Below are 922,746 nucleotides of genomic sequence, written 5' to 3' on the forward strand. Positions count from 1 at the left end.
GCTCCTTGCACAGACAGTTGAGTTCTAGCATTATCTGCTAGCGGTGCCGCAAGTTCCATGAGACTTCTGAGTAGGTTATAGCCCAACAAATGTACCCAAATGTCCTTGCGCACCATATCCGGAGTTTTGGCACTGAGCATCTCCATTTTTAAGGTGGTTTTGAGATGGCGCAGATTGACTTCCGCCACTGGCCAACGCCAGCCATACAAGCGAGTCAGTTGCCCAGCGCTGTAGCGTTGAGCATCCAGCAGCGTCGTCACCACAATAATGTGCTGGTCGCGAAAGCCCTTAAGGGATAAGCGCAAACACACCTCTCTAACGACCAATGTTTGAGGAATCAGGGCAAAATCTTGCTCACTCATGTGCTCAGGCCGTTGGGCTGGCTTATGCCATGTCACCTGATGATCACCAATGCCATGCTTGTTGCCTTTGCGGAAATCAGTCTTGCGAGCATGATGTTTACGCAACACTCCATCAGCCCTGTGTTGTTGAATGATGGCTAGATCAACATAGCTGCCATAAGCTTGGTCCGCCATGACCACATCACCGACCTCAAGGTCTTGATAGAGCAAACGACTCATGACAATTTCACTGGTGTCCCAGGAGGCAATACAAGCTGACGCCACTGCACCGGTAACCAAACAGAAGAACACTACCAAGCGAGCGATGGGAAAACCACAGCCTGCTGTTTGATTGCCATGTTGTGGATATGATGCTTGGTTGGCCGCACTATCAGCCATCAACACGGTGGTTCCGTCGTAGACCTTGACGGGCCGACCACACCAGAGGTGCTCTGGGGAGAGGGGTTGCGCTAAGCACTCAGCGCTTTCGGGAATTAAACGTTGCAACAGTGACTCTGGAAAGCGACTTCTGGCTTTGCTGTAGGCTCCGGTATCAGATGAGGGCGGTTGGATGCCAGCCGCTGTGAGCCAAGTCGTGATGCATTTGACTGTGTTACGAAGGCTTTTATCGGCTGATAGCACTTGGTAAAGCATGGCCCACAGCGTAACGATGGGGCTATATATCCGGTTGCGATAGGAGAATGCTTCTTCTTTCAGGAGTTCCTCTAACCTTGAGGCTGGAAGGATATCTGTCCACGGTAAACCCAGGCTTTGGGAAAATTGCTGCTTGAGAATTTCGGCTGACTCAGACATAGTGAAAGGCAGAAGTTTATGGCGTGCAAGTCTTGATCCTATATCTATCAAGACTTGTAGCCTTTTCCTGACTTCTTAAGTCAGTGCCATTGATTCTTAAATAGCTCTCACGGCTAACGTTATTCAGGGCAGATATTGCTTTCCGGATTTTTTGGTGTGTCTACCAAAGAATTTTAGGTTGCAGCCTAGATAAGAATAGAGACTTCAACTTACCCCAATATCGGGGGGTATGAGGGCTAAGTGTGGGTGGTCAGTAACTAAGGCTAATTCAAGTTCCAGGAAGGAAAGCTGAAACAAAAATTCTTGTATACCCGGGCTTCTGGTAACACTCTTGTTTCTCGTGAATTTCTAGTGCTTTTGAATGACTTCCTGTGAAATTAAATAGTCTTGGGAACTAACTGGGTTTAACCCAAAAAAATCACTAAGCTTAGTGAAGAACCAGCTCAGTGAAATTTTTGTTTATTGCATAAGTCTCTTAGGATATTCTCTAAAGAAACTTAAATTTTTTGTGAGATCAACCCAAAAGCCTATTAAGGCTAGTTCCATACAGTTACTTTTTTGGGATCCTGAAACTCAGGAATATTGATTAAAAGTTCCACTTCATTTAGAGGATTTCCAAGTTCATAGATCGAGTTCTTCGTTGTGACATAAACACGACCTTTTTCAGAAAAATACCCTGTGACGCTTGAGGTATTGATCTTGACACCCTGGGTATATTTCTCATGATTATGAATGCGACCTTTAATGATGACTCTGCCGTTTTTACATAAGCCTACCCATGACTCAATTACTGGAACCCCCTTAAAGTCATACTTTGTAACCTTTCGACCTTCAGAGGAATGATCGAGAAAAAAACCAGTGATATCATCAACGGTAACCATGGGGATCGAGGGGAAAACGAAAGGGGACAACAAATACATGTATGAGTTGTGTATAACTTAATTGTATTGCCCTTGTTTTTTGCTCCCTTCAGTAATATTCCTGATCTTTTAAATATTTTTCCCAGGATAGCCACGTATTGAATTGACTAAATATGTGGATTTTTATTTTCTGGTCACATAATGAGCTTAATATTGAATTCAATATGTGATCTCAGCCCAGGCAAGAATCAGAATTCTAATTCTTGCCTGGGCTGAGACCTATATTTTCTTACTAAAAAATCCAAGAAAATGTGCTTAGGTTGAACTGAGCTTATGTAGGGTTTGCTGAGAAAGTAAATTGAGCAAATTCCATGCATCAAATCGTACAAGCAACCCATTTGTGACGGCCAGAGCCATATCCTTTGACTGGCCCTAGCAAAGCCCCAAGGAAGTCCTGACAGCTCCATAACGCTTTCCAAAACCAGCAATCCCACCCCAAAAATGAACGATAAAAAGTGGCTGAGCCACCGCTCCAGATTCATGACCAAGAACGTGATAGCAATCGCACTGGCAGCCGTATCCGCTAACTTCGCCATCACTCGATTCAAGCCAAACCGTCGCTTGGCCTGCCCAAACTTACCCTCAATCTGGACCCTCACCTTTTCATCCTCACACGCTTGTTGCTTGAGTTGGGTCTGTACTTGTGGGTCTTGTTGAGGTCTTCCTAACGGCGGTCCACTCAAGCGAATCCCCCGAGCTTTACACCATCGTCGATTAGCCCGAGTCCGATAGATTTGGTCAGCATGGACTGAGAAAGGATAATGGCCAAAGCGACGACGAAAGGCTTCCACTTGATGTTGAAGATGCTGGGATTCATTGAACGCATCCCAACTCAAGCGCTCCAGAAACACACATCCACGCACACAACTGAGGGATAGCTTGGCTCCAAACTCAACGGGTGTTCCAGCTTTGCCTCGGACCATCGGTCGGACATGAGGCTGACTCATACTGACAATCCGGTCGTCCACTCGACGTACTGACTGTTGATACATCCATTCTTGCTGTCGAAAGACTTCATGAATCACCAGCAACAGACGGTACTGCCGCCGGGACAATTGGGATAGGGAAGCCCCCAATGTTATCAACCCATCAATATGGGCTAGATTGCGACGCACATAGCCCAACTGCTGACGAATCCCTTTACGAATCAGCTTGCGGCTCGGTTGACGTTTTTTGGCAATGGCCAGATAGGCTTTGCGGGCCTTCTGGCGGTAGGTGCGAGGTTTGCACTTGAGGGACAGCATGACTTGAGCATATAAAGCATCGAGGATGGCTTCGCTTGCTTTGCGGGCATCATTGAGCAAATCCAAGTCTGTCGGATAGCGAATATCGGCTGGTGCACAGGTCGTATCTATCAACAATTGGCCCTGGTTGGGAGGGGCAGGAGGCTCATCTTCATCATCGTCAGAGGGAGGAGATGACTCAGGGGACATCGCCACAGGAGACCCCTCGGATGCCAGCACAGAGTCCACGACTGCGTCATTGACTTGAGCTAGCAGCTCTAGATTCAACCGTTGGCGAAAGTGAACCAGCATGGAGGCATCAAACGGAGCACTCTCTCGATATTCACTAAACCCCAGAAAGTACTGCAAGTAGGGGTTCTCTCGAATCTGTTCTACGGTCTCTGCGTCGGATATACCCAGTTTCTCTTTGATGATTAAGGTCCCTAAGGCCACACGAAAGGGTTTGGCAGGTGCCCCCATGGTCTGACTGAATTGGTCTGCATATTCTGACTCAAAGCTCTCCCAAGGAATCAACTCGGCTAGTTTGACCCAGCGATTCTCTCCTGAAAGTTTCCCTCCAAAGGGCAAGTAGAAGTTCTCAAAGGACAGTTGACCGGGGGATGGACGGCGATACATCGGGTTGCAGGTGCAAGGGTTTTAAATATTTTGAATGATTTTCCTTGCACTTCTCAAGGGCCCTCAACACTTGGATACACTGCAAATATTGGAACTTAGACTTCCGAAGCAAGCCCTATGTAGTTAAAAATTAATCTAAATAAAAACAGTAGAATCCAGTTTAATAAACCGTGACTGGAGTAAAGCAAACTTTATTGCTTTCAGGACTGCTGATTTGCCCCACCTTTGCGGTGACTGTATAGCAATGTTGTTCTCCAGCCAATCCTTGCATTTCGGTTGAGTTACGACTGTCTGAACCAGTGTAAATTTTGGACTTCTGGGACGTGGAAGGAATTTCCTGATTCACTTCAAAAGTGACGCCACTTAGAGCACCGGACCACTGCCAATTTAACTCGATCTGGTTGGTGCCAGGTTGTTGAGTAGCGGTTAAAACAGGGCTAGGTTGGCTAGTTCCTGTGCGGGACGTTGCAGTACTGCTCAATCGATGAATTTCTACATCGGAGATTTGGCTACGCATAATTAGATTAACTTGACTGCCCTGTACACAGGCTTGAAACCCCCCTTTCCCCATCATTACCCCTGGTGTAGGACAGGTGGGGGTGTTATCGATTTCCGCTGCGATCGCATCCACTAAGGTATCGCTAGCAACGGGGTTACTACAGGGATTGATACTGCCATCACTGGCGGGAACACGACCATACCGGTGAATGGAGTTGGGGGCAAGCCAGTCTTGGGTACTGGGGCGGATGTCATACACGACCTGATCATAGGTCGCGGGTTGAGGTGGAGGTGAACCTGCATTAGGACCTCCAGCAGGACAAATATCTGGAACCTGGGAGGTGATGGGAATTTCTAAGTAAAGTACGGGGTTACTCCAGTCCGAAGCTTGTAAACCTGCACTGGTCAGCATACTAGACATGGAAGAGGCATCCGTTGCCTTCATCATTTGGGATTGGTTAATACGTTTCGCCATCCTAATTTCATTGCTAATGAAATCGAAAGCTCGGCTTAAGTCGTGGCGTCAAGCCGCAATCGCTTCAGTCCGGTTGTTGGCTCGGGTTGCTGCAATCACTCCAAGTCCTGCGACACTGACGACCAGGCTAGTAATGACAGCTGCAACCAAGAGTTCCACCAAAGTAAACCCATGGTGAGTGGATAAAGTCTTTTCAGATGGCAGCTGATTCAAACCATCTCTCCCTAAATGGTGCTTCATTGCTCCTCCCAGTTCTCGGCAGTGCAACGGCCAGAGTCCGTAATGGCAGCTGGACTCATATCGCCTTGATAGGTACCAATACGGGTTAACCCTAAAGTATTGGAAATCGCAATACAGCGTTTAGTGGCTTTGGAATCATCAGGACTGTAAAAGATAATCTTGCCACTAGGATCTGTTGGTGTTTGTTGAGCACTAACAATCGCAAATTCAGGGTTGCCTAAAACACCATATTTGATCGGGATGCTGGCTGATGGCCCAGGACTAGAGGGCGAATCGTGTCCACCATTTCCTGACTCATCTTTATCTTTGTTTTTGCAAGTCCCTAAACCTAATCCTTTTTCGGTATTACCTTTACATTTAGCGATAACCTGAACGATCACCCCCGCTTTAGATGCTTTTGCTTCAGGAACAGGAGCCATAGCGATTTGGGAGATAGTTTCACCATCGCTCAGTCCTAGAGAGGGTTGCACATCTGAACCAATTAGAACGGGCTGCCCTTCATTGGTACGGGCTGTGTTTGAGTTTGGATCTGTCAAATTAGTTGCGATCGCAACATCCGTTTCCAAGGTGCGATCACCCGATTTGAGACAAGGTCCAGTTATTTTCCCTTCCACAAAATTGAGGGTTAGGGTGCAAATTTTATTGCCTTTAATGGCTTCTCGTTGAGTTTCATTCAATGCTGTGCGGACTTCCGCCATTGTCTGCTTAACTTTGGCTCGGTTCATGGTCGCCATAATACTCGGGGCTGAGGCAGTGGCAGCGATGCCGATAATGGCACCAATGACCATTTTTTCAGCCAGAGTAAACCCCGTCTCTGAGGGTGAAGGTCTGAGTTTAATCAATGGATACAAGCGGAGCATGGCAATTTGCAGCAGAAGAATGAACATAAATAAAAGAGGGCTTTCAGCTTCAGGGGGGACAAACTTCCCATCCCCTATGAGACTTGCCCATACTTTGACAAGAAATGGATTAAGGCATCTTGGTCACAACCTCACCCGTTGCCAACTTTTCACATAGCCAAACTTATTCTTGGGAGTAATGCCAATACCACTGACCACATCTGCCAAGCTGGATACATCGTTGGGCACTCTAATGCCGGACGTACTGCCATTGGTCGTGATGATGTCAAAATCTTCAGAAGGTACGCTGCGGGTATGGGGGGTGATGTTAATCGAACTGACGACATCCTCTACCCAAGCGACGCCATCAAAATTAGTATTTCCACTACTGGGACAGCCGTCTCCTGTCCCTTGTAAATGGAGATCATTCTCCGTGTTATAAACAAATGCGGTATCAATACAGGATTGATCGTAGAGTTCGATGGCGAGATTTGGACCAACTGCATTGTGAACAATAATCCTTAGATCCCCCACTCGTGGAAGTTGCCCATCCGTGCGAATGTTGCGCAGTTGAGCATTGCCTCGCAATTCAAAGGATTTAGTTACGTAAAGGTAAACTGGACCATCTGTCGTGTCCACATTCACCACATTCGTACCATCCAGTTCCAGTTCTTCAATATGGTAAGGGCTGTCTGCAGCAGTGAGAGTGGTACTACTCCTGACGCTGCCTAAACTCCTCACAGTTGAGGGTAAATCGACAGAAAGTGTTTGTGTAACCTTGCAACCTACGATGTTACCGGCAATTAAATCCTCAGCAGGACCATCGGTAGCAGTTGAGTAAATGGCATTGAGATAAGCAGAACGATCAACATCATTCGGTGCTGACTTATCCGTCAGGCTGCTGTCCACAGAATAGGCCGGGTCGAAGTAAAGATTGGCATGTTGACCAATAAGGGTGCGTCCCCGAATGTAAGCACCTTCCATTGCCAGAACACCAGGAAAATTCTCTACTTCGGACTGTATAGACAGGGTAGATAGCACATAAGATACTCGTTCTCCCTGCTTACCTTCAATAAGCAGGGTCCCCGTTTGTTCCGTTGGATTATACCGATAGGCTTTGAGTTGGTATTGACCGCCAGAACCCATGTTTCCTGAAGTAGTAACACTAGGAGTGATGGTCGTCCCAGTATCCTCACACGGAGATGAAGTGCTGCCTGTATATCCCGTCCATTCGTCAATAGCCGTGGTTTCTTCATCCCCAGAATTGAGAATGCCATCAGGACCAAGATAGGTGGTTCCAGTTTTGGGATTGATCGTATCGTAGCTTCGAGTCAATAAAATTCGATTATTCGGCTGAGTCATTTGGGACAGCATGCGAGCCATGCCCCCTTCCGACACGGCTAAACTAGCCCCAGCTTCTTTGCGGCTAAATGCGGAGGTGCGATCGCTTTGGGCAATCATGATTGTCGACAACCCTAAAATGACCATCACAAAACCCAGTCCTAGGGCTAGGGGCAAGGCAAATCCCTTATTAGGTTCATTTCCCAGTCTGTTCAGAGCTAGATAGGATGGCTGCCCTAATCGAGATAGAGAGGCTGACAACTTTGGGCTCATTGATTTACCCCCTGTCCACGATCGGTCAGAGGGATGAAAAAGCAACTGCCATTGGAGTGGCTAAGCCAATCATTGAGCATAGAAAAATCAGAAGGGGTTAGATGCCAATGGAGAACACATGGGCAGGACAGTGTTACAGGACAACACTGTTCATATCCTGGCTTTCATGGCCTGTAGCTGGCGACAGAGATTATACGGAATTCCCTCTCAAGAATAAGTATCGTTGCCAGGGGAATTCCGTAATTTTGAGGAGAATCTCTGTTAGATTAGGCCTAAGCTTTTTCTTCACATCTAGATTAGGGTAAGGGCCTACAATCGCATCCGTTGCCACTGCAAAGCCCTACTAAACCGATAGCGCCCTAGATAATCAACCTATTTCAAACGGTCGATTAAACGCTGACCTCTAAAGATTTCGCAATGCCAGAGGTAACGTTGGAGGTAATAACAGCATTGTAGGGAGCGCCAACTTTGCCAATGAAGGGACAAGACAAGGCCCCGCTCTGAACATTTAGAATATTGTGAATCTACCCTTGAACCTTCAAGGGTTTGTAAATATCGACGCTATGCGTGGAGAAGCGTGACAGAAAAGTACCTATTCTTCATTCCACCTCATACCCATAAAATCCAAATAATCGTCCACCTTATAGCCGAACGCGTTGCCAGTTCTGGACTCCGCCAAACCGATAACGAGCTGGCCACTCCACATATTTCAGTAAATCCATCAGACTGGACACATCTTTTGGCACCGCGATTCCAGCTGTGATTCTTGAATTGGCCAAGGGATAATAGGTGTTTTTGGGTTGATCATAGTTGGTGCCATTGAAGCCATTGAGAAAGTTCACATCCCGGTGAACTTCCTGATCCTTGAGGGCCAAGATGGCTTCCATCCATAACACCCCCTCAACATTCGTATTTCGTCCACCTGGACAACCTGGACCGCTGGTCAGCAACCTTAATTCGTCAATCGGGAACCAGAGAAAGGCATTTTGGATGCAGCTACGGTCATAGAGGTTCACTTGACTATTTCCCCTAGCCAGAATGCGCAGATCGCCGACCTGAGGGGGTTGATCGTCTGTCCGAACATTAAGGATTTTGGCATTATCTCGCAGGGTAATGGCTAGCTCTGGATCGGTCCCCCCATACACAACATCAATTTGGACTGGACCTCCCGTGGTATCAACGGTCAAGACGTCATCATTACCTAAATCAATACTTTCGACGCGATAGAGGGTTGGGGACATGCCTCCTACCCCTCTCAGGGTCGTACTGGAAGTGATACGACCGAAGTTGGTTCCTTGAATCGTCGTCGGTAGCTTAGGGGGTAAGTTACAGGCAAAGATTTTTCCTTCTACCGTATCGATGGGACTGCCATCCGCCTCAAAATCTTCCTCATTGGTCGACCAGATGGCATTCAAATAATCATTCCGACTTAGATCTCCTGGGGCGGCACTGTTGGTTAGGGCATCATTGGCTGAGCCGTCAGGGTTGTAGTAGATATTCCCCTTGCTTCCTAGAACCTCTCGACCTCTGAGCGCCAAGGTCCCCGTCTTAAAAGCTCCATTCGTATTGCGGGAGACGATAATACCGGGAAAATTGTCTAAATCTGGGGTTACATTAATTGTGATCACGATTCCCGTGGTCTGATCATTGGTGGTTGCTTCTACGAATAATGTGCCTTGCTGCCGTTTGGGATCATAACGATAGGCCTTCAGAGTGTAGGTGCCATTCACACCGATAGGACCGGAAAACTTAAAATCAGGAGCCCCCCAGTTCATCTGCTGGTGGCAGGGTTGATTACTGGGGTCATAGCTGGTCCATTCATCAATGGGCTCTGTCTCTTCATCTCCACTATTGAAGATTCCATCTGAGCCTAAATAGGTTTTACCCGTTTGGGGATTAATTGTGTCGTAATTACGGTTGAGCAAAATGGCGTTGTTGGGGACTGTAAGCTGGGCTAAAGTCCTTGCCATTCCTCCTTCTGCGGTCGATAAGCTGGCACCCGATTCTTTCCGTTGCCAAGACGTTATGCGATCGCTTTGGGCGGTCATCATCATCGTGAGTCCCAGCACTACCATCACAAAGCCCAAACCCAAAGCCAGTGGTAAAGCAAAGCCGGCATCCCTGCGGTTGGTCGATTGTCTCTGCTGTAACCACCAACGAATCACTGTTGCGGTAAAGGGATTTAGGGGCATCCGTTCGTCCTCCTCTGCAAAGGCAGAGAAATGGCTTGAAACGTCCCCATATCAGGCTTTTTGATCACGCCGCTAGCATGATACCGATCACTGCAATATGCTTCAAACCCAGCCATAGTAAACCTAGAGGAGGTCAGCAGTTCAACTAAACATTACCCAAAAGCCGGAGCCATAAAACGCTCATATCCGTCACTTTAACTTATGGAGGGATGAAAATAGAGTGATTCTTAATTTCGTCTCAACATCAAGAAATTAAACCTATTTTGTAGGTATAAGTGGTCAGGGTTGAGTCATTTTAGGTGCATTCTGAATCTTTAGGTGTATTGAACTCATCTGTGCCAGACCATAAATAGGTGTCAGCATTGCTAGAACGCCGTGCCATAGTGGCACAATCCCAATTGACGAATAATTTTTGGAGTGGAATATGTCGAGAAGCAAATCAATCCTATCTTTAGGAAGTTGCGCCTTTGTTGCGCTCAGCGCAATCTTACCCTTTGGGGCGCATGCCCAAGCAGATCCTTCACAGTTAGGAATTCCTGAAGAGACAACATTTGCTATCATCACGCGGATGAGTGATACTGTTGCCGCCCGTATCTCAGCCTCCTCCTGCAAAGATACTCGCGATCTGTTGAAAGAGATGCGTAAGAGCAAGGGTAGCAAAACCTCAGAGCTATCTCTAGAAGGTCAATTACTGGCCTCTGCCCGTACCCAACCGAAATTACAGCAAGTTGTAGCCAATCGTGTTGGCACAGCCTTGGCCCTCAAGCTGATGGAGTGCAATATGATGAATCCTGATACTCTAGGGGCCTTGTTTGATAAGAAGTAGTTAGACCACCACTTGGTTTTCGACAACATTTTGTTGAGCCTGGTGGACTCGATTTCGACCTGAAGTCTTAGCACCATAGAGCGCCTGATCGGCTTGTTTGATCAGGTGCTCTTTGGTTTGGGCATCACCAGGGAAGGTGGCAACCCCTAGGCTGGCCGTCATCTCTATTTGCTGCAAGGAGGGTAGAATAATCGCTTCCTCGGCAATGGCTAGACGGATCCGATCTGCGATCGCAACACTATCATCATGATTGGTCTTGGGCAGAATGACCGCAAATTCTTCGCCACCATACCGGCAGACAATATCCCCAGGTCGCACTTCGCGCTGTAGAAGTTGAGCCACCTCACAAAGGGCCAAATCTCCGGCCTGATGGCCATAGGTATCATTGAGCTGCTTGAAATGATCAATATCCACCATGATCAGCGAAACTTGATCGGTATTGCGCTGGGATTTCTCGACTTCCACCCTCAACCAGCGATTAAATTCCCGCCGATTGTAAACTTCCGTTAGCCCATCCAATGTTGCTAAACGGTATAAGTCTTGTTGGCTTTGCTCCAGCTTGGTCGCCATTAAGTTAAAGGTTGCGGCCAAATGACTAAATTCAGCGTCAGCGGCCAAAGAAATCCGATGGCTCAAATCTCCCTTGCCTAATTTCTCAACCCCGTCCTCCAAAGATTGAAGGGGGACTGTAATGGACCGAGTGAGTCCATAGGCAAACACGACTGCTAGCATCAAAGCCAAACCGCAAATCATGGCGATCATCTGTCTAACTTCTTTGCGCACGGCTTCTGCGTGGTTGGCATTGGCATCATTTTGAAATGCAATTAACCGATAATTCAGTTGTTGGACATTCTGCAAAATCATTTTCAGCTGTTCTTGCAGCTCAACTCTGGCAGGTTCTGACAAGCCCTTTCCCGATTGAGCAACCGAAGGATCCAAGATTTGTTGACACAGCTGGGAAATTCGATGCCATTTTCGTTGTATTTCCTGTACAGAATTAAATTTGTGTGGATCCTGGTGGGAGAATTCTAGGAGCCTGGCCAAACTCGCTTCAATCGCTTGACTTTTAAGCTGATACTCACTCCACGTTATGGAGCGAGATGGTTCCACCGGTGAGGCCACCACATTTAAATCTAGAAGTAACCCCTCAACATGGGCTAGGGGGAACAAGGCTTCTCGACCTACATTATCGTGCTTACGAAAGCTATCCAATGCCCCTTCAAAGGAAATAACTGCCCCTGCCGCTAACATCAGTAAGGGCACAAGCATGGTCCCTAAACCCAGCCGAAGACGCTGGTTTAGAGAGGTTTTAGGCGTGGACCAAAAGGGCATGGAAGTACTGCTTATTCTGCAATCGGTAGAGACAAGCTCATGGGACTAGACAGGGTAGCAATAACCTGTTGGGCTGCCTCCGGTTGAAGAGGACGAGCAAACCAATAGCCTTGTCCAAGCTCACACCCTAAGGTGTGGAGATATTGCATTTGTTCTATCGTTTCAATCCCTTCTGCCACAACATTCATCTCTAGGCCATGGGCAAGAGCAATAATGGTTTTGACAATTTGATCTTGCCCTTGGCCAATGCCCCAAACAAACGATCGATCGATTTTGAGGGTATTAATGGGCAAGTTATACAGATAATTCAAGGATGAATATCCGGTGCCAAAATCATCCAAACTGAGGGAAATTCCTAAGTTTTGCAATTGCTCTAGTCGATCGGTGACGTAGTGAGTGGACTCCATTAACACCGTTTCGGTAATTTCCAGTTTGAGATGGTGACCAGCCAGCTGGTGCGACTGCATTAAAGATTCAACAGACTGGACGAAATTAGGTTGCAGAAACTGTTGACTCGACACGTTAATACTCATGGTTAACGGTACGGAAAATTCCTGTTCCCATACCGCGAGTTGTTGACAAGCAGCTTTTAAAACCCACTGCCCCAGCGGAATAATCAGCCCCGTTTCCTCAGCCACAGGAATAAACTTCTCGGGGGAGATCAGGCCTTGTTGGGGATGATGCCATCGCAATAGCGCTTCAAAACCGATCAGCCGCTGTTGCCGCAAACAGAAAATGGGCTGATACTGCAATAGAAAGGGATTCTGTCCTTGTTCAATCGCTTTGACCGCATATCTAAGACTATTGCCTAACCATAAGCGAGAGCGAACTTGCTTATGCATGGTCTCATCGAAGACTACATACCCCCCGCGACCGTGGGCTTTGGCACGATACATGGCCGTATCTGCATCTCGCAGTAGTTCTTCAGGATGTTGATACAGGCTGGTGGAGTGGGTAATCCCAATACTGACTGAAGTAAACACTTCTTGCTGATTGAGCTTTAGGGGCTTAGCCAGGGACCGCTGGATACGTTGAACAATCTTATGGGCCTGTTGATGATTGACGACTCCATCCAGGAGAATGGCAAACTCATCTCCTCCCAAGCGAGCCAGCAAATCCTGAGGACGCAAACTCTCCTTAAGCTGTTGGGCAATCGCAACAAGAAGCTGATCCCCCACGCTATGCCCCAAGCTGTCATTGACAAGCTTGAAGTGATCGACATCCAGAAACAAAATGGCAAAATGGCAAAGCTCTGCCTGACGAGAGTATCCCTCTAATTGCTGGCGCTGAACCTGTTGTAACTTCCGTTGAAGCTGCTCATAGAAATAGTCTCGGCTAGGTAAACCTGTCAGGTTATCAAATAGCGCCTTTTGTTTTAATTGCTCAGCCGTCCGATGTCCCTCCATCGCAATACTCGCCAAATGGGTGGCGGTTTTAATGATGTTGAGATGATGAGCGGTGGGGGAACAGGGAACTTGATGAGATAAGGCAAAGGTTCCTAATAGATCTCCAGACTGTGAGAAGAAAGGGGTTGACCAACAGGCAAGAATATTATGTTGTTGGGCAAATTCTCGAAAGTCCACCCAGACGGGATCGCGTTGCGTGTCTTCTACATAAACAGCCTGGCCACGAAAGGCGGCAGTCCCACAGGAGCCCGCATTTTCGGCAATTATTAAATGATCAAAGGCAGCGGCCACTTCCGAGGACAAACTGGGACCTGCTCCCATGCGTAGTTCCGGTTGATGAGCATCCCGTAAAAGGATAGAACAGACCGTCCCTGGAGACTGACTCTCAATCAATAGACACAAACTGTTGAGAATCGCATCTAGACCTTGCCCCGTTGCTACATTTTCCAAAATTTGGGTTTGGGTTTGCAGCAGCATTTCTGAACGTTTGCGCTGAATGGCTGTTGCTAATACCTGGGCCACACAGTTAACAAAATTGCGATCCTCTTTATTCCAATTCTGAGGGTCGGGGGTCAAAATCTCCAGTAATCCCAGGGGACGATCTGGCCCAGGAATCGGAATACAAAGGCCGCTTATTCCATGGGGTTGTGTCAGGGGGAGTTGTTCGGATTGCCTGGCAATAACGGCTGTTTGCCCCGTTTGCATCAATGTCTGTAACCACGGATAGTCTCGGCTATCGATATCAGTGGAGTCCCCTAGGAGGGACGCTTTTTGTTTCGCTACTAACCGCAGAGTGTTGCTATCAGAGAGGACTTGCCACAAACTACAGTCTGAGATCGGCAAGTGGTGACTCATTAGTGCGATCGCATCCAGGTACAAGTCAGTTAAGCTAAACCCGGACAACGCCTTCTGCCCTAGTTCAGTGAGTTCTGACTGTCTATCTAGAGGATTTGTCGCAAAGTCATTCATAAAACCAACGATTCAAATGTGGGAACTGTTAGATATGCAGTTGGATCACAAGGGTTCATAAAACTAAGGTTGGACATACACCACCCAATTTGTGGCAGTAGATGATTTCACTGTCCTAAATCCTAGCCAATTCTATTGAAAGAGAAATATGTAAATCTACTGAAATTTCCTTTACAAAGATATTCATGTTTCAAACTGACCGCTTCATACAATTCTCTGGCGGTTGATGTAGTTCAATTTTTATGGCTCACAAAATAGCTCAGATCATAAAGAGAAGTCTGGACAAATTATTTAGTCATCGAAGGGAATCAATAGCGAAGCTTTAAAGTATAGATATTATTAAGGGTAGCTATATTGTTATAGTTTTCTATGTCTCTGTGGCTCTAAACTTATATGATTGATGAACTTTTTAGGGCATTAGTATCATTTGAGTCAAAGCTACTATTCTATAAAAAGAAATAGTCTTCTATTTTGAGAATCTCAATTTTGGCAGAACTAAAAAAGTCCATAAAACGAAATCTTTATGGTTGACATTCATAAAAAAGAGAGGCCTATAGGCCTCTCTTGAATGATTTTTTAAAGATAGTATTTCGCTGATGAAATCAACTTCTCAATTAAAGATTAGATATTAGCCAATACAACTTTGGCTGCTTCTAAGGTTTGGTCGATATCTGCATCAGTATGAGCTAAGGAGGTAAAACCTGCCTCAAATTGGGAAGGCGCTAAATAAACCCCTTGTTCCAACATTCCCCGATGGAATTTAGCGAACTTAGCTGCATCAGCGGCCTTCGCATCGTCATAGCTATGGACCGGGCCAGGAGCAAAGAACATGCCAAACATGCCGTTGATATGCCCCCCACACACCTCATGGCCTGCTTCCCGAGCAATCTGCAACAATCCAGAGATTAACTTGCCGGTCACCCGATCTAATTGATCGTAAGTTCCTGAACGTCTGAGCAATTCTAATGTTTTGATTCCTGCTGTCATCGCCAAGGGATTACCGGACAACGTACCCGCTTGATACATGGGGCCTGCCGGAGCAACCATACTCATAATGTCTCGACGTCCGCCATATGCACCCACGGGCAGGCCGCCCCCAATGACTTTACCTAAGGTCGTTAAATCGGGGGTAATGCCAAACTTCTCTTGAGCGCCGCCATAGGAGATGCGAAAGCCGGTCATGACTTCGTCAAAAACCAGTAAAGCGCCATTCTCTTTGGTAATTTCTCGGAGGCCTTCTAAGAACCCGGCATCTGGTGGAATAAACCCAGCATTACCGACGACTGGTTCTAAGATCACCCCAGCAATCTGATCGGGGTGCTGGGAGAATAGGGCTTGTACGGACTGTAAGTCGTTGTAGGGAGCCGTTAGGGTATTTCCCGTTACGGATTTGGGCACACCGGGCGAATCCGGTAGCCCCAAAGTTGCCACACCAGAGCCAGCCTTGACCAAAAACATATCAGCATGGCCGTGATAGCAGCCTTCGAATTTGATCACTTTTTCCCGGCCAGTGAAGGCTCTCATCAGTCTCAGGACGGACATACAAGCTTCAGTTCCTGAGTTCACAAAGCGGACCACTTCCACGCTGGGAACGGCATCAATGACCATTTCAGCTAGTACGTTTTCCAACAAGCAGGGAGCGCCAAAGCTAGTGCCTTTGTCTAAGGCTTCCTTGAGAGCCGTAAGGACTTCAGGATGGGCATGACCACAAATTGCGGGTCCCCAGGTGCCGACGTAATCAATATATTGATTGCCATCAACATCCCATACATGAGCCCCTTTAACCCGATCAAAAACAATGGGTTGGCCGCCCACAGATTTGAATGCGCGGACCGGTGAACTTACGCCACCAGGCATCAATTTTTGCGCTGCCGCAAAAATCTCCTCTGACTTTGTTGTATTTAAGGTGTCAGTAAGCAACGTTTTCTCCTTAAGATCAGCTGACTCGCTGAATGGTTGAATGATCAAGGCCTTTGAAAGGTGCACTCAGCAAATTCATGCTTAAGCCCTATCAACATAGTCTTTCATTCTACTGTTTCACTCTATATGGATCAAAACTATTGAAGGTTGGTCTACATTCTTCAAGTTTGAAGCGGTAAAACGTAAACAATTGAAAAATTTTATACATGAGTAGTAAAAATTACGATCCAGCCTCTGACTGGCCTCAAGGCAAAGAATGGTGCTCACCAGGTCACTTTATTCCGTAGCTGTTCCAGCAATTTCGGCCCGATGCCAGGTACTTGATCAAAATCTGCAAGGGAGGTAAAAAGACGTTCTTGCCTCACCTCGATTATTCGGGCCGCCAACTTCGGCCCCACACCGGGTAATGCTTCCAGCTCTTGTTGACTCGCTGTATTCAAATTTACGAGGGAGCTATTAACCGGAGCGGTTTGCTCCTTTCCTAGCCAGACGGGTTGGGGAGTGCCCCTGACATGGAGCTGTAAATCGCCACATTGGCGTTGATGATCTTGGGCTTTGTTGTGGAGAAAGGTCGGAATGCCGAGACGACTACTGGCATATAACCGCTCAAATTCCCGATGATAGTGATCGGCAATTTGAGGATGTTCAATCACCAGTAAGGTTTCATCATTGCGACGATTGGCAGCATCTGACCAATTGTGAGATCCCACAATCACAATCCGGCCATCCACAATGCCAAATTTATGGTGCAGCACATCGCCTTTGGGGAGTTGAGGTGTCCCCACGGTTTGCAAGGGTTGAGACCAAGGTCGATTTTGGGGTTCAGCCTGACATGTTAACGTTCCACTGCGAGAGGAACTGAGGGCCACCCCTAACATATCGAGAACTTCGCTATAGCTTTGATAGGCAAACTGAGGGTCACCCAATACCCGAATTTTTACCCCTTGATGGTCTTCCACGGCTAGCTGATCCACTAGGGGTTGCTCTGAAAAGACAAATAGCGCCAACGCAATATCTTGTGTCGCTTTCGCTAAGGTTTGGCGAATCAGACCGTTGGTACTGCGAGACCAGGGCGTAGAGACGGATGTGGGAGAAAATTGCACTTGCACTTTGGCATCACCCACCTTAAGAGTTTGGGTTGGACGCCAGGGCTTGTTCACCCCAAATTTGCTATCGGTTGCTCGACCGGGACCATCTCCCCACATCGCCTTAAATTCCTCGGTAAAGAGTTGAGCGACAGCTGGGTTCTTAAGGACGACTAGAGAATTGGCATTTCCTCGACTATCTGGCTGATCTAAATCGCCGAGCAAGCCAGACAACGTAAAGTTGGCCGTTGTCACAAGGATGGTCTGCCCATCAATGACCACAAATTTATGGTGCATCAGTCCACTGCCAGCAGAACCATCGGCCGTATCGTCTAGCCAGGGGATATCCGCCTGACGCAGTACCTCTAGGGCATCGTTATCATTGATTTCAGACGAACTCAGCTGGCCATCTTGATCTTGGTCGATCAGTTGAAAGTTGGCTTGGTATCGGTCTTTTTGCCGTGGATCCATCCGGGCCACTTCTTGGGGCGTAAAGCTACTCCAAGGTCGGCTGTAGGTGTTTTCTAAGACCACTCGGACCTGAACACCCGCTTGTTTGCGATCTCGAAGGGCCTGGGCAATCCGGGGCGATCGCAATTCCTGTATCGCTACATCCACTGTGGATTGTGCGGCTTGGATATTCTCGACAATAATCGACTCTAAATCATCCCCTGGGCGGGTGATTTGTCGATAAGGATCCGTAAAAGAATTAGCCAGACTCTGGTTCATATACACCTGAATCTGGCTATGTTGTGGGAGAGGTTCGATGGATTTGAATTGCGGTTGCGATCGCTGCCAACGATTAACCCCAATCCCCAGAGCACCCAGTAGGACAAGGGAAGCTAATCCCAATTGCAGTCGCTGCATCAATAGAGAAGCTAGAAGCGGCTAAAGGTCCCTAACTCAGACTCTTCCAATACCTGGCGGAGAGAATCAACCACCACAGGAGCCTCTACATCTGGATCTCTAAAAATTCGGCGTGGGGTAATGGATTTGCCATATAAATCACGATTTTTCCCTTTGTTGAACCCTAGCTTAGAGCCATCAATGGCGACCCCACCAAATAGACCACTACTGCGGGCATAGGTCAGAATCGGTGACTTGCTGTAATCTTCGGTGGGATCAACCGCTGTTGCCCCCACGGGGCCAGCCGTCCCTGAGACACTACCGCCGATATCGAAAGATTTGGAAAGTACTTCATTGACCGTGCTGCGGTTGGGGAACACCAAGACAATATCGCTGGATTTAGCCCCAATTTGGAGACCAAAACTACCCCCCGTGATGTTGATAAATGCAGGGTTACTCCAGGTGCCATCTTCTTGCCGGAGCATCATCACCCCTGTGCCTCGGCGAGCGCCAAACAGGAACCCCGCTTGGATGACACCGGGAAAGATAGCAATACCTTCGCTTTGTTCTAGCAGCTCTGAAGGAATTTGAGTCTTGGGATCACTGAGAATTTCTTCTAAGACATTTTGAGAAGAGTAAATAATTTTTTCGGCATGGGCCTGCTTTTCGACATCTGTCGCGGCCATGGTCGGCATCGTGGTGGTGACTACGAGCACTGCTGTTACGGGCACAGCCACCATAGACTTAAATTTCATCGCTATCTCTCCCTAGACAAGACGAGCATATGGGTAATGACCCTGGGTTTACCGGAAAGTTTCAGCCGTTTCATCCATCTAAATGGTGCCGAAATTGGGATACCGTGCTTAGTAACAACTACGGTAGGGGGCAAACTGGCTTCAGTCCCTTATTTTCTAGCCCTTAATTAGCACCGAAATTATAAAATGGCAAGGTTTTCGAGATGAAACTTGTTGTTTGCTCGGTCTAGCCCACCCTGCTTTTTGATATTCCCCATGGAAGATGGTTCAAAAATTCCTTCAATTGGTTCGTAACCGCTACCGATGGATCGTCCTCAGTCTGGTCACGCTATGTTTCAGCTGGGGCGTACTCCAGCTAACAATGGGGCAGCCCCTTCGGGCAGAGGTCAAATCTTCTTCACCCCCTCAACTCTCTGCCGCACAGATCTCTAACGCTGAAGAAGGCTATCGTCCAGTGGGGGAGTGGGTCGGAAGACTGATACTACCACCCGCAGATGGCACGGACTGGGTTTGGTTTGAAGTGCACCATAGTCCCAATCCCAAGTTTGTGGGGCAAACTGTGCGGTTGCAGTGGCAGGATCATCCTGATGTCCAAGCCCGCATCAAACGGGTACAGCAGGATATCAACCTCTCTGCAGAAGCACATCAAAGCTTGAAGCGGGGTAATATTCACCCGCAACGATTAGATGGACGGCGGCAGGTGGGACCATTGCAGTCCTTAGCAGGAGCAAGGCCCACAGATGACCTGATCGTAAGTTTAAAGAAGGTGCAAGCCGTTAATGCCCCTAGTCCTTACCTAGAAATTGCAGTAGATCCGCTACAGGTCCCTGGATTCGACTATGGACTCGTCAAAATCCTCGGTCCAGTCTCCACGTCAGAATCCGTTCCCAAAGACTGTCCTGGATCACCTCCTTGTCCGAGCGAGTTGACTCGGGTGCGTCACTACAATCCCCTGACTCAACGATTTAATGGTCCTGAAGAAAGGGTACACATTCGTCAGGATCAGCCCAATTCAGCTGGAGTCTTTCAGTCCACTCCTAGGAAATTAGCCGACTCTCCGGCCGGACGTTCAGGCTGGTATATCTATGGTTCGAAGAATATGGAAGGGGTGTTTGAGGTGAATGCGATCGCACCTCGGTCTCTGTTCCAACTCCAGCCTGATCATCACTTCTCTACCATGGGGGCAGGACTGCACTACTTCAAACGCAAAGTTTGGCAGCAAACTGTTCAACATAAGGGCAAACTCCAACGAGCCCTGGTTGATAGCCAACATCGTAGACAGAAAAAAGCCGTGGATCAGTGGCAGGAAGGTGATCAAGCCTTAGTTGTCCATCTGTTTGGCGGTATTGGTGGTAACAAAGCTGAGCCCCAGGCAGTTATCGGAACGGTCACGGGGCATTTTGGCTACGGTATCGCTACGGTCATTAAAGATCCCTTTACGGGGGAACGTCAGTTTGAGATCGAGTACCAACAGGTTTACGCTCACAACCCAGAGGGAATTGTGGCCGGACCGACCCATTGGTCCGAATATATGGGCCATCTTAACCGGGGATGGTTGGGAAGTCGGCCCGTATTGGATGTGTTGGTAAAGTCTGCGGCCCTGACGCAGCCCTATAAATTTGGCGAGATCAGTCTAGATCCCTTGGCTGAGCTTAAAACCCAGCTACAACTAATGGCAGCACGCTATCGAATTGGTGATGGTACAGGTTCCGCTTTAGTTACCCCGGCAAAATCCTGTGTTCAAGATTCCAGTCAAGCGGTTTACCAAACCATTAAGCGTATTCAATATCAGGTGCAAATGTCCCCAGCCATTCAAACTTGGTTGTCAGAACATCCTCACGCCCCTCAAACCCTTCGGTTTCAAGAATTAACGACTTTAGGGAATGCCCTGGAGAAAGAACTAGTCCCTCTGGGCATTGTCCGCAGTGATTGGCAGCAAAATGCCCAGGTTGCGGCAGGTATCTCAACACCTGGGACATTTCGCCAATCAGACGATTTCTTGGCTCAGGTTCTGAGCTGGCGAACCCTGATTCCTCGGGTTGCCCAAGATCAAATCATTCGTATTTTTCTGAAGCAAGGTACCCCGCTTTGGTTTCTCAACACGAATCAGGTTGGAGGTTGGGATGCGGATATCAGACCCCTCGCCCCCACAGAGTTATTTGGGAAATGGCCAGTCGTTTCCTTTTCCTTTTCTCGGTTGGTGGAAGCAACCACAACGGTTCCAACTCCGATGGGATGGCTCGTTTCAGGAGGGATTTTAGGAGGCTATGGTCTCTTTGCTGTCGTTTGGGGCCGAAAAGTGGGGTTTCTGACCCCACCCAAATGGGCTGCTTATTCCCCATCTGTGCAAATAAGACTCTGGATCGGCACTTTGATCATGCCAGCCCTAGTCGAAGAATTATTATTTCGCTGCCTCCTCATTCCCCACCCCCAAGAAGGTGTGTGGTGGGTGACGCTGCTGCTTTGGTCAGGATTTAGCTTAATCCTCTTTGTGCTTTATCATCCCCTCAATGCCCGTACCCTCTACAGAGCAGGCGATCCAACCTTCTTTGATCTCAGATTTTTAACTTTAGCCACTGTGTTGGGGATAGTCTGTACTGGCACCTATTTGTTCACAGGTTCAATCTGGCCAGGAACTATTTTGCACTGGCTTGCTGTTGCAATTTGGTTGCTGTATTTAGGCGGGCAAGAACGTCTGAGCAAAGTTTAGATCAGATGAAACAGGCCTTTAGTCATAACACCAGGTATCAAAGGATCGGTTGGGTGGTGCCTGATTTGAACGCACAGGCCGATGGAAGATGGATTTGGTATTCGTTGACTTCTTGCGAGTGGCTAATGCTGAGGACTTTTGCGTTTTTCTAGGAGTTGCAATGGTTTGCTGCTCAGTCAATTCTTTTTGTAACCGGGCATTCTCTTTTGCTAATCGCACTGCATCCTGGGTGGTTTGCTCCAGTTTCCCCTTAATCGCATCGATTTGATTGTTTGATTTCTGCAATGCAGTCAGGGCTGTTTTTTGTTCCGCTAACTGTGCCTCTAATTGAGCCACTTTCTTCTGTAAAGAGGTCTCTTTGGTTTGAGCTGCCTTTAAATCTTTGGTTAGGGCACTCACCTTCACTTCTAAATCAGCGTTGATGGATTGAGTGCTGGCAGTAGGGCTGTTTGTTGAGGCAGTTTTTGCTGCTGCTTTCTTCGCAGTAGAGGTGGCAGGTTTAGCTTTCTTTGCGGTTGATGGGGGCTTTGCAGCTGTTTTCCGACTAGAGGAGCGGCTAGACGTTGCCTTTTTGGCAGGAGAAGATTTTGCGGTTGATTTTTTAGCAGCGGGCGCAGCAGTTTTGGTCTTGGCAGCTGACTTCTTCGCTGCGGTTGTAGTAGCCTTTGTTGTCGAAGCTGACTTCTTCGCTGCCGGTGCCGCAGTCTTAGTCGTCGAAGCTGAATTAGCCGTTGATTTTTTGGCTGTAGCCTTAGCAGCGGGTGCAGCAGTTTTAGTCGTCCCGGTCGTCTTCTTTGCCGTAGTTTTTTTCGCAGTTGATTTTGCCGTGCTTTTTTTGGCTGTCGTCGTCTTTTTAGCCGTAGTTTTTTTAGCTGTTGTGGCTTTCTTTTGGGCCGACGACGCAGCTGGTTTAGCACCTACATCCTCTTTTTGATCAGGGGCTGCAGTTTTAGTTGCTTCTTCCCGTAATAAATCTGACAAACTCTTCTTCGTAGCCATTAACTTTCCCAATCCCGCTTAATTTCATCAACAACGCGGCAATAATCTGCTTTTGCCTCTTTACTATATTTCCCTTTCCATTGTGTAATTGGCTGTCCTTCTAAAGCTGCCCGTTCATGGGCCTTATAGCTCCGTACAAAGGCATGAAAAGCCGGAATGCCTAACTCCATCAATGTGTTTTGAGCATCTAATGCTTCTCGCAAACTTCGAGGGTCGACCCGTGTTAGTAATACCCGATGAGCCACACCGGATGGTTTGACCAATGTCCGCACCGTTTCAATGAGAACAGCTATTTCCATTGGGGCAGGCGGCGTAGGAAGCACTAAATAGTCAACCACAGGAATGACCATTTTCAAAATCTCAGATTCCAGTCCTGGTGGTGTATCGACGACCACGAGCTCTTGTTTACTGGATCGGCGCAGTGCTTTCAATTCTTTGGCGCTAGTTCCAGACTGGACTTGAAATTTCAGAGAATTGTTATCACGCTGGGTCCACCAGGTAGCGGATCCTTGTGGATCAGCATCAATCAGGAGAACTTGATGAGCTTCTGCAAATACGGCTGTGAGATTGACAGCTGTGGTGGTTTTACCGACACCACCTTTGCCATTAAGGACTGCTACAACCTTAGTTTTTGAAGATTTAGAAGGCAACTTGGGCACCACTAATGATTGCCAATGGTAAGCAGGAGGCTCCGATTTTGCAACTTGCAAAAGACTCCTGGGATGACTATACAGCTTTATTGACTACTAATCCCCTTTTTTGTAGGCGTTTACAGCCCCGATGTGCTCTTGCTCAGAGGACATATTTCTTAGATGAATAGACAATTATCTATTACAATGGGACCAGGCAACGACTAAAGTCTATCCAAAATACCTCTGTGCGATCGCAATGCAGCCTACTCTACATCAACTGAAAGTGTTTGAAACTGCTGCCCGCCACGGCAGCTTCACCCGCGCCGCTGAAGAACTCTATCTTACCCAACCTACCGTTTCGATTCAGATTAAGCAGCTCTCCAAAACCGTTGGCTTCCCCTTATTCGAGAAGTTGGGAAAACAGCTCTACTTAACAGAAGTGGGCAATCGGTTATTTACCACCTGCCAATCTATCTTTGAAGAATTAGATCAATTCGAGATGATTGTCAGTGATTTGCAAGGAATGACCCAGGGGAAGTTACATCTTGCTACTGTCACCACCTGCAAGTATTTTGTCCCCCGCTTGTTGGGTAACTTTTGTGATCAATATCCCGGCATTGATATTTCTTTAAAAATTACCAACCATCTCCAGCTGGAAAAGCGGATGATGGAAAACCGAGATGATCTGTACATCCTCAGTCATCCACCCCAACATATTGATCTCAAAGTGCAGCCCGTCATTAAAAATCCACTTGTGGTGGTTGCCCCCCCTTCCCATCCCCTCGTGGGTCAAAAGAATATTGATATTTCTGCCCTTAACAATCAGCGCTTTATTATGCGGGAGCCAGGCTCGGGAACCCGCCACGCCGTTCAGGCCCTCTTCAACAAACATAAAGTCAATGTTGAAATCAAACTAGAACTCGGAAGTAATGAGGCGATCAAACAGGCGATTGCAGGGGGACTTGGAATCTCAGTTTTATCGCGCCATTCCCTAAATGGTCGAGAATATACCGACCTCGCCATACTAGATGTCGAGCATTTTCCCATTGAGCAGCAATGGTCCGTGGCCTATTTATCCGGTAAACATCTCTCTGTTGTGGCTGAAACCTTTCTGCATTACCTCGTCTCGGTTACGGATCATGCTGAGATGCCTTGGATGCATTTCAAATAGTTTCCGTCAGTACCTTTGAATCATTTGGAATCACGAATCTAGAAGTTTGGCACCAGATCTCTAGGATTGGCTACCGCAGAAAAACGTATAGCGGGGACAAAGGCGCTCTTGCCCCCGCTGGCGCTCTAGCAACGGGTTGCCGCTAGTTCACCCCATTAACCTGTTGGCTTAGATCATTAACACTTTGGGACATAATGGCTAAAGCTTGCTGAAGGCTTTCTACATCTGCCCCAGTGCCATTGGGTAGTGCGGGGGTCGTAGTGGGAGTAGCCGGTAAGGGAATTCCAATCCCCCCAGTAAAGATAGAATCAACCTCCATTAGACTGGCTCCCGTAGAAGTGGGAACTGCGGTGAAAAGCTGGTCAAATTCAGTTTCGCCAGCATTGGGCAGAAACGTACCGCGATGCTCAGGGGTAAAGAGAAGTTGGCGATTCAGCAATGCCGGAAATGGGAATCGTTGCCGAACAAAGACTTCGACATAACCTCGAAATTCAACGGTATCGACATTAGGGTTAAGGGTGAGAATATCAGGCTGCAAAATGATTAGGCCTGTATCATTGGCTCTGAGGCCAAAGTCATAACAATTATCAGCGTCCAAGGTGCCAAAATCATTAGAACCACCCGTATCTCGAATCACAATTAGATTACTGGTATCCAGGGCAGGTGTGGTGGCATTAAATTTCAAACGCAATAACACATCAAAGTTATTGGGATTGGAAACAGTCAGAAAATATCCCTGCAAAATTTTTCGGTTTGAGTTGGATATATTCCCTTCTGCAGGTGTAATATCCTTGAGAAGGAGTTCGAAGGTTGAAAGTAGCATAAGAATGTCCTTTATGTGATTGTCGATCAACGATCTTCAGTGAAGATCATGGAATTGAGTGGTTATTAACGAGAGCTGAAATAAATCGAGAATAATATTCTCTTGAAACTTAAATATCAAATTTTTCACTTGTTTTTAACGTCTTTTTAAGGCATTGCTAACAAAGCATTAATCTGGGTGATGCCTCTGAGAACTCCAAGCTTACTGATGTGCATATGTTTGAAATAAAAACTACAAGCACTTTCAGTATTCACAGTAGATGCCTGGATGGACATTTAGGCGCTACTGTCTCAGCCATCTATTTTAGATAGCTAAAACTCAATTTAAGAGACTTTTACAAGCTGAGAATATTTCTGTTGATTTAACTCTGCTTTTAGCTCGTTAATCTTAAATCAATATGAATTAAATAATTTAATCTGAGGGTGATAATTCTCAAGATTTTTGGTGATGTAAATCATTGAATTATTTTTCTGCATTTGAGGTATTTTTATATGCAAAAATAATATCATCTAATTTATTTTTAGTATTTTAAATTTTATAAAATAAAAATATAGATAATCCTAGGCATTGCTCTAAGTCGGTTAAAGTCAGAGGCTTAGTGACATAGAGCTTCTTTAGGAATCATTACTTTTGAAAAGTGAAATATTGAAGGCAATGGCCATTAGTACAGGTAAAAATAATGCATAATCCAGCTTTAGATAAGGGTTTCTGCATCACTTAAAATCCCTGATCCTCTGATTTAAAGATAGATGCCAATCTATTGCAGAGATTCAAACCACGTTGACCACTGTCCCCAAATCCGCATACAGTTTTGAACAGAATCATCCAGGGGCTAAACGAGCCATGCAAACCATTGCTGCTATTGATGTGGGAACCAATTCAATCCACATGGTCGTGGTGAAAGTTAACCCTGAAATTCCAGCATTTAATATTATTGATACCGAAAAAAGTACCGTTCGCTTAGGGGAAGGAAGCAAAGATACTGGGAAGCTGCATCCCGATGCGATCGCAAGAGCAATTGCCGCCCTTCGTCGCTGCCAAGAAGTGGCCGCAGCCTGTAAAGTCGAGCAAATTCAGGCGGTTGCCACCAGTGCTGTCCGGGAAGCCCTCAATGGTCGGACCTTTATTCGCGCCGTTGAATCTGAACTCGGCCTCAAAATCAATGTCATCTCAGGTCCGGAAGAAGCTCGTCGAATTTATCTTGGGGTTTTATCGGGCATCGAATTTAATAAAAAACCCCACGTCATTGTTGATATTGGGGGCGGATCAACCGAGCTTATTTTAGGGGATGGCCAAGATCCTCGCTCCCTTAGTAGTACCAAAGTAGGTGCGGTTCGGCTAACCGAGGAATATATCACCACCGATCCGGTCAGTACCCGTGAATTTGAACGATTACAGGCTTACGTCAGAGGGATGTTGGAATGGCCTGTTGAAGAGTTGCGTTCCCATCTTTCCCCTGGTGAGATTCCAACCCTTATTGGGACTTCCGGCACAATTGAAAGTATTCTCAAACTCCATGCCTGCGAAGTGATGGGAGCCTGCCCCACCTCACTTCATGGCCATGTCCTCACCCTGGATGACCTAAACGAACTGATTCGCAAGTTACGCAAGCTCAATTACGAAGAGCGCTGCAAAATGCCTGGCATGACCGAGCGGCGCGCAGAAATTATTTTAGCCGGAGCCGTGATTTTGGCTGAAACAATGACCCTGCTGAAATTAGACTCCATTACCACCTGTGAACGAGCCCTACGGGAAGGCATTGTGGTGGACTGGATGATGAAGCAAGGCTTAATCGAAGATCGTCTCCGCTACCAGGGGTCCGTGCGAGAGCGTAGCGTTATGAATTTGGCCCATCAGTACCATGTGGAACTGGCGACAGCTGAACGAATCGCTGATTTCGCTGTTGCTTTATTTGATCAGACCCACGGTGCACTCCATGATTGGGGGATAGACGAACGCCATTCACTGTGGGCAGCCGCTATTTTGCATAATTGTGGGCATTACATCAGCCATTCCGCCCACCATAAGCATTCCTATTACTTAATTCGCCATGGTGGTTTGTTGGGCTATACGGATGCCGAAGTAGAAATTATTGCTAACCTAGCTCGGTATCACCGCAAAGGCCCCCCCAAGAAAAAGCATGAGAATTATCAGAACCTAGTGAATAAAACCCAACGTCGGATAGTCGATCAGCTCAGCGCTATCCTGAAGTTAGCGGTCGCATTAGATCGACGACAAATCGGTGCCATTGAATCCCTACATTGTGAAATGGAAGAAGATACCATCACCCTCCATCTTCAAGCCAGTCAAGCCGACGATGACTGTGCTTTAGAACTATGGAGCTTAGATATGAAAAAGGCTTGTTTTGAAGCCGAATTTGATGTCACCTTGGTCGCTCAACTTGCTGAATCTGCTCCTAGCCCCGATTTGCAGCCAGCCTGATTAATCCTAGTCCTCACTGTTAAACCCAAGGATTTGGACATTCCACCTCATCTAGAGTTAACTTGTTAGCTTAGGAATGGAAAGAGAATCATTTAAGGAGATCTTCCTTGATTCTCTAAAGCCATCCAATCCCTTGCACAAAATTTTTTATTTGACTAGGGGTTAAGTCACTACACACCTCTAAAAATACTGGTAAGCTGAATTTCGTTTAACTGCTCTCGGTTTATCTATAGCCGTTTACAAAGCAAGGAGCTGTTTATGGCCTCACTACAGGAAGACTTAAAAGCTGGAATTGCCGCACACCAAAAAGGACAACAGTCCCAGGCTATCCAGATTTTAGAGCGCGTGTGGCAAGCTGCCACTCCAGGAAGTTCTGTCCATGTGCAGGCCCAAATGTATCTGATCATGGCTCATCAGAGCTGTGGTCAACTCGAACAAGCTTTGATGCTCTGCCAGCCTCTAGCTGCCAGTCCCATTGCCCAAGTTCAGGAATGGGCTAATCAGGTCTTGCCTCAGTTACAGCAAGACCAGGAGAATCAAATTCCAACCGCTACGGCATCCGCTACGGCAGAGACTTCTGCTCCCAGTCCAGAACCTAGTCAACCTAGTCCGGAATTTAGCCAAAAGTCCCGGTCTTTCGGTGGGATGAAACTGGCAATGGTTGGTATTGGTGGCAATCTCAGTTTGGCTTCTGGAATTACCATAAGCCTGCTGTTTGGGATGGTACTTGTCCTCGTCTTGGGCGTCTTTTTGATCACGGAAAGTGATAATCCAGGCTTGGGACTTGGAGCTGCCGTTATTTTTACTCTTGTTATTAATGCAGCGGTTTTCTTCTTTTCACCCTTTCTCATGGATTGGACCCAGCGGTGGCTTTATGGCACCCATTGGATCACCCTGGGAGAGCTAGAACATCTCAGTCCCGAAACCAGCCAAATTTTGCAGAGAATTTGTACTGAGAAGAATCTGAAGATGCCTCGTTTAGGCATTATTGAAGATCAAAATCCAACCGCCTTTACCTACGGTTCCCTGCCTAACAGTGCACGGCTCGTCGTAAGTCGAGGATTATTCACCTACCTAGATGAAGACGAAGTGGCGACGGTCTATGCCCATGAGTTAGGCCACATCGTCCACTGGGATTTTGCGGTCATGACCTTAGCCTCTACTTTGGTGCAGATTACTTATTTGATTTACACCTTTGCCAGCCGAGCAGGACGTAGAGGGGGAAGTAGCAAAGGAAAAGATGCTTTGCAAGCCGCTGCGATCTCAGCCTATATCTTCTACATCATTGGCACCTACCTGGTCTTATACCTATCCCGAACTCGGGAGTATTTTGCCGATCACTTTGCGGCAGAAGTAACAGGCAACCCCAATGCCTTATCCCGAGCTTTAGTCAAAATTGCCTACGGAATTGTCGAAGAAGGTCAACGCTCCAAAGAGCCTAGCCGTTTACTGGAAGGAACCCGAGCTTTGGGGATCTACGATGCCAAAGCGGCGACCTCCTCCGGCACGGCCTATCGAGTCGCTTCTGATACCAGCAAAATTGGTCGTGTCTTTTTGTGGGATCTATTCAACCCCTGGGCGTTTTGGATGGAGCTGCAATCCACCCACCCCCTCACGGGTAAACGTGTTCGGGCCTTGAGTACCTACGCGGAGCAACTAGGTTTGGACATTGAATTTGATATGGGCCGAGTCGTGGGAGAAGGTCGCCATTTAAATAAGCAACGCCTCTATAGCCACTTCTTCCTAGATTTGTTGCTCTATGGGGCCGAATTTATTGGCTTAGGGGTGGGTCTGATTCTAGGACTTGCCGTCGGAACAAATCCCATCTCGTTAATGCTGATCGGTTTAGGGATCGGTATTCTCGCTAAAACCTTCATCATGTATCCCAACTTTGGTCAGGCTCCTGAACGGGATATCTTAACCCTGATGTCGGATCCTTATGCCAGTCCCCTGCGTGGGCAACCTGTGCAGCTTGAAGGTCAACTGATTGGGCGTGGAGATGCGGGCTATAAGTTTGGTTCAGATTTGAAACTGCAAGATAAAAGCGGCATGTTATTTCTCCGCTATTCCTCTCGCTTTGGGCCGATCGGCAACTTCCTATTTGGTATGTCTCAAGTCAAGGACTTGATTGGAACCCAGGTGGGCACAACGGGATGGTTCCGTCGCAGTATTGCCCCCTGGATGGATCTTATCCAACTCAGAACAGATGGCGGGCGTGTGATCAATAGTTATCATCGGTTTTGGTCTTTCGGGTTTGGCGGATTTTTCATTGTTCTGGGGCTGGTCTTCAACTTTTTATTGCTTCCCGGCTTGGTCGGTTAGTTCTGAAAAAGATTCCTTGCTTAAATGCCGCTTCTAAGGGCTCACACCCTTAGATTAATGGGGCCTGATCATCTCCTCACTCCTCACTAATTGCTTGAAGATGCTGCCAAAACGATTGCGATTTGGGCTATGGTTCCTTATTGGCCTAGAATTTGGACTTGCTTTGGCTTATCTGGTCGCTGTCTGGCGGCAACAGTCCGTCCCTGCATGGTTAGATTGGAACGGTCTGAGATCGTTACCATCCCTGATGCAGGCTGCCACCTTATTTGCAATCGGGGCGCTAGCGCTACTCTTGCTCATCTGCCGACAACGAACTCAACGCCCTGTCTCCAGACTGCTCCCCTTGGCTTTAGCCAGCCTTTGCCTGTATGGAGGCATTGATGAGCTGACAAAGCTCCACTTGCACCTGAATCAATACAACTGGAAAGGCATCTATGTGGCTATTTTGATTGCTATTCCATTGATGTGTCGGCGGGATCTCGCTCGGCTATGGTGTGAGCATCGGTCAATTGTGTTGTGGGTATTTTTAGGACTCGGTATTTTCTTATTGGGTGGATTTGGTGCGGAACTGATCAAGGAGCATCTGTATGCAGGGATCTCTCCTGAAGCCTCCTTCACCTTGGCAGGTCAAAATTTAAATCTGCTGTTTTGGATTGAACATCTCAGAGTGATGGTTGAAGAGTTTGCTGAGTTGTTAGGCGAAACCATCATTCTGTTTGGGGTGGCTCAATTTGTTCTGAAAAGCTTATCCCCACAGTTTACTTAAGCCATGCGTTGGTGATTGCCTCTCTCCCCTAGAGGTCCATTGACCTAGTAAGATAGGAGAGACCCGCAATTATTAAGAAACTGTGAAAGCAATTACTCTTCTCGGCTCAACAGGATCCATCGGCACCCAAACCCTGGATATTGTCGCTCAGTATCCCGATCAGTTTCGAATTGTGGGGATGGCTGCTGGTCGCAATATTGAGCTGCTGTCACAACAAATACGGCAGTTCCGGCCTGAGATTGTGGCGATCGCAGATCCGAATCAACTCTCTGATCTCAAAGATGCGATCGCAGATGTTGATCCTCAACCCCAACTTTTAGCCGGAGAAGCGGGTGTGGTGGAAGTGGCCGCTTACGGTGATGCCGAATCCGTGGTTACCGGGATTGTTGGCTGTGCAGGTCTATTACCCACTATTGCCGCCATCAAGGCTGGAAAAGATATTGCCCTCGCCAATAAAGAGACCCTAATTGCGGGCGGTCCGGTGGTACTACCCCTAGTGGAGAAACATGGGGTCAAGCTATTACCTGCAGACTCAGAGCATTCCGCCATTTTTCAGTGTTTACAAGGTGTGCCAGAAGGGGGACTACGCCGGATTATCCTGACGGCATCTGGGGGAGCATTCCGAGATTGGCCCGTAGAAAAGTTACCGGAAGTCACCGTTGCTGATGCCCTCAAGCATCCCAATTGGTCCATGGGCAAAAAAATTACTGTTGACTCCGCCACCTTGATGAACAAAGGGCTGGAAGTGATTGAAGCCCATTACCTATTTGGCGTGGATTACGACCATATTGATATTGTTATCCATCCCCAAAGCATTATTCACTCTTTGATTGAACTGCAAGATACGTCAGTGCTGGCTCAGCTAGGCTGGCCCGATATGCGGCTTCCTCTGCTCTATTCCTTGTCCTGGCCCGAGCGCATTGCCACCGATTGGGAACAGTTAGATCTCGTTAAGTCTGGGGATCTAACCTTCCGTGAACCCAACCACCAGAAATATCCCTGTATGCAGTTGGCCTATGATGTGGGCCGCATGGGGGGAGCCATGCCAGCGGTAATGAATGCCGCCAATGAGCAGGCCGTTGCCTTGTTCTTAGAAGAAAAAATTAGCTTCTTAGATATTCCCAAGGTGATTGAAACGGCTTGCGATCGCTATCAATCCCAAAACACCTTGCAACCTAGCCTAGAAGACATCCTGGCTGCTGATCAGTGGGCAAGACAAGAGATACTCACCATTAGCCAAAGCCAAACCCCAGTGGTTACGGCGAGTCCACAACTGTCGGCGATTTAGTTGCGAGTTCTGTAGCCTGACGCCCCAGACTACAGGAGCTAGCAATGGCAAAGGGGACGGTTTGGGTGAACTGAAAAGGTTCTTCGGCACGATGGACCTCTACATGGAGATGTGGGCCACTACTCCAGCCAGAGTTACCGCTATAGCCAATAATCTGTCCGGCCTTAACTTGATCCCCAACTTTAAGGTTCACCCGGTGGCGAAATCCTTGTTGCAGGTGAACATAAGCAGAACGGTACCCACCATCATGTTCCAACCAGACGTGATTAAATCGATGAATTTGTTCTTTGCCGCCCCCACGATCAGGGTATTTATCTTGGATACTGATGACTCGCCCTGATCGCATCGCATAGACTGGCGTACCAATCCCAGCTGCATAATCATAGGCATATTCCATCCGACCATTGTGGGTGACCCCTCGTATCCCTTGACTTAACCATCCTTGCCCCCAGAGCGGATGGCAAAAACCTTCCAAAGGCGAGTCAACGGTCGGCTGCTCATGGAGAGCCAAGGTCAATAACCTCAGATTGGCTGTCGGCTTAATTTCCTGTGGAGGCTGGGCAATAGGGGGATCATCCTTAGCAATATCTGCACCTCCCATTGTGCCGGTCAAGTGAGTTTTAAAAGGGCTATAGGGATGGAAAATCGCTAATAGCACTAATATGAGTCCCAACCCTGAAGTCATCCATAGATAGGGGGACTGGTGGATCCTGGTGAGAAAAGAGACCAGGGGCCTCTGGTTACCGAAATTACGTTGTGAAATTGAAGGGGGACGTTGCTGAGGAGCTTGATCACTCATTCCTTGTTGCACGAGGCGTTCACCAATCCAGATGTTCTTTGAAAGAATTGATAGAGAAAGCTGATCTAGAGTGATGCATGGCATCTAGATAGCTAAAGGAGAAACATCACAGAGGAAAACTGCAGATTAAAAAGTTAAATATCACTTCACAAGTCTACAGATACCAGTACTATTTCCAGACGTAAGAGAAAGTCTTTTGTTCTTTATATCTAAAAATAATTTGCCCTTGAACGGGACTGAATCAAAACTTTGTAAATGAATTGACACAAAGGTTTTGTCCTACTGAGTCTCACATAAATAAATTGTTATCTTGTCAAGAAAAATTAGTGAACTTTCTTGAAGAAATATCTTTGCATCTGTTTAGCTGAAGGGGCTAAATCGAGGATGATCGGTTCAGAGAAAACACTCCCACCCTGAAGGTGGAAAATAAGTCTTTACCTATTGGTTTGGAACGTTCTCGAACAAGCAATGTCTTCCACTAGAGCTGGAGCTATTGGGATGTAAACAGTGCTCCAGGTCTCAAACGTAGCTTACCCCGCCGCTTTGCTTTTTGCTGATGGAGGGCTTGCTGTAAACGTCCGACTAATTCCAATGTTCGCCGAGACTCCAAAGAAGCACAATCTTTTTGATGAGTCTGGACGCGATCGCGCCCCTGTTGCTTAGCCACATACAAAGCTCGATCGGCCGCTTCAATCAAAATTGAGGGGGCCACATTCTCATCAGGGACCTGACTGGCAACCCCTAAGCTTGCAGTAACGTTATTTCCTGTCGAAGAGTGTTGGTGAGGAATCGCAAGCTCCTGAATCGTACTGCGGATTGCCTCAGCAACTTGGATTGCCCCATCTAAATCGGTATTCGGTAAGATAATGGCAAACTCTTCCCCCCCATAGCGAGCAACACAATCGGCAGGTCGTTTGGCTACTTTAGCAATGGCTTGGGCGACTTGCCGCAGACAAACATCTCCAGCCTGGTGACCATAAGTATCGTTAAACGCCTTGAAATGATCGACATCGCACATAATCAAGGATAAGGGATGATTCTCTCGACACAATCTATTCCATTCCGATAAAAAGGTCTCATCAAAGCAACGACGATTGTTGACTTGAGTTAAGCTATCTATCGTTACCAGTTCTTCCAACTGCTGATTGGCAAGTTCAAGCTGTTCAGACAGGGATTGTAAGGTTCGATTTTTTGCATCCAGTTCCAGTAATAAGCTTTGGCGTTCAACGGCATACTGAATAGAGCGACGTAAATGACTACTTGTAAATCGTCCTTTCACTAAATAGTCTTGGGCACCTTCTTGCATTGCCTTCAGAGCGACTGCTTCATCTGAATTGCCACTCAATATAATTACGGGAGTTAAAGGAAACGCTCGATTGACTTGGTGGAATAAATCAAGCCCTACAGTTCCTGCAATACACAAATCCAATAGAACAAGATCAATCTCAATCTCAGACTCTAATAACTCAAACCCACTCGCTAGATCGGAACAGTGTAAAAGATCTACAGGGAAATCATGGCTGATACTCAGCAATTCCCGAACAATTTCTACATCCTGCTCGTCATCATCGATCATTAGAATACTGAGATGAGCAGCTTGCATTTTTTAGGGGCCCCCTTGTCAAAAAAATAGACGTTCTTCTGGGCAAAAAATCACTATCCTTCCGAACTAATACGGAGAAGATAAGTCCTTCGTTATCTCTCTTATACCGCCCTATGATGCCCAAAATCTTCCGTAATCCTACGTATTTTTAAGGCTTCGAAGAATGAAAATAATTGAAGCAGGTTCAAGGCATCCTAGTAAATTCGGGCCGTTCCCTATTTCTGTCTAAGGAGCCAGCCCCATTCATCCCTTCTGAAACGTGTTAATACTGTTTAGTGTCACTTTTTTGTAGCTTTAGATACAATCTGCGATCGTTTTCTAGTTAACCAGAGGTAACTGGAAAACACTTGCTAATAACTAGTTATTCACTAATTGCTTAATATGAGTTTTCTTTAATGGCGATATGTGTTGATTGAATTAACTTAAATGGGTAAAAATATTACATTAATTAGCATTAAGATGACTCGCTTATTGCTGATTTGATAGTCGTAATTCACCTGGCAAATGCCTCATGCTCACTCAGGTAAAACGAGTTCAAGGACTCGCAATAGGTTGAGTCCCATAATTTTACTCATTTCCTCAGTGTTAAATCCCTCTGCCTGCAATGCCTCAGTAATTAAAGGCAAACCCGTAACATCAAAGGGGGAGCGAACTGCTCCATCAAAGTCAGACCCCAAACCAACATAGTCCACGCCGACTAGGTCAACAACATAACGTATTGCCTTGGCAATAGATGCAGCATCATTTCCGCAAATTGCGGTTGGCCAATATCCAATTCCAATCACTCCCCCTGTCTTTGCAATTGCCTTAATCTGTTGATCAGTGAGATTACGCGTGTTATCGCAAGTTCCTTTTACACCTGTGTGGGAAACCACAACAGGCTGGGTGCTCAGGGCAACGACTTCATCAATAACTGGTGCAGAAGAATGGGCTAAGTCTATCAGCAGGTGTAGATCTTGGGCTTTTGCAATGACCTGACGTCCAAAACGGGTTAGCCCCCCTTTTTGCAGGCCATGGGCTGAACCCCCTACTTCAGTATCAAAAAAATGAGCTAGTCCCAACATCCTAAATCCGGCTTCATAAAGGCGATCTACATTCTCCAAGCGACCTTGTAAGGCATGAGCTCCCTCTAGCCCTAAAAGACTGGCTGTTAATTGGGGCTGCCGTTTCCGAGCTTGGAGAAAAGACTTGAGGTCAGCTTGATTGTTTATAAGTCGAAACTGGCGTTGAGACTCAGCCAGCTTATGGAGTTTTTCCGCTTGATACAACGCTCTTTGTAATAGGCTGTTCCAGGTCGATAACGGCCAACGTTGAATTAGGGCTAGCTTCAAGATGTCATCAGAACGATGATCGTTATTCTCAAGCTTGAGATCAGTGGGCACTTTGGTGACAACGGTCAAGACTTGCAAGGCCACATTGGCATCCTGCAACCGTGGCAAATCAACATGTCCATACGGATGTTTTTGACTTAAGTCCCGGTTCCACAGCAAAGAATCGGCATGAAGATCGGCAATCCATAATTCTTGGTGAATCTGGCTCACTGAGTCTACTACAGGGTAGGGCGGCCGTTGTACCACCGGATTAAATCGCTTATCCATGAGGATAGGTAATTGGGCAAAGACTAGGGACACTGCGATTATTGCGAGTCCAATCACTCCCAATATGCCCCAACGACGTTTACGCCATCGAGAAGCTCGTTTGCCTTTAGACATTGTCAAAATGTTGATGAATGTTCTTCATGGGACTGGTAAGCACTAGGATCTATGTCATCGATACCATAGGTTGCTTTGAGCGGATGAATCGGGGGCGTATTACTGTTTCTATCCTGATCATTAGCCTACTGACTGCTGGAGGGATGGCTGTACAAGTCTTCCGGCAGCATCGTCAAAGCTATGTTCTAACCTTAGCAACCGCGAGTAAAACCGGCGAATACTATCAATTTGGCCAAGCATTAGCAACGGTTGTCGCTCGCCATCATCCCCAAATTCAGATTAACGTCATTCAGACAGAAGGCTCGTCGCAAAATCTGGAGCTGATCGAATCAGGGGCAGCCCAGTTAGCTCTTATCCAGGGAGATTCATCGATTCAATCATCAGCGCAAGCTATGGCGTTACTGTTCCCTGAGACAGCCCATGTCCTCGTCAATAGACAAGCGGGTATTGAAACGATGGCAGATTTGCCAGGGAAACAAGTCGCTTTACCACCTAAAGGGAGTGGTGCTTATCAATTATTTATGCCGATTGCCCAGCATTATGGCTTCAATACGGATCAGATTCGCTCCTTTTCTTCAGCCTCTACGGCCTATCAACAGTTAAAGGAAGGAGAGGTGGATGCTTTATTTCAGGTAATACGCCCCGGGAATAAGGCTTTGCGGAAAATATTGCGTTTACCAAATATAGATCTCATACCGATTGAGCAAACCGATGCCCTTCGCCTCACTTACCCCTATTTAGAAGATGCGTTTATTCCCCAAGGGACCTACGACGGCAAGATTCCCCTTCCCTTTCAAGATGTTAAAACAGTCGCCGTTCGAGCCCTAATCATTGCCAATAAGCAAGTTAATGCTGAAGTTATCTATGCCATTACTCGCGTGCTCCATGAGCGAAAAATGGAGATAGTGACCGCTTATCCACCCGCTTTTACTATTGAGCGGCCAGAATCCCAAGACATTTTAGGCTGGTCTCTCCACGCTGGTGCAGAACAGTATTACACCAAGAATCAACCTAATTTTTGGGTGCAGTATGCAGAGCTGTTAGGGTTATTTCTGTCTCTTGCTGTACTGGGTATTTCTGGGATCTGGCAGCTTCGTCTTTGGTTAATTGGACGACAAAAAAACCGAGCAGATATGTATAATCTCCAATTGCTGGATTTGATCGAAACTATCCAAGAAACCCAAGATCTGGAAGAACTTAAACAGGTCAGACGGAGATTGTTTTCAATTCTGCAAGCCGTTGTGATTGATCTTGATAAGGACCGCATTTCGGCAGAATCTTTTCAGTCCTTCACTATGCCATGGGAAGTGGCTATCACCACGCTGCGACATAGAGAAACCATCTTATTAAAGGTGCAATCTCCATAGTTCTTGATCAATTTGCTCTAATGATATTCTTTCTCTTGCTCGACTACACTTTTTACCTATGCTTGAGAACCCGCCTTTAGGGGCTTGGGCTTAAGGAAACAACTGTTGGATTGGAAGGTCTCAATTCCCAAATGATCCGCCTTAATCCTCTGGTTTGGTTGGAGGAATCGTTAGATTTGACCTTTACCATGGTTATAGCTTCATCTAACAAATTCGGGTGTTGCCAGTCCCACAAGATTGGGGCTGATTGTCCAACTTAAAGGTGAGACCAGCGTGTTATGAAAAATATGCTACCGTTAACAGCAAAAGTGAGAATTTATGATCAACGATTAAAATCCCCTTTAAAGGGTTCATCCTTGCCTCCATTGAAAATGGAGGTGTTTGACTGACCAGTTCTAGCACTATTAACTCCTGCATAGGGTTTTTAGGTGTCAAAAAAGGCCAAAATCACTGTAAAGATTGCTTCTTAACTCAGCATCAAGTTTGGGGATCGGTTACTATAAGCAGCGAGATATAAATATCGGTTTCCCGTTAGTTTTCAGAATTGCTTGGTTTTATCCAGCTCAATTTTTAAGACCACGCACCGAAATCTAATTCTCTACACCCTACTGATTTTGGGATTTAATTCATGTCGATTTATGTTGGTAACCTCTCTTATGATGTTACAGAGCAAGACCTAAACACTGTTTTCGCAGAATATGGAACTGTAAAGTCCGCCAAACTTCCTACTGACCGTGAAACAGGACGGGTGAGAGGATTTGGTTTTGTCGAGATGAGTGATGATGCCGAAGAAACCAAGGCAATTGAAGAACTAGATGGTGCTGAATGGATGGGACGCACCCTGAAAGTCAATAAAGCAAAACCTCGTGAAAATAGAGGCGGGGGTGGAAACTTTGGTGGCGGACGACGCTACTAAAGCCCATTTGGTTTGAGAAGATTTGATCTCATAGCTCTAATATTTTGGGCTATGAGATTTTTTCTTGCAATTTCTCTTATCCTTTAGCAAAGGGCTTGATCAACAAGACGAACAAGTCCCATTTGGTCTAGCGCTTGAGAGTTTGGACATGGATCTGAAATGGCTTGAGCTTTAAAAACGACTCAGATTAAATGACCCATTTCTTGTAACTCAACCTGTGGAATATCTCGGTATTTTTGATTGTGCGTCAACAAAGTGTGGGATAAGAAGTTAAGTCTCGCCATTGCCAAGGATGCTCCGTCAGCCCAGCTCGTTGGGCAGCCGTATTCTTGAATCGAGAGTGGTGCCAGATCCAGTTGAAATAAGCCAACACCAGTCTTAACGTTACTGCACTCTGTTGCCAGACTTTGCCAAATTTATTCTGTCGTCGATGCCAGCGACTGGTCTGTTGACGTAGTATGCCATTGGTCCGCTCTAACCGTTGGGTCAGGGCTTTACTCACGTGATGGATCACCTCATTGGCTAATTGTCTTGAATACCCTTCCCAGCCATCAGTTTGCCAATGGTGACAGGCAGTTTTGCCTTCAGTATTCTCAATTAATTCTTGAGCGAGTTCGTCGGTATGTTTGCCAATACGGCCACTGAGGACCAAGCCACTGTCTTTGGCTAGGCTTAATGCCACCCAGCAGTCCCCTACGTTCAATTCTTCTGGTTCACAGTGCTTTTGCTTTTTTTGACAAAGGACCACAACTCATCTGCATTGATGACGTTAGTCGAAACAGCGTGAACGTCTTGATTGTGAATCATTTGGGCTTTATGGCTCGCTGAACGAATCACACTCACACAGGTGTTGTAAGCTACACCTGTGATGCGGGATAAGCCTCTGAGGCTACTGCCTTCAGCATGAGATTGAAGGATGGTCTGGATGGTTTCAGAAGAGATCTGACGGCGATAATGAAGGGTATCAAAGGTCTCACTGAAGGTTTGGTGACAGTGGGGGCAACGGTAACGTTGGCTGCCTTTACTGGTTTTACCGTGTTTGTGGGTCTTTGGATGACCACATAAAGGACATTGCATCAGAGGATAGGAATACTCTACTCCCTATAGGTTTAACAAAACCACACTTCTTTGATGCACGACCCGATAAAGCACGAAATTCTAAATTTATAACCCATAGAATTGCAGGTCTAGCTTTATTAGGCACCCGTACAAATACCTAATGTATAGAAATAGCCTCTCAGGTCTTGACCCTGGTGGCCTCTGTAAAATTACTGAGACTATCGTATCGAAATATTTTTCAACTGACGGGGGAAACCTCTAAATCCATAGATGATATAACGGCTCTAAGTATTTTTACGGATCACTTATTCCTAGATCTCCGTTTAAGTGACGAGTTGAGCAAATCCGTTGATGCACGTTCTCGCCTTTCATCAAAAACCGGTTCTCTCTTGGAACTGAGAAAACCGGTTGAATGGGATGTAATGAGGTTTAGTGGGAATGACTAGTTGCAGGGACTTCTGAGGGCTGCAATAGGCTCAAAAGATTTCCATCTGGGGTGCGCATGGCAGCAACCTTACCAAAGGCAGGTTCTCTAACACGACCTTCGAGTTGGGCACCTAGGGATTCAAGGTTTGCGATCGCAGCATGTACATCTTCAACATGAAAACTCAAAATAGGAGAATCACCCCCTGCCGTTTCACCTGCTGCATGAAGCGCAATCGTAGTCCCGCCCGCATCTAGCTCTGCCCAACCGGGACTTTGCATTTTTACGGTTAATCCCAGCCCTTCTGAGTAAAACTTTACGGTTGCTGGAATGTCTTTGACCATGAGCATGACATGTTTAAATTCAGCGGCCATATTATTGATTCCTAAACGCCAATCACTGATCATGGTGACATTTTTTCAATCGGTCGTGGCCTAGATCTTAGTAAATGCAAACGTTTGATCATGGTTTGTTGATGAGAGGGCTGCGATATTAGTTCTCTATGGGATATCAAAGACGAGTGCTAGGAAGATGGGAGCAATACTTATTCCAAGGCTTGAAGGGATAACCTTCTAATGTCTGACCTACTTCCATATTCTGTAAAGTGATGGGTTTATTCTTTCCTTACGGCAGCAAAGATAACAAATCAAATTCCTGGCGGATATCTAACAGCGATTGCTCAAGCAACGGCTCGAAATCCAGAAATGGCAGCAGCTTCTGACGGTTACGAGTTCTAATCCAAATGGGAATCAGGTCAATCAATACTGAAGGCAGGACGCTCAACACTGCTCCATATAGCCAAAGCGCTCCTTTTTCTCGAATCATATCGTCATACATCACATCAACTGCAGGGGAATTTTTCATCTTCAGATACGTCTGAAATGTACATTCACTCGTCCACCAAAAGAGCGGCAGAATTTTTAGCTCATCGTGCATACCTGTATCGCAGCCATAAATCACATGACCCACATCATGTGCCCGTAAAATCTTGCCAAAGTGAGTGGGTTGAGTCGTTGGATTTGTGACATGCGGATTGCATGCATAGTACTCAATTAGCCCTTCTCTCAGGGTTTGAGTACTTTTTTTATCCATATACAGGGGTTGTTGACTCATTTAATTACGATACGTATCTGTATCGTAATTCATAATAGCATCTATGAAAGATGCCTACAAAAAGTCGCCGGGGAGACCGCGCAGTGTTTCGTCTCAACGGGCCATGTTGAAAGCCACGCTGGAACTACTGGCCGAAGTAGGTTTTGAGAAGATGAGCATGGATGCGATCGCAACACGCGCAGGAATAGGCAAGACAACCATCTATCGGCGATATGCCAATAAAGATGAACTTGTTGCTGATGCCATCGAAAGTGTGCGGGAAGAAATACGCGTTCCCGATACAGGGAATCTTTGGGGGGATATGGATGCCTTAATCGAAAATGCAACACAAATAACCCTGACCCCACTCGGGAAGCAAGCTGTTGCCATGATTATTAGTAGTGCATCTAGTAATGCTAAGTTCGCGCGAGTTTACTGGGAAAAATATCTTCTACCTCGAAAACAAGCTTTCGCCAGCGTTATTGAACGGGCAAAAGTAAGACAGGAAGTTGCAAGTGATGTGGATGCAGGTTTAGTGTTCGACACGATGAGCGGCATTATGCTCTATGCATTAATCTTTCCACCGGAAGAAGCTTGGACGGACTATATCCGCCGTTCACTCAGCTTGGTACTCAGACCTATGCCGAAATAGTCCCATTTTTAGAATACTTCTGATTGAAGTGCTCAGGTGTCAGCCTTGGTGAGAGTTAGGAGTTCAGCATCTCTTGAGCTGAGATGAATGGATGAACCGAGAATTGTATCCACTTCTCATTCATTAACCCGAATGACTCTACAAGGGTTCCCAACTGCCACCACATTGGCAGGAATACTTTTGGATACCAGACTGCCAGCACCGATCACAGCATTTTCGCCAATATCAACCCCAGGCAAAATAATTGAACCCCCTCCAACCCAGGTATTGGAGCCGATGGTGATAGGCTTTGCAAACTCGAACCCTTGCAATCTTTTGGCATTATCCAAAGAATGTCCAGCTGTGTAGACCTGAACATTGGGGCCGAATTTTACAAAATCACCGATGATCACCAACGAACAATCGAGAATGACGCAGTTGAAATTCAGATAGACATTCTGCCCCAGGAAGAGGTTATAGCCATAATCAAAGAAAAAGGGTGGCTCAATATAGCAATCTGTCCCGTGTGAGCCAAAGGATTGCACTAGAATTTCCAGCTTCTCGGGACTGCATCCAGGGGTTGCGTTAAACTCATGGCATTTTGTATGAGCTAGCGTCCGTTCCCTCGTTAATTCCGCATCAGAAGCGAGGTAATCTGCCCCTGCGAGCATTTTCTGTTTTTCACTTAGCATTTGAAATGACAGACTGAGCCCTATTGAGTAGGGGGATATCTGGGAAAATTATCGGCCAGATGTGGTCCCCACTAAAGTGCGTTTAGTTGTTGAAGCCTGATTTTTGCTGATTGCCTCTTCCCATAGCTCCACCAGGGTTTGAAATGCTCGGTCCCAACTGTAGCTTTCAACGCTGGATGGCGCATAATCTCCCATCCCTCGTCGCAGGGTCGGACTTTCGATTAGGGCTTGAAGCTTGCTGGCAAAGTCATGGACCGATTGGGGTTCATACAGATAGCCGTTGCAACCATGCTCAATGTTTTCAACGACCCCACCCGCTCGGGGAGCGACGACTGGAATCCCTGAAGCAAAGGCTTCTAGGATGGTTAGACCTCGGGCCTCTTTTTCTGAAGTGGTGATATGAATATCGCTATTGGCCAGTAGCACAGGAATTTGAGTGGGATCGACCCGACCTAAAAGATGAACATGGGGGGTTAAAGCCCCTAACTCTTCCGCAATTTCTTCCCGCATCGAGCCATCGCCCGCCACAATCAGCGCCACCTTATCGCGATCAATACGGGGTAAAAATTCTCGCATTGCTTTGAAGGTAAATCCCCAGCCCTTATCCGGGGTAAGCCGTCCAACAAACACTAGTTTGACTTGCTGATCCACCTCCGGTAGATCGTAATTCTGGGCAAAGTAGTTAGGCTGGCGTAGGTTAGGACTAAACTGATCAGTATCAAAGCCTACCAACCCTGCGTACCGGCTGTTTTTAATCCCCAGCTTGATAATTTTTTCTTGCGTAATTGGACTGGTGGTAAAGGTCTGATCGTAAGCGTTATACACCCGTCGCAGCAGTAGCTTAAATACATTCTGGAGGCCAGCAATAGCAGCGGCAGGCCAGTCGAAATAGTCCTCTGCATACTCAATAAAATTCGTGCGGTAAAAGCAAACACAGGGGATGCCAGCTTGCTTAGCATAGTTGATGCCGGGGGGTTGCAAAAGCCCTACAGACAGTCGTTCGGGTTCATCTACATGCAGGATATCTGGCTGAAATTCTTCTAAAGATTGCATCAAATAGGGGCGGGCTCGCCAACTGACATTGCGCTCAAAATCCAGCCCCATAAAAGCATCACTGGGGAGGTTGACGACCTCAATATTAGGGAGAATCTCACCCGTGTAATCCTGCCAGTTCGGATAGACACTCGCTAATGAACTGTAGTCAGGGCAAAAGACCCGGACTTGATGTCCCCACTGGCTCAGCTTTTTCATCCGGTTGAAGTCAGCAACGGTAACGCCATCGACAACCGGCAAGAAACCAGAGGTAATGATTGCAATCTTCATGGAGAGGTTGCCTCTTCAAAACTATAAGCATCAGGGATTTCCGATTTGGAGACGGGGCGATCTAGGGTTTTAACGGTTGGAATCTCTACATCCAAGCGGCGTAAGCGACGACTTCTAAACGCCATAGCAGTGGCTACCAGGTTACCGATTCCCATCATCAGCACCATCAGGGCAATCCCTCTACCTTCCCCAATTCCGCCAATGTAGGGACCTACCGTTTCAGCAAACGGCCCACCCGCCATCAGGGGTTCTAGGAAGTTCTCGACTAAAGGACCCACGACAATATAGGCAAAAATTGCCAGAGACTTTTCAATCATTTGTTGCAGTGCAAATACTCGCCCTTGGTAATGCTGGGGGACTTTACTCTGCCAAATAGCCTGGTTGCAGCTAACAATAATGGGTTGAGCGAATAAGTAGACAAACAGTCCCATGGCCGCCAGCGGAATGGAGGTTTGGAGTGCTGCCATCAGCATAATTCCAGCCTGTAGGGGGATGAAGTAGAGCAAACCATAGACCCGGCGTTTAGGGCCGCCCCAAGCGGTCATAACAATACTGCCCAGTAGCAACCCACTGCCCCCGATGGAGAGCACATAGCCAAGCTCTTCCCGAGAACCAAAATCCAAAATCAATGGCCAAAACACAACTTCCAAGATGCCTACGGAAAAGAAGTTAGTGGACATAAAGAGCAGTAATCGAGATAAACCAGGGCGTTTGGTGATATATCGCCAGGCAAACTGCATTTCTTGAAGGAGCCGCCGGATTTGGGGCGGTTTGGTCGGCCGGGTGCGAACGATTTTGGGGAAGCGGGCAATTAACAGGGTTGAGAGGGCGATCAAAAAGGTACTGAAGTCGATGATTAAGATGCCGCCAATACCCACAATGCCGATCAGGAAACCTGCGATCGCAGGTGAGATCACCCGAGCGATACCGCGAGAAATCTGGACCATGCCGTTCATACGGCTATATTGGCTAGCCGGAGTTAGCTGAGAGATGGCGGCCGTGTAGGCAGGCACTTGGAAGGCATTAAAAATAGAGTTAACACCCACCGCCAGGTAGATATGCCAAATCTCCAGCTGATTCGTCAGGACTAGGGCACCAATAATCAGCGTGCCAATGCCGGCTGCTGCATCACTGAGAATCATTGCCCAGCGACGGTCCCATCGGTCCACGAGGGACCCCGCAATGGGTGAGATCAGGGTATTGGGCAAGTAGGTGAACAAGATCACCAGCGCCAGCTGGCTAATCGACTGATTTTGTTGATAAACCCATACTCCGAGGGCAAACTCTGTCAGTTTTGTCCCTAACAGGGAAACGACTTGTCCTAACCAAATCAGCAGAAATGTTTGCATCTAGCTCCTTGACACCTTTGCGACAAAATCAGCAGGTTGTTTCCCTGGGAAAAACGGCTTCAGGAGGCCCCTAAACGTCTTGATGGGGCTGGGCAGCAGCAACCCATAGCCAATCCAAGAGGCTAATGTTTGATGTAGCCAATTCCCTAAAACAGGTTGATGTCCGACTCGCGCATCATTTGGAATGAATATTTCAAACTGCTGGAGTGAATCCCCCATCCAAGAAGTCGAAACGGCGAATATGGGTTTTCTTGATTTAAAATCCATAGAATTTTTCCTAAGCCATGGAGAGGAAGCATGAAGAAAACTTCTGCTCATTCAAAACTTGGATAACGACGGTTTGGGGGAATTGTTGAATTAAGTATTGCTACTACAGTAATTAGGTTTAATCTAGACTGGTTTTAACCGTTTGATTTAGCCAGCGAGATGAATCATTCTGCAACACACTTTTAACGCTAGCTAGTAGCAATCTAATGACATAAAAGATTCAGATTTTGTTTCCTTGAAGGAATCATGAATGCCTTCAGCTACTGGTCATTAGGACTTAAATGTCGATAGCTAGAAGGTACGTTAAATGGAGGTTAAGGGTTAAATCTGAAAAGTCATCTATTTAACACGATGCTATTGCGTGAAATTAAAGTCAAACCCTAGTGTTTAGATTTCTTAAGTGTCCAGTGTTATGCCTATTTTTTCATTAGAAATCAGAAAAGCAAGCTGTGAGGATTTACCTGCACTCAACCAGCTAGCCTTTCAGTCAAAAGCCTATTGGGGATATTCTTCTGATTTTATGGCAGCCTGTCGGCCTGAACTAACCTACACCGCAGCACATATTAATCAACCCCAATATCATTTTTTTCTAGGTGAAAAAGAAAATTGTTTAATTGGCTTTTATGGACTAGAACACCTGTCTACCCATGAGATGGAGCTGATTGCCCTGTTTGTATCCCCCAGTTCTATCGGGCAGGGCTATGGCAAATATCTGATCCATCATGCCCAACGCCAAGCTGCTATTTGGGAGACTCAATCGATTCTGATTCAGAGCGATCCTAATGCGGAGACCTTTTACCGTAATGTAGGAGCTTACCGGATTGGCCAAACTGAATCTGAGAGCATTCCTGATCGTTTCTTACCGTTGTTAAAGCTTGACTTACGAGAGGATTGATGGGCTGCTTCTGAGAACACTTTTTAATAAGAGCGCTAAAAACGTCATCAGATTCGAATTTTCCTGTTAAGAGTCAGCTGTTTCTGGGGGTACACTAAGGCTGGTGAGGGTTTGGCTACTTTTGGTCCTGTTGTTTGATCATGATGAGTATTACACTCCATAAGCTGTTCTGAATAAGGGCCGTTGTACATTCTGATGTTGGCAGAAGGCTGCAACGATAGATATTTCAAACATAGTTTGGGGGAACCGTCTCTTTCGTTAAAGAGATGGGCAGGGCAATTAAAAATAGGCGGTCGCAGAGTAAACGAGGTTGTCAGTAATTCAGCAGTTCTGGAATCAATTAACCATCGTCCCAAGACAACTGTCATTGGGGCTTAAAACCCTACTTGATCAGTTGGAATCACCCACGTTGGCCTTGCCAGAAGTTGCCCAGTCGCAGGCTACAGGCAATCACTTTCTGCTGGCCTACCAGAAACTAGCTGATTTGGATTCACAGCATCTGTCCTTATCAGAACGGTTGCAAAAATCAGTGGAAATTCTCAGTGAGACCCTGGGATTTGCTATCGTTGTGCTTGATTTTTATGACCCGAGTCAGCAAACCCTGCAGTTTCAGGCCGGGACGATTACACATCTCAATCATGAGGATGAGGGTACATTACAACGCCTTAACCATCAGGCTAGCCAGGTGCTCGGGGCTTCTAGGCCCCTTGTTCTGGTGGATGATCAAGGGGTGACCAACCAGACCCACTTGGCATCTTACCTCCCTCCCTCGGCATTACTCAAAACGGTTTTGCAACTGCCTTTGGCGACGAATCATACGGTTTTGGGGATGTTGACATTAGGGAGCCCTGAGCTCCTGCCCGATGCCAATATGCTCTGTTTGTGGGGCAAACAGGTCGCCAGCTTTTTGGCTTGGCTCATCCAGGCTGAACGGGCGAATACCTGCTTCAATAACGTTCAAGAACGATTTTCCCTGGTCGCTAGCAGCTTCAGAGGCTGTTTTTATGACTGGGATATTGCCATCGATTCCATCCTCCAGTTTACAAAAACAAATGAGGAGCAGGCTGCTAAGCCCCATGCCCCTCGCCAATTCTCTGTGCCAGAATGGCTGGATCAAATTCATCCTGAAGATCGACATCTATTAGAAACTCTGATCGATCAAGACTTTCAGGGGGAGGATCAGTTTGAGCTGGAGTATCGTTGGCAATCTGACGGGCAACCCTTTATGTGTGATCGGGGTGTGATCCAGCGGGATGCCCAAGGGGTTCCGATCCGGGTTGTGGGTGTCCTGACCAATATTGCTGACTTTAAGCGGTTAGAAGAGAATGCTCAGCAGCAAATTGATCACTATCAAACGCTGCTAGCTGATATCTCCATTGTCATCTTTAAAACAGATCTGGCAGGGCATTGGACCTATCTCAATCCTGCATGGTCTAAGTTAACCGGGATTTCTTTAGAAGACAGCCTAGGGAAACCCATTTGGGATTTTGTGCATCCCGATGATCGACCGGGTCTCCAAGAGGCGTTTCATAATCTTGTGGAACAGACTTCCGAGAGCTATAACCATGAGCTACGGTTTTTTTGTCAGCAGGGTGGGTGCGCCTGGGTAGTGGTCCATAACCATGTCATTCGCGCTGAGGACGGAACCTGTATCGGCACAGCAGGCACCTTGGAAGATGCCTCAGAACGGAAGCAAACAGAACAGGCCCTGCTCCATGATGCGCTTCATGATGGTTTGACCCAGTTACCCAATCGGGTTCTGTTTATGGATCGATTGGAACAGGCCTGTCGTTCCTTTCAACGGCATCCAGATGAAATTTTTGCTGTTCTGTTCTTAGATCTCGATCGGTTTAAGATTATCAACGATACCCTCGGTCATATGGTTGGGGACCAACTGCTGGTGGCCGTGGCCCATCGGCTACAAACCTGCCTTCGGCCTGAGGATACGGTGGCTCGTCTAGGGGGGGATGAGTTTACGCTTCTGCTTCCCAATATTGATCAGGCTGAGGATGCGATGCATATTAGCGATCGCATTTTGCAATCCCTGAAGGAGCCCTTTACCCTCGACCATACCGAAGTCTTTATTACTGTGAGCATCGGCATTGCCATGAGTGGCAATCCTGAGCAAAAACCAGATGATCTGCTGCGCCATGCGGATATTGCCCTTTATCGGGCTAAAGCCAATGGCAAGGGCTGCTATGCTGTCTTTTCTCCAGAGATGCCCCTCCAGCCCCTAGCCCAGGTGCAAATCGAAACGGAAGTGCGGCAGGCCCTGGATGATGAGGAGTTTCGCCTGTACTGTCAGCCCGTCCATTCCTTGGAAAATAACGAGGTTTGGGGCTTTACGCTTCAGATGTATTGGCAGCATCCCCACAAAGGCGTGTTACCGTCTTTCGAGTTTCTGCCGTCTGTGACAGATACGGGACTGCAACGATCCTTGGGCTGGTGGGTCTTGCGCAAGGCTTGCGCTCAGCTCCACCAGTGGCAGCGAATGCCAACCGAACAACCCTTATCAATTTGGGTGGCAGTGTCTGAGGCACAACTGACTTCCTCTAATTTCTTATCCAAATTTGAGCGACTGCTCGAAAAACATGACATCAACCCCCAGCATTTGGTTCTAGAGTTACCCCCATCCTTGTGGCCACGACCATCCAAGAAGGTCTTAGCCCATCTCCAGGACGTTCACTCGCGAGGCGTCCAACTAGCTCGGGTGCAAGATAATCAAGATTTTGATTGGTTGTCTGGTGAGGAAAGTTTACCGGTCGATTGGGTTAAACTGTCATCGACTCTTCTGGGTAACCTAGATCAGCAAGGCTATTTAGAATCGATCCATTCGTTGTTTATCCTTGCAGCCAGTGCGGAAATTAAGATGTTGGCGGATGGGATTCAAACCCCGAAGCAGCGTCTTTTGATGAGTGCGTTGAAATGCGATTATGGACAAGGTCATAATTTTACAGATCCTATTCCTGCCCATGCCGCCGATCCTTGGCTTGAACCGTCATACTCCCAACCCCTTGACAGCATGAACCCCTCATCATCCATGTCCCTATTGATCATCTACAGTCCGATTGGTCAATCGCAAGTTCCGCTTGTGGGCAAGCAATCCTGGACCATTGGCCGCAGTCCAGATAATTCGATTGTTCTCCCCGATCGTTGGGCATCTCGTAATCATGCCCAATTGCGGGCCACCGATGCAGGCGAATTTTTCCTCATTGACTTGGGAAGCGGGAATGGATCTGTGGTGAATGGTGAACGGGTGACCATGCCCGTTGCTCTCAAGGATGGTGATCTGATTACGATTGGCCATTCTCAACTGGAATTTCATCACCGCACTAGAGAATCTGCCCTAAGTGCCATCGAAACGGCGCCTAAAAATGTATTAATGATGCAGGCTTCCCATATGCAGGGGCAAGTCTGGAAAGAAGCATTGAGTTCTCAGGGCATCTCCCTGACTTGGCTGAATGAAAATATAGATTTGGCTCAATATCTGACCCAGTCTATTAAGTCAGGGCAAGGGGTTCCAGATCTATTGCTGCTGGATATGACGATTCTGAAGCCCAATCCCTACAGTTTCTGTCGATGGTGCCATAATTTGCATCCTACCCTCAAAATTATTTTGACGAGCGGCACTCGTACGTTTGTCCCAGCGTCTGAACGAAAATGGGCGACCCATCAGGGCGCGTCGGAGCTGATTGCGGCGTTTGATGAAGGCAGTATTTTCTCAAATTTGATTGACGTGATGGCCAAAGTTAGGGTTGTCCTGGCGACCATTAATTGGCGTCCCATTGAGCAAGGTTCTCTATCCTCTGCGCTCTTAGCGATTAAACCTAGCCTGACGACATCTACCTTTAATAGCCGCCAAACCATTATTGGTGAGCTACCGGCTGATCTAGAGTCTACCTAAGGGACTGCTCTAAAACATTTAGGATAGCTTCTGCCGCTCGCTGGAGAACCCCTGGAAGACCAAGGTGAGATCGCAACTCCTGATATCCGGCCATCATGGTGTGTCGAGCCTCCCCTTTCTCTAGTAGTGAGTAGGCAAGTTCTGCAATCTTTTCTGGAGTTACCTCCTGTTGCAGTAGCTCGGGTACAATTTCTCGTCCAACCACAAGATTGACCGGCGAAATAAACTCAACCTCAAAGTGAAGCAGATGCTGATACAGCCAAGCACTAATGGCTCCCACCCGATAGACCACCACTTGCGGGACATTGAGAAGGGCTGCTTCCAGGTTAGCGGTTCCGGATTTAGTAATCACCACATCTGCGGCGGCGACCACCGTTTGAGAATCTGGAAAGAGCGAAATGGGGAGTCCTGTCCTTTGTAGGGCTTGGGTGACCTCGCCACGATAGGCCGGTAGGGCCAGAGGTATCCAAAACTGAATGTCTGGCACCTGGCGGCAGATCTGCTGTGCGGCGGTGAGCATCACCGGCAACAGATGAGCCAGCTCTTGATGACGAGAGGCAGGCATCAGCGCCATCATGGGTTGGTGAGGATGCAGCCCCAACTGCTGACGGGCCTGTTCTCGTGGGGGAAACTGATGGATGTGATCCACCAGAGGATGGCCCACCCAATTGATATCTGCCCCCATCTCTTGGTAATACGTGGCTTCCTGGGGAAAAATAGCCAGCATTTTATCGCTGAGGTCCACGACTTGCCGGGTGACCCCTAACCCTTGGGACCAGACCCATTCGGAGGGCGCAATATAGTAGACCACCGGGTTGGGGCAGGCCTGCTTGAGATGTTGACCTAAACGAAGGTTGGGGCCGATGTAATCAATCAAAACCGTGAGATCGGGAGGGACCTGTTTGAACTGATCCATCACCTGCTTGTGTAGCTTCAGGGTGGGCCAGACAAAGGGTAATGCATTGACGGGACCAATCGCGCCGATCTGGCTGGTATCCCCTAGGAGTCGAGCGCCTACTGCAGCCATTCGTGGACCCCCCAAAGCCCAGATCTCTAGGGCATATCCTCGGGACTGGGCTTCTGCCATCAAGGCAGGAATCAGTAAACTGCCCTGGAGATCGCCAGAGACCTCGCCGGTACTGATAAAAATTCGGTAGGGCCGATCCATCGTGCCTTAGACCGAAGCCCAGCGCTGACGCCCAGGGGTGAGGCCGCGCCTGGTTTGGGCTGCCCGCATAAACTGGCACAAATGTTGAATCAGGGGATGCTCCGATAAAGATTCGACTTGATCAAGGGCCACTTCTAATTGGAGGTTCGACCGATACAGATACCGAAAGGCTTGCTTAAGGAGGCCTCTCATCTCCCCCTGCAGGAGGTCGTAGACTCCATGACGCTGCAATCCTACTTGGTTTAAGGCCCGGACATGGGCAGGATTACCCTCTACGAGCATCAAGGGAGGGACATCTCGGGTAATGCGGCTCATGCCCCCAATCATGGCCAGCTGACCCACATGGACAAACTGATGAATACCGAGTACCCCACTAATGTTGGCTTGGGATTCCACCTGCACATGGCCACTTAGGGCGACGGAATTGGCTATCACCACCCGATCGGCAATATGACAGTTATGGCCAATATGCACATTGGCCATCAATAGATTATCGCTGCCAATGGTGGTGAACTGTTGGTCTCCACTGGCTCGATGGATGGTGACATATTCGCGTATCTGGTTGCGATCGCAAATCTTGACACCGCTCTGTTCCCCGCGAAAATTGCGATCCTGAGGTTCCATGCCAATCACCACTCCCGGAAATATATGATTGTCGGCCCCAATCTCAGTCCAGCCTTCGATTACAGCGTGATGTCCGACCTGGGTTCCGGGGCCTAGTTTGACCTGTTTTCCAATCACCGCATAGGCTCCAATTTGAACCGTTTGATGCAAGGTTGCTTGGGGATGAATCACAGCGGTGGGGTGAATCAAGTCGGTCATTCAGGGTCTGCGTTTTACAATGGCTATCTGAGGGTAGCATTTTAGATAAACGGCCAAAACTCCTCGTCTTCCGATTGTATTGAGTGTAGAAATTAATGCGGAACAGTTTTTTTGACGATTCCTTAGACAAAGCCTCTATCAAACAACGTATCCGTGAACTCGAGAAAGCCACCGTTGGATTCTATAGTATTGGTCTTTATCCGGGTTCTCTGGCTTACAATGCCGTGATGCAAGCTGGGGGTACCCCATTAATTTTGGCGCCTCGACCGGGGCGGGACCTCATGGGAGCCTTCTCAGAAGAAGCCAAAGGCGGGATGGATCCAGACCATGTTGTCAATTTGCACCGGATGGCTCGACATAATGAAGGCCATGCCAGCGTCACCAACACCTTAGAGTATTTGATTGAGACCTGTGAATTGGTGGTTCTCAGTGCCAATAGTAATTACATCGAACAGGATTTAGAGGAAGCCTGCGCCCTACGCCACAAACTGGGCCGTTCCAATGTCGTTTTAGCCTGCTTGGCAGGGTCTTTTAGCCATGATAAGGCCACCAATGCCGCCTATGTTTTATGTGAGAAAAATCCCAATCTGGCCTTTTTCTCCGGATTTCACCGAGATGGCGCTTTAAGAGACCCCGTAGACAGCTTTACGGCTAATTTTTGCCATCCAAATGCCCTAACTGCTTTGATCGGTGCCTTTATGCTGGATGGGATATCCCTGAATATCCAGGTCTCCCCCGGGATACATAATGTCGAGGCCCAATATATTAAGGCCGCCAAAAACATGGCCTCGATCTTTGCTGGGTTTGGCTATGAGTTTCACTGGGACAATACGGGCATCTTACCGACCCTGCTCACTCTCCTCTTAGATCAGTGCTTAGATCAGGCAGCGACGGTGTCCATGTCCCGGCGCGATCGACAAAAACTCTACACTCAGCAGCCTATCGATTTGACGGAATTGGGCTATGGCGTGCCCATGATTGAAGCGACCCTCAATCAAGGGGGCGATAAGGAAAAGGTGCGCGATCATACATTTTCCCAATTAACGGCTATGGTGGCTGATGTGCGGGGCAGTATGACTAGCCCCACCACCGGGAAACCGACCCGCAACTTCCGAGCGGGACAAGTGTTGGCAAAATCCATGAAAGAACATGGGCGATGCCCCTTGAATATCGAAGAATTTGAACAGTGGTGTGAAGATGCGGGCCTCAAAAAAGGGGGCTTAGAGGGGGTCAAAGCCCTGCGTTATTGGCCCCAAATTACCAACAAATATAAAATTCAAGTCCATGATGCGTCGATGATTAATCTCCTGCATATGGTGATTTGTGGGGATGGCAAAGAACAGGAATTTGCCTTCCAAGTGATGACGAAAAGTCGAGAGCTGTCCAATTACTGCCAAGAATCGGTGCGGCCCCTCTACAGCCGTAAATATGCCAGCATTCTCAATAATTTGGATAAGCCGGAGTCCTTAGAGCAGCTTGCCAATGCCATCATTGCCGATAATGCCCGCAAAGCCCTGGAAGTTGAAGAGCCTGAGTTAGAAGAAACGACCCCCCAATCCGACAATCCGGCCTATTTACAGGCTATGGATAGCATTGAACAAAGCGTTGATACGGCTGAGGTTGGGGCCGATTAATCCACCATGGCAAACATCAGCTCTCCTGAACAGGCCAGTTTGCCGTCCACTTCAGCCTTCGTGGACATCATGGCAAACCGCTTGCGCTTCAAAGACAGGAATTCGGCGGTAATCACGAGCTGGTCTCCTGGGACAACGGAGCGGCGAATTCGGACTTTATCAATCCCTGTGAAGACAAATAACTTGCCAGAAGGGATATCGGGAAGTTGAGCCAGGACAATTCCGCCCACTTGAGCCATGGCTTCCACAATCAATACCCCTGGCATCAGCGGTCGACCGGGGAAATGGCCCTGAAAGAACTCTTCATTCATCGTCACGTTCTTGATGCCCACTGCCCGCTCAGACTCTTTGTAGTCAATAATGCGATCTACCAGAAGAAAGGGATATCGATGGGGCAGCAGCTCTTGAATCTCCTCAATCATAAAGGTGGTTTTGGGATCGGTAGAGCCATCAGAGGGATTTGACATAATAAGCAATCACGATTCAACAAAAAATGCAGTCAGCCGAGTAAGGCTTGCTGAAGGCGTTTGGCAAAGCGAATGTGGAGGGAGTGACTGGCTTTATATGCAACGTAATGGGCGGGGGGGAAATACCCCAATAAACTTAAATCGCCAATCAAGTCCAACAGTTTGTGGCGAACCGGCTCGTTTGCAAATCGCAACGGCGGATTCAGCCATTCGTCCTGACGACAAACCAAAGCATTGTCTAGACTACCACCTTTGATGAACCCCTTAGCTTGCAGGGATTCGACATCCTTGGCCCGGCCAAAGGTGCGGGCGGGGGCAATATCAGAGAGAAACGCGTTAGGACTCAATCGGTACCACTGTTTACCAATGGCGGGTTCAGGAAACTCAATGCCGTAGCTAAAGGAGAGGTGGGGCTCTGGCAGGGCCATCACAAAGGCGTCTGCATCCTGCACCAAAACTGGATGATGCAGGGTCGGTCTGAGGCGAAGTTCTGACTGAACCTGATAGCCTGCCTTCAGAATGGCCTCGGTCCACCTCTGGGCAGATCCATCTAAAATCGGAACTTCGGGTCCGTCTAGATCAATACGGGCATTATCAATGCCCATTCCTGCTAAAGCCGCCAACAGATGTTCCACCGTTGCAATAGTGGTATCTGCCTGCTTCAAGGTGGTGCAGAACTGGGTTTGGTGTACCGATGAGAGGTGAGCAGGAATATCTGGCTGATCTTGGTAACCAAAATATCGCCCTTGATGGGGCGGCGCTGGATAAACGGTGACGGTGGCAGTAGCCCCCGTATGCAAGCCCATGCCAGTAAGGGTAAAGCTGTGGTTTAGGGTGTGTTGATAAGGAGATGCGATCGCATCTTCAAAACCCTTTAACCCCTCGGTCTTACTGGCATCCACGCTTGCCTCAAGATAAACACTGGATCCTTAGAATCGTTGACCAAAGCCAAAGTGGAATTGATTGTCCCCATCGTCATTGATGCCATAATCCAGTCGGACTGGACCAATAGGCGTTTTGACGCGTACCCCAATGCCGTAGCCAAAGCCAACCCCAGGCTTGCCGCGAACAATACCAGGTTGACCCGGAACATTACTTTGAGTTCCCAGGTTACTCCCCACATCAAAGAAGAGGACAGCACCCACACCCCCCAAGAAGTTAATCAACGGAAAACGATATTCAGCGGTGGCCTGCATAAAGCTGCGACCACTGCCCAAATCTCCTTCTCCGTAGCCCCGGACCGAAGAGCTGCCCCCGAGGGAGAAGGCTTCATAGGGAGGTAGGTCCCCTAGGACCGTTCCAGCTTGGACATTAAAGGCCAAGGCTTGGGGACCTTCGGTAAAGTTGGTGAGTTTGATAGGGACGAAATAGCTAAAGCTCCCCCGGAGTCGCGTTAATAGGATGCTGCCAGAGCCAATGGGAGCCGATTGTTCTAGGCCAAATCGTAGGGCATATCCCTTGGTGGGGTCGGCTGGATCATCCCGTAAATCACGGCCAATGCCGAGTTGGACGGTGAGTAGGTCATCATTGCCCGTCCCGCTAAAACTTAAGGCATTGCCCAATTCGTCCACAGGAGAAATTGAGAAGTCACTGTCGCGAATTGAAATCCGTTGGTATCGGAAGCCAATCGATCCAGTCCAGGCTTGTCTGAGGTTATCTAGGTCTGTCGTGAAGGGGCGGTTAAACACACCACTAATCCCCAATCGGTTGACCCTGGGAGTATCCCCATTGGGCAGATCGACTTCAATCGGGCCTTCATCAAACACGAGGGGAAGGGTCAGGCGGTTGAAGATGTTGATGCTGTAGGAGGAATGGTTGGGATCTCCGGCAATCCATGGATCCGAAAATCCGGCATCAAATAAGAATTCTCGGGTTCCAGCCTGGGCTTGGACGCTCAGGGTTTGGTTGTTGCCCCCTAAATTATTCTGAGTAAAGGAGCCGGTGCCAAAGAAACCACTTCGAGAGCTAAAACCAGCACCAGCGGAGAAGCTGGCCGTGCTTCGTTCCTGCACATTTAGATTCACCACGACTTTCCGTGGATCCTGACCCGGTTCGAGGGCCACTTTGACATCTTCAAACAGCCCCAACCCAAACACGCGCTGTAGGTCGGTTTGCAGCTTGTTGCGGTTTAAAGGCAAACCCGGCTCGGTGCGCATTTCTCGGGTAATAATAAATTTCCGAGTCTTGCCTTTGGTGGGCTCTCCATCTTCGTTAATGTAACGAACATCGATATCTTCAACGACCCCTTCTGCCACCTGGAGGGTGACAGTGCCATCGGGATCCACTTGGGGAACGCCCACCACTTGACCGAGAACGAAACCTTCATCTTGATAATATTTATTGACCCGAGTCACCCCTGCTTGGAGATCCCGAAGGTTAAGGATTTTGCCGTATTGGGATTGGAAAATCTCATCCACTTTCTCTTGGGTGAGAACCTGATTGCCAGCCACCTGCACGGATTGGAGGGTGGGATTGGGCTGGACAAAGAAGGTGACTCTGACGCCAAGGGGTGTATCACTGGGCTCTGCCCTAACATTGCTAAAAAAGCCAGTGCCGAAAATGGCATTAATGTCGGATTGAATTTGCGATCGCGTTGTTGTTTGGCCTGGTCGGGTACTAATGGCTTCATAGGCATTAATCGCTAAATCGCCATCGACCCCTTCAACTAAGACTTCTGAGACCAAAACCTCTGGTTCAGGGGCTGCGGGTGGTTCAGCCGTTTCTGTGGGGGGTTGAGGAGGGGAACCCGGAGATTCTACCGAACTATCGGGAGACGGGGTTTGCGTGTCGCCAGGATTGCCGCTGGGAATATCGCCGCCGGGAACCGGAAGTCCAGGATTGGGGGCCGCTGGCGATTCTGTGGGGGGGACGTCATCGGCAGAGGGCGTTTCGGCTGGTACATCTCCTGGGGCACCTGTATCTGGGGCCGCTTCGTCCGTCGCTGGTACATCTCCTGGGGCCGGAGCGGCGTCATCTGCTGCGGAGGGGGCTCCGGGGGCTGGGGCGATCTCGTCTGCTGCGGGGGGATCTCCTGGTGCTCCCGTATTTGGGGTGGCCTCGTCTGGATCAGTCTTCTCTTCCGATGTGGACGGGGTTTCTACCGCTGGCGTGGAGGGTTGATCGGGTTGAGCAGGGAGGGGAAAAACCGGGGCAGTTTGACTAGGGGCGTCATCTGTCGGCAGCTGCCCAAGGTGTATTGAGGGGGCAGGGGGGGAGGATACTCTGATCTGTTCTTGGCGATTATCTCTGTCCGAAGAAGGCTGGTCTTTGGCTTGGGCGGGTGCAATGCCCAGCAGGGTCGCCGTGATCACGGTTGCACCGAGAATCGGTGGAAGACTGAGAATCTTGATCGATGGAGATTGAGTCACTTCACACACCACATGCAACTGAACAACAATGAGTACTAAGAGAAACCTTAAAAAAATCCAAAACAGGGAGTATTTTATCGCACCAAGCTAGGGGACGTATATGTCCTGGGCTAGAACCCGCTCCATGACCCGAGCATAGGCCGTATCCACTTCTCCTAAATCACGACGGAACCGATCTTTATCCATGACCCGTCGCGTGGGATCTGATTCAGCATCGTCCCAGAGTCTACAGGTATCGGGGCTGATTTCGTCCGCTAACAAAAGCTGTTGGTCCGACGTCATCCCAAATTCCAATTTGAAATCTACGAGGGTAATGCCACATTGATGGAAAAAATTAATCAGGATTTGGTTGATTCGCAAGGCCAGTTGACGCAGTTGCTCTAACTGCTCTGGCGTTGTCAGCTCCAGAAGAAAAATGCGATCACGGGTGAGTAACGGATCCCCCAGGGCATCATCTTTGTAATAGAAATCAACTAAGGGTTGTGACAAGGGAACACCTAACGCTAGTCCTGTCTGTTGACATAGACTCCCAGCTGCAATGTTCCGCACGACGACTTCTAGGGGCACAATTTGTACCGCTCGCATTCGCATCTGGTCTGGGTTTGGCTGATCGATAAAATGGGTTGCAATCCCCGCTGCCTCCAGAACCTTGAATAGGTGAGTGGCAATGGCGCAATTGATGCGGCCTTTGTTGGTGATTGTGCCGCGTTTTTGAGCATTAAAGGCAGTCGCATCATCCTTGTACTGGGCTAAAAGGATGTCTGGATCGTCCGTCCGATAAATAATTTTGGCTTTCCCTTCGTAGAGAAACTCGCCAGTAGACATCACAGTCTCCTTAATTCAGGTATTCAGGGGGTGGGGCAGTAGAGATGAGCTGCAAAGATTCTATGGGATCCGGGTCAAAGTCAATGCTTTGGGAGTGACACTTTCTGGAGATGGATCAAGGATTAGAGAATAAATCCAGCGGGAAATGACCATAGGTCTGGTTGATAATTTCTTCTGATTCAGATTGGAACGAGATCAGCACGCCACGATGGTTCCCCACATAGTTATCGGTATAGCAACTGCCTAAGTTGGGGTTGAACTTCAGGTAAGTGGGGCCGGTAATGGGCTGCCAATTCGTCGGCATTTCATAGCCAAACGCTTGGCTGTAGGCCGTTAAGGCAGCTATCGCTTGATCACAGGTTTCCGCCAAGATGCCGAACATTTGGTAATCCGTGGCCTGGGCCAACGCTAATAAATCGGTCTTAGCCTGTTCTCGTTCCTCAGCCGTGGTAATAGGCGGAGGATCCAGGGCTGCAAATTTGGCAAGGGCCGCTTGAGATTGTTGGACGGTGGGGGAAGGGGACATCGCAATTTTTATCCTAAAAAGGAGACTATGACGTAGCTGGAGGTTGACCAATGGACGTCACCAAGGGGACAAATTGTTCGACCCACTGGTCCTGACTAAGGGCTAAGGTGGGATAAGCCACCTGGCTATAATTTTGACCCACGGTTAACGGAAAGATGGGGTCAGGGGCTAAGGAGATCCATGCTCCCCCAGCGGCTTGAATAATGGGCCAAACTCCAGCAATATCCCAGATCTTAGGCGTCGCCTCTACCGCACCAATGGTAACGCCTTGGGCCACGATGAGTAGGTTGTAACTGGCGGACCCAAGCATTCGAAGTTTGCAGGGAAAGGGGTTCTTTAACACCGAAAGACTACGGGCACAGAGACTGAAACATTGATTTCCAGCGGGTGCATCGGGCCGGGTGTGGATAGGGGTTTGATTGCAAAAGGCCCCATCTGGTTGCTCTGGTGCAGACCAAAACCCATGAAAAGTTTGCCCTAAGGGGGGAAAGTGAACAAACCCAAACACTGGCACCCCTTGATAGAGCAACCCTAAGGAGGTTCCCCAAATGGGAACACCGCGAGAAAAATTAGTGGTGCCATCAATCGGATCTATGACCCAACACCAGTCGGTATCGGGAAAGATATGTTCTACCTCTTCGCTCAGTACCCCATGGTCGGGGAAAGCAGTGGCAATGGCCTGACGCAGATAGTGATCGGCCCATTGGTCTGATTGAGTGACTAAGCTACCATCGGACTTAGAGGTCGCTTGAACTTTCCCAAATTCAGTGAGTAAGCGTTCCCCCACTTGTTGTGTAACGGTGTGGGCAAAAGTGACGACCGAAGTCCAGAATGTTTGCATCAATTTTCCATATGGGATGTTGCCCTCTACCGTACCTTGTTTTATGAAGGATAATCGAGCAACTATTTCCCTCAGTTAGACGTCAAACGTTCTAAATACCCGGTGACTGCATAAAAACGTGTAGATTTGCAGTTTCCAGACGTGATTGGGTTCTCTTTCTAGGACTGAATTTCAAGAATTAACTGTTCACTGCCATTATTGGGTTTCATCTCTATTTCACTATGACTTATCTTTTCCGTCGTTTGTCGATTGTGGGTTTGGGATTAGCAATCGCCAGTGGCTGCCCTTCCCTTCTGGCCCAGGGCCAACCGGCGTCTTCTCCCCAATCGTCTCAATCCGCCCAGGGCAATCCCCTATTTCAGATCCGCCAGAATGACAAGCTGGGGTTTATCAACCGTTCGGGCCAAATTGTGGTGTCGCCTCAGTATGACGATAGCCATGCTTTTTCTGAGGGGCTAGCGGTGGCTCAGCTTGGCGAAAAATACGGTTATGTCAACCCTCAGGGCCAATGGGTGATTAAGCCTCAATTTGAGTTGGCAGAAGATTTTTCTGAAGGCTTGGCTGCTGCCATGATCAACGATCAGCTGGGCTATATTAATGCTTCGGGCCAATGGGTGATTAAACCCCAATTCTTTTTGGTGGGACCGTTTTCAGAAGGGATGGCGCGGGTCTTAATCGGTAAAAAATATGGCTTTATCAACCGTCAGGGGAAGGTGGTGATACCAGCGCAATATAATCTGGCTCACGATTTTTCCAATGGTCTTGCTAAAGTTCAACGCAATGGTCGGGTCGGGTTTATCAATAAAGCCGGGCAATCTGTTATTGCTCCCCAGTTTTATGAAGCCACTCCTTTTCGAGAGGGACTAGCAGCAGTGGAAACCAATCAAAAATGGCGTTATATCCAACCGAACGGCCAATTTGCCCATGTAGCCCAATTTGATCGCGCCTGGGCGTTTAGCGAAGGCTTAGGGCTGGTTCGCATTGGCCTTAAATATGGCTTTGTCAATAAAGCTGGAAAAATCGTGATTGCCCCTAAGTTTGATCGAGCAGGCTCTTTCTCTGAAGGCAAGGCCTGGGTCACTGTCGCCAGCAAGCAGGGCTATATCAATAAAGCTGGGGCGTTTGTGATTTCCCCTCGATTTGATGAAGCGAGCAACTTTAAGCAGGGATTAGCTTTCGTTAAAACAGGAGGCCGAGAGGGATATGTCAATCCTTCGGGGCAAATTGTATGGCAAAGCCCTTGAACACCAAACACGAATATACGCCTGAACTCAGGAAAGAGGCTGTAAACCATAGAGCAGAATAATCAGCGGCGGAGTAATGAGCGCCATGAGCAGACTTAAGGGGCCGCCCACTCGCAGAAAATCGAGGAAGCGATACCCTCCCGTTCCGTAGACCATTGTGTTGGTTTGATAACCAATCGGGGTCATAAAGCTGTTCGAGGCTGCAAACGTGACGACAAACATAAAGGCAAAGGGGTTGTAGCCTAGCTCTTGGGCAACTTGGACTGCCACAGGCAATAGCAAAATAACCGTGGCGTTGTTGGAGAGAATCTCCGTCAGCAGTGCCGTGAGGACAAAAAACAGCGTGAGCAGCCAATAGCCGGATAATTGTCCCCCCACCGAAATTAATTGATCCGCTAACAGTTGGGTGGCGCCAGACTTTTTCATGGCAATGCCTAAGGGGAATAAGCCCGCGAGCAGGAATACCACATCCCAACGAACCGCTCGATAGAGTTCACCTGGTTTTAGACAGCCCGTCAAGACCATTAGCATCACCCCAGCTAAGGCCGTGACGGCAATGGAAAACCGTTTGGTGCCGGCGACCCCCACGACCAGGAGACCAATTGCGATCGCAATCCACGCTTTGTCCCGGCGCAGGTTCTCAACATCCCGCTGTTCCATAACCAATAGGTCTTTGCTGGTCTGCAAACCCACTAAACTTTGCTTCGGTCCTTGCACCAATAGCAAGTCACCAAATCGGAGTCGTACCTTTCCTAACCGATCTCGGACTAACTCTTGCCCCCGTCGAATCGCCAACACCGTACAGTTGTAACGTTGGCGAAACCGCAAATCTTTAAGGGTCGAACCAATCAGGTTGGAATCCGCCAGTACCATGGCTTCAGCTGCCCCTTCTTCTGCACTTAAATCGGCTTGCCAGGATTTTTGGCCAAATTGCACATCTGGCAGAATTTCTAGACCCTGGCCATCCCGAATTTTTAACAGATCTTCCCGTCCCCCACGCACGAGCAAAATATCGCCAGCTGACAGGGTTTTGTCCGCTAGGGGCTGAGGGAAATGGTTGTCATCATGGATCAACTCCAAAATGTCAACGTCATAAATTCGCTGGATCAAACTCGACTGAACGGTTTGCCCCACCAAACCTGACTGAGGGGTAATCACCACTTCACTGACATAGTCCTTCAGGCCATACCCTTGGCTCAGACTGGAAGAGGTCTTCCGATTAGGTAACAAACGATGGCCAATCGTGGCCATGTACACGAGCCCAGCGGTAAACGTACATAAACTCAGGGCCGTAAATTGGAAAATATCAAAAGAGCCTAAGCCTAGGTCAGACGATAAGCCACTGGCCAATACGCTGGTAGAGGTGCCCAGAACGGTAATCATGCCCCCCAAAATTGTGATGTAAGACAGGGGAATCATCAATTTGGATACTGGAATGCGGCGTTGGCGACTCCAATCTTCGACAACGGGTAGGAAAACGGAGACAATCGCGACATTGTTAATGATGGCCGTAAATGGCCCGATGACAGCCCCCATAATCAGCATGTGTCGGGCGGGGCGTTTACCTCCCCATTTGAGCAAAAATTCGCTGGCCATTTGAATGGCTCCAGTCCGGGCAATGCCTGAACTAAGAATAAACATGGCCATTACGGTGATGGTGGCGGGATTACTGAATCCTGATAACCCTTCTGCTGTGGTGACGAGTCCCAGCAGCATGAGGACGACCATAACGCAGATTGCTGTCAGATCTGGAGGTAACCATTCAAATACAAAACAGAGTAATGTCAGTCCTGTCACCAAAAGGGTCTGAAAAATTGGCTCCATAGAGGGACCGTCACTCCAAAAATCGCCGAAGTTGGGGGTTTGCCATCAAACTTAAACCGCGAACTGGCCCATGCTTACGGTAGGTTCGCAAATGGTGAGTCAGGTGAGATTATCACAAACTTAAGGGTGATGGCTAGTAATGGGTAGAATAGCAGCCCTAACTACAGATGACTAGATAACTATTTCTAAGTCATGACGGGTTCTAGACCATGACTAGGTCAGGATACTAATCTCACCTAAGGGCTGACAGTCTCGACTAATGTTTTGACATGCTGCCTGACCTGATCGCGGATGGTGCGAAAGACTTCAATCGATTGACCCGCAGGATCGTCTAGTTGCCAATCTGCAAATATCGGTCGAGTTACCCACGCCTCTGGTAGATTCACCCCACAACCGCATAAAGAAATGACGGCCTCAAAATCCTCTGGCTTAAATTCAGTTAAGGCGTTAGAGGTGTGATTGCTAATGTCGATGCCTTCTTCTTGCATCACTTGAATGGTAAGGGGATCGACTTGACTTCCGTCTAATCCTGCACTAGCCACTTCTAGCTTGTCTCCTGCCATTGATCGGGCATAACCCTCAGCCATGTGGGAACGGCGCGAATTATGCTTACAAACAAACATGATGCGTTTCATCATTTACTCCCAGGAATGTGAATTAAGCCAAAGGACGAGAACAACGAGGATCTAAAAGCGTCGCTTTTTCAGGATCTCTGGGGAACCAAAAAGCCGTGCGCTTACAGACCTCAACCAAAGCCAGCATAACGGGGACTTCGATCAGAACTCCAACCACTGTGGCTAGGGCTGCCCCCGAATTTAGTCCGAATAGCATCACAGCGGTGGCAATGGCGACCTCAAAGTGATTGCTGGCTCCAATCAGCGCTGCTGGGGCTGCATCCTCATAGGTTAATCCCAACTTTTGAGCGATGACATAGGTTATGAGAAAGATAAAGTTCGTTTGTAAAAAGAGTGGAACTGCAATCAGAACAATATGTAGCGGGTTGTTCACGATTAATTCCCCTTTGAGGGCGAACAATAGCACCAAGGTCACCAAAAGGGCGATCACGGCCATGGGACTGAGTCTTTTGAGAAAAACTTGTTCGAACCACTGTTGACCTTGGTGCTTCAGAATCCAGTGTCGAGAACTCATGCCCGCGATTAAAGGTAAGCCGACATAGATCAATACAGATAGCACGATGGTCTGCCAAGGCACGTCTAAATCATTGGCTGCTAATAGCCAACGTCCCAATGGGGCGTACAAAAAAAGCATGGCTAGAGAATTGACGGCAACCATTACTAAGGTATGTCCCTGATTGCTGTAGGACAGATATCCCCACATCAAGACCATGGCTGTGCAGGGGGCAATCCCTAATAAAATAGCGCCAGCAATGTAGGAATTGGCTAAGGTTATATCACTCCCGCGAACAAGTTCAGTCCCTTGCAGGAGTGGGGCAAAGAGCTGTCCTAGAAAGAACTGCGCAAATATAACCATGGTGAAGGGTTTGACGAGCCAATTGATGCCAAGGGTTAATAGCACTGGTTTTGGGGTGCGAGCTGCTCGGCGAGCTTGGCTAAAATCAATCTTGACCATGATGGGATACATCATAAAAAAGAGACACACCGCAATGGGGATAGAGACCTGGTGAATACTGGCAGCATTTAGGCTCACTGCAATTCCAGGGGCAATGCGTCCCAAAAGAATCCCCACACCAATGCATAGACCGACCCACAGGGTGAGGTAGCGTTCAAAGACATTAAGCTGGCCCCCTGCCTGGACTGGTGGGGGAAATCGAGTTTTTTGAGTGGTCATGACGGGTGAAGTGTTCTAGAAATAGCTCAACTTGGAAAATTTTTAAGAATCAAAAACGATCTAACTTTTGCCTACGGATATTTCTTCTGCCAAGACGCCGCAATCCGTATGAATTTTCTGCTGGCTGAGTTGCTCTTCACATCGATGAATCAGAGGCAGTAATTCTGCTTTCAGTTCTTGTAGCTGAGTAATTTTGATTTCGATCTGTTCAAGTTTTTTGCGTAACCGTTCGTGAATGTCACAGCAAGTCAAGGTATTCCCGGCTTGTAATTGCAAGATCTCTTTAATTTCATCTAGGGTCAGCCCAAGGGTTTTAGCCCGCTCGATGAGGGATAAACGGGCCAAATCTTGATCATTGAAGACTCGATAGCCTGAGTCATTTCTTTCAGGGGCAGGAATGAGGCCAATCCGCTCATAGTAGTAGAGGGTCTGGGGGTTGAGACCAAAGGTGCGAGCAACATCGCTAACACGGTTCATGATGGCGATAGGGATTTACACTGACTGCATCATAAACCTTGTATCTGGGTATAAGGTCAAGGGGGAATATGCTTGTTTGAATATGAGCCAATTTAGTTGTGCTGTGGGCTGAAATTCGTTTATTAGTGGTTTATGGTATGGATGTTGCGGGGCTAGAGGCGTTTTTCTGAAGTGGATAGTTAGTCTAGACCCGATAGTAGGAAGCAACGCCGGGTTGTCCTGTGGCATTTGGACCAGCACGGTCGTCGGCCCCTAAGTACTCAAAGGGGGAACTGAGCATTGCAGAGCCAGCTTTCTGAAGGACTCCAGATTGACGGTCGAACTCAAATCCTGAAGTTTGGAACCAGTTGGTTAGTTTTTTCGTGAATGCAGTCCCGTCTTGATTGAGAACGTGGTTGAGATCCAAGTTGGCGAGGAAAATGCCATTGGAGTTTAACCAAGAAACGGCTTTGGTGATCAAGCCAAGTTTGTCGCCGATGTAATGCAGTCCATAAATGCAGGTGACTAAATCGTACCGTTGGGTTGTGGTCCAGGTGTGAAGAGAAGAGACCGTCAACGTAATGGCAGGATACTGTGTGGACCTTGGATCGAAATGATCAACAAGATCAACGCCGTGAAGGGTTAGGTCATTTGTGCCGAATGCGATCGCAGCATCGATAAGGGCTCTACCACGCCCACAGCAGAGGTCGAGCCATGCTGCTTCGCCCTTCTCCTTGAGTCGGTTTTCTAATACAGTTGCTGGGTTGAGATCAAATTCTTTGCCATAGGAGTTATCGCCCATCAGTGCCCTGTTGCGGTTCATCGTGATATTGGCAACGATATCTGACTGCTCAAGCGCTTTGTGGTCTTTCAGCTTGCTTCTAGGGTGATTAAATTCAGAATCTGTATTGTTCAAAGTCATCCTGATCTTATCGACGATGGGCAAGGTTGGAAAATGAATCCTTGCCCTGGGGCGTTCTTGCCTAAACCTCTTCCCATTTTGCTGTAGTCCCACGATAGACTGTGTAAGCAAACCTTTGGTCTGCATATATTCGGCAATATTCCAGCGGGGTCGGTGATGGCGACGTTTTTATTAGAAGTAGGGACAGAAGAGTTGCCCGCAAGTTTTGTGGAGTCGGCGATTCAGCAATGGCGATCGCACATCCCAAACAGCCTAGAGGAACACCTGCTCACCCCCCAATCTCTGAAGGTTTACGGCACCCCTCGACGACTGGCTATTTTGGCAGAAGGCCTGCCAGACCAGCAGCCGGACCAAACGGTCGAAGTCAAAGGTCCCCCAGCAAAAGCTGCGTTTAAGGATGGCAAACCCACCAAAGCGGCTGAAGGATTTGCCCGCAAACAGGGGGTTGAGATTAAAGATTTTGAGCTGCGCGATACGGAAAAAGGCGAATTTATTTTTGTTCAGAAAACGACTCTGGGTAAACCGGCGGTTGATGTTTTAGCCGACCTAATCCCCACCTGGATTTTTAGCCTAGAAGGCAAGCGGTTTATGCGTTGGAGCGATGGCGAGGTAAAGTTCTCCCGCCCCATTCGCTGGTTGGTCTCGTTGCTGGACGACCATCTTATACCTATTAAATTGGAGAATTCAACAGGTACGATATCCAGCGATCGCACTTCTTCAGGCCATCGAGTTCTGCATCCAGACCCAGTAACGATTAAGCATCCCCAAGACTATGTGGCGACCTTAGAAAAGGCTTCCGTTCAGGTGGATCCAGAGCAGCGTCAAACCCTGATCAAAGAACAGGTTCACGCCTGTGCTAAGGCCGTTAAAGGTAAGGCCGTTATTTCTGAAGATCTGCTGGCGGAAGTCACCTATTTAGTGGAATGGCCGACGGCCGTGGTGGGAGGTTTTGAGTCAGAATTTTTGGAACTGCCTGCTGAGGTGATTACAACGGAGATGGTCAGCCATCAGCGCTATTTCCCGGTGGAGGCCCCCAAGGGCGCGAAGCTCTTGCCCCACTTCATTACTATTTCCAATGGTGATCCAGCCAAATCAGACATTATTTCATCGGGCAATGAACGGGTGATTCGGGCTCGATTAGCCGATGGTCAGTTCTTCTATAAGGCTGACCAGGCCATGCCCTTAGCAGAGTATTTGCCCAAGCTAGAGACGGTTACCTTCCAAGAAGATTTGGGGTCTGTTCGGGCCAAGGTGGATCGCATCCAGGCCAATGCCCTGTGGGTTGCAAAACAACTCCAGCTCGATCAGAAGGTGACTCAGCAAGTCGAGCGGGCAGCCCAGCTTTGTAAGGCGGATCTCGTAACCCAAATGGTGGGCGAGTTTCCAGAACTGCAGGGGGTGATGGGGGAGAAATATGCGATCGCAAGTGGTGAACCCACCGAGATTGCCACTGCCATCGTCGAGCATTACCTGCCCAAAGGGGCCAATGACCAGCTTCCACAGACCCTGGTGGGGCAAATTGTTGGTATTGCCGATCGTCTGGATACCCTGGTCAGTATTTTTGGTCTGGGGATGATACCCACAGGGTCTTCTGACCCCTTTGCCCTGCGCCGAGCAGCCAACGCCATTCTCAATATTGTCTGGGCTGCCAATCTAGATCTCAATCTAGACCAACTCCTGACCGAAACGACTGCTGCCTTTGCTCAGACCTTTGCTAAATTTCAGCCTGAGGTCCAACAGCTTCGAGACTTCTTTGGTCAGCGTCTCCGTAGCCTCCTGCAAGATGAGCAGACTATTGACTATGACTTGGTCAATGCCGTTTTAGGAGAAAAGGGCGAGCATACTCAGCGAGTCCTAGTGGATGTGTTAGATGGACGCGATCGCGCCCAGTATCTGCAGACGATTCGCACCAACGGCACCTTGGATACGATCTATGAAACCGTCAATCGAGCTGCTCGCCTAGCTACCAAAGGAGATCTAGCCTCAGATGTACTGGATCCGAAGGGAGTAGTTCAGCCAAAGCTGTTTGAACAGTCTTCTGAGCAGGTCTTTTATGATGGCTTACTCACCCTTTTACCTCAAACACAAGCGGCCCAGTCTTCGCGAGACTATCAAAAGCTGGTTCAAGGCTTAACCAAAATTGCTCCATCCGTTAGCCAATTTTTTGATGGCGACGATAGTGTCTTAGTAATAGCGGAAGATGCCGATTTACGAGCGAATCGCTTAAATTTACTAGGTCTATTACGAAATCACGCCCTCGTGCTCGGGGACTTCGGTGCGATTGTCAAAAGCTAGAATATAGAAGAACGCACAGTGCCTTTGCCTCCATGGCAACTCCCCCATTACTGCATCCCTCCTGCCACCGTACCCCTGAAGGGTTAACGGTTATTGCCGAACATCTACCCGTGGATGCGGTCAACTTTAGTTTGTGGGTCAATGCGGGGTCGGCGGTGGAGGACGACGCCATCAATGGGATGGCCCATTTTTTAGAGCATATGGTGTTTAAGGGGACGGAGCAGCTTCCCGAAGGTGAGTTTGAGCGCCAGGTGGAAGCCCGAGGCGGCGTCACCAATGCGGTCACCAGCCAGGACTATACCTGTTTTTACGTCACCGTTGCTCCCCAAGACTTTACTACGATCGCTCCTTTGCAAATCGATCTAACCCTCAATGCTCGCCTTGATGTCGAGAGCTTCGAGCGGGAACGACTTGTTGTCTTAGAAGAAATTCGACGGTCTGATGATAATGTTCGCCGTCGGTTATTTCGCCAAGCCATGACCTTGGGATATGCCCAATTACCCTATCGGCGACCGGTTCTGGGTCCTGCTGAAGTGATCCAATCCCTGGCTCCAGAGCAAATGTACGACCATCATCGGTCCTGGTATCATCCCGAAAATATCACTGCCGTTGTGGTGGGGAATTTACCCGTAGAGCAGATGGTTGAAACCGTAGTTCAAGAATTTGCCACCCCTTCTCGCCCTCCTCCCCTGGCTCCAGTCCAATCCCTCGAACCGCCTTTTGTTGAAATTACTCGGCAAACGGTCGTTGACCCTAAACTGACTCAAGCTCGTTTAGTGTTGCTATGGCGAGTCCCAGGTATTCAACAGCTCTCCCAAACCTATACCTTAGATGTCCTAGCCAGGATCTTAGGGGGTGGACGAAACTCTCGCTTAGTCAAATCCTTGCGGGAAGAGAAACAGTGGGTTGAGCGTATTTCTGTGAGTAACCTGACTCAGGTGTGGCAAGGATTATTTTGGATCTCCGCCCAGGTGCCACCAGAGAACTTGGAACGGGTAGAAGCGGAAATTGTCAATCATTTGCGTCAGCTCCAAGATGAAGCTTTGCCTGGATCAGAACTGGCTCGACGACAACGACAACTGGTCAATCAGCATTTATTTGGTACTGAAAGCCCGTCTAGTCGAGCAGGTCTTTATGGATACCACCATGCGATCGCCCATAACCTAGAGGCTGGTCTTCTGTATCCACAACATATTCAGCAGCTGACCCCAGCTGATTTGCAGCAGGCTGCCCAGACCTACCTCTCCACGACTGCTTACCGGGTGTTAAAGGTACTGCCAAAGTCTTAATCCCTAATGCCGACCTTAACTGACCGATAACTGTTTCAAGAGGGTATCCACTTTTTTGACCCCATCGGCTTGGCGCTGAAGCTGGTATAGCTGGCGAGCCTTGTGTAATTCAGGAATGGCTTCCCGATGGCGGTTTCGGGCAATCAGCGCTTTGGCTAATTTATAAAAGGCGCTAGGGTTACGCTTTTCTAGCTTAGTGGCTTGGCGAAAGGCAACCACAGCCCCTAATGCATCCCCTTTTTGCATCAAGACATCCCCCAGACCTTCGTGGGCTGCCCCTAAATTCTTGTCATGCCGCAAGGCCTGTTTATAGGCTGTTATAGCCCGCTCGTTGTTGCCCTGGCTCTGCAATAGCTGTCCCGTCCGCAAATGGACCTTAGGGTTTCTTGGATCTAATTTGACCGCTTTATCTAGGGCTACTAATCCTTCTTCCGTTTTACCTTGGGCGGCATAGGCCAAAGCCAGATTCATCTGAATTTCGCCATTTTTGGGAGAGAGGGTGGCGGCTTTTTCCAAATTAGTAACGGCGGGCTCTACCTGATTCCTTTTTAAGTGGATCAGGCCAATCGAGTTGTAGGCTCCACCATTCTTGGGGTTAATCTCGATGACTTTTTGAAAGTTTTGAAAGGCCTCGTCATATTTCTGTTGACGACTGTAAATGACCGCTAGGCCTTCATAGGCCCGAACATTTTTGGGTTCCAATTCAATTACTTTTTGATAAGCTGCCGCAGCTTGGTCATTTTGGCCCAAGTTACCCAAGCTATACCCCAAGGCATAGTGGAAATTGGCATTTTTGCCATCTAATGCGATCGCTTTTTTATAGGCTTCGACTGATCTCGCAAAATCCTTTCTTTGAGCCTGAATATAGCCAATCGCTGAGAATATGCGTGGGTTTTTGGTATCTAAAAGAGTGGCTTGCCGATACGCTTGCAAGGCCATATCTAAATCATTGGCCTCCACTAACTCTTTACCTTTCTTAAATAGCTGAAAGAGTTGGCGATCTTTATTGACCTGGGCGATAGGCTCAGCGTGAACCGGGCTGTTTACCTGTTCAGGAATGATGACTCCAACCCCCAGAATCAACAAAATACTGGTGCTTAGTAAGCGCATGCTTAACATTCATCTCTCCTGATTACAAAAACGTCAACATACTTCACTGTTGTTAACCCTGCCTTAAAAGAAATGGCATTTTTACTAAAACAGACTGAATCCTGAGTTACACCGGAGGTACGTCTCAAGTCTCTGCAGTCTACGAGCAGGAACTCCTTCATTCATGAGACTGAGATTTACCCCTTCTAGTTTCAATTTTCTTCATTTTGCAAGCTGTGCTTGATCGCAACACTATCGTCCATCAACGAGGCAACTATGAATAGTTTCCGAAATATCGCCCTGGTGGGTCCCTATTCCAGTGGCAAAACAACGCTCCTCGAAAGTTTACTTCATGTCACGGAGGTCACCACCCGAAAAGGGTCCGTAAAAGAAGGCAACACCGTGGGGGATGCAAGTGCTGAAGCCCGGGAGCGCCAAATGAGTACAGAAGTAACGGCTGCCAGTTTTGAACATGGCGGCCTTTCTTTTACTTTTTTAGACTGCCCAGGTTCCGTCGAGTTATTGCAAGAAACCCTTAACTGTCTGGTTGGGGTTGATGCTGCGGTGGTGGTTTGTGAACCGGAACCCCAGAAGGTTCTCACTCTGGCCCCCTTGTTTCAAACCCTAGATGAATGGGAGATTCCCCATCTGGTGTTTATCAATAAAATGGATCGCGCCAATTCCCCCTTTAGCGAAGTCTTGGATGCCCTCAAGCAGGTCTCCAGCCGTCCACTGGTCCTCCATCAATATCCCATTGGCCAAAATGAAGACCTTCAGGGATTCATCGATCTCGTTTCGGAACAAGCGTTCCATTACCATCCCGACTCTCCAGCAGATCCGATGCCTCTACCCGCAGAGTTGGCAGACCAGGAAAAGGCGGCCCATACAGAAATGTTGGAAGCGCTCGCCGATTTTGATGATCACCTTTTAGAAGAATTACTAGAAGATATCGAGCCCCCTCAATCTGAAGTCCTACAAGATCTGAAAACAGAACTCGGGGCTGATTTAATTGTACCCGTCTTTGTGGGAGTGGCCGAGGCTGGGTATGGTGTACGCCCTCTCCTGGATGCCCTAGAGAAGGAAGCACCTGAGGCGAATGACACGGCTAAATCTCGTGAACTAGAGCCCAGCTCAGATCGTCTGGTTGCCCAGGTCCTGAAAAACTATTTCTCTCCCCAGGGCGGCAAACTATCCCTAGTGCGAGTGTGGCAAGGCACCCTGACCGATGGCATGATCTTAAATCAAGTTCGAGTGGGAGGCATCTATCGTTTATTGGGGCAACAGCAAAAAACGCTTACCCAAGCAGAGGCTGGGGACATTGTGGCTTTAAGCCGTTTAGATGGCGTCAAAACGGGGGATACGCTGGTTGTTGTCGATGGATCTGCCGTGCCGGATTTACCCACGGCTCAACAGCTAGAACCGGTTTACTCCCTGGCGATTGCTCCCAGAGACCGCAAAGACGAAGTTAAGCTCAGTAGTGCCGTTAGTAAACTTCTGGAAGAAGATCCCAGCTTAAGTTGGGAGCATCGAGAGACGACCCATGAGATCATTCTGTGGGGACAAGGCGATATCCACTTAAAAATTGCCATCGATCGGCTAGGACGAAAGCATAAGTTACCGATTAAAACCCATACCCCCCATGTCCCCTATAAGGAAAGTATTCGGAAGTCTGCCTCTAGTCATGGTCGCTATAAGCACCAAACGGGTGGCCATGGTCAATTTGGGGATGTGCGGTTAGATATCAAACCCAAAGCTAGAGGAGAAGGCTTTACGTTTAAGGAAACCATTGTAGGAGGGGTAGTCCCTCGTCAATATATTCCAGGTGTAGAGATGGGAGTTCGTGAATTTCTCCAGCATGGCGTCTTGGGTTTCCCCATCGTGGATATTGATGTCACCCTGACGGATGGGTCCTACCACTCTGTGGATAGCTCAGAACAGGCGTTTAAGCAGGCTGCTCGGATTGCCATGCAGTCTGGACTTCCCAACTGTCAGCCTGTGCTTTTGGAACCCATTGAGCGGGTGATCTTGTCAACGCCCACGAAGTTCACGTCTCAGGTCCTGCGCTTGATTAGCAATCATCGAGGCCAGGTTCTAGGCTATGAAGGCAAAAGCGGTTGGGATAGCTGGGATGAAATCTCGGCCTACTTACCGATGGCAGAGATGCAAAGTCTGATTATTGAGTTGAGATCCCTCACTCAAGGGGTGGGCTTCTTTATTTGGCGAGACGACCACTTAGAAGAAGTACCCGACAAAGTGGCTGAACGTGTTTTGGCAAGAGTCGAAACAGAATTCTAAGGTTTTCCTCGTCTTTCTCCGAATTATTGTGATGCGGTCTGTTGGTATCAACCGCATCACTTTTTTTGGGAATTCCTGTAGATTTACAAACCAATTTCTCCCAAATATTGATAAATTATGAAGTTCTTTTGCCTATCCTTAGTTAGGCTGCATATTTTCTATACAAAGCGGGAATGTTAATCCTGCTATCAGTGTTAAGCGCTTGGATCACAGCCTCTAACTGTTTAAGGTCACAGCCATTACTAATGAGCAAAGATTATATTTTCTTGTAAAGGGAATAAAAATACTCTAGCTCAAGGTATATTGTCAGGTGCCTCTAGGCAAAAATGCATATTCTAAGCAATAATGCGTAGTCAAGTGTGTGTGTGTTGTTTGTGTTTGTGAGGAGTTACAGTCGTTGTGCGGAAAAGAAGCGAAGGCGATCTCGATGGTATCCCCAGCTACGTTCGAAGAAATACAAGTGCTTATTCCCCTCAGCAATTACCCATAGGCGTTTTTGATAGTGGTGTGGGGGGATTAACGGTTCTAAAGGAATTGCAGCAGCAGCTTCCTAATGAGTCTTTTCTTTATTTTGGGGATACGGCTAATGTTCCCTATGGAACGCGCTCCCAGGCCGAAATTCTCGGGTTCGTTCGCCAAATTCTGTGCTGGATGACTTCTCAGCCCATCAAAATGGCGATTATGGCCTGCAATACAAGTTCGGCATTGGCCTTAGATGAAGTACGCGCTGAGTTTGATATTCCAATCTTAGGGATTATTTTGCCAGGGGCACGAGCAGCCGTTAAACAAGGGAAACGGATTGGTGTGATCGCAACACCTGCCACTGTGGCGAGTGAAAGTTATCCGCAAGCGATTCAAGAGGTCAATACCACTGCCAAGGTTTTCCAAGAGGCCTGCCCAGAATTTGTTCCTCTCATTGAACATAACCGTATTCGCGAACCTGAAACGCTTCAAATTGTCCACCAACACTTGCACCCCCTCTTGCAACAAGGAATTGACACTCTTGTATATGGATGCACCCATTACCCTCACTTGTCTGGTGTAATTCGACAGGTTTTACCTTCTCATGTGAAAACCGTTGACCCAGCTGTGTATATCACGACAGCCGCCAAACAAGAGCTAAAGCTTCTCCAATTGCAGAACGGACACGCTGCTCAAACGACTCGGTTCTTTGTCAGTGGTTGTCCCGAACAGTTTGCTGAGTTATCCTACCAATGGCTAGGGTTTCTGCCAGTCGTTGAGAAGGTTATCTTGCCTGAACTCGCCTCACCACAATCTATTGAGGCTGTTGAGCAGATTTAAATCTACCAGATCAAGATTGCTGTCCTTAATGTAAGGCAGAGGCTCGCAAACACGTCATGATCGCTATTGTTGATTCGTTTCAACTTTAGCTGATTGGTTTGACTAGGTTTATGGATTGTTGATATAGAACAACAACTCTAGCCTCGTGGGGTGGCTCACGATCGAGCTGGCTTGATTTAAGTTGCAATTTTAGGATCTATGTATAGTCTTCATTCTTGGTTGAAAAGAACAGCCCTGCTGCTGCTCACCCTCGTATTCTCTCTTGGTCTGTCTGGCCCAGCCTGGTCTGCACCGTTTCTGCCCCTATCGGTTTTGCCAACGGCAAATGCTGTGAAAGATGGCAGCAGTATTCTGCGCTTTGCTTTACCCATTGATGAGCCCTATATCCGGGAAATTCAAAATGCCGTAGAGGGAACGACACCCCAAATTCGAGGTAAGCGATGGCCTGAAATTCGCAAGGGATTGGGGAAAGCTAAACGAACCCTTGAGCGTCACCGTTCTGATATTTTGGCTGCGGTTGCTCCAGACCAGCAGGCGGTTGCATCAGAGCAGTTGGATTTCATTGCTCAAGCATTGTTGGATTTAGAAGATGCTGTAGCGGCCAAAGATATTGACCAATTCAATACGATTCGTAAGCCTCTAGCTGATCGAGTCGGCATTATTGAAGAGGCGATGCTTACAGAGTTTCCTTTTGAGGTGCCTGAAGAATACCAAGATCTGCCTCAATTAAAAGGTAGAGCCACGATTGCCATCACGACCAATAAAGGTGACATGACTGTGGTGGTAGATGGCTATAGTGCTCCTGTGACCGCAGGCAACTTTGTTGATCTAGTACAGCGCAAATTTTACGATGGCCTGAAGTTTACGCGGGCTGAAGAATCCTATGTGGTTCAAACTGGCGATCCAGATGGCCCTGATGCTGGCTTTATTGATCCTGACACTGGAGAATACCGAGCTATCCCCCTAGAAATCATGGTTAAGGGGGATTCTGAGCCAATTTATGGATCTACTTTGGAGGATTTAGGAATTTACTTGGATGAGCCAGTATTGACCTTCTCTTCCTACGGCACGATGGCTATGGCTCGTCCAGGGGATGATGCTAACGGCGGTTCCTCCCAGTTCTTTTTCTTGCTCTTTGAGCCTGAACTAACCCCTGCTGGATCCAATCTATTGGATGGTCGTTATGCGGTCTTTGGTTATGTGGTGGATGGTCAAGATGTTCTCGGTACGATTAAGCCTGGCGATGTGATTGAGTCTGCTCGGGTGATTAAAGGGGCTGAGAATCTCGTCTAAATTCACAAGCATCAACCACAATAGGCTTGGGAGCTGCTTCCAAGCCTTTTTTTGATCAGGGACAGATGGAAAAGAACAACTTAGGTGTCACTGTTGCCGAGTTGGGTGAGCAACAGGTATTACAACGGCTGTATCAGTTCTGTGAAACCCGTATGGTGGGTGATGATGCTGCAGTACTCACACCGCGTGCAGGACATCTCCTAGTGGTGACGACGGATATGTTGGTGGATGGGATTCATTTTTGCGATCGCACCACATCTCCCGCTGATGTAGGCTGGCGTTCTGCTGCTGCCAATTTATCTGATATTGCGGCTATGGGAGCGAGTCCTTTGGGGCTGACCATTAGTCTGGGCTTACCTGAAACGTTACCAGTTAGCTGGCTTGATCAGTTTTATCAGGGGGTAGCTGATTGCTTAAACACTTATGGAACAGCCATTATTGGTGGAGATTTAAGTCGATCACCAGTGATTACCGTGAGTATGACGGCGTTAGGGGAGGTCTCGCCCCATCAGCAAATTTTGCGTTCTACGGCTCAACCGGGAGATGCAATTGTGGTCACGGGGGTTCATGGTTCTGCTCGGGCGGGATTGGAGCTTTTACTCCACCCAGATTGGGGACAGGTATTGAGTTCGGCAGAGTACTTAGCATTAAAACAGGCTCATCAGCGTCCTCAACCCCGATTAGATGTGATTCAAGCGCTCCAACAACTCACACCTGTTCCTAGAGTGACAGGAATGGATAGTAGTGACGGGTTGGCGGATGCCGTTTTGCAAATTTGTAGAGCGAGCGGAGTGGGGGCTGAGATCCTGCAAACTCAAATTCCGATACCAATGAGCTTTAATAACACCCAAGTTTTAACCTCAGAGCAAGCGATAGAATGGGCGCTTTATGGAGGGGAAGATTTTGAGTTAGTGCTATGTTTACCTTTACCTTCTGCTCAGGAATTGCTGAAGAGAATTAATCCAACCGCAATGATCATTGGTCAAATAGTTGCTGAAGGTGATGTTACTTTACTCAAGCCAAATGGGGAGGGGTTTTTGTTAGAAATGCAAAAAGGCTACCAACATTTCCAATAATTTTGTGCATTAGATCAAATTTGTACGGATGTTCATTTTTTTCGTTGCATCAAGTCAAATTCTTATGGCCAATTTTCCAATCCCAGATTCAATTCAGTATGCAGACATTATTCGCGATGGTGGATCATACTGGATGGCTTATACTACTGCCAATGACGGAATTTGTGAACTGGAATTACAGGTTAGAAAGAACCATAACTACGATCGAATAGGTTACTGGCCCCCCACTCTATGGATAGGTAAATCGCAAAAAAAGCTTCAACTGAATTGGGGGGATGCAGAATATCTTGCAGCTAGGTTCTCAATGTTGTTGCATCCTGATATTGGTTGGGGAGGGACTAAACGAGCAAAGGAAATGATTGCTTATCTAGAAGCAAAAGGTACTCTCGATACAACACAGTGCAAGTGTGATGATGGCTGATTAAAAAGTAAAATGCCTGGCAGGTATGCCCGCGAGGATGGGACGATTCTTAACATCCACTGTTTCTAATTCTGCAACTAATCAAGCAGATGCACCAAAACCAGAACCTTAGTTTTTCCCTTAAGTTTCTCCCTAAGATTCTGATCTTCCCTAGCTATATATTAGGTCTGCCATGAGAGTGGAATCAAGGTTAGCCTATTGTTAGCTTGGAGGACAAACCATGACTGCTACAGCACCTACCCTAGCCCCTACTCCCTCTGCACCCATTCCTCGTATTCCAGTACCGACGTGGCTGCAAACGATACGAGCTATAGCCGATCCCATTCCATATCTAGAGAACGCCTATGCTCAGTATGGCGACATCTTTGAAGGGCGATCCTTTGGCTTCCCCCCCTTTGTGATCCTTAGTCACCCAGATGCCATTGAGCAGGTTTTTACCACTGACCCCAGCCTTTTTGATAGTGTCAGTGGCAATCAGATCATCTCTCCCATTACAGGTGATCAAGGACTTCTGCTGTTAGAAGGAGAAGCCCATAAAAAACGGCGGAAATTGGTAATGCCTCCCTTTCACGGTGAGCGAATGCGGGCCTATGGCGATGCCATGTGTGCGATCGCAACTCAAGTCTCCCAAGAATGGCCCCAAAATCAGCCCTTTGTGATGCGCTCAGCCACCCAAGAAATTACCCTTCGGGTCATTCTCCGGACCATCTTTGGGATTGACAACAATGAGCGATTTCAGCAGCTCAGTCAGCTTCTGGACGAGATGCTCCATACCTTCGATACTCCTTTGGGGTCGAGCCATCTCTTTCTCACCGGGTTGCAAAAAGACTTAGGCCCTTGGAGCTTATGGGGGAAATTCTTGCGACGCCGACAAGCCATCAATGAGCTGCTATTGGCTGAGATTCAGGAACGGCGGCAACAGCCATTGGGACAAGATATTCTCAGCCTGCTCCTTGCTGCCCAAGATGAGCAGGGAGAACCCATGAGTGATGCCGAGCTTCGGGACGAGTTGATGACGCTTCTTTTTGCTGGCCATGAAACCACGGCGTCTGCGTTGGCTTGGGCCTTCTACTGGATCCATAAGGTTCCAGAAGTGCGGACGAAATTATTAGCAGAGTTAAGGGATATCACCCCAGATACAGACCCGAGTGAGATTGCCAAGCTCCCCTATCTCAGCGCAGTTTGCTCAGAAACACTGCGCATTTATCCCCTGGTGTTGTTTACCTTTAGCCGTACTCTCAAACAGCCTCTACGAGTTATGGGCTACGATCTGCCTCCAGGAGCAATGCTGACCCCCTGTATTTATCTGGTGCACCACCGCGAAGATCTCTACCCCAATCCCAATGCCTTCCGACCGGAGCGCTTTTTAGAGCGCCAGTTTTCACCCTATGAGTATTTCCCCTTTGGCGGGAGTAATCGGCGCTGTTTAGGATATGCATTTGCCCTATTTGAGATGAAATTAGTGCTGGCCACCATTCTCAGGCAAACCAGCCTACAATTGGTCAGCTCAAAACCTATTCAACCCGTTCGGCGGGGAATTACCTTTACGCCAGCAGGGGGTGTGCCTATGCTAGCTACCCGCCTAGGTGGCTAAATTTTGGATTAAATTGTTGTCTCCTAGAGTTCCTTCTCTAGGCTCTGGAGCATTCGGTCTGCTTTATTAGCGATATGGCGGTGCTGTCTGTAATAGAACTCAGGGCAAGCTTTCAGTTTTGACAGCATTGTTTTTAAGATTTCGTAGGCATCCTGTTTCTCACCATCTTCAGCTTGGAGCGTAGCCAATATTAATGCTGCCTCAGGATGACTCCAGGCTTTAATATCTTGAATGAGGTGGGGTTTTGCTAGTTCTCTCTGTTCACTGGCGACGAGAACCTTACCCAGCAGCAAGGAAGCATCGCCCCGTTTATATTCAGAATCAAGAGATAGAATCTGCTGTAGATAAGCTTGAGCTTCCTCCCATCGTTTGGCAGCTGTTGCCACTGACGCGAGTCCCCATAAGGCATCGAGATAGTTGGGCTCTTTGGAAATGGCTTCTTGAAAGGCTTCCTCCGCTTGAGTTACTTTACTCATCTCCAGCAAGACGTTACCCAATTGAACATACTGGTGTGATTTACCAATATTAACGACTGCAGCTTCGGCCGCTCGTAACTCTCGTCCTTTAGTCCAGCGTTTAAAGTAGCTGGGAGCTGAAGATGTATTCATTCGCGGTAGCATTCTCGTCGCGAAATAAATGACAGCACCCAGATAGTTAAAGAATAGCAACAGCCAGATCCAAACATTTCGATCTGGATCGTTTCGGATGCAATCGAAGATCGCATACATCCAAAAACCCGTTGTGGCAAATACAACAATATGAAACATCAAAGGTAGTCTTATGAATTACCCTTAGGTTTCCCATTTCCAACCTTTAGGTGATCGAATTTCAAGTTTTTGAATAAAAATCACGATTTTCTAGGTCAAAAAACGAATGGCTATAATGATTTTGACTATCGTCTAGCAGCCTGATTTCCTATAAATACCTACAGAATCTAAGTTCAGGTTAAGACCATTTTTTAGATTCTTCCACGCAAGAATGAAGGTTTAAGATTATCCTGAACTCAGGTTATATAGGTATGTTCCTATATAGAAATAGCTATTCGCTTAGGTCAACGCTATAGATTGTTTGTGTTTCTAAATCATGACATAAGGGTAAAGGTAATTGATCTGCCTTAATGCTTTTTCGGTCTAATTTGACTTGGAGATTTTTGAGCGGATCGGTGCCAGAAGAAATCAAAAATTCAACACTAGCAACATTAGAATCCTGCTTTAAATCTCCAAAGATACGAGTAACCGCTTCCCGGTAAGGGTGTCCTTTTTGTTGATACCAATCTGCCGAGGCAACATCTGGCTGGTCTAAACCTAAATGACAAATCAAGGAGGGGCCTTCGAATAGCGCTATTGCTACAGGACGGGCCTCTTCTTGCAGTAAAAGATGCTGGTTGTCTGCCAAATGACGAAGTTTTTCGAGACGGTCGTAGCGCTGAGTCACATCTAAGGGTTCATCCTGCCATCGAATAGCAATCGTCATCAGGTAGGTTTGCAACAGCATATGACCTAGCTTTTCTGCCTTAGTGTTTAAGTAGGTCGTATTGTAGGTGTTGGCCTCGATTAGCAAGGGGACTCGATCAGCAACTTCCAACCCATAGCCTTTGAGCCCTGCTATCTTACGGGGGTTATTGGTAATCAGGCGAATTTTTTGAATTCCCAGATCATTAAGGATTTGAGCCCCTACACCGTAGTTTCGTAAATCGGCTGGAAATCCTAACTTTTCATTTGCTTCTACGGTATCGAGACCCATATCTTGCAAGGAATAGGCCTTCAGTTTATTGACTAGACCAATCCCGCGGCCTTCTTGTCTTAAATACACGACGACGCCCTGCCCCACATTCTCAATCATTTTGAGAGCGGCCTGGAGCTGCATACGACAGTCACACCGAAGGGAGCCGATGGCATCTCCGGTGAGGCATTCGGAGTGCATCCGCACCATCACGGGCTGTTGACCAAACTGCTTTGGATCGCCTTTAACAATGGCGACATGTTCTTTGTGATCGAGCTGATTGCGGTAAGCATAAATCTGAAACTGGCCAAACTCAGTGGGCATATCAGCAACAGTTTCTCGATGAACAAACCGCTCATGTTGAAGCCGATAGCTAATTAAATCGGCAATGCTGATGATTTTAAGCTGATGTTCATGGGCATAGTCTTTGAGTTGCGGTAGGCGAGCCATGGATCCATCGGGATTTTGGATTTCACAAATTACGCCAGCTGGATATAACCCTGCTAAGCGAGTCATATCAATCGCCGATTCAGTATGACCTGCTCGCTGTAACACTCCACCAGAGCGGGCTCTCAAAGGGAAAATGTGCCCAGGACGTCGCAAATCTGTGGGTAAGGAATCTGGATTGACGGCGACTTGAATCGTACGGGCTCGGTCTTCCGCTGAAATGCCGGTTGTTACGCCTAGATGAGGAGAGGCATCGATACTGACGGTAAAGGCCGTTTGGTTCATGTCGGTGTTATTGGTAACCATCAGTGGCAGCTCTAATGCGTCTAATCGCTCCCCAGTCATGGCTAGGCAAATCAACCCCCGCGCTTCCACGGCCATAAAGTTAATCATGTCAGGGGTGGCGAATTGAGCTGCACAAATTAGATCGCCTTCGTTTTCCCGGTTCTCATCATCCACTACGACAATGGCATGTCCCGCTTTAAACTCCGCAAGGGCATCTTCAATGGAGTCAAATTCAAAAGAGTCTGTTGGCGTAGCGTGGGGATTCAAAGTGACGGTACCGTAACGTTTTTTAACATCTTCCCCTTAATTCTAAGGGGTGGGGACGCCAGTTCGCACAGAATCCTTTGATTATCCAAAACCAGTCGAAATGGGTATTTGGTACTACAATGCAGCTCATGTGAGCTAATGCAGTCGTTGCTATTCAATGCAGTGATCGATATCAATAAAAGTGGTGATCGATATCATCATCGTTATTTTTGGGAAGCCTGAACTACATTAACTGTTTGTATGACTGACCTCTGAGGAAAAAATGAATATGGGTTCTCAGGAAGATATTCCTGTTGGCATTATTGGAGCGTCTGGATATGGCGGGGTCCAACTGACTCGCCTACTGTTGGAACATCCCCATGTCCATCTGGCCTATTTAGGGGGCGATAGCAGTGCGGGGCGTCCATTTGCAGACTTGTATCCCCACTTGGGGTTTAAACAAGACTTAAAAGTAGAAGCCATCGATTTAGACAAAGTTGTTGAGCGGACCCAGGTGGTCTTTTTGGCTCTTCCCAATGGTTTGGCCGCAGAGATGGCACCGACTTTGGTGGAATGCGGTTGCAAAGTCTTGGATCTCTCTGCCGATTATCGATTTACAAACCTGGACACCTATGAAGATTGGTACGGGACGAAACGACAAGATCGTGATTTGGCCTCTACAGCAGTCTATGGTTTGCCCGAACTCTATCGACAGGGAATTTCAACGGCTAGCTTAGTGGGCTGTCCAGGGTGCTTCCCCACCGCTAGTTTGTTGGCTTTAGCCCCCTTGCTCAAACAAGGTTTAATTGACCCGAACAGTGCCATTATTGATGCCAAAACCGGCACCTCTGGCGGAGGACGCCAAGCTAAAACCCATCTGCTCCTTGCTGAGGCTAATGGCAGTATTGGTCCTTATGGCGTCGCCCACCATCGTCATACCCCTGAAATTGAACAGGTAAGTAGTGATTTGGCAGGGCGAGAGGTGGTTGTCCAGTTTACGCCTCATTTAGCACCCATGACCCGTGGGATTTTGGCCACGGTTTATGCCACGATGCGAGACCCTGGGCTAGTGAGAGAAGATTTGATTACGATCTTTAGCGCCTTTTATCGGAACTCACCTTGGGTCAAGGTCTTACCGGGCAGTACCTATCCCTTTACGAAATGGGCCTATGGCACAAACCTTTGCTACCTCGGCATAGAAGTGGATCAGCGGACCGGTCGCGTTATCGTGATTTCTGCCATTGATAATTTGATGAAGGGTCAGGCGGGGCAAGCAGTCCAATGCTTGAACTTGATGATGGGTTGGCCAGAAACCATGGGATTGCCGGAACTAACCTTTTACCCCTAAGGGAACCGTATTGGGGGAAAATAAAAGAGTTACAAATTCTCTAAGTAGATGGCTACAAATCATAAAAATAGGCTGGTGTGGGCGGTGTGGACCATCGTCACCATTGGCATGGGTTCTGCGGTTGGGGCTTTGGTGGGTTCAACCAAGGCGTCTGCAGGAACGACGATGGCAGTGGTCACAGGAATGGGATGTGTGATTGGAATTGGTGCTTTGGTGAAAGCAATCGCTAGCCGTGCCAATCAAGATGCGACTGCTGGATGGGAAGCCCTCTCCGTCAAAGCCAGTTTTTTGCTCGGTGCCATTAACTTATCAGTAGGCTTGGTCCTGGCTCCCATTGCTATCTGTAGTATTGTCTGGCCGTTTGCTGTAATCAATTGGACTCAAGTGGGAATGATCATTGGCATCATTGCCTCTGGTATGGGGGGACTGCTGGCAGCTATGGTCGAAATTCGCGCTTTGGAAAATCCGGTGGTGGTGGATTGATGACTAGCTGGATGCACTGGTGTAGAAACGAAGTGCGAATTGCCAAAACCGATTGGACAGTATAAATAGGGCGATTGCGAGTATACCTGCCCCTAGGCTCCAATTCCAGGTGGCTCGATTAAGCATGGCTTGAGCGGGCACTGTAGTTAGGAATGTTACGGGTATCACAAAGGTAAAAAAGAAGCGATAGGCGGTTGGATAGGCTACGACCGGATAGCGGCCAGCTTCGACCAGCCCCCGCAGGACTTCTGTGACGTTATAGATTTTGACAAACCAAATACTGGTGGCTCCCAAAACAAACCAGAGACTATAGAGGCTGAGAAATCCGCACAGCAGTGGCCATAGACCAAGGGCATAATTTTGCCAGCCTAGTCCCAGTTGAAATCCGGCATAGCCGATCAGCCCTAGGCCAAAAAGGACATCGGGCAGACCCCAAGGAGAGACAGAATAAGTGGATAACCAAAATTGACTGCTGATAGGTTTGAGCAGAATAAAATCAAGGGTGCCTTCTTGAACGTGGCGAACAATTCGGTTTAGATTTGGGACAAGGCAGGTGGCTGAAAAGCCTTGGAGGAGGGTGAAGACACCCAAAACAACGAGGGCTTCATGCCAACTCCAGTCTTGGAAGGTATAGCCTGTACGATAAAACAAAGATAGGCCAAATAAGCTACCCGCGAGATTACCAAGGCTGCTAAGGGCCGAGATTGCAAAGTTGGAGCGATATTCCATCTCTGCTGCAATGGTCGTTGCCCAAAACAGCTTCAGCACCCGAAAATACCGCTTCATCCTCTTATCCTTTTTACCTGGATTTTCCTGTAAGACACCCTTAAGATAAACGATACTGAACTTGGCGAGGTCATCATGTTGCAGAAGCGAGATCCATTTCGTCAAGCTAATCAGGCTCGTTTAAAAGTACTGAATTTACGATGGCGACGCCTAGAGTGCGATCGACAAATTCTTAAAACTCAGGTCGGATTCGCTCCTAAGACGGAATCAGCAGTGTCTCCTTGTCAGGGTTGTGCCAATTATCACGGAAAAGCCTATGGTATGAGTGAAGCACGGCAAGCGTTAGTCTGTGCTATTCACCCTTTTGGCTGGCAGCAGTCTTCAACTTGTCCGGATTGGTATCCACAACTGTTTGAAGTAAAGGATGTTGAGCCAGAGGGTTAAACATCTTGTTGCAATTGATGGAGGTAACGCTCCTCCCAATGCGACAATAAACTCACTCAATGAAGCAAATTTGTCTACAAGCAAAGGAAAACTGGTTAAGGACACAAAACATGTTCAAAAGAATCGCAGCACTTGCACTCATTATATTAAGTCTGACCTTACAAGCCTGCGCGTCTGATACAGCCGGATTGCAAGCTTATGCAGACAATATTGATGGGTATACCTTTATGTATCCCAATGGTTGGGCACCCATCAAAGTACCCGGTAGCTCTGACGTTGTGTTTCATGACCTGATCGAAGAGACCGAAAATGTGAGCGTAGTCGTGAGTGACATCACTAGCGACACTCAGTTGACGGATTTAGGAGATCCCACTGAAGTGGCCCGCACCCTTTTGAATGCAGTGATTGCACCTTCCCAATCTGGCCAGGAAGCGGATTTATTGGCTGCAGCTTCGCGAACAGAAGATGATAAGGTCTACTACGCCCTTGAATATTCGGTTGATTTACCCATTGGTAAGCGCCATAACCTTTCGACCGTAGTTGTTCGTCGGGGTAAGTTGTTTACCCTTAGCCTCTCCACACCAGAGTCTCGTTGGACCAAGGTTGAGCCTGTGTTCCAGCGCGTTGTGGATTCTTTCTCTGTTTACTAAACTGGTTGGTTAATCAGTACGCGGCTGTTCTGCAATTGACAGAGCCAAGACGGACTCATTAGACTACATGGACGCGGTTATAGCCCGCGTTTCTTGGGGAATTAGCTCAGCTGGTAGAGTGCTGCGATCGCACCGCAGAGGTCAGGGGTTCGAATCCCCTATTCTCCATTGGTCCAAATCGTTCTAGAGTAGATAAAGCAACCTGGCTGGCTCTCTGCTTCCTACAAAATTAGCGAAGCATATTTATAATGGCCCAGCCCCTATTTCTCTAGAGGCCCCTCATGACCGCATCTCCTTCTACTCCTGCAGCGGTAACAAATGCTCCTCCACCTCCTTCAGACTCTAAAGAGCAGGTGGGAAAATTTCTGCGAGGTTTGCAGGACAGTATTTGCGACAAGCTGCAAACGTTAGATGGTAAAAGCACTTTTCAGGAAGACTCCTGGGATCGACCGGAAGGGGGCGGTGGTCGCTCGCGGGTCCTTCGAGAAGGTGGACTCTTAGAACAGGGTGGTGTCAATTACTCCGAGGTCTGGGGGGATCATTTGCCTCCCTCTATTCTTAAACAACGGCCAGAAGCTGCAGGGCACCGATTTTATGCGACGGGGACTTCGATGGTACTGCATCCCCGCAGTCCCTACGTGCCAACGGTACATCTGAATTATCGATATTTTGAAGCCGGACCAGTTTGGTGGTTTGGGGGTGGGATTGATCTGACGCCGTATTATCCCTTCAAAGAAGATGTGGTCCATTTTCATCAAACGATGAAAGCGGCCTGCGATCGTCATCACCCTGAATATTACTCCACCTTTAAGCCTTGGTGTGATGAGTATTTTTATCTGAAGCACCGACAAGAAATGCGGGGAGTTGGCGGTATTTTCTTTGATTATCAGGATGGCATTGGTGCTTTGTATCGTGGCCCCCATGCTGAGGGGATTGCTGCTCACCATAGTGATCAGTTGGGTTCTTTACCCCAACGGTCATGGGATGAGATATTTGCCTTTGCTCAAGACTGCGGTAACGCCTTTTTGCCTGCCTATGTCCCGATTGTCGAGCGACGTCGGGATACTGAGTATGGTGACCGTGAACGGAACTTCCAACTGTATCGTCGAGGCCGATATGTGGAATTCAACTTGGTCTATGACCGAGGGACTATTTTTGGCTTGCAGACCAATGGTCGTACTGAATCTATCCTGATGTCGCTGCCACCGCTAGTGCGTTGGGAGTATGCTTATTCTCCTGAGCCTGATACTCCTGAAGCAGAGTTATATGAGACATTCTTAAAGCCTCAAGATTGGGCTTCAGCTTAGACTCAAACCAATATCTAAAGCAAACACCAGGGGATGAAAGCGCGGCCAACCCCCTGGATTTTTGCATGTTAACCCTCTACTCTTTGGGACTCTGGACCACAACTCCAAGAGCCTTCTTCAAATTGGGGAGGGGCAATATCTTGGCTGGGCGAACTACTCTCACATAGAATCACTTCAAAAATGGAGTCGACATTGGCAACCCCACCTGCATAGCTATTGAGACCTGCTTCTTTGGCAACCACTTTGAAGGTCGTTTGGGCTGCGTCTGCATCTAATCCTGCAAACGTGAAGTAGTTCATTGTAATTCCGAGTTGGAGATCTTCTAGGCTGGTGGTGAATTTACCATACTCTAGATGATAGGCCTGCTGTGCTCTAAGCACTGATCCTAGCGTTGTTTCCCCTTCGGCATTGCGCGCGGTATTCACAGGTGACGAGGCGGGGTCTGGTGTAGCAGAGCTAGTAGCTTCTGGAGTACTGGCTGGACTATTGATCTCGGGGCTGTTTTCCGTTGACCCCGAACAGGCACCCATTAAACCGACAAGACTGAGGACCATCACAGATTTGAGTGGTGAACGAAAATTATTGAGCTTTATTGTCATTTTTAACTCAGTACCTTGATAAACACTTGCTTCTGCGCTAGGTTACCCAGGTTCTTTGGAATGTTATCTGAGGGGAAATCATTTTCATTGACCGATGATGAAATGGTAGTAGGCAAAAAACTAGTTGCTACACCTAACTTTCCCAGTACACTACGAAAGGATTAAACACTCACGAACCTTAGATATGGCTCAGGTAAAAATTGGCATTATTGGCGGTAGTGGCCTTTATAAAATGGAGGCTCTGACGGATGTAGAAGAAGTTCAAATCAAGACCCCCTTCGGAGACCCTTCAGACGCACTGATTGTCGGCACCTTGGAAGGGGCACGGGTGGCTTTCCTCGCTCGCCATGGTCGGAATCATCATCTTATTCCGAGTGAATTGCCCTTTCGCGCTAACATCTATGCCATGAAGTCCTTGGGTGTGGAGTATTTGATCTCAGCTTCAGCCGTCGGCTCCCTTAAGGAAGAAGCAAAACCTTTGGATATGGTGGTGCCGGACCAGTTTATCGATCGCACCAAGAATCGGGTGTCTACTTTTTTTGGCAATGGCATTGTGGCCCATATTGGCTTTGGTGATCCAGTCTGTGGCGCATTGGCTGGGGTATTGGGGGATGCGATCGCATCCCTGAATCTCCCCGATGTCACCCTCCATCGCCAAGGCACCTACGTGTGTATGGAAGGCCCTGCCTTTTCTACCAAAGCTGAATCTAATTTGTATCGAAGTTGGGGGGGCACTGTAATTGGCATGACCAATTTGCCGGAAGCTAAACTGGCGCGGGAAGCTGAAATTGCCTATGCCACCCTAGCCCTAGTCACGGACTACGATTGCTGGCATCCTGAACATGACAGCGTCACGGTGGAAATGATTATTGGCAATCTTCACAAGAATGCGAGTAATGCCCAAAGCGTGATTAAAGAAACCGTTAAACGTCTCAGTCAATCCCCCCCTGCTTCTAAGGCTCACAAGGCTCTGAAACACGCAATCTTTACCCCCTTGGATCAGGCTCCAGCGGCTACCAAGGAACAGCTTTCCTTGATTTTGCAAAAGTATCTCTAAGCTATGCCCTGGTATATCAAAATTGAACGCGGCATTGTGGATAAAACCACCTTTGATCGCCATGTGCCTGCCCACCTCGCCTATGTTAAAAACCTAGAGAGCCATCAGGCCAAAACGGGCTATTGGCGGGAGAGTGCCGGGGGCATGCTAATCTTTGAGGCTCAGTCCTATGAAGAAGCAAAAAAAATTGTAGAGCAAGACCCCCTGATCTTGAACCATTGTGTGGAATACGAATTACACGAATGGGTACAAGTCGGAGGGGCACCCTTATAGCTTGAAAGTGGTTGCTAGGGAAGGAGCTAGGCCAGTCCTATTTCTTCGGAGATAGGTACATAATCATATTGCGTCCTTCGCGCTTGGGTGCTTGCTGGATCTCGGCAAAATCAAGCAAGTCGTTCGCCATTTTCTTTAGCAGCGCTTCGGCTAAATGGGAATGCTGAATCTCCCGGCCTCTGAAAGTGACGGTCGCCTTTACCTTATCGCCAGATTTTAGAAACCGCTTGGCGTGGTTAACCCGCACTTCGTAGTCATGGGTTTGAATCTTGTAGCGCATTTTTACTTCTTTAACATCAGAAGTATGCTGCTTTTTCTTTGCTTCCCGGGCTTTCTTCTCTTGTTCAAACTTGAACTTACCGTAGTCCATGACCCGGCAAACCGGTGGATCGGCTTTATCACTCACTAACACCAAATCCAGGTTCCGCTCATCAGCGATTTCCATTGCTTCGCTAGGCGCCATAATGCCGAGCTGAGTTCCATCTGCATCGACTACGCGGATTTTTGGAAAACGAATGCGTTCGTTAATATTTGGCTGGTTTTGTTGATTTCTTTTTTTGATTGGAGCCACAGGCGTTTAATTTACTGTTAATTAAGATAGCGAAAGAAATAAGGGAAAACGAATACCCCTTTCAAACTAACAGATCCAGATTAGAATCAGCATTCTCTTAACACATCCGTCACATCTACTTTGAAAAAGCGGTTGCTTGGGGTGCACTTTCAACTAGATGGAGACGCTTGCTAGAGAATGGCCGATAGATATAAGCCCTGGACGGTTAGTCATCTCAATATACCCTGATGTCCAAGTCGGTTTGCCACCCTTTGTTATCCCATCAAAAAATAGAGTAAATAGAAACTTATCCTTGCTTTTCTCCCAGTGTTAAGGCGATAAAAAATTAACCCTTTTCTCTACTCTAAAAACAAATGTCACAATGAAGTCAGGCCACACCGCAAACAGTAACAAAATGCCGATGTCAAAAATTCCCTTATTGGGGTTGCAGGCTGCCCAGTTCCGACATCCTATTGATTTGGAAGCAACCCAAACACTCCAGCAGCTCCCTGGGTTAGATTGGCTTGTGAGAAGCCTTTTAGGCAGCGTCGCAGAACAAGTCTTCTATCTAGAAAATATTGGTTCCAGCGTTTTAGTCAGCGAACGACAACTCCCTGAACTGCACCAACTGCTGACTGAGGCTTGCCATATTCTCGACTTGGAACAGCCTCAGCTGTATGTTCGCCAAAATCCCACACCGAACGCCTACACCTTGGCCATGCGGGGACAGCAACCGTTTATTGTGGTGCATACGTCACTGCTGGAATTGCTCGATCCCCCTGAAATGCAGGCTGTTTTAGCCCATGAACTTGGACATCTCAAATGTGAGCATGGCGTTTATCTCACCATTGCTAACCTGCTAGTGCTGGCAGCTGGCCAATTGTCTCCCTTTGGCAGCTTAATTGCCCAAAACCTACAACGGCAGTTGATGGCTTGGGTCCGCTGTGCTGAATTCACTTGCGATCGCGCCGGGTTACTCGTCACCCAAAATGCCAAAGTTATGGCTTCCGTACTGATGAAATTAGCGGGGGGATCATCTTCTCTGGCATCTCAGCTTAATGTGGATGCCTTTATTGACCAAGCCCGAGCCTATGATCGTATCGATCATGATTTAGCAAATCTCCTTAAGTCAGTGCGAACGGCTGAGCTGACTCATCCTCTACCGGTGCTGCGAGCCCGGGAAATTGATCGATGGTCAGATAGCCCGATGTATCAATCTCTTTTGCAAACCTATGCAGCTGATACAGACCACCCGCTAGCTTGGAAGGATTGGTGATCCCTGCCCAAATGCTAAAAAAAGAGCAGGGTTGGCAATTTAGCACATCCTGCTCTTTAATAAATCCATCTAAAAATACGTGAATTAGAAAGCTACTCTGAGGCGTCTATTTCAGTACTATATGGCGTTGCTAATACTGAAGTGATCGAACCAACAGCGCTGTCCTTGCCAAATCACACGTCCGGTTATAATCGCCCATCCATTCTCGAAGTCAGCTTGAGCCACAAATTGCCAGACCGAATCGCCTCTTAGGTTATCCAATCCAAAGTATTTGATGCCCTGATAAGCTGTCATCTGGCCACATCGACCCAGTAAATCGGCAAAGCTTTGATCTAAGCTGTCCTTTTGAGTTGACTTCAATAACGTAGGAGTACATTGACGAGAGAATTCTCGACTATCCCAATTTCCAAGAATTTTGGGAATTGAATCATTCACATAGGTTAATGATTCGCTGTACTGCCAAGCTTTTTTCCAAGGTTTGGGCATAAACCCTCTGAGAAAAGTGGGAATACGCTGGTAAGCTTGCGATTCAGCTTGTATATCTGCTTTTAAAGCGAGATATTCAGAATCTTGATGCCAAGATTGGGCTTCGACAGGCTGGGGCTGTCTAATTTCCATCAAAGCTTGTAAATCACTGAGTTCACGCACTTCAGTCGTGAGTCGTTGTGGTTGAGAAGAGTGCTGTTGAAATGAGTGTTGTTGAAAAGTAGAGATAGATTCTCTATTTGGTAAAACTAGGACCACCAAGAAGGCATAGAGAATTGCTACGGTGGCAAAAATACCCAATAGCAATCCAGCTAGAACCATTAAAATTGCTTCCATCTGTTAAGGCTTCTAATGTACGGGAATTTAGATGCATTCATGACATCCCCGAATCTGGGGTCCCCCCATATCCTTAGGATGCCCAACGGATTAGGGTAATCCGACGTCTGTGATACCAAAACGATGGTTTAAGCGAATTGAGGCCTTATTTATTCAAAACTGGCAATCATAATACTCCCTTGTCGTGCGGATAACTCTACTGTTGCAGTATTCGTATTTATTGCTAAGACGTTAGGGGTTCCGTAGATAGAGTCCAACTTTGCAATAGATGGGGATAACGGGCTGAGATCGATGGTGAGAGAGCTAGACTTCGTACTCGTGTTGATGGCTACAATCATCACTTCTTCTGCCAAGGACCGGCTAAAAACATAGGCTTCATCTGTAGCCAGTAAAACTTGGTATTGACCAGTTCTAAGGGCAGCATGCTGGTGCCGAATTTGGATCAGCTGCTTGTGTATGGTTTGTAAGGGTAGATGCCAATCTGCCTCCTCAGGAAAACTACGACGGCAATCGGGATCGATTCCACCGGGAAGCCCCACTTCATCCCCGTAGTAGATACAAGGAGCACCGGGAAAGGTGAGCAACAAGAGGGTCGCTAGTTCTATGGTGCTGTAGTCTAGGTGCACCATGGACAGCAGTCGAGCCGTATCATGGCTGGACAGCAAGTTAAGCTGAGTGAGTTGAATATCCCAGGGATACCAGGTCAGTAAGTCCTGAATCCGTTGTTGATAGTCTGATGCGTCTAGGGCAGGATAAGGGGCATAGGCAGGCTGTGTTGTATAGGCGACATCCACTCGATCACCTGCTGTAAAAGCGATAGTGGCTTGTCGGAATTGGTAATTCATCACCCCATCAAATTGGTCGCCTTGTAGCCACGGCTGGGCGTTGTCCCAGATCTCACCCACAATATAGGCTTCTGAATTGATACCTTTGACGCGATCGCGAAATTCTTGCCAGAATCCGGGCACTTCAATTTCATTGGGCACATCTAGCCGCCACCCATCAACACCTTGTTTGATCCAGTACTCCGCAATTTGCATAATGTACTCACGCACATCAGGGTGGTCATGGTTGAACTGTGGTAAGGCGCGATTACCACTCCAGCCCACGTAGTTAGCCGGCTTACTGCCTTGATACGCTGCAACAGGCCAGCCCTCAATTCGAAACCAATCCACCCAAGGTGAGTGGGGACCATTTTCTAAGATGTCATTAAAAAAGAAAAATCCCCGGCTGGCATGATTAAATACACCGTCCAGAACTACCTTGATGTGGCGTTTATGGGCTGCTGTAAGCAAATCAGTTAGGGCTTCATTCCCCCCTAAAATGGGGTCGACTTGGTAATAATCATGGGTGTGATACCGGTGGTTGCATGCTGATTGGAAAATAGGCGTGAGGTAGAGGGCTGTGATACCTAAATCAGCCAAATAGTCGAGGCGATCAATAATCCCCCACAAATTTCCCCCTTTATATCCTTGGAAGGTGGGTGGGGCGTGCCAAGCTTCCCAATTAACTTGGGATGGGATGGATGGATGGGGGTGGCAAGCGAAGCGATCAGGAAAAATCTGGTAAAAGACAGCATTTTTGACCCAATCAGGCGTATTAATCTGCATTATCACCAACTAAGCGACAGAGTAATGGCAATGGTATAACAATTGTCTGAAGAATCAGCCATCCCTTCATTAGCTGTAGCAATGAGGTTAAACCAAGAACCTGTACGATTCTATATCTGAAGCTACGTATCCATATAGCGGTTGTCTAAGTTAGTATTAATTTAATTCTCCTTGGGCTATCCTCAACCTCATCATTTTTTGAGGATATATTGATTAGACTTTTGCATCATTCTCTAGGACTTATGACGGTGTCGAGAAGGCAGAAGAAATTTGTTGTCTATATCAATGGAAGATAGTAAGGTTAATCATCTCGTTTTACTTTTCTAAGACTCTCTCCTCGTCTGCTATGTAAAATTATTAGCAGTGCAGGTGTTTGATGTTGATGCTTATTTCTCTTGGATGCTATTGGCTCCAATCTAATGACCCATGAAAGATGACGTCGTCGAGGCTGCCCATGAACGTCAGCGCCTCTCGGTTTTACACAAGCAACTGATTATCAGCTTAAAATTTCATCACAGCCAAACTCTGGAACAAATTCCTGTGGAGATGGCAGTTCAAGCCATGATTGAAGTATGGCAAGCCTGCAATCCATCCCAATCTCCTAAAGATTAGTTGTCGGTACATGGACTCTATGATGGGGACAGTTTTATCCAGCCTCCAGCTATAAGATGATCGGTTGCTTGATCAAATGAGTGAGCAACCTTGAGTATTTGAGTACGGATGGATGTAATTCATGCTCACATATGACACACATCATATTGTCAGTAGATGGTGATAAAAAATTAAGGTGTCTATGAAAAACTGGCTCCAATATTCAATCGCTAAGGGTGCCTTATCAATCAGCGAGAAGGACATCTAGGCTTGAGTTAATTTAGGCGATTGAACTTCAATCTGCTGTGCCTAACTTAGCCCTGGGGTTTGGGAGGGACTTTTGCGGTCTGCATGGCTTTAATTAACTCTGCCAGGGAGACTTTGAGCTGAATTCCTGAATCAAAAGCGACCATGCGCTTATTTTGACGCTTTAACGTCTCGAAGTGGAGGTGAGGGCCAGTGGAATTGCCAGTACTCCCCACCAATCCGATGATAGTTCCTTGGGAAACCCATTGCCCCGGTTGGACATAAACCTTGGATAGGTGGGCATACCGGGTTGCCAGTTGCCCATCTTGGTGGTGCAGAAGAATTGCTAAGCCATAGCCACCCATAAAGCCTGCGGTTTGGACCTGGCCAGGAAACGTTGCTAAAACAGGTGTGCCGGTTGGTGCTGCCAAATCCGTGCCAGCATGGAAACTGGTTTTCCCTGAAATGGGGTGAGTCCGCCAACCAAACGCTGAAGTGATAGAAGCGGGCATCGGTAACGGAAAGATCATTCGCTGCCGATTTGGAACGAGCCACTTTAAAGGGTTAGGTGAGGAAGACAGCCGTTTGATCGAAGGAGAGGCTTTTGCTAAGGGGCTCAAAGTGGCTGGAGCACCTGTAACCCACGGAGTTGGAGCCGTTTTAGGGATATAGGACGGAGAGTAGGCTGTCTCCTGGGAGGCAGGTTGTTGTGGGGGTTGATAAGAATAGGTCGAATAGGTTGGAGCAGAAGCAACAGGCGTATACTGACGAGTTGGAATGTTAGGTCGCTGGGCGGTTTGGACCGCAGGGCCACAAAGGGTTGCCGCAAGGACTGGATCAATATTGAGACTCGCTTTACAGCCAGAAACGCTACCCGATAGAACGGTTCGATTTGAGTTTGGGGCAGATACGGTTTCTACCGGTTCATCGACTGCGCCATAGGTTATGGAGGCGTTGCTCTTGTTGCTGGGGGCGATGGTTGGGCGGTCAGCCACCTGCGGCATGACTTGTGGCGATATGGCTGGTGCTATTGGAGCTGCTGGAGCAGCCGGCATAGGGGCTTCAGGTAAGGCAATGGGCTCAGGGATAGGAGGTGCGACAGGTGCAGGTTCCCAAGCAGGTTCGGGGGGATCGATAAACGTGTCGACGGGAGGGGCTGCCGGCGTGATGGGGGCAGATTCTGTGATGGTCGGACTCTCAAGATCAATCGCTTGGGCTCGCTGATTCAGAGACAGAACTCCCAAGCCAAGGGGAAGACTTAGCCAGCTGCCCAGGCACAACAGAGAGGTTGACCGAAGGTGAGTTCGGATAGAGATTGAGTGAGAGCGATGCATCATACCAATTCGATCCTTAGAGGTGATTCAGTTTTTTGTCGGTGATCAATGGAAAACACATCAGTAAAGCAAAGAGAGACAAGGTTAATTTAACCTTCAAGACTTAGCAAAGCATACCTACTAAGGAAGAATCAACCTAGTCACTTATTTCCTAATGGTAGATAAATTTTCAGGAAACGACTTTCTTCATTATTACTATACCTAGAGTGTTGATGAGTTCATAAACCTAGACGTTTTGCCAAATCTTGGCGGATGGGTTGACTGGCTTGAGGATAAATTTTAATTAGATCTAGATAATCGGGTAGTAATGGATGGATGCCTTGGGTTTGCCAAAATAGATAGCCATTTTCTAGACCCAATAAGGTGAGGGCTGTTAATTCTTCTAAGGAATGAATCGAAGATCTATGGTGGGCGGGGGACCTTTCTGTAATGGTCGCTAGGTTAATGGCTTGATCTGGCACTGGATTACGCCAATTCAGGCCAATGCCGACCACTGCTGTCTGAACGTGTTGATTTTGGAGACTAGTTTCGATCAGGATGCCCCCAAATTTTTTCCCAAGTACAAGTAGATCATTAGGCCACTTAAGCCACACTGGGATGTGATGCTGTCTTAGCAGGGTAGCCAGGCCCCAAATGGTTGCCACGGTGAGTTGGGCAGTTTGATCGGCAGGAATACAAGGTGCGATCGCAACCGACAGATACAGTCCCCCCAGAGAAGACTCCCAAGTCCGCCCCCGCTGGCCCCGACCGGCTCGCTGTTGGGCGGCAACAACCGCCGTTCCCGGTTTCGCCCCTTGCTTAATTAACTCCCAGAGTTTTGTGTTGGTAGAGTCAAGGACCTCAAAGTGGTGGAGCGGCCGTCCCCAAGTTTGGGTGGTTAGATACTGCTGAAACGCGGGTTGATCAAAACTCACAGTTCGAGGGCTAGGCCCGTTAAAACTGGAATCGGCGCGCTAGCATAGGTAAGCCTAGCATTGTTTAAGGTCTATTCTGCCCCCATGCATACCTGGAATTGGCGCACCTGTGAGGGGCGCTCTTACTTAACGTGTAGTTTGCTAGATCCTTGGCCCCATGGATTTTTTACCCGAGAATTTTGGCCTAGGCCCCCGGCTGAGTTAGCCCCGGTCCTCAAAGCAGACGCTCAAATCTTTCGGGTCAAGCAGGTCCATGGCAATGCAGTTTTAGATCCCACAGAAGTTCAGACCTATTGGAACCAGCTGGCTTCTCAAGCCCCTGAAACAGACGAATCGGTATCAGAATTTCCGCCTGCAGATGGCTTAATTAGCCAGAGTAAAAACCAGGCCATTTGGGTTTGTACGGCTGACTGCACCCCTGTATTGATTGCGGATACGCGCTTAGGCCATGTTGCGGCTGTCCATGCCGGATGGCGAGGCACGGCGGCCAAAATTGTGCCAGTCGCCCTGACGCGTCTGCAAGCGCAAGGGAGTCAGTTAAAAGATATTCGAGTGGCCATGGGGCCTGCGATCGCAGGAGAGATGTATCAGGTTGATACGGAAGTTGCAGCTCAAGTTGGCAGTACCGTCGTTGCCCCCCAGTTATCGGAGCAGGCTCCTGAAGTTATTGCTGAGCATCTTCTACAAGTTGAAAACTCCCCACTGATTGCCGATTCAGAGCTAGGACGAGTGCGATTAAACGTGCGGCGAGTAAATGCCATGCAATTAGAACAGATGGGAGTGCTACCAGACCAAGTTGCGATCGCACCCCATTGCACCTACCAAGATCCCGATAAGTTCTTTTCCTATCGGCGAGAACATCGGAAACAAGTTCAATGGTCAGGTATCGTCAGTTGTTAGCATCAGAAGACCCAGCCTGGACCTATGTGTCTGGAAAACTGCGCTCAGGCTATGGTGTAGCGTCTGGACGAGGGGTTGACTCTCCTTATCCTGAAGGGACGATTGCATTACAAACACCTTATTTCAAAGAATTAGGATTAGACCTAACCCCCTATTATCCTGGCACTCTGAATATTTTGATTGCTCCCGCTCAGTTCCAGATGATTCAGCCCCAATGGACGTTTCCCCTGGTGCATTGGTATCCAGCATCTTGCCCTGAAACCTTTTCCTTCTCCCCCTGTCAAGTGAAGTCTGGCGACCACCTTGCTTCAGGACTGATTTACTATCCCCACCCTGAAACGAAGCCGGAACATTTTCAGGACCCCAATTATTGAAGTATTAGCTCCCTTTATCCCCCAGATGGAGACAGGCATGACGGTTACCTTGGGGGTGCTGTCCCAGCAGGTTGAAATCTTTGAACCCGAACCGTGAATGTTAGGGAGAGATGGAAGAGGAAAAATCTCAATGAAGATGCGACGTTCTTTTTGGACCGATCGTCCTCGTCATGTCAGTAAGCAAGAGTACAATCGCTATTCATTTATGGTGTTTGGAACGGTCGTCACGGGTGGATTAGGGGCAATGCTATTAATCAGCAGTGTGTTGGGGATGACCACCTGGCAAGGGAATGAGCTGGCTGAACTACCCGAGATGTCAATTTCTGAAGCGCTCAACCATAAAGGGAAAGGCGCTTCTCCCTTCAAAATCTCAGGCTATTTATTAGCTTCAGATCCCATTTCCATGCCAGATGAACCGGAGCTGAAGGTGCTCAAAGGAGAACTCCAGATCTCAGCTAAATTCCGTGATTCAGGAGAGACAACCCATGAAATGCTGTTCGAGTGGCAGGAGCAGGTGGATGGCGTGATGTTGTCTCAGGCCAATAGGCTTCAAACATCAACCCAGGCTATTTCAGTGGATGTCGATTTGGCCCAGCTGCCCTTAAGAACGGATAGAAGGGCTCGCGCTAGATTGCAATATGACGGATCTTCAAGAACTTCTCGCCCCATCGCGATTGAGTACCAAGATCAAACCTTTCCCTTAGCTGATCTGCCTACGACTCGCACGGTGACCCCTAAAGTATTGCGCCAGTATTTCCCTAGTGGGGAAAAAGTAACTCTCATTGCCAGTATTGAGTCAGGGCAAACCAGCAAGTTGGTCGCTCCTCTAGGCCAAGAACTGAAAATCCTCCGAGGGAGTGAGTCAGACATTCGTAAAACAGGCGCTACAGCCAGACTCATGTTTGGGTTGACCAGTTTTGTATTGCTGGGGGTTAGTTATGGGTTGGGAACCAAAGCTGCCCGCCTCCGGCACAGCTTTGTGGTTCGTTCGAACCAACCTTAAATGTTAAGAACCCGAAATTTCAAAGCTTTGAACTTCTAGAACTGGGCCAATCATGGCCACGGTCATAATGTCATCTCGTATGATGCCCGTTATGTTCACTGACAGCCCCTCCTGCTGTAATTCGGTGGGCGGTTCAAATAGCTCGTAGGTAACATCTTTGGCCGCTAGAGCCCATACTCCGAGGCCAAAACTTTGAAAGGTGATGGTTCCTTTTGCTTCTATAGACATGCTGATTTTATGCGGAACGAGTGGCGGATTTAGATGCTAAATAAATTAACGCTAAACAGAGCAAAGCATTGATTGCTAAAAAGCCCTGGGCAACAGCGGTGCTGCCTAACCAGACGACTTGGGGCGCTATAAATGCACTCACCCCTAAACAGGCCGTAATTCCCACTGAACCGCCAAGGGCCAACCACTTGAGTTGAGGATGGCTTAGGAAGAGGACAATCAGAGCTAAAGCTGCAAAAACGTTAGCCGTTAAGGGGTTTAATGCATTGGTGCCCTGAATTGCACTGCCCAATTCGGGTAAGGAGCTTCCCAAAACGCGCAAGGGCCAATGGGGGAGATCCACCAGATGAAAGCAGCGGAGGATAAATAAGCCGGTGCTACCGAAAACCAGCCCTAACCCCATCGGCCAATTCCAAGGTAAGCGGAATAGGGAGGCGAGCACAGCTGCAACCGCTAGCATAATAAACTTATTGACCCAATTGACTGCTCTGGAGTCGAACCAGAAGCGGGGTCCTAAGAATAAGCCATTCCGCAGCCACCCCATAAAGCCGTTGAATCCAAAACTTTTTTGAGCGGCTAAGCTGACGGCTTTACTGGCGTCTAATTTACCCGTACCAAAGTAATTGGAGGCATCATCTTTGACCGCAGCAGCAGACTGTTTGAGAACCTGTTCGACTTGATCTGGGTTTTGGACCCCAATGGATCGAATTAAGGACGCAACGCCCGCCACATGAGGGGCCGCCATGCTGGTTCCTTGGAAGGCGGCAAAGATGGAAGAGCCATCTCGAGGGTTGATGGTATTTTGCAAAATACCCCCCAAGCTATTGTTGCCTTTAAGGGAGCCCCCAGGGGCTGAAATATCGACCCCAGCCCCATAATTAGAGTAAGGTGCTTTTTGGCCTTCCGCATCTAGAGCAGAAACGCCAATGACATGGGGGTAGCGGGCCGGAAATTCTACAGCACTTCTGGCCGCATTACCCGCAGCGGCCACAATCACTACCCCTTTTTGATGGGCATATTCAATGGCTTCTCGCATCAGTTCACTTTCGCCCCCCCCGCCCAGGCTCATATTGATGATGTCGGCTCCGTTGTCTGCTGCAAAGCGAATAGATTCTGCAATATCTGCGACAGTCCCGGATCCGCCTCGACTTAAAACCTTTAGTGGCATCAGTTGGGCTTCATAGGCGATACCTGCGACGCCAAAATTATTATTGGTGGATTGAGCGATGGTGCCCGCCACATGGGTGCCATGGCCATGATCATCAGTGGCCTTGACCCGATCGTTGACAAAGTCATAGCCAGGGACAAGGCGAGTCCGTTTCAAATCAGCCACGGGAGCAATACCGGTATCAATCACGGCAACGGTTGTACCTCGCCCCCGACTTGCTTGCCAGGCTGCCTCCATGTTGATGCTTTTGAGATTCCACTGCTTATCAAACTCTGGATCGTTAGGACTGAACGATGCTTGATAGATGTAGTTGGGCTCAACAAATTCAGTAAATTCACTAATGCCGGATTCTCTAACCGCTTTGAGGAGCTGCTCATCTCCCTTAGCAATGAAAACATGATCCTGTAAGGAAAACTCACTGTTATAGGCCAATTTAGTTTGGAATTGTTCTGATAAGTTATTGACCTGCTGTTCAATCTCTGCCGTGGAGAGAGAGTCTTTGAAATCAAACACGAGGGAGTCATATTGTCCTTGAGCAGACAGCCCTTGGAAGTTTGCGATCGCCCAACTGAAACCAGCCATAAATAATAGCAACAGCAGCCATTTTTTCATATCAAATCCTTAGCAAATAAGTTGCTTGTATAACGAACGGTCCAGAGGGTTCAATAGGGTCCGGGCCTAGGAGTAGATTGGATGACTGGGTGCTAGTCAGTGGGGTGAGAATTAGGACTTCTGTTAAGGGGCTGATTAAAAACGAAGTCAGATCAAAAAACGGTATTTCAGCGATTTTGAGACAGGTTCGTTCTCCCATCTTAATTCTTGTCTGTCTCTTCGGCCAGTTGTGGATCTTGGCCAAGGTGTGTTTGTAAGAACGCTGTAAACAACTGCACCTTGGCAGAAAGATGTTTACTCACGGGATAAAGGATATGAACTGCGATTCCAGGACTGTCATAATTTGATAAAACCACCTGCAATCGCTCACCTTTCAAATCTTCTCCTACAAGAAAAATCGGTAACAGCGCAATCCCTAATCCCTTGAGAGTTGCCTGTCGTAGCACTTCTCCATTATTTGAACAGATAGCACCTTGGACTTGAATCCGATGGATTTGATCAGGCCCTTTGAGTTGCCAATGATGGAGTGGCTCCGAGTAGCCATAGTGCAAGCAAGAATGGTGCTTGAGTTGATCAGGATGCCTAGGAATACCATGTTGCTCAAGATAATCAGGGGCAGCACATAGCACTCTGGGGGCAGGACAAAGGGTGTGAACGATTAAGCTACTAGCTATCGGTTGTGCAGAAATACGAATACTAATATCGAACCCCTCTTCGATCGGATCAATAAATCGATCATTTAAAACCAATTCCACCTTTAATTCTGAATGCTGAGTTAAGAAATCAGGCAGGAGCGGAGCTAAGTATTCTGTGCCAAAAGACATGGGGGCGTTGATTCGCAGGATTCCTTTGGGCTGGGTTTGGTATTGGGTAATGGATTCTTCTGCTTCTGCCACGTCTGCCAGAATGGCTTGACAACGCTCATAAAAAGCTAGACCGGTTTTTGTGGGGACTACTTTGCGCGTCGTGCGTTGTAAAAGTTGCACCCCTAAGCTGTCCTCTAGGTTAATCACCAATTTATTGACTTGCGATCGCGACAGTCCCATTTTCCGGGAGGCTGCTGCAAATCCCCCTGCATCAACCACTTGGGTGAAGGCATACATACTGTCGAATTTATCCATCTTATTGTCGTAAATAAAGAGACAATATGTCACTAAAATATCATATTGTCATTTATAAAGAGTTAGTTGATGATAGATATATCACCGAACTGAAAGAAGTGAATTGTCCTTCCTTTAGGTAAAGAGAGGTCGACTTAAATGATTGATATTCGTCGAGGCCGAGAAAGAGGAACTGCAGACTTAGATTGGCTCAAGAGCTATCACACGTTTTCCTTCGGTCAGTACTACGATCCTCGCCATATGAACTTTGGACCCTTGCGGGTGATTAATGAAGATGTCATCCAGCCAGGCCAAGGATTTGGAACCCATGGTCATAAGAATATGGAAATTATTACCTATGTGCTAGAGGGGGCTTTAGAGCATAGGGATAGTTTGGGCAATGGCTCAATCATTAAACCTGGCGATGTTCAGAGAATGACCGCTGGCACAGGAATTCAGCATAGTGAGTATAATCCCTCCCTCTCTGATCCGGTACACCTATTGCAAATTTGGATAGTTCCTGATGCCGAGGATTTAGAGCCTGGATATGAACAAGTTCGCTTATCAGCAGATCAGCCATTCAATCACCTGTACCTGATAGGGGCTAAAAAGAGTCGGCAGGGTGCAGTCACTATTCATCAACAAGTGGATTTATATGCGGCCCAGCTCAGCCGGCAAGGTACTGTTGTCCATCCGATGCCTGTCCAACGGAAAGCTTGGTTACACGTTGCCAAAGGTGCGATTCAGTTGAATGGGAAGCATGATCTAATAGCGGGAGATGCTGCTGCTATATCAAATAGCCATGAGATTACAGTTCATGGACAGTCTGAAAGTGCTGAAATCATATTATTCGATATGGTGACCTAGATTGCCAAGAGGTGCTTGTCATCCTGGGTAAGGTGCTCCATTCAAATATGTATATGACGCTTTACTAAATTCGATCAAAATGTGGCTAGAGAAATAACTGATGTCCTTTCATTTTTTAGCGATAAAGATTTATTTGCTAGAGTACTCAACCTGTTTCCACAGCTAAGTTAAGAACATTTGCTTATCTATTCCCAACTCAAAAAAATGCAATAGTCAAAATAAAATCAGAAGGATTTCCTGAATAAAACCTATTGTTTTGGACCGAATTTTTGGTTCTTGATTATATTAGAGGGAATAGTTGTAGGCAAATCTCTTCTATAAGATTAATTTGCCGAGAAATAAATGAGTGGGGGGATGCTGTATGTATGGCTTAGTGAATAAAGCCATTCAAGAAATGGTTTGTGACCATTTTGGTGAGGATGCTTGGAAAGCGATCAGAGAACTTTCCGAAACTAAATCTGAAAATTTTATTAGCTTGGAGAGCTATCCTGACGACTTGACCCATCGTTTGGTCAAGTCTGCCAGTCAAGTGCTGGGAATTTCTGCAGCCGAGATCATGGAAGATTTTGGGAAATATTGGGTAAAGTTTACTGGACAAGAAGGGTATGGCGAAATGATGGACCTGGCTGGTGATGATTTGCCAGAGTTTTTGGGAAATCTCGATGACTTACATAGCCGTCTAGGGGTAATTTTCCCAAAAATGCAACCGCCTTCCTTTCAATGTAGTGATCAGGAGAAACAGACCTTAAACCTGCATTACTATTCCCATCGAAAAGGAATGGCTCCGATGGTATCTGGATTGGTGGAAGGGCTAGGGGAGCGATTTGACACAGCAGTAGAAGTAACCCAAGTCCAAGATCGAGAGCAGGGAGCTGATCACGATGTGTTCTCAGTCACCTATCAGCCCTAGTCATCAGACTCTTTTCTTTCGGCATAGTTTACCGCCAGGGCAATTTGCCACTGCCTTCCCATTCCATTTCGTTCTCAATTCAGATTTAGAGATTATTCAAGCTGGAGACTCTCTTCAGCATTTACTCCCTAAAATCTGTGGGAGTCAGTTTGAACAGCAATTTGCGATTCAAAGACCCCCTTTGTCACCAGATTTTGCTAGTCTCAGCGAGCCTTGCCGTTCGTTGTTGATTTTAGATTGCCTTGCTATAAATATGCAGTTGCAAGGGCAGATGGTGTATGTTGTCGAGACTAATTTAATTTTCTTCCTCGGCTCTCTCTGGGTAACAGAAATCCATGAGCTTAAACCTCTGGGGTTACGGCTTAACCATTTTGCTGTTCATGATCGGGTCTCAGATTTTCTGTTTCTTTTACAGGCCAAAAATACAGCTTTAAATGAAGCCCATAAGTTGGCGGATGAACGGGCTCAAAAATTAGTGGCTGCTAAGGAGATGGCTGAAAGTGCGAATTTAGCTAAAAGCACCTTTCTTGCCAATATGAGTCATGAATTGCGAACACCTCTAAATGCAATTTTAGGCTTTTCGCAACTATTGAGTCGGGATTCAACATTGACGGCGGCTCATCTTCATAAGCTAAGCATCATCAATAATAGTGGTGAACATCTCCTGGCTCTTCTCAACGACATTTTAGAAATGTCGAAAATTGAGGCTGGTCAAATTACTCTAGATCCCACCAATTTCAACCTTCATCACTTTTTGGAAGGCCTATATAATTTGTTCCAGCAGAAGGTTTTTTCCAAGAAAATTAATTTAAAGTTTCAATATTCTAAAACGGTTCCCCAATATATTCAAGCTGATATCAAAAAGCTTCGTCAAGTACTAATTAATTTACTAGGGAATGCAATTAAATTTACTAATGAAGGGCAAGTTTATCTGAAAGTAGCCAGTCGTATTTATCTCGATGATGCTTACTCTGTAAACCTTCAGGAGCCGACTTGTTTATTAACCTTCTCAGTAGAGGATACGGGGCCTGGTGTCTCGGAAGAGGATCAAGAGAAGATTTTTCATCCTTTTTACCAAACTGAGTATGGCAAACAGTCCCATCAGGGGGTTCATGGGACAGGCTTAGGACTGTCAATTAGTCGTCAATTTGTCAATTTAATGGGGGGAGAACTATCCATATCGAGTCAACTGAATAAGGGAGCGACTTTTTCTTTTTCAATTCCCGTTAAAGTAAGTACTGCCAGTGCATTGGTACCCACCCTCGAACAGCGTATTCTTCAGGTTCACCCTCATCAACCGATTTTTCGGATCTTGGTAGTGGAAGATCATGCAGATAATCGATGTTTGTTAGTCACATTACTGGCCACCATTGGCTTTTTGGTGAAATCTGCACAAAACGGCCAAGAAGCTTTGGAAATTTGCCAAGAGTGGCATCCCCATTTAATTTGGATGGATATTAAGATGCCTTTAATGGATGGCCTGGAGGCGACTCAACGGATTAGAGCAATGCCTCAGATCCCACAACCAGTGATTATTGCTTTAACGGCTAATGCCTTCGATGAAGATAAAGAACGAGCCCTGACGTGTGGCTGTGATGATTTTCTCCATAAACCCTGTAATGAGACGATTATCTTGGAGAAAATGACGCAGCATTTAGGGGTGAAGTATTTATATGAAGAATTGACTCCTCCGTTGACCCATTGCGACTCTTTGTCCCTACCTAAACGGAATGATCTTAAGGCTCAATTGCAGGAAGTGATGTCTGAATCATGGCTGAACCATTTGCAGAGTAAGGCCATTAATTTAGATACGGATGGAATTTTTGACTTGCTAGAAGACATCTCACCTGAATATGAGCATTTAAAAAACCTTTTGGCCTCCCTGGCCAATAATTATCGATGTGATGTAATCCTGGAATTGACTCAGCAATAATCGAGACAGGGCATCTGAGATGGTGTTGTGTGGCCATTCTTAGAGAAGGACGCCTTCACCTAAGGAATAACCATGACAGGGCAAGGGGCTAAATTAATCACTCGATTACTGACGCTTTCTGCGGCCCCTTCTTCAGTAAGGCCAACGCCTCGGCAACCCATAACAATTAGATCTGCATTAATTTCATCGGCATAATCACAAATGCAAAAGGCCGGTCTGCCTTCCAGCTTCGTGATTTCAGCGGCAATCCCCCAATCTGAAAAAGCAATTTTTGCATTTTGGAGGAGTTGGTCAATCGCTTGGTTGTCAGGGGTGCTGTTTTCGGGAGTGTTCTCAGCATCTGATTGTACTGACAGGATGATGAGTTTGCTATCGCAAAATTTCACGATTTCGGCTACCTTCTCAGCAGCATCTTGAGAAGCTCGACTTTGATCAATTGGAAACAAAATCGTCTTAAACATGAAGCTCAACTCCAGGGTACGGACTCCGGTAAAATATTCACGGCACGGTATCAGTTCACATTAACAACCAACCCGACCGACGAGTTTGGGTATAGATTTATCCCAACCATCATCATGCCAATACCCCATGCGCTCTGCTATGGGGGGTAATAAAACGCAATAGACGCATTTAGGAGATTTTTACTGTGTCCAAGAAAACAATAGCCAATTTAACATCGGCAGATTTATCTGGTAAGCGAGTTTTGGTGCGTGCCGATTTCAATGTGCCCTTAGATGGCGACGGCAAAATTACAGATGATACCCGCATTCGAGCTGCTCTCCCCACGATTCAAGACCTAACGTCTAAAGGTGCTAAGGTCATTCTTGCGAGCCACTTTGGACGTCCTAAGGGACAAGTCAATGAGTCCATGCGCCTAACACCCGTTGCTGCACGTTTGTCTGAATTGCTGGGTCAAGCGGTCACCAAATGTGATGACTGTATTGGAGATGAGGTGGCGGCAAAAGTCGGCGCATTACAGAATGGACAAGTTGCCCTTCTGGAAAATGTACGTTTCCATTCGGGTGAAGAGGCTAATGACCCTGAGTTTGCCCGCCAGCTAGCTTCAGTGGCTGACCTGTATGTCAATGATGCTTTTGGTACTGCCCACCGAGCCCATGCTTCTACTGAAGGAGTCACGCATCACCTGAGCCCTTCTGTGGCGGGTTATTTAATTGAGAAAGAACTGAAGTATCTACAGGCTGCTATTGAGGGCCCTCAGCGTCCTTTGGCCGCTATCGTGGGTGGTTCAAAAGTCTCCAGCAAAATTGGTGTGATTGAAACCTTGTTAGACAAGGTAGACAAGCTACTGATTGGTGGCGGTATGATTTTCACTTTCTATAAAGCTCGTGGTTTAGCTGTGGGTAAGTCTTTAGTTGAAGAAGACAAGCTAGATTTAGCTCGTACTCTAGAGGCTAAGGCTAAAGAGAAGGGAGTCGCTCTGTTATTGCCTAGTGATGTTGTGGTTGCAGATAACTTTGCTGCTGATGCCAATGCTCAGACTGTGAGCATCAATAATATTCCTGATGGCTGGATGGGCTTGGATATTGGTCCCAACTCTGTGAAAGAGTTTCAGGCTGCCCTTTCTGATTGCAAAACTGTGATTTGGAATGGACCGATGGGTGTGTTTGAATTCGATAAATTTGCAGCAGGAACTGATGCGGTTGCCCATAGCTTGGCTGCAATTACCGAGACAGGTGCTGACACCATTATTGGTGGAGGTGACTCGGTTGCGGCAGTTGAAAAAGTGGGTGTGGCTGAAAAAATGAGCCATATTTCTACCGGAGGTGGTGCAAGTCTAGAGCTTTTGGAAGGTAAAGTCTTACCTGGAATTGCGGCCCTTGATGAAGCTTAAGACAGTCATCTAAAGCTATAAAACATAGCGAGAAAGGGGGGCTCAAACGAGCCCCCCTTTCTTGTCAAAAACTAGGTCAATGAATCTGACTTTTCCCGCTAAGTCTCCTGGGTCGCTAACTGCCAGCCCTCGACTAGGAGATTTAACTTAGCCCATCCTTTCCAAAGCACTTGAATCCCCATCGGTGTGTTGCGACGATGCTCCAGATATCCTCCAAGTCGTGCAACTGCTTTCACTGCCCATGCAACCGTGAGGTTTTTGGGAACCTTCGATGTCTTCGCTCTGAGAACTTTAATCTGTAAAGGTGTGACGACATCTTGAGCAGGCCGTTGAGGGGATGTGCGTTCTAAGTAGGTCCAGCGTAACAGTTCTACAGCAGTGACACACAGGAATCCTAATAAGGTTTTCATCCCCTCAGCAGCCAAACGATACCGCTCCACCTGAGTCCCCGATTTGAGAATTTTGTGATATTCCTCCACTCTCCACCTGTACGTGTACCAGCGCAAAATGGTCTGAGCCATTTCCATAGTGGTGACTGCTTCACTCGTGAGCAACATCCATGACACTGGGTCTTCATCCTCTGGGGGATCTACTTCTGTGGCATAGACGGCGTATACCTGGAGGGGATGACTATCAGCTAGACGGGTAGGTCGCTGCAGTTGGACGAGACAACAGCGCACCACTAGCTTGGCTGTACGTGCACTCCGGTCTTTCGTTTTGGGTAAGTCAATTTCATACTCGAATTGAATACTTTGGGCTTCCAGTTTTTTCCACAGTCGATTGGGGTCTTGCTCAAGCCGACGATTATGTGAGGCTCTAACCACAACCCCTGTGTTGTTGAGGTGATTGAGCCGCTCAAACACTTCGGCAATATCTCCTTCTCGGTCAAACACATGAATGGAACGAGTAGAAGGACTCACTATCTTTTCTACGGCTTGCATCGCTTCGACCCACCGATAGGATGCCTTTTGTTCAAAGGGTCGGTTCCGAGAAGTTTGTCGCGCCTTTGCCTGACGCTTCTTCTTTTGTCGAGGGGTTTCCTTTTTCGGAGGCTGGGGTCGATGCTGACGATTCCATACCTTTTGCCATAGCAACCCCAATGGTTGGCCTTGCTCGGGGTCAACAGCTAAGGCACTGTGGAGCAATAAGCCATTCCCCCCATTGCCTTGAGGACCATAGCCTTGACGCTTCTTCTTGATGCCTCCGTAGTCTAAAAAGCTCGTATCACCCACGCACAAGGTAATCTCTTCCTCGGTGATGGCATGGGCAGTTGCATGGCAATGAGGAGTAATGATTTGAGAGAAGTTGGTTTTCACATTAGCGAAAACTCATAAGAGCGTTTGAGATCTGTTGCAGTCTTGAAAATGCTCAACAGGGCTTGGCCGAAGTTTGCACTAATCGCTTGACCAATTTTGAGAGCTCGATGGGTCAAGCGCTGATGGTCTACGACCGACCTTCGGTCATCGTTGAATTGACACTCAGCAAAATTCTTCTTCCACCATGTCTGCATCCTAATCATCTCCAAACTCAGGATTTGGTCATCGTAGCTGAATGGAGAACAATTCCCTACAATCGCAATGGGGAAAGCGCTCTAGAATTTACCGTGAAAAGTCAGGTCAATGAATTTATTGGGGAGTAAGGGTGTTTTCAGAGGCTACAGGTTCTATTTGGGAAATTTTGGAAGAGCGTGATTTTGGCATCCAAGGTAAGCCTGCTAGGGTCGACTCGTTGGATAGAATCGACAGCATTGCCCCCCCTAATAAGAGGATTGGGAATGGCAAGGTCAGGTGGTGGAGCCACTCTAGTCCTCTTGCTAAGGCTAAGAGGGTAAGAAAACTAATGAGCCAAATACGCATATTCAGTCCTTATTTTTGGTCTTTAGGATGCCCCTTCTGAGGCAATGGGGACCAAGGCTTTACTGTTGGATTGTGTTTCTTTCTCAGGTGTGATAGAGGTACCGTTGTTGGGATTTACGGTTTTCTGTGTGGATAGTTGAGTCAATGTTGCTAAAAATCGCTCCTGTAATTCGAGCGCCCCAAAGTCGACATCAATCGCTTCACCGTAGGTATCGAGTTTGCTCCAGTGAAGGCGCCCTAAAGCAACGGATAGTTCTGAATAAGACAGATCTTTCCACTGGTTAAGGTGCGGGAATTCAGGAAGTTGGGGGATAGGAATATTATCTGTTTCTGGCGTGAAGAGTTCAGGAGGGAGAATCAGGCCCGGTGAAATCTGCAGACGGATCGGGGTGATATCGTGAGGAATCTCCGGTAGTTGCGGGACAGTGGATTCTGGGCGGCTGTCCTGGGAGGGCTGTCCTTCTGGGTTGTTTGCAGCCCTGGCTGGCTCGTAGATATTGAAAAGAGTGGGAGATATGGAGGATGTTTCCTCAGGTTCTTGCCCTGGGATGGGTATGCTTTCTTCGAGGTTGAATTCTTCTTCAGGGATGGAGATGCTCTCTTCGGGCGGGGCAATGTTATTCCAAGCCGTTTTTGCCCTTATATTGGCAGCTTGCAAGGGTGCCAATAGGTCTGCTTGTTGTCCATTAGACTCTTGACAAGCCATGGAATGACTGAGGAATTCCCAATCTTGGTCTAGATCAGTTTCTTGTTCAAGGACTTGGAGTTGTACACAATGGCGATCGATCTCTGAGTTGGCAAGTTGCTCGTCTTCGTTGGCTGCGCAGCTAATGATCCAACGACCATGTTGAAGGAAGGTGGGGGGTAGGACTTCGATGCGGCCTTGGGAATCGGTGTGGAAGAGTTGATGTTGGACGACTTCTTGCCACAACCCATCTTCCACGTACTGATGATGGATATGGACTTGAATGGGGCAGTCTGCCTCACTGGTTTGAGCGATCAGTTGATATCTGCCGACTAATATTTCAACACTGAGAGATTCAAGGGGGAGCCACGCAAAATCTCCCTCTTTTTGAATCAGAAATTCTATGTCCACTGTCATCGTTATTTACGTCCTACTCCACACAGCCACAGTTCAGAGATCCATATTTTCTGGGTGTTGTTAAGGGATTCCAACATGCAGCACAGTCTAACTGATCTTGTTCAGAAATGGGAGCTTTAGGTGGAGGAATTCCCTTTGGCTGCGGTCAGTTTACTTTGGAGTTGGGACGTGAGGTTTCTGAGATCGGCCTGAGCTATGGATTCTTGTTCGCCAGAGGCTAGCCATTTGAGTTGCACGGTGCGATCGCAAGCTTCTGTATCGCCCAAAATTAAGCAGGCTAAAGCCCCGCTCCGATTGGCTCGTTTGAGCTGTTTGCCAAACGCACTCCCACTCAAATCCATCTCCACGGAAAAGCCGTTTTCCCTCAAATTTTGGCAAATTAGCAAGGCTTGAGCTTCTGCTTCTGGTCCCCGAGCCACGCAGTAAAAATCTAAAGATTGATTTAAGGTGATCTCAGCATTTTGCAGGAGCAGAATTAGTCGCTCCATCCCGATTGCCCACCCCACTGCAGGGGTTTCGGGGCCCCCCAGTTCAGAAACGAGGCGATCGTAGCGTCCTCCGCCACAGACGGTGGCTTGATTCCCTAATCCCTCCAACTCAAACTCAAAGGCGGTGTGGGTGTAGTAATCTAGACCTCTAACTAGGCAAGGATTGAGCTTATAGGCAATATCTAGATCCGTGAGAAGTTGCTGAACACGGTCAAAATGCTGTTTGGAGTCAGTGCCCAAGTAATCCAAGATGTTGGGGGCAGACTGGGCTATTTCTTTTGTTTTTGGATCCTTGCTATCTAAGATGCGCAGAGGATTACGCTGGAGGCGATCCTGGGAGTCAGGGTCTAGGTCGTCTTTGTACTGACTAAGGTAAGTGACTAAAGCCTCACGGTATTTCTGTCGATCTTCAGCCGTGCCGAGGGAGTTGAGAGATAAGGTCCAATCAGGAACGCCTAACGATTTAAGGAGTTGGGAGGCGATAGCAATAACTTCTGCATCAGCACGTGGATCTTGGCTACCCAGCGCTTCTACTCCGATTTGGTGAAATTGGCGTTGCCGTCCTGCTCCGGGTCTTTCATAGCGAAACATGGGTCCGATATACCACAGACGCTGAACGCCTCCCTGGGCATGAAGTTTGTTCTCGATAAATGAACGGACAGCGCCAGCCGTCCCTTCTGGACGCAGGGTAATCGAACGATCGCCTCGATCTTGGAAAGTGTACATTTCCTTGCCGACGACGTCTGTGGCTTCACCGATACCCCGTTCAAATAAATTAGTTTGCTCAAAGATGGGGGTCCGCAGCTCTCGGTATGCCGCCTGATGGAGAAGCTGACGGGCTGTGGCTTCGACATACTGCCAATAGATCACCTCATCTGGCAGAATGTCCCGTGTCCCTCGTGAAACTTGAATAAATCCCATGAAAAAAATATCCTTATGGCCTTAACCCCGGTGCCTATTATCTCCGATTGGCTCAGTTCTGCCTCAGATTTATTTGAGGTTGAAAAGGAATCAGCGTTGTACCTAATATTTAATAGGTGCAAGATAAGATGAACTTGACCAAGGCAATGGCTTGAAAGAGTTACACTAAGCCCTTGGTTATTGCACCTATTAATTTTGGCAAATAAATCCTATGGCTGACACCATTACCCCTGAAATTAGCGATCGCATCTGCAAACACATGAACGATGATCATGCCGATGCTGTTTTACTCTATGCCAAAGCCTATGGCAAGGTCACCGAGGCCGAAGCCGCCCAGATGCTAAAAGTTGATCCAGAAGGGATGGACTTGTCCGTAAATGCAGGAGACCAAGACTCTACCATTCGGATTGTCTTTGATCATGTGCTGCAAGATTCCGAAGATGCCCATCAAACAATGATTGCCATGGTGAAGGCAGCCCGTACCCAAATGGCCTCATAAACCGAGGGGCCGCAAGGGACTTTAGGTCGCGATTCTCTGGCTGCCGGGTCGTCGTAGACGTTTCCGATTGATCTTCTGGACAGCTAAACCAGATAGTCCACCGGCGGCAAGGGCAAAAACAGGATTGATCATGGCATTCACAAGGCAATCTAGCCCATACATAATCAAGGCCACCGACAGGGCAGCGACGGGAGCAGCCGCGGGGTGAGTCCAGTTGGAGACAGGAATTCGCCTGGCTAACATCAGGATGGGCAATACTAAGGCCGTCATTAAGCTCACTAATCCAACTAAGCCATGATTGCCAAAGGCGATGATCCATAGGCTATCGGTTACGGAGATATCTTGACCCTGGTCATTATAAATTCGTGCTCTGCCCCACCCTCCCCAGCCAAAGATGGGTCTAATCCGGGCTTTGGCCGACAGAATTTGTTCGTTCTCCAGTCGAAAGTTGAGGGATGCCGCTCTCTCAGGTCCGGTGATTTGGCTTGCCGTGGCAACGAGCTGCCGGGTATAGGTGGGTGTTAACGACCCCGTTGAACTGATGGCTAAATATCCCGCCATTAGTAGAGCGAGTAGCCAAATGGCAATACTAGATCGAGACCAAGTAACGGCAAATAGGAGAATAAGGCTGATGAGTAACAGAGCATAGGCCCCGGTAGACCGCAGGAGAATAAAGGTTACTCCGAGGGCCAATACGCACCAAATCATGGGAATATCCCCTAAGCGAGTCAGGGTGCCAGCGCGCCATAGCCAGATGGCCATTAAAGTCGCGCTCATCATCCAAACCCCCAGCATTAGTCCATGCTCCATAAAGACCGTGGGTCTAAATCCCCCCAAACGAAAGGTCTGTTCGAAAGAATGGGCATGGTAGCCGTAAATCCATCGGTGGAGTTGGGGACTTAGCCGGATCTCCAGCAAACAAAGGGGAACGTACAGGATGCCGCCGATAATAATGCCAGTTGCCAACTGCCTGAGCCCGCTTAAATTCCCTAGGTACAGTCGCCCCAAGAAATAGGGAAATCCCCAGGTAACGGTTTGGCCTAAGGCTTGGGCGAGTCCGTCGTATAGTCCTAAATCATTGGTTAAAGACGAGGCGATGGGACAGAGGCACCAGACCACCATGGGAATATCTATCCAGCTGAACTTGAAGAGCTGGAACCGCTTGGCATCGAAGATAAATGTTGCCAGTAAGATGCCATAGCAAGTTGCCGACATTTTAGTGAGATCGGGCAGCCCCACCAAGGGAAAACTGGCCTGGGGAAGAAATAACCAGGCACCAATAAAGCTGATGACCAAAGCCCGTTGCACCGGAAGCTGGCTGAATAGATAAAGGACCAAAGGAATCCAACCAAACATCACGAGATAAACAATAAAGTTCATAAGCCGGGTCAGGGTGAGATCGCTAAGCTAGAAGTTGAAATTAACAGCAGAATAATGGATTAGATATTGCGAGTTCAACGGAATATTGATGTCATTGGAGTGAGGTGAAACGTGCCTCGACGACGCAATCCTTTTCGGAATCTCAGGGAGTGGTTTTTAGTCCTACTCTTTATCGCGATGTTTGCGTTATGTGTGGTCGGGTTTAATCAGCCGCCCTCTCCTACTATCCAGGCTACCCAGCCGGTCTCTAATCCACAACTCGGGATGAATTTAGGGGAGGTGGTGAGTTACACCAGTCAATGGCCGTTTGTGGATGCTTTTAAGCTATCGCGCCCTTGGTTCTCGGGGCGGGAAGGGGCTGGTTTTGATCAGGGAGGCCCCCTGAAGCTCACTCCTGAGGGCTGGATTGCAGCCCTAGAACCCAAGCAGTTTGCGGAGACCGTGATCTTTGACAATGGCAAAGGTCATTACCCGGCGGGGAAATACACCCTGCTGTATGACGGAGAGGGAGAGATTAGCTTTAACTATGGTAGTGCCACCATTGCGAGTCAGCAGCCTGGACGGATGGTATTGGACGTAACGCCGATGGAGACGGGGATTTGGTTGAAAATTAATCGAACAAATCCCCAAAATCCCATTCGGAATATTCGCTTGATTTTACCTGGATTTGAATATGCCTATCAGCAACGTCTTTTTCATCCATTGTTTCTAGAGCGGCTGCAGCCCTTCAAAACCTTGCGGTTTATGGATTGGATGGAAACGAATGGCTCTGACATTCAAGAGTGGCAGGATCGGCCTCAAGTGTCGGATGTGACCCAAGCGGCTGGCAAGGGAGTGGCTTTAGAGTACATGATCGATCTGGCCAATACTCTACAAGCCAATCCTTGGTTTACCTTGCCCCATCAGGCCTCGGATGATTATGTTCGTCAATTCGCGACGATGGTACGCGATCGGTTAGACCCTCGGCTCAAGGTGTACGTGGAGTACTCTAACGAGGTGTGGAACACCGCCCCCGACTTTAATCAATATCAGTATGCTCAATCCAAAGGATTGGAATTAAAGCTTGCAGAAGACCCCTATCAAGCTAGCTTACGCTTCTACTCCCAAAGATCTGTTGAGATTTTCAAACTTTGGGAATCGGTATTTGGCAGCCGCGATCGCCTAGTGAGAGTATTAGCATCCCAGTATGTCAACCCCTGGACCGCTGAGCAGGTGCTGACTTGGAAAGATGCCTATAAATCCGCAGATGCCTATGCTATTGCGCCTTACTTCAGTGGGGAATGGGATTATCTGGAGAATTTACCCCGATTACTCAAGAGTTCTGAAGCCGAAATTTGGCAACAGATGGAGGCAGAAATTAAGTCCTATGGGCCGTTTCTGCGGGAGCACTATAGCCGTATTCGAGACGAGTTTGGGTTGGATTTGATTGCCTATGAGGGAGGACAGCATTTAACCAGTGCTGCATTTAGCGAAGAACATGAGCAGAAGATTACTCAACTGTTTACCTCCCTTAACCGTCACCCCCGCATGGCCACTCTGTATAAGCAGTATCTCCAGCAATGGCAGGAGTCCGGTGGAGGATTGCTCTGTCATTTTGTAGATGTTTCGCCCTATACCCGTTTTGGCAGTTGGGGAGCGCTGGAATACCAAAACCAACCATTAGAAACTGCCCCAAAATATCAGGCATTAGTGGACTTTATGGCGCAAGGTTCAGCTCAACAATGATGAAGCTGACTTTTCACCTATTGGAGGCATCGTTCAACTTTAACCAGAGATCCGTCTAGGTTGGGGGAAGGCCGGGAACCCTGTAGGGAAGGCTTATCGTCTTTATGTCTAAGGGCTGAATTTTAGAACTAAAACGACAAGCGAGTGAGATCCTCGCTAGAATGAGAAAAGGTTACGAAATATTAAGCAATCGTGTACATCAATCTTCCGGTCGTTGGTAAGGTCAAGAAACCTAAGGTATGGGTGGTTGGCCTGGTAAGTACCGTTGTCCTGTTGGGGGCAGTTGGGGCAAGGTCTTTTGTCAATCGGTCTTCGGATAAGCCAACCCTAGAAGACTTGACGGTGGAGGTTGAGTCAAAAGATGTCACCCTCCGGATTGGGGCTAGCGGGACGATTACGCCCGCTAAAAGTGTCAACTTAAGTCCCAAGCAAGCAGGCGTTTTGGCCAAGCTGTTGGTGGAGCAAGGGGACGAGGTTGAAAAAGGGCAGGTCATTGCCCGCATGGATACTCGTGATTTAGAAGGTCAGTTAATTCAAGCGAATGCGTCGGTGGCCCAGGCAAAGGCTCGGCTGTCGGAGTTGCAGGCCGGTAACCGCCCAGAGGAAATTCAACAGGCCAGGGCTCGTTTGGTCCGAGCGGAGGCCCAGCTCGCCCAAATTGCTGGGGGCAATCAACTGGAAACCATTACCCAGGTGCAAAGCCAAGTGGAGTCGGCGAAAGCTCGTCTGAGATTAGCTTTGACTCGCCTGAATAGTTTTGAACAGCTCTACAAAGCAGGGGCAGAAACCCGCGATCGCAGGGACGAAGCCAAAGCAGAAGCGGATACCGCCCGAGCCAACTTAAGAGAGGTGCAAAAGCGCCTGCAAATCTTACGGCAAGGGTCTCAACCGGCAGAGGTTCTAAGGGCTAAAGCCGATGTGGCGGAAGCCCGCCAAGCCTACCAGCTGATGCAGAAAGGCAGTCGCCCAGAAGCAATTCTGCAAGCAAAAGCGGCAGTAGCTGAGGCTCAGGGCCGTCAGCAGGTGGTGATGACCCAGGTCAACGATACGATTATTCGCGCCCCCTTTGCAGGCATCATTACCCAAAAATTTGCGACGGAAGGGGCCTTTGTAACGCCTACAACGACTGCATCGAGTACCTCTTCGGCCACTTCGACGTCTATCGTGGCCTTAGCCCAAAAGCTAGAGGTGTTAGCCACGGTGCCTGAAATTGATATTGGTCAGATCCGACCCGGTCAGTCTGTTGAAATTCGGGCAGATGCGTTCCCCGATCAGGTTTTTAAGGGGCGCGTTCGGTTGGTGTCACCAGAAGCGATTGAAGAGCAAAATGTCACCTCCTTTCAGGTCAGGGTAAATATTACCTCTGGGCAAGACAAGCTGCGATCAGGGATGAATTCAGATCTCACCTTCTTGGGGGATACCGTTGCCGACAGCATGGTGCTACCCACCGGTTTGATTGCCACAAAAGATGGAAAAACGGGGGTCTATATCCCTGATGAAGATGGCAAGCCTAAGTTTCAGCCAGTAACGACTGGGTCATCGATCAAGAATCAAACCCAGATTCTAGAGGGTGTAACCCCCGGTCAAAAAGTTTTTGAAACGTTTCCAGAAGGTCAAAAGCCCGAAGATTTAAAAGAGGAAGAGTAACCGTGGATATCCTCGAAAGCGTAAAAATGGCTTCAGCGACGCTAGTCGCCAACCGCCTGCGCAGTAGTTTGACGATGTTAGGGATGATTATTGGCAATGCTTCTGTTATTGCCATGATCGCCGTGGGGCAAGGGGCCCAAAAGTATGCTTCCGGTCAGTTTGAGTCCCTAGGACCCAACATTCTATTTATCGTTCCGGGAACTGATAAAGCCCGCCGACAGACCTTTGAAGTGCCCAAGACCTTGGTTTGGGCGGATGCTAAAGCAATTAAAGAAGCGGTATCTGCAGTTCAATCTGTTATTCCTCAACTTCAGAATCAGTTGACCACTGTTTACCAAGGGGCGAATACAACGGCCTTGGTGATGGGCACAACGGATGAATATCCAATTGTGCGGAACCATGATGTGGCTAAAGGTCGATTTCTTAGCCCGCAAGATATCCAGCGAGGCAATTTGGTGGCTGTATTAGGCACTGATCTGGCTAAGCGCTTGGTGGGGTCTGAAAATCCAATTGGTAAGCGAATTCGGATTAAAAACCTCAATTTTGAAGTCGTTGGATTAATGGAGGAAAAGGGGTCTTTCCTTGGGAGTAGCCAAGATGATGTGATTTTTATTCCCATTTCAACGATGGCGAATCGGGTGGTGGGATCTACATCTCCCTTTGGTACTGAGCTAACGTTTATCTCGGTCTCTGCTAAAGATGAAGCCAGTATTCCCTCAGCAGAGTTTCAGATCCGTAATCTGTTGCGGATCCGCCACAAAATTATTGACGAAGATGATTTCACGATTCGGACTCAAAAGCAGGCGTTGGAAATTATCGGCAATATCAGCGGTGCTTTGACGGTTATGTTGGCTGCAATTGCGAGTATTTCTCTGCTGGTAGGTGGTATTGGCATTATGAATATCATGCTGGTGTCCGTGACGGAGCGGATTCAGGAAATTGGCCTCCGCAAAGCCATTGGAGCCTCACAATCCGATATTTTGGTCCAATTTATGATCGAAGCGATTATTTTGTCTGCCGTAGGCGGCATGATTGGCACCTTCGTTGGCGTGGGTGGCACGGTGATGGTCAGCAGCCTCACACCTTTGGAAACAGGTATTTCCGTTCCGGCTGTAATGTTGGCTGTGGGGGTCTCAGGGGGAATTGGTCTGTTTTTTGGAGTCGTTCCGGCCCGACGGGCGGCTCAACTGGATCCAATTGTGGCTCTGCGCAGTGCTTAAGGGAAGAATAAGTCTATGACCTCAACGCAGCCGCAAGCTCAATCCCTGACAGAAGGGAATCCAGATCAGGCCATTATTCGCCTAGAGTCAATCACTAAGGTTTATGGTGCAGGAGAAACGGAAGTCCGGGCCTTAGATGGGGTGGATCTGGTGGTCAACCCTGGTGAATACTGCTCGATTATGGGGGCTTCTGGATCCGGCAAATCGACCATGATGAATATGATTGGCTGTCTGGACCGCCCCACGTCCGGCCAATATTTCCTGGATGGAGTGGATGTGGCTCAGCTTTCTGATACTGAGCTGGCCTTGGTGCGCAATCGCAAGCTTGGGTTTGTCTTTCAGCAGTTTCATTTACTGAGTCAAGTCAGTGCCTTGGAGAATGTAATGCTGCCCATGGTTTATGCCAATGTGCCGGTTAAAGAGCGACGGGAGCGGGGTAAGGCTGCACTTGAACGTGTTGGATTAGGCGATCGCATTCACAATAAACCTACTCAACTGTCGGGGGGACAACAACAGCGGGTGGCCATTGCTCGGGCTATTGTGAATGAGCCTGTGTTGCTGCTGGCGGATGAACCCACGGGGGCGTTGGATACCAAAACAACGAATGAGATTCTGGATATCTTCTCCACCTTAAATGCTAGCGGCATGACAGTGGTGATGGTGACTCACGAGCCAGAAGTCGCGCGTACCACTCAGCGAGTAGTTTGGTTTCGGGATGGCCAAGTGGTTCATGCTCATCTCGACCCAGAAGAACTGCATACCACGGCATTCTAAAGCTGCTTTGAAGCTATTTCAGGGGGATATTACTCTATTCTTTGGAGATAGTATTTCCCCACCGTTATTAATTCCATGCCTGAAGGACCTGAAATTAGACGTGCTGCGGATCGTATTGCGAGTGAGATCGCAAACCAACCCCTACAGGAAGTTTGGTTCGCCTTTTCCCACCTAAAAATATACGAAGCTCAATTAGGTGCCAGTCAAATTCAACAGGTAGAAACTCGGGGTAAAGGTCTGCTGATGCATTTTGACTGTGGTCTCAGCATCTACAGCCATAACCAGCTTTACGGCAAGTGGATGATCCGCAAAGCCTACAACTATCCTCAAACCAAGCGACAATTGCGGCTAGCTTTGCATTGCGATCGCAAATCCGCTCTCCTTTATAGTGCATCAGATATTGATGTCTTGGATGCGGCGGGGATTCAGGCCCATCCCTTTCTAAGTCGGATTGGACCAGATGTTCTCAGTTCTGAGACAACCGTCGAGCAGGTACGAGAGAGACTGAGTTGCGATCGCTTTCGCCGTCGTCGCCTCACGACACTGTTACTTGACCAGCATTTCCTGGCTGGGTTGGGGAATTACCTCAGAAGTGAAATCTTGTTTGTTGCCAGGGTTCATCCTTCTCTCAGACCTGCAGATTGTACCGATGAACAGATAGAGAAATTGGCAGAAGCAGCCCTAGCTTTGCCTAGACAGTCCTATGAAACCGGAGGTATTACCAACGATATTGCCTGGGCCGCTAAATTGAAATTCCAGGGATTTGCACGGCGTGTGTATCGACATTGGGTCTTTGCCAGAGCAGGGCAGCTCTGTTGGGTTTGTGCTACCCCGATTGTCAAAGATGCTCAAGGTGGACGTCGGTATTATTACTGTCCCCAATGCCAAGAAGAATGAGTTGTTCCACTTTATAAGCCAGTGACAGTTGGTATGGCAATCGCCATATCGAGAAGGACGTAAACTACACGCCCTTTTCTCGTAGCTAGGCCCCTTGGTGCAATATCTCAGATCTCGTAACGTTATGTCCCGTTATCCAGAGAAAAATTTGCTGGATCTTTTCTAAAAGATGTGTGTATGGACTCATTAAATATCTTGAATTGCATAAAAATTAATATTTACCCTGATATCTCAAGATAGCTTCCAAAAGCTAGATAGAACCTTGTGATCTTTGTTTGTCCTTGTTCCTATCTTTTTCCTGAGTCAGAAGTAGAAATTTGAATGTGGATTTATCAATCAAGGATAAGGTTCTTTTTCCTCGGAAAGATGCAGTTCAGTGGTTTGATATTGAGTGTTGTTATATTTCCGTTGAGTTTAGTCAACACTTCTCAAGCTCAACTCATAATACCTGCTGGTCAAGTTCAACCACCCCCAATACCTGCCGGTTTTACTTTGCAAGATGCACGACAACAAGGTAGACAGCTAACTATTGATACAAGAAAAACAATACGTAAGTTACCTGAGAATTTTAAAACTACTAGGACACCGATCATCTGGCTGAGTTGTAATCCTGGAGGACTAGAAGAAAATAATGTTTTGGTTATTCACAGCCCAATTTTGATTCATCTGTCTGAAGTTCTTTTGACTGAGAAAGCAATTTGGCATGATACGCGTTCCCCATTAGAGCTTAAACAGATACCTATCAAAGGATTCAGTGAATATTTTTCAAAACACAGCCGTAAACTTGGTGATCAATCTATTAGCCCGCATATAACTCAGGCAACCCAATGGATTCGAACCAAGGACAATAAAATGAAACTTATATATGGAGGTGTTAGGCCATTGCCCTCTTCCCAAACCTCTTCAAGACCTTGCCGAAAGAAATAGTACAGATCGCTCCCTTGCAAAAATTTCAGATTTTTGCCGGTTTACTCTGCAAAAGCTGCGCTATGATAGTAAAGCCAAATTTGCGGACGTGGCGGAATTGGTAGACGCGCTAGATTTAGGTTCTAGTACTGCAAGGTGTGAAGGTTCAAGTCCTTTCGTCCGCATTCTCTCTAAGACATTAGAACGTTACCCATCTTCTTCGGAAAGGTCGAGATTGTGGCTAACTTATTGCGTCGTTTTTATTGAATCCGGATGGGAGTGTTATAGGATGTCTGTAGGGTCAGCATCCAAGCATTAACTGTGTTGACTGCCTTAGGTGTATTTAGTCTGCGATCGCAAGTGTCGTTTCAGCCTAACGTAAACCACTTCATTTCAAACTTTGATTTAAGCGGATTCCGTTAAGTTAGACTAAGACAATCTGTTAAAATGCTTAAAGATTCTACAAGATTGCCACATGGGAGCCACTCGCGCACGTATTGCCATTGACGCCATGGGGGGCGACCATGCCCCAGATGAGATTGTTGCTGGTGCCTTAAGAGCCCAAGCAGAATTGGATGCAGATGTCTTACTAGTCGGTGATCCTGACCGTCTTGAAGCTTCCATCAAAAGCCATTCTGATTCCGTCCCCGTTGAAATCATCCCTTCTGAAGGGCTGATCGAGATGAACGAAGAGCCGATCAGCGCCCTTCGCCGCAAGCGTAAGGCCTCGATCAATGTGGCGATGGATTTAGTCAAAAAGAAGAAGGCTGATGCAGTTGTTTCAGCAGGTCACTCTGGAGCTGCAATGGCTGCCGCCCTCCTGCGATTGGGTCGAATTCCAGGGATTGATCGACCGGCCATTGGCGGTGTCTTCCCCACCATCATTGCTGGGAAGCCTGTGTTAGTGCTGGATGTTGGGGCAAATGTAGACTGTCGCCCGGCATTTCTCGATCAATTTGCCACCATGGGCACCATCTACAGCGAGTACGTTTTAGGGACTGAAGCGCCAAAAGTGGGATTGCTCAACATTGGAGAAGAATCCTGTAAGGGCAATGAAGTATCGGTTCAAACCTATCAATTATTAGAGCAGAACCCTCACGTTGACTTTATTGGTAATGCTGAGGGACGAGATGTGCTCTCTGGTCAGTTTGATGTCATTGTTTGCGATGGGTTTACCGGAAATATCCTTCTGAAATTTGCAGAGGCGGTGGGCGAAGTTGCCCTTCAAATACTACGAGAAGAGCTGCCTAGAGGCATCCACGGCAAAGTGGGGACAGGTATTTTAAAGCCCAACTTGCGTCGGATTAAACAGCGGATGGACCATGCAGAGCATGGTGGAGGATTGCTCTTAGGCGTTGCGGGTGTCTGTATTATCAGTCATGGCAGTTCCCAAGCACCTTCAATCTTTAATGCCATTCGGTTGGCAAAAGAAGCTGCGGATAATCAGGTATCCCAGCGAATTCAGTCTTGCTATCAACAGACGGTGACAGCCGCCTCCAATGGAGAATAAACGTGCAGCAAATGGCCACTGGATTGGCAGTTACTGGGTGCGGCTCTGCTGCTCCTGAGACTTCCCTGGATAATCATGGTCTGAGCCAAATCGTTGATACCTCTGATGAGTGGATTGCAAGCCGAACGGGCATCCGATCTCGGCACCTCGCGGGTCCAGATGACACGTTGGCAAAACTGGGTGCGATCGCAGCCCAAAATGCCTTAGAGATGGCCCAAGTGGAAGCCACTGATCTTGATCTAATACTGCTGGCCACTTCGACCCCTGACGATTTGTTTGGTAGTGCCTGTCAGATTCAGGCTGCAATTGGTGCAAAGCATGCCGTTGCCTTTGACCTCACTGCTGCCTGTTCTGGGTTTGTATTTGGCATGATTACGGCTGCCCAATTTATCCGCACGGGGGTCTACCGCAATGTCCTCCTGGTCGGAGCTGATGTGCTCTCTCGTTGGGTAGACTGGACCGATCGTCGATCTTGTGTCCTCTTTGGGGACGGAGCAGGCGCGGTGGTTCTCCAAGCCAATGACACCGATCGCCTGCTCGGATTTGCTTTACACAGCGACGGCTGTTTACATGATTGCCTCAATGTCCAATATCAGGGCGAGGCACGTCCCTTGACTGGGGAAATTAATGTTAGTCAAGGGACATATCAACCTATTTCCATGAATGGGAAGGAAGTCTACCGGTTTGCAGTGAATCGAGTGCCTGAAGTCGTGGAGAAGGCTCTCTTTCAGTCGGACTTAAAAACGGACGATATTGATTGGTTGCTCTTGCACCAGGCAAATCAGCGCATTCTCGATGCGGTGGCCAAGCGCCTCAAGGTGCCTGCTGAGAAGGTGATTAGTAATATCGCCAACTATGGCAATACCTCTGCCGCTACGATTCCTTTAGCGTTGGACGCAACGGTTCGCAAAGGTCATATCAAACCTGGAGATACGATTGCGGCCTCTGGATTTGGGGCTGGCTTGAGTTGGGGCGCGGCTATCTTTCAGTGGCAGCGCTAGTTGTCGGTTCACAATTTTCTTAAACTGCTGCTGCTAGCCGCTATCTGGGGTAGTTCGTTTCTGTTTACCCGAATTGCAGCACCAGAATGGGGGCCGATTTGGTTAATTGAGCTGAGAGTTTTAATCGCTAGTCTGACCTTACTACCGCTGGTGTTCAAATTAGACCTATGGCCTCAGATTCAGCGACAATGGCGACCTTTGCTGCTGCTGGGCATCTTGAATTCGGCCTTGCCATTCAGCCTGTTAGCCTATGCATCTTTATCCTTATCTTCAGGGTTTACTGCCATTTTGAATGCCACGACGCCTTTGTTTGGCTTGTGGATTGTGGTCCTGTGGCTACAGGAAAAACTCTCCGTGCCGCGCTTGGTCGGCTTTGCGGTTGGTTTTTTGGGTGTGGTGTTTTTAGTGGGCTGGCAGGATATACCCCTAACCTTTAATCAAGGCATTGCCATTGCTGCGGGGCTTTTAGCGGCTTTGCTATACGCCATTGCTGCCCCCTATATTCAGCAGCAGTTTGCCGGTGTTCCTGCTTTAGCTGTAACAACGGGAAGCCAACTGAGTGCGGCAGTGAGCTTGGTGCCATTGCTTCCGTTCTCCATACCTAGCCAGATTCCTTCGTCCAAAGCGATCCTATCTGTCTTGGCCTTGGGGATTCTGTCTTCGGTTCTGGCTCAGATGCTTTATTTTCACTTGATCAAAGTCATGGGGCCAAGCAAAACTTTGACCGTTGCTTACCTAATTCCCTTATTCGCCATGCTTTGGGGAGCATTAGCACTAGGAGAAATCGTGACGACATCGATGGGGGTGGGATGTGGATTGGTGCTATTAGGAACTGCGATCGCAAATGATCTGTTTACACCTACTAAAAATTCCTAGCTAGGAAAGCTGAATCTCCCCCAGAATTAGGCTAGCCCTTCAACGGCACGGCGGAATTCTTCTACCTCATCGCCGAATTCGATGTCCATGACCGCTTCCACATTTTCATGGGGACGAGGAATAATCACCCAAGTCTCCAAAACACCACCGGGTGTTTTCTCCGCTGCTGCCACACCAGCATCCATAGCCATTTTGACTTCAGACACATCCCCGCGAATATTGATCGTAAACCGAGCACTCCCTGCTCGGATATAACCAACTAAGGTCACACGCCCAGCTTTGACCATGGCATCTGCTGCCGCCAATACGGGGGGGAATCCTTTCGTTTCCAGTGACCCAACTGCCTGTGGCATTCCGACTTTCCTCAAAGATAATAATGTACAACTTAGCGCTCGTTCTAACCCTTAATTCACGTTCGAAAGGGTTCAGAACGTTCTGAGTAATCAATCGGCAAAATCGCCTCAATATTCTCAGGGGGATTTGGCACGATATAGTGGGATTCAACTTTAGCTGAACCAGGCATCCCTTCAACAGCGGCAATACCTGCCTCCATGCCCCGCTTTACTTCCGCCACAGGTCCACGAATGGAGATCACATAGCGACCGCTGGCGCAGCTCGTGTACCCCATCAGGGCCACACGACCGGCTTTGACCATGGCATCTGCTGCTGCTAAAACAGCCGGATATCCATAGGTTTCAATCATTCCAACGGCAACTGGCATTGTTTTTCTCCGGTGCTAACCCTTTACCCGCAGTACAAACTATACCTCAATCGTTCTACCGCTGATAGTCATTGCGCTCGACAATGTCATGGTTCTTATTCTGTGGCCTTAAATAGAGGCCACAGCGGGAAGGATGATCTGCAAAAAAAGTGTTCTCGACTTGGTAAATGACAGATGCAATACACTATGTCTCTTGTATGGCAAAGACAAGTGTAAGTTTCCTCGGGAGGTTAGAATCATCTCTTAGCGCTGGCCACCAGCCAACATCATCTGTTTCTGATTTAGGCCATGATTTTTTAAAGACCCCTGGCAGCTGAACTTCAACAAATGATTCAAAATGATAAGACTGCCTCGACATCAGTGTCGAGGTTAGACTGATCGTCATTCTGGAACAACGTGAATGTTGCTCGACACTTTCACGAAAGGTCGTTGGGGATGATTTCGCGATTTAACTTGCAAACTAACGGTAGAGTCAAGGCATCGATGAAAATTTCACGATGGATGCCCAGCATCAATACTGATCTTTGCTGAAAACCCTCTAGAGTATGCTGCACTTTGAACAGGTCAGTTTGCAATTCCCAAGTGTGCCAGAGCCAACATTACGAAGCTGCACTTTTAAAGTCGAGGCTGGGGAATTGGTGGTAATTTTGGGGCCATCAGGTTGTGGCAAAACCACCTTATTAAAGCTGGTTAACCGTTTATACGAGCCTACTTCAGGACAGATCTCCCTCAATGGTAAAGGCATTCATACGCTTCCCCTGACTACCCTGCGTCGCCAAATGGGATATGTCATCCAGCAGGCAGGTTTATTTCCCCATATGACCATTGCCCAAAATATTGCGGTCGTACCTAAGTTATTGGGGTGGCCTAAAACTGAGATCGCTGCTCGGGTAGAGGAATTATTGGAACTTGTTCAACTCCCCCAAGCGTTTGGCAAACGCTATCCCAGTCAACTTTCCGGTGGACAGCAGCAACGGGTGGGGTTAGCCCGAGCTTTGGCGGCTAAGCCAGAAGTGTTACTAATGGATGAGCCCTTTGGGGCTTTGGATGCCATTACTCGTAAATCTCTGCAACAAGAGCTGCAGCAGTTACAGCAACAATTCAAAAAAACGATTCTGTTTGTCTCCCATGACATTGAAGAGGCTTTACGACTAGCTGATCGGATTTTGATTCTCAATCAGGGGCATTTGGTCCAATACGGGACACCGTGGCAAATCCTCACCCAACCTGCCTCTGCTTTTGTTGAAGCATTAGTAGGTACTGAGGATGTTCTAAAACAGCTATCGGTTTTGTCTGTAGAACGAGTGATGGTAACCACAGCTTCTTCCGTTCCCCATCTTCCCAAAATTGCTAATCATGGCACGTTACGAGATGCCTTGTCCATGTTATTGAAGTCAGGTCAATCGCAATTACAGGTTATGAATGGGACAGACGCAGTGGGAATTTTAGATCTCAATCATATTCAAACCGTTTGGCAAGATCCAACCCATTTTGATGGAGGCTAAGAGCATTGAATCTGTTGTGATAGTTTGTGATTGAGTCTGCTAAATCAAAGTACAGCAGAACTTTTATCTCTGACCCGATCATAGAATTCTTCCATAACGGCTAGGAAGGATTGCTCCTTTGGCCAAAAGGCTGGAAAGTCGCCTTGGGTTTTAACCAAAATCCCAGAGACTCCCGTCGAGGGTGGGGCATTAATGGTTTGGGGAAGTCGTTTGTCTCCTTGCCAAAAGTCTTTGAGCTGTTCGATCTCGGATGCGGGGGTGGTGAGGGGCTGGGTGTAATAGCTGGTGTCTGGTTCCAGCTCTGTTTGCTGGGCAGTGAGTTCAGCGGATAATGCTTGACCGAGGGGGGATTTCGCGAGTTCCTTTTGTAAGTTTTCCCGAGACAGACCTCGTAGCTCAAACAGCAAAAATGGGTCTTGGTCCAGCTCTGCAGCTAATAGGTAATAGACGCCAGCAATATGTTTGCAGGGATTGCTCCAGTCGGGACAAGAACATTGAGTCTTGAAATTTGTATTGCTACGGGGTAGCAGGTTTAAATCCAGCTTGGCAAAGGCATCTTCGATATTGTCAGGCATTTCGTTTAGCATCAGCCGTGAGATCAGACTGGCTTTGGATGCGATAAATGCGATCGCAGCTGCCCAATTGGCTTTGCTAATCGGCTCAAACTCAATGCTGGTTTCATACAAAGGCTCTTTATAAACCCCAAAATAAGGATTCACCGAGCCGCGAACTTCAGCTTTCACCAACCCATCTTTAAGAGTAAAACTTTTGACTTTATTCCCCCGAGCATAGGATCGTCCTCGCCCCAAACGCCCTGGATCGGTAATTTGCTCAATTGCTGTAAGGAACCGTTGTCCCCACCAGGTTCGACTGAAGTTAGCCATTGGTGATTATTCCTCTAAATACGTCCTGGGCCGTTAGTTCTAGCTCAGGGAATAATTCATCACTCAGAATGCGGTTCTCTCGATAGGTAATGGGTAATTGTTCAGGCATAAACACCGTAATCGTTTTTGCCTTGGGATCTACGATCCAGACTCTGGATATGCCTGAACTTAAATAGTCTGTTGCCTTTTCCGCCATACCGCCGAAGGATTGATCCGGTGAGATGACTTCGATTGCCAATTCGGGGGGGACAAGGCAGGGACCATCATCATCTCCCATACTAGAGAGACGTTCATTGGAGATATAGAGCAAATCAGGAACGGGGACCCAAGGTTTGCCCTCTCGGGATAGGATAACCGCCCATTCAATACCCACTTCTCCTCGATCTTGTGCCCACTGTCGGAGCAATACGTATAACTCACCTGAAGTCCGAGAGTGGAAACGTTGTGGAGACATTTTAGGAATCGCTTCTCCATCAATGAGTTCACAGGCCGTTTCACCCTCAGGAAGAGAGAGAAACTCATCTAGGGTTAGTTTTCGCGTGACAGCCGGGGTCATGATTTGCTTCGCCTTGGGCAATCAGGGTGGGCTGGGGACTAGTTCTAATGTAGTCTGCTTCTGGTAATTCTTCGATTCAATCCTTATTTTTTTCTGTACAGTTGTTAATTCTTGGAAGAGTCACGGAAGACATTAGGCGTCCAGCTACCGTGGAATCCATGAGGAATATGATGCTGAAGGTGTAATTTTGCAATGACGGTGTTCAGATCTTGGGCATCTAAAATGGCCAAATAAGAACGATAGGTAGCGGCATCAAATACGAGAGAGAGTAACCACCCATCATCTTCTTGAGTGCTATCGGGGCGAGGGACAAAAATCGGTTCACCCGGAAATGCTCTGGGAGCGACACTCCAGATTTGCTGTTCACCGGATTCTTTATCGAGCTTAAGAATGGCTTGCAGGGGACCATTTTTATCTGAACTGTCACAGACACTCATATATACATAACGATGCTCTTTTCCTACCCATTGGGGATGCACGGAGGGAAATTCACAGCCTCTTTCAACTACTTTTCGGTGGACTACCTTTTTAGATGATAAATTGACCTCAAATTCCCATAATTCGCCTGTGGGGAAAGACTCAAAGTCAATTTGCTCAAAATCTAACTCGTCTTGCTGTTTCTGGGGGAAGAAATCACTACAAACGGATTCAAAGTAGAGTTTTCCTTCTTTCTCCCAGGCATTGCCATGGTGAAATCCAAAGAATGAATCGGTTTCTAATATCTCTAGGTCATGATTGCCATGGCGAGAAATCAGAATGATTTTAGTGGGTTGCTCTGGATTGAAGTCAAAACATTGTTCAATAGTTTTGAAACCCAGCAGAAAAGGCAATCCTTTTACCTGAAAGGGATGCTGCACAAAGATGCAGTAATTTTCTGTTACTAACATGTCGTGCAAGAAAGCAAACCCTGATAAAGGATGAGAGGACTGTTTTAATGGGTTGCCTTGCTCATCGAGTTCAAAGATGGTTAAGCTTTGGGACGCAATCCCTTTAACGCCAAAATTAATAAAACGGCCATCAATGATTCTGGGGTGAGCCGAAAAAGGCTGATCGGCTGTGAGTAGTCCATCTAGAGTGTCTGGACCAATGGTTTCTAGGGTCTCAGGAGTGAGCTGATGGGGATGGCCGCCTTCCCACATCGCCCATAATTTATCTCCCCAGTAAATCACGCTGGTGTTTGCCGCATTTTTGAAATTGGTATTAAAAATATTGGCTAGCCATCCTCCCGCTTTTTGGGTGCCAAACCCTCGGTATAGGATTTTCCCAGCGGCTTGTTCTTTGAGATAGCCTTCTGTGCGAACGTAGCGATTTTGAAAGTGGGCACGACCTTGCTCAAAGGTGATGGCACAGATCATGCCGTCTCCATCAAAGGGATGGCCGATTTTTTGGCCGTTGACTTCTAAGCTGCCAGCTCCATTCCGGAACAACGTCCCTTGCAGTTCTGGGGGAATGGTGCCTTCTACTTCATCAATCCAGTAACTATATTCATTCAGCTGTGATTCATAACCTTTGGCCCAGTCTTTGACTAGAGAAGCGTTTTTGCTTAATTTCTCTGATGCAATAGCTGTCATACCATTTTTACGAAGATTTGTAATAATCTTAGCGTGAAAAAACTATGCCAAAATCGCAGCGATGTTGAAGTAGCGTTGTACATGCCAGAATTAAATGACATTTTCTCAAAATTATTGTCAAAACCCTAAATTCTTGAGAAATATACCAGGTAAAGATTTTGGGGAAATACAGATTTCCTCTTCACTGAATATCTTTCAATAATTAAATACCATTTTTTCAGAATCATTTTAGAATTTTCCAGGGTTGGTTGTCATTTGTCAGCTTGACCTCAGTGGTTAATCTACTTATGTTTCTGATGACATTGTTGTTCATGAAATGGCTTCTTAAATATTGTGAATAGAGAATTAAAAACTACTAATATGTCACTATTTTGTTCGATTCAGAAGGATTAAATGATACTTGATATCTAATTTACTTTTGGAGATTTTCATGCGAGTCTTGACATCAGTTTTTTTGTATAGAGAAGTTGTACGTCAGTCTGCCATATAACCATAGTAAGATGAAAAGTTTTCGTGTAGTAAAGTTTTAGGTAAATAGTATTTTATGGGTAAGCGAGTAACAATAAGCCCCCTGAGTATATCCTCAATGTTTATTGAGCTTTTATATGATGATATAAGCCTAGGTTCAGGTAGCGCATTTTATCTAAAAAACAACAACAGATTATACCTAATAAGTAATTGGCATAATTATTCTGGGAGAAATCCAAAAACGAGAAAGCCTATACATAAAGAATGTGCAATACCGAATAAGGTAAAAGTTTATAGTTACAACGAAACCGATCAAGGCTTTGCTATTGAAGAAAAGGTTTATGATTTATTAGACAACAATGAAATTTCCACTTGGTACGAGCATTGTGAGCTCGGGAGTAAGGTTGATGTAGCCGCATTACCTATCAATGATGAAGATCTAGGTGATGTCATTGACATTGAAAGAGCGATAGAACTTGTTGACCCGTACGATAGCGAAACCATAAAAATTAGTGACAGTCTTTTTATTCTTGGTTATCCCTTTGGTTTAAGGGTTAATGATTCACTCCCTATATGGAAGTCAGCAACTGTAGCAAGTGAACCAGAAATAGACTGCGGTAGTGTTCCAATGTTTTATATTGATACAGCTACAAAAGCAGGTATGTCAGGCGCTCCTGTTATTATGTATAGGAAACGAGCAATACCTATATTTGGTGATGGCAAGTCAAGTGTGTATCACGCTGAATTTATAGGGATTTATTCTGGCCGAGTTATACCTAGAGATTTAATAGAGGTGCAACTTGGTAAAGTTTGGAAGAAGTCTTGTTTGCCTTCAGTTTTAAATGGTAGCAAGTACAGCTATTTTGCCTAACAAATTGCTTCCCTCGGATTTGTTACTCGTTACGCTTTCAGGTAAATAGACTAATCCTGTGCGTAGAAATTGAGCCATCAGTTCTCGAATCTTTCGCAGCATGGACTAGGTCGACTCACACCTTAATGAGGTCTTCTATTTCGTTAGTCCAAGATAGCGCTCTTGTTGAGGGAAATGAGCTTCCTAAAGGACTCATTATCTAGTTCTGTTAACCACGACTCGTCCGAACCAACAATCGCACCAGCCAGTTTTTTCTTGTCCTCAATCATTTCGTCAATCCGTTCTTCTAGGGTGCCGATGGCGACGAACTTATGGACAAATACATTTTTTTTCTGGCCGATGCGGAAAGCTCGGTCCGTAGCTTGATCCTCCACTGCCGGATTCCACCAGCGATCGAAGTGGAAGACGTGATTGGCCTTGGTGAGGGTGATGCCGACGCCCCCTGCTTTGAGGGACAGAATAAACACAGATGGCCCAGTCTCAGGATCTTGAAACTCAGTAATCATCTGTTCTCGCTTATTGCGGTTGGTGCCGCCATGAATGTAGTAGGTGGTGTAGTGGTGGGTTTGACGCAGATATTTTTCCAAGGCATCACCGAGTTCGGTGAACTGGGTGAATACCAAAAGACTTTCCCCTTCCTCCATGACTTCAGTGATCATCTCCGTGAGACGGCTGAGTTTATGGGAACGCTCGGGGGTGAAGTCGCTTTCATCTTGGAGGAACTGACGGGGATGGTTGCAAATTTGCTTGAGCTTTAGCAGGGTAGAGAGAATCATGCCCTTGCGCTGAATGCCGTCTACTTCGTCAATATCTTTGGAAATCTCTTTGACAACAGCTTCGTAAAGGGAGGCTTGTTCTTTGGTGAGGTTGCAGTAGAGTTTTTGCTCAACTTTGTCGGGTAGGTCTTTGATAATCGATTTGTCCGTTTTTACCCGCCGCAGGATAAAGGGCTCCACTAGCTTTTTGAGAGTGGTTGATTGCCTGCGGTTATTGTCTTTTTGGATCGGCAGTTCAAAGTTCTTACGGAATTGGTTTTGCTTGCCTAAGTACCCCGGATTGAGGAAGTTGAAAATGGACCACAAATCCAGCAGTCGATTTTCTACGGGGGTGCCAGTGAGGGCCAGTCGGTGGGTGGCTGAGAGCTTAAGGATGGCTTTGGTTTGGGCGGCTTTGGGATTTTTGATATTTTGAGCTTCGTCTAAAACAATCCGATGCCAAGGAACAGCATCTAGTAGCTTGCTATCCCTGCGGGCGAGACTAAAGGACGTAATCACTACATCGTTTTGGTTCGCCATTGCCTTAAAGTCTTTGGCGACTTTGGCTCGTTCATTGCCGTGGTGAACGATGGCCTGTAAATGGGGAGCAAATTTCTGAATTTCTCGCCGCCAGTTGCCCACCACTGAGGTGGGGGCAATCAGCAGGGTCGGGGGGACGGTTTCGGCTTCTTCCCTTTCCTGAGCCAGACGAGCAATTACCTGAACGGTTTTTCCTAGGCCCATATCATCGGCCAAGCAGCCATTTAGACCGAGTTGCTCTAGGTAGTTCAACCAGGAGACACCTCGCTTTTGGTATTCCCGTAGGGTTCCTTGCAAGGTTTCAGGATCTGAGATCGCATCCAGCTTACTCTTATCCTGAAGCTGCTTCAACATCTGGGCCAGGGTCTTATCGCGGTTAAAATCCACCTCCACATCCTCTCCCCCTTCTGCGGTCATCCGCATAAAGTCTAGAAGGGTCATATCGGGATTTTCGGCCTGCTGAGTTTTCCAGAACTCCAGCATCTGCTGCATTTTGTCTTGGTCGAGGTGCATCCACTGGCCCCGAAACTGTACTAGAGAGGATTTAGCCTGTACCAGCTCCAACCATTCCTGTTCAGACACCTTCTGATCGCCAATGGCTAGGTCGTACTTATATTCGACCAACCGATCTTGGGAGAAGTAACTCTTCGACTTATTGTTGGTGCTGGACATGGATCGACCCTTAGCCCGCAGCTTAATTTTGGCTCGCTGCCGACCTTTGGGCGTCCACCAGGCAGGCACAATTACTTTGTAGCCTGCGTTCTCTAATACCCAGGCGGATTCCTGTAAAAAGTCTAGGGCAGCACCAATCTCCAAAGGAATACCAATCGGTTGGTCGGTTTCTAGTCCCTGCCAAAGCTGAGGATAAATTCGAGCAGCATACCCTAAGCCGAGCAATAGATGCTGCTCGAAACTCTCACCCAAATGCTTTTGTAATTCCATTTGTTTTTGGGGTTTGAACCGCCAGTATTCTGCAAGGGAAATTTGCAGGGACGGATCTTGTTTGGGGGCGACGAGAAACTGCAATTGCCAAGGTTCGTCTGGGAGCGGGGGATCCTGAAGCTGAAAGCAGAGATAGAAGGAGTTCGAGGTTTGGGTTTTACGGATGCGATCTCGCCACACTCGCCACTGCTCATACAGCTCCTGATTGATGCTTCGGCCATCACGCATTCCTGGTTGCCAACAATCCTCAATCAAAGTGCTGGCAATTTTTTTCGTAAAGCTGGCGGGTAAATAGGTTGCGGTAATAATTTCAGTCAATAAATGTTCTGAAAAATGCCGCAACAGCGTTTTTCGATCATAAAAAGTGGGGGTTGGAGGACATTCTGAAAACCCAGCTACACAGGCTAAAGGCATATAGTCCACAAATCGATCTAGCTCAGTTTCATAGGATTCACTGACAATTTCCCAGGCTGGATAGATTTCGACAGACTGAGATTTGGTCCGAGATTTAGATTTGCTACGAGAGCCTTTGGCAGATGACACTTCTCGGTAACGCAGGGCTGGAATGTATTGATCCTTCAGTAAGACGGGTTTGAGGGTTTGGGTGTAGTGGTACCAAAACAGCAAATCTGCCCCGAGCTGCATATCTGCAAGATTATGCAGGGCAATAAAATGCAGCTCATTGAGCAGCTTGATAATGTCGGTGACAGGTTGCTGCTCATACTGCCCGGTTTTGACCCAGGTTTTGACCTCAAAGCATTCCACCTGCCAATACTGCCACTCAAAGGCCTCAGGAATGGCTTGTTCTAGGTATCGGGATAGTTCTAGGGAGGGGAGTGGCGCTTGATCCGTGCTGGGCAGCAAGAAATGGCGTGAATCAATCAGTTGTTCTAGGGGGCGACCGGGTTTTACACCTAGCTCATTGCTGAGGAAGTCTTCTAAGTCATCCCTGACTAACTGATAGGGATGAATGGAACGGCCCGTTTTGCGTTTCTTTTTTGGTTCTGTTGTTTCCACCCAAAGATAGAAAGCGCCTGATTGTATAAATGTAGCTTCGTCAGGAATCCAGGTTCCGTGGATGATCTTCATGACTTAGGTTAGATACAGGTGGCTCAGGGTAGTTCCAAGATTAATCAAACTGTATCAGGCTGATTCTAAAAGACCAATCTGAGTGGTGATCCGTGAAATGGGCTCAGCCCCCTGCATATGAACATAAATTCATACGATACGTTGACTGTAGTTTCTGATGATTCTGTCAAAATTTGGTGGAGCCCCAGCTTTCTCCCACCGATCAACAGGATTCAGTGCAAAACTCTTTTCCTCTTTCTGGAGCGAACTTTTGAAGATGCGAAACGCCCTTTTCCTGCTTATGATTATTCCGGGGGTAGCTGGAGTGGTTATTTTTGGCAATGCAGCCTTAACCGATTGGCAACAGCTCAGAATCGACTATCGAGCCTATGAAGACGTTCTTCGCAGTACGGATGATTTATCTACGCTATTTAAAGCAGAAGCCGCTCAAAATATTCAACGGATTAACTTGTTTGCCGATGGTGTCTGGACTTTGCTGAGCGGAATCTTAGGGGCCATTGGCTTACATGGTTGGTTGAGCAACACAAAATCATGAGCTATATCCTCCAAAATCCGGATCTTGTATTGGAATTATTGCTGGAACATCTGCAAATGACGGGGATTGCTTTAGCAGGGGCCGTGATCATTGCGGTCCCTATTGCCTGGATCATTTATCGGTGGACTTGGCTACAAGGACCCATTATGGCGGTATTGGGAGTGATTTATACCATTCCTAGCTTGGCCTTGATGATTTTGCTCATCCCGTTGCTGGGACTCAGTTCTATGACTGCCATTGTAGCCATGACCCTATATGCACAAGTCATATTGGTGCGAAGTATTTTGGTGGGGTTGCAGTCTATTCCGCAACCCATATTGGAGGCAGCTCAAGGGATGGGTATGTCTGCTTGGCAATGTTGGTGGCAGGTGCAAGTTCCGTTAATGCGACCTGTCTTTTTGGCGGGGGTTCGCTTAGCTACGACGGTTATGATTGCCCTAGGAACCATTGCAGCTAAATTTGGGGCAGGAGGATTGGGCGTATTGCTGTTTGAGGGCATTGCTCAAGCGGGACGATATGACAAAATCTGGGCTGGGACAATTGTGGTGGGCCTGTTAGCCGTCATCAGTAATGGTTTGTTGTGGCTGTGGGAGCAACAGTTGCAGCCTAAGTCTCCTCCAGCGTAGGTGGGCATTCTGTTCCCTGTATTGATAGGGTTGTGTAGGGGCGTCTGATATCCGGTCTTGTGAAAAACGCTAGTGGCGTTGCCAAGAGATGGCTTACAAAGAACGAATTGAACTAGCTAAACTAGAATTTGCTCATCGAGCAGCATCACTTCTGAATTTAAATATTAATGGCGGATTTGCAACCTTACTTTCAATTGCTTCGAGTTTCAGCGGATGTAACGCCTGCAGAGCTTAAGGCTGCCTTTCGCCGTCAGGCTAGAACCTGCCACCCTGATTTACACCCAGACAACCCTGCTGCTGAGGCTGAGTTTCAACGTTTGAGCGAAGCCTATGACATTATTTCTGAAGCCCTCTATCCTCCTAGCCCAGTGGATGGATTTATTCATGGGGATGGCAGTAATGGTTTAACCAACGCTCAAGCATTGTATGCCCGAGGGACTCAAAAGGCTGCTGAAAGAGACTATATAGGGGCTATTCAGGACTACACCCGAGCCATTGAATCCGATCCAGAATTCTTGGATGCCTACCTTAAACGGTGTCAGGTGCGGTTTGTTCAGGGGGATGACGAAGGGGTACTGGCAGAATGTGCGGAGATTTTAGGGTTAGATGATACGGTTGCCCAGGCTTACTATTACCAGGGGCGAGCCCGATTGCAGTTAGGCTCTGCACCCGCTGCGATCGCATCCTATAGCCAAGCTATTTCTCTAGATGAAGATTATGCCCAAGCCTGGTTGCACCGTGGACGGGCTCGTCTGGAAATGCAGGAAGAGACATTGGCCCGTGAAGACTTAACCAAGGCCGCACAGCTTTTTGAAGCCCAAGGTGAGCCAGATGAAGTCAACCGAGTGCAGGTGATTTTGCAAGAGATGGGCCGGAGTCGTCGCTCGAAATCTGAGGTTAAAGTCCAAAGACAGCAATTAAGAGAGCAAGGTCTCTTACAAGATATTTTTACGACGATTCCTGAGTTCTTTATGAACCCAAGTGGTGGATTGTTGCCCACCTTTGCCCGCTTGTCTGCTCGACGGGCTACTGAAGTGGGGTTAAGCTATGCGGGGCTGTCCATACTGGGGTTTGTGTTAGCCGCTAACCTGTTTCCGATTGTCTTTAGTTCAGTCACTTTGGGCGAACGGTTTATACTCGGCGCGATGCCATTTTTTAGCTTAGTTTTTTTGAATCAACTTGTTCGGAGTCTGATTCGTGCTCGGGGGAGTTGGGCCAGCGATATTTTTATCAGTGGGGCAACGCTCTTGCCCCTGAGTTTGCTGATGTTTTTAAGTGGGCTGGTGGTTCAATTTGGGGCGGCTGGCGTTTGGATTTTATCCTTCTATCTGGGGTGTGATTCGGTGTTGATGCTGTATGTGGGCTGCTCTCAAGTGAATAACTTGTCAGAGCAAAATGCTACATTGGCCGTTCCGACTCTATTATTGATAACCAGTGCATTGACCTATGGCACTTTTACAATATTTGCTAGCTGACCGACAGGAATGAAACCGCCGTTGTGATTGTTACCCTCATCGTTTTCTTGGGATGGATTGTCTCTGTTTGTCTGCACGAATTTGGACATGCCATTATTGCTTACTGGGGAGGAGATAAAACGGTCAAAGATAAGGGTTATCTCACCCTGAACCCGCTCAAATATACGGATGTTTCTTTGAGTTTGGTACTGCCGATTGTCTTTCTACTGATTGGCGGCATCCCATTGCCTGGAGGAGCAGTCTATATCAATCGCAGCCTGATTCGGAATCGTTGGTGGGATAGTGCCATGTCCGCAGCAGGCCCTGCGGCAACGTTTATGGTGGCGCTGGTATTGTCGGTGCCTTTTAGGCTAGGGAATCCCCTTGAGGCGGTGGAAACTTCCCTGAGTTTAGGAACGTTTGAATTAGAGACTCTGACCACCCAAGATCAACTCTGGTTAGCCCTGGCATTTTTAGGGATGTTAGAAGTTGCGGGCGCTGTTTTAAATTTGCTACCTGTACCTTCTCTGGACGGCTTTGGGATTATTGAGCCCTGGCTTCCTCCACCGCTGCAACAACAAGTGAGGAAGTATAGCCGTTACGGGTTTTTAGTTTTATTTGGCTTGCTGTGGTTTGTCCCTGCTGCCAATGCTGCTTTTTGGGGATTGGTCTATGGCTTGAGTCAGCAGCTCGGCATCCCCGTATTGTTCTCCAGAATGGGGTACTTGGTATTTCGCCAGTGGTCCTGGCTACCGCTGGTGATTCTGGTAGTGACGATTGCTATTGGTCAACGACTGAACCCTCGAGCCCAGGTGCGGTCTAATCAACGAGTGGATTTGCAGCGTGCGATCGCAAATGCAGAATCAGCCGTTCAAGCCAATCCCAACCAGCCTCAATATTGGTATCAAAAAGGGCAACTACTCCTCGCTGATCACCAGTATGAAGCTGCTGAGGCCGCCTTCCATCAGGCCATTCAACTTAAGCCAGATGCGGATACCTGGCATTCCCGGGGGATTGCTCTGTTATTTATGCAGCAATACGAACATGCGATCGCAGCCTTTGACGAAACCCTGCATTTGCAGTCTGATCAATCCCTAGCTTGGGTGCATCGAGGCCGGGCTCAGCGGGGACTACAGCGCTATGAAGATGAAATTACCGACTATGAGCAGGCCCTCGCTCTCGATCCTGAAAATGCGAATATTTGGTGCGATCACGGTTTAGCCCACTATCACCTGGGCCAATATAAAGCAGCGATTGATAGCTTTGATCGAGCCGCCTACATTGATCCATCCTCTTGGACCGCATGGTACTTAAAAGGACTCGCACTGATGCCCCAGCAGCAGTTTGAGCGAGCCATTCGCTGCTACGATCATGCCTTAAATCTGCGGGCAGATGCGACCCAGACCTGGATTGCTAAAGGTTCAGCCTTGCTACAACTCCAAGATTTTGAAGGGGCGATTGCATCCTATGATCAAGCCCTTTCCTTAGAGCCTGAGAATGCCACAGCTGTCTATAACAAGGCCTGTACCTATAGTTTGCAAGGGCAACGTGAGAAGGCCTTAGAGATGCTGAGTCAGGCTCTTAATCTCGATCCAAAAGTCAGTGACCTGGCAGCCTCCGATGTAGACCTCGATCCATTGCGCTCAGAACCCGCATTTCAGCAGTTGATGGCGGGTTACCATTCCAATTCTGATGGAGCCATGATCTCCGGTTAGGTTAGCCCAATGGGGTGACGATAAAAATGGTGATTAAAGGGATATGGCACTCATGGCTAGGGACAACACAAGAGTTTTTGGCGCTGATATAAACCAAAGATCGCCTCAAAAAGACGGGAAAGCGCAATTCTGAGAGAAATTGGCAACAGATTGAAGTCCTGTGTGAGCAGACGATAGACCAACCAACCCAGAGGACGTTGGTCTCGACTTGACTTCGAAAAACTTACAAAATTTGAGAGTTGATGAATAGCGCTATCGTACTGGAGAGGAGAAGGTTTGGACCGAAAAGATTGCCGCCATATGCTGAAACGCCTATAGCGCAGTCCTTTTTCTGCACACCAGAGTGAATGTAAAGGAATGAAAAGTGTTACGGTAAAATGCAGCCTGTTGGCTGGTGTTGTATTGAATTGATCTGCCATGTTCCTTGTTTTCTTTCTTGTCAGTACAATCACTGTCCTGCTGATGAAACTTCCTTTTTTGAAGTCTCAACGATTTCTGAGTTCAGCCTTGGCTGCCTGCCTAGTGGGTATACTCTTGTTTGGTAATAGTGTGGCCGCTCTAACCCTTAACCTGCCTCAATTGGCTGCAATGGGAGCGTCCGATAGCGCCTTAGATCAGCGGCAACGAGTCATTGATGAAGATCTGAAAATTGACCCCACCAAATTGCGCTACCGTGGCTTGGAATATGTCCAGTTCCAACCAGAAGCGGAACGGCTCACTGATCCAGAAATTAAATCTTTAATCAAATCAGACATCAACCCAGAGGTCTTTGCCGCAGTAGCGAGTGGTTCAGTCCAAATTTTTGGCAATGTCCAAGATATTGATATTGCTCGTGATATTGTCACTCAAATCAAAGATATTCCCGGTGTTAGAGAAGTCATGTTTGATATTGGTTTGGAAGTCAAAGCCGAGTAACGGGCTCTAGACCATCCCTCCCTCTCTAGGGCAAGGTCAACTGAGCAGATGCATTAAAAAACTGACGATACACTCCCTTCGCCACCAGTAAGGTGGTCACTAAGGTGGCGAAAGCCAACATAAACATAATTAATATTTGGTATGAGGCTGCTTCTTGAGGGTTAACACCGCTAAGCAGCTGTCCCGTAATAATGCCGGGTAGCTTAACCAGACCCACCACCATCATGGCATTGATGGTGGGGATGAGTCCGGCCCGAATGGCATCGCGACGATATTGGGCAATCGCTTGCTGGGGAGAGGCCCCTAGGCAAAGGTGGGTCTCGATTTCATTACGATTCGCTTTTAAGCTTTTGACGAGACGTTCCCCTGCGATCGCAGCACCATTCATCGCGTTTCCCATCACTATCCCCGCTAAGGGAATGAGATATTGCGGATCAAACCAATTCTCTGGTTGCAGGATAAAAAGGGTCGTGTAGCTCAGAGTCAAAACCGTACTGATAAAAATTGAGCCCCATAGCCAGGGGATAAGGTGGGGAATATCTTTGCCAATGCGGTTGCGAGATTCAATGCTGGCTACGGTCAACATGCCTGCTACCAGGGCTAAAACAGCTCCTGGATGTTTCCAGTCAAAAATAAACCACAAGACATAGCCCATAATCATGAGCTGTAAAATTGTTCGACCCATGGCTAAAAATAAGCTCCAGGTCAGGTCAAGTTGCTGCCAAACCGAGAGACCAATGGCGATCGCCATTAAGCCTAATGCCCAAGCTAGGTCAATGGGTTGAAGTACGATTAAGGCCAAGAGGGATTGAGGAATTGAGAGGTTCTGCAACACTAGATGCTTCGTTCCATCAGTTCAGTCTCTATTGTATGAAAGCAAACTTGCTGGACTGACTACAGGTCAGACTCTTTGTCATTTGCCTCTTTGGGTTCACCAAAAGCGGACAAGACCCTGCAAACGCTGTTCTTTTGCCCAAATGTGGAAGAAACAGCGGGTTTGGCGATAAGACCCCATACATTTTGGGCAGACATCCTTGTCATTTTAATGCAGCTATTGATGTTGAGCAGCCTGACTGCATTAAGATCAACTGGCCGTAGAGACTAACCCACTGTGGATTGATGCTAAAGTCTCGAAGATGCCGTCTATGATGGTTTCCTGCCCTTGAAATAACTCATCGGGACCGCCTGCATGAAGGTTGCTGAAGGGTGGTTCGTAAAGGGCAGAAGCTTCTACGATGCCTTGTGCAGTGAGCTGATCGATCACCATTTCAATAAAGCGGATCTGTGGGGGTGTAAGGCTGCGGTCATTTAAAAAATGAGAAAAGGCAGCTTGAGCAGTCTTGCGATCCATTCCCACGAGGCTGCGGATGAAATGAGCGAGGGATGGAGCATTACTGCGCGTTAATAAATTGGAGAGGAGCGTTTCGCCTTCGTCTGCGCCGATCTCGGCTAAAGCGGCCTCTAGTCCTTGCAGATCGGTATCAGTCAGGGGTTTGTTGGTCCGTAACCGCTGAATGACAAGGTAATCTTGATGGTTGCGCAGATAGGCTTTGACTTTTTTCTCGTACTGCACGCCGGTCATTTTGGGCATGTAGACCACGTCTTGTTCTCGCACCCTGATGATTTCGTCTTGGAAGTCGGTGTAAACAATCTTGCGTTTTTTCTTGTCGAGAAATGGGGTTAACCCTCGCAGGCGCAGGCGCAACTCTTCGAGGTCGTTCAGGTCGATGGCTTCCCAGAAACTAGCTTCTTGTATACGGTTAAGGTATTCGAGCTGGGCAGCGACAGCGGGGATTGTGGTTTTCTCTTCGATGAGCAGGGCCATCTCTACCACGCGCTGACGATGGCGTTCGAAGGTGGCGGCGTCTCCCTCGGTCTGGGCAAGCTGCATGCGCAATAGTTTGAGGTCAAATAGCCGCGATTCGATATCGTCGATTTCTAGGTCATTGGGCAGACCAGCGATTTCTTGGGTGAGCACCTCCCGATCGCTGTCGTTTATTTGGTCCCAGGTCTGGCGCTGTTGGAACTTTTCTACGGCTTCTAGGTGCATGCGCACCATGAAATTCTCGGGGTTCATGGCGGCCACTTCGCCATATAGCTGATCTGTAAGGGAGCCTTTGAGGGCGATATCTGGATCTAGTTCAGGATTCGCATTAACGTAGCCCAGCAACTGCACACGAGCGCGGAAGAGTCGGGTACTGAGGGGAGCGCTGCCGCTGCTGGTGATACCCTCTGGCTGTTCGCGGAAGAAGTCGAAGTTAAAGCAAAAGTCGAAGATGCGAAAGTCTTGTTTGTCTTGATCAGGACCAAAGAGATGCTCGCAAAGGCGGGTGCCGCGACCGATCATTTGCCAGAATTTGATTTTGGAATAGACGGGCTTGAAGAACACCAGGTTAGCGACCTCGGGCACGTCAATGCCGGTGTCGAGCATATCTACGGAGATAGCGATGTGGGGGGCTTTGTCTTTGATGGAGAAATCGTCGATCAGGCTTTGGGGATATTTTGCATAGTTGTCGATGATGCGGGCAAAATGTCCGGCATGGTGAGGATAGTGGTGATTAAACCGTTCCTCGATAAACTTTGCGTGGTCGTGATTACGGGCAAAGATGATGGTTTTGGCGAGTCTGTCGCCTCCTTCGACTTTGTGACCGTGCTCCATTAGGTATTTGAGCACTTTATCAACAGTGTCTTTGTTAAAGAGCCAACTGTTGACGGCGGCGGCATTGACCCGGTCAGGTAGGGTGCCTGATGAGTCGGCATCATCACCCCAGTCGAGGCTTTCCCACTGGGCTTTTTCGTCGTCGCTGAGGGTGTCGTAGTCAATGCCTTCGCGGGGAAAGCGCAGATCTACCTGTTCCACGCGGGGGGGCACCAGGAAGCCATCAGCGACGGCAGTTTCGAGTTCATAGGCATCGGTGGGGACACCGGGTTCTAGGTCGAAGAGGTCGTAGGTGTTTTTGTCGATTTCTTCGCGAGGGGTGGCAGTGAGGCCCACGAGCAGCGAGTCAAAGTGTTGGAAGATAGCTCGGTATTTTTGGTAGACGGAGCGGTGGGCTTCGTCGATGATGACGAGATCAAAGTGGCCGACGCCAAATCGGGCTTTATGATCCTCTGTTTGGTCTATCAGACCCATCATGGTGGGATAGGTGCAGACGTAGACCCGGCCATCGGTATCTTTTTCGGTGACGAGGTTGACGGGGCTGGAGTCGGGCAGATTTTTTTTGAAAGAACTGGCGGCTTGTTTAACGAGGGACACGCGGTCGGCGAGAAAAAGGGCGCGTTTGACCCAGCCTGCCCGTTGAAGAACATCGACTAGGGCGATGGCGGTGCGGGTTTTGCCGGTGCCGGTGGCCATCACTAACAGCGCTTTGCGGCGAGCCTGGGTAAACTGCTCGAAAATACTGCCAATGGCCCGCTTTTGGTAGTAGCGGTCGACAATTTCATCTTTGATCTGGGCCGTGTCTAAACTCTGACGCTGGGTACGGCGGCGGATAAGGCGGGTCAGTTCGTCTTTTTTGTAAAATCCGACGACTTGGTGAGCAGGGTAGACGGTGTCGTCCCACAGCCAGGTGGTATAGCCATTGGTGTAAAAGATCAGAGGCCGCTGGTTATGCATGGCTTCTAGGCAGTCGGCGTAGAGTTTGGCCTGCTGCTGGCCAATAGCGGGGTTGACGGTGGATTTTTTGGCTTCGACGACGGCGAGGGGGTTGCCATCGTCGCCCCAGAGAACGTAGTCGGCATAGCCAGTGCCGGTGTGAGTCCCTTTAGAGGTGGGCATGCCGGTGACTTGGTATTCTCGATCGCGTTTTTGGTCGAGGGGCCATCCGGCGCGTTTCAGGTCGAGGTCGATGAGGTAGTGGCGGGTTTCGGCTTCAGTGTAGTCGTGGGGGTCGGGTTGCTGTTCGTTGGCGGCGCGGATTTCGGCGAGCTGCTGCTGTAGGGCTTGGAGTTCGGTGTCGAGTTTGTCGCGTTCTTGCTGCTGTTTGAGGGTGGCTTCATGCTGTTTGGCCAGTTTCTCTTCTAGCGTTGCTAATTCCTGGCGGGGGACAACCTGGGTGCTGTCTATCGGGGTGGGGACGCGGTCGTCATTCCAAGCTGCACCATTGCGGGGTGCGTCGGGGGTGTAGGTGCGGGTGAGCCAGTAACAAATGTGGTGGAGTTCTTTGACGGCTTGGAGGGCGTCTTTTTGGTGAATGGGGCGGGGGTTATGGACGGCGTCGTTGCCGATATTTTTGATCAGCTTAGCTTTATGAAAAAGGACCTGGGGGACGAGGTTTTGAAAGGATGGCTCGTGAAGGAGGGCGCTGAGTTTGTTGTCGTAGGGCATGTGCAGCGATCGCTCATGGCGATAGAGCCAGTGAACGAGGGCTTCGAGGGCGAAGCGGGAATGGAAGCAGGCGGTGCGCGGGTCGCTGTTGATGTAGCCTTCGGCTCGGGTGGCGGATTCGGCGATGGTGCGGAATTGGCTGGGGAGGAAGGCGAAGTTAGTCATGCAGTCAGACAAACAATAATTTTGGGTTTGCGGAGTAAAAAATAGGCGATTTTTTGATTGAAAAGATTATGGTAGAGATATCAGCAAATCTGTTGTGTATGCGTGAAACTGTCTATATTGAGACCAGTATATTAGGCTATCTCACGGCTCGGCGGAGCAGGGATATTATTGTGATGGCTAATATTGAAATCACGCGAGAGTGGTGGGATGCCCGTCGTCCTGACTTTCAACTTTATTCTTCCCAAGCCGTTGTGCAAGAGACCACCCAGGGAGATGCTGAAATTGCAGCTCAACGATTAGACATTTTGAGTGATATTTCTCTGCTGGACTTGGACCAAGCTGTCCTTGAGTTGGCGACGGCATTTTTGGAGCGTAGCAACTTGCCTGCTAAAGCAAATGTTGATGCTATTCATATTGCGGTGGCAACGGTTCATGGTATGGATTACGTGCTGACCTGGAACTGTAAACACATTGCTAATGCTCAGATTCAGCGGAAACTAGCGGAGGTTAGTCTGGCTTTAGGATATGCATTGCCGATTCTTTGTACACCCTATGAACTCCTGGGAGGTTAATGATGTATCAAGATGAGATTGTGGAAGAGGTTCACAAGATTCGTGAACAGTATGCCTGTGCTTGGAACAATGATTTAAATGCTATTTTTGCTGATTTGCAAAGGCAACAAGCTGAAGGTGGAAGGAGCGTCGTCAATTTGTCGCAACGTTCCGGTTCGGGATAGCTATTTAAACTAGATATCAAGGATAAAAGCGGTAGCCAAACTTAATGGGTTACGGCTTTTTAAGGTGTTGGATTAGCGAATGGTGATGAAGCTAGGGAAACTTGAGTTTGGACTAAAGCAAACGAGAAAAGCAGTCAATGAAGTACACCGACTGCTTTAAGGTCAATGAATCATCACACTCATTGCCCTTATGATTTTCGACCATCTGCGTCAATTCCGCCAAACTCTGTATAGCTGCTTTGGCGCCAGTAAAGACGCGTTATTTGAGCTAATGGATGCGGTATTGATGAGTCCGAGCCTGCGTTCATTTGTGTGTTTGTCTCAACATCCTATCTTCCGTCGTCAATGGTCGAGTACCTATTCAGCCCTGCATGATGGTCGTATCCATCGTGCCAAACTTCACCGATATTTAGTTCGACAAGTTTCCACTCAAGACCAGCCGCTCTTCGTGGGAGATAGTAGTCCTTGGCTGCGTCCCGAGGCCAAGACCCTCAAAGACAGAGGTTTTCATCATCAAGGGGGACATACTGTCGGGGTAGGCCAAAGTTATAGCACCCTTTCTTGGGTCCCAGACGAAAGTCAGCATTGGGCACTGCCCCTACGCCATGAACGAATCACGAGCTTTGAGACCGCTTTGACCAAAGCCACGTTTCAATTAAAGCAAGTCTGTCGTCATTTGCCGGTGCGTCCTCTAGCCGCGTTTGACCGTCACTACGGTAATGGCATCTTTCTCAATCACACTGCAGGGATTGAAGTCGACCTGTTATTGCGCTTAGCATCCAATCGCTGTGTCTATGGTATTCCCCTCGCCTATTCAGGACGAGGGGCTCCTCGTAAGCATGGACATAAGTTCAAATTGAATGCCCCTAATACATATCCAGAAGCCAGCGAAATATTGGAGATAGAAGACACCCAACTTGGACAGGTCAGAGTAACTCGCTGGAGCCAATTCCATTTCCGTAATTCGGCCAAACGAGAAATGGAAATTTTGCGCGTTGAGATCATCCAACCGAAAGGTAAACGACGAAAGTTTAAGCCGCTTTGGCTGGCCTGGACTGGAGAATGCATGCCAAGTCTGGAGCGATTATGGCGAAGATATCTGCAGCGCTTTAGCATTGAGCATTGGTATCGATTTGCCAAACAACGGCTCTATTGGACGACCCCTCAACTCACGTCCAATGAAGCGACAGAGCGATGGAGTACTTTGATTGGGATGATATCTTGGCAATTGTGGTTTGCTCGGTCAGACTGTATGGATACGCCTTTACCCTGGCAGTCTCCTCAACAAGTTCTATCACCAGGACGCGTCGCTCAAGCATTCCCAAGTATTATTGCGGCGATTGGAACACCTACTCAAGCACCAAAAACTCGCGGTAAATCACCCGGACGCAAGCAAGGCCAATCTCAACCACCAAGAACTCGATATCCAACGGTCAAAAAACGAGTCTCCAAACGCAGGAAAGCAAAGATTGTCTCAAAAACCGCTGCTTAACTGCTGAGTTAATACCAGAAAAACTTATGCTCAGGCTTTCAAGGGCCATGGGATATTTTACTCTGTCTGGAGATTTAAACTTAGTCCAAACTCAAGTTTTTAAGGTGTTGGATTAGCGAATGGTGATGAAGCTAGGGAAAAGTATGAGTACCTTACAAGAGCTTCACGGTGTATATTCCTCGAAGCCTTCTATGGGGTCACCGAAATTGTCTGCAATTTTGATCAGGCCCTTGGCGCTGCCAAATGTGGGAATGGCAGTCTTTGGTTTGAATGGAATGAGCTGAAAGGATGTGCCATCATCGCGGGTGATGATGACATTTTTGCCCCGTGCGGCATCGTCTATTAGCTTGGCTAGTTGATGTTCGGCTTTTTGCAGGTTGATTGAGTACATCTGTCATTTCTTTGCTAAGCCTTCGTATATGACTATAGCTTCTGCTCAATGAGGGATTTATAGTTCTCCGTTGAAGGCGCGGGATTGGAGAGAGGCAAAGAGGGTGTCAAGTTCGGCGAGGTGGGCACATTGTTGCGCTTTTTGCTTTTCGATTGATGCAACGATAGTGGCAAACTTACGCTGCTTATCGAGAGGAGGAAGCAATATCTTGAGCTTTCGTATATCAGTCAGGTGAAGATGCTTAATAGAAATACCTTTGTTCCTGCTCAATAAATGCATTTGCATTCTAGGACTCTCAAGCATAGCTGTAAGAAATTGTGCCTCGATCTTCTGACGATTATGCTTGATAAGACATAAGCTTTCGAACAAACTAAACTCATGGTCTCGGTCAATAATTGCCACAGATCCTAGAGAACCACTCTTTGCTAGCAAAACATCGCCTATCTCGGGATGACATCTAGTGATTAAGCTTTTATGCTCATCCTCACTAATGAATTTTCCTGTATTCCATTTAATTGAACCATTTTTAATATCTTTGGCTGAGAGAAATTCGATACCTGATTCAGTATATTTAGGCGTTTTATGTGTGCCATCTGTAATTTTCTCGGAAACTGCCTCTAAGTCGCTGGCATCCCAGCCCATTGGATTGGTGATGGGGTCGCCGAAGAGGGTGAGGAAGGTGGATTGGAGGAGGGCGTCGAGAGTTGAGATCGCATCTCGTCTCTTAACCCGCAAAGCATCCGCCGCATCCAGAATCCCCGCAATCCGTTTTTGTTCTGCGATCGGTGGAAGATGAAGAGAAAGGTTCTCCAAGACTCCCTTCGTTACGCCTTTGATTGTCGCGCCTCGAGATTGACCTTTTAAATAAGTTTCTCTTGATCGAAGAAAATGAGTCAGATAGTAAATATCTAACTTTTCTAAATCTGGCCACAGTGATGTGATGTCTTGGCTATAACAAAGCTCCATCCCTGAAACAGCAACTTTTCCTACGCTAGTTCGAGTGACTAAGAGTACTGTATTTGGTGGAACACGCTTCGTTGCTGAGTTTAGAATTGCTTCTTCAGTGATATAGCTTCTAGCTGAGTTAACGATAGGCCCATTGATGTCTGCACCTGTGATCCAAGGAATTTCCCCTTCAAAGTATTCCGGCTTCTTCTTACTTGGTGTTCCACCATTTAAAAACCTACAAACCTCCTTAAGCTTCATCCCAACAACTTCTCCAATGCCTGCTGCCCCTCAGCAATCTCCTTCTCCAACTTCGCCAATCGCTTCAAAATCACCCCTGGCGGGTCATACTCCACCGCCTCATAAACCACCTCCTTATACCGATTAATCGACAAATCATAATCATTCTCCACAATCTCTTCCCTCGGCACCAAAAAGCTCTGCTCCGTCCGCTTCCGCTCAGCCTCCGCCTCCCGAGCCTGCCACCGCGTCAAAATATCCGGCAAATCACTCTTATCCGGCTGCTCCGTCCGCTTATCATCCAAGCTAAACCCATCTGTCTGCATGTCATAAAACCACACCTGATCCGTCCCACCAGAATTGGTCTTCGTAAACAACACAATCGCCGTCGACACCCCCGCATAGGGCTTAAACACCCCCGACGGCATCGAAATAATCCCATCCAGCTTCTGATCTTCCACCAACATCTTCCGCAGCGCTTTGTGGGCTTTTGACGAACCAAACAACACCCCATCCGGCACAATCACCGCCGCTCGTCCCCCCGTCTGCAACACCCGCAAAAACAACGTCAAAAACAACAGCTCTGTTTTCTTGGTCTTCACCACCTTCAACAGATCCTTCGCCGTCGTCTCATAGTCCAAACTCCCCGCAAACGGAGGATTCGCCAGAATCAACGAATAGGCTTCCTCATCATCACCCGCCGCTGCATCCGCCTCAGCCAACGAATCCTTATAGCGAATATCTGGCTTCTCTACCCCGTGCAGCAGCATATTCATACTGCCAATCCGCAGCATCGTCGAATCAAAGTCGTACCCGGAAAACGTCTCCTCATTAAACCGTCGCCGAGACTCCGCATCCTTATAAATCACATCACTGTGGTGATCCATCAAATATTCCGATGCCGCAATCAAAAAGCCCGCCGTCCCACAGGCCGGATCACAAATCACATCCTTCGGCGTTGGAGCCGTCAACTCCACCATTAGCTTAATAATGTGGCGCGGTGTCCGAAACTGCCCATTCTGCCCCGCACTAGCAATCTTGCCCAGCATATACTCATATAGATCGCCCTTCGTATCGCGATCCGCCATTTCAATAGCGTCCAGCTGATCCACCACATTCGCCAACACCCGCGCCGTCGGCATCATAAACAGCGCATCCTTCATATCCCTCTTTTATCACTTTAGACAGATAAAAAATAGACTATTCTCAGTTTCTATTTTTCTAATGAGTGATGTCAGCTTCAAGAAGTCCAGAACCAACCATTGGCTTTGTTGATGAGTACTGCCAACTATTTGCAGAGTTATTTCCCCAAGTCCGCAGTTATGAAGCCTTCAAGCATCTCCATCTGGGGATGATTAGTGATATCAAACGTAAATCATTGCCCGCCATTGCAAGAGCAGTGGGCTTGGAGAACCATCAAAGCCTGCATCATTTTCTGAGTGAATCACCTTGGGTAGCGTCACATTTGTCTGACAAGAGATTGGACATCATCTTGAAAATACTGGATGGGCGCAGGTTAATTCTATTGATCGATGAGACGGGCGATTGCAAAAAAGGCAAGAGTACCGACTATGTGAAACGGCAGTATATCGGCAATGTGGGCAAGAAAGAGAATGGCATCGTCGCAGTCACTGCCTACGGGCTGTTTCAAGGGATGATTTTGCCTTTGTCCTTTGAAGTGTACAAACCCCGAGAACGTCTTAAAGAGGAGGATGAGTATCTCAGCAAACCCCAAATTGCTGCTGGAATGATCCGACAGTTGCAAGGGATGGGCTTTTGCTTTGAGCTCGTCCTGGCTGACAGCTTGTATGGGGAAGCTCAAACAAACTTTGTGAATGTCTTAGAGGAGTTAAAGCTGCCCTATATCCTAGCGATTCGTAGCAATCATGCGGTGTGGTTACCCGCAGAACAAGCAGTCTTTGCCGAACCGTGGCAGTCATTTGAACGAACCTTCAGCAATGGCACCACTGAAACTCGTTACAGGCAAGAGATCATTTATGGCCAGCGACACCACCAGAAGCGCTATTGGCTATTAACCACGGACCCCCAAACGCTACCAGAGAACTCAACCTCTTATGTCATGGCAGCGGCACCCGAGATCAAGCTGGATGAAATTGGGGATTGCTATGGCTTCAGAACTTGGATTGAGTATGGTCTCAAACAGTCTAAAGATACCTTGGGTTGGGCTGATTTTCGCATGACGCACTACGAACAAATTGAAAAGTGGTGGGAGATAGTGATGAGCGCTTTCTTGATGGTGAGTTTGTTCGCTGATGTCTTCAATGACTCTTGTCCAGTGGCACATCAACACTTTGCGCAGCATCCTTGGTGGGATAACCAAAACGGGTGGAAGAATCTGCTCAATAATGTGCGCTTGATCATTCAACCGTTAATCAGTTGGAATCTTCTAAAGCGCTGGTTAGAAGTCTTTCCCAGCCGTGCTTTGAAAAAGGGGTTTGAGCAACTCACATCAAAGATGGAGGCATTTTGCTGTCCACTGGTGAGGAAATTGCTCAAGCATCCTGATTTTCTCTCTGTCTAAAGTGATAAAAGAGGGATATGGTGGCTGTAGGTAGAATCCTCCTCACCATTCTCGCCGCTGTCAGTCTGGCCTAGGGTTTTAATAAACGGAAACACCTCATCTCGCAAGGTCTCAAACATCTGCTCCGGGGCCGTTTCCTTAAACCGTGACCAGCGTAGATGATCCTGCTCAGGGGCAAAAATCGGCTCCTCAATCGGCTTCCCTGACCGATTTGCTTTACTCTCCTTGCGGGTATGCTGCTCATCCAACTGCTTGATAAACAGCAAATAAGTCAACTGCTCAATCACCGACAGCGGGTTAGAAATCCCTCCCGACCACATCGTGTCCCAGATTTTGTCAACTTTGGATTTAATCTCGCCAGTAATCATATATATTTCTGAATTCTTCCTGATGGAGCTGATTCAATGTCCCGACACTGAATTCTGAGACTTCAATCATCTCAGTAATTCAGCATAAGAGTCTCCCCAAGATTCATCAAATCTGGTGAGTAGAACTTAGAAATCCCCAAACGGGCGAAGCATCGTTCAAACAATACTGATGTCCCCAAGCCTTGAGCCCGGTTTGCAATGAACTCTGATTTTAAGATTCCATTTTTTAATTGCATTGAAATCATTAGACCTCTTGCAATATTCGTTTCATGATGTGCTACTTACGCAAAAAATGTCGCGATCTGACTCGAATTTTAAGTCCCCTACCATATCGTTAGTTGAATTATGCAAGAGGTCTATTGATTAAAATTGGGTAGTCCTAGTCCTGTAAGGATGCATTGTAGTGATGGACAAACATCCAGATTGCTCCAATATGATTCTCTAGCTTTTTCGAAAACGACAGTGTCTTTCGAACTAACCGAGACACTCGCTGGCGCATGGTGCAATTAAATCGTTCAATGTAGCAGGTTTGGCCTGTTTCCTTGCCCACAGCTTGATGTCGTTGTTTGGGGAAAACACAGCCGTAGGCATCCCAAAAATCCGTGTAGGCAACCGCACATTGACGATAGATTCCTGGCAAGGAATTCCATAGCTGACGAGCACCTTGCTTGGAGCGTGCCCCCACATAAACACCGACTATCTCACGCGTGATGACATCAAGAGCAAGCCATATCCACTGTTTATTGCTCTTATCGTTCACAAATGACCACATTTCATCACATTGAAGAGTTAATCGGCCTTTTTTTTGATGATATGTTCACAGTACGAGGCACTGCTTCATACTTACAGTTCACGTACTCTTGTAACCAGCTTTCAGAAACATCACAGACCCTGGCAATACCTGCCAGAGGTATCTTTTCAAGCAATAGCTTATCGATCAGGCCTTTAGTGGATGAATCAATTCGCTTTTGCTGAGGAGCTTCCACAAACTGACGACCACAGGTTTTACATTTGTGGTTTTGCTTGCCATTATGGATTCGACCGTTTTTGACAACGTTTTGAGAACGACAGTTAGGGCAGGTCAATGTCGACATTTGTGATGCTGGATTTTGGATGTTGGATATATCTATCCTTACATCTGGCGGACTACCTAAAATTGATATCAAGTCTTAGGAGTCATCTATTATATGGCTAGCATCACTATTCGAAATTTAGATGAGGATGTCAAAACAAAATTGCATGTACAGGTAGCCCAGAACAATCGCTCCATGGAGGAAGAGGCTCGTATCATTCTGCGACAGGCTTTAGCTCAAGCCGAGCCTAATATTGCTGATTTGGCACTGTAATTATTTGGTCAAGACAATGGTGTGGAGTTAGAGGCCCATCCTGCTGTCCTGCCACGAGAACTAGAGCTTGAATGATCATTCTCGATACAAATGTGGTTTCAGAACTGATGAAGTCAGCTCCATCTTCACAGGTACTGAACTGGATGCGCGATCAAGATCAAAGGGATCTGGCGGTAACGGTGATTACCTTGGCGGAAATTTATTGTGGGTTAGGTCGATTGCCTGAGGGCAGAAGGCGAGCAAATTTACATCGTAGATTTGAAACATTTATCGATACAGGTTTTCAAGATCGACTATTGAGTTTTGAGCCTCAAGCAGCTGTGGCATACGGTAAGTTGTGTAATACTCGTTTGCAGCAGGGTTTGCATGCGGATGCTTTCGATATGATGATTGTTGCGATTTCACAGGTGTATTGCTGTGCGATGACCAAAGGTCGGTCGTAGACCATCGCAACTCGTAACACAGGTGATTTTCATAATAGCTCCTTGATATTACTTAACCCTTTTGACGCATAGGGAACAACACTTCGTAAGACTCCCTGGGATGAGAACAGCCAGAAAGGCACTATTGCCTAGATCACAGATTGGTACAACCTGGGTGTTACCATAAGAGTGGTTGTGATAGTGGATATTTGATGAAGCGCACGATTCATTTTCCAGATGACTTAGCGAAGCAAATGGAAGCTTATCTAAAGGAGCATCCTGAAGAAACATGGTCAGGATTTGTACAAAAGGCCATTCAACAATCATTGCACCGCCAGGAAACGTCGCGATTGCGAGCACTTGTGGGTATTTTGGACGAAAATGCCCCCTCAGATCTATCCACAAATGAGGATGCGTATCATTAGATGCCTCGACTGGTTGTAGATGCTGGCCCTTTGATTGCTGTCTTTCATCGACAAGATACTCAGCACCACTACTGTGTGGAGCGCTTAGAGTTTCTGATTGAACACCAATATAGTTTGATAACGACTCTACCTGTCCTCTGTGAAGTACACAAGTTGATCCAGCGTTACGCTAGTGCGATCACGGCCCAGAAAGCGTTATTTGAATTATGGGAGGCTTTGGACATTCAGACTTTGGAAGACACTGGTATTCAAGACGCCATAACGTTAGTGGTGGCTACGCCAGGATGGCAAGGAACGCTACAGGATGCGTCTATTGTGGTCACTGCAAGGTGTTTAAATATTGAAGTTTGGACGCTAGATTACCGTGATTTCAGTCGATTTCAGGATCTTAAGTTGTGGAACTAACGCTTGACCATGGTTAAATTTTTCGTAAACTATCGCAACTCGAAACACGAAGGATTTTGAAGGCTGCTCGATGAAAATCGTCAACCCCTTTGCAAAGTAGAGAATGATGATTAAAATTGCTTGAGAAGCGGATGATCGGACTCGAACCGACGACATTCAGCTTGGGAAGCTGACGTTCTACCACTGAACTACATCCGCAGAACGTGAATAATAAGATAGCATCCAACCCTGACTCCTCATGCGAACTATAGATTTAGTCAAGAAGTGAGCGGAGAGGCTATCTATTTTATCATTTAGCTTGGGAGGCTTCTACCACTGCTTTAATCTCGGGATATTAGTATCCCCCATGGATCAACTCTCCCATGACCTTAAGCAGCAGTACATTCTGCGATCGCACGATCCATAAACGCTTGCCAATGGGGAATAGGCTGCCAGATTTGCAATAACGCCGGTTGAGCCTCTTCAGGTGCCATTTGTAGTCGCAGAACTCGATACAGATACATAAAAGCTGAGACCCGCATATTTTTGGCGCAGTGGACAAACACCTGATCATGGGAGCGCTGATCCATCACTTCAAAAAAACGGGTTAAATCCTCCAGGGTCGGTTCTTCCCAATCCACTGGAATATGGACATATTCCATGCCTAGCTGAGCAACGATCTCTCCTTCTTTCGGAATGGCATCTGTCGAATTGACCAGGGCCAAATTAACAATGCTTTGGTAACCCGCAGCTTGAATGTCCTTAAATTGAGCCGCCGTGGGTTGCCCCGCAGTTCCAACCCGATCAGATAACCCTAAGAAAGCCTGAATTTGCTCTAGATCTTCATCAGCCATAAGTTCCTTCCTGAAAAGAAAATCCGTAGTTCTGCATAGATTTAGCCTACAAGATTCATCAGAGGAGTGCAGATTCCAGGCATTATCCGTACAACTGCTTACCCTCCCCGCTGCTATAAAGGAATGCTTACAGAAATGACAAATTCCTCAAAGGCTTAGAATTCGGTGTTCCTCCTGAATACAAGCCCTTGGCCCTCGCCTTAGGCTAAGGACAGCCCTAGAGGAGGACCTGTTATGACCGTTCGTTGGCGACAACTACTCGTAAGTTTGTCCTTATGGCTTTTGGCTGAACTCGTGCTTAACTGGGTTGGTATTGATGACCTCGTTGACTACAGCGAATATTTATTTGAACGTCAGGCCATCGTCTTTTACGTATAGGGCATAAAGCGATCTTGGCTTGGAGTGCGCTCAACCCAGCCATTTCTGTACCACGCACAAGCTAAAGGCCAGGTTCAACAGACCGTAATTCGTCCATATCTAATTTTTTCAGCGCCTCATAGGCTTCTTTAATCTTTCCTTGTCCCCGCAGGAAGCCAGTATTGGCTCCAGGGCAGATAAATTGCAAAGTATCTTGGGTAAATTGATCAAGGAGGCTTTGGACGCTAGTGATCTGTCGAGGCCAGTGGAAGGTCTTCGCCGTTCTTAAGGGCAAAGGTTGTCCGTGTTGATTTGGCAATATATGACGGCCTGTGAACAAAACTCCGCCCCAAGCCTGATAATGGAGACAGGAGGACCCTGGAGAGAACCCTGGTGTCCAAAGAAGCAGACAGTGAGGTGTGATTTCTTCTCGTTCCCTAAAAGTTGTGACCTTTAAGTCCGGGAGTAAGTAAGCTTCCTGTTCTTGGATGACCAACTGACAGGCGAACATTTCTTGAATGTGACGAACCTGTTGGCTAATGCCTTGGCGATGGGTAAAGATGAACCAATCAACCCCCCCCTGTTCCTTCAGAAATAATTTTGTATGATCAGTCCAGGGTGGACAGTCCACAAGGATATTGCCGTCATTTTCTACAATAAGATAAGCGGTGCCCCCGAGCGTCTCACGATTGGGAGGAAACCCATAAACAGACTCTAAAACCTGTCGTGGTTCTTTACTCACAGTAAGTCCCTTCCCTGGTGTCTTTGTCCCCGAGAATAACCTTTTTGCATGATTTGGATTTCCCTCTCTATCTTTGGACTGGTCCTGTATTTTATCGTTCATCACAGTGTTTCTCGGACCACAAATACCCCTACGTGGCTGCTGTGGCTAGTGTTGATGATTCCAGCTTTAGTGGCTGGCGGTTGGGCTGCCGTCTATGGTGCGGATGTTAAACCACCGCCTCGACTGTGGATTCCCAGTACCATTTTTGCCCTGATTTCCTATCTATATTTAGCCCGCCCCAATAAACGCAAGCCTGCCCCTCAATCCTCAGAAGCCCAAAATACCGAACCTGAGAATAGCCAGTCCGCTGAGGATTCTCCGAACAGGGAAGAGAAGCCCCCTAAGCCCATAGCAGCGGCGAATCTGTTAACCAAAGGCGAAGAGAGTCAACTCCAAAATTGCTTTCCCTGGTCTATTTTTTACTTGCAAAACGTGGACTATCGCCCCCAAGTCGTCATCTGCCGGGGCCAGTTGCGATCGCAACCGGAAAAAGCCTATCAAACCATCCGCGAAAACATCAAAACCCAGTTTGGCGATCGGTTTTTGGTGGTCTTTCAGGATGGGGCCATGAATAAGCCCTTTTTTATCCTGGTTCCCAATCCCCAAACCCAAGAAAAAGAAAAGCGGCGCGGCCCCGTCAGTCGACCGGGATTGGCCTTAGGTCTATTCTTCTCCACCCTATTAACGACCACATTAGCCGGATTAAATTTTAGTGTCCCAGACCTGACGCGCCAACTGCTCCGGGACCAGCCGCAACTGATTCTGCAGGGCTTACCCTATGCGTTGGCCTTGATGGCCATCTTAGGGATTCATGAACTAGGCCATTACTTTACCGCCCGGCGATACCGGATCAAAGCGACCCTGCCCTACTTTATCCCTGTGCCCATTAGCTTTTTCCCCATCGGTACCTTAGGGGCCTTTATTCAGCAACGGTCTCCCGTCCCCAATCGCAAAGCGCTGTTTGATGTGGGAATTGCGGGACCTCTAGCGGGACTGATGGTGACAATTCCCGTTTTATTTTGGGGGCTGATGAACTCGACGGTGGTGACCATCCCCGACAAGATTGAAGGCTTGCCCTTTGATGCCATGAATCCCACTTCTTCGATATTACTGTCCTTGTTCAGCAAATTGGCCATGGGGAGTGCATTGACTTTGGATAAGGGGATTGATTTGCATCCCGTTGCGATCGCAGGTTGGATCGGTATTATTGCCACCGCCCTGAACCTGATGCCCATTGGGCAACTGGATGGTGGCCATATCGTCCATGCCATGTTTGGTCAGCGGAACGGGGCCATCATCGGTCAAATCGCTCGATTGTTGGTGTTATTTCTTGCCTTTATCCAGCCCCCACTGCTGATCTGGGCCATTATTCTGTTATTTATGCCCACGGTGGATCAGCCAGCCTTAAATGATGTCAGTGAGCTGGACAATAAGCGGGACCTGCTGGGGCTAATTTCCCTGGGCATTTTAGTGTTGATTATTCTGCCCTTGCCCCATAGTGTGGCCCATCTCCTTTTTGCCGCAAACCCAATTCCATAGGGGATGGGTACTCCCTTGCACTCGAATCCGCATCACCTGTTGGCTAAGGCGCTGGTACTCAGGTGCAGGAATGCCCCAGAGAATGACTCGACTTTGCCACAGCAGGACCGCAAAAGTCGTCCCCAGACAGATGCCGACACCGATTGCCGCCAGTCGATTAAAGGCAAAGGCATAGCGGACCGCAGCCCAGGTAAAGTATTCAAACCACAGTTGAATAGACTCTCTCAAGCTCCATAGACTGACGCTACCCACTGTCAGCCATAACCCCCCGACAACGAGCCAACGGGTATAGAGAGTCAGTTGGAATAACCGCTGTATTTCAGCTTGTAGTTGAGGATCTGAGTTCCGCTCTGGAACAGCACCGTCTGAACGTCCAGGGGGTTGACTCATAGGGCTAAATTTCTTCTGGGCTGGAATCCATCGTATTGTAACCGCCGCGCTCCTGGCGTTGACGCCACCAGGCCAACAAGGTACTGGCAATAAAAATACTGGAATAGGCCCCTGCCGCAAATCCGACGATCAGCGTTAGAGCAAAATCCTTTAAGGTTTCCCCACCAAAGATATAGATACCGATCAGCGGTAACCCCGTCGTTAGGGAGGTGTTGATGGATCGGCCTAAGGTCTGGTTAACGGCAATATCGACGGTTTCACTAATCGAGCGCTTCGCTCCATATTTGAGGTTTTCCCGAACGCGATCGTAAATGACCACCGTGTCGTTGACTGAGAAACCAATAATAGTCAATAGACCCACAATAAACAGGCTGTTAACCTCTACCCCTCGGGTTAACCCCAAAATAGAGAAAAAACCCATAGTAACGAGGACATCGTGGAACAAAGCCACAATGGCAAACAGGGCATAGTCAAACTGGAAGCGGACACTGACATAAACAATGATGGCCGCAAAGGACACGATCAGCGCTAATAAGCCCGATGCCAGTAATTGTTTTCCTAAGGTTGGACCGACCGTATCAATTTGAGATTTCTCGACATCCAGCTGGCCCAATTTAGCAGTGAGGGCTTCTGTCAGTTTCGTCCGTTCTTCTTGGTTTAAATCTTTGGTGCGAATTGCTACCCCTTGGGCATTTTGGCCAATCACCTGCACATTGCTTTCCGCCAGCTTCTGTTCATCTAGAATCTGGCGAACCTCTGCAATCTGGATGGGGGTTTTGCAGTTGTCAGGTTTGCTACAGTCTCGCTCTAGCTGTAGGCGAGTACCACCGGTAAAGTCGAGGCCGGGCTTAAGGGGAGCCTGATATTGATTCCAGGACAGAGCCATGGAAATAACCCCCGCTAGGATCAAAGCTGCGGAGATGGTCCACCAGAGTCCCCGTTGCTGATTCAGATTCAACTTCATGAGACTGCCCTTTTAGAATCAAATAGTTCAATTTTTCGGAGGTTGGGAAGGCTAATGGCGGTAAACATCAGGGTGCGGCTGCAGGTAATGGCTGTAAACATACTGACAGCAACGCCAATGCCCAAGGTGACGGCAAATCCTCTCACCAGTCCCGACCCCAACCAATACAGCACGCCACAGGCAATCAGCGTGGTGACGTTGCTATCGAGAATACTAGTGAAGGCGCGATAAAATCCGGATTCGATGGAGCGATAGAGGGTTTTCCCAGACCGCAATTCTTCCCGAGTGCGCTCAAAAATAAGGATATTGGCATCCACGGCCATACCGATACTGAGGATAAATCCCGCGATTCCCGGCAAAGTCAGGGTAACGCCAAACAAGACATAACAGGCAAACGTGAGAAGACCATAAACGCAAAGGGCTACGTCTGCGATCAAACCAGGCAGACGGTACCACACTCCCATAAAGATCAGCACCAGAATCAGCCCACCAATCCCGGCATAGACACTTTGACGGATACTGTCCTGACCCAGGGTAGCTCCCACGGTGCGAATCTCTTCGACTTTAACGGGTACGGGGAGGGAGCCGCCTTTGAGCTGATTGGCTAATAACTTGGCATCTTCTAGCTCAAAGTTGCCCGTGATAATGGCAGCACCACCCGTAATACCATTGGCCTTAAATCGGTCGCTGACGGTGGCTTGACTAATGGATTTCCCGTCTAGAAAAATTCCTAAGGGCTGACCCGTACCCGCTAGACTTTTCGTGAGGGCCGCAAATTTTTTGCCGCCATCGACATCAAACCGAAGGGTGACATCCCATTTATTCGGTTGAGATTGGGAAATGGCATACCCCGCATCGTTGAGGTCTTCTCCCGTTAAGTCCGTTTTGACAAAGAACTGATCTTGTAGCTCAGTCAGCTGCTTTTGTTTCTGCTGGACTTCTCCCTGGAGCTTTGCGAGGGCGGCGGCATCACCAGCCTTTTCTGCTTCGGGTAGCTTCTGTAACAATCGCTGTAGTTCACTGCTACGGACATTGACTTGCGCCAAGATGGCATTGTTGGGACGCCGAAAATCGAGCTGGGCAACTTGGCTAAGCAATTGTTCAGCGTCTTTGGGATCGCTAACGCCAGGAAGCTGAACGAGAATTTGCTGGCTACCCACAGTCTGGACCACGATTTCCGAAACCCCTTCAGGGTTTAGGCGATTGGCCACCACGGTTTGCACCGCTTCCATCACGTTGGGGGTGATGTCTTTCACTTCTTCCGTCGGGTTAACCTGAAGGGTGAGTTGAGACCCGCCCCTAAGGTCTAGTCCCAGATTGATCTTGCCCAGACCATACTGCTTGCCAAACGGGGTGACGACGATTAATGCCCCCACCACTAATAGGGCAATGAGAGCTAGTAAAAAGCGTTGTTGTTTAAGCACCACACTGCTCCAAAGGAAAAAGTAAAAATGGAATTTAGACCTGAAGAGCCGTAATCTGCTGAACCGCTTCCACAATTTGAGGCGGCTGCACAATCGTTAGACTCTCTAACATGCCGTTATACGGCGTCGGAATATCTTGAGAAGAGAGCCGCACCACTGGGGCATCCAGCTCATCAAAAAATCGATCATTAATAGAGGCGATAATTTCAGCACCCACACCCCCAGTCCGCATACATTCTTCTACGACAATGACGCGATGGGTTTTGCGAATGGAGGCTCCAATCGTATCGAAATCGAGGGGCTTGAGGGAGATTAAATCAATAATCTCAGGATCATAACCTTGCTCCGTTAGGGTTTTAGCGGCCTGCACGACATGGTGACGCATCCGAGAATAGGTGAGGATGGTGACATCTTTACCTGAGCGAACCACCTCGGCCTTGTCTAAAGGCAGGACGTATTCTTGGTCGGGCAATTCTTCCTTCAGGTTATAGAGCAGGACATGCTCAAAGAAGAGAACTGGGTTGGGGTCACGGATGGCGGCTTTAAGCAATCCTTTGGCGTTGTAGGGGGTAGAACAAGCCACAATTTTAAGGCCAGGCACGGCTTGGAAATAGGCCTCTAGGCGCTGGGAGTGCTCTGCCCCCAATTGACGACCCACACCCCCCGGTCCGCGAATCACCATGGGGATTTTGAAGTTGCCGCCGGATGTGTAGCGCAACATACCGGCATTATTGGCAATTTGGTTAAAGGCTAGGAGCAAAAAGCCCATATTCATGCCTTCAATGATCGGCTTCAGGCCGGTCATGGCAGCCCCAACGGCCATGCCCGTAAAGCTATTTTCTGCAATCGGGGTGTCGAGGACGCGCAGCTCTCCGTACTTGTCATACAAGCCTTTTGTGACTTTGTAGGAGCCACCATAGTGGCCCACGTCTTCTCCCATCACCATGACGGTGTTGTCATTAGCCATTTCTTCGTCAATGGCGTCACGGAGGGCGTTAAATAACAGTACTTCAGCCATAATGCGTTAGCGATACACTATTGGATACGTTAGCAGAAGACGGTCCTCCAACCCTAGTGTCAATCGAGAGTCCTGATTTTAAGCCGCTTCTTAGGAACTTATCTGTTATTTCAGGGAGGGATTGAGGGCTTTAACCCGCTGATTGACCTTTTTAATATAGCCATCAATATCGCATTTGCGTTTGAGGCCGCTAGCGGCCATATAGCGAACGGTGCCAAATATAGGACGTTCCCGCCAGCCCCGATCATGGACACCAAATACCCAGGCCACGCCCGTGTAGGAATTGGCGTCGCGGCCATCGATAAAGTATTTGTTGTTGAGGTCCAAGGCGGTTTGGAAGGCCAACTCTGGGGTCTCAGTCCATTCAATAATCTTTTTACCCCAATACATGCGCATGTAGTTATGCATATAGCCCGTATGCTTCATTTCCCTCATGGCGGCATTCCAATAGGGGTCTTCGGTGCGAGATTCATCCAGCTGTTCTAGGGAATAACAGGGCGTTCTGGGATCGTGACGATGGTTGTCTAAGGTCGTTTTGGCCCAGTTGGGGAGACAACTATAGGCATCGTAGTCAGGGGTGTAGTAGGCAAAGTTCATGGCCAGCTCCCGCCGCACAATCAGCTCTTCGATATAGGTATCAACGTTGTCACGAGGAACATTGCCCATGGATTGAATCTGCAGGGCCAAATACAGGGGAGAGATTTGGCCAAAGTGCAGATATTGGCTCATATAAGAGACATCATCCGTTTGGGGCTGATTGCGATGATCGGCGTAGATGGCAAAAGATTTTTGCAGAAATTTCTCCAGGATTTCCTTAGCCCGAGTCGTACCGCCTTGGAACAGGGAACTGACGGGGGGCACGCTGCAGTCTAAAGGCAGCTTAGCTAGAACAGCCTCAATATTGCTGAGATCTAAAGACTTTAGATCTAGATGGAGGGAGGAGTGTTGAACTGGGGTTGAGGCAAAGGGAACCAGAAAGCGATCTAAGTGACGATGGATGCGAGGACGGATGGTGCGGGCAGCATAATCGGCTTTGACGGAGGCGGTTTCTACAGGCACCACCACTTCCGATTCCACTTGCACCACTTGGCAGGGAGCATTCTGAGCGACATTGTCCCGCCACTGGCGTTGGAAACGAAGATAGCCGCGATCGCAAACCACCAACGAAGCATCTTTCCCTAACTCCAAGGCAATTTGATCCGGATTGCCGTAGCGCATTACAAACTTGATGCCCCGTTGAATCAGCGCTTGCTCCGTATCCTGCAAGCCTTCCAACATAAAGGTGTAATGGCGCAGATTGGAACCGGGATAATCGGCCATCAGGCCAAAGCAAACCACCACAGGCTGTTGAAGATCATTGGCCCGCTGAATGGCATATTCCAAGGCATGATTGTATTCGGCCCGCTGAGACTGCTGCATCCAGTACAGAACATAACCACCGGGCTGTACGTCCTGTTTATTCAGGATCTGGATGCGTTCTTCCTCAATCAGCGAATTTGCCATTTCTTCTATCATTGCTCTGCCTTATTTGTGATAACGCAGAATTCAGATGAAGATCTATGGGGACGTCACCTCTTAGATGAGCATTTCTTTCAGTTTGATGAGTGGAAGGCTCTATGGCCCTTAATTGGGTTGGGATAATTGATAGGTGTAATAGGTGGAAAACCATTCAATAGGTGCAATATTGATTGCACTCCCAATTATCCCAGTGTTTCAACGTTTAGTAGCCCTATGGTTGCCGCAGTCATTACTTTGGAGATTGGGTGTGAAAAAATAGGAGAGACACTTCATGATCAAGAAGGAGTGACAATAAGCAGGTTAGATGGATACCTACGCCATTTTTAAACAAACGCAATCCCAACGAGTCAGTGATGGTGCGGTGGTGCCTCTCTTATCCAACTGTGAGAAGGCAAGCTTAACCCTGGTCCTGGTCTGGCCGCAGCTAGGGGATTTTGACAGCTTGGAATATGCCTGGTGGCTGCAGCGACAGGCTAAGCAGATTCAAGCTAAAGGCGTGCAAATTCGAGCGGTGGGTATTGGCGATCTCAACTCAGGACAGAAATTTTGTGACTTCACCGGATTTCCTGCCAAGCATTTATTCATAGATGCCACGGGCCAACTCCACCAACAGCTCAACCTGTATCCAGGACTGACTTGGAAGGTGCCGTTCTTATCCCCGCTTCAGAATGCGTACCTGAATTTATTGCTGATGTGTGCCGGGATTGGCAGTCCTGGAACATTGGTGGAAGTGTTTCGAGGCTATCGGGGAGATCGCAATGCCCCCCAACTCATTGCCGAGGATGAAGAAGTCAGAGCATTCCCTCTGCCGCCCGTAAACGGTGCCTTATTTAACCGGGCAGGAGGAAAAGGATTTCAGCGTCCCTTTGAGCTGGCAACCCTTCGCCTCCGCAATATGGCTGAAGTATTGAAGTATTGGAAAACCTATGTGCCGGATGCCACCTACATTACCCAACGGGGCGGTACATTCCTGTTTGATCAACAGGGGCAATTGGTGTATGAGCATCGAGATCGCGGCATACTAGGATTTGCCGCTAATATGAGCAATCCCCTGGCGTTTCTGTTGAAGTGACCTCAAATTATATTCATGGTTATTCTGCCGCTGAACAGCAGCGGTTGTTACAGCAGTCCCAGTACTGGCAAGACCGTTTGATTTGTCCAGGCTTAGACTATCAACCCGGCGATCGAGTATTAGAAATTGGCTGTGCCGTCGGTACAACCTTGGGAATATTGGCAACCCAATTCCCCGGCATAGAAGTGGCTGGCCTGGACCGCGAATCGAATCAAATTCAACAAGCTCGCCAATACTTGTCCTCTATAAACGTTCCTGTCGATTTACAAGTGGGTGAAGCGGAGAATTTACCCTGGCCTAACGACCACTTCAACCATGTCTACATCATGTGGCTATTGGAACATGTGGTAGAGCCTTTGCCCATTCTTCTAGAAGCCCAACGGGTGTTGGAAACGGGCGGTACCATCACCCTGATAGAAACTGATTACACTAGCCATGTGGTCTATCCTCAATCGGAGGATTATGACTATCTGGCTCACGCCCAATGTCAGCTTTTTTCTCAAACAGGTAATCCTTTAGTTGGGCGTCAACTCGGATCTTTGCTGGTTCAAGCTGGATTTGCTGGAGTTCAAAACCAGCCCGTCGGATTTCATGTTTTCCAAGGCATGCCTGATCAAGCCCTACGCCAGCATGTTGAGTATTGCTTAGGTTTTTTAGAACCAATGATTCCTCAGATGGTGCAACTTGATCTGGATGAGCAACGGCTACTGGAGGGACTGGCTCATTTACAGGCTATTCCTGATCATCCTGAAGGGGCAATGACGACCATAGTCTATCGGGCTCAGGCCCGAAAAAAATGAACTGAGGTAAGTGCAAGTGGCCCGTTTAAAACAGCAAGTTCTCTTTTCTCTGATTGGCTTGAGTACCCTATTAGGGAGTCCTCCGTTTTCAGCTGTTTCTCAAGAGCCAAGACCGACTCAACTGGGGAAGCAGCTACAGCAACAGGTCCAAGATTGTGTAGGGAATTCCCCTACAGCGAAAACATCTACCCAGCGTTATCAAACCTGCATCACTCAGCTGATATTGCTAGATGCCAAGGGCAACCGACGTCCAGATGCATCTCAACGCTTATTGGCACTCTTTGAGGCTATGGGAATTGCCATTCCCAAACGTCAACGCCAGGGCCAAACGACTTTAGCCTTAGAGTCCTTACCCAGAAGCAACTGCTTCAGCCTTCCAGTTCAAATCAAGGGATACACGGGGCAATTTCTACTGGATACAGGAGCAACCCATACCGTCATTAATACGACCTTGGGCGAGCAATTGGGGTTGCCCCTACAGGACTATCCATCCAACTTGACCCAAGGCTTAGCCTTTGGAAACGAAAGAAAAACTCAGGTGGGTATCTATCCAGCCTTGACCTTGAGCATCAAGGACGCCTCCGTCCAGCAAATTCATCCCTTGGGGATGGCGAAACAGTCTATCCTCCACGATTTATCTGGAATCCTGGGGCTAGACTTTCTCAGTCAATTTGACATGGTGATTGACCCCCAGCAGCGTCAGATTCAATTACTCCCACCGACTTCCCCAACAGAGGGAATTCCCTTAACAGGTAAAGGAGGTTGGCTGACGGTTCAAGTACTAATTAACGGCCAAGGCCCTTTTACCTTTGCTTTAGATACGGGAGCGACCCAAACCATTCTGTCTCCTCAGGTGGCGGCCCAATTAGCTCTCTCTCCCACCGCTAAACCGGTTCAATTACAGGGATTACTGGGGATAGAGGCAGCTCAACCGATTCAACTCGATACGGTTCAGATTGGCCCCCATCAAACGACCCAGCTTGACGCCCTAATTATTGCCAGTCCTCTAATTGATCGGATGCAGGTAGACGGTCTAATTGGCCAAAATTTTCTCAACCAATATCAGCAGCATTGGCGCTTTGGCCCCCAAAATGCCCTAGGGATGGTCGAGCAAGGGACTTTAAACCTTTCTCCCCTCAAGCGATAAGTTCAGAAAGCTATAAGTTCGGGGCTAGCTGGTCCAAGCCGGATGGGACAACAAAGCATTAAGCACCTGAACCCCCCGCAGCTGGTTAGACAGGGGTAGATGACCTCTAGGCGCACTCAGATCCCAGGTGAATTCATCGGGCCAACGGGTCCAATTCCGCCCCGAGCGCCAATTAATCTTGGGCCAGAGGACATCCCAATTACGACCGACACTAAGCCATAGCTGCCGTTGAACGCTATAGCCGAATTTCCCTTCTGAATGCACTAACCACAGCTGGTTAATGGTTTGCAAATCAGGAATCGGATATTGCTCAACTTCCGTGAAATAGATCCACTTTCGTTTGATGGCGGCTGGCCCTGATAGCTCACAGAGCTTACTTAGGGTTAAGTCATCGGCTGCTTGGAAGGATTGTTTAGCTAGTAAACGCTGGAGCGGTAAGTAGTCAATATTTTGTTCGGAGCGAAGGGGAACAACACCCGACTCAAAATGCTCCTGCAAAAAGCTTTGGACTGCTGGTACCTCTGTTCCTAACAGCAGTTCATAACAGCGACCATCAATAAAAGTAGAGGGTTCCTGCTGGCGAGAGAGTAAAAAGTTCTGCAAGATGGCATAACCTGCTTCCCCCTGAGCCAAAATGTCTGGCATCACCTGGAGCTGTATCTTTTCTGAGCCAGTGTTGAGTTGCGACTCCAACTCAGCAATATCAGGCGGTTGCGATTGAGCAGATGCGTCCATAAAGTTGTAGCGAATTTATCCTGTATCTTAAGCTATCAAACCCTGGGGGGGTCTGACGAGGAAAATCCTGTTGTTCTTTTCCATCCAGGCCATACATCCGTCTAAAGTTACGCTTCAGAATCTCCATCAGTATTGGGGGATTGGAGTGCAGAGATCACTCGGTAAACGTCCACCCGTTCGACTTTCCCTTTCAGGGCTAAGGTTCCCCAGTTCTCGACTTCAAACTGATTGTCTAAGTACTCAAGGGTTTCTTTGGCAATCAATACCCGGCACGAGGAGCTTTGGCGTTGCTTATCTAAGCTTTCCAGGCGGGAGGCGGTATTGACGCTATCCCCAATCACGCCATATTCTAAGCGAGTTTTACTACCCAAACTTCCTACCACCACCGATCCGGTAAAGATACCAGCCCGCATCTGAACGGCGGGTAACCCGCTTTTTTGCCATTGGGGGTTGAGTTCGTCCAGGCGTTTGCCCATATCTAACGCACAGGCTACGGCATTTTGGGTGTCTTTTGCGATCGCAGCTTGTTCTTCATGGGCAATCGGTGCACCAAAGACGGCCATCACCCCATCCCCCGTAAATTTATTAATCACTCCATGATGGGCTTGCACACTCTGAGTCATGGCTTCTAAGTATTCATTGAGCCATTCCAGCAGCTGTTCTGGAGACATTTTTTCCGAAATAGTGCTAAACCCCTTTAAATCCGTAAACAAGAGGGTGGCCGTGATTCTCTGGCCTGTGAGCTTGCCATCTTCTAAAAGCTCATCGCGTCGTTGCCAGAGGGTCTCAGCAATTTCGGGGGAAGTACTTTGACCCAACAGTTTCATCACCATCTTCTGTTGCCGCTGAGCCTGCTGGGCATTGTAAATCACCACAATGCCCGTTGCGCCGACAAACGCGAGGAAAGGAGGGACCAAGGGAATCCAAATTTGCTGTGCGAACAGGATTCGACAGACGCTATACAGGACAATTAAGGCGATGCCGCTGCCCAGCACCAAGCCCATCGGATGACGAACGCCCCAGGCCAGTAGGCTCCCGATCAGCGCCCAACCCAAAATCCAAACCATTTCCCCCGGTTCTGGCCAGACGGAAATCAGGTTGCGGGTGCCGTCTGCTGCATCTAGGAATTGACTGACCATTTGGGCATGGATCACCACCCCTGGCATGGTTTGCTGATCGTCAAGGCTAGAACTATAGGGCGTATGGAATAGATCTTTGCCGCTTTCTGCCGTCGTACCGATTAGGATGATACGGTCTTTAATCAAATTAGAATCTACCTGGCCGGCTAACACCTGAGACAGGCTGACCTGCTCTACACTCTCGTGGGCAGATCGATAGTTAATTAAAATCTGATAGCCTCGGGTATCCGCATTGATATAAGAGCCATCATTGCTTTGCAGCGGCCAAAATACCGTTGGACCAATTTGTAGGACATTTGGGTCAACCTCGCTGGGTTTATCTTCTTTGCCGTCATCCTTGAGGTACCGGAGGGCCATCCTTAGGGCAAAGGATGGAAAATAGTCCTCTTGATAGAGCAAATTCCGACGGACAACTCCACCCGAATCAACGACAGTATCGTTGAATCCGACCTGTGCTTCTGGTACGCCATCGGGAGGAGGGATACTAGCTTCATCCTCAGATCCGAATTTAGTAATCACAACCACTCGGTCAGACCCCTTCATCTGTTGAATGAGTTGGGCATGGCCGTTAGTTTGGGTCGATTCTTTGAGATTGGGAATGGGAAGATTACGCCAAATATCTAGACCGATAACTCGGGGCCGGTGGGTTTGTAGTTTTTTGAAGGCATCAGCCAGTACGCTGTCAGGAATGGGCCACTGGCCGATGGATTGAATGTCCGCTTCGGTGATTCCGACAACGAGGAGTCTTGAATCTTGACCCAAGTCGGGTTGGGCTTGAACAAAGTGATCATATGCGGACAGTTCCAGGGACTGGAGCCCTTCAACCCGCAGGAAACCGATTTGCCAGCGGGTGACTTGCCGAATTCCTAGAACGCCACCGCTCACGGCGAGTCCGGCAAGGAGAGCGATGGCGAGATTCGGCCAACGAGATCGGAGTTGATGGAAAAACTGAGCCAAGATGCCAAAAAATCATGGGGTTGCGGTATGAGTATAGTGTAGAGCGATAGTCCTGATGAATTAATATGGCCGACTATTTGATCGCAACCTTAAGCGATCGCATCCAAGCAGAAGAAGTCCATTTAGCCTTGCAAGAGATCGGATTATCGGAACCCAATCTTAGTCTGTTTGGCAAAGGTTACAAGACAGGCGAGGACTGTAAAGACTTTGACCCTGCCTTGATTAAGAAGCGGCAAATGCAGCGCATGATGATTTTTTTGCTACCCCTAGGATTTGTAGGGGGCATTATTTTCTATCAGGCGGTCCGTTTGGATGTCCTACCTAGCTTGGGTTTTTTCGCCAATGCTGTGATTGGAGGGTTCTTGGGAGCTGCTTCTGGTGCATTAGGGGGATACGTCACCGGTGGTGGTCTATCCTTGATGTTGGATAAAGCGGTTCCCTATGCAGAGCAAATCGAATCCGGCACCTTTCTGGTAGTGGTTCGAGATGCAGAAGATCTAAAAATGCGCCAAGCGAACCGCGTTTTCAGAATCCTTAACATTGATAATGTTGCCTATTACGAGCGACCAGACTAAACTACTTACGACAGAATAAACAGCAAGTGGAACGGTGCAGTCATTATTTTACGTAGGGAAAGGTTAGACTGCCTGAGATATAGGCTTGAGTGGTTAACTAAATCGTTTTAGGGCTTTAGAGAGGAAAGCACTTTTCTAAGGAAAAGCTTTAGCGTTGTTTTTATCTCTAGGCTTATTCTAAATCTCTGTGCCGAACATATTTATCAGTCTATAGATGTATCCAAGAATGGGCATTAAAAAATATTGCCCAATGTCTTTTATAGTTTTTTTTGTTAGAATGCAAAAAGGCTGAAATTTATATCTATTTATACAGTACTGATATAACCTTTATTCCTTATTGAAAATTATAGAAAAATTGTATGCATAGTTTGGTCAATCGGACCTCCATCTTTGTGGATGGAAATAATATGTTTTATGCCCAGCAGAAGAATGGCTGGTTCTTTGATCCCCGACGAATTCTAAATTACTTTACTGAACCCACGGATGTTCGCTTAATTAATGCGTTTTGGTATACCGGATTAAAAGATCCTCAAGACCAAAGAGGGTTCCGAGATGCCCTCATCAGTTTAGGCTATACCGTCCGCACAAAAATCCTCAAAGAATATTACGATGATTCATCTGGTCGCTATTCCCAAAAAGCCAATTTAGATATCGAAATCGTCATCGATATGTTTAATACGGTGGACCAATATGATCAGGTTATTCTATTAAGTGGAGATGGCGATTTTGAACGAGCAATTGAATTATTGCGTTCAAAGAATACCCACATAACGGTGGTATCGACGGAAGGCATGATTGCCCGTGAACTTCGGAATGCGACGGATCGGTACATCGATCTCAACAAAATTCGCGATCGCATCGAAAAAACCGAACCCTGATTCTGCCGAACTGCCTTTTATCAGCAAATCTTAAGGTCAGTACTCTAGAATAAGAACATCTAAATTTTAGATAGCGTCCTTTTCTTCTTCTACCTAAATATGGGTACTGGATAATATCATGATCAAATTTCAACCCCAACAGGTCGATCGCATTCTCATTTTCGATACCACCCTTAGAGACGGCGAACAGTCTCCAGGGGCTACTTTGCATATCGATGAAAAATTGACGATTGCGCGGCAGTTGGCACGGTTGGGGGTTGACATTATTGAAGCCGGTTTCCCTTTTGCCAGCCCTGGTGATTTTGAAGCAGTCCAGCAGGTGGCTGCGGAGGTCGGCACCGAAAATGGCCCGATCATCTGTGGTCTAGCCAGAGCCACTGAGCAAGATATTAAAACGGCGGCAAAAGCCTTAAAACCTGCATTCCATCACCGTATCCATACCTTCATTGCCACTTCCGATATTCACCTGGAATATAAGCTCAAAAAAACGCGGCCTGAAGTGTTGGCCATCGCCCAAGATATGGTGGCTCTCGCTAAGTCCTTTACGGATGATGTGGAGTTTTCCCCAGAAGATGCAGTCCGCTCTGATCCAGAGTTTCTGTATCAGGTATTGGAAGCTGCGATCGCAGCCGGTGCCACTACCGTTAATATCCCCGATACCGTTGGCTATACAACCCCTCAAGAATTTGGGGCGCTTATTCGCGGTATTAAGGAAAATGTCCCTAATATCGACCAAGCCGTAATTTCCGTTCACGGCCATAATGATCTAGGCTTAGCCGTTGCCAACTTCCTAGAGGCGGTTAAAAACGGGGCTCGCCAACTGGAATGCACCATCAATGGCATTGGTGAACGGGCAGGGAATGCTGCCCTTGAAGAATTAGTCATGGCTATGCATGTCCGTCGCCAGTACTATAACCCTTTCCTCGGACGCCCTCCCGAGTCTGAAGCTCCCCTCACCAATATCGATACTAAACAAATTCATAAAACCTCCCGCTTGGTCTCTAACCTGACGGGAATGCTGATTCAACCCAATAAGGCGATTGTGGGCACGAATGCCTTTGCCCATGAATCAGGGATTCATCAAGACGGTGTGCTCAAGCACAAACTCACCTATGAAATTATGGATGCCCAATCCATTGGCTTAGGGGATAACCAAATTGTTTTGGGTAAGCATTCTGGTCGAAACGCCTTCCGTACTCGCCTGCAGGAATTGGGGATGGAGTTGTCCGAACAGGATCTGAATAAAGCCTTCATTCGCTTTAAAGAGCTGGCAGATAAGAAAAAAGAAATTTCCGATCGTGATCTAGAAGCCATCGTTAAAGACGAAACCCAGTCCCAAGTGATTGGCGGCTTCCGTCTAGAGTTGGTGCAGGTTTCCTGTGGGGATCATGCCTGTCCCACAGCGACCGTGACTATTTGTACGCCTGGCAACCAAGAGCTTACGGATGCAGCGGTGGGGACTGGACCGGTGGATGCGGTTTATCAAGCTATTAATCGAGTGGTTAAAGTGCCGAATCGATTAATTGAGTTTTCAGTCCAGTCTGTAACGGCTGGAATTGACGCGATTGGTGAAGTCACGATTCGTCTAGAGCAGAATGGCAAAATTTATGCCGGATATTCTGCCAATACGGACATTATTGTGGCATCCGCTCAGGCTTATCTCAATGCGTTGAATCGTTTATACGACTCAACCCAACCGCAAACTAAAACTCAAAATCAGGAAACTGATCTTTTGGTAGAGCAAACGGTCCATGCTTAGGGCAGTGAGCCATTGCAATTTTGCAATGGTAGCTCAGCAATATCTGCTGAACTGAAAAGCTGTTCTTATTTAAGTTCATGACCCCTGATCAACCTACTCCTTCTAGTCCTGAGCCTGCTCGATCATTAGATGCCCTGATGCATGAGCGAGATCAGGCTCAGGCGAGTGCAAAGCGCTGGCGTCGTTTATATGAAGTTGAGGCACAACAGCGTCAGAAAGAATCGGACGAGGCAGAGCAAACAATCCAAGTTTTGAGAGCAGAGGTTCAGCGTTTGTGCCAGTTTTCAGGCGGTGCACCAATGCTGATGCCTTCGCCAGGTAAGTCTAAGGGGGGATCTAGTGGGCATTCACAGAGCCAAGTGGCTGATTTGATGGCTGAACGAGATCAGCTATTACAAGCTTTGGAGCAAGAAAAGCAAAGCCACGAGAAGACGAAGCAAAACTTGATTAGTGCGTTGGGTGATGCGTTGGGTGCACAAAGACGAAAGTCTCTAGCTTTACCCTCATCACGAGCCGGTGCAAGGGCAGGGGCCATTATTCTCAAAGATCGAGATGGGCGAAGATCTAAACCTGACTAATCGGCAGATGATCCGCCCATATAAGTCAGTGATGGAGCTGTTGAATCTCTGAGGGTCCATTCCCCGCTGCTTGCAGCGTAAGATCGAGGAATGAGTGAGTATATCCATAAGAGTCATAACGTAAGCGTATTGCTATATCACTTGGTGTTTCCTGCAAAATATAGACGTGCCCTCTTTGATGAGAGCGTGGATGAAGTGCTTCGAAACATTTGTATGGATATAGAGAATCGCTTTGGAGATGACAAGGCGCTTCAAATCTAGAGCCAGCAGTAGATAGGGCAGTGTGATTTCAAAGAAAATAGGGTGGCCAAAACGACTACCCTATCCAAAATATGTTGCCAACATGCTACCAAAAAGTTCTACGTGCTCACCTGAGCGAAAGCCAATATTTGACCTTGCAATTGTTGATACTGCTATTGCAAAGTCATCGTCAAATTGGTCGTGCATCAAAGAAGTGTGGGTTTGTTAAACCGATAGGGAGTCGAGTTGTTTTATTTCCTCATGCAATGTCCTCTATGTGGTCATCCTAAAACCCACAAACATGGCAAGACCAGCAAAGGCAGTCAACGTTACCGTTGCCCCCACTGTCAACAGACCTTTAGTGAGACCTTTGACACCCTGTGTTATCGCCGTCAGATCTCTCCTGAAACGATCCAGACCATCCTTCAAGCTCATGTTGAAGGGAGTAGTCTACGAGGACTCTCTCGCATCACGGGTGTAGCGTATAACACTTGTGTGAGTGTGGTTCGTTCAGCGAGTCATAAATCCCAAATGATTCACAATGGGGAAGTTCAGGCCGTTGCGACCGACGTCATTAATGCAGATGAGTTGTGGTCCTTTGTCAAAAAAAGCAAAAGCACTGTGAGCCGAAGGAGTTGAGGGTAGGCGACTGCTGGATAGCATTGAGTCTTGCGAAAGAGAGTGGTCTCGTGCTCAGTGGCCGTATTGGCAAACATACCGACGAGCTAGCTCAAGAATTGATTGAAAATACTGAGGGCAAAACCGCCTGTCATCATTGGCAAACGGATGGTTGGGAAGGGTACGCACGACAATTACCCGATGAGGTCGTCCATGAAGTGAGTAAAGCCCTGACCCAACGCTTAGAGCGGACCAATGGCATCGTGCGTCAGCAGACCGGGCGTTGGCATCGACGACAGAATAAATTTGGCAAAGTCTGGCAACAGAGTGCGATGACTTTAAGATTGGTGCTGAGCTATTTCAACTGGATTTGGTGCCACTCTCGATTCAAGAACACGGCTGCCCAACGAGCTGGATTGACGGAGCGTCCTTGGAGATGGCAAGACTTGAGAGTGTTTAGATTTTTGTGTAAGCAGCAGTGTATTCAATAGTTGAATCGTGTTGGGAACAGAATAGCAAAATGGGACAGCGCCGCCTTCCAATTCAGAATTGGTCTGGTCCATCGCTTCGAAATATTCCTCATCGCTAGAAACATCAATTTGTAGACAGACTCTTCATTAGGGAAAACCGCTTTGGTCTTAATCACCTTTCTCAGTGAGCGGTTGAGCGACTCAATGGCATTGGTGGTGTAGATAACCTTACGGATGGCCATTGGGTATTGAAACAACGGGGCAACATTATCCCAATGTCGTATCCAGATTTGGCTAATGCCAGGATACGTCTCGTCCCATTTATGGGCAAATGCATCCAACGCAGCCTCAGACTCTTCCAAAGTGGCCGCTTGGTAAATGGGCTTGAGGTCTGCAGCTACGGCTCGACTTTCCTTCCACGGCACATGGCGAAGGCTATTACGAATAAGATGGACAATACAAACCTGCACCTGGGTCTGAGGGTAGACCGACTCAATCGCTTGAGGAAAACCTTTGAGTCCATCACAGCAAGCAATCAAGATATCCTGAGTTCCTCGATTTTTAAGGTCTGTGAGCACCGAAAGCCAGAATTTTGCTCCCTCTCGTTCAGCGGCTCCTATCCATAATCCCAACAGTTCCTTGTTGCCCTCCACAGTCACTGCCAAAGCGACATAGACAGCTCGCTTGCTGACTTGACCATTGACTTTGATGTTCACATACAGCGCATCAAGATAGACAATCGGATACACCTCATCCAGCGGCCTTGAACGCCAGTCTTTGACCTCTTCCATGACGCTATTGATGACGTCACTAATCAGAGCTTCAGAGATATTGGCCCCATACAGCTCCACCAATTGGGCTCGAATATCACGGGTGGTCATGCCCCGAGCATATAAGGCGATGATTTTCTCATCGAGCCCTGCGATGCGTCGCTGGCCTTTAGGCACCAGGACAGGCTCAAACTCGCCGCAACGGTCACGAGGAATCGATAGGTCCATCTCTCCTTGTTCAGACTGGACGGTCTTTTTCGAGTAACCATTGCGACTATTTCTGGGGCCATTAGAATTCTCATCACCTGACTGATCGTTGGAGGATTGCTGCAGGTGATGAGTCAATTCACCTGCAAGGGCTCGTTCCACTAGGCGTTTGCTGAGTCGTTTAAGCAGTCCTGATTCGCCCAGAATATCTTCCGGTTGAGGGTTCTCTCCGATGAGTTCATCTAACAGTTCATCGACTCGATTGGGAGCTTTTTTCTTTCTAGACATCGTACGGTCTCCTGATGTGTTTGGATCCTAGACCGCTTACACAAAACTCTGAACAGTCCCAAGACTTAGCTTCCTATCCCACACTTTGTTGATGCACAATCGCATGTTTCCTCAACCGATTCATTACAGCAGTCGCATCCGCAACTTGCAGCGGTTCTTAGTCCTACCCCAGTTGAGTGTACGTCTGTTATGGTTTCCCATTCTTAAGCACTGGCTTTCAGAAGAATTCAAGACAGGCCATGGCAATCGAGCCTATCGCCGAGCCCGCCTCAAACGCACCATTGATGGCTATGTGGTGATGGCCGTTGACCGCACCCAATGAAAGGGACGTAATCTGATGATGGTGACAGTGGTGTGGGGTAAACATGCCTTGCCCGTGTATTGGGCACCATTGCCCAAATCAGGCAGTAGTAGTCTCAAACAGCAACTCCGTTTGTTGAAAACGGCTCTAAAAATCTTCAAACCTTATCCAGTTGTGGTACTAGCAGACCGAGATTTCCACAGTCCTAAACTGGCTCTGTGGCTGAGCCAACGACAGGTTGAGTTTGTGCTCAGGCAAAAGAAGAGTGCTTATGTCCAGCTCCAAGGTGAAGTAGACTATCAACCCCTCAAAGAGAGAGGATTTGCCCCAGGCCAGAAAGGTTTCCTTTGCGATGTCTATTGGGGAAAGCGAGACCAGTTAGGGCCGTTTAACCTCGCGTTTTACTGGAAGCGACAGTATCGGGGCAAGGGGGGAAAAGATCCTTGGTTTATCATGACAAGTCTGCCAACCCTGGAGCAGGCTCTCTCGCTTTACGCTTGCCGATGGGGAATAGAGATGATGTTCAAAGACTGTAAGAGTGGGGGATACAATCTCGAACGAACGAAAGTCAATGATGCTCGTTTTCTAGCTTTGGTACTGGTGATGGCGATGGCCTATTGTTTGGCAACGCTTGCTGGCTATGGATTGAAAAAATTGAAAGTCAACCACTATGTTGCTCGGCTCAATGAGCACTCTCGACGGCGGCCTCGACACAGTGACTTTGGCACGGCGTTGTATGGACACTTATGGTGTTGTGGCATGGAGGTCTGGACTTTATTAGCCACTGAATTAATGCAACTGAAACCCCATAAACGACTCAATTAGCAGAGAGGCATGAGGGCGCTATCACTGATTCAGACTACGTTGTAAAATCCTTGCCATCCCCAAAGGAGAAGTGGATAGGTTGGTTGTTTTATGGTTTGGCTCTGGCTTTTGGTCTCATTCATGTGAGTAACTTCACGAGTTTGGGGGTTCAGGCCTTGCTTTTAGCTCCCCTTTTGGTTTTGCCCCAAATCGTGATTGGGGTGTTTTTGGGATTTATTCGATTGCAGTATGGGTTTTGGTGGGCGGTGTTGACCCATGGTTTCCACAATGCTTGTGCCATAACACCGCTGCTACTGGTACGTTTGGGGTCAGAGAATTTGCTTGAGAGGATGGGCAATGGTATCCAAGAGAACTCCTTAGTGGGAACAGACTATGTGCTCATATTGCTGATGGCGACCTACGTACTCGGTGGTCTATTACTTTGTTTAATTACAGTGTGGAAGTTAATCGCAGAATGGCGACGGGAACAGCAGGTGAACTCCAGTTCCTAGGAGCCATTAAGGGGAGGATGGTCTGGGCAAAAAGGGCGGGTGCGATCGCAATCATTGAAACCGCCCCAAAATAGTGTCGATACTAGGATTCCTTCGGCATCACAGGGTAACCCCGCACGGCGGTATCAATCACTTGGGTGGATTTAATCCGGCGAGAGAAGAGAGCCAAGGTTTCTACGGCTCGCAGAATGCCATAGGAGAGCCAGCCTCGCAGAGCACTGGCTTGGCCATCAAAAGGACGGCAGCGAGCCAGATCGGGTTCTAGGACCTGTTGGCGAAACGTCTCAATTACAGTGGGATTAGAAAAAATGGCCAGGACTTCTTCTTCAATGCGATAGCTCAAAAAATCAAAATTAGACGAACCCACCACCAGATAGCGATCGTCCACTAGAGCTGCTTTCATATGGCTCATGCCGTCGTAGAGACGAACGTCAAACCCGGACCGTTGGGCCTCCCACAACAGATAATCTCGGACAGTGCCTTTGTTGTTGCCTTCTGGGGTGAGTAGAGTGACGGGTACCCCCCGCTGAGGGAGTTCAGCCAAGGCAGCACAGAAGGGGAAGGTGAGATAGGGACTAATAATATGCAGAGATTTCTGAGCAGAGCACAGCAGATCTAGCAAGATTGCAAATGTCGCTTCATTCGTTCGGCCATTCAGGAGAAAAAACTCGCAGTCCCCGAAGTCAGCGTGGCTGGGTTGAGATTGATCTTGCCAAGTGGCCATAAAATCTGCCCGCAGGAATTCCACAATGGCTGGGTCTTCTAACCGAAACATCAGGTCATGCCAAGCAAAGTTATGGTCGCTGAAGTTAAAACCACCAATGTAGGCAATCTGGTTGTCAATTACGATCAGCTTTTTATGGCTACGCCCTACAAAATGAATCAAGAAGGGCCCGACAGGATTCGTAAATCGGACCTGCCCCCCCTCCTGGATAAGGGCTTCAAACATAGCGTGGGTCTGGCGGACTTCAGTTTTGAGGTCTTGATCTGACCAATATTTGGGATGGTAGATAAACTTGTCACTCTGAATAAATCGCGTGTAGTTATCGACCAGGATCTGTTTGCAAGGCGCTTCAGATGCCAGCATGGCCTCGATTACTTGCTGGCCGGTTCGGTCACCTTCAAAGGTCATCATCTGGAGCATAATTTCGTGATCAGCCGCTTGTAGATCGTTCTGGAGACGATGCCAAAAGGCATCTGCATCAACAAGAAGCTCCACAGAATTCATATGCTGAACCAAACCATAAGGGACTCACAGACCACCAAGGATTGTGTTCGGGCAACCCTCTTGGCGGTTGTTACTTTGGTCAGAGTATCAAAGCTTGTTTCTCACAGCAAAAATAGCCACTTAAGGGATTAAGCCTGGAGTAGAGAGGGGATGCGATCTCATCGGGTATTGCCCTAGCAGTATCTGAAACAGGCGCAAGAGGATGCCCCCCATACAAAGTCCTTCGTTGAGCCGGATCTCAAAAGCCTTAATTGCCGAAACCTGGGGCTTCAAATATTCGTTCACACGAGGCGGATAAAACAACCAGAAAAGGGTACGTAGCCTTAAAGACTTTGAAAAATCCTACATGACTTTAGCAGTATTGATTTTGGGCATCCTAAGACTAGGTAAATATCGATTTTTGAGAGTTCTTATTGAGAACCAAGCATTATGTCTGAGGGAAAAGAATCTTCGTTGTTGGTTAACTTTCAGCCTGGAGAGCTAATTTTTGCGACTGGTGAAGAAGGTCACCATGCCTACATTATTGAATCAGGCCAAGTCGATATTTTTGTGACCACAACGGGAAAAGACGTTTCCTTTAAGACCCTGGCCAAGGGAGATGTATTTGGTGAGATGGCTGTCATTGACGCTTCGCCCCGCTCAGCCTCTGCTCGGGCACTCACAGAGACCTGCTGTGTTGTGATTTCCCGCGAGCAAATCTCAGATCGGATTGAAGCCTCCGATCCTGTGGTCAAGCTATTAGTCTCGCGGTTATTGGACCATATTCGGTCCCTCAATACTGGCGTCTCCCAGGCTGAAATGTCCGCTTCAGACCTGCCGAATTCCTCGGTAACGTCATCGTCTCCTGTCTTGCCTCACCAACCCGTCTTGGAAAAAATGCGGTTGGAGTCGGAATTGCTAGATGCGATCGCAACCAATGCATTTATTCCCCATTACCAGCCCCTCGTTGATTTAGAGACGAAAGAGATCCTGGGATTTGAGTTTTTAATTCGCTGGAAAAGTCCGACCCGAGGCTGGGTCTCGCCTGGGCTGTTTATCGATACGGCGGAAGAAACCTCACTCATTCTTCCCATCGGTCGTTGGGTGATTGAAAATGCCTGTACGGATCTCAATCGCTTTAATCAGGCTCTCAACCGTTCCTTGGGCACGTCTGGGAAAACAAGGCCACTATTTATCAGCGTTAACGTCTCTGCTCGTCAGTTTCAGGCACCACAATTCAACGAGGAATTGCTGGAGATTCTGCAGCGACACCAGATTCCCCATTCCCAGATTAAGCTCGAGGTTACCGAACGGGTGTTGATGGAAGGGACATCGGCGATCAACATCATTCAGCAATGCCGACAGCTTGGCTTTCATCTGGCTCTGGATGATTTTGGGACGGGATTTTCAAGCCTGACTTATCTTGCCAAGTTCGAAATTGATAGTCTCAAGATCGACCAGTATTTTGTCCGTCAAATGTTAACCCATCCCCGCACATTGGCTCTGATGAAACATATTTTGGCCATGACACGGGATTTGAGGATGGTTTCAGTGGCTGAAGGGGTGGAAACCCAGGAAGAATTTGATACTCTGCGACGCTTGGGCTGTCAAATTGGACAAGGGTATTTATTTGGTAAACCCCTCCCTTTTGAATCTGCCCAACACTTACTGCTAGAGAACTATCGTCGCCCATTGGCACCCACTAGCCCACTTCTGGCCAGTAGCAAGGTTGAAAACAGCGTGCCTCTCCAAACGGGCGCAAGGGTTTAGGTTAGACCGTTTTCTGAGCATCACCCAGTCCTGAAAGACTCCTCCCCTCTGCGTCTTTAGCCTTCGAACTTCAGAGGTCTATATAACTGAATAAAGACTTCCGGCTACAGATATCGGCATATTTTCTGGGAAAATAGCTGAGAAGTTGTTAGAACCGTCGTGCCATCCCCAGTTTCAGTGAGAAAGATCCTGATTTTAGCGGCCAATCCCAAGAACACCAATCAACTTCGGCTGGATGAAGAGGTGCGGGAGATCCAGGAAGGGTTGCAAAGATCGCGTATCCGAGACCAGTTTGAAATTGTATCTCGATGGGCCGTCCGCCCGGATGACTTGCGCCGAGCCCTGTTGGACCATGAACCCCAGATTGTGCATTTTAGTGGTCATGGCGCGGGGGCAGGGGGATTAGCGCTGGAAAACAGCTCTGGTGAAGCGCAACTGGTGAGCAGTGCGGCATTGGCTAGGCTGTTCAAGCTATTTCAAAGAAATGTTGAATGTGTGTTGTTAAATGCCTGCTACTCGGAAGTTCAGGCGGAGGCGATTCATCAACATATTGGTTATGTCATCGGCATGAGTGAAAAGATTGGGGACCGAGCGGCGATTGAATTTGCGTCAGGGTTTTACGATGGCTTGGGGGCAAATCGAACCTATGAAGATGCCTTTGAATTTGGTTTATCTGCGATTGATTTAGAAGGGATTCCGGAGACCTCGATCCCGCAACTCAAGAAACCCGATTCAACGGATTCCGCTCCGAAGACACCATCCATTCAACCAGAACCTTCACCCAGCGCTCCTGACCAACCTGGCAACAGCAATTTATCACCGATAGAGAATGCTCGAATCTTTATCAGCTACAAACGGGATGCTACCCCCGATGAACAACTGGCGTTGGAAATCTGTCAGCATCTAAACCAGCGCCATCAGGTCTTTATTGATCAGAGCATGCCGATTGGTACCTACTGGGCGGAGCGAATTGAGGAAGAATTACGGCAATCGGACTTTTTGATTACGCTGCTGTCGGAGCAATCGGTGGGGAGTGAGATGGTGCAGGGGGAGATAGAAACTGCCCATCGGCTGAGTAAGGAATTTAAGAAGCCGACTATTTTGCCGATTCGGGTGAAGTATCGAGAGCCGTTTGCCTATCCCTTGAGTGCCTATCTCGACCCCATTAACTGGGCCTTTTGGGAGCAGGAAGAGGATACGCCGGGTTTGCTGGCGGAGCTGGAGCAGGCGATCGCCGGTCAAGATCTCTCCATAAATTCTGATACGGCGAAGCGGAGCTTGCTCCTACCTGCGGTTGGAGCAGCAGCGATACCTCAGCCTTTTCCCTCGGCTCAGTTCCTGGAACTGCCGGAAGGGACGATGGAGCTGGAGTCGAAGTTTTATATCGAGCGGCAGTTGGACCGAATCGCCCTAGAGACGATTGAGCGGCAAGGGGTGACGGTAACGATTAAGGGGCCGCGCCAGATGGGCAAGAGTTCTTTGCTGAATCGGACCATGCAGGCTGCCCGCAAGGCAGGCAAGCAGGTTGTGTTTTTGGATTTCCAGCTATTTGAGAGGCAAGCACTCAAAGACTCCGAACTTTTTTTTCGGGAGTTTTGTACTTGGTTATCGGATGAGCTAGACCTGGACGATCAGGTGGACGCTTACTGGCAGCGGAAGGTGGGCAATGCTCAGCGCTGCACCCGCTATGTTAGCCGCCATATTCTTAAGTCGGTGCAAGCGCCGATTGTGCTGGCGATGGATGAAGTGGAGAGTATTTTTGATACGACGTTTCGCAGCGATTTTTTTAGTATGTTGCGCAGTTGGCACAATAACCGTGCTATTCAGCCCCTGTGGAAGCAGCTAGATCTGGCCTTGGTGACTTCTACGGAGCCGTATCAGTTAATTGCGGACTTGAATCAGTCGCCGTTTAATGTGGGGCAGATTATAGAGCTGTGCGACTTTACGCCAGCGGAGGTACATGACCTAAACGAGAGACATGGACTGCCCCTGAATGCGGCTCAGGAGCAAAAGCTTTTAGAGCTGGTGAATGGTCAGCCCTTTCTAGTGCGCAAAGCTCTGTATCTAGTCGCGAGCCAACAATTTACCGTGGCGGATCTGTTTGCCAAAGCCACGGATGATCGGGGACCGTTTGGGGCTCACTTGCGGTATCACCTGTTTCGGATGAATAACAAACCCGAGCTGGTGCAAGGGTTGATGCAGGTGATCCGTCGCCCCTGCCAGCTCGATGAACATCTGTTTTTCCGGCTGCGGGGAGCCGGGTTAGTCCAACGCCAGGGACAGCAAGTGATTCCTCGCTGTCCCCTCTATGCCGCCTATTTTCAGGAGCATTTGCATGACTAGACCTATGTTTACCTCCGGGGGAACGGTCCAAGCTGGAGATGGCATTTATCTAGAACGCAAGGCGGATCAAGAATTACTGGCTCTCTGTCAGGCAGGGAACTTTGTTTATATCCTTACCCCTCGACAGATGGGGAAATCGAGCTTAATGGTGCGAACGGCTCAAACCTTAGCCAGTCAGGGCATTCAATCGGTAATTATTGACTTGACCCAGATTGGCACAGAGTTGGCGGCGGAGCAGTGGTATCTGGGATTCCTAACGCTGATCGAAGAACAGCTAGATCTAGAGACGGATGTAGAGGCGTGGTGGGAGTCGAAAGCAAAGTTAGGGGTGACCCAACGACTCACGCAGTTTTTTCAAACGGTTCTGCTCAAGGAGATAGACAAACCCGTCGTTCTCTTTGTGGATGAAATTGATACGACATTGGGACTGGAGTTTACGGATGATCTATTTACCGCGATTCGTTTTCTCTACGTCGCTCGGGCTCACCAACCGGAAATGAAGCGGCTCTCAGTGGTGTTGATTGGGGTGGCGACGCCAGGGGATTTGATTCGAGATGCGAGAAGAACGCCGTTTAATATTGGCCATCGGGTGGATTTAACGGATTTCACCGTTGAGGAGGCAATGCCCTTAGCGGCTGGATTTGGCCTATCGGAAGAAAAGGCGCAAAGACTGTTGGGCAAGGTGTTGGCTTGGACGGGGGGGCATCCCTATCTGACTCAGCGACTTTGTGAGTCTTTGGTGAATGAGTGGTCTGGCTCCTTAGGGGAAGCTGATGTAGATAGAGCCGTGGGCCAAACTTTTTTGGGGGAGCGAAGCGAACAGGAGAATAACCTGCAGTTTGTCCGGGATATGCTGACCAAACGGGCCCCTGAGCCAAAGAAGTTGGTGTTAGAAACCTATCGGCAAATCCATCGGGACAAGGTGGCGGTCGCAGATGAGGAGCAATCTTTAGTTAAGTCTCATCTTAAGCTGGCAGGTGTGGTGCAGTTGGAAGGGCACCACCTGAAGGTTCGGAATCCGGTTTACCGAGAAGTCTTTGATTCCCAATGGATTCAGGACCATTGGCCCGAGACGCGTTGGCAGCGGTTAAAGCCAGCATTACCCTATATAGCTGGTTTATCCGCTGTTTTATTTGGCGTTACGGGATTGGCTGTTTATGCCATTGATCAAAGTGATAAAGCCTTAAAGGCTGAAGCAATAGCTGAGCAGAAGGCTAAAGAAACTGAAGTTGCTCTTGAACAATCTCGCAAAAATGAAACAGCTGCAGAAGCTGCCGCCCGTGAGGCGCAAAGACAAAAGAAACTGGCGCAAACATCGGCATCCCTGGCAAGGCGACGGTTGCAGCAAGTGAATACTGCCCGCAAGAGGGAAGTCCTAGAAAGGGAAAAGGCTCAAAAAGCCCAGAAGCTGGCAGAACGCCGACAGAGGGAAGCGGAAGCCCAGAAAAGCATTGCGATTGAGCAAAGAGCAGTTGCAGAACAGCAAAGAATTGCTGCTGAACAGGCAACGGCAAGAGAAAAAGAACAAACCATAGTTGCACGAAAGGCTACGCAACGCGCAGAAACGCAAGCCAAGTTAGCTACTTTGAAAGAACAGGCCGCTTCAGGTTTGTATTGGCTTTCTGCGACGAATCCTACTTTTGGTTTTGTATTAGCCATTGACACAATGAATCAGAGTCAATCTATTTCTGATGTTGAGGTAGTTGCCCAATCGGTTCTCCTTAAATCGATCCAACGGGTACAAGAAATAAAGCTGCTGCAAGGCCACCAGGCTGCTGTCTTGTCGGTGTCCTATAGCCCGGATGGAACGCGCATCGTCAGTGGGAGTTTGGACAATACCGTGCGCATTTGGGATGCCAAGACCGGGCAACCCATCGGAGAGCCCCTCCAAGGCCACCAGAATACTGTCTGGTCGGTGTCCTATAGCCCGGATGGAAGGCGCATCGTCAGTGGGAGTAGTGACAATACCGTGCGCATTTGGGATGCCAAGACCGGGCAAGCGATCGGAGAGCCCCTCCAAGGCCACCAGAATGATGTCTATTCGGTGTCCTTTAGCCCGGATGGAACGCGCATTGTCAGTGGGAGTAGGGACAAGACCGTGCGCATTTGGGAAGTTGGCCCTGAGTCTTTAACTCGATTAGCTTGTGATCGGTTCAGGTTGCATCCCTTACTTCATCAGCCTGAGAAAGTTACTTCAGATCCATCTATTATTGAGGCAGCCATCCGTTCCAAGGCGGTTTGCAAACAACATTTCCCTGCTTGGGATTCCTACCGAGCATCCCAACCCGGATTCCCTAAATGGCTATTCAGTCGTTTCCAACAACTTTTGGCCGATTGGCTCAACACTTAAAATTGAGGCTGTCTTGCAGATACTGCTGATGAAGGGTTGTGTTCTAAGGGCAGGATATTGTCTCCGCAGGTTCTCTAGCCCATGATAACAGTCATCCTTTAGTACAGGACAAAACTTTTGTAAGCTAGCCAGGGGTACGTTTTTAAGGAGAGCACGACCCCTCAAAATTTTTTTAGTCATACAGTCTTAAGTATGCTGCATTCGCCCCCTAAATCCCCCATTCTGGGGGACTTTGACTATCGATCAGTGCTTTGCTCACTCGCATATCGGATTTGCTGAAGTACATGATCTAGGTGGTGCATAACGTCTGAGTTATGAAAGCGGATCAATCGAAAACCAAGCTGGTGGAGCTGCTCGGTACGGGCTTCATCATACTTCAGCCGATTGTGGATGTCGCCGTCTAGCTCAATCACTAATCGGCATTGAGGACAGTAAAAATCGACAATGAACGAACAGCGCGTTGACAGCGGAATTTCAGACCGCTGAGTTGACGTTTTTGCAGTGCTTTCCACAGCTTTTGTTCTGCAGTCGTCAGATTTAGTCGTAGTCGTCGCGCAGCGGCAACGACTGCTGGGGTCGTGCCGCGAATGCGGTGGTGTTGCGTTTGCTGCTCTCGCATCTTGTTACCCCTAACCCTGTCTCCCATCTAGGATAATCATAAATCTCAAAGTCCCCCAGAATGGGGGATTTAGGGGGCCAATGCAGGGTTTAACTGAGCTTTCAAAACAGCTTCTCAACGCGGCTCATGATGACAACAGAGAGCAACGGCTTTAAGTTTTATCCTGTAAGAAATTACTTGGAAGTAACCTTAGAGCGCTCTGGAGTAACGGGAATAGGCACCGCAGAATTCAACTTAGGTGAGAAGCGAACACTCAATTTTTGGATAAACATCCACACCGGCAATCCAAACAGTTGGTAAGCATGAAACATCGTGGCAATTACGACGCTTTGTGCCAAAGGAACCCCCATACCATTCAGAGAAAACGCCAAGGCCGCTTCATAGGTGCCCAAGTTTGCCATCGTGGTTGGCACCGTCAGCCCCAAATTCAGAATAAATAGACAAATTAAAAGCTGCGGTAAAGACAGAACATGGCCTTGAGCCATACACAATAGCTGTAGCAGCAGACATTCCGTAAACCAATCCCCCAAATCCATGACCGCAGCATTGCGAATTTGGAGAGGATTACGAATCACCGCCAGTCCGACCTTAAACTTACGAAGCCACTGCCGTAGCTTTGGGAACCGTTGGCGCAAACTTCGTTGAAGTGCCCACAGGGCTATCCCCAGAAAAGGAACGCCGATCAGAACAATAATGCCTTTCTCCCACCAATCAACCTGGGGTAGACCAACAGAAACTTGTAAGGCCGATAGCACTGCCAAAGTGACCAAGATGCCCACATCCAGCACCTTATCCACTAAAATAACCGCCGTGGCTTCAGCCGCATCAATCTTGCGGCCCTTCGCATCTTTATCCTTGCGCAACAGGGCAATTTTGACGGCATGTCCAGCTTGGCTCAGCACGAAATTGCCAATAAACTGTCCCGACACGTAGGTATTCGCTGCTTGTGCCCAACTCACCCCAGCCGCTTGGGGACAAAGCACCCATAAACGAGTTACCTGAAACACCATTTGCACCAAGGTAACCCCTAGCATTAGCACAAGCGCTTCGGGACTAAACCGCTGAAAGGCTTCTAGCAAATCACGGCCTTGGAGATTGATTTTTTGAAAGAGAAAAGTGAGTCCGAGTCCAACGCAAAACAGCATTAAGAGACGGACAAACGTTTTCTTATGCCAAAACTTATTCATGGATTTGCAGCAAGATGAGACTTGGCATGAGCGGTTGAATGGGGGAATAACAACTTTGATATCTGCATGATTCGTCTCCTTCTCCACTGTTGGGTCTAATGCTCTACCTAGAGATGCTGATCGCCAATTCTCCAATCATTCGTTTTAATTTGGGAAAAAGTTATCTGCATCATCTCTCTATACAAACGCGTGGTTTTGAGTAGAATCATCCTGTGACCTGGACAATCAAAGCTTAGATCAACCAATATAAATGGATTGTTTTTTCAGATCTGAACTTGTCCCCCTTGAATCCAGGGAAGTCATTATTTCTAAGGGTTGACTTCTCCAAGATGAACAGACTTTTAGAGGCTTAATCCCCCTTGTATTTTGTAGCCATTATCCCTTTTTAGGGAGCGTTTGTCTTGGCAGCAAGTTCTGAGAAGTACGATGCAACAGCCTCAAAACTTAGGAATTCCCTGCCTGGGACTTAAGCCAAAAACGCATCCTCACTCATCATTAACTATCGCTAGTATGGACAGGGAAAATGTGATTTCTGAGTCGCATATGCAACAAAATTGACCGTCACAGTTGATCGTCAAATCCATCTTTTAGAAGGAACTAGAGAGGCAATGGCCCGTCCAGGGAAGAGCCATTTACTGCCATCTGTACGCCAGAATACTTGAAGTCTAAAGCATCCCTAAACTACAGTAATGTGATGCAGATCCGCCTTCATTGTGATGCAAGTACTAGCGGGTTTAGATGCTCAAATTTAGGATTTTGCTACTGCAGATTTTGACCCTATGACCCAACCCTCAACTCTAGTCGACTTACTGCGAGAGCGGTCTCAGCTCCAGTCTGATTTAACGGCCTATACCTTTTTGGCCGACGGCAAAAACGAATCCGGGACTCTCACCTACGCCACCTTGGATTTGCAAGCTCGGGCAATTGCAGCCGCAATACAGGCCCTAACCGCCCGAGGCACAAACGTTCTGGTCGTTTATCCCTACGATGCCGGACTCGAATTTGTATCCGCATTTTTTGGCTGTCTCTATGCCGGGGTGGTAGCGGTTACTGATAATCCCCCCCGGAAACCTGAAGCCATTGCCAAGCTCCAAATTCGGGCGAAAGCCTCGGAAGCCACGGTGTTGGTTTCCACTGCAGGATTTTTGGAGCATCTGAAAAACCAGATGAAAAAGAATCCCGATTTAGCCCCGTATTTGAATCAATTGACCTGGCTGGCAACGGATACTGTACCCACGGATCAAGCCTCTACCTGGACCCAGCCGGAGTTAGAAACCGATACTCTAGCCTTCCTCCAATACACCTCGGGTTCCACTGGAGATCCGAAAGGGGTGATGGTTACCCACGGCAATATGCTCCATAACTCCAAGATGATTTATGAGAGCTTTGGCCATTCCGACCAGAGTCAGGGGGTGATTTGGCTGCCTCTGTTTCACGATATGGGGTTAGTGGGGGGTGTCCTCCAGCCTTTATATGGTGGCTTTCCGGTGACCTTGATGTCGCCGATTGCCCTGATCCAAAAACCGATTTTGTGGTTAGAAGCCGTATCTAAATATGGGGCAACCACCAGCGGTGGACCCAACTTTGCCTACGATTTACTCTGCCAGAAGGTGAAGCCGAAGCAGCGAGACCAGCTAGATCTAAGTAAATGGGAAGTGGCCTTTTCCGGGGCAGAACCGATCAAAGCTGATACCCTCGATAAGTTTGTGGACTTCTTTGGTCCCTGTGGCTTCCGGCGAGAAGCTTTTTACCCCTGCTATGGTATGGCTGAAACGACCCTCTTTATTTCTGGGGGCCTGAAGTCAGAATCACCCATCGTTCGCTATCTCGACAGTACGGCCCTGGCTGACAACAAGGTGGTTCCTGTGGAACCAGAATCTGACAAAGCCCAGGCCATTATCGGCTGTGGCCGCATGTGGTTAGGGGATAAGGTTGCGATCGCAAATCCCGATACCCTGACAAAATGTGCGGAAAACCAAGTCGGTGAGATTTGGGTTGCCGGGGATGGCGTCGGCAAAGGGTACTGGAACAGACCCGACGTCACCGCCGAGGCCTTTCAGGCCCACTTAGCCGATACGGGCGAAGGACCCTTCCTGCGAACCGGAGATTTAGGCTTTGTCCAGGATGGCGAAGTTTATATCACGGGCCGGATTAAAGATTTGATGATTATCTGGGGCCGAAACCAATATCCCCAGCTCATTGAACAGACCGTGGAGCAATGCCATCCCGCTCTCCGGCCTAATCATGGTGCCGCTTTTTCCATTCCCCTCAATGGTGAAGAGCATTTGGTGATTGTCCATGAGGTGGAACGAAACTTTTTCCGACGCCTCCCCGTCGAAGAGGTTATCGGAGCGATTCGTTTAGCCATTGCCGAGGACCATATGGCTGAAGTCTATGCCGTATTGCTCCTCAAGCCAGGTGCAATTCCCAAAACCTCTAGTGGCAAAATTCAACGCCGGGCTTGTCGGACTAAATTTTTAGAAAGCAGCTTTCAACCTGTTGCCGAGTGGAAACAAGAAACCCAAGGCAATATCTCCGATTTGATGGCGCCTATGGCTGCGAATCAACCGTAATTTAAAGTTCCCCGAATATTGTCCTCCTTGGTGCAAGCCAAGGACCGATTGTCTACCCCAAAACTCCAGTGCTATGAATGTTCTCAGTCAACCGGATGGAAATTGGCAGGCCAAAATTCGCCAACGCTTTCTCAAGGCAGCCGAGCAGCTCCTGCGGCGATTCGAAGGTCTGATCGAGTCCCACTCCCTCGTGGGCAATACGCCGTTTATCGAGGCTCAATCGTTCCCCTGGGTCAAGCAGCTAGAGCATAACTGGCCCACCATTGCTCAAGAATTAGATGACATTCTTCAGTATCAGGATGAGCTGCCCAATTTCCAAGATTTATCGCCGGATCAGTATCGTCTCACCCAAGACGATCGCTGGAAAACCTTTTTCTTCTATGCCTTTGGCGTCAAAGCGGCCCAAAACTGCGCCCGCTGTCCTCAAACCAGCCAGCTGATTGAATCGATTCCGGGGATGAAAACGGCCTTTTTCTCGATTCTGTTGCCCCAGAAACATATTCCCGAGCATTGCGGGGTCTTTAAAGGGGTCGTCCGGTACCATCTGGCTCTGAAAGTGCCTCAACCGGAGACCCAATGTCGTCTCCGGGTGGCGGACCAAATTCGCCATTGGCAACAGGGACAAGGGTTAATCTTTGATGATCGATTTCCCCATGAGGTTTGGAACGATAGCGACGAGGTGCGGGTCGTCCTGATTATTGATGTGGTCCGTCCTCTTCAGTTCCCCGTCTCCCTCCTCAATCAGACCCTGATTCGCCTGATTTCCTGGTCGCCCTTTGTCCAGGATGCTAAAAAGCTGCAAAACCAGTGGGAAAAGCGCTTAGGTGCCATTATGAAATCCCACTAATCCAATTCTGGTGTCTGGCTCAGGCATCAAGATTAAGGATTTATTAATATAGTCAACACATGATTGGAAGATAGTCCCGTGAAAGAATTTCTCGAAACTTTAATGCGTCAGCATATTGGGGGTTTGGTTTCGCGTTCGTCCCTCGTGGGCCACCAAACCTTCTTTGACCCCAGTATCTTTAACTGGATTCCGCTTTTGGAAAAAAACTGGCGCACCATTCGCCAGGAACTAGAACAGGTTCTCCAATATAAAGAGGCATTGCCCAATTTTGAAGAATTGGTGGAGTACGATGCCGACCTCACCAAAGATACCCAGTGGAAAATGTTCGCCTTCTACGCCTATGGGATTAAGGCCGAAAAAAATTGTGATCGCTGCCCGGAAACCACCCGGCTGATCGAACAAATCCCCGGGTTAAAAACCGCTTTTTTCTCGATCTTGCTGCCTCACCAGCGCATCCCCCCCCACCGAGGCCCTTATAACGGAGTGCTGCGTTATCACCTCGGCCTGATGGTCCCAGAGGCCACGGACCAATGCGGCATCCGCGTTGGCAAGGATATTCGCCATTGGCAAGAAGGCCAAAGCCTCGTCTTTGATGATTCCTTCGAACATACGGCCTGGAACGACACGGATAGTGTCCGCGTCGTCCTGTTTTTGGATGTGGTCCGACCCGTCAAATTTCCTATTTCTCTGTTGAATCAAGCCGTGATTCAGCTCTTTTCTTTGTCCCCCTATATTCAAGGCGCAGCCGCCAATCAAAAGAAGTGGGACAAGCGATTGGATGCCGTATTGGCAGCGAAAGGGACCCAATAGCGCCGTGACAGATCATGGTGTACATTGGCTGGAGTGTTAATGCGCCCGATTGTTGATTTCTAAGCCCTAACTTATGAGTGCATTGAGCCAGTTTTACACCGATTTCAAAACCAAAAACCGTGAGGTTGCCCTCAAAGCAGGGGAAGGCTTGTTGCGTCAGTTGGAGCGCATCATTCGAACCTCTTCCCTAGTGGGCAACTCAACCTTCTTCGATCCTGATCAGTTTGAATGGGTCAAAACCTTCGAAGATAACTGGCAGGTGATTCGGAAGGAACTCGATGAGATTCTCAAATATAGAGACGACCTGCCGAATTTCCAAGATATTTCCCCGGATCAGTACAACATAACCAATGATCAGCGCTGGAAAACCTTTTTCTTCTATGCCTATGGGGTGACGGCAGAGCAAAACTGCCGCCTCTGCCCGGAAACGGCCAAGCTGTTGTCCAGTATCCCCGGGGTTAAAACGGCTTTTTTCTCGATTTTGCTGCCCCAAAAGCAAATCCCGCCCCACCGAGGTCCCTTTAATGGCGTGTTGCGCTACCATTTGGGCTTGATCATCCCTGAGGCTGCCTCAGACTGTGGGATTCGGGTGGGAGACGATGTCCGCCATTGGCAAGAAGGCAAAAGCCTCGTGTTCGATGACTCCTTCGAGCATGAAGCCTGGAATAATACCGATGAAGTTCGGGTGGTCCTCTTTGTCGATATTGTCCGTCCCCTCAAATTCCCTGCGTCCCTGCTGAATCAATTTATTATTCAGCTGATTGCCTGGTCTCCCTATATCAAGGATGCCGAAACCAATCAAAAGAAATGGGACCAGCGGTTACAAGGGCTGTTCAAATCGAAAACGAATTCATAATCCTGTAGTCAGGATGGAGTATAACGTGGCTGAAACAACCAATTGGGACGCCAAGGTCGAAGGAACCTGTCCGCCAAAGGTAGACAGTTTGGTGGATCTGCTCCGCTATCGAGCGACTCACCAGCCAGACCATAAAGGCTTTACCTTTCTCGTCGATGGTGAAGACGAAACCCTCCATCTCACCTATGCAGAGCTGGATGCCAAAGCCCGTGCGATCGCAGCTGCGTTACAGTCGGCCTGTCAACCGGGTGATCGAGCCCTATTGGTTTATCAGCCTGGATTAGAATATGTGGCCGCTTTCTTTGGCTGCCTCTATGCGGGCGTCACGGCAGTCCCCATTTATCCACCCCGTCCGAATCGCTCCCTGATGCGATTGCAGAGTGTGATCGCGGACTCCCAAGCCATTTTTGCCCTGACCACCTCTCAAATTCTGTCGAAGCTAGAACGACAGTTGATTGATGCCCCAGAGTTAAGGGCCCTAAAGTGGTTGGCCACTGATAGTCTTAGCGTCACCGAACCTCGTCAAGCTTGGCAAGAGATTCATCCCCAAGGTCAAGATTTAGCCTTTCTTCAATACACCTCTGGCTCAACCGCAACGCCCAAAGGGGTGATGATTACCCATCACAATCTGTTGCAGAACCTGGCGCTGATTCATCAATGCTTTGAGCATAGTTCTCAGTGCCAAGGCGTGATTTGGCTACCGCCCTACCACGATATGGGCTTGATCGGCGGGATTTTGCAGCCTTTATACGGCGGGTTCCCCGTGGCCCTGATGTCTCCCTTTATGTTTTTACAGAGTCCCATTCGCTGGCTGCAAGCCATTTCTCGCTATCGGGCGACCACCAGTGGGGGACCAAATTTTGCCTACGATTTATGTTTGCGCAAGATCAAGCCAGAACAGATTGAAACCCTAGATCTAAGCTCCTGGCGGGTGGCCTTTAATGGCGCAGAACCCATCAGTGCTCAAACCCTCGAAGACTTTGCCACCAAGTTTGCATCCTGTGGATTTCGGCCTGAAGCCTTTTTCCCCTGTTATGGCCTTGCCGAAGCCACCCTGATCGTTTCTGGGGGACAGAGACAGGCTAAACCTGCGCTTAAAACGGTCCAAGGGGCAGCCTTAGAACAACATCAAGTCGTCTCTGCTCACTTAGGAGATACAGATGCTCGCACCTTAGTGGGCTGCGGTACTGCTCTCCAAGGCCAAGAAATTGTGATCGCCAATCCTGAAACCCTCCAACAATGTTCAGCCGAAGAAGTCGGCGAAATTTGGGTGTCTGGCCAAAGCATTGCCCAGGGATACTGGCGGCAATCGGAAGTATCTGGGGAAACCTTTCAGGCCCATTTGGCCGATACCGGAGCTGGCCCCTTTTTACGCACCGGAGACTATGGCTTTTTGGTGGGTTCCGAGCTGTTTGTGACCGGACGCCTAAAGGACGTGATTATCATCAATGGCCGCAATCATTATCCCCAGGACATTGAGTTGACCGTCGTCCAAAGCTATCCGGGGATTCGACCCAATTGTGCTGCAGCGTTTTCGATTACGGAAGCCGGGGAAGAACGGCTAGTCGTAGTGGCGGAATTGGAGCGGAACTATATCAATCGCTATCAAAAAAATGGCAAGAAGCCCTCTTCCCAACCGCCTCAGCTCAATAATTTTGTCCCCCCCACCAGCCTGACTGAGGAATCAGAACCCGCTGCCGTCGAAAAAGATATTCTCACTCAAATCCGTCGAGCCGTTGCCAAAGACCATGACCTGCAGATTCATGCCCTGCTGCTGCTCAAACCCGGCAGTATTCCCAAGACCTCTAGTGGTAAAATCCAGCGGTTTACCTGTAGAGCCAAGTTTCTAGAGGGAGACCTAGAGAGCGTGGCCAAGAGTGTGCCCCGCGCCTAAAAGAAAATAGCAACTCTTGGAACTTTTGCAGGCAAAAAGTCAGTCTCAACTTACACACTTATCTCAGGAAGGACATCAGCCATGCTTACCATGAGTCAGTTTCAATTGACGCAACCTTGATCACTTTTCCCCCCTCTGGACTAAGTTATAACTACCCTATAGCGGCAAGGGAATAGACCGATCAGCGGCATTACTAAGGAGATTGGAACATTTAGTTTCTGAGATTTTAAAGAATGGGCCAATTGATTAATCTCTACATGCCACCTTGTTGCTGTTAAATAAATCTTTTATGATGAACCGAAGTTTTAACTTAAATTCACAATTCGGTTTAACCTGTTGTCTAAGCAATTAGAGTAAAAACAATATGCCAATCCAGGATAACTATCAAAGCACGGTCGCTGTGGCGGAAGCACAGCCTCAGGGCGCTGTTTCGCCCTTGGAGACTTCCCCTAAACTAGCAGATATTCAAGCCTGGTTAAAAAAACACTTGGCAACTTCTTTGGAAATGAGTCCAGAGGAAATTGATATCGATGTGGATTTCATTGATTACGGAATGAACTCCGTAGAAGTCGTCAATATTTCCGGTGAACTAGAACATTTTCTGGGTCGCCGTTTGGATCCCATGCTGGTTTTAGATTATTCCAATATTCGTGAATTATCAGAGCACCTAGTAACCGATAATGAAGGCAGTTCTCCCACTACTTCAGCATTACCCACAGAAGCCGATGAACTCCTATCCAAATTGGATGTACTGAGTGACGATGAAGTGGATGGTCTGCTGAACGCGATGTTGTCAGAGCATAATGTTGCCCATGAGTAATTCCTCTAATTCCCTGGATCATCTCTCCGCAGAAGAAAAGCGCGAATTGCTGGCGGAATTATTGCAGAAAAAAGCCGACGCTGAACCTGAGATTCCTCCCGAGCACTATCGCTTCGATCTCTACCCTGAATATCTCCAGCTCAAAGAGCAACAAGCCCAACTGCAGGCGAATGATATCCGCAACCCTTATTTCTCCGTCCATGAAGGGATTGCCCGAGATACCACCCGCATTGATGGAAAAGAGCTGATCAACTTCTCCAGCTACAACTATTTAGGGCTAGCCGGACATCCGACGGTTTCTGAAACAGCTAAACAAGCCATTGACCGCTACGGCACTTCGGTGTCAGCCAGCCGCCCCGTTTCTGGTGAGAAACCCTTACATTTAGAGCTTGAGCAAGGAATTGCAGACTTTATTGGTGTAGATGACGCCGTTCTTTACGTCGCGGGTCACGGTACCAACGTCACAACCATTGGGCATTTATTTGGCCGTAATGACCTGATTCTTTACGATGCCTATAGTCACAACAGTATTTTTCTTGGCTGTGTACTGTCGGGCGCTCGGGCCATGTCGTTTGCCCATAATGATGTAGCCGATCTAGAAAGACTTTTAAAGCAGCATCGTCATCGCTATCAGCGAGTTCTGGTAGTGATTGAAGGGGTCTACAGTGCCGATGGCGACATTCCTGAATTACCTAAATTTATTGAACTCAAAGAACGCCACAAAGCTTTTCTGATGGTGGATGAAGCCCACTCGATTGGTGTTTTGGGCGAACATGGTCAGGGTATTAGCGAGCATTTTGGCATTGACCCCAAAACGGTCGATATTTGGATGGGCACCCTTAGTAAGTCCTTTGCCAGCTGTGGCGGATATATTGCCGGTTCTCAGCCCCTGATTGAATATCTCAAATGTACGGCACCGGGATTTATCTATAGTATTGGCATTACCCCTGCCAATACGGCGGCCTCTTTGGCGGCGCTACAAGTTTTGAAACAAGAACCTGAACGCGTAGCTAGGCTCCATGCTCGGGCTCAGTTGTTCCTCGACTTGGCTAAAGAAAAAGGATTGAATACTGGTACCAGTCACGGTTCAGCGGTGATTCCGGTGATGGTGGGGGAGACCCTTAAAGCCCTGCACTTGTCGCAGCAGCTATTTCACCAAGGGATTAATGTTCAGCCCATGACCTTCCCGGTGGTGCCCCAAAACGAGGCTCGACTTCGCTTTTTCCTCAGCAGCACCCATACGGAAGCGCAAATTCGCCAAACCGTAGAGACCCTCGCTGCTGCCCTAGCTCATATTGAGACTGAAATCCCTGCCTAATTGGGGGTGCCCATATGGCTGAAGTAGTGTGGATTGCGCGGCATGGCCATCGGCAAGATTATGCTGACTTAGGCTGGCGAAAACGGGCAGAACGTCCCCATGACCCAGGTCTTTCGGCTGCAGGAGTAGTGGAGGCTCAAGATCTGGCTCAGTGTCTTAAGTCAGAATCCATTGAGCATATCGTTGCCTCCCCTTTTTTACGAACTGTTGTAACAGCCGCTCATACAGCAACGGCGCTAGCTTTGCCGATCCAGCTTGAAGCCGGTCTAGGGGAACATATGAGCTCCAAGCTGTTTAAGCATCGTCCAGAACCACTGCCTGTCGATGAAATGGCCGATCGATTCCCTCAAGTTGATCGACTCTACCAGAGCCAAATTATTCCTCCTTTTCCAGAAACAGAAGAAGAAGCGCTCGCTCGAGCCGGAAAAGCACTGCAGCAATTATTGGACACCTTTTCAGGGCCGCTGCTGATTGTTACCCATGAGTTGATTGGCAAAGGAGCGGTTTGGGGGCTGGTCAATCAACGCCCTCCCGTTCGCTTTCCCACCTGTAGCTTAACCAAACTGGTCCATGAGCAGGGAGAATGGAAGATGGCTTTTACGGGCAAAACTTCCCATCTCAGCCAGCCCCGCCACCCGATTCCAGAGATCTGGAATTATCTATTACGGCAAATTGTTCATCGCTAAGGGTGAGGGTTCCAAGGCAATTTCTATCATTCAGGACAACCTTTGAGTTAGCGAATGGACTTTAATCAGCGCCATATCATGATTACGGGTGGATCGAGTGGCATTGGTAAAGCCACTGCCTGCCTCCTTGCCAATCAGGGGGCCAATCTCTCCTTGATTGCTCGCACACCGAGTCAATTAGACATCGCAGTCCAGGAGATTACAGCGGCTCAGGTCCAGTCAGACCAGCAGGCTTTAGCATTCGCAGCAGATGTAGCTGACCGAGAAGCCTCAACTCAAGCCATCCAAACCGCAACGGCTCAACTGGGACCGCCCGATATTTTAATTACCGCTGCAGGGATAGCTCGTCCAGGCTATTTTCAAGAAATACCGCTAGAGGTTTTTGAGCAAACGATGGCGGTCAACTACTTTGGTACCTTGTATGCGATCAAAGCGGTTTTGCCCCTTATGGAGGAACGTCAGCGGGGGCATATTGTGTTGATTTCGTCAGGGGCAGGACTGGTAGGACTCTTTGGTTATACCCCCTATAGCCCTAGTAAGTTTGCACTGCGGGGGTTGGCCGAATCTTTACGGGGAGAACTGAAAGGGATTGGAATTGGTTTATCGATTGTTTATCCCCCCGATACCGATACACCTCAACTGGAAGCAGAGAATAAAACCAAGCCTCCAGAAACAAAAAATATCACCGCCTCGGCGGAGATGTGGCAACCGGAAGCTGTGGCCCAAGAGATTGTCAAAGGGATTAAACACCAAAAGTTTGTGGTGGCGCCTGGTTTAGAAATGGGGCTATTGGCTAAGCTGCACAGTGTTTTAGCCCCAGGGCTGAACTGGTATTTTGATCGGATTGTTACGAAGACGAGATCGCAATCCTCTTAATGGACGTTTCTAACCCCAAAGACCTGAACCTGAATCGCTTGCAGGAGTGCGATCGCAGTTTTCATGATTGGTATCGCTTTATCTTGTCCTTTCCGCCCCATTTAGTTCGCACCTATATCAATAAGTTTGGTCTGACCGAAAAAAGCACGCTACTAGATCCCTTTTGTGGCACCGGGACAACGATTGTAGAGGCCAAAAAGCAGGGCATTCCTGCCGTTGGCACCGAAGCAACCCCCATGTCCTGGTTTGCCTCCCGGACCAAAACCACCTGGACCGTTGACCCGGATCAGGTGCGAAGGGCTGCAGAACGGATTTGCGATCGCCTGGCCACCGATATTACACCTAAAAATACAACCCACCTAAAAAAGCTGGCACCAGACGCGCGATCTCTCCTGCTTACAAACTCCATTGGCGATCTGCCCCTCCATAAATGTTTGGTCCTGCGAGAGGCTATCGATGCCGAATCCAATCTGCCACTGCGACATCTTCTTCAGCTCGCCCTCGCCCATACCAGCGTCCACACTGCTAGCAACCTCCGATTTGCCCCAGAAGTGGGTATTAGCCGCCAGCGAAAACAGGATGCCCCTGTCTTGACGGCTTGGCATCAGCAGGTTTTGGCGATGGCAGCGGACTTAGCAACCATTGATCGCCCCCCTGGAACAATTTGTTATCACCAAGATGCCCGGGATTTAACCCGAATTCTGCAGCCAGAATCCATTGACGCGGTGATTACCTCTCCCCCCTATCCGAATGAAAAAGACTATACCCGCACTACCCGACTAGAATCGGTGCTGCTTGGTTTTCTCAAGGACCCATCCGACTTGAAAGCTTATAAGCAATCACTGCTCCGCTCCAACACCCGCAATGCCTTTGCAGCGGATCAGGATGATTTATGGGTAGCAAACACACCGCAAATCACCCAGCTTGCTGCCACTATCGAACGCCGCCGGCTAGAATTGGGCAAAGATTCTGGGTTTGAGAAGTTATATCATAGGGTCACCTCCCTCTACTTTGGGGGCATGAAACGCCATTTTGCGAATTTGCGCCCCATCCTCAAACCGGGAGCCCAACTAGCCTATGTTGTTGGCGATCAAGCCTCTTTCCTTCAGGTTTTAATTCGAACCGGAGATCTATTGGCGGCCATTGCTGAAGAACTTGGCTATATAGTCCGGGACGTAGAGCTGTTTCGAACTCGCTTATCCAGTGTCACGGGCGAACAATTACGGGAAGAAGTCGTTTGGCTGGAATGGCCAGGGTATAAGCGATTGTCCTCCCCCTAAGCACAGATGGACAGCGAAATGATAGCAACAACATCAACCCCGCCCGATCAGGGGTCACAAGAACAGTGGGCCTTGACCCTATCGATTATGGGATCCGCCGTCTTTGCCGTTTTGGGTGGGGTGTTTGGACTCTATACCCATTCTGGCGCTATCTTGCTGGACGGGTTTTATTCCCTGATGACCATGACCATGAGCTTTGTCAGTCTCAAGGTGGCAGCCCTAATCCAGGAAGGTCCCAGTCGGCGTTACCAGTTTGGCTATTACGGTTTTGAGCCTTTTATTAACACGATTAAAGGCATCATTGTTCTATCGGTTAGTTTGTTCGCTTTCGTTTCTGCGATAGAAGACTTACTGCATGGCGGTCGAGATCTTGTCGTGGGCCTAGCCTTGGCTTACGCGACCCTATCAACAGTCGGGTGTTTTACCTTCGCCATCTTGATGCATCGCTATGCTCAACGGTTGAACTTACCGTTGCTGGAGGTGGAAGCCCGGGACTGGACAGTAGATGGCTGTATCAGTAGCGCGGTAGCGTTGACCTTTGTAGTGACTTTGTTGCTGCAAGAAACCTCCTGGAATATTTATCTCTCTTACGTTGACCCGCTGCTGGTTTCCATATTGGTGCTGATTATTATTCCGCTGCCCTTACGTACCGTATTTGAAGGCGTGAATCAGTTATTAGGGGTTGCTCCAGAAAGTGAGTTGGATCGAGAGATTCGCAAGACCATTTCCCAAGTTGCCCGCATTCAAAAACACCCCATCGATCGCTTTCATTTGCAGATGATGGTGCAAGGACGGGTGTTGTATGTGTTTATTCAGATCTTGGTCCCTGCTGAGTTTGGGGTGGATCGGGTGCAAGAACTAGACCAACTGAGGCAGAAGTTTGCGGATGCGATCGCAGATTTACATCCATTTCCAGAAATCGATATTGTATTTACGGAAGATCCCTATTGGCTTAAAGATGGCCAATAGGAAGGAGCTTTTCTATATCACCGCACAATCTCATATTTTTCCGAAATTGGGTTAGCTATCAATACCATGAATTATCAGCAACCAGAATTCTAGGCCCACCATTATCAAGGGAAATCCAATTCCGGCCAAACCAAGCCAACTCCCAATATTCGCAAAGGCAACCAAAAACTTTTTTTTAGGATCGGTTTTATGCAATCGCACATGGCAGTATTGCAACCAGCTAGAGCAAAGACCGATGATGATAGATCCAATAATTCCTAAAGGAGCACTTATCAAAACCCAAGTCAGGGTTTTATTTTCCCCACTGATCAGTGTGAAGTTGGGCAAGAGAATAAAGCTAAATCCTTCGAGAATCACCCAAACTACTAAGGCACTCAAAATATCCTGCTGAGTGAGAAAAGAATCAATTACTTGAACGGGGGGCTTTGGTTTAGTTGGAGCCATATTCCCTAGTTTGTATTGGATAAAAGGATTGTCAAGTAGCCAAATCATATCTATTTGGCCCTAACAACAGGTTTCCCATTCACTTGTCAGATTTGACACGGTACGTTACAAGGAAGAGTAGTTTGATTCGGGGAGAGTCTGAATGGCACAAGCAGTTTGGAATGGTGTGGTTGTGGCTGAAAGCAACCAATGCGAAGTGGTAGAAGGGAATCAATACTTCCCACCCGATGCCATTAAATCTGACTATTTCAAGGCCAGCGACACCCATACGACCTGCCCTTGGAAAGGTGTTGCTAGCTATTACAGTCTTGAAGTGGACGGTCAGGTCAACAAAGATGCCGCTTGGTATTATCCTGACCCCAAAGATGCCGCTAAGAATATTAAGGGGTACATTGCTTTTTGGAAAGGCGTGCAGGTGACGGCCTAATTGGGGTGTATCCCAAGAAAGCTTTCCTGGCTGGTTTACTCTGACACTTCTCGAATGATAGTGGCATCGATTTCGACTAACTGATCGGCATACCCTAACTGAGCAACACATAGCAATGTTGCAGGAGGTACGTTCCTGTTAAACCACTGTTCGACAGCACTCCAGGCACTCGTAAGATTGGCAGCTTCGCCGACCACATAAATGGTGAGCTGCTGAATATCGACTTCGCTAAATCCATGCACAATAAGAAGCTGCCGGAAATTAGCTAAGCATTGAGCTGCTTGAACGGATGGATCAGATTGCCCAACCCGTTGAGCATTGGAATCATGTGGGACTTGTCCAGCCACAAATAGCTGGTTGCCTACTTGTTTGGCATAACGATAGTTTGATGTTTTTGGAAGTCCCGCTACTTCTTCTGCGTCATTCATTATTTATCTATCAACATCCGAATCCATTTAAATCACGATATGAATAAACGCGATACCCCTCTTCTTGTTGAAAACCGTTAGGTGTCCATCCCTTCGCCAAGATTCGGTCCGTGATAATTGCCATGTTGATGCCAATATTATCCATGAGCGATTCTGAGATGGGTAATTGAAATTCAGCAGCTTCGCCAGAAAACGTATCTATCTTCTGTAAAGCCGCTTCAACAGTTGTGATGGGTTGCATGCCTGATGTAAAAGTTTTGCTTCTTAATACCCTAACGCTTATGCTCCGGTTGGATAGGGTGGAACTTGGGGCAGAATGAGCTGCATGATGGCAACATCTTGCCAACGATCAGCAACATGCCCAACCTCTTTTTGCACGCCGACCATTTCAAAGCCAAAGCCATTATGGAAGGCGAAACTGACATCATTTGTCGCGGAATCAAATTCTTGCACCTTCAATTCACTCAGGACTTACGCATTGACATAAACTCAGTAGATCGTAAAGGTCGAGAAATGTCGTAAACGATGGAGTCTGTATTAGACTCCGCGTCCTTAATAAATTGTTGACTGCTATTATGTACAATCTCCAACTACTGGAGTTTATCGAGGCCATTCAAGAAACCCACGACTTGGAAGAACTCAAACAGATCAGACGGAGAGTATGCTCAATTCTGCAAGCCGTTGTGATTGATCTTGATAAGGACCGCATTTCGGCAGAATCTTTCTGGTCCTTCACTATGCCCTGGGAAGTGGCTATTACTACGCTGCGACATAGAGAAACCATCTTGTTAAAGGTGCATTTGAACTAATTATTATTCAAGTAGGCAAAATATTGTCAATTCACCCTGTTTTTCACCTATTCTTAGGTTTAATCTCTAGCCAAAGCCACCAATTTTAAAGATATGAAGTTGGTGTGTCTTGAATTCTTTACGCTGAATAGTTATTGTATGGTTTCGATATTAGTTGATCTCATGTTCTAGTCTAAATCGAAATATAACTGTGGTTTGCTGTTCTGCAAGTGAAGATATGAGGGAAAGTTGGAGTGCAATTCAAAACGTTAGCGAGATTGGGAGGTAAACATGCGAAAAATGCCATTGCTGAAGCAGTTTACTTACAAACAAATTTGGATTTTACCCAGCCTATAAGCTTTTCAGGCTTAATCAATGAGAGGTGTAATGTTAAATGTCGCTATTGTGATTATTGGCGATTAAAAGAATATCAAGATGAATTATCGATTAAAGAGTGGCAGGATGCGCTGTTAAGCATTAAGGCATTTGTTGGTGAATTTTCAATTAATTTTAGCGGTGGTGAACCTTTTTTAAAGCCAGGATTTATTGATCTGCTTCACTTTTTTGTCAGCAGGGTATTCACAGTGGTGTTACTACAAACGGGTCTTGTTTATCTAAAGTAAATGCACAAAAGATAGTCTCTGCACGACCATTTAATGTCAATATTTCAGTTGATGCCCCAAATTCAGAAATCCATGATTACTTACGGGGGTTTTCTGGACTTTTTGACACCTTGTCGCAAGGAATTACCTATCTAACAGAAGAACGAACAAAGCAACAACAATCTTTCCCGATTGTGATTAAGACGACTATTACGGCAAAAAACTTCCGGTATTTACCTGCTGTTGTGAAGTGGTCACAAGAAATAGGTGCAACTGCAGTTCACTTCCAACCTTTAAGTCGGTCGACAGACGAAACATTTGGTGAGCTGTGGATTGAAGAGAACGATCTAGAAGAGTTAACTCAGATTGGGGCGCAATTGATCACTCTTAAGCAGAAGGGAGCGCCTATTATGAATAGTGAGCAAGTACTCTCATTACTACCCTCCTACTTTCGGGAAGAAGATCTAGGGAAAGCAATAGGGCCGAATCGTACAGGCCTCCGCACCTACACCATCACAACCAACGGAGATGTTTTTTTATCCATCCATTGGCCGAGTATTGGCAATGTGAAGAACCAGAGTGCCCGAGATATTTGGTATGGGCAGAAAGCCCAAGAGGTGCGGAAAAAAAGTATTTCAACTTATGGCAAGTATTGGATGAACGCAACAGAGGCGCCCAAAACCTTAAGGGATAAATTTCAGATGGGATGGCAATTGCTCAAGGCATAAACATCGTTAGCCATCTATAAAGATGTGTTCACTAAGCGCTGCGCTATCTGCGATATTTAACGCTTCCCAAGATTCCGAGCGCTAGCCCTGAGACCAATATCGTGGATGATTCAGGTACCCCGGCGACCCATTGATTGGTTCTGGAGTCACCTGTAACATCACGAAATTGCCCTGCAGAACAGCCATTGGTGGCCGTAAAATTAGGGTTATTCTGAATTTCAAATCCAGTCTGAGGAAGGTTGCCCATAGAGCGATTATAGAAATTGTTGAATTGGCTCACTGCAACTTTCATATGTGCCGGGAGTCAGGGATCGGACAATGCGAGAATCATAGGCTGAACCTGTTGTCGGGTCACTCCTGCCTTCTCGAGCATCGTTTTCAGCAATAAAAGTATTGTTGCTATCAAACAAGGTCAAGATGGGGTCAAATCCACCTGGTGAAATATCTGGTCCTGGTCCATCTGCTAAACGCCCACCCCCGTGAGAGAGGGTCTTAATTCCTACTCTTGAAGGCGCATCCACCGTAACCTGAAAGAGGGAAACGCCATCAGCGATGCTCAACGTTCCGGTAAAGGACTAAAGTGTGAGGGTTACAGCTTGAACTGGCAGCGTCCAAAGGGTAATAACCATACACCCGAATAGAAGAGCCCGGAGTGAATGAGTCAGTATCGTTTGAGAATTACCTGAGGTCGTCCTTGATGGGCTAGACGATAAAACGCAGCTAGAGCTAGATATTCAATATTTTTTACTGCTTTTGCAATAAAAGAGCTCTTTGTCTTAATTTATGCAGGATAAGCGGATAAAATTCCCAATTTATCTCACACCAGTTTTTTTTACATAATTTAAACATGTTCCACAACAAAAAAATAGTCTGGTGTCCTGCTGCTATTGGCGTTGCTCAATGACGGGATGAATTAATTGGATTGCGTCAGGATAACCTCATGACTATTTCAAACATCATGAGGAATCTGTATGAAGTGTCCTGAGTGTGGTGGTCAACATATCCATAAGAATGGGCATCGTCGAGGTAAACAAAATCATATCTGTGTGACCTGTGGACGACAGTTTCTTTCAACTTACTCAAAGCGTGGCTACAGTGATTGGACGAAACGACTCTGCCTGAGAATGTATGTCAATGGAATGGGGTTGAAGGGTATCGAACGAGTCATAGGCGTTGCTCATACCACTGTGATTCATTGGGTTCAACAAGTTGGAGTTCTATTACCCGATGCTTATGACCCCGACGATATCCCACAGGTCGGAGAATTAGATGAACTCGAAACCTTTGTGGGCAAAAAACGCAATAAGGTCTGGATTTGGACTGTGGTGGATCATTTTCACCCCGGCATTCTAGGCTGGGTTGTGGGTAACCATAGTGCTGAGACCTTTCGACCGTTATGGCAAGCAATCGTCTGTTGGCAATGTTTTTTCTGGGTCAGTGATGGCAATCCCGTCTATCCAGGCTTTATCCCAGAGGGTGACCAGATTGTTAGCAAGACCTACATGACACGAGTAGAGGGAGAAAATACTCGTTTACGACATTACTTGGCACGGCTCCATCGCAAGACTTTATGTTATTCAAAGTCGGTGGACATGCTCAAGCATTCAATTCGACTATTGATCCACTATCTCAAGTTTGGGGAAGTACCTATTCCTGCGTGAGTCATCCCGTCATTGAGCAACGCCGCTGCTATTTGCTGAGTTAATTTCCCCTCCATCAATCGCGTGGAGGTTCAACCTGATTGATGTTCACTTTGGGAACTCCCATTTCTTCGATTCAAGCTAAATACTTAAGGTGGAAGGTTTGAGAGGTTTCAGCTCTATGAGTAGGGTTTTAGTCATTGGCGGAGGGGGACGGATAGGGCAGAGTGTTGCATCTGATCTTGTAAAGCAATTAGAGGCTGATGTAACCCTCACCAGCCGGGATGTAAAAACTGTGCAAGAGGCAGCTGATGGCCTTGCCTCAACCGCCCAGGCTTTGCCGTTGGATTTGGATGACTGGGTGGCATTGGATACTGCGATCTCATCCCATGATCTCGTCATTCACTGTGCCGGCCCATTCCATGATCGGGATGCGCGAGTATTGAAATCCTGCATTCAAAACCAAGTTAATTATCTGGATGTCAGCGATCATCCTTCTTTTACAGAAAAAGCGCTTCAGTATCAGGAGCAAGCCCAGGCTGCAGGGGTTACCGCGATCATTAACACAGGGGTTTTCCCTGGGATTTCCAACAGCATGGTCCGCCAAGATGTGGAAGCGTTGGATCAGCCCGATACCATTCACCTTAGCTATGTCGTCGCTGGTACGGGAGGTGCTGGGGTGACGATTATGCGCACTACTTTTCTGGGATTAATTGAGTCGTTTCCTGGGTGGCTGCAGGGGAAATGGCAGCCCATCCAGCCCTATAGTGGTCGGGAAACGATTACGTTTCCCTCGCCCTACGGTCGGGTCAATGTCTTTTGGTTTGATGTGCCGGAGCGACTCACCTTACCGCAGACGTTTCCCGTACAGTCTGTCATCACTAAATTTGGATCAGTTCCTGAGATTTATAACGGGATTACCTGGGCTTTAGCCCATTGGATGCCTAAATCTTGGTTACAAAACCGACGCATGATTGAATTTCTATCCTGGGGCGGTTTTGTGACGACACAATTTACGGATCGCTTTAGTGGTGTGGGTGTTGCCATGCGCTCGGCGGTGACGGGGATGCGAGAGGGGCAGCCTACCCAGGCTGTATCGACATTGGCCTTGCCTGATACTGCGATCGCAGCTGGATACGGGACTGGTAGTATTGCCCAACTGATTCTGACCCAGACATTAGAGAAACCTGGGGTTTGGCCCGTGGAAGCTGCTGTACCGACGTCTCTATTTCAGCAAACGATGGCCCAGCGTAACGTCCAGATAGAACAAGTGATATCTTCTGTTCCATAAACTGCAAACCTTAAAGGGAGATTACAAATTGCCAGCTAGCCGATCATCCCAACGAACGAGGCGAAATTTTAGGATTAAGATGGTGAGAACCTGACCTGCCCGCATCCTTCCTATGGCGTCAATCTAGGATCAAAATACTGTGGTGAAGATAATTCAACGTCGCTCCCTTGGCCTCCAGTCCGTTTATGACATCGGTCTCGCCCAAGATCATAATTTTGTGATGGCCAATGGTTGGGTTGCGGCCAACTGCTTTAATAAATCTCACTCCACCGCCTATGGATATGTCACCTATCAAACCGCCTATTTAAAAGCCAACTACCCCGTTGAGTATATGGCGGCCCTACTCACCGCCAATAGTGGTGATCAGGATAAAGTACAGAAGTACATTGCCACGGCCCTCAGCATGGGGATTGAAGTGGAACCGCCTGATATCAACCGTTCCGGCGTGGATTTCACCCCCTTAGACAAAAATATTTTGTTTGGACTGTCTGCGGTTCGTAATTTGGGGCAAGGAGCCATTGAAGCCATTTTGGCAGCTCGGGATGAGGATGGGGGGTTTGAGTCTTTGGCAGAGCTTTGCGATCGGGTTGATCCACGAGTGGTTAATCGGCGGGCATTAGAAGCCCTAATCTATAGCGGCGCTCTGGATGCCTTTGACACCAATCGCAATCAGTTAGTCCATGATTTAGAACTCATTCTGGAATGGGCCCAGTCCCGGGCGAAGGATCGAGCGATAGGTCAGGGCAATCTCTTTGACATCATGGGCGGCGAAGGCGATGCACCTACCTCTTTAGAAACAGCCCCTAAAGCCGAACCCGTTGAAGATTTTCAAGAATCCGAAAAGCTGAAGCTGGAAAAAGAAATCCTTGGCTTCTATATTTCCAACCATCCCTTGCGAGAAATTGAGCGGCCCGCTCGGCTGATGGCTCCCATCAGTTTGGCGAATTTAGAAGAACAGCCCGAAAAAACCACCGTCAGTGCCATTGTGTTACTCACGGAAGTCAAGCCGATTATTACCAAGAAAGGCGATCGGATGGCGATCGTGCAGATGGAAGACTTGTCGGGGAAGGCAGAAGGCGTCGTCTTTCCTCGAAGCTTTGAGCGGATTGGTGAGTACATTGAGACGGACCTCCGCCTAATGATTTGGGGGAAAGTAGATCGGCGAGACGATCGCATTCAGATCATTGTTGAAGATGCCGAGCCGATCGAAGAGGTGAAGCTTGTTATGGTGGAAATTCCGGCTCAAGATGCCGGTAATATCCAGCAACAGCAACGGCTCAAGGAAATTTTGCGACAGCAAGCTGGAGAGGAAAACGCCGCCAAAGTATCTGTCATTGCCAAAATTAAGGGAGATGAAAAAAGTCAGTTGGTTCGTCTGGGGTCCCAGTTCCGAGTCCAAAATGAGCACATGGCGGTTCAAGCTCTTGCCAGTGCTGGCTTTCGCGCATCCTCTTCGGTGTTGGTTGATCTAAAAACCTGAAAAAAATATTTGCGGATAATTTTAATTTCGCAAAAATATGCATAATATAGCTGGTGGACATGAATATTTCACCGCTAGACCTAGGCATATGCAAATTTCTGCGCCATAATTGGCTTTATAGGCTGGGGGTATCTAGCATACAAACCTAATCTGCAAGAGAACGCCAATGAAAAACCTATTGACTGGAGCAGGTGTATCCCTACTAGTAACCACTATTGCCTCTTTCGGGTCGGTGAATGTCAGCCTTGCCCAAGAAACTAGTATTGATCCACAATCTCTACCCGGAAACTATGGGCTTGTCCGCTCTTTTGATGGCCAGAATCTAGAGGTTCGCCTATTAGACGGCACCCAAAAAACCTACTCAGTTCCTGAAGGGACTTCTGCATCCTTAGAGCAAGGCGATCTGATTGGGTTTGATCTTGATAAAGAAGGCACTATGGTGTCTAACGTTCAGCCCCCTGTTGTAGACGAAGTCATTCGCGGTACGGTTACGGATGTCGATTTAGAAAGCGAGACCGTTACCCTTTTACCGGAAGGCGCTGACGCACCTATCGATACACGAGTGTCCCAAAGCACGATTTCTCGCTTAGGCCTAGAGCCTGGCAAAGAAATGATGGTGACCAAATTCGCCGACACTTGGGCTACGAAGGTTTGTCTGCCTAGAGCCGCAGCTCCTGTGGTTGCCCCACCCGTCCAGGAGCCGATTGTTCCTTTTGGTGGTGCTGAGCCTGACCCCATTCCCTCTGAGCCTATCCCTGCCTTGTGGTAGTCACGGTTTAATCGGATAGAGTCAACCCCCACATCTAAACTTATATGATTAAACAGGGATAGCCTATTGGTCTATCCCTGTTTTGGCTTGAGCTAGTTTTATGAAGCAGCTATTGATTGGGATGATTCAGGTTTATCGACGACTGATCTCCCCTCTTTTCCCTCCGTCCTGTCGGTTTCATCCTACTTGTTCTGCTTATGCCATCGAAGCCATCTCTACTTGGGGATCGGTCAAAGGCAGTTGGTTAGCCGCTAAACGGATTTGTCGCTGTAATCCCTTTCACCCTGGTGGCTACGATCCTGTGCCAACAGTTGCTACATTATCGGATTCAGCTCATTCTGAAACGGTTGATTCTGAGGTAGATCAGGACAATAGCTCTCACGGTTCTGAGTAAAGCTTGAGTTTCATGAAGTAAGATTACAGTTAATGTAGTCTCTACTACTTGAGAAAAGATTTGCTAACAGAAGACCGACCGTTAATTCAACTTGAGGACTCTAAACAGCCCTTAAAGCAGGGACCAGACCAACGATGGTCTGCCATCGCCTTAGTGGCTGGAACCACGGTTGGGGCAGGTATTTTAGCCCTACCGGCCATGACTCACCCCGCTGGATTTCTGCCCTCAACGGTGATGCTGATGGTGGTCTGGGTGTATGCCCTGGTGGCGGCCCTGTTGCTGGCTGAGGTCAATGTCGTCTGTATGCGCCGATCGGGGCAGGACAATATGGGATTGCTGGGGATGGTCGAACGTACCCTGGGTAAACCCATCGCTAATGTGGCGGGGGGTGCCTATTTATTCCTGCACTATGCATTACTCGTTGCCTATCTGTCTCAAGGGGGAGATATTCTTTCCAGTGGGCTGGCCCATCTCGTGGGTGGGGCAGTTCCGGGTTGGGCTGGACCCACAGTGTTTGCCTTGATCTTTGGGGGGCTTCTGTATTGGGGAAGTGATCAGCTGGTCGCCAAGTTTAACAGCACCTTTGTCGGAATCGTAATTATCACGTTTGTGGCTCTATTGGTGCTGAGCGGTACTCAGGTTGATCCGGGAGAATTAGTCCATCAAAACTGGCCCGCCATTAGTCCTGCCATCTCGGTCATGTTAGTGGCGTTGTTCTATCACAATGTAGTGCCGGTGGTAGCAACCCAACTGGAGGGAGACTTAGGCAAAATCCGCCAGTCGATTGTGGTGGGGTCTGTGATTCCCCTGCTGATGTTTCTAGTTTGGAATGCAGTCATTTTGGGAAGTATAGGGGGCTTAGCTAGCTTGAGCGCTGGCAGTGAGGTGTTTGACCCCCTAGAAATACTGCGCAACAATGCTGACTTACCGGGGTTGAGTATCGTGGTATCGGTGTTTTCAGAGTTTGCGATCGCAACCTCGTTCATCGGCTTCACCTACGGACTACTAGATTTCCTTAAAGACGCGTTTCAAGTTCGGGAAATAACACCCGACAATCGCCTCCCCTTTTATTCGATTGTTTTTCTCCCCGCATTGGGACTCTCCACCTTAAATCCCAATATCTTCTTTACAGCCCTTGACTATGCGGGAGCCTTTAGTATTTCGGTTTTAGGGGGCATCTTACCGGCGATCATGGCCTGGACGTTACGGTATCGCTCTCCTCTGCAGACTTCACCCCAAACCTTAGTGCCAGGAGGACGGGGGACGCTGATTATTATGGTGGTTTTGGCCGTGGCCGTGATTGCCATCCAAATTTCAACGATGGTGACAGCTTAAAGTTATCTTTTTTCCTACTCCTTTAAGAATGTTTGGTATTTCCGACAATTGGGAAATCTAGTGGCTAAGATTGAAATAGCCTACTAGGTGTACTCAGTAATGCTGACCCTGTATTGGTCTTGTTTTCTGATCGGTGGTGTTTTTGTTTTTCTAGCTGTTATTGGTGGTATTGATGGAGTTGAGTTTGAACTAGATGAGTTGGGACTAGACTCAGATGTAGAAATCTTTGATCAAAGATCTCGTTCCTCATCAACCTTCGATTCCATCTCTAAGAAACGCCGAAAGTTCCCCTTACTAGGTCTGTTTAGAAGCCTCAAATTCTGGACCTTTGGCAGTTGTTTTTTTGGCCTAACCGGCATTCTGCTGAGTGCATTACAAACCGGGATGCCAGCTCTAGCCATTACGCTGATCGCCATGGCAATGGGCCTGTTCTTTGGAACGGCCATGTCCGGGTTACTCCTGTACCTCCGACATCAGCAGACGGATAGCCTAATTAGCCATGATGATTTGGTGGGATTAGCAGGCACAGTTGAAATCCCTTTTGATGCCCAATCCCGAGGCAAAGTTCGCTTAAAAGTAAAGGGCAGCATCCTGGAAGTTGTGGCCTTTACCGATGGCAATCGTTCCTTTCAGCCCGGCGAGCAAGTGGTCGTCGTGGGTACCCAAGAGAACAGAGTTTGGGTCGTCTCTAGTGATTCGTTTAATCAGCCGCCAGATGCGTTGAGCAGCGGCCAAACCTGAGTTTTAGCGTTTTTTACAACACCTAGTAGCGAATTTCTGTTTTGTGTTGTCGTTACATTGTTGTGTTTTTTGACATGGTAAGTAGCAGGAAATTTCAATCTATGAGTGAGTCTGTCGATCAGCCCATTTGGGAGCAATCCCAATTGATTGCCCAAGTTGAATCCTCCCCTAGAGTGAATCGGGAGGAGCCTGGCCTTCCAACGGCGGTACCAATCGCGGGGGCCATTTTCGGTGTCATCCTGGTGGTTTGGTTCCTCAAGAATTTTTTGCGAATTTGCAATCCCAATGAAATCTTGATTTTATCGGGGCGCAAACATCGCACTAAAGAAGGGCAAACCGTTGGCTATCGGGTTATTTTTGGGGGCCGAGTGATTTCGATTCCCATCTTAGAATCTGTCAAAATCATGGACATGACTACCATGCCTGTCCCCGTTGAAGTCAAAAATGCCTATTCCAAGGGGGGGACACCCCTCGATATCCAAGCCATTGCCAACGTCAAAATCTCGAATGATCCGGCAGTCGTCGGCAATGCCATTGAGCGATTCCTCGATCGCGATCGCAAAGAGATACTGCGGGTGGCCCGAGAAACATTAGAGGGGAATTTGCGGGGTGTGGTAGCTTTGCTGACCCCCGAACAAATCAACGAAGACCGACTGGAATTTGCCGAACGCATTGCCCAGGACGTCTCGCGAGAACTGGCAAAGTTGGGATTACAGCTGGATACCCTCAAAATTCAGAGTGTTGCCGATGAGGTTGATTATCTCAGCTCCATCGGCCGGAGACAGATTGCCCAGATTGTTAGGGATGCTGAGATTGCCGAGTCCAACGCCATGGGAGAAGCCGAGCGGATCGAAGCCGACTGTCAGCAGCAGTCAGAAGTCGCTCAAACCCAGGCCCTAGCCGTTGTTCAGGAAAAACAAAACGAGCTACGCAAAATTAAAGCGGAGCTAGAACAGCGAGCCAAGTCTGAAGAAGAACGCACCATTGCTGCCGGGAAAGAAGCCCGTGCCCGAGCAGAACAACAACTCCAGGCAATGCGAGCTGATTTAGAGCGGTTGCGTTTAGAGGCAGATGAGGTGCTTCCGGCGGAAGCCCAGCGGCAGGCCAAAGCCTTGCAGGCCCGAGGAGAAGCAGCCAGCTTAGGGGAAAATGCCAAAGCGGCAGCCCAAGTCAACGATATGTTGTCCAAAGTCTGGGAAGAAACCGGAACGGATGCCTCAGAAGTCTTCTTAATTCAGCAAATTGAAATGGTGCTGCAACAGGCGGCAGAGATTCCCAATCGGGTCAAATTAGATCGCATCAATGTCATTGATAACGGTGATGGGCAGTCCATTGCCAGTTTGGTGAATGCTTACCCAGAAATGGTGCGACAATTCCTCGATCGAGTCGATCAAACCCTAGGCATTGACGTCACTGGCACCCTCAAAGCCCAGCATCAGGATAAAGGAGAATAGAAATGGAATTAGTGATTGTCCTATTGGGCGTGATGGGATTAGGAACGGGGGCCGTTGCTCTAGTTATCCGCAATCTCCTTTATATTTGTCAGCCCAGTGAAGTCCTCATCTTTGCGGGCAGTACCCAGCGGTCAGCAGATGGGAAGCGTATTGGTTATCGTCTCGTCAAAGGCGGTAAAAGTGTCCGTAAGCCCTTACTGGAAAGGGCATTACGCATGGACCTCACCAATATGATTATTGACTTGCGGGTCTCCAATGCCTATTCCAAAGGGGGTATTCCACTGCAGGTAGAAGGCGTCGCCAACATCAAAATTGCTGGGGAAGAACCCACCATTCACAATGCCATTGAACGATTGTTGGGTAAAAGTCGCAAAGAGATTGAGCAAATTGCCAAGGAAACCCTAGAAGGTAATCTAAGGGGTGTCCTAGCTAGCTTGACCCCTGAGCAGGTGAATGAAGACAAAATTGCCTTTGCCAAAAGCCTATTGGAAGAAGCGGAAGATGATTTAGAACAGTTGGGTTTAGTCCTTGATACCCTACAGATTCAAAATATATCTGATGATGTGCGCTATCTAGACTCCATTGGTCGCAAGCAGCAAGCGGATCTGCAGCGGGATGCTCGGATTTCGGAAGCGGAAGCCCAGGCTGAATCCACCATTAAAGCCGCCGAAAATGAACGGATTACCTCTCTCAAGCGGTTAGATCGCGACATTGGCATTGCCACTGCTGAAGCGGAACGTCGAATTCAGGATGCTAAAACCAAGCGAGGCGCGGTTGTGGCGGAAGCCGAAGCAGAGATTGCCTCAGAGCTAGCTCGAATTCAAGCAGAGATTCCGGTGCAGCAGGAGCGGATCAAACAGGTGGAACAACAGCTCCAGGCCGATGTGGTGGCCCCCGCCGAAGCGAAATGCAAACGCGCTATTGCCCGAGCCCAGGGGGATGCGGCCCAGATTATTGAGGATGGCAAAGCTCAGGCCGAGGGTACATTGCGCCTCGCAGAATCCTGGCAGAAAGCAGGGAGTAGCGCTCGCGATATTTTCTTATTGCAAAAACTGGAAGTGCTGCTCTCGACCCTAACCGCTACGGTGCCGGATGTGACGGTTCAAAATGTCACGGTTGTGGACACGACCAATGGTGGAGGCGCGACGAAAGCCGCTGCATTTCTAGAGCAGATTCGCCACACCACGGGTATGGATATTGCGGGTGCTGTCCAGAACATCGTCAAATCAGACCCGGCTCCCAAACCCATTGAGCCACAAATGACAGAGGACGATTTTGTGGCTTTGCGGGCTGATGTCCAGAATGTTCTGGGGATTGTAGCCCAATCAAAGCTGGGCGGGATTCAGGCCGAACGCTCTGTAGAGGCAGCAGTCAAAATGAACACTTCCCTGCAAAATCGACTTCAACGCGCTCTGCAGGCCGGAGGGGATGCTGCCATTGAAGCTCTCTTTGAGCATCCTGTGATTCGAATTCCCTCGCGAATTGTTGAGGCCTGGATTCAGGACGATGACTAATTCCTCTCCCGTCCTCGCTGTAAGGCATGAGGGCCATTGATATAGGCGGATAAGGGGCAAATTGTCCCATCGGCCAAAACCATTGGGAATACTAAGTTTGGCTGTCTCCGAACTTAGTATTCGCTTTTGTGAGCCGTTTAGACACTATTCTTCCTCCCTTAGCACCGGCAGGATCCACAGATGAATCGAGTCCTGTCGCGGAAGACCTAGCGTCACGGCTTGTATCCGATCGGATGCAAGCTTTTGAAGCGAGTCAAACCTCGTCTGACCTATCCCAGCCTTTTACTCTACATGCAGAAGAAGAGCAACGATTCCTCTGGCTAGGCATTCTAGCCAAAAATGCAACCTTTACGGCTAAAACCGCCGCAATCCTTTGGTTCTGCTCTGTTAAAGAGGCTGAAGTACTCCTGCAGCGATGGGTCGACCAGCAGATCCTAATCGAACAGCAATGGTCCCAGTCCAGCCTCAGCCCTTTTCAGCACATTTACCAACTCCCTGTCTCTTTACAGCAGGTTGCCTATACCGGTTTACTGCAACAACAGCTTGAAGCACGGGAAGCTCATGGGGCTCTGGTGGAACGCTATCAGGCCCTGACCCATAAACGGTTGTGGCATACCCTGGAAGATGATGGTTATATTCATGCCCATTTAACCTGGCACTTGCAGGCTGCAGATCGCTGTGATGAAATCCACATTCTTCTGCAGGAAGAAGCAGAATCCGGTGCAAATGGTTGGTATGAAGCTTGCGATCGCAACGGCTATACGGCTTTCTACTGTCGGGATGTGGACTTAGCGTGGCAGCTAGCAGAGGAGCAATACGAGCAATCCCCCACTCAATCCATTCAACTGCAGTGCCGCTATGCCATGATGACGGTTGCTCATCATCGTGTGGTTCGTCGACTACCAGCCCCTTTGATAGGAGCCTTTGTCCACCAACAAGTCTGGACACCTACCCAAAGCATTACCTTTTTTGAGCTAATTCAAGACTCTCAACATGAATTTGAGGTTCTGCAGAGCTTAATCCCAGCTCTGCCCACCACCTATCACCCCTATATCCTCTCGGTTATCCAACGTCAGTCTCATGCCGCCCACCAAGCGCAGTTATTGTGCCTTCTAGCGCCCCTATTGGAGGCAAGGCTGTTTCCGGAGCTGTTAAAAATCATCCGATCCTTACCGGCTGATTTTTACAAAGCGATTGTGCTACGTGAGATATCAGCCCAGATACCCACTTCTCTATTAGATCAAACCATCGCCATTACCCAAACCCTTTCCCCGTCGGATGAAATGGTTGCTGCCTGTGGAATTGTGACCCGTTGGCCCCAAACCACTTCCATTTACTTGAATCAGCTAATCAATCGCCAAACGGGTGAAATAGAAGAGAGTGTTTGTTCAGAATTCTTGGTGGCAATTGCACCGACGATTTCTAATGCTCAAAAAGCGCAGGTCTTGAAAGTAATCAATTCTATTGACCAACCCGCTACAAGGGCCAGGCTTCTCATTCACCTTCTTCCCCATCATCCTGGTCTGCTTTCGGTGACCTTTCGCACAGTATGTTCCATTAAGGATGAACGGTCTTGTGCATTCGCCCTCAGCAAAATTGTTCCATATTTAAGTGAAGTTGAAATTCAACTTGCTTTGAACATATTGGAAAAGTTTGAGGATCCACTGGCCTACAGCACTGTCCTTCCCCCCATTTGCGAACATCAATTTGCAGCTAACATTACGACCAAACTGCTCAAAATAATCAACACTTTGCCGGATGAACTAGACCGGGGGCAAGCGCTGGGAACTCTTTACCCCCATTTCTCCCCATCGGTCCAAAGCGAAGTGCAAGGTCAGATTAGTGCTTTCACCAATCCAACGGCAAAAGTACTCTCCATTTGCCAACTGGCCAGTACAGAGACATCTAATCTGCCCACGGCACTTCACTGGCTGTCGCAATGCCAAGATAGCCAGATTCAATTTCGGGCCTACTGGACTTTGAGTCAACAGCGTCCCAAACTGCTGCCTGCGGCATTGACAGCGGCCTGCCAAATCACCGATATAGATGCCCAGATATTGGCCTTCCAGCAGTTAGCCCCTCTGTTAACCCATGAGCAGATTCAGCATGTCTTAGCCATTGCTCAAAAAGTAACCAGCAAAGACAAACAGCAGAGAATCCTTGAAATTGTGATTCCCTACTGTTCTCCAGGATTACTGTTAAACATTCAGGCACTGAGGAGCCCACACCCTAAGAATCAGGTTTATACATCGGTCTTAAGTACCCTTAAGGCTCAACTGACCTCCTCAGCGTTGAAATTAAGTCCATGGGAAGCCAGAAAAAGGACCCTGGATTCTCTCAATGCCATGCTTCCCAATGACCTATTGGCCCAGACCCTGGCTGCAACCTTTGAATTTACCGATAAAGTCGATCGAGCCAAGTCCTTAAGCCGATTGCTTCCTCAAATTCACCCTTCGCAGATCGATTATTCTCAGTGGTGTAAAATCCTACACCAATTGACCGCACTCGATTACGATACTTTTCTTCTCAATATTCCCAAGCTCAGTCCATTGATGGAATATTTAGCAAGGCCCGAGATTCTCCACTGCACTGTGCAAAATATGGAGTTGATTCATCGGCAGTGGAAGCACTAGTTAGAACCACCCGCTTCCTAACTGAAATAGACCTTATATTTGTTGTAGAGCGCAATTCCTGGAATCACAGTCCCAAATTCCTTCACCCGTTTATATTTTTTGGGATTATATTCATTGCGTAGATTTTGGGCGACGGTAAAGTGTCGATACCACTCTTCAAGCAGTACTACTAACTCCTGAAATTTAGGGTAAGCCGTTTTATATTTTTCTTCTAAAGCGACATACTGCAGCATACGACCAAAGGTTTTGGGATTAACCAAGGATTCTGGCATGCCGATAATTTCACCCAACCGTTGAAAGGTTTCATAATGGGCAATCACTTCCGTATTGAGGATGCCTAAGTCATGTAAGTCCAATCGATCTAATCCATCAATAATATTGGCTACCGTATTGAGCATGGAATAGTTGGTCATTTTATGGCGTTTGAAGGAACGCAATAACCGAAATCCAAACCGATGCTTAGTGATAGTTTCTAAATTTTGATGATATTGCTGTAGTACTTCTTTCCCCACCTCTGTGCGGAGTTGCGGTTGGACCTCAACAAATTTGGTATTTAAGCTATCCAGAAATTCGGCTTGGGGGACATTACTTTGAAATAATGTCTCAACATAGTCATAAAGGAGCGCATGTTTTGAACCATAGAACTTAAACTCCATGCGTTCCAATGCCACGAATGTATTTTTGGCAGAAATACCTGCATGCAGCAGTTGTAGGTAGCGGTCTAGATTCTCATATCCCTCATGGCCTTCCGCAAAAGCGCGCTTGAGCTTCACAAAAGCGAGGAATTCAGGATTACCATATTTGCCATTGTCAATAGACAATGCTCGCTTTACCAATTTATTTATTGCCTGCAAAGCATCCGTATGGGTTTTAAGGACTCGCTCAGGGACTTCTTCTCTCTTGTGCCTTTTGAACAAAGAGCCCACACGCTCTGTCATACTCCGATCACCGACTAGTGGCCGATTCCACCAAGCTCGGTGTGGTTTTTGCTGCTGTGTACTATTTTCTTGGTCTAAAAAAGCCATAGTGGATACCTATTCGCCATCTTCTTCTCTCATCAATTAAGAACCCCATCACGGGATAGTCAGAGAGGAGCACTCAGATATGTGGAGCTTGGGAAGCTACCCAACGATTCCCAATTTAAGATACACAGATTTTAATGAGAACTATCATGAGTACTGTAATGATAGAAAATCAGGATTTATTTATCAATCTAGAGAAAAGTATATTTACTTTATTTTAAATCTGAGATGAATTATCTAAATCACCTTTTTTTGTTTTTGCAATCCACGCAGTTTCTCTAAATAACCAGTCTGATTAAATTGATAGTTAACCCCATCGCTCAGTTTTTATCCTCAGCATAAATTATTCAAATGACTTAAACATAGTGATTATGCATGAGTCAATCAGCCACTATTCTTCAACAAAGATACAGAAAAATCGATGAATATTTATATATAAATACATATCATTAGATTTTTTTGGGTTGAACCCTTAGATAGTAAAAAAACTATTAAAATAGCACGATCTATCCTTTTTTTTCTAATAATAGAGGCCAAAATATAAAGCCAAGTGAGGATAACTTAATATGGCCTCTCGAAAGGGATTCTTTGCTAAGCTCTTTGATCTGTCTTTCTCCGAATTTATTGCGATTCAAATCGCAGGGGTCCTTTATGGGATCGGTATTTTATTTATCGGTTTATTTGCTTTAGCCATTTTATTTGGAGGTTTAAGCCAAGGTGCGCTACCCGCTATTGGGGCTTTGATTGTTGCTCCCCTCGTTTTTATGCTGAATATTATTTTCTTCCGAATTACTTTAGAAGCATTTATTGCTTCAATTAGAACAGCTGAAAATACCAGCCGTATTGCAGGGTCAATTAATCGCTAGTCTCCAGAATTTTCTGCCTTTGCATACTCATAGATTGCTATTGCATACTCACGCCAATTCTCTCAAATCTATAAAACGGAATCTTGATTTGCCTAATTTTAGGTTCCGTACTGTTGAGGATGATGTTAAAAGCCAGAAAAGCCGATTAAGGAGATGAATTTGAAACGCAATGGCAGTAATGCCTGGGTAGATCGTGCTAGCGTCAATAGGCAGAGAGTATCCAGTATTAGGATTAATGCCGTGTACTCCTTGTGACAAGGCAAACGTTCTATCTTCATGCAGTTTTCATTCATCCTGGTTGAATCAGAAGTTCCAGAGAACCTCGGGGCTGCCGCCCGAGCTTTGAATACCATGGGCCATACGGATTTGCGGCTAGTGCGACCCCGATGCGATCGCAACTCTGAAAAAGCCCAAGTCCTGGCCCATGGTTCCCAAGCTGTCTTGAGTGCAGCTCCCATTTATCAGAATTTATCCGACGCGCTGCATGACATTGATTTTGCCTGCGCCACTACCGCCCGCCATCGCTATGAGAAGTATCAGTATATTTCTGTCCGGGAGGTGCCCCAACGCTTACAGGCAAAGGGAGAGACTCTGCAGCAGGTTGCTTTTGTGTTTGGGGGAGAACGGTCGGGATTGAATCGACACGATATCGATTGCTGCGATTTGATCACGACCATCCCTCAAGGGAATCCCTATCCGTCCTTGAACTTAGCTCAGGCAGTGATGGTGTACAGCTTTATGCTGTCTGAGTCGGCGGTACATATTAAAGACCAGCGACTGAATCGTACCCCCATGCCCCCGCTAGAATATGCCAATCTCAAACACTCTTCTCTTCAGCTTATGGAGCGCATCGGCTTGGCCGAACGCTATCAGAAGTACGTTACTCGCGGTTTAGCCCGATTGGGAACTGAAGATCTATATTTATTGCATAATATTCGAGCCTGTATTGATCGCACCTTAGATCACCTGGAAGCCAAGCAGGGGAATCATCACCATGCCGATTCCTGATCCCTTTGCCCACTTGGATACAGTATCTTTAACCCCGATTGCCTACATTCGATCTTGTTACCCTGAACGATTTGGCATTCCCCGACAGGCAGGCTTGGTGGAGTCTGCCAAAGCAGCCATTGTCTTTCCCAACACGGATTTGCATTGGCATTCATTGCGAGGGATAGAGAGCTTTTCCCACATCTGGGTGATCTTTTTGCTGCATGGTCAATCCTTTACCAAGTTTCGTCCCCTGGTGCGTCCCCCCCGTTTGGGTGGAAATAAAAGCATGGGAGTTTATGCAACTCGCAGCCCCAATCGTCCGAATCAAATTGGATTAAGCGCAGTGCCTTTAGATCAAGTTGAGCAGACCTCAGAGGAAATTCTGCTCCATATTCATGGCGGAGACTTCTTAGATGGCACACCCGTGTTAGATATCAAACCCTATGTACCCTATGCAGATGCAATCCCATCTGCAACCAGTGCTTGGGCTGATGATGCGGATCCACTTTTGCCGGTGGTATGGAGTCCCGAAGCAATGGCCAGCCTGACCTCAGCTTTAACTCGTGATTTTCAGGAAACCCAACAGGTAATTTCAGAGGTGATTGCCCAAGATCCTCGTCCAGGCTATGAGCGCAGGAAAGATGGTCAGGCGGGGCAAGAGTGGAATATGCGCCTAGCTGGGTTAGATATTTTTTGGAAAGTAGAAGCAGGAACAGCGATTGTTACTCGACTCTTTCCTGTATCCAGTTCTGACCCTATCCCTAAACCTCAGCCTTGAGTCTGAGTTCGGATTCCATTAACGACATAAAGCAGGGGCGAAATCTTGCTGCCCTCTTCCCTGATGGCACAGATAACGACCACCTGCCCATTCAATTGCCCAAATTTGATTCTCTTTTACGAGATCAACCCGAATCTGAGAGGCGAGTACCGAATCATCCGAGCAAGCCTCTCGCTTAGATTGACCACTCTTGATGACAACCGTTACTTTTGAAGCACTATAGTTTGTTGTCTTGACTTCAGTGGGTTTACATTCACCTGAGCTAGGGAACCCAGACAATTTTAAGGCAACAGTAGGGGCATCGGCGAGCCAAGATTCTTGTCGTTGCTGAGCAGCAGCATAGGTTTGATTAAAGGAAGCGAGCCAGGGATCCGCCTCAAAGTTGTAAGGGCGATAGTCTTGTCTGGGCAATAGGGAAACCGTGGATTGAGCAATAAAGTCTTCGCGAATCCAGCCTTCTGCCTGGGACTGATTAAAACGGAGATAGTACCAGATGGCATCTCCTTCTCCTTTCGCTGTTTGGAGTAGGGTGACCGCATCCCCTTTGTAGCCAAAATGCTTGGCTTTGGAGCGAGTGGACGGTTGTGATCGCACATTAATACGGGAATCCGGATCTTTGCTCACGAGTTGGGCGGGTACAGGCGTAATTTTTTCGGCGATGTAAGTGACCTCTCGGATTTCGCCTTCATCAGGGGAAGATGAAGAACTCTCAGGTTTGCCGATTTTGTCTAATTCTTGACTGAATGGACCAGATTGGCCTGCCCCAGATTGTTGGCGGCCAGCTTGAGTCTCAATGCTGGGTGAATTCGTATCGGCCGAAGTTTGTTGGCAAGCTTGAATGGATAACCCCAAACCAAAGAGGCAAAGGAGCAACACAAAGCTAAATCTTTGATTCCGTTTCATTGCCAACCATCTCAAAGCTGAATTTCATGTTCACAGTATAAAATTAATCCTTATTTTTGCCGATGACAAAGATCACTACAAAGTGTTAAACCACTATTAGGCCCTATTTTTGTCATCTTCAAACGGTACCGAATTCCAATTCTTTTTGTGTAGGGAAATTACCACAATTCGGGAATTATAAGTGTAGAGAGTTTAAGAATTATTTTTTGGATTGAAGGGTTGCCTTAAAGCTTAGGCAGTCGAGTATATATACTTAATTTTTTGACTGAGCTGGAATTTCCATCTTCTTTAATATGGACAATAAATGTAATTTATTGCATTATTTTTTCTTGCTCATTTAACTTTAATCCCAAACCACTAAATCATCTCTATTCAATGATGAGCAGGTGAGCAATTTATGGAGAGAAACCTCTTTGAAATATCATTGAGCCAATTCTCAGATTTTTCTATCTATGGAATAGGTGTTTCAGTTCTCGGATATCGGCCGTTTCCAAATGGACTGTATCGTGTAACGCTTTGGATAACTATATTTTTTATTCCTATATTCCCTTTAACATCACGGGTTGTCCGTCCCTTCAAATTTCAAGATAGCTCTGTCAATCGGGTATTTATTGGCGATAGTTTTGGATTCGATATTATTGGTCAAGAACCCTTACATTTACCCAACGTAATACGGACTTATATTCTAGGCTGGAGTTTAGCTTTATTAGCTTTAGCACCCGTCGTACTCTGCATTCGACATGGGCAAAACTATTGGCCGAATGGTGGTTCACCTGAGTGGTTTGTTTTTCTAACGGTTACTAGCATTATTTGGCCTATCCTCATCCTAGGATTTCTCAATCATCGAAAAAATCAGATTCATGAAGGGCTCATCAGAAAAGAATAATTCTTCTCTGAATTGTCTCGATCTCTATTGAATAATGCTCAAGGCAGGGTTCGCTTTATTTCGGTTGTAGAATAAAGCCTGGTTGACAGGATTAGAGAAATATATGATTTTGTGAAGACAGTACTGAAATACCAGATGTTGACCGAACGTTCATAAATAGGATAACCAACTCAACACTCATATTCAGTTTTTTCAAGACGTCGTAGCTTTCCGTTAGGCGAAAGCGTAGTCATGGGTGACAGGGCATTGGAGTCGGCATGCTGCATTCATCTTCCAAATCGGTGTTCAGCAAGGTGAGAAGAACCAGCTGATCGAACATGAGTAATGTCAAAGCTTCACAAATGGCGGCAAACGTTTTATCAATGGACTGGATGCTTAGATTAATCGGGTTGGCTCAGCCCTTCTAGTTGATTATCCAAACTGGCCAGATAGCTGGAATCTTGAAGGGTTTCAGCAGAGAGGCGATTCGTTTTGACTGCAGCCTGGGCCACATCTACAGCGGTAATTCGTCCAATCCGATAATCTCGAATCAACCGACTCGCTGCAGGCACACCTTCCTCCGTAAACCAACCTTGGTATGCCATATATGCCAAGTTGAAGGGAGATAATTGGCGCGCTACTGGATTTTGGGTGGCAGCGACTTTCACAATTTTGCTTGCACCGTGGGAACCTTGGGTAATAATTTTTCGCTGGGTGGGGTCAGCCATTGCAGTGGTTGCGCTAAATCCAACAGCCAAAGCTGCAAGGCCAGCAAATGCCTTCTGAGTTAAAGCTCTAACGTTTTTCATAAGGTCTTTCTCCATCTCGATGTTTTCAATTTACGAGGGGAGTCTGAGTAAGGTCTGATGCAATACTGTGGCAATTCCAGGAAGTTCCTGAATAATCTAAGAGAGTATCCTGAGAAATCTGAGGATGGTATGGATTACTGAAGTTTTGTCCTATTAGAAGAACTATTTAGTCTGTAGAAGAAGAGGCATTATTGGTTAGGATGAAGTACTCATACCTAATAAGATTTATAGATAGAAAATGCAAGAAGAAAGGCTGTCTAAGAGCTAGTATTTGGGTCTCTATATATCTCCAATACCATTGGAATTTGTGTTGATGGTAGGAGATGGATGCCCTACTGGAAGCACAAATCTGATGCGTTTTGATTTCATCTCTGAGGGAATGGGCTGGCTCACAAGACCTCTTGCAATATTCGCTTCATGATGTGTTACTTACGCTAAAAATGTCGCGATCCGACTTGAATTTTAAGTCCTCTAGCATATCATTAGTTGAATTATGCAAGAGGTCTACAGTTGCTATTAGACTCAATGAGGTTGAAATATACTGTGCTGTTTAAGATAGGAATAACCCAAAAATTTGACATAAAAAATATTGGGGAAAATACCGTGTTTAAAATAAGGGATGACGTTAGTTTTACTGCCAAAAAAATGGCTGCTGGCCGTGCATATAAAACGAGAAGATCGGATGCATTATTCATTGATCTCTTTGCTGAGAAACTAGCAGGCAAAGAGGTTCTAGAAAATGTAATTCCCCGGCTAGAAGCAGATAACAAAGCGGGAAGGCCTTTAACCTCAATTCGAACGCGTTACTTTGATGACTTGAGCCTAGAGCATTCTCAAAATATCCGGCAAATTGTCCTGTTAGGGGCAGGTCTGAATACCCGAGCTTTACGTATGGAATGGGCCTCTGGCACTCATCTTTATGAGATTGATCAAAGTAACATATTGACCTAGAAGAATCAGTTCTAGAGAATATTCAGCCTACTTGTAATCGGCATGTAATCGCAGCTGATTTAAAAGACTCTCTTTGGTCTGAGATGCTAATTACACAGGGCTATCAACCTTCAAAACCGTCAATTTGGCTCCTGGAAGGGGTTTTATATTATCTGAACGAAGAAGAAGTTCATAATTTGCTGACAACCATCACAACTTTGTCTGTTAAAGGAAGTTGGTTCGGGGCTGATGTTATCAACTCTGTAATAATGAACGGCCAGCATGACTGGGCTAAGTATTGGCTGTCCTGTTGTGATGATCCAGAGTCTTTCTTTGAACAGTATGGTTGGCAGACCTCAGCGATTCAACCAGGTGATGAGGGTGCTTCGTTTGGCCGCTTCACATGCCAGTTTTCAGATCCTAGTCTTATTGATAAGCCTCATCTGTATTTTATAGCTGCCTGTAGGCAAGAGTAGTTGCACTCTAATTGGAATAGCTTGCCTTCAACATTTCCCCAAATTTGATTGGTAGGTTGGTGGTGGAGTTCCTTTTGAACTCCCTTATCTATGACTTAGTACAGAAGGCTATCCTCCCCCTAAAGATGCTGTGCTTTAGGGGGTTCTCTACATTTGGCTGAACTTGATAGGTGTCTACTGGGGCAACCTTTACCTCTCCATGAAGCGTTGAATGCGATCGCGTTGCGTAACATCCTTTGACACCACACTGAACTGCATGGTGGTATTGCCTTTCCCCTGAAACGTCTCATAGTTATAGAGCTGGCCTTGATACCAACGATAGGTATCACCATCGGCATGGGTTTTGGTTAGACTTGCAGCCCGAAAGTCGGCCAGAACGGCCTGTCCCCAGATGGATTGAATCAGCTTAGCTCCTTTGCCCTGCTTGCCTTGCCCAAATTCAATCGAACTAGAACAGCCTGACTTCCCCTCCCAGTAACAGGCAGGTCGGTAGTCTATGTTTTCCATTTTGACCTTCCTCGCTGGATCCAAGAAGACGGTGAGATGAACTGTGCCATCCATCGCCTCAAACGAGACATCGAGGTCGGATTGATCTGGCTCGTACTTTTGGGTGGTCTGCAACGGGAGGACTTTGACTAGTATTCCGTCAAAGATTTATTGATGGGTAAAGTCTGTGTAATTTGACCCTGGCATCTTGCGTCGTGAACCGCCAGTCAATCCATGTTCCCTTTTGGTTTCGGTGCTCATTCCAAGCCCTCACATGCTTTTGTAAGGTTGGAAAATCAGCAATGCGTTGATCTAAACATTGACGAGACAGGATACTTAATTCAATCTCAGCCATATTGAGCCAGCTTCCATGTTTGGGGGTGTAGAAAAATTCGAACCGAGATAAAAGTCTCCTGGCTTCTTCAGGTTCAAAAGCTTTGTAGAGTGAGGAGGGAGAGTGAATATTGAGATTGTCTTGAACCAGCGTGAGGGTGTGGGCCTCAGGGTAAAACACATCCACTAATTCTTTGAGTAGATGAGCATAGTCAATGGCAGTTCGTCGTTGAGTTACTTTCACATATCGCGTGCCTACTATTGGCTCACACAACATAAAGAGATTGGCTGTGCCCTTACGTTCATACTCATAGTCAACACGTTCGGGTTGACCACGTTGAGCCGCGATGGGTAGAGTGATTTCCTCAACCAATTGCTTGGTGGCTTCATCCAGACAAATCAAAGGATTCCTCAAGTCATAAGGACGCTCATAAACCGTTAAGAGCTCCTCCATCCGCCAGACAAATTCTGCATTCTGCTGTGGGGGGATGACCCAACAGGTCTTTCGCCAAGGCTGCAACTCGTTTTTTTTAGAGTTTGTCGGACACTCTCATGACTGAGGTGGTCGATGTAGCCTAATTCCACCATCTGGTCTGCGAGTAAGCGTAATGTCCAGCGAGCATGACCAACGGGGGGTTCACTGCAGCGTAAGGCAATCAGATGAGCTTCTTGTTCTTCTTGTATTTTTCGCTTTCGACCTGCCCCAGAACGTTGATTGATAGCAGCTTCAAGGCCTTCTTCCACAAATCGCATACGCACCCGCTCAATTGTGCGTATGCTGACACCTATCGCTTCATGAATTTCTCGATCACAGCAACCACCATGAGTTTGGTTAGTATCCGCTTTCAGAAGAATGCGGGCATGATTGATTTGCCGAGCACCTCGTTTTCCCGTGAACGTGAAATTCTTGAGATACTGTTGCTCTGGCTCACTCAGAGTGACGATGTACCGTTTACCCATGACGTTCTCCTAGAATGCGTCCATTTCATTCTAGAAAATATACCTGTCAGTCTTTTCTTGACTGAACAATAGCCCAGCATCAGCTTGAGCTGCATAGTTTTGGGATGACCAACGCGTGACTTCAGCTTTGGTCATCCCCGGGAAGGCTTGTGCTGATGAGATGGTGCTGCAGGATGCGATCGCAACCACCAATCCCGTCCAAGCTTTATGCATCGTCCTCTACCCCAGTCACTATCTCGGTTTTAATAGCCCTAGAGCACGATCACAAGGATACCGATCACACAGGCCACAGCATTCTGCCCAGCGATTTATGCCTTGGCAAAATTGGTGGGGTCTTGGTCACGGCGGTGACGCACAGGGATAGGTGTCCCCTGACGATTGCCCACAAGAGCGGCTGTTGCTTCCAGGGATTCCTTCAAACGCTTAGCTGCATAGATGGACATATCACGTGGAACACTGATGCGATCGCGCAAGTAACGCAAGCCAAGATCCGAGCCAGAGGGAGGCGTGCAAACTTCACCCGTAATCAAATGAGTGAGAGCACAGCGCAGAGCTTCGTCAATTAACTCATCCTTGGTCGGATTGACCTTAATAATATTCTCGTGATGCTTCACCACTCGATGTAATGCTTCCGCCCGAGAGGTTTCGGGTTCTGGATAGGTCACATCCGGCAATTCTGACCAAGGACCATTATCCACTCGACTCATATTGATGGGCGTCTGTGGATCGTTGTTCTTATAGCAACCGCCCATCTGCGGGGGTAAATCATGGGCATGGGTGTGGAAGTCGCTTTGAGTCCCCCGATAAGTAGGCCGACTTTCCATGGCATCAAACCAATCCGAAAATCGGGGATTTTCTTCCCGTAACGAGTAGCCCTTGTAGTAGTAGAGGCTAGCGTTCATACGTTCGACATAGGGGGTAAAAATTGCGTCTGCAGTGCCAAATTCTTCCAAAAAGTAAGGTCCAGGGGTTTGGCTTAGAGCAGCTTCGACCTTTTTTACCACGCTGACAAACTGCTCTCGATTCCGCTGATCTTGTCGAGGACGGGAGGGATAGCACAACCAAGTACACCAGGCCCGAAACAGTAATCGCTCCAGTTGGCGCAAAGGCATAACTGCCGGGTCTTGCATACCTTTGCCTAGAGGACCAAACTCTTTTTCTAAGGCAATTAAGATATCATCACTCTCGGTGATCACCTGACCCTTTAGCTCTAGAGCGGGCAACATCCCCGAGGGTACTATCTGCTTATACCATCGCTCTTTTTCCCCGTAACAAAACATCGTCACTTTTTCGATCCGATAGGGGATCTGCTTCTCTTCTAGCCATAGCCAAATTTTTTGGCAGTAGGGACACCAGGCGTGATTGTCACGGAAGAGTGTAACCTTTACATCGTCTTCGGATTGACCAAACAAACGCAGACAGGATTGGGCATTGGTTGGACCGTTCACAGGATCCAAATGGAAGTCAGTACGGTCAGCTAATTCAGACCAGCTCAGGGGAGTACTCATAATGAATTTAGGGGAACACAAGGCTATCGGATTATAAAGGGTTCTGAGGTTAATGTGTACAGAATGACTATCCCATTTGGCTTTACCGAAATTTAAACTTTTGCAACAAGATAAGGTCACTCTATTGTTGGCTTACCTAGAATATTAACGAACGTACGTTCAGTTTGTAGGAATGCCCATTTTGGAGATTACTCAACCCAAACGTTCTTATCGTCGCGATGGGAAACAAGCCATCTTAGATGCGGCCCTTGAGTTGTTCACCCGCCAAGGTTACGAAGAAACTTCAGTTGAGGATCTACGCAAAGCTGCAGGATTTAAGTCAAAGGCGAGTCTCTATGCACATTTTGAAAGTAAAGAAGCGGTTGCTGAAGCATTATCTGTACATATTTTTAAGCTGACCGAGCGTCAAATTCTGATTGATTACGAAGAGGCAGGTACAGATCCGCTTGAGATTCTAATCGCAATTACCAAAGGTGTTATCCGATGGGGGCTTGAGCATCCTAAAGAATATACCTTTCGGTTTATTCGGACTCAGCAGAATCGACTGATTCAAGGCCAATATGACTATGCGACCGGTCAGTTCTCAATTGCTTATGGCAAAATGCTGAATTTACTCCAATATCTACGCCAGCACTATCCCGTCCGCCCGATTGCAGATGAAGCTCTAATCAGTGTGACTCTGGGATTAATCAGTCGATCCGTGATTGATCGGGAAGCCTTTGGCAATATCAGTCTTGAGGAACAGGTCAACCAAGTGTTGGAACTCTGTATGGGCATCTTTTTCTATGAACCCATCTGATGGGTCGAGACCGGCTTTGCATCATTATCCCCATCTGTATAACCCTGATTTTGTCAGTAAAAAGAATAGATTTTTTAGCCTTTTCATAGCTGTTTGTTCATGAAAAAGCTTTTGGTGAGTGTTGTCTTGCTTCACTGAGCAATAGCTCGCCCTGTCAGTGCAAGTTTGATGAGTGCCATTTTATTAATCCTACGGAGAACGATGAGTAATGTCCCAAAATACCCCTAAGCAGTTAGGAGAAACCATAGATCGATTAGTCCAACTTAGAGATTTATGCTCGAACTTAGCTCTATCGGTAGATGCAGGGTTAATTCCAGCTCAGATAGCCGAAATTTGCGATATTGGTGCTGAAGAACTCCAAGATATCGGCCAACAACTCAGTCGGTTGAATACTTCCACCCAAAATTAAGTGACATCTTGCCTAAATAGTCAATATGGAGCGTTGTTCAACGGCGATATTTAGGAATTATCCTATCGTTGAACAACGCCATGTTTGCTGCACCCAGAAAATCGGATCAATCGATATGAATTCTACCCAGCATATTCCAGCAAAGGTCCAATGCAAGTTGAACTCATTCAAGCGTTTTAAAAGTTATTCATTCGCACTCAAAATGCTGTGGCAGTTAAGCAATGCTTGCACTGCTGAAACCTAGCATATATATTTGGGATATCTAATTATGGCTGTTTCAACTGCCTTCTTCTAATTAAGACATTAATCCAAGGGTTGCAATACAAGATTGCTCTTCTGTTTTAAAAGTAAATCGTTGAATCATAGCTTCAACAGATGCCAAAGGAAGAGCATCAATAATAGTGGCTCGAAACATGATAGTGGGTCGTTCAGGAACCTCAATCCCACAATGCTCAGAACGGAGAAAAATTCGGTTAATTGGATCTTGATCAATAGAGACCTGAACCCCTAGTTCTGGATATTGGATAAAGGCTTGGAACATCTCTAACTGTTTCCAGAATTGGATCGTACTAGACTTAAATTCAATGTGTAAAGTCATAGCATCACTCCTGGTTAAGCTTTTACTAATGGTGCCCCTAACATCATTTCCAGCTTAAATAGTCAGCAAAATCTTTATTATTTAGCACTCCAAGGTAGTGAGTGCTAAATATGATTATCTATAGGCGTTCTTCCCAGAAGCTTTTACTTATGAACATAAGGCTTGCTGGGATGGTGGCTTCGTTTATAGAAAGGGGCCAATGGTTATTTAATAATCTATTGGAAAATGATTTTTTTTGGTATCTATTGCTACTGTCAACCGAAAAAGGCATCTAACTCTTGACGATTTTTATAGCTGCCTATGGTCTTTGTCTATAGTCAAATGCAGGTAAAAACGGGTAGGTAATCAGAATAAGTTTTCGCGCTGATTAACTAGTAACGGTAACTTGCTGGGCACAGGTTTTAGCTCGTTGTCTGGCTTCTTCTATTGTCTCACCGAGGGCTAGGGCCACCCCCATCCGTCGATTTTTATGGGCAGTGGGTTTGCCAAATAGGCGCACGCGACTGGTTGGCACCGTAAGAGCCGCAGCAACACCTTCAATCTTGGGTTCCTTAGATGCGTCTGAGGCCAAAATGACTGCAGACGCTCCGGGGCTAACCAGCTGGATATCGCCAATGGGGAGTCCCAGAATGGCGCGAGCATGTAGCTCAAACTCTGACATGTTTTGGCTGACCATGGTGACCATGCCTGTGTCGTGGGGGCGAGGACTGACTTCGCTGAAATACACTGTCTGGGCCTGATCGGCAGGGCCAGCGATAAACAGTTCCACTCCAAACAATCCCCAGCCCCCCAGGGCATCGGTAATTTGGCGGGCCATATCTTGACAGGCTTGCAGCGTATCAGGATGGAGAGGGCAGGGTTGCCAGGACTCTCGATAGTCCCCGCTTTGCTGGACATGGCCAATGGGGGAGCAGAAGTGGGTGCCCGACTGGGACCGCACGGTGAGTAAGGTAATTTCTGTTTCGAATTCGACAAAGCCTTCAACGATAACGCGAGGAGCATTGCCACGTCCGGCTTCTAGAGCATAGGTCCAGGCTGGGATAATTTCACTGTCTGTTTTGACTAAGCTTTGGCCTTTGCCTGAAGAACTCATGACCGGTTTGACCACGCAGGGAAGACCCACTTTCTGCACCGCCTGCTCATATTCGGCTTGAGTAGATGCAAACTGAAAGGGGGAGGTTTTTAGACCTAAATCACTAGCTGCCAGACGCCGAATGCCTTCCCGATCCATGGTCAGATTAGTGGCTTTGGCTGTGGGAATTACGTTCCATCCTTCCGCTTCTAGGTCGAGCAGCGTTGCAGTGGCAATAGCTTCAATCTCTGGCACAATCAGATCCGGTTTCACGGACTCTACGACCTGACGCAGGGCCGCCCCATCCTGCATATTGATCACCACATTCCGATGGGCAAACTGCATTGCAGGGGCATGATCGTAGGCATCCGATGCAATCACTTCAATCCCCAAACGCATGGCCTCTAGGGCCACTTCCCGACCTAGTTCTCCTGACCCCAACAGCAGCAGCCGCTTGGCTGAATCAGAAAAAGGGGCACCCCAAGGTGCTGCGAGAGAAGTGTTGGCAGGACGGCTGATCATCGTTGTCAGGGAGGATTCATTCTATAGATTTACATGGAAGCAGTATGACCCATAACGGTTTCATACCATAATGCTGATTAGCAGTTTGTGGGATATAGAATGGCGTTCTTGCTGGATCTAGTCCTGCGTTTTACAGATAGATTTAACAATCATGGGCCTAATTGTTCAGAAGTTTGGTGGCACGTCCGTTGGTTCGGTAGAGCGGATCAAAGCGGTTGCTCAACGGGTAAAGCAGACCGTTGCCCAGGGCAACTCGGTGGTGGTGGTGGTATCGGCCATGGGCAAGAGCACTGATACCCTGGTCCAGCTCGCCCAAGAAGTATCCTCCAATCCCTGTCGGCGGGAGATGGACATGTTGCTATCGACGGGAGAACAGGTCTCGATTTCCCTGCTGAGTATGGCCCTCCAAGCACTGGGACAGCCCGCTATTTCCTTGACCGGGGCTCAGGTGGGCATTGTCACAGAGCCTGAACATACCCGCGCTCGCATCCTCCACATTGCCACGGAACGATTAGAGCGCCATCTAGAAGAAGGAAAAGTGGTTGTAGTCGCTGGATTTCAGGGCACTTCTAACACTTCCGATTTGGAAGTGACAACATTAGGGCGAGGGGGATCGGATACCTCTGCGGTGGCATTAGCAGCGGCCCTTCATGCAGAAAAATGTGAGATCTATACGGATGTAGCTGGGGTCCTCACCACGGACCCTCGGCTGGTGGAGAAGGCCCAACTGATGACAGAGATTACCTGCGAGGAAATGTTGGAGCTTGCAAGTCTAGGAGCCAACGTACTTCATCCTCGGGCCGTAGAAATTGCTCGCAATTATGGGGTGCAGATGGCCGTTCGCTCCAGCTGGACCGATGAACCGGGCACCCAAATCATTTCAACCGGGACCCAGCCTAAGACCTTAACGGACCTGGAGTTGGGTCGGCCTGTGGATGCGGTGCATTTTGATCTGAACCAGGCCAAGGTGGCGTTGCTCCATGTGGCGGATCGTCCCGGTGTCGCAGCTGGGTTGTTTGGCGAGTTAGCCAATCAGGGTCTGGATGTGGACCTGATCATTCAATCCATCCATGATGGTAATTCAAATGATATTGCCTTCACCGTTGCCCAGGACTGTTGTGTTCAAGCGGAGGCTGTGGCAAATGCCTTTAATTCTACGGTGCCTTCTGGAAGTACCTCGGAAGTGCTAGTCGAACCGAATGTTGCCAAGGTCAGTATTGTCGGGGCAGGGATTATTGGTCGCCCACAAATTGCGGCCCAGATGTTTCAGACCCTGAGTGATTTAGGCATTAATTTGCAGATGATTTCCACTTCTGAAGTGAATGTCAGCTGCACCATTACCGCAGCAGATTGTGAACGGGCAACCAAGGCTCTGTGCGATGTGTTTGAAGTGACGAGCTCTTCGATTGATAGTGGAATCTCTTTGCCGGATTATCCGATTCCTCCAGTGCGAGGGGTGGCCTTGGACTTAGAGCAGGCTCAGTTAGCCATTCGGAATGTCCCGGATCGTCCGGGCATGGCGGCTCATATTTTCCAGGTCTTGGCCAAGCGAAATATCAGTGTTGATATGATTATTCAGTCCCAGCGCTCCCGCCAGGTGGAAGGGCAGATTACTCGAGATATCGCCTTTACCGTAGCTGAGGGGGATTTAGAGGTGGCTAAGGGACTCTTACAGGATTTGTCCCGCAATCTAGGATGTGGGGAAGTGGCATCCGATTCTGCGATCGCAAAAGTCAGCATTGTTGGTATCGGTATGTTGGGGCAGCCGGGGGTAGCAGCTCAGATGTTTATGGCCTTAGCCCAGCAGAAAATCAACATTCAAATGATCGCCACCTCGGAAATTCGAGTCAGTTGCGTCGTGGCCCAAGGAGATGGGAGTACTGCGTTACAAGCCATTCATCAGGCATTTGGCCTAGAGGGCTAGCTTTTCGGCTGCAAGCTTCACCCTCCCTTATACTGCAAAAAAGAAAATGACCTCGTGATCAAGCGAGGTCATTCAAGGATTTGTATTTGGATCTAGGTAAGGACTGCTGTAGTAGTCCTTACCCAGAAACAGTGGTGAACACACAGTGATTACACTTTATCGGCAGTCACAAGTAAGAGGCTGTTTGAGAAGTGAGTAAAGCTCTCAAGGTACTAATCTGTCAATACACAAACACTGGACAGGACCTAGAGAGCAATGCCTACAGCATATGATAGCGACCTCACCACCCTGCAATGGGAATTACTTGAGCCTTTGATTCCTGCTGCTAAACCTGGAGGTAGACCTCGCACCACTGATATGCTCAGTGTTCTCAATGCCATTTTTTATCTCGTGGTTACAGGTTGTCAGTGGAGACAACTACCTCATGATTTTCCCTGTTGGTCAACGGTCTATAGCTATTTTCGAAGGTGGCGCGATGATGGGACTTGGAGTCAAATCAATGAACATCTACGCATGCAAGTGCGGGTGAGTGAAGACCGTCATCCCAGTCCCAGTGCCGCTATCTGCGATGCTCAATCGGTCAAAGTCGGCAATCCTCGGTGTCACTTGATTGGGTTTGATGGTGGGAAAATGGTCAAAGGTCGTAAACGTCATGTGCTCGTTGATACTTTGGGGCTGGTTCTGATGGTGATGGTCACCGCTGCAAATATCTCTGACCAACGAGGGGCCAAAATACTGTTTTGGAAAGCTCAACGCCAAGGTGCGAGTTTGTCCCGTCTAGTTCGGATATGGGCTGATGCAGGCTATCAAGGACAAGCTTTGATGAAGTGGGTAATGGACCGTTTTCAATATGTCTTGGAAGTAGTCAAACGCTCAGATAATCTAGCGGGGTTTCAGGTTATTCCCAAACGATGGATTGTAGAGCGGACGTTTGGATGGTTGTTGTGGTCTCGACGTCTTAATAAAGATTATGAGGTGCTGACTAGGACGGCTGAAGCGCTTGTTTATGTGGCGATGATTCGACTCATGGTTCGAAGGCTAGCGCAGGAGCACTAAAACTTCTCAAACAGCCTCTAAGCTCTACCGAATAATTACGGAGTGCAAAGGTTTTTCTAGGAGAATTTTCGGAGTAAGCAAAATGTCTATGAAGAGTAAAAAAAAGAACGTCAAAAAGTTCCGTATTTATACGGAGGTCTTCTCGTCATCAATACCATGCCACTATAAAACCGACAGGCTAAATCCCGTCGGTGCGCCGTTTTCAAAAAAAACACCGACAAGCTGAACCAACCTGTCGGACGTATGTGTGTTCCCCAATGACGACTCAGATAGCACTAAGTCTTCTTTAATATCGCTGTAATAAATGGAAGTTAGTGTGATCTAAATCACCTTAACTAAGCAATCTTTATCACTTACAAAAATAGCCAAGAAAAAGAGGGAAATCACTACTCCCGAAGTAATAAAATGTTCATGGGGTCAAGGGTAATAGACCAGGGAAAAGGCAGATTTTTGAGCTGTTGCCATTTATCTTTGAATACTTCAGCCTGAAGATAGTAATCTTCTGCGTGGGTGGGAGGAGAATGGAGTTTTAAATAAAGGGTCATCCGGTGAGGAGTTTCCCGGGTCATCGCTAGCCAGCCTAGAAAAGTATTACTAGGGGGCGTTACGGGTACTTCTAAATCTAAAAACCGAATTTGATGGGCTCGAATACCAATTTGAGAATGGTGGGGCCGAATAGGCTCCAAGGTTTGTAGGGGGCACTCCCAGTCCAGGGCAAATACCTCTTCCGGGCCACTCTGCTGGATGCGGGAGAAGTTTTTACAGCCCGTCAGTTGGGCAATACTGAGGGTTTCGGGCTGTTCTAGGATTTGATGTTTGGGGCGTAAGGTAGAGGGTTTGCCTTGCTCCACCACCATCAACTGATCACAGAGTCGATAGGCTTCTTCCACATTGTGAGTGACCCACAGGGTCATGCCATCAAAAGTAGATAGACGAGATACCATCCCTTTCTCGATCTGGTTACGAAGGTGGGTATCTAAGGCTGAGAAGGGTTCATCAAACAGCAAGAGTTGGGGCCGACTTGCGAGGGCCCGAGCGAGGGCTACCCGCTGTTGCTGTCCTCCAGATAATTCCTGGGGCAAGCGGTGGCCGTAGTCAGCCAACTGCAGCGGTGCTAAGTGGGATGTCACTTTAGTGGTATTTAACGATCGCCCTGCTGATAAGGCAAAGGCAATATTCTCAGCAGCGGTGAGGTGGGGGAACAAGGCATAGTTTTGGAACAGGATGCCAATGTTGCGATCGCAACTCGGTATATTAATACCCTGCGCAGAATCAAACAGCACTCGACCATTCAGAACAATCCTGCCCCGATCAGGAGTCTCAATGCCAGCAATACAGCGAAGGAGCATACTTTTTCCAGCCCCTGACGCTCCCAACACCCCCAGAGTCGTTTCTTGGGTTTGGAAGGAGATATCCAGCTGGAATCCAGCCACTCGCTTTTGCAAATCAACCCATAAGCCCTGATCAGCAGACGAGTAGGAAGCATCTGGGAGCAATCTGGGTCTCAAAGGGCGGCGACGACGGAACTTTAGACAGCGAGGTTTTTGACTGAGCCAAAGATTCACCCCCACCAGGAATCCTAAACTAACGAAAAGAGTGAAGCTGCACCAAATCAATGCTTCCTCAACGGCCCCACCTTCAACGGCAAAATAAATGGCCATTGGAATGGTTTGAGTCTGCCCTGGAATATTCCCCGCCAACATCAGGGTGGCGCCAAATTCCCCCAGGGCTCGGGCAAAGGCCAGACTTGTACCGGCCAATATGCCTGGCCCTGCCAAGGGTAAGATCACTTGTCGAAATACGGTCCATTCGGATGCCCCCAACGTGCGAGCCGCCGCTGGCAGATTGGGATCGAGCTGTTGGAAAGCCCCCAACGCGGTTTTGTATTGCAAAGGGAAAGATACGACCGTCGCTGTAATCACAGCAGCATACCAAGTAAATACAGGGTTCAATCCCAAAGGGGTTAAGAGCCGACCGATGGGACCTTGAGTCCCCAGAAGGAAGAGGAGCATAAACCCCAACACAGTGGGGGGTAGGACCAAAGGGATCAGGAGGATACTCTCCATCACCGCTTTGCCATTGCCCCGATAGCGGTGCATGGCGTAGGCCACTGCCACTCCCGAGATAAAAGTGATACCCGTTGCGATCGCAGCAATCCTCAAAGAGGTCCACAGGGGGGCAATGTTCACAGGTCAATCCTTCGACACTAAACCAAATCCAGCCTGGGTGAAGCGATCTTGCGCTTCAGGCGTGGATAAAAAATCGATAAAAGATTGAGCCGTCTGGGGCTGGGAGCTTGCAGCCACAATCGCAATCGGATAGACAATAGGAGAATGGCTTTGGGCTGGGGCAAGGGCCACCTGCTTCACCCGGTCGGACTGGCGCACATCCGTGGCATAGACAATACCGGCATCTACATTGGCACTGGCCACCGCCGCCAGAACCCCACGCACGTTATTAGCAAAAATCAGCTTAGCCTGAAGCTGTTGAGATAAATCGAGTTTCGCAAACACTTCTTGGGCATATTGTCCCGCTGGCACACTCGCTCGTTCCCCCACCATAATTTTTTTAACTTGGGGTGACGTTAACTGCTGAAACCCAGTCAGAGACATCTGAGACTGCTCAGGCACAATTAGAGCAAGTTGGTTCGTAACCACAGACCGATGGGAGTCTTGGGTAATGAGCTGCTGTTCCAGCAGACGATTGATGGGTTGAGGCGCAGCGGAAAAGAACACATCCACAGGTGCCCCTTGCTCTATTTGGCGCTGTAAGACCCCCGAGGCCGCAAAATTAAAGGTGAGATCCACCTGGGGATATGCCTTCTCAAATTCGGGTTCTAGGGTTTGTAAAACGGTTCGCAGACTGGAAGCAGCAGATATCCTGAGCTGTCGGGTTTGAGGGAGAAGTTGACATCCCCCCAAGATTAACGCCCCTAGGCTGATTATCAGTTGTGGGGCGGGAAGTTTCACCATGCTGAAGCTGTAAAGGAGGATGCCTTTATCCTAGAGGCAAAAAGACCTGTGTAAATTCCAGGAGAACACAGTGATTTTTCTCTGGTCAAATTCATTATAAATACCGAAGCGTAAGGCTTTCAGATGAGGCAAATTTGTGTATACGAACACGTTTTCCCTTGGATCACACACATGTATAATCCCTCTTTGACAGAAGAAAACCGTAATCAGGTTAGCCCCGTAATTGCACCTCGCAAAAATACGTCTCTATATGACTGGTTAGAAGAGAATGGTCGCTTCCGCAAAAACGACAACTCCGATTTCGACTGGTCTACGGACGATGAAGAGCTGCTTTCGGAATATTCCAGCAGCAACGAAGAAGCAAGCTATGTCCCCAAGGCTGCATAAAACGATTGTTTGTCTTGGAAGGATATGGGTATCCCCAATCTGGACCGGTGAGATCAACTCAACTGATCTTGCCAGATGTGCTTCCCATAGAATTGACGCGATCTAATAGGCTCAATAGCAGTTGATCCATCACCTGGGAAGCCTTGAGTTGCAAGGTAGCTTCACGATGGGAGTACCATTGCCACTCTTGATACTCCTTCGGATCAAGGCAAAGGAGTGGCCTCTCTGAATCAGTCAATGCGACTAAATAGGTGAGATTGAGGCTGTGTAAGCCCCGATCCTGGGGGGCTTGCTGCCGATGGGCAAAACAGGTGGAATAGACGCCCACAAACTGGAATCGATCGGTTGTGATCGCAAGTCCTGCTTCTTCCTTCGCTTTCCGCTGGACAGCTTGTAAGGGGGACTCTCCGGCGATCATACGTCCGCCAATCACCCACCAAGATTTTTGAGGATAGGTACTGCGTTTTGCTAATAACACCTGATGTTGATGGGTAAAGACTAAATCAACACAAGTAATGACCAAATGATCCAGGGCTTGGCTAAAGACCTCTGTTGGTAATCTGGCATCAAGTTCAGCCTGATAGGTGCGTTCTGGCTCATGATAATGGGGCACCTGACCAGGAGAGTTAGGTTGCTTTGATAAAGACATTGCAGGAGTCCTAGCTAGCTGATAGGAGATGATTTTAAGGCTGCGATCGCAATGCATCCCCACCCGACTAAAAAGGCAACACCTCCTAATGGGGTAATGGGGCCAAACCACTTGATCTCAGATAGGCTCAATCCATAGAGGCTGCCAGAAAATAGAACGATACCGGCCATAAAGGCATAGCCTGCCAGGGTCAGTAATCCTTCTCCTCCTTCTGCCCGACTCAACAGCAGTGATACCAGGATCAAAGCGAGAGCATGATACATCTGATACTTAGTGCCAGTCTCAAAAATCTGTTGTGACTTTTCACTAAGTTGAGCTTTGAGAGCATGGGAGGCAAAAGCCCCTGCTGCCACTGAAAGGCCACCGAAAGCAGCACCAGCCATTAGGAATATTTTCGCCATGAATTCCTGATTCTCTTGATGAAAGTAACATTATGGATCATGGCATTGTTTTAATTCATCTTTATGATCCATTCAGGCATGATGCAAGGCGCTACCCCCAAAGTCATCCTGGTGCGTTCTACCCTGGCAACCTACCTAAATATTCAATCGACCTGTACTCAATAGCTGATAGCCCCCCACAAAACATCTAAAAGATATACAGAACTACCACAAGCTTGTGGGATTGAGAACCGCGTGACTGCCAAAGAAAATCAGTAGCACTCCAATTCCCATCAGAATCCATCCGAACATTTTTCTCATCTAGGCAGCAGAGAGAAAACTCAAGAACTCCTACTTTTCATGATGGGTAGGGTGGAACTTGGGGCAGAATAAGCTGCATGATGGCAACATCTTGCCAGCGATCGGCAACATGCCCAACTTCTCTTTGCACACCGACCATTTCAAACCCAAAGCTTTTGTGGAAGGCAATGCTGTCATCATTGGTCGCGACAATTTTTACGACTACGTGGTGATATCCTAGCCCAACCACCTTTTGCAGTAGAGCCGTTTGCATCATTTTCCCTAACCCTTGGCCCTTTTCTGCAAAGGTCAGATAAATCGATGTTTCGCAGCAGATCCGATACCCAGGGCGATCGCTATATTGTTTGACGATGCCCCAGCCTAGAACCTGCTGTTGACGCTCAATGACCAACAGACATTCGCGATCGCAAAATTTATTCACCCAGGCTTGAATATCTGACGCTTCGAATTGACGAGTATCGAAGGTGATACTGCCTGTTGCGATCGCTTCATTGTATATAGATGCGATCGCAGCATAATCCGCTGATGTACTTGCTCGAATCTGAACCGGCTCTGAGTCTGACATGTAAGGCGTTTTCCCTGGCAACTCAAGCCAGTTCTAGCACGTCTAGGTAGACAAGTTATACCTCCCTCATGGATAGGAAAATATCTCTCCTAGGGCAGGGGGACTAATGAGGGAAGTACAAAGTTCCAAATAAGATTATTTTTGGGAATAAAGTACTAAAATTTTAATTATAAGACTCTAATAGATTATTTCGTTTCCATTTATTTAAGCTGGAACCAAAATAATCGGCTATCCATCATTTATCACTGAAAATCATTTTTGGTGACCTGTATGATGACACCCTCACAACAATGGAAATCTTCAACCGCTGCACTTTTGAGTTTGGGTCTCTCTTCTGCATTGGCTAGTCCCTTCCTAGTTCAATCCACCGTTCTTGCCCAAACTCGCTTTTCAGATACTACGGGGCATTGGGCTCAAAGCTGTATTCAATCCCTGGCCCAACGCAACATTATCAATGGCTATCCCAATGGAGAGTTTCGTCCCAATGCTCCAGTGACTCGGGCCGAGTACGCAATAATGGTCGTCAATGCATTTCCCAATGCAGCTCGAAGCCGCAGTGCTCGTTCCTTTACAGATGTTCGGTCTAACTTTTGGGCAGCCAACGCCATTCGGACCGCCTCCCAAACAGGATTCCTGACAGGATATCCCAGTGGTGAGTTTCGGCCTGCTCAGCAAATTCCTCGAACTCAGGTATTGGTTTCTCTCAATAACGGTTTAGGATATTCGCCCACAGGATCCATTAATGCCACCCTCGGCAACACCTATGCCGATGCCAGTGCGATACCGAATTATGCACGAGGAGCGATCGCATCCGCAACCCAACGCCAGCTTGTCGTCAACTATCCCGATGTCCGCTACCTGAATCCCAACAGCCGAGCCACTCGCGCTGAAGTGGCCGCCTTCCTTTGCCAAACCCTGAAAAACCCTCAACAAGCCTCTCTTATTTCTGGGAATTACATTGCTGGTTCCCCAGCAGAAGGCCTACAAGCCAGAACCGATATTCCAGTTGTCTACGATGTCGCCAAGAAAGTGATTGTCTCTCCCCAAGAGACAGCTCCTTTAAACGTCAAAGTCACCGAAGATATCAAAGATAATCGGGGAAATACAGTTATTCCTAGAGGCAGCTCTATTCTGGGAGAACTGCAACCTCAAGGGAGTGGCACTCAATTTGTAGCCCGTGAGGTCGTGATTGATGGCAACTCCTACCCATTAGAAGCTTCGTCTGGAATTATTACCCGTACTGTGAGTGCCCGCGATCCGAATTTATTAGCCCTAGCCCGCAATGCAGTATTAGGGGCTGGCGCGGCAGCTGGCCTGTCCACTGTCATTGGTGATGGCACCATCACAGCGGAAAAAGTACTGACTGGAGCCGCTGTGGGAACGGCGATTGAAACCAATCGGAATCGTCCTTGGCAATCGGTGGCGAGAGACTCTGCCCTGGGAGCCGCAGCAGCGGCTGGCTTATCCGCCGTTATTGGCGATCGCACTATTACAGCCGAAAAAATTCTGGCCGGGGCCGCTTCGGGGGCCACCATTGGTGGGGTGATTGATCCAGCCCTACAGGAAGTGATTGTGATTGATTCACAAACTGACCTCAACCTACAGCTAGAGCACCCCTTTAGCTTGAGCTAGCGATTGCGCTTGATTCATTGACGGGCCAGTCAGTCTTTATGCCAGTGGAGAGACTGACTGGCTCTCCCTTTTTAAAGGTGATTTTCTCCAAGCAAATAAATATAAATTCAGCTTTTCTGGCTGCTTAGGATAAAAATCATCTGTTTATAGTCAGCTATGGCTTTTAATCCATAGTATTCAAAATATATCTCTTAGCCGAATATACTAATCACTTTAAAATGAGTAATGACTAGTAATTATTACTCAAAAAATTAGATTTATGTGATCTCACTAAGAGGCAATATTTTATTTCATAAAATAATATTTATGTTTTTTTATGAAACTCTATAGTAAGCACTTTTTCACCAAGTCTTTAATGCTTATTCATGTAATTTTCATCACTTCACGAAATTAAAATCATCTGTAATAATCACTAACGTTGGTGTGAGCATCTGCATTATTCTGCATACATTCTGATTGCAGAAAAATATTTCTTAGAAGAAAAAATGAATTCAAGTACTTCACCTATATGAAGGAATCAAGATGAAAAAAGTCCTGGCCCACATTAATCTAAAGAAGAAAGAATTTGCGCAGCTACCATTGTTTGAGTTCCTTCAAGATCAAACCATCGATCCAAGGCAAAGATTGGCCTTTGCACCTTGCATTGCACCGTTTGCCATGAGTTTTGGAGAACTCAATCGCAACGTCTTTCGGGTTGAGCCAACGACAGATGAAATCCAGAAGATTATCAATGTCCATACCTATGAAGATGATCATCATTGGCCATGGCTACTGAGTGATATGGAAAAGCTAAGGTTTAATCCCACCTTGAGCTTTAATCAATCCTTAGAGTTTCTCTGGAATCAGCAAACGGTTAATGCCCGGGCAGCCGCATACTATCTGTACAATGCGACCTATAAAGCCAGTCCCGTGCGGAAGTTCACGATTATTGAGGCGACAGAATCCACTGGGAATATTTTGTTAGCCAATTCTGCAATGCCCGCTCACGAACTGTCTCAAGAGACCAATGATGACTATGAGTATTTTGGGGCGGGTCATTTAGAAGTGGATACGGGGCATACCTTTTGCTCTACAGAGTCTCGTCAAGTCATTGAAGCGGTCGAGCTTTCGGAAGAGGAGCGTGACGCTGCGATTGTTGCAGTCGATCAGACCTTTGACGTGTTTACGAACTTAATGAATGAGTTATTGGCGTTTGCCCAGCAAGCCAATATTCAGCCTGAAGCTCCGCTAGAACATGAATATCTTGACTATCTCAAAGGGGTCAACCATAACAATCTCTATACTGACCGCCAACCCACCTCAGCGCCGTCGATACCGGTCAATACCAATCTCAAACCTCTAGGTTGTTATCTATTGGAAGCGAATTTAGTGACTCATGCTCAGCTTGAGGAAGTCTTACAAGAGCAACAATCAGACCATAAGCCAATTGGTAATCTGTTAGCTGAAAAAGGCTGGATTCACCAGAATACAGTCGAGTACATGATGAAAAATATTATTCAGCCTCACCGAAAGTATCAACAGCAAGCATCTATTATCAATGTCGGCTAAGGCTCGCATAAATTAGATACCGAGATATGGCTCAGATCTTGTTATCGGCAGGACAAAATTTACTAGTCATCCAAAAATTTTCGTTTAATTCGATCTAGATCTCTTTTTCTTGAATGGGATTAGAGCGATGAGATCTAATGATTCAATTCATTAGCCATATCTTGATGTCAATCTAATTAGAATTCTGTATTTACCAATAAAAAAATCTTTCTATCTTGCAATAATTTTATCAGAAATCTTTTTCTACATCAATCTATATTTTTTATTTTATCTAACTATTTTTCAGTAAACTTTTGCATGTTATAACCTCTTTCTAGGAGCGATAAGATGGTTAGCCAGAAAATATTTTCGTTGGCACATCAAGTTAGTGAAATGGGCATCCCGTTTGATCGAGATGCCGCAGTATTGGCAGCCGCAAGCACAGATTTTGGTCACCTTATTCAGGGGCAGTCGCAGTTAGTCGTTCAACCTCGACAGGGAGAAGATGTTGTGGCCTTGATGCAGAAGGCCAATCGATATCAGCTGCCGATCACTCTAAGGGGCAAAGGGTGTAGCCAAAATGGGCAGTCCATCAGTCCCAGGGGTATGACTTTAAATACGTCGCGACTAGATGATATTCGCTACTCTAAAGCGTTGCCGCAGCAGGTGACCTGTGGTGCAGGTACGACCTGGCGACAACTGGTTGCGATGCTGAAGCCCCATCAATGTCTACCTTGTATGATGCCGCTCAATCTCAATCTGACCATAGGGGGCACGCTATCGGCGGGAGGATTTGGGGCTAATAGTCATCGGTATGGTCCTGCGATCGCAAACGTAATCGCCCTAGAAGTGGTGACGGGTGCAGGAGAACGACTTTGGTGTACTCCTGATAAACACCCAGATCTCTATGCTGCAGTTCTGGGGGGACAGGGGCGATGTGCGGTCATCCTTTCAGCAACTCTAGCCACCCGACCGATTAAACCTCAGATACGCACCTATTTTCTGGTCTACGAAGATCTAGAAACCTGGATTAGGGACCAGCATCAGTTGTGCGATCGCATCGATTACCTAGAAGGATTTTGCTCTGCAAATATGCAGGGCTTACAGAAAACGCCGACAGGTCGACGTCCTCTAGTGCAGTGGTTGTGGGGGCTACATGTCAGCGTAGAGTTTGATCCTGCAACGCCTCCCCAGCAAGAACAGGTATTAGCAGGCTTGAATTACCACAAGCTCCTCTATATCGAAGATGACGATACGGCTGACTATGCTGCTCGTTACGATCTACGATTTCAATCCATGCAGGCCAGCGGGGCTTGGCAGCAGCTTCATCCCTGGTTTGACTGTCTATTGCCCGTAAGTACTGCAACAGAGATCATCCCTCAAATTCTAGAGATTTTGCCCCCCTGCTTTGGCGATGGTCATCGCGTGCTGTGGGTTGCTGAACGACCAACCCCTCGTTTTCTAATGAAACCTGAACAAGCCTTTCTATTTGCCGTATTGCCGACAGGCATTCCCCTTTCGTTAAAGACTCAAGCATTGACGGCACTAGAACAAGCGCATCAGTTAGTGATAAAAGCAGGCGGCAAACGCTATTTATCCGGCTGGTTGGGAGAGATTACCCCTGACTTTTGGTCTCAACACTTTGGGCCTAATTGGCCAGCGTGGCAGCAGGCTAAAGCCACCTTCGACCCCAATCATGTCCTTTGCTCTAAGTTATTTCCCTAGCCAAGGCTTTTTCATAACACCACCCGCAAAAGAACCTCAGAGAATCTGGCGGGCAAATGATATGAATGGAACAGACCCTTCCTCTTTTCCTAGCTCCATGTCAACGTCTCCTCCTTATGTGCTGCGTCCCGCCCAAGCCCAAGATAAATGGGCCATCCAACAAATGCTTTGGCAATTCACCTGGGATGAGGGCATTGGGCTAGATGTGCGACTCTTTAGCTTTGCCTTTTTCCGTTTAGGGTTGGTGGGGCTGGCTTTGTGGTTACAGATCTACTGGCGTCAATCGACAACGATGGTCGATGTGCAGTTTATTTTGGCCATCGCGAATGTGGCGACAGCAGGGCTGGGCTTGTACCTCGCCAGTCTGGTAATGGGTCAGTTGATAATGCGATTTTTTGGGGTTGTCTTTAACTGGTCTCGATTTCAGGTGATTGAGCAAGCAGGAACCCTAGCAGGCTGTGCACTACTCAATGCCTATAGCAGCCATAGTGAGCTAGCCTATGTTTTTGTCCAATCTCAATTCCGTCATCAGGGGTGGGGGTCTCAAATCGTCCAAACCCTGATCCAGGAATCTGATAAAGATGTGTATCTTGCCTGTAAACCTCAGGTGGTGCCTTTTTATGAACGGCAAGGATTTACGGTGCAGTCCTGGCTCGATCTCCCTCCTGGTGTCAAACGCTGTTTCCGCATCTTCCGTCCCCATCCTCGGTTATGGGGATTTAAGTTGAACTTTATGCAATGTCCCATTGCACCGACAGCCATAGCACCTGAATCAATTGCTGTGGAAACCCCTCACCTATCAGAATCTACCCCCCACTCATAAAGCGCTGCGAACAGGGTACGGTGATTACATACGCCTGAGCAAAGCAGAAAAGGGGACCAATCGGGTGCAGTTACAGCAAGTCATCATCGTCTATAAAGCTGGGGATACCCATAGCCAACGATGGGCAGAGAAATGTGCCCGTCAGTTAGAAGCCCAGGGCTGCCATATCTTGATGGGACCCAGTGGTCCAAAAGATAATCCCTATCCGGTTTTTCTAGCCTCTGCCACACAGGCCATTGACCTCGCTATTGTGCTGGGCGGAGATGGAACGGCTCTAGCCGCTGCTCGACATTTGGCTCCCGATGGGATTCCGATTTTGGCGGTCAATATTGGAGGGCATTTAGGATTCCTGACTGAACCCGCCGATCTATTTATGGATACGGAACAGGTATGGCAAAGAATTCTTGAAGATCGCTACGCCGTTCAACAGCGAATGATGCTACGAGCCCGCGTCGCCGATCGCGATGTTGATCCAACGGATATCCCGGAAGAAGAACCGTTTTACACCGCCCTCAATGAAATGTGTATCAAGCCCGCTTCTGCTGATCGCATGATTACTTCAATTCTAGAGTTAGAAATTGATGGCGAAGTGGTGGATCAGTATCAAGGCGATGGATTATTAGTTGCTACACCTACGGGTTCCACCTGCTATACCGTCGCGGCTAGCGGACCGATTTTGCATCCGGGCATGGAAGCTATGGCGATCACGCCAATTTGCCCCTTGAGTTTATCCAGTCGGCCCATTGTATTGCCGCCAGGATCACGGGTGAGTGTCTGGCCCCTTGCGGATCGGGAACTGGCGACCAAGTTATGGATGGATGGGGTCCTGTGTACTTCAATTTGGCCGGGACAGCGAGTGGATATCTGGATGGCCAAATACCGGGCCAGGTTTGTATTACTGCGGGAAAATTATTCGTACTATCGCACTCTACGGGAGAAATTAGACTGGGCAGGTGCACGAATACAGTACAATAACAATCATCGCATTACAAATTGATATATATCTCATAAGAATTTAATATGGATTTATTTAGACCGTTACTTTTAGTCATAATTCTTTTCTTCCTAACGGTGGTCATGTGTGCATTAGGTAGCCTAATCGCCGTTGCTAACCCTTTACTTTTCATTCTGGGAATCATGGGCGGTATGCTCGGAGCCCTGATGGTGATGGACTTTATTGATACCCACTGGCTTCATAAGTGGTAAGTGCAAGTTCCTAAGATTGAGAATTGGCCCCAAACGGCTCAAGACGCTATTCAACTCCAAAAACAACTTTGTTCCCAGGTCATCCCCACCGACGACTTTAATGAAGTGCGCTTTGTCGCGGGAGTGGATGTAGGTTTTGAAAACCAAGGTAAAACGACTCGCGCTGCGATCGCAGTTCTGACTTGGCCTGAGCTAAAACTGCACGAAACGACGATTGCTCGCCAACCCACTAAGTTTCCCTACATTCCAGGCTTGCTATCGTTTCGAGAAATTCCAACGGTTTTAGCAGCTTTAGCCCAAATTCAAACCACCCCAGATCTCCTGCTTTGTGATGGTCAGGGGCTTGCCCATCCCCGACGTTTTGGGATTGCCTGCCATTTAGGCGTGCTGGCGGATCTACCGGCGATTGGTGTAGCCAAATCACGTTTGGTGGGAAAGCACGAGCCTGTAGATCAAACCCGAGGGAATTGGCAGCCTCTAATCGATAAGGACGAACGGATTGGGGCAGTCCTCCGCACTCGCCCTAATACAAAGCCCCTGTACATTTCTTTGGGACATCGAATTAGTTTAGACAGTGCCATTGAGTATGTAATGAGCTGTACCACCCGCTATCGGCTACCGGAGACTACCCGTTGGGCCGACAAGTTAGCGTCTTCCAAAATCCCCCCCAACCCTGAAAAGAGGAGTTGAAATCTCCGAGCTGAGCGAAGTCGTAGTCTTTGACTCCAGGTGTATTCCAGATTTAAGCAACGTTTGTCAGAATTAATGTCCAGGCATCAGAATCCTGCAATCTTTTTTACCTAGACTATAGGATTCATACGCTAAGAATGTGTGTAGAGAGAAGTACTAACTGCTAAAGTGTCACACATCTATCCAGATAAGGCATATTATCCAATATATGAATCGAATTTCTTTGAAATGGATGTTATCTGTCAACGAGCATGAGTCTAAGCAGTCACGCTAACGTCTACAACACTTGCCTCCGTATCCTCCGTGAACGTGGCTTCGAGTTGCGAGTCGATGGAGACTTGACAGATGACGGGGCGGTTCCGGCCGACCATTTCTGGTTCGCAACGAATAACGAGGTTCAACTTACCGCTGATAATCCAATTGAACTACTTGGACTGGCGGCAATTTATGATCGCAAGAAACCAGTGGCCGACGAACCGTACTGGTGGGTAGTTGAAGGTAATGATATCTGGGATGAGCTATATGAAAACGCATGGGGGCCTTTTGGTGATGACTAACTCACCTTGTATTCGAGGTGGTGCAGCCTGATCATGAGTGTGTTGTCACTCAACACAACGGTGCTGTACACGATGTCATATCGGACAACTGTGAACATTTTGACATGCCGTGACATCCTTATCACAGCGGATAGATGACAACCTTATGCACTGAAACTGCCACCCGATCGTGTTCACATGGAGCATCCCTCACGGCGGCCCGGTGATGCTGATCGTTATGTATTGAGCCGAGCATGCATGTTTTCTCAACAGTAAAACCCCAACCTCAGTTAGCAGACCCTTCAGATGAAAGGGATTTAGAGGCATTAGGATTAGAGATTTTGACTAATTCTGATGAGGTTATATTAGTCTTGCTGATTAGATACTACAGCCTAGATCCGGTCAACGTTGAAGGTGATAATTTGTTCTACAGTCTTGAAGAACTAATTGATACTACTGAGAACTACTACGGGATTCCTCGGGATAAGTGGAGGCTGTCTTCGGAAACAGAAAGTGGAGAGTTGGGTGTAAAAGTAATGGAAGCAGCGAGAAAAATATATCCTTGTGACAGTGGGTCCATCAGATTTTTCCCGACTGACGACGAATACTTTTCCAATAGTGAGAAGTGATTGTCTTAACTTCGCTAATTTTTCGTGCTACGTTCGAATTCCTGACCGCCTCACCCCGACCCTCGCAAACCATATACAACATTAAAGCTGGACAACGATTCCAATAATTCTGGAATGTACACCAGGGATTTGAAGTTGGTACTGTATTTTCAGGTACGTCCCCAGGTTAAATATTGCCGTTGATTTGGCTGATCCGAGGGACTCTATACCCGTTAAGCTATTGAATATTAAGCCCGTTTCCTCCTTGATGTGATTTGACGGTAGGGGAGGATGAATCGTTAGAGCGATACCCATGTCTGCCAAGCACCCCTCCAAGCCCAATTTGGGTCGTCTAGAGAAAGTCGATGTCACCCAATATTGGCAGTCCGCCACTGAGGATTTTGCGCCTTGGCTATGCCAGGAGGAGAATATGCAGCTTTTAGGTGAAGCCATTGGTCTTTCTTTGGAAGTGGTTTTAGATGCGCAGCAAATGTGCGATCGCCAAGGGGATTTGCTCTGTCGGCAGGCGGGCACCAAAAACTGGATTTTAATTGGCAGTCAGCTTTGCCCCACCGATGAGCAGCATTTCGGGCAGCTACTGACGGAAGGGGCTGATATTAGTGCAGCAGGCATTATTTGGATTGCCAGTCAGTTTTCGGCAGAACATCTCAAACTGCTCAACTGGCTCAATCAACATGCCCAACCCTCCCTGCAATTTTGGGGCGTAGAAATCGAGCTATGGCAAATTGGCAAAACCGCAATGGCTGCCCAGTTTAATCTGGTCTCACCAGCTGAAGAATCGACTGAAGATGCCCCAGATGACCCCACCGAGTTGGATCTAGAGAGTCAGCTCGAACAACAAGCCGAAGCATTGCCTGATCCTGAGCCAGAGCAGGAGGAGCCAGAACCGGAGCCATTAACAGCAGAACAAGAACAGCATGTCGCGTTTTGGTCGGAACTCTGCGATCAGCTAGAACAACGGGGCAGTGTGGTCAAAGCCGTTGCTCCACCTCCGGATGATCATATTGATTTTGCCATTGGAAGAGCGGGATTTTTGCTCTCTGCCCATTTGAATCGAGAGCATACATCTCTAGCCATTGAGCTGCGGTTATTTGATGAAGATGCCCAAGCCCATTACGAGTTACTCGCCGCGCAACAGGAACAGATTGAATCCGAACTGGGATTTGCCCTGAACTGGGAGAATCTGGTTTCCGAATGTGTAATCTACTGCCCTCTCCCCGAGACGGATATCAATGCCACAGACCAATGGCCCGACTATATTGATTGGCTGTGTGGCGGGTTGGAATGTTTTCATCTCACCTTTGCCGATCTGGTGCAGTCTCTAAATGCCGATGACTATCATCGAGGACACCACCATCCAGTCCCTGATGTATTGAGTTTGCCAAGTTGAGATAAATATTTTATGCAATCATCAGCTATTCTGCTTCATGATTTTATGAAGGACTTTTTTGCATAGAAGGTTGAGGTATGACGGCAGAGGAACTGATGGAGCGATATGCTTCTGGAGAGAGAGATTTCACTGGCATTGAACTCCAATATGTCCGATTGAATAGAGTCGTTTTGAGTGGTGCCAACTTCAATGGAGCTAATTTGAGAGGAATCTTTCTCGTCGATTCTGATCTGGCAGGATCGACCCTGAGACAGGCAAACTTAGTAGATTCAACATTGACCAACGTAAACTTCCAAAATGCTGATCTGACAGAAGCCGATTTATCTTGTGCCGATTTGGATCACTCCATTTTAAGGGAGGCAACCTTGGTTGGTGCTCAAATTTACCAAGCCTCTTTAAGAGGAGCCTGTCTCGCTTATGCCAACTTGAGAGGGGCTGATATGGGACAAGCTGGAGTGGATGGGGCTGACTTTACTCATGCAGATTTGCGAGATGCTTTTCTCAAAGAAGTTGCCTTTGAAGCTGACCTCTCATATGCCGATTTCAGAGGAGCTGAAACTTGGGATAATATCGAAGCTATCTTCACACCGGGCATTCTCTGTAACACCTTATTGCCTGACGGGCGTATCAGAAATGATGACTGTTGATTGCCATCGTGCAAAAGACAGGCAATAAGAAAATGCTACAAACCCCCGATTTTACTGGAAGTTTGGCAGCACCCTCCAAATCGGCTTTTTTCTGGCCATGAAATCTCATTTTCTACTGGTGAAAGCAGCAAAACCCTAAAACGGGCTGTTTTATGATCTGAAGTTGTTGGACAATGTGATAACGAATGATGGGGTTGACTTAGCCAAGATGTTGTTGAATAAAGCCATAACCCCACGAAAGCCATAAGCTAATATCAATTTCGTATCGAGATAAACTGTTTGACTCCAATGATTAACCTATCTTCAATGCTTTCGACGAGCTATACAGGTCATTTAGCTGGGGAATTGGTATAACGAGGTTTTGGATAAAACCGGAAAATCGAATTTCGAGATCTGCATGATTTACCGTAAAAACTCGCACCCTTGTAAGCTACGGGTAATCGTCGAGGGTCAGTTTTCCAGATGACAAAGGGACAGATTATTGCAATCGGTGGCGGTGGCTTCTCCGAGGGTTCAGAACCTGGCCTCGATTCTTACGTGTTGGAGCAGAGTGAGGCCAATATTCCCAAAGTTGGTTTTATTGGCACGGCCAGTGGTGATGCAGAACGCTATTTACTCAAGTTTTACTCTCGATTTTCTCAACTCAATTGCACCCCATCTCATCTACCCTTGTTTCGGCGGACCCCCAACTTGACTGATTGGATTATGGCTCAAGATATCATTTTCGTTGGGGGTGGCAATACGTTCAGCATGCTGGCCGTCTGGCAAGCATGGGAATTGGCCCCTTTACTGAAGGAAGCTGCAGCCCAAGGAACCATCTTGTCAGGCATTAGCGCAGGTGCAAACTGTTGGTTTGAGTCCTGTTTAACCGATGCTAAAGCTGATGAGTTTGGCCCGCTCCAATGTCTTAATTTTCTGTCAGGAAGCTGCTGTCCTCACTATTCGTCTGAAATTGGCAGACAAAAGACCTTCGAACATCTGATTGAAACAGAAGCATTACCCCCTGGTATCGCTATTGATGATGGTGCAGCAGCCTATTTTATGGACGGCCAGCTTATCCGAATCATTTCAGGAACAGATGGTGCGGCAGTCTATTCCGTTTCTCCCACTCCCACAGGTGTAACCTCCAACCGGATTAAAGGGATTGAGGTGGTAAATCTGGCAATATAGAAGCATTGAATGGGGAATGCAATGCCTTTGTTTACCTCACCATTTAGTGATCAATTGATCAGCCCCCATTACAACAACCGTCACTCACCCACAATATTGCGAATGATTGGGTTAAGTTACGTCTCTCTCCTAATGGGTTGATCTAGAACAGATCCTCTATGATTTGAAGGTTACATGCCAAGAGCGGTTCCTTGTGATGTCCTCTAAGGTTGTTGGTTGGTTGGTTAAAGCTCTACTCCTTGCATTGGGAGTGGTATTTGGTCTAGATCTGCTGGCTCATTTTATTGCTGAGTTTGCCTGGTTCAAAAATCTAGGCTATTTATCTGTATTTCAAACCCAACTAGCAGTCAGAATAGGACTTTGGATCCTAGCCCTCGCGAGTACTGGAGGGTATCTCGTTGGTAATTTAGTCCTAGCCCGCCGCTGGCGCTATCACCAACCCGTTGATATCGACAAAACTGAACCCGGCACTCTTAAGCTGACACAATTACTGCTGGTATTAGTGGGACTAAGCCTGTTGTTGGCGAGTCTGCTGACCCATATTGGTCAGGTGATCATCCAGTTTTGGTATCCCCCCACCGAAATTGCTACGTCCAGTTCTCAGAATCTGCAGCAGTTTACCTTTTCGGCTACGACCGATTTGCTCAAACATTGGTTGCAGATGCCCTGGCAACTTCTGTTAGTCGCTGGTTTCACAGCTTTTTTGCTCTGGCACCCTGGGTTTGTACTCGGTGCGATCGCACTTTGTCTTAGCCTAGGGCTCGGGTTAGTCGCCTCCAACCACTGGACCACCGTTTTAGCCTTTCTGCACGCTACTCCTTTCAAAAACATCGATCCGCTGTTTGGCCATGACATTGGCTTTTATGTCTTTGTTTTGCCCCTTTGGGAACTGCTGCGATTTTGGCTGATGGGGGTGACCCTTACCGGATTTATCAGCGTCGCTTTCACCTACCTTTTAGCTGGCGATAGTCTCAGTCAAGGCCGTTTCCCAGGATTCAGCCTGCCTCAGAAACAGCACCTCTATGGACTAGGAGGTGCCCTCGCCTTATCCTTGGCTTGGGGCTTTTGGCTAGACCGCTATTCCCTACTCTATTCCACCCAAGGCATTCTCTATGGGGCCGGTTATACCGACGTTACGGTAGATTTACCCACGAAAACAATTCTCTGTTTTGGCGCAGCCACCATTGCAGTCGTCTTTTTTGGGCGAGCGGTGTTTTCTCGTCCAGCTCGGCGTCCAGTTAAACTCTCCTGGATTCTCAGTTTTTATATCGGCATTGCCGTTGTGGCAGGTTTGATTTTGCCCCGAGGGGTCCAGGCCCTGGTGGTTCAACCCAATGAGCTGGCCCGAGAAGAATCCTATATCGAAAAAAGTATTCAACTGACCAGAGCGGCCTTTGACCTCGACAATATTGAGACCAAAACCTTCCAGCCCAAAGCCGACTTAACCCCCGCCAAACTCCAGGCCAATGATTCTACATTGCGCAATATTCGCCTATGGGATACACGACCGCTACTAGAGGCCAATCGTCAGCTCCAGCGCATTCGCCTCTACTATGAGTTTCCCAGCGCCGACGTGGATCGCTACACCCTTAAAACGTCCCGGCCTGCCAACCCAGACAAAGAAAGCACCACGCCCCCATCGAGCACCGAAAAACGCCAGGTGCTGGTGGCAGCTCGTGAGCTAGATTATGGCAATGTCCCTCCCGAAGCCCAGACCTGGATTAACCAGCGTCTCATCTATACCCACGGTTACGGCTTTACCCTCAGCCCTGTGAATACGGCTGAGTCTAGTGGTTTGCCCACTTACTTTGTTAAAGATATTGGTGCGGGAAATAACGAGGGAACCTTACAAACAGCAACCTCAGACATCGCCGCCAGCATTCCTATCAATCTGCCTCGGATCTACTTTGGAGAACTGTCGAACACCTATGTTATGACCCGCACCAAGGTGCAGGAGCTGGACTACCCCAGCGGTAATGACAATCGCTACAACACCTATGATGGTACCGGTGGTGTCGCCATTGGATCTTGGTGGCGACGGGGGCTATTTTCCCTCTACTTGCGGGATTGGCAAATGCTGTTTACCCAAAACTTCACTCCCCAGACGGAAGTTTTGTATCGCCGCCAAATTAAAGAACGTGTGGAAGAGCTGGCTCCTTTTCTCCGGTTTGACAGTAATCCCTATTTGGTGACCGCCAATGTCGATGTAGAAGCCTTCAATCGAACCAACAAACCCGCAGTTCCTGGCACTTTATTCTGGGTCATTGATGCCTATACCGTTAGCAATCATTACCCCTATTCCGATCCAGGCCAAGAAAGTTTCAATTACATCCGCAATTCCGTCAAAGTAGTGGTGGATGCATACAACGGCTCGGTAACATTTTATAGCGTCGATCTTAACGATCCCATCCTCAAAACCTGGCGGGAAATTTTCCCCCAGATGTTTCAGTCTTTAGCGGCCATGCCCCCCAGTCTGCGCAGCCATACCCGCTACCCCACGGATCTATTTCGAGCCCAATCCCAAAGCCTACTCACCTATCATATGACCGACCCTCAGGTGTTCTATAACCGGGAAGATCAATGGCGGGTCCCCAATGAGATTTATGGCGAGAAAAGTCAGCTCGTCCAGCCCTATTACTTGACGATGAAGCTGCCGGAAGCCGATACGGAAGAATTTATTCTGCTCTATCCCTTTACCCCGGTGCGCCGTAATAACTTGATTGCCTGGTTAGCGGCCCGATCCGATGGCGAAAACTATGGCAAGCGGCTGCTCTACCAGTTCCCCAAACGAGAGCTGATTTTTGGCCCTGAACAAATTGAGGCCCTAATCAACCAGGATCCCGTGATTTCTCAACGGATCTCTCTGTGGAATCGACAGGGGTCACGGGTGATTCAGGGAAATTTGCTGATTATTCCCATTGAAGACTCGCTGCTCTATGTGGAACCACTGTATCTAGAAGCAGAAGAGAATAGCGTACCAATTCTAGCAAGGGTAATCGTTGTCTATGAAAACAAAATTGTGATGGCCAAAACCCTAGACCAAGGGCTGGCAGGCATCTTTCAGACTAATGGACAGGATACTGAAGCTATTGTCCGCCCAGTTGATACGGAAGAGTTAGCTCCACCACCTTCATAAAGACCTGTAAGAGATGGCCTGCGGACACTAAACATCCCCCATCCCAAAACGATTGGGAGATCAACTGGCAGTCATCACTTATCCTTTTCAGCTTCGAAAGCTACCCTCTTTTAAGCCAGACAAGATCGTCGCCACTTCGTAAAGTCTATTTTGACGAGATAAAAGGGATAACGGGTCAGAAAAATCGTATATCCCATCCGCTACCTTACAAAAGATAAAATCACTGCCATTCGTGACCATGCCAAAGCTAGGTTGCTGTGGCGAAGCGCTCACATACGCTAAACATTGGGGTAAGGCCAGATCCGCTGCGAATTTCGACCGTTTAGCTTCCACCGTTAGAACCCACAAATTCTCCCGAATCACCAAGACATCCATGCGCCCTCGGTAAATTTCGTTTCGCTCCTTCACTTCAAGGCTAACGGGAACTTCAGATTGAACAAAAAAAGGTGGTTCATGAAAGCCTAAGCGCTCCAGCAGCGGAGCAACAATCGATAAAAGCACCGTACCTTCAGTTAATAGCCCCGCATTGTAATAGTTGTAATAACGCTGTTTTAAGTGATCTAAAAAAGTTTTTTCACTGTCAGCGAGTTCAATTGTTGGTAATTGCCACTCAGGGAAAAATGATACATCTGAGGTCCGGTGTAGATTCAAGCGTTCGTGCAATGCTTGAAAGCTTGAAATCGTTTGTTCGATGGCTAGTTGGGAAATCATACAGAATGCTAGCTCAGAGTAATGCCATTGTAACCAACGGAGAAAAACGAAAAACGTTGAAGCTACTTCTATTGGCACTCTAAATGGCAAAAACTCATGAGATGGTTTGAGTTTGTCTTACAGGTGTAACGCCTGCCTGCTCCAGTATTTGAGGAATCAAGTCTTCTCGACGGACCGCCATCATATGGACCCCCTGGCAGAGTTGACGGGCCTGTTGGACTTGCTCAGATGCGATCGCAATTCCTTCTTGCAGCGGATCGGTGGCTTTATCCAAACGGTTGATGATGGCATCTGGAATATTAACCCCAGGAACACAGCGATTAATAAATTGGGCATTCTTGGCAGATTTAAGCAGAAAAATCCCTGCCAAGATCGGTTTTTTGGCAGGGGTCGCAATTTCTGTCATAAATTTTTCCAGGCGATCAAAGTCAACGATTAATTGACTTTGGAAAAATTCAGCCCCCGCCATCACTTTCTTCTCAAATCGGCTTTGTAACCCTGACCAGCTCGCCAATTGCGGATCTACAGCGGCACCCACTAAGAGGTGGGTTGGGCCATCAGGAAGAGGTTTCTCATTTCCATCCAAGCCATTGTTGAGCTGTCGAATGATGTTCAACAAGCGAATGGACTCTAGATCAAACACCCCTTTTGCTTTAGGGAAATCTCCTGCCTTGATGGGATCTCCCGTCAGGGCCAAGATGTTGTGAATCCCCAAGGCATGGGCTCCCATTAGATCAGCTTGGAGGGCAATCCGGTTGCGATCACGGCAGGCCATCTGACAAATCGGTTCAATTCCCTGCTGCCGCAAGATAGCAGCAACGGCTAAAGAGCTCATTCTAAGAACTGCTCGACTACCGTCAGTAATATTAACTGCATGAACCCAATCTTTGAGGTGGAGGGCCTGGTCCAGCATATGCTGGATGGAACCACCTTTAGGAGGCATCACCTCTGCGGTCACTAAAAACTCTCCAGCATGAATTGCAGCCTGGAATCGATGTGCAATCGGGGAGGATAGCTGTTCAGATAGATCATGAACAGGAGCAATAGGAGAGGTCATAAAAGATTCACAGGTTAGCAATAAAGGGTGTCTTTATACCTAAAAAAACAGGTATGAAAAATAAATAGGTATGAAAAAAATTTAAATCAGTTTCAATACTTGTATCATCCTGGCGAGCATGCTTGCCAACCGTCAAGTTACAATCACCAGATTTTGGGGCTATTCTGCAAAATTTTACGATTCAGGGGAAACAGGCTGAATCGGGATGAGATCGCCTGTCTGAATCCCAAGCTCAGCTGCTCTTCCCCCCCGAAGCTCAATCACTTGATCAATGATTTCGCCTTGAGGTCCATAGGTCGGACAAGGAATGGATGTACAGGGTGGAGCACTGTGCTGAATCGAAATGACCTTCCCTTGGCGTAAAAAAATCATGTCCAAATCAATCAGGACATTTTTCATCCAAAAGCTGACGGTTTGAGGAGGGCTGAAGGGGAATAACATGCCACGATTATCTGCCAAACTGTCTCGGCTCATTAATCCCGTCGCTTGCTGTTGGCGAGTTTGGGCAACTTCCAGTTCCACCACGTAGTCTTTAATTTGGGCTTGGGCCGTTATGGGTAACCGTTGCCCAGGGGTTGCGGCTACCGCTACGGAGGGTTTTGGCTGGGGAGTTGTCGCCTCTGTCGCTTGGTTCAGGGGTTGACACCCCAGCATCAGGACCCCAGCAATTAGACCAAACAGGTGTAATATTCGATGTTGATTAGGCTTCTCGGAGGACATATCCAACTCCACGAACAGTATGAATAAGACGCTTTTCAGGGGCAACCTGCACCTTAAGCCGCAAATAGCGGATATAGACTTCAATCACATTCGACTCCCCCCGAAAATCGAATCCCCAAACATTTTCTAAAATTTGCTCACGGGTTAATATTTCCCGAGGATGCTCCATTAGATATCTCAACAGCTCAAATTCTTTCATGGTCAGTTCTATGGTTCTGCTTCTCCGTTGCGCACGACGGGTGGCTAAATCGAGCTGTAAATCTTGGAAACTGAGGACTTTCGATGGCAAGCCAGAATCTGATTTAAAGTACTGTCGTACCCGCTGCAATAGCACTTCCCCGGCATGAGGGCTAAGGATATAATCATCCGCTCCAGCCTCTAGGCAGACGATCCGATCCTCCCGCGAATCTTTTTCCATCAGCAGTAACAGGGGGATACTGACCCCTTCAGCTCTCAACTGACGACAGAGCTGTACTCCTGATTGTTCCGAAATTTGTTGATCAATCATGGCTAATGCAGGGGGTTGGGTTTTGCAGTGGGCGATCGCATCTTCTGCATCCCCAACCACCGTGACATAAAAGCCCTGGGCTAGAAACGTATCACGCAAGCGCCGAGATAGCTGGGGCTGATCGATCACCAGCAAAACATGGGGCAGATTCCCTGGCATCACCTGTGACAGGTCAGACATTTAGTCTTCTCGATAGGAATCATCAAACTCATCCCAGTCATCATCCACTTTCGGTCGTTGGGGTGGTTTGATCACGCGATATTCCGCATCAAAGACGGATTCTCGCTGACTGCTCTGCTGGGCAAATTCAGGATCGCGATAGCTATAAGAATAAGCCGAATCCCGTTTCTCCCAAGGAGGTGTTGGATCGTCATAGTCCTCCTCTTCCAGATAGTCAACCGGATCGTCATAGTATTCCGGCCCATCGTCAAAGAAGGAATCAGCGGGTTGAGTATTCCACTCCGTGGCAACGGGTTCATCCCAATCTGAATACCCAGAATAGTAGCTCTCCCGTTCTGTTCTTGGTTTAGCCGGACGCTTAAAGGGAGACCATTGGGCTGAAGAACGACGTCTCGCCTTGCGAGAGGGGGCAGGGGTCGCTGAGAGAATGGCAAATAAACCAAGGCTGAGGAGAGCACCGATCACAACGGCTGCAGCAATCCAAAGTCCCAGAGGTAAGGGTTGCGATCGCATTCCCAAAAACACTAGCGCTAGTGTTGGACTTTGATTTTGGAGCAGGACCGTGATCACACCCAGTAGGATACCGATCATCGTCACTATTCGAGCCAAGACCATCACAAGGACTTCCTTCCCATTGCACCTTCATTCTATTCTTTCGTTAGCGCAAGTGAACCAGCCCTATTAAACCTCTGAGATAGGGCTATTGAAGGGATTCACTGATACTTTATTTCTTCCACTAATCTTTTGAGTAACTCTTCAGGGGAGATCTTGCTGAGCTGATCAGAAAAACCGTTGATGTTGACCCGTACCACTCGCTCTAAAACAGGGGTGACGAGAACTAGTCCGGGACCATCAGCACGGTGCGGTTTCTTTCCTCGAAAAATCACCACTCGTTCCGTATATTTGCAAATGACCACGGACTTGATTATGAAAACGACTGGCACGACCAAGACCAGAATGAACGTTATTTCCATAGTGATGAAACCCGATTTATGTTGATAACGGTGTTATGGTAGCCCTCTTACCTATCGACCAATTATTCCAGATATATGGATGAGCACTTTTTTCCTACACAGATTTTTTGGCGGTACTCAAGGCTATGCCTATAGTTCGTTTGGATATTGGAGTTTACTGCGTAGTGGAATTGAGAGATTCTTTCAGATCGCCACGATCACCAATGGTAAGCGTTAAGTTGATGGGTAGACTCGGACAGCACAGGCCATCATTCTCACCATAGCCAAAACCAGATAAAACCAGAGCCTGATTTTCATAGCTCAAGGTTGTAAATAAACGATCACCTTTGCCCCCAACTCGCTTAAATGAAATGAGGCGATATTGATTAGGGGCTTTGCCCAGCTTCAGGTCTGCATTGATGCCATAGACAGCAACATATTGGTTATTGGTATTGCCACCCGCCCAGCCCCCCATACTCATCAAAACAGCAACCCCTGACTTGAATCCTAAAGATGGATAGCCAGATATTTCAACCATTTGAGATTGTTCAGGATAGAATTTGGCATATCCATCACTCAGCATCTTGCTCAAAGCAGCTGATTCTTTCGCGAGATCTTCTGGCAATGCCATCAGCTGAGTTGGGTATGTAACACTAAACATCGTCAGCAGAATCGCCACACCAAGTCTTCTCTTCATTCCTTTTCCCATCTCACAGAAAATTATCCTTAACTACTGCAACTGAATCTCTGAGACCACACCAATATCAGCCTTGGCCGCTAATCTTCCCCACCGTGCCTTTTGCTTCGATCTAATGGTCTCTCTTATCAACGCATCCCTACTCCCCCCTTGTCAGTGACCCAAAACAACCGTCATGGCTATTACGACTAGACCACCCTCCCTAGCGCCTCAGGAGGATCTATTTCTCCCGATCACGGCAAGAAAAACCAACCCAGTATTAGTTTCGTTAAACTCTGAGTAATCCTCTGTGAGTGAAATACCCATGACCAAAATTGTTGGCATTGGCGGTAGCCTCAGAACCGCTTCTTACAGCATGATGGCGCTAGAATTAGCAGCCGAGCGAGTTCAAGCCCTGGGTGCTGATATTCAAATCTTGGATCTGAGAACCATGACCCTCCCTTTTTGTGATGGTGGCAAAGACTATTCAGAGTTTCCAGACGTTCATGTCCTGCAAGAGGTCGTCACTGCAGCCGACGGTTTAATCTTGGCTACCCCGGAATATCACGGCAGTGTCAGTGGGGTGATTAAGAATGCCCTGGACTTAATGGGGTTTACAGAGCTGGGCGGCAAAGTCACTGGATTAATCAGTGTTTTGGGGGGACAGCCCAATAGCAATGCCCTTAACGAAATGCGACTAATTATGCGGTGGGTTCACGCATGGGTCATTCCAGAACAAATTGCCATTGGTCAAGCTTGGCGGGCTTTTGATGAAGACGGAAAATTAATGGATGACAAACTAGCCGAACGGTTAGATTCCTTTGCCCAAAGTTTGGTTACCAATACCCAAAAACTGAGTCAGAAATAGTATCAAAACCAACCTTAGAATCTGTATCGGAGTGGAAAAGTGGGGCAAGCCAGGGCACTATTGTTAGTGACCCATCTCGATGATGGGAAAAACCATTTTTGGGGCTGTGGGAGCTTGCAGACTATCTTCCACCACCGCCCTGTCTCACCCTTCAAACGGAACTAGCGACTCAACTTCACTTTTATGTCTAACGCGCATTCATCTAAGGTTTCAATCTATGCAGCCATGGCTGCCAATATTGCCATTGGCATCGCTAAGTTTATCGGTGCCGGAATTAGCGGCAGCTCAGCCATGTTATCAGAGGGCATTCATTCTGTGGTGGATTCCACCAATGAAGTGCTATTACTCTACGGTCTTCATAAGAGTGAAACGGGACCAGATGAACAGCATCCCCTGGGCTATGGACAAGAACTTTATTTCTGGTCTTTGATCGTTGCTGTTTTGATCTTTGCTTTAGGCGGTGGCCTTTCCATCTTTGAAGGCATTACGAGCATGCAAGTGCAGGCCCCAGCCCATGATCCTATGCTCAGCTATATCGTCTTGGCCGCCTCCGCTGTATTTGAGGGAATTGCTTTATTCGTCTCGATTCGTGAGTTTAATAAGGCCACCCCGAAAACCTCCAGTAGTTTCTGGAAAACCTTAAGCAACAGCAAAGATCCCAGCTCGTTTATTGTTATTTTTGAAGACTGTGCTGCGTTGATTGGTCTAGGGGTGGCCTTTATCGGCGTATTTATGACCGAACTGAAGGGCAATTCTATCTACGACAGTATTGCCTCCATTATCATCGGGCTATTGCTAACCGTGGTTGCCGTTGTGCTGGTTATTGAAACCAAAGGTTTACTCATTGGTGAAAGTGCTTCACCAGAAACCCGCGAGAGTATTAAACAGATTGTTAAATCGGATGATGCCGTCACTCGCATGGAGTCCCCCATCACCCTCCACTTTGGTCCCCAAGATATAATGTTGGCCATGAACATCGAGTTTAGAGATGACCTCTCTTCCGATGAGATCGAAGCGGCTACCCGCCGTATTGAGCGAAAAATCCGAGAATCCCACACAGAAGTAAAGCGTATCTTTCTAGAAGCAGCTTCTGTCGTCTGACCAGCACTATCTAGGGAGCTAGGTGATGAGTCCCCAGCCTTTCCAACCGCCAGACGAATTTGAGTCTTTACTGTCAACTCAACGCCAAACGAACGCTGATTTGGAACGAGATTTAGCTGAACTGTCAGAAGACAGTCGTCGGGCGGTAGCAGATAACCAACGGACGATGCAGAAATTTTTTGGAATTCTGCTGGTGGTTGGGTTAGCGCTGGGAGCGGTCACCGCCGTTGGGGTCGTGCATTTTATCCAGTGGTTGCGCTCGACAACGAACTCTGAACCTCAGCCACCTAATCAGAGCTGGGTAGATACCTCTAAGGGTTTTAAAATCTAGAGCCGATTTGCTGCAAATAATTGCGAGAGTTTCTCTACTTCAGTTTCTATATTGTGATCCGCAAGTACCCGTTCAGACCCAACTTGTCCCATTTCTTGGAGTTGGACTGTACTGGTGGCTAAACTAACTTGAATCGCATCCTTTAAAGCTGTAACTGACCCCGCTGGAATCAACCAGCCATGGCTAGGTTCTACTAATTCAGGGATACCTGCAATATAGGTGGAAATTACAGGACGTCTTAGGGCTAAAGCTTCCATTAAAACGACGGGTAAGCCTTCTGCAAAGCTCGGTAAAACTTTAACTTTGGCCCCTAGTAAATAGTTCCGAATATGGATACTGCTCACCCATCCTGTGATGGTAACTACCTCTTCTAAATGTACTGCGGCAATGGCGGATTCTATGGCAGCACGGGATTCACCATCTCCGACCAAAGTCAACTTAATTTCGACTCCCTCTTGGATCAACTGGGAAACAGCCTCAACCAACAAAAGTTGTCCCTTTGCAGGACAAAGACGGCCAATACAAACGATATGAGGCGTTTCTGGCAACGCGGTAGGGGGTTGATGCAGAAATATTTGATCTAATCCACAGCGAACAATGTGGATTTTAGACCAATGTTGAGGGTTACTCCAACGATAGAGTTGGCTTTGGCCAAAGGAGCTAACTGCCACCACAAAATCAGCACGGGCAACCTTGGTCGCTAAGTGAAGAATCTGGGGTTTATCAAATTCGTCGGGCCCGTGCACCGTAAAGCTATAGGAAGGTCCACCCAAGGCATGACACAACATGGCGACGGCAGCAGGGTTCGTGCCGAAATGGGCATGAACATGGTCAACCCCTGCAACGCCTAGCCAAAACAGGAAAACACTTGCTTCTGCCAAGTAGATAAAGTGCCGCCACAAGCCACGATCAGAATGCCAACCAATCTTAAGGGTTAACCCCAGAGCTTTAACAAAGGCAAGGGGGCGGCTAAACATGACCCAAATCAATGCTAAAACAAGTCCTAAGACGCCAACGGACAGCAGGACTTGAGTCTTATCTAGCTCTGCCACATCATCAGGATCGATGAGCTGATCAGGACAGGGACGAATGGAATAACGGCGAATATTCAACCCCTGTGCTTCTAAGGCCAAAATTTCACGGCGAATAAAGCTATGACTGACCTTGGGGTATTGATTAATCAGATAAGCAACCGTAGTCATAATTGGGTCGGCAATGGTAGTCCTAGACTACCCTGGGTAGCAATTTTTCTTGCGCTGCGTATGGGGATGAACGGTCTGAAGTAACATCAGCTCCAGCACCTTTCACTCACATACTACTGCGGTGGAGAAATATCACGTAGTGATTTAGATCTGTATCTTCTTCTTTGAAGTGGCTAATAGATATCTACTCTTTGAACAAGATAGGATCCGTGTTAGTGCACGATAGGAATTCCCCATGGCAAAGTCCCGCATTCTCCTGCTTGGTGCGCAAGGACAATTAGGCCAAGAATTACAAAAAACGTTGCCAACGATGGGTGAACTGATTGCTGTGGGAAAAGAGACGGTCGATCTGGCTGTCCCTGAACAATTACACGAAGCGATCCTACCCGTTCAGCCAGACATTATCGTTAATGCCGCAGCTTATACGGCGGTTGACCGGGCTGAGTCAGAGGTTAAATTAGCTCATACAGTAAATCAAAAAGCCCCTACAGTCCTAGCCGAACTCGCCCAGACATTAGGTGCGTTACTCATCCATATTTCGACAGACTATGTGTTTGATGGAACTCAAAGCCATCCTTACACTGAATCCGATGCTCCCCATCCTCAAAGTGTCTATGGCCATTCAAAATGGCAAGGAGAAGAGGGCATTCGCCAAACCTGGGATCAGCATATTATTTTACGGACGGCCTGGGTTTACGGTACCCAAGGCAAAGGTAATTTTGTGAAAACGATGTTGCGACTCGGCAGGGAGCGATCAGACGTTCGGGTTGTGGATGACCAAGTTGGCACGCCCACATGGGCCAAGGAGATTGGAGACGCGATCGCATCCCTGATTCACCACTGGTCCACCTCGGATCCGGTCACCCAAGCAGAACTGTATGGCACCTATCATTTCACCAACCGTGGAGTCGCCAGCTGGTATGATTTCGCCGTTGCCATCTTTGCTGAAGCCCAAGCTCTGGGTGTTCCCCTTCAAATCGAACGGGTCATCCCCATTACCACGCCGGAATATCCGCTACCGGCCCCAAGGCCAGCCTATTCTGTCTTGAGCAATTGCAAAATTACCCCCATCCTGGGGCAACCTGCCCCCCATTGGCGACAGTCTTTACGCCAGATGTTGCAGGAGCTAATTCAAGACGCCTCCATATAATGGAGCCACTTCAGGGTAGCCGTTATAAATTAACGTGGGCTGTCGTTCCCATACGGCTGGATGCACCCCAGTGCCAATCAAACGCTCCTCCGCTTGAGACCAACGAGGATGGGGAATATTCGGGTTGACATTGGCTTCAAACCCATATTCATCCGGCGCTAAGGTATTCCAAAAGGTGGGGGGCTGAAAGTTCATAAACTCAATTTTAACAATGGATTTCGCACCCTTGAATCCATATTTCCACGGCGTAACCATGCGGATCGGTGCCCCATGCTGTTTCGGCAAGAGATGGCCATAAATCCCCACCGCAAAAAACGCTAAGTCATGGGCCATTTCATCAATTCGCAAGCTTTCTGTGTAGGGCCAGGGCAAACCGCTGGAATCCGTAAACCCGCCGGGGCCAGGGGTGACCTGGGGATCGTAGTAAGAGGTAAAGCGCACAAACTTGGCATTGGATTTGGGTTCGACGTCTTGCAGTAGCGATCGCATCGGGAATCCCAACCACGGCACCACCATGGCCCAAGCTTCTACACATCTAAATCGGTAGATCCGTTCCTCTAGGGGGAATTTCTGGGTTAAATCATCCAAATCATAGGTCTGAGGCCGATTTACCAGCCCCGTCACCTCCAACTTCCAAGGATCCGTCGGCAGCGCTTGAGCCGCTTGCCAAATATCTTTTGTCCCGCCAAATTCATAGAAATTGTTATAGCGACTCGTTTTCGCCTCTGGCGTCACCGTCAATCCCTGTCCAGAATAGATGGGAGACCGTTTGACATTAGGAAGCTGGCCTTGAGGTAACGTTGCCTGGAGGTCCGGCTCAATCTCGCTATCTGACCGAGAACAACTAATGCTGGGAAAGACGGTTGCACCAATGCCAAAGCCAATCATATTTTTTAGAAATCGTCGCCGATGCCAATAAGCCGTTTCTGAAGTGATCGGCTGCGATTCGATCTGCCAAGGCTTAGGAATGCGAATAAGAACCATGAAGTGAACCTGATAGCGGGATATCTGTATCTTTCCCGTTCGCTGCAGTACTTCAACTACCAACGGGCATCAACCCCGGACCTCTAGCTTAGCGAAGTCAGAGAGCCTGGCGAATCTCCACCATAATCGCTATGCTCTTGCCAGCACGAATCAGGCAGTTTTTAATTGAAAAGATGCCCTGAGCATTCGTTTCATCCAATGGTTCCGAAGATCATCCATAGTCTTCAAGTGTCCAGCCACTCTAGTCTTTGAGCAACATGACTGATTCAACCCCCGAACCTCAAATCGTCAATATCAGAGATCGACAGCAGCAGCTCATTCGCCAGCGCAAACAAAAATTTCGGCGCGGTGCTTGGCGGACATTGATCATCTTAGGCATGACGGTAGGATTGGGATGGGCAGTCTGCCAACCCGAATGGCAAATTCAACAATCGAATCAAGTCACCCTAACGGGGAATGAAGCCATCGACAGCCAGACCCTGGAACACCTGATGGTGCTACAGTTTCCGACTTCTCTGATTCGCTTTCAGCCTCAAACCTTGATTGCTCAGTTGAAAAACAACGCCCATGTTAACCATGTGATTGTGACGCGGAAGCTGTTTCCTCCTAGGGTAAATGTGGTCGTGCGAGAATTACCCCCGGTGGCCATGACGGAATGTAAAGGATGCACCCTCGTCCTAAAGCCCGGTCAAGCTGATTCCACCACCTTGGGGCCGGCCAATGTTTGGTTATTAGATCAGCGGGGCGTCGTTCTACCCGCTGATAGTTATCCCAAACTGGAAAAAGCCCATCAACTTCCCAAACTCACCTTAAAAGGCTATTTACAACCTGAAGCCAATGAGGACACTTCAGACAATCCCCCTGTCGATTCAGCGACGCAACTTGTTTCAATTGACCGTCAAAAACAACAACAATGGCAGCAGATGTATGCCTCAATGGAGACGAGTCCCGTTCAGATTAAACATCTCAATTGGGAAAACCCGAATAAACTGATGCTGACCACCAAATTGGGCCAGATTCATATTGGTCCATTTAGTGACAATTTTGATCGGCAACTTCAAGCCTTAGATGAAATGCGAACATTGCCTAAATCTGTCGATCCGAAGCAGATTGTTTATATTGACATCCAAAATCCTGAAAGTCCCGTTCTAGAATTGCGGAAACCATCCCCACCTAGTTCTTAACCTTAAGAAAAACTTCTGTTTTTCAAAAACCCAGTGAAATAGGTTTTTACCCGTCAGAATCAATAGGTTTACAGCCAATACCGCCCAATTGGTTTTTGGAGGAACTTGTCCTATAGTTGAGTAACGAAGATCGCCCATCCTTTTTTGCTGTTCATAACTAGTCAAAATGACGCCTGCAGATCAAACCTTTACAGATTCCCTATTCACGAATGAAAATGATGACCGCCTCAATGGTGGGCCTGTGGATCAATTAGGGGGAACGGGGGAAAGTTCTGACGCAGGGTCTCAGGATAGTTTAGAGAATATTTTTGACTTTGAAGATAGCGCTCCCCCCTCTGCACCCCGTAAGGATGTGAGTATGGAAGACGACAATATTGTTCGACATGGTGCAGCCACCATTAAAGTGATTGGGGTTGGCGGCGGTGGCGGGAATGCCGTTAATCGAATGATCGCCAGTAACGTCTCAGGGGTAGAATTCTGGTCGATTAATACAGATGCCCAATCCTTAACTCAATCCTCTGCAGCAAAGCGTCTTCAGGTCGGCCAAAAGCTCACCCGTGGTCTCGGGGCAGGCGGCAACCCTGCCATTGGCCAAAAAGCAGCAGAAGAATCTCGCGATGATATTGCTGCAGCCCTAGCCGGTTCTGATCTAGTCTTTATTACTTGCGGCATGGGAGGGGGTACTGGAACCGGTGCAGCTCCGATTATTGCTGAAATTGCCAAAGAAATGGGGGCCCTCACGGTTGGTGTGGTCACCCGTCCCTTTACGTTTGAAGGACGTCGCCGCAGTCACCAAGCCGAGGAAGGCATTGCTGCCTTGCAAACTCGGGTGGATACGCTCATTATGATCCCCAACGATAAGATTCTGTCGGTGATCGCTGAACAAACCCCTGTGCAGGAAGCCTTTCAGACTGCAGATGATGTTCTTCGGCAAGGTGTACAGGGCATTTCCGATATTATTAATGTCCCCGGCTTGGTGAATGTGGACTTTGCAGACGTCAAAGCGATTATGGCCGATGCAGGCTCAGCCATGATGGGCATTGGTGTGGGATCGGGTAAATCTCGGGCGAAAGAAGCTGCGATCGCAGCCATTGATTCTCCCCTATTAGATGCCTCAATTCGAGGAGCGAAAGGAGTGGTCTTTAATATCACTGGTGGCCATGATTTATCGCTCCATGAGGTGAATACCGCAGCCGAAACCATCTACGAAGTCGTCGATGCCAGTGCCAATATTATCTTCGGTGCTGTCATTGATGAGTCCCTTCAAGGTGAGATCAAAATGACCGTGATTGCCACGGGTTTTTCCAGCGATGCCGGGACTCCACCTCGTAAATCAGAAGCAAAACCCAAAGCAAAAGCCGCCACGCCCACCCAACAGCAAAAAGCAGCCCCCAAAACCGTCACTCAGCGGCCTCCCACTCGAGGGGGAAATCTCGATATCCCCGATTTCCTACAAAAGCGTCGTCCAGGTCGTTCCTAAGCTTTTTTACCTAGTACTTGAGGGATATTAGGATCCCTCGGAGGAATTTAATTAAAACTCACAATTTTCAACCGTACTAAGGGCAATTCTGGATGCTAAGATTGCCTAGAATGTGTTTTGGGGACTCGTAGTGATCCGTCCTGCAACTCTAACTCTGCAACCTCCTCTGCCTCTGGTTGCTGAGAATAATCGGCTGAAAATCTTCTCCGGTTCTGCCAATGTTTCCCTGGCCCAAGAAGTGGCTCGCTACCTAGGCGTTGATCTGGGCCCCATGGTTCGCAAGCGCTTTGCTGATGGCGAACTGTATGTCCAAATTCAAGAATCAATTCGGGGTTGTGATGTCTATTTGATCCAACCCACCTGCCACCCCGTCAATGACAATTTGATGGAATTGCTGATTATTATTGATGCCTGTCGACGGGCTTCTGCCAGGCAAATCACGGCAGTGCTGCCTTACTACGGATATTCAAGGGCCGATCGGAAGACAGCCGGTCGAGAATCCATTACGGCCAAGTTGGTCGCCAACTTAATTACCCAAGCAGGAGCCAGTCGCGTTCTAGCGATGGATTTACACTCCGCTCAGATTCAAGGCTATTTTGATATTCCGGTGGATCATGTTTATGGGTCTCCTGTACTCTTGGAGTACTTGGCCCGCAAAAAATTGCCTGACCTAGTGGTTGTTTCCCCTGATGTGGGGGGCGTAGCTAGAGCCCGTGCCTTCGCTAAGAAACTAGATGATGCCCCATTAGCCATTATTGATAAACGCCGCCAAGCCCATAATGTCGCCGAAGTGATGAACGTGGTTGGTGATGTCAAAGGGAAAACGGCTGTATTAGTGGATGACATGATTGACACGGCAGGCACTATCTCTGCTGGAGCCAAACTACTACGAGAAGAAGGGGCTCGCCAGGTTTATGCTTGTGCAACCCATGCCATTTTCTCCCCCCCTGCCGTTGAGCGCTTATCTGTAACGGGGCTGTTTGAAGAGGTATTGGTGACTAATACCACCCCGATCCCCCCAGAGCGTCATTTCCCCCAACTGCGAGTCTTATCCGTGGCCAGTCTTCTAGGTGAGACCATCTGGCGAGTCCATGAGGACAGTTCTGTGAGCAGCATGTTCCGCTAGCCGCTAGATTCGTTTGAATGTTTTGTTTAAGGCTCTTGGTAGAACCGATCCCGATGTTCTGGCAGGGGCCAATCTTCATTTTCGCCCCCGATCAATAGCTGCTTAATTTCGATAAACTCTGTGTTGAATTGCTGCAAGGCATTGAGTAGGACATCTAGTGCGATCGCATCGCTAGTACCCAAATCAAACCAGCACCGTGCCCAGCAGCCTTCATACTCAATTTCCCCCATATTGTGCATCAGAGCCATCAGATTGCCATCTTTAGCTTCTACTTCATACTGGAGATAGCTCAATTCATAGCCAGCATCTTGCACTTGCAAATTCTCGGCATTAAATCCCCCCAATTTCCCTAGAAAAAACCAGGAATCAAAGACTTCTTCTAAGTATTGTTTTTCTTGTTCCGACAAGACGGTTTCAAATTCTAGCCAAAGCCATAAATCAAAAGAATTAAATTCACAAAACTGAATGTTCATAGACTGAAAACAACACGACGAGCCAGAAGATTAACAAGAGTCGCCTCTTTGTCCCCTAGGGTCAGCAAGTAACATCTTCCCGATTGGGCATGCTGATATAAAGGGGAATGGTACAACCCTCAAACCTGCTCCTGATTGTAGTTGATTGCATTACGCTAAAAGAATGCTTCGATTAAAACAACTCCTTTATCATCCAGCGGCAACTTCAACTGCAATTCTCAAGGCAGTCACTTTGGAACTCCCGCCTCAACAGCTGGGACTAGTGATTGGTCCAAGCGGTTCTGGGAAGAGTACCCTGCTAGAAATAGTGGCTGGCTTAGCGGCACCGACCTCCGGTGACCTCTATTGGCGTCAGCAAGAACTCAAACCCAATAATTTGCAGCAGCTAGCTGGTCTAGTCTTTCAATTCCCAGAACGGCATTTTTGCGGGGGCACCATTCTGGAGGAATTACGCATTGGTCACCCCGAACTAGGATCAGAACAGGTCCATCAAGCCCTATCGGAAGTAGGGTTAGGGGACTTGTCCCTCTTTACTTCTCCACAATCCTTGAGTGGTGGTCAACAGAGGCGTTTGGCTTTGGCAGTCCAGTTAATTCGTCAGCCTCATCTTCTACTTCTAGATGAGCCCACCGCAGGCCTCGATTGGTCTATGCGACAGCAGCTGGTGGCCCTGTTAGGAAAACTCAAACAGCATTGGAGTTTATTGATTGTTACCCATGATCCGGCAGAACTCGTCAGTATTGCCGATCGATGTTGGACTTTAAACCAGGGGCAACTGGCCACGGTCGATCCGGCTTCTTTACAAGCGAAGACCTCGGTGGCATCCCTATAGAATTTTTATGGGTCAGAGCTTAATCTGTTCACAACCCCGAATTTACCTGTGCTTTAGCACTATCTCTTAGTCTGTAGTCAGATCACTACACCTCATTCATTGCTAATAGATGCTGCAAACTCAGGTATCCGTGTCGCCAGCTCCAACCGATTGGCGTCAAGTCTTTGAAGAAGCTTATCAGGGACGACATACATATGACTTCAAAAGTGGAAGCACTATACCCATGGGACCGCAGGACCTATGGATTGTTTGTCGAGGAATTGTGCAATTAGGGACCTTGTTCGCATCTGGTGATGAAGCTGTTTTAGGTTTTGTCTACCCAGCAATGCCCTTTGGTTTGCCCTTAACACAGCTGAATCCCTACGAAGCGTTCGCCCTGACTGATGTTGTTCTAATGCGTCTCAATCAGGTGGAGCTAGAAAGTTCCCCATTATTAGCCCAGGGTGTTCTCCAGCAATTGAGTCGGCGATTGCAGCAAACCGAGGCCATCTTAGCGATGATCAGCCAACGACGGGTATACGATCGCTTAGTGCAGCTGTTATTGATGCTGAAACAGGAAGTAGGACATGTAACGCCGGATGGTGTGCGTTTAGAGGTGCGCTTGACCCATCAACAGCTCGCTAACCTGCTAGGCACAACACGAGTGACGATTACCCGATTGTTAGGACTGTTGCGTCAAGAGGGATGGCTAACCATTGATCGAACTCGGCACTTTGTCATTGCTGATGCCCCCTCTGAAAGCCTGTAGGTAGCCGCCCATCCCAATCTTTGCTGGATGGCTTCTGATCCAGACGCGTTGCTTGTTCCAAAGCCCCTTTCTCTTTGGCTCGTTGGTCATAGGGGTGGAGCTGTTCAAGTATCTATCCTGTCAATAAGCACAAATTATCGAGGGTCACTCCCCACATCAGCATATCGATGCACCAGGTTTGTTGGGCCTGTTCCAGACAAGGGGGGTGACCTACTAAGGTGGACATCTCTTCCGTCCCATCTCATTGTATGAAAGGCGATAGGAGCTTATATTCGAGAGAGAATATCAGTGCCTGCTTGAATAGGGAAGCTTGTAATGAGAACTCATCAATACGTTCATAAGAAACGAGCCGCCCAGTCTTCCTATAACCCTGTTCCTCGATCTTCTAAAGTTCAGTCTTCAGTGCAGCCTCCGGCAATTCAAGCCAAGTCGAATGAAGAGGGTTTAGCTGAACATGCTGAGCGGTTGAGAAAGTTCCAGCGGCTGGGTACTTCAATGATACAAATGGGTCCACCCAGACTCGGGAATGATGAGTCCAGTCCATTACACCCAAAACCCTGGCTTCAACGGAAATTGACGCTTGGGCAGCCAGGAGATAAGTATGAACGAGAGGCAGATCGGATTGCATCTCAAGTAGTGCAAACCATAAATCCCCCTGCTTCAAAAGAAAACATTATTAGGCAGTCGATTCAGCGCGAGAACGACTTAGAAGGGGTAATGTCCGCGAAAGGCTTTCAAGCTGCTATCCAGCGAAAGCAAGCAATAGCAGGTGGAGAAGCATCATCGGATTTAGAGTCTGCTATCAATAAAGCGAGAGGGAGTGGACAACCATTGAATGCAGGGTTGCAACAGTCAATGGGTCAGGCGATGCGTGCAGATTTTAGTGGGGTAAGAGTACATACAGATACTCAGTCAGACCAGTTAAATCAATCGATTCAGGCTCAGGCATTTACGACGGGGCAAGATGTTTTTTTTCGACAAGGGGCATATCAGCCTGAAAATCAAGCAGGGCAGGAGTTGATTGCCCATGAGTTGACCCATGTCATTCAGCAGAATTCTGGAGCGGTGAGAAGGCAACGTCAGTTTAGAAAAAATGATGAACTGCTGCATGGTCAATTTGAGGCAAACGTTAAACCAATGCAGCTTCAACCCAATGGTCAATCTACTGATCTCCAAAAGGTTACGCCTGAGCAGAGGAAAGGTCGCCTGGAAGACTTAAACAACATCGATCTGTCAGATGTACAAGTCCTACAGCAAAGGCAAGGGCGAATAAACCCCATAATGCAGACCCATTACCCTGCGGCAGAGGGAGAGGCCAAATTTATAGAGGCAAAAACAGACCTTATTCAAGGATTTACCCCTTCTGATCGGCCCTTCTTAAAAACTAGCCCTGATATGGTGCAGATGGACCGTAAAGAAAAAGTCGATCTTCTCAACCTGACAGTCGGAGAATTCGAAACCCATCGGAAGGCTGAGCAGATGGACTGGGCCAACGTGAAGAAATTTACAAAAAAAGAACGCAACACCATCTGGCAAATTATCGACTGGCGGCTGAACGGCTTAGACCCATTCATACTCAAGGATGTCGTTGACAAAGGTAAAAATAGTATAAAAAACCTCCGTAATATGAAGGCCTATTGTGACGGACTCAATGGCGAACTTAATGGGCAGAAAACCGTTCGACTGGCACCACAGACTACATTGGAAAAAGCCATCTACTACGGACACTGGCTTCAAAAAATTCATGGTCTCCTTGGGAAACGAACCGAGCTTGTTGTACCGACGAATGTATTCACTCAGTTAGTTGACACTGATTCTGGCAAAGTTGCTGAGGCTTTCATCAAGTACTTCAATGAGATGAATCCCAACCTACAAACCCCTTCGGGCAAAGAAATTACATCTTTCATCAAACTTATGCATGAAGAAAAAGCCAAGATCGGGGATTACAAGAACGTTCTAAAAGACATTCGAAACTTTCATAAGTTTCCCAAGGAATCGCTTGATAAGCTAAAGGCTGATCTGTCCGTAAAGGACAAACCACTAACTCTTATTTTGCATTCTCTTTACGATCATAATGGCGCTTTTATTCGCCATGAGCATGTTAACAAGGTCATCAAAAACGACAAAATTAAGGTTTATCTCATTGAGGGTCATGCTATAGAGAAGGTAAAATCTCTCATCCGTGGTGGATTCCAAGAACTAGCGAAGAAGTATGGCCTTGACGGCAAAATCACTCAGGTTATGGCCGTTGGTCACGGTGAATCTACCGAGATTGAATTCGCTGGTGGCGGTACAGAAGTTACTGAAGACGGGGGCAAGACGTCGATCGATCAGAAAGATGTAGTTCCGATAGAATTAGAAGGAACAAACGCGCGTGTCTTTGCCCTGTTCTTTGAACAAATTTTCGCCAACATGGAAGAGAAGAAGGGGCTGAAGCCCAAGGTGTTGTTGCGTGCTTGCCTAAGTGCATCGAATGAGGTTGACGAGAATAAGCTTAAGGAGTTGATGAAAAAAGAGAACATCCTTGATCTTGATGCGGTGGTTGATACAAAAACTGCCGAAAATCAGGAAAAGATTCGAGAAGGCATTAGGAAGTACATTGAGAAGCATGGAAGTCTTGCCACAAAATTGGGCGACCAAGCCAAAGGGAGAGCGGAGGTTCTTGGAGCCCAGTCCTCAATTACATCAGTTGATACAGGTGCAATCAAAGAAGATACTGGCGAGTTGGATTTTATTACACTAGCTGATCCTCATGTTGCTGGCCCAAAACTCACTTATGTTCGTCATGGTAAAGAGCCTTCTGGTGCCCTTAGAGCAGTTATTGAGAGCTGGGCAAACGATCCAGTTACTTGCTTCGCAGAAATGCAGGACCGCATTGATACGGTTCTAGTTAACAGTCATGCAGAGTTCATTATTAACCTTCTCTACCATACATTACTAACCCAGTATAAGAGTGACATCCTTACAGCAAACAAGTTCACTAAAACAGCCCATGTGCTTATGGGTGTCTTAGAAGGTAAAGATGGCTGCCGCTCTGCCAGACTGGCTGCGGATGATATGAGTAAAAAGCACCGTGACGCTTTTTATCCGTTGCTTATTACACATATTACACAGTTTGGGAATGATGCTAGGCCAAAACTTGTGATCTACCAGGACTGGATGCTTCATAATGACACTAAGCGCAATAACTTTATGGCGATGCTGGGGATACCCGGCTGTACAAGAACCATAGCCGACAAATACCTTGATTTCGCACTCATCAAGGACTCAGTTGAAACTCTCGTAAAAATGACGGCAGCTCCCATGAAGGCTCGGGTTTTGCTGGCACTATGTGGCTTGATTCGTCAGAACCCAATCGAGTCTTGTAAAACCTTTCTTTTGACTCAAGTTAAAGGGGACAACTCCTTAAAGAAAAGCATTACTGATGAGTTAGATGGTTATTCAGTATCTAAGCTTCGTGACAAACTCGACTTAGAGGAAGAAATCGCGCAACCTGACTCAACCGCTGCCCATCCCAAAAATGTTGGTGGTGAAGGCGAATTTCACGTTAAGCCGATTAAAACAAAAGTTGAAAAAATAAAAAAAAGCACCCGTAAAAACCAGGCTAAATCACGCATTGAGCCTCGTCAGGATGCCAAAGTCGCGTTAACGCTAACCCAAAAGAAGAACTACCATATTGTTGGTGAAGTCGTGAACACTGATGACACTAAAACGGGGTGGTATATGCTCAGGTTGAGTGCCGGGAAAATTGCCTATATCGAGCAGAAGTATTTTAGCAATTAGCAACGGTGATTTTAGGCCAATTTTGATAATTAATTTGGAAATATTAACGATTTAGGCCTTCATCTTATGATTAAGTCAGTGAAATTCTTTGAGGTTTAGTCTAGTGACCATCTAGAGGCTCATAAATGGAAATTACACTCGACCAGAAAACGACATGGCACCTAGGTGGAGAGGCTCATGTACTTCATCTCTTAAGGTTAGTTGCCCAAATCAATGATGAAAATTGGTCTGCTGTCAGCGTTGTGCTTGAATGTGCCCCTGTTATCGCTGCGAGAGGTGAAGAACTGAGCTGGTTTCACAACCGCCTGGAGAGTCGCCTTGATTGGCAAAATCGGCCATTTCTGGAAGATCTGCCTGTTCGGATGGAGATTGCATTGAGGCCCGAGTACTATCCTCGCTTGCCTTGTCCAAGTTCTGATGCAGTGCAACGTCTCACTGACCTATTTGTAATTGAGCCACCCCCTTCTCCTGAACTATTCGATGATGCGGTCTGGAATGCGATACAGCTCTGGCAAGAGTACCCTATCGATCCATCGATTGGTGGTGGTACGATGCGGGTTGGCTATCGAACAGCGTTTTCTATGTTCACTGACGAGGTTGATCGACTTCGTCGCCGGGGCCCAGTCTCTCGTATTATCGTCGATGCGTTGATTGAGTCTGGTATTCCGATCTCTTGGATTGAGGAGGATCCGGTTTTTACTGTTACGCTCTATGCTGAAGACCGTGGCTATCTCTGTCGAATTCGTCCCAACGAGTCTTCTTCTGGGATAACTGTCAGTGTGGAATGGATAGAGCAGCTCTCTGATGCTGGGGTCGCAAAACTTTCATCACATATTGCTGTAGCTGATACTGACCTCGTTTTCGGTTCCTTGACTCTAGTCGATGGGCGAATTCGCCTTGATAACCTAACCCTATTAGGGCCGTCTATTACGGAGGAAACGATTATCGAAACTTTGCGTGCTGCAGTATCAGCTCTCAATAGCAAGGTCAATGAGTGGTCAGAGTTAGATCTCACGGCGGGTTAACCCAAGGAATCTGTCAAGACCGGTTAGCGGCTGTTTGAAGCGGCTGCAGGACAGACCACTGAGATCCGGGACCGGGCCATTCTCTATTAGGGTTCATGCCGGGATAGAGAAATTTTTTCTCACAGAATAGCTGTGAACTATATTTAGGGCTTGCTTCGGAAGTCTAAGTTCCAATATTTGCAGTGTATCCAAGTGTTGAGGGCCCTTGAGAAGTGCAAGGAAAATCATTCAAAATATTTAAAACCCTTGCACCTGCAACCCGATGTATCGCCGTCCATCCCCCGGTCAACTGTCCTTTGAGAACTTCTACTTGCCCTTTGGAGGGAAACTTTCAGGAGAGAATCGCTGGGTCAAACTAGCCGAGTTGATTCCTTGGGAGAGCTTTGAGTCAGAATATGCAGACCAATTCAGTCAGACCATGGGGGCACCTGCCAAACCCTTTCGTGTGGCCTTAGGGACCTTAATCATCAAAGAGAAACTGGGTATATCCGACGCAGAGACCGTAGAACAGATTCGAGAGAACCCCTACTTGCAGTACTTTCTGGGGTTTAGTGAATATCGAGAGAGTGCTCCGTTTGATGCCTCCATGCTGGTTCACTTTCGCCAACGGTTGAATCTAGAGCTGCTAGCTCAAGTCAATGACGCAGTCGTGGACTCTGTGCTGGCATCCGAGGGGTCTCCTGTGGCGATGTCCCCTGAGTCATCTCCTCCCTCTGACGATGATGAAGATGAGCCTCCTGCCCCTCCCAACCAGGGCCAATTGTTGATAGATGCGACCTGTGCACCAGCCGATATTCGCTATCCGACAGACTTGGATTTGCTCAATGATGCCCGCAAAGCAAGCGAAGCCATCCTCGATGCTTTATATGCTCAAGTCATGCTGTCCCTCAAGTGCAAACCTCGCACCTACCGCCAGAAGGCCCGCAAAGCCTATCTGGCCATTGCCAAAAAACGTCAACCGAGCCGCAAGCTGATTCGTAAAGGGATTCGTCAGCAGTTGGGCTATGTGCGTCGCAATCTAGCCCATATTGATGGGTTGATAACATTGGGGGCTTCCCTATCCCAATTGTCCCGGCGGCAGTACCGTCTGTTGCTGGTGATTCATGAAGTCTTTCGACAGCAAGAATGGATGTATCAACAGTCAGTACGTCGAGTGGACGACCGGATTGTCAGTATGAGTCAGCCTCATGTCCGACCGATGGTCCGAGGCAAAGCTGGAACACCCGTTGAGTTTGGAGCCAAGCTATCCCTCAGTTGTGTGCGTGGATGTGTGTTTCTGGAGCGCTTGAGTTGGGATGCGTTCAATGAATCCCAGCATCTTCAACATCAAGTGGAAGCCTTTCGTCGTCGCTTTGGCCATTATCCTTTCTCAGTCCATGCTGACCAAATCTATCGGACTCGGGCTAATCGACGATGGTGTAAAGCTCGGGGGATTCGCTTGAGTGGACCGCCGTTAGGAAGACCTCAACAAGACCCACAAGTACAGACCCAACTCAAGCAACAAGCGTGTGAGGATGAAAAGGTGAGGGTCCAGATTGAGGGTAAGTTTGGGCAGGCCAAGCGACGGTTTGGCTTGAATCGAGTGATGGCGAAGTTAGCGGATACGGCTGCCAGTGCGATTGCTATCACGTTCTTGGTCATGAATCTGGAGCGGTGGCTCAGCCACTTTTTATCGTTCATTTTTGGGGTGGGATTGCTGGTTTTGGAAAGCGTTATGGAGCTGTCAGGACTTCCTTGGGGCTTTGCTAGGGCCAGTCAAAGGATATGGCTCTGGCCGTCACAAATGGGTTGCTTGTACGATTTGATGCATGGAATTTGCTCAATTTACTTTCTCAGCAAACCCTATTTAGCAGTACTTTTCAGACTTCGAATTTACAAGTAATTGATAGTCCATTCTTTTGGGGGAATGAATATCCATAAGGGTTCCCCGGCCAAATAAAATTACAGCATTTGAATATGGGAAAGTCAGTGTCACTCGTATTGGCATGATGGCCATTTGCAAGTGTGAAATTTAGTTTTTAACTAGGTTCTAGCGATTTGATCATAGATAGCCCCCCGGCCATTATGAGCCCTAAGCTGAGCAAGATAACGAGAAGAGGGGGGCATCAGAGACTATTCTTGAATTATGCAAACCAGGAGTGCAGGCGACCATTAGAATCGCTGAAAACAGTGGAACTCAATGGTCAATGGCAACAGCTCTGATTTCTGCAAACCGCTGCGGAGTATGAAAACCCAGAACAATTTACAGATGGGATATTATTAACTCTTAACTGTTTTGCATTGCAATGCGACCAGTAAATCAGAGCCCATTTTTTCTGCAATACTACGCCCTGGGCACTCACGCCGCTTCGCTTCACCTACTGAGTTAAAGCTGAGTGCTGCCAATAGGTTGTCTCGATGAGGATTGAAGTCTAAGGGGTTCTCAAAGACCGTACTGTCTAGATTAGCCAACCCGATGTTTGCGGAGAACAGCGTACCCTTGGGAAACTTACGTTTTCGGCCATTGATGGTCACCTCTGTTTCTGTCTGGGCAATGGTATTGATGTTATTCACTGGCGAGTGTCGACGAGCTGTTTCTAAAACTACTCGCAACACTTCATGACGATTATCTACATCGATCTCCAGATCGCGTGGAACCTTGGCTATTAAGGACCGGAGTAAACTCTCACTACCTAGACATCCTGCAATTGCGATCGCTTCCAGTAGCAAAGTACTCAGTTCTGTTCGACTTAAATCATTTTCAGTGGTTGGAACATACCTACTCATAACAGGAGAGTTCTCAATCAGGTTAAGGGCGATCCCTTCTAATCGTTTAACTTCCTGCAACTTATTAGCAGATGGGGCTAAAGGTTTCACCCTTGAGATCAGCAATGATTCCTTTGGTTTTGAGGAGAAGAATAGCGTTTTTAGAGATGATAGTTGCTGTGGAGAAAGTTTGACTTCTAATAGCACTAACATGATGTATTGGATGACAGTGCGTTGAATGTCATCGCTAATGTCATCTAAAGCCGGAGGATTTCCATGTTGATTAGCAATGGTGGCTAACTGATTCAACAGATCTTTAGCTTCTTGGGACTCAGTATTATCAAAGGCTGGTTTAAAAACGACCTCTAAAACGGCTGATCTTGCTTTTTTATGAGTAGTATCACCCTTTACTTCTTTATCAGACAGAAAAAGCAAAAAATTCTTAGAGAATCGATCAGGAATGCAGCGAAAACGGCCAATATAAGGTTCTCTTTGTTGGGGCTCTGCAATGATTTTTGCAGCAAGATTATATTCACCCACAATAATTCTGCCTAAAGCCGCAAAGTTCTGGCCAAAAAGCTGTTGTCTTTTACCTAAAAATTCTTGAGGAGTAACAATACTATAACTAATAACATCCACTACATAGAAAAACCTCATAAGCATTGTAGTTAGGATGTTAGGGTGCCGCAATAGACAAATTTGGATACGGTTTGAGAAACGAATTAATAAACTCATAGCTGCCCCATTAATTTATCAACAGAATTGCAAAACATGGTAGTCCTAGAGAAGTAATGACAGGAGAGGAACATCCTTTATGGCTAGAACTTCTAGGATTCAAACTCTTGAAAAGAGCTTAGCGAAAGGAACAAATTCTGGATAAGCCATTTTGGGAAATGGCCTGATTGGTCGGCGTTACCCTTTTTTGGCCAGATCTGAACAAAGCCCTTGATTGGAGAAAGTCAAACTCAGATGTTAATACTCTGAGGGATTTTATTAGGATGTAGGAAATCATAAAAGGTTGGGCGAACACTGTTCCGTTCATCAATGATGATGCCAATGGCATCTAACTGTTGCTGAAATGCTTTGAGTAGAGGTTGCACCCTAGTATCCGTAAAGTGCTCTTCTCCATATTCCCCTAATAGGGTGTAGTAAAGAGAACCCAACAAATAGGTCATATCCATCTGGGTCTCTGCCTGTTTCAGGGAAGGAAGAAGGTTGAAATAGTCTTGAGTGGTTGCCTTTGTTGACTTTGGCGCGGGTCGATATCCCGCTAAAGGCAAGTTGGGGATATAGGTCATATAAGTCGATTGGGAGAAGTTCACGGCTGCATGTTGGGCACTCCCTGTAAAAATAATGAGCGTCACCATATCTGCCAAGTAAGCTTTAGTGCGCAAGCTAGGTTGCTCCTGATCCGATGCGGTTTCCCCAATTTCTGTCATGCGCCCTCCGTCTTGAGCGACCATTTCTGCTAACCAAGCTTGGAGTTCGGTGTCCTCTACCACATCCTGATCGCTGAGGTAATACAAGTCTAGATAGCTCTCAACCCAATCGTGAATCGCATTCCAAACGAGTAGTGCATCATCTCGATAGGGATAGTCAGGAAGCTGATCCACATTATCGACCCCCCGTCTGGAGAGTGTGGCGGGTAGCATCGAATCATTAAAACCGTAGGGGAACCCTTGTACGGCTTTAACGCTGAGCTCTTTAGAAGATTCAATAGTGCCAGACATCACTGAATCCACGGTACCTCCATCATTAACAAGGCCAGAAATGGCTGCATTATTAATAAACAATGTTCCTTCAAAATGAGGACGCAATAAGGCGCTGAGGGGATGATTAGGGGCCAGTTGACGATAGGTAGCCACTACAATGGGCTCGATCAATAAGTGGGTCCGACCGAGATGAGAAATGAGCTCATGGTAATTGCCATCAGCGATTTGAACGATGGTTTTTGCCATCAGCCAAGCCCATTGCTCGGACTGGGGGCTACCCTCAGGGGGTGGAGTGAAAATAGGATTATCAGAGCCTGGCTGCTGCTGGCACTGAATGGCTACGGCTGTGAGGGAGCCGCTTCCTTCCGCAGGTACTGCAAACAGGGCGAGGGGAGCATAGACATATTTTTGAGCATCCGGAAAAGTGCCCGGTTCTAATAGGTTCAACACTGCATAATCAGTGATATAAAGTCGCCCCTCTGCTCCAGCCTTTTGGAGAGAATCAGCAGTTCCCATCACGGCCTGATATTGATCGTTAGTGACAGGGAAGTGGTCTGGTAATCTCTTGCATTGTTCTAGAACTAAAGGGTTCGCTCCCGCAACTCGCTGGGCGACAAAGGCTCGATCTGTCCAGAACTGTTGGCTAATACAAGGCAAATAAATAATCTGAAACAGATCGTTATAGGCTTGAAAGAGTTGGCTGTAGTCTGACAAACTGTCTTGGGCTTGCTTAGCCTGCATAGCTAAAGCTTGATGGTCGAGCTTCTGCTGCTCTTGAGCATGGTCTCGGGGATCTTTGACCTCAGAGATTAATGTTTCCAGTAACGGCTGGTGGATATCGTTCACTTTGGCCGAGGGGGTTTGGGAACTGTTTTGCTCAATGGAGGGTGGTTTGCCATCTTGCAAGCGTTGAACCAACCGAATAATTGGCAGAACTTTGGCTAACAAAAACTTCAAAAAGCCAGCACGTTTAGGGTTATTCAAGAAACGGGTGACACGGGTAAGCCAGGCAAATCGGCGGAGTTTTCGGACAGAACCTGTTTCATTAACGTCTTGTAAAGCTTGGTTAGCATCTATTCTCAGCAGCAGAGATAAGGCATCTTGAAGCCAAGGAAATTTGCCAAGGGATTGATCTTGTGGGGGCACTTTCTCGGCCATTGCCCCGCCATTAGGGAGGTAAGTGTAGTTATAGCGATAGTCTCGACGAGCAGCCACTAAAGCCGTTTGCCGTTGAACAGGATTGGAATCATTTTGAGGTAGAGAGATATTCATAAGACCAAATGTGACTAACAACAGCGTGAGGGGAAAAGGTTTAGGGGAAAACGATGAAAGCTACTTCAAAAAGGTAGAAACTAAAAAAAAATGGCGAAAAGTAATTAATTTCTTCTGATTTTGTCCATTACTGGGGTGTATCCAGTTTTTATAGGAGATGCATGGGCAGTAGGAGAGTGAATTCAGGTAATTGTGATTCTCTACAGCAGGAATGTAAATAGGTAGATAAGGGGACCGTCTACCACAGAACTAAGCGTACTTTTACTGCACTAAAAATGGCGTGATCTATATCAAAGTTTCCCTGAATAATTTTCTAATTTATTGACTTTATAATTCTGGAGGTAACTGACCAAGAAAATTATTAGGAGTGGTTATATAAGTTGATTAAAGTTGCAATATTAATTTCTACATTTTTCCTTTCCTGTTATTAAGCAGCCTGGAATATTTCTGCGATTTCACTAACACCGCTGATGAATTTTTTTCTTTTTTCAGATAGAGACACGAATTCTGCGATATGACTGCGAGATCTCAAAACGTGACTCACCTCATCTACGGCTTTGCAGAAAAGGCACTTCCGGGGGTTAGTACTCCACTGGATATTGTCTGGTGGAGTACTAACCCGTACTCTTGCCTCTTGACTACTGATAGACACTGACAAAGAGGGTTGCACCGGGTTGATCATACAAAGGCACCACTTTGTCTCTTAAATCTTGGTTATGCATTCTAATGCAGCCTAGGGTGGAGAAAAGAGCTTGCTTTGGTGCCCAAGCTCCTGGCCATCCGCAACCGCTGCCGCCGCCGTGGAGCATAATGCCTGCCCGACCCAGGTTGGCTTCTTGGTTTTCGAGTTCAACTAAATCGAGACTATACCAGCCATAAGACATGCGATCGCGGGTATAGGCAGAACTTTCACCCGCTTGCTCATAGTCGCGATAAATTTGCCCACATTTGTAAAGACCGGCGGGGGTATCCCCATGACGGCCAAAGTAATTGTCCTCAAACTGACCACGACAGAGACAGGTCAATTCCCACATTAGCGTGCCGCTATAGTCGTAACACTTGATCTTGCCAACGGCATCATTGGCCACCAGATGGTAGTCTCCGGGCTTAAAGCCATGGGCATCCGGATGGGACTTGGGACCTTTCATCCCTGCAATAATATTGGCTTGGCGAGGACCAGCCGATGGGGTGGGTTGCGAGACGGTTATCGTTGGTTCAAAACCTACTACCCTCGGTGGGTTTGTTTTGAGTCGCTGTTCAATGGGTTCGCAATCCTGGGCCGTTTGAATTTCCTGGGCAGCGGCGGCACAGGCGGTGGTCGGTGCTTCGCCACACCAGACTTTGGCCTCGGCATATCGACGGCGACCCAGCCCCACTTCCACATTTTCGCTGGGGTTGCGATACATCATCAGGGTGCCGGGAACCGCCTGCCAATCTTTGTCTTTTAAGTTGCGGGTGATGGTTCTATGGTTCGGTGATCCATAAAAATCAGCACCATTGTTATAGGCAAAGCTGGTCAGTGCGGCTCGTTGTAGATCAGTCATGTCGTCCCAATAAGGGATGGTCGATTGCAGCTTGAGCCAAAAATCTTTGTGGCAAATATAGTCGTACAGGTCATCTGCTTCAGCTTGGGTGATGATATCTCCCATTTGGATGGCTGACCCATTTTTATAGTAGGTACTGCCCCAACCGATGGTGACGGGTAAGCCCCCACTGCCAGCCCTTGGATCCGGGTAAGCTTGGATTCGCCCGTCCGGTAATTTCCGTTGACAGCCTTCGTAAAAGTGGTTGAGTTGGGCTACTTCCGGCGGTAATAACGGAGCAGAGGGAGTCTCTGGTTGAGAGGGAGTAGAAGCTGGAGCCAGGGCAGAAACGGGCTGCTGTTCCCATGCATCTTCTGGAATATCCCATGAGATGGGATTGATATACCGTTTGACACCCGTTTCAATGGTTGGGTAATGGTCATGCCAGGTATAAGGCCCCGCCAAGATAATCTCAGCCAACTGTGAATTGACAGTAGACACTTTGATAACGCCTAAGATTCCCCCCTCATAGACTTTTGCGAGTTGATTTAATTTTTGAAGGTGGGGTTGGTGTGGTAGGGGTGCCAGGAGTGTATTCTTTTTCGCTGTGATAAATGGCATTACCAGCCCTCCTGTAAAACGGCGGTTAATTCTTTCTCAGGGGTTTGGACCTTGATCACTTTGGATGTAGTTGAGACCATCTCGGTGGAAGGCACCGTTACAGTTGGAGATGCTGCTACTGTTGTTGGAACCGCTGAATTCAATACAGGCTTCTCGTCACGCTCGGAGAATTTTTGCAAGCCCTTCATACCTGCACCGCCAATGGTTAAGGCCCCGGTGAGGATGTAAAGGTTTTCGGAAAAGGTCTTCCCTCGCCATTCACCAGCGGCCAAAGTAATGGCGAGACCCAATCCCACTAATACTGATGCAGTGGTCTGCAGTCTGCCTGAGGATCGCTTACCTTTAGCATCTTGTAATATCCCGGTCATACATAATCTCCTTGAATAGCGATAGATGGTGTTGTGTTTTGCTGCAATCCTCTGATTTGTGCAGATATCCCTAAGACTCAAGACACGTATCGTTAGCCGATCTGGTGAAAGCTATTCGATACTTCAAATCAGTCTTCAAATTCTTGTGGCATTAGTCTATTTCCAAGAGAAATAGTGAATTAGCCCTAAGGATTGATTTGAGCTGATTTCTATCTGAATTAGAGCACCCGTTTTAGGGGTATTCAGTGATATATGATGATTTTCAAGGTGATTGTGAGCACATTTTGTGTGTTCACTGTGGTTGAGACTGTAACCGTCTGGAGCAGACCTATTAACTAAAATTGCTCTGATGTACGGCTGCACACTGAAAAATGGTACAGCCGATAGTTGATGCAAGGCTCCGTGGGCGCTGTCTTGATCGCGATCAAGAGCTTCTTTTCCGGGTTGATAAAGGCAGGGTATATCGAGGGTAACCAGTGCAGCCATCAGTATTCCGGTTACGCCAGAAACGGAATGGAAGAACCTGGCATTGTTTCAGGTGGAAGCATTATTTGAAGCGGTTTCAGGCTAGGCCACTGAGATCCTGGACCGGGCCATTCTCTGTTTGATGATCTATGCAGGGGTAAGGGCTGAGGAAATCTCTCTTTTAGGCAATCTGCGGCAGGAGGGGTGGCTGTCCATCGACCGAACACGGCATTGCTGATGCCCCCTCAGAGAGTCTGTAGGTAGCCACCCAGCTCAATCTTTGCTGGATGGCTTCTGATCTAGACGCGTTGCTTGTTCTAAAGCCGCTTTTTCTTTGGCTCGTTGGTCATAGGGGTGGAGCTGTTCTAACGTCCACCCCGTCAATAAGCTCAAATTATCGAGGGTCACTCCCCGCATCAGCATATCGATGCACCAAGTTTGTTGGGCCTGTTCCAGATGGGGAGGGTGACCTGCTAAGGTGGTCATCCCTTCCGTCCAGCTTTTCCACCGATCAGCCAGTGTTGTCGGCGTCAGGGGCTGTTGCTGATCATCCACAAACATTGTAGGTTCATCATCTTTGCGAGATTTTAGCCATTTGGTCAGGGGATTGGAAGTATAGGAGCCAACACGTTTCCCCATGACCCACTGATTGACGGCTACCTGGCGGCTGGCCTGGATTTGCAGCAGATGCTGTTGATTATTGCTGATCTGTTGCGATCGCAATAACCCGATCACTTCGGGTGATGATAAACCTGCCCCAAATAAAACATAGGCCAGAGCATGATCTTGGGTACTCTGTTTCTTGGCTTGTCGGAGAATAAGATGAACGGTTTCCGCAGGCAAATCAGCCACGGTTGTGGGCTGTGGGGGAGAATCTCTGAAAGTGTCACTTGCAATACTGCCAAACAGGATCATCTGCACCGCATGCTCTAAAAAGTCGTCTTGGTGATGCCATAGCTGATGGTATTCACTGGTGAATTCGATAACGGCATACCCGAGCAGCAAGCATTCCAATAAGCTTGCCAGTTTTTCCGTTGAGAACTGGGGGGTTAACTGCCGCTCAGCCATAAAGGATTCTAGATACTGAGCCATATATTGGGTGATTTCTGTCATCCGCTTTCCCAAGGCCAGTCGATTGTCGGCGGGGTATTGGTTGGCTTCTCCTACTAGAGATCGAATTAAATCAGGCACTTGCTCTAATGCATGCAAGCAATAACTTGCATATTCTTGAAAGGCTTGCTCCGTTGATGCAGCGGACTGATTTTGACGGTTCAGGGCCTGTCCCAGGCTCTGAAAAGCCGTTGACTCTTCTAAGACCCCCAATAAAAGGCCATGTTTACTGCCGAAATGCCGAAACAGCGTCACTTCGTTCACTTCGGCGGCTTCAGCAATTTGGCGGGTGGTCGTTCCACTAATTCCTTGAGTAATAAAGAGCTGAAGAGCCGACTGAATCAAGCGTTGGCGAGTTGATGACTGAGAAGACATAGATAATATGCAAGTATTACTTGCAAGACTTAGGGATGGGTGTTAGCATGACAGCATGCAAGTGATGCTTGCACTATTACTTTACCCAGTATTCAAACAAAAAGCGAGGCCCACCTCTGCAGATATGGGCTAGCGTTGTTCATCTTTTTTCATAGGACTGTTATGACTACCAACCCTGTCGTCACTGCCTCCGCAGGCAGACCTGCCCTGAGCTGGATCAATGTTGGCTTTTTTGGTGCATTTCACCTACTAGCTATCAGCTTAGCCCCCCATTATTTCTCATGGTCAGCCCTAGGGGTCGCCCTATTCTTACATTGGCTGCTAGGAGGGATTGGCATCTGCTTGGGGTATCATCGTCTCCTCAGTCACCGGAGTTTCCGCGTGCCCAAGGTATTGGAATATGCGATCGCAACCCTAGGTTCCCTCGCTATACAGGGTGGTCCTATCTTCTGGGTGAGTGGTCACCGTCAACACCATGCTCATACCGAGCATGTCAACGATGATCCCTACTCTGCCCAGCGAGGCTTTTGGTGGAGTCATATTCTCTGGATTTTTTATCCTCGTCCTGAATATTTTGATGCCAAACATTACCGCAAAAATGCCCCCGACTTGGCCCGCCAACCCTTTTATCGTTGGTTAGATCGAAATTTCCTGATGCTCCAAATCCCCTTGGCTGCTGTGCTATATGCCTTAGGGGGATGGTCCTTCGTGGTCTACGGTATTTTTGTCCGGGCCGTCATTCTTTGGCATTCCACCTGGCTAGTGAATTCTGCCTCTCATATGTGGGGATATCGCACCTTTGAATCCGATGATGGCGCTCAAAACCTGTGGTGGGTTTCTCTATTGACTTATGGTGAAGGCTGGCATAACAACCATCACTCCTATCCTCATGTGGCCAAGTCTGGTTACCGTTGGTGGGAGATCGATTTGACCTGGTGGGCCATTTGTGCCCTCAAGCAAATGGGATTGGCCAAGAAAATTGTGACGTACCCTAAATCCCTTCAGTATGTGAGGAAGTAGCAGTTTCAAAAGAAGCTTTTCGAACTCCCAGAGCCGGCTCTGGGAGTTCTTCTATAGGTCCAGATAGATCCAGACTCTAACTCGCAGCAGGTTGAGAGAGTAGGTCGTCTAGCTGGCCCATCGTGTCCATCTGATACAAGTCATCACAGCCACCAATATGCTGATTATTGATAAAGATTTGAGGAACGGATCTGCGGTTATTGGCCCGTTCAGCCATTTTGGCCCGTGCAGCCTCATCTCCATCAATCTTGTATTCGGTGTATTTCACCCCTTTCCAAGACAACAATAATTTGGCTCGAATACAAAACGGACAAGTTTGCCAAGTATAGATTTCGGTGTTGGCCTTGACTCGCTCAGGATGGCGTCCCAAAAGGTTGTTTAAGAAATTTGGCATGGGAAATTCCTAATTGGCAACAGGTAAGAACTTACTATTTTATTGTGACGTAACCGATTGATCTGCGAGAGTGATTGAAGCACAATCTCGATTGGCATCTAGTTCAAGATGGTCAGGTAATTTAGTCCGGCACAGTTTGCACTCTTCTAACTGATCGACTTCTAGAAAAATAGCCCCCCGTAGATCAGCCCCACTCAGATCAGCCTCTCGAAATTGAGTACGTTGGAAAGAAACCTCCCGGAGATTGGCATCGGTAAAATCTGCTCCCTCCAGATTGGCATCACTCAAATCAGCCCCTGTGAAATTGGCTTCACTTAAATCCGTATCCGCAAGCTGTGCCCCGATAAGCTTCGCCGTCCGAAGGTTAGCACCCACTAATTTTGCGTGACTCAGATTGGCATCACTAAGATAAACACCAATTAAATCTGCACTATTCAGATTGGCCCCCAGGAGATTCGCACTACCCAGATACGCCCCCCGCAGATTGGCTCCCGTCAAATCGGCATTTTGAAAATTGGCACTATTCAGATTGGTCCCCAACAAATTGGCACTGCTGAGATTGGCCTGGGTCAAATCCGCCTCACTCAGATTGGCACTTAAGAGATCCGCATTACGAAGATTGGCTTCCCGTAGGTCTGCCTCCCGGAGATTGGTTCCAATCAGGTAAGTCCCTTGGAAGTTAGCACCCTGAAAATTCCCTTGAATTAAGTTGGCTTGAATCAAATAGGCATCTTGAAAGTCCAAGGAACTCGTTTCGAATTGACCATGGCATCGGGCAATCACGGTCAGGGCAGCTTGAATATCCGTGGGTACTCTCAAGGTATTGACTTCATTAGACCCCAACTGTCGGGTATCTCCCACTCTGGTGCTATGTTCTCGGATATAAGCCGTTAGAATTTCCAACACAATCGCTTGTTGTTCAGAAGAATCACTAGCGATTTGTTCCAGAAGATATATTCCCCCCAATCGCACTTCTATCTTGTCTTTGGCCGCCAACAACTCCACTGCTTTGCGGAAATCATGAATATTGTGCCTTCGATTTTGTCTGTGGTAATTTTGCCAAGAGAAGTATGTCCCCAAGCCCCCCAACAATCCTAGGATTACTAGCAGCAAGGTATCCCGCTGTTTTCCTTCCAGTTGTGCACGCCGATAAGTCTCTTCTCGTTCCAGTTGCAGTTGATCCGTTATGGGTAATTGTTGCAGACGATTCTGATCTAAGACAGGAAGTTGGTTAACCTGCCACTGGGGCACCAACCATAGAAGCAGGATTAAACAAACGCCTGCTGAAGCTGCATTGAACAGCATTCTCTGAGTCAGATGATTTTGGGGAGAGGTATACCGAGTCACCTTACGTCTCACCGTCTTAACAGTAGGCTACTTGCTTAGAAATAAGCTGAAGGAATTATTTTAGTTACGCTTCAGGTGTTAACCATTCCTACAGGGATTACCTGCCTCTTGGGATCTAGTGTAGCGGTAGACGTCTGTGTTCTATCGATGACTGCCTCACAGATTCTGGTGCAGCCTCATACAGAGGTACGTTACACTGCCGATGAGTGCACCTCTCTACAGCACTGTTTCCCTAAGCTGGTTAAGACAAGATTGATGCAAACGATAGCAGCTCAACCCTCCACTCACAAATTACCCGAGGGTCCCTCTTCTTCTGGATTGTGGCAAATGTTGCAATGGATTGGACGGCCCCTTGGGTTTATGGAAGCCTGTCGGCAACGGTATGGGGATTTATTTACCTTACAGTTGGGGCAATTGGGCCAAATTGTTTTTTGTAGCAATCCCGTCGGCATTGAAGAGATTCTGACGGCAGATCCTAAAAAGATGGATGCAGGTTGCAATAACTCTGTATTGTTGCCTTTGCTCGGTAATGCATCCGTCATCCTCTTAGATGGCGAATCCCATCAACGACAGCGACAGCTTTTGATGCCCCCATTTCACGGAGAACGGATGCGGGCCTATGGCTCATCCATCACTCAGATTACGAAAGATATTGCTTCACCTTGGCAAGTCAACCACCCCTTTGACGTGCGAGAGGCCATGCAGGCTATTTCCCTCAATGTCATCGTCAAAACGGTGTTTGGCGTGTCGAACCCTGAACGATACCAAGCTTTGCAGGCACTATTGCCTCAATTTCTGGACTTAACCGGATCACCGGCTGGTGCGAGTTTGCTGTTTCTACGAGGATTACAGAAGGATTGGGGGGCTTGGAGTCCTTGGGGGCGGTTTCTACGGGTGAGATCGCAACTCGATCACCTCCTCTATCAGCAGATGGACGAACATCGAAGTCAATCCGAAATGGGATCAGACATCCTCTCCCTCATGCTGGCGGCCACAGATGAAGTGGGCAATCCCATGACCGATATAGAGCTGCGAGATGAGTTAGTTACCCTGCTGCTAGCAGGGCACGAGACCACCGCTTCAGCATTGACCTGGGCATTGTATTGGATTCATTTCCTCCCAGATGTGAAGGAAAAACTGATCGCGGAATTAGCCACTGCTGACCTCAATGACGCCAAAAGCATCCAGCGTTTACCCTACCTGAATGCAGTGTGCTCTGAAACCTTGAGGATTTATCCGATCGCCCCGATCACCTCTCCTCGAACAACGAGAATGCCCCTATCCCTAATGGGACATAACCTTCCCGTCGGAACCACTGTAGCCCCCTGTATCTATCTCACCCATCGCAGTCCTGAACTCTATCCGAATCCTCAAGCCTTTCAGCCAGAGCGCTTCCTGGAACGTCAATTTTCCCCCTACGAATATCTGCCATTTGGGGGTAGCAATCGCCGTTGTTTGGGGATGACCTTCGCCCTATTCGAGATGAAACTGGTCCTCTCGACACTCCTGACTGGCTATCAATTCCAGCTAGAGCAGCCTCAACCCTTAAAACCCGTGCGTAGAGGAGTGACCTTAGCACCGCCCTCTCACTTCAGAATGATCTTGACCCAGCGACGTTAAGGGAACATAAAGTCCTGCTGTTGCCATTCTCAACCTCTTTGAGCTTCAGTACAATGACCTCATGTCTGGTCATAATCACTACCAAACCCTAGAAGTCGATCCAGCTGCAACGCCAGCTGAGATCAAATCTGCCTATCGGCGTCTGGCTAAGTTATTTCACCCCGATAGCCATCATCAGATGGCGAATCATGAGCGCATTGCTCAGGTGAATGAAGCTTACGAAGTTTTAAAAGATCCCCATCGACGGTTGGCCTATGACCAACATCGCCGTACGGCTCCCACCAAAGGTTCATGGGGAAATGCACAGGCTGGCGCTACCCGCAGTCAAGCCTACCAAAAACCAACCCAAACTGCCCGCACAACAGAGATCCATCTCCAGCAATGGTTAAAGCAGGTGTACACACCTGTCAATCGGCACCTGGCTAATATTCTTAACCCCCTAGCCGATGAAATCCAATGTTTATCTGCCGATCCCTATGACGATGATTTAATGGCAGATTTTCAGGATTACTTAGCCGATTGCCGGACTTGCCTAGAAAAGGCTCAAACGATCTTCCAATCTTTCCCGAATCCCGGCAATATTGCCAGTGTTGCTGCCCATTTATACTACTGTCTCAACCATATTGAGGACGGTATCGAAGATCTGGAACGGTTTACCTACTGCTACGACGATAGTTACCTCACTACAGGACGAGAATTGTTCCGCATCTCCAAAAAATTACGAAATGAAGCTCAAGATGCAATCAAAGCCGTGTTTTAGGTTGAATGAACCTGCAATTCTGCCTGACTTGGTCCTGTTCCAAGAAAAATCGACGCCATTTTGTATGGAGGGGAATCAATTCAGTGGCTTTGAGTCATTTCAATGGCTACAAGCTGTTCATAGATGAGGCGAGGGGATTGGGCTCAATTTTTATCTTGGGTGGTTGAAGTGAGGAAATTTAATGAGTGTAGTTTGACTGTGATCAGTTCATAATCAAGATTCGACTAAATCTCGGATAAGCCCAGACTCTACAGAGCTTACAAGGATTTATCAACTCAATCAGCATTTATATTTCGCTAAGCTTGCACATGAAAGTCAATTGGTTTCATGAGTATTATGTAACTTTTATTTCATCTTCCGACAGATCCCTCTCACCTCAAAATTTCTCATGTAACCTGATAAATATAAAGAGAATCTTAAAGGCCGGATTCATGTCTCCTGAAGCAATCCGTAAGTTTTGGTCATTAATTGAAGAGACACAAACCAATATCTTATTGACCCTGGACAATGATGCTTTAGTGATCTGGTTGTCTCGGCAGCTTCGCCGAGAAGAATTCCTCAAACGGGTCGATACTCGCGATTTGAACGCCTATATCAGTGAAAGACTCCCTTTAATTCGGGATTTAGCCCAGGAAAGACTTGCGTATCAGTCCCATTCCTCTGGTTAGCTCTTTATCTATAAAAGCTACAGCACCCACCCCAATACCTGGGCAATTTGACTCGCTAGCGTTAGGGAATTAAAAGGCTTTGTAATCACCCCAGCAACCCCTAAGCTTTGAAATTGCTGTTGTTCTGCGGCTTGAGCTTTTGCCGTGAGTAAAATAACCGGAATGCTACGGGTTAAAGGGCCTTGCTGTAGCTGTTTGAAGGTTTCTATTCCATCCAGCATCGGCATCATCACATCTAACAAAATAGCGTCAGGTTGCTCCTGGCCAGCAATGGCGATTCCTTCAGCCCCTGAATTCGCGGTGATGACTTGCCAGTCAGCTTCCATCTTTAAACTGAGGCTAGCTACAGCTTGAATCGCTTGCTCATCATCAATAATCAGGATGCGTTTTTCTGCCATAGATTGGGTCTAGGTATAGGGGATGGAAACCAACGATTAACTGACCTCAGCTTTTTCCACTAACCAACAGGACATGGGTAAGGCCACAAAAAAGCAGCTGCCTTGGCCCAAAACACTTTCGGCCCAGATTTTGCCACCATGTTGTTCTACAATTTTGCGGCAGATGGCTAAGCCCAGACCAGTACCACCTTTTTCCCGAGCATCTGAAGCATCGACTTGTTGAAAGCGCTCAAAAACGCTTTCCAGTTTATCAGCCGGAATGCCTTGGCCCTGGTCAATCACTTGAAACCACAGTTCAGTATGTTTAATCGTGATGGGAAAGGGGGTGTCATGACTCTCTGGTGGAGAGGAGCTATCTTTGGCTCGTCGCTCTTCAATCCGAAGTTCAGCTGCTAACTCAACCGTTCCACCGGGCTGGGAAAACTTAATGGCATTGCTGATCAAATTAGTTAGGGTTTGCACCATGTAATCTGGATTGGCCCAAACCATGGTTAAGAGCGGCGTGCTTTTTAAGGTGACCTGATGGTGGTAGGCCATACTCCGCATCGCGTCTGTAGCATGGGTCATTAAGTCTGCCGCATCGCAGAGGTGCTTACTAATCTTGGCTTGCCCCGATTCGATCCGTTGTAAGTCCAGAACATCACTGACTAGACGAACGAGACGATCGGTATTTTGATCGGCAATATCGAGCATTTGTTGGCCATCATCCGATAAATCCCCGAGTTGGCCTGTGGCTAGGAGCTTGATCGATCCGTGAATTGAAGTCAAAGGCGTTCGTAACTCGTGGCTCACCACGGAAATAAATTCGTCTTTGATCCGTTCTAAGGCTTTGCGATCGCTAATGTCCCGTTGCACCACCAAAATCGATGTTTTTCCCAGGGGGTCTTTAACCACTTTGAAAGAGCAATCCACGGTCAAAATCTTGCCATTTTTGCCCATAAACTCCAGCTCTTGCCGATGGCTCCCCTGGGCAAGTAAATCTCCAAATTGCTGCTGGCAGAGCACCTGAGATTTAGGGGCAAAGAGATTAATGAAAGGATGACCTTCTAGTTCGGATTTACGGTAGCCTGATCGTTCAATCACCACCGGGTTAACATGCTGAATCACCCCTTTGGTGTCTAAAACATAGATAAAATCGGGGGCAGCTTCAAATAAAGATCGAAATCGCTGCTCGCTTTCTTGCAAGGCGGCTGTCCGTTGCTCAACCCGCATCTCTAACTCTCGATTGAGCTGTTGTAAAGCAGCTTCGGCCTGCTGGCGAGCGCTTACATCCTGTGCCATGGAGAGGATCGACACCAAGTTGCCCTCTGCATCAAACAGGGCTGAGCTGTACCACTCGCAATCAATCAGATCGCCTGCTTTCGTATAGTTGCGGGTCAACCGCTCCATATCTGGATTGGCGTAATTGGGAAAGGGGTGTCCAGTCAGGTTCAGCACATGTTCTCGAAAGAGATGGAGATCGTCGGTATGAATAAACCAGTGATCTGGCCCTCGGCCGATGACTTCCTCTCCCGACCAACCAAAAATTCGTTCAGCCTGAGCCGACCAGCGCTGAATGCGGCAAGCATGATCCCATTCGATCACCGCTAGGGGAGAATTCTCCACATGAAATCTGAGCTGTTGATGGGCTTGATTCAAATCGGCCAAGAGTTTGGCCTGAGCTAGGGCAATTCCCGCTTGATCGGCAAGTTGTTTGAGCAAGTCCACTTCAAAGGCTTGCCATTCCCTTGGGGCTGAACATTGGTGAGCGATCAGCAACCCCCACAGCTGTCCCTGACTAATGATCGGGATAACCAGATTGGCCTTTACTTCAAATTGCCGTAGTAAATCAGCATGGCAAGGGGTAATCGGCGCTGTTTCGATATCGCTGATGGCCGAAACGCGCCCCTGTCGATAGGAATCGATAAAGCTGGTACCAAAACAGGTATCGACAATATTTTGGTTAATGGATTTTGACCAACCGGGCAACACTGCTTCTTGCACCACAGTTCCTGCCCCATCAGGATGAATTTGGAACATGACAACGCGATCAGCATCTAGGAGCTGGCGCACCTCAGTAACAGTGGTCTGCAGAATTTCGTGGAGATCCAGGGATTGCCTAATTTTGTAGGTAACATCCGCTAACAATTGCATCCGTTGGTTGTGCTTCTCTAAATTCATTGCGGATAACGGCAGACTCATGGATAAAAGGCTGTGATCTGTATTCGGATAGCAACTGTTTCAGTCTAGAAATAAGAATCTGCCCCCATCATAAAGGTCAAACGAGGGGTCTGGGCATCTATGAGCAAACTGCAACAGATTCGTTAAAAGTCTACACCGCGTTTGAGATCAACGCCCTTCTCGGCATAGTGTTTGTGGCAAACCATCTCGGAATGGGTGCTGGCTAACTCAAAATAGGCGGGAGGGTTTTGGCAGCGCCCGGTGATGATGATTTCGGTATCTCGGGGTTTACGTAAAAAAGCCTGCATAATCGGTTCTTCCGGCAGAAGTTCCAGATCCACGGTGGGATTCAGCTCATCGAGAATAATGGTCTTGTAAAGACCGGATGCGATCGCTGCTCGGGCAATCTCCCAGCCTCGCTCTGCTTCTACATAATCAATCTCTTGCTGTTGCCCCCGCCACACAATGGCATCGCGACCACAACGCTGATGATCCACCAGGTTGGGATAGCTTTGCTGCATGGCAGAAATGGCTGCATCTTCCGTATACCCAAGCCCACCTTTGAGCCACTGCATAATCAGAACCCGATGGGATTGGTCTTGGCTAATACCACGACCAATGGCCTGAAGTGCTTTACCGAGAGCACTCGTAGACTTACCTTTACCAGATCCGGTATAAATTTCAATCCCTTCAATCCCTTGGCGAGTCCCTTCATGGGAGTGGGGTTTCATCTCGGAATGGAGATCGGCAACATTAAGCAGGCCTTGGGGTGTCCCTCTCCCTGTGGAGATCACTTCTAAATGGTCAGGTTTTTTGCGGAGCGACTGAACTACGTCATTGATGTCTAGGAGTCCTAAATCTAGAACCGGATTCAGCTCATCTAGAACTACAACCGAGTAGAGACCGGATGCGATCGCACCTTTGGCAATATCCCATCCCCGTTGAGCTTCTTGGCGGTCAAACTTGGTGATATCGTCCGCCCCAAAGAACTCAGCCCTTCCTGTTCGCACTTGATCAATTAAGTGGGGAAAGGCACGCTGTAAGGCTTCAATGGCAGCATCTTCAGCATAGGGACGGCCAGGCCCCTTTAAAAACCGTAGTAGTAGAACACGGGTCGGGAATGCAGACGCAATGCCTAAACCAATTGAACGTAATACCACCCCCAAGGCCGCTTGTGATTTGCCTTTGCCGGCTCCATCATAAACGTGAATTTGGCCAACAATACGTTCTGAGCGATCTTGGGCTGTATTGATACCAATCCCATTTCTGGCCATAATTACTCTGTCTTTATCCTTTTAATCATTAAATGGGTAGATTGTAATTTAGGCATCCCCTATGGTGAGGGGCAAAATCTATCTTAAAGACTAAGTTCTCCCCTATGAGTCCCTGGAAGGATGTAGTTAATCGATTATGACCCAAAGTACTCTACCTGGTTCTTAGACTCTCTACATCTTAAAGGGATTGCTATCAATCTCCCAGAGAACCTGAATATACTCTGAGCGGCCTCAAAACGAAATCGGGAAATCAGCATTCTACAGCGCCCACCTTTCTTCAGCTCGTTAGTTTCTCTGTTTTTGGATAGGGATAGTTATGGCATTAGGGCTACACTTTGAAGCCTATCTATCCTTGATTTGAGCAAAAGGATTGAAAGAATGAATATCAAAAGTTAGTCGTTACAAATGGTTATACTAATCTGGGTATCCACAAGAGGTAGATGATATTAGAATATAGTGGCCCAGCATGTGGTTTATGTGGCATGAATACCAGCTAATTCACATAAGTAAATAGGCTGTCTAATATTAAAAATATCAATACCTTTAAGCAAGGTATCAGTTATTGAAAATCTCCTTCGATCTTTTTTACCTAAACCTCACTCTATCGTCCTCCCTGCATGACTTCTATGCTCTTCCTGTCGTGGGTGCGTTATGCTAGAGCATTGGGCAACCTAACGATGGTTAAAATCTCAATCTCTTTGGCTAGACACTAATCTCAACTTCGGAGAGATATTGTAACTTTTTGAGCCTGAATACTTTCTCTCCATAAGAGAGCCGTGACTTGAAATGAGTTTTGAAGAAATACTAGAACAAACAATTGAGATTTTGCATCGTCGAGGTCAAGTTTCTTATAGGGCGATTAAACGGCAATTTGATATTGATGATCAATATTTAGCAGACTTAAAATATGAAATTATTGATGTCCTCAAAATTGCTGTTGATCGCAATCAAGAAATACTGGTTGCTCAGACTATAGAAGCACATCAACTATCCTTACAAAAAAACTACTCCCACAAGCTGAAAACAAATATAAACACACCATCTGAAGATGGGTGGAGTCGGGAAACTGAACGGCGGCAATTAACCGTGATGTTTTGTGATTTGGTAGAGTCATCACCGCTAGCAGAAAGACTCGATCCTGAAGATCTGCGGGATGTATTTCTGGCCTATCAAGAACTCTGTGCTGAGGCAATTGCAAATGCTGAAGGGTACATTGCTCGGTACTTAGGGGATGGGGTTCTGATTTATTTTGGCTACCCTCGGGCTCATGAAGATGATGCTCGGAGAGCCGTTAGCAGTGGTCTACGGATATTAGAGTCCCTGCAAAAACTCAATCCCAAAATCATGAAAAAGTGGGGAGAGCGACTATCCGTTCGCATTGGCATTCACACTGGACTAGTGGTGATTGGCGAAATGGGGGTGAAAGATGCACCTGATCCCATGGCTATTGTGGGTGCAACTCCCAATATTGCGGCTCGCTTACAGTCCCTGGCTCAGCCCAATACCGTCGTCATTAGTGCTGCTACTCAACGCCTCGTGCAGGGGTTTTTTGAATGCCAGAAATTGGAACAACAAAAATTAAAGGGGATTTCAGATCCCATTGATATTTTTCAAGTTCTGAAGGAAAGCAAAGCCAAAAGTAGGTTCGCTGTTGCTGAAAAGTCGGGATTAACCCCTTTTGTTAATCGCATTACTGAAACAGCACTGCTATCTGAACGATGGCAGGAAGCCGTTACTGGCCATACCCATGCGGTCCTGTTGCAAGGGGAAGCAGGGATGGGGAAATCTAGGCTGGTTTGGGAGGTTAAAAAAAATGTTGCTCAAGCCCAAGACGTATGGCTCACTGAAATTCAAGGCTCACCCTACTATCGCAACAGTGCCTTCTATCCCATTACTGAATTTTTAAAGCAAACAACCTTTAACTTTTCTCAGGACGATACATCTGCTGAGAAATTGGCAAAAATTGAACAATTCATCGGCCAATGTTCGTTATCTCAAGGAGAATATGCCCCTTTATTTGCAAGTTTGTTGGCAGTTCCCTTTGAAGAACAGTATCCACCTTTAAACCTGACCCCTGAGCGGCAAAAACAAAAAACCATTGAGGCCATGACGGCAGTTTGTTTGGCGTTAGCGAAGCAACAGCCTGTCTTACTGGTGATTGAAGATCTACATTGGATGGACGCTTCGACCCTCGATGCCATTACTTATTTCTTAGAGCATATTCGCGATCACCGCCTCCTGATTTTATTAACCTGCCGCCCCGAATTTACGTCGCCTTGGCATACCTACCCCCACCTTCACGCTTTAAAGCTCAATAGCTTAGGGCAGAAAGAAATTCAGGTGATGGTTGAGGAAACGGCTCAGGAGAAATCCCTACCCCAGGCCCTTGTCCAACAAATTGTTCAGAAAACAGATGGCATCCCCCTATTTGTGGAGGAATTGACGAAAACGGTTTTAGAAGCTGATGTTGATGAAAGCCCTGTTTTAAACCGGTTCAGTGATGACAATGTTTCTTTGGCAATTCCGACGACGTTACATGACTCCTTGATTGAGCGTTTGGATCGTCTGTCTGTCGTGAAGGAAGTAGCCCAACTCGGCTCAACCTTAGGACGCGAATTTGACTATGAATTATTAGAAGAGGTGTCTCAGTGGAATCAAGCTACCCTCCGCAATGGTCTGAATCAACTGGTTGAATCAGGACTCCTTTACCAAGAAGGGTCTCCACCTTTTGCAAAATATCAATTCAAACATGCGCTGATTCAGGATGCGGCGTATCAATCATTAGTGAAAATACGTCGGCAGGGTTATCATCAGCGCATTGCCTACACCCTTGAGCGACGCAGAGATGACCAAGAATCCATTCGTCCAGAGCTGTTGGCCTATCACTTTACTGAAGCGGGGCTTCTGCATGCTGCTATCCAGTATTGGCTGCAGGCGGGTCAACGAGACTTAGGACAAGCCGCCAATTCGGAAGCGATCGCACATTTGATACGAGGGCTAGAATTACTGGAAGGGATCTCTGAAGGCACCGAGCGAGATCAATTGGAATTACAGATGCAGCTTGGCCTTGCTCCCGCTTATATGGCGATTAAAGGGTGGGCATCCGTAGAAGTAGAACAAACCTGTCTTCGGGCAAAAATACTTAGCTCAAAAACTGAGGACCCGCAAAGTCAATCTAAGGCGTTATGGGGACTATGGACTAATTATTTTCTCCGTGGCCAAATGGATGAAGCCCTGGAGGCTGCGGGAGAAGTTTGGCAGAAAGCTCAACTCGCAGATCAATCGATTATGTATGAGATGGCTTGCCATGCAGTGGGGTATACCCATTTTTACCGGGGTGAATATGTTGATGCTAGAAAGGTTGCCAATGAAGGGTTAGCCAGATTTGAGTTTGAAGCAGAGCAACATTTAGTATTTGAGACCCAACTTTCCTCCGCAGTATGTATACACATGTTTCTGGCAGGTAGCCTGTGGATGTTGGGCTATCCAGATGAGTTACCTAAACAGGTAGAAGCGGCAATGGAACTGGCCCAAAACCTGCATCACCTTCCCAATAAAGCTTATGCCTTAGGCGCTAGCTTGCATCAGTATCAACTGACTCGTCACTTGCCTTTAGTTGAAGATAAAGCAGCAGAATTGCTGGATATCTCCCGAGCAGAAGGGTTTCTCCTGTGGATTCCTGTGGCGATGCTCTTTCATGGATGGTCAATGGCTTGGCAAGGGAGAACTCAAGAGGGTCTGCAGGAAATGATCGAAGGGTTGGAGTTATTTAAGAACACTGGAACTTCAGTTATTTTTCCACAAGTTATGGGGATGTTAGCGGAGGTGTATTGGTTATCTGAGCGTTTTGAGGAAGCCTTTCAAGCCTTAGACGCAGGCATTCAGGAGGCGACTACTCGAAATGAGCATCATATGGAGCCAGAATTATATCGCTTGAAAGCTGAGTTTTTATGGCAACGATTCAGTCAAACTCAACCAAAACTCCAAGCTTCTGATGCCAATATCGTAGAAGACTGCTTCAAAGAAGCCATATCCCTTGCGCTTAAACAGAACGCAATTATGCTGGAGCTAAGAGCTGTTCTTAGCCTAGGTCGTTTTTGGCATTCCCAGGGGAACGTGGATGCAGCGCGGGAATGTACCTTCGAAATTTATAATCGGTTTACGGAAGGCTTGGGTACGCCTGACCTGAGTCAAGTCCGTATGTTTCTAGATGAAATAGAAAGCTCTGCCTCTTTAGAGGGATGATAGGTTTTCGTGGAAGTTTGCCATGATGGGTTAAAGCTTTGGTATGGAACGGAAGATGCTCCAGCATCTGAGAGCTTTGTAGCAGCTAGGCAGGGGATCTCCATTACAGTTGGGGTTTATCCACTACATTTAGCCAATAAGGTGACTGTCTATTATCGTTCAGATAAAAATAGACTGGTTCGATCCACTACCGGTGTACTTTGCCACTCTGACTATGTCACTGGAAAGCAATACTTCTCTGTTCATTTCCCATCCTTATTAGAACCCCAAAAAGTAGAGTATTTGGTAACCCTATCTTGTGCAGGACGGCAAGTTCCAAAGGTTGGTAATACACAGCAATTTTCATCCTCATTTATCATCAATGATTCGCCGTCATCATTGACTTCTCCCCAATCCACGCCAAAAACTCCACTCCATGAGTCGTTGCCGCATCATCGGTTCCCCTGTAGTTTAAATTACCTTGGGACTGTGCAAGTTCGGTTGCAGGAGCCTCCTGACATCATTGGAGAAACGCCTGAGGGCTTGAGGGTCAACTGGTCTATCAAGACAGGACAGGTGAATGGTCCGAAGCTCAATGCTATTTTTGGCTCACATGGGGGAGACCATATGACTATTCGTCATGATGGAGTTGGTATTGTAGGGGCTTACGCCACACTTCAAACGGTTGATGGAGCCCTGATTCAAACAAGATATTCAGGGGTTTTTGAACTAGGACAAAAGGGATATCAAAATTTTCTCAAGCAACAATGGCCCAATGCCCCTCCTCTGAGAGTAACGCCGCGTTTCTTAACAGAACATCCACAATATCAGTGGTTAAATCGGCTCCAATGTATTGGGATTGGAGAAGTGCAAATGTCAGATTTGCTCGTGATTTATGATTTGTATGCCCTCTAGTTTGTTGTAAACTTTTGGCATTTCTATTTTATTTTCGATCTGAATTTTCTGCATTGGGTTTTCTACTTATAACTGTGTTGTGCAAGCAGTTCGCTTATCTTTCGATATTTAGGATATTCAGCCCCTATGAACTCTCAAATTGACTGGACTTCTGAGCAGTGGAATCAGATACAACAGCTTGTTGCTGATGAGGTGAGTAAGGTTAGTGTTGCAGGATCATTCCTAGCTTGTTGTGGTCCACTAGAACAAAGTGCCACTGTGGTTCGCAGCCAAACACTACTTGAAGTTGAACCTGAAGGGGATTCCATACCTGAGAATCTAGTTCTAGAACCTATTAAAGTTGACGATATTGATACTCTTAGGCTTTGGACTTTGTCAGTTTACATTGAGCTGAAACAGCGTCAGCTAGCTGAAGAGAATTTAATTGGGGCAATTTCCGCATTTCGCCGAGCAGCTAACTTATTAGCACGTTCAGAAGATGCAATTATTTTCAATGGTCTACCGCAGGCTAACCCCACCAATCAACAATTAAAGGATGCTAGAAGCCCTATTCTATGTAGAGTGAAGGGTGGTCAACAAGCAGATGGGCTTGTAAATAGAGCGTCACGTGATCCAATTTCAGGTCCTTTAGGGGAGCGGCTTGTGATTAACATTGCGGATGCGATCTCAAACCTTGAATTAAGCGGGCATTTGGGACCGTTTGCTTGTATCCTAGGCCAAGGTGCGTTTGTTGAGGTAAACACACCAAATGGCTCTCTTGTGCTACCAAAAGACCGTATTGAACCTTTGTTAGGCACACAGCTCTTACGTTCCAGTACCTTACAAGATCATCAAGTTGTGGTCGTTTCCTTGGCGGGTGATCCCATCGATTTAGTCGTGGCCACCTCCCCCACCGTGCAATTTTTAAATGTCAGTAACGAAGCGAGATACCTGTTCCGAGTCTATGAGAAATTTGTCCTGAGAGTGAAGGAAGAGGGTGCCGTGAGTGCCTTTTCTTTGCCCTAAACCCAAATTTTGATCCCCATCCCCCCTCATAGCAGACAGGAAACATCATGCAAAAGAAGGTTGTGATCCTTGGTGGAGGCGTGGCTGGACTGAGTGCCGCCCATGAGCTGATTGAACGAGGGTTTGCCGTAGACGTATACGAAGCCAAGAAAATTCCTGGAGGAAAGGCCCGCAGTATTCCCGTGCCCAATACCGGAGGCATGGGCCCCAATGGTCCTCGAAAGCCCCTGCCCGGAGAACATGGCTTCCGATTTTTCCCTCGCTTCTACAAACATATTGTTGATACCATGGCGCGGATTCCTTATGGGAAAAACAAAACCGTTGCCGATAATCTGGTCGATACAACGCGAGTTGAAATGGCCCGCTATGGCCAACGTCCCATCGTATTTCCATCCCGTTCTCCTCGCACCTTTGCAGATGTCCAGGAAATCCTCAATGAGTTTCCCACCATTTTTGGGCCAGACTTTGGCGTCTCTCCCGAAGAAATTGCTTTTTTTGGCACCAAAGTCTGGCAAATCGTCACTTCTTGCGAAGAACGGCGCTTAGCGGAATATGAGAAAGAAGACTGGTGGGAGTTTGTAGGGGCAGACCAGCGTTCCCCGGCCTATCAGAAAATTTTTGGTCATGGCATCACCCGTTCCCTGGTCGCGGCAAAGGCTCATCTGGCGAGTACCAAAACCATTGGCGATATTTTTGTCCAGCTTCTGTTTGATTTAGTAGAGCCGGGACCGAGTAGCGATCGCGTTCTCAATGCGCCCACCAACGATGCCTGGATCAACCCTTGGCTGGCCTACTTAATTCGACAAGGGGTGCAATATCATCTGGAGGCCAAGGTCTTAGCCATTGACTGTGTGAATGGACTGATTCAGGGAGCCACGATTGAGCAAGATGGCCAGACTTTTCAGGCTCAAGGGGACTATTACATCGCCGCAGTCCCGATCGAGCGCATGGCGGAGCTGGTGACCGACAGCCTCAAAACGGCGGATCCAGAATTAGGGAAGCTCCATCAGCTCAGCGAAGGCGGGGTGTCCTGGATGAATGGCATTCAGCTTTATTTAACGCAGGATGTGCCCCTGTCCCACGGCCATGCGATTTATGTCGATTCTCCCTGGGCGCTCACCTCTATTTCCCAACGACAGTTTTGGCCAGGGGTTGATTTTAATCAATATGCCGACGGTCGGATTAAAGGCATCATCTCTGTTGATATTTCCGAGTGGGATGAAAAGGGCCTCAATGGCAAAACTGCCAAGGAATGCACGCGGGAGGAAGTTAAAAATGAGGTGTGGGCGCAACTCAAAAAGAGCATCAATATCCACGGCCAGGAAATTCTCAAGGATGAATATTTAGACCATTGGTTTTTGGATCCGGCGATTTACCTGGTCGAGGGGGAAGGAGATACCAATGAAGAACCGCTGCTGGTCAATTTAATTAATACTTGGGTGAAACGCCCAGACGCGGTGACGGATATTCCCAATCTATTTCTTGCGTCCGATTATGTTCGCACCTATACGGATCTGGCGACCATGGAAGGGGCCAATGAAGCGGCTCGCCGCGCTGTCAACGGCATTATTGAGTCGGCCAACATGGATGCCCCTCCATGCAAGATCTGGAAGCTGCATGAGCAAGAAATTTTTGAACCCTGGCGAGTGATCGATCGCATTCGGTTTCACCAGGGCTTACCCTGGGATGACAGTTTGGTGCGATGGGGATTATCGGCTCTCAAGTTAGCCCACCAAGGTGGCCGAATTCTGGAGCAGTTGCTCGGGGTCACCATTGATCAGCCCCTGGAAAAATTAGGTAACCCCCTCTATGCGGTCGGCACCCAAGGCTTTGACAATGTTGAACTGCGGCAAGAGCTGATGGAGGTGGTGCAAAAGTCAGTGCTAGATATTGTGGTGCGGATGGCGGAGTCCCAAACGATGCCTGAAACCATCCCTAGCTTGGCTACACTCCAAACATTATCCGAACAGCACCACCCCTCTTTTGTTCAGTCCTCTAAACAGCCCCCTCAGCGTTCCGGAAAAGTCCGCATTATTCCTGAGTGATGACGAGTCTCCTCCCCTATCCGCTAGCTAGAGGTGTCTGGTGTCCCTAGCTGCCCTTACCCCTCCGGATCTAGAGACCCTTCAGGTCCATCTCGGTCATTACCGAGAGGTGACGTTGGCCGCGTTGTTGGCTGTGATTCCCACGGGCGAACCCCAACAGTATCTGTATGAGCCGATCAAAAGACACCTCTCCCATATGGGGAAGGGCTTGCGTCCCGCCTTATGTATGGCGACCTGTCAGGCCTTTGGGGGGACTGAAGAACAGTCCCTCAAATCAGCCGTTGCCTTAGAAATGATTCACAATGCTTTCCTAGTCCATGATGACGTGGAAGATAACAGTGAATGCCGCCATCGCATGCCCACCCTGCAGGCAGAGCAGGGGGTGCCCATCGCGGTTAATATTGGCGATGCCATGAATGCCTTAAGCCTGAGATTGGTCCGGGAAAATATTCCCATGCTGGGTCATCAACTGACCCAACGGATCTATGAAGAGTTTGAGCATTTAATGTTGAAATCCTTAGAGGGGCAAGCCTCAGAACTAGGGTGGGTAAGGGACAACCGCTGTGATATCACCGAAGCGGATTACCTACAGATGATTTTGAATAAGACCTGTTGGTATAGCTTTATGCATCCCTGCCGGATTGGGGGTCTGATTGCCTCTAAAGACACCCTGGACCTGGACCGCTTTAATAAGTTTGGATACTTTATGGGGGCGGCCTTTCAGATTCAAGATGATGTGCTGAATTTGGTGGGGGATTCCCACCAGTATGGCAAAGAAATTGGCGGTGATATTTGGGAAGGTAAGCGAACGTTGATGTTAGTGCACCTATTTAAACAAGGCACCCCATCAGAGCGGGATGTGCTCCAAGCCTTTATGGCAAAACCTCGGGGAGAACGGTCTGAAGAGGAGGTGAGCTGGGTGATTCAACGCATGCAAGATTACGGCAGTATTGACTATGCGATCGCAGTCGCCCATCAGTTTGCCGAAGCAGCCTTAGAAGAATTCTCGGTGGCCTATCAGGATACGCCCAACTCTGGGGAAAAAGCGTTTATCCCCAAATTGATTCACTATATGATTAGCCGTAATCTATAGGACCACTGGTTTTGAGTCGCAAGTAGAGGACAGTCAAGATGAAACACTATCGACGTAAACCCCTCCAGCTCATCGATCAAGGGCTACCCGAATCGGTCACTGGCCTTCTGGAACAGGTTGAAACACTTCCATCTACGGTGTCTGAAGCGGGAGGGTTAGCTGCTGAGCCCAAAGCGCTCACAGATCCGGTTGCTCAGGTTATCCAGCCCATGGCCGGTGAAACAATACCCACCCCTGAAGCTCTCGTACAGCAAGCAGCCACTATTCTTGATAACGATCTATCAACTCCCCTCGAATCTGCTCAGACCGTAGCCTCTCCCCTAGACCTAGGAACGACGACTCCTCCTAGACCCAATAGCTATTCTGTTCCAGGCTTAGTGGACGAAATGCATGGATTTGTCAATGAGTTGGCTAATCTACTCTCCCTCAAATCAAATTTGCCGGGTAGCGTATCAGAATCAGCACCATCGAGCGAGGCAGGTGTTCCTCTACTGCAGCCTGCATACCCCAGCCACGCGGGAGAGACAGTTCAGATCTCATTTAAGGTTCACAATGATCGATCAGAATCCACTCAAACCAAAGTTTTTTGTACGGATTTGCACAGTTGCCAAGGCGATCTAATTGCTCAGGATGCAATATCTATTACCCCCAATCCCCTCAGTCTTGCACCCGACGCAACAGAGTCCATTCATATTTCCATTCAACTCCCCCAGAATCTTCCTAAAGGCGAGTATTCAGGGATTTTAATGGCAACGGAATTGTCTTACCTAAAAGCGATGATTTCGGTAGTAGTGACTTAACCAATGTCGTCTCTTTAAGGGAAGGTGAGGGTCAGTGTTAAAGTTCTTCCGATTAGGATTCAGCATATTTTGGTTGTAATCACTGAATTGACCTACATGGGGACGAATTCCCCATCTATTAATTACAGGTCCATATCCAGGATAGTGTGCATCGTCCCGCACTGAAGACATTTTCCTACAAAGACAGCATGGCAAAAATAGTCTTGAATGGGTAAATCAGGCTCATCTTCAAGAAGTTCGTCACAGGCGTCCCAATAATTTAATTGCAATAAAACATGAAACCAATCATGGTCGCAATCACTGCATAAATAGACCTTTGGCAGCCCTGAACCGCGAAATTTAGCGGATGCATTCATCTCACCGTGATAGCCATGTATTTGACTATCGAAAACACAAATTTCGGGGCCATTGAACCATTTAAGATAAAGCGGGCTGATAAAGCTGGAGTCATCTCTGCAATTGGGATTGTAGTCTACCAGTGGATGGCCCAAAACCTGTACCTCTAAAGCGCTATCTAGTGGTGATGTCAATGTAAATGCCGTAGCGATGGCATCGTTGGGGCTGAATGGGGGAATTGAAATGGCTTTAACCTGCTCAAGACAGCGCGGTAACTCTATTTTGAGAAGAGATTCAAGGTCAACCATGCTCAATGCCTACTAAAAATTGGTAGAGATTGCTTGAACCGGACAAGTAGGGACACATTGCTCACAGACAATGCAGCGCGATCGGGTAAAATTCAGCAAAAAAGATTTAGGGTCAAGGGTGAGGGCCTGAGTGGGGCAGATGCCCGTACATAAACCGCAGTGAACGCAGCTATCTTCATCGATCAGAATTTCGCGATTCGATGAAGACACATCAATATTTTGGGAAATCATCCAATCGATAGCCGCATCAAGCTGATCAATATCACCCGCCAATTCCACCACCAACTTACCAATTTGGTTTGGGGCCACCTGGGCACGAATTATGTTTGCCGCTACATTGAAATCTTTTGCCAATCGATAGGTAACTGGAACCGGAACGGCTCGTCGAGGGAACGTAAGAGTAACGCGCTTTTTCACGGGCCAGACAACGGTAGGGGCACTTTTAATTGTAAAGCAGGTCAAAAGGATATAAATTCCCCCCTCGCCTCGTAAAAGTTTAGGCTAATCTGTTAGAGATGAGCTGTTCATAGGAAAAGCACGTTAACCATGCCCAACGCCCACCGCAACCGATTTCTAAGTAAAACCCTACAGCGGTTAATTGCCTTCGCGGTCATTCCCCTCTTGCTAGTCATCGGTTCGATTCGTCCGGGTACAGCAGCCACAGCTAAACACTATACAGACTTAGAATTTCCACCCCTCCCTGAAGTAACCATCCCAGAATATAGTCGGTTCCAACTGGATAACGGTTTGACTGTTTACTTGATGGAAAATCATGAACTGCCTTTGGTCAACGGCATTGCTCGCATGCGGACGGGGTCACGGCTGGAGCCTGCCGATAAAGTCGGCTTAGCGGATATCGTTGGCACCGTGATGCGGTCGGGCGGTACCAAAACACATCCCTCTGATCAGCTCAACCAAATGCTAGAGCAACGGGCGGCCTCTGTAGAAACTGGGATTAGTACCGCTTCCGGCAGTGCCTCCTTCGCGGCCTTGAGTGAAGACTTAGATACCGTCTTTGGCTTATTTGCGGAAGTCATTCGCGAACCGGCGTTCGAAGAGGACAAGCTCGTTTTAGCCAAGACTCAGCGTCGAGGAAACATTGCCCGTCGGAATGATGACCCCGATGACATTACAGGCCGAGAATTTAAAAAACTGATTTATGGGGGAGACAGCCCCTATGCGCGCACCCAGGAATATCAAACCCTCGACAATATCACTCAAGCCGATGTTGAATCCTTTTACCAACAAAACTTCCACCCCAACTGCATGATTTTGGGCATTGTGGGAGATTTCGATTCTGCCGCTATGACTCAGCGGATCAAACAGGAATTTGGCGATTGGCCCGCAATACCCGAGCGGGATGAAGCACCACCTGCACCGGGAGCAGAGCAAATCAAAGCTGGGGAGACATTTATCGTTGATCAGCCTCAACTCTCCCAAAGCAATATCCAAATTGGTCATTTGGGAGGGAAGTTTGATAGCCCTGATATTTTCTCCTTACTAGTGATGAATGAAGCCCTCAACAGCTTTGGGGGACGGTTGTTTAACGAAGTACGATCTCGCCAGGGATTAGCCTACTCTGTCTATGCAGTATGGAGTGCCCGTTACGATTATCCAGGGCTATTTATTTCTGGCGGGCAGACGCGTTCAGAAGCAACCGTGCCATTTATCAATGCGGTGTTGGGTGAACTGAAAAAGGTCCGTGAAGCGCCCTTATCGGCGGATGAACTTCAACAGGCCAAGGATTCAATTCTCAACTCTTTTGTCTTTAACTTTCAGGATCCCGGCCAAACCTTGTCTCGTTTAATGCGATATGAGTACTTTGGTTATCCCGATGATTTTATCTTCCAATATCAGCGGGCAGTCAAAACCATGACGGCTGAAAAAGTTCAGGCTGCAGCGAAGAAATATCTGCAGCCTGACCAGATTGTCACTTTAGTCGTGGGGAACCGCTCAGCAATTCAACCCCCATTAGAAGACTTAGGAAAAACGGTGACCCCAGTTGATATCACAATTCCTCAACCCGTGTCTTCCTAATTTGCTAAGGATTTAGCCTAAACATAAATTTCGAGAGAGATTATGTTTAGGCTAACCGTTAATTTTCAGCAGCAGATTCTGCTTCGCTATCTTCAGCATCGGATGAGTCCGTTTCGGTTGCATCGGTTGCTTCAGCTACAGCTTCTTTACCTTCTGGGGCGGTTTCTGCCTCCTCAGGGACCTCTACAGGTTCAGGCTCTGCTACCTTGGCGGATGGCTTGGGGCCTCTCATCAAAGCTAGGGGAACAGCAGGCTTTTTCCTGTCTCTATCTTTGTTGTTTCGACCTTTTCCTCGTCCACCTTTACGGCCCTTCTGGTTACGGTTTTTGTCATCGCCTGTTTGGCCTTCAGCCTGGGCACGCTTTTCTAATTCAGACTTTTTAATCGGTCGCTCAGCCATTGTTCAACTAGCTATAGATGTAACTTGCAGATCCTACCTCGAAAGCTGCCGTTCCTGCTAAAGGATATGTCTAAGCCCCACAAGACAGCCCTATGCTAACGCCCAATCGGCCATGTTAGATTCAAAATAGATTCTTTGAGCAACAGCATGGCGACACCGCAACTTTCAAATCAGACGGCCAGCCAACCGACCGCCACTCAGCAGCCCATCGTGTTTTTTGATGGGGAATGTGTGATGTGTAATGGCTTTGTTGACCTCTTACTGAAGGTTGATCCTTTGGGAACTATCCTGATTGCTCCTTTACAAGGTCAAACAGCAAGACAGTATTTGCCCCCATTGCCCTTAGATCGGGAAGCCTGGTCTATTTACTATCAGGATGAGAGAGGACTTTACAATCAGTCCGATGCCTTTATCCAAGTCTGCAAACGTCTGGGTGGAGTTTGGTCTATCTTTACAGCCATTGGGTTAATTCCGCGACCGATTCGCGATCTCATCTATCGTCTCATTGCTCGCAATCGCTATCGACTGTTTGGACGACGAGACACCTGCCGAGTGCCCAATAAATCCGAGCAGGCTCGGTTTCTTCCCTAAGTGCCTCTTTCTGCTCACTCCCCCCAAACGTAAGAAATCACTCTTGCTGAAGGTTGGCTTCTCTGTGGTTCAAAAAATATAGTTTTATCGATAGAAAAGCTATCCCTATTTCCCATCGATTGGGGTAAAAACAACACCTTAATTTTTCTGAATGACTCCTGAATTAAACTGTATTTTTTCTGACTGACGGTTCAACGATAGTAAGGACAAGTTAAACAACTTGATTCTTTTACTAAATGAGGTTCTGAATAATGTCTACTATCCTAAACACTCCCGCTAAAGTTGTCCTCAGCGCTGGGCTATTCTCTCTCGTGTTGATGACATCTACTGCACAGCAGGGCATGAGTAAAACAACGGAACTCCAGCACCCTTTAATCACAACCAGTACACCTGCTTCAACTCGGCTGGAACATCTCTCCAAGGCAAGTGATGAGTCTTATGCTGAGTCAGAGAAACTCGAACGTGATGCTCTACATGAGACTCACTCTTTAACGAAGATTGAAGGTCAAAAAATAGCTTTCTACTGGTGGTAAGTAGCCAAGCCTTAAAAATTGTCTGTACGTAAAGGCTCATGAAGCAGCGAGCCGTGATGGGAATCTCAACCGTTTTGCTTCATAGTTTCCCGCTTACGCTCTAGCCTTCACGCCATCCATCACCGCATAGGCTAAATCCAGCTCATGCTCAAACATTTGCCCCCTCAATTGGTGCGCTTTGAGCTGGTGCCACTCTGTTTCTCGGATTCATCTGTGAACAGTATTTGGGCAGAAAGAACAAATAGAGCCCTTGGGTTTGCCACTGTGTCCATTTTTGCTTCGCTTTGTTGCAAGTATGACTAGAGCCATTGTCTTGAACGATGACCCGAATTCGTCCAGTTTTATCCAGTTGTTGTTGGGCCTGGCATGCTTGTTCATCCATTATTTTGATGTAACGGTCGGCATTAAAACTGCCGACAACTAGCCCATAAACAAAGGTCGTCAACGGTTGGAGAAGCCCCAAAATACTGATACGTCTTCCCTTACGTTTAGTCTGTTCCATCCGCTTTTGCTCTCCCTTGAAGAAATAGCTATATTCCACGGGCATCCATAGGCAAAAACCAGACTCATCCAGGTAATACAACTCAATCTCTCCACTCGCTGCTGCCCACTGCAACATCTCTAAATCAGCGAGTTTGATAGCTTTCTTAACAGGGTCTTGCTTATTGCGGTGACTATGACGAGTTCGTTTCCAGATCACCCCCTTTTTTTGAGAATCTGCCTAATGCGGTCTGCACTTAAGTGAACGTTACGCTCCTTCGCCAGTTTCTGGGACAGTTGTTGGCTATTGTAGGTGCGTTCTTCCTGACGCAAACAGGTTTCAAGATACTCGATATCCTCGGGGTTCCAACGTCGCTGAGCACCCGGATGTGGTGCATCCCATAGCCCTCCTAATCCCTTCTGTTGCCAGCGATGAAGGGTTTGGCGAACGGTCCGAACATTACACTGGAATAGGGCTGCAATTTTCTCTACATACATCCCCTGATGACTCAATCGAATCATTGCGGCTCGATCTTTGACCCGTTGGGGGACTGTTGTTGCTGTCCTCAGTTCAAATAAGGTCTGTTCTTCTGAGCTATTCAATAAAGTACGTAATCGGGCACCCATCCTCACAATCTCCTAAACGATAGTGTGGGTAGATTCATTCAACTTCATCTAATTGAGCTTTTCAAGGCTGGGCTACTTATCGTCGTATTCGTCGGTGGTTTTAATATCGTCAATACATTATTGATTGAGCTCCCTATTTTTAGGATCAGAGACTTTAAAGGGCTCTGGTAACAACCTTCCCACTTAATGAGAAGGTTGTTATTTTGCTTTATGTACCTTGTTTAAGCGCCACCTTGAACTGGAGAGAGAAGCTAGCAAGGGCGATTTGCTTAGGTTCTTTAACGAGATGGTTTTGGTTTTGCCTTCAATTCTGCAGGATGACTGGGAGGAATGCCCTTAACGCTAATCAAAGTTTCCAACACTGACTTCACAACCGGAGCGGCAACTGTTGAGCCATAAGCATTGCCCCCCTGCGGTTCATCCACTACGGCCAACACCACATATTTAGGAGACTCCAAAGGAAATGAGGCGACAAAGCTGGTAATGCGGGCATTGCTGTAGGTACCACTATCTGCTTTTTGGGCTGTTCCTGTTTTACCCCCTAAGCGATAGCCGGGAATTTTGGCGGGTTTACCCGTGCCGTTTTGGACAACGCTGCCCATCATAGTCCGAACTTTGGCGGCTGTATTTTTCGAAAAGATGCGTCGGGGTTGAATTAGGTTTAATCCCTTGGTTTTCTTGCCAGCAGGGTTATACAGACCATCGACCACATGGGGAGTTACTAACTCGCCCCCATTAGCGATCGCGGCATGGAGCTGCGCCATTTGTAGAGGCGTTACCGAAAATCCTTGGCCGAAAGCTGCGGTTGCTGCTTCAATGGGATAGTCTAAAAACTGCTGCTTATCCTTAAACTGGCCAGGGGTTTCAAAGGGAAGATCAGTACCCGTAATTTGGCCAATCCCAATTTTTTTCAGGTAATTGTAGTAAGCCGATCGATCCATCCGCTGCATGACATGAACCATGCCCACGTTGCTGGAATATTCCAAGATGCCAGTAATGGAAAGGTTGCCGTGACCTGAGTTGTCGGCATTATTAATTGGCCAGCCCCCTACGGTAATTTGACCGCCATCATGGAAAACACTGTCGGCTTTGATGGCATTGGATTCTAATGCGATCGCAATATTGATCGGCTTAAAGGTCGACCCTGGCTCATAGAGATCCGAAATGGCCCAGTTTTTAAACAGCTCGGTATTCGCTTCAAAATAACGCTGGGGATTAAAGGAGGGTTCCGAGGCCAAAGCCTTAAGGGAGCCATCCTCAACATCCATCACAATAACGGTGCCTCGCTTAGCGCGAAACTCTGCCATCTTTTTATGCAGAGCCTGTCGAGCTGACCGCTGGAGTCGGGTATCTAGGGTTAGTTTCAGAGTCAGGTCATTGGCATTCAGGGACTCTAAGGGAAATCGATCCGGTAAAAGCTTGCCCTGGCCATCCCTCGCTACCAGTAAGGGAATCGGATCTCCCTTTAAGAGAGGCTGCTGGCTATATTCAATGCCAGACTGTCCTTGATTTTCGGTGTTGACATACCCAACCAGCCCCGAAGTTAGTTCCGATTGGGGATAAACCCGTTGCCATTCCCGAGTAATTTCTAATCCATCTAAATAGAGATTGTTGATTTTTTCCGCTTCGGTTTCCGACAAGCGATACCCAATTGGAATCCCACTTTCTCCAGTTTTGAATAGCTCCATCAGAGAATCGGAAGAGCGGTCAAGGACCGGAGCTAGAGCCTGCGCGATTTCATCTGGCTGTTTTTGGAATAAAAAGGGATGGGCAAATAGACGAAAGACCGGTTCATCCTTAGCCAGTAGATTCCCCTGGCTATCGACAATCGGATAACGAAAGGTACGTTCAGGCAGACTACCTAGCTGCTGATTTTGGGCTTTTGTTCGGAGAAACGGGGCCGCACTGACTTGCAAATAGACTAAACGGGCTAACAAGCCCACAATGCCTCCAAATACCACCAACCAAACAAGAAATAAGCGTAATCGCTGATTTGGAACTCGATGGGGCTGCTTCGTTTGGATTCGAGCCTTGATTGCGGCCCGACGATCTTGAATGGGGTGAGAGGGAGTGGGCATAAACTTGCAAAGAAGTTGGACTTAATAACCAATCGGAGCAACATCAATATGGGTGATGCCATTTCCCTGAGAAGGCGCAGGCTGAGCCGGACGCGCCGGGGCTGGCTTAAAAAACACGGTCGTCTTAGAACTTTTAGGGACAAAGCCCGCTGGATTATTTTCTAAGTTTTCAGAAATTTGGAATTTGCGCTCTTCATTGCGGGTGATCCAATCACGCTGATCACGCTGCAGTTCCTCTAGTTTGGTATATTGATCCCCCCACGATTGTTGCGTATTGACTCGCCAAGCATAGAGGGGCAAAATTCCCAGGACTGTCACCATCAAAATTGGGGTTGACAGCTTTCGAAACACCATCAATAGTATGAGCCAATTGGGAAATTGGGGTGAACGGGAATCAATGAGATCCAAGGGCTGTTCTTGCCGAGACAAAGTCCTCGTTTTTCGTCGTCCCTGAGGGGGATGGGAGCGGGCTGAAGAGCCAGCCTTTTTCGATCGAACAGGGACAACTTTAGATCGGCTAGCGACGGCCATACTCAACTCCTCAAGCCCAGGAAATCACCCGGTAATGGGTTCGGAAACTTTGTTTTATAGCAATTTTCAGTGGTTACCACATGCATTATAAATGCATAAATTCATAATTGTTTCCAGAATACTTATCTTTTGTTCATAGTTTGCATCAAGTTGCTGCTTCCCTATAAATAGAGCGCTTCGTTTATCCTTTGCAAACACTAAACAGGATAGTTGCAAAACCAGGCGTCATTATATCCGTTACGATTCAGCTTCATCTGCCAAAGGAACCCGTTCAGCAAACCGTAGCTTAGCGGAGCGAGAGCGGCTGTTTTCTCTTTTCTCTTGTTCAGAGGCAACAATCGGTTTTTTGGTGACCACCTGCAGTAGAGAATTCTGACGGAAGTGAATTTTAACAATTCGATCTTCCAGACTATGAAAACTAATGATGCCAATTCTGCCCCCTGGTTTGAGCCAGGTAGGCGCAATCTCAATAAATTTTTCAAGGACCTGCAATTCCTGATTAACGGCAATTCGCAGGGCTTGAAAGACTCGGGTTGCTGGATGAATTCGGCGGCGACGCCCTTTGGCAGCAGGCAGGGAAGACGCCACCACCCGGGCTAAATCAGAGGTTGTACGCAGGGGACGTTTGGAGACAATTTTGCGGGCAATGCGTCGAGAAAACCGTTCTTCACCATAGTGATAGAAGATGTCGGCTAAATCCCGTTCTGAATAGGTGTTGATGACATCGGCAGCGGTCAACCCTTGACTCTGATCCATGCGCATATCTAGATCTGCGTCGTAGCGGAAACTAAAACCCCGCTCAGGTCGATCCAGTTGGGCTGAACTCACTCCTAAATCCGCGATAATGCCGTCAAACCGAAGTTCACCGGGGTGATAGGTGGAGAAATTTCCTTGCCAAAACTGGATGCGATCGCAAGCATCATGCAACTTAGCTCGAGCGGCCTCTAAAGCCTGAATATCTTGATCAAGGGCGATCACCTGAGTCTGGGGATATTGGGACAAGATCAAGGCACTATGGCCGCCTCCGCCTACGGTGGCATCCAAATATAAGCCCTGCTCCTGCAGCATCAGTCCTGCCATCAGTTCATGGCTTAAGACGGAAATGTGGTTAAAGGCCCCAGGGTCTGGTGTCATATACTCCCTTGAGTTGAACAAGGTACTGTTCTTAGATCTAACCTAAACTTCCAGATTGTACCTGGCTCCTGGCCCAGGAAATAAACTCAACACAAAGCTGACGATTTGACTGTTTAGCTAAATCAGACAAGATTAAGGGCAGAAGACAAAAAATCTGCTAAAAGAATATTGCAGTCTTAAGTAAAACTGTTTAGAGTCATCCCCTACATAAAGGGGATACTAATAAATATGACAGGTAGATAGAGAGCAAAAGCGGGTGGATTCCTCAAGAACTTTGGCGACTTCCTTATGCAAGGGACTGTCGTAGACCTAGCGGTTGTCGTCGTTATTGATGGAGCCTTTGGCAAGATTATCGGTTCTTTAAGTTTAAGGATATGATTACCCCAGATCTGTTAAATCCTGCCATGAAAAAAAGCGGGGTAGATGAGTTATCTAAGTTGTCGATGAACGGCATAAAATAGGGTTCATTTCTCGCCACAGTGCTGAACTTTATCGTGATTGCCTTTGTTATCTTTGCTGTTGATCCGGTCCTTTGAACAAACCCGGAAGAAGATGCAGCGCAAGCAAGAAATGGCAGAAGGAATGACGCCAGATCCTGTTCTTGAGGCAAACGAGCGCTTGATCGCTTCCATCGATCAGCTTAATCAAACCCTGAGGGACGCAGTTAATCCTGGGGCTGCAGTGCAGTGGGGTCTCCCAACTCTGTAGACCACGGAGTCTGCCGATTTCTACGAGAGCGGGTCAGATGACTAAAGATCATCTGACCAATGGCTTGAATCAAGTTACCTTCTACTTCTTTGAACAATTCCATATTGAGCTTAAAAGCCAGGTTAGCTTCATCAACAATGCGGGTGATGGTGGCTTCATCTAGATGCAAGCTATCCAAAGACTGTCGATAGGTGGCCTTGAAGGTTTTGGGGGTCTGGATATCGTCAAATTCATAAAAAGCGATGCCTTGGCCTTGAGGTAAACTCATACCTCTTTGGGCAAGCTTCTTGAGCAGTTGTCCTCCGGAAAGGTCTCCAAGATACCGTGTATAGCTATGGGCAACTAGCAGGATTGGATCTGCGATCGCAATATCATTAATTCTGTCAACATAACGCTGGGTGGCATCGGAAGGGGTAATTGCCGTTTGCCACTGAGGTCCCCAATAATAACTGAGATCTGTCGCTAAACTCTGCTGGCGATATAGCTCTGGAAAATAAAGTTGACTTAAAAGTGGATGATTTTGATGCTGAGTCAGCTGCTCTTCTAGGGCAGTATAGACAAAGTAAAAATTTCCCAATAGTTGGCGATAAGACGTTTTCTCAACCACTCCTTTGAGAAAACATTGGATGAAATCCGCATTTTCTGCCAAAGAATGAGATTGTTTCGTCCCTTCTCGTAGCCGGGTCGCCAACTTACCACTCATCAATTTGCAGCCTCTACACGAATCATCATTGGAGTTGGATAAGCAGTGTGAGGCGAAAAGAAATCGCCTTTACCGGTTAAGCTTACACAAAATTATGAACTTATTTTGCCCCACAGATGACATTAACTAGACAATTCCATCGTCGGATTCCGGATGCTCATCACCCATTGATTTTTTCTAAGACCCTTTCTAAGCCTCAGATTTATTGAGCTAAACCATACTTCTATAACCCTTAGTGGGACAGGTTTACCAAGCCTACCCTTTAAGTGTATTTACTTAGCCATCTGACCTACATCTTTAAGTTTCTAGGAACTTTATAAAAATAAATATTGAAGTTGGATCAATCTTTAAAGATTGTGTTACACTCTTATCCCAATACGACTGGAAATACTTACTGAAATTTCAACTACTGATTGGTAGTTTGCAGTAATTCTTTTCCTAGGGTCCGGGGGAAGCCTAATTGTCGATTGAAAGTTTTTTTGTGTTGCGTTTGATCGGCTTTTCGCAATTTTTTCTGCAATGTTTAGCTAGTGCAGCGCAAGTTATCTGGTTTGCTCTTAGAGCCTCATATCAACCATTCCAATAGCTTCTTTCTTTAGAGGCTTTTGCGATGATATCGCATAGGCAAAGCTCTTTTTTGGTTGTAATTCAATTAATGTCAGTTGATTTTAGTTACACCACGATTTGGTTAAGAGTCCTAGAAGGTTCTTGGTAGTGAAATAGGTCAAAAACTATCTCTACTATCACCTTTTTGGTTTAAGTCCGTAGGATTCTTTTTAATACGCTTTAATACTCTCCTCTCATAGGTAAAACTCGGTTTCTTAGTTAGTAACAATGGCAGTATCTCGGTTTACAAAAGATTTTTCTGGCTTGAAATCAGCATCGCAGAAGCGATTGCTGACTTTTCTGCAGGAAGAGCTAGCATTGCCGAGCGACTCTATTGGTCTCGCCCTTCGCCACCTTGAGCAAGATCCAGGACCGTTGCCGATTGTGCTCTGGCAATATGGTTTGATTACTTTGGATCAACTCAATCAAATTTATGACTGGCTGGAAACAACATAATTTGCAAATTTAAGGGATTTGAAACATAGGGTTAGGCAAATCCTAACTCCCTTTGAAGATGCGGTGAGCAGCCTCCACACCTGCCCCAACCTGAAATGGATAGTCTAAATCTTTTAAGGCTGCTTCTATAGCGGCAATGGTAGTAACGATACTGCGATCGCAAACATAACCCAAGTGGCCGATGCGGACAAGCTTACCTCGCATATGATCTTGCCCTGCAGCAATCACCACCCCGTATTGCTGCTGTAGTTTGAATCGAAGGGTTTCTGGCGCCACCTGATCAGGGGCAATGGCAGTAACAGCGGGGCTAGCTACATAATGATCCGGTACAAATAAAGGCAGGTCCAGGGCGTGCAGAGCGGCTCGGGTTGCCTGCATCAACCGCTGCTGATGGGCAAACATAGCGGAAAGCCCTTCTGCCTTCATCAGGGTTAAACTCATCTGCAAAGCAAAGAATAAATTGACCGGTGGGGTAAACGGGGTCGTATTCGTCGCTGCATCCGTGCGGCATTTCCCTAGGTCAAAATAAAACCGAGGGAACCGAGCCGTTTCATAAGCCTGCCACGCTTTAGGGCTGACGCAAACAAACCCCAGTCCCGGCGGCATTCGATACCCTTTTTGGGATGCAGAGACCACCACATCCAGACCCCATTCGTCGACGGGAACGGGACAAATTCCCAAACTGGTGACTGCATCGATAATGCTAAGAGCTTGACCATGGGCTTTGATATGACGGCTAATGGTTTCAAGATCGTTCAGAACCCCGGTGGAGGTCTCGCTGTGGGTGACAATCACTGCTTTGATTTGCTTATCCAGATCCGCCTCTAAATGCTGCCGAAACCGTTTTGGATCCAAAGCCTTTCCCCAAGGGGCCGTAATCCGTTCAGTTATCAGGCCAAATTGTTCACAAACCAGCGTCCAGCGATCGCCAAACTTACCATTGCATCCCACCAATACCCGATCACCTGGGCTCAGAAAATTAATGATGCCAGCCTCCATGGCTCCGGTACCGCTGCTGGCTAGTATCAACACCTCATTTTGGGTTTGGTGAAGCCATTTTAAATGGACCGTAATATCAGCCATCAAATCCCGAAAATCCTGGCTACGATGGCTGATGGGCTGTCTAGCCGAAGCAAACAATACGGGTTCAGGCACTGGAGTGGGACCCGGAATCATCAGCAACAAGGGATTTTCCATAAGGCATTAAGCATCTTCAGAGGGAAACAGGCGCTGCCACTTCAGGGTTTGGGTCTGAGGATGGTGACGCCAACGCAGCAAACAGCAAGCCGGTTGTTCTGGACCCAGACCGGGTAGCCCTAAAGCCCGTCGCGGCGCTTCTGTCCCTAAGGCAATGGCACGCTCCACAGAACAAAGGTTCCAGCGGACTAGATTCTGCACCCCAGCCAATAGGGACAAGGTGGTTCCGGACAAAGTGCCATCAGGGAGCCGAGCAGTCCCTGCCACTACTTCAATCTGGCGAGAGTCCCAAGGGTAAACGCCATCCGGTAACCCGAGGGGGGCGAGGGCATCACTCACGAGAAATAGGCCCTTCTCAGGGCTAGCCTGAAGCATTAGCTTGAGCATCAATGGGTCAACATGCTGACCATCGGCAATAAAACCACACCAAACTTGGTGGTGCATCAATGCTGCTGCCAATAGTCCGGGTTGACGATGGTTCAAGCTCGGCATGGCATTAAAGGCATGGGTCACCATAGAAGCACCCTGCTCAAAGGCCGCCTCTGCTTCTGCTGCCGTGGCCTGGGAATGGCCGAGACTAACGATAATATTGTGGGAACGCAACCAGGCGACCGCTTCCCCAGATGGCTCTAACTCTGGCGCTAAGGTGATGACCCGAACCCTATCTATGTAGGGCCCCATGACCGCTTGTAGGGTTTCAATACTCAAAGGCTGCAGATATTCCTGGGGATGGGCACCTCGTTTAGTGGCATTCAAACAGGGGCCTTCCAAATGGGCACCTAAAATTTGTGCTTGGCCTTTACCATTTTGTGAACGCTGAGTAGACAGGGTAGCCAAGGCTTGCTGAAACTTTTCAATGGACGTCGTCACCAACGTTGGCAAGAAACCGTCAACACCCTGCTGCCACAAAAACTGGCAAATCTCCTGTAGTTTTGCTTGGTCAGTATGTGTCAAATCGGGAAAGGCTTGGCCTAACGCGCCATTGATCTGCAAATCAATGCCTCCTAGGGACAGCCAATCGCCTGCTAAATCAATTGCTTGCGGGGCGGGCGTTAGGGACAAAGCATCCATGGGTTGAATCGTCTGAATCACCCCATCTTGGATACCTACTTCCTGCAATTTTGAGTAGCCGATGATCCGAGCATTCTCTAGCCGGATGGGTAAAGTGCTCATGGCCTTGACACTAGCTAGCTGAGACCTCTTCTTTTGGCTCTACGGGCGTCAGTTCAATGTGATTCAGCAGGGTCGTCACAAAGGCAAACAGCAGAAAAGGTAATGACAAGACCAAAATTAATCCCCCGGTTAAAAAGGCATACATGGGGTTCTGGTATAGGGCAACGGAGGAAGCTAACGCAATGAAAATCACAATCAACCAAATAATCACCTGGGCATAGATGTCGCCAAAGGTGAGGGTGCAGGAAAAACGGTACCCTTGTAACGGATTCATCGAAGCGTCCTCAAAAAGAATTAGAATTTCTCAATGTTGCAGGTTGTCTGGAAGGCTGATGATCAAGAAACATGCCGTTTGCCAGAAGTGATCAAATTTTAGACAAATCCAGATCAAACGTGAGGTTTTTAATTAAAAAACAAGACTTGCTGTTCGTCTTCTCATTTTAACGTTGTCCCTGTTTTGCAAAGGAAAGAAGATCCCTTGAGCCATCCTGAAGTTGCCATCATTATGGGCAGTGATTCTGATTTACCGACGATGCAAGCTGCGATCGCAGTCTGCGAAGACTTCAAAGTCACGCCCCATGTGGAAATCATTTCCGCCCATCGAACCCCTCAACGGATGGTGGAATTTGCCCAACAGGCCCACCAACAGGGCATAAAAGTGATCATTGCCGGTGCCGGAGGAGCGGCTCATCTACCGGGGATGGTGGCAGCCCTATCTCCATTACCCGTGATTGGTGTCCCCGTGGCCAGTCGCCACTTAAAAGGATTGGATTCCCTATACTCCATTGTCCAAATGCCGGGGGGCATTCCCGTGGCCACCGTTGCCATTGGCAATGCCAAAAATGCGGGTCTCTTGGCCATTCAAATATTGGCTGCTCAGCGCCCAGAACTCCAAGAGCAGGTCATTGCCTATCGTCGCTCCCTCTCAGAAATGGTTCAAGACAAACAGGAACAATTAGCGACGGTCGGTTATCAACAATACCTCAAGGACTATCAAGCTGCCTCCTCTGCAGGCTAAGATTCGAACAGTGTGCCGGATTCAGGAATGGTAAAGCATGCATCCCCTGGGACATTGGCTTGTGAACGCGCTTGGGTCAATATCGATCTTAAAGCGCTCGAAAACAATGTTCGCCAAATCAAGCAACAATTGTTGCCCCAAACCGCACTTATGGCTGTGGTCAAAGCCGATGGCTATGGCCATGGTGCCGTTACGGTTGCCCAAACCGCCTTGGCGAATGGAGCGACTTGGCTGGGGGTTGCCACCATCCTGGAAGGGATTGAACTCCGCCAAGCCGATATCAATGCGCCGATATTAATCCTCGGGGCCACCCATACTGTTCAAGAAATTGAGGCGATTGTTCGCTGGCAACTGCAGCCTACCCTCTGTAGTCCAGAACAAGCCCTCATCTTTTCTCGCCATTTACAACATCCATTACCCATTCACCTCAAAGTGGATACGGGCATGTCTCGATTGGGGCCCATTTGGCAGCAGGGAGCCACCTTCATTGAATTTGTCTCCCGCCTACCGAACCTTAAAATTGCCAGTATCTATTCCCATCTCGCCACGGCCGATGATGCAGACTCTAGCTTTATGCTGCAGCAGCAAAGTCGGTTGCAGGATGTTTTAAGCCGCATCCAAGCTCAAGATATCCCTTTACCTAAACTGCACCTAGCCAACTCAGCCGGAACCTTAGTCGGCCCTCAATTTCATTACGACTTAGTTCGAGTGGGGCTAGCACTTTACGGACTTTATCCGGCTCCCCACTTCCAGCAAGCAATTGCCCTGCAGCCAGTAATGCAAGTGAAGGCTCGAATCACCCAAATCAAAACCCTACCCGCAGGATCGGGGGTGAGCTATAACCATACCTTCACGACTGAGCAGCCCCTCACTGTCGCAGTCGTTGGCATCGGCTATGCAGATGGGGTCCCCCGGTCCTTGTCTAACCAGATGAATGTGATTATTCGAGGACGGTTGGCCCCTCAAATCGGTGCTATTACCATGGACCAACTGATGGTGGATGTCAGCGATGTTCCCAACTTGCAGGTGGGAGAAGTGGTCACCATCTTAGGCCAGGATGGTAAGGCTTCAATCTCAGCAGAAACCTGGGCAGACGCTCTGGGTACCATTTCTTACGAGATTGTCTGCGGGTTCAAGCATCGGCTTCCTCGCATCTTAGTCAATAGCGATGTTCCTCAGCGACTTTGAACACTAGCTGATAGTCAACCTGGAATACCCTGGGCTTCTAATCTAAGGTGCAAACTGATCCATCGTCACATGTTTAGGATGTTGGGAAACACGCCGTAACCATTTGCGAACATTCGTATAAGGCTTAAGGGAGAACCCTCCTTCTGAAGCCACATGGGTATAGGCATATAAGGAGATATCGGCAATAGAATATTGAGTGTTCACAAAAAAATCTTGTTTCTCTAAATGACTCTCCATAACGTCCAACGCGGCATATCCCCAGACTCTCCGAGCCTCCAAATCAGCCTGCCGATCCGGGGGAGACCCTAAATAGCGAATGATATAACGAGATGTCGCAATATAAGGCTCGTGACTATATTGCTCAAAAAACTGCCACTGCAACACTTGGGCCTGGGCAAAGGGCTCTGCTGGCAAAAAAGATGAGTCTTTAGCTAAGTAATGGAGAATCGCATTCGATTCAAACAACCATCGCCCGTCTGGAAGCCCCAATACAGGCACACGACCATTGGGATTCCGTTCTAAAAAATCATTGGTCCGGCTTTCGCCTTTCAGGATATCAATATGAATCCAGTCATGCTCTATCTCTAGTAGAGACAAAAGTAGCTTGACCTTATAGCAGTTACCAGAATAGATATCGCCGTATACTTTGAATTTGCTCATCACTATATCCGGACGTATAGAACCATATGACAGCGTAAAGTGCTTATCATTTGGTCTCGGATTGCAATTCTAGCGTTTTATTCGCTTATCTCCCTAAAATCATGTTTATGGGTAAGATAGCATTTGTCTCAAACAGTACGGCCTAGTCTAGGCACAAGGGGATCAAACAGCTAAAAACTCTTGAATCACTTGATTACTCAGCTCATCAGTTGCCCCAGATGCAACAATCCCCCCCTTTTGCATAGCGTAATACCAATCCGCCTGACGGACAAAATGGAGATGTTGTTCAACCAAAAGCACAGAGACACCTGTGGTTTCAACAATTCGACGCACAGCAGCTTCAATTTCAAGGATAATCGACGGCTGAATGCCTTCCGTCGGTTCATCTAAAACCAATAGACGTGGCTCGCCAACTAATGCTCTAGCAATGGCTAACTGTTGCTGCTGACCACCACTCAGGTCTCCTCCCATCCGCCCCAGCATACTGGCTAAGACTGGAAAAAGTTGCAACACTTGATCAGGGATGGCTGAGCTGTTTTTGCGACCTTGAGGTCGGGCTTCTAACCCCAAAATTAGATTTTCTTGCACCGTCAGGCTAGGAATAATTTCTCGGCCTTGGGGAACATACCCAATCCCTAATCGTGCTCGTTGATCGGGGGTTTTATTGAGTAACGGGAGACCATCCAACGCAATATTGCCTGTTCGGGGAGACAGTAAACCTAAAACCGTTTTGAGCAAGGTCGTTTTACCAACGCCATTGCGACCAATCAGGCAGACCATTTTGCCCGGGCCTACACTCATATCCACATTGCGAAGAATATGGCTTTCGCCGTAGTAGACATTGAGGTTCGAAATATCTAGGAGAGGCTGGGGGGTTCGATTTGGGGACGAGTCCATTTGATTAACCATCGTCTTCCTCCGGCTGTCCCAAATAAACTTCTATCACTTGGGGATTATTCTGCACTTCATCCATGGTGCCTTCACATAAGACAGAACCTTGATGCAATACCGTGACTTGTCGGGCAATCTGGCGGACAAATTCCATGTCATGCTCGATCACAATGATCGAATGACTTTCAGCCAGGGTGATCAATAAACTGCCCACATTTTCTGTTTCCTCATCCGTTAAACCGGCAACGGGTTCATCCACTAACAGCAAATCCGGGGATTGGGCCACAAGCATGCCAATTTCTAGCCGTTGTTTTTCACCATGGGACAGGAGTGCAGCCGGAATATCCGCTTTGGTTGTCAGTCCGATGGTTTCAAGTAAACCAGCGACGGTGCGACGTTCTGTTCCAGAAGGGCGTCCCATCAAAGTCGCCAAGACATTTTTATGGCGATTGCAGGATAAATCTAAATTTTCGCGGGGGGTAAGTTGTAGATAGACCCGCGGCGTTTGAAACTTACGACCAATCCCCAATCGAGAGATGTTGTGTTCGGATCTGGAACGAAGATTTTTACCTTTGAATAGTGCTCTCCCGGTCGTGGGTTGAACCTTACCCGTAATCACATCCAGAAAGGTGGTTTTGCCAGCGCCATTGGGACCAATAATGACCCGCAGCTCTCCGGTGTCCATGCTGAAGTTGAGCTGGTTCAGGGCTTTAAACCCTTCAAAACTGACGGTTAAATTTTCAATTTCTAAGATTTTGTCGCTCATAGTCTACTTCCGGATCTTCAGCCAAACTAGGGTAGGTCATGATTCGCCGCGGTCGACCCAGTACAGAGCGGAGCAGTTCCTGTCCTTCGTTGCGCAGCCAACCGACAAATCCACCGGGGAGGACGGTAACAACCACCAAGAACAAAGCCCCCTGGAAAAACAGCCAAATTTCGGGGAACTGCTCACTCAAAAGACTTTTGGCAAAATTAACGGCCAATGCCCCAAAAATGGCACCGACTAAACTGGCTCTACCCCCAACGGCAACCCAAATGACCATCTCAATGGAAAAGGCGATATCCATCGTCTTGGGAGAGATAATCCCTGATTGGACGGTATAGAGTGCGCCAGCAATTCCGGCAAGTCCTGCTGATACGGCAAAGACCAGAACCTTGAAACCCGTTGGATCGTAACCTGAAAATCTCACCCGACTTTCGTCATCCCGAATCGCAATCAATAATCGGCCCAGCCGACCACTGGTCAACCATCGACAGAGTAAGTAGGCCAAGACTAAGAAAATAACGGTGAGGGTGTAGAAAACAGACTGGGCTTGGTCTGATCCTGCATAGACTCCAAATATTTTCGTAGTATCAGTTTTAAGGCCATTCGTGCCGTTAATCAGCTTCTGTTGGCTATTGAAAAAGTTAAAGAACACAATCAGAGACGCTTGGGTCAGGATCGAGAAGTACACTCCTCGAATGCGATTGCGAAACACTAAGTAGCCGAGTAGGGCAGCAATTGAAGCCGGAATCAACACAATGGCTGCCAGGGTAAAGGGTAGGGAGTGAAAGGGTTGCCAAAACCCGGGGAGCTTGTCTACCCCAAATAAGGTAAAAAACTCTGGGAGCTGACCTTCCGGGAGTTGGAGCTGTAGAAACATGCCTAGGGCATATCCTCCTAAGGAGAAAAAGATACCGTGGCCGAGGCTAAGCATGCCAGTGTAGCCCCAGATCAGATCAATACCCAAAGCCACAATCGCTAAGGACATAAAGCGGCCCAGCATATTGATGCGGAATTCCTGGCCGATGGCGGTGAGTAGTAGGGGCGCACCAAATTGGATAAAGAGCGCGATCGCAACCACGATCACCCCTTCGATCAATAAAGAGCGTCGGCGCATGGCAAATGAGGACTTGACGGGAGAAGAATCTGTAATCATATGCTGCTTTTAAGCATCTACCATGCGTCCTTTTTGAGGGAATATGCCAGCAGGTCGGAATTGCAAGAACGTGACAATCAGTGCAAAGACCAGCACTTTCGCCATACTAGCGTTGGCGAAGAACTCAAAAACACTAGCCAGCTGAGGAAACCAGGCTACTAGCGGACTGAGGGCATTAGCACCAATCATATAATTGGCGATGCCAATCGCCATTGCCGCGACAATGCTGCCGACCAGCTTGCCTACCCCTCCAACAACGACAACCATAAAGGTGTCCACAATATAATTCTGACCGGTATTAGGGCCAACGGAGCCTAATAAACTCACGGCACAGCCCGCAACCCCTGCTAAGCCTGACCCCAATGCAAAAGTGAGGGCGTCCACTCGCTTGGTGGGAATGCCTAAACAAGCGCTCATACTCCGATTTTGGGTCACTGCTCGAATCCGCAATCCCCAAGCCGAGCGTTGTAAAAACATATACATGCCAATGATGCAAACAATCGTCAACACCAGGATAAACAGGCGAACATAAGGCAATTGATAGGTGCCTAGCTTGATCCCCTTTCGTAGCCAACCTGGCGCAGTGACATCGACATTTTGGGCACCAAACCAAGGTTTGGTGGCTGCTAGCTGATAGGTTTGTCCCAACATGCTACCGGCTGTCCAGGCGATCCCCGCAGAAAGAGGGATTAAAACAGTCCGTGCCCAACCCTTAATTTTCTCAACATTTGGCATTCGGGAAATAAGGGTCATTGCCCCAAAGTAAAGGATGCAAAACACACCTATCCCTAGCACCATCACCCAGCTCACACTCCGCACAAACTGTCGCAGAATTAAGCTGACGCCCCAGGTCGCTAGGAGTGTCTCTAGGGGCCTGCCATAGAGATGGCGAATCACTCCTTTTTCAAGAATGAGCCCCAACAACGCGGTGACGAAAAAAGCGCAGATCAATGCCACAAAAATGTAGGCACCGAACCAGGGTTGACCGAAGGATTTAAAGGCATTCTGGACCACGAAGGTTGTATAGGCACCAATCATCATCAACTCCCCATGGGCCATGTTGATCACACCCATTAGGCCAAAAACAATGGCAAGGCCCAATGCTGCTAACAGCAACACTGAGCCTATGCTGATGCCATCAAACAAACCGTCCAATAACGAAGTGAGCAAAGCATCTCCTTATGGTGACAGGGTTGTTGATAACGTTAGGCGAGGTTTAGATCTTGTATTTCTCGCCTTTATTGGGATCAGACCAATCACAGGCATATCCCTTGGTATCTTTCACAAACTGGTTCCAGGCAATCGGTTCCACAGGACCATCGGTGGAATTAACAATTTCAAAGAGACCATCCTCTCCAATCTTGCCAATTCTCACAGTCTTGGAAATATGGTGATTGCCCGCAACCTTAACCGGACCATTTGGTGCTGCAAATTCCTGACCAATGGCAGCAGCTCTTACTTTTTCTAGGTCATCAGCAGTGCCTGCCTGTTCAACAGCCTGCTTCCACAGATAGACCATGATGTAAGACGCTTCCATGGGATCGTTCACAACCCGATCTTCACCATATTCTTTTTTGAAGGCTTCGACGAACTTCTTGCTTTCAGGGGAATCAACGGTTTGGAAGTAGTTCCAAGCTGCATAATGATCTTTGAGATACTCAACGCCGATAGCCTTCACCTCTTCTTCCGCAATACTCACGGACATGGAGGGGTATTTATCGGGGCCTAAGCCCTTCCCTTGGAGTTGCTTAAAGAAGGCAACGTTGGTATCACCATTTAGGCTGTTGTAAATGACACCACCCTCCGGTAAAGCCGCTTGAATTTTGGCAATCACAGGGGTGACATCAGTACTACCTAACTGAATATATTCTTCACCCACATGCTTACCGCCCTTCGCTTCTAGCTGGGCCTTAATGATGGTATTAGCGGTACGAGGGAAGACGTAGTCTGAGCCCACCAAGAAGAATGGCTTATCCTTGTACTCCTCCAGCAGCCAATCGACAGAAGGCTCAATTTGCTGGTTCGGAGCTGCACCTGTGTAGAAAATATTCTTAGAGCACTCTTGGCCTTCATACTGAACGGGGTACCAAAGCATATGGTCTTTGGATTCAAAGACAGGTTTGACGGCTTTTCGACTAGCAGAGGTCCAACATCCGAAGACGGTCACAACTTTGTCTTGCTCAATCAGCTTCTTGGCTTTTTCCGAAAACTTATCCCAATCAGACTGGCCATCTTCAACGATGGCCTCGATCTGTTTCCCAAGGACGCCACCAGCTTCATTAATTTCCTTAATAGCTAGTTTTTCAGCGTCAACCACACTTTTTTCACTAATCGCCATGGTTCCACTTAAAGAGTGGAGAATCCCTACTTTGATGGTGTCACCAGAAGCACTACCACTATCAGTGCTACCACCTTCTTGACTACCTGGTGTACAGGCTTTGAGCAGCACGCTCCCTGAAGCGACGGAACCCATGATTAGGAATTCGCGCCGACCAAATCCTCTGGCCATAAACCGATTCACTCCTCAACACAAAGTAACTTAATAATTACAGACATGCTTTCAAAAAATAAATTGCTTACATAACATGTCTAGGTGGACAATTTTTTTTCAATCTCCGAAGAAACAGTTTCGGTCTTCCCCCTAATATCAGTTGCTTTGACCTTTGACTGGCACAATACAAATGACTGCTGATTTTGATCAACATTACCTTTATCTGGAAAAGTCTAGGGATTTATCTTGCCAGAAAAATGTTATCTCTGATACAGAAAATCAGTTGTCCACCCTATTTATTGAGCTACACTTACCCCTGATTCCTTGCTCTACAAAGGCTACAGGGATTTATTGACTTTATTAACAAAAGCTTAAGTTCCAATGTTTTTCCTAGGGTTAAAACGACTGAAACCTGCCCCCTTGGGCACCACTACTAAACATAATTTCTATTAACACTGGCTGAAAGCCTAATTTAGTTATTTTTTCAGAGAAATTTCCCATTTACAGGATGCTCACATACATTTATTAATTTCTAAGTTTGGCTAAGCCCTTCTCTCTGACAGATTTGTGTCCAGCATCAATACTATAAAAGTTTACCTACCTCTCTCTGCTTAAGCTAATAATTGAGAGCGCCTTTCATTGCTCTATGTCGTACTAATTTTGATTTCAAAGATTCCCTGGAACAATATGTTCTCAGCTAAGATCTCAAAAAATTCTTGATAAGGCCTACGAAAAGATGCAGAAGACAAATGGATTTGGGACTATATCACTCAAATCCTGTAAAAACTACTGCCAAAGTTATCTTGTTTAAGACTCCTGGCATCCTCTAAGTAGGAACTGTTTTTAGTTAGAGAAAGTTACAAGTTTAATTATTTCTGAATTTGTATTGAATTTTACAAAATAAGCACCCACCATAACGTAGTTATATCTGGGGGACTTAGATTAAGGATCTTCTAATGCTGCCTTCATCTAAGAATTAGGAAATTATCATCTAAACAACATGGCTGGAGTGTTTTGAAGCGTTTCTTGGTCTAATTGGTTACTGTTTTACAGTTGCTTCATGCGTTTATATTGGCTTAGTCCGGTCTAGTTCAACACTCAAAAGCTTCAACGTCATCTAGATCACTTGTATTTAGTACTTGGGGCGATAAAGCCAAATTCTTGTTGATGATGAAATAGTCGAATTTAAGAACAGATTCTAATAAAGAATCTTTGTTCTAGGTGTGTGTGAGGATTTTTAAATGACCAATATTCGGGATAAATCCCTAGTTTTTTCATCTCTTGCATTATGGGCCTGTTTGCTCCCTACAGCAGTAGGAGCAGTAGAACCAACCGCTTTAGAAGAAGTACAAGCTGATACGACTGCGATCCCCTCCTTGGAGTTAGCGCTCAATTCCGACGCTAATGATAGTGAGGAATCCCAAGTATTCTTGGCTCCCTCAGACTTACAGACAGAGCTGGATGCAAATTCTGATAAAGCCAATAGTACAGTTGCGGAATTGGAGACCTTACGGTTAGCAGATCACTCTGTCTCAACATCTCCTTCTGTTGCAGATTTGATGGAGGAGACTAAAACGGATTCCGTGGGTCAAGTGACCTCCGTATCTCAGTTATCTGATGTTCAGCCAGATGATTGGGCGTTTCAAGCGATTCAGTCTTTAGTTGAGCGCTATGGCTGTGTCGCCGGTTACCCCAATGGTACGTTTCGCCCAAGTCGAGCCATGTCTCGTCGGGAAGCTGCCGCTTTAGTGAACGCCTGTCTGGATAACCTCAGCAATCGTTTCGCGACGAAGGAAGATCTGGATGCCCTGAAAGCCCTACAAGATGAGTTTGCAGCTGAACTGGCAACTCTAAGAGGGCGGGTTGATGGTCTGGAAGCTCGGGTTGCAACCGTTGAAGCTCAGCAGTTCTCCACAACTACTAAATTGAGTGTTGACGCTGTTTTCACGGCTCAATTTGGTGACTCAGACAACCAAGCTTTCGATAACTCTTCCGATGGGTTAACGCCAGGTGTTAACCAGCTGGCAGACTCTCGGGCAAGCGCAATTGGCTCTGTCTACATGAGCTTCAATACCAGCTTCTCTGGAGATGACCTCTTGCAAACCACGTTGTTCTTTGGCAACAACGGTCAAGATTTATTCTCCAATGCCCAGATTGGAAGCACTGCAACACTGCCCTTTGCCCAAAGTGCACCTTTATTCAACCCAGGTCAGTATTACTTTGCTGGTCTACCCAATAATGCAACCCTCTACCGTTTAGCCTATACCTTTAAACCCGTCGAAGATTTGGCGGTAACGGTTGCTCCGTTGTACTATCCAACGGACATTATTGATGGCAATAGCTACACCAGTCCGTTTACAGGGTTCAGTACCTGGTTCCTAATTAACAACCCCTTGATCACGCCCTACATTACTAACTTCCTAGGGGGTGCGGGTGCTGGTTTTGACTGGAACTTCAATGGTGGTCCCGTGTCCCTACGGGGTGCCTATGTGGCAGTGAATGGTTTTTCTGCAGTCAACACTGGCCCACCCAACGACGGAGGGTTATTTGGCGATCCCTACCAAGCTACGGCTGAGTTGGAATATGCAGGTGAGTTAGGAGATGATTCTAACTTTGCCATTAAGTTGCAATTTACAAACTCTGAGACCTTTGGTGTCCAACAAAATGTTGTGGGTGTGAATGCCGAAGCGAAGTTTGGCCAATTTGGCGTATTCGGTCGCTATGGTTATTCTTTTGCTGATGGCCAAGGTGTGGCTAACCCCATTCCCTTTGCTGCGGGTACTGTGGGCCGATTTGATGCCCAAACTTGGCAGGCAGGTGCTGGTATTCACGATTTATTAGTACCCGGTTCTTTGTTTGCCGTATCTGCAGGGATGCCTTTCATCAACAATGTGGCATCGCCAGGGGTAGGTATAAACGATGAAGACCAAATTAACTTGGAGGCCTTCTATCGTTTCCCTGTGAATGACAACATCACCATTAGCCCAATTTTCTCAGCTATTTTGAACCCCAACAGTAGCAGCATTGAGCCTAACCTCTATCAAGGTCTGCTACGGGTTGTGTTCTCGTTCTAGCTTTTTAACTCCTGGAGTGAACTTCATGGTTTGACTCCTTACTCACTTCTCTGTGCGGTAATTGGCTTTGCTGATTACCGCTTTTTGTTGGGGACTGGCTGAATATGTTGGACGACAAATTCCATGACGACGGGGAGCCCCACCTGTTGCTTCAGGTTCGTCATCACAAAGGGTTTAGGACCGCGCATTTTTTTCGTATCTTCTTCCATAACTTGGAGGCTGGCCCCCACATAAGGCGCAAGATCCGTTTTATTGATGACTAATAAGTCCGATTTAGTGATCCCAGGTCCGCCTTTGCGGGGAATTTTGTCGCCACCTGCCACGTCAATGACATAGATGGTGAGATCGACCAGCTCAGGACTAAAGGTGGCCGCTAAGTTATCTCCCCCACTTTCGACAAACACGATATCAGGAGAAAACTGTTGCTCTAAATCCTCGATCGCAGCCAAGTTAATGGAGGCATCTTCACGAATGGCGGTGTGGGGACAGCCTCCAGTTTCGACCCCCAGAATTCTGTCTTGGCTTAAGGCCTGACTACGAACCAAGAATTGGGCATCTTCTTGGGTGTAAATATCGTTGGTGACAACGGCAAGATTGTACTGATCCCGCATGGCTTTACAGAGGGCATCCACTAATGCCGTTTTGCCTGATCCAACGGGGCCAGCAACCCCCACGCGAAGGGAATTCATTTGAGTCAGTCCTAGGGTTATTAGAAGGTTGATAAATAAAAAGGCTGCCAGTATCTTACAAGCCTTAGTGGGCCTATAGTTCTAATGTTTTAACTGCGAAACAAACGACTGTATTGCGTCTCGTGAGCCATACTAGCCAGGGCAAGTCCCCAGCCACAGCTACAGAGATCCTTGTCTTCTAATAAAAGGATGGATTGGGTGGCTGCTTCGATATGGGGCTGTAGCTGAAAGAGCAGCTGTTGGCCTGTGGTTTGCCCCAATGGGATCAGCTTAATCCCGGCGCTAATTAGATTGGTGGCCCAACTGTGGAGATATCCGAGGGTGGCTGACTCTAAGGGAATTTGCCAGAGGTTGGCGGTGAGTCCAAATGCGATCGCAAAATTGCACCCAGTCTGTAATTGCTCCCAAACCTCAATCAATTCAGGGCCAGTGTGTTCTGGATCTTGCAAGGCTTTAGATAATCGCAAAAGCGATCGCCCCATCTGTAAGCTTTGTAATCTCAACTCTTCTGTTTCCCTGGCAGCGGATAACCAGGCATTCCAGTACTGCAATATTTGCACATCGGTGCTCGCTCGATACCCACGAACCATGACCGCAGCTTCCATACGGATGGATCCATAGGCTAGCTCTTGCAGCAACCATGTCCGCAAGTGGGATTCGTTGTCTATCGTTCCCTGGTCAACTAACCATTCTAGGCCTTCAGAATAGCTATAGGCCCCGACTGGTAAAGCAGGACTAGTGAGTTGAAGTAAGCGCTGAGTAGTATCCAAGTTGATAGAAGAGAAAGAGACTCGACGTTATTGTCATGATCACAAAGGCACATATGTGGGTTGCAGATGAGCCACTCGTGATCCAAAAATTAAATTTAGGTATGAATGTCTGTACTGCTAGACATCCATAAACAATCCAGAAACTCAAAGCTGCAACCCATCCAGCATAGATTCCCACCATTGTAAATAAGACTTGAATAAGGCCAATTAATAGCCAACTCGTCAAAGTATAAGATCCTTCGGACTTAGCTTCTGACTTGAGCGACAGATAAATCAATCCAACCGAAGCACCTAAAGCAAGTGCTGCTCCTCCAAAAATATCAAGAACAATTGCCACATAGACGGAATTTAAAATCTCGTCCAGCATTGAGTATTCCTCACCTGTAGAAATACTCTAACAGAGATGATTTTCAGCAATTACTCATGTTGCCATTATCTAGATCCAGTAGTTTAAGAAGCAAAAGGGGAAAGCATTTGAGGGTCTGAATGAGAAAATTTATCCTGCTCTTGAGTTTGACCGTAATGCTGATAGTGGGGTGCAAAATCTACCTGGCTGAAAGTCAAGCGCCAGCGGCCGTTCAAATTGAACCTGGAGCTAAGCAGAGAGGGATGTCTTGGACGGCTGAACGGACGCCCATTTCTGCTAAAAATTTTGACACCCTGACTCAAGCCCATGTGAATTGGATTGTCCAAACTCCGTTTGGGTGGCAGCGAGATATTAACTCCCCCGATTTAGCGTTAACCACAAAAGGGGTTTGGTGGGGCGAAACCGATGAGGGATTGATCACCACCACTCAGTTAGCCCAAGAGCGAGGCATTCAAACCCTGTTAAAACCCCACATCTGGCTGACTCGCCCCCAGGAGGGCAAGTGGCGGACGGATATCAAAATGAAGTCTGAGGCGGATTGGCAGACCTGGTTTACCAACTATCGCCGATTTATTTTGCATTATGCCCAGTTAGCCAAACAGCAGAATATTCCCATCCTCTGTATTGGCACTGAACTGCAGACCACAGCGGTAGAACGAGAACAAGATTGGCGACAATTAATTACTGAGATTCGGCAGATGTATCCCGGTCAGCTCACCTATGCTGCCAATTGGTATGAAGCCTATGAACAAATACAGTTTTGGGATGCCTTGGACTTTATTGGTATTCAAGCGTATTTTCCCTTAGCCTCCAAAATAGAGCCGAGTATAGCGGAGTTGAAGCAGGCTTGGCAGCAATACGGGGATGAGATCGCATCCCTCCACAATAAATATCAAAAACCCGTTATCTTTACAGAATTGGGCTACCGCAGTACGTCCGATGCCGCTATAGAACCGTGGAAATGGCCTGACACCTCCGAGATTAATCCCTCTAAATTGGCCACCTCAGACGGTTTACGGACACAAGCCAATTGTTATGAAGCATTCTTCCAAACTATTTGGCAGGAGGGCTGGTTGGCTGGGGTGTACTGGTGGAAGTGGTTCCCCTCAATTGAGGCCAATCCCAAACAACAAGGTGCAGGCTTTTCACCCCAAAATAAACCGGCAGAACAAGTGATTCGCAAATACTATAGCCAGAGTCTCTCTTCAGCTAAGCCATCCTGATGATGACAACTACTTCCTAAACAAATAATCGCGAGAGAGAACAAACAAAGTTAGGCAAAAGGGGGGAAGTGATAGTCTCTGCATCATAGAGTAGCGCTGTCACCAGCTTCAACATCGCCTGTTGGCGACGGTAGATTTCCACCTGTTTCAACTGCCTGTTGATAATCCAGTATTCTTGCACCCCTCGGATGCTGTAGAGCTTGAGTTTGGCCTCGCGATCTCTGCGCTCGTTTTCCGTACCCGCCGACAAAACTTCAATCACGAACTCAGGAGCAGCCACAAGATGTCCTGATTCGTCCAATGTAGCTTCTAGGCGCTCTTTGCTAACTCACACTACATCTGGTGTGACACTGTCCACATCTCTAAATATGAGACCTGGAGCCATAACTGACTCACCGATCTCCATCTCCAAGGACCAATTACGCAATTCTGCACAAATATAGCCACTGAAATTTTGATGTTGCCAATGAGGGGCACGAGTCACAAACAGATCTCCATCAATAATTTCATAGCGGTTGCTACTTTCAGGAAGTAATTCTAGGTCCGAGGTGTGAAGTGACCCCCAAGATTCGGACAAGTCCTTAAGCATCGTAATCTTGTACCGAATGAGGGAAATTAATGTCATCAAAACGTCGTCAATATAGTGCTGAGTTCAAAGCTCAAGTGGTCTTACAATTGTTAAGCGGTGAAAAAACGAGCAGTGCATTGTGTCGCATCCATACCCTGCACTCTAGCCTCCTCAACCGCTGGCGCAAGGAATTTCTAGCGCACGCCAGTAGCATTTTTGAGAGTCAGAACAACGACGACAACGCTGAAGCGAAAATTGCTCAGTTAGAGCGTCTAGTCGGCCAATTGACGCTGCAATTAGAGATCGCAAAAAAAGCCTCAATGTCCTTACACCTAACCAAAAACGGCAGATGGTGAGACAGTTGCAGCAGGACTATTCCATTCGCCAAATTTGTCAGGTACTCAATTACCCACGCTCTCAAGTGTATTACCATGCCAGAGGCCAACCGGATGAGAGCGAACTAAAAGCGGCCATTGCTGGAGTTGCTGGAGCCTATCCGACTTATGGCTATCGTCGAATCACCGCCCAACTGCAGCGTCAGGGGTATTGCGTTAACCATAAACGCGTGGCTCGACTAATGCGACAGATAGGGATTATGGCCAAGACCAAAGTCAAACGCAAACGCACCACCAATAGCGAACATTCGTTCCCTCGCTATGGCAATCGAGTGTTGAATCTCTCCATCGACCATCCTGAGCAGGTGTGGGTGGCGGACATCACGTACATTCGCTTACAGCAGGAGTTTGTCTATTTGGCCGTCGTGATGGATGTCTTTACTCGCGCCATTCGTGGCTGGCATCTGTCCCGCCATATCGACCAGCAACTAACGTTGAGGGCGTTGAACAAGGCGTTGGAGCGGGCAACGCCTGAGATTCACCATTCTGACCAAGGGGTTCAGTATGCCGCTGCAGCCTATATGCAATTGCTCCAACAACACCAAGTGCAAATCAGTATGGCCGAGGTGGGACAGGCTTGGCAAAATGGCTATGCTGAGCGATTGATGAGAACGATAAAAGAAGAAGAGGTCGATTTATCAGACTATCGAAATTTTACTGAAGCGTATGAGCACATTGAGCAGTTTCTAGAAGATGTGTATATGCATAAGCGGATTCATTCATCACTGGGGTATTTGACACCCTGTGAATATGAGCAGCAGTGGAGACAACAGAACAATCACTATTGTATGAATAAGGAGGATAGCGCTTAATTCATCTATTGCCCTGTCCGAATATAGGGGTTCACTTCAGTGGTCCAGCGAACACGCTCTTCTATTGCAGCAGGATTCATGGGATCTTCTAGCAAGCGATAAGATTATTCTAGCTTTAGGACTCAGCAAGGTTGATGGCGATCTAATGGGAATGGCTATGGTGGTGTCCCTGCTGACCATAAGCGCCTGCTTCGGGTTGAAAGGGATGCATTTCTTCCGTCACATCCATGCCTAACTGTTCCAGCATATTTTGCAAAACCGAATCAGGCGCAAGACGCAAGCAGGTCGATGTAATTTCTAACGGAACGTGGCGATTGCCTAAATGGTAGGCCCCTCGCAATAAATCTAGGGGAGTGGGAGCCTGGACCATTAAAACAGGCTCGGGTTTGGCAACGATACGCAATACGGTATCGCTATCAGATTGAAGCAAGTCATTGTCATAAAGAACCGTGCCTCGATCTAGCTGTAGGAATACGGTTTGGCCTTCTGGAGTTTGGAATTTATGGCGCGATCGCGTTCGTTCCTCCGCCGTTAACGCTAACGTCAAATCCGCTTCACGTTTTTCTGCTTTAGACAGCTTACGAATAAATACCAGTGACACGATCAGCTCTATCCCTTATGTCGACTTTAGTCCCCAGCATAAAGCGATAGAAGAAGCTTTGGGAATTCCCAATCACAAGAGCAATCGTTGAGCCAAACTGTGTTAATACCATGAGGTCTGGCGTAGGCAGGAACAATCCCAAATACCCCAACATCTATGAAGACTACATTTGTCTAGGATGAACGGTACAAATCATCAATCGCGGATAGAAAAAGCATGGTACTAATAGATTTGAACCTGCGTTGGTATTGTGATGTCCTTAATTGATGCCTCCCCCTCTGAACAGAGCAGGGAACCCGATGGCCTCCGCACTTCAACTGGTTCCCCAGCCATGGAACCATTGAGCCAAACAATGGATTTAGAACAGATCAACCAACAATTTGATCAAGCATCTGCTGAGGATATTGTTGGTTGGGCTGCCGAGTCCTTTGGGGACGGCTTAGTGATGAGTACTAGCTTTGGCATCCAAGCAGCGGTAATGCTGCATTTAGTCACGCAGGTTGTCCCTGATATTCCCGTTATTTGGATTGATACGGGATATCTGCCTGCACAAACCTATTTGTTTGCTGAACAACTAACAGAACGACTAGGGCTTAACCTCAAGGTGTATCAGTCTGCTATTAGCCCTGCCCGCATGGAAGCGCTCTACGGCAAGCTTTGGGAATTTAATGATGTCAAAGCGTTCAATCAGTACGATCAGATGCGGAAAGTTGAACCCATGCAGCGAGCCTTACAGGAACTGCAGGCAACAGCATGGCTGGCTGGACTACGGAGTAAGCAAACCAGCTTCCGGCAGTCCTTGCGTCGAGTTGAGCCTCAAGGCGATCTGTATAAAATTCTCCCCATCCTGAACTGGCACTCTAAAGATATTTACCAATATCTTCAAGCCCATGATTTGCCCTATCATCCATTCTTCGACTTAGGCTATACCACTGTCGGAGATTGGCATTCTAGCCGTCCAGTCGGTGCCGATGACGATAATGATCGAGCCACCCGGTTCCAGGGACTCAAGGAAGAATGTGGTTTGCACTTACCACAAACCCCTGAAGAGTCACAAAGTCTAGATTCCAGTTCTTTGTAGGCGTTTGCGATTCCAAAAAGCTAAGTTAGCAACGGCATGCTCCTGGGATGAACCATGGCCAGAATCCATAGTAAAAAATATCGGGCAGCCGCCAGAGCCAAGGCTAAAGCAGAGGCAAAAGCTGCAGCCGAACGCCAATATCTGGCAGAAATCCATCAAACGCCATGTCCCAACTGTAATGCTCAAAATACAGCTTTGATCTTGTATGGTTTACCTAGTTTTGACGAGCAAATGAAGCAAGATTTGGACAAGGGATTGCTGGTCTTAGGTGGGTGTGATCTGATGGAAACCAACCCAAAGCTGCACTGCAACCAATGCGGACATGAGTGGGGCTAGTCGTAGGTTTAGATATCGTTTGCTTAGGCACGCAAATAAGCTTTGAATACAGTTGAGTATTCAGCAATATGAGTCAGTTCAACTATTACGACAACATCGCTGCAATCTATGACCAAACGCGCTGGATGTCAGAGTCAGTGGCAGAAGAGGTCGCAGATTACATTTTGGCGCTGGTTCATGCCAATCCGGACACCTCTTTTTTAGAACCTGGTGTGGGGACAGGATTGAATGTCCTTCCCTTGGTTAAGCGGGGCTATTCTGTGACTGGCATAGATATTTCCCAGGAAATGCTCAATCAGTTTCGCAATAAGCTGAAGGGCAATCCTGAAAATCTGACTCTGATCCAGGCAGATGCATCCCAACTTCCCTTGCCAGGTGCCAGTTTCGATGTTGTCCTTACGGTTCATATGGTGCATACCGTCTCTCACTGGCAGAAATTCTTAGGTGAGGTGGAACGAGTTCTCAAACCAGGGGGATTCTATTTGAATGCCCAATGGATCACGCCGCCCGCCCGCATGGAATTTGAGCATTACTTCAAAGCGTTTTTGGCGAAGGGCACCCACACACCATCTTCCACTCCCAGCCAAGAAATTAACGTAGAAGACTATTTCGGCCAAAAAGGATATCGAGCCAACTATGCAGTTGTTAAAAAATGGTTGGTGAGTAATACAGTTGAAGAGCTGCTTGGGTTTCTGCAAGCTCGCGCCTACGGTTTATGTTGGCGGTCATCAGACAAAGAATTTGAACGGGCACTGAATAAATTTGAGACATTTTGCCTTGGGCACTATGGCTCATTAAAAACTGAAATATCGTCAGAAGCCCAGTTTGAGATATGGGCGTATCAACTCAGCTAGCAGTCTGGTTTGGAAGTAATGTTCAACCGCTACGGTTAAACCTCTCCTGAAACCAGAATTCCAGTTGCTAGAATATTGACGTACCCGATTTAAGTACGTCAATGCTGCCAAAAACCCTTAGTTATAGTCAGGCTCGTGCTAATTTTGCAGAGACCCTGAATGATGTTGAAGACAATCGCTCTATTGTCATTGTTCAACGTCCTAATCGACCCGGTGTGGCTTTAATTGCGGCAGATGAGCTGAGCAGCATGATGGAAACGGTTCACCTACTGAGATCGCCCGCCAATGCCACCCGTCTCTTTGATGCGATCGCACGAGCTGAAGCGGGAGAAGGACAGCCCACTACTCTAGATGAACTCACCCAGGAGCTGGGCTTTGGGGAAGAAGAAGGCTAAGTTTATCCCTACTGAGGTCAAGTGGGAAATCATCCTTGATCAAAATTTTAGAGAAGATTTGCAGTATTGGATTCAACAGGATCGGAAGCTGGCACTAAGGTTACTGGCTGTGGTTGAATCCATTGCCATAAATCCATTTACTGGCATTGGCAAGCCCGAAGCTCTTAAGCATCTAGGTTCTAATTTGTGGTCCCGACGCCTGAATCAAGAACACCGCATTGTGTATCTTGTTCGGGATGGGAAAGTATATCTGCTAGCAGCAAAATATCACTATTAGGCCATGCTCCCGTCAATTGCTTCGCATCTGCGGGCAAGCAGGGGCTTTGGGTTGAGCAATCTGGCATTCACCTACTAGACAGGGCTGATTGTAAACCGCTTCTTCCTCAATAGGGGGGGCAGGATGACCAAACACCATCTCGCAACTCATATCTTCAAAATTAGGGGTGAGGGTGAGGGGAAAGCCAAACTCCTTGGCAAAAAAGTCTTGGGTGGGTAACTTGCACATATTCACACACATGCCCACGCAGCCACTTTCTTCTAGATAGCGACATTTTTGAATATGAAGACCGCTTCGTTGGGTGCGGAGCTGTCCATTTTCACCGACGACCTCTACTTCCGTCAGATCACAAGGACCCACCAGCCAAGTAAACATCCGGCTGGCAAACCAGGCATTCCATTCTAAAATGCGCTTAGTGGGGTTAAACAGAGTGCGAATCCCGAGTAGAACAAAGCTGGGGATGAGCGATCGCAACACCGTAGCCAAAGCTTCCTGCTGCTGCTTGGCATTTCGGCCTCGCATAATTTGCACAGACAGATCGACCAGCCCTTCGTAACCCGCTAGCTCACTTTTTTGACCCGCTACCTGGGCCATCTTTTCTGAGAACAGCCAAATAAAAGCCCGATCAAACCAATTGTCTTTGTAGACTGTCTTCACCCAAATCTCCTACGCCTAGCGGGGCTACACCATTTCCTCAATATAACGGTAATTCAAAACCGAGTTACGAGGTCATTCTGTAGCCCAGGCGAGAGGAGAGAGCGGTCATTAACCTAGGAGCGACCACCGGCCCAAGTAACCCACCGACGGGATTCACCACTATGCCGCGCCGTTTGGCTTAATTCTGCTTGGGTAATGTTGGCACCGTTTAACTCAGCCCCACTCAATTCAGCGCCATCCAAACAAGCCCCAATGAAATCGGCATGACTCAGATTGGCACACCGCAAGTCAGCACCTTTGAGATTAGCCCGCCCCAACTTTGCCCCACTGAGATCAGCACCAATCAAATTAACCTGGCTCAAGTTTGCACTCCGCAGATCGGCCTGGCTTAAATCAGCATCTGTCAAATTGGCGTAACTCAGATTAGCACCATTCAAGTTTGTACTGGCTAAGTCCGCTTGACTCAGATCAGCCCCACTCAAATTAATCTGACTTAAGGCTGCACCCCGCAGATCAATCTGATGACAATAGGCATTCTGGAAACTACGTTGTCCAGAACCATAATCTCGTAACAATTGAGTTGAATTCATAAGCTTTCCCTCTGCATACTTGCCATCGAGAGAGTGAATCTCCTCTCCAGATAGATTCACTCTCTCCGTCCTGCATCACCCCTCTAAAACAGTGATGCGATGGAAAAAAACAGAAATAACAAAATAAGCAAACCTGAAAATACAATGCCGTAAGGGTCACGATGCCAGAGATCATTCTGACGACGGGTCGTATTCATGAGCAATCCTCCCAATACCAACCAAAGCTGGAAGGGGACTTGACCCTTCCCTTATTTCGATATATCCAAATTAGGCAAAGAGTTTGAGGAAGTTGTGAGGATTAAGAGGCTTTGGTCGCAGCCCCAATAATGTGGGGCTTGACGACCGCAATTGGGACTGGTGCTTCAAAGGTTTGATAGTCAACTTTGGCAAATCCAGCAGATTCAATCACCTTACCGGTCTCTCGATCTAGGCGACAGCCATCTCCGATGACTTGCCAGAGGGGACAAAGTCCCGTTTGGACACGGCGCAGAAAACTACCCGCAGGAGCCATGACATGCTCTATAAATAAAAATTGCCCCCCAGGCTTCAGGACCCGCAGAATATCTTGTACCGTGGATTCTAAATCTGGGACTGAACAGAGGACGAGAGTACATAAGACGACATCCTTGCTGTTATCGGGAATAGCAATGTCAGCAAGCGTCGTTGTCTGTACGTCGATATTTAGCCCTAGGGAATCCGCTTGCTGCTGGAGGTAAGGGTGCATATAGGGATTGGGCTCTAGACCTAACCAATGGATTTCAGGTTTAAAATACGGGAGGTTTGGCCCTGCACCAGGACCCAGTTCTAAGACTTCTCCTTGTAAATGTGAAAACAGCTGGCGTTTGCGATCAGCCATTTTGGTTTCATACCCCTGAGCAGCCGTAGCCATCGCCCAGGCAAAAAAACGTTGATACCACTGTGGGCTGTGCCAGGCGGTACTAGTTTGGGATGGAGTCTTAGGCATAGCCAGAATATTCAATACAACCTATGGCTTAATTCTAAGAGTCTTTTGGACAAGGACTTTGATGGAAATAAACCTGTAACTGATTCAAGCACGCTAACCTTTGGAAGCAAAATAATGATGTCTTTAAGGAATTGCTAAACTGGCACCCATAAGTTGTTTACGGTTATTAGGAGTGCAGACATCTTGGTTCAATCTTGGGGTGTAAGAATTGGGTTATTTGGACTATCAATGACGATACTGGGCACGCCAATAGGTATCCCTGTTGAGGTAAAAGCGGAAGACCAGACCACATCGATTCAGGAAGAGAATGGAACAACCGAGCCAGCTGCCCCAGCAACGGAGACACCACAAAATTCTTCATCCCCCAAACTAGATAAGCAACCCCCTGCTGATTCTGAAGACAAAGCGGAAGATCCTAAAGCAGTTTCACCGACCGTAGAGACCAACAAAAGTGATGCAGAGGACAAACCTAAGGGAACAGCCCTACCTGAAGAAACTGCAACTCCTCCTTCTCCTAAGAAACTAGCTCTGATCCAGCGGCTGTTGCTGATTACGGAGCAGAAAAAAAATGCTGAACAGCGCCTAGAGGTCATGTTGGCCAATATGGAGGAAACCTTGCCGAAGGTATTGGCCAATATGATTCGCGATCGCACGCAGTTACAAGGGGATGAACTGGTAAAACGCGTCACAACCACAGCCCAACGAATGGTAAAACGGTATCGCGAGTTATTGCCCAGCCGGGTCAATATTGGTGAAATAACTGAGGAAATTAGCACCAATCTGTATGCCAAGTACTATACAGAGAAGGAGCTAAAAGACTTAATCAAGTTCTACCAAACACCAACAGGACGAAAAGCGATCGCAACTTTGCCTCAACTGACTAAAGAAGCCTTGGCTCAATCGAATGATATTTTGCTACCCGAAATCACCCAGCTTTTACAAGAAATCATACAAGAAGAATTTGGACCTGAACCCTCCACATCCAAACCAGAAGCTGAAAAGGCAGCGCCCAAACCGTGATGCTATTGAAAGTTTGCTTATGGCTTTCACAAATGCTTGTGATAGTGGCGTTTTTAGCTAGTTGTAGTGTTCCAGATCTCAACCCAAAACAAGAATTTTCAGTGCCATCCAAGGTCAGCACAGCGCAGTTTGATGGAGACTATGACCTTGTTCCTGAGGAAAGTCCAAGCATCGCAAAGATACAAACTAAGCTTGATGCCACAACTCATCCCAAAAAGCGCGAGAATTTAGAAACACTCTTAAATCTGATGATTGAAGAGAATAAGGTGCTGCAAATACAAAGTGGCATTATTAGGCTAGGGACTACTTTACAGCAGGAATTCTCACTTCAAAATGGAAAGATTACGGCTTCCGTATTTCAGGGGAAGGCAGTTTGGCATGAAGATATTGGTGATCCTGGAGACTCCTCAGTAGTCACAGTAAGACTTCACCTCCAAAATGAACGACTTGAATTCAGTTTCTATGATGAGACTAACGAGCCTTTTGAACCTTTAGTATTTCGTAAATCTTCATAACGTTCTTGAGAGAAAGGATGCTAGCAAGTCCTGAATAATAGTGGGCACAGAGCACTAAAAATTATAGGTGGCAAAGGGGGAATCCAAGCTTGGGATCTTGATTTATTGGATACAGTATTCTGTGTTTACAGATCTAGTCGTCCTAGATTGCGTCAACATTTAGAAGTAATTCGAGATATTAAATTCTTGCCTGGTGGCAAAACCTTGATGACAGTATTTATTTTTGGAATACCAGAAATGGTACTAATCTAAATGATTTGAACTGTAAGGATCCTATCTACCCTATTCAACAATTTACCCAAGAGGAACTTTATAGTTACCAGCTAGACTCCATGGAACTATATCAACTGGAATCAGTATTTACCCAAGGCTGAAAGTAAGATAAATAAATTGAATTTCTATATCGAAGCTCTATTCCATCCTTTGAGACAGGATTTCTAACTCTATTTGCCCGACTACCCATACACCGATCTATCAAATTTATATTCTGTTTACATATCAGGTCTAATTATTAGATTTCCAATTAAACACACTGTGAATTCATAAATATTTGTCCACTCATCAGAACATAAAATTCAGTTTAACCTCACAGTCTTTGCCATCCCGAATTAGATCCACCTGGCGAATAAATTCTCGAAAATAAAAGCGTCGTTCAGACTCTGATAAATCCATCCAAAACTGATCAATAGATACCGTTTGGGCAATCTCCTTTAAGTTCACGGGAGGAAGTTGAGCCAACCGACTTTTTAACTCTGCAATTTCAGTTTGCAAATTATAGGCTCGTAAATCAGCTGTGGATTGATCAAGCACTTGAGTTTCTACCAACTCAGGCAGTTGAGACAGAATCTTTTGCTTGGCTGCAATTTCTGCATCTACCCCCCGCTTAAACTGACTCAGAATCGGTTGGTTCACCCCAGCCACGGCTTGGGGGAGTTCATCACAAATAGATTGAATCGTTTTCTGCAAAATCTTGTCGTAGGAAATTGCTTGGCATCTGGGTTTATCAGGGCATTTAGTGGGGCGAAGATAGAGATATTCCTTACCCTTTCCCCGGGGCATGACTCGCGAAATGGTCATGGGCGACTGGCAAGTGGCACAAAATACAATACCCGATAGAGACCGAGGGGCACTCGCAGCTCTGGGTGTCATACTCCGATTTCGCCGCAAGAGCCGATCTACCTGGGCCCCTTCTTCTCGGGAAAGCAGAGGTGTATGAGTATCCATTACCACCTGCTGATTTTGGTAGGTTAAATCGCCTCGATATACGGGGTTTGTCAGCCATCGCCGCCCCGTTGAAACCGATATTTTTTTGCCGTGCTTCTTGGCAATATGTCGAACCGAACCGCGCAAAGACCCATACAGCAAAAAATGCTCAAAGAAGTCCTTAACGACTGGAGAAACGGTGCGATCGATCACGTATCGGTCCTTACCCCGCTTATAACCATAGGGGGCTTTTCCCGGTGGGGGACGTCGTTTAATCCGGTTTTGGGCATGACCGTGGCGAATGCGCCGACTACGCTGCTCCGCTTGAATGGCATCCAGTAAGACTAATAGCTGTGATGAATCAGAGTTTTCTGCACCATCCTGCTCAATATTGGCCTGGCCTAGTTTGAAATTTGGAGATTGGTAGTCCTGCTCAATTACAATCAGGCAAGTCCCCAGTCCCTCCAACTGCACCAAATTCTCCGTGACCTGGCTCAGGGATTCTCCCAAATCTTCCAGCCGCATCACCAGCAAATAGTCAGGTGTCTCTATTTGACAATCCGCCAGCATCGCTGCAAGTTGGGATCGTCGCCAATCCAAATCCTGGTAGACCCGATCGACTTCCCAGCCCCAAATGGTGGAATCCAACTTCGTTTCCCACGTTAAGTCCTGGTAGAGATAGGCAACAATGCGCATGGGTTCAACAGGAACTTAGAAACAGCCAGACTATCGGGGCTGGTCAATAAACTTAAAGACGGCCTCTAATTGGCTTCCCCAATAGGGATAATCATGACCTGCACCAGCCACTGGATGATACTCCACTACTGCCGACGGCTGCTGTTTTAAGGCTTCAAAAAATAGGCGACTTTGCGACTCTGGCACAATGTCATCTGCTGTGCCGTGGGATAGATATAAGGGCATCGTCCACTCTGAAGCCCTAGCTTGCGGATTATCTCGCCCCAGCCACCGAGACTGAAATTGAGCAAAAGGACCATACAAGGCAGTCATTAGCCGATCTTCAGGGGTATTCTCTTGGCTAAAGTCTCCTGATAAGCTGGCTCCTGCAACGAATAGCCCTGGATTTTCGAGGGCTATTAGGGCAACGCCTCGACCACCAGTCGAGAGCCCCAGTAGGGTATTGTGCTGTCCGGTGAGTAGCAGCTGATGACGTTTCTGGATGGCAGGAATAAACGTCGTTTTAATGAACGCTCCCCCTGGGATGCTGTTCCACTTGAGGGTGGTTTCAGGATAGTAGTTACTGGCATAAAGGGTCTTATCCATCTCTGGAAGCAGCAGCACGTAACCATACCGATTGGCAAAGCTGACTAAGTTGGTATTTTCGACCCAGCTCGTTCGGGGAAAGTCCCAACCTGGTAAAACCACTAAACAGGGACGCTGAGGATTGGGGTTTTCTTGTAATTGTGGCGGTAGATACAAATCGTAATAAACGTCTTTGACCTGCAAATTCCGATTCCAACCTGCGATCGCATTCATCACTACACCCAACTTAGAAGCCTTTACTTGAGAGGGCTGTAACGACTCCAAGCCCTCATCAGTAGAGACAGGGATGATCTGTTGTGGTGGCTTGTCAATCTGTTCAGAGGTCTGGATCGGCAATGGCGAAGGTTGTGGCTGAGAAGACGAAATACCAGGTTTTTCAGCCACTGAACATCCCCCTAGGCATAGAAATAAAAATGACCAGAATATCTTTGGGTTAAATTTTAGATTCTCGAGGTTATTCATTAAGTAATGTTACCCAGTCGTGATATCATTGGCCTTGGCCTGCAGTAACGCATCCAAACCAAATTTCTAACCTGTGGAATTGACAGATCCTCCCCTTCAGACCGGCCCCATCTCCAGCGAGAGTGAGCTAGCTGAAGTAGAGACTTCTCAAGCAGGAGATTCGATGGATGACTTTTATCAACTCAAAAATGGCTTGATAATTTCATCTTCAGTTATAGCAGGGTTATTTTTTGGCCCTGTGTGGTGGATGTACTCTCTAAAGGTTGCCAGCAGCTATTTGCTCGGGGCATCCGTTGGAGTGTTATATCTCAGGATTTTGGCGAAGAATGTTGAGCAATTAGGAAGCGGGAATACCCAGGTCGGTAAAGGCCAGCTCGGTGTTTTCGTCTTACTGATTGTTGTGGCAACTCAGTGGAATCAGTTAGACGTCCTACCTGTTTTTTTAGGATTTCTCACCTACAAAGTTGGCATCCTCGTTTTCGCCTTGTGGTCTGCAGTTCTGTCCCCCTCAACTAACCCTTGAGACAGCGACAGAATGCCCCTATTTTTTTGCCTGAAGTTCCAACGAGGTTGGGCGTATTATGCATCACAGCAGCCTTCTGCTAGATTCTTTTAATTGGTTCACCGCCTTGCCTTTAGCAAGTTTAGAGGTGGGTCAGCACTTATACTGGCAGATCGGTGGATTAAAGGTTCATGGTCAGGTTCTGATTACATCCTGGATCGTCATCGGCATCTTAGTCATTGTGTCTGTGCTGGCAACCCGCAAGGTTGAGCGCATTCCTAGCGGTCTCCAAAATTTCATGGAGTACGCGCTAGAGTTTGTCCGTGATTTGACCAAAAATCAAATTGGCGAGAAAGAATACCGTCCGTGGGTGCCATTCATCGGGACGCTCTTTCTATTCATATTTGTCTCCAATTGGTCCGGTGCTTTATTTCCCTGGAAGCTGATTAGCCTTCCTGAGGGAGAGCTCGCAGCACCCACAAACGATATCAACACCACTGTCGCATTGGCATTGTGTACCTCGTTTGTCTACTTTTACGCAGGATTTCGGAAAAAAGGACTCGGTTACTTTCGCAAGTACATCGAACCCACTCCGGTACTGCTCCCAATTGCGATTCTTGAAGATTTCACCAAGCCGCTTTCCCTTAGTTTCCGTCTGTTTGGTAACATCCTTGCCGACGAACTAGTGGTTGCAGTGTTGGTGTTACTGGTTCCCTTAATTGTGCCATTGCCTGTGATGTTGCTGGGACTCTTTACCAGCGGTATTCAAGCATTGGTATTTGCGACCTTGGCTGGTGCCTATATCCACGAGTCATTAGAAGGTCATGGGGAAGAAGAAGAGGCCCACTAACCTCAAAGTCACGTTACTGAAACAGTAATCGATTGGCTCCAAAATTAGTGGCTGGTGCAGGCATCTTAAGTCTGACAACCTGTGTAAGGTCTACCTTGTTGTTCTATTTCAAAATAAGGAAAAAAGCATTATGGATCCGTTAGTTGCTGCTGCTTCTGTATTAGCTGCTGCCCTGGGAATTGGCATCTCTACAATTGGCCCTGCTCTTGCTCAAGGTAATGCTGCTGGAAAAGCGGTAGAAGGGATCGCCCGTCAGCCCGAAGCAGAAGGAAAAATCCGAGGCACTTTGTTGTTGTGTTTGGCGTTTATGGAATCCCTAACCATTTATGGTTTGGTGATCGCCCTTGTTCTACTTTTCGCCAACCCCTTCGCCTAAACAGGTTAGTGAGGGACGTTCGCGTAACGTCCCTTCTCCGTTTCTAGTTGTATTGCATCCAGATGGCACTTCTTTAAGTTCTCATCACCATCCACTACAACTCCGACTTTTTCTGATCTGACCCTTTTTTAGACTGAGCAAAACAATGTTTGATTTTAATGGCACATTGCCATTGATGATGTTCCAGTTCTTTTTGTTGGTCGCTGTGCTGAACGCAGTGTTCTTCAAGCCCCTCACTCAAGCGATTGATGAGCGAGATGGGTTTATTCGCACCAACAATACTGAAGCCCGTGAGCGTTTGGCTAAAGCCAAGAGCTTAACTGAGCAATATGAACAGGAGTTGGCAGGCACGCGAAAGCAATCACAACAAGTGTTGGCAGATGCTCAAGCCGAAGCCCAAAAAATTGCTCAAACACAAATCACTGAAGCCCAGAAGCAAGTTCAAGCTGAAGTGATGAAAGCTCAAGCCGAACTCGAGTCACAGAAACAGTCCGCCTTTAGCGAATTAGAGAAGCAGGTTGATACCCTCAGCCAGCAAATTCTCAATAAGCTCTTAGGCTCCACCCTGGCATAAGCCATCACCGCACCGCAGTTAGGACTATAAACATGGGGATGTTTAATTGGCTGGCAAGCGCTGGCATGACTGGGTTTCCACAACTAGCTGAGGCTGGTGGTTACAGCCTTAACTTTGATATTTTGGAAGCCAATCTCGTCAATTTGGTAATCGTTATCGGATTACTGATTTATTTTGGTCGAGGCTTTTTAGGGGAGTCCCTAGTAAAGCGACGAGAAGCCATTGAAACCGCAATCTCCGAAGCTGAAGCCAATCAAGAGAAGGCTGCTGCAACTTTGGCAGAAGAGCAAGAGAAGCTTGCTCAAGCTCAAGCAGAAGCGAAAAAGATTTTGGCGAATGCTCAGACCAATGCAAGTAAAGCGAAGGAGCAAATCCTGGCTGAAGCAAAAACCGAGATTCAACGCATCAAAGATGCTGGTTCTCAAGACACTTCTGCGAGTCAGGAACGTGCGATCGCAGAAATTCGACAGCGCGTTACCGCTATGGCCCTAGAGAAAGTTGAAGCTGATTTGAAAAATCAGTTAGGGAATAATGAATCCGCCCAGCGGAAATTAGTCGATCAAAGCATTGCCTTGCTAGGAGGCAACTCATGACACAAAGCACGGTTAGCTCCACAATTGTTGAACCCTATGCCGAGGCGCTAATGTCTGTGGCCCAAAGCAACAATCTCACCAACCAAATTGGTGAAGACGTGAGCTTTGTCCTCAGTCTGTTGCAAACCTCTGATGACCTGAAAGATTTCTTGGTCAATCCACTCACCCCCGCCGATGCCCAGAAGGCCGTTCTCCGGCAGTTGGCTGAATCGCGGGTCCAGAAGCAGTTTTTTAATTTTTTACTGCTCTTGATTGATCGACGACGCATCATCTTCTTAGAAGGTATTTGCAAGTACTATCAGGCATTACTACGCAAACTCAATAACACGGTTTTGGCAGAAGTAACCTCAACGGTAGAACTTACCGATGAGCAACGTCATGCCATCACTGACAAAGTGAAACATATGAGTCAAGCGGCCCAGGTTGATCTTGAAACAAGCATCGATCCTGACCTCATTGGCGGAGTGATTATTAAAATTGGCTCTCAAGTTTTAGACGCCAGCATTCGTGGCCAGTTGCGCCGGATGAATTCTTCTATAACAAGCCTGTCTTAAGGTAATGGCAATTTTCTTAATTGCCGCTTAAGTTGTTTGACCTTTACCCACATCACAAATCAGAGCAAGTCCCATGGTAAGCATCAGACCCGACGAAATTAGCAATATTATTCGCCAACAGATTGAACAATACGACCAGCAAGTCAAAGTTGACAATGTTGGCACCGTCCTCCAGGTGGGTGACGGTATCGCCCGTGTTTATGGCCTAGAACAAGCCATGGCCGGGGAACTTCTAGACTTTGAGGACGGTACTGTCGGTATCGCCCTAAACCTGGAAGAAGACAATGTGGGTGCGGTGCTCATGGGAGACGGTCGTGACCTGCAGGAAGGCAGCACGGTGCGCTCCACGGGCAAAATCGCCCAGATTCCCGTGGGTGATGCTCTGATTGGTCGCGTTCTAGATGCTCTCGCTCGCCCTATCGATGGTAAAGGCGACATCAACACTTCTGAAACTCGCCTGATTGAGTCCCCCGCTCCTGGCATTATTGAGCGGAAATCTGTGTATGAGCCCATGCAAACGGGTATCACTGCGATTGACTCCATGGTGCCCATTGGCCGAGGTCAGCGTGAGTTGATTATTGGTGACCGTCAAACCGGTAAGACCGCCGTTGCCATTGACACCATCCTCAACCAAAAGTCTGAAGATGTGATTTGTGTCTACGTCGCCATCGGTCAGAAAGCCTCTACCGTGGCTCAAGTGGTTGAAGTCTTAAGAGAGCGGGGTGCCCTTGACTACACCGTTGTGGTGGCTGCCAACGCCAACGACCCTGCAACGCTACAATATTTGGCTCCTTATACCGGTGCTGCCATTGCTGAGTACTTTATGTACAACGGCAAGCACACCTTGGTGATCTACGATGACCTTTCCAAGCAAGCTCAGGCCTATCGTCAGATGTCTCTACTTCTCCGTCGTCCACCCGGACGTGAGGCTTATCCTGGTGATGTGTTCTATCTCCACTCTCGCTTGTTGGAGCGGGCAGCCAAGCTCAGTCCCGAATTGGGTGAAGGGAGTATGACCGCCCTACCGATTGTGGAAACTCAAGCGGGTGACGTGTCGGCCTATATTCCTACCAATGTTATTTCCATTACCGACGGTCAGATTTTCTTGTCTTCTGACTTGTTCAACGCTGGCTTACGTCCTGCCATTAACGCCGGTATTTCCGTGTCCCGAGTGGGATCTGCCGCTCAAATCAAAGCCATGAAGCAGGTCGCCGGTAAGCTAAAGCTGGAATTGGCTCAGTTTGCTGAACTAGAAGCATTCGCTCAGTTTGCCTCTGACCTAGACCAAGCTACCCAGAATCAGTTGGCTCGGGGTGCTCGTCTGCGGGAAATTCTGAAGCAGCCTCAATATTCTCCATTACCAGTAGAAGAGATGGTTGCAGTCATTTATGCCGGTACCAATGGCTATCTGGATGATGTTCCTACTGATAAAGTGACGGAGTTCGTTCAAGGTATGCGGGATGACCTGAAAGCTAACCATGCGAAGTATGGCGAGCTGGTCCGCAGCGAGAAGAAAATGGGTGACGAGGCCGAAGGAATTCTCAAAACAGCCATTGCTGACTTTAAGAAATCTTTTATGGCTGCGGTCTAGGAGGGAATTATGCCAAACCTCAAATCGATTCGTGATCGTATTTCAACGGTCAAGAATACTAAAAAAATTACCGAGGCGATGCGGCTAGTGGCCGCCGCCAAGGTCCGGCGTGCCCAAGAGCAGGTCACAGCAACCCGTCCCTTTGCGGATCGTCTTGCTCAAGTGCTCTATGGTTTGCAGGCTCGACTCAAGTTCGAAGAAGTGGAGTTACCCCTGCTGCAAGAACGGGCTTTGCGTAAAGTCTGTCTCTTAGTAGTCACAGGCGATCGCGGTCTCTGTGGTGCTTATAACAGCAGTGTGATTAAGCGAGCAGAAGAGCGATCCAATGAGCTAAAAGCCAAAGGGATTGACTATACATTCGTCCTCGTGGGTCGGAAAGCGATTCAGTATTTCCAACGCCGAGATCAGCCTATCGAAGCCACCTACGGTGGCCTGGAGCAAATCCCGACGGCTCAAGAAGCTTCTGAAATTGCTGATGAACTCTTGTCCCTCTATCTATCAGAAGAAGTAGATCACGTTGAGTTGATTTACACCCGGTTTATCTCCCTGGTGAATTCTCGACCTGTGGTCCAGACCTTACTGCCTCTCGATCCAGATGCGTTGGTCGTTGCTGAAGAAGATGAAGTCTTCCGATTGACCACCCGGGGTGGGCAGTTTCAGGTGGAACGTGAGCGCATGGAGCGGGGAACTCCCCAGGAAATGCCGTCTGACATGATCTTCGAGCAAAATCCCATTCAGATTCTGGATGCTTTGTTGCCGCTGTATTTAAACAATCAGCTACTACGGGCATTGCAAGAATCAGCCGCCAGTGAATTGGCTGCTCGAATGACTGCGATGAACAATGCCAGTGATAATGCGTCTGAACTGATTGGAACGCTGACCTTGTCCTATAACAAGGCGCGACAAGCAGCGATTACGCAAGAACTGCTTGAGGTGGTTGGTGGTGCTGAAGCCCTAAATTAAAGGGTTTTACCTCCGCAGTCCGACTGCTCTCTTGATCTAAGTGTTTATATTCCCCGTCAGCCCTGGTTCAGTATCTGAATCAGGGTTTCCCCTATCGCCTTACAGCCCAGAACGGTTGTACCTGGAGATTGAATATCACCTGTCCGATAGCCCTGAGCCAACAAAGTCAGCACAGCAGATTCAACTTTATCCGCCGCTGCTGGCTGATCCAATCCATAGCGCAACATCATCGCCACACTCAGCACTTGGGCCAAAGGATTTGCCTTATCCTGACCCGCAATATCCGGGGCAGAGCCATGAACAGGTTCAAATACCCCTGGGCCATCTGCCCCTAAACTGGCCGAGGGCAACATGCCAATACTGCCCGTGAGCATCGCGGCAATATCCGAGAGAATATCGCCAAATAGATTACTGGTCACGATAGTGTCAAACTGTTTAGGCCAGCGGACCAGCTGCATAGCTGCGTTATCTACATACAGATGAGAGAGTTCTACATCAGGATATTCAGAGGAGAGATCGGTGATGCGATCGCGCCACAGTTGCGACACTTCTAATACATTGGCTTTATCCACCGAACAGAGCTTTCCACCCCGTTTTTGGGCCGTTTCAAAGGCGACTCGACCAATCCGATCAATCTCAGCCACGGTATAGGCCATCGTATTGACGCCGCGTTGTTCCCCCGTTTCGGTGCTAAACACCCCTTTGGGTGAGCCGAAATAGACGCCGCCCGTTAGCTCCCGCACCACCATAATGTCTACGCCCTCAACCACCTCTGGCTTCAGACTGGACGCATCAATCAGTTGGGGCAAAATTTGCGCGGGTCTCAGGTTAGCAAAGAGTTCTAGTCCTGCCCGTAATCCCAAAAGTCCAGTTTCAGGACGGAGATGGCGGGGCATTGTGTCCCATTTATAGCCCCCAATTGCAGCCAGAAGCACGGCATCACTCTGCTTACAGGCATCTAAGGTTTGTTTGGGTAGCGGGTTCTCCACCGCATCTATGGCCGCTCCTCCAATCAATGCCTCATTAAATTCAAAGGTCAAATTTTGCTGTTGCCCTACAACCTTGAGCACATCAACGGCCACGGCCATAATTTCAGGACCAATACCGTCTCCTGGCAACAGCGTAATTCGATAGGACTGAGTCATGATGGTTTCGATCAAAAGCGCACAGGCTATCTATCATATGACGCAGCAATCCCCAACACCACAGAACTTGAAAATCTTCATGACTCAGTCCCTCATCGTTGAAGAGGGGTTTCGGCGGAACCGACTAGCTTAGCGATCCGGTGGTTCAACCATGGGTGGGTCAAAGATGACATCTTCGTAGATCGCCGCCATTTCGCCTTCGTAGTTAACGCTACTCAGCGTAAAGGTTTCACTGGTAGCAGTGTAAGTCTCCAAAACCCATCTACCTTCACTCCGTCGAAAGCATTCGATTCGCTGTCGTCTAGGGTTGATTAGTACATATTCCTGCAAACTCTCTAGGGTCTGATAATCAGCGAACTTATCTCCCCGGTCATAGGCTTCTGTTGAGGCTGAGAGAACTTCTACAATCAGGCAAGGAAATTGCTTGTAGGTTGCCGTTTCCTGATCTCGGTTGTCACAAGTCACCATGACATCAGGATAGAAAAATCGGTTATTTGCGTTGATGCGAGCTTTCATATCCGAGATATAAACTCGGCATCCAGACCCTCGTAGATGATTGCGTAAGATGGCAAAGAGATTACCTGCAATGGTGACGTGGGCATCTGAAGCACCTGCCATAGCATAGACTGCACCATCCCGGTACTCATGCTTAATGGGACTGGCTTCCTCGTAAGAGAGATATTCCTCTGGAGAGAGATGGATTTGTTCTGGGGAGGCAACCATGATTTCGCTCTAGGGTAAGCAAGTTAGATCTCCCATTTAGAATAACGTGCTGTTTTCCAGAGACAATCAGAATTAACAAAAGCCAGAGACTACATCACAACTCCTAGAATAGAAAAAGAGTCAGCTCCTTATCTCTTTCTGTCAACGGAAGTGATTTTATAGATGTTATCTGAACCCCTTATTCTCAATGTTGAAACGGTTCACCTTAGTGATGAGCAGTTTTATCAGTTTTGTATCGCGAATCGCGACCTGAGAGTAGAACGGACGAAAGCAGGGAGACTTTTACTCATGCCCCCCGTCGGCGGCGAAAGTGGTAATCGTGAACTAGAGTTCGGTATTGATCTAGGGATTTGGAATCGTCAAACTCAGCTCGGCAAAGTGTTTAGCTCTTCCACCATTTTTAAGCTCCCTGGTGGTGGAGACCGTTCACCCGATGCCGCCTGGGTTCAACAAGACCGATGGCATGCTCTCACCCTTGAGCAACAGCAAAAGTTTCCACCGATCGCCCCAGATTTTGTCTTTGAATTGAGATCGCGCACAGATGCTATTGCTCCCTTAAGGGAAAAAATGGAGGAATATCTCGCCTGCGGGGTCCAGTTAGGATGGCTGTTTAACCCGCAAGAGCAGCAGGTGGAAATTTATCGCCAAAGTCACTCTGCTGAAGTTAGATCCTTACCCACAAACCTTTCTGGAGAAGATGTTTTACCTGGGTTCCAGTTATCTGTTGAACGGTTTGCAGACTGAAATTACAATGGTCACTTTTGTTCAAAACGATTACTGTAGAAATATCCCTCACTTCATCAACGGAGGTGCACCTATGTCGGTCATTGATTTTATCTCTACAACTGATCTGGCTTGACCCTTAGAGGCATTTGTTACCTTCCATAGTCCACTTGAAATATGGTGGTAGATAAGATTTTGCGCCTCTAGGTGTCTGGCTTACCCCTATAGACACTTAAGGCATTCCCATGAATTTAGATTTACTGGGCTGGAGCGACGATCTTGCTCTCAGCTTTGCTCCGTTTGCAGCCCAACAATTCCAGGTGGGTCGAGTCATCCGTCAACATAAGCAGCTTTACACCCTTTATACCGAATCAGGAGAATTTGCAGCTGAAATCAGCGGTAAGTTTCGCTATCAAGTCCAGAGCGCAGAAGATCTGCCCTGCGTCGGAGACTGGGTGGTTATTGCTGCTTCAGCCCAAACTGCTACAATTCAGCATCTGTTGCCTCGGCGTACCTTATTTTCCCGTAAGGTGGCCGGAGGGACGACGGAGGTTCAACTAATTGCAGCCAACCTGGATAGCGTTTTTCTGGTCTGTGGATTAGACCATGACTTTAATGTGCGGCGGATTGAGCGCTACCTGGTGATGATTTGGGAGAGCGGTGCTCGACCGATCATTGTCTTAAATAAGGTCGATATTGGTGAGCAGATTGAACAGCGTCTCCTTGACTTAGAAACTATTGCCCTGGGCATTCCCATGGTTCAAATCAGTGCTTTGCATGATCAAGGGCTGGATGAATTAAGCCCTTGGCTGCAGCCGGGACAAACCGTTGCCCTAGTGGGTTCATCTGGGGTGGGGAAATCCACGTTAACCAATCAACTCATGGGGGAACCCCTCCAGGCGGTGCAAGCAGTGCGGGCAGATGATAGCCGTGGACGCCATACCACCACCAGCCGTCAGCTGATCTGCTTACCCTCCGGGGCCATCTTAATTGATACTCCGGGATTGAGAGAACTCCAGCTGTGGACAGCGCAAACGGGGGTTTCCACTACGTTTAATGAGATTGAAGCCCTAGCAGAACACTGTCGGTTTCGAGATTGTCAACATCAGAACGAACCGGGCTGCGCCGTGCAGGCGGCTTTAGCGAGTGGTCAGCTAGAGGCTCAGCGCTTGCAAAGCTACCAAAAACTCCGTAAGGAAGAAGCCTACCTGCACCGCAAGCAAAATCACAAAGCACAGATTAACACCAAAGCTCGCTGGAAAAAGATCACTAAATCTATGCGGCAGCGGCAGAAAGATCAATGGCAGTGAGATCAGGGGCAGGGGCTGTGATTGGGACTAGGATCTGGGGTGATAGTGATCATTGTTCTGTTTGTTGAAATCCCACACCCTGAAAGGTATATGCATCTAACAGGGGAGCAGCCCATGCCTCAATATCGACAAAATTTACCCCAATTATCGAGCGACGTTTTTTTGACGGATGGAGGGCTGGAAACCACTCTGATCTTTCATGAAGGCATCGATTTACCTGACTTTGCTGCCTTCGATTTATTGAAAGATAACCAAGGTTATGAAGCCCTTTACGAGTACTTTCAAACTTATGCTCAGCTCGCTCAGACCTATGAAGTGGGCCTGATCCTAGAAAGTGCGACCTGGCGGGCTAATCCAGACTGGGGAACCAAGCTCGGGTATGATGCAGCCGAGTTGGCCGCTGTGAATCGAAATGCGATCGCACTTCTCCATACCATTCGCCAGCAATACGAAACCGAAGCTAGCCGCATGGTCATTAGTGGCTGTATCGGCCCTCGGGGAGACGGGTATCAGGTCGATACGGCCATGACTCCTGCCGAAGCTCAGGTGTATCATCTGCCCCAAATTGAAGCGTTTAAAGAGGCCGAAGCCGATATGGTCAGTGCCGTCACCATGACCTATACCGAGGAAGCCATTGGCATTACTCGGGCGGCCCACCTAGTCGGTATGCCTGTGGTCATCTCCTTCACTGTGGAAACCGACGGCAAGCTACCGACAGGGCAGGGATTAAAAGATGCGATCGCACAAGTTGATGCGGCCACGGGCAATGGGCCAATTTATTACATGATTAACTGTGCCCATCCGTCCCATTTCGAGCAGATATTCGCAACCAACGAACCTTGGTTAACCCGCATTCATGGACTCCGGGCCAATGCCTCCACCAAAAGTCATGCAGAACTGGATGAAGCGGTCGATTTGGATGATGGCAATCCCCAAGAGCTGGGTCAGCAATATTTAAATTTAAGTGATGCTTTGCCCAACCTAAATGTCCTCGGTGGATGTTGTGGCACCGACCATCGGCATATTGAAGCAATCTGCAAAGCCTGTCTACCAGCGCGGTCAGCCGTCCATGCATCCTAAGCCAGATCCCCTCATAGCCCCTATGGTCGTCACTGCAGACAAATTTCAATATGGTAATCATAGACATGACCCCTTTCACTAGCGTCCGGCCATGAGTACCGATCAGTCTCTTCCTCAACTCCCCTGCATTCTCCGATATAAAAGAGAGGTTGCAGTGGTCTTTATGTTGTTAGGGGGGCTGAACGTCGGTTTGGGGATGTGGCTTTTATTTTTAGGCGAGTTTCAATTCCCCCTGATCTTAGGATGTCTCATTGGTTACATTGGTTTCGGCTATTTCACCAAACCCATTGCGGCCATTCATCCGGACCACGTGGTGTTGTACAACATGTTAGGAAGAGAGGTTAGATCCTATTCCCTTGAAACCTTTAGCGATTTGCAGTTCCAGGGGCGGCAACTGTATGTTCAGCAAGGAGACGCCTTGAAGAAAGTGAGACTGTCTCCGTGGATCATTCACGCTAAAGATTGGCAAAACCTGGAAACCATGGTGCGATCGCAACCTCAACTCCAAGCCAAATAAGGGAGCCGTTCTGTCGTTGCTTCAATTTGTTTGACCTGCCCCAACAATTGACCACAGGCATCCCAGGTACCCGACAGCATCATCTGTCGAGGGCCTTCGCCCATATGGATGGGATGGGACACATCCCCCCAGGCTACAGTCATTTGGTCTAAATTAATTTGCACCGACGTCCCAGGATGCTCAGTCAGATGGGATTGCAGTTGCTGCACCACATCAGCAGCAGCCGTAACGCAGGGAATACCAATTGCCACACAATTCCCAAAAAAGATTTCGGCAAAACTCTCGCCAATAATCGCCTGAATCCCCCATTTTGAAATCGCTTGGGGGGCATGTTCCCTAGACGAGCCACAGCCGAAATTACCATTAACAACTAATACCGTTGCCCCTTGGAATTGGGGTAAATCAAACGGATGCTGGCCTCCCGTTTGCTGGCGATCATCTGCAAATACCTGTTGTCCCAGGCTGTCAAAGGTAACGCATCGCAAGAATCGGGCAGGAATAATCCGATCCGTATCGATATCGTTGCCAGTCAAGGGAATACCAGCGCCAGTATGGGAATGAATTTGGCTCATGATTGGGGTAATACAGATGAGGTCGGTCTTTATTCTGACATCATTTCTACCGATGACGTCAAAGAAATCAACCGGTCAGTCTGGGGAGAGTGGGTCTTATGGTGATGGGTATTGAAGACCGGACCCATCAGAAAAAGTTGTCTACGTCAGACTTTATCCTCAAACATTGGCCCGCCAGGTGTGACAATTGAGTGTCTTAGCTAAACCTATATTTCACCAACCTCTAGGAGAAGAATAGCCCGTAAACCTTCAAGTTTTTAGATCAAAGAAGGTCTCAACTCCGCCGTTATCCGTGACATCAAGGGCGAGAGTCACCCGTAAATTGTGGATGTAGTAAATGCATATTCCTATGCATTTGTTGAGTTAGCTAAATTCTGCTCAGTCATGGATATAGCCAGCATCGTCTTTCGCACGTAGATCTTTTTCGGTCATTGAAGAGCCCTAGGGATATGAAGCTTTCAATCTCAATATTTCAACCGTATTTATAAGCATGAATTTGTTCTCGGGTTAAGAAAATGTAGGCAGAGCATGAACTTTCTTAGATTAAATTTATACTTTTGGGGGAAAATACGTATAAAACTGAAACAGTGACGAATCAAGATAAAAGCATGTGCATTTGAACAAAGTCACGATTAACCGAGAATATTCGGAGGCTACCCCATACTAAATTTGAAAAAATATGGGGAACACTAGTTTTATGAGGCAGGGACACTAGTCTAAACACATGTTAAAAGCATTCTACAAAGCCCAGGTCTATAAGAACGTGATGGAAGAGCTGGTCGAAGAAGAAATCGACAGACAGACTCGCAACTTTAAACCTGAAACCGCCAAAGCTCTAAACCGCATTGATGTCGTATCCTACGCTCTCAATCGGTTGCCTCCCCTTTATGCATCTAGCCAAGAAGGGGTCTACCGGCAAAAACAGCGAGGGCAACAACAATTTGGTCAACGCCTCCGGGCTGCTGTCCATCAATCCTTAAAAGTGGTCGCTCAGCAGCCTACACGGGTGACGACTCCCCTTCTTCCCCAAGAAGAAGTCGAAGCAGAGATGCATATTGCCAGAATGGCCCTAGAGGAATTGGCTGACTCCATGACGGATCTTGAGTTGGACGGTTAAGTCTATTTCTCTCTATTCCCTTGAATTGTGGTTGCTGTTTGGTCGGGCTCCAATTCTTGCCAACTATTCGGGCTCAATCCCTTCATTATTTTATCTTGACAGATAAAAATAAGAGAACAATTTTTTACAGACTAAAAGGCTCATGGCAAAATTGCCATGAGCCTTTTAAATTTATATATACTTTGCAACCACAAATAAATATTTCTAGTTAATTTTACGGTGATCCGTTAAGACCCACGCGGGGAACTATAAATAGTAACGATCTTTAGTCAGACCGTTAACCTAAGTGGAAAAATAAAGTTTGTAGAGTTGATCGCAGGGATAACTGAAAGCAGACAAAGGATAGAGATAGTTACAAGTAACGTGACCCATAGAGAGCCAAGAGAAGAGTACGATAAGATCTTCTACTCACTCTGAATAATAAGGGAACTCTGATCATTCAAGTTGAGATTTCTTCAAGCATGAACAGAAATAACCGATTATTACTTAATGTGTCATATCCATATCTTAGTTAACGTAGATTTCTACACTTTTCTTAGCATTCTCTCCACTGAATAACTCCCACTTAATGACCTAATTTCCTCTGTATCAGTGATGCAGAGTTCACCAAACCGTTGTGTGTTGAGAAGGAAAAACAATACCCATGGCAGCAACTATGAGTGGCAAAATCTCAAATAAGCTGAACGTAGCGGACTTGCTCAGCCAGCACGCTAATGCCAAAAAAGATGGTTGCTTAGTCGTTTCTAACGGCGCTATCAATTGGTTTTTTTATTTGGAAGAAAGCCAGTTAGTTTATGCAACTTACTCAGCTGACCCCTTGGACTTATTGGATAACCATTTGCGACGACTCAGTCGCCAGGTTCCTTCCCTCAATAGCGAGGTGCGGACTCAAGTCAGAATTAACTTCAACGACGACTCTTCCGATCAAATCTGCCCGGATTATCAAGCCATTTCTTGGTTAGTGAGAACCAACCAGCTAAAGCCTGCCGAAGCGGCAACCTTGGTAGAAGGCATTGTCATCGAAATTCTAGAATCCTACCTGTTGGTGTCCGAAGGGACCTTTAAGTTCTTACCCAAATCGGCTCACCTGCCTGTATATGCCAAGCAAACCATCCCCCCCTTAGTGCAAAAATGCCAGAAACGTTTGAATGCCTGGCAGGCTTTAGGTCCCATGGTTTGGTCGCCCCATCAGCGGCTCTACTTTGCAGAGCAAAGTCCGGGCGCTGCCAAATTATCCCCCAGCAAGGTCCAGCAGTTACAGAAGATTCTGCGAGGATTTAGCTTTCGCCATCTTGGAGTGCTGCTCAACCTCGATGAACTCCAACTGGCTCAAAACCTCAATTCTTTGATTGTAGACAAAGTGATCTTGCTGCAAGATCCACAGCCTCCCTTTAATCAGTTACCTCGATTGGCCGTCGGAGCTGTTAACAGCACTTCCCAGGCAAGCGGAGCCCAGTCCGATAGTGATGCTGCATTAGGAAGTATTGGTTCCAGCGAAATTGGCCAGAAGAGTTACACCATTGCCTGTGTGGATGATAGCCCCGCCATTCTCAACACCATCAATCGATATCTGCAAGATCAAAACGTTTCGGTCGTCATGATCAGCGATCCAGTTAAAGCCTTAATCCAAATTATGCGAGCTAAGCCGGATTTGATTTTGTTAGATGTCGGTATGCCGTGGGTGGATGGTTATGAGCTTTGTCGCCTGATCCGCAAGAATTCTCAATTCAAGAAAATTCCGGTAGTGATGGTCACAGGAAACACTGGGTTAATCGACCGAGCCAAAGCCAAAGTTGCTGGAGCTACGGACTATTTAACTAAACCATTTACCCAAGCTGATTTACAAAAAATGGTCTTTCGCCACTTGACCTGATCGATACCTACAGATGTATTTTTCTGGGAAAGGGGCACTCTGAAGGTATCAGATAAGGCCATGTTTACGAGCTTACTTTGATTAGTTTTAGGAGCAATAACAAATGAGAACTGTTTTAGTAGTGGATGACGGTCCAGCCGAACTAGAACTAATTTGTAGTTATTTACGAGAAGGCGGTTATACCGTCATCAGCACAACTGATGCGAAGGATGCCTTAGCCAAAGCAGAATCTCAAAAGCCCGATCTTGTGGTAACTGATGTGGTGATGCCCGGCATGAGTGGATTCGAGCTCTGTCGTAGCTTGAAAAAGAATGAAGCAACTCAACAATTACCCGTCGTGATTTGCACCTCTAAGAATCAAGACTTAGACAAGCTCTGGGGTAAAAAACAAGGGGCAGATGCTTACGTTACTAAGCCCTTCACCCGCGAAGATTTGCTCCAAGCTGTTCAATCTGTTGTTTAAGCAATGAAACTGCCCACCTTAGACCTCCAAGCCTCGCCGTTACAAGAAGGATTAGGTGATCCTTATCTCAAGTTGCGGCTGAGTGATAGTGTGCCCGTTGCACTACCCATGGAGGCAGCACGCGAAGTCATTGTGGTACCTGTTGAGCAAATTTCGCCCATTCCCAATATGCCCACTTGTGTCCTGGGTCTTTTGAACCAGCGAAGTCGGGTGTTTTGGGTGGTGGACCTGTCCATCATGTTGGGTTATTCAGGTTTAATGACCAATGCCAGACAATATAACGTTGCCATTCTCCAGGTGGGTCAGGTGCCCCTAGGGTTAGCTGTACCCATTATCCAAGGTGTAACGCGGTTTCCCACAGATACCATTCAGTCCCCTATTGGTACGGTTGCCCCCAATATTGCGCCCTATTTACGGGGGTGTTTGCCAGAAGAGAAAGAAATTCTATTGGTTCTGGATCCTGACGCAATCGTGAACGCATCTGTATTGCAGCGTTAATACCACCATGGGGAGAAGTTTTGAAACATTGGAAATTCTTTATGTCAAAACGAACTAAAACGAGTTGATCTTGGATCTCCCCCTGGAGCAAACACCACAGCAATTTTATTTCTTCTAAGGTTCATGGAACCTTGAGTCTTCCAAACATCATTATCCGTATTCAGAGAGGCACAATTCCCCATGCATATGAAAGATCATGCAGATGATACAGCCACCAATAATGGCCATGGTGACAAAAATATTGTCCCCCTGGATCTAGAGCAAATGTCTGCTAGCTTTAACGATGCTTACCCCCCAAGTCCTGTCTCAGACGGGTCTAAAGCAGTTGCAGCTATTCAAGCCAACCCCGCCCCTAGCGCTGAACCCGTGCCGGAAGCAGCGACGGTTAAACCCCTATGGCAGCGGATGAGCCTTAAAGCGAAAGCCACCACACTTTCGGTACTCATTGGGGTTGCTCCTGTGGCTGTGGTTGGTACTGCAGCTTATTTCTTTGGTAGTCAATCGACCACCCAACAAATTATTGAGAACAGGGAAGATTTGGCAGGTAAGATTTCAGCCAAAGTCGCAACCTACATGCGAGATCGATATGGCGATATTCAAATTATGTCCAATTTGGATATCTTCACCGATCCAGCGCTCCGTGCATCCTCATCAAAGCAGATCAAACAAGCCGCTTTGGATCGATTTATTAAAACCTACGGTGTCTATAACAGCATTGCCTTCTTTGATATGAAAGGGGATGTGATTGCCCAGTCCTCCGGTAAAGCGCTGAGTAATCACAGCAGTCGTAGCTATTTCCAAGCAGCCGTAAAGAGCGGGAAACCCTATATTAGCCAACCGCTGTTATCTAAATCTTCTAAGATTTACTCCATTTACACCGTCAATGTCGTTCGCGATCAAAAAACAGGTAAGCCCATTGGCGTCGTTCGAGCCAGGATGCCAGTGTCCAATGTAGAAAACCTATTGACCGGGGTTGAGGGTTTTGAAAACGCCTATTTGATAGATAAAGATGGCCAGCTTTTTGCAGGATCTAATGCAGGTAAAGAGAGAATCGCAGCAGCCAATGCAACAGGTACGCCGATTTCAGCGAATGATGAGTTCTCCTGGTATAAAACGGTTAAAGACTCGAAACAGTCAGACCACGTGCTGACATCCGATAAGTTAGAGAGTTTTGTTCCCTTTTCAGCGATTCGCCCAGATAACCCTTATCTAAAAGAGTTGCCTACTTTGGGTTGGAAAACCATTCTAGAAACAGACAAAGGGCAAGCTTTTAGTTCAGTGCAACAGCTTCTATGGACCATTCTCCTGGGTTCCGCCGCCACCGCTGTTGTGATTGGTGCGATTGCGGTTTTGGTTGCAGAACGAGCCACCCGTCCGATTACCGATTCTGCAGACGCGGTGGATGCGATTGGTCAGGGAGACTTGGATGCTCGAGTGCAAGTCTCCGGCGACGATGAACTAGCCCAATTGGGTGGCAATATTAACCAAATGGCGGAGCAAATTCAGACGCTGATTTTGGAGCAAGAATATGCCGCTCAGCAGGAACTAGACCGGCAGACTGAAACCGCAGAACAACAGCGGAAACAGAACGAGCAATTGCAATCTGATTTGCTGACCCTGCTAACCGACGTTGAAGCCGCTTCTGATGGAGACCTAACCGTCCGAGCCAACGTGGACGCCAGCGAAATCGGAATTGTGGGTGACTTCTTTAACTCCATTATTGAAAACTTGAGAGACATTGTAGCCCAGGTACAGGTTGCTGCGACCCAGGTGAACGAGTCGGTGTCGACCAGCAGTTCTTCCATTGTGGACCTGGCTGACGATGCGAGTTCCCAGGCCGAGCAGGTGGAACAATCTCTACAATTCGTGGAAGACTTGACCCAAGCCGCCCAAGAAGTTGCAGATAACGCTCAGCAGGCTGCCGAAATTGCCAAAACAGCATCTGAAACGGCGGTGAATGGTGGAGCCACCATGGATCTAACAGTGGCCAGTATTGACCAGCTGCGTGAAACCGTTGCTGAAACGGCGAAGAAGGTGAAACGATTGGGTGAATCGTCTCAGCAGATTTCTAAAGCGGTTTCTTTGATTAACCAAATTGCGTTGCAGACCAACTTGCTGGCGATTAACGCCAGTATTGAGGCAGCTCGAGCTGGAGAAGAAGGTCGAGGCTTCGCGGTGGTTGCGGAAGAAGTGGGTGCCCTAGCGTCTCAGTCAGCAACAGCCACCAAGGAAATTGAGCAGATTGTGGAGACCATTCAGCTAGAAACTGCTGAGGTGGTCAACGCGATGGAAGTGGGTACAACCCAGGTGGTCGAAGGTACGCGCATGGTTCAAGATACCAAACAAAGCCTGGGCCAGATTGTGTCTGTGTCCCAACAGATTGCAGACCTGGTGCAAACCATTTCGGGTTCTACTGCATCCCAGACGGCGAAAGCCCAGATGCTGTCTAAGCTGGTTCAAAACGTGGCGAAGGTGTCTGAGAACACCTCCGATTCTTCTCGCCAAGTGGCCGGATCACTGCAAGAAACGGTGGAAATTGCCAAGCAGCTTCAAGCTTCCGTGAGTACCTTCAAAATTAGCGAAGCCTAATTAGACGACCGATGGGTCAAAGCAGAATTAGGTATGCCTAAGCCAGCTTTGACCCGCCATTTTTATACAACACCCAACAAGATTGAGTCCATCTTGATATCGGGTGCAGGCTATTTGCCGAGTTAATCATTGGTACTGAGAGATAAACCATGTCCCACGATAGTGAACAGGAAGTTCGCCTTCAGTTTCTGGAAGAGGCCTTTGAGCATTGCCACCAAATTGAATCGGGCCTTCTGGGAATAGGCAGCAATGGGGTTGATCGACAACAAATAGACGGCGTCTTGCGAGCTGCCCACTCCGTCAAGGGGGGAGCCGCCTTAATGGGCTTCCACAACCTGAGCCATTTGGCCCACCGTCTGGAAGATTTTTTCAAAGTCCTTAAAATCGGTAAAGTCCAGGTAGATGGCGAAACCGAAAGCCTATTGCTAACGGGCATGGATTTCATGCGTCAGGTCGCAACCCTGAATCAACAGGGAGATGACGTTGACGAACAGTGGCTAGAAACCCAGGCCAACCCAGTGATGGAACAACTCCATGATCTGCTGGGTGACCCCCAACCCGAGGACGAAGCCTCCCTGCTCTCCTCTGAGGTGGGGGAAGATATGAGCATTGTGCTCTTTGAGTCTGAAGTAGAAGAATGCTTGACTCGGCTAGAAGAGCAAGTTGCGAGCCAAGATGCGAGTATTATTGTTGCCGAATTTGATTCCACCCTGGAGGAATTGGGTGGATTAGGAGAAATGCTGGATATGGCAGCATTTCATGGGTTGTGCATGTCGACAATGCAATACCTCAAAGCCACCAATGATCCTGATCAGCAACTCAAAATTGCTGAAGTGGGCTTACAAGAATTACGGCGATCGCAAGCCATGGTCTTGGTGGGCCAAAAAGATGCCATTCCTGCGACTTTGGATCTGAGTTCCCTTGGAGACATCGCAGATGCCATCCCTCAACCGGCTGATGCATCCGCGGATCCAATGCCTGATGAAGCGGATCCATTTGCAGGCCTTGATTTATCTTTAGAACCGCTGGATTTAGGCGTGACCGATTCAGCAGACTCCGACTTGTTTGCTGGGGCTGACTTAGCCTTAGAGTCCCAAGATTTAGAAGCGACTGCAGAAGCGGATCTATTTGCAGGAGCCGATTTAGCTTTAGAACCTCAGGATTTGGAGGTGGCTTCAGTTGCAGAAACTGATCTGTTTGCAGGGGCGGAGCTAACCTTAGAGGCTCAAGATTTAGAGGCGGTTGCTCCCCTCGAAGCGGCTTCCCCAGAAGAGACGGTTCCAGAACAGGAAGAAGAGCCACAGCTAGCTCCCACGGCAGATCTGGATGCTTTTGCCAATGTGGACTTGACCGATATTGCCGAAGAAATTGAGGCGCTTGCCCCCGACAACATGGCGCTGCCTGCTGAAGGTGAGACCGCAACACCTCAGAAAGAAATAGCAGAAGAGGTCGAGTGGTCTGAGTCATTTGCGGCAGAAGCGGTTGACCTGATTAGCTCCCTTGATTCTGCTGCGCCTGAACCGCCTGTAAGTGCCCCCGTAGAAGCCCCCAAACCGGTTGAGCGTAAACCTGCTCGCAAACGGACCTCTACTCGGACGGTTGCCAAACCCATGGCGACGGGTGCTGCAGCTCCAGAGACAGCAGATACAACCATTCGAGTTCCCGTGAGTAAGCTTAATCAACTCAATGAGCTATTTGGAGAACTGATTATTGAACGGAACGGACTGCAAATGCAATTAAAGCAGTTGCGAGATCTGACCGAACTGTTGCGAGACCGAGTCCACAACTTAGATCAATCCAATGCTCAATTGCGAGCAGCCTACGACAAAATTTCAGTGCAGGAGGTGTCTGCCCAAGCGGCCCCTGCCATGGCTGTTCCGGCTGGCGTTGGCGGCCAAACTAATGGCTCGTCTGCCCCAACTAGCTATAGTAATCCTCATCTCGATAGTGATTTTGATTTACTGGAGATGGACCGCTACAGTGAAATGCACTTGCTCTCTCAGGAATTGATGGAGGCCGCGGTCCAAATTCAAGAGGTGACTGGGGATATCAATACCAGTTTGGGGGATGCAGAACAAACCACACGAGGACTGACCCGAACCTCAAAACTGATTCAGACCAGTATGACGCAGGTGAGAATGCGTCCGGTCTCCGAATTGCTGAGTCGTTTCCCCCGAGTCTTACGGGATTTGAGCTTACGATTTGGCAAGCAGGTAGAGCTGAAGGTTGTTGGGGGGTCAACCCTGGTAGACCGCTCGATTTTGGAATCACTGAATGATCCGCTGATTCACTTAATTCGCAATTCCTTTGACCATGGGATAGAAAAGCCTGAAGCACGGGTTGCCGCTGGTAAATCGCCTAAAGGCGTTATCGAAATTCGGGCTACCTATCGAGGCAACCAAACTCAAATTACCATCAAGGATGATGGGGGCGGCATTAACCTCGATAAGATCAAAAATCGAGCGATGGAAATGGGGTTAGATGCGGAAGATCTGCGGAATGCCAGCACCAGCGACTTACTCGATTTGATTTTTGAACCTGGATTTAGTACCGCTTCAGCCGTGACGGACCTATCTGGCCGAGGCGTTGGTATGGACGTGGTGCGCACCAATTTACAGAAAATTCGGGGTTCGATTGCGGTTGATACAGAAACAGGGGTCGGCACGACCTTCACGATTTCAGTGCCCTTTACCCTATCGGTCATTCGGGTGCTACTCGTTGAAGTGGCTAATATGATGTTGGCCTTCCCCACAGATATCGTCGAAGAGATGATGCTCTTGAACTCTGAAGATGTTCTAGATAGCGCCGGGGCCGAAGTCCTGAATTGGGATGGAGAAATGGTGCCGTTGGTCCGGCTCAATCAGTGGTTAAAACTGCCCCGGATTGCGAAATTACCCGATACAGAACAGACCCCCAGTATTAACTCTCCTACTGTGTTGATGGTGGAAGATGGCAATGAGCTGGTGGGCCTACAGGTGGATCGCTACTGGAGTGAACAGGAAGTCACCATTCGTCAGGCCGAGGGGAATATTGCCATGCCGGAAGGCTTTGCAGGCTGTACGATTTTGGGGGATGGTCGAGTTATTCCCCTGGTTGATGCCCTGAGCCTACTGAACTGGATGAATGATCGTAATAATGATTTCACCGGTAGCTCTAGTGCTTTGGCCGATGCATTATCTGGATCTGACGATCCAATCGTGGATACAGCCCCCCAACAAGCGTTGGTGATGGTGGTAGATGATTCCGTCAATGTGCGCCGATTCCTAGCCTTGACCCTAGAAAAGGCGGGATATCGCGTTGAGCAGGCTAAAGATGGCCAACATGCCTTAGAAAAACTCGAATCGGGCCTACCGATCCAGGCCGTGGTTTGTGATATTGAAATGCCTCGGATGGACGGCTATGGGTTCTTGGCCCATGTCAAGGCCAAGCCTAACTTAAAGTCGATTCCGGTGGCGATGCTGACATCGCGAAGTGGGGATAAGCATCGAAAGTTGGCGATGACTCTGGGGGCGTCTGCTTATTTCTCCAAACCCTTTAGGGAGAAAGAGCTGCTGCAAACCCTTGAGCAGTTTACCCAAGCAAAATGATTGTGAGTGATTGAACGCTATGGCTATTTTTTCATCGGTGCGATCGCAACGGGGTGCGAACCGCAATACCGAAGCAACTGAACAGCTCATTGCCTTCCGACTTCGGGAAGAATGGTTTGCATTACCCGTCGCGGCGGTGCAGAAAGTGATCCCTTTAGGAACCCTGCATGGCGATCCAAACCACACGGGTATTGGTTTAACCCTCCACCAAGGCCAAGAAATCACCGTCGTGGATGTGGGACATCGGATTTTCAATGAGGCTGCTTCATCTTCGGCAGCAAAGGCTCTAGAAGCGCCTTCCCCCTTGGAAGCAGATAATGCCCAAGTTTCCCAGCGATGTCTCGTCATCGTAAAAACGGGAGAAGAAGGGGTTGTGGGTGTGCCGATTGATTCTCAACCCACCATTCGCCGAGCCGGGAAGTCCCAGTTTGCCCCGTTACCCAGTTCTTACCTGAGCCGGGGAAATATCCATTGCGTCAGTTCTATGATTGTGGATGATGGAGGAGTGGAGCCTTTATTCCTACTCGATCCAGAACAACTAGCCTCCGTTTAAGTCTCTTCATTAGATATAAGTGGCAGACATTAAGTGGCGAAGAACTGCGGTTTATGTCGCTGCTTATGGGGGCTAGGGATTGGCTTTGCTTGAGTTTAAAACAAGCGAAACATCTAACTGTTTATGGAGGTAAAAGCCTCCATTATTCCTTAGAGATATTTTTAAAAATGGCATCACCCCCAAGGGATGACTCAATCAGGGATCTGCAAGAAGGAGTGACTTTAATTTGCAGCAGGGTTCCATTTAAACCCATGAAAAAATCCAAGCATAAGGAGAAAATAGTATCCTCCTAATGATGTCTTGGAGTGGTTATTGGTTGCCAAACTCCTCTATCCAATTTTCCTAGGAATTTTGAGGATAAGTAGGCAAATATTTAAGATTTTTCACGGTTGATTGGCCAAACCTGATTGCTAAATTAGGCCATCAATTTTGAGACATTCACCCTCAAGGCAAGCTCACACCTATATGGGGCGACCTCGGTACATTCTTTGAGCTTTGTTGCTTGGGGCTGATGGGGGGGGAGACTGAGCTGTGGCTTGTGAAGGGGGAGACTGGGGCGCACTACCTGCGAACACCAACTGATCGCCAGCCACAACAACTTGCGAAGATTTCAACATTGAGTTCAAACTGGCCCAAGTTTGGTCAGGGTTTGCTTGTAACCAGGCTTCTGCCATTACGGTTGCTTCAGGTTTAGGCACCTTATAGCGCATTTGCAAGGCAACGAGTACTTTAAGGCGATCGTCCATTCTATATTCCTTCAGAGTTTAATAAACCGATAGCTTTGGAAGAATACTGTTAGGTATTTAATATCATCAATATGATATCAATACTAGACCATTCTTAGGGTACCCATTTTACGGATTAGATATTCATATCCAGATTTAATTATTCTTATAAGAATATGCAGTTTATGCAATAGAAAATAAAAAACACATTACCCAATCTTCTCCTTATTAGACTGTTCAAACCCCTGCAAAAGGCTGACTAAAAGGTAGTCTATTCATGATTGAGATTGGATTTCACCTTCTAAATTCTATTCAAATTTATAGAGAATTCTTTCACGCCCTGCAAGTATCAAAGAATAGAAGCATGGTTAATAAAAAACTATACTGACTCTTAATCAGGACGTTTACATTTTTTGATTAAGCTTGGCGGTAATTCGTCCCAGACTCTCAACGGACAAAGCAGGTCTCTATGTCACGGAATATTGACTCTAGTTGAGTCAACAATAATTTCTGTAAAAGCCTTATGCAGGGGGCTAGATATCCATTGGACTCTTTGAATAATCTGGTGATATGGCAAAACGTATTCCAGAAAAGGGCATACTCAACATGTGATTTGTCTAGAGATTAAGCATGGGAGCATTAGTGATTCAATCCCACAAAGTTTAGGTGTTTTTACACATCTACAGAACACCCAGACCCATTGGATTGAAGGACTAGTCTGGACAAAGATTTGATAGTTGTGTGTGTCTGTCCCAATGATGATTCTCTTGCTAGATAAACAACTGTGTGAATGAGGTCAAGGAGCTGTAAAGCACTCATGTCTAGAAATTTAAAGCCTAAGCCACCCGGCCAGCCGCGCCATCGACGCGCCTCTCGGCGTTGGTCAATGTTGAAAAAACCGATTTATTTATATTTAACTGCGGCCATTCTATTGGTATGGAGCAGTGCAGCGGTTGCTCAAGAAGCCCCTGCATCTGTTTTTTCTGGCGAAGCTAAAGTCGTTGCAGACACCATTTGGGTGCTCTTTGCAGCTTCCCTCGTATTCTTTATGAATGCTGGCTTTGCCATGCTGGAAACGGGGCTTTGTCGGAGTAAAAATGCGGTCAACCTGCTGGCAAAAAACCTGATTGTGTTTGGTTTGGTGAGTTTGGCTTACTGGGCCGTAGGGTTTGGCATCATGTTTGGCGACGGCAATGAGTTTATGGGGACGACTGGCTTTTTCTTGGGAGGCAACGACAACAGTCCCGCCATTGGTGAAGCCTATGATGGTGTATTTTCTGCCCTCAATTGGGCTGGGATTCCCCTCAACGCCAAATTTTTCTACCAATTGATGTTTGCCGGTACTGCAGCCACCATCGTGTCTGGTGCGATTGCTGAGCGAGCCAGATTTGTTGGATTCTTTATTTTTAGTATTTTGTTAACCTCCATTTGCTATCCCATGGTGGGCCATTGGGTTTGGGGCGGTGGCTTCCTGCAAAAGATGGGGTTTTATGACTTTGCAGGCTCTACCGTGGTCCATATGGTCGGAGGATGGGCTGCCCTAGTGGGTGCTGCATTGATTGGCCCCCGAACAGCTCGCTATTTTGAAGGCAAAAGCTATCCCATTCCGGGCCATAACCTCAGTATCGCGACACTGGGTGGATTGATTTTATGGTTAGGTTGGTTTGGATTTAATGGTGGCAGCACGATGGCTGCTGACCCAGCTGCCATTAGCCATATTATTGTGATCACCAACCTTGCTGGTGCTGCGGGTGGTGTGGCAGGTACTATCACGGCCTGGATCTATTTCGGTAAGCCTGACTTAACCATGACCATCAACGGTATGCTAATTGGCTTGGTGAGTATCACTGCAGGCTGCGCTTTTGTGACATCCGGTAGTGCCGTTTTGATCGGCTTTGTTGGCGGTATAGTTGTCGTCTTTGCCGTTGACGTCTTTGATAACTTCAAAATTGACGACCCTGTGGGTGCTTTATCTGTCCATATGGTGGGAGGCTTCTGGGGGACTCTAGCGGTTGGCCTGTTTAGTGTCGGTCCAGAGAAGTTTAGTTGGTACACTGCCGATTCTGGTCCTGCTATGGGTCTGTTATCGGGTGGTTCTTTTAGCCAAGTCGGTATTCAACTTCTAGGTCTAGCGATTGTCAGTGGTTTTACAGTGGCTTTTAGCTATATTGTGTGGACTGCCCTCAAATATCTCTCAGGTATTCGAGTCACCCTGGAAGACGAGAAACTCGGTTTGGATCTTAGCGAACATGCCATGGAAGCCTATCCTGGTTTCTTAGGAGATGAGCATCTTTAAAAGATAGAGCTAAAAAATAGGGCTAGATTTTAGAATCTAATCACTATTCAATATAGAAAAGCGGCTGTCGATGACAGCCGCTTTTTAATTCCGAAAATCATGAATTGGCTATTGCAGAAACTTAATTTCCGCCCAACCATTTCTGTGCGTCGAGCCGCTGAACCACTCCGAACACCAGTAAGTCGAGGGTGATCTTTCGTTCATCCCCTAAAAAGGGTTCGATGGTGCTGGGGTTGCTGCCCGTATTCGACCAGGAAAAGGCTCGCTGCTTTTTGATGTCGCCTTCCGGGAAGTACACCGTAAACTGGCGAGTGCCGTTTAACCATTCGCCCGTGATATTGTTATCGGCAAAGTTTAGCTGTAAATCGCTAATGTCTTTAGCCGCTAAAGCCTTTTCTAGGGCAGGAAGATAGTCTTGCTGAATAAACTCGGCAAAGGGCTTATCTTCTAGCTTGGGCTTTTTCTCTTTGGGTTTCGCTGCAGGTGCTGCGTCAGCGGCTTTCTTTTCTGCTTCTGCCATAGGTTTATTGGTTTATCCCCCTGCGATCGCAGGAATGATACTAACTTCATCGCCGTCTTTGAGGGCCGTTTGTTGTCCCTCTAAAAAACGGATATCTTCATTATTTACATAAAAGTTGACGAAGCGGCGTAATTCGCCTTGCTCATCACAAAGACGGGCTTTAATTCCGGGGCAATTTTGCTCCAAGGATTCTAGCAATTCGCCAATGCTGCTGCCGTCACATTCGACGGTGGCCTGATTTTTGGTCAGCTTTTGTAAAGGCGTAGGGATAAGGACAGTAACGGACATAGGATTCAACTGCAATAGAGAAACAAATGAAACGACGAACCGCCTAAACCAGCACAGGTTGCCAGTCCAATCGATCCAGGGTGCGGGAGCGCTCTAGGGCTCGCTCAAAGCTACCAAGTTTAGGCTCAATCTCAAAGGGCTGACCGATACAACCTTGGACTGCCTCTTGGGTCTTGAGGCCATTGCCCGTAATGTAAACCACGGTTTTTTCTTCCGGGTCAATTTTACCGGCTTCAACGAGTTTCTTAAGAACAGCAATGGTGGTTCCACCGGCTGTTTCTGTAAAGATGCCTTCCGTTTCAGCCAACAGCTTCATGCCTTCGACAATCTCAGCATCGGTAACCGATTCAATCGTGCCGTTGGTTTTCTTGGCAATATCGATGGCATAAACCCCGTCTGCAGGATTTCCAATGGCAATGGATTTAGCAATCGTATTCGGTTTGACAGGATTGATAAAGTCGCGATCTTCTTTGTAGGCCTGAGCGATGGGAGAGCAGCCTTCGGCCTGGGCACCGCTAAACCGAACTGCTTTATCATCGACCAAACCATTGTCGACGAATTCCCGGAAGCCCTTATAAATCTTGGTAAATAAGGATCCAGATGCTAGCGGTGCAACAATGTGATCGGGAAGTTCCCAACCCAGCTGTTCCGCCACTTCGTAACCAAGGGTCTTAGACCCCTCAGAATAATAGGGACGTAAATTGATGTTGACGAATCCCCAACCGTGGGTGTTGGCGACTTCTGAACAGAGACGATTGACTTGATCGTAGTTGCCTTGAACCGCCATGACCGTTGGACCGTAGATGAGGGTACCCATGACCTTACCCGCTTCTAAATCCGCTGGAATAAATACACAACAATCAAGGCCCGCCCGGGTTGCAATAGCAGCCGTTGAATTGGCTAAGTTCCCAGTACTGGCACAGGACACGGTAGAGAAACCCAACTCTTGTGCCCGAGTCAATGCCACCGATACCACCCGATCCTTAAAGCTCAGGGTGGGCATATTGACGGCATCGTTCTTGATATAGAGATTTTTGAGGCCCAATTGCCGAGCTAGCCGATGGGATTTGAGCAAAGGGGTCATCCCCGTTCCCACATCAATGGGTGTATCTGTCTCAACGGGCAAGAAGGAGCGATACCGCCAAATGGAATTGGGGCCGGCTTCAATGCTTTCACGAGTGATCGGCTGGCTGAGGCGGCTGAAGTCATAGCTCGCTTCTAGGGGGCCAAAGCAGAATTCACAAACGTGGGTGGCTTGCAATTCATACTCAGCGCCACATTCTTTACACTTCAGTGCTTTCAGAGCTGAGCTGCGAGATTGATTGGTCAGGGTTTGAGTCATGGGTTTAGCAACTTCGATAGGAATACGTCAACAACGCATCTGTTCAATTCGCTAGATGCTAACACGGGGGTAAAATACCGTCAAACATACCCGACTATTTTAGTCGGGTATCATGGAAACGACTTCTATTCTTCGACTGCAGGAATATCTAAACAAACGGCAAACATCTCGGTTAGAGACTTTTGTGCTTCTTCTCTTTGCTCAGTAGCCATATCTTCCTTGACCTCATTGAGCATGATTTCGTAGAGTTCGAGCAACGGATGGGCATAGTCCTGCTGTTGCTCCACAGTTAAATGGGGCTTTAACAGGGTGAATAATGTCAGTGCTTCCAAAACCCAGTTGGAAATCTTTTGCTGTAGCTTTTCAGGATCTTCTTCTTGCTCTAGCTTTTCCATCTCGGCATAGAGAAAGTCCAATAACCCTCCCGTTAGCCGTTCTCGATCTTGGGGGCGGTAATCCTGAAGGTATTGTGTGAGCCAAGCCTGGAAGGTCTGATCTTTCTCTTGAATTTCTGCATCAGTGAGTTCAGCGTCAGCCTTAGAAGCCCCACTAATCTCTTTTAATTTGCGCTCCCAGGCTTGGCAGAACTTTTGGAAATGCTCTTCGAACTGTCGTTCGCCCTTAATCAAAATAAAGGAGGTCTGACCGTAGGTGTCTCCTAAAATTTGCTTGCGGCGCTTTGCTTCTCCCATGTTGACCTGACCTCAGCGATTGTCCAACTCATCATAAAGGGGACAAATGTCAGGCTTTGGTATCTAGGGAAAAATCAAGATAATTCTCAACATCCCAACCCCATTCAATACCTCGAAATAAAAAAATTAAGATCTGGATGAGATCGGGCAAATACCTACCAGGAATGAAATTCAAAACAATTCCCTAAAAAGGGGATTGCACTGGCATTTTTTTGCGATCGCAAAGTGATACAAGTATTAGAGTTTCCCCTTTATGGATGGCTGAGGAGAAAAATCATGGGTCGCTGGATCGTATTACTCGCCAATCGTGCTCCCTTCGCTGCACTTCTTATGGCATGTACTTTCTTAGCAGATACCGCTTTAGCGGTTACTTCTCCCCCCCATAGAGCGAACCGAACAACCCCCAGCATCTATTCACCTATCCCCCCAATCCAGAATGCAAAACCGTCCGTCTTCCAAATTGCAGACGCCAAGATGTGCAATGGCAGTTCAATCGTAGAGCTGTCTTTTCGTAATCCCAAAAAGGAAAACAATCAACCTAACTTATCCATCGGCTCCATCTACCGGTTTACCCAAGTTGCTCCTGGTATTGATGCATTGATCACGGTGGACAAATTCAATAATGGTGCAACCTTAGGGGCAATTGATAATGCCAGCACAGGGTCCGCAGATGCTCTGCAGCCTACTCTCAACGCTTCTAAACAAAAAGGAGATTCCAGTGTAGACCTGATTATCAATTTTGTAGAAACAGGGTCCAACACACCTACTACCATCAAAGCTTTCAATGCTTCTGGTGTAGATATTGATGGAGACAGTAGAACCTTAAGGGAGTATATCGAGCTAGAAGGATTCTCTAGCTATACCCTCGAGAATCCCACAACGCTAAAGCCAACCATTACCCCACCATCCGGCCGCTTTGAGTCCAATACGGTCAAAACACAACCGGGGATTAGCACCGATGCGACCCAAACTTTAGTCACTGCTTCCTATGAAAATGTCAGCGGTTTCCGCTATCGAATCGGCGCACTAAAACCCAAAGGTAGTAAAAGTGGTCGCCTCAACTCTTTGTCATTTAGTTGTCTTTCCTTTGAAGAGCCAGAAACTGAACCTGCCCCTACACCCGCTCCTGAACCAACACCAGAATCAGAAGGTGGACCAGGAACACCAGAAACAGGACCAAAAACTAATCCCGAGCCAGAACCAACACCAGAGACAGAACCTGCTCCGGAAACACCAGAACCGGAGGGCGGAGCAGAAACACCTGAGCCAACGCCAGAACCAGGTCCAGCTCCAACCCCCGAGCCAGATCCCACTCCAACACCAGATCCTGAGCCAGATCCTGAGCCAGTCCCAACGCCGGCCCCTGGCCCAACACCTACTCCAAAGCCAGAGCCAAGTCCTGAGCCTAGTCCAACCCCAACTCCAACACCAGAACCTACTCCGGCACCAACCCCAGAGCCAGACCCAGCAACAGGTCCAGAGGGTGGAGCAGAAACACCAGAACCTAATTCCGAACCAGCTCCAGCTCCAACTCCAGAATCTGAACTAACACCTGAACCAGAGGGCGAGGCAGAAACACCAGAACCAACACCAGAGACAGAACCTGCTCCGGAGCCAGAACCCGAAGCAGGGGAGCCACCACAGCTATCTCCCCTGTCAGGAAAAATCGTTATTAATGAGGTGCTTTACAAGCAAACGATTGGTAGAGCCAATGCCGAGAATAACGATGAGTTTATCGAGCTATTTAATCCATCAGATGAAGCCGTGGATCTTGGCGGTTTGCAACTAATAGATGGCAATATTCTGGATGACGATATAGATGGCAATACCGGAAGCATTACCGGCAATACTAGCCCCTACGTTTTTCCTGCCAACACCATTCTCCAGCCAGGTGAATATGCCGTTATTTGGATTGGTAGTGAGAAAGACGCCCAAGGCAATCCTATTCCAGCCCATCAAGCCCCAGGCGCAGCGTTTCAAACCTGGTTAGGACAACGTCCAAAACTCAATAACACGGGGGATGATGTCTGGCTGTACGATGGCCAAAACCAGATTATTGATTACATTGCCTACGGTAAAAATACCAGCAGCAGTACAGCGATTAATACTCCACCCCCTGCAGCATTAGGGCTATGGGATGATTCTGCTCAAACCACCTTAGGCGGGGCTGATAATGGGCAGTCCATTAGTTTGACTGCCAATGGGCAAGATTCCAATAACAGCGCTTGCTGGGAACATACAACGAGTGGTGATGCGAGTACCCGTTGCTTAGGCTATCTAGAAACGATTGATTCAGATTCCACCAGCAGCAGGATTACCAGCGTCGCAGGCAATAACAATGGTTCAGATGAGCCCACTCCTGAACAGCCTCCAACTCCCGAACCTACTCCTGAACCAGAACCAGGTCCAGATCCTGAGCCAGAGCCGGAACCAGCTCCTGAACCAGAGCCAAGTCCAGCTCCAACCCCTGAGCCTGAGCCAACGCCGGAACCAGCTCCTGAACCCGAGCCAGCTCCTGAACCCACACCAATACCTGAGCCCGAGCCCGAACCCACACCGGAACCAAGCCCAGAACCTGAACCCACTCCAACACCAGAGCCAGACCCAGCTCCGGATCCCGAACCAGAGCCAAGTCCAGCTCCAACCCCCGAGCCGGAACCAGAGCCGACGCCAGAACCAGGTCCAGCTCCACCCCCCGAGCCTGAGCCCACTCCAACACCAGAGCCAGACCCAGACCCTACTCCAGAGCCGGAGCCAGGTCCTGAGCAAGTCCCAACGCCGGACCCTGGCCCAACACCTACTCCAGAGCCAGAGCCAAGTCCTGAGCCTAGTCCAACCCCAACTCCAACACCAGAACCTACTCCGGAACCAACACCTGGCCCGTCGCCAATTCCGCTGCCAATCCCAACGCCAGAGCCTAGCCCAACACCGGAACCAACCCCAACTCCTCAGCCAACCCCGGAGCCAGTTCCAACCCCGGCCCCATCACCAGAGCCGACTCCAGGGCCAACTCCAGAACCCACACCTGGGTCGCCGCCTGGGACTATTCCAGGCCCAACGATACCTCAACCTACCCCTGGTCCAGCTCCTAGTCCAGACGTAACCCCTGTGCCTCAGCCAAGTACAGATCCACCGAGTGGCTCAACATCCCAGCCATTCCCCTTCCCTGTGCCCTTACCGTCACCTTCTCCTCAACCAGGGAAAGTGCCAGAGAGTCTTCCCAGTCCAGGCGAGGTTCCTGAATCTGGTCTTCCTCAAACTCCAGCTCCTAAGGAGCCGGTCAGTCCAGGTGAGACTGTTCCCAGTACCTCTGGAGAACAGTCACCTCCACCTACGGAGAAATCACCTTCTCCGGCAGAGCGACCAGCTCCCCAACAGCAAATAAAGGCTCCCTCTCGTGATGAGCCTGAATCTCCGCCCCCTGTGCGAGCACTCTGGTAGGTCTAACCGCTCTGTTTTTTAACAAGACAGCCCTCTAGTTCAGAGGGCTGTCTTGTATGGTGCGCTAAAGTTTATCCATTGTTTCAGTCATATTTTGGTGTCCATGCAAACTCAAGACCGCGATACCCAACGTGACCAATTCGCGCAAGGAAAGCCACTGTGGGCCCGTGCGATCGCAACCCCCGCTACGGAATTTGGCCCCACCGCCCTGCCCCTGTTGTCCGGCCAAATCCCTGAAGGTCTCCAGGGCACCCTATATCGCAATGGCCCTGGGCGTTTATCTCGCCAGGGACAAACTGTAGATCACTGGTTTGACGGAGACGGCGGTATTTTAGCCGTTCACGTGGACGATGGAGGAGCAACAGCCTGTTACCGCTATGTCCAAACCCAAGAACTTCAGGCAGAAGAAGCCAAAGATCAATTTCTCTACTCTGGCTATGGACAAATGGCCCCTGGTCCAGTTTGGAAACGGTGGGGGGTTCCGCCAAAAAATGTAGCTAATACCTCAGTTTTGGCCTTGCCTGACAAATTGCTAGCCCTTTGGGAAGGGGGCAACCCACATGCCCTTGATCCCGTTACCCTAGAAACCCAGGGCTTGGATCCCCTTTCAGGTTTAACTCCAAAGCTCACCTATTCGGCCCATCCCAAACGCGATCCACACACAGGCAACATTTATAACTTTGGCGTTATCTTTGGCCCCAAAACCTATATTCAGATCTATTGCAGCCATGCCTCAGGCGACATTTATCGGCAAGCTTCAATTCCCTTACCGGGATTATCTATGGTTCATGATTTTGTCCTAGCGGGGCGCTATCTCATCTTCATCGTGCCACCCCTGAGATTACAAATGCTCCCCATTCTGTTGGGCACCAAAAGTTTAAGCGATGCCTTGCAGTGGCAACCCCATCAAGGAACGCAAATCATCGTCATTGATCGGGACACCTTTAAGGAGGTCACTCGCATAGATACCGATCCTTGGTTTCAATGGCACTTTAGCAATGGCCATGAAGATGCTGCCGGGAATATTGTTGTGGACTATGTTCGCTATGACGATTTCCAAACCAATCAGTGGTTGAAAGAAGTGGTCACTGGCTATCCGCAAGCCCCTGCGACTGGGAAGTTGTGGCAACTACAGATTAATCCTCAATCCGGCCAAGTCCTGCACAATGAACCGTTGTTTAACTTTGGTTGTGAGTTTCCTGTCATTTCGTCCCTGGAAACCGGACAAAAGACCACCGCCATTTACCTGAACCATCATTCCCATACTCAACGACCGGTTGAGGAAATGTTTGACTGCATCGCTCGCATTGATGGCAAAACCTCAGCTGTCACGAGTATGGCCTTTCCTTCTGGCTGTTACCCCATGGAAGCCATTTATGCTCCTGATCCCAACACTTTTGATCAAGGGTGGTTGTTAACCGTGGTCTTTGATGGCAACCAGGATCAAAGTACCGTGCAAATTTTTTCAGCGAATCAGCTAGATGCAGGTCCTATTGCCGTTTTAGGACTGCCCGAGATTATCCCCTTTGGGTTTCATGGCGCTTGGCAAGCTAGGGCGTAAGCGCCTCTGTGCTCAACTCTACTCAGCCCCCCGCTTTAATGCCCGCTCCATATCTCGTTTATCCTGACGTTTCTTAATCGACTCCCGCTTATCGTGGAGTTTCTTACCCCGCGCTAGACCAATCGTTACCTTAATCCAGCCCCGCTGCAGATAAAGCTTCAATGGCACCAAGGTCAGTCCTTTTTGTTCAGTTTTACCAATGAGCTTGCGAATCTCTTGGCGATGCATCAAGAGTTTGCGGGTCCGCCGAGGGTCGTGATTAAAAAACTGGCCAGCGTTGGTATGGGGGGAGACATGCACATTCAGTAGGAACGCTTCCTCATTGCGGATTTGGGCAAAGCCATCCCGCAGGTTCACTTTCCCCGCTCGGATCGATTTAACTTCCGTGCCAGTTAGGGCAAGACCTGCCTCAAACACCTCTAGGATTTCGTATTGAAATCGGGCTTGGCGATTATCACTAATAACTTTGTAAGACTCACTCATACCTTCTAATGTACTCTGCCAAATCCTAATTCGTTGATTCAGTCATCCGTACCCCAGTATCGCCAAAGACGGGTCTGGACCGACCGATAGATTTGAGGGATTCACTCGGACTGATAGCATGGACAATAACGCACACTGGGCTATGTAAGGTAAGTAAAAAATGGGTAGAGCCGTCATCAAGTTCTCTTCTGAAGACTGTGGGATTTGCCACAAAATGTCCTTCTATGATCAGAAGGTCACAGAAGAGCTGGGCTTAGAATTTATTGATGTCAAAATGCAGGACACCACAACTTACCGCAAATATCGCAAAATCCTCCTGACTCAATACCCCGATAAATCTGAGATGGGTTGGCCCACCTATATCATTTGTGACTCTCCTGATACTGAGTTTTCAATTTTGGGCGAAGTCAAAGGCGGGCATCCCAAAGGGGAGTTTAGAAGCCGACTTCAAGCAGTCCTAGGGGCTGCATAACGTTCGCTATCATCCTGATGTTCTTTTTTATCTTCTGGTATGCCCTCGCCCCCCGTTAGTCGCAACAATACGAAGCAATACAAGAGACAACGAACTCGGCGTAATCCTTGGCTATTGGGTTTAGATCGGCTGATGGCCCTAGCTGCCTTAGCGAATTTAAGCTTAGTGCTCTTCAATATCACCTATATTCCGTTTCGGGATTTTTATTTAAGTCGACTGCCTCAACTCACTGAACTGTATGACCCCATCAAAGGGATCGTGCCCAATCGAGATACTCAGAAATATCTCAAAACGGTGGATCAAGTTGAGCAGCAGCTAGCGAAGTCGGGAACGGAAGGGGCTGAACTCCAAAAGTTGCTGGAGCAGTTGCGAGGGCAAAGTGAAGAATTGGTTGATGAAAATCCGTTTGAGCTTGCCAACAAAACCGGCACCCTAGAGAAAATCAAGAACCGGATGCGGGAGCAAATGGATAATGAGTCGGCGAAGGGCTCCTTTCGGGAGTTTTGGAGTGTCGATTATCTCAAAAAGAACCTTTGGACACGGGAACTCGAATTCTTTAATAAAGATATTCGCCCCCTGATTGCTTCTAACTACTACCGTCCCTTTGGGGAAAGCGGCGATTTTGTTGACTTCTTTGTCGTTATTGATTTGCCGTTTGTCCTCCTGTTTGGCTTGGACTATTTGATCCGCACCTTCTATCTGAGTCGTCGCCGCCAGGGGACCAGCTGGAAAGATACGATTTTTTGGCGTTGGTATGATCTCCTCTTTTTCATACCCATTTGGCGAATTCTGCGTATTCTGCCGATCACATTGCGACTTCATCAGGTGGGCTGGATTAATCTCAGTCGGATGCAGACTCAAATCAATCGGTTCTTAGCCGAAAGTCTGGCTGGAGATATGACAGAAATCGTCCTGGTTCAGTCGGTCGGCATTGCCCAGGATGCCATTGAGCAAGGGGTGATTGAACAATGGCTGCTGAATCCTGAGACTGATACGGTCGAGATTAATGAGGTTAATGAGATAGAAGAGCTGATTCTTCAAGCCGTCAAGATCACTATTTATAAAGTGCTGCCCCAGCTCACCCCCGACTTAGAAAATGTGATCCGCCATGCCATTGTCGAAGCCTTAAGCGATATTCCTTTTTATCGCCAAGCTCAGCAACTGCCAGGGATGATGACGCTTCCCAATGTAATTGCCCAGCAAGTGTCCAAACAACTCACCCAAACCTCCCAGTCCACCTTGACGAAGGTCTTAAATGATCAGAAGGGGAAGGATATCTTCGATCAGCTAGGAGAACATTTCACGGATGCCTTACGGGGTGAACTGCAAAACCAAGAAACCCTGGATGAAATCCAGTCCCTACTCACAGACTTTTTGGAAGAAACGAAACTCACGATTTTGCAGCGTTTAGAGTCTAAAGGGGGAGAAGGGGCCGCTGCGGAAGTTGAACATTTGCGCCAAGTCACCCGTGATTCCGGTCGGTTACCTTCTGTACAGGTAATTCCAGGCTCTTCTCGCTCCTAAGCAGTCTATTCATCCCTTGCCAATTAATCCAAACTGCACCGGGCTGCGCTACACTAGGACCTTGGTGGGCGTCTGCCCGCGGCTCATGCCAAAAACATGAGCTTCCAAGGTGGGTATTAACCCACTTTTTTTATTGTCAGGGTTATTTCCATGACACATCCATTGATCCCCAAAGTGATCGACCTGGCTGCCCCTGTCGCAGCACAATTTAATCTGGAAGTGGTCGGTGCTGTGTTTCAGACTAACCAAAGTCCACCGGTTTTACGGGTTGACATTCGCAATTGTGATGCAGACACGGGTTTGGAAGATTGCGAGAAAATGAGTCGTGCCTTGGAAGCGGTCTTGGACGAAGATGATGTTTTCCCAGAGGCCTATGTGCTGGAGATCTCTAGTCCTGGGTTGTCAACGCTACTGACTTGCGATCGCGACTTCGTTTCCTTCAGAGGCTTCCCCGTGCTGGTCCAAACCCATCAGCCTTATCGGGGCCATCATCAGTGGATTGGTAACCTCACCGGCCGTGATGAGAAATTCGTCCAGCTTAATCAAAAAGGTCGCCCCATCAAGATTCCCCGAGAAGAAATTCTTCAGGTGCAGCTCCACGACTCTCCTGAATAACTCCCAAGACATCTACCTGTCTCGAATCTCTCCCTCACACCCTAGTTCAGCAAGGAGTAAGCCTATGTCCATGGTCCAGTTACCGGGTTTAGCGGAAATGATTAATGTCATCAGCCGTGAACGTAATCTGCCTAAACCTGCGGTGCAAGCTGCCCTCCAAGAAGCTCTGCTGAAAGGCTATGAACGCTATCGACGCACCCTCCTTTTAGATAGTGGGGCTCAATTTGACGAAGAGTATTTTTATAATTTCGATGTCGAACTGGACGTAGAAGAAGAAGGCTTTCTGGTTCTAGCCACCAAAATGATCGTGGACGAGGTGGAAAGTACGGACCACCAAATTGCGTTAACCGAAGTGCGGGAAGTTGCCCCCGAAGCTCAACTGGGTGATACGGTTGTCTTGGATGTGACGCCAGAACAGAATGAATTTGGGCGAATGGCAGCCATCCAAACCAAGCAGGTCCTCTCCCAAAAACTAAGGGATCAACAGCGCAAGCTGATTCAAGAAGAGTTTCAGGACCTCGAAAAAACCGTATTACAAGCCCGTGTTCTGAGGTTTGAGCGGCGTTCCGTGATCATGGCTGTCACCAGTGCCTTTGGCCAGCCAGAAGTCGAAGCAGAATTGCCCAAGCGCGAACAACTTCCCAATGACAACTATCGGGCCAATGCCACCTTTAAAGTATTTCTCAAGCGAGTGGCAGATGGTCCCCATCGGGGTCCTCAACTGGTGGTCTCTAGAGCCGATGCGGGCTTAGTCGTGTATTTATTTGCAAACGAAGTCCCCGAAATAGAAGATGAGGTCGTTCGGATTGTCGCCGTCGCCCGTGAAGCTAATCCCCCCTCCCGCCAGGTCGGTCCCCGCACCAAAATTGCAGTGGATACCCTTGAACGAGATGTCGATCCCGTCGGGGCTTGTATCGGTGCCCGAGGATCCAGAATTCAGGCTGTAGTCAATGAACTCAGAGGTGAAAAGATTGACGTCATTCGTTGGTCACCCGATCCAGCCACCTATATTGCCAATGCCCTCAGCCCTGCTAGAGTTGATGCAGTTCGTCTAATTGATACGGAAGAACGCCAAGCCCATGTCCTCGTTGCCGAAGATCAGCTCAGCTTAGCCATTGGTAAAGAAGGCCAAAATGTCCGATTAGCGGCCCGTCTAACCGGGTGGAAAATCGATATCAAAGATATTGCCAACTATGATCAAGAAGCTGAAGATCTGCAATTGAGCGAACTTCAAGCACAGAAAGTCGATGAGGATGAAACAGCCGAAATAGAACAACCTGAGCTTGAGACACCTGAAGCATCAGACGCTAGCCCTGAATCAAGTGGCGAAGCTTTAACTGAAGAATTTACAGCCCATGCAGATGAGGAAGAAGTCCCAGAAGTAGAGGAGGCAGCCGACACTTCTGAAGATGTGGAAGAGTGATACGTTAGATCAACTTTTTGCCCAGACTGGCAAACTGAAGTCACAAATCCTGCCAACAGCTTGCCCTCTTCGATGCGCAGAATTTCTGAAAGATGCCATGACAAATCATCATTTGCCAGCGCCATGGCATCTTTCAACCAATGCCAGCAAAAAATAGTTGATAATAGCAATATCGCTTGATCATCCTTCCCATAAAGTGGATGCTAGATGAAGAGAGAGTTCCATCAAACGAGCCGTGAAAGTTTTACTTCTCACTCGCAAGTTTGTCAAACAGCATGGATAATGCTAGAGAAGGTTTTTTGTCCTCACTATTAGCTGAGCAATTAGCGATGTAAAGGGAACTCAAAAAACCAAAAAGTAACACCAAACATATCCTTATCCCAAAAACGTAAAGGGTAGAACTATGTAAGATCACAGGAGACCAAAGGGGCCAGTGGATGAGTAATAATCACAAAGTTAGAATTTACGAGCTATCAAGAGAGTTAAATTTGGAGAACAAAGACATTTTGGCAGTATGCGATCAGCTCAATATTGCTGTTAAAAATCACAGCAGTACGATTACTGAGGAAGAAGCCGCAAAAATTCGATCCGCTGCCAAAAATCATCCATCTAGCCAAAAGCCAAATCAGCCCAACCGCAAGCCCACTGCTAAAGACGGCAATGCGCGCAAGCCCCGCCCTATTTCCAAGCCGGTCAAGCAAGATCGCCCCAAGAAACAACAAATTCTTGAGCTGCGCAAACAACCCTCTAAACCCCCTGAAACACTAGCGTCCCCTCCATCCGTTAGTACAGCAGATGCACCGGAGCCCTTACAGGCCCCCAAGCCTGTTCGTCCAGAACCCACCCGCGCTCCGGAAAGACCAGCTGCGGTTGAAAAGCCTGCCATCAAGCCACCCCCTGTTGCCCCCGCGCCCAAACCCGCGAGCCCGACCTTGTCTCCTCCTGCACCTAAAGCAGAGAAGGTGCTAACCAAGCCTGCCACTCAGGTTCCCGAGATGGTGAAGCCTCAGCTTCTGAGCAAGCCCACTTTAAATACACCTCCCAAACCCACTCGTCCAGAAGAGCCCAAAGTTAGTCCTAAACCCAGCGCTGCTGCGCCAGTTGTGGAACCACCGGCCAAACCAGTGGTCACCGAACCGCCTCGTCCACGGCTCATTCGTCCCATTTCCATTACCAAAGCTAAACAGCAAGCAGAGAAAGAGCTGGAAGCATCCACTGCCAAATCTGATGGTGGGGACGCAGCCAAAGATAACAATGACACGACTGAATTGCTCGTTCTCAAGCCGCCCACATCACGTCAGAAAAAAGATAAACGGTCCAATAAATCAGATGACCAATTAGAAGATCGGCCTACCAAGGCTTCGAAAGCGAGTCTGAAGCAGAAGCGCCGTACCCAAAAAGAGATGGAGGAGGACGAGGACGATCTCTTTGGTGCAGATGGTGCGAATAGCCAAGCGGCTGTTGATGTGAGTCAATCTTTGGTTCGTCCACCTAAGCCCAAATCAATGAAGCAGTCTAAACCCACGACTGTTCCTATCAACCGTAGCCCCGGTCCTTCTAAAGGTGGCAATCGACGACAACGGAATCGCTATCGTCAACAGCAGGAAGTCGAGGTCGAACGGCCAACGCTCCTGACCTTAACCTCCGAGTTAACGGTTCAAGCCTTGGCTGCGGAACTCGTTGTTCCCGAAACTGAGGTGATCAAGATTCTCTTTATGAAGGGAATTGCTGCCAATATCAATCAGGTTTTAGATATTGAGACCGCCACAATGGTGGCGGAAGAACTAGATTGTGAAGTCGAAACCCAGGAAGAAGAATCTGAGGCCCGTAAAGTCTCAGAGATGCTGGATGTTGAAGATCTAGAGAAACTGCAAGCCCGTCCACCTGTGGTCACCATTATGGGACACGTGGATCACGGTAAAACCACCCTCTTGGATGCGATTCGCGAAACGAAAGTTGCCCAAGGAGAAGCCGGTGGCATCACCCAACATATTGGGGCCTACCACGTTGACCTTCCCCATGAGGATGGGATACAACAGGTGGTCTTCCTAGATACACCGGGTCATGAAGCCTTCACCGCCATGCGGGCTCGGGGAACCCGAGTGACGGATATTGCCATTCTGGTGGTTGCTGCCGATGATGGCGTCCGTCCCCAAACCCTGGAAGCCATTAGCCATGCTCGGGCAGCAGAAGTTCCGATTATTGTTGCGATCAATAAGATCGACAAAGAAGGGGCTCAGCTGGACCGAGTTCGCCAAGAACTCAGTGAGCATAATCTAGTTCCTGAAGATTGGGGTGGCGAAACGGTGATGGTGCCCGTTAGTGCCCTGAAGGGAGAAAATCTCGATACACTGCTTGAAATGGTGCTGCTAGTCGCCGAAGTGGAAGATTTACAGGCTAATCCCGATCGTCCAGCTAAGGGCACGGTCATTGAAGCTCACTTAGATAAGGCCAAAGGTCCAGTGGCTAGCTTGCTAGTCCAAAACGGAACCCTCCGAGTCGGTGACGTATTGGTTGCCGGGTCTGTCTTCGGTAAAGTGCGAGCCATGGTTGACGATCGCGGTGCTCGCGTCGAGACTGCTAGCCCCTCCTTTGCCGTTGAGGTGCTGGGGATGAGTGAAGTCCCCGCAGCGGGTGAAGAATTTGAAGTCTTCGTAGATGAGAAAGAAGCCCGCTCTCAAGCGGGTCAGCGCACGGATCAGCAACGCCATACCCGTCTACAGCAGGCCATGGCTTCTCGGCGAGTCTCCCTCAATGCCTTGTCTGAACAGGCCCGTGAAGGAGAACTAAAAGAGCTGAACCTAATTATCAAAGCAGATGTACAGGGGTCTCTGGAGGCTCTGTTAGGGTCTCTGGCTCAACTGCCTCAGAATGAAGTTCAAGTTCGTGTATTACTGTCCGCTCCCGGCGAAATCAGCGAAACAGATGTGGATTTAGCCTCTGCCAGTGGTGCCGTCATTATTGGTTTCAACACCAGCTTAGCCAGTGGGGCTCGCCAAGCCGCCGATCAGGCTGGGGTGGATATTCGTGAGTACGACATTATCTATAAGCTCTTAGAAGATATTGAAGGGGCGATGGAAGGTCTGCTCGAACCTGAATTTGTGGAGGAAGACTTAGGCGAAGCCGAAGTTCGGGCCGTATTCCCTGTGGGACGAGGTGCGATCGCAGGTTGCTACATTCAGTCTGGGAAATTGGTGCGGAATTGTCGCATCCGCATCCAGCGAGGCAATGACGTGGTCTTTGAAGGTATCCTAGATTCCCTCAAGCGCATGAAAGATGATGTCCGTGAAGTGAACTCAGGTTATGAATGTGGTGTGGGCGTCGATAACTTCAGTGGCTGGACTGAAGGCGATCGAATTGAAGCCTATCAGATGGTGACGAAGCGGAGAACCCTATCCGCAGCGACCTAGCCTGAATCCTTCATTTTCTGTATTCCCGGTCACACTCTCAAGCATCTAAGTTAAGTATGCTGGAGACAAGTTTAAGCGAATCTTAAAGGGTTGCCCCACCCTCTTAGATCCAGGGAGCAGATGGATCTTTGAAAGTACTTCTTCTTCATTTTCTTTTGATGCAAGGTGTGCATGGGCCCATAAACTCAGCTATTCTAAAAGAAGAGTTATATGCTGAGTGATTATTCCTCACCTATTTGGAAGACAGTTATGAGTCCTCTTTCGTCTCCTACAGCTAATCATTATCTCTCTGATGATTCAGAGCTATTCTGGCCTGATCTCAAGCAAGTCATCTCCAGTAGCTCCGGCTTTAAGCGCTGGGTGCTTGAGCGCGGATTAGATGCAAATGCCCAAGGCAAGACCCTAGAAGTGTTGGTTCGGTCCTACCTCAAGCAGACCCTAGAGACCTTAGCCTATTAATCCATTGGGCCTAGTCTCTGATGGATTAAGCGCCTTATTTATATTCCACAATTTGCTGTGTTCGACCTGCGATCCGGTGCCAATGGAACTGGAGTTGCCCTTGGGCTTCTGGGATCTTACCCATTACACAGAATAGTGCATATGTTGCAGATGCTGACCAAGAATGCTTGGAGTGCTGTGTCCAGCATATCTTTGCAGCTAGCAATACATAAACTACCCCACCTGCTAGACTCCATCCTTGGCTCCCAGGCAAAGTTGCCAACAGAGTAATGGGCAGGATAAATCCCCAGATCCAGCTCCGCAGACTTTCTTGCACCCAATGGCGTTCAGGAGGTGCCCCATGGAGCCATGCTCCTTCTGCATAGGCATGTCCGGCCCGAACGGTACGCTGCCACCATTGATTAAACTGGGTGATTTGGGCATCATGCCAGGTCATATCAGCATCAATGCGAAGAATACGCCAATGGTTGCGCCGCAGCCGCAGGCAGAGTTCTGGTTCCTCTCCAGCAATCAAAGAATCTCGATATCCGTCCACTTGTTGAAGGGCTGAAATCCGCATCAGGGCGTCTCCACCACAAGCTAGTGCTTCGCCAATGGGCGTGTCCCATTCCATATCACAGAGCAGATTATAGACAGACTGTTCAGGAGATTTTTCTCGTCGCCGACCACATACGACCGCCACATCGGGATGCATTACTACTGTAGCTAGGGCGGTGGTGCACCAATCGGGGGCTAACTGGCAGTCCCCATCCATAAACTGGATAAACGTCAGCTGGGGATATTCGGTGCAAAGATATGTATATCCAGTATTGCGTGCCCGAGCTGCCGTAAAGGGAATGGATAAATCTAAGGTTAACACTGTGATTCCTAGATCCGTTGCCCAGGTGGCACTGTCATCTGTAGAACCGGAGTCCACATAAACAATATGGGCGATAGGAACCTGTGCGATCGCAGATATCAAACAGGCTTTCAGACGTGCCCCTTCGTTACGACCAATGGCCACTAAGCCAATGGTTTGTTCTGCGGGTGCGGGTTCAACTACGTCCTGAGGCATATAAGTATTATGCTAATGCTAGCGTTCCTACTCTCCACTCGGGATAGGGAGACGATGAGGGGTCAAGATTTTAGCTGGGATGCCCACTGCTGTCTCTCCAGATGGAACGTTCGACAAAACAACTGCATTCGCCCCGATATTGACATCATTCCCCAGCACCACATCTCCCAGAATTTTAGCGCCTGCCCCAACATTCACTCGTGCTCCCAGCTTAGGGGCATCAAAAGGGTGTTCTAGGTAGCGATTCCCTAAGGTAACGCCCTGACGAATAATACAGTCATCGCCAATCTCGCTATCCCCATGAATAACGATGGCTCCTTGATGCTCAATGACGACCCGGCGCCCTAATTTGACGGTGTAGGGTAAATCAATTCCATAGACATTGCGAATGTAGCGGTAATGTCCCCGATAAATCAGACTAAAAGGGGCCCGAATCAGCTTCGGCTGAATTTGCATCCGCCACCCCCCAAACCGATGCACGGCAACTGCGCGAAATCCCGGTTTGGTCCAGTCCGACTGATGGGCTCGCCAGTCTTCAATAATTTGTTGCCAGAGGCTTAAATCCCGCTGCGACATTGTCCCCCCTTAATCAAAGCACTATTGCAGAAGAAGTCTTGTAGAAGGTAGGGGGGATCGACTTGAGGTTTGTGCTGGACAAACTGCCGAAGCTGCCAGAGGGAATATCCCCCCAACCATGCTAAATCCGTCAGAACCGAATACAAATGACTGTGGTGTTTGTGGAAGTATCGATGGCGAGAGTCAAACCAATATTGAGGTCGTCGCTGTTGGGTCGCTTGGGCTCCCGTTACCCCTGAACTTTGCCCGACCAGATGAACCACACGACTGTCGGGGACATACCAACAGGTCCAAGCTGCTCGTCTTGCCCTGAGGCAAAAATCAACTTCCTCGTAATACATAAAGAACTCGTCATCCAGCAGCCCAATTTGCTCAAAGACCTGGCGTCGAATCATCATGCTGGCCCCGGCTAACCAATCTGTGGAGATCGCCTGCTCAGGAATCGGCGGGGCTAATATCCACCTGGATAGAACTTTAGACACCAGTCCTAACCGTAACCCCTGATCTAGCTCACTCCAGATGGTATGGAATCGAAAGGCTGAATATTGAGGGGTACCATCTAAATGCTCTAGGCGGCTGCCCGCGATGCCCACATCAGGGTGTAGTTTGAGAAATGCTAGTAATGTCTTGAGGGCTCCAGGGCGAACCACCGTATCGGGGTTTAACAACCAAATATAGTCAGGGGGTTGAGCCGACTTGAGTGCAGGACCAATCACGGCATTATTGCCCGCCGCAAACCCCCCGTTGGTGTCGAGGGCTTGGAGCGACACCCACTCTTGCCAATGATGGGATGCGATCGCATCCTGCAATACAGTAACGGATCCATCCCCAGACTGATTATCAACAACGACAACCCGCGTATTCCCATGGCGTTTCACCTCTGCTTGCAAAGACTGCAAACAATCGATCGTTAGCTGGGGCGTTCGATAATTGACAATCACAACCAGCAAAGAAGGTGATGGTGGCTCTAACATCAATCAAGGGGTTCGCTGAAGGGAATAGGCCTTTCCTATTTCTAACATTCGTAAAGAGACTGAGTAATATTCCTCTGACAAATCTCTGACAATCGCCAAGGTCTTCCTCTACAACACCTCTATTCTTTGTCCAATAGTAGGCTTAGAGCGAGACTCGTGTCTTATCAGGACTTGAACATTTATCCATGAGTATTCGTTGGGCTATTAGCCAACTCAACCCCCTCGCAATAGGACGTGGAGCTACGAGGGCCAAATCCTATCTTCAGCCGCTAGTGGAAATGCAAGGTGTGAAGTAAGGCGATAGCTCTGGAGGCATCGCTTTTGGATCGTTTTTAATACTGGCTTGGGCTTTCGTAAAGATTTGAATCGCCTGCACTTGTGAATGCTGCTGTTGCATTTGTGAAATCGAGCATTGGCAAATCTGGGAGGCTTTATCAGCAGTATCCCCTTTCACTTCTCTTAATTTTTTAGTGCACTCGTAAGTATATAAACGCACCAATTGGGGGTTATAGGTATATTTGGCAGATGTAATTTGAGTCGGGCTTTCGTGGTGAGCCTTTGCCTGACTCGGAAGCAAAAGACTAGAACACCCTACTGTACTCGCAACAGTTAGGGTGATGGATAAAGCTCGGATAGAACGAACCATAAAACTTCTCCTGTAAGTGAAAAGAGTGAAGAACAACACCAAGGAATCGGCCTGCTTTGGAACTGAATAATCGAACCTTTGTAATCTTAGGTTGATAATTCATCTATTTAAGCCTTCCCTGCGACAAAGCGCTATTTAAGTTAAACAATTTAGTTTATTTTTGACACATTTCATCATATTTGCAGTACTTCTTGCATGATGTGTCTTACTTCTAGGATGTTCCCGAGCTCACCTTAATTTGTCAATTGTTATGAAGCGTGATGAAATTATTTGGAGCAAGGCTATCCACCTCAAGAGATGGATTCCTCTACATTTCTCATAAGTTCTGCTACCAATACCCAGGTACTATTGAGAAGCAAAGCCACTCGTCAACGTTTTCCCTATGTCATCCGCACAACTGCGATTAAATTTAATAGAAGGATCCGTTACTTTTAGTTTTACTGCCGAAGCAGCCCAAGAATTTAAAGCTTCTATTGCAACCTTAATGACCAGCCTGAAGGCCGTTGCCAATAAAACACCTGGAGAAAAGGTGCAACCCCAGCCCTCCATGGAGTATCAATATACCGGGGACGTTTTCTTGGAATGCTTTTGCAACCCTAATATTTGGCCAAGTCCTTTTGCGGCAAAAGTTCTAATTACTGTGAGAGATGATCGAATTCGGCTCACAACCGAAGCTGAACTGACCCGTACCATCGAAGATCTGAATGAGTTTATTGAAGCAAACAAATAAGTCAATTCAGGCGTTGCTTTTGGGCAGATAGATCCAACCCCCAACTCTGCATCAAACTTGGACAGGTGGGATCGACATCCGATAAGCTACTCAAGAGTGGGATATTACAATCGTTCACTTTTAAGTTCTAGTTAGAGGTATCAGCATGGGTTTTGTCGCCTACGTATTATTTATCAGTCTTTTTACAGGCATGGCTCTCGGTCTTTATTTTGGTCTCAAGGCCGTCAAACTGATCTAGGACAAGGGCATTCCTCTGAAAGCTTGGCCGGAATATAGGATTCCCCAAGCTTTCGGCCATGATTTTTCGTTCGAGAATGCCCCAAACCTTTTCTTTAGTTGACCAAGATTGCGGTTGCGATCACACCTGCCATTCGTTCTCCTCCCCAAACCTTCTAAAATAGGGAAGAGTTATTGCAATAAGGCAAACGCTACATGGTCACAAAGGCTCCTGCAAAGACTGAATACGAAGCGGTGATTGGTTTAGAGACCCATTGCCAGCTCAGTACAAAAACCAAAATCTTTTGTAACTGCTCCACTGCCTTTGGCGCAGATCCAAATCACCAAGTTTGCTCAATCTGCATGGGTATGCCAGGTGTTTTACCTGTCCTCAACGAAACCGTTTTAGAATATGCCGTCAAGGCAGGTCGCGCCCTTAATTGTGAGATTGCTAAATACAGCAAATTCGACCGGAAGCAATACTTTTACCCCGACCTGCCCAAAAACTATCAAGTCTCCCAATTTGACTTACCCATTGCCGAGCATGGTTGGTTAGAAGTCGAAATTGTTGATGAACAAGGGGAAGCCACCCGCAAAAAAATCGGCATTACCCGTCTACATATGGAAGAAGATGCGGGCAAATTGGTCCATGGCGGCAGCGATCGCCTAGCCGGCTCCACCCACTCTCTGGTGGACTTTAACCGAACTGGCATCCCTCTCATAGAGATTGTCTCTGAACCCGATATGCGCACGGGGTTAGAAGCCGCCGAATATGCCCAAGAGATTCGCCGAATTGTTCGATATCTCGGGGTGAGTGACGGCAATATGCAAGAAGGTTCCCTGCGATGCGACGTCAATATTTCTGTTCGTCCTCGGGGACAGAAAGAATTTGGCACCAAAGTAGAAATCAAGAATATGAACTCCTTTAGTGCCATTCATCGAGCCATCGACTATGAAATTGCTCGTCAAATTGAAGCCATTGAAACCGGTGAACCCATTATTCAAGAAACGCGGCTATGGGAAGAAGGCGCACAACGAACCATTGGCATGCGCAGCAAAGAAGGCTCCAGTGACTATCGATATTTCCCAGAACCAGACCTAACCCCCATTGAAGTTGCCCCCAGTCTGCTCAAGCAATGGCAATCTGAATTACCTGAACTGCCTGCCGCCAAGCGTCATCGGTATGAGGAAGAGATTGGGTTGTCCCCTTATGACACCCGTATCCTCACGGATGATCACGCCATCACTCAATATTTCGAGGCAACCTTAAAAGCAGGCGCTTCGGCCAAACAGGCAGCAAACTGGCTAATGGGAGATATCACTGGCTACCTCAACAACGAGAGCTTATCCATTACAGACATTGCCTTAACCCCTGAAGCCTTAGCTGAGCTCATTGAGCTTATCGAAGCCAACACCATCAGTGGCAAAATTGCCAAAGAGCTTTTGCCTGAGCTGCTGACAAAAGGCGGTTCTCCTAAAAAACTAGTTAAAAAGAAAGGACTCACTCAGATCTCGGATGCCGCTACCTTAGAATCTTTGATTGATGAAGTATTAGCAGCCCATCCCCAAGAGCTGGAACAATACCGCAATGGTAAAACTAAACTGCAAGGCTTTTTCATGGGACAAGTCATGAAACGCACTAGTGGACGGGCAGATCCTAAAGCCACGAATCAAATGTTGGCTAAAAAGTTGAAAGGTTAGACTTGTGCTTACATCGGAAATCATAAAGCTTTTGAGTAGACATGGGTCTTGAAGTAGTTGAACTCGTGATCGCAATTGAAGATCGTTTTCGAACGAATCTTCTTGAACATGAGTTAGAGAAGATCACGACGGTTGGCGGACTTTACCAACTTCTGATCAATCGTATTAAAAGAGACAATTGTGAGTATTGCCCAACTTTGTCAATGTTTTATGCAATTCGGAAGATATTGGTCAAGCAATACAAGATTCATCGTGCGGATATCCACCCAGCTTCTGAGCTAAATCAGTTACTCCCACCATCGAAACGTTTTAGTTTCTGGGGAGCTGTCAAACAAAACCTTGCCGGTCAGCTCCCTCATCTCAAGCGCTCGAACAAACTTCATTGGTTTGGCGATACCTTTCCTGAGAATCTTGCAACAGTGGGTAGTCTGGCGAGTGAATGCTGTCTTCGAACTTCAATCACTCATGAGTTTCAAAAAGGTGATGCATCATTAGTGTGGCAGGAAGTTTGTCAAATTGTTGGTAATGTGGCTGGTGTTGAACCAGATGCTTTAGTATCAAACACTAATTTCTTTGAAGATCTAGAATTCTAGAAATAGCCATCTGAACTTTAGTAGGGTGGTATCAACGTGATTTTTTGGTTCAACGAAAGTAGCGTATAAACATCTCTTGTCTGATGGGTGAACTATTTACCCTCAAAGCATTCCCACACACTCTTGGGTTCATTTAGCACACAGTAAGACAATGACTCTAGACCTATTTATGGATGCAGCCATCCAAGAGGCTCAGCGGGGGTTAGCGGCTGGCGGAATTCCCATAGGATCCGTAGTCGTCAAGAATGGGACTATCGTGGGTCGGGGTCATAATCTGAGGGTGCAACAAGGTAGTGCGATTTTACATGCAGAGATGAGTGCTCTGGAAACCTTGGGTCGCCAACCTGCCATGTTTTACCAAGACGTTACGCTATACACCACCCTGTCACCGTGCAGCATGTGTACAGGCGCTATTTTACTCTATAAAATCCCTCGCGTGGTCATAGGCGAGAATCACACCTTTATGGGAGAAGAAGCCTTGCTAAAGTCCCGTGGGGTCAAAGTTACAGTCCTAGATCTTCCCCAGTGTCGCCAAATGATGCAGGCGTTTATTAAAGGAACTCCTCAACTTTGGTACGAGGATATTGGGGTTGAACAAGCCTGAAGCTCAACACAAGCCGAAACCAAAATCCCAGCCTCGAGATCATGAGCATCTTGATGCTGGGACGGGTTAAAGTCGAAATCGATTTAGGCGTTAGGGGCAGGAACCCGCTCAATCCTAGCGCCTAAACCACGTAACTTCTGCTCAAAATCAGAATAACCTCGATCGAGATGCTGCAGACCTTCAATGCTAGTTTTACCTTTGGCGGCTAGGGCGGCAACCACGAGTGCTGCCGTTGCTCTTAAGTCAGTTCCTGTAACTGGTGCTCCGGACAAGAATGGCACGCCATGAATAACAGCAATATTGCCCTTAACTCTAATATCAGCTCCCATTCTGACCAGTTCGGGGACATGGCCCAAACGGTTTTCAAATACTGTTTCAGTCACAACACTGTTTCCCTCACTTAAGGTCAGCAGAGCCATAAAAATGGATTGCATATCAGTGGGGAACCCCGGATAGGGAAGCGTCTCAATTTCGGTCCCTGTATGAACCCCTTTAGACTGGATCCGCAATCCCTGTTGGGCATCCGGTGTCAATTGAAATCCGATAGACCTGAGTTTAGCAATGACTGCAGTTAGGTGATCAGGCACGACAGGCGACAGGAGAATGTCAGAGTGGGTAATCGCTCCCGCCATCAAAAAGGTGCCTGCTTCAATCCGATCCGGCACAATGTTGTAATCGGTGCTGTGCAGTTTAGGAACGCCAGAAATGGTAATCGTTTTGGTGCCCGCTCCCGTAATTTTGGCTCCCATGGATATACAGAAGTTCGCTAAGTCTGCAACTTCAGGCTCTTGGGCAGCATTATCCAAAACGGTTTCCCCCTCGGCCAGGGTTGCAGCCATCATCAAGGTTTCGGTCGCCCCCACACTGGGGTAATCCAGATAAATCTTGGCGCCTTTAAGTTTAGAAGCATAGGCATGGACGACACCATGTTCAATGTAAACTTCGGCTCCAAGTTGCTTTAGACCTCGAACGTGAATTTCTACGGGTCTCGCACCAATGGCGCAGCCGCCGGGTAAGGGGACTTTGGCAACGCCCATACGGGCTAGTAACGGACCAATGGCAAAGAAACTGGCTCTTAGCTTACTGACGAGTTCATAGGGGGCATCCGTTGTGGTGATGTGGGTCGGATCTAGCTCTAAAACATCGTTATCTTGCTTAATTTTGACCCCTAAGGCTTTGAGAATTTTGGCCATTCCTTGGATATCTGCAAGGGATGGAACATTCCGCAAACGGCAGGGTTCTGAACAGAGAAGTGCCCCAGCCATGAGCACGAGGGCGGAGTTCTTGGCTCCACTGATGTTGACTTTCCCTTGGAGTGGTGTCCCTCCCCATACCTCAAGGATCGACGAGTTTGCTTTGGTCGAAACAGACTGATCCACTATGCTAACGGGGGAAGAAACGGTTTTAAGAGTATTCAATGGCCTACACCACACCAAAAATTTGCAGGGGAATGTGGTCTAGAGTGTACCCTAAAACCGGCTAAAAAATCAGAACTTTTGTAACATTTCTCTCATATTCCGTATCAATTGTAGTGAATTCTTTATTCGTATTTTCTTTCGCCAATGACTCCTACTAAAGTTTGGCCACGTTTTCTACGGTTTCCCCACCATGCCAGCTTATCAGTCTGGTTAATGATTACGGGCATTATGATTACCCTGTTTTTTGTCATTATTGCTCTAATAGCTCCCTCTTTAGAGCAATGGAATTGGATTCAAGATCCAACCTCCACCAGCATTCTTGAAAATATTCCCCATAGTGCGCCCTCTGGTAAGCATTGGTTTGGTACGGACAAGCTCGGGTATGACGTCTTTGCCCGAACGGTTTATGGGGCTCGGGCTGCCCTGCAAGTTGTGGTGGCAGCAACCTTATTTAGTGTTGTTTTTGGCGTTATTTTGGGACTCATCAGTGGGTACCTTGGGGGCTGGGTGGATCGAATCTTACTCTTTTTAATGGATTCGATTTATGCCATTCCAGGTTTACTGATTGCCGTAACCTTGTCCTTTTCGATTGGTGAGGCAGCCCGAGGAGTTCCGAGTGCTGCGGCTGCGTTAGGTGTCGCCTATATCCCTAAGTACTATCGTGTGGTTCGGAACCATACCGTCAGCATTAAGACAGAGCTGTTTATGGAAGCCGCTAGAGCTTTAGGGGCTTCTCCTTGGCGAATTATTACGCGATATCTATTTGGTAACGTGATTCAGAGTGTGCCTGTTTTGTTCTCTTTAAATGCAGCAGACTCTGTTTTAACCCTGGGGGCTCTAGGTTTCTTGGGGCTAGGGTTACCGGCTGAAATTCCAGAATGGGGATATGACTTAAAAGTTGCCCTAGAAGGATTCACCGGAGAAGTGTGGTGGACCACCCTATTTCCTGGCTTAGCCATGGCCTCATTATCGGTGGGATTATCCCTCGCCAGTGAAGGTCTAAGTGAGTTTTTCAATCCTCTACAGCGGCGGGATGCCGATCAGAGCTAAGCACCAAGGTAAGATGATGGTGATTGCTGTGAGGTGTCTCCACAAAGCTTTATGTGGGCTGTTCTTTCGCCTTTCAGTATTCCCCCTCCCATCACACTTTTTTATACCCATACGATGTGGTTCTTGGTCAGACGTAGTGATGATACGGAAGATGCGATCGCATCCTCTCCCCCCCAAATATTTTTCAACCTCAAATTACAACGCTGGTGTATTTATTCCAGCCCAGGATCTGACCCTGATCAAACAAAACAAAGGCTTCTGGACCTCTCTCTATGAAGCTAATCTCGGCCTTTCAACCCCTGCGCCACCTCACTCAGTCCAGTCGCTTTGCCATTATTGAAGCCTGTCTGATTGGTCTTATTTCTGGTTTAGCAGCCGTCGCCTTGCAGGATGGGATTGGGTGGTTAGGGGGGCTACGGATATCTTTGGCCAACCAATTTCATTCTCCTCTGATACTGCCGTTAATAGGGGTTATCGGCGGTTTAATTGCAGGGTTGCTGATAGAAACCATCGCTCCGGATGCGAAGGGGAGCGGCATCCCTCAAGTGAAGGCTGCACTGGCACAGTTTCCGATTGCGCTGAATTGGCAAGTCGCGCTGGTCAAATTGTTCAGCGGCATCACTGCCCTGGGAACTGGATTACCTCTAGGGCGGCAAGGGCCTACGGTACAACTAGGCGCTGCCCTGGCCGCTCAGCTAAGCTACTGGTTCCCTACAGCTCCCAACCACCGACAACAAATGATTGCGGCAGGGGCAGGAGCTGGACTCGCAGCAGGGTTTGCGGCTCCCATTGCTGGAGTGCTTTTTATTGTCGAGGAGCTGCTGCATGACTTATCTGGATTAACCCTGGGGACCGCCATTCTGTCCTCCTTTATCGGTGCAGTTGTTGCCCATGTTTTAGGGGGGCAAAACTTATCTATCAGCTTTGAGCAGGTCACCACCGCCACCAGCTTCTCCGTTCCGGAAATTCCCTTCTTTATTTTGCTGGGGATTTTGGCTGGAGGATTTGGCGCTATATTCAATCGAGGTCTGCTCCTCAGCGTTGATCTAAACCGCCGACTCAAGTTCCTTGGATTACCCTGGCGCATCAGCTTAGCAGGCGGTATTTGTGGCAGCATTATTGGCCAACTGCCCAGCATTTTCCAGGACAATACGGGGCTCAGAGGACTATTGGGTTTAGGAGATCTGGGTTGGCAGTTGGCCCTAACAGCCTTCGTTGTCCAGTTTGGACTAACCCTGATTGCCTATGGTTCAGGGGCTCCAGGCGGATTATTTGCCCCCAGCCTAGTCATGGGGGCCGCCTTAGGGAATTTAGTAGGGCTAGGTCAGGCTCAACTACTCGGTGCTGGTTTACCCACGACTTATGCGTTTGTGGGCATGGGGGCGTTTTTTGGGGCCGTTAGTCGTGTCCCTGTAACTGGGATCGTGATTATCTTTGAAATCACCCAGGATTTCAATCTCGTTCTCCCTCTGATGATCAGCTCTGTAGTCGCCTATCTAACCGCTGAGCAAATCAATCAAAGTTCTATCTATGATTTGTTGCTACAGCAACAAGGCATTCAACTCCAAAATGCATCCCCCTCTGCGCAACGGATGTTAGATGCCCTAACGGCAGAAGACATTATGCAGCGGCAAGTGGAAACGTTACCTAGCGATCTGTCTTTAGATGCAGCCCGAAAGATTTTTTCCCGTTCCCACCATCGGGGTTTTCCAGTGCTCGAAGACCGACGATTAGTGGGGATCTTGAGTCGTACAGATCTTAATCGAGTTACGCAACAACAGAAACCCGGCGATACCTTAATCCGGGATATCATGACGCCCCAGCCTTTAACCGTTGGTCCCTCGGCATCTTTGTCTGATGTCCTGTATATTCTCAATCGCTCCCATATCAGTCGTCTACCCGTATTAGATGGACGTAAACTCATCGGTATCATTACCCGTGCCGATATTATTCATGCTGAATTTGATCACATTTCCGGCCAGAAGCAACAGGATAATCAGGCTTTTGCGCCATCCTACGGCGTCTACCTAACCCGAGGGCCTGCCACTGGCGAAGGGCGAATCCTCTTACCCCTCGCGAATCCTGACACAGCTGAACCCCTCCTAAAGGTTGCTGTAGCCATGGCTCAAGCCCTGAACTATGAGCTAGAGTGCCTGCACATTATCCGTCTACCGCGTAATCGTTTACCAGCTGAGACCCCCGTCCAAACCGTCAAAGGTCGGCGACTTCTGCAAAAAGCAATTCGGTATGGCCAACGCCACCAAGTGTCTGTTCATACCCAAATCATTGCGGCTCAGGATGTGGCCCAAGCCATTTTGGAAGTCGAACAGACGGAGCATATCAACCTCCTGCTTATGGGGTGGCAAGGACAATTTTTCTCCGGTGGACAGATTGGTAATCCCACGGTTCGAACCATCCTCCAGCAGGCCAAAAGCCAAGTTTTAGTCATTAGACCTGCCACCCACTTCAATACTGGTAAAAACCAACGTTGGCTTATCCCAGTGTCTGGAGGGCCAAACGTGCAACAAGCGATTCAACTTTTGCCAGCCCTCGTTCCCATCAGTAAGTCACCCAAGCTGAAATTGTTTCAAGTTTATCCCCCCAGTAGTGATCTGCCCGACCAGAGTATTCTCGAACACTACTCCCAGTTCCTCAAACAGGCCTGCCCGGATAGTGCAGTCAAACGGACACAAATTTGTGCTCAAAATGTGGCAGACGCTATTGTGGAACTGGCAAGGCTCCAAAAGACAGACATCATCGTTATTGGAGCCAGCCCAACTGGGTTAGTCCACCAAGCACTCAAAGGAAACATCCCCCTAGCCATTGCTCAAGGAACAGAGGCGACCATCATTTTAGTGAGAGGCTCTGGAACCAACGTTGTGGTTTAGCTGTGCCCTGAACAATGTCAGGTATTGGAACATTGACCCAAACGTCTGACTCTTTAATTAGGTGGTGAGAGGCAATGTCCAAAATGATCAAACTGAGAAGAAAACGACGGCGTTCAATCTGGGGCCTCATCTTTTTATTAAGCCTATGGAGTTGTGTGCTGGGCTGGGGATTAGCCCACATCCAAACCTCTGTGGCCATTGAAACATCCCCCTTAGCCCAAACCTCAGAATCCCTGCCAACCACTGAGGCTGTCGGTGGCGTTGATCTAGTCCCTCCTCAGCTCAAGCAGGGTGAAAAGCTCTATCAGCAACGGTGTGGAACGTGCCATGTCGCTTTACCCCCACAAGTATTACCGAGCCAAACTTGGCAGACCCTCTTACCGGACACCAACCATTACGGCGTAGTGTTACCCCCGTTCAGAAATCCAGAACTTACTCAGACTTGGGAATACCTAAGATTCTTCTCTCGACCGATGAAAGAAGATGGTCTTCGCCCCATTCCCTACCACGTTAGACGTTCAACGTTTTTTAAGATCCTGCATCCCGGCGTTGATTTTGCTGAACCGGTCACCCCTGATACCTGTGTTCGGTGTCATCCGGGTGTTTCTCAACTCAACTTCCGTCAGTTAAGCCCTGAGTGGACGCAATAGTCTATCTGGAGAAAGGCTGAGGTCCTGCTTAGGCCAGGTTATCCCTAGTCACAAAGTCGTTCAGATGACATTATCAAGTCAATCCTAAAACAGCTGAATTCAGACTATGAAAGAGTTCTGGCGTTGGGGGTTGAAGGTATGATATCGATTGCTTTATATTTAGTACGATCGTTCGTTCTAAAATGCCAATGATTTCTTTCTATTATGCCAAGCCATCCCTCTTTAGCCGTCCTGTCTGGATCACGCTCCTTGAGAAGGACCTAAAGTTTGAGCCGATATACGTCAACATGGGGGGAGATCAATTCACTCCAGAATTCAGAGCCCTCAATCCCTTTTGTCGGATTCCGGTACTAGTGGACAATGGTTTGACGATTACAGAGTCCCAAGCCATTTTGGATTACTTGGACCTGCAATATCCCCAGCCCAAGTTGCTGCCCCCCTCTGCCCAGGCAGTGGCCAAAGTACGACAGGTGCAAATGATTGCTGTAAATGAATTGGTCCCAGCGATTGGAGAGTGCTTGATGAAAAAGCCAGACCAACAAACCTATGCCAAACATCGGGCAGTGACGGTGCTGAATATGTTTGAAGGGCTTCTAGAAGCCCCCTATTTTGGTGGCGATGGTTTAAGTTTGGCGGATATTGTGACAGGCTCGTTAGTCCCGGTACTCGGTGACTTAGGATTTACCTTGGATCAACAGCCAAAGCTACAGCGCTGGCTCCAAGTGCTGATGGCCAGACCTGCTTGGCAACAGACTCAATTATCTGCACCTGAGAAAGATCGGTTTATGCGAAGTATTCGGGCCTTGGCCAAACTATGGCAAAAGCGGCGCCGCCAGCGGGCTGATGCATTACTCGTTCCCAAAAAAAACACTCCCCCAACCATTAGTTAAGGGAGTGTGGCATAAAGCAATGAGAGCGCGAACTAGGCAAAAGCCATCCTTTCCGATTCCTTGGCGGCCATGGACTGGATTAAATCAATCATGCGATTGGAGTAACCCCATTCGTTGTCATACCAAGCCACAACCTTAAAGAAATTAGAGTTCAGTTCCATACCCGCTCCAGCATCAAAAATGCTGGAATGGGGATCACTGGTGAAGTCCGTAGAGACAACGGCATCTTCGGTATATCCTAAAATCCCTTTGAGTTCCCCATAGGCAGCGGTTCGCATGGCTGCACAAATATCGGCATAGGTGGTGGAACGCTCTGTGCGGAAGGTGAGATCAACAACAGAGACATCAGGGGTCGGGACCCGCAGGGCCATCCCCGTCAACTTTCCTTTGAGTTCAGGCAGAACTAGGGTAACCGCTTTGGCTGCGCCGGTGGAAGCCGGAATAATGTTTTGGGCTGCACTTCGGCCTCCTCGCAGATCTTTTTTGCTGGGGCCATCTACTGTTGGCTGGGTGGCAGTCATGGCATGAACTGTCGTCATCAGTCCTTCGGCAAAACCAAAGTTATCGTGAATGACTTTGGCAATGGGGGCCAGACAATTGGTGGTACAGCTGGCGTTAGATACAACCGTATGTTGCTGGGGATTGTAGAGATCATGGTTAACTCCCATAAGGAGCGTCGGAACCTTCTCAGGATCCTCTTCTTTCGTAGGGGCTGAAATAGTAACCCGCTTGGCCCCAGCAGCGAGATGTTTTGAGGCCGTATCGAAGGTGGTGAAAAGTCCTGTCGCTTCCACGACATACTCTGCCCCTAGCCGGCCCCAAGGCAGTTCCTCTGGATTACGAATCGCGGTACAGGGGATGAATTTGTCATTGACCATAATTCCCTCAGACGTGGCCGCAACCGTGCCGCGAAAGGGACCATGGGTTGAGTCATACTTCAGTAGGTAGGCGATGTTCTCGGCAGGGACTAAATCATTAATGCCGACAAATTCAATATTGGGATTATTGATCCCAGCTCGGAATACTAGTCGACCAATACGGCCAAACCCATTAATGCCTATTTTTATAGTCATTGAGAACCTCATAGGAAGGAGTACTAGGCACTTGCTTTAGGCCCTATTCATGCAGCGAAAATCAGATGTCTCTCAGCCAGTCCTATCACCCTGACAGGATGCAATCATGTTCCTGCTGCTAGAGCGATAAGATCTGACCATCAAATCATCTAACCAGAACTCAATCTCTGTTCAGTTGTAGATAAACAGAAACACAGCGGTCAAAGATAAATTCAATTTGGGAAATACTGACTTTTTGGCGTTAAAGGGACTGTAGAGATAGAAAGCCTTTGCAAAGTTGTGCAGTTTTGATGATGAGACAAATATGGCTCAACAACTACCACGTTAAGAGAGGTTCATGAATGGCAGGATTTTCCTAAGCAATTTTTTAGATCAGTTATCTATTCAAGATATGGTTGAGAGACTGCCTTTACTTCCAAAGAATACCGACCGTGATTGCATCCCTTACGCACCGGACAAAAATCGTCGCTACCATTGGTCCGGCCAGTCGTTCTCCAGAAATTATTCGCCAAATGGTGAGGGCCGGAATGGATGTGGCCCGTTTGAATTTTTCCCACGGCACCTACGAACAGCATGCCCAAATGGTAAAGCTGCTGCGGTCTGTGTCTGCAGAGCTAGATACGCCCATTACTTTGCTGCAAGATTTGCAAGGCCCCAAGATTCGAGTAGGCCAGATCACCGATGGGGCCATGAACTTAGTTGCAGGGGAGCGATTGACGTTAGTAGCGGAAGAGCACTTTCATAATCAGCCCCACACCGTTGCCATTGACTATCCCTACTTGGCGAAAGAAGCTCAATCCGGAACGCCGATTTTGATGGATGATGGTTTGCTGGAATTACAGGTGGAACAGGTTGAAGGGGATCAAATCCACTGTCAAATTATTCAAGGCGGCATTTTAGGCAGTCGTAAGGGCGTCAATCTCCCTAGCTTAGATTTACAGCTCCCGTCTCTCACGGGTAAGGATCGTCAAGATTTAGAGTTTGGTCTATCCCAAGGGGTGGACTGGGTCTCCCTTAGCTTTGTCCGTCGGGCCGCCGATATTCATCTCCTCAAAGAGGTGCTAGCGCAGCATGGGGCGGCAGATGTACCGGTGATGGCCAAGATTGAGAAACCCCATGCGATCGCAAATCTGGAAGCCATATTGGATGCCTGTGATGCGGTGATGGTGGCCCGAGGCGATTTGGGCGTTGAAATGAGTGCCGAAAAAGTCCCTAAGCTGCAGAAGCAAATCATTCGGGCCTGTAATAAGCGTAAACTTCCGGTGGTGACCGCCACACAAATGCTGGACAGCATGATTCGCAACCCTCGACCGACGCGAGCCGAGGCCAGTGACGTTGCCAACGCCATTATTGACGGTACTGATGCCGTGATGCTATCGGGGGAATCGGCTGTAGGCCAATATCCTGTTAAAGCTGTGGAGATGCTGGCCCGGATCGCCACGGATGTGGAGCCAGATTTAAACTTCGTCAATAATCCCCCGGCCTGTTTTGATGAGACCCATGCCCTCAGTGAGGCCCTGAGCGCCATCCAGGATGTCCTGACCTTAAAATGTATTGCCGCGTTTACCTCATCGGGCTACACCGCAATGATGGCAGCAGGCGAACGCCCCCGAACCCCGGTTATTGCCATTACCCCCTGTGAAAAGGTTTACCATCGCCTTAATTTAGTTTGGGGCGTCAAGCCCATTTTGATTGACCACCAGGTGGAATCCTTTGAAGAGTTAGTATCTCAAGCCCAATCCTACTTACTGGCTAAACAGATTGTGGAGTCTGGAGACAAAATTTTGATTATCGGTGGCATTCCTACCCAACGGGCGAGGGGGACCAACTTTATCAAGATTCATCGGATTGAGTAGGGGAATTTAGCGCTTTTTTTGGCGCAGCCCCCATTTTTGTAGCTCTACTGCCAAAAAGCCCAGGCTGGCAACCCCAAGACAGAGTAGCAGCTCAACAACAGAAAGGGGCTGAGTCTCGAAGATCTTTTGGAACATTGGGTTGTAGAGGACCAATAATTGGAGTCCTGTGGTTAGGATCACCGATCCAAGTAACGGCTTGTTGCTCAAAACTCCCATTTTGAAAAAAGACTCTTGCTCACCTCGAATGGCCTGAACTAGAAAAATTCGAGAAAACGCTAGGGTCGTAAAGATAAAGGTTTGCCATTGGGCCAAATCTAACTGCCAACCCCAATAGCCCACCCCCAAAAACAGACAGCCTAACCATAATCCGATCCAAGCAATATCCCGACCGACGCCCCGGCTAAATAAATTCTCGGTCGGAGAGTAGGGAGAACGACGCATAATGTTGCGCTCTGCGGGTTCCACACTCAACCCAATCGCCAGTAGCCCATCGGCCAATAGATTGATCCATAAAATTTGCAGGGGTAGAAGTGGAATGGGCATCCCCACCAAGGGAGCCATCAGGATCACCCACAGTTCACCACAATTGCCGCTAAGGGTGTACTTAATAAACTTGCGAATATTGTCATAAATGACTCGTCCTTCCCGCACAGCCGCCACGATAGTCGAAAAATCGTCATTTAGCAGAATCATATCTGCGGCCTGTTTGGCGACATCGGTGCCGGTGATACCCATGGCGACCCCAATATCGGCTTGTTTCAGGGCAGGGGCATCATTGATCCCATCGCCCGTCATGGCTACAATCTGACCTTGCTGCTGCAACGTACGTACAATCGCCAGCTTATGTTGAGGAGAGACCCGAGCATAAATCGAAACCTGCTGCACAGACTCAGAGAGCTGAGCTTCATTCAACTGAGTTAAGTCTTGACCAGTCAGGGGTGGGCGGCTGGAAATTTTTAGCTGCTGGGCAATAGCGTTGGCGGTAATCGGATGATCCCCCGTAATCATCACCGGGCGAATCCCTGCGGTTTGGCATAAGAACACGGCGTCTTTGGCTTCGGGGCGGGGCGGATCAATCATGGCCACCAGTCCCATTAAAACTAAGTCCTGTTCTAGATTTTGTGGAGACAGCCCATTAGAACTTTGGGGAAGCCAGCGCAGGGCAATCCCCAAGATACGTTTTCCTTCAGCGGCTAAGCGGTCATGGATTTGAAAGATTTCGTGGCGTTTCGTCTCGGAAAGCGGTTCAATTCGATCAGCACTCCAAATATGACTGGATAAATCCAATAGACGGTCGAGGGCCCCCTTGGTAAACATCAGATTTAAGGAGCTGAGGGGCGCGGGAGCCTGTTGAGCCAAGGCTTCTAGACAGGGCATCGCCTTAAACGGATGCACGGTGCTCATCAATTTGCGATTGGCATCAAAGGGGAGTTCTTGATGTCGAGGCAGATCTTGACGGAATTGAGGTGGCCAGGGGCCCAACTGGGCTGAGACGGTTAGCAACGCTGTTTCAGTCGGATCCCCGAGAAGACGGTAGTGGTCAGGGTGCTCAGGGTCTAGTTCTAGACAGGCATCATTACAGAGGGCCAGCCCGGTCAACATAACATCAAGGGCCGATTGTTGATGGGGTTGGAGGTGCTGCACACATGGATGGGGGGGGTGTTCGGGGGTTAAGGGTATGGCGGCAGTCGGGAGGGTGATTTCTGTATCTGCAAAGACCAAATCTGTGACGGTCATGCGGTTTTCAGTCAGGGTCCCGGTTTTGTCCGAACAAATGACCGTCACGGACCCCAGGGTCTCCACAGCAGGCAACTTCCGAATCAGAGCCTGATGTTTCAACATCCGTTGAGCGCCCAACGCTAGGGCAATGGTGACAATGGCAGGTAACCCCTCTGGGACCGCTGCTACGCCTAAACTCACCGCTGTCAAAAACATAAACCGCAAGTTTTCGCCTTGGAGTAGTCCTATGAGAAAAATGATTAGGATTAGGATTGTGATTGCGATCGCAAGTTGTTGTCCAAACTGATCCAGCCGCTGTTGCAATAGCGTCGGACTGGGCTTTGCCGTTTGGATCGCTGCGGCAATCTGACCTAGCTCTGTTTTCATCCCAGTGTCAATGACAACCGCTTGACCTCGCCCATAGGTAACGGCAGTCCCCATATAGACCATATTGTGACGTTCGGCTAAGGGGCACTGATTTCCTAAGGCATCGCGGATCTTATCAACGGGTTCAGATTCTCCTGTTAGGGAGGCTTCCTGTATCCGTAAGGAGGCACTATCAACCACTCGGCAATCGGCAGGCACTAGATTGCCAGCTTCAATGGCGATGATATCCCCTGGGACCAGGGATTGAGCCCCAACCTCTTGCCAGGAATTCTGGCGTCGCACCCGAACAGAGGGAACAGCCAGCTTTTTCAACGCAGCAATGGCTTGTTCCGCTTGATAATCTTGAAAGAAGCCCAATCCAGCATTGAAAATAACAATGGCAAAAATCGCTAGGGCATCTTTAATATCCCCTAGCAAACCAGACAGAACTGCAGCCACAATCAGAATCAAAACCATCGTGGCCGTTAGCTGTTTCCACAGCATCTGCCAAGGACTTTCGCGGTCTTGTTCGATGAGTTCATTCAGACCATGGGTCTGTTGCCGATTCGTTACCTCAGTTTGGGAGAGCCCCTGATCAAGAGAGGTGTCCAGATGATGCAGGACGTCCTCTGGATGCAGTTGATACCACTCCATACTGGATTCCCTCTAATGCATGGTCTTTTATCCCCGCCCTACCAAAGACAGAGATCCATCGCTCTACCCCAATTGTAGTGATCGAGGAACGGGATACATCCAAATACTGAGCAAGAAGAGAGATAACTTATTGCGATTCATTGAGATTATCTGGATCAATCCAGGTATGTTTTAGGCTCAGAAATGTTCATGCTCGGGATCATCAGGGATCAACATCAGAATTATTCACCTAAGACAGGAATTAAGCCAAAATTAAGGTATTGGGCAGAGTGTATTTATGGTCAATTTAGCTGAGATTCCGTCTGGTTCGTCCCCATGGAAATTGGGGCGACTGGCTCAGTTATTGCTTTTGGCCGTGGTGGTGCTCACCTATAGCGTTATTGAGATGGCGGTGGCGAATTCGCTGTTTCTCACCCATGCGGGCGCAGATGGTTTGCCCTTAGCCTTTATCTTGATTGGCCTGTTTTCAATCCCAGCCTATGCGCTGTTTTCTCAAGTTGTAGATCGGTATAGTCGGCCTCAACTCTTTCGTTACATGCTGATGCTGGCTGCAGTGATGGCTGTCGGCATGCGGTTCCTGCTCGCTGAGACCGGGCTCGTCACCTACTATATTGTTCTGATTTTGGTCTTTTTTCAGTGGGACTTTCATAACAATATTCTCTATGCCAGCTTACTGACAGATTATTTTTCGGCCCTGGACTATAAGCGGTATGCCCCGTTTATTGGCATGGCCCAGGCCGCTGGCACCCTAGTCGGAGGCGGATTGACGGCGTTATTGTCCCATTTCTTTTCTACCCGAGAGCTATTGCTGGGGTTGCCGGTTGTATTTGGAATTGCGATCGCACAATTGTTCTTCCTGGAAAACACCCAGCGCCAAATTGAAACCGTCGGCAAAAAAGATAATGTGGGCATGATCGAGGCCTTGAAGACCTTTCCCGACTTGGTGAAACGCTACCCGCTGATGCTATTTCTAGCCGCCAGCAGTTTTTTGTTGGTGATTATCTACCTATCTGCCGAATTTTTATGGTTTAGCATCTATGCCGATAACTTTACCGAAGATGCCCTTACAGGTTTCTTAGGCTTAATGCGGGTAAGCGTCAGCGTTATTCAGGTGCTAGTACTCTATTGCTTTACCCGTCCCCTGTTGCACTGGGTCGGGGTGGCCCGCATGAATGTGGTCTATCCCTTAACCACCCTGTTTGGTCTGTTTGGCATCGTCCTACAAACCAGCCTACCCGCGGCCGTCGCCCTCCATATCAATGGAGATGGTCTCTACAAAAGCATCAACATCCCGGTTCATCAGCTCAACTACAATGCCGTTCCCCGAGAGTTTCTCGGTCGAATTCGCACCTTGAGCGATGGCTTTTTCTATGCGGTGGGCTTAACCTCAGCGGGGGGACTCCTGTGGATTTGCCATCACACCCTCAGCTTGGCCCAAATTTCCTGGATCGCCATTGGCCTGACTTGCGTGTTATTTGGTCTGCGCCTACCCATGGGTAAATACTATGCCCAGGGTCTAGAAGAAATGATTCGTTCGGATGCCATTAACTTGGATGAGCTGGGGGATGTGCAGGCGCAATTTCCGGCAGAGTCCAATGCGGTGATTCGCGACTTACTCAAAGATAGCGATCGCTACACTCAAATTAAGGGCCTGGAATTTGCAACCCAACTAGGGCAACCCAGCCAGTTTTATTTGGATGTCCAGCCATTGCTAGGACAGGACGATCCTGAGTTACAAACGGCTATCGTTCGTCTATTCAGCACGAATCCAGATCCAGAAACCGTCGCGATTTTCGAAGATTGTCTTCAGACTGCCTCTGGGCCGCTCCGCTCCATTGCCTTGGAGATACTGATTGCGAATCGTTATCCCTTTACAGCAGAACAGCTACAGACCCTTCTAAAAGAAGCCGATCCAACCATTCGGTCCTTAGCCGCTGTCGCCGTCGATCAAGTCGGCCAAACGGACGAGACCCTGCAATCCACCTGCGATCAAATCTGGTACTCAGGTTTGTCTGAAGCTGCGGGTCAAGCCGTTGTGCGGGTGGTCGCCTGTAGCCAAGATCGCAGCCTGATGCCGTTGCTCACGAAATTGCTGATCCAGGACGACCCTGGCATCCAGCAAGAGAGCTTGGCTATCCTAGCTACTCTGGGCCAAGCGGGGGACCGAGATCTCGCAGATATTGCCATTACGGCCCTCGACCATCCTGCTCCGTTAGTGCGAGCTGCAGCCTTTCAGTTATTGGGAGTGGTCCATGTCCCTGATTATGTCACCCATATTGCCGTAGGATTTGAAGATCCTGATCCTCGGGTTCGACAGCAGGCGGCTCAGATTTTACCCGCCTATGGCAAGTCTGGATTGCTGATGGCCCAAGAGAGTTTATCTGCGGATGATGCGGAAGTTGTGAATACTGCGATCGCAGCCATCGGACAGGTACGCAATCGACAGGCCGGGAAGATCTTGTACGAACACCTAGCGCCTGAGTTTCAGCAGCTCGTCCATACTCGCAAATGGCAGCAGCAAATCCCCAGCACAGTCCCCAATTGGCAACCCTTAGCCTTAGCCATTGAAGACTTTCACAATCGCCTCTTGCAAAAAGTGCTCTACATTTTGGCCTGTTTGGGGCATGACCGAACCGTCAACGCCATTAATCGGATTTTGAGCACCAATGAGCAAAAGGATTTGGCCAGCGCGGTCGAAGCCTTGGCTTCCTTGAAAAATCGTCGCTTTGTCTTACCGCTTCTGCCCGTGCTGGAACAGTTTGTCAAAAAAGAGGCAACGAGTGGACGGAGCTGTGTTGAACCCCAATGGATGCGCGATAAAGGGTATAAATTACTGTTAGAGGCCTTGGAAACTCAGGATCGATGGATTCGGATCGGGGCTTTAATTGCCCTAGCGGGGGTACCCTCTGCTTTAGTCAATGATCCAGACCCCCTGGTCAAAACCGTGGCAGAACAGATTTTTCTGTCGGTTGATCCAGATCCTTTACCCACTCATCAATTTATGAAACGCCTGCTGCTGCTCAAGGAAGTTGCTCTGTTTAAGAACCTATCGCTGGATGAGCTACTGCTGATTGACCAAACCCTAGAACAAGAGCAAAAACTGGCCGGGGAAACCATCTTTTCAGAAGGGAGCTGGTGTACTCACTTCTACATCATTGCTGAGGGTAAGGTTCAGATTGTGAAGAACATTGATGACCAATCCCGCGATTTAAAGCAGCTTTCAGTCGGAGAATACTTTGGGGAAGTGGCTTTGTTTGATGACGCCCCCCATTGGGATGGAGCTGTCGCGTTAGAAGATTGCACATTGCTAAAGCTAGAGAAGAACCGCTTTATTAGCTTAATGACCCAGCGCCCCCATATTATTTTGGAAATTTGCCGATTCCTGAGCCAGCGCCTTCGAGAAACAGATAATTACCGTTCTTTAGGCACTTTAGAAACCTCTCAACTTTCAGAGGTTCAATCGTAAGCAGGTTCTACACTAGAAATAGAATCAGCTACCCTGGCATCAAATAAAGTCATTGCAGAATGATGCTATAGACGACGAGATAGGACTGCACCATGACCCTTGCTAGTCAACGGAATCTCTCATTTACAGAATTTTTGGACCAATATCCAGAAGATGGATTTTATGAGCTAGTTAACGGAGAAATTGTGCGTATATTGGCCACTCGGCAACTTGAGGACATTGCCGATTTTATTGCGGATGTCTTCAAGGCAGAAGTGAGCCGATGCCAGATGAACTATAAAGTATCAGATCGCATTGTCTTGGCTACCCAAACCCAAACTGGCCAAGAACAAGGGCGTCATCCTGATGTCAGCGTGGTTGACCAAACCATTTGGCGGTCCAATCGGACCGCTTATACAGCTCTTCGCGAGCCGATTCAGCTTGCGGTTGAAGTGGTTTCAACCAACTGGGAAGACGACTATGAAGACAAATTGGATGAATACCAAAGATTGGGAATCTCAGAATATTGGATTGTGGACTATCTCGCTTTGGGAAGTCGTTCCTATCTGGGCTTTCCTAAGCAACCTGCTGTGTTCGTTTACCAGTTGGATGCTCAAGGGCACTATCAATATCAACGGTTTCAAGAAAACGATCTCATCCAATCTCTAACTTTCCTAGAACTACAATTAACCTTGGGGCAAATCTTGATGGCATAGGGATAGGCTAGAGCGAAGACCCCGATGAGCCTGATTTGGGGAGGAGTTTAACATGACCCAAACTGTGACACTAAAGCTGGATGGGATGAGCTGTGCTGCTTGTGCTAACAGTATCGAGAAAGTCCTTAAGAATTTAGCGGGTGTTGAGGACTGCAGTGTCAACTTTGGGGCTGAGCAAGCGACGGTCCACTACAACCCCGAACAAATCCAACCCAAAGCTGTGGCTGCATCCATTGATGCTGCTGGATTTGGAGCTGAGATTCTGGATGATCAAGATTGGTACAAGCTATCCGATAATCTTACCCAGAGTCCTTCATCTACAACATCCCAACAACTTCGACTCAAAGTATTGATCGGTGGCATAATCAGCGTCCTACTGATGGTCGGGTCACTGCCGATGATGACGGGTATCCCCATGGCATGGATTCCCGCTTGGGCCCATCACCCCATCTTGCAGTTTATTCTGACCGTGCCAGTCCAGTTCTGGTGTGGCTATTCCTTCTATGGTGGAGCGCTCAAAGCGCTAAAGCAGCGAACTGCCACGATGGATACGCTGATCGCCCTGGGCACCAGTGCCGCTTTTTTCTATTCCTTGGTGGTGACCTTTATCCCTGCAGGAACAGACCAGGACCTTGGGGTTTACTACGAAACCTCTGCTGTGGTGATTACCCTAATTTTGTTGGGACGATGGTTTGAAGATCGTGCCAAAGGCCAAACTTCTACAGCGATTCGTCAGTTGATGGGCTTGCAGGCCAAAACGGCTCGGGTGATTCAGGATGGACAGGTCGTGGAGATTGAGATCGCATCTGTGCAACCCGGTGATACCGTCCTCGTCCGTCCCGGAGAAAAAATCCCCGTAGATGGCGAAATCATTGAAGGTCAATCCACCGTGGATGAAGCAATGGTAACGGGGGAAAGCCAGCCCGTCCAGAAGCAACCCGGCGATCTCGTGATTGGGGCAACGCTGAATAAAACGGGCAGTTTCCAATTCCGTGCCACTCATGTGGGCAAAGAGACGGTCTTGGCTCAGATCGTCAAATTAGTGCAAGAGGCACAGGGGTCGAAAGCGCCGATTCAACGCTTGGCCGATCAAGTCACGGGCTGGTTTGTCCCAGCCGTGATCACCATTGCGGTCCTCACCTTTATCGTCTGGCTACTCACCACCCAAACCCTTTCCTTAGCCTTAATTACAGCGGTTGGCGTTCTGATCATTGCTTGCCCTTGTGCTTTGGGATTAGCCACGCCTACTTCCGTCATGGTGGGCACAGGCAAAGGGGCAGAACATGGCATTTTGATCAAAGGGGCCGAGAGTTTGGAGCTGGCTCATAAGATTCAAACCATCGTGCTGGATAAAACGGGCACCCTGACCGAGGGGAAGCCGACGGTGACGGATTTTATGGCTGTAAAAGGCACGAGTCATGGCAATGAGCTTCATCTCTTGCAGCTAGCCAGTATCATCGAAAGTCACTCCGAGCATCCGTTGGCTGAAGCGGTCGTTCGTTACGCTCAAGCCCAGGGTGTGGACGTATCGCTGAGTGATACGCAAAATTTTGCTGCGATCGCAGGTCAAGGCGTCCAAGCCCAAGTCCAAGGCCGCCAGGTTTATATCGGTACCCAGCGCTGGTTTCAGACTTTAAAAATCAAAACGGATGCGCTGCAGACCTATGCTCACCAATGGGAAATTCAAAGCAAAACCGTGATTTGGCTGGCAGTGGATCATCAGCTCGAAGCCATTATGGGCATTGCGGATGCTTTGAAGCCCACATCAATTGAGGTGGTCCAAACCCTGAAGCAGATGGGGTTAGAGGTGGTGATGCTAACGGGGGATAATCAGCGTACTGCAGGTGCGATCGCAGCCCAAGCCCACATTGAGCAAGTCAAAGCAGAAGTCCGCCCCGACCAAAAAGCTGCCGCTATTCAACAACTCCAGGCTAATGGCCACATCGTCGCCATGGTGGGGGATGGCATTAACGATGCCCCCGCCTTAGCTCAAGCCGATGTAGGCATGGCCATTGGTACAGGCACTGATGTTGCCATTGCTGCCAGTGACATCACCTTGATTTCAGGAGATCTACAGAGTATCGTCACGGCCATTCAGCTGAGCCGGGCCACCATGGGCAACATCCGTCAGAATCTTTTCTTTGCCTTTATCTACAACATTATTGGCATCCCCGTCGCCGCCGGAATTCTCTACCCCTTCTGGGGATTACTCCTTAACCCGATGATTGCGGGGGCAGCCATGGCCTTTAGCTCTGTTTCGGTGGTCACCAATGCTCTCCGACTGCGGCGGTTTCAACCGGGGTCATTTCGCCAGTAAGAGTCCGGTATACAAAGCAGCCCCCACAATAAAAGACATAAAACAGCTCTCCTGCTCATCAGGCAGTTCCCGCTTGAGCACGTTGAGAATAATACTGCCCGCCAAAAACGACCAAATAATCAAGACGCCTGCCTTATCTAGCATTGCTGCTTGTCCTAAGACCATCCCCAAAATAATCGCAGCAACCAGCAACCACCGCCCCCGTTGGTTATAGGGGGTTTTGTGATGCTCATATAAATGATGATCAATGATAAAAAAGTGCAAAGCCAATGCGGCAAAAAAGAGAATGCAAGTATAGAGACTATGGGCTCCTAAATCTTGGAGTAAATAGCCCAAAATCACATTAAGGGCAGCAAAAGCGCTGATATGAATCCAAAAGATAACGGTGCCAGCCCGATCAGCATTCTGCTCTTCCTGATTGGCTTTTCGAGACTGCAACACCAGGCTGTCTAATCCATAAAAGACCGCTAAACCTAAGAGTGCTAGCAGATAAACATGATTCTCTAAATAGATAATGAACGGCACTTGCGCATGCTCGATCTCTTCTTGAGCATGACTCAACTCCGGGAAAATCTCCAAAAATACAAAGCCTATCGACACTCCCCCAGCAAACGAGAGCCACCGATGGTGGGGGATAAAGCTGGGGATAGTGAGCTTGGAAAAAAAGGCATGGACAACCGCTAAACCGATGGCGAGAAATATCCCAGGATTAACCATTTCACTTTGCCCTCAGTGTATTCAAGCGTGATTCGCACCAACTCTACCATTCAGAATTGAGCATGTTTGTTAAATCGACATAGACTTTTGCTGAGAAAAAAGTGAGCCGCTAGTCTGCCCACGGAAACCGAAGGATTAAGTTTTAGAATCCGGCTGCAGAATCCATCGCTGCGTGATTATTCCCAACGCAATCCCTAAACCTAAAATAATCCAGAAGCCCAAAGGCGATCGCTCTAAGCCATGGGGTAGGTTCATACCAAACAAGCTGCAGAGGGCAGTGAGGGGTAGAAATACAGCAGCCAATAGATTCAGGCGTTGAGCCATACGGACTGACTCCAAACTCAGACGGCTTTGTTCCTCTGCCCGTCGCGCTAAATCAAATTCCAGAGCATTCTTAACATCGGTATAGAGTAAATCTAGCGTCCGATCTAAATCATTTGCCCAATCTCTTAAATCAATCAAGTCTCTATCTTCAGGGACATCCTCCCGAGCAGATTGCAGCGTCTCCATCATATTTTTAGCCGCACGACAGATAGGAGCTAAGTTTTCTAAGATCTGGAAATAGTCTTCAGCTAAAGTGGCCTGACTATACGTTTGACTCAGCTGCTGCTCTGCTTTGCTATAGTCTTTGAGATGTTTGTTAAGTCTGGGTAACCCCTCTCCTCCCTCACTGCACTTCCAGGTTCCTTGGGGATTGCGCCAGAAGAAAGTTCCCTGCCGCTGCCGACTCCCTGGTTGGGGGAGTTTATGGAGAACCAGTAACAGATGATCCTCCGCTAGCATCGCCCGCTGTTTGCCAGCCCCCTTTTGGCCAAAACGGCGTTTAATTTCATCAGGGAGTCGCCAATTGGCAGGCAGTTGCATCGTCATTTTTTTGCGGTGTCTTTTACTCCCAATTTGCCCAACTGCACGGTCTTTTGTGCAGAGGGAAATGGGGCAATCAAGATATGCAATCCCTAGAACGGGCTCACCACAATTGAGAAGAAAAGCTGGCTATCATCAAAACCACTGGTTTCTGGGCCAATGGAGAGGATTGGAATGCCCCAGTCTAAACGAGCCGACATCAGATCGGACCACTGCCATCTGAGGCCCAAACCCACAGCCGCTAGTGTCTCAGTTCTCGACCCATCTGTATTACTCCAGCCATGGCCTGCATCAAAAAATGGGGCAAGCTGTAATAGTCCTTGTTGATTATCGCCAAACCGAGCTAGGGGTAAGCGATACTCGGCAGAACCAAACAAGCCATTATCAACCAGCAAGAGATTCTGGGGATACCCTCGAACGCTATTGAGTCCACCCAAACCATACTGTTGCAGAGGCACTAGGGGACGGTCGGCAAATTGAGCAGTTGAACGTAGCAATAACAGGTTGCTGGGGGCGAATTGCTTCACCCATTGGGCTTGTCCACGCCAGAGGAAAAACAAACCATCTGGGACATTAGGATCGCCAGGTAACACTGGATTGGGATTAATCGTGGCAAAGGCATCTAGACCAATTCCAAACTCTGACCGCAATGCCAAAACTGAATCATTCCCCCGTTGGGTCCACTCTTGAAATAATCGCAGTTGTGAAATTTCGGTCCGCCCTTCAGCATCAGCCCCCGGCGACAGTGGAAAAGGTACCCCCAATAACGAGGTGTCACTTTCCTGACGCCCCAAAGTGATTCCCAAAGCCAGTTCCTTCTGCGGCGTTTGAATTACCGGTTGACGATAGGTCAAACTCAAATCTCGGGATACTCCTTCAATATCCAACTGATCGAAGGGTTCTTCAACCACCCGGCTCCAAACCTGGCTAAAGCTCGCACTGATGGTGCCATTGCGAGCATTGATGGGAAAGGTGTAGCTAAAATCTAATTCGTTACTACCATCGGTATTGGCATAGCCTAAGCGCACGCCATCCCCAAATCCTAAGAGATTGGCTTCGCTGAGCACCACTTGCCGTTGAAAGCTTCCAATACTGCCAGAGCGCTGGTTGTCTAAGACAAATTGCACATCAAACGTAGAGGCTTCTTCAACCTTTACCTGTAGAATACTCAAGCCTGGCCCCGAGCCTGCCGTTAGCTCAGCAGAGAGGTTGCCAATCAGAGGATCAATCTGAAGCAGTCGCATTGCGCCCAACAGTTCATTCACATTCAGAGGCGGTCCTGCCCCCAAATTGAGACGTTTACTGACATAACTAGATTTCAGATGCTTATTCCCTGTGACTTCGATCCCTTCCAGTCGCCCTTCCACGACCTGTAAGGTCACTACCCCATCTTCAATCACCTGGTCTGCGGGTAAGTAGGCTCCTGAGGTGATGTAGCCCTGATCGATGTAGTACTGAGTTAGGGCAGAACGAGCTTCAAGTAATCGAGAGAAAGGAACCGCATCCCCCGTGAAGGGCTTAGTAACCTTTTCTATTTCTTCTTCACTCAACACCGTGTTTCCAGTGACACGATATTTCGTCACGGGAATGAAGTTCGGATTGTCAGGAGATTCTGGCTGTGGTGTCGGCTGTGGTGGAGCGTTCAGCAATTCCTCAGAAGGGGGTAACTTCTTGGGGGGCTGAGGTGTTGGTTCAGGTAGTATCTCTGGTTCTATTCGATTAAAATCGGGTGGCGCAGCAGGGGGAGTCTGTGCCCTAGCCCCTAAGGGTAGAAGATAAAGTCCCCATAATCCCAATAAAGTTCTGAGTAGGCGAAAGCGAAGGCGAATAAAACGATATTCAGAAGCCATCTTTAGGGTTTATCAGTAACTGTATTAGCTTAGGAATAGGGAAGTGATTCTATTTTGATTAAGCTCACTTTAACATCATGATGTCTCTTAAAAAATACGCAGTTACTCAACAAAAATAAATCTTTTGCAGCAGTTGGAGGACTTCCTGTCTTCTAACCTCAAGTTCCCATAAGACTTAAGAGCATGAGGCCTGGGCCGCTTGTTGAATCGGATCTGAATTTTGTTTTAATCGACGTGCTTCGCTGCTTCATCTACAACGTTCTTATGGCAGGCATGTCTAATTCGGGGACAAAAGACTGATGATTTCATCAGTCCCTAACAAGGGACTTTCTTCTAATTCTTTTGTCGTGTTCTAGAAACATAAAATGGATAAGAAAATGTGTTTTCTGTCAACCCTCACGTTCTAGGATTAGCTGATCAAGCCTCTAGAAATCCATTAGAGTGTGTAAGGGTGAGACTCCCATTCCAGCCTTGTTTGCTCCTGTCTTATGTTGTTGCCCGCTAGCATCGAATTCACAAATCTCTGTCGAACACAGGTGACTTTTTTGATGCAAAGCTTTCAGGCCAGTATGGGAGCGGTGTACTTGTCTAAAGATTTGCCTGCACAACAGCAGGGGGAGCTGATTCCCGTTGTTATTTATCCCGAAGAGTCAGGGAAAAACCTACAGCCAGCCCCTCTGCGTTTGCCTGCAAGCGAACCAGAACAGCCACGGAACCCCAAGCCTTCCCTAACGTCTAGCCAAACTAATATTTTGTCTGAGCTAGAAAAAGACGAATTATGGTCTGAGAATACGCTCTCCACTTCAGCCCTGGCCTTATCCCAGGCTCAACAAGTTGTCATTCCGTTGATTCATGAAGAGATGGTGTTAGGGTTGTTGGTCGCTGCCCGTGAGCATCGTTCTTGGAGCAAGATAGAACAATCTCAGCTGCAGCAGATTGCGGATACCTTAGCCTTGGCCTGTATTCTGGATCAGCGCTCCCAATGGCTCGCTAATGCCCAATATCAGCAGCGGGCATTGCAGTCGGAACAACACCAAACCCTGTCGAATCTGCTACATCAGTTTCGCAATCCCCTCACTGCCTTGAAAACCTTAGGTAAGCTCCTCCACAAGCGGTTTGGGGAAGATGAAAACAATCGCAAAATTGCGGCCAGTATTGTGGAGCAAAGCGATCGCTTAGAAGAAATGCTGCGTCAGTTTGACGGGGCGATTGATTTAGGGGAAGCGGCCATCGAACCATTTGATACCGACACTTGGAGCTCAACGCCACAGCCCAGCCCTCCGGCTTTACCTCCCTCGCTGCCATTAGGGGAAGATGAGCTGCATCTGCAGCCTTGCCAGTTTAGAGATATTCTTCACCCCCTCATCCAGTCAGCGGTGGGACGAGTAGAGCAAAAGGACTTACAGCTTACGGTCAGGATCCCGAGTAATTTGCCCCCGATTAACGCCGATCTGAGCGCATTGCGGGAGGTCTGTAGCAATTTATTTGATAACGCGTTGAAATATACTCCAACGGGTGGCGAGGTGCAGGTAGAGGTTTGTCGCCAATTGGCTGAGGGGCGCCAACCGGCCCAATTTCTGTTGATCAGCGATAGCGGCCCAGGCATTCCCCAGGCTGATTTAACACGGGTTTTTGAGCGCCAATATCGGGGTGTGCAGGCCCAAACCGATATTCCAGGAACCGGCCTTGGCTTAGCCATTGCCAGAACATTAATGGAACAAATGCAGGGCGATATTCAAGCCTTTAGTCCACGCATTGATCAGCCCGATTCGCTGGTTGGAGCAACGCCAGGCAGCACCTTTATGGTGAGACTACCGGAATGTGACGTCAAGATTTTGGCCTGAACAGGGTAGCCTATAAGGGGCTAATGGCTTATTTGTGCCGTTGTCCTTAGCCAAAGCAAATGTTTGTGGGGAATAGTACTGAATGCTGTTGAGCAATCCGATTGTGGCTGAGATGGCGATGGAAGCAGAAGATGCGATCGCAAATAATCTCAAACAATTTTTGCTGGTATTATCCGTCTCGTTGAGTGTTGCCACGCTTCCCCAGGTATTTAGCTGGTTTCGGCAAATTCCCTATACCCTTTTGCTGGTAATCGTGGGCTTGTGCTTAGCCTTTGTAGATGTCCGCTTAGTGGATTTATCCCCAGAGCTGATTCTAGCCATCTTTTTGCCACCGCTGCTGTTTGAAGCTGCCTGGAATCTGAAATGGTCCGACCTTAAAAAAGATCTATTTCCCATCTGTCTCTATGCCGTTTTTGGCGTGGTGATCACGATTGGTGGTGTTGCATTCGGCTTAAATAAATTTGCCGGGATTTCCCTTACCACCGCATTGTTAATTGGAGCTAGCTTATCAGCCACTGATCCCGTTTCTGTTATTGCCTTATTCCGGGAACTTGGAGCAGGCAAACGCCTTAAAACCCTGATGGAAGGGGAAAGCCTTTTTAACGATGGTATGGCGGTTGTAGCCTTTAGTTTTCTGGTGGGTTTACCCTTGGGGGTCAGTACCTTTGAGCCGTCTCAGGTTTTAGGACAACTGCTGGCGGTCATTGGTATTGGTATTGGTGTTGGCTCTCTGATTGGGTTTGGCATTTCCTACCTTACCCAACGGTTTGATCTCCCTCTCGTGGAGCAGTCCCTAACCCTCGTATCAGCCTATGGCACCTATCTGCTAACGGAAGACTTGGGCGGTTCTGGCGTCATCGGTGTAGTCACAACAGGCTTGGTGCTAGGAAACTTCGGTTCCCGGATTGGCATGAACCCCAGGACTCGATTGATTGTCACAGAGTTTTGGGATTTTCTCGCTTTCTTCGTCAACTCCATCGTCTTTTTACTGATTGGGGATCAGATTCGGTTTGCCATCTTAGGGAATAACTTAAGAACCATCGTCGTCACCATTTTGGGAATGCTGGTGACTCGGGCCATCTCCATTTATGTTCTGGGCCTATTTAGTAATGTCACTGCGAAGTCCGAGATTCCCATTAAAGATCAGACGGTTCTCTGGTGGGGGGGCTTACGGGGTTCCGTCTCCATTGCCCTGGCTTTGAGTGTGCCTGCAGTGTTGGGAGAACGAGAAGAGATTATAGCTACGGTATTTGGAGTCGTGTTATTCACCTTGTTGGTGCAAGGACTCACAACGAAGTTCCTCCTCCAAGGGCTGGGATTAATTAGCGATCAGACCCAACAACAGGATTATTTAGCTGCGACTGCTCGGCGAGCAGCCCTCTCCCGCGTTTTAGATTATCTAGAGAAAGGGGACGCTAGACCGGGGATTGAACCTGAGTTCTATCGGTATCAGACAGCCTTAGTCGAGGGACAGTTGGCCAAACTGGAGTCTGAATTGGACGACATGCAAAAAAAATATCCTGAACTAAAGGAATTTACGGCAGAACAACTGAAAGAAGAATTACTGGCCATTGAGGCAGATACCTATGCTGAGTTTGTACGAGCCGGTCGCCTCAATAAAGAGTTGGCTCCTTTCTTGGCAGAGGTCTTTATCCCGGAATAGAGGGAGTTTGGATGTAACGGAAAACAACGGTCCCTTAGCATAGCCCTCAATTTTGAGTATTCTAGGCTAACAAGGTTCCTCAATGTTTTTACTCCGATACCATGGCCAAAGATTCTGCTGAACTCATTCCTGTCAGCCAGCTACAAGAGCGCTATAACATTAAGCGATCAGCCCTCTATAATCGTCTGTCGGCATTGGAACTACAACCCACCAAAGTGGGACGGCGGGCCTTTGTTACACCTGCTGATGTCGTGCGATTAGATGCCCTCGGCGATCACATTGAGGCTGGCGGAACCATTCACGACTTTACGGAACAGCCCTCAACAGTGGGGGCTGGTGCCTTGACTGTTGCTGCCGACGATGGTGCTGCTCCTATGGCACAGAATACGAATTTTGCTGCGTTTTTAGACGCTTTTTCAACTCGACCTGAACCCCTAAAAATGCTGCTTAATCGTCTAGATTTATTGGAAAAGGCAGCAACCCATGAGTGGCTGTTACCCACTTCTGATTTATCCATGGCTCTCGGTCTTTCTCGACGTTCTGTGGGCAAGTATCCCAAGTTTGAGCGATATGGGTTTGTGTTCACCAAAGTCGGCCAAATGGGTACCGAAACGTCTTGGCGGGTGCAGAAAGCAGCGAAACCCAAGAAGAAATTTAAGCGTTAGCATTCAATTTATATGCCGATAGCATTCAATTTTGAACCTGGGAAATAAGCTGCTCATCATTCCCTTTCTGTGGATGGGCACACTGGGATTGAAGGCTCCATCACCCAAGGAAGGACATGACCTTTCAAGACCTGTTTTCGCTTTTAACTCAGTACAAACCCTTGCTCTTGGGCATTATGCTGTTTGCCCCATGGGTGGCGCTGGCAATCTGTGTGGTAATCCCAGGTCAGAAAGAGGAACCCTTTGTCTTGAGCTTTAACTTAGGGATGGCCCTCTTAAGCTTGATTTTAGCGGTTGGCTATCTGTTGTTCGCTACCAATAACGGCGGTTGGGCACGGGTGATGAAGGAAGCAGATATTTTGCTAATGCTGGCCCCTTGTTACTACGTGGGCATTTCTTTTTGGGTCACCAAGCAACGTCTTCCTCTGAGTCAGGTGCCCATTGCGCGGATGGTACAGGGCATCGCCTTAATCGCAGCCGGATATCTGGGCCTCGCATGGATGTTAAAGTCCACGCGAATCGTGATTTTCTCCTTTATCCCATTTCAGTATCTCGTTATCTTATTACTAGGATTGACAGGGATCATGTACTTCGGCTTCCTGAGAGTAACCGGAGGCGATACCCAGAAGCACGACAGTATCGATGATGAGTTCAATACCTTAAGGCGTCGGAAGGGGCGACTCTAGGCTCAAGCCCTTTGAGCAGTGGCCACCTCCCATTTCAGATGTTTATGGAAAGAATTAACCTGCACAGGGCTGTTTGAGTTTAACCGTTCCAAATCTGCGATCGCGCATCTGGTAGTGCTGCAACGCCTCATGAAAAACCGCCCGGTCAAAATCAGGCCAGAACACATCCGTAAAGTAAAACTCCGTGTAGGCCAACTGCCACAGTAGGTAATTACTTAAGCGGAGTTCGCCACTGCTGCGAATCAATAAGTCAGGGTCAGGGGTACCAGCGGTATAGAGATATTGCTCAATCAGTTGCTCATCCACTGCCCCCGGCTCAATATTACCCAGCTGAACCTGCTCTGCAATTTGACGACATGCCTGGGTCAGTTCGGCTCGGCTGCCATAATTCACCGCCACATTGAAATGAACGGCTCGGTTATTGGCCGTTGCTAAAACCGCTCGATCGATTTCCTTCCGCAGCGAAGAGGGCAAGGGAGACAAATCACCGATAAAGGAAATCCGTACCCCTTCGCGATCCATTTCGGCCAGTTCCTGGCGAAGAAGACGCTCAAATAAGACTAAAAGAAAGTCAACTTCTTCTAAGGGGCGACGCCAATTTTCCGTCGAAAAGGCATAGGCTGTCAGGGTGGGAATGCCCCAGTCTTTGCAGCAGCGCACTAAATCTTTGAGAGTCCGTGCCCCTTGGCGATGACCCGCAATCCGGGGAAACCCTTGGCGTTTGGCCCAGCGACCGTTGCCATCCATAATGACGGCAACATGTTGGGGTAAACAATCAGGATCTAAATCTGTAGGGCGAGTAACGTAATCGAAGTTGTTCATTAATACGGCGTCAGTGACATCAATTGGTTAAATCAGGAGCCCATACAAGTCAGAGGAAGTTATTCTCTGTTCGTAATAATTCCCCGGTCAGTAGTTTGGTCTAACAATCTCTGACCAGGATTGTCAAGGTCTAATGGCGTAAACCAAGAAAGAGACGACCGAGCAGGGACCTGAAGAGCATGGCTAGAACTAAATGCCAGTGGAAGGGCAAGGAGTTTCTGGGGACTGCCCAAACCAGCGATTAAGCTGGTCTGGGTTCAAAGAGCGACTCCATCGCCACAGATGCCATAAAACATAAACAAAGGTCCATAAAAGGGATAACTTATTGGGCAAAGACCAGGCTTCCCAGTGGAGCACTTGCATCATCCGTTTCAGGGTACGACTAAAACTACTAGGTTTTTGTTTCGTCGTTCTTAACTGGGGGCGAAGTAAAGTCATCAGAATCTTAAACATCGAGATGTGAGGATAAGCCCAGCGCCCAAATCCCCAAAATTTGGTCATATGGTTAATTTCGTCAATCAATAGTTCAGCTAACACCTGATGCAATGGCCCCGTTGAATGCGCCATTAACCACACATACAGGCAAGTAGCCCCATATTCCGTCGCCACGCGATGGAGACCATGCTCGAACAAATCTTGATGGGGATTATCCGTCGGTTCATAAGGTCTGGGATCGTGGGGCAGGGGCATCAGCTTTAATCCAGACAGTTGGGTATATAACCGCTGTAGTGCGGGGGAATGTTGGCGTTCTTCCTTTTCCCAGAGTCCCAGCTCCACTAAGTCTCCTTGGTCATTAACGGTACCGCCCACAAATCGAGCCATGGGGGGATGGAGGGGAGAGAGATATTGGCGACTAGTTTGGGTATAGCCGCGAATAGGGGTTTCTGTATCAATACTGCCCGCAAGAATAGCTAAAAAAATAAGGGGATCAATTCCCCTTATCTGACCTGGTTCAATCTGATTCCAGTTAAGCGGCTGCCAAGGTCTTGGTTGGGGATCTTGGAACTGTTGGGATAAATCTTGTAGGCGATCGTTGAGGATATCGGCAGCAAGATAGGTCTTTATCAGTTGATTGAGACGTTTTGAAATGGGAGCTGTTTCAAACGATTGGGTGGATGAAGACGGGTCAAGGAACGAGGGATTGAACAATAACGTGGGAGTCATGGCACTTTCCGGGGTAGCTTGCATCCAATAGCCTAAGCAAGGACTATCCAGAAGTCAGTCGGCCACAGTCGGGACTTAAAAGTCGGAAAGTCGGATCTAGGTTCGTTTTCGGTGATCCTATGTTGGGCGTTTCCATGCCCGGAATCGATCTCAAGCTTGTTGCTGATTTGATGGATATATCCCTCTTTTATCACTTTAGACAGATAAAAAATAGACTATTCTCAGTTTCTATTTTTCTAATGAGTGATGTCAGCTTCAAGAAGTCCAGAACCAACCATTGGCTTTGTTGATGAGTACTGCCAACTATTTGCAGAGTTATTTCCCCAAGTCCGCAGTTATGAAGCCTTCAAGCATCTCCATCTGGGGATGATTAGTGATATCAAACGTAAATCATTGCCCGCCATTGCAAGAGCAGTGGGCTTGGAGAACCATCAAAGCCTGCATCATTTTCTGAGTGAATCACCTTGGGTAGCGTCACATTTGTCTGACAAGAGATTGGACATCATCTTGAAAATACTGGATGGGCGCAGGTTAATTCTATTGATCGATGAGACGGGCGATTGCAAAAAAGGCAAGAGTACCGACTATGTGAAACGGCAGTATATCGGCAATGTGGGCAAGAAAGAGAATGGCATCGTCGCAGTCACTGCCTACGGGCTGTTTCAAGGGATGATTTTGCCTTTGTCCTTTGAAGTGTACAAACCCCGAGAACGTCTTAAAGAGGAGGATGAGTATCTCAGCAAACCCCAAATTGCTGCTGGAATGATCCGACAGTTGCAAGGGATGGGCTTTTGCTTTGAGCTCGTCCTGGCTGACAGCTTGTATGGGGAAGCTCAAACAAACTTTGTGAATGTCTTAGAGGAGTTAAAGCTGCCCTATATCCTAGCGATTCGTAGCAATCATGCGGTGTGGTTACCCGCAGAACAAGCAGTCTTTGCCGAACCGTGGCAGTCATTTGAACGAACCTTCAGCAATGGCACCACTGAAACTCGTTACAGGCAAGAGATCATTTATGGCCAGCGACACCACCAGAAGCGCTATTGGCTATTAACCACGGACCCCCAAACGCTACCAGAGAACTCAACCTCTTATGTCATGGCAGCGGCACCCGAGATCAAGCTGGATGAAATTGGGGATTGCTATGGCTTCAGAACTTGGATTGAGTATGGTCTCAAACAGTCTAAAGATACCTTGGGTTGGGCTGATTTTCGCATGACGCACTACGAACAAATTGAAAAGTGGTGGGAGATAGTGATGAGCGCTTTCTTGATGGTGAGTTTGTTCGCTGATGTCTTCAATGACTCTTGTCCAGTGGCACATCAACACTTTGCGCAGCATCCTTGGTGGGATAACCAAAACGGGTGGAAGAATCTGCTCAATAATGTGCGCTTGATCATTCAACCGTTAATCAGTTGGAATCTTCTAAAGCGCTGGTTAGAAGTCTTTCCCAGCCGTGCTTTGAAAAAGGGGTTTGAGCAACTCACATCAAAGATGGAGGCATTTTGCTGTCCACTGGTGAGGAAATTGCTCAAGCATCCTGATTTTCTCTCTGTCTAAAGTGATAAAAGAGGGATATAGCAGTCGCCATATTGAGAAGGACTTAAACTAGAGAAGTATTTTATTCCTTCTCCTGTGTGATGCCCAAAATTTATAGTTTCGACCTACGTTGCAAAGTGATAGATGCGATTGAGCTAGATGGGATGCGCCCTTCAGAAGCGAGTGAACTGTTCGATATCAGTCGTAACACCATTAACCAATGGCAACACCTCAAGGCGGAAACGGGTGATTTGCATCCCAAGCCAGTCCATCATCCTGGCCATAGCCATAAAATCACTGACTGGGACAAGTTTCGAGCGTTTGCCCACAAGCATCGTCATAAAACCCAAGCTCAGATGGCTCAACTATGGGATGGAGAGATTAGTGATCGAACCATCTCAAGAGCCCTCCAGAAAATCGGATTTACTCGAAAAAAAAACATATGGGTACCGAGAACGAGATAAGCACAAACGGGCAGCGTTCATCAAACGTCTGAGTACCGTGGACCCAGACGATATCGTCTATGCGGATGAGTCGGGCATGGATCATCGAGACGAGTATGACTATGCTTATGGCCCCAAAGGTGAGCGGGTTTATGCTTTGAAGACTGGGCGTAGAAGCGGCCGAGTCAATATGATTGCGGCGTTGAGAGCAAAGCAGTTGATGGCACCGTTCACGATCGAAGGAGCTTGCAATCGGACTGTGTTTGAACTTTGGCTAGAGCGTTGCTTGATACCCGTGCTCAAGCCTGGGCAGAAGCTGGTGATAGATAATGCCACTTTTCACAAGGGAGGACAAATACAGGAATTAGTGGAAAAAGCAGGATGTGAGGTTTGGTATTTACCGCCTTATTCCCCTGACTTGAACAAGATTGAGCGGTCTTGGTCTTGGATTAAAAGTCGCATCCGTCACCAATTAGAACATTTTGGATCTCTCAGAGAAGCAATGGAACATGTTCTACATCTAGTGTCCTGAATAGAATGGCGACTGCTATAAAAGCCTCTGAAGTCTTCTCTGTCTCTTAAGACAGGGGGAAAACTCGCCGACCAATGGTGTATCCAATATTAATGTCAGAGTCTGGATCAACTTCACAGGTATGGGGTTCAAAATAGGCTGTCGCTAAGGTTAGCCAACCGATAAAGTATCCTTCTCCCCCGCAAATCGTACATCCACCGTCTCCCCCTCGGGTGAAGCATGGGTCAGCCAGTAGTTCAGATTTGTATGGATCCTCTGCAATAAACAGACCAAAGGCATTGGGGCGGTGATGATAGTCCCAGTCAGCTTGAAACCCTTGCATAGGGTAATCAAGTTTCCCACCAGAAAGAATCCATTGACGCCTCCAAGCGGCTTCATCGGGACTGACGCTTGTGGGATAGCGGTCGCAAGGGACATGATTTCCCCAGCGAAATAGGTTAGGACTGCCTGCACCACACGCATATTCCCATTCATCGGCAGTAGGATATCGAAACCCATCAACCTGTAATTCTGTACAGAGGGATTCATGGATAGACTGGTTGGAGCTTTCGGCAATTAAACGGCGTTGTTGCATGAATAGGTGCTGCGGATTAGGCGCGGGCTAGAGTTTATGTACCACCAAAAACCGCTAGCCCATGAGTTACCAAATCCGCAACTGGTCCGAGTATAACGCTGGTCTCAAACAGCGGGGAAGTGTGACCTTCTGGCTCGAACAATCAGCTATCGTTCATTGGCTAGAAACCACACCGAGACAAAAGCGGGGAGCCTCTCTGACCTATAGCGATACAGCAATCTCCACCTTCGAGACCGTCAAATGTATCTATGGTTTAGCAGGGCGTCAAACCGAAGGATTTCTAAATTCATTGTTTGAGTTGATGGGAATTGAGCTTCCCGTTTGTGACCACAGCACCGTCTCTCGGCGGAAAGGTCAGCTATCGATTTCATTGCCCGTTATACCTAAGCAAGGTGCCATTCACGTCGTTATCGATAGCACAGGGATCAAAGTCTATGGTGAAGGAGAGTGGAAAACCAGGCAACATGGTGTGAGCAAACGTCGGACGTGGCGTAAACTTCACTTGAGTGTTGATGAGTCCACTGGAGAAATTCTCACGGGTGTCGTGACAACCAATGACGTTCAGGATGGTGAAGTGTTTGAAGATCTCCTTGAAGGCATCGACGATGAGATTGAACAGGTCTCTGCTGACGGAGCCTATGACCAAAGTCATTGCTATGATGCCCTCATGGAGCGCAATGCCACAGCTGCAATTCCCCCAAGGAAGAATGCCAAAATTTGGCAACATGGAAACTGCAATGCTCCACCCCATCCACGAGATCAAAATCTCAGAGCCATCCGAAAACAGGGACGAAAGAGGTGGAAAAAACAAGCCCACTATCATCGGCGGTCTCTAGCTGAAACGACGATGTTTCGCTTCAAAACTATCTTTGGGGGTCAGGTACGTTCCCGTAACTTTGATAATCAAGCCACAGAGTTACTCCTGCAGTGTGCGGCACTCAATCGAATGATTCAGATCGCCAAACCCGAGACTGTTTGGGTTGAAGCTTAAGAATAACGAGGAGAGGCAATTCATCTAGCCTTTACGCGATTCATGCAACAAAGCCCAATTAAACCACCAAACTCATCACGGGTTACCCTAATTCCCCGATTGCTATTTGATATCGATGAAAAGTGGGAAGCGCCCTTAGGTAGATGTTCAACGATTGCTCTCACCTCTGGTTCATCAATACTGACGGATTGCCATCCCACTTCAACTGCACAAGCTTCCATTAAGAGTGGGGGGATTGTGACGATACGTTTTCTCAGTGTTGCTGATTCAATCTGTTCTTCCATCGATAACTCAAGCCCGCATTCATTAGCAGTGAGTTTCCAGCTTTCAAGTTCATCTGGATTAGGAGTCCAATGGGAAACATCAAATCCTAGCTCTATCTGGGCTCCCGGTATCAAGGCAAATACAGCGTTGTCAAATGAGAACAATGCGACTTCATTTGTAATGGATCCCATCGCAAAGGAAGCCACACAATTGAAGGCAAATCCTTTGGGCAATTGGTGCAAGAGTATTTTGGCAAACGCTGCTTTGTCTGAAGTTGAGAGGTGTTGCCAGTGGATACGATCAGGAATTCTCATTGTCCAAGCGACTATTTCTCAAAAGACCCTACCCTCCAATATGAATCCTGCACTATTTTGGGTCATTCAGACTCAGGTGGGCCATCGTTGAGTCCTGTCCACAAAGAGAGCGTAGAGAAACAACTGTCAATTTATTACGGTCAAAGTTTATGAGGTTATGGGATGGGGCATGCTAGAACGTATCCATTGCGACAATTTTAATAAACGAAGTGATGAAATTTGCTGCTAGTCTTCCGGTTGTTTTGGTTGGGGCTGCTGCCGTGGTGGTGCAACCCCAGATTAGTCACGCTTTAAATGCGGCTGAAGTTGCCAAAATTGCCCGCAATGTCACGGTCCGAGTCGATAGTCAAGCACCCGGTTCCGGGGTGATTATTAAGCAGGATGGAGACACCTATACGGTGTTAACGGCAGCCCATGTGGTGGGCAGCGAAGATACTTATGAAGTGATCACGCCGGATCGGGCTCGACATTCGGTGGCCAATACAACTATCCAGCGGTTACCCAATGTCGATCTGGCGTTGATTCAGTTTTCTAGTAGCCAGGCTTATAAGGTGGCAGAAGTGGGCAATGCCCAGCAAATTTCTGCGGGAATGCCCTGCTATGTTGCAGGATTCCCAGGGAAAACGGCGGCCATCAATGAGGTGGTTTACAACTTTACAGCCGGACAAATTACGGCGAATGCTGTGCAACCTTTACGAGATGGGTATGGACTGGTCTATTCCAATGCCACGTTGCCAGGGATGAGTGGTGGCGCGGTTCTAGATAGCCAAGGTCAACTGATTGGGATTCATGGTCGAGCAGATACGACGCCTCAAGCCCAAAATCCTAATCTGAATCCCGATATTTACGTCAAAACCGGATTTAACTTAGGCATTCCTATCAATACATTTTTGCAAAAAGCCGACGATGCCAACCTGGATTTGGGCTTTACGACGCCACCACCCAAACCCGCTGCTCCTGCATCGGTTGATCAAGCGCTGGCTGAGGCAGGACAGGCTTTAGGCCGGGGAGAGAGTAGCAAAGCGGTCTCTAAGTTTAATCAGGTATTGGGGAGCGATCGCAAAGCCGTAGCGCTACATGGCCGAGGATTAGCCCATTACCAACGAGGTAATTACAAGGAAGCTTTAGCAGACTTGAACCATGCGATCGCCATCGATCCTTATAACGCTTTGTTCTTCAACAGTCGAGGGTCAGTCCATTTAGCCCAGGCGCTCCAGCCTAATCGAAATCTACAGTCTGGGGCCTCACGGGCCGAGAGAGATTTTAGTGAAGCCCTTAAGCTCAATCCCGACGATAGCAATGCTTACAATAATCGCGGATTAGCCAACTTCTATATGGGTGCCAGAACCCAAGCAATTGACGATTACAATCAGGCTTTGCGTCTAGATCCGGGATTGGCCAAAGCCTATAAAAATCGAGGGTTCACTCGCTGGCTAGAGCAAGATATTCGCGGCGCTTTGTTGGATCTCAAGCAAGCCCTCACCATCGATCCAACCTACGCACCAGCCTATCAAACCCGTGGTCGGTTACAGTTTCGACAGGGAGAAGTAGCTAAGGCAATAGCCGATTACGATCAGGCTATCCAGTTAAAACCGAAAGCGGGTAAAACCTATATTTATCGAGGAATTGCCCGCTATGAGAACTCCGAAGTTCCTGGAGCAATCCAAGACTGGCAAGCTGCCATTAAAGCTAGTCCCGAAGAGTCTGCTGGTGCTCATTTGCTGATTGGTGCGACTTTATTAACTCAAGGTCGAGAAAATGAGGCTTTACAGAAATTGAAAACAGCTAAACAACTTGAACGAACCTGGACCAATCAAGGCTTTCTAAGCCAAGTGTTAGGCAAACGGTTACTGAAGGAGGCTACTGCATTACTGGAGCATCCTAAGGCTCAAGCATTACTTAAATCCCGCTAATAGCGTTTGGTGGGCCTCATGTTGTTCAGAAAAGAGAAGCAGCCTCTTAAGGGCTAAATTTTAGAAATTTCGGAATTATACCTGATGTAGCTGGAGCAGTGTTATTGCCTCATGCCGATATCCTATAACTTCGCAAATGCTCAGCGATTGGTTATCAAACCTTTCGATCGGTTGGGGTTCATCAGTCTGTATCTGTTTGCCACTGTTATCAGCATTTATGCAGCCAACATCGTAACAGGGCAAGCTCCCTTTGTTCACCTGTGGCAACAAAATCCGATGCAATTCATTATCATTGCTGGACTGATCGGTGGAACATTCATGGGAGCGGCCCAATGGTTGATTCTTCGTCAGTACTTTCCGGACTGGAAGTGGATTCTAGCGGTTGCTGTAGGGAGTACATTGTTTAACACGCTCCAATTTGCTTTTGACAAGAGATTCGATGAGCTTTTGTTTGGGACTGTAGAGAACTTATCTAGCTCTAGAAGCAATGCCGCTACAGAACTGACCGCCATGTATATGGCGCTGCTTGGGGCGACTGTTATTGCTGGGTTCTTACAGTGGTATATCTTGCAAGCCTATGTTGCCTCTGCAAAGTGGTGGATGATAATCCCACTCATAACAACCTTAGTGGCTATCATTCCATTGGTATTGAGCGTTTTAGCCCAACAATATATTTCTCTCCCCTTTCCTATTCTGACGAATATTATTTATCTCTATCCTGCAATTCAGGCGATTGCCTTTTGCTGTTTACACAAAAAGTCAGAGCAAAATATTCTGCAAACAGCTTTAGCTTGTGCACCAGATATTACTGGATATAGAAAAAGTCGCTCCTTGGGCAACAAGCTATACGCCCGTTTAACTCAACTTTGGGCAACAGAATTGAATTTATCAGTCGGTCAACTCTCCTACCTAGTAGGCATTAATGCAACAAGGTCCCATATTTTCTTTGAGCCAATGAACGCAACGTCAGCAAATAATGTTGATTTAACACCATTACCGATCATTGCCTCCTCAGTAGACGAAGCAGATCAGCAGCTAGAAGGTGAGTCTTTCGCTAAGTTTCAACTGTTGTTTTTACCGCCAGGAATCATTCAAATTCGTCCATGGAGAGGGATTCCTTTAGTTTGGATCAGCATAGGAGTTTGTGGGGCCATCGTTGCAATTCAGTACTGCTTAGCTTGGTTGCAGGTTGGTTAAGGCTAGCTAAAAGAAAAATGGACTAGCTCTAGTCATTTTTTAGAAATACAGATCACTCAGGGAAGTACTCAGACATTGCTTTTTGACCAATTAGCAAATTCACTTTAGCTAGACTTGAAATATCTTGCTCATAAAGGACGATTAGTTGATGCCAGTATTTCTCGTTACCCTTGGAGTCTGGTACTTTATTTCGGGAAGTAGCTTAAACCATTGGAACAGCAATCAATGTTCTCCCATTATTGATAGCAGCCCCTCCGCCACTGGATTTAGACTACAAGGACGAGAATTTGGCTGCACGTTTGATGAACAGAACTATCGAACATCGATTCAGAAATGGCTGAGTCAGCGTCCTGAGGATGCCGCACCGCTTGAGGGAATGTACCTGGGCAGTATGGAAGATTATCCATGGATTTCAACGTATCTGGCAAAGGCAGCCCTTCAGAGTCAAGAGTGGGATCTGAAGAGGGGCACTAGTCATGACGGTCATCCCTACCGTCTGATTGAATCTTTACTCATCGATGAAGCATTCAGGCATCGCCTGGATGCACCTTTTGCTGATACGCCTTACACCGTGCATCGTGTTTCTGTTGAGAAGGTGAGGATTGACGATGCCAGTCAGGTGCTTGACGAATATGAACCGGGCCAGGGCAAAATTCCTTTTGATGCTCTATTGTGGGTTGAATTTGCAGAGCGCTAGCCAGAAGAGTCAACTGCAACGGATTAGATTTTTATGGCAGCAGGCTAAAGCACAAGAGGCTTCTAATCCTACATCAGTAGAACAAAATTATTGAATTGGAACAGCGCCAAAAAGCACAAAGGATAGCCTGTTAGCAGCACCTGAAGGTCAAATCTCGCCTCGTTTTAATCACACGAATCAAGCACGGGAGTGCCACCGATGGCGCTGTAAGATGAAGTGGATCAGCGCTGGAACTCAAGCATGGTAGAGACTCAGTCCGCGAACGCTTCACCATCTCCTGAAGGCAGAAAAGTTGTGATTGTGGGGGGTGGGCCAACCGGCACACTGGCTGCTTTGTATTTAGCCCAGATGGGTTGGCAAGTTTTTGTTTACGAGCGGCGCAGTGCTGATTTTAGAGTATCTAGCAATCGACGGTCCTTTAATATTATTCTGAGCCGTCGGGGACAAAAAGCTCTGAAGGACATTGGCGTAGAGCTACCGCCGGAAAAACAGGTCTTTCTCCAAGGAAATGTTCGACATACTGCCAAAGGGGCAAATCTCGGTAAAGGGTTTCAGGATGCCGTGTCAGTCGATCGCACTACCCTGGCTCAGTGTCTTATTGAGGAGGGGCAGCATCGTTTTCCAGAAAACATTCAATACCACTTTGAGCAAACCTTGCTGCAGGTCAATTTTCAGGATAAGACAGCGTTGTTTCAAGGCAAACAAGATCAAAATCAGCAAACCTTTGACTTATTAATTGGTGCAGATGGTGTCTACAGTACCGTCAGGACTTCAATGGAATCGCAGATTCAGGGATTCGAAGTCCAGCAAAACCAAGACAATATGATGTACAAAATCTGTGATTTAGGGTTTGCGAAAAATCTACCCGGCGCAGAGGAAAAGTGGGCAGAGAGTTTTCATACCTGGCCGAATGCCCAACCCCTGACGTTACTCGCTCCCCCTAGTACCGATGGCTCTCTCAAAGGGGTATTGATCTTGCCTCAAGTGGGAGACATCACTTATGAGACCCTGCAATCAGAAGCAGATATATTGGCCTTATTTCAAGAGAAGTTTCCTGATGTTTTCCCAAATCTAGAGCAAACGGGTTTACCGTCACAGTTTGCCCAAGATTTATTGTCACAAAAGGCGGCCCACGGAGGAATCACCACCCAGTGCAATCAATTTGAAGGTGGTGACTGCGTGGTTCTGTTAGGAGATGCGGCCCACTCGGTGTGGCCCTCCTTGGGGCAAGGGTGTAATGTCGCCCTGGAAAGCTGCCGCATTTTTGCCGAGATTCTGGCCCAAACCAAAGGAGATTTATCCCTCGCGTTACCCGCCTATACCGAAGCCCGAAAGCCTGATACGGATGCAGTGGCTCAGCTATCAGAAATTGGCTTTGGAGGGAATAAACGAGCAAGTAGTCTCCTGTTTATCAGCAAAGTAGTGATCCTGATGTTTCTGCATAAATTACTCCCCAGATGGTTTCAAAAATATGCTCTCTTCCAACTTGGAGATGCTGACGTTCCTTATTCCAACATATGGCAGCAAGTTCAGCGTCAAAATAACCAATTGCGCCTTGTATTAACGACACTAATCGGTAGTATTCCTGTGATCTGGTTAGTGCTTTTGAGAATCGCCTAAGCTGCAATGCTAGGAGATGGGTTAGAGATGCCCTCTTCTGTCTGTGGTAGGGGCGCTAAACGTCCATCTTCCATGTAGATAATCCGATCGGCAATGTCCAAAATTCGGTTGTCGTGGGTAACCAAAAGAATGGTGCAGCCCTGTTCTCGGGCAAGTTTCTGCATAATCTCGACCACGTCTCGCCCAGACTTTTTATCCAAAGCGGCAGTCGGTTCATCTGCCAAGATAATTTTGGGATGACTCGCCAAAGCTCGGGCAATGGCGACGCGCTGACGTTGTCCCCCAGAGAGTTCGTCGGGATAGTAGTGGATGCGTTCTTCTAGGCCGACTGCGCTGAGGATGTTGGCTGCGATCGCATCCAGGTCTTGCTCCAAAAAAGCGTCATGTAGTTCCAGGGACATACGCACATTTTGCTGGGCCGTTAGAAAGCTCATCAGATTGTGGGCCTGAAAAATATAGCCAATATGACAGCGGAGTTGACTGAGCTGCTGCTTCGAGGCTCCCAGCATTTCCTGGTCAAGAATCTTAAGGCTTCCGCTTTGGGCTGCCCTTAAGCCTCCCAGTAATGTAAGCAGCGTCGTCTTCCCAGATCCTGAAGGCCCCGTGAGAATTACAATTTCACCCGCCTCAATCTCCAAATTAATATCGAATAAGACCTGCTTCTGGAGCTGGCCTTCGCCAAAGGCATGGTTGAGTTGGTGGGCAATAATGACGTTAGACATAGGAATCACTCCAGAACAAAAGGCTATAAGGTTTCGCCCAGCAACCACTCAAAGCCCGCGGTGAATTGGGCTTTACCATCAGTTTCGACGATACTGCCATGGGCCGTAATGACCCGATCAAAATCCCATGCCAACACCTGACGAACGGAGGCTTTCACCTGGGCCTTATCGCGACTGCCCAATTTTTCGAAGTAGGATGGCTTCAAGACCTTGTAAGAGCCCATAACTCGTGCTGCCAACTGGGTAACCCAGGGAAACGTTTCGTCAAAATGAAACGAGGTATCCGTGAGAATCAAGCTTCGACTGGGCCGATGCCAAAAGACCGTTTCATGGGCGAGACAAATGCCTCGGGGTAAAAGGGCTCCGAATCCCTTGAAGGGGAGGTATTCTAATTCTTCTCCAAAGGTTCCAGCTTTGTTGAGTAAGCTATCCAGCTTTAGATCGGGACGTTTATCGGCCAACCCTTCGACGCCCCAAGTAGTGGCATCGGGATAGAGAGCCTGAGCTTGGCTCAAATACAGGTGATGGAATTGATTGGGGGCAATTAGATGATTAACGGTACCCAAGCTATTCAGGCTGGAGCAGTCCGTGGCCTGCATTTGAATCGGGGAAATCAGAATCAGTTCTCCTGGGCTCAGGCGGACAGCAACCATACGGGTACCGACTTCTAACCCCAGATAGCTAAAGGGTTGGGTGGCAGTCCAAAGATTTTCGGCAACAGGAATCAGGTTCATAGTCAGGATAGATAGTGACAGCGAATTAGAATATGTCGGCTGGATCGGCAGATCGGAGTTTGCGCATGGCAATGGCCCCCGACATCGAGCACATCAGAATGGTCATGATTAAGACGGTGGTTGCCCGTTGCGCGGTCATGGAAATGGGGAGCATGGTGGCTGCGAAGGCCAGCTGATACAGTCCTAAAGCTAATCCCACACTGGGTAAATATCCGAGAACAGCCAGAAGGAGGGCTTCTTGAATCAACATCCCCAACAGATAGTTGTCCGTGTAGCCCATGGCTTTCAAGGTGGCATATTCAGGCAAATGCTCAGACACATCAGAATAGAGAATCTGATAGACAATAACGATGCCAACAATAAAGCCCACCCCCACCCCGAGGCCAAAAATAAAGCCAATTCCGGTGCCGTTGGCCCAGTAGTCCCGTTCAATCTGGGCAAAGTCTTCGGTGGTGCCGACTAAAACATCGTCGGGTAGCAGAGCCTCTAGATCGGCCTTGACCTGTGCCAGGTTGGCCCCCGGCTGCAGCTGAATCAGCCCCACTTCAATCTGCTCTGGACTCCGGTTCGGAAACAGCTGCAGAAAGGTGGAGTCACTGGCAATTACATTGCCATCGGCAGCAAAGGACGCCCCGTTGGTGAATACCCCGTCCACTTGAATCAGCTTGTTATTCAGTTCGGCAGCGAAATGCCCCTTTTGCTCAAACGCAGTGGTGGTAAATCCATATTCTGGCCGTCCGGCCTGGTCAAATAAGACGCGATGCAGAGGCTGAATTTTATCCTGATTGTTCGTGACTTCCGGGAACTTAAAGGACGGCTCAGCCGGGTCAATGCCCCAGACTAAAATGGCCCGCTCTCGTTTGGTCTCAGGATTTTTCCACTGTCCGGTGGCAATATAAACCCCATTCACGGACTTGACCTGGGGATGGGCCAGGGTCTGATACAGCCGGGCACGGGGAAAGGCTTTGACAGAGAACAAAGTCTGCATTTGGGGATTGGTTAAAACCAGATCTGCCTGCAGATTGCGGTGGGGCTGGACGGCGGCATCGAATAAAGCCCCCTCAAAGCCCATCTGGATAAAAATCAGCATATCAGCGAAGGCAATGCCTGCGATCGCAACCAGTAACCGTGTGCGCTCCCGCGTCACCTGGTGCCAGGCTAAAGGGGTTCTCTTCAGAAATTTAGGCCGTTTTCGCCTTATCCAACTGTTCATGGCCACTTTTCAAAATCAAACGTTCGTTATAAAAAATGCCAAATCAAGAGTCATCGGAAATTTGGATCACCGTTTGCACCTGCAAATTGCTCAGATTGGCAACTTGTTGACTGTCTTTTGGATCAAGGGCAATCTTGACCTCGACCACGCGACGATCCAGATTTTCGCCAGGGTCGCCACTAAAGACCTGCTGGCGACTAATCTGACGGCCTAGCTCAATCACTTTGCCGCGCAGTTCGCCAGGAAAGCCTTGGCCTCGAATCGTGGCGGCTTGTCCCACCTGAACCCGGTGAATATCACTTTGGTAGACTTCTGCCACCACCAACATCTGCTCAGTTTGTCCCAAGGCGACAATGCCATCACTGCTCATCTGTTCACCGGGTCGGGTGTAGATTTTGAGAATCTGTCCATCACTCGGGGCTTTAATGGTGGCTCGATCCAGATTTTTCTGGGCCTTAGTGAGGGCGACCCGAGCCGCTTCCACCTCTGCTTGAGCCATTTGAATATCCACGGACCGGACTTCTGCCACTTCTGCCAGTCGAGATTGGGCCGTTGCCACCTGAGCTTGCCCGGTAGTTTCCAGCCGACCCAACTCTGCCTGGGCTTCCCGGAGGCGGCGCTGGGCAATCCCGTCGGTACGGGAAAGTTCTGCAGTGGCCTGCTTCAAGGCTTGACGGGTGGTATCCACACTGAGCTGCTTGCTATCGAACAAGGACGCAGAAACGGCTCCCGCTTGATAGAGGGATTGATAACGGGCCAGTTCTTTTTGGGCTGTGCGTAGTTCAGCCTGAAGTCGTTGAACAGCTGCGGTTTGGGCACTGCGATCGCCCTCGTATTGGGCTTCCAATCGGGCAATGGTTTGCCGCTGAATTCGCAATTGCCCGGTTAACTCAGCAGACTCTTGGGAGACGGTTGCTCGTTGGGCATTAATAGCGCCCGGTTTAGCCCCTGCCTGTACCTGGGCCAGCTTGACCTGAGCAACGCGGAGCTGGGCCTGAGCTTGGGCCACCTCATCTAACAAGCGATCGCGGGAATCCAATACAGCAATCGGGTCACCTGCCTGGACGGTATCTCCCAGTTTGACCTTGAGTGTGGAGAGGCGATCGCCGTCCAGGGTCAAAGGAGCGGCAACTTTGACAATCTCACCCGTGGGTTCGAGTCGGCCTAAAGCGGCAATATTTGGTAGGGTTGTGGGTTGTACATCACTGGATTCTGCAGAGCGGGGGGTCTGCCAGCCACTTTGAGCCAGACCGACTAGGACAATGCCGCCACTGGCTGCGATAGCAGCAATTAACGTACCGATTAACCAGGGTTTGGGTTTAACTTTGAGGGGACAACTGTTCATGGCTACAGACCATTTGAATCATAAGTTGGCTTTGGTGATGGAACCAGTCCATATCTTCAATGCCTCGGTTATAGACACATTGAATAATCAGACCGTCAATAAAAATCATCAAGAAGTCGGCTAACTCCGTATTCGGGAGCTGTAAGTAATCCACTGTTGCATCACGAGTCCCATCCCAGATCTGGCGGAGGAACTGCAGTTCCTCATCACTCCCCGTTCGATTTTGCTGAAAGAAGTCGACCCACAGCAGCATCTGTTGCTGATAGAACTGAAGGCTTTTCAATACGAAAGCCATTACTACCTGTAGACGCGCCTCCAAAGTTTCTACCTCAGGGGCTTGGGCAAAGAACCGGGAGATATCTTGTTCACACAGCTCTTGAACCAGCTGCATAAAGATCGCTTCCTTGCTGTCAAAGTAGTGGTAGAGCGTTCCGGTTGAAACCTTGAGCCCTTCAGCAATCTGCCGCATAGTGATTGAACCGTAGCCCTTTTGAGCAAAAAGTTCAACGCAGCCATTTAGCAACTCTTTTCGATACTGTTCTCGATCAACAACCTTAGGCATGGGCGAGAGCACCAGTATTGGATGGATTATTTATTTTATAACATATGTTCGTTATAAAATGTAAGGGGGCTCTTGAAGCTGTAATCAAAGGACTACCTGAAGTATGACAACCCAAAACCGATGACTCTTTTTTAGCGAGGCATAGACAGAACATTCCCCCCTCTAACGACGATATTGCTGGCCTTTACTAAAAACCCCTAATAAGAGGCCAACAATCGTAATTTGGTGGAAAGGACCTAAAAAGAGTCCCGGAATCGGAAGGGATGCTCTTAGAGCTAGAGCGATCAATAAACAAAGTACCAATCCCCATAGGGTAGATACCTGAATTCGTCGCCTAGGTTCCATTACCCGTTCCAAAATAATGACGCCCAGGATACCGATCGCCATATCGATTGCAGCCGAAGAGAGTAATCCCCAAGGGGGACCCAATACTGATTCAATCTGCACTTGGGAAGATGCCGGTAAGATAAGGGTCAATCCATAGTCAATTCCAGAAGCTAAGACAAGGGTAATCACAGAGGCATTGATCAGTTGTAGCCACGGTAATACCTTGAATTGGTACATGCTGTCGCTCGAAAAGAATTGCGTTCCAATTCTACCGAAGCTCTGGTCCCAACAGAATGATTAGAACGCTGCATGAGCAAGAATGAATCAAGGCTGGACTTATCACAATCAAGTTAATCAGGTAGGCGCGGGGCTGACCCTGTTAGAGTTTTATGCTCAACGCTACCGGCATTCGAGTGGGACAGAATGGCAAGTCCGAATTGAAACCGGACAAGTAACCATAGACGGTCGGCAAGCTACTCCAGATACGGTATTAAAACAGGGACAGAATTTGGCCTACCATCGTCCTCCCTGGCAGGAACCAACGGTGCCCTTGACCTTTGATGTTTTATACGAAGATGCAGATGTGTTGGCAATCCATAAACCCTCAGGGTTACAGGTGCTTCCCGGGGGGGGCTTTTTAGAACATACCTTGCTCCACCAGGTACAGCAACGTTTTCCCCAAGGGACACCTTTTCCCATCCATCGCTTGGGGCGAGGGACATCAGGGGTGGTATTGATGGCGCGATCGCAACAGGCTCGCGCTGCTTTAAGCCAACAAATGCGGAATCGGCAAATTCAAAAAGTATATCGAGCGTTAATTGGGCCTGAACAAACCACCCACCCCCTAGAAGAACAGTTTGAAATTACCCAAGCCATTGGTAAGGTTCCTTATCCGGAGTTGGGATATATCTATGCTGCGACTCCAAAAGGACGACCCGCCCATAGCGCTTGTACCATTCTTCAACGACGTCCAGAGGCTACTTTACTGGCTGTGACGATTACCACTGGACGTCCCCACCAAATTCGGATTCATTTAGCAACTATTGGCTATCCCTTACTTGGCGATCCGTTATATGTTGCGGGAGGACAACCTCAGTCAATAAGTTCTGAAGAACGATCACAACCCGTTCCTGGAGATTGTGGCTATTGGCTTCATGCCTTCTCTTTACAATTTATCCACCCAACCTCTCAGGAGCGAGTCAAAGTTGTGAGTGAGCCACCGCAACCGCTGAAGTGCTGACTCAGAGCGATTGCTTGATTGAGCGCTTTTTGAAATATTTGGCCATGAGCCGTCTCACTTTTGGGTCCATCGGTAGGGACGCTTTAACAGAGTGCCAGGTGAATAGGGTGGTTTAGAATCACACATTTACCCTGCGTCGGATCACATGGAAAGCCAGAAAGTTTTTTTATATTCGGGTTTAGAGAAAGCAGGACAGGAAAATATGAATCGCGGCATTAGAGTTTTCAGCATTGTAACTGTGGCAGGATTAGTCAGCCTCTCAAGTTTGAATTTTGCATCTTCATCCCATGCACAGGATTATCTAGAAGTTCAAAATGCTGATTGGCTTGCCAAAGCAGAGCAAAAAAACCTCAACTATGATGGGGTTCTATACTGCGATGATGCCAATGTAAAAATCAATATTCGTCGAGGCCCTGGAACAGGCTATAAAGTTGGATACAGCAGCTTCAGCGGACTTGAAGTCGATGTTCTCTCTTCTTATCAAACCAAGGGCTATAAATGGTACAAAATCCGCTACGTCAACCAAATTTTGCACCAATCAGAGAGCGGCTGGGTGAGAGAAGACCTAATCAAAATACTTTGATAAACGTCGTTTTCCAAAAGTCTTAGGGTTGTCTAACCTGCTTTTGTTGCCACCCTTTCGTCTAAATGCATTTCACAATCAGCTCTTCAGAAAAGCCAGATTAATTTTCTGAAAAGCTGATGTATAGCTATATCTGGGTGTCATCTCACTGCTAAAGTTCAGTGCTCTGGAGCATTGAACTCCAAGCGATGGCCCTAAAATCGAGATGGAGCGCCAAGCTTGCGTGAGTCAAAACATGCGATTGATACTTGCCGCTATTCCCTCCGATAGGCTGAGCTGTAAATACTCCGTGTCAGCCTTGCTCTTACTCCTCTTTTTATGACTCTTGTGGAGCCATCTCTGCCCTTATTTATCCGCAATACCCAAGAAAAGTTTCATCAACAGGGGTATGTTATCCTGCCCCAGATCTTTTCTGCTCACATCTGCGATCAGGTTTTTGACCATCTTGATGAAGTGGTCCAATCAGGGCCTGGGAGTAGACGCTTACTCGCCTTTGACTGGTGCCAAGCACTGGCCAAGAGCCTCAAATCCCATCCATTTATCTCACCTTTATTAGGCCCTACGCCCATAGCCAATCAATGCACCTATTTTGAGAAATCCCCTGATCAAAATTGGTTAGTGGCACTGCATCAAGATGTTAGCATTGCCGTTCAACCTAATGCTGCTGCCACTCAGTTGGGAATATCTCAAAAAGAAGGGCTGTCTTTTGTGCAGCCTCCGGTCGAAATTTTGGAACAGTTGGTTGCTCTTCGTATCCATTTAGATGACTGCACCCCCAACAATGGCCCCCTAAAAGTGGTGCCAGGATCTCATCAACAGGGGCGACTCTCTGACCCGATGATTGCAAAACTGCGGGACCACTCCGGTGAGATATCCTGCTTAGTGCCCAAAGGCGGTGTGTTAGCCCTGCGACCATTGCTTCTGCATGCGTCCAGTAAGATGACGCTTCCCCAACGCCGACGGGTTTTACATTTTCTCTGTGGTCCTCGCCAGCTTCCCAATGGTTTGGTTTGGCATGAAACCATTTAGGTGGCATAAGGTCAGCTGTAAAGGGTCACTGTAGATGACTGGAGCGAATAAATGAGTTTCGTAGGTGAGGTTCGGTGAAGTCTAGCTCTAGATTGATAGGTGCGATCGCATTTCTGTCTGCTGTTTTAAGTTGGGGATGTTCACCGCCTATCCAGGCCCCACACCGACCAAGGCAGACCGCTTCGCTTACTCCCGCTGTTGAATCTTCTACACCAACTCCTGAATTACCAAGAGTTGATGCGTTCCCACAACTGCAACCCTGTCTTGTTGATCTGGAAGGTCCTCTCCTGTTGCCGTTGGAGTTAACGCCATCTGCACATATATCTAGCCAAACCGCCTATTATGTTGCCTACTCGACAAAAACGCTGGCGGATTCAAAGGATATCGGTAAGGTTAAGGCCCTAAGAACCCTTGCCTTAACCGCAGGCCAATGCCAAATCCTGACCCTAGATCAAGCACAAACTTTAGCGAAACAGGCGTTGAAAAATAATCGGAATTACCAGGAGCAGCTTGCCCTGCATCAAGGCAATCAAGGTCTGGCTTGGAGCGCTATGGTAAATCGGTGGGAACGCGATCATTACGTTTCAGGTCCAGGTGACCACCCCTTGGTGTTGTCCCTGGAAGAAATTTGGATGGCTAAAACGCTGAATTTAGATTTGCCAGACTATCTCCCGGTTTACGCGAGACCATAGAGTAATTTTTTGTCCACAAGATCTATCTGCAGCCCAATATGGATATTGGTTATTACAAATTGGCGAAACAAATTAATGGATTATTCCATTATGCTGAAGTGCATTTAGAGAAAGTCGACGTATTCACGTTGCCTATGGTGCAAGTAGCAAAGGGTGCCTTTGCTTGGTTAAAAGATGATTATGGACCTGATGCCTGGGAATGGGCGATATGTGATGACTATCGGCAAGGGGCTATTCAAGGTGTTCAGTATGCTTTAGACAATGTTGGTAAAGGTATGGCATTTCAAAAAGTTGGGATATTAATCACCACCATCAAAAGCCATCCAGCTCATGGAACGGTCTATTCAGTTGCGTTTGCAGCTTGTATGGCAACTTGGACATTACTAGAAGTGGATGGAATATCCCACCCCTACTTTCAAGGGGAGAAACTTGTCTTTCCATCCCTTCCCTAACCATAAACATCAACGTGAGAGCGTCATCCTCAAATTAGGCTGCTTTTGGAGGAGCTTCTGCCGTTAGGGTGTTGGTTTCTAATCGACCATCTTCCATATGGACAATCCGGTCGGCCACATCGAGAATACGGTTATCGTGGGTGACCAGCAAAATAGTACAGCCCTGTTCTTTGGCCAGGGTTTGCATCAGATTCACCACATCTCGACCGGACTTACTATCTAGTGCAGCTGTGGGTTCGTCGGCCAAGACAATGGCGGGGTGACTAACTAACGCTCTTGCGATCGCAACCCGTTGCTTTTGTCCCCCAGACAGATCATCCGGATAGTAGTGGATATGATCGCCCAGCCCTACCTGATTGAGAATGGTCGTTGCTTGCTCCACCATCTCTTGGGGCGACCGGGTGCCCGTCACTTCTAGCCCCATCTTCACGTTTTGCAGGGCCGTTAAACTGCGATGTAAATTATGGGCTTGGAAAATATAGCCATTATGGCGACGAGCTTGTACCAGTTCCTTCTCTTTTGCACCTGTTAATTCTTGACCCAAAATTTTGAGGCTGCCATTTTGGGCGGCCCGTAATCCCCCGACTAGGGTTAGTAAGGTTGTTTTTCCCGATCCAGAGGGGCCGGTCATCAAGACAATTTCTCCCGCTGTAATATCTAGGTGAATATCGAATAACACCTGTTTGCGCAGGCGACCATGACCGAAGTAGTGGTCGAGATGGCGGATAGAGATAACGGGGTCTTTCATGGTTGAGGGGGGCTTGGGGCTAGAACATATCGGCAGGGTCAGCGGACTGGAGTTTCCGAGTGGCTATTGCACCGGAAAGGGTACACATCACCACCGTCAGTACGAATACTGTGATCGCTCGGCCTGTGGTCATAAATAGGGGTAAGGCTGTTGCAGATCGGGCCAAACCATACAGTCCCATAGGCAGAATGGCACCGGGGATAAATCCAAGGACCGCTAGGATAATGGCTTCTTCGAACACCACCCCTAAGAAATAGCGATTCTGATAGCCCATGGCTTTGAAGGTCGCATACTCGCGAATATGGGCATTCACATCGGTGGACAACACCTGGTAAACAATCACCACCCCGACGACAAAGGCCATCGCGGTGCCTAAGCCGAAAATAAAAACCCACGGGGCTACGCACCTGCCAGTAGGCGGTTTCAAAGGCAATAAACTCTTCCAGGGTTAAGACCTGAACATCTTCTGGGAGATGATCCTTTAGGGTTGCCACCACTTGTTCTGGGTTCGCATTCGGCTCCAGTCGGATTAGCCCCAAATTGATGCTGCCCGCCTGTCGTCGAGGAAATTGCAACAGAAAATTCTGGTCACTGGTAATTAAAGTCCCATCTGCGCCGAAGGAAGCCCCCATCTCAAATAATCCGGCAATGGTAATAGTGCGGCGTTGCGCTTCGGTCTGCACAGGTTTGCCTTGATCAATGAGGGCAAAAGACTCGGCATAATCTCCTCTAGAGCCTCGGTCGAAGATAAACGTATCCGGCTGTTTCACCAAGGGAAGTTTCTCCGTCAGTCCTGGTAGATTCATGGCAGATCGATCAGGATTAAACCCAATCACCTGGACTAAGGTTTCTCGCTTGGTCTGGGGATTTTTCCAGTTCAATGTATTGATATAGAAGGGTTCCGCGAATTTCACCCCCGGAACATCCTGTGCCTGATACAACCGTCGTCGAGAAAAGGTGGACAGGGCTTGCAGATTTCGGGCTTGGGGACTCAGAAGAACAATATCCGCATTTAAGGTGCGGTGCAGTTGGGTATTACTGACAAACAAAGAGGCCTGAAAACCCATCTGCATAAACATCAGCACATCCGCAAAGGCAATACCGGCTAAAGCGACCAACAATCTGCCTTTTTCATGGCTGAGCTGGAGCCACCCCAACGGGGTACGTTTGGAGAGCGGAGCCTTCATAACTGCACCGTCACATTCACTTGCAAATTGGTAAATTGGGCAGCCTGTTGGCTAGAGGTGTTGTCCAACTTGATGTAAACCTCCACCACTCGGCCATCGATATTTTCGCTGGGGTCGGTGTTAATAATGGTTTGCCGCCGGACCTTGGTGCTAACTCGATCGACGGTGCCCGATAAGGATTGGGGCAAGGCCTCGCTGTTCACTTTGACGGCCTGCCCAGTTTTGATCTTACGTACATCGCTTTGATAGACCTCTGCCACCGCATACATTTGCTGCGTTTGGCCCAGCTCTAGGATGCCGTCTGTCCCCACGACTTCACCCGGATGGGTATGGATATCCAATACCACTCCCGATTGAGGCGCTTTAATATAGGCTTGATCCAGTCTGGCCTGGGCCTGCTTAACGCTAGCGCGAGCTTGGTTGATATTGGCTTGGGCGACATTCACATCCACTGGACGCACTTCAGCAATTTGATTGAGGCGAGCCCGAGCCGCAACTAGTTCAGGAGATTGAACGGCCTGTAAACGGTTGGCTACGGCTTGAGCTTCCTGTAGACTGCGTTGGGCCGTTTGCAGCACCAACTGTTTTTGATCCCGTTCTGAAGCCGAGATTGCTCCTTGCTGATAGAGGGATTGATAGCGGTTGAATTCGGCTAGGGCATTGTCTACTTCGGCATGGCGGCGGGCAATGGTTGCGGATTGAGCCGTCATTTCCCCCTGTCGTTGGGCATCTAATCGGGCAATCTCCGCGCGCTGGGCCGCCAGTTCCCCCTGCTTGGCCCCCGCTTTAATTCGAGCGAGTTCTGCTTCTGCTACCCGCACCTGCTCTTGAGCCGTCTGCAAATCCGCTTGAAGGCGATCGCGACTATCGAGAATGGCAATGATTTGTCCCGAAGAAACGGCCTCCCCTTCCTTTACCAATAGTTGGGACATTCGATTCCCTTCCGCACTGCTAGGGGCCGAAAGCTGGACCAGTTCTCCTTGAGGTTCTAGGCGTCCTAAGGCCGAGACGGTCTTAATCTCTAGAGGCGCAGGAGGGATTTCGGACTGGCTTTGGGAATTGGAATACTGCCGCAGGGTCCATACAGAGACCCCACCCAAGGCTAGGGCAGCTGCGATCGCAACCCAGGTTACGCGGGGCCAATTCAATCGAGATTGTTGGGACACACTATTTGAGACCATCACCCGTCTCCAAAGAGAATAACTAAACTGTTTAGTTTAGATTTGATATTATTAGACTAAACTGAGTAGTTTAGTTCTGTCAAGGGCGGACCCACTTTGCCCTAGGATGGGGAAACTAGCGGTTTAATTGCTGAATTGGCGCCCGCCCACCATGGATACCAAATCTCCCCCCTCCGAACGTCAGCTGTCTGCAACCAAACGCAGCGCCATTTTGTCAGGGGCAATGCAAGAGTTTTTAGCCCAAGGCTATGCCGCCACCACGATGGATCGGGTGGCAGCAGCAGCAAAGGTCTCTAAAGCCACGGTCTATAGCCACTTTAAAGATAAGGAAGGGTTGTTTATTGCGCTGGTGCAGCAATTACAGGAGAAAAAATTTCAGGTGGTCTATGGCTCACCGGAAGGGAAACGCCTACAGGGGCCTCCGCGGCAGGTGTTGCATCATCTCGCCAGCAATATGTTAGAGAACATCATCGAAGATAAGCCCTTCCAAGCCTTTATGCGGTTGATTATTGGGGAGTCGGGTCGTTTCCCAGAACTAGCGCGAGCCTTCAGCCACCATACCCCCCGCTGTTTTCTATCGATTTTGAAAGACTATTTAGGAGCTCAATCGGGGCTCAACCTCAAGGATCCAGAAGCGACGGCCCGCATTTTTATCGGTAGCTTAGTGCATTACGTGATTTTTCAGGAGCTACTCTACGCCAAAGAAGTTGTACCGTTTGCACGTGAACGGATGATTCAAGGACTCGTTGATCTGATTGTTAATGACTCGGCATAACTCTTTGCTGCTCCAGTCTTAGGGGATTTTCTAGGGATAAATGCCCCAAAGGTCAGCAACCTGAATGGGGTTAGGATTCAGTTTCAGTGCCTGTATTTGAAGGATTGAGCCGATGGGTTCAATTTAGAATCTGCCCATAAAAAAGAACCGAAAGCACCCCTTCTGCAACAACTCAAAATGGATATGCATGGGGCTCCATTAAAGCCTTACAATTTATGTAGCTAGATTACAAAATATTGAGGAACTAATGGAGTATACCCTGCCAGCAATCTATAACATTCCTTCCCCCCCTTACTTTCTCGTCCTGATTGCAGCTGTGCTTGGCGTAGCTTGTGGTAAAGCCTTTGAAGTGTCCTTAAAGCAAAAGGCCGAAGAATGGTCAAAGCGAAAAACAAACAAACCCCTGAGTGATGTTGCTGAAATTCGGCTGCTTTTTCCCTTGGCTGGCGTTTGTCTCTGTAGTTGGGTCTTTTTGGGATCTGCCTTAACCATCTTTGCTGTGTCCTGGGCCCAAGGGTTTACCACTGCCTTTTTTGTGGTGACCTTTAGTGCTGTTCTACTGTGGACACAAATGATTCAGGTTATGAAAGCTATTGAAGAAGGTGGATCTGAAGCCTTAGAAATTACCAGCATTTTCTAATGTCGAGTTGTTGAAGGGACTGATTCTGCTTAATCATGACCCTGAGCTTGTGCATGATTGTCAAAAATGAGGCAGCGAGCTTATCTCGCTGCCTTAAAAGTGTAGAGGGGTGGGTGGATGAGATGATCATCGTGGACACGGGGTCCACCGATAACACTCCCTCGATCGCCCAATCCTTCGGGGCCAAAGTTTACAACTATGCCTGGAACAATGACTTTGCCGCTGCTCGTAATTTTGGATTGCAATATGTGCAGTCAGATTGGGTGCTGGTTTTAGATGCCGATGAAGTGCTGAACCCGGAGGTTAAGCCTCAACTGCAAGGCATTCTACAGCAGGAAAATCTACTGGCGGTGACATTACTACGGCATGAAGTGGGGGCTCAGCAGTCCCCGTATTCATTGCTGTCTCGTCTTTTTCGCAATCACCCGCACATCCGTTTTCAGCGTCCCTATCATGAACTGATTGATGATTGTGTGCTGGCCCTACAGAAGCAAGAATCGCACTGGCAGGTAGGGCATATACCTGAAGTTGCTATTGAGCATTTTGGTTATCAGGTGGATGCGATCGCAACCCGTAACAAACACCAGCGGGCCTGCGAAATTATGGCTGCTGCCCTGGCAAACAATCCCAACGACGCTTATCTTTGCAGCAAGCTAGGGGCTTTATATGTGGATATGGGCCAAGTTGAACCCGGTATGCATTTGCTCCAACAAGGCCTGAACCTGGATCCACCTGAAGCCTCCATTCGCTACGAACTCCATTATCATCTGGGCCATACCTATGCTCGATGTCAACAGGCAGCCCTGGCCCTTCATCACTACCAGCAAGCCGTCCAGCAAAAGTTACCTGGGCTCCTCAAGCTGGGGGCTTACAACAATTGGGCCAATTTACTCCAAGACCGCGGCCAATATGAGCAGGCAAGTCAACAGTATCAACAGATCATTGCCCTGCAACCCGATTGGGCAGTGGGCTATTACAACTTAGGGCTAACCCGTAGAGCAATGGGGGATTTGTCAGGAGCGATTGCCGCCTACCGCCAAGCCATCCAAAAACAACCTGACTATGCAGAGGCCTATCAAAATCTAGGGGTGGCTCTGTTCAAGCAAGGCCAGCTTCAGGCCAGTCAGCAAGCTTTCAGTCGGGCCATTGCCCTCCATCGCCAACACAACAATATCGCTGCCGCAAAACAATTACAGCAGGGGGTTGCCGAATTGGGATTACCCGACTTTCCTTATGCCTAAGTCTTAGCTACAGCAGATCATCGTCGCTTAAGCCTTTAACATCTTGCACAATCCGAGATAGGTCTCGTTTCTCATCCAAGGAGACCCGGGTAGGCGTACCACTGATAATGCCTTCAAAGTTATGGAACGCATTTTTAATCTCTGGACCATGCTGACTAATGGAATATTCGCGAATTCCCTTATCATGCCAGGAGCCTCTCATCTTGAAGACATTGATGGCCCGGGACATTTCGCCCAGAATTTCCACATATTGCAGCATCAAAATCGTGTCTGTAATCGTGGAAATATGGGATTCCGTGATCGAGTGGGAACCTAAAAAGTGATCCGTTGTATTGGTAAAGAAGCCGGTGATTTCTTCCTGCTTAGCAAACCCCGTTACGCCAATCACAAACTGACGGAAAGCATTGTTGCTAACCCCCCGCGCTAAGGCCGAAAGAGAGTCAATCGAAATTCGCGATGGTTTAAATTCAGCAATCTCGGATTTAATTTGCTGCAGGTGATCTTCTAACCCGGCCGATTCTGGATAGGTACAGAGGATTTTAAGGAGGCCTTTTTGTTCCATCTCCTCAAAGTCAATCCCCCAGGAGTAAGCATTCCGGGATAGCTGAGCCCGAGATTCCTCATAGGCGAACAGAATAGCGCGGTCACCATTCTTACAGGCATCTTCTAGAAACTTACTGACCAGTAAGGTTTTCCCAGTTCCTGTCGCCCCCGTGACTAAGATAATTGAGTCTTTAAAGAAGCCACCTCCGCACATCTCATCCAACGTTTGAACCCCAGAAGAGACCCGAGCATTGGAAGATCGCTGGGTGAGGCGCATGGCACCGAGGGGGAAGATATTAATGCCATCATCCGTAATTGTGAAGGGATACTCCCCCTTCATATGGCTGGTGCCCCGTAATTTCAAAATTTCTAAGGTTCGTCGGCGTCGCTCCCCTTCTAGGACATTGCGAACAATCACGACATTATCGGAGACAAATTCTTCGACACCGTATCGCGCCACGGGACCATATTCATCCACCCGTTCAGTGGTCATTACCGTCGTCACGCCAATTTGCTTGAGACGAGCGGTTAGCCTGAAAATCTCTCGCCGAACTACTGTCGCCGCATCATACTGCTGAAAAATAGCGGTCACCGAGTCAATGCCGACTCGCTTGGCCTGATACTTGCTGATGGCATACTGAATACGCTCAATCAGGGCAGATAGATCGAATTCTCCTGCAATATCCTGCCCTTCTGGGTCAGGAGACGCATCGAGTATAAATAGCTTGCCATCGTCCATGAGTTGTTGAAGATCCCATCCAAAGCTCAAGGCGTTTTGGATGATATCTTTAGGCGACTCTTCAAAGGTGACAAACACAGCCGGGTCATCAAAATGAACAATGCCGTGATAGAGGAACTGTATGGCGAACATTGTTTTGCCCGTTCCAGAGGTTCCACTAACCAGAGTGGTTCGTCCCAGTGGTATGCCCCCATGACTAATATCGTCAAAGCCTTCGATACGAGTCAAAATCTTGGTTACTTCGACTTTATTCTTATCGTTCTTTTTATACTGAGATAAATTACTTTTCTTCATTGTTCATCTACATCAAAATGAATAAAAAATTTTAAAGTCGAATATGGGCTGAAGCCGCCTTATTAAGTAGGCTAGTACTCCATAATGCCATCAGAAAGTTCTTCATAGAGTAGATCTAAACCAATCAGCACTCGCTCACGATCGGATAGATCACCAATAATTTTGCGAACGGGAGGGGGCAAAACTTTTGCTAGGGTTGGCGTCGCTAAAATTTTGTCTTCCTCAGCCAGTTGCGGATTTTTCAATACATCAATCACTTTTAGGGCATAAACGCCCTGAAATTCAGTTTCAAGAATATGATTTAAAGTTCTTAAAGCCCTGACAGAGTTAGGGGTGTTGCCAGCAACATAGAGTTTAAGAACATAGGTTTTTCTGATAGAGCTCATGGCAGGGAATTAGGGTTGATCGGTCTTGAATAATTAACGGGTTTTGGGAATGGATCGACGATACATCTCACACAAATGGGCCATGATATCGATTAAGGTCAAGCGATAGTCCAACAGAATATCTTCATTGCGGCCTTCTAATTTTAGTTTTTTAGCAAAGGCATCCATTAACTCCATATGAATTTCTAATATTTTTAAGATTGAGATATCCGCAAAAAATATTTGAGTCACAAAGTCATCAATTTCTTGGTTCACACTACTATCTTGCCGAAAGTAGTTGAGAATGATATCTCGATAATCTCGCTTGAGGGTCACCAAGTAATCGGTTTGTTCTTCTTCGGTGAGTTTGTGAAAGAACTGTTGAGGATTGCGTTTGTAGTAAACCCCTAAGTAACCAAGACGCTCCTTGAGTTTTTGAGACAGCCGTTGCTGCTGGGTAGCAAGATTATCTTGGATGGCTTCGTCAGCATATTTTTTTTGCAATCTAGTGGGGAGTCGACAAGCTTTAGATAGCTGTAGAAACTGTGCGATCGCACAATCGATACTGGACAAAATATCCTCTTGATCATGATCCACAATCACTTCAGCAATGTGGTAGTAGCTGTCCTGTTGTGGGTCACGATCCGCAGAATTGGGTTGGGATGTCTTTTCTACCGATTCCTCAACCTGTAGCAGCACAGCAGGCAGTAAAATCGCTTCCCGGTGCAAATGACTGACAACTTTAGGGAGTGCGGCATTCTTTTCGAAGATGAGACAATCAATACGATGTTTGCCTTGTTCGACTATCTCTAAGAAATTGTCATAGGTTGCATGAACCAAACTATAACGATCGCCCTCCAAAATCTGGGTATAAAGGTCAACTAAAGATTCTGAACTCAGTAGTGTACAGATAAAGATCTGGGGACGAGAGACCGCAGTTTGAGAAAGGGTCATAACGCCAATTTTATCTAATTATTAAGAAATACTTTAGCATCAAATGAGATTATGAAGGAATATTAAGTTATGTATAAAGAAGCGGATTTCATTGCCTGGGGAACGACTCTCTCTTGGACGTGAGCTAGAGACCAGTGGTGACTTAACTTCAGAAATTTATCGGATAACGAAATAATTTTTCCTTCAATGACCCATAACGACTTCTTATGATTAAAGACCGCTCAAAACTCCATATCCTCTACATGCAAATTCGTGACGATCAAGTAACACGAATCGAAGAGCTACAGGAATTTGCGCGTCATAGCCAACTGAATGAAAGCCAGTTCACCCCTCTCAACGTCTTTGATCAACCCGTCTTTTCCCCGGACTATGCCAATCGGTTTGACGCCGTATTTGTGGGGGGGTCAAGCGATGCTTCAGTCCTCAAGCCGGATCAATATCCTTTTGTGGAGCCTGCCAAGCAATTACTCAAACATTGTGTCGATCACACTATTCCGGTGTTTGCTTCCTGCTTTGGTTTTCAGTTAGGGGTAGAAGCCTTAGGTGGGAAAGTCATCCATGATGCCCAAAATATGGAAATGGGGATTTACCCAATGCAGCTCACTTCAGCCGCTTGGGACGATCAATTGTTCGCTGATACCCCTGAACGATTTTTAGTCGTTTCGGGCCATAAAGAGCGGGCCTTTAAACTGCCGCCTCATACTCAATTACTAGCATTTACAGAACGTTGTCCCTACCATGCCTTTAAAGTAATGGATAAACCGTTCTACGGCTTTCAGTTTCATCCTGAGGTGGATCACCATGATTTAGCTGCCCGCATTACTCGCTATCAAGATCGGTATCTGGAGACGGATGGGGCCTTACAAGCCATCCTTGATAACCTCCACCCCACACCAGAGTCAAATCGACTCATTCTCAAATTCGTTGATCGGATTCTGCTGCAAAAAAGGTAAAATCGGCACTTGCCCGATGCCTTAACTCTTAGCCCTTTTATCCCCAGTTAGGTAATTTCATGTCCACCCCTCTTACTGCCGATCAAGTTAATCGAATTGTTTGGAATCACCATCACGATCCCTTCGAGGTTCTCGGTCCCCATCCCAGTCAAGATGGCAAATCAGGGTGGGTTGTGCGGGCATATTGGCCAAAAGCAGATGCAATTTCTGTGGTGTGTCCCGAGCACAGACAGGAATATCCCATGCAGAGTGTTCATGATCCTCACTTTTTTGAATGTGAGGTGCCCATCCCCGGAGCGCTCAATTACCAACTTCGAGTGAAAGAAGGGAGTCATGAGCAAGTCCTGTACGATCCCTACGCTTTCAAGTCTCCCCGAGTCACAGAATACGATCAGCATTTGTTTGCGGAAGGGAATCACCACCGCATCTATGAAAAGCTGGGCGCACATCTCACCACTTTAGATGGCGTTGAAGGGGTTTACTTTGCCCTTTGGGCTCCCAATGCCCGTAATGTTTCTCTCTTGGGTGATTTTAATGCCTGGGATGGACGCCAACATCAGATGCGTAAAGGACCATCCGGCATTTGGGAATTATTCATTCCAGAATTGAGCATCGGCGAGCACTATAAATACGAAGTCAAAAATTATGAGGGGCATATTTACGAAAAATCTGACCCCTATGGTTTTCAACAAGAAGTCCGCCCGAAAACCGCTTCTATCGTCACCGATCTCAACTCCTATAGCTGGTCCGATGAGTCCTGGATGGAGCAGCGACGCAATGCGGATGCCTTAGCACAACCGATTTCGATTTACGAAGTGCATCTGGGGTCCTGGATGCATGCCTCCTCTGACGAACCTCCGACATCAGAAGAAGGCCATCCCCTCCCTCCCGTTATTGTCTCTGAGCTGAAGCCTGGCGCTCGGTTCCTTACCTATCGAGAGTTGGCAGAGCGATTAATTCCCTACGTTAAAGACCTAGGCTTCACCCATATAGAACTCTTGCCTGTGGCCGAGCACCCCTTTGACGGATCTTGGGGCTATCAAGTGACAGGCTACTACGCCTGTACCTCTCGGTATGGAACTCCCGAAGACTTTATGTATTTCGTCGACCAATGCCACCAACAGGACATCGGCGTGATTGTCGATTGGGTCCCAGGACATTTTCCCAAAGACGGCCATGGTTTAGCCTTTTTTGATGGCACCCATTTATATGAACATGCCGATCCCCGTAAGGGAGAGCATAAAGAATGGGGCACGCTGGTTTTCAATTACAGCCGCAAGGAAGTCAAGAATTTCCTGATTGCGAATGCCCTCTTTTGGTTCGATAAGTACCATATCGATGGCATCCGTGTCGATGCTGTTGCCTCCATGCTCTATCTCAATTACTGTCGCAAGGATGGTGAGTGGGTGGCCAATGAGTATGGAGGGGCCGAAAATATCGAAGCGGCAGATTTCCTACGCCACCTCAATGATGTGCTCTTCAGCTACTACCCCGGTATTCTTTCGATTGCCGAAGAATCAACCTCTTGGCCCATGGTGTCTTGGCCTACCTATGTGGGGGGCTTAGGCTTTAACCTCAAATGGAATATGGGATGGATGCATGACATGTTGGATTATTTCAACATGGATCCCTGGTTCCGCCAATTTCATCAAAACAATGTCACGTTTAGCATCATGTATGCCTTTAGTGAGAACTTTATGTTGGCCCTGTCTCACGATGAAATTGTGCATGGCAAAAGCAATATGCTGGGCAAAATGCCTGGAGATGAGTGGCAGAAATTTGCTAACTTGCGGTGTCTATACACCTTTATGTTTACCCATCCCGGCAAAAAGACTCTATTTATGAGCATGGAGTTTGGACAATGGAGTGAGTGGAACGTCTGGGGAGATTTGGAATGGCAGCTCTTGCAGTATGACCCCCATCAAAATCTCAAGAAATTTGTTACCGACTTGAACCACCTTTACAAAGAATTACCGGCCTTATTCACCAACGACTTCAGCTATGACGGTTTTGAGTGGGTCGACTGTAACGACAATCGCCATAGCGTGATCTCCTTTGTTCGTCGTGCGAAGGACTCGGATGAGTTTGTACTCACAGTCTGCAATTTGACTCCCCAACCTCATAGCCATTACCGAGTGGGGGTACCCGAAGCGGGCTATTACGTCGAGCGCTTTAATAGCGATGGGCGTCAATACGGCGGGAGTAACATGGGGAATTTAGGGGGGAAATGGACAGATGAATGGGCTTTCCATAACCGCCCCTACTCTCTAGATCTCTGTTTGCCGCCTTTAGCTACTTTGGTCTTCACCCTCGATCGGGAAAAAACGGCACAAGCCTACCAGCAACTTCCTGATTCGCAAAATCAATAGGTGTTGCCAATTTCAAGAAACCTGTCACACTGGACTTGGGACAAACGCCTACCATAACTTAAGAAGAGGATGCCCGTATGGGCGCTACGTTAGAGCAAATTTCTGGGTACTTAGATAAACAAGGTCTGATCTACGAGATTCAGCCCGAGAAGGCACGGATTATCACTCAAGTCGAAGCTGAACATGTTGAAGACTTTTTGATCGTGATTCAGCTCGATGAAGAGGGAGAGTTCTTTAAACTCTTCGTGCCTGAAGTTCTCACGGGTGTCCAAAATCACCCCCATAAGGCCGCCATTTTGCAAACCATGTTAGTGATCTCTTGGGAAACTAAGATGTTGCAGTGGGAATATGATGCCTCTGATGGTGAAATTCGAGCCATTATTGAATTTCCCTTGGAAGACGCCATTATGACCGAGCGACAGTTTGATCGCTGTTTCAGTGGTTTAGTAGAAATGGTAGATAGCTGGGCAATGCCCCGTTTGCGCGAAGTGATGGAAACGGGAGTTGATCCAGGGGATGTCGCTCTGGGTGAACGTCTCCTTCTGACGATCGAACAAGAGGCGCCCGGGCTGCTGGTTCTGCTAGAAAAAGCCATGCAGGCTCGCAAGCATCGAGGACAATTCCCTCCCTTACGGGACTCATGGTTGGATTAAGCTTGTTTGCCTGGCCTCATGTCGATCTCTCATCGATGTTCGGACTGTTCTCACCCGAAAAAATTAAAAAAGAGACGGAGTCATTCGGTAAATGTAGGGTCTGGGATTGCTGCTGGTCCCAAGTCTGTTGGCTCACCCGTATTCCATCTGAGTCAATCGTGTAAAGTTGATAGTTTTGTTGGGGCGACTGCCACCCCTTCATATCTAGACGAGTGATTTTGCTGGGATAGGTGTGACTATTGATGATCATCAGGCTATGGGAGCTTGGAGTTCTGACAGCAAAGGCATCAATTCCTCTAGGCGTCGAGACACGAATCCGTTGACCATGACTAAAATATTGTCTCAGCAGCTTGAGCACATATCCTGCTGAGCGTAAGGAATAGACTCCATCTTTGTGATTGAAAAGTCCATAGGTATTGTCGGCATCATTCCAAGGGAAAATACCATCAATATCGTTGTGCTGCGCAGCCTGCTGAAAAACTAGGGCTAGAAATACAGCCCCATGATGGGTACGCATCAATCGTTGTTTGTCCCTATCCCAGGTTGTGAACATATGGGTCTCCCCTAGGAACAGTTCAGCATCGTGTAAGCCTTTTTGGTTCATCCACTGGCGAATCGCTTTCGGTCGTTGACCAATTATTTTGGCAGTTTTGTATAGCTTGAAGGGATCGCCGGAAGGTTGGTGTGTACCATATTGATGATAGGAGAAAGCCTGAATATCACTTGTTTTGGAAGCCTCTAAAAATGCTTGAATATCCCTTTTGTCATAGGGGTGGGTCCAAGCACCAACAACAATACGAATAGCTGGATTAGCTCGCCTCATTGCATGGGCAGTCTGTTTTGCTAACCCAGCCAGTTCTTGAGAATTGCCATTGTATTCGGGATCCTTTTCGTTGAGTATTTCAAAATACCGAACTGGGTGCCTTGAGAGGCTGTTTGAGAAGTGAGTAAAGCTCTCAAGGTACTAATCTGTCAATACACAAACACTGGACAGGACCTAGAGAGCAATGCCTACAGCATATGATAGCGACCTCACCACCCTGCAATGGGAATTACTTGAGCCTTTGATTCCTGCTGCTAAACCTGGAGGTAGACCTCGCACCACTGATATGCTCAGTGTTCTCAATGCCATTTTTTATCTCGTGGTTACAGGTTGTCAGTGGAGACAACTACCTCATGATTTTCCCTGTTGGTCAACGGTCTATAGCTATTTTCGAAGGTGGCGCGATGATGGGACTTGGAGTCAAATCAATGAACATCTACGCATGCAAGTGCGGGTGAGTGAAGACCGTCATCCCAGTCCCAGTGCCGCTATCTGCGATGCTCAATCGGTCAAAGTCGGCAATCCTCGGTGTCACTTGATTGGGTTTGATGGTGGGAAAATGGTCAAAGGTCGTAAACGTCATGTGCTCGTTGATACTTTGGGGCTGGTTCTGATGGTGATGGTCACCGCTGCAAATATCTCTGACCAACGAGGGGCCAAAATACTGTTTTGGAAAGCTCAACGCCAAGGTGCGAGTTTGTCCCGTCTAGTTCGGATATGGGCTGATGCAGGCTATCAAGGACAAGCTTTGATGAAGTGGGTAATGGACCGTTTTCAATATGTCTTGGAAGTAGTCAAACGCTCAGATAATCTAGCGGGGTTTCAGGTTATTCCCAAACGATGGATTGTAGAGCGGACGTTTGGATGGTTGTTGTGGTCTCGACGTCTTAATAAAGATTATGAGGTGCTGACTAGGACGGCTGAAGCGCTTGTTTATGTGGCGATGATTCGACTCATGGTTCGAAGGCTAGCGCAGGAGCACTAAAACTTCTCAAACAGCCTCTGAGGAGACTAAGCGGACAAGCTGAGCACACCATTGCGCAAACGCACGGTGCTTTTCGGGAGGAAGTTGAGAGCCTTGATATAGCGTGGGGGACCAACTGGGAATGGAGATCATAATGTCCTCACAGTGAGGAGCAATATTCTCCAAAATGGCATCAATTTTGCCAATGTCCCAGGCCCCCTTGTTATCAATCCACGCTTTTGCATGACCCACTTTGAGCATTTCAGCTGCATGAAGTCGGCAGATGGAGGGGCGGATCTGACCTAATTGTTCACCAAATTTGAGATTCGCTCCTACAGTAGGATCAGTAGCAGACCAAAGATTTAAGCTATAAACATTACGAGCAGAGCCAGTGGATTGATTCCAGTCAACCCTAATGGGTGCATGGGGCTTCGCATAACTGTGAGAGCAACCGAACGGTATGCCAGTACAGACAAACAGGATCATCGCGAAGGCAGAACGATATCTTTGCTGATGGAGGGGGTTCAAAGACATTTTGGGAAGAGGATTGGAACTTTAGGGACTGGGGCTGATGCTCATAATTTTTAGAATACTGAGAAAGCAATTGGAATAAAGCCGAGCTTTTCTTCCATCAGTATGACGTAGGACATCTATGAAAGCAGCAGATGGGTCCCTTAAGGTTACCGATAAGCCTTCAAATATTTAAGGGGAGTCAGCAATGTTGAGCGTAACCAGCCCCTGTTATTCCTCCACCGTCAATGTTCGGATTGCCGATCTTTGTCCTTCATAAAGACGCTAGGATAAAAAGGTCCTGTCTTACCTTCAAAGGCCGACCCCGTGCTGAAGACACTTAAAACTGATTTTCAGATTATTTTCGATCGAGACCCTGCTGCTCGGAACTGGTTGGAAGTGTTGGTCTGTTACCCGGGCTTGCAGGCTATATTGTTACACCGCTTTGCCCATTGGCTATTTGTCTTAGGTTTACCCTTCTTTCCTCGGCTCATCTCCCATGTCTCCCGCTTTTTCACAGGGATTGAAATTCATCCTGGTGCCACCTTGGGGAAAGGTGTGTTTATTGATCATGGCATGGGGATTGTGATTGGAGAAACTGCAATTGTCGGTGATTTTAGCCTGATCTATCAGGGAGTAACGTTAGGGGGAACAGGGAAAGAAACGGGGAAACGACACCCCACCGTCGGGGAAAACGTTGTGATTGGTGCTGGTGCTAAAGTTCTGGGCAATATCCTATTAGGCAGCAATGTGCGGGTCGGCGCTGGTTCTGTTGTCTTACGAGATGTCCCCTCAGACTGTACGATTGTTGGTGTTCCGGGGCGCATTGTTTATCGGGGAGGAGCAAAAGTAGATCCATTGGATCACGCTCGCCTACCAGACTCTGAAGCTCAAGCTATTCGCTATTTAGTCGATCGAATTGAAAGTCTAGAACAGGAAGTAGAACGGTTAAGACAGTCTTCTCCGAATGTTCCTACCCATGAGTCTGATACCACAGACTGCTGCCATCTTCGGGATAAAGCAATAGAGCAGTTTTTAGACGGTACGACTGTCTCAAAGAATGGCTAAATTAATATTTATCTATAATGCCGATGCTGGCTTGATTAATACTGCGCTGGACATTGCCCATAAGGTGTTGTCACCGGATACTTACAGCTGCAATTTATGTATGTTGACCCACGATACCTTTGCAGAACGAACAGCATGGAAAGCCTTTAGAGAATCCTTTCCAATCTCCATGGAGTTTCTGCATAAGGATGAGTATGAGCAAAAGTTGAACGAGCCAAGTTTGGGCGAGTCGAAAAAGGCGTATTCTTATCCCATTATTTTGAAAGAAGACCAAGGTCACATCGATATTTTTATAGATACCGTTGAATTAAACCAAATTAAAGACGTCAATCACTTGATTCGTTCTATTCAAGAGCGTTTATAGCAGATCAATCCAAGGTAGGAATTGGTCTCAAGAGGATGAGGGCTGAGTTTTTTGCTGTAGTCGCCTGCGGGCAAACCACTCTTGTAGTTGCTGACGACAGGTGGGCTCAAGGACGCCTGCAATGACGGGGAGTTTATGGAAGGAGCAAGGGCTACCCGGTAGATTGAGGACGGTTCGAATCGCTCCAGTTTTCGGATCATGGGCGCCATAGACCAACAGACCAAGACGAGCTTGGATAATTGCCCCTGCACACATGGGACAGGGTTCGAGGGTGACGTAGAGACGACATTCATGGAGTCGCCAAGACTGTATAACTTGGCTAGCAGCTCTGAGAGCTACAATTTCTGCATGAGCAGTCGGGTCGTGATCGCGTTCTCGTCTGTTTTCTCCTTCAGCAATGCAGTCTCCATCAGGGCCAATAATCACTGCACCTACCGGCACCTCTCCTGCAGCACCTGCTTGAGTCGCTAAAGCAATCGCTTTTTCCATCCATTGTTGATGTTCAGGGTAGCTGGGGACGTCCACTCTTGATTTAATAAAACTATCGTTACATGCTAGCCGACTATTATGCCTCTCATTAAAGTGCAATCTTCGATCAATGCTCCTGAACAGCCTGTTGTGGAAGCCTTATTAAAGCAACTCTCTGCTCAGCTCGCCCAACATTTAGGTAAGCCAGAGTCCTATGTGATGACAGCTTTTGAGGCAGAAACGCCAATGACATTTGCCGGAACGACTGAACCTGTTTGCTACGTGGAAATTAAAAGTGTAGGCACGATGAGTAGTCCTCAGACAAAAGCCATGAGCCAGGCGTTTTGCCAAGAGCTCGAAACCGCTTTAGGGGTCCCAAAGCAGCGAATCTATATTGAGTTTGCGGACGCAAAGGGCATGATGTGGGGATGGAATGGTTCAACCTTTGGTTAACAGATCCTTGCTCAAGGAGCCGTTATGAGGTTTGAATAATTTGTTTGGAAGTCATTAAGGTTTCAAGGCTAATCACCCCAGGAGAAAGGCTTTTGGCTGAACTCATGCCTATCGCCAGAGACCCTCCAGGCCCGCTGGACTGTCGCAAAAATTGGGGGCTGGTGTTGATAAACACTTGAGAACTACGAACACCTTGGATAAATTGTTGACTGTCTTGATAAGAATCCGTGACTAAACAATCGGCATGATGACTACTGTGGCGGTTAATCCAGTTAAGGGCATCGGCTAAATCATCCACGACGCGAAAAGCCACAATTTTTTGTAGATAAGGCTGCTGCCACTCTTCCTTGGTTGCCAGAATTAACTCTGGAAACTCAGCTGCTAGGGTGGCATCTCCTCGTAATTCGAATCCTTTTTCCTTGAGGGTACTCCATAGGAGCGTGAGTCGAGACTGCTTAATGTTGGGGGTTAGCAAGACTTTTTCAATGGCATTGACCGCATCTGGACTACCTTGATGACTATTGATAATCATGGATCGGGTTAGGTCTGTACTGCCCGAGTCAGACCAAAAAAGATAGCAATTGCCCATCGCAGACTGAAGCGTGGGGACGGTGGATTGCTGCACAACCTGTTGAACCAAGCTGGGGCGACCATAGGGAACAACAAGATCGATAGGTAGGTCTCGGGCAACCAGATCGGAGATTGAAATGTTGCGATCGCAAGGGATGCATTGCACACAAGTTAAGGGCAAATCAGCGGCGGCCAGGGCAGCATGAAGCAACTCGATAACAACCTGATTAGAATGCTTCGTTTCAGCTCCTCCCTTCAGCAGTAACGCATTACCCGTTTTCCAGCACATGCCGGCAAGTAACAGCGCTAAGTCTGGAAACGCCTCATAAATAAAGGCAATAACTCCCCGGGGTTGTAACTTGGCATAGCCTGGAGCCACCATAAAAGTGGACTGGGGAAAGGCTATCATCGCCAACGGGTCAGTTGTTGTCGCCAAATGGTTCAACATTAGCCCCAAGGTTTGCAGACGTTCTGGAGCGAGCTTTAGCCAGTTCAGAACTAAGGAAGGAATCGCTAGATCACGGCTGACTTCTAAATCTATGGTGTTTGCTTCTAACAAATCATCTTGGCGATCTTGCAAGATTTGAGCCAAACAACGCAGCAATTCATTACGTTTTGGATGGGGCAGGAGTGCTAGTTTCTGCGAGGCAATGTGAGCCTGATGCACTGTTGTGTTCAGGTCAAATCTTTGAGAAGCATCCATAGGCAAAATACATCCATTAACGTCGATAAAGATATGAACCGAGTTGGAGAGTGGGGACTGCCATGAATACAGCAAGGCCGAGGCGAAACTCCCGCCTTAGAGCCCAAGGCAGGAGCGATGGGAATAAGACTAATACAATTATGCCCATGACCAGGAGCCAGAATAGAAATAACCGAAAATAAAATAGGGGTTTTCTGGATCGAGAGGGTTGCCATCGACGCCCTGTCCAATACCAACTTTGATGGGGGTAGTCTGAGCACTGTTCAATCGTATACCCATCAGGTTTCACAACAAAAATCCGATGACATTGCTCACACCCTAGGGCCTCTGTAAGAATAATGGGGCTAAGGTGCCCATGCCGTCGACAGGGACATGGATAAGGACTACTTACGTCTATTTTGTTGACTTTCGTGGAAGGCACGAATTAACAAATCCCTTCAGATGATCTAGCCCAAAGTATGGAGACACCGATGATCCTGGATCATTGCTCTAGCTTTGGGGAGAGTAGCGAAATCCATGTTTCCACACTTTGGCCATGAAAGCCGAAAATGGGAAAATAGTTGACGAAGATTTCCCCATTTTACCTGAAGTCTATGGGAGGGGAATGAACTTAAAGAAAGCGGGTAACGCGATTCGAACGCGCGACATTCACCTTGGCAAGGTGACGCTCTACCACTGAGCTATACCCGCAAATAAATCTTCTGCCTATCTAGCTTCTCAAATGTAGCCGAGTCTGTCAATAAATTAGGAATTATTGGATTCCGACTTTAAAGCGTTAGGAATTTGGGCGCTACTTACACTTGGAGGCAATACGGCAGCTTCACCTAGATTTTGATTGCTCGCATCCGCTACAGCAAGCTGTGGACGGAGCTGGTGCATTAGGCTAGCCATTTCCAAGGCATTCATGGCAAAGTCCCAGCCTTTGTTGCTTTTTATGCCTGCCCGCTCCAGGGCTTGTTGCATACTATCAACAGTCAAAATGCCAAAGATAAGTGGAACACCCGTTTGCAAACTAGTAGCCGCTATTCCTTTCGAAACTTCACCGGCAACATAGTCAAAATGAGGGGTTTGACCGCGGATAACTGCACCCAGGCAAATGATGGCATCGTAACCATGAGATAAAGCTAGCTGTCGAGCCACTAGGGGGATCTCAAAACCTCCTGGTACCCAGATATAGTCAACCTGACTTCCGGTCTCATGGGTATCAACGCCATGACGCTGTAGACAGTCTTGGCAACCTGCTAGCAGCTTGCTGGTCACTAGATCATTGAAACGCCCAATAACAATAGCAAACCGGAAGGATGCCGAATGCGTAAATTTGCCTTCAAAGACAGCCATTCCAGTTTGCCTTTACCTTTATCAATTTAGAGACACAGATAAGAATATACGAGCGATTCCTAAAACACTTGAGCTTGATGCACGAAACATAGAATACTCAAGGTTCACGGTTTGGGAAGGAATCTAGATAACAACAATAGAGGCTAATGCAGCTACGAATAGTAAAACAACCCATGCAGCAGCGCCACCCCAAATGAGTTTATTGGCGTCGTCCGATGCATCACCTGTAGAGAAAACTACAGGCACGCCAATTATCATTGCAAAAGATAAGGCAACGAAAGCAGCAATTAAAAGTTGAAACAATACTGACATGATTCTCTCCCAATCCAGTCCTGAAAGAAGTTTAAATATAAGCAAATTAACTAGGCATTTGAGAGTGCCTACGCCAGATAATCATACCCTAAAAGAGGAGATTTACTTGACTGAAGTCGATGGAGCCGTAGGCGTTGGGATGTAAATAGGCTGGATGGATATCGTTTTATGTCATCGCACAGCAGACTTTGACACCTTAGGAGCCGCTGTCGGTATCACTCATTTATATCCGGGAACTCGAATTGTCCTGTGTGGGGGAGCCCATCCAACGGTTCGGGAGTTTCTAGGGCTCTACAGGGATCAATTTCCTCTAATTGAGCATCGGGCGATTAATGCTGAACAGCTTCGCTCAATTACGATCGTCGATGCACAACGGCGCCAGCTTTTAGGACCCGCAGCAAATTGGCTTGATCTTCCTCAAGTCCAAGTCAAAATTTACGATCACCATCTATCCACAACCGGGAATATTGAAGCCGATCAGTTGATACTGGAAGCAGTGGGCGCAGCCACCACCCTAGTCGTGGAAGAGTTGCAGCGAAAACACCTGCAGATGCCTGTGACCGTGGCAACGGTGATGGCTTTGGGAATTCATGTGGATACCGGATCTCTCACTTACCCAAGTTCGACCGTGCGAGATGCGGCTGCTTTGACTTGGTTAATGACTCAAGGGGCCAATCAACGGGCGATTGCAGAGTACACCGAACCCGTTTTTTCCTCAGATTTACAGGATTTGCTGACCCAAGCCTTGGAATTAACACAAACCCAGTCTAGACATGGAAATTCTTTGTCCTGGGTGATGTTGAAGACAGAACGTTATGTGCCTGGTTTGGCCAGCCTGACCTCACAACTGATGCTTCTGCATGAGAGTGACAGTTTTTTGCTGGGGCATGTCTATAGCAAGGCTGAAACCCAGAAACTAAGTGTGATAGGTCGTTCTCGGGTTGAAGGAGTTGACCTGAATGGACTATTGCAGCCCCTAGGAGGTGGGGGACATGCCCGGGCAGCTGCAGTGACGTTAAAAACAGAAACGCCCCAAAGGGTAATGGAGGACTTAGTGGCAACGCTGCTGGAGCAGATGCCCTTACCGCCTATGGCGGCAGACTTAATGTCTTCCCCCGTCCGAACCATTCGCCCCACGACCACCATTGATCAAGCCCGGCGAATTTTGTTGCGCTATGGCCATTCTGGGCTGTCAGTGGTGAATGACCAAGATCAGTTGGTAGGGATTTTATCTCGGCGTGATCTCGATATTGCCCTCCATCATGGCTTTGGACATGCTCCAGTTAAAGGTTATATGACGGCCCCAGTTCGCACGATTAGTTTGGGGACCTCTCTGCCTGAGATTGAATTGATGATGGTGACCTACGATATTGGCCGGTTGCCAGTGGTGGAACAGGGGCAATTGGTGGGGATCGTAACCCGTACGGATATCCTGCGCCAGCTACATCAACTGAAGCATCCAGTACTCCCGACCCATCAACAAGTAGTGCGCACATCCATTCAGGAACAACTGCGATCGCAACTGTCTCCCACATTGCAAACCCTGTTATCGACGGCGGCAGATGCGGCAGCAGCTCAAGGCTGGCAGCTGTATTTAGTGGGGGGAGCGGTACGGGATTTGCTGCTCTCAGGCCCAAACCAGCCCTTTAGGGTGAAAGAGTTTGATCTCGTTGTGGATGGCGTTGAAACCACTGCAAAAGCGGCAGGGGTTTCTCTCGCCCAAACCTTACAGTCAGACTATCCTGAGACCCAATTGCAGGTTTATGGCCAGTTCCAAACCGCGGCTCTGATTTGGCCCTCTGGATCCGAGTTAGCTGGATTTTCGGTGGATATTGCGACAGCGCGCAGTGAGTTTTACCCTTATCCTGCCGCCAATCCAGAGGTAGAAGCAAGCTCCATTCGTCAAGACCTCTATCGGCGAGACTTTACCATCAATGCTTTGGCCGTTCGATTAACACGTCAGGGGTTTCAATCCCATCCCAGTGGCGAGTTACTAGATTTCTTCGGAGGCGTAGTGGATCTGCAGGATCGCCAAATCCGAGTTCTGCATCCCAACAGCTTTATTGAAGATCCGACTCGAATTTTTCGAGCCGTACGGTTTGCAACTCGACTGGAGTTTGAGATTGGAGAACAGACCGAGGCCTATATTCGCCATGCGATCGCAAGTGGTATCTATACACAAGTCCAGGCAGAAAAGGATAAAGCGCCAGCCTTGCAATCCCGCCTCAAAAACGAACTTAAGTACATTTTCAAAACATCTCATTGGGCAAGAGCGCTCAATTTACTGGCTGACTTAGAGGCATTGCAGTGTATCCATCCTCAGCTCCAAATCAATCAACACTGGTGGCAACGGGTGCGACTGGCCATCTGTTGGTACAACACATTTGAACCCGCTCGCTTAGAGGTGCCTGTTTGGTTGTTGATTTTAGAAGTATTGCTGACTGCTTTACCCCCTACAGAGCGCTGTGTAGTGGCCGCTAACTTACATTTATCAGACTCCACTCAACAGAGACTTCAAAATCTGGATGGGGTATTGCAAGAACTTGAAAAGCAACCGGAGCAAGCCTCCCCTAGCCAACTCACAGATTTTTTAAAGTCCCACAACATTTCCGGATTGATTTTAGTCGGCATCTATAGCAATGTCAGGATTCGCAAGTGGGTGTGGCAGTACCTATCGGATTGGTCGAGCCGCAAACCATTACTGACAGGTAAAGACTTGATTCAGTTAGGGTATCGACCGGGGCGAGAATTTAAATCGATGTTGGCAGCCCTTGGGGCTGCTACCTTAGACGGTGAACTCAAGGACCGAGATCAAGCACAAGCCTGGGTAAAAGCACGTTTTCCCATCCCTCCTAAAACGTAGGGTGAAAATTATGCCTGCTATCCTCCCTTGTGTCTGGTAGAGTCATCATACGAATTGCTGGAAACCTTCATGCCCAAGCTGCACCTGGGACCCAAATGGCGACAACCCCGAATTCGGAACGGGTTGATCCAAGGATTAGTTCTTCTCCTGATTGGGTTGGCTGTTGTTTACTTTGGTGCCAATCTAGTTCAAAACTTACAGCGCCTGCGTCTTCCTTTTGGATTTGATTTTTTATTCGCCAAGTCTGGTCCCAGTATCGGTGAAACCCTGATCGAGTATTCACCCACCGATAATATTGCCCGGGCCTTTGGGGTAGCCCTGCTCAATACCTTGCGGGTGGTGGTTCTGGGAATTGTCTTGGCAACCGTTGTTGGTATTGGCGTTGGGATGGCTCGCCTATCGGATAACTGGCTGGTGCGTAAACTGGCAACATTCTATGTCGAGACCTTGCGGAATTTTCCGTTGCTATTACAGCTGCTGTTCTGGTATCTGGCGGTTTTTCTGAAGTTACCGACCTTCGAGAATCGCATCCAGCTCCCAGGGCCGATTATTCTCAGCAAAAATGGGGTGGCGTTCCCGTGGCTAAAAGGGAATCCCGCTACCCTGCCATGGATATTGGCTTTAGCCATCGGCAGTGTGTGTGCTTGTTTACTGTGGCGTTACCTTATTCGGCTGCAAATTGAGCAAGGCCGCATTACCTTTGCCGGGTTATGGTCATTGCTATTGCTGGTTGGCATAGGGGGAGGAGCCGCACTGATCACCCAGCGTCTTCCGTTTGATGTAAGCCTCCCCCACGTAGACCAACGGGTGGTGACCGGTGGCCTACAGTTAACGTCCGAATTTTCCGCGTTACTCCTGGGCCTCACCTTATATACGGCAGCCTTTATTGCCGAAATTGTCCGAGCGGGAATTCGCTCTGTTTCCATCGGCCAGTCGGAAGCAGCCCGCGCTTTGGGGCTAAAGCCAACACTCGTCATGCGATTTGTAGTCTTCCCTCAAGCCTTAAGGGTGATTGTGCCGCCACTCACCAGTCAATATTTGAACTTGGCAAAAAATTCTAGCCTGGCCGTCGCAGTCGGTTACCCCGATATCTACTATGTAGCCTCTGCCTCCTTAGAAGATACTGGACGCTCAGTTGAAATCGTCCTGCTATTAATGGCGATCTATTTGACGATGAGTTTACTCATTTCAATTCTGATGAATCTCTACAACCGCAGTATTCAATTGGTTGAGCGATAGGGAAATAAGTCTAATGCCGCCGAAATCTCCGACTCCCCTTTCAACATCCTCCCTATTGATCTGGCTGCGCCGCAACCTCTTCAGCACCTGGTACAACGGTTTGCTGACAGTGATTAGCCTCTGGATTATTTATCTAGGGGGACGAGGTCTATTTCGATGGATGTTTAGTCAGGCCCAATGGACGGTTTTGCAAGCGAACTTGCGCTTGTTCTTTGTAGGCCGTTTTCCCATCGACCAAATTTGGCGAGTATGGCTAATTTTAGTGCTGGTTTCTGCCGTCACGAGTTTGACCATTGGAGTCGTTCAATGGAACCGTATTTTACCCATCAGTATGGGCCTTTTGACGGCAATTAGTTTAGGCATTGTCCCTCTAGTTGGCGGGCAAGGTCCAGAACTTGTGTGGGTTGCAGCGATAGGAAGTGTTGCAGTACTCAATCTGCTAGGGGGACCGTGGTTAAAAACTCACCTGTCTCCTCGCTTGCTCAGCAGAGGTTTGCCCGCTGTCTGGTTCCTGACCGCATTTATCATCTTGTGGCTATTAATGGGAGGGTTGGGAATCAGCACCATCGGTACTAATGTTTGGCAAGGGTTCTTATTGACGGTGGTAGCGGCGGTCGTGAGTATTGCCCTGTCCTTTCCCCTGGGGGTGTTGTTGGCCTTAGGACGGCGCAGTCCCTTGCCCGTCATTCGGACCCTGAGCGTTCTCTACATTGAGGTCATTCGAGGGTTGCCCTTGATTGGTGTTCTTTTTGTCGCTGGGGTGATGTTGCCATTGATATTGCCGAGCCAAGTGCAGCTAGATGCCGTCTTTCGGGCAATTTGTGGCCTCACACTCTTTAGCGCGGCTTATCTGGCCGAAAATGTGCGTGGAGGATTACAGTCTATCCCCCAAGGTCAATTTGAAGCTGCAAAGGCATTGGGGCTAAATCCCATGTTGGTTTTAGGATTAGTGGTGTTACCTCAAGCCCTGCGATCGGTGATTCCCGCGATAGTAGGTCAGTTTATCGGATTGTTCAAAGACACTTCACTACTATCAATTATTGGTCTCGTGGAACTGACGGGGGTTTCTCGATCTGTTCTATCCCAACCCCGATTTATTGGTCGGCATGGAGAAGTGTATTTGTTTATTGGTTTGCTGTACTGGTTATTCTGTTATCTGATGTCTTTGGGGAGTCGGCGTTTAGAACATCAACTCGGTGTGAAGTGAAGCTTGCTGTGTCCCAACCTGTAAATGAACTGTAATGACTGAAACGAACCCAATTATTGTGGCCACAGATGTTCACAAGTGGTACGACTCCTTCCACGTCCTGCAGGGCGTGAATCTAACAGTGGAACGCCAAGAAGTCGTCGTACTAATGGGGCCGTCAGGGTCAGGCAAATCTACATTTATCCGTACCCTTAATGCCTTAGAAGATTATCAACAGGGGCAGATTGTGATTGATGGCATGGCCCTATCCCAGGATCTTGGCAATATTGAATCGATTCGCCGAGAAGTGGGGATGGTGTTTCAGCAATTTAATTTATTTCCCCATTTAACAGTGTTGCAAAATATCACCTTGGCACCCATCTGGGTAAGGCGTTGGCCCCGCGCCAAGGCAGAAGAAGTAGCGATGCAGCTCCTCGAACAAGTTGATATTTTGGAGCAAGCCCAGAAATATCCGGGACAATTGTCGGGCGGACAGCAGCAACGGGTTGCGATCGCAAGGGCACTCGCCATGCAGCCCAAGATTATGTTGTTTGATGAACCCACCTCTGCTCTTGATCCTGAGATGGTGAAAGAAGTGCTAGTGGTCATGCGTTCGTTAGCTAAATCGGGCATGACTATGGTCGTTGTTACCCATGAAGTCGGGTTCGCCAGAGAAGTAGCAAACCGTATTCTGCTGATGGACCAAGGCACAGTTGTAGAAGAGGCTGCTCCAGAGCAATTTTTTCAAAATCCTCAAGAGGAGCGAACCAAACTTTTCTTATCACAAATTTTGTAGCCTAATTTGTCTTGGGATTGAAAGCTTCTCATCCAATTGGTGCATATGTAGGGTTTGCCTGTTTAGTTGGTTATTCTTCCCTAGAATCATGATGATTGGGTCCTAAAATATTTCGCAATATTTCAATATTTTGCGAGAGATGTCGGAGTTCTAGTGTGATATATTATCTAAAATATTTACAGGAATAAAATTTAAGTTAGGTAGGTACAATCAGCACTTTATCAAAGCAAGGAGTATTTAGCTGAACTTAACTGGGTCAGAAGGAAGAAGTTATCGCCCTAGTCTTTCTTTATTTCAACCTTTTAGTTTTCTTCAGTTACGATCAATTGCTCAATATGTATGGTGCATTCCAACCTTGAAATCTATGATTGCCTTTAAAGTTTTCTAATTTCTCCATCCTATTCCTAGTGCAAATGAGACTAAGCCGTTCGAATCCAGTGGTAGCAACAACTAGCAAATAATGTATTGGGGGAGCAAGTATGTTCCGTTGGTTAAAATTTCTGGCTTTACAAGTTCCGCTAAGCACTTTTCTTCTGACATTGTTTGCATTTGGAGATCTAGCAATTGCCCAAGGTAAAAAAGGACCACCATTTGTTTGCGACGGCAAATTTTTCATTGCCCAAGGGAAAACCGGTAAAGATCCGACACAACTCTTTATTGTTGATACCAGTACTACGCCTTATCAGTTAGTACCAGTTGGAGGTACCAGTCCCGGGATTAAATACAATGCCATCGGTTTCAATGTTCAGGATGGTTTTATTTACGGCATACACCCTGGCACTGGCGAAGTCTATCGTATTGACGCCAATGGTGTAGCTACTTCAATGGGCATTCCCCCAGGATTACCCAGTAGTAGCTATTCAGGGGATGTTGCTCCTGATGGAACCTACTATATCCAGAGGGGTAACAAGCTCCATTTAATTGATGTTTCAGGTGCAAATGCCCAATATCTGAAAACCATTAAACTTTCGGTTAATCCAGGCGTGGCCGATATTGCCTTTAACCCAGTTGATGGCAAATTGTATGGCGTAAATGCCGGTAAAGATCAAGTTGCAGTTATTGATCCAACCACAGGAAGCGTTACGTTCCAGCCTCAGAAAACCCCTATCAGCAAAGCAGTGGGTGGAACTTATTTTGATGCCTTTGGCAATTTATTTGGTTATCACAACCAGGGAGAATTCTATCGGTTCGATGTTCAGTCTGGTACTGGAGCTTCAACCTTTCTTAGTAGTGCACCTAAAGTTAGTGCAAATGATGGGGCGTCTTGTACAGGGTCTCCAAAAATAGAAAAAATGGTATCACCTGAGGCTGTTAAGCCAGGTGGAATCGTTACCTACACATACAATGTTGTGAATCCTAACGGGTTCCCGTTGACGGTAGATTTTTTAGATAGTATGCCTGCCACTGATGGACGGGTTTATCAGCCCCTATCAGTAAATAATCCGTTTGGAGGCACAGTTGATTTTTCAGATGACAACAAAACCTTTAATATTCAAGGCTTAACCATTCCAGCTAATAAATCTGGGCAAATTACAGTTGATGTACAAATTCCTGAAGATGCGGAATTTGCAGTTGTTTTTAACCAAGCCTCCTTATCGGGAGATCAAATTCCACCAGGTCCAGATGGTTCAAAAACCTTACTCTCGGATTATCCAGATAGTGGGGAATTTTATGACCCTACTCCCCTCAAAATTACCGAGTATGACTTAGGCATTTCCAAAACGGAATCAGCCGATCCAGTCAGTGTAGGGGAGAATTTAACCTATAACTTGACCGTCACTAACTTTGGCCCTGATACGGCTGAAGGAGTCACGGTTACTGAAAATCTGCCTGCTGGAGTCAATGTAGTTACACTACCTAGCAACTGTTCAGACTCGAGTGGAACGATCACCTGTAATCTTGGTGATCTCGTCAAAGATCAAGTTGTCAACATAGAAATAGTAGTCTCTCCAACCCAAGAAGGAGAAATCGTCAACTCAGCCTCTGTAGAGAGCCCCCTAAGCGACTTGGTTGAAATTGATAAAAGTAATAATGACACAAAGATCGATACCACAGTCAGCAACGAAGCCAATCTTACGGTTGAGAAAAAAGATGCCACTGATCCGGTTGCCGTAGGAGACACGATTACCTACAAAATTGCAGTTACGAATAACGGTCCAGATCCCGCAACTGGGGTAGTGTTGACTGATGTTTTACCTGCAGGTGTGACATTTGTCTCAGTTGAAGATAGCAGCGGTCTGTTGAGTTGTGCTGAAACAAGTGGAACCATCACGTGCAAGCCCATTGATTTGGCAAATGGCGAGAGTGCAGTAATAGAAGTCACGGTCAAAGCTGATTCTTCTGGCACATTGACAAATTCCGCTAGTGCCAAAGGGAATGAAGATGATCCAGATCCTGATGACAATGAAGCTTCTGAAAATACAGTTGTAGAACCCAAACCCAAACCGACTCCCGAGCCAGATCCAACTCCTGATCCTGACCCTGACCCAACCCCGGATCCAGATCCTGATCCAACCCCCAATCCAGACCCAGATCCTGATCCGACAACTGATCCAGATCCAACGCCAGATCCTGATCCAGATCCAACGCCAGACCCAACCCCGGATCCAGATCCTGATCCAACTCCCGATCCAGCCCCAGATCCAACTCCCGATCCTGATCCAACCCCAGATCCAGATCCAGATCCAACTCCAGATCCAACGCCTAACCCAACCCCGGATCCAGATTCGACACCAGAGCCTGACCCTGACCCAGATCCAACTCCCGATCCTGATCCAACGCCAGATCCAGAACCTATTCCAACCCCAGATCCAGATCCAACCCCGGATCCAGATCCTGATCCGACTCCCGATCCAGACCCAACTCCTGAGCCAGACCCAGATCCAGATCCGACACCAGATTCTGATCCAACGCCAGATCCTGATCCAGACCCAACTCCCGAGCCTGCTCCAGACCCAACTCCAGATCCTGCTCCTGCTCCAATATCAGATCCTGGTTCTGATCCAACGCCAGAGCCTGGTCCCTCTCCCGGACCTATTCCAATACCAGTTCCAGGACCAGCCTCAACACCGGATATTGGCCCTGATGGACCAGACCCCATTCCTAGTCCAACCCCAACACCCGAGCCTGCTCCCTCGTCTAGTCCAGCTCCAGGTGCAACACCTCCTGACAGTTCTAGTCCAAATTCAATTCCGTTCCCTGTGCCGTTCCCAGGATCGGGACCCTCACCTGGACCAGGATCTGTACCAGGAGGAACACCTGCTCCGGGGTCAATCCCAGCACCTACAACAGGTACCCCTTCTACAGTGCCTTCAGGTATAGAAACACCTACTCCAGGAGCTGAAATACCTGTGTCAGAACCAGGAGGACAACTGCCTACTCCTGCGGATTCCCTACCTGACCCTGCAGAACGACCTGCTCCTCAGCAGGACACAGCAGCACCATCACGGGATGATCCTCCGTCTCCCCCGCCTGTTAAAGCGCTTTGGTAAGATCCATTCACACAATAAGCTCTGGTAGACAAATACCAGAGCTTATTAGTTACAAGATTGGATATTGGGAGGGACCTTTAGCTACGACTTGTTCAAAAGCTTGGTATGGAAAATTGGGGCTGGTTGCAAACCCAATATATTGAATAATCGTTGAGAGTTTGAACCGTGCTACTCGTGACAGAATGAGCAGGCCATTTTCCTTGAGTTGCTTCCTTCTTCACAATCGCTAGCACTTTGTTACAAGCCTGCATGACCAATTGCTAAACCCGCTACAAGTGTCCCCAGAACGAGGAAAGGTTGGGCACTCGCTTGGTATTTCACGTCGTTTTTGACTGGATCGCGCAGAAAGTACATATCTTGGAAGGTAATTTGAGGAATGACCAGCAGAAACAGAATGACGGCATATAGGTTCTCGTGAATGCTGATTAGGAATAGTGCCATGCCAATCTGGAAAACATCGATCATCAACACACAAATCCAGGCAGCCTTTTCAATCCCAAATACAACTGGGAGGGACTTGAGACCTAATTCGCGATCGCCTTCGACGGCTTTGAAGTCGTTAATAATGGCAATGCCTAATCCTGACAGACTGTAGGCCAGCGTCAACACCATGACCTTGGGAGTAAGGGTGCCAAATAAGGCTTGGCCTGCCCACCAAGGCAGGGCAATGTAGCTGGCTCCTAAAGCAAAATTGCCTGTCCAGCCATTTTGTTTGAGCTTGATAGGGGGAGCCGAGTAAATAAATGAAATAAAGGATCCGAAAATAGCAAGTACGGTTAAGGTGGGAAACTCATGGCCCGCCCAGCGATCAAGCCCGTAAGCAACCCCAATTCCAGCTCCAAGTAGAACAAAAATTTGGGTTACAACTTGGGGAATGGAGATAGCGCCAGAGGGAATAGGACGGTAGGGCTCGTTAATGGCATCAATTTCGCGATCGTAGAAGTCATTGATGGTTTGGGTATATCCCGTCAACAAAGGCCCCGACATCACCATGCAAACGGCGGACATCAAAACATGTTCTAGAGTCCAGGTGAAATGACCTGATGCTGCGGCTCCACAAATCACCCCCCAGACAAGAGGGACCCAGGTAATGGGTTTCATTAGCTGCACGCGAATTTTCCAAATATTGGTATCGCCTGTATCAGCCCCTTTCATACCCAGTAATTGGCGAGCTGCACTACCTTGTTCAGTCGCTTCAGATGCTTCTACGGCTGATGGTTCTGAAGGGGTTGCTGTGGCCTCGGTATTGTCAGCAGAGGCAGGTACCTGGGATGGATCCGAATTAGCCATAGTAGTCGAGAGAAGATGGAGTACAAATTTGAGGTAAAGAAACACTGATCATGGTACCGCTTGATCGTGGATCTTCGCCTAAGTGGCCACTTTATAGGAGCTTGCGAATACGCCGAATATTGATGGCTCGACTGGAAATCGTGGCGGAGCGATCTGACAGAAGGACATAAACTCCCCCTGCAAACTGTCCAGCTAAGCCAGAACGAAAATAGCTTAAGTATTCTCCCTCTGGCTCGGGGTCTGCAGTGTTGTCGGTAATTTCATCCTCCAGCTCTTCTGGCTCAAATCCTATTTCTGCCAGCTTTTGGTTTAAGCGTGTTTGAAATCGGTTGCGATTTTCAAATGTGATGGCCATCGTTACATTGCGGTTGACAACGGTGCCAATTATTCCGGCCACCAAACCTGCCAGAGTGCTGTATTGACGTAGTTCAGGAGATGCAAAGGTAAAGGCAGCAGACCGAGACCCTACAAACATCACAATGATGACTGTCATGCTGAAGTAATACAGGAAAGTTAATCCGATACCGGGTCCAGTTAGCTGTGTATCCTCTTGTTGAGCCATAGGGGGCTATTACTGATAGATGTGTGGGGAACAGTTCTGCCTTCAATGGCTACAACTGTGGCTTTGAAGACGAGTATTGCTGAGGCAAGGACGATCTTGCAACACAATCCTATCCTTGAGATCTCCAATGCACAAGCAATTACAGTATTACGAGGACAGCGTTTAGATCCTCTATTAACAGAGAATGTGGGTAAATCTTAGTGGTTTACTTGATCTCACAGAAGTAATACAACCACATCTCTAAGATTGCTGGTAAGTCTTCATGACTGATCTCAATGCCTCTTTGCCATGAGTAGACTTTTATATTTTTAAATCCTGATTCAAGTTGATCAAGCTGTTCTTGGGGGCGAATATGATAGGTGCGCAAGCGAAAATTGTGGGGTTCGTCTCGGATCATGGCATGGGCCGAAGATTGGAGTTGTTTTAGGGAATAAGAGCGGTTAAAAAGTCTATATAATGCCCAAATGACGAGTTCTGTGTAGGTGTTGACGGGGTTGTAGCTGAGGTGCGATCGCCAATTAAATACCTGCTCCATCCCTTGAAGATTGTGGGTGGAAAAGCAGAAATAGCTGCCTGGTTTACCGACCCGCTGGATTTCTTGCAAGACCTGGATGCGATCGCAATGCTCAATATAGTCAATCCCATTGAAACTGAACAGAATAAAGTCAAAGGTGTTATCCGCAAAACAACTCATATCCCGTGCATCGCATACCGCAAAGGAGTCGGGATCTATAGAATTTGCAAAGCGCTTTTGACAAGCACTGATCATCCCGGCTGAGTAGTCGATACCCCGATAATTTGCAGCTAGCTTGGCAAAATGTTGGGTGGTTCGCCCTCCACCGACGCCCATATCCAGCATGCTCATGGTGGACAACTGATCTTTGAGTTGGCTCAGTATGGCTGATTCAGCAGGTTGTAGCTGCTGGAGTTGAGTATAGTGCTGGATGATTCCACGGGACTCATAGGTCTTGAGATTCTGAAAATTAATCATTATTTAGATTCAACCCAGTTTCAAACCAAGGCTGAAGTATTCTAGCTGACAGTGTCCAGCCGCCCCAGTTTGCCCCATCCCTCTCCAGGCTCTGCCAAGACTCTAATTGAAAGCGTTTATCCTTGCTTTGCTAGTCCAAGCCAAAACTCAACCGATATTACTGAAGACTATAGGAGAAAGTCACTTTTCTGCGTATTACTCCCAATCGTGATCGAAAGCGATTCTCCACTTGAATCGACGATGTATAAAAGACACTGCCACAGCAGGCTACAAAATAATTAATCCACAAATATAAGTTAAAAATATTCGCGAGGGCAGCTAAGTAAAGATATCTTTTGCCAATATTAATGGCATCCACTCTGTCAATTTCATGTCCATGACACATCAACCGCCTGCCAATTTCAAATAAATACAGAGATTTATGCTTGTTATCTAACGTGCTCGGCTGCCGATAAAATTCTTTGATCCCTTGGTGGTGTTTATCCAAAAAAACTAGATGCCCCTCAGTTACCATGGCATGGTTAGTTGAGCCCCTTGCATCTTCATCGTGATCACGATAAAGGGTTAACGGTTCAGGAATCACTTCAAACCGATAATTTTTAGAAATCTGTAACCACATATCCCAATCTCCACAACACCGAAGATTAGTGTCGAACTGCAGACCTGGCTCAATACATTCTTGCTTAATCATGACCGTTGACGGTGTGCCAATGAGATTCTTATAGATTAGATAATCCTTAACATCCCCATGAATGTTGGGTTTCCGCATCCGGACGACCTTTCCTTGATCGTTAATCACCTGTAGCCAGGAGTAAACAACACCCACTTCATCTGGGGCAGATCTAAACACCCCAAGCTGCTTCTCTAACTTATTAGGCAACCATTCATCATCAGAATCCAAAAAAGCAATGTACTGGCCTTGGGCTGCACCTAAGCCTGTATTTCGGGTACCACACTCACCAAGATTTTTTTCCTGCAAAATGTAGCGAAGTCGTGAATCGTCAATACCAGCAACTTTTTGCTGAGTGTCATCCGTTGACGCATCATCGACCACTATCAACTCAAAATCTTCGATAGTTTGATTCAATACGCTTTGAATAGCAGGTATCAGTAGGTTAGCTCGATTAAAAGTGGGGATGATAACGCTAACAAGAGGTTTAGAGTTTTTCATAATCACAGTTTACCCCCACACAAAACATATAAAAATCATCAAGCAGCCGTTTTGAGCGTGTTGATTAAATCCAGATATTGGTTGGTTGAAGCTTCTATGGAAAACTGATGTAACCATTCAGACACATCGCTTTGAGACTGCTGTCCAAGAACATCACCAATGGCTGCTGCCAAAGCTACATCATCACCCACAGGGGTCAATGCCCCATATTTCCCCCCTTGTAAAATTTCCCTAGGGCCACTGGGACAATCCGTCGAAACGACGGGCTTCCCTAAGGCCAAAGCCTCAATTAAAACCGTGGGTAGTCCTTCCCATGCGGATGACAAAGTGAATACCTGAGCACGAGCCATATAGGGGTAAGGATTATCCACATACCCCATTAAGTCAACATCGTCTTGGACACCCATTTCGGCTGTAAATTCTTTTAGTTTTTCTAAATCGGGTCCCCATCCCAAAATGACCAATCGACAGGAGAGTTGTTTGCGGACCCTAGCAAAGGCTCGGATTAATGTGGGGAAATCCTTCTGGGGTTCGAGTTTTCCTACCCCAATAATGACCGGTGGTTCTCCAGGTTGGAACCAGGGATGATCAATATCAGCATTGGCTTTGGAAAAAAGGTCAGGGGCAATGACTGGATTATAAATCGTTGTAATTTTATCTGGAGATATACTGCTGATTTCTGTTAGGGAGGCAGTTGCTCCTTGGGATACGGTGACGACACGATCTGCCCAGGGATATAACAAGCGAATGGCAAAAGGAATGATCCTTTTCTTGCGGTTCTTATTGTGCCTGAGGGAGTGGGTGAGCGTGTTGTGTTCTGTCGCGATGACAACAGTGTTTGTCTTGACGAGCCGTTTTGCTAGAATCGCCACTTCGTTCGCAAAGTGCATGCCAGAAATTAAAGCTTGGGGTTCTTTGTGCTTGAGGTACTGGGCTAGCTTTCTGATACTGGCAAAACTGCCAGCAGCCTTCAAATCAACCACCGTTATTTCAGACGGGATTTTTTTGAGATGGGGCCCCCAAGCTTGCCCTAGAACAAAGTCAACCTGATACCCACTTTTAACAAATCCATTGGCTAGATTGATGAGTACTCGCTCGGCTCCGCCGCCGCCGAAATAAGTTAGGAAGAACGAAATCGTTGTGGATGGATGGGACACTTGCAAGCTACTCCAGGCGATATACCTGTATCATTAAACACATCCGCAATTTGTAATGTGATCTTCCACACAGCAAGCGGATTTTGTGGTTCGTTTAAGCATTTGTATCCCCTTATAAAATTGACTGGGGACAGTTAATATTCAGTGATTACTTTAAATGCAATAACAAAACAATGCAGAGCAGCCAACAGGCGTTAGGCATACCCCATGAATCCGAGAAAACTACTCTACATTTGCTAGTTTTCGATCTATCCATTCGGGGGCACCATCCTAACTACATTCGCCATCTCATTCGGTATTGGCATACTCAAACGCACTTTCAGATTCTGTCGATTGTGGTGTCGCCTCACTTTTTGACCGAACATGCTGATGTTGTTGAATTCGCAGAACAACAATCCAACCCGAATATTCAGTTTATCGCCATTACCGATCAACAGGAATCTGCCCTTAAATCGCGAAAAAAAGCCATAGACCGTAACCTCCGCAACCTGCAAGAATGGCGATTGTTTTGTGACTATGCGGGTCAGCTTCAGGTGGACCATGGCCTAATCATGTATTTGGATACGTATTTCTTGTCGATCGCTTGGTGGCTGCAACCGCCCTGTGCTTTTTCAGGGATTTATTTTCGACCGACGCTACACTATCGTCAACTCGGTGTTCAGCCTGTATTGAACTGGCGGCAAAAATTGAATCAAGGGCGAGAGAATTTAACCTTAAACAAGGTTTTGCAGAATTCACAGTTGGCCACTTTACTCTGCTTAGACCCGCTAGCTGTGCCGGCTTTGCAGCAGCGACCGAGTCAGGCTAAAGTGATCCACTTGCCAGATCCGGTAGAGTTTGTACCACCACCTGCTGCAGCCTGTACTTTAAGGGATGATTTGGGGATTGAAGCGGAGAGAACCATATTTCTATTATTTGGAGCGATTGATGGTCGCAAAGGGATTCATCAAGTTCTAGATGCGATTCAACGGTTATCCCCCGACTGGGGGAAACGACTTTGTCTTGTGCTGGTTGGTGAGTCCAAAATTCAGAAAGAGTTAGAAACACGCATCACCCAAATTACGGCTTCCCAGCCGGTTCAAATTATTCGGAATTATCAGTTCGTTTCGGAAGAAGAAGTATGGGCTTATTTCCGAATGTCAGATGTCATTCTGGCGACCTATCAAAAGCATGTGGGGATGAGTGGTATTTTGTTGCTGGCTGCAGCGACACAGAAGCCCGTGCTCAGTACCGACTTTGGTTTGATGGGGGCCATGGTAAAACAGCATCAGTTAGGACTGTCGATAGATTCCACCCAGCCGGAACAAATTAGTGAAGGCATGATGAAATTAATAGGTGCATCCAGGAATGATTTCTACAATCCCGAGAAGATGCGATTATGGGCAAACCAAAACTCTGCTAAAAACTTTGCTCAGACTATTTTTGCCGGAATAACCAACAACGATTGACCGTTGATTTGTCCCATAGAGTAGATAAATAATTCGATGCCTGTCATTTTTTTGATCTCTGCCTTTATCCTGCTGTATCTCATATATCGTCGAGATCATGATTGGCGCACAGCTGTTCTATTGTCAGCGGTGTCTTGGGCGGTGATCGCCACGGTGATTGCCGAATTTTTGAGCTTATTCTCTGCCCTAGCCTTAGAAGGATTATTGATTGCCTGGATTGCGATCAACCTAGGGCTAGGCTTCTGGTTTGTTCGCCAGTCCCACAAGGCTAGTCTCCAATCTCAGCCAGAAGCCAGTAATCCATCCTTCACTCGCTTTCAGAAAATTCTTCTGATCGGTGTACTGGGTATCGTTTTGGGAACGGGACTCACGGCTCTTTTATCCCCTCCAAATAATTGGGACTCCATGACTTACCATCTAGGCCGAGTCATTCATTGGACGCAAGATCAAAGTGTCGGCCATTATCCAACCCATATTCCCAGGCAACTTTACTCAGGACCTGGTCCTGCGTTTGCAGTTGTTCAGCTGTTTATTTTGACAGGAGATTGGTTCCTCAATTTGGTGCAATGGTTGAGTATGGTGTTCAGTCTATTGGGAGTATCACTCATTACAGAACGGTTGGGGGGGAATTTGCGATCGCAACTCATTGCCGTTGTCATCAGTGCCACCATCCCCATGGGGATCTTGCAGTCCTCCAGCACCCAAACGGACTATGTGGTTTCTCTCTGGCTTGTATGCTTTGTCTATTTCTCCCTGGCTACGATTCAAAATCGGATTGGTTGGACCTATGTTCCAGCCTTGGGAGCAAGCTTGGGCTTAGCCATCCTGACGAAACCCACAGCCTATTTATATGGGTTCCCTTTCGCCCTATGGCTGTTGTTTGTCGGAGTCCGGTATCTGCGCTGGAAAGTGTGGCAGCCGTTAGGGGTGTCCTGCGGCATTATTGTGTTGATGAATTTAGGACAATATTCCCGCAATCTCAAAGTCTTTGATTCCTTGTTTGGGCCAACCGGGCAAGACAGCGGTTCTTATAGTTTGTCTGTGCTGATTTCCAATATTCTGCGAAATTTGGCCCTCCACCTCAGCACGCCAGTTCGCTCCATCAACCTGATCACCATTCGGATTGTGACGGCGCTTCATCAAGTCATCGGCTTAGACCCGAGCGATCCCAGTATTACCTCACCCCCAGGCCAAAAGTTTGATATGCACAGCCTGGTCAACCATGAAGACTTGGCGGGTAACCCCCAGCATTTGCTGTTAATTCTCCTTTGCATTGTTGTGTTTGTGCTGTTTAGAAAGCGTCTGAAGACCCGCGATCAGCGCCTCTGGAGCACCTATTTACTCTGCTGTTTGGTGGGCTTTTTGCTCTTTTGTTTTCTCGTGATTTGGTCCCCTTGGCGCAGTCGGCTTCACCTACCTGTGTTTATATTGCTATCTCCTTGGGTGGGCATGGCCCTGTCGGAACTCTTTAAGCAGCCCATTGCTAACGCCATTACTGCTGGTTTTCTCGCTATTTCCTTCTTTTGGGTCCTTTGCAATGAAACCCGCCCTCTGGTCATCAACACCAAATTTGTGGAAGAGCGCAGTATAGAAACCATCTTTAACCAATCCAGAACCGACCGTTACTTTAGCAGTCGGCCCAAACTCGCCAAACCCTTCATTGCCACCATCGACCATTTAGCGGGTCAGTCTTGTAACGAGATTGGTTTGATTATTACGGGAGATACGTGGGAATATCCCCTGTGGAAGCTGGGTCGAGAACAATCCAAGCGCCCCCTTCGGTTTGAACACCTGCAGGTGGAGAATCCTTCTTCAACCCTAGCTTCACAGCCCCCCCATCAGGATTTTCAAGCCTGTATGGTATTGACGGATAAACCGGGCTATCTGGAGCAAACAGAACTTCAGCTTGGTGATCAGCGTTACCGACAAACCTGGGAACAAGGAGACATAAAAATATATAGCAGGAGCTAGATTTAGCAAACTGCATGCCAGAATAAGCACAGAGTTTAATTGCCAAGCACAGCCTACATTTAGCTGATTTATGACAAAACTCATCATCCAAATTCCTTGTTTTAACGAAGAAGAAACCCTTGGCATTACCCTCAATGAGCTGCCGAAAGAATTGCCTGGTGTCGATTGTGTGGAATGGCTAATTATCAACGATGGCAGTATCGACAACACGATAGAAGTGGCCCGAGCCCACGGTGTGCACCATGTGGTTGATCTAGAACATAATCAGGGCTTGGCAAAAGCTTTTATGGCCGGGATTGAAGCCTGTTTAAAGGCTGGTGCCGACATCATTGTGAATACCGATGCCGATAATCAATATTGCGCAGATGATATTCCCAAATTGATTACCCCCATCCTGGCGGGGCAAGCAGAGGTGGTGGTTGGGGCTCGGCCCATTCAAAAAATCAAGCATTTTTCCCCGGCCAAGAAATTCCTGCAAAAACTGGGCAGTTGGGTGGTGCGAATTGCCAGTGGCACCAATATTTCTGATGCCCCCAGCGGGTTTCGAGCCTTTAGCCGCAACGCCGCCCTGCGGATGAATGTGTTCAACGAATATACCTATACCCTGGAGACCATCATTCAGGCGGGACAACATGGCATGGTGATTACCTCCGTGCCCATTCGCACGAATGATTATCTGCGCCCCTCCCGTTTGGTCAAGAGTATCGCCTCCTATATTCAGCGATCCATTCTTACTATCCTGCGAATTTTCATGGCCTATCGGCCCTTGAAGTTCTTTACGTTCCTCGGCAGCATTCCGTCGGTTTTTGGTTTACTCCTGTGGCTGCGCTGGCTGATCCTGTATTTCCAAGATCCGACCCGGGCTCGGGCACCGAGTCTAATTATTTCGGCGGTGCTGATTTTGATTGGCTTCCAGCTCTATATGTTTGGCTTGCTAGCTGATTTATTAACGGTCAATCGTAAACTGTTGGAAGATATCCAGCTACGGCAACGCCGAGCTGACTTGGAGTCCCATAACTAAGGATGAATAAAGATCTTTTTGCCCAGATTGCCTTAGACCAAATTCCCAAGATCTTGACTTTGCAGGATCGAAATCCCCATAGTCCCCACTATGGCTGTTTTGATCGCAACTATTGGCAATACAAAATCATTGATTTCCCCAGCGGCATGTCCCAGGAGTTTGTCTGGCCCCTGGCGTTGGTCTATGCCCACCAATTGCCCAACAATCAATATTATCAGCAGGAATCGATTCGGATTTGGGTTGAAGCGGGGATTCTATTTGCAGCGCGTAGCGCCCATAAAGATGGCTCCTGTGATGATTATTTCCCGTTTGAGCGGGCAGGAGGAGCCGCCGCCTTTTCTCTGTTGGCCTGTGTGGAAAGCTATACCTTATTGGGATTACAAAATGAAGAGGCTCTGCGCTTCTTTGAACTGCGGGCAGACTGGTTGGCCCACCACCATGAAAGCGGTCGCTTGACCAATCACCAGGCACTGATTGTCCTTTGTCTAGAAAAGGTGTCTCGGCTACTAAAGACCTCTAAATGGGATCAGGCGAAGGCAGAACGCCTGAATCGCGTATTTGAATGGCAAAATCCTGAGGGCTGGTTTCAAGAATATGAAGGATGCGATCCGGGCTATCACACCTTAACGATTTCTTGTCTGGCCAGAATCTATGAACTCAACCCAACGGATCAGTTGCAAACGGCTCTGAAAAAAGCAGTGGCCTTGGCAGCAGAGTTTGTCCATCCCGACGGCTCCTATGGGGGCGAATATACCAGCCGCAATACCTACAATTTTTTCCCCCACGGGTTTGAACTGGTGGGCAAATGGTGGCCGGAAGCCCTCAATATCAATGACCGAATCTTGGCTGGATTGGCTAACGGCCTGGGGTCCTGCTATGCCGACGACCATATTGTCGGCCATCACACCTGGAACTATCTATTGGCCTGGCAGGATTATGTCCCGGCCCGTCCACCCCAAAAGCCTCGCCCCCAGGGACGGTTTTGGCTGCCGGAAGCCCGAGTGCTGATTGATCGGCGAGGGGATACGGAGCTATATCTAGCCCTGAATAAAGGTGGGGTGTTTAAGTTCTTCCGCCAGGGGCAGCTTGTGGCCTCGGATACGCACCTATCTTTGCAAGTAAAAGCGGGAGGCAAAGTTAAAAATGCAGTCGGCCATTTAGTGGGAGACTACCCCAGCACCCTTCAGGAAGATCAAATCACGGTGCAAGGGGCTTTGGGCTGGGCCAAACAGAAACAAATGACGCCCCTGAATTTGATGATTTTACGGGTGGTGATGCTGACGGTGGGCCGATTTTTCCCCAATTTGATCCGCTCGCTACTGCAAAAAATGCTGATTACGGGCAAAAACAGCACTGATTTTCAGTTCAAGCGTAACTTTAGCTGGCACGGGGAGCACTGGGTGGTGACCGATGAGTTGCAGTCCCCATCTTGGCAGAATGTGCTGTCGATGGGCATGGGGGGCGATCAAACCTCCATTTATGTGGTGATGAGTCGGACCTTTCAGGTGGGACAGTTACAGCCCTGGCAAGATCTGACTCAGCATGTCCGATCCTTAGGGGCAGGAGAATCTTTTAAACTGGAGCGCAAACTTTGATATGAAACGGTATAAACGCCCCATTTCCATTGCCGTTAGTGTTCTGATTCTTTGCATTATTTACTCAAGAATTAAACCTGAAGAGCTGAGTAAAGTTTTTCTAGACTGCGATTTAATGTGGATGATCATCAGTCTAGGAATGGTGATTCCCTTGACAGGATTTACCTCTTGGCGATTACAGCAGCTAATGCCTCCTGGTTCAGGGATGGGGGCAGGAGAGGCTAATAAATTGGTGTTAGCAGCTAGTACCCTGAACATGGTTCTCCCCTCAAAAATGGGAGATATCGCTAAGGCATATTTTATTCGCGATCGCGGTTATCTGAGCGGCACCCTCTCGGTTTCCCTAGTGGTATTTGAAAAGACTTGCGATATGCTGTCGCTGCTGTTTTGGTGTGCGTTTGGTCTGATCCTCTATCCCCAAAAGGATGCTTTTTTTTGGACGATGACTGCTGGGGTTATGGCAGGGGTAACCCTGGGACTGTTGTTATTAGGGTCTGCCCAATTTGCCAACTTTTTCTTTGGCATGTTTAGAAAAATTACCCCCAAAGGTATCAGTCAGAAATTTAAGAGCCTGCAAGAGTCCTGGCAAGAAATGCAGCAACATTTTTGGCAGGATCGCTTACAACTGGCTAAGGTTGCAGGTACCTCGATTTTTATCTGGTTTCTGCACATGGTGCAGATTTGGTTTTTTACCTTAGCACTAAAGGCCACAGTCCCTTTTATTATTAGCCTAGCCCTTTCTCCGTTAGCTATTCTGGCAGGATTATTACCCCTGACATTTGCGGGAGTTGGCACTCGTGATCAAGCTCTAATTTCCCTTTATGAAGGTCACTTCGATGCAACCACAGGGGCAGCGTTAGGACTTCTATGTACCATGCGCTATTTTCTGCCCGCCATTGGCGGATTACCCTTTTTGCGAACCTATTTGGCAACCCTCAAAACGCAACAAAAAGCGGCAACGGATGGGTAGGAGGAAGGGTTCACGGGATGGGTTGATGTCGTGAAGGAAGAGCTACTGCGATCGCAACTTTGATGACAACTTCGAGCCTGACGGTCAGATGTCTTGCGCTTATCTCGCTCAACATCTATTGTGCAGTATTTAGGATACTGGCATTTCGCGCAGCTCTATTGTTCCGCCATTGAGAATGACAGGGTGAGTGTCAAGTAACTTTTTCAATACAGTTAAATCATCGGTATCAAACCTCATAAATCTCACTATTGTTTCGGTCGAGTCAGAGGCCTGCTTCTTGCCGATGGCGTGTCGTTTCCCAAGGGCACTGCCACCTTGGAACATGCCAGACTCTTTCGCATTTTTCAGAAACTGATTCCATGAATCCATAGTAGGTGTGGAGTCAGAATTCCCATGAATAAAAGCAATGTATTGCATGTCTGAATATTGCCGAGGCAAGTAGGTTCAAGTAGTGCGTAATATCGCCACATTATGCCGTATCAGATTCACCCAGCGAGTAGGTGAGCATCACGGCAGCTCCAACAGTGATTGATCCTAGATCCAACGCAGACAATAGACCTACGTTTCTGATTTCCATCTATTCGCAATTCATCGAGTGATATGTGCTCTGGTATGTAGAGGTCCATTAATTTCGCTCCACGTCATAGTAATTATTACGCCCTTCATCGGTGTAGGTGTCCAATATGCCTAACTGGGCCTCTTGCAAGATACTTTCGTATCGTTCACGTCCAAGGGAACGGCACTCATGGCCTGTATTTGTATCAGTCCAGATGCCAATCTCAACAGGTGCGGTAAATAAGAAACGACCTCCAGGTAGTAGCAGTTGAGAAACTCGGTGGATTAGCCTGACCTGGTCGTCTTCGCATAGCAAGAAAATCAGGCCAATAGATATAACGGCACTGAATTTCCGCTCGAAGTAGTGACTGTCCCGTGCATGGGCACATTCAACGGGAATCTCTGGAAACCGGAGTTTAAACTCGGATACCAGGGTAGGTGACGAATCTACTGCCCATAGCTTTAATCCGGCAAGGGCGAGAGTCCGAGTAACAGGAATACCACCACCGCAGGCAATCTCAAGCACATCACTACTAGCAGGAAGTGAATGTGCCCATCGTTCAATAACATGAATGCCAATCGTCGAACGATCGCGAGCGATTAAGAATTTTCGAGCATGATTTTCGTAGGCGCTGACTGAATCTGAAGTCATATCTTGAAGAGGGCCTGGCAACCGAGATAATCAGATTTGTAATTTCACTGAAGACTGTAGCTCTGCCGCTCTGGTCGAACAAGTATTTTATGCACTTTAGTCACGAGTGGGGATTTGTATGAGTTCTTTACATCCTTCAGGATCGATCCCCTTATCAAGCAGCTTGACTGCTGCCTGAACTGCGAAACATTTATCGCTGGAATGAATATTCGAGTAAAGCGATAGTAAAAAATGGGGTTCCACCACCGGCCATCCATCAACATCTCGGTGCGGGACATCGGTACGGACAAAGAAATCTATCGTGACACGTATGGCTCGTTCGTTGGCGCTTTCAACTATCTTTTCATACCTACGGAAATCCTCCGCGCTAGGCAATCGGTCATATTTTGTTCGGGCTTTTTGAAAACCTCGGTTTTTGAGCGTTGATACGACGAGCATTACGTTCTCAGGTTTAACGAAGATGTCGATATCTTTGTGATCATGAGCATGTTTGAGTTCAACGTGGCCCTTGGGAGACATAAAGTGCCACGCCCAACCACCCGATACAATAACCCACGGCTTAACTGCCTCTAGTTCAAGAAGAGAAGCATCGATGCGATACTGAGGCCAAGTTTCGCCGTATCGTGCTGGATTGTGTGGATCAGCCATGATTTATTGGACAGTTTTTTGTGTGTTTAGACAGCTTCCAATCTTTATGACCAGCCAACTATAACTCGGAATTCTGAAGGGTTACTACCCCATACGCCAAATACGCTGACCATTACTGATTCCAGGTTGAATTCGATTTCACCTAGGTGTCCTGACTCCCACCAAAGATGTGCCGCTTGCTCCAGAGGAACACATGCGAGGAATTTGAGGGCATGGTTGTGCTCACTGCGATTTTGGAACCAGTACATTGAACCCTTGCTAACATCTGATGGGAGAGATGACTGATTGAGTTGGGATAGAGCTTCAAATAAAGTATGGTTTCGATTAGCAGAACAGATGGGATCGACGTCAACTAAAGTCCAGCCACTCTCATCTTCGACTTCCAGAAATACGGAAATATCGATGCTCATCAGTTTGCCTCAAGAACTAAAGAATAGAGATCGCAACCTCAATCAAACTGCGATCGCAGATCAATAACTCCCATACCCAAAATGTCTACCGAATGGAACACTTAGTTGTTGCTCGGTGTAAATCCCACTGAGTTGCGATGCTCGAAGAGCGGCCTATGTCCCGCGGACAACAAGCAACGGCCATCGCAAATTAGGTTCAATTTAGATTTTCAAGCTTTTGAAAACAATTGCCACTCCCACAACTCCAACTATTGCCCCAACCCACGGACCTAAAAGACTACCAATAAAGATATTGACCAACCTCTCTGATATACATCCCCAAGCTGCGAGTCCTTCACAAGATTGCTGCGATGGTGGTAGGTTCTCTCCGATTTGGTAGCCAATGACTAAGCCCGCTAGGCCACCTACAATACCATTTACTCTGAATAGCCAAATTTGCCAACGATATAGCTTGCCTTGATTGCATAACCAAAGCTTCTCCATCAGCCAACTTATGCTCATTCCAGCCCCCACAATCCATATCAGCACTGCCAACCAAAACCAAGAATTTGTAAGAATCATAGTTTGGGTATCGTGATTAGGAACAACGGATATGCAGAGGTTGGGGTACTATCAAACTGCAACGGCATTGTGATCGCAATACTCTGGCCCTTTCTTGCAGTGATCGCATCCCCAAGTAAACTGAGATCGCAACCCATCACCCCATAACTCACACCGAAAAGCAATAATGATCTCAATACGATAAATCTTGCTGAGCAGACTTGGATGAGACTAAATATAGTGCTGATTCATGGCATGGGTCGAACGCCCCTATCCATGCTGTACCTACAGCACCGACTCCGCAAGTTGGGCCATAATCCCCACCTATTTGGCTATTCCCCCACCTTAGAATCCTTGCAAACCGTCACAGACCGCTTATTGCAACGGATTCAAACCCAAGTCGGTTCCCAACCCTATGCCCTGCTGGGCCATTCCCTCGGCACCGTCATTATCCGCAACGCCTACCACCAACTCAGCTCTCATCCACCTGCAGCCTGCTTCTTCCTCGCCCCACCGATGGTGGCCTGTCAAGCCGCCAAATTCTTCTCCAAAGTCGGTCTCTATCGGCTATTCACGGGAGAAATGGGGCAATTGCTCGCCCAGGATAGCTTTGTCGGACAATTAGCCCTACCGCCCCATACCAAAATCTACGTTGGTACAGGCGGGCCCAGGGCACCGTGGCTCCCTTTTGGCAACGAATTAAACGATGGCATCCTCTCGGTTGTAGAAGCCAGTGGCGGTCACAAGGTGGTGACCGTGCCTGCCATTCACACCTTTATTATGAATTCCACTCCAGTGGTTGAGGATATTGCCCAGTCCCTAGATGCCCTAGCCTAAAGGCCCGCACTATTTAGGAACCACAAAGTTCACCAGCTTGCCCGGAACGACAATTACCTTTTTCACTTCCTTGCCAGCAATATACCGCTGGGCCACTTCCGACTCGCGGGCGAGCTGTTCCAAGTCTTCCCGACTGGAGCCAGCCGGAACTTGAATCGTGCCTCGGGTTTTACCCATAATCTGAATCACTAAGGTAATCTCATCGGCCACCAGAGCTTCTTCATCCACCTGGGGCCAAGTCTGACCCAGAATCGACTCGGAGTGACCTAAGTTTTCCCATAGCTCTTCACTGATATGGGGGGCAAACGGGGTGAGCAGCAGCAACAAGGTTTCCACGCCTTCGGCATAGACGGGAGACGCTTTCTCCTTGGAATCACTGAGGGCATTGCTCAGCTTCATCAGCTCGGATACGGCGGTATTGAACTGATAATCACCGTCTAAATCTTCGCTGGTTTCTTTGATGGCAATATGAATAGACCGTCGTAGCTCCTTCTCCGTTTTCGAGAGCTTGGCCTTATTCACCTTCGCTTTCTTGCCCTTAGCTTGGGCGGCATGTTCACTCACCAGTCGCCAAACCCGATTAAGAAATCGGAATTGACCTTCTACATCCGCGCCTTCCCATTCCAGATCTTTTTCTGGAGGAGCCTTAAATAAGGTGAATAGACGGGCAGTATCGGCCCCGTACTTATTGGTGACCTCTTCTGGGGGGACGCCATTGTATTTTGACTTGGACATCTTTTCATAAAAGGCTTCCAAGGGGGCACCGGTTTCTGGATCCTTCGGATCGTCGGCATCAACATTAATAGGTGCAATATACTGGCCCGTCTCTGGATTTTTATAGGTGAGAGCTTGCACCATCCCTTGGGTGAGCAGCTTTTTAAAGGGTTCATCGAAATTGAGGAGTTTGCGATCGCGCATCACTTTCGTAAAAAACCGCGAATAAAGCAGGTGTAAAATCGCATGTTCAATCCCACCCACATATTGATCCACGGGTAGCCAATCATTGGTTTTGGCCGAATCAAAGACGGCTTTGTCATTTTTGGCATCAGGATAGCGGAGGAAATACCAGGACGAATCGATAAAGGTATCCATGGTATCGGTTTCTCGTTTGGCGTCCGCCCCACAATTGGGACAGGCGACGTTGACCCAAGACTCTAACTTGGCTAAAGGCGATCCCCCTTGGGCTGAGAATTCCACATCTTCCGGTAGTTCCACAGGCAAATCGGCTTCGGGAACCGGAACGGCTCCACAATTGGGACAGTGAATCACCGGAATGGGCACGCCCCAATAGCGCTGTCGGGAAATCAGCCAGTCCCGCAAACGATACTGCACCCTAGCCTTGCCCCAGCCTTTGGTCTCGGCTTTAGCAATAATGGCTTGCTTGCCTTCAGTGGAGACTTTGCCATCAAATTCACCGGAGTTGACCATCAGTCCCGGTTCCGTATAGGCGGCTTCTAGGGGCGTCTCCGCATCGCCACCTTCCGGCACAATCACCGTTTGAATCGGCAGTTTATTCTGCTGAGCAAACACAAAGTCTCGGGTGTCATGGGCAGGAACCCCCATTACCGCACCTGTCCCATACTCATACAGCACATAGTCGGCAATCCAAATGGGAATTTCTTCCCCCGTAAAGGGATTGATCGCCTTGCCCCCTGTGGGAATCCCTTTCTTGGGCTTGTCCTCCGCCGTGCGATCCATTTCGCTCTCGGCCCCCACTGCCTCAATAAATTTGTCCACCGCTTTTTTCTGGGCTTTGCTGGTGACTTGGGGGGTGAGGGGATGTTCTGGAGCCAGCACCACGTAGGTGACGCCATAGACCGTATCAGGGCGGGTGGTAAAAACGGCCACCTTTTCATCCATGCCCACAATCGGGAACTCCAGGTAGGCCCCCACGGATTTGCCAATCCAGTTGGCCTGCATGGTTTTGACTCGCTCGGGCCAGCCGGTCAGCTTATCTAAGTCCGTAAGCAGCTCTTCGGCATAGTCGGTAATTTTGAGAAACCACTGTCGCAGAAGTTTGCGCTCCACCTTAGCCCCAGATCGCCAAGAGCGACCTTCGTTATCCACTTGCTCATTGGCAAGTACGGTTTGGTCAACAGGGTCCCAGTTAACGGCAGCTTCTTTCTGGTAGGCCAGGCCCATATCCAGAAATTGCAGAAAGATCCACTGGGTCCACCGATAGTAATCTGGAGAGCAGGTGGCGATTTCCCGGCTCCAGTCAATGGAAAGGCCCAGGGGCTCTAGCTGCTTTTTCATTTGGGCCATATTGGCATAGGTCCATTCGGCAGGATGAATGCCCCGAGCGATGGCGGCATTTTCGGCGGGTAGGCCAAAGGCATCCCAACCCATGGGCTGAAGAACCCGGTAGCCCTGCATCCGTTTGAGGCGGGCGATGACGTCGGTGATGACATAGTTGCGGGTATGACCGACGTGTAAGCTGCCCGAGGGGTAGGGGAACATGGACAAGGCATAGAATTTAGGCTTGCTAGTGTCTTCAGGAGTGGCATCTAGCCCCTGTTTGGCCCAGCTTGCTTGCCATTTGGGTTCAATCTCGGTGGGATTGTAACGGGACTCCACTACTGTTACTCCTGAAGGTCTGCGTTTGCTTCACTATTCTAGAGAATATCTGGCCTAAACTTCCCTCGAACAATAGGAGGTGGAGGATGGTTTGTGGTGAATAACAACGGTATGGACAGTAACGCTCCAAGACAGGGGGCTACCTAGGTGACCTTTTTAACCAACACTTTTAGGTTGACTCTTGCTTCAAAAACTCTTGGTCTATGTTTTGATGTTATCTCCAGAGAGAGGTTTTTGAGTTTATTACTATCTGTGGCCAAATAATTATCCAGCTCACTCAGTCGAGTTCCCAGGTTCTATAAATGTTTCACAAGGCTATTTTGCACATGTCTTGATGAGATGCTCGTTTGCTTAAATGATGGTTCCTATCTGATGTCTACTACCCTTAAAAAGTAATCTTAAAAAATGGTTTGCTTGGATTTTTCATGCAATGTTTGAGAGCAGTAACTTTCTGTCATATGTACAGGCAATCTATCTCTTGGTTTTTATGTCAGAGAATCTAATGCTAGGTTCTTCTATCGCAGTGCTACCGTAGAAAAGGCTTGGCTTAAAGAGGTGGAAAAGATGGCTCTTTTATTGCTTTTAGGAGAAATCCTCCTTCTAGTTTTAGTTAGACTATCTAGTAATGATGCTATGTTTTCTTCTAGGCTATAGCCATAGGAATTTAGCTAGCAAATCCAATGAATACCATTATAACGGATGAGATTATCAATAGTTTCCTGAAATGTCCTTATAAAGCTTATCTAAGACTAAATAATCAACCAGGAGAGAAAACCTATTTTCAAAAATTGGAAGAAGAATTGGCGTCAATCTACAAGAAGAATTTATTCTTGCGGATTGATGAAAAGCTGGAACAAAGTCAGCCAATTCTTAGATTAGGTAAAACCCAAGAAAATAAAGAATATGAAATTACCTATAAAACTAATCATCACTTTGAATCTCCTAGGTATAAAGTAGTCTTTGAACTAATACAAATAATGCGAGAAGGTGTTTCATCTGATGAAATTCTCTACTACCCAATATTTTTCTGGCATAAAGAACACATAACAAAATTAGACAAAATAAATTTCACAATCAGAAGTCTTATTCTTGCAGACATAAAAGATACTTCTGTTAAGTATGCTGGAGTTATCTATGGAAAAAACAATAAGATATTAAAGCTAAAATTAGAAGTATATTTTAAAGAGGCGAGAAAGGTATTATCTGAATTAGAATTAATGCTAAAGTCACACAAGAAACCTCGATTTTTTCAGATCAAAGAATGTAAAATATGTGAGTTCAAAAAAGATTGCTATGAAGATTTAGTTGTAAGGGATGATTTAAGCCTTTTAGGTGGCATGTATGAAAAGGATATATTACGACAAAATAGAAAAGGAATTTTTACTGTTCATCAGTATTCATATACATATAAACCTCGTAAACGAAAAAATAATCTTACCAAATATGAAAAAAGTGATTTAGCTTTGAAGGCTTTAGCATTGAGAGAAGAACGCACTTATATCAAATCGACGCCAACATTCCCAGAATCAAATGTAGATATTTTTATCGATTTTGAAGGCTTAAATGATGAGAATTATACTTATTTGATTGGCCTTTGCATTACAGAAAAGGACAAAAATAGATTCTTGTCCTTTTGGGCTGATTCTCAAGCGCAGGAAGTAAGTATTTTTCTAAGCATGATTGAGATTATTTCACCTTTGACTAATTTTACAGCCTATTACTATGGAAGCTACGAAATTCGAGCACTTAAGAAACTTTCAAAGAAGCTGGATGATTCATATGCCAATATTATAAATAGACTAATAGAAAATTCTGTGAATATACTTTCAATATTTAATTCAAATATTTATCCTCCAACATACACTAATAGCCTAAAAGATATAGCGAAATATATTGGTTTTAGCTGGCATGATAAAAATGCTTCAGGACTTCAAAGTATTTATTGGCGAAAAAAATGGGAGTTGACAGGAGATAAAGCATATAAAGATGCACTTATTCAATATAATCTAGAAGATTGTCTGGCTTTGCAGTTATTAAAAAAATGGATAAATTCCATCGACCTAAATAGAGAAAATGATTATGCTGAAGTTGAGAAAATTAAAACTGTAAAAGCCTATAACTGGAGAAAAACTGAAGAGTATTTTCTGGATGACTTTCAAGAGGTCAATAAGCTAGCATATTTTGATTATCAACATACTAAAATATACCTGCGTACCAATCCTCAAATCAGAAAAGCATTGAAGCGAGAGCTAAAAAGCTGCAAAAAATTAACTAATAAGCCTAATGAAGTTGTCAAGATTTCCGTGCACTCTTGTAAGCACTGCCATTCAAATAATATTAAGCCCTTAGTAAAATCTGAGAAAATTGTGGTCGATCTAAAATTCATAAAAAATGGAATCAAAAAATGGGTTCTGAAATATGTTGGAGGGACTTTTTATTGTCGAAACTGCAAGAAAATATTTTCACCTAAGAATCTAAATAAGTTCTCCGATTTTGGGGAAAACTTAATAAGATGGGCAATGCATCAACATATTCAGTATCGAATGAGTATTGATAATGTTGTTGATTCTCTAAGAGATTTTAATGTTCAGATTTCGGCTACAACAGTACATTATTTTAAATCTAATCTTGCGATTCAATATGAGGAGACCTACCAAGAAATTAAAGCTAATATACTGAAAGGCCAACTAATTCAGGCTGATGAAACTCCTATAAAAATGGTAAAAAGAGAGACTGGTTATGTTTGGGTATTTACAACAACAGATGCTGTCTTATACTTTTTTAAGTCTACAAGGAAGGCATTTTTCTTAAAAGAATTGCTAAAGGATTTTACTGGAGTTTTAATATCGGATTTCTATGCAGGGTATGATTCTATCGATTGTGAACAACAGAAGTGTTTAGTGCATTTAATACGCGATATGAATTTGGATCTCTTTAAGAATCAGTTTGATGAAGATCTGAAATCTCTCGTAACTCATTTTGGGAAACTTTTGCGAAAAATTGTTGAAACGATTGATAAGTATGGCTTAAAGAGAAGGAATCTTAACAAGCATAAAAAAGATGTACAAGCATTTTACGATTCTTTTATCAATATTGAATATAACTCTGAGTTAGCAGAAAGATATCGAAAGCGGTTGCAAAAGTATAGGCATAAACTTTTCACATTCCTAAGTCATGATGGCATTCCGTGGAATAACAATAATGCTGAACATGCCGTTAAAGCATTTGCCGCCCATAGAAAACAAGGTAATACAAATTTTACTGAGAAAAGCATCGAAAAATCTCTAATTTTGCTAAGCATTCAACAAACTTGTAAGTATAGGGGGATTGATTTTTTGGATTTCTTAATATCTCAAGAAAAAAGTCTTGATTCGTATTCTAATCGCTATTAGCTTGTAGAGTATCTGGGAGAAATGTTACTTGGATTCGTTACATGATGCTTTATAGATTCAATAGTCTCTTAACAAAATCTAGATGTCTATAGCCTATACTTATCAAGTATTTGAGCCCTCCCCTGTAATCCTTTAAGAAGAGGGTTCTGACTTTGTAGATCCTACTAAGAGATCCGTACCAGGTTGAGAACAACGACAAATTAGAACAAGCCTCACTTACGTCAGGGGGCAAGAATCCCCTTAAACATGACTTTTCTTTTACACCAGCCATACCTTCTTGGATGATTGTGAATCGGGCGAAGTGTTGGCTCTATGCAGGGCTGTCTGAGGGAAGAGAAGTGTTGATTCCCCTAGAGAGTGATGATTTTAGTCAACGGTTGAGATTGGATTGGATCTCATCGAAGTGGATTGTGAGCTGAGCTGCTTTTACCGGGTTCATCAATCAAGACTATTGGATAACACTTTTGTCCTGAACTGTTTCAGGGCAATTTGCAAAGGTGAGAAGCTCCCCGACTTATTGAGCTTTTTCTAACAAACGCCTGTACTCAGATGCTTGAAATTTGCTTACCTGCTTCCTTCTTTCAGCTTATTACTCGCATTGGTGAGGCGATCCATTAGAATTTGACCCAGTCTAGAATCGTCTTGGCTGATAACTATAGTTGACAACTGATTGCTCGTTAACTATGGTTGACACATGATTGAGGTCCGTCAAACAGACATTTTTGCCAATTGGTTCAATAAACTGCGAGATCGAAAGGCTAAAGCACGTATTGACCGTATCGAGATTGGCAATTTTGGGGATGTAGCCCCCATCGGGGAAGATGTTAGCGAACTTCGCATGCATTATGGTTCTGGTTACAGGGTTTACTTTATACAACGTGGTCTAGTGGTTGTCATATTGATTCCTGGTGGTGACAAAGGCTCACAAAATGCTGACATCAAAAGGGCTAAGGAAATTTCTAAGCAGTTGGAGGATTGAGTGATGCCCATAAACACAACCCGCTGGGATTCAGCGGAACATCTCAAAACAGAAGAAGATATTCAGCTATATCTAGAAGCATGCCTGGAAGAAGCCGAAGATGATCCTGCTCTAATTATTCATGCACTAGGAGTAGTCGCTAGGGCTAAGAATATGAGTCAACTATCCCGAGATACGGGTTTGAGTAGAGAAGGGCTATATAAAGCGCTGTCTCCTGATGGTAACCCCAAATTTTCGACGATCGCTAAAGTTACTAAAGCGCTCGGATTCAAGCTAACCATTCAGCCAACACCTTAGTTTGAGCTAAATCCATTTCTAGCCAGCCCCTGCACCGGACGTTCAGTTGCCATAATGTTCTTTTTTAGGTCTACTCACGGGCCGTTAATTGGAGTTAGCTGAATTGGGTCATTGATTATGAAACAGAATCCAGCTTATCTAGTTAGTTTTCAGGATAAAACAGTAGTCCTATCTCCCAGTACAAAACCACTCCCCATTCAGTTTCTAGATAAAATAGTGTTGAGTTTCCAAACTTGCGGGCAAAGAGTAAACCTCAATGGTACAAACACCCTCAAAAACGCTGACCCTGGCGGAGTTTTTGGAATTGCCAGAAACGAAGCCTGCCAATGAATACATTGATGGCCAAATTATTCAAAAGCCAATGCCCCAAGGGAAACATAGTGTCATTCAAGGAGAACTAGTACCTGCTATCAATGGAATAGTTAAGTCCAACCGAATTGCACGTGCCTTTCCTGAGCTTCGCTGTACCTTTGGTAATCGTTCAATTGTTCCTGATATTGCCGTGTTTCTTTGGCACCGAATTCCCCGCGATCAGAATGGAGAAATTGCCAACACGTTTTCTACCGCACCAGATTGGGCTGTTGAAATCCTGTCTCCCAATCAAAGCCAAACAAAAGTCACAAAGAATATTCTCCACTGCCTGCAGCATGGAACCGAAGTAGGTTGGTTAATCGATCCAGGTGAGCAAACAGTGTTTGTCTATCGCCCCAAGCAAGAACCTGAAGTCTTGGATAAGCCAGATAACGTCATTCCTGTACCCTCTTTTGTCAGTGAACTACAGCTTACGGTAAAAGAGTTATTTACTTGGTTGCTGGAATAAGAATTGGACGTACCTATACAGTTCACGCTCTTCGATGATTAATAAGTAATACTATATTAGTATTACATTGATTAAGAGAGAACCTATCAGATGCGAGTAACGACAAAAGGACAAGTGACAATCCCTAGAAATGTTAGAGAAATTCTGGGGATTATGCCTGAGACAGAGGTTGAATTTATCGAAGAAAACGGAAGGTTTTATATCGAGAAAGTTAATGACCGAAAGGCCACCAAAAAATTTAAAAAGCTGAGAGGCATAGCGACCGTCAAGATGTCAACCGATGAGATTTTAGACCTTACCAGAGAATAGTCGTGAACGGCATTTTGGTTGACTCATGCGTGTTGCTGGATTTATTTACAGATGATCCCAATTGGGCAGAGTGGTCAGAAAGTATTTTAGAGAAATGTAGCCTCACCAATACCCTCTATATCAACTCGATTGTCTACACTGAAATATCAATGGGGTTTGAAAAAATAGAAGAGTTGGAGAGCGCTATCGAAGTATTACATTTGAAAGTTTTGGAAATGCCTCGTGAAGCATTGTTCCTAACCGGTAAGGTATTTTTACAATATAGAAAAAATAAAGGAACGAAAACCTCACCCTTACCTGATTTTTTTATTGGTGCTCATGCTTCTGTTTCACAATTTGACTTAATCACTAGAGATGTCAGCAAATATAAAACATACTTTCCACAGGTCGCACTGATCCATCCTTAACCTTGAACTTTAGGGGAATAGCTCAGAATTGATCGATGATATTCAGTCACTCACTCCAAAAACAAACTGATGGCAAAGCAAAGTTGACCGTATTGAAATTGGCCACTTTGGGGATGTCGATAGTTAATCACAATTTGCACCTATGACTGAACTCTTCCAACAAGCAATTGCAGAGGTTTCCAAGTTATCTGACGAACAGCAGAATGCGATCTCTACCATGATTGTTAAAGAACTTGAAGATGAAGCCAAATGGGATGATGCTGACTCGAAAATATGTACCAACGCTGAAACCAAAGCCGTTATGTGAAAAACAATATGAATATCGGAATTTACATTTATGATGAAGCTGAAGTTCTGGATTTTTCAGGCCCGTTTGAAGTGTTCTCAACGGCAGCAAGAGTTTCAGGAACAGCCGATATTTTTAGCGTTTTTCTGGTGAGTGAAACAGGCAGTATAGTTACAGCCCGTGGAAATTACAAAGTACAGCCTCATTACGGCTTTTTAAATCATCCATCAATTGATGTTCTTATAATCGTAGGTGGTGTTCATACTAAGGAACTCGAAAAACAACAGGTACTGAGCTGGATTAAAGAGCAGTCTAAAAATGCGCAGCTTGTTGCTTCAGTTTGCACTGGTGTATTTCTATTAGCTGAAGCCCAGGTGCTTTCTAGTCAAAAAGTGACAACGCACTGGGAAGATATTCCAGACCTGCGAACATCGTATCCAAACTTAGAAGTTATTGACAATCAGCGGTGGGTAGATGAGGACGAAGTCATTACGTCTGGCGGTATATCTGCAGGCATTGATATGAGTCTCCACTTAGTCAGTAAAATTTGCAGCCCAGAATTGGCAGAAAAAACAGCGAAACAAATGGATTATAAATGGACAAAAAACACATAACAAGTACGGTCAGCAGGACAAACCTAGGCTATGCTCCGGTTTGCCTCTGCTGTAGGCGTTAGGCGCACATGGCAGAGTATCTGATCCGACAGGCGGTCCCCGACGACATCTCGACCTTAAGCGACCTCGATCAAATCGCACGCGGTAGTCCCGACCGAAGGGCCTTCATCCAAGACGCGGTGAAAAATAATCGCGCTTGGGTCGTCGAGATTTGCGATCGCATTATCGGCTACGGAGTCATTTCCCATAGATTCTTTGGCCGCTCGTTCATTGATCTCATCTACATCTCAGAACCGCTGCGCTCATCCGGTTACGGACCCAAATTGCTAGCCTTCCTTGAAGGCCAATCGCAATCGAACGATCTATTCACCTCGACCAACGAATCCAACTCGCACATGCAGCATGTTCTTGAGAAACTAGGTTACGAACGCTCAGGAGTCATCCATAATCTTGATCCAGGTGACCCAGAGATCGTGTATATCAAACGCTCAATGCGCGCCTAACAAAGGAGTACTCAAACGATTGGAGCCACCCGATACCAGGGAAATTGTTACTTGTTCAGAGCGCTCTGTACTATTTGCTATGACAGCTAAACTTGAATACACCGCCCATCTTATCAATCAAGTTCAGGCAGGAGATCTTGAAGGAATAAAAAAGACCTGAATGAAGGGGGTGTGTTTATCAACCTACCCGTTTCCTGGTAACTCAACCGTCCCAATGCACAACAATCCAGTCAACAAATAGGTTATCCGATTGCCAAAGACCCTATTCTCCAGAAAAAACTAATGGCTTAATAGCAGGCACCCCTGGGCCGATCAATAGCCAAACCAATCCAAAACACGCTGCAATACCTGAACTCACTCCTGAAGGAATCTGAACTTTTCAGGATTTTTTCTGCTGGTTAATTCGAAGATAGTGAATTCAACAAAGCACAGCAGTGCACCAATAACCCGCAGAACCTAAAGGAGAATCAACCATGCTGACATTCTTATTCACTCAAATCATGAGTACCTGGGCTATTTGTTTCGTCTTCGGATTTTATTTTGCCTTGGAAGCCGTTAATGCAGACTAAGGCAGCCCTGCACACCTCAATGAACCAATGGAGCAATGAACCAATGGAGCAAGTTCTGATGTTAATTACAAGCAGCCTTAAAAATCTTAAATGGACTGGATACATTCTCAAACGGTTCTTCCTAAAGCTCATTCACCCATCTTTGCCTCCAACAATGTTGAAGATCCATAAACCACAAGTCTGATCTGTGAACTAGTTCCATCCCAGTGCCCATTTGAACGAGAAATCTATTTCCAGAACCATAAATTATTCCAAATTGCCTTACTCGGCAAGTTCAACCCAGCTGAGAGTGAAGTAATTGTGTTGAGATTTCGGCTACTTTCCTATTTAGCCAATCAGTGTGGCAAGGATATTAATCGATACATCCACTAATCAGCCATGATCCCTGAATAGAATCAGTGTATAACACCATGAATCTAAATCTTTAGTGGCCTAAACAGGAATAAAGCATATTACTTTAAGATCTTGCGAAGGAAAAAATCAATTAAATACCTAATAACTAAAAACTGTATTTTAAAATACGTTCATAACAAAATATTTTGCTTTTTTTGGAGATATAGTAAATATTTTCTTGCTATATTTACATCTCGATATTGTTAGTTTAAGCTTGAAAACATTATCCTCAGATAATCAGTTAGGACAAAAAATATGGTTTATGTCGCACTGGAATGGGACCATAAAGTTGGACATCCACCTATTCAGTGGCTAGTGGTAGAGTGCTCTAGCCTTGGGGAAAAATTTGGTGGCCCCCAAGCCTTGCCTCCCAGAAGGGATGTGGCTTATTTTGTGGACGAAGAAACGGCCCAAGAAGATGCTCGGATGTTTGCGGACTACAAAAATACGATCAACTCTGATGATCCGTCTCTCGTCAAGCGATATTCAGAGTTATTGCACAAACAAGCGAATCTTCACCGTCATGTCCCATTTGCCTGGGATCATGACATGTTTAAGGGGTTGATTCGCTGGGCAGTTCTCGAATGGGGAAAACCGGGTAGAGAAGATATGGCCTATTTTCTTGATCCAAAAATTGCCCAGGAAGATGCTAAGGCATTCAGCATTTTACGAGATAGAAGACTTTACTCTTCTGAAGAACAAATTCGTAAACTGTATGCAACGACTCATAAAGTTGCCGAACGTACAATTCATCCCGTCCATAGCTAACCAAAACCCTCTTTGGGCTGCCTTGAACTTCTAATCATTCAGACATGGCTGTGAGAGATCTACTTGAGCCATAGAATGGCTTTTTTAAAGTTAGAGGCAGCCTCATTTTTTTGAGGCAATGGCTCTCAATAATATTGGATGCAACATTATTGAGAATTTGGTTTGCATTCTTTTATAAAAGGCTATATTAATAGTCTGATTTTTATGCATCTACTGCGGACGACTTGTGACTTAACATTGTGGTAGAGAGATTTGGCACACTGGGAGTATCCCCGCACCTATCCTCCACTCCCATGATTAAAATTGATTTCACCGCAGAGGAAATCCAACAACTCAATTACGAACGCTATCATCACCCTCACCCACGGGTGCAGCGACGGATGGAAGTGCTCTACTTGAAGAGTCAAGGTCTTTCCCATACCCAGATCTGCCAGCTTTGTCAGATTAGTCGCCCCACTTTAGCCAAAACTCTTCGTCAGTATCAACAAGGAGGGATTGAAGGGCTGAAGACCCTTGAATATAAAGGTCAACCGAGTCTACTCAACGCTCATAGCGATAGTGTGAGAGCTTACTTTGAGCAACATCCTCCCCGCACCAGTGCAGAAGCTCAAGCGGTCATTGAGCAATTAACAGGCATCAAACGCAGTCCCACCCAAATCAAAGCCTTCCTCAAACGCATCGGTTGTCGTTATCGAAAAGTGGGGTATGTGCCGGGAAAGTCGAGTCTGCCCGAGAAAATTGAGGAGCAAGAGCAGTTTCGACACACTCGCCTTGAACCCTTATTAGAGGAAGCTCAACGCCAAGAGCGTCTTGTCTTTTTTGTGGATGCTGCTCACTTTGTTCACCGTGCTTATCTAGGGTTTGTCTGGTGCATCACTCGGATCTTCATCCCTTCTCCTTCTGGTCGCCAACGTTTCAATGTCCTGGGCGCGCTCGACGCTATCACCAAAGACCTAGTCAGCGTTACCAACCACACCTATATCAATTCTCACAGTATGTGCCTGTTACTGGCCAAGCTGGCGCTACTTGACCCAGTCATACCCATCAGCGTGATTTTAGACAATGCGCGATACCAGAAATGTCAGCTTGTAACGGACTTTGCCGAGATCGTCGATATTGAGCTGGTCTATCTGCCCTCCTATTCACGCCATTTGAATTTGATTGAGCGACTCTGGCGTTTTGTACGCAAGGAATGTCTCTATTCAAAGTATTATGCTGATTTTCCCGCCTTCAAAGGGGCCATTCAACAGTGCATCGACCAGTGTAATGGAGAGCATAAGGCGAAACTCACCACCTTACTATCACTCAAGTTTCAGTCTTTTAAGAAAGTTAATATCTTAGCCGCCTAGAGTATCTATAGGTTATGCCTCACTGTTCAAACGTCGTTTTTTCCAACCAATAGCTCTAAGAAATTTTGGAGCACTGGATTTGCCGCATTCTGCCGCCAAGCGGCACCAAATTCAAGCTGAATCGGACAATCTTGTATGGGTCTACAAACGACATTCGTCCCCACCAAAGCTTGCAAACGATCCGATACAAAGGTAATTCCTAAACCTGCAGCCACCAGACATAGGCGTGTTTGCAACGTAATGGATTCTTTGATGATGTTGGGTTGAAATCCCGCTCTCTGGCAGACTTGTTGAAACCCGTCGTAAAGAATAGGCCCTTCCCTGCGAGGGTGAACGATAAGGGGTTCATTGGCAAACGCCTCTAGAGGGATGGCGTCTAAGTGAACGAAGGGATGCTGAGGCGGCAGTACTGCGACAAAACTTTCTGCCAAAATGATCTGCAACTGCAATCCCCGTTGATCGATGGGGGGATGCAAAAAAGCAACATCAATATTGTCCTGATTGAGGGCTGTTACTTGTGCTTCCGTTGCCAGTTCTCGCAGGTCTAGATCGACCTCTGGATAACGCTGGACAAATTGCCGTAGCAGTTGCGGCAGGACTGTTTGGGTTGCGGTTTTAGTAAACCCAATCGATAATTGGCCAATTTCACCATCCCCTGTGCGTCTGGTCAGTAGAATTGCCTGGTCCCTTTGCAGAAGCAGTTGTCGGGCTTGGTGCAAAAAGGTTTGCCCTGCATGGGTCAGAGTTACCGTCCGCTTGGTGCGAAAGAAGAGCTGCACGCCCACGGCTTTTTCCAAGACCAAAATCTGTTTACTCAGAGCTGGCTGAGTAATGTCTAGGCGATCTGCCGCTCGTCCAAAATGCAGCTCTTCGGCAAGGACGACGAAAGATTGGAGTTGCCGAAACTCTATAGAACATACCATTAATAACTTCAAGCTATTAGTTTAATGCCAAAAATGAATTGGACAATCTTTTTTCTTCTCGATAGGCTGTCAAGTGAGAACCCTAAGTTGCGGTGAAACGCAGACATGATCAGTCTTTTGAAATCTAAGGGGCTAAGGCGGGGGCTGTTAGCCGGACTAGGGATGCTCCTAGCACTGGTGATCTATGGCCTCCTCCAGCTGATTGAGCCAATTGGTATCACCCCCATCACTGCCAATGCAACAGTGCAATTTACGGGACAAGCCTTATTGGTGGCATCGGATGCCGATATGGTCGCCACTGCCTATGCCGACGCCCAACTCGATCGGGTTGCTGGAATAGAAGATACGTTGACGGTTGTGGGACTGCCTCTAAATGCGAAACAACCTGCGATCTCATCGGTACAAGTGTCCAATTCAGTCATGTCCTGGCCTCAGATTATCGCCGTTTCCCCGGATGGTCAGCGAGCTTATGTTGCCGAAGTGCGATCTCGTCCTGCTGACGGCATTCAATCCTTCGACGATATTGACCAAATGCCTCCTGGGGAGAAGATTACCGTGGTTGATATAGCCGATCGTAGCCAACCGAAAGTGCTTGAAACCATCAAAGTCGGTCGCAATCCTGAACACTTAAGTCTCAGTCCTGACGGGCGCTTTTTGGCCGTCAATTTAAATGAACCTGGCAAAGAATTGCTGATTGTCCAAATCAAGGCAGATGGAACATTAGGTCACCGCACCTACTTCCCGGTGAAGACAGTAGGAACCCGTGAGGATAATCAGACCGCGATTTGGCATCCTTCTGGGCAGTATTTAGCAATGATTCAGGCTAAGAATCGACGGCTAGGGTTTTATCGAGTGCAAACCGATAATGAAGAGATTAACCTTACTCCAGTGACTGACCCGCTTCCCTTGGGCAACCATCTAAGTCACCCTCGTTTTACTGCCGATGGTCGTTTTGTTCTAGTCACAGATTTGAAATGGAGTCTACACACTATTCCAATTTTCAACCATTTGTTGAACCCCAAAGGTGAATTGATTGCCGTTCAGTTTGAGCCTGACTTAGGGAAAGCGCCCCAGGTCGTTTCAAGGGTTGAAGTGGGTCTAAGTCCCGAGGGATTTGCCCTCAATCCCGACAACTCCCTCATTGCCACGGTGAATATGCGGCGCACCTATTTACCCAATTTCCTACCCGCATGGCGAGGGAAACCCTACAGTTCCTTATCATTGGTCCCGTTTGATCCAAGCACTGGCCAGCTCACCCAGAGTCAGGAGTATGGATTTGAAGGACTCTTACCCGAACAAGTCACGTTCGACACCAGCGGCAATGCCTTAGCCGTAGTGATATACAACTACCGAGAACCCAGTCCTCAAACAGGGGCCATTGAATTTTGGGCTGTGAAAGCGGGCAAATCTCCAAAATTAGAGCGCACGGGTTACAAACTGGAGGTTGTCCGCGGTGCCCACGATATCGTCTTAGTCTCCTGAACAACTTGTAGATGACTTCAGTGGCAATGCAGCTCAGCAGATAATTCGCAAGATACAAACGTAGCCCTATTTCAAACTGTTCTACCCAGGTTCGTAGTGGGCCATCATAAAGGGGTTAAAGGGTTTTGGGCTAACCTGTGAAACATCTACTGATTCCCCTATTTATTTTGGGGTGCATTAGCCTACTGACAGGCTACTTCCGGTTTATTGTCGATGACAAAGGCAATATTCCTATCAATCGTTTTCGACTGACGGGCTGTATCGGTGATGTCCTAGTGGGAATGGTTCTGGGCACCAGCGATTTATGCGCTCGCCAACTATCGGACAAAGCGAAATCTGCTTTGTTGGTCTATGGAGGGATTGCTCTTTTTTTTCTAGGATTTCAACTGGGAACTTAAGCTCTAAAGCGGTGGGCAGAGGTGGCGATGCTGATGTCCCTGAGCATTATTTTTTAGAAAATTTGAGATCCAACGACAAGCATATTCCTCTTCTTTTGTCTGTAGAAGTTTCGCCAAATTCCAGCGCATTAGGGTTTGATCATCGCTCGCAGACACTAAGGATTTCCCATCTGGACTAAATGTAATGCTACGGATCGCACGATCATGTCCAATTAAGGTTCGAAACAGCTTGGCTGGTGTCGAGCTTGAAAGATCAACCTGCCAGAGTTTGACCGTGTTATCCATCGCCGCAGATGCTAACCATTTGCCATCTGGGCTAATGGCGACCTCCCGGACCGCAGATTGATGTTCAGGCAGGGTTTGAATTATTTGACCTGAAGCGGTCCACAGCTTGATATCGCTATCTTCTGAGGCCGATACAAACCACTGGCTGTTAGGACTTATGGCCACACTTTGAACAGCTGCACGATGCTTAGATAGCGTTGTTTTTAGGGTGCCATCCCTTGCCCACAGTTTTAGGGTCTTGTCGAGAGAAGCGGAAACGAACCATTGACCGTCGGGGCTAAAACTAACATCACGAACGGTGGCTTGATGTCCCTCTAAAATTTGAAAGGGAGCCTGTTCCAATTGCCCTTGATCATCAAATTGCCAGCGTTGAATCGTATTATCGGCGGACCCTATCGCTAACTGGTGGCCATCGGGACTGTACTCTACTGACCATAGGCGGCTTGGCGTTGATCTTCGGGTGCGAAGTGAGCCATCGGCATTCCAGATATGAATATAGCCACCGCGATCCGTTGTCACGAGTTCTGGTTTGTTAGGGTGATAGGCCAACCCATGTAAGGGGCCACCCAATTCAGGCGATGTGACTTGAGGCACGGCTTCAAAGGTTGTTGATGTCTGACGATGCCAGCGATAAATTTTGTGGCTAGGGGAAATCGCTGCTAGCTGCTGTCCATCCGAGCGATAGGCCACTTGACTGAGAAAATCTGTGGGGCCACCTAACCGTTGCCAGAAGGGATTGTTAAGCTGCCAATAGCGCACTGTTCCGTCTTCTGAAGAAGACAATAAAAACTGACCATCCGGGCTAAATGTAACGGACCAAACGGTCGCTTGATGTCCCTTGAAGGTTCTCAATAACTGGCCATTTCGGTGCCAAAGTTTCACAGTTTTGTCGGACGACACTGAGGCGATTAGTTCACCATTGGGGCTAAACGCCATGTCTCGGATTAAGGCACCATGACCTGGTAACTCACTGACTAACTTGCCATTTTTAGTCCTAATTCGAATTTTTTGATCCAGCCCCGTTGCTGCAATATAGTCCCCGTTTGGGCTTAATCGTATGATTCGCAATAATTCGGGAGCTGGTGGCAGTTCCCGAATCAGGGTGCTATCGGCAGCGCGAATTTGAATGACATGGCCTTTGTAGTTATTAGCAAGATAGCGACCATCCGCACTTTGGGTAAAAAACTTCGTCTTGGTAATGGAGTTGATCAGTTCGCCTGTTCGGGTCCAAAACTGTACTTTGTGGCTATTCGTAGAGGTCACAATCCGATCCCCCTTAGCATTGAAGACTAAGGCACGGACCTCAGCATCAAACGATGAGAGGGTATGGGTGACCTTGCCTTGCAAATTCCACAGCTTAACGGTTCTATCGGCTGAAGCTGAAGCAAGGGTTTGCCCATCTGGACTAAAGACGACTTGGTTGACCTCGGCTTGGTGATTAAACTTTTGCCATCGCCTTTGTCCGTCCCAACCCCAAAGACTGACAGAGCCATCGGCGGCGGCAGTGGCAATTTGGGTGCCATCTGGGCTAATCGCAACATGCTCCACTTTAACGCCTAAAGTTAGACGATTCCGCTCCACCATCCGGTGGACGTTACTACGGAGTGTGGCTTGGATCTCGTTCGCTAGACCATCAGCCCCCTTTTGCAGGTGATCAAGTTGTTGATGAGCTTGAATAATGTCGGCGAGGGCTTCCAGTTGCCGATGGGAATCCATGTTTCCCTGAGATGAGGAGAGGAGCGCTCTAATGTTACTTTCTAGGGTCTTTTGCTCACTGGCCTGGGCCAGTTCAGTCTGTTTTTGGGTCGTTTGTGCTTGCTGATAGGCAGCTCCTCCTAAGCCCACGGCAATTAAGAAGGCAATAGAGACGGTAATGGAAAAGCGCTTTTGTAGTTTGGTGGTTTGCTGTTCCTGTTGAAGCTGAGATTCAATGGCCCGTGCCCGTTCGGCTTCGAGGGTCATTTGAATCTGTTGGCGATCGCATTCCACAGACGCCGTTAAAAACTGATGATCCTCATCGCTGAGTCGTTTCCCTTGGGACCAGTCCAGCGCCTCTTGCAGGGTTTGACCCCGCAATAACCGGGATTCATCTTGCTGCTCTGAGGCCAACCAAAATTCCAAAGAGGCTTTGTAGGGACGGAGTCGGCCGAGCTGCTTCTCCACCCAAGCTTGATTGAAAACCTGGCGATAGATGGGGTTCTTAACCCGAAGTTGTCCATCCTGCTTAACGACTAACCCCGATAGAATCAGGTCGGTTTGATCTGGGCTCTCTTCTGCCGGGATAGTGGTAGCCTGCAACACCTGCTGATAAAGTCCTAAGCGCCGACCAGCAGAAGCTGAATGATTGAGCAATCGATTCTGCACCGTTCTTAAATGTTCCGGTTCATCCTGGGATTCCCAATGCTGCAGGATATGGTCTTTCACAACTTGCTCGACCCAGTTCGCTTCCTTCCCCGGTGCAATGCTGACGGCTTCATCGCTAGCTTGAGCCACGAGTTGACAGAGCTTTTGGGTCAGGAACGGCTGACCTTGGGTCCAGTACAAAATCGCAGCTAAGATTGCATCGGCATCCCCACCCTTCAAATCCAGCCCCTGAGCCAATATCTTACTTTCCGCCACCGTAAAACCTTGGAGAGGAATAGCAGTCCCTAAATTAAAGGGCGTACGCTGACGGTTTTGGATTAGGTCCGACGGTGTGGCTACGCCAAAAAGGGCAAAGTTGAGTCGACAGTAGTCTGGATCCACTGCCCGTTGGTTATAGCAAAAGCGAATCAAGGCGAAGAAATCATCAACAGAAAAGGGCAACCCCAAAATACTGTCGATTTCATCGATAAAAATCACCAGTTGCTGATCGGGGAACTGCTCTAGCAGCCCAACCTTGATAAATTGACTTAATCGCTGCAGTAAAGAAATATCGGCTTCGTCTTGCCACCAAGATTTGAAGTCAAACTGACGGATCAGTTTGAAGTTGCGCCACAAATCTTTGATCATCCCTTTGTACCACTGCAAAGGAGTGATATTCTCGCTACCGATATTGGTCATATCGACAACCGCACATCGATAGCCCTCTGCCTGCAAACGGTGACGCGTCTGCACGAGTAGAGACGACTTGCCCATTTGCCGGGAGTTCAGGACATAGCAGAACTCGCCCCGTTTTAGGGCAGCGTAGATCTGCTGATCGGCTTGCCGGGCAATATAGGTCGACGCACTGGCTGAAAGACTACCACCAATCTGATATTGCATAAGCTTCAGGCCAGGTTAGTCAGCCGCAATAGCAATCTGCACCCGATCTCGCCCTAATGCTTTGGCCTGGTAAAGTGCCTGATCCGCGGCTTTGATTAAACTCGTCGGATCCTGATCGAGGGTGGGAATGACACTGGCGACCCCCATACTGGCCGTGACAATTTTGGTAGCGACTGTAGAACGATCGTGACTTATCTTTTTCTCCTTGATGCAGTTCAGCATAGTCTCAGCCATTTGAGCCGCACTTTCTGCAGTGGTGAGGGGCAGCACCACCACAAATTCTTCGCCGCCATATCGTGCCACCAAGTCCGAGGCTCGTTGAGCGCACTTTTGCATAGCCTGGGCAACCTGCTGAAGGCATTGGTCTCCAGCCTGATGACCGTAGGTATCGTTGTAGAGCTTAAAGCAGTCTACATCTGCTAAGATCACGGCCAAAGGAGCCTGCATCTCGCCCAACTGTTGCCACTTTGCCTGAATAAACTCATCAAAGGACCGACGATTGGCAACTTGGGTAAGGGCATCTAAATTAACAAGCTGTTTTAATTGCGTATTCTCTTCTTCCAGTTGGGCTAACCGTTCTCGCCAAGCATCCAGTTGACTGAAGGTTTTGTGAACAAAAAATTGCCTATAGAGTTCACAGGAGATCAGGCACTCATTTCCCCTTAGCTCCACTAACCCTAAGCTATTGAGCTTATAAGCAATGACGGGTTCTAATTCAAACCCGCTCTTTGCTGATACCACATCCTTGAGGGCCGCCGCTAGCTCAGGCTGGTGATTGAGGGTGGTTAAGAGCTTCTGGAGGTGGTGGCGATAGATGCTTGCTTGGGTGGGAGCCTCCTGCAAAAACTGGTCTAGGGTCTTTTGGCCATAGCTAATGTCATACAGGGCCATATTGACTAAAGCAGGACGCCCACCCACTAAGTCCATTAACTGCTGGGCCTCACGGTTGGATTCCCAGTCCAAACCATAGGCATAGGCCAATGCTTTGACTTGGGCCAAATTAAACGGCGGCAACCGAATCGGCAAGCCCACATTAAACGGCGAGTGATTAATATTCAGGGGAACATACACTTCTGTGGAGTGACTAACCATGAGTCGCAGATGGCGAAAAACATCACCTTGTTTGGCTTGCTCATGCCAAAAGCGCAACAAGGGTAAGAAATCGACGGCAATGGCGACATGTTCAAAGATCTCTTCAACATGCTGAAGAGCAATGACCAGGGGGGTATCTAGCTCAGCCAGCAAATAATCTTCAAAATACATGGTGCAGCTTAGCTTTGCCCCAATGTCGTCATCCCAATAGTCATCTAAACAAGAGGGCTTTCTCAGATGATAAGTAACGCTAGCGCAGAACCACCGCAAGAACTTGCCAATACTGGTAAAAATATCTTGATCGGCGGTTTGAAAGTTGATTGTCACCGTCTGATAGCCCTGGGCACGAGCATGAGCAGTGAGCCGCAATAATAGAGAGCTTTTTCCCATGCCTTGGGGCGCTTGAATACGCACTAAACCGCCCGGTTTTTCAATGCCCTGATAGGCATGATTCTCCAGGGGTAATCGCTCAATATAGAGGGATGAATCTAACGAAATCGCACCGCTAGGGAAGTGAAGATCAGCAGGATTAATTGAGGGTCTTGTTGGAACAGAAGAAGGAGGGTCGAGTGGTGACTCAGAAACCGTATTCATTCTAAATAGAGGCTTAGCTTAAAGTTGAGCAAAACCAGGAGGTCAGTTGGTTTGAGCCTATTGTGCCCAGAACGGGTTGGCATTCTCAATTCCAACTCAACTCTTCTCCTAGAGGGTTCTTCTCGTCTCCGATGAGCCTCGCGATATCGACTAGAGCTGAGGAGTTTAATTAGAGAGGTGATGCCAAGGGGGCCGATGTCCAGGGTGGGGCGGACGTCGATGTCGAGGGGGTCGATGTCGAGGCGGATGGTGTCCGGGTGGATGCTGCTTAGGAGGAGAGGGAGGTTGGTGGTGTGGCCTCCGCGAGGGCGGCAGATGATTGCGGGCAAAACTTGAATCAGGGGTGCCTCGAAAACATCTAGGAATAAACGGATAGGTCTCAGTAATGTAGTAGTGATAGATCCCTTGAGGGTGCTCCGGGGTGACACCGACTCTGCCATTACACTGGTCCAGATCGCCTGCACCCTGAACAAACTGATAATCCTGCTCAAAGGTGCCGTCATATTGCCCGAGGGGGCCATCGGGTCTTCGGCCTGACTTTAACCGATAACTCGGTTTCATTTTTTTTAGGTCTGAATTGGGATCTTGGGCATCGGTATAGCCCTTAAGAGCGTAGATGGGAAATCCATCAGCTGCATATCCCACCAAAATCATCGGTTTGGCCGAGAAGAGAGAGGCAATTAAACCTGTGGGTAACCCATGATAGTGATAGGCTCCCGTCGGCTGAACATGGGCATGATGGTCATCCAGTCCCAAATTGATAGCCCCAGACAAGGCATTGTACCGCCATCCCGATTGGCGATCGTTATTCCAAAATTCTGCCGTTCCTGGATCAAACGGCACTCCATTCAATGCCACGCCAAACGGCTGTCTCTTCATGGGGGTAATGGTTGCAGCTTGTTGGGGATGAACAGGCACACGATACTGATGCGTTTGGGGTGAGATTCGATTGGGGTTGCCCTGATTTGGAAAGGTGCCTGGCGGATGATCAGGGATACCATTACTGGTGATGTAGCGATAATTCCCCTTTACTTCAATGGTGACTTGGTGCTGGAATGCCAGTTTTTGGGCAATGGTGGACGACCCTTGAGGATGGGTTTGAGCAGCGGACCCCAGCCAAAGGGGTAAACAGATGATGCTCCAATGTCCGACCTTTATTCCCCATGTTCGCAGCTTACCCATAGAATGATCGTCAACCCCGTATCCCTAGAGACGCACTCAGTTTACCCAATCCCATGGGCATGAATGACACTTCACCTAGGGCTAAAGGAACACCAGCTCCTCAAGACATATAGCCGTTTGGTATCCATCCCTATGACGATTCCTTTTATTTTGGCCTCTGCCTCCCCCGCTCGTCGCCAACTACTGAAGACGGTCGGTATTGATCCGGTGGTTCTTCCCAGCCATTTTGACGAATCTCAAGTCACCACGACGGATCCAGAAGCATTGGTGACCACCCTGGCCACAGGCAAAGCTGAAGTGGTTGCTCACCAGCAACAGCCTCCTGCATTGGTGCTGGGATGCGATTCTGTATTGGAGTTAGGGGGCGAAATTTATGGCAAGCCCCAGGGGATTGAAGATGCGATCTCAAGATGGAAAACCATGCGCGGTCAGACAGGCCGCCTACTCACAGGACATACCCTGATTGACTTAAAACAAAACCATCAGCTCATCCGCTGCCAAATCACCGAAGTAGATTTTGCGCCCCTCACAGACAATCAAATTCGAGCCTACGCAGAAACAGGTGAGCCACTACACTGTGCAGGCTGCTTTGCCCTAGATGGTCGAGGGGGACTGTTTGTCGAGCAGATCAGAGGTTGCCATAGCAATGTGATTGGTCTAAGTCTGCCGTTACTGCGGCAAATGATAACAGAGCTAGGTTATGACGTTACAGACCTATGGTCTAACGAGTCACCTTAACGGGAGTCCCCACCGCTACCAATTCAAACAGCTCCTGAATATGTTCGTCATACATGCGCACACAACCGTGAGACGCGGCGGAGCCGACGGAAGCCCGATTAGGGGTGCCATGAAACCCGATCCAGTTTTTGCCATTGGTCCAAAATCCTAACCAACGGGTACTGAGGGGATTATCGGGAGCACCCCCTGGAATGACGTAGCCTTTACCCTGAAAAGGGTTTTGCCAGGAGGGATTACGAACTTTTGTTTGAACTTCGAAATCTCCGACAGGGGTGGGCCATCCGGCTTTTCCTACCGCTACCGGATAGGATTTTAGGACCTGATCCCCCTGAAATAGGGTCACCTGGCGACGACTAATGCTGAGTTCTAATCGGCGAGTCCCATGGGCACTTGGCAAATAATTTCGAGGTTGATCCAAACCTGGCAAAGGTGTTTCAGGAATATTTTGTTCTGCTGCTTGAGCGACATCAAATGAAGCTATTGTGCCGACAGAAATTACTACACAGGCAATTTTAATAAATTCAGTTTTCATGGGAGAAATTAAAACAGCAGAAGATGCATTAGAGACGTTAAAACAATAGTTCCCCAAATATCTGCCTCAAATCTAGCTCATGAAAATTTGAAGAGCAATATTTATTTTGTTTGTGAATATAATTCAATCAAAGAGGTTCTACTTTATTCCTTTTTTTCGTTAAGTGCATTTTTAACTCAACCCACCCATTGGCATCAGTGGTTGGTGCTGGGGATAGCAATAGCCAGATAAAATGTCAGGGGAGTGTCAGCACAGATCAGCACAGAGTGGTCTTTCTTTAGAACGCTACAAAGGCCTCAACAGAACCATTCTCTGCATTGAGCCTATGAGCCTAGATCAATACCCAGGCATATTCTGAGTCGGTTGCCCCTCCACTAAACGGGTATATAGCCCCACTAGGTTCACGCCCTGGTATAGGGCTAAGGAAGAATAGCGGGCCACATCTTGTTGAGTTTCAGGAAAATATAAACCTAAACCACACAACACTTCAGACTCAGAATGGGGCAGAGGGGGACCGAAAAGTTGTCCTCCAGTCTTATGGGACACTATCACCGAGGTTTTGAGAAAATCAGTAAATTCAATGAGTTCATCCTCACTTTGTTCACTGAATTCCGAGAGACGCTGGAATAGCATGAGTGCATCACAATGCAACTCACCGAAGTATGGATAAGTGGAAATATTTAATTGACTGAGTGAAGGTAAACGACCCTGAAGAATGGGCTGGAGCAATTTTGAAAGTTGTTCAGGAATTCCCTCAACAGCTTGATTATCCACCAAAGTCAGGGTGTGATACATATTAGCCCTTTCAGTATCCATGATGGTAAGGGCAGCTTCACGTCCATCTGCTAACGCGTCAAGTTTTTTCAGCCAATCCTCATAGTAGTAATTTGGGGCACCCAAGGTAAGTTGCGAGGCAAGGGTGTATCGTGCACAGTCCTTGGCTTCGTAAATCACTTCGAGGGTCGCTTTATTGCAATTTTGAAAATACAGTAACTCAACCTGGCCCTGCGTCGATTGGTTGAATTGACGGATAGCTTTGGTAAATTGGTCAACGCTCATCCAGGTGCGCGTCTGACGATTATGGGTGTGATCATCTGGACTCAGTTCATTGATCTTGCCGCCATGACCCACAACAATGACAGCCCAATGCTCAGCTTCAAAGGTTTGCTTGGCCCAATTCAAATACGCGACTAAAGCAGTGTGATCGCTACTGTCTTCTTCTAAAACCTTGATCTCAGTAACAGTACCCTTAATAATCTGACGACGACGCATTCGGGACTTTCCCCAATAGTCAGATTGCACGGCTATTACAACGTCAGTGTTTTGGGTCCCACAGACCAACATCTCAATAATGGGTTCACCAAAATGTGACAAGTCGTTGTCGTAGGGCATCCAATACAAAACAGCCCATTTATAGCGTGCATGGGCTGAAGCCAATTGGGCCGTTTGAGCAAAGTTTAATTCACGGCTCACTATCCCAGGCAAGCAAGCTGCGCCTATCGCAGACTGAATAAACTTCCTTCGTTTCATAAGGAACTTAAAGCAGTTCAGAAATGCGAGTGGGACCGCACAATCAATTCCTAGGCTAGGAGATTCTTTGAGCCAGGCCTTTGAGGCCGTTGTTCTACACCAGATTGCGATCTGTCAGGATTTCATATCCAGTTTTAGTGACCAGAATGGTGTGCTCAAACTGAGCTGACAGCGCATTATCAACCGTCACTGCCGTCCAGCGATCTTTGAGAATCTTGGTCACCTTGGAACCCGCATTGAGAATCGGCTCAATGGCTAACGTCATCCCAGAGCGAAGTTTGACATTGCGCATCTGGCGGGTGCGATAGTTAAACACCGAGGGTTCTTCGTGGAGATTACGACCGACCCCATGTCCAGTAAAGTCTTCTACCACTACAAAACCATTTCCTTCCACATGGTCTTGGATAGCTCCGGCAATATCCATGAGGTAATTGCCTTCTTTAACCTGCTCAATACCCTTAAAGAGGGATTCTTCAGCTATTTTGATGAGTTTGGCCGCATCAGGAGTAACTTCTTCAACCGCAATGGTAATACAGGAATCGCCATGAAAGCCTTCAAAATACGCGCCCGTATCAACCTTTAAGACATCACCTGACTGAATCACTTTTTTGGGATTGGGAATACCATGGACCACTTCATGGTTAATGCTGGCGCAAATAGAAGCGGGAAAACCGTGATATCCCTTGAAACTAGGGGTGGCTCCCATCTCGCGAATTCGCTTTTCGGCATGGGCATCCAAATCAGCCGTGGTCATGCCCGGTTCCACCAATTCAGAAATTTCTTTCAGAACCGTGGCGACAATTCGGGACGCCTGTCGCATGATTTCAATCTCACGCTTGGACTTGATTTCAATCCCTCGACCTCGTTGCTTCGGTACAGAGGGCTGGGCAGGCTGTGCCAATAGATTAGAGAGAATGTTCATGCGTTTTTGAAGACAGGTTTGCTGTGGATATAGACCAATCGACTGAACAATGCAGCAGCAAGCTACATGAATTGATCACCCTATCCATAAGGATAGCGCCAAATTCTCCTTCATAGGCAGATAGGCACTGCCATAAGGGGGAATTATCATACTGACCAACGCCTCTTACCTTTGTTGAGAATTGTGCTTGCCCCTCGCCATAGCCCCATGAAGCTCAAGGCTCTAATTCACACAGCCAATATGCCGAAGCATTTTCAGCTGTTTTTGCACAGGCACTAAGGCATGGGCCGCTAAGAATCCACTCGCCGCAACCGCAGGCATACCAATCCCCGGAAAAGTGGAATCGCCACAGCAAAGCAGACCCGGAATTTTCGTTTTGGGGCCAGGGAAAAGCCCAGTACCTGCTCGAATCCCCGGTCCATAGGTACCCCGATGGCGACGTAGAAATCGCTCATGGGTTAAGGGTGTGCCCACCAAGGACACCTCACAACGGGATCGAATATCGGGGATAATCCGTTCCAAAGCCTGCCACATCACCTCTGCCCGCTGTTGCTTAAGCTGAGCATAGTCAGAACTGTTCCGATCCAACCCCTGCCAGATGTCATAGGGTTCATTGCCAGGGGTATAAACATGAATCACATGCTTATTCTCAGGGGCAAGTGAGGGATCTAGCAGGGACGGAATAGACACCAAAACTACATTCTGGGGGGCCGTTACTCCTTGCTGCCAATCATTCACCACAATGTAGTGACAGGCTAAATCTGAGGGCAGGTTCTGCCCATCAATTCCCAAGTGAAAATGCATAAAGCTAGGGCAGTCCGGCAACGTTTGTTGTTGTCGGTAACGGCTATGGGAAGCGGGCAATATAGCAGCCGTATCCCAGAAAGACGCATTTGAAATCACCGCCTGTCGGCATCGCAATTCCTCCCCGGTTCGTAACCGCACACCAACTGCTCGATGGTTCTCAATCAGGATCTCTTCGACATGGGAACTGAATCGGATCTGGCCGTCCTGTTTTGTCAACCCTCGGAGCAGCGCTTCTGCGATCGCACCACTGCCACCCATGGGATAATCCAGCACCACATCCGGGCGATACCATTCCCCAAACATAAAGGCCATTTCCGCCGCAATAATCCCATCCGCTGGTAACCCCGCCAGTAGGAAACACATTAAATCCAGCCAGTTAAGCAGAAATTCATCCGTGACCTGCCCCTGAATTACTTGGCTAAACGGGCCGGTTAGTTGGGCGAGATGGGGAAATTGCTTGAGGAGTTTAGGGATAAACCGACCGACGGTTTGCAATACACCTAAGTCAAATCGTATTGCTGCAGCAGGAAGTGCGATCGCAGCTTCTTTCAACGGCTCCATTCGCTGCTGCAAAGTTCGCCATTGGGCAACCGCTGATTCTCCTCGCAGCTCCCGCACGACTTCACAAAACTGATCGGCCCCGACCGAGGTAAAGAAATTCCCCTCTGGTAAACAGCATCCCCAAGTACCGTAGGTTGCCCATTCTAAATCTTCACCAATGGCATCTAGCACCTGGCGTAAGGGGTTCGGGGAGGGACTGAAGGATAATCCTGAGAACAGAGAAGGACCTGAGTCAAAGGTATAGCCCTGGCGTTGGAAGCCATGGGCGGCCCCACCCGGTAAAGTATGACTTTCACAGACCAAAACCTTAAGGCCATACTGGGCCAACAGCGCCCCACAACTCAATCCACCAGTGCCACTGCCGATGATGATTACATCTAAATGGTCGTCCTTAACCATCCTTGGTTACTCCATACCTCGGTTATTAATGGTAAATTCGCCAAGGATATTAAAACAACGCGATTTCTCTTCTCCTCTAAACGCCTATGACCTTACTGCAAGCAATTATTTTGGGGATTGTGCAGGGGCTCACAGAGTTTCTGCCCGTCTCCAGCTCTGGGCATTTAGTGCTCGCCAGCTATTACTTAGGTTGGTGGGAAAAGCTACCCCTTTATGTAGATATCGCCACCAATACAGGCACATTCTTCGCCGTTCTAGTTGTCCTCCGTAAAGATGTCTGGCAAGCTTTATCTGGCTTTTTTGCGGGCCTGACTTCGTCTACGGCTCGGCAACAAGAGGGATGGCGAATGGCGTTACTGGTGGTTTTAGGATCCATCCCCACAGCCATGATTGGGTTGGGCTTGAAACCCATTTTTGAGGAACTCAATCAGCCTCTCTATGTGTCCTTTGCCTTGATCGTGACTGGGCTGGTGTTATGGTTCACCCCCAAGTCCGGTCTCAAGCGCAATGCCATGTCCCTTAGCTGGCTGGATGCCACCATTGGCGGCATTGCTCAAGGATGTGCTGTTATTCCAGGCATCTCCCGGTCTGGCAGCACCATTTCCACTATGTTGTGGCGCGGTGCGACCTCCGATTTAGCCCCCCGATTTTCTTTTCTCATGTATTTGGTGGTGTCCTTTGGTGTAGCTATTTTGGGCATTGATGAAGTGCGAGAAGAAGGACTACAACTCGCTCCCCTTCTAGGCATGATTATTGCCTCTTTTGTTACGGGCTACATCGCGTTGCTTTGGCTGTTTTCCGTTTTAAAAAAGGGACAGTTCAAATGGTTTGCCCCCTACCTCTGGGTCGTTGCGGCGATCACATTAATTAAAGTTGCCATGGGCTAGCCCGCCTCTAAAAATGATCGCTCAGCCATGGTTGAGGGCCACTAAAGAGCGTGGTTGCCAAAGCTAGCACCTCCCTCGATCCATCTACAGCCCCCAGCAGCTTTAGCTCCTGGGCCGTCAGCAAACTGGAATAGAGCGGCGCCAGACCGCGAATATTCAATTTCAAATCTCCTCGCCCCCCGGTTCTCACCTGCCCCTGTCCTTGGGATACTTGCAATACAAACTGGCCTGAATTAGCAGGCACGAGTGGATCGTCTACTTGTAAATGCAGCTCTGCTTCCAGGGCAGATGGGTAGCCCCGCAGGGTTAACGCCTTGGGTAAATCGACAATCCGCATCAACCAGCGTTCTGTTTTCTTTACCTGATAGGTTTGTTCCGCCAGAAAAAGCTGCAATGGATCAACGGGAGCCCCATACCACTGGATATCCTTAGCCAAGGACCGATGATCAGCAAAGAAGGTCCACAGTCGTTGTCCTGCAGCGGGTGTGAGCCACACCCAGTCGTAAATATTGATGTTGTAACACCCAGCATCCACCTGATGGGCAAAGATCACGTATCCCTCCGGGTGGTCCGCTTCTCCAATTAAATAGGTATAGATAGGCGTATCATCCTCCAGCATCTGCTCCCAAATTGCCAGATGGCGATCCAGGTTGCCGTTGGTTTGTTGGGCTCGCTGCTGATACAGCTCAGCCAGGACACCTAAATCACTGGAGTCAATCGCTGTGACCGGTAAACTCCGATCTTTAAGCATCAAGGACTGGGTGGGCAGATGATAGCAACAGTAGGTGCCCGCTTGTTCAAACCCGACGCTTCGATACAGTTGTGAGGTGGACGCATACAAGGTCGCTAATGGAACGCCCTGCTGATGAAAGGTTTTCACGGTTTCAGCCATCAGAGACCGGGCGACCCCTGCCCCTCGATATTCTGGGGCAATGCCCACGCCAGCAATACCATGCATGGGAATGCGCTGCCCGCCAAACCACTGGCCCATGGGATAAATCCCTAGGCCCCCCAAGACGGTATCACCCTGGCAAATGACTCTTAAATTATCTTTTCCCAGCTGCCGGGCAAAGGTCTGCCAATGATCGGCAGACACATTAAAACATTGAGTTAACACTTGCCCCAAAGCCTGGACTTGGCGGGAGGTGGTAGGGATGCCAACCTCGTAGTGCTGATTGGAAATCTGGGACATTCTCAAGCACCTCTTCTAAAATTGCCCCTGTTCAGTCTCCAGACGAGACCTCTCAAATCGTTGTCGGTCAACAGATAGGCAAAAATTTTCAGCCCCCAGATGACATCCAGGGATATGTTGGTATACTAGATGAGCTTTTGTGCATTAGTCACCCTGACTGATGTCGGAGCGCTTCCCAATTTGCGGATGTGGTGGAATTGGTAGACACGCACGCTTGAGGGGCGTGTGGCTTATGCCTTGCGAGTTCGATTCTCGCCATCCGCATAGCTATTCCTTAAAAATATTGAAATATCAGCCCTAGGGTTCGCTTGCTTCCGCTTGCGGGGCAAACAGAACATTATCTGCATGACTTTGCGGAAAAAAGTTAACGCCGACAGCTGATGCGGCCAAATAAGCGGTACTCAACACCACAACAGACAGCAGGCTTCCCGCCAACCCCATAGAAAGATAGCGACGCAGGCCTTGATCATGAGCCTCTAGCTGGGCAATCCTCACTCGTTTATGAGTTCTCCGATCTTTCCCTAGCAAAACGACAAAGTAATATTTGCGTCCCAACAGCGAGAAGGACTTACGGACATCCAACTTCCGACTGGGTGGAGAAGAGCTAGTTAAAGCCGTCATCAGAGCCTGACGCTGTGTGGCATCAAAGGACTCAGCCACCTCTAAGGGGAGCTTATTCAGGAATCGCGCGAGAGTTTCCTCTTCCTTACTGTTATTTGCCGGAATCATCAGGATGTTCTCCCAAACTGTACTAGCAGAATACCGTGGTTATTCTGCCCAAAACAGCGTGATTTCACTTATATTTGTGGCGGGCATCAAACACTCATCTCTAGCATGCGCTGAATGGGATGGAGGGCAGCTTGGCGAATGTCTGCCGGCATCGTGATTTCCGGTTTGCGATCGCGCATCGATACATACAGTTTTTCCAAAGTATTCAAGCGCATGTAGGGGCATTCATTACAGGCACAGTTCCCTGTAGGCGGCGCCGGAATAAATTGCTTGCCAGGGGCCTGCTTTTCCATCTGGTGCAAGATGCCGGATTCCGTCGCCACGATAAAGGTGTCTAGGGGACTGGTTTGCGTATATTTCAGGAGAGCTGTTGTGGAACCAATAAAGCTGGCATGTCTCAAAATGGTAGCTTCGCATTCCGGGTGAGCAATCACCTCCGCTTGGGGATTCTTGGTTTTGAGTTCAATCAACCGCCGTTCAGAAAAGGTTTCATGAACGATACAGCTTCCTTGCCAGAGCACCAAGTCCCGCCCCGTTTCGGCCATCACGTAGCGACCCAGATTTTGATCAGGAGCAAAAATAATCGGTCGATCAGCAGGGATTTGATTGACAATATGAACCGCGTTGGAGCTAGTGCAGATAATGTCGCTCATAGCCTTAATTTCAGCCGTACAGTTGATGTAGGAAATCACCAAGTGATCGGGGTGAGCAGCTTTGAAAGCGGCAAATTGGTCAGGGGGACAACTATCTGCCAAAGAACAACCGGCGTCCACATCAGGCAGCAATACCAATTTATCTGGATTCAAAATTTTAGCCGTCTCCGCCATGAAATGAACGCCAGCGAAAACAATGACTTCAGCATTGGTGTCGGCAGCTTGGCGAGAGAGGCCTAAAGAGTCCCCTAAGTAATCTGCGACATCTTGGATCTCGGGTTCTTGGTAGTAGTGGGCCAAGACAATGGCATTGAGATCTTTCTTTAGATCATTAATCGCTCCCACTAAATCATGGGGCGTTGACAAAACATCATTTGGGCGGAGGGCAGTTGTAAACACTGGTCAGCGTCTATTTTTTGACGAAGGTTAATAGTTGATAACTAGAATTATAGTTGAATTTACCAAAAATGCCTAATCCAACCCTGCGAACCCTCTCTGCGAGGGATCTATTTCGGAGCTGAGAGGTCTGCCGTCTCCCAGTAAATAACTCCGAAGATGAAGTGACATTCTAGAAAGACTAAGAACGATGAAGCAAAATATTCAAATATTAAATTAAGGTAAGGCTTATCCCTGGCAAGGGTTAAGGAAATTGGATCAGTGTTAGCCTATGTGCAGACAAATGATTACACAATTAAATATTTCTGGTATCGAGGCATCAGCTTTCACCAACATTTAGTTTGGTCTCGTTTATTCTTCCACCTGGAGATTCTTACATTTAGTCACTTAGTTCTACTAAGGTGTGGTTTGAGGAAGATAAAGCTGATAGGGGGGAGAGGAGCTTATTGCTTCAATGTCAGTGTTATGGGCGTTTACTAGCTGAATTTTCTCACTAATTCGCTAGGAGCCTAGCGCTTATCTCTCATGCATTATCTCAGATAGATGATGTCCAGTATTCCTTTTGGGTACTGGGTCAGATGTGTGTTGACTTGAGCACGATTCCATTTGAGCTGTTTCAGCATCAAGACTTGAACCATGGACAATATCATTCCTCTATTTGGTACTTCGCAACCAGAGATTAAGGTTGTGAAGCCCAGCTCCTTTGAAGAAGCCCAACAAGCAGTCGATCACCTTAAAAGTGGTTGTCTGGTGATGTGTAATGTTTCTGAACTACCCTTTAAGCTAGCTCAGCGCATTATCGATTTTTTATCCGGTAGTATCGATATTCTCTCTGGAGATGTCGTGAAAGTGGGTAGTGGCGTTTTTCTCTACAGCTTGACAGAAATTGAAGTGGCAGGCTTCCAGGATCAGCGATCTGCTTAAACTTCTAATTCTCTAACCATCCGAAATTATGGTGATTTGTGCTGCAGAAGCACGAACAAAAGGGGCGTTGCCTCCTAGATTGAGCTTCCTCAGCCTGAGTGGGGCATGATTCTGGTCTAAGCTAGGCATAGGTCATTGCGGCCTGCCCCTTACTGCAGACTATATCCTCATGATTGCCACAGATACTCAACGCAATTGGCAACCTATCATCCGACAAATGCAGACTATTGTCGGCCAAGACGGAGTAATGGTGACCCCAGAGGAGCTATCCGTCTATGAATGCGATGGTTTAGCCAGTTATCGGCAACGTCCTAGCTTAGTTGTGCTGCCCCAAACAACGGCAGAAGTGGCAGCAGCGGTAGAGATTTGCGATCGCAACCAGATACCCTTTGTAGCTCGAGGCTCTGGAACGGGTTTGTCTGGCGGAGCAATGCCCACGGAAGGTTGTGTGTTAATTGTCACCTCACGCATGAATAAAATTCTTGAAATTGATATTGAGAACCAATGCGTGGTGGTCCAACCCGGGGTGATTAATGCTTGGGTGACCCAGGCGGTCGCACCTAATGGCTTTTACTATGCCCCCGATCCGTCTAGCCAGATTATTTGCTCCATCGGTGGCAATATTGCCGAAAACTCTGGTGGTGTTCATTGTCTCAAGTATGGGGTAACCACCAACCATGTCTTGGGAATGAAAATGGTCCTCACCAATGGTGAGGTGGTGGATCTAGGGGGCAAGGTTGCAGATATGCCAGGTTATGACCTGACAGGGGTGTTTGTGGGGTCGGAAGGAACCTTAGGCATTGCCACGGAAATTACCCTGAGAATTTTACGCAGCGCTGATGCTATTTCCGTACTACTTGCCGATTTCACCACCATTGATGCCGCCGGGAAAACCGTTGCCGACATTATCGGGGCAGGTGTGATTCCCGCTGGTATGGAAATTATGGATAACTTCAGCATTAACGCGGTGGAGGATGTGGTGGCAACAGACTGCTATCCGCGCGATGCGGGTTCTATCCTCTTGATTGAGCTGGATGGTCTGCAAGTTGAAGTGAATGCCAGTAGTGAACGGGTTAAAGAAATTTGCCGCCAAAATGGTGCTCGAAATATCACCGTAGCCACAGAGCCAGAAGAACGGCTGAGGCTGTGGCAGGGACGGAAAGCAGCGTTTGCGGCTGCTGGTAAGCTTAGTCCCAACTATTTTGTTCAAGATGGGGTAATTCCTAGAACAGAACTGGCCTATGTCTTAGGCGAAATTAATACTCTCGGTGAAAAGTTTGGCTACCGCATTGCCAATGTTTTCCATGCCGGAGATGGCAATTTACATCCCTTGATTCTTTATGATGAGTCGGTTCCGGGGTCTTTGGAAAAGGTGGAAGAGTTAGGCGGCGAAATTCTGAAGCTCTGTGTGCGCGTTGGCGGCAGTATTTCCGGTGAACATGGCATTGGAGCGGATAAGCGCTGCTATATGCCGGATATGTTTTCGGAGGCGGATTTAGAAACGATGCAATGGGTTCGCCATGTATTTAACCCCAAGGAGCTAGCCAATCCTGGCAAGGTGTTTCCTACACCTCGCACCTGTGGGGAAGGGGCCCATACCCATTTACCTGTGGAGATTGATGGGGCAATGCTGTTTTAAGCAAGGTGTTGCATAAAATCACTCAGATTCGGTTTCTTTTCGCTAATGTTCAATTTCATCGGAAGCTTGTGCTGCCGTGCTCTGCTGCAGTACCAATTCTTCTTTCATAAATTTGAACGTTTCATTGCAGACTTGAATCTGTAGCCTGCAATCTGGGAAAGCTATATCACATCGTTCCTTGCTCCCACGGCTTGTGTGGACTTTGAGCAATGATATTTGTAGTTTGGTGAGCGGCAATTAGAGAGCATCATGACAACTTGGTATTTCAACTACGGCAGCGATCGCTTAGGTCCCTTTGACGAGAAGCAGGCGATTGACCAAGCTAGACAAAATCCTAATGGCTATTGCTGGCGACAGGGATTTACCGATTGGCTGCCCATTGCTCAAGTGGCCGAACTTCAGGGAGATGCTGTTGCCGCTGTGGCCCCCCCTCCCCCACCTCCCGTAGGACCGGGTGCAGCCCATGAGATTGACTATCAAATCTACGGCGAAGACATGCAGTTTGTCGAAGTCGAACTTGATCCAGGTGAAAGTGCCGTGGCTGAGGCGGGAGCCATGATGTACAAAGATGCCGTAGTCCAAATGGAAACGATTTTTGGTGATGGGTCGGCCCAAGCGTCTCAGGGGGGCTTTATGGATAAGTTAGTCGGCGCAGGCAAACGTCTGGTTACGGGCGAAAGCTTGTTCACAACTGTATTTACCCACGGCGGTCCCCAAGGGAAAGCCCATGTCGCTTTTGCGGCTCCGTATCCTGGCACGATTATTGCCGCCAAACTCAGTGATTATGGCGGACGGTTAATTTGTCAAAAAGACAGTTTCCTCTGCGCTGCAAAAGGGGTTCAAATTGGCATTCATTTCCAAAAGAAAATTCTGACGGGGCTTTTTGGAGGTGAAGGCTTCATTATGCAGAAGCTAGATGGGACAGGATTGGCCTTTCTCCATGCCGGTGGGACGGTGGTTCAACGGGACCTGAAAGCGGGCGAAACCTTACATGTAGATACGGGTTGTCTCGTTGCCCTGACTGATTCTGTCCACTACGACATTCAGCAAGCAGGCAATGTTAAGTCCATTATCTTTGGTGGAGAAGGATTATTTTTCGCGACCCTAACTGGACCGGGGCATGTGTGGCTACAATCTCTTCCCTTCTCTAGAATGGCAGGACGGATGTTAGCAGCAGCGCCTCAAAGAAGTGGAGGGAGTAGTCGTGGTGAAGGATCTTTGCTAGGAAGCCTTGGTGACTTGCTAGATGGTGATAACTTTTAGGAGTTGCTAACACCTGCTGTAACCAGGCACGTACGGCAGGCTTTGATTTTTCCTCCGACTGAGTGCTCCGGTTCAAGGCTTTGTGCGGATTTCAACGCCAGTTTGGATTGTCGCTGGAAACAAAACTGTTGAACAGCGATTCATACCGCCAGCCGTCGTCAGCAATCAGCGTGCAATCGGTTGCATGGATTGAATCGTGCAAAGTCTTTATTGGATCATCGATATCCGGAATAGGCAAGACACTCATGATTCGGTTTCGCGCGTCTGGTAGGTCCGGATAATCATCGGTGTATTTACGCTCCATGAAGACGGCGGTCTTGTGCATCTCGGCGAGGGAACCATTGCCTGAGAACTTGAGCAAGTCACACCAATAGGGAACGGCCATAAGAATGCCGAGAAATTCAGTCAAGTTTTTTTACCACACAGCCTGCTTGCCCTTCGGAAGTCGCGTGAAGAATTGGAAGCGTATCCTGATCACCCGTTCCGTATGCGAGAAAGACACCGCCGGTGCTTTCACCAGCGATCACGTCAAACGGCACTTCTGGATCGAGTTTGATCCAAGAGGGGTCTTCGTCGGCACGAGACAAGTCAAAATTGAAGGGCCATGCGAGATCTTCGATAAGCTGTGAAGACGAGTTTAGGTCAGCGATGATGATCATCATTCTTAGAGCGTCAGATTTGCCGCACAACGGATGTTGTCATTCTTTTCAAGCTTTCTAGTGCCAATCTTACTCTTCAGCACCAAAATTAGGCATTGACATTCACATTTATCTGAAGGTTAATCGCCATTAGATAAATGTTTGGAGTACCTCCATTGAATTGGCCTAATCTTAGTCTTTCCCGTAGACAAGTTGCGATCGCAGTCTGTACCTGCCTAGTTTTAATTGGCTTTCACTTCCATTCTCCCCACGGAGCCTCAGCCAAGTCCTCCACCAACCAGCTAGAAATTGTGGCTGAACTCACCCAGGGGGCAGAAGTCGGAAATATTGCCGTTACGGCAGATAAGCGGATTTTTTGTAGCGTCCATAGCTTCTTTGGCAACCAAAACCGGGCCATCGAAGTACTTGATCAAAGAAATTGGCAAATCTATCCCAATTCAGATTGGGGGAAAGCCCCGGATGCCAGCCCTCCCAATTGGTCAGGTCTCAACAATACGTTGGGAATTCAGGCAGATGGTAGGGGGAATATTTGGTTCTTGGATAATCCTAATCCCGCCTTTCCCACAGGACGCTTAATTGCCTGGGATACGCGACGAAACGAACTTCATCAGGTGATTTATTTACCCCCACCCGTGATCACAGAGAATGCCTTTCTCAATGATTTTGCGGTGGATGCCAAGCATGAAGCCATTTACATTGCCGATACTGCAGGTGGACCTGATGCTGCGCTGATTGTGGTTGATCTAAAGACTGGTTTAGCCCGTAGAGTTCTGCAAGGTAGCCCAAATACTGTTCCAGAAGACATCGATATCGAGATTGACGGTCGCGTCATTTCCTTAGGAGAGACTCCAGCCCGAATCGGCGTTAATCCCATTACCATCGATCCGGCCTATCAATGGGTTTACTTTGGGGCAATGAATGGCAGATCGCTCTTTCGAATTCGCACCTCGGATTTATTGAATCAATCCTTAGATGAGCAGCAATTAAAGCAAAAAGTCCAACGCTATGGCGATAAACCAATCAGTGACGGGATTACGGCGGATAGTGCTGGCAATATTTACATTACAGACATTACGGCAAATGCGATTGGTGTAACCAACGCCGCTGGCAAATATCAAATTCTCTATCAAGACGATCAGAAACTGAGTTGGCCAGATGGCTTAGCAATTGGCCCCGATGGCTATGTTTATGGAACGGTCAATCAACTCCACAAATCACCTTCTTTAAATGGGGGTAACAATGATGCGATCGCACCTTTTTTGATTGTTCGGTTCCCTGCTTTAGCACCTAGCAGCGTCGGTCGATAAAAACAAGATCTCAGCCCCAGCGTTTATCCCAGGAAGATGGCTGATTATCCTTGAGCTTGAAAGTTCAACTGCCCATCAATCCCTTGAACTCATTAGGACGATATTTCCCTGCCAACCATTACAAGTCAGCAGGAAAATGGGTATCGTTGACGCAGTCGCTTAAGCCAATTAACTTACGTTGAGCCTCATGAACTGGAAGGATTGGGAAGTCGACTCTTTCTATATCAGCTTTTATATGCTGGCTAGCTTAAGCCATCTGAATCCTTAATCTCTCAGCTACCTTGAAGGGCATCGATAACGGAATCAGGACGTTGTTGCTTGGGAGTAACTCACCTCTTCTTCGCCAATTGCCATCAACCTTAGCCATCTGTAGTTAGAAGCGATAGCCTTTGCAAAGGTTGGGTACACCATATAATTGACGCCAAATTCTTGGCAAACTTCAGCCACGATTGGAGCAATTTGGGGATAGTGAATATGACAGATTTGAGGGAATAAGTGGTGTACAGCTTGATAGTTGAGTCCACCCACATACCAGTTTAAGAAAGGATTACGAGGCGCAAAGTCCGCAGTTGTTCTCAACTGAAAAATTGCCCATTCATCTTCAATCTGGTTCGATTCGGGATCAGGCTTAGGGAAGTCAATGCCCTCCATGACATGGGCCAACATAAAAATCTCACAGACAATGGCTCCATAGGTCCAATAGGCGATACAGAAACCCAACACTATCTGTAAGGGAGAGTATCCCACCAAATAAGGGGTGACCATAAAGAACGACACACCGATGATTCGCCCCACCCAAAAGGTGACGTAATCAATGGGTTGCCTGGTTGGAAGGGTGTTGGTTTGATAGGGGGTATTGCGGATAAACCGTTGAATATCTCTGAAATACCAATAAATAGGAATAAAGGGATAAATAAACCAAATCCAATAATGTTGCCATCGGTGGTGAGGCTTATGGTCCGTATGGGGCGACATACGAACGACGCCATCTCCCTCGATTTCGTTGTCATACCCTTCAATATTGGTGTAGATATGATGGAGCTGATTATGGCGAAATTTCCATAAAAAGCTAGAGACACCAATAACGTCGTAACAACTGCCAACAATCCGATTGACCAGGGGACTCGACGAGTAACCACCATGATTGGCATCATGGCCTACGCTCATACCGAAGCCAGCCACTCCCATTCCTAAGGCCACACATCCCAGTATCTTGATGGCAAGATTGGGTGGCCCAAAGAGGATGATGCTCCAAGCGGTCAGCGTCCAAGCGGTAATCACTAGCGTCTTGAAATACATCGCTGGATTATCCCGAGGCCTGATATTGTTTGTGGCGAAATATTCGTTAACCCGTCGGCTCAATTCTTTCCTAAACCCGACGTTCCTGGCAAAGGTAACTTGTGGATTTGTCAATTTCGATACCTGTTTAGTTGATCGAATTTTATATCTAAACCTTGCCCTTAAATGAGAAATATTGGATTTCAGATAGTTATCTTAATCAAATAATGATGGAACGTTGGCCAGCACTACAGTAAATCAGGAAATACTGAGAACTGTGAAAAGTTGTATATCGACCTCCAAAAAGTCGCCATTCAAGGATATACAGGCTTTTTTGTTATCTCATCAAGACTCAATATTGAGCGAGATGACGAGATTAGGGACCTGGGAACAAAGGACCCACTTCACCGGATTTCCACTGGGGATACTTGCCCATAATTTGCTGAAAGAGGTCGGATTCTAAAAATTCTCCTAACCAAGTCTGTAGATGGGGCCAAGGTTGAGCATCAAACCAAGGTCGATCGGTATTGGCGAATTGGCGAACAAATGGAGCTATCGCCATATCTGCCCAGGATCTGTGCTGATCACAAAGATAAGTTGTTTCGCCTAGTTGATGATTCAACGTTTCCAAAAATTTAGAGCCCTCAGCCCGGTGCTCTTGGGCATTGGTGTTTTCGTAGCGTTGGGCGTACTTGTAGCGGTCTAGGTGATGCTTAAAATGACCATCACATGCCGCCACTAAAGCGTGCAGGTGTGCCATTTGCCCTGAATCTGCCCGAAGCCATACTTCAGAATCCTGTTGCTTAAGCGCCCACATCATAATTTCTAGGCTTTCTTCCAGGATAGAACCGTCCACCTGAACTAGGACAGGAACCGTTCCTTTAGGGGAAATATCCAGCATCTCCTGGGGCTTGTCTCGCAACACTACTTCCCGAAGTTCACAGATCTGTTGGCTAACGGTTAAAGCCAATCGCGCCCGCATGGCATAGGGACAGCGGCGAAAGGAATACAAGATAGGATAGGTTGCCATGGAAATTAGCCGGGTTGATGACGGGAATATTTCGCCCCGATGTGGACTTGATTTCGTTGCTTAGCCAGCTCGATCTGCCGCTGACGTTCAGCAAATCGTTGTTGTTGCTCTTCGGTTTTGGTGCCATAGCAGTGGGGACAACTTTGGCCAGGCACATAGTGCTCCGACTTCATATCCTCGGGACTAATGGGCGTGCGACAGGCTCGACATAGCTGATATCGTCCCGGCTTAAGGCCATGGCCGACGGCAACCCGTTCATCAAAGACAAAACAATCCCCTTGCCACAGACTTTCATCTTCTGGCACTTTCTCTAGGTAGCTGAGAATGCCCCCCTGCAGGTGAAAAACGTCTTCAAATCCTTCATGCCGCAATAAAGCAGTTGATTTCTCACAGCGAATGCCGCCCGTACAGAACATGGCAACTTTCGGCTTCTTCTGCAATTCAGCCTGTTCCTGTAGCCATTCAGGCAACTCTGAAAAACTTTTAGTGTTGGGATTGATAGCGCCTTTAAACGTGCCAATGGCTACTTCATAGTCGTTGCGTACATCAATAACCACCACATCTGGATCGGCGAGTAGCTGATTCCAGTCTTCTGGCTTCACGTATTCCCCAACGGTTTGGGTGGGATCAATGTCTGGCACCCCCATTTTGATGATTTCTTTTTTCAGTCGGACCTTCATGCGATAAAAGGGCCGTTTCTCCGACCAGGATTCCTTCGGTGCTAAATCTGCAAATCGTGGATCTCCACACAGAAAATCTAGGACCGTGTGAATGTTGTGGGGGAGACCTGCGATCGCACCATTGATTCCTTCTGTCGCTAAGAGAATCGTGCCTTGAACGTCATTATCTTGGCAGCATGCTAAAAGAGGGGCCTTCAACTCCGCATAATCTTGCAGCTCAACGAATTTATAGAAGGCAACCGTTAAAAATTCAGACATTAATGTTAATTGAAAATATCGAGGAATAAGCGAGGCAAAACCCTTCACCCTGAAGGTTTAATGCGTCAAGCTGTTTCCTATGTTAGGACATCCCCATACATCCTAGATATTGCAATAGCCCAAACATTGCCCCAACCGATCTTCCGAAAATATGGCTAGAGTCAAATAGGAGGCTCAATCAGATGTCTAAAAAGATTGACCAGCTGTAACAGATCTCAATTGGTTGCCCTGTTTTAGCACACTCTGTTCGCCATCAAATTCAACAAAAGTTGCCCCTGTTTCATCAATTGATTCCCCTAACTTAATATGGCGGGTAGACCCATTGATCGAAACCATAAACACAGGCTGATCACCCAAGTTAGTCCCTCCTAAAAACTTCCGCTCACCATTGCTCGGTGGGGTTAAAGGTAAGGGTTTAACAACTGGCAACTCATCCTCTTGGGTTGTGGCCTTAGCAGCAGCAATCACCGGTGTACTGGCAGGTTTAGGTGCAGCTACAGGAGCGGGGGCTTCTGTAACAGGAACGTACACTCGCTCAACATTATTGGGAATGGAAGCTGTAGTCGAGCTTGCAACACTCACCTTAGGCACATTTGGCAAACTCGGGAGTCCCGCGCTTGGGAGTGTTGCCACCGGTTTAGGTTGTGTTCTAGCCTTGGCAGCAGCCAATTTTGCCGCTTTCGTTTCTTGATGAATTCGTTCCAAAGACTGGCTAACATAATCAGCAAAAGCCACAGTTTCTGAGGGAACCTGAGGGAGCGCGATAGCCGATCGAGGGGCGGCTGCTACAGGGGCATGCTGTAACCGCAATTGTCGTCCGACCCAAAACATACTGATGCCTACAAGGGAGACACATGCTGATGTCATCAGTAGACGTTTGCCCGTTAGTTGATTTTTGTCAGAGTTTTGTGAGGATACTAAATCAAGGCTAAGGGAAGCCTCTAGATCCTCTCTCAGAGCCAAAGTTGAATCTAATGGTGTGTAGGGTACTAATAAATCGTCCCCAGGACGATCAGACGAGTTTTGTTCCCCAGTCTCTAGCAAAGCATATCCTACATGCTCATCTCCCCTCGTTGCTAAGGCAAAGCTTGAATCATCCAGCCCCACTTCCAGATCATGGAACAACTCATCCATGAGTTCGTCAGCCCCCATACTGGCGTGAGATGTAGGCAATACGGATGATTGTTGAGATTCATCGGTGCCTAATGTAGGGTTTGAACTGACTTCCTCAAACATATCTTTTTAGAAACGATCAAAATTTACTGCAAAGAGTACAAGAAGCTTAGCAAGTTTTAGTTTGGGCAGAAAGAACTACCCACTTCTCATAACCCCATTAAATAGCTTGCATCCAGTGTGCCCAATTCATTGCCAAAGAGATCCATCATTCTCAATCCCCACTCATTACGGAAAGAGTTGCCGCACAAAACGCAATGTATCCTTCCACACTTATGCTCATGAAGATAAGGCTAAGACCGTGTTTTGTCCACCGAAACCAGAGCTTAGGCATAAGGCAGACTGCACATTATGCCTATGGGGTTCACGAACAAAATTCAGGTCAAACGCTGGCTCTTGCAAGCCGACACAAGGCGGAAGTACTTTATGAGAAAGAGCCATCAAACTGAAGATGCATCCAAAGGCTGCTGATGCTCCTAATGTATGTCCTGTAGCTCCTTTTGTAGAGCTAACGGCGACTGCAGGTGGAAATAGTGCTTTAATTACCACAGCTTCTGCTTGATCATTTAGATGAGTGGCCGTGCCATGGGCATGAATGTAACCAACATCCGATGCCTTTAAACCACTGCGCTGCAGGCAATCTTGAATAGCGGTTATGGCAACCCGCCTACTGGTTTCAGGTGCAGTCATATGATAGGCATCCACCGTTAATCCTACCCCCAAGACTTGACCATATATTTTGGCCTGTCGTTTCTGAGCGACCGACTCTTCTTCTAGAACTAAAATAGCGGCCCCTTCCCCTAAAACAAACCCTTCCCGGTTTTGATCAAAAGGGTAGGCACCTGATTGAGCCATCGCACCCATTTTATTAAACCCAGCGAGGGTCAATGGTGTGATGGGGGCTTCAACAGCACCGACAATCACTCGCGAACAATAGCCTGCCCTTATCAGATCAGCTCCTTGAGCAATTGCCCAAATCCCTGTAGCACAAGCAGCACGGGGCGCAAGAATAGGGCCTTGAGCTGCAATAGACTGGGCAACGATTGAGGCAGGAGACACGCCATAAATGTGGACAAGTTGCTCTGGGTCAGCTAAAAGCAACCTCTCTTCACCATAAGAGGGAATGGAGGTGTGATAAGCAGATGCTCCCTTCTCCCATTGAAATTGAAAACCGCGACTAGACCCGATAGCAACACCACAATCAGTAATCGGTGGTGCTAGGCCTGCATCGTCCAACGCTTCAGACAAAGCAGGTTTTAATAAGTCTTCAAGATGACTAGGCTGAGAACCAACCAAGGCTAAAGGTTGGGCAGGGATCTCTGGAAAAGGATGGTAATGTTGAATCCCTGACTCACCACACAGTAGTCGCTGCCAAGTCTTATCCAGACTAGGTGCTAGGGCTGAGACTATCCCCATTCCAGTAACAACAACTTTGGCTATCATGCAGGATTACAAAATTTTCTCAAACCACAGTTGTTGTCCACCTTGCCATCATAAGGGTTGGCAGCTAAATCCGTTTTGAGCGTAGAGATTTTTGGCAGCTATATTTCTCTCATTGGTATTCAACGCAATTAGCCGACATTGTCGTTGTCGAGCCCGATCAATTGCGAAAGCCAGTAACCGGGAACCCACCCCTTGTCCCTGAGCTTCAGAAATAACGTATACATCCTTAAGCTTGGCTTCTAAACCCAGAGACCATAAGGAGTAAAAATAGTGAATTTGTGTGTATGCTACGCCTGATTCATTTGCCGCCACTGCAAGGGTGAAATCACACATCGGATCTTTCATCAACATCATTAAATGCAGGGTACAGTTTTTCTCGACTGGCTATCGGCATTTGCAAGTGTTCATGAAAAGCAATCAGCAAACTTAGCAATATATGACTATCACCTAAGTTTGCTAATCGTACTTGGCAGTCCACCATGGCCATAGAGCCACAAATACCCGCCTATCGCTTTAGATTCTCAATCCCTGCAGTAACTGTTGCAGATTCAATGCGATCACCCTGTTGGATCTGATCCACAACGTCCATACCTTCTGTCACATAACCAAAGACGGCATAGCTCCCATCTAGGAAATCTACATCGGCAAGGGCAAAATAGAACTGGGCAGACGCTGAATCAGGTAATTGAGAGCGAGCCATGGCGACCGCCCCCCGAGTATGTCGTAATTTTGGAGGCTTGTTTTCTCCTGCCGATTTCAACGTTTTACTGTAAACGGCTTGCTCAGCCCCTTCTGGCAGAATTTCCAAAGGCAGGTATCTGGCTTGTTTCGTCTCGGGATCAATATAGCTACCAGTCCCCAGCCGTTGTACAGGGAAATTAGGATCCTTACTTTGTGGATCTCCCCCTTGAACAACAAAGGGAGAGGGAGTCCGAACTACCCGATGAAAAGCAGTACCGTCATACACTTTTTTATCAACTAAATCGATAAAGTTCCCTGCTGTAATAGGAGCATCCTTACCATTAATGGCCAGGGTGATTGTTTTCCCATTGACTTGCAGTACTACCGTAGCTTCCCCTTGTAGTTGTGGTAGTTGGGCTAAGGGAGATGTTGATTCTGAACCCGGTACCCCAGTCGTTTCTGAATTGTCTTCTTGAGTGCTTTCAGATGGAGGAGAACCAGATGGTGACGCGCCACCCGTATCTGATGTACCTGAGGAATTGGAAGGAGCACTACATGCCATTAATAAGAACACGAGTACCATCACCCAAAATGATCTGAAGAAGCTGATAGCTTTAGTTGAGTGAAGCATAAGGAGTCAATACACTACATTTTTGGGTTTTACAAACCTTCCATGGGAACGCCCAAGAAACGAGCGATCTCAGCTGCTTGATTCTCAATTTTGTCCAGAGCCATAGGTTGCCCCGCTCGGGTGAGAGGAATATCATTACGCCCTTTGATTCTCAGATAGATGGTCCGTTGGGGATTGAGTCCCTCACGGATCTTGATCTGGACGGATTGAATATTCTCTAAAGGGTATGTTTGCTCAACTTTTCGGTTCTTGCCTGGGCGGCCCCAACGAAAGAGTCGAAATTTACCAGAATCTTGACTGAATTCATTAAAACCGGCTCCGACGTTCCAGCTTATGGTTAGCCATAAGTAGGTTGCGAGCAGTAAACCACAAGTACCGTAGAAGGAAAGAGCGATGCCTTGAGGGATAAAAATTAGATCAACAGCATTACCAGTTGGCAGGAGATCGACTTTGAAATAGCTAGAAAGACCAGCTAAGAAAAAACCAACCCCTCCAATGGAGACCATCGTCGCGATCATGTAATTGCTAAACCGGCGAGTCCCAAGAACTTCGTAACGCAAAGTTTGCTTATCTAATAGTTTCTGTGTGGTCATGGTCGGATAAGTTCTTGTGATTCCTAAACTAATGATGAGCACTGATATATGAGTATAAGCTGTCCAGCTCAACAATTGATGAGGCTATAGCTGACTCCTAAGAATCTATTCCTAGGTTCCCAATTGCAAGCACGCTTGCTGTCACATCCAGATACTACTAGCGTTATATATAAATTTGATGAGATCGATAAAGTGGTCAATTCAATATATGAAGTTTTATTTCAGTAGCCCTACATAACTTTACTTCTCTTAAGGCCTAGTTGATGGACAGTCATTTGGGGAGCCAACCCCCAAAAAACCGATGGTTGAGGTAGGTAAAGTTTTGTACTCAACATTGCACGTGAGGTGGCTAAACCTCTGTGGAAGTGCCTTTGTAGCCGCTACATTTTCTGACGAATCTCTGTTACATTTAGTGAATGATCTCTATAACATTTGGTTATGAAGAGGTGTAGGTTGAGGTTCTAGGGCGATTTACACTATTAATTCCCAGAACCCAAACTCTCGATTCCTTAGTCCGGTTTCTGAGAAACCTCACAAGGTTCGAAAGAAAATTTTGCGGCCTTGCAATTTTTAAGTTAGATCAAGAGGGTTTATTTCCATGACCATAGCAGTCGGACGCGCCCAGGAGCGAGGATGGTTTGACGTCCTCGACGACTGGCTTAAGCGTGATCGGTTCGTCTTTATTGGTTGGTCAGGTATCCTACTTTTCCCCTGTGCGTTTCTATCCATCGGGGGATGGTTTACCGGCACAACTTTCGTAACTTCCTGGTACACCCACGGTCTTGCTAGCTCCTACCTAGAAGGGGCTAACTTCTTGACCGTTGCTGTATCCACTCCCGCCGACAGCCTCGGCCACTCCCTACTTCTACTTTGGGGACCCGAAGCTCAAGGTGACTTCACCCGCTGGTGTCAGCTGGGTGGATTGTGGAACTTCACCACATTACATGGTGTCTTCGGCTTGATCGGCTTCATGCTGCGTCAATTCGAGATTGCCCGTCTAGTCGGCGTGCGTCCTTACAACGCAGTTGCCTTCAGCGGTCCTATCGCCGTGTATGTTTCCGTCTTTTTGATGTATCCTTTGGGCCAATCCAGCTGGTTCTTTGCACCTAGCTGGGGTGTAACAAGCATCTTCCGATTCTTGTTATTTGCTCAAGGTTTCCACAACCTAACCCTCAACCCCTTCCACATGATGGGTGTTGCAGGTATTTTGGGTGGTGCGCTGTTGTGCGCCATTCACGGAGCCACTGTTGAGAACACCTTGTTTGAAGACGGTCAAGACGCCAATACATTTGCTGCGTTCACTCCGACCCAAGCAGAAGAGACCTACTCCATGGTCACTGCTAACCGATTCTGGTCTCAGATTTTCGGGATTGCCTTTTCCAACAAGCGTTGGTTGCACTTTTTCATGTTGTTCGTTCCTGTGACTGGTCTATGGGCTTCTGCCATTGGCCTCGTGGGTATCGCTCTCAACATGCGTGCTTATGACTTCGTTAGCCAGGAAATCCGGGCTGCTGAAGACCCTGAGTTCGAAACCTTCTACACCAAGAACATTCTCTTGAATGAAGGTCTGCGCGCTTGGATGGCACCCCAAGACCAAATCCATGAAAACTTCATCTTCCCTGAGGAGGTTCTACCACGTGGAAACGCCCTTTAATCCGTCTGCGGCTGGTTATGACCGCGCAACCACTGGCTATGGCTGGTGGGCTGGAAATGCACGATTAACTGATCTATCTGGTCAGCTAACTGGTGCCCACATTGCCCATGCTGGAATGATTACCTTCTGGGCTGGTGCAATGACTTTGTTTGAAGTCTCTCACTTCATTCCTGAAAAGCCTATGTACGAGCAAGGCAGCATCCTGCTTGCTCACCTAGCCGCTGAAGGTTTTGGTGTTGGACCTGGTGGTGAAGTTATTAGCACTTATCCTTATTTTGTGATTGGTGCAATTCACCTAATTGCTTCTGCTGTCCTCGGTTTTGGTGGCCTTTACCACACATTCAGAGGCCCTGCTAAGTTTGAGGATTACTCTGATTGGTGGGGGTATGACTGGGAAGACAAAGAAAAGATGATGCAGATCCTGGGGATTCACTTAATCTTCCTCGGAATTGGTGCTCTTGCTTTTGCTGCAAAAGCCATGTTCTTTGGCGGTCTTTATGATCCCTGGGCTCCTGGTGGTGGAAATGTTCGCCTGATTACTAACCCAACTTGGAACTTAGGTACTTTCCTGGGTTACATTACCCGATCTCCCTGGGGAGAAGGTGGCTGGATCGTTAGTGTTAACAACCTAGAAGACGTTGTAGGTGGTCACCTTCTCGTAGGTGTTCACTACATCTTCGGTGGCGTTTTCCACATTCTTGTTAAGCCTTGGGGTTGGGTTCGCCGAGCCTATGTCTGGTCTGGTGAAGCCTATCTCTCCTACAGCTTGGGTGCCCTTTACATGTGTGGCATGATTGCTGTGGGTTATGTCTGGTTTAACAACACTGTTTACCCCAGTGAATTCTACGGTCCTACTGCTGCTGAAGCTTCTCAGGCTCAGGCAATGACCTTTTTGATTCGTGACCAAAGGTTAGGGGCGAACATCGCTTCTGCCCAAGGTCCTACAGGTCTTGGTAAGTATCTGATGCGTTCTCCTTCTGGTGAGATCATCTTCGGTGGTGAGACCATGCGTTTCTGGGATTTCCGTGGACCTTGGTTGGAGCCCCTTCGTGGACCCAACGGTTTGGACCTCAACAAGCTCAGAAATGATATTCAGCCTTGGCAAGCTCGTCGTGCGGCTGAGTACATGACTCATGCTCCTTTGGGTGCATTGAACTCTGTAGGTGGTGTGGCAACTGAGATCAACTCGGTGAACTATGTTTCTCCCCGTTCTTGGTTATCCACTTCACATTTCTGCCTTGCGTTCTTCTTCTTTGTTGGCCATATTTGGCACTCCGGCCGCGCCCGGGCTGCTGCTGCTGGTTTCGAGAAGGGCATTGAGCGGAAGACAGAATACGCACTATCTCTGCCTGATATCGACGCTACATCAGTTGACTAAGTTATCTTTAGTAACTTTGATAACTAGCTGAGTAATATCGGCAAGAAAGCCCCTGCCTAAAATAGGAGGGGCTTTCTTATGAGTATTTTCGTTGCTAACTTCAACAGATAAACAAGCTAGACCAACATCTAAAGTTGTTTAGGATTTAAAATAAATAAAGGAATTCTCCCAAGAGGTGCTGGAGACAATGCGCGAGTCTGACTTGACTGATCTACTCCAATGGACTTCCACTGCAGAAGCGAAACTCAAAAATATTCCGTTTTTTGCAAGATCCCAAGCAAGACAAAAGATTGAAGCGATTGCTCGAGAATCAAATTTGGATGTTGTCACTGTAGAGTTGGTCGAGCTAGCCCGTCTAGAATTTGGTCAATAATGCAGTTAGTTACTTGTGTATCGACTATATATGGCGTAAACAAACATGCCATTATTTGATAAGAATCAAAGCTATAAGGGTATTTAAGACGGTAATCGTTAGATTAATGAGCTTAAGTATCCTGATTGATGGCGATCAACACCTTACCCAATGGGTGAAACAAAATATTTATTTCTGATTGGATTGAACTCTACTATCTAGAACCATGCTTAAAACATTATTGGGCGACCCGAATAAGCGAAAGCTCAAAAAGTACCAACCCGATGTGGTTGAAATCAATCTCCTTGAAGAAGAAGTAGAGGTTCTCTCAGATCAGGAATTAAGAGCAAAAACTGATGAGTTCAAAGAGCGCCTGAAAAATGGTGAGACCTTGGATGATCTTTTGCCAGAAACGTTTGCCGTCGTGAGAGAGGCATCCAAGCGAGTATTAGGCATGCGCCACTTTGACGTTCAGCTTCTAGGCGGGATGATTCTGCATGATGGCCAAATTGCAGAAATGAAAACTGGCGAAGGTAAAACGCTAGTATCAACCTTGCCAGCATATCTAAATGCTCTAACTGGCAAGGGAGTTCATGCTATTACGGTGAACGATTATCTGGCCAGACGAGATGCGGAATGGATGGGGCAGGTTCATCGATTCTTGGGGTTGAGTGTAGGGCTGATTCAGCAGTCCATGTCTCCGACAGAGCGCAAGAAAAATTATGCTTGCGACATCACCTATGGGACCAATAGTGAGATTGGCTTCGACTATCTACGGGATAATATGTCAACTTCCATCGAGGAGGTTGTTCAGCGGCCCCTCAATTATTGCGTCATTGATGAGGTGGATTCTGTTCTAATTGATGAAGCACGAACTCCTCTAATTATTTCGGGTCAGGTTGAGCGACCAACGGAAAAATATTTAGATGCCTCTAAAGTTGCCAATGCTTTGCAACCCGAAGAGCATTACGAGGTGGATGAAAAGGCTCGCAACGTTATTTTGACGGATGAAGGCTTTGTTGAAGCAGAGAAAATCTTAGGAGTTAGCGATCTATTTGATCCTGAGGATCCCTGGGCTCACTATGTGTTCAATGCTATTAAAGCCAAAGAACTATTCATTAACGACGTTAATTACATCGTTCGTAATGATGAAATTGTCATTGTCGATGAGTTTACGGGTCGGGTGATGCCAGGGCGGCGATGGAGTGATGGCCTCCATCAAGCAATTGAGGCCAAGGAAAAAGTTGAGATCCAGAATGAGACACAGACTTTAGCCACGATTACCTATCAAAATTTATTCTTGCTTTATGACAAGTTGGCAGGGATGACGGGTACAGCTAAGACAGAAGAAGCTGAATTTGAAAAAATTTATAAGTTAGAAGTCACGATTGTACCGACTAATCGCTCTAATCAACGGCAAGACATCTCTGATGTGGTCTACAAGAGTGAAGAAGCAAAGTGGTTAGCCGTTGCCAATGAATGTGCTGATATGTACGAAGTTGGACGCCCCATCTTGGTAGGAACCACGAGTGTTGAGAAATCCGAGGTATTGTCAAAGCTTCTTTTGGAACGCAACATCCCGCATAACCTCTTGAATGCGAAACCAGAGAATGTTGAGCGGGAATCAGAGATTGTGGCTCAGGCAGGTCGAGAGGGCCGAGTGACCATTGCCACAAATATGGCGGGTCGAGGAACGGATATCATCTTGGGCGGTAATGCCGAATATATGGCGCGTCTCAAGGTACGAGAGTATTTGATGCCCCGAATTGTTCAACCCGAAGATGATAACCCGTTGTCCATGATGCAGGTCAAGCTGCCTGAGGCTGGCAGCCAAGGGTTTGGTGGAGACGGTCAGCAAAAGGGAATGCAGAGAAAAACCTGGAAGGTGTCACCCGAAATCTTCCCCACCACTATTTCTAAGGACGCTGAATCTTTATTGAAAGAAGCTGTAAACGCGGCGGTTAAGCAATATGGTGAACAGAGTTTGCCTGAATTACAAGCCGAAGATTTAATGGCGGTTGCTTCTGAAAAGGCGCCTACCGACGACCCCGTTATTCAGAAATTAAGAGAAGTCTACAACCTGATTCTGGAAGAATATGAAGCGTTCACCAGCAAAGAGCATGACAAGGTTGTAGAACGAGGGGGGCTTCATGTGATTGGTACAGAAAGACATGACTCTCGTCGCATTGATAACCAGTTGAGAGGCCGAGCAGGTCGTCAGGGTGATCCAGGTTCAACCCGCTTCTTCTTGAGTTTGCAGGACAATCTCTTGCGTATTTTCGGCGGTGACCGGGTTGCGGGCTTGATGAATGCTTTTCGGGTTGAAGAAGATATGCCCATTGAGTCTCGCATCTTGACGAGCAGCTTAGAAAATGCCCAAAAGAAGGTTGAAACCTACTACTACGATATTCGGAAACAAGTTTTTGAATATGATGAGGTGATGAATAATCAGCGACGGGCAATTTATGCTGAGCGTCGACGGGTCTTGGAAGGTGAAGATCTGAAAGAGCGGGTCATTGAATATGCTGAACAGACGATGGATGACATTGTTGAAGCCTATGTCAATCCAGAGCTACCCCCTGAAGAATGGAATTTAGAGCAATTAGTGGACAAGACCAAGGAGTTTGTCTATTTGCTGGAGGATTTGGAAGCCAGCCATATTGCTGATCTGTCCATGCCAGAAATGAAGATGTTCTTGCGGGAGCAGGTCCGTATTGCCTATGACCAGAAAGAGTCAGAGGTCAACGAGATGGAACCGACCTTGATGCGTCAGGCGGAACGATTTTTCATCTTGCAGCAGATTGATATGCTTTGGCGCGAGCACCTGCAGCAGATGGATGCATTGCGAGAGGCGGTTGGGCTTCGCGGCTATGGTCAGCAAGATCCGCTGATTGAGTATAAAAGTGAAGGGTATGAAGTCTTTTTGGATATGATGACTGCGATTCGTCGTAATGTGGTTTACTCTCTCTTCCAATTCCGACCACAACGGCAGCCTGAACCTTCTGAAGTAGCCTAGTTAGACCTGTTCCCTTTCATCTGTTGAGGTAAGGTCAGCCTACTGAGAATTCTCCCGTCTTCGAGCTGGGCAATCTCCATGCGTCCCCCTAAAAGTTCGATGATGGATTGGCAGGCGTTTAAATGGCGTCCAGGCCCTTTATCTAATAGGCTGGGTAATAATAAATCCCGGGTTTTTGCGGATTGAAAGTCTTGGATGAATTTAGGGTGAAGTTGTCCCTGATCGGTGATGGAAAGTTCAACCCATTTGGCATTGATGAGGCGACACCAAATATCAATCCGATCCCCTGGTTTCGAGCGATGGCAAGCCCCTACCAATAATTCGTAAAGTACAAGCTCTAACTTATTGCTGGTTCCTGTAAGAGTGGTATTGGATGTCAGATTATGGATCTGGGTCCATAATTGTCTGGATTGAACCAGGGGTTCTATCAGTTCCATGCAGCGCCGCAGGATACTAGCCAGGGGAATCGAATCTTGGGCGAGGCTGAGTTGCCAATCTTCAGTCTTGAATAAGGTATTGAGGGACGCGATTGCTGCTTGGTGTGAGTCGCGCTGAATCTCTATGGACTCGTCTTGGGATGATGCTGGAGGGGATTGTAAATCGGAAAGCTGGCTTAAGTTTGTTTCTAGTAAACGGTTTTTATACCAAGTTAAACTTTCCAAACTCATCCATTGTCGCTGCAGTAAGTTGGTTTCTCGCAGATATCGGTAACGACTGCCCAACTGCTGAACTAGAGTTTGTACCAGCTGTAGTTCTGTAGTCTTATAACGGAAATTTTCAGAAGTGCCGAGGACAATAGCACCCAGAGGAGTCGGAGAATCGGGTGATCGCAAGGGTATGACTAGGACTTGGGTGACCCCAGGACCATTTAACCAAATGCGAGTTTCCGGAGCGATGTTTTTGGCCGTTATTTTAATGATGGACTCAGATGGGTTAGAGAGTTGATCCGGCGAATGCAATAGTTCCGTAAAAAGCGGATCTTGATCCAATTGAATCATTTCGTCATCTGCGATGGTAAATTCGGGTGATGTTGCATGGCAGGAGACAATTTTTCCTTGGGTATGGCCAGGGATCCACAATATGCCTGCAGCGAGAGGCCCATCAAAAATATGGGTAATCAGTTCGATACCAGAAGTGATGAGTTGGGTAGGATCTTCTATTTTTAATAGGGTTTGCAGACCATTGTGGGCTAGGTCATATTGCTTAAGCTGGGATTGCTGAAGAATATAATCGCGCTGTTTTTGCTCAAAAGTACCAAGGGTTTGGGCAAACTCCTGTAAAAATTCAATTTCTTTGGGCTTCCAAGTACGGGTTCGATGATTGCCTAATACAAGGATCGTTTGGGGGGTTGAACTATTGGCTACCGTGCGGCAAAGCAGAAGAGAACGCAATCCCTGCTTGATCAGTGACTCTCGCCATGCCAAGAATCGTAGGTCTTCTTCAAGATCTGAGATGGAGATCGCACCGATGTTGCGCTCTAACATCCGTCTATCCACATCACTTAAAGGATGTAAGGACTCTGATAAAGGCCGAAGTTTGGGGCTGTGATACTGATATTCAATACGGAAGCCACCTGTTTGCTCATCCTGGCTCAGGAGTAAAAGTCGTTGGGTGTGTAAATGCCGACATAGATGTTCTGAAACCTTTTTAATCGTTCTAGGCCAATCCGTGGATTCAACCATCAATTGAGTGAATTGTCCCATCAAAGACTGGGTTTGGGAGGAGGCTGGGATGGGGTTATCCCCGACAGGGTTAAAAGCCGATAAACCCATTAACTGAGCTGAGGCTTGGATAAAGTTCTTTTCTTGTTCTTGCCATACTCGCGGTTCTTTGCCCTCGGCTGACAGAAATCCCATCAGATGTCCATTCCCCATAATGGGTGCGCAGAGAAAAGACCGAGATTTAGTTTGTTGCATTAAGCGCAATGGAACTTTGGCATTCACAGTACCTTGGCTTTCGCTGACCGATATCATCTGACCTGCGGATAAGGCTTGACAAAAAGGTTCAATTTCAGCAATCTGAACTTGTGCTTTAATCGGGCGTGCTCGACCTAAGCGACTACCCTGGCCAGGTTGATAAGTTACTTTTAAAGTGCAATTATTTTCTTCTAAATCTAACCAATACAAACCAGTAAAGGTGGGATCAATGGCCTGCTGTGTTGATTTCAAAATGACATTGACCCGTTCATCCCAATCCGTTAGGACACTCATCTGATTAATGAGGTGTGCTAGGGGTTGGGCTGGTGTCGAAACAGGCTCAATTGCCTCCTGGCTCAATCGATTGAAGGCTGCCCCTAGGGAGTGAGTTAATAGGGAGAGTAAAGTACTTTCTTCGGTGCGTGGATTTCTGCCCCAATGGACAGAACCTAACAATAGAATGCCTACACATTCTTTCCGGTATTGGATGGGGTAAAGAATAGCCCCTTGAATATCAAACCGTTGAGCAAGTTTTTGCCATTTACCAACCCGACCTTCTTCTTGGAGATTCATCACCTCGATGGGATTTCGGGTCAGTAAGGCTTGATCGAACAAATCTCCTGGAAGGACAGGATAGCGCTGACTAAAAGCGGTGGAATCGGCCTGGGGTAAACCACCACTTAAACCAATCAATTCGGATTGGTTAGCGTCGTACTGGGCAATCCACAATAGTGGGTAGTCCAACTCGGATTTCAAAAACGTTAAGGCACTATCTACTAAAGACTCAAGCTGATCATGATCCAGTAATCCTTCTATCAAAGTCTGGATTCTTACAAGTTGTTCTGGGCTGGATCGTCCTGCTCTTTGAATCATAAAGTAAGCCTAGAGGGCTGCAAGAATTGACACAATGGTGGTGCTAAACCAGAGTGTCTTGGTCTCGTCATCCCCTAGTGTTGCCTAATCACTAGCAAACTCTAACAATCAGATAAAAAATTTTGATTTTTGCAGATCAGCTAGTAATGGCCAATGCTTTGATGCAGGTGCACTTGAAAGCTTTAGGAATCGATACTCACTCTTGTTAGCCTAATCCAGGTAGGAGTTCTTTGACACCATCGGCAATGAACTCGATGGAAATAGCGGTGATGATTAATCCCATGACCCGACTAATCACATTCATACCTGTTTTACCCATCACAGTATCCATTAGAGGGGCAATGAGTAATCCCACCAAGGCAATTACAGAGACACTCAGAATTGCTAAACCAACGAGAATGGTATGTTCTATAGATTCCTGGGTATGCGCATAAACAATGACGGTACTGATGGCACCAGGGCCGCCGAGTAGAGGAATGGCAATGGGGACAACGGCAACAGGAGCATCCGGTAATGTCGGTGGTTCATTCGGATCGACGGTACCTGTTTCTGTGAGTTGGCGTGATTCGATGGTTTCTGCCCGTAACATGGATAATGCTGTTAGCAGTATTAATAAGCCTCCTGCGACTCGGAAGGACGGTAGGCTAATGCTAAAAAAGCTGAGAATGGCTTCTCCGGCGACAAGAGCCACTAACAGAACAATACTTAAAGCAATTGAGGATTGAAAGGCAATAAGACGCCTTTGGCTAGAGCCTTGCCCCTCTGTCAAGCTTAGGAAAATAGGGATGACACCCACAGGATTAACGATTGATGCGAGACCCGCCACTAATTTCAGATATTCTGGCAAGTCAAACACAATATGGATAGTCCTCGCTAACGGTTCTGTGGATTAAGGTAAATCTACGGTGCGAGTTGCGATCGCAACCCGATTCTCTCCTAGGACGTATAGTTCAATCCATTACAGACCATAGACTCTATCCTTCTAATTGTCAGCAATCTCAGTCTACAAACTTAGTTTTGAAAGAAGACTGAGGGATATAAAGCTAACTTTATTTATCTTCTCACAGTCGCAATGGAATCCCTGCAAAGCTCGGTGCCATGCAGAAGAAATATTGGTAACTCAAGCAACCCTAAATTCGGGCAGGTTCCCAATCCGCGAGGGCTTTTGTGGAGATGGATAACTGCTTTGGATCAACTAGGCGTTGCTGCAGGTGCTGCTTTAGGGTAGCCTGCTGTTCGATGGTGCCTGCGAGTAAAACACTGATTTTACCGACCAGAACCGTTCCCCAGTTGATTAAAATAATTCCGGTCCCAGTCTGAGGCTCGAACTCTAACCCCTTCAGATCAATATCTGCCAAAGAATGATGGTGAGTTTCAAACGTTTCGCAGCTCCATTGGGGAATGCCTAATTTTTCAGCAATCAAGGTTGGATAGGAAGACCCGTTAAATCGCGGGTTGCATTCGATGGCTAAATATTCCATTGCTGAGCCATTTTGTATTACTGCTGCATCAAAGGCGAACACCCCTTTCATACCTTGCTGAGCTAGCCATTCAGCCATCGGATCGAACAATGACCAAGGTTGATGCATGGTGGGATAGCGGTTACCACCATGCACACAGCCATTCAAAATTTGTTCGGAGGCTAATAGGTGTCTTACCCCATTTTCTGTGATTTGATACTGAAGATTGATAAAGGTTGAGGTGGCAACTTCTACTTGCACTTGAAAGGGAATCTGATTCCCCAATTCCAGCAGGGTGGCGGATAGCTGTCTAGAGCTGGTACAACGGACAATACCAAAGCCACTGTCAGAGACAGACGGTTTGAAATAGCAAGGATAAGCGAACCTATCTAGAGATGGAATCGCCTCAGCACTATGAAAACAGGCCGTAGAGGGAACCGCCATATTTAGGGTCTGAGCCAGGTGCATAAAATTATTTTTGGAGTTGATAAATTCAACTACCTGAAACCAGGATGCATCCATGGCCCGAAAGAGCTTTGCATGGGCACTACTTTTATGGACAGCATCACCAAATAAATAGACAGAAGGCTCATAGCCTTTACATTGCAAATGATCTAGAGATAGATCCCAAACCACGTTCTGAGAATGACTTAAGCCAACCTGCAAATAATGAGCACAGATAGCCCCCCATTCTGATTTCAGTGCTGGATGGATTTGGACAATATCGTCTTGTCCAGAAAGTCCAAGCACTCTACCTGAGTAAAGGTGAGTACCTCCAACAGCTTCATGGGTACTGGTCTGAATGTCGTGATTAAATATTTTCATTCCATTCTCTAGAAAGGCTAGCAAGTCTTAGAAAGACACTTCAAACCGCATCTTTCTGTAAACGATGTTAGGTAATGGGAGGATAAAATTTTTTATCCTCACCCTAGAGAAGGGTAATCTAATTTGCTAACTCATCAACAACTTTTCCTTGGAATTTATACTTTTATTAACCTTGATATTTTACCTGCAAAGCCATTGATCCATTAAAAGCGATGCACCAAACTTCTAATCATGCAGAAACAGCATATTCAAATCAAAAATGTGTTCTCTCAACTCATCAATAACCAGGGGGGCAAACGTCTCTATCTAACGACCAGAGAAGCTGTAATCTCCCTCTAAGTTCCCTTCTAGAAGTAAATTACAGCTATTTATTAATCCAAATAAAGATATCGTTAGAACTTTTGAAATATTTAAAATAACTGTCTTCTTCAGAGATCATTAACTTTGTATAAATGAAATAAATAATGTCTGTGCTATTGTTTAATCAATGCAGAAAGAATCTTTTTATATTGCATATGATCGCTTCATGAATATCAATATCAGTCTTAATGCATTTTTTGCATATTTTTTGCTTTTTTGAATATTTAAATCAGTTAACCGCTTTTAGTTTGTTATTTCTTAATGGGCTGATTGAATGCTGATGCCATCCATGTTTTATTTTCCCTTTAGCTATGGGATGAATTTAAGAAATTTTGGATTGTCGTATTGATGGTGCGATCTCACCCCAATCCCCACTGAACCTAACGGAGAAACACACGGTATGAGAATTTTCAATCATGACATTATGAACTGCACCCATGAGCAGGTACAGGGTAACTATCTGTATTCCGGGCGGGTGCTGGGGTTGACGGAACCCGATGATGTCATTCAACTGCACCCAGAACTGAAATCAGAATGGCGGGCAATCACGGAGCACTATCATCGCATTGGCCTCCATCACACGCATCAGGTGGTTTGGGACGTTTCCCTCAGTCGAATTGCCGAGAATCCTGAACTAGAGCGATCTGTTTTTTACTTTGGTGATGCGGTTAATCATGAGAGTTCCTACGCCGAACAATGTCGGCAGTTAGACCAAAATTGGTATGGCGTGGTGGATTATGTGAATTCCAAGAACAACTTTATGGACTTGGCCCATACCTTGGGGGTTACCGTGCCCCAAACCTTGTGTTTTGATGATAAGTCAGCCATCGACCTGGACGCAGATATTCCTTATCCCTGTTATCTCAAACCCTCTATATCGGTGGATGGTGTGGGTATTGTGCGGTGTGAAGATGAGCCGCATCTCCTATCGGCTTTACAAGGGCTGCCAGACTATATGCCGTTCCAAATTCAAGAAGAGGTCCAAGCCATCAGTTTTTTGAATTTGCAATACCAAGTGACAGCTGAAGGGGTAGAGCCCTTGGCTGCTTCCGAACAAATTCTAGATGGTTGTGCCCATAGCGGTAATCGCTATCCCACTCATCATCAGCCCTGGGATGTGGTTGAACCCATGGCCCAATGGATGGCACAACAAGGCATGAAGGATATTTTTGCCTTTGATGTTGCCGTAGCTGAGCATGAAGAAGGGCCTCGCTATTTAGCCATTGAATGTAATCCTCGGTTTAATGGGGCTTCTTATCCCACGGGAATTGCTCGGAAACTCAATATTACGAGCTGGACCAGTGAAACCTTCATCACCTCAGCCCGCTCTTTACAACAGGTCGATTTAACGGATATTGAGTACAACTCCCATACTCAGCAGGGGATTGTAATTGTGAATTGGGGCAGTATCTTGATTGGTAAACTGGTCATCCTACTTGCCGGATCGCCAGAGCAGCAAAACCGTTTGAGAGAACAGCTAAAGCAGCGACTTTGAGGGGGCGAGATAAATATAGTCTAGACCAGCCATTTGTTGCGAGAATAGGATTCAAGCTTGGCAACAGATTCTGTCTATGGATCCCAAGTGAGGATTATCCTTGTGGCGATCTTGTATATGGAATCAAGTGATACCCTTTTAGTCTCCCGTTCTCCCCCATCATGTCTTCTACCTACTCCTTAATGATTCATGGGGGCGCTGGTGCCCTACAACATATTCAAGCCGAGGGCAGTGAAGAGGACTTTGCCCAAAGTATCAATGGCATTTTGGAGCAGGGACGCCAAAAGCTGCAGCAGGGGGAGCTTGCTCTAAATGTGGTAGAGCATTGTGTCAGCTTGTTAGAAGATGATCCGCTGTACAACGCTGGACGCGGATCCGTCCTCAATGAGTATGGCGAAGTAGAGATGGATGCGGCCATTATGAATGGTCAAGATTTGGCTGCAGGTGCAATCACAGGCATCAAAAATATCAAGAACCCAATTTCTCTTGCCCGCCTAGTACTCAAAAAAAGCGAGCATGTAATGCTGGTGGGCCATGGTGCCATGGAGTTCGCTGAATTATGGGGCGTGGAATGCTTACCTGATGAGTATTTTGTGATTGAAGCGCGCGTGAAACAGTTTCAAGAAGCCAAAAAGGCGGGCAAGATGGTGCTGGATCATGAAGATATTGAGCAGGAACCCCAACGCAAGTTTGGAACCGTAGGCGCGACAGCCTTTGACTTGGAAGGCAATTTAGCGGCAGCCACCTCAACGGGGGGCATTGTTAATAAGCGATGGGGGCGTGTGGGCGACTCGCCGATTATTGGTGCTGGCGTATTTGCGGACAATGAGACCTGTGCAGTTTCGGCAACGGGATATGGAGAGCAGTTTATGCGGACTGTGCTTGCCAAAACGATTTCAGACCATATTCTCTTCCAATCTCTGACTGCTGCTCAGGCTGCTGAGGCTGGCATGGCGTATTTAGTATCCAAGGTCAAAGGTTTGGGGGGCGTGATCGTTATTGATGCCGAAGGCAGATGTGGTGCTGGCCACTCCACCTCCGGCATGATTTATGGTTGGATTGAGCATGGGGGTGATTCCCATTTTCAATTGACCTAGCAGCCTGTTCCATGCGGTCTGCTGGAAGTCGTTTGGGCCGTTAAATAAATACGGCCTTGCGCATCCTGAGTCCATCCTTTTGCTTCAACAATCTGGATGGGGGGTTTAACTATGGCAGAATTGTTTGGATGATCGTGCACAGCACTCAGATGCGCTGAATGGTTCGGTCTGAGATCTTGCCATACCGTATGGGGGGTTAAGTATCGACCTGGCCCCGAAGGAAGTCCTCCGCGACCAATATGGGTAAAAGAACTACCACCCAATGTTTGTCCAGGTCGGCAGCCTTGGACAATGTTTTCTAGTGGTGGAACGACAGCAGGTAGCTCCACTAGGCTCTGGCTAGGATCTACTTCAGGGCTATTGATTTCGATAACACCATTAATTCCTTGTTGAGAGCTGGCTGTAATATCGCTGAAAGGGGTGACTGTGTCGCGAGACGCAAAACCGAAAATACCTTGAGTGCTGATGGTAATGTTCCCACCATCTCCATCAAAGGCGTTGGCAATAATATCGCTGTTTTCGAAGGGAGAAGCAATCAGGAATTGAGTGTTGATATTAATATTGCCACCATTCCCGAGTCCTTCGGATTCTGTGGAAATGAGGCTATTGTTCCGTAATTGCAAGATGTCCTTGACCGTGAGATTTAAGTTGCCACCTTCACCTGAAGCAGTTTCTGCAATAATTGCTCCTTGATTATTTAATAAAACAGAATCGGCTGTGATGCTTAACCCACCAGCATTACCGCTACCAATATGCTGCACACCAATACGCCCCCCATCCGCGAGGGTTATGTGTTGCGATTGAATGGTGACTTCTCCTGTATTGCCTGTGGGTTGAGAGGGGAGAAAGAACGCATTACGAGTAGCCTCATTGAGAACCAAAGTGTTTGATGCGATTTGAGCTGGGAGGTTATTGGTGGCTCGACCCTTTACTAACACCGATTTTGTGGCATTGATAAATAATCTACCCGCGTTACCACTGGCTAATGTGCCAGTGTTGATCTGTCCCCCCTCTAAGACTTTCAAATGCTGCGTGTTGATGGTGGTATTGCCAGCATTACCTGGACCTAATGTGAACGTACCTAAGATACTGGGTGAAGGATTAAATGGACTGTTGTTGATACCAATGACGTTGACTTTAGCGGCATCAATTGTGAGATTGCCGCCATTCCCCTCTCCAATATTCGGTGGCAGTGGGCCGGAATTAATGGAAGAGGAAAATACGGCAGATGAAAGGCTGCCTCCATCTTCAACCGTGAGATTTTGAGTCAAGATGGAAACATCACCACCCTTTCCTGTCCCGTTGGTGATGCTTCCTAAAAAGCTGATAAAGTCTGGAGCCAACTGAGAGGCACCAGTAACAGTGATTGCCTGATCCGCTTTAACGGTTACATTGCCGACATTGCCTGCACCTGGGGTAAACCCTTGATTGCCGAAAGAAATTTTGATGCCTCTCGTACTAATTTGTGCACCATTGACGAGATGTAATCGCTGAGTTGAAACGTTGACATTGCCCGCATCACCGAAGCCAAATGTGATCGTCGAGATGTTGCTCACAGAATCGATCGCAAAAGGATTGACCTCTTTGGCAAAGATGAACTGAGAGGCATTGACTGCAATATCGCCACCGTTACCCAAGGTAAAAGGGCCCACAACAGTTGTAATTCTGCCACCATCCAGAAGGGTTAATGAGCCTGTATTAACATCGATTCGGCCTCCTTCTCCTGGGCCGAAATTTTCGCTGGAAATACGAGTATTGAGATTATTGCCAAACTCTCGTCTGGTATTGACGGTGGGGGATGCTGCTCCACTTAAAAAGAGGGTGTCGGCATTGATCAACACATTTCCAGATCTGCCATTGCCGATACTTAGGGTCTGAATACGCCCTCCATCGCGTATGGATAGGTTAGGGGCATCTACACGGATACGTCCGCCTTTGCCTTGTGCCCCTCTTTCAACCACAGTTGCAATCCAGGAACTAAAGGGAAAGAAGCTATCTACTTCACCGCCAATCTCTAGGGATTGACTGGCTTGGACATTGATATCTGCGCCAGGTTGATCGGCCAACGTTTGGGCTCGAACTTCAGACTGGTTGAGACGGATGTGACGGCCCTGAATTTGAATCCCTCCAAAAGGATTGCTAACCACATTGGGATTTAATAGGGCCGATTCTGACAGCAACTGAATATCGCTAAAGGCCTGAACCTGGTTGTACTTTAGATTCCATCCAATTGCAGAGGGAGAAAGGGTGACAGAGCCTCTACTGACGCTACCCACTTCAATCCGTCCAGATTCTACGATGGCTGTGCCGCCGTTAAATTGAACATTACGGCCTACTAGAGCTAGGGTTTGACTGGGTGGGAGGGCTAATGTGCCCCGCACCATAATCCGTCCAGATTGGGTTCCATTGAACAGAAGCCCCGTTGGTCTAGAAATGGTTAAGAGGGGTGGCGGTTGTGGATTAGCCGTACTCAGTACACTGCCGTCTTGAAACTGAACGCCAACTGCAGTGCTAGCAAGAAATGAGCCACCAATATCCAGGCTGGAATTGGGACCAAAGATGATGCCATTGGAATTGAGAAACAGTAAGTTAGCGTTGCTATTTACTTTGATAACGCCATCAATATTGGATATGGAGTTTCCGGTAACTCGACCAATGATGTTGTCGATGGCAGGAACAGAATTGAACGTCGCTTGATTGGTATTGGTTAGAGAAAATTCCTCAAAACTATGAAAGAGATTGTTCCCTGCAGTTGTTCCACCTTCAATAAAAATATTGTTGCCATTGGCCGTGACCTGGGAATTAATTGGTAGGGTTTGGTCGGGAATGATCTGGGCCTGGAGAGGGTGAGGGGCCAACAAGCGCAGGGGAAGCATTCCACCTATGAGATATCGGATCTTAACGATAGGTAGGGCTGTCCAGGATTGATGCTTTCTCAAATAAACAAAATTGGGCCTCAAGCCAGGTTCACGGTTCAAAGGGATTACTAGGCTGCAACAATTACTTTTCAGCCCAGGATTATGACTTTATTCAAGCCGTAATAAAAGTTAAGAAAATCGATATTTATTGAAGCTTTTTTATTTTTAAAATAGTCTTTGCATTAGCTATGAATAGAAATACCAATTGATTTATATATAAAATTAGGAATACAGGTTCTTAATAGCCATCTCTGCATTTATTTCAGTAAATTAATTTAAATGAGTGAATCGTGAAATAGTATTTTGTGAATAGCTAAAATATCTATTGATAATTAACGAAAAAATAAAATTTAATTTATGAACATACAAAAAACAAATAAGTAATTTCATGCTAAAAATTCATGAATTTCATCTAATTTAAGATAAAATGACTCTAGTGAATTAATTAACGCCAGCACGCTAGCTTCAGCCTGAGAATGCGGAAGCTAGCGTGCTGGATTAGATATAAGCAGAGAATTAATTATTTCACCTGGGCAATCAGGGTGCGGTGACGAGGACTGTTGCAAGTGAGAGAGGGCTGTTGGAAACCGGCCTCAACAAAAGCTTGCTGAATATCAAAGGTGAAGTAGTCGTCGAGGTAGGGCTCAGTACTCTTGAGGAGGGTCAGCACATAGGGGGGCAGCTTGCGATGGATATCGGAGTTGGGATTCATATCCATAATGGCTAAATGCCCTTGGGGCCGCAACAGGCGATGGGCTTCGGCAAAAATATTACAGATGGCTGTGCGGGGTAACTCGTGACAGACCAGGCAAATGGAGACTAAATCAAAACTGTTATCCGGTAAGCTAGTCTCTTCTGCAGCGCGGTGAATCCACTGGAGAGAGTCATTGGCGGGGGTATTGTGGTTTGCGATCGCCAAAAAATACGGTGACAAGTCCAACCCCGTTAACCGAGCTTCTGGATAGGTCTCTTGCAGTGCTAAGGTACTTAAACCAACACTACAGCCCATATCCAAAATATCTTTGGGGGCTGTTGCAATTTTCTCCTGCATCACCGCGTGGTAGCTCTGGCGCAAGCGGCTATCCCCCTTGGCACCCGCCTCCGGCCAAATTCGGGCATGGGCAGCATAGGAGGCCACTTCTACTTCTGTCGCCGCTTCCCAACTTAAGTTTCCTGACTCGTAAGCATGGAAGGAAACCACGTAATAGTTTGGATAGTCCAAATCGGGGGTTTGAATGGCTTGTCGCTCTGCTTCCCACACGTCTAATCCCCGATCCATAAGGGATGAGGCTCGTTTTCGCCAGGGCACTCCGATTGACTCTGCCCGCTCAATCATCATTTTGCGGGCTTGGAACTTAGCAAAGTTAGCCAGCGGCTTGATGGCTAAGAGACCATTGACGACGCGAGACGCAAGTCGGGGTGCTTGGGGGGAAGCAGCAGTCATTTTTTAAAACGATTTCTATATGGAAATGAACAGGAATAGCCTCATTATGACAAACAACGCCCCCGAAATTGAGTCAAAACCTGTGTCCTAAAACTGCTTGGGTTGAGCTGATGCTGGCTTGAAACCCACCCTTGATGCCCATTAAAATAGGGCGACGCAGGCCCGTTGACGATGCTTGCTGATGCAGTACCTAATGGGGGTAAGGAAAAGTAATGGCAGATTGGCAGACCATTCCAGGCGGGGTGACCGCTCCCCAGGGATACCGCGCAGCAGGTATGGCAACAGGCTTAAAGCCATCAGGGGCAAAAGATTTGGCTCTGATTGTGTCCGATGTCAAAGCCCATGGAGCTGGGGTCTTTACGACCAATCGGGTCAAAGCTGCTTGTGTGACCTATAGCCAGGACCGGATCCAAACCGGTCCAACCGAGATTCAGGCAATTTTGTGCAATTCTGGCCAGGCAAATGCGGGAACAGGCCCCCAGGGAGACGCCATTGCGATCGCACAAGCAAAGAGCGCGGCCCAAACCTTGGGACTGACTCCGGAAGCCATTCTGATTGCTTCGACTGGGGTAATTGGTGAACAAATCCCGATTGATAAGGTGGAGGCGGCGATGCCTCAACTGGTGGGGCAGCTTTCCACTGAAGGGTCTGATCAAGCCGCCCAGGCGATTATGACCACTGACTTAGTGCCAAAAACCATTGCTTTGGAAACTCACATTGGTGGGCAGCCAGTTCGAGTAGGGGGTATCGCCAAAGGTTCTGGCATGATTCATCCTGACATGGCGACCTTGTTAGTGTTTGTCACCTGTGATGCTCAGGTGGAACCGACGTTATGGCAGCTAATGATTGGGCGAGCTGCAGATCGCAGTTTTAATCAAGTCACGGTGGATGGAGATACCAGTACCAACGATATGCTGTTAGCCCTAGCGAATGGCCAATCTGCCGCTCCAGCCATTCAGGGTCCCAGCCCTGAAGCCGAGCAAGTGGAAGCTCTGGTGACGGAAGTTTGTAAGCAGTTGGCACAAAAAATTGCCCGAGATGGAGAAGGGGCGACTTGTCTAATTGAAGTGCAAGTCCAGGGGGCAACTGATGAAGCGAGCGCCCAAAAGATTGCCAAAACCATTGCCGGGTCGATGTTAGTGAAATCGGCGGTGTTTGGCCGTGACCCCAATTGGGGCCGAATCGCGATGGCGGCAGGTCGGGCAGGGGTAGATTTTGATGCGACCCAGCTCCATATTCAGTTGGGGGATTTCGTCCTGATGCATCATGGCACTCCCCAAGCGTTTGATCGAGAGGCGGCTAGCCAATATCTCCATCAAGATCCGGTGATGATTCAGGTTAGCGTCGGTGATGGAGCTGGGATGGGCAAAGCTTGGGGCTGTGATTTGAGCTATGACTACGTCAAAATCAATGCTGAATATACGACCTAAAGCTTTAATGGAATGTTGAATACCTAAAGGACTGGCCGTTTTGTATTACACATACTACGATTAAGCTCTGCTCATTTTCGTAGATGATGGGTAGCCATACCGTTTAGTTTCACAAGACCATGCAACCCCATTTGATTGTGCCGGTGGGTACCCAAGTGGTCAGCCGGGTCGATGTTAATACTGAGTCAGGTGTCTGTCTCGCAGGAGCTGTTGGCAAGATTGTCAAAGCCCCCACGGATAATTCCCATTCCTATGAAATTGAATTGGCCGATGGCCGCTGTTTATATTTACAGCGGCATCAGTTTAGCCTGCGTAAACAGTATCAGACTCAAGGGTTTCCCGACTTTTTGGCAGACTACAACCTGCAAGATTATGTGATTTATCGCTGTGTGGTCGGTTCACGAGCTTATGGTTTAGATGACGAGTATTCCGATTGCGATCGCAGAGGTATCTATCTCCCCCCAGCCCCCTTGCATTGGTCTCTGTACGGAATTCCCGAGCAGATTGAGGATAAACCCGCTCAAGAATGCTATTGGGAATTGCAGAAGTTTATCTTGTTGGCCCTAAAAGCCAATCCCAATGTTCTGGAATGTCTCTATTCCCCCCTAATTGAAACGGCAACGCCCCTGGCACAAACGCTGCTGAACCATCGCACTATGTTTTTATCCCGGTTGGTCTATCAAACCTACAACGGCTATGCCCTCTCCCAGTTCAAAAAAATGGAGCAGGATTTACGGTCCAAAGGCCATATCCGCTGGAAGCATGCTATGCATCTAATTCGGCTGCTCTTGTCTGGGATTACCGTCCTCAAGGAAGGGTTTGTCCCCGTCGATATGAGCGACTATCGTGAACGTCTGCTAGGGATAAAATACGAGGACTGGACTTGGCCCCAGGTGGATCAGTGGCGGCTGCAGCTCCATCGGGAGTTCGAGCAGGCTTTTGCTCACACCCAGCTACCAGAACGGCCTAACTATGAACAAGCCAATGCTTTTTTGATCGAAGCGCGACGAAGCATGGTGTAAGACAAGGAGAGCTAGCAATGGCAAATTCAATTATGGTAATTGCCCCTTATCGATATGAAGAGATGTGGGTATTTGACGATCCGCAAGCGGGATTAGTGCAGGAACCCTTTGTTAGTGGTATTCCCCAAATGATCGATCGGTTGGTGGTCGATATTCCTAAAGCTGAGCAAGGATTCAAGCTGATCTTTGCTCAAACTCCTTTTCCGGGGTATCAAGCTCAGCTAGACTGGCTGCGGCAAGAATTTGGAGGTCATTGGTATCGCTGGTCGGCGGAGGAAATGGAAGGGTGGCTCTGTCCAGCCCTGTTTAAATACTTTGCCGATGCGCCGCCCCAACTCTTTTGCCAAGCTGAGGCGAAGTTATTCCAGTGCGATGCTTGAGGTGCTGGTTCAGCACCAAAATGACAGAATCAACTGCCCCGCTGCAAGCAGACGGGGTATGGAATACGATTTGCTCCCAAACCGTAGATTTGGATTACAATCCCATTTCTTCGCTGCAAGCAGCGGGGAATCTACCCTCACTAGATTGATAAGACGTACCTATTAACTAGGCGGCTAGGAGCTGTTGCCCTTCCACAAACTGCTGAATCAAATCTTTTAGCTGGGACTGGAAGGATTTGATCTCAGCTATCCCCAAGGGCTTCGTCAAAAACTCGCACCCACTCCACTGAGCCCGCCACTTGTTAGATAGCTTCTGCTCTCCAGTCAAAATGACGAGTGGGATAGTAGAAATTCTGTTTTGCTGACGAATCCGTTTGACCAATTCAAATCCGGTAATGCCAGGCATATTGATATCAATAAATATCATCGATGGCTTGACTTGCTGAATTTTATCGACAGCTCGCTCAGACTCTTGGCAAGCGATAACCTGATGCCCTAACACTTTAACTAGATGCTCGAATTGCTTAATCAGTATGGGGGAATCATCAATAATCATGATAGGTGCACAATCTGATTGCATTGGTCGTTCTATCTCAACCAGATCACGTTGCACCCATTGGGAAAAGATGGAGGCGATTTCCAAGGGGTCTTTACCAAGGGCAACCGAAATTTCCTCCAGCGATTTGTGATGTTTGGATATTCGGTCAAACCATTTTTTCTCTAAAGGAGATAATTCTGTCTCACTGACTTTTTTTTGATTAACAACGGGAATGCCGTCCATTGAAAGAATGAATGACTTGAGTTGTTCCCATTTTTTTTGGCGGAGTAATCCTTCACTAAGGATTTCATGACCAGAGAATCCTAATAGCGGATCAATGGAACTGAGCTGCTCATCTGGCAGAAAATGGGCTGCCCCCTGACCAGCATTTAAGAATGTATCAAAGTGAATCAGAATTTTATGTTTGAGTGCTTGCCTTAATTCCTTAGGCGTAATCACTCGCTTCAAGAGCATGTCAGTCATAACTGTGCAAATGGAACTATTTCCCTGCTCAAGCTTGGTCGCCCATTCTGAAAAATAAGGCTTATATTTTTCTTGACGAGCTGAATAATTAAACCGTTTGACCGTTCTAAGAAATGACTCTCCACTCAGTCGATGACTGCCTGCATAACATAAAGTACCGGCATGATTTACACCGAGGTAAGCTGCCTGATTGTGAATCTGACTTGAGTTGGAAAAATTAAATTGCCAATATCCATTTTGAGAGGATTGAATAGCTGCCAAAATTTGGGTAACAAATTCCTGTTTTCTAAAGGAGAAAGAATTAGAGTGACTCATATGTTCGTTAATGACCAGAGATCTGGGAATTTATACAGCGATAAAAGATTGATAGGGCTATCTATCAACGGGAACTCACTTGTCTCTCATTTATTTAAATATCCTGGCAATGAGAGAGTATTTTAGATAAAGTCATTGGGGAATAATTGGCCTACCTAAATCGCTACACAGGCAGGGGGCGGTTCTAATAAAATTTGCTCAGCATTCCATAAACAGTTGATTTCCTGAAGATTTATGCCGAAATGGATGCGTAAATCGTGAATAGATTGATCACTATAGTCTTCGAAATGGACTTTATGGATATTTTTAAATCTAACTTTTCTCCCATACATAAAACCAAAATCAAAGGCTCTTCGATGCAGCGCATTAAACTGATACGGCTGGGGGAAGAACAGTTTAGAAAAAAGCTTATATGCGTAGATATGGTGACTGCCTACCTTTACACAATTTCCCATGGTATAGCCAATCACAAAAGCCTCGTCGAATAGCGACATACCTCGATTAAGCAGGAGATGTATGTAGTCATGTCCTTTCAGATCGACACTTCCTGGTAGAGCGATAGGGCTGTTTGGATTTTCGATAAGCCAAATTGAGAGAGGAATATCAGCCTGTTGATCTTTAACGAATTGTTGATAGGCGTCTCCAAGCTTCATCCAGCCAATATCAGAATCGGCGGTCAAAGCGCATATGTCTGACTTAAATGCCTGTTTGTGTTTTTTTGAAAAAGTATTTTTAGACGTTACTTTTTCCTCCATCAGATTTAGTGCAGCAACCATCGATAAATTCCGAGACAGTCTACAAAAACAAAGAGCGATGCAGAATACATCATTAATCCCTTATTGCCAGTCATCGAGCTAGAGATAAAGATTTGACTTGAACTCAGTGCCAAAAGGATAAAACCATATTTGCTTACTGGGGTATTTGAAGAGAGGATGACTCCTCCGGCAACGGCAGAGACACTACTCGAAAACTGTAAGAATTGAGAAATAAAAGAGTTTTTATGCTTGTTAAAGACTGAATTATTGCTTAGGGCAATTTGATCACTTTGTCCTATGTTTTCTTGCATCCGTTTTTTGAATACGATAGAGATGTAGGAAAAATATTTTTCTCTAGATTGAATTTCAGAATAAAAATATTTATCTTTTACTAGAATAAAAACCAATTTAATGATTAACCTCAGTATAATTTCGGAATAATTTCCTGTTGGATTTGTTCGAGAACACTTGATATATTTTTGTTGCAGTTATTCTTAGCCTTGACTGATACGATTCGAATCATTAGATGTACCAAACGAATGAGATTTGAGCTGCCCACACCATTTCAGAGAATTCTAAGCAAAGAACCCTATCCCCTGCTATTTGCCACCATTAGTGGTGCCCACTTGTATGGCTTTCCCTCTGCTGATTCAGACTATGACTTGCGAGGCGTTCATATTCTGCCTTTGAAAGAAGTCATTGGTCTGCAGACGGGATCCGAAACTCGGGAAATTTCTACCGAACAGGAGGGCATTGAGCTGGATCTGGTGACCCATGATGTCAAAAAATTTATGGGGTTGCTGCTGAAGCGTAATGGCTATGTGCTAGAGCAGCTCTACTCACCGCTGATGGTGGCAACGTCTCCTGAACATGATGCCTTAAAAGAGATAGCAACTCGATGCATCACTCGGCATCATAGTCATCACTACTTAGGATTTGCCCAGACCCAATGGCGGCTCTTCACCAAAGAATCTCCAGCTCGGGTCAAACCATTGCTGTATGTCTTTCGAGTCTTGCTTACGGGAATTCACTTGATGCAGACGGGCGAAATTGAGGCTAATCTCAGACACTTGAACGAAAAGTTTCAATTAACCTACATCCCCGATTTAATCGCCCAAAAAACATCCGGCCCAGAACGAGCAGTCATTAAAGAGGGGGATCAGGTGTTCTTTGAAGGAGAGTATCGCCGTCTCTTACAAAAGCTAGAAAACGCCAGTCAGTCTAGTATTCTCCCAGACAGTCCCTCTGCTGGGGCTGATCTCCATGACCTGTTGGTCAACATTCGGCTGGCTGCTTGTTAAGGTGGGTTTTAACGCAGTTAATCAGCTCTGGCGTTGAAAACCCTTTATTCAAATAGTCGTTGGCACCCAAACGTTCCGCTTCTTTACCCCACTCTTCAGAAAGCCGGGAAGATACCACTAGGATCGGCATTTCCATATTGGACTGCCGACAGCGGTCAATCAGCGTGAACCCATCCATATTGGGCATTTCCACATCGGTAATCATCATATCGGGAGCACCATTCGCTTGCAGCCATTGCCAGGCTTCTTGACCATCGCTACAGGTAAAGGTGGCAAAACCGTAGGTATTCAGACTGCTTTCCAATCGCCGACGCATCAGGGCAGCATCATCCACCACCAAAATCGTTTGTACACCTTCAGATATGGGGGCTTTGGGCTCTTCCGGAGCTTTGTGGGTTTGGGGTTGTTGCTTCGCCAAAGACTGAGCCAGTTCCAGGGGATCTAAGACACTCAGTAACTGACCATCCGCTTGTAAACTGACGCCCATTAAGGCGGGCGGACTCACGAGGGGATGGGGCAGAGGCTGAATCAGTAGTTCTTCCTGTCCCAACAAATCATCCGCAATCAACCAAACATCATTGCCATCTGGCAAGGATATACGGACACAAATAGCCGTATCGGACACTTGGGTGAATTCATGCCAAAAGGCTGCCAGCCCATAGCCTGAGCCAGAGCTGTCCTGAAAAGAGAGCTGCCAGGTGAGGTCACTGTCTGCTGGCGGCTGTAGTTGATTGGTGCTAGCCAGGACCGTTTCTCGAATATCATCGGTGGGAACCGCCACCTTTCGTTCTCCTACTTTGAGCAGGACACAAGGAACCAATAGCTGCGGTGCTGGAATTTCAATGATAAAGATGGTGCCTTGTCCCAACCGGGTGTCGAGCAGTAACCGACCCCCAATATTGGTAATTTGGTTGGCGACCACATCCATGCCGACCCCTCGACCGGAGACTTCACTCACGGAGCTACGGGAGCTAAATCCTGGCTGGCAGAGAACGGCGATCAGATCCGCTGGCGTATTGGTTTGAGTGAGGGGAAAACCTCGCTCTTGGGCAATCTGACTGACTTTTTGGGCATCAATCCCTTTGCCATCGTCTTGTAGCAATAGTCGATATAAATTACCTCGCCGTTCTAAAGCCAGTTGAATGGTGGCCTGCACCGGCTTCCCTCGTTCCAAGCGCTCATCCATCGTCTCAATGCCATGATCGTAGGCATTTCTCAAGAGATGGAGTAAGGCCGGTTCCAATTGTTGGATAACACCTGCATCCAGTTCAACTTGCTCACCTTCTATTTCTAATTGTGCAGGTTTGTCATAGCGATTGGTCAAATCCCGAAGAATGGCTCGGGCTCGCAGGGTAATATTGCTAAAGGGAACCAGGCGACTGGTTTCAATACCATCTTTGAGCTGGGTGATATTGCGACTGAGCTGGCCTAAATTGTTGACGGTGTGCTGGGTGGTGCCTTCTAGTTCTGCCCCTAGCTCAGCCATCCGTAAAATATTTTCTAAAAGACGATTGATGGTGGTGTAACCCTGACGGTAGCGTTCCATTGAGACGCCACTGTCCGAATCCTGCACGTCACTGATATCGCGCAACAAAGCATAGTCATCCTGGAGCTGTCGGAGTCTAGAAATATATTCAGCACTCTCTTGCGTGAGGGCCGTCAGTTGAGTGAGTTGGGACTGCAGGGTCGAAGACTCATTAAAGGCGGATCGAGCAGTCAGCAGGGTCTCAACCACTTGTTGAGAAGATTGATTGAGTCGGCTTAAGGGAACCGGGATTTTAATTTCCCGCTTTGAAGAGCCGGGGACTGGGGTTGCAGACGGCTTGGAACTGGGTTGGGAATGGGGGAATAGACCAGGCTGGGGGGATGACCCAGCAGACTCCGCGATATCAGTGAGCAGGTCTGGTAGATCGCCAATGCCTAAATCTTGATCGATGAGATCATCGAAGTCCATGCTATCGGCTTCAGCCAGGAATTCATCGGACAAATCAGCCATGTCATCCAGATCGGCCTCGTTATCCAGATTGGCAGACTCGGGTTGATCTGCAGCAATGGCACTGGAGAGGGCAGGTTTAGCAGGAGCCATTGCGGCCAGATCGAAGTCTATTTCATCGAAACTGAGATCGATGTCTGCATCGAGGTCGATATCCGCATCCAGGTCGATGTCTACATCGAAGTCGTCAAAGCTGTCGTCGGCGAGGGGAGAGACTGCTTCAGGTTCCTGAACGGGAGAGGGTAATACAACGGGTTCTTCTGGCAGTGCGGTGACCAGTGAGTCAAACTGCTCTTGTTGTTCAGGGGTTAACTGACCGCTTTGCTTGGCACAATGCTTGAGTAAATCAAAGTATATCGGCCATTGCGGCTGCCATACATCCGCCAATGGAAACTGCTGAAGCTGAGACGCACCACCCAACAGCTTGGACCAATCCTCGGCGAGCTGGAGGTCCTCACCAATTTGTTGCAGCTGGCCCAACATTTGTTGCGCCTTAGCCAGGGTTGACGAGGGCACCTGGGGAGTGTCCAGTTGGTTGACGGCCATTTCTAGTTCTAGAATGACCAGATCGAAGCCTTGTTCCGCAAATTCCTGATGGACTTGGGTCAGCTCATCCCAGTTAGGCAGATAGTTCAGCTGAATCTGCTCATGCAGGGTTTTGATGCGGTTGACCGTGGGCGTGACTGCAGATTGGGCTTCAGGGCCTGAGAGTTGCAAACAGCTACCCAGCAGTTCCCCTGCTTCTAGAAGCATGCGATGTAAAGCCCCATCTTCTAGGGGAGGCGCTTCTTCTAGATAACGCAAATCGGATAAAAGATCTTCTAAGACCATGGCGGCATGGAGAACCGCATCGGCCCCCACTGTAACCGCACTTCCCTTAATAGTATGAATAGCCCGGTAGATATTCTGGATATCTGCCACCCAAGAGCTGGGATTGAGGTTTTGAGACAGCTGAAAATAGGTCCGCAGATGCTCTTGACTATCAATCTCGAACATGGCCTGCAGTTCTTTCTGCAGTTCAGCTTCAGGATCGTTGATCGCAGGATTGCTGGGGGACGAATAGGCGAAGTCGGAGTCAGTCATCTCAGTAGGACGAAAAAGATACGTTTTCTGCGGCAGTGGCTCGGTAAATCCAATGCTCCTGTTAAGACTCAGCGGCAACCGCTAGGGGAATATTGGCTGATTTCAGTTCAGGATCAGCCATAAGCGGAGACAGGTTGTCTTCGCTCATCGTCCGCAATTGGAAGAATTCCACCATATTGGCAAGGTTATGGGCCAACTCACCCATGGCAGCCGCCTGCTCCTGGGTAATGTTGGCTTGGGAAGCAGTATCTTCCGCTTCGCGAGCAATGGTTTGAGTAGCGATCAGGGTACTTTGCACCGCCTCAAAGATGTCATCGTTGGCTTGACGGACCTGCTGACCAGCCAATGCCACTTGGTCTGTAGCGGCCTGCATATTGGTAAAGGCTTGTCGTGATTTACCCACCTCATCCGTGAACTTGTTCACCAACTGGTTGATGTCGCTGACATCTTGGGTCAGACCCGATGTTACGGTCTGAATCTGATCTGTTCGTTGCTGCAGCTGAGCTAAGGTCTGGTTCGTTTCAGCAGCTAAATCATTAACTTGGCGAGAGAGGGTCTCAAATTCTTTAGCAATACTGGCAAATTGGGTCGGATCTTTTTCTTTTAAGGCCCGAGTGGACAACATGGAAGCGTTGAGGGCCAAGACGCGAGTCAGAGAAGCCACGCGCTTTTGGTCTTTCGAGAATTGAGCGGCCAAATCCACAAATTCATTCAGAAGCTGGGTTCGTTTGACGATTTGCTCGGTGCCTTCTTCCAAGGTGGAGATACCCTGGACCATGGCGTTCATTTCTTGCTGACCAGTTTCAACAGCCGATTTAGCTAGCTCCAAAGCATTTTTGGTAGTGGTGGCCTGCTCCCGAGAGTTGGTGGTCAGGGTGTTGACGTTTTCCATCAGCGATCGCACATCTGTAACCGATTGGGTTTGGCTGGCGGCCCGCTCATTGGTCTCAACCGCCAAGGTCTCTAGCTGCTCGGTGTTATTCGCAATTTCGCTGGCGGTGGTCGAGACCACAGACATAATTCGGTGCAAGGATTCAATCAGGCGATTGAGGGTATCTGAGATCAAACCCGTTGCTCGGTCATTGACCTGAGCTTCAATGGTCAAATCCCCATATTCAATGGCAGAGACCACATCCAAGATATGGCCCACATCTTCTTGGAATAGCTCGCTCTCTGCAATAATTTTCTGTTCTTGAGCAGACTGCTGTTTGAGCTGGACTTCTAGTTGTTGATTGAGGGACTGTAAATCGGATTGAGAGGATTCCAAGGCAACTTGGGACTGTTTCCGGTCTCGGATATACCCCTGAACCGCTAGAAAGACGATGTACCAAGTTAGGGCTGACACGGCCAAACTCACGAGGGCAAAGGTAAATGACCAATTCAACCGCTGCTGATAACTGCTCAACTGGGTTTGAACATTGTCCTTTACCGTTTGTAGAGTCCCCTGAATCCCATCATTGTAGATTTTCTTCTGAGCTTCATACTTAGGCCCCAGCAGTAACTTCAATGCTTCAGGTGCTTTCTCTTGCCGCACTAACTCAAAGGCTTGTGTCTCGAAGGCTACAAGTTTTTGGTTCGCCTCATCAGTTTGCTCAGGATTAGATTGTTCGTCAACGGGCACCTGGTCCAAAAGGCTACCAATGGCAGCATCGAGCTTGGGCACATATTCGTTGTATCGATCTTCCCAGCGCGTATTACCTGTACTGGCTCCCATCCGGGCCGACATGGTCAGCACTTCGTCTAGATGCACAATAGAACCACTCAATTCCTGTAGCTGGAATTCTTTGGCAATCGTTATTTCTAGTCCCTGTTTGATCTGCCAGATATTCCAAGCAGAGGTGCCTGTGAGGGCCAAACTCACTAAAACGGAAGCTGAGATCGTGCCGACTAAGTGATTCTGCAAACGTTGTTGGACGCGCTGAAGCCAAGAGCCCTGTTCATTTTCCTCTATGGAAACGGCTGAAGATTCAACCTGCTCGATAGGAGCATCTTCAGATAGGGGAGAGAGGGATGGGCCAGTAGTCATCATGTGTACCTAGTGTCAGTGGACCAAATAATTGGGAATGAATGATGTGAATCTAGACAGCAAGTGCTGACTCAGATGATGCGGATTCCTCAGATTCTTCAGCAGAAGCAGAGTCTTCAGAGTGTTTCGCAAGCGTGGATTCTTCGGATTCCGCAGCAGGCGTGAGTTCCTCGGATTCTTCGGCAGGAATTAACTCGTCGGATGGCTCAGCAGACAAGGATCCTTCGGATTGTGAATCAGCATTCAATTTCTCGAGTTGTTCAGAGGGAGCCGTTTGGAGTAGGGTGAAATCTTCTTCGGGCAAAGTGAAGACTTTGACTTTCCCTAACAAGTCATCAGAAAGCTGATTCATGGTGTCTGCTAACTGTTGCGCATCGTCCGACTGACCTGCAATTTGGGCCGAGAGTTGGGCAATGGCCTCCATCGTCATGGCCGTTTGCTCTGAGGTTTGAACAATGTCTTCACTGGTCTTGGCTACGGTCTCACCAGATGCCACCGCTTGTCCGGTCACATCTTGTACCTTTTGGAACACGGATTGGGTATGTCGAACCCCTTGGGTAAAGTCATCCACCACGCCGCCTAGTCGTTGCACATCGGCGTCTACATCGGTCACAACCCGGTGAATCTGAGCGCTCCGTTGTTCTAGAGAACCGAGACCGTCGTTGGTTTGTTGAGCCAATTGACTCACCTGGTTAGCAATCGATTCAAATTCTTGCGCCACCTGGGCAAACTTTTTCGGATCGGATTGTTCGGAGGCTCTTGCTGCTACCAACGCTGCATTCAACGCCAACATCTGTGTTTGTTCAGCAATGTCCCCCTGGTCCTGCACAAACTGATCTGTCAAACCCACGAATTCTCCTAGAGTTTTCATCTGCTGCACGATGCGATCGCTACCCTGTTGCAGCACTTCGATTTCTTCTCTCAACGAACCGATCTCAACTTGACCCTGGGCCACAGCCGTATTGAGGGTCACCAAGGATTGGTTGGTCGTTGCAAGTTGCTGGGCTGCGTTGGTTGCAAAAGAGCGGACGTTATTGATCAAGCCCAAAACCTGCATAACTTCTTGTGATTGCTGATCGGTGTTTCGAGCTACAACCTCTGTAATATCTTTTTGGCGGGTACTGCTCGCCGAAACTTGACGCGACGTTGCTGATACTTGTTTGAGAATATTGCCCAATTCTTCAATTAAGCGATTGAGCGTATCTGCAATTAAACCCGTGGCTCGATCATTCACCGTTGCTTGGGTTGTAAAATCTCCTTCCTCAATATTGGCAACCACATCCAGCAGCTCAAGAATATCTCCCTGCAGCTGGTCATTATCTTGGCGAGCCTCTTCTTCTTGTTGTTTCCGAGACTCAATTTCTTCCTGAAGTTGACTATTCAAAACCAATTGTTCTAGCTGGGATTGATTCACCTTATCCTGGAATTCTTGTCTGTCGCGGACATAGTCGCGGACGGCAGTTAAGACCAAAATCCAACTGGCTAATAGGATGGGTAAAGCCACTAAACCCGCAAAGCCAATAGATGCTTGGAGCTGGCTTTGATACGCCTCAAGCTGCTCGTCGATAAAGTACTCAATGAGCTGAGTAACCTGTCGATTGCCTTCCGAATATTGAGCCTTAAGCAGCCCGTATTCATCCCCCTCCAAGATCGTTTGAGCTTCTTCAGCCTTGTTTGCTTTAACCAAGCCAAACGCCTGTTCTTCCAGCTCGATTAGTCTTTTATTGGCTTTATCCGTCTTACTCGCTTCAATCCTGATTTCCTCGGGAACATTGCCAAGGGTTTGGGCAATCGCTTTGTCCAATAAAGGAACATATCGCTCATACCGTTGTAGCCATTTCAAATCGCCGGTGCTAGCAGCCATTCGTGCAGACATGGTTAGCACTTCATCGTAAAGGGCAATTTCCCCAGTATTTTTTTGCAGCTTAAGTTCGCGCTCAACTATCTGTTCTAGATTGCGGGAACTGTTCCAGATACTGACCCCACAGCCTGCAGTAACAATTAGACTCGTGGCAATCGTTGCTGAGAGAGTTGCCACCAAGTTTTTTCTGACAAACTGTTGAACGTGGTGTATAAGAGAAGGAGAAGAATCGATCGGTAAGACTTGATCCAATGTGCCGGACTGAAGTTGATCAGAATTCATAAGCGCAAGCTGTTTACAGTAAGTAAAAGGCCATCAATAAGACATCACAAGCTGTCTTTAGGATGTAGAAGGGATTGGAGAAAATCGGGGGCTATGCTGCATACCCTATCCTTGTGGATGCCATAAGTCTGGGGGAAACCAATCAGGCTGAAATAAGACCTGAGAATCCGTACCTTGGGGGTAGAGTGCCTGGGACGTGAGCACAGATGGGGAGAGTTGTTCCTTACTGGCGCTGCCTAAGGTCCTATCAACAATAATGCCCATATTAGTCAACCTTTCTGCCTTGCGGTTGAGCTGCAACACGGTCACTGTTTCGCGCAAGGTGTTTTCTTGCGTCTGCAGCACCTGATGGGCTGATGCTAAAGGAATAATTTGACTGTTGTGATGGGTCACGCCGCTCAATGGTGATTGATAAAACGGCAGATCTAGGATTTGGGATCTTTGAATCCTAAAAATCTCAGCAACCCAACGGGCCGGGAAAATCAAAACCCATGCCCCAACCTGAGTGAGGATATACCTCTCTTTAATGGAGGCTGAAGAAGAGACGATCGATTCAGTGGTCGCAGTAGCTGACATTTACACCTCCATTAAGCGTTAACACGCTGTAAGATTTCTTCGACGGTTTCATTGGTAACAGGCTTGGTGAGATAGTCATTGGCCCCAGCGCGTTTAATGCCATAGTTCACTTCTAGTGGTGTAGTCTTGCTGGAACAGAAAACCACGTACTGGTCAGCAGTAGTCGGGTTTAACCGAAGCGATCGTAAAAATTTATACCCATCTTGCCCAGGCATAACGACATCTAGAAAAACTAGATTGTAGTTACCTGACTCAATCTGTCTGAGGGCATTCTCTGTTCCTTCGCATTCATCAACGTCATGGCCTAGATTTTGCAACATCGAGACTAAGGCCAATCGATCGACTGCACTGTCATCAATGACTAGTAAACGCATTTTTCAAACTCCAAAAAACTTGCTTTATCAACAAATTGCTGTGTGAGGCAGCGTATTTCTAAGCACCTGAAATCATAGATGGACCAAAAACTAATGTGTGGATCAATTCTTGCAACTGTAGTTGAAATTGATTGATCTCAGTTGCTGCGAGGGGTTTGGTTAGGAACTCGCAACCGCTCCATTGGGCCCGCCATTTATTGGATAGCTTTTGTTCTCCCGTTAAGATCACCAGGGGAATGGCCGCTAAATTTGGCTGTTGCCGAATTTTCTTTACCAATTCAAAACCCGTAATCCCTGGCATATTAATATCAATAAAAACGATGCCAGGTTTTACTTGATCAATTTGTTCTAAGGCAGTTTCAGCTTGCTGACAGACTTCCACCTGATACCCCAGCGCTCCCACCAGACTGTGAAATTGCTTAAGGACTAGAGGGGAGTCATCGATAATCATGACTTTAGTCGATTGAGTCTGTTGCAGAGGCTCTAAATGCAGCAATTCTGCCCGCACCCATTTTGCAAAGAGACGCGCAACTTCCAAAGGATCTTTCGCTAGGCCAATCGCAATCTTGCTCAAAGGACGCTGGTGCTGAACAATCTTTTCGATCCACTGTCGCTGGGATTGCGGTAAATTAGCCGCGTCAAGAACCTGAGGATCTAGCACCGGCAACATATTCATCGAAGGGATAATCGGTCGCAGCTGTTGCCATAAGACGAGTCGTTTCTGAGATTCGTCTAATAGTTCAGCGATGGGGATGCCTGGGACTGGAATGATATCCCGCAGTTGCGCACTGGGGATGAAAGACGCTTCTCCCCCTCCGAGGGTTAGAAATGCATCAAAGTCATTGAGCATCTTCAATCTCAAGGCTTGCTGAACCTGTTCAGGCATAATCCCCAGCTGCAGCATATGCTCGTAAATGGCTTTTGCAGTGATCGTTTGGTCCTTGAGAGCAGCCTGCCAACGGGCAACATGAGGCTTAAGGGATTCCTGGCGGGTCTGTAAAATATAGCGCTTGGCGGCTTGTAGAAGCTCATGATTAGTCCAAGGACGATAGCCGGAGTAGCTGATGGTCCCCACATCTGTAATACCCAGGTAACCAAAGGTATTCTCTTTTCGGTTCGCCAAGCGAGAGAACTGTATCTTCCAATGTCCATCACCGTTCATCAATGAGGGGTCCAGTAATTTAGTTGGAAGTTCTTGGGACTGAAAAGAAAATTGCTGAGTTTGTTCTAAAGTCTGCATTTTAGTGGTTCTGCAACAAGATCATTGACAACCAAAAGATCTTGGATGAAATCACACTTTAAGTTGAATATTACATTCAACTTAGAGAATGTCCTTCTGAGAATCTATTGCCTGTAGCTCATCCATACTGACCTAGTGTTCCCCAATTAATCCATATTTCTGGCAGGGAGAATTCTCTGTTTCGAATTAGGACTCTTTTGGATTGTTGATGTGACTCAATCCCCCAACTTCCCCCTGTTAGCGTTAGTCTATTGAAGTAATGACCTCATTAAGCTTTAGAGGCTAAATAACTAGCTAATTTTGAATGTCTTTCATCTTATAAGCTAAAAAATAGTTCATAAGAGATGGACAGCATCTAGTGAAAGTTATAAGCCAAAATGATGGAACTTTTAGAGAAATTCCTAGCATTTAGAGACTTTTCACGCATTCCTTAAAAAATATTCTCCTCCATTGGGTATCATTCTGGCAATCGCAAGAGATTTCCAATATATGTAAACCGCTTTCTGGTAAAGGGTTTAAGGCTTGTTGCAAGTGTGCCCAGGACTGAATAAGTGTCCACTTGGCCTGATAGGTTGCTGCCAAATGTTTCAGCTGAACCTGTTGTGGGGTGCGGAAAAACCGCTCAAATGGGGGGTCAAAGGCTGAGATCGGCAGCATTTGAAAAATGCCGCCTCCTCCATTGTTAACAACAATAATTGTCAAATGGCCTTGCCAATAATCCTGCAACAAAAATCCGTTGGTGTCATGAAGTAACGCTAAGTCCCCCGTCAACAGGACGCTACTTTGTTGACGATGGGACATCCCCAAGGCCGTAGAGAGGGTGCCATCAATGCCGTTTGCCCCTCGATTGAAGTAAGGCTGAATATGCAGGGTTCCTGGCTGCCAAAAATATTCGATATCGCGTACCGGCATGCTATTAGCAATAAATAATGGGGTGCGAGGCGGCAGGATTTGAGAAAGTAACCAGGCGATTTTGCTTTCGATAAGTTCTGACTGTTTTTGCATTGCCCGATTGATCAGGGTTCGCACTGAATGATTGGCATTTAACCATGACTTTGCATACGCTGTAAGCGGCTGACAGTGTTCCTTCTTAGCTGCAGGGATAGATGTGATCAATCCTTCCACGGAGATGCGTACTGGAATAGAGAGACCATGCAATGGATCCATATTGTGATCAGAGACGTCTACCACCCAAGTTTGAGCACGACTCTGGGTCAGCCACACTCTCAAGACTTTACTGGTTGGCAACGCTCCGATGCTAATGACCTGCTGAGGCTGTAACTGACTGGCAATAGTCGGGTTTCGCAATATCAGGTCGTAGGTTGAAATCAGATAAGAATTTCGATCTGCCCAATTGCGCAGGGGAGAAAGCCCTTCTGCAAGTACCGGCCAACCCAATATGTGGGCGAGTTGAGCGATGGCTAAACAATAGTGCTCTGGGGTATCGGGTTGTGCAGGTCCTGCAATAATGAGTCCACGATCGCAACTCATCCACTGATCCAAATAGACGTTGGTGGTCTGAAGGTCGAGGGAGATCTGGACCGAGGGTAAGGGGTGAACAGCAGCAAAGAATTGATCGATATCGAACGTCGCAGCTAGGCTCTCCGTTTCTAAGTCGGAGATAGGTGCGAGCGGATCGCGAAACGGAATATTGAGATGGACCGGGCCAGGAACTGGCCTTTGTGATTGTTCCCAGGCGTAAACACAGGTTTGGCGTAAATAGGCCAGCATCTCTGGATGAGTACTGGGTAATGCTAACTCAACCTGCCACCGTGGATAATGTCCATAGAGCTTGACTTGATCAATGGCTTGGCCCGCCTGGCAGTGTCGCAGTTCTGGTGGTCGATCTGCCGTGAGTAAAAGTAAGGGGACTCCGCTGGCTTCAGCTTCAATGACGGCTGGGTAGAAATTGGCCCCTGCGGTCCCGGAGGTGCACACTAATACAACAGGTAAACCCTTACGACGAGCAATACCTAACCCAAAAAAGGCGGCCGAACGCTCGTCTAAAACTGGAATGGCTTCAATGTCAGGATGCTGGGCAAAGGCGACGGCTAGAGGGCCTGAGCGAGACCCTGGACAAATGATGGCAGTTGTTAACCCTAATCGGCTCAGGGTTTCTGCAATAATCGATGACCACAACATATTGACATTGCGAAAATCTAGGGTCATCGTCCTCGCATCATATACAGTTAATTTGATCTGAAGAGGCTGTTGGGTTGAAAGCAGAGGACTGCAGCCGCTTCTGATACAAGCTTATCTTCCTATAACAGTGCATCGAGTAGCGTATGGAGTTTGAGCTGAATTTCGGCCAGTTCTCGTTGGGGGTCAGAGCCAGCCACAATCCCTGCTCCAGCATAGAGCCGGGCTTGGGAGCCGTTTATCAATGCGGACCGAATGCCGACTGTAAATTCACCATTCCCCTGATAATCAATCCACCCTAAAGGAGCTGCATAGAGATGACGTTCAAAGGTTTCTTGTTTGTGAATTTGCTGTTGAGCGACTTCTCGTGACATTCCTGCTACAGCAGGGGTTGGATGTAAGGCTGCCAAAATTTCCAGTAGATGCAGATGTTGAGGGACTTCAGCGGTGATCAGGGTGCGTAAATGTTGAATATTAGGGAGCTGGAGCAGATGGGGCAGAGAAGTCACTTGGGGGGTAATCCCCAGTTCCCAGAGGCTATCGCGAATGAAGTCTAGGACAACGCGATGTTCATGGCCATCTTTTTTACTGCTGAGCAGCTGATTTCCTAAGGCCTGGTCCTCTTCATGGGAAAGCCCTCGAGGTGCTGATCCGGCCAATGCATCCGTCACCAGGTGGTGATCATGTAATTCAATCAGCCGCTCAGGGCTGGCGCCAATAAAGCTCTGGCCTTGGCCATTACTAACGGCAAAGACATAACATTCTGGATAGCGTTCCCGGAGAGTTCCCAAGGCATGGCATAAATCCAGCGGTTGAGGTGTTTTGACATCTAAGGTATGAGCTAAGACAAGCTTTTGCAGTTTGTTAGCCTTAATAAGTCCTAAGGTATCGGCGACTGCTGTTGTAAAAGCGTCTGCATTCGTTAACTGGGGATAGAATTGGGATGCTTGAGATCGGGGTGAAGGACAGCGGCGAGGCGTTTGTAATAGCTGCCATCGTTCCCAGATGTTCCGGGCCAAGGGTTCTAAGACAGTGTCTGTATCAATAACTGCGTTAGCCACCAGTACTGCTTGGTCCTGAACACAGGCGACTTGCCAGCGGGGAAGAAAAACGGAAGCTGCGGGGAAAAACGCCTGTTCTTGATTGGTGTGATCAAAGAAGGTAAAACTGCAGAAAAAATGAGCTCCTGCAAAGGGAAGGTGGAGGGCACCCGCAGAAACGGTATCCACCAAAGAAGTACAGATAAAGTGTTGAGCCTGGGTAAATCTCTGCGTTCCGTCGATTTGTAAATGGAGTAATGGTTCCGTTGCTGCGATCGCAGTCCGTTGCGACTGTTTTTCCCAGTAAAAATAAGGATGGTCTGCCTGTTGCAGTAAATCTAGAGCAGCCAGTGGGTCTAACTTGGGGAGTTCCAAAGAAAGACTGACAACTTGGGCATGTTCCTTCTCAAGGGCGATAGTACGACAGGAAGCGAGAAACTCGTGGAGTGACCTGCGGTCCTGAAATAAATTGGCAGAAGAGGAAGTTACTGTCATGAACTCGAGGATAGCAAGGTGGGCCGCCGGGAATGCAGGTTACCTCCAAGGTAAAGGACACAATCTGGCCATAGCATGACCACTAGGTCGGGCCAGACTTCGTACCTAATATTCCATCTAACCATTGAAAGGGGCAACCCGTGTGGTTCACCGCCCCCTTGTTCACAAATGCTTAGAAAGAGCCAATCCTGTACCCTAAACTTAATGAAGGCCATTGCAATTTTTCTATGACCACCCAAACCCTGCCAACTCGTAAACTATGGTTCGCTGCCCTAAAGCCCCCTATGTATAGTGTGGCTGTGATACCAATTTGGGTGGGATCTGCGATCGCATGGTCAGAACAACAGCACTTAAACGCCCCCATCTTCTGGACTTTCCTCAGCGCCGCCATCCTGATTATTGCCTGGCTTAATCTCACCAATGATGTTTTTGATGCCGACACCGGGATTGACGTGAACAAGGCTCATTCCTTGGTTAACTTAACGGGCAATCAGTCCCTGATCTTTTGGCTAGCCAACGGTTTTCTGGGATTAGGCTGTCTAGGATTAGTAGCGATCGCTTGGTGGCAGCAGGACGTCACGGTATTAGCCCTCATCCTCTTGAGTTGTTTTCTGGGCTACACCTACCAAGGCCCACCGTTCCGCTTGGGATATCAAGGTCTAGGAGAACTGATTTGTTTTGTTACCTTTGGTCCCCTTGCCGTTTCCGCAGCCTACTATAGTCAAACCCAAGCCTGGTCGATTCGCCCCTTACCTGCCGCTATCATTATCGGCCTCACCACCAGCTTGATTCTATTCTGCTCCCATTTTCACCAAGTCGCGGATGATTTATCAGCAGGGAAACGGTCCCCCATTGCTCGTCTCGGCACCGCCCGGGGCGCTCGATTATTGCCTTGGATTTGCGGGGGGATTTTTGGGTTGATTTTGATCTTTATGGGGTTCAACCTATTTAGCAATGGAGTTGTGTTGAGCTGGGTCAGTCTCCCCCTCGCCATCCATCTCTGTCGACATGTGTGGCGATATCACGATCAGCCAGACCAAGTTAAAGACTGCAAATTTATCGCGGTAGGCCTACATTTTGTGAGTGGTTTGTTATTAGGAATTGGTTTGCTGGCTTAATATAGTATCGTTCTACCCTTGAGGGGCTCTAACTCTCACTTGATGAGTCACCCTTAGTCATTCAGGCTGAGGAGAAGGGTACGGTTATGTCTCACCCTGCTTTAGCAAAAACCGAACCTATGAATGCCACAAACTTGCTAGGCTAAAGTTACGCCAACCCTTTTATCTCAGGTGTTTTGACGCTTTTATCACTCAATAAATACAAAGCCTAAGCCTCACCCCCAGGCTGCGTTCTTACCTGACCAGGGAACCCATGGCTTAACACCCATCGGTTGGTCTCCAGTATTTTTTGTCTTGCTTGACCCAAGGAGTAACGCTAATGCCTGCTGCGGATTACAAAGACTACTACCAAATTCTTGGGGTGAGTAAGTCCTCTAGTGAAGCAGAAATAAAGCGGGTTTTTCGTAAGCTAGCTCGGAAGTACCACCCAGATATGAATCCGGGGGATAAAACTGCCGAGGCCAAATTCAAAGAAATCAGCGAAGCCTACGAGGTACTATCGGATCCAGATAAACGGCGCAAATATGATCAGTTTGGCCAATATTGGAATCAAGCTGGTGGACAAGGGAGTGGCTTCGATTTTGATTTTGGGCAATATGGCAGTTTTGACGACTTTATCAATGAACTATTAGGGCGATTTTCCGGTGGGTTTGGAGCGGGAAACGCCTCGACCAGATCCCAAAGCACTTCCTACCGCGGAGGAGCATCTAGCACCCCAGGGTTTGGCGGGTTCCAAGATTTTGCAGGCTTCAACACACCCGGTATTTCTGCAGATGCCGAAGCAGACTTAAAATTGACCTTTTCAGAAGCCCTCAAAGGCGTAGAAAAACGACTGACCATCGGCGGCACTGAGACCATCACCGTCCGGATTCCCCCCGGTGCCAAACCTGATAACCGCATACGAGTTAAAGGGAAAGGACAAGTGAACCCCCTCAATCAATCCAGAGGGGATCTTTACCTCAAAGTCAAACTAGACGCCCACCCCTTTTTTAAGTTTGACAAGGAAAATATTTTATGTACCCTCCCCATTGCCCCAGATGAAGCGGCCTTAGGCGCCAAGGTTGATATTCCAACCCCGACCGGGGAAGTCAGTATGAATATCCCTGCCGGTATTAAATCCGGACAATCCTTACGGCTTCGAGGAAAGGGATGGCCAAGCGCTAAGGGGAGTGCCAGCGATCTAGTGGTTAAGATTCAAATCGTCCCTCCCCCTGATCTGAGCACCACCGAAAAGGAGTTATATGAGAAACTCGCAAACCTGCGGCAATATGATCCCCGCTCAAATCTGCTCGAAAAATCCCCTTAGTGAGTAGAGAAATCTCTTGACTTCACCCATACAACCCTCAACTTTCTGATAAAATATTACAAAAGTTAAGATTTGTAATTTAAGACCTCATGAATCTATTAATTGTCGGTGCTACTGGAACACTTGGCAGGCAAATTGCCCGTCGGGCCTTAGATGAGGGACATGAGGTCACTTGTTTAGTGCGCGCACCTCGCGCCGCCACGTTTCTAAGGGAATGGGGTGCTTCCTTGATTAAAGGGGATTTACGAGATCCAGAAACCCTCAAATTGGCCATGGAAGGCAACACCGCCGTTATTGACGCTGCAACGGTTCGAGCCACAGATTCCATCGGCATTCGAGAAGTGGATTGGGATGGTAAGGTAGCCCTGATTCAGGCCGCTAAAGCTGCTGGCATCCAGCGATTTGTCTTTTTCTCCATTTTGGGCGCAGAGAATTATCCCAAGGTGCCCTTGATGGACATTAAGAACTGCACCGAGCTGTTTATCAAAGAATCTGGCCTAAACTACACGATTCTGCGCCCCTGCGGTTTCTTCCAGGGACTGATTGGACAGTATGCCATTCCCATCCTTGAGGACCAGTCCGTTTGGGTGATGAATGAAGCCACTTCAACGGCATACATGGATACGCAAGATATCGCCAAGTTTGCGGTGAATGCCCTCTCCCATCCTGAAACTGAGAACAAAACCTTTGATTTAGCGGGCCCCAAAGATTGGTCCCCTGAACAAATTGTGGCCCTTTGCGAGAATATTGCCAATCAACCTGCCAAAGTGACACGGATGCCGATTGGCTTATTACGGAGTGGGCAAAAAATTGCTCGTTTCTTCCAATGGAGCTGGAACATTGCTGATCGCTTAGCGTTTAGTGAAGTGATTACGTCTCAGGCGCCGATCACCGTCCCGATGACAGAGACCTGTAAGGTATTTGGAGTAGATGAATCTGAGATTTCTACTCTGGAAGCCTATATGCAAGAATATTTTGATCGGATTCTCAAGAAACTGAAGCAGCTCGAATACGAGAAGAACCAGAAACAATCTCGCAAACGGAGCCCCTTCAAAACTCCCAGTTCCTAACGATAGGTTGAACCTTGAGCGTGCCGAAAGCTGGCATTATCTATAACGAACTCAAGCCGTTCGCTTGCCGAATTGCGACTGAACTCAAAGACAAGCTCCATGCTTGTGGTTGGCAAGTCTGCTTGGCGACAGGGGTTGGCGGCATCCTTGGATATTCACGCCCTGAACATCCCGTTTGCTTCACGACGATTGATGAGTTGGTCCCTACTGGCTTTGATCAGGATGTCAAATTTGCCATCATTTTAGGTGGAGATGGCACTGTTCTGTCTGCTTGCCGACAGCTAGCTCCATGTAATGTGCCAATGTTGACGGTAAACACGGGGCATATGGGGTTCCTAACGGAAACCTATGTCAATCAATTAGACGAAGTTCTGGATCTGTTGCTGCAAGATCAATTTTCCGTCGAAGAGCGAGCGACTCTGACGGTACAGGTGATCACAGATGGAAAAGTGCTCTGGGAAGCCTTATCTCTCAATGAGATGTTGCTCCATAAAGAACCCCTAGCCGGGATGTGCCACTTTGAAATAGCCGTCGGCGAGCATGCAGTGGTTGATATTGCTTCAGATGGCCTGCTGGTGTCTACCCCCACAGGCTCTACGGCCTATGCTTTGGCTGCTGGAGGTCCAGTGATTGCCCCCGGCGTTCCGGTAATGCAGCTAATCCCGATTTGCCCCCACTCCCTGGCATCCAGAGCGCTGGTATTTGCTGATACCGAGCCTCTAGAGGTGGTTCCAGCCAACCAACAGCAGCTTGTCCTGGAAGTAGACGGAAACGCCGGATGCTATATTGCACCCGGCGATCGCGTACGTGTAATTAAGTCACCCTATTCAGCTCGCTTTATTCGGCTTGGATCCCCAGAGTTCTTTAAAATCCTGCGGGAGAAACTGGGTTGGGGATTACCCCACATCGCTAAGCCAACATCAGTAGAGCTGCCTTAGGCTTTGTTAGGATGAGCAGCTACTGAGTTGATGCATATAAAGTCCAGGTGCATAGGCTTCAACAACTTCACCTGTCTTGGCATCAGTGATCATTAAATAATCACATTCTACACATTGGGTGCGCATCAAATTATCAATATAGTGGCGCTCTCCATGCTGGCTTCCACAGTTAGGACAGCGAATCTTTTCTATACGACTCATGAGTAAATACCTTTGTTAAAGAGAGAAGTGAGTGACCCAGTTACAGAAGCTAAAAAAAAGATTAAATAAATGTGTTTAAATCCTAAGCTTGTTGATGTTCTCTAGCCCGTGATCCCCTCTTTTATAGCACCGACCTCTTAAGGGTGACGGTGTTTTTTAATGAATTTTTAGATTTGATCCCCGATGGCTAAAACTATCGCCGAGAGGGAATACTTTTAGGGAACTATTGAGTTGAACTATCGGGGATCATACAAAAAAGACTTTTTTCACTTCACGGATGGGGAAATTGATTTTTTGTAAAAGCAAAATACTCGAAAACAATTCCCTGATTTGAGAGATGCATCAATAGTATTCTCGGGAAAAATATCCCATGAAAACCCTTTATTGTTTTTATTAAAAGATAAACTAACGTCATCTTTTTTAAGCGGGATGGAAATAATCATAGATTTTCTGAGCAAGTTGAGGGCCAATGGTCGGGACGGCTTTTAATTGCTCTGGGCTAGCTTCCCGAATGTAGTCAATGGACCGAAAAGCCGCGAGTAGTTCCTTTTGGCGGTGGTGGCCAAGCCCTGGGATATCATCTAGCCGCGAGCGCCGCATTCGCTCTAATCGCTTCTTGCGATGAAAACTGATGGCAAAGCGATGGGCTTCATCCCGTAATCGGCGAATGAGTTGGACGCCAGGTTGTTCAGGATCCGTGGGCAAAGGCTGGCTTTCTCCAGGCTGAAAAATCTCTTCCCGTTGCTTAGCCAGACTGATAATCTGTAGATCTTCAACGACTTCAATTTTCGTCAACGACTCTAAAACCGCTGATAATTGCCCTTTACCCCCATCAATGACCACTAGGTCAGGCCAGTCGGAGGTGCCTTGTCGAGGTTGTTCTGGGGATAGATGGTACTGGCGAAAGCGCCGATGTAGGACTTCCGCTAGACTGGCAAAATCATCTGAGTGACCAGCCTTAACGTTGGGATTTCGAATTTTGTACCGTCGATAATGTTGCTTAGCAGGTAAGCCGTCGATAAAGACCACTTGAGAAGCTACGGCATCTGACCCTTGGATATGAGAGATGTCATAGCATTCAATCCGGTGCGGTAGCTCGGGCAGATCTAAAAGTTCGGCTAGGTCTTGGAGGGCGTTGAGGGTGCGATCTCGGCTTTTTTGGGTCCGGGCTAACTCATATTGGGCATTGCGTTCGACCATTTCGATCAGTTCAGCTTTGATCTGCCGTTGGGGACAGGTAATACTGACTTTGCGTTCCTTTCGCTGGCTGAGATAGCTGGCTAATAGTTCCGTTTCCGGTAACTCAGTTTGCACCAAAATTTCCAAGGGTAGCTCTACTGGCTCAGCGCTACCGTAATGGGCTTCTAATACATGCTGCAGAATCATCCCCAGGGAGCCCGATTGGGCATCCGCCATAAATCCCAACCGGCCCACTAAACGCCCGGACCGAATCTGGAAGAGTTGAACACAGGCAATTTGATCGTCAGCAGCGAGGGCGATCGCATCTCGCGATACGGTGTCATCGGGCAAGGCAACTTTTTGGTCAACCCCCAAGCCCTGTAAGCCTTTAATCTGATCTCGAAGCCGCGCTGCTTGTTCAAAATTAAGATCTTCAGCAGCTTGCTCCATTTGTAGCGACAGGGTGTTAATCAATTCACTGGTACGGCCCTGGAAAATCATCACAACTTTTTGCAGGATCTGGCGATAGGCTTCTGGTGTAATCAGAGCTTGGCAAACCCCAGGGCAGCGACCAATTTCATAATTAAGGCAGGGGCGATCTTTGAACAGGGGCTTTCGTCGTTGTCGTAGGGGAAACAGGCGCTTGACCAACCGCAGGGTTTGACGAAGCTGCCACACGTCAACATAGGGGCCGTAGTATTTATCTTGGGCCTTGCCTAACCGCCGTTTGCGAGTAATAAAGATGCGAGGGTAAGTTTGGGACCAAGTGACACATAGATAGGGATACTTTTTATCGTCTTTAAGCAAAACATTAAAGTGAGGCTGATGCTGTTTGATCAGATTGGCTTCTAAGGCCAACGCCTCTGCTTCGGTATCCGTCACAATAAACTCAATATCCGCCACCTGATGAACCATCAGCTCAATTCGAGGTGGGTGGTCTTGAATTTGTCGAAAATAGGAGCGAACGCGATTTCTGAGTTTTTTGGACTTGCCAATATACAAGATGTCATCATTGGCATCTCGCATAAAATACACGCCTGGCTCGGGCGGGATCTCTTTTAGCCTGGCTTCTAGGCGATCACGATCTTTAAGCAGGGTGGTGGTCGAAACGGCATCGGTCACGATTATGCGTCACTGTTCCAATAAGCGATTTCTTCTAATCCTAAAACGTCTTACTCTTCGTCACATACAAATTGAGGTGTGAAGGTCTTAAGCCTCTCAACTAAACGTTATTCAAAATTAGAAGTGAAATCTTGATTTGAAATTAGACCCAATAGAGTTTGGAGGTAGATAAGTTATACGGAAGGCTCATAATAATGTTTCAATCGATACACTGAACTTAATCCCACCAGAAGCTCCAGGCATGACCGTTCATTAAGAGAGCGGCTAAATGTTCGATTGTTTCACATCCTTGATCTACGATATCTGGACAATAGAGGTAATGTTCCAAAGCTAAAGATAAGGATTCTTCTTGTGTGGAAGGAGGGTTGTCAATGGACATTTCAACGGTGTCACCGCTTATTCCCGCCAATGATGCCCCAAAACGTTGACCCCAATATTGAAGCAGAGCGGCATGAACATAGGCTGCTGGACACTCATTCCAATTACCATAGGCGAGAGAAATAGGAGCGAGCCAACTCTCTTGTGCAGGGACCAGAAGCATCCACCAGGGGTCTAAGTGGTTACCCTGACGATCAAAAGGAAACCAAAATGAATTTTTAGGTCCAATATTCGTAGGCCAGACTCCCCGAGGAAAACTGCCCTCATTATCTTCTTCAAGATCTTGATGGCGTTCTGAGAACCAGTTCTTTAGATTCAGTTGAGTTGCCAAACGAATATTTTCGGATGAATCCCAGGAATTATTATTGTCAAGATGAGCTTGTAGATAGTTGAGATCATCTGTGCTACCCACTCCTACGGGAAGATATCCAAAGCGCTTTGCCTTTTGAGTCGCCAGGTGCCACCGGTCAAAAGACCTATCTGCTGGCATTGCCAGTGCCCAGAGTGGATCTGGAGTGGGACTGACTAATCTTTCTACTTCGGTAATGTCCGATAGCTCCAGTCCCTTAAGCAGTTCTGTTACTTGCAACATCTACTTTTTCGATGTAATTCTTTTGAAATTTTGGGAACTGTGATTGTGGCTATCAGTGCTTAACAACGAACCATTTCATAGACGCCTTGATATTGCTCTCCAGGATAATTCCAGGAATAGTCATAGGCCATCCCCTGCATCACCAGCTTTTGAAACTCTTTAGGATAATCCGTCCATAGGCCCATAGCTCGGTTCATGGCTGATTCTAAGGCATGATTATCGGTCTGATAAAAGACATAGCCATTACGTTCCTCAGGCGTCTTTTCTGGATCGAAATCGCGATCAAAGACGGTATTCACTAGACCACCCACCCCACGGACAATGGGGACGGTACCGTACTGGAGGCCAATCACCTGCGTTAAGCCACAGGGTTCATAGTTACTGGGCACCACAATCATATCTGCCCCAGCATAAATCAGATGGGCCAGTTCTTCGTTAAAGCCGAGTTCGAGATGGCAATCTGGGTTGGAGTTAAGGAAATGCTTCTCATGCCAGAACCAAGAATTAATTCCAGGTTCTGTAGCAGAGCCCAAGAGAACAAATTGGGCGTTTTTATTCAGGGCATGGTAAATGGCATGGTGCACCAAATGCATCCCTTTCTGCTCGTCCAATCGGCCAATAAAGGCAATTAAGGGCCGATCGACATCTCTAAGCAATAATCGCTCCCGGAGTGCCTTTTTATTCAGGGCTTTACCACTTAAATCATTGACGGAATAGGGATGAGGAATATAGTCATCCTTTTCGGGGTTCCAGACATTGTAGTCAATGCCGTTGAGGATACCGCCAAATTTACCCTGATGGATTTCTAGAGTATGTCCTAACCCATAACCCACCGTTTCGTAACGAGCCTCCCAAGCATGATGAGGGGATACGGTATTCACATAGTTGGCGTAAACAATCCCACCTTTCATCAGGTTGAGGGCAAAGGGATTGAAATTGTCTAATAGGCGATCGTAATGGAAGTAGTAGGATTCTCGGTTAAGCCCCGTTGCCCACAAAACATTGGCTCCAGCAATGCCTTGATGCTTAAAGTTATGGATGGTGTAAACCACGCGCTGGCGACCCATTCCATGATATTGATACATCTCATAGAGGAGGACGGGCACCAATCCGGTCTGCCAATCATGACAGTGGAGAATATCAGGGCGCTTATTGGATCTGAGCAAAAACTCTAGGGCTGCTTTACTAAAGAAGGCAAAGCGCATATGGTCATCGGTCGCCCCGTAGTAATGCCCCCGATTGAAGAAATTATCGCCAGAGTTGGGTTGGATAAAGAAGCATAGTTGGCCGTGAACCCAACCACAAAAGACGTTGCAATGAACAGCTCCGCCATACCAAGGCACTGACAAGTCTCGATAGGCTTCATGCAGACCCCAAACATGGTCGTAGCGCATGCAGTCGTACATTGGCAAGATGAGTTCAACGCAATGGCCCCGAACTTCAAGTTCTCTACTCAGACCATAGACGACATCTCCGAGCCCACCGGCTTTGATTACTGGGGCACATTCAGAGGCAATCTGGACAATGTACACAGTCACTCCTTGATTGAATAAATCTTTTTAGAGAGAATATAAATAAAAGCTTAATTTACAAAAGTATATATTTATATTGCTCTTAAATCAGCAGGAATCGCAAACTTCCTTTCTACCTATTGGGTGAATATAAGCTGGATGAGTGGTCTGTAATCCTGCCCTATCTCAACAACATTAATGCTTTACAGCTTGTACATTGGGGGCGGGTTGAGAGAATAACATCCCTTCGAACCATTACTGCAAATACCACAATAGTTGTCCCCTTGCCCTCTCAACATGAACTTTATTGACGTAGCCCATAAAGATTATTGACAACAGCTTTAGTAAATCTTCATACAAAGATTCACGATGCACCTTTGATACAGTATCGTTCTACAAGGCACTCTTATTGCACTTATCAACATTCAGTTCAGACTGAATATTATTATTTTTAGGGTTAAGGAGCATACAAATTGTTCACACCAACTTTTCTTACGGTTGCCGTCCGCGCGGTTAATTGGACCCCAGCAGTAGGTGTTGTAATGATTGCAGCCAATATTTTGGCCATTGCGATCGCAAAGTACAGCATTCAATATCCCAATGTTGGCCCAAGCATGCCAGCATCCAACTTGTTTGGTGGGTTTAGCTTCAATGCTGTGTTGGGGACCCAAGTGTTTGGTCATGTCTTAGGTGCTGGAGCGATTCTAGGACTCACCTATTTGGGTGTTCTTTAACGCTCTAGATCCAAAGCATAGGGGTTACTTCAACTAGATTCGGTCAAGCAGTCAGGGTCTCAGATCTCTGGCTGCTTTTGTATGGCGGGTTGCGTCAGAATTCCATTTAAAAATATATCTGCTAAGGTCTCGGCCATTTCTCGCTGAAACCCTGGAGAAGGGTCTTCATCCATCAGCGTATCCTGGCTAAATCCAGCGATCATGAACATCCCTAGAAACACACGGGCAACAACCTGGGGGTTGAGGTCACGATAGGTTCCTCGCTCAATCCCCGTTTGAATAAAGGCTTCCACCACGCTGGTCATTTTAGAAATAATTTCAGCTTGAATTCGATCTCTGAGTTCAGGATGAAACTGGGCTTCCATAAAACAAACCCGCATCAGGTCGGCCTGTTTGGGAAGCGTTAGCATACGCTCACGCATCAGTTTGGCAATGGATCGATAGCTACCCATTTCACTTAAATGAGTGAGTAAGTCTGTTAGCATTTCACTCCAACCTTGGGTGACCACTGCGACCAAAATGGCTTTTTTGTTCTCGAAATGCCGAAATAGGGTGCCCTCAGCAATCTCAGCAGCTTCTGCAAGTTGACGTGTCGTCGTTTTTTCAAATCCTTGACGGGCAAATAACCGCTGGGCAGCTTCTAAAATACGGTGGTTAACGTCAGTTTGTGGAGCAGTGGAGTGGCTGGAAAGTTGCATGATTTCAGACCTGAAGCAACTGATTAGCTTACATTGTCCAATGAATTTTGTAGAACCGACGGAAGCATTGGTGTTTCTTTACGAAGGTAATTTCTGAATATAAATGATTTGGATTCGAAAGCATTTCAAAGAAATTGCGCTTAGAACTCTGGGGAATACTGAGAAAGAACGTCTAAGAGCTAGATTTTGGGTTCACGGTTGATGAATTTCCTAATCAAACCCTATGAGAGTGTTGGGCTAGTCCAGCTAGGAATGACTCCTAAACAAGTTCGACGAGCCTTGAAGTGTTCACCGTCAACTTTTGTGAATCCTGATTCCTTTGAAATTAGCGATCATTCTGGTGTGCTTGGACTGAACATCGGTTATCGTGCTCCCAATCATCTTTGCGATCGCATTCTTTTATTCCGACCTGCAAGTCCAATTTTCCAAAATCGTAGTCTGCTAAAACGACTGTCCATGGAGAAGTTATAGCAGTCGCCATATTGAGAAGGACTTAAACTAGAGAAGTATTTTATTCCTTCTCCTGTGTGATGCCCAAAATTTATAGTTACGACCTACGTTGCAAAGTGATAGATGCGATTGAGCTAGATGGGATGCGCCCTTCTGAGGCTAGTGAGCTGTTCGATATCAGTCGTAACACCATTAACCAATGGCAACACCTCAAGGCGGAAACGGGTGATTTGCATCCCAAGCCAGTCCATCATCCTGGCCATAGCCATAAAATCACTGACTGGGACAAGTTTCGAGCGTTTGCCCACAAGCATCGTCATAAAACCCAAGCTCAGATGGCTCAACTATGGGATGGAGAGATTAGTGATCGAACCATCTCAAGAGCCCTCCAGAAAATCGGATTTACTCGAAAAAAAAACATATGGGTACCGAGAACGAGATAAGCACAAACGGGCAGCGTTCATCAAACGTCTGAGTACCGTGGACCCAGACGATATCGTCTATGCGGATGAGTCGGGCATGGATCATCGAGACGAGTATGACTATGCTTATGGCCCCAAAGGTGAGCGGGTTTATGCTTTGAAGACTGGGCGTAGAAGCGGCCGAGTCAATATGATTGCGGCGTTGAGAGCAAAGCAGTTGATGGCACCGTTCACGATCGAAGGAGCTTGCAATCGGACTGTGTTTGAACTTTGGCTAGAGCGTTGCTTGATACCCGTGCTCAAGCCTGGGCAGAAGCTGGTGATAGATAATGCCACTTTTCACAAGGGAGGACAAATACAGGAATTAGTGGAAAAAGCAGGATGTGAGGTTTGGTATTTACCGCCTTATTCCCCTGACTTGAACAAGATTGAGCGGTCTTGGTCTTGGATTAAAAGTCGCATCCGTCACCAATTAGAACATTTTGGATCTCTCAGAGAAGCAATGGAACATGTTCTACATCTAGTGTCCTGAATAGAATGGCGACTGCTATAACCCTCTTTTATCACTTTAGACAGATAAAAAATAGACTATTCTCAGTTTCTATTTTTCTAATGAGTGATGTCAGCTTCAAGAAGTCCAGAACCAACCATTGGCTTTGTTGATGAGTACTGCCAACTATTTGCAGAGTTATTTCCCCAAGTCCGCAGTTATGAAGCCTTCAAGCATCTCCATCTGGGGATGATTAGTGATATCAAACGTAAATCATTGCCCGCCATTGCAAGAGCAGTGGGCTTGGAGAACCATCAAAGCCTGCATCATTTTCTGAGTGAATCACCTTGGGTAGCGTCACATTTGTCTGACAAGAGATTGGACATCATCTTGAAAATACTGGATGGGCGCAGGTTAATTCTATTGATCGATGAGACGGGCGATTGCAAAAAAGGCAAGAGTACCGACTATGTGAAACGGCAGTATATCGGCAATGTGGGCAAGAAAGAGAATGGCATCGTCGCAGTCACTGCCTACGGGCTGTTTCAAGGGATGATTTTGCCTTTGTCCTTTGAAGTGTACAAACCCCGAGAACGTCTTAAAGAGGAGGATGAGTATCTCAGCAAACCCCAAATTGCTGCTGGAATGATCCGACAGTTGCAAGGGATGGGCTTTTGCTTTGAGCTCGTCCTGGCTGACAGCTTGTATGGGGAAGCTCAAACAAACTTTGTGAATGTCTTAGAGGAGTTAAAGCTGCCCTATATCCTAGCGATTCGTAGCAATCATGCGGTGTGGTTACCCGCAGAACAAGCAGTCTTTGCCGAACCGTGGCAGTCATTTGAACGAACCTTCAGCAATGGCACCACTGAAACTCGTTACAGGCAAGAGATCATTTATGGCCAGCGACACCACCAGAAGCGCTATTGGCTATTAACCACGGACCCCCAAACGCTACCAGAGAACTCAACCTCTTATGTCATGGCAGCGGCACCCGAGATCAAGCTGGATGAAATTGGGGATTGCTATGGCTTCAGAACTTGGATTGAGTATGGTCTCAAACAGTCTAAAGATACCTTGGGTTGGGCTGATTTTCGCATGACGCACTACGAACAAATTGAAAAGTGGTGGGAGATAGTGATGAGCGCTTTCTTGATGGTGAGTTTGTTCGCTGATGTCTTCAATGACTCTTGTCCAGTGGCACATCAACACTTTGCGCAGCATCCTTGGTGGGATAACCAAAACGGGTGGAAGAATCTGCTCAATAATGTGCGCTTGATCATTCAACCGTTAATCAGTTGGAATCTTCTAAAGCGCTGGTTAGAAGTCTTTCCCAGCCGTGCTTTGAAAAAGGGGTTTGAGCAACTCACATCAAAGATGGAGGCATTTTGCTGTCCACTGGTGAGGAAATTGCTCAAGCATCCTGATTTTCTCTCTGTCTAAAGTGATAAAAGAGGGATAAGCCAATGGATTCAGTCGATGGACGAGTCAGCCATTATGACTGGAATTGAATGTGTATCCTTTCAATTTGGCTTTGCGCTGATTACAACTAGTTTCAAGCTTTTCAAACATAAGCGTCCCAAAGAAGTCCTCGTTTTTAAATAAGGCTTTTACGACCATCTTCAAACATAACTAATAAGGTTCAACTCATACTTCAAATGGCAAAAAAGAAGAAAAAAGAGCCGGGCTGTGGCTGTGGCAGTATTCCTTTCTCCGTGATCTTGTTGGTTTTAGGGGTTGGAGGGTGGTGGTTTAGCCAAGCAGAGAATCGACAGCTAGGCCGATATTTCCCCAAAGATACAACGGTTACCATTCCCGTTTTAAATCAGCCAATTACTCTCAATCCATCATCGCCTTTTCCAACTCCCAGTGTTGTCCCTATTAAACCGGTCGAACCCCTGCCGACGCCAGAAGTGGTTGCAGTTGAGGTGCCCAAGGAAATCGAATTTCCCAAGGCTTGGACTCAGAAGAAGATGCGGGGAATTTATCTCAGTCGATATCAAGTCACCAATAATGCATCTGAAGAAACCATTCGCGAACGGGTTCGATATTATCGCGCCCAAGGGTTCAACACCATCTTGCATGGGGTGTGGGGCAATGCCTGCACCATGTATAAAAGTGAAGTAATGGCCCAACAGTTGGGTTTTCCTAGCTGCCCTAATCTCTTTCAAGATCAATGGCTGGACTGGCTCATCGATGAGGCTCATAAGCAGGATATGCAAGTGCATGCCTACTTTGAAAAAGGCATCAAGATTGATAAAAACAGCCCAGTTTATAAACGGGCTGTGGCTGAAAAATGGCTGGTCCCTGGCGTAGATAAAACCTATAGCGGTATTGAGCATTATGTCCTGGATGTGGACAACCCAAAGGTAGCAGATCTATTCACAGACATTACGGTAGAGTTTGTGCAGAAATATCCCACCATCGATGCGGTGCAGTGGGATGACTATTTGGGGTATCACGCTGAACTCCCAGGCAAGGTGGACCGAACCACCAGCCTCACAAAATTTTCTCAACGCATGATCAAAGAAATGAAAAAAGCCAACCCAAAGGTGAGTTTCGATCTATGTCACCATAATCCTTACTGGTCCAAACGCTATTTTGCTGCGGATTGGAAGAACTGGGACGTGGACCGGGTCTTTGTCCAAGCCTATAACGAGGCTAATTTTGTCAAGGAATTAGAGTACGCTCACGCCCAAGTCGGTATTGCCATTACCGACAACCAGCTCCACCGATTACAAGGACTCGTCGAGGATCCTAAAATAAAAGGCATTTTAGTGTTTCCCCTATCCGGTAAGCCTGAAGAAACAGCAGTCAAAGTTAAAGATCTGGTACTCAAGGCAGATAAAGGGTAACTCACAGACTTAAATGGGGTGAGGTGCATGTGATTCCACCCCATTCAGATGGTGGAATCACCACCGATATTAAATCCTGGCAGAACTGAGCCAGTTAGGGGTTGGAGCCCCCCTCAAATAATTAACTTCCAACAATTAATAGGTGTAATACCGCTATCAGGTTTTGCCAACGACTTCCACCAACAGGTTGATGGTCAGTCCCAAACTAATCCATACCAATCGAGTTAAAAAGACAACTTGGTTTGAAAAGATCGGTTTCATAAATATTGCACCTAAAATTTCGTTCATACCTACAAACAGAAGAAAAAAAAGACACCCCCTTCTGCCTCAAGAGAGTGTCAAGCTAGCGTCGTTTTGCCAACCTTATTCGCGTTGTAAGACTTCTTGGAGTTCTTGCAACGTCGGACCACCAAAGAAGATGACGTTCCAAACAACCGAGAACAAGATGGGAGCCAGCACCAAGGCTAGCCGCAGATCAATTCCAGCAATCATCGTTGGGGCAACTGCCTCATAGGCATCCATTCGGTTAATAAACTGCATAGATGCAATTGCGCCGAGGAACCACACCAAAGGGACACCCAATGTGTGGACCGCCAACCAGCGCACGGTATAGATAGGATATTTCCTTTGGGGAGGTCGCTGGAGCTGAGTTCTTGCCGTCATATCGAATGCCTCCTAATTGTTGGTATCAAGACTTGGACTAAGATTGCGAAAATCATCGATTTGCTGTTTACCGGCATACCGATCCGTCACAATTTGTATTTGAGACTCAGATTGAGAATAATATTCATTTGGATGGGGCGTTCCAAAAACATCGTATGCTAGCCCAGAACTGACAAAGAGCCATCCTGATATAAAAATAGCTGGAATATTAATAACGTGGAGCTTCCAGAAAGAGAAATCGGTGATAATCTCACCAAACGGGCGCTCACCTGTTACACCGGCCATAAGCATCTCCTAACTTAGTTGAGAATAATTCTTATTCACAGACTTATTATTGCAATTAATTATCAATAATTCAAGAGATAATTTCTGTTCTCATTTAGAGATTTGATAAGTAAAAGCTATAGCGGCAGAAATTCAGCCCTTGGAAGCGAGGAGCCAATCATCATCACCAGCCCATTTTTTGCCCTTTCATGAGCAATGATTTTTATTTTTATTGAGAATTGTTGTAAATTTGGAGACAGACTGAACGCCCTAAACCTCAGACCAGTGTGTTGTCCTTTATCTACTGTTAAGCCTGGATACAGCTCTTTCACTTGTAATGATTTTGTGGAAACAATATCACAACCTCAGCTATAACTATCCGCTGCCCTTATATACAGGAATCTATCCCCTCAGGCCCATAGGAAAATATCTTGTCAGGACGGTACATGTATACTTCTAGCTCACTCAAAGCCGAATTAAATGAGAAAGGTTGGCGACTGACTCCTCAGCGGGAAATAATATTGACGGCCTTCCAAGAATTGGAGAAAGGGCAACATCTCAGCGCTGAAGATCTCTACGAGCTGTTAATGCAACAAGGTAATCCCATCAGCCTTTCCACCATTTATAGAAACACTAAGCTTATGTCCCATATGGGAATACTCCGAGAGCTGGAATTCGCTGAAGGGCATAAGCACTATGAGCTAAATCAACCCTACCCGAATCATCACCATCACCTGATATGCGTCAAATGTAATCAGACGATTGAGTTTAAAAGCGATTCCATCCTCAAAGTGGGGAAAAGTAAAGCGAAGCAATCTGGATTTCATCTCTTAGACTGTCAATTGACGATCCATGCCATTTGCCCAACTTGCAAAATTGCAAAGGGGTAGCGATCCGCCCCTCTTGCCTGAACCCAATTATTTAATTTCTAAGGCTTCTGAACCGCCTTCCTCTAAAGTTCTTAGAAGTATTCCCAGCTGATACCACACCAATAGCCCACTGGATAGCACCACAAAAGTAGACATGGTAAATCCAACAGCCCAGGTAACAGCAAAAGTCGTTAAGGATGAACCCACAAAAATCCAACTACAAATACAAATCCCTAGGTAAGGTACAAATAACCTGGGTTCATTAACATTCCTGAGTGGCTTTTCAGATAACCCCTCCGACCATTCTTTTGTTTTGCGTTTGATTGACACTTCAAACGCTTTGCCACAAGCAAATCCGCAGAGGGCAGCAATGCCAATCAAAAAGTATGGCGGATCAGGAATTTCAAAAAGAAAGTGCATGCATTACACCCTATAGAGCGAACTGAGGAACATTCAGCAGAAAATATATCTATTCTGATTGAAACTCAATTTGTTGATAAAAGCACATTTTAATCTGGGGTAAGTAGCCCTTTCCTTTAGAGGAGAATCAATAGCTTAAGCCTAGGGCACCTATTTAAAGCGTTTTTAGGCTAACAAGCCCACCTAATCCGCCATTAGTTAAGTCCAGGCAACTGAGAATTTTCGGAAATGAGAGTACGACGGATAAATGTTGAACCCGTACCAGTTTGTTTTCCAGCCCAAGGGAAATTGCTTGGATCAGGAATGGAACATGTGTTAAGCAATTTCTCTGTCGAACTTAATTTTTATATTTTTCTGGATAAATCTAGGGGGCTTGTTGCCGATATAGTCGAATTCAGCCAACTTATACTGACTAAACTGCACATCCAGCTCACTATAAGCAATTTTGGGATCCCTCTTGGAAATTGAGCTAGCTAGCCCACCTTCTTCGCCAACACAGGACTTGAAGTCGACCAAATACAAGTTGCCGCCACTGTCAAAGCTAAAGAAAGGACCATCCTGGCCGCCAATTGAATAATTTCCGTCTTGACCATTATCCAAATCATAAATATTCCGATTACAGATGGTCTCTTCTGTATGCTTTACCCCCGTATGGGGAGAAATATATTCAAAAGAAAATCTTGCATCCTTACCCAAATCATTGATGGTTAAGCTGCCCATTAACCCTTCCAAATCTTTGCCACTATTTAAGGCATTGACCACAGTATCTTTGTCATAGGAAACCTTGCCAGAGATCACTCCCTCATCTCCAATATTGCCAGCACTCTTGAAGGAGTAGGTGGTAGCCCATGCGGAATTAGTCATTATCAACAAACCTAAGCACACACATACAGCGCTGATCAGCAAACGCTTGAGACTATTGCGAATCATCGGTGATAATCCTCTGTACGATTTTTATTGAAATTCTCTCTCAATAATTACACAAGCTTGCCAACAGATCAAAATCGCATCTATCGATAAAAAGTTCAAAATTCATTGTGAATAGTTAGTTTTACTGCATAAATCTGCTGCCAAGCTATCTATCAGCTCTAACATTATTGAGTTTTATTACAGCTGTACATCTAGATTATTGACACTTAATTTCAATAAAACTATTCTGACAATCATTGATCGCTCTAAAAAATGTTCTCCTCTCAGAGACATGGCAAGGGGAGCTGTAAGTACTCAGTTCCCTATTTTTTTTCAGGGCTAGGCCGTGGTTATTGCACGCCGCCCCAGCATCAGACTATTGCTGCAAAACTGAATCCTACCCTTGACTGACTAGATCGAGAATCTAGCAAAGTCTGCAGGGTTCAGTGCCCATGAAAGGTGGAGATATGAAATGCATTGCTCTCAGATTAATCACCCTTTTTCTAGCAGGGTCTATTTTCTTGAATGGTTCATCGGCAGCGATGGCGCTTTCCAGTGCCGATGGTCACTCATCTCATCCCCAAGGTGAGCCATCTTCGACCTTTGACAAAGCAGAATTTCTGTATTGGTTCAAGCAATGCGAACATCTTCAAGGCCAAGAGGCCCTGGCAGCTTGTGAGCAAGCCTTGAAGATCAATCCCCATGTGGCCGCAGCTTGGATCAACCATGGCCAAAAGCTATTCAATTTTCGTCAATATACGAAAGCTTTGATTTCTTTTGAAAATGCCTTGTTGCTGAAGCCCGATTACTCCCTGGGTTTGGCCAACCGATGCGGTATTCTCACTGTCTTAGGTCGATATCCCGAAGCCTTAGATTCCTGTGACATGGCCTTAATTGGTGATCAGCAATGGGGATTTAGTGGACAGGTTCTCGCCTGGAATAATCGGGGCGATACCTTGATCAAGCTGGAACGGTATGAAGAAGCATTAGCCTCTTTCCAAAAATCTTTAGCGATCGACCCCAACGATGTTGCGGCCCAGCAATATCGTCATGTTGTCCTGAAAAAACTAAACCGTCGCGATCACTCGCAACCACAAGCGCCTGGTTTTATCCCTTCACAACAAGAGTCACAAATCGCTCTTGTCCCGTACTGATACAGCGCAGCGATATTCAAAACCCCCGTTTTGTCCTTTTTCTTTTATTTATATATTGGAACACCATTATGGAATCCTCGATTGAAAACCAAAACTATCCCTGGTATGCAGGGAATAGCCGCTTAATTGAACCCTCTGTTTCAGGGAGATGGTTAGCTGCCCATATTCTCCAAGCGGCCATTATTATGTTCTGGGTGGGGCTCAATACCCTATCGGAGTTACAGGTCTTTGACCCCGATGTTGCTATGTATGAGCAGGGATTAGTGCTGATCCCTCATATGGCAGCTGAAGGGATAGGCGTCGGTCCAGGGGGAGTAGTTATGGATACATTCCCCTACTTTGCCATTGCCTTTGTACATTGGGTCGCGAGTTTAGTTCTCCTGTTTGGCGGTTATTATCATCTCGCCGTGGGGCCGTCTGATCTTTCCAAGGGAGGCCGAGGAAATACGAAACGGTTTGCCTTTGACTGGGATGATCCGAAACAGTTGGGATATATCTTAGGTAACCACCTCCTCTTTATTGGATTTGCCTCAATCCTATTTGCAGGCTGGATTATCAGTCATGGTATCTATGACCCCACCATTGGGGAGGTTCATGCAGTCACCCCCACTGCTGAGAACTTTACCCATATCTATCAATATGGTTGGTCAACGCCTGGATTTAATCCGTTTTTTATCGATAATTTAGGGGATTTAGCCGCAGGTCATATTTTAATTGGCCTCTTCGACATGCTCGGCGGAATTTGGCACATTAATGTCGCCCCCTTCAGTTGGGAACAGCAGCTAGGCGCTCGAAGAGATAACTATAGTGCCGATGGGCTGATTGGCTTATCCCTGGGAGGCGTTGCCATCATGGGATTCATTTCCGCCTATTTTTGTGCAGTCAATACCTTTGTCTATCCGGTTGAGTTTTACGGTGCTGCGTTGGAAGTGAAATTTAACGTTGCCCCTTACTTCAAGGACTCAGTTGAGCTAGGAGATGGTGTGTTTAGCTCCCGAGCTTGGCTATCCAATGTGACTTACTATGTCGGCTTCTACTGCTTGCAAGGCCATCTTTTCCATAGCCTCAGAGCCATGGGCGTCAAGTTTGAAAATCTTCCTCAAGCCCTTGGTGCAGCTTTCAAAATTGAATCTTCCCAACCCACAGAAGCCGCGCAGCCCACTGGCGAATAGCATTTTCAGGGATTGATGGAGCAATCTTTTTCGCAATGAAGTGGCAGGATGGTTATCCGATGGGGACAGCCATCCTGCCTGCAAGCGGCAAGGCGTGCTTTACCAAAGCGATACGTGTCTCAACGCCATTCTTTTTAGATAAAAAATTTTGCTGAACCACTCAAAGGTAATGTCATGACCGAAGAACAGGCAGCCACTGCCAATGATCAAGTTGTTTCTAAACCCAATGCCGAAACACCTCAAGCCGAAGCGGTAGCAACGGCTCCCCCTGAGACGGCTAAGGTAGCCACCCATGAACCCACTGCAGACCCCCCATCTCCTGCGGCAAAATCCAAGGCAAAGGAAACTCAACCCCAGTCTTCCCCCGAAGGCCCTCGGTTTTCCTCAGGTGTGCTGTTTTTCCTCTGGGTATTCTGTACCCTCGTTTTTCTATCCATTGCTGCGGGCTATATTGCCACTCGATAGTTCCCCCTACCCCATCTATGCATCTAAATTTTTCCCCGGTCCTGAGGCGTTAATTCTGCTCTCCTAGTAAGTGGGGACATTCATTAAATCGGTGAATGCGGCATAGCTGGGGATTTGGTTTGGATGGAGAAGTAGAAGACAAAGCAATTTCAAATTCAAACAGAGCTGTGTTGCCAATCTTTATGCTCCAATCGACGTGCGTATCAAGGATAGCGGCAATAAGATATTGCAAGATCCCCCCATGGGTCACTACCCAAGCTCGATCTGAAGGTTGGTGAGTTTGATAGAGGGTGTGGATGAAACGGCGAGTGCGATCGCAACAATCAAACAAGGTCTCCCCCCCTGGAATGGGAATTACCTCCTGGCTATTCATCAACTGTTCACACAGTTCAGGGTGCTGCTCTTGGGCCTCTTGCCAAGTCAGCCCTTGAAAAATGCCATTGTCAATTTCCAGTAGAGCCTCATCCGTTTGAATCGGGGGAAAATCATCGCCCTCCGGGTGGCAAGCTACCAGCATCTCCAAGGTCATCATCGCTCGCTTGAGGGGACTACAGTAAAGATGTGTTGGTCGCCAGCTTTGTTGGGATAACCACTGTCCCAAGAGCTGAGCTTGCAGAACCCCGTGGGGCGACAGTAGCTCATCTAACTGCCCTAACATCCTATGTTGGGCATTTCCCTGGGCCTCGGCATGGCGAATCAACAGCAATCGCATGGGCGATGTAATTCCAACAAAATTACTCTGTCAACAATTCACACTGGGCATGATGGCGGAGTAGATGATCGCACAACACTAAAGCAACCATCGCTTCTACCATAGGTACGGCCCTCGGCAATACGCAAGGATCATGGCGGCCTTTCGCTGCTAATGTTGTGGCTTCACCAGCCTGATTGACCGTTTTTTGGGGTTTGCCAATGGTTGCGGTTGGTTTAAATGCCGCCCGCAGCACAATATTTTCGCCATTAGAAATGCCACCTTGGATCCCACCAGACCGATTGGTTACAGTTCGAATACGACCTGTCTCATCGGTATAAAACTCATCATTATGTTCTAGCCCCGTCAGCTGAGTACCCGCAAACCCAGAGCCAATCTCAAACCCTTTACAGGCAGGCAAAGACATCACTGCTTTGGCTAGTTCGGCCTCCAGCTTGTCAAAGACAGGAGCGCCTAATCCTTTCGGCACCTGACGAGCCACACATTCCACCACTCCTCCGATCGAATTAGCATCTCGTCGGGTTTGATCGATCAAATCAATCATTTCCTCTGCAGTTTCAGGATTGGGACAGCGCACCATATTGGCTTCTACCTGAGCTAAGGTCACTTGATCTGGATCAATATCCGCTTCCACGGTTTTAATCCGTTTGACATAGCCGATCACCTCCACCCCAGCCGCTTGCTGAAGAATCTTTTTCGCAATCGCCCCTGCCGCGACTCGACCAATGGTTTCCCGAGCAGATGAGCGGCCACCTCCTTGCCAATTCCGAATGCCATATTTCGCGTCATAGGTGGCATCCGCATGGGACGGACGATAGACCTGGGCCATCTCACTGTAGTCTTGGGGGCGAGTATCTTTATTCCGCACCAAAATGGTGATCGGTGTCCCTAATGTTTTTCCCTGAAACATGCCCGAAACGATTTCGCAGGTATCTGTTTCTTTACGGGGCGTGGTAATTCGACTTTGCCCCGGTCGTCGACGATCTAACTCAAACTGAATGTCTTCTGCCGCAATTTCAATTTGAGGTGGGCAGCCATCAATAACAACCCCAACACCACCACCATGAGATTCACCAAAGGTTGTAATCCGAAATAAATGTCCAAAGGTATTTCCCATGCTCTTGATCTGACCGTGCTAAACATATACCGGGCAAGCTGCCTGTCTTCACTATCTCATTCGACCTTGTTAAATAGCCAAAAAAAGAGAGGGAAATATTTCCCTCTCCTCAAGAGCGTTGGTTATGGCTGGAATAAAAATTAGTTATGTTGAGCAGTCTGTGTGCGTAGTTGTTCCATTTGGGCAATGGCTGTATCGACCTGTTGGGGGGTGTAACTGGTCAATTCTGTGAGCCAATGCTTGATCAACTCTTGCGAAAGATCGTTTGGATTTGTCAACATTTCAGTAGTACTAGACATAGACTTCTCTCAACTTTTGATCCAACTAGTTTGGAAATAACCGTCTCTTGAATCCAAATACTAATCCCAATGCACAATAATATAGCCAAGGCAATGTAAGAATAAACAGACAGAAAAGGTCAGAGATCTTCGAAAAAAAGTCAGCGATGCCACCTGACTTTTTCTCAGAAGGTCATATTTATTCTAAAAAATAAAATAACCTTTAAGCGACCTGGGTGAGACAGGTAGATAGATAATCGGCGGTCACTGTTACCAGAGCGATGACTTTCTCATAAGCCATACGAGTGGGCCCAAGTACGCCAACACTTCCCATTGGCAATTCGCCTTTTTGATAGGTTGAAGAGACCAGGGAATAGGCCTGAATAGACTCAAGGCTATTTTCTGAGCCGATGCGAACGTTGACTTTTGTACTCCGAGGCACCACATCAGCCCCCTGTTTAATCTCATCAGCCATCAACTCATTAAAAAGAGGTCGAAGCAGATCTTGGCCATCTTCTAATAAGTGAATTAAGGTCTGAGCCTGCTGTAATTCAGAGAATTCAGGCTGTCGCAAAACCTCAGCTAAACCACCCACTAAGATATTTTTAGGACTGAGGGATTTACACTGTTGTGTCAGATCCGTCAGCAATATTTTTAAGAAATCAGTGTATTTTTGAAATTCCCGATCCAGTTCACATGGATCCAGCGCAACTAAGTCTTGCAATGAGCTCCCCACAAAATGGTGGTTCAAAAAATTAGAGAGAATCTGCAGTTCCTGTTCAATTCGATCTGGATCCACTTCATCCCAGGCCGAGTGGGGTAATTCCATCATCACGGACTGAGTCTCGTAGGCATCGGTCACTAGAATCAACATGACCCGATGGGGCTCAACCTGGACGAGATGGAGATGGCGGATAGTGGAGGTCGCGGCTTGAGGCAGGGTGATCAAAGCCACACAGCCACTCAAGGTCGCGAGAATTTGAGCAGCATCGCGAAGCAGCACTTCAAAAATCCAGCTGTCAGTCCGTAGCTTTTGATCAAGGGCTTGTTTAATCTGGGACATCAATGTGGTTGAGGGCATCACCAGTTCATCCACATAATGCCGATAGCCAAAGTCTGAAGGGACACGACCCGCTGAAGTATGGGGTTGAAAGAGCAAGCCTTCTTCCTCTAATCTCCCCATCACATTGCGGATGGTCGCTGGACTAATACTCAAAGCATATTCCCGTGCTAAAGCTTTAGACCCGACCGGTTCAGCCGTAGCAATGTAGTGATCCACGGTTGCCCGCAAAACTTGTTGTTGACGGTTAGTAAGGCTAAGGTCCATAGAACTTGGGTAAAAAGTGCGTTCAGACTTTAGTAGCGCGGGATGCTGGTGTCTACCTTCATTGAATAAGCATCAATGCCACCACTGACATTCTTGACGTTAGTAAACCCATTTTGACTTAACCATACACAAACCTGAGCTGATCTCATGCCATGATGGCACATTACCCAGGTTTCCTGATGCTGATCAAGCTGTTCGCCGATGGTGGTTGACCACTCCGCAAACTCGCTGAGGGGGATGTTTTGAAATGAATTCAGACTTGCGATCGCAACTTCCTGAGGTTCTCTAACATCTAGGAGCTGAATGCGAGTTACATCATCGTTCAGTTGAGCCGCTAGCGTCTCTACATCAATTTCGGGAATACTAGAAAAATCTTGTGAATACATCGTTCAAAAGGCAATAACTAAAAGAGTAGTGACTTGCTAAAAGGGGTTGTCACAATTTATTCATTTATGTATGACCTATTCTGTCATACGCTTAGCAGAACGTGGAATCCATATTGTCTAACTATATTCGAGCCGTTATGTCCCGAGCGACATACACTGCTGCTGCCGACGGCTCAACCTATGGAGAAATACCTGGGTTCGAGAAGGTTTCTGCTCGGGCAGATACTCTAGAGCAATGCCGGCATGACTTAGTAGAATCTCTAGAAGAATGGATTTTCTCGAGAGTAACCCGACAATTACCGGTTCCTATCATTGACGGTATTCAACTACCTACAAAAGAAATGATGTAATCTCTGTGGTCAAGATACTATAATGTAATTCCACAACCTGGGGCTGTAACGGTTTCGACGTTTTAGCAAACGTAGCCTCATGATTCAGGCCGAGAGTGAGTCATCTCTCGCAAATAAAAGACTCAAAACATCGTACATGCGAACAACATCGTATCTTTCGCTCGTCAGCGCACGGCTACTGCTGTTGCCTAAAAAAACCTAACTTGGTTTGAGCATCTGTAGATTGACTCCGTTAATTTCTATGGATAACCCCCAACGGATGCACCACTAGGGTTTCTCTGTTGTCTCTAATGGTAAAGACTTTCAACTGAGCATCCCATCGTCCGGGATAAGTGGCGATTCCCGCTTTGAGGATTAGAAAAGCTAAGCCTGTGAATGAATGGGGAGCTAATAGCTAGGGCGGACACGGGTTCGACTCCCGTCAGCTCCATTTAATTAAGTTTCACCAATATTCAGGGGACTCCAGCAAACAGCCTGGGGTCCTCTTTTTTATGAGGTTTTTAGCGAAGAAAGGTTCAGTGAGATTTATGGGAATTTATGACCATCTAGGATCGCTTACGGGTAGACTTGCGGATATCGTACCCACAATGATCAGTGCCTACCCGTAAGTATAGAGCCTTAAACGATCTCCAGATCCATAGCGCCAAGCCAAAGGAATAGGACTACAAACTGCTTGACGGTGAGGGATTGAACCTGTTTGTAACAAAAAGTGGTTCAAAGCTGTGGAGAATCCGGTATCGGTTTGGGGGAAAGGAAAAGCTGCTCTCGGCTGGATGAAGTTTGATTCTTAAGTTCAGGTATATCAGTACTCCAATATGCCCTTTTACTCTTCGTTGGTGACGTACTCCAGACACTCAAGCAAAGACAACCCGAGTTTTAACCCTGATGCATTCAAGGGAGTACTAGAGAATCCTGCAGCCTATGCCCTGACTTAAATCAAGGCACTTCCAAATCAATCTTGGTACGATGATATTAACTAGGGAAAAAGAAATGACAACGACATCCCCAGACAGATTAGATCGCATTGAATCTCTTCTCAGTACTCTTGGAAAGGACATGCAAACAGTGAAAGCTGATATCTCCACGGTCAAAGGAGATATTTCTGAACTGAAAGAAGATATCAGTGAGCTGAATGAAAAAACCACCAAAACTAACGAGAAGGTGGAAACTTATCAGAAAGCTATTCAACAGGTTGTGAATCTTGCTTTTGGTCTTATTGTCACTGCTGCTCTTGCGATATATTGTCCCAGTGGTCACAAATCGCTAGTCTTTCACTAATGAAATTTGCACGCACCCCAACAGGAAAGGGGTGCTTGTTATGAGAAATCACCGCAACTTCAGCGCATTTCAGGCGTTCAATATGAGACGGCGAGACATTTTGAGAGTTACGGGTGGAGTGACTATTGCGTCACTTTTAGGATGCAGAGATCAATCCTCTAATAGAGATCAATCCTCTAATTCTGTTGAGCCACCAGATGAATTGGCCCAGTCTTCTCCCGATTTTCCGGGTTGCATTGTGCGTCCACAACAAACAGAAGGCCCCTACTTTGTAGACGATAGGCTGAACCGATCCGATATTCGCTCAGATCCATCTAGCGGAATTGAAAAAGAAGGCGTGCTTCTCAGATTGACCTTCAAAATAAACCAAGTTAGCCCTGATGCTTGTTTACCCATAAAGGGCGCGATTGTGGATATCTGGCACTGTGATGCTAAAGGAGTTTATTCCGATGCCTCAGATCCAAATTTCAGCACTTTAGGGCAAAAGTTCCTGCGTGGGTATCAGATAGCAGATGCAAATGGATCTGTAGAATTCACCACCATTTATCCTGGCTGGTATCCAGGTCGAACCACTCATATTCACTTTAAGATTCGGGGGGGTGAAAACTCTCAACAGAGCTATGAGTTCACTTCACAGCTTTACTTTGAAGACACTCTTACCGATCAAGTCTTTACCCACTTGCCATATCACACCAGAGAACAACGCACCACTAGAAATGATCAAGATGGCATTTTTAGAGGCGGGGGCGATCAACTAATACTCAAGCTTACCCAAGATCAAACTAGTGGATCATATACCGGGATATTTAACATTGGGCTTGATATGACTTGAAACTAATCTTCAGAAGGTTTATTGAGACCTAGCTAGAACAGCTAGGCAATATGAATTCTGTCGAGAAAATGAAAGATTAAACTTGCTAGCAAAATGTGATCACATTCTCCATGTCAACCTAAGTACTGAGCTTCAACATCCTTATCTAAGTAACATAACCCCCCTGGAGAATCTGAGATTTCATAGCTTAAAAATCAGTCAATGGCATTACCAAGGTATTCAATAATCAGCGTCAGGATCAAACGGCGCTAAGTCTTCGATCTCATCCCACAGTTTCACGTATCCCTGCATGTGTTTGTCACCCTCTTGGGCGGCCGCATGAGGGCCATATGACAACACTGCTTTAACTTTGTCCACTATCCTTACAACCAGTTTCGTCTGTTCCAGACCTGTCCATCCGCAGGAATACTCATCACCAAATTCAAAGAAGCCAATGGCATTAAGTGTTTTACAGATTGAAGCAAGTTGAGAACTAGATAATTGACGCTTAAGCGTTATGATTTCACCGTTGTATTTGGGTGGCTGTTTTTGGCGAACCTGTTGTGTGATTAGACCTTCATTGCTAATCGTCAGCCACCATGTTGACAGATTCGATGTAAACGCTGGCACTAGCAGAGCAGCACCAATAAACTCGTTTGCACCTAGTTCTAAAACTGGTATTGAATGGGAATTTGACACCTGAATATCTAAAAGATTGTTCCTAAGTAAACCTGCTGGGTAAAAAAGCTAAATCTACATTTTATTAATCAATTAACGTTTGGTAAGCCTCGTTTCTTGGAAACATGGAAACTTAAAAAATAAAATAAAGAGAATCTAATTATACAGACTATGAAATAAAAGAATATATTTGATGCTCCATTAGCCTTAAATACTGCTGAAAAAACAAAGTTACTCTTCAACGGAGCCAAGAAAGAATTATGGAGAAAAAGATTTGAAATATTCATTCCAATAGCTAATTCGATCCTATTATCTTTGATTATTATCAAAGTAAAAAATAGAGCAAAAATAAAATTAGTGATCCAATACTCAGGGTACTCCAAGTCAATTGAAAGTGTCGTAATTACAGTACTTAAAATGATTGCGGTAAGACCACGATTTCGAATAAAACTGTATATTCCTTGAAGTAGATAACTATACAGAAAAAGAATTTTTACAAACGAGCCAAGTATAGACGATATAAGATAAATAAAAGCTAATGGAATCCATTCAGAGATATTAAATACTAGTTGATAACGGGTAGGATTAATTATATATAATAAAATCCAAGTTGCAAAGTATGTACTGAGCCATAGCACTGAACCTCTAACTATTCGAAGCCAGTCAATAGTTCCTCTTGGACTAAATAAAGTCTTGAATTTTCTCTTGTGAATTTTTTCTATCGCGATGTAAATACCAGTAACTAAACTAAACGAATATAAAGTAAAAATAAATAGAAGAAGGATAGGATCTTTTTCTGATAGCAAAAATAATTCTTTAATTGGCATATCAAAAAAATAATAGATGATATATCCATAAGCTAGGAGACTCAATAGAACTATCCCAAAAATCGTTATTATGCCAAGCAAATAACGCAACCATCCATTCTTACCTTGCTGAGTAATGTTCAAAAAACTATTTTGGCTTGACATATCTAATTCACTTAATTAAGTCTTCCATAAGAAATAAATATCTCTGAATTCTAGTTTAATGCTAGATTTACCGGGGTTCTATCTCCACAAGTTAACACCCACCTCTAGATGGTCAATCCCCGTAAATGGCGACCGGAGACTCACCTTTGAACGGCATCATCTATGAATATAGTCCCTTTAAAAAATCGTAACTTCTCAAATAATATTGATCAATTTCTTCTTGGCACTGTTTTATTCTCTGGGTATTACCTTGTTCATAGTATGCATACTCAAGAATTAACTGATAACCTTTGATGGTTAAGTCAATATCACAACTAACGGCACTCTCTATATAATCAATTCCGCTTTCATCCTGTCTCTCAAGCAATAGCCTACCTAGCAGTAAATTAGCTGGTGCAAAGTATGACTTTTCTACCAGTAACTCTCTGAGCAGCAAGATCCCAGCTTCAGGCCCTTTAATTTCCGCCGTCCATTTACAACGATTCCATTTCTCATCAAATGATAATGAGCGAAGATTCGCTTGATCCTCCAAATTCGCTAATTTCTCGCTTATATCTTGATGAAACTGATAGCGACCTTGCCAGACTCCGCTCTTATCATCCTTCCATTGCTCATTTCTTTGCTGAATTATTTCTGTTAGTACATTAGGGCTCAACAAGTCTTCCGCTGCAGACCGAGAAATTGCTAAGGATTGAGATAGTTGAGCGCTTTCCTGTAGATAGCCCAATGCTGATAGCCGCTCAGTTAAACAGGGGTGTGTATCCTCTATACCTGTCGTGGTTGACAAAGCTGCATTTAACCATCTTTGCTGAGGCTCCTTGGGAATTTCAGCTTTCAATGCATCACTCATTAATGAGATAGCTTCTGGTGGATTAGGGGTGCAATTTACTTGCTGATTAATGTCCCTCCAGAACATCCGATTGAGGTATCTAGTCTTAACCTCAAGACTGATTAGCCCCTCAGCTAACTTTTCACCCCCTATAAACTGTGCGGCACAACGGTCTGCTTCATACTCATATTGCCGGGAAAGTACAAATGAATATGCAGAAAATCTAGGAACAAACCACTCAAAGAACCAACCAAAAACAATAAACCCTAGTCCGTTCGCAGTTAACATCAATATATCCATGAACCATATGCCTGTCCCCGAGTGCGAATGATTCCGATGCTGATATAGTCGTTCTAAAACTTGGTGCCATGTCTGCTCAATGCGATATATCCAACTAACAAAATGACTGTGTTTACCGGATAAATGACCCAATTCATGGGCCAAAATAGCTTTGAATTGCTCCAAATCAAGGGCTTGCATCAAAGGTAAACCAACCAATAAGTAATTCTGAAAACAGCCAAAAATGCCTAGAACGGGTCTTTGAGAAACTGCGGCATTCAAGTCATCCGTCAGAATAATTTTGTTGAATTTAGGCGTCGCTAAATCCACTGCAAGTTCATCAACAAGCCCATATAGTTGAGGCATCTGTTTGCGTTTTATTACCTTGCCTTTCGGTTTAGGAATTCTGACCCAGAGAGCCGTCAAAAGGAGACCTAGTAATATCAAGGCAATAACAAGCACACATCCAAGCCAAATGGCCTGGATTCGAAGCCTACTTTCAGGCATGGTCACAACATATAGAACGATACCCAAAAGGAATGACAGCACAAACAGAATAAAGCCATATCCCAGTAATGCCAGCAGAAACACACGTCTTTTAAAACGCTTTGGATGTTGACTTGCGTAATTTTCTAGCTGTTTGACTAAGGTCTCATATCTCTGCGGCGTTAGTGCCATGTCAACCTCTAGAACATTAGGGAGTATTTTGACATTTCTAAACCTTAAAACCTCCTTGAGGTCTTCTCAGTTTCTTCCCAATATATCGGCTGACCAGCTTCCCTTTAGAGTTGCGTTCATAGGAATACCAGTAAGGACCTTCTGTCTTATTAGACCTCTTGCAATATTCATTTCATGATGTGTTGTGGGTAGCTTCTACGCCTTAAGCTGCCATGGATAGCTCGTAATTATAGATGGCTGCAATCAAGTTACACCGCAGAGAATAGCGACGACGACGGTTGCAATAGCGCTCAGACAGAATTCTGAACATTTTCAGACTACGATTGATGTGCTCAATGCCAATCCGCTCTTGGCTTAGAGCATGGTTATACTCTCGCTCTAGGGAAGTCAGTTCGCCCTGTTGTGGCTTCTTGAGCGGAACATAGCTATTCCCCTGATATCCGCTATCTAGCAGGCTCTCGGTATCTGGATGAATATGGACGCCTGAGACCTTAAATACCTGAAAATCATGCCGACGGCCTTTGCCAAAGCTCAGACAGATGATCTCTAAAGTGTTGCGGTCAGCAATAATCTGGCATTTGAGGGTATGTCTCTTTTTTTTCCTGCATAATACGCTTTTTGTCCTTTTTGGGGACGTTCAATCGGTGTCTCAGTCACATCCATCACGACAACATCAGGCCGCTCAAATCCTTGTATTAGATGTTTCTTGCCGGGTAGGCGGAAGAGTCCTGAGTTCATGAGCGGTCTCGACCTGCTGGACTATACGGCAAACCGTTGATTCAGAAACACCCCAATCTCCAGCAATGTGGAAATAGGTCCGATATTCTCGCCAATCTTGAAGGGCCACTAATAGTTGATCGGGGCGGCACAACTTCGGAGGTCGCCCTGCATTAGAGTGACTCAATACCATATCGCACACTTAATTATGCAAGAGGTCTAATAGTCTATTTTTTTATCTGCCTAAAGTGATAAAAGAGGGATAAATAGCCTCTGAGTATCCCTGATCACCATACCCAAGATCTCAAAATGTCTTGATGTTACTCAACTTTGGATTAGATCTGTAACCCTGAAATGAACAGTGCCGATTATAGAAATCTTGAGCAAAATCTAATCCTACCCACAACAGCATGAAATAACTTGTTTATCATATTCCTTAATCTGGATAGTCTAGCTGTTTTATCTAGGAGTTATAACTATGGCTAGTTTAATCACAAAATGTTTGGCATTACCTTCAAATTGAGAATCAAAACAGCATTCGAAGAAGATTCGTAGTTGCCACCAAAACAAGATCCCGGCATAAGACGCAGGCTGCTATTCACTACTATCAAAGCCTTACTCCTCTTTTTTGTTTAATTTTCTACACAAAATGTGAGTATTTTTCTAATATAGCCATCTTTTACCGATCTATGGGCATAATCTAATCAAGCCATAATTCATCCTATGGCTTCAGGTTCGATTTTGGAATTAGACCGAACCTGATTTCGTTAATAAGGGAACTATCCCCTGTCTCTGAGTGCGGCAGGGGATATTTTTATATCAAAAACCTTGTAAATCTCCTACCGCCAAAGATCCTAGCAATATGGCCTTATAAGCTAAAGTTACATATCTAAAGAAAAAGTTTTCTTTTTCCTAGGAGTGGGAATACTGAGATTAGCTTATCTAAATTGGTTAGAACGTTGATTGTCACTCGCGCACTTCGGTTGGTTTGCGCGAGTGTTTTTGTATCAAAAATAGGGTAAAGACAGACTCAATCAATAGCCCATGTCATCGCACCATGAATAATCACTGAAGCTCTGCATAAAAACAGCAAATTGAGCAGAAGGTTAATGCATCGAAAAGGTTTCGCCCATTCATTCCAGAATAATTGAACGTTAATCGGTGTATCGTAGCGATGATCAAGATATCCTGCGAGTCGCACAGTACAACAGCCTCGACAGTTCCTATAAGCGACAACAATTTAGGCATCTTCAGTGTCTTGGCTGCTAGAACGATTTGTAAGGGCGTTAAGATACCTTGGCTAGCTGTTGATTAATAGGGCGCACACAATCACTCTACAGCCTTAACACAAAAGAATCCTACAAAAATTTTCTTTCATGAGATATCAAGCGATAATGCTCCCTCTGAACTAAAATATTTGTGATATCCCCTCAATTCACCATTGAATATAGGTGCCAACCTATCGTAGCCTCAGCTATCTCTGCAATTGTGCTCTAGTTCAGGCAGGTTCACACTCGAAGCGAACATGGTGAACTTCGAGTTTTTCCTACAGCTATTTGGAGCATGTTTTAGCCAATGATGATGAGAAGCTCCAACTACATGGCCCACATTTTTACCCGTATTGTTAGGGGGAATGAGATACTCAAAGACTTTGAAATACCTCCTGCTGGATCAAAAACATAAATGATTCGAGTGGACTAGAGAAATAGGATACTCCAATCGAGGTAAGGCCACAGGAGACAGATAGAAAGTGATTGGTAGAGCCTAAAGCACTAATCATTCATTATCTATATTAATGATTTCTTAATTATTTTAGAGTTTGAGGTTTCAGAATCCAACTGAAAAAGTATAAAACTTACAGTATTTTTACGGTGAAGGTTTTTTATTTCTGGCAACTTTAACTCATGGTTTACCCTTTACCGAATAAGACTTTCACCTTATACACTCCTTGAGAATCGGCTTATATTCCTGATTTCCTGAGCTTTCGAAAAATCTATTTATACCTCCGTATCAATTCGGATCTCATTTTGTTGGATGCCCAGTTAAGGTGTAGCTAATGGTACAAGATACTTGACATTCATCAAGTTGAAAACAATGAGAGAAGTTGGCTATGCCATTCTCTCTATACCACTCACTCCCATCCATCACATATCATTTGTTGCAAATGTATCTAGTCCGTATTGGTAAAGTCCTGACTCAAAAAGGACTTATTAGTGACTTCCAATTACAACAAGCTCTCCAAATCCAAAAGCAGACTGGACAAAAGTTAGGTGAAATACTGATTCAGCAGGGTCATATTTCTCAACTTCAGCTGAAGCAAGTTTTAGTTGAGCAACGGTGTCGAAATTTCCTAGCTTGCTCTCTATTAACCCTCAGTACCCTTGGCCCCACTTTCTCTATCACACCTCCTCAATCTGCCAGTTCCCAATCTCCTGAGAACCAGAAAGTCTTGCGTTTAAAGCCTAAATCTAATGTTGGAGGTACTCTAAACTCCACATCCCAAGTATCTCAGCCAGATCCACTTCCTCTCACTATTGCAGCTAGCCATACCCCAACCGTCGCCACTCCCCTGAAAGGGTTTTGCCACCCTCTTAATGGAAGAGGATATCTATCTCAAGGAATTCGTGGTAAAACTCATCAAAATCGGATGGAATATGCTTACGATATCGCCAGTTCAATTGGTACCCCTGTTTATGCAATGCGAGCAGGGCGGGTAATCAGACTACAAGATAAATATCCAGACACGGGCGGAACCCGAGCGAATGCCTCCAGGTTTAACTATGTTTGGATCGAACATGAACATGGCTATCGCTCGGCATATGCTCACTTACAACAAGGTTTCCGACAACGGGTCCAACTTAAAGCTGGAGACTGGGTAAAAGCAGGACAACTTATAGGCTACAGCGGCAATTCGGGGTGGTCTTCAGGTCCGCATTTACATGTTGAAGTACAAAGCCAAGGTAGTCGAGCAAGATTTTCTCAAACTGTTCCATTTCAGATTTCTGGTTCTTGTAGCACATTAGCTCGTAAAGCTAGCTAATTTATCTATCTCAACTAAGATATTGGAATTGAGGCTCATGTATTTTAAATCTCCAATTTGAAAGAAGTTAGGTATTTTCAATCTTGGTAGAATTTAATAACAGCAAATTGGTAGATTGAAGCAACCTTTCAACACCCTCATTGTTACTTTTTTGGGTTTTCTTTGTTACTTTTGTGCAATTTCTTTGCTATATCTGTTCACTTTTTAAAAACTTGAGATAGAATGCTCGCAAGGTTTTGAGGATAACTCAATGAATAAAGGCGAATTAGTTGACGCTATTGCTGATAAAACAGGAGTAACGAAGAAGCAAGCTGACGTTACGCTCAGTGCTGCAGTTGATGTCATCATCGATGCCGTTAGCCATGGCGATAAAGTTACTTTAGTCGGATTTGGTAGTTTCGAACCGCGCGATCGTAAAGCAAGAAATGGTCGTAATCCGCAAACCGGCAAGAAGCTAAAAATCCCTGCCACCAGAGTTCCTGCCTTTAGTGCTGGAAAATTGTTTAAAGATAAAGTTGCTCCATAAGTTTAATCAAATCTCGTAGTTAAATAACTGACTGATAGCAGTTCCAAAGTATAGTTTGGATTCAAATCTTAAAACTAATCTGCTCAAGTTTTCTGTTGAGCAAATATTCGATCGGCATTGAAATTTTAGGTGCTCTCGATCACTCCTTTTACTCTCATTTTTTATGCCATCATTCAAAGCTCGGCTGAAATTTCAGCATTTTTTTGGTGGCTACAATTTAATTATCCTGTCTAGAGCTTGAATTCTGAAATCAAGAGTTCTAGCCTTAAGCTTTGGTTCACCTTAATACTTCATCTGGTGTACTATGCCCCACTACCTTTAAAGCCTAAGCACAAGGAAGCTTTCCCTATTCCTCCCTGTTCAAAGCTTCAATATACTTTCTGTACAAGGGCATCAAGCGAATCCCTGGATGACAGTAGAGTTTTTGTCCTGTATTGAGTTCCAGGACAGTTTAACCTCTTTAATTAAACGTCAGGTAATCAATGCATCCCTATGGAGAGTTGTGTTAGCGAGAAAGGACTAGGCAGTATCCGTTTGCCTAATTTCAAGAAGGTACATGTAACAACAATGCTTTCATCAAAAAGAAAAGAGTCACAACTTTCGGCATAATTCAATATACGTCTTTAAATAAGTCAAAAATAGAGCCGGTATGGCCTACATAAGCCTTCTATCCAGCTATCAATAAACTAACCTGGCTTCGATTATGGCTATGGACTGATAAAAGCTCCCGAATTATATGGCTTCTATGAGTGGCAATAATAGGGTGACAAAATAGTAAACCAAGGGAGCCGTAAATACGTAACTATCCGCGCGATCTAAAATACCGCCGTGGCCAGGAATGAGTTGCCCAGAGTCTTTGACTCCTGCATCTCGCTTCATCATGGATTCTGTTAGGTCTCCCAATAAACTGGCAACACCAATCAACAACCCCAAGGCTGCTCCAAGAAACAGCCAAAATGGCCAGATAAAGGTATTTGCACCAATGATAGCAACGGTCAGGCTACCTAAAACTCCGAATACTGCTCCTTCTACTGTTTTTTTGGGGCTAATATCTGATAATCGGGTTTTACCAAATAGCCGACCAAATGTATAAGCACCAATATCTGCAGCCCAAATACAACCAAAGGCAAGAAGGGTAATCGTTAATCCGACAGGCAGCAAATTGATGTTCGACCATTGTTCTGGCCAATATCCCCATAGGGGTAAATTGCTGGCTTCTGGCGTGCCCAATGCTCTTAATCTAATCCAAAAACTGGGTAGGTATCCCCCATAAAAGAGACCCAAGATTGAACTAGAAATATCGGAAATAGTGGCCAGTTTCGGTTGAAATAACAGATAAAAACAGATGAAGGTTCCCGCAACGGGTAACACCGCATCAGCCAGCATGCCGTTAATGGTGGCGGTGATCAACAGCAACTGGCTAACAATCATGGTAGTTTTGCCAGCTGGCCGGTTACCTTTGGCCCGAACCAGGTCAAAATACTCATCTTGAGCCAGATAGACAAGGATGCAAAAACCAAGGGTAAAGTACCATCCACCCAATAAAATCATGCCCAACGCTAGAACGATGGCAATCAGTCCACTAATGATACGAGCCCAAGGCATATATGTAGATTATTATTTCCCTCAGGGGTATTATCCTACGCCGATGTCTTTCTCCGCAGCTAGTTAAGCTGAGAGAAGATGCATAGAGGATAGCAAAAAGCATTCGATCTGGCGATATCCCAAAAAAAAAGAGTATTCTGAGGAACAGCTCTTTTCCTCATTCTCGTCATTTGAACTGTGGTCATCTGATGTTGATCGATGAACCCCATAATAGCTTGTGAGATCTGCGTGTGGGGTGATGTCTGCGGAACAGTTGAATCATTATGCTCCAAGTAAACAATGCGTCCCAATGTAACAACCATACAACCGAATAATATTTTGGACGGAGTCACTGGCGCGGTCTTTCGTCAGGAAGTGGCAGCTGCAGTTGAGGCGGGTGCCGATATTGTTTTGGTAGATTGCCAAGATATTTCATTTATGGATAGCTCTGGTCTAGGTGCTTTGGTCCTAGCCCTGAAATTTATTCGGGCAGCCGAACGTCAGCTCGTGCTTTGTTCGCTCAATCAGCAGGTTAAGACCCTTTTTCAGTTGACTGAAATCGCTCAAGTGTTTCAGATCTACGACAATCGGCAACATTTCGAACAAAGTGGGCTTTTAGGTTCTTGAAGTTCTAGTTTTCAGGCGGTACTTACGGAAAGACAACTTGCATCAGGGATAAATCATCTGTAAAGCGCTGGTGCTTACAACATATTTGTACTTGGTCCAAAATAGTTTCAATTGTGGGGGATCCTATTTGATGAAGCTGTTGGAGTACATGGGAGAATCCTTCTAGCCCCAGCAGTTGATTGTTGGTTTTAGGAATTTCATAAATCCCATCGCTAAAGATATAGAGAGTTTGATGTGGCGTGATGTTACAGCTCTGACTTTGATAGGTAAATTCTGCAAACATACCCAAGGGAAGTCCTGGTGTTTTTAAGGTCTGTACCTCTGGTTCTGATGTTGACATCAATAGGGCTGGCGGATGCCCGGCACTGGAAAATACTAATTCTTGACGAGAGCGATGATAAACCCCATACCAAATGGTGATGTATTTAGGGTTTTCGGGGCTCATGGTGAATCGTTGATTGAGAGCGTGCAACACTTCATGGGGATGTTGGTAATTGATGCCTGGGAATGCTTGCGATCGCAACATATTCAATATTGATACCGACGGCAAGGCTGCCCCCAAACCATGCCCTGACACATCCAACAGATACAAAATCAACGTATCTGGGGTTAACCAATAGTAATCAAAGCAATCCCCACCTAATTGACTAGATGGAATAAACCGGGACTGGATTTGAATCGGCGATTGTAAGGGGGCAGGCAAAATGGAACGAACATATTGGGCAGCCTCTGCCAATTCCGCTTCCAGCCTTTGTTTTTGTTCGTGTAAGTCCTGGTTTAAGTGATAGAGCCTCAGCCCTGCCCGCACACGGGCCCGCAGTTCACTCATATCAATGGGTTTTGTTAGAAATTCATCAGCCCCAGCATTCAGTCCAGCAATTCGATCTTCCAGATCAGATCGAGACGTTAACAAAATAAAAAAAGTGGCAGAAAGTTGTGGATTTGATTTTAATTGCTGACAAACACCAATCCCATCCAATACCGGCATCATCCAATCGCAGATGATTAAGGCAGGGCAGAGTTGCTGTGCCTTTGAGAGGCCTTCTTGACCATCGCTGGCGACAGTCACCTGATACCCCTGTTTTTCAAGTGTGCGGCGTAAGAGGAGCTGGGTAATGGGATCATCATCGATGATCAGAATTTTCACCATAGATGTTTCACAAGGCCATATTTGATCATCTATTGTGAATTTATTCGCAAGGGCGAGGGCTAATCCACACTGTTCAAGTTTAGCAAGGGGATAATCTCTGCTAAGAAAGCTAATGTTTGGCGGATGAGTTCCCTATAATTAAGCTAAAGTCGCCTGGTCGAATAACGACACCACTTCTTATGTCAATAGCCTTGGACCCATGCAATTGGAGAGATTGACCTCCTCATAGCAGATGCCAAAGCACTATCATCTCAGTGTTAATTCTGACCTCAATAACCTGCCTAAAGTTCTGGACTGGTTCCAACAGCTGCACCCTACTCGAGTCGCAGAACAAGAGTGGCTGGAATGCCAGATAGCCCTGGCAGAAGGATTTACCAACGCGGTGAGCCATGCCCATCAATCGCTACCGCCCACTACCCCCATTCAGTTAGAGCTGGGAATTGAGCTAGATCATGTGGAAATCCGCATTTGGGATCAGGGTCCCACCTTTGATCTACGCCAATATTTACAGCATCACCCTACCTTCCCCAGCCAAGATATGGGCGGTGGTCGCGGGCTACTGCTGATCAATCGGATTGCTGATAACGTTCAATATCGAAGAATAGACAACTGCCAAAACTGTCTTTCTATCGTTAAGTACCTGTCTTTGAATGAGCCCATCCACTAAGGATATTAAGCCTTGGATCGCTCTGAGCATCGGTAACTCCCGATTGCACTGGTTTTATTACGAAGGATCACATTTGGCTCAGACCTGGGACACCTGCCACATTGAGATGTCCCAAACAAGATTCCCTGCCACCTTGGAGGAGTGGCAGGCCTATTCCCCTGCCTTGGCCCATTGCTCTTCTACAGTCAATATGCCAGAGCTATGGGTTATCTCTGTTGTTCCATCTCAAACCTGTTTTTGGCAGACTTATCCCCGATCCATAGTCATTACTGCCACCGATATTCCGATTCAGTATCCTTATGAAACCTTTGGACTGGATCGAGCGCTTTCAATCTGGACTGCTGGTACCCTGTATCAATGGCCTGTCTTTGTAATTGATGCAGGTACTGCGCTTACCTATACAGGCGCTCTTACCCCTACAGACTGTTTAGGCGGAGCGATTTTGCCAGGTTTGGGATTGCAACTGCGATCGCTCTCACAATCCACGGCAGCGTTACCCACCATTGCCTTACCTCAAGACCTTCCCAGCCGATGGTCGCTGACAACCGATATAGCCATCCAGAGCGGTATTTTGCATACTTTGGTCTCTGGCATAATCGACTTTATCAGGGCTTGGTTGGAGCAGTATCCCACCAGTCAAATTGTCCTAACGGGTGGAGATGCCGAGACGCTATATCGCTATCTATTGCAAGCTTCTAAACCTAAAGCAGTACCAAAACTACTAGACCGGGTTATTTTACAGCCCCAACTCCAAGGGATAGGACTTCTACATTTACGTCAGCAGAAAAGTGATCGGTCGCTGCTTTTCTAGAGCTAGCGAATCACTAATTCACCTTGGAGGTAGTCTTGCAACTGCTGGGTATGATCATGACTTAAAGGCATATTCATCGCTTCATCTAGGGAAAAAGATTGCACTTCAGATATTTCATTTATATCGTTCACTTGCAATTTCCCTTCAACCTTAATTTCAAAAGCTAAACAAATGGAATGTAATCGTGGATCACGATCGGGGTCTGAGTATACCCCCACAAATCGTCCCATTGTTGTGAGTGATAACCCCGTTTCCTCATGGAGTTCTCTTTTGATACTTTGCTGAATATTTTCACCCCAATCCACCATGCCGCCCGGTAAGCTCCATAGGCCATTATCCCGACGTTTAACCAATACGATTTGTCCATCTTCAAGGATCGGCATTAAACACACCCCTAATAATGGGTGTCTAAAGAGAAGGCCCAGCACCGTCTGAACCATGTATGCGAAACGTTTCATAGTCAAAAATACAGAGGTAGGCTAGTTCACATAGTGAGGTGCGTTAGTATCCATCAAAAGACTAGAGTGCCTCCTAATATATCAAGGCAAATCTATAAAATTATGCATTAATCTTTTGTGCAAGAACTCCGTTTTAGATACTAAAAATAAACCTAAAAGAGAGTGAGTTTAATATCTACTTTCTCAGTAATTCTAAATCTTGCAACACATCTGTGGCGTGATCGGCAGCCTTGACCTTTCGATAAATCTTCGCTAGCTTGCCGTCCGGATCAATGAGAAAAGAATGTCGATAGATCCCTTCATATTCTTTACCCATAAACTTTTTGGGTCCATAAGCTTCATAAGATTTTGCCACATTGAAATCGAGATCGGAGAGTAATTGGAAAGGCAAATTTTGTTTATTGATAAATTTCTGATGGGATTTGGCGTCATCTCCGCTAACCCCTAGGATAACAACCTGCTCAGTTTGATAGGTCTCGTACTGATCGCGAAATCCACAAGCTTCTTTGGTACAGCCAGGCGTATTGTCCCGGGGATAAAAGTAAAGCACCACCCATTGTCCTCGAAAACGTTTAAGGTCAATGGATTCCCCATCCGCATTGGGTAAGGTGAATTCTGGAGCGTAATCGCCAATGTCCAATGTCATAATCTTCTGAGCGTAAAGAGAGCATAGAGAAACAGCCGGTAGGGCTAAAACCAAGTTGCGGATTGACAGCGGTTGAGCCTCATCAATCCCCGTTCCATTAGAATTATGCATTAAGACGAATAGGCTTAGGCTCCTTGATAACCAGTCCATCCTACGAGGCACCCTAACCGAACACAGCTCGTTCAAGACAGCGGTAGGATAAAGGAACAAGTCTCCGGTGATACTTAGTCATGACCTTCTTTCGCCAAAATATTGCTCCTTTTTTGATTGTTTTGATCTTTGTCGTAGCTTTGGTGGCTGTCAGCGCCAGAGCATTCTTGCCAGATGATATGGCGCAACCTGCTCCAGTAGAAGAAGGTATAAGCAGCTGGGCCTCCACAATGAACATTGATGGCTAAACAAGCCCTTCAGCGGTTTCTCAGGCCGTTGGTTCCTCTGAATTAGGTTTTAGGCTAAATCTTGGATAGAAGCTTTGTTTCGGGGTTCAATGCACGCTTAGGGACGAAGGTAGAGCAGTATTTATTACTGCAGTTTATGCAGCGGACTTATGAAGAACTCTACCCTGGGCACGATTATCAACATTTACGGGCTGTTATTGATCAATATTGGTCGACGGATACGCCCTACTGGTTGGTCACTCCTGAGCATAATGCCCATGAGTTTTTGGCCTGTTTATGGTTAGGAACGGCAGTTGATCAAGTCACAGGGGATGCTTATACCCATATTTTTATCCTTTACGTCGATCCTGAATATCGTCAGCAAGGCTTAGGGACCGCCTTATTGCAGAAAGCTGAAGATTGGGCTGCTCAGCAAGGCGATCAGCAAGTTGGCTTACAGGTGTTTACGAATGCCCATCCTGCATTATCGCTATATGAGAAGCTAGGCTATCAGCCTAAAGCACACTTGTTAGTCAAGCCCATTCAAACGCAATAAAGAGTTCGGTAGGCCATCGAAAGCTTTCCCTTAACCGTAATGAATTGGTAATGTTTGAATCCAGCACAGCTTCATCTAAGAAACAGGCCCAACTCGCAGCAGATTATTTAGCGTTACCCCCCTTAGATCAGCAGCTTGTCCAACTGCTGTCAGTAGCCTATGAGCCTATCAACCGTAGTGCCATTCTCACTTGTTTGAATCGTCAGGCAGCTGCAGACTCGGATTATAAAACCTGGGATTCCAAACTGCTGAAGCAACATCTTGAGGATTTGCTTGATCAAGGGATTGTATTGCAAGAACGAGGCCAAGGACCTCAGTGTCATCCCTTGCTGGCTGAGATCGCAACCCGTGATGTCATAGAGATGGGCAAATTTGAAACCCTTGCCCCCATTATTCAAGGGGTTGTGTCCGTTTATAAACCCTGGGGTTCAGGCCCCCGAAACTTTAGGAGTGAAGCCCAATTTCTGCGGGAAGCCCGAATTGGTTTTTATAGCCAGGATTTAAAGTTTTTCACTACGCAGCTCGCGGACTACCACAAAGGTTTTAGAAGACAAGACACGTTATCTCTGGATGATGTCATTACGATCATCTGCAACAACCCCTTTGATGCAGACTGGATTCAAACACTTCCCACTGACTTTTATGAGCTAGCCCTGACCAGTATTCTATCTAACAGTATCCTGGACTTATCCTCTAGTGAAGCGGCTTTTGAAGTACTACAGGAAGACTTTACAAACCAGAAGACTCGCTGTTCTGATTATTTGAAGGTGGTTTTAGCCGAGCAACTATTATTACGCAGCTATGTGGAGGAAGTCTCCTCAGTACTAGAGGCGATTGATGAAAAAAATCAGGATAATGCTGCTCCCTACTGGGGTTGGTTGGCCTTTCTACAAGGTGACACGGACCAATCCATTGACCTTTTCACCAGCGCTTTAACTAGATTACGGAAAACTAAACGTAAACGCAGCTATTACTTTACTAGTATTTCGGGGCTCTTTTTTATTCTGGCCTTGCTGCAGGAGGGATCATCAGAACAATTGGTTCAGGCCCAAGGCTATGTGCAGCATATGGTGCGTAAATCGGGTCATTGGTTACGAACCACCTATTCTTGGCTAGATAGTTTGATCCAGATCCAACAAGGAAATTTATCAACCAAGAAAACCTTACTTCAGGCTTCTCTTAGTCCTTACGAAAGACACCATAGCTTAGATATCTTATTCGGAGCCCTTTGCCAATATTGGGTTGATGCTGAAAAGGCAAAAAAATGGTTGCCCAGGGTTTTAAGCCCTCTTTGTCAGCAAGCCACGCAGTCCGGGTATCACTGGTTTGCGATGGAAACAGCAGAACTGATAGCCAAGCTGGAGACCGCAGAGGCTGACAATCCCTATCAGGCCCAAGCTCAACTCTTGCGGCAGGGAAGTGGTATCCAGCCACTGGTTGATATTGTGAGATCGCAAGAGTCGTGGGAGCTGTGCCTGAATGCCCTAGCGCATCTGCAACCAGAAGCCCCCGTCGTCCAAGCAGAACTACGTCTGGCCTGGTTTATCACCCTCTATGGTCAAACTTGGTTGCTGCAGCCCAAGGAGCAGAAAATGACGGCAAAAGGGGGGTGGAGTAAAGGCCGTCCCATTGCTCTGAAACGGTTGTATGGCAAGCCCGGTGAATTTAACTATCTCACTGCTCAAGATTTACGAGTTTGTAGCCAACTTGAAACCTATTCGTCCTATGGGTCCTATGGCTATTACAACAAAACAGAGTACCGATTTAGCGAGGAAGCTATCGTAGAACTAATCGGCCATCCCCTCGTCTTTTGGGAAGATGCACCCACGACTCGCGTGGACGTGGTCAAGGGGGAACCTGAACTATTAATCCAAAAACAAAAAGGAGACAAACTGGCCCTTACGTTTTCCCCAGCATTGAAGGCAAGTCAGACCCTGGTCGTTACGAAAGAAACCCCAACTCGCTTAAAAATTATTGATATCAAGCCGGAGCATCGCCAGATTGCTAATATTCTAGGGGAGAAAAATCGGCTGACGGTTCCCGGACGCGCAAAAGAACAGGTATTGGCTGCCATTGGTGCCGTTTCTAGCTTAGTAACGGTTCACTCCGATATTGGGGGTGGAGTTGCGAGCGCCACGGAGGTTCCAGCACAAGCTCTTCCCCATGTACATTTGCTCCCTGCTGGAGAAGGACTGAAGGTTGCCGTATTGTCCCGTCCCTTTGCGGAGGGAGGTCCCTACTATCCTCCAGGGAGTGGTGGCGAAACGGTCATTGCCGAAATTGAAGATCAGCGTTTACAGACCACACGCAATCTTGTTGAAGAGCGGCAACTAGCCAAAGCAGCAATTGCAGCATGTCCAACATTAGCGAAATTGACACCGCAGGATCATGAGTGGTTGGTAGAAGATCCAGAAGCCTGCTTGGAGCTTCTGCTGGAACTCCAGGATTTAAAAGAGTCTGCTGTGCTTGAATGGCCTGAAGGAGAGAAATTAAGTGTCAGGCATCAAGCGGATTTAGGGCAGCTTCAGTTACAGATCAAGCGTCAGCGAGATTGGTTTGCGGCAACCGGAGAGTTAAAACTCTCTGATGATTTAGTTCTGGATATGCAAGCCCTTTTAGCCTTGTTAGAGCAAACCCCCAGCCGTTTTATCCCCATTGGCGAAGGGCAGTTTATTGCCCTGACTCAGGAGTTTCGCAAACGGCTAGACGACCTCCGAGCTTATTCTGAACAACAAGGTAAGGGGTTGCGGTTTCATCCTCTAACCACCATGACCTTGGAGGACATGGTGGAGGATGTGGGCAAGTTGAAGGTGGACAAGCACTGGAAAGCCCATGTCCAAAAATTAAAAGACGTGCAAGCTTTACAACCCCAGCTACCCACGACCCTGCAAGCAGAGTTACGGGATTATCAACAAGAAGGGTTTGAGTGGTTAGCCCGACTATCCCACTGGGGCGTGGGGGCTTGTTTGGCAGATGATATGGGACTGGGAAAAACCTTGCAAGCTCTAGCAGTGATGTTGACTCGTGCCCCTGAAGGGCCTGCCCTAGTCATTGCCCCCACCTCCGTGGGGCTGAATTGGATCAGTGAGGCCCAGCGGTTTGCACCGACCTTACGCCCGCTGCAATTTGGAACCAGTCAACGACAAGAACTGCTCGATCAGCTTCAGCCCTTTGATCTGTTGGTGTGTAGCTATGGTTTATTGCAGCAGGAAGAGGTTGCTCAAATGCTGGCCCAGGTGAAGTGGCAAATGATTGTCCTGGATGAAGCTCAGGCCATTAAGAATATGACGACGAAGCGCTCCCAAGCTGCCATGAATCTCCAGGCTGAGTTCAAACTTTTAACGACCGGCACCCCGATTGAAAATCATTTAGGAGAACTGTGGAATTTATTCCGATTTATTAATCCGGGTCTCTTAGGATCAATGGAACGATTTAATCAGCAGTTTGCCGCACCCATTGAGAAAAGTCAGGACTCCCAAGCCCGTCAGCGGCTGAAGAAACTGATTCAACCTTTTTTACTCCGCCGAACCAAGAGCCAGGTTTTAGAAGAGCTACCGTCTCGGACTGAAATTACCCTACAGGTGGAGTTGAGTGAAGAAGAGATGGCCTTGTATGAAGCCCTGAGACGACAAGCGATCGCAAATCTTGCCGATAGTGATGCCCAAGCGGGAGCAAAACATCTCCAGGTTTTAGCAGAAATTATGAAGTTGCGCCGAACCTGCTGTAATGCCCAACTCGTGATGCCTGAATCGCCGCCTGCTAGCGCGAAGTTACAGCTGTTTGGTGAAGTCCTGGAAGAGTTACTAGCCAATCATCATAAAGCACTCGTATTTAGCCAGTTTGTCGATCACCTCAAAATTTTGCAGGATTACTTAGAAAAGAAACAGATTGCTTATCAGTATCTGGACGGCAGTACCCCAGCAAAGATCCGTCAGCTGCGGGTTAAAGCATTTCAGTCTGGAGAAGGTGAGGTCTTTCTCATTAGTCTGAAGGCGGGAGGAACCGGACTGAACCTAACAGCTGCCGACTATGTCATCCATATGGATCCTTGGTGGAATCCTGCGGTGGAGGATCAAGCATCAGATCGCGCCCATCGGATTGGTCAACGACGGCCCGTTACCATTTACCGGCTGGTTGCTAAAAACACGATTGAAGAGAAAATTGTAGACCTGCATCGGCATAAGCGTGACTTAGCGGATAGTTTGCTGGAGGGAACGGAAATCAGCGGTAAGATATCAACCGATGAGCTATTGCGATTAATTCAGAACGGTTAGTTTTAGACCTCTTGCATAATTCAACTAACGATGTGGTAGAAGACTTAAAATTCGAGTCAGATCGCGACATTTTTTGCGTAAGTAGCACATCATGAAACGAATATTGCAAGAGGTCTATTGTCATATCCGTCAGATTTGAACGCTGTTATTTAAAGATTTTGTATTGAAATAATATGAATCAATAAAAATATTTCTTGCGTTTGTTAATTTTTAGGCGTGATCCCCATCACTGAATCGCCTTTATAGGGAAAACTAGGGTGGTTAATGTAAGAACTAAACGCTTTTCCCGAAGTAAAAAATCGCCGTTCCAATCTGTGTTTGGCGACCTCGGAAGATACGCCACCAAGTTTCTACTAACATTATTGAGGTAGTGTCTATCAAATATTTCCTGTTGAGATTTCCAAGCTGTAGGTGCCCTTTATGATTACGGTAGGGCAGGGAATCGATAAGCCAGGAAATACAGACACTTCAGTCCCCAAAAAAGACCATAAACTCAGCTTTTGGCAGCTGTGGAATATGAGTTTTGGCTTTTTTGGCATCCAGTTTGGCTGGGGCCTGCAGATGGCCAACACTAGCAGTATTTTTGAACATTTAGGCGCCCGCGTTCATCAACTTCCTTTGCTCTGGCTGGCCGCTCCCCTAACCGGACTCATCGTACAACCTATTATTGGGTACTTAAGTGACCATACCTGGGGACCGTTGGGGCGGCGGCGGCCTTATTTCCTGGTAGGTGCGATCGCAGGTTCCGTAGCACTCATCCTGATGCCCAATGCCCCCAGCTTATGGATGGCAGTTGGGTTGCTATGGATTCTCGATACTTCTGCAAACGTCAGCATGACACCGTTTCGATCCTTTGTCGGAGATTTGCTGCCCGAAGAGCAACGTACCTTAGGTTTTACGATTCAAGGTATTTTTCACGGCTTGGCCGGGGTGATTGCCTCGGCTTTACCCTGGCTGCTACACCATGGGTTTGGGGTAATTGAATCCCAAGAGAACTTCCACACGGTGCCAATGGCCGTTAAGCTTTCTTTTTATATTGGCGCTTTAATTTTTCTGGGTTCAGTGGTTTGGACTGTTATTACGACGACTGAACTGCCCCCGGAAGAGTTTGAAGCAGCCCATCCACAAATGATTCAGCCCCATTCAAACGGTATGGTATCGGATATTGGTATCGCGTTACGAGAGATGCCTCTAACGATGCGCCAATTGGCTTGGGTGCAGTTCTGTAGTTGGTTTGGGATGTTTTGTGTGTTTTTGTATTTCCCACCTGCGATCGCACATAACATCTTCGGTGCGACTTCAGAAGGGACCTTACTCTACACCACAGGGATTGAATGGGCAGGATTATGTATTGCCATGTACAACGGCGTTTGCTGCCTGTTTTCCTTCATTTTGCCTAAATTAACCCAGCAAATTAGCCTTAAAAGAACCCATTCCCTATGTCTTATGAGTGGCGCCTTGGGGCTCTGTTCCTTGTTATGGATTCATAATCAATATGTTCTGCTACTCCCAATGATCGGGGTGGGAATTGCCTGGGCCAGTATGCTCTCTTTGCCCTACGCAATGTTGGTTAACGTCTTACCGGCTAGTAAAAGCGGTCTATACATGGGGATTTTTAACTTCTTCATCGTGTTACCAGAGATCGTGGCAGCCCTTGGCTTGGGATGGATAATGAGTCATATTTTTGCCGAAAATCGTCTAGCAGCAGTTATTTTGGGCGGTGGGTTTATGATGATTGCGGCCGTACTGACCCAGCGAGTGCAGACCCATCCAGAAACTGAGAACCCAGATTCAACTCAAAAGACTTTCGAGAGCTTAGTGAGCATGCATTAGTTGCTGTTGAGCCAAGGAACATTTAACAGCGCTTTATTCTCATTCTGAGTCCTCAATGACAACCCCCTTGTCTCCACTGGGCAAATATTAGCCAGTTTGTTGAGATGGATACAATGTGACGCTTTTCCTATCTTTATGATGTCACCAATGGGCAATTTCACCTGACGTAGGGATTTCAACCATGGCTGACTCATTGCTTCCTGGGGGTATCATTGCATTCCTAATCGCCACCCTGGGCATCGGCGTTTATGCGTCCAAACAAATTAAAGGAGACAGTGTTAACTTTTTAGTCGCAGGTCGAGGGCTAACGCTGCCCTTAGCAGCCGCCACACTAATGGCCCAATCTGTCGACTCAAATGCCACCCTGGGCAATACGGACCTGGCTTCAGAATTCGGATTCTGGGCAGGAGCTTCACTACCCCTGGGCTTAGCCCTTTGTCTCTTCTTGACCGCTCTGTTTTTCGCCAAACCAATGAATCGGATGGGGTTAATCACATTGCCCGATTTCTATCGGGTGAAATATGGGCGGACCACCGAATGGGTAGCAGCCGTACTGATGGTCATTAGCTTCTCTTTCTTACTCGCAGGTAATTTAGTTGCAGGAGGATATCTTTTCCAAACCTTTTTAGGGATGTCCTACGCCATTGGGGTGTTGTTGCTTGCGGTCATCGTTTTGATCTACACCGCTAGTGGCGGCTTATTTGCCGTTGCCTATACTGATGCGATTCAAGTGCTGATTGCTTTAGTGGGATCACTGTGTCTCTTCGGTTATATCGGACTGAATTTCAGCTTCAATATTCCAGTGGGTACCGGTCCTTTAGCCTTAGCACAGATGACTAGCCCTGCATCAGGTTCCCTCGTCAATTGGGCGACGCTGTTAGCCCTGGGACTGGGAGATATTGTTGCCATTGACTTTATGGCTCGAATCTTTTCTGCAGAAAGTCCTGAAACGGCTCAAAGAGCTTGCCTGATTGGCTCTCTAGGTACCGTAGTGATTGGTGTTCCGTTCTCGATCATCGCTCTCTCTACACCTGAAATTTTGGCATCAGCTGGTGTTACGGCTGAAGGTCCTATCCTTTATGCGTTGTTGCAGAATGTTGTGCCTTCCTCTTTGGCTCTTTTAGTCATTGTGGCGATTTTATCGGCCTCTCTTTCAACTGCAGATGGCGCTATTTTGGGAACTTCTTCGGTGATCGCTCACAACATCCTGGGCATTCGCCATAATCAGCCCAGTGCGAGTGGTGATCGACTTCTCGCTTTGACCCGCTCGATGGCCGTCGTCATCACTGCCATGGGAGTGTTTTTTGCTTTAAGAGTTCCCCAAACCGGGGTTTTACTCCTATTGGCGTTTGATCTGGGGTTTGCCGGATTGTTGGTTCCCTTGGCCGGGGGACTATTCTATTCAAAAGCAACGAAAGAAGGTGCATTAGCTTGCATTATTGTGGGTTCGTTGACTCGGTTGCTTTTATTCGCACTGATGCCTGTGACATTTGGCATTGATAATACCCTTCTTTACATACCTAATAGTATTTTCACCGCTGATTTTGATGGCATTCCCACCCTAATCAGCCCTTTAATTGGATTATGCCTATTTTTAGTGATTTCTAAGTTAACCTATCGGCCCTTTCCTATTGTGGAACAGCCCGTTCAGCGCACCCTCCAGAAGATTTAAGCCTTGTCTCCTAGTTTAAAACCGCTGGAGTGATGATTACGTTTGGTTTTGGCACAAGAAATCACTAAGAGCTAGCACGACTTACGATGGGAGTTTTAGACAGCCAGTCTATGTGCCAGCCGCCCCCTGCTTTATCAGCTGAAGCAATAAAAAAATTTTGGCACTCTAGGTTTAGCAGTATTGTTAATGTGAATACAGACTGGTTATCTGCAGATGTTAATCAGTAAGTATACGCAAGTCATCTATATAGAAAGAACTTGTTAAATATTCCAAGAATAATAATAAAAGCATATAAATAATAATATTATTCTTTTTCAATATACTTACCTACGACCAATCTACACTTAATTTAATTAGCTCATTAATGCCTATACATAAATCTACAACCTTTAACCATAAAGGCTTAAACAGGATTCAGGATGAAAAACTGGGCTTTTTACATTGTTTTCTAGGGTATCTTAATCAATAGAATAAATCAGGGCAGTTTTAGAGTTTGAATAGACATCTCAACTTCCGTATTTCTCATGATGTTTGAATCTTTGATGTCAGTCATTATAAGGATATACAAGTTATACAGAAGTTCTACTACAGGCTTTTCTTAACAAGACAACGGACTTTTTGATCCAATTTATCGCCCTCATCACCACAAGATTAAAAAATGAACTCCCCCCACATCGGTTTTTTAGCAGCTCTCATCACCTTTTCTGTCATCCCTGTTACTCCAGCAGAGGCCATGCCTAATCAGGCAGATGAGATGGTTCAGACCACCGTCACCACTGATATATTACCTACCGTGATCATGGAGAATACGACGTTCGTTACAACTGCCCCAATAGTAACGACGGCCCGTCAAGCATTAACACCTGTCGTTAACGATGGCCGAAAGGAAGCATGTTCGAGAGCTAGTTCATCTCAAGATGTGCAAGCTACTATCAATCGTTATCGCACCATCACAACAGGGCGTGCTCAGGCAATCTACCAGGCCCAATAGCTATCCAATTTAGGTTTCTTGCTTGGGATCAGATTGAGCTATCCTTTGTGACCAATTTAGATCAGGAAACCGAAAGAATCAAAATTTATGATGCTGATCAACCGTCAGTACATCATGAATATTCAACACCAACTATTGCAAATTTACGATATTTTATCATTTGGCTTGTAGAAAAAATATCGTGATTGAACAACCTATGTGATTATGGCTAAGGGCGACACTAAGTTAAAAAAATTGTTGCGAACCTAGGGAATTGAATTTTTTAGATTGACACTATTCTCAATGAGATTGAGCTATTTAGCATCATGAATGACAAAACGGGTGGGATTGATGAGATTTCAGTACTGCAAAAACAGTTGGCAATCAGCCTCAAATTTCATCATGGTAAGACACTCGAGCGAATTCCTTTAGAAGTTGCAGTACAGGTTATGGCTAGCGTTTGGGAGTCCTGTCATCCTGATGGCTTAGCCGAAAACCCCCATGATGCAGTCACTGCAGTTATTCCTAAAGATCAAATCCGCCAAGCTATTCACAAGGTTGAGTCATTCAAGCCCATAGAAAACTGATTTAGCTGAGTCAATAGACGTGGACATAAGCTCCTGTCAGGAATTTTAGCCAAGAAATAAACGCTTGGCCGACTCGGTTAGCCGCTAGGTCACATCCATAAATCAAAATTTCAGCATTATCACTCAAACTACTTCGCCATTGGCGAATGTCGTCTGCATAAACCCATAGATTCATTTCACACAGCAAGGTACTTCCTAGCTGTAGCTGACCTGGTGCTCCTTGGCAAATCAAGTGGAGACTCGATAAAGTCTGAGACTGCTGTAATAGAGTTTGTAGTTGGGTAATACCATCCTGTTGACCATCCAGAATATGGACATCAATGCCAAGAAGGCGATTAGTGAGTAAATACTGATAGTTGTTGGCGGCTGCATCAACCACCACGATGGATTGGGTGTGCTGGCCAGATTCTGCCAAGGTTTCCGCTGATCGATTTTCCGTAGCCATGAGTTGTGACATGGTCCTCCTCCAGGTTCAACAAGTACCAAACACCAAGGGGAATAAATCAGGTGCTGTCAAGTTTGGCCATTTCTGTAGACGGTTCCGTTTGGATTAGTTCCCTAGTAAATGGAGGATTCCACAGCTCACCCTCTGACCGACTAGTCTATGCACCTGTGTACATGAACCTTACAGGCTCCATATACTTCCATACGTCTGTTATATAGGTTTGGATTTAAATGGATATGCCCAATTGCCGTTGGATCGGCCAGGACACTCATCCTTCCAAGCAATAGAATCTTTGCCATCAATTAGAATTCTCTGGCCCCAAAAAGATCTACCTGTTTCACTACGCTAGGGTAAGCCGTTGGAGTTAGCTACATTGCCACAATTTTCTAGTTAGTCGGGTGATAGCTACATCGAAAAATTAGCCTGAGAATGAATTCAATCCTTCAAACTTCATATCAGTAATCATGAGGATAAGCACGTTCTTCAGGCAATAACAGAGGGGTTATTATTTCTCATCTGTTTAAATCTCTTGAACATCGAAAAAATATCGCTGTTTTGATGAGATGATACAAAATAATACATCGACAAACTCAAAATTCAACGTTTCAGCCTTGATTCAGAAGACGCTGTATCGTAGATCTTTGGCTTTGTGCGGGTACTACTAGATAAAGAAGATCACCTCGCGAAGAACATGCCAGTTTATCAATCCCACTATGAAGAGTTGCTGGCAACCTATAGTAATCATCACCATGCGGTGGAACTGCTTCGGCAGCACCGTCCTTACTTTGAGAAGATCCCTAGTATTCGTCGGTCTCGGGATAGTGTGATCACCATCCCCCTGCCGGTGGTGCAAGTAAGGTGCCGGATCCCCCAATCTGAGCTAAAGTCCTCCGATAGCCCCTATGAACTCATTACACTCCCTTGCGATCTAGCACTGCTGATGTGTGATCCAGAGTGGAAAATAAAAACTGGGGTAGAAATCTTAGTCTTTATTCACCGTCCCCAAGAAGATTTTTCGCATTTGGTGGGCCGCTGGCGGCAAACCCAAGTTGCCTTGAGTCGAGGCTACACCTGGGAGATGCCCCAGCAGTTTCAACATATTTTCAATGAGGGGGCAGAGAAAATGTATCCCTTGTTTGTGCTGTTTGAAGAAACATCAGAACGCATTAAGCGAGGGCTTAAAGGGGCATTCTTGCCCTATGTGATTCAAAATGTGGATATTGCCGCCGAAGAACGCAGTGAGACCTCAGGAGTGGCGGCGACACCAGAAGCTAAACCTGATGTCGAGTAAGGCTGTCTGAAATTTGCTGGTGGAGTTCTGCCATTGTCATGGCCGGTTCTAGGCATCTGAATCCTTGGCAAACCAAGCCTATGGCGCCGGTCGGAACTTCAGAGGATGGACTGTACACTGCGGTGGGCAAATAGGTTGACGCTAAGTCTGCCGATGTCCGAATGGACGTGTGATGGAAATACCAGTCCAAAGCGACAAATAGGCTAGGGCAGGCCTGGGTTGAGGAACCCATGACTTGTCCAAAGGTTTGCAGGGCTTGTTCTGCTTGGCTGAGATACTCGGTGCGATCGCACACCAAACTCAGGCGTATCAAATTTGCGATCGCAACCCCATTGGCCGCAGGCGTGGCATTATCCAGCCAGCTCCGCTCCCGAATCAGTAGTTCTTCAGACATTTCACTGCCCGTATTAAAGTAACCACCCCCTTCGACGGCCCACAAATGCTCATCAAACTCAGCCTGTGTGGTTTGTGCTGCTTCCAGCCAACGACTGGCTTGATCCACGGCCAGGCTTTGACTAGCCTGATGGAGATCCAGAAACGCCTTGATCAAAAGTGCATAGTCCTCTGATTGAGCGATCACGGCAATTTCGCCATCATAATTAACGCGGTGTAGCCGTCCCTCGGACCATTGCTGATCAAGAATAAATCTGGCAGCTTTCGTGGCTAATGCTAGATAGTCAGGCTGTTGAAATACTGCTGCGGCCCGAGCCAAGCCTGAAATCATCAAGCTATTCCAGGCCACAATCATTTTGGTGTCGGTGACGGGAGGAATACGACCAGGCCAAGGATGGGTTTTAGCCACCTGGTTATTGGTGGCAGGTGGAAAGGTCGTCAAGGATTCGGGCCGTTCGCCATATCGAACCTGAAAGAGTTTCCGCAAGGCTTCTTCTACTGTTTCGCTGATCACACCCGGTTGCTGGCGCTGCAGTACCGTCAGCCCGTCTTCGAAGTTGCCCTGAGCACTCAGATTAAAAATCTCTGCCATGGCAGCATATTCTTCTGTGGTCAGCAGATGGGTCAACTCCGAGTCAGTCCAGGTATAAAAGCGCCCCTCCTCAGGCTCAATGTCTGCCGTCGTGACGAAGTTATCCGCATCTTGAGCTGCATAGAAATAGCCCGCCTCTGCCGTCATTTCTCGCTGGAGCCAGGCAACGGTACCCGCAATTGCCCGTTCAAAGGCTGGTTCTTTAACCCCTGCACTCCACAGATTGGCTAAGTATTCGACAATCTGGCCATTGTCGTAGAGCATTTTCTCGAAATGAGGCACCGTCCAGGTGGGATCGACGGTGTAGCGATGGAAACCGCCAGCCACATGGTCATAAATCCCACCCAAGGCCAAATCCAGTCCCCGTTGGCGACAGGCTTGCTGGGCCTTCTCCTGATCTGGGGTGGAAAACCGCGATCCGTGAAGTGCGATCGCAGCGTAGGGCATCATGGGAAAGCTTGGCCCTGGCATTTTATTGATCAGCACCGTTGTATTCTTGGCGATGCCCTTACTCAACAGTTCAGGCTGGAGATCACCAATGGGATTGAGAACGGTTGAGCTTTGCAGATGGCCACTCAGCTTCTCTTTCTGAGTATCTAGTTTCTCTTTCTCAGTGTCATAAAAGCTGCGAATTGCTTCTAGAACCTGTAGAAATCCAGGGCGTCCGTATCGAGGTTCCTCTGGGAAATAGGTGCCGCCATAGAAAGGCACCAAGTCTCCTGGCGACAGAAACATATTGAGGGGCCATCCCCCCTGCCCAGTCATCGCCTGAACCGCCTGCATATAGATGCTGTCGATATCGGGGCGCTCTTCCCGGTCCACCTTGATGGGGATATACTGCGCGTTCATATACTTGGCAATTTCAGAATTGGAGAAGGCTTCTCCTTCCATGACCGTGCACCAATGGCAACTGGAATACCCTACCGAGAGAAAAATAGGTTTATTCTCTTGGGCTGCACGTTCTAGGGCTTCTTCACACCAGGGCCACCAGTCAATGGGATTATCAGCATGCTTGCGCAGATAGAGGCTAGCAGAATGGGCAAGACGATTCGGCATGAAGCCACCAGAGGAGAGTGCATTCACAGTCTATCGCTATCTTCTGGGGGGAAATTTTCCTAATCCCAAAAATATTCTTAAAGTCAAATCTCGCCCTTAAACCCAAAGAAACCCATGATTTCCGACGTTCACTGGGGATGAATGAGTATACTTGACCTAGGCGTTTTGGCAATCGTTATGGTCGTTTCTTCCTTTCCCCAAGACCAGCAGGAAACCCTTCTATCCAAGAAAGCGGTCATTGCCGAACTTAAAAAGATCCATCAACTCGATATCGCTTTTGCCCAACGCATGAGTGCCGATCAAGTCCGAGCATTGCTCTATGCCGTCAGAGAACAAGATGATTTGGCCGATGCGATTCGATCGTTGATCAAGCAGCGTAGCCACTTTGCCAAAAATAATCGCAGCTATGGCTTGGTTAAATATCGCATTGAGAATGAGCGAGATTACGCCTTAAATCAGCTCAACTATGTGGAACAACAGCTCGAAAAATATCAGCAGTATTTCAAAGAACTCCTCAGAAATTTCCTTGATTTAGAACGGAGCGAAATCCTGCGACTGGTGAGAACGCTTTTAGCCCAACTGGATTAGGAGGGGATATGGCGCGTACCCACGACAACATGCCCTATCGGGACCTGCAAACCTATAATCGGACCTTGCTCACTCAGCATCAACTCAATACAGAGCGCAAACAGCAGGGACTCCTCAACCGAGGCTGGCAGCAAGTGATTGATTTATACACCTGGATTACCCAGAAAATTCAGGTTACTTCTGGTCAGGTTGAAGCCAAAATCCTGTCTAACTTTGCCCGCATGCAACAGGCTGCAACGGCCATCAAATCAACGGTCAAGCAAGTTCACAAACGCTCTCAGTATTGGCAGCACACCGAACTCGTCAACAATATTTATGAATTTGAAGCCAAGGACAGTAGCGATGACCCGGATGGAAACTTGCCTGCAACTCTTTAACCAAATGCAAGGGGCAAAGCTGCGGGCCCATGCAGCGGTGAATCGAGTCTATTCTCAATACCGCGAGCAGTACCAGGATTGGCGACAAACGCCGGAAGCCCGTCAACTGATTGAGCAACAACTCCAGAAACTGGGAGATATCTGTCCTGTCTGCCAGCGAGGATTGGCGGTCTCCAATAGCACCATCGACCATCTGGAACCGAAGCGCAACCATATCAGTAAAACCCTGTGCCAAGAGAATATGCTGGTGATGTGTTGGAGGTGCAATACTCAAAAAGGCACTCTACCCTTTACCCTATGGCGACACCAACTGCATCCGTTTCGCCAACAGTCTCTGGATTATGCCATTATGCAAATTCATGGGGAAGCTAAACTGGCTGAATTACTGGCACCAAATACGTTGCAGTAATTTTTAACGCTGAACCCAGACTGATTAGGTAATAACGGGATATATTAGACAACCCGATAGTTTTCTGAGTAGCCGAACCGTATCATGCATCGTTTGAAATACTGAAAATGAGTATTGAGGAGTTTAAATATCTTTGGGATGGTAGTGAAACGGGCTGGTTCTTACAACATATCGATCACGTCGAATGGCATCTGATCTTCTACTTTGGGAAGACAGGGCCATCGAAGCTAGAATTTATTAAATTACATAAAATAGTTCCAGAACTAAAATCTTTAAAAATAACCACAATTTATAACCATCTGAAAGGTCATTCGATCTATCGGACTCAAGAGAAATACGGCAATATAGAGTCTAGAAGATTGTTTGAGCAAGCCAGTGCGATTGGATTAAATGTAGACCTAGAGAGCAAACAGGTTGGGGGTTATCTACCTATCTCAAAAGATAATTGTGTGCTCATTATCGAGGATGACAACCTCGCGAATAGAGTCGTTGAAAAAATGATTGAAGCTGGAGTCGAGGTTGTTGAGATTCATGTTGACTAATGCCATCCCCGTGCTTAAGGTTTAGCCAGCCTATGTGAATTGACTCTGAGGTTCATATCATTTGGAACTATACCCTCTGATAGCAAAGGCCACATCAGAAATAGAACGGGAAAGAAATTATGAAAATTTGGGTTGATGCCGATGCCTGCCCGAATGCAATCAAAGAAATTCTGTATCGAGCTGCAAGGCGAGTCAAAATTCACCTCACTTTAGTCGCAAATCAATATATCAATCCCCCTGCATCCGATTATATTGATGCGGTTCAAGTCCCTGCGGGCTTTGATGGCGCTGACAACCATATTGTGGAACATCTGCAGGCTGGCGATTTAGTGATCACAGCTGACATTCCCCTGGCCGCGGCTGTGATTGAAAAATTAGGCCATGCCCTGAACCCCCGAGGTGAGCTGTATACGCAAAACAACATGCGAGAACGACTCTCCATGCGTAACTTTATGGAAGAGATGCGGGAAGGGGGACTGGTCACGGGCGGACCACCGGCATTAAATCAACGGGATCGACAACTGTTTGCCAATCAACTCGATCGATTTTTAGCCAAACACCATCAGCCACCCGCCTGAGGTTTAACCGCTACAATCACCACCCAGGACTGCTGATCTTGGGGAAGTCCCGGAGGGCGGTAGTAATGATCCACTACGGTGAATCCAGCGGCTTGCACCAAAGGGGCAAGAGTTTCATATTGCCAATAGGAGACAAACCGCTGACCAGAAGGGCGATTAACAAAGCCTTCTTGATTGCCTCGGGCCATAGATAGGACAATAACCCCTTCAACCACCAAGGATTGCCACAAGTTTTTGAGGACCGACTCCATTGAGGCTTGGGGGACGTGCAACAGAGATGCATTAGCAAAAATCCCGTCAAAGAAGCCATCAGGCAGATCTAGATCCAGAAAAGTTTGCTGCCAGACTTCACAACCCGTTTGTTGAGCCATTTCCACAAAAGCGGGAGTGGCATCTAAACCAATCGCTTCATGCCCTTGTGATTTGAACGCTAAGAGATCGCGACCGGGGCCGCAGCCTAAATCTAAGATACGACCCGGATTGTGGGGTATCCATTTCACTAACGCCTGTCGGTTCTGGGAAACATCATGGTCCCAGGTGCCTTCCCGGAAACTGTTGGCGGTAGCCTGATATTCAGCAATAGTGATATTTTCGTGGGATTCCACTCGGCTCAACTCATCAAAAAGGTTCGCATATATTGGTTGACCAGCTCGGGCTGTTCTTGCTGGATCCAGTGGCTACACTCGCTGAGATAGTGCAATTCAAGATCGCGAACATAGTCTTGGGTGCCGTAGGTCAGTTCCTTACCCAGGGCAAAGTCATCTTCTCCCCATAGCAGCAGGGTAGGAACGTCCAAGACTCCCCAATCTTTGGGCTTCAAGAGCATATCAAGGTTACTGCGATAGTAGTTGATCATGGCAGTGAGGGCACCTCGCTTGGCCACAGCGTTTTTATATGCTTCTAAATCGGCAGGGCTAAAGGCATTTTTATTAGTCGCCCGTTCTGAAAACATAGATGAGATCGCACGGTAGTCATTAGCCTGAAACATCAGCTCCGGCAACATCGGCACTTGGAAAAAGCCGATATACCAGCTCCGCAACATTTGCCGGGGATTACTGATAAGCGCTTCTTGGAACTTAGCGGGATGGGGCAAGTTCATAATGATCAGTTTGTGCAGCATCTCTGGGTGAGCATAGGCGAATTGCCATGCGATCGCACCACCCCAATCATGAGCGACCAAGATGCACTGGTCATAGCCCAGCCCTTGAATCACCCCCTGCACATCCTTAATCAGCTCTGCCATGCGATAGGCACTGACATCCTGGGGCTTTTCACTATCGTTGTACCCTCGCATATCCAAGGCCACAACTTTATAGTCCTGGGCAAAAACAGGAATTTGATGTTGCCAAGAATACCAAAATTCTGGGAAGCCATGTAGCATCAGCATCAATGGCCCTTCCCCCTGGGTCACATAATGTAACCGCACCTGGTTAGTGGTGATGTAATCATGTTGAAAAGCGGATCCTAGCTCATTGTCAGCCATAGCTTTAAGAAGATTCAGCTTATCTAGGGTTATCGTGTTTTTGAAGGACCAATATTGCGATTATGAGGCATCCTTCCATAAATTCAAAGTTCCAGGCTGATGCCTATTCCTGCCATCTGGATTAGTGATAATGACTATCATAAGTAGGGGGTATAAATGCCCGCATGGATAGACACCTAATTTCACCCAGGAATGGATCAAGGCAAAGCACCCATCACGGTTTTCTTATCTTTAATCTTAGGGGTACTCGCTTATTTCCTCTGGAGTAAAACACCCATCGGCCACCACATCGTCTTTAAACAATCTGAGATCCTGCGGGGTGACATTGCCAAAATTTCGGTTGTGCCCAATACCTTTACCAATTTACGAATTTATTTATTTGCCTATAGCGTTAAACAAACCTTTTTTTGGGTGAAGCTGCTTGGCCCATTTGTGGCTGCAGCAGGATTATTGATCCTGGCCGCGACTGCTCTTTTTTCGCCAGAAGAATAAGTTAGCATCTGTACATCATCACTGCCCTGATCTTGAAAAGAGCAGGCTATATCCCTCACTCCCCTCGCCACTGTTCTACCTATTTTCACCATGATTGAGCTATATTATTGGCCCACTCCCAACGGACATAAAATAACCCTATTCCTAGAGGAAGCCGGGCTAGAATACGAGATTAAGCCCATCAACATTGGGGCTGGGGATCAGTTTCAGACAGATTTTCTCAAAATCTCTCCCAATAATCGGATTCCTGCCATCATTGACCAAGCCCCTGCGGATGGCGGTGAACCTGTTTCAGTCTTTGAATCTGGCGCTATCTTGTTGTACTTAGCAGAAAAAACCAGAAAATTCCTGCCGAACGATATACGGCAACGCAATATTGTTCAGGAATGGCTATTTTGGCAAGTAGGGGGATTAGGGCCAATGGCTGGGCAAAACCATCACTTTTCTCAATATGCACCAGAAAAGCTGCCCTATGCCATTACCCGATATGTGAATGAAACGAATCGATTATATGGCGTTTTAAATCAGCATCTCCAAGGGAAAGACTTTATTGCGGGTGACTACTCCATTGCCGACATGGCCTGTTATCCATGGATTGCGCCCTACAAATGGCAAGGTCAACAGTTAGAGGACTTTCCAGAGATTAACCGCTGGTTTCAGCAGATTGAACAGAGACCTGCTACCGTCACCGCTTATGAAAAAGGCAAGCAGATCAGCCAATCAGCCCAATTGACCGCCGAAAAGAGAAAAGTCTTATTTGGCCAAACGGCAAAAACTCAATCGTCGCAAGTTTGAGGTGATAGAGGCAAGGCAATGATTTGGGCCAGGCTAGCAGACAAAACAAACCCCCCGGTCGAGTACAGAACCAGGAGATACATAAGGTTATTTAGAGTCTTAATCGCTTTGAAGCGGGAATAAGCGTGATTTAATGAGGCCAGAATTCTTAACAAAGAAAATGCTAGGGATCTAAATTAATCTATTAATTCAGAAGGCCAATGGTGACGCTTAGTTCAGACCGCCTAGGCTAGCCAATAGATCATAAGCTTGGTCGGGAAGTGTGTAGGGTCCCATCTTCTGCAAGTCATCCATACTGACTTGAGTTAATTCTTCAATCGCTCCATGAATCTCTAATTTAGGGGAAGTCCAGGCTTTTTTCATGCTCATTTCAGTTATTCCGCGACGGAACTCTATTTTACCACTTCACACCTTAGCGAATATTTCCCAGAATAGGTACTCTTTATATGGTCTTTTAAGAATTCAGCTAATTTCGAAAGCTGGTTTAAGTCCCGTGGACGCCTTAGTCTATACAGATTTACATGCTTTACCAGTTGAGCCGCTTGCTTAAAATGGCGGCGGTCTCGAACCGGCAACACGGACTTTAAACCAGAAAACCTGAGTAGTTCAATAATGGCTTGCTGCTGGGGCACGGTTTCTATAGACCAGTCTGCTCCATATTCCAAAATGTACAAATTCTGAAGGTTATAGGCTTTGGAGGAGTTGGCTGTCAAAAATGCGAAAGCAGATTCTTCAGCCGTCGACATTGAGGAGACCAACTGGAGCTGAGTGGCGGCGGCTGCAGACAGCTTCATCTTGGGGACGCCCGAATAGAGCGAGACGTTATCTGTATTGACATGAACGGCTGTTAAATCATCCGTGATACCGATCCATCCCTGATCTACCGATGCAGCCAAAGCGGATGATTTACCCGCCCCCGAGTCTCCTAGAAAGGCAATGGCGATGTTGTGAGTAGCGACTGCACTCGCATGCAATATATAGAGTCCTCGTTGATGAAGCAGCACGGCCAGTACAACTCCTAATAAAGCCTGACAGATGGATTCTTGTTCTGCACCTTGGGTACAAACGAGGACTATCTTGCACCCCCCTTGAACAATAAAAACACCGATACCCCGTAGATAAACTAAGGCATCCGTTGGATCAATTTGGATCGCAATGGGCTGTTGGGCAACCCCTAGGGGGATAAAGTCATGGATACAGCCATCCTTCACCAACTGAATCGTGGCATCTGGCTTCTGGTCTGTAGGCAATAATTCTGGTAAGTCTGGAATAGAAAAGGTTGATTGAAAAATCAGACCATAAAGTTGATAAAAATGCATATCGAGAGTGAGGGCACAAAGGGATAGATGCTCGCCTCTCGTGCTTGGAGAAAGTGGAGAGTTTTAGAGCGATGCTTTGACAGGGGGCCGAAACAGGTCAGAAATGGGTTGGGAAATTGATTGGCTCCAAATAATAATCTAACTCGCGTCAGGAATTAGGGTTGAAAATACACCTTTCTGGGCATTCTCAAAAGTAATGGACCTTGTGGGAAAAATGGATCTTTCTGACATGCGCCTGACTCCAAGTGCTCGTTTGAGCGGATATACTCCCCTTGAAATGCTGCATGAGGGACAGAAGACGCAGGTCTATCGGGCCTTACGGGTCACTGATCAGCAACCTGTAGTCATCAAAACCACGCCTCCTCAAGTGATCTTAAGGTTTTCAGATCACCTTGCTTTTCGGAATCAATTCACTATCAGTCAAAACTTAGATCATCCTGGGATTATCACGACCTATGGTCTAGAGTCCTACGATCAGACCTACGCCCTGGTGATGGAAGATATCCAGGGGATTCCCCTTTCACAATTCTTACAGTCTTCTGTTTCTCTCAAAGATGGGTTAAATATTGCCCTGCAATTGGCAGACGTACTTCATTACCTCGGTCAACAGCGTGTCTTACACAAAGATATCAAGCCCGCCAATATTCTGATCCATCCTCAAACGCTTCAGGTTAAGCTGATTGACTTTGGGATTGCTTCCCTCTTACCCAAAGAGACTCAAGAACTCAAAAATCCTAATGCCTTAGAAGGGACCTTGGCTTATATGGCCCCAGAGCAAACGGGGCGTATGAACCGGGGGATTGATTTTAGAAGTGACTTTTATGGTTTAGGCATAACGCTCTTTGAACTGTTTGCAGCACAGCTACCGTTTCAAGCGGATGAACCGATGGCTTGGCTCCACTGTCATATTGCTCAGGTGCCCCCTTCTCTAACTCAGTTTGGGATACCAGAAGTTGTGGCTAGCATTGTGGCCAAGCTTCTAGCAAAAAATGCTGAAGATCGCTACCAAAGTGCCTTGGGATTGAAGTATGACCTGGAACAGTGCCTAACTCGACTATCGGAACAGGACAGGATTGAGCCGTTTGAGGTCGGGCAGAGAGATGTGTGCGATCGATTCTTGATACCTGACAAACTCTATGGCAGGGAAGCAGAAGTTCAGGCCTTGCTCGATGCATTTGACCGGGTGGCTCACGGTCGTGCAGAGTTAATGCTGGTCGCTGGTTTCTCAGGGATTGGCAAAACGGCAGTGGTGAATGAAGTCCACAAGCCCATCACTCAGAAAAACGGCTATTTCATTAAAGGAAAATTCGACCAGTTCAAGCGCAGCACTCCTTTCGCTGCCTTTGTTGAGGCCCTCCGCAGTTTAGTGAAGCAATTGCTGGGGGAATCTGACTTCGTTCTGGCACAGTGGCGAACTCGAATTCTCAAGGTTGTGGGTAATAATGGCCAATTACTCATCGATGTTATTCCTGAGTTGGAAACTTTAATTGGGACACAACCTACCGTCTCTGAATTAGAAGGCAGTGCTGCCCAAAATCGCTTCAACCTAGTCTTGAGTAACTTCATTCAGGCCTTTACCACCCCAGACCATCCGCTGGTGTTGTTTCTGGATGACTTGCAATGGGCAGACCTAGCTTCTCTAAAGCTGTTACAAGTGTTGATGGAGAGTCATGGATATCTGCTTGTTATTGGAGCCTATCGAGATAATGAGGTAACGGCGGGTCATTCTCTCATCCATACCTTAGATACCCTCAGCACTCAGTCTGTTGCCGTTACCTCATTAACCCTAGCGCCCTTAGCCCCTGGTGATATCAAACGGCTGGTCGCTGAGAGTCTGAAATGTGCTGTGGTGGTGGCTGAACCCTTAGCTCACCTCGTGTTTCAAAAGACCCAGGGTAACCCTTTCTTCGCGACTCAGTTTTTACAATCTCTACATCAGGATCAGTTAATCCAGTTTGACTTTAAGCAAGGCTGCTGGCAGTGCGATCTGAGCCAAATTGAGCTTCTTAGCCTGACCGATGATGTTGTGACCTTTATGGTTCAACAATTACAAAAGCTGCCCCTAGGGACTCAAACAGTCCTCCAAGTCGCTGCCTGTATTGGTACTCAATTTGACTTACATACCTTAGCAACTGCCTGCGACGAAGATCCAACGGAGGCTGCCATCTCCATTTGGGCAGCTTTACAGGCCGGGCTGGTCATTCCCGCGACGCAAACCTATAAGTTCTTTCACTCAAGCTGCCATAGCCACACAGCATCTTGTTCAGAACTGAATGGGATTGACGGCACTGTCACCTATCGCTTCTTGCATGATCGAGTCCAGCAAGCAGCTTACGCACTCATTGATACGACAGAAAAGCTACAAACTCACCTTTCCATTGGGCGTTTGCTGCTCAACGATACACCGGATATTCAAGGATCCTCTGAGCTCCTGAACATTGTTAATCAGTTTAATGTGGCGGCGTCAATCATTGATGATCCCCAAGAACGCCAGCAGCTGGCGCAGATGAATCTATGGGCTGGGCAAAAAGCCCGACAAAATACAGCATTTCAGAGTGCCTTAGACTATAGCTTGCAGGGCATTGATTTCTTGGCTAACAACCCCTGGGAGCAACAGTATGAGTGGGCGTTAGCACTTTACAATATTGCAGCGGAAACAGCCCAATTAACGGCTAACCCGAACTTCAACCTATATGTCAAAACGGTCTTAGACCATGCCACCCATTCTTTAGATAGTTGTGCCGTCCAGAAGACTGAGGTAGCTAACCTAATTGCCCTAGGTGATCTGCTAGGTGCAGTTGATCTTTGTATTGAAGTACTAAGAAAGCTAGGGGTTGACTTAAATCAAAATGTGAGCGAAATCCAAGCTGGGCTGAGTGTTTTAAAGACTGAGGCTCAGTTAAGGTTTAGGGATCCGGCCTCTCTAGAAAACTTACCTCACCTGTGCGATCGCAAAATAGAACATATTCTGGGCTTCCTTAACACATTGGTTTCAGTTTCATACCTAACCTATCCCAACCTCTATGTAGTGGTGGGTGCGAAATTAGTGGAACTGTCCTATCGCTACGGGAACAGCCAGTATTCCTGCACAGGCTATACCATCCTGGGGGTTTTGCTGACGGCAGTTTTCAACCGTATCCCTAGAGGGATTCAATATGGCAAAGCAGCGGAAGCGATTATTGATCAATTTCAGAGTGATTATCAAAAATGCTCAGTATGGTTTAGCTGTTTGGTCGGTATTCAGCATCGCCACACCCCAATCCGGCAGTTAGAAGCGATTCACCATCAGGGATACGAAATAGGCGTTAATTCAGGAAATTTCGAATATGCAGCTTGGCACCTGATGATGGAGGGGTTAACCCTCTACTATGCAGGCGCAAATCTAGAAGAGGTGGATCGGCGCGTTGTTAAAAATCGCGATATTATTGCATCCCTCAAACAGGAAGTTCCTTCCAACTTCAATAACCGCACGGGGCAATGTGCCCTCAATTTGTTAGGTGCTACATCCCACCCCTTAGATTTCAAAGGCTCACATTTTAACGATGAGCAGTTCACTGAGGAATGTCGCCAATCTGCCTATATTGTTGGTATTACAGGTCTAAATGTTGAGAAACTCATTCTCTGTTATTTGTTTGGAGAATTCGAGCAGGCGATGGTCATGGTTGATCGTTGCCAAGAGAAGATTAAAGCCGTCACTGGACAGTTCTATACTTGTCTATTTCACTTCTACAGCGCACTAACTCTGCTCACCACTGCTTCTGAGCAACACAGTAAACCACTGAATAAACGCATTCAAAAGCACCACAGCGAATTACAGGTGTGGGCTAAATATGGGCCGATGAATGCTGCTCATAAATGGTCTCTGGTAGAAGCTGAACAGTTGCGATGTCTAGGGCAATACCAGCAGGCAATGGACTACTATGACCAGGCGATTGCTGGGGCTCGGGAGAACCAATTTACCCAGGAAGAAGCGCTTGCTAATGAATTGGCCGCTAAATTTTATGGGGAATGGGGCAAGACGAAAATCGCTGCAACTTATTTGCAGGAAGCTTATTCGTGCTATGCCCGTTGGGGAGCCAAAGCAAAAATCGATGCTCTTGAACAACGATATCCCGATTTACTCCGGCCTATCCTCCAGCAGTCGGCACCCTCTCTGAATCCCCTGGAGACTTTAACTGGTTTTACGGGTCCTAAGCTATCAATTCACTCATCTGGCCCAACCGCTGCGCCTCATGCCAACCTCAATACAGCGCTAGATTTTGCGGCTATCTTCCAGGGTGCTCAAACCCTATCTAAAAGTCTGCATCTAGAGGAACTGCTAGAGAAACTGACCCAGATGATGCTGCAAAATTCTGGAGCAGATCGGCTGGCTCTGCTTTTGCCTGAAGCCGATGGTGCTTTATTGGTCAGAGTCTCTGCCACCCCTGAGCAGACACAGCTTACATCTACCCCTCTGGCAGACCACCTGGATCTACCGGTTCAACTGATTCAGTATGTTAAAAATACCCAAGAAACTCTGGTCGTAGATGATCTCGCCACGGACTTGCCCATCCTGGATGACTTTCTCCAACAGTCTCAGCCTCGGAGTTTACTGTGTTTACCGATCCTGTATCAAAGTCATCTTAGGGGCCTGTTGTATTTACAGAATCGCAATATGGCGGGGGTATTTACACGCGATCGCGTCACCGTCCTCAACTTTCTCTGTTCTCAAGCGGCTATCTCTTTAGAGAATGCCAGACTGTTCGAATCACTGGCACTTAAGTCTTCCATCATCGAATCTGCAGTGGATGGCATGGCGATATTAGAAGGGGGTAAATTTATTTATCTCAACCAATTCCATACCACCCTTTTTGGTTATGAACCGAATGAGCTGCTCGGGCAAAGTTGGGAAAAACTATACTCCCCAGCAGAAGTACAACTCTTTCAAGAAATAGCATTTCCAATATTGGCAAAGACAGGACGATGGTCAGGAGAAGCTACCGCTATCCGCAAAGATGGCAGTTCTCTGGATGAAGAAGTAAGTTTATTCCTTTTAGACAATGGCAAACTCATTTGCATTTGCCGAGATATTAGCGATCGCAAAATTGCTGAGGCCAACTCTCGTTTGCTAGCATCTGTGGTCGAGTCGTCTAATGATGTGATTGTCACTAAGAACTTAGAAGGTATAATCACGAGCTGGAATCAGGCTGCCACAGATTTATTTGGATATTCGGAAGCAGAAGCGATTGGCCAATCTATCCTGATGCTGTTTCCACCCGATCGGCACCATGAAGAAACCCACATTCTTACTTGTCTTAAGAACAAGAAAAGTGTTGAGAACTTTGAAACTGTTCGGCTCCACAAACAGGGGTATCCGATTGATATTTCAGTTACGATTTCTCCCTTAGTGAACAGCCAAGGTAAGGTGATTGGAGCATCAAAGATCGTCAGAGATATTCGCGAACGAAAAATTGCAGAGGTTGCACTACGACAAAGTGAAAGTAAATTCCGTAACCTGCTCACAAATTTAGATGGCGTCGTGTATCGTTGCCAAAACGATGCGCACTGGACTATGGAGTTTATGAGTGATGCAGTTACAGCTTTATCTGGTTATCCGGTTGCAGACTTTATCGATAATCGCCATCGCAGTTACGCTAGCATTATCCATCCTGGCGATGTGGAATGGGTGGATCAAGTCATTAATGAACAACTGACTCACCATCAACCCTTCTCCCTGGAGTATCGTGTGATCCACCGAGATGGTTCAATTCGCTGGGTGACGGAAAAGGGGAAGGGCATTTTTAATGCCGACCATCAACTCCAACATTTAGAAGGTGTGATATTTGATATTAGCGATCGCAAACATACAGAACTGGCCCTTCAACTCAGCGAAGCCCGAGCTAATGCAGCATTCGATCAGGCAGCTTTAGGCATTGTTGAAGTCAATAATCAAACGGGTAAGATTTCTCGGGTTAATAACTATATGTGCGACTTGCTGGGCTATAGTCGCCTTGAACTATTGCAAAAGACCGTTGCAGACATCACCCATCCTGATGATTTATCCGAATCTTATCAGCTGATGCAGCTCCTCCAGAGGGGAAAAATCGGTAATTTTACGACCGAGGAACGATATCTCCGTCAGGATGGTGGCATTATTTGGTCATCAACCACCGTTACCCTCGTGGAAATGGGAAATGGAGAAGCCCAGTATTCCCTAGGGATGATTCAAGATATTAGCGATCGCAAAGCTGCGGAACTGGCCCTGAAAGATAGTCAGGCTCAATTTCGACGCATGACCGAAAACGTACCGGGGATGATCTATCGCTACGTCTTCCACCCTGATGGTCAGAATGAGCTGACCTATATCAGTTCTCAGGTTCGGGAAATATTTGAAATAGAACCTGAAGTGGCACTGCAGGATGCGAGCAAGCTCTGGGAGAGGGTCCATCCCGATGACCTTGCCTTTGTCCAATCTGAGATTCAGGGATTTCACGAAACCTTGCAGTCAACTCCGATTGAGTGTCGACTCCTCTTACCCCAAAAAGGATTGTGCTGGATTCAACTCATCGCTCGCATCGAACGATTGGATAATGGCGATACCGTCTGGGATGGCGTTGCCCTAGACATTAGCGATCGCAAAGCAGCAGAAGCAAACCTGCGTTTTAGTGAACAACGGTTTCGGCGGGCGATTGAGGATGCCCCTTTCCCCATTATGCTTCATGCCGAAGATGGTGAAGTTCTCCAAATCAATACCACCTGGACAGAACTCACTGGCTATACTCACCCAGAGATTCCCTCCACAGCCGCTTGGGCAGAACGTGCTTATGGGAAAGATGCGGCCAGAGTCCTTAAGGAAGTGATGGCTAAAAAATATACCCTGACGTCTCGTTGGGAAGAAGGCGAGTTCACCATTCAAACCAAAAATGGCGATCAATGCCGCTGGCAATTTAGTTCAGCTCCCTTAGGGGTTTTACCGGATGGTCGGCGGATCGTCATTTCAATGGCCGTGGATGTCACCCAACGACGGCAGACCGAAGATGAATTAGAACAAGCCAATCAGCAACTAGCAGAATACTCTCATACCCTAGAGCAACGAGTTGAAGAAAGAACCCAGGCACTCCAAATCGCTAAGGAACAAGCAGACAGTGCCAACCAAGCGAAAAGCGAATTTCTGGCCAATATGAGTCATGAATTGCGCACCCCCCTCAACGGCATTCTGGGGTATGCTCAAATCCTCAATCGATCCACAACCTTAATAGATAAAGAACGAGATGGCATTAAAGTTATCCATCAATGTGGTTCCCATTTACTCAGCCTGATTGACGACATCCTAGATCTGGCTAAAATTGAAGCGCGCAAATTGGAACTGGTGCCGGTTGATACCTACCTCCCTGCGGTCCTCCACAGTGTGGTCGAAATTTGCAAAATCAAAGCCCAGCAAAAAGGAATCGATTTTGTTTATGCCCCAAAAGACCTGCCTATAGGGGTTAGGGTTGATGAAAAATGCCTACGGCAAGTGTTAATCAATTTATTAGGCAACGCCGTCAAATTTACGGACAATGGAACGGTCACCCTAAACGTCGAAGTGTTGAGCACCTCAAACCAGGAAGCTTCGCTATTATTTCAGGTGATGGATACGGGGATCGGTATTGCTGAGACGGATCTCTCTAAACTCTTTGATGCCTTTGAACAAGTTGGTGCCCGTGATCGGCGAGCGGAAGGGACTGGTTTGGGACTTGCCATCAGTCAACGGATTGTCCAACTGATGGGCCACAGTATTGAGGTAAAAAGCCAGGTAGGAATAGGGAGCCAGTTCTCCTTTAGGCTGGACCTCCCTCTCACCGAGAATAAAGTTCAACGCCAGTCTATTCTCAACAACCATGATCGGATTATTGGCTACCAAGGTGAGCGCAAGCGAATTCTTGTGGTTGACGACCATGAGAATAATGTCGCGATGCTATGCAATCTCCTAGAACCCCTCGGGTTTAAAGTAGATGTTGCTCATAATGGTTTAGAAGCCTTGGACAAACTCAACCATCGCCCGGATCTGGTACTGACGGATTTATCCATGCCAGTGATGGATGGTTTTGAGTTGTTACGGCACATTCGCGCTGATGCCGATCTCCAAACCCTCAAGTTCATCGTTTCCTCGGCCTCTGTTGATCCCGTATACCAACAACAAGCTTTAGAAGTGGGTAGCGATGCATTTCTCGCGAAACCCATTGATACCCAAGCCTTATTTCAGGCCTTTTCCGAACAGCTTAATTTGGACTGGATCTATGAAGCACTCACCCCCGCACCTCAACAGATGGAGGTTGCTTCATCAGAAATAGTATCTGAAGTCACTTCGACAGTAAAATTCGCTTCAACTGCTGATCAACTGAGCCTAATAAAGGATCAGCGAGTCTTGCCAGATATTGACGGGGAGAGATCGTCTCCAGTCATACTTAACACTCCAGCCAGAGAAAAAACACCACATTTAAACGGGGTTTATCCACCGAAGGAAACCATAGAAAGACTAGTAGGCATGGCAAATAAAGGTAGTATATTTGAGATCAAAGATGAATTATTAAACATTCAACTTTCCAACCCAAAATATCAACTCTTTTGCCATAAAATATCACATTGGACTGACCACTTTGAACTGAATAAAATTCAAGCCTTTTTACAAGATGCTTATGAAAATTATCAGGACCACACATAGAAAAAGTAGTCTATTTTGTCGCCATATCTACGCCTTGGATGCGTTGATTTCAGATTTGAACTCCCTGATCTGAAATCTTTTTCTTGTGTTTATCCCCCTGTTACCAACCCACAATACTTATCATCTGTTGCTGAGACTAAGGCTTAGCAGAATATGGCACCTTCTATCGATGTTTCCTTGCCAGTTATTCCGGGTTATACCCTCTCGGAACAGCTCCATGAAGGACGTCACTCTGCTGTCTATCGAGCTTTTTCTGTTCCAGAACAGCAATCGGTGATTCTCAAAATCTTGCGTTCTCAGTATCCCCACTTTCGGGAGCTGGTTAAGTTTCGCAATCAGTTTACCCTAACGCAAAATCTCGATATCCCAGGGGTGGTCAAACCACTTTGTCTAAGGCCCTGGAACAGCAGCTATGTTCTGGTGATGGCGGATCATCATGCCTTTTCTCTTCACCACTACTGCCGCCATCAATCCCTTGACTGGCCTGAGGTCTTGGAGCTGGCTCTCCAACTAGCAGACATTCTTCACCATCTCAACCAATCCCACATTATTCATAAGGATATTAAACCAGCCAATATTCTGATTCATTCCCAATCTATGGAAGTCTGGCTGATCGATTTCAGTATTGCATCGTTATTACCAAAGGAACGACAGGTTCTCCAAAGTCCAGGGAATTTGGAAGGGACCCTGGCCTATCTGGCCCCCGAACAGACCGGACGCATGAACCGAGGGATCGACTACCGAACCGATTTTTATGGATTGGGGGTGACGCTCTATGAGTTACTGACTGGCAGGCTTCCCTTTTCTACAGATGACTGGATGGAATTGGTTCATTGCCATCTAGCGAAGCCGCCACAGCCGCCCCACGAGGTGAATCCCCAGATTCCCCTGCCGGTCTCCCAAATGGTGTTAAAGTTAATGGCCAAGAATGCGGAAGACCGCTATCAAAGTGCGTTGGGGCTAAAGCATGATCTACAACGGTGTTTAGAGCTGAGGCACGGCCAGAACAGCGATCAAACCTTTGAATTGGGATTGCGAGATGTTTGCGATCGCTTCTTGATACCCGAAAAACTCTATGGCCGTGAACCGGAAGTCCAAAAATTGATCGATGCCTTTGAGCGAGTGGTCCAGGGGCATTCAGAGCTAGTGCTGGTGGCTGGATTCTCGGGAATTGGCAAAACGGCAGTGATCCATGAAGTGCATAAGCCCATTACCCAAAAGAAGGGCTACTTTATCAAGGGGAAGTTTGACCAGTTCAACCGCAACATCCCCTTTTCGGCCTTTGTCCAAGCCTTTCGCGGCTTAATGGCCCAGCTCCTAGGTGAATCGGACGATCGCTTAGCCCATAGGAAAACCCAAATTCTAGAGGCCGTGGGGGAGAGTGGTCAGGTCCTACTAGAGGTGATTCCTGAACTGGAGCATATTATTGGTGAGCAGCCCGCCGTCCCAGAATTATCTGGTCTCTCTGCCCAAAATCGATTTAATCGATTATTTAGCCAATTCGTCCAGGTCTTTACCACGCCAGAACATCCCTTAGTTATCTTTTTGGATGATCTGCAGTGGGTCGATTCGGCTTCCTTGGGTCTGCTTAAATTGCTAATGGTCGAAGCCCAGGCAGGCCACCTGCTTGTCCTCGGTGCTTATCGAGATAATGAGGTATTCCCGGCTCATCAGTTGATGCTGACGGTAGATGACCTAAAGAAGCAACATGCCGCAATCCACACCGTTACCTTGCCCCCCCTTGGGCAGCTCCATGTCAATCAACTGGTTGCGGATACCCTGCTTTGTGAACCGGAAGTAGCAGTCCCCTTATCTCAGCTGGTGTACCAAAAGACCCAGGGCAATCCCTTTTTTATGACCCAATTCTTGCTGGGGTTGCAGAGTGATGGTCATCTTACGTTTAACCGTGATCTGGGATATTGGCAGTGTGATTTAGTCCAGGTGCAACAACTGGCACTGACGGATGATGTCGTGGCGTTTATGGAAGAGCGACTCCAAAAGCTCCCCACTCCCACCCAAGATGTTTTAAAGCTGGCAGCCTGTATTGGTAACCTGTTTGACTTGGCTACTTTGTCACTGGTTTGCGATCGCAAACCTCAAACCGTCGCTTCAGATCTTTGGCCAGCCCTACAGGCAGGTCTCGTTATTCCTGAAAGTGCTTTATACAAGTTTTTCCAGGGTGAGAATCGAGACCTCACCGATATGGCAGCCGTAACCACCTCCTACCGCTTTTTGCACGATCGGGTGCAGCAAGCCGCCTATGCTTTAATTCCAGAGGCGCAAAAGCAAGCCACCCATGTCAATATTGGCCGGTCGCTGATCAGCCAACTCTCCCCCACAGAAATCGAAGAGCGACTCTTTGATATCGTCAATCACTGGAATATCGGCATTGCTGTCCTCACCAATCCTGTTGAACAAGAGCAGCTTTGCCAGCTCAACCTCAGAGCAGGAGAAAAAGCAAAAGGGGCGATTGCCTATGATATGGCTCAGCATTATGCGGAAAAAGCGGTTGAGTTCCTCCATCCCCAGAGTTGGCAAACGGATTATGCTCAGACCCTAGCCATCCAGAACTTGTCCGCAGAAGCAGCCTATCTTAATGGCGATTTTGCCCAAGTAACCCATTGGACTGAGCGGATATTACAACATGCCCAACAGCTGGATCAAACGAAAGCCTATGAAATCAAGATTCTGGCAACGGTTGCCCAAAAACAGTTTTTAGAGGCCATTGAATTAGGTCGACAGGTTCTGAAATCGTTAGATGTCGATATTCCTCACGAGCCTGATGCCCATGAAATTCAACAGGCCCTTGACGCTACGGCTGAGCTAGTTCCTCAAGCCCAAATTCAGTCTCTGGTGGATTTGCCAGTGATGACTGATCCGATGTCCCTGGCTGCCCTGCGCATTCTCAATAGCATTGCGGTCAGCGTTTACCTGGCTCAACCTCAGCTTTTTCCCCTGATTGTCCTTGCCCAGGTCAATCTGTCGATCTTGCATGGCAATGCCCCTATTTCAGCGGGAGCTTACGCTCGCTACAGTTTAGTGCTCTGCGGCAAGGTCAATGATATTGAAGCGGGCTACGCCTTTGGTCAATTAGCCTTAACCCTTTCAGATCGGTTTGGCAACCGAGAGATTAACGCCCGTGTCCTCTTGATGGTGGGGGCGTTAACGTTGCCCTGGCAGGAGCACTTGAATACGGCCATCCCTCTTCTTCAGCAGGGCTACATCGATGGCCTGGAATCTGGAAGTTTAGAAGCGGCGGCCCTGAGTCATTACTACGAAAGTCAATCTGCATATCTAGTGGGTCAAGAACTCGGGGCCTTTGAGCAACAAGCTCGGTTCTACAGCGAGCATATTCGTCAAATTAAGCAGGCGGTCCACCTCCAGAACAACGAACTTTTCCGTCAAGTTGCCTTGAACTTGAGAGGTGAAGGGGACGATCCTTGTGCCTTAAAGGGAGAGGCCTTTGATGAAGCAGTGATGCTGCCACAGTATCAAGCCACCAATAATCTATTAGGACTGTTTTGCTTCCATCTGCACAAACTAATGCTGTGCTATTGGTTTAACCAACCGGAGCAAGCTATCGCCCATGCCCAGCAGGCAGTGGACTATTTATCTGGGGTAACGGCTCAGGCAACCGTACCGGTCTTCTACTTTTATGATTCATTGACAAGGTTGTCTGATTCAGTCCCTGATATCGATTCGGCGACCTTGGAACGGTCAGAGGCCAGCTTAGATTTAGAAGTCGTTCATAAGAATCGTGCCAAGTTAGCGCATTGGGCACAATTTTGTCCAGAGAACTTCCAGCACAAACTGGACTTAGTTGATGCCGAGTATTACGCTCGCATGGGGCAAAAGCTGGAAGCGATAGAACATTATGACCGCGCTATTCAAGGGGCAAAGGAAAATCAGTATATTCAGGAAGAAGCCCTCGCGAATGAACGGGCTGGAAAGTTTTACCTGAATTGGGGGAAAGGGCAGGCCGCTGTCGGTTACCTGCAGGCAGCCTACTACTGCTATGCCCATTGGGGAGCCACCGCTAAAACCGATGACTTGGAATGGTGTTATCCCGACCTACTCCAACCGATTCTCCAACAGGCCCATCAAGCCTCTATCTCCTTGGGCACCTTAAACAATATTGCACCGCTGACGCTGTCCATTCATTCGTCCACCAGTACGTCTGAACCGTCCAACCAAGGCGTTAATCAAACTCTGGATCTAGCTGCCATTTTGAAAGCTGGTCAAGCCCTGTCTATCAGCCTTGATCTGGATGAGCTGCTAGACAAGCTGGCGGGGATAGTGCTACGGACGTCTGGCGCAGATAGATTAAATCTTCTGCTACCGGAAGAGGATGGTTCTTGGCAAATCAGAGTCAACGCTACGCCTGAGACTACACAACTGGATGCTACGCCTCTGGTTGCCCCTGCTAACCTACCGATTCAACTGATCCAATACGTCAAACATACCCAGGAAGTTCTGTGTATTGATGGCTTGGAAGCAGAATTGCCCATCGTTGATCCGTACCTGCAAGAGCATCAACCTCGGAGTGTCCTTTGTCTCCCTCTTTTGCACCAAGGAAATCTCAGCGGGCTACTGTATCTAGAAAATCAAGCAACGGCTGGTGTATTTACTTGCGATCGCATCACCATCCTTAACTTCCTCTGTTCCCAAGCTGCGATTTCCTTAGAGAATGCCAAACTCTATGAATCTGCCAAGCTCAAATCATCCATCATCGAATCAGCGATTGATGGCATGGCAATATTAGAAGATGGTAAATACATTTATCTCAACGAAGTCCATGCCACGCTGTTTGGCTATGAACGAGATGAGTTGGTGGGACAAAGTTGCGAAATTCTATACTCTCCAATAGAACTTCAGCGCCTGCACGAATTAGCATTTCCGATAGTCGCAAAGACGGGGCAATGGTCTGGAGAGGCGACCGCCACTCGCAAAGATGGCAGTTCTTTCCCAATAGACGTGAGTCTATTTTTACTAGAAGATGGCAAACTCATTTGCATCTGTCGAGATATTAGTGATCGCAAGGCTGCAGAAATACAGCTCAGGCAACAAGAGAACCAGTATCGACAAGTCTTTGAAAGTATTGTTGATGGCTTGAACATCGTTGATTTAGAAACAGGTCAACTGGTCAAAGTTAACCCTGCTTACAGTCAAATGATGGGCTATTCTTCTTTAGAAGAATGTTTAAGAGCGCCAATCAGCCACAATATCCATCCAGACTCTTTATACCTATTGGATGATTGTCTCAATGCAGTTCGGAATGGGCAGGAGTTTAGTTGCCAAGCTCAGAATCTTCATCAAGATGGGACCGTTATTGATGTTGAAGTGAGCGCCATTCCCTATCCGTATAGGGGGAAGATCCATGCTTTAGCAATTGTGCGGGATATTAGCGATCGCAAACGGCTGGAAAAGGAACAAGCCCAATTGTATGAGTCCCTCGCGCTCAAGTCTTCTGCCATAGAGGCGTCTGATGCGGGTATCGCGATTTTAAAGGATGGACACTATATCTATCTCAACGCCAGCCATCTTTCGTTATTAGGGTATGAAGAACATGAGCTGATGGGGGCCAGTTGGGAAATTCTCTACGAGCCTGAAGAAGTTGAACGATTCAGTCAACAAATATTCCCTCAACTAGCAAAAGAGGGGCGCTGGTTTGGAGAAGCAACGGCTCGAAGAAAAGATGGGAGCTATTTTCCCCAAGAGGTGAGTTTGTCTGCCTTGGAAGACCATAAGTTGATTTGTATTTGCCGAGATATTAGCGAACGCAAACGGCTCGAGGCCAAACAACAACGGCAGCTTGATATTTTGGCCAGCACATCAGATTTTATTGGCACAGCCGACCCCAACGGCAACATCCTATACCTCAATGAGGCTTGGCAACAGCTGTTACAGAGAGAGCAAGGTGAACCAGCCCATCGCGTACAAATTTCTGAACAGCACCCAGCCTGGGCTTTAGAGATTATTGTTCATGAGGCTTTACCCGTAGCAGCACAAAAAGGCATGTGGTGTGGAGAAACGGCATTACTGGATGGCGATGGGAATGAAGTCCCCGTGTCTCAAGTGGTGATTGCACACAAATCTAGCAATGGTGGGGTGAAGTATTTCTCCACGATCGTCCGTGATATTAGCGAACGCAAACAACTAGAACAGGAGCAAGCCCGACTGACTGCTGTGTTAGAAGCGACCCCTGACTATATTGGGATAGCCAGTACCACAGGAGAGATCTTATGGCACAACAGGCAGCTTAGAGCCCTCCGTTCAGATCTGGAGCAACATCAGGATCATCGCTCCATTGCAGATTGTCATCCCGATTGGGTTAACCAAATTATTGTGGAAGAGGCCTTACCTGCTGCAATTGAATATGGCAGTTGGACGGGAGAATTGGCACTTCTTGAGGGTAATGGCGATGAAATCCCCGTTTCGCAAGTCATTATTGCCCATAAAGCAGCAGATGGAACTGTAGAAAACTTTTCAACGATCATGCGAGATATGCGCGATCGTAGATCCGCAGAACAAGCCTTGGCAGAAAGTCAGGCCCAATTTCGACGCATGACTGAAAATGTACCAGGGATGATCTTTCGCTATGTTTCACATCCTGATGGTAGTAAAGAAATGACCTATGTTAGTTCACAGGTTCGCGAGATTTATGAACTTGAACCCGAGACAGTTCTCCAAGATTTTGCTTGTCTGTGGGAGAGAACCCATCCCGAGGATATTGCATGGTTAGAAGCAACAGCTAAAGTCTGTGCCAAGACTTTGCAACCATTCAAGACTGAAAATCGCCTGATCCTCCCTCAGAAGGGGCTGCGATGGGTACAAGCATCTGCTCTGCCAAAACGATTAGAGAATGGTGATATCGTTTGGGATGGCGTTGTGCTGGATATTAATGATCGCAAAGCGGCAGAAGCGAATCTTCGAGCCAGCGAGCAGCGGTTCCGACGCGCCATTGAAGATGCGCCTTTCCCGATTATGATTCACGCAGAAGATGGAGAGATTCTGCAGATTAGCTCCACATGGACCGAGTTAACCGGCTATACCCTCGCCGACATCCCCACAACAACGGACTGGGCCCAGCGAGCCTATGGAGCAGATGCTCCCCGAATCCTTAAAGAAGTAATGGCACAAAAATACAGCCGAACTACACGTTGGGATGAAGGAGAGTTTGCCATTCGCAAACAGGATGGCGACTACTGTTTTTGGCAGTTTAGCTCTGCCCCCCTGGGAACCTTACCCGATGGACGTCGCCTAGTCGTCTCCATGGCAGTTGATGTCACTCAACGACGCCAAGCTGAAAATGACCTGGAACAGGCCAATCAACAATTGGAAGAGTATTCTCAAACCCTCAAACAAAAAGTTGAAGCGCGAACCATTGCCCTACAGGCCGCCAAAGAGCAGGTCGAAAAAGCCAATGAGTATGAACAGGCACTCAATCGGATCACCAAAGAGATTCGCCAAAGCCTCAACCTCCATGACATTTTTGCAACCACAACCCAAGCCGTCAGACCCATTCTGGGGTGCGAACGGGTAACGGTCTATCAATTTGATGCGGAGTGGGGCGGTAAATTTGTATTCGAATCGAAACACGATTCTCTTGAACCGCTAGTGTTTAGTTCACGTCAAGCCGAGTGGAATGATTCCTTTTTGGTCAACGAAGAGGGGAATCCCTGTGTATTTAACACCACTTATCAGGTTGATGATATCTCCGAGAAAGAACTGTCCCCCTGTCACCTTGAGGTTCTGGAACGCTTTAATATCAGGGCCTACCTGGTGGTCCCGATTTATGTCGGCAAGAAGCTCTGGGGGTTACTGGCGGCCTACAATCATTCCCAACCCCGAGCATGGCAGCCCGGTGAGGTCAGGCTATTTGAACAGGTCTGCAGTCATTTAGGCGTTGCCCTCAAGCAAGCTGAGTTGCTATCAGCCATGGCTGAATCCAAAGAAAAAGCCGATGCGGCGAACGAAGCCAAAAGCCTTTTTCTCGCCAATATGAGTCACGAACTTCGCACGCCCCTTAATGGCATCCTGGGCTATGCCCAAATCCTGCGCCGCTCAGAATCCCTATCGAATAAAGAACTGGAAGGGGTTGACACTATCTATCAGTGTGGTTCCCACCTGCTCAACTTGATTAATGACATTCTGGATATTTCTAAAATTGAGGCGCTCAAACTTGAGCTGACCCCTAAAGCAGCCAATCTGCCTTACCTCTTACAGACTGTCGTCGAAATGTGCAAGGTTAAAGCCGATCAAAAGGGAATTCAATTTAACTATCAACCCAGTTCACAGCTTCCTCAGCAGGTTGAGGTGGATGACAAGCGCTTGCAACAGGTTCTGCTCAATCTATTGGGGAATGCTGTCAAATTTACGGATCATGGCTCGGTTACCTTTATCGTCGATGTCTCCCCCCTTTCGGAGCAACAGGTTTCCATCTCTTTCCGGGTCATCGATACAGGGGTAGGCATTGCTGAACAGGATTTAGTAAAACTTTTCCAGTCCTTCAAACAGGTCGGTGATCAACATAAACAAGCTGAAGGGACGGGCTTGGGACTGGCCATTAGTCAGCGCATTGTCCGGCTGATGGGCAGTGAAATTCATGTCACCAGTCAGCCTCAACAAGGCAGTGAATTTTCCTTTACGATTAATCTTCCCCTAGCGGAGCAGAGGCTAGCTCAGCAGCAGAGTAATCCTGTGATTGTCGATTACCAAGGAAAACGACGACAAGTGTTGGTCGTCGATGATCGATGGGAAAATCGGGTCGTTCTGTCGACGTTGTTAGAATTGGTGGGCTTCACTGTCCTTGAGGCAGAGCAGGGACAGGCTGGACTCGACATTCTGAACCAGGGAACCCCCGATCTAGTCATTACTGATCTGATCATGCCAGGCATAGATGGTTATGAATTTTTAGCTGCAGTTCGCCAGGCTGAACCCATCAAAACGTTAAAGATGATTGCGACGTCGGCAACGATTAACCTAAATGTACAGAAGAGAGCATTTAAGGCGGGTTGTGATGCTTTTCTGCCAAAGCCCATTGATGTACAGAATTTGTATAACACGATTGCTGAACTGCTTCAGTTGGAGTGGATTTATGAAGCCTTACCCGAGGGACAAACACCTGAACCGACTGGATTGATAACTCCGAGTGCTGATATCATTGTGCCGCCCCCGGAGAAGCTGACTGTTTTGCTGGAATATGCTGCCAGTGGTATTGTCAAAGACTTGCGCGAGCAACTCGATCAGCTGGTTGCAACTGACACCCGGTATGCCGCCTTTGCCCAACCGCTTATGAGGCTATCCAAACAATTCAAGATTGAAGAGATCGAAGGGATACTTACAGATTATTTAGGTCAAGCAGACTCCAATTGATACATTACCCACAGAGCCATCTGGGATTTGAGGATAAGCCTGTTCTGTCTCAATTTCTACTGTAATAGTGCCAGGAGATCGGCTTCCGATAGTTGGTTAATTCCTAATGATTGTGCTTTTGTAAGTTTAGAGCCAGCATCTGCACCGACCACCACATAGGATGTATTTTTACTCACGGATCCGGTGACTTTGCCCCCTGCATCCTGGATCATCTGCTTGGCCTGATCGCGTTTCAAGGTCGGTAATGTTCCGGTAATCACAAAGGTTTTTCCCGATAAGGTTTGAGGCTGAGTGGATTCAGATACGATGGCTTCAAACTGCAGCCCCGCAGATTGTAGGCGCTGAATCAGAGTTTGGTTCGTGGGGGTTTGAAACCATTCATAAACAGATTGGGCAATTTCAGGGCCAATCCCGTGGATGGTTGCGATCTTATCGCCGTCCACGGCCATTAATGCGTCTACCGTTGGATAGTTTTCGGTCAGTAACTGAGCGTTGACACTGCCTACATGCCGAATTCCCAATCCATACAGGACTCGATGCCAGGGTTGTTGTTTGGAGGTTGCGATCGCACTCACAATTTTCCGAGCTAGTTTCGTCCCCATCCGATCCAAGTCCATCAGCTTGTCTTCATTCAGTTCATATAAATCAGCCACGGACTGCACCATTTGGGAATCCGTCAACTGACCGACAATCTTTTCTCCCAACCCATCAATATCTAAAGCCCCTCGGCTGACCCAGTGAATCAGCGATCCGCGCAAGATGGCAGGGCAAGAGGCATTCACACAGCGGGTTACTGCTTCCGTTTCAAGCTGCACGGCAGGCTGTCCACAGCTCGGGCAGGCCGTGGGCATCTGGTAGGGCTGAGCCCCCGCAGGTCGTAACTCAGGCAGAACCCGCAACACTTCAGGAATAATTTCTCCGGCTTTACGGACCACCACCGTATCGCCAATATGGATGTCGAGTTCCGAGATGCGATCTCGATTATGCAGCGTCGCTCGTGAGACTGTTGTCCCCGCTAACTGGACGGGTTTAAATTCAGCCACGGGAGTGAGGGCGCCAGTCCGACCCACATTGACTGTAATTTGCTCGATGCGAGTGGCCGCTTCTTCCGGTGGATACTTCCAGGCAATCGCCCAGCGAGGAAACTTCTGGGTAAACCCCAGTTCGTCCTGTACCCCTAAGTTATCCAGCTTAATCACCACTCCATCGGTCAAATAGGGTAGATCGAGACGTTTTAGGGACCAGTCATCATAGTAGGTCTGCACCTCTGCCAGACTTTCACACTGGCGTCGATTAGGATTAACCCGAAAGCCCAGCTGCTTCAGGGTTTCTAAAGCTTGCCATTGGGTTTGGGGAAGGGCCAAATCATCCGTGGGGCCAGAAATATGGATCGTATAGGCGAAGAAATCCAGCTTGCGCTCGGCCACTACTTTGGAGTCAAGCTGACGGAGGGTGCCAGCGGCGGCATTGCGAGGATTGGCAAACTCGGCTTCTCCTGCCTGAATGCGATCACGGTTAATTTGGTCAAATACCTGTAATCCTAAAAACGCTTCCCCCCTTACCTCTAGCCATTCGGGGGGATGTTCAATATTCAAACGCAGGGGAATAGAGCGGATCGTTCTTACATTTTGGGTAATCTCTTCTCCCTTGGTGCCATCGCCACGGGTGGTGCCCCGCACCAATAAGCCGTTTTCATAGGTCAAGGCCAACGCCGATCCATCGATTTTGAGTTCGGTCACATACCCCGGCTCTTGGCTGAGGTTGGGGACTAATTTATGCCAGCGCTCATCCCAGGTGTCCATATCCCCCCGGTCAAAAGCGTTTTCCAAACTATAAAGGGGAATCCGATGCTGAACCGAAACAAACTGTGTAGCAGGCCGTTCCCCCACCCGCTGGGTGGGACTATCCGGTGTAATCAATTGGGGATACTGGGCCTCCAAATCTACCAGCTCATGGTAAAGCTGGTCATAGACGGCATCTTCCATCAGGGGAGCATCCAGCCCATAGTAGGCATAGCTCGCTTTTTGCAGCAACTGTCGCAGCTCTTGCACCCGCGCTTGATCTGAAGAGGATACCGTGTTCACAGTCCGCAAAATCTCCCAAAGTATTAGGTTGGCAATTTCATCTCGGTTAGAGATATCCAGAAGCTAGGGTATATCCCACTCTGGTTTAGAGCTAAAAAAATGAACAATCACTGAAGGAATGGATTGATCGAAATCGGTGTTTTTTGCAGCTTTGCCCCGGCTGGAGGGACAAAGCGAAAGGCATCGGCAGGAACCGCAAGGGGATTGGTGTATTGAATCACCTTCTCCTGAATATTGAAGTTCAAGGTTTGGTGATTCTGACTGGCCATTTGCAAGTACTTAATTTCAGAGGTCAACGCATCAATAAAGGCCTGCAGCTGATACCCTTTCGTTTGATCCAAATAGGAGTAGGTAGTGTATTGAGCCCCCTCTAACCGTTGGGTATCAGACTTGAGTCCAGCCTTATCCGGTGCAAACTTAGTTTCCAAAATCTCCACTAGCTTGTCTTCTGGCACAGTCACCAACAAGGCAATATTGTCTTTCCCGGCACTATTGCGGATCGTTGAAAACAGTCTTGATAACATGCCAGAGAGGAAATTATCATTGGCGTCTTGGAATTGTTGATAGTCACGAACCGAGTAAACATTTTTACTGAGATCGTGAGTCCATACTTGTTGGCCGTCTGAGACTAAAAGATATTCTCTCCCCACTTCCCCCGTCTGATCCCTAAAGCTAATCTTGGTTCTGAACCGATTGGGCTCTTCTGAAATGGTTTGGATTTGAGCCACTGAAACCAGATCTGCCCCAGGTGTTTTAGCCTTCAGGGTTAATTCTGACTGGAGCAAATAACGATCGTTGGCCAAAAACTGTCGCATGGCCCGAACAAGCAGACCATAGTCAACGGTCTTCCCCGCCGGATGGACAAAGGGTTGGGCAACGGGAGTCAAGGTCTGAGACTGAGACCAGGCGGGTTGAACCCACAATCCCACCACAAAAGCCGACAACAAACAGACCTGGCGCTGATAGCCAAAAAGTTTCGTCATATCCATCAACCACCTACGCCAGCTATCACCTACCGTTCTAGCCTGGATTTTTTGCCGTAGCCAGTCGGGCTTTGGCATAGGATGCCCTATTGCTACCCTGCCTTTTTCAGGGGTTGACGATTCTTTTGGGTACGAATTTGCTGTCGCATATCGGAGTAGGCATAGGCTCTGCCATCCCCCTGTTTCTGCATATGCTTAATTACAAATTCTTGATTGTCGAGGTAGGCCCCGACACCAAATTGCTCAGCCGCATTTTTGAAGGCATCGGCAATGGCTCGTTCGATGGGAGTGCCATAGGTTTGCTTTTCTGGATAAGCCTTGTCGTTCCCCACACCTTCGCGGGTTAACCCGTCAAGAGTGAGTTGGCAGCGCACCACCACATACTCCCCTACAATCACCGGATCGCTGTAGGAAACGGACCAGTCTGGACAAACCTCATTGAGTCGTTTGCGAATTCGCTGCCACGGGATAAAGAACCACTTACCGCCTCCTGGCAGAGTTCGATCTTGATGATCTGCGGCGGGGAAGGGGGCTTTGAGTTGGTCTAGAAGTTCAGTCTTCATGACTTCGATAGCTTTATAGTATATTTGTACTATAATGCACCAATATAAATACAGTGACAATAAGCAAATTACCGAAACCATTTATCAGTCTTTGGTCGATGATTCCTTAAGGTTTATTGCAGAATCCCCTGAAACCCTTTTTGTTGTGTGAACCTGAAGATTAGTAAATTTAAGTCAAAAAAGCTTAAGAAGCGCGACAAGACAAATGGAACAACATCAAAAACAAACAGTGGTGGTTACCGGAGCGTCTTCAGGCGTCGGTTTATATGCAGCTAAAGCCTTAGCCCTCACCGGCAAGTGGCATGTCATTATGGCCTGCCGCAATTTTCTGAAGGCAGAAACGGCTGCCCAATCTGTAGGCATTCCTCGCGACAGCTACACTGTCATCCATCTTGATCTGGCTTGCTTTGAAAGCATTCACCGATTTGTAAAAGACTTTCGGGAAATGGGCCGCTCTTTAGATGCTCTCGTTTGTAACGCAGCTATCTATATGCCCCTGCTCAAGAAGCCGCTGCATACAGCAGAAGGGTATGAGCTAAACGTAGGTACCAACCATTTAGGTCATTTCCTGCTCTGTAATCTGATGTTGGAAGACTTAATGCGGTCTGGCTATGATCAGCGCCGTCTGATTATCCTCGGAACCGTAACCGCCAACCCCAAAGAACTGGGTGGCAAAATCCCTATCCCTGCACCGCCTGATTTAGGCGATATGAGAGGTCTGGAAGCTGGCTTCAAAGCGCCTGTCTCCATGATCAATGGCAAGAAATTCAAGCCCGGCAAAGCCTATAAGGACAGCAAGCTGTGTAATATGCTGACCATGCGCGAACTCCATCGCCGATTTCATGAGTCCACAGGGATTACCTTTAGTGCCCTCTATCCTGGATGTGTGGCCACCACTGGACTATTCCGCAATCACTTTGCTCTGTTTAGATTTCTATTTCCAAAGTTCCAGCGCTTTATCACCGGTGGCTTTGTCACTGAAGAACTGGCTGGTACCCGAGTAGCCCAGGTCGTTTCTGATCCGCTCTTCGGTAAGTCTGGTGTGTACTGGAGCTGGGGGAATCGCCAGAAAGAAGGTCGCCCCTCCTTTGAGCAGGAGATGTCGAATGAGTCTTTAGATGATACTAAAGCCCAACGGCTTTGGGAATTAAGTGAAGGTCTAGTGGGTCTCTCCAGCCAAGATACGTCGATGCCCCAAATGAGTACGTCTCGTTAATTCAGATACTTCCGTATCAAATCAAGAACGCCGTAGGATTCTACGGCGTTCTCTCGATTTAAATCAGGCTGAAGCTTAGGGCGTAAGGGCCATCATTGCGATCAGCCCAGGACAACAGAGCTGAGAAATGCAGCGCCCATGCCGCTCAGGATAAATCCGGCAAATCTTAAATTCAACAGGCCCTGACTCTTTTTCTGAATGGCTTTACCTATGGTCCAGGCCGCTAGACTAATCACTAACTGGATGGAGACAAACCCGAGCAAGTAGGACAGGGTAGGTGTCATCTCCGCACCCACAATGGCTTCACCATAGGCATAGCCATGAAACACACCTGCAGCTGCACCCAGCAGCGATATCAACCAAATATTGGTCTGCAATCCTCGGGCTAAGACCAAGCCAAATGCTAGGACTGACGCGGAAATAAACAATTCAGGGGCAGGTAAATCGAGGGCCTGTAAATGGATGCCCGTGCCTGCTAGGGAACCCAGCACAAATACAATTGGCACCAGCACCCCTTTGCGCATCAAGGCTGCCACCAGTCCGGCAGCAATCACAAAGGCCAGATGATCCATGCCAATCACGGGGTGTCCCATCCCAGACATAAACCCTTCAAAGGCATTGGCCGGTAACCGTCCACCCAAAGGATGATGGGCGAAAACCGGGGAAGAACAGGTCAATAAGGTGAGGATTCCTAGGGTAATGCCCAGTCCTAGCCGACGGCTAGTGAAGGGGCTATAGGATCGGGTGGATAGGGTCATGGATTGGATTTCCTCAGAGTAGATGATGCAATTTCAATAGGGGCTAATGCTTACAATCCAACAACTGGGCCAGTTGAGCCTCTAGTTCACCAGTAGCAATGACCCCAGACTCAACGGCTACTTTTTCTAGAGCGGTTAACCAACATTGATAATAGTCCCATTCCGGATCATCCAGGGAATGGATTGTTTCCCACTCATCAATGGTCTCGATTAGGGTTTGGCGGAAGGCTTCCCATTCAAAATGCCCTTGTTTTGAGAGGGCTATGGCGACTCCAAAGGCCAGCTTCTCCCAATCTCGCGCGAAATGCAGGTGACCGTCTTGGCGAGGAGGAGCTTCTTCGGGCGACCCCATCAGACTGGTGGCGGCAAAATGCTCAAACTGGGTAAACATGACTGTTGTCCTCCCCCTAGACTTGCACCGTGGCAACACCCATCATGGCTTCTGGTGTCAGTAAATCAGCCAATTGGGTCTCGTTCATACCTTCAGTCCCCGCTGGACGCATGGGCAACACCCACCAGCGAATCTGAGCACTGCTATCCCAGACCCGCACCTCCACAGAATCATCTAGGGTGACGCCAAATTCTTTGAGGACCACACGGGGTTCCCTGACCACCCGCGCCCGGAACGTCGGATCTTTAAACCAGTAGGGGGGTAAGCCCAGGGTGGGCCAGGGATAGCAAGAACATAAAGTACAGACAATAACGTTATGGACCTCGGGGGTATTCTCAACAATCCGCATATGCTCTCCTTCTGCCCCGGACATGCCTGCAGGAAAGTCTAGTTCTTGGCAGGCGGCATTACAATCGGCCAATAACCGCTGTTTGAATTCTGAATCCACCCAGGCTTTGGCCACCAGTTTGGCCCCGTTAAACGGTCCCATTTCCGTTTCAAAGTAGCCGAGGATTTGATCGACAGTATTGCCTGTGATAATCCCTTTTTCGATCAGCAAGGATTCTAGAGCCTTAACCTTGGCAGCACTGTAGGTTTCCCGATCGGCACCGTATTTAAATCCAGGGTAATTGCTAGGCATAATCTAGGCGGCTTCCAAATAAACTTCAAAAATATCGTTGTAGTAAACGGAATTGGGCTCTGTCAGAGATTCAGTCCAAATATCTTGGGGCTGGAACAGCAGGCTATACACTGGCATGGGCGTGCCAATCCCATCTTCAGTGGGGAAGAAGTAGGTGAAGGCCCCTTCATAGACCAAGACCACCACCGCTTCTCTATCTCGCAACTGCCCAGGCAAGCGACTATGGGCACCAGGATGAACGTTTTTGACCTTGACGCGATCCCCCACCTTAAATTTGGGTGGGGCCGGGGCTGGCCGCATCGGTGAGTCCCCTTCTCGTAGGTATTTATCGACCTGGGTATCGATGCCAGCTTTGCCACCTTTGGGAAGGGGAGCAGCAGCTTTCGTGCTGTCTTCTAAAAATTCAGCGGTGCGGGTATCGAGTTCTTCTTGGGTAAAGTAGCCCTCTTCCACAAAGAAGCCCGAAATCCCCCCCAGCCATTTTTCGTAATACCGCAGCCGAAAATACTCAAAGGGATGCATGGCTTCAGCTCCTTTGCGGAGATGCCCCCAGGTCCAAAAGCTTTTAAATTGGGTGGGAACTTTGGCAATCTCATAGTTCGGCAGTGAGGTATCCAGGTGATTGCTCAGGGCCATCATGGCCGTGTGGATACCAAAGATGCGCTTTTCCCAGGGTTCCACAAACACCTGTTTTTCAACGTTGATGGGATCGAGCCCTTCCAGGCCCCCCAGATTATGCTGTAGTTTCATGCGTATACCTCTGCGGTCAAGGTTGGGGAAAGGGGCTGGGCCAAACAGCTTAGGAACTCGTTACGGAGTTCGGCTTCATCTAGATTTCTGCCGATAAAGACCAATTCATTGCGGCGGGTTTCCCCCGGACGCCAGGGTTTACCGGGTCTGCCGTCTAAGGTCATATGCACCCCTTGAAAAACAAACCGACGATCGGCGTCATCCATATCCAAAATGCCTTTCATCCGAAACAGGTCAGGACCACGAGCTTGGACCAGCTGGTAGAGCCATCGATTGAGCTTGACGCTGTCTACGGTGCCCATCTCGGTAATGGCAACGGAAGTAACGGTTTGATCATGCTCATGGGCATCTTCGTCTAAAAACTCGGGGTCGATACTGAGGGCATGGCTGAGGTTAAAGGCTTGAACCCCCAGGAGTTGTGTGAGGTCAACACTGCAGTGGGTGGTGGGATGTAGGGTTGCGATCGCATTAATGCTCCTTACCCGTTGCGTCAGGGCCGTCAGGATTTCTGGTGATACTAAATCCTGCTTATTCAGCAAAATCACATCCGCAAAGGCAATTTGCTCTTGGGCTTCACTACTGTCCCAGTGGTCCCAAATATGCTTGGCATCTACGACAGTGACGACAGCATCGAGCTGGGTTTGCCGCAGCATCACTTCATCCACAAAAAAGGACTGGATCACGGGGGCTGGATCGGCAAGCCCCGTCGTTTCAATGACTAAGTGATCAAAGCGATCTCGCCGCTGCATCAGGTTGCCAATAATCCGAATTAAGTCTCCGCGAACGGTGCAGCAGATGCAGCCGTTGTTCATTTCAAAGACTTCTTCATCGGCATCAATCACCAACTGATGATCGATACCGACCTCACCAAATTCGTTGACAATCACCGCTATCCGCTGATGGTGCTCTTCTGTCAGAATGCGGTTCAGTAGCGTGGTTTTTCCTGCTCCCAAGTACCCCGTCAAAACGGTAACCGGAATCTTTTGGATCAATGCCATTATGTTCTCCTGCCCTAACTCAATACCGTCATGACTCGAAATCCAATCGTCCGGTTGAGGGCATTGGGATCATAACCAGAACGGCTGGTCGAGCGCAGTCGTTCTGGGGGATCTAACCAGCCCCCACCCCGAATAGACCGCTGTGCCAGGGTATTTCGAGCATCGGTTCTTTGCCACCGATCCGCACACCATTCCCACACATTGCCGTGCATATCGTGCAACCCAAAGGCGTTCGGGGCAAAGCTCCCTACATCCAGAGTTTGTCGCCGATACGTCCCTGCTGCTTCTCCTGCAAAGGTGTAAGTGCCTACATAGTCGGCCCATTCACTGGTGATGGTAGCCCCGGTATGGAACGGGGTATGGCTACCCGCTCGACAGGCCTGTTCCCACTGGGCTTCTGTGGGTAATCGGTAGGTCCGCCCCGTCAGATGGCTGAGGCGAGTACAGAATTCTACCGCCTCTACCCAAGAGATACTCTCCACTGGACGGCGAGAACCCTGAAAATGGGAGGGGGCAGGATCCAGTTCTCGCTTTACTTTTGGTAACGCTGCGACTGCCGCCCATTGGGCTTGGGTAATGGGACATTGACTAATAAAAAAGGCCGGTGCGCTGGTATGCCGAGCTTGAGCGAAATTGCGATGTTTAGAATGAACCCATCTGACCCTGGATTGACTAGATGGGACGGCTACCATGTTTAATACTTGTTTAGAATCTAAGGGCTCTAAAAACAACTGGTTACTTAGCTTTTGAAGGCCAACTAACTGCCCCTTTCTATTAATTTCTGGTGTCTCATACTCAAAGGTCTGTAAATCAACTTCAGCCAAAGGATGAGATTGAAAAAATTTAGAAATCTGAAGCTTATCTTGTATTGAGCAGGCTAAGGAGATGCTCCCAAGTCCAGCAAATTGAATAAATCTACGACGTTTTATCACCTAACTGAACCTCAAGACACGAAGTTAATACCTATCAGCAGTCTTGGCAAAGGATGGAATTATAGACTAGGTAAATATTTCTATAAAAAAGTTCGGTATAGGTTGTTGATCCAACTCTAAAATATTATTTTTTTGTCTGCAGCGAATGTAAGGGAATTACGTCAAGCCATATGTATCAGGTGATACGTTCTCTCCTGATGTCATAAAAATTCAATATAGTAGATAAATTTTATGCTTTTATTTATCAAGTAAAGCAAGTAAAGACAGAGTTGATTTATGCAAAATTAAAATATGAATTCCCTTTCCGCATTATTTTTTTGAACGATTTGACTTTAGGTTTCGAGATTGGCATCTGCCCACCCTTGCTTTTTAGCCAGACACTTTGATATTGAGGCATGATGGCTATAAAGAAAGGTCAGTGCTGCTTTTATTGAACTGGTGTAGGCACAGGGTAATGATGATGAAAATTTGTCTATGCAGTCTGGGGATGCTCCTTGTATCAGAGTCAGTCCTTGCAGCCCCCTGTAAAATTTCTCAAAGTGTCTACCGTGATGCTGACGGCAAAGGTTTTGAATTAGTGTTTGGGGCCCCAAAAAACAGATCACCCTTTCTAGCCTCGGCCACGATCCAACATTCCCAGCAAGATCCGCTGTATCGATTTAACCTAACCCAGGCGAATGGTTATGGCTCCATCTCATTACTATGGCAGCCAGAATCTAAGCAAAAAAGCCAAAGCTTCCGCTTGAACTTTTTTAGCCAAGACTTTCAATCGGCCACTCCTGTGATCTTTGGGCGAGAGCCGCAAGCCCCAAAGTATGCCTTTATTACAAACTTGGGAAGTTTTGACTACTATCAACGTCGAGGTCAAATCTCAGACCAAACCCCACCCCAAATCGCAGACATGATGTGGGTTCATGATCGCTGTGTGGGCAGCAATTAACCCTAAGGATATTGGTAGAGGATTCTCGCCTGTTGGACGGTGATGGTTTCACCTTCCACAAAGGTGGCTCGCTCTATTTCGACCAGTCCATAATTCTCAAATTCAGCCAGTTCCAGGGGCGACAAGGGCCAGGGAGGCCCCTCACACGCTTGTTCATCGGCACGAATTCGGGTGACGACAAGGAGCTGGCCTGTTTTGGCAACGAGTGGTGCGATCGCACCCACGACTTGCGGACGTAAAGGGATGGGCAAAGCTTGAATATTGCGGCATTCATATACCAAATCAAACGCCTGGTTCCAGCCGAAATCTAGGTGGAAAAGATCAGCGACTTGGTAGTCCACTGCCGAGTTCGGGAAGCGTTGGTGGCACCATGCGATCGCAGTCGGTGATACATCAAACGCAGTCACCTGATACCCGTGGGCTTGCAGAGCCTCAGCATCATTTCCCAATCCACAGCCAATCACCAGGGCTTTGCTCTGGGCTGGGGGTTGGGGTTGTTCTGGTAGCCATGCTTGTAAATAAGGATGAGCCGTTGCTTTGGCCCAAGGCACTTGTTCCGTATTGCCATTGGCTTGAGCATATAGAGGCTCAAACCAAGCATAGGGCTGGTTTTGGGCTTGGGCTTCCGAGGCTAAAGATTTAACCCGATTTTGCACAGAGGGGGGCTGTTCTTCAAACATCTTCTTTTAGGGTTTCTTCTCAAGTATTGCAGGGCAGACTAGTAATGAATGATCGAACAAACCAGCTTTGGGGGCAGGTATGGCGAATTCAGAGCATTTTCAGATTCTGGAGAAAGGGACTGAAGCCTGGAATCAATGGCGGCAGGATAATCCCACGGTTAGTCCAGACTTACAAGCCGCCAATCTAAGCGGGAAAGACTGTTGCGAGATTAACCTCAGTGGAGTCAATCTTACCCAAGCCAACCTTAGCCGTACTTTTATTCGTTGGGCCAATCTCAGCCAAGCCCAACTGGTCGGCGCACAGCTAACAGGTACAGATTTAAGCGGTACCAACCTGGAACATGTAAATCTCAGCCAAGCCAACCTGCAAGGGGCAACCATGCGATGGGTCGACCTCTCTTTTGCCAATCTCACCCAAGCCAATCTTCAGGGAGCAACCCTGAGTGGTTCTAACCTCTGCCACTCCACCCTAGCGGAGACAGATTTCAGGCGGGCTGAATTCCGTTGGGCCGATATGCGAGGCGCTGACCTATTAGAGGCTGACTTAACTTGGGCTGATCTACGAGGGGCTGACCTCAGATCGGCTGCCCTTGAATCAACAATCGCCATTGCCGCAGATTTTACTCAAGCCATTTTTACCGGGGCTTGCTTGCAGAATTGGGAGATTAGTATTGAGACCAAGCTCGATGATACTGAGTGTCTTCATATTTATCTGCAAGCAGACCAACAGGATCGCCATCCCCCCGAGGGGGACTTTACAGCTGATGTATTCAGAAAGCTGGTGCAGCCCAAACTGGCAACCGTAGATTTAGTCTTTATGGACGGGATTAACTGGCTGGCTTTTCTAACGGCCTTTCAATCCCTTTGTACCGAATTTAAGCAGGATGAGATTGAAATCCGCGATATTGAAAAAAAACATGGCGGGACTTATAGCATTCGTCTAAAAGTGGATCACCAGTCAGATCCTAAGAATATTGAAGCCTTTATCAAACAGGCCTACGACCAAAAACTCCTAATGGCTGATCAAGTTTAGCCTCAGAACACTATCAAAGTTGTCTGAAATCAAGCATACTCAAGTATCTATCCTACAGAGGTAAATTTTTCAGGAATATGGGTTGCTTTTTATCCCAACGCGAATAATGCTGATATTGATGCTACAACCGTACTTTTCTTTGATCAATATCGATTCTCGGTATAAATTATCCGTGAATAGTAGAGGGGACAATTATGGGCGCATGGGGATATGGCAACTTTGAAAATGACGATGCTATGGACTGGGTAGCTGACCTAGAAGGCTACTCAGACGATGGCATGATCATCGATACGCTCAACACCATTATTGACCAAGCAGATGACTATCCCGAAGCCCCAGAATGTTCAGGCGCTGTAGTAGCAGCGGAAGCCGTTGCAGCCCTTTTAGGGGAACCCCACGAAGATTGCCCGGATGAAATTGATGCATGGGTTGAGGAGCGAACTTCCCCTTCAGCGACGTTGGTAGCTAAGGCGAGGCAAGCAGTGGAAGTGATTATGTCTAATTCTGAGCTTAAGGATTTATGGCAAGAGTCTGAGGATTTTGAGGCGTGGCAGTCGAGCTTGGAAGATTTACTAACGCGATTGCCCTATTGATAAAGTCGCTATCTGAAACAGTCAAGACATTTGTACATGAATCAGGAGAGCACCCTCAATTACTCGTGGTTACCCTCCTGATTCGGCAATAGAAGGCAATGCTGATAATCTTCTCTCAACTTAATGAACGGCCAGGTTAGAGTTCATTTGAACAAAAACCAAAGCCAATAAGATTGCGAGCGCTACCAGCAACAGTGCTCTTCTTTCTTGGACAGACAGTTTCCCACAAGGTCCATCAGGTGGTGGAGTGACAGGAGTCGTTCTGCGGCCCCCAGTTCGCGGAGGAACTGGGCGCACAAACGGCTGCACTTCACGAGTGAGCCGATTGGCAGATGACACCGATGGAGTCCTCCCCCGATGGGGTGGCCGGATTCTAGAGGGACGACGGGCTGGACGACTCATCGGCGACCAATCCTTCTAACGTCGCCATCAAAGGTAGGAACAGATAAGACGAAGGGATCGGTTGAATAGGTTAATGCCTGTTCTTCTAGAATTCCAATTGCAATTTCTTCACCCATTCGTAAACTGTCGTAGTAGTCAGTGAAATAATGAACCCCTGCCATATCCCGGCCAATGGAGATATTGGCTGCAAGTTTGTTCAGCTCACCTTCTAGAGTTAGGAAGTGGTTTGGCTTAAATGGCTTTAAATCGTCCTTAGGAACACCTTCTCCTGGTCCAGATCCAGGTAGATCAGGCGCGCGAAAAGCAATAGGTTTATCACCATTTTCCAAACGTTTAAACGCAATACTTTGACCTGATTTTGCCAGTACTGCACTAGTGTCAAAGAATGCCTTGAGAATAGTCACACATGCCCCTGCCACAGTAGCATGACCCGCTCCATATGCCGGATGCATTGGCGAGCCTTCAGGGAAAGCCATTGGTAGTAAATAATTCCCCCCTAATGCATTCAGTGTTGGCTTTAATGCATTTGAGAATAAACCAATATACTTCTTCAGAACTTCTGGAACAGTGTCTTTGTCAGCCTGTGAAAGGCCGTCAAAGCTATTAACCAGCTCAATTCTTGCTGCCAGTGCTTCTGGGCGTAAGCGAATATGATTGTTGAATTTCTGAAAACGTACTGCTTTAAGGGCTCGTGTGGCTACTTCTGTCACCAATGTGAGAATATGCGGACCACCGTAAAGAGCAAATCCCCCAGCATTCCGACGAGACTCAAAACTACTTGCAGCAGCACCAACTCCGGAAAGGTGGTCAAAACCGGGATCAAAAGGTGTTCCCATCTCTAACAGGATAATGCAGGCGTTCAAATAAGCTTCGTACAAGGCATCGTAATGAACGTAAGTTGAAAGGTCTCTGGGGGTCGATATAAAACGACGGGGTGGACGATTGGGTTGAGCAACAGAGCCCCCATTCGTGGAACCATAGGTTTCTCTTGGTGGACGAATACCTCGCTGTACCTCAACATATTCAGACATAGACCTCATATAGTCCTTACCTGGTTCTGCAATAGGTACCCTTTGATTGATTTGTAGAGCTCCATAGGTAATTAGCCCATCTTCTACTTTGCCACCACCTATACCATCAGCATCTCGATTGAGATCCGTATTACCTATCAGTAGGAACTGGGACAAGTAGGGACCAGCTTCTACCCCTGGAGACGAACCTCGAAATACCGTTTGGGCATCCAGTTGCCCCGAAGTATTAACCTTACGGGGGCGGCCTGTTTGATTTGAAATATAACTGAGGGCATTAAGACGATCTATTGATTGAGTGATAGCAGCATTAGACCTTCCATTCTCAAAATCATTGAAAGGTTGATCCCGAAGTATCGCCAATTCATACACTTCTGCCATTTCCAAAACTAGTTCTGGATTAGGGTTCCCGTTCCCATCAAGTAAAGGCGGGGCTGGAGGCATGGTTACAGCCTGGGCATCAGGTCCTTCCAAGTCAAAGACAACTCCAGCAGTGGGAGCTTCCCATTGTCGGAAATTATTGGGGGGATCACCATCAACTTCTCTGTCAACTCGTTTAACTTCCCCACCTTCAACTTTATATAAGGCACCATGGCGTATTAGATCAGAAGAAAATGGATCGATAAAGCCATCATCTATTGCACGACGGAACTCGACGAAATCTTTTGGATCACCTAGTAATCCAGTTTCCTCATTGTGTGGAAGTCCTTTTGTAAAGGACATGAAATATTTAGCACCAGCATATCGTTCTTCATCGCCGTTGGCCTGATGGTCAGGATGATTTCGACTTCTAGCTAGCTCTGCGGCTTCAACTCGAACTGCATAGGAATCTTGTCGACGATCTGTCATAGAAATCTTCCTTTAGTGTGTGTAGAGTAGTCAGTTATGTACTTCTGGATAAGCTGTCAGGGACAACCAAAAAAATTATGCGATATTCGTAAAACATCACATTTGAGAAAGTGGTTTTAGGGTTTGCCCTTACTGATAAGCACTAGAGAATAAATATCATTGGCTAACCCTATTGATGTGATATTCAGCTATTCGGTAGCTCTTAGACCTAACTGCTTTATCGAAGAATTAAGAGAGATAGAAGCATCGCCGAATTGTGGGTTCTCTACAGTGTTGAGATTATCTTCACAATAGCGGGTGAGATAGTGTTGTTCTTATTGTTAAGTTCCAATTTCTATCATGTCTGTGAAAAAATGTTTAACACTTGATTATGGTTAGATAAATACCAAAAACTTATGCCTTTGGTGTATTTATTGTATGACCGTTTATTCCTTGATTTGTTTCTGCATCGTTAAACAAAAATAAGCACTGAAGGTGTTGGCAAAAAATTGCTTGCATAATGATAGCTAGGCAGATTACGGCCTGAGCTATATTCTGGGAGTGAATTTGTGCCGATCGAAATAGGTCCCCTTGTTGGAGCAATTGCAAAGGTTGCAGCGCCCATAGCAGTCAACAAGCTGCAACGCACTGAGGCAGTGATTAAGCTGCTCAAGCAATTCAACCTAGATCCTGAACACCCTCCTGAAGAATTTAGTAGTGTGTATGCCTACGCTCTGGTGGAATATGGTGTGGGCAAACCTAAGCCGATGTTGGAGCTATTGCGTCAAGATATACTCTAGGCGGCTAAGATATTAACTTTCTTAAAAGACTGAAACTTGAGTGATAGTAAGGTGGTGAGTTTCGCCTTATGCTCTCCATTACACTGGTCGATGCACTGTTGAATGGCCCCTTTGAAGGCGGGAAAATCAGCATAATACTTTGAATAGAGACATTCCTTGCGTACAAAACGCCAGAGTCGCTCAATCAAATTCAAATGGCGTGAATAGGAGGGCAGATAGACCAGCTCAATATCGACGATCTCGGCAAAGTCCGTTACAAGCTGACATTTCTGGTATCGCGCATTGTCTAAAATCACGCTGATGGGTATGACTGGGTCAAGTAGCGCCAGCTTGGCCAGTAACAGGCACATACTGTGAGAATTGATATAGGTGTGGTTGGTAACGCTGACTAGGTCTTTGGTGATAGCGTCGAGCGCGCCCAGGACATTGAAACGTTGGCGACCAGAAGGAGAAGGGATGAAGATCCGAGTGATGCACCAGACAAACCCTAGATAAGCACGGTGAACAAAGTGAGCAGCATCCACAAAAAAGACAAGACGCTCTTGGCGTTGAGCTTCCTCTAATAAGGGTTCAAGGCGAGTGTGTCGAAACTGCTCTTGCTCCTCAATTTTCTCGGGCAGACTCGACTTTCCCGGCACATACCCCACTTTTCGATAACGACAACCGATGCGTTTGAGGAAGGCTTTGATTTGGGTGGGACTGCGTTTGATGCCTGTTAATTGCTCAATGACCGCTTGAGCTTCTGCACTGGTGCGGGGAGGATGTTGCTCAAAGTAAGCTCTCACACTATCGCTATGAGCGTTGAGTAGACTCGGTTGACCTTTATATTCAAGGGTCTTCAGCCCTTCAATCCCTCCTTGTTGATACTGACGAAGAGTTTTGGCTAAAGTGGGGCGACTAATCTGACAAAGCTGGCAGATCTGGGTATGGGAAAGACCTTGACTCTTCAAGTAGAGCACTTCCATCCGTCGCTGCACCCGTGGGTGAGGGTGATGATAGCGTTCGTAATTGAGTTGTTGGATTTCCTCTGCGGTGAAATCAATTTTAATCATGGGAGTGGAGGATAGGTGCGGGGATACTCCCAGTGTGCCAAATCTCTCTACCACAATGTTAAGTCACAAGTCGTCCGCAGTATAAAATTCGCCAAAGTTTTCGGAAGTCTTTTGAGAACAAAGATCCTTTGATCTTGCTGGCTGAAGGAGAAAAAAATATTCAAGTCCATGAATTAGAGAGTGACTTTGAATCAGAGGGAATTGATTACCAACTTGAATTTGCCAATTTCACTACAATTTTTTTGAAGGTGGCAAATCAGACTAGAACGCCTGCAGATGTCAGACGAGATCAGAATATTTCCAGTCTTCGAGATGGCTTAGATCGGGTGCAAGAAAGACTTAATCGGCTACCTACTGTGGAAGCGATGCGGGCAGAGATGGCTCGCTTGGTTTCTCAAGATGGACTTATGCTGCCGGGCAGTGACTCATCCCCCCAAGAGAGTTGTCGAGCCTATGGGTTGGCTCAGCAAATGCGGGGGTGGTTTGAGACGCTGGACTATGAGTTTGAGTCTTATGAGGCTTGGGAAACAGACTATTTTGAGTGGATTATTACCTATCGAGTGAGTCGGCGGCGATTTAATCGGGTGCTGGTGAGGGGGGTAGATGGCGAAGGGGGGGTTGCAGATATTAAGGCTTTAGCACAGTCGGTTGAAAGCCAACGTGCCGATGAAGGGTGGCTGGTCAGTAGTCGTCGCATGAGCGAGGCAGCCAGGGAAGAGGTGGCGCAAACTGAGAATGAGCATTTGGAGTGCTACACCTTTGATGAATTGCTGGATCAGGATGCGGATTTTAGTGGCTATTTGACTTGGTTGGAGTCGGAGATTCAGCGTCGGCAGATTGATGAGCAATATGTGCCCCTGGCCTGTACAAAGGAGGAATTTAGTCCTCAAACCCAACAACGAATTGCGTTAAGTCGATATGGCGAAGCGAATGGTTGGATTGATGGCTATGTGGATGTGTGGCTGGATGACCCTGCCAAGGAACATATTTCTGTATTGGGAGAGTTTGGGACGGGAAAGACTTGGTTTACACTGCACTATGCCTGGAAGGCTTTACAAGACTATCGCGAAGCACAGCAACGAGGAACTGAGCGACCGCGATTACCTTTAGTGATTCCGCTGCGAGATTATGCCAAAGCGGTAAGCGTGGAGTCACTGTTTTCAGAGTTTTTCTTTCGCAAGCATGAGATTCCGATTCCGGGCTATTCGGCTTTTGAGCAGTTGAATCGAATGGGGAAGCTGTTGCTGATCTTTGATGGCTTTGATGAGATGGCAGCGCGGGTCGATCGGCAACAGATGATCAATAACTTTTGGGAACTGGCCAAGGTAGTAGTGCCAGGGTCTAAGGCTATTCTGACCTGTCGGACAGAACATTTCCCGGAAGCCAAGGAAGGGCGGTATTTATTGGGTGCTGAGTTAAAGGCTTCAACCGCTGCCTTGACAGGGGAACCGCCTCAGTTTGAAGTGCTGGAGCTGGAAAAGTTTGATGAGAAGCAAATTCAGCAAGTGCTGTCCTTTCGGGCAGATGAGAAATCCGTGCAGCAAATTATGGGCTATCCCCAGCTTATGGATTTGGCTCGTCGCCCAGTGATGACGGAACTGATTTTGGATGCACTGCCGGAAATTACTGCGGGTAAGCCGATTGATTTAGCGCGGGTGTATCTGTATGCCGTGCGGCGGAAGATGGAGCAGGATATTAAGGCAGAACGGACCTTTACCTCCTTGGCAGACAAGCTTTATTTTCTGTGTGAGCTGTCTTGGGAAATGATTTTGTCGGATCAGATGCGGCTAAACTACAAGCTTTTCCCAGAGCGGATTCGGAAGCTGTTTGGTCCGGTGGTGCAGGAGCAAACGGATCTGGATCATTGGCACTACGACATGATGGGGCAGTCGATGCTAATTCGGGATGCGGAGGGAAATTATAGCCCTGCCCATCGGTCACTGCTAGAGTTTTTTGTGGCCTATAAGCTGGTGGCTTTGTTGGGGGTTTTGGCTCCTGATTTTCTGGAGGTGGCAAGGGAGCAAACCCATATCGATCAAGCGTTGCCTGGGCAGGAATATGGCTGGTGGGATTATTGCCAGCGGCAAGTGGATAAGCAGGGTGCCATCCAAAAGATTGCTCCTCTACTTCGGTTTAGGTCAGGAGATCGGGAGAGTCTCCAGCCGCTACTGGTGCCTGCCCCACTGGCTAAGGCAATTTTGGATTTGGCCGTTCCGATGCTCGATTCGGCCCTAATGGTGGAACGGTTACTTCCTCAAATTCAAGCAACTCGGGGACAAACTCAGGAACAGGCAGGGTATTGGGGTGGGAACCTAACGCAGCTTCTGGTTGATAAAAATCCTTGGGCTTTGGAAACCCATGATTTGAGTGATACCCATTTGCAAGGGGTTAATTTTGCCAATGTCAGCTTACTACAGGTGAATTTGGCCAGAGCTAGCTTGGCAGAAGCCCGTTTCAATAAAGTTCTAGCGGTCATTTATACCATTGCTGTTAGTCCCGATGGCCAGCGTTGGGCCATTGGGGAGGATAACGGCAGACTGCAGATGTGGGACGCCAGTACCGGGCGCGTGTTATGGATCCGACAAGAACATTCTGGTGCTATTCGGTCGGTGGCCTTTAGCCCCGATGGCCAGCGGATTGTCAGTGGCAGTTATGACAACACCCTCCGACTCTGGGATGCACAGGGCAACCCCATCGGCCAACCCTGGACAGGCCATACGAATTATGTCTTGTCGGTGGCCTTTAGCCCCGATGGCCAGCGGATTGTCAGTGGCAGTTATGACAACACCCTCCGACTCTGGGATGCACAGGGCAACCCCATCGGCCAACCCTGGACAGGCCATACGAATTATGTCTGGTCGGTGGCCTTTAGCCCCGATGGCCAGCGGATTGTCAGTGGCAGTTATGACAACACCCTCCGACTCTGGGATGCACAGGGCAACCCCATCGGCCAACCCTGGACAGGCCATACGAATTATGTCTTGTCGGTGGCCTTTAGCCCCGATGGCCAGCGGATTGTCAGTGGCAGTTATGACAACACCCTCCGACTCTGGGATGCACAGGGCAACCTCATCGGCCAACCCTGGACAGGCCATACGAATTATGTCAGGTCGGTGGCCTTTAGCCCCGATGGCCAGCGGATTGTCAGTGGCAGTTATGACAACACCCTCCGACTCTGGGATGCACAGGGCAACCCCATCGGCCAACCCTGGACAGGCCATACGAATTATGTCTGGTCGGTGGCCTTTAGCCCCGATGGCCAGCGGATTGTCAGTGGCAGTGATGACAAAACCCTCCGACTCTGGGATGCACAGGGCAACCCCATCGGCCAACCCTGGACAGGCCATACGAATTATGTCTGGTCGGTGGCCTTTAGCCCCGATGGCCAGCGGATTGTCAGTGGCAGTTCTGACAACACCCTCCGACTCTGGGATGCACAGGGGAACCCCATTGGCCAACCCTGGACAGGCCATACGAATTCTGTCAGGTCGGTGGCCTTTAGCCCCGATGGCCAGCGGATTGTCAGTGGCAGTGATGACAAAACCCTCCGACTCTGGGAGGTCGATACGGGTAAATGTTTAGCGGTCGTTCAAACGGGTTTATGTGGTGGCCTGGACTTTAGTGGTGCCCTGGGTTTAACAGCAGCCCAAGAGATGGCCTTGAAAGCAATGGGTGCCTACTGTAACGATTAGGAGTCTCTGCACCTTTGCCAATGCATATACTTCAGCTAGCAAGTCATTCTACTTGCCCCTAGCTCTCCACAATCTCAACGGCGGAAGTCAGTTCCTTTAATTCATCTGCCGACAAATCAGACACGATCGCATAGTGAAACTCACCATCACTCCAAAACACTCCACCCGGTCCATCTTGGATTGCCAGATAGAGCTTCTCTGGCGTGAATTGAGGCAGTTCTGGCCGTTGAGAACGAGCAATTTGGTAAAAAGAGACCTTGCCATGGTGCTCCGTATCGTACATGATCCGGACTCCCTTGGCCTTACCAAACGTGCAAACACTGCCCCCCAATAACTTAGAACTCATCTGGGAAAGAATGGGCATCGCTGAGGGCATCGGGGCCTGCGCCCTGAGTAAGGCAGCTAGCTCCATCGGCTGATTACTGGGGATGTCCACCGCTTTCGGCCCTTTTTTGAGCGACTTGTGATGATCCACCAGAATCTGTTCTACCCCTTGCCAGTTCCGGTTAACAAACGTGTCCGTCGTGGTAATCACCACATTCCTGGGCGTAGTCTGGGGCATCGTCGAGGGCAGTGTAGCCATCAGACTTTTTTGTTCAGCCAATTCCTGGCGAACTTGAGCCAATTGTTGCTGGAAGTGGACCGTTTGCAACCCTAGAGCCACCGTTGTAACGACTGCAATACCACCAAAGATTTTGGCCCAAGGGCGTTGTGAATTTGGACTCGCTTTGAAAGGCTCAGCGGATTGGGTCTGAGCCGTCTGCATCATCCGTTCCCGAGCGGAGGGTTGAGGTTGGGATTCGGCCAGGGCAAAGGGCAATAAATCCAGAGTCTCTTGCAGCCCTGCCACTTCATCCCATAGAGAAGGGTGTTCTACCGCTAACTGCTGAAACTCAGCCATCTCTTCAGAGTCGAGGTTGCCCAGCACATAGCCCGCCGCAAGTTCTTCAAATCGGTGATGGGGGGTTGGATCGACCATAAGATTAAAGCTCCATTTGCGTTCGTAGCGACTGGCGAAGTTGGATCAATCCTTTCCTTGCCCAGGTTTTGACCGTGCCCAAGGGCTTGTTCAATTGCTCGGCAATTTGAGATTGACTATATCCCCCGAAATAACTGAGTTCCAAAACTTGACGATACTCTTCCGGCAGTTCTGTTAAAGCCTGCTGGAGGGCTTGGCGTTTCTCGGACTGACTGGCATGGTCCAAGGGCGTCGGAGAAGGATTAGGGGACAAACTTTGCTGCCACTGGGACAAAATACGACGCCGATTTCCCTTCATTCGCAGTCGATCGATGGCCCTGGACCGAGTCACTGTCGCCAAAAAGCTCGATAAGCTGCCCCGACTGGGATTGTAAGTACAGCGTTCCCACACCCCTAGAAAGATCTCTTGCATCAAGTCTTCCGCTTCAGAGGAATTGCCCAAAATTTTATAAGCCAGGGTATAAACCAAACTGGAATACTGGTCAAACAAATATTCAAGGGCGTCTAACTCCTGTCGCTTAATCGCTGCAACCAGGTCAGCGATATCAGCATATTGAGAAGAGGGAACGGGGCGGTTCTCCTCTGAGGATGGATTGGGTTGGGGAACTTTCAAAAGCATCTGCCCGCAGCATCATTGCACTTATTCTATATACGAGTCAGGTCTGCGATCAGATGTGGGTATCGCCCCATCTTTTTGAACCACATCCAATGGCTCCTCTCGCTCGTATTGAAAATAAGCACAAAAAAAGGGGACAAAATTGCCCCCGAACATCACTTTATTTCTAGGAGTCAGAGTATCATGGCAACTCAATCAAATCGATCCAGATGTCTGCAAGCCATAACCTTACAGTGAGTGATAACGCTTAAGGTTACCGATGATTGCTTCCACTCCTCCCCATATTGTGATTATTGGCGCTGGTTTTGGTGGCTTACAAACGGCCGTTTCCCTGGGGGGCGCAGCAGCTCGGGTCACCTTAATCGATCGCAATAATTACCACACCTTTGTACCGCTGCTCTATCAGGTGGCAACGGCCACCTTGGAACCCGAGTGGATTGCATTGCCGATTCATAAACTGCTGCGTCGATATAAAAATGTTCAGTTTGTCCAAGGCAACGTTGAAACCGTTGACTTAACGGCGCGGCGAGTGCAAACCGCACACATTACGTTGCAGTACGACTATCTGGTGTTGGGCACGGGGAGTCAGACTCATCTGCAAGGCGTGCCCGGAGCCAAGGAACATGCGTTGCCCCTCAGAACTCTGGAGGATGCGATCGCACTCAAGCATCATCTTTTGCAGTGCATCGAGCAAGCCGCCCAAACCAAAGATCCAGACGAGCGCAGGCAGCTCTTAACCATCGCCATCGTCGGCGGTGGGGCGACGGGGGTGGAAATGGCGGGGGCTTTGGTGGAGTTGTGTCACCAATCCTGGCCCAAGGACTATCCCTGGCTCCGGGATGATCCGGTGCAGCTAATTTTGGTGCAGTCAGGCTCGGAACTCCTACCCGAATTTCCCCATCCCTTGCGAACTTACACCTATAAAAAGCTGGCTATTTTAGGTGTAAACATTCAGGTAGAGACTAAAGTCGCATCAGTTCATGCCACTCATCTAGAACTGGATAGCGGTACCCGGATTCCCTGTGCGACGACCATTTGGACCGCTGGGGTCAAAGCTGCCCACCCTCCCACGGAAACGGCATTACCCCAAGGTCATCGAGATAAAATCCCTGTTCTCTCCAGCCTACAGCTGCAGCAGTACCCAGAGGTCTATGCCCTGGGAGATGCCGCTCAAGTTCCCGATCAAACCTTAGCTGGCGTTGCTCCCGAAGCCTTACAGCAAGGAGTTTGTACGGCTCGCAATTTGCGTCGTCAGCTTAAGGGGCTCACTCCCCAGCCCTTTCGGTATTTCAATAAAGGTCGACTGGCCATTATTGGCTGCTTTTCTGGGGTAGGCAAGATTGGCCCCTTTCCCCTTCGAGGTTTTCTGGGGTGGTTTCTTTGGCTGGCAGTCCATTGGGTCTATTCCCCTGGCTATCGCAATCGTTTGATGATTTTGGTCACCTGGCTGCAATCCTTTGGCTCCCGAGATAAATTAGCGCGGCAATTGTTGAAGCATTCTCCGTCCAAATCTCCCGCCCAATTCAAGGTGTAATGAGTTCCAGGAGAATCGACATTGTGCTCTACGTCGAGCCGTCCTGCCGATTTCCAGACCAGCGTTTCTACTGTTTTTAGCCTTACAAACTGAACGTCATCCTAGTTTTTTGCTCTTTATCAATTCGAGGACAATCATGACTACAACATCTACAAATTCCAATCTTTCCATGCAGGCATTTTCTTTATTGCTCTTGCGCCTCGTGGTTGTGGCAATTTTTCTCTATCACGGTTTTCCCAAAGCCATTAATTGGGCCATGGCCAGCGAGAAATTTGTCAGCTTTGGCTTACCCGGATTTTTGGGACCGATTACAGGCATTGTTGAAGTGATTGCCAGCATCCTTATCCTGATTGGCTTTCAAAACTTCTGGGCTAACTGGGTATTGGTGGCGATTATGGCCGGTGCGATCGCAACGGTTCAATTCCCCAAAGCCATTAGCGAAGGCGCTTTTATCGCCGGTCTAGAACGAGATTTAATGATTTTGGCAGCCTGCGCCGTATCCGCTGCTTTTGGTCCAGGAGCATTTGCTTTGAAAAAGCGCTAGGGTCCTTCTTCTCTACTGCAGTCAGTTACTTTTAAGTCCTCGGCATCATCGACACTAAAGCAATATTATCTGCTGCTCATAACGGTATCCATGATCACAACTCTCGAGCAAACAATAGAATGGCACTCAATTTTGGGTACACTAACGTAATGATAGGCCCAGATAATCCTTTACTTAAACAGAAATAGAATCGTATGGTCACGGTTGACGAATCCCAACAAATTAGTGATTGCTTGCAACAAGTTTTAACCGTCAACGGTGCGCTAGCTGCTGGCATTGGCAATTGGAAAACAGGTCAATGCTTATTTAAAGATGGTCTCAATAAGCCTGATTTCCCAACGTCTAAGATTGAAATCGCGGTCACCCATAATTCAGAGGTGATTAGGGCAAAACAGCGCGCTGCAGCGGCGCTAGAGTTTGATGACAAAATTGACGATATTTTGATTAGTCTGACTCGCCAGTGGCATATTATGAAGCTGTTGAAAGTGGAAGGCTACTTTCTCTACATCGCTTTAGATCGATCCAAAGCCAGTATTGCATCCGCTGGACTCAAGTTAAAACAAGCGAATCGAGAACTATCAAAAATCCTAGTCAACTATCCCTAAAGATCGCCGCCCTGTAGCTTTTCAGATAATGAACCGACGGTTGGGACCCCAATCATCATATCCCTGATCAGTCCCCCGCTAAAGCTGAGCCCCTGGCCCTTTCTCTACGGGGAACTTCGCCTGTCGCCATGCTTTGATATCCCCCTCCAGAAAAAACTGGAGGTTCTATCTGCAGGCTGCTGTAGTTTAGTAAGGAATCAACTGCTCTAGGATATTACCAATTTCTTTAGAAAACGCCGATTTGCTCTAGAGTTAAGAACTTTATAACGTGATGCTGCAAAACACAGGGTAAGTATCAATCGATCTTTATCTTTGGGGCGGGTTCCCTTATGGAAACAGAATGGATCTTCAATAAAGCCTGAACCTGCAATCCCCATAACAGTCAAAAATCTTTTTTCTCCATAAATATCACTCATCTCTTGATCTGAACGTTCTTTAAGGGATAGTATCTGAGCTAGATTTTTCTCCCGATGGCTCCCTAGTATGCAAACATGGGGTCCACTCTGAGAATCTACATCTGTTAGATAGAAGAAGACCCGTAAGCAACTAAAATCATCCTTATCATAATGGTAGAATGAAGATGTATTGACGACATCAAAATTGTCATGCTCTGTTGCAAAATTCCACCACATACGGGTACTACAGTGAACTGGTTCTGACTCAAAATATTTCGCTGCGATTATCATTAGCTTTGGGTCAGAACCTAACTTCCTAACAAGGGGTAAGTCTTCGTCTAAATTAAAAAATGAGCCAAAAGAAAAGTATTGACCTACCATTTTCTCTGCTTTTTTCTTGTCTGCATAAATGAAGCCATTTTTAAGATTTCCATTGCCGTATGTTAAAGCTGATTTTCCAAATACTAAAAGCTCATTTAATATTTCTATAGGGAGTTGAAGACCTCCAAAATAACCATCTTTATTTAAGCTATTAACGGCTTCCTCAATATCAAGTTCTGCAAATATAGAATCCTGAAACTTGAACTTCACTAAATCTGGTTTTGGAGAAAGTTTTTTGAATACTTGTCGGACCACAAAAAAACGACTAAAGACGTACATCAGAAGCCAGAAAGGGTCTCTAGTCCCATATTTTAAAGCCTTAAAGGTTCTGAAATATATGTTCTTGATGTATGTTCTCATTAAGAAATAAAGAATTACTTACCGTTTTAAGGGTGTTAAGGAACAAAGTCAGGACCTCTATCAGACATTAGTAAAACACTATTATTTTTAGTTTCATTTTTATGTGGCTTAGAATACAGGAAATATTGGTAGTGTTTCGTACAAAAAGTGATCACAAGGCTATAAATCCCTACTAGGGATACGTTGTAAGGAATAGAGTTCGCAAGACCTAGCTGTAATAGCGTAACCTGATTTAGAACGACCAGAACCAAGAGGTCCGTAAGCGAGGCTTATACCAACTATGGTGATGAGACTTTGTTCACACTCGTCTAGCGCGATAGAGATTCTAACCAACAAAGGTTTTATATGTGTGTCCTGTTATAAAGACCAATGCCAAACAATCTATCAGTACTTTTAGGGGCGCTGATAGATTGAACCTACTGGTGCTCCATATCCAGTTAAATCACAATTAGATTGTCCCTTGAACAATCAGAAAATTAGGGAGCAACTGGCTTTACTTTTTCCGATGGGGCCAGCTTAATGGAGCTGAGAATGGACCGATTGGTGGCGGCTAGTTCATTATAGAAATTCACTTTTTGAGAGTAGGCATCATATTGTTGATTGAACTGCTGAATCCGATCCTGCAATTGCTGAATTTGCCCGTTAAACTCCCCAACCTCACTGTTAAACCGAGATCGGGCCTGCTCAAAGTCATTGACCAAGCTATCATCACCCCGACTTAGAGAGGCTTCCGCCTGTTGCTTTAAACGGGTCAGATTGGTTTTCATCCGCTCTAAATCCCGATAATACGTCTTTAAATCATCTTCTGCTCGCTGAATATAATCCTTCTCGGCTTTCAGGTTGATCTCAAGACTATTCAACTCAGGCTCTAACTGATCAACTTGGGACTCAATTTTGGCTAAGACCCTGCGAGAACGGTCTGAAAAAGCCACGACCTGTTTGCGATCTCGAAAGTACTGCCGATAATACTCTTCTAATTCTGGGTCTCCCAAATCCCCTAAGCTCGTTCCTAAGTGGGAATGCAGCTCATTGACATACAGGTCTTGATCACCCGACTCATACTCTTTGAGCACCGCCAATAAATGCTCATCTTTCACCCGTTTAGCAGCACGTTTCAACTTGGATGCCAGTTGCGATCGCTCCTCGTTACTCAGCTGCTGATAGGCCGCATGGAGCATCTCATGGGCTGCCACCATTTCCATCATTCCATCCAGCCGAGGATCGGTGACAGACTGGATAATGATAGAACCTTCATAACCATCACTAATAAAACATCCCAGTAGAATAGTCTTCTCTGTATTATGACTAGCCTTCCGGCACAGCTTATGGAATGTTTTCTTAGGCTCAATTCTTGGCTCTTGCTGATAAAACAGCTGCTGAGCCTTTTGGGTCATCATGGTATCGATCGCCAGCTGTTCAATCTGAGGTGAAGTTGGCTTATAGACCTTTGGAGCCAATAAAGAGCAACCACTCAACCACCCACCTCCCACCAGAATCCAGAGTGAAATGGGAAAAATGGGGTGCCAAGATTTTTTCATCGGATAGGGATAGGTGAAGAGTCTCTTAACTCAAGATAGACAAGTTTTTTGACCAATATGACTAAAAAGTGATTTTGAGTCTAAACGTCAGAGATTAACGCCTCAAGGATCAAGCTTTTTACTCAACAGCCGTTCTCTCAATCACTCTATACCGTGCTGAACATCACAAGGCCACTGAGGGGTTGATCACGGTGCCAAAGGCTGAAATTGAGGACTATAGCCATAGCAACCGCACCGAACCAGGAGAAAAGCATGAAGCTAACCCACCGAGCCCTTTCAGTACTCTCAATTTCCTTTATGTCTCTGATGGCCGCCGCCCCCGTCTTTGCAGCTCCTGCCTATTTAGTGGGACAACCTGGTGGTCGAATCAATGTTCGGTCCTCCCCTAGCACTTCTGCCTCTTCTCCTCACTACGGTATCGTGGGCGATCGCGTTCAAGTCATTGATGCAACCTATAGTGACGATGGCTACCACTGGTATTACGTTGAGTTTACATCCGGTGCCCGCGGTTGGGTCCGAGGCGATTTAGTGAATGTTCAGGATCCGATTGGATTCGATGACTTCTAGGGAGACTAGTAACACCCAACTATCTATATGGATGAATTAAAAAGCTGCTTCACATCCATCAACTACCAAATACTGAAGATTGAACAATGCGATGGTCTCTAACTATCGCATTTTCTTTGACAAACTCTAAAACTCTCTCCAGCCGTTGTGGGTGATGATCATGTCTCCAAATCTTCTTCCAATAACCATTTCAGAAACCCTTCTTGGAAGCATTAAAGGGGTCTTGGCCGCTTTTGGTGAGCCAGAAATGACAAAGTATAGTTATGCAGTACGAATGTACAGTCACTCTATAGTGATGAACTCTGAAAACCTCCAACGTTTGTCTTAACCAGACCTAAACCATTCCAAAATGCTTCTGGGTATTCTAGTTGAAGAGTTTCTTGTGAGTTCAGATTCAGTTCATAGCCAGACTCTACCCTGGAATATGTAACTGCTTTATGAACGGCTTTATCCCACTCACCTATAAATTCCTGAAACCTTTGTTCCTCTAAATTTTCAGGATATTCGTTAAACCTTAGTTTGTGTAACTCAATAAGAGCAATTGCTCTCTTGAAATTCTGATCTTCACGCTTGAGATGAAGATTACTACCTACTTTTCTTCCCAAGCTAGACCTATGATAAGCAATCTGGATAGGCGCAATGATTACAGCAAAGAGTATAAAAAAAAGGGTCTTGTCCGCTTTTGGTGAACTAAAAAAATTGGACAATTGATGCCAAATTTTTTGAATTTGTAGACTTTAGAGCCTTATAATCCTCTTAGTTTGGCTTTGTTTTGCATAATGAGACCTAATAATTAGTTAACTGACAAATTACTGGAGTTCTCAATGATTGACGAATGGAGTCCGTGTCGATATATCGACTACGGTGAAGACCTGGGAGACCCACGGTACGGTGTTATGTTCGATGATTTCAGCTCTACGAAGGCAACCCTAGAGGCAGCAGGATTCATGGGGGGCGGTTGTACCTGGCACGGTATCGTTGAGGCAATGATCCGAACTTCACACTCAAATTTTATTGGTGACATCAGCTACGACCCAGAAGGTTCCATGTTCTGTGCGCGCAGCTCCAATCTTGAAGCGCTCAAGTGTGTTGCTCAATGCATTCGCAGTGCTGTAACAGACTCAACCGTAATGCAGACCGCATTAGATAATGCAGACAAATCAATAATCGAGTGATTCAATTTTTTTCGAGTTCACCAAAAGAGGCCAAGAACCCATTAAAGTCACAAGGTTTTGTAAAAGCTTAGCTTGACTTGAACCCGGTAAAGACCGTTGGCCAAGAGACCAATAACAACATGACTAAGTTTGCAGCCCAGAACAGAACCACAACGCGAAAAGCCACCAATGGCAAAGAAGACAATGCTAACTGTCCAAATCCATCCACTAGCTGCCACAACCGAAAAACTGTGTAGAAAAAACCAATAGGCACCACAACACTGGGGACCAACTGCCGACTCAACAAACCTTCAGAGAATATTTGAATCACCAACGTCAATAAGTAACCGCACCAGAATAATCGTGCGGCAGGTTGCTTCCAAGACTGAATAAGCAGCAGAATGGGCAACAAAATTCCAGCGACCCAAGCTAGGAGTAACCACCCTCGTATAAATTGAAGTTGACTAGCATTAAACCCAAGTTCTTCTGTGAAGGGTAAATATTGAGCTTTTACGCCAAATCCATAGCCAATCATTAGGATTGTCGTCACTAGGATAAAAAGAGCGATAATCAATCCATTTTTATTTAGCATCTACTCTAAGGGGTTAAGCGTACATTTCTACAAATACAAGAAATTATTGGTATTTACACACTATTTTTTGAATACATCATTCCAAGGGCATAATACATACCTGATACAAAGCTGAACTTAATCAACCACATATCAAACAATCCTCAGAATTTTTATTTAAGACTTCATTTCTATCCATATCCTAAAAGGCATAAATAACGCCTGAAAGCAAGCCTCGGAATAATTTGACTAGTATCTCTTGATAGCACGCCCTCTACGAGAGTTCGTAATCGCTTTGAGTGACTCCAAAAAAGCTCGAGATTGCAGAGCAGTTATGAGTTCAAAGATTATCAGCAGTATTCCTCTTTTTATGAACGCTCCCTCAAAGCAAAACCATCCAATCCTTTGATATCAAAGGCCTTAGCACCCTTTCAGCTTTGCCTTTCTGAGCTTATGTAGAGATTAGAAAGAAACACAAATACGTAGAAAGGTATTTTGCGCAGGTGCTTGCGTATCGTCGGCCGCTTCTTGGCACAACCATTTCCCGAAATAAGAGTATATCGCTCGTCACATAGTCATGAATAAAACTATTAGCAGACTGTTCTGAGCTAGTTGTTAGTGACTTATGCCCCTATAGATGACAACTAGGCCTAAAATAATAATGCTAAGTCTATACGCTTTTTAAGGCGAGTGCCGACTGGGGCCAATATAATAGCTTGAGGCTAAAAATCTACTAAGAAGATATACCTATTTTTTTAGACTTATCAATATAAATAGTATCTTGAACTCACAATAAGTTTTTTTCTTAGGCCGAAAAATATCTAGCAAAAAGGATGTCAATTACTAGTGGTGAGTCGCTAATAAACGAGAAAAAACTAGAGGATAAGAGCAGCCAAAAAGTTACACTCTTTCACCTCTAGTAGTTTTAAAAAATTATTCGTAAGTTGTTATTTAAACAACTTTTTGTTGTTACTCAACGACAAGACAAAGTTCTTAAACTAAATACACTATCGACATCACAAACTGTGGATGTTTTAACAAGAATTGCGAATATTAGTCCTACTACAAATAAGCTTCCAACTGTAACTAGAATAGTTGTAAAAGGAGACATATAGCCATTGTCAACAGCGGCGTTATTTTTTGAATTAGCCATAATTAAAATCCCGTAACGATAAGGGTAAATAGGAGTTTAACAAGTGAGTTTTCAAAACTTGCACTTGTCTATCTTTTTGCAAGAGCAACTTAACCATATAATCTGAGGTTAGAGGTTCGCGAATAAGTTGAACAAAAATTAATATTAATTTTCGTAAAAGTATATATGTCATTTCTGGTCTATTGACTGGTTTGAGACCTTTTTCAAGTATCGACTTTCTCTACAGCTTGCTCTCTAGGTGACGTCTCATCCGAGACGAATTTTAAATTTGGAGAATTAGGGCTTTCCAAAACTTCAATATAGTCACCATTTTGCAAAAAATTGATTCATAATCGTCCCTGATCTGCACCAACCCTGGCCAAGCATCCAGATCAATACCAAACTCCCCTATTAACGATGAGGATGCTCCTCATGTTCATTGCCTTGAGTGTCCACCCACCATTTGCTCCTTCCCCAGGTGTCACATCGCATATTCTCAATCGGTTGAATGGTTGGACTTTGAGAGAATTGGAGCTGATCAAACCAATTCCAAGTTACAACGTCTTGTAATCTCTCAGGCAAATCATCTAGATTCAAAGGCTGAATAGGCTGACCATCACAGTCATAGGGCAAAGGGGCTGAATAGTCATGCCCATAAGAATATAAACCTAACAATATGGCTAAGCTATGACTGTAATCCTTCAAGGGTTCAGCATGATGTAAAAATCCTTTATTAAACAGTTGGCGAAGGGTTGTGGTTGGGCAGTGCGGCAGAAAAATCAGAGCAGGTTCCCCAGCGAACCGCACGATATAGTCGCTGTGATAGTCTGAATTTCTCAAGCAGTGGTTTTTCAAGATTTTGAAAACTTCAGCTTCATTACCCGCAATAGCCAATAACCAACATAGATCAACGTAATCCCATGACTTGGAAGAGCTAGGGTGTAAAACGTCCTGCACATTTATCCGCTGCAACGATACTGCAGACGGAAGACGTTTAGAGTTTGGGGATTGGATGGGGTTACTGTTGTTCCCGTCAGACAAATCAATGCCTAGCCATGCAAGAATCTGAGCAGAAGGAATCTTGAAATTAATGACCCGATCATCATTTTCTTTTGACCATTCCCAGAAAAAAGAATGAATATCATATAGTTCCGCATAATCTAAACCTTTCTCAATAGCATTCACCCGAAAGAAGCTATTTGATTCGGGAACAGCACCTCCCTCATTTGAATCAAATACACCGATATTGCCGTTGGCATCTGCTGCAAACCAAGTGGTGTCCATGCTATGAGCTGCCGGGAAATCGGTCATGGGGTGTTCTCCAACCTAACTACAAAAAATCAACGGTAAATCCTCAAGCGCTTTATCCAAGGCTTTGGCTGTTAAGGATTCTAACGGTTGTTGGGCAGAGGTATAGGAACACCAAGCGACCTTTTTATCCCAGGTGACTGCACAGAAACGCTCGCTTTTTTGGCAATTGGTCAGACACGTCATGGATTGAAAAGGTTCTTTTCCTGCCACCTCAGCAACTTGTTGTGGCGTTGGTGTATCTTTTCCCCGCATCGGCAAGTAGACAATGCGATCGTTCGCAATTCCCGATTCCCTTAGTGTCTGAGCAACTTGACCCGCTGCAGTTAATTTTGATGCTGAGACCAATAAGTTAATTCCACTACGAATCCCCAGTGATTCCAATTGCTTTACTTGTGCCATGACTCGATTCACTTCCCACAACTGTTCTGGGAAATGGATGGATAGGTGAACTTTATCAGGATGAACAGATACTAGTCGCCTCAGGGTACTACCCCATAAATGCAATCCATTACTGGTGATGGAGCGGAATACCATACCCTGCAAACGTTGCAAAACCTCAAATAAGGCTGGGTACTCTAACGGCTCTCCACCTCCAAAGGAAACAGCTTGAGTTCCTGCCTGCGCACAATCCGTAACAAAGGTGATCAGCTCATCTGCGGTCCAAGTCGTATTGCCGATGGGATGGCTGCTGTTATAACAAAAATGACATTGCTTACTACACTGATTAGTCAGTTCAATAGAAAGCCTTTCAACACTCATCAATCGACGGTAACGTCTCTTCAGGCATCAATCCTAACAAAATCTGCCATTCACTTACGGAAAGCTTATTCTGGCAAAATTGTTTCAACATCCACCCAGCTAATCCTATTCAGCAAAACTCACCGACCCGGAGGAAGATTGATTTGCTGAATTTGGACGGAAGCAACCATAGGAGCTACAGCTCACTGGCGCTTATCCAAAGATACTGCTGAAAAATTCTACGGCTTCTTTAAGTGAGTTGATAAACGCATCTATTTCTTCGCGAGTATTGTAAAAATAGAGACTTGCTCTGGCCGTAGACGACACCTTCAGATGCCGATGCAAAGGCTGAGTACAGTGATGTCCGGCCCGAATGGCTACACCTGCTTGATCCAAAATCGTGGAGAGATCATGGGGATGCACATCCCCTGCGGTAAAGGAAGCCAATGCCGCTCGACCCGTGCCATCCGCATGGGGCTGAGGACCATAAATCTGCACCTCAGGAATCTCCCGCAGCCGCTTAAACAGGTAAGCCGTTAACTCCGCTTCATAGGCATGAATCTTGTCCATACCAATTTGGGTCAAGTAATCAACCGCAGCCCCTAGGCCCACTGCCTCACCAATGGCAGGGGTGCCTGCCTCAAATTTATGGGGTAAATCTGCATAGGTGGCATGGTCTAGGAATACATCTGCAATCATTTCACCGCCACCCAAGAACGGAGGCATACTGCGGAGCAAATCCAGTTTGCCGTAGAGGAAGCCAATGCCGGTGGGAGCACACATTTTATGGCCAGAGGCCACCAGCCAATCGCAGTCTATCTTCTGGACATCGATGGGCATATGGGGGACGCTTTGGCAGGCGTCGATCAGCACTTTGGCATCGTATTGGTGTGCGATCACAACAATCTCTTCCACAGGATTAATACAGCCCAAGGTATTGGAGACATGCACCACCCCCACTAGTTTGGTGCGGTCATTGATCAGGGTTTTAAACTGCTCTAAATCAAAGGCTTGATTCTCATCCAGCTCCACAAACTTGAGCACCGCTCCAGTTTTCTGAGCCACCCACTGCCAGGGAATCAAATTACTGTGATGCTCCATCACCGTCAGGATGACTTCATCCCCAGCCTTGAGATTATTCATTCCCCAGCTATAAGCCACCAGGTTAATCCCTTCACTGGCATTGCGGGTATAGACAATCTCCTGCCGAGACGCCGCATTGACAAAGGCAGCCACCTTATCCCGTGCCCCTTCATAGGCATCCGTGGCCCGACCACTGAGGGTATGGACGCCTCGGTGGACATTGGCATTATCCTGCTCGTAATAATCCTGCAGTGCCGCCAAGACAGAGGTCGGTTTCTGAGACGTCGCCGCACTATCCAAATAGACCAAGGGACTCTCCTGAATCTGCTGATGCAAAATGGGAAAGTCAGGACGAACCTGAAGGGCTAGAGACTTTTCTTGGATGGCAATCATAGGTGCAGAATCACGAATCTAACGTATTTGGGACAACACAGCGTTCAGCAAAGTCTGGCGCTGTTCAGCAATGGGCAATTGATCAATAATTTCCGCCGCAAACCCCTCGACCAGCAAATCGCAAGCGCTATTGCGGTCTAACCCCCGGCTTTGTAAATAAAAGACTTCTTCATCGTCCAGCTGACTCACTGTGGCCCCGTGGGCGCACTTAACGTCATCGGCAATAATTTCTAGTTGCGGTTTGGTGTCCACCCGCGCCTTGGACGACAGCAGCAAATTGCGGCTCAGCTGGCTGGCATTGGTCTGCTGAGCCAATTTAGGCACAAACACTCGGCCATTAAACACCGCGCGAGCACGGTTATCAACGATGCACTTATGCAACTGCTGAGCTGTACAGTGGGGACCTGTGAAGGATAGATCAGAATGGGTGTCGGCCACCTGCTGATCCACCGCTAGGGTCAATCCATTGAGAGTGGTATCCGTCTGCTCTGCTGTAGGCACCACCACGGGGTTATGGCGAGACATCTGTCCCCCCAGGCTCAAACTCGTCAGAGCATAGCGACTATCGCGATCCTGAGATACTGATGTCGTACCGATATGAAAGGCCGTCTTCGCCTCTCGCTGAATTCGGTGGTGGTGAAGCTGAGCATTTTGCCCCAAGCTCACTTCCATCACCGAGTTCGTAAAGTAGGACGCTGCGTTGACCGCTGCATATTCTTCTATTAAGGTGGCCGCACTATTAGCTTCAGCTATCACCAGCCCCCGAGGCGAGGTGATTATCGGTGTATCCCCTGTGGTCAAATACAACAGATGGATGGGGGCTTCAATGACCTGATTTTTGGCAATGCGTAAGACGGCAACATCGGCAAAGCTAGCGGTATTGAGAGCCGTAAAGACTTCTGACAGTCCTGGCTGCTGTCCTAGCTCAGGTAGGTTGCCTGCATCCGCTAGGGTACTGACGCTTAACCCAGCAGGCAAGTGATCGATCGTAGATAAATCAGGAGCAAACCAGCCATTTACAAATACCAGTCGGACTGGGGCCTCTGCCAAGATAAAGGCGTCAATCTCCTCTAGGGATAGCGACGCAGCAGTAGGAGCAGTAAAAGCGGTTTTGTACAGACCCGACAGATCTGTAAATCGCCAGTCCTCATCCCGGTTACTGGGCAGACCCCGCTCTTGCACAATGCTGAGGGCACCCTCTCGTACTTTTTCCAGCCCCTGCGGATTGGGCCGCTGGGCGAGAAGATGGGTCAAATAGGCTTGCCGATCCTGGGCTGCTGAGGAGCTAGGCGCGACGGCTTCGGGGTTTACTTCTACGGTCATTAGACTGCCACCTCAGCCACATCTTCTGCTTTCACCCAGTCATAGCCTTTGGCTTCCAGCTCTTGGGCCAGTTCCTTGCCGCCCGTGGTCAAGATTTTGCCCTCGGCCATCACATGCACAAAGTCAGGGACGATATAGTCCAGCAAGCGCTGATAGTGGGTAATCATCAGGGTGGCATTTTCCGGCTTAGCCAGCTGATTCACCCCATTGGCGACAATCTTGAGGGCATCAATATCTAGACCTGAATCCGTTTCATCCAGAATGGCTAAAGTCGGTTCAAGAAGGGCCATCTGCAAGATTTCGTTGCGCTTCTTTTCACCACCAGAAAAGCCTTCATTCACACTGCGATCGAGGAAGGCCGGGTCCATTTTGACTACGTCTAAGCGTTCCCGCACCAAATCATCAAAATCAAAGGCGTCTAGCTCTTCTAAACCTTCATGCTGGCGCTTGGAATTAAAGGACACCCGCAGGAAGTCGAGATTACTCACTCCAGGAATTTCTAAGGGATATTGAAAGGCCAGAAACACACCGGAGCGGGACCGTTCTTCTGGTTCTAGTTCCAGTAGGTTCTGCCCCTTATAAATGACCTCGCCGCCAGTAACCGTATAGGCAGGGTGTCCGGCCAATACCTTAGAAAAGGTACTTTTTCCCGATCCATTCGGCCCCATAATGGCATGGATTTCTCCCGCCTTAATTTCTAGATTTAACCCCTTCAGAATCGGGGTTCCATCCACATCGGCCGTCAAATTACGGACCGACAGAATCACGTCGCTATTGTCAATAATCACGCCTGAACCTCTAACTGCGTCTAACGTCTAGTACTGCTTTGGTGAGAAACCTTATCCCACACTTCCTTCTAACTTCAGGCTTAAAAGCCGATCGGCTTCCACGGCAAATTCCATCGGCAGTTGATTAAACACATCCTGACAGAAGCCGCTAATCATCATCGACACCGCATCTTCTACGGAAATCCCCCGCTGGGCAAAGTAGAAGAGCTGGTCTTCGCCAATCTTGGAGGTGGAGGCTTCATGCTCCACTTTCGTTTGGTTATTTTGCACCTGGATATAGGGGAAGGTATTGGCCTCGGCATCACTGCCAATCAGCATGGAATCACACTGGGAGTAATTGCGAGAGCCATCGGCCTTCGGCCCCATTCGTACCAAGCCGCGATAGCTATTTTGAGAGCGGCCTGCGGAAATGCCCTTGGAAATAATCGTGCTGCGGGTGTTTTTGCCCACATGGATCATCTTGGTGCCCGTGTCCGCCTGCTGTTTATTGTTGGTCAAGGCCACGGAGTAAAACTCTCCCACGGAGTTATCGCCCACCAACACGCAGCTGGGATACTTCCAGGTAATCGCTGACCCCGTCTCTACCTGGGTCCAGGAAATCTTGGAGTTCTTACCCGCGCATAGGCCCCGTTTGGTCACAAAGTTATAGATACCGCCTTTGCCGTTCTCGTCGCCTGCATACCAGTTCTGGACTGTGGAATATTTGATATCGGCGTCATCTAAAGCCACCAGTTCCACCACCGCCGCGTGGAGCTGATTGGTATCGAACATGGGGGCAGTACAACCTTCTAGATAGCTGACCTGGCTGCCTTCTTCAGCAATAATCAGAGTGCGTTCAAACTGTCCCGCCCCTTCGGTATTAATCCGGAAATAGGTGGACAGTTCCATGGGGCATTTAACCCCCTTAGGAATATAGACGAAGGAGCCATCACTAAATACTGCCGAGTTGAGGGCCGAGAAAAAATTGTCGTTGATGGGCACCACGCTTCCCAGGTACTTCTCCACTAGCTCGGGAAAGTCCTTGAGGGCTTCAGAAATGGAGCAGAAGATCACGCCTTCTTTGGCTAGCTGCTCTTTAAAGGTGGTTGCAACCGAAACGCTATCAAACACCGCATCCACAGCCACATTGCTGAGGCGCTTCTGCTCCGACAGAGGAATGCCAAGTTTATCGAAGGTTTCGAGCAGCGCCGGATCCACATCATCCAAACTCTTTTTCTTCTCTTGCTCTTTAGGAGCGGAGTAGTAGGTGATGTCTTGATAATCGATGGCCGGATAGTCAACATGGGGCCAAGTGGGCTCCTTCATCTTGAGCCACTGCCGATAGGCCTTCAGCCGAAACTCCAGCATAAAAGCGGGTTCTTCCTTTTTGGCCGAGATCAAGCGAATCACGTCTTCGCTCAGTCCCTTAGGAATGGTTTCAACTTCAATATCCGTGACAAAGCCGTATTTGTAGGGTTGATTAACCAGATTTTCAACGGTTGCGGTCATGGGGGGTGTTCTCTCAGAGCAAGTGGCGCGCGTGTATAATCATAAAACAACAACTTTGTTGTTCAACACCATCATAGAGTACTTTAGCAACATTTATGTTGTCAAAGTCGAGAGAAATTGTTGTAATAGGTTAAACCGCTTCTTGGGATTGGCCCTTCAAAAACCAATGTTGATTGCTGCTTGGACATCTCAATTGTGAACACCACCTCTTCCACAAAACAAGATATCCTTCAGCATTTGCTCAAGCAGGGTCAAGCCAATACCCACGAGCTAGCAGAGCAATTACAGGTAACACCTCAAGCCATCCGCCGCCATCTTAAGGACTTAGAATCAGAAGGACTCATCCTATTTGAGAGCGTCCATGCCGGGACTGGACGCCCCCAACATATGTATCAGTTGAGTCGAGCGGGGCGCGATCGCTTCCCAGATCACCACGATACCTTTGCGATCGATTTACTCGATACCCTCTCAGAAACCGTTGGCAAGGACCAAATGCGGGTAATTCTCCGCAAACAGTGGGAGCGTAAAGCTCTGGAATATCAACAAAAATTAGGTCCCGGTACTTTGGCAGAGCGGGTGGCCAAACTGGTCAAACTGCGAGAAGCCGAAGGATATATGGCTGAGTACTACCCGATTCCTGAAGATGCCGACCCCATGAAGGCGACGCGGTTTATCCTCACGGAATATAATTGCGCCATTTCCCAGGTGGCTGAGACCTTTCCAAGCGTGTGTGACAATGAGCTGGAAATGTTTGCCATTGCCCTGAAAGATTGCCAGGTGGAACGCACCCACTGGCTCGTCAATGGCGAGCATCGTTGTGGATACTTGATTGAGGCGGATTAGTGCAAGCTTGCCCTTATTGCACCTAAAATTTGTTTTCACACCTATTAAATTACTAATGCCTTCAACCGCGAAGAAGGGTAATGCCCGTGCAGAGAAGGTCCATTGTAATATTTGACGATCCACGCGCTTCTGGGTTTGGGCAGTCATACAACCGAATTATGCCTGCGTTGATCTTCAAGCAAGTAACTCTTCAAGGCGTTTATATTTACGTGAAGAATACATGGTTTCAAAATACACAATCCCTTCTCAATGAGTCATTACTGAAAATTGCAGTCATAAAATTCCTGCAACCGTAAGACTGTCTATCGGCTAACCTCCCTATCCATAGAGACAGACCTACAGATCGGCATGATCAACTCATTTTTCCAGAAAAACGATCCTGGGAAAAACACAGCTAAACATTAACCAGATTTGTAGCCCTATAGTTAGCGGTCTGGGTATAAGCAACAAACGACTTATTTAACCCCAGATACTTCTCTTGGTAGATATTAGACTCAGGGAAAAGGTGTTGAAATTCATTCTGAGACAATAGACGAATACTACTTACTTCATCTACTGCAGCTTGATAGTCCTCAATGGGATTTGTGCGCCAACCCATCGCAAAATTATGGGCAAGCCATGCTCGCATTGAAACTGGCAGAAATTGAAATAGTGGAAAAGCAAAATGAGGTTCAATCGGGAAGAATTTATTGGGAGTTTGAATAAAGTATCGCTTTCCTAAGCGCTTAACTTCCTGTGCCATACGGTGTTGATCATCATAATCTCCAACATGTTCGATGGTGGAATTGGAGAAAACAATATCGGATTGTTGGTCAGCAAACTGAGATAAGTCCCTAGCATCACCCGTTACTGATTGAATATTGGTTGATGAAATATTGTGTTTCTCAATATTAACTAAAGTGATAAACAGATCATCCTTGATATCGAACTCAGAGAACATCATTTCCCAAAATCCTGGCCTACCACCTATATCAAGGATTTGAATGGGGCGATCCAGTCCCTCAATCATATCCAAGAAAATCCGGAATCTTTGGCGACGCAGCTTATTCGCTACCGAGATTTCGTTTTTATTATCCACGAATGTTTTATAGAACATGTCATACCCTTGCACAGGCATAAGCAGCATCTCTAAATTGGTCTACATGTGGGTTTTACACCTAATGTTTCGGGAGCCTCACATAATAGATTTTAAGAACACTGCAGATACTTATGGCGAAAATTTTCTCGACTATTCTATGCCATCACTGACTATTTATTCGTATTTTTTGCAACATCTGAGGGATTAACAATGCAATACAAATCACATTATTGATTTGAATTTATTTTACTGCCTTAAAAAATTAATATTGAAAAACAATCACTCTTTAGCTATTCATTAATTCACTAAATTCTAGGCTGATTTTTTCTAGTCTTATCAATAAATACAAATCTTGCTTCTTTACCACTAACTCATGAATCACCTTGACGGATGACTTGAAATATCAATTAGCTCCCATCACTATTCAGCAATAGAGTCGCTGCACTTTTAGCTTCAGCGGCTGCTTGGGGACGATCTTGCATCATGGCAATCACGATGGCACCTTGGACGAGCAACAACAGCTGCCGAGCAAAAGATTCGGCGGGTTCCAGGCCTTCTGCCTTCACTAAATCAAAAATATATTGATAGACCGCGAGTTGATGGTCTAAAGCCGCTTGGCAACCAGGATGATGGGGATTGGCTAGTTCAACTGTGGCATTAATAAAAGCACAGCCCCGGAAATTAGGGTTTTCAAACCATTCTTGCAAAACATCAAACAAGCTCAAAAGTCGCTGTTTGGGGTCATCACTGCGTTCTTCAACGCGAGTGACAAACCATTCTCGCCATTGCTGATCTCGCTGACGCAGAAATGCTTCGATTAAGGCATCTTTGGACTTGAAATGGTTGTAGAGAGACATTTTCGCCACACCAGATTCAGCAATAATCCGGTCGATGCCAACATTCTGAATACCCTCACGGTAAAACAGTTCGCAAGCAGTCTCTAGAATACGTTCACGAACAGGTTTCCGAGGTGTTTTTGACACGGACATAGATGAGTAGGAAAGTGTAGTCGGCTTCAGCTTATCATTTGGTTCAAAGAACAGCGTTTGTGGGTTCTTAGAAAGAAAGTTTTTCTCATGAATTACTGAGCTAAATCGCTCTTAAACTCGGGGGTTAAGATGGCCATTCCGGTTTGCACGGCAGGTCTTTGCCCCACTCGCTCCAGCCAAGCTTGGACATGGGGAAAGGGGTCTAAACTGAGTCCCACATACTCATAGGCAGCCACCCAGGGATAGGTAGCAATATCTGCAATGGAATACTCGCCAGCGATAAAGTCCCTCTCTTGTAATTGCCGATTTAGAACCTTCACTAGGCGTAACGCTTCTTGTTCATAGCGGTTAATCGCATATTCAATCGGTTCTGGTGCGGATCGACGGAAATGCCCCAGTTGACCAAACATCGGGCCGACGCCTGCCATTTGGAACATCAGCCATGCCATCACTTGAGCCCGACTCGCAGCATCAGTAGGTAATAATTTTTCAGTTTTTTCCGCCAGGTAAATGAGGATGGCACCTGACTCAAAGACGGTTACGCCCGTGTCTTCGTCTTTGATAGCTGGAATTTTGCTATTGGGATTGAGGGCCACAAATTCGGGACTAAACTGTTCTCCCTTGCCCAAGTCAACTTTGTGAAGGGTATAGGGCAACCCTAACTCTTCCAGGAGAATGGCGGGTTTGCGTCCATTGGGGGTTGTGTAAGTGTAGAGGTGGATCATGGTAGGCGCCTTGCTAGTGTACGCATGGGGGTTGATCGAGAATCATCGCTATTCAGGCTGCTAGACGGTCTTAGGCCAGCTACCTGTTTTTTCCAGGAAGGGAGAATACTCTTGAAAGTTTGCCTGAAAGGGTAAGGCTGATTTTAGTAAGAAGCCTGCTTCCAGCTTGATTTGAATCAGTCGCTCTGCTCCTGCAAAAGACTGCAGATCGTCGCCATCCCAAATCACATCGGCCTTGCCGGTCAAGGTCAGCAAATCTCCCGTTTGAAAGTTGGGGAACAGAAGTCCAACCCGTGGATCGAGGATCAAGTTACCGATGGTATTGAACGCCAGGTTGCCTGCAAAGTCTGGGAAGGTCAGAGTTTGGGCATCATCCACCCGGATAAAGCCAGGTTTACCGCCTCGATGGGAGACATCGACACCATGGGCTAGGTTAGACGTGCTATCGGCATAGCGAGTGGCAATAAAGAAGGTATCAGCCGATTCAACGACCGCTTGAAGATCTGAATCCAAGGCGTCAACAGCCGTCAATGCAGCCGGGGGAGCTTGTTCAGGTATAAGTTGCACGTCGCGAGTCTGAATGTATTGGGGACAGTTGCCAAAGGTTTGCTTCACCTCCACAACAAATCCTTCAGAAGTGATCTGCTGGATCACCCCATTCATCCGATTACGTCGTCGAGTGGGTAGTTCTATCCCTAACAGCCCCACATCAGCGCCTACCTTTAGGTTTTGCTGGAGCGGGTCACCGGCGATGGGTTGGGTTTGAATGCTCAGGGTCTGCGGATTTGGGGAGGAGATAAAACCGGGCTGTCCCGCCACCATCGAAGCCCAAGGATGTCCCTCCTGATCAACGCTACCCACGAGAAGGAAGGGCAGCTGCGGATAAAAGGTCCGATGCTGTTCTGGCAGGAAGTCACGGATAATGCGACGTCCTTGTTTTTCCATGCGATCGCGAATCCCATACCGCTCTTGAACCGCTTGTTCGCCTGCATGAAAGGGAGATGTTTCTCTTGTCCAGCCTGACATGGGGATGACCTCTTCAATTCACTCTAAAAACCGATTAACCTGCCGCAATAAATTCCATCCGAATGCCGCCAGGGATGTAGCACATCATGTGGTGCATAGGAGAACCGCCTAGGGATTCGGGGGCAAACTCAATTTCAACATCAGGGGTCTGAGTCAGGGTTTGGTGTAATTCATTTAAGACAGTCAGGCTTTCCATTTTGAGGGCAAAGTGATGTAAACCAATCACATTTTTGCGATCAAAAGGGGTGGCCTGTTCTGGGTTCACAGCTTGCCACAGGGTAATCATAATCGTGCCGTCGGAAACAAACACGGCAGGGTAATCCGGTTTTTCACCGACTTGCTTGAATCCGAGGGTGTCGACAAAGAAAGTCCGAGTCTGTTGGAGATCGGGAACGGTTAATCCAATATGGTGGGCGCCTTGAGTGGCTGCGGAGTTAGTCATGATGGATTTCCTTAAATTTCAATGGGAGGGGTATTGATGTGTCTAGAAGATGCCGCTAATGACATTTGGTATTGCTTTAATTAATTCATTTATACAGACAGGTCTGTCTATTGTCAAGAGATGAGGTAACTTTAGTCGCAAGTATCTAGCGACGTATTGGCAATCTCTAGAGCGTGTCTGGGATTATATCTCTCTCTTTAATCGCCTTCTCGATGTAGAACGTCTCTCAAATCATTACAATTCAGGCAATCAACTTAATTCTTCTCAATCGTCGATATGCCTGTAGCTATAAAATTCATTGAGTTCAAACATCTCATACTCAACCATTTTTTTAGTCAAGCAGCTCTTCGAAGACGTAACTCATAACCTCACCATTTTCTTCAATAATTTCATCAAAACTAATACCATCATTCAGCTCAATATCTATTGCGCTTAAATTCTCGACTTTTACTTTATCCATTTCATAAATGTAGAGCTTAGAATAGTCAATTACACTTTGACTTAAGTCAACCTCTCTGAGCTTTAGCCTGCAACACAAAAGTCTTTTAAGCTGGGTAAATCTAAGACTGGATCTAGAGATTAAAGCTTCTGTAAAGCTTGATTCGCTTAAGTTAGCATGATCAAATATCGTCTTCTTTAAATGAACTTGGTTAAAATTTGATCTTCTCAAGTCAGCATCAGTAACATCACACTTAGAGATGTCAGTTTTATAGAATCTTGAATTTTGCAACATCGAACCACAAAAATCGGCGTTGCTCAATGACGGGATGAATTTGATTGCGTCAGGATAACCTCATGACTATTTCGAACATCATGAGGAATCTGTATGAAGTGTCCAGAGTGTGGATACTGTTGGCGAATGTGCTACAAGTATGAAATTTAAAATACTACGCACGGAACAACCTACAGAATTTCGTTTCACTTATGATCCTGTAATACACGTGTAGTTGCATTTGTAATACTTTCGCCGACAGTATCAGTGTGGTGGTCAACATATCCATAAGAATGGGCATCGTCGAGGTAAACAAAATCATATTTGTGTGGCCTGTGGACGACAGTTTCTTTCAACTTACTCAAAGCGTGGATACAGTGATTGGACGAAACGACTCTGCCTGAGAATGTATGTCAACGGAATGGGGTTACAAGGTATCGAACGAGTCATAGGCGTTGCTCATACCACTGTGATCCGTTGGGTTCAACAAGTTGGAGTTCTATTACCCGATGCTTATGACCCTGACGATATCCCCCAGGTAGGAGAATTAGATGAACTCGAAACCTTCGTGGGCCAAAAACGCAACAAGGTCTGGATTTGGACTGTGGTGGATCATTTTCACCCCGGCATTCTAGGCTGGGTTGTGGGTGACCATAGTGCTGAGACCTTTCGACCGTTATGGCAAGCAATCGTCTGTTGGCAATGTTTTTTCTGGGTCAGTGATGGCAATCCCGTCTATCCAGGCTTTATCCCAGAGGGTGACCAGATTGTTAGCAAGACCTACATGACACGAGTAGAGGGAGAAAACACGCGTTTACGACATTACTTGGCACGGCTCCATCGCAAGACTTTATGTTATTCAAAGTCGGTGGACATGCTCAAGCATTCAATTCGACTATTGATCCACTATCTCAAGTTTGGTGAAGTACCTATTCCTGCGTGAGTCATCCCGTCATTGAGCAACGCCCAAAATTCTACCCCTCTAATATCTGTTTTAACAATCTCCGAATTATTTAGAATGGCACCATTTAGATCTAAATCTTGAATTAGTAGCCTACTCAATACTAGCCCTTCCAGGAATTCGCCACTAAAATCTCTATGACCATCAGCATATCTTTCTATAAATTCATTGCTGTCCATAGCCGTGAAATCCATTGAGTCTTATCCTACAAGGGATATTTCAGATTCTTTAGTGCCATTAGAAGCCGAAATTGATTTTTTGGGTTATTTCTTAGACTTTAAAGCCAATAAAAACTCGCTGGTCAAGGTGGATGAATCCGTTTGGGCATTCGCCATGCCGATACCTCGAATAGAGTTAAGAATAGCTTTTACCTCTGGTGTATTAAACTCACTATTGTTCGCTACATCGGGATAACTAAACAATAGTTGATTCACCTCCTCCATATTGACGTAGAAATAACCTGAGTCTTGGGGTAAAGATTGCGTCACAGATTGGAAAATATCGCTCTTGTCTAGAGTCTTTTTAGGGCGATTCGCCATGACTTGAGCAATAGGTTGGCCCACGGTGACAAACATAGTGTTGTCATCTAGCCATCCCCGCCCAATCACGTTTTGTCCTAAGGGGGGAACTTGCCAATGGGTGACCTTCACGTCGCCAATTTTACTGTTGGAGATTTTTATATTATTTTGCTTGGCAAAGGTATCCAGCTTGGCAAACGTGGCGGTAGCTTTTTTGCGATCGCTCGTATCAAACACCAACGCACCCCCAAACCCAACGGGTTCGAGAATACCTTCCTTACTGGGAATCAGGGCAAACCCCACCTCTCCATCCATCCAGCTAATAATGTCTCGATCCAAATCTAGCCGAGTGGTTTGACGCACATAGATTCGGATTGCATCGATGGCAGAGGCAAATTCAGGAATGTTCGAAAAATGGTCAACATAAAGCGGCCACTGTTTCTTGATATTTCCTCCATTCGCAGACAACAACGTATTGGCAGGAAAGCGAGAGATAATCTTGCCGGGAATGGGGTCAAATTGACCTTTCCACAGCTTCGGATCGAATTGAGTCACACTTCTGAAGCGAATCCCCTGATCGTCAATTCCCATGCCCACGGAAACTGATTTCACCTGCTTGAACCGCTCTTCAAGTTCTGGCGGTATCTCAGGCGCATCTGCTTCATCCAAGATATCCAGTTGATCAATAATTTCGGCATAGTCTAGGATATGGAACTGGGCCACTGAATTTTCTAATTCGAGGGATTGAAAGGCTTTAGCCGACACTCCAGTTGTCCCTAAAGAAGGAGCCCCCTGAGAGGCATCAATGGCTTTTTTGACCGTCGTTACTTGATCCGATGCTGCCAGGTGGTTCTCCAGAATCGCAACGTATCCGGGGTTATCCGACTTTTCGGCCCCTATTTTGACAATCTCTACCCCTTTATATTGCTTGGTTTCTTGGATATTTAAGCTATCCTCTTTTTTCACCTTGTTATAGAAATCTAAGGCTGCGAGTTTATCCTTAATGCCAATCACCACTAAGAACTCGGGCGTCCCACCCGACTTCTCCTCCGGTAAAAATGCCATCATGGCGTTCCCCAGCCAGGGTTTGAAATCTTTGCTGTAGCTCAAATTATCTTCAGCTAATTCCTGATCCAGTTCCTTGATTAAGGTGTCTAAGCCCTCTTTATAGAGTTTCTGAGCCTCTGAAGTCCCAAACTGTTCTAGCTTCTGCCAGGCTTCAAAATCGAGATTAATGGAGGCCGTCATCCATGCTTCATCGGGTACTATTTTTGCGATCGCTAACGTACTGGTTCCTTGCTGAGCCGGAATCACCTTGAGATACAGGTAGGCTGCCACACCGCCTAAGCCCAGCACACCAGCAATTATTCCCGGAATAATGTACTTCCACTTTTTGGCCATGATGATACCCCACACCTGATTTTCCATTGACGGACTCTAGCTAAAGTCTTCCCGTTTCATCAGAGTGATGAACAGTTATTTCTACAGGTTCGTCTTTCACTCATCTGGAAACGACGACATCTTGAAGCGGAGCATCGTTTAAATAGCCTTGCCACATCTGTTGAAAAGCACTTTCCAAAGAAGCCACAAATTGCTCCACCTGAAAGAGGGCAGGGTAAGTCTCCGGGGACTGTAGTTGTCGCTTTAACCCATTGCGGATCTCAGCTAATTCCGCTGGATGAGTGGCTAAGTGAATGGCTCGCTGTTCATAGTCGGCAACGCTTTTACAGATCAGTGACTCTAATCCCGCCGCCGCACAGATACTCGCCCCCATGCGTGACGCATTTGTGGGGCCGGGACAAGTGAGCATTGGTAATCCTGACCAGCAGGTCGCCACTGCCGTTGAACCGGCGTTATAGACAAAGGTATCTAAATACAAATCCGCCAGCCCATATCGAGCCAGGTAATCTTCATGGGCGATTTTAGGGGCAAAAACAAGTCGGTCTGGGTTCACGCCCCGCTGCTTGGCTTCAGTCCGCAAGTTACCCATCACCGTTTCAGCCCCCTCTATTAGCCAAAGAACGGAGTCCGGCACCTGCTGCAAAATTCGCATCCAGACATCAAATAGATCCGGCGTAATTTTGTAGTGAGAATTGAAGCAGCAGAACACAAACCCCGACTCAGGCACCCCAAACTCAGCACGGGTCATGGGGCGATCAGAGATCGCCAAGGGAGACCCCACAAACGCATGGGGGAGATAGACAATTTTTTCCGTGTAGGACTGGGCAATTTCAGGCGAAATCAGCCACTGATCCGCCAGGGCATATTGGATAAACTCCGCCCCCATCGTATCGGGATAGCCTAACCATTGAGCTTGAATCGGCGCAGGCTGCAGAGACAGGACAGACGCCGCATTGCCAATGGTATAGCCCGCCAGATCCACCAAAATCTGAATCCCATCGTCGTAGATACGCTGGGCGGTCTGCTCGGTTGAGAGCGGAGATAAGTCAACAAAGGCATCACAGCCCGTTTGAATCTGTTGGGTGATGTGATCTTCGACATCAACGGTCGTATAAGCAACAATCTCATACTGATCGCGGTTGTGGTGGGGAAACAGGTCAACCACCAAACGCCCAACGGCATGATCGCGCAGGTCAGGAGAAAGATAGCCAATCCGTAGTTTAGGGGTTGCTTTACAAGGATGGGCAAAGGTCAGAGAAGACCTCAGTTGGGCAACGGCTCGTTGGGCATTTTGAGCTTGGTTGCGGGCCGCCGCTTGATGCAGCTCTAACGGAAAATTAAAGGTGCTGAGAACAAAGGGATTGGGAGTATATTTCGCCGTAAAAGACTCCGCAATCATCTGCTGTAAGCGTTGCACCTGAGCCTCATAATCCTGCCAGTTACACAGCTTGATCTTGACTAAGCTGATAAAGAACCAGAGGGAATGGGTTTCGGGGTTCCCCTGCAAGGCCCGTTCGTAACAGGCTAAAGCCTCTTCTGACTTGCCCTGATATTCAAAAATTTGCCCCAAGCTAAAATGGGCTTCCGTATGCTGGGGTTCAGCCACAACCACTTTTTGATAATGCTCAATGGCAACGGCCATACGCCGCTGTTCTTTATAGAGGTTAGCCAAATTCAAATGGGCTGGGACGTAGTCCGGTTTTAGTTGTAAGGCTCGATAAAAACCAGCTTTAGCCCGTTCTGGCTGCTCATTCAGTTGCCAAATACTCGCCAGATTAGAATGGGCTTCGGCAAAGTTCGTGTTGAGCTGAAGGGCTTGTTGATAGCAGGCTTCGGCCTCTTGAATATTGCCCTGATTTTGGAGCAAGGTGCCCAAGTTGTTATAAGCGCCCCAATGATTCGGGTAGAGGTGAATCACTTCCCGTAAACAAGCTTCTGCTTCCGTGAGTTTGTTCTCTTTCTTCAGCTGTCGGCTGCGCTCAAATAAGGCTTGCACCGTGGAGGGGGCCGCTAGGGTGGTAGCAGGAGTAGCCGAAGGTGAGGACGGTTCAAACCCATTCAAAGCGAGGGGATCATTTTTAAGTAAATGTTGCTGTAAGAGGTCATCAATGGGTTTTAAGGTACTTTCATCTTCTAAGAACACCTGCCCCACATATTCCAACCCTTGTCTTGCGGCAGGGTAGGGGTTCTGCAGAAAAATCTCATCATGAACCATACAGGAGGACTGGGTTTTGGGATAAATCTGAGTCGCCAAGAAATGCTGATCAATGCCGTACCGCAACCCCAGATCGGCTTGGTCAACCAGATGCTGCTCTACCAGTAGTTCCATGTCCAAGACATTGCCTTTGACCCCCCACATTCCTGCCAGCATGGGCACATTATGACGGGGATGATCGCGCATAATATGGTACTTCTGGGGACTTTGGAGCCAAGCCTCCACCGCAGCTTTTTCTCGCAGATTCAGGCGAGAGTCGGCATCCCGACAAATCAACACCTCAACATCTGGATCAGCAGCGGGCAAGAACCGAGCAAATGACATCTTCCAGCCTCTATCTCCGTCTAGCTGAATGACTTCAACGTGGGAGCGGGCCTTTAATTGGTTAACCACCTCAGAGGGAACGGTCTGGTCCACATAGAAGCGACAAATCCAGCCGGGGTAGAGGGTCGGAGCTAAGTCTGCATTCTTAAGGGCACCCGTGGTGTACTTCGGGTTGGCACCCCACAGACTAAAGGCAATGACCCGTTGGCGCCGCCGGGAAGCGGACGGCGGATGCTCTTCTTCCAGCTCGGCAAACGAGGAGGGGAGCAACTGCTGTAATAAAGTCCCCACTTGAGCACCATAGGCTGGGCTATCCATAAAAGCAGGATTGGCGGCCATTTTTTGTTGAATCAGCGTCCGATACTGCTGCCGTCGAGTCGAATCTTGGCCTAGCTGAATAGCCAATTCAACGTATCCCTGTTCATCTGTGGCAATTAAATCAGTTAAGTCAATTGATTCCAGTAAAGCTGGACCTTGCCGGGAGCGGAGCGAATGTCCGGCTTGAGTAACGACGGGAAGTCCTACTTCTAAGGGATCTAGAAGAGAGGTAACCCCCGTAAAGGGATAAGCATCGAGATAAACATCCGCAATCTGCAGCAGTTGTTTGACTTGTTCTCGGTTGGGAATCGGATCTTGAATGATCAGTCGGGAGGGGTCAATCCCGTCGCCTGCAAACAATGCAGCCATATGGTTACGAAAGGCTGAAACGGGATAGTGATGACTCCAAGCGGAGAAGGGATAGAGCAAAAGGACTGAGTTAGGGACTGCGGCTAATATCTGGGTCCATGTGATTCTTAGCTCGGGTATCAGTTTGAAAAAGTTAGCCCCGGACACAAAGACCACGGCATCATCAGCAATATTCAAATCGCGGCGGTAGTAGGAGGCGGCTGTCGGCTGCTGGGCACTAGGAGGAAAACGGTAGCAACAGGAGGGGCCAGCCCAAGTGACCAGCTTCTCACTATATTGGCTCTGAAAGGTCTCAGCAGGGGTAGTAAGTTCCCCTGAGAGGTAGTAATCAATATTATTGATGCCAGAGGTGACGGGGGACGAATTAGCAGAAACCTGAACTCGGGCCAGCCGATACATCGCTAATCGAGCAGTGGACTTATTGCCAACCGCAATATTGATCCCAAACAGCAAGATATCTAGGTCGTCATTCCGAATCCGTTGAACGGATTCCGGTAGGTCTTGAGGTAGGAGTACAAACTGATCGCATCGACTCCGGCAATAGGCTTCTAGAGGGTGATCTTGGCTAGACTCGGCGTAGAGAATGATTTCAAACTGCTGCCGATCTAAATGCTCATAGAATGGCAGGGTGGAAAAGGTCTCCGAATGAGGACTATAGGCTTGATTGAGAACACCCAGGCGAATTTTTGATCGGTGCGAAGGTCTAGGTGAACCGTGCTGATGCACGGTCATTCCGCGATGTTCTAAACTGAATTCCGTAATCGCAGCCCACTTGATAAAGGTGTCTTTCAGGTTGAGATCGTTAAAGTAGATAGGCGCAAATACCGCTTCGGCGGCGACCGCAGCCACGCTTTGCCAAGAGGCTGAGTTGAGATTTTGATGAATCTTGCGATGGATAAAGGTAAACCAATGGTTTAAATATTGGGCATACTGCTCTGACTCCCCCACGGCTTGAAAAAATAGAGGGACGGCCTGCATATAGGCGAGATAGTCATTCACCAACCACGATGGAATCGTAATCGGTTCAAACCAGCGCTCTGGAAGCTGATAGGCGGCGCGGTACGGCATCAGAGCGAGGAGTGACTGCACGGGATGGGTCGTCAATGCTGTCATCAGCGGTTCAATAAAGGCCTGCTCTGCAGCGGTGAGGGGTTCATAGCGCAGGTCATGGTTCACCAGGGTTCGGTGAGCTTGGCCCAGTTCCCCACCATAGGCTGCTTCTAACTGTTCTAGGGGGAGGTTCAACCACTGCTGGACCAGGTGTTGGCGATGTTGTCTAAGGTCAGCAAGTTCGGGTTGATCCTCAGGTTGGGTCAACGTGGTTGGCGGCTTGGGAGGGGCCGGGCTAACCGTGGGGTTCGGTTGCGGTGGGTCCGGGACCTGCGGTCCTAGGGTAATCAGTTGGGCAATTTCTTCGCTTTGGAACCCTAAGGCCATCGGGCGCTGCACCTGGGGCAAAATTTGGACATCGTAGAGTTCGGTGATGATGCCTTCAAACCGCAACCAATGTTCAATAGCTCCGGTATTGAGGTTAATCACCATCAGCCCACAGCGCGGGCTGGCATCCTTGGCTTTGAGTATGTCATCTAGGGGTAGGCCTGAGAAGGTTTTATCGCCATTGCGAGGTTGCGATAAACCGACAATGGCAAAATCCCCCCAAAAGGCCAGCCCTCTAAGGTAACCGGGGCAGAAAGCAATGGGTTCAAAGGTGCCGGTTCGTAAATCGACGTAGCCTAATTCTCCTCGACCGGAGTTGAGGAGCCAGAGGCGGTCCCGATACCAGCGAGGGGAGTGGGGCATAGAAAAGCCAGTCGCCACAATCTCGTTAGTGGACAAGTCCATCACAAGGCCGCCATCCTGACGGCGATCTCGCCAGCCATCAATGATGTCGGAGCGGCTGACGGCGGTAACGTAGCGGGGTTGGCCGTTTACAGCGGCTAATCCGTTCAGGTGGCATCGATCTTCGTTGATGATGCGGGAAATAAAGGGCGGTTTCCAGAGGGGCTGGCAACTGTAGTGATCGCTAACTGTAGCGATGCAGTTGAGGAGGGTACTGACAAACACAAAGGGGACAGGGAGGGTTTCCTGCCAGGGAGTACCATCAATCCCTCGCTCGACTTCGACAATATCGTGGATATCTAAATCACCGGTGGTATAGCCTATTCGTGGGATGTAGAGCTTGTCGTAGCCGTTGTGTTGCTGTTGGCCAGATAAGACATTATCAAATCGCCAAATCTGATATTTAGAACTGAGGTAGAGGCGATCGGTCGTGGTGTAAAGGCCCATAGCCCGGTCAAAGATACGTTCAAACCCAGAGATAGTTCTACCGTCGGGACTAACGCCCAATAGCATCAGGCGACTGGTTTGGTAGGTAGTGCAGGCAATACTAATTTTCTGTTGTGCTAACCAGGGAATAAACTGACGATCTGCGGTGATGTCGTGACCTGAGGAAGAAGCGGTGCGTTTCGTCATTGCATTCTGAGTTCAGGAGATATCTGCATTACAGCATTAATTTCTCCATAGTTTGCCCTTTGTCTCAGCTAAATTTTTGCTTCCAAGCCATTAAGAGATCTGTGCTAAGAAACTTTTCTTGCCCGTAGCCCTATGGGGAACTGGTTGGCTATCCCGAGGAGATAAGTCTATCTGATCATATAGATGTCCGTTTTATGGGAGTGAGGATCTGCGGTTATGGGGCGAGCAAGATTTCTAGTTGATCTAGAGTGGGCAATAGTGAAACATCCTATCCACAGGCTAAATATGCAATCTCAATTGAGTGTTTAAGATATGTACATTTTCATGGGCAAGAAAATATACTTTAGCTGTATGAAAGATCTCTTCACTTGTCCATACTAGGTTTAGCCCTAACCTTGTTGGGGCAGGCCTATCTTTATATCTACACCATAGTTCCAGCTCTTCTTCATCATTGATGGTGGGCTGAACAATATTCAAACACTGGATTGGCAACCGCTCTTAATCGCATTTGAACCATACAGCTCTTAGGCTGATGACTTGTGAAGGCTCCCTAAAGAAGGAGCTGAAGCAACTCATGAGTCTTGTTCGCTATGGGTGGAAATTAGCTGCTACACATTCATCACGTCGTCCCTAAAATGCTCTCTCAGTCCCCAACCCCCTTGTCCTCCGCCTGCCAGACTTTACAGCGTCTCGTTATTATTGACCCCACAATTGATAAACCTCAGCATTTGATTGATGGTGTTCTGCCCGGTACAAGGGTGGTAGTGCTGGACCCTGAGCGAGACAGTATCCCCCAAGTTACGCAGGCATTGCAAACGCATGGGCCGATTGCAGAGGTGCATTTAGTCAGTCACGGGGCACCTGGTCAAATCCAGTGGGGCAATTGTTGGCTAACGCTGGCAAACTTAGGGCAATATGCGGTTGAGCTACAGCTCTGGGGAGATCTTTTAGGGGAAAAGGCAACGGTCTTTGTCTATGGATGTCAGGTGGCTGCTGGCGAAGTGGGACAGCGATTTATTCGACGACTAGGGCAACTGCTAGGGACTTCGATTGCTGCCAATGAGAATTTGACTGGAAGTACTGTAATGGGGGGGGATTGGGAACTTTCCTATGGATTGTCCCCGATATTCTTATCTCACCGTTTATCCGCTCTTTTGCCGTTTACGACCACAACGCTCAACACTTATCCTGCTCACCTAGCTGCGGACTTTAGTGCACAAACCACCTTTGCGACTGGAGATGCCCCATCCTCTGTCAGCGTGGGAGACTTTAACGGCGATAGCCACGCTGACTTGGTGACGGTAAACTTCTTGAACAACAACGTTTCCGTTCTTTTTGGGGATGGTTCCGGTGGATTCTCTAGCCAAACCACCTTTGCAACGGGATACTCCTCTCTCTCTGCCAGCGTAGGAGACTTTAATGGCGACGGCCATGCTGATTTGGTGACGGCCAACGGCAGTGGCAACAATATCTCCGTTTTTTTAGGAGATGGCTCGGGCGGGTTCTCTAGCCCAACTACTTTTGCCGCAGGAAGCATCCCTATCTCCGTCACTGTGGGTGATTTTAATGGCGATAGCCATGCCGACCTGGCGGTGGCAAACACTATTAGCCATAACATCTCCGTTTTCTTAGGGAATGGCTCTGGTGGGTTCTCTAGCCAAACTACCTTCGCCGTCGGAGATAGACCTAGCTCTGTGACCGTGGGTGACTTTAATGGCGATAGCCATGCCGACCTAGTGACGACCAACGGCACTAGCGACAACGTTTCTGTTCTATTAGGGGATGGCTCAGGTGGATTCTCTAGCCAAACCACCTTTGCCGCAGGGGATAGTCCTTCCTCCGTCACCGTGGGTGATTTTAATGGCGATAGCCATGCCGACCTGGTGACGACCAACGGCACTAGCGACAACGTTTCTGTTCTGTTAGGGGATGGCTCAGGTGGATTCTCTAGCCAAACCACCTTTGCCGCAGGGAATACCCCTAGATCTATTAAAGTGGGAGACTTTAATGGCGACGGCCATGCTGATTTAGTGATGGCGAACCTCAATAGTAACAATGTGTCTGTCCTCGTGGGAGATGGCTCAGGCGGATTCTCTAGCCAAACCACCTTTGCGGCTGGGTCTAATCCTACCTCCGTCATCGTCACGGACTTCAATGGTGACAGCCAAGCAGACTTGGTGACAGCGAACGATGGCAACAACGTCTCTGTCCTTCTGAATACAACACCAATTGACCATACTATTGCTGTGGATGTACCACAGATTATTGAAGGGAATAGCGCTAGCCAAACATTGACTTTTACCATCACCCGCCCTGGGTTTACAGCCCAAGCCAGCAGTGTTGATTTCGCTATTGGGGGTTCAGCCACCAACGGCAGCGACTTCAACAATATCGGCGGCACGAGTGGAGCCACAGCAACGACGGGAACCATCAACTTTGCCGCCGGAGAAACCAGTAAAACCATTACTCTCGATGTCTTAGGAGATACCAGCTTCGAAACTCTTGAAACTATTGAGGTCTCCCTCAGCAATGCAACCGCAGGCATCAACACCGCGATTAGTGCAGATACCGCCACCAGCACGATCCTTAACGATGAACTCTTGGTGGACTTTAGTCCCCAAAGCAACTTTGCTGTCGAAGGTGGTCCCGCTGCTGTTAGCGTCGGGGACTTTAATGGCGATAGCCACGCCGACTTAGTAACAGGAAACTACTCCAACGGCAATATCTCTGTTCTGTTAGGAGATGGGTCTGGGGGATTCTCTAGCCAAACCACCTTTGCAGCTGGCACTGGCCCTTACTCCATTACCGTTGGAGATTTCAATGGCGATAGCCAAGCGGACTTAGCGACGGCGAACTATAGCAACGGCAGCGTCTCTGTGCTGCTAGGAGATGGGTCTGGGGGATTCTCAGGTCAAACCACCTTCGCAGTTGGCAGTAATTCTCGCTCCATTGCCGTCGGGGATTTTAATGGCGATAGCCACGCCGACTTAGTTGTTGCAAACGATAATTCTAACGGTGATGTCTCTGTTCTGTTAGGAGATGGATTAGGCGGATTCTCTAACCAAACCACCTTTGCGGCTGGATCTAATCCTACCTCCGTCATCGTCACGGACTTCAATGGCGACAGCCAAGCCGATTTAGTTGTTGCAAACAGTAGCGATGACAATGTCTCTGTTTTGTTAGGGGACGGGTCAGGTGGGTTCTCGAACCAAATCACCTTTGCCACTGGGAATAATCCATTCACCGTAGCTGCGGGAGATTTCAATGGGGATAGCCAAGCCGATTTAGTTGTTGCAAACGAGAGTGATAACAATGTCTCCGTTCTGTTAGGAGATGGCTCAGGCGGGTTCTCCAGCCAAGCCACCTTTGCGACTGGAAATCGTCCTAGATTCGTAGTAGTGGAGGACTTTAATGGCGATGGCCAAGCGGACTTGGTAGCAGCGAGCACCAACAACAACAACGTGTCCGTTCTGCTTGGAGATGGCTCTGGTGGATTTTCTAGTCCAACTACTTTCTCAGTAGGACATTTGGCTATCTCAAGATCTGTAGCGGACTTTAATGGCGATAGCCAAGCGGATTTGGTGACCACAAGTTTCGGGGGCAATAACGTCTCTGTCCTTCTCAATAACTCTGAAATCGATCACAGCATCAGCGTTGACGCTACTCAGATGATTGAGGGAGATAGCGGGAGTCAAACGCTCACGTTCACCGTCACTCGTTCTGGGTTTACAGCCCAAGCCAGCAGTATCGATTTCGCTATTGGGGGTTCAGCCACCAACGGCAGCGACTTCAACAATATCGGCGGTACGAGTGGAGCCACAGCAACGACGGGAACCATCAACTTTGCCGCTGGGGAAACCAGCAAAACCATCACTCTTGATGTACTAGGTGACACTGACTTCGAGACCTTTGAGACCATTGAGGTGACCCTAAGCAATGACACAGCAGGGGTCAACACCACGATTAGTGCAGATACCGCCACCAGCACAGTCCTTAACGATGAACTCTTTACGGACTTTAGTGCTCAAACCACCTTTGCAACTGGGGAGAGCCCTTTCTCCGTAGCTGTTGGGGACTTTAATGGCGATAACCAAGCTGACTTGGTGACGGCAAACTACAATAGCGACAACATTTCGGTCTTTTTAGGGGATGGCTCGGGCGGGTTCTCTGCTCAAACTACCTTCGCGGCAGTAGATGGTCCTTATTTTGTTACTGTGGCAGACTTCAATGGTGATAGTCATGCTGACTTGGTGACGGCGAACTTAGGTAGCAGCAACGTGTCTATTTTGTTGGGGGATGGCTCGGGCGGGTTCTCCAGCCAAACCACCTTTGCGGTTGGGTCCTTTCCTAGTTCTGTTACTGTGGCGGACTTCAATGGTGATAGTCATGCTGACTTGGTGACGGCCAACCAAGGTAGCAACGACGTCTCCGTTCTGTTAGGGAATGGCTCTGGTGGGTTTTCCAGTCAAACGACCTTTGCCACTGGAGATAGACCTCGCTCCATTGCTATGGCCGACTTCAATGGCGACAGTCAGGCTGATTTTATAACCGCCAATCAAGGTAGCGACAACATCTCCGTCTTTTTAGGGGATGGCTCGGGCGGGTTCTCCAGCCAAACCACCTTTGCCGCTGGAGATAGACCTTACACAGTAGCTGTGGGAGACTTTAACAGCGATAGCCAAGTCGATTTGGTGACAGCCAATGCTGGGGACGACAACGTTTCCATTCTGCTAGGGAATGGTTCAGGGGGATTCTCTAGCCAATCTACCTTTGCGGTGGGAGATCGCCCTTTCTCTGTCAGCATCGGAGACTTTAATGGTGACGGCCAAGCTGACCTAGTGACGGCGGACAATATTAGCAACAACGTCTCCGTTCTCTTAGGGAACGGTTCTGGCGGTTTCTCTAGTCCAATCACCTTTGCCACTGGGGTAAATCCCCCTTCTGTAACCGTAGGTGACTTTAATGGTGATGGCCTAGACGAGATAGTGGTGGCAAACTTCAGTAGCAACAGCCTCTCTGTCCTCAGCGCCAACACCACACTGGCCTCTTTAGACGGCTCCGGCAATCTAGTGATCACTGACCGTTCCAACTCTAAAGACGATACCCTTACCCTCACCAGCGATGGCAGCAACATCACCCTTAGTGATCCAAACAATCTGCTCAACCATGCCATCTCAGGAGCTACAGGCAATGGCACCAACACCCTTACCATCCCTAATGCACTAGTGCTTCGCCACAGTGATTATGACAGGATAGTTTGGGGATAGAGTCGGCTGAGTTTAGTTCGTGCATCATCCACCGTAAACAACCAATTAACCGTTGCCTTATCATGGTTCCGCCTTTTTTCCCATGCAGTGACCTCGTACCGGAGTTGTTCAATATCAGGAATCCGCCGATTTAAGCATTGCCTCGAAAGGGCAGAGAACTCAAACTCAATCATATTGAGCCAACTGCCATGTTTTGGGGTGTAGTGAAACTGAATACGCTTGAGAATCCGCAAGGCTTCATCTGGATTGAAGGTTTTGTAAAGTGCTGCGGGAGAATGGGTATTGAGATTGTCCAAAACAACATGTAGCTTGTCAGCCTGGGGAAACAGACCATCCACTAGATATTGCATGCAAAGTGCAAAATCTTCGCTTTTGCGATGCTCAGTCACCTTCAAATGTCGCCAACTTTTGAGCGGTTGAAAAAAGCCAAATATATTACAAGTGCCCTTCCGCTCATATTCATGGTCGTAGCGTTGAGGACGACCGGGCTTCGGTGGACGGGGCACCCGGGTTTCGCCAATCAGTTGGCAAGGCCGTTCATCAAAACAAACAACAGGCTCATCAGGATCGTAGGGTTGGGCATACCAATCTAGAACGTTCTCCATCCGCCAAACAAAGTCTGCGCCTACAGTAGAAAAACACCACTGCTCTTTTAGCCAAGGCTTAAGCTGTTTTTTTCGAGCGTACGTCGCACAGTTTCATCCGATAGGCTTTCGACGACTTTAAGTTCAACCAGCCGTTCTGCCAATAGCTGCATGGTCCACCGGCAACAACCGGTTGGTGGGTCGCTACAAGCTGTCGCAATTAGCAAGGCCTCTGCTTTGCTATCGAGCTTCTTTTGCCCTCCTGGTCTGGGACGCTCATTGAGGGCAAATTCCACACCACCTTCAACAAATTTCTGGCGAGTACGATGCACGGTAGAGATGCCTGCATTGAGCATTTGAGTAATGGTATCGTCTTTGTGTCCCTCATCTGCCAACATCAAAATCTGGGCTCGTTTCATTTTTCGCGCTGACAGGGTTCTACGTCGGGTGAGTTGTATCAGCTCACTGCGTTCTTCAGGCGTTAGCGTCACAATATATTTGTCAGGCATGATTAGTTGGCTAAAAACAGCTAGATTGTTGCTAGCTTACCTATCCAATTCAGTGTGGTCGAGCACTAGTTACAGGTTCCCAAATCCTGATCAATACAGGTGGGGGGAACGATACCGTCTCTGGTAGCAATCTAGCCGAAACCATCAATGGTGGAGCGGGCAACGATAGACTCAACGGCAATAACGGTAATGACACCCTCTCAGGCGGCCTAGGAGCCGATACCCTTACAGGCGGTGCTGGCGATGATGTGCTGATTGATGAGGGCAGCGGCGAAGCTGAGAACCCAGACGCTGCCGCCTTTGGCCCTGCCACCACTGCCACTACTGCCTTCGCTGGCACCAGCGGCTTTACCAATGAGGACCAATTCCCCCGCCGATTAGCTGATGTCAATGGCGATGGTCGAGCCGATATTGTTGGCTTTGGCAATAGTGCCGTGGTTGTGGCTCTCGGGCAAGCAGATGGCACCTTTGGTACAGCCTTCGTTGCCGACAATGTGTTTACCCGCCTCAATGGCTTTTCCAGTGAAGACCAATTCCCCCGCCGATTAGCTGATGTCAATGGCGATGGTCGAGCCGATATTATTGGCTTTGGTAATAGTGCCGTGGCTGTGGCTCTTGGACAAGCAGATGGCACCTTTGGTACAGCCTTCGTTGCCGACAATGTGTTTACCCGCCTCAATGGCTTTTCCAGTGAAGACCAATTCCCCCGCCGATTAGCTGATGTCAATGGCGATGGTCGAGCCGATATTATTGGCTTTGGTAATAGTGCCGTGGCTGTGGCTCTTGGACAAGCAGATGGCACCTTTGGTGCAGCCTTCGTTGCCGACAATGTGTTTACCCGCCTCAATGGCTTTTCCAGTGAAGACCAATTCCCCCGCCAATTAGCTGATGTCAATGGCGATGGTCGAGCCGATATTATTGGCTTTGGTAATAGTGCCGTGGCTGTGGCTCTCGGACAAGCAGATGGCACCTTTGGTGCAGCCTTCGTTGCCGATAATGTATTTACCCGCCTGAATGGCTTTAGCAGTGAGGATCTATTCTCTCGCCAGGTAGCGGATGTGAATGGCGATGGCCGAGCCGATATTATCGGCTTTGGTAATAGCGCCGTAGCTGTAGCCCTAGGCCAAGCAGATGGCACCTTTGGTACAGCCACAGTGGTCAACCAAAGCTTCGCCCGACTCGGAGGCTTTCCAACATCATCTGCCACACCGCGACTCGTGGCAGATGTGGATGGGGATAACCGAGCCGATATCGTTGGTTTTGGCAATGATCAGGTAACCATTGCTACCGCGCTGGCCGTCAATGACAGTCTGATTGGCGGTACAGGAAACGACCGTCTCGTTGGTGGAACCGGCAATGATCTGCTCACAGGCGGCGCTGATGCCGACACGTTTGTCTTTGATGCCAACGCAGCGTTGGGTGGCATTGATCAGATTACAGATTTCAATGCAGCTCAAGGAGACATCCTAGAGATTGACCAAGCAGCATTTGGCATTATGGGGCTGGCCGATATTTCCTTCAATGCGACGAGTGGGGAATTATTCGTCACCGGCACCCATAACAACACCCTGGCTATCCTTACCGGGCAATCTGGGTTTGATATCAATACTCATGTCAACCTAGTCTAAGGATGCATTACCCCAAGGCTAATCCATTAACTAGGAACAGCCTTGGGCAATGTCAACCGTTTTTATAGCTCGTATGGGTCTATACAACAGCCCATACGAGCTTTGAGATATCTGGAGACTTCCCAAACCCTATCAGTTCACAAGGCTTTGCGGTTCAACTTACCCAGAGACGTATAGGGAAGGGCTTGGCGAAACTCAATCACAGCAGGCATTTGATAGCGAGCCACCCGTGGCTTTAGCCATGCCAATACCGTTGATTGCTCTAAGTTCTCAGCAGACTTAGGGATAATAATCGCTTTCAATCGCTGTCCAAACTCTGGATCAGGAATCCCCAGGACCACTGCCGCCTCAATTCCTGGATGTTGGAGCAGCACATTTTCCAGTTCCAGGGGATAAACATTCTCCCCCCCAGACACAATCATGTCATCCACCCGGCCACACAAAAAGAGATTCCCTTCCCCATCTCGATAAGCCAAATCTCCCGTTTCTATCCACCCTTTAGCCCCCGCAGACCAGGCACTGCGGATACAAAGCTGCCCTTTTGACGAAGGTCCATCCGGCTGGATCTGGACCTGAACCCCGGTAATCGGCTTGCCAATGGACTCTGGCTGCTTTTGCAACAACTCTGGATCCGCCAAGATACAAAACCCTGCTTCAGACGTGCCATACAGGTTAAACAAAACCGGACCAAACTGCTCTAGGGTGGCTTGGGCCAACGCGGGTCGCAGAGCCGCCCCTCCCGTGAGGATACGCTGGAGGGAAGACAAAGCCTGGGCATTTTGGTTGAGCATCCGCCGCAACATCAACGGTACTAGAGTAATCACCTCAATGTTGTCTTGGGCAATCAGGTCACAGGCGCGACTGGCATCAAATCGGCGGGTGAAATACTGTTGCGCCCCCAAAGTCACCCCAATTAAAAGAGCGGCTAGCCCAAAGCCATGATAAATCGGGGTGGCAATATACACCGTGCGATACCGATCCAAATGAATCTGCGAAAGTAGGGCAATAAAGGGAGGGAGGAAATCAAATAGGGAGGGTTTACGGCTGGCCGGTTTCGGTTGGCCCGTCGTGCCCCCCGTCATCACCACTACTTTCCCGGTCTTCACCTTACGCAGGGGAGTGGCGGATGGAGGCATCACAGACATCCGATCCACAGAATTGCTGGAAGGATGATAGGTGGGAATGGCCTTATGGCCTAGAGAAAGGTCATCAACGATCGGAGTAAGTTCTGGATCATAAATGTAGTAGTCAAACTGAAGCTGATGTTCCAGGGCCCGGATCTGATCCGCACTCATTTCGGGATTGACCAGAAACAAATCTGCCCCTAACCGAGAGACGGCAAAAATGGCTTTGATGGCTGCGGCATGGTTACGGGTTGCGATCGCAACCCTCTGTCGAGGCTGAATTCCACAGTCTCTCTGCAATCCGACCGCAACGGCCTCTGCTTGCTTCCATAACTTGGAGTAGGTTAATTCTTCCTGGTCATCAATCACAGCAATCCGCTCAGGATGCAGCTTGGCCGCAATTCGCAACAGAGCCATCAAGTTAACCCCCGTCGTCCAGATCGCTTCCAGCAAACGATACAAACCAACCAAGGTTAATAGGCGCGTCCGATGCAGTTTTCTCAGCAGAGTAAAGATCATGGCTCTATCGTCTCCACCTCATCACCCCACTCCAAATTACTTCTCCCGGCCATCGCAGCAGGACAGATACCAACTCCCCCATCATCAACCACCAAGGGGCAATGGTCCGAGAACGGGTAACCATTGCTTTGCAAATCAGTTTAGCCACCTGATCTGGACTCAAGGCAGGCATATTCTGATAGGCTTTCGTCGGCGCAATCATCCGAGTGCGTACCAAAGGTAAATAGATTGAAGTGGTCTTGACCCCTTGGGCATTGAGTTCAGGGGCGGCACAGCGGAACCATTGGTCAAAGGCCGTTTTCGAAGCCTGATAGGCTGCCCATTGGGGGGCAGGCAAGAGCAGCACATTGATTGCCGAGATATTAATCATATGACCCTGTTGAGCCACCAGGGTGGGGGTCAAGGCCAGCATCAACTGGACAGGACCAAAGTAGTTGATGTTCATGGTCCGGGTAAAGTCATGGAACCGATCCAGAGAATCAAACAGGGATCGCCGAATCGACTTCCCCGCATTGCTCACCAGAATATCAATGGGATGGGGAAGCTGCTCTAGCAACGCTTCAACTTCTGTCGGCTGTCTCAGATCGCAGGGAAAAATATCTGCCTGTCCGCCACGGGCCTCTACCTGAGCTTGAACGGCCAATAGTTTCTCTTCAGTCCGCGCCACTAAGATTAACTGAGTCATGGGCAAGGCTAGCCGTAAAGCCAAACATTCTCCGATTCCATAGCTCGCTCCGGTAATCAGAACCGTTTTTCCTACCAGCAATCGTTCGAGTCTACGCTGATTAACCCTAAGACAGGGAAAGAACAATAAATCCATTAGGCTGCCCCTCGTTCGCCCAGGCGCGCATCTACCAAAGGAAGTCTGCTGGATAGAGCTGGGTTAGTTTGAGCTGGCCTAGCAAGACATACAGTTATAGCAGACATAATCTTTAACGCTTTCTCAAGTCACCCACGATACAGGGGCATACTACCTTAAATCATTGTCCCAGCAGCCATATCAGGGTCACGAATATCCCTACTTGAGATCAAGTGATCAATGGATTTTCCATAAACGAGCCAATGACCTTCTGCAAACTAATCGACGCCAAAGACATTAATTTATAGGGTTTGGCCCTGTCTAATGACCCCATTTTCTAGGGTGATTGAATTGAACCCGCGAAGAAACAGCAGTCCATAGCCTTCCAATACAGCTATAAAATAATCTCAAGTGATGAATCCATCTCCAGGAACCCCCATGTCCCTAGCTCTAGACTCCAAACCCGATACCGATAAACTGACGACTTATTTTCGCTGCATTGCCGGGTGTCCTGGCAAGCACTCCATCTATGACGTCATATACACCTGTCCCATCTGTGGCAGCTTACTAGAGGTGCATCATGAGCGGGAACCGCTGAAAAAGCGCAATGCCCTCCAATGGCAGCAATTGCTCAGCTCCCGAGCCAGCACCTCCATCTGGCCCTACGGGAGTGGTGTTTGGGGCATGCGGGAGTGGGTGGTTCCATCCCTAGCCGATGAAAATGTCGTCAGCATGTTCGAAGGCAATACCAACTTATTTTGGGCCGAACGCTTAGGCAAACAACTTGGCGTCCCCGACTTATGGATTAAGCTTTGCGGCAATAGCCATACGGGTAGCTTCAAAGACCTAGGCATGACCGTCTTGGTCAGCGTCGTCAAACAAATGATGGCCCAAGGCAGTTCCGTCAAAGCCGTGGCCTGCGCCAGTACAGGAGACACCAGCGCCGCCCTCGCCGCCTATGCCGCCTATGCGGGCATACCGGCCATTATTTTCTTGCCTGCCGGTAAAGTCAGTACGGCTCAGCTTATTCAGCCCGTCTGCAACGGTGCCCATGTCTTAGCCCTCGACACTGACTTCGATGGCTGTATGAATATTGTCAAAGAGGTCACGCAAGACAATTCAATTTACCTCGCTAACTCGATGAACAGTCTGCGCATCGAAGGACAAAAAACCGTCGGCATCGAAATTATTCGGCAGTTTAATTGGCAAGTCCCCGACTGGATCATCATTCCTGTGGGCAATTTGGGCAATATCAGCGCCCTCTATAAAGGCTTCAAGTTAATGATGGATCTGGGGTTGATCACTCGGATGCCCAGACTCGTCGCCGCCCAAACGCAGAAAGCCAATCCTTTTTACGAGTCCTTTAAAAACGGATTCAAAGAAAAAATTAGCGTAACAGCCCAAGACACCCTAGCCAACGCCATCCGAATTGGTGACCCGGTCAGTTATGACAAAGCCGTCACTGCGATCACCGAAACAAACGGTATTGTCGAACAGGCCAGCGAAGACGAATTAGCTGCCGCAGCTGCCAAAGCTGATTTAACTGGGATGTTTACCTGTCCCCATACAGGCGTTGCCTTAGCCGTTCTCACCAAGCTGATCGAACGGGGTGAAATCAAATCCAGCGATAAAACCGTGGTGATTAGCACCGCCCACGGTTTGAAGTTCACCGACTTCAAAGTGGGCTACCACGAATCGACCCTGGCTGATGTCAACAGCCAGCATGCGAACCCTGCTGTTCACCTGCCCGCCAATGCGGATGCCGTCAAAGCTGAAATCGAAAAACGACTGGGCTAAAAAAGCGCCAACCCTGCCCAGTTAGGGCAGGGTTAATGCTCTCAAGATTAATTGTCTCGTTAGCGAATCACCTTTACAGGCGTCCCCACGGCGACGAGTTCATACATTTCTTCAATGTCCTCGTCATACATCCGGACGCAGCCGTGAGAGGCAGATCGACCCACGGAATCACGATTGGGCGTACCGTGAAAGCCAATCCAGTTATTACCATCGGTCCAGAATCCCATCCACCGACGACCGAGGGGATTTTCTGGATCACCCCCAGGAATCACATAGCCCTTAAAAGGATGAAGCCAGGGTGGATTGCGGTATTTCGTTTTAACCTCAAAATCCCCTGCCGGGGTTGCCCAACCAGCTCGTCCAATCGCAACGGGATACGACTTAACGGCTTGGTCATGCTGATACACTGTCACTCGCCGCTTGGACAAATTTAGCTCCAACCGCATAGGGTCAACAGCGGGAGGCAAATGATCCGTCACATTGTCGAGGCCCGGCAACGGCGGTGCGATCGCAATTTCTTCTACGGCTCGTACCGGCTGGCCCAGGGCTAAAGCACCTGCCACCACGCTCAGGGCAATCAGTTTTATCGAAGAATGACGCATGATCCAGATCGATTATCTTCAGCAAGCCAAGTTTTAGAATGGCTATTCTATTCTAGCGAATAGAAAAAGACCGATTCTGTTCCCAACCTTTAGATTTCCCCAAAGGAATGGCGCATCGAGCAGGCTTAAACCGCTGCTGCCAGGTCTGCTAGCTGAGCCTGCTGATCTTGAGCGATACAGGTCTCTAAAATCAGCTCAATATCCCCTACCAATACCTTCTCTAGGGGAAAGTTTTGGTTAAGACGATGATCCGTGGCGCGATTATCTTTGTAATTATAGGTGCGTATTTTCTCAGATCTGGCCCCCGTTCCCACCTGGGACCGACGCATAGAGGTCACTGATGCTTGCTGTTCTTGCAGTTCCATTTCATAGAGCTTGGCTCGCAGAATTTGCATCGCTCGCTCTTTGTTTTGCAGTTGCGATCGCTCTTCCGTACAGAAGATCCGGATCCCCGTTGGTTTGTGGACCAAATCAACCGCCGTCTCCACCTTGTTCACATTTTGTCCACCAGCACCACCAGACCGGGCCGTGGACATTTCAATATCTTTGGGGTCAATCTCAATCTCAACATCATCCACTTCCGGCATGACAGCCACCGTCGCCGTGGACGTATGGACTCGACCCGAGGCCTCCGTTGCCGGTACCCGCTGCACCCGATGCACGCCCGCCTCATACTTAAGCTTGCTATAAACCCGCTCACCCTGGATTTCGAGGATAGCTTCTTTAAAGCCCCCCATCTCTCCACCGGACTCACTCAGCAGCTTCACCCGCCACTTTTGGCTTTCCGCATACTTAGAGTAAATGCGAACTAAATCTCCAGCCCAAATACTAGCTTCATCACCACCAGCCCCGGCTCTGATCTCCAACATAATGTTTTTCTCATCGTTGGGATCCCGAGGCAGCAGCAGTACTTTCAGTTTTGTTTCCAGGCCATCCAGTTTTTCGGTCAACTCAGCGGCTTCCATCGCCGCCATCTCCTTTAGCTCTGGATCTTCATCCCCATCTTTGGCCATCTGTTGAGCATCGGCTAACTCCTGTTGAGTAGCTTTCCAGTCCTCAAACGTGTTGACCGTCTCTTCTAAAGACGCTCTTGCCTTTGCAACTTCCTGAAACTCAGTCGGATTCGTGGCCACCTCCGGGTCACCGAGGCGACGAGTCAACTCATGGAACGTTTGCTCAACGGATTTCAGCTTTTCAAGCAGATAGGCTTCGGCCATGGATCAGTACTAGGGGAAAGGACAAGAAGACAAGGTAGCTTAGATTTAGCTGTCCTACTTCTCGTCTTTCTTTTTAGCGTTACCTTTACCGCCTGCGCCTTGGCTTTCGCTCATACCGTACTTACGCATAAAGCGTTCCACCCGACCTTCGGTATCAATAATCTTCTGGGTGCCCGTAAAGAAGGGGTGATTCCCAGACCAAACATCAACATGCAGTTCTTCTTGGGTTGAGCCTACGGTCATCACGACTTCTCCATCGCAATAGACTTTGGCTTCGGGGTACCACTTGGGATGAATATCAGGTTTTGCCATCAGTATCTCTCTAAATTTAAATATCTATATCGTGTGTTCCAGCCCATTAACGCTTGGAGTATTGAGGTGCCTTACGAGCCTTCCGTAAGCCATACTTCTTCCGCTCTTTCGCTCTTGGATCACGAGTTAAATAGCCTTCTAGCTTCAAGGGCTTCCGGTTCTCAGGATCGAGTTCACACAAGGCCCGAGCAACGCCCAACTTAATGGCATCTGCTTGCCCAGTCAAACCACCACCCCGGGCATTCACCAGCACATCGTAATCGTTCTCTAGTCCTAGGGATTCTAGAGGTGCCTTAGCATTGGCAATGTAGCTGGGGTTAAATTGCAAGTACAAATCCCCAGGCTTACCGTTAATGGTCATCACACCACTGCCGGGAACCAGTCTGACCCGAACAATAGAGGATTTACGGCGGCCTGTGCCTCGGTAAGCGACGGCGTTAGATTGATCAGTGGCTTGCATTATGATTTAGCTCCTGGAATGGTCTGAATAGATAGAACTTCGGGTTTTTGAGCCGCATGGGGATGATCAGGACCCGCATACACTTTGAGACTTCTGAACAACTGACGGCCTAGGGCATTTTTGGGCAACATCCCTTTCACAGCTTTCTCGATAATGCGCTCGGGAATCCGCTCTTGTAGATGGTTAAACGTTTCAGTCTTCATTCCACCAGGGCGACCCGAATGGCGGCGATAGAGCTTTTGTTCGCCCTTATTGCCGGTTACGGTCACTTTTTCAGCGTTGATGACAATCACAAAGTCACCGGTATTCATAAAGGGGGTATAAGTGGGCTTATTCTTGCCCCGCAGAATCATTGCAATCTGGGTTGCCAGACGCCCTAGTCGCTGATTTTCGGCGTCAACGACGTACCACTTCTTGTCAGCGGTCGATACGGTGGGTAAGTAGGTTTTTTCCATGAGAGTTATCTATTTCAAAACAGGAAGAGGGGTTAGGACGCTGGGTTCCAGCAATATTCAGAGGGCACGCTCGACATCATCAGATGGGGAAAGGTATCAAACCAAACATCAGGGGAAAAGGGAAAGTCAGGATATCCCACCCGCAAAAGGCAAAGACCTTTGGCCGGGGCAGAATATTTCACCTGATCCCGCCGCTCCGCTTGCCACAACTCCGTAAAGCTATCGGGAGAGCGTAATCCCCGTCCCACCTGAACCAATAAGCCGACGAGCAGACGCATCATCCCGTACAGGAAACCGCTCGCCTGGACTTCAATCTGAATCAAAGGGCTACTGTCTTTCGCTTCGACCGTTGGTCGCTGCACACAAGTCGCTTCATGCACATCTACCCAGGAGTGGGGACGACTGGAGCCAGCCCGGTGAAAGGCAGCCAGGTGATGACGACCAATCAGCGGGTCAAGAGCCGCCTGCATTCGCTGCACATCTAAGGGCTGATAATAATAATGCCAGCTATAGGGGCGCAAAAACAGATTGGGGCAAGGATCAGTATACAAAGTGTACCGATATCGTCGCCACGTTGCAGAAAAGCGAGCATGCCAGTCCGAAGGGACTAGGGCTGATCCACGAATCAAAATGTCCTGGGGCAACCGAGCATTGAGAACACTTGCCCACCGATGGGCTGGAATCGGAGACTCTACATCAAAATGGGCCACTTGAGCCGCTGCATGGACGCCCGAATCGGTCCTGCCTGCACCATGAAGGGTGACCGGATGCTGAACAATTTCCGCTAAGGTATCCTCGATATCCGCCTGCACACTTCGATGCTGAGGTTGCCGCTGCCAGCCATGAAAATGAGTGCCCAGGTACTGAATAACCAGGGCAACTCGTTGGGATGTTGGGGATGGCAATGGCATGACCGAGGCGGTTTAGTCCTTAAGTAAGTTCGATAATCGCCATTTCAGCATTATCGCCACGCCGACGGATGGTGCGAATAATACGAGTGTAGCCACCGTTGCGATCGCCATAGCGGTCTGCCACCTGGTCAAACAGGGCATGAACCAACTGCTTGTCATAGATGTATCCCAAAGCCTGACGGCGAGAAGCCAATGACCCATCCTTAGCTAAGGTGATCATTTTTTCAACTTGAGACCGTACGGCTTTGGCCCGCGCCTTAGTGGTCGTCACTCGACCATGGCGAATCAGCTGAGTAGACAAGGATCTGAGGAGAGCCTTGCGCTGGTCGGCAGGTTTGCCTAACTTATGAACTCGACAACGATGACGCATGGAAATTAACCTTAACTTTTCGATTTTTCAGTCGGCATAGTAATACCAAGATGATCTTGGAGAGCTGCGATCACTTCATCCGCAGACTTGGCTCCAAAATTCTTGATTTCGAGGAGGTCTTCTTGGGAATATTCCAGAAGATCCGCCACGCTATTGATTTGAGCCCGCTTGAGGCAGTTATAGGCCCGGACAGAGAGGTTTAGACCTTCAATGGGGATTTGATTGGTCTCGTCTTCTTCTTCCAGCTCAATATCCTCAACCACGTTAAAGGTGGCATCTTTGAGGGGGTTGAACAGATCAACCAAAATGGTAGCAGCCTGACTTAAGGATTCCTGGGGCGTCAGATTGCCATTGGTCCAGATATCCAGAATCAGGCGATCCTTTTCTAAGGCACCACCGACCCGAGCGTCTTCTACTTCGTAGTTGACCCGTCGGACGGGCATATAAATCGCATCAATCTCTAAAAAGTCAAGGGCTGCGGCTTCATCTCGGTTTTTACCTACCGCATGGTATCCCTTACCCTGCTCGATTCTAAACTCCATCTCTAGGGTGGCATCCGAAGACAGAGTCGCGACGTACTGGGTTGGATTTACAATCTCAACTTCAGTGGGTAATTCAAAGTCATCGGTCGTGACCGTCGCTGGACCTTGGACAAATAAGCGACCAATCTGCGGATCGTTGGTATGGCTTCTCAAGACAACCTGCTTCATATTCAGCAGAATGTCGAGAACATCCTCACGAACCCCAGGAATGGTAGCAAATTCATGGTTCACACCAGCAATACGAACAGCCGTGACCGCAGTTCCTCTCAGATTTGCAAGTAAAACGCGTCTAAGAGCATTTCCAACTGTCGTGCCTTGCCCCCGATCTAAGGGCTCCAGAATAAACCTGCTATACTGGCTAAAATCCTCTTCAACTGTAGTTTCAAGACATTCAACCTGAAATTGCGCCACGAAAATCCCTCCCTTGTTGCTGTGCTCGAAATGTAGGTCGGTTCTTTGGAACCTGTGGAGTGAAGAAAAAAGTTTTTAAAAGTTAGCTTTAGCTTGAGGTCTGCAAAAGCAAAGTTTTTAACTTCGTTGATGGATGAGGTATGCCATCAAATTCCAGGAGTTTCCATCAGCGCATGACTTGCTTTAACCCAGCAGAATGCTGCTAGCCAGCCTGATGAATCTTCGCCCTAGACGCGACGTCGTTTTGGAGGACGACAACCGTTGTGAGGAATGGGGGTAACATCTCGGATTAAAGTGATTTCAAGTCCTGCACCTTGAAGCGCACGAATCGCTGTCTCACGACCGGCCCCCGGGCCACTCACCATCACTTCGATTTGGCGCATGCCTTGATCCATGGCCCGACGAGCTGCGCTTTCTGAAGCAGTTTGAGCGGCAAAGGGAGTCCCTTTTTTAGCGCCTTTGAAACCGCTTGAGCCTGCAGAGGCCCAGGATACGACATCACCACTGGCATCGCTAATGGTGACAATTGTGTTATTGAATGTGGACTGGATGTGAGCCACCCCATTGGGGACATGCTTTTTTTGCTTCCGTCCACCGGAGCGTTTAGATTGTGGAGCCATACCTGATATTCTTTTGAACCAACTAAATCAGCGATAAAAAACAGAAGAATTTGAAAGGGTTACTTCTTGCTGGGAGCCTTCTTCTTACCAGCCACCGTCCGCTTAGCACTCCGCCGGGTTCGACTATTCGTCCGAGTCCGCTGGCCTCGAACGGGTAAGCCAGCCCGATGACGACGTCCTCGATAGGAACCAATATCCATCAGTCTCTTGACGTTCATGGATTCCCATCGGCGGAGGTCACCCTCCACCTGATAGCCAGCCACAGCATTACGAAGAGCAGCGACATCTTGATCGCCCAATTCTCTCACTCGGGTATCAGGGTTTACGCCCGTCGCTGCCAAGATCTCTTGGGATCTGGTCAAGCCAATTCCATATATATAGGTCAGACCAATCTCGATCCGCTTGTCGCGGGGCAGGTCTACTCCGGCAATCCGTGCCACTCTTTTATTACTCCCTAGGCTGTTTAATTAAAAATTTGTGTGGTTGCTAACGCGATGGGTTTAGAGACCAATCGGTTGATAGAAGATGGTTAACCTTGGCGTTGTTTATGCTTGGGGTTAGAACAAATCACCATCACGCGACCTCGCCGACGAATGACTCGGCATTTGTCACACATTCTCCGAACAGATGAACGAACTTTCATACTAGATTAGAGGACTACAAAACTATTACCATATCACTTCTATTGAAGTCCTACAAGCTTAATTTAGAGAAACTTGAATAGATGGGATCACGGCTCTGCCAGCATCCTGTGTAAAGCCCCGACAGTCATAACTTATAGCCGATTCAATATACTAGACTGAGTATAAAAAATAATTTAGTCAGGCCCCTTTATTATCTGTCTTTCGGGGCAAATCCACAGGATTTTCCAGGGCAACTCCCCAAAAAATCTGGCTAAATGGATTTAAAGTGTATATCTAACCGCCATATGTATTGCGTCAGAAAACCGCAGCACAGCGGGAAACAGTAGTTTCTAACTTTATCTGGATCATGAAGAGTGTTTTCCTCGATCGGCTCCATAGTCCCGAACGCCCTGTCATTGTTTTTGACGGTGCCATGGGAACCTCTCTACAGATGCAAAATCTGACAGCAGAAGATTTTGGTGGTCCAGAGTATGAAGGGTGTAATGAATACCTAATCCAGACTAAACCTGGTGCCGTGGCTACGGTTCATCGCAACTTCCTGAAGGCCGGGGCAGACGTTATCGAGACGGATACCTTTGGTGCGACCTCTATCGTTTTGGCCGAGTATGATTTGGCCGATCAGGCCTATGAACTTAACAAAGCCGCCGCTGAACTTGCCAAACAGGTGACCGCTGAATTTTCCACCCCTGAGAAACCTCGGTTTGTAGCCGGCTCCATGGGTCCCGGGACTAAGCTCCCTACCTTGGGGCATATTGATTTCGATACCCTCAAGGCAGCTTACGTCGAGCAAGCTCAAGGACTGTATGACGGGGGTGCCGATCTCTTGTTGGTCGAGACCTGTCAGGATGTCTTACAAATCAAGGCAGCTTTGAACGCGATTGAAGTCGTCTTTGCCGAAAAAGGGGCCAGACTTCCCTTAATGGTATCTGTGACGGTGGAAAATTTCGGCACTATGCTGGTGGGGTCTGAGATTGGCGCAGCATTAACGGTCCTAGAACCCTATCCCATCGATATTCTGGGGCTAAACTGTGCCACTGGCCCCGATTTGATGAAGGAGCATATCAAATATTTATCCGAGCAATCGCCGTTTATTGTCTCCTGTATTCCCAATGCTGGGTTACCTGAAAATGTGGGGGGGCAGGCCCATTACCTCTTAACGCCAATGGAGCTGCGGATGGCGTTGATGCACTTTATTGAAGACTTAGGAGTTCAGGTGATTGGAGGGTGCTGTGGCACTCGCCCGGACCATATTCAACAGCTAGCGGAGATGTCCCAGGATCTCAAACCTAAGGCGCGAGAGATTGGCTCACGGCAAAGTTTACCGCCCTATGCCCCATTGCCCTTTGTGCCTGCGGCAGCCTCAATTATGACAACCCAGTCCTACGATCAGGACAATTCATTTTTGATTGTGGGAGAACGGTTGAATGCCAGCGGGTCTAAAAAGTGCCGCGAAACCCTAAATGCGGAAGATTGGGATGGGTTGGTATCGTTGGCGCGATCGCAAGTTAAAGAGGGAGCCCATGTCCTCGATGTCAACGTGGACTACGTGGGTCGCGATGGCGAGCGGGATATGCGAGAACTGGCCTCCCGGCTGGTAAATACGGTTTCATTGCCCCTGATGCTGGACTCCACCGAGTGGACAAAAATGGAGGCAGGTCTAAAAGTGGCCGGGGGTAAATGCATCCTTAACTCCACGAACTATGAAGATGGAGAAGAGCGATTCTACAAGGTATTAGAGCTGGCCAAGACCTATGGCGCTGGCGTAGTGGTGGGCACCATTGACGAAGATGGTATGGCTCGAACAGCAGAGAAAAAGTTTGAAATTGCCAAGCGGGCCTATGATGACGCCATTAACTATGGCATTCCCGCCTATGAAATCTTTTTTGACCCCCTGGCCTTACCCGCCTCTACCGGAATTGAAGAAGATCGCAACAATGCTAACGCCACCATCAGTGCCATTTGGCAGATTCGAGATGAGTTGCCGGGTTGTCATATTATCTTGGGGGTCTCTAATGTTTCCTTTGGTTTAAATCCAGCGGCCCGCGTCACCCTCAACTCGGTGTTTCTGCATGAAGCGATGGCGGTGGGCATGGATGCGGCCATTGTCAGTGCCAGCAAGATTCTGCCTCTGGCCAAAATTGAGGAAGAGCATAAACAGGTCTGTTTAGATCTGATCTATGACCGCCGCCAGTTTGATGGGGAGGTTTGTACCTATGACCCTCTGACCAAGCTAACGACTCTGTTTGAAGGGAAGACGACGAAGCGAGATCGCAGTGTCGATACCTCTCTTCCCGTAGAAGAACGCCTCAAAAACCACATTATTGACGGAGAACGGATTGGCTTAGAAGAACAGCTCGATATTGCTCTTAAGGACCATGCTCCCCTGGCCATCATTAATACCTTTTTATTGGATGGCATGAAAGTGGTGGGGGAACTGTTCGGGTCGGGGCAAATGCAGCTTCCCTTCGTGTTGCAGTCTGCCCAAACCATGAAAGCGGCGGTCGCCTATCTGGAACCGATGATGGATAAGGAAGAAGCCGACGATAGTGGCAAAGGCACCGTCGTCATTGCCACTGTCAAAGGCGATGTCCATGATATTGGCAAAAACCTGGTGGATATTATCCTGTCTAACAACGGCTATCAGGTGATCAATCTGGGTATCAAGCAGCCCGTGGATACGATTATTGCCGCCTACCGAGAGCATAATGCCGACTGCATTGCCATGAGTGGGTTGCTGGTGAAGTCCACCGCCTTTATGAAGGACAATCTGGAAACCTTTAACCAAGAAGGCATCACCGTTCCCGTCATTCTAGGGGGTGCCGCTTTGACTCCCAAGTTTGTCAATCAAGACTGCCAAAACACCTACAACGGCCAAGTGATTTACGGCAAAGACGCCTTTGCCGACCTGCACTTTATGGATAAACTGATGCCCGCCAAAACCGAAGGGCAATGGGATAACCTCAAAGGCTTCTTAAATGAGCAAGATGAAGTTCCTGAGTCAGTCTCTACAAATGGTTCTCAGCCCCAGGAGAACGCGGCAGAAGCTGCCACTGCTGCAATGCCTGTAGATACCCGACGTTCGGAAGCGGTGGATATCGATATCGAGCGGCCTACCCCACCCTTCTGGGGAACTACCATTTTGCAGCCCGAAGATCTGCCTTTTGATGAACTTTTCTGGCATTTGGATCTTCAAGCTTTGATTGCGGGCCAATGGCAATTCCGCAAGCCCAAGGATCAATCCCGAGAAGACTACGATGCCTTCCTAGACCAGAAGGTCTACCCCATCTTGAACCAGTGGAAACAGCGCATCGTTGCCGAAAAGCTGCTGCATCCCCAGGCAATTTATGGTTACTTCCCCTGCCTAGCTGAAGAAAACTCCCTCCATATTTATGATCCAAAAGTGGCGGAGAACCCCGGCGATACCTTACCTGAACCTGTCACCACCTTTACCTTCCCTCGTCAGAAGTCAATGCGGCGGCTGTGTATTGCCGACTTCTTTTTACCTAAGGAACAAGGCATTGCTCAGAAACGGTTTGATGTCTTTCCCATGCAGGCGGTCACAGTGGGAGACATTGCCACGGAGTTTGCCCAAAAGCTGTTTGCAGGTGACGAATACACTGAATATCTCTACTTCCACGGTTTAGCCGTCCAAACGGCGGAGGCCATCGCGGAATGGACCCATGCTCGCATTCGGCGGGAGTTGGGTTATGGCGAGAGTGAACCGGACAATATCCGAGATATGCTGGCTCAACGTTACCAAGGTTCTCGCTATAGTTTTGGTTACCCGGCTTGTCCAAATATGCAGGACCAATACAAACAGCTTGACCTACTGCAAACGGATCGGATTAATTTGCATATGGATGAGAGCGAACAGCTCTATCCTGAGCAATCCACCACAGCCATTATGGTTTATCACCCCGTTGCTAAGTACTTCAGCGCTTAGACTCTATACCTGAATCAATCTCATCAAGGAACTAAAGTTTGATTGAGTTAGAACAACCCGCCTGGTTTTATCATGGCTGGATTGAAGGGGATTTACCCTGGAACCAAGGCAAGCAAATGAGCTTCGATCAATTTCATTCGAAGTACACTTTGCATGACTCTATCTGGCTTGGGATGTTTTATGACATTGCATTTGAACAAACTTTATCCTTGGCTATTCATTGGGATGCCATCTGGCTTCCTGATGAGATTTACCAAAGTTCAAGTACAGTTCGCGATTGGCCTTATTTATTCATTCGCATCGAACAAGCTCACTCAGTCACAACAGATAATTATGGCGATTTGAAAGATATGCAGCGATCTATTGCCACATCAGAAAACATCGTGGTTTCTGATCAGAACTTGCTAGCCATTGATGATGTTTCTGGTGGAAAGCTCAGTATCACCTATAAAGGACCTGTGACTTTTCTGGCAATCGACCCAGCAAAAAGAGTTGTATCGATTTAACACCACCTCACTTTTCTCGTTTATTCAACAATTCTTTTAGTACTAAGGGTTGAAAGGACTTACCCCCAAACTTTTCAGACGGTGTAAGAAAATCGCTGAGATCATTGCGGTTTAGGTGCATGGGCCTCAACCCAAGTTTTTAGCTCCCTATAAGCGGGTGTCTCTCCTACCGTTTTGCATTGCTGAAGAAAATGGTAGAACCGTTCTAGCGTCACCCAGGGAAAGGTGGGACTGACGGGAGCATCCTGATATTGTCCTTGCTCTAACTGATAAATTCTCAATATCTGGCCATCAAAGCGCCACAGTTCAGGGACTCCCAGTTGGGCATAGAGGTCGTTTTTGTTGATGTCCGTATGACTAATGTCTACTTCCACCACTAGGTCAGGGGGTGGGTCAACATCGAGATCGACCGTTCGCCCTCGGACCACCGATTCATTCTGGATGTAATAGCATCGATCCGGCTCAGCCCCTTTAAGAAGCTCCTTTCGTCTGAGGGTGGTGGAGGCCATTCCTTTAATGTTTTGGCCAGATTCAAAAGCCAAGGTGCGAATAAAAACCCCAATTACATCACTGGGGTTTTCGTGAGCTTCTAGGGGGACCATAAGCTCTAGGACTCCAGCACTATAGTGAAGCCGCACCGCTCGATGTTCACCAAAGGCAGCCAGAATGTTCTCATAGGTTTTCCAGTCAATATTATTTAAGGTGAGGCGTTGCTCAGCGGGCAAGGTTTTTGGAATTTTGACAACAGGCTGCTGAGTTTGCATGATCTCCACCTGAACGTTCATCCTTCTAGGATAAACGGTGTGATGCTGGAAGTGAGCTGGTATTGAGGTTTTTATCTGACTAATTTTGGAGGGAGAGTGATCAGATGATAAATTAAACGGCAGTCTTATTTTTGATTTATTTTGCAAATATTTTGGGTATTAACTTTATTTTTAGAATATTGAGCACATTGACTTGATTGAGTTGAGATAAAGGTCCGCTGGTAATAATGGATGGGTGATCCATGAAGGCAGAAGAACTGCTTAGTCGATATCGCCAGGGAGAACGCAACTTTGCAGGAGCAAATCTTCGGGGACAGTCCTTCAAGGGGCAAGTTCTGTCCGAGGTAGATTTTAGCAGGGTGGATATTCGGGGCACGAATTTTAGTGACGCAACACTAGTTAGGGCGACCTTTCATGAAGCTAAAGCAGGTCTGCAGAAAAGATGGGTAGTGATTTCAGCATTTCTTGCCTGGCTATTTTCAGTTTGTGCAAGTTTCTTACTCGCTTTTAGTGGATATGTAATCACTCAAATCTTTGAGGCTGGAAATTTATCAAACAACACCCTTGGCTGGGTAACGCTTGTAGTGCAATTTGTTTGTTATATTCTCATTCTCCGTAAGGGCATTTCTATCGTATTTGCAAGGGTGATTACTTTTGGGTTTGCAGTTACTTTCATTTTTGGTATCGTCCTTGCTTTAGCTTTCCCCACGATTGGGACTAATCAAGGTGTTGCAGTTATTGCTGGAGTTTTTGCTGGAGTTGGAGCTGGATCTTATGCTGTCTTTTTAGCCGGAGTTTTTGCTGGAGCGTGGGCTGTTGCCCAAGTTATTGGAGCAGGTATCGCTTTAGTAATTGCCGTCATAATATCAATTTTGGGTGCTGGAGCTGGAGCCATCAACTCTGAAACGGGAACTATAGCTGCTAGGGTGTCTGTTGGAATCTCTATTGCTTGTGTTCTAGCTAGCGCCTATATTGGTTGGCAGTCGCTAAAGGGTGACCTCAAGTACACCCTTATTAAATCTGCGGCCATTGCCTTTGCTACTTGGGGGGGGACAAGCTTTAGGGGAGCAGACCTTACAAACGCTGACTTTAACCAAGCCTGCCTCGACAGCACAGACTTCAGAGAGGCCACCATAACCCGTACCTCTTGGCTGCATACTCGCCTCCTTGAACGCATCCGCCCAGGCGACTCTTTCCTCAGCAACCCCAAAATTTGTACCTTGGTGCAAACTGGCGAGGGTAAAGATATCGATTTAACCCATCTCAATCTCCGGGGTATCAATCTGGCTAATGCCCAGCTCGAAAATGCCTGTTTCAGAGCTGCCGATCTGAGCGAATCTTCCCTAGCAGATGCAAACCTAACCCGAGCCAATCTCGTTCAAACCCAGCTCAGCCAAACCGATTTATCAGGGGCCACCCTTACCGGAGCTACCATCGAGGACTGGGGTATTACCGGGAACACCAACCTCCAGGGAGTCCACTGTGAATACGTTTATATGCGCTGGGTCCGCGAAGGTGCCCCCGACCCAAACCCCCGCCGTAAACCCGATAACTACGAAGAAACCTTTGCCGATGGCGAATTTAGTGACTTTATTAAGCCCATCGTCGATACCCTAGACCTCTACCACAACCAAAACGTCGATCCCCACACTATCGCCATAGCATTTAAGCAATTTGTTGAAAATAACCCAGATGCAGAAATACAGATTGCATCCATAGAGGCAAAAGGAGCAGGCAACTTATTATTACGGACCAAGACAGCTTCCACAGCTGACCACTCTAAACTCAACAAGGAATATTTTGAAACACTGAATTATACAAAGACTCTTAGTCCTGGAGCCAGAATGCTACTGGCTGCGAAGGAGAGGGAAATTAACAGACTCTCAACCATGTTCAATAATTTTATGGAAAGTGCTATGGACAGAATTAACACTGTCAATATCAATGCTGGTGGCGATATCAGTGGCATTATAAATTTTGGGGAAATTGCTGGTGACTTAAACAACAGTATTCAACAACTTCCCACCTCCAGTGACAGTACCCAACCTAACCTCAAAGATTTACTCAACCAGCTCCAAACCGCCATTGCCGAAGAACCCGAGCTGGACGATACTGAGAAAGCCGCCGCCTTCGCCCAAGTCAAGAAACTTGCCGAAGCAGGCCAAGCCCCTCAAGACAGCCGAATGAAGCAGCTAGCTACCAAAGCCACTGGTTTCTCAAGGGCATCGCTGGGAGTTTAACCACGGGTGCAAAACTCGTCACCGCCTGGGATAAAGTGGGTCCTGCGATTATGTCAGTTTTTGGTTTGTTTTGATGCCATTTCTGTTTTAAGTGCTGCCGGTTGATCGGTGATGATATTGTCTACCCCATGTTCAATCATCCGCTGCATATCAGCAGGCTGATTGACCGTCCAGACATGAATGGCTTTTCCTTCTGCATGGGCCTGTTTGACTCGTTCTGATGTGGCCAGGGTGAAGTGAAGTGAATAAAAATCGACCTCGAGATCAGGATACTCAGGTCGAGAAGGGGGAATGACTGGGCCAATCGTCAACCCAGGGTCTAGCGTTCGGACCTGCCGCAGGGTATCAAAGTCGAGGGAGGAAACCACACAGTTTTGCTGCCAATTTTTTTGGTGGATTAGTTCGACCACCTGGCTAACAAGTTCTTGTTCATGGCCATGGCATTTCAGCTCCAGGTTTAACTTAATTCTGTCCTTAGCCAAATCCATCACTGAGGCCAGGGAAGGGATTCGAGTCTGCTTAAACGCCTCCCCAAACCACTGACCGACATCTAGGTTTGCCAGTTCAGAGGTAGTTAGGTTCCAGAGGTTGCGATCGCAACCCGCAAGACGCAACAAATGACTATCATGAATCACCACCAACCCATGATCTTTGGTCTCTTGGACATCCAGTTCAATAAAATCAGCCTGGTGCTCAATCGCTAGCTCAAAAGCAGGAATCGTATTTTCCGGAGCCAACTGAGAATAGCCGCGGTGAGCCGTAATTTGGGGCACCATTCTTAAATTGCAGGTAATTTCTGAGTCTGAATTTACCCCAAATGCAAAGGATTAGCATCTAAATGTGCTAGATGAGTCAAACGATTAAGCTTCAGAATTTTTGAGATGGAATCTGGGCTAACCGGTTTGCTCAGCAAATATCCCTGAGCTGTTTCACAGCCAAACTGTTGCAGCATTTGATACTGCTCTACAGTCTCTACACCTTCGGCAATAATTTCATGATCCAGATTGTGGCCCATATCAATCATGGCAGCAATTAAAGTCTGTGATTTCCGGTCAACCAACATATCATCAATAAAATATTTGTCGATTTTTAGACAATCCACCGTCAAGTGTTTAAGAGAAGCAAACGAAGAATAGCCTTTGCCAAAATCGTCGATGGCTAGCAGGACACCCAGATCTTTTAATTCTCGGAAAATCGAGAGATTTTGCTGATCGGTTTGCACCACACTCTCCGTTACTTCCAGCTTTAGTTCCGTCGGCACCATACCTGTTTCCTCCAGAACATACTGAATCAAAGACACAAAATACTTATCCAGGAATTGGGCTGGGGAGATATTCACAGCCATCCGGATAGGAGGCAAGCCAGCTCTTTTCCATGCAACGGCTTGATTACAGGCAGCTTTCAAGACCCATTCTGTCAGGGGCTTCATCATCCCTATTCTTTCGGCTGTGGCAATAAATTCCGTTGGTAAAACCTCCCCCAGTTGGGGATGGTGCCAACGGCACAAAGCCTCAACCCCAATAATATTGCCGGAAAAGAGCTCAACCTGGGGTTGGTACACCAAGGACAATTGCTGTTTTTCGACCGCCTCCCTTAAATTTTGCTCTACACGGAACCGATATTCCGCTTGCTCAGTCAGCTGTGGTTGATAGAAGGCATACCGATTTTTTCCGCGCTCCTTCGCCGCATACAGGGACGTATCCGCCGCTTTGATTAAGGTTGACAGCTCCCGACCGTCATCAGGATAGTGGGCAATCCCAATACTGCACGCAGGCGTAAACTTCCGCGCCGATAGCTCAATGGACTGGGATACCTCTTCGAGACAACGTTGGGCGACAGTAGAGGCCGCATAGTCATCGTCAACATCCGTTACTAAAATACAGAATTCATCCCCACTGAGGCGGGCGACAAAATCAATATCACGAGCGACTCGCTGCAACCGATGCCCAATTTCTCTGAGCAGCAAGTCACCAGCATCATGCCCCAGACTGTCGTTCACGCCCTTGAAGTTATCTAAGTCAATATAGAGCAGGCCCAAACGAGATGCATTGCGGTCAGAGCGCTTAATGGCAACCTCAAGATTCTGATAAAAGTGAGCACGACTGGCCAGCCCCGTTAAGCTATCGTTAAAAGCTAATTCTCGAATCTTTTTCTGGGCCTGGTCCCGTTCCATCACAATCCCAGCCAACCTTGCCGCCGATTTCAGATCATTGGACTCCAATTCATTAGGCAAAGCGGGGTGGTTATAATACATGCCAAATGCACCCAAGACGATACCTGACGAATTCTTAATTGGTTCAGACCAGCAGCAACGCATACCATGGGGAAGGGCGACATGTTTGATCTTGGCCCATTTGGGATCCGTTTCAATATTCTCAACCAACACCCGCTTGCCAGTATAGGTGGACGTGCCACAGGAGCCCACATTAGGGCCGTTTTGCAAACCATGAACCGCATCACAGTATTCCTTCGGCAGACTGGGAGCTCCACCATGCATCAGTCGACCATCTTGAAGCTCCAGCATTGAACAACGCATACCAGGATGGCGAGATTCATACATTAAGGCAATTTCATCATAGATTTTTGTGGCTGGTTTTCCGGTCGCAATCATCTCCAGAATTTCAGCATTTTTATCGTCAAAGGCTTCAGCTTTTTTACGAGCTGTGATGTCAACATGGGTCCCGACTAGACGAACAGCCTTACCATCTGTAGCCCGATGCACCAGGAATGCCCGAGAGAGCACATATATCTCATGGCCCGCTTTGTGCTGCATCCGCATTTCAACATCAAACGCATCAGATTTGCCATCCAGGTAATCTTCAACCAGTGCCAGGGCCTTCTTTTTATCATCTGGGTGAACTAGGTTTTCCCAAGTGCTTAAATCATGAGCAAGTTCATCATTCTCATAACCCAGCATGCTTTTCCAGCGAGGTGAATAATAAACTTCATCTGTTTCCAAATTCCAGTCCCACAGGCCATCATTAGCTCCGCGCATCGCTAACAAAAACCGTTCCTCACTCTGTTGTAATTTCTCTTCTGACTCTCTACGAGTCGTAATATTGTGGCCAATACCCAGTAATCCAATCAGTTCTCCCTGAGCATCTTGAATGGGAACCCTGCTGATTTCCAGAAGTTCACTGTGTCCGTCACTAGCAAAAGTTGTCCATTTCTCTAATACGGATGGGTATCCTTGAAGTATGACCTCCGTATCGTGCCTCCGAGATAAATCGGCCAACCGAGCATCCACTAAATCGTGGTCGGTTTTACCTACGATTTCTTGCTCAGGAAATCCAACAAAATCCTCGAAACGATTATTGCAGGCTAGATATACTCCATCAATATTCTTTAACCAGACAAGATCAGGCAAGTTGCGAATAATTGTTTTGTAAAAGCCAATCCCTTTTTCGAGATCTTTTGGAATTTTTTCTTGACTAAAAGTCTCTGTAAAGTCTACAGCTAAAGACGATTGAATCTCGCATTGCATGACAAGTTGTTATGAGGCTAGGGTAAACACAATTTTTCTATTTCTATATTAAATTTTGAAATTCGGATCAGAATCCGTATTTAGACTGAACTACAGTTCTTAGAGCGTCTAGTAACCAGAGGTTTTTTAATAAACCAAGCATCGCCATTAGCAAGATAAAGGCTTGAAATAATTATTATCATCACACGGACTTAGGCAGCATGTAATCGCCACCACTCACCATGCTCCATCAAAAGCCTTCATGTTCGAAGAATTGGTGTAACCCTTATGGAAACTGGGCAAAGGTCCAAAGTGTTTAAAGCTTTTGCGTTTCCCAATATCACCACTCTTCAACAGAACCTTGTTTACGGAAGCGAGGAAGCCCCCTGAATAAACTCAGAAATCAGCCATAAGAGCTATTTTTTATCCATATTTCGAATATTTTTACCTAAAAAAGAAATTTTCCTAAATTAAACCTCACTCAATAACCCTAAACAGCAGCAGATCGATTTCGTTCCAGTTTTTTGTGCGGTAGCTATGATGGTGGAGATAAAGTTTAAAATCTCACCGCCACATTTATGAGCACTTTTCTTGATCTCACGCAGTTGTCCGCCGCGTCCTTAGCTCAGTTAGATCAAGCCCAACATTCACGCCAGAAAGCTGCCAATCATCTGGAAGCCATGGCAGAGACCCTATCCGCTGCAGAAAAGGAAGGGTCTACCGCCTCCGGCGAACTTAGCCTAGCCACGCAAGTGGAATCCCTTCGGAACGTGGCAGGCAACCTGAAGCAAGGGATCTTTCGGTTGGTGGTGTTGGGCGATCTGAAGCGGGGGAAAAGTACGCTCCTCAATTCCCTATTGGGCGAGCGATTATTGCCTAGTGATGTCAACCCCTGTACGGCTGTATTGACGGTGCTCAAATATGGTCCCCAAAAGCAAGTCACCATCCACCATCTTGACGATACGGCCCCTGAAAAAATTGCCTTAGAGGACTTTAAGCAGATTTACACCATTGATCCTGAAGAAGCCAAAGCGTTGGCCTCCAAAGACCAAGCAGCCTTTCCCAATGTCAGCCATGCCGAGATTGAGTATCCTATTCCTCTGTTGCAACAAGGCCTAGAGCTGATTGATACCCCAGGACTGAATGATACAGAAGCCCGGAATCAGCTGGTCTTTAATTTTTTGCAGGATTGCCATGCCGTGCTGTTTGTAATGGATGCGACCCAGCCCTGCACCTTAGATGAGCGCCGATACCTGCAAAACACCCTGAAGGATCGGGGTATCCCCATCTTTTTCTTGATTAATGCCTGGGATAAAGTTCAAAGTAATTTGATCGATCCGGATGATCGAGAGGCCCTGACCTCAGCAGAGGCTAGACTGCGAGAGGTGTTTCGCACCCACTTAGCGGACTATTGCCCCGATCAATATGACCAGCGGGTGTTTGAAGTCTCGGGACTGAAGGCGTTGCGATCGCAACTCCAAAACGCCCCGGAAGCCCTCGCCCAGTCAGGTGTGCCCGTCTTTCTGGACAGTTTGTTCGACTTTCTGGCCAACGATCGCATCCAGGCCGAACTAGACTATGCTCTTCAAAAAGCCCAGATGACCCATAAGCAGGTGTGGGCAGCCGTTTCTCGACGGTTACCGTTACTGGATGAAGATCTGGATCAACTCAAACAGAAGCTGGCCTCCGTTCAGACGGATTTTGAGCAACTGCAAGCCATTCGGGATGACTTTCAAACGAAAATTCGCCAAACTCGCGATCAAGAATCTCAGGCCATTGCGGATTCCTTTAAGACCTATATTCTCAAACTAGAAGCTACCTTTGACGAGGATTTTGTCGCAGCCCAACCGGATTTGGATTTTCTAGAGTTTCTAGATAAGAACAATCGGGCCATGTTTTACACCTCCTTTAAGCGAGCCTTTGAACGCTATATGAATGACCGTTTGGCAGCTTGGGAATTTATCGCTAAACAGGATATTAGCCGGGCCTTTTCTGAACTTAATGAAGCGGCGGATGAATATCGAGTGGCCTATGAACAAGTCGTCGAGGTAATGAACGACAAGCTTTTGGGCAATCGCTTCTATGCAGCAGGGCATCGTTATAACCCCAAAGAAGTCCAAATTTGGACCGACATCCTCAAGGATGCATTTGAAGCCATGCCTGACAATATGAATGGGGCGGTTGGACAATTCAATATGTTTTGGCAGGGCGTGTTGCAATCGGCTTTAGCCTATGTGGTGATTGTGATTGCATTGCAAATTATCGGCTTGGTATTTTCCTCCCTTTTTCTCAATGTCTTTGCCGTGCTGTTGGTGGGAGCTGGCGTTTTTGTGGGGCAAGCAGAATATGTGCGCCAAGAGTTCTTAAACGCAACCCGTAAGGAATTTGCCAAATATCTCCCCCAAATTGCCGAAGAGCAATGGCAACCCATTCATCAAGCCGTCCAGCGATGCTTTGACACCTATGAAATCGAAGTGATTGAGCGGATTAATCAGGATATTGCCAGTCGGCAAGGGGAACTGAATAACCTGATCGCCCAAAAAGAATCCCATTCAATCCAGGTGGAGCAAGAAAGTCAACGACTTCAAACGTTAGAAACGTCTCTAGGAGAGATGGTTCAGAAAATGGAAGAGGACTGTCAGCTAAAAGATTGATGCGCTCTATTGAAGGGAAATTGGACTGATGTAGAAAGCCTGTTATCCCTGACTGCTATACATCTGGGAGATGGGCAAGCGTCTTGGATTATTCCATCTGCTCCAAGACATCAGCTAGGGTAGCAACAGTGCGATCAATATTTTGGAGTTTATCCAAACCAAAGAGGCCCAGCCGAAAGGTTTGAAAAGTCTCGGGTTCATCGCAGCGCAGCGGAACACCCGCCGCGATCTGCATTCCTAGGGCTTTAAATTTCTGTCCAATCGTTGGATCTGCTGTGTAGCTCACCACCACGCTGGGGGACTGAAACCCCGCGGCGGCAACACTTTTAATACCTTTGCGGGTCAGCAGTGCTCTCACCTGATCACCCAGCTGCTGTTGCTGAGCACAAACAGTATCAAACCCATATCCGGCGGTTTCCTGCATCACATCCCGAAATACCCTAAGACTGTCTGTGGGCATGGTGGCGTGATAAGCATGTCCACCCTGCTCATAGGCCTCCATAATCTGCAGCCATTTCAACAGGTCACAGGCAAAGCTGCTGCTCGTCGTCGTTTCGATCCGCTCTCGCCCTAAAGCACTCAGCATCACTAATCCACTACAGGGGGAACTACTCCAGCCTTTTTGAGGGGCACTGATCAAAACATCTACACCACAGGCGTCCATATCAACCCAGATGGTGCCCGAGGCAATGCAATCCAACACGAATAAGCCACCCACCGCATGGACAGCTTTGGAGATGGCCTGGAGGTAGTCCATAGGCAAAATCATGCCCGAAGATGTTTCCACATGGGGCGCAAAGACGAGATCCGGTTTTTCGGCCTGAATTCTAGCAACCACTTCTTCAATGGAGGCTGGGGCAAAGGCGGCCTGTTCACTATCATCTACGGGACGAGCTTTGAGCACGGATAATTGAGCCGGTATCTTCCCTTTCTCTAAAATTTGACTCCAGCGAAAACTAAACCAGCCATTGCGAATCACCAGGCAGGATTGGTCGGTGGCGAACTGTCGAGCCACGGCTTCCATGGCAAAGGTGCCACCCCCTGGGACGATGGCCACGGCTTCAGCGTTGTACACCTGTTTAAGGGTCTGGGAGATTTCCTTCATCACCGTTTGGAAGGCCCCTGACATATGGTTGAGGGAGCGGTCTGTGTAGACCACTGAATATTCCAAAAGTCCATCTGGATCAATATTGGGCAGTAATCCTGGCATGGTGTCCTCTGTGCAGTTAGGTTTGAGTTAATGATTAGGAGTCCAGTTCGGACTTGATATTACCCCTGAGCTTTTTCAGCTTGCTGCGTTTGCTTTTGCCATCCAACCGCCGTTGCTTGGCACCATAGGAGCGCTTCGTGGGTTTCCTCTTTTTGGGGGTTGTGGTCACGCTTTGCAGTAATATCTGCAGGCGGTTGAGGGCATCTTCCCGGTTTTGCTGTTGGGTGCGATGTTGCTGGGCTTTGATAATAATGATGCCTTCTTTGGTGATGCGTCTATCGCCCAGGTTGAGAAGGCGCTCTTTGTACAGGGGAGATAGGGAGGAGGCATCGATATCGAACCGTAGATGGATCGCAGAGGCCACTTTGTTGACGTTTTGTCCTCCAGCTCCCTGAGAACGGATGGGACTCAACTCAATCTCACTGAGAGGAATGGAGGTGCGTTGGGTAATCTTCAACATAAGTGAGGCGGCATCATCTGGTGGCAATATATATCAGCGATCTTTCCCCAGTGTAATCAAGAGCCGTGAGTGGCGATAAAGGTCTCTTTTTGTTGCTTCGACAGTTGTTTAATTTGGTATTCCAATCGCTGAGCTTCGGAGCGACTGCCGACGGGTTGTTGATAAACCAACTGCAATGGACCTTTTGAGCGCAAAAACTTGGCCCCTTTTTTGCTGTAGGTATGCTCCTCCAGTCGACGCGCCACGTCTGTCGTCACACCTGTATACAAGGCCCCATTCCGGGTACGAAGGATATAGAGATGCCATTCAGACATAGGGATTCTCTAGTGTGTCATTCCTATCATTTTGAGTAGGGGAGATGCGATGGCCTCTGGCAGGTCATTGACCATCGCAACAGTACAACGCCAATCAGTCGACGACAAGGCACCCCATTAATTCGCCTGCTGTTGGTGATAGACTGCCCACTCTAGCAAGGCTTCTTGATGTTTCTTAGAATCATAGGCTGTTGCAAACTCACCATTGCGATAAATATAGAGTTCTGAGGTTGTATCCAAGATCGTGGGCGTACCAATTTTTTGAATCAGGTCAACCATCACAGGATGATTTTCAAAGTTCTTTTTACTCGGCTCTTTTGTGTAGCCTGAGTTCAGCGCGACTAAAAGTTTTGCACCAGAACCATTTGCCATGAAGAGAACCTCTTTGACTTGAGTGGCATATTCACTCATCTTTTCTGGACTGTTCTTGTCTGCAAACTGGTTTAAGTTTCCACCTGGAATATGGGTCATTGCCATCTTGAGATAGTTACCAGACTCTTGATGAAAATCTCCTAGCACAGCAACTGCAATACAATCTGACAAGCCGGTCGTGTACATTCCACAGTGTTCAAATTCGACATGGTAGGCAGTGTAAGCCATGGGTATCTGAGTTGTATAGGTATCCTGCTCAGGCTTAGTTTCAGCATTTATCAAAGCCTCGGTGGTTTCATTATATGGATAGGAGTCTTTGATAGAGGCAGAAGAAGTTTCATCTTCGTCGTCGGTCTCTGCCCTTTGAATGACAACTTTGTTTGTATTAGTCGTGGAAATAGATGTGGCTCCACCAATCGTATTAAAACCAACCTGAAAATCACTGCTCCGTTTCTTCTGCAACCAAGGTTTCGGCCCAGCTCCGTTGGGGATTGTATCCATCAAAGGGTTTCCCAAACGTGCCCATTTCTGTCGCTGCTCTTCCCATGCTGCTAATCCCGCTTCATTTGACTTTGCTGATGGGGTGGGGGGCTGAATGTCTGGGAGTCGGGAAGGCGGACTGACTTCAGGTTGGTGAGCAGCAGTACGAATGAAAGGCTTTTTCTTACGAGAATCATATGTACGCATAATCAGCCACTCGCAATAAAGCTCGTTAAAGCACCTGAGAACAAAGAACTCTGCAAGCCTTGTTCTCAAGGCTACTTAAATCCTATGGGAGTCCTACAGCGAAATTGCCCCACTTTTGTCTCAGTTTTTCTCAGTTGTTCGATTCATGCCGCCCTGTCACACAGATCAAATCTTCCCAGATAGACTCTCCCCTACGCACGATAGGTGAACGCTAATTAAAGATTGACTGACTCGGTCAATGTTTAATATCCCCCTTCTCTCTTTCTATGCCTTGCCACGAAGCTTGGAATCATCGAATTTCCGACTGAAGCCGCATTGCAAAATAAAAGCGTTTTTCCAATCAGCAATACACGAGACGTGTGCACGCAGAATGGCGCATCATTGTCACGTTCGTCGCCAGATTTCAATCCCCAATGAGAGATTGAGAGACATCGCAACCGAGGCTGAATTTATTAAGACTGCAAAGGAATACGAACAGCTTGACCACCCCCCACATGAAACCTCTCCAACTACTGTCGCATCGGTGGTGCGGGAAGAATTAAAGCGATGCAAGAGTCCACGATATCGAGGAAATACTCCGTCTTTACCGTGGGAAGGACCTGCTTGCCGAATTTGCTAAGCTACTCAGGTTCGCAGACGGTAAGGCGATCGCAGAATATGTGGTATTGAACTTGTCCGCTGAAGAATTTTTAGATGTAGAAAAACTTCGAGTGCGGATTTTGCAGTAATGGGCACCGAATGTAACTCAACCTGTAGCTTGGGCCACCTAACAACACAACACAATCGAGCAAATAAATTGAGCGTATTTTGCATAGACAAGCCCTTGTCGCCGCTGGGTGATTGTAGACGTTAGAGCTTTTAGTTTTTCTTGCGGTGGCACTGTTTGAACTTTTTGCCGCTTTTACACCAACAGGGTTCATTCTTTTTCGGCTGGAAGGGCGGTAACCTATCTCCATCGGTGTAAAGCCATTGGCCTTTTTCTTTGATAAAGCGCGATCGCTCGTGGAGTTGGGCTGCAGAGTTCCCTTCTTGGTACACCGCAAAGAACTCAACAATCCCGGTTTTATCTTCAGGTTGTCCAGCTTTAGTGGCAAGCACAGTTAAACCCAACCAAGTCAAATTATTGGCAGTGGCAGCGATCAATTGTCGGCTATTGGGTTGGCGATGATTGGGATGTTCGGTATTGAATAGGTAATCGATATTCTTGAGGCAATAGGCAACGTAGCGAGATCGCATCAGTGTTTCAGCGGTGGGAGCAGGGCGTGACCCTTGTAAATAAACACCGCAGCACTGGTTGAATAACTTTTGACTGCCACAGGGGCAAGGCATCAAGGTGTTGCGATCGCCAGAGATCAGCATGATTTAATTTCGACAGATAACGCTAGATCTTCAATCTCATTAGGTGTAATAGGTCAAAGCCGAGCACCATCATTGATCATAGAAGCCATTTGTTCATAAGCCTCTAAGTGCCGAATTGATTATAAACCGAGGTGATGTTTCCGGCATGGAAAATTCTTCTAAATATAGCCTTATCGCCTCTTTTAAGCCTACAACTGCTTCTTCTATCGTTGCCCCTTGATCAATAGTTCCTATTTCGGGGCATTCAGCGATGTACATGTCCTCCTCTTTATTAAGAAGAACTGTTAGATGGCGAGTTTTCATGGAAATAAGCTGTCTATCCATGCATGGAGGACTACTGACTATGGAGCATTTTCGATCTTACCTTCTATCATCGGCGATAGATAAGCAACATCTTGCCTTACCAAATCATTTTGCGGGCATAAGTTTGCCAACGTCAGTATAAAATATTACATCTATAATCGACATCTTCTAATCCAAACCTTCATAATTTTTGACTACAATTCTGACTTTATATTCAACAGAATAATGTAATATAAAACAGCTAAATCAACATCTATACATGCATTTATTCTATATAATTTTTATAAAAATAAATCTAATAAAAATCTTCTAAAATCATCTTTATTGATCCTATATAGCTAATTAAGCATTTGTTTGTATTTTGATAAATCATCATAATATTTGGTCTTTAATTAGAGATCCTAATGTAGAATTCAGAAAGACATTAAAAATAGACCAACTACTATCTCATTACATATTCAGAGGGAATTTGTATTCTCCCTGAAAGCATAAAGAATTAGCATAAATGGAGAGTGCATGTGAAAATCGAAGCTAATGACAAAGAAATCCAAGATATTTTTTCTCTTGGTTACTTCAATATCCCAAGATTTCAGCGTCCATATTCATGGGAAGTTGATGAGGTTGAGAGCTTTTGGAACGATATTATCCTCGAAAAAAATGAAAGCTACTTTATTGGTTCAATGGTTGTTTTTCAAACCCAAAAACCATACTTTGGAATTGTTGATGGTCAACAACGCTTAACCACCATTACTTTAATCTTGTCTGCTATAAGAAATTCTTTTTCAAAAATAGGTGAAGAAAATCTTGCTAAAGGTGTTCACAAGTACATCGAAAAAGCCAATATAGAGAATGAAGATGAGTTTGTCCTCAACCCTGAGACTTCATTCCCATATTTCCAAAGTCATATACAATCTTTTAATGGTTATAATATCAACTGCGAAGTGGGCGCTGAAGAAAAAAAACTTGAGACTGCCTATGAACTTATTAATCATAAGATTCGCGATGCAATACCGGAACTTAATGAAAAAGTAACGTCACAAATAACGCTATTTACTAATGCTGTTCAAGCACTTAAAGATTTTAGAGATAGAGTTCTAGCACTTAAGTTAGTTTTCATTCAATTAGATAACGAGGATGATGCATACTTAATTTTCGAGACATTGAACGCGAGAGGGCGCGATCTAACAACTTCAGATCTGGTAAAAAATCTAATCCTTAAGAAAATAAAAAACACTAGCATTTCTATAGATGAAGCGAAAGAATTATGGAATTCTATAGTTAGAAATCTTGACAATTATAGTGGCTCTAATATTATTGATAATTTTCTTCTCCATTATTGGGTTTCAGAGTTTAAATACTGCACTGACAAAAAACTTTTTCCAGAAATTAAAAACCATATAAATACGAGTCCAGATTCTGCCAAAAAATTGATTAAAAACTTAGATAATACAGCTCCATTGTATGCAGCTCTACTACAACCAGATAGAATGGAATGGGAGAAAGAAGAAGTTGATGTAAAACGATCTCTCAGATCTCTAAATCTATTTAAAGTGAAACAACAGACAGCTATGACATTGGCATTAATCAGGTCATATAAGAAAGGAATATTAACTCTTCGAAACTTAAAGCAAGCACTTTCTAAAATTGAAGATTTTCACTATTGCTTTAATGCTATAACTTCTCAGAGGTCATCGGGATCCATTGCATCAAATTACTCAAAACTTGCAATCATGCTTACAAAGTCTACTTCGAACGATGAGATTCAAGTAGTCCTTAGAAACCTAAAGAAATTCTTAGCCTCTAAACTCCCAGACCGTGAAGAGTTCATCGTTAAGTTTTCTGAGCTTGAATACTCCTCAAAAAAAACTAAGCAAAAAGCAATTGTGAAATACACACTATCTAAACTTATACCAGTGAACAATTGCGGCCTTGCCGTTGATATAGATAGATTGACAATTGAGCATATCATTCCAGAAGCTCTTTTAAAAGAAGATCCTAGTATATTAGTATCAAGTATTGGAAATCTTATTCTTTTAGATGAAAAAACAAATTCAGAAGACTTGGCAGATAAAATTCCATCAGATAAATTTAAAATACTAAGAGAAAAGAACTATCCCTTAAAAGAAGCTCTAGTAGAACAAGTTATTTGGGATGATAAGCAGATAAAGATTAGAGCTAAAGCAATCGCCGAAAATATTTATAATAATATCGTGTCGAATATTGTTTAGTGCTTGGTCACAATAGATTTTCTCCATGCATCATTGAATCTAATATGAGTCGGTATTGAAAACTCTCTTATATTTTGAGTCTGCTTTCGACCTAATACTTCTATTCGGCAAGTCAATGCAACGAACGGGCACTAGCACTAGTCCCTTAAGAGGATCTAGATTTCCCTAGCCAAGCCCTCTGCCTCTATTTCCCCTAAAGCCTATAGAATAAGATGATTGCTGATCTCGACCCCTGAGTTTTGGAATTTTACAGTATTGTTGTAGATCTCAGGCCCTTAATAAAGTCAAGGCTTCCTTGCACCAAGCGATCACATCTATCTCATAACGAATACCTTGACGTAGCGTTAAATACTGGCACTTGGCCCCCCAGGATAATTTTTCTGGATCAGCAAAATGCTGCTGCTCAATCTGCTGATAGATCTGCAACTGCTGCTCATGTTCCTGATGGTAACGACGGAGTTCTGCTAGCAATATCTCAGGCTCTACCAAATCCCCGGCAAACAGCTTCACGAGGATTTCTTCCTTAGTGCGGCTGCTTTTACTGGGCTGGGCAATCCACTTAGCCATCTCCACCTTGCCCATTTCAGTCAGGTGATAGCACTTTTTGTCAGGGCGTCCCGTTTGGGGAATAACCTCACCCGTGATCCACTGCCGTTCCTCTAACCGGTTGAGCTCTCGATAGATCTGCTGATGACTCGCAGACCAGAAATGGCCCACCGAACCATCAAACCGCTTCGCCAACTCATAGCCACTGCAGGCTAGATCCGTCAAGGTTGCCAAGATTGCGTAGGAAAGACTCATATGCACTGATTGACATATTCAAATAATTGCATATAGTGAGAATATGCACTTTGTTGCATATTACATCGTCTGCGTTGCCTAGGAGACCCACCTATGATCACCCAGTCTCATCCTCAACAATTTCAGCAACCTTGGTATGGCATGTTTGCCCAAGCTGCACCCGAATTTCCGACCACCCGGTTACCGATTTTGTCCGGGGCTATACCCGAAAACCTCAAAGGCTCTCTATATCGCAACGGCCCCGGTCGCCTAAAGCGCGGCGGACAACGGGTTGGCCACTGGTTTGATGGGGATGGAGCCGTTTTAGCCGTGCATTTCGATAGCGTCAATGCAACAGGCGTCTATCGCTATGTTCAAACCGCAGGCTATCAGGCCGAAGAACAGGCCGATCAATTCTTGATGGGAGGTTATGGCATGCTGCCCGCCGGATCCCTGTGGCAAAGATTGCGGCAGGGAGCAACCAAAAATGCTGCCAATACCTCTGTGCTTGCCCTCCCCGACAAGCTGTTGACCTTGTGGGAAGGCGGACATCCTCATGCTCTGGACTTAAACACTTTGGAGACCCAAAGGCTAGACGATTTGGGATTCCTAGCACCGGATCAGTCTTTCTCCGCCCATCCCAAATGGGATCCGATCAGCAGCGAAATCTATAACTTTGGCGTTAGCTATAGCAAGCAAGGTCATCTGCATGTCTATCGCTGCAATCAAGAAGGAGCCGTTCAGCGCCAAACCAAAATTCCGCTCCAGGGCTTGCCGATGATTCATGACTTTGTGATGGCGGGGCCTTACTTAATTTTTTGTATTTCCCCCGTCTTCCTCAATCCACTGCCTATGTTGGCCCAGCTCAAAAGCTATAGCGACAGTCTCCAATGGAAACCCCAGCAAGGCACTCATATCTTAGTGATTGATCGTGAGTCCCTAGAAGTGGTCAGCCAAGGTGAAGCAGATCCCTGGTATCAGTGGCATTTTGGTAATGGCTATGTGGACGACCAAGAAAATGTCGTTATCGATGTCGTCCGTTATGCCGACTTCAGCACCAACCAGTTCCTCAAAGAAGTAGCCAGTGGTCATCCCCACACGCAAGCAGAAGGACAGCTTTGGCGACTACATCTCGATCCCCAGACGAGCCAAGTGTTGGAGACCTATAAGCTGATGGACCGCACAGGCGAGTTTCCAGTGGTTGATCCCCATCAGGTGGGACAGGCCCATCGGCATACCTATCTCTCCACTCGCCCCACCTCAGACCCTACAACAGAACTCTTTCGTGAGATTGTCAGCTTCGATCACGTCTCGCAACAACTCAGCAGTGTGCAGATGGGCGATCAAGCCTATTGCAGTGAGCCCATCTATGCTCCTGATCCCGATCACCCTGGACAGGGCTGGATTCTGACCGTGGTCTATCAAGCTGCATCCCATACTAGTGAGGTGTGGATTTTGGCCGCCCATCGTCTTGAAGAAGGCCCGATTTGCCGATTAGGATTACCTAGCGTCGTCCCCATGGGGTTTCATGGCACTTGGCAGCCGAGTTTGTAACCCTCATCAAGCAAGGGGAGAAGGAAGCAAAGTACAATGCTACACACCTCAGCAATTCATCCTTTCGCCAAACGTTTGTGAGATAGTAACTGAGGCCCGCAATCCTTCACGTGCAAGTTTGTCTATGCCCAAATTCCCTTTGCGTCGGTCTAAGGCCCAAGCGGCCAGTACCGAAGAGACGCCTGGACTAGGCACATTTGCAGGGGTTTATACCCCCTCCCTGCTCACCATCCTGGGCGTAATTATGTACCTACGCTTCGGTTGGGTTGTGGGTAATGTCGGCCTCTTCAATACCCTAATCATCGTCACCTTAGCCACTTCGATCACCTTTTTGACGGCCCTGTCTATTTCTGCGATCGCAACCGATCAGGTGGTGCGCACGGGGGGAGCCTACTACATGATTAGCCGCTCTCTGGGCATTGAGACGGGTGGGGCTGTGGGGATTCCCCTCTTTTTTGCCCAGGCGGTTTCCGTGGCCCTCTACACCATTGGCTTTGCAGAAAGTCTGGTTCGCATTTTTCCTAGCCTCAATCAAACCCTGGTGGCCGCTATCACCACCCTATTAGTGGCTGGTCTGGCATTGAAATCTGCTGATATTGCCATCAAAGCCCAATTTGGGATTATGGCGGCCATTGCCCTATCCCTTATTTCCTTTGGATTCGGTCATGCCGTGCCACCGGAAACCGGAACCGACGCCATTCCCCAAGCCAAGAGCTTTTGGGAAGTCTTTGCCGTCTTTTTCCCAGCGGTCACCGGCATTATGGCGGGCGTCAGCATGTCTGGCGATCTCAAAGATCCGGCCCGGTCAATTCCAAAGGGGACATTAGCCGCTGTGGGAACCGGCTATGTGATCTATATGGTGTTGCCGATCCTACTCACCATGCGAGCCGAACCTGGCACCCTGATCCAAGATCCCCTGGTGATGCGCAAAATTGCCTTTTGGGGGGATGCCATCTTATTGGGGGTCTGGGGCGCTACCCTTTCCAGTGCGATTGGCAGTATTTTAGGGGCACCCCGAGTCTTACAGGCATTGGCACGCGATCGCATCTTGCCTCGCAGTCTTCGCTGGCTGGGAATTGGCAGTGGCCCTACAGATGAACCTCGACTCGGCACCCTCTTCACCTTAGGCATTGCCTTAGCCGTGGTCTCCATTGGCGATCTCAATTTGATCGCACCGGTTCTCAGTATGTTTTTCTTGACCACCTATATGGTCCTTAACGTGGCGGCTGGGGTGGAAAGCTTTCTCCAAAGCCCTTCTTTTCGTCCTACCTTTCGCATCCACTGGATTTTTTCCCTGATGGGTGCCCTGGGCTGTATTGCCGTCATGTTTTTAATTAACGGGTTGGCAACCATTGTTGCAGCTCTGATTGTTTTGGCCATCTACCTATGGCTAGAACGACAGCAGTTGGAAAGTGCCTGGGGAGATGTCCGTCGAGGCATATGGATGACCGTGGTCCGCAAGGGGCTGTTTCAAATTAGTAATGCTCCCGACCCCAAAAACTGGCGACCCCATATTTTGGTACTTTCAGGCATTCCCACTCGCCGATGGCATCTTGTACAGGTTGCCTCAGCCCTCACCCACAATCGCGGACTGATTACGGTCTCTAGTGTTCTACCCGTGAAGGGTAGAGACGTGGCCCAACAGACCACCATGGAAGCGATGGTAAAAGATTATTTGGATCGCAAAGGGGTGAAAGCCCTAGTCCGATTTGTTCGCGATAGTGATCCCTTTGGCGGCGCAGAACGCTTGGTCGAAGCTTATGGGCTAGGAGCCTTGGTTCCTAACACCATTTTGTTAGGCAATACGGAAAACGCAACGAGCCGCGATCGCTACTGCCAGATGATTGCCCATTTCCATCAGGCCCAACGAAACGTTGCTATCCTTCGCTACCAAGACAATCATCAAAATCGCTTTCCCAACTTCTGTCGTCGGATTGATGTCTGGTGGGGTGGCCTGAAAGGCAATGGCGGCCTGATGCTGATCTTGGCTGACCTACTGCGGACTAGTATGGTGTGGCGGCAAACCGAAATTTGGCTCAAGCTCGTCGTTCCCGACCAGTCTGCTGCCCAAGCGGCTCAGCGCAACCTCGACGATGTGGTCAAACGACTCCGCATCCGAGCGGTTTCCCAAGTGATTATTGCCAATGAACGCCCCTTCGCCCAGATCTTAAAATCTTCTTCTAAAGGGGCTGACTTAGTCGTTCTGGGAATGGCGCGTCCAGACGAACAATTCAGCGAATATTACGAGAGTTTACAGACTCGAACCACGGGATTGCCCACGACCTTATTTGTACTAGCATCTCAAAATTTGGCCTTTGCTGACGTACTGGAGAAGGAATAGCTTTTTCAGTGGGCCAGCTTTATATTTTTTACCCTAGTTCTTCCCTCGGGGTTCTTGTAGAATGGCGAACTGAGGTGTCAGAAACTGATTAATTCCGTTCTGCTCATCGCTGTGAACTTTCATTCTCCTTTCCTGTTATGCCCAAGGTTCTCGTCTCAGATCCAATTGACCCCTCTGGTATTGACCTTTTAGGTCAAGTTGCCCAGGTCGATGTAAAGACCAAGCTTTCTCCTGAAGAATTAATCCAAATTATTCCTGAGTACGATGCCCTGATGATTCGGTCGGGCACTCAAGTTACAGAAGCAGTGATTGAAGCCGCCACCCAGCTCAAAATTATTGGTCGAGCTGGTGTGGGTGTCGATAATGTGGATGTGCCCACAGCCACCAAAAAAGGGATTGTAGTGGTTAACTCTCCAGAGGGTAACACCATCGCCGCCGCAGAACATGCTTTAGCCTTAATGCTGTCCCTCTCTCGCCATATTCCCGATGCCAACCAGTCCGTTAAAGCGGGCAAATGGGAACGCAAAAAGTTTACCGGCGTAGAAGTCTATAAAAAGACCCTGGGTGTTGTTGGACTGGGCAAAATCGGTTCCCATGTGGCCACCGTTGCCCGGGCAATGGGAATGAAGCTGCTAGCCTACGACCCTTTCTTATCCCAAGAACGGGCAGAGCAGTTAGGCTGCAGACTAGTGGAGTTAGATTTTTTATTCCAAGAATCGGACTACATCACCTTACATCTCCCCAAAACACCAGAAACCCAGAACTTAGTCAATGCTGAGACCCTCGGCAAAATGAAGTCCACCGCCCGCATTATCAACTGCGCTCGTGGCGGCATCATTGATGAAGACGCCCTAGGCAAAGCCCTAGAATCCGGGCAAATCGCTGCTGCAGCCTTGGATGTCTATGCCAGCGAACCCCTAGGAGACTCTCCTCTATGTCATCTAGAGCAAGACATCATCTTGACCCCCCACCTAGGAGCCTCAACAGAAGAAGCTCAAACTAACGTAGCAGTTGACGTCGCCGAGCAAATTCGCGATGTGCTTTTAGGACTACCAGCCCGGTCAGCTGTAAACATTCCTGGCTTACGTCCCGACGTACTGGAAAAACTCAAGCCATACATGCTCCTAGCCGAGACCTTGGGCAATCTAGTCGGTCAATTAGCGGGGGGCCGGATAGAATCCCTAGATGTCCGTCTCCAAGGAGAACTGGCCTCCAACGATAGTCAACCGATTGTTGTCGCAGCCCTCAAAGGACTGTTATCCCCAGCATTGCGAGAGCGTGTGAACTATGTGAATGCCGGCATTGAAGCCAAAGATCGTGGGATTCGCGTCGTGGAGACTCGTGATGCTTCGGTTCGGGATTATTCCGGGTCTATTCAACTTTCTGCCAAAGGCCCCTCTGAAACTCGCTCAGTAACGGGTGCCATTCTAGGGGAGGACGAGCTGCGCATTACCAATATTGATGACTTTCCAATCAATGTGGTCCCTACCCGGCACATGTTGTTGACAGTACACCGAGATATGCCCGGTATTATTGGCCAAATTGGCTCCCAGTTAGGTAGCTTTAACGTCAATATCGCCAGTATGCAAGTAGGCCGCAAGATGGTTCGAGGCTCGGCTGTGATGGTTCTTAGCCTAGATGATCCCTTACCCGAAGGAGTACTGTCTGAAATCACGAATGTAGAAGGCATTCGTGATGCCTATATTGTGAATTTACAATAATGGCCGATCCAGGCATCCACACTCCGTCGGACACTCCTACGGCTTTACCCCCTAGCCAATGGTGGGAAATTAAAGTTGTGGGAGTGCCACTGCTAGATGATCTACTCTTCTGGCGGCTACAAGAAGAAGGATGCCAAGGCACGGCCAGCCAAATAGTCAATCAAGAGTTGACTGTTTGCGGATATTTATCCCTGGATCGGGTCCAGTCCATCGATCTGCAAAAACTTGCCGAGAGATTACATCAGGATGTCCAGTCAGTGGGATATCCTGCCCCAGATATTAGCTGGCAACTGATCACAGAAGAAGATTGGGCCCATAACTGGCGAGACTATTGGCATCCTCAAGAAGTTGGCAATCGGTTACTGATTTATCCGGCTTGGCTAGAGGTGCCAGAACAATGTGAACGTCTTTTGATTCGCCTTAATCCCGGAGTCGCTTTTGGCACAGGCGCTCATGCAACCACGCAGCTCTGCTTGCGAGCCCTAGAACAACGAATTTCAGAACAACCCAATCCTCTAAGTATCGCTGATATTGGTTGTGGCACGGGTATTCTTTCCATTGCTGCTCTTCTTTTAGGAGTTCAAAAAGCCTATGCGGTTGATCTAGATCCACTCGCCATTGGTGCAACCCAAGCTAGTCGAGAACTGAATGGCCTCACTTCAGATCAGTTATGGGTTAAGGAAGGAAGTCTTGATCAAGTGATACAGCAGCTTCAGCATCCAGTCCAAGGGTTTTGTTGCAATATTTTGGCCCATATCATTCTTGACCTAATACCCCATTTCGCTGATATCACTGACCAAAACGGTTGGGGAATTCTTAGCGGCATTTTGGATACTCAAGAACCGATGATTATTGAGGCACTAAATGCTCATGGCTGGCAAGTTCGCGATACCCATCATGAGCAAGACTGGTGCAGTTTAATCATTGAGCGCAGATGAAACACCGAACTCTCTAAATTCTGGCACTACCGATAGGTCGGATAAATCTGAAGTTTAGCTTCCCATTTATTTCAATCTAACTTTATAGATGCTTTTCCTGACACCATCTGGAGTGTGTTTATAATTTTTTCGTAGTTTTCCTCACCGTATTCACAATATTGCCCCTAGACTAGGTCACAGCAAGAAAGCGGCAAACCTACTTTAGACAATTCCGAATACGCTTAGTGGCATGAGTTTGGTTTAATAAACCAAAGAACTAGATTCTAAATCTACTCACTTTACCAAGGTCTCTTTACCCCACTCACAGATATTGCTACTTGTAGTGAGAACACAGTGATTATTGGCGAAATCAAATCAATATCCTTGTCCTTTAGATATATAGGCCTTTTTTATCAAAAATTTAGTCAATTTGGACCTTAATAGACCTGGAAAAACTTCTATTCTGAGTTCCTCAGAGTAGAGGATTAAGGGTTATAAACTGAGATTATACTGATTTTTTGTTGACTCAAATAAAAAAATCGGTCGTCTCCTTACTATTTCAAAAGCGACAAACATGATTATCAGACTATTTTTAGTGTAAAATATTGCCTCAAACTAATCTGAGGAACCGTTAAGATCAGAAGCCATGGCAACGAGCACAAAAGGAATAGAAATTAATTTTTAATTAGTCCTTTAGTATAATATTTGGACTTTATCTAGGTCAATATCCAATGAGGCAAAGACTAGAGCTTGTATTTTCAGTGATCTAATTAGACCTCTTGCATAATTCGGCTAACGGTATGGTAGATGACTAAAAATCCAAGTCAGATCGCAGCATAAATTTAGTTAGTAACACATCATGAAACGAATATTGCAAGAGGTCTATTCTTACTAAAAAAAAGAAAGTAATTTGTTTTTTAAATCATGGATATTAAGTCAAATACAATCGTTTTTCATACTTCAACATCTACTTAATTAATTCTTTATCAGTAGTTTTTATTTATTATCTGTGACAATTCGTCGATTTTACTCATGATTTACTGGTGTACATAAGCCTGATATCTTTTAACATTCGCTAATCCTCTACTACTGGATTATTCAAGGTAGTTTCTGTTGTCTGTCAAATAGAATACAAAGCATGGATTATCGAATCCTCGTTCTCTATAGCAATATTGCAAGTATCATTTTAGATATTTTGCTGCGAATCAATTGAAGCGTAATATGGAAATATCGATTCTCATTCTCCTGGCATCCAGAGATCTAATTATGCAGCCCTAAACCCTCAAAGATACCCTCTAAAAACGCATTCTGCCTGAATTTAGTAAATTAGAACTGATGTTAATTCTGCAGCCGTATATTCAACAGGCTTTCAATAAAGTAGCAATTACAAGTAGCAAAGTTAAGAAACTAACGCTTGTTAGTTTCTTTAAACACTATATTGGCCTAACTTTATCGAACAAAAAGTCTGATGGAAATCAATTGAAATCAGTTGATGAGCTATGTCAGAAACATCCAAAGCTAATAACGAATCTATTTGAAAACATCAATATTGAACATCCTGGCCTAGAGACAGTCAGAGAATATGTCAATAAGGGTGACTATACTCAAGCCAGCCACTCGTTAATTACATATTTTCGAAATAAGCCAGATAAAATAGGCTGGAAGAATTTACTTCCAGAGCAAAAATTTAACAAGGATTTAGATGCAGACCATATTTTAAACAATGAATTTATCTTCCAACGTATAAGTGGCACCGTCCCACAAGACAATGATCGTTTTAATTGGTCTTATCTAGGTACTAAAGAAGATTCTGAGTGGGCATGGTTTTTGAACAGACATTACCATGTTGTCGATCTTTTTCATGCCTATTTAAGAAGTGGCAACTCAGATTATGTTCAATATATTTACCTCAGTATCAGAGATTGGATATTAACTAGCATTGCAGCCCCTAACACCCACTACTGGGCTCAGTGGCGAGGTCGGGAAGTCGCTTGTCGCATTTTGCACTGGGCTCCCATTTTTTATGGATTGCTTGAGAGTCCCAACTTTTCAGACGTCGATCATCTGCTAATGCTCGCAATTTTGCCCGTACATGGTAATTTTCTGCGTCATTGCCACACCTGGGGGGCGAACTGGCTTGCTCGCGAGATGAACGGACTAGCAACTCTAGCAATATGCTGGCCTGAGTTTAAATTCTCCCAATCTTGGTTGACTTACGCCCAATTTCACATGTCCCGCGAGATTGAATTGCAAGTCTATCCTGATGGCAGCCATAAAGAGCTAACGAGTCACTACCATCGAGTGACTTTGCTAGATTTCGATAATTTTGCCAAATTAATGCAGCTTTCTGGCCACAATTTGTCTATCTCTTTTGGCAAAACATTAGAGAGGATGTGGAACTATCTGGCATTCGCAATGCGGCCAGATGGTAGTTCCCCCCTCAATAATGATTCGGATCGAGATGAGCTTCGAACAACCATCAAAAGCGTTGCCAATCTATATAACCGCTCTGATTGGCAATATATTGCATCCAATGGCCAGGAAGGAGACGGTCCTCTCTCCCCATCTATTCTCTTTCCTTGGGCAGGCCAAGTGATTATGCGAAGCAGTTGGAATAAAGATGCTCATTGGGCATTTTTTGATGTGGGTCCCCACGGCATTAACTACCATACCCACAATGATAAATTGCATCTTTCTGTTGCCGCATTTGGTCGAGATTTATTAGTGGATAGCGGACGTTATCACTACAAACGAGATTCCTTTTGGCATTATTTTAGGAACTCAGCTAGCCACAACACTATCCTTGTGGATGGTCAGGGCCAAAATGCAGGCATCGGTGAAGCACTGAACCCCGTCGAACAGCAGTTTTATTCGACACCAGAGTTTGATTTTGCCTATGGCAAATTTGATCAAGGGTATCAAGGAGTCGCAGACAAAGTCATCCATTCACGATTCTTAGTCTATCTGCGCCATCAATATTGGGTTGTGATTGATCGTGTATCTGCAAGCAACGCTCATCAAATTCAAACCCTTTGGCACTTTCACCCTGATTGCAATCTTGAAGTTCAAGGTTCCTCTATCGTCACTACTAATGAGAATTGCGGCAATTTAAGAATTGTTCCGACGGATAATCTGTCTTGGGATATCGATATTGCCAGAGGGAGTATGGAGCCGATTCAAGGTTGGTGGAGTAAAGAATATAACCATAAACAACCGAATCCAACAGCGATCTATTCATCCCATCTGTCTACAACAGCAACGTTTGCCTGGATCTTATGTCCTGCACGGGGCGTTGTACCGCCCATTGATGTTCAGTATCAATCCATTTCTGATGACCAGATAGAGCTAGAGATAACACATACGTCTAATCGTATTCAGCTCTCTTTATATCTAAATGAACAACACATTCTCCATTCTCTGTCTTCTCATCCAGAGGCCATTATCCAGGTTAAAGGATTGAAGCCCGAGTAGTAAATGGATTGAAGCCTGGGTAGCAAATGGTACTCTCAAAATTCAAATAATCAGCCATCATTGACCTGTCATGATGATGAGAGATGGCTGAATCAAACACTTTTGAAGCGAAGACTTTCCAACCTATAAGCCAGAGGCATGAATTTGGTAGGATATCTCCTCTATCGGCAGATTATTGATGTCGTGGTTATCATAAGTCAGCTGTAGCCGACGCTCACCCGCATAATCTACTAATTTGCCGCCATAAAGTTCTGCTTTTGAACCAAGGCTCTGGATATGGACTTTCCCTTGAAAGACCGTTGCGCGGGCAAGATAGATCACAAGATCATCTCTAGAAGGTCTATTCACGGTGGTACTGGCTGTTAAATGTGCCAGCCCCCTCTCGTCCATTTCTTGAGTCAAGGCCATAGAGGTGTTGCGAATCCCGCGAATGGCAACGATTGCAGATGCAACAGCTAAGGTAATATCTACGCCTTCTTCGGTATAGATTTTTTGGGTAGAAAGGAACTGGAAATTTTTTTCTCCTAAATCATCCCGGATGCGTCTATGTATCAAATTATGGGGATGATAGTGACTTAAGGCATCGGCAATGGCTCCACAGGCTGCCCGAGGTTCCCGCCAGGGCGACTCGCGGGTTTTACCATATACTCGTTGCCCGTCTTCACGTAATCGCCCCACATGGGTTTTGAGATCAATGGCGACCAACACCATAGATTCAGGGTTACCGGCATAAAGACGACGACGAAGGGATTCATCAATTTGATGAGCCACAGTGACATGGGCAAGGGTTGCCCCATTATCTGTTCCTCCGCCTGCGGGGAAAAAGGCTTCGAGTTTCAGCTCTCCAATTTCCGATAGGGTTGCAAATCGAGAGGCAACAACATCTCGATATCGCTTTGTCGCTTCACCTTGGTGGATCCGATCACCACAATTGGTATAAGCCAAGGTTGTGACCACACTCGGTAAGCTTAAATCGGCACCGCACACATTGATATCCGTTTTGCTAGCTGCCGCAAACTGTAGTTCATCTCGGAGTAGCTGAAGACCATTAATCAGGGCATACCGATCGCTAACAATTTCATTGAGATAATTGTGATAGGCATTCCGTTCCATGCCAAAACTGGCGGCCAGCTGCCAAAATGTTTCGAGGCGCTTTTGGGCAGAACTTGAATCAAATGGAATAGACATTAATGATTAATGGGTCGTATTCACAGACATTGACGCATTAATATTGTGGACAAATCTGCTGTTTGCTCCGCTTGTCTTAGTAGGACTTAACATCTACATGCTATCTCGGGCAAAAACATCTCTTACCATCATCCTGGGAAAGACAAGAACTGGGATTTGAGTGGTCTACTCCAGGTTTGTCGACAGGATGGGAAACATAGGCAAATCCCCTGAATAGTTGGAGCGATAAATGTGATAGATACTTGTCCTTTTTGTGCGATCGCACAAGGCGATGCGCCCGTCAGCACCGTCTACGAAGATGAAGCAGTGATGGCCTTTATCCCATTACATCCGGTCTATCCAGGGGCCTGTTTGGTCATTCCTAAAGCTCATATTGACCATTTCACCAACGTCCCAGATCCTTTAGCTGCGAAAGTGATTGTGGTCGCCCAACAAGTGGGCCGGAAGATCATGACAGTTTACAAGCCATTGCGGATAGGCATGTTAGTGCATGGCTTTACCGTCGCCCATGCTCATCTGCATCTCATTCCCCAATATGGCCCCCTAGATATCATGCATAAACACTATGCCTACTGTGAGGATGGAAATGTCAAATTCGGTGATAAAGATATTCCCACCCCATCCCGCCAAGAGCTAGATCAGATGGCATCCACTTTAAAGCTCTAAAAGCAGGGTTACCTACAAAAAAATCTGCTAGTTCTAGGAACTAGCAGATTATAAATTTTTAGAAAAGTGGTGAAGGTTTATGCAGGAGCATTACCTGTATCACGAGCAATAACAGCAGGGATATCTTCAAACTTGAAGCCCATTGCTTTTAAGGTGTGATAGAGGTGACCTTGCAACATATAGAAAGCTAGGTAGTAAGTAATATTTGCCAACCAAGCACGGGATGTGTAGAAACCATCTGCGAGATCAGCTGTGTCCTTAAAGTAAGGAGCAATACCGAACTTCACTTCCAGTGCAGGACCAAAGAACTCTACAGGATAAACAAGAGTATTCACTGCACAGAAATAAGCGGAGATGAATCCCATGAGGGCGAGGCCACCAATGGCAGTACCTAAGAGACCATCAGGAGAGTAAGTATACTTGTTGACGACCTTGGACCAGGGCAAAGGAGCAACATTGATATGGAAAATACCACCAGCAATGTCGACTAAACCAATAAACAAATGTCCAGAAGCTAAGTCTTCTAAGTTATCGACAAAGAAGCAGTTATAGCCAGGTGTAAACCAGCCATACTTTAGAACCACATCGCCGATTGTAGATCCAGGTGCAGCAACGGTACGAACTTCACCAATCGTGGGGTCATAGATACCGTGGAACTTGATCCACAGAACGAATAGCAAAGCACCCGTACCAATCAACACGAGGTGATGACCAAGGATATAACCGAGTTTCTTAGGATCATCCCAAGAGAACGCAAATTGGTCAGTATTGCCACGTCCGCCATCAGCCAATACAGAAGGGCCAATTTTCGCATGGAAGTATGCACCTCCAAACAGAACGAAGCTGGACACCATATGAATGGCACCGATTTGGGTAAAAACGAAGGTATTAGTGACAACACCACCTGAACCAACACCAAAACCCAAAGCAGCCAAGTGAGGGATTAGAACTAATCCTTGGTCAAACATTGGGAGGCTTGTATCAAAGGCTTGGTTCTCAGAAAAAGTGTTGAGCCCAACCCAGAAAACAATTAGTGCAATCTGAGCAATATGAGCAGCCAACCATTTGCCTTGAACCGCAGGATCTTCGAGGCGGCTATTGCCCGAATACCAGGGATATTCAGGAGCAGTATCGACTTTTGTTGCCATTTTCTTTATTCCAAAAGGATAATGTTTTGAGGAAAAACGACTCTATAAAATTTCGCCTGATAAAATTTATGTCACAGGAAAATGCAAGTATCTTAAACAGGCGGATGAAATAATGTTACGATGCCGCGCACTGTACAACAAGCGGTTCAGGAATTTATCCATTAGTGCTTGAGAATCAAAGCGACTCGTAAGAAACCAGCAAACGCGGAATGTCCACTATTTAACCAGCCAATTGAAGCTCAAGTATACCTTGCAGAATGCATTCAATCCGTTATCCATATGCAGTTTTGGATCGAATATCCAGATCAATCAGCCCTTATCTCCAAGCTGTTGTTGAAAACAGAATCGGGGTAACGCTTCAGACTACTTAATTTTTAGCGTTTTCACCACTAAGATTCCACACAGAAAGTAACGCTATGTAATGTTTTATTAAGCATCTTCAGAATATAGAAAAACCTTTCAATCACTGGGATCCATCTGTTCGATGGCTTGATTGATATCTCTGCTTCATCATTTATAGACATCTGCTCGCAACCACTCTTAATAAGCATTAGCAATCAGAAACAAGTCTGATCTAAAGCTTTTCTCCTAGACATGTGCCCCACTCCCTGTTATCCAGTGAGGTTACGTAACCATAACTCTTCGGATATGGAAGTGGAGGCTTGCTGAAGCGTATGGCAGCCCAACAACACAGCAACATCCAACTGTTAGTCATCAGCAATGGGCATGGTGAAGATCTGGTTGCTATGCGTATTCTGCAAGTATTGCGTCAAGACATCCCCAAACTCAATGTTGATGCATTACCGATTGTGGGCATTGGTCAGAGTTATGGGGAACAGAATATCCCTTGTTTAGTGAAAGGCAAGGCGTTTGTGTCAGGCGGTTTTTGGGGACATGAATTTGGCCAAGATCTACAAGAAGGGTTCCTTGGCCTCACTCTGCGACAAATCAGGGCTGTTGGACAATGGTCTCATCAGGGCAGAGTAGTTTTGGCAGTTGGAGATATTGTGCCTCTGACAATGGCATGGTGGAGTGGTTTACCCTATGCCTTCGTTGGTACTGCTAAGTCTGAATATTACAGAGGCAGTCATCCTTCTTATCTAAGGCCTTCTGTTTATTGGCCTTGGGAACGTTGGCTGATGACCCATAAGCGTTGTCGGGGCGTATTCCCTCGTGATCGCACCACGGCAACAACCCTACAGCGCTGGTCCATCCCCGTTTTCGACTGCGGTAATCCGATGATGGACGAGTTGGAGCCTCAAAGTGAATTACCTGAGCTACCCCCTGGCTGCAAAATTCTGTTGTTACCGGGGTCTCACGCTCCTGAAGTCTTTAGGAATTGGCAGCTGATGATCTCAGCCATTGCAGGCTTAGACCCGACTCAACAGGGGTATGTGTTTTTAGGTGCGATCGCACCCGGTATTGATCAGCTGCCACTCCAAAAGATACTGATGCAGTATGGATGGTCTGCTCAGGACAACACAGCCCTTCTTCACTATCAACAGCATCAACATTCCCTACTGCTGGTGCCCAATGGTTTTAGAGATTGCTTGTCGATTGCCAATATTGTCCTGGCGATGGCTGGTACCGCCACAGAGCAAGCCGTCGGCCTCGGTAAGCCTGTCATCACGATGCCGGGCCATGGGCCTCAGTTCACGGCCCAATTTGCAGCAGCCCAGGCTCAGCTCTTAGGCCCCTCTATTTATCACATCAGAACACCGGAAGAGTTGCCTCATATGCTATCGGCTGTTCAGGAGCAATACCGACAGCCACAAATTTGGCTTAAAAATGGCCGCCATCGCATGGGATTACCCGGTGCCTCTGCCAAGATTGCTCAAACCCTGCAACAGTGCTTGTTAAATCCCTCAAGCTCCAAGTGAATGGTATAAAGACGGCGTCGCAGTCACCACAGATTTATTTTTGAAAATAAAATAAAATAAATTCTGCACTTTCTGGTTTCTGGACCGATCCCTTCGATACTCAAAGGGAAGAAAACTCTATTTTTATAAATTACTTGGAGGGTCCTTTCGCATGCTGCGTGTTTCCCCACGATTTTCTAGAATTGCCCTGACCTGGGGAGTATCCCTCAGCGCCATTGCGCCCATTTTCTCAGCACTCCCTGCATCGGCCCAAGCCAATTTTTCTGATGTCAGCCTTGGATATTGGGCGCGCCCATTTATCGAAAAACTAGCTGAGGAGAATGTCATTAAAGGCTTCCCGGACGGGACCTTCAAACCTGATCAGCCTGTCACCCGTGCTCAATTTGCAGCGATTGTTCGCCAGGCATTTGATCGTGAGTCTACCCGCCAGTATCGAGGTTTTGCGGATGTCCCCACCAATCATTGGGCCCAGCCTGCCATTGGTAAGGCTTACAGCACTCGCTTTATGTCAGGTTACCCGGGAAATTTATTTCAACCCAATCAAAGAATCCCCAAAGTCCAAGCCCTAGTCTCTTTAGCGAGTGGTCTAGAGTTAGAACCCGATGCTCCCACGGATGAGGTACTCGCGACTTTTCGGGATGCAGCAGATATCCCTGGCTATGCCGACAAAGGTGTCACAGCAGCGACGGAAGCAGGTTTAGTTGTCAACTATCCCAATGCCAACTTTTTAAATCCCAATCAGCAAGCCACTCGGGCCGAAATTGCAGCCTTTGTCTACCAAGCCTTGGTCGATCAAGGGGATTTAGATCCGATCTCTGACAAAGCGCGGGCCAATAACTACATTGTCAAACTAGACGGCACCGCCTCCCCAGAGCAACCCAGCACACCAATCAATACGGGGAGTATCATTGCCTCTGGCTCCAAGATTCCTGTCCGATATCCAGGACCCAACAAAGTCAATCTGATTGTTGCCCCCGGAGAAACGGTAGACACTAAGCTAGAAGTCGCAGAGGACATTGTCAATACTGCAGGTACAGTGCTTATTCCCAAAGGCAGTCTGATCGAAGGGACACTGGTACCGGTTAATGTCGGCACAACCCCTGGGACACAGTTTGTAGCTAAAACCCTCAAAGTAGGGACTCGTAGCTACGACATCAGAGCCAACTCTGATCCCCAGGTAGCGGTTTCTCGGCAATCCGTCAAACCCAATGATATTAGAGGTGCTATTAGTACAACAGCCGGTCGAACCATTCTGAACTCCGTCCTAGGCAGTGGGTTTAACTTAGGCAGTTTACTCACTGGTGCCTTGCTAAGTGGGGTAGCCACCAGCCCCTCTGCCCCTAAAGACAGCGTGATAGTCGTCGATCCAGCCGCATTGGAATTAACCATCCAATCGAGTTTGGATCTAACCACCTAGACGACAATGTTTCCCCAGCCCTTGAACAATACCTCTACTCTCAAGGACTGGGAAACAGCTTATGGATCTAAAGCCTGCCAAATCGCCGTCAGAATCGTGTTAGAGAACAAGAAGCCGTCCGGGTCCGTTAAACGGATGGCCTCCTCTGGATGGTGAGGTAACTGCACCCAGCCCTGCTTCTGGTAGGGAGCGAGACACTGTAGCAAAGTATTCACTATCTGAGGGCTGGCCAGATCTTGCAATGTGGAGAGGGAGACCCCCGTTGACAATCTGAGGCCCATCATTAGGGTTTCCAGCAAAATGTCCAGGTCAGAACTCACTGCATCGTTCATCTGCCCTTGGGCTGCAATCAGCCGTTTTACCCAATCGGCATAAGCTTTGCGGGTCCGAGGACGGCTAACCCTTTGTCCATGCACATAGCTGGTCGCCCCCATGCCGAAGCCATAATAGGGGTTGTTGCGCCAATAAACTTGATTATGCCGACAGGTATACCCTGGACGGGCATAGTTAGAGATTTCGTAATGGTCATAGCCAGCAGCGGTTAGGGTAGCGACAGCGAGGCGATACATCTGTGCCGCGATTTCATCTGAGGGGAGGGGCTGGATTCCTGGCTGATACTTTTTCCCAAAAACGGTCGTGGGCTCAATCACTAAGTCATAGGTGGAAAGATGAGTGGGCTCCAAAGCTAAAGCTGCTTCTAAACTGGCCTGCCATTGGTCTAGAGTTTGGTTAGGTAAGCCCGAAATCAAATCCAGTCCAAAATTAGTGATACCGGCTTGGTGGAGAATTGCGATCGCATCACCGATATCCGCCACTGTATGGGAGCGCCCGCATGCTTGCAACAACTCCTCCGAAAAAGCTTGAACCCCCAAACTGACTCTGGTTATACCCAAGGCCTTAAACTGCCGCATGAGCGGCCAGGAAAACGTTCCTGGATCCATTTCAATGGAAACTTCTATGTCCGGCTCCAAGCCAAATTGTTGTTCTAAGCACCGCAAAATCTGCTCTAATTGCTGAGCAGATAACAGAGAAGGGGTTCCACCACCGAAAAAGAGGGTTTTTAGAGGGCGCGGTCCCGAGGCAGTGATCTCAATTTCCTGGCATAAAAGATTGACATAATCGGCAATCGCCAAAGAGGTCTCTCCTCGCTTGTGATCTCCAATCACCGAGATGGGAAAATCACAATAAAAACAACGCCGTCGACAAAACGGAATATGAATATAAGCAGAAGTAGGCCAAGCGCTGGCAATCCGCGCAGGTTGAGCTATTTTCACAAACTGGATTGCCTCAAGATAAAATCAGACCATTTACGACCAAAGTTGATCTAGATTTACGTATTTTAAAGGAATCTTTTTGGTCAAGAAAAAAAACGCCGTAAGGTCCTGAAATAAGGACACTATAATAATGATTAGAGCTATTTTTCTCTGAGAAAATAAGAAGTTCGATAACCCACCCTTATTATCTCCAAAAAAGTATGCCTCTCCTATTAAACGGTAAGCTAGGACAATGCTAGACCTATTTATCATCTTGACCTTCATTGCTGTAGGTGCAGCAGTTGGTTTTCGGGGCGTCGATATCTTACCCGACCTGTTGACCCCCAGCGAATTAGAAGGGGTTAATATTGACGGTCTGCGGTGGGTAATTACGGGCTTTGGGGCCCTCCTCAGTTTGGGTATCGGGTTCGCCGCTCAGGTCTCTTGCCGTCGAATTGAGAAAAAGATAAAAGCTTTACCCACGGATGTCTTACTCAGCCGATCAGCTGGTCTATTTCTGGGACTTTTAGTGGCCAATCTGATGTTGGCTCCTATCTTTTTATTCCCATTACCTAAGGAGTTTGCATTTATTAAGCCCACGGCAGCGGTTTTGGGCAGTCTGATTTTTGCATTTTTGGGGTTAACCCTAGCCGACATTCATGGCCAAACCATTTTGCGGCTGATCAATCCCAATTCCATTGAAACCATGCTGTTGGCGGAAGGAACGCTACAACCGTCCCCAACGAAAGTTTTGGATACTAGCTGCATTATTGATGGCCGGATTGAGGGGCTATTGCTCACGGGATTCTTGGATGGCCAAATTTTGGTCCCTCGTTTTATTTTGCAAGAACTGCAAACCCTTGCCGATGCAGGCAATGACCAAAAACGGGCCCGAGGGCGGAGAGGGTTAGATATTCTCAACCGTTTGCGCACAGAATATCCAGAACGGATCACCATACATCCTGCTGATTACGAGGATGTTTCTACCGTGGACGCGAAGCTGGTGCGACTGGCCCAGGATATCAACGCATCCATGGTCACCAATGACTACAACCTCAATAAAGTCGCCAGCGTCCAAAATATCCAGGTTCTAAATGTCAATGATTTGGCAAAGTCCCTACGACCAATTTATCTACCCGGAGATAGCTTAGATCTCAAAATCATCAAGGCAGGTAAAGAGCCTGCCCAAGGGGTGGGGTATTTAGAAGATGGCACGATGGTGGTGGTAGAAGAAGCCAGCAACCATATTGGTGACAAGGTACCAGTCGTGGTGACTAGTGCGTTACAGACCTCGGCAGGCCGCATGATTTTTGCCCGTCCGCAAACCGCTTGGGCCTAATTCTCAGGAACCTGTTACTAGCGCTGAACAACCTGATATACTGGATTTTCAAATTTCATGCCGATGTAGCTCAGTGGTAGAGCACTCGATTCGTAATCGAGCGGCCGTGCGTTCAAATCGCATCATCGGCTTCCTACAAAAACCAAGGCTTTCAACCATCAGACAAGGCTTTCAGAGGACGTTTCACGAGCAGTTCTCTGTTTTTCATTGGGCCTAGTTGGGTACCGTTAGACCTGTTTAGGGTACAGATTGAGATAAAGATTGAGATAAAATAGTAGAGTTATCGATCAAATTATCTCAAGTACATGTACTCCACCGAACGCCGTAAGAAGGCCAAAACGGGCAGTGTGCAGATCCGCTGCAGCAACAATCGCCTACAGATCGTGTTCAGTTTTGGAGGCAAACGTTATTTTGTCTCAACTGGCTTAGGAGATACCCCTTTTAATCGAAAGCAAGCACAAGATAAAGCCTTAGAGGTTGAGCGTGATATCGCCTTCGGAGAGTTCGATCCTGACAACCTAGAAAAATATAAGGTTCAATCGGCGCTCACAACCCCAGAAAAGGTCGTGAACATTACCGAGCCAAAATTGACTTTGACTGATTTATGGAGTCAGTACCTAAATTACAAAGCGCCCCAAGCATCACCCAAAACATTGAATGGAACCTATGAGCCTGTCACCGCTCACCTAGGTAGATGTTCAACCGATGGGTTAGAAGATGCCTTGAAATTCAGGCTAGAACTCCTGCAAGCAACAACCCAATCTCAAGCCCGACGAACCTTGATGCAGTTGTCGGCAGCTTGTAAGTGGGCAATGAAGCATTCCCTGATTGAGGCCAATCCCTTTGATGGAATGTACAAAGAATTAGAAGCAACTACGCCCCCTCCACCCATCGCTTTCACAGTAGAAGAACGAGATCGCATCATCACTGCCTTTGAAGAACATCGAGGGAAAGGAATTAACTATCAGCATTACGCTCCCTTTGTTAAATTCCTGTTCTGGAGTGGTTGTCGTCCTTGCGAAGCGATTGGACTCCGCTGGGAAAGTGTGAACAAGACTTGCGATCGCATTCATTTCCACGAAAGCATCGTAGAAGTATCGGGTAAGTTAGTTCGCCGAGAGGAAACCAAAACAGGTGTACAGCGATGGTTCAGCTGTACACCCAAACTGCAGAAACTACTATATTCTATTCGTCCTGAAAATCCCCAGCCGGATGCACTAGTTTTTCCATCTTCGAAAGGCGGAATTATTCGTCCCAGCAATTTTAAGGATCGAGCTTGGAATAAGATCTTGACCACGCTGAACCTGCAAGTAAAAGGTGGGATTAAGATGACTCCTTACAACTGTCGAGATACCTTTATCACACTCCAAGCTGTTCACGGTAATTCCTCTACAACTATTGCCCGTTGGGTTGGTAATTCCAGCAAAGTGATCGAAGAAAAGTACCTAGACAAACTCCAGTTGGAGAGTTTGAGACCGACCGAAGTGTAATCCCTAGTCAGAGCCGGGCAACTGATAGGACGGCAGCGCACTGAGATGATTTGCGATCGCTTGGTTATGGAGCTGGGTATTATTTCGATTCATAGCCCAGTCCTTCAGCAACTCGACGTTATAGCGGACACAGCGACTGGAATACCGAACCCAATGGATACCCTCAACTAACTGGTTGCTCAACCGAAGTTTTTTCAAGCTGGATTCTGAGAGGCCGACAATCTTAGCAGCCTCATGCTTATTACACCAAACGGCGGGTTGTGAATTAGCTGAAGATGTCATGCGTTTGCCCTCCGAATCAGTCGTACATCCTGGCGTTGATATTCCTTCGTGATCAACCAAGCTTTACCCTTGACTTCCACCCATCCAGGCTTTTTACGAGGAAACCCCACCACCTGCACCTGGCGACCCGTAAAGTAACCCGTCAATAGTTCCACCCAATCTCCTTGTTTAAGTTCTGGAGGAGGACTACTTTTATCAGGGCTATATATATAGATCTCGTGGGTGCTGATTGGAATGATCAGATGACACTGGCTCTTGGTCTGACTGGTTTTGCAGCTCTTTCTCACTTTCAGAACCAAGATCTAACCCTTCATGTTGCAGATCGCCTGTGTCCCAAGATGGATGATCACCTGACAAAGATCCTTGATATACCGTTGTTTTTGTCATGTGATCAGATTTAGGTAAATCCTGGTCAAGTGACACCGACCCATGCCCAGACTGGCTTTTGGTCATCTGATCACCCAGTTCGGGAGACACGAAGACTTTTTTGCGAGACTTACCCCCTCGTCCATTATTCGCCTCCACCTCTCGTACCTCTTCTGTAATATGGCCTTGTCGCCACAGCCGCTTAACCAGGCGGCGCATATGGGATTGGCTACTGCAGAAGTGAGTCGCCAGTTCTGCTACCTCAAATGGAACTCCTGGCGACTGCTGGAAATACTCCAGTAATCGCCCCTCCAAATTCCCTTGCCCTTGGGGCGTGCCTTGATAATCCCCGTGATAGACAATCACACAATCATCCGGGTCATAGCTGATCACAAACTTGCCCGAACAGCGGCTGCGAGATTTATTGATACTCCAGATCCGCTGATCCTCCGGTAGCTTATCCTCTGGCTTAGGATGACGGAGATACCAAACTTCGCTGACATTATCGGGAATAGCAGTTGTCCCTCGGCTCTCCCCCAGCTTGTTCGTGTGATGGAGAATCAGAAACGTACATCCATAGGTATTGGCAATATTCCGCAAGTCATAGATACAAGCCCCATAGTTGGTATCTTTCTCCGCTAGCTCACTCGCCCGGTTCGCTGCCGTAAACGAATCAATAATCACCAGGGTGGGTCGCTCTTGCTCAATCCACTGTTGGAGCTGAGGTAGTTGAGAGAACTGCCACTCCGTCTCTACTTGAACCATCCCCGGTTGAAACTGCTCATAATTGGCATCCCGTAATGAATCGGAGAAATCCACATCCGGCTCATCGGTTTGGATAATCAACACCTTGCCCTGAGTGGTGCGATAGCCATTCCAAGTTTGTCCAGAGGCCACTGCAAACGCCAAATCATAGCTCAGCCGACTTTTACCCGTGCCTCCATCCGCAATCAATGCAATGGTGCTGGCCTTGGGAATCTTGCCAGCAATAATCCATTCCCGATTTTCTGGCGCACAAGCCAAGAAATCGACCACGTCCATTGGTGCAAAGGGACGAGCGCAGTCCAATCGAGTCTGATACAGCTTTCGTAACTGAGCAGCAGAAAGATCGGTTCGTTTCGCTAGCCGATTCAGTTCCCAGAGCTGACGAGCTGTGTCTTCAAGCTGAAGAATTTTCTCAATTTCTTCTAGGCATTGCTCATAACTCAGTCGTCCAGAATGGGCTGTGTTCACAGGGTTCTTAGCTTTCTGAGCCGCTGCCCGAATCTGCTCCACACTACATCCAGCATTCAAAGCATCCGAAATATCCCAGCCTTGGGGTGGAGCAGTCCCAATAAAAGGAACTTGAGCAATTCTGGCTCTACTGCCCAATTGGAGAGCCAGCTTCTCAGCCCCCTGTTGTCCTGGGGCATCACGGTCATAGAAAATAGAGACCTGCCCCGGCAAACGCTCCAGTTGTCGAGCAGAAGGAACCACATTGCAGCCACAAGTAAACGTGGCTACAGCAATTGTCTTACAGCTCCGCATCACCCAACCCAACAAGATCGCATCCCATTCCCCCTCACATAGGAAAGTCTGGGTTGCCCCAGGAGGCCAATGGGTAAAGTAAACCATTGCTGGAATCCCTTTTTGAGACCAGGCGGGTTTATCGCTCCAAGGCTCAACTCTGATCTTTCGGTAGTAACGAGTATCTTGATCATCCGCAGGAATAGGAATGATAATTCCAGATCGACCATGATGAGTCACCAAACCTAAACGATAGTGTTGAATTAGCTCAGTGGTTATCCCTCGATCTTTCAACCACTTTTGGGCTTGTCCTCGTTTTCCATCATTGCCATTCAGCAGCCAATCTGTAGTCGCCTGTAGTTGATTCGCAAAATAGACTAACGGGGGATCTGAATTCACCTGATTCTTAGCGACAGACTTTTCTGTGCCTAGGCTGTCGCGGATTTCTTCAGGGGTACAGCCTGCATGACACTTGTATGCTCCACTATCTAACAGAGCCAAGCTTTTCTGGGATGGACGACGGCCCTTTTTACGACTGCAGCTAGGACAGTACGCTCGTCCGCTAGCGTTGAAGTTGATAAAGTCTTGAATCTCAAACATATAAATGCCCAACGCAAAACCTATCTGCTGGTCAGTCCCATGGATAGGACACCTGCAGAAAGCTAATTTCTTTAAGCAGTATATATATACTATCCCAAAAAAGGATATTCATGCAGAATAGTCATATAATTCTTGGCATGAGTCAGTGGTGGATACCTCCATGCGTAAGGTCTTTAATGCAGATAGTTTTACAGGTCGAATGGCTATCTTGGTGGATGAGTACAAAAATGCAACTCATCTCGCCAAAGTGGTCGGCGTGAATGACCGAACGATCCGAAAATGGATGGCGGGAACGGAACCCGCTCGAAACTATTTGGAGCTACTGGCTGAAAAGCTTGAGGTCAATATCGAATGGCTGGTGTTGGGCCGGGGACCTATTCGGCGGGTGGATGGGGGGATTGGTGATGGCACTTATGTCCAAATCCCTCTCTATGATGTTCGAGCGGGGGCTGGGGAAGGCATGATTGCTGAGGACAAGGAGCAAATAGAGGAGCTGATGGCGTTTAGTCGATCTTGGATTCGCAGTGAGTTACGTACTAGCCCAGCTCATTTGAGTTTGATTCATGTCAGTGGAGATTCGATGGAACCGACTCTGCGACCTGGAGATGTGGTGCTGGTGGATCAGCACCAAGCGGAAGGGGGAACGGATGGGGTTTATGTGTTGCGCCGGGATGGACATTTGCAGATTAAGCGTCTGCATTGGTTATCAGGGAAGGTTTTGAAGATTATTAGTGATAATCCCATCTATCAGCCAATTGAGGTGGATTTATCTCAGTTGACGGAGGAGTTTCAGATTATTGGCCGAGTGATTTGGGGTGGGAAGCGATTTTAATGGGTATGGGAAATTGAGTTGTAATAGCCCAGCCAAAATCTCTGCAAGAGAGAGATACTAGAAAATGTCTGAGCTAAGGCCCCCCTTTATGATCTGCACTGTTCCAATAACGTAGACGTTTGAGGTAGTTATCAGCTAATACGGTGATAACCCTCGGTATGCATGAGATATTTAACCCGAGCGTGACAGCTATGAAAGCGATTGAAACTACAGCAACCATTAATGATCAAGGGCAACTCGCCCTTGATCAGCCCCTTGAACTAGCTCAACGTCGTCGGGTTAGAGTCATTGTCCTTATCTCAGAAGAAGACGAGCCGGATCCTGACGACACTCCAAACTCAGTCGTCATGGACGGTCTCCGTCAGGGGTTCCACGAAGCACTCACTGGTCAAACCATCCCTCTCTCGCAAATGTGGGATGGCATTGATGCCGAATAACGCATCAGATATTGAAGTTGCGCTAACCCATCGCTTTCAAAGGGATCTCCGCACCCTCGCTAAGCGCTATCGTCGCATTCGCTCCGATGTGGAACCCCTGATTGAGCAACTACAGGCTGGTGAGCTTCCAGGAGATCAGATTACAGGCATAGAATACACACTCTTCAAAGTTCGCCTCAAAAATAGTGATATTCAAAAGGGCAAGAGTGCGGGCTATCGGGTTATTTACTACCTCAAAACTCAAGCTCGGATCATCTTGGTAACCATCTATTCAAAGTCGGATCGAGCTGACATTGACAACCAAACCTTGCGAGAAGCGATCGCACAATTTGAGCAAGACCGTTAAAAGCATCGAGGAAAATAGTACAAATAAACTATAATCAACGGTGGTGTGCCTCAAGTATGGACCATCACTTTTTGATTCATTTATCCCATCACCGATGAACCATTCATCTGTGTTGTATTCCCGCAGAGATGCTGTAGAGCTGTTGTCTGAAGAGCGGGGGCGATCTCCCCGTCATCTCCTAACGCCTAGCCTGTTGAGCAAATGGTGTGCCGACTTAGGTTTCAAGTTGGGTTTGAAGGAGTTTGATACTGATCAGATGGCCCAGCTGAGGGCTATGAACCAGCACTATGCCTGTGGCGGCAGCAGGAAAGAACTCTTAAACAAGATGAGGAACCCCCAATGGTACCAATCACCGAACTGATGAAATATGGCAGTCGTCGCAAAATTGAGGCGATTGCAGCTGAACTTGGCTACCCCAAAGCTGACGAATACCCTGAAGAAGTCCTAGAAGAAGTTCAGAAAAGAGCCAGTACCAAGAAACAGCCCGTTAGCTCCAAAGCTCACACTGCAGCCGATTCTGAGACTGAAGCCGAAGCTCAACAAGACCTTAGCTATGTGCAACAGGCTGCTGAGCACCGAGCTGCAGGGCTTCTGATTTCCCTTGATGCCCTGACTATGATGCATTGCGCCTCTCGTCAGTTCACGGATCCTAAACTGCAACAAGCCGTCAACGACTCTCAAACCCAGCTCAAGCAAATGCTAGCGGGTGTTGCCGTCTACTATGACCCCGACCATTTTTTATCCCCCACCCCGCTAGCCCAGATCACGGCTGGGGGGAATGGTTCGACACCATCTCCGAAATCGCTCAATGGCAAGCCAAGCGACTCCGAGCTGAACGTCGTCGAAGTCGTCTGTTAACGGTATTGATTGCTGCGATGGCCGAAGGCCGGTCGGAGACCATCGCAATCGGTATCACCGTCATCCTCACCCATAGATCGGAGCATCCAAAACCGGAACCCCCAATCGGAACTGAACACCATGCCGATTAAACGCCACAAACGCCGACTCGCCAATGGTGAAGAGCGCATCTATCTCTATGCTGTGTCTAAAGATGGCTCGCAGAGAAGATCGCTATCCAGCGCTCCTGCCAGTTCCGTTTCCCTTCCTCTCTATAGAAAGGCAGAAAAAAATCGCATTGTCGCCGCTTTACAAGCTAACTCCAGCTTGTTGGTTGTTGGTGAGGCTGGTATCGGCAAAAGCGTTCTGGGAGAAGCCGTGGCAGAAGAACTGCAGGAATTGGGTTTTATGGTTGCGATCGCACATCCCTTAACAGCAAAACAAGCCTACTTGGATATTGCCCAGCAGTTAGGTGTAGAGACAGAAACCATAGAAGGCAAATCTCTGACCTCGAACCAGTTATCAACCGCGATCTCAGAATGGCTAAAAGACAATACCGCCTTCGTCATCTGTGATGATGCCCATCGGTATACGGTCCAGTTTCATACTTGGCTTGCTCAACTCCATGAGCAAGGTCAATCTCTGCTGCTATTGGCAACCTTCCCGCCAGCCCGAGATATTTTTCTAAGGTTGCCTCGAATCGAACTCAAACCCCTTACCGATAAACCCATTCGTCAGATTATGCGGTCCACGGCTCAGAGTCTTGGCATCGACATGATGCCATCTCAATTATCCAAACTGCAGCAGCGTTGTGGAGGAAATCCCATGTTGGCTCAACGGGTTGTTCGTGAGGAATATTTGGGTCTGGACGCAACCAACCCGGACCATACTCAATGGATTGATGGCACTCCGTTTCTCATCGCTGGCCTGATGGTGTTGGTGATTACTCGCTTTATTGGCTTGGGGCTTAACAGCACTAGCCTCTATTTAATCGGTGGCATTCTTACGGTGGCCGTGGGTGTGATTCGTTTATTGGTCTATGCCATGCCCCGCAAGTCAGGGAAGTTAGGCCAATGATGATTATCACTCATACTGCCCTGAGTATTGCCGGGACTGCTTTAACGATGGGGACAGCAGATCCAGTTGTGCTGGGAGCGGCTGCCCTAGCAACCCAGCTCCCAGATATGGATACGAGTAAATCTCTACCGGGTCGAATTCTCTTCCCTGTAAGCCGATGGTTAGAAAAGCGCTTTCCCCATCGGTCGGTGACCCATAGCTTTATTGCTACTGGGCTGATTGCGTTCATCGGTTTGCCTCTGATGGTTGTGAGACAGCCTATTTGGCAAGCGGTTGTCTTGGGTTATTTCTTTGGCTGGTTTGGGGATGTGTTCACGAAGTCTGGGGTCTGTGCGTTTTATCCCAGTTCTGCTCGATTAGTGATTCCGGGTAATCCTCGAATGAGATTGTCTACTGGCAGTGGTGCTGAGGTCTTTGTGTTTGTGGCTCTACTGGCGATTGCGATCGCAACTATAAACATCAACAGCAACGGTGGTGTGCTAACTGCTTTCAACAAAGTCCTGGGTGTTCCCAGTGGGGCCGTGGAAATTGTCGGCGAAGAGGGGAGTAAGTTTCTGATGATTGCCCAAATTCGAGGTCGAAATGCCATCACCCAGCAGCGCATTGATGCCAGCTTTGAGGTAATTAAGCCCCTGACTCAGAATGATTTACTGGTCAAAGATAAGCAGGGAATTGTTTATCGGGCAGGCGTTAGTCAGGAATCACAAATTCTGGCCAGTCAAATTCAGGTGCAGCGAAGTTCGCCCATTTCGGTACAGCTGCAGTCAATATCCCTTGACAGTGAAGACGTCTATGCAGCCGTCGCCAATCTACCCCCAGAACGCACCTACATTACAGGGACTCTGACTATCGAAGATTCTGAAGATTTGCAGCTGCGAACCAACCCTCAGCAGTTCAGCACAATTACGTTACAGCCTGCTCAAGGATATGCGATGGCCGAAGGCCGGTCGAAGACCATCGCACATTTGGTATCAGCCAGTCCACAGGAGGTTGCTCAACAACTCGGCCCCTACTTTGCCTCTGGATCGCTCATTGCGAGGACCATTAATGTTCGCTCGTGAGAAACCACTGCCCCAAGCCGTACTCAGCCCCAATCCTCCACAGACTAATGATCTGATCGAGGAAGATGGAATCCTCTTGGGTAGTGCCTATTGGAATCCTGAAATGTTGCCCAATGGCCATATTGTGGCGATTGGGGCGAGTGGTTCGGGCAAGACGCAAACCCTAAAAGCGATCGCCTATGCCCTTCGTCAGACTTATCCTCAAACCCAAGTCATCTTGATTGACTTTCATGGTGATCAAGATATTGAGGGTGAAACCTGTTTCCCTCTTCATATGAATAGTGATTGGGGCATCAATCTGCTGGTGTTGAATTTAGATCCTGAAGGTGGTGGTCCCAACTTGCAGTCAATCCAAGTGGCAGCGCTGCTTAAAAAGACTTTGCGGCTAGGCCCTAATCAGGAGGGTCTAACACTGGATGTTCTAGGAGAGTGTTATCACCGTCGGGGATTCTCCAATCTGATAGTTCGACTTGGACACATGAGCCACCCAACTTTACGGATGTGCAAAGGGTCATTGAAGACCGCATTGAGGAGGGTTGCAAGGATAGTCAGAAGTTACAGCTCAAGTTGGCAGCAACCTTTACCTACGGCATTTTTAATCGAGATCAGCTTCTTTTGAGCGAGAAGCTAATTCGGGTTGACTTGTCCAAGTTGCCTCCTGAGCTAGCAGCCATTGCTGCTGAATCTTTAGCCCGTCAACTGATGAACAATCATCGGTTACAAGGAGAGATTGAGGGCAAGTTACCTCACACCTATTTATTCATCGATGAAGCGAAAGAGATGCCCAAGGTGGTGGGTTCGGCTTGCGATCGCATTATTGCCGACGGTCGTAAGTATGGACTGGCCCTGGTATTGGCGTCTCAGTCGGAGCGTCATCTCAGCCTGGACGTGATTGGTAACTCTGCCACCAAGATTGTCTTGCCCGTAGACCAAACAGAGGCAAAGAAAGTTGCTCGAAAGTTTCGTTTTGCCGAGCAAAAGGTAGCCCAGTTAAAACCGCTCACAGCCTTGTGCCGATTTGGTACCCAGGCACAACAAGTGGAGATCACCCCTTATTTTCAGAGAATTCAGGAGGGGCGTTGATTTGATTACCAGATTTAGAGCCATCATCAGAAAAAGTGTTCCGGCTTGGCTGAATGTGGAGGTGAACCGATATTTTATTCAGAATTTGCGGGAGGCGTTAACGCCGCCTACACACTCCAAGTCGTTTGGCCCCCATTGGCGCAGAATTTCTCAGGTTTATTCAGCCTTGGATCAGGCTGAAGCAGGGGCGACTTATTCTTCTTTGATTCAGCATGTTCGACAGGTGACGGGGACAGGATGTTCAAGAAGGTTGATTGCCAAATGGAAGCGAGAACGGGGATTGCGATAGCGGTGCTATTGGTGGGGTGTGCTCAGCCCCAGATTTCAAATGAAACTACTGAGACGATTGCTGCTGTGTCGCCCACCAGTACACCTCGACCAGCACCTCCCCAAAAGAATACTCCCCGACGATTAAAGTTGCGGTTGACCTTAGATCGGCCAGAAGATTTAAAGGTCAAGGTTGGTGATGAAGTCGTGAAGGGGCAAATTCTGAGCGAACGCTCTGCAATCCGAACCAGGCTCATGCAGAAGCGTAATATTGTGGGCCACAAACTTAAGCAACTTCAAAGGCCAAAAATATCTTCCCTCTCTGCAGTGGAGAAAGCTGAGGTGGAGCAAGCCCGCTTCAATGTGGAACAGGCGAGAAGTGCAATCTCAGCTTTCCATGCTGATTCTCCCTGGACAGACTATGCCCGCTCCGTGCTGCCAATTTCTGAGAATATTCCATTGGGGCAATTGCAGAACCAGTATCTGCAAGCCAAGGGAGAGCTTGCAATCGCAATTGCCAAGCTACAGGACTCTCAGCAGAGGAATAAAGTTCTACAGCATTCTTCATCTCAAACAGGTGAGCTTACTGCCCAATTGCAGGAGATTGAGGAGAATTTAAACACTATGGGTCTGGTACATTCCCCCATCAACGGCTGGATTAAATCAATCAAATGGGTGGGACAAACCAATCGAGAGTTGCAGATTGAGATGACTGTGACTGTACGGTCTAAGCTTCAGGTCAAAGCCAATCACCCAAAAGCACATCATGGGAATGTCCACTTTTTCGAGTCAAGGTCAGTTGCAACAACAAATCAAAGTAAAGACGGGGTAAGAGAGATGAAGTGGTATCACTATTTGGCAGCCTCTGAAGCGTTTTTCCCGACCAACACAATCCTCCCATTTGGCGAATGGTGTTTCTGGGAATGAAATCCCTTCGCCTTCCTGCAGTTGACAGTTTATAAAGCTACTGTTACATTTATTTATATAAAGTTACATTAAGCATGATATTACGGAGTCAAAAATTATGAATTCATCTAACAATTTCTTTGGTTTCAATCCCTTCGCTGAAGCTTGGAGTGGCCGCCTTGCCATGGTTGGCCTTTATATTGCCTTGATCATTGAACTCGTAACAGGTAAGGGGGTCTTGCACTTTTGGGGATTGATATAAATCGCTTCTAGCGTTGCCCATTTTTCAACTCTCCTATCACCTACATCCTATATGTAACAAAGCATTGATGGATAACTGCCAAACGGTGAAATCTCTTTATAAGCAGCTTCAATATTCTCAGCCGATCCAATATAAACCCTTCTTAAACCCAGCCAAAAGGCTGGGTTTTTTCTTAGATCTTGCCCCTCCAATACAGCAGAGCCAATCTTTTGCCTCAACATTCAGGACAGCCTTTCTGTTAACCTACTACTTGACAAAACTTTACATATTGTTTACATCAATTTACATGGTTGATTTGTATTTACGGAGTCAAACACCATGAGCATCAAGAATCAAACTTGGGGTTTTAACAGCTTTGCAGAGACCTTTAGTGGTCGCTTAGCAATGTATGGATTTTTCATCGCCTTGATCACTGAGTTATTGACTGGAAAAGGAATCATTGGACAACTAACCGCATTTTTCTTCTTTGTTAACTAGTTTCTACTTGCATCTGGCTTATCGTCCTGAATCGTCCTTAGTTATTCTTTCCTTCTTTCTTGACCCCAGTTGTGAGCTGGGGTCATTTGTTTCTCCTTTCATCATTGAATCCTTCCCATCATGAAATCCTCAGTTCAGAGTAAAGATTCGATTACCGCTTATTTGCAGGAAATTGGCCGGTTTCCTTTGTTGAACCATGAACAAGAAATCATCTTTGGCAAACAAGTTCAGCGAATGATCATGTTGCAGGAACTCAAGCAACAGTTGCACGAACAACTCGAACGGGAGCCTAATCTGTCGGAATGGGCAGATCAAGCTGACATTCCTGTCTCTCAATTGCAGAAAGAGCTGAAGTTAGGTCAAACAGCCAATCGTAAAATGGTTGAGTCCAATTTGCGATTAGTCGTCTCTATTGCCAAGAAATATAACAAAGCTAAACTTGAATTCCTCGATCTAATCCAAGAAGGCACCATTGGCTTGCAACGAGGGGTGGAGAAGTTCGACCCAACCAAAGGCTATCGATTTTCCACCTATGCTTATTGGTGGATTCGCCAAGCCATGACTCGCGCCATTGCCGAACAAGAACGTACTATTCGCTTGCCAATCCATATCAATGAGAAATTAAACAAGCTGCGTAAAGTCAAACGGCAACTCTCCCTCAAACTCCATCGAGATCCGACGGTTGCAGAGTTAGCCACTGAGATGGAGCTTTCCCCTAAGAAAGTTGAAGCCTTCTTGAGTTATGCCCGTCATTCGATTTCCTTGGATGTTCAAGTGGGCGATCAGCAAAATACTGAATTATGGGAACTACTAGAAGACCCTCATGCATCCCCAGAAGACTATGCAACAGCATCCTATTTGCAGTCAGATTTAGCCAAACTCCTAAACGTTCTCAATCCTCAACAACGGGAAGTAATTACCTTACGATATGGCCTGATTGACCAGAACCCCTTGACCTTAGCAAAGGTGGGGGAGCGTCTTAACGTCAGTCGAGAATGGGTGCGTCGGGTTGAGCGAGAAGCATTTCAACTGCTGCGGTCACAGAAAGTGGTCTTACAAGAGTATCTGGCTTCTTAGCCTAGAACCACTTCAATCTCCTACTACCTCTAAACGGCTCTTCGGTGGAAGAGCCGTTTCTCTTTATATACCGTTACAAAACTAATCGACCAAGGAACTTCCTGATGCTGTTACGAAGTTCCCTAATAAATATAAAAGCCAAAAATAAAGATTAAAACTTTATTTATCATCTTATTTCGCTGATTATTTATCTATAAATCTCTATTTATCTATAATTCTCTATTTTTAAGTAGGAAAACAATCATTATTTTCTCGAATATTATTACCACAAATGAATGAATATGTAAATATATTTGACATAACGTTACAAAATAGTTAATATATTTTACATAACGTTACAAAAAGGAGTTCATCATGTTTGCCCCTCTCGTCGTACTAGTCCGCAACATTGTTGGTCAGCCCAAATTCGTAAAGCTGAGAGGTAAAGCTATCGCCATGCACTCTAAAGCCATCACGAATTTCTGCAATCAAGTAGGGATTGACCGGAGTCGCCGTCAAGGTTGGATTCGACTAGCTCGCGACAATGGCAAACGCCTTGGGCTCCTCGCATAAAACGCCAGCGTTGAACGTTATCGCCACCTATCGAGTGATGCTTTCACCGCCATTAGCAACCCAGTATTTCTTCACTACTGCTCAACCATCTGGTGATTGGAATAAGACAGATTTAAGACTTGGGTTCACCAACCGTTGAGTAAACCACTTTTTTAACTAAGGAATTTCTCATGCCTGTTAACGACAAACCTAGACGTCCCCGCCCGAATCCCCTCAGCACCATTTTGTTGTTGCTTCCCGTCGGACTCCTTATACTCAATTTGGTCCTGACCTTTGGTAACAATCCTCGGGTTTCGAAAGTGCCCTACAGCTTCTTTCTTGAGCAAGTTCAAGACGGAGAGGTGGCTAGGGTTTCCGTTGGCCAAGATATCATCCGCTATCAACTCAAAGGTACTGAGGGGAATATCGGTCAGGTTCAAGAAACCACTCCTATCTTTGACTTAGAGTTGCCCAAGGTACTCGAAGCTAACGATGTCGAATTCGCTGCGACCCCTCCTGCTGGCAATCGCTGGTTCACCACTTTATTAGGCTGGGTCATCCCTCCTATTATCTTCGTGGCTATCTTTCGATTCTTTAGCCGAGGTGGCATCGGTGGTGGTGGTCCTCAAGGTGCCCTCTCCGTTACCAAAAACAAAGCCAAAGTCTACGTCGAAGGCGATGACAACAAAGTCACCTTTGATGACGTGGCTGGTGTAGAAGAATCTAAAACTGAACTCGAAGAAATTGTAGAATTCCTCAAGTCTCCCCAACGCTTTACTGAGATTGGTGCCAAGATTCCCAAAGGTGTTCTCTTAGTGGGTCCTCCTGGAACTGGTAAAACCTTAATGGCCAAAGCCGTCGCTGGTGAAGCAGGCGTGCCCTTCTTCAGCATCTCTGGTTCAGAATTTGTAGAACTGTTTGTTGGTACCGGTGCGGCCCGAGTCCGTGACCTGTTTGAACAAGCTAAAAAGAAAGCCCCCTGCATTATCTTTATTGACGAACTTGATGCCATTGGTAAATCTCGGGCTGGTGGAAATGGTTTCGTCGGCGGTAATGACGAACGCGAGCAAACCCTCAATCAGCTGCTCACCGAAATGGATGGCTTTGGAGCCGGAGATGCCACCGTTATCGTCCTAGCTGCTACCAACCGTCCTGAAACCTTAGACCCCGCCCTTCTGCGTCCCGGTCGCTTTGACCGCCAAGTCCTCGTAGATCGTCCAGACCTCACAGGTCGTCTGGCCATCTTGGAAATCTATGCCAAGAAAGTGAAGCTGGGTGAGAACGTAGACCTTAAAGCCATGGCTACCCGTACCCCAGGTTTTGCTGGCGCAGACCTCGCTAACTTGGTGAATGAAGCCGCCCTATTAGCCGCCCGTCGAGGCAGCAAGGTCGTTGAGACTCAAGACTTTGCCGAAGCCATTGAGCGCGTCGTTGCTGGACTAGAGAAAAAGAGCCGCGTCCTCAACGACAAAGAGAAGAAGATCGTTGCTTATCACGAAGTCGGTCATGCCCTCGTCGGAGCCAAGATGTCTGGTACGGATCAAGTGGAGAAGATTTCCATTGTTCCTAGAGGTATGGCAGCCTTAGGCTACACCCTCCAGGTCCCGACAGAAGATCGCTTCTTGTTAAACGAAGCTGAACTCAAAGGTCAGATTGCCACGCTTCTAGGTGGACGAGCTGCAGAAGAAGTCATCTTTGGCAGCATCACCACAGGTGCATCCAATGACTTACAGCGAGCCACGGACTTAGCCGAGCAAATGGTCACCTCCTATGGCATGAGTGAAGTGTTAGGACCCCTGGCTTATGACAAGGGTCAGCAGAATAACTTCCTCGGTGGCGGTATGAATGCGAGACGAATGGTCAGTGATGAAACAGCCAAAGCCATTGATAAGGAAGTCAAGGGCATAGTGGAAACCGCTCATCAGGAAGCTCTGAGTATCCTCAAGGAGAATAAGGAACTGCTGGAGATGATTTCTGAGCAATTGCTGGAGTCAGAGGTGATTGAGGGTGCTTCTCTCAGGGACTTACTGGCGAAAGTGAACCCTGAATCCCACGTACAGGCTGAGCCTGTAGCGGTCTAACACTTTGCATTACGAATTCCTTTGAATGACCCCTGCGTAGCAGGGGGCATTTTTTGTGCCTGTCGAAATTTACACCCTGGTCCAATTTCTTGGTGATTTTATATAGGCTATGGTTGCCTAAGCCTGGTAGATTAAGGCATGGAAGCTATCAATAGCACATCGTGAATTCAATAGCTAAGTGAAAATCGACCAATTTTTTTACACTTCCAAAAACTTTGCGGTTACTCCACCACAAAGTTTTTGGAAATGATCAGTAAGCTATGTAGTAAAGTGTGCTGAGGCTTTATATTCTAAGATCGTTGAATTTTAATAATACTCCTCAACAGATTGAGTCACGACAAGCCTTCGCTAAAGACAAATTAACTGCTCTTTAATTTAGACAAGATTAGTTGTCTATGCCTAATTCTATTGCTTTGATTGCCCATGAAAGCAAGAAAAACGACATCGTTACTCTTGTCCAGCGGTATCATTCGCTTCTTAACCGCTATCTTATTGTCGCTACTCCAGATACTGGAAAATGGATTCAAGATGCGACTAACCTTACAGTTGAGACTGTAGTATCAGAAGCAGATGGTGGTCTGTTGCAAATCGCGGCCCGACTAGTATCAAGCGAAGTCGTAGGTGTGATTTTCCTGATGGATACGATCAACGTTCCATCTCAGTTACCCGACGTTCAAGCTCTATTGAGGGTTTGTAACCGTTATGAGGTGCCCTTAGCGACTAACATTGCAACGGCTGAATTGGCGATTCAGGGGGTCGCCAAGCGTCGGGACGCTTATTTGATTTTTAATCCCATAGCAGGACAAGGTAATCCAGATCGCGACTTGGCTCTGATTCAGAAAATTCTGGAACCACAGATGAATCTCCACATTATCTTGACGCAACCAGATATTGATCCAGTAGAGCAAGCTAAGGAAGCAATTACCGCAATCCAATCTGCTCAATCTGAGGACAGCACTGCTTGTATTATTGCTTCTGGGGGAGATGGAACTGTGTCAGCCATTGCAGGTACCACTCTTGAAACTGGTATTCCTGTTGGCATTATTCCCAGAGGAACCGCCAACGCCTTTGCCGTGGCTTTAGGATTACCTACAGATCTCAAGCGGGCCTGTGAAACGATTGCAGCAGGTAACACGCGTATGGTGGATGCAGCTTACTGTAACGATATCCCAATGGTGCTTTTGGCCGGAGTGGGGTTTGAAGCTCAAATGGTCAACAACGCCAGCCGAGAATTAAAAAATCGCATAGGCACGCTTGCCTACGTCTTGTCTGCCGCCCAGCAATTTTTTGCCCAAAAGGATTTCAATGCCACGGTTGAGTTAGATGGTCAGGTTTTGGAATTTAAGACTGGAGCGGTGACCATTGCCAATGCAGCCCCACCAAGCTCAATTAGTGCCCAGGGGTTTGGAGCTGTAATTCCTGATGATGGGTTGCTAGAGGTTACCATTCCAACATCCAAAACTCTACTACAGGACATAAATACTTCTGCGACGCTGCTTGCCTCAGCTTTAGTGAAGACTCAATTTGAAGATAGAAATCTAGTCTGTTTGCGGACCCATCAACTTAAGGTAACGACTGATCCACCGCAAACACTCGTGGTAGATGGTGAAGTTTTGGAAGCTAATCCCATAGAATTTATCTGCGTCCCCAAAGGGCTAACAGTGTTCTCACCTCTATTAACTACTTAGGTATCCCTCTTTTGTCACTTCAGATAGATGAAATTTGAAACAACGTAATTGCGTTTGGAGTGAACCCAATCATCAGGCCATGCACTAACGTAATTTCAAGCTTACAGATACTCTCCTATTAAACAGATACTCTCCTATTAAAGTGATAAAAGAGGGACAGACCCTGCCCCCCTGGTTGTGAAGAGAGGGTGGGAAAAAGTCCTAGAGAAGTGATGGCAGGAGAGAAGCATCCTCACTGGCTAGAACTGCTAGGATTCAAACTCTTCAAAAGAGCTTAGGGAATGCAATAAAATCTGGACTGGTCATTTCTAGAGATGGCCTGATTTGTCGTGCGAGTGTTACCCATTTTTGGCCATTTCTGAACAAAGTCCATTTCGAGACTAGCGCTCGTTGCAAATTGGATCGCTACTCAGGTCACCAGGGGGTTGCGTTGTCATTTTATATTCAATTACTTTTTCCCGAGACATCCAGTGCATGCTGTCAGCTGGAGCAGCTTCTAATGTGAACCAATAGAAGGAACGAGGAATTCCTACGTAATCATAATAGGTAAGATAGGGCTTATGGAGATCATGATCGCGCGGAACTTGGTTGCCACGAAGGGAATTCTCATTTGTCCCAGCGGCCCAGCTGTGAACACCGATACAAGCACCCTTTTCAATCGTTCGGGAAACACCTGCAAGAAATAGGTCTGTTCCGCCAGAGGCTACCATGCCATTACCTGGGACATGTGTTGCGAAACCTTGACTGTGTACAAAGCTGGCAAATATCCGGTTTGCCTCATCATTGACTGAACCACCGACATTCTTTAAGACAAGAGTCTTCGCGTCTGGAGCAGTTTCAATGGCTTTTTTAAACAGTGACAGGCTTGTGCTATCGATGATGCCTTCCCCGATAATTTCATTACCCACAACGGTAAACTCAAGGGTTTCGTAGTCTTCAAGCTCAGAACTGGTGCATGCTGTTATGGAGAAGTTAGCAACTAGGCTTATGGTTGTCAGCAATTTATTCACATCAAACTAAATTCTGTTGAGATTAATATCACATAGCTGTCTGTCACTATCCTTTTGCCAAAATTACAATCTTGTAAAGTTCATAACATTTGATTTTCACAAACTGATTTCTTGACGTTCGCGTTATCCAAAGCTGAATAAATATCTTGCCTCTTCCTCTTGTATTCAATAGACCTCTTGCATAATTCAACTAACGATATGGTAGAGGACTTAAAATTCGAGTCAGATCGCGACATTTTTTGCGTAAGTAGCACATCATGAAACGAATATTGCAAGAGGTCTAATCTTCATCAGTATTGATAAAGTTAAAGCAACATTGCAGAGTGATGTATGAAGCAAGCAATTACTAACCTTTTTGGTTTTTCCCTACTGGGTATGGGGATGGTTGGTTGTGGTGAAATAGTCAAAGAAGAAATTAGAACGGTTGCAGTCGAAACTACACCTGTCGCCAACACAACGCTGTCAATAACTGCAATTGCCCCTATCCCAGACAAATTCCCACGCCAAGTGCGTCACCACTTTAACCGTTATACACAGGTCATTGCTCCCAATGGTAAGCCGCTCAACATATACGCCCAGGCTAATATCAGCGATCACCAGATCATTCAGGCACGTAACACCCTGAGTTTCTGGTTGACCAATGTACCAAGCACTCAATTTGGCTCAGACAAAACTGCTGTTGCCAATAAGATGGGAGACAATCAAGCGACGCTCATGCTGCTGAACGGCTCAGATGGTGATACCCAACCACCGCCCCTTAATGCACAACCACTCTATGAAAATGAGTTGGTGGTACCTGGTTCAGCATGGTATATCAACAACGATTTTCAACACCGTGATGCAACCTTTGAAGAAATCCTACATCTTGTTCATGACACGGGGATAGGCGTCGATGGTCGAAACACTAGACCAGGAGCTTTGCCCGACTTCCAGGCAGAAATCCGCGCTGCTACAGACAATGCCATTGCCAACAACTTTCAAATCTGGCCAATGGTAGCTAATACAAAGGAGGGTTCGAAACAATGGTACGAGGAGTTAGCTCGTGAAAACAGTCTCACTCAGGAGTATCTTGCAGCCGTGATCGATAGCTATTACGGTCTCTGGGGGGCATTTGATAAGGATGTCGGAATGTGGGGTGAGTACATCGCCAAAACGCGTTCTGACATCAAAATAAAAGATCCGATGGGGTTCGCGCTAATGGGGCAGTTTTTCAGTCCCTATTTGACCTATAACGCGCAACTTGACCCAGCATTCAATGGCAATTTTACGATGACGTTTGATGCCAGCACGCCATACACTCATAAATCACAATACTTATTGCATGCAACGTTGACGGGTAGCAATAACGCCAACCTAAGGGGTAACGATCAGGATAATCAGTTGGGGGGTAACACTGGTGACAACGTGATAGATGGTTTGGCGGGATATGACGTGGTTTTGTATCCACGGAGGAAAAATGAATACACTGTTAGCAACAACCCTGATGGCACGATTAAGGTTGTTGGAGATGGAACGGATACGCTGGTGAATATTGAAGAGATCAAATTTATCGACGGCAACATATTAGGAAGTGGAATAGATTCCTAACCTATGCTGAAAAGTTATCTATTTTCTGGGAAGTTTCTGTGATTTTTTGAATAATTAACCTTAGGCTAGGGATCTGTTCCGCTGCCTCAGCAGATTATGAGTTTGTTCATTTCAGTCGAAGCCTAACGTTCTGAAAGTATTAAATACAAAGGCTTTCAAGGATTTATGGGGCAAAAACAAAAATATATTTCCTTGAAACCTATACTCACCAAGGTATACAAGGTTTTTGCCTTTTTAAAGGATCAAAAATCAGCGTTTGAAACCCATGCTATGAAAAGGATACAGCCTTAACGTTGTTTTTTGTCCAAATAGACCCTAAACCCCGGTTGCAGATGTTTGGGTCGCCGTTTTCGAACCGATAAGGTGGGCTTGGCAGCCTTTCATGGAGGAAAGTCGCGATATATTGCCCGAAAGCCAACGTTATTGTTCGAATACTCGTTTAAGTGCGTCTCTACTCTCTTGTTCGGCCTTGATTGAGACCCTTGCTTCCGGGGCCATTTCAAAGCCGTGGTAGGCACCCGCAAGAACGTGAAGCTCTACAGGAACGCCCGCTTTGAGCATTCGCATTGCGTATTCAACATCTTCTTCAAGGAACAAATCCAAGCTACCGACGTACATGTATGCAGGCGGAAGATTCGAAAGATCGGTGGCACGGGCCGCCACTGAATAAGGCGGAACCTCTTCTTCTCCGGGTGATTGTCCCAGCAAGGAAGTCCAGCCAAAGGCGTTGGCATCACGGGTCCAGCCAAATTCACCTACATGCGGATTGCCATCTGAACACGTCACTGTGCGATCGTCGAGCATAGGGTAGATTAACAACTGAAAACAAATGTCTATCTCGCCGCAATCTCGGGCGTACAAAGCCAAGTTCGCCGTCAGTCCGCCACCGGCGCTTTCTCCACCGATAGCGATACGGCAGCGATCCACACCAAGCTCGTCGGCGTTTTCGTGCAGCCATTTCAGCGCCGTGTAGCATTCTTTGACTGCGGTCGGTGCCGTTACTTCTGGAGACAGCTGGTAGTCGACCGAAACGACAACGCAACCGACTTCAGATGCCGTGCGTGTGTTGCCTACATTCCCAAGATCGGCTGTTCCAACGATGTAGCCGCCACCATGAATGTGCAGCATTGCGGGCTTGAGATCGTCGCCGCCTATGGGGGTAAAGATGTTAATTCCGATGTCCGGCCCACCTTCCAGGCCAGGAATGGTGCGGCTCTCCATCTTAACGTCGTCGCGCTCGTAATCTGCTGTGGGTGGCACAAAATCCAGGACCCCAGCCCGCACCTCGGCAAGTGTTTCTGTCCCAATTTTGAATGCGGGTAAGGATTCCATTGTCGGACGGAGTTCTGGATCAACAAGATCAATGGTAGTTTTTGGCATCATCTATCTCCTGAAAATAACGTGTTTCATCATTCGGGGTCGATCTGACCGATCCCGTTGGGTTGTTGCTGCTTTGATGGGAGAGTGAGTTGGGCTCAAACTAGATGGTTATTGTCACCTTTTCCGGGCCGCTCGATAAGGCGGTACACCACTCAGCAGGTGTTTGGTTTTCCCAGGCATAATCATCTCCGGGAATCATTGTGACGATAATGACGCCACGCGTGAACGCCGATGCGGTGTTCTTGTCATGAAAGTAGATGCTATAACCCGAATTGGAGTGATGCATCGTAAATGCTTCCGGCGTTTCATGCCTCTCCTTCGCCATGTCGGTGAAGCTATTGGTCGACATCATGCCGATATAGCAGTCGCCATATTGAGAAGGACTTAAACTAGAGAAGTATTTTATTCCTTCTCCTGTGTGATGCCCAAAATTTATAGTTACGACCTACGTTGCAAAGTGATAGATGCGATTGAGCTAGATGGGATGCGCCCTTCTGAGGCTAGTGAGCTGTTCGATATCAGTCGTAACACCATTAACCAATGGCAACACCTCAAGGCGGAAACGGGTGATTTGCATCCCAAGCCAGTCCATCATCCTGGCCATAGCCATAAAATCACTGACTGGGACAAGTTTCGAGCGTTTGCCCACAAGCATCGTCATAAAACCCAAGCTCAGATGGCTCAACTATGGGATGGAGAGATTAGTGATCGAACCATCTCAAGAGCCCTCCAGAAAATCGGATTTACTCGAAAAAAAAACATATGGGTACCGAGAACGAGATAAGCACAAACGGGCAGCGTTCATCAAACGTCTGAGTACCGTGGACCCAGACGATATCGTCTATGCGGATGAGTCGGGCATGGATCATCGAGACGAGTATGACTATGCTTATGGCCCCAAAGGTGAGCGGGTTTATGCTTTGAAGACTGGGCGTAGAAGCGGCCGAGTCAATATGATTGCGGCGTTGAGAGCAAAGCAGTTGATGGCACCGTTCACGATCGAAGGAGCTTGCAATCGGACTGTGTTTGAACTTTGGCTAGAGCGTTGCTTGATACCCGTGCTCAAGCCTGGGCAGAAGCTGGTGATAGATAATGCCACTTTTCACAAGGGAGGACAAATACAGGAATTAGTGGAAAAAGCAGGATGTGAGGTTTGGTATTTACCGCCTTATTCCCCTGACTTGAACAAGATTGAGCGGTCTTGGTCTTGGATTAAAAGTCGCATCCGTCACCAATTAGAACATTTTGGATCTCTCAGAGAAGCAATGGAACATGTTCTACATCTAGTGTCCTGAATAGAATGGCGACTGCTATACCATCCTTTTGAAGGATCGTCGTTTCTAGCTTGTCGGTCAGCAAAGACCGCGCGAGGCCCCACTGCTGGGTGTCGTATGCGTTGGCCTGCGCATCGATCACGCATTGGATTTCCAAAACGTCCACCAAGCTTTCGGCGGTGATCGGGGTTTCTTGAGAGATTGGTTTCGACCCCGGTGAAGGTCTAGCCATTGCGTTTAATCTCAGAACTCCGTGCCCAGCAGATCGTTCGAAAGCACCCAAAGCTGCTTTGCGCCATCAGCATCGTAGGCATGTGGAGCGTATCCACCATCGGTCACATCTCCACCACCCGGTTCAGAAATGTGACAATCTTCCAGATACAGGCCCGTTTTGCCGCTCAGATCAGGCGATGTCGTGGCCCAGCAGGATGTTGCCGCCCCTTGAGGGACCGTCTTCCAGATATCCGGATAATCCTTGATCATCTTCTCAAAGGTCTTGGCCACTTCCGGTTCCAGATTACGGCCAAGCTCGGTCTGGATACCACCTGGGTGTACCGCAAAGCTGGTCACACCACGATCTGCCCAACGGCGGGCGAGTTCTACCGTGAACCAGATGTTTGCCGTTTTTGATTGACCATAGGCTTGAAGCGCTTCATAGTCGCGGTTCTGAAAATTCGGATCTTCCAAATCTACCGTTGAATACCAGTGCCCAGCAGATGACAGGTTGATAACGCGGGCTTCTCCTGAGGCCTTGGTGGCATCGGCCAGCAAATTAGTCAGCAGAAAGTGACCCAGATGGTTCGTTGCAAACTGGCTTTCCCAGCCCTCAGCGGTACGAGTCAACGGAGGTGCCATAATGCCTGCGTTGTTGATCAGAATATCGAGTTTTTCGTGGCGACTAAGCCAGTCTTCCGCGAAGCGGCGAATCGTGGCGGGCTTGTCCAGTTCCAAGGTCGCAATTTCGGGTAAACGACCCGTTTCAGATTGAATTTCGTTGGCGACATTGGAAAGCTTGGCCTTCGATCTCGCAACGAGGGTAACATCAGCACCGCAAGCAGCAAGAGCGCGGGCAGTTTCGGCCCCAAGGCCTGTTGATGCTCCAGTTACAAGGACGGTTTTGCCCGACAGATCGATACCATTGAGCACGTCGGTCGTCGTAGAGTTGCGATCAAATTTCATAGTTCGTCTTATTTTCTCCTAAGGTGTTATTGACGAGACTCTCAGAATAGTGAGTTTGGCTGCGGCGCTGCGATGCTCCGGAACGCTAAAGTGCCACGTTTTTTTACTTAAAGCCGTGCTTCTTGAAGAAGCCATCAATGGCGGGATATCTGCCAGCCGCGTTGAAGCCTTCAGGAGCGTATAGATGAGCAGCTAGGTTATATCCCTGACTCTTGAAGGAAATCTCTTTCTTTCCGGACTTAAGGTTCAGCTCTAACATGCTTGATTCCTGACGATATGGTTTACCAAACAGAGGCTTCAGCACAGTCCTCAATGTTTCTCAGAGAGTATTGATGATCTTGGACTGTGCCCGCAAGCCCGCTGTTTGCATTTACATGTTAATTTCTGGCTTACTCCTAAATCAGCCGTATTAATCTTATTTTTTTGCCAATTTGTATCAATCTCAGGAAAAGATGGCGGAGGTGGGTCATCCTAGAACCATGAATAATATGTGTAAAATTATCGAGCTCATTGATCGACACGCAATTTCTGAGGGCGCGACAGAGACTCCTATTGAGGGATTGCAGCTGTTTCGGACGAATCACCTTGTGGAGCGATTGCCTGGGGTGTACGACCCGAGTATTTGCGTGATTGTGCAGGGACAGAAGCGGGCGTACTTGGATGGCACAACCCACATCTACGATAGAGATCAGTATTTGTGCAGTACTCTGCCTATACCTGCAGAGGCAGAGGTGGTCGAGGCATCGCCAGAAAAACCCCTGCTTGGTCTTTTGCTGCGCCTTGAGACTCGAACCATGTTTGAGACGGTACTTGAGATGACGGCTCTGGATCGTGGCAGCGCCTCAAGAGCCGAAGTTGTGCCTGGGCTTACTGTGGCCAAGTGGGATGAGGACTTTGCCACAGGGCTTCAACGCCTTTTGGAATTGTTGGATGATCCTGTTGCACTCAATATCCTCGGCAGTGGCAGGCTTAAGGAATTGATGTTTGCGGTTCTTCGGGGTGAGGCTGGGGGCGCGTTTGTCCATGCATTTGGGGGAGGAATGCAGCAGATATCGCGGGCATTGACTTTCCTGAACGCCAATCTTCATGAAGCGATCTCGATTGATGAGTTGGCTAAAGAGGCAGGAATGAGCCGCGCAGTGTTTCACCGCAAGTTCAAAGAAGTAACTACTTATTCCCCGATTCAGTTTATTAAGCTGCATCGTCTCAATGAGGCATCAAGGCTGATTGTGAGTGGCTCTACTGCGGGGGATGCAGCAAATCGTGTGGGCTACTCTAGCCAATCTCAATTTAGTCGCGATTTCCGACGGTATTTTGGCAAATCCCCTTACCAATGGGGACTGGAACAGCGGTCTGAACAATAGACACATGAGTGGATCGAGGTGAGCGGCTATCCCATTGAGTAATGAGAGAAGCTAGAGGTCATAGTATGACCTCTAGCTAATCAACTCACTTGTTGAAGAACTCAGCCACAGCATCGGTTGACGCTTTTACAGCGTCTGGCTTGTAGTAGAAATCAACATGACCAAACTCGTCGAAAGTTAGAACTTCATGCTCATTAGTCAGTTTTTCAATAAACTGTGTTGAGCAAATCGCTGTGAATGCTGATGGGCTATAAATAATCAAAGAAGGTTGGACGATCTTGTCTGCATAATGCTCTCCAATAGAAATAAGGGATTGCATGGCCTGATCACCGATGTGCATATTGGTGAAGTTTTTGATTGTTCCTGGTCCGGCAACTCCATCTTTTCCGTAGTAGTCATAGGTGTCCGCAGCCATTGGATTAACGCCTAATCCAACAAACTCTTCTTTTGTATACTCATCGGTCAGTACATTAGGGGCGTTATAATCTGCTTCGCCTGTTTCATACATTTTTTGTCTAGAAGCATTCGCAGCCTCGATCATCATGTTTGCAATATTTCTGTCAGTCCATTGAAATCCGTCTGCTGCCATCATTCCAGAAACTGTCGCAATTTTCTTGATGCGGTGATCGGTTACAGATGCGGAGGCAATGATTGAACCGCCTTGGCATACGCCTAGACCATAGATTTCTTCTACGAATGGAAGTGTTCCCAAGTATGAAACTGCATCCCATGTATTTTCGATCAATCGAAACATATACCTGGATTGCTTATACTCGCCAGGCAATGCTGGCGAATCTCCCATGCCTAAATAGTCAAAGCCTAAAAATACAAAGCCTCTTTTAGCCATTTCTGGCCCATATGTTCCAAGAACTTGCTCTTTAACCTGTGGGAACGGACTAGCTCCAACGATGGCTTTGTATTTTTTGCTTTCGTTAAAACCTTCTGGAAGATATAGGTCACCCACTAAATCCACTCCAAAGGATTTGAAAGTTACTTTGTTGTTGCCAGCAATGAGAGTTGGGTTTGTCATTTTCTTTATCCCTTCGGGTCGGCTTGCATTGTAATTCCTTCACCGACGCTAAACTAGCCCAATTAATCTCAAATTTTTGCCTATTTGTATCAACCGTAAAAAAGGAGAATAGATATAGGTCATTCTGGAATCATGAATAATAGATGCAACATTATCGATCTCATTGATCGACATACTATTTCCGAGGGAGTGACGGAGACCTCCATTGAGGGATTGAAACTGTTTTGGATAAATCACACTGTGGATCGATTGCCTGGGGTGACCCGAGTATTTGTGTGATTATGCTGCAGCAGGGATGGAAGCAGGCGTATTTGGGCGGAACAACCCACATTTACGATAGAGATCAATACTTCTGCATTACTCTGCCTCTATCTACATCATCTAAATACTCTGTTTACTCTGTAATGCCAGACAGTATAGTTGAAACCGTCAATTACGGGTTTTAACCACCTGCCATGTCTTTCCTCTTCAAGCGACACCTGCGCCCACTGTTGGCCCGAGACCGCGATCAAACCCATCGCGCCGCCACTCAGTTGGAATTGTTGTTTGATCTGGTGGTGGTCATTGCGATCGCGGCGGCTGCACATGGATTGAGTCACACCATCGAGATCGGTCAACCGTTACTGGGCAGTTTGCAATACGGCTTGGCCTTCTTTGCCATTTGGTGGCCCTGGAATCTGTTTACCTTTTTTGCCAGTAGCTTTGACAATGACGATGCGGCCTATCGCCTGAGTGTGATGGTGATGATGTTTGGGGTTATGCTGGTAGCCGCCAGTTTGCCAGTCATGTTTGAGCAGGGGCTGACTCGGTATGGCTTTTGGGGCTACATCATTTTTCGAGTGGCTTCGGCACTGCTGTGGCTGCGGGTGGCCAGAGCTAATCCTCACCTTCGCCAAACGGCCTGGCGCTACAGCTTTGGCCAAATTTTGATTCAGGGGGTCTGGGCGATTGGTGCGTTTTTGTTACCCGCCTGGAGCGCGGGTGCTTGGGTAATGGTGGCGATCGCAGTTTTGGGCGAACTGCTCGTTCCCTTCTTTGCCGAAAAAGCGGGCGCAACCCCCTGGCATCGACGCCATATTATCGAGCGCTTTGGCCTGCTTAACATCATCGTGATTGGGGAAACACTACTGAGTAGTACCCACGCCATCGGCGCTTCCATGCAGCAGGGTATGCACGGACCCATGCTTATTCTGGCAGGCTGCGGCGCGATCATGGGCTTTGCCCTATGGTGGCTTTACTTTTGCGATGTAGACCATCTTGATACGATCAGGCGGCGACGGGCCTTTGTCTGGGGCTATGGCCACTTTATTATCTTTTCGGCTGGGGCAGCTGTGGGGTCGGGGCTGAGCGTCATGGTCTCGGCGATCTCGGCTGAGCTGTCGACAGAAACCCATACAGAAGCAGTACATGAAACGGCTCATCAGGTTAGCCATGCAACCGCCACCTGGGCCATTGCGATTCCGCTGGCGCTCTATGTGTTGGGGATATGGCTAGTGCGAGATCGCTACCAATTACAAAACATGCAAAGTACAACCCTACTGCTATTTTCAGTCCTGCTATTGTTGACTGGCTTTTTACCCTATGCCCCACTGCCAGCCACGCTATTGTTAGTCCTCTGTTTAGTTTTGAGGCTGCAAAAGTAATACCACTGCAGGGCAGTGCCCGCGAGAAAACTGCGTCGTGTGGTCATCTTTCTATCCTTGTGTCTGTTGAAACTTGGCTCCTGCGCCCGAAAATGGTCAGCCCCCTGGGCATTCCCCAGAGCACCAATCTGTCGTTATGCCGCTTCACTAGAGACTTGGATTCCCCAAAGCGTTGCCGAAGAACAGGCTCGTCATGACACCAAGGATTGCCAAACCGAAGAATGCAGCAATCATTGATCCACGATTAGATGGCCCGACTTTGCCTACACGCCACAAGACATAGCTGACCACGATATTTGCGAGGCCCCAGAGGACATTGGTGAGAGGAGACGACAAACCGACACCAGGTGGGTCTGCGAACGGTGATGGGAACATCTGTCCCATGGAACCTGCAACAAAATGCGGAACGGCGTTCCCGAGGAAGAAGCCTGCGCCCACGGCGGCTAGATAATGGTACCAATTCATTAATTTGGCTCTTCCGTATTCGGTTCTGATGCCAAAGTGAGCTCTAACATGCTCTCCTGGGCGCGTGGTTCAACCGCGCCATCCAACAGGAAGCGGGCACCGAGCTGCTAGAAGGGGTAATTAGCTCATTGCAGCTATTACAGGGATAAGGAGGCCTCGTGACCCTGGTTCGATGATATGTTTGGGGCAAAGCTACCAGATAAGGCAGCGCTGGCAATCGTCGACCTATTGCTTTCACACCTCCACATCAACCAACCCTCAGGGCAGCTCGTGCAGTTTGGGAAGATATTGTCCTGGCTATAGCCCTACTCCGATTGCAACAAGTTCATTACGTAACCATCGAATTGCTGTGTCATTATCCATGCGGTGTGGCCATGCCATTGCTATATCAAAACCGTCCAGTGTGATTGGGGGTGGAAATGTTTGCAGGTGATAATCTACAGCAAATCGGTTTGCAATCCGGGTGGCAACGGTCACGATCATGTCTGTAGCAGCCATCATAGCTGGTATTGCCAAAATGTGAGGTAAGGTTATCTGAACTTGCCGTTGCTTATTTTGCTGCGACAGCGCAATATCTACATTGCCTGTCACTCGTCCACGCGCAGAAACAAGAGCATGTTTTTCTTGCAGGTAATCATCCATAGTGAGTTGGGTATCAACCCGAGGATGATTTTGTCGCACTAGGCAAGTAAACGTTTCTGAGAACAGAGTTTTGCGGCATTTGCAATTTCTCAAGGTCCAGGCATCAGCAATGACTAAGTCAATCTCTCCCTCACGCAGAGCCGTTTCCACATCTAGGGCAATATCCCAAATTTCGAATGTTAAATGGGGGGCAATCTTCTGCATACGGTTCATCAGGAACGGTACTAGAACAAATGCACCGTAGTCGTTGGTAGCGATCCGAAAGGTTCGACTGATGGAACTGTAGTCAAAAGGCTGAGGATCAGCCAGGGTTTGTTCAATGGCTGAGACAATTGCTTGCACCGGTTCTACTAACTGCTCTGCTCGTGGTGTGGGTACCATCTGCAAGCCGTCCCGGACCAAAATCGGATCCTTCAGCGCTGTTCGTAATCGGTTGAGGGCTGCGCTTACTGCTGGTTGACTCAACTGAAGTCGCTCTGCTGTTTTCGAGACACTCCTCTCCTTCAACAAAATGTGGAGTACAACGAGCAAATTAAGATCAAATCCTCTTAAATCCATTTCATGAATAGACTATATCTATAATATTGATTTGAATTATATACTGACTCTCGTTAAGCTGTAGTCAAAATGAGCTAGTCACTCAAGTGTGGGAGCTTGCATGCCATGCATCAGTTTTTGACTGCGTTAAATCACTATCGCTTGTTGGGGCATTCTGGATTACGGGTCTCCCCCCTTTGTCTAGGGACGATGACCTTTGGGACTGAATGGGGATGGGGAGCGGATCTAGATACTAGTCGCCAAATTCTGGATACCTATGCGAATCGGGGTGGCAATTTCATTGATACTGCCAATGCCTATACCAATGGGACCAGCGAGCAATTTTTAGGAGAGCTGTTGCAGGGGCGGCGTGATCGCTTTGTCCTGGCTACCAAATATTCTCTCAATATGGATTCCACAAACCCCAATGCAGGAGGGAATCATCGCCGCAGTCTGGTACGGGCAGTGGAAGGCAGCCTCAAGCGTCTGGCCACCGATTACATTGACCTTTACTGGCTGCATGCTTGGGATTATCGCAACGCCATTGAAGAGGTGATGCGGGCGCTAGATGATTTGGTGCGTCAGGGTAAGATCTTGCATATAGGGCTATCGGATACACCCTCGTGGATTGTCTCCGAAGGGCATGCCATCTCAAGACTTCGAGGTTGGACCTCTGTATCCGCCATCCAGGTTCACTACAATTTGGTGGAGCGTACCTCCGAAGCAGACATGCTTCCGATGGCCCGACAGTATGGAATTACACCCTTAGCTTGGTCGCCCTTAGCTGGTGGGATCTTGTCTGGCAAGTACAGCCGAGAAGATTTACAAGATACGAGTACTGAAAAAGAGGAGTCTGGCCGCAAAGGCGTCACCCAAGATATCGGTCAATTGAATGAGCGTAGCTTAGAAATTGTCGATATTGTCAAAGAAATCTCCACCGAAATAGGTCGCTCTCCCAGTCAGGTGGCCCTCAATTGGCTCCTGCAGCAACCGAGTCGGCCCATTCCCATCATAGGTGCCCGTAAGCTGGCGCACCTGGAGGATAACTTGGGTGCCCTGGAGTTCACACTCAGTGACGAACATATTGAGCGTCTATACCAAATGAGTGCCTTTGATCTGCCATTTCCCCATAACTTTATTGGTTTGGATATGTATAAAGGTGTGGTGGATGGCGAGAACACGATTGAGTCAGGATTTACAGTTTACCCATAGGACTCAATAGCCATGAAACCTAAGCACCACAAACAGGCATTGGTAACAGGGGGCAATCGCGGGATTGGTTTTGAGATCGCAAAGGGCCTTCTCGCCAAAGGATATACAGTGACGATTACAGCCCGCTCCCTCCAACAGGCAACACAAGCAGCAGAGGAATTAGCGGGACCTATTCTCCCGATGCAGCTCGATGTGACTGATGATCAGGCAATACATCAAGCTGTTGCAACCTTGGGACAACGCATAGGTCAGTTAGATGTCCTCATTAACAATGCGGGTATTTATCCCGATAACGGCGTTAGCATTCTCACCATTTCCCGTGAACTGCTAGAAACCTCTATGAATACGAATGCTTTTGGAGCGATTCGTATGGCGCAAGCTTGTTTACCACTGCTTAAACAGGCACCAAATGCCCGGATCATCAATGTTTCAAGTGGATTTGGGGCGTTAGAAGATTTATCGGCGACTGTGTCAAGCTATTGCCAATCTAAACTCGCCTTGAACGGAGCAACAATTATGTTGGCGCAAGCCCTGGCTGCAGACAATATTGCCGTGAATGCCCTATGTCCTGGGTGGGTTCGCACGGATATGGGTGGATCATCTGCCCCACGCTCACCGGAGCAAGGAGCCGATACCGCTATCTGGTTGGCATCGGAGGCTCCTCAACAGGAAACAGGTAAGTTTTGGCGATCTCGCCAAGTCATTTCGTTTTAGGATTCAAGACCGATTGGCTGCTTCCCACAGCGCTATCACTCATGTTTAAAGGGTCGTTTCTTCAGGAGAGCACTAAAGATGAAAGTCGGGATACTCGGTGCAGGCCGAATGACCAAGGCTCTTGCCAGTAAATGGATTGCTGCAGGGCACGACATTTGTATTGCTGGGAGAACACTGGACAAGGCGAAGGCGTTAGCCCATGAATTGGGAGATCAAGCGACATTCGGTACATTCGAGGATGCGATCTCGTATGGCAATACCCTACTGATTGCCATACGCCATGAAGGGGTGATCTCTACATTGGAGCAAGCGGGTGCTCGTTCAGGCTCATTCCAGGGCAAGATCGTGATTGATTGCAGCAATCCCGTGGAGATTGAGACCTTCACGCTGGTTGGGAATGAGCAGAATTCGATGGCTGAGAGAATTCAAGAAACAGCGAATGGTGCGACGGTTGTTAAGGCATTTAATCTTTGCGAAGCTCAGGTTTGGGAAATGGAGCCACCGCTTTTTGATGGACGAAAGTTAGTGGTGCCCTATTGTACAGACACCGATGAAGCAGGGGCGATTGGTTCAAGGCTGATTAAGGATGTTGGATGTCAGCCCATGCTACTTGGCAAATTACATTATGCTCGCCATCTTGAAGCCATGGCTGCAATCGTGATTAGTCGGCTCTTTGGGGGTGTCGATCCCCATTCTGTCTTCAACTGGATTACCCCCAACCCGGAGTGAATCAGCGGTTGATCCAAAGATTATGTCAACTCAAAACTGAAGCTTTTACTATGACCCTAACCATCATCAACCTCCAAAATCCCCCTGGGATAAGTGGCGTTTATGCCGAATCTGTTGCGTTTCCCTCCAAGGGTGTCACCCTGAAAGGAACGCTTTACAAACCCGCAGAAATTAATGGCCTTTTAGCGGCTGTGATTGTTACCGGTGCCTGGACAACCGTTAAAGAGCAAATGGCTGGAACCTACGCTAGAGAACTAGCCGCCCGCGGATTGGCCGCCCTAGCATTTGACTTCACTGGTTGGGGCGAGTCTGGGGGGGAGCCTCGCTATGTCGAAGATCCAGCCACGAAGACTGCTGATATTGATGCAGCAGTGGATTTTCTCGCTGAGTGTAATGACGTGGACCAGTCGCATCTATATGGTTTGGGCATTTGTGCATCATCTGGCTACATGGCAGCCGTCGCTGCCGACAACGACAAGATGAAAAAACTGGCCCTAGTGGCTCCTTGGCTTCATAACCCCAAAATGGCAGCAGACGTTTACGGTGGTCCTGAAACGGTGGCCTCATTGATTGCTGCTAGCGAAGCTGGAAACGCAGATCTGACTATCCTAACTGCCGCTAGTACCACAGATGACAATGCCCCCATGTATCAAGCCCCCTACTACACCGAAACAAATCGAGGTCTAATCCCCGCTTACGACAACAAGTTCAGTATTTTGACCTGGAAGCCCTGGCTCACCTATGACGCTCAAGCCTCTGCCAATCACCTATCTAAGCCGACGCTGATGGTGGGGTCACCTGCGATCGCACTTCCCGCTGGTGCAGAAGCTTACGAGCAGCGTACCCAAGCTCCCCTGCAAAAACTCTGGCTGGGCGATGATGTCACTCAATTTGATTTTTATGATCGTGCGGATGTTGTTACAGACGCCTCTAACGCTGTGGCAGAGTTCTTTCAAGGATAAATAGACACTAATAAGTACATCCCCAGAATGAGGTTATTCTGATGACCCAAGATGATCTCGAGGCATTTGCGAGGAGATTTTTCACAGCGGTTGATGCTCAGAATGCAGATGGTCTTCGTCCGTTTCTTGCCGACAATGTCAGATTGCAGATGGCCAATCTGCAACCCACTGTCGGTGCCGATGATTTGGTCAAGGCTTTTAGAGCAACAGAGGAGCAGTTCTCCTCAATCACCCACGCTATCCAAGGTTGTTGGTTAGGTCGATGGGAAAAAGGTCTCGTTGTCAGCGTTGAAGCCATAGCGCACTATACGAAGGTTGGCGGTGCCAAGTTTGCACTTCCTGTTACCAGTACCTTACGGTTAAGCGCCGACGGCAAAGTGGCAGACTATCGGATCTTCATGGACCCCGGTCCTGCCTTTGCTTAATCCGAACAGAAGAGTAACATTTATGAACCAAGCAGAACAAAATAAGGCTACTGTCCAGCGCTTCTTTAAAGCATTGGAAGCAGAGAACCCTGAACAAGTCGCAACATTCTTTGCTGAGGATGGCGTTCATATTAGTCCATACCATTGCAACGTTTTTCCGACAGGTGCTCAAGGACGCGATGGCATTCGTGACTACTGGGCTCCAACGTTTCCGAATTTTGATGGAATGACCTTCCCGATCCATGAGCTCTACGCGATGGAGGGCGGCAATATGGTCTTCGTGCGTTACACCGGCCGAATCAAACTCAAGGACAATGCTGGCTGGTACGAGAACGATTATTACTCAACTTTCAAGTTCAACAAAGCGGGTGAGATCACCGAATATGTCGAGATTTTTAATCCCGTGACGGCGGCTCACGGTTTTGGGCTTCTCGATCAACTCGTCGCATCATCATAAGGCCGACAGGTTCTCTTCACTATGAAATGCCAACTCGCGATATTAACCAATCGTGTCATTGGGCTGATAGTGATGGTCACCCTATCCACTCCTATAAATTGTTATGGATTGAGAGAGTGTAATGATGAGAGATTATCGCGGACCGCTGGTAGCATATTTCGCCTTCTGCTTGATCCTTTTTGCCGCCGATAGGAATGCATCTGCCAAATCAAGTATTGGGCAGCCAACCGATGATGGCGTCATTAATATTAAGTTGCCCCAAATCTTATTTAACAGTTGATGACAAAGCTTATCCCCATTAAAGCTGATTATACTGCGGACGACTTGTGACTTAACATTGTGGTAGAGAGATTTGGCACACTGGGAGTATCCCCGCACCTATCCTCCACTCCCATGATTAAAATTGATTTCACCGCAGAGGAAATCCAACAACTCAATTACGAACGCTATCATCACCCTCACCCACGGGTGCAGCGACGGATGGAAGTGCTCTACTTGAAGAGTCAAGGTCTTTCCCATACCCAGATCTGCCAGCTTTGTCAGATTAGTCGCCCCACTTTAGCCAAAACTCTTCGTCAGTATCAACAAGGAGGGATTGAAGGGCTGAAGACCCTTGAATATAAAGGTCAACCGAGTCTACTCAACGCTCATAGCGATAGTGTGAGAGCTTACTTTGAGCAACATCCTCCCCGCACCAGTGCAGAAGCTCAAGCGGTCATTGAGCAATTAACAGGCATCAAACGCAGTCCCACCCAAATCAAAGCCTTCCTCAAACGCATCGGTTGTCGTTATCGAAAAGTGGGGTATGTGCCGGGAAAGTCGAGTCTGCCCGAGAAAATTGAGGAGCAAGAGCAGTTTCGACACACTCGCCTTGAACCCTTATTAGAGGAAGCTCAACGCCAAGAGCGTCTTGTCTTTTTTGTGGATGCTGCTCACTTTGTTCACCGTGCTTATCTAGGGTTTGTCTGGTGCATCACTCGGATCTTCATCCCTTCTCCTTCTGGTCGCCAACGTTTCAATGTCCTGGGCGCGCTCGACGCTATCACCAAAGACCTAGTCAGCGTTACCAACCACACCTATATCAATTCTCACAGTATGTGCCTGTTACTGGCCAAGCTGGCGCTACTTGACCCAGTCATACCCATCAGCGTGATTTTAGACAATGCGCGATACCAGAAATGTCAGCTTGTAACGGACTTTGCCGAGATCGTCGATATTGAGCTGGTCTATCTGCCCTCCTATTCACCCCATTTGAATTTGATTGAGCGACTCTGGCGTTTTGTACGCAAGGAATGTCTCTATTCAAAGTATTATGCTGATTTTCCCGCCTTCAAAGGGGCCATTCAACAGTGCATCGACCAGTGTAATGGAGAGCATAAGGCGAAACTCACCACCTTACTATCACTCAAGTTTCAGTCTTTTAAGAAAGTTAATATCTTAGCCGCCTAGAGTATAGCACTCTGAAGTATCTGCACACTCTGCTTGAAATCCCAACAATGTCTTGTTGAAGAGAAATTAACCAACAAGCAAAGCGGAACCGAATATCTGTCAGCGAAATCCCTAATCCACGACACACTAAACATGGACACCATAACAAGTATCACCACCCCAATCGTTCGCATGATTCATGCAATTGACCAACTGGATTGGCCCGCCGTTCGTTACGAGTTTGCTGACACAGTAGACATAGACTACACCTCGCTGACAGGGGGTGAACCAGAAACGATACCTGCCGATAAATTGATGGAACGCTGGCAAGGATTGCTCCCTGGTTTTCAGGCGACTCAACATCTATTGGGCTCCTTTCAAGTCGAAGTGGAAGACAAGGCTGCAGCCATAGAAACCCATGTCCGTGCCTATCATTACATCGATGATGCTCCTGACAGCGACGTCTGGATGGTGGCCGGTCATTACCAGTTTCAGATGGCACTTCAGGGCGGTCGCTGGGTGATTGCAGCCATTAAATTAGTCGTTTTTTATCAGGAAGGTAATTTCGAATTACCTACCCTAGCCCAAACCAGAGCCATTGAGACGCCACGTCAATAATTCTGGATCTTCATGAAGGAGAAGTAGAGAATACTACCTGATTCACACAAACATTTTGGCTACTCAGCGCTGCTGATAGATTCATGGAAATAAGTATCTGCAAGGGAGCACAACGATGTTGGATAGAAACAATTTTCTTGGGTGGGCCAGAAAATTACGCGTTGCGCTACTGGTCGTTTTTTTGACGACACTGTATGCTGCGTCTCCTCATGAAGCAGCGCACTCGGGGAATTTGCAGCAGCTTACACAAGTTCTTAATGAGGGAGTGAATGTTGACTCTCGCGATTCTTTCGGCGGCACCTCAAAGCATGGGGCACAGTTTCAAGACAATACCAGGATCGTCAAGCTGCTGATAGAAAAAGGATTTGATGTCAACGCTGTCGGCACCCGAAATGGCTATTCACCGTTATTCGACGCTGTCTGGGCAAACAATCTGTTCGCGACCAAACTGCTGCTGGAAGCCGGTACGAGACCAGATATGCACAACCTTGACGCCCTGACCACCGAGCAGAAAGCGTTAGAGGGAAACAAACAGGAACTGGCCGAACTGTTCAAGGTTAGTCAAATCAACATTTATGATTTCAAGGCACGCAGCGAGTTGAGCCCCAACGACATTAAAGCTTTCGCTTATCAGTGGTTTGCCAATTTCGATCATCAAGTACCGATTGAGCGGCTTGTTCCGCATCTGGGGGACAACGTTGACATGGCCTTTCCCAATTTTCCTATCAGATCTGAAGCTGATTTTGCCCGCTGGTATCAGAGTGTCATCGACAATATTCAATGGAATAGCCATGAAATATCCAACCTAAAGGTCTTAGGAGATCAGAGTTCCAGTTGGACTGTATCGATGGATATAAGATGGCGCGCCCGTACCTATGACGGAACACAGTATGACGACGTGATCCATCAAAACTGGCAATTAGTGCGTTCAGACGACGGTACCATTGTCTTCAAACGCCACCGCGCCAGACTGGTCAAATAAGATTGGTGGTGAATGCGCGTGAGGTAAAAGCAGGCAATTCGGTCTTGGTCAAAGCGGCGAATGGAAGCTGGAGTAACTACCCGAAAGCACTGGTACAGGACAAAAGCTTGAGGTTTCCAACGGGGTTAAAGGCAGCACGAGCCAGAGGGCGGCTGGGAGGACGACCCAGCATAATGGATGTTTCTACCCTACTGATGGCGATGCGTGCCATGAGTGACCCAAGGACGTGTGCCAAGGAGATCGCTCAGAAGCGTGGGATGACGACCGTAACTCTTTATACCTACGTTAATGGAGATGGCACTGCGAAGGTGGCTGGACAGCGATTACTTGATAGTCCAACTGGGTAACGGCCAGAATTGCTCGCGAATGAGGGGAGACTCTATCTCAAAAACTCCAACTTTCTGTTCGAGTCCCCTCGCTTGTTCGCGTAGGTTCAACACAACTTATGAGTTCCTGGACATTTAGGATGTCTGGTAATGGTCCAAAAACATTTCCACGGCAGCCTTGACAGCCAAATTCCGTTCCCGTGCTGAGATAGGCTTCTGTCCTGCCATCAACTCTGGCCAGAATGCGATTTCCTTAATCAACCCACAGAACTGAGCGGCAGCCTTCTCTGGGTTGCTAATCTTTAAGCGGCCATCCTTAGTCCCTGCCTTAAAGAAAGTAATCATGTCCTGCCTCAGCCGGGCATGTGCCTTAAGGGTATTGTGTGCCCACTCAGGGGCCTGAATGAATCGAGAAATCACCACCCGCGACAGTTTCATGAAGTCCCTGCCAGTGATGGTCATAGCAAACGTTTTCCCAATTGCAAGCAACTGTTCATCCAAAGGCTTCTCTGCAGAATACTCGTGGGATGGCATCTCTCCCACTCGCTCCAATATCTCATCGATAATTGCCTGGAAGAGGTCGTCTTTGCTAGGGAAGTGATCATAGACCGTTCGTTTCGATACATTTGCCACCTTAGCAATTCGGTCCATACTCGTTCCCGAAAATCCATGTGACCAAAATTCTTCGGTTGCAGCCTCGATAACGGCTACTCGCTTCGGACTCTTTCGCCGAGCTTCTGTTTTTTGGCTAACAATCATTTTTGTGGCCCCTATTTCTAAACTCTAAAGCGGCTTATTTACACTATACAGTGTAGTGCATCTTAAAAAATTAGAGGCGGTCAAAATCTCTCCCATTATAGCTTTCAAGCAGAATACATATTTAAACATCATCAATGATGTTGACAATAAAATTTAGCTACACTACACTGTACAGTGTAATAAAAACAAAGGTGGTCCGGGAAAGAGAAAGCCCAGCTAAACCCGCCAAGTGTGCAAAGCAACCTTCATCACCACGTAAGGACTTGAACCATGTTGAAACGACTCACCAACCTTTCACTCAAAATGTTCACTGTGCTATTTCCTTCAGAGAAGCCGCTCCTATTCACTGGTGCCAATTCGACCATCCAGCTAGCATCCCTAGCCCAGGCATCTGGGAGCAAACGCCCCTTGCTTGTGACTGAGAAATTTTTACTGCAACTGGGACTTCTCGATGAGGTGCTTGAGTACTTCAAGAATGAAGGCTGCGAAGTCACCATCTTCGATGGCATTATTCCGAATCCCACCTATGAGGTGATAGAAGAGGGCATACGAGCCTGCCAAAAGAACGACTGTGACAGTGTCTTTGCTGTAGGAGGTGGTTCTACCATTGACGCAGCCAAAGTGATTGCCGCTTGCTACTCCAACGAAGTCGGTGTTGAACAAGTCGTGGGCTTACTAAAAGTCAAGAAGCCAACTCTGCCCTTCTACACGGTTCCAACAACGTCTGGTACTGGCTCAGAAGTGACCAATTCAGCCGTCATCTCCGAGACTACAACTCACCAGAAGAAGTTTGTTGTTGATCCAAAGCTGATTCCATCTGCTGCTGCCCTCGACGCGAACATGCTGAAGTCGTTGCCACCACATATTACGGCAGCAACCGGGATGGATGCTTTAACCCATGCAATTGAGTCCTACTCTTCCGTCAATCGATTCAGTGACGCTGAACGAGATGCCAAGCTGGCGATCAAACTGCTACTTGAGTATCTACCTGTTGTCTATGAAGACGAAAATAACCCTGAAGCTCGCCAATTGGTCGCCCTTGCCTCCTTCCTCGCTGGTTACTCGTTTAATAAGTCGGGCCTTGGCTATGTGCACGCGATTTCGCATCAGATCAGTGCTCACTACAACACGCCGCACGGACTGACCAATGCCGTCATTCTGCCAAAAATCTTGCGATTCAACAAAACAGTTTGCGCAGACCGCTTTGCCAATCTGGAGCGCATGCTGAGTGGCACAAGTGCTGGCTCTGATGAGCAACTGGCCGACAGATTTATCGCCCGAGTCGATGCTTTAGGTCAGCAACTGAATATTCCTAGCGGGTTCAAAGAACTTGAGGCGAAGCACTTCGACGCGATTACCAGCAAGGCGCTCCTAGAAGCTAAGTCATTCTATGCCGTGCCAAGGCTGATGAACCGAGCACAGTGTAAAGAAATTCTCGCTTCAATCTCAGAAGGAGTTAAAGCCGAAAGTCCTATAACACAACAGCTTGCCTCCATCACTATTTAACTGACGGCAGGCATCCTTTAACACTTATCCATTATGGAGAGATCTCAACATGAATACCCCAGTTGTTACCCCTGAGAATCGTCATGAAGTGCCGAATCGTTTTGTACCTCAACGTCAAGCTGTTCTGAAGGAAAAAACTATGAATCCCGAAGCCGAAGTTGCCATTACTGAACAAGAAATCCAAGAGCTAGTTAAAAACCAACGCCAGTATTTTCGGAGTAATGCCACGCTTCCAGTTGAGTTTCGTATTGAACAGCTAGAGAAGTTCCGGGATCTCATTCATCGCTATGAAGACGAACTCTACGCGGCCATTGATAAGGACTTCGGCAAGTCAAAGTATCATACTCAATTGACTGAAATCTTTCCTCTCTTCGAGGAGCTGGAGATAGCCATCAAAAACGTCAGGAAGTGGGTTAAGCCTCGAAAGGTTTCAACTAACCTTTTAAATCAACCCGGCAAGAGCTACATTGTGCCAGAGCCACTGGGCGTCACCCTAGTGATAGGGGCCTGGAACTTTCCTTACAACCTTTCTCTGGTTCCCGTTATTGGGTCTATGGTTGCAGGAAACACAACGATTCTCAAACCCAGTGAGCTGCCAGCAGAAACTAGCCGAGTAATGGCGAAGCTAATTAATGAGAACTTTGACCCTAACTACTTAAGGGTGGTCGAAGGTGCTATCCCAGAAACGACGGCATTACTGAATCAACGCTTTGACAAGATTTTCTTCACCGGCAGCCCCCAAGTTGGCAGAATCGTCAATCAGGCAGCGGCCCCACATCTAACCAACGTCACATTGGAGTTAGGTGGCAAGAACCCGGCTCTCTTCGCAGAGGATGCCGCAGTGGATGTTGGCGTCAAACGCCTCATTTGGTCAAAGTTCGTTAACTCTGGACAACTCTGTCTTGCCCCAGATTACGTTCTGGTTCACAAGAGCATCAAAGATAGAGTTCTTGAGCGAATGGTGCATGAAATCAAGAAGCATAACTATTCAGTGGAGAATAAGAACTTCGTCCGCATCATCAATGCGCGAAACTTCGACCGGGTTGCCGCACTCATTGACCCTGATAAGGTCTACTACGGCGGCGAAACGAATCGGGAAGAACGTATCATTCAGCCAACGGTGATGCATAACGTATCTGTCGACGATGCCGTCATGCAGGATGAAGTATTCGGACCTATTATTGCCGTTCTTGAGTATGAGACACTCGACGAGGCCTTTGAAATCATCAAAAGTTTCGAGAAGCCACTGGCTGGATACCTATTCTCCAACGACAAGACCACCAAGCAGCGTTTCCTGAGTGAGATTCCCTTCGGTAGCGGTGCCATCAATGACGCAGTGATGCAAATCACCAACTCCAACCTTCCCTTTGGAGGGGTCGGCAACAGTGGCATGGGCCGCTATCACGGTGAGTATAGCTTCGAGTGCTTCTCGCACTTAAAATCCATCCTGGAAAAAGCCAATTTCTTTGAATCCGACCTGAAGTACTACGGGCATTCTGATACTCAAATGAAGTGGATTCGAGCGTTAAGTTGAGAAGATCAATACCAATTCCCCCTTTGCGTTGTCGAGCAGCTCTGCCTCTAAGCAATAAGAGCACCCGACAGCGCATTTTCATGGAATACGGCCTAACTCGACTGAAGCTGAGATATCGCTCCAGTCATTTGAAGAAAAGGGTTGAGCCGAAACCGTAACTTACTGCTCAAATGCTCCCGCTGGTCCTTATTGAGTATTAGACTCTATAAGTGAGAAAAATTAATCCTAAAAGTCTTGTCAGTACTAACTTACAGCGATCCTGTGGGAGAAAATAGACGTATCTCAGCACAACCCCTCAATCAACTGCTGCCATTCTGTATGCCCTATCATGAGTTTTTTAGAGCAGCCCAAAGCATCTTTTCGTAATTGGGTCAGCATCTCTTGGGTTTGATTGTTCGCAATGGCTTTGCGTGCAGCTGTAAATAATAGGCCCCACTTTCGCTGCTGATTGTCGCCTTCTATGATATTGAGCTTGGCTCTGGCATAAGAGAGAGTGTAGCTGTACCCATCAGATTGGTCTAAAGCGTTGACTAAGACTTGCCATTCGGGATGTCCCGTAGCCATTCGTTGAAAGACTCCAGAGGTATCTTAATTAAGTCGAGCCAACATAGCGAGGGCTTCGTTATTTGCGATCGCAGCTTCTGCAGCCAGATACAGTTTCTCCAACCCCTGTTAATGGCTTGGGCTATTGATATCGTCTCCTAATCGTCTCCCTGCTCATCAGATGAGTGGCGGTTGCTACCCTCGTTACCCCCTCGCCAGTCTGCCCCTCGGGGGCTTGCTCCAGCAGTGCGCTTCGCGCGGCTACCAACAACAGCGCCGATAAAGGTACCACACAGCGGCTTTCTTGCAACCCCTCTGGTACTCCTGCTCTTCGCTTCGCTAGGTAGTGAGTCTGCGATCGCAAACCAGTATCAGGCTCCGCTGCGTTTAGTCCGTGTCCTCGCAAGCGGTTGGGGGCTGATATGGTTGTGCACTGCACTTTTTCCTTGGGGAGCACCCCATACCCCCGACCCAACCAGGGTGGCAACGCCGGGCAACATGTGGTTTCCAAAGAGCGTTGTTGCTGGTTATTCGCCATGCTTCTTCAGTTGTTTCTATTCGTTTTTATAGGGGTTACCATGCTGACTTTGCTTCGTTCTCCCACGCCTTCCGTCCAGTTGCCTTCAGCCATGCCTTCTGGGGCTTGGTCTTGCTGCTTCTTGCGGTTGTCCGGGTCGGGCTGGGCCGAGTTAGCGGGGGTTCCTGTGGCCTCTGTCGATCCGGCGGTGGCTAAGCTCCAGGCCATGGGGGCGTCTCGGGTCTCTGTGGTGTCTTCTGGTGCCCAGTTGTGCGTCATTCGGTTTCAGGCTCAGCGGTCGGTGTTGCTGGAGTTATCCAATGCATTTCCCAGTGCTTGCCGGGTGGCTTAGTTCGGTTTGGGTCGGGACCTTTGGGCCTCGGCCCTTTTTTTATTGGCTGGTATCCTGAAGAAGCAAGAAAGGGTCTGGTGTTCAGCCGCTTCCGTTTCACTGCAGCCGCTTCACCGATGTTGCCAACATTAAGGGCACCGCTGTCACTCCGTTCCACCCGTGCCTCGGTGGGAAGCACAGCCTATCGAGAAACTACACTGGCGCTCATTCCGCGCCGACGGGCAATTCTAGCTCCGCTCATTGCAATCGCTCCGCTATGCTCACCCTAGGGCGCTCCATTCGCTGAGTTAAGAGGGAAAGTGGGAGAAGAGCGAGAGGGTAAGGGTTTACGGGATTTGGGTTGTGTATCAATGATTTCACATCTAAAGCAGTGTCAGCTGCTCACTCTGTAACCATGATGGGATATCGATCTCTGCCAGTGGGTGCAGTTTTACTGGGATTCCCAGACCAACCGCTAGGGCAATTGTCCCCCAAGTTCCTGATCCAGCAGCTCCTGTGGGCCAACTTCGACTCGGTATCAACTGGTGTGGGGCAGGCTTGTTCGGCCAAGCGTGGAGTGTACCCACTGCTGTTGCGAGTGCCTTAATCATGCGAGTGCTGCGTTCTACCCCCTGGGCGCGGTGGGGTAACTCAGATCGTTTCTCATAGATCTGTAAATTCAGATGATGGGTTTGACCTATAGATCGAGCCAGTTTATCTAAACCAGAAGCATCCCCAACTAGCCAGTTTGGATAAATCTTCAATCTCTGTAAGTCACTCAAAGCCTTGGTCCGCTGATGAGCGGTCAGTTGGCGGGGGCCAGTGACGGCAATGGTTTGCACAGTGTCTTGACCTCCCGCTGTTGTTACTAGATGCTAAATTTCTGCTTGGCCGCAATAAACAAACTACTGGCAGCACATCTCACGGATTCTTCTTCTGTTGCCATTCCCCCTAGCTGGTTGGCTGCTTGCCCCCAGCAATAGCGGTAGAGCTTACTCATCTCTTGCACATAGGTGGCAATGGCTTGTTTGGTGTTTTGTTCAAGTAGACCTGGCTCATCGCTGTTAGCTTGAGTATCATTCACCAACATAATGTTGTGTTTGGGTTTGCCATTGCGATCCATACCCGCTGGCACTAGCTTCACCTGGTCTCCTCTCATCAGCTGGCTAACTTCATCCCCTGAAAGGTTCTTCCAAATCTTGGCGGCATCCGACCCATCTGGTTGGGAGAGATCCATAAACAGGGTGGGATAGTAATACGTGCCCACCTCATAGCTGGATTCTCTCGGTTTACCGATGGCCTCAACCCGACAGAGCAACGGGGTTACAACTTTTGCCATTGTTCATCTTTCTCCAATCTTTTGTAGTGATGGCTGGCAAAGGGGAGAGGTTACCCTCCCCCTTTGCTCTAGAATTCGTCGTAATCCGAATCGGTGTAGACCCAATCGCAGTCTTGATCTGGGTCTACACCATGACAGCGTTGACCATCGTGGGTTTCTTCATAGAGTTGGGCAGAGGGCTGAGCGTCATCAGGTGTCTGATGGCGAACTTGCAGTTCTAAGTCTCGTTCCTCGTTTTCTGGCAATGTCAGTATCATAGATGTACCTCATCTTTGGTGAGTGGAGAGCGTTTCAGTTGTCTAGGCTGGGGGCGCTCTCCTGCTATTTATAAATACATTATACAACTTTAGCTTGTATAAATCAACAACTTAAAATTGTATTTTTACCCTTATAAGATGGTTTTTGAATACTTGGAGTGCTATTAAAAACCCTGATGGCTGTAGAATTACACTTTAGAGCAGATTTCTATAGGTAAAACTTTGATCAAGTGGCATCTCAGAGAAGTGATGGCTAGATATCGGATAAAGGGCGTTGATCTAGCCGAGGAAATGGGAATGAGTACCAACTCGATCAGTAATCTCAGGAAAGCTGACTCATTACCTCGCATTGATGGTCACACCTTAAATTCTTTATGCATGAGCTTAAGGCGCTTGTCGCGAGTGGATATCACACCTACCGACTTAATTGAGTTTATTGTGGATGATGAAAAGGCCAAGACTCGTTAGTACAGTTACCTGCTATGCAACTGGCTTATCATCGGGCCGATACATTTTCATCGAGTAATTTCTGAAAGGCATCGACTGACTCAACTAAGATCGCATCTTTGAAGAGTGCTTGCAGTTGTTCTGCATCATGCAGTTGGGCAACTTGATCAGTGATTTCGTCGGGCACTGGCCCAAAGCGAACCTCCAAAGCATCAATAATGCTAGATTGCTTGGTTCTTAATGCTGCTCGCCGTTCAACACTAGTGACATACGGCATTTCTCTTTCCTCTTCAAAAGCACTCAACTCATCGTCAAATTGATTCTCCAGCGCTGCTGGTAGAGTCATCACCCAATCAATAAACCGAAAGAGTTCAAGAATGTCTTCTCGATCATAGCCTCGTTCATACAATCCTTTCACTATCTTCAATTTCCACTTTAGGCGGTCCTCCATATCCTCATCTGTGGCTTGAGCCTGTAGATGGGCCACTACGATCACTGAAAAAGGATTGGAACTCTGCTCCAATTCAGATAACTGGGATTCATAATCCAGAAGCTTCACTATTGGAAAGTCAAGACTTACCCGACATCCCCAAAAAGAGACTTGCTATATCCTGCAGGTCGCCAGCTCACTCGCTTGTCTGCCAAAATCGCAAGGGTAACGACGGGGAGATTATAGCGATCCCGAAGCCGATAGTGATACACAAACATTCGCTCTGCGAAGTTAGCCTCATAGGATCCCTGAACTTCCAAATGCAGCAGTACCCAGGTCTCACTTCCATCCCGTCGCCAAACCTTGACCAACTTATCAACTAACCGTCTGCCCAGTTCAGCATCCCTAACAACTTGCTGTAATTCCTTGTCTAGAAATTCCCAACCCCGCTCCCAATCAATCTCTGTATGGATTAGAGGGAAAAGGAATTCCAAAGCCTGCGGAAAATAGCGCTCTAGAGCCTCCTTCCAAGGTGAGTCATAGTCAGAGTAGGTCAGGCATAGTTATCACCTGTACAGGCAGCAAAATAGCCCCATCACATTATCATCAACTGAAGCAGGGCTCTCAGCCTGCTTTCTTGATGCCGAAAGCCATCGCCCCAGCCAACAACTGATTGAGATAAGGATTGAGATAAAACTTATTGAGATAAGGATTGAGATAACCCGAAAGCACTTACCTAAAAGGGATAAGAGAATTCGCTTGACTCGATTCGTAATCGAGCGGCCGTGCGTTCAAATCGCATCATCGGCTTCCTACATCCATCAGGATCGAGAAGCATCAAATCAGGCTTTTAGGGAATATCGACAGATGGGTTGCGTACACTATTCAATCTGCTCTGGGCAGAGAACGGTGCTATCTATCGCCCCACCAAGAGCCTAAGATCCTTGGAAATCACCAGGTCAGCGGAAGATCCAGAACTCCCTAGATTCAGCTTACCCATAGCTAAAACCTGGTGACTTGCACGGGCTACCTGTGGCATCCAATCTCAAAATTTACACCTCAAGCACGATGCAATCTCATTGGAGAATTAGGCGTCTAATAGCAGCGAGGATTTAAGGGATCGACAAAACGTACTAATTGCAGATAAACCCTGGCTGGGACTGCCTTCACTCAACCGATTCACAAATGCACTCCCCACAATCGCTGCATCCGCGCCCCAATCCATGACTTGGCGAGCATGTTCGGTTCGAGAGATGCCAAAACCAACGCCGATGGGTTTATCTGTGACTTGTCGTAAATCAGCAATTAAATCTTGGACGCGGTTTTCCACCTTGGTGCGCATCCCCGTGACCCCAGTGGTGCTCACGAGGTAGATAAAGCCTTGCGATCGCAAGGCAATTTTCTCAATCCGTTCTTTAGAGCTAGTCGGTGCAACCAGCAATGTCACTTCAATTCCCAAGTCAGCCGCTTGCTGCAAGAGGTTCTCCGACTCTTCCAAGGGAAGATCCGGTACCACTAACCCTCGCACACCTGCTTTCGCAATCTGCTGCAGAAACTCTGCAACACCGCGATGATAGATAGGGTTGTAGTAGGTAAATAAAATAATAGGGGCTCGAATTTCGGGGGAAAGCTCTGTCACCATCTCTAAGACCTGATCGAGCCGGGTCCCCCGCTGTAAGGCTCGAGTTGCTGCAGCCTGGATTACGGGACCATCTGCCAGGGGATCAGAATAGGGAACCCCTAATTCGATCAAATCTGCCCCACTCGCATCCAGTTGGCGTAGTGCACTGGCAGTGGTTGCTAAATCTGGATCTCCAGCCGTTAAGAAGGGAATTAAGGCGCACTGGCCGCGATCACGCAATTGGGCAAAACAATCAGAAACAGAGGTCATGACTATTCAGTCTCATCGTCAATAGAAGCTTGTAAGGCTTCGAGTTCTTCCGGAGTCATTTCTTGCAGGCGCTTTTCCAGCAGGGCATTTTCATAGTCCTCCCGCTGTTGGTTATAGGTCATATTGCCCGTCACTACCCGCAGGAAGTAGGACGCCACCCAGCCCAAGAGTCCGGCAGCGAAAATAACTTGGCTCCAGACCCCTGCACTTTGGGGTTCAATACCGGCATATCTTAGCCCTACGTAGATCAGTCCCCCGGCCAAAAATACACCGAGACCAATTGCGATCGCATCTATTCGGCGCATGGGCTCAAATTTTGCGAGGTTGGGGACGGAAATTCAAAAAAGGGCTAAGCAGGAGCAAGCTGGGGAAGAAAAAGAACACTAGAAAGTACATAAACCCACGCTCTAAAGAACTAGCAACATACCAGCGCTTTTGGAGATAGAAATAGGTAATAGCGGGCATCACCAGCAGATAGCCACCCAACAGTCCCAATAAGAGGATTAAATTAACAACCATAGAAATTGGATATTTAGTCAAGTCCAAGGAGTTTAGAACAGGCTGGCATACAGCCTCAAGGACGAAGTCCTATGCATTTTGCCCTCTTATTCTACCTTGCAGGCAGCCTTCCCCCCAGAATTAACCGTAGGTCCCTAACATCTCAGCTAATTTCAGACTCATCAGACCCTAACAGTTCAGCAATTTTCTGTTCTAGGGCCTTTACTCGCTGGACCAGTTCGGGTAACCGTTTAACCATCGCCATAGCCCGCAGCCACAGTCGATGATTAATGGCTGGATAGCCCGCTACCTTAGAATCTGGGTTCAAAGATTGGTGAACGCCACTTTGAGCAGCAACCGTCGTTCGCGCTCCCAAAGTGACTTGCCCTGAAATACCCACTTGTCCCGCCAAAATCACCTGCTGCTCTAATTTTGTTGCCCCCGCCAAACCCACCTGAGCACAAATTAGGCTATCCGCTCCAATCTGACTACCATGGCCAATCTGGACGAGATTATCGATCTTCGTCCCCGCGCCTATACGAGTCTCACCAACAGCTGGCCGATCAATGGTTGTATTGCAGCCCACCACGACCTGATCCTCGAGGATCGTCTGCCCCGATTGGGGCATTGGATACCAACGATGTGCTTGATCTACAACAGGGACAAACCCAAACCCCTCCGCTCCAATCACCGCCCCACTATGAATGACACAATCAGCCCCAATAATCGTGCGTTCATGAATCACACAGTTGGCATGGAGAACAGTGCGATCCCCCACTACCACCCCTGGATAAATCACTACATTGGGAAAAATTTGTACTTCATTTCCTAAATGGACATCTGCATGGATCACCACATGAGCTCCAACCCCAACGCCTTCTCCTACTTCAGCCGTCGTGTCAATGACAGCAGTAGCATGGCAGACCGGCGGTAATCGCCACGGTTGATAAAAGCAGTTCAGGGCTCGGGCAAACCAATATCGTGGATGTTCTATCGCAAACCAAGCAATCCTCCTAGACGTCGCCAGAGCTTGTAATTCAACATCAGGAGGCAATATCAAGGCACTCGCTTGAGTGTTTTGCATCAGGTGACCCCGTTGTGAGCCTTCTACAAAACTAAGGGTTCCAGGGTAAGCCCGATCCAGCGCTGCACATCCTTCTAGGGTGGGATCCGTTAGGGGACAGCTCATGGCGACAGGCGTGACAGCAAGCCGCTCCATCAGCTCACTCAACTTCATCATTGAGGTCACCCCTCTACTACTATCCGAGCAAACTTGTAATGGTTAGTTCAGTACCTGCATTTGCTTGATCTTCCACTGATCTTGTTCTCGAACAAGCTGATAGCGGACACGATAAGTATCTCCCGTATAGGCATCCGTTGTCTGTTGTCCACCTTCGAAGACCTTCGCCGTCTCGGTCACCGTTGCCTCAACCGTAGCTTCAGTAGGGCTTTGCTGCTTAATCGCATTAATTTTCAGATCATCAAAGGTATATTCCAAGTGAATCTGATTCAGTTGATCCGACTGAGCACCAGCCTTCCATTCAGACAAGCTGGGCTCCGCCAAAATTTTATCCAGAGACGCAATTTGGTGATCTTTGCCCATTGCCTCAGCTTTTGCCGATTGCCAAGACTGAATAATTTGCCGAGCACTCGTTGTCGTGATTTCTTCGCTAGTAGCTGTCGCAGGAGCAGGTGTGGGGCTAGCCACTGGCGGACTAGCAGTCGGGCTAACACTGGGGCTTGCAGGAGAAGGAATGGGGTCAGGGCTGGCCGGTTCAGAAGCTGGATTCTCTGCACCTGGGACTGGATCTTCTGGGCGAGAGCACTGACTGATAAGACCAAATAAGGCGAATAAAACCAGTGCGACAGCTCCCGCTGCAAAGAACCATCGACGGTATTGCAGTTGCGATCGCGAACGTCGAGTTTTGGAAGCACCTTGATTTCCTCGACCAGCATCATTCGTCTGCAAAGACTCAGCCTTAGGTGCAGGGGCAGTCGCGGCTGGCATGGAAGATCGTTTTCGAGGACTATCTAGTCCCTTCACCGGAGTTAAAGGCGTAACCTTTTTCGCCGATACTGGCGGTTTTCCTGGGGGTCTTTGACGTTTTGACTCTTGACGATGGGCAGCCTGGGAAGGAAGACGTCCTTCTCGAGCAGAGCCTAGGGTTTCACTTCCCTGCTTGGCTAATAACGGTAAATCTGTAGATGTTGTTGAAGCTGGCATCCGAGGCGACACAGGCTCCGGTGCTAATCCATTGAGATACGCCTGAATATGTTCATCATTGAAATAGTTCTGCAAAGACAATTGGGTATCATTAAGATCCCTGAAATAGGGATACACTTCCTGCTGTAACCAACGTTCTGTATATAAGAACAAGCCTGGAACTAAATCTTCAGCCCCTTCAGAGTACTGATGAATAAACTCTAATGACTCTTGGTCCCGACTCAAGGGAAGTGTCTGAATCGCAGCCCCCGGCTGGCCTAACAACAAATAGCACATTGACTTTTCGACTTGAATATCCTGCCGATCAGCCAACTCCGTCAACGCCGATTTTGCCTGTTGAATAAACTCTGGCTTCCCCTGGGAACAGCCCTTAGCAACCAATGCATAAACCAATAAGTAACTCGCCACCGCAGACGGGCGTTCACTCTCTTTTATAAAGAGATCTTGCTGTTCTTGTACCGTTAAATGACACCGTAATTGCTGAATAAATCGCAGAAAATCGTCAACACTCAATCCCGATAAATCATCTTGCGGCCCGTCGATCCCCCCTCGTTCATCTAACATAATTTGAAGAAGAGAAAAGCCTTGCTGACGTTTGGTTAGATTCTCTTCAGGCTCAGCCAGTAATCCCAAAATACGATAGGGGCGAAGCTTGTATAAATCCAGCTCAATTTCTCGCTGTACTGCAGGAAACAACTGCTCTTGTGTTAGCAACTTCAAACCAGACTGCAAAACGTCTGAAGCCTTTTCAAACTGCTTTTGCTGCCAACATTCTCGTCCCGCTTCTAAATTCGCTAACGCCATCGCTAAGATGACATCTTCATCAGACCCATTATTCGCAGACGGCAAGCGATTGAGATCAATTGAACGCTTTAGATATTCGGCTCCTAATTGAGCGATTCGCTCATAATCACTTTGCTCCTGCAAAAGCAATAAAGCACCAACCAACTGAGATTCTTGCAGTTCCATACTCCCTATATCCGGAGGGGCAGATTCCGCTAAAATAGACTGGTCATAGGCAGTGCGTGCGTTGGAATCAGAGAGTACAGCATGGGCATCTTGCAATAGCTGTGTGCGGGCTGCAATTGCTGTTTTAGAGTACTCTTGACGGGGGAGCTGCTGACAACGATCGGCAAATGCCTGTTCAATCTGCTCTGGTGTCGCTTGAATTGGCACACCCAATATTTGATATAAGTCTAAAGGAATACGCACAATTCAGTATCCTTGTGAGCCATTTACCGGAAGTGAACAACAGATGAGTGACGAAAATACAAGACAGCAAAGCACTTGAAAATATCATAACCTGCTGCTTGTAAACGTATACTCTATAGAGGTTCAGTAACGTACATTCATAGCAGCTTAACAAGAAGGTTGACAAATATCAGCTACTCCTTGTCAGTTATGATGTTGGATTATTGAAATCTAAACATTCCCTAATACCAGACCCTGACAGGTGGCTCAATTAATTAAGCCTTGGCAACATCATCCCAACTGAGGACACTATACATCAATGGTTCAAGAAAGAGTTCTACCCAAATTTCCCACCCCTACAATCAAGATTACTCATGATGAAGGGCTTATCCTATACGAGGATATGGTTTTGGGACGGGCTTTTGAAGATAAATGTGCCGAGATGTATTACCGCGGCAAGATGTTCGGCTTTGTCCATCTGTATAACGGTCAAGAGGCTGTTTCTACAGGCATTGCCAAGGCCATGCGTCCAGACGATTTTATTTGCAGCACCTATCGAGATCACGTTCATGCCCTGAGTGCAGGCGTCCCAGCCCGGCAAGTTATGGCCGAACTATTCGGCAAAGAGACCGGTTGCAGCAAAGGCCGAGGAGGATCAATGCATCTATTCTCCTCAGAACATAACTTGATTGGTGGCTTTGCCTTTGTCGCAGAAGGGATCCCTGTTGCCACTGGTGTTGCCTTTCAAAGCCGCTATCGTCGAGAAGCGATGGGCGATGCAGCTTCCGATCACGTCACAGCCTGCTTCTTCGGTGATGGAGCTAGTAATAATGGCCAGTTCTTTGAGTGCCTAAACATGGCCTCTCTCTGGAAATTACCCATCTTGTTTGTGGTGGAAAATAATAAATGGGCGATTGGCATGGCCCATGAACGCGCTAGCTCAGAGACCGAGATTTACAAGAAAGCTAAAGTCTTTGGCATGGAAGGGGTTGAAGTCGATGGCATGGATGTATTGGCAGTTCGTGAAGTCGCCCAAACTGCAATTGCTAGGGCTAGAGCCGGTGAGGGACCAACCTTAATCGAAGCATTGACCTACCGCTTTAGAGGTCACTCCCTAGCTGATCCAGATGAACTCAGATCTGCAGCAGAGAAAGAAGAATGGTTAGCCCGAGACCCGATCACGAAATTTAAGTCTTACTTAGTCGACCAAAAACTTGTTAAAGAGCAAGAGTTACTTGACATTGACAGAAAAATTCAAACCCTAATTGAAGAAGCTGTTCAATTTGCGGAAGAGAGTCCTGATCCCAAACCAGAAGATCTCTACCGATATATCTTTGTGGATGACTGATATTACGTCTTTACCTAGTGTGAAACAACCTAGTTATTCAAGCTTTTGAAGCATAAAGTATGATTGAAACTAGGTGTCTCATATCAAAAGCTATTGCAGTAAAGCAAAGAATAAGGTGTTATTGAGTGCCCCATCGTAATCCTATTCCTACAGTCGATATCATTATTGAAATGTGGGATAGGCCAAATTGTCCTATTGTCTTAATCGAGCGCAAAAACCCACCCTACGGTTGGGCCCTGCCAGGGGGGTTCGTTGATTATGGAGAATCTGTAGAGTCAGCGGCCATCAGAGAAGCCCAAGAAGAAACCTGTTTATCGGTCGATTTGCTGGAACAGTTTCATGTATATTCATCCCCGGATCGTGATTCGCGGCAGCATACTCTCAGCATCGTGTTTATTGCCACAGCAATTGGTGACCCCAAAGCCGCAGATGATGCCCAAACTTTAGAACTATTCGAGCCATGGCAACTGCCCAAAAAACTCTGTTTTGATCATCATCAGATTCTAAATGACTATCAACAATATCGTTATCACCACAGAAGACCAAATTTACCACTGATAACAAGTTGAATATTTATCACTTAGTCTTCTTCAGGAAATTGAATCTTAAGTATGTTTTGTTCGGTAACACTGACCTGACCACCTAGAGCTTGTATTTCCGATATAGAGCGCTGGCGAGTCTCCTCGTCAGGAGCACTATTTAATACCATTAGCCATGCACTAATTCGGGCATTCTTACTATCAGGATTGTCTTTAAGAAATTCAGCGGTTTTGGTAACAATGGCTCCTATTCGTTTGGCTTCAGGATCTGCACTATCTCGAGCCCACTGGGCAGCTTTCAGGTACGAACTCCTAGCAGCTTGGTTATCCCCCAAGAACAATAACTCATCTGAAGCTTTAGAGACCCAAAGTGAATATGCATCGGGAGAGATTTCTGGAGAGAGTGATTTTAGGCCTTTTTCTGTCAGAGTCACTGACTGGTCTGGCCGTCCCGCAAAGATTGAAGTTGCAGGAGACATAAACTTGTAGGGCTGTGTGAATTTTGGGTCGCGGTCTACAAAAATTTCAAAGTACTTAGGGGTCAATGCATAGCCTATTTGTTGGCGAGCATCTTTCTCTCCAAAATATTGAAGAAATCGCAAGAATGTCCAATCTGCGACAAGGTTGTCGAAACCAAAGCTTGGTAAATTTTTAATAAAAGCTAAATTCGCTTTTTCTTGTTCTGCTTCTAATAGATAAACTGTTGTAGGTTTAGTTACTTCAGTTTGAGCTTGAATCTCTGTAATCTTAGTCAGTTGTAATGTAGTAATACCACCAGTACAAACAAGTGCGAGTACTGGCGTCAACAATTTTGTTAGAGAAAGCAGATAAGACATATCTAACACTGTTGTCTTCAAGACACTATCAAAACTCTATCTCTTGTTGACTTAGCAACTAGGAGGAGTAGCAATAGTTCCAGCACCTGGTGCTGGTTGTTCCTCAAGTGTAACGCTAGTAGTTGCTAAACCTCCAAAAACGATATTGGCATTAGTACACCCCGTAATAGCACTCAGCAAAGGATCTGTTGGAGTAGCTCTAAACTCAGCTACTGTTGAATTCACAGTACCAAATGAATAAGTATATTTTTCAGTCGTTAAAGGGAGACCAATACCAAGCAACCCCATATCGTCAGCAAAGGTTCGTTCTTCTAAGCGATAAGCTTGCTGGGCACGGTTGACAGCACCAATGTGGCTTTTAGCAGCAGATTGCCGGGCTTTGTTGGCCTGATTTAGAAGGGATGGTAATGCTACACCTGCTAGAATAGCAATAATCACAATAACAACCAACAATTCAATCAACGTAAATCCTTTTTGAGTCTTCGACTTAGGAATAGTTGATAATATTTTCAAGTAACAATGAGACATGAGAAAGTACACTTTAAACTGCTGGCTAGTGAGTAAACGAAATACGTCGAAATATCAATTTTTCAATAAAAAGCTTTGTAAAATAAATAATCTTTATTCTTAGCTTAGCTACTCGATCATCAAGTCAACTTTAGTGCAAGTCTAAATAAGTGAAAGGCACTAAAGAATCAATAAAAGTCAATAAGATTACACTGAATATAATCATTTCAGTTCATCTATCTGTTCTTAGAAGAGTCTTTCAAAAAAGCCTTAATCCATAAACGGGATTTTGCAACTACTATATCTTTAATCTATCCATCTGTTTTTATATTCGCCTCAGCAAAAATACGGTTTTGAATGAATCATATCTTGAAATATATAAAATAAATATGAGTTCAAAACAAGATAAATCTCTTATTATTACCTCAGCTAAAACCTGATCCTTCTATAGTAAAAACCTCAAAAATAGGCTTAATCTAAACTAGGGTTAAGCCATTTTCATTCAAGAGGTTTAGAGCAAAAGAAGAATTTAGTTTTTTTATTAAAAAAGACAGAACTGAAATGAGGATCAACCTGGAGTATCATCCTCACAATCTATTTCAGATCATTAAAGTAATTAATCAAGGTTTATTAATTACTAGGCGATGATATTAGACCTCTTGCAATATTCGTTTCATGATGTGCTACTTACGGAAAAAATGTCGCGATCTGACTCGAATTTTAAGTCCTCTACCATATCGTTAGTTGAATTATGCAAGAGGTCTATTGAAACTCAACTATATTTGTAAATACAAATTCACCTAGATTCCTTATGGAGAAAGATAACCAATCCAGATTTAAAATAAAATATAGTTCACATTAAAATCCCTGATCTACTTAGTATGAAGATTGATCAGACAATTTGCAAAACCGAAAAATCTCTTGACACCCATGAAACCTTCAATATCACGTTTTTCAATCTATTGATACAACATAAGACTTCTAGTAGTGATTATCACCACTAGAAGTCTTATGTTGAACTATATATCGTGGTTGTCTATAAATTTATGAGTGAAACAGTTCAGAGATTCCTCAGGTTATAAACACCCTTCGATTGAATCGATTATGGGCAGGCAGGAGCTGCAGCACCCTCTTCAATGGAAGAGTCGGTGGTACCAGTGGCAGCATCAACAGAAACACAACCACGGTAGAATTGCAAGCCTGAACCAGTATCGTTAGGGTTTGCTGAAGTTTCACCGGCAGTAGCAGTAGCAGTAGCAATAGCAATTGTGTAATCTTCTGTGCTAGCGTCAGCGATTTGCAAGTCAGCATACGCAGGAGCAAACTGAGTCTCCTCTAAGCGATAAGCTTGCTGAGCACGATTAACAGCACCCACTTGACTTTGGGCAGCAGATTGTCTTGCTCTATTAGCTTGGTTGAGCATGGAAGGTAGAGCTACAGCAGCCAAAATACCGATGATGATTACAACAACCAAAAGTTCAATTAGAGTGAAACCTTTGTTGCCTTTCTTATTTGCGAAGTGCTGGATGAGTTTGGCTTGTAGATTAGTCTTCATAGTTGTAAAGTCTCTCTTTGGGTATTGGATTCAAGTCTTTTTCGCTCCCAAATATACATTACCCAGTCCTAAAACTTTTCATATCAAGTTGGAGACCGTTTTGACAAAGTTCAGTGTATATACAGAGATAGTTCATATGCAATTTCCCCAGGGAATTAAGTACTTCCCTAAAAATACGGAATTTCTGGCTGATTAACCTCCAATACGGTTTCCCTTCAACCCTCCACTCAAACAGGTAGCTACCAGAAAAGTCCTTAGAGCGTGTTTGAAAAGTCATCCAGGTAGAGTTGAGAGGCTCAATACATTAGCCACTCAACCTCAAAATGGTACGACACCCCTACGATACAGACCTCACCCTTGACCAGTGGGAACTGCTGCGTCCACTCTTGCCAAAGGCTAAGTCGGGTGGAAGACCTCGAAGGGTGAACTTGTTGGCCGTGGTCAATGCCATTTTCTACCTCCTACGTTCGGGGTGTCCCTGGCGACTGATACCCCATGACTTTCCAGCATGGCAAACGGTCTATACCTATTTCAGACAGTGGGAAGCCGATGGAACCTGGGAGCGCCTCAATCGTGCCTTGCGAGAGAAACTCAGAATCCAAGCTGGGCGACATCGACATCCCAGTGCTGCTTGTGTTGATTCTCAATCCGTCAAAACAGCAGGGGCTGCCCAGGAAAAAGGCTTCGATGGCGGTAAGAAGGTGAAAGGGCGGAAGCGGACAATCCTCGTCGATACGATGGGATTACTCATCGGTGCAACGGTTCACAGTGCCCGCCGCTCAGATCATCAAGGCATGATATTGCTAGGACTTTGGTTTTCAGCCTTTTGGCAAAGCATTCAGCTCATCTGGACCGACCAGACTTTTGGTGGTCAAGCCTTCACGGCTTGGTTTCAGAAGACTTTTGGCTGGACGATGGAAGTGGTCAAACGTCCGGAGGAGCAGCAAGGGTTTGAGGTACTCCCTCGTCGTTGGGTGGTAGAGCGCACATTTGCTTGGTTTGGTCATTACCGTCGCTTGAGCAAAGATTATGAGTATTTACCAACAACGAGTGAGATGATGTTGTACGCTGCGATGGTCAATCTCATGCTCAAAAGGTTGGCCTAAATCTTCTCAAACACGCTCTTAGAGGCTGTTTGAGAAGTTTTAGTACTCCTGCGCCAGCCTTCGAACCATGAGTCGAATCATCGCCACATATGCGAGTGCTTCAGCTGTTCTGGTCAAAAGCTCATAATCTTTATTAAGACGTCGAGACCACAACAACCATCCAAACGTCCGTTCTACAATCCATCGTTTGGGAACAACCTGAAACCCCGCTAGATTATCTGAGCGTTTGATCACTTCCAAGACATATTGAAAACGGTCCATTACCCACTTCATAAAAGCTTGTCCTTGATAGCCAGCATCGGCCCATATCCGAACTAGACGGGACAAACTCGCACCTTGGCGTCGAGCTTTCCAAAACAGTATTTTGGCCCCTCGTTGGTCAGAGATATTGGCAGCAGTGACTATCACCATCAGAACCAGTCCTAAAGTATCAACGAGCACATGACGTTTACGCCCCTTAATCTGTTTTCCACCATCAAACCCAATCGAGTGACACCGAGGATTACCAACTTTGACTGATTGAGCATCACAGATAGCAGCACGGGGACTCGGATGACGGTCTTCACTCACCCGCTCTTGCATGCGTAGATGCTCATTGATGTGGACCCAAGTCCCATCATCACGCCACCTTCGAAAATAGCTATAGACCGTTGACCAACAGGGAAAGTCATGAGGTAGCTGTCTCCACTGGCAACCCGTAACCACGAGATACAAAATGGCATTGAGAACACTGCGCATATCAGTGGTGCGAGGTCTACCTCCAGGTTTAGCAGCGGGAATCAGGGGCTCGAGTAATTCCCATTGCTCTGCTGTTAGGTCGCTATCATATGCTGTAGGCATTGCTCTCTAGGTCCTGTCCAGTGTTTGTGTATTGACAGATTAGTACCTTGAGAGCTTTACTCACTTCTCAAACAGCCTCTTAGTCTCGCTTGAGAGTGAGCCTATTTCATGGGGATAAGACCCATATAAGCTGAGGTATAAACTTGAGTGATGTATATACGAAATGGTTGGGGCGACTCAAGATACAACATTGAAATTTATCGGAATACCAAGAATATAGGGACTCAACGTATGCTGGCTCGAGTATGGAGCTCATCCTTAATTGGCATTGAAGCAATCAAGGTAGGGGTAGAAGTAGACGTATCTGGCGGATTGCCTGGAATCGTAATTGTAGGCTTACCCGATACGGCAGTCCAAGAGTCGAGAGAAAGAGTAAAAGCGGCATTACGGAATTCTGGCTTAGCATTTCCTATGCGCCGAATTGTGATTAACTTAACCCCTGCCGATTTACGTAAAGAAGGTCCCAGTTTTGATCTGCCAATTAGTATAGGCATCTTAGCTGCATCTGATCAGATTAATCCCCAGCTCTTAGGGGATTTCTTGTTTCTAGGGGAGGTTTCACTAGACGGTGCCCTCAGACCGGTTACGGGTGTGTTACCCATCGCTGCTGCTGCCAAACAAATGGGATTTGTGGGTTTAGTTGTACCTTACAAGAATGCCCAAGAAGCAGCTGTTGTAAAGGGCCTAGCCGTCTATGGCTTTGAGTCCTTATCTGAAGTGAGTAATTTTTTAAACAATCCTGATGAAGTTCAGCCCTTTCGAGAAGAAGACAAAGCTAACGATAAGCAACGCCAGTATCATCTTGATTTGAGAGATGTAAAAGGGCAAGCCCATGCCCGACGAGCCCTGGAAATTGCAGCTGCAGGCGGACATAACTTAATATTCGTTGGACCACCAGGCAGTGGTAAAACAATGCTGGCTCGGCGACTACCAGGTATTCTTCCTCCTCTAGAATTCAACGAGGCCTTAGAGGTTACTAAAATTCATTCGGTGGCAGGTTTATTGAGAGATCAAGGTCAGTTATTGCGTCAAAGGCCATTCCGTTCTCCCCATCATTCTGCATCTGGTCCAGCATTGGTGGGAGGAGGTAGTTTTCCCAAACCAGGAGAAATCTCTTTAGCCCATCGGGGAGTGCTGTTTTTAGATGAATTAACGGAATTTAAAAGAGATGTCTTGGAATTTTTACGTCAGCCATTGGAGGATGGTTTTGTCAGCATTTCCAGAGCAAGACAGTCGGTTACCTTCCCGGCTCAGTTCACATTGGTAGCCAGTACTAATCCTTGTCCATGTGGATACTATGCAGATCCGATACAAGTTTGTACCTGCTCACCTCGCCAACGAGAAACCTATTGGGCTAAATTATCAGGTCCTTTAATGGATCGCATTGATTTACAAGTGGCTGTCAATCGTCTGAAACCCGAAGAAATTACTCGGCAAAGTCAGGGAGAAGAATCGGCTCCAATTCGAGAGCGGGTCAGAGCAGCCCGTCACCTGGCTACGCATCGGTTTGAGGCTGAATCCAATTTACATAGTAATGCGCAGATGAATAGCCAACAGTTACGCCAATGGTGCCAGCTGAATGATGCAACACGGCAATTACTAGAAACTGCAATTAGTCGCCTAGGTCTATCAGCACGGGCAACCGATCGCATTCTTAAGGTTGCGCGAACGATTGCTGACTTAGCAAATTCATCTAGTTTAGAAACCCCTCATGTTGCAGAGGCGATTCAATATCGGACCATTGATCGGCTCCAATAGGCAAGGCAGAAAAGGGAGAGGATACCAAAAACCTTATAAACAGCCTGTTGTGTTGTACCTGTTGTGTTGTAAATGTCAGAGCTAGTCTGGGGTATCCATCTCTAACCAATCTGGTAAATCGTCTAGATTGAGTTTGTCATGGGTCGCCAGTGTTTCACGATCATGTATGGACGGCAAACGATTAGATGAAGACTGATTAGCGTCATTTTGAGGGCTACTAGCTGGCATTGAGGGAGAGGTTTTAGATGCAGCCCGAGCTGAAATAGACTGATTGGGAATGGATTGTTGCAACTCTACCTTGGATGTTTTAGGTATTACTGACTGAGGTGATTGTGGTAGTTTGCGTTTTGGAATAAAAGGTTTAGATTGGTGAGTGGAATTGGCTTGTTTTAAATGATCAACGGCTTCTTTTCTAGCGGTCTCAAGCGCTTTCTTAGCCAATGTCCGATGGGGTAAGATGACGTTTTGAAATAAGAATTCAATGGTTTGTGACTTCAGCCAACCCCGAGAAACCAGAATTTCCCCAAACCGCATTCCCGTTAATTCTTGATCGGATAAGACAACTTCGACTTGAGCTGGGGATAGTAACCCAGCTTCAATTAAATACCCACCAATCCTTTTGCTGTCTGGAGAGTGAGTCGCCACAGCTCGACGGTGACTAGAGTGATATTGCTCACATTTGTCTGAGTTATGACTTGCACGACTCTTATTCTTGGGTGACACAAAAGATGAAGGAGCGGGTTGCTCCATTTTTTGCAACCAAACCAACATATCGAGAGGGTAAATCTCTGTTTGATAACCAGAGGTTTGAATGGTTAAGGTGCCATGCTCACAGTGAACGTCCCGAATGGGATACCAGATACCTCGATGGAGGATTAGCAAGCTCATTAAAGCAAGTTGCTTATTGCTCTTTTTGTAGCTCCACCATGTTTGCAATAAGTCTAAAGAATCAGTGAAGCGAACATGATAATGCTCCGGAATTTCAACAGGTTCATATTCATAAAAACCGGAAATTTTAGACTGGCGAATGGGCAAACATTTTTGCGCAATCATAGCCTCATGGAGTTGAGGCCAAAAACTTGATTTGTAGCGAATTGATGTGAAACGCTGCTCACCATCTAACTTGGCTGTAGCGACTAGGCCTTCCGTTTTAGCCAGGAGCTGCAAAGTATCGGTAATAGGCTCAACTCTTAGGTCTGAGTTGGAAAGTAATGTGGACTGCCCCGATAGATAACTTGATACAAATGCTTGTAGTAGTTCGAGGTCATCCATAAAAATGAGTTGCTGAACTTTGCATAGAACGGCGGGCTTATTGTCATCATAATCTTTCGTTCACCCCCCTCGCCATAGACAAAGAAATTTAGGCAGATTTTTGTTGGGTTGGAAGGCCGATGGGGATCGAAGCGATTAGCTTACGAGTATATTCAGCGTCGGGGTGATGATAAATCTGGTCAGCTGCGCCAATTTCTTCGAGTTTGCCACGATTCATCACCATAATGCGATCGCTCATAAATTTGACGACGCTTAAATCATGGGAAATAAAAATATAGGTCAGATCCAGCTCCCGTTGGATCTCTTTCAGTAGGTTAAGCACCTGGGCCTGGACTGAAACATCCAATGCCGATACGGATTCATCGCAAATAACGAATTTGGGGTTTAAGGCTAAGGCCCGAGCAATACAGATACGCTGTCGTTGACCACCCGAAAATTCATGAGGATAGCGGTTCATGTCACTGGGTTTCAGACCAACCCGTTCTAGGAGATACGCGGTGCGATCGCGCGGTGTATCTCCCCCTTGTTGCGCAGAAATTCGCTCTGTCAGCCCTCCTGCAATTCGCATAGGCTCCATAATCGCTGCCCCAACATTCATCCGTGGATCAAGAGAGCTATAAGGATCTTGGAAAATAATTTGCAAATTTTGTCGCAGTTTCCGTAAATTTCGCCCCTTGAGGTGGGTAATATCTCGATCCGCAAACTGAATACTGCCGCTAGTGGGCTTAATTAACCGTACGAGAGTACGGCCTAATGTGGTCTTGCCACATCCAGATTCGCCAACCAATCCCAAGGTTTCCCCTGGATAGACGTCAAAAGAAACATCATTAACGGCGGTGACATAGCGAGCCGTTTTGCCAAACATCCCCTTAACCGGGAAAAACACCTGAAGATTCTTGACACTTAGTAAGGGTTTCTGTTGCGTCAATGTTTCTAGGCGTGTCTGCATCTCCACTGCAGAGAATTCTGGGGCAGCATCAGCAGAAGAAACAGGTAAGTCTTCGATCGTTTGATCGATTGGCAGAGAACTTACTGCCTCTGAGGCTTCACCTGCCACAAAATCAGCGACGGTCGGCAAACGCTTTAAACGTTGATCTGGACGAGGACGGCAAGCGAGGAGTCCTCGGGTATAAGGATGCTGGGGGTTTTCAAAGATCTCCTGGGCAGAGCCTGTTTCCACCACTTCACCTTGGTACATGACGGCTACCGTATCAGCTAGCTCAGCCACAATGCCTAAATCATGGGTAACAAAAATAATGGACATCTGTCTACGATCCCGAAGTTCTCGCAGCAAATCCAAAATTGTGGCTTGTACTGTTACATCCAAGGCCGTTGTCGGTTCATCCGCAATCAGAATCGCCGGGTTAGACGCAATCGCCATAGCAATCATCACCCGCTGAATTTGTCCACCCGACAATTGATGGGGATATCGATCCAAATAAGACCGCTTTTGACGGTTGATCCGCTTTTGAATCTCTTTATCGTCGGGAGACGAACCCTCTTGGCTAGCTGAATCCAACACGATTTGCTGCAATTCTTGATCAGACGGAATCAACTTCACTTCTTGAAGCAAAGCAATCGCCTGTCGCCGCGCGGCAGATACAGACAACTCTTCATGCAAACGTAATGCTTCTACAATTTGAAATCCGCAGGTATATACCGGATTTAACGAACTCATCGGTTCCTGGAAAATCATGGCAATTTGACTGCCCCGATAGGCCTGCATCGCACTCATGGGTAGTTGCAGCAAATCCACAGATTGCTCAGTATTCACTGCATCTGTCTCAGAAGGGGACGAGCCATGAAACAAAATTTCACCCTGGGCAATCTTTCCTGGCGGCGTCGGAACTAACCGCATCACGGATAAGGAAGTGACTGACTTACCGGAACCCGATTCCCCAACAATTCCTAGGGTTTGGCCTCGATGCACCGTCAGAGAGACATTATTCACCGCATTGACCGTTTGTCCTTCGGTCTGGAATTGGACCTGGAGGTTCCGAATTTCAAGGATGGGGTCAGTCATAAAGAAGCCGTTCTACTCTTGGGAAAGGAATTAACCGTGATTTTAGCAAGCTGTTTCTGAAAGCAGAAATCTAGCGATCAGGTGGGGAAGAAAAGCTGTCAGTGCCTGGAACTGAAGGGTGTGTTCCTTCAGAATTCCTGTTACCCTGATAACACATTTACTTTGGCAAGTATTTTATAGAGGGAGATCAACGATCGTGGCTCATACTATTGTTACTGACGTTTGCGAAGGCATTGCGGATTGCGTTGATGCCTGTCCTGTGGCATGTATCCACGAAGGCCCGGGGAAAAACGTGATTGGTACAGATTGGTATTGGATCGATTTTTCCACCTGTATTGATTGTGGGATCTGTCAGCAAGTGTGCCCTGTGGATGGCGCTATCCTGGCCGAGGAACGGTCTGATTTGCAAAAAACCCCTTCTTAAGGTTCGAACACGATGATGGATTCTGTGACGCCAGCTTCAAATCAAGCGTTGCTGTTGCAAGTTGAGAATGTTTTTGCGGGGTATGTCCCTGGTCTAGATATTTTGCAGGGGATCAATCTCAAACTGTTTGCCGGAGAAATCATCGCCATTATTGGCCCCAATGGTGCGGGCAAATCCACCTTAGCCAAGGCAATTTGCGGTTTGTTGTCTCCTCATACCGGTTCTATTGTTTGGCGAGGGACCAATATTGGCGGACGTAAACCCAATGAAATTGTCACCCAAGGGGTCTGCTACGTTCCTCAATTGGCCAATGTCTTTCGCTCTCTCACAGTAGAAGAGAACCTAGAAATGGGTGCCTTTATTCGAGATGTTCCCCTAGGAGAACTGAAATCCAAAATTTATACAACTTTTCCGAAATTAGCTGACCGTCGTCGCCAACAAGCTGGCACTCTCTCCGGGGGAGAGCGGCAGATGTTGGCCATGGGCAGAGCCATGATGCTAGAACCTGGTTTATTAATCCTAGACGAGCCCTCAGCAGCACTTTCACCCATGTTGGTAGATGATATCCTAGCCAAGATCCGCGAGATTAATGCTGAGGGAACCTCGATTATTTTGGTTGAGCAGAATGCCCGCAAAGCCCTAGCCATGTCTGACCGAGGGTATGTGCTGGATTCGGGCCGAGATCGGTTTGAAGGGCCAGGTCCACAACTGCTAGATGATCCAAAAGTAGGCGCACTGTATCTAGGAGGACATGCCTCCACCGAAAGTTAGGTCGTTGAGATATCTCCTTTCATTATTCTTCGGGCACAGCGTCCTGCAAACCTCTTAAGGCCTCGCCAAAGAACGTTTGATCGGCTGAAGGAGAAGGCGAAAAGAGCGGCCGATCTAAGACAAGAGGCTCTGTCCTAGGGTCTAATCCCAGCAAATCCCGAATGGGATCATCCAATTCTTCGAAACTCATCTTGCCATTTTGGTTCAGAATCGTTTGCCCTGAAGCATCAATCAACACAAATTGGGGCACAAACTGACCATTATAATAATACTGGGCCTCAGTCGGTTCATAGTTTCGTCGAGAATTAATAGCATCGACCATCATCGGCATAAAGTTAAGGTCTCGCCTATATTCAGCCTGTAGCTGAGTCAAAACTAAGGCATTTTGTTTGCACTCCTGACTATCGTCTGAGTAAAACATGATTAGAGTTGGCATTTCCTTCTTCATTGCCGCTGCTAAGTTCACTTTGGGTGGAATTAAGCCAGCATTGCTAGCATAGAGGATGAAAATATTGCCATCGTATTCATCATCATAAATACCTGCGATCGCATCTTGAGACAGTCCCATCCCAAATCCGACCAGGCAAAACACCAGAATCAATACACAAACACACTGCTGGCCGATACGACGCCAGCTTGGACGAATACCGTTGCCAAAAATCATGATTTAAACTCCTCCAACAGCAAACGTATTAACCCGCCAAAGCACCATAGCTTAAAACTGCCCTCTAAAGTACTTGTAGCATTGCAGAGCAAGATAGTGCTGGATGAAAATATCCAAACACACCTACTAGATCTTTGAGAGTTCTAGCAGTTTCTCTATTAATAAAACCAACTTAAGTTAGGTTGCCAGACAATCGGCTATATTCTCTTACTTTTCTTTTTTCCCGGGGACGCGCTCATAGCCAGGCTTCGGCTTCGTCATTTTGGCCCATAGCCCCTTGACATCATTGAGCATCGCTTCTCCCTTCTCCGCGACTTCCTTGGAGTCAACCTTGGGCGTCTTGGGTGCTGATGATTCCGCCTTAGGAGTATCTGTCTTCGACTTCTCTACCTTGGGCTCAGACGCTGCCGGTGCATCGGCTTTAGACGCAGATGCCGGCTCCTTCGACTGATCTCCACTTCCCTTCGACTCCACCTTCACAGCAGAAGTCGATTTCTCCCCTGCATCCTTCACCTCTACCTTCGATGGCGTCGATGGCGCTGTGGACGCAGCTTTAGGAGTGGGGGTGGACGTTCCTTTAGACCCTGACTCTGGCTTCATTTTGAACTCAGCTGCCTGAGAAGAAGGTTTGCTCTCTGCTTTCGCTTGAGGCTTAGCTTCTACCTTGGGCTTCACCTCTGTCTTCGCCTTAGGGGGTGCAGCTCCTTTGGGAGCTCCAGCGGTTAGAGACTTCGCGGCAGGTCCTTTGGCTTTCGGCTTCGCCTCGACTTTGGGAGCTGGCGTATCTTTGCCTTTGGGTTTAGCCTCTGCTTTTGGCGTCTCGGCTTTCTCGTCTACTTTGGCTGCTGCCTTCTTCGATGTCGTTGGCTTTTTCGCTTCTGCTTTTGCTTCCGGTGCAGGCGCTTCTACGTCTGGATTAGCGACGGCTGGAATGTTGACGGGCTTGCGACCCACTAGGCGGCCTAAGAACTCACAGGTCTTCTCAATGACGCCTGGCTTGCGTTGAACAAAGATACCTAATCCTTTTTGAATCGGTAAGGTATCCAATACGTCTAGCTGGGAGCAATAAGCGACGTCGGCTTTACCTCGCATCTTTAATAACCGCTGACCATGACTGGCGCTGGTCAATAATTCGAGTAACTGGTCTTGCCACTGACGAAATAAGGAAACGGCAGCAATGGCTTCGTCGTTCCCTGCTAGTTTGCTGAGGGGGGTCTTGCCTACGGCTAAGATGCCATCAATAATTGCACCGGCACAGACGGTATCTTCTAGGGAATAGCTGCCTTCCCAACCGGAACCCACGAGCCAAACGGTCCCAGGACGTTTGGTAGCGAGATAGTTCACGACGGCTTGACGGTTGGTCAAGGAGGCCATGATCACTTTGGAGGCGTTCCGAACGCTCTCGGAACAGCGGGTCCCATTGGTTGTACTCAAAAATAATCGACGGCCTTCGGTGTTCTCGGGGGTAAAGGCTAAGGGGGAGTTCCCAAATTCACAGGCTTTGACTTTCCGGCCGCCGCGTTCACCTGCCCGAATCCGTTTGTCTTCCTCTACTGTTTCGCTGGCTTCTAATAATGGTTCAATATCACTAAAAACTTGGACGGCTGATGCACCTGCATTGATGGCCGCTGCGATGGTGCTGCTGGCACGCAATACGTCGATGACTACGGCACAGCCAGGGAGACGATTATTGGGAATCTCTTCGGGGGTATGGTAAACGAATATTTTCACGGGATAAAGATGACCTATATCGTTATTTTCTATCGAGTTCTATTTTATGGGGCTTTGTTGCCACTTCTGCACGGTTTTTTCCTTTCTATAAAGCCTCTTCATGCAAAAGGGCAAGCAGGATATCCTGCTTGCCCTTGATGACTGACCTTATGGTCTGTTGGTACTTTGACCAGTGCGTCAGGGGGCTTTATTTATTGGCTGCGTAGAGTCTCTCTCCACGAAGACCATGCCAAAGACCACCGCCTAACATCCAGACTAGACCCAGGATGAGCTGCAAGGTTGCAGCACCTGTCCGATCTACGCCATGGAATACAGGAGGATAGGCGACGTCACAGTAGCGAATGAATAGGGAGGAGCTGATTCCCATGAAGCCTACGGAAGCAACACTCCAAGATAGGATGAGTTCGCTATTGAGCATACCGACGTTGGACCAGCCACCGTTGGCAGGTGAAAAGACGGGATGCTTGGTAAACAATGGGGTAGGCTTGCGATAGAGAATATGGAATGCTGCGCCTAATAGGTCAATCACACCAATGAGGAAGTGACCGCCAATCACGTCTTCCATGTTGTTAACGGCTGCCATACCTGCACCACTCCAGCCGTCAGGGGTGAATCCAAAGAGGTAACCAATCAAGGTAATTGGATTCAAGTTAGGGCTGATTTGATGCACGGTGTCTGTGTTGATGTCATACATGCCGGTGCCATAGGTGGCGTTGACGGCAAAGATCAAACAGGCCACGCTGATGAAGACGAGGTGGTGACCCACAATGGTGGATAGGCTCTCAAAGTCATCCCACTCATACCGGAAGGCGGCTGCATAACTGTCATCAGGAGCATCGTTCAGGTCAGTTTCACCACGGAAAGTGTGGAATAAACCGGCTGCACAACATACGGCTGCGATGAAAAAGTGAAGAACCCCAATTACGAAGAAGGGGTAGGTGTCGACGATCTCACCTCCAGCACCTACACCAACACCAAGAGCGGCTAGGTGGGGCATGAAGATCATCCCTTGATCTGGCAGGGAGACTCCCGGCTGATAACGGGCTACTTCTTGAACAATAAACGCGCCTGGAACGACGCTCATTAAGGCGGCATGGCATAGGTGAGCACCCAGAAGCATACCGGATAGGTCGGTCATCCGAACGTTGCCGGCCCACCATTCGTTCTCAAAGTTGCTTAATACGGATGTCGGTAAATCAGTTTGGACGGCTACCTTGCCGCCTCTTCTTCCTCGTACAGATGCGGTCACAACTGTTTTCCTCTTGTCTTAGTTAAAGGTTTAAGAATTAGTTTAGGTGTTCTCCAGGACAGTTAGGATTGCCCGTGGATACAACAGATATGTGTAGTAAGCAGTTGTAGCAAGAACTAAACGATCTAAAGCTTGTGTTAGACGGATACCAAGCTCAGAAATAGCTGAAACATTTAGGGTGACAGCGGATTGGACTATCATCTCAGTCCATGAGCTGTCACCCTAAAGCCGAGACAAACGAAAAGTTAACGCCTACTAGCAGATCAACTTAGTTTGCCTGAGGAGTTAGGCTAGCCAGGGCACGGGGGATACGACGGAAGTCAAATCCATAAGAACGCAACGCATGGAAGAGATGCCCCTGAAGACAATAGAAAGCCCAATAGTAATGGAAGTTAGAGATCCAAAAACGTGTGGTGTGACCACCATCAGATGCATCTAAGGTTTCTGCAAAATAGGGAGTAACGTTTAGCTTGGCTTCTAGTACTGGACCAAAAAGCTCAACGGGAAATACAACGTCGTTGACGGAGCAGAAATAGGCTGCATTAAATCCTGCAAAAGCTAGTCCAGCAAGAGCATAGGCTAGTAGAGCTTCACCAGATTTTACAAAAATCTTATCGGTGTAAGGCCAAGGCTTTACAAGAATATGCCAAATACCACCAGCGATATAGAGGGAGGAAACAAAGAAATGTCCACCAATTACATCTTCTAGATTGTTGACAAAGTAAGGATTGAATCCAGGAGTAGCCCAGCCGTACTTAAAAAATCTAACTAAGTTCAGACTAGGAGAGATGGCCCGGACTTCACCAGCTACTGGATCGTAAACGCCATGAGTACAAGCCCAAGTTGCGAATAACAAGCAAGCAGCACCTAAGAACAGAAGGTGATGCCCAAGGATACGACCTTGAGTTTCAAAATCATCCCACTCGAAATGAAATCTTTGAGCGCCAGAAAATTCGCTATCAGCAAGGACCTTAGGGCCTTTGGTAACGCCATAGAGAGCACCAGCACCTAAAATTGCAGCAGCAACAAGGTGAATCATTGCGATCGCAAAATAGGGGTAGGTATCAACAACAGCACCACCAGCTGCAACCCCCCATCCGGCACGAGCTAGCTGGGGAATACAAACTAAATTTTGTTGATAAACGGGTAAGTCGGGGTTAAAACGGGATACTTCAAATAGGGTAAAAGAACCGGCCCAAAAGCACATGGAGGCAATTTGGCCGTTATGGGCAGCTAAGAACTGGCCGCTGTAGTCAGAAAAGCGGGAGTTTCCAGACCACCAGCCGTACTCAACGTCGGTTTGTCCATAAGTTTGCATTGTTAAATAATTTCCTCCTCTGTTATCGGTGCCACCGTAACTTTATTATCAAACTTAATATCAAAAATACTATCAGACCTCGCCTCTTGCTGTCTGTGGTTTCCAGTTTTTCGTCAGTTTTCTGACCGATCAATTTCCGCTTTAGGGTTTCGTCACTCAAGGGATAGGCGATTTTCACCTATTCTCAGAGGTTCCACACTTTTCGAGGCGATGACTCTAGAGCCGTAGAGCCAAAGTGTAAAGTAATATTAAGTTAAAGGTATTTCGTTACTTCGTTAACGAATAGTTGAAGTAGTAACTTTATGACTGATTTGTCAGGCAGTGCTTGAAAAATGCGACTCGCGTTGTGGCACTCTACACTAGCTCTCTATTTCAAGTTGACTTTAGAAAAACACAACTGTCAGACTAAACGTTGACAGAAGCTCAGAGTTTCGCTAGGTTAGAAATCGTCAAAAAAGCGTACAGGCCCCCATCGTCTAGAGGCCTAGGACACCTCCCTTTCACGGAGGCGACAGGGATTCGAATTCCCTTGGGGGTATTTACAAAAACATTTAGCGGCTCTTTGATATCAGAGAGCCGCTAAATGTTTTTACACCTTGTCTAACCCTGTCATCCCTGAGTGCTAAATGAGTTCGGGGGATTTCTTCATCTACCATGGTTGATAACCGCGGTAGCAGTCAGGTTCTCCATGAAATTTGTAGAAACTAACGCAAAACTGTTGTTACATTAATAGACGGGGAAGTCTGCAAAAGAATTATTCTTCGCACTATTTGATATCCTCCCAGATGCTGTTCAGTAATTAGCTGCAAGCATTTCAGTTCATTAAATTAGCAAACATTGAGGGCCCTTTCTGCAATGCAGGACCAACAGATAATTAATCCAATTTCTCAATCTCAGATCCCTCAAGAGCTGTCTGAGAATGTGATTTTGTCTTCCGTGAGTGATCTCTACGATTGGGCAAGACTCTCTAGCCTTTGGCCCTTAATGTATGGAACTGCTTGCTGCTTTATTGAAATCGCAGCCATGATTGGCTCTCGATTCGATTTTGATCGCTTTGGTTTGGTGCCCCGTTCTAGCCCCCGACAAGCTGACTTAATCATTACGGCTGGGACAGTGACGATGAAAATGGCACCTGCACTGGTGCGACTCTATGAACAAATGCCAGATCCGAAATATGTGATTGCGATGGGTGCTTGTACCATCACAGGCGGTATGTTCAGCAGCGACTCTACCACTGCTGTCCGCGGGGTCGACAAGCTTATTCCTGTTGATGTCTATTTGCCTGGCTGCCCGCCTCGTCCTGAAGCAGTGATGGATGCCATTGTTAAGCTACGCAAAAAGATCGCCAATGAGGATGTGCGTGAGCGGGGCAATTTGATGCAGACCCATCGCTATTACAGCACAACCCATCAGATGAAAGTGGTCCCCCCCATTCACACTGGTGTCTATCTGGAGGCCGCTGCGCGTAAATCTCCTGCGGCTGCTTTAGGTGCGGGTGTGGGTGAAGATATGACACCTGCATTGGTAGCTGAAGCTGAGAAGGAAGAAGCCTAATTACTTCCTCCTTGTGGGTACTGCTTTCCTGAATCTTTCATCCATGCTGATCCCAATGCGGATCAGCAATTCTATATTCAACGAAACGTCATGACCAGTGATCTGGAAACTCAGTTGCAACAGCTTCAAACAGAGGCTGTTGCAGCTATAACCTCTGCTGATACCCTAGATGCCTTAGAAACACTGCGGGTGAGCTATTTGGGTAAAAAAGGCCAGTTGTCTCAGATCCTTAAGGGTATGGGCAAGCTGGATGCATCTGAACGGCCCAAGATTGGGGGATTAGCCAATCAGGTCAAGGAGGCGCTTCAGCAGGGGCTAGAACAGAAAAAATCGGATCTAAACCAGGCGGCGATTGCGGCTCAACTGGCAGCAGAGACCTTAGATGTGACCATGCCTGGAACTTATATTCCTCAAGGGCATATTCATCCCCTGAATAGCACGATCGATAAAGCGTTGGATATTTTTGTGGGCCTAGGGTACACCATTGCCCAAGGTCCCGAGATGGAAACGGACTACTACAACTTTGAAGCCCTGAATACCCCGCCCGATCACCCAGCGCGGGATATGCAAGATACCTTTTATCTCCCGGATGGCAATCTGCTCCGCACCCATACTTCTGCGGTTCAGATTCATTACATGGAAGACCATGAACCACCCATTCGGATCGCAGCCCCTGGGCGCTGTTACCGTCGGGATACAGAAGACGCTACCCATGCTGCCGTATTCCATCAGATTGAGATTTTAGCAGTGGATAAGGGGCTGACCTTTACGGATCTCAAAGGCACGATTAAAGTCTTTATTGAACAAATGTTTGGGGATGTACCCATCCGATTTCGAGCGAGTTATTTCCCCTTTACTGAACCCTCTGCTGAGGTGGATGTGCAGTGGAAAGGCCGATGGCTTGAGGTCTTGGGGTGCGGCATGGTTGATCCCAATGTCCTCAAAAACGTGGGCTATGATCCTGAAGTCTATACTGGGTTCGCCGCAGGCTTCGGGGTGGAGCGATTTGCGATGGTCCTTCACCAGATTGACGATATTCGGCGTTTGTACACTAGCGATTTGCGCTTCTTGCGTCAATTTTAGGCATTGCCCAAGCTATGAGTATTGGGGTAGCTGGAGTCCAGTTGAAGGGTGTATTGATGGTGAGGATGCCGATGTGCGATCGCATTTCTCCCCGACCCATCAGATTCCTCTTTACCTTTGCTGGAGGGCAAACCCAATAGAAATGCAGCACAACGGGTATTTTTGCCCACTACATCTTAGATAATCTTCCCAGTCTTCATAATGTCTGCGCCTTCCATTAACCCAGCCAAACTCAGGAGTGAACTATCTACGCCCCTTGAGATCGGCCCCTTTGCGGTGAATAGTCGGGTTCTACAGTCACCCTTGTCGGGTGTCACAGATTTGGTCTTTCGCCGCTTGGTACGACGATACGCGCCTGAATCGATGCTCTACACTGAAATGGTTCATGCTAGCCAGGTCTGTCATGCCCGTGAACTCTCCAAAGTCATGGATGTGGATTTGGATGAGCAGCCGATCAGCGTACAGCTGTTTGATTGCCGTCCCCATTTTCTAGCGGAAGCGGCCCAAATGGCCGTTCAGGAAGGGGCAGACACCATTGATTTAAACATGGGCTGTCCCGTCAATAAGATCACCAAAAAAGGGGGCGGTTCTTCGCTACTACGAGATCCAGAAACGGCTGAAGCCATCGTTCGAGCAGTGGTGTCAGCAGTTAAAGTGCCCGTGACAGTCAAGACTCGTATTGGCTGGAAAGAGGACGAAATTAACATCCTGGAGTTTGCCCAACGGATGCAGGATGCGGGGGCAAAAATGATTACGGTGCATGGACGCACCCGAGCCCAAGGCTATAACGGACCCGCTCAGTGGCATTGGATAAAGCAAGTTAAAGAGAAACTGTCGATTCCAGTGATTGCCAACGGCGATATTGTCTCCGTGGAATCGGCGATGGCCTGTTTGGAAATGACCGGGGCAGATGGGGTGATGTGTTCACGTGGAACACTCGGGTATCCCTATTTGGTAGGAGAAATTGATTATTTCTTAAAAACCGGACAGCAAAAGGCCCCGCCCACCATTATTGAGCGTTTGCAATGTGCGCGGGAGCATTTGCAAGGGTTATGGGAGTACAAAGGCATCAAAGGGATTCATCAAGCCCGTAAGCATATGACTTGGTATGTGAAGGGGTTTGTTGGTGCAGCTGAATTACGAGATCGCCTCTGTCGGATCAATAGCGTCGAAGAAGGTCTAGATTTATTGGACCAAACCATAGACGGTAATCCCACCCCGCAGACTTAACCCAGTTCCCTACAATGTAGAAATGGACTGCTCCATCGATGTAGCTCCATTTCTCATGAGTAACTATGGGATTGACCTAGACTTTTTGATCAAACATACAGAACATTATGAGCAACGACACCCCCATCGCCGCCCAGGATAATCCCCTCCTCCTCTGTGAAGGCTTACCCCCTTTTGACCAAATTGAGGCGGAGCACGTGCTGCCTGCCATTACCCAGTTATTAACTGAGCTAGAACAGGACTTAAAAACCCTGGAAGCAGAGGTCCAACCTACTTGGACGGGCTTGGTGGAGCCTTTAGAACAGCTTGGAGACCGCTTGAGCTGGAGCTGGGGGATTATCGGGCATTTGATGGGAGTCAAGAATTCGCCAGAATTACGGGAAGCCTATGAAGCAGGCCAACCTAAGGTGGTGGAATTTATTAATCGCTTGAGTCAGAGTCGCCCCATTTACGATGCCTATAAACAGCTTCAACAGAGTCCAGACTGGTCTCAGCTTGATCCCGCTCAGAAACGCATCGTGGAGAGTGCCATTCGGGATGCAGAGCTGTCAGGAGTGGGTCTCACTGGAGAAGCAAAAAAGCGGTTCAATCAAATTCAGCTAGAGCTAGCGAATCTCTCGACTCAGTTCTCTAATCATGTCTTGGATGCAACAAAGGCCTTTAATATCTTGTTGACCAATCCCAAGGAAGTCGCAGGCCTGCCGCCGAGTTTATTAAGCCTGGCAGCCCAGGCAGCCCGAGCCGTAGGGGAGAAAGACTCAACACCCGAACATGGTCCCTGGTTGATGACCCTCGATATTCCCTGTTTTGGCCCTTTTATGCAACATAGCCAGCGCCGTGACTTACGAGAAAAGCTCTATCGCGCCTATATTAGTCGGGCCTCTGAAGGGGAATTTGATAACACCGACATTATTGACCGGATTCTGGAGCTGCGGAAAGAAGAAGCCAAGCTGCTCGGCTTCGAGACCTATGCGGAAGCGAGTCTCGCCAGCAAAATGGCCCCCACGGTGTCTGCCGTTGAAACCTTACAGGAGCAGCTTCGACAAGCCAGTTTCGATCAAGCCACTGCAGAACTCGACACCCTGAAAACCTTTGCCCAGGAACAAGGATCTGAGGAAAATAGCGATCTAAAACATTGGGATGTCAGTTTCTGGGCCGAACGCCAGCGGGAAGCCAAGTTTGATATTACCGATGAACAACTGCGCCCCTATTTCCCCCTGCCCCAAGTCTTAGACGGCTTGTTTAATCTGATCAATCGCCTCTTTGGAGTGACGGTGACCGCCGCCGATGGTCAAGCGCCGGTTTGGCAGGACGATGTGCGCTATTTTCAAGTGGCCAATGAACAGGGAGAGCCGATCGCCCACTTCTACTTGGATCCCTACTCTCGACCTGCAGAGAAGCGGGGCGGGGCCTGGATGGATGAATGTTTGGGTCGTGCCCAGTTCCGTCGGGGCGATACGGTCAAGACTCGTTTACCCGTCGCCTACCTCATTTGCAATCAAACTCCCCCAGTAGATGGTAAACCCAGTTTAATGACCTTCCGAGAGGTGGAAACCCTCTTCCATGAGTTCGGCCATGGGTTGCAGCATATGCTCACCCAGGTAGATTATGCCGGGGCGGCAGGCATCAACAATGTGGAATGGGATGCCGTCGAACTGCCCAGCCAGTTTATGGAAAATTGGTGCTACGACCGCCAAACTCTAATGGGGATGGCCAAGCATTATGAGACAGGGGAGTCATTGCCAGAAGAGTATTACCAGAAGCTATTAGCGGCTCGCACCTATATGAGCGGTAGTGCCATGCTGCGGCAGCTCCACTTTGGCATGGTGGATATGGAATTGCATCATAACTATGAGCCTGGTGGTTCTGAGCAAGTGAAACAGGTGCGCGATCGCATCGCCAAAACCACCACTGTCCTGCCTCCTCTCCCTGAAGATTCTTTCCTCTGTTCCTTTGGTCACATTTTTGCCGGAGGATATTCTGCAGGATATTACAGCTACAAATGGGCCGAAGTGCTCAGTGCCGACGCTTTTTCTGCCTTTGAAGAAGCTGGCCTCGAAAATGACGCCGCCATTCGAGAGACGGGCCGCCGCTTTCGCGACACCGTTTTAGCATTAGGCGGCAGTCAACATCCCATGGAGGTCTTCAAATCCTTTCGAGGGCGAGAACCCAGCACAGAAGCGTTGCTACGCCATAGTGGTCTCAAAGCCGAAGTCTAAATGTTGTGTGGCCAACTTCAATCGCGATTGCTCAACACAACATGCCTGGAAGTTGGCCATGCTAGCATTATCCGAATATTCGATATCAAGGATGGGGGAAAGCCAAAGGAACATCAGGCACTCTCACTATCCCTATTTTTATTATCAATAAGGGATAAAATACTACAACTGCCAGAATAAACAGAAGTAAATGGCCAGGGAGCATTAAGATTTATTTAAGCTTTCTACCTCAGCCCTGCGGGACTCCCTCGATCAGGACTGAACAACTTCACCAGACTATTCTGTGCCGTCGATTGATAGCGAAACCTCACGAGATACGAATATTATCTTGTCTCCCCCCTTAGACTTGAGGCCAGTTTCCCTGTCCTGTGACCTGGTACCATCACTGTTGTCTTCTCCAAAGCTCTTGTGATGGGCCGTTTGAAAAACATACTGTTATTCCTTGGGAAATGTCTCAGTGTCTTAATCCTGAGTGCTTGCACTCTAATGCCAGTGATAGTACAACATGTCAACAATGTGGTTGGTCTCTACTCCTAGGCGGGCACTATCGTGCTCTTCACTCCCTGGGAACAGGGGGGTTTTCAAATACCTTTTCGGCAGTAGATGAGCACCGTTTGCAGTCCCCATGCGTGATCAAGCAGTTCATTCCTCCTCAACTTGATCCAAGCCGGGTCGAAAAATCAATCGCTCTTTTTCGCCAAGAAGCATCGATATTAAAAGAACTGGGCAATCATCCTCAAATCCCTTCGTTATTGGCATTCCTAGAACAGGACGGACAACTATATCTCATCCAAGAATTTATTGAAGGGCAAGATCTATTTCAAGAAGCCATCGAAAAAGGCCCCTTTAGCGAACAACAGATCCAGCAACTGTTTACAGAATTGCTGCCGATCTTGCAATTTATTCATGAACGACAAGTTGTCCACCGAGATATCAAACCTGGTAACATTCTTCGTCAAGAGAACGGATCCCTTGTATTAATTGACTTTGGGGGGTCCTTACAATTGGAAGGCTCGTTCCGCCCTGTCACTGGAACACCTGGCTATGCATCCCCAGAACAACTCAAGGGCCAAGTCGAAGCAGCCAGCGACTTACATAGCTTGGCGGTAACCGCTATACGCCTCCTGACAGGCTATCTGGCCCAAGAAGACTCAGACCCTTTCGCCAATGCGCAGCAACGGCACCAAGTCTGGCATCGCCTCAAGGTCAATGTTAGCCCTGAATTAACGCAAATCTTTGATAATCTTCTCCATCCAGACATTCAACAGCGGTATCAGTCAGCCACCGAAGTATGGCAAGCCCTCAGTCCCAACGCCAACCTTTCATCTACCCCTTCCCCTAGTCTTCAGACCCTGTCGTCTCCCCTTCAACCCAAAATGACGACCTCGGCATCAATCCCTTACCTAAAAAGCGATGTAGGGGCAAATTACACCCATTTAAAAGACTTATTAACCCAGCAAAATTTCGCGGCGGCTGACCAAGAAACTTGGAATCTGATGCTAAAAATTGCGGGTATGACCACACAAGAGACCCTCAATATTCAGGTGGTTCAGAATTTTCCTCTCCAGGATCTAAAAACTTTAGATTCTTTGTGGACAGAGTATAGTGGCGGGCACTTTGGATTTTCAGCTCAAAGACAAATCTACCAACGACTCGGTGGTTCTCTAAAGTTAGATTATGCCGTTTGGCAAACCTTTGGGAAGCAAGTCGGTTGGTTTAGCGAGGAGCAATGGCAGGACTATGCCAACTTAAAATTCACCCTCAGTGCACCGATCGGTCACCTACCGGCTTGTTTTGCTGATCCCCTTAATCGTCAAGGGGTTGACCGGGGGGTTTGTGGATGGTGGCGCTTAGGATTTGTGACCCTTCTGCATCGTCTGGCATCATCAGTTGATGAATGAATTCTGCAGAATCTAGACCCTAAATACCTTGAGCGATTACCTCTCTAACATAAAAATTGATTCATTCAAGGATCGATTACTCGCTTCTTAGAACTGTTATTTACCTATGAAAGATAGTCCAACTTGGGGTTGGTTCAAGGGTGGCATTTTTACAATGGGTATCTCTTCGTTGCATATTATCTCTGAACATTGGAAAATCACTACAAGGTAAAATTCCACAACACATCTTACTCTTTGTTTTATAAACTGTTTCTACCTTGTGAATTAAATAAACCCTTGAAATCCAAATTTTGGGACGTTTCCTCTAACGGTTAATTCTTGGCTTACATATGAATGAGGCTATTTTGTGATGACACATTCTTCTACTCCTTTAGACATCGATACGGCTGGCCAGGATGATCTTTCTGGCAATCAAGATTCATCACCATCAGCTGTCTCTATCCCTCCCATGCAGGACTTAGACGCTGCAGAGCCTAAAGCTGACCCGTGGGATACGCAAACAGAAACTACCGTTGGTGAGGGTGTGGAAGAGATCACCAGTGGGGTAACGGCTCAGAGTTCACAGTCCGAACATTCAACTTCAACAACATCAACCCAATCTTCTAGCTGGGCTGAATCCCCCGGCCCTGAGAAGAATAAAGAGGTTCCGTTTAAAGCTAAAGCCATGTCTCTAGCCTTGGCTGTCAGTATGTTGCCAGTTCTTGCAGTCGGAACCGTCACCTACTTTAGTGGGCAATTAGTTCAGCAACAAATGACTCAGGAGCGGCAAGCTGGCAATCCAGATCTCCAGGCAACCGAACGCTCTATTCAGCAGCAACTCCCTTCCCTATTAATAGGAACGGGCATTACAGCTATTCTTGCCGGTGCGATCGCAGCTTGGTTAGCCCATCGAGCCACGACTCCCATACTGAAAGCAATTCAAGTCTCTGATGAAATGCTCCAGCAAATTCGGCCGGGCATGGTGAAACCAGAGACAGCTGAGACAGATATTTTAAGCCAGCTAGAACATAATATTCGCAGTATCGAAGGTTATATCCCGGCCTTACTGGCCCAGCAAGATTCAGAAATTGAGCAGTTACAGATGCTCAAGTACATCACCAACAAAATTCGCGCCTCCCTCAATGAAGATGATGTTCTCAACACCACCGTTGAAGAAGCCCGCAAAATCATCAAGGCCGATCGGGTTATCGTCTATGGATTTGATGAAGATTGGTATGGCACGGTGATTGCTGAATCCGCTATCCCAGGCATTGCTAAAGCATTATGGGCAGAAATTAAAGATCCCTGTTTTGCCGAAAACTATGTGGAGAAGTATCGCGCAGGCCGGATTCAAGCCATCAATAACGTCCACGAGGCAGGTTTAACCAAATGCCATCTGGCTCAGTTAGAGCCCTTTCAAGTCAAAGCCAACCTAGTGGTGCCAATTCTGCGAGAGGAGAAGTTATTTGGCTTATTGATTGCCCATCAATGTACCCAACCCCGAGTATGGCAAGAGTCAGAAATTAACCTCTTTGCCCAAGTCGCCTCCCAAGTTGGATTTGCCCTTGACCATGCCCGACTTCTCGTTCAAGTCGATCAAGCCAATAACAACGCGATGGCCCACACTCAGCAGGCAGCTCAAGACTATGAAATGCTACAGCAGAGAATTTCACAGCTTTCCTTAGAAAGCAATAGCGTGGTGGAATTATTTGGCACAGATGCCAACATGGCGATCACCAATACCCAAGATCAGATGCATGAGATTGCTGAAGCAGCTGATCAAATTCACGTCATCCTCAATGAGATTACCCAAACCCAGGAACAAGTGCAGATTGCCACACAAGAAAGTCAAACTGGGATGACCCATACCGTGGACCATTTACAGTCTCTATCCAAATTGGTAGAAACCGTTGACCAGTCGGTCCATCCCTTACAGCAACCCACCCAACAACTCGGTGAGCTGATCGATTTAATGGGGCATGTGGTGTCTCAAGTCCAGCTGCAGGCAATGAATGCAGCCCTAGAAGCGGCTCGATCGGGTGCTGCAGGCCAATCTTTTGCTGAGATCGCCGAAAAGGTTCATGGCTTGTCTCGACAACTAGACGCAACCCTGACGGATGTCAAACCCTTAGTCAGCCATATCCAAACCACCACTCAATCTGTGGGTCAGGAGATGGCTAGTGGGAAAAACGCGATTGCGGTAGACACCCAAACCTTAGGCAGCACCCAAATCAAGTTGGCTGAATTAAATAGCTTAAATCAACGGGTCTTGGATCTCGTGCAGCAAATTGCTGAAGTCACTACAAATCAAGTGGAATTATCGGTGTTAGGTCACAAAACATTGGATCATCTTGCAAACACTACCCTCAGTGCAACAACACAATCTTCCCAAATTGCAGAAGCGGTTCATCAGCTCATGGCTACGGTCAATAACGACCTCCACTCGGAAGATTCCTTTTCGGCCTAGTTCATGACTCTGATAACGTTCCATCCTTTGCTTTGTCTTGTCTTCAGTCCCATCTTATTTATGTTGGGACTCTCCCCTCTAATCTGCCAATCAGTTCATGACCTATACAAGGAAGCCAGACATGGCTAATGAGACGCCGCTGCGCGATCCTGCTTATCAACTGTTTTTTCAAGAAGCATTAGAACTTTTACTGCAGATTGATACGACCTTACAAGAGGTTCTGCAAATTCCGAGTAAAACATCCATTGATTTTTTACTGGAGATGACGCAGATCTTATATGAGGGAGCCCAATCCCTCAATCTCACTCAGTTAGCCCATCAGGTCCAAGCCTTTTCGAGCTTAATGCTGAATTTACAGCAAGATCCCTTGGGAACGACACCAGAGGATGCATATCAGTTGAGGCAAGCTTATAAAGAGATGCAAACCGCTTTAGAGGCTTATATCTCTGGTCCACCTGTCTTAGATATGTCTTCAAACCTCGATGCTTCTTCAGAACGAGAGTCTGCTTCCCATGGGTCTATTGCTTTAGACGTCGCAGAAGATGAGTTAGCCACCAATGGTAATTTAATGCTGCCCGCAGGGGGGAGTGATGTTACCTCTTTAATCTTGATCTCTGATGTCGCGGAAATTTTGGATCAGCTGCAGCAGGTCTTGGTTAATCCCCAGGTATTTGACCTGGCGGCCGAGTTAAAAGCCTTGACAGAAGCATTATTGGGTTGGGGAGAAGTTTTAGAGCTCAATGAATTGACCACGATTGCTCAATCGACCTTAGACATGTTGGACAGCAATCCCCAATCTGCGATTTCGATTGGTCAATTATCTTTGGCTGGCTTTCGAGCCGCCCATAAAACGGCTTTACAAGCATTGCAGGCTGACTCAGGTTCGCAGAATGCTGACCATCACCCACAAAGCTCGAAGAAGCTGGATCTTCCATCGAGTCCCACGGCCATGTCTCCCATGGCTGCCGAAATTCCCACTGCTGAGTCATTATCAGCGTCAGATGAAGTGATTTTAAATGCCACTCAGCTGTTTGTCTGGCAGCAAGAAAGGCTGCTCTTTACGATTCCATCCGAGGCGGTGGCAGAAATCCTCATTCCCAGGGCTGAACAGTTAATGGGCAATGAGCATCAGCGTTGTTTAAGTTGGCAGCAGCAGTTTATCCCGATTCATCCATTGGGGCATCTGCTCAATCGAGGGGAGTCTCATTGGCCCCGACTCACCGCTGCGGTCTTACCTGGACGTGGAGCCAATAGTGCGACGGTATTTGGCAGTTCTCCCTTGATCATTATTCATCAAGGGGGCCAAACCCTGGCCTTAGAAGTTGAAATCACCCGCTTAGTGACGGAGTCAGAGCTGGTTCTGCAAATTCCGGAAGGACAGATCCATTGTCCTTATTTTTCTGGCGAGACGGCCTTGGAGTCGGAGCAGTACGGAGTGGTTGATATTGCCGCCCTGCTCAATGAAATGTTGAATTTAAGTCCCCTGCCAATGCCCAAGGCAGTAAGGCTATCGAGTCCAGCAGTGTCTGTCAGTCCAAAGCCCAAACGCCCTCCCAAAGTTCCGAAGAAAACGCGATCGCAAACCACAATACTCGTAGTTGACGATTCCAAAATGGTACGCATGATGGTCAGCACGGCGCTGCAATCCGCTGGTTACGACGTCCTTGAGGCGGCTGATGGTCAATTAGCCATCGAACAGGTAGAGCGGGCAGATATTCAGCTGATTATTTGTGATGTAGAAATGCCCAATATGAATGGGTTTGAGTTTCTAGAATATCGGTGCCGTCAGCCAGCCATAATGAACCTACCAGTGGTGATGCTCAGTACATGTAATAGTGACCAGCACCGACAATTAGCAACAACCTTGGGTGCTAACGCTTATCTGACAAAACCTTACGATGAATCCAATCTCTTAGCCACCTTACAAGCATTGGTGGGCTAACAGCATTCGCCATTCTCTTCGGAGAATCGTTTGGTGTTCGGGGATAGATTCAGACTAGACGCTAGACAGACTCTATTTCATGCTCGCCCAAATGAATGCGAAGCTTCTTACTGAACTTAACGAGATAGGGATAATTGGCGCTCACTTCCCGCCCTTGCCAGTCCTTAATGACTTGAATCAGCTCGCCTTCAGTCCCCTTAATGTCGAAGGGGTTATTTCGATGTTCAGGATGATGGTAAATAATGACTGATTCTTTGACGCGGACTTGATCGCCTACTTGCATAACTTAGCCGATTACTCTAAACAGGGGCATCAACTGCTTGCAAATCTCTAGAGAGAGTGCAGAACAATCTCTATTAATCTTTGCACAAGATGGACCGTTGATGACGAGGCAATGACAGGATCTTACGGTTAGTGCAACGCTGCAAAACCAGTCAAAGTAAGCCCCAATCAACCGATGAGCCCTTAGAGGGATGTAACAGAAAATACTATTATTTTTTGCAAAATAAAGGTGGGTCAGCCTAACTTGTAGGGGCAACCACAGAAACCGCTCCCCTATCGTCATTGCGCCCAAAGGTATCTCATGCTCTCAGTTGACCAAGCAGAGTCTCTTATCCTCAAAACGGCTCAACCCCTCGCAGATCAAGAAATCTCTACTCTCCTCAACGCGCAACAGCGCATTCTGGCCACAGATATTTCCAGTACATTGGATTTTCCCTATTGGGATAATTCGGCGATGGATGGGTATGCAGTGCGCTATGTAGATGTCCAAGCTTGTGGGCCTGATACTCCAGCTATCCTCGATGTGGTGACGGAAATACCCGCCGGGACGTGTCCCAGTCTCTCCTTAGCCCCTGGACAAGCGGCCCGCATCTTTACGGGGGCTATGGTGCCTCAGGGGGCAGATACAGTGGTGATGCAGGAGAATACCCTTCGGCAAGGTGACCAGGTTCATATCCTTCAATGCCCTCAACCCCAAGCCTTTGTCAGAAAGCGAGGTGCCTATTACCAAGCAGGAGCGCCAGTTTTAAAGCAAGGCATGACTTTAACGCCCCCAGATATCGCCATTTTGGCAACGGTTCAGTGCACAGAAATTCCTGTTTATCGTCGACCCGTGGTTGCGATTTTATCGACGGGTAATGAACTGGTTGCGCCGGATCAACCATTGGAGGCCGGACAAATTGTTGACTCCAATCGGTATGCTTTGGCGGCTCTAGTACAGGCAACGGGAGCCGAAGTTCAGCTGATAGACCCCGTGGGGGACACAGTGGAGGATTTGAAAGCTGCGATCGCATCTACAATTCTTCAGGCCGATATCGTTATTTCTTCTGGGGGAGTCTCGGTGGGAGATTACGATTATGTTGACCAAGTACTAGCAGAGTTAAATGCTGATATCTATATTCGGTCTGTGGCCGTTAAACCCGGTAAACCTCTGACCTTTGCTACTTTCCCTGCTACAGGCGGAAACCAGCCTGTTCTCTATTTTGGTCTACCGGGAAATCCAGTGTCCGCGTTGGTCAGCTTTTGGCGATTTGTGCAGCCTGCTCTCCGCAAAGTGTCCGGTCAGTCAGGCAGTTGGCGACCGCATTTTGTAAAGGCTAGAACTTTACACCCTTTACCTGCGGGAGGACGGAGAGAGATTTATCTCTGGGGGCAGTTGAGCCTAAACGACGGCCAATATGAATTTACCCTCGCTGGCGGAAGTCATAGCTCTGGAAATTTAATGAATCTATCCCAAACCAACGGTTTAGTCATGATTCCTGTTGATCATCCAGCAATGGAGGCTGGAGAGTCGGTATCGGTGATGCAGGTGGGGGAAGCCAGCACCTAAGCCATCCCAGCAGGCTCGATCAAATGAGAAATAACCCTTGATTCATAGCAAATCAAAGACAACCATTGGCATTCTGGGGTCCTCAGTCTAAACTGTTGCCAAGCTGGCGCTATGTCTTGAGCAATAGGGGAGGTAGCCAGCAACTTGAGTACAAACTGTTTGCAGGAGTGATGGGCATGGCCACTGCCATCAAAATAAAACCCAAAGACCGGGATGCCGTGATTCAGGCTCTGCAAGCGGGCGTGGTTCCCCGCAAAGGACAGCATCTGATTCAAGTGGGGCGGGCTGAAGAAATTAAAGCCATTCTGCGAGATATTGAACGCATTGCCGAAGGCGGCGCAGCCATCCGTTTCATTATTGGTGAGTACGGCTCGGGGAAAACCTTTTTTATCAACTTAACCCGCACCATTGCCTTAGAGAAAAAGCTAGTGACAGCCCATGCGGACCTGACGCCAGATCGACGCTTGCATGCCTCTAGTGGTCAAGCTCGGTCTTTGTATACAGAGCTTATGGCCAATCTTTCCACTCGAACCAAACCAGATGGCGGAGCCTTGCCCAGCGTGGTCGAACGATTTGTGACCTCGGCGATGACCGAGGGGCGCGATCGCAAAGTCAATCCCGAAGATATTATCCGGGAGCGGTTAGCCCATCTCTCCGAATTCGTGGGTGGGTACGACTTTTCCGAAGTGATTGCCGCCTACTGGCGCGGCCATGATAGTGGCGATGATGCCCTAAAAGCCAATGCAGTCCGCTGGCTCCGAGGAGAATTTTCGACCAAAACCGAAGCTCGATCGGCATTAGGGGTCAGAACCATCGTCGATGACACCAACGTCTACGATCAGCTCAAGCTCTTTGCCCAACTCGTAAAGCTAGCTGGATATGACGGCTTTATGATTTGCTTGGATGAGCTGGTGAATCTCTACAAACTCTCAAATACCCAGGCCCGCAAAAGTAATTACGAACAAATTCTGCGAATCCTCAATGATTGTTTGCAGGGCACTGCCGGTCATTTAGGATTTATGTTTGGGGGCACCCCCGATTTCTTGATGGATACGCGTCGTGGCCTGTACAGCTATCCTGCCCTGCAGACGAGATTGGCGGAAAATAGTTTTGCGGGGAATGGTCTTGTGGATTACAGTGGACCCGTTTTACGGTTAGCAAACCTGAGTCCCGAAGACCTATACGTGCTGCTGGGCAAAATTCGCCTGGTCTTTGCCGAAGGCAATATGAAGAAGTCTCGCCTTCCAGATCAGGGCATCCAGGCATTTATGGCCCATTGCTCGGACTATATCGGTGAAGCGTACTTCCGCACCCCTCGCAATACCATTAAGGCCTTTGTCGATCTGTTAGCGGTACTAGAGCAAAATACCCAAGTCTCTTGGAAAGATCTAATCACGAAGGTCAATATTGGCACCGATGTCAATGGAGGAGCCAGCCCTAAAGCCGCCTCTAAAAATGGAAAAAGAAGCCAAACCAATGATGATTTAGCTTCTTTTAAATTGTGATGAGAGCTGCACCCCTTGAATAGCAGTTATTTTAGTAGCGAGTACCTGCTTTGCGGTGATGCACTGCCGTTTTGACGTTAGAGCGTAATACCTCTCCATTCTTGACGGTGGCATAGATGACCCAGTGGTCTCCACATTCCATCCGGTTGGCCACTTCACACTCTAGGTAAGAGATGGAGTCTTTGAGAATCGGACTGCCATTGGCAGCTGTATCCGTCTCAATGCCTTGAAACCGATCTTCACCAGGGCCAAAGGGCTTGAGGAAATGCTTCATTGTCCGCTGATAGTTATCTTCCCCAAGAATATTGAGGACAAAGGTACTTTCAGTATGGAGTAATGACTCTACTGCTCGCTCCTTGGCTACAGCAACGGTGAAGCCAGGAGGGTTAAAGGTGGCTTGAGAGACCCATGAAGCCAACATCCCACTCTCAACATCCCCTTGCTTAGCTGTCAGGATACAGAGGGAACCGACAATTCGTCCTACTGCCTGTTCCGTTGCCGTGGTCTGAGTGGCCACTTGAGCAGAGCCTTGCTTGCGGGTCTTAGCTTTCACCGCTTTCTTAATTTTTTGGGCAAAGTCTGTCCCCGCTTCTTCACAGGTTTTAAGGGTGACATCGGTGGGCTTGAATTTCACCTTAATCGAGTCAAAACCAAAGCTGTAGCCTGCATCTCGCAGCTTGCCTTCTAGTAGGTCAATCGCTTCTCCACTCCAACCAAAAGACCCGAAGACACCTGTAGGCTTACTTTTGGGGACTGTAGACAACAGGATACCTAGAGCCGTTTGAATTTGAGTTGGGGCATGGCCTCCTAGGGTAGGCGAACCAATAATAAAGCCTTCACAATTATCGGCAACAGCCTGAATATCTTTGGGGCTAGCAGTTTCACAGTTAATCACTTGCACAGCGACACCCGCTTTGGTAATCCCGCGGGCAATGGCTTGACCAATGGTGGCAGTATTACCATAGGCAGATGCATAAAGAATCGCCACTGAACTGGTTTTCTTTTGCTGTTCCTCACTCCACTGTCGGTAGGTCCGAGTCAGCTCCTGTACACCATACCGAACAATCGGGCCATGGTTGGGGGCATAGGTGCTAATCGCCAACGGGGCTAGCTTATCGAGCACCACCTCCACTTGGCGGGCATAGGGGGCTTTCAAACAATCAAAGTAATAGCGCCGATCTTCCCTCAGTTGGGTGGTGTTATGGTCAAAAGCATCCTCGCTACAAAGATGAATGCCAAAGAATTTATCAGAGAATAAGGTGCGGGTAGCCGCATCATAGGTCAGTAAGCTATCGGGATAGCGAGGGGTAGAGGCCCGGACAAATTGCAGTCGGTGTCCTTGCCCTAGGTCCAAAGTTTTATCACTAGCGCTACTTCTAACGATTTTGAGATTCAGTTCGTAGTCTGGCAATGCAGCTTTAAGGGCAGCCGCACCGGGATTGGAACAAACAATGGTGACATCGGGCGCTTTATCAAGGAGTACTTTCAGGGTTTCAGCCCGGTTGGCGTTGACATGACCCAGTACCAAATAATCCAGCGTTTGTAAATCAAAGTCAAAATTATCCAAATCAACAGACTGCTGGGTTACCCACCGGAGCTGATCCCACAGCCGACCGAAAATCGGTTTAAAAGCATTACTAGACTGGGCTGAGATGGCTTGTAGCTGTTGAAAAAAGATTTCTGTAAAAGATCCTCCTGGAGGGTCAATCAGGGCTGTTTTATCGCCTTTGATGATGTAGGTATTGGCGGTAGTTCCCCGTTCCAGGGCATATTCAATTTCAAATCGGAGGCGATTCCAACTACGCGATCGCAACGCCAATGTTCCAGGTGCAATAGGTACGACCTGAACATCTCTAGCTTTACCAGGTGCGGTCTGAGAGGGAGGAGTGAGGGTGGAAGGGGTCATAAATCTATCCGTCTAACTGCGAGGATGAACTAGATTGAAATTGAGCTAAAAACTGCTGCACAGCTTGAGGGGGCTGGAGTTTCCCTGCTCCACAACCTCCGATAATGGCAACCTGTTGCACGGGCTAAGCCTCAAGATGTGTCACAACTGCTGGGGAATAGTCCTTAATAATAGGTTCCCACTTGACGGTGGTGAACGGCAGTCAGACTATCGGGCTTCGAGACTTTACCAACGGTTACTTCGCTATAGACCAGCCAGTGGTCACTGCATTCCATCCGGCTCACTACTTTGCATTCCATATAAGAGAGGGCATCGGCCAAGATAGGAGATCCATTCTCAGCAGTCCGCGTTTTGACCCCTGCAAATCGGTCAGCTCCAGGTGGGAACCGCTTCAGGAAACGACTCATCAGGCTGGCATAATTGTCCGCTTCTAAGACATTCAACACAAAGGTATCGCCCACCTGCATTAGCGATTCAATGGCACGATCTTTCGCCACAGCTACCGTAAATCCTAGGGGTTCGAAACTAGCTTGGGCAACCCAGGAAGCCAGCATCGCACCGTTTAAATCGCCTTTATGAGCCGTGAGAATATATAGTCCACTGCTAAGACGGCCTAGGGCTTTCTCTAAATCACCGTCAATTTCTTTGATCTTCTTGATGTTTTCTTTCAGGGTCAATTTCTGACCCAGGTCTGTTCCTGATTCTTCGCAAGCTTGGTAGATGGCTTCTGTGGGAGTATCTTTCACCCGAATCGCCGCAAAAGCTTCCTTTAAGCCCGTGTCTTTAAACCGAGTTAACAAAGGATCAATGGGTTGATCGTCACCGCCGTAGGACTCGAAGACACCAAAAATTTGCTTACTCTTAGCCGCAGCCAGCATCTGGCTAATAGCGGTTTGGGCAGCAGTCGCATACCGGCCTGAGGCAGGAGGTGTCGTCACCACAAAGGCAGAAACGTAGTTGATCAGTTCCTGAACTTCTTGCACATCGGCAACTTTCAGGTCCATCATCTCTACGGCGACCCCAGTCTTGGAGATGCCCCGGGCAATGGCTTGGGAGAGGCGATCGCTGTAGCCGTAATCAGACAGATAAAAGACTGCAGCCGTTTGCTCAGCCTTAGCTTTGGCCTTACTCCAAGTGCGATAGCGTTCCGTCAGCTCTTGAACATTGTGTCGGAGCAGAGGACCATGCCCCGTGGCAATGGTATTAATGCCCTCTAGCTTATCCATCCGCTTCATCGCCCCTAGAACGGAGCGAGCATTTGGCCCCATCAGACATTCATAGTAAAACCTATAGTCAGGAGAGAGGGCTTCTAAGTCTTTATCAAAGGTATCGTCGGTGCAGAAGTGAGAGCCAAAGGCGTCACAGGTATAGAGAATTTGGGTTTTGTGGTCGTAAGTGAAGATGGTATCGGGCCAGTGCAAATTAGGGGCGTTGAGGAATTCCAACACATGACCTTGGCCCAGGTTAATTTGGTCACCATTTTTGGCAATCTGGCTGTTGAAAGACTGGTGAACCAGGTTTTCTAAAAAGCTAATGGCAATTTTGGCCCCGACAACGGTGATATTAGGAGCAAGGGCTAAGACATCCTTAACTAGGCCGCTATGGTCAGGCTCGGTATGGCTAATAATCAAGTAGTCAATCTCAGCGGGGTCGATTTCGCCGTGGAGCAAGCTGAGATAGAGATCGTGGAATTTTTCATGGGAGGTGTCAATTAGGGCGACTTTATCGCCTCTAACTAGGTAGGAGTTGTAGGTAGTGCCGTTTTGTAACCCAAACTCGATATCAAAGCGATCACGATCCCAGTCCAAGGAGCGCATCACGGTGGTATCATCCCCAATTTCCAGGGTCTGAGTGGTTAGTCGGTTTTCGGATTGTATGTTGCGATCGCCCAGTGCTACCATCAGCCACCTCCTATGCTATTGCAGATTGTTAAGATATATTGCAATTCTAGCGTAACATCCCCCTAGGCTTTGATTAGAACTTGTGATGAATGGCATAGAGTTTTCCTGTTTCAAGCCATGCCTGTCACTTTCCCTGCAAACTCAGATTGAATTTCCCGTAGGGTTTGACGCAATGCTCCAGCATGGATCCAGCCCACAAAACCACTGTATAGGCACTGGCCTTGAGGGCAGGCGAGGAAGACATGATCCACTCGGGCAGGATTCTTCCATAACCGTAGGGTTAAGCCAGAATCAAAGCTCAGGGCTACTTTGGCCTTCTCAAAATCCCGTCGGTGGGCATCCGTCATCCCAGGGACAGCCTGTAACCGTTGAATAATCTCTAGCTCAGGGGAAGGCTGGACTGCAAGGGGTTGACGAGGCGATTGCCAAAACTCTCGTATGGCTTGATCTATCGCTTCGTCATGTCGCTGAGCACTATGGACAATATTAGGCAAGACGACGTGGTGAGCATAATCAAATTGGGTGGCTCCCAGCATGATTAAGCCATCGCTACCGCCATCGGTATTGCTGGCAATGGAAAGGGTCGGGACTTGGGCTGCGATCGCACTGGCAATACTTCGTCGATTCTTGCCTAAATCTCGGGCAATCCCTAGCCCTACTTCTAAGGGATCCATCATTCGGCAGACATCCGAACCGCCCACGGGAGACCCGACTAAAACAAACGACTCTACCCGAGGCCACCATTCTGGATGGCGATAAAGGACTTCTAACCAAATCAAGCCCCCCATGGAATGTCCCACAACACGCATGGGGAGTTGAGGATGCTCTGAGATCGTTTGAGTCGCGATCGTCTCTACATCTTGAACCAGGGGTTCAAGCCGCAGCCAAGTCCGCCACCAGCCCAAATTAGGGGCAATGATTTTAGTATTGGCTGGGGCAACCCTTCTCCCCAAGCGAGCCATGGCTCCATTGGTATCAGCCCAGCCATGCTGGACAAATAGCAAGCGTTCCGGAATTGAAGACGTCATAGACTTGAGGGAAAGACAAATAACGAAATTATTTTGGACCAAGATCTGTTCCAATCTCACCTTAATCCGATTTTTCTCAACCTCACCTGGACGAATATCCACTTTTGAGACTGGCTATCAACGTCTGGCAGAATAGGTCGTAGTCTTCGATGGATAGAATGACGGATCTACTGCTATCGACAGCACGCCTGCCTCTGGGCAATAAACGGATTGTCATTACGGCTCCTCGACCCTATGCCGGACGTCTAGCGACGGCAATCATCCAGCAAGGGGGGTTGCCCATCGTCATGCCCACGATAGAGACCTATGCATTAGACCCTGCTCCCGATTTGGATCACGCCTTGCAACAGCTCAGGGATTTTTCGTGGGTTGCTTTCACCAGTCGCACAGGTATTCAAGCCGTTATGCTGCGGTTACAACAGCTCGATATCCCCTTATTTCTTCTCAATCAATGCCATATTTGCGCCATCGGCCAAGATGCAGACCAACTGCAAACGTTAGGCGTTCGTGTTGATCTAATTCCCAAGGAATCGAGTCCTGCGGGCCTTGTGGCAGAGCTGGCACAAATCCCTGACATAGACACCCGGCGAATTTTTGTACCGATTCCCCAGGTGGAGCGGATACCGGAGCCAGATATCGTGCCCAAATTCCTTGCCGATCTGGAGCAATTGGGATTAACCGTTGTATCAGTGCCCGCTTATGTCACACGTCGGCTGGAGGCCACGGCCTATGCCGTCGAGGTGGAACAGATTCGCCAGGGTAAGGTGGATGCGATCGCATTTAGCAGTACCGCTGAAATCTCGGCCTTGCTGCAGATGGTGGATGCCGAAACCCTAATGAAGCATTGTGTGATCGCCTGTTTTGGTCCCTATACCGCTGGGAACGCAAAAGACTTAGGGCTATCCGTTGATATCGTGTCCCAGGACTTTAGTTCATTTACAGGCTTTACCGCAGCCATCGCTCAATTTTTCCACCCAGCTTCCGCAGATATCCCTAGGCAGGACCCCGTAATTTTGCCGTAAACTGTAAATACGTAAATACGCCCCTGGCCAATCTTCTGTGAGCAAGGCCAGTACCTGGAGTTTTTGAGACACCATGTATCAGACCGCCGACCTGCATGTCGTTGAAACCCGTCCCTTGATTAGTCCTGCTTTGCTCCATCATGAAGTGCCGTTGACAGATACAGCGGCTGCCCTCGTCGCAGAGACCCGCGATCGCATCCGCAATATTCTGCGTAACGAAGATCAGCGCCTCTTAGTCATTGTTGGTCCTTGTTCAGTTCATGATGTCGATGCCGCCTTGGAATATGGCAAAAAGCTAGCGGGTCTACGAGAGCAGCTCTCTGATCAGCTCGAAATCGTTATGCGAGTGTATTTTGAAAAACCTCGGACCAGCATTGGCTGGAAAGGGCTGATTAACGATCCGCACCTAGATGGCAGCTATGACATCAACACCGGCTTGCGCTTAGCCCGTCAACTTCTGCTGGACTTAGCCAACCTGGGTTTACCCGCCGCCACCGAACTACTCGATCCGATCACACCTCAATATATTGCCGACTTAATTACCTGGACCGCTATTGGCGCTCGCACCACAGAAAGCCAAACCCACCGAGAAATGGCTTCGGGTCTATCCATGCCCATTGGTTTCAAAAATAACACCGACGGGAGTTTGCAAGCCGCCAGCAATGCCATGCTAGCAGCGAACCAACCCCATCGTTTTCTAGGCATCAACCACCATGGTCTCGCCAGTATTGTCAAAACCACAGGCAACCCTGACACTCATTTGGTCCTTCGAGGCGGCAAACAAGGCCCCAACTATGCCGCTGAGAATGTGGAACAGGCCACCAAAGAACTTGCCAAACACAATCTGAATCCCAGAGTCATGGTGGACTGTAGCCATGCCAACGCCAACAAAGACCATAACCGGCAAGTCGAGGTCCTAGAAAACGTTGCACGACAACTTGACAATGGCTCCCAACGGCTGTTAGGGGTAATGATTGAAAGTCATTTAGTGGCTGGGAACCAACCCATTTCAGAAGATTTGAGCCAGCTAACCTATGGACAAAGCATCACGGATGCCTGTGTCAACTTCGAAACAACCACCAAAATGCTAACCACCTTGGCAGCATCGGTTCGCGGCGCTGACACAGTCTCAGTGAGCTAAAGACCCACATCTTCTTAAGGTGTCAAAAGTTTCTTCTTTTGCTCAGCGGTCAAAATAGACAGGATACGCTGTTGGGCTAGGGACTCAACTTCTTGTAACTGGGATTTTTGATTACCTGTGAGATTGAGCTGTTGCAGTGCAGCAGATTGGGAAAGATTTGCCGATTGCAGAGTTTGTAATTGCTTTTGTTGATCTGGGCTAAGAATAGTTTGGATTTGGGCTTGGGCTAAGGCCTGAACCTGCTGCACTTGTGCCTGTTGCTCCGTCGTCAGATTCAATGCCGCTAAAGCTGAAGGCGGTGAAGAGGGCGGCGTCGTGGGGGCCGTTCCCGTTGGCGAGGGAGAAGGGGCAGGTGCAGTTGCCGGAGAAGGCAAGGGTCCCTTTTGCAGCTGTTTTTTCTGTTCCGCATTCAAAATAGAAAGCAGTCGCTGCTGAGCAATGGCTTCAATCTCTTTTAGCTGGGTGATTTGGTCTGGGGCTAGGTTGAGCTTCGCTAAGGCTGCCCCTTTGGAGGCCCCTGAAGATTGTAGAGACTGCAGTTCAGACCATTGGTCAGGCGTCAAGACATTTTTAACCTGGGCTTGAATTAAAGCATCAATTCTTCGGATCTGGGCCTCTTGAGCAGCACTGAGATTCAACGAGGAGAGAGGATTCGCTGGAGGTGCTTGGGCAATCAGTGGAGGTTGCGAACGAACAACTACGCTAGGTGAAGTACTCGCGAGTTGTTTCGGGGGGACCTGCAGTTGTCCTGGCAAACTCAAAGGTTTTCGAGCTTGAGCGCCAGGCTGAGTGAGGGCGAATGCGATCGCACCCACGACAACAGAAATCAGTTTGGGTTTGATCATGATTAAAAGCGTCAAGAATTCGTCAATCGGTCTACTCTCTGAGGGCTGCACAGATAACAAGTTGTTAACCTAGGCCGAGAATCAGAGGAGGAGGGTCTACAAAGAAAGAAGAAAAATAAGCCTCTTTTGTTTCACAGCATAGGACATCTTTCCCCATGCAGGATGAGCAGGTTATTCTTGACGCCAACGCCGCTTTTTATCGCGCTTTTGAGAAAAAAGATCTAGTAGCCATGCAAAAAGTATGGTCCCACGGCATTGCTAGTATCTGTGTTCACCCTGGTCGAGGGGAGTTGAAAGGGTGGGACGCCATTGAGTCATCCTGGCAGAAAATCTTTAAAAATACCGCCTATCTAGAAATTGACACCAAAATCATTACGGTCAACCGCAGCGGGGATTTAGCTTATGTTGTGCTGATCGAAAAGGTGTTGCAGGTGGCTCAACGCCGCCAACAGAAAGCTGAATCCATGGCCACTAACATCTTCGAGCGCATGGGCCAAGACTGGTATTTAGTCCATCATCATGGAAGTCCAATTGTCAGCTAAACAGCAATATCTGTGCCCTACCCCAGATTGGATAAAGAGGTCATCCGTACCATTGCCTCTCTAGTTTTCTGACCACCCTATTGAGAGGTACTGCAGCACGCTAAGCCTTAAAAGCCACCGTTGCACTACTGATAGTGCATTTTTGTCCTTCGGATCCCTTACCATTTCTCAGCACAAAGGTTGATGGAATGATCTCGCACGTCAAAGTTTGAGATGAAGTCGCTCCTGTCTATTCTGAATATCTGGCATGTCTATACAAGCCAGATATCCATGCCACCGTACGCATAGTGTTTTGTAGGTCGCTAAGTGATACGGATCAATCATCGTATTTCCCAAACAGCTTAAACTTCAATCGATGAGATAAGAGACAGGCTGACAACTCGTCAAGTTGCTCATTCACTTTTCATTCACCCGCTTACTGGCCTGTCATTGAAGTCAAACTAGCATCAATTATTCATGAAACTATCGCCTACGCCGTTGCTTCGTTGGCCCTCTAGAACAATACTGATTGTGCTGACAATGGTAGCTGCAAGTCCTTTCGTTTATTTTGGAGTCCAACATTTAGCCTCCCAAGAAGGGGGCAATCAGCCACAGACGGTCGAAAACAAGCAAGAACAACAAGGACGCTCTACACCTGGGTATATTGAGGCGCAGCGTCGAATCCAACAGGCCATTGATACGCAAGCAACAGACCTGAACCTTACCAATTTATCTTTGACCCAAGTTCCCCCTGAAATCGGGCAGCTTTCCCAACTTCAATCCTTGGATTTGAGCGGGAATCAGCTTCGTCAACTCACGCCAGAAATTGGTCAACTCACCCAACTTCAAGATCTCTTTCTCACACAGAATCAACTGGAGAGTTTGCCCCCAGAAATTGGTCAACTCTCCAATTTAGAATGGCTACAAGCCGATGGTAATCAGCTAAGTCGGTTGCCCAAAGAAATTGGTCAGCTCTCAAACCTAGAGATGCTGTGGTTGAGGAGGAATAAATTAACCCATTTACCCGCCGAAATCGGCCAACTCTCTGCACTTGCAGATTTGGAGATTATGGATAACCAGTTGCAAACCTTGCCCTCTGAGCTGGGTCGCTTAACTCAACTACAATCGCTCAAGGTTCAAAATAATGCGTTATCCAGTCTACCTGCCACGATCGTGCAGCTCAGTAGCTTAAAACTGCTCGATCTCGACAATAATCAATTCAAGGCTTTACCCTCTCAGGTGGGACTGTTGAATAATCTGGAGACGCTAGACCTTAGCGATAACCAACTGAAGGAGTTGCCATCAGAATTAGGCCAGCTCAAAAAATTACAATTGCTTGTGGTGCGTGACAACCAACTGCATCGCTTGCCTCCAGAAATGACAAAATTGCCAAAACTACGGATGTTCCTATCAGGCAATCCCCTACCTCGTGAAATTCTGGAACAGCATAGTTTCTAACAGTAGGTACCGACTAATAATTCAGCAACTGTGGCCCATCAAATTCAGAGCTACCGTCGCTTTTTCTTCTTGAGCTTTTTGAGAAATTCAGGATCTTCTCGCATGGTCCGAGAGACGGTACGAAAGGCATGCTCAACTTGGGGGAGGGGCAAGTAAGTATCGGCTTCTAGAGCTAACATCACCTTACTGCCATCACTTAAAGGCACCAGATAAATTTCTACGATGTTGTAGCCTCGACTGGTGCGCTTATACTGCAGCTCTCCAGACAATGTTTGTCCCAGGAAACGACGTTGATGATATTCTCGCGCTGGGGCATTTATCCCCAAATAGGTTGTTTTGAGATATCCCAACAACTCTTCATCTTCCATATCCAGCAGTTCTAGCCAGTCTGCAGCTAAAGCGGCCATACGGATTTTGAGTTTGCGGTTTCCCTTTTGTGCCACGACGCCGATGGTATCGTTGCCTAGGGATTTGACTTCGGAAAATCCCCGAGGGGTTTCAAAGATCAGGCCATGGGCAAAATGGGTTAGACGTTTGGGTTGCGCCTTAGCCTGGGTATTAGCGGTGGGAGCTTCCTTTGCAACACTAGGGAGGGGAAGCAGAGTGGGCGTTAGGGCGATCAGACCCGCGATCGCAGTCGGTAACATCCGAAATTGAGTCATAGTATCAACCAAAAACTAAGGAATCAGGACAGTTCTGAACGTCTAGTAAAAAAATCAAATATTTGAGTCCCACGGGTGAGTCATTTGCACCGGTTGCACAGATTGATCGAATTCTTCAGCCGTTAGAAAGCCAAGGGCGACGCAAGTTTCTCGTAAGGTTTGGCCCGTTTGATACGCTTGTTTCGCAACTTGTGCTGCCCGGTCGTAACCAATTTGAGGCGTTAGCGCTGTCACCAACATCAATGACTGATTCAGGTAGGTTTCTATTTGCGACAAGTTGGGTTGAACACCAACAACCAGATAGGTTTTGAACGCATCACAGGCATCCGAAAGAATGCGAATAGAGTGCAAAAGATTGTGAATAATCACTGGCTTAAAGACATTCAGCTCTAGGTTACCCTGACTCCCCGCAAAACTAATCGCTGTGTCATTACCAATCACCTGAGCGCAAACCATCGTTAACGCTTCACACTGAGTTGGATTCACCTTTCCAGGCATAATGGACGACCCTGGTTCATTGGCTGGCAAGCTTAACTCCCCCAATCCACAGCGAGGTCCCGACGCCATCCAGCGCAAGTCATTGGCAATCTTGACCAAACTACAAGCCAAGGTTTTTAGCGCACCACTCGTCATCACTAAAGCATCATGGGCAGCCAGTCCTGCAAATTTATTCGGGGCAGTCACAAAGGGCAAACCCGTCAATTCTGCAATTTGGTCAGCAACTCGCTTTGCGAACTCAGGGTGAGTATTCAATCCAGTCCCCACAGCCGTTCCCCCCAAAACCAATTCATACAGGTGTGGCAATGTATGCTGGAGTCGCGTTAGATTTTGTTCCAATTGAGCAACATATCCCGAAAACTCTTGTCCTAACGTTAGTGGCACAGCATCCATCAAATGAGTACGGCCAATTTTGACAATTCCATCAAATTCTCCAGCCTTGGTCCCTAAGGCATCGCGAAGGTCAGTCACCTGAGGAATCAATTGATGGACAAGTTGCTCCAAAGCTGCAATATGCATAGCGGTCGGAAACACATCATTCGATGACTGAGACAGATTGACATGATCATTGGGATGACAAGGATCTTTACTCCCCAATTGACCATTCGCTAGCTCAATAGCGCGATTGGCAATCACCTCATTGGCATTCATATTGGATTGAGTGCCACTGCCGGTCTGCCACACCCGTAAAGGGAACTGATCATCCCATCGACCATTCACCACTTCGGTGGCAGCCTCAACAATCAAGTTAGCCACCTCTGGGGACAGGCGATCCAAAGTCAAATTCACTTTTGCTGCCGCTTGCTTAACCAGGCCCAAGGCACGAATCATCGCCCTCGGCATTTTGTCATCGCCTATCGCAAAATATTTTAGAGACCGTTGAGTTTGTGCGCCCCAATAACAATCACTCGGCACCTCAACGCTGCCCATACTATCGGTTTCAATCCGCACTTTATCGTTACGCTGAGATAGTTGAGACATGCGTAGTTCGGCCTTTTTTCGAGAAATGTCAGCAAATTTTAGAGTATGGTACAACCATACGTTAACGTGGGTATCCTGACTGAGAGGGTGAGTTCAGGCAACTTACACGTTCAGTTTTTTGCATCATCCTTCATAATCTAATGGTGTTATTGAAGCTGTAATGGTTCGAACCGGAAGATGTTGATTGTGCCCAAAAAAGTGGGTATCCTCCCAACAGAACAAAGCCTCAAACATTAGGTTTAATTATTTCCATATTGTTATTCAGCCTGTAGCGGACATACCTGTGGTGACTTCATTAAAAAGTCTGTTTTCGAATTCGAATCAGGGGGTAGGCGTAGAGTTAACCCCAGACAGCGTGAATATCGTTCAACTTAAGCAACAAAAGCAGGGGACAAACCTCAATACTTTTGCGGCAATTCCTATTCCGGAAGGTGCTTTTCAAGATGGACGGATTACAGATCCAGACGCCATTGCCGATGCCCTTCGTCAAGGAATTACAGAACATAAAATCAAAGCCAAAGCTGCCATATGCGCCGTTCCCATTGGTGAAGCTGTCATTCGGTTGATTCGTTTACCGGCCGAACTGGACGAAATGGAACTGCGGGATATGGTTCTTAATCAAGAAGCAGCCATATATTTGCCCTTTCCTCGGGAAGAAGCAGATGTTGACTTTCAACGGTTAGGAACAGACATCGATGAGGATGGCATTGAACGAGTCGAAGTACTTCTCGTTGCCACGCCAAAAGACATTACTGAAAATTACCTCAATGTTTTCCAACAGGCAGGTCTAGATCTGAAGGTTCTAGAAGTCAGTAGTTTTTCCTTAATCAGAACGCTGCGAAATCAACTCCTCCAATTTATGGAAGGAGAAGCAGTGGCACTGGTGAATATAGATTTTGATGGTACTGAAATTAGTATCGTCATGGATGGTATTCCTCAATTTAATCGTAAGGTCCCCATTGGCACTCATCATCTTCAAAATGCGTTGAGTCGGGCGATGAACCTGCCTGGCGCAATGGGGGCAGATTTATTGCAAGGGATGACCGTTCCTTTAGATGTAACGGACAACACCGCCAATAATCCCAGCTCTGCTGCCATCCTGAGAATGTTAAGCGATTTATCGGATGAACTTCGCCGTTCCATCGACTTCTACTTAAACCAGGGTGAAAATTTAGATATTACGCAAGTCTTTGTATCAGGACCAGGTGCCAGTTTAGGACAAATTGATGAGTTTTTAACCCAGCGTTTAGGACTGACAACAACATTAGTCGATCCAATTAGCTCGCTCGGCATTCAAAATTCAGACAGTATTCCGATGGCTCAACGTCCTGCCTTAAGTGTTGTTATGGGTCTTGGGATGCGGGAGGTATAAGTGCATGTATTCAATTGATATCAACCTATTAAATGATCGCCCAGAATATGGTCAACAAGTTGTCTCTTCTGCCAGCTATGACAGTGATGATAAAACACCATTATTTATCGGCTTGGGTGTGGGTGGAGCAGCCTTAGGGTTAGTTCTCATTGGCTTTGGCGTCATGTCCTTCTTAAATCAGCAGTTAGTAGCTGAAGAAGAGAATCTAGATAGTGAGCTGGCACTGTTAGCACCAAAGTTAGCTGAGGTCGACGATCTTAAATTGCAAGAACGGCAAGTGAAAGAGGAAACCAAAGCATTAGCAACGATTTTTAACCAAATCAAGCCTTGGTCAGCGACCTTACAAGATATCCGAGACCGTGTCCCACCTACCTTGCAGGTGACAAAAATTCAGCAAAAGGCTGCAACACCCCCTGCACAGGCAGGACAACCGAATGCCCAAGCAGCCACCGTCGCCGCTTTATCAGCACCGACGCAGTTGACGATTACCGGCAACGCTATTTCCTTTAACGATGTCAATGACTTTGTGTTGACCTTGAGAAAATCTCCCTTTCTGACCGTAGCGCAAACACAGCTGATGTCATCTGAGCGCAAAACGGATCAGAAAACTCAGGTTTCATTAGTTCAACATCAATTGGAAACCACAATTAATGATGTTCCAGCGTCCGAATTACTACAAATTCTGAACGCAAAAGGTGCATCTGGATTAGCTGCCCGAATTGGGGCGCTGAAGCAAAAAGGAGTAATGAATCCATGACGGCCACTGGCGGATTTGCAAGAGAAGACGAACTCTTGGGACCTTCTTATCCCACTTTATTTGGGATTACTTTTACCCCCACGGTATCAGGAATTTTGGCAGCTGTTGTTGGTGTAGGCCTAGCAGCATATGTCGGGACTCAGCTTGTCTCACCCAAATATGCTGAATACCAAGAGCTTCAAGAATCTGTTACACAAAAAACAAATGATTTAGAACAAAAAGAAGCCACTACCCAACGAGTAGACGAGATCATAGAGCGACTTAATCGTGCAAAGCGAGAGAATAAAGAGGTTCGAACTCTTTTCTCTGATCAGCAAGCATTGGATACGTTGCTATTAGATTTAAATCGCGTAATTGTTTCTAGTAATGCTGAATTGCAGACGTTTAAGCCTGATTATGGCAAGTCTGGCATTGTAACCGATAGCTCCTTAGGAGCATCCTTAAATAGCAAGATCAAACGGCAAGTCACTTCAGTCTCTTTTCAAGGAACGTTCAACCAAACTTTGCAAATTATGCAAGCCATTGATCGCCTGCAAACTGTTTTGGTCGTTCGCGACTTATCGATGGAGCTACAAAAGCCAACCGAATTTGGCCCTCGCAATCTTGTGAAGTCTACCTTTAATTTGCATGCTTATGTGCCCTTGAGTGCAGAAGAAGCTGCTGTTGCTGCTCAGGCTGCTGCCGCAAAAGCCAAACCAGAGGCCAAGACGAATTAAATGCAATAGATTCATTTAATCGCTACCGCCTAAGCTGCAACCTGCAGCTACATCTACAACGAACAGTCATCATTAATTATTAAATAGAGGAGTGTAGGGTGAACTCGTATCAAGGAAAACCCGGAATTATTATAGGCTGCACTGCAGCTGCACTAGGCGCAATGATTCAGCCAGTATGGGCTGCTGAAACTGAAGTCACCAATGTTCAACTCAATCCCACCTCAAAGGGATTTGAACTCGTACTCGGAACTCAAGGTGATAACCGCCCTCCCATTTTTACGGTCAATCGAGGCAATACATCCGTTTCAGACGTCAGCAATTCTCTCTTACGGCTACCAGAGGCAGGCCCATTTCAACAGAAAGATCCGGCTCCTGGCATTAAATTCGTTGAAGTTCGACAATTAGATCCTGATACGGTCAGAATTACAGTAGAAGGAGTCCATTCTGCTCCTATTGCCGAAACGATTCGCAACGACAATCGGGATGGTGTTTTAGCCATTAAATTTGATGGTGCGCCTGGTAGTACGGATTCAGTCGCAACATCGTCTCAGCCCTCCAATCTTCGCTCTCGAGCTAGTGCTGTCCCTCCCTTTAGAAGTCGGGCAAAGGCTCCACCTGTTGGAGATATAGCAATTGCCCCATTGAATGTTGAGCCTGAACGCATCGATCTTGGCAGCGATCAAATCATTCCTAAGTTGTTGCTACGTGAAGCCCCTGTTCGTGAGGTATTAACACTCTTGGGCCGTGCCGCTAATGTGAACGTCGCTTTCGCGGAAGATGGAGGAGACGGAGAAGAAGGAGCTTCCGCCTCATCTACCATCACATTAGACATCGAGAATGAATCTGTTGATGATGTCTTTAACTACGTCTTACGCTTATCTGGGATGCAAGCTAACCGGGTCGGTCAAACGGTCTTTGTCGGCAAAACGCTACCAGGTGATGCCCAAAACCGGGTTGTGAGAACAATTCGTCTGAATCAACTTAAGGCAACAGCGAAGATCACAAGATCAAGTTCATTCACCAATGAAGCAGAAACTGGAGCCAATATCACACCTACTGGTGCCGATAATGACGCTTCTACTCCTCAAACAGGTATAAAACGAGAAAATTCTGTTAAGGAAGAGATTGAATCACTAGGAGCAAAAGAACTCCTTGAGAATTATGGTGCCAATGGTGGCAGCTCAGAAGGAAGTAGCGCTAGCTTATTGGAAGGTTTGGAAGTCGTTGCTGATGCCCGGACTAATACCATCACCCTAATCGGGACTCCCCGAAAAGTGGAAACAGCAACAGCCCTGCTGACAAGAATGGATGTGCGTCAGCGTCAGGTAGCTATTAATGTCAAATTTATTGATGTCAATTTGCTGAAAGGTAAACTTTCCAACGCAGATCTACAGTTTAGAGCTAATGACTCCTTAGGGATTGGTTTTAGACCAGATGCTAATGGCAGAGGTGGCTTAACTTCAATCTTTGGATCAGGCACTGTTCCTATTGTAGGTAGCGGCTTGTTCACCTTAACTGAAACCTTTTTAGGTAATTTGTTTGTATCAATACAAAATAATGATGCCAAAATCCTAACGAACCCAACTTTATTAGTACAAGAAGGTAGTTCAGCTCAGGTCAATCTAACTGAGCAAGTTTTCACAGGCTTTGTACAAAGAGTTTCAAGTTCAGGAAGTACAGCAGGTGCCACTACTGATTCAACTAGTACTGAACCCAACATTCAAAATGCAGGAGTTATTCTAAACGTTGTAGTAGATCACATTGATGACAATGGGTTTGTGACGTTGAATCTATCACCGGAAGTCAGCTCTCTATCAGGGAGAACTTTTGTTGATGCTCTATCAGGAGATACCGCTTTCCTCTTACAGCAACGCCGAGTTGAAACAGGAAAAGTTCGTTTGCGAGATGGTCAAACAATAGTATTAACTGGAATCATTCAAGATCAAGATAGAGTTGATGTTAGCAAAGTGCCTATCTTAGGGGATATCCCATTATTGGGTCGGCTCTTCCGACGTGAAAATAAAACTAGACAGAGAAGTGAATTAGTTGTGCTAGTGACTCCGCAGATTGTGGATGATTCGGATCAAACCACTTATGGTTATCGCTATACACCCGGCGAAGAATCCCAAAAGCTTCTGAATCCCTAGTTCGCACTAAGAATCATAAAAGTACCCCTCATCTTGAAGCAAGATGAGGGGTACTTTATATGGAATATAAAAAATATTTGGAATTAGGCTGTAACTAATTCGGGTTCAGGACGTTTGCTGTTACGAATGGCTTTGATAGTTTCAGCATAGTCATCTGCTTTAAACACCGCTGAACCAGCCACAATAGCATTTGCTCCGGCTTCAAGTACTTGCCAAGTATTGTTCGCTTTGAGACCACCATCCACTTCAATCCAAGGATCTAGACCACGTTCATCACACATTTGGCGAAGTTGACGGATTTTGGGCAGTACTCCTGGAATGAAACTTTGTCCGCCAAAACCTGGGTTAACACTCATGATCAAAACCAGATCACAGAGTTCTAAAACGTAATCAATCTGTTCTAGAGACGTGCCCGGGTTCAAAACTACACCTGCCATCTTGCCCAGTTCTTTAATTTGGCCTAAGGCGCGATGAAGGTGGGTTGTGGCACTTGCTTCAGCGTGAACTGAAATGATATCCGCCCCTGCTTTAGCAAAATCGGCAACATATCGATCTGGTTCCACAATCATCAAGTGAACATCCAAAGGCTTCTGAGTAACCGGGCGTAGCGCATCCACGATCAAGGGACCAATAGTGATGTTCGGAACAAAACGACCATCCATAACATCAACATGAATCCAGTCTGCCCCTGCTTTATCGACGGCTCGAACTTCCTCACCTAAACGGCTAAAATCCGCAGATAGGATAGACGGAGAGATGACGGTCGATTTGGGTGAAGAAGATAGAGTCATGGTAAAAGATCCGGTGATGACGACTGCTTAAAGAGGCAAATTTTAAAAACTTGAGCACTTTCGCAGTAACCAGTTTAACAAAATCTTCAACTTTGACCTAACCCCGATTCTTAATCAAACCCTGATGTCATCGGTTAAGCATAGGTCTGTTGGGCAATTTGAATCGCTTTGCGGCGGGCTTCGATGATTTCATCCATCTCTCTTGCCAGTTGGGGGGTGCGTTCAATCAAAACCTGCATGGCTTCGATTTCTAAAATCATGACATCCACATCACTCAGAGCAACAACGGAGTTAGAACTCGGTTCTCTAGAGAGTAAAGCTGTGGCCCCAAAAAAATCTCCTTTGGATAACCTCAGCACTTCTTGGTCATGGTTGGTTTGGCTCAAGACGTTCATCTGGACCTGCCCAGTCAACAGAAAGTGCAGATTTACCTCTTCCTGTCCTTGATAGATAATACGCTCGCCTTTGCCAAAGGATTTAAAGTCTGCATTGGTCACCAGTTTCTCCAAGACTTCTGTATGGGTAGTGATGAAACAGGGTAGCGATCGCAACTCCGTAATAATCCGATTCGTACCGCCATTCAACTCAGGTTTGGGGGGGCGTTCATGAATCAGAGTGCGGATGGGAAATGGAATCGTTAAGCCATGGCGTTGGGCAGCATACCAAACCCGAGTCATAAATGCATCGCGGATCTCGGGCACCCGATCATAGTCTCGCAAATATAAACGGACATAGTAATTAATGGATGAATCCCCATAGGCACTAGTTTGGATAATCGGTTCTGGATCCGATAAGACACCTGGTGTTTCTAGAGCCGCTTGCCGGATCACCTGCTTAACCTTATTGGGTGGGTCATCGTAGGAAAACCCCAATTCCATCGGTTCCCCATGCAACGATTGGGGGCGTCGATAGTTATAGAACACTTCCTTGGCCAATACAGAGTTGGGCACAATCAGCATTTCTTTATTGCGGGTAATCAAATGGACTGCACGCCAATTGATCTCAATCACCTTGCCGACCGTGTCCCCAAACTTGAGCCAATCGCCAATCACAAAGGGGCGGCCAAACAGCAGCGCAATTCCTGAAAACAAGTTGCCGAGGGTATCTTGCAGGGCCAAACCAATAACAATAGAGCTAACCCCTAAGGCCGTGAGGAGGCCGCCTAAATCCGTTTTCCAAACCAAAGAGAGCACAAAGGCCGTCCCGATTAATATCAAGAAAAATCGAGTTAAATCTCTCAGGAGTTTAGGCACCTGGGCTTGCCAAGTATGGCCCCCGGCCTCCACAAACAGCAAAACATTTACAAAGGACAACGCCGCATGGATCAAGGACACCCACAAAGACGTCTGAACCAAGCGAATGGCCGTTTGTTCAGGATCTAAGCCGACAATTTTGGTCAGGACAATAAACCCAACAAAAATCGGCAAGACCAAATTTCGTAGGATTCTCAAGGTGTGAACAAGCGGTTTCCCCTGTTTCTGGGTATAGACAATCGATTCATTTAAAACCAACATCAGGCAGGGAAACCCAACCATCAAGCCGCAACTCCAGAGGAACCAGGATTGCTGAAGAAGAGAGGAAGTCATACTTGCACTAAAAAGATGTCAGGGGAGATGAAAAAAAGAGTGCTAAATCTTGAGCAACCAAGCAGGGAGCTTATTATCGCCGCTAATTTCTACTTCACGGCCATTTTCAAACTCATAAATATCACCCAGCTGGTTATGAACCGATTGACTGACCTGGACCGTATCACCTTTGCCAGCAGTTTGCATACGATGGGCAATATTAACCGTGTCTCCCCACAAGTCATAAATAAACTTGCTGCGACCGACAATACCCGCCACCACAGCGCCAGAATTGATGCCGACGCGAGCTTTCAAGGCCGTTTGATGAGTTTGGTTGAACCGCTGCACAATGCGAGTTATCTCAATGCCAAAGTCCATAATCCGTTTGGTATGGTCTAACCGAGGGACGGACAGGCCACACACGGCCATATAACCACTGCCAATAGTTTTGATCTTTTCGACCCCGAAGCGTTCGGCTGCTTCATCAAAAGCCCGAACTAACTCATTTAGCAAAGCCACAATCTCACTAGCAGAGAGTATTTCAGCCAGATCCGTAAATCCTATTAAGTCTGCAAATAACACCGTGACGTTGGCATAGCTATCCGCAATTTGCTCCTCACCACTTTTCAAGCGTTGGGCAACGGGTTCCGGCAAAATACAGGAGAGTAATTGCTCATTTTCTTGGCTTTGATGTTCGAGGGCTTGGGTTTTATGGGATAGACTTTCCACCATTTGATTGAATGAAACCGCCAGATCGTGGAATTCATCTTGAGAATTCATGGAGACGGTGACATCGGTATTGCCTTCGCTCAGTTGCCGAAAGCCGGCAATCAACGTTTGGATAGGCTTTACAAACAAGCGAGACAGTAACAGCGCCAGAATGGTGATCACTAAGATCAAAATTGCGGTGGAAATCAGGACTTGCTTCTGAAATTCAGTAATGGGGGCAAACGCTTCATCGGCGTCCATTTCCGCTAAGATAGCCCAGTCCAAGCCCTTGACCTGCAGCGTGCTGTAGGAACTGAGCACTGGAATGCCACGATAGTCATTAACAATGTCGATACCAGAATTACCCAACAATGCTCGCTGAGCTGCAACTGTTTTGACTTCTTGCTCCAAAATTGAGTTTTTCTGCCGCCGCATCCGCTCAATTTGAGAAGCTTCTAGACCACTTTGAGTCAGGGATTGGAAATAGCTGGGAGAGTTTTCCAATAAAAAGCGAGAGTTAGAGCGCAACAGAAAATCGGGTCCAACTAAATAGGTTTCTCCACTTTTACCCAAGCCCATATCTTGCCACCGTCGACCATTGGTCATGACTTCGTCAATCTTGTTGATATTGACCTGGAGGGCCATGACGCCAATGAGTTCTCCTCCCTCGAATAACGGGCTAGCGATAATGGCAGCAGGACTATTGAGAGAGGGACGATAGGGTTCAAAATCAGTAAAGGTTACAAACTTGGGTTCTCCTTTACGCACTACCTCCCGGAATGCTTGGGCTAAGACACTTTGAGAATAGGGACCTGACTCCAAATCAGTACTAAAATCAACTCCTTTATAGGCGCTATAAACAACTTTCCCTGATTTAGGATCAATTAAAAATAGATCTTCATAGGTAAACTCTGAGACCAAAGAGCGGAATGTTGGATGGTATCGCTGATGAACTTGAGTATATTTGCTCCCGTCCCCAGGATTATCAATTTTGACTTTTTCATCAAAATCCGGTGTTTTGATCGTGTAGTGATATTGCAGGTAAACATCGCTATTCCCCAGGGGCAAATAGGTTTGTACCTGAGGCTCTCCGTCTATATTGGCGTCTAAAGGCTGGATAAACTCCTTTTGATAGTACGCTTGAATCGCTTGCTGCCACTGGCTAGGGATTTTTTGGGACTTGAGTTCTTGGTGGGCTTGTCTAAACGCTTTCATGGCCTCCTTAGTAGTGGGATCATCACTGAGAAAGCGCATTTGATGATTCAGTTGATCAAAGAACGAACGCACCTCGTAGCTTTTAGACGTACGCAAGCTAGTGAGCTGATTGAAAATGCGGCGAGTCAAGACAGCTTTACCACTGTTGTAACCAATAAAAGCAATCACTAAGATTGAGCTTACGCTGACCCCTAGGAACATCAGGGTCAATTTGGATTGAATACTTAGCTTCTTCAGCACTCGTCAGATCTTCCTTGGACAATGGGTCACGGTCTTGCACTTGGCTTGTTTTTACCACGCTTCGTACCGTTTATGGCTGATAAATCTTTGTTTTTGCTACAACTGTAGGGATATTGGAGTTGAATCCTGAAATGAGGGAATCCTGGAGATAACGGCTTTCGCTTTCGAGCCAGGTCATTAACACTCGTTTTTCCATTACCTGAGGGAAGGATTGAAGCACCATCGCGCTTGTAACCTTTACACCATAAGGTACTTCTGCCAAACACTATCAATCTCTCTGGCCAGAGGCAAGTCTTTAAACTTTATGTATCTTTACCTAAACAGGATTTAATTTGTACTTTCTTATACTATATTTAAGTTAAGAAAAGATGGTCTTGAGCATAGTTGCCAAGCAATCAGTTTTAGCCTGCAAATTTGTGATTTGGGAAGTGCTAAAAACTTCAATAAGAAGCTAGATTTGCAATGGTTTAAGGGTATTGAGAACGCAGTTTTGGAGTTGTGAGGACAACGCAACGTGATGCAGCAACAGCTCATGTCATCCCCCCCGCCTGCTAACAGCGCACTGCAGCGATATGACGCCCGTAAGATCGCTTCTTACTACCGCTGGCGTCCTTGGAAAGCGCTCTGGCGTCTTATCTACATTATTAGTCTTTTTAATGGATTTATTTGGGGGCTGTTGTGGGATCGATGGACCCATACCAGCACAGCCCATTATCCTCAACGCGCCATTCAGATTCGGAAAATTCTGACCCAATTAGGGCCAACCTTTATTAAGGTGGGTCAAGCTTTATCGACTCGCCCTGATCTGATTCCCAAGGACTTCCTGACAGAGCTGATGTTGCTCCAGGATCAGTTGCCTCCATTCCCTAATGAGCAAGCATTTGCGCAAATTGAAGCTGAGTTACGCCAGCCAGTCCGGGAGATTTATCAAGAGATTTCAGCTCAGCCCGTTGCGGCTGCTAGCTTAGGCCAAGTTTATCGAGGCCGATTGTTTACGGGTGAAGAAGTCGCCATTAAGGTTCAGCGCCCTAATCTGAGGCCGAAGCTGACATTAGATCTGTATCTAATGCGATGGATGGCGGCTCGGTTTGGACGATTTCTCCCCCTCAATTTAGGTCATGATTTAACCCTGATTGTGGATGAGTTTGGTACCAAGCTATTTGAAGAGATTGACTACATCAATGAAGGTCAGAATGCCGAGCGGTTTGCAGAGAACTTCAAAGAGTATCCTGCTGTTGAAGTTCCCCGGATTCACTGGGCCTATAGTGGCAGAAAGGTCTTAACTCTCCAATGGATTAATGGTTTTAAGCTAACGGATAGTCAATGCGCAGTTGAAGCCAATATGGACCCGGATCGCCTGGTACAGATTGGTGTGATTTCAAGCTTGCGTCAGCTGCTAGAGTTTGGTTTTTTCCATGCCGATCCCCATCCTGGCAATCTGTTTGCCACCTCCGAAGGCAGCATGGCCTATGTAGACTTTGGCATGATGGACCAGCTCGATCAAACCACAAAGAATACCTTAGTGGATGCGGTCGTTCACCTCGTTAATAAAGACTATGAGTTGCTGGCAACTGATTTTGTCAAGCTGGGTTTTCTCACTCCTGAAACAGATATCCGCCCCATTATTCCCGCTCTAGAAGATGTATTCGATGACATCATTGGCGCTAAAGTGGGTGATTTCAACTTCAAAACCATTACTGATCGGTTCTCGGAGTTGATGTATGACTATCCCTTCCGAGTACCGGCAAAGTTTGCGCTGATCATTCGGTCTTTGGTGACTCAAGAAGGGGTCGCCCTATGCCTTAATCCTGACTTCAAGATTCTGGAAGTGAGTTATCCCTACGTGGCTCAGCGCCTGTTGGCTGGAGAAACCCCAGACTTTCAGCGTCGTCTCTTGGAAGTGCTGTTTAAGGATGGTAAATTCCAATGGCAGCGCCTGGAGAACCTGATTGCGATCGCACAAACGGATCAGAGTTTCGATCTCATCCCCACTGCCCGCTTAGGCATGCAGTTCTTGATGTCTGATGAGGGAGATTATTTGCGGCGTCAGGTGGTATTGGCCTTGATCGAGGATGATCGGCTCCATACCGAAGAAGTCGAACGACTGTGGAACTTAATTAAGGGCGATTTGAAGCCCGAGAAGCTCTTTAGTGTTGCCCTAGGCGCTTTGGCTGAATTCTCTGACTCCAATCTTCCTGAATGGCTGCCTCGGCCGCCTCTGCCTGTCTCATAAACGTTTCAAGCAGGAAAAGTCCTAACCATAGCGCTGAGCTAGAGCGGCTTGGGCTTCTTCGCGATCGTCGAAATGGATTTTTTCGGTGCCTAGGATTTGGTAGTCTTCATGGCCCTTGCCTGCAATCAGGATAGTATCACCGGGTTTTGCTTGTGCGATCGCAGCCTGAATCGCCACTCGCCGATCCACCTCCACTATGGGCTTCACCTCCATCGGGATACCCGCTAACACATCCTGCAAAATCTGCTGAGGATCTTCAGTTCGTGGATTATCGGACGTGACAATGGCCTGATCCGAAAGACGAGCAGCAATTTCTCCCATTAAGGGTCTTTTAGTCCGATCGCGATCGCCCCCGCAACCGAAGACACAGGCCATTTGGCCTTTAACAAAGGGACGGGCTGCCTTCAACAAATTCTCTAGACTATCGGGGGTATGGGCGTAATCAACAATCACGCTAATATCCTGGTCTGCAGAATAGGTAATTTGCTGCATTCGACCGGGCACCCCAGGGAATTGAGCTAAAGCTGGGGTGATTTGCTCTAAGGTCAGTCCTAATTCCAGGACAGCCCCGACAGCCGCCAATAGATTAGAGACATTAAACTGTCCCACCAAAGACGAAAAGAACTCCACCGTACCTTTCGGGGTATGCAGTTGTCCTTTAACCCCAGCCGTTTCATAGGACAGACCACTGGTATATAAATCCGCCGGTCCCTCAATACTGTAAGTCCAGCATTGATTCGGACCGATCTGGTCTACTAAGCGCTGACCGTAGACATCGTCAATATTGATAATGGCTCGCCCTTGTAAATAGTCCGGGGAGAACAATAGCGCCTTAGCGGCAAAGTAATCTTCCATATCCTGGTGGTAATCCAGGTGATCTTGAGTCAAATTCGAAAACACAGCCACCGTAAACTGGCAGCCCAGAACCCGTTTCTGGGCTAAAGCATGGGAGCTGACTTCCATCACCCCAAACTGACACTGGGCCGCCACCGCATCAGACAATTGCTGCTGTAAATCCACGGCAAAAGGCGTCGTATGGGCAGCCGTCACCTGATGCCCAGGCCAGCGGGCATACAGGGTGCCAAATAAAGCGGTGGGAGCTTGGGCCGTTGTCAATAAATATTCAATCAGATGGGTGGTCGTGGTTTTCCCATTCGTTCCGGTCATACCCACCAGCTTTAATTTCTGGCTTGGCTGATCATAAAAGGTGGCAGCCACCTCAGCACAAGCCCGAGGCATATCCTTCAGGGCCAACACACAGTGGGTACCCACATCCGCCCGATCCACTTGATCAGAAACCAACGCAGCAGCAGCACCCGCCTCAATTGCACTTTTCCAAAAACTACCACCATCCACGCGGGTACCCGGCATACCGATAAATAAATATCCTGGCTGGACTGCCCAGGAATTGGTCGTTAACCCCGTAATCTCTGCATCTAGGGCTGGATGGTCAGTGGGGGGCGTCTCCCACAGGTGGGTAGACAGTTCAGCGAGTAACGTACGTAATTTGACCATGCCCAATCCGTTGATGTCGATAAAAACACTAAAGATACTTTTGCAGAAATCGCTGCAATTGCTCAACTGACAAGCGAGGAGACGGACGCGGAAGGGGGGTTTCCGTCCCTTGATCCGCAGCCCCATTCTCTCGCTTTATCAATACGGGAATTTCATACTGATAGGCTTGAAACCAATCCTCACGGCTCGTAATATTGCGAATTTCGAGTTCAATGGGGGGATCCTGGATTTGCTCTAGTTTCTCTTGTAAACCCTCGCACAGGTGACATCCGGGTTTACTGTACAAAATCAAGGTAACCATGATTGCAGCATAGATGACACAACGCCGAAAACAGATCAGCTTCTGGATTTTAGCCTAGATGGTCTACAGGAGGAGACTATCATCGGGGTCGGCCTCATCTTCTCCGGTATCGTTGAGGGCATGCGCCACATCTTGCATAAAGTTGAGGGTCTGTTGATACCGCTGCATCTCTCGCTGCTCCAGAAAGATCTTGAGCCCTGCTGATAAAGACTGTAAGCTGCCCTGGCGGTCGCCATCTCTAAATAAAGCAACGCCTTGGTCATAATATTGTTCGGCTTCTTGTAATCGTTGTTTCCGATTACTAGCAACAGGCTTCACCTTCTCTCCTGGCGGGGAGTCTGGCGGCGGTGCTGAGAAGTCGCTGCTATAGCGAGACAGGGGACTCAGAGATGCACCACAATGAATACAGAACTGATTGCCTGGGCTATTCCCCTCATGGGTACAGGACTTCTGTGAAGTTTGTGTAGACTGCAGGATTTCATTTTCTTGTTGAAACAGGGACGCCATCGAATGGGTAGCATCATCCACCTGAGGTGGAGACGGCGGCGTTGAGGCAGCAGGAGACGGCGCCCCTTGGGGTTGAGAAAACTCAGTGGAGGGGGGGGCTGATGCCGTTTTCAAGGGTTGCGGCTGAGGGCGCTTAGGGGATTGGCGAATCACATGGTTTAAGTCGGCCTGGGCCGCCGTCTCATCCCCTAGGGCAGACAGGCAACGCGCTCGTTTAACATAAGCTTCTCGGTTATGCGGATCGAGGCGAATCGTACGAGAATAATCTTCAATGGCACCTTGCAAATCTCCACCTAAGGCTCGACTCTGACCTCGATTAAAAAAGGCATCTGCATCCAATGGGTTCTGTTCAATGGCACGAGTATGCTGGGCAATCGCCCGTTCTAGGGTCGGGGCCGCTATCTCAGCGTCTGGAGGTGGTGACTGAGGCTGAGGAGAAGAGGGTTGGGGATTTACCTGAGCTGGCGGTTCTTTCTGCGTAAAGATGGATGATGACTCTGGTTCAGAAGACTGTGTATCTATGGAAACATCCGTAACCGCAGACTCTTTTGCCGAAGTCGGTTGTGTAATAGATGAATTAGAATTCTCAACTGTTTTTAATTCCCCGCTAGCGTCTGGTTGATCGCTAGAAACATCAATCACATCATCAGCAGATGGATCTGCTTGTTGCATCTGGTCAGCAGCAGTCCCTGGTAATGGGTGAGTTTTGGCAAACGGACTCTGATAAGACAGCTCCTTCAGATCCTGCTTCAACGTCTCTAGAGTCGTCGACAATTCGCCACTAAAATCCCGCATCAGCCCCAAAGAATGCACCCGGGCCCAATGAATCGCCTGATTCAGATCTTCCATGGCTGCTTGGGATTCACCCAAGGCCCCAAGGCTTTGTCCTCGTTGATAATAGGCTTGACTATTTTCTGGATCAGTATCAATGATCTTGGAGTAATCTGAAATTGCTCCATCCAAGTCACCGCGCTGGATACGATTATTCGCCCGCTCGAAGAACCCTTCCATGGACGTGGGTTCTAGGGGCACTGTTGCGGGATGAGGCTCTTGCTCACCGTCAGAATCTTCCACCGGCTCCACGGAAACAGGAACGCTTTCTTCCAGTAGGGACAGGGGGTAATCCGTTGCCGTTGAGCTGGGAGAAGAGACATCAACTGGAGTCTCTTTTAACATCCCCAATGCATAAGCCCGTGTATAAGCAGCCTGATGGTTCGGATCATGCAGCAAGGCTTCACTAAAATCCTTAGAGGCCTTCTCAGCTTCTCCCATTTGGGCGAGGCAATAGCCCCGATGAAAGTATGCATCTGCTAATCGAGGGTTATGTTCAATGGCCGATGTAAAGTCTTCAATCGCCTTCTCCAACTCACCACTCTGACTGAGAAATATTCCCCGCTGACAATAGGCATTCGCATCCTTGGGTAACCGCAGAATAACCTGACTGAAATCCGTCAAAGCACCAGGATGATCCCCTAACTCAGCCCGACTATCAGCTCGTTTATAGTAGGCTTTGATGCAATAGGGATTAATGCGAATCGCTTGACTATAATCTTGAATCGCTCGCTGAAACTCACCGCGTTGACGATAACTATTACCCCGTTGAAAATAGGCTTCATCATAATCTGGGAGTAGCTCGATCGCCTCAGAAAAGTCGTGAATAGCAGCTTCAAACTTCCCCAGGGAATTGAACAGAAAACCTCGATTAAAATAGGCCGTGGCCTTAGCTGGGTTGAGGGCTATCGCTTCGTCAAAGTCTCCCAAGGCCCCATCTAGATCCCCGTTCGTGGCCCGCTTATTGGCTCGATTAATTAGAGCATCGGGATTATGGAGATTCTCGCCATACATTTTAGCCAAAGCACCCCCTTCATCTACTGGGTTACTGCCAGCAGGAGGTGAGTTGTTGGGCAATATCTTGCGGATTCTCCTTAAAAAATCAGTCACTTGAGGGCCTAGGTTGCTGTCAAGAAAGATCAGTGAAGAAAAAGAATTCTCGTGTTCAATATCAATATAATTTCAATCTAGGTCAAGGGCTAACTGGGTGAATGTAGTTTTGACTTTAGACCATGAGGTTCCCTTAGAATATCGCGAGTCGTTCGGAATCCCTATAGTTTAATTCTACCAAGTGAGAATAATCCCAGGAGGAGGCAAGGTGTCTTACAGACTACAGTGCTCCAATACCTCAGGAAGAAGGGCGATCGTTCTTGAGAAATAGTTCATATGAAATATAGGCAATCGAGCCGATCATAATGGCCATCGCCAGCCACATCGCAATTTTTACTGCAACCACAACGGCGACCACAACCGCTAGGAATTTACCGACATTGACAATTTTGCGGAGGGTGCGCTTAAAGGATGGCTTGGTAGGGGGAACATCCGTCACCACTTCTACTTCTTGGGCTGCTGAAGAAGCCCCCTCAGGCCTGCCATAGACTTCTGATTCCAGTTCTCGCAACCGGACACTCAATTCTCGTTCTTTGAGTTCTTGTTCCCGACGTCGTAAGTCTTCTTCTGGATTTTGGTTCGAAGTCATAACAATACTGGGGGTAAGCTAAAAGTTAATCGGCTTGGAGGATGGCTTTGGAGCCAAAAATAGCCTTGGGAATGCGAGGTACCTGCTTTCCTTAGATTGCCCAAATTCGGCACTTTTGAGAACAGAAAAATTATGGCAAAACGGTTGAGAGATTGATACCCACATTGAACATAATCTACAGGAATAAGTATCAACCGCTAGCATAAAGTATGGATAGCGAAATCAAAGGGTTTGCATGTCGACTCGAATCAAACAGCTTGCTGAAACACTCTCTCCTCGACTGATTGAGATTCGGCGTCATCTGCACAGTTACCCCGAGTTAAGTGGTCAAGAATATCAAACGTCTGCTTATGTTGCCGGCATTCTGTCTTCCTATGGGTTACATGTACGGGAGGGAGTGGGAAAAACAGGGGTGATCGGTGAATTAAAGGGAGAAGGAGACGATGCTCGTCAGCTCGCGATTCGCACAGACATGGATGCTCTGCCCATCCAAGAAATGACTCAGCTAGAGTTCGCTTCTCGTAAACAGGGGGTGATGCATGCCTGCGGCCATGATATTCACACCACGATCGGTTTAGGCACCGCCATGGTGCTGTCGGCCATGCAGGATGAGATTCCGGGTAAACTTCGCTTCCTGTTCCAACCCGCTGAGGAAATTGCTCAAGGGGCGGGTTGGATGGTGGCAGATGGCGCCATGGATGAAGTCGATGCGATTTTGTCCGTGCATGTATTACCCAGTATTCCTGCGGGGTCAGTGGCGGTGCGCTATGGGGCACTGACCGCTGCCGCCGACAATTTAGAAATTACGATTATGGGAGAAGCAGGTCACGGTGCACGCCCCCATGAAGCGGTGGATGCGATTTGGATTGCCGCCCAGGTGATCACCACCCTACAGCAAGCCATTAGCCGCACCCAAAATCCTTTACGTCCGGTGGTGTTGACCATTGGCCAAATGAAGGGAGGACGGGCTCCGAATGTCATTGCAGATCAGGTCCAAATGCAGGGGACCGTTCGATCCCTACATCCAGAAACACGCGCTCAACTCCCCCAATGGATTGAAGAGATTGTGGCCAGCGTTTGCCGCCCCTATGGTGCCCGCTACCATGTCGATTATCAGGCGGGGGTGCCTTCGGTACACAATACGGCCAGCTTGACCCAGTTAATCGAAACTGCCGCCCAAGGTGTTTGCGGTAGCGAAAATGTACGCATCCTTACAGAGCCATCTTTAGGCGCAGAAGATTTCTCCCTCTATTTAGAACATGCCCCTGGCGCCATGTTTCGTTTGGGGGTGGGGAAGGTCGATCAGGTCAATCCTCCCCTCCATCATCCTCAGTTTGAAGCCCAAGAATCTGCTATTGTCACAGGGGTAATGACGATGGCCAATGCTGCCCTGAACTATTGGCAGCAGGCCTAAGACTGGAGATTGGAGTGGAAACAGAAGAACAACTTGCCCCCCAGCGAAAGGGTCGCCTGATTTCACGGGTTCTCACCCCAGCGATCAAATTGTGGTTGCGATCACAACTCGATCACATCGACGATCTTCAGCTTCAGATCGACAGCGGTAATCGAGAACTTCTCTCAGGCTCCATACCAAAGGTGTTTCTCTCAGCAGCCCAAGCCGTCTATCAAGGCATTCACCTCAGTCGAGCCCAAGTCATTGCCGAAAATATCAGCACCAATCTTCGCCAGGTCCTCCGGGGCAAAGCGATTCGACTCTTAGAACCCCTGCCCATTCAATTGGATGCCGCCTTGACTGCTGCCGATCTAACGGCATCGACAGACTCAGAACTCTTCCAAACAGCCATGAAGCTGGGATTGGTGCCTCTGATTGAGCAGCAGCTCAGTGGGGCATCTGAATGGCCTTTCCCTGGCTGGCAGCCTGGAGTTTCACCCAAGATTCAATTATCCGATCTACGCATGGAACTGAGGTGCAATCGCCTCCAGATCCATGGGCAAATTCAACATCCTGTGACCCAGTCCCTGCAAGCCATCGTCTTAGATACGGGTCTCATGCTCGTCAATCTCCATGAATTGCGTCTCGATTCCCCTCAAGGATTCTATCCCCCCGCTAATCGGCCCATTCCGTTAACCCAACTGAATGACTTTAGGTTTGACCTAGGAACCGATGTTCAACTCACCGTCCTGCAAATTACAGAAACAGCCATTCTTTGTCAGGGGCAAATTAAAATCATGCCTGTCCAACCTGAAGAATCAGACCTAGACTGAAGGCATACTCTTCCTCACATAAAGGCGAGCACAACATGACCTACTGTTTGGGCGTCATCACCCGTTATGGGCTGATTATGGCAGCCGATTCCCGCACCAATGCAGGGGTTGACTATGTTTCGACCGCCCAAAAATTATTTGATCTCTCTTGTCCCGGAGAGCGAGTGGTACTCGTCTGTACTGCGGGAAATTTGTCCATGACTCAAAGTGTACTGACGTTAATTCGGCGCGATCGCAAAGCAGGGGTTCAGGGTAATATCAACGAACTCACTACCATGTACGATATTGCCCACTACTTTGGCGCAAAAACCCGCCAAGTCCTCGAGCAACATCAAGATTGGCTGCAAAAAGACAACATCAGCGCCAGCTGTAGTTTTTTAGTGGGGGGACAGATTAAGGGGGAATTACCCGAACTCTATATGGTCTATAGTCAAGGCAACTTTCTGCGAGCCACCCGCCATTCACCCTTTTTACAAATTGGGGAAATCAAATATGGGAAACCGATTCTCGATCGCATCATCAATTATGACGATACATCCCTGGATGCCGCCGCCAAATGTGCCCTGCTCTCCCTAGATTCCACAATGAAATCCAATATTTCGGTCGGTCCCCCCATCAATATGGCCATGTATGAAGCCGATACCCTGAAAGTCGGATATCGGCTCAAATTGGAGCGCGGGGACCCCTATTTATTGCGCTTACGCAAATCTTGGGAAACCTCTCTCCGCCAAGCGTTCAAGAAGCTACCGAATTTAGCTTGGCATGACAATGAAGACCAAGACCAAGATAATCATCTCGTGATGACAGATATCTTGCCTTAGGAGTCCTACTGCTTAATCCCTAGGATTTATCGGTAATTTTGAAGGAAGCGAGAAACTTCGTCGCCTTATCGTCAAATGCCTTACCGGTATTTTCACCCATGGCGAGGACTTGATAGAGGCGATTTCCGGTGAAGCAAAATTTCCCAGCCATAGAAGCATCTTTAGACTTATATTTGCCCGTTGCTTGAAAGTCCCGGCAAGGAACTCCATTGACCTCAGTTTCTTTCTCATTACTGACTTTGCCATTAATGCTGGATGCAACAGCCCCTTTAATGGCGGTAGACATCAGCTGTTGGATCGGGATAGGAGGCTTAGACTCACCTGGAAATTCCATAAAGGCCACCACAAAAGCCTCTTTCCCCAAATCAAGCTGAGCAATTTCCATATTGAGCTTTTCACCACCAGGAGCAGGGATCGCTTTCGTTTCTTCTTTGGGAGTACCTGGCATGGAAACTGAATATTTCCCAGGTGCGGAAGAATAGTCTTTCCAGGTTGCAGTAGAACTGCACGCACTAATCGTCAATGCAGTCATTCCACCCAAGATGGAGAAGGCAGCAAAAGACGTTCCCTTAATTCTCATGTATCAAAAATCTCCCAAAGTTTTGAGCACAAGCTCGTCGTTATTCAGTATGACCAGTTTGACCAGCATCCTGACAGATGCCAGTGATTAATACAGATTTCGTTAGTGGAGGAGATCACGAGCGCCCATGCTCTACCCAATCACGTTATTGGCTATGGACCGAGACGGTATAGGTGGGAAGCGGGCTACTGCTCCCGCTTCGCAAGCTACCTGAAATGGGTTGGGTTTGTTGGGGCCAGGCGCTTGCCGCAATGGCAACATGGCGATCACAAACCACTAATCCCATGGTGGGATCGTACCCACGCCAGCCAGCCCCTGGTAGATAGACTTCAGCCCAGGCATGAAGCGTCTGCTCCTGACTCGGATCCCCCGCCTCATAACCGCTGACAAAGCGGGTTGCTAACCCCATACCACGACATGCCGCCATAAATAGCCAAACAAAGTCACGACACGTTCCCTGTTTTTTTTGCCAGGTTAGCCAAGGGGGCTGGGGTTGTCCTGTGGGCCGGGTTTGGTAGTGGCAAGATTGATTAATTTGGAGATTGAGTTGGGTCAAAAACTGAATCACATTGCTGTCCACTGCCATGGCAATCTCCTGAGCCAGCTGTGTGGCAGCTGCATCCAAATCTGAATAGAGATAGGGATACAGAATGGCCTTAAGGAAACTGGGATAGTCAATGGGAAAGTGTGTTGCCCAGGGGTCCAGCAAATAGTTAAAGGGGTTGGTACACGTTGTTCTCACCTCGGATGTGGCTGTCACTTGCAGTTTGATCATGGGGGTTTCTGACCACCAACAGCGCATTACCACATTTCCTTCTGCATCTAAGGTCTGGTTCAACCCCATTGGCTCCGGCGCAATCTGAAGATCAAAGCTGGAAACCTGCTGTTCACCCATACTTCGAGGACAAAGCCGAAACAGGTGCGGCCCTAATTCAACAGCCTGAGGATAGGTATAGATCGTGGCATGAACAATCGTAAAACGCACAAGTTTAAGACTGAGATTGAATTTGTAGATGGGTATGGACAGGACGACGATCCAAAAAGGTTTTGAAAATTTCCTGATCCACTTGATTCATCTGCTGTTGCAATCGATCCAAAAATTGATGCATTCCCCCTTCAATGATTTCTTCGACCGTTAGGAACTCTAATTCTGAGCGCAAACGGCCAATGGACCGTTCTGCAGGGTTACACCAGGATCCTAAAGGACTCCCCGAGATTAAATGTAAGGACCGTTCCACCTGAACCGTGCAAAATCGAATCGATCGGGGAAAATCTGGATCCAGGATCAGAAAATCGGCCACCTCAGCTGGCGTAATTAAATGCCGATTGCTGCGTTTGCGATACATTTCATAGGCACTGGTCGATTTTAATAGGGCAATCCAGCCTAATTCATCAATTGGGGTCCCCACATGTTGTAGCGAAGGCAGGAGCATAAAGTATTTAACATCCAGAATGCGAGAGGTTTTATCGGCCCGTTCTAATAAACGTCCCATTTGACCAAAATGCCACCCCTCATTGTGGGAAATGGTCGCGTCCATAATCCCGGCAAACAGGTGGCTGGCCTGCCTCACATCTTCCAAAAATTGGTTCAGATCGGCCAAGGCCAGATCTTCTGCTGTATTGGCAACCAGCAAATAAAAGGCATTGACGTGCTGCCACATTTCGGTAGAGATCACTTCTCGTACTGATCGAGCATTCTCCCTCGCTTTCTGTAAGCAAGAAATCAAAGAATTGGGATATTCATGATCAAACGTGAGGAACCGGATGACGTTTTCAGCATTAGCTTCGCCATAATGTTGATCAAAGAAATCCTTATCTCCGGTGGTGGCGACCAATGGCTGCCACTGTTGCTGAACACGAGTCGGCAAGTCCAAAATTAAGTTGAGATTAACCTCTAGAAAGCGAGCGACATTTTCGGCTCGTTCAATATAACGATTGAGCCAATAGATAGAATCCGCAACACGACTCAGCATTTTATTCCTGGCACAACACCCATGTATCTTTACTCCCCCCTCCTTGAGACGAATTGACCACTAAAGATCCTTTCTTTAGAGCCACCCGTGTTAATCCTCCAGGATGGACATAAATGTCTTGACCGTAAAGGATATAGGGGCGCAAATCAACATGACACCCAGAAAACTCCTCCCCCAATATTGTAGGGACCCTGGATAAACAAAGGGTCGGTTGAGCGATATAGTTTCGGGGATTCGCGCGAATCCGTTGAGCAAATTCCTGGCGCTCTGCCTCAGTGGATTGGGTGCCAATCAGCATGCCATACCCGCCCGATTCATTGGCAGATTTGACGACTAACTGATCGAGGTTGGCGAGAACATGGTGAAGCTGTTGGTCTTCCCAACATAAATAGGTGGGAACGTTAGCCAAAATTGGATCTTCGCCCAAATAGTATTGGATCATATCTGGGACGTAAGCATAGATGACTTTATCGTCCGCGATACCCGTTCCGGGGGCATTTGCGATCGCAACTCGTCCCGCCCGATACACCTCCATCAATCCCGGTATCCCCAACTGAGAATCAGGCCGAAAGGCAGTGGGATCCATAAAATCATCATCCAGGCGACGATAAATCACATCTACCCGCTGCAACCCTTTGGTCGTCTGCATTTGCAGATAGCCGTCTACCACCACCAAATCGCGTCCTTCCACCAACTCAATCCCCATCTGTTGGGCGAGATAGGAATGTTCAAAGTAAGCAGAGTTATAAATACCAGGGGTAAGAACAACGACCGTCGGACTACTGATGGTGTTCGGCGACAAGTGAATTAAAGTGGTCAACAATCGGCTCGGATACTCATCCACCGGCTGAATCGGAATTTCCTTAAAAATCTGAGGGAAGGTACTTTTCATCACCTGCCGATTTTCTAGCACATAGGAAATACCGGATGGACAGCGCAAATTATCTTCCAGCACATACCATTGGCCATCACTGTCTCGCACCAAGTCTGTACCCGTAATATGGCACCATACGCCCTTTGCCGGTTTTAAACCAATACAAGGTGTCAAATATCCCTTAGCGGACTGGATTAACTCCTCGGGAATCACCTTGTCCTTCAGAATCTTCTGGTCATTGTAAATATCATCAATAAATAAATTAAGCGCATGGATCCGCTGCTTAAGGCCTTGCTCTAGGAAACTCCAATCCTGAGCAGAAATAACCCTCGGAATCACATCAAAGGGGAAAATTCGCTCCGTCCCTTCCGTTTCACCATAAACGTTGAAGGTTGCGCCTAGCTTACACAACGCCTCCTGAGCCGCCCGTTGACGTTGCAAGAGTTCCCCATCCGGCAAACCATGAATTTTGTCTACCAGAACTTGTCCTTGGGGACGGGGGGTTTGCTCACTCTGGAACAGCTCATCATAGAAATTTTCAGGGTCATAGGTATCAAATCGCACAGCTACCCCACAGACGCTAAAAAGCTTGAGGGTATCTTACTGGTAACTTGATATCTCTAAACTGTATGTTTTGATACCTGGATACTGAAACCTCCCAAAATCCTTATTTTCTTTGAGTTACACCAAATTCAGAATGTGCCCTAAGCAGAACAGAGATAGCCTACACTGCCCTGGAGGCTGTCCCCTTCCCCTAAGAACACACAATGCTCTACTGCCATCAATGTCAGAGGGAAGCGCCCAGGATTTTCTAAGCAATGGCAGGTCTGGCGAGGCACATACCAAGACTGATCGGCTCCTAACAGCATTTTTTTCGTGTTATCCGTGACCTTAGCGAGCCCTGCCACCACAATCCAATGAATATTGAGGTGCTGATGGAGCTGTCGCCCCAAGCTTTGCCCTGGATTAACTTCCAATCGCTTAATTTGATAACTAGGACCTGTATCCAGAATGGTCAGTGTGCCCCAAGGTTGCTGTTCTAGATGGGCGTTCTTTCTAATAGGAGTGGGATGGGCACTCATTGGAAAATTAGACATTCTTCGTTGCTCTTAATCATTGAAGGTAAAGGTATAAATTGGGCCAGATTCATCTTGAGTTACTCCCGGACTCACTGAATCCTAGGCAGCCCTGAAAACGGCTTTAGAGGCTATTCCAATTTGTCGAATAGCATGCCCAGCACAGAGGCCACCTTTTCCTCAATATCTACGAACTAAAGAAAAATTTAAGATCACCGCACAGGTTTTATCAAAACTTTATTCCAATGGTTCTAAATCGCCCATGGAATGGCTGCATCCTTCCTGATAGCACATTGCCTAACTGCTCATAAAGCTTATTTTGTCGGTAGGGGCTGAGGTTTGCCCATGGCATACCCTTGTAGATAATCCACACCAATTTGCTCAAGCGCAACAATAGTGTCTCCATTCTCTACAAACTCAGCGATGGTCTTGATATGCATCGCCCGACAAATCTGATTAATGGCTGAGACCATCACCTGATGGGTTGCATCTTCCACCATATCTCTCACTAAGCTGCCATCAATTTTTAAGTAATCAATCGGGAAACGTTTGAGATAGGAAAAAGATGAGAATCCACTGCCAAAATCATCTAGAGCAAAGTGACAGCCAAACTCTTTTATTTTTTCGATACATTGAATCGCTTGCTTAAAGTTGCTAATCGCCACTGTTTCTGTGATTTCAAAGCAAATCTTATGAGGCTCCAACTGAGTTTTATTCAGTTGGGTTTGGATAAAATCTAGCAAGGCATCATCATCCAGGGAGCTACCCGATAGATTGATAGAAATGCGAGTGTTCTCCTGGCTCTGAAAATAAGCACCATACTTGATCAAAACATTTTCGATTACCCATTTATCAATCTCTAGCATCAACCCATATCGTTCAGCAGCAGGAAGGAAACTATTAGGTGAAAGAATTTTTCCATCTGTATCTTGCAAACGGAGCAAAATTTCGTAACAGACTGGAATCTTAGTCTCTGTATCGAGAGGAACAATGGGCTGATAGTAGAGTCGAAATCGGCTTTCTTCTAAGGCTTTGCGAATTGTCGCCACCTGCATCAATTCGCTGTGTTGTTCTGTAACCCCTTGAGCCTGAGCATGGTAAAGATGAACCCGATTACGACCCCGATCTTTCGCTGAGTAACAAGCAACATCCGCTTTTGCAAATAGCAGAGTTAGGTTGTCGGTATCTGCAGTAATCGGTACAATCCCAATACTGGCACCGATCTTAAAGAGTTGGCCTTCCCAGATAAAGCGAAATTGAGAGAGTTCAGAGATCAGATTTTCTGTAACAATTCGAGCTTTTTCTAAAGAGCAGTTCTTCAGCAATAAGCCAAACTCATCTCCCCCCAAACGGCTGAGAATATCAGTCTGACGAATATGAGCCTGCAACAAATCCGCGACCTGTTTTAAGAGAGCATCCCCTGCTAGGTGGCCCACGGTATCATTGACAATCTTGAACTGATCTAAGTCAAGAAAACAGAGGGCATGCTGAATTGGATTAGACTGTTTTTCCTCGATGATTTGACCGAGCTGATGCTCAAACTCTCGACGATTCACCAATCCTGTAAGGGAATCATGGGTCGCCTGGTGCGTTAACTGTTGTGATAATGAATGGGCTTCAGTAATATCCCGGCCAATCCCTCGATAACCACAGAAAACGCCTTGAGGGCTAAAGACTGGTTTGCCAATACTTCTCAGAACTCGAGCATTTCCATCCAGATGCTGACACTCTATTTCAATATCGAAGGGCTCTAATGCATCTAGGGTTTGGTTCAGATGATCCCAAGCCGTGGGTTTGAACACAGCATAGAAATCCAAGCAAGATTTCCCGATCCACGCTTCAATGGGAGACCCGGTCAAAGAGCAATGCTGCTCTGATAAATAGGTAAATCTCAATTCTGCATCTGTTTCCCAAAATAAGTCTGCTCCAATCGCAGCAAAGTCATGAAACCGCTGTTGGCTTTCCCGCAGGGCTTCTTCTGTATCTTTGAGAACGGTGATGTCACGGGCTGAAATTGCTGCACCAATAATTTGTTCTTGTTGGTTCCGAAACGGAACATATTCAATATCGAAATACCGTGCTTCATCCAGAGATGGAACCCAATGCTGTCTTCGAACTTTTTCTCCCGAAAAACATCGATCTAGATCGGGTTTGATAATTTCTTGGAAGAAGGGCTGGCCATGCACTTTTGCCATAGACTGGCCAGAGATTTCCGTTGTTGCCTTATGAAATTTTTCAGTGTATTGGGGATTCGCGGCCAGATATTCATAGCAGGTATCAACTAGCGCCATATAGCTACCAGCAGAGTTAAAGATGGTTTCATATTGGCGGAGCCGTTCTTCAGTTTCCTTTTGTTGGGTAATATCCGTCTGAATTCCGACTAAAAAATGCACCTCCCCCTGGGCATTGGTCAGGGGTTTGATCCGTAATAAGTTCCAGAAGGGTTGCCCCATTTTCCGATAGTTAAGAATTTCACCTTCGAAGGTCTGATCGTTTTTGAGTGCCTGGCGAATCTCATCGACCGTATTGGGATCTGTTTTTGGACCTTGGAGGAAATGACAGCTATTCCCAATCACTTCATCTGGGGTATATCCAGTGAATTGATAGAAACTAGGGCTGGCAAAAATCACAGGAAATCCAGGAACAGTAGCATCTGAGATCACAATGCCATCATTGGCTGTCTCTGCAGCTAAGGCTCTTAAACACAGTGTTGCTTTTTGTAGGTCCTGATCAGGATGGATGTATTGAAGCTTAAGACAAAGGGTTTTATCTGCTGGGTCGCTACCATGCACAGACATTACTGTATATAAGCAAGGTAAATTCTGTGCTTTGGCATTTTGATGCGTGGCTTCGAAATGAAAAACCCCCAGGTCCCCTTGGAGTAATTGCTGTAATTGAGTCGCAAATTCTGTGAACTGTTCGAGTTGAGAAATCTCTCGATAATGGTAGCCAATCAATTCATGGACAGAAATATTTGTAATTTCACAAAAGGTGGCATTGACCTGCTGAAAATATCCACTGGAAGAAATAATAGCAATCCCTACGTCACTCAATGTAGATGGTGATATGTCTAATCCTAGAACCTTAGTTTCTGAGGATAAAGAAGGTGAGGGAGTAGCCATTCTATGGGAATTCATTCTTGTCTTAGATGGAAGTTAACGATCAAATAAGGAGGCTTTTAGGCCTGAATGGTTATTAATAGGCCGTTCTTGCAAGATGAGGATCATCTACCATTGTCTGTACAAAATTTTCTTCTGCCATGAGGAAATTTACTGAAAATGCACCAGTATCGTATTTTCAGGGAGCTTAATGTTTTTTCAGGTCGATCTCAGGCAACTTGAGGTTGAAGGGAGTACCATCAACACAGCGATTTTAGAGTCAGAGTTTTTGTGGAGAATCAACGGCCCATTGAAAAAGAGCTAGTGCTGATTGGAGGGGGACATAGCCATGCGATCGCGCTCCGCAACTTTGCCATGAATCCCTTACCCGGCGTTCGCATCACCCTGATCAGTGAACAGTCTAATACCCCTTACTCAGGTATGTTGCCAGGACATGTCGCCGGACATTACACCTACGAAGAATGCCATATTGATTTACGACGATTAGCCACTGCAGCTCAAGCCCAACTCTATGTTGATCGGGCCATCGGTCTCGACTTGGATCGGAATCAGGTTAACTGCGCAGGTCACCCCCCAGTTCGATTTGATATTTTGTCCATTGATATTGGCAGCACCCCGGAACTGCCAGATGTGCCTGGGATTTTGGACTACAGCGTTCCGGTTAAACCCTGGCGATTTTTTCTGCACCAGTGGCAGCAAGTGATAGATCGCGTAAGCCAACACCCCAATCAGCCGATCAGCATTGGAGTCGTCGGCGGCGGTGCTGGAGGAGTAGAGCTAGTATTGACAATTCAGCACCAATTACAGCAGATTCTTCAAGCAGCAGGGCAGCCCTTAGCCAATCTGACGATGCATCTGTTTCATCGGGGAGCACGAGTGATGACCGGCCATAACGCCCGGATTCGCAATCGCTTTCAGCAGATCCTGATTCAGCAAGGTATTCACTTGCACCTGAAAAAAACGGTATTGCAGGTGCAAAAAGGCAAAGTCTTCTGTGAGTCTGGGTTTCAGGTCGAGTGCGATACCATTTTTTGGGTCACTCGGGCATCTGCACCTATTTGGCCTCAACAATCGGGTATCGCTACCGACGAACGAGGCTTTATTCAGGTGCAACCCACCTTACAGTCAGTCTCCCACCCTCACATTTTTGCCGCCGGGGATATTGCAGCCATGGTAGCGTCTCCTCGCCCTAAGGCTGGGGTATTTGCAGTCCGTCAGGGTAAGCCGTTAGCCGAAAATTTACGACGGTTGTTGCAAGGTAACAAACTACAAATCTACAAGCCCCAATCTAAGTTTTTGAGTTTGATTAGCACGGGCGATCGCAAAGCCATTATGTCCTGGGGGGCATTGCCCCTCGGTAATGAGTCGGCCTGGCTCTGGCGCTGGAAAGATGCCATTGACCGCAAATTTATGGATCAATTTCGCGAGTTCCTGGAAATGGGACCTGATGTTGAGTTACCTGCAGAAAACTCAATTCCAATGCAATGTACTGGCTGTGGATCTAAAGTCGGTAGCCCTATCCTAGAGAAAACCCTATCTCGCTTACACCAAGACTACCCTCCCCTGCGTCAAGATATTTTGGTGGGCTTAGGGGGGGCAGATGATGCCGCAGTGGTCGAAGTTCCACCTGGTCAAGTGATGGTCCATACCCTCGATTACTTTCGCAGTCTGATCAATGACCCGTTTATTTTTGGTCAAATTGCGGCCCATCATAGTCTGAGCGATCTGTTTGCCATGGGGGCAGAGCCTCAATCAGCCTTAGCCATGGCAACATTGCCCTATGGTTCAGATCAGAGCCTCCAAGAAACCCTATATCACCTCCTCGCAGGAGCCACAAAAGTCTTGCAGCAAGCGGGAGCAGAGTTAGTCGGGGGACACACCACTGAAGGAGCAGAGCTAGCATTTGGGCTAGCCTGTAATGGGTTGATTGATCGCAAGGGCATCCTATCCAAGCACGGGATTCAACCAGAACAAGTTCTGATACTGACTAAGCCTCTGGGTACAGGCTTAATCTTTGCTGCGGCTATGCGTCAGCAAACCCGTAATCTCTGGATCGATTCAGCCCTACAGTCCATGTTGCAATCTAACCAAGCAGCCACCCAATGTTTTCTGGAATACCAAGCGACTGCTTGCACAGATATCACTGGATTTGGACTCATTGGGCACCTATCCGAAATGCTGAGATCTTCGCCCATCCACGTCCAACTAAACCTAAATTCAATCCCAGCTATGCCGGGAGTAGCCGAAATTATCTCCCAGAACATTCATAGCTCTCTATACCCTCAAAACTTAAAAGCTGGGCATTGGGTCGCCAATCAAGATCAATTTCAAACTCATCCCCTATGGCCACTACTATTTGACCCTCAAACATCTGGAGGCTTATTAGCTACAGTTCCCATGGAACATGCCAGTGAATGTCTAGAAGACTTAGAAAAAGTTGGATATAGGCAAAGTTCAATAATTGGAAAGACCGTACCTATGCAGCCTCAAACATCCAGCAGTCGACAACAGCCAATCATCATTCACTAAACAAAAAAGTTATGAAGTAGCTAACGCCACAGCACACGAACTATTTCAGGTGTTTTCAAGCAATTTACCAGCAGAGGAAGCTCTCATCAGCTTATCTGTAACAGCCCTATCAGATAGAGACTGTAGTCCTGCTTCTTTCTTAGTTTCTTCCAAAGCCAGAAACATCACCACCAATTTTTCCTGAGTCTTTTGGATATTCTCTAACCATTCCTCTTGTTGAGTGGTCAGAGATGAAATCTTGCTTTTAGCATCATCCAAGACTTGTCTTTCTACACGCTCAGTGAGGATGATATTTCGCAACAAAAACAGAAGTACAACTATCGTTAAAATTAAAGCTGGGAATAACCAATAATTTGCAGTCATAATACCCTCCCTTTTTTAGGGGTAATATTTGCGCCTATTACTGGCGTACCACTTTATGAAATCCCCTGTAAAGAGCCACTTGCAGAAATCTTTTTCAAACATCTGACAAAAACTAGCGCTTTAAGCCATAATCTAAATCTAATAGGTGATATTCAAGGCCAATAATTTAGTCGTAACTAATCTTCTTTATATATCCCTCGATTCCGAATAGAATCACAAGAATCCAGTTGATTTAAGTATCAGATAATATCAAACAAAAGAAGCAGACCTTCTCATCAGAGAAGGTCTGCTTGAAATATTAACCTGGCACCGAGCTATTTTTCCAGGGGGCTACCCCCCAAGTATCTTCGCCGCTACAGCGTTTCACAACCGAGTTCGGGATGGGTCGGAGTGGGTCCACCGTGCAATAAGCACCAGGAAGACTGTTAGGGTTAAAACCCTCAAGACTGCATAGCTAAATTCTGTCATCAACACCAATTAAATGAGGTCAAGCCCTCGGTCTATTAGTACGGCTCGACTGCACATGTTACCACGCTTCCATCTACCGCCTATTAACGGGTCGTCTTCCCGTGACCTTACTGGCTTATGCCATGAGAGCACTCATCTTGAGGTGGGCTTCCCACTTAGATGCTTTCAGCGGTTATCCACTCCGCACTTGGCTACCCTGCGTTTACCGTTGGCACGATAACAGGTACACCAGCGGTGCGTTCCTCCCGGTCCTCTCGTACTAAGGAGGAATCCTCTCAATGCTCTTGCGCCTACACCGGATATGGACCGAACTGTCTCACGACGTTCTGAACCCAGCTCACGTACCGCTTTAATGGGCGAACAGCCCAACCCTTGGGACGTACTACCGCCCCAGGTTGCGATGAGCCGACATCGAGGTGCCAAACCTCCCCGTCGATGTGAACTCTTGGGGGAGATCAGCCTGTTATCCCTAGAGTAACTTTTATCCGTTGAGCGACGGCCATTCCACGCTGAGCCGTCGGATCACTAAGGCCGACTTTCGTCCCTGCTCGACTTGTAGGTCTCGCAGTCAAGCTCCCTTATACCTTTACACTCTGCGGCTGATTTCCGACCAGCCTGAGGGAACCTTTGCGCGCCTCCGTTACCATTTAGGAGGCGACCGCCCCAGTCAAACTACCCACCTGAAACTGTTCCTCTCCCGGATAACGGGTAAAGGTTAGAATTCTAGCCTTGATAGAGTGGTATCTCACCAGTGACTCCACAATGCCCACAAGCACTGTCTCAACATCTCCCACCTATCCTGCGCAATCAAAGCCCGAACCCAATTCCAAGCTATAGTAAAGCTTCATAGGGTCTTTCTGTCCGGGTGCAGGTAGTCCGTATCTTCACAGACAATCCTATTTCGCCGAGCCTCTCTCCGAGACAGTATCCAGATCGTTACGCCTTTCGTGCGGGTCGGAACTTACCCGACAAGGAATTTCGCTACCTTAGGACCGTTATAGTTACGGCCGCCGTTCACCGGGGCTTCGGTCGCTAGCTTCGCCGAAGCTAACCAACTTCCTTAACCTTCCGGCACTGGGCAGGCGTCAGCCCCCATACATCGTCTTGCGACTTAGCGGAGACCTGTGTTTTTGGTAAACAGTCGCCTGGATCTATTCACTGCGACCACCTCGCGGTGGCACCCCTTCTCCCGAAGTTACGGGGCAATTTTGCCGAGTTCCTTAGAGAGAGTTACCTCGCGCCCCTCGGTATTCTCTACCTCCCTACCTGTGTCGGTTTCGGGTACAGGTAATCTTGGATTAACGTGTTTAGAGCTTTTCTTGGAAGCTTGACATCAGCCACTTCGGAGACGTATCTCCTCGTACTCGCGCCTCAGCTCAGGACGTTTTCGCCGTCCCTCAACACCTTGAACGCTTCAACCGGTAACCAACATCCGGCTGGCTTAGCCTACTCCGTCCCTCTGCACAATCCAAAATCAGTACGGGAATATTAACCCGTTGTCCATCGACTACGCTTTTCAGCCTCGCCTTAGGTCCTGACTAACCCTCCGCGGACGAGCCTTCCGGAGGAACCCTTAGGGTTTCGGGGCATTGGATTCTCACCAATGTTTTCGCTACTCAAGCCGACATTCTCACTTCTACTTCGTCCACACCTGCTCACGCTAATGCTTCAACCTAATGTAGAACGCTCCCCTACCACTTGTACAAGTACAAGTTCACAGCTTCGGCATGTTACTTAGTCCCGTTCATTTTCGGCGCAGGAGCGCTTGACCAGTGAGCTATTACGCACTCTTTCAAGGGTGGCTGCTTCTAGGCAAACCTCCTGGTTGTCTCTGCACTCCCACCTCCTTTGCCACTTAGTAACAATTTAGGGGCCTTAGCTGGTGATCTGGGCTGTTTCCCTTTCGACGATGAAGCTTATCCCCCACCGTCTTACTAGTTGAGTGTACACGGGGTATTCGGAGTTTGATTCGATTTGGTACCGCTCTCGCAGCCCGCACCGATTCAGTGCTCTACCCCCCCGCTATAATCTCAACCGCTGCGCCTAAACACATTTCGGGGAGAACCAGCTAGCTCTGGGTTCGATTGGCATTTCACCCCTAACCACAGCTCATCCGCTCCTTTTTCAACAGAAGTCGGTTCGGACCTCCACTTGGTGTTACCCAAGCTTCATCCTGGCCATGGTTAGATCACCCAGGTTCGGGTCTATAAATACTGACTAACGCCCTTATCAGACTCGGTTTCCCTTTGGCTTCGGCATTTCCGCCTTAACCTGCCAGTACTTATAAGTCGCCGGCTCATTCTTCAACAGGCACACGGTCAGCCGTTAAATCGGCCTCCCATTGCTTGTAAGCTAACGGTTTCATATTCTATTTCACTCCCCTCCCGGGGTTCTTTTCACCTTTCCCTCGCGGTACTGGTTCACTATCGGTCACACAGGAGTATTTAGCCTTACGAAGTGGTCTTCGCAGATTCACACGGGATTTCACGTGCCCCATGCTACTCGGGATACAGCTAGTATCTTTAAGTTTTTGACTACAGGACTTTCACCTTCTCTGGTGCAGTATTCAGCTGCTTCGTCTAACCGCTAGAGTCCATGTCGCTGTCCCACAACCCCAAGAGTAAAAACCCTTGGTTTAGGCTGTTCCCGCTTCGCTCGCCGCTACTAAGGGAATCGCTTTTGCTTTCTCTTCCTCCAGTTACTAAGATGTTTCAGTTCACTGGGTTCGCTCGTGCTGACCTATGGATTCAGTCAGCCGTTTTAAGGGTTGCCCCATTCGGAAACCTCCGGATCAATGCTTGTTTCCAGCTCCCCGAAGCGTATCGTCGGTAACCACGTCCTTCATCGCCTCTGTGTGCCTAGGTATCCACCGTTAGCCCTTTGTAGCTTGACCACAAAAAGTTTTCATTGGTGTCTGTAAATGTCAGTCCATTGCACTAGGCAATCAACTGACCTACCTGACAGAATTTATAATGCTATGCAGTTTTCAAGGTTCTAGCTGGACTCGCATCCAGCAGGTTGTTATGTCAACATAAAATCAGACAAAACAGCTTGCAAGAGGCAGTTATCCGTATCGAGTTGAAAATCTTTTGGTGGAGGTAAGCGGACTCGAACCGCTGACATCCTGCTTGCAAAGCAGGCGCTCTACCAACTGAGCTATACCCCCAAATAAATAATGAGTGGGCCATCCTGGACTCGAACCAGGGACCTCACCCTTATCAGGGGTGCGCTCTAACCACCTGAGCTAATAGCCCGTGGTGTTTAACTCAAAAACAGATCCAAAAGTACAAGACCTCTGAATCCGAATCTAGAGTTTTCACCAAACCTAGAATAGTTTGAAAGTTAAGACTCCTCGACCGACCTTGGGATGACTTGTCTAACGCCTATATACGTGAGTTCGGCTGTTAGCAAGTAGGTCTCCCTAAAAGGAGGTGATCCAGCCACACCTTCCGGTACGGCTACCTTGTTACGACTTCACCCCAGTCACCAGCCCTACCTTCGGCGTCCCCCTCCACAAGGGTTGGGGTAACGACTTCGGGCGTGGCCAGCTTCCATGGTGTGACGGGCGGTGTGTACAAGGCCCGGGAACGTATTCACCGCAGTATGCTGACCTGCGATTACTAGCGATTCCTCCTTCATGCAGGCGAGTTGCAGCCTGCAATCTGAACTGAGGCTAGGTTTATGAGATTAGCGCACTCTCGCGAGTTGGCAGCTCTTTGTCCTAACCATTGTAGTACGTGTGTAGCCCAGAGCGTAAGGGGCATGCTGACTTGACGTCATCCACACCTTCCTCCGGTTTGTCACCGGCAGTCTTTCTAGAGTGCCCAACTGAATGATGGCAACTAAAAACGTGGGTTGCGCTCGTTGCGGGACTTAACCCAACATCTCACGACACGAGCTGACGACAGCCATGCACCACCTGTGTTCGCGTTCCCGAAGGCACTCCAAGCTTTCACTCGGATTCGCGACATGTCAAGCCCTGGTAAGGTTCTTCGCGTTGCATCGAATTAAACCACATACTCCACCGCTTGTGCGGGCCCCCGTCAATTCCTTTGAGTTTCACACTTGCGTGCGTACTCCCCAGGCGGAACACTTAACGCGTTGGCTACGGCACTGACCGGGTCGATACGGCCAACACCTAGTGTTCATCGTTTACAGCTAGGACTACAGGGGTATCTAATCCCTTTCGCTCCCCTAGCTTTCGTCCATGAGTGTCAGTTACGGCCCAGCAGAGCGCCTTCGCCACTGGTGTTCTTCCCAATATCTACGCATTTCACCGCTACACTGGGAATTCCCTCTACCCCTACCGTACTCTAGCCTTTCAGTTTCCATTGCTGATCCAGAGTTGAGCCCTGGGCTTTAACAACAGACTTGATAGGCCACCTGCGGACGCTTTACGCCCAATAATTCCGGATAACGCTTGCCTCCTCCGTCTTACCGCGGCTGCTGGCACGGAGTTAGCCGAGGCTTATTCAACAGGTACCGTCAGATCTTCTTCCCTGTTAAAAGCGGTTTACGACCCAAAGGCCTTCCTCCCGCACGCGGTATTGCTCCGTCAGGCTTTCGCCCATTGCGGAAAATTCCCCACTGCTGCCTCCCGTAGGAGTCTGGGCCGTGTCTCAGTCCCAGTGTGGCTGATCGTCCTCTCAGACCAGCTACTGATCGATGTCTTGGTAAGCCTTTACCCCACCAACTAACTAATCAGACGCGAGCTCATCTTCAGGCGAAAAAACTTTCACCCTAAGGCACATCCGGTATTAGCAGTCGTTTCCAACTGTTGTCCCAGACCTGAAGGTAGATTCTCACGCGTTACTCACCCGTCCGCCACTCGCCACCAAGGAGCAAGCTCCTCGTGCTGCCGTTCGACTTGCATGTGTTAAGCATACCGCCAGCGTTCATCCTGAGCCAGGATCAAACTCTCCATGTGAGAATTTGTTCTGTAATTATCTTAAAGTTGAAGTTCCTAAACTACGAGAAGCAAGCTTCACTTCGTCTAAAAACCCCGACGAGGATGATTGTCTTAAATCTTTCAAACTATTGATTTGTCTAGGTTCGGGGCGCTTTCTGGAGGCGAACCTCGTTTCGAGCGCTTGACCAATATAACAACCCTGTTATGGTCTGTCAACAATTATTTTTCACACAATGGATTCACTTCACATAAGTTGATTCAGCCCTCTCTTCACAGCAGATTATGCCGAGATATCATTCTTCATCGAAGCAAAGGCTTAATGAATCATTCCCCCCAGATTGTTGAGCAGGCGTAGCCGAGATTATCTCAAGCGATACCTAGTTCTGTTTCTATATCGGCCTTCCATCATTCGATTGGCTTTGCGGCGTTGACGCCTGGCCAGCAAGATTGATTTAGTTTTGCGAATTAACCCAATAATCACTAATAAGACTATGCCAGCCGCCAGCAAAGGAATCGCTAACCCTAGCAGTGTTAAGACCACGGATAATACAGCTTCGATGGTAGAGAGGACGGGGTTACCGACCCCTCCGGTCATAGTGGTTGCGGCGACACGGGTGACGGAGGTGGTTGTTTCCACGATTCCGGCTGCACTGCCACCAGCCAGAATAGCTAAGGTCCATTGCAAAACGGGATTGAGATCACCTAACGTAGCTGCGGTTAAGACGGAACCCACTGCAATTGCAGTCGGAATTTCAATCAAATCCAGCAGATTATTGACTCCAGGAATGTAGTAGGCCAACACTTCAACTACCACGGCAGTGCTCAGTACAATCAGTGCTGGATAGGAGCCAATCCACTGTAAATTGGGGGCCAACGGTAGATCACCAAATAGGGCCGCCATACACATAATCAGGGGTGGAATAAAGACTCTTAAACCGCTAGCTGCACTAAGGGTAATCCCGAGACAGAGACTAATAAGGATTTCCATGGTGTTGTTGAGATCAATCCTCTCCTATATTGCCTCAAGCGCATCTTCAAGCGATGTCAGGGTGTTTTGCAGGAGGGTGAGTTGATGCTGATTTTGATAGGACTTGGGTTCTGCGTTTTCTTCCACAATTGGGGTTAAGATAATTTGCTCGGCTGTGCGTTCGTACTCCTGCAGGGCAGTCAAGGCTGCGGCTCGAAACTGAGTGAGATAGTAACGGGCTGCCTGCTGGTAGCTTTCCTCGTTCTTTTCAAACTTGGGTAAATCTGCTTTAGAAACAGCGATATTTTCCAGTTTGTTGACGACATATCCAGTACCACCAAAAATGGCGGCTCCTAGGGGGCCACCCATCAGCCAGCCTAATCCCGTTGCGATCGCAACCGGGGCAATTTCATCTTCCTTGGATTGAGTAGAGGATGTAGACGGCTGGGGTTGTGACTGGGGTGCAGGACCACTGGGGAATGCAAACCATAATTCTGCCGGTCGGGGTTGGTTAAAGAATTCACAAGCTTTGTGAACCCAACCCACCACTTCACGCTGGTGTTTCAGCCAGGTGGGTTTTAAAGTTTCAGTGAGCCAAGCTGGAAAACGCTCTTGTTGGAGCGCGATCTGGGCTCCTGTTTCATGGTTTCGGAGCAAGGTGGGCAAATCAAGCCAAACTTTGGTATCGGCTACACTCTCTCGGAATCCTTTGATAATCAATTTTTGGGCACGTTCTTTAATCTCCAAGCGCTGCTGAGCCCGATCTTGGACGTCGGCTTGGACTTGGGATTGGACAAAGGCAATTTTTTCTTGCAGGGCGAGTTGGAGTTGTTTCGCCAGTGCGATCGCACGCTTTGACTGAGTCGGAATGCCGTCTGTTTGATAAGCCTGAACAATACTTTGCAAAGCCGTTTCTAACATGGGCAGCCCTGTTGTTTGAGCAGTGGCCATATCACCTTTAAGCTGAGCTCGTAACGCAGGCAATGCATCGACCCGGTAAAGATTGCTAATCCCGGGGGGGAGTTGAGACCGAAAGCTTTCGGCCACGAATCGCATCCGGTTCATCACCTGTTTTTGATCTTCAGGGTCTAATAGGTTTAAAAAATTAACCACAAATACGACGCTTTCAATGCCCCGATCCAGCAGCCAGTCCCGCAGGTGTTCCCGTTCCCCTAAGGTCATCAATTTGCGACCATCCAACATCTGAATCACTAGATCTGCCGTTAGCAGTTGTTCTTTGGCCAGAGCATCCTGGGCCTCCCGATCATTAGTTCCCGGTAAATCTAATAGCTCCACACCCGTTTGTAAAAACGGATGGGGACAGCTCACCTCTACAGACACTACATCTTCTCGCATCCGCCGATTATCATCCAAAATGGCGTACTGTTTGAGGATATCCGTGCCCTGTTCTACGATTTCTTGATTATTTTGCAAGCAAATGCGCGTTTGTAACTGCGGACCATAACGAACGGTAATCGCTGCTCCCGTGGTCGGGATTAAGTCAATGGGGAGGGCTTTTTCCCCCAGCAAAGCATTGAGCAGCGTAGATTTCCCATAGTTAAAGGGACCGAAGATTGCAATTCTAAGGGCCGTCTTCTGGACCCTATTTGCAACTGTAAGCACCTCTCGCCGCAACTCATCTGTTTCTCGAAGCTCCAACACTCCCACAGTCATCTGTAAAGTTTGGAGCAAATTATGGTAGGTATCCAATTGAGCCATCGCCAATAGTTTGTGATATTCAGCACAGATAAAGTCGTCAGAAGATCAATGGCAGGGTTTGGATGAATAACGCCTGCTCATTCAAAACAGTTTGTTGTCGGTTCACTTCGATTCTAAGCCTGTGTCGAGAAGTGAACAGAGTAACGGCCAAATACATTCCTGATTTTAACGGACGAATAGATAGCGTTACCGACTTTAGTTTTCCCATTCAAGGGTGGGAATGTACTTGAACTAATCTTGCCGCATTACTTTTTATAGGGGGATTTGCATCATGACATTTCTGAGGTGTACGCAAAGCAGTTAAAAAATGCGCTCTCCCTTTTTGAGCACAAAAAACTGGGTGAATTATTTGACTCTCCAGAAATATTCACAGACCATAAGAGAGATTAAAAGTGCAAGTTCTTATTTCTCTCTAAAAACGTATCGTGCTTTCCAATTCAGCGGATGCTGTTCGGGTTCTCAATTTCATCCAACAAAAGGTGAATGCTAGTGAGGGACTCAGTGATATCCAGATTCATGTTTTTTCCCAATGTTGGGATGGACAATCCTACCGTCAAATCGCTGATAGCGCTGGCTATGAAGTTGGTTATATCAAAAAGGTGGGTTCTCATTTATGGCAGAAGCTATCTAATGTTTTAAACACAAAAGTATCTAAAAATAACTTCAAAATTGCACTCAGTGAATATATTGGGTTGCATCCATTACCCAACTTTGTTCTGTCCCCTAACACCAGTAACGAGGAATGTGTATATCAAGATTGGGGAGAGGCAGTAAATGTATCTTCCTTTTGGGGGCGGTCAACCGAATTAGCCACCCTCCAGGAATGGATATTAGGTGATCAATGTAGCTTGATTACCCTGTTAGGAATTGGGGGGGTCGGTAAAACAGCACTCTCTGTTAAGTTAGCCCAGCAGCTCCAAGGTCAGTTTGCCTATGTACTCTGGCGAAGCCTCAAGAATATGCCACCGCTGATGGAGTTACTAGCAGACTTAATCCTCAACTTATGCAATCAAAGCTTGCCTAAATTACCCAACACACCATCTCAACGAATTTCGATTCTTATTCAGTATTTACAACAACAGCGATGTCTAATCGTTTTAGACAATGTTGAAAGTTTATTTCAGAGTGGTCAGTTTGGGCGTTATCAACCCATGTATGAAGAGTATGGTGAACTTCTCCAGCGAATTGGTGAGGTTGCCCATAACAGTTGTCTGGTCTTAACCAGTCGTGAATTGCCAGAAGAAGTTGCCATCCAAACGGGGGCACGTTTACCCGTCCGTGTCTTTAAGTTGGAAGGATTAGGCACTACGGCTGCCTATGAAATTCTCAAAAGTAAAGGGCTATCAGGTTCAGCCTCAGAAGCAACCTCACTGATCGAGGCTTATCAAGGTAATCCTCTAGCGTTAAAGATTGCCGCTACATCAATTCAGGATGTGTTTTCAGGGAATGTGACTGAGTTTATTCAGCAAGGGACGATGGCTTTCAATGGGATTCGTCGGCTGTTGGATCAACAGTTTGAGCGATTATCTGCGGTAGAACGACAAGTGATGACCTGGTTGGCTATTTATCGTGAACCTGCCACTATCCAGCAACTCGCTAGTGATGTTATCAGTTTGCCTTCCTTTGCGGCCTTGCTTGAAGCTCTGGAGTTTCTGGGTCGTCGCTCGCTGATCGAAAAAGTCTTACCGAACGAGACCCGTCCAGCTGGTTTTACATTGCAACCCGTGGTCATGGAATACGTAACCGAGAATTTAATTTCTCATGTAAGTCATGAACTCGTTGGGGATCAAATGAATGATCTGCATCAATATCCGTTGGTCCTGGTGCAATCCAAAGATTATTTACGGGAAGCTCAAATTCGACTGATTCTTAAGCCTGTTTTTCGTCATCTCTTAGAAACTTATCCCAACCAAGATCAGCTGGAGCAACATCTCAAACACCTTTTAAATCAACTGCAAGTTCATGCTCAAAATAGACTCACCTATGCGGTGGGGAATATTTTGAACCTACTAAGGCTTTGTCAGGCAGATTTTTGTAACTTAGATTTATCCCACTTAACGATCCAGCAAGCGGATCTGCGAGAAGTCAAACTCCACCAAGTCAATTTTGCCCATGCCAACTTAGAATCAACCCTATTTTCTGAAACCCTAGGCAGTATCTTTAGTCTTGCCTATAGTCCCAATGGAAGTTATTTGGCTATTGCTGATACTGGGGAAATCAAACTCTATGATTTTCCGCGATATCAGCATCAGCAAACCTTATCCAGTCACAAGGTGCTGATCTTATCTATCACCTTTAGCAATGATGGTTGTTTAATTGCAAGCTGTAGTGTTGACCATACCATTAAGATTTGGAATGTTAAATCCGGAAGTTGCATCCAGACTTTGAAAGGGCATACGGGGGCAGTGATGTCAGTGGCCTTTCAGCCTCAAACTGGGGCTGACCCAGATTATATTTTGGCCAGTGCTAGCCAAGATGGCAGTGTTAAGCTCTGGAATATCAGCACTCAAGACTGCATTCAAACTCTGAATGCAGAAGGACAGTCCGCTCGATCCGTAACCTTCAATTCCAGTGGCGATCAGTTGGCAATTGGTTATCTTGATGGTCAGGTCAGTCTTTGGCATTTGTCATCTAATCGCAGACAGTGGCTGCCCTCAGACGTCACTAGTCAAGAATCTCCCCTTGCGTTTAGTCCCGATGATCGACAATTAGCTATGGGCTATAGTGATGGACAAATTCAGCTCTGGGATGTGTATCAAGCAAAACGGATCAGAATCCTCCAGGGCCACACAACCCAAATCTTCTCGGTGGCCTTTAGTACTGATGGCCATTTATTGGCGAGTAGTTCCGGGGACAATACCGTCAGAATTTGGGATTTGCAAACGGGGCAGTGCTTGAAATGCTTGCAAGGCCATACATCACGGGTGTCTACGGTGGCGTTCCATCCAGACAATCTGTGTCTGGCGAGTGGAAGTGAAGACTCAACCGTGCGGGTATGGAATGTGCAAACGGGGCAACTGCTGAAGTGTCTGAATGGATATAACGATTATGTGTGGTCAGTGGCCCATAGCCCAACCCACACGATAGTTGCGAGTGGAAGTAATGATCGGGGAGTACGACTTTGGAATACCCAATCAGGTCAAGGTGTGCAAAATCTGGAAGGCCATTCTGGTCGGGTGAGATCCGTGGCCTACAGTGCTGATGGCAAAGTGTTGGTGAGTGCAACCTATTCTTATGAGATTAAGGTTTGGGATTCTACGAATGGGATTTGCCTAAATACCTTTCGAATGCCAGGCGAATGGTGCTGGGATATTGCGCTAAGACCTGATGGAGATGTATTAGCCGTCTCTGGTGGAGACAACAATGTCCATCTGTGGAATATTCATACTGGGGAATTGCTAAATACCCTAGTGGGAGAAGAACATTATGCGCTAGGTTTAGCCTTTAGTCCCTTGGGGCAATACCTGGCTACGTCAAGATTGAATATTGTCCAGATTTGGGATCTGGCTTCAGGCACTTGCATTCAAACCCTGAATGATGAAGATTGGATTTGGTCCATTGCGTTCCATCCCCAGGAATCTTTACTGGTGACGGGAGGTAATGACGGTAGCGTCAAACTCTGGGATCTGGAGCAAGGTAAATACCTCCGTCAAATGAAAGATCATGCGGCCATTGTCTTGTCTGTAATTTTTAGTGCTGATGGCCAGGCCATTGCAAGTGGAAGCTTTGATCGTACAGTTCGCATTTGGAAATCACAGACAGGGGAATGTATCCAAGTGCTGGAAGGTCATTCTGACGGTATCTTCTCAGTTTCTTTTGCAGCCGACAGCGATATTATCGCCAGTGGCGGAATGGACGAAACGGTCCGAGTCTGGGATGTGCACACTGGAACGTGCTTGCACACCCTGCAGCCCCCGAAATTGTATGAAGGCATGAATATTTCAGGAGCTACTGGATTAACTGACGCTGAACGACAGACACTCAAAATTTTAGGTGCGGTAGAACGCTAGCCCAAATAGCATTGGCAGGAAAGAACCGCCTCGCCAAAGGCCAGCATTCTGAATCAACACCAGCATTATGCCGTAGCTAATAGATTCTGATAGGCCGTCTCGATCAGCTCACAGTCTGTAGAAACCGCTTGCTCTAAGTTCTCTAAACGGGCAACTTCCGTTTGGCGATCGATCTCTCGTGAGTTTTTCTGCTCTAGGAGGTTATCCAACTCTTGTTTGCGAGACTGGATATCTTCTTGTAAGCGCTGCATCACCTCTTGGTTGTAGGCATCAAAACAGTCTTGGACCGAGTTGTAAATAGGCTGGTATTTTTCTTGAGCAATTTGGGGTAGACATTTTACAAATTCTTCTTTCGTCGCCTTGGTCAATTGTTTGCGAGCATGATCCGCTTGCAACGCACCAATACCTAAGCCCACCAAGGCAAAGGTGATGGGTCCCAACATAATGCCAAACACAGATGAAGCAATCAGAGCGATTCCAGCAGAGGTAAAGAAGTTGAGCATAATACTCTGGAAGTCAAATCCTGTGACTGCCATTGCTGCCCCGCCAATATTGCCAGAGGCAAGGGAGAATAAGCCCATTGCCCATTTAGCCCATCCAGGTACATTGTCATTGGATTGGTGTTTGGGACCACGAGCATTCATATTTTGCCCCGTCAATTTTTCGGTAATTCGGTCGGTAATTCTGGCATAGGAGTTACCGTATTGCTCAGCGCTTCTAGACAGTTCTTCGAAGGCATATTTGAGATCGCGCTCAGCTCGGATGCTCCAGGCAAAGAACTTATCATTGACATATTGCTGAAAAGCTTGTTGAAAAGCAGCGTTAAAGGCTTCCCGTCGTCCTTGGCTGAATAGATCCAGCAGCTCTAGATCGGGGGGTTGATATTTCAGGAAGTCTTGATCGAAAGTAGTTTCTAAATCGAATATATAGGTGCGAAATGAATCGGCAATCGAACGCGATCGCTGATCTCGCATCCGATGAATATCTTCTTTAAAGTTCTCACCAATTTCTTTCAAATCTCCAAATTCTGGTTCTACAGACTCAATCCGTTGTTCTAATTCCTGAACGCTCTGATCTAAAAGGGGAATTCGTCGAGCTGTAGCATCCTCAACTCGATTAAGAGCTTGACGAGCTAGGGTCCGGGCTTGTCGCAATTCAGCAATCGCTCGTTCTTGAGTCAGAAAGGTATTAAGTGAGGACAAAAAGTCAGGAAAACCAGTGCCCTCTAGGTTAGCATCCGTATCTTTAACTCGCTTACGGAGGGCCTGCAAAGCTGAGATGGGAAATACCCGCTCTTCATAGAGGTCATAGCCGTCGATTTGGCAGTATTCTGCAAGATTGGCATGGAAGACTTTATGGAGTTTACGAGTGGCATCTTCTAGTTCTTCTGGATCATCTGGGTCAATCAGACTTTCCTTAATTTGATCCCAAGCATTAATTAAAAAGAAGATCGACAGTCCCCGATCTTTGATGTAGTTTTCGAGGTAGCGGCGTTCAGCCAGGGTGCAAGGCTGAGTGGCTCGCAGTACAAAGAGAATGGCATGACAATTTTGGATAAAACCTAAGGAGAGATCGTTTCTGGCTTCCGTATCGTTTAAGCCTGGGCTATCGACAATCTCAACCCCTTTCTCTAACAACGGCAGCGGATACTCGACCACGGCATGGCTCACATCTGGGAAGGCAATCTGCTTTTGTTCTTCTAGCTGCTTTGCTTCTTCTGGGTCAATGGTGTAGCGGTCTTTAAAGCTAGCAAAGTCAATTTGTTCGGGGGATTTACCATCATTGAAGTGGACGGTTACAGTTTTATCGGGACCATATCGCAAGATGGTCAGCAGGGCTGTACAGGGATTGACGTCACTGGGCAGTAAGTTTTCTCCAATCAAAGCGTTGAGGAAGGTGCTTTTCCCTCGCTTCATATCTCCTAGAACCATCAACCGAAAAACTCCCTGCTTTAAATTGCGGCAGGCGACACTCACGTCTTCAATTTCTTGTTGAAGCTGCAATGATCCAGAGGCGGACTCTCCAGCCCGTTCGGCATCTTCTAAGGTTTCGGCAATGCTGGATAGGTGGGAGGCGATTTCCTGACGGATCTGTGAAATGCGATCTAAATCTTCCAGGAAACTAGCGGTTTCGACGGGATTACTCATAGTGGAGGAAGGTAAGGCTGCTTTTTCAGCATACCCATCTGCATTTTTAAATCCACCGATAAGTCTGAGAGGGTCTACCAACTCTTCACTAGGCAGACTCTAACGATAGATGCCCTTGACTCAGGCTTTGAAGAATCTGATCAGGGTGCTCCAGTAAAAAGTTAGGGGTTTTCTCTGCAAGAACTGTTCGGTCATTAAACCCCCAACAAACAGCAATACTAGTTAAACCAACCTGTTTAGCTGCCTTCACATCATTAATTTCATCACCCACATAAACCAATTCTTTGGGGTCAGTGGCCTTGAGTCTAGCTAATTTTTTTAGCGTCCGTCTCTTCCCCGATAGAATCTGACCACCATAAATAAATTCAAAGAGATGATCGATAGCATATTTCTGAAGAACATACTCAACATTCCTGCGAGAATTAGCAGTAACAATCCCTAAACGATAACCTTCAGACTTCAAATTATGGAGGGCGGTTTCGATACCCTCGACGAGTGCTAAATCATCAATACTACGAGTCAGCTCTTGCCGAAAACGCTGCAAATAGCAAAGGGATCTCCATTTGGGAATCCCTAATTCTTGAGCAATTTCTTGAATCCCTAACTTCCGCATTAGCTCGATTTGAACCGGAGATAGAGGTTCATATCGAAAATCTCTAGCTAGGCGATTGGTGGCTTCGATAAATATGCTAAGGGAATCGGCAAGGGTGCCGTCAAAATCAAAAACGATCAAGCGCATACTTCGTTATGCTCGTATCTCCATAACTTGAATTTCGATTTCATTCCACCCGATCCAATACCGTGATATTCGGGTCAATAATCTTTTTGCCAATCCCTGGAAATTTAACTGCTAAGCAGATTTTATTCCCACCTCCAAAAATATGGGTCACCTCCCCTAGTCCAAACCCGCGATGAACCAGCCGATCACCGACCGCCCAATCCATGGCATGGGTATTGGGCATTTTTTTCTTTTTAGCCCCTGGGCTCATTGCAGAATGGGGCGGCTCAGACGGGATGGCCGATAAAGAATTAGTCTGTAAGAGATCTCGAGGCAGCTCTGATAGAAACAGTGAAGGCATCGCTGGCTCCCTTGAACCATAGAGTCGTCGCTCTCGTGCGTGAGAAATAAAGAGTCTTTCTTGAGCCCGAGTAACGCCAACATAGCAAAGACGGCGTTCTTCTTCGATAGCCGCAGGATCTTCTAAAGAGCGGAAATTAGGGAACAATCCCTGTTCTAGGCCAACCAAAAAGACGATGGGAAATTCCAACCCCTTAGCTGCATGCAATGTCATCAGTGACACCGTAGTTTTTTCATCTAAATCATCTAAATCAGAGGCCAAGGCCGTATTAGCGAGAAAAGAAGGGAGAGACTCATCGGTATTCTCTTCTGCATATTGTAAAGCGGCATTTTGCAATTCTTGGACATTGCCAATTCGATCATCTGCTTCATCAGTTCCCTGATTTTTTAAGTCCCGAACATACCCCGAATCTTCTAAGATCCCCTGGATAATATTGGCTGCAGATTGGGTTTCCACCTGACCTTGCCAATGTCGCATCATTTCCACAAACTGCAAAATTGGCTTGGCGCTACGAGCAGCTAAGGTCTTGACTGCCGTCTCTTCTGTCAGCATTTCCCATAGGGGCACTCCTAGCTCCTGGGCTGCATTCATAAGGCGATCTAAGGTGGTTTTGCCAATTCCTCTGCGGGGTGTATTAATCACCCGTTTGAGGCTGACCGTATCCGCCGGATTAACGATTAGGCGCAGATAGGCCAAGACATCCTTAATCTCGCGGCGATCGTAGAACTTCAGTCCCCCGACCACCGTATAGGGAATACTCCAACGAACTAAGCCCTCTTCAAATGCCCGAGATTGGGCATTAGTCCGATAGAGAATAGCAAAGTCTCCCCAGCTCAGTTCGGGGTGGGATTGCTCTAGAGTCCGAATTTGCTGAATGACGAAATCAGATTCATGCAGTTCATCATCTGCCCGATAGCAGTAGATGGGTTCTCCTGCTCCCCGAGTCGGCTTGAGAATTTTGTCGATACGTTCAGTATTGTTATCGATGAGTTCATTGGCCACTTGGAGGATGTTTTCGGTAGACCGATAGTTCTCCTCTAGCTTCACCATCGTCCGCGTATCACCATCCGGCAGGCCATCACCAAAATCCTGCTGAAAGCCCATCAGGATTTTAAAGTCCGCTGCCCGAAAGGAGTAAATGGACTGATCAGCATCACCCACTACAAAGACAGAGCGATGCTCCCAATCCTTAAAGTTGCGAGTATCGGTGCCGTTGGTCGCTAGTAACCGCAGCAAATCATATTGGGTGCGGTTAGTGTCTTGGTATTCGTCCACCAGCATATGGCGAAACTGCTGGTGCCAATAGCCGAGAACCTGGCCATTCTGCTTGAGCAACTGCACCAGCACCCGAATCAGATCATCAAAATCCAGGCCGTTATTGGCAGCTAGGGAATCTTGATATTTGCTGTAGACCTGGGCTACCACGCGACCGCGAAAATCCTGTTGATTGGCTTCCAGCTCTTGGGGGTTCCAGCCCTGGTTTTTAGCATTACTTATAGCAAAGCGGACGGAACGAGGCTGGAATTTACGATCGTCGAGATTCAGCTGATTGACCACAATATCTTTAATCAGACTCTGAACATCTGATTCGTCAAAAATAGAGAAATTACGCTGCCATTTGCGGCCCTTCTCATCCTGGTATTTTTCGATTTCCATCCGCAACAGGCGGGCACAGAGACTATGGAATGTGCCAATCCAGAGGGGTTTGGTAATGGTTTTATAGACTTGCGATCGCAACTTTGTCTGCTGCTGAGGTGCTAACAGCTCCAGTGCTTTGCCATGATCCTGCTGGGCCAGCTGTTCCGCAAATAATTTTTCAATCCGCTCCTTCATCTCCCGAGCCGCTTTATTCGTAAACGTCACGGCCAGAATATTTTCGGGATTAACCTGATGGCGCATCACCAAATTAGAGATGCGATAGGTCAAGGCTCGAGTTTTACCCGATCCAGCCCCCGCTACCACCAACAGCGGGCCACAGAAGTGTTCCACTGCCTGTCGCTGGGAAGGATTGAGATGACTTAAAAAGTCAGGAATAGCAGACATAAAAAATCAAGGAGAAGAATTCAGAAGTATCGTCGTTAGCAGAGATGTTATGCCAATGGGATTGAGTAATCGAACCATCTCTGTGCCCACCATACGTGATTCCAATAGAAACGCAAGTTAGAAAAAATTATTAAGTCAGAGAATAAAGGGTAAGAGTAGCACCTTACCCTACCCACAAAACCGCGAGACCATAGCCAAATCTCTCCTTAACCCTCAGGAATCTCTAGTCGTCCCTGTTTTGATCTGCAAGGTATGAATTGCTAAAAGGCATTCCCTCCTCTAGGGCTGTCTAGGACACCCACTGAAGAGATAAGAACACATCACCAACACTCCAGGGAATGCATAGATGATTCTTCCTCCAATACTCATATAGCGTTAAGGCAAAGGTATAGGCTACAAAACGCCACCGATCTAGCTCAATAACTCAACACTTGAATAACAGGGCCGGAACTGGGAAGGTTACCTGAACTGACCGTTAGACCACTCCCACCGGATCGTCGAATGGTAGCCCCTTGCATCAGGGAAAGAAACGCATCCACCGACTGAAGATCACAGGAACTTTCATCAGCAGCAGCCGTTTTGTAATGGGTCGGAATCACCATTTTAGGGTTGAGAGTTTGAACGGCTGCCTTAGCCTCTTCCGGGTTATAAGCCTTTGCACTGCCACCAACGGGGATTAACAGCACATCAGGCCGTCCCATTAGGATCTTTTGGTCCACACTAATGGGAGAGGCAATACCGCCTAAGTGAACTACGTTGACGCCACCTTGAACCCATTTCCAAGCGACATTGGTTCCAAAGCGATAGCCATTCACCCGATCATGGAGCGTCCTTATACCTTGGAACTGCAAACCGTTGGTTTTATAAGCCCCCGGTTCAAACAATAACTTGGGTCTTCCGGGTAAACCTTCAACCACCCCTTCATCCAGCAGTCGGCTACTAATAAGAACAATATTGGCCGACGTTTGGGGTGACGGATACTTAGCCGTACAACCCGCAGGACGGAAAGGGTTGACCAATACCTGAATACCGCTACCTGAGAACAAGAAACAAGTATGGCCTAGCCAACGAATGCTCAGAGAGCCTGCGGCTTGGGCGGGCGAAGACTGCCATTGGGTGGCAAGACCAGCTCCCAAGCTGGTGATCAATCCTGCTTGCACATAGTGCATGAAGCGGCGACGGTTCATAGTTCTCTGTGATGTATCCCTGAATGTGTGTCCTGTGAAACCCGATCAGTATTAGCCATCGGTAGGAAGGTGGCTCAGAAAATTCTTGAGCAGTTGTTTCCCAGATGTCGTCAAAATACTCTCTGGGTGAAACTGGACGCCTTCAATGTGAGGATAGTTCCGATGACGCACCCCCATAATCGTGCCGTCCTCAGTCCAAGCCGTAATCTCTAGGACCTCTGGACAGGTTTCCTTCTCTATCACCAGACTATGATACCGAGTTGCGGTAAAAGGATTATCTAACCCGGAAAAAACCCCCGTGGATTTATGACGGATAGGGGATGTTTTACCATGCATAAGCACTGGGGCAGACACAATATCGCCACCAAACACTTGGCCAATACTCTGATGGCCTAAACAGACTCCCAAGATCGGTACGGTTGCACCCAATTGCTCAATCAGCTCTAGAGAAATTCCAGCATCTTGAGGCCGTCCCGGCCCTGGAGATATAACGATTGCATCGGGTTGGAGCTTCTCAACTTCGGCTAGGGTAATCTGATCATTGCGAAAAACCTGAATATCTTGGGCCACTTCAAATTCAGTGGCGAGTTCTCCCAAATACTGAACCAGGTTGTAAGTAAAGCTGTCGTAATTATCAACAACCAGTAGCAAGGCTTGCGCTCCTGTCCCAAGAGAAAGTTATCTCTCCAACTTAGCGTGTTTATCCTACTTTGCAGCTATAAACCTGACTGCAAACAGCGCTGTCATCAAATCAAAGCGCGTTTTAAGCCTGAAAGAGAGCTAGAAAAGGCGGAATAATTAGAAATGCAGCAATCACCACTGCTGCCATTGCTGAGACTAAAACAGCTGCGGCTGCACAGTCTTTGGCTATCTTGGCCAACTCATGGTAAGTCCGCTCCACTGTTAGATCAACAACCGCTTCCAAAGCGGTATTCAGTAACTCCATGACCAGCACTAAACCACTGGTCAAGGCAATAACAGCCAATTCTACAGGTTCAAGCTGAAGGGACAACCCCATACTTAAGGCCACACTACCGATCACGGTATGAATCCGAAAGTTACGCTGAGTTTGGAAGGTATAACTCAATCCGGCCCAGGCATATTTAAAACTCACAAATAGATTATGAGCGACTTTGAATGACAGCTCACGCTTAAGCCGCGCTGGTTCAGGCTCAGTGCTACTTTGTGAAGAGATTATAGATTTATTTGACATAAATTTAATCTTTTTAACGATTCTACACTACGACCGCAAAGGGCATGGCTGCAATAAATCTGAAAGCGATGGGTCTGAATCAAGGATTAAATTGTCTATTGCTTAATCAGAGAAGTATTTCTCACTCACTATGTTTTAGGTTACCCACAGTTCTAACAAACTCTTCTAGGTCTAGCTAGTTGCTGCCGATACATTCGTGAGATTGATTAATAATTGTTGCTGCGCCAACATATCCTGGAGGCGTTCAGGGGTCGGGTGATCCCACCCCAATAGATGCAACAATCCATGGGTCGCTAACCAAGCTAGCTCTTGCGGTAGGGGATGCTGTTGCTCTTGTGCTTGCTGCGCTGCAGTCTCTACCGAAATGATAATGTCGCCGAGTTCCACAGGCATCTCTGACCACAGGTCTGTCGGCTGTTCGGTTAAGTCAAGGGTTGCAAAGGCCAGCACATCTGTGGGGCGATCTAGGTGCCGATAGGTTGCATTCAAATTCTGGATCGCCGCGTCATCCGTTAGCAGTAGGCTCAATTCATAGGTTTGGATCGGAGAAATACTAGGCTGCAAGTGCTCAAACCAGTGCTGAAACCAAGATTGCCAGGTCACAGCTGTAATTTGATGGGCTTGTTTGAGCACATTCTCTACTAACGAAGATGGGATGGCTCTGTCTTCAAGATCCCACTGAATATGGACGTCAACTTGCATGTGGTTTGAGACGATTCGCTAACGAGTCAGATAGGACAGCCCAATCAACAAGGCTAATACCCCCACCGTGGTTAGTCCAAATTCCAGCAACGACCGTCTGCCTTTACGAACCATGTTCCTCATCGCTAACTTGGTGTAGCTATCTGTAGGTTTAGATGCAGGAGCGACATCACTTGTAGGTGCAGCTGGCTCAACACTGGTCACTTCGGCAGGGTTAGTGCTAGCTTCATCCGTTACGGAAGGGTCAGAACTCATGATTCAGAGATGTAAATAACAACGCAGGAGAGAAATACAACCCCTCGTTTGAGAGCTGGACTATCTCCATACCTCTAACTGTAAGTCATCCCTATTGAAGCAAGCAGGCCTTGATCTAATAGATTTAAGAAACAACGCATTCGACGCAAAGGCAGGAGAGAGGGCATCGATGCTGTCTCCTTTCGCTGACTCAGGCCGTCACACCTTGCGCCATGAGGCTGTTCAATACGCCTTGAAAGAGTAAAAGGCCATCGGTATAGCCCAAGGTCGGATCAGAGGCTCGCTCGGGGTGAGGCATCATGCCAACCACATTACCTTGTCGATTACAAATACCGGCAATGTTCTCCACCGAGCCGTTGGGGTTGGAATCTGGCGTAATTTCACCATTGGGCTGACAATAGCGGAACAGAATTTGCTGATTGGCTTGGAGCTGTTTGAGGGTCTCTGGATCGGCATAGTAACAGCCTTCACCATGGGCAATGGGCAGGGTAATCACCTGCCCCGCTTGATAGGCTTGGGTCCAGGGTAGGTTCGTTCTTTCTACTCGCACGGGAACGCGATCGCAAATAAAATGCAGATCTCGATTTCGGACTAAGGCCCCTGGCAATAATCCTGATTCCGTCAGAACCTGAAACCCATTGCAAATTCCCAAGACCAGCTTGCCTTGCTCAGCGTGGGCCATGGTGGCCTGCATAGCGGGCGAAAATCGGGAAATAGCCCCACAGCGCAGGTAGTCCCCGTAGCTAAACCCACCGGGAATAACCACGACATCTAAATCACTAATATCTGTTTCTTGGTGCCAGACCATACGAGTGGGCTGTTTAAGCAGATCGCGAGTGACCAATACGACATCGCGATCGCAATTTGATCCTGGAAATACCAGCACACCGAACTTCATTTTGCTGCTCCCGCCGTTGGGGCCAATTGCAGATCGAACCGATAATTTTCAATCACTGGATTCGCCAAGAGCTGATCACACATCCGATCAACCTGTTGACTAGCCGCGTCCTCATCATCGGCGGATACCGTTAGCTCAATATATTTACCAATCCGAATCGGGCCTACGTTGTCATATCCCAATTGCTTAAACCCCGTTTGGACCGCTGTGCCCGCAGGGTCTAAGACCGATGGCCTCAAGGTCACATAAATTTTGGCCTGATAGGTTTGTGTCACAATTCCCACATGCATAGCGTTCCTTTTGAATGTACCTGATCCAGGACACAAACAGACTAGAGAAGAATGGTCTTTCTAACCGCTCTAAGGAGTCGGGTCAGGGGTCCACTGGGGATAGGTGAGAAACGGAACTTCCACTAACGTTCCGGTTACGGTTCCTACCGAAACTTGAGCGCCTGCATCCCCCGCTTTTGTTTTGACATAGCCTAACCCCACAGGCCCCTCAGCAGTCTCAACCAAACTCGTCAATACCCCCACCTTTTTGTCTTCAAGCGTGATGGGCGTATCAACAGAGACAGATTCACCGAGCTGAATCCCCCAGAGTCGCTGTTTGACGCCTTGATAAGTGTTAAGACGAGCAATCGTTTCTTGGCCGATATAGCACCCTTTATCAAAAGAAATAGTCTGCCAGAGTCCGGCTTCTAAAGGGTTAAAGTCCTCTGTTAATTCAGCATCAGGCTTCGGTCGCCCTTCCGACACTCTTAACTGTTCCCAAACCTTCTCCCCCAAGGGACAGGCATCCTGTTCCGTTAAGGCTTGCCATAGATCAGCCCCCACTTCAGCATCGGCAAACAAGGTATAGCCTGGTGTTGTCAGCCCACTGCCTGACGCAACACGAACAGTATGGCCTTTAATTTGAGTTGTAATGTGATGATGAGGAGATTCCGGTAGGTCTGAAATTCCCAGTTTGTGCAGAAGTCGTGAACTTTCAGGCCCCAATAGACTAAAGGTAATCGTTTGGGTCGTAATATCCTCAATCTTGACCTTGTCTCCAAAGAAGATATAGCGATCGCACCAGCTCATCAATTGTGCTCGTCGAGTTGGAGAGACCAGTAGCAAAACGGCCTCTTCCGTCACGTATGCACTCACCAGATCAATAGTGCGAGCCGTGGATGTTACAAACACGCTTTCACAACCTTCACCTGGCTTCAGAGTTTTGAAAGTATTGGTGGTCTGGTTATGAAGAAAAGACAGTCGATCCTGATCGGTGAACTGCAGACGCCCCCAATGGGTACGATCCCAGAGGGCTGCTCCATTTTGAACCGCCTTTAAGGCGAATTTATCATTGCCAAAGCTGAGGATAGAACCCTGATCCTCAGCCCATACTGCTCCATTTTGGCGTTGACAGTCCTGTAAGGTCTCTGACATTGCGGCGTTTATCCGTTATTTCTGGGGCAAGGTTGATTTTATTATTTCCGTGAATGAGGAGGGCTAAATCCCTTGGGTTGTTAACAGTTTATTCAAGAACACAAAAAAAGATTTCTTTTTACTAAGAAATCTAACGTAAACCCCTACTGGCAGACCTTTATTCGTTGTGATTAGCCGAAACAATTCTGTTCTATGAGATGATGATTGCCAGCATTATCTTTTCATTTATTCTATTACCCCTAGCTTCCAGCCATTTAAAAGGGGACCCTAAGATTTGAGAGGAGATTTATATCAATGACAATGGACTTGGTCAAACATGGTGGCGACCCCTTAGTTGGAGATCTCGCAACACCTGTAAATAGTTCTGGGATCGTCAAAGCCTGGATCAATAACCTTCCGGCTTACCGCAAAGGCATGTCTGCGAATGCTCGGGGATTAGAAATTGGGATGGCTCACGGCTATTACCTCTATGGTCCCTTCGCAACTTCTGGCCCGATTCGAGGCACGACGATGTCTCTTGTATCAGGTGTTCTGTCAGCAAGCGCTGTCGTTATCGTCTTATCCGTTGCGATTCAGATCTATTCCAGTGTTTCTTCAGCCAAACCCTTACCATCTGTAACGACGGCGGATCCCGGTAGCGACTTTGGCACTAAAGAGGGTTGGAGCGCAGTTGGCAGCGGCTTCCTAATCGGTGGCTGTGGTGGTGCCGTCATCGCTGGCGTTCTTTCCTATGCGATTGCTGCATTTGTTGGCTAAGAACTCATTACACCAACTTTTATGATCCATCACTCATTCCTATGAAATGAGTATTGAATAGCTAGCTGAAAAACCCTCTGTGGCTTACGGGGGGTTTTTCTATGGTTGGCTAGCAATGGCAGAAATTAGGGATTGACAAAGTGTCAGAGGATCAACCCCTAATTCTGTTCGCTGGCGGGCAGCAAATAAGCCGGCTTGAGCATGCCACCAAATACCGCTACACAAGATCTCACTGGTTGCCTGATCATCTAGTCGCTGACTTAAGAGTCCTGAAAAAATGCCCGTGAGCACATCTCCACTACCCCCACGAGCTAGGGCTGGGGTGCTATCAGGGTTAATCCATACGGCACCTTGTGGCGGAGCTAGAATTACCCTTGCGCCCTTGTAAACGATATAAGCATTACTGGACTGGGCAGCTCGCCTGACCACCGACAGTAGCTCCTGGGAAGGTTTATCAGAAAACAAGCGCTTAAATTCGCCTGGATGGGGTGTCAGGATAGTGGGGGCCAATCGGGCTTGAAGCGTCTCCAAGGGTCGGTACTGGGCTAATAGATTGATCCCATCCGCATCCAAGACGAGGGGGCAAGCACAGGCCAAGACCGCGCTTAAAATGGCATTCGTTTCTGTCGTCACGCCAGGGCCATAGGCAATGGCATTAAATGAGTCTAATAACAATTCTGGGGGCAGACTTGCGATCGCACCTTGTTCCGTCTCCGGACAGCCAATCACTAAGGCCTCTGGCACAGATTGCAACACCAGCGGTTTCAAAGAGGCTGGCACAGCAATCGTCATCATCCCGACCCCTGTCGCCCTTGCGCCCAGAGCAGAAAGGATAATGCTCCCTGCATATTTTTGCGACCCACCAACCAATAGGCAGTGTCCTTGTCGATATTTATGGGTATTGGGATGGCGCTGAGTGGGTAGTCCTTTTTTTGCCGTCACCGATGTCATTCGGTGAATATCCGGCATATCACCTAGAACAGCATTGATATCTGCGACGGGGATATCGAAATCAATGAGATGCAGATGGCCGCTATATGGCAAGCTCTGGTCTTGGAGCAAACCTAGCTTCCACAAACCTAGGCATAGGGTATGGGTGGCCTGAATGGCTGCCCCTAGAACCGCTCCGGTATCAGTGTGTATGCCAGAGGGCAGATCAATGCTGATAACAGGCTGCGACCAGGTGTTGAGTTGGTGTATCAGATCTGCGATCGCACCTTCAATCCCTCGTTCCAGGCCAAACCCAAACAAGCCATCTACAATCACATCACAGGATTGCAAAACGTCGACTCCCTGACCAATCTCCATTCCTAGGGAGGCAGCATACTGGGCATGCTGTTCAGTTAAGTCTTTTGATCGAGGCAGCGGACGGCAAAGGCGAATCTCATACCCCTGAAAATAAAGCTCACGGGCCACCACAAAAGCATCGCCACCATTATGTCCCGGCCCCGCCAGAATCCCAATTCTGGGCATATCGCCATAAGGATAAAGGGCCTGAATGCGTCGTGCAATCAGACCCCCTACTTTCTCCATAAGTGCGGAAACAGGCATCCCCGCCTTAAAGATGCGTGATTCAATTCTTCGCATCTGCTGAGCAGTCACCACAGTTTTTTGAATCTGAGTGAAACGCTCATTAATGTGTTGTTCTATATTTTTATCCTGCATCTCCCGTCAGGATATGCAACAGTGCATGAAATCCAATTATGTTAACGAGAGAGGTTGAGCAACCCGAATCCGAGCCATTTAGACTTGCGCCTAACGTTAACCTCAACCCAGCGTCTTCACCTCCTTAGTAAGGGAAGAACAAGATATCTGGGAAAAAGCGATTTAGCTCAACCAGAAAACCTGCTGTAAGGGTAAAAAAGACCAAAGCAATCACAGGAGCCGTACTAAAAAACTTCATAAAATCTTTCTCCGAATCAATTTTGAGTGGGACATCGCCCATACTTCTAGCGAGGTGAGACCGTAACATCAGAATCTGGAACAGTCAACTCACCAGAAGTAAGTTCTCTAAACGCAGTAAGCGGCCAAGCCATTCCAGCAATAGTAGAGGAAACCGCTAAGGGTACATCGATAATAATTTCACCCATTGCTGGGTTTTTAGCATTCTTCTTACGGTTGGCAATTTGATAATTGCGGCTAGAATTGCCGATACCACCAGCGATGTAGATGAAAAATAGACCAGGGATCAGAAAATCACCTGCACGCCTCATTGGTCCACCTGCAATAATTCGGGGTAAACCATCTTCGGGGCCACACAAAGCGCTGCTATACATTTCAAAGCGCTTTTGACCCGAGTTAGGATCAGCAGTAGTATTTCGAGCTTTAGCAGCCCGTTCTTGGAATTTGGGGGACTCACTACAGGGAACAAGCCCACCAATATCCGCAGAGGCTGGAGGAACAACACCCAGGAAAAGTGTCATTACGAGAAGGACAGCAAACAATCGACGCATAGAAATTGTTTCCCTTATAACGAAACAAGAGTTTTTACGTAACAAAAAGCATTAACTTTTTGCCAGCGTAGACGCATAGACTTAAGAAGCAATCATACTCTTTGAGTGGGGTCTTGGTAAAGAATTGAGGCCCCTAAATACACGCATACACCATCAAAAAGTTACCAGTTTATGGCAACAGTTTTAGCAATTGAAACGAGTTGTGATGAAACTGCCGCTGCAGTTGTAAAAAAACGTCACATTTTAAGTAATATTGTTGCATCCCAAATCGACATTCACCGTCCCTATGGAGGGGTGGTGCCAGAGGTTGCCTCTCGCCACCATGTGGAGTCCATCAATGATGTCGTTAGCGAAGCCTTATCCCAAGCCCAGATAGATTGGCCAGATATTGATGGGATCGCTGTCACTTGTGCCCCGGGGCTGGTGGGCGCTCTGCTGGTTGGATTAACTGCAGCCAAGACCTTAGTCATGCTGCACAATAAACCTCTCATTGGGGTCCATCACTTAGAAGGGCATATCCATGCCTCCTATCTTCAGAATCCTGATTTAGCCTCCCCTTTTCTTTGTTTATTGGTGTCCGGTGGCCATACCAGTTTGATTAAAGCTGAAGACTGTGGTCTATACCGCACCCTGGGTCAAACCCGAGATGATGCAGCGGGAGAAGCTTTTGACAAAGTGGCCCGTTTGCTAGATCTGGGATACCCTGGCGGCCCTGCCATTGATCGCATTGCCAAGTTAGGCAATCCTAAAGCGTTTGCCCTCCCTGAGGGGAAAATTTCTCTACCAGAAGGTGGCTTTCATCCCTATGACACCAGCTTCAGTGGCTTGAAAACAGCCGTTCTCCGCTTAGTGGAATCTTTCCGACTGCGAGGGGAAGACGTGCCTGTCGCGGATATTGCAGCCAGCTTCCAACAAACGGTGGCTCAAGCCTTGACTCGACGAGCCATCAAATGTGCCTTGGACTACGGCTTATCCACTATTGCTGTTGGCGGTGGCGTTGCCGCCAATAGTGCCTTACGCCAACAACTATTAACCGCCGCTGAAGACAAAAAACTACAGGTCTTGTTTCCACCCTTATCTCTTTGTACGGACAATGCCGCGATGATCGCCTGTGCAGGCGCAGAACACTTGGATCGAGGCCATACTTCAGCGCTGACCCTGGCAGCATTATCCCGCATGCCCATTTCTAAAGTGATGGAATTATACCCAGGGTCATCCCCAATGCACCCTCCTTTGGAGCTTGACGCTGAATGAATCTGATCGTAGTGGGGTCAATCGCTAGCCTAATCGCTGGGTTGGCAACAGGCATCGGTGCATTACCCGTATTATTCGTCAAAACCCTGACGGATCGTTTGCAAGGTATTTTTTTGGGCTTTGGCGGTGGGGTTATGTTGGCCGCCACTGCCTTTTCCCTGATTGCGCCGGGAACAGACCTGGCTATGGGTCAAGGTAATACTGAAACCCAAGCAGCTTTAATTATGGTGCTGGGTATTTTGCTGGGAGGTGGGTTCCTCTGGCTAGCCCACAACAACTTTCCCCACGAACACTTCTTCAAAGGTCAAGAAGGCCCGTCAACCCCTAACTTGGCTCGCATCTGGCTATTTGTGGTCGCCATCACCCTGCACAATTTCCCGGAGGGGATGGCGGTGGGGGTAGGTTTTAGTGGCGGCTCTTTATCCAGCGGCATTGCTCTTGCCATTGGCATCGGCTTGCAAAATATGCCCGAAGGACTGGTGGTAGCCATCGCTCTGCGGTCCCTTAACTATTCATCCCTCTATGCCCTAGGCGTTGCCTGTCTCACCGGCTTAGTCGAGCCCATAGGTGGTGTTGTGGGGGCTAGCATTATTAGCCTGGCTCAACCCCTTTTGCCCTGGGCAATGGCTTTTGCAGCAGGCGCAATGCTGTTCGTTATCAGTGACGAAATTATCCCCGAAACTAGCCGTAAAGGCATTCAACAGGAAGGTACCCTCGGAATCATGCTGGGATTTGTGGTGATGATGTACTTAGATGTTGCTCTAGGGTAATCGGTTGAGAACAAGAGCCTAGGGTTTACCTTCTGGCTAAAGCCGTTATGCAACGAGGGGAAAGGCAGCAGCCAAAGACCAGCCAAAAAATAATGCACTGCCAATTCCATAACTCCAAGCATTCTTCACATAAACAGCCACAAAAGAGAGGATACCGAAAAAGATCGGGAAGATAGGCAACAGCAGAAAAATAAATCCCAATTGAGGAATCAGACTGATCGTCCAGACTAATCCTGCAATCAGCACAACGGTTTGACCTAGCCACCATAAAATACGCTTGCCGATTCCAATCTCCTGTTGGGCAATGCCTGAAGCCAAAAACCAAGGTAAGCACGCTAAAGACAATAGCGGCCAGAGCTGCAAACGGGCAGGGATAAGCCACCACTGCACCCAAACCACTTGGGCCATAGCCCCAAAGGCAAACCATAAGAGGACAAATACCAGTAATCCCATGCTTACAGTTCTAGCGGGGGAAAACTGACCGTACCAGCGCTTTTTGATCGGCCATAGTCCTTGTACCCCTAGCCATATCAGCCCACCCAAACAGAACCAAATGCCTAGGGCTCCCCCTACTTTTAGGCCACCCAAATTTTCTAACTCTACTCCCCGGCTAATTAGGCTAACCCCAGCAGTGGCGGCTAGGGGGGCAGCCAATAACCCTCCCCAGTTTTGCCAAGGTTTTAGTTTTAGGAATGCTTGCTGGATGGCTGGCGCAGCAAAACAAGGGACAATGGCAGCAAGGGCCATCAAACCACCGATCAGGTGTAAGCCATACCAGCCGATACGTCGGTCCATATAGCTGCTGGTCTTAAATTGGTTAAAGGTTTGGTTTAGCCACTGAAGCGCACTTTGGTGACTGATATCGCTAAACAAGATGGTAATGTGCTCAACTTTAGGCACAACAATCAGCTTTCTTCCCCTGCCCTCGGCTAAGTTTTGATTTTTTCCCCCAGCCGTTTTCAGCAGATTACGAGCACTCTCTACAAATTGGCCTTCTCCACTGCCCACTTGAAGCTGTAAGTTGGCGGGCTTATCAGCCGTCACCTCTGCTCGGGTGGGTGAAACGGCAATGGTAGCGTCGAAGCGATCTCGTTGTTCGATACTGGCCGTCATCACCGCACTACTTCCCATGGAATGTCCCAAAATCGCTAGTCGCTCTGGGTCAACTTCAGGCTGTTCAGTCAAAGCCTGATAAGCAACCTCCAAATCAGGTTGCAGAGTCTCCATGTTCAATGGGGCAGGATTGGCACCATGACCACTAAAATCCCACAAGAGACTGCCATAGCCTGCCTGGGCAAAAGTGTAGCCATATCCCAACATCAATTGCTTAGATCCCGCAAAGCCATGGGCAATTAAAACCCCAGGTACCGGATCACTATTTTTTGGCGCAATGAAGATCATGGGAATATCATTCGCCGTCAAGGAACGAACCACCAGCCCTGAGCGAGCTTTAAAAACGCCGAACCAAGAGATTACAATAAGTATAATTGCTGTAACTAACACCAAAAAACGCTGACGATTCATAAAAAATTGAAGAAAGAACTGATAAACATGGACATTTATTCCGTCTATACCACTGTGTTAGAGTTTTTTCTCCTATAATGTGCTGAGTCTCTGATCCTATGGAATGACTCAGTGTCGAACCCCATAGCCAATTATTGAAGAAGACTTGTACTTCTTGAGAAGGGATACACACAACATCGGCTAACGAAAGAGGAAATAATGGCAAAAGGTAAAGTAAAGTGGTTCGACGCCCAAAAAGGATACGGTTTTATCGAACAAGAAAGTGGTGGGGATCTATTTGTACACCATTCAGCACTCAGTGAAGAATCTTTAGTAGAGGGCCAAACGGTTGAATTCGAAGTAGGCGAAGGCCGCAAGGGCCCTTGCGCTGTAAACGTCAAAACAGTATAGATTTTAAGCGAATAGAAAGGAGAAGGCCTTACAGCCTTCTCCCCTTGAAGAGATATATCCAATCTGTCAGATCGCATTTTATCTACGATGGCTAGATAAACACCTATGGGTCTGACTTCGTTTCTTATTCAATCCAATGCATTTAAATCCATAGCAAAAGTCCTCGGCAGTATTGCCGAGGACTTTTGCTATGGCGGTCAAAGGAGAGACGTTAAACTTTGGCTTCTTCTTTAACCAGTTTGTCCCACCCTAAATCCTTGAGAGAGTTATTCCGGCGCAGCGGACGAGTAACCAGCTCTAGAATGTCTCGGGCATTTGTAAATCCGTGAATTTGAGCAAAGGTAAATTCCACAGACCACTTGGTATTAATACCGCGTGCTTCTAGAGGATTGGCATGGGCCATCCCAGTAATCACCAAATCAACATCATGTTCATAAATGCGCTGAACCTGATTGTAGTTATCGGGCTTTTCGACAATCTTGGGCATGGGAACACCCATATCAATACAGGTCTGCTCAAGGAACTTCAGCTCTGCCCCTTGATAGCGCTTGTCCATGTAAGGAATGCCGATTTCAGGGCAAGTCATACCACAACGGATCAAGAAGCGGGCCAGGGAAACTTCCAGTAAGTTATCTCCCATAAAGAAGACCGATTTCCCACGGATAATCTCAAGATAGTCTTCTAGGTTTGCCCAAATTTTGGCTTCGCGTTCTTCTAATCCTTTAGGTTCAACATCCAGCACTGAACATATCTTTTCAATCCAAGCGCGGGTTCCATCAGGACCAATCGGGAATGGTGCACCGATTAGCTTACACTTGCGTCGTCGCATTAAAGTGGTCGCTGTACGACTGAGGAAAGGATTAACGCCTGCCACATAGTAGCCTTCATCAATAACAGGCAATTCCGTAAATCGCTTAGCGGGGAGCCAGCCATTGACTTTAATCCCTTGCTTCTTCAGTTCCAACGTCAACTGGGTCACCACTGGATCAGGCAGGGAACCAAACATAACCAGCGGAGCATGATCGTGGTATTCAGACTCTTCAGCGACAACCTCTTCTTTCTTCTTGCCGAAATTAAGGAGAGAGGTAATGGCATTGCCACGTTCTTGCTTCTCGGACTCCTCGACCACTGCACTGCCCTTGGGACAGCGATGGGCCATTGCCGCTAGAACGGTGTCTTCCCCTTGGGTAAAAGCGTAGTCAAGTCCGTTAGCTCTGGCAACCACGATAGGAATATCAATCTCACTTTCTAGACGAGGAGCCAACCCTTCGAGATCCATTTTGATAATCTCGGTGGTGCAAGTCCCAATCCAAACAATCACACTGGGGTTGCGGTCACGTTTGATTTGCATGCACAACCGCTTTAGTTCTTCATAGTCATTGAGCTTAGCGGAAATATCTCCTTCTTCCAGCTCAGCCATGGCATAGCGAGGCTCAGCAAAGATCATCACACCCATGGCATTTTGTAAGAAATAGCCACAGGTTTTGGTGCCAATTACGAGGAAGAAACTATCTTCAATTTTCTGATAGAGCCAGGCTACGCAGCTAATGGGACAAAAGGTATGGTAATTCCCAGTTTCGCACTCAAAATCGAGAGCTTGTGGTTGAGCGTCAGCAAGCGTCATAGTTATTAAATCCTTTTCTCAGTTCGGCAGCTATTTAGGGGAGAAACGAGATCACTGCAAGCCATCCCAGCTCACAGTGACCAAATGGCGATTAAACCATCATCAGATCAAGTTCTTCTTCCTCAGTTTTAGGCTGAGTGGGATTGAGGTAGAAATCAGATAGCAGCGCGAAGAGTTCGCGATCTTGGGCATCTTCAGGCACAACACCTTCAGGGCCAGCCAAGATTTGATCAGCAATATTCAGGTAATAATTGCAAACGGGCTCTAGAGAGGGATCACTCTCTGCCATTTCGAACATGGTTTTGCCTTTCACCCGAGACACGCGAATGTCTTCAATTAAAGGCAGAATTTCCAACACAGGCATAGGGACCGAATCAATATATTTGTCGATTAAGTCACGCTTGGAAGTGCGGTTGCCAATCAACCCTGCAAGGCGAAGAGGGTGAGTCCGAGCCTTCTCCCGAACAGAAGCCGCAATCCGGTTTGCTGCAAATAAGGCATCAAAACCGTTATCAGTAACGATCATGCAGTAGTCCGCATAGTTAAGAGGCGCAGCAAATCCACCGCAAACCACGTCACCCAAGACGTCAAACAGAATGACATCATATTCATCAAACGCGTTGAGTTCTTTGAGAAGCTTGACCGTCTCTCCAACGACATAACCGCCGCAGCCTGCGCCCGCAGGGGGACCACCCGCCTCTACACAGTCGACCCCACCAAACCCCTTGTAGATGACGTCTTCAGGCCAGACATCTTCATAGTGGTAGTCTTTCTCTTGCAGTGTGTCAATGATGGTTGGAATCAAGAAACCCGTCAAAGTGAAGGTGCTGTCATGCTTAGGGTCACAGCCAATTTGTAGAACTTTCTTGCCTCGCTTGGCGAGGGCAACTGAAATGTTGCAACTGGTTGTAGATTTACCAATTCCGCCTTTTCCGTAAACTGCAAGTTTCACAGTGGGTATTCTCCTAATGGTTGTGATTGAAGCAGCGAGCACCGAATGTTTTTGATTCAGTCAGTCGCAAACGCCAGATGTATTAACTGAAGCTCTGAATGAATTATTGTCCATATCTAGGCGATTGGAAAGGAGTTAAAGTCTTCAAAATGAGATTAAAAGGCTTATTTTTAGAATTTATTAGATTAAAGTAGATATTAATTCACTTAAAATTATTTCCAATCAATATTAAAATCTAAAATTAAAATATAATTTTAGATTTTATAAAAATAGGTACAACAGACAAAAAATAAAATTGCCATCAACTTGCGAATCGAATAAAAAAATTCACCTAGATGGCATCTGTAAAGAGTCCAATCACAATGGTCCAATCCAAACAGATGCCAAGAAGGCTTAAGACGCTCCATTGAAGGCTCTGCCAGGTAGGATTGGCATACACACTTCAAGCTAGCAATTAGGTATAGCCCTCTAATCCGCACTATATAGACATAGGCATTCATCTCATCAATTCAAGATGGAGAAGTGGCTGCGGTTCGGATTTAGTATGGATATCTGAACCATAAGAGCACCACGCTGATAATGGTTAGAGTCCAGGCATAGCAACCCTTAATGGATTTAAAGGGTCGGAGAAAAAGATTCAATTTGGGTCTTCACAGTCTTAGCTCAAGCCCTGTAATACTCAGGTCAGTGAGCCCTGTATGAACACCCAATCAACGGCCAGGGGTCTACTTGATCCTGATCTGGAGAAACTTGGGATTGTTACGATTAATAAATTTTTCCCTTTTGACCGACATACGAGGAATTGGTTCCTATAAATCCCGTAGTTACCAGGCAGTAATGGGAATCGTCTATCCAGGCCATTGAGTCAATAGCGAACCCGACATCTGTACTTTTGCACAACCAAAGACTAATTTTCTTTGGCAAATCGTTAAATTCGCCACTGGTCCTCTCAAGATGGGGATAAGCTAATTCCTAAGGATTTACTGAACTAGCATCTCAACTCGGATCCCGATAGGATGAATTTAAGACTGAATGAGCCGTCATCTTCAGGTCAATTCAGGTCCTTGAGCCTTGCGAAAAACTATCCCCTGAATCCCATGTTCATCAACCCCCTAGGAGAGCTGTTTTGACCCCTCAATGGTTGCTTAAGTTCAACATCTGGAAGCGACGCCAACCCAGCTGGTCCTTGGTAAAAAGCTACGAAGCGATTAGCTCGGCATCGGTGGATTCCATCTGGCGCAAAGTTGTTGATTTGGCAGATGTATCTTGGCATCCATTGATTACCAGCACCAATGTCCCCTATGGTTTGGTTCCTAAGCCTGGTCTGATTTATCAGGCAGTGAGTCGAATGGTACCCTTACCGTTTCGCATTTTTGTTGAGCGAGTCAACCCTGGCGAACTGGTCAGTTTCCGCATTATTGCATTACCCGGAGTCGAGGAAAGAGTGGTGTATCGGGTCGAGTCCAGCATTTGTGGGACCTGTGTCTCTTATTCGGTGATGATGCGAGGCTGGTTGTCGCCCCTCGTATGGTCCATGATGCAAAGACATGCAGAAAAGGTGGCCCAACGGCTAGCAGAAGCCGCAGAGAACGAGACCTTGCAATCTGTTTCTGGCTATTTACCAGCTCGAAAGAATACCTGCTTTGACTTTTAGCGCCCTCACTGCTGGTCTTTACGTCCTGAACTATCTCATTTTCAATGGGAGGGTAAAGGGGGAGCAATGTTACCAATTACCACAGTCAGAGGCTACTCACTGATGATTCAGTCATTCCGCGAGGATGAAGCTATTCCTCCAAAATTGATACAGTAAGAACCGATAAGAAACTCTGATAAAGAACACTATGCCCGACACGATAGCCCCTTCAACCGCAAAAATTTTGGAGGTCTTGCAACCGGTTCAAGATCCTGAACTTCAAAAAAGTCTGGTGGATCTAAATATGATCCGCAACGTAAAAGTTGAGAATGGCATCGCAACCTTTACGTTGGTGCTGACAACCCCCGCTTGCCCCCTGAAGGAAATGATTGTCGATGACTGCAAAAAAGCGGTTCAGGCATTGCCAGGCATTGAGTCCGTAGAGGTGGAAGTCACCGCAGAAACACCCCAGCAAAAGAGTGTGCCTGATCGTACTGGAGTGCCTGGAGTTAAAAATATTATTGCGGTTTCCAGCGGTAAAGGTGGGGTGGGTAAAAGCACGGTCGCCGTCAATATTGCCGCTGCCTTAGCCCAGTCTGGCGCAAGTGTAGGCATGATTGATGCCGATATTTATGGCCCCAATGTACCCACCATGTTGGGCTTAGAAGATGCCGTAGTCGAGGTCCGCAAAGAGGCGCAGGGAGATGTGATGGAACCTGCGATCGCACAAGGTATCAAACTCGTCTCCATGGGCTTTTTGATCGACAAAGATCAGCCGGTCATTTGGCGAGGTCCCATGTTAAACGGGATTATTCGCCAATTTCTCTACCAAGTGGATTGGGGGACCTTAGATTATCTGATTATTGATTTACCCCCCGGCACCGGAGACGCCCAACTTACCCTGGCCCAGGCAGTACCCATGGCAGGGGTGGTAATTGTCAGTACGCCCCAAAATGTTGCGCTCTTAGATGCCCGCAAGGGACTGAAAATGTTCCAACAGTTGGGCGTGCCCGTATTGGGAGTCGTGGAAAACATGAGTTACTTTATCCCCCCTGATCGGCCTGAAACCCAATACGATATTTTCGGTTCTGGAGGTGGTGAAAAGATCTCCAAGGAATTAGGCGTTCCTTTAATTGGCTGTGTGCCTCTAGAGATTCCGGTCCGAGAAGGCGGAGATCAAGGGAAACCGATTGTCCTCAATGGCTCATCTGCGTCTGCCCAAGCGTTCCAAAAAATTGCGACGGAGGTGGCAGCGAAGGTTTCGGTCGCGGCTTTGACTTAAGTTGTTAGTTTAAGACCACTGCTTTTCATACAGCCTTTAAGTTCCGATTCTTCCATGCTCATCAATAAAACGCTGCGCAAATGGTTTCCCTGGCGAACCTGGATTCAGCCTTGGGACAATATCGACCGCTGGTTGCTGCTGTTAGCGATTGGGTTAACCGTGTTTGGCGGCATTTTAATTCGAAGTACCCAAGCCACTCAGGGTTGGACGGATTGGCTCCAACACTGGACCATTGGAGCGATTGGGGTGGCCATTGCTATGACGATTGCCACCTGGCCCTATCAAATTTTATTGAGTTTGCATTGGCTGATATATGCGGTGACGAACTTGTCCTTGATCGCCGTTATCGCCATCGGAACTAGCGAACTGGGGGCTCAGCGATGGATCTCCGTTGCCGGTTTTAATGTGCAGCCATCTGAATTTGCCAAAGTGGGGGTCATTATTT

General features: G+C 47.5%; 810 protein-coding genes, 9 tRNA genes, 3 rRNA genes, 1 other RNA gene and 18 pseudogenes (2 of these 841 running past the window's edge). 426 read left to right on the top strand and 415 right to left on the bottom strand.

Annotated elements, in window-relative coordinates; all coding sequences use genetic code 11:
- From AM1_RS02340 to AM1_RS02370, 8 genes are all read right to left on the bottom strand, one after another.
- On the bottom strand, positions 1–1,205 hold the 5' portion of the coding sequence (locus AM1_RS02340) for an IS4-like element ISAcma16 family transposase (RefSeq protein ID WP_012161189.1). It extends 244 nt beyond the left edge of the window; only the first 1,205 of its 1,449 coding nucleotides appear in the window; it begins with the start codon at positions 1,203–1,205; its stop codon lies off the left edge, out of view.
- Positions 1,206–1,690: 485 nt separating this feature from the next.
- Positions 1,691–2,035, bottom strand: coding sequence for a hypothetical protein (locus AM1_RS02345; protein ID WP_012161190.1), 345 nt, complete (start codon positions 2,033–2,035; stop codon positions 1,691–1,693).
- Positions 2,036–2,262: 227 nt separating this feature from the next.
- Positions 2,263–3,933: an IS5-like element ISAcma17 family transposase gene (locus AM1_RS02350; RefSeq protein WP_012161191.1), complete on the bottom strand. Its 1,671-nt coding sequence runs from the start codon at positions 3,931–3,933 to the stop codon at positions 2,263–2,265.
- Between the two features lie 160 nt (positions 3,934–4,093).
- A complete protein-coding gene (locus AM1_RS02355; RefSeq protein WP_012161192.1) occupies positions 4,094–4,906 on the bottom strand; it encodes a hypothetical protein in 813 nt (270 codons plus the stop codon).
- A gap of 48 nt (positions 4,907–4,954) precedes the next feature.
- Positions 4,955–5,146, bottom strand: a complete 192-nt coding sequence (locus AM1_RS43000) for a PulJ/GspJ family protein (RefSeq protein ID WP_012161193.1) — start codon at positions 5,144–5,146, stop codon at positions 4,955–4,957.
- Complete coding sequence (locus AM1_RS02360) at positions 5,143–6,033, bottom strand: pilus assembly FimT family protein (protein ID WP_012161194.1); 891 nt, start codon at positions 6,031–6,033, stop codon at positions 5,143–5,145. The genes AM1_RS43000 and AM1_RS02360 overlap by 4 nt, the downstream gene beginning before the upstream one ends.
- A 96-nt stretch (positions 6,034–6,129) precedes the next feature.
- Positions 6,130–7,599, bottom strand: coding sequence for a hypothetical protein (locus AM1_RS02365; protein ID WP_041658823.1), 1,470 nt, complete (start codon positions 7,597–7,599; stop codon positions 6,130–6,132).
- Between the two features lie 641 nt (positions 7,600–8,240).
- A complete protein-coding gene (locus tag AM1_RS02370) occupies positions 8,241–9,791 on the bottom strand; it encodes a hypothetical protein (RefSeq protein WP_012161196.1) in 1,551 nt (516 codons plus the stop codon).
- 424 nt (positions 9,792–10,215) lie between these two features.
- On the opposite strand from AM1_RS02370, the gene AM1_RS02375 reads away from it, so the two are divergent.
- Entirely contained in the window at positions 10,216–10,617 is a 402-nt protein-coding gene (locus tag AM1_RS02375) for a hypothetical protein (protein WP_012161197.1), read from the top strand.
- On the opposite strand, the gene AM1_RS02380 is transcribed toward AM1_RS02375, so the two are convergent.
- The 5 genes from AM1_RS02380 to AM1_RS02400 all read right to left on the bottom strand — a co-directional run bounded on the left by AM1_RS02380 (position 10,618) and on the right by AM1_RS02400 (position 18,930).
- Positions 10,618–11,949 carry a diguanylate cyclase gene (locus AM1_RS02380; protein WP_012161198.1) on the bottom strand — a complete coding sequence of 444 codons (1,332 nt, stop codon included), beginning with the start codon at positions 11,947–11,949 and terminating at the stop codon, positions 10,618–10,620.
- 11 nt (positions 11,950–11,960) lie between these two features.
- Positions 11,961–14,324, bottom strand: a complete 2,364-nt coding sequence (locus AM1_RS02385) for an EAL domain-containing protein (protein WP_012161199.1) — start codon at positions 14,322–14,324, stop codon at positions 11,961–11,963.
- A gap of 621 nt (positions 14,325–14,945) precedes the next feature.
- Positions 14,946–16,244, bottom strand: a complete 1,299-nt coding sequence (hemL, locus tag AM1_RS02390) for a glutamate-1-semialdehyde 2,1-aminomutase (RefSeq protein WP_012161200.1) — start codon at positions 16,242–16,244, stop codon at positions 14,946–14,948.
- Positions 16,245–16,507: 263 nt separating this feature from the next.
- Complete coding sequence (locus AM1_RS02395; protein ID WP_012161201.1) at positions 16,508–18,196, bottom strand: phospholipase D-like domain-containing protein; 1,689 nt, start codon at positions 18,194–18,196, stop codon at positions 16,508–16,510.
- Between the two features lie 11 nt (positions 18,197–18,207).
- Positions 18,208–18,930, bottom strand: coding sequence for a lipid-binding SYLF domain-containing protein (locus AM1_RS02400; protein ID WP_012161202.1), 723 nt, complete (start codon positions 18,928–18,930; stop codon positions 18,208–18,210).
- A 262-nt stretch (positions 18,931–19,192) separates the two neighbouring features.
- On the opposite strand from AM1_RS02400, the gene AM1_RS02405 reads away from it, so the two are divergent.
- Positions 19,193–21,640 (top strand): CPBP family glutamic-type intramembrane protease, encoded by a 2,448-nt coding sequence (locus tag AM1_RS02405; RefSeq protein WP_238549145.1) that lies wholly within the window; start codon positions 19,193–19,195, stop codon positions 21,638–21,640.
- An 18-nt stretch (positions 21,641–21,658) separates the two neighbouring features.
- On the opposite strand, the gene AM1_RS43005 is transcribed toward AM1_RS02405, so the two are convergent.
- Both AM1_RS43005 and AM1_RS02420 read right to left on the bottom strand, forming a co-directional pair.
- Entirely contained in the window at positions 21,659–22,639 is a 981-nt protein-coding gene (locus AM1_RS43005; protein WP_238549146.1) for a hypothetical protein, read from the bottom strand.
- Positions 22,639–23,289 carry a ParA family protein gene (locus tag AM1_RS02420; RefSeq protein WP_012161206.1) on the bottom strand — a complete coding sequence of 217 codons (651 nt, stop codon included), beginning with the start codon at positions 23,287–23,289 and terminating at the stop codon, positions 22,639–22,641. The genes AM1_RS43005 and AM1_RS02420 overlap by 1 nt, the downstream gene beginning before the upstream one ends.
- Positions 23,290–23,527: 238 nt before the next feature.
- Here AM1_RS02420 and AM1_RS02425 point away from each other — a divergent pair, with 238 nt between their 5' ends.
- Positions 23,528–24,442: a LysR family transcriptional regulator gene (locus AM1_RS02425; RefSeq protein ID WP_010477188.1), complete on the top strand. Its 915-nt coding sequence runs from the start codon at positions 23,528–23,530 to the stop codon at positions 24,440–24,442.
- Positions 24,443–24,584: 142 nt separating this feature from the next.
- On the opposite strand, the gene AM1_RS02430 is transcribed toward AM1_RS02425, so the two are convergent.
- Entirely contained in the window at positions 24,585–25,265 is a 681-nt protein-coding gene (locus tag AM1_RS02430; protein ID WP_012161207.1) for a hypothetical protein, read from the bottom strand.
- An 843-nt stretch (positions 25,266–26,108) separates the two neighbouring features.
- On the opposite strand from AM1_RS02430, the gene AM1_RS02435 reads away from it, so the two are divergent.
- From AM1_RS02435 to dxr, 4 genes are all read left to right on the top strand, one after another.
- Complete coding sequence (locus AM1_RS02435; RefSeq protein WP_012161209.1) at positions 26,109–27,707, top strand: Ppx/GppA phosphatase family protein; 1,599 nt, start codon at positions 26,109–26,111, stop codon at positions 27,705–27,707.
- A 258-nt stretch (positions 27,708–27,965) separates the two neighbouring features.
- The gene (locus AM1_RS02440) at positions 27,966–30,029 is read left to right on the top strand and encodes a zinc metalloprotease HtpX (protein ID WP_012161210.1); all 2,064 of its coding nucleotides are present in this window, start codon (positions 27,966–27,968) and stop codon (positions 30,027–30,029) included.
- Between the two features lie 100 nt (positions 30,030–30,129).
- Positions 30,130–30,795 (top strand): hypothetical protein, encoded by a 666-nt coding sequence (locus tag AM1_RS02445; RefSeq protein ID WP_012161211.1) that lies wholly within the window; start codon positions 30,130–30,132, stop codon positions 30,793–30,795.
- An 82-nt stretch (positions 30,796–30,877) separates the two neighbouring features.
- Entirely contained in the window at positions 30,878–32,083 is a 1,206-nt protein-coding gene (dxr, locus tag AM1_RS02450; protein ID WP_012161212.1) for a 1-deoxy-D-xylulose-5-phosphate reductoisomerase, read from the top strand.
- Here dxr and AM1_RS02455 read toward each other — a convergent pair.
- The 3 genes from AM1_RS02455 to AM1_RS02465 form a co-directional block, all read right to left on the bottom strand.
- Complete coding sequence (locus AM1_RS02455) at positions 32,052–32,741, bottom strand: M23 family metallopeptidase (protein ID WP_238549147.1); 690 nt, start codon at positions 32,739–32,741, stop codon at positions 32,052–32,054. The two genes, dxr and AM1_RS02455, sit on opposite strands and share 32 nt — an antisense overlap.
- Before the next feature lie 631 nt (positions 32,742–33,372).
- On the bottom strand, positions 33,373–34,485 hold the full coding sequence (locus tag AM1_RS02460; RefSeq protein ID WP_012161214.1) for a GGDEF domain-containing protein: 1,113 nt from the start codon (positions 34,483–34,485) through the stop codon (positions 33,373–33,375).
- A 515-nt stretch (positions 34,486–35,000) separates the two neighbouring features.
- A complete protein-coding gene (locus AM1_RS02465) occupies positions 35,001–36,197 on the bottom strand; it encodes a dipeptidase (protein WP_012161215.1) in 1,197 nt (398 codons plus the stop codon).
- Positions 36,198–36,223: 26 nt separating this feature from the next.
- Here AM1_RS02465 and AM1_RS02470 point away from each other — a divergent pair, with 26 nt between their 5' ends.
- Positions 36,224–37,564, top strand: a complete 1,341-nt coding sequence (locus tag AM1_RS02470) for a TAXI family TRAP transporter solute-binding subunit (protein WP_012161216.1) — start codon at positions 36,224–36,226, stop codon at positions 37,562–37,564.
- Between the two features lie 628 nt (positions 37,565–38,192).
- Complete coding sequence (locus tag AM1_RS02475) at positions 38,193–38,480, top strand: RNA recognition motif domain-containing protein (RefSeq protein WP_010481156.1); 288 nt, start codon at positions 38,193–38,195, stop codon at positions 38,478–38,480.
- Positions 38,481–38,727: 247 nt separating this feature from the next.
- Here AM1_RS02475 and AM1_RS39600 read toward each other — a convergent pair.
- The 3 genes from AM1_RS39600 to AM1_RS02495 all read right to left on the bottom strand — a co-directional run bounded on the left by AM1_RS39600 (position 38,728) and on the right by AM1_RS02495 (position 41,076).
- Positions 38,728–39,557 (bottom strand): IS1 family transposase gene (locus AM1_RS39600; protein WP_148215656.1). Its coding sequence is split into 2 segments (ribosomal slippage): positions 38,728–39,213 and positions 39,216–39,557, totalling 828 coding nucleotides; the frame shifts between segments, so codons are not numbered across the junction.
- 411 nt (positions 39,558–39,968) lie between these two features.
- A complete protein-coding gene (locus AM1_RS02490; protein ID WP_012161220.1) occupies positions 39,969–40,337 on the bottom strand; it encodes a VOC family protein in 369 nt (122 codons plus the stop codon).
- Between the two features lie 250 nt (positions 40,338–40,587).
- The gene (locus AM1_RS02495) at positions 40,588–41,076 is read right to left on the bottom strand and encodes a hypothetical protein (RefSeq protein WP_041658837.1); all 489 of its coding nucleotides are present in this window, start codon (positions 41,074–41,076) and stop codon (positions 40,588–40,590) included.
- A 43-nt stretch (positions 41,077–41,119) separates the two neighbouring features.
- On the opposite strand from AM1_RS02495, the gene AM1_RS02500 reads away from it, so the two are divergent.
- Entirely contained in the window at positions 41,120–41,707 is a 588-nt protein-coding gene (locus AM1_RS02500; RefSeq protein ID WP_012161222.1) for a TetR/AcrR family transcriptional regulator, read from the top strand.
- Positions 41,708–41,823: 116 nt separating this feature from the next.
- On the opposite strand, the gene AM1_RS02505 is transcribed toward AM1_RS02500, so the two are convergent.
- Genes AM1_RS02505 through AM1_RS02520 form a run of 4 tightly spaced genes read right to left on the bottom strand, consistent with a single transcriptional unit; the run spans position 41,824 to position 45,317 of the window.
- On the bottom strand, positions 41,824–42,378 hold the full coding sequence (locus AM1_RS02505; protein ID WP_012161223.1) for a sugar O-acetyltransferase: 555 nt from the start codon (positions 42,376–42,378) through the stop codon (positions 41,824–41,826).
- Positions 42,379–42,426: 48 nt separating this feature from the next.
- A complete protein-coding gene (locus AM1_RS02510; protein ID WP_012161224.1) occupies positions 42,427–43,701 on the bottom strand; it encodes a glycosyltransferase in 1,275 nt (424 codons plus the stop codon).
- Positions 43,698–45,050 (bottom strand): MFS transporter, encoded by a 1,353-nt coding sequence (locus AM1_RS02515; RefSeq protein WP_012161225.1) that lies wholly within the window; start codon positions 45,048–45,050, stop codon positions 43,698–43,700. The genes AM1_RS02510 and AM1_RS02515 overlap by 4 nt, the downstream gene beginning before the upstream one ends.
- Positions 45,051–45,317 (bottom strand): hypothetical protein, encoded by a 267-nt coding sequence (locus AM1_RS02520; RefSeq protein WP_041658841.1) that lies wholly within the window; start codon positions 45,315–45,317, stop codon positions 45,051–45,053. It abuts the gene before it with no gap.
- Between the two features lie 412 nt (positions 45,318–45,729).
- Here AM1_RS02520 and AM1_RS02525 point away from each other — a divergent pair, with 412 nt between their 5' ends.
- Together AM1_RS02525 and AM1_RS02530 are read left to right on the top strand one after the other, a co-directional pair.
- Positions 45,730–46,212, top strand: coding sequence for a GNAT family N-acetyltransferase (locus tag AM1_RS02525; protein WP_012161228.1), 483 nt, complete (start codon positions 45,730–45,732; stop codon positions 46,210–46,212).
- A gap of 310 nt (positions 46,213–46,522) precedes the next feature.
- Complete coding sequence (locus tag AM1_RS02530) at positions 46,523–50,116, top strand: diguanylate cyclase domain-containing protein (RefSeq protein WP_012161230.1); 3,594 nt, start codon at positions 46,523–46,525, stop codon at positions 50,114–50,116.
- Here the strand turns inward: AM1_RS02530 and lpxB are convergent.
- Positions 50,109–51,284, bottom strand: a complete 1,176-nt coding sequence (lpxB, locus tag AM1_RS02535; protein ID WP_012161231.1) for a lipid-A-disaccharide synthase — start codon at positions 51,282–51,284, stop codon at positions 50,109–50,111. The genes AM1_RS02530 and lpxB overlap by 8 nt on opposite strands.
- A gap of 6 nt (positions 51,285–51,290) precedes the next feature.
- On the bottom strand, positions 51,291–52,106 hold the full coding sequence (gene lpxA / locus AM1_RS02540) for an acyl-ACP--UDP-N-acetylglucosamine O-acyltransferase (RefSeq protein WP_012161232.1): 816 nt from the start codon (positions 52,104–52,106) through the stop codon (positions 51,291–51,293).
- 95 nt (positions 52,107–52,201) lie between these two features.
- Between lpxA and AM1_RS02545 the strand changes: the two genes are divergently transcribed.
- Entirely contained in the window at positions 52,202–53,740 is a 1,539-nt protein-coding gene (locus AM1_RS02545; protein WP_012161233.1) for a hypothetical protein, read from the top strand.
- Here the strand turns inward: AM1_RS02545 and fabZ are convergent.
- From fabZ to AM1_RS02575, 6 genes are all read right to left on the bottom strand, one after another.
- The gene (gene fabZ, locus AM1_RS02550; protein ID WP_012161234.1) at positions 53,737–54,207 is read right to left on the bottom strand and encodes a 3-hydroxyacyl-ACP dehydratase FabZ; all 471 of its coding nucleotides are present in this window, start codon (positions 54,205–54,207) and stop codon (positions 53,737–53,739) included. The genes AM1_RS02545 and fabZ overlap by 4 nt on opposite strands.
- A gap of 32 nt (positions 54,208–54,239) precedes the next feature.
- Positions 54,240–55,109 (bottom strand): UDP-3-O-acyl-N-acetylglucosamine deacetylase, encoded by an 870-nt coding sequence (lpxC, locus tag AM1_RS02555; RefSeq protein ID WP_071819929.1) that lies wholly within the window; start codon positions 55,107–55,109, stop codon positions 54,240–54,242.
- Positions 55,110–55,136: 27 nt separating this feature from the next.
- Positions 55,137–57,575, bottom strand: coding sequence for a BamA/TamA family outer membrane protein (locus AM1_RS02560; protein WP_148215657.1), 2,439 nt, complete (start codon positions 57,573–57,575; stop codon positions 55,137–55,139).
- Positions 57,576–57,662: 87 nt separating this feature from the next.
- Positions 57,663–58,400, bottom strand: coding sequence for a phosphoribosylaminoimidazolesuccinocarboxamide synthase (gene purC / locus AM1_RS02565; RefSeq protein WP_012161237.1), 738 nt, complete (start codon positions 58,398–58,400; stop codon positions 57,663–57,665).
- Between the two features lie 115 nt (positions 58,401–58,515).
- Positions 58,516–58,926, bottom strand: coding sequence for a DUF1824 family protein (locus AM1_RS02570; RefSeq protein WP_012161238.1), 411 nt, complete (start codon positions 58,924–58,926; stop codon positions 58,516–58,518).
- Positions 58,927–58,951: 25 nt separating this feature from the next.
- Entirely contained in the window at positions 58,952–59,767 is an 816-nt protein-coding gene (locus AM1_RS02575; protein ID WP_012161239.1) for an inositol monophosphatase family protein, read from the bottom strand.
- Positions 59,768–59,988: 221 nt separating this feature from the next.
- Here AM1_RS02575 and AM1_RS02580 point away from each other — a divergent pair, with 221 nt between their 5' ends.
- Entirely contained in the window at positions 59,989–61,011 is a 1,023-nt protein-coding gene (locus AM1_RS02580) for a WG repeat-containing protein (protein WP_012161241.1), read from the top strand.
- A 27-nt stretch (positions 61,012–61,038) separates the two neighbouring features.
- Here AM1_RS02580 and AM1_RS02585 read toward each other — a convergent pair whose 3' ends face one another.
- The 5 genes from AM1_RS02585 to AM1_RS02605 form a co-directional block, all read right to left on the bottom strand.
- On the bottom strand, positions 61,039–62,835 hold the full coding sequence (locus AM1_RS02585) for an SLC13 family permease (RefSeq protein WP_012161242.1): 1,797 nt from the start codon (positions 62,833–62,835) through the stop codon (positions 61,039–61,041).
- Positions 62,836–63,071: 236 nt separating this feature from the next.
- On the bottom strand, positions 63,072–63,470 hold the full coding sequence (arsC, locus tag AM1_RS02590; protein ID WP_071819930.1) for an arsenate reductase, glutathione/glutaredoxin type: 399 nt from the start codon (positions 63,468–63,470) through the stop codon (positions 63,072–63,074).
- Positions 63,471–63,492: 22 nt separating this feature from the next.
- Positions 63,493–64,644: an ACR3 family arsenite efflux transporter gene (gene arsB / locus AM1_RS02595; RefSeq protein WP_012161244.1), complete on the bottom strand. Its 1,152-nt coding sequence runs from the start codon at positions 64,642–64,644 to the stop codon at positions 63,493–63,495.
- Between the two features lie 60 nt (positions 64,645–64,704).
- Entirely contained in the window at positions 64,705–65,121 is a 417-nt protein-coding gene (locus tag AM1_RS02600; RefSeq protein WP_012161245.1) for a heavy metal-responsive transcriptional regulator, read from the bottom strand.
- A gap of 184 nt (positions 65,122–65,305) precedes the next feature.
- Positions 65,306–66,022 (bottom strand): class I SAM-dependent methyltransferase, encoded by a 717-nt coding sequence (locus AM1_RS02605; RefSeq protein WP_187152919.1) that lies wholly within the window; start codon positions 66,020–66,022, stop codon positions 65,306–65,308.
- 156 nt (positions 66,023–66,178) lie between these two features.
- Between AM1_RS02605 and glyS the strand changes: the two genes are divergently transcribed.
- Both glyS and AM1_RS02615 read left to right on the top strand, forming a co-directional pair.
- Entirely contained in the window at positions 66,179–68,317 is a 2,139-nt protein-coding gene (gene glyS / locus AM1_RS02610) for a glycine--tRNA ligase subunit beta (protein WP_012161247.1), read from the top strand.
- 32 nt (positions 68,318–68,349) lie between these two features.
- Entirely contained in the window at positions 68,350–69,606 is a 1,257-nt protein-coding gene (locus AM1_RS02615; protein ID WP_012161248.1) for a M16 family metallopeptidase, read from the top strand.
- A gap of 15 nt (positions 69,607–69,621) precedes the next feature.
- Here the strand turns inward: AM1_RS02615 and AM1_RS02620 are convergent, their stop codons facing one another.
- Positions 69,622–70,716 carry a tetratricopeptide repeat protein gene (locus AM1_RS02620; protein WP_148215658.1) on the bottom strand — a complete coding sequence of 365 codons (1,095 nt, stop codon included), beginning with the start codon at positions 70,714–70,716 and terminating at the stop codon, positions 69,622–69,624.
- A gap of 255 nt (positions 70,717–70,971) precedes the next feature.
- Here AM1_RS02620 and AM1_RS02625 point away from each other — a divergent pair, with 255 nt between their 5' ends.
- The 6 genes from AM1_RS02625 (at position 70,972) to AM1_RS02650 (ending at position 78,676) form a co-directional block, all read left to right on the top strand.
- Positions 70,972–72,990, top strand: coding sequence for an elongation factor G (locus AM1_RS02625; RefSeq protein ID WP_012161250.1), 2,019 nt, complete (start codon positions 70,972–70,974; stop codon positions 72,988–72,990).
- 399 nt (positions 72,991–73,389) lie between these two features.
- Positions 73,390–74,292 carry a glutamate racemase gene (murI, locus tag AM1_RS02630; RefSeq protein WP_083776685.1) on the top strand — a complete coding sequence of 301 codons (903 nt, stop codon included), beginning with the start codon at positions 73,390–73,392 and terminating at the stop codon, positions 74,290–74,292.
- 198 nt (positions 74,293–74,490) lie between these two features.
- A complete protein-coding gene (locus tag AM1_RS02635; RefSeq protein WP_012161252.1) occupies positions 74,491–75,585 on the top strand; it encodes a peptidylprolyl isomerase in 1,095 nt (364 codons plus the stop codon).
- Positions 75,586–75,650: 65 nt separating this feature from the next.
- Positions 75,651–76,661, top strand: a complete 1,011-nt coding sequence (thiL, locus tag AM1_RS02640) for a thiamine-phosphate kinase (protein ID WP_012161253.1) — start codon at positions 75,651–75,653, stop codon at positions 76,659–76,661.
- Between the two features lie 28 nt (positions 76,662–76,689).
- Entirely contained in the window at positions 76,690–77,082 is a 393-nt protein-coding gene (locus AM1_RS02645) for a hypothetical protein (RefSeq protein WP_238549149.1), read from the top strand.
- Between the two features lie 220 nt (positions 77,083–77,302).
- Positions 77,303–78,676 carry a cytochrome P450 gene (locus tag AM1_RS02650; RefSeq protein WP_012161255.1) on the top strand — a complete coding sequence of 458 codons (1,374 nt, stop codon included), beginning with the start codon at positions 77,303–77,305 and terminating at the stop codon, positions 78,674–78,676.
- A gap of 23 nt (positions 78,677–78,699) precedes the next feature.
- On the opposite strand, the gene AM1_RS02655 is transcribed toward AM1_RS02650, so the two are convergent.
- Together AM1_RS02655 and ribBA are read right to left on the bottom strand one after the other, a co-directional pair.
- Positions 78,700–79,443 (bottom strand): tetratricopeptide repeat protein, encoded by a 744-nt coding sequence (locus tag AM1_RS02655; RefSeq protein ID WP_041658845.1) that lies wholly within the window; start codon positions 79,441–79,443, stop codon positions 78,700–78,702.
- Positions 79,444–79,714: 271 nt separating this feature from the next.
- Positions 79,715–81,397 (bottom strand): bifunctional 3,4-dihydroxy-2-butanone-4-phosphate synthase/GTP cyclohydrolase II, encoded by a 1,683-nt coding sequence (gene ribBA / locus AM1_RS02660; protein WP_012161257.1) that lies wholly within the window; start codon positions 81,395–81,397, stop codon positions 79,715–79,717.
- A gap of 268 nt (positions 81,398–81,665) precedes the next feature.
- Here ribBA and argC point away from each other — a divergent pair, with 268 nt between their 5' ends.
- Both argC and AM1_RS02670 read left to right on the top strand, forming a co-directional pair.
- On the top strand, positions 81,666–82,724 hold the full coding sequence (gene argC / locus AM1_RS02665; RefSeq protein WP_012161258.1) for an N-acetyl-gamma-glutamyl-phosphate reductase: 1,059 nt from the start codon (positions 81,666–81,668) through the stop codon (positions 82,722–82,724).
- 48 nt (positions 82,725–82,772) lie between these two features.
- Positions 82,773–83,207 carry a hypothetical protein gene (locus AM1_RS02670; protein ID WP_012161259.1) on the top strand — a complete coding sequence of 145 codons (435 nt, stop codon included), beginning with the start codon at positions 82,773–82,775 and terminating at the stop codon, positions 83,205–83,207.
- Between the two features lie 3 nt (positions 83,208–83,210).
- Here AM1_RS02670 and AM1_RS02675 read toward each other — a convergent pair whose 3' ends face one another.
- Positions 83,211–83,993: an ABC transporter permease gene (locus AM1_RS02675; RefSeq protein ID WP_012161260.1), complete on the bottom strand. Its 783-nt coding sequence runs from the start codon at positions 83,991–83,993 to the stop codon at positions 83,211–83,213.
- Between the two features lie 75 nt (positions 83,994–84,068).
- Between AM1_RS02675 and AM1_RS02680 the strand changes: the two genes are divergently transcribed.
- From AM1_RS02680 to hemF, 4 genes are all read left to right on the top strand, one after another.
- Positions 84,069–84,377: a hypothetical protein gene (locus AM1_RS02680; RefSeq protein ID WP_049783683.1), complete on the top strand. Its 309-nt coding sequence runs from the start codon at positions 84,069–84,071 to the stop codon at positions 84,375–84,377.
- A 110-nt stretch (positions 84,378–84,487) separates the two neighbouring features.
- Complete coding sequence (psbP, locus tag AM1_RS02685; protein ID WP_010470975.1) at positions 84,488–85,027, top strand: photosystem II reaction center PsbP; 540 nt, start codon at positions 84,488–84,490, stop codon at positions 85,025–85,027.
- Positions 85,028–85,122: 95 nt separating this feature from the next.
- Positions 85,123–85,195, top strand: a tRNA-Ala gene (locus AM1_RS02690).
- 113 nt (positions 85,196–85,308) lie between these two features.
- Entirely contained in the window at positions 85,309–86,334 is a 1,026-nt protein-coding gene (gene hemF / locus AM1_RS02695) for an oxygen-dependent coproporphyrinogen oxidase (RefSeq protein WP_012161262.1), read from the top strand.
- A gap of 68 nt (positions 86,335–86,402) precedes the next feature.
- Here the strand turns inward: hemF and AM1_RS02700 are convergent, their stop codons facing one another.
- Positions 86,403–86,888: a type IV pilin-like G/H family protein gene (locus AM1_RS02700; RefSeq protein WP_238549150.1), complete on the bottom strand. Its 486-nt coding sequence runs from the start codon at positions 86,886–86,888 to the stop codon at positions 86,403–86,405.
- Positions 86,889–87,117: 229 nt separating this feature from the next.
- Here AM1_RS02700 and AM1_RS02705 point away from each other — a divergent pair, with 229 nt between their 5' ends.
- Both AM1_RS02705 and AM1_RS02710 read left to right on the top strand, forming a co-directional pair.
- Complete coding sequence (locus tag AM1_RS02705; RefSeq protein WP_012161264.1) at positions 87,118–87,990, top strand: S-methyl-5'-thioadenosine phosphorylase; 873 nt, start codon at positions 87,118–87,120, stop codon at positions 87,988–87,990.
- Positions 87,991–87,993: 3 nt separating this feature from the next.
- Positions 87,994–88,263 carry a YciI family protein gene (locus tag AM1_RS02710; RefSeq protein ID WP_012161265.1) on the top strand — a complete coding sequence of 90 codons (270 nt, stop codon included), beginning with the start codon at positions 87,994–87,996 and terminating at the stop codon, positions 88,261–88,263.
- A gap of 37 nt (positions 88,264–88,300) precedes the next feature.
- Here AM1_RS02710 and infC read toward each other — a convergent pair whose 3' ends face one another.
- Positions 88,301–88,834 (bottom strand): translation initiation factor IF-3, encoded by a 534-nt coding sequence (gene infC / locus AM1_RS02715; protein ID WP_010470985.1) that lies wholly within the window; start codon positions 88,832–88,834, stop codon positions 88,301–88,303.
- 394 nt (positions 88,835–89,228) lie between these two features.
- Here infC and AM1_RS02720 point away from each other — a divergent pair, with 394 nt between their 5' ends.
- The gene (locus AM1_RS02720) at positions 89,229–90,089 is read left to right on the top strand and encodes a M48 family metallopeptidase (RefSeq protein WP_012161266.1); all 861 of its coding nucleotides are present in this window, start codon (positions 89,229–89,231) and stop codon (positions 90,087–90,089) included.
- A gap of 117 nt (positions 90,090–90,206) precedes the next feature.
- Here AM1_RS02720 and AM1_RS02725 read toward each other — a convergent pair whose 3' ends face one another.
- Both AM1_RS02725 and AM1_RS02730 read right to left on the bottom strand, forming a co-directional pair.
- On the bottom strand, positions 90,207–90,911 hold the full coding sequence (locus AM1_RS02725; RefSeq protein ID WP_012161267.1) for a hypothetical protein: 705 nt from the start codon (positions 90,909–90,911) through the stop codon (positions 90,207–90,209).
- 149 nt (positions 90,912–91,060) lie between these two features.
- Complete coding sequence (locus AM1_RS02730) at positions 91,061–92,521, bottom strand: glycoside hydrolase family 13 protein (RefSeq protein WP_012161268.1); 1,461 nt, start codon at positions 92,519–92,521, stop codon at positions 91,061–91,063.
- Between the two features lie 426 nt (positions 92,522–92,947).
- On the opposite strand from AM1_RS02730, the gene AM1_RS02735 reads away from it, so the two are divergent.
- Complete coding sequence (locus AM1_RS02735; protein WP_010470992.1) at positions 92,948–93,133, top strand: hypothetical protein; 186 nt, start codon at positions 92,948–92,950, stop codon at positions 93,131–93,133.
- A 293-nt stretch (positions 93,134–93,426) separates the two neighbouring features.
- Here the strand turns inward: AM1_RS02735 and AM1_RS02740 are convergent, their stop codons facing one another.
- Together AM1_RS02740 and AM1_RS02745 are read right to left on the bottom strand one after the other, a co-directional pair.
- On the bottom strand, positions 93,427–94,695 hold the full coding sequence (locus tag AM1_RS02740) for a M23 family metallopeptidase (RefSeq protein ID WP_012161269.1): 1,269 nt from the start codon (positions 94,693–94,695) through the stop codon (positions 93,427–93,429).
- Between the two features lie 215 nt (positions 94,696–94,910).
- The gene (locus AM1_RS02745) at positions 94,911–95,606 is read right to left on the bottom strand and encodes a biotin--[acetyl-CoA-carboxylase] ligase (protein ID WP_012161270.1); all 696 of its coding nucleotides are present in this window, start codon (positions 95,604–95,606) and stop codon (positions 94,911–94,913) included.
- An 84-nt stretch (positions 95,607–95,690) separates the two neighbouring features.
- On the opposite strand from AM1_RS02745, the gene pgeF reads away from it, so the two are divergent.
- The 3 genes from pgeF to AM1_RS02760 all read left to right on the top strand — a co-directional run bounded on the left by pgeF (position 95,691) and on the right by AM1_RS02760 (position 97,883).
- Positions 95,691–96,506: a peptidoglycan editing factor PgeF gene (gene pgeF, locus AM1_RS02750; RefSeq protein WP_041660735.1), complete on the top strand. Its 816-nt coding sequence runs from the start codon at positions 95,691–95,693 to the stop codon at positions 96,504–96,506.
- Positions 96,482–96,880, top strand: coding sequence for a hypothetical protein (locus AM1_RS02755; protein WP_012161272.1), 399 nt, complete (start codon positions 96,482–96,484; stop codon positions 96,878–96,880). Before pgeF ends, AM1_RS02755 begins: the two co-directional genes overlap by 25 nt.
- A 136-nt stretch (positions 96,881–97,016) precedes the next feature.
- Entirely contained in the window at positions 97,017–97,883 is an 867-nt protein-coding gene (locus AM1_RS02760; RefSeq protein ID WP_238549151.1) for a hypothetical protein, read from the top strand.
- A 3-nt stretch (positions 97,884–97,886) separates the two neighbouring features.
- On the opposite strand, the gene AM1_RS02765 is transcribed toward AM1_RS02760, so the two are convergent.
- The 3 genes from AM1_RS02765 to AM1_RS02780 all read right to left on the bottom strand — a co-directional run bounded on the left by AM1_RS02765 (position 97,887) and on the right by AM1_RS02780 (position 101,012).
- Positions 97,887–98,111 carry a hypothetical protein gene (locus AM1_RS02765; protein ID WP_012161274.1) on the bottom strand — a complete coding sequence of 75 codons (225 nt, stop codon included), beginning with the start codon at positions 98,109–98,111 and terminating at the stop codon, positions 97,887–97,889.
- A gap of 7 nt (positions 98,112–98,118) precedes the next feature.
- Positions 98,119–99,891, bottom strand: coding sequence for a S8 family peptidase (locus AM1_RS02770; RefSeq protein WP_012161275.1), 1,773 nt, complete (start codon positions 99,889–99,891; stop codon positions 98,119–98,121).
- 200 nt (positions 99,892–100,091) lie between these two features.
- Complete coding sequence (locus tag AM1_RS02780) at positions 100,092–101,012, bottom strand: LysR family transcriptional regulator (RefSeq protein WP_012161277.1); 921 nt, start codon at positions 101,010–101,012, stop codon at positions 100,092–100,094.
- Between the two features lie 138 nt (positions 101,013–101,150).
- Between AM1_RS02780 and AM1_RS02785 the strand changes: the two genes are divergently transcribed.
- From AM1_RS02785 to AM1_RS02795, 3 genes are all read left to right on the top strand, one after another.
- Positions 101,151–101,858, top strand: coding sequence for a pirin family protein (locus AM1_RS02785; RefSeq protein WP_012161278.1), 708 nt, complete (start codon positions 101,151–101,153; stop codon positions 101,856–101,858).
- A 361-nt stretch (positions 101,859–102,219) separates the two neighbouring features.
- Entirely contained in the window at positions 102,220–102,768 is a 549-nt protein-coding gene (locus AM1_RS02790) for a heme NO-binding domain-containing protein (RefSeq protein WP_010471011.1), read from the top strand.
- Complete coding sequence (locus tag AM1_RS02795; protein ID WP_012161279.1) at positions 102,740–104,701, top strand: ATP-binding protein; 1,962 nt, start codon at positions 102,740–102,742, stop codon at positions 104,699–104,701. The genes AM1_RS02790 and AM1_RS02795 overlap by 29 nt, the downstream gene beginning before the upstream one ends.
- Positions 104,702–104,760: 59 nt before the next feature.
- On the opposite strand, the gene AM1_RS02800 is transcribed toward AM1_RS02795, so the two are convergent.
- Entirely contained in the window at positions 104,761–105,162 is a 402-nt protein-coding gene (locus AM1_RS02800; RefSeq protein WP_012161280.1) for a universal stress protein, read from the bottom strand.
- Between the two features lie 185 nt (positions 105,163–105,347).
- Here AM1_RS02800 and AM1_RS02805 point away from each other — a divergent pair, with 185 nt between their 5' ends.
- Positions 105,348–106,553 carry a phosphoglycerate kinase gene (locus tag AM1_RS02805; RefSeq protein ID WP_012161281.1) on the top strand — a complete coding sequence of 402 codons (1,206 nt, stop codon included), beginning with the start codon at positions 105,348–105,350 and terminating at the stop codon, positions 106,551–106,553.
- A 98-nt stretch (positions 106,554–106,651) separates the two neighbouring features.
- Here the strand turns inward: AM1_RS02805 and AM1_RS02810 are convergent, their stop codons facing one another.
- The 5 genes from AM1_RS02810 to hisS all read right to left on the bottom strand — a co-directional run bounded on the left by AM1_RS02810 (position 106,652) and on the right by hisS (position 110,920).
- On the bottom strand, positions 106,652–107,869 hold the full coding sequence (locus AM1_RS02810; protein ID WP_012161282.1) for an IS4 family transposase: 1,218 nt from the start codon (positions 107,867–107,869) through the stop codon (positions 106,652–106,654).
- Positions 107,866–108,063, bottom strand: a complete 198-nt coding sequence (locus AM1_RS02815; protein ID WP_012161283.1) for an IS4/Tn5 family transposase DNA-binding protein — start codon at positions 108,061–108,063, stop codon at positions 107,866–107,868. The genes AM1_RS02810 and AM1_RS02815 overlap by 4 nt, the downstream gene beginning before the upstream one ends.
- A 115-nt stretch (positions 108,064–108,178) precedes the next feature.
- Positions 108,179–108,409, bottom strand: a complete 231-nt coding sequence (locus AM1_RS02820; protein ID WP_012161284.1) for a hypothetical protein — start codon at positions 108,407–108,409, stop codon at positions 108,179–108,181.
- Between the two features lie 22 nt (positions 108,410–108,431).
- Entirely contained in the window at positions 108,432–109,511 is a 1,080-nt protein-coding gene (locus AM1_RS02825) for a hypothetical protein (RefSeq protein ID WP_012161285.1), read from the bottom strand.
- 116 nt (positions 109,512–109,627) lie between these two features.
- Entirely contained in the window at positions 109,628–110,920 is a 1,293-nt protein-coding gene (hisS, locus tag AM1_RS02830) for a histidine--tRNA ligase (RefSeq protein ID WP_012161286.1), read from the bottom strand.
- A 211-nt stretch (positions 110,921–111,131) separates the two neighbouring features.
- Between hisS and AM1_RS02835 the strand changes: the two genes are divergently transcribed.
- Positions 111,132–111,419, top strand: a complete 288-nt coding sequence (locus AM1_RS02835; protein ID WP_012161287.1) for a DUF2470 domain-containing protein — start codon at positions 111,132–111,134, stop codon at positions 111,417–111,419.
- Positions 111,420–111,440: 21 nt separating this feature from the next.
- Here AM1_RS02835 and AM1_RS02840 read toward each other — a convergent pair whose 3' ends face one another.
- Positions 111,441–112,799, bottom strand: a complete 1,359-nt coding sequence (locus tag AM1_RS02840) for a hypothetical protein (protein ID WP_012161288.1) — start codon at positions 112,797–112,799, stop codon at positions 111,441–111,443.
- Positions 112,800–112,910: 111 nt separating this feature from the next.
- Here AM1_RS02840 and AM1_RS02845 point away from each other — a divergent pair, with 111 nt between their 5' ends.
- From AM1_RS02845 to AM1_RS02890, 10 genes are all read left to right on the top strand, one after another.
- The gene (locus AM1_RS02845; protein ID WP_041658851.1) at positions 112,911–114,524 is read left to right on the top strand and encodes a hypothetical protein; all 1,614 of its coding nucleotides are present in this window, start codon (positions 112,911–112,913) and stop codon (positions 114,522–114,524) included.
- A 192-nt stretch (positions 114,525–114,716) separates the two neighbouring features.
- Entirely contained in the window at positions 114,717–116,171 is a 1,455-nt protein-coding gene (locus tag AM1_RS02850; RefSeq protein WP_012161290.1) for an efflux RND transporter periplasmic adaptor subunit, read from the top strand.
- 2 nt (positions 116,172–116,173) lie between these two features.
- Positions 116,174–117,391 (top strand): ABC transporter permease, encoded by a 1,218-nt coding sequence (locus AM1_RS02855; RefSeq protein WP_012161291.1) that lies wholly within the window; start codon positions 116,174–116,176, stop codon positions 117,389–117,391.
- 15 nt (positions 117,392–117,406) lie between these two features.
- A complete protein-coding gene (locus tag AM1_RS02860) occupies positions 117,407–118,165 on the top strand; it encodes an ABC transporter ATP-binding protein (RefSeq protein WP_012161292.1) in 759 nt (252 codons plus the stop codon).
- Between the two features lie 75 nt (positions 118,166–118,240).
- Complete coding sequence (gene nei, locus AM1_RS02865; RefSeq protein WP_012161293.1) at positions 118,241–119,062, top strand: endonuclease VIII; 822 nt, start codon at positions 118,241–118,243, stop codon at positions 119,060–119,062.
- Positions 119,063–119,428: 366 nt separating this feature from the next.
- Complete coding sequence (locus tag AM1_RS02870) at positions 119,429–119,989, top strand: hypothetical protein (RefSeq protein WP_012161294.1); 561 nt, start codon at positions 119,429–119,431, stop codon at positions 119,987–119,989.
- 82 nt (positions 119,990–120,071) lie between these two features.
- Positions 120,072–120,153: transfer RNA gene (locus AM1_RS02875), tRNA-Leu, on the top strand.
- Between the two features lie 290 nt (positions 120,154–120,443).
- Positions 120,444–121,478: a phosphate acyltransferase PlsX gene (gene plsX / locus AM1_RS02880; RefSeq protein ID WP_012161295.1), complete on the top strand. Its 1,035-nt coding sequence runs from the start codon at positions 120,444–120,446 to the stop codon at positions 121,476–121,478.
- Positions 121,479–121,480: 2 nt separating this feature from the next.
- The gene (locus AM1_RS02885) at positions 121,481–122,479 is read left to right on the top strand and encodes a beta-ketoacyl-ACP synthase 3 (RefSeq protein WP_012161296.1); all 999 of its coding nucleotides are present in this window, start codon (positions 121,481–121,483) and stop codon (positions 122,477–122,479) included.
- Complete coding sequence (locus AM1_RS02890) at positions 122,480–123,355, top strand: DMT family transporter (RefSeq protein WP_012161297.1); 876 nt, start codon at positions 122,480–122,482, stop codon at positions 123,353–123,355.
- 26 nt (positions 123,356–123,381) lie between these two features.
- Here the strand turns inward: AM1_RS02890 and AM1_RS02895 are convergent, their stop codons facing one another.
- Together AM1_RS02895 and AM1_RS02900 are read right to left on the bottom strand one after the other, a co-directional pair.
- Positions 123,382–123,708: a carbon dioxide-concentrating mechanism protein CcmK gene (locus AM1_RS02895; protein WP_010469221.1), complete on the bottom strand. Its 327-nt coding sequence runs from the start codon at positions 123,706–123,708 to the stop codon at positions 123,382–123,384.
- 56 nt (positions 123,709–123,764) lie between these two features.
- Positions 123,765–124,076 (bottom strand): carbon dioxide-concentrating mechanism protein CcmK, encoded by a 312-nt coding sequence (locus tag AM1_RS02900; RefSeq protein ID WP_010469218.1) that lies wholly within the window; start codon positions 124,074–124,076, stop codon positions 123,765–123,767.
- Positions 124,077–124,621: 545 nt separating this feature from the next.
- Here AM1_RS02900 and AM1_RS02905 point away from each other — a divergent pair.
- Positions 124,622–125,581 (top strand): ABC transporter ATP-binding protein, encoded by a 960-nt coding sequence (locus AM1_RS02905; protein WP_012161299.1) that lies wholly within the window; start codon positions 124,622–124,624, stop codon positions 125,579–125,581.
- 44 nt (positions 125,582–125,625) lie between these two features.
- Here AM1_RS02905 and AM1_RS02910 read toward each other — a convergent pair whose 3' ends face one another.
- The 3 genes from AM1_RS02910 to AM1_RS02920 form a co-directional block, all read right to left on the bottom strand.
- Complete coding sequence (locus AM1_RS02910) at positions 125,626–126,465, bottom strand: SWIM zinc finger family protein (protein WP_012161300.1); 840 nt, start codon at positions 126,463–126,465, stop codon at positions 125,626–125,628.
- Complete coding sequence (locus AM1_RS02915; protein WP_012161301.1) at positions 126,458–127,021, bottom strand: Uma2 family endonuclease; 564 nt, start codon at positions 127,019–127,021, stop codon at positions 126,458–126,460. Before AM1_RS02915 ends, AM1_RS02910 begins: the two co-directional genes overlap by 8 nt.
- 104 nt (positions 127,022–127,125) lie before the next feature.
- On the bottom strand, positions 127,126–128,592 hold the full coding sequence (locus AM1_RS02920; RefSeq protein ID WP_012161302.1) for a carotenoid oxygenase family protein: 1,467 nt from the start codon (positions 128,590–128,592) through the stop codon (positions 127,126–127,128).
- Positions 128,593–129,178: 586 nt separating this feature from the next.
- Here AM1_RS02920 and AM1_RS02925 point away from each other — a divergent pair.
- On the top strand, positions 129,179–129,931 hold the full coding sequence (locus AM1_RS02925) for a trypsin-like peptidase domain-containing protein (RefSeq protein WP_041658858.1): 753 nt from the start codon (positions 129,179–129,181) through the stop codon (positions 129,929–129,931).
- 143 nt (positions 129,932–130,074) lie between these two features.
- Here AM1_RS02925 and AM1_RS02930 read toward each other — a convergent pair whose 3' ends face one another.
- Entirely contained in the window at positions 130,075–133,257 is a 3,183-nt protein-coding gene (locus AM1_RS02930; RefSeq protein ID WP_012161305.1) for a DEAD/DEAH box helicase, read from the bottom strand.
- 256 nt (positions 133,258–133,513) lie between these two features.
- On the opposite strand from AM1_RS02930, the gene AM1_RS02935 reads away from it, so the two are divergent.
- The 5 genes from AM1_RS02935 to AM1_RS02960 all read left to right on the top strand — a co-directional run bounded on the left by AM1_RS02935 (position 133,514) and on the right by AM1_RS02960 (position 138,502).
- Positions 133,514–133,792: a hypothetical protein gene (locus tag AM1_RS02935; protein WP_041660738.1), complete on the top strand. Its 279-nt coding sequence runs from the start codon at positions 133,514–133,516 to the stop codon at positions 133,790–133,792.
- The gene (locus tag AM1_RS02940) at positions 133,789–134,418 is read left to right on the top strand and encodes an ABC transporter permease (protein ID WP_012161307.1); all 630 of its coding nucleotides are present in this window, start codon (positions 133,789–133,791) and stop codon (positions 134,416–134,418) included. Before AM1_RS02935 ends, AM1_RS02940 begins: the two co-directional genes overlap by 4 nt.
- Positions 134,419–134,585: 167 nt before the next feature.
- Positions 134,586–135,893: a J domain-containing protein gene (locus tag AM1_RS02945; RefSeq protein WP_012161308.1), complete on the top strand. Its 1,308-nt coding sequence runs from the start codon at positions 134,586–134,588 to the stop codon at positions 135,891–135,893.
- 23 nt (positions 135,894–135,916) lie between these two features.
- Positions 135,917–137,587, top strand: a complete 1,671-nt coding sequence (locus tag AM1_RS02950; protein WP_012161309.1) for a tetratricopeptide repeat protein — start codon at positions 135,917–135,919, stop codon at positions 137,585–137,587.
- Between the two features lie 462 nt (positions 137,588–138,049).
- The gene (locus AM1_RS02960) at positions 138,050–138,502 is read left to right on the top strand and encodes a hypothetical protein (protein ID WP_238549152.1); all 453 of its coding nucleotides are present in this window, start codon (positions 138,050–138,052) and stop codon (positions 138,500–138,502) included.
- 25 nt (positions 138,503–138,527) lie between these two features.
- Here the strand turns inward: AM1_RS02960 and AM1_RS02965 are convergent, their stop codons facing one another.
- Positions 138,528–139,337, bottom strand: coding sequence for an ABC transporter permease (locus tag AM1_RS02965; protein ID WP_010469190.1), 810 nt, complete (start codon positions 139,335–139,337; stop codon positions 138,528–138,530).
- A gap of 249 nt (positions 139,338–139,586) precedes the next feature.
- The gene (locus tag AM1_RS02970; protein WP_012161314.1) at positions 139,587–142,994 is read right to left on the bottom strand and encodes a DEAD/DEAH box helicase family protein; all 3,408 of its coding nucleotides are present in this window, start codon (positions 142,992–142,994) and stop codon (positions 139,587–139,589) included.
- A 98-nt stretch (positions 142,995–143,092) separates the two neighbouring features.
- Here AM1_RS02970 and AM1_RS02975 point away from each other — a divergent pair, with 98 nt between their 5' ends.
- From AM1_RS02975 to AM1_RS02980, 3 genes are all read left to right on the top strand, one after another.
- Complete coding sequence (locus tag AM1_RS02975; RefSeq protein WP_010469183.1) at positions 143,093–143,566, top strand: type II toxin-antitoxin system VapC family toxin; 474 nt, start codon at positions 143,093–143,095, stop codon at positions 143,564–143,566.
- Positions 143,566–143,730: a hypothetical protein gene (locus AM1_RS41985; RefSeq protein WP_187152966.1), complete on the top strand. Its 165-nt coding sequence runs from the start codon at positions 143,566–143,568 to the stop codon at positions 143,728–143,730. Before AM1_RS02975 ends, AM1_RS41985 begins: the two co-directional genes overlap by 1 nt.
- Positions 143,731–143,920: 190 nt before the next feature.
- Complete coding sequence (locus AM1_RS02980) at positions 143,921–145,222, top strand: NF041680 family putative transposase (protein WP_012161155.1); 1,302 nt, start codon at positions 143,921–143,923, stop codon at positions 145,220–145,222.
- 163 nt (positions 145,223–145,385) lie between these two features.
- On the opposite strand, the gene AM1_RS02985 is transcribed toward AM1_RS02980, so the two are convergent.
- The 3 genes and pseudogenes from AM1_RS02985 to AM1_RS02995 all read right to left on the bottom strand — a co-directional run.
- On the bottom strand, positions 145,386–145,613 hold the full coding sequence (locus AM1_RS02985) for a type II toxin-antitoxin system Phd/YefM family antitoxin (RefSeq protein WP_010469180.1): 228 nt from the start codon (positions 145,611–145,613) through the stop codon (positions 145,386–145,388).
- Between the two features lie 57 nt (positions 145,614–145,670).
- Positions 145,671–146,819 (bottom strand): restriction endonuclease subunit S, encoded by a 1,149-nt coding sequence (locus AM1_RS02990; protein WP_012161315.1) that lies wholly within the window; start codon positions 146,817–146,819, stop codon positions 145,671–145,673.
- A pseudogene (locus AM1_RS02995) lies at positions 146,816–147,961 on the bottom strand (HsdM family class I SAM-dependent methyltransferase); the annotation flags it as partial. The gene AM1_RS02990 and the pseudogene AM1_RS02995, both read right to left, overlap by 4 nt.
- Positions 147,962–148,029: 68 nt before the next feature.
- On the opposite strand from AM1_RS02995, the gene AM1_RS03000 reads away from it, so the two are divergent.
- A complete protein-coding gene (locus AM1_RS03000; RefSeq protein ID WP_012160919.1) occupies positions 148,030–149,340 on the top strand; it encodes an IS701-like element ISAcma8 family transposase in 1,311 nt (436 codons plus the stop codon).
- 14 nt (positions 149,341–149,354) lie between these two features.
- Here AM1_RS03000 and AM1_RS03005 read toward each other — a convergent pair.
- Both AM1_RS03005 and AM1_RS39605 read right to left on the bottom strand, forming a co-directional pair.
- Positions 149,355–149,708, bottom strand: a pseudogene (locus AM1_RS03005) (type I restriction-modification system subunit M N-terminal domain-containing protein); the annotation flags it as partial.
- Positions 149,709–150,087: 379 nt separating this feature from the next.
- A protein-coding gene (locus AM1_RS39605; protein ID WP_202947661.1) for an IS1 family transposase occupies positions 150,088–150,793 on the bottom strand; the annotation gives its coding sequence in 2 pieces (ribosomal slippage) (positions 150,088–150,514 and positions 150,513–150,793; 708 coding nt in all).
- A 102-nt stretch (positions 150,794–150,895) separates the two neighbouring features.
- On the opposite strand from AM1_RS39605, the gene AM1_RS41990 reads away from it, so the two are divergent.
- The 4 genes from AM1_RS41990 (at position 150,896) to AM1_RS03030 (ending at position 152,306) form a co-directional block, all read left to right on the top strand.
- Positions 150,896–151,054 carry a FitA-like ribbon-helix-helix domain-containing protein gene (locus tag AM1_RS41990; protein ID WP_012161320.1) on the top strand — a complete coding sequence of 53 codons (159 nt, stop codon included), beginning with the start codon at positions 150,896–150,898 and terminating at the stop codon, positions 151,052–151,054.
- A 71-nt stretch (positions 151,055–151,125) separates the two neighbouring features.
- Positions 151,126–151,497, top strand: coding sequence for a PIN domain-containing protein (locus tag AM1_RS03020; protein ID WP_012161321.1), 372 nt, complete (start codon positions 151,126–151,128; stop codon positions 151,495–151,497).
- Between the two features lie 191 nt (positions 151,498–151,688).
- Positions 151,689–151,901, top strand: coding sequence for a hypothetical protein (locus AM1_RS03025; protein ID WP_012161322.1), 213 nt, complete (start codon positions 151,689–151,691; stop codon positions 151,899–151,901).
- Entirely contained in the window at positions 151,902–152,306 is a 405-nt protein-coding gene (locus AM1_RS03030; protein ID WP_012161323.1) for a type II toxin-antitoxin system VapC family toxin, read from the top strand.
- Between the two features lie 126 nt (positions 152,307–152,432).
- Here the strand turns inward: AM1_RS03030 and AM1_RS03035 are convergent.
- Both AM1_RS03035 and AM1_RS03040 read right to left on the bottom strand, forming a co-directional pair.
- A tRNA-Gly gene (locus tag AM1_RS03035) sits at positions 152,433–152,504 on the bottom strand.
- Between the two features lie 170 nt (positions 152,505–152,674).
- Positions 152,675–153,139 (bottom strand): protein tyrosine phosphatase family protein, encoded by a 465-nt coding sequence (locus AM1_RS03040; RefSeq protein ID WP_012161324.1) that lies wholly within the window; start codon positions 153,137–153,139, stop codon positions 152,675–152,677.
- Positions 153,140–153,373: 234 nt separating this feature from the next.
- Between AM1_RS03040 and AM1_RS41995 the strand changes: the two genes are divergently transcribed.
- Positions 153,374–153,517 carry a hypothetical protein gene (locus AM1_RS41995; RefSeq protein ID WP_012161325.1) on the top strand — a complete coding sequence of 48 codons (144 nt, stop codon included), beginning with the start codon at positions 153,374–153,376 and terminating at the stop codon, positions 153,515–153,517.
- Positions 153,518–153,578: 61 nt separating this feature from the next.
- Here AM1_RS41995 and AM1_RS03045 read toward each other — a convergent pair whose 3' ends face one another.
- Positions 153,579–154,238, bottom strand: a complete 660-nt coding sequence (locus tag AM1_RS03045; protein ID WP_041658867.1) for an MBL fold metallo-hydrolase — start codon at positions 154,236–154,238, stop codon at positions 153,579–153,581.
- A 48-nt stretch (positions 154,239–154,286) separates the two neighbouring features.
- Between AM1_RS03045 and AM1_RS03050 the strand changes: the two genes are divergently transcribed.
- On the top strand, positions 154,287–155,819 hold the full coding sequence (locus AM1_RS03050) for a site-2 protease family protein (RefSeq protein WP_012161327.1): 1,533 nt from the start codon (positions 154,287–154,289) through the stop codon (positions 155,817–155,819).
- Here the strand turns inward: AM1_RS03050 and AM1_RS38410 are convergent.
- The 5 genes from AM1_RS38410 to AM1_RS03070 all read right to left on the bottom strand — a co-directional run bounded on the left by AM1_RS38410 (position 155,748) and on the right by AM1_RS03070 (position 161,118).
- A complete protein-coding gene (locus tag AM1_RS38410; protein WP_071819931.1) occupies positions 155,748–156,209 on the bottom strand; it encodes a hypothetical protein in 462 nt (153 codons plus the stop codon). The two genes, AM1_RS03050 and AM1_RS38410, sit on opposite strands and share 72 nt — an antisense overlap.
- 4 nt (positions 156,210–156,213) lie before the next feature.
- Complete coding sequence (gene secF / locus AM1_RS03055; protein ID WP_012161328.1) at positions 156,214–157,173, bottom strand: protein translocase subunit SecF; 960 nt, start codon at positions 157,171–157,173, stop codon at positions 156,214–156,216.
- Complete coding sequence (secD, locus tag AM1_RS03060; protein WP_012161329.1) at positions 157,170–158,597, bottom strand: protein translocase subunit SecD; 1,428 nt, start codon at positions 158,595–158,597, stop codon at positions 157,170–157,172. Before secD ends, secF begins: the two co-directional genes overlap by 4 nt.
- 34 nt (positions 158,598–158,631) lie before the next feature.
- A complete protein-coding gene (locus AM1_RS03065) occupies positions 158,632–159,615 on the bottom strand; it encodes an alpha-ketoacid dehydrogenase subunit beta (RefSeq protein ID WP_010469156.1) in 984 nt (327 codons plus the stop codon).
- Between the two features lie 105 nt (positions 159,616–159,720).
- Positions 159,721–161,118 (bottom strand): deoxyribodipyrimidine photo-lyase, encoded by a 1,398-nt coding sequence (locus AM1_RS03070; RefSeq protein WP_012161330.1) that lies wholly within the window; start codon positions 161,116–161,118, stop codon positions 159,721–159,723.
- Positions 161,119–161,437: 319 nt separating this feature from the next.
- On the opposite strand from AM1_RS03070, the gene AM1_RS03075 reads away from it, so the two are divergent.
- The 3 genes from AM1_RS03075 to AM1_RS03085 are packed head-to-tail and all read left to right on the top strand — an operon-like array spanning position 161,438 to position 164,152.
- Positions 161,438–162,205 carry a peroxiredoxin-like family protein gene (locus tag AM1_RS03075; protein ID WP_012161331.1) on the top strand — a complete coding sequence of 256 codons (768 nt, stop codon included), beginning with the start codon at positions 161,438–161,440 and terminating at the stop codon, positions 162,203–162,205.
- Positions 162,202–163,005, top strand: coding sequence for a class I SAM-dependent methyltransferase (locus AM1_RS03080; RefSeq protein WP_012161332.1), 804 nt, complete (start codon positions 162,202–162,204; stop codon positions 163,003–163,005). The genes AM1_RS03075 and AM1_RS03080 overlap by 4 nt, the downstream gene beginning before the upstream one ends.
- Positions 163,006–163,021: 16 nt before the next feature.
- Positions 163,022–164,152 carry a retropepsin-like aspartic protease gene (locus tag AM1_RS03085; RefSeq protein WP_238549154.1) on the top strand — a complete coding sequence of 377 codons (1,131 nt, stop codon included), beginning with the start codon at positions 163,022–163,024 and terminating at the stop codon, positions 164,150–164,152.
- A 24-nt stretch (positions 164,153–164,176) separates the two neighbouring features.
- Here AM1_RS03085 and AM1_RS03090 read toward each other — a convergent pair whose 3' ends face one another.
- A complete protein-coding gene (locus tag AM1_RS03090) occupies positions 164,177–164,887 on the bottom strand; it encodes a GUN4 domain-containing protein (protein ID WP_012161334.1) in 711 nt (236 codons plus the stop codon).
- Between the two features lie 107 nt (positions 164,888–164,994).
- The gene (locus AM1_RS03095) at positions 164,995–166,983 is read right to left on the bottom strand and encodes a CHASE2 domain-containing protein (protein WP_012161335.1); all 1,989 of its coding nucleotides are present in this window, start codon (positions 166,981–166,983) and stop codon (positions 164,995–164,997) included.
- Positions 166,984–167,048: 65 nt separating this feature from the next.
- On the opposite strand from AM1_RS03095, the gene AM1_RS03100 reads away from it, so the two are divergent.
- The 7 genes and pseudogenes from AM1_RS03100 to AM1_RS39610 all read left to right on the top strand — a co-directional run bounded on the left by AM1_RS03100 (position 167,049) and on the right by AM1_RS39610 (position 172,122).
- Positions 167,049–167,558, top strand: coding sequence for a hypothetical protein (locus AM1_RS03100; RefSeq protein WP_012161336.1), 510 nt, complete (start codon positions 167,049–167,051; stop codon positions 167,556–167,558).
- A 359-nt stretch (positions 167,559–167,917) separates the two neighbouring features.
- A complete protein-coding gene (locus tag AM1_RS03105) occupies positions 167,918–168,436 on the top strand; it encodes a LabA-like NYN domain-containing protein (RefSeq protein ID WP_010473419.1) in 519 nt (172 codons plus the stop codon).
- Between the two features lie 118 nt (positions 168,437–168,554).
- On the top strand, positions 168,555–170,195 hold the full coding sequence (locus AM1_RS03110) for a 2-isopropylmalate synthase (RefSeq protein WP_012161337.1): 1,641 nt from the start codon (positions 168,555–168,557) through the stop codon (positions 170,193–170,195).
- 77 nt (positions 170,196–170,272) lie between these two features.
- Positions 170,273–170,773: a hypothetical protein gene (locus AM1_RS03115; RefSeq protein ID WP_012161338.1), complete on the top strand. Its 501-nt coding sequence runs from the start codon at positions 170,273–170,275 to the stop codon at positions 170,771–170,773.
- 90 nt (positions 170,774–170,863) lie between these two features.
- Positions 170,864–171,007, top strand: a pseudogene (locus tag AM1_RS40795) (transposase); the annotation flags it as partial.
- A 98-nt stretch (positions 171,008–171,105) separates the two neighbouring features.
- A pseudogene (locus AM1_RS44370) lies at positions 171,106–171,249 on the top strand (IS4 family transposase); the annotation flags it as partial.
- A 10-nt stretch (positions 171,250–171,259) separates the two neighbouring features.
- Positions 171,260–172,122, top strand: a protein-coding gene (locus tag AM1_RS39610; protein ID WP_148215660.1) for an IS1-like element ISAcma3 family transposase whose coding sequence is annotated in 2 segments (ribosomal slippage) — positions 171,260–171,616 and positions 171,619–172,122 — 861 coding nt in all. Because the reading frame shifts where the segments join, the coding sequence is not laid out codon by codon here.
- Here AM1_RS39610 and AM1_RS03130 read toward each other — a convergent pair.
- Positions 172,116–173,366, bottom strand: a complete 1,251-nt coding sequence (locus AM1_RS03130) for an IS256-like element ISAcma7 family transposase (RefSeq protein ID WP_012161340.1) — start codon at positions 173,364–173,366, stop codon at positions 172,116–172,118. The two genes, AM1_RS39610 and AM1_RS03130, sit on opposite strands and share 7 nt — an antisense overlap.
- Before the next feature lie 103 nt (positions 173,367–173,469).
- Here AM1_RS03130 and AM1_RS03135 point away from each other — a divergent pair.
- Positions 173,470–174,492: pseudogene (locus AM1_RS03135) on the top strand (IS4-like element ISAcma19 family transposase); the annotation flags it as partial.
- Between the two features lie 50 nt (positions 174,493–174,542).
- The gene (locus AM1_RS37455; protein ID WP_071819932.1) at positions 174,543–174,983 is read left to right on the top strand and encodes a CPBP family glutamic-type intramembrane protease; all 441 of its coding nucleotides are present in this window, start codon (positions 174,543–174,545) and stop codon (positions 174,981–174,983) included.
- Positions 174,984–175,065: 82 nt separating this feature from the next.
- Here the strand turns inward: AM1_RS37455 and AM1_RS03145 are convergent, their stop codons facing one another.
- Positions 175,066–176,211: a phospholipase D-like domain-containing protein gene (locus AM1_RS03145; protein WP_390610023.1), complete on the bottom strand. Its 1,146-nt coding sequence runs from the start codon at positions 176,209–176,211 to the stop codon at positions 175,066–175,068.
- 429 nt (positions 176,212–176,640) lie between these two features.
- Between AM1_RS03145 and AM1_RS03150 the strand changes: the two genes are divergently transcribed.
- The 3 genes from AM1_RS03150 (at position 176,641) to AM1_RS03160 (ending at position 182,653) form a co-directional block, all read left to right on the top strand.
- Positions 176,641–177,960 (top strand): EAL domain-containing protein, encoded by a 1,320-nt coding sequence (locus AM1_RS03150; RefSeq protein WP_012161345.1) that lies wholly within the window; start codon positions 176,641–176,643, stop codon positions 177,958–177,960.
- Between the two features lie 177 nt (positions 177,961–178,137).
- Positions 178,138–180,303 (top strand): AAA-like domain-containing protein, encoded by a 2,166-nt coding sequence (locus AM1_RS03155; protein WP_041658876.1) that lies wholly within the window; start codon positions 178,138–178,140, stop codon positions 180,301–180,303.
- Positions 180,296–182,653, top strand: a complete 2,358-nt coding sequence (locus tag AM1_RS03160) for an AAA-like domain-containing protein (RefSeq protein ID WP_202947643.1) — start codon at positions 180,296–180,298, stop codon at positions 182,651–182,653. Before AM1_RS03155 ends, AM1_RS03160 begins: the two co-directional genes overlap by 8 nt.
- Positions 182,654–182,889: 236 nt before the next feature.
- On the opposite strand, the pseudogene AM1_RS44205 reads toward AM1_RS03160, so the two are convergent.
- Positions 182,890–183,272 (bottom strand): annotated as a pseudogene (locus AM1_RS44205) (endonuclease domain-containing protein).
- A gap of 173 nt (positions 183,273–183,445) precedes the next feature.
- Positions 183,446–184,459: a lysylphosphatidylglycerol synthase transmembrane domain-containing protein gene (locus AM1_RS03170; RefSeq protein WP_012161350.1), complete on the bottom strand. Its 1,014-nt coding sequence runs from the start codon at positions 184,457–184,459 to the stop codon at positions 183,446–183,448.
- A 779-nt stretch (positions 184,460–185,238) separates the two neighbouring features.
- Between AM1_RS03170 and AM1_RS03175 the strand changes: the two genes are divergently transcribed.
- The 11 genes from AM1_RS03175 to AM1_RS03225 all read left to right on the top strand — a co-directional run bounded on the left by AM1_RS03175 (position 185,239) and on the right by AM1_RS03225 (position 197,388).
- Entirely contained in the window at positions 185,239–187,032 is a 1,794-nt protein-coding gene (locus AM1_RS03175) for a fatty acyl-AMP ligase (RefSeq protein ID WP_012161351.1), read from the top strand.
- A gap of 73 nt (positions 187,033–187,105) precedes the next feature.
- A complete protein-coding gene (locus AM1_RS03180) occupies positions 187,106–187,879 on the top strand; it encodes an aspartyl/asparaginyl beta-hydroxylase domain-containing protein (protein ID WP_012161352.1) in 774 nt (257 codons plus the stop codon).
- Positions 187,880–187,957: 78 nt separating this feature from the next.
- The gene (locus AM1_RS03185; protein WP_012161353.1) at positions 187,958–188,689 is read left to right on the top strand and encodes an aspartyl/asparaginyl beta-hydroxylase domain-containing protein; all 732 of its coding nucleotides are present in this window, start codon (positions 187,958–187,960) and stop codon (positions 188,687–188,689) included.
- 73 nt (positions 188,690–188,762) lie between these two features.
- The gene (locus AM1_RS03190; protein WP_012161354.1) at positions 188,763–189,545 is read left to right on the top strand and encodes an aspartyl/asparaginyl beta-hydroxylase domain-containing protein; all 783 of its coding nucleotides are present in this window, start codon (positions 188,763–188,765) and stop codon (positions 189,543–189,545) included.
- Positions 189,546–189,558: 13 nt separating this feature from the next.
- Complete coding sequence (locus AM1_RS03195) at positions 189,559–191,439, top strand: fatty acyl-AMP ligase (RefSeq protein WP_012161355.1); 1,881 nt, start codon at positions 189,559–189,561, stop codon at positions 191,437–191,439.
- Between the two features lie 364 nt (positions 191,440–191,803).
- Positions 191,804–192,259 carry an acyl carrier protein gene (locus tag AM1_RS03200; protein WP_012161356.1) on the top strand — a complete coding sequence of 152 codons (456 nt, stop codon included), beginning with the start codon at positions 191,804–191,806 and terminating at the stop codon, positions 192,257–192,259.
- Positions 192,252–193,577 (top strand): aminotransferase class I/II-fold pyridoxal phosphate-dependent enzyme, encoded by a 1,326-nt coding sequence (locus AM1_RS03205; protein ID WP_012161357.1) that lies wholly within the window; start codon positions 192,252–192,254, stop codon positions 193,575–193,577. Before AM1_RS03200 ends, AM1_RS03205 begins: the two co-directional genes overlap by 8 nt.
- A 14-nt stretch (positions 193,578–193,591) precedes the next feature.
- Positions 193,592–194,263 (top strand): histidine phosphatase family protein, encoded by a 672-nt coding sequence (locus AM1_RS03210; protein WP_012161358.1) that lies wholly within the window; start codon positions 193,592–193,594, stop codon positions 194,261–194,263.
- A gap of 54 nt (positions 194,264–194,317) precedes the next feature.
- Positions 194,318–195,139 carry an SDR family oxidoreductase gene (locus AM1_RS03215; protein ID WP_012161359.1) on the top strand — a complete coding sequence of 274 codons (822 nt, stop codon included), beginning with the start codon at positions 194,318–194,320 and terminating at the stop codon, positions 195,137–195,139.
- Positions 195,139–196,419, top strand: a complete 1,281-nt coding sequence (locus AM1_RS03220; RefSeq protein WP_012161360.1) for a DNA methyltransferase — start codon at positions 195,139–195,141, stop codon at positions 196,417–196,419. The genes AM1_RS03215 and AM1_RS03220 overlap by 1 nt, the downstream gene beginning before the upstream one ends.
- 18 nt (positions 196,420–196,437) lie before the next feature.
- Entirely contained in the window at positions 196,438–197,388 is a 951-nt protein-coding gene (locus tag AM1_RS03225; protein ID WP_012161361.1) for a cation diffusion facilitator family transporter, read from the top strand.
- Between the two features lie 51 nt (positions 197,389–197,439).
- Here the strand turns inward: AM1_RS03225 and AM1_RS03230 are convergent, their stop codons facing one another.
- Positions 197,440–197,880 carry a hypothetical protein gene (locus AM1_RS03230; RefSeq protein WP_012161362.1) on the bottom strand — a complete coding sequence of 147 codons (441 nt, stop codon included), beginning with the start codon at positions 197,878–197,880 and terminating at the stop codon, positions 197,440–197,442.
- A gap of 94 nt (positions 197,881–197,974) precedes the next feature.
- Between AM1_RS03230 and AM1_RS03235 the strand changes: the two genes are divergently transcribed.
- Complete coding sequence (locus AM1_RS03235; RefSeq protein WP_010477146.1) at positions 197,975–198,259, top strand: DUF427 domain-containing protein; 285 nt, start codon at positions 197,975–197,977, stop codon at positions 198,257–198,259.
- A 35-nt stretch (positions 198,260–198,294) separates the two neighbouring features.
- Here AM1_RS03235 and AM1_RS03240 read toward each other — a convergent pair whose 3' ends face one another.
- Genes AM1_RS03240 through AM1_RS42000 form a run of 3 tightly spaced genes read right to left on the bottom strand, consistent with a single transcriptional unit; the run spans position 198,295 to position 199,140 of the window.
- A complete protein-coding gene (locus AM1_RS03240) occupies positions 198,295–198,687 on the bottom strand; it encodes a RidA family protein (RefSeq protein ID WP_012161363.1) in 393 nt (130 codons plus the stop codon).
- Between the two features lie 10 nt (positions 198,688–198,697).
- A complete protein-coding gene (locus AM1_RS03245; RefSeq protein WP_012161364.1) occupies positions 198,698–198,928 on the bottom strand; it encodes a hypothetical protein in 231 nt (76 codons plus the stop codon).
- Between the two features lie 38 nt (positions 198,929–198,966).
- Positions 198,967–199,140 (bottom strand): GNAT family N-acetyltransferase, encoded by a 174-nt coding sequence (locus AM1_RS42000; protein ID WP_012161365.1) that lies wholly within the window; start codon positions 199,138–199,140, stop codon positions 198,967–198,969.
- A 122-nt stretch (positions 199,141–199,262) separates the two neighbouring features.
- Here AM1_RS42000 and AM1_RS03250 point away from each other — a divergent pair, with 122 nt between their 5' ends.
- From AM1_RS03250 to AM1_RS40815, 3 genes are all read left to right on the top strand, one after another.
- On the top strand, positions 199,263–199,496 hold the full coding sequence (locus AM1_RS03250; RefSeq protein WP_012161367.1) for a hypothetical protein: 234 nt from the start codon (positions 199,263–199,265) through the stop codon (positions 199,494–199,496).
- A 233-nt stretch (positions 199,497–199,729) separates the two neighbouring features.
- The gene (locus AM1_RS40810) at positions 199,730–200,098 is read left to right on the top strand and encodes a radical SAM protein (protein ID WP_148215662.1); all 369 of its coding nucleotides are present in this window, start codon (positions 199,730–199,732) and stop codon (positions 200,096–200,098) included.
- 110 nt (positions 200,099–200,208) lie between these two features.
- Positions 200,209–200,805: an SPASM domain-containing protein gene (locus AM1_RS40815; protein ID WP_148215663.1), complete on the top strand. Its 597-nt coding sequence runs from the start codon at positions 200,209–200,211 to the stop codon at positions 200,803–200,805.
- Positions 200,806–200,848: 43 nt separating this feature from the next.
- On the opposite strand, the gene AM1_RS03260 is transcribed toward AM1_RS40815, so the two are convergent.
- Together AM1_RS03260 and AM1_RS03265 are read right to left on the bottom strand one after the other, a co-directional pair.
- On the bottom strand, positions 200,849–201,052 hold the full coding sequence (locus AM1_RS03260; protein ID WP_041658900.1) for a hypothetical protein: 204 nt from the start codon (positions 201,050–201,052) through the stop codon (positions 200,849–200,851).
- A 7-nt stretch (positions 201,053–201,059) separates the two neighbouring features.
- Positions 201,060–201,368: pseudogene (locus tag AM1_RS03265) on the bottom strand (DVUA0089 family protein); the annotation flags it as partial.
- A 408-nt stretch (positions 201,369–201,776) separates the two neighbouring features.
- On the opposite strand from AM1_RS03265, the gene AM1_RS03270 reads away from it, so the two are divergent.
- The 10 genes from AM1_RS03270 to AM1_RS03315 all read left to right on the top strand — a co-directional run bounded on the left by AM1_RS03270 (position 201,777) and on the right by AM1_RS03315 (position 214,056).
- The gene (locus tag AM1_RS03270) at positions 201,777–202,466 is read left to right on the top strand and encodes an IS1-like element ISAcma4 family transposase (protein WP_012161370.1); all 690 of its coding nucleotides are present in this window, start codon (positions 201,777–201,779) and stop codon (positions 202,464–202,466) included.
- Between the two features lie 160 nt (positions 202,467–202,626).
- Positions 202,627–203,736 (top strand): saccharopine dehydrogenase family protein, encoded by a 1,110-nt coding sequence (locus tag AM1_RS03275; RefSeq protein ID WP_012161371.1) that lies wholly within the window; start codon positions 202,627–202,629, stop codon positions 203,734–203,736.
- 139 nt (positions 203,737–203,875) lie between these two features.
- Positions 203,876–205,216, top strand: coding sequence for a trans-splicing intein-formed DNA polymerase III subunit alpha C-terminal partner DnaE-C (locus AM1_RS03280; RefSeq protein ID WP_012161372.1), 1,341 nt, complete (start codon positions 203,876–203,878; stop codon positions 205,214–205,216).
- A 166-nt stretch (positions 205,217–205,382) separates the two neighbouring features.
- On the top strand, positions 205,383–205,985 hold the full coding sequence (locus AM1_RS03285) for a hypothetical protein (RefSeq protein WP_012161373.1): 603 nt from the start codon (positions 205,383–205,385) through the stop codon (positions 205,983–205,985).
- Positions 205,986–206,085: 100 nt separating this feature from the next.
- Complete coding sequence (yidD, locus tag AM1_RS03290) at positions 206,086–206,379, top strand: membrane protein insertion efficiency factor YidD (protein WP_012161374.1); 294 nt, start codon at positions 206,086–206,088, stop codon at positions 206,377–206,379.
- 60 nt (positions 206,380–206,439) lie between these two features.
- Positions 206,440–207,714 carry an amino acid permease gene (locus AM1_RS03295; RefSeq protein WP_012161375.1) on the top strand — a complete coding sequence of 425 codons (1,275 nt, stop codon included), beginning with the start codon at positions 206,440–206,442 and terminating at the stop codon, positions 207,712–207,714.
- Between the two features lie 99 nt (positions 207,715–207,813).
- Positions 207,814–208,455: an NfeD family protein gene (locus tag AM1_RS03300; protein WP_012161376.1), complete on the top strand. Its 642-nt coding sequence runs from the start codon at positions 207,814–207,816 to the stop codon at positions 208,453–208,455.
- A gap of 101 nt (positions 208,456–208,556) precedes the next feature.
- Positions 208,557–209,909 (top strand): flotillin family protein, encoded by a 1,353-nt coding sequence (locus AM1_RS03305; protein ID WP_041658910.1) that lies wholly within the window; start codon positions 208,557–208,559, stop codon positions 209,907–209,909.
- Between the two features lie 2 nt (positions 209,910–209,911).
- Positions 209,912–211,423, top strand: a complete 1,512-nt coding sequence (locus AM1_RS03310; protein ID WP_012161378.1) for a flotillin family protein — start codon at positions 209,912–209,914, stop codon at positions 211,421–211,423.
- Positions 211,424–211,551: 128 nt separating this feature from the next.
- Positions 211,552–214,056: a hypothetical protein gene (locus tag AM1_RS03315; RefSeq protein ID WP_041658913.1), complete on the top strand. Its 2,505-nt coding sequence runs from the start codon at positions 211,552–211,554 to the stop codon at positions 214,054–214,056.
- 17 nt (positions 214,057–214,073) lie between these two features.
- Here the strand turns inward: AM1_RS03315 and AM1_RS03320 are convergent, their stop codons facing one another.
- Positions 214,074–215,081 carry a hypothetical protein gene (locus AM1_RS03320; RefSeq protein WP_012161380.1) on the bottom strand — a complete coding sequence of 336 codons (1,008 nt, stop codon included), beginning with the start codon at positions 215,079–215,081 and terminating at the stop codon, positions 214,074–214,076.
- A gap of 563 nt (positions 215,082–215,644) precedes the next feature.
- On the opposite strand from AM1_RS03320, the gene AM1_RS03325 reads away from it, so the two are divergent.
- From AM1_RS03325 to tsaA, 3 genes are all read left to right on the top strand, one after another.
- Positions 215,645–215,944, top strand: coding sequence for a DUF4282 domain-containing protein (locus AM1_RS03325; RefSeq protein WP_012161381.1), 300 nt, complete (start codon positions 215,645–215,647; stop codon positions 215,942–215,944).
- A 276-nt stretch (positions 215,945–216,220) separates the two neighbouring features.
- A complete protein-coding gene (locus AM1_RS03330; RefSeq protein ID WP_012161382.1) occupies positions 216,221–216,952 on the top strand; it encodes a TrmH family RNA methyltransferase in 732 nt (243 codons plus the stop codon).
- Entirely contained in the window at positions 216,939–217,712 is a 774-nt protein-coding gene (gene tsaA, locus AM1_RS03335) for a tRNA (N6-threonylcarbamoyladenosine(37)-N6)-methyltransferase TrmO (RefSeq protein ID WP_012161383.1), read from the top strand. Before AM1_RS03330 ends, tsaA begins: the two co-directional genes overlap by 14 nt.
- Before the next feature lie 18 nt (positions 217,713–217,730).
- Here the strand turns inward: tsaA and AM1_RS03340 are convergent, their stop codons facing one another.
- Positions 217,731–218,615 (bottom strand): SH3 domain-containing protein, encoded by an 885-nt coding sequence (locus AM1_RS03340; protein ID WP_012161384.1) that lies wholly within the window; start codon positions 218,613–218,615, stop codon positions 217,731–217,733.
- Positions 218,616–219,012: 397 nt separating this feature from the next.
- Between AM1_RS03340 and AM1_RS03345 the strand changes: the two genes are divergently transcribed.
- A complete protein-coding gene (locus AM1_RS03345; protein WP_041658916.1) occupies positions 219,013–219,501 on the top strand; it encodes a hypothetical protein in 489 nt (162 codons plus the stop codon).
- A 380-nt stretch (positions 219,502–219,881) separates the two neighbouring features.
- On the opposite strand, the gene AM1_RS03350 is transcribed toward AM1_RS03345, so the two are convergent.
- Complete coding sequence (locus AM1_RS03350; protein ID WP_012161386.1) at positions 219,882–220,289, bottom strand: hypothetical protein; 408 nt, start codon at positions 220,287–220,289, stop codon at positions 219,882–219,884.
- Between the two features lie 510 nt (positions 220,290–220,799).
- Here AM1_RS03350 and AM1_RS43875 point away from each other — a divergent pair.
- Complete coding sequence (locus tag AM1_RS43875) at positions 220,800–221,240, top strand: class I SAM-dependent methyltransferase (RefSeq protein WP_148215664.1); 441 nt, start codon at positions 220,800–220,802, stop codon at positions 221,238–221,240.
- A gap of 47 nt (positions 221,241–221,287) precedes the next feature.
- Positions 221,288–221,695: a class I SAM-dependent methyltransferase gene (locus tag AM1_RS43880; RefSeq protein WP_315875442.1), complete on the top strand. Its 408-nt coding sequence runs from the start codon at positions 221,288–221,290 to the stop codon at positions 221,693–221,695.
- A gap of 189 nt (positions 221,696–221,884) precedes the next feature.
- On the opposite strand, the gene AM1_RS03360 is transcribed toward AM1_RS43880, so the two are convergent.
- The 4 genes from AM1_RS03360 to AM1_RS03380 form a co-directional block, all read right to left on the bottom strand.
- Positions 221,885–222,316 carry a hypothetical protein gene (locus AM1_RS03360; RefSeq protein WP_012161389.1) on the bottom strand — a complete coding sequence of 144 codons (432 nt, stop codon included), beginning with the start codon at positions 222,314–222,316 and terminating at the stop codon, positions 221,885–221,887.
- A gap of 25 nt (positions 222,317–222,341) precedes the next feature.
- Positions 222,342–223,474, bottom strand: a protein-coding gene (locus tag AM1_RS39625; protein WP_148215665.1) for an IS630-like element ISAcma29 family transposase whose coding sequence is annotated in 2 segments (ribosomal slippage) — positions 222,342–223,048 and positions 223,048–223,474 — 1,134 coding nt in all. Because the reading frame shifts where the segments join, the coding sequence is not laid out codon by codon here.
- 30 nt (positions 223,475–223,504) lie between these two features.
- Entirely contained in the window at positions 223,505–223,687 is a 183-nt protein-coding gene (locus AM1_RS03375) for a hypothetical protein (RefSeq protein ID WP_012161392.1), read from the bottom strand.
- A 95-nt stretch (positions 223,688–223,782) separates the two neighbouring features.
- Positions 223,783–224,982: a glutathione S-transferase family protein gene (locus AM1_RS03380; protein WP_012161393.1), complete on the bottom strand. Its 1,200-nt coding sequence runs from the start codon at positions 224,980–224,982 to the stop codon at positions 223,783–223,785.
- 172 nt (positions 224,983–225,154) lie between these two features.
- Here AM1_RS03380 and AM1_RS03385 point away from each other — a divergent pair, with 172 nt between their 5' ends.
- The gene (locus AM1_RS03385) at positions 225,155–225,781 is read left to right on the top strand and encodes a TetR/AcrR family transcriptional regulator (RefSeq protein WP_012161394.1); all 627 of its coding nucleotides are present in this window, start codon (positions 225,155–225,157) and stop codon (positions 225,779–225,781) included.
- A 208-nt stretch (positions 225,782–225,989) separates the two neighbouring features.
- Positions 225,990–226,190, top strand: coding sequence for a hypothetical protein (locus AM1_RS03390; RefSeq protein WP_010469915.1), 201 nt, complete (start codon positions 225,990–225,992; stop codon positions 226,188–226,190).
- A 295-nt stretch (positions 226,191–226,485) separates the two neighbouring features.
- On the opposite strand, the gene AM1_RS03395 is transcribed toward AM1_RS03390, so the two are convergent.
- Together AM1_RS03395 and purT are read right to left on the bottom strand one after the other, a co-directional pair.
- Positions 226,486–226,788 (bottom strand): hypothetical protein, encoded by a 303-nt coding sequence (locus AM1_RS03395; RefSeq protein ID WP_041658930.1) that lies wholly within the window; start codon positions 226,786–226,788, stop codon positions 226,486–226,488.
- A gap of 367 nt (positions 226,789–227,155) precedes the next feature.
- Complete coding sequence (gene purT, locus AM1_RS03400; protein ID WP_012161396.1) at positions 227,156–228,382, bottom strand: formate-dependent phosphoribosylglycinamide formyltransferase; 1,227 nt, start codon at positions 228,380–228,382, stop codon at positions 227,156–227,158.
- A 151-nt stretch (positions 228,383–228,533) separates the two neighbouring features.
- Here purT and AM1_RS03405 point away from each other — a divergent pair, with 151 nt between their 5' ends.
- Both AM1_RS03405 and AM1_RS03410 read left to right on the top strand, forming a co-directional pair.
- A complete protein-coding gene (locus tag AM1_RS03405; protein ID WP_012161397.1) occupies positions 228,534–230,306 on the top strand; it encodes an aspartate kinase in 1,773 nt (590 codons plus the stop codon).
- Between the two features lie 255 nt (positions 230,307–230,561).
- On the top strand, positions 230,562–231,362 hold the full coding sequence (locus AM1_RS03410; protein WP_012161398.1) for an IS5 family transposase: 801 nt from the start codon (positions 230,562–230,564) through the stop codon (positions 231,360–231,362).
- A gap of 386 nt (positions 231,363–231,748) precedes the next feature.
- On the opposite strand, the gene modB is transcribed toward AM1_RS03410, so the two are convergent.
- Together modB and modA are read right to left on the bottom strand one after the other, a co-directional pair.
- A complete protein-coding gene (modB, locus tag AM1_RS03415) occupies positions 231,749–233,551 on the bottom strand; it encodes a molybdate ABC transporter permease subunit (RefSeq protein WP_012161399.1) in 1,803 nt (600 codons plus the stop codon).
- 3 nt (positions 233,552–233,554) lie between these two features.
- Positions 233,555–234,334 (bottom strand): molybdate ABC transporter substrate-binding protein, encoded by a 780-nt coding sequence (gene modA / locus AM1_RS03420; protein WP_041658936.1) that lies wholly within the window; start codon positions 234,332–234,334, stop codon positions 233,555–233,557.
- Between the two features lie 171 nt (positions 234,335–234,505).
- On the opposite strand from modA, the gene AM1_RS03425 reads away from it, so the two are divergent.
- Positions 234,506–234,721: a DUF3134 family protein gene (locus AM1_RS03425; RefSeq protein ID WP_012161401.1), complete on the top strand. Its 216-nt coding sequence runs from the start codon at positions 234,506–234,508 to the stop codon at positions 234,719–234,721.
- 58 nt (positions 234,722–234,779) lie between these two features.
- Here the strand turns inward: AM1_RS03425 and AM1_RS03430 are convergent, their stop codons facing one another.
- The 3 genes from AM1_RS03430 to AM1_RS03440 form a co-directional block, all read right to left on the bottom strand.
- A complete protein-coding gene (locus AM1_RS03430; protein ID WP_063710509.1) occupies positions 234,780–235,370 on the bottom strand; it encodes an NUDIX domain-containing protein in 591 nt (196 codons plus the stop codon).
- Between the two features lie 14 nt (positions 235,371–235,384).
- Positions 235,385–235,771, bottom strand: a complete 387-nt coding sequence (locus AM1_RS03435) for a DUF423 domain-containing protein (RefSeq protein WP_012161403.1) — start codon at positions 235,769–235,771, stop codon at positions 235,385–235,387.
- Positions 235,772–236,108: 337 nt separating this feature from the next.
- On the bottom strand, positions 236,109–236,636 hold the full coding sequence (locus tag AM1_RS03440) for a GNAT family N-acetyltransferase (RefSeq protein ID WP_012161404.1): 528 nt from the start codon (positions 236,634–236,636) through the stop codon (positions 236,109–236,111).
- A gap of 270 nt (positions 236,637–236,906) precedes the next feature.
- On the opposite strand from AM1_RS03440, the gene AM1_RS03445 reads away from it, so the two are divergent.
- The 12 genes from AM1_RS03445 (at position 236,907) to AM1_RS03510 (ending at position 251,747) form a co-directional block, all read left to right on the top strand.
- Positions 236,907–238,268, top strand: coding sequence for an S-layer homology domain-containing protein (locus tag AM1_RS03445; protein WP_012161405.1), 1,362 nt, complete (start codon positions 236,907–236,909; stop codon positions 238,266–238,268).
- Positions 238,269–238,790: 522 nt separating this feature from the next.
- Entirely contained in the window at positions 238,791–239,816 is a 1,026-nt protein-coding gene (locus tag AM1_RS03450) for a hypothetical protein (RefSeq protein WP_012161406.1), read from the top strand.
- Positions 239,817–240,143: 327 nt separating this feature from the next.
- A complete protein-coding gene (locus AM1_RS03455; protein WP_012161407.1) occupies positions 240,144–241,520 on the top strand; it encodes an FAD-binding oxidoreductase in 1,377 nt (458 codons plus the stop codon).
- A 97-nt stretch (positions 241,521–241,617) separates the two neighbouring features.
- Complete coding sequence (locus AM1_RS03460; RefSeq protein WP_238549156.1) at positions 241,618–242,343, top strand: GNAT family N-acetyltransferase; 726 nt, start codon at positions 241,618–241,620, stop codon at positions 242,341–242,343.
- Between the two features lie 64 nt (positions 242,344–242,407).
- Positions 242,408–243,340 (top strand): NAD(+) kinase, encoded by a 933-nt coding sequence (locus tag AM1_RS03465; RefSeq protein WP_012161409.1) that lies wholly within the window; start codon positions 242,408–242,410, stop codon positions 243,338–243,340.
- A 209-nt stretch (positions 243,341–243,549) separates the two neighbouring features.
- Positions 243,550–244,239 carry a deoxyribonuclease V gene (gene nfi, locus AM1_RS03475; RefSeq protein WP_012161411.1) on the top strand — a complete coding sequence of 230 codons (690 nt, stop codon included), beginning with the start codon at positions 243,550–243,552 and terminating at the stop codon, positions 244,237–244,239.
- 338 nt (positions 244,240–244,577) lie between these two features.
- A complete protein-coding gene (locus tag AM1_RS03480; protein ID WP_148215666.1) occupies positions 244,578–244,796 on the top strand; it encodes a hypothetical protein in 219 nt (72 codons plus the stop codon).
- A gap of 233 nt (positions 244,797–245,029) precedes the next feature.
- Positions 245,030–245,404 (top strand): hypothetical protein, encoded by a 375-nt coding sequence (locus AM1_RS03485; RefSeq protein ID WP_012161412.1) that lies wholly within the window; start codon positions 245,030–245,032, stop codon positions 245,402–245,404.
- Between the two features lie 292 nt (positions 245,405–245,696).
- Positions 245,697–246,794, top strand: a complete 1,098-nt coding sequence (locus tag AM1_RS03495) for a DUF4268 domain-containing protein (protein WP_012161413.1) — start codon at positions 245,697–245,699, stop codon at positions 246,792–246,794.
- Positions 246,795–246,871: 77 nt separating this feature from the next.
- Positions 246,872–247,441, top strand: coding sequence for a pentapeptide repeat-containing protein (locus AM1_RS03500; RefSeq protein WP_012161414.1), 570 nt, complete (start codon positions 246,872–246,874; stop codon positions 247,439–247,441).
- A gap of 462 nt (positions 247,442–247,903) precedes the next feature.
- The gene (locus tag AM1_RS03505; RefSeq protein WP_012161415.1) at positions 247,904–248,611 is read left to right on the top strand and encodes a Type 1 glutamine amidotransferase-like domain-containing protein; all 708 of its coding nucleotides are present in this window, start codon (positions 247,904–247,906) and stop codon (positions 248,609–248,611) included.
- A 196-nt stretch (positions 248,612–248,807) separates the two neighbouring features.
- Positions 248,808–251,747 (top strand): UPF0182 family protein, encoded by a 2,940-nt coding sequence (locus AM1_RS03510; protein WP_012161416.1) that lies wholly within the window; start codon positions 248,808–248,810, stop codon positions 251,745–251,747.
- 87 nt (positions 251,748–251,834) lie between these two features.
- Here AM1_RS03510 and AM1_RS03515 read toward each other — a convergent pair whose 3' ends face one another.
- The 7 genes from AM1_RS03515 to AM1_RS03545 form a co-directional block, all read right to left on the bottom strand.
- Complete coding sequence (locus AM1_RS03515; protein ID WP_012161417.1) at positions 251,835–252,458, bottom strand: type I restriction endonuclease; 624 nt, start codon at positions 252,456–252,458, stop codon at positions 251,835–251,837.
- Positions 252,459–252,552: 94 nt separating this feature from the next.
- The gene (locus AM1_RS03520; protein ID WP_012161418.1) at positions 252,553–253,515 is read right to left on the bottom strand and encodes a methylenetetrahydrofolate reductase; all 963 of its coding nucleotides are present in this window, start codon (positions 253,513–253,515) and stop codon (positions 252,553–252,555) included.
- A 174-nt stretch (positions 253,516–253,689) separates the two neighbouring features.
- The gene (locus AM1_RS03525) at positions 253,690–254,235 is read right to left on the bottom strand and encodes a DUF192 domain-containing protein (protein ID WP_012161420.1); all 546 of its coding nucleotides are present in this window, start codon (positions 254,233–254,235) and stop codon (positions 253,690–253,692) included.
- Positions 254,216–254,923, bottom strand: coding sequence for a response regulator transcription factor NblR (gene nblR, locus AM1_RS03530; RefSeq protein WP_012161421.1), 708 nt, complete (start codon positions 254,921–254,923; stop codon positions 254,216–254,218). Before nblR ends, AM1_RS03525 begins: the two co-directional genes overlap by 20 nt.
- Complete coding sequence (locus AM1_RS03535) at positions 254,924–255,538, bottom strand: LapA family protein (protein WP_012161422.1); 615 nt, start codon at positions 255,536–255,538, stop codon at positions 254,924–254,926.
- Between the two features lie 98 nt (positions 255,539–255,636).
- On the bottom strand, positions 255,637–255,897 hold the full coding sequence (locus AM1_RS03540; protein WP_012161423.1) for a hypothetical protein: 261 nt from the start codon (positions 255,895–255,897) through the stop codon (positions 255,637–255,639).
- A 154-nt stretch (positions 255,898–256,051) separates the two neighbouring features.
- Positions 256,052–256,573, bottom strand: a complete 522-nt coding sequence (locus AM1_RS03545; protein ID WP_238549157.1) for a hypothetical protein — start codon at positions 256,571–256,573, stop codon at positions 256,052–256,054.
- A 304-nt stretch (positions 256,574–256,877) separates the two neighbouring features.
- Between AM1_RS03545 and AM1_RS03550 the strand changes: the two genes are divergently transcribed.
- From AM1_RS03550 to AM1_RS03560, 3 genes are all read left to right on the top strand, one after another.
- On the top strand, positions 256,878–257,420 hold the full coding sequence (locus tag AM1_RS03550; RefSeq protein WP_010468575.1) for an NADPH-dependent FMN reductase: 543 nt from the start codon (positions 256,878–256,880) through the stop codon (positions 257,418–257,420).
- A 183-nt stretch (positions 257,421–257,603) separates the two neighbouring features.
- Positions 257,604–258,521 (top strand): cation diffusion facilitator family transporter, encoded by a 918-nt coding sequence (locus AM1_RS03555; protein ID WP_012161425.1) that lies wholly within the window; start codon positions 257,604–257,606, stop codon positions 258,519–258,521.
- A gap of 25 nt (positions 258,522–258,546) precedes the next feature.
- On the top strand, positions 258,547–258,852 hold the full coding sequence (locus tag AM1_RS03560; protein WP_012161426.1) for a hypothetical protein: 306 nt from the start codon (positions 258,547–258,549) through the stop codon (positions 258,850–258,852).
- On the opposite strand, the gene AM1_RS03565 is transcribed toward AM1_RS03560, so the two are convergent.
- Positions 258,849–260,054: a glycosyltransferase gene (locus AM1_RS03565; RefSeq protein ID WP_012161427.1), complete on the bottom strand. Its 1,206-nt coding sequence runs from the start codon at positions 260,052–260,054 to the stop codon at positions 258,849–258,851. The two genes, AM1_RS03560 and AM1_RS03565, sit on opposite strands and share 4 nt — an antisense overlap.
- Before the next feature lie 235 nt (positions 260,055–260,289).
- On the opposite strand from AM1_RS03565, the gene rfbD reads away from it, so the two are divergent.
- Positions 260,290–261,204, top strand: coding sequence for a dTDP-4-dehydrorhamnose reductase (gene rfbD, locus AM1_RS03570; protein WP_012161428.1), 915 nt, complete (start codon positions 260,290–260,292; stop codon positions 261,202–261,204).
- Here rfbD and msrP read toward each other — a convergent pair.
- Entirely contained in the window at positions 261,181–262,188 is a 1,008-nt protein-coding gene (msrP, locus tag AM1_RS03575) for a protein-methionine-sulfoxide reductase catalytic subunit MsrP (RefSeq protein ID WP_012161429.1), read from the bottom strand. The genes rfbD and msrP overlap by 24 nt on opposite strands.
- Positions 262,189–262,445: 257 nt before the next feature.
- On the opposite strand from msrP, the gene AM1_RS03580 reads away from it, so the two are divergent.
- The 3 genes and pseudogenes from AM1_RS03580 (at position 262,446) to AM1_RS03590 (ending at position 265,978) form a co-directional block, all read left to right on the top strand.
- Positions 262,446–263,372, top strand: coding sequence for a cell division protein FtsQ/DivIB (locus tag AM1_RS03580; protein WP_012161430.1), 927 nt, complete (start codon positions 262,446–262,448; stop codon positions 263,370–263,372).
- A 391-nt stretch (positions 263,373–263,763) separates the two neighbouring features.
- A pseudogene (gene ftsZ / locus AM1_RS03585) lies at positions 263,764–264,852 on the top strand (cell division protein FtsZ); the annotation flags it as partial.
- 130 nt (positions 264,853–264,982) lie between these two features.
- Positions 264,983–265,978: a ribose-phosphate pyrophosphokinase gene (locus AM1_RS03590; protein WP_269150221.1), complete on the top strand. Its 996-nt coding sequence runs from the start codon at positions 264,983–264,985 to the stop codon at positions 265,976–265,978.
- A 26-nt stretch (positions 265,979–266,004) separates the two neighbouring features.
- Here the strand turns inward: AM1_RS03590 and AM1_RS03595 are convergent, their stop codons facing one another.
- A complete protein-coding gene (locus tag AM1_RS03595) occupies positions 266,005–266,451 on the bottom strand; it encodes a DUF3531 family protein (RefSeq protein ID WP_012161434.1) in 447 nt (148 codons plus the stop codon).
- A gap of 163 nt (positions 266,452–266,614) precedes the next feature.
- On the opposite strand from AM1_RS03595, the gene AM1_RS03600 reads away from it, so the two are divergent.
- From AM1_RS03600 to AM1_RS03620, 5 genes are all read left to right on the top strand, one after another.
- The gene (locus tag AM1_RS03600; protein ID WP_010468591.1) at positions 266,615–267,283 is read left to right on the top strand and encodes an ABC transporter ATP-binding protein; all 669 of its coding nucleotides are present in this window, start codon (positions 266,615–266,617) and stop codon (positions 267,281–267,283) included.
- Between the two features lie 109 nt (positions 267,284–267,392).
- On the top strand, positions 267,393–268,031 hold the full coding sequence (locus AM1_RS03605; protein WP_012161435.1) for a Crp/Fnr family transcriptional regulator: 639 nt from the start codon (positions 267,393–267,395) through the stop codon (positions 268,029–268,031).
- A 315-nt stretch (positions 268,032–268,346) separates the two neighbouring features.
- Positions 268,347–271,814, top strand: a complete 3,468-nt coding sequence (locus AM1_RS03610) for an eCIS core domain-containing protein (protein ID WP_012161437.1) — start codon at positions 268,347–268,349, stop codon at positions 271,812–271,814.
- Positions 271,815–271,939: 125 nt separating this feature from the next.
- Positions 271,940–272,839, top strand: coding sequence for a hypothetical protein (locus tag AM1_RS03615; protein WP_012161438.1), 900 nt, complete (start codon positions 271,940–271,942; stop codon positions 272,837–272,839).
- A 262-nt stretch (positions 272,840–273,101) separates the two neighbouring features.
- Entirely contained in the window at positions 273,102–274,721 is a 1,620-nt protein-coding gene (locus AM1_RS03620; protein ID WP_012161439.1) for an IS5-like element ISAcma17 family transposase, read from the top strand.
- 377 nt (positions 274,722–275,098) lie between these two features.
- Here AM1_RS03620 and AM1_RS03625 read toward each other — a convergent pair whose 3' ends face one another.
- From AM1_RS03625 to AM1_RS03645, 6 genes are all read right to left on the bottom strand, one after another.
- Positions 275,099–276,319 (bottom strand): cytochrome P450, encoded by a 1,221-nt coding sequence (locus AM1_RS03625; RefSeq protein WP_238549158.1) that lies wholly within the window; start codon positions 276,317–276,319, stop codon positions 275,099–275,101.
- Positions 276,320–276,549: 230 nt separating this feature from the next.
- Positions 276,550–278,568 carry a lipoxygenase family protein gene (locus tag AM1_RS03630; RefSeq protein WP_012161442.1) on the bottom strand — a complete coding sequence of 673 codons (2,019 nt, stop codon included), beginning with the start codon at positions 278,566–278,568 and terminating at the stop codon, positions 276,550–276,552.
- A gap of 638 nt (positions 278,569–279,206) precedes the next feature.
- Positions 279,207–280,712 carry a glycoside hydrolase family protein gene (locus AM1_RS03635; RefSeq protein WP_012161443.1) on the bottom strand — a complete coding sequence of 502 codons (1,506 nt, stop codon included), beginning with the start codon at positions 280,710–280,712 and terminating at the stop codon, positions 279,207–279,209.
- Complete coding sequence (locus AM1_RS03640) at positions 280,712–281,080, bottom strand: hypothetical protein (protein WP_012161444.1); 369 nt, start codon at positions 281,078–281,080, stop codon at positions 280,712–280,714. Before AM1_RS03640 ends, AM1_RS03635 begins: the two co-directional genes overlap by 1 nt.
- A 156-nt stretch (positions 281,081–281,236) precedes the next feature.
- Positions 281,237–281,566, bottom strand: coding sequence for a hypothetical protein (locus tag AM1_RS40825; RefSeq protein WP_148215669.1), 330 nt, complete (start codon positions 281,564–281,566; stop codon positions 281,237–281,239).
- Between the two features lie 252 nt (positions 281,567–281,818).
- On the bottom strand, positions 281,819–283,030 hold the full coding sequence (locus AM1_RS03645; protein WP_010479239.1) for a TetR/AcrR family transcriptional regulator: 1,212 nt from the start codon (positions 283,028–283,030) through the stop codon (positions 281,819–281,821).
- A 162-nt stretch (positions 283,031–283,192) separates the two neighbouring features.
- Between AM1_RS03645 and AM1_RS03650 the strand changes: the two genes are divergently transcribed.
- The gene (locus AM1_RS03650) at positions 283,193–284,050 is read left to right on the top strand and encodes an acyl-CoA desaturase (protein WP_012161445.1); all 858 of its coding nucleotides are present in this window, start codon (positions 283,193–283,195) and stop codon (positions 284,048–284,050) included.
- A 76-nt stretch (positions 284,051–284,126) separates the two neighbouring features.
- On the opposite strand, the gene grxC is transcribed toward AM1_RS03650, so the two are convergent.
- Both grxC and AM1_RS03660 read right to left on the bottom strand, forming a co-directional pair.
- A complete protein-coding gene (gene grxC / locus AM1_RS03655) occupies positions 284,127–284,444 on the bottom strand; it encodes a glutaredoxin 3 (RefSeq protein ID WP_010479234.1) in 318 nt (105 codons plus the stop codon).
- A 39-nt stretch (positions 284,445–284,483) separates the two neighbouring features.
- Positions 284,484–285,791 (bottom strand): pentapeptide repeat-containing protein, encoded by a 1,308-nt coding sequence (locus AM1_RS03660; protein ID WP_041658947.1) that lies wholly within the window; start codon positions 285,789–285,791, stop codon positions 284,484–284,486.
- 255 nt (positions 285,792–286,046) lie between these two features.
- On the opposite strand from AM1_RS03660, the gene AM1_RS03665 reads away from it, so the two are divergent.
- The 3 genes from AM1_RS03665 to AM1_RS03675 all read left to right on the top strand — a co-directional run bounded on the left by AM1_RS03665 (position 286,047) and on the right by AM1_RS03675 (position 288,839).
- On the top strand, positions 286,047–287,411 hold the full coding sequence (locus tag AM1_RS03665) for a cytochrome P450 (RefSeq protein ID WP_012161447.1): 1,365 nt from the start codon (positions 286,047–286,049) through the stop codon (positions 287,409–287,411).
- A gap of 61 nt (positions 287,412–287,472) precedes the next feature.
- On the top strand, positions 287,473–288,171 hold the full coding sequence (locus tag AM1_RS03670; RefSeq protein ID WP_012161448.1) for a J domain-containing protein: 699 nt from the start codon (positions 287,473–287,475) through the stop codon (positions 288,169–288,171).
- Between the two features lie 431 nt (positions 288,172–288,602).
- Complete coding sequence (locus AM1_RS03675; RefSeq protein ID WP_012161450.1) at positions 288,603–288,839, top strand: hypothetical protein; 237 nt, start codon at positions 288,603–288,605, stop codon at positions 288,837–288,839.
- 17 nt (positions 288,840–288,856) lie between these two features.
- Here the strand turns inward: AM1_RS03675 and AM1_RS03680 are convergent, their stop codons facing one another.
- The 3 genes from AM1_RS03680 to AM1_RS03690 all read right to left on the bottom strand — a co-directional run bounded on the left by AM1_RS03680 (position 288,857) and on the right by AM1_RS03690 (position 292,671).
- Complete coding sequence (locus AM1_RS03680) at positions 288,857–289,237, bottom strand: response regulator (protein WP_012161451.1); 381 nt, start codon at positions 289,235–289,237, stop codon at positions 288,857–288,859.
- Positions 289,238–289,273: 36 nt separating this feature from the next.
- Positions 289,274–291,418, bottom strand: coding sequence for a PAS domain S-box protein (locus tag AM1_RS03685; RefSeq protein WP_012161452.1), 2,145 nt, complete (start codon positions 291,416–291,418; stop codon positions 289,274–289,276).
- A 122-nt stretch (positions 291,419–291,540) separates the two neighbouring features.
- Positions 291,541–292,671 (bottom strand): cob(I)yrinic acid a,c-diamide adenosyltransferase, encoded by a 1,131-nt coding sequence (locus AM1_RS03690; RefSeq protein ID WP_010479221.1) that lies wholly within the window; start codon positions 292,669–292,671, stop codon positions 291,541–291,543.
- Between the two features lie 786 nt (positions 292,672–293,457).
- On the opposite strand from AM1_RS03690, the gene AM1_RS03695 reads away from it, so the two are divergent.
- The 6 genes from AM1_RS03695 (at position 293,458) to AM1_RS03720 (ending at position 302,753) form a co-directional block, all read left to right on the top strand.
- Entirely contained in the window at positions 293,458–296,916 is a 3,459-nt protein-coding gene (locus AM1_RS03695) for an adenylate/guanylate cyclase domain-containing protein (protein ID WP_012161454.1), read from the top strand.
- A 9-nt stretch (positions 296,917–296,925) separates the two neighbouring features.
- Positions 296,926–297,810 (top strand): DUF3237 domain-containing protein, encoded by an 885-nt coding sequence (locus AM1_RS37470; RefSeq protein WP_012161455.1) that lies wholly within the window; start codon positions 296,926–296,928, stop codon positions 297,808–297,810.
- Positions 297,811–297,936: 126 nt separating this feature from the next.
- Positions 297,937–298,815, top strand: a complete 879-nt coding sequence (locus tag AM1_RS03705; RefSeq protein ID WP_012161456.1) for an encapsulin — start codon at positions 297,937–297,939, stop codon at positions 298,813–298,815.
- A 47-nt stretch (positions 298,816–298,862) separates the two neighbouring features.
- Complete coding sequence (locus tag AM1_RS03710) at positions 298,863–300,860, top strand: hydroxysqualene dehydroxylase (RefSeq protein ID WP_012161457.1); 1,998 nt, start codon at positions 298,863–298,865, stop codon at positions 300,858–300,860.
- A gap of 40 nt (positions 300,861–300,900) precedes the next feature.
- On the top strand, positions 300,901–301,953 hold the full coding sequence (locus AM1_RS03715; protein WP_041658952.1) for a polyprenyl synthetase family protein: 1,053 nt from the start codon (positions 300,901–300,903) through the stop codon (positions 301,951–301,953).
- A 38-nt stretch (positions 301,954–301,991) separates the two neighbouring features.
- The gene (locus AM1_RS03720; protein ID WP_012161459.1) at positions 301,992–302,753 is read left to right on the top strand and encodes a hypothetical protein; all 762 of its coding nucleotides are present in this window, start codon (positions 301,992–301,994) and stop codon (positions 302,751–302,753) included.
- Positions 302,754–302,875: 122 nt separating this feature from the next.
- On the opposite strand, the gene AM1_RS03725 is transcribed toward AM1_RS03720, so the two are convergent.
- A complete protein-coding gene (locus AM1_RS03725; protein ID WP_238549159.1) occupies positions 302,876–303,397 on the bottom strand; it encodes a hypothetical protein in 522 nt (173 codons plus the stop codon).
- Positions 303,398–303,409: 12 nt separating this feature from the next.
- Complete coding sequence (locus tag AM1_RS03730) at positions 303,410–303,814, bottom strand: NIL domain-containing protein (protein ID WP_041660748.1); 405 nt, start codon at positions 303,812–303,814, stop codon at positions 303,410–303,412.
- Between the two features lie 129 nt (positions 303,815–303,943).
- On the opposite strand from AM1_RS03730, the gene AM1_RS03735 reads away from it, so the two are divergent.
- On the top strand, positions 303,944–305,434 hold the full coding sequence (locus AM1_RS03735) for a M16 family metallopeptidase (protein WP_012161463.1): 1,491 nt from the start codon (positions 303,944–303,946) through the stop codon (positions 305,432–305,434).
- Positions 305,435–305,492: 58 nt separating this feature from the next.
- Here AM1_RS03735 and AM1_RS03740 read toward each other — a convergent pair whose 3' ends face one another.
- The gene (locus AM1_RS03740) at positions 305,493–305,834 is read right to left on the bottom strand and encodes a hypothetical protein (RefSeq protein ID WP_012161464.1); all 342 of its coding nucleotides are present in this window, start codon (positions 305,832–305,834) and stop codon (positions 305,493–305,495) included.
- Positions 305,835–305,981: 147 nt separating this feature from the next.
- Here AM1_RS03740 and AM1_RS03745 point away from each other — a divergent pair, with 147 nt between their 5' ends.
- Both AM1_RS03745 and AM1_RS03750 read left to right on the top strand, forming a co-directional pair.
- On the top strand, positions 305,982–306,425 hold the full coding sequence (locus AM1_RS03745) for a thiol-disulfide oxidoreductase DCC family protein (RefSeq protein WP_041658954.1): 444 nt from the start codon (positions 305,982–305,984) through the stop codon (positions 306,423–306,425).
- A 251-nt stretch (positions 306,426–306,676) separates the two neighbouring features.
- On the top strand, positions 306,677–306,958 hold the full coding sequence (locus AM1_RS03750) for a hypothetical protein (RefSeq protein WP_012161466.1): 282 nt from the start codon (positions 306,677–306,679) through the stop codon (positions 306,956–306,958).
- Between the two features lie 148 nt (positions 306,959–307,106).
- Here the strand turns inward: AM1_RS03750 and AM1_RS39635 are convergent.
- From AM1_RS39635 to rsmH, 4 genes are all read right to left on the bottom strand, one after another.
- Positions 307,107–308,065, bottom strand: a protein-coding gene (locus AM1_RS39635; RefSeq protein ID WP_076611326.1) for an IS630-like element ISAcma27 family transposase whose coding sequence is annotated in 2 segments (ribosomal slippage) — positions 307,107–307,667 and positions 307,670–308,065 — 957 coding nt in all. Because the reading frame shifts where the segments join, the coding sequence is not laid out codon by codon here.
- A gap of 278 nt (positions 308,066–308,343) precedes the next feature.
- A complete protein-coding gene (locus tag AM1_RS03765) occupies positions 308,344–310,143 on the bottom strand; it encodes a peptidoglycan D,D-transpeptidase FtsI family protein (RefSeq protein ID WP_012161469.1) in 1,800 nt (599 codons plus the stop codon).
- Positions 310,144–310,164: 21 nt separating this feature from the next.
- Positions 310,165–310,674 (bottom strand): hypothetical protein, encoded by a 510-nt coding sequence (locus AM1_RS03770; RefSeq protein WP_012161470.1) that lies wholly within the window; start codon positions 310,672–310,674, stop codon positions 310,165–310,167.
- Between the two features lie 237 nt (positions 310,675–310,911).
- The gene (rsmH, locus tag AM1_RS03775) at positions 310,912–311,808 is read right to left on the bottom strand and encodes a 16S rRNA (cytosine(1402)-N(4))-methyltransferase RsmH (RefSeq protein ID WP_012161471.1); all 897 of its coding nucleotides are present in this window, start codon (positions 311,806–311,808) and stop codon (positions 310,912–310,914) included.
- 288 nt (positions 311,809–312,096) lie between these two features.
- Between rsmH and AM1_RS43025 the strand changes: the two genes are divergently transcribed.
- The gene (locus tag AM1_RS43025) at positions 312,097–312,186 is read left to right on the top strand and encodes an MscL family protein (RefSeq protein ID WP_238549160.1); all 90 of its coding nucleotides are present in this window, start codon (positions 312,097–312,099) and stop codon (positions 312,184–312,186) included.
- A gap of 126 nt (positions 312,187–312,312) precedes the next feature.
- A complete protein-coding gene (locus AM1_RS43030) occupies positions 312,313–312,516 on the top strand; it encodes a hypothetical protein (protein ID WP_012161472.1) in 204 nt (67 codons plus the stop codon).
- Here the strand turns inward: AM1_RS43030 and AM1_RS03780 are convergent.
- Entirely contained in the window at positions 312,473–313,219 is a 747-nt protein-coding gene (locus AM1_RS03780) for a biliverdin-producing heme oxygenase (RefSeq protein WP_012161473.1), read from the bottom strand. The genes AM1_RS43030 and AM1_RS03780 overlap by 44 nt on opposite strands.
- Positions 313,220–314,053: 834 nt before the next feature.
- Here AM1_RS03780 and AM1_RS03785 point away from each other — a divergent pair.
- Positions 314,054–314,281 (top strand): DUF2949 domain-containing protein, encoded by a 228-nt coding sequence (locus tag AM1_RS03785; RefSeq protein ID WP_010479664.1) that lies wholly within the window; start codon positions 314,054–314,056, stop codon positions 314,279–314,281.
- Between the two features lie 42 nt (positions 314,282–314,323).
- Here the strand turns inward: AM1_RS03785 and AM1_RS03790 are convergent, their stop codons facing one another.
- Genes AM1_RS03790 through AM1_RS03800 form a run of 3 tightly spaced genes read right to left on the bottom strand, consistent with a single transcriptional unit; the run spans position 314,324 to position 316,925 of the window.
- Positions 314,324–315,478, bottom strand: a complete 1,155-nt coding sequence (locus tag AM1_RS03790) for a pyridoxal-phosphate-dependent aminotransferase family protein (protein WP_012161474.1) — start codon at positions 315,476–315,478, stop codon at positions 314,324–314,326.
- 6 nt (positions 315,479–315,484) lie between these two features.
- Complete coding sequence (nagA, locus tag AM1_RS03795; RefSeq protein WP_012161475.1) at positions 315,485–316,651, bottom strand: N-acetylglucosamine-6-phosphate deacetylase; 1,167 nt, start codon at positions 316,649–316,651, stop codon at positions 315,485–315,487.
- A 10-nt stretch (positions 316,652–316,661) separates the two neighbouring features.
- Positions 316,662–316,925, bottom strand: coding sequence for a hypothetical protein (locus AM1_RS03800; RefSeq protein ID WP_010479670.1), 264 nt, complete (start codon positions 316,923–316,925; stop codon positions 316,662–316,664).
- Between the two features lie 204 nt (positions 316,926–317,129).
- On the opposite strand from AM1_RS03800, the gene purE reads away from it, so the two are divergent.
- Positions 317,130–317,669: a 5-(carboxyamino)imidazole ribonucleotide mutase gene (gene purE, locus AM1_RS03805; protein WP_012161476.1), complete on the top strand. Its 540-nt coding sequence runs from the start codon at positions 317,130–317,132 to the stop codon at positions 317,667–317,669.
- Between the two features lie 27 nt (positions 317,670–317,696).
- Positions 317,697–318,857 carry an alanine racemase gene (gene alr, locus AM1_RS03810; RefSeq protein ID WP_012161477.1) on the top strand — a complete coding sequence of 387 codons (1,161 nt, stop codon included), beginning with the start codon at positions 317,697–317,699 and terminating at the stop codon, positions 318,855–318,857.
- 42 nt (positions 318,858–318,899) lie between these two features.
- Here alr and AM1_RS03815 read toward each other — a convergent pair whose 3' ends face one another.
- From AM1_RS03815 to urtA, 6 genes are all read right to left on the bottom strand, one after another.
- Positions 318,900–319,517 carry a glutathione S-transferase family protein gene (locus AM1_RS03815; RefSeq protein WP_012161478.1) on the bottom strand — a complete coding sequence of 206 codons (618 nt, stop codon included), beginning with the start codon at positions 319,515–319,517 and terminating at the stop codon, positions 318,900–318,902.
- A gap of 162 nt (positions 319,518–319,679) precedes the next feature.
- Positions 319,680–320,426, bottom strand: a complete 747-nt coding sequence (gene urtE, locus AM1_RS03820; RefSeq protein ID WP_012161479.1) for an urea ABC transporter ATP-binding subunit UrtE — start codon at positions 320,424–320,426, stop codon at positions 319,680–319,682.
- Positions 320,419–321,174 (bottom strand): urea ABC transporter ATP-binding protein UrtD, encoded by a 756-nt coding sequence (gene urtD, locus AM1_RS03825; protein ID WP_012161480.1) that lies wholly within the window; start codon positions 321,172–321,174, stop codon positions 320,419–320,421. The genes urtE and urtD overlap by 8 nt, the downstream gene beginning before the upstream one ends.
- Positions 321,149–322,327 carry an urea ABC transporter permease subunit UrtC gene (gene urtC / locus AM1_RS03830; RefSeq protein ID WP_012161481.1) on the bottom strand — a complete coding sequence of 393 codons (1,179 nt, stop codon included), beginning with the start codon at positions 322,325–322,327 and terminating at the stop codon, positions 321,149–321,151. Before urtC ends, urtD begins: the two co-directional genes overlap by 26 nt.
- A 9-nt stretch (positions 322,328–322,336) precedes the next feature.
- Entirely contained in the window at positions 322,337–323,497 is a 1,161-nt protein-coding gene (locus AM1_RS03835; protein ID WP_012161482.1) for an ABC transporter permease subunit, read from the bottom strand.
- Positions 323,498–323,543: 46 nt separating this feature from the next.
- Positions 323,544–324,836 carry an urea ABC transporter substrate-binding protein gene (urtA, locus tag AM1_RS03840; RefSeq protein WP_012161483.1) on the bottom strand — a complete coding sequence of 431 codons (1,293 nt, stop codon included), beginning with the start codon at positions 324,834–324,836 and terminating at the stop codon, positions 323,544–323,546.
- A 1,223-nt stretch (positions 324,837–326,059) separates the two neighbouring features.
- Here urtA and AM1_RS03845 point away from each other — a divergent pair.
- Positions 326,060–327,892: an iron uptake porin gene (locus AM1_RS03845; protein ID WP_012161485.1), complete on the top strand. Its 1,833-nt coding sequence runs from the start codon at positions 326,060–326,062 to the stop codon at positions 327,890–327,892.
- A 74-nt stretch (positions 327,893–327,966) separates the two neighbouring features.
- On the opposite strand, the gene ureG is transcribed toward AM1_RS03845, so the two are convergent.
- The 3 genes from ureG to AM1_RS03860 all read right to left on the bottom strand — a co-directional run bounded on the left by ureG (position 327,967) and on the right by AM1_RS03860 (position 329,718).
- Positions 327,967–328,581, bottom strand: coding sequence for an urease accessory protein UreG (gene ureG, locus AM1_RS03850; protein ID WP_012161486.1), 615 nt, complete (start codon positions 328,579–328,581; stop codon positions 327,967–327,969).
- 89 nt (positions 328,582–328,670) lie between these two features.
- The gene (locus tag AM1_RS03855) at positions 328,671–329,351 is read right to left on the bottom strand and encodes an urease accessory protein UreF (RefSeq protein ID WP_012161487.1); all 681 of its coding nucleotides are present in this window, start codon (positions 329,349–329,351) and stop codon (positions 328,671–328,673) included.
- Complete coding sequence (locus AM1_RS03860; RefSeq protein WP_041658988.1) at positions 329,317–329,718, bottom strand: hypothetical protein; 402 nt, start codon at positions 329,716–329,718, stop codon at positions 329,317–329,319. The genes AM1_RS03855 and AM1_RS03860 overlap by 35 nt, the downstream gene beginning before the upstream one ends.
- 119 nt (positions 329,719–329,837) lie before the next feature.
- Here AM1_RS03860 and AM1_RS03865 point away from each other — a divergent pair, with 119 nt between their 5' ends.
- Positions 329,838–330,941, top strand: coding sequence for a glycoside hydrolase family 113 (locus tag AM1_RS03865; protein ID WP_041658999.1), 1,104 nt, complete (start codon positions 329,838–329,840; stop codon positions 330,939–330,941).
- Between the two features lie 16 nt (positions 330,942–330,957).
- On the opposite strand, the pseudogene AM1_RS03870 reads toward AM1_RS03865, so the two are convergent.
- A pseudogene (locus AM1_RS03870) lies at positions 330,958–331,530 on the bottom strand (Uma2 family endonuclease).
- A 29-nt stretch (positions 331,531–331,559) separates the two neighbouring features.
- Between AM1_RS03870 and AM1_RS03880 the strand changes: the two are divergent.
- A protein-coding gene (locus AM1_RS03880) for an IS3-like element ISAcma13 family transposase (protein ID WP_148215638.1) occupies positions 331,560–332,716 on the top strand; the annotation gives its coding sequence in 2 pieces (ribosomal slippage) (positions 331,560–331,815 and positions 331,815–332,716; 1,158 coding nt in all).
- 142 nt (positions 332,717–332,858) lie between these two features.
- Here AM1_RS03880 and ureE read toward each other — a convergent pair.
- Positions 332,859–333,317 (bottom strand): urease accessory protein UreE, encoded by a 459-nt coding sequence (gene ureE, locus AM1_RS03885; protein ID WP_012161490.1) that lies wholly within the window; start codon positions 333,315–333,317, stop codon positions 332,859–332,861.
- A 253-nt stretch (positions 333,318–333,570) separates the two neighbouring features.
- Between ureE and cysH the strand changes: the two genes are divergently transcribed.
- From cysH to AM1_RS03910, 5 genes are all read left to right on the top strand, one after another.
- On the top strand, positions 333,571–334,398 hold the full coding sequence (gene cysH, locus AM1_RS03890; protein ID WP_012161491.1) for a phosphoadenosine phosphosulfate reductase: 828 nt from the start codon (positions 333,571–333,573) through the stop codon (positions 334,396–334,398).
- A 54-nt stretch (positions 334,399–334,452) separates the two neighbouring features.
- Positions 334,453–334,734: a hypothetical protein gene (locus AM1_RS03895; protein ID WP_012161492.1), complete on the top strand. Its 282-nt coding sequence runs from the start codon at positions 334,453–334,455 to the stop codon at positions 334,732–334,734.
- A 68-nt stretch (positions 334,735–334,802) separates the two neighbouring features.
- Entirely contained in the window at positions 334,803–335,588 is a 786-nt protein-coding gene (locus tag AM1_RS03900; protein ID WP_012161493.1) for a class I SAM-dependent methyltransferase, read from the top strand.
- Positions 335,589–335,689: 101 nt separating this feature from the next.
- Positions 335,690–335,983, top strand: coding sequence for a type II toxin-antitoxin system Phd/YefM family antitoxin (locus AM1_RS03905; RefSeq protein ID WP_012161494.1), 294 nt, complete (start codon positions 335,690–335,692; stop codon positions 335,981–335,983).
- Complete coding sequence (locus AM1_RS03910) at positions 335,964–336,260, top strand: Txe/YoeB family addiction module toxin (RefSeq protein WP_012161495.1); 297 nt, start codon at positions 335,964–335,966, stop codon at positions 336,258–336,260. The genes AM1_RS03905 and AM1_RS03910 overlap by 20 nt, the downstream gene beginning before the upstream one ends.
- 12 nt (positions 336,261–336,272) lie before the next feature.
- On the opposite strand, the gene AM1_RS03915 is transcribed toward AM1_RS03910, so the two are convergent.
- The 3 genes from AM1_RS03915 to AM1_RS03925 form a co-directional block, all read right to left on the bottom strand.
- Positions 336,273–336,917 carry a DUF4033 domain-containing protein gene (locus AM1_RS03915; RefSeq protein WP_012161496.1) on the bottom strand — a complete coding sequence of 215 codons (645 nt, stop codon included), beginning with the start codon at positions 336,915–336,917 and terminating at the stop codon, positions 336,273–336,275.
- 113 nt (positions 336,918–337,030) lie between these two features.
- Positions 337,031–337,507, bottom strand: a complete 477-nt coding sequence (locus AM1_RS03920) for a pentapeptide repeat-containing protein (protein WP_187152920.1) — start codon at positions 337,505–337,507, stop codon at positions 337,031–337,033.
- Between the two features lie 298 nt (positions 337,508–337,805).
- A complete protein-coding gene (locus AM1_RS03925; protein ID WP_012161499.1) occupies positions 337,806–338,471 on the bottom strand; it encodes a class I SAM-dependent methyltransferase in 666 nt (221 codons plus the stop codon).
- 228 nt (positions 338,472–338,699) lie between these two features.
- Between AM1_RS03925 and AM1_RS03930 the strand changes: the two genes are divergently transcribed.
- Both AM1_RS03930 and AM1_RS03935 read left to right on the top strand, forming a co-directional pair.
- Positions 338,700–339,491, top strand: coding sequence for a DUF2059 domain-containing protein (locus AM1_RS03930; RefSeq protein ID WP_238549161.1), 792 nt, complete (start codon positions 338,700–338,702; stop codon positions 339,489–339,491).
- Positions 339,491–340,006 (top strand): hypothetical protein, encoded by a 516-nt coding sequence (locus tag AM1_RS03935; RefSeq protein WP_063710512.1) that lies wholly within the window; start codon positions 339,491–339,493, stop codon positions 340,004–340,006. Before AM1_RS03930 ends, AM1_RS03935 begins: the two co-directional genes overlap by 1 nt.
- 561 nt (positions 340,007–340,567) lie before the next feature.
- Here the strand turns inward: AM1_RS03935 and AM1_RS03940 are convergent.
- A complete protein-coding gene (locus AM1_RS03940) occupies positions 340,568–341,905 on the bottom strand; it encodes a recombinase family protein (protein ID WP_012161503.1) in 1,338 nt (445 codons plus the stop codon).
- Between the two features lie 30 nt (positions 341,906–341,935).
- Positions 341,936–342,874 carry an alpha/beta hydrolase-fold protein gene (locus AM1_RS03945; protein WP_063710513.1) on the bottom strand — a complete coding sequence of 313 codons (939 nt, stop codon included), beginning with the start codon at positions 342,872–342,874 and terminating at the stop codon, positions 341,936–341,938.
- A 151-nt stretch (positions 342,875–343,025) separates the two neighbouring features.
- On the opposite strand from AM1_RS03945, the gene AM1_RS03950 reads away from it, so the two are divergent.
- From AM1_RS03950 to AM1_RS03985, 8 genes are all read left to right on the top strand, one after another.
- Positions 343,026–343,475: a hypothetical protein gene (locus tag AM1_RS03950; RefSeq protein WP_010468084.1), complete on the top strand. Its 450-nt coding sequence runs from the start codon at positions 343,026–343,028 to the stop codon at positions 343,473–343,475.
- Between the two features lie 58 nt (positions 343,476–343,533).
- Positions 343,534–344,304, top strand: a complete 771-nt coding sequence (gene atpB / locus AM1_RS03955) for a F0F1 ATP synthase subunit A (RefSeq protein WP_187152921.1) — start codon at positions 343,534–343,536, stop codon at positions 344,302–344,304.
- 130 nt (positions 344,305–344,434) lie between these two features.
- Entirely contained in the window at positions 344,435–344,680 is a 246-nt protein-coding gene (gene atpE / locus AM1_RS03960; RefSeq protein ID WP_010468088.1) for an ATP synthase F0 subunit C, read from the top strand.
- Between the two features lie 145 nt (positions 344,681–344,825).
- Complete coding sequence (locus tag AM1_RS03965) at positions 344,826–345,254, top strand: F0F1 ATP synthase subunit B' (RefSeq protein WP_010468091.1); 429 nt, start codon at positions 344,826–344,828, stop codon at positions 345,252–345,254.
- A 32-nt stretch (positions 345,255–345,286) separates the two neighbouring features.
- On the top strand, positions 345,287–345,847 hold the full coding sequence (locus AM1_RS03970; RefSeq protein ID WP_012161506.1) for a F0F1 ATP synthase subunit B: 561 nt from the start codon (positions 345,287–345,289) through the stop codon (positions 345,845–345,847).
- Positions 345,844–346,401: an ATP synthase F1 subunit delta gene (gene atpH / locus AM1_RS03975; protein WP_012161507.1), complete on the top strand. Its 558-nt coding sequence runs from the start codon at positions 345,844–345,846 to the stop codon at positions 346,399–346,401. The genes AM1_RS03970 and atpH overlap by 4 nt, the downstream gene beginning before the upstream one ends.
- A 73-nt stretch (positions 346,402–346,474) precedes the next feature.
- The gene (gene atpA / locus AM1_RS03980) at positions 346,475–347,992 is read left to right on the top strand and encodes a F0F1 ATP synthase subunit alpha (RefSeq protein ID WP_012161508.1); all 1,518 of its coding nucleotides are present in this window, start codon (positions 346,475–346,477) and stop codon (positions 347,990–347,992) included.
- A gap of 9 nt (positions 347,993–348,001) precedes the next feature.
- Positions 348,002–348,955: a F0F1 ATP synthase subunit gamma gene (locus AM1_RS03985; protein ID WP_010468100.1), complete on the top strand. Its 954-nt coding sequence runs from the start codon at positions 348,002–348,004 to the stop codon at positions 348,953–348,955.
- 56 nt (positions 348,956–349,011) lie between these two features.
- Here the strand turns inward: AM1_RS03985 and leuB are convergent, their stop codons facing one another.
- Positions 349,012–350,100, bottom strand: coding sequence for a 3-isopropylmalate dehydrogenase (gene leuB / locus AM1_RS03990; RefSeq protein ID WP_012161509.1), 1,089 nt, complete (start codon positions 350,098–350,100; stop codon positions 349,012–349,014).
- Between the two features lie 129 nt (positions 350,101–350,229).
- Positions 350,230–350,823: a Uma2 family endonuclease gene (locus AM1_RS03995; protein ID WP_012161511.1), complete on the bottom strand. Its 594-nt coding sequence runs from the start codon at positions 350,821–350,823 to the stop codon at positions 350,230–350,232.
- Between the two features lie 162 nt (positions 350,824–350,985).
- On the opposite strand from AM1_RS03995, the gene AM1_RS04000 reads away from it, so the two are divergent.
- The 4 genes from AM1_RS04000 to AM1_RS04015 all read left to right on the top strand — a co-directional run bounded on the left by AM1_RS04000 (position 350,986) and on the right by AM1_RS04015 (position 354,453).
- Entirely contained in the window at positions 350,986–351,567 is a 582-nt protein-coding gene (locus tag AM1_RS04000; protein WP_012161512.1) for a Uma2 family endonuclease, read from the top strand.
- A gap of 224 nt (positions 351,568–351,791) precedes the next feature.
- Positions 351,792–352,856, top strand: a complete 1,065-nt coding sequence (gene rsgA, locus AM1_RS04005; protein ID WP_012161513.1) for a ribosome small subunit-dependent GTPase A — start codon at positions 351,792–351,794, stop codon at positions 352,854–352,856.
- Positions 352,857–352,970: 114 nt separating this feature from the next.
- The gene (locus tag AM1_RS04010; protein ID WP_012161514.1) at positions 352,971–353,936 is read left to right on the top strand and encodes a homocysteine S-methyltransferase family protein; all 966 of its coding nucleotides are present in this window, start codon (positions 352,971–352,973) and stop codon (positions 353,934–353,936) included.
- Positions 353,937–354,027: 91 nt separating this feature from the next.
- Entirely contained in the window at positions 354,028–354,453 is a 426-nt protein-coding gene (locus AM1_RS04015; RefSeq protein ID WP_012161515.1) for a hypothetical protein, read from the top strand.
- Here the strand turns inward: AM1_RS04015 and leuD are convergent.
- Positions 354,435–355,025 (bottom strand): 3-isopropylmalate dehydratase small subunit, encoded by a 591-nt coding sequence (leuD, locus tag AM1_RS04020; RefSeq protein WP_012161516.1) that lies wholly within the window; start codon positions 355,023–355,025, stop codon positions 354,435–354,437. The genes AM1_RS04015 and leuD overlap by 19 nt on opposite strands.
- A gap of 724 nt (positions 355,026–355,749) precedes the next feature.
- Here leuD and AM1_RS04025 point away from each other — a divergent pair.
- The 7 genes from AM1_RS04025 (at position 355,750) to AM1_RS04055 (ending at position 365,705) form a co-directional block, all read left to right on the top strand.
- Entirely contained in the window at positions 355,750–356,142 is a 393-nt protein-coding gene (locus tag AM1_RS04025; RefSeq protein WP_010474433.1) for a late competence development ComFB family protein, read from the top strand.
- 643 nt (positions 356,143–356,785) lie between these two features.
- Positions 356,786–358,015 carry a response regulator gene (locus AM1_RS04030; protein WP_012161518.1) on the top strand — a complete coding sequence of 410 codons (1,230 nt, stop codon included), beginning with the start codon at positions 356,786–356,788 and terminating at the stop codon, positions 358,013–358,015.
- 103 nt (positions 358,016–358,118) lie between these two features.
- A complete protein-coding gene (locus tag AM1_RS04035) occupies positions 358,119–358,478 on the top strand; it encodes a response regulator (RefSeq protein ID WP_010474437.1) in 360 nt (119 codons plus the stop codon).
- A gap of 3 nt (positions 358,479–358,481) precedes the next feature.
- Entirely contained in the window at positions 358,482–358,976 is a 495-nt protein-coding gene (locus AM1_RS04040; RefSeq protein WP_012161519.1) for a chemotaxis protein CheW, read from the top strand.
- 180 nt (positions 358,977–359,156) lie between these two features.
- Complete coding sequence (locus AM1_RS04045) at positions 359,157–361,565, top strand: methyl-accepting chemotaxis protein (protein WP_041659045.1); 2,409 nt, start codon at positions 359,157–359,159, stop codon at positions 361,563–361,565.
- Positions 361,566–361,714: 149 nt separating this feature from the next.
- The gene (locus AM1_RS04050) at positions 361,715–365,152 is read left to right on the top strand and encodes a response regulator (RefSeq protein WP_012161522.1); all 3,438 of its coding nucleotides are present in this window, start codon (positions 361,715–361,717) and stop codon (positions 365,150–365,152) included.
- 19 nt (positions 365,153–365,171) lie between these two features.
- Positions 365,172–365,705, top strand: a complete 534-nt coding sequence (locus tag AM1_RS04055; protein ID WP_012161523.1) for a chemotaxis protein CheW — start codon at positions 365,172–365,174, stop codon at positions 365,703–365,705.
- A gap of 461 nt (positions 365,706–366,166) precedes the next feature.
- Here the strand turns inward: AM1_RS04055 and AM1_RS04060 are convergent, their stop codons facing one another.
- Positions 366,167–366,451, bottom strand: a complete 285-nt coding sequence (locus tag AM1_RS04060) for a hypothetical protein (RefSeq protein WP_012161525.1) — start codon at positions 366,449–366,451, stop codon at positions 366,167–366,169.
- 796 nt (positions 366,452–367,247) lie between these two features.
- Here AM1_RS04060 and AM1_RS04065 point away from each other — a divergent pair.
- Positions 367,248–368,726 carry an ammonium transporter gene (locus AM1_RS04065; protein WP_012161526.1) on the top strand — a complete coding sequence of 493 codons (1,479 nt, stop codon included), beginning with the start codon at positions 367,248–367,250 and terminating at the stop codon, positions 368,724–368,726.
- Between the two features lie 121 nt (positions 368,727–368,847).
- On the opposite strand, the gene AM1_RS04070 is transcribed toward AM1_RS04065, so the two are convergent.
- From AM1_RS04070 to AM1_RS04085, 4 genes are all read right to left on the bottom strand, one after another.
- On the bottom strand, positions 368,848–369,246 hold the full coding sequence (locus AM1_RS04070; protein ID WP_010474448.1) for a DUF2996 domain-containing protein: 399 nt from the start codon (positions 369,244–369,246) through the stop codon (positions 368,848–368,850).
- Positions 369,247–369,258: 12 nt separating this feature from the next.
- A complete protein-coding gene (locus tag AM1_RS04075) occupies positions 369,259–369,534 on the bottom strand; it encodes a MoaD/ThiS family protein (protein WP_010474449.1) in 276 nt (91 codons plus the stop codon).
- Between the two features lie 43 nt (positions 369,535–369,577).
- Positions 369,578–370,876 carry a threonine synthase gene (thrC, locus tag AM1_RS04080; RefSeq protein ID WP_012161527.1) on the bottom strand — a complete coding sequence of 433 codons (1,299 nt, stop codon included), beginning with the start codon at positions 370,874–370,876 and terminating at the stop codon, positions 369,578–369,580.
- Positions 370,877–371,001: 125 nt separating this feature from the next.
- Positions 371,002–371,568 carry a hypothetical protein gene (locus AM1_RS04085; protein ID WP_012161528.1) on the bottom strand — a complete coding sequence of 189 codons (567 nt, stop codon included), beginning with the start codon at positions 371,566–371,568 and terminating at the stop codon, positions 371,002–371,004.
- A gap of 276 nt (positions 371,569–371,844) precedes the next feature.
- Here AM1_RS04085 and AM1_RS40830 point away from each other — a divergent pair, with 276 nt between their 5' ends.
- Both AM1_RS40830 and AM1_RS04095 read left to right on the top strand, forming a co-directional pair.
- Positions 371,845–375,009 carry a lamin tail domain-containing protein gene (locus AM1_RS40830; RefSeq protein WP_049783686.1) on the top strand — a complete coding sequence of 1,055 codons (3,165 nt, stop codon included), beginning with the start codon at positions 371,845–371,847 and terminating at the stop codon, positions 375,007–375,009.
- Positions 375,010–375,112: 103 nt separating this feature from the next.
- Positions 375,113–376,570 carry a carotenoid oxygenase family protein gene (locus tag AM1_RS04095; RefSeq protein WP_012161532.1) on the top strand — a complete coding sequence of 486 codons (1,458 nt, stop codon included), beginning with the start codon at positions 375,113–375,115 and terminating at the stop codon, positions 376,568–376,570.
- A gap of 18 nt (positions 376,571–376,588) precedes the next feature.
- Here AM1_RS04095 and smpB read toward each other — a convergent pair whose 3' ends face one another.
- Together smpB and AM1_RS42005 are read right to left on the bottom strand one after the other, a co-directional pair.
- Positions 376,589–377,053 (bottom strand): SsrA-binding protein SmpB, encoded by a 465-nt coding sequence (gene smpB, locus AM1_RS04100; RefSeq protein ID WP_012161533.1) that lies wholly within the window; start codon positions 377,051–377,053, stop codon positions 376,589–376,591.
- 25 nt (positions 377,054–377,078) lie between these two features.
- The gene (locus AM1_RS42005) at positions 377,079–377,264 is read right to left on the bottom strand and encodes a hypothetical protein (protein ID WP_012161534.1); all 186 of its coding nucleotides are present in this window, start codon (positions 377,262–377,264) and stop codon (positions 377,079–377,081) included.
- On the opposite strand from AM1_RS42005, the gene AM1_RS04105 reads away from it, so the two are divergent.
- From AM1_RS04105 to AM1_RS04130, 6 genes are all read left to right on the top strand, one after another.
- Positions 377,214–377,525 carry a hypothetical protein gene (locus tag AM1_RS04105; protein ID WP_012161535.1) on the top strand — a complete coding sequence of 104 codons (312 nt, stop codon included), beginning with the start codon at positions 377,214–377,216 and terminating at the stop codon, positions 377,523–377,525. The two genes, AM1_RS42005 and AM1_RS04105, sit on opposite strands and share 51 nt — an antisense overlap.
- 39 nt (positions 377,526–377,564) lie before the next feature.
- Positions 377,565–379,049 carry a hypothetical protein gene (locus AM1_RS04110; RefSeq protein WP_012161536.1) on the top strand — a complete coding sequence of 495 codons (1,485 nt, stop codon included), beginning with the start codon at positions 377,565–377,567 and terminating at the stop codon, positions 379,047–379,049.
- 150 nt (positions 379,050–379,199) lie between these two features.
- Entirely contained in the window at positions 379,200–379,664 is a 465-nt protein-coding gene (rimP, locus tag AM1_RS04115; protein WP_041659050.1) for a ribosome maturation factor RimP, read from the top strand.
- Between the two features lie 64 nt (positions 379,665–379,728).
- The gene (nusA, locus tag AM1_RS04120) at positions 379,729–381,087 is read left to right on the top strand and encodes a transcription termination factor NusA (RefSeq protein ID WP_012161538.1); all 1,359 of its coding nucleotides are present in this window, start codon (positions 379,729–379,731) and stop codon (positions 381,085–381,087) included.
- A 437-nt stretch (positions 381,088–381,524) separates the two neighbouring features.
- Positions 381,525–384,497, top strand: coding sequence for a translation initiation factor IF-2 (gene infB, locus AM1_RS04125; protein ID WP_041659053.1), 2,973 nt, complete (start codon positions 381,525–381,527; stop codon positions 384,495–384,497).
- A 249-nt stretch (positions 384,498–384,746) separates the two neighbouring features.
- The gene (locus AM1_RS04130) at positions 384,747–384,956 is read left to right on the top strand and encodes a hypothetical protein (protein WP_012161540.1); all 210 of its coding nucleotides are present in this window, start codon (positions 384,747–384,749) and stop codon (positions 384,954–384,956) included.
- A gap of 34 nt (positions 384,957–384,990) precedes the next feature.
- On the opposite strand, the gene AM1_RS04135 is transcribed toward AM1_RS04130, so the two are convergent.
- The 4 genes from AM1_RS04135 to AM1_RS04150 all read right to left on the bottom strand — a co-directional run bounded on the left by AM1_RS04135 (position 384,991) and on the right by AM1_RS04150 (position 388,206).
- Positions 384,991–386,010, bottom strand: a complete 1,020-nt coding sequence (locus AM1_RS04135; protein ID WP_012161541.1) for a glycosyltransferase — start codon at positions 386,008–386,010, stop codon at positions 384,991–384,993.
- 27 nt (positions 386,011–386,037) lie between these two features.
- The gene (locus AM1_RS04140; protein WP_012161542.1) at positions 386,038–386,586 is read right to left on the bottom strand and encodes a serine O-acetyltransferase; all 549 of its coding nucleotides are present in this window, start codon (positions 386,584–386,586) and stop codon (positions 386,038–386,040) included.
- Complete coding sequence (locus tag AM1_RS04145) at positions 386,568–387,560, bottom strand: glycosyltransferase family 2 protein (protein ID WP_041659058.1); 993 nt, start codon at positions 387,558–387,560, stop codon at positions 386,568–386,570. The genes AM1_RS04140 and AM1_RS04145 overlap by 19 nt, the downstream gene beginning before the upstream one ends.
- Before the next feature lie 262 nt (positions 387,561–387,822).
- The gene (locus AM1_RS04150) at positions 387,823–388,206 is read right to left on the bottom strand and encodes a hypothetical protein (RefSeq protein ID WP_012161544.1); all 384 of its coding nucleotides are present in this window, start codon (positions 388,204–388,206) and stop codon (positions 387,823–387,825) included.
- Between the two features lie 382 nt (positions 388,207–388,588).
- Between AM1_RS04150 and AM1_RS04155 the strand changes: the two genes are divergently transcribed.
- The 5 genes from AM1_RS04155 to AM1_RS04170 all read left to right on the top strand — a co-directional run bounded on the left by AM1_RS04155 (position 388,589) and on the right by AM1_RS04170 (position 392,050).
- Positions 388,589–388,936: a hypothetical protein gene (locus tag AM1_RS04155; RefSeq protein ID WP_012161545.1), complete on the top strand. Its 348-nt coding sequence runs from the start codon at positions 388,589–388,591 to the stop codon at positions 388,934–388,936.
- Between the two features lie 145 nt (positions 388,937–389,081).
- Positions 389,082–389,174: a cytochrome b6-f complex subunit PetL gene (petL, locus tag AM1_RS44210; protein WP_012161546.1), complete on the top strand. Its 93-nt coding sequence runs from the start codon at positions 389,082–389,084 to the stop codon at positions 389,172–389,174.
- 194 nt (positions 389,175–389,368) lie between these two features.
- A complete protein-coding gene (gatB, locus tag AM1_RS04160) occupies positions 389,369–390,853 on the top strand; it encodes an Asp-tRNA(Asn)/Glu-tRNA(Gln) amidotransferase subunit GatB (RefSeq protein WP_012161547.1) in 1,485 nt (494 codons plus the stop codon).
- 41 nt (positions 390,854–390,894) lie between these two features.
- Positions 390,895–391,446, top strand: coding sequence for an acyl carrier protein (locus tag AM1_RS04165; protein ID WP_012161548.1), 552 nt, complete (start codon positions 390,895–390,897; stop codon positions 391,444–391,446).
- A gap of 151 nt (positions 391,447–391,597) precedes the next feature.
- A complete protein-coding gene (locus tag AM1_RS04170; protein ID WP_012161549.1) occupies positions 391,598–392,050 on the top strand; it encodes a nucleoside deaminase in 453 nt (150 codons plus the stop codon).
- 83 nt (positions 392,051–392,133) lie between these two features.
- Here AM1_RS04170 and murA read toward each other — a convergent pair whose 3' ends face one another.
- A complete protein-coding gene (murA, locus tag AM1_RS04175; protein ID WP_012161550.1) occupies positions 392,134–393,429 on the bottom strand; it encodes a UDP-N-acetylglucosamine 1-carboxyvinyltransferase in 1,296 nt (431 codons plus the stop codon).
- A 183-nt stretch (positions 393,430–393,612) separates the two neighbouring features.
- Here murA and AM1_RS04180 point away from each other — a divergent pair, with 183 nt between their 5' ends.
- The 4 genes from AM1_RS04180 (at position 393,613) to AM1_RS04200 (ending at position 398,946) form a co-directional block, all read left to right on the top strand.
- Complete coding sequence (locus tag AM1_RS04180; protein WP_012161551.1) at positions 393,613–394,518, top strand: ABC transporter permease; 906 nt, start codon at positions 393,613–393,615, stop codon at positions 394,516–394,518.
- 272 nt (positions 394,519–394,790) lie between these two features.
- Positions 394,791–397,406, top strand: coding sequence for a chloride channel protein (locus tag AM1_RS04190; RefSeq protein ID WP_012161553.1), 2,616 nt, complete (start codon positions 394,791–394,793; stop codon positions 397,404–397,406).
- Between the two features lie 74 nt (positions 397,407–397,480).
- Entirely contained in the window at positions 397,481–398,056 is a 576-nt protein-coding gene (locus AM1_RS04195) for a hypothetical protein (protein WP_012161554.1), read from the top strand.
- A 188-nt stretch (positions 398,057–398,244) separates the two neighbouring features.
- Complete coding sequence (locus AM1_RS04200; RefSeq protein ID WP_012161555.1) at positions 398,245–398,946, top strand: glutathione S-transferase family protein; 702 nt, start codon at positions 398,245–398,247, stop codon at positions 398,944–398,946.
- A gap of 32 nt (positions 398,947–398,978) precedes the next feature.
- Here the strand turns inward: AM1_RS04200 and gap are convergent, their stop codons facing one another.
- Positions 398,979–400,019, bottom strand: coding sequence for a type I glyceraldehyde-3-phosphate dehydrogenase (gene gap / locus AM1_RS04205; protein WP_041659066.1), 1,041 nt, complete (start codon positions 400,017–400,019; stop codon positions 398,979–398,981).
- 434 nt (positions 400,020–400,453) lie between these two features.
- Between gap and pyk the strand changes: the two genes are divergently transcribed.
- Positions 400,454–401,875, top strand: a complete 1,422-nt coding sequence (gene pyk / locus AM1_RS04210) for a pyruvate kinase (RefSeq protein ID WP_041660753.1) — start codon at positions 400,454–400,456, stop codon at positions 401,873–401,875.
- Positions 401,876–401,881: 6 nt separating this feature from the next.
- On the opposite strand, the gene AM1_RS04215 is transcribed toward pyk, so the two are convergent.
- Positions 401,882–404,614: a cation-translocating P-type ATPase gene (locus AM1_RS04215; RefSeq protein ID WP_012161558.1), complete on the bottom strand. Its 2,733-nt coding sequence runs from the start codon at positions 404,612–404,614 to the stop codon at positions 401,882–401,884.
- A gap of 277 nt (positions 404,615–404,891) precedes the next feature.
- Here AM1_RS04215 and AM1_RS04220 point away from each other — a divergent pair, with 277 nt between their 5' ends.
- The 3 genes from AM1_RS04220 to AM1_RS04230 all read left to right on the top strand — a co-directional run bounded on the left by AM1_RS04220 (position 404,892) and on the right by AM1_RS04230 (position 411,092).
- Positions 404,892–408,080 carry a cyclic nucleotide-binding domain-containing protein gene (locus AM1_RS04220; RefSeq protein WP_012161559.1) on the top strand — a complete coding sequence of 1,063 codons (3,189 nt, stop codon included), beginning with the start codon at positions 404,892–404,894 and terminating at the stop codon, positions 408,078–408,080.
- Positions 408,081–408,172: 92 nt separating this feature from the next.
- On the top strand, positions 408,173–408,775 hold the full coding sequence (locus AM1_RS04225) for a Uma2 family endonuclease (protein WP_012161560.1): 603 nt from the start codon (positions 408,173–408,175) through the stop codon (positions 408,773–408,775).
- A 52-nt stretch (positions 408,776–408,827) separates the two neighbouring features.
- Positions 408,828–411,092 (top strand): heavy metal translocating P-type ATPase, encoded by a 2,265-nt coding sequence (locus AM1_RS04230; protein WP_012161561.1) that lies wholly within the window; start codon positions 408,828–408,830, stop codon positions 411,090–411,092.
- On the opposite strand, the gene AM1_RS04235 is transcribed toward AM1_RS04230, so the two are convergent.
- The 3 genes from AM1_RS04235 to AM1_RS04245 form a co-directional block, all read right to left on the bottom strand.
- Positions 411,078–411,809, bottom strand: coding sequence for a hypothetical protein (locus AM1_RS04235; protein WP_041659069.1), 732 nt, complete (start codon positions 411,807–411,809; stop codon positions 411,078–411,080). The genes AM1_RS04230 and AM1_RS04235 overlap by 15 nt on opposite strands.
- A gap of 135 nt (positions 411,810–411,944) precedes the next feature.
- A complete protein-coding gene (locus AM1_RS04240) occupies positions 411,945–412,679 on the bottom strand; it encodes a CorA family divalent cation transporter (protein WP_012161564.1) in 735 nt (244 codons plus the stop codon).
- Between the two features lie 86 nt (positions 412,680–412,765).
- The gene (locus AM1_RS04245) at positions 412,766–414,523 is read right to left on the bottom strand and encodes a ShlB/FhaC/HecB family hemolysin secretion/activation protein (RefSeq protein WP_012161565.1); all 1,758 of its coding nucleotides are present in this window, start codon (positions 414,521–414,523) and stop codon (positions 412,766–412,768) included.
- 488 nt (positions 414,524–415,011) lie between these two features.
- Here AM1_RS04245 and AM1_RS04250 point away from each other — a divergent pair, with 488 nt between their 5' ends.
- From AM1_RS04250 to AM1_RS04265, 4 genes are all read left to right on the top strand, one after another.
- Positions 415,012–416,367: a GAF domain-containing sensor histidine kinase gene (locus AM1_RS04250; protein ID WP_012161566.1), complete on the top strand. Its 1,356-nt coding sequence runs from the start codon at positions 415,012–415,014 to the stop codon at positions 416,365–416,367.
- Positions 416,368–416,449: 82 nt separating this feature from the next.
- The gene (locus tag AM1_RS04255; RefSeq protein ID WP_012161567.1) at positions 416,450–418,030 is read left to right on the top strand and encodes a Na+/H+ antiporter; all 1,581 of its coding nucleotides are present in this window, start codon (positions 416,450–416,452) and stop codon (positions 418,028–418,030) included.
- A 101-nt stretch (positions 418,031–418,131) separates the two neighbouring features.
- Positions 418,132–418,695 carry a hypothetical protein gene (locus AM1_RS04260; RefSeq protein WP_012161568.1) on the top strand — a complete coding sequence of 188 codons (564 nt, stop codon included), beginning with the start codon at positions 418,132–418,134 and terminating at the stop codon, positions 418,693–418,695.
- 116 nt (positions 418,696–418,811) lie between these two features.
- A complete protein-coding gene (locus AM1_RS04265; protein ID WP_012161569.1) occupies positions 418,812–419,381 on the top strand; it encodes a hypothetical protein in 570 nt (189 codons plus the stop codon).
- 54 nt (positions 419,382–419,435) lie between these two features.
- Here AM1_RS04265 and AM1_RS04270 read toward each other — a convergent pair whose 3' ends face one another.
- Together AM1_RS04270 and AM1_RS04275 are read right to left on the bottom strand one after the other, a co-directional pair.
- Positions 419,436–420,203, bottom strand: a complete 768-nt coding sequence (locus tag AM1_RS04270; protein ID WP_010477105.1) for an isoprenyl transferase — start codon at positions 420,201–420,203, stop codon at positions 419,436–419,438.
- 189 nt (positions 420,204–420,392) lie between these two features.
- On the bottom strand, positions 420,393–421,367 hold the full coding sequence (locus tag AM1_RS04275) for a ferritin-like domain-containing protein (protein ID WP_012161570.1): 975 nt from the start codon (positions 421,365–421,367) through the stop codon (positions 420,393–420,395).
- A gap of 246 nt (positions 421,368–421,613) precedes the next feature.
- Between AM1_RS04275 and AM1_RS04280 the strand changes: the two genes are divergently transcribed.
- Positions 421,614–422,924, top strand: coding sequence for an IS701-like element ISAcma8 family transposase (locus tag AM1_RS04280; RefSeq protein ID WP_012160919.1), 1,311 nt, complete (start codon positions 421,614–421,616; stop codon positions 422,922–422,924).
- An 80-nt stretch (positions 422,925–423,004) separates the two neighbouring features.
- A protein-coding gene (locus AM1_RS04290) for an IS630-like element ISAcma25 family transposase (protein WP_148215670.1) occupies positions 423,005–423,878 on the top strand; the annotation gives its coding sequence in 2 pieces (ribosomal slippage) (positions 423,005–423,334 and positions 423,336–423,878; 873 coding nt in all).
- Positions 423,879–423,924: 46 nt separating this feature from the next.
- Here the strand turns inward: AM1_RS04290 and AM1_RS04295 are convergent.
- Positions 423,925–424,452 (bottom strand): formylglycine-generating enzyme family protein, encoded by a 528-nt coding sequence (locus AM1_RS04295; protein WP_012161572.1) that lies wholly within the window; start codon positions 424,450–424,452, stop codon positions 423,925–423,927.
- Between the two features lie 61 nt (positions 424,453–424,513).
- Between AM1_RS04295 and AM1_RS04300 the strand changes: the two genes are divergently transcribed.
- Positions 424,514–425,443 carry an IS5-like element ISAcma6 family transposase gene (locus tag AM1_RS04300; protein WP_012160769.1) on the top strand — a complete coding sequence of 310 codons (930 nt, stop codon included), beginning with the start codon at positions 424,514–424,516 and terminating at the stop codon, positions 425,441–425,443.
- 20 nt (positions 425,444–425,463) lie between these two features.
- On the opposite strand, the gene AM1_RS04305 is transcribed toward AM1_RS04300, so the two are convergent.
- Positions 425,464–426,021 carry a hypothetical protein gene (locus AM1_RS04305; protein ID WP_041659073.1) on the bottom strand — a complete coding sequence of 186 codons (558 nt, stop codon included), beginning with the start codon at positions 426,019–426,021 and terminating at the stop codon, positions 425,464–425,466.
- Between the two features lie 212 nt (positions 426,022–426,233).
- Between AM1_RS04305 and AM1_RS04310 the strand changes: the two genes are divergently transcribed.
- The 4 genes from AM1_RS04310 (at position 426,234) to AM1_RS04325 (ending at position 431,448) form a co-directional block, all read left to right on the top strand.
- Positions 426,234–427,934, top strand: coding sequence for a tetratricopeptide repeat protein (locus AM1_RS04310; protein WP_012161575.1), 1,701 nt, complete (start codon positions 426,234–426,236; stop codon positions 427,932–427,934).
- A 111-nt stretch (positions 427,935–428,045) separates the two neighbouring features.
- Complete coding sequence (locus AM1_RS04315; RefSeq protein ID WP_012161576.1) at positions 428,046–429,131, top strand: hypothetical protein; 1,086 nt, start codon at positions 428,046–428,048, stop codon at positions 429,129–429,131.
- 148 nt (positions 429,132–429,279) lie between these two features.
- Entirely contained in the window at positions 429,280–429,828 is a 549-nt protein-coding gene (locus tag AM1_RS04320) for a hypothetical protein (RefSeq protein WP_012161577.1), read from the top strand.
- Positions 429,829–430,068: 240 nt separating this feature from the next.
- Positions 430,069–431,448: an FAD-dependent oxidoreductase gene (locus AM1_RS04325; protein WP_041659076.1), complete on the top strand. Its 1,380-nt coding sequence runs from the start codon at positions 430,069–430,071 to the stop codon at positions 431,446–431,448.
- Here the strand turns inward: AM1_RS04325 and AM1_RS04330 are convergent.
- From AM1_RS04330 to AM1_RS04355, 6 genes are all read right to left on the bottom strand, one after another.
- Positions 431,445–432,170 carry an ATP-binding cassette domain-containing protein gene (locus tag AM1_RS04330; RefSeq protein WP_012161579.1) on the bottom strand — a complete coding sequence of 242 codons (726 nt, stop codon included), beginning with the start codon at positions 432,168–432,170 and terminating at the stop codon, positions 431,445–431,447. The two genes, AM1_RS04325 and AM1_RS04330, sit on opposite strands and share 4 nt — an antisense overlap.
- A 23-nt stretch (positions 432,171–432,193) precedes the next feature.
- Positions 432,194–432,904 carry a DUF4336 domain-containing protein gene (locus AM1_RS04335; RefSeq protein WP_012161580.1) on the bottom strand — a complete coding sequence of 237 codons (711 nt, stop codon included), beginning with the start codon at positions 432,902–432,904 and terminating at the stop codon, positions 432,194–432,196.
- A gap of 25 nt (positions 432,905–432,929) precedes the next feature.
- Positions 432,930–434,117: an ABC transporter permease DevC gene (devC, locus tag AM1_RS04340; RefSeq protein WP_012161581.1), complete on the bottom strand. Its 1,188-nt coding sequence runs from the start codon at positions 434,115–434,117 to the stop codon at positions 432,930–432,932.
- Positions 434,118–434,160: 43 nt separating this feature from the next.
- Complete coding sequence (locus AM1_RS04345; protein ID WP_012161582.1) at positions 434,161–435,462, bottom strand: ABC exporter membrane fusion protein; 1,302 nt, start codon at positions 435,460–435,462, stop codon at positions 434,161–434,163.
- Positions 435,437–436,024: a TetR/AcrR family transcriptional regulator gene (locus AM1_RS04350; RefSeq protein WP_012161583.1), complete on the bottom strand. Its 588-nt coding sequence runs from the start codon at positions 436,022–436,024 to the stop codon at positions 435,437–435,439. The genes AM1_RS04345 and AM1_RS04350 overlap by 26 nt, the downstream gene beginning before the upstream one ends.
- Positions 436,025–436,186: 162 nt before the next feature.
- Complete coding sequence (locus AM1_RS04355; protein ID WP_012161584.1) at positions 436,187–436,588, bottom strand: hypothetical protein; 402 nt, start codon at positions 436,586–436,588, stop codon at positions 436,187–436,189.
- An 82-nt stretch (positions 436,589–436,670) separates the two neighbouring features.
- Between AM1_RS04355 and AM1_RS04360 the strand changes: the two genes are divergently transcribed.
- The 5 genes from AM1_RS04360 to AM1_RS04380 all read left to right on the top strand — a co-directional run bounded on the left by AM1_RS04360 (position 436,671) and on the right by AM1_RS04380 (position 440,347).
- Entirely contained in the window at positions 436,671–437,591 is a 921-nt protein-coding gene (locus AM1_RS04360) for an RluA family pseudouridine synthase (RefSeq protein ID WP_012161585.1), read from the top strand.
- Positions 437,592–437,736: 145 nt separating this feature from the next.
- Positions 437,737–438,174, top strand: coding sequence for an SH3 domain-containing protein (locus AM1_RS04365; RefSeq protein WP_012161586.1), 438 nt, complete (start codon positions 437,737–437,739; stop codon positions 438,172–438,174).
- A gap of 318 nt (positions 438,175–438,492) precedes the next feature.
- Entirely contained in the window at positions 438,493–439,203 is a 711-nt protein-coding gene (locus AM1_RS04370) for a phytanoyl-CoA dioxygenase family protein (protein ID WP_083776692.1), read from the top strand.
- Positions 439,204–439,277: 74 nt separating this feature from the next.
- A complete protein-coding gene (locus AM1_RS04375; RefSeq protein WP_012161588.1) occupies positions 439,278–439,895 on the top strand; it encodes a hypothetical protein in 618 nt (205 codons plus the stop codon).
- 38 nt (positions 439,896–439,933) lie between these two features.
- Positions 439,934–440,347, top strand: a complete 414-nt coding sequence (locus AM1_RS04380) for a hypothetical protein (RefSeq protein WP_012161589.1) — start codon at positions 439,934–439,936, stop codon at positions 440,345–440,347.
- Positions 440,348–440,381: 34 nt separating this feature from the next.
- Here the strand turns inward: AM1_RS04380 and AM1_RS04385 are convergent, their stop codons facing one another.
- The 3 genes and pseudogenes from AM1_RS04385 to AM1_RS04395 all read right to left on the bottom strand — a co-directional run bounded on the left by AM1_RS04385 (position 440,382) and on the right by AM1_RS04395 (position 443,463).
- Positions 440,382–441,095, bottom strand: coding sequence for a DevA family ABC transporter ATP-binding protein (locus AM1_RS04385; RefSeq protein ID WP_012161590.1), 714 nt, complete (start codon positions 441,093–441,095; stop codon positions 440,382–440,384).
- Positions 441,096–441,114: 19 nt separating this feature from the next.
- Positions 441,115–442,282, bottom strand: a pseudogene (gene devC, locus AM1_RS04390) (ABC transporter permease DevC).
- Complete coding sequence (locus AM1_RS04395) at positions 442,279–443,463, bottom strand: ABC exporter membrane fusion protein (RefSeq protein ID WP_012161592.1); 1,185 nt, start codon at positions 443,461–443,463, stop codon at positions 442,279–442,281. Before AM1_RS04395 ends, devC (AM1_RS04390) begins: the two are co-directional and overlap by 4 nt.
- A 151-nt stretch (positions 443,464–443,614) precedes the next feature.
- Between AM1_RS04395 and AM1_RS04400 the strand changes: the two genes are divergently transcribed.
- The 3 genes from AM1_RS04400 to AM1_RS04410 all read left to right on the top strand — a co-directional run bounded on the left by AM1_RS04400 (position 443,615) and on the right by AM1_RS04410 (position 446,119).
- A complete protein-coding gene (locus AM1_RS04400) occupies positions 443,615–444,238 on the top strand; it encodes a TetR/AcrR family transcriptional regulator (protein ID WP_012161593.1) in 624 nt (207 codons plus the stop codon).
- A gap of 247 nt (positions 444,239–444,485) precedes the next feature.
- Positions 444,486–444,878 carry a hypothetical protein gene (locus AM1_RS04405; RefSeq protein ID WP_012161594.1) on the top strand — a complete coding sequence of 131 codons (393 nt, stop codon included), beginning with the start codon at positions 444,486–444,488 and terminating at the stop codon, positions 444,876–444,878.
- Positions 444,879–444,913: 35 nt separating this feature from the next.
- Complete coding sequence (locus AM1_RS04410) at positions 444,914–446,119, top strand: glycosyltransferase (protein ID WP_012161595.1); 1,206 nt, start codon at positions 444,914–444,916, stop codon at positions 446,117–446,119.
- A 7-nt stretch (positions 446,120–446,126) separates the two neighbouring features.
- On the opposite strand, the gene kaiC is transcribed toward AM1_RS04410, so the two are convergent.
- The 3 genes from kaiC to AM1_RS04425 all read right to left on the bottom strand — a co-directional run bounded on the left by kaiC (position 446,127) and on the right by AM1_RS04425 (position 449,014).
- Entirely contained in the window at positions 446,127–447,695 is a 1,569-nt protein-coding gene (gene kaiC, locus AM1_RS04415) for a circadian clock protein KaiC (protein ID WP_012161596.1), read from the bottom strand.
- A gap of 71 nt (positions 447,696–447,766) precedes the next feature.
- Positions 447,767–448,081 (bottom strand): circadian clock protein KaiB, encoded by a 315-nt coding sequence (gene kaiB, locus AM1_RS04420; RefSeq protein ID WP_010479745.1) that lies wholly within the window; start codon positions 448,079–448,081, stop codon positions 447,767–447,769.
- Between the two features lie 33 nt (positions 448,082–448,114).
- Positions 448,115–449,014 carry a circadian clock protein KaiA gene (locus AM1_RS04425; RefSeq protein WP_012161597.1) on the bottom strand — a complete coding sequence of 300 codons (900 nt, stop codon included), beginning with the start codon at positions 449,012–449,014 and terminating at the stop codon, positions 448,115–448,117.
- A 206-nt stretch (positions 449,015–449,220) separates the two neighbouring features.
- Between AM1_RS04425 and AM1_RS04430 the strand changes: the two genes are divergently transcribed.
- From AM1_RS04430 to AM1_RS04440, 3 genes are all read left to right on the top strand, one after another.
- Positions 449,221–449,967 (top strand): type 1 glutamine amidotransferase, encoded by a 747-nt coding sequence (locus AM1_RS04430; RefSeq protein ID WP_012161598.1) that lies wholly within the window; start codon positions 449,221–449,223, stop codon positions 449,965–449,967.
- Positions 449,968–450,026: 59 nt separating this feature from the next.
- Complete coding sequence (gene glgB, locus AM1_RS04435) at positions 450,027–452,336, top strand: 1,4-alpha-glucan branching enzyme (protein ID WP_012161599.1); 2,310 nt, start codon at positions 450,027–450,029, stop codon at positions 452,334–452,336.
- A 77-nt stretch (positions 452,337–452,413) separates the two neighbouring features.
- Positions 452,414–452,989 carry a hypothetical protein gene (locus AM1_RS04440; protein ID WP_010479755.1) on the top strand — a complete coding sequence of 192 codons (576 nt, stop codon included), beginning with the start codon at positions 452,414–452,416 and terminating at the stop codon, positions 452,987–452,989.
- A gap of 16 nt (positions 452,990–453,005) precedes the next feature.
- Here the strand turns inward: AM1_RS04440 and AM1_RS04445 are convergent, their stop codons facing one another.
- Positions 453,006–453,812 (bottom strand): hypothetical protein, encoded by an 807-nt coding sequence (locus tag AM1_RS04445; RefSeq protein WP_012161600.1) that lies wholly within the window; start codon positions 453,810–453,812, stop codon positions 453,006–453,008.
- A 184-nt stretch (positions 453,813–453,996) separates the two neighbouring features.
- Here AM1_RS04445 and AM1_RS04450 point away from each other — a divergent pair, with 184 nt between their 5' ends.
- Positions 453,997–454,797 carry an IS5 family transposase gene (locus AM1_RS04450; protein WP_012161398.1) on the top strand — a complete coding sequence of 267 codons (801 nt, stop codon included), beginning with the start codon at positions 453,997–453,999 and terminating at the stop codon, positions 454,795–454,797.
- 6 nt (positions 454,798–454,803) lie between these two features.
- On the opposite strand, the gene AM1_RS04455 is transcribed toward AM1_RS04450, so the two are convergent.
- Entirely contained in the window at positions 454,804–455,310 is a 507-nt protein-coding gene (locus tag AM1_RS04455) for a hypothetical protein (RefSeq protein ID WP_041659083.1), read from the bottom strand.
- A 303-nt stretch (positions 455,311–455,613) separates the two neighbouring features.
- Between AM1_RS04455 and cysE the strand changes: the two genes are divergently transcribed.
- Positions 455,614–456,354 carry a serine O-acetyltransferase gene (cysE, locus tag AM1_RS04460; RefSeq protein WP_012161603.1) on the top strand — a complete coding sequence of 247 codons (741 nt, stop codon included), beginning with the start codon at positions 455,614–455,616 and terminating at the stop codon, positions 456,352–456,354.
- Positions 456,347–456,718, top strand: a complete 372-nt coding sequence (locus AM1_RS04465; RefSeq protein ID WP_012161604.1) for a hypothetical protein — start codon at positions 456,347–456,349, stop codon at positions 456,716–456,718. The genes cysE and AM1_RS04465 overlap by 8 nt, the downstream gene beginning before the upstream one ends.
- A 27-nt stretch (positions 456,719–456,745) precedes the next feature.
- Here AM1_RS04465 and tadA read toward each other — a convergent pair whose 3' ends face one another.
- Positions 456,746–457,243, bottom strand: a complete 498-nt coding sequence (gene tadA / locus AM1_RS04470) for a tRNA adenosine(34) deaminase TadA (RefSeq protein ID WP_012161605.1) — start codon at positions 457,241–457,243, stop codon at positions 456,746–456,748.
- A 42-nt stretch (positions 457,244–457,285) separates the two neighbouring features.
- Here tadA and AM1_RS04475 point away from each other — a divergent pair, with 42 nt between their 5' ends.
- Positions 457,286–457,639, top strand: a complete 354-nt coding sequence (locus AM1_RS04475) for a phenylpyruvate tautomerase MIF-related protein (protein WP_012161606.1) — start codon at positions 457,286–457,288, stop codon at positions 457,637–457,639.
- Positions 457,640–457,661: 22 nt separating this feature from the next.
- Here the strand turns inward: AM1_RS04475 and AM1_RS04480 are convergent, their stop codons facing one another.
- The 4 genes from AM1_RS04480 to psbZ all read right to left on the bottom strand — a co-directional run bounded on the left by AM1_RS04480 (position 457,662) and on the right by psbZ (position 460,562).
- Positions 457,662–458,912, bottom strand: a complete 1,251-nt coding sequence (locus AM1_RS04480; RefSeq protein ID WP_012161607.1) for an aldehyde dehydrogenase family protein — start codon at positions 458,910–458,912, stop codon at positions 457,662–457,664.
- A 618-nt stretch (positions 458,913–459,530) separates the two neighbouring features.
- A tRNA-Gly gene (locus AM1_RS04485) sits at positions 459,531–459,602 on the bottom strand.
- A 54-nt stretch (positions 459,603–459,656) separates the two neighbouring features.
- Positions 459,657–460,250 carry a 6,7-dimethyl-8-ribityllumazine synthase gene (ribH, locus tag AM1_RS04490; RefSeq protein WP_012161609.1) on the bottom strand — a complete coding sequence of 198 codons (594 nt, stop codon included), beginning with the start codon at positions 460,248–460,250 and terminating at the stop codon, positions 459,657–459,659.
- A 123-nt stretch (positions 460,251–460,373) separates the two neighbouring features.
- On the bottom strand, positions 460,374–460,562 hold the full coding sequence (psbZ, locus tag AM1_RS04495; protein ID WP_010481323.1) for a photosystem II reaction center protein PsbZ: 189 nt from the start codon (positions 460,560–460,562) through the stop codon (positions 460,374–460,376).
- 154 nt (positions 460,563–460,716) lie between these two features.
- On the opposite strand from psbZ, the gene AM1_RS04500 reads away from it, so the two are divergent.
- From AM1_RS04500 to AM1_RS39650, 5 genes are all read left to right on the top strand, one after another.
- Complete coding sequence (locus AM1_RS04500) at positions 460,717–463,425, top strand: CBS domain-containing protein (protein ID WP_012161611.1); 2,709 nt, start codon at positions 460,717–460,719, stop codon at positions 463,423–463,425.
- Between the two features lie 69 nt (positions 463,426–463,494).
- Positions 463,495–464,664 carry an amino acid ABC transporter permease gene (locus AM1_RS04505; RefSeq protein WP_012161612.1) on the top strand — a complete coding sequence of 390 codons (1,170 nt, stop codon included), beginning with the start codon at positions 463,495–463,497 and terminating at the stop codon, positions 464,662–464,664.
- 13 nt (positions 464,665–464,677) lie between these two features.
- On the top strand, positions 464,678–465,871 hold the full coding sequence (locus tag AM1_RS04510) for an amino acid ABC transporter permease (RefSeq protein WP_012161613.1): 1,194 nt from the start codon (positions 464,678–464,680) through the stop codon (positions 465,869–465,871).
- 34 nt (positions 465,872–465,905) lie between these two features.
- A complete protein-coding gene (locus AM1_RS04515) occupies positions 465,906–466,646 on the top strand; it encodes an amino acid ABC transporter ATP-binding protein (protein WP_012161614.1) in 741 nt (246 codons plus the stop codon).
- A gap of 479 nt (positions 466,647–467,125) precedes the next feature.
- Complete coding sequence (locus AM1_RS39650; protein ID WP_012161615.1) at positions 467,126–470,137, top strand: DUF11 domain-containing protein; 3,012 nt, start codon at positions 467,126–467,128, stop codon at positions 470,135–470,137.
- A gap of 237 nt (positions 470,138–470,374) precedes the next feature.
- Here AM1_RS39650 and chlG read toward each other — a convergent pair whose 3' ends face one another.
- The 5 genes from chlG to AM1_RS04545 form a co-directional block, all read right to left on the bottom strand.
- Positions 470,375–471,427: a chlorophyll synthase ChlG gene (chlG, locus tag AM1_RS04525; RefSeq protein WP_012161617.1), complete on the bottom strand. Its 1,053-nt coding sequence runs from the start codon at positions 471,425–471,427 to the stop codon at positions 470,375–470,377.
- 91 nt (positions 471,428–471,518) lie between these two features.
- Positions 471,519–471,989 (bottom strand): hypothetical protein, encoded by a 471-nt coding sequence (locus tag AM1_RS04530; protein WP_012161618.1) that lies wholly within the window; start codon positions 471,987–471,989, stop codon positions 471,519–471,521.
- A 205-nt stretch (positions 471,990–472,194) separates the two neighbouring features.
- Complete coding sequence (locus AM1_RS04535; protein ID WP_012161620.1) at positions 472,195–472,980, bottom strand: class I SAM-dependent methyltransferase; 786 nt, start codon at positions 472,978–472,980, stop codon at positions 472,195–472,197.
- A gap of 157 nt (positions 472,981–473,137) precedes the next feature.
- Positions 473,138–474,151, bottom strand: a complete 1,014-nt coding sequence (locus tag AM1_RS04540; RefSeq protein ID WP_012161621.1) for a glycosyltransferase family 2 protein — start codon at positions 474,149–474,151, stop codon at positions 473,138–473,140.
- Positions 474,152–474,189: 38 nt separating this feature from the next.
- On the bottom strand, positions 474,190–475,308 hold the full coding sequence (locus AM1_RS04545; protein WP_148215672.1) for a glycosyltransferase: 1,119 nt from the start codon (positions 475,306–475,308) through the stop codon (positions 474,190–474,192).
- A 173-nt stretch (positions 475,309–475,481) separates the two neighbouring features.
- Between AM1_RS04545 and AM1_RS04550 the strand changes: the two genes are divergently transcribed.
- The 5 genes from AM1_RS04550 to AM1_RS04570 all read left to right on the top strand — a co-directional run bounded on the left by AM1_RS04550 (position 475,482) and on the right by AM1_RS04570 (position 482,313).
- Positions 475,482–476,756 (top strand): glycosyltransferase, encoded by a 1,275-nt coding sequence (locus AM1_RS04550; RefSeq protein WP_012161623.1) that lies wholly within the window; start codon positions 475,482–475,484, stop codon positions 476,754–476,756.
- 36 nt (positions 476,757–476,792) lie between these two features.
- The gene (locus tag AM1_RS04555; protein ID WP_012161624.1) at positions 476,793–478,727 is read left to right on the top strand and encodes an ArnT family glycosyltransferase; all 1,935 of its coding nucleotides are present in this window, start codon (positions 476,793–476,795) and stop codon (positions 478,725–478,727) included.
- A gap of 70 nt (positions 478,728–478,797) precedes the next feature.
- The gene (locus tag AM1_RS04560) at positions 478,798–479,748 is read left to right on the top strand and encodes a glycosyltransferase family 2 protein (RefSeq protein ID WP_012161625.1); all 951 of its coding nucleotides are present in this window, start codon (positions 478,798–478,800) and stop codon (positions 479,746–479,748) included.
- Positions 479,749–479,750: 2 nt separating this feature from the next.
- Complete coding sequence (locus AM1_RS04565; protein WP_012161626.1) at positions 479,751–481,343, top strand: hypothetical protein; 1,593 nt, start codon at positions 479,751–479,753, stop codon at positions 481,341–481,343.
- 1 nt (position 481,344) lies between these two features.
- Positions 481,345–482,313 carry a lysylphosphatidylglycerol synthase transmembrane domain-containing protein gene (locus tag AM1_RS04570; RefSeq protein ID WP_012161627.1) on the top strand — a complete coding sequence of 323 codons (969 nt, stop codon included), beginning with the start codon at positions 481,345–481,347 and terminating at the stop codon, positions 482,311–482,313.
- 129 nt (positions 482,314–482,442) lie between these two features.
- Here the strand turns inward: AM1_RS04570 and AM1_RS04575 are convergent, their stop codons facing one another.
- The 5 genes from AM1_RS04575 to AM1_RS42010 all read right to left on the bottom strand — a co-directional run bounded on the left by AM1_RS04575 (position 482,443) and on the right by AM1_RS42010 (position 485,139).
- The gene (locus AM1_RS04575) at positions 482,443–482,730 is read right to left on the bottom strand and encodes a hypothetical protein (protein ID WP_148215673.1); all 288 of its coding nucleotides are present in this window, start codon (positions 482,728–482,730) and stop codon (positions 482,443–482,445) included.
- A 208-nt stretch (positions 482,731–482,938) separates the two neighbouring features.
- A complete protein-coding gene (locus AM1_RS04580) occupies positions 482,939–483,520 on the bottom strand; it encodes a class I SAM-dependent methyltransferase (protein ID WP_012161629.1) in 582 nt (193 codons plus the stop codon).
- Between the two features lie 96 nt (positions 483,521–483,616).
- Positions 483,617–484,168: a hypothetical protein gene (locus tag AM1_RS04585; protein ID WP_041659090.1), complete on the bottom strand. Its 552-nt coding sequence runs from the start codon at positions 484,166–484,168 to the stop codon at positions 483,617–483,619.
- 44 nt (positions 484,169–484,212) lie between these two features.
- The gene (locus AM1_RS04590; RefSeq protein ID WP_041659092.1) at positions 484,213–484,578 is read right to left on the bottom strand and encodes a hypothetical protein; all 366 of its coding nucleotides are present in this window, start codon (positions 484,576–484,578) and stop codon (positions 484,213–484,215) included.
- Positions 484,579–484,779: 201 nt separating this feature from the next.
- Entirely contained in the window at positions 484,780–485,139 is a 360-nt protein-coding gene (locus tag AM1_RS42010; protein WP_041659095.1) for a hypothetical protein, read from the bottom strand.
- Between the two features lie 204 nt (positions 485,140–485,343).
- On the opposite strand from AM1_RS42010, the gene AM1_RS04600 reads away from it, so the two are divergent.
- Complete coding sequence (locus AM1_RS04600) at positions 485,344–485,955, top strand: esterase/lipase family protein (RefSeq protein WP_041659101.1); 612 nt, start codon at positions 485,344–485,346, stop codon at positions 485,953–485,955.
- A gap of 9 nt (positions 485,956–485,964) precedes the next feature.
- On the opposite strand, the gene leuS is transcribed toward AM1_RS04600, so the two are convergent.
- Positions 485,965–488,532 carry a leucine--tRNA ligase gene (leuS, locus tag AM1_RS04605; protein ID WP_012161635.1) on the bottom strand — a complete coding sequence of 856 codons (2,568 nt, stop codon included), beginning with the start codon at positions 488,530–488,532 and terminating at the stop codon, positions 485,965–485,967.
- Positions 488,533–489,212: 680 nt separating this feature from the next.
- Between leuS and tnpC the strand changes: the two genes are divergently transcribed.
- The 12 genes from tnpC (at position 489,213) to AM1_RS04660 (ending at position 499,218) form a co-directional block, all read left to right on the top strand.
- Positions 489,213–491,924: an IS66 family transposase gene (tnpC, locus tag AM1_RS04610; RefSeq protein ID WP_012161636.1), complete on the top strand. Its 2,712-nt coding sequence runs from the start codon at positions 489,213–489,215 to the stop codon at positions 491,922–491,924.
- A 694-nt stretch (positions 491,925–492,618) separates the two neighbouring features.
- Positions 492,619–492,903, top strand: coding sequence for a type II toxin-antitoxin system RelE/ParE family toxin (locus tag AM1_RS04615; protein WP_012161638.1), 285 nt, complete (start codon positions 492,619–492,621; stop codon positions 492,901–492,903).
- Between the two features lie 3 nt (positions 492,904–492,906).
- The gene (locus AM1_RS04620) at positions 492,907–493,200 is read left to right on the top strand and encodes an addiction module antidote protein (RefSeq protein WP_012161639.1); all 294 of its coding nucleotides are present in this window, start codon (positions 492,907–492,909) and stop codon (positions 493,198–493,200) included.
- Positions 493,201–493,456: 256 nt separating this feature from the next.
- Entirely contained in the window at positions 493,457–494,020 is a 564-nt protein-coding gene (locus AM1_RS04625; RefSeq protein WP_012161640.1) for a Uma2 family endonuclease, read from the top strand.
- 90 nt (positions 494,021–494,110) lie between these two features.
- The gene (locus AM1_RS04630) at positions 494,111–494,329 is read left to right on the top strand and encodes an AbrB/MazE/SpoVT family DNA-binding domain-containing protein (protein ID WP_012161641.1); all 219 of its coding nucleotides are present in this window, start codon (positions 494,111–494,113) and stop codon (positions 494,327–494,329) included.
- 2 nt (positions 494,330–494,331) lie between these two features.
- Positions 494,332–494,736, top strand: coding sequence for a type II toxin-antitoxin system VapC family toxin (locus AM1_RS04635; protein ID WP_041659114.1), 405 nt, complete (start codon positions 494,332–494,334; stop codon positions 494,734–494,736).
- Between the two features lie 142 nt (positions 494,737–494,878).
- Positions 494,879–495,043, top strand: a complete 165-nt coding sequence (locus AM1_RS42015) for a hypothetical protein (protein ID WP_012161643.1) — start codon at positions 494,879–494,881, stop codon at positions 495,041–495,043.
- Positions 495,044–495,051: 8 nt separating this feature from the next.
- Positions 495,052–495,636, top strand: a complete 585-nt coding sequence (locus AM1_RS04640; RefSeq protein WP_012161644.1) for a DJ-1/PfpI family protein — start codon at positions 495,052–495,054, stop codon at positions 495,634–495,636.
- A gap of 68 nt (positions 495,637–495,704) precedes the next feature.
- On the top strand, positions 495,705–496,139 hold the full coding sequence (locus AM1_RS04645; protein WP_012161645.1) for a GNAT family N-acetyltransferase: 435 nt from the start codon (positions 495,705–495,707) through the stop codon (positions 496,137–496,139).
- Positions 496,140–496,933: 794 nt separating this feature from the next.
- Complete coding sequence (locus tag AM1_RS44375) at positions 496,934–497,080, top strand: Mo-dependent nitrogenase C-terminal domain-containing protein (protein ID WP_390610033.1); 147 nt, start codon at positions 496,934–496,936, stop codon at positions 497,078–497,080.
- Between the two features lie 276 nt (positions 497,081–497,356).
- Positions 497,357–497,869: a hypothetical protein gene (locus AM1_RS04655; protein ID WP_010467654.1), complete on the top strand. Its 513-nt coding sequence runs from the start codon at positions 497,357–497,359 to the stop codon at positions 497,867–497,869.
- Positions 497,870–498,162: 293 nt separating this feature from the next.
- On the top strand, positions 498,163–499,218 hold the full coding sequence (locus AM1_RS04660; protein ID WP_041659134.1) for an IS630-like element ISAcma14 family transposase: 1,056 nt from the start codon (positions 498,163–498,165) through the stop codon (positions 499,216–499,218).
- A gap of 26 nt (positions 499,219–499,244) precedes the next feature.
- Here the strand turns inward: AM1_RS04660 and AM1_RS04665 are convergent, their stop codons facing one another.
- Positions 499,245–500,141, bottom strand: a complete 897-nt coding sequence (locus AM1_RS04665) for a LysR family transcriptional regulator (RefSeq protein WP_012161650.1) — start codon at positions 500,139–500,141, stop codon at positions 499,245–499,247.
- Between the two features lie 105 nt (positions 500,142–500,246).
- Between AM1_RS04665 and AM1_RS04670 the strand changes: the two genes are divergently transcribed.
- Together AM1_RS04670 and AM1_RS04675 are read left to right on the top strand one after the other, a co-directional pair.
- Positions 500,247–501,623, top strand: a complete 1,377-nt coding sequence (locus AM1_RS04670) for a beta-propeller fold lactonase family protein (protein WP_012161651.1) — start codon at positions 500,247–500,249, stop codon at positions 501,621–501,623.
- 137 nt (positions 501,624–501,760) lie between these two features.
- A complete protein-coding gene (locus AM1_RS04675; RefSeq protein ID WP_012161652.1) occupies positions 501,761–502,021 on the top strand; it encodes a hypothetical protein in 261 nt (86 codons plus the stop codon).
- Positions 502,022–502,024: 3 nt separating this feature from the next.
- Here the strand turns inward: AM1_RS04675 and AM1_RS04680 are convergent, their stop codons facing one another.
- The 3 genes from AM1_RS04680 to AM1_RS04690 form a co-directional block, all read right to left on the bottom strand.
- Positions 502,025–505,549: a WD40 domain-containing protein gene (locus tag AM1_RS04680; RefSeq protein WP_012161653.1), complete on the bottom strand. Its 3,525-nt coding sequence runs from the start codon at positions 505,547–505,549 to the stop codon at positions 502,025–502,027.
- Between the two features lie 15 nt (positions 505,550–505,564).
- Positions 505,565–507,235, bottom strand: coding sequence for an AAA-like domain-containing protein (locus tag AM1_RS04685; RefSeq protein WP_012161654.1), 1,671 nt, complete (start codon positions 507,233–507,235; stop codon positions 505,565–505,567).
- Positions 507,236–507,400: 165 nt separating this feature from the next.
- Positions 507,401–508,417 (bottom strand): YHYH protein, encoded by a 1,017-nt coding sequence (locus AM1_RS04690; RefSeq protein WP_012161655.1) that lies wholly within the window; start codon positions 508,415–508,417, stop codon positions 507,401–507,403.
- Positions 508,418–508,549: 132 nt separating this feature from the next.
- Between AM1_RS04690 and AM1_RS04695 the strand changes: the two genes are divergently transcribed.
- On the top strand, positions 508,550–509,155 hold the full coding sequence (locus tag AM1_RS04695) for a Maf family protein (RefSeq protein ID WP_012161656.1): 606 nt from the start codon (positions 508,550–508,552) through the stop codon (positions 509,153–509,155).
- Here the strand turns inward: AM1_RS04695 and AM1_RS04700 are convergent.
- The 4 genes from AM1_RS04700 to AM1_RS04715 all read right to left on the bottom strand — a co-directional run bounded on the left by AM1_RS04700 (position 509,139) and on the right by AM1_RS04715 (position 513,906).
- Complete coding sequence (locus AM1_RS04700; RefSeq protein WP_041659149.1) at positions 509,139–509,687, bottom strand: L,D-transpeptidase; 549 nt, start codon at positions 509,685–509,687, stop codon at positions 509,139–509,141. The genes AM1_RS04695 and AM1_RS04700 overlap by 17 nt on opposite strands.
- Positions 509,688–510,023: 336 nt before the next feature.
- The gene (locus AM1_RS04705; RefSeq protein ID WP_012161659.1) at positions 510,024–511,217 is read right to left on the bottom strand and encodes a clostripain-related cysteine peptidase; all 1,194 of its coding nucleotides are present in this window, start codon (positions 511,215–511,217) and stop codon (positions 510,024–510,026) included.
- 94 nt (positions 511,218–511,311) lie between these two features.
- Entirely contained in the window at positions 511,312–512,139 is an 828-nt protein-coding gene (gene map / locus AM1_RS04710) for a type I methionyl aminopeptidase (RefSeq protein WP_010477256.1), read from the bottom strand.
- Between the two features lie 222 nt (positions 512,140–512,361).
- Positions 512,362–513,906 carry a phytoene desaturase family protein gene (locus AM1_RS04715; protein WP_012161660.1) on the bottom strand — a complete coding sequence of 515 codons (1,545 nt, stop codon included), beginning with the start codon at positions 513,904–513,906 and terminating at the stop codon, positions 512,362–512,364.
- Between the two features lie 86 nt (positions 513,907–513,992).
- Between AM1_RS04715 and AM1_RS04720 the strand changes: the two genes are divergently transcribed.
- Positions 513,993–514,793 (top strand): undecaprenyl-diphosphate phosphatase, encoded by an 801-nt coding sequence (locus AM1_RS04720; protein ID WP_012161661.1) that lies wholly within the window; start codon positions 513,993–513,995, stop codon positions 514,791–514,793.
- 7 nt (positions 514,794–514,800) lie between these two features.
- Here AM1_RS04720 and AM1_RS04725 read toward each other — a convergent pair whose 3' ends face one another.
- Positions 514,801–515,985 carry a GNAT family N-acetyltransferase gene (locus tag AM1_RS04725; RefSeq protein WP_012161662.1) on the bottom strand — a complete coding sequence of 395 codons (1,185 nt, stop codon included), beginning with the start codon at positions 515,983–515,985 and terminating at the stop codon, positions 514,801–514,803.
- Between the two features lie 182 nt (positions 515,986–516,167).
- Between AM1_RS04725 and AM1_RS04730 the strand changes: the two genes are divergently transcribed.
- Positions 516,168–516,249: transfer RNA gene (locus AM1_RS04730), tRNA-Leu, on the top strand.
- 33 nt (positions 516,250–516,282) lie between these two features.
- Here the strand turns inward: AM1_RS04730 and AM1_RS04735 are convergent.
- Positions 516,283–516,714 carry a hypothetical protein gene (locus AM1_RS04735; RefSeq protein ID WP_012161663.1) on the bottom strand — a complete coding sequence of 144 codons (432 nt, stop codon included), beginning with the start codon at positions 516,712–516,714 and terminating at the stop codon, positions 516,283–516,285.
- An 86-nt stretch (positions 516,715–516,800) separates the two neighbouring features.
- The gene (gene nadA / locus AM1_RS04740) at positions 516,801–517,766 is read right to left on the bottom strand and encodes a quinolinate synthase NadA (RefSeq protein ID WP_041659169.1); all 966 of its coding nucleotides are present in this window, start codon (positions 517,764–517,766) and stop codon (positions 516,801–516,803) included.
- A 633-nt stretch (positions 517,767–518,399) separates the two neighbouring features.
- Here nadA and AM1_RS04745 point away from each other — a divergent pair.
- The 3 genes from AM1_RS04745 to AM1_RS04755 all read left to right on the top strand — a co-directional run bounded on the left by AM1_RS04745 (position 518,400) and on the right by AM1_RS04755 (position 521,589).
- Positions 518,400–518,687: a cell division protein SepF gene (locus AM1_RS04745; protein ID WP_012161665.1), complete on the top strand. Its 288-nt coding sequence runs from the start codon at positions 518,400–518,402 to the stop codon at positions 518,685–518,687.
- Positions 518,688–518,856: 169 nt separating this feature from the next.
- Positions 518,857–520,326 (top strand): glycolate oxidase subunit GlcD, encoded by a 1,470-nt coding sequence (gene glcD / locus AM1_RS04750; protein WP_012161666.1) that lies wholly within the window; start codon positions 518,857–518,859, stop codon positions 520,324–520,326.
- Between the two features lie 249 nt (positions 520,327–520,575).
- Positions 520,576–521,589 carry a TIGR00266 family protein gene (locus AM1_RS04755; protein ID WP_012161667.1) on the top strand — a complete coding sequence of 338 codons (1,014 nt, stop codon included), beginning with the start codon at positions 520,576–520,578 and terminating at the stop codon, positions 521,587–521,589.
- Between the two features lie 91 nt (positions 521,590–521,680).
- Here AM1_RS04755 and AM1_RS04760 read toward each other — a convergent pair whose 3' ends face one another.
- Together AM1_RS04760 and AM1_RS04765 are read right to left on the bottom strand one after the other, a co-directional pair.
- Positions 521,681–521,974: a hypothetical protein gene (locus AM1_RS04760; protein WP_148215674.1), complete on the bottom strand. Its 294-nt coding sequence runs from the start codon at positions 521,972–521,974 to the stop codon at positions 521,681–521,683.
- 16 nt (positions 521,975–521,990) lie between these two features.
- A complete protein-coding gene (locus AM1_RS04765) occupies positions 521,991–522,251 on the bottom strand; it encodes a hypothetical protein (protein WP_041659181.1) in 261 nt (86 codons plus the stop codon).
- Between the two features lie 152 nt (positions 522,252–522,403).
- Between AM1_RS04765 and AM1_RS04770 the strand changes: the two genes are divergently transcribed.
- On the top strand, positions 522,404–523,555 hold the full coding sequence (locus AM1_RS04770) for an L-dopachrome tautomerase-related protein (RefSeq protein ID WP_012161668.1): 1,152 nt from the start codon (positions 522,404–522,406) through the stop codon (positions 523,553–523,555).
- A 303-nt stretch (positions 523,556–523,858) separates the two neighbouring features.
- Here AM1_RS04770 and AM1_RS04775 read toward each other — a convergent pair whose 3' ends face one another.
- The 8 genes from AM1_RS04775 to AM1_RS04810 form a co-directional block, all read right to left on the bottom strand.
- Positions 523,859–524,854 (bottom strand): fatty acid desaturase family protein, encoded by a 996-nt coding sequence (locus tag AM1_RS04775; protein WP_238549163.1) that lies wholly within the window; start codon positions 524,852–524,854, stop codon positions 523,859–523,861.
- A 355-nt stretch (positions 524,855–525,209) separates the two neighbouring features.
- Positions 525,210–525,863 (bottom strand): glutathione S-transferase, encoded by a 654-nt coding sequence (locus AM1_RS04780; RefSeq protein ID WP_012161670.1) that lies wholly within the window; start codon positions 525,861–525,863, stop codon positions 525,210–525,212.
- A 5-nt stretch (positions 525,864–525,868) separates the two neighbouring features.
- Complete coding sequence (gene trhO / locus AM1_RS04785) at positions 525,869–526,801, bottom strand: oxygen-dependent tRNA uridine(34) hydroxylase TrhO (RefSeq protein ID WP_012161671.1); 933 nt, start codon at positions 526,799–526,801, stop codon at positions 525,869–525,871.
- A gap of 186 nt (positions 526,802–526,987) precedes the next feature.
- Positions 526,988–528,037, bottom strand: coding sequence for a hypothetical protein (locus tag AM1_RS04790; protein ID WP_012161673.1), 1,050 nt, complete (start codon positions 528,035–528,037; stop codon positions 526,988–526,990).
- 216 nt (positions 528,038–528,253) lie between these two features.
- Entirely contained in the window at positions 528,254–529,417 is a 1,164-nt protein-coding gene (locus AM1_RS04795; protein WP_012161674.1) for a beta-ketoacyl-ACP synthase, read from the bottom strand.
- Positions 529,418–529,465: 48 nt separating this feature from the next.
- Positions 529,466–529,771, bottom strand: coding sequence for a GNAT family N-acetyltransferase (locus AM1_RS04800; protein ID WP_083776694.1), 306 nt, complete (start codon positions 529,769–529,771; stop codon positions 529,466–529,468).
- A gap of 151 nt (positions 529,772–529,922) precedes the next feature.
- Entirely contained in the window at positions 529,923–530,660 is a 738-nt protein-coding gene (locus AM1_RS04805) for a peptidylprolyl isomerase (protein ID WP_238549164.1), read from the bottom strand.
- Between the two features lie 98 nt (positions 530,661–530,758).
- Positions 530,759–531,322 carry a photosystem I assembly protein Ycf4 gene (locus tag AM1_RS04810; protein ID WP_010477216.1) on the bottom strand — a complete coding sequence of 188 codons (564 nt, stop codon included), beginning with the start codon at positions 531,320–531,322 and terminating at the stop codon, positions 530,759–530,761.
- Between the two features lie 598 nt (positions 531,323–531,920).
- On the opposite strand from AM1_RS04810, the gene psbD reads away from it, so the two are divergent.
- From psbD to secA, 4 genes are all read left to right on the top strand, one after another.
- Positions 531,921–532,976 (top strand): photosystem II D2 protein (photosystem q(a) protein), encoded by a 1,056-nt coding sequence (psbD, locus tag AM1_RS04815; RefSeq protein ID WP_010471451.1) that lies wholly within the window; start codon positions 531,921–531,923, stop codon positions 532,974–532,976.
- Positions 532,924–534,354, top strand: coding sequence for a photosystem II reaction center protein CP43 (gene psbC / locus AM1_RS04820; RefSeq protein ID WP_085945229.1), 1,431 nt, complete (start codon positions 532,924–532,926; stop codon positions 534,352–534,354). The genes psbD and psbC overlap by 53 nt, the downstream gene beginning before the upstream one ends.
- Positions 534,355–534,541: 187 nt before the next feature.
- Positions 534,542–534,727 carry a PCP reductase family protein gene (locus AM1_RS04825; RefSeq protein ID WP_010477213.1) on the top strand — a complete coding sequence of 62 codons (186 nt, stop codon included), beginning with the start codon at positions 534,542–534,544 and terminating at the stop codon, positions 534,725–534,727.
- Positions 534,728–534,932: 205 nt separating this feature from the next.
- On the top strand, positions 534,933–537,722 hold the full coding sequence (gene secA / locus AM1_RS04830) for a preprotein translocase subunit SecA (RefSeq protein ID WP_012161679.1): 2,790 nt from the start codon (positions 534,933–534,935) through the stop codon (positions 537,720–537,722).
- Here secA and AM1_RS04835 read toward each other — a convergent pair.
- The 3 genes from AM1_RS04835 to AM1_RS04845 form a co-directional block, all read right to left on the bottom strand.
- Positions 537,719–540,511 (bottom strand): sensor histidine kinase, encoded by a 2,793-nt coding sequence (locus AM1_RS04835; protein WP_012161680.1) that lies wholly within the window; start codon positions 540,509–540,511, stop codon positions 537,719–537,721. The two genes, secA and AM1_RS04835, sit on opposite strands and share 4 nt — an antisense overlap.
- Positions 540,512–540,716: 205 nt before the next feature.
- A complete protein-coding gene (locus tag AM1_RS04840) occupies positions 540,717–541,367 on the bottom strand; it encodes a MarC family protein (RefSeq protein ID WP_012161681.1) in 651 nt (216 codons plus the stop codon).
- Positions 541,368–541,641: 274 nt separating this feature from the next.
- On the bottom strand, positions 541,642–542,796 hold the full coding sequence (locus AM1_RS04845; RefSeq protein ID WP_012161682.1) for an ATP-grasp domain-containing protein: 1,155 nt from the start codon (positions 542,794–542,796) through the stop codon (positions 541,642–541,644).
- Positions 542,797–543,556: 760 nt separating this feature from the next.
- On the opposite strand from AM1_RS04845, the gene AM1_RS04850 reads away from it, so the two are divergent.
- Positions 543,557–544,651 carry an ATP-grasp domain-containing protein gene (locus tag AM1_RS04850; RefSeq protein WP_012161683.1) on the top strand — a complete coding sequence of 365 codons (1,095 nt, stop codon included), beginning with the start codon at positions 543,557–543,559 and terminating at the stop codon, positions 544,649–544,651.
- Between the two features lie 161 nt (positions 544,652–544,812).
- Complete coding sequence (locus tag AM1_RS04855; RefSeq protein WP_012161684.1) at positions 544,813–545,748, top strand: isoaspartyl peptidase/L-asparaginase family protein; 936 nt, start codon at positions 544,813–544,815, stop codon at positions 545,746–545,748.
- Here the strand turns inward: AM1_RS04855 and AM1_RS04860 are convergent.
- Together AM1_RS04860 and AM1_RS04865 are read right to left on the bottom strand one after the other, a co-directional pair.
- Positions 545,745–548,624 (bottom strand): two-partner secretion domain-containing protein, encoded by a 2,880-nt coding sequence (locus tag AM1_RS04860; protein WP_012161685.1) that lies wholly within the window; start codon positions 548,622–548,624, stop codon positions 545,745–545,747. The two genes, AM1_RS04855 and AM1_RS04860, sit on opposite strands and share 4 nt — an antisense overlap.
- Before the next feature lie 562 nt (positions 548,625–549,186).
- Positions 549,187–550,110: a class I SAM-dependent methyltransferase gene (locus tag AM1_RS04865; RefSeq protein WP_012161686.1), complete on the bottom strand. Its 924-nt coding sequence runs from the start codon at positions 550,108–550,110 to the stop codon at positions 549,187–549,189.
- Between the two features lie 212 nt (positions 550,111–550,322).
- Between AM1_RS04865 and argJ the strand changes: the two genes are divergently transcribed.
- The 4 genes from argJ (at position 550,323) to AM1_RS43890 (ending at position 553,091) form a co-directional block, all read left to right on the top strand.
- Positions 550,323–551,540: a bifunctional glutamate N-acetyltransferase/amino-acid acetyltransferase ArgJ gene (gene argJ, locus AM1_RS04870; RefSeq protein WP_012161687.1), complete on the top strand. Its 1,218-nt coding sequence runs from the start codon at positions 550,323–550,325 to the stop codon at positions 551,538–551,540.
- A gap of 119 nt (positions 551,541–551,659) precedes the next feature.
- On the top strand, positions 551,660–552,562 hold the full coding sequence (locus AM1_RS04875; RefSeq protein ID WP_012161688.1) for a nucleotidyltransferase domain-containing protein: 903 nt from the start codon (positions 551,660–551,662) through the stop codon (positions 552,560–552,562).
- A gap of 17 nt (positions 552,563–552,579) precedes the next feature.
- Positions 552,580–552,942: a DUF6717 family protein gene (locus tag AM1_RS04880; RefSeq protein ID WP_012161689.1), complete on the top strand. Its 363-nt coding sequence runs from the start codon at positions 552,580–552,582 to the stop codon at positions 552,940–552,942.
- A gap of 20 nt (positions 552,943–552,962) precedes the next feature.
- Complete coding sequence (locus AM1_RS43890; protein ID WP_012161690.1) at positions 552,963–553,091, top strand: hypothetical protein; 129 nt, start codon at positions 552,963–552,965, stop codon at positions 553,089–553,091.
- Positions 553,092–553,108: 17 nt separating this feature from the next.
- Here AM1_RS43890 and AM1_RS04885 read toward each other — a convergent pair whose 3' ends face one another.
- From AM1_RS04885 to AM1_RS04895, 3 genes are all read right to left on the bottom strand, one after another.
- Entirely contained in the window at positions 553,109–554,278 is a 1,170-nt protein-coding gene (locus tag AM1_RS04885; protein ID WP_012161691.1) for a response regulator, read from the bottom strand.
- A gap of 155 nt (positions 554,279–554,433) precedes the next feature.
- Positions 554,434–555,054 (bottom strand): hypothetical protein, encoded by a 621-nt coding sequence (locus AM1_RS04890; RefSeq protein ID WP_012161692.1) that lies wholly within the window; start codon positions 555,052–555,054, stop codon positions 554,434–554,436.
- Entirely contained in the window at positions 555,039–555,440 is a 402-nt protein-coding gene (locus AM1_RS04895; RefSeq protein ID WP_238549165.1) for a hypothetical protein, read from the bottom strand. The genes AM1_RS04890 and AM1_RS04895 overlap by 16 nt, the downstream gene beginning before the upstream one ends.
- Before the next feature lie 132 nt (positions 555,441–555,572).
- Between AM1_RS04895 and AM1_RS04900 the strand changes: the two genes are divergently transcribed.
- Entirely contained in the window at positions 555,573–556,334 is a 762-nt protein-coding gene (locus AM1_RS04900; protein ID WP_012161694.1) for a nucleotidyltransferase domain-containing protein, read from the top strand.
- Here AM1_RS04900 and AM1_RS04905 read toward each other — a convergent pair.
- The 8 genes from AM1_RS04905 to AM1_RS04940 all read right to left on the bottom strand — a co-directional run bounded on the left by AM1_RS04905 (position 556,309) and on the right by AM1_RS04940 (position 569,443).
- Positions 556,309–559,410 carry a hybrid sensor histidine kinase/response regulator gene (locus AM1_RS04905; RefSeq protein ID WP_012161695.1) on the bottom strand — a complete coding sequence of 1,034 codons (3,102 nt, stop codon included), beginning with the start codon at positions 559,408–559,410 and terminating at the stop codon, positions 556,309–556,311. The genes AM1_RS04900 and AM1_RS04905 overlap by 26 nt on opposite strands.
- Before the next feature lie 61 nt (positions 559,411–559,471).
- A complete protein-coding gene (locus tag AM1_RS04910) occupies positions 559,472–561,439 on the bottom strand; it encodes a methyl-accepting chemotaxis protein (protein ID WP_238549166.1) in 1,968 nt (655 codons plus the stop codon).
- Between the two features lie 49 nt (positions 561,440–561,488).
- Positions 561,489–563,579 carry a methyl-accepting chemotaxis protein gene (locus tag AM1_RS04915; protein ID WP_012161697.1) on the bottom strand — a complete coding sequence of 697 codons (2,091 nt, stop codon included), beginning with the start codon at positions 563,577–563,579 and terminating at the stop codon, positions 561,489–561,491.
- 105 nt (positions 563,580–563,684) lie between these two features.
- Positions 563,685–564,155, bottom strand: a complete 471-nt coding sequence (locus AM1_RS04920; RefSeq protein ID WP_012161698.1) for a chemotaxis protein CheW — start codon at positions 564,153–564,155, stop codon at positions 563,685–563,687.
- A gap of 11 nt (positions 564,156–564,166) precedes the next feature.
- Positions 564,167–564,529, bottom strand: a complete 363-nt coding sequence (locus AM1_RS04925; RefSeq protein ID WP_012161699.1) for a response regulator — start codon at positions 564,527–564,529, stop codon at positions 564,167–564,169.
- Between the two features lie 58 nt (positions 564,530–564,587).
- A complete protein-coding gene (locus tag AM1_RS04930; RefSeq protein WP_012161700.1) occupies positions 564,588–565,769 on the bottom strand; it encodes a response regulator in 1,182 nt (393 codons plus the stop codon).
- 408 nt (positions 565,770–566,177) lie between these two features.
- Positions 566,178–567,938 (bottom strand): 2-succinyl-5-enolpyruvyl-6-hydroxy-3-cyclohexene-1-carboxylic-acid synthase, encoded by a 1,761-nt coding sequence (menD, locus tag AM1_RS04935; protein WP_012161701.1) that lies wholly within the window; start codon positions 567,936–567,938, stop codon positions 566,178–566,180.
- A gap of 92 nt (positions 567,939–568,030) precedes the next feature.
- A complete protein-coding gene (locus AM1_RS04940; protein ID WP_041659190.1) occupies positions 568,031–569,443 on the bottom strand; it encodes an isochorismate synthase in 1,413 nt (470 codons plus the stop codon).
- A gap of 227 nt (positions 569,444–569,670) precedes the next feature.
- Here AM1_RS04940 and menA point away from each other — a divergent pair, with 227 nt between their 5' ends.
- The 4 genes from menA (at position 569,671) to AM1_RS04960 (ending at position 573,875) form a co-directional block, all read left to right on the top strand.
- Entirely contained in the window at positions 569,671–570,561 is an 891-nt protein-coding gene (gene menA / locus AM1_RS04945) for a 2-carboxy-1,4-naphthoquinone phytyltransferase (RefSeq protein ID WP_012161703.1), read from the top strand.
- Between the two features lie 319 nt (positions 570,562–570,880).
- Entirely contained in the window at positions 570,881–571,867 is a 987-nt protein-coding gene (locus tag AM1_RS04950) for a DnaJ C-terminal domain-containing protein (protein WP_012161704.1), read from the top strand.
- Between the two features lie 89 nt (positions 571,868–571,956).
- Entirely contained in the window at positions 571,957–572,937 is a 981-nt protein-coding gene (locus AM1_RS04955) for an SDR family oxidoreductase (RefSeq protein ID WP_012161705.1), read from the top strand.
- A 20-nt stretch (positions 572,938–572,957) separates the two neighbouring features.
- Entirely contained in the window at positions 572,958–573,875 is a 918-nt protein-coding gene (locus tag AM1_RS04960) for an NAD(+) kinase (protein ID WP_012161706.1), read from the top strand.
- A 6-nt stretch (positions 573,876–573,881) separates the two neighbouring features.
- Here the strand turns inward: AM1_RS04960 and AM1_RS04965 are convergent, their stop codons facing one another.
- The 4 genes from AM1_RS04965 to glgA all read right to left on the bottom strand — a co-directional run bounded on the left by AM1_RS04965 (position 573,882) and on the right by glgA (position 578,879).
- Positions 573,882–574,076 (bottom strand): hypothetical protein, encoded by a 195-nt coding sequence (locus AM1_RS04965; protein ID WP_010477777.1) that lies wholly within the window; start codon positions 574,074–574,076, stop codon positions 573,882–573,884.
- 420 nt (positions 574,077–574,496) lie between these two features.
- On the bottom strand, positions 574,497–576,377 hold the full coding sequence (gene uvrC / locus AM1_RS04970; RefSeq protein ID WP_012161708.1) for an excinuclease ABC subunit UvrC: 1,881 nt from the start codon (positions 576,375–576,377) through the stop codon (positions 574,497–574,499).
- A gap of 217 nt (positions 576,378–576,594) precedes the next feature.
- Positions 576,595–577,347, bottom strand: coding sequence for a DUF4253 domain-containing protein (locus AM1_RS37480; RefSeq protein ID WP_049783687.1), 753 nt, complete (start codon positions 577,345–577,347; stop codon positions 576,595–576,597).
- 59 nt (positions 577,348–577,406) lie between these two features.
- Positions 577,407–578,879 carry a glycogen synthase GlgA gene (gene glgA / locus AM1_RS04980; protein WP_012161710.1) on the bottom strand — a complete coding sequence of 491 codons (1,473 nt, stop codon included), beginning with the start codon at positions 578,877–578,879 and terminating at the stop codon, positions 577,407–577,409.
- Positions 578,880–579,331: 452 nt separating this feature from the next.
- Between glgA and psaK the strand changes: the two genes are divergently transcribed.
- A complete protein-coding gene (gene psaK / locus AM1_RS04985) occupies positions 579,332–579,592 on the top strand; it encodes a photosystem I reaction center subunit PsaK (protein WP_012161712.1) in 261 nt (86 codons plus the stop codon).
- A gap of 59 nt (positions 579,593–579,651) precedes the next feature.
- On the opposite strand, the gene AM1_RS04990 is transcribed toward psaK, so the two are convergent.
- Positions 579,652–580,290, bottom strand: a complete 639-nt coding sequence (locus AM1_RS04990) for a TetR/AcrR family transcriptional regulator (protein ID WP_010477769.1) — start codon at positions 580,288–580,290, stop codon at positions 579,652–579,654.
- Between the two features lie 201 nt (positions 580,291–580,491).
- Between AM1_RS04990 and AM1_RS04995 the strand changes: the two genes are divergently transcribed.
- The 4 genes from AM1_RS04995 to AM1_RS05015 all read left to right on the top strand — a co-directional run bounded on the left by AM1_RS04995 (position 580,492) and on the right by AM1_RS05015 (position 584,504).
- Positions 580,492–580,761: a hypothetical protein gene (locus tag AM1_RS04995; RefSeq protein WP_012161714.1), complete on the top strand. Its 270-nt coding sequence runs from the start codon at positions 580,492–580,494 to the stop codon at positions 580,759–580,761.
- Positions 580,762–580,820: 59 nt separating this feature from the next.
- Positions 580,821–581,694 (top strand): IS630-like element ISAcma25 family transposase gene (locus AM1_RS05005; RefSeq protein WP_076611737.1). Its coding sequence is split into 2 segments (ribosomal slippage): positions 580,821–581,150 and positions 581,152–581,694, totalling 873 coding nucleotides; the frame shifts between segments, so codons are not numbered across the junction.
- Between the two features lie 87 nt (positions 581,695–581,781).
- Positions 581,782–583,092, top strand: coding sequence for an IS701-like element ISAcma8 family transposase (locus tag AM1_RS05010; RefSeq protein ID WP_012160919.1), 1,311 nt, complete (start codon positions 581,782–581,784; stop codon positions 583,090–583,092).
- 215 nt (positions 583,093–583,307) lie between these two features.
- Positions 583,308–584,504, top strand: coding sequence for a family 10 glycosylhydrolase (locus tag AM1_RS05015; RefSeq protein WP_012161717.1), 1,197 nt, complete (start codon positions 583,308–583,310; stop codon positions 584,502–584,504).
- Between the two features lie 522 nt (positions 584,505–585,026).
- Here the strand turns inward: AM1_RS05015 and psbF are convergent.
- A pseudogene (gene psbF / locus AM1_RS43035) lies at positions 585,027–585,167 on the bottom strand (cytochrome b559 subunit beta); the annotation flags it as partial.
- 12 nt (positions 585,168–585,179) lie between these two features.
- A complete protein-coding gene (psbE, locus tag AM1_RS05025) occupies positions 585,180–585,452 on the bottom strand; it encodes a cytochrome b559 subunit alpha (RefSeq protein WP_012161720.1) in 273 nt (90 codons plus the stop codon).
- 425 nt (positions 585,453–585,877) lie between these two features.
- On the opposite strand from psbE, the gene AM1_RS05030 reads away from it, so the two are divergent.
- Complete coding sequence (locus AM1_RS05030; RefSeq protein WP_012161721.1) at positions 585,878–586,321, top strand: Fur family transcriptional regulator; 444 nt, start codon at positions 585,878–585,880, stop codon at positions 586,319–586,321.
- A 27-nt stretch (positions 586,322–586,348) separates the two neighbouring features.
- Here AM1_RS05030 and AM1_RS05035 read toward each other — a convergent pair whose 3' ends face one another.
- Together AM1_RS05035 and AM1_RS05040 are read right to left on the bottom strand one after the other, a co-directional pair.
- Complete coding sequence (locus tag AM1_RS05035; RefSeq protein ID WP_010473526.1) at positions 586,349–586,720, bottom strand: hypothetical protein; 372 nt, start codon at positions 586,718–586,720, stop codon at positions 586,349–586,351.
- 315 nt (positions 586,721–587,035) lie between these two features.
- Positions 587,036–587,584, bottom strand: coding sequence for a hypothetical protein (locus tag AM1_RS05040; RefSeq protein WP_238549167.1), 549 nt, complete (start codon positions 587,582–587,584; stop codon positions 587,036–587,038).
- Positions 587,585–588,096: 512 nt separating this feature from the next.
- Between AM1_RS05040 and AM1_RS05045 the strand changes: the two genes are divergently transcribed.
- From AM1_RS05045 to AM1_RS05055, 3 genes are all read left to right on the top strand, one after another.
- The gene (locus AM1_RS05045) at positions 588,097–588,783 is read left to right on the top strand and encodes a tetratricopeptide repeat protein (RefSeq protein ID WP_238549168.1); all 687 of its coding nucleotides are present in this window, start codon (positions 588,097–588,099) and stop codon (positions 588,781–588,783) included.
- Between the two features lie 68 nt (positions 588,784–588,851).
- A complete protein-coding gene (locus tag AM1_RS05050; protein WP_012161724.1) occupies positions 588,852–589,955 on the top strand; it encodes a chlorophyll a/b binding light-harvesting protein in 1,104 nt (367 codons plus the stop codon).
- A gap of 174 nt (positions 589,956–590,129) precedes the next feature.
- Positions 590,130–590,420: a hypothetical protein gene (locus tag AM1_RS05055; RefSeq protein ID WP_012161726.1), complete on the top strand. Its 291-nt coding sequence runs from the start codon at positions 590,130–590,132 to the stop codon at positions 590,418–590,420.
- A 49-nt stretch (positions 590,421–590,469) separates the two neighbouring features.
- Here AM1_RS05055 and AM1_RS05060 read toward each other — a convergent pair whose 3' ends face one another.
- The 5 genes from AM1_RS05060 to AM1_RS05075 form a co-directional block, all read right to left on the bottom strand.
- Positions 590,470–591,132: a histidine phosphatase family protein gene (locus tag AM1_RS05060; RefSeq protein WP_012161727.1), complete on the bottom strand. Its 663-nt coding sequence runs from the start codon at positions 591,130–591,132 to the stop codon at positions 590,470–590,472.
- 22 nt (positions 591,133–591,154) lie between these two features.
- Positions 591,155–592,249, bottom strand: coding sequence for a chorismate synthase (gene aroC, locus AM1_RS05065; protein WP_012161728.1), 1,095 nt, complete (start codon positions 592,247–592,249; stop codon positions 591,155–591,157).
- A 140-nt stretch (positions 592,250–592,389) separates the two neighbouring features.
- The gene (locus tag AM1_RS42020; RefSeq protein WP_012161729.1) at positions 592,390–592,548 is read right to left on the bottom strand and encodes a hypothetical protein; all 159 of its coding nucleotides are present in this window, start codon (positions 592,546–592,548) and stop codon (positions 592,390–592,392) included.
- Between the two features lie 202 nt (positions 592,549–592,750).
- Complete coding sequence (hrcA, locus tag AM1_RS05070) at positions 592,751–593,854, bottom strand: heat-inducible transcriptional repressor HrcA (protein ID WP_012161730.1); 1,104 nt, start codon at positions 593,852–593,854, stop codon at positions 592,751–592,753.
- Between the two features lie 29 nt (positions 593,855–593,883).
- Positions 593,884–594,240, bottom strand: a complete 357-nt coding sequence (locus tag AM1_RS05075) for a rhodanese-like domain-containing protein (RefSeq protein ID WP_012161731.1) — start codon at positions 594,238–594,240, stop codon at positions 593,884–593,886.
- 113 nt (positions 594,241–594,353) lie between these two features.
- On the opposite strand from AM1_RS05075, the gene AM1_RS05080 reads away from it, so the two are divergent.
- The 5 genes from AM1_RS05080 to AM1_RS05090 all read left to right on the top strand — a co-directional run bounded on the left by AM1_RS05080 (position 594,354) and on the right by AM1_RS05090 (position 596,700).
- Entirely contained in the window at positions 594,354–594,590 is a 237-nt protein-coding gene (locus AM1_RS05080; protein ID WP_012161732.1) for a type II toxin-antitoxin system HicB family antitoxin, read from the top strand.
- Between the two features lie 39 nt (positions 594,591–594,629).
- Positions 594,630–595,023: a transfer-messenger RNA gene (ssrA, locus tag AM1_RS37875) on the top strand.
- A 236-nt stretch (positions 595,024–595,259) separates the two neighbouring features.
- Positions 595,260–595,367, top strand: coding sequence for an Arm DNA-binding domain-containing protein (locus tag AM1_RS44380; protein ID WP_390610035.1), 108 nt, complete (start codon positions 595,260–595,262; stop codon positions 595,365–595,367).
- A 213-nt stretch (positions 595,368–595,580) separates the two neighbouring features.
- Complete coding sequence (locus tag AM1_RS05085; RefSeq protein WP_041659193.1) at positions 595,581–595,868, top strand: hypothetical protein; 288 nt, start codon at positions 595,581–595,583, stop codon at positions 595,866–595,868.
- Between the two features lie 40 nt (positions 595,869–595,908).
- Positions 595,909–596,700, top strand: a complete 792-nt coding sequence (locus tag AM1_RS05090; RefSeq protein ID WP_049783688.1) for an intradiol ring-cleavage dioxygenase — start codon at positions 595,909–595,911, stop codon at positions 596,698–596,700.
- Between the two features lie 219 nt (positions 596,701–596,919).
- Here AM1_RS05090 and AM1_RS05095 read toward each other — a convergent pair whose 3' ends face one another.
- From AM1_RS05095 to AM1_RS43040, 4 genes and pseudogenes are all read right to left on the bottom strand, one after another.
- A complete protein-coding gene (locus tag AM1_RS05095) occupies positions 596,920–597,378 on the bottom strand; it encodes a hypothetical protein (protein WP_012161736.1) in 459 nt (152 codons plus the stop codon).
- A gap of 68 nt (positions 597,379–597,446) precedes the next feature.
- Positions 597,447–598,328, bottom strand: coding sequence for a hypothetical protein (locus AM1_RS05100; RefSeq protein ID WP_012161737.1), 882 nt, complete (start codon positions 598,326–598,328; stop codon positions 597,447–597,449).
- 160 nt (positions 598,329–598,488) lie between these two features.
- Positions 598,489–600,114: a M48 family metallopeptidase gene (locus tag AM1_RS05105; protein WP_012161738.1), complete on the bottom strand. Its 1,626-nt coding sequence runs from the start codon at positions 600,112–600,114 to the stop codon at positions 598,489–598,491.
- 202 nt (positions 600,115–600,316) lie between these two features.
- A pseudogene (locus AM1_RS43040) lies at positions 600,317–601,012 on the bottom strand (IS5 family transposase); the annotation flags it as partial.
- A gap of 1,983 nt (positions 601,013–602,995) precedes the next feature.
- On the opposite strand from AM1_RS43040, the gene AM1_RS05110 reads away from it, so the two are divergent.
- Together AM1_RS05110 and AM1_RS05115 are read left to right on the top strand one after the other, a co-directional pair.
- Positions 602,996–603,871: a M23 family metallopeptidase gene (locus tag AM1_RS05110; protein WP_012161740.1), complete on the top strand. Its 876-nt coding sequence runs from the start codon at positions 602,996–602,998 to the stop codon at positions 603,869–603,871.
- Between the two features lie 250 nt (positions 603,872–604,121).
- On the top strand, positions 604,122–604,397 hold the full coding sequence (locus AM1_RS05115; protein ID WP_010468395.1) for an HU family DNA-binding protein: 276 nt from the start codon (positions 604,122–604,124) through the stop codon (positions 604,395–604,397).
- A gap of 732 nt (positions 604,398–605,129) precedes the next feature.
- On the opposite strand, the gene AM1_RS05120 is transcribed toward AM1_RS05115, so the two are convergent.
- Positions 605,130–606,002 carry a phosphatidate cytidylyltransferase gene (locus tag AM1_RS05120; RefSeq protein ID WP_012161741.1) on the bottom strand — a complete coding sequence of 291 codons (873 nt, stop codon included), beginning with the start codon at positions 606,000–606,002 and terminating at the stop codon, positions 605,130–605,132.
- 279 nt (positions 606,003–606,281) lie between these two features.
- Between AM1_RS05120 and AM1_RS05125 the strand changes: the two genes are divergently transcribed.
- Positions 606,282–606,608 (top strand): STAS domain-containing protein, encoded by a 327-nt coding sequence (locus AM1_RS05125; RefSeq protein WP_012161742.1) that lies wholly within the window; start codon positions 606,282–606,284, stop codon positions 606,606–606,608.
- A gap of 22 nt (positions 606,609–606,630) precedes the next feature.
- Here the strand turns inward: AM1_RS05125 and AM1_RS05130 are convergent, their stop codons facing one another.
- Positions 606,631–607,758, bottom strand: a complete 1,128-nt coding sequence (locus tag AM1_RS05130) for a PP2C family protein-serine/threonine phosphatase (protein ID WP_012161743.1) — start codon at positions 607,756–607,758, stop codon at positions 606,631–606,633.
- Between the two features lie 232 nt (positions 607,759–607,990).
- On the opposite strand from AM1_RS05130, the gene AM1_RS05135 reads away from it, so the two are divergent.
- Positions 607,991–608,425, top strand: coding sequence for an ATP-binding protein (locus AM1_RS05135; protein ID WP_012161744.1), 435 nt, complete (start codon positions 607,991–607,993; stop codon positions 608,423–608,425).
- Positions 608,409–609,236: a pantothenate kinase gene (locus tag AM1_RS05140; RefSeq protein WP_041659195.1), complete on the top strand. Its 828-nt coding sequence runs from the start codon at positions 608,409–608,411 to the stop codon at positions 609,234–609,236. The genes AM1_RS05135 and AM1_RS05140 overlap by 17 nt, the downstream gene beginning before the upstream one ends.
- Positions 609,237–609,238: 2 nt before the next feature.
- Here the strand turns inward: AM1_RS05140 and AM1_RS05145 are convergent, their stop codons facing one another.
- Together AM1_RS05145 and bcp are read right to left on the bottom strand one after the other, a co-directional pair.
- Positions 609,239–609,619 (bottom strand): NUDIX domain-containing protein, encoded by a 381-nt coding sequence (locus tag AM1_RS05145; protein WP_012161746.1) that lies wholly within the window; start codon positions 609,617–609,619, stop codon positions 609,239–609,241.
- 250 nt (positions 609,620–609,869) lie between these two features.
- Positions 609,870–610,340 carry a thioredoxin-dependent thiol peroxidase gene (bcp, locus tag AM1_RS05150; RefSeq protein ID WP_012161747.1) on the bottom strand — a complete coding sequence of 157 codons (471 nt, stop codon included), beginning with the start codon at positions 610,338–610,340 and terminating at the stop codon, positions 609,870–609,872.
- Between the two features lie 230 nt (positions 610,341–610,570).
- On the opposite strand from bcp, the gene AM1_RS42030 reads away from it, so the two are divergent.
- The 7 genes from AM1_RS42030 (at position 610,571) to AM1_RS05185 (ending at position 620,609) form a co-directional block, all read left to right on the top strand.
- Entirely contained in the window at positions 610,571–610,738 is a 168-nt protein-coding gene (locus tag AM1_RS42030; protein ID WP_012161748.1) for a hypothetical protein, read from the top strand.
- Positions 610,739–610,799: 61 nt separating this feature from the next.
- Positions 610,800–611,273 (top strand): GNAT family N-acetyltransferase, encoded by a 474-nt coding sequence (locus AM1_RS05155; protein ID WP_041659200.1) that lies wholly within the window; start codon positions 610,800–610,802, stop codon positions 611,271–611,273.
- Between the two features lie 50 nt (positions 611,274–611,323).
- On the top strand, positions 611,324–615,547 hold the full coding sequence (locus AM1_RS05160) for a DEAD/DEAH box helicase (protein ID WP_012161750.1): 4,224 nt from the start codon (positions 611,324–611,326) through the stop codon (positions 615,545–615,547).
- A gap of 420 nt (positions 615,548–615,967) precedes the next feature.
- Positions 615,968–617,380: an MFS transporter gene (locus tag AM1_RS05165; protein WP_238549169.1), complete on the top strand. Its 1,413-nt coding sequence runs from the start codon at positions 615,968–615,970 to the stop codon at positions 617,378–617,380.
- Positions 617,381–617,561: 181 nt separating this feature from the next.
- The gene (locus AM1_RS05175) at positions 617,562–619,052 is read left to right on the top strand and encodes a sodium:solute symporter family protein (protein ID WP_012161752.1); all 1,491 of its coding nucleotides are present in this window, start codon (positions 617,562–617,564) and stop codon (positions 619,050–619,052) included.
- Positions 619,053–619,710: 658 nt separating this feature from the next.
- Positions 619,711–620,043: a hypothetical protein gene (locus tag AM1_RS05180; protein ID WP_012161754.1), complete on the top strand. Its 333-nt coding sequence runs from the start codon at positions 619,711–619,713 to the stop codon at positions 620,041–620,043.
- 305 nt (positions 620,044–620,348) lie between these two features.
- Positions 620,349–620,609: a hypothetical protein gene (locus tag AM1_RS05185; protein ID WP_012161756.1), complete on the top strand. Its 261-nt coding sequence runs from the start codon at positions 620,349–620,351 to the stop codon at positions 620,607–620,609.
- 10 nt (positions 620,610–620,619) lie between these two features.
- On the opposite strand, the gene AM1_RS05190 is transcribed toward AM1_RS05185, so the two are convergent.
- Positions 620,620–621,066 carry a DUF4347 domain-containing protein gene (locus AM1_RS05190; protein WP_012161757.1) on the bottom strand — a complete coding sequence of 149 codons (447 nt, stop codon included), beginning with the start codon at positions 621,064–621,066 and terminating at the stop codon, positions 620,620–620,622.
- Positions 621,067–621,745: 679 nt separating this feature from the next.
- On the opposite strand from AM1_RS05190, the gene AM1_RS05195 reads away from it, so the two are divergent.
- A complete protein-coding gene (locus tag AM1_RS05195; protein WP_012161758.1) occupies positions 621,746–622,345 on the top strand; it encodes a hypothetical protein in 600 nt (199 codons plus the stop codon).
- Here the strand turns inward: AM1_RS05195 and AM1_RS05200 are convergent.
- Positions 622,326–624,386, bottom strand: coding sequence for a thioredoxin domain-containing protein (locus tag AM1_RS05200; RefSeq protein WP_012161759.1), 2,061 nt, complete (start codon positions 624,384–624,386; stop codon positions 622,326–622,328). The two genes, AM1_RS05195 and AM1_RS05200, sit on opposite strands and share 20 nt — an antisense overlap.
- Positions 624,387–624,563: 177 nt before the next feature.
- Here AM1_RS05200 and AM1_RS05205 point away from each other — a divergent pair, with 177 nt between their 5' ends.
- From AM1_RS05205 to AM1_RS05225, 5 genes are all read left to right on the top strand, one after another.
- Positions 624,564–624,974 carry a hypothetical protein gene (locus AM1_RS05205; RefSeq protein WP_012161760.1) on the top strand — a complete coding sequence of 137 codons (411 nt, stop codon included), beginning with the start codon at positions 624,564–624,566 and terminating at the stop codon, positions 624,972–624,974.
- A gap of 8 nt (positions 624,975–624,982) precedes the next feature.
- Positions 624,983–625,351, top strand: coding sequence for a hypothetical protein (locus AM1_RS05210; protein WP_012161761.1), 369 nt, complete (start codon positions 624,983–624,985; stop codon positions 625,349–625,351).
- Positions 625,317–625,760, top strand: a complete 444-nt coding sequence (locus AM1_RS05215) for an HNH endonuclease (protein WP_012161762.1) — start codon at positions 625,317–625,319, stop codon at positions 625,758–625,760. Before AM1_RS05210 ends, AM1_RS05215 begins: the two co-directional genes overlap by 35 nt.
- 107 nt (positions 625,761–625,867) lie before the next feature.
- Complete coding sequence (locus AM1_RS05220) at positions 625,868–626,302, top strand: hypothetical protein (RefSeq protein ID WP_012161763.1); 435 nt, start codon at positions 625,868–625,870, stop codon at positions 626,300–626,302.
- Between the two features lie 119 nt (positions 626,303–626,421).
- The gene (locus AM1_RS05225) at positions 626,422–626,880 is read left to right on the top strand and encodes a YaiI/YqxD family protein (RefSeq protein WP_012161764.1); all 459 of its coding nucleotides are present in this window, start codon (positions 626,422–626,424) and stop codon (positions 626,878–626,880) included.
- Here the strand turns inward: AM1_RS05225 and AM1_RS05230 are convergent.
- Positions 626,865–627,485 carry a class I SAM-dependent methyltransferase gene (locus AM1_RS05230; protein WP_012161765.1) on the bottom strand — a complete coding sequence of 207 codons (621 nt, stop codon included), beginning with the start codon at positions 627,483–627,485 and terminating at the stop codon, positions 626,865–626,867. The two genes, AM1_RS05225 and AM1_RS05230, sit on opposite strands and share 16 nt — an antisense overlap.
- A gap of 5 nt (positions 627,486–627,490) precedes the next feature.
- Positions 627,491–628,363, bottom strand: a complete 873-nt coding sequence (locus AM1_RS05235; RefSeq protein ID WP_012161766.1) for an alpha/beta fold hydrolase — start codon at positions 628,361–628,363, stop codon at positions 627,491–627,493.
- Positions 628,364–628,555: 192 nt separating this feature from the next.
- Between AM1_RS05235 and AM1_RS05240 the strand changes: the two genes are divergently transcribed.
- Together AM1_RS05240 and AM1_RS05245 are read left to right on the top strand one after the other, a co-directional pair.
- The gene (locus AM1_RS05240) at positions 628,556–628,855 is read left to right on the top strand and encodes a hypothetical protein (RefSeq protein ID WP_012161767.1); all 300 of its coding nucleotides are present in this window, start codon (positions 628,556–628,558) and stop codon (positions 628,853–628,855) included.
- A 90-nt stretch (positions 628,856–628,945) separates the two neighbouring features.
- Complete coding sequence (locus AM1_RS05245; protein ID WP_012161768.1) at positions 628,946–629,650, top strand: glutathione S-transferase N-terminal domain-containing protein; 705 nt, start codon at positions 628,946–628,948, stop codon at positions 629,648–629,650.
- Positions 629,651–629,860: 210 nt separating this feature from the next.
- Here the strand turns inward: AM1_RS05245 and AM1_RS42035 are convergent, their stop codons facing one another.
- Both AM1_RS42035 and AM1_RS05250 read right to left on the bottom strand, forming a co-directional pair.
- On the bottom strand, positions 629,861–630,019 hold the full coding sequence (locus AM1_RS42035; protein WP_012161769.1) for a hypothetical protein: 159 nt from the start codon (positions 630,017–630,019) through the stop codon (positions 629,861–629,863).
- 23 nt (positions 630,020–630,042) lie between these two features.
- Positions 630,043–630,969 (bottom strand): phosphoenolpyruvate carboxykinase (ATP), encoded by a 927-nt coding sequence (locus AM1_RS05250; RefSeq protein ID WP_012161770.1) that lies wholly within the window; start codon positions 630,967–630,969, stop codon positions 630,043–630,045.
- 229 nt (positions 630,970–631,198) lie between these two features.
- On the opposite strand from AM1_RS05250, the gene AM1_RS37485 reads away from it, so the two are divergent.
- On the top strand, positions 631,199–639,652 hold the full coding sequence (locus AM1_RS37485; RefSeq protein ID WP_012161771.1) for a PAS domain S-box protein: 8,454 nt from the start codon (positions 631,199–631,201) through the stop codon (positions 639,650–639,652).
- Positions 639,653–639,805: 153 nt separating this feature from the next.
- The gene (locus AM1_RS37490) at positions 639,806–649,027 is read left to right on the top strand and encodes a PAS domain S-box protein (protein WP_012161772.1); all 9,222 of its coding nucleotides are present in this window, start codon (positions 639,806–639,808) and stop codon (positions 649,025–649,027) included.
- 56 nt (positions 649,028–649,083) lie between these two features.
- On the opposite strand, the gene ligA is transcribed toward AM1_RS37490, so the two are convergent.
- From ligA to AM1_RS05275, 3 genes are all read right to left on the bottom strand, one after another.
- Complete coding sequence (gene ligA, locus AM1_RS05265) at positions 649,084–651,111, bottom strand: NAD-dependent DNA ligase LigA (protein ID WP_012161773.1); 2,028 nt, start codon at positions 651,109–651,111, stop codon at positions 649,084–649,086.
- A gap of 107 nt (positions 651,112–651,218) precedes the next feature.
- Positions 651,219–652,172 carry a hypothetical protein gene (locus tag AM1_RS05270; protein ID WP_012161774.1) on the bottom strand — a complete coding sequence of 318 codons (954 nt, stop codon included), beginning with the start codon at positions 652,170–652,172 and terminating at the stop codon, positions 651,219–651,221.
- A gap of 14 nt (positions 652,173–652,186) precedes the next feature.
- Positions 652,187–652,657 (bottom strand): Rad52/Rad22 family DNA repair protein, encoded by a 471-nt coding sequence (locus AM1_RS05275; protein ID WP_012161775.1) that lies wholly within the window; start codon positions 652,655–652,657, stop codon positions 652,187–652,189.
- A 205-nt stretch (positions 652,658–652,862) separates the two neighbouring features.
- Here AM1_RS05275 and AM1_RS05280 point away from each other — a divergent pair, with 205 nt between their 5' ends.
- Entirely contained in the window at positions 652,863–653,873 is a 1,011-nt protein-coding gene (locus tag AM1_RS05280) for a protochlorophyllide reductase (protein ID WP_012161777.1), read from the top strand.
- Positions 653,874–653,974: 101 nt separating this feature from the next.
- On the opposite strand, the gene AM1_RS05285 is transcribed toward AM1_RS05280, so the two are convergent.
- From AM1_RS05285 to AM1_RS05310, 6 genes are read right to left on the bottom strand one after another with little or no spacing between them, the layout of a single operon-like run.
- Complete coding sequence (locus tag AM1_RS05285) at positions 653,975–654,631, bottom strand: HupE/UreJ family protein (RefSeq protein ID WP_012161778.1); 657 nt, start codon at positions 654,629–654,631, stop codon at positions 653,975–653,977.
- Positions 654,632–654,674: 43 nt separating this feature from the next.
- Positions 654,675–655,022, bottom strand: a complete 348-nt coding sequence (locus tag AM1_RS05290) for a nitrile hydratase accessory protein (RefSeq protein WP_012161779.1) — start codon at positions 655,020–655,022, stop codon at positions 654,675–654,677.
- A gap of 16 nt (positions 655,023–655,038) precedes the next feature.
- Positions 655,039–655,662: a nitrile hydratase subunit alpha gene (gene nthA / locus AM1_RS05295; protein ID WP_012161780.1), complete on the bottom strand. Its 624-nt coding sequence runs from the start codon at positions 655,660–655,662 to the stop codon at positions 655,039–655,041.
- A gap of 3 nt (positions 655,663–655,665) precedes the next feature.
- A complete protein-coding gene (gene nthB, locus AM1_RS05300; RefSeq protein WP_012161781.1) occupies positions 655,666–656,412 on the bottom strand; it encodes a nitrile hydratase subunit beta in 747 nt (248 codons plus the stop codon).
- Positions 656,409–657,410: a CobW family GTP-binding protein gene (locus AM1_RS05305; RefSeq protein ID WP_012161782.1), complete on the bottom strand. Its 1,002-nt coding sequence runs from the start codon at positions 657,408–657,410 to the stop codon at positions 656,409–656,411. The genes nthB and AM1_RS05305 overlap by 4 nt, the downstream gene beginning before the upstream one ends.
- Positions 657,411–657,424: 14 nt before the next feature.
- On the bottom strand, positions 657,425–658,234 hold the full coding sequence (locus AM1_RS05310) for a formylglycine-generating enzyme family protein (protein WP_238549170.1): 810 nt from the start codon (positions 658,232–658,234) through the stop codon (positions 657,425–657,427).
- A 595-nt stretch (positions 658,235–658,829) separates the two neighbouring features.
- Between AM1_RS05310 and AM1_RS05315 the strand changes: the two genes are divergently transcribed.
- A complete protein-coding gene (locus tag AM1_RS05315; protein ID WP_012161784.1) occupies positions 658,830–659,282 on the top strand; it encodes a hypothetical protein in 453 nt (150 codons plus the stop codon).
- A 2-nt stretch (positions 659,283–659,284) separates the two neighbouring features.
- On the opposite strand, the gene AM1_RS05320 is transcribed toward AM1_RS05315, so the two are convergent.
- Positions 659,285–659,962 carry a class I SAM-dependent methyltransferase gene (locus AM1_RS05320; RefSeq protein ID WP_012161785.1) on the bottom strand — a complete coding sequence of 226 codons (678 nt, stop codon included), beginning with the start codon at positions 659,960–659,962 and terminating at the stop codon, positions 659,285–659,287.
- Between the two features lie 79 nt (positions 659,963–660,041).
- Between AM1_RS05320 and AM1_RS05325 the strand changes: the two genes are divergently transcribed.
- Both AM1_RS05325 and AM1_RS05330 read left to right on the top strand, forming a co-directional pair.
- Complete coding sequence (locus tag AM1_RS05325) at positions 660,042–660,995, top strand: pentapeptide repeat-containing protein (RefSeq protein ID WP_041659207.1); 954 nt, start codon at positions 660,042–660,044, stop codon at positions 660,993–660,995.
- Positions 660,996–661,189: 194 nt separating this feature from the next.
- Complete coding sequence (locus tag AM1_RS05330; RefSeq protein ID WP_010471683.1) at positions 661,190–661,588, top strand: DUF4259 domain-containing protein; 399 nt, start codon at positions 661,190–661,192, stop codon at positions 661,586–661,588.
- 120 nt (positions 661,589–661,708) lie between these two features.
- Here the strand turns inward: AM1_RS05330 and AM1_RS40835 are convergent, their stop codons facing one another.
- On the bottom strand, positions 661,709–661,990 hold the full coding sequence (locus AM1_RS40835; RefSeq protein ID WP_148215675.1) for a hypothetical protein: 282 nt from the start codon (positions 661,988–661,990) through the stop codon (positions 661,709–661,711).
- Positions 661,987–663,867, bottom strand: a complete 1,881-nt coding sequence (locus AM1_RS05335) for a vanadium-dependent haloperoxidase (RefSeq protein WP_012161787.1) — start codon at positions 663,865–663,867, stop codon at positions 661,987–661,989. Before AM1_RS05335 ends, AM1_RS40835 begins: the two co-directional genes overlap by 4 nt.
- Positions 663,868–664,427: 560 nt before the next feature.
- On the opposite strand from AM1_RS05335, the pseudogene AM1_RS05340 reads away from it, so the two are divergent.
- Positions 664,428–664,637, top strand: a pseudogene (locus tag AM1_RS05340) (hypothetical protein); the annotation flags it as partial.
- 5 nt (positions 664,638–664,642) lie between these two features.
- Here AM1_RS05340 and AM1_RS05345 read toward each other — a convergent pair.
- The gene (locus AM1_RS05345) at positions 664,643–665,698 is read right to left on the bottom strand and encodes an IS630-like element ISAcma14 family transposase (protein WP_041659134.1); all 1,056 of its coding nucleotides are present in this window, start codon (positions 665,696–665,698) and stop codon (positions 664,643–664,645) included.
- Positions 665,699–665,781: 83 nt separating this feature from the next.
- Between AM1_RS05345 and AM1_RS39670 the strand changes: the two are divergent.
- Positions 665,782–669,390: pseudogene (locus AM1_RS39670) on the top strand (NACHT domain-containing protein); the annotation flags it as partial.
- Positions 669,391–669,448: 58 nt separating this feature from the next.
- On the opposite strand, the gene AM1_RS05355 reads toward AM1_RS39670, so the two are convergent.
- Positions 669,449–670,369, bottom strand: coding sequence for a hypothetical protein (locus AM1_RS05355; protein WP_012161790.1), 921 nt, complete (start codon positions 670,367–670,369; stop codon positions 669,449–669,451).
- Between the two features lie 4 nt (positions 670,370–670,373).
- Positions 670,374–670,988: a sigma-70 family RNA polymerase sigma factor gene (locus tag AM1_RS05360; protein ID WP_012161791.1), complete on the bottom strand. Its 615-nt coding sequence runs from the start codon at positions 670,986–670,988 to the stop codon at positions 670,374–670,376.
- 256 nt (positions 670,989–671,244) lie between these two features.
- Here AM1_RS05360 and AM1_RS05365 point away from each other — a divergent pair, with 256 nt between their 5' ends.
- The 3 genes from AM1_RS05365 to AM1_RS05375 all read left to right on the top strand — a co-directional run bounded on the left by AM1_RS05365 (position 671,245) and on the right by AM1_RS05375 (position 673,668).
- The gene (locus tag AM1_RS05365) at positions 671,245–672,519 is read left to right on the top strand and encodes an NAD(P)/FAD-dependent oxidoreductase (protein ID WP_041659208.1); all 1,275 of its coding nucleotides are present in this window, start codon (positions 671,245–671,247) and stop codon (positions 672,517–672,519) included.
- A gap of 136 nt (positions 672,520–672,655) precedes the next feature.
- The gene (locus AM1_RS05370; protein ID WP_041659210.1) at positions 672,656–673,063 is read left to right on the top strand and encodes a DoxX family protein; all 408 of its coding nucleotides are present in this window, start codon (positions 672,656–672,658) and stop codon (positions 673,061–673,063) included.
- A 194-nt stretch (positions 673,064–673,257) separates the two neighbouring features.
- Positions 673,258–673,668 carry a hypothetical protein gene (locus AM1_RS05375; RefSeq protein ID WP_012161795.1) on the top strand — a complete coding sequence of 137 codons (411 nt, stop codon included), beginning with the start codon at positions 673,258–673,260 and terminating at the stop codon, positions 673,666–673,668.
- Between the two features lie 206 nt (positions 673,669–673,874).
- Here the strand turns inward: AM1_RS05375 and AM1_RS05380 are convergent, their stop codons facing one another.
- Together AM1_RS05380 and AM1_RS05385 are read right to left on the bottom strand one after the other, a co-directional pair.
- Complete coding sequence (locus tag AM1_RS05380; RefSeq protein ID WP_148215676.1) at positions 673,875–674,699, bottom strand: phytanoyl-CoA dioxygenase family protein; 825 nt, start codon at positions 674,697–674,699, stop codon at positions 673,875–673,877.
- A gap of 581 nt (positions 674,700–675,280) precedes the next feature.
- Positions 675,281–676,342, bottom strand: coding sequence for a hypothetical protein (locus tag AM1_RS05385; RefSeq protein WP_012161797.1), 1,062 nt, complete (start codon positions 676,340–676,342; stop codon positions 675,281–675,283).
- Between the two features lie 252 nt (positions 676,343–676,594).
- On the opposite strand from AM1_RS05385, the gene AM1_RS05390 reads away from it, so the two are divergent.
- On the top strand, positions 676,595–676,909 hold the full coding sequence (locus AM1_RS05390) for an SH3 domain-containing protein (protein ID WP_012161798.1): 315 nt from the start codon (positions 676,595–676,597) through the stop codon (positions 676,907–676,909).
- Between the two features lie 287 nt (positions 676,910–677,196).
- Here AM1_RS05390 and AM1_RS05395 read toward each other — a convergent pair whose 3' ends face one another.
- On the bottom strand, positions 677,197–677,616 hold the full coding sequence (locus AM1_RS05395) for a hypothetical protein (RefSeq protein WP_049783690.1): 420 nt from the start codon (positions 677,614–677,616) through the stop codon (positions 677,197–677,199).
- A 117-nt stretch (positions 677,617–677,733) separates the two neighbouring features.
- Here AM1_RS05395 and AM1_RS05400 point away from each other — a divergent pair, with 117 nt between their 5' ends.
- Positions 677,734–678,084 carry an Imm51 family immunity protein gene (locus AM1_RS05400; protein WP_041659212.1) on the top strand — a complete coding sequence of 117 codons (351 nt, stop codon included), beginning with the start codon at positions 677,734–677,736 and terminating at the stop codon, positions 678,082–678,084.
- A gap of 67 nt (positions 678,085–678,151) precedes the next feature.
- On the opposite strand, the gene AM1_RS05405 is transcribed toward AM1_RS05400, so the two are convergent.
- The 7 genes from AM1_RS05405 to sufB all read right to left on the bottom strand — a co-directional run bounded on the left by AM1_RS05405 (position 678,152) and on the right by sufB (position 686,890).
- Positions 678,152–678,613: a hypothetical protein gene (locus tag AM1_RS05405; protein ID WP_238549172.1), complete on the bottom strand. Its 462-nt coding sequence runs from the start codon at positions 678,611–678,613 to the stop codon at positions 678,152–678,154.
- 1,564 nt (positions 678,614–680,177) lie between these two features.
- A complete protein-coding gene (locus AM1_RS05410) occupies positions 680,178–681,077 on the bottom strand; it encodes a hypothetical protein (protein ID WP_012161803.1) in 900 nt (299 codons plus the stop codon).
- Positions 681,078–681,092: 15 nt separating this feature from the next.
- On the bottom strand, positions 681,093–681,836 hold the full coding sequence (locus tag AM1_RS05415) for a radical SAM protein (RefSeq protein ID WP_041659214.1): 744 nt from the start codon (positions 681,834–681,836) through the stop codon (positions 681,093–681,095).
- A gap of 192 nt (positions 681,837–682,028) precedes the next feature.
- A complete protein-coding gene (locus AM1_RS05420; RefSeq protein ID WP_012161805.1) occupies positions 682,029–683,291 on the bottom strand; it encodes a SufS family cysteine desulfurase in 1,263 nt (420 codons plus the stop codon).
- Positions 683,292–683,309: 18 nt separating this feature from the next.
- Positions 683,310–684,614 carry a Fe-S cluster assembly protein SufD gene (gene sufD / locus AM1_RS05425; RefSeq protein ID WP_012161806.1) on the bottom strand — a complete coding sequence of 435 codons (1,305 nt, stop codon included), beginning with the start codon at positions 684,612–684,614 and terminating at the stop codon, positions 683,310–683,312.
- Positions 684,614–685,402: a Fe-S cluster assembly ATPase SufC gene (gene sufC / locus AM1_RS05430; RefSeq protein ID WP_010480921.1), complete on the bottom strand. Its 789-nt coding sequence runs from the start codon at positions 685,400–685,402 to the stop codon at positions 684,614–684,616. Before sufC ends, sufD begins: the two co-directional genes overlap by 1 nt.
- Positions 685,403–685,453: 51 nt before the next feature.
- Positions 685,454–686,890 (bottom strand): Fe-S cluster assembly protein SufB, encoded by a 1,437-nt coding sequence (gene sufB / locus AM1_RS05435; RefSeq protein WP_012161807.1) that lies wholly within the window; start codon positions 686,888–686,890, stop codon positions 685,454–685,456.
- Positions 686,891–687,085: 195 nt separating this feature from the next.
- Between sufB and sufR the strand changes: the two genes are divergently transcribed.
- The gene (gene sufR / locus AM1_RS05445) at positions 687,086–687,733 is read left to right on the top strand and encodes an iron-sulfur cluster biosynthesis transcriptional regulator SufR (RefSeq protein ID WP_012161809.1); all 648 of its coding nucleotides are present in this window, start codon (positions 687,086–687,088) and stop codon (positions 687,731–687,733) included.
- A gap of 394 nt (positions 687,734–688,127) precedes the next feature.
- Here the strand turns inward: sufR and AM1_RS05455 are convergent, their stop codons facing one another.
- From AM1_RS05455 to AM1_RS05480, 6 genes are all read right to left on the bottom strand, one after another.
- Positions 688,128–688,859, bottom strand: coding sequence for a class I SAM-dependent methyltransferase (locus AM1_RS05455; RefSeq protein ID WP_238549173.1), 732 nt, complete (start codon positions 688,857–688,859; stop codon positions 688,128–688,130).
- 359 nt (positions 688,860–689,218) lie between these two features.
- On the bottom strand, positions 689,219–689,800 hold the full coding sequence (locus tag AM1_RS05460; protein WP_012161812.1) for a TetR/AcrR family transcriptional regulator: 582 nt from the start codon (positions 689,798–689,800) through the stop codon (positions 689,219–689,221).
- Positions 689,801–689,892: 92 nt separating this feature from the next.
- Positions 689,893–690,525: a glutathione S-transferase N-terminal domain-containing protein gene (locus tag AM1_RS05465; RefSeq protein WP_012161813.1), complete on the bottom strand. Its 633-nt coding sequence runs from the start codon at positions 690,523–690,525 to the stop codon at positions 689,893–689,895.
- A 60-nt stretch (positions 690,526–690,585) separates the two neighbouring features.
- Positions 690,586–691,551, bottom strand: coding sequence for a pyridoxamine 5'-phosphate oxidase family protein (locus AM1_RS05470; RefSeq protein ID WP_012161814.1), 966 nt, complete (start codon positions 691,549–691,551; stop codon positions 690,586–690,588).
- A 34-nt stretch (positions 691,552–691,585) separates the two neighbouring features.
- A complete protein-coding gene (locus AM1_RS05475) occupies positions 691,586–691,993 on the bottom strand; it encodes a VOC family protein (RefSeq protein ID WP_012161815.1) in 408 nt (135 codons plus the stop codon).
- A gap of 331 nt (positions 691,994–692,324) precedes the next feature.
- Positions 692,325–692,753, bottom strand: a complete 429-nt coding sequence (locus AM1_RS05480; protein ID WP_071819934.1) for a pentapeptide repeat-containing protein — start codon at positions 692,751–692,753, stop codon at positions 692,325–692,327.
- 217 nt (positions 692,754–692,970) lie between these two features.
- On the opposite strand from AM1_RS05480, the pseudogene AM1_RS05485 reads away from it, so the two are divergent.
- Positions 692,971–693,648: pseudogene (locus AM1_RS05485) on the top strand (IS1 family transposase); the annotation flags it as partial.
- Here the strand turns inward: AM1_RS05485 and AM1_RS05490 are convergent.
- From AM1_RS05490 to AM1_RS42820, 3 genes are all read right to left on the bottom strand, one after another.
- Positions 693,612–693,860, bottom strand: coding sequence for a hypothetical protein (locus tag AM1_RS05490; protein ID WP_012161818.1), 249 nt, complete (start codon positions 693,858–693,860; stop codon positions 693,612–693,614). The pseudogene AM1_RS05485 and the gene AM1_RS05490 sit on opposite strands and share 37 nt — an antisense overlap.
- Before the next feature lie 69 nt (positions 693,861–693,929).
- A complete protein-coding gene (locus AM1_RS05495) occupies positions 693,930–695,585 on the bottom strand; it encodes a DUF3352 domain-containing protein (RefSeq protein WP_012161819.1) in 1,656 nt (551 codons plus the stop codon).
- Between the two features lie 100 nt (positions 695,586–695,685).
- Entirely contained in the window at positions 695,686–701,283 is a 5,598-nt protein-coding gene (locus AM1_RS42820) for a TIGR03032 family protein (protein ID WP_012161820.1), read from the bottom strand.
- Positions 701,284–701,918: 635 nt separating this feature from the next.
- On the opposite strand from AM1_RS42820, the gene AM1_RS05515 reads away from it, so the two are divergent.
- The gene (locus AM1_RS05515; RefSeq protein ID WP_012161821.1) at positions 701,919–706,550 is read left to right on the top strand and encodes an FG-GAP-like repeat-containing protein; all 4,632 of its coding nucleotides are present in this window, start codon (positions 701,919–701,921) and stop codon (positions 706,548–706,550) included.
- On the opposite strand, the gene AM1_RS39675 is transcribed toward AM1_RS05515, so the two are convergent.
- Positions 706,526–707,643 (bottom strand): IS630-like element ISAcma30 family transposase gene (locus AM1_RS39675; protein ID WP_148215677.1). Its coding sequence is split into 2 segments (ribosomal slippage): positions 706,526–707,229 and positions 707,229–707,643, totalling 1,119 coding nucleotides; the frame shifts between segments, so codons are not numbered across the junction. The two genes, AM1_RS05515 and AM1_RS39675, sit on opposite strands and share 25 nt — an antisense overlap.
- Before the next feature lie 89 nt (positions 707,644–707,732).
- Here AM1_RS39675 and AM1_RS44385 point away from each other — a divergent pair.
- Both AM1_RS44385 and AM1_RS05530 read left to right on the top strand, forming a co-directional pair.
- Positions 707,733–707,885, top strand: a pseudogene (locus AM1_RS44385) (calcium-binding protein); the annotation flags it as partial.
- Between the two features lie 6 nt (positions 707,886–707,891).
- Complete coding sequence (locus AM1_RS05530; RefSeq protein WP_012161825.1) at positions 707,892–709,271, top strand: FG-GAP-like repeat-containing protein; 1,380 nt, start codon at positions 707,892–707,894, stop codon at positions 709,269–709,271.
- 137 nt (positions 709,272–709,408) lie between these two features.
- Here AM1_RS05530 and AM1_RS05535 read toward each other — a convergent pair whose 3' ends face one another.
- Both AM1_RS05535 and AM1_RS05540 read right to left on the bottom strand, forming a co-directional pair.
- Positions 709,409–710,914: an AMP-binding protein gene (locus tag AM1_RS05535; RefSeq protein ID WP_012161826.1), complete on the bottom strand. Its 1,506-nt coding sequence runs from the start codon at positions 710,912–710,914 to the stop codon at positions 709,409–709,411.
- A 4-nt stretch (positions 710,915–710,918) separates the two neighbouring features.
- Positions 710,919–711,734: an SDR family NAD(P)-dependent oxidoreductase gene (locus tag AM1_RS05540; RefSeq protein WP_012161827.1), complete on the bottom strand. Its 816-nt coding sequence runs from the start codon at positions 711,732–711,734 to the stop codon at positions 710,919–710,921.
- 417 nt (positions 711,735–712,151) lie between these two features.
- Here AM1_RS05540 and thrC (AM1_RS05545) point away from each other — a divergent pair, with 417 nt between their 5' ends.
- Entirely contained in the window at positions 712,152–713,510 is a 1,359-nt protein-coding gene (thrC, locus tag AM1_RS05545) for a threonine synthase (protein WP_012161828.1), read from the top strand.
- Between the two features lie 59 nt (positions 713,511–713,569).
- Here the strand turns inward: thrC (AM1_RS05545) and AM1_RS05550 are convergent, their stop codons facing one another.
- The 11 genes from AM1_RS05550 to rpmJ all read right to left on the bottom strand — a co-directional run bounded on the left by AM1_RS05550 (position 713,570) and on the right by rpmJ (position 720,053).
- Entirely contained in the window at positions 713,570–714,112 is a 543-nt protein-coding gene (locus AM1_RS05550; RefSeq protein ID WP_010480594.1) for a L,D-transpeptidase, read from the bottom strand.
- 125 nt (positions 714,113–714,237) lie between these two features.
- Positions 714,238–715,329 (bottom strand): peptide chain release factor 1, encoded by a 1,092-nt coding sequence (gene prfA, locus AM1_RS05555; protein ID WP_012161829.1) that lies wholly within the window; start codon positions 715,327–715,329, stop codon positions 714,238–714,240.
- Between the two features lie 54 nt (positions 715,330–715,383).
- The gene (rpmE, locus tag AM1_RS05560; RefSeq protein WP_010480591.1) at positions 715,384–715,641 is read right to left on the bottom strand and encodes a 50S ribosomal protein L31; all 258 of its coding nucleotides are present in this window, start codon (positions 715,639–715,641) and stop codon (positions 715,384–715,386) included.
- Positions 715,642–715,687: 46 nt separating this feature from the next.
- Positions 715,688–716,101 (bottom strand): 30S ribosomal protein S9, encoded by a 414-nt coding sequence (gene rpsI / locus AM1_RS05565; protein WP_012161830.1) that lies wholly within the window; start codon positions 716,099–716,101, stop codon positions 715,688–715,690.
- Positions 716,101–716,556, bottom strand: a complete 456-nt coding sequence (rplM, locus tag AM1_RS05570; protein ID WP_010480586.1) for a 50S ribosomal protein L13 — start codon at positions 716,554–716,556, stop codon at positions 716,101–716,103. The genes rpsI and rplM overlap by 1 nt, the downstream gene beginning before the upstream one ends.
- A gap of 32 nt (positions 716,557–716,588) precedes the next feature.
- Positions 716,589–717,467 (bottom strand): tRNA pseudouridine(38-40) synthase TruA, encoded by an 879-nt coding sequence (gene truA, locus AM1_RS05575; protein ID WP_010480582.1) that lies wholly within the window; start codon positions 717,465–717,467, stop codon positions 716,589–716,591.
- A gap of 19 nt (positions 717,468–717,486) precedes the next feature.
- Positions 717,487–717,837, bottom strand: coding sequence for a 50S ribosomal protein L17 (gene rplQ, locus AM1_RS05580; protein ID WP_010480580.1), 351 nt, complete (start codon positions 717,835–717,837; stop codon positions 717,487–717,489).
- A gap of 11 nt (positions 717,838–717,848) precedes the next feature.
- Complete coding sequence (locus tag AM1_RS05585) at positions 717,849–718,790, bottom strand: DNA-directed RNA polymerase subunit alpha (RefSeq protein WP_010480579.1); 942 nt, start codon at positions 718,788–718,790, stop codon at positions 717,849–717,851.
- A 227-nt stretch (positions 718,791–719,017) separates the two neighbouring features.
- Positions 719,018–719,410, bottom strand: a complete 393-nt coding sequence (rpsK, locus tag AM1_RS05590) for a 30S ribosomal protein S11 (RefSeq protein WP_010480577.1) — start codon at positions 719,408–719,410, stop codon at positions 719,018–719,020.
- 59 nt (positions 719,411–719,469) lie between these two features.
- A complete protein-coding gene (rpsM, locus tag AM1_RS05595) occupies positions 719,470–719,850 on the bottom strand; it encodes a 30S ribosomal protein S13 (protein WP_010480576.1) in 381 nt (126 codons plus the stop codon).
- An 89-nt stretch (positions 719,851–719,939) separates the two neighbouring features.
- Positions 719,940–720,053 (bottom strand): 50S ribosomal protein L36, encoded by a 114-nt coding sequence (rpmJ, locus tag AM1_RS38525; protein WP_010480573.1) that lies wholly within the window; start codon positions 720,051–720,053, stop codon positions 719,940–719,942.
- Between the two features lie 347 nt (positions 720,054–720,400).
- Between rpmJ and metH the strand changes: the two genes are divergently transcribed.
- Together metH and AM1_RS05605 are read left to right on the top strand one after the other, a co-directional pair.
- Positions 720,401–723,997 carry a methionine synthase gene (metH, locus tag AM1_RS05600; protein WP_012161831.1) on the top strand — a complete coding sequence of 1,199 codons (3,597 nt, stop codon included), beginning with the start codon at positions 720,401–720,403 and terminating at the stop codon, positions 723,995–723,997.
- 38 nt (positions 723,998–724,035) lie between these two features.
- Positions 724,036–724,503, top strand: coding sequence for a hypothetical protein (locus AM1_RS05605; RefSeq protein WP_012161832.1), 468 nt, complete (start codon positions 724,036–724,038; stop codon positions 724,501–724,503).
- 101 nt (positions 724,504–724,604) lie between these two features.
- Here AM1_RS05605 and AM1_RS05610 read toward each other — a convergent pair whose 3' ends face one another.
- On the bottom strand, positions 724,605–725,267 hold the full coding sequence (locus tag AM1_RS05610; RefSeq protein WP_012161834.1) for a Uma2 family endonuclease: 663 nt from the start codon (positions 725,265–725,267) through the stop codon (positions 724,605–724,607).
- 242 nt (positions 725,268–725,509) lie between these two features.
- Between AM1_RS05610 and AM1_RS05615 the strand changes: the two genes are divergently transcribed.
- Positions 725,510–727,507, top strand: a complete 1,998-nt coding sequence (locus tag AM1_RS05615) for a pentapeptide repeat-containing protein (protein WP_012161835.1) — start codon at positions 725,510–725,512, stop codon at positions 727,505–727,507.
- 53 nt (positions 727,508–727,560) lie between these two features.
- On the opposite strand, the gene AM1_RS05620 is transcribed toward AM1_RS05615, so the two are convergent.
- Together AM1_RS05620 and AM1_RS05625 are read right to left on the bottom strand one after the other, a co-directional pair.
- On the bottom strand, positions 727,561–728,283 hold the full coding sequence (locus AM1_RS05620; RefSeq protein WP_012161836.1) for a glycerophosphodiester phosphodiesterase: 723 nt from the start codon (positions 728,281–728,283) through the stop codon (positions 727,561–727,563).
- Between the two features lie 32 nt (positions 728,284–728,315).
- Positions 728,316–730,991: a bifunctional diguanylate cyclase/phosphodiesterase gene (locus tag AM1_RS05625; RefSeq protein ID WP_012161837.1), complete on the bottom strand. Its 2,676-nt coding sequence runs from the start codon at positions 730,989–730,991 to the stop codon at positions 728,316–728,318.
- Positions 730,992–731,548: 557 nt separating this feature from the next.
- Between AM1_RS05625 and AM1_RS05630 the strand changes: the two genes are divergently transcribed.
- A complete protein-coding gene (locus AM1_RS05630) occupies positions 731,549–733,624 on the top strand; it encodes a dynamin family protein (RefSeq protein ID WP_041659228.1) in 2,076 nt (691 codons plus the stop codon).
- A gap of 88 nt (positions 733,625–733,712) precedes the next feature.
- On the opposite strand, the gene AM1_RS05635 is transcribed toward AM1_RS05630, so the two are convergent.
- The 4 genes from AM1_RS05635 to AM1_RS05650 form a co-directional block, all read right to left on the bottom strand.
- Positions 733,713–734,834, bottom strand: coding sequence for an aminotransferase class V-fold PLP-dependent enzyme (locus tag AM1_RS05635; RefSeq protein ID WP_012161839.1), 1,122 nt, complete (start codon positions 734,832–734,834; stop codon positions 733,713–733,715).
- A gap of 34 nt (positions 734,835–734,868) precedes the next feature.
- Entirely contained in the window at positions 734,869–735,294 is a 426-nt protein-coding gene (gene arfB / locus AM1_RS05640) for an alternative ribosome rescue aminoacyl-tRNA hydrolase ArfB (RefSeq protein WP_012161840.1), read from the bottom strand.
- Between the two features lie 56 nt (positions 735,295–735,350).
- Positions 735,351–735,608, bottom strand: coding sequence for a GIY-YIG nuclease family protein (locus AM1_RS05645; protein WP_012161841.1), 258 nt, complete (start codon positions 735,606–735,608; stop codon positions 735,351–735,353).
- A gap of 117 nt (positions 735,609–735,725) precedes the next feature.
- Positions 735,726–736,481 carry a hypothetical protein gene (locus AM1_RS05650; RefSeq protein ID WP_148215679.1) on the bottom strand — a complete coding sequence of 252 codons (756 nt, stop codon included), beginning with the start codon at positions 736,479–736,481 and terminating at the stop codon, positions 735,726–735,728.
- Between the two features lie 556 nt (positions 736,482–737,037).
- On the opposite strand from AM1_RS05650, the gene AM1_RS40855 reads away from it, so the two are divergent.
- On the top strand, positions 737,038–737,286 hold the full coding sequence (locus AM1_RS40855) for a hypothetical protein (RefSeq protein ID WP_148215680.1): 249 nt from the start codon (positions 737,038–737,040) through the stop codon (positions 737,284–737,286).
- Positions 737,287–737,525: 239 nt separating this feature from the next.
- Here the strand turns inward: AM1_RS40855 and AM1_RS05655 are convergent, their stop codons facing one another.
- Positions 737,526–738,026, bottom strand: coding sequence for a YchJ family protein (locus AM1_RS05655; protein ID WP_012161843.1), 501 nt, complete (start codon positions 738,024–738,026; stop codon positions 737,526–737,528).
- A gap of 93 nt (positions 738,027–738,119) precedes the next feature.
- The gene (locus tag AM1_RS05660) at positions 738,120–738,329 is read right to left on the bottom strand and encodes a type II toxin-antitoxin system HicB family antitoxin (RefSeq protein WP_041659231.1); all 210 of its coding nucleotides are present in this window, start codon (positions 738,327–738,329) and stop codon (positions 738,120–738,122) included.
- Positions 738,330–738,847: 518 nt separating this feature from the next.
- Here AM1_RS05660 and AM1_RS05665 point away from each other — a divergent pair.
- Entirely contained in the window at positions 738,848–740,557 is a 1,710-nt protein-coding gene (locus tag AM1_RS05665; protein WP_012161845.1) for a DUF262 domain-containing protein, read from the top strand.
- Between the two features lie 267 nt (positions 740,558–740,824).
- Here AM1_RS05665 and AM1_RS05670 read toward each other — a convergent pair whose 3' ends face one another.
- Positions 740,825–741,358 carry a PadR family transcriptional regulator gene (locus tag AM1_RS05670; RefSeq protein ID WP_012161846.1) on the bottom strand — a complete coding sequence of 178 codons (534 nt, stop codon included), beginning with the start codon at positions 741,356–741,358 and terminating at the stop codon, positions 740,825–740,827.
- A gap of 93 nt (positions 741,359–741,451) precedes the next feature.
- Here AM1_RS05670 and AM1_RS05675 point away from each other — a divergent pair, with 93 nt between their 5' ends.
- The 5 genes from AM1_RS05675 (at position 741,452) to AM1_RS05695 (ending at position 751,341) form a co-directional block, all read left to right on the top strand.
- Positions 741,452–742,891: a carotenoid oxygenase family protein gene (locus AM1_RS05675; protein ID WP_012161847.1), complete on the top strand. Its 1,440-nt coding sequence runs from the start codon at positions 741,452–741,454 to the stop codon at positions 742,889–742,891.
- 124 nt (positions 742,892–743,015) lie between these two features.
- Complete coding sequence (locus AM1_RS05680; RefSeq protein ID WP_012161848.1) at positions 743,016–745,232, top strand: amino acid permease; 2,217 nt, start codon at positions 743,016–743,018, stop codon at positions 745,230–745,232.
- A 137-nt stretch (positions 745,233–745,369) separates the two neighbouring features.
- The gene (serA, locus tag AM1_RS05685; protein ID WP_012161849.1) at positions 745,370–746,953 is read left to right on the top strand and encodes a phosphoglycerate dehydrogenase; all 1,584 of its coding nucleotides are present in this window, start codon (positions 745,370–745,372) and stop codon (positions 746,951–746,953) included.
- On the top strand, positions 746,953–747,891 hold the full coding sequence (prmA, locus tag AM1_RS05690; RefSeq protein WP_012161850.1) for a 50S ribosomal protein L11 methyltransferase: 939 nt from the start codon (positions 746,953–746,955) through the stop codon (positions 747,889–747,891). Before serA ends, prmA begins: the two co-directional genes overlap by 1 nt.
- 1,458 nt (positions 747,892–749,349) lie before the next feature.
- Positions 749,350–751,341 (top strand): alginate lyase family protein, encoded by a 1,992-nt coding sequence (locus AM1_RS05695; RefSeq protein ID WP_012161851.1) that lies wholly within the window; start codon positions 749,350–749,352, stop codon positions 751,339–751,341.
- 123 nt (positions 751,342–751,464) lie between these two features.
- Here the strand turns inward: AM1_RS05695 and AM1_RS05700 are convergent, their stop codons facing one another.
- Positions 751,465–752,529: a hypothetical protein gene (locus tag AM1_RS05700; protein ID WP_012161852.1), complete on the bottom strand. Its 1,065-nt coding sequence runs from the start codon at positions 752,527–752,529 to the stop codon at positions 751,465–751,467.
- Positions 752,530–752,760: 231 nt separating this feature from the next.
- Between AM1_RS05700 and AM1_RS05705 the strand changes: the two genes are divergently transcribed.
- Positions 752,761–753,195, top strand: a complete 435-nt coding sequence (locus AM1_RS05705) for an HIT family protein (protein WP_012161853.1) — start codon at positions 752,761–752,763, stop codon at positions 753,193–753,195.
- Positions 753,196–753,272: 77 nt separating this feature from the next.
- On the opposite strand, the gene AM1_RS05710 is transcribed toward AM1_RS05705, so the two are convergent.
- Positions 753,273–754,343: a chlorophyll a/b binding light-harvesting protein gene (locus AM1_RS05710; RefSeq protein ID WP_012161854.1), complete on the bottom strand. Its 1,071-nt coding sequence runs from the start codon at positions 754,341–754,343 to the stop codon at positions 753,273–753,275.
- A gap of 674 nt (positions 754,344–755,017) precedes the next feature.
- On the opposite strand from AM1_RS05710, the gene AM1_RS05715 reads away from it, so the two are divergent.
- Together AM1_RS05715 and AM1_RS05720 are read left to right on the top strand one after the other, a co-directional pair.
- Complete coding sequence (locus AM1_RS05715) at positions 755,018–756,223, top strand: lipid-A-disaccharide synthase-related protein (RefSeq protein WP_012161856.1); 1,206 nt, start codon at positions 755,018–755,020, stop codon at positions 756,221–756,223.
- A 151-nt stretch (positions 756,224–756,374) separates the two neighbouring features.
- Positions 756,375–757,640: an S-layer homology domain-containing protein gene (locus AM1_RS05720; protein WP_012161857.1), complete on the top strand. Its 1,266-nt coding sequence runs from the start codon at positions 756,375–756,377 to the stop codon at positions 757,638–757,640.
- A 59-nt stretch (positions 757,641–757,699) separates the two neighbouring features.
- Here the strand turns inward: AM1_RS05720 and hemW are convergent, their stop codons facing one another.
- Complete coding sequence (gene hemW, locus AM1_RS05725) at positions 757,700–758,914, bottom strand: radical SAM family heme chaperone HemW (protein WP_012161858.1); 1,215 nt, start codon at positions 758,912–758,914, stop codon at positions 757,700–757,702.
- A gap of 232 nt (positions 758,915–759,146) precedes the next feature.
- On the opposite strand from hemW, the gene AM1_RS05735 reads away from it, so the two are divergent.
- The 3 genes from AM1_RS05735 to AM1_RS05745 all read left to right on the top strand — a co-directional run bounded on the left by AM1_RS05735 (position 759,147) and on the right by AM1_RS05745 (position 761,722).
- A complete protein-coding gene (locus AM1_RS05735) occupies positions 759,147–760,232 on the top strand; it encodes a PIN/TRAM domain-containing protein (protein WP_010472841.1) in 1,086 nt (361 codons plus the stop codon).
- Positions 760,233–760,291: 59 nt separating this feature from the next.
- A tRNA-Thr gene (locus AM1_RS05740) sits at positions 760,292–760,363 on the top strand.
- A 174-nt stretch (positions 760,364–760,537) separates the two neighbouring features.
- Positions 760,538–761,722, top strand: coding sequence for an Arm DNA-binding domain-containing protein (locus AM1_RS05745; RefSeq protein WP_012161859.1), 1,185 nt, complete (start codon positions 760,538–760,540; stop codon positions 761,720–761,722).
- A 3-nt stretch (positions 761,723–761,725) separates the two neighbouring features.
- Here AM1_RS05745 and AM1_RS05750 read toward each other — a convergent pair whose 3' ends face one another.
- Genes AM1_RS05750 through AM1_RS05755 form a run of 3 tightly spaced genes read right to left on the bottom strand, consistent with a single transcriptional unit; the run spans position 761,726 to position 764,476 of the window.
- Complete coding sequence (locus AM1_RS05750; RefSeq protein WP_012161860.1) at positions 761,726–762,004, bottom strand: hypothetical protein; 279 nt, start codon at positions 762,002–762,004, stop codon at positions 761,726–761,728.
- Positions 762,001–762,159, bottom strand: coding sequence for a hypothetical protein (locus AM1_RS40860; RefSeq protein ID WP_012161861.1), 159 nt, complete (start codon positions 762,157–762,159; stop codon positions 762,001–762,003). Before AM1_RS40860 ends, AM1_RS05750 begins: the two co-directional genes overlap by 4 nt.
- Before the next feature lie 46 nt (positions 762,160–762,205).
- The gene (locus AM1_RS05755) at positions 762,206–764,476 is read right to left on the bottom strand and encodes an AAA family ATPase (protein ID WP_012161862.1); all 2,271 of its coding nucleotides are present in this window, start codon (positions 764,474–764,476) and stop codon (positions 762,206–762,208) included.
- A 148-nt stretch (positions 764,477–764,624) separates the two neighbouring features.
- Between AM1_RS05755 and AM1_RS05760 the strand changes: the two genes are divergently transcribed.
- From AM1_RS05760 to AM1_RS05780, 5 genes are all read left to right on the top strand, one after another.
- Positions 764,625–765,308 carry a S24 family peptidase gene (locus AM1_RS05760; RefSeq protein WP_012161863.1) on the top strand — a complete coding sequence of 228 codons (684 nt, stop codon included), beginning with the start codon at positions 764,625–764,627 and terminating at the stop codon, positions 765,306–765,308.
- A gap of 191 nt (positions 765,309–765,499) precedes the next feature.
- Entirely contained in the window at positions 765,500–765,745 is a 246-nt protein-coding gene (locus AM1_RS05765) for a type II toxin-antitoxin system RelN family antitoxin (RefSeq protein WP_012161864.1), read from the top strand.
- Positions 765,735–766,091: a type II toxin-antitoxin system RelE/ParE family toxin gene (locus tag AM1_RS05770; RefSeq protein WP_012161865.1), complete on the top strand. Its 357-nt coding sequence runs from the start codon at positions 765,735–765,737 to the stop codon at positions 766,089–766,091. The genes AM1_RS05765 and AM1_RS05770 overlap by 11 nt, the downstream gene beginning before the upstream one ends.
- Before the next feature lie 94 nt (positions 766,092–766,185).
- Positions 766,186–766,452 (top strand): hypothetical protein, encoded by a 267-nt coding sequence (locus AM1_RS05775; protein ID WP_041659243.1) that lies wholly within the window; start codon positions 766,186–766,188, stop codon positions 766,450–766,452.
- Positions 766,431–766,949: a hypothetical protein gene (locus AM1_RS05780; RefSeq protein WP_012161867.1), complete on the top strand. Its 519-nt coding sequence runs from the start codon at positions 766,431–766,433 to the stop codon at positions 766,947–766,949. Before AM1_RS05775 ends, AM1_RS05780 begins: the two co-directional genes overlap by 22 nt.
- Here AM1_RS05780 and AM1_RS43900 read toward each other — a convergent pair.
- On the bottom strand, positions 766,946–767,071 hold the full coding sequence (locus AM1_RS43900; RefSeq protein WP_012161868.1) for a hypothetical protein: 126 nt from the start codon (positions 767,069–767,071) through the stop codon (positions 766,946–766,948). The two genes, AM1_RS05780 and AM1_RS43900, sit on opposite strands and share 4 nt — an antisense overlap.
- Between AM1_RS43900 and AM1_RS05785 the strand changes: the two genes are divergently transcribed.
- The 11 genes and pseudogenes from AM1_RS05785 (at position 767,070) to AM1_RS05825 (ending at position 777,438) form a co-directional block, all read left to right on the top strand.
- The gene (locus tag AM1_RS05785) at positions 767,070–768,005 is read left to right on the top strand and encodes an ATP-binding protein (RefSeq protein ID WP_012161869.1); all 936 of its coding nucleotides are present in this window, start codon (positions 767,070–767,072) and stop codon (positions 768,003–768,005) included. The genes AM1_RS43900 and AM1_RS05785 overlap by 2 nt on opposite strands.
- Positions 768,002–769,066 (top strand): metal-dependent hydrolase, encoded by a 1,065-nt coding sequence (locus tag AM1_RS05790; protein WP_012161870.1) that lies wholly within the window; start codon positions 768,002–768,004, stop codon positions 769,064–769,066. The genes AM1_RS05785 and AM1_RS05790 overlap by 4 nt, the downstream gene beginning before the upstream one ends.
- A pseudogene (locus tag AM1_RS44390) lies at positions 769,053–770,149 on the top strand (ATP-binding protein). Before AM1_RS05790 ends, AM1_RS44390 begins: the two are co-directional and overlap by 14 nt.
- A 1-nt stretch (position 770,150) precedes the next feature.
- Complete coding sequence (locus AM1_RS38530) at positions 770,151–770,438, top strand: hypothetical protein (protein ID WP_012161871.1); 288 nt, start codon at positions 770,151–770,153, stop codon at positions 770,436–770,438.
- Positions 770,387–771,343 (top strand): HlyD family secretion protein, encoded by a 957-nt coding sequence (locus tag AM1_RS05800; RefSeq protein WP_012161872.1) that lies wholly within the window; start codon positions 770,387–770,389, stop codon positions 771,341–771,343. Before AM1_RS38530 ends, AM1_RS05800 begins: the two co-directional genes overlap by 52 nt.
- A gap of 97 nt (positions 771,344–771,440) precedes the next feature.
- On the top strand, positions 771,441–771,584 hold the full coding sequence (locus tag AM1_RS43060) for a chlorophyll A-B binding protein (protein ID WP_071819935.1): 144 nt from the start codon (positions 771,441–771,443) through the stop codon (positions 771,582–771,584).
- Between the two features lie 318 nt (positions 771,585–771,902).
- Positions 771,903–772,061 (top strand): high light inducible protein, encoded by a 159-nt coding sequence (locus tag AM1_RS05805; RefSeq protein ID WP_012161875.1) that lies wholly within the window; start codon positions 771,903–771,905, stop codon positions 772,059–772,061.
- 120 nt (positions 772,062–772,181) lie between these two features.
- Positions 772,182–773,138: an RNA polymerase sigma factor, RpoD/SigA family gene (locus AM1_RS05810; RefSeq protein ID WP_012161876.1), complete on the top strand. Its 957-nt coding sequence runs from the start codon at positions 772,182–772,184 to the stop codon at positions 773,136–773,138.
- 354 nt (positions 773,139–773,492) lie between these two features.
- The gene (pgr5, locus tag AM1_RS05815; protein WP_041659246.1) at positions 773,493–773,690 is read left to right on the top strand and encodes a cyclic electron transport protein PGR5; all 198 of its coding nucleotides are present in this window, start codon (positions 773,493–773,495) and stop codon (positions 773,688–773,690) included.
- A gap of 170 nt (positions 773,691–773,860) precedes the next feature.
- Positions 773,861–775,750: an ATP-dependent zinc metalloprotease FtsH4 gene (gene ftsH4, locus AM1_RS05820; RefSeq protein WP_012161879.1), complete on the top strand. Its 1,890-nt coding sequence runs from the start codon at positions 773,861–773,863 to the stop codon at positions 775,748–775,750.
- A 395-nt stretch (positions 775,751–776,145) separates the two neighbouring features.
- Positions 776,146–777,438, top strand: a complete 1,293-nt coding sequence (locus AM1_RS05825) for a methylglyoxal synthase (RefSeq protein WP_012161880.1) — start codon at positions 776,146–776,148, stop codon at positions 777,436–777,438.
- Positions 777,439–777,818: 380 nt separating this feature from the next.
- Here the strand turns inward: AM1_RS05825 and AM1_RS05830 are convergent, their stop codons facing one another.
- Positions 777,819–778,448, bottom strand: a complete 630-nt coding sequence (locus AM1_RS05830; RefSeq protein ID WP_049783691.1) for a COG3904 family protein — start codon at positions 778,446–778,448, stop codon at positions 777,819–777,821.
- A 330-nt stretch (positions 778,449–778,778) separates the two neighbouring features.
- Between AM1_RS05830 and AM1_RS05835 the strand changes: the two genes are divergently transcribed.
- Positions 778,779–780,035, top strand: coding sequence for a hypothetical protein (locus AM1_RS05835; protein ID WP_012161882.1), 1,257 nt, complete (start codon positions 778,779–778,781; stop codon positions 780,033–780,035).
- 420 nt (positions 780,036–780,455) lie between these two features.
- Here AM1_RS05835 and AM1_RS05840 read toward each other — a convergent pair whose 3' ends face one another.
- Both AM1_RS05840 and AM1_RS05845 read right to left on the bottom strand, forming a co-directional pair.
- Complete coding sequence (locus tag AM1_RS05840; RefSeq protein WP_202947645.1) at positions 780,456–781,418, bottom strand: alpha/beta hydrolase; 963 nt, start codon at positions 781,416–781,418, stop codon at positions 780,456–780,458.
- A gap of 97 nt (positions 781,419–781,515) precedes the next feature.
- Positions 781,516–781,767: a hypothetical protein gene (locus AM1_RS05845; protein ID WP_041659248.1), complete on the bottom strand. Its 252-nt coding sequence runs from the start codon at positions 781,765–781,767 to the stop codon at positions 781,516–781,518.
- A 69-nt stretch (positions 781,768–781,836) separates the two neighbouring features.
- Between AM1_RS05845 and AM1_RS05855 the strand changes: the two genes are divergently transcribed.
- Positions 781,837–782,710, top strand: a protein-coding gene (locus tag AM1_RS05855; protein ID WP_076611737.1) for an IS630-like element ISAcma25 family transposase whose coding sequence is annotated in 2 segments (ribosomal slippage) — positions 781,837–782,166 and positions 782,168–782,710 — 873 coding nt in all. Because the reading frame shifts where the segments join, the coding sequence is not laid out codon by codon here.
- Positions 782,711–782,932: 222 nt separating this feature from the next.
- Here AM1_RS05855 and AM1_RS05860 read toward each other — a convergent pair.
- Together AM1_RS05860 and AM1_RS40865 are read right to left on the bottom strand one after the other, a co-directional pair.
- Positions 782,933–783,868, bottom strand: coding sequence for an SDR family NAD(P)-dependent oxidoreductase (locus tag AM1_RS05860; RefSeq protein ID WP_012161885.1), 936 nt, complete (start codon positions 783,866–783,868; stop codon positions 782,933–782,935).
- Positions 783,869–783,971: 103 nt separating this feature from the next.
- Complete coding sequence (locus tag AM1_RS40865; RefSeq protein WP_148215681.1) at positions 783,972–784,172, bottom strand: hypothetical protein; 201 nt, start codon at positions 784,170–784,172, stop codon at positions 783,972–783,974.
- Positions 784,173–784,347: 175 nt separating this feature from the next.
- Here AM1_RS40865 and AM1_RS05865 point away from each other — a divergent pair, with 175 nt between their 5' ends.
- Positions 784,348–785,232 carry an AraC family transcriptional regulator gene (locus tag AM1_RS05865; protein ID WP_202947646.1) on the top strand — a complete coding sequence of 295 codons (885 nt, stop codon included), beginning with the start codon at positions 784,348–784,350 and terminating at the stop codon, positions 785,230–785,232.
- A gap of 85 nt (positions 785,233–785,317) precedes the next feature.
- Here AM1_RS05865 and AM1_RS05870 read toward each other — a convergent pair whose 3' ends face one another.
- Entirely contained in the window at positions 785,318–786,262 is a 945-nt protein-coding gene (locus AM1_RS05870; RefSeq protein WP_012161888.1) for an alpha/beta hydrolase, read from the bottom strand.
- Between the two features lie 281 nt (positions 786,263–786,543).
- Here AM1_RS05870 and AM1_RS44395 point away from each other — a divergent pair, with 281 nt between their 5' ends.
- Positions 786,544–786,708: a hypothetical protein gene (locus tag AM1_RS44395; protein ID WP_390610037.1), complete on the top strand. Its 165-nt coding sequence runs from the start codon at positions 786,544–786,546 to the stop codon at positions 786,706–786,708.
- A gap of 9 nt (positions 786,709–786,717) precedes the next feature.
- Positions 786,718–787,905 carry a low temperature requirement protein A gene (locus tag AM1_RS05875; RefSeq protein ID WP_012161890.1) on the top strand — a complete coding sequence of 396 codons (1,188 nt, stop codon included), beginning with the start codon at positions 786,718–786,720 and terminating at the stop codon, positions 787,903–787,905.
- 147 nt (positions 787,906–788,052) lie between these two features.
- Here AM1_RS05875 and AM1_RS05880 read toward each other — a convergent pair whose 3' ends face one another.
- On the bottom strand, positions 788,053–788,370 hold the full coding sequence (locus AM1_RS05880; protein ID WP_012161891.1) for a hypothetical protein: 318 nt from the start codon (positions 788,368–788,370) through the stop codon (positions 788,053–788,055).
- Between the two features lie 297 nt (positions 788,371–788,667).
- Positions 788,668–789,570, bottom strand: coding sequence for a LysR family transcriptional regulator (locus AM1_RS05885; RefSeq protein WP_012161893.1), 903 nt, complete (start codon positions 789,568–789,570; stop codon positions 788,668–788,670).
- Positions 789,571–789,675: 105 nt separating this feature from the next.
- Between AM1_RS05885 and AM1_RS05890 the strand changes: the two genes are divergently transcribed.
- The 10 genes from AM1_RS05890 to AM1_RS05940 all read left to right on the top strand — a co-directional run bounded on the left by AM1_RS05890 (position 789,676) and on the right by AM1_RS05940 (position 797,423).
- Complete coding sequence (locus AM1_RS05890; protein WP_041659251.1) at positions 789,676–790,761, top strand: aldo/keto reductase; 1,086 nt, start codon at positions 789,676–789,678, stop codon at positions 790,759–790,761.
- Positions 790,762–790,773: 12 nt separating this feature from the next.
- A complete protein-coding gene (locus AM1_RS05895) occupies positions 790,774–791,475 on the top strand; it encodes an SDR family NAD(P)-dependent oxidoreductase (protein ID WP_012161895.1) in 702 nt (233 codons plus the stop codon).
- Positions 791,476–791,553: 78 nt separating this feature from the next.
- A complete protein-coding gene (locus AM1_RS05900) occupies positions 791,554–792,204 on the top strand; it encodes an NADPH-dependent F420 reductase (protein ID WP_012161896.1) in 651 nt (216 codons plus the stop codon).
- Between the two features lie 50 nt (positions 792,205–792,254).
- A complete protein-coding gene (locus AM1_RS05905) occupies positions 792,255–793,166 on the top strand; it encodes an alpha/beta hydrolase (protein ID WP_041660784.1) in 912 nt (303 codons plus the stop codon).
- A gap of 41 nt (positions 793,167–793,207) precedes the next feature.
- Positions 793,208–793,591 carry a nuclear transport factor 2 family protein gene (locus AM1_RS05910; protein WP_012161898.1) on the top strand — a complete coding sequence of 128 codons (384 nt, stop codon included), beginning with the start codon at positions 793,208–793,210 and terminating at the stop codon, positions 793,589–793,591.
- A 22-nt stretch (positions 793,592–793,613) separates the two neighbouring features.
- The gene (locus tag AM1_RS05915) at positions 793,614–794,048 is read left to right on the top strand and encodes a nuclear transport factor 2 family protein (RefSeq protein WP_012161899.1); all 435 of its coding nucleotides are present in this window, start codon (positions 793,614–793,616) and stop codon (positions 794,046–794,048) included.
- A gap of 393 nt (positions 794,049–794,441) precedes the next feature.
- Positions 794,442–795,497: an IS630-like element ISAcma14 family transposase gene (locus AM1_RS05920; RefSeq protein WP_041658446.1), complete on the top strand. Its 1,056-nt coding sequence runs from the start codon at positions 794,442–794,444 to the stop codon at positions 795,495–795,497.
- A 132-nt stretch (positions 795,498–795,629) separates the two neighbouring features.
- A complete protein-coding gene (locus AM1_RS05925; RefSeq protein ID WP_148215682.1) occupies positions 795,630–796,094 on the top strand; it encodes a nuclear transport factor 2 family protein in 465 nt (154 codons plus the stop codon).
- A gap of 115 nt (positions 796,095–796,209) precedes the next feature.
- Positions 796,210–797,076, top strand: coding sequence for an ankyrin repeat domain-containing protein (locus AM1_RS37500; protein ID WP_012161901.1), 867 nt, complete (start codon positions 796,210–796,212; stop codon positions 797,074–797,076).
- A gap of 8 nt (positions 797,077–797,084) precedes the next feature.
- Entirely contained in the window at positions 797,085–797,423 is a 339-nt protein-coding gene (locus tag AM1_RS05940) for a hypothetical protein (RefSeq protein WP_238549176.1), read from the top strand.
- A gap of 114 nt (positions 797,424–797,537) precedes the next feature.
- Here the strand turns inward: AM1_RS05940 and AM1_RS05945 are convergent, their stop codons facing one another.
- A complete protein-coding gene (locus AM1_RS05945) occupies positions 797,538–798,161 on the bottom strand; it encodes a TetR/AcrR family transcriptional regulator (protein ID WP_012161903.1) in 624 nt (207 codons plus the stop codon).
- Between the two features lie 312 nt (positions 798,162–798,473).
- On the opposite strand from AM1_RS05945, the gene AM1_RS05950 reads away from it, so the two are divergent.
- The gene (locus AM1_RS05950; RefSeq protein WP_187152923.1) at positions 798,474–799,667 is read left to right on the top strand and encodes an iron-containing alcohol dehydrogenase; all 1,194 of its coding nucleotides are present in this window, start codon (positions 798,474–798,476) and stop codon (positions 799,665–799,667) included.
- Positions 799,668–799,716: 49 nt separating this feature from the next.
- Positions 799,717–801,201, top strand: coding sequence for an aldehyde dehydrogenase (locus AM1_RS05955; RefSeq protein WP_202947647.1), 1,485 nt, complete (start codon positions 799,717–799,719; stop codon positions 801,199–801,201).
- A gap of 282 nt (positions 801,202–801,483) precedes the next feature.
- Here the strand turns inward: AM1_RS05955 and AM1_RS05960 are convergent, their stop codons facing one another.
- Together AM1_RS05960 and AM1_RS40870 are read right to left on the bottom strand one after the other, a co-directional pair.
- Positions 801,484–801,765, bottom strand: coding sequence for a hypothetical protein (locus AM1_RS05960; protein WP_012161906.1), 282 nt, complete (start codon positions 801,763–801,765; stop codon positions 801,484–801,486).
- A gap of 121 nt (positions 801,766–801,886) precedes the next feature.
- Complete coding sequence (locus AM1_RS40870) at positions 801,887–802,282, bottom strand: hypothetical protein (protein WP_148215683.1); 396 nt, start codon at positions 802,280–802,282, stop codon at positions 801,887–801,889.
- A 40-nt stretch (positions 802,283–802,322) separates the two neighbouring features.
- Between AM1_RS40870 and AM1_RS05965 the strand changes: the two genes are divergently transcribed.
- Positions 802,323–802,613, top strand: coding sequence for a hypothetical protein (locus tag AM1_RS05965; RefSeq protein ID WP_012161908.1), 291 nt, complete (start codon positions 802,323–802,325; stop codon positions 802,611–802,613).
- A 362-nt stretch (positions 802,614–802,975) separates the two neighbouring features.
- On the opposite strand, the gene AM1_RS05970 is transcribed toward AM1_RS05965, so the two are convergent.
- The 3 genes from AM1_RS05970 to AM1_RS05980 form a co-directional block, all read right to left on the bottom strand.
- Positions 802,976–803,434 carry a hypothetical protein gene (locus tag AM1_RS05970; protein WP_012161909.1) on the bottom strand — a complete coding sequence of 153 codons (459 nt, stop codon included), beginning with the start codon at positions 803,432–803,434 and terminating at the stop codon, positions 802,976–802,978.
- Between the two features lie 26 nt (positions 803,435–803,460).
- A complete protein-coding gene (locus AM1_RS05975; RefSeq protein WP_012161910.1) occupies positions 803,461–803,931 on the bottom strand; it encodes a hypothetical protein in 471 nt (156 codons plus the stop codon).
- A gap of 68 nt (positions 803,932–803,999) precedes the next feature.
- The gene (locus AM1_RS05980; RefSeq protein ID WP_012161911.1) at positions 804,000–804,188 is read right to left on the bottom strand and encodes a hypothetical protein; all 189 of its coding nucleotides are present in this window, start codon (positions 804,186–804,188) and stop codon (positions 804,000–804,002) included.
- 246 nt (positions 804,189–804,434) lie between these two features.
- Here AM1_RS05980 and AM1_RS38540 point away from each other — a divergent pair, with 246 nt between their 5' ends.
- Positions 804,435–804,656 carry a helix-turn-helix domain-containing protein gene (locus tag AM1_RS38540; RefSeq protein WP_261891571.1) on the top strand — a complete coding sequence of 74 codons (222 nt, stop codon included), beginning with the start codon at positions 804,435–804,437 and terminating at the stop codon, positions 804,654–804,656.
- A 28-nt stretch (positions 804,657–804,684) separates the two neighbouring features.
- Here the strand turns inward: AM1_RS38540 and AM1_RS43065 are convergent, their stop codons facing one another.
- From AM1_RS43065 to AM1_RS06010, 7 genes are all read right to left on the bottom strand, one after another.
- Positions 804,685–805,194 carry a hypothetical protein gene (locus tag AM1_RS43065; protein WP_238549177.1) on the bottom strand — a complete coding sequence of 170 codons (510 nt, stop codon included), beginning with the start codon at positions 805,192–805,194 and terminating at the stop codon, positions 804,685–804,687.
- Between the two features lie 17 nt (positions 805,195–805,211).
- A complete protein-coding gene (locus tag AM1_RS43070) occupies positions 805,212–805,559 on the bottom strand; it encodes an RpnC/YadD family protein (RefSeq protein WP_238549178.1) in 348 nt (115 codons plus the stop codon).
- A gap of 593 nt (positions 805,560–806,152) precedes the next feature.
- On the bottom strand, positions 806,153–806,956 hold the full coding sequence (gene trpA, locus AM1_RS05990; RefSeq protein WP_012161914.1) for a tryptophan synthase subunit alpha: 804 nt from the start codon (positions 806,954–806,956) through the stop codon (positions 806,153–806,155).
- 2 nt (positions 806,957–806,958) lie between these two features.
- Positions 806,959–807,261 (bottom strand): DUF3007 family protein, encoded by a 303-nt coding sequence (locus tag AM1_RS05995; protein WP_012161915.1) that lies wholly within the window; start codon positions 807,259–807,261, stop codon positions 806,959–806,961.
- Positions 807,262–807,265: 4 nt separating this feature from the next.
- Positions 807,266–807,475, bottom strand: coding sequence for an NAD(P)H-quinone oxidoreductase subunit L (ndhL, locus tag AM1_RS06000; RefSeq protein ID WP_010472853.1), 210 nt, complete (start codon positions 807,473–807,475; stop codon positions 807,266–807,268).
- A 142-nt stretch (positions 807,476–807,617) separates the two neighbouring features.
- Positions 807,618–808,691, bottom strand: a complete 1,074-nt coding sequence (gene lpxD / locus AM1_RS06005) for a UDP-3-O-(3-hydroxymyristoyl)glucosamine N-acyltransferase (protein WP_041660791.1) — start codon at positions 808,689–808,691, stop codon at positions 807,618–807,620.
- Positions 808,692–808,736: 45 nt separating this feature from the next.
- A complete protein-coding gene (locus tag AM1_RS06010; protein ID WP_012161917.1) occupies positions 808,737–810,890 on the bottom strand; it encodes an IMS domain-containing protein in 2,154 nt (717 codons plus the stop codon).
- A 298-nt stretch (positions 810,891–811,188) separates the two neighbouring features.
- Here AM1_RS06010 and pdhA point away from each other — a divergent pair, with 298 nt between their 5' ends.
- Positions 811,189–812,217 (top strand): pyruvate dehydrogenase (acetyl-transferring) E1 component subunit alpha, encoded by a 1,029-nt coding sequence (gene pdhA / locus AM1_RS06015; protein ID WP_012161918.1) that lies wholly within the window; start codon positions 811,189–811,191, stop codon positions 812,215–812,217.
- A 125-nt stretch (positions 812,218–812,342) separates the two neighbouring features.
- The gene (locus tag AM1_RS06020; RefSeq protein WP_012161919.1) at positions 812,343–812,786 is read left to right on the top strand and encodes an NUDIX domain-containing protein; all 444 of its coding nucleotides are present in this window, start codon (positions 812,343–812,345) and stop codon (positions 812,784–812,786) included.
- Between the two features lie 11 nt (positions 812,787–812,797).
- Here the strand turns inward: AM1_RS06020 and AM1_RS06025 are convergent, their stop codons facing one another.
- The 3 genes from AM1_RS06025 to AM1_RS06035 form a co-directional block, all read right to left on the bottom strand.
- Positions 812,798–813,592 carry a hypothetical protein gene (locus AM1_RS06025; RefSeq protein ID WP_041659260.1) on the bottom strand — a complete coding sequence of 265 codons (795 nt, stop codon included), beginning with the start codon at positions 813,590–813,592 and terminating at the stop codon, positions 812,798–812,800.
- 51 nt (positions 813,593–813,643) lie between these two features.
- Positions 813,644–814,120 (bottom strand): type IV pilin protein, encoded by a 477-nt coding sequence (locus tag AM1_RS06030; protein WP_041659262.1) that lies wholly within the window; start codon positions 814,118–814,120, stop codon positions 813,644–813,646.
- A 1,081-nt stretch (positions 814,121–815,201) separates the two neighbouring features.
- Positions 815,202–815,654, bottom strand: a complete 453-nt coding sequence (locus AM1_RS06035) for a type IV pilin protein (RefSeq protein WP_012161923.1) — start codon at positions 815,652–815,654, stop codon at positions 815,202–815,204.
- A 323-nt stretch (positions 815,655–815,977) separates the two neighbouring features.
- On the opposite strand from AM1_RS06035, the gene AM1_RS06040 reads away from it, so the two are divergent.
- Entirely contained in the window at positions 815,978–816,760 is a 783-nt protein-coding gene (locus AM1_RS06040; protein WP_012161924.1) for an IS5-like element ISAcma20 family transposase, read from the top strand.
- Positions 816,761–816,799: 39 nt separating this feature from the next.
- Here AM1_RS06040 and AM1_RS06045 read toward each other — a convergent pair whose 3' ends face one another.
- Entirely contained in the window at positions 816,800–817,600 is an 801-nt protein-coding gene (locus AM1_RS06045; protein WP_012161925.1) for an IS5 family transposase, read from the bottom strand.
- A gap of 231 nt (positions 817,601–817,831) precedes the next feature.
- On the opposite strand from AM1_RS06045, the gene AM1_RS06050 reads away from it, so the two are divergent.
- Positions 817,832–819,358, top strand: a complete 1,527-nt coding sequence (locus AM1_RS06050; RefSeq protein ID WP_012161926.1) for a YifB family Mg chelatase-like AAA ATPase — start codon at positions 817,832–817,834, stop codon at positions 819,356–819,358.
- Positions 819,359–819,439: 81 nt separating this feature from the next.
- Here the strand turns inward: AM1_RS06050 and AM1_RS06055 are convergent, their stop codons facing one another.
- Both AM1_RS06055 and AM1_RS06060 read right to left on the bottom strand, forming a co-directional pair.
- Complete coding sequence (locus AM1_RS06055; protein ID WP_012161927.1) at positions 819,440–820,630, bottom strand: hypothetical protein; 1,191 nt, start codon at positions 820,628–820,630, stop codon at positions 819,440–819,442.
- Positions 820,631–820,718: 88 nt separating this feature from the next.
- On the bottom strand, positions 820,719–822,653 hold the full coding sequence (locus AM1_RS06060) for an ABC transporter ATP-binding protein (protein WP_012161928.1): 1,935 nt from the start codon (positions 822,651–822,653) through the stop codon (positions 820,719–820,721).
- 196 nt (positions 822,654–822,849) lie between these two features.
- Between AM1_RS06060 and AM1_RS06065 the strand changes: the two genes are divergently transcribed.
- Both AM1_RS06065 and AM1_RS06070 read left to right on the top strand, forming a co-directional pair.
- On the top strand, positions 822,850–823,077 hold the full coding sequence (locus AM1_RS06065; RefSeq protein ID WP_010481866.1) for an indolepyruvate ferredoxin oxidoreductase subunit alpha: 228 nt from the start codon (positions 822,850–822,852) through the stop codon (positions 823,075–823,077).
- 12 nt (positions 823,078–823,089) lie between these two features.
- Positions 823,090–823,848 (top strand): ABC transporter ATP-binding protein, encoded by a 759-nt coding sequence (locus tag AM1_RS06070; protein ID WP_148215684.1) that lies wholly within the window; start codon positions 823,090–823,092, stop codon positions 823,846–823,848.
- 22 nt (positions 823,849–823,870) lie between these two features.
- On the opposite strand, the gene AM1_RS06075 is transcribed toward AM1_RS06070, so the two are convergent.
- From AM1_RS06075 to AM1_RS06090, 4 genes and pseudogenes are all read right to left on the bottom strand, one after another.
- Complete coding sequence (locus AM1_RS06075; protein WP_012161930.1) at positions 823,871–824,512, bottom strand: thylakoid membrane photosystem I accumulation factor; 642 nt, start codon at positions 824,510–824,512, stop codon at positions 823,871–823,873.
- Between the two features lie 1,008 nt (positions 824,513–825,520).
- Positions 825,521–826,243 (bottom strand): annotated as a pseudogene (locus tag AM1_RS43075) (2-phosphosulfolactate phosphatase family protein); the annotation flags it as partial.
- A 187-nt stretch (positions 826,244–826,430) separates the two neighbouring features.
- Positions 826,431–827,492, bottom strand: a complete 1,062-nt coding sequence (locus tag AM1_RS06085; RefSeq protein WP_012161933.1) for a high light inducible protein — start codon at positions 827,490–827,492, stop codon at positions 826,431–826,433.
- Between the two features lie 268 nt (positions 827,493–827,760).
- Positions 827,761–828,810, bottom strand: a complete 1,050-nt coding sequence (locus tag AM1_RS06090; protein ID WP_012161934.1) for a chlorophyll a/b binding light-harvesting protein — start codon at positions 828,808–828,810, stop codon at positions 827,761–827,763.
- A 465-nt stretch (positions 828,811–829,275) separates the two neighbouring features.
- Here AM1_RS06090 and AM1_RS06095 point away from each other — a divergent pair.
- The 3 genes from AM1_RS06095 (at position 829,276) to pheS (ending at position 831,447) form a co-directional block, all read left to right on the top strand.
- Positions 829,276–829,348: transfer RNA gene (locus AM1_RS06095), tRNA-Glu, on the top strand.
- 317 nt (positions 829,349–829,665) lie between these two features.
- Positions 829,666–830,364 carry an NADH dehydrogenase subunit K gene (locus AM1_RS06100; protein ID WP_010476380.1) on the top strand — a complete coding sequence of 233 codons (699 nt, stop codon included), beginning with the start codon at positions 829,666–829,668 and terminating at the stop codon, positions 830,362–830,364.
- A 90-nt stretch (positions 830,365–830,454) separates the two neighbouring features.
- Positions 830,455–831,447 carry a phenylalanine--tRNA ligase subunit alpha gene (gene pheS / locus AM1_RS06105; RefSeq protein WP_012161935.1) on the top strand — a complete coding sequence of 331 codons (993 nt, stop codon included), beginning with the start codon at positions 830,455–830,457 and terminating at the stop codon, positions 831,445–831,447.
- On the opposite strand, the gene AM1_RS42050 is transcribed toward pheS, so the two are convergent.
- On the bottom strand, positions 831,444–831,617 hold the full coding sequence (locus AM1_RS42050) for a hypothetical protein (RefSeq protein WP_012161936.1): 174 nt from the start codon (positions 831,615–831,617) through the stop codon (positions 831,444–831,446). The two genes, pheS and AM1_RS42050, sit on opposite strands and share 4 nt — an antisense overlap.
- 31 nt (positions 831,618–831,648) lie before the next feature.
- Here AM1_RS42050 and dusB point away from each other — a divergent pair, with 31 nt between their 5' ends.
- The 5 genes from dusB (at position 831,649) to AM1_RS06130 (ending at position 841,185) form a co-directional block, all read left to right on the top strand.
- Positions 831,649–832,677 carry a tRNA dihydrouridine synthase DusB gene (dusB, locus tag AM1_RS06110; RefSeq protein WP_012161937.1) on the top strand — a complete coding sequence of 343 codons (1,029 nt, stop codon included), beginning with the start codon at positions 831,649–831,651 and terminating at the stop codon, positions 832,675–832,677.
- Between the two features lie 107 nt (positions 832,678–832,784).
- The gene (locus AM1_RS06115) at positions 832,785–834,896 is read left to right on the top strand and encodes a M3 family metallopeptidase (protein WP_012161939.1); all 2,112 of its coding nucleotides are present in this window, start codon (positions 832,785–832,787) and stop codon (positions 834,894–834,896) included.
- Positions 834,897–835,345: 449 nt separating this feature from the next.
- A complete protein-coding gene (locus tag AM1_RS06120; RefSeq protein WP_012161940.1) occupies positions 835,346–836,797 on the top strand; it encodes a serine/threonine-protein kinase in 1,452 nt (483 codons plus the stop codon).
- A 349-nt stretch (positions 836,798–837,146) separates the two neighbouring features.
- Entirely contained in the window at positions 837,147–839,243 is a 2,097-nt protein-coding gene (locus tag AM1_RS06125; protein ID WP_041659269.1) for a GAF domain-containing protein, read from the top strand.
- 121 nt (positions 839,244–839,364) lie between these two features.
- On the top strand, positions 839,365–841,185 hold the full coding sequence (locus AM1_RS06130; RefSeq protein WP_012161942.1) for an ATP-binding response regulator: 1,821 nt from the start codon (positions 839,365–839,367) through the stop codon (positions 841,183–841,185).
- A 61-nt stretch (positions 841,186–841,246) separates the two neighbouring features.
- Here the strand turns inward: AM1_RS06130 and AM1_RS06135 are convergent, their stop codons facing one another.
- A complete protein-coding gene (locus AM1_RS06135; protein WP_012161943.1) occupies positions 841,247–841,468 on the bottom strand; it encodes a ferredoxin-thioredoxin reductase variable chain in 222 nt (73 codons plus the stop codon).
- Between the two features lie 300 nt (positions 841,469–841,768).
- On the opposite strand from AM1_RS06135, the gene AM1_RS06140 reads away from it, so the two are divergent.
- Complete coding sequence (locus AM1_RS06140) at positions 841,769–843,016, top strand: molybdopterin molybdotransferase MoeA (protein WP_012161944.1); 1,248 nt, start codon at positions 841,769–841,771, stop codon at positions 843,014–843,016.
- Positions 843,017–843,192: 176 nt separating this feature from the next.
- A complete protein-coding gene (locus AM1_RS06145) occupies positions 843,193–844,521 on the top strand; it encodes an ATP-binding protein (protein ID WP_012161946.1) in 1,329 nt (442 codons plus the stop codon).
- A 31-nt stretch (positions 844,522–844,552) separates the two neighbouring features.
- Here AM1_RS06145 and AM1_RS06150 read toward each other — a convergent pair whose 3' ends face one another.
- The 3 genes from AM1_RS06150 to AM1_RS06160 form a co-directional block, all read right to left on the bottom strand.
- Positions 844,553–846,427, bottom strand: a complete 1,875-nt coding sequence (locus AM1_RS06150; RefSeq protein WP_012161947.1) for a diflavin flavoprotein — start codon at positions 846,425–846,427, stop codon at positions 844,553–844,555.
- Positions 846,428–846,591: 164 nt separating this feature from the next.
- Complete coding sequence (locus tag AM1_RS06155; RefSeq protein ID WP_012161949.1) at positions 846,592–848,328, bottom strand: diflavin flavoprotein; 1,737 nt, start codon at positions 848,326–848,328, stop codon at positions 846,592–846,594.
- A gap of 110 nt (positions 848,329–848,438) precedes the next feature.
- A complete protein-coding gene (locus tag AM1_RS06160) occupies positions 848,439–849,356 on the bottom strand; it encodes a serine aminopeptidase domain-containing protein (RefSeq protein ID WP_041660794.1) in 918 nt (305 codons plus the stop codon).
- A gap of 158 nt (positions 849,357–849,514) precedes the next feature.
- Here AM1_RS06160 and AM1_RS06165 point away from each other — a divergent pair, with 158 nt between their 5' ends.
- Together AM1_RS06165 and AM1_RS06170 are read left to right on the top strand one after the other, a co-directional pair.
- Complete coding sequence (locus tag AM1_RS06165; RefSeq protein ID WP_012161951.1) at positions 849,515–850,378, top strand: uroporphyrinogen-III synthase; 864 nt, start codon at positions 849,515–849,517, stop codon at positions 850,376–850,378.
- A 73-nt stretch (positions 850,379–850,451) separates the two neighbouring features.
- Positions 850,452–851,519, top strand: coding sequence for a 3-deoxy-7-phosphoheptulonate synthase (locus AM1_RS06170; RefSeq protein ID WP_012161952.1), 1,068 nt, complete (start codon positions 850,452–850,454; stop codon positions 851,517–851,519).
- A 14-nt stretch (positions 851,520–851,533) separates the two neighbouring features.
- On the opposite strand, the gene AM1_RS06175 is transcribed toward AM1_RS06170, so the two are convergent.
- Positions 851,534–852,364, bottom strand: a complete 831-nt coding sequence (locus AM1_RS06175) for a hypothetical protein (RefSeq protein WP_012161953.1) — start codon at positions 852,362–852,364, stop codon at positions 851,534–851,536.
- A gap of 155 nt (positions 852,365–852,519) precedes the next feature.
- Between AM1_RS06175 and AM1_RS06180 the strand changes: the two genes are divergently transcribed.
- Positions 852,520–852,906, top strand: a complete 387-nt coding sequence (locus AM1_RS06180) for a nuclear transport factor 2 family protein (RefSeq protein WP_012161954.1) — start codon at positions 852,520–852,522, stop codon at positions 852,904–852,906.
- Between the two features lie 456 nt (positions 852,907–853,362).
- Positions 853,363–854,343, top strand: coding sequence for a leucine-rich repeat domain-containing protein (locus AM1_RS06185; protein WP_083776701.1), 981 nt, complete (start codon positions 853,363–853,365; stop codon positions 854,341–854,343).
- Positions 854,344–854,393: 50 nt separating this feature from the next.
- Here the strand turns inward: AM1_RS06185 and AM1_RS06190 are convergent, their stop codons facing one another.
- Positions 854,394–855,005: a hypothetical protein gene (locus AM1_RS06190; RefSeq protein WP_238549179.1), complete on the bottom strand. Its 612-nt coding sequence runs from the start codon at positions 855,003–855,005 to the stop codon at positions 854,394–854,396.
- Positions 855,006–855,059: 54 nt separating this feature from the next.
- The gene (gene fumC / locus AM1_RS06195; RefSeq protein WP_012161957.1) at positions 855,060–856,454 is read right to left on the bottom strand and encodes a class II fumarate hydratase; all 1,395 of its coding nucleotides are present in this window, start codon (positions 856,452–856,454) and stop codon (positions 855,060–855,062) included.
- Positions 856,455–856,767: 313 nt separating this feature from the next.
- Here fumC and pilM point away from each other — a divergent pair, with 313 nt between their 5' ends.
- From pilM to AM1_RS06215, 4 genes are all read left to right on the top strand, one after another.
- Positions 856,768–857,856 (top strand): type IV pilus assembly protein PilM, encoded by a 1,089-nt coding sequence (pilM, locus tag AM1_RS06200; RefSeq protein ID WP_010476352.1) that lies wholly within the window; start codon positions 856,768–856,770, stop codon positions 857,854–857,856.
- 4 nt (positions 857,857–857,860) lie between these two features.
- The gene (locus AM1_RS06205) at positions 857,861–858,613 is read left to right on the top strand and encodes a PilN domain-containing protein (RefSeq protein ID WP_012161959.1); all 753 of its coding nucleotides are present in this window, start codon (positions 857,861–857,863) and stop codon (positions 858,611–858,613) included.
- Entirely contained in the window at positions 858,610–859,329 is a 720-nt protein-coding gene (locus AM1_RS06210; protein WP_012161960.1) for a pilus assembly protein PilO, read from the top strand. The genes AM1_RS06205 and AM1_RS06210 overlap by 4 nt, the downstream gene beginning before the upstream one ends.
- A gap of 161 nt (positions 859,330–859,490) precedes the next feature.
- Positions 859,491–861,476 (top strand): AMIN domain-containing protein, encoded by a 1,986-nt coding sequence (locus tag AM1_RS06215; protein ID WP_238549180.1) that lies wholly within the window; start codon positions 859,491–859,493, stop codon positions 861,474–861,476.
- 83 nt (positions 861,477–861,559) lie between these two features.
- On the opposite strand, the gene rpe is transcribed toward AM1_RS06215, so the two are convergent.
- The 3 genes from rpe to AM1_RS06230 all read right to left on the bottom strand — a co-directional run bounded on the left by rpe (position 861,560) and on the right by AM1_RS06230 (position 865,995).
- Positions 861,560–862,267, bottom strand: coding sequence for a ribulose-phosphate 3-epimerase (rpe, locus tag AM1_RS06220; RefSeq protein WP_012161962.1), 708 nt, complete (start codon positions 862,265–862,267; stop codon positions 861,560–861,562).
- 134 nt (positions 862,268–862,401) lie between these two features.
- Positions 862,402–863,853 (bottom strand): mechanosensitive ion channel family protein, encoded by a 1,452-nt coding sequence (locus AM1_RS06225; protein ID WP_012161963.1) that lies wholly within the window; start codon positions 863,851–863,853, stop codon positions 862,402–862,404.
- Between the two features lie 42 nt (positions 863,854–863,895).
- Positions 863,896–865,995, bottom strand: a complete 2,100-nt coding sequence (locus AM1_RS06230; protein ID WP_012161964.1) for an adenylate/guanylate cyclase domain-containing protein — start codon at positions 865,993–865,995, stop codon at positions 863,896–863,898.
- A gap of 517 nt (positions 865,996–866,512) precedes the next feature.
- Here AM1_RS06230 and AM1_RS06235 point away from each other — a divergent pair.
- Positions 866,513–868,228, top strand: a complete 1,716-nt coding sequence (locus tag AM1_RS06235) for an ABC1 kinase family protein (RefSeq protein ID WP_012161966.1) — start codon at positions 866,513–866,515, stop codon at positions 868,226–868,228.
- Positions 868,229–868,249: 21 nt separating this feature from the next.
- Here AM1_RS06235 and AM1_RS06240 read toward each other — a convergent pair whose 3' ends face one another.
- The 4 genes from AM1_RS06240 to AM1_RS06255 all read right to left on the bottom strand — a co-directional run bounded on the left by AM1_RS06240 (position 868,250) and on the right by AM1_RS06255 (position 873,081).
- Positions 868,250–869,743 carry a UDP-N-acetylmuramoyl-L-alanyl-D-glutamate--2,6-diaminopimelate ligase gene (locus AM1_RS06240; RefSeq protein WP_041659273.1) on the bottom strand — a complete coding sequence of 498 codons (1,494 nt, stop codon included), beginning with the start codon at positions 869,741–869,743 and terminating at the stop codon, positions 868,250–868,252.
- A gap of 28 nt (positions 869,744–869,771) precedes the next feature.
- A complete protein-coding gene (locus tag AM1_RS06245) occupies positions 869,772–870,044 on the bottom strand; it encodes a glutaredoxin family protein (RefSeq protein WP_012161968.1) in 273 nt (90 codons plus the stop codon).
- A gap of 63 nt (positions 870,045–870,107) precedes the next feature.
- The gene (locus tag AM1_RS06250; protein ID WP_012161969.1) at positions 870,108–872,459 is read right to left on the bottom strand and encodes a tetratricopeptide repeat protein; all 2,352 of its coding nucleotides are present in this window, start codon (positions 872,457–872,459) and stop codon (positions 870,108–870,110) included.
- Positions 872,460–872,730: 271 nt separating this feature from the next.
- Complete coding sequence (locus AM1_RS06255) at positions 872,731–873,081, bottom strand: hypothetical protein (protein ID WP_012161970.1); 351 nt, start codon at positions 873,079–873,081, stop codon at positions 872,731–872,733.
- A gap of 235 nt (positions 873,082–873,316) precedes the next feature.
- Here AM1_RS06255 and AM1_RS06260 point away from each other — a divergent pair, with 235 nt between their 5' ends.
- From AM1_RS06260 to AM1_RS06270, 3 genes are read left to right on the top strand one after another with little or no spacing between them, the layout of a single operon-like run.
- Positions 873,317–874,495 (top strand): M20 family metallopeptidase, encoded by a 1,179-nt coding sequence (locus AM1_RS06260; protein WP_012161971.1) that lies wholly within the window; start codon positions 873,317–873,319, stop codon positions 874,493–874,495.
- Positions 874,496–874,509: 14 nt separating this feature from the next.
- Positions 874,510–875,307 carry an LmeA family phospholipid-binding protein gene (locus tag AM1_RS06265; RefSeq protein ID WP_012161972.1) on the top strand — a complete coding sequence of 266 codons (798 nt, stop codon included), beginning with the start codon at positions 874,510–874,512 and terminating at the stop codon, positions 875,305–875,307.
- 35 nt (positions 875,308–875,342) lie between these two features.
- The gene (locus AM1_RS06270; RefSeq protein WP_012161973.1) at positions 875,343–876,128 is read left to right on the top strand and encodes a proteasome protein A/B; all 786 of its coding nucleotides are present in this window, start codon (positions 875,343–875,345) and stop codon (positions 876,126–876,128) included.
- 19 nt (positions 876,129–876,147) lie between these two features.
- On the opposite strand, the gene AM1_RS06275 is transcribed toward AM1_RS06270, so the two are convergent.
- From AM1_RS06275 to AM1_RS06300, 6 genes are all read right to left on the bottom strand, one after another.
- Positions 876,148–876,708 (bottom strand): hypothetical protein, encoded by a 561-nt coding sequence (locus AM1_RS06275; RefSeq protein WP_012161974.1) that lies wholly within the window; start codon positions 876,706–876,708, stop codon positions 876,148–876,150.
- A gap of 145 nt (positions 876,709–876,853) precedes the next feature.
- Positions 876,854–877,693 carry a transglutaminase family protein gene (locus tag AM1_RS06280; protein WP_012161975.1) on the bottom strand — a complete coding sequence of 280 codons (840 nt, stop codon included), beginning with the start codon at positions 877,691–877,693 and terminating at the stop codon, positions 876,854–876,856.
- 4 nt (positions 877,694–877,697) lie between these two features.
- Positions 877,698–878,681 carry an alpha-E domain-containing protein gene (locus tag AM1_RS06285; protein ID WP_012161976.1) on the bottom strand — a complete coding sequence of 328 codons (984 nt, stop codon included), beginning with the start codon at positions 878,679–878,681 and terminating at the stop codon, positions 877,698–877,700.
- A 1-nt stretch (position 878,682) separates the two neighbouring features.
- Positions 878,683–880,119, bottom strand: a complete 1,437-nt coding sequence (locus tag AM1_RS06290; protein ID WP_012161977.1) for a circularly permuted type 2 ATP-grasp protein — start codon at positions 880,117–880,119, stop codon at positions 878,683–878,685.
- Positions 880,120–880,259: 140 nt separating this feature from the next.
- Positions 880,260–880,652: a phosphomannose isomerase type II C-terminal cupin domain gene (locus AM1_RS06295; protein ID WP_012161978.1), complete on the bottom strand. Its 393-nt coding sequence runs from the start codon at positions 880,650–880,652 to the stop codon at positions 880,260–880,262.
- 293 nt (positions 880,653–880,945) lie between these two features.
- The gene (locus AM1_RS06300) at positions 880,946–883,753 is read right to left on the bottom strand and encodes a bifunctional diguanylate cyclase/phosphodiesterase (protein WP_012161979.1); all 2,808 of its coding nucleotides are present in this window, start codon (positions 883,751–883,753) and stop codon (positions 880,946–880,948) included.
- A gap of 267 nt (positions 883,754–884,020) precedes the next feature.
- Between AM1_RS06300 and selD the strand changes: the two genes are divergently transcribed.
- Positions 884,021–886,279, top strand: a complete 2,259-nt coding sequence (gene selD, locus AM1_RS06305) for a selenide, water dikinase SelD (protein WP_012161980.1) — start codon at positions 884,021–884,023, stop codon at positions 886,277–886,279.
- A gap of 45 nt (positions 886,280–886,324) precedes the next feature.
- On the opposite strand, the gene AM1_RS06310 is transcribed toward selD, so the two are convergent.
- The 8 genes from AM1_RS06310 to AM1_RS06345 form a co-directional block, all read right to left on the bottom strand.
- Positions 886,325–886,642 carry a hypothetical protein gene (locus AM1_RS06310; RefSeq protein WP_012161981.1) on the bottom strand — a complete coding sequence of 106 codons (318 nt, stop codon included), beginning with the start codon at positions 886,640–886,642 and terminating at the stop codon, positions 886,325–886,327.
- Positions 886,643–886,943: 301 nt separating this feature from the next.
- A 5S ribosomal RNA gene (gene rrf / locus AM1_RS06315) occupies positions 886,944–887,060 on the bottom strand.
- Positions 887,061–887,125: 65 nt separating this feature from the next.
- Positions 887,126–890,003 (bottom strand): 23S ribosomal RNA (locus AM1_RS06320).
- 197 nt (positions 890,004–890,200) lie between these two features.
- A tRNA-Ala gene (locus AM1_RS06325) sits at positions 890,201–890,276 on the bottom strand.
- 14 nt (positions 890,277–890,290) lie between these two features.
- Positions 890,291–890,364 (bottom strand) — tRNA-Ile (locus tag AM1_RS06330).
- Between the two features lie 170 nt (positions 890,365–890,534).
- Positions 890,535–892,037, bottom strand: a 16S ribosomal RNA gene (locus AM1_RS06335).
- Together the 16S, 23S and 5S rRNA genes with 2 tRNA genes alongside form the textbook arrangement of a ribosomal RNA operon.
- Positions 892,038–892,380: 343 nt before the next feature.
- Positions 892,381–893,007, bottom strand: a complete 627-nt coding sequence (locus AM1_RS06340) for a DUF4126 domain-containing protein (protein ID WP_012161982.1) — start codon at positions 893,005–893,007, stop codon at positions 892,381–892,383.
- A gap of 24 nt (positions 893,008–893,031) precedes the next feature.
- On the bottom strand, positions 893,032–894,705 hold the full coding sequence (locus tag AM1_RS06345) for a dynamin family protein (protein WP_012161983.1): 1,674 nt from the start codon (positions 894,703–894,705) through the stop codon (positions 893,032–893,034).
- A gap of 425 nt (positions 894,706–895,130) precedes the next feature.
- Here AM1_RS06345 and AM1_RS06350 point away from each other — a divergent pair, with 425 nt between their 5' ends.
- A complete protein-coding gene (locus AM1_RS06350) occupies positions 895,131–898,715 on the top strand; it encodes a WD40 domain-containing protein (RefSeq protein ID WP_012161985.1) in 3,585 nt (1,194 codons plus the stop codon).
- A 65-nt stretch (positions 898,716–898,780) separates the two neighbouring features.
- On the opposite strand, the gene AM1_RS06355 is transcribed toward AM1_RS06350, so the two are convergent.
- The 11 genes from AM1_RS06355 to ygfZ form a co-directional block, all read right to left on the bottom strand.
- Complete coding sequence (locus AM1_RS06355) at positions 898,781–900,862, bottom strand: dynamin family protein (RefSeq protein ID WP_012161986.1); 2,082 nt, start codon at positions 900,860–900,862, stop codon at positions 898,781–898,783.
- An 88-nt stretch (positions 900,863–900,950) separates the two neighbouring features.
- The gene (locus tag AM1_RS06360; RefSeq protein ID WP_012161987.1) at positions 900,951–901,601 is read right to left on the bottom strand and encodes an HAD-IA family hydrolase; all 651 of its coding nucleotides are present in this window, start codon (positions 901,599–901,601) and stop codon (positions 900,951–900,953) included.
- A gap of 40 nt (positions 901,602–901,641) precedes the next feature.
- A complete protein-coding gene (gene pcrA, locus AM1_RS06365; RefSeq protein ID WP_012161988.1) occupies positions 901,642–903,984 on the bottom strand; it encodes a DNA helicase PcrA in 2,343 nt (780 codons plus the stop codon).
- 416 nt (positions 903,985–904,400) lie between these two features.
- Positions 904,401–905,171: an MBL fold metallo-hydrolase gene (locus tag AM1_RS06370; protein WP_012161989.1), complete on the bottom strand. Its 771-nt coding sequence runs from the start codon at positions 905,169–905,171 to the stop codon at positions 904,401–904,403.
- 51 nt (positions 905,172–905,222) lie between these two features.
- Positions 905,223–905,822, bottom strand: coding sequence for an anthranilate synthase component II (locus AM1_RS06375; protein ID WP_010468454.1), 600 nt, complete (start codon positions 905,820–905,822; stop codon positions 905,223–905,225).
- 112 nt (positions 905,823–905,934) lie between these two features.
- A complete protein-coding gene (locus tag AM1_RS06380) occupies positions 905,935–906,384 on the bottom strand; it encodes a diacylglycerol kinase family protein (protein ID WP_012161990.1) in 450 nt (149 codons plus the stop codon).
- A 171-nt stretch (positions 906,385–906,555) separates the two neighbouring features.
- Positions 906,556–907,086 (bottom strand): rRNA maturation RNase YbeY, encoded by a 531-nt coding sequence (gene ybeY, locus AM1_RS06385; protein WP_012161991.1) that lies wholly within the window; start codon positions 907,084–907,086, stop codon positions 906,556–906,558.
- 18 nt (positions 907,087–907,104) lie between these two features.
- A complete protein-coding gene (locus AM1_RS06390; protein ID WP_012161992.1) occupies positions 907,105–907,341 on the bottom strand; it encodes a DUF3285 domain-containing protein in 237 nt (78 codons plus the stop codon).
- Positions 907,342–907,531: 190 nt separating this feature from the next.
- A complete protein-coding gene (gene purQ, locus AM1_RS06395; protein ID WP_012161993.1) occupies positions 907,532–908,239 on the bottom strand; it encodes a phosphoribosylformylglycinamidine synthase subunit PurQ in 708 nt (235 codons plus the stop codon).
- Positions 908,236–908,529 (bottom strand): phosphoribosylformylglycinamidine synthase subunit PurS, encoded by a 294-nt coding sequence (gene purS, locus AM1_RS06400; protein ID WP_012161994.1) that lies wholly within the window; start codon positions 908,527–908,529, stop codon positions 908,236–908,238. The genes purQ and purS overlap by 4 nt, the downstream gene beginning before the upstream one ends.
- Before the next feature lie 69 nt (positions 908,530–908,598).
- Complete coding sequence (gene ygfZ / locus AM1_RS06405; protein ID WP_012161995.1) at positions 908,599–909,663, bottom strand: CAF17-like 4Fe-4S cluster assembly/insertion protein YgfZ; 1,065 nt, start codon at positions 909,661–909,663, stop codon at positions 908,599–908,601.
- A 294-nt stretch (positions 909,664–909,957) separates the two neighbouring features.
- Here ygfZ and AM1_RS06410 point away from each other — a divergent pair, with 294 nt between their 5' ends.
- Positions 909,958–910,419 (top strand): photosystem I reaction center subunit XI, encoded by a 462-nt coding sequence (locus tag AM1_RS06410; protein WP_012161996.1) that lies wholly within the window; start codon positions 909,958–909,960, stop codon positions 910,417–910,419.
- Between the two features lie 99 nt (positions 910,420–910,518).
- Here the strand turns inward: AM1_RS06410 and AM1_RS06415 are convergent, their stop codons facing one another.
- From AM1_RS06415 to AM1_RS06425, 3 genes are all read right to left on the bottom strand, one after another.
- Complete coding sequence (locus AM1_RS06415) at positions 910,519–912,084, bottom strand: bifunctional ADP-dependent NAD(P)H-hydrate dehydratase/NAD(P)H-hydrate epimerase (RefSeq protein WP_012161997.1); 1,566 nt, start codon at positions 912,082–912,084, stop codon at positions 910,519–910,521.
- 124 nt (positions 912,085–912,208) lie between these two features.
- Entirely contained in the window at positions 912,209–912,364 is a 156-nt protein-coding gene (locus tag AM1_RS06420; protein ID WP_012161998.1) for a photosystem I reaction center subunit IX, read from the bottom strand.
- A 4-nt stretch (positions 912,365–912,368) separates the two neighbouring features.
- Positions 912,369–912,872 (bottom strand): photosystem I protein PsaF, encoded by a 504-nt coding sequence (locus tag AM1_RS06425; protein WP_012161999.1) that lies wholly within the window; start codon positions 912,870–912,872, stop codon positions 912,369–912,371.
- 171 nt (positions 912,873–913,043) lie between these two features.
- Between AM1_RS06425 and tsaD the strand changes: the two genes are divergently transcribed.
- Both tsaD and AM1_RS06435 read left to right on the top strand, forming a co-directional pair.
- Positions 913,044–914,126, top strand: coding sequence for a tRNA (adenosine(37)-N6)-threonylcarbamoyltransferase complex transferase subunit TsaD (tsaD, locus tag AM1_RS06430; RefSeq protein ID WP_012162000.1), 1,083 nt, complete (start codon positions 913,044–913,046; stop codon positions 914,124–914,126).
- On the top strand, positions 914,123–914,896 hold the full coding sequence (locus AM1_RS06435; RefSeq protein ID WP_012162001.1) for a ZIP family metal transporter: 774 nt from the start codon (positions 914,123–914,125) through the stop codon (positions 914,894–914,896). The genes tsaD and AM1_RS06435 overlap by 4 nt, the downstream gene beginning before the upstream one ends.
- Before the next feature lie 45 nt (positions 914,897–914,941).
- Here AM1_RS06435 and AM1_RS06440 read toward each other — a convergent pair whose 3' ends face one another.
- Positions 914,942–916,420 (bottom strand): alpha/beta hydrolase, encoded by a 1,479-nt coding sequence (locus AM1_RS06440; protein ID WP_012162002.1) that lies wholly within the window; start codon positions 916,418–916,420, stop codon positions 914,942–914,944.
- Between the two features lie 198 nt (positions 916,421–916,618).
- Between AM1_RS06440 and AM1_RS06445 the strand changes: the two genes are divergently transcribed.
- Positions 916,619–916,810 (top strand): cold-shock protein, encoded by a 192-nt coding sequence (locus AM1_RS06445; RefSeq protein ID WP_041659277.1) that lies wholly within the window; start codon positions 916,619–916,621, stop codon positions 916,808–916,810.
- Positions 916,811–917,021: 211 nt separating this feature from the next.
- Here the strand turns inward: AM1_RS06445 and AM1_RS06450 are convergent, their stop codons facing one another.
- A complete protein-coding gene (locus AM1_RS06450) occupies positions 917,022–918,434 on the bottom strand; it encodes a ferredoxin:protochlorophyllide reductase (ATP-dependent) subunit N (protein ID WP_012162003.1) in 1,413 nt (470 codons plus the stop codon).
- Between the two features lie 91 nt (positions 918,435–918,525).
- Positions 918,526–919,386 carry a ferredoxin:protochlorophyllide reductase (ATP-dependent) iron-sulfur ATP-binding protein gene (bchL, locus tag AM1_RS06455; RefSeq protein WP_010468480.1) on the bottom strand — a complete coding sequence of 287 codons (861 nt, stop codon included), beginning with the start codon at positions 919,384–919,386 and terminating at the stop codon, positions 918,526–918,528.
- 1,126 nt (positions 919,387–920,512) lie between these two features.
- On the opposite strand from bchL, the gene AM1_RS06460 reads away from it, so the two are divergent.
- The 3 genes from AM1_RS06460 to rodA all read left to right on the top strand — a co-directional run.
- Positions 920,513–921,040, top strand: coding sequence for an SRPBCC family protein (locus AM1_RS06460; protein WP_012162006.1), 528 nt, complete (start codon positions 920,513–920,515; stop codon positions 921,038–921,040).
- 187 nt (positions 921,041–921,227) lie between these two features.
- Positions 921,228–922,301 (top strand): Mrp/NBP35 family ATP-binding protein, encoded by a 1,074-nt coding sequence (locus tag AM1_RS06465; RefSeq protein ID WP_012162007.1) that lies wholly within the window; start codon positions 921,228–921,230, stop codon positions 922,299–922,301.
- A gap of 54 nt (positions 922,302–922,355) precedes the next feature.
- On the top strand, positions 922,356–922,746 hold the 5' end (the start) of the coding sequence (rodA, locus tag AM1_RS06470) for a rod shape-determining protein RodA (RefSeq protein ID WP_012162008.1). Its footprint extends 887 nt past the window's final position; the window shows 391 of its 1,278 coding nt (coding positions 1–391); the start codon lies at positions 922,356–922,358; its stop codon lies beyond the right edge, outside the window.

Source organism: Acaryochloris marina MBIC11017 (assembly GCF_000018105.1).
GTDB lineage: Bacteria > Cyanobacteriota > Cyanobacteriia > Thermosynechococcales > Thermosynechococcaceae > Acaryochloris > Acaryochloris marina.

Excerpts from the sequence above, each read along its gene's own strand:
- AM1_RS02345 (WP_012161190.1), bottom strand. The coding sequence starts at position 2,035 with ATGGTTACCGTTGATGATATCACTGGTTTTTTTCTCGATCATTCCTCT.
- AM1_RS02350 (WP_012161191.1), bottom strand. The coding sequence starts at position 3,933 with ATGTATCGCCGTCCATCCCCCGGTCAACTGTCCTTTGAGAACTTCTAC.
- AM1_RS02355 (WP_012161192.1), bottom strand. The coding sequence starts at position 4,906 with ATGGCGAAACGTATTAACCAATCCCAAATGATGAAGGCAACGGATGCC.
- AM1_RS43000 (WP_012161193.1), bottom strand. The coding sequence starts at position 5,146 with ATGAAGCACCATTTAGGGAGAGATGGTTTGAATCAGCTGCCATCTGAA.
- AM1_RS02360 (WP_012161194.1), bottom strand. The coding sequence starts at position 6,033 with ATGTTCATTCTTCTGCTGCAAATTGCCATGCTCCGCTTGTATCCATTG.
- AM1_RS02365 (WP_041658823.1), bottom strand. The coding sequence starts at position 7,599 with ATGAGCCCAAAGTTGTCAGCCTCTCTATCTCGATTAGGGCAGCCATCC.
- AM1_RS02370 (WP_012161196.1), bottom strand. The coding sequence starts at position 9,791 with ATGCCCCTAAATCCCTTTACCGCAACAGTGATTCGTTGGTGGTTACAG.
- AM1_RS02375 (WP_012161197.1), top strand. The coding sequence starts at position 10,216 with ATGTCGAGAAGCAAATCAATCCTATCTTTAGGAAGTTGCGCCTTTGTT.
- AM1_RS02380 (WP_012161198.1), bottom strand. The coding sequence starts at position 11,949 with ATGCCCTTTTGGTCCACGCCTAAAACCTCTCTAAACCAGCGTCTTCGG.
- AM1_RS02385 (WP_012161199.1), bottom strand. The coding sequence starts at position 14,324 with ATGAATGACTTTGCGACAAATCCTCTAGATAGACAGTCAGAACTCACT.
- AM1_RS02395 (WP_012161201.1), bottom strand. The coding sequence starts at position 18,196 with ATGCAGCGACTGCAATTGGGATTAGCTTCCCTTGTCCTACTGGGTGCT.
- AM1_RS02400 (WP_012161202.1), bottom strand. The coding sequence starts at position 18,930 with ATGAAATTTAAGTCTATGGTGGCTGTGCCCGTAACAGCAGTGCTCGTA.
- AM1_RS02405 (WP_238549145.1), top strand. The coding sequence starts at position 19,193 with ATGGTTCAAAAATTCCTTCAATTGGTTCGTAACCGCTACCGATGGATC.
- AM1_RS43005 (WP_238549146.1), bottom strand. The coding sequence starts at position 22,639 with ATGGCTACGAAGAAGAGTTTGTCAGATTTATTACGGGAAGAAGCAACT.
- AM1_RS02425 (WP_010477188.1), top strand. The coding sequence starts at position 23,528 with ATGCAGCCTACTCTACATCAACTGAAAGTGTTTGAAACTGCTGCCCGC.
- AM1_RS02430 (WP_012161207.1), bottom strand. The coding sequence starts at position 25,265 with ATGCTACTTTCAACCTTCGAACTCCTTCTCAAGGATATTACACCTGCA.
- AM1_RS02435 (WP_012161209.1), top strand. The coding sequence starts at position 26,109 with ATGCAAACCATTGCTGCTATTGATGTGGGAACCAATTCAATCCACATG.
- AM1_RS02440 (WP_012161210.1), top strand. The coding sequence starts at position 27,966 with ATGGCCTCACTACAGGAAGACTTAAAAGCTGGAATTGCCGCACACCAA.
- AM1_RS02445 (WP_012161211.1), top strand. The coding sequence starts at position 30,130 with ATGCTGCCAAAACGATTGCGATTTGGGCTATGGTTCCTTATTGGCCTA.
- AM1_RS02460 (WP_012161214.1), bottom strand. The coding sequence starts at position 34,485 with ATGCAAGCTGCTCATCTCAGTATTCTAATGATCGATGATGACGAGCAG.
- AM1_RS02465 (WP_012161215.1), bottom strand. The coding sequence starts at position 36,197 with ATGTCTAAAGGCAAACGAGCTTCTCGATGGCGTAAACGTCGTTGGGGC.
- AM1_RS02470 (WP_012161216.1), top strand. The coding sequence starts at position 36,224 with ATGGGACTGGTAAGCACTAGGATCTATGTCATCGATACCATAGGTTGC.
- AM1_RS02475 (WP_010481156.1), top strand. The coding sequence starts at position 38,193 with ATGTCGATTTATGTTGGTAACCTCTCTTATGATGTTACAGAGCAAGAC.
- AM1_RS02490 (WP_012161220.1), bottom strand. The coding sequence starts at position 40,337 with ATGGCCGCTGAATTTAAACATGTCATGCTCATGGTCAAAGACATTCCA.
- AM1_RS02495 (WP_041658837.1), bottom strand. The coding sequence starts at position 41,076 with ATGAGTCAACAACCCCTGTATATGGATAAAAAAAGTACTCAAACCCTG.
- AM1_RS02500 (WP_012161222.1), top strand. The coding sequence starts at position 41,120 with ATGAAAGATGCCTACAAAAAGTCGCCGGGGAGACCGCGCAGTGTTTCG.
- AM1_RS02505 (WP_012161223.1), bottom strand. The coding sequence starts at position 42,378 with ATGCTAAGTGAAAAACAGAAAATGCTCGCAGGGGCAGATTACCTCGCT.
- AM1_RS02510 (WP_012161224.1), bottom strand. The coding sequence starts at position 43,701 with ATGAAGATTGCAATCATTACCTCTGGTTTCTTGCCGGTTGTCGATGGC.
- AM1_RS02515 (WP_012161225.1), bottom strand. The coding sequence starts at position 45,050 with ATGCAAACATTTCTGCTGATTTGGTTAGGACAAGTCGTTTCCCTGTTA.
- AM1_RS02520 (WP_041658841.1), bottom strand. The coding sequence starts at position 45,317 with ATGGATTTTAAATCAAGAAAACCCATATTCGCCGTTTCGACTTCTTGG.
- AM1_RS02525 (WP_012161228.1), top strand. The coding sequence starts at position 45,730 with ATGCCTATTTTTTCATTAGAAATCAGAAAAGCAAGCTGTGAGGATTTA.
- lpxB (WP_012161231.1), bottom strand. The coding sequence starts at position 51,284 with ATGGATCGGCCCTACCGAATTTTTATCAGTACCGGCGAGGTCTCTGGC.
- lpxA (WP_012161232.1), bottom strand. The coding sequence starts at position 52,106 with ATGACCGACTTGATTCACCCCACCGCTGTGATTCATCCCCAAGCAACC.
- AM1_RS02545 (WP_012161233.1), top strand. The coding sequence starts at position 52,202 with ATGCGGAACAGTTTTTTTGACGATTCCTTAGACAAAGCCTCTATCAAA.
- fabZ (WP_012161234.1), bottom strand. The coding sequence starts at position 54,207 with ATGTCAAATCCCTCTGATGGCTCTACCGATCCCAAAACCACCTTTATG.
- purC (WP_012161237.1), bottom strand. The coding sequence starts at position 58,400 with ATGTCTACTGGCGAGTTTCTCTACGAAGGGAAAGCCAAAATTATTTAT.
- AM1_RS02570 (WP_012161238.1), bottom strand. The coding sequence starts at position 58,926 with ATGTCCCCTTCCCCCACCGTCCAACAATCTCAAGCGGCCCTTGCCAAA.
- AM1_RS02575 (WP_012161239.1), bottom strand. The coding sequence starts at position 59,767 with ATGCAAACATTCTGGACTTCGGTCGTCACTTTTGCCCACACCGTTACA.
- AM1_RS02580 (WP_012161241.1), top strand. The coding sequence starts at position 59,989 with ATGACTTATCTTTTCCGTCGTTTGTCGATTGTGGGTTTGGGATTAGCA.
- AM1_RS02585 (WP_012161242.1), bottom strand. The coding sequence starts at position 62,835 with ATGGAGCCAATTTTTCAGACCCTTTTGGTGACAGGACTGACATTACTC.
- arsC (WP_071819930.1), bottom strand. The coding sequence starts at position 63,470 with ATGAAACGCATCATGTTTGTTTGTAAGCATAATTCGCGCCGTTCCCAC.
- arsB (WP_012161244.1), bottom strand. The coding sequence starts at position 64,644 with ATGACCACTCAAAAAACTCGATTTCCCCCACCAGTCCAGGCAGGGGGC.
- AM1_RS02600 (WP_012161245.1), bottom strand. The coding sequence starts at position 65,121 with ATGAACCGTGTTAGCGATGTTGCTCGCACCTTTGGTCTCAACCCCCAG.
- AM1_RS02605 (WP_187152919.1), bottom strand. The coding sequence starts at position 66,022 with ATGACTTTGAACAATACAGATTCTGAATTTAATCACCCTAGAAGCAAG.
- glyS (WP_012161247.1), top strand. The coding sequence starts at position 66,179 with ATGGCGACGTTTTTATTAGAAGTAGGGACAGAAGAGTTGCCCGCAAGT.
- AM1_RS02615 (WP_012161248.1), top strand. The coding sequence starts at position 68,350 with ATGGCAACTCCCCCATTACTGCATCCCTCCTGCCACCGTACCCCTGAA.
- AM1_RS02620 (WP_148215658.1), bottom strand. The coding sequence starts at position 70,716 with ATGCGCTTACTAAGCACCAGTATTTTGTTGATTCTGGGGGTTGGAGTC.
- AM1_RS02625 (WP_012161250.1), top strand. The coding sequence starts at position 70,972 with ATGAATAGTTTCCGAAATATCGCCCTGGTGGGTCCCTATTCCAGTGGC.
- AM1_RS02635 (WP_012161252.1), top strand. The coding sequence starts at position 74,491 with ATGTATAGTCTTCATTCTTGGTTGAAAAGAACAGCCCTGCTGCTGCTC.
- thiL (WP_012161253.1), top strand. The coding sequence starts at position 75,651 with ATGGAAAAGAACAACTTAGGTGTCACTGTTGCCGAGTTGGGTGAGCAA.
- AM1_RS02645 (WP_238549149.1), top strand. The coding sequence starts at position 76,690 with ATGTTCATTTTTTTCGTTGCATCAAGTCAAATTCTTATGGCCAATTTT.
- AM1_RS02650 (WP_012161255.1), top strand. The coding sequence starts at position 77,303 with ATGACTGCTACAGCACCTACCCTAGCCCCTACTCCCTCTGCACCCATT.
- AM1_RS02655 (WP_041658845.1), bottom strand. The coding sequence starts at position 79,443 with ATGTTTCATATTGTTGTATTTGCCACAACGGGTTTTTGGATGTATGCG.
- argC (WP_012161258.1), top strand. The coding sequence starts at position 81,666 with ATGGGTTCTCAGGAAGATATTCCTGTTGGCATTATTGGAGCGTCTGGA.
- AM1_RS02670 (WP_012161259.1), top strand. The coding sequence starts at position 82,773 with ATGGCTACAAATCATAAAAATAGGCTGGTGTGGGCGGTGTGGACCATC.
- AM1_RS02675 (WP_012161260.1), bottom strand. The coding sequence starts at position 83,993 with ATGAAGCGGTATTTTCGGGTGCTGAAGCTGTTTTGGGCAACGACCATT.
- AM1_RS02680 (WP_049783683.1), top strand. The coding sequence starts at position 84,069 with ATGTTGCAGAAGCGAGATCCATTTCGTCAAGCTAATCAGGCTCGTTTA.
- psbP (WP_010470975.1), top strand. The coding sequence starts at position 84,488 with ATGTTCAAAAGAATCGCAGCACTTGCACTCATTATATTAAGTCTGACC.
- hemF (WP_012161262.1), top strand. The coding sequence starts at position 85,309 with ATGACCGCATCTCCTTCTACTCCTGCAGCGGTAACAAATGCTCCTCCA.
- AM1_RS02700 (WP_238549150.1), bottom strand. The coding sequence starts at position 86,888 with ATGGTCCTCAGTCTTGTCGGTTTAATGGGTGCCTGTTCGGGGTCAACG.
- AM1_RS02705 (WP_012161264.1), top strand. The coding sequence starts at position 87,118 with ATGGCTCAGGTAAAAATTGGCATTATTGGCGGTAGTGGCCTTTATAAA.
- AM1_RS02710 (WP_012161265.1), top strand. The coding sequence starts at position 87,994 with ATGCCCTGGTATATCAAAATTGAACGCGGCATTGTGGATAAAACCACC.
- AM1_RS02720 (WP_012161266.1), top strand. The coding sequence starts at position 89,229 with ATGCCGATGTCAAAAATTCCCTTATTGGGGTTGCAGGCTGCCCAGTTC.
- AM1_RS02725 (WP_012161267.1), bottom strand. The coding sequence starts at position 90,911 with ATGGAAGCAATTTTAATGGTTCTAGCTGGATTGCTATTGGGTATTTTT.
- AM1_RS02730 (WP_012161268.1), bottom strand. The coding sequence starts at position 92,521 with ATGCAGATTAATACGCCTGATTGGGTCAAAAATGCTGTCTTTTACCAG.
- AM1_RS02735 (WP_010470992.1), top strand. The coding sequence starts at position 92,948 with ATGAAAGATGACGTCGTCGAGGCTGCCCATGAACGTCAGCGCCTCTCG.
- AM1_RS02740 (WP_012161269.1), bottom strand. The coding sequence starts at position 94,695 with ATGATGCATCGCTCTCACTCAATCTCTATCCGAACTCACCTTCGGTCA.
- pgeF (WP_041660735.1), top strand. The coding sequence starts at position 95,691 with ATGCATACCTGGAATTGGCGCACCTGTGAGGGGCGCTCTTACTTAACG.
- AM1_RS02755 (WP_012161272.1), top strand. The coding sequence starts at position 96,482 with ATGGTCAGGTATCGTCAGTTGTTAGCATCAGAAGACCCAGCCTGGACC.
- AM1_RS02760 (WP_238549151.1), top strand. The coding sequence starts at position 97,017 with ATGCGACGTTCTTTTTGGACCGATCGTCCTCGTCATGTCAGTAAGCAA.
- AM1_RS02765 (WP_012161274.1), bottom strand. The coding sequence starts at position 98,111 with ATGTCTATAGAAGCAAAAGGAACCATCACCTTTCAAAGTTTTGGCCTC.
- AM1_RS02770 (WP_012161275.1), bottom strand. The coding sequence starts at position 99,891 with ATGAAAAAATGGCTGCTGTTGCTATTATTTATGGCTGGTTTCAGTTGG.
- AM1_RS02780 (WP_012161277.1), bottom strand. The coding sequence starts at position 101,012 with ATGGATAAATTCGACAGTATGTATGCCTTCACCCAAGTGGTTGATGCA.
- AM1_RS02785 (WP_012161278.1), top strand. The coding sequence starts at position 101,151 with ATGATTGATATTCGTCGAGGCCGAGAAAGAGGAACTGCAGACTTAGAT.
- AM1_RS02790 (WP_010471011.1), top strand. The coding sequence starts at position 102,220 with ATGTATGGCTTAGTGAATAAAGCCATTCAAGAAATGGTTTGTGACCAT.
- AM1_RS02795 (WP_012161279.1), top strand. The coding sequence starts at position 102,740 with ATGTGTTCTCAGTCACCTATCAGCCCTAGTCATCAGACTCTTTTCTTT.
- AM1_RS02800 (WP_012161280.1), bottom strand. The coding sequence starts at position 105,162 with ATGTTTAAGACGATTTTGTTTCCAATTGATCAAAGTCGAGCTTCTCAA.
- AM1_RS02815 (WP_012161283.1), bottom strand. The coding sequence starts at position 108,063 with ATGCAGACATGGTGGAAGAAGAATTTTGCTGAGTGTCAATTCAACGAT.
- AM1_RS02820 (WP_012161284.1), bottom strand. The coding sequence starts at position 108,409 with ATGCGTATTTGGCTCATTAGTTTTCTTACCCTCTTAGCCTTAGCAAGA.
- AM1_RS02825 (WP_012161285.1), bottom strand. The coding sequence starts at position 109,511 with ATGACAGTGGACATAGAATTTCTGATTCAAAAAGAGGGAGATTTTGCG.
- hisS (WP_012161286.1), bottom strand. The coding sequence starts at position 110,920 with ATGGGATTTATTCAAGTTTCACGAGGGACACGGGACATTCTGCCAGAT.
- AM1_RS02835 (WP_012161287.1), top strand. The coding sequence starts at position 111,132 with ATGGCTGACACCATTACCCCTGAAATTAGCGATCGCATCTGCAAACAC.
- AM1_RS02840 (WP_012161288.1), bottom strand. The coding sequence starts at position 112,799 with ATGAACTTTATTGTTTATCTCGTGATGTTTGGTTGGATTCCTTTGGTC.
- AM1_RS02860 (WP_012161292.1), top strand. The coding sequence starts at position 117,407 with ATGACCTCAACGCAGCCGCAAGCTCAATCCCTGACAGAAGGGAATCCA.
- nei (WP_012161293.1), top strand. The coding sequence starts at position 118,241 with ATGCCTGAAGGACCTGAAATTAGACGTGCTGCGGATCGTATTGCGAGT.
- AM1_RS02870 (WP_012161294.1), top strand. The coding sequence starts at position 119,429 with ATGCAGTTCAGTGGTTTGATATTGAGTGTTGTTATATTTCCGTTGAGT.
- plsX (WP_012161295.1), top strand. The coding sequence starts at position 120,444 with ATGGGAGCCACTCGCGCACGTATTGCCATTGACGCCATGGGGGGCGAC.
- AM1_RS02895 (WP_010469221.1), bottom strand. The coding sequence starts at position 123,708 with ATGCCACAGGCAGTTGGGTCACTGGAAACGAAAGGATTCCCCCCCGTA.
- AM1_RS02900 (WP_010469218.1), bottom strand. The coding sequence starts at position 124,076 with ATGCCAGTTGCCGTTGGAATGATTGAAACCTATGGATATCCGGCTGTT.
- AM1_RS02905 (WP_012161299.1), top strand. The coding sequence starts at position 124,622 with ATGCTGCACTTTGAACAGGTCAGTTTGCAATTCCCAAGTGTGCCAGAG.
- AM1_RS02910 (WP_012161300.1), bottom strand. The coding sequence starts at position 126,465 with ATGGCTAACTTCAGTCGAACCTGGTGGGGACAACGGTTCCTTACAGCA.
- AM1_RS02915 (WP_012161301.1), bottom strand. The coding sequence starts at position 127,021 with ATGACCCCGGCTGTCACGCGAAAACTAACCCTAGATGAGTTTCTCTCT.
- AM1_RS02920 (WP_012161302.1), bottom strand. The coding sequence starts at position 128,592 with ATGACAGCTATTGCATCAGAGAAATTAAGCAAAAACGCTTCTCTAGTC.
- AM1_RS02925 (WP_041658858.1), top strand. The coding sequence starts at position 129,179 with ATGTTTATTGAGCTTTTATATGATGATATAAGCCTAGGTTCAGGTAGC.
- AM1_RS02930 (WP_012161305.1), bottom strand. The coding sequence starts at position 133,257 with ATGAAGATCATCCACGGAACCTGGATTCCTGACGAAGCTACATTTATA.
- AM1_RS02935 (WP_041660738.1), top strand. The coding sequence starts at position 133,514 with ATGCGAAACGCCCTTTTCCTGCTTATGATTATTCCGGGGGTAGCTGGA.
- AM1_RS02940 (WP_012161307.1), top strand. The coding sequence starts at position 133,789 with ATGAGCTATATCCTCCAAAATCCGGATCTTGTATTGGAATTATTGCTG.
- AM1_RS02945 (WP_012161308.1), top strand. The coding sequence starts at position 134,586 with ATGGCGGATTTGCAACCTTACTTTCAATTGCTTCGAGTTTCAGCGGAT.
- AM1_RS02960 (WP_238549152.1), top strand. The coding sequence starts at position 138,050 with ATGAAACTTCCTTTTTTGAAGTCTCAACGATTTCTGAGTTCAGCCTTG.
- AM1_RS02970 (WP_012161314.1), bottom strand. The coding sequence starts at position 142,994 with ATGACTAACTTCGCCTTCCTCCCCAGCCAATTCCGCACCATCGCCGAA.
- AM1_RS02975 (WP_010469183.1), top strand. The coding sequence starts at position 143,093 with ATGCGTGAAACTGTCTATATTGAGACCAGTATATTAGGCTATCTCACG.
- AM1_RS41985 (WP_187152966.1), top strand. The coding sequence starts at position 143,566 with ATGATGTATCAAGATGAGATTGTGGAAGAGGTTCACAAGATTCGTGAA.
- AM1_RS02980 (WP_012161155.1), top strand. The coding sequence starts at position 143,921 with ATGATTTTCGACCATCTGCGTCAATTCCGCCAAACTCTGTATAGCTGC.
- AM1_RS02985 (WP_010469180.1), bottom strand. The coding sequence starts at position 145,613 with ATGTACTCAATCAACCTGCAAAAAGCCGAACATCAACTAGCCAAGCTA.
- AM1_RS02990 (WP_012161315.1), bottom strand. The coding sequence starts at position 146,819 with ATGAAGCTTAAGGAGGTTTGTAGGTTTTTAAATGGTGGAACACCAAGT.
- AM1_RS03000 (WP_012160919.1), top strand. The coding sequence starts at position 148,030 with ATGTCAGCTTCAAGAAGTCCAGAACCAACCATTGGCTTTGTTGATGAG.
- AM1_RS41990 (WP_012161320.1), top strand. The coding sequence starts at position 150,896 with ATGGCTAGCATCACTATTCGAAATTTAGATGAGGATGTCAAAACAAAA.
- AM1_RS03020 (WP_012161321.1), top strand. The coding sequence starts at position 151,126 with ATGATCATTCTCGATACAAATGTGGTTTCAGAACTGATGAAGTCAGCT.
- AM1_RS03025 (WP_012161322.1), top strand. The coding sequence starts at position 151,689 with ATGAAGCGCACGATTCATTTTCCAGATGACTTAGCGAAGCAAATGGAA.
- AM1_RS03030 (WP_012161323.1), top strand. The coding sequence starts at position 151,902 with ATGCCTCGACTGGTTGTAGATGCTGGCCCTTTGATTGCTGTCTTTCAT.
- AM1_RS03040 (WP_012161324.1), bottom strand. The coding sequence starts at position 153,139 with ATGGCTGATGAAGATCTAGAGCAAATTCAGGCTTTCTTAGGGTTATCT.
- AM1_RS41995 (WP_012161325.1), top strand. The coding sequence starts at position 153,374 with ATGACCGTTCGTTGGCGACAACTACTCGTAAGTTTGTCCTTATGGCTT.
- AM1_RS03050 (WP_012161327.1), top strand. The coding sequence starts at position 154,287 with ATGATTTGGATTTCCCTCTCTATCTTTGGACTGGTCCTGTATTTTATC.
- AM1_RS38410 (WP_071819931.1), bottom strand. The coding sequence starts at position 156,209 with ATGAGTCAACCCCCTGGACGTTCAGACGGTGCTGTTCCAGAGCGGAAC.
- secF (WP_012161328.1), bottom strand. The coding sequence starts at position 157,173 with ATGAAGTTGAATCTGAATCAGCAACGGGGACTCTGGTGGACCATCTCC.
- AM1_RS03065 (WP_010469156.1), bottom strand. The coding sequence starts at position 159,615 with ATGGCTGAAGTACTGTTATTTAACGCCCTCCGTGACGCCATTGACGAA.
- AM1_RS03070 (WP_012161330.1), bottom strand. The coding sequence starts at position 161,118 with ATGGCAAATTCGCTGATTGAGGAAGAACGCATCCAGATCCTGAATAAA.
- AM1_RS03075 (WP_012161331.1), top strand. The coding sequence starts at position 161,438 with ATGGATACCTACGCCATTTTTAAACAAACGCAATCCCAACGAGTCAGT.
- AM1_RS03090 (WP_012161334.1), bottom strand. The coding sequence starts at position 164,887 with ATGGACGCATCTGCTCAATCGCAACCGCCTGATATTGCTGAGTTGGAG.
- AM1_RS03100 (WP_012161336.1), top strand. The coding sequence starts at position 167,049 with ATGGCCGACTATTTGATCGCAACCTTAAGCGATCGCATCCAAGCAGAA.
- AM1_RS03105 (WP_010473419.1), top strand. The coding sequence starts at position 167,918 with ATGCATAGTTTGGTCAATCGGACCTCCATCTTTGTGGATGGAAATAAT.
- AM1_RS03110 (WP_012161337.1), top strand. The coding sequence starts at position 168,555 with ATGATCAAATTTCAACCCCAACAGGTCGATCGCATTCTCATTTTCGAT.
- AM1_RS03115 (WP_012161338.1), top strand. The coding sequence starts at position 170,273 with ATGACCCCTGATCAACCTACTCCTTCTAGTCCTGAGCCTGCTCGATCA.
- AM1_RS03130 (WP_012161340.1), bottom strand. The coding sequence starts at position 173,366 with ATGTCTAGAAAGAAAAAAGCTCCCAATCGAGTCGATGAACTGTTAGAT.
- AM1_RS03145 (WP_390610023.1), bottom strand. The coding sequence starts at position 176,211 with ATGAATTCTGTGGAGCTTCTTGTTGATGCAGATGCCTTTTGGCATCGT.
- AM1_RS03150 (WP_012161345.1), top strand. The coding sequence starts at position 176,641 with ATGTCTGAGGGAAAAGAATCTTCGTTGTTGGTTAACTTTCAGCCTGGA.
- AM1_RS03160 (WP_202947643.1), top strand. The coding sequence starts at position 180,296 with ATGACTAGACCTATGTTTACCTCCGGGGGAACGGTCCAAGCTGGAGAT.
- AM1_RS03170 (WP_012161350.1), bottom strand. The coding sequence starts at position 184,459 with ATGAATAAGTTTTGGCATAAGAAAACGTTTGTCCGTCTCTTAATGCTG.
- AM1_RS03175 (WP_012161351.1), top strand. The coding sequence starts at position 185,239 with ATGACCCAACCCTCAACTCTAGTCGACTTACTGCGAGAGCGGTCTCAG.
- AM1_RS03180 (WP_012161352.1), top strand. The coding sequence starts at position 187,106 with ATGAATGTTCTCAGTCAACCGGATGGAAATTGGCAGGCCAAAATTCGC.
- AM1_RS03190 (WP_012161354.1), top strand. The coding sequence starts at position 188,763 with ATGAGTGCATTGAGCCAGTTTTACACCGATTTCAAAACCAAAAACCGT.
- AM1_RS03195 (WP_012161355.1), top strand. The coding sequence starts at position 189,559 with ATGGAGTATAACGTGGCTGAAACAACCAATTGGGACGCCAAGGTCGAA.
- AM1_RS03200 (WP_012161356.1), top strand. The coding sequence starts at position 191,804 with ATGCCAATCCAGGATAACTATCAAAGCACGGTCGCTGTGGCGGAAGCA.
- AM1_RS03205 (WP_012161357.1), top strand. The coding sequence starts at position 192,252 with ATGAGTAATTCCTCTAATTCCCTGGATCATCTCTCCGCAGAAGAAAAG.
- AM1_RS03210 (WP_012161358.1), top strand. The coding sequence starts at position 193,592 with ATGGCTGAAGTAGTGTGGATTGCGCGGCATGGCCATCGGCAAGATTAT.
- AM1_RS03215 (WP_012161359.1), top strand. The coding sequence starts at position 194,318 with ATGGACTTTAATCAGCGCCATATCATGATTACGGGTGGATCGAGTGGC.
- AM1_RS03220 (WP_012161360.1), top strand. The coding sequence starts at position 195,139 with ATGGACGTTTCTAACCCCAAAGACCTGAACCTGAATCGCTTGCAGGAG.
- AM1_RS03225 (WP_012161361.1), top strand. The coding sequence starts at position 196,438 with ATGATAGCAACAACATCAACCCCGCCCGATCAGGGGTCACAAGAACAG.
- AM1_RS03230 (WP_012161362.1), bottom strand. The coding sequence starts at position 197,880 with ATGATTTGGCTACTTGACAATCCTTTTATCCAATACAAACTAGGGAAT.
- AM1_RS03235 (WP_010477146.1), top strand. The coding sequence starts at position 197,975 with ATGGCACAAGCAGTTTGGAATGGTGTGGTTGTGGCTGAAAGCAACCAA.
- AM1_RS03240 (WP_012161363.1), bottom strand. The coding sequence starts at position 198,687 with ATGAATGACGCAGAAGAAGTAGCGGGACTTCCAAAAACATCAAACTAT.
- AM1_RS03245 (WP_012161364.1), bottom strand. The coding sequence starts at position 198,928 with ATGCAACCCATCACAACTGTTGAAGCGGCTTTACAGAAGATAGATACG.
- AM1_RS03250 (WP_012161367.1), top strand. The coding sequence starts at position 199,263 with ATGTACAATCTCCAACTACTGGAGTTTATCGAGGCCATTCAAGAAACC.
- AM1_RS03260 (WP_041658900.1), bottom strand. The coding sequence starts at position 201,052 with ATGGGCAACCTTCCTCAGACTGGATTTGAAATTCAGAATAACCCTAAT.
- AM1_RS03270 (WP_012161370.1), top strand. The coding sequence starts at position 201,777 with ATGAAGTGTCCTGAGTGTGGTGGTCAACATATCCATAAGAATGGGCAT.
- AM1_RS03275 (WP_012161371.1), top strand. The coding sequence starts at position 202,627 with ATGAGTAGGGTTTTAGTCATTGGCGGAGGGGGACGGATAGGGCAGAGT.
- AM1_RS03285 (WP_012161373.1), top strand. The coding sequence starts at position 205,383 with ATGAAAAACCTATTGACTGGAGCAGGTGTATCCCTACTAGTAACCACT.
- yidD (WP_012161374.1), top strand. The coding sequence starts at position 206,086 with ATGAAGCAGCTATTGATTGGGATGATTCAGGTTTATCGACGACTGATC.
- AM1_RS03300 (WP_012161376.1), top strand. The coding sequence starts at position 207,814 with ATGCTGACCCTGTATTGGTCTTGTTTTCTGATCGGTGGTGTTTTTGTT.
- AM1_RS03305 (WP_041658910.1), top strand. The coding sequence starts at position 208,557 with ATGAGTGAGTCTGTCGATCAGCCCATTTGGGAGCAATCCCAATTGATT.
- AM1_RS03310 (WP_012161378.1), top strand. The coding sequence starts at position 209,912 with ATGGAATTAGTGATTGTCCTATTGGGCGTGATGGGATTAGGAACGGGG.
- AM1_RS03320 (WP_012161380.1), bottom strand. The coding sequence starts at position 215,081 with ATGGCTTTTTTAGACCAAGAAAATAGTACACAGCAGCAAAAACCACAC.
- AM1_RS03325 (WP_012161381.1), top strand. The coding sequence starts at position 215,645 with ATGGCCTCTCGAAAGGGATTCTTTGCTAAGCTCTTTGATCTGTCTTTC.
- AM1_RS03330 (WP_012161382.1), top strand. The coding sequence starts at position 216,221 with ATGCAGTTTTCATTCATCCTGGTTGAATCAGAAGTTCCAGAGAACCTC.
- tsaA (WP_012161383.1), top strand. The coding sequence starts at position 216,939 with ATGCCGATTCCTGATCCCTTTGCCCACTTGGATACAGTATCTTTAACC.
- AM1_RS03340 (WP_012161384.1), bottom strand. The coding sequence starts at position 218,615 with ATGAAACGGAATCAAAGATTTAGCTTTGTGTTGCTCCTTTGCCTCTTT.
- AM1_RS03345 (WP_041658916.1), top strand. The coding sequence starts at position 219,013 with ATGGAGAGAAACCTCTTTGAAATATCATTGAGCCAATTCTCAGATTTT.
- AM1_RS03350 (WP_012161386.1), bottom strand. The coding sequence starts at position 220,289 with ATGAAAAACGTTAGAGCTTTAACTCAGAAGGCATTTGCTGGCCTTGCA.
- AM1_RS03375 (WP_012161392.1), bottom strand. The coding sequence starts at position 223,687 with ATGCATAAAGCTTGGACGGGATTGGTGGTTGCGATCGCATCCTGCAGC.
- AM1_RS03380 (WP_012161393.1), bottom strand. The coding sequence starts at position 224,982 with ATGAGTACTCCCCTGAGCTGGTCTGAATTAGCTGACCGTACTGACTTC.
- AM1_RS03385 (WP_012161394.1), top strand. The coding sequence starts at position 225,155 with ATGCCCATTTTGGAGATTACTCAACCCAAACGTTCTTATCGTCGCGAT.
- AM1_RS03390 (WP_010469915.1), top strand. The coding sequence starts at position 225,990 with ATGTCCCAAAATACCCCTAAGCAGTTAGGAGAAACCATAGATCGATTA.
- AM1_RS03395 (WP_041658930.1), bottom strand. The coding sequence starts at position 226,788 with ATGACTTTACACATTGAATTTAAGTCTAGTACGATCCAATTCTGGAAA.
- purT (WP_012161396.1), bottom strand. The coding sequence starts at position 228,382 with ATGATCAGCCGTCCTGCCAACACTTCTCTCGCAGCACCTTGGGGTGCC.
- AM1_RS03405 (WP_012161397.1), top strand. The coding sequence starts at position 228,534 with ATGGGCCTAATTGTTCAGAAGTTTGGTGGCACGTCCGTTGGTTCGGTA.
- AM1_RS03410 (WP_012161398.1), top strand. The coding sequence starts at position 230,562 with ATGCCTACAGCATATGATAGCGACCTCACCACCCTGCAATGGGAATTA.
- modA (WP_041658936.1), bottom strand. The coding sequence starts at position 234,334 with ATGGTGAAACTTCCCGCCCCACAACTGATAATCAGCCTAGGGGCGTTA.
- AM1_RS03425 (WP_012161401.1), top strand. The coding sequence starts at position 234,506 with ATGTATAATCCCTCTTTGACAGAAGAAAACCGTAATCAGGTTAGCCCC.
- AM1_RS03430 (WP_063710509.1), bottom strand. The coding sequence starts at position 235,370 with ATGTCTTTATCAAAGCAACCTAACTCTCCTGGTCAGGTGCCCCATTAT.
- AM1_RS03435 (WP_012161403.1), bottom strand. The coding sequence starts at position 235,771 with ATGGCGAAAATATTCCTAATGGCTGGTGCTGCTTTCGGTGGCCTTTCA.
- AM1_RS03440 (WP_012161404.1), bottom strand. The coding sequence starts at position 236,636 with ATGTCAGACTCAGAGCCGGTTCAGATTCGAGCAAGTACATCAGCGGAT.
- AM1_RS03445 (WP_012161405.1), top strand. The coding sequence starts at position 236,907 with ATGATGACACCCTCACAACAATGGAAATCTTCAACCGCTGCACTTTTG.
- AM1_RS03450 (WP_012161406.1), top strand. The coding sequence starts at position 238,791 with ATGAAAAAAGTCCTGGCCCACATTAATCTAAAGAAGAAAGAATTTGCG.
- AM1_RS03455 (WP_012161407.1), top strand. The coding sequence starts at position 240,144 with ATGGTTAGCCAGAAAATATTTTCGTTGGCACATCAAGTTAGTGAAATG.
- AM1_RS03460 (WP_238549156.1), top strand. The coding sequence starts at position 241,618 with ATGTCAACGTCTCCTCCTTATGTGCTGCGTCCCGCCCAAGCCCAAGAT.
- AM1_RS03485 (WP_012161412.1), top strand. The coding sequence starts at position 245,030 with ATGCATGTTTTCTCAACAGTAAAACCCCAACCTCAGTTAGCAGACCCT.
- AM1_RS03495 (WP_012161413.1), top strand. The coding sequence starts at position 245,697 with ATGTCTGCCAAGCACCCCTCCAAGCCCAATTTGGGTCGTCTAGAGAAA.
- AM1_RS03500 (WP_012161414.1), top strand. The coding sequence starts at position 246,872 with ATGACGGCAGAGGAACTGATGGAGCGATATGCTTCTGGAGAGAGAGAT.
- AM1_RS03505 (WP_012161415.1), top strand. The coding sequence starts at position 247,904 with ATGACAAAGGGACAGATTATTGCAATCGGTGGCGGTGGCTTCTCCGAG.
- AM1_RS03510 (WP_012161416.1), top strand. The coding sequence starts at position 248,808 with ATGTCCTCTAAGGTTGTTGGTTGGTTGGTTAAAGCTCTACTCCTTGCA.
- AM1_RS03515 (WP_012161417.1), bottom strand. The coding sequence starts at position 252,458 with ATGATTTCCCAACTAGCCATCGAACAAACGATTTCAAGCTTTCAAGCA.
- AM1_RS03520 (WP_012161418.1), bottom strand. The coding sequence starts at position 253,515 with ATGACCTCTCCTATTGCTCCTGTTCATGATCTATCTGAACAGCTATCC.
- AM1_RS03525 (WP_012161420.1), bottom strand. The coding sequence starts at position 254,235 with ATGTCCTCCGAGAAGCCTAATCAACATCGAATATTACACCTGTTTGGT.
- nblR (WP_012161421.1), bottom strand. The coding sequence starts at position 254,923 with ATGTCTGACCTGTCACAGGTGATGCCAGGGAATCTGCCCCATGTTTTG.
- AM1_RS03535 (WP_012161422.1), bottom strand. The coding sequence starts at position 255,538 with ATGGTCTTGGCTCGAATAGTGACGATGATCGGTATCCTACTGGGTGTG.
- AM1_RS03540 (WP_012161423.1), bottom strand. The coding sequence starts at position 255,897 with ATGGAAATAACGTTCATTCTGGTCTTGGTCGTGCCAGTCGTTTTCATA.
- AM1_RS03545 (WP_238549157.1), bottom strand. The coding sequence starts at position 256,573 with ATGAAGAGAAGACTTGGTGTGGCGATTCTGCTGACGATGTTTAGTGTT.
- AM1_RS03550 (WP_010468575.1), top strand. The coding sequence starts at position 256,878 with ATGACCAAAATTGTTGGCATTGGCGGTAGCCTCAGAACCGCTTCTTAC.
- AM1_RS03555 (WP_012161425.1), top strand. The coding sequence starts at position 257,604 with ATGTCTAACGCGCATTCATCTAAGGTTTCAATCTATGCAGCCATGGCT.
- AM1_RS03560 (WP_012161426.1), top strand. The coding sequence starts at position 258,547 with ATGAGTCCCCAGCCTTTCCAACCGCCAGACGAATTTGAGTCTTTACTG.
- AM1_RS03565 (WP_012161427.1), bottom strand. The coding sequence starts at position 260,054 with ATGACTACGGTTGCTTATCTGATTAATCAATACCCCAAGGTCAGTCAT.
- rfbD (WP_012161428.1), top strand. The coding sequence starts at position 260,290 with ATGGCAAAGTCCCGCATTCTCCTGCTTGGTGCGCAAGGACAATTAGGC.
- msrP (WP_012161429.1), bottom strand. The coding sequence starts at position 262,188 with ATGGTTCTTATTCGCATTCCTAAGCCTTGGCAGATCGAATCGCAGCCG.
- AM1_RS03580 (WP_012161430.1), top strand. The coding sequence starts at position 262,446 with ATGACTGATTCAACCCCCGAACCTCAAATCGTCAATATCAGAGATCGA.
- AM1_RS03595 (WP_012161434.1), bottom strand. The coding sequence starts at position 266,451 with ATGAACATTCAGTTTTGTGAATTTAATTCTTTTGATTTATGGCTTTGG.
- AM1_RS03600 (WP_010468591.1), top strand. The coding sequence starts at position 266,615 with ATGCTTCGATTAAAACAACTCCTTTATCATCCAGCGGCAACTTCAACT.
- AM1_RS03605 (WP_012161435.1), top strand. The coding sequence starts at position 267,393 with ATGCTGCAAACTCAGGTATCCGTGTCGCCAGCTCCAACCGATTGGCGT.
- AM1_RS03610 (WP_012161437.1), top strand. The coding sequence starts at position 268,347 with ATGAGAACTCATCAATACGTTCATAAGAAACGAGCCGCCCAGTCTTCC.
- AM1_RS03615 (WP_012161438.1), top strand. The coding sequence starts at position 271,940 with ATGGAAATTACACTCGACCAGAAAACGACATGGCACCTAGGTGGAGAG.
- AM1_RS03620 (WP_012161439.1), top strand. The coding sequence starts at position 273,102 with ATGTATCGCCGTCCATCCCCCGGTCAACTGTCCTTTGAGAACTTCTAC.
- AM1_RS03625 (WP_238549158.1), bottom strand. The coding sequence starts at position 276,319 with ATGAGTTTATTAATTCGTTTCTCAAACCGTATCCAAATTTGTCTATTG.
- AM1_RS03630 (WP_012161442.1), bottom strand. The coding sequence starts at position 278,568 with ATGAATATCTCTCTACCTCAAAATGATTCCAATCCTGTTCAACGGCAA.
- AM1_RS03635 (WP_012161443.1), bottom strand. The coding sequence starts at position 280,712 with ATGCCATTTATCACAGCGAAAAAGAATACACTCCTGGCACCCCTACCA.
- AM1_RS03640 (WP_012161444.1), bottom strand. The coding sequence starts at position 281,080 with ATGACCGGGATATTACAAGATGCTAAAGGTAAGCGATCCTCAGGCAGA.
- AM1_RS40825 (WP_148215669.1), bottom strand. The coding sequence starts at position 281,566 with ATGGCTGCACTGGTTACCCTCGATATACCCTGCCTTTATCAACCCGGA.
- AM1_RS03645 (WP_010479239.1), bottom strand. The coding sequence starts at position 283,030 with ATGTCTTCTCAGTCATCAACTCGCCAACGCTTGATTCAGTCGGCTCTT.
- AM1_RS03650 (WP_012161445.1), top strand. The coding sequence starts at position 283,193 with ATGACTACCAACCCTGTCGTCACTGCCTCCGCAGGCAGACCTGCCCTG.
- grxC (WP_010479234.1), bottom strand. The coding sequence starts at position 284,444 with ATGCCAAATTTCTTAAACAACCTTTTGGGACGCCATCCTGAGCGAGTC.
- AM1_RS03665 (WP_012161447.1), top strand. The coding sequence starts at position 286,047 with ATGCAAACGATAGCAGCTCAACCCTCCACTCACAAATTACCCGAGGGT.
- AM1_RS03670 (WP_012161448.1), top strand. The coding sequence starts at position 287,473 with ATGTCTGGTCATAATCACTACCAAACCCTAGAAGTCGATCCAGCTGCA.
- AM1_RS03675 (WP_012161450.1), top strand. The coding sequence starts at position 288,603 with ATGTCTCCTGAAGCAATCCGTAAGTTTTGGTCATTAATTGAAGAGACA.
- AM1_RS03680 (WP_012161451.1), bottom strand. The coding sequence starts at position 289,237 with ATGGCAGAAAAACGCATCCTGATTATTGATGATGAGCAAGCGATTCAA.
- AM1_RS03685 (WP_012161452.1), bottom strand. The coding sequence starts at position 291,418 with ATGAGTCTGCCGTTATCCGCAATGAATTTAGAGAAGCACAACCAACGG.
- AM1_RS03690 (WP_010479221.1), bottom strand. The coding sequence starts at position 292,671 with ATGGCCAGAAATGGGATTGGTATCAATACAGCCCAAGATCGCTCAGAA.
- AM1_RS03695 (WP_012161454.1), top strand. The coding sequence starts at position 293,458 with ATGAGTTTTGAAGAAATACTAGAACAAACAATTGAGATTTTGCATCGT.
- AM1_RS03705 (WP_012161456.1), top strand. The coding sequence starts at position 297,937 with ATGAACTCTCAAATTGACTGGACTTCTGAGCAGTGGAATCAGATACAA.
- AM1_RS03710 (WP_012161457.1), top strand. The coding sequence starts at position 298,863 with ATGCAAAAGAAGGTTGTGATCCTTGGTGGAGGCGTGGCTGGACTGAGT.
- AM1_RS03720 (WP_012161459.1), top strand. The coding sequence starts at position 301,992 with ATGAAACACTATCGACGTAAACCCCTCCAGCTCATCGATCAAGGGCTA.
- AM1_RS03725 (WP_238549159.1), bottom strand. The coding sequence starts at position 303,397 with ATGGTTGACCTTGAATCTCTTCTCAAAATAGAGTTACCGCGCTGTCTT.
- AM1_RS03735 (WP_012161463.1), top strand. The coding sequence starts at position 303,944 with ATGCCCAACGCCCACCGCAACCGATTTCTAAGTAAAACCCTACAGCGG.
- AM1_RS03740 (WP_012161464.1), bottom strand. The coding sequence starts at position 305,834 with ATGGCTGAGCGACCGATTAAAAAGTCTGAATTAGAAAAGCGTGCCCAG.
- AM1_RS03745 (WP_041658954.1), top strand. The coding sequence starts at position 305,982 with ATGGCGACACCGCAACTTTCAAATCAGACGGCCAGCCAACCGACCGCC.
- AM1_RS03750 (WP_012161466.1), top strand. The coding sequence starts at position 306,677 with ATGTCTACTATCCTAAACACTCCCGCTAAAGTTGTCCTCAGCGCTGGG.
- AM1_RS03765 (WP_012161469.1), bottom strand. The coding sequence starts at position 310,143 with ATGCCCACTCCCTCTCACCCCATTCAAGATCGTCGGGCCGCAATCAAG.
- AM1_RS03770 (WP_012161470.1), bottom strand. The coding sequence starts at position 310,674 with ATGGCCGTCGCTAGCCGATCTAAAGTTGTCCCTGTTCGATCGAAAAAG.
- rsmH (WP_012161471.1), bottom strand. The coding sequence starts at position 311,808 with ATGACACCAGACCCTGGGGCCTTTAACCACATTTCCGTCTTAAGCCAT.
- AM1_RS43025 (WP_238549160.1), top strand. The coding sequence starts at position 312,097 with ATGCAAGGGACTGTCGTAGACCTAGCGGTTGTCGTCGTTATTGATGGA.
- AM1_RS03780 (WP_012161473.1), bottom strand. The coding sequence starts at position 313,219 with ATGAGTGGTAAGTTGGCGACCCGGCTACGAGAAGGGACGAAACAATCT.
- AM1_RS03785 (WP_010479664.1), top strand. The coding sequence starts at position 314,054 with ATGGCAGTATCTCGGTTTACAAAAGATTTTTCTGGCTTGAAATCAGCA.
- AM1_RS03790 (WP_012161474.1), bottom strand. The coding sequence starts at position 315,478 with ATGGAAAATCCCTTGTTGCTGATGATTCCGGGTCCCACTCCAGTGCCT.
- nagA (WP_012161475.1), bottom strand. The coding sequence starts at position 316,651 with ATGAGCACTTTACCCATCCGGCTAGAGAATGCTCGGATCATCGGCTAC.
- AM1_RS03800 (WP_010479670.1), bottom strand. The coding sequence starts at position 316,925 with ATGAATCCGTTACAAGGGTACCGTTTTTCCTGCACCCTCACCTTTGGC.
- alr (WP_012161477.1), top strand. The coding sequence starts at position 317,697 with ATGGTAAAGCATGCATCCCCTGGGACATTGGCTTGTGAACGCGCTTGG.
- AM1_RS03815 (WP_012161478.1), bottom strand. The coding sequence starts at position 319,517 with ATGAGCAAATTCAAAGTATACGGCGATATCTATTCTGGTAACTGCTAT.
- urtE (WP_012161479.1), bottom strand. The coding sequence starts at position 320,426 with ATGGTTAATCAAATGGACTCGTCCCCAAATCGAACCCCCCAGCCTCTC.
- urtD (WP_012161480.1), bottom strand. The coding sequence starts at position 321,174 with ATGAGCGACAAAATCTTAGAAATTGAAAATTTAACCGTCAGTTTTGAA.
- urtC (WP_012161481.1), bottom strand. The coding sequence starts at position 322,327 with ATGATTACAGATTCTTCTCCCGTCAAGTCCTCATTTGCCATGCGCCGA.
- urtA (WP_012161483.1), bottom strand. The coding sequence starts at position 324,836 with ATGGCCAGAGGATTTGGTCGGCGCGAATTCCTAATCATGGGTTCCGTC.
- AM1_RS03845 (WP_012161485.1), top strand. The coding sequence starts at position 326,060 with ATGACCAATATTCGGGATAAATCCCTAGTTTTTTCATCTCTTGCATTA.
- ureG (WP_012161486.1), bottom strand. The coding sequence starts at position 328,581 with ATGAATTCCCTTCGCGTGGGGGTTGCTGGCCCCGTTGGATCAGGCAAA.
- AM1_RS03860 (WP_041658988.1), bottom strand. The coding sequence starts at position 329,718 with ATGCTGGACGAGATTTTAAATTCCGTCTATGTGGCAATTGTTCTTGAT.
- AM1_RS03865 (WP_041658999.1), top strand. The coding sequence starts at position 329,838 with ATGAGAAAATTTATCCTGCTCTTGAGTTTGACCGTAATGCTGATAGTG.
- cysH (WP_012161491.1), top strand. The coding sequence starts at position 333,571 with ATGTCCTTAATTGATGCCTCCCCCTCTGAACAGAGCAGGGAACCCGAT.
- AM1_RS03895 (WP_012161492.1), top strand. The coding sequence starts at position 334,453 with ATGGCCAGAATCCATAGTAAAAAATATCGGGCAGCCGCCAGAGCCAAG.
- AM1_RS03900 (WP_012161493.1), top strand. The coding sequence starts at position 334,803 with ATGAGTCAGTTCAACTATTACGACAACATCGCTGCAATCTATGACCAA.
- AM1_RS03905 (WP_012161494.1), top strand. The coding sequence starts at position 335,690 with ATGCTGCCAAAAACCCTTAGTTATAGTCAGGCTCGTGCTAATTTTGCA.
- AM1_RS03920 (WP_187152920.1), bottom strand. The coding sequence starts at position 337,507 with ATGAATTCAACTCAATTGTTACGAGATTATGGTTCTGGACAACGTAGT.
- AM1_RS03925 (WP_012161499.1), bottom strand. The coding sequence starts at position 338,471 with ATGCCTAAGACTCCATCCCAAACTAGTACCGCCTGGCACAGCCCACAG.
- AM1_RS03930 (WP_238549161.1), top strand. The coding sequence starts at position 338,700 with ATGACGATACTGGGCACGCCAATAGGTATCCCTGTTGAGGTAAAAGCG.
- AM1_RS03935 (WP_063710512.1), top strand. The coding sequence starts at position 339,491 with ATGCTATTGAAAGTTTGCTTATGGCTTTCACAAATGCTTGTGATAGTG.
- AM1_RS03940 (WP_012161503.1), bottom strand. The coding sequence starts at position 341,905 with ATGCGCATTGTTGCCTATCTCTACCAGGACTTAACGTGGGAAACGAAG.
- atpB (WP_187152921.1), top strand. The coding sequence starts at position 343,534 with ATGCATCACAGCAGCCTTCTGCTAGATTCTTTTAATTGGTTCACCGCC.
- atpE (WP_010468088.1), top strand. The coding sequence starts at position 344,435 with ATGGATCCGTTAGTTGCTGCTGCTTCTGTATTAGCTGCTGCCCTGGGA.
- AM1_RS03965 (WP_010468091.1), top strand. The coding sequence starts at position 344,826 with ATGTTTGATTTTAATGGCACATTGCCATTGATGATGTTCCAGTTCTTT.
- AM1_RS03970 (WP_012161506.1), top strand. The coding sequence starts at position 345,287 with ATGGGGATGTTTAATTGGCTGGCAAGCGCTGGCATGACTGGGTTTCCA.
- atpH (WP_012161507.1), top strand. The coding sequence starts at position 345,844 with ATGACACAAAGCACGGTTAGCTCCACAATTGTTGAACCCTATGCCGAG.
- atpA (WP_012161508.1), top strand. The coding sequence starts at position 346,475 with ATGGTAAGCATCAGACCCGACGAAATTAGCAATATTATTCGCCAACAG.
- AM1_RS03985 (WP_010468100.1), top strand. The coding sequence starts at position 348,002 with ATGCCAAACCTCAAATCGATTCGTGATCGTATTTCAACGGTCAAGAAT.
- leuB (WP_012161509.1), bottom strand. The coding sequence starts at position 350,100 with ATGACTCAGTCCTATCGAATTACGCTGTTGCCAGGAGACGGTATTGGT.
- AM1_RS03995 (WP_012161511.1), bottom strand. The coding sequence starts at position 350,823 with ATGGTTGCCTCCCCAGAACAAATCCATCTCTCTCCAGAGGAATATCTC.
- AM1_RS04000 (WP_012161512.1), top strand. The coding sequence starts at position 350,986 with ATGTTATCTGAACCCCTTATTCTCAATGTTGAAACGGTTCACCTTAGT.
- rsgA (WP_012161513.1), top strand. The coding sequence starts at position 351,792 with ATGAATTTAGATTTACTGGGCTGGAGCGACGATCTTGCTCTCAGCTTT.
- AM1_RS04010 (WP_012161514.1), top strand. The coding sequence starts at position 352,971 with ATGCCTCAATATCGACAAAATTTACCCCAATTATCGAGCGACGTTTTT.
- AM1_RS04015 (WP_012161515.1), top strand. The coding sequence starts at position 354,028 with ATGAGTACCGATCAGTCTCTTCCTCAACTCCCCTGCATTCTCCGATAT.
- leuD (WP_012161516.1), bottom strand. The coding sequence starts at position 355,025 with ATGAGCCAAATTCATTCCCATACTGGCGCTGGTATTCCCTTGACTGGC.
- AM1_RS04025 (WP_010474433.1), top strand. The coding sequence starts at position 355,750 with ATGTTAAAAGCATTCTACAAAGCCCAGGTCTATAAGAACGTGATGGAA.
- AM1_RS04030 (WP_012161518.1), top strand. The coding sequence starts at position 356,786 with ATGGCAGCAACTATGAGTGGCAAAATCTCAAATAAGCTGAACGTAGCG.
- AM1_RS04035 (WP_010474437.1), top strand. The coding sequence starts at position 358,119 with ATGAGAACTGTTTTAGTAGTGGATGACGGTCCAGCCGAACTAGAACTA.
- AM1_RS04040 (WP_012161519.1), top strand. The coding sequence starts at position 358,482 with ATGAAACTGCCCACCTTAGACCTCCAAGCCTCGCCGTTACAAGAAGGA.
- AM1_RS04045 (WP_041659045.1), top strand. The coding sequence starts at position 359,157 with ATGCATATGAAAGATCATGCAGATGATACAGCCACCAATAATGGCCAT.
- AM1_RS04050 (WP_012161522.1), top strand. The coding sequence starts at position 361,715 with ATGTCCCACGATAGTGAACAGGAAGTTCGCCTTCAGTTTCTGGAAGAG.
- AM1_RS04055 (WP_012161523.1), top strand. The coding sequence starts at position 365,172 with ATGGCTATTTTTTCATCGGTGCGATCGCAACGGGGTGCGAACCGCAAT.
- AM1_RS04060 (WP_012161525.1), bottom strand. The coding sequence starts at position 366,451 with ATGGACGATCGCCTTAAAGTACTCGTTGCCTTGCAAATGCGCTATAAG.
- AM1_RS04065 (WP_012161526.1), top strand. The coding sequence starts at position 367,248 with ATGTCTAGAAATTTAAAGCCTAAGCCACCCGGCCAGCCGCGCCATCGA.
- AM1_RS04070 (WP_010474448.1), bottom strand. The coding sequence starts at position 369,246 with ATGGCAGAAGCAGAAAAGAAAGCCGCTGACGCAGCACCTGCAGCGAAA.
- AM1_RS04075 (WP_010474449.1), bottom strand. The coding sequence starts at position 369,534 with ATGTCCGTTACTGTCCTTATCCCTACGCCTTTACAAAAGCTGACCAAA.
- thrC (WP_012161527.1), bottom strand. The coding sequence starts at position 370,876 with ATGACTCAAACCCTGACCAATCAATCTCGCAGCTCAGCTCTGAAAGCA.
- AM1_RS04085 (WP_012161528.1), bottom strand. The coding sequence starts at position 371,568 with ATGGGAGAAGCAAAGCGCCGCAAGCAAATTTTAGGAGACACCTACGGT.
- AM1_RS40830 (WP_049783686.1), top strand. The coding sequence starts at position 371,845 with ATGGGTCGCTGGATCGTATTACTCGCCAATCGTGCTCCCTTCGCTGCA.
- AM1_RS04095 (WP_012161532.1), top strand. The coding sequence starts at position 375,113 with ATGCAAACTCAAGACCGCGATACCCAACGTGACCAATTCGCGCAAGGA.
- smpB (WP_012161533.1), bottom strand. The coding sequence starts at position 377,053 with ATGAGTGAGTCTTACAAAGTTATTAGTGATAATCGCCAAGCCCGATTT.
- AM1_RS04105 (WP_012161535.1), top strand. The coding sequence starts at position 377,214 with ATGGGTAGAGCCGTCATCAAGTTCTCTTCTGAAGACTGTGGGATTTGC.
- AM1_RS04110 (WP_012161536.1), top strand. The coding sequence starts at position 377,565 with ATGCCCTCGCCCCCCGTTAGTCGCAACAATACGAAGCAATACAAGAGA.
- rimP (WP_041659050.1), top strand. The coding sequence starts at position 379,200 with ATGACACATCCATTGATCCCCAAAGTGATCGACCTGGCTGCCCCTGTC.
- nusA (WP_012161538.1), top strand. The coding sequence starts at position 379,729 with ATGTCCATGGTCCAGTTACCGGGTTTAGCGGAAATGATTAATGTCATC.
- infB (WP_041659053.1), top strand. The coding sequence starts at position 381,525 with ATGAGTAATAATCACAAAGTTAGAATTTACGAGCTATCAAGAGAGTTA.
- AM1_RS04130 (WP_012161540.1), top strand. The coding sequence starts at position 384,747 with ATGAGTCCTCTTTCGTCTCCTACAGCTAATCATTATCTCTCTGATGAT.
- AM1_RS04135 (WP_012161541.1), bottom strand. The coding sequence starts at position 386,010 with ATGCCTCAGGACGTAGTTGAACCCGCACCCGCAGAACAAACCATTGGC.
- AM1_RS04140 (WP_012161542.1), bottom strand. The coding sequence starts at position 386,586 with ATGTCGCAGCGGGATTTAAGCCTCTGGCAACAAATTATTGAAGACTGG.
- AM1_RS04145 (WP_041659058.1), bottom strand. The coding sequence starts at position 387,560 with ATGTTAGAGCCACCATCACCTTCTTTGCTGGTTGTGATTGTCAATTAT.
- AM1_RS04150 (WP_012161544.1), bottom strand. The coding sequence starts at position 388,206 with ATGGTTCGTTCTATCCGAGCTTTATCCATCACCCTAACTGTTGCGAGT.
- AM1_RS04155 (WP_012161545.1), top strand. The coding sequence starts at position 388,589 with ATGTCATCCGCACAACTGCGATTAAATTTAATAGAAGGATCCGTTACT.
- petL (WP_012161546.1), top strand. The coding sequence starts at position 389,082 with ATGGGTTTTGTCGCCTACGTATTATTTATCAGTCTTTTTACAGGCATG.
- gatB (WP_012161547.1), top strand. The coding sequence starts at position 389,369 with ATGGTCACAAAGGCTCCTGCAAAGACTGAATACGAAGCGGTGATTGGT.
- AM1_RS04165 (WP_012161548.1), top strand. The coding sequence starts at position 390,895 with ATGGGTCTTGAAGTAGTTGAACTCGTGATCGCAATTGAAGATCGTTTT.
- AM1_RS04170 (WP_012161549.1), top strand. The coding sequence starts at position 391,598 with ATGACTCTAGACCTATTTATGGATGCAGCCATCCAAGAGGCTCAGCGG.
- AM1_RS04180 (WP_012161551.1), top strand. The coding sequence starts at position 393,613 with ATGACTCCTACTAAAGTTTGGCCACGTTTTCTACGGTTTCCCCACCAT.
- AM1_RS04190 (WP_012161553.1), top strand. The coding sequence starts at position 394,791 with ATGAAGCTAATCTCGGCCTTTCAACCCCTGCGCCACCTCACTCAGTCC.
- AM1_RS04195 (WP_012161554.1), top strand. The coding sequence starts at position 397,481 with ATGTCCAAAATGATCAAACTGAGAAGAAAACGACGGCGTTCAATCTGG.
- AM1_RS04200 (WP_012161555.1), top strand. The coding sequence starts at position 398,245 with ATGATTTCTTTCTATTATGCCAAGCCATCCCTCTTTAGCCGTCCTGTC.
- gap (WP_041659066.1), bottom strand. The coding sequence starts at position 400,019 with ATGACTATAAAAATAGGCATTAATGGGTTTGGCCGTATTGGTCGACTA.
- AM1_RS04215 (WP_012161558.1), bottom strand. The coding sequence starts at position 404,614 with ATGGAGTGGTATCAACTGCATCCAGAGGACGTCCTGCATCATCTGGAC.
- AM1_RS04220 (WP_012161559.1), top strand. The coding sequence starts at position 404,892 with ATGGTCAATTTAGCTGAGATTCCGTCTGGTTCGTCCCCATGGAAATTG.
- AM1_RS04225 (WP_012161560.1), top strand. The coding sequence starts at position 408,173 with ATGACCCTTGCTAGTCAACGGAATCTCTCATTTACAGAATTTTTGGAC.
- AM1_RS04230 (WP_012161561.1), top strand. The coding sequence starts at position 408,828 with ATGACCCAAACTGTGACACTAAAGCTGGATGGGATGAGCTGTGCTGCT.
- AM1_RS04235 (WP_041659069.1), bottom strand. The coding sequence starts at position 411,809 with ATGGTTAATCCTGGGATATTTCTCGCCATCGGTTTAGCGGTTGTCCAT.
- AM1_RS04240 (WP_012161564.1), bottom strand. The coding sequence starts at position 412,679 with ATGACGATGCAACTGCCTGCCAATTGGCGACTCCCTGATGAAATTAAA.
- AM1_RS04245 (WP_012161565.1), bottom strand. The coding sequence starts at position 414,523 with ATGGCTTCTGAATATCGTTTTATTCGCCTTCGCTTTCGCCTACTCAGA.
- AM1_RS04250 (WP_012161566.1), top strand. The coding sequence starts at position 415,012 with ATGTTGTTGCCCGCTAGCATCGAATTCACAAATCTCTGTCGAACACAG.
- AM1_RS04255 (WP_012161567.1), top strand. The coding sequence starts at position 416,450 with ATGCTGTTGAGCAATCCGATTGTGGCTGAGATGGCGATGGAAGCAGAA.
- AM1_RS04260 (WP_012161568.1), top strand. The coding sequence starts at position 418,132 with ATGGCCAAAGATTCTGCTGAACTCATTCCTGTCAGCCAGCTACAAGAG.
- AM1_RS04265 (WP_012161569.1), top strand. The coding sequence starts at position 418,812 with ATGACCTTTCAAGACCTGTTTTCGCTTTTAACTCAGTACAAACCCTTG.
- AM1_RS04270 (WP_010477105.1), bottom strand. The coding sequence starts at position 420,203 with ATGAACAACTTCGATTACGTTACTCGCCCTACAGATTTAGATCCTGAT.
- AM1_RS04275 (WP_012161570.1), bottom strand. The coding sequence starts at position 421,367 with ATGACTCCCACGTTATTGTTCAATCCCTCGTTCCTTGACCCGTCTTCA.
- AM1_RS04280 (WP_012160919.1), top strand. The coding sequence starts at position 421,614 with ATGTCAGCTTCAAGAAGTCCAGAACCAACCATTGGCTTTGTTGATGAG.
- AM1_RS04295 (WP_012161572.1), bottom strand. The coding sequence starts at position 424,452 with ATGCAACAACGCCGTTTAATTGCCGAAAGCTCCAACCAGTCTATCCAT.
- AM1_RS04300 (WP_012160769.1), top strand. The coding sequence starts at position 424,514 with ATGAGTTACCAAATCCGCAACTGGTCCGAGTATAACGCTGGTCTCAAA.
- AM1_RS04305 (WP_041659073.1), bottom strand. The coding sequence starts at position 426,021 with ATGAGAATTCCTGATCGTATCCACTGGCAACACCTCTCAACTTCAGAC.
- AM1_RS04310 (WP_012161575.1), top strand. The coding sequence starts at position 426,234 with ATGAAATTTGCTGCTAGTCTTCCGGTTGTTTTGGTTGGGGCTGCTGCC.
- AM1_RS04315 (WP_012161576.1), top strand. The coding sequence starts at position 428,046 with ATGCCGATATCCTATAACTTCGCAAATGCTCAGCGATTGGTTATCAAA.
- AM1_RS04320 (WP_012161577.1), top strand. The coding sequence starts at position 429,280 with ATGCCAGTATTTCTCGTTACCCTTGGAGTCTGGTACTTTATTTCGGGA.
- AM1_RS04325 (WP_041659076.1), top strand. The coding sequence starts at position 430,069 with ATGGTAGAGACTCAGTCCGCGAACGCTTCACCATCTCCTGAAGGCAGA.
- AM1_RS04330 (WP_012161579.1), bottom strand. The coding sequence starts at position 432,170 with ATGTCTAACGTCATTATTGCCCACCAACTCAACCATGCCTTTGGCGAA.
- AM1_RS04335 (WP_012161580.1), bottom strand. The coding sequence starts at position 432,904 with ATGAACCTGATTCCTGTTGCCGAAAATCTTTGGACTGCCACCCAACCC.
- devC (WP_012161581.1), bottom strand. The coding sequence starts at position 434,117 with ATGAACAGTTGGATAAGGCGAAAACGGCCTAAATTTCTGAAGAGAACC.
- AM1_RS04345 (WP_012161582.1), bottom strand. The coding sequence starts at position 435,462 with ATGAACAGTTGTCCCCTCAAAGTTAAACCCAAACCCTGGTTAATCGGT.
- AM1_RS04350 (WP_012161583.1), bottom strand. The coding sequence starts at position 436,024 with ATGCCTAAGGTTGTTGATCGAGAACAGTATCGAAAAGAGTTGCTAAAT.
- AM1_RS04355 (WP_012161584.1), bottom strand. The coding sequence starts at position 436,588 with ATGTACCAATTCAAGGTATTACCGTGGCTACAACTGATCAATGCCTCT.
- AM1_RS04360 (WP_012161585.1), top strand. The coding sequence starts at position 436,671 with ATGAATCAAGGCTGGACTTATCACAATCAAGTTAATCAGGTAGGCGCG.
- AM1_RS04365 (WP_012161586.1), top strand. The coding sequence starts at position 437,737 with ATGGAAAGCCAGAAAGTTTTTTTATATTCGGGTTTAGAGAAAGCAGGA.
- AM1_RS04370 (WP_083776692.1), top strand. The coding sequence starts at position 438,493 with ATGACTCTTGTGGAGCCATCTCTGCCCTTATTTATCCGCAATACCCAA.
- AM1_RS04380 (WP_012161589.1), top strand. The coding sequence starts at position 439,934 with ATGGATATTGGTTATTACAAATTGGCGAAACAAATTAATGGATTATTC.
- AM1_RS04385 (WP_012161590.1), bottom strand. The coding sequence starts at position 441,095 with ATGAAAGACCCCGTTATCTCTATCCGCCATCTCGACCACTACTTCGGT.
- AM1_RS04395 (WP_012161592.1), bottom strand. The coding sequence starts at position 443,463 with ATGGTCTCAAATAGTGTGTCCCAACAATCTCGATTGAATTGGCCCCGC.
- AM1_RS04400 (WP_012161593.1), top strand. The coding sequence starts at position 443,615 with ATGGATACCAAATCTCCCCCCTCCGAACGTCAGCTGTCTGCAACCAAA.
- AM1_RS04405 (WP_012161594.1), top strand. The coding sequence starts at position 444,486 with ATGGAGTATACCCTGCCAGCAATCTATAACATTCCTTCCCCCCCTTAC.
- AM1_RS04410 (WP_012161595.1), top strand. The coding sequence starts at position 444,914 with ATGACCCTGAGCTTGTGCATGATTGTCAAAAATGAGGCAGCGAGCTTA.
- kaiC (WP_012161596.1), bottom strand. The coding sequence starts at position 447,695 with ATGAAGAAAAGTAATTTATCTCAGTATAAAAAGAACGATAAGAATAAA.
- kaiB (WP_010479745.1), bottom strand. The coding sequence starts at position 448,081 with ATGAGCTCTATCAGAAAAACCTATGTTCTTAAACTCTATGTTGCTGGC.
- AM1_RS04425 (WP_012161597.1), bottom strand. The coding sequence starts at position 449,014 with ATGACCCTTTCTCAAACTGCGGTCTCTCGTCCCCAGATCTTTATCTGT.
- AM1_RS04430 (WP_012161598.1), top strand. The coding sequence starts at position 449,221 with ATGATTAAAGACCGCTCAAAACTCCATATCCTCTACATGCAAATTCGT.
- glgB (WP_012161599.1), top strand. The coding sequence starts at position 450,027 with ATGTCCACCCCTCTTACTGCCGATCAAGTTAATCGAATTGTTTGGAAT.
- AM1_RS04440 (WP_010479755.1), top strand. The coding sequence starts at position 452,414 with ATGGGCGCTACGTTAGAGCAAATTTCTGGGTACTTAGATAAACAAGGT.
- AM1_RS04445 (WP_012161600.1), bottom strand. The coding sequence starts at position 453,812 with ATGAGGCGAGCTAATCCAGCTATTCGTATTGTTGTTGGTGCTTGGACC.
- AM1_RS04450 (WP_012161398.1), top strand. The coding sequence starts at position 453,997 with ATGCCTACAGCATATGATAGCGACCTCACCACCCTGCAATGGGAATTA.
- AM1_RS04455 (WP_041659083.1), bottom strand. The coding sequence starts at position 455,310 with ATGTCTTTGAACCCCCTCCATCAGCAAAGATATCGTTCTGCCTTCGCG.
- AM1_RS04465 (WP_012161604.1), top strand. The coding sequence starts at position 456,347 with ATGGCTAAATTAATATTTATCTATAATGCCGATGCTGGCTTGATTAAT.
- AM1_RS04475 (WP_012161606.1), top strand. The coding sequence starts at position 457,286 with ATGCCTCTCATTAAAGTGCAATCTTCGATCAATGCTCCTGAACAGCCT.
- AM1_RS04480 (WP_012161607.1), bottom strand. The coding sequence starts at position 458,912 with ATGGATGCTTCTCAAAGATTTGACCTGAACACAACAGTGCATCAGGCT.
- ribH (WP_012161609.1), bottom strand. The coding sequence starts at position 460,250 with ATGGCTGTCTTTGAAGGCAAATTTACGCATTCGGCATCCTTCCGGTTT.
- psbZ (WP_010481323.1), bottom strand. The coding sequence starts at position 460,562 with ATGTCAGTATTGTTTCAACTTTTAATTGCTGCTTTCGTTGCCTTATCT.
- AM1_RS04500 (WP_012161611.1), top strand. The coding sequence starts at position 460,717 with ATGGATATCGTTTTATGTCATCGCACAGCAGACTTTGACACCTTAGGA.
- AM1_RS04505 (WP_012161612.1), top strand. The coding sequence starts at position 463,495 with ATGCCCAAGCTGCACCTGGGACCCAAATGGCGACAACCCCGAATTCGG.
- AM1_RS04510 (WP_012161613.1), top strand. The coding sequence starts at position 464,678 with ATGCCGCCGAAATCTCCGACTCCCCTTTCAACATCCTCCCTATTGATC.
- AM1_RS04515 (WP_012161614.1), top strand. The coding sequence starts at position 465,906 with ATGACTGAAACGAACCCAATTATTGTGGCCACAGATGTTCACAAGTGG.
- AM1_RS39650 (WP_012161615.1), top strand. The coding sequence starts at position 467,126 with ATGTTCCGTTGGTTAAAATTTCTGGCTTTACAAGTTCCGCTAAGCACT.
- chlG (WP_012161617.1), bottom strand. The coding sequence starts at position 471,427 with ATGGCTAATTCGGATCCATCCCAGGTACCTGCCTCTGCTGACAATACC.
- AM1_RS04530 (WP_012161618.1), bottom strand. The coding sequence starts at position 471,989 with ATGGCTCAACAAGAGGATACACAGCTAACTGGACCCGGTATCGGATTA.
- AM1_RS04535 (WP_012161620.1), bottom strand. The coding sequence starts at position 472,980 with ATGATTAATTTTCAGAATCTCAAGACCTATGAGTCCCGTGGAATCATC.
- AM1_RS04540 (WP_012161621.1), bottom strand. The coding sequence starts at position 474,151 with ATGAAAAACTCTAAACCTCTTGTTAGCGTTATCATCCCCACTTTTAAT.
- AM1_RS04550 (WP_012161623.1), top strand. The coding sequence starts at position 475,482 with ATGCAGAGCAGCCAACAGGCGTTAGGCATACCCCATGAATCCGAGAAA.
- AM1_RS04555 (WP_012161624.1), top strand. The coding sequence starts at position 476,793 with ATGCCTGTCATTTTTTTGATCTCTGCCTTTATCCTGCTGTATCTCATA.
- AM1_RS04560 (WP_012161625.1), top strand. The coding sequence starts at position 478,798 with ATGACAAAACTCATCATCCAAATTCCTTGTTTTAACGAAGAAGAAACC.
- AM1_RS04565 (WP_012161626.1), top strand. The coding sequence starts at position 479,751 with ATGAATAAAGATCTTTTTGCCCAGATTGCCTTAGACCAAATTCCCAAG.
- AM1_RS04570 (WP_012161627.1), top strand. The coding sequence starts at position 481,345 with ATGAAACGGTATAAACGCCCCATTTCCATTGCCGTTAGTGTTCTGATT.
- AM1_RS04575 (WP_148215673.1), bottom strand. The coding sequence starts at position 482,730 with ATGCAATACATTGCTTTTATTCATGGGAATTCTGACTCCACACCTACT.
- AM1_RS04580 (WP_012161629.1), bottom strand. The coding sequence starts at position 483,520 with ATGACTTCAGATTCAGTCAGCGCCTACGAAAATCATGCTCGAAAATTC.
- AM1_RS04585 (WP_041659090.1), bottom strand. The coding sequence starts at position 484,168 with ATGGCTGATCCACACAATCCAGCACGATACGGCGAAACTTGGCCTCAG.
- AM1_RS04590 (WP_041659092.1), bottom strand. The coding sequence starts at position 484,578 with ATGAGCATCGATATTTCCGTATTTCTGGAAGTCGAAGATGAGAGTGGC.
- AM1_RS42010 (WP_041659095.1), bottom strand. The coding sequence starts at position 485,139 with ATGATTCTTACAAATTCTTGGTTTTGGTTGGCAGTGCTGATATGGATT.
- AM1_RS04600 (WP_041659101.1), top strand. The coding sequence starts at position 485,344 with ATGAGACTAAATATAGTGCTGATTCATGGCATGGGTCGAACGCCCCTA.
- tnpC (WP_012161636.1), top strand. The coding sequence starts at position 489,213 with ATGAATACCATTATAACGGATGAGATTATCAATAGTTTCCTGAAATGT.
- AM1_RS04615 (WP_012161638.1), top strand. The coding sequence starts at position 492,619 with ATGATTGAGGTCCGTCAAACAGACATTTTTGCCAATTGGTTCAATAAA.
- AM1_RS04620 (WP_012161639.1), top strand. The coding sequence starts at position 492,907 with ATGCCCATAAACACAACCCGCTGGGATTCAGCGGAACATCTCAAAACA.
- AM1_RS04625 (WP_012161640.1), top strand. The coding sequence starts at position 493,457 with ATGGTACAAACACCCTCAAAAACGCTGACCCTGGCGGAGTTTTTGGAA.
- AM1_RS04630 (WP_012161641.1), top strand. The coding sequence starts at position 494,111 with ATGCGAGTAACGACAAAAGGACAAGTGACAATCCCTAGAAATGTTAGA.
- AM1_RS42015 (WP_012161643.1), top strand. The coding sequence starts at position 494,879 with ATGACTGAACTCTTCCAACAAGCAATTGCAGAGGTTTCCAAGTTATCT.
- AM1_RS04640 (WP_012161644.1), top strand. The coding sequence starts at position 495,052 with ATGAATATCGGAATTTACATTTATGATGAAGCTGAAGTTCTGGATTTT.
- AM1_RS04645 (WP_012161645.1), top strand. The coding sequence starts at position 495,705 with ATGGCAGAGTATCTGATCCGACAGGCGGTCCCCGACGACATCTCGACC.
- AM1_RS04655 (WP_010467654.1), top strand. The coding sequence starts at position 497,357 with ATGGTTTATGTCGCACTGGAATGGGACCATAAAGTTGGACATCCACCT.
- AM1_RS04660 (WP_041659134.1), top strand. The coding sequence starts at position 498,163 with ATGATTAAAATTGATTTCACCGCAGAGGAAATCCAACAACTCAATTAC.
- AM1_RS04665 (WP_012161650.1), bottom strand. The coding sequence starts at position 500,141 with ATGGTATGTTCTATAGAGTTTCGGCAACTCCAATCTTTCGTCGTCCTT.
- AM1_RS04670 (WP_012161651.1), top strand. The coding sequence starts at position 500,247 with ATGATCAGTCTTTTGAAATCTAAGGGGCTAAGGCGGGGGCTGTTAGCC.
- AM1_RS04680 (WP_012161653.1), bottom strand. The coding sequence starts at position 505,549 with ATGCAATATCAGATTGGTGGTAGTCTTTCAGCCAGTGCGTCGACCTAT.
- AM1_RS04685 (WP_012161654.1), bottom strand. The coding sequence starts at position 507,235 with ATGAATACGGTTTCTGAGTCACCACTCGACCCTCCTTCTTCTGTTCCA.
- AM1_RS04690 (WP_012161655.1), bottom strand. The coding sequence starts at position 508,417 with ATGGGTAAGCTGCGAACATGGGGAATAAAGGTCGGACATTGGAGCATC.
- AM1_RS04695 (WP_012161656.1), top strand. The coding sequence starts at position 508,550 with ATGACGATTCCTTTTATTTTGGCCTCTGCCTCCCCCGCTCGTCGCCAA.
- AM1_RS04700 (WP_041659149.1), bottom strand. The coding sequence starts at position 509,687 with ATGAAAACTGAATTTATTAAAATTGCCTGTGTAGTAATTTCTGTCGGC.
- AM1_RS04705 (WP_012161659.1), bottom strand. The coding sequence starts at position 511,217 with ATGAAACGAAGGAAGTTTATTCAGTCTGCGATAGGCGCAGCTTGCTTG.
- map (WP_010477256.1), bottom strand. The coding sequence starts at position 512,139 with ATGAACATTCTCTCTAATCTATTGGCACAGCCTGCCCAGCCCTCTGTA.
- AM1_RS04715 (WP_012161660.1), bottom strand. The coding sequence starts at position 513,906 with ATGGTTAAGGACGACCATTTAGATGTAATCATCATCGGCAGTGGCACT.
- AM1_RS04720 (WP_012161661.1), top strand. The coding sequence starts at position 513,993 with ATGACCTTACTGCAAGCAATTATTTTGGGGATTGTGCAGGGGCTCACA.
- AM1_RS04725 (WP_012161662.1), bottom strand. The coding sequence starts at position 515,985 with ATGTCCCAGATTTCCAATCAGCACTACGAGGTTGGCATCCCTACCACC.
- AM1_RS04735 (WP_012161663.1), bottom strand. The coding sequence starts at position 516,714 with ATGATTCCGGCAAATAACAGTAAGGAAGAGGAAACTCTCGCGCGATTC.
- AM1_RS04745 (WP_012161665.1), top strand. The coding sequence starts at position 518,400 with ATGGACAATATCATTCCTCTATTTGGTACTTCGCAACCAGAGATTAAG.
- glcD (WP_012161666.1), top strand. The coding sequence starts at position 518,857 with ATGATTGCCACAGATACTCAACGCAATTGGCAACCTATCATCCGACAA.
- AM1_RS04755 (WP_012161667.1), top strand. The coding sequence starts at position 520,576 with ATGACAACTTGGTATTTCAACTACGGCAGCGATCGCTTAGGTCCCTTT.
- AM1_RS04760 (WP_148215674.1), bottom strand. The coding sequence starts at position 521,974 with ATGGCCGTTCCCTATTGGTGTGACTTGCTCAAGTTCTCAGGCAATGGT.
- AM1_RS04765 (WP_041659181.1), bottom strand. The coding sequence starts at position 522,251 with ATGATGATCATCATCGCTGACCTAAACTCGTCTTCACAGCTTATCGAA.
- AM1_RS04775 (WP_238549163.1), bottom strand. The coding sequence starts at position 524,854 with ATGTATTTCAAGACGCTAGTGATTACCGCTTGGACGCTGACCGCTTGG.
- AM1_RS04780 (WP_012161670.1), bottom strand. The coding sequence starts at position 525,863 with ATGGCAACCTATCCTATCTTGTATTCCTTTCGCCGCTGTCCCTATGCC.
- trhO (WP_012161671.1), bottom strand. The coding sequence starts at position 526,801 with ATGTCTGAATTTTTAACGGTTGCCTTCTATAAATTCGTTGAGCTGCAA.
- AM1_RS04790 (WP_012161673.1), bottom strand. The coding sequence starts at position 528,037 with ATGTTTGAGGAAGTCAGTTCAAACCCTACATTAGGCACCGATGAATCT.
- AM1_RS04795 (WP_012161674.1), bottom strand. The coding sequence starts at position 529,417 with ATGATAGCCAAAGTTGTTGTTACTGGAATGGGGATAGTCTCAGCCCTA.
- AM1_RS04800 (WP_083776694.1), bottom strand. The coding sequence starts at position 529,771 with ATGATGTTGATGAAAGATCCGATGTGTGATTTCACCCTTGCAGTGGCG.
- AM1_RS04805 (WP_238549164.1), bottom strand. The coding sequence starts at position 530,660 with ATGGCATGTAGTGCTCCTTCCAATTCCTCAGGTACATCAGATACGGGT.
- AM1_RS04810 (WP_010477216.1), bottom strand. The coding sequence starts at position 531,322 with ATGACCACACAGAAACTATTAGATAAGCAAACTTTGCGTTACGAAGTT.
- psbD (WP_010471451.1), top strand. The coding sequence starts at position 531,921 with ATGACCATAGCAGTCGGACGCGCCCAGGAGCGAGGATGGTTTGACGTC.
- psbC (WP_085945229.1), top strand. The coding sequence starts at position 532,924 with ATGAAAACTTCATCTTCCCTGAGGAGGTTCTACCACGTGGAAACGCCC.
- AM1_RS04825 (WP_010477213.1), top strand. The coding sequence starts at position 534,542 with ATGCGCGAGTCTGACTTGACTGATCTACTCCAATGGACTTCCACTGCA.
- secA (WP_012161679.1), top strand. The coding sequence starts at position 534,933 with ATGCTTAAAACATTATTGGGCGACCCGAATAAGCGAAAGCTCAAAAAG.
- AM1_RS04835 (WP_012161680.1), bottom strand. The coding sequence starts at position 540,511 with ATGATTCAAAGAGCAGGACGATCCAGCCCAGAACAACTTGTAAGAATC.
- AM1_RS04845 (WP_012161682.1), bottom strand. The coding sequence starts at position 542,796 with ATGAAAATATTTAATCACGACATTCAGACCAGTACCCATGAAGCTGTT.
- AM1_RS04850 (WP_012161683.1), top strand. The coding sequence starts at position 543,557 with ATGAGAATTTTCAATCATGACATTATGAACTGCACCCATGAGCAGGTA.
- AM1_RS04855 (WP_012161684.1), top strand. The coding sequence starts at position 544,813 with ATGTCTTCTACCTACTCCTTAATGATTCATGGGGGCGCTGGTGCCCTA.
- AM1_RS04860 (WP_012161685.1), bottom strand. The coding sequence starts at position 548,624 with ATGCTTCCCCTGCGCTTGTTGGCCCCTCACCCTCTCCAGGCCCAGATC.
- AM1_RS04865 (WP_012161686.1), bottom strand. The coding sequence starts at position 550,110 with ATGACTGCTGCTTCCCCCCAAGCACCCCGACTTGCGTCTCGCGTCGTC.
- argJ (WP_012161687.1), top strand. The coding sequence starts at position 550,323 with ATGGCAGATTGGCAGACCATTCCAGGCGGGGTGACCGCTCCCCAGGGA.
- AM1_RS04875 (WP_012161688.1), top strand. The coding sequence starts at position 551,660 with ATGCAACCCCATTTGATTGTGCCGGTGGGTACCCAAGTGGTCAGCCGG.
- AM1_RS04880 (WP_012161689.1), top strand. The coding sequence starts at position 552,580 with ATGGCAAATTCAATTATGGTAATTGCCCCTTATCGATATGAAGAGATG.
- AM1_RS43890 (WP_012161690.1), top strand. The coding sequence starts at position 552,963 with ATGACAGAATCAACTGCCCCGCTGCAAGCAGACGGGGTATGGAATACG.
- AM1_RS04885 (WP_012161691.1), bottom strand. The coding sequence starts at position 554,278 with ATGAGTCACTCTAATTCTTTCTCCTTTAGAAAACAGGAATTTGTTACC.
- AM1_RS04890 (WP_012161692.1), bottom strand. The coding sequence starts at position 555,054 with ATGGTTGCTGCACTAAATCTGATGGAGGAAAAAGTAACGTCTAAAAAT.
- AM1_RS04900 (WP_012161694.1), top strand. The coding sequence starts at position 555,573 with ATGAGATTTGAGCTGCCCACACCATTTCAGAGAATTCTAAGCAAAGAA.
- AM1_RS04905 (WP_012161695.1), bottom strand. The coding sequence starts at position 559,410 with ATGACTGACTCCGACTTCGCCTATTCGTCCCCCAGCAATCCTGCGATC.
- AM1_RS04910 (WP_238549166.1), bottom strand. The coding sequence starts at position 561,439 with ATGATGACTACTGGCCCATCCCTCTCTCCCCTATCTGAAGATGCTCCT.
- AM1_RS04915 (WP_012161697.1), bottom strand. The coding sequence starts at position 563,579 with ATGAATTCTGATCAACTTCAGTCCGGCACATTGGATCAAGTCTTACCG.
- AM1_RS04920 (WP_012161698.1), bottom strand. The coding sequence starts at position 564,155 with ATGTCAGCTACTGCGACCACTGAATCGATCGTCTCTTCTTCAGCCTCC.
- AM1_RS04925 (WP_012161699.1), bottom strand. The coding sequence starts at position 564,529 with ATGCGTTTACTAGTCATTGATGACAGTGCAGTCGATCGATTGGCCTTA.
- AM1_RS04930 (WP_012161700.1), bottom strand. The coding sequence starts at position 565,769 with ATGCAGACTTTAGAACAAACTCAGCAATTTTCTTTTCAGTCCCAAGAA.
- menD (WP_012161701.1), bottom strand. The coding sequence starts at position 567,938 with ATGACCCTAGATTTTCGCAATGTCAATATGTTGTGGTCATCGATTATT.
- AM1_RS04940 (WP_041659190.1), bottom strand. The coding sequence starts at position 569,443 with ATGACAGTAACTTCCTCTTCTGCCAATTTATTTCAGGACCGCAGGTCA.
- menA (WP_012161703.1), top strand. The coding sequence starts at position 569,671 with ATGACCACCCAAACCCTGCCAACTCGTAAACTATGGTTCGCTGCCCTA.
- AM1_RS04950 (WP_012161704.1), top strand. The coding sequence starts at position 570,881 with ATGCCTGCTGCGGATTACAAAGACTACTACCAAATTCTTGGGGTGAGT.
- AM1_RS04955 (WP_012161705.1), top strand. The coding sequence starts at position 571,957 with ATGAATCTATTAATTGTCGGTGCTACTGGAACACTTGGCAGGCAAATT.
- AM1_RS04965 (WP_010477777.1), bottom strand. The coding sequence starts at position 574,076 with ATGAGTCGTATAGAAAAGATTCGCTGTCCTAACTGTGGAAGCCAGCAT.
- AM1_RS37480 (WP_049783687.1), bottom strand. The coding sequence starts at position 577,347 with ATGTTGCAAGTAACAGAACTGCTTAAGGGACTGGAGCTATCGGACATT.
- AM1_RS04990 (WP_010477769.1), bottom strand. The coding sequence starts at position 580,290 with ATGCAACTTTCCAGCCACTCCACTGCTCCACAAACTGACGTTAACCAC.
- AM1_RS04995 (WP_012161714.1), top strand. The coding sequence starts at position 580,492 with ATGAATTTCCTAATCAAACCCTATGAGAGTGTTGGGCTAGTCCAGCTA.
- AM1_RS05010 (WP_012160919.1), top strand. The coding sequence starts at position 581,782 with ATGTCAGCTTCAAGAAGTCCAGAACCAACCATTGGCTTTGTTGATGAG.
- AM1_RS05015 (WP_012161717.1), top strand. The coding sequence starts at position 583,308 with ATGGCAAAAAAGAAGAAAAAAGAGCCGGGCTGTGGCTGTGGCAGTATT.
- psbE (WP_012161720.1), bottom strand. The coding sequence starts at position 585,452 with ATGGCCGGTGTAACAGGTGAGCGCCCGTTTGGTGAGATTATCACCGAT.
- AM1_RS05030 (WP_012161721.1), top strand. The coding sequence starts at position 585,878 with ATGTATACTTCTAGCTCACTCAAAGCCGAATTAAATGAGAAAGGTTGG.
- AM1_RS05035 (WP_010473526.1), bottom strand. The coding sequence starts at position 586,720 with ATGCACTTTCTTTTTGAAATTCCTGATCCGCCATACTTTTTGATTGGC.
- AM1_RS05040 (WP_238549167.1), bottom strand. The coding sequence starts at position 587,584 with ATGACTAATTCCGCATGGGCTACCACCTACTCCTTCAAGAGTGCTGGC.
- AM1_RS05045 (WP_238549168.1), top strand. The coding sequence starts at position 588,097 with ATGAAATGCATTGCTCTCAGATTAATCACCCTTTTTCTAGCAGGGTCT.
- AM1_RS05050 (WP_012161724.1), top strand. The coding sequence starts at position 588,852 with ATGGAATCCTCGATTGAAAACCAAAACTATCCCTGGTATGCAGGGAAT.
- AM1_RS05055 (WP_012161726.1), top strand. The coding sequence starts at position 590,130 with ATGACCGAAGAACAGGCAGCCACTGCCAATGATCAAGTTGTTTCTAAA.
- AM1_RS05060 (WP_012161727.1), bottom strand. The coding sequence starts at position 591,132 with ATGCGATTGCTGTTGATTCGCCATGCCGAGGCCCAGGGAAATGCCCAA.
- aroC (WP_012161728.1), bottom strand. The coding sequence starts at position 592,249 with ATGGGAAATACCTTTGGACATTTATTTCGGATTACAACCTTTGGTGAA.
- AM1_RS42020 (WP_012161729.1), bottom strand. The coding sequence starts at position 592,548 with ATGTCTAGTACTACTGAAATGTTGACAAATCCAAACGATCTTTCGCAA.
- hrcA (WP_012161730.1), bottom strand. The coding sequence starts at position 593,854 with ATGGACCTTAGCCTTACTAACCGTCAACAACAAGTTTTGCGGGCAACC.
- AM1_RS05075 (WP_012161731.1), bottom strand. The coding sequence starts at position 594,240 with ATGTATTCACAAGATTTTTCTAGTATTCCCGAAATTGATGTAGAGACG.
- AM1_RS05085 (WP_041659193.1), top strand. The coding sequence starts at position 595,581 with ATGACAACGACATCCCCAGACAGATTAGATCGCATTGAATCTCTTCTC.
- AM1_RS05090 (WP_049783688.1), top strand. The coding sequence starts at position 595,909 with ATGAGAAATCACCGCAACTTCAGCGCATTTCAGGCGTTCAATATGAGA.
- AM1_RS05100 (WP_012161737.1), bottom strand. The coding sequence starts at position 598,328 with ATGTCAAGCCAAAATAGTTTTTTGAACATTACTCAGCAAGGTAAGAAT.
- AM1_RS05105 (WP_012161738.1), bottom strand. The coding sequence starts at position 600,114 with ATGGCACTAACGCCGCAGAGATATGAGACCTTAGTCAAACAGCTAGAA.
- AM1_RS05110 (WP_012161740.1), top strand. The coding sequence starts at position 602,996 with ATGTATCTAGTCCGTATTGGTAAAGTCCTGACTCAAAAAGGACTTATT.
- AM1_RS05115 (WP_010468395.1), top strand. The coding sequence starts at position 604,122 with ATGAATAAAGGCGAATTAGTTGACGCTATTGCTGATAAAACAGGAGTA.
- AM1_RS05120 (WP_012161741.1), bottom strand. The coding sequence starts at position 606,002 with ATGCCTTGGGCTCGTATCATTAGTGGACTGATTGCCATCGTTCTAGCG.
- AM1_RS05125 (WP_012161742.1), top strand. The coding sequence starts at position 606,282 with ATGCGTCCCAATGTAACAACCATACAACCGAATAATATTTTGGACGGA.
- AM1_RS05130 (WP_012161743.1), bottom strand. The coding sequence starts at position 607,758 with ATGGTGAAAATTCTGATCATCGATGATGATCCCATTACCCAGCTCCTC.
- AM1_RS05135 (WP_012161744.1), top strand. The coding sequence starts at position 607,991 with ATGCCAAAGCACTATCATCTCAGTGTTAATTCTGACCTCAATAACCTG.
- AM1_RS05140 (WP_041659195.1), top strand. The coding sequence starts at position 608,409 with ATGAGCCCATCCACTAAGGATATTAAGCCTTGGATCGCTCTGAGCATC.
- AM1_RS05145 (WP_012161746.1), bottom strand. The coding sequence starts at position 609,619 with ATGCCGATCCTTGAAGATGGACAAATCGTATTGGTTAAACGTCGGGAT.
- bcp (WP_012161747.1), bottom strand. The coding sequence starts at position 610,340 with ATGACATTGGACATTGGCGATTACGCTCCAGAATTCACCTTACCCAAT.
- AM1_RS42030 (WP_012161748.1), top strand. The coding sequence starts at position 610,571 with ATGACCTTCTTTCGCCAAAATATTGCTCCTTTTTTGATTGTTTTGATC.
- AM1_RS05160 (WP_012161750.1), top strand. The coding sequence starts at position 611,324 with ATGTTTGAATCCAGCACAGCTTCATCTAAGAAACAGGCCCAACTCGCA.
- AM1_RS05165 (WP_238549169.1), top strand. The coding sequence starts at position 615,968 with ATGATTACGGTAGGGCAGGGAATCGATAAGCCAGGAAATACAGACACT.
- AM1_RS05175 (WP_012161752.1), top strand. The coding sequence starts at position 617,562 with ATGGCTGACTCATTGCTTCCTGGGGGTATCATTGCATTCCTAATCGCC.
- AM1_RS05180 (WP_012161754.1), top strand. The coding sequence starts at position 619,711 with ATGAACTCCCCCCACATCGGTTTTTTAGCAGCTCTCATCACCTTTTCT.
- AM1_RS05185 (WP_012161756.1), top strand. The coding sequence starts at position 620,349 with ATGAATGACAAAACGGGTGGGATTGATGAGATTTCAGTACTGCAAAAA.
- AM1_RS05190 (WP_012161757.1), bottom strand. The coding sequence starts at position 621,066 with ATGTCACAACTCATGGCTACGGAAAATCGATCAGCGGAAACCTTGGCA.
- AM1_RS05195 (WP_012161758.1), top strand. The coding sequence starts at position 621,746 with ATGCCAGTTTATCAATCCCACTATGAAGAGTTGCTGGCAACCTATAGT.
- AM1_RS05200 (WP_012161759.1), bottom strand. The coding sequence starts at position 624,386 with ATGCCGAATCGTCTTGCCCATTCTGCTAGCCTCTATCTGCGCAAGCAT.
- AM1_RS05205 (WP_012161760.1), top strand. The coding sequence starts at position 624,564 with ATGGTCGTTTCTTCCTTTCCCCAAGACCAGCAGGAAACCCTTCTATCC.
- AM1_RS05210 (WP_012161761.1), top strand. The coding sequence starts at position 624,983 with ATGGCGCGTACCCACGACAACATGCCCTATCGGGACCTGCAAACCTAT.
- AM1_RS05215 (WP_012161762.1), top strand. The coding sequence starts at position 625,317 with ATGACCCGGATGGAAACTTGCCTGCAACTCTTTAACCAAATGCAAGGG.
- AM1_RS05220 (WP_012161763.1), top strand. The coding sequence starts at position 625,868 with ATGAGTATTGAGGAGTTTAAATATCTTTGGGATGGTAGTGAAACGGGC.
- AM1_RS05225 (WP_012161764.1), top strand. The coding sequence starts at position 626,422 with ATGAAAATTTGGGTTGATGCCGATGCCTGCCCGAATGCAATCAAAGAA.
- AM1_RS05235 (WP_012161766.1), bottom strand. The coding sequence starts at position 628,363 with ATGGCTGACAATGAGCTAGGATCCGCTTTTCAACATGATTACATCACC.
- AM1_RS05240 (WP_012161767.1), top strand. The coding sequence starts at position 628,556 with ATGGATCAAGGCAAAGCACCCATCACGGTTTTCTTATCTTTAATCTTA.
- AM1_RS05245 (WP_012161768.1), top strand. The coding sequence starts at position 628,946 with ATGATTGAGCTATATTATTGGCCCACTCCCAACGGACATAAAATAACC.
- AM1_RS42035 (WP_012161769.1), bottom strand. The coding sequence starts at position 630,019 with ATGAGCATGAAAAAAGCCTGGACTTCCCCTAAATTAGAGATTCATGGA.
- AM1_RS05250 (WP_012161770.1), bottom strand. The coding sequence starts at position 630,969 with ATGCATTTTTATCAACTTTATGGTCTGATTTTTCAATCAACCTTTTCT.
- AM1_RS37485 (WP_012161771.1), top strand. The coding sequence starts at position 631,199 with ATGCGCCTGACTCCAAGTGCTCGTTTGAGCGGATATACTCCCCTTGAA.
- AM1_RS37490 (WP_012161772.1), top strand. The coding sequence starts at position 639,806 with ATGGCACCTTCTATCGATGTTTCCTTGCCAGTTATTCCGGGTTATACC.
- AM1_RS05270 (WP_012161774.1), bottom strand. The coding sequence starts at position 652,172 with ATGCCAAAGCCCGACTGGCTACGGCAAAAAATCCAGGCTAGAACGGTA.
- AM1_RS05275 (WP_012161775.1), bottom strand. The coding sequence starts at position 652,657 with ATGAAGACTGAACTTCTAGACCAACTCAAAGCCCCCTTCCCCGCCGCA.
- AM1_RS05280 (WP_012161777.1), top strand. The coding sequence starts at position 652,863 with ATGGAACAACATCAAAAACAAACAGTGGTGGTTACCGGAGCGTCTTCA.
- AM1_RS05285 (WP_012161778.1), bottom strand. The coding sequence starts at position 654,631 with ATGACCCTATCCACCCGATCCTATAGCCCCTTCACTAGCCGTCGGCTA.
- AM1_RS05290 (WP_012161779.1), bottom strand. The coding sequence starts at position 655,022 with ATGTTTACCCAGTTTGAGCATTTTGCCGCCACCAGTCTGATGGGGTCG.
- nthA (WP_012161780.1), bottom strand. The coding sequence starts at position 655,662 with ATGCCTAGCAATTACCCTGGATTTAAATACGGTGCCGATCGGGAAACC.
- nthB (WP_012161781.1), bottom strand. The coding sequence starts at position 656,412 with ATGAAACTACAGCATAATCTGGGGGGCCTGGAAGGGCTCGATCCCATC.
- AM1_RS05305 (WP_012161782.1), bottom strand. The coding sequence starts at position 657,410 with ATGGCATTGATCCAAAAGATTCCGGTTACCGTTTTGACGGGGTACTTG.
- AM1_RS05315 (WP_012161784.1), top strand. The coding sequence starts at position 658,830 with ATGCTCCTTGTATCAGAGTCAGTCCTTGCAGCCCCCTGTAAAATTTCT.
- AM1_RS05320 (WP_012161785.1), bottom strand. The coding sequence starts at position 659,962 with ATGTTTGAAGAACAGCCCCCCTCTGTGCAAAATCGGGTTAAATCTTTA.
- AM1_RS05325 (WP_041659207.1), top strand. The coding sequence starts at position 660,042 with ATGGCGAATTCAGAGCATTTTCAGATTCTGGAGAAAGGGACTGAAGCC.
- AM1_RS05330 (WP_010471683.1), top strand. The coding sequence starts at position 661,190 with ATGGGCGCATGGGGATATGGCAACTTTGAAAATGACGATGCTATGGAC.
- AM1_RS40835 (WP_148215675.1), bottom strand. The coding sequence starts at position 661,990 with ATGAGTCGTCCAGCCCGTCGTCCCTCTAGAATCCGGCCACCCCATCGG.
- AM1_RS05335 (WP_012161787.1), bottom strand. The coding sequence starts at position 663,867 with ATGACAGATCGTCGACAAGATTCCTATGCAGTTCGAGTTGAAGCCGCA.
- AM1_RS05345 (WP_041659134.1), bottom strand. The coding sequence starts at position 665,698 with ATGATTAAAATTGATTTCACCGCAGAGGAAATCCAACAACTCAATTAC.
- AM1_RS05355 (WP_012161790.1), bottom strand. The coding sequence starts at position 670,369 with ATGGTCGATCCAACCCCCCATCACCGATTTGAAGAACTTGCGGCGGGC.
- AM1_RS05360 (WP_012161791.1), bottom strand. The coding sequence starts at position 670,988 with ATGCTTTTGAAAGTTCCCCAACCCAATCCATCCTCAGAGGAGAACCGC.
- AM1_RS05365 (WP_041659208.1), top strand. The coding sequence starts at position 671,245 with ATGATTGCTTCCACTCCTCCCCATATTGTGATTATTGGCGCTGGTTTT.
- AM1_RS05370 (WP_041659210.1), top strand. The coding sequence starts at position 672,656 with ATGACTACAACATCTACAAATTCCAATCTTTCCATGCAGGCATTTTCT.
- AM1_RS05375 (WP_012161795.1), top strand. The coding sequence starts at position 673,258 with ATGGTCACGGTTGACGAATCCCAACAAATTAGTGATTGCTTGCAACAA.
- AM1_RS05385 (WP_012161797.1), bottom strand. The coding sequence starts at position 676,342 with ATGAAAAAATCTTGGCACCCCATTTTTCCCATTTCACTCTGGATTCTG.
- AM1_RS05390 (WP_012161798.1), top strand. The coding sequence starts at position 676,595 with ATGAAGCTAACCCACCGAGCCCTTTCAGTACTCTCAATTTCCTTTATG.
- AM1_RS05400 (WP_041659212.1), top strand. The coding sequence starts at position 677,734 with ATGATTGACGAATGGAGTCCGTGTCGATATATCGACTACGGTGAAGAC.
- AM1_RS05410 (WP_012161803.1), bottom strand. The coding sequence starts at position 681,077 with ATGACCGATTTCCCGGCAGCTCATAGCATGGACACCACTTGGTTTGCA.
- AM1_RS05415 (WP_041659214.1), bottom strand. The coding sequence starts at position 681,836 with ATGAGTGTTGAAAGGCTTTCTATTGAACTGACTAATCAGTGTAGTAAG.
- AM1_RS05420 (WP_012161805.1), bottom strand. The coding sequence starts at position 683,291 with ATGATTGCCATCCAAGAAAAGTCTCTAGCCCTTCAGGTTCGTCCTGAC.
- sufD (WP_012161806.1), bottom strand. The coding sequence starts at position 684,614 with ATGACCGTAGAAGTAAACCCCGAAGCCGTCGCGCCTAGCTCCTCAGCA.
- sufB (WP_012161807.1), bottom strand. The coding sequence starts at position 686,890 with ATGACCGCAACCGTTGAAAATCTGGTTAATCAACCCTACAAATACGGC.
- AM1_RS05455 (WP_238549173.1), bottom strand. The coding sequence starts at position 688,859 with ATGCTGCTTATGCCTGTGCAAGGGTATGACATGTTCTATAAAACATTC.
- AM1_RS05460 (WP_012161812.1), bottom strand. The coding sequence starts at position 689,800 with ATGTCCGTGTCAAAAACACCTCGGAAACCTGTTCGTGAACGTATTCTA.
- AM1_RS05465 (WP_012161813.1), bottom strand. The coding sequence starts at position 690,525 with ATGATCCACCTCTACACTTACACAACCCCCAATGGACGCAAACCCGCC.
- AM1_RS05470 (WP_012161814.1), bottom strand. The coding sequence starts at position 691,551 with ATGTCAGGCTGGACAAGAGAAACATCTCCCTTTCATGCAGGCGAACAA.
- AM1_RS05475 (WP_012161815.1), bottom strand. The coding sequence starts at position 691,993 with ATGACTAACTCCGCAGCCACTCAAGGCGCCCACCATATTGGATTAACC.
- AM1_RS05490 (WP_012161818.1), bottom strand. The coding sequence starts at position 693,860 with ATGGATTTCACGGCTATGGACAGCAATGAATTTATAGAAAGATATGCT.
- AM1_RS05495 (WP_012161819.1), bottom strand. The coding sequence starts at position 695,585 with ATGGCCAAAAAGTGGAAGTACATTATTCCGGGAATAATTGCTGGTGTG.
- AM1_RS42820 (WP_012161820.1), bottom strand. The coding sequence starts at position 701,283 with ATGACGAAACGCACCGCTTCTTCCTCAGGTCACGACATCACCGCAGAT.
- AM1_RS05515 (WP_012161821.1), top strand. The coding sequence starts at position 701,919 with ATGCTCTCTCAGTCCCCAACCCCCTTGTCCTCCGCCTGCCAGACTTTA.
- AM1_RS05535 (WP_012161826.1), bottom strand. The coding sequence starts at position 710,914 with ATGATCTTTACTCTGCTGAGAAAACTGCATCGGACGCGCCTATTAACC.
- AM1_RS05540 (WP_012161827.1), bottom strand. The coding sequence starts at position 711,734 with ATGGATTTATTGTTCTTTCCCTGTCTTAGGGTTAATCAGCGTAGACTC.
- thrC (WP_012161828.1), top strand. The coding sequence starts at position 712,152 with ATGTCCCTAGCTCTAGACTCCAAACCCGATACCGATAAACTGACGACT.
- AM1_RS05550 (WP_010480594.1), bottom strand. The coding sequence starts at position 714,112 with ATGCGTCATTCTTCGATAAAACTGATTGCCCTGAGCGTGGTGGCAGGT.
- prfA (WP_012161829.1), bottom strand. The coding sequence starts at position 715,329 with ATGGCCGAAGCCTATCTGCTTGAAAAGCTGAAATCCGTTGAGCAAACG.
- rpmE (WP_010480591.1), bottom strand. The coding sequence starts at position 715,641 with ATGGCAAAACCTGATATTCATCCCAAGTGGTACCCCGAAGCCAAAGTC.
- rpsI (WP_012161830.1), bottom strand. The coding sequence starts at position 716,101 with ATGCAAGCCACTGATCAATCTAACGCCGTCGCTTACCGAGGCACAGGC.
- rplM (WP_010480586.1), bottom strand. The coding sequence starts at position 716,556 with ATGGAAAAAACCTACTTACCCACCGTATCGACCGCTGACAAGAAGTGG.
- truA (WP_010480582.1), bottom strand. The coding sequence starts at position 717,467 with ATGCCATTGCCATCCCCAACATCCCAACGAGTTGCCCTGGTTATTCAG.
- rplQ (WP_010480580.1), bottom strand. The coding sequence starts at position 717,837 with ATGCGTCATCGTTGTCGAGTTCATAAGTTAGGCAAACCTGCCGACCAG.
- rpsK (WP_010480577.1), bottom strand. The coding sequence starts at position 719,410 with ATGGCTCCACAATCTAAACGCTCCGGTGGACGGAAGCAAAAAAAGCAT.
- rpmJ (WP_010480573.1), bottom strand. The coding sequence starts at position 720,053 with ATGAAAGTTCGTTCATCTGTTCGGAGAATGTGTGACAAATGCCGAGTC.
- metH (WP_012161831.1), top strand. The coding sequence starts at position 720,401 with ATGAAGAGTGTTTTCCTCGATCGGCTCCATAGTCCCGAACGCCCTGTC.
- AM1_RS05610 (WP_012161834.1), bottom strand. The coding sequence starts at position 725,267 with ATGCAAACTCAGCAGCCTGTTGTCAAAATTCCAAAAACCTTGCCCGCT.
- AM1_RS05615 (WP_012161835.1), top strand. The coding sequence starts at position 725,510 with ATGAAGGCAGAAGAACTGCTTAGTCGATATCGCCAGGGAGAACGCAAC.
- AM1_RS05620 (WP_012161836.1), bottom strand. The coding sequence starts at position 728,283 with ATGGTGCCCCAAATTACGGCTCACCGCGGCTATTCTCAGTTGGCTCCG.
- AM1_RS05625 (WP_012161837.1), bottom strand. The coding sequence starts at position 730,991 with ATGCAATGCGAGATTCAATCGTCTTTAGCTGTAGACTTTACAGAGACT.
- AM1_RS05630 (WP_041659228.1), top strand. The coding sequence starts at position 731,549 with ATGAGCACTTTTCTTGATCTCACGCAGTTGTCCGCCGCGTCCTTAGCT.
- AM1_RS05635 (WP_012161839.1), bottom strand. The coding sequence starts at position 734,834 with ATGCCAGGATTACTGCCCAATATTGATCCAGATGGACTTTTGGAATAT.
- arfB (WP_012161840.1), bottom strand. The coding sequence starts at position 735,294 with ATGTTGAAGATTACCCAACGCACCTCCATTCCTCTCAGTGAGATTGAG.
- AM1_RS05645 (WP_012161841.1), bottom strand. The coding sequence starts at position 735,608 with ATGTCTGAATGGCATCTCTATATCCTTCGTACCCGGAATGGGGCCTTG.
- AM1_RS05650 (WP_148215679.1), bottom strand. The coding sequence starts at position 736,481 with ATGGATACAATCCCCAACGGAGCTGGGCCGAAACCTTGGTTGCAGAAG.
- AM1_RS40855 (WP_148215680.1), top strand. The coding sequence starts at position 737,038 with ATGGCGCATCATTGTCACGTTCGTCGCCAGATTTCAATCCCCAATGAG.
- AM1_RS05655 (WP_012161843.1), bottom strand. The coding sequence starts at position 738,026 with ATGCTGATCTCTGGCGATCGCAACACCTTGATGCCTTGCCCCTGTGGC.
- AM1_RS05660 (WP_041659231.1), bottom strand. The coding sequence starts at position 738,329 with ATGAAAACTCGCCATCTAACAGTTCTTCTTAATAAAGAGGAGGACATG.
- AM1_RS05670 (WP_012161846.1), bottom strand. The coding sequence starts at position 741,358 with ATGAGTCTTTCCTACGCAATCTTGGCAACCTTGACGGATCTAGCCTGC.
- AM1_RS05675 (WP_012161847.1), top strand. The coding sequence starts at position 741,452 with ATGATCACCCAGTCTCATCCTCAACAATTTCAGCAACCTTGGTATGGC.
- AM1_RS05680 (WP_012161848.1), top strand. The coding sequence starts at position 743,016 with ATGCCCAAATTCCCTTTGCGTCGGTCTAAGGCCCAAGCGGCCAGTACC.
- serA (WP_012161849.1), top strand. The coding sequence starts at position 745,370 with ATGCCCAAGGTTCTCGTCTCAGATCCAATTGACCCCTCTGGTATTGAC.
- prmA (WP_012161850.1), top strand. The coding sequence starts at position 746,953 with ATGGCCGATCCAGGCATCCACACTCCGTCGGACACTCCTACGGCTTTA.
- AM1_RS05700 (WP_012161852.1), bottom strand. The coding sequence starts at position 752,529 with ATGTCTATTCCATTTGATTCAAGTTCTGCCCAAAAGCGCCTCGAAACA.
- AM1_RS05710 (WP_012161854.1), bottom strand. The coding sequence starts at position 754,343 with ATGGCAACAAAAGTCGATACTGCTCCTGAATATCCCTGGTATTCGGGC.
- AM1_RS05715 (WP_012161856.1), top strand. The coding sequence starts at position 755,018 with ATGGCAGCCCAACAACACAGCAACATCCAACTGTTAGTCATCAGCAAT.
- AM1_RS05720 (WP_012161857.1), top strand. The coding sequence starts at position 756,375 with ATGCTGCGTGTTTCCCCACGATTTTCTAGAATTGCCCTGACCTGGGGA.
- AM1_RS05735 (WP_010472841.1), top strand. The coding sequence starts at position 759,147 with ATGCTAGACCTATTTATCATCTTGACCTTCATTGCTGTAGGTGCAGCA.
- AM1_RS05745 (WP_012161859.1), top strand. The coding sequence starts at position 760,538 with ATGTACTCCACCGAACGCCGTAAGAAGGCCAAAACGGGCAGTGTGCAG.
- AM1_RS05750 (WP_012161860.1), bottom strand. The coding sequence starts at position 762,004 with ATGACATCTTCAGCTAATTCACAACCCGCCGTTTGGTGTAATAAGCAT.
- AM1_RS05755 (WP_012161862.1), bottom strand. The coding sequence starts at position 764,476 with ATGTTTGAGATTCAAGACTTTATCAACTTCAACGCTAGCGGACGAGCG.
- AM1_RS05765 (WP_012161864.1), top strand. The coding sequence starts at position 765,500 with ATGAAAGCGATTGAAACTACAGCAACCATTAATGATCAAGGGCAACTC.
- AM1_RS05770 (WP_012161865.1), top strand. The coding sequence starts at position 765,735 with ATGCCGAATAACGCATCAGATATTGAAGTTGCGCTAACCCATCGCTTT.
- AM1_RS05775 (WP_041659243.1), top strand. The coding sequence starts at position 766,186 with ATGAACCATTCATCTGTGTTGTATTCCCGCAGAGATGCTGTAGAGCTG.
- AM1_RS05780 (WP_012161867.1), top strand. The coding sequence starts at position 766,431 with ATGGTACCAATCACCGAACTGATGAAATATGGCAGTCGTCGCAAAATT.
- AM1_RS05785 (WP_012161869.1), top strand. The coding sequence starts at position 767,070 with ATGCCGATTAAACGCCACAAACGCCGACTCGCCAATGGTGAAGAGCGC.
- AM1_RS43900 (WP_012161868.1), bottom strand. The coding sequence starts at position 767,071 with ATGGTGTTCAGTTCCGATTGGGGGTTCCGGTTTTGGATGCTCCGATCT.
- AM1_RS05790 (WP_012161870.1), top strand. The coding sequence starts at position 768,002 with ATGATGATTATCACTCATACTGCCCTGAGTATTGCCGGGACTGCTTTA.
- AM1_RS05800 (WP_012161872.1), top strand. The coding sequence starts at position 770,387 with ATGTTCAAGAAGGTTGATTGCCAAATGGAAGCGAGAACGGGGATTGCG.
- AM1_RS43060 (WP_071819935.1), top strand. The coding sequence starts at position 771,441 with ATGAATTCATCTAACAATTTCTTTGGTTTCAATCCCTTCGCTGAAGCT.
- AM1_RS05805 (WP_012161875.1), top strand. The coding sequence starts at position 771,903 with ATGAGCATCAAGAATCAAACTTGGGGTTTTAACAGCTTTGCAGAGACC.
- AM1_RS05810 (WP_012161876.1), top strand. The coding sequence starts at position 772,182 with ATGAAATCCTCAGTTCAGAGTAAAGATTCGATTACCGCTTATTTGCAG.
- pgr5 (WP_041659246.1), top strand. The coding sequence starts at position 773,493 with ATGTTTGCCCCTCTCGTCGTACTAGTCCGCAACATTGTTGGTCAGCCC.
- ftsH4 (WP_012161879.1), top strand. The coding sequence starts at position 773,861 with ATGCCTGTTAACGACAAACCTAGACGTCCCCGCCCGAATCCCCTCAGC.
- AM1_RS05825 (WP_012161880.1), top strand. The coding sequence starts at position 776,146 with ATGCCTAATTCTATTGCTTTGATTGCCCATGAAAGCAAGAAAAACGAC.
- AM1_RS05835 (WP_012161882.1), top strand. The coding sequence starts at position 778,779 with ATGAAGCAAGCAATTACTAACCTTTTTGGTTTTTCCCTACTGGGTATG.
- AM1_RS05840 (WP_202947645.1), bottom strand. The coding sequence starts at position 781,418 with ATGATGCCAAAAACTACCATTGATCTTGTTGATCCAGAACTCCGTCCG.
- AM1_RS05845 (WP_041659248.1), bottom strand. The coding sequence starts at position 781,767 with ATGATGTCGACCAATAGCTTCACCGACATGGCGAAGGAGAGGCATGAA.
- AM1_RS05860 (WP_012161885.1), bottom strand. The coding sequence starts at position 783,868 with ATGAAATTTGATCGCAACTCTACGACGACCGACGTGCTCAATGGTATC.
- AM1_RS05865 (WP_202947646.1), top strand. The coding sequence starts at position 784,348 with ATGAATAATATGTGTAAAATTATCGAGCTCATTGATCGACACGCAATT.
- AM1_RS05870 (WP_012161888.1), bottom strand. The coding sequence starts at position 786,262 with ATGACAAACCCAACTCTCATTGCTGGCAACAACAAAGTAACTTTCAAA.
- AM1_RS44395 (WP_390610037.1), top strand. The coding sequence starts at position 786,544 with ATGCTGCAGCAGGGATGGAAGCAGGCGTATTTGGGCGGAACAACCCAC.
- AM1_RS05875 (WP_012161890.1), top strand. The coding sequence starts at position 786,718 with ATGTCTTTCCTCTTCAAGCGACACCTGCGCCCACTGTTGGCCCGAGAC.
- AM1_RS05880 (WP_012161891.1), bottom strand. The coding sequence starts at position 788,370 with ATGAATTGGTACCATTATCTAGCCGCCGTGGGCGCAGGCTTCTTCCTC.
- AM1_RS05885 (WP_012161893.1), bottom strand. The coding sequence starts at position 789,570 with ATGGATTTAAGAGGATTTGATCTTAATTTGCTCGTTGTACTCCACATT.
- AM1_RS05890 (WP_041659251.1), top strand. The coding sequence starts at position 789,676 with ATGCATCAGTTTTTGACTGCGTTAAATCACTATCGCTTGTTGGGGCAT.
- AM1_RS05895 (WP_012161895.1), top strand. The coding sequence starts at position 790,774 with ATGAAACCTAAGCACCACAAACAGGCATTGGTAACAGGGGGCAATCGC.
- AM1_RS05900 (WP_012161896.1), top strand. The coding sequence starts at position 791,554 with ATGAAAGTCGGGATACTCGGTGCAGGCCGAATGACCAAGGCTCTTGCC.
- AM1_RS05905 (WP_041660784.1), top strand. The coding sequence starts at position 792,255 with ATGACCCTAACCATCATCAACCTCCAAAATCCCCCTGGGATAAGTGGC.
- AM1_RS05910 (WP_012161898.1), top strand. The coding sequence starts at position 793,208 with ATGACCCAAGATGATCTCGAGGCATTTGCGAGGAGATTTTTCACAGCG.
- AM1_RS05915 (WP_012161899.1), top strand. The coding sequence starts at position 793,614 with ATGAACCAAGCAGAACAAAATAAGGCTACTGTCCAGCGCTTCTTTAAA.
- AM1_RS05920 (WP_041658446.1), top strand. The coding sequence starts at position 794,442 with ATGATTAAAATTGATTTCACCGCAGAGGAAATCCAACAACTCAATTAC.
- AM1_RS05925 (WP_148215682.1), top strand. The coding sequence starts at position 795,630 with ATGGACACCATAACAAGTATCACCACCCCAATCGTTCGCATGATTCAT.
- AM1_RS37500 (WP_012161901.1), top strand. The coding sequence starts at position 796,210 with ATGTTGGATAGAAACAATTTTCTTGGGTGGGCCAGAAAATTACGCGTT.
- AM1_RS05945 (WP_012161903.1), bottom strand. The coding sequence starts at position 798,161 with ATGATTGTTAGCCAAAAAACAGAAGCTCGGCGAAAGAGTCCGAAGCGA.
- AM1_RS05955 (WP_202947647.1), top strand. The coding sequence starts at position 799,717 with ATGAATACCCCAGTTGTTACCCCTGAGAATCGTCATGAAGTGCCGAAT.
- AM1_RS05960 (WP_012161906.1), bottom strand. The coding sequence starts at position 801,765 with ATGGCTACGGGACATCCCGAATGGCAAGTCTTAGTCAACGCTTTAGAC.
- AM1_RS40870 (WP_148215683.1), bottom strand. The coding sequence starts at position 802,282 with ATGGCGAATAACCAGCAACAACGCTCTTTGGAAACCACATGTTGCCCG.
- AM1_RS05965 (WP_012161908.1), top strand. The coding sequence starts at position 802,323 with ATGCTGACTTTGCTTCGTTCTCCCACGCCTTCCGTCCAGTTGCCTTCA.
- AM1_RS05975 (WP_012161910.1), bottom strand. The coding sequence starts at position 803,931 with ATGGCAAAAGTTGTAACCCCGTTGCTCTGTCGGGTTGAGGCCATCGGT.
- AM1_RS05980 (WP_012161911.1), bottom strand. The coding sequence starts at position 804,188 with ATGATACTGACATTGCCAGAAAACGAGGAACGAGACTTAGAACTGCAA.
- trpA (WP_012161914.1), bottom strand. The coding sequence starts at position 806,956 with ATGACCTCTGTTTCTGATTGTTTTGCCCAATTGCGTGATCGCGGCCAG.
- AM1_RS05995 (WP_012161915.1), bottom strand. The coding sequence starts at position 807,261 with ATGCGCCGAATAGATGCGATCGCAATTGGTCTCGGTGTATTTTTGGCC.
- ndhL (WP_010472853.1), bottom strand. The coding sequence starts at position 807,475 with ATGGTTGTTAATTTAATCCTCTTATTGGGACTGTTGGGTGGCTATCTG.
- lpxD (WP_041660791.1), bottom strand. The coding sequence starts at position 808,691 with ATGAAGTTGAGTGAGCTGATGGAGCGGCTTGCTGTCACGCCTGTCGCC.
- pdhA (WP_012161918.1), top strand. The coding sequence starts at position 811,189 with ATGGTTCAAGAAAGAGTTCTACCCAAATTTCCCACCCCTACAATCAAG.
- AM1_RS06025 (WP_041659260.1), bottom strand. The coding sequence starts at position 813,592 with ATGTCTTATCTGCTTTCTCTAACAAAATTGTTGACGCCAGTACTCGCA.
- AM1_RS06030 (WP_041659262.1), bottom strand. The coding sequence starts at position 814,120 with ATGTCTCATTGTTACTTGAAAATATTATCAACTATTCCTAAGTCGAAG.
- AM1_RS06035 (WP_012161923.1), bottom strand. The coding sequence starts at position 815,654 with ATGAAGACTAATCTACAAGCCAAACTCATCCAGCACTTCGCAAATAAG.
- AM1_RS06040 (WP_012161924.1), top strand. The coding sequence starts at position 815,978 with ATGGTACGACACCCCTACGATACAGACCTCACCCTTGACCAGTGGGAA.
- AM1_RS06045 (WP_012161925.1), bottom strand. The coding sequence starts at position 817,600 with ATGCCTACAGCATATGATAGCGACCTAACAGCAGAGCAATGGGAATTA.
- AM1_RS06050 (WP_012161926.1), top strand. The coding sequence starts at position 817,832 with ATGCTGGCTCGAGTATGGAGCTCATCCTTAATTGGCATTGAAGCAATC.
- AM1_RS06055 (WP_012161927.1), bottom strand. The coding sequence starts at position 820,630 with ATGGATGACCTCGAACTACTACAAGCATTTGTATCAAGTTATCTATCG.
- AM1_RS06060 (WP_012161928.1), bottom strand. The coding sequence starts at position 822,653 with ATGACTGACCCCATCCTTGAAATTCGGAACCTCCAGGTCCAATTCCAG.
- AM1_RS06070 (WP_148215684.1), top strand. The coding sequence starts at position 823,090 with ATGATGGATTCTGTGACGCCAGCTTCAAATCAAGCGTTGCTGTTGCAA.
- AM1_RS06075 (WP_012161930.1), bottom strand. The coding sequence starts at position 824,512 with ATGATTTTTGGCAACGGTATTCGTCCAAGCTGGCGTCGTATCGGCCAG.
- AM1_RS06090 (WP_012161934.1), bottom strand. The coding sequence starts at position 828,810 with ATGCAAACTTATGGACAAACCGACGTTGAGTACGGCTGGTGGTCTGGA.
- AM1_RS06100 (WP_010476380.1), top strand. The coding sequence starts at position 829,666 with ATGCAGGACCAACAGATAATTAATCCAATTTCTCAATCTCAGATCCCT.
- pheS (WP_012161935.1), top strand. The coding sequence starts at position 830,455 with ATGACCAGTGATCTGGAAACTCAGTTGCAACAGCTTCAAACAGAGGCT.
- dusB (WP_012161937.1), top strand. The coding sequence starts at position 831,649 with ATGTCTGCGCCTTCCATTAACCCAGCCAAACTCAGGAGTGAACTATCT.
- AM1_RS06115 (WP_012161939.1), top strand. The coding sequence starts at position 832,785 with ATGAGCAACGACACCCCCATCGCCGCCCAGGATAATCCCCTCCTCCTC.
- AM1_RS06120 (WP_012161940.1), top strand. The coding sequence starts at position 835,346 with ATGTCTCAGTGTCTTAATCCTGAGTGCTTGCACTCTAATGCCAGTGAT.
- AM1_RS06125 (WP_041659269.1), top strand. The coding sequence starts at position 837,147 with ATGACACATTCTTCTACTCCTTTAGACATCGATACGGCTGGCCAGGAT.
- AM1_RS06130 (WP_012161942.1), top strand. The coding sequence starts at position 839,365 with ATGGCTAATGAGACGCCGCTGCGCGATCCTGCTTATCAACTGTTTTTT.
- AM1_RS06135 (WP_012161943.1), bottom strand. The coding sequence starts at position 841,468 with ATGCAAGTAGGCGATCAAGTCCGCGTCAAAGAATCAGTCATTATTTAC.
- AM1_RS06140 (WP_012161944.1), top strand. The coding sequence starts at position 841,769 with ATGCTCTCAGTTGACCAAGCAGAGTCTCTTATCCTCAAAACGGCTCAA.
- AM1_RS06145 (WP_012161946.1), top strand. The coding sequence starts at position 843,193 with ATGGCCACTGCCATCAAAATAAAACCCAAAGACCGGGATGCCGTGATT.
- AM1_RS06150 (WP_012161947.1), bottom strand. The coding sequence starts at position 846,427 with ATGACCCCTTCCACCCTCACTCCTCCCTCTCAGACCGCACCTGGTAAA.
- AM1_RS06155 (WP_012161949.1), bottom strand. The coding sequence starts at position 848,328 with ATGGTAGCACTGGGCGATCGCAACATACAATCCGAAAACCGACTAACC.
- AM1_RS06160 (WP_041660794.1), bottom strand. The coding sequence starts at position 849,356 with ATGACGTCTTCAATTCCGGAACGCTTGCTATTTGTCCAGCATGGCTGG.
- AM1_RS06165 (WP_012161951.1), top strand. The coding sequence starts at position 849,515 with ATGACGGATCTACTGCTATCGACAGCACGCCTGCCTCTGGGCAATAAA.
- AM1_RS06170 (WP_012161952.1), top strand. The coding sequence starts at position 850,452 with ATGTATCAGACCGCCGACCTGCATGTCGTTGAAACCCGTCCCTTGATT.
- AM1_RS06175 (WP_012161953.1), bottom strand. The coding sequence starts at position 852,364 with ATGATCAAACCCAAACTGATTTCTGTTGTCGTGGGTGCGATCGCATTC.
- AM1_RS06180 (WP_012161954.1), top strand. The coding sequence starts at position 852,520 with ATGCAGGATGAGCAGGTTATTCTTGACGCCAACGCCGCTTTTTATCGC.
- AM1_RS06185 (WP_083776701.1), top strand. The coding sequence starts at position 853,363 with ATGAAACTATCGCCTACGCCGTTGCTTCGTTGGCCCTCTAGAACAATA.
- AM1_RS06190 (WP_238549179.1), bottom strand. The coding sequence starts at position 855,005 with ATGACTCAATTTCGGATGTTACCGACTGCGATCGCGGGTCTGATCGCC.
- AM1_RS06205 (WP_012161959.1), top strand. The coding sequence starts at position 857,861 with ATGTATTCAATTGATATCAACCTATTAAATGATCGCCCAGAATATGGT.
- AM1_RS06210 (WP_012161960.1), top strand. The coding sequence starts at position 858,610 with ATGACGGCCACTGGCGGATTTGCAAGAGAAGACGAACTCTTGGGACCT.
- AM1_RS06215 (WP_238549180.1), top strand. The coding sequence starts at position 859,491 with ATGATTCAGCCAGTATGGGCTGCTGAAACTGAAGTCACCAATGTTCAA.
- rpe (WP_012161962.1), bottom strand. The coding sequence starts at position 862,267 with ATGACTCTATCTTCTTCACCCAAATCGACCGTCATCTCTCCGTCTATC.
- AM1_RS06225 (WP_012161963.1), bottom strand. The coding sequence starts at position 863,853 with ATGACTTCCTCTCTTCTTCAGCAATCCTGGTTCCTCTGGAGTTGCGGC.
- AM1_RS06235 (WP_012161966.1), top strand. The coding sequence starts at position 866,513 with ATGCAGCAACAGCTCATGTCATCCCCCCCGCCTGCTAACAGCGCACTG.
- AM1_RS06240 (WP_041659273.1), bottom strand. The coding sequence starts at position 869,743 with ATGGTCAAATTACGTACGTTACTCGCTGAACTGTCTACCCACCTGTGG.
- AM1_RS06245 (WP_012161968.1), bottom strand. The coding sequence starts at position 870,044 with ATGGTTACCTTGATTTTGTACAGTAAACCCGGATGTCACCTGTGCGAG.
- AM1_RS06255 (WP_012161970.1), bottom strand. The coding sequence starts at position 873,081 with ATGACTTCGAACCAAAATCCAGAAGAAGACTTACGACGTCGGGAACAA.
- AM1_RS06260 (WP_012161971.1), top strand. The coding sequence starts at position 873,317 with ATGTCGACTCGAATCAAACAGCTTGCTGAAACACTCTCTCCTCGACTG.
- AM1_RS06270 (WP_012161973.1), top strand. The coding sequence starts at position 875,343 with ATGACCTACTGTTTGGGCGTCATCACCCGTTATGGGCTGATTATGGCA.
- AM1_RS06275 (WP_012161974.1), bottom strand. The coding sequence starts at position 876,708 with ATGAGAATTAAGGGAACGTCTTTTGCTGCCTTCTCCATCTTGGGTGGA.
- AM1_RS06285 (WP_012161976.1), bottom strand. The coding sequence starts at position 878,681 with ATGCTGAGTCGTGTTGCGGATTCTATCTATTGGCTCAATCGTTATATT.
- AM1_RS06295 (WP_012161978.1), bottom strand. The coding sequence starts at position 880,652 with ATGTCTAATTTTCCAATGAGTGCCCATCCCACTCCTATTAGAAAGAAC.
- AM1_RS06300 (WP_012161979.1), bottom strand. The coding sequence starts at position 883,753 with ATGGCTACTCCCTCACCTTCTTTATCCTCAGAAACTAAGGTTCTAGGA.
- AM1_RS06310 (WP_012161981.1), bottom strand. The coding sequence starts at position 886,642 with ATGACTGCAAATTATTGGTTATTCCCAGCTTTAATTTTAACGATAGTT.
- AM1_RS06340 (WP_012161982.1), bottom strand. The coding sequence starts at position 893,007 with ATGGAAATCCTTATTAGTCTCTGTCTCGGGATTACCCTTAGTGCAGCT.
- AM1_RS06345 (WP_012161983.1), bottom strand. The coding sequence starts at position 894,705 with ATGGCTCAATTGGATACCTACCATAATTTGCTCCAAACTTTACAGATG.
- AM1_RS06355 (WP_012161986.1), bottom strand. The coding sequence starts at position 900,862 with ATGAGTAATCCCGTCGAAACCGCTAGTTTCCTGGAAGATTTAGATCGC.
- AM1_RS06360 (WP_012161987.1), bottom strand. The coding sequence starts at position 901,601 with ATGCGCTTGATCGTTTTTGATTTTGACGGCACCCTTGCCGATTCCCTT.
- pcrA (WP_012161988.1), bottom strand. The coding sequence starts at position 903,984 with ATGTCTGCTATTCCTGACTTTTTAAGTCATCTCAATCCTTCCCAGCGA.
- AM1_RS06370 (WP_012161989.1), bottom strand. The coding sequence starts at position 905,171 with ATGAACCGTCGCCGCTTCATGCACTATGTGCAAGCAGGATTGATCACC.
- AM1_RS06380 (WP_012161990.1), bottom strand. The coding sequence starts at position 906,384 with ATGTCAAATAAATCTATAATCTCTTCACAAAGTAGCACTGAGCCTGAA.
- ybeY (WP_012161991.1), bottom strand. The coding sequence starts at position 907,086 with ATGCAAGTTGACGTCCATATTCAGTGGGATCTTGAAGACAGAGCCATC.
- AM1_RS06390 (WP_012161992.1), bottom strand. The coding sequence starts at position 907,341 with ATGAGTTCTGACCCTTCCGTAACGGATGAAGCTAGCACTAACCCTGCC.
- purQ (WP_012161993.1), bottom strand. The coding sequence starts at position 908,239 with ATGAAGTTCGGTGTGCTGGTATTTCCAGGATCAAATTGCGATCGCGAT.
- purS (WP_012161994.1), bottom strand. The coding sequence starts at position 908,529 with ATGCATGTGGGAATTGTGACACAAACCTATCAGGCCAAAATTTATGTG.
- ygfZ (WP_012161995.1), bottom strand. The coding sequence starts at position 909,663 with ATGTCAGAGACCTTACAGGACTGTCAACGCCAAAATGGAGCAGTATGG.
- AM1_RS06410 (WP_012161996.1), top strand. The coding sequence starts at position 909,958 with ATGACAATGGACTTGGTCAAACATGGTGGCGACCCCTTAGTTGGAGAT.
- AM1_RS06415 (WP_012161997.1), bottom strand. The coding sequence starts at position 912,084 with ATGCAGGATAAAAATATAGAACAACACATTAATGAGCGTTTCACTCAG.
- AM1_RS06420 (WP_012161998.1), bottom strand. The coding sequence starts at position 912,364 with ATGGGCGATGTCCCACTCAAAATTGATTCGGAGAAAGATTTTATGAAG.
- AM1_RS06425 (WP_012161999.1), bottom strand. The coding sequence starts at position 912,872 with ATGCGTCGATTGTTTGCTGTCCTTCTCGTAATGACACTTTTCCTGGGT.
- tsaD (WP_012162000.1), top strand. The coding sequence starts at position 913,044 with ATGGCAACAGTTTTAGCAATTGAAACGAGTTGTGATGAAACTGCCGCT.
- AM1_RS06435 (WP_012162001.1), top strand. The coding sequence starts at position 914,123 with ATGAATCTGATCGTAGTGGGGTCAATCGCTAGCCTAATCGCTGGGTTG.
- AM1_RS06440 (WP_012162002.1), bottom strand. The coding sequence starts at position 916,420 with ATGAATCGTCAGCGTTTTTTGGTGTTAGTTACAGCAATTATACTTATT.
- AM1_RS06445 (WP_041659277.1), top strand. The coding sequence starts at position 916,619 with ATGGCAAAAGGTAAAGTAAAGTGGTTCGACGCCCAAAAAGGATACGGT.
- AM1_RS06450 (WP_012162003.1), bottom strand. The coding sequence starts at position 918,434 with ATGACGCTTGCTGACGCTCAACCACAAGCTCTCGATTTTGAGTGCGAA.
- AM1_RS06465 (WP_012162007.1), top strand. The coding sequence starts at position 921,228 with ATGCCCGACACGATAGCCCCTTCAACCGCAAAAATTTTGGAGGTCTTG.